This is a genomic window from Phenylobacterium sp. J367 (assembly GCF_024699985.1).
In the GTDB taxonomy this organism is placed as follows: domain Bacteria; phylum Pseudomonadota; class Alphaproteobacteria; order Caulobacterales; family Caulobacteraceae; genus Phenylobacterium.
Genome location: NZ_JAJONA010000001.1, coordinates 104,666 through 996,046, shown reverse-complemented (window position 1 = coordinate 996,046; position 891,381 = coordinate 104,666). Strand labels below are relative to the sequence as shown.

Annotated in this window: 840 protein-coding genes, 4 tRNA genes, 2 other RNA genes, 127 pseudogenes and 3 riboswitches (1 of these 976 running past the window's edge); of the genes and pseudogenes, 484 read left to right on the top strand and 489 right to left on the bottom strand. The window is 70.5% G+C overall.

Annotated features, from left to right (window positions below):
- The 3 genes from LRS04_RS05470 to tkt form a co-directional block, all read right to left on the bottom strand.
- Positions 1-1,473, bottom strand: partial view of a S9 family peptidase gene (locus tag LRS04_RS05470; RefSeq protein ID WP_257815506.1) — the 5' portion only. It extends 561 nt beyond the left edge of the window; the window shows 1,473 of its 2,034 coding nt (coding positions 1-1,473); the start codon lies at positions 1,471-1,473; its stop codon lies beyond the left edge, outside the window.
- 78 nt (positions 1,474-1,551) lie between these two features.
- Positions 1,552-2,769 (bottom strand): formate-dependent phosphoribosylglycinamide formyltransferase, encoded by a 1,218-nt coding sequence (gene purT, locus LRS04_RS05465; RefSeq protein WP_257815505.1) that lies wholly within the window; start codon positions 2,767-2,769, stop codon positions 1,552-1,554.
- Positions 2,770-2,780: 11 nt separating this feature from the next.
- Positions 2,781-4,751 (bottom strand): transketolase, encoded by a 1,971-nt coding sequence (gene tkt / locus LRS04_RS05460; RefSeq protein ID WP_257815504.1) that lies wholly within the window; start codon positions 4,749-4,751, stop codon positions 2,781-2,783.
- Positions 4,752-4,926: 175 nt separating this feature from the next.
- On the opposite strand from tkt, the gene LRS04_RS05455 reads away from it, so the two are divergent.
- The 5 genes from LRS04_RS05455 to LRS04_RS05435 all read left to right on the top strand — a co-directional run bounded on the left by LRS04_RS05455 (position 4,927) and on the right by LRS04_RS05435 (position 7,354).
- Positions 4,927-5,202 carry a DUF4164 family protein gene (locus LRS04_RS05455; protein ID WP_257815503.1) on the top strand — a complete coding sequence of 92 codons (276 nt, stop codon included), beginning with the start codon at positions 4,927-4,929 and terminating at the stop codon, positions 5,200-5,202.
- Positions 5,203-5,206: 4 nt separating this feature from the next.
- The gene (locus tag LRS04_RS05450; RefSeq protein WP_257815502.1) at positions 5,207-5,545 is read left to right on the top strand and encodes a cell division protein ZapA; all 339 of its coding nucleotides are present in this window, start codon (positions 5,207-5,209) and stop codon (positions 5,543-5,545) included.
- 202 nt (positions 5,546-5,747) lie between these two features.
- Positions 5,748-5,908, top strand: a non-coding RNA gene (gene ssrS / locus LRS04_RS05445) — 6S RNA.
- Positions 5,909-5,935: 27 nt separating this feature from the next.
- Positions 5,936-6,505, top strand: a complete 570-nt coding sequence (locus LRS04_RS05440; protein ID WP_257815501.1) for a 5-formyltetrahydrofolate cyclo-ligase — start codon at positions 5,936-5,938, stop codon at positions 6,503-6,505.
- Between the two features lie 9 nt (positions 6,506-6,514).
- Entirely contained in the window at positions 6,515-7,354 is an 840-nt protein-coding gene (locus LRS04_RS05435; RefSeq protein ID WP_257815500.1) for a TIGR00282 family metallophosphoesterase, read from the top strand.
- Here the strand turns inward: LRS04_RS05435 and LRS04_RS05430 are convergent.
- The gene (locus LRS04_RS05430; protein WP_257815499.1) at positions 7,351-7,998 is read right to left on the bottom strand and encodes a hypothetical protein; all 648 of its coding nucleotides are present in this window, start codon (positions 7,996-7,998) and stop codon (positions 7,351-7,353) included. The two genes, LRS04_RS05435 and LRS04_RS05430, sit on opposite strands and share 4 nt — an antisense overlap.
- A gap of 102 nt (positions 7,999-8,100) precedes the next feature.
- Here LRS04_RS05430 and LRS04_RS05425 point away from each other — a divergent pair, with 102 nt between their 5' ends.
- The gene (locus tag LRS04_RS05425; RefSeq protein WP_257815498.1) at positions 8,101-8,457 is read left to right on the top strand and encodes a phage holin family protein; all 357 of its coding nucleotides are present in this window, start codon (positions 8,101-8,103) and stop codon (positions 8,455-8,457) included.
- A gap of 205 nt (positions 8,458-8,662) precedes the next feature.
- Here the strand turns inward: LRS04_RS05425 and groL are convergent.
- A pseudogene (groL, locus tag LRS04_RS05420) lies at positions 8,663-10,305 on the bottom strand (chaperonin GroEL).
- Positions 10,306-10,359: 54 nt separating this feature from the next.
- The gene (groES, locus tag LRS04_RS05415; protein WP_257815497.1) at positions 10,360-10,650 is read right to left on the bottom strand and encodes a co-chaperone GroES; all 291 of its coding nucleotides are present in this window, start codon (positions 10,648-10,650) and stop codon (positions 10,360-10,362) included.
- Between the two features lie 292 nt (positions 10,651-10,942).
- Here groES and LRS04_RS05410 point away from each other — a divergent pair, with 292 nt between their 5' ends.
- Together LRS04_RS05410 and LRS04_RS05405 are read left to right on the top strand one after the other, a co-directional pair.
- A complete protein-coding gene (locus LRS04_RS05410; RefSeq protein WP_257815496.1) occupies positions 10,943-11,368 on the top strand; it encodes a hypothetical protein in 426 nt (141 codons plus the stop codon).
- 234 nt (positions 11,369-11,602) lie between these two features.
- Positions 11,603-12,073, top strand: coding sequence for a hypothetical protein (locus tag LRS04_RS05405; protein ID WP_257815495.1), 471 nt, complete (start codon positions 11,603-11,605; stop codon positions 12,071-12,073).
- On the opposite strand, the gene LRS04_RS05400 is transcribed toward LRS04_RS05405, so the two are convergent.
- Complete coding sequence (locus LRS04_RS05400; RefSeq protein WP_257815494.1) at positions 12,070-12,585, bottom strand: DUF6265 family protein; 516 nt, start codon at positions 12,583-12,585, stop codon at positions 12,070-12,072. The genes LRS04_RS05405 and LRS04_RS05400 overlap by 4 nt on opposite strands.
- Before the next feature lie 162 nt (positions 12,586-12,747).
- On the opposite strand from LRS04_RS05400, the gene LRS04_RS05395 reads away from it, so the two are divergent.
- From LRS04_RS05395 to LRS04_RS05375, 5 genes are all read left to right on the top strand, one after another.
- Complete coding sequence (locus tag LRS04_RS05395; RefSeq protein WP_257815493.1) at positions 12,748-14,070, top strand: acyl-CoA dehydrogenase family protein; 1,323 nt, start codon at positions 12,748-12,750, stop codon at positions 14,068-14,070.
- A 54-nt stretch (positions 14,071-14,124) separates the two neighbouring features.
- On the top strand, positions 14,125-14,643 hold the full coding sequence (locus LRS04_RS05390) for a GNAT family N-acetyltransferase (RefSeq protein WP_257815492.1): 519 nt from the start codon (positions 14,125-14,127) through the stop codon (positions 14,641-14,643).
- A 108-nt stretch (positions 14,644-14,751) separates the two neighbouring features.
- The gene (locus LRS04_RS05385; RefSeq protein ID WP_257815491.1) at positions 14,752-14,877 is read left to right on the top strand and encodes a hypothetical protein; all 126 of its coding nucleotides are present in this window, start codon (positions 14,752-14,754) and stop codon (positions 14,875-14,877) included.
- Positions 14,855-15,505, top strand: a complete 651-nt coding sequence (locus LRS04_RS05380; RefSeq protein WP_308238287.1) for a TSUP family transporter — start codon at positions 14,855-14,857, stop codon at positions 15,503-15,505. Before LRS04_RS05385 ends, LRS04_RS05380 begins: the two co-directional genes overlap by 23 nt.
- 138 nt (positions 15,506-15,643) lie before the next feature.
- Positions 15,644-16,228: a GNAT family N-acetyltransferase gene (locus LRS04_RS05375; RefSeq protein ID WP_257815490.1), complete on the top strand. Its 585-nt coding sequence runs from the start codon at positions 15,644-15,646 to the stop codon at positions 16,226-16,228.
- On the opposite strand, the gene LRS04_RS05370 is transcribed toward LRS04_RS05375, so the two are convergent.
- Together LRS04_RS05370 and tadA are read right to left on the bottom strand one after the other, a co-directional pair.
- Complete coding sequence (locus tag LRS04_RS05370; RefSeq protein WP_257815489.1) at positions 16,225-16,665, bottom strand: DUF6265 family protein; 441 nt, start codon at positions 16,663-16,665, stop codon at positions 16,225-16,227. The two genes, LRS04_RS05375 and LRS04_RS05370, sit on opposite strands and share 4 nt — an antisense overlap.
- Positions 16,662-17,114 (bottom strand): tRNA adenosine(34) deaminase TadA, encoded by a 453-nt coding sequence (gene tadA, locus LRS04_RS05365; protein WP_257815487.1) that lies wholly within the window; start codon positions 17,112-17,114, stop codon positions 16,662-16,664. Before tadA ends, LRS04_RS05370 begins: the two co-directional genes overlap by 4 nt.
- 12 nt (positions 17,115-17,126) lie before the next feature.
- On the opposite strand from tadA, the gene LRS04_RS05360 reads away from it, so the two are divergent.
- Positions 17,127-18,320: a pseudouridine synthase gene (locus tag LRS04_RS05360; protein ID WP_257815486.1), complete on the top strand. Its 1,194-nt coding sequence runs from the start codon at positions 17,127-17,129 to the stop codon at positions 18,318-18,320.
- A pseudogene (gene rsmD / locus LRS04_RS05355) lies at positions 18,321-18,888 on the top strand (16S rRNA (guanine(966)-N(2))-methyltransferase RsmD).
- A 154-nt stretch (positions 18,889-19,042) separates the two neighbouring features.
- Here the strand turns inward: rsmD and mutL are convergent.
- Positions 19,043-20,902 (bottom strand): DNA mismatch repair endonuclease MutL, encoded by a 1,860-nt coding sequence (gene mutL / locus LRS04_RS05350; RefSeq protein WP_257815485.1) that lies wholly within the window; start codon positions 20,900-20,902, stop codon positions 19,043-19,045.
- A gap of 72 nt (positions 20,903-20,974) precedes the next feature.
- On the opposite strand from mutL, the gene LRS04_RS05345 reads away from it, so the two are divergent.
- Complete coding sequence (locus LRS04_RS05345) at positions 20,975-21,946, top strand: TraB/GumN family protein (RefSeq protein ID WP_257815484.1); 972 nt, start codon at positions 20,975-20,977, stop codon at positions 21,944-21,946.
- A 155-nt stretch (positions 21,947-22,101) separates the two neighbouring features.
- Here the strand turns inward: LRS04_RS05345 and LRS04_RS05340 are convergent, their stop codons facing one another.
- From LRS04_RS05340 to LRS04_RS05305, 9 genes and pseudogenes are all read right to left on the bottom strand, one after another.
- Positions 22,102-22,659, bottom strand: a complete 558-nt coding sequence (locus LRS04_RS05340) for a DUF3035 domain-containing protein (protein WP_257815483.1) — start codon at positions 22,657-22,659, stop codon at positions 22,102-22,104.
- Between the two features lie 78 nt (positions 22,660-22,737).
- Positions 22,738-23,247 (bottom strand): signal peptidase II, encoded by a 510-nt coding sequence (lspA, locus tag LRS04_RS05335; RefSeq protein WP_257815482.1) that lies wholly within the window; start codon positions 23,245-23,247, stop codon positions 22,738-22,740.
- Positions 23,244-26,166 (bottom strand): annotated as a pseudogene (ileS, locus tag LRS04_RS05330) (isoleucine--tRNA ligase). Before ileS ends, lspA begins: the two are co-directional and overlap by 4 nt.
- 297 nt (positions 26,167-26,463) lie before the next feature.
- Positions 26,464-27,414 carry a bifunctional riboflavin kinase/FAD synthetase gene (locus LRS04_RS05325; protein WP_257815481.1) on the bottom strand — a complete coding sequence of 317 codons (951 nt, stop codon included), beginning with the start codon at positions 27,412-27,414 and terminating at the stop codon, positions 26,464-26,466.
- Positions 27,411-27,836 carry a MaoC family dehydratase gene (locus LRS04_RS05320; protein ID WP_257815480.1) on the bottom strand — a complete coding sequence of 142 codons (426 nt, stop codon included), beginning with the start codon at positions 27,834-27,836 and terminating at the stop codon, positions 27,411-27,413. Before LRS04_RS05320 ends, LRS04_RS05325 begins: the two co-directional genes overlap by 4 nt.
- A gap of 67 nt (positions 27,837-27,903) precedes the next feature.
- Positions 27,904-28,770, bottom strand: a pseudogene (locus LRS04_RS05315) (TIGR01459 family HAD-type hydrolase).
- Positions 28,771-29,005: 235 nt separating this feature from the next.
- Positions 29,006-29,446 carry an EAL domain-containing protein gene (locus tag LRS04_RS26605; protein WP_308238285.1) on the bottom strand — a complete coding sequence of 147 codons (441 nt, stop codon included), beginning with the start codon at positions 29,444-29,446 and terminating at the stop codon, positions 29,006-29,008.
- Between the two features lie 121 nt (positions 29,447-29,567).
- Positions 29,568-29,846 (bottom strand): annotated as a pseudogene (locus LRS04_RS26600) (EAL domain-containing protein); the annotation flags it as partial.
- 564 nt (positions 29,847-30,410) lie between these two features.
- Positions 30,411-30,827: a hypothetical protein gene (locus LRS04_RS05305; RefSeq protein ID WP_257815479.1), complete on the bottom strand. Its 417-nt coding sequence runs from the start codon at positions 30,825-30,827 to the stop codon at positions 30,411-30,413.
- A 144-nt stretch (positions 30,828-30,971) separates the two neighbouring features.
- Here LRS04_RS05305 and LRS04_RS05300 point away from each other — a divergent pair.
- Positions 30,972-32,454 (top strand): annotated as a pseudogene (locus LRS04_RS05300) (flavin-containing monooxygenase).
- 128 nt (positions 32,455-32,582) lie between these two features.
- Here the strand turns inward: LRS04_RS05300 and LRS04_RS05295 are convergent.
- The 3 genes from LRS04_RS05295 to LRS04_RS27620 form a co-directional block, all read right to left on the bottom strand.
- Positions 32,583-33,461 carry a 3-hydroxybutyryl-CoA dehydrogenase gene (locus tag LRS04_RS05295; protein ID WP_257815478.1) on the bottom strand — a complete coding sequence of 293 codons (879 nt, stop codon included), beginning with the start codon at positions 33,459-33,461 and terminating at the stop codon, positions 32,583-32,585.
- 135 nt (positions 33,462-33,596) lie between these two features.
- A complete protein-coding gene (locus LRS04_RS27625; protein WP_374574376.1) occupies positions 33,597-33,998 on the bottom strand; it encodes a LysR substrate-binding domain-containing protein in 402 nt (133 codons plus the stop codon).
- Positions 33,944-34,498, bottom strand: a complete 555-nt coding sequence (locus tag LRS04_RS27620; protein WP_374574368.1) for a LysR family transcriptional regulator — start codon at positions 34,496-34,498, stop codon at positions 33,944-33,946. The genes LRS04_RS27625 and LRS04_RS27620 overlap by 55 nt, the downstream gene beginning before the upstream one ends.
- A 126-nt stretch (positions 34,499-34,624) precedes the next feature.
- Between LRS04_RS27620 and LRS04_RS05285 the strand changes: the two genes are divergently transcribed.
- Positions 34,625-34,981 carry a hypothetical protein gene (locus tag LRS04_RS05285; protein ID WP_257815477.1) on the top strand — a complete coding sequence of 119 codons (357 nt, stop codon included), beginning with the start codon at positions 34,625-34,627 and terminating at the stop codon, positions 34,979-34,981.
- 67 nt (positions 34,982-35,048) lie between these two features.
- Positions 35,049-35,540, top strand: coding sequence for an NAD(P)H-dependent oxidoreductase (locus LRS04_RS05280; RefSeq protein ID WP_257815476.1), 492 nt, complete (start codon positions 35,049-35,051; stop codon positions 35,538-35,540).
- Here the strand turns inward: LRS04_RS05280 and LRS04_RS05275 are convergent.
- The 3 genes from LRS04_RS05275 to LRS04_RS05265 are packed head-to-tail and all read right to left on the bottom strand — an operon-like array spanning position 35,537 to position 39,490.
- A complete protein-coding gene (locus LRS04_RS05275; RefSeq protein ID WP_257815475.1) occupies positions 35,537-35,788 on the bottom strand; it encodes a hypothetical protein in 252 nt (83 codons plus the stop codon). The two genes, LRS04_RS05280 and LRS04_RS05275, sit on opposite strands and share 4 nt — an antisense overlap.
- A 40-nt stretch (positions 35,789-35,828) precedes the next feature.
- The gene (locus LRS04_RS05270; RefSeq protein WP_257815474.1) at positions 35,829-35,996 is read right to left on the bottom strand and encodes a hypothetical protein; all 168 of its coding nucleotides are present in this window, start codon (positions 35,994-35,996) and stop codon (positions 35,829-35,831) included.
- Positions 35,987-39,490, bottom strand: coding sequence for a TonB-dependent receptor domain-containing protein (locus LRS04_RS05265; RefSeq protein WP_257815473.1), 3,504 nt, complete (start codon positions 39,488-39,490; stop codon positions 35,987-35,989). Before LRS04_RS05265 ends, LRS04_RS05270 begins: the two co-directional genes overlap by 10 nt.
- Before the next feature lie 253 nt (positions 39,491-39,743).
- Here LRS04_RS05265 and LRS04_RS05260 point away from each other — a divergent pair, with 253 nt between their 5' ends.
- On the top strand, positions 39,744-40,931 hold the full coding sequence (locus LRS04_RS05260; RefSeq protein WP_257815472.1) for a hypothetical protein: 1,188 nt from the start codon (positions 39,744-39,746) through the stop codon (positions 40,929-40,931).
- On the opposite strand, the gene LRS04_RS05255 is transcribed toward LRS04_RS05260, so the two are convergent.
- Together LRS04_RS05255 and LRS04_RS05250 are read right to left on the bottom strand one after the other, a co-directional pair.
- Positions 40,928-41,944, bottom strand: coding sequence for a pepsin/retropepsin-like aspartic protease family protein (locus LRS04_RS05255; RefSeq protein ID WP_257815471.1), 1,017 nt, complete (start codon positions 41,942-41,944; stop codon positions 40,928-40,930). The two genes, LRS04_RS05260 and LRS04_RS05255, sit on opposite strands and share 4 nt — an antisense overlap.
- Before the next feature lie 67 nt (positions 41,945-42,011).
- A complete protein-coding gene (locus LRS04_RS05250; RefSeq protein WP_257815470.1) occupies positions 42,012-42,248 on the bottom strand; it encodes a hypothetical protein in 237 nt (78 codons plus the stop codon).
- A gap of 131 nt (positions 42,249-42,379) precedes the next feature.
- Between LRS04_RS05250 and LRS04_RS05245 the strand changes: the two genes are divergently transcribed.
- Both LRS04_RS05245 and LRS04_RS05240 read left to right on the top strand, forming a co-directional pair.
- A complete protein-coding gene (locus LRS04_RS05245; protein ID WP_257815469.1) occupies positions 42,380-42,550 on the top strand; it encodes a hypothetical protein in 171 nt (56 codons plus the stop codon).
- Positions 42,551-42,583: 33 nt separating this feature from the next.
- On the top strand, positions 42,584-42,847 hold the full coding sequence (locus LRS04_RS05240; RefSeq protein ID WP_257815468.1) for a hypothetical protein: 264 nt from the start codon (positions 42,584-42,586) through the stop codon (positions 42,845-42,847).
- Between the two features lie 142 nt (positions 42,848-42,989).
- Here the strand turns inward: LRS04_RS05240 and mtgA are convergent, their stop codons facing one another.
- Complete coding sequence (gene mtgA / locus LRS04_RS05235) at positions 42,990-43,655, bottom strand: monofunctional biosynthetic peptidoglycan transglycosylase (RefSeq protein WP_374574303.1); 666 nt, start codon at positions 43,653-43,655, stop codon at positions 42,990-42,992.
- 99 nt (positions 43,656-43,754) lie between these two features.
- On the opposite strand from mtgA, the gene LRS04_RS05230 reads away from it, so the two are divergent.
- From LRS04_RS05230 to LRS04_RS05220, 3 genes are all read left to right on the top strand, one after another.
- On the top strand, positions 43,755-44,417 hold the full coding sequence (locus LRS04_RS05230) for a nitroreductase (RefSeq protein ID WP_257815465.1): 663 nt from the start codon (positions 43,755-43,757) through the stop codon (positions 44,415-44,417).
- Between the two features lie 63 nt (positions 44,418-44,480).
- On the top strand, positions 44,481-44,711 hold the full coding sequence (locus tag LRS04_RS05225; RefSeq protein ID WP_257815464.1) for a hypothetical protein: 231 nt from the start codon (positions 44,481-44,483) through the stop codon (positions 44,709-44,711).
- Between the two features lie 66 nt (positions 44,712-44,777).
- Positions 44,778-45,203 carry a globin family protein gene (locus LRS04_RS05220; RefSeq protein ID WP_257815463.1) on the top strand — a complete coding sequence of 142 codons (426 nt, stop codon included), beginning with the start codon at positions 44,778-44,780 and terminating at the stop codon, positions 45,201-45,203.
- A 24-nt stretch (positions 45,204-45,227) separates the two neighbouring features.
- On the opposite strand, the gene bla is transcribed toward LRS04_RS05220, so the two are convergent.
- Together bla and dmeF are read right to left on the bottom strand one after the other, a co-directional pair.
- The gene (gene bla, locus LRS04_RS05215; RefSeq protein ID WP_257815462.1) at positions 45,228-46,394 is read right to left on the bottom strand and encodes a class A beta-lactamase; all 1,167 of its coding nucleotides are present in this window, start codon (positions 46,392-46,394) and stop codon (positions 45,228-45,230) included.
- 53 nt (positions 46,395-46,447) lie between these two features.
- Positions 46,448-47,413: a CDF family Co(II)/Ni(II) efflux transporter DmeF gene (dmeF, locus tag LRS04_RS05210; RefSeq protein ID WP_257815461.1), complete on the bottom strand. Its 966-nt coding sequence runs from the start codon at positions 47,411-47,413 to the stop codon at positions 46,448-46,450.
- Between the two features lie 90 nt (positions 47,414-47,503).
- Between dmeF and LRS04_RS05205 the strand changes: the two genes are divergently transcribed.
- On the top strand, positions 47,504-48,577 hold the full coding sequence (locus LRS04_RS05205; protein ID WP_257815460.1) for a GTP-binding protein: 1,074 nt from the start codon (positions 47,504-47,506) through the stop codon (positions 48,575-48,577).
- 74 nt (positions 48,578-48,651) lie between these two features.
- Here the strand turns inward: LRS04_RS05205 and LRS04_RS05200 are convergent, their stop codons facing one another.
- A complete protein-coding gene (locus LRS04_RS05200; protein WP_257815459.1) occupies positions 48,652-49,074 on the bottom strand; it encodes a biopolymer transporter ExbD in 423 nt (140 codons plus the stop codon).
- A gap of 280 nt (positions 49,075-49,354) precedes the next feature.
- On the opposite strand from LRS04_RS05200, the gene LRS04_RS05195 reads away from it, so the two are divergent.
- Complete coding sequence (locus LRS04_RS05195) at positions 49,355-49,528, top strand: hypothetical protein (protein ID WP_257815458.1); 174 nt, start codon at positions 49,355-49,357, stop codon at positions 49,526-49,528.
- 144 nt (positions 49,529-49,672) lie between these two features.
- On the opposite strand, the gene LRS04_RS05190 is transcribed toward LRS04_RS05195, so the two are convergent.
- Positions 49,673-50,116, bottom strand: coding sequence for a biopolymer transporter ExbD (locus tag LRS04_RS05190; RefSeq protein ID WP_257815457.1), 444 nt, complete (start codon positions 50,114-50,116; stop codon positions 49,673-49,675).
- 189 nt (positions 50,117-50,305) lie between these two features.
- Here LRS04_RS05190 and LRS04_RS05185 point away from each other — a divergent pair, with 189 nt between their 5' ends.
- Positions 50,306-51,274 carry a WD40 repeat domain-containing protein gene (locus LRS04_RS05185; RefSeq protein ID WP_257815456.1) on the top strand — a complete coding sequence of 323 codons (969 nt, stop codon included), beginning with the start codon at positions 50,306-50,308 and terminating at the stop codon, positions 51,272-51,274.
- A gap of 96 nt (positions 51,275-51,370) precedes the next feature.
- Here the strand turns inward: LRS04_RS05185 and LRS04_RS05180 are convergent, their stop codons facing one another.
- The 5 genes from LRS04_RS05180 to LRS04_RS05160 form a co-directional block, all read right to left on the bottom strand.
- Positions 51,371-51,514 (bottom strand): hypothetical protein, encoded by a 144-nt coding sequence (locus LRS04_RS05180; protein ID WP_257815455.1) that lies wholly within the window; start codon positions 51,512-51,514, stop codon positions 51,371-51,373.
- A gap of 188 nt (positions 51,515-51,702) precedes the next feature.
- Positions 51,703-52,011: a hypothetical protein gene (locus LRS04_RS05175; RefSeq protein ID WP_257815453.1), complete on the bottom strand. Its 309-nt coding sequence runs from the start codon at positions 52,009-52,011 to the stop codon at positions 51,703-51,705.
- Complete coding sequence (locus tag LRS04_RS05170; protein ID WP_257815451.1) at positions 52,008-52,370, bottom strand: hypothetical protein; 363 nt, start codon at positions 52,368-52,370, stop codon at positions 52,008-52,010. Before LRS04_RS05170 ends, LRS04_RS05175 begins: the two co-directional genes overlap by 4 nt.
- Before the next feature lie 391 nt (positions 52,371-52,761).
- Positions 52,762-53,142, bottom strand: a complete 381-nt coding sequence (locus LRS04_RS05165) for a hypothetical protein (protein ID WP_257815450.1) — start codon at positions 53,140-53,142, stop codon at positions 52,762-52,764.
- A gap of 720 nt (positions 53,143-53,862) precedes the next feature.
- On the bottom strand, positions 53,863-54,180 hold the full coding sequence (locus tag LRS04_RS05160; RefSeq protein WP_257815449.1) for a DUF4431 domain-containing protein: 318 nt from the start codon (positions 54,178-54,180) through the stop codon (positions 53,863-53,865).
- A 620-nt stretch (positions 54,181-54,800) separates the two neighbouring features.
- Here LRS04_RS05160 and ald point away from each other — a divergent pair.
- From ald to LRS04_RS05145, 3 genes are all read left to right on the top strand, one after another.
- Entirely contained in the window at positions 54,801-55,913 is a 1,113-nt protein-coding gene (gene ald, locus LRS04_RS05155; RefSeq protein ID WP_257815448.1) for an alanine dehydrogenase, read from the top strand.
- Positions 55,914-56,322: 409 nt separating this feature from the next.
- Entirely contained in the window at positions 56,323-57,189 is an 867-nt protein-coding gene (locus tag LRS04_RS05150) for a dienelactone hydrolase family protein (RefSeq protein ID WP_257815447.1), read from the top strand.
- Positions 57,190-57,342: 153 nt separating this feature from the next.
- Positions 57,343-57,553: riboswitch (cobalamin riboswitch) on the top strand.
- A gap of 87 nt (positions 57,554-57,640) precedes the next feature.
- Entirely contained in the window at positions 57,641-59,413 is a 1,773-nt protein-coding gene (locus LRS04_RS05145) for a TonB-dependent siderophore receptor (RefSeq protein ID WP_257815446.1), read from the top strand.
- Here LRS04_RS05145 and LRS04_RS05140 read toward each other — a convergent pair.
- Together LRS04_RS05140 and LRS04_RS05135 are read right to left on the bottom strand one after the other, a co-directional pair.
- Positions 59,410-60,126: a sulfotransferase gene (locus tag LRS04_RS05140; protein ID WP_257815445.1), complete on the bottom strand. Its 717-nt coding sequence runs from the start codon at positions 60,124-60,126 to the stop codon at positions 59,410-59,412. The two genes, LRS04_RS05145 and LRS04_RS05140, sit on opposite strands and share 4 nt — an antisense overlap.
- Positions 60,123-61,034 carry an aminotransferase class IV gene (locus LRS04_RS05135; RefSeq protein ID WP_257815444.1) on the bottom strand — a complete coding sequence of 304 codons (912 nt, stop codon included), beginning with the start codon at positions 61,032-61,034 and terminating at the stop codon, positions 60,123-60,125. The genes LRS04_RS05140 and LRS04_RS05135 overlap by 4 nt, the downstream gene beginning before the upstream one ends.
- 53 nt (positions 61,035-61,087) lie before the next feature.
- On the opposite strand from LRS04_RS05135, the gene LRS04_RS05130 reads away from it, so the two are divergent.
- The gene (locus LRS04_RS05130) at positions 61,088-62,284 is read left to right on the top strand and encodes a Xaa-Pro peptidase family protein (RefSeq protein WP_257815443.1); all 1,197 of its coding nucleotides are present in this window, start codon (positions 61,088-61,090) and stop codon (positions 62,282-62,284) included.
- Positions 62,285-62,288: 4 nt separating this feature from the next.
- Here LRS04_RS05130 and LRS04_RS05125 read toward each other — a convergent pair whose 3' ends face one another.
- On the bottom strand, positions 62,289-63,161 hold the full coding sequence (locus LRS04_RS05125; protein ID WP_257815442.1) for a bifunctional regulator KidO: 873 nt from the start codon (positions 63,159-63,161) through the stop codon (positions 62,289-62,291).
- Positions 63,162-63,257: 96 nt separating this feature from the next.
- Here LRS04_RS05125 and LRS04_RS05120 point away from each other — a divergent pair, with 96 nt between their 5' ends.
- Together LRS04_RS05120 and LRS04_RS26595 are read left to right on the top strand one after the other, a co-directional pair.
- A complete protein-coding gene (locus LRS04_RS05120) occupies positions 63,258-63,896 on the top strand; it encodes an XdhC family protein (protein ID WP_308238077.1) in 639 nt (212 codons plus the stop codon).
- Between the two features lie 49 nt (positions 63,897-63,945).
- Positions 63,946-64,335 carry an XdhC family protein gene (locus tag LRS04_RS26595; RefSeq protein WP_308238076.1) on the top strand — a complete coding sequence of 130 codons (390 nt, stop codon included), beginning with the start codon at positions 63,946-63,948 and terminating at the stop codon, positions 64,333-64,335.
- Here LRS04_RS26595 and LRS04_RS26590 read toward each other — a convergent pair.
- From LRS04_RS26590 to moaB, 5 genes and pseudogenes are all read right to left on the bottom strand, one after another.
- Positions 64,304-65,035: pseudogene (locus LRS04_RS26590) on the bottom strand (molybdopterin molybdotransferase MoeA); the annotation flags it as partial. The gene LRS04_RS26595 and the pseudogene LRS04_RS26590 sit on opposite strands and share 32 nt — an antisense overlap.
- 121 nt (positions 65,036-65,156) lie before the next feature.
- Positions 65,157-65,228, bottom strand: a pseudogene (locus LRS04_RS27615) (hypothetical protein); the annotation flags it as partial.
- A gap of 73 nt (positions 65,229-65,301) precedes the next feature.
- Positions 65,302-65,349: pseudogene (locus LRS04_RS26585) on the bottom strand (hypothetical protein); the annotation flags it as partial.
- An 83-nt stretch (positions 65,350-65,432) separates the two neighbouring features.
- Complete coding sequence (moaC, locus tag LRS04_RS05110) at positions 65,433-65,906, bottom strand: cyclic pyranopterin monophosphate synthase MoaC (RefSeq protein WP_257815441.1); 474 nt, start codon at positions 65,904-65,906, stop codon at positions 65,433-65,435.
- Positions 65,903-66,454 (bottom strand): molybdenum cofactor biosynthesis protein B, encoded by a 552-nt coding sequence (gene moaB, locus LRS04_RS05105; RefSeq protein ID WP_257815440.1) that lies wholly within the window; start codon positions 66,452-66,454, stop codon positions 65,903-65,905. The genes moaC and moaB overlap by 4 nt, the downstream gene beginning before the upstream one ends.
- 159 nt (positions 66,455-66,613) lie before the next feature.
- On the opposite strand from moaB, the gene LRS04_RS05100 reads away from it, so the two are divergent.
- Entirely contained in the window at positions 66,614-67,081 is a 468-nt protein-coding gene (locus tag LRS04_RS05100) for a hypothetical protein (protein WP_257815439.1), read from the top strand.
- On the opposite strand, the gene LRS04_RS05095 is transcribed toward LRS04_RS05100, so the two are convergent.
- The 3 genes from LRS04_RS05095 to moaA are packed head-to-tail and all read right to left on the bottom strand — an operon-like array spanning position 67,078 to position 68,807.
- On the bottom strand, positions 67,078-67,539 hold the full coding sequence (locus tag LRS04_RS05095; RefSeq protein ID WP_257815438.1) for a molybdenum cofactor biosynthesis protein MoaE: 462 nt from the start codon (positions 67,537-67,539) through the stop codon (positions 67,078-67,080). The genes LRS04_RS05100 and LRS04_RS05095 overlap by 4 nt on opposite strands.
- On the bottom strand, positions 67,536-67,775 hold the full coding sequence (locus tag LRS04_RS05090; protein ID WP_257815437.1) for a MoaD/ThiS family protein: 240 nt from the start codon (positions 67,773-67,775) through the stop codon (positions 67,536-67,538). Before LRS04_RS05090 ends, LRS04_RS05095 begins: the two co-directional genes overlap by 4 nt.
- Before the next feature lie 3 nt (positions 67,776-67,778).
- On the bottom strand, positions 67,779-68,807 hold the full coding sequence (gene moaA / locus LRS04_RS05085) for a GTP 3',8-cyclase MoaA (protein ID WP_257815436.1): 1,029 nt from the start codon (positions 68,805-68,807) through the stop codon (positions 67,779-67,781).
- Between the two features lie 29 nt (positions 68,808-68,836).
- On the opposite strand from moaA, the gene LRS04_RS05080 reads away from it, so the two are divergent.
- Positions 68,837-69,502, top strand: a complete 666-nt coding sequence (locus LRS04_RS05080; protein WP_257815435.1) for an NTP transferase domain-containing protein — start codon at positions 68,837-68,839, stop codon at positions 69,500-69,502.
- 71 nt (positions 69,503-69,573) lie between these two features.
- Here LRS04_RS05080 and LRS04_RS05075 read toward each other — a convergent pair.
- Both LRS04_RS05075 and LRS04_RS05070 read right to left on the bottom strand, forming a co-directional pair.
- Positions 69,574-71,749 (bottom strand): annotated as a pseudogene (locus LRS04_RS05075) (molybdopterin cofactor-binding domain-containing protein).
- Between the two features lie 69 nt (positions 71,750-71,818).
- Positions 71,819-72,271 (bottom strand): annotated as a pseudogene (locus LRS04_RS05070) ((2Fe-2S)-binding protein); the annotation flags it as partial.
- A 144-nt stretch (positions 72,272-72,415) separates the two neighbouring features.
- Between LRS04_RS05070 and LRS04_RS05065 the strand changes: the two are divergent.
- Both LRS04_RS05065 and LRS04_RS05060 read left to right on the top strand, forming a co-directional pair.
- Positions 72,416-72,757: a cytochrome c family protein gene (locus tag LRS04_RS05065; RefSeq protein ID WP_257815434.1), complete on the top strand. Its 342-nt coding sequence runs from the start codon at positions 72,416-72,418 to the stop codon at positions 72,755-72,757.
- A 10-nt stretch (positions 72,758-72,767) separates the two neighbouring features.
- Positions 72,768-73,652: a siroheme synthase gene (locus LRS04_RS05060; RefSeq protein ID WP_257815433.1), complete on the top strand. Its 885-nt coding sequence runs from the start codon at positions 72,768-72,770 to the stop codon at positions 73,650-73,652.
- A gap of 7 nt (positions 73,653-73,659) precedes the next feature.
- Here LRS04_RS05060 and LRS04_RS05055 read toward each other — a convergent pair.
- Positions 73,660-75,337: pseudogene (locus LRS04_RS05055) on the bottom strand (MFS transporter).
- Positions 75,338-75,672: 335 nt separating this feature from the next.
- On the opposite strand from LRS04_RS05055, the pseudogene LRS04_RS05050 reads away from it, so the two are divergent.
- Positions 75,673-76,146 (top strand): annotated as a pseudogene (locus tag LRS04_RS05050) (transglycosylase domain-containing protein); the annotation flags it as partial.
- The gene (locus LRS04_RS05045) at positions 76,040-77,545 is read left to right on the top strand and encodes a transglycosylase domain-containing protein (protein ID WP_374577104.1); all 1,506 of its coding nucleotides are present in this window, start codon (positions 76,040-76,042) and stop codon (positions 77,543-77,545) included. The pseudogene LRS04_RS05050 and the gene LRS04_RS05045, both read left to right, overlap by 107 nt.
- 153 nt (positions 77,546-77,698) lie before the next feature.
- Here LRS04_RS05045 and LRS04_RS05040 read toward each other — a convergent pair whose 3' ends face one another.
- The 5 genes and pseudogenes from LRS04_RS05040 to LRS04_RS05015 form a co-directional block, all read right to left on the bottom strand.
- A complete protein-coding gene (locus LRS04_RS05040) occupies positions 77,699-79,105 on the bottom strand; it encodes a M20/M25/M40 family metallo-hydrolase (protein WP_257815431.1) in 1,407 nt (468 codons plus the stop codon).
- 129 nt (positions 79,106-79,234) lie between these two features.
- Positions 79,235-81,523 (bottom strand): PAS domain-containing protein, encoded by a 2,289-nt coding sequence (locus LRS04_RS05035; protein ID WP_257815430.1) that lies wholly within the window; start codon positions 81,521-81,523, stop codon positions 79,235-79,237.
- Positions 81,524-81,595: 72 nt separating this feature from the next.
- Positions 81,596-82,787 (bottom strand): annotated as a pseudogene (locus LRS04_RS27610) (acyl-CoA dehydrogenase).
- A gap of 58 nt (positions 82,788-82,845) precedes the next feature.
- The gene (locus tag LRS04_RS05020) at positions 82,846-83,529 is read right to left on the bottom strand and encodes a Fe2+-dependent dioxygenase (protein ID WP_257815429.1); all 684 of its coding nucleotides are present in this window, start codon (positions 83,527-83,529) and stop codon (positions 82,846-82,848) included.
- A gap of 69 nt (positions 83,530-83,598) precedes the next feature.
- Positions 83,599-85,980, bottom strand: coding sequence for a TonB-dependent receptor domain-containing protein (locus tag LRS04_RS05015; RefSeq protein WP_308238075.1), 2,382 nt, complete (start codon positions 85,978-85,980; stop codon positions 83,599-83,601).
- 206 nt (positions 85,981-86,186) lie between these two features.
- Here LRS04_RS05015 and LRS04_RS05010 point away from each other — a divergent pair, with 206 nt between their 5' ends.
- The gene (locus LRS04_RS05010) at positions 86,187-86,375 is read left to right on the top strand and encodes a hypothetical protein (protein ID WP_257815428.1); all 189 of its coding nucleotides are present in this window, start codon (positions 86,187-86,189) and stop codon (positions 86,373-86,375) included.
- A gap of 12 nt (positions 86,376-86,387) precedes the next feature.
- Here LRS04_RS05010 and cysQ read toward each other — a convergent pair whose 3' ends face one another.
- Positions 86,388-87,158 carry a 3'(2'),5'-bisphosphate nucleotidase CysQ gene (cysQ, locus tag LRS04_RS05005; RefSeq protein WP_257815427.1) on the bottom strand — a complete coding sequence of 257 codons (771 nt, stop codon included), beginning with the start codon at positions 87,156-87,158 and terminating at the stop codon, positions 86,388-86,390.
- A gap of 4 nt (positions 87,159-87,162) precedes the next feature.
- Positions 87,163-87,357 carry a DUF3553 domain-containing protein gene (locus LRS04_RS05000; RefSeq protein WP_257815426.1) on the bottom strand — a complete coding sequence of 65 codons (195 nt, stop codon included), beginning with the start codon at positions 87,355-87,357 and terminating at the stop codon, positions 87,163-87,165.
- Between the two features lie 65 nt (positions 87,358-87,422).
- Here LRS04_RS05000 and chpT point away from each other — a divergent pair.
- The 3 genes and pseudogenes from chpT to LRS04_RS04985 all read left to right on the top strand — a co-directional run bounded on the left by chpT (position 87,423) and on the right by LRS04_RS04985 (position 89,339).
- A pseudogene (gene chpT / locus LRS04_RS04995) lies at positions 87,423-88,086 on the top strand (histidine phosphotransferase ChpT).
- Positions 88,087-88,164: 78 nt separating this feature from the next.
- On the top strand, positions 88,165-88,533 hold the full coding sequence (locus LRS04_RS04990; RefSeq protein ID WP_257815425.1) for a response regulator: 369 nt from the start codon (positions 88,165-88,167) through the stop codon (positions 88,531-88,533).
- Positions 88,530-89,339, top strand: coding sequence for a protein-glutamate O-methyltransferase CheR (locus LRS04_RS04985; RefSeq protein WP_257815424.1), 810 nt, complete (start codon positions 88,530-88,532; stop codon positions 89,337-89,339). Before LRS04_RS04990 ends, LRS04_RS04985 begins: the two co-directional genes overlap by 4 nt.
- A 73-nt stretch (positions 89,340-89,412) precedes the next feature.
- On the opposite strand, the gene LRS04_RS04980 is transcribed toward LRS04_RS04985, so the two are convergent.
- The 4 genes from LRS04_RS04980 to LRS04_RS04965 all read right to left on the bottom strand — a co-directional run bounded on the left by LRS04_RS04980 (position 89,413) and on the right by LRS04_RS04965 (position 92,183).
- Positions 89,413-89,550 carry an entericidin A/B family lipoprotein gene (locus LRS04_RS04980; RefSeq protein WP_257815423.1) on the bottom strand — a complete coding sequence of 46 codons (138 nt, stop codon included), beginning with the start codon at positions 89,548-89,550 and terminating at the stop codon, positions 89,413-89,415.
- A 47-nt stretch (positions 89,551-89,597) separates the two neighbouring features.
- Positions 89,598-91,265, bottom strand: a complete 1,668-nt coding sequence (locus LRS04_RS04975; RefSeq protein WP_257815422.1) for a sensor histidine kinase — start codon at positions 91,263-91,265, stop codon at positions 89,598-89,600.
- Between the two features lie 67 nt (positions 91,266-91,332).
- Complete coding sequence (locus LRS04_RS04970; protein ID WP_257815421.1) at positions 91,333-91,938, bottom strand: sigma-70 family RNA polymerase sigma factor; 606 nt, start codon at positions 91,936-91,938, stop codon at positions 91,333-91,335.
- The gene (locus LRS04_RS04965) at positions 91,938-92,183 is read right to left on the bottom strand and encodes a NepR family anti-sigma factor (RefSeq protein ID WP_308238074.1); all 246 of its coding nucleotides are present in this window, start codon (positions 92,181-92,183) and stop codon (positions 91,938-91,940) included. The genes LRS04_RS04970 and LRS04_RS04965 overlap by 1 nt, the downstream gene beginning before the upstream one ends.
- 170 nt (positions 92,184-92,353) lie before the next feature.
- Between LRS04_RS04965 and LRS04_RS04960 the strand changes: the two genes are divergently transcribed.
- Complete coding sequence (locus tag LRS04_RS04960) at positions 92,354-93,154, top strand: response regulator (RefSeq protein ID WP_257815420.1); 801 nt, start codon at positions 92,354-92,356, stop codon at positions 93,152-93,154.
- A 150-nt stretch (positions 93,155-93,304) separates the two neighbouring features.
- Here the strand turns inward: LRS04_RS04960 and LRS04_RS04955 are convergent, their stop codons facing one another.
- The 4 genes from LRS04_RS04955 to LRS04_RS04940 all read right to left on the bottom strand — a co-directional run bounded on the left by LRS04_RS04955 (position 93,305) and on the right by LRS04_RS04940 (position 95,078).
- Positions 93,305-93,613 (bottom strand): hypothetical protein, encoded by a 309-nt coding sequence (locus LRS04_RS04955; protein WP_257815419.1) that lies wholly within the window; start codon positions 93,611-93,613, stop codon positions 93,305-93,307.
- An 11-nt stretch (positions 93,614-93,624) separates the two neighbouring features.
- On the bottom strand, positions 93,625-93,861 hold the full coding sequence (locus tag LRS04_RS04950) for a hypothetical protein (RefSeq protein ID WP_257815418.1): 237 nt from the start codon (positions 93,859-93,861) through the stop codon (positions 93,625-93,627).
- A gap of 345 nt (positions 93,862-94,206) precedes the next feature.
- Positions 94,207-94,656 carry an OmpA family protein gene (locus tag LRS04_RS04945; RefSeq protein WP_257815417.1) on the bottom strand — a complete coding sequence of 150 codons (450 nt, stop codon included), beginning with the start codon at positions 94,654-94,656 and terminating at the stop codon, positions 94,207-94,209.
- A 77-nt stretch (positions 94,657-94,733) separates the two neighbouring features.
- On the bottom strand, positions 94,734-95,078 hold the full coding sequence (locus LRS04_RS04940; protein ID WP_257815416.1) for a YMGG-like glycine zipper-containing protein: 345 nt from the start codon (positions 95,076-95,078) through the stop codon (positions 94,734-94,736).
- A 125-nt stretch (positions 95,079-95,203) separates the two neighbouring features.
- Here LRS04_RS04940 and LRS04_RS04935 point away from each other — a divergent pair, with 125 nt between their 5' ends.
- From LRS04_RS04935 to LRS04_RS04925, 3 genes and pseudogenes are all read left to right on the top strand, one after another.
- Positions 95,204-95,539 carry a hypothetical protein gene (locus LRS04_RS04935; protein ID WP_257815415.1) on the top strand — a complete coding sequence of 112 codons (336 nt, stop codon included), beginning with the start codon at positions 95,204-95,206 and terminating at the stop codon, positions 95,537-95,539.
- A 51-nt stretch (positions 95,540-95,590) separates the two neighbouring features.
- Positions 95,591-96,430 carry a diacylglycerol kinase family protein gene (locus LRS04_RS04930; protein ID WP_257815414.1) on the top strand — a complete coding sequence of 280 codons (840 nt, stop codon included), beginning with the start codon at positions 95,591-95,593 and terminating at the stop codon, positions 96,428-96,430.
- 1 nt (position 96,431) lies between these two features.
- A pseudogene (locus LRS04_RS04925) lies at positions 96,432-97,067 on the top strand (metallophosphoesterase); the annotation flags it as partial.
- A gap of 156 nt (positions 97,068-97,223) precedes the next feature.
- On the opposite strand, the gene LRS04_RS04920 reads toward LRS04_RS04925, so the two are convergent.
- The 3 genes from LRS04_RS04920 to LRS04_RS04910 all read right to left on the bottom strand — a co-directional run bounded on the left by LRS04_RS04920 (position 97,224) and on the right by LRS04_RS04910 (position 98,222).
- Complete coding sequence (locus tag LRS04_RS04920) at positions 97,224-97,397, bottom strand: DUF1328 domain-containing protein (protein ID WP_257818962.1); 174 nt, start codon at positions 97,395-97,397, stop codon at positions 97,224-97,226.
- A 118-nt stretch (positions 97,398-97,515) separates the two neighbouring features.
- Positions 97,516-97,926 (bottom strand): hypothetical protein, encoded by a 411-nt coding sequence (locus tag LRS04_RS04915; protein ID WP_257815413.1) that lies wholly within the window; start codon positions 97,924-97,926, stop codon positions 97,516-97,518.
- Positions 97,923-98,222, bottom strand: a complete 300-nt coding sequence (locus LRS04_RS04910) for a hypothetical protein (RefSeq protein WP_257815412.1) — start codon at positions 98,220-98,222, stop codon at positions 97,923-97,925. The genes LRS04_RS04915 and LRS04_RS04910 overlap by 4 nt, the downstream gene beginning before the upstream one ends.
- A 214-nt stretch (positions 98,223-98,436) precedes the next feature.
- On the opposite strand from LRS04_RS04910, the gene LRS04_RS04905 reads away from it, so the two are divergent.
- Both LRS04_RS04905 and LRS04_RS04900 read left to right on the top strand, forming a co-directional pair.
- Positions 98,437-99,090: an HWE histidine kinase domain-containing protein gene (locus LRS04_RS04905; RefSeq protein WP_257815411.1), complete on the top strand. Its 654-nt coding sequence runs from the start codon at positions 98,437-98,439 to the stop codon at positions 99,088-99,090.
- 56 nt (positions 99,091-99,146) lie between these two features.
- Entirely contained in the window at positions 99,147-99,821 is a 675-nt protein-coding gene (locus tag LRS04_RS04900; protein WP_257815410.1) for a hypothetical protein, read from the top strand.
- Positions 99,822-100,002: 181 nt separating this feature from the next.
- Here LRS04_RS04900 and LRS04_RS04895 read toward each other — a convergent pair whose 3' ends face one another.
- Entirely contained in the window at positions 100,003-101,223 is a 1,221-nt protein-coding gene (locus LRS04_RS04895) for a CaiB/BaiF CoA-transferase family protein (protein WP_257815409.1), read from the bottom strand.
- A gap of 97 nt (positions 101,224-101,320) precedes the next feature.
- On the opposite strand from LRS04_RS04895, the gene LRS04_RS04890 reads away from it, so the two are divergent.
- The 7 genes and pseudogenes from LRS04_RS04890 (at position 101,321) to LRS04_RS04865 (ending at position 106,996) form a co-directional block, all read left to right on the top strand.
- On the top strand, positions 101,321-102,010 hold the full coding sequence (locus LRS04_RS04890) for a fumarylacetoacetate hydrolase family protein (protein ID WP_257815408.1): 690 nt from the start codon (positions 101,321-101,323) through the stop codon (positions 102,008-102,010).
- Positions 102,007-102,651: a maleylacetoacetate isomerase gene (gene maiA, locus LRS04_RS04885; protein ID WP_257815407.1), complete on the top strand. Its 645-nt coding sequence runs from the start codon at positions 102,007-102,009 to the stop codon at positions 102,649-102,651. Before LRS04_RS04890 ends, maiA begins: the two co-directional genes overlap by 4 nt.
- Before the next feature lie 59 nt (positions 102,652-102,710).
- Positions 102,711-103,325: a carbonic anhydrase gene (locus tag LRS04_RS04880; protein ID WP_257815406.1), complete on the top strand. Its 615-nt coding sequence runs from the start codon at positions 102,711-102,713 to the stop codon at positions 103,323-103,325.
- Positions 103,326-103,368: 43 nt separating this feature from the next.
- Positions 103,369-103,710: pseudogene (locus tag LRS04_RS26575) on the top strand (hypothetical protein); the annotation flags it as partial.
- 94 nt (positions 103,711-103,804) lie between these two features.
- The gene (locus LRS04_RS04875; RefSeq protein WP_308238280.1) at positions 103,805-105,238 is read left to right on the top strand and encodes a M2 family metallopeptidase; all 1,434 of its coding nucleotides are present in this window, start codon (positions 103,805-103,807) and stop codon (positions 105,236-105,238) included.
- A gap of 143 nt (positions 105,239-105,381) precedes the next feature.
- Positions 105,382-106,692 carry a pilus assembly protein TadG-related protein gene (locus tag LRS04_RS04870; protein WP_257815405.1) on the top strand — a complete coding sequence of 437 codons (1,311 nt, stop codon included), beginning with the start codon at positions 105,382-105,384 and terminating at the stop codon, positions 106,690-106,692.
- A gap of 37 nt (positions 106,693-106,729) precedes the next feature.
- Positions 106,730-106,996 carry a hypothetical protein gene (locus LRS04_RS04865; protein WP_257815403.1) on the top strand — a complete coding sequence of 89 codons (267 nt, stop codon included), beginning with the start codon at positions 106,730-106,732 and terminating at the stop codon, positions 106,994-106,996.
- Between the two features lie 112 nt (positions 106,997-107,108).
- Here the strand turns inward: LRS04_RS04865 and LRS04_RS04860 are convergent, their stop codons facing one another.
- Complete coding sequence (locus LRS04_RS04860) at positions 107,109-108,062, bottom strand: isopenicillin N synthase family oxygenase (RefSeq protein ID WP_257815402.1); 954 nt, start codon at positions 108,060-108,062, stop codon at positions 107,109-107,111.
- A 110-nt stretch (positions 108,063-108,172) separates the two neighbouring features.
- Between LRS04_RS04860 and LRS04_RS04855 the strand changes: the two genes are divergently transcribed.
- The 6 genes from LRS04_RS04855 to msrA all read left to right on the top strand — a co-directional run bounded on the left by LRS04_RS04855 (position 108,173) and on the right by msrA (position 112,741).
- Positions 108,173-109,270, top strand: coding sequence for a monovalent cation:proton antiporter-2 (CPA2) family protein (locus LRS04_RS04855; RefSeq protein WP_257815401.1), 1,098 nt, complete (start codon positions 108,173-108,175; stop codon positions 109,268-109,270).
- A complete protein-coding gene (locus LRS04_RS04850; protein ID WP_257815400.1) occupies positions 109,240-110,022 on the top strand; it encodes an NAD-binding protein in 783 nt (260 codons plus the stop codon). The genes LRS04_RS04855 and LRS04_RS04850 overlap by 31 nt, the downstream gene beginning before the upstream one ends.
- 83 nt (positions 110,023-110,105) lie before the next feature.
- The gene (locus LRS04_RS04845; protein ID WP_257815399.1) at positions 110,106-110,819 is read left to right on the top strand and encodes a CoA transferase subunit A; all 714 of its coding nucleotides are present in this window, start codon (positions 110,106-110,108) and stop codon (positions 110,817-110,819) included.
- A gap of 1 nt (position 110,820) precedes the next feature.
- Positions 110,821-111,471, top strand: a complete 651-nt coding sequence (locus LRS04_RS04840; protein WP_257815398.1) for a 3-oxoacid CoA-transferase subunit B — start codon at positions 110,821-110,823, stop codon at positions 111,469-111,471.
- Between the two features lie 69 nt (positions 111,472-111,540).
- Complete coding sequence (locus LRS04_RS04835) at positions 111,541-112,080, top strand: class I SAM-dependent methyltransferase (RefSeq protein WP_257815397.1); 540 nt, start codon at positions 111,541-111,543, stop codon at positions 112,078-112,080.
- Positions 112,081-112,159: 79 nt separating this feature from the next.
- Complete coding sequence (gene msrA, locus LRS04_RS04830) at positions 112,160-112,741, top strand: peptide-methionine (S)-S-oxide reductase MsrA (protein WP_257815396.1); 582 nt, start codon at positions 112,160-112,162, stop codon at positions 112,739-112,741.
- Here the strand turns inward: msrA and LRS04_RS04825 are convergent.
- The gene (locus LRS04_RS04825; protein WP_257815395.1) at positions 112,722-112,904 is read right to left on the bottom strand and encodes a hypothetical protein; all 183 of its coding nucleotides are present in this window, start codon (positions 112,902-112,904) and stop codon (positions 112,722-112,724) included. The genes msrA and LRS04_RS04825 overlap by 20 nt on opposite strands.
- 10 nt (positions 112,905-112,914) lie before the next feature.
- A complete protein-coding gene (locus LRS04_RS04820; RefSeq protein ID WP_257815394.1) occupies positions 112,915-114,261 on the bottom strand; it encodes a glycosyltransferase family 39 protein in 1,347 nt (448 codons plus the stop codon).
- Between the two features lie 216 nt (positions 114,262-114,477).
- On the opposite strand from LRS04_RS04820, the gene LRS04_RS04815 reads away from it, so the two are divergent.
- From LRS04_RS04815 to LRS04_RS04800, 4 genes and pseudogenes are all read left to right on the top strand, one after another.
- Positions 114,478-117,858, top strand: a complete 3,381-nt coding sequence (locus LRS04_RS04815) for a TonB-dependent receptor (RefSeq protein ID WP_257815393.1) — start codon at positions 114,478-114,480, stop codon at positions 117,856-117,858.
- 131 nt (positions 117,859-117,989) lie between these two features.
- A pseudogene (locus LRS04_RS04810) lies at positions 117,990-118,987 on the top strand (agmatine deiminase family protein).
- Positions 118,984-119,863, top strand: a pseudogene (gene aguB / locus LRS04_RS04805) (N-carbamoylputrescine amidase). Before LRS04_RS04810 ends, aguB begins: the two co-directional pseudogenes overlap by 4 nt.
- A complete protein-coding gene (locus tag LRS04_RS04800; protein ID WP_257815392.1) occupies positions 119,860-120,450 on the top strand; it encodes a GNAT family N-acetyltransferase in 591 nt (196 codons plus the stop codon). The pseudogene aguB and the gene LRS04_RS04800 overlap by 4 nt, the downstream one beginning before the upstream one ends.
- On the opposite strand, the gene LRS04_RS04795 is transcribed toward LRS04_RS04800, so the two are convergent.
- Both LRS04_RS04795 and LRS04_RS04790 read right to left on the bottom strand, forming a co-directional pair.
- Positions 120,377-121,159: a phosphatase PAP2 family protein gene (locus tag LRS04_RS04795; RefSeq protein ID WP_257815390.1), complete on the bottom strand. Its 783-nt coding sequence runs from the start codon at positions 121,157-121,159 to the stop codon at positions 120,377-120,379. The genes LRS04_RS04800 and LRS04_RS04795 overlap by 74 nt on opposite strands.
- A gap of 14 nt (positions 121,160-121,173) precedes the next feature.
- Complete coding sequence (locus tag LRS04_RS04790; RefSeq protein ID WP_257815389.1) at positions 121,174-122,058, bottom strand: MaoC/PaaZ C-terminal domain-containing protein; 885 nt, start codon at positions 122,056-122,058, stop codon at positions 121,174-121,176.
- Positions 122,059-122,223: 165 nt separating this feature from the next.
- Here LRS04_RS04790 and LRS04_RS04785 point away from each other — a divergent pair, with 165 nt between their 5' ends.
- The gene (locus tag LRS04_RS04785) at positions 122,224-123,018 is read left to right on the top strand and encodes a SapC family protein (protein WP_257815388.1); all 795 of its coding nucleotides are present in this window, start codon (positions 122,224-122,226) and stop codon (positions 123,016-123,018) included.
- Between the two features lie 157 nt (positions 123,019-123,175).
- Here the strand turns inward: LRS04_RS04785 and LRS04_RS04780 are convergent, their stop codons facing one another.
- On the bottom strand, positions 123,176-123,568 hold the full coding sequence (locus LRS04_RS04780) for an acyl dehydratase (RefSeq protein WP_257815387.1): 393 nt from the start codon (positions 123,566-123,568) through the stop codon (positions 123,176-123,178).
- Between the two features lie 216 nt (positions 123,569-123,784).
- Here LRS04_RS04780 and LRS04_RS04775 point away from each other — a divergent pair, with 216 nt between their 5' ends.
- From LRS04_RS04775 to pgi, 4 genes are all read left to right on the top strand, one after another.
- A complete protein-coding gene (locus tag LRS04_RS04775) occupies positions 123,785-125,407 on the top strand; it encodes a protein-disulfide reductase DsbD domain-containing protein (RefSeq protein WP_308238278.1) in 1,623 nt (540 codons plus the stop codon).
- Positions 125,408-125,490: 83 nt separating this feature from the next.
- Positions 125,491-125,841, top strand: a complete 351-nt coding sequence (locus LRS04_RS04770; protein ID WP_257815386.1) for a thioredoxin family protein — start codon at positions 125,491-125,493, stop codon at positions 125,839-125,841.
- A 189-nt stretch (positions 125,842-126,030) separates the two neighbouring features.
- Positions 126,031-126,489: a redoxin domain-containing protein gene (locus tag LRS04_RS04765; protein WP_257815385.1), complete on the top strand. Its 459-nt coding sequence runs from the start codon at positions 126,031-126,033 to the stop codon at positions 126,487-126,489.
- Positions 126,490-126,518: 29 nt separating this feature from the next.
- The gene (gene pgi / locus LRS04_RS04760) at positions 126,519-128,135 is read left to right on the top strand and encodes a glucose-6-phosphate isomerase (protein ID WP_257815384.1); all 1,617 of its coding nucleotides are present in this window, start codon (positions 126,519-126,521) and stop codon (positions 128,133-128,135) included.
- A 115-nt stretch (positions 128,136-128,250) separates the two neighbouring features.
- On the opposite strand, the gene LRS04_RS04755 is transcribed toward pgi, so the two are convergent.
- A complete protein-coding gene (locus tag LRS04_RS04755; RefSeq protein WP_257815383.1) occupies positions 128,251-128,928 on the bottom strand; it encodes a cytochrome P450 in 678 nt (225 codons plus the stop codon).
- A 1-nt stretch (position 128,929) separates the two neighbouring features.
- Between LRS04_RS04755 and LRS04_RS04750 the strand changes: the two genes are divergently transcribed.
- A complete protein-coding gene (locus LRS04_RS04750; RefSeq protein WP_257815382.1) occupies positions 128,930-129,220 on the top strand; it encodes a hypothetical protein in 291 nt (96 codons plus the stop codon).
- A gap of 148 nt (positions 129,221-129,368) precedes the next feature.
- Here the strand turns inward: LRS04_RS04750 and LRS04_RS04745 are convergent, their stop codons facing one another.
- Positions 129,369-129,599 (bottom strand): hypothetical protein, encoded by a 231-nt coding sequence (locus tag LRS04_RS04745; RefSeq protein ID WP_257815381.1) that lies wholly within the window; start codon positions 129,597-129,599, stop codon positions 129,369-129,371.
- Positions 129,600-129,923: 324 nt separating this feature from the next.
- On the opposite strand from LRS04_RS04745, the pseudogene hisS reads away from it, so the two are divergent.
- The 4 genes and pseudogenes from hisS (at position 129,924) to hisG (ending at position 133,463) form a co-directional block, all read left to right on the top strand.
- A pseudogene (hisS, locus tag LRS04_RS04740) lies at positions 129,924-131,394 on the top strand (histidine--tRNA ligase).
- Positions 131,307-131,750: pseudogene (locus tag LRS04_RS26570) on the top strand (ATP phosphoribosyltransferase regulatory subunit); the annotation flags it as partial. The pseudogenes hisS and LRS04_RS26570, both read left to right, overlap by 88 nt.
- Before the next feature lie 85 nt (positions 131,751-131,835).
- Positions 131,836-132,516 (top strand): ATP phosphoribosyltransferase regulatory subunit, encoded by a 681-nt coding sequence (locus tag LRS04_RS26565; protein WP_308238073.1) that lies wholly within the window; start codon positions 131,836-131,838, stop codon positions 132,514-132,516.
- Positions 132,513-133,463 (top strand): annotated as a pseudogene (gene hisG, locus LRS04_RS04730) (ATP phosphoribosyltransferase). The gene LRS04_RS26565 and the pseudogene hisG overlap by 4 nt, the downstream one beginning before the upstream one ends.
- 314 nt (positions 133,464-133,777) lie before the next feature.
- On the opposite strand, the gene LRS04_RS04725 reads toward hisG, so the two are convergent.
- Positions 133,778-134,209 (bottom strand): copper chaperone PCu(A)C, encoded by a 432-nt coding sequence (locus LRS04_RS04725; protein ID WP_257815380.1) that lies wholly within the window; start codon positions 134,207-134,209, stop codon positions 133,778-133,780.
- A 26-nt stretch (positions 134,210-134,235) separates the two neighbouring features.
- On the opposite strand from LRS04_RS04725, the gene LRS04_RS04720 reads away from it, so the two are divergent.
- The 4 genes from LRS04_RS04720 to LRS04_RS27605 all read left to right on the top strand — a co-directional run bounded on the left by LRS04_RS04720 (position 134,236) and on the right by LRS04_RS27605 (position 137,982).
- Complete coding sequence (locus tag LRS04_RS04720; protein WP_257815379.1) at positions 134,236-134,367, top strand: hypothetical protein; 132 nt, start codon at positions 134,236-134,238, stop codon at positions 134,365-134,367.
- A 98-nt stretch (positions 134,368-134,465) separates the two neighbouring features.
- A complete protein-coding gene (locus LRS04_RS04715) occupies positions 134,466-136,256 on the top strand; it encodes a cation:proton antiporter (RefSeq protein ID WP_257815378.1) in 1,791 nt (596 codons plus the stop codon).
- A 567-nt stretch (positions 136,257-136,823) separates the two neighbouring features.
- Positions 136,824-137,681, top strand: a complete 858-nt coding sequence (locus LRS04_RS04710; RefSeq protein ID WP_374573793.1) for an outer membrane protein — start codon at positions 136,824-136,826, stop codon at positions 137,679-137,681.
- Entirely contained in the window at positions 137,644-137,982 is a 339-nt protein-coding gene (locus LRS04_RS27605; RefSeq protein WP_374573786.1) for an OmpA family protein, read from the top strand. Before LRS04_RS04710 ends, LRS04_RS27605 begins: the two co-directional genes overlap by 38 nt.
- A 102-nt stretch (positions 137,983-138,084) precedes the next feature.
- Here LRS04_RS27605 and LRS04_RS04705 read toward each other — a convergent pair whose 3' ends face one another.
- Positions 138,085-138,555, bottom strand: a complete 471-nt coding sequence (locus tag LRS04_RS04705) for a winged helix-turn-helix transcriptional regulator (RefSeq protein WP_257815377.1) — start codon at positions 138,553-138,555, stop codon at positions 138,085-138,087.
- A gap of 102 nt (positions 138,556-138,657) precedes the next feature.
- Here LRS04_RS04705 and putA point away from each other — a divergent pair.
- Positions 138,658-141,748, top strand: a pseudogene (gene putA / locus LRS04_RS04700) (bifunctional proline dehydrogenase/L-glutamate gamma-semialdehyde dehydrogenase PutA).
- A gap of 87 nt (positions 141,749-141,835) precedes the next feature.
- Positions 141,836-142,843 carry a hypothetical protein gene (locus LRS04_RS04695; RefSeq protein WP_257815376.1) on the top strand — a complete coding sequence of 336 codons (1,008 nt, stop codon included), beginning with the start codon at positions 141,836-141,838 and terminating at the stop codon, positions 142,841-142,843.
- Here LRS04_RS04695 and LRS04_RS04690 read toward each other — a convergent pair.
- The gene (locus LRS04_RS04690) at positions 142,806-143,864 is read right to left on the bottom strand and encodes an acyltransferase (protein ID WP_257815375.1); all 1,059 of its coding nucleotides are present in this window, start codon (positions 143,862-143,864) and stop codon (positions 142,806-142,808) included. The genes LRS04_RS04695 and LRS04_RS04690 overlap by 38 nt on opposite strands.
- Before the next feature lie 171 nt (positions 143,865-144,035).
- On the opposite strand from LRS04_RS04690, the gene LRS04_RS04685 reads away from it, so the two are divergent.
- The 3 genes from LRS04_RS04685 to LRS04_RS04675 all read left to right on the top strand — a co-directional run bounded on the left by LRS04_RS04685 (position 144,036) and on the right by LRS04_RS04675 (position 148,906).
- On the top strand, positions 144,036-145,817 hold the full coding sequence (locus LRS04_RS04685) for an SLC13 family permease (RefSeq protein ID WP_257815374.1): 1,782 nt from the start codon (positions 144,036-144,038) through the stop codon (positions 145,815-145,817).
- 255 nt (positions 145,818-146,072) lie between these two features.
- The gene (locus tag LRS04_RS04680) at positions 146,073-147,929 is read left to right on the top strand and encodes a ribonucleoside-diphosphate reductase subunit alpha (protein ID WP_257815373.1); all 1,857 of its coding nucleotides are present in this window, start codon (positions 146,073-146,075) and stop codon (positions 147,927-147,929) included.
- Positions 147,930-148,111: 182 nt separating this feature from the next.
- Positions 148,112-148,906, top strand: coding sequence for a lipid A deacylase LpxR family protein (locus LRS04_RS04675; protein WP_257815372.1), 795 nt, complete (start codon positions 148,112-148,114; stop codon positions 148,904-148,906).
- A gap of 3 nt (positions 148,907-148,909) precedes the next feature.
- On the opposite strand, the gene LRS04_RS04670 is transcribed toward LRS04_RS04675, so the two are convergent.
- On the bottom strand, positions 148,910-149,566 hold the full coding sequence (locus tag LRS04_RS04670; RefSeq protein ID WP_257815371.1) for a glutathione S-transferase family protein: 657 nt from the start codon (positions 149,564-149,566) through the stop codon (positions 148,910-148,912).
- A gap of 360 nt (positions 149,567-149,926) precedes the next feature.
- Between LRS04_RS04670 and LRS04_RS04665 the strand changes: the two genes are divergently transcribed.
- Complete coding sequence (locus tag LRS04_RS04665) at positions 149,927-150,952, top strand: ribonucleotide-diphosphate reductase subunit beta (RefSeq protein ID WP_257818959.1); 1,026 nt, start codon at positions 149,927-149,929, stop codon at positions 150,950-150,952.
- Between the two features lie 154 nt (positions 150,953-151,106).
- Here LRS04_RS04665 and LRS04_RS04660 read toward each other — a convergent pair whose 3' ends face one another.
- The 8 genes from LRS04_RS04660 to LRS04_RS04625 form a co-directional block, all read right to left on the bottom strand.
- A complete protein-coding gene (locus LRS04_RS04660; RefSeq protein ID WP_257815370.1) occupies positions 151,107-151,556 on the bottom strand; it encodes a hypothetical protein in 450 nt (149 codons plus the stop codon).
- Between the two features lie 9 nt (positions 151,557-151,565).
- Positions 151,566-151,928: a DUF4844 domain-containing protein gene (locus LRS04_RS04655; RefSeq protein WP_257815369.1), complete on the bottom strand. Its 363-nt coding sequence runs from the start codon at positions 151,926-151,928 to the stop codon at positions 151,566-151,568.
- A gap of 85 nt (positions 151,929-152,013) precedes the next feature.
- Positions 152,014-152,511, bottom strand: coding sequence for a hypothetical protein (locus LRS04_RS04650; RefSeq protein ID WP_257815368.1), 498 nt, complete (start codon positions 152,509-152,511; stop codon positions 152,014-152,016).
- A gap of 349 nt (positions 152,512-152,860) precedes the next feature.
- Complete coding sequence (locus LRS04_RS04645; protein WP_257815367.1) at positions 152,861-153,403, bottom strand: hypothetical protein; 543 nt, start codon at positions 153,401-153,403, stop codon at positions 152,861-152,863.
- Positions 153,404-153,420: 17 nt separating this feature from the next.
- Positions 153,421-154,119, bottom strand: coding sequence for a hypothetical protein (locus LRS04_RS04640; protein ID WP_257815366.1), 699 nt, complete (start codon positions 154,117-154,119; stop codon positions 153,421-153,423).
- Complete coding sequence (locus tag LRS04_RS04635; RefSeq protein WP_257815365.1) at positions 154,116-154,412, bottom strand: hypothetical protein; 297 nt, start codon at positions 154,410-154,412, stop codon at positions 154,116-154,118. The genes LRS04_RS04640 and LRS04_RS04635 overlap by 4 nt, the downstream gene beginning before the upstream one ends.
- Positions 154,413-154,474: 62 nt before the next feature.
- Positions 154,475-156,178 (bottom strand): hypothetical protein, encoded by a 1,704-nt coding sequence (locus LRS04_RS04630; protein WP_257815364.1) that lies wholly within the window; start codon positions 156,176-156,178, stop codon positions 154,475-154,477.
- A gap of 188 nt (positions 156,179-156,366) precedes the next feature.
- A complete protein-coding gene (locus LRS04_RS04625) occupies positions 156,367-156,579 on the bottom strand; it encodes a hypothetical protein (RefSeq protein ID WP_257815363.1) in 213 nt (70 codons plus the stop codon).
- A gap of 638 nt (positions 156,580-157,217) precedes the next feature.
- On the opposite strand from LRS04_RS04625, the gene LRS04_RS04620 reads away from it, so the two are divergent.
- Together LRS04_RS04620 and LRS04_RS04615 are read left to right on the top strand one after the other, a co-directional pair.
- The gene (locus tag LRS04_RS04620) at positions 157,218-158,162 is read left to right on the top strand and encodes a hypothetical protein (protein WP_257815362.1); all 945 of its coding nucleotides are present in this window, start codon (positions 157,218-157,220) and stop codon (positions 158,160-158,162) included.
- A 182-nt stretch (positions 158,163-158,344) separates the two neighbouring features.
- A complete protein-coding gene (locus LRS04_RS04615) occupies positions 158,345-158,698 on the top strand; it encodes a hypothetical protein (RefSeq protein ID WP_257815361.1) in 354 nt (117 codons plus the stop codon).
- Positions 158,699-158,704: 6 nt separating this feature from the next.
- Here LRS04_RS04615 and LRS04_RS04610 read toward each other — a convergent pair whose 3' ends face one another.
- Entirely contained in the window at positions 158,705-158,995 is a 291-nt protein-coding gene (locus tag LRS04_RS04610; protein WP_257815360.1) for a hypothetical protein, read from the bottom strand.
- A gap of 116 nt (positions 158,996-159,111) precedes the next feature.
- Between LRS04_RS04610 and LRS04_RS04605 the strand changes: the two genes are divergently transcribed.
- Entirely contained in the window at positions 159,112-159,417 is a 306-nt protein-coding gene (locus LRS04_RS04605; protein WP_257815359.1) for a hypothetical protein, read from the top strand.
- 3 nt (positions 159,418-159,420) lie between these two features.
- On the opposite strand, the gene LRS04_RS04600 is transcribed toward LRS04_RS04605, so the two are convergent.
- The gene (locus LRS04_RS04600) at positions 159,421-160,731 is read right to left on the bottom strand and encodes a cation:proton antiporter (protein WP_257815358.1); all 1,311 of its coding nucleotides are present in this window, start codon (positions 160,729-160,731) and stop codon (positions 159,421-159,423) included.
- 226 nt (positions 160,732-160,957) lie between these two features.
- Between LRS04_RS04600 and LRS04_RS04595 the strand changes: the two genes are divergently transcribed.
- Positions 160,958-161,380, top strand: a complete 423-nt coding sequence (locus tag LRS04_RS04595) for a response regulator (protein WP_257815357.1) — start codon at positions 160,958-160,960, stop codon at positions 161,378-161,380.
- Between the two features lie 252 nt (positions 161,381-161,632).
- Here LRS04_RS04595 and LRS04_RS04590 read toward each other — a convergent pair whose 3' ends face one another.
- Complete coding sequence (locus tag LRS04_RS04590) at positions 161,633-162,058, bottom strand: OsmC family protein (RefSeq protein ID WP_257815356.1); 426 nt, start codon at positions 162,056-162,058, stop codon at positions 161,633-161,635.
- A 96-nt stretch (positions 162,059-162,154) separates the two neighbouring features.
- Between LRS04_RS04590 and LRS04_RS04585 the strand changes: the two genes are divergently transcribed.
- On the top strand, positions 162,155-162,940 hold the full coding sequence (locus LRS04_RS04585) for an SDR family NAD(P)-dependent oxidoreductase (RefSeq protein WP_257815354.1): 786 nt from the start codon (positions 162,155-162,157) through the stop codon (positions 162,938-162,940).
- Positions 162,941-162,976: 36 nt separating this feature from the next.
- Positions 162,977-164,245, top strand: coding sequence for a DUF6880 family protein (locus tag LRS04_RS04580; protein ID WP_257815353.1), 1,269 nt, complete (start codon positions 162,977-162,979; stop codon positions 164,243-164,245).
- A 9-nt stretch (positions 164,246-164,254) separates the two neighbouring features.
- Here the strand turns inward: LRS04_RS04580 and htpX are convergent, their stop codons facing one another.
- Positions 164,255-165,217 (bottom strand): zinc metalloprotease HtpX, encoded by a 963-nt coding sequence (gene htpX, locus LRS04_RS04575; protein WP_257815352.1) that lies wholly within the window; start codon positions 165,215-165,217, stop codon positions 164,255-164,257.
- Positions 165,218-165,319: 102 nt separating this feature from the next.
- Positions 165,320-166,609 carry a bifunctional diguanylate cyclase/phosphodiesterase gene (locus LRS04_RS04570; RefSeq protein WP_257815351.1) on the bottom strand — a complete coding sequence of 430 codons (1,290 nt, stop codon included), beginning with the start codon at positions 166,607-166,609 and terminating at the stop codon, positions 165,320-165,322.
- Positions 166,610-167,056: 447 nt separating this feature from the next.
- Here LRS04_RS04570 and LRS04_RS04565 point away from each other — a divergent pair, with 447 nt between their 5' ends.
- On the top strand, positions 167,057-168,226 hold the full coding sequence (locus LRS04_RS04565; protein ID WP_257815350.1) for a dicarboxylate/amino acid:cation symporter: 1,170 nt from the start codon (positions 167,057-167,059) through the stop codon (positions 168,224-168,226).
- A 4-nt stretch (positions 168,227-168,230) separates the two neighbouring features.
- On the opposite strand, the pseudogene LRS04_RS04560 reads toward LRS04_RS04565, so the two are convergent.
- Positions 168,231-169,481, bottom strand: a pseudogene (locus LRS04_RS04560) (dicarboxylate/amino acid:cation symporter).
- A gap of 116 nt (positions 169,482-169,597) precedes the next feature.
- Here LRS04_RS04560 and LRS04_RS04555 point away from each other — a divergent pair.
- The 3 genes from LRS04_RS04555 (at position 169,598) to LRS04_RS04545 (ending at position 173,755) form a co-directional block, all read left to right on the top strand.
- A complete protein-coding gene (locus LRS04_RS04555; protein ID WP_257815349.1) occupies positions 169,598-171,049 on the top strand; it encodes an AMP nucleosidase in 1,452 nt (483 codons plus the stop codon).
- Positions 171,050-171,279: 230 nt separating this feature from the next.
- Positions 171,280-172,056, top strand: coding sequence for a tyrosine-protein phosphatase (locus LRS04_RS04550; protein ID WP_257815348.1), 777 nt, complete (start codon positions 171,280-171,282; stop codon positions 172,054-172,056).
- A gap of 556 nt (positions 172,057-172,612) precedes the next feature.
- Positions 172,613-173,755 carry an MFS transporter gene (locus tag LRS04_RS04545; protein WP_257815347.1) on the top strand — a complete coding sequence of 381 codons (1,143 nt, stop codon included), beginning with the start codon at positions 172,613-172,615 and terminating at the stop codon, positions 173,753-173,755.
- On the opposite strand, the gene LRS04_RS04540 is transcribed toward LRS04_RS04545, so the two are convergent.
- Together LRS04_RS04540 and LRS04_RS04535 are read right to left on the bottom strand one after the other, a co-directional pair.
- Positions 173,752-174,291 carry a TadE/TadG family type IV pilus assembly protein gene (locus LRS04_RS04540; RefSeq protein WP_257815346.1) on the bottom strand — a complete coding sequence of 180 codons (540 nt, stop codon included), beginning with the start codon at positions 174,289-174,291 and terminating at the stop codon, positions 173,752-173,754. The genes LRS04_RS04545 and LRS04_RS04540 overlap by 4 nt on opposite strands.
- Complete coding sequence (locus LRS04_RS04535; RefSeq protein ID WP_257815345.1) at positions 174,285-174,842, bottom strand: TadE/TadG family type IV pilus assembly protein; 558 nt, start codon at positions 174,840-174,842, stop codon at positions 174,285-174,287. Before LRS04_RS04535 ends, LRS04_RS04540 begins: the two co-directional genes overlap by 7 nt.
- 239 nt (positions 174,843-175,081) lie before the next feature.
- On the opposite strand from LRS04_RS04535, the gene LRS04_RS04530 reads away from it, so the two are divergent.
- The 4 genes and pseudogenes from LRS04_RS04530 (at position 175,082) to LRS04_RS04515 (ending at position 178,148) form a co-directional block, all read left to right on the top strand.
- The gene (locus tag LRS04_RS04530) at positions 175,082-175,249 is read left to right on the top strand and encodes a Flp family type IVb pilin (RefSeq protein ID WP_257815344.1); all 168 of its coding nucleotides are present in this window, start codon (positions 175,082-175,084) and stop codon (positions 175,247-175,249) included.
- Between the two features lie 128 nt (positions 175,250-175,377).
- Positions 175,378-175,929: a prepilin peptidase gene (locus LRS04_RS04525; protein ID WP_308238072.1), complete on the top strand. Its 552-nt coding sequence runs from the start codon at positions 175,378-175,380 to the stop codon at positions 175,927-175,929.
- Positions 175,930-175,937: 8 nt separating this feature from the next.
- Positions 175,938-177,315: pseudogene (locus tag LRS04_RS04520) on the top strand (M17 family metallopeptidase).
- Entirely contained in the window at positions 177,312-178,148 is an 837-nt protein-coding gene (locus LRS04_RS04515) for a C40 family peptidase (protein ID WP_257815343.1), read from the top strand. Before LRS04_RS04520 ends, LRS04_RS04515 begins: the two are co-directional and overlap by 4 nt.
- 134 nt (positions 178,149-178,282) lie before the next feature.
- Here the strand turns inward: LRS04_RS04515 and LRS04_RS04510 are convergent, their stop codons facing one another.
- Positions 178,283-179,086 carry a cytochrome c family protein gene (locus LRS04_RS04510; protein WP_257815342.1) on the bottom strand — a complete coding sequence of 268 codons (804 nt, stop codon included), beginning with the start codon at positions 179,084-179,086 and terminating at the stop codon, positions 178,283-178,285.
- Between the two features lie 126 nt (positions 179,087-179,212).
- Between LRS04_RS04510 and LRS04_RS04505 the strand changes: the two genes are divergently transcribed.
- Positions 179,213-179,950 (top strand): 3-deoxy-manno-octulosonate cytidylyltransferase, encoded by a 738-nt coding sequence (locus tag LRS04_RS04505; RefSeq protein WP_257815341.1) that lies wholly within the window; start codon positions 179,213-179,215, stop codon positions 179,948-179,950.
- Positions 179,947-180,792: a prephenate dehydratase gene (locus tag LRS04_RS04500; RefSeq protein ID WP_257815340.1), complete on the top strand. Its 846-nt coding sequence runs from the start codon at positions 179,947-179,949 to the stop codon at positions 180,790-180,792. The genes LRS04_RS04505 and LRS04_RS04500 overlap by 4 nt, the downstream gene beginning before the upstream one ends.
- Before the next feature lie 64 nt (positions 180,793-180,856).
- On the opposite strand, the gene LRS04_RS04495 is transcribed toward LRS04_RS04500, so the two are convergent.
- From LRS04_RS04495 to LRS04_RS04450, 10 genes and pseudogenes are all read right to left on the bottom strand, one after another.
- The gene (locus LRS04_RS04495) at positions 180,857-183,163 is read right to left on the bottom strand and encodes an EAL domain-containing protein (protein ID WP_257818957.1); all 2,307 of its coding nucleotides are present in this window, start codon (positions 183,161-183,163) and stop codon (positions 180,857-180,859) included.
- 448 nt (positions 183,164-183,611) lie between these two features.
- On the bottom strand, positions 183,612-185,432 hold the full coding sequence (locus LRS04_RS04490; protein WP_257818955.1) for a S8 family serine peptidase: 1,821 nt from the start codon (positions 185,430-185,432) through the stop codon (positions 183,612-183,614).
- Between the two features lie 5 nt (positions 185,433-185,437).
- On the bottom strand, positions 185,438-186,697 hold the full coding sequence (locus tag LRS04_RS04485) for a S8 family serine peptidase (protein ID WP_257815339.1): 1,260 nt from the start codon (positions 186,695-186,697) through the stop codon (positions 185,438-185,440).
- A 317-nt stretch (positions 186,698-187,014) separates the two neighbouring features.
- On the bottom strand, positions 187,015-187,791 hold the full coding sequence (locus tag LRS04_RS04480) for a cytosine permease (RefSeq protein ID WP_257815338.1): 777 nt from the start codon (positions 187,789-187,791) through the stop codon (positions 187,015-187,017).
- 103 nt (positions 187,792-187,894) lie between these two features.
- Positions 187,895-188,365: pseudogene (locus LRS04_RS04475) on the bottom strand (cytosine permease); the annotation flags it as partial.
- 151 nt (positions 188,366-188,516) lie between these two features.
- Positions 188,517-189,443, bottom strand: a complete 927-nt coding sequence (gene nudC / locus LRS04_RS04470; protein ID WP_257815337.1) for an NAD(+) diphosphatase — start codon at positions 189,441-189,443, stop codon at positions 188,517-188,519.
- A gap of 118 nt (positions 189,444-189,561) precedes the next feature.
- Positions 189,562-190,314: pseudogene (locus tag LRS04_RS27600) on the bottom strand (ATP-binding protein); the annotation flags it as partial.
- Positions 190,315-190,847: 533 nt separating this feature from the next.
- Positions 190,848-191,519, bottom strand: a complete 672-nt coding sequence (locus LRS04_RS04460) for a response regulator transcription factor (protein ID WP_257815335.1) — start codon at positions 191,517-191,519, stop codon at positions 190,848-190,850.
- A gap of 20 nt (positions 191,520-191,539) precedes the next feature.
- Positions 191,540-192,049, bottom strand: a complete 510-nt coding sequence (locus tag LRS04_RS04455) for a PepSY domain-containing protein (RefSeq protein ID WP_257815334.1) — start codon at positions 192,047-192,049, stop codon at positions 191,540-191,542.
- A 162-nt stretch (positions 192,050-192,211) separates the two neighbouring features.
- Positions 192,212-193,282, bottom strand: coding sequence for a glycosyltransferase (locus tag LRS04_RS04450; protein WP_257815333.1), 1,071 nt, complete (start codon positions 193,280-193,282; stop codon positions 192,212-192,214).
- Positions 193,283-193,398: 116 nt separating this feature from the next.
- Between LRS04_RS04450 and LRS04_RS04445 the strand changes: the two genes are divergently transcribed.
- From LRS04_RS04445 to LRS04_RS04415, 7 genes and pseudogenes are all read left to right on the top strand, one after another.
- The gene (locus tag LRS04_RS04445; RefSeq protein WP_257815332.1) at positions 193,399-194,295 is read left to right on the top strand and encodes a hypothetical protein; all 897 of its coding nucleotides are present in this window, start codon (positions 193,399-193,401) and stop codon (positions 194,293-194,295) included.
- A gap of 38 nt (positions 194,296-194,333) precedes the next feature.
- An RNA gene (ffs, locus tag LRS04_RS04440) (signal recognition particle sRNA small type) lies at positions 194,334-194,432 on the top strand.
- 61 nt (positions 194,433-194,493) lie between these two features.
- Positions 194,494-196,306 (top strand): annotated as a pseudogene (locus tag LRS04_RS04435) (DNA polymerase III subunit gamma/tau).
- A gap of 6 nt (positions 196,307-196,312) precedes the next feature.
- Positions 196,313-196,639, top strand: coding sequence for a YbaB/EbfC family nucleoid-associated protein (locus tag LRS04_RS04430; RefSeq protein WP_257815331.1), 327 nt, complete (start codon positions 196,313-196,315; stop codon positions 196,637-196,639).
- Between the two features lies 1 nt (position 196,640).
- Positions 196,641-197,244, top strand: a pseudogene (recR, locus tag LRS04_RS04425) (recombination mediator RecR).
- Positions 197,245-197,290: 46 nt separating this feature from the next.
- Positions 197,291-198,520, top strand: coding sequence for a DNA recombination protein RmuC (gene rmuC, locus LRS04_RS04420; protein WP_374573545.1), 1,230 nt, complete (start codon positions 197,291-197,293; stop codon positions 198,518-198,520).
- Between the two features lie 52 nt (positions 198,521-198,572).
- Positions 198,573-199,082 carry a peptide deformylase gene (locus LRS04_RS04415; protein ID WP_257815330.1) on the top strand — a complete coding sequence of 170 codons (510 nt, stop codon included), beginning with the start codon at positions 198,573-198,575 and terminating at the stop codon, positions 199,080-199,082.
- A gap of 3 nt (positions 199,083-199,085) precedes the next feature.
- On the opposite strand, the gene LRS04_RS04410 is transcribed toward LRS04_RS04415, so the two are convergent.
- A complete protein-coding gene (locus LRS04_RS04410; RefSeq protein ID WP_257815329.1) occupies positions 199,086-199,394 on the bottom strand; it encodes a hypothetical protein in 309 nt (102 codons plus the stop codon).
- A gap of 85 nt (positions 199,395-199,479) precedes the next feature.
- Between LRS04_RS04410 and fmt the strand changes: the two genes are divergently transcribed.
- Both fmt and truA read left to right on the top strand, forming a co-directional pair.
- A complete protein-coding gene (gene fmt, locus LRS04_RS04405; RefSeq protein WP_257815328.1) occupies positions 199,480-200,406 on the top strand; it encodes a methionyl-tRNA formyltransferase in 927 nt (308 codons plus the stop codon).
- Entirely contained in the window at positions 200,406-201,143 is a 738-nt protein-coding gene (gene truA, locus LRS04_RS04400) for a tRNA pseudouridine(38-40) synthase TruA (protein WP_257815327.1), read from the top strand. Before fmt ends, truA begins: the two co-directional genes overlap by 1 nt.
- 128 nt (positions 201,144-201,271) lie before the next feature.
- On the opposite strand, the gene dapE is transcribed toward truA, so the two are convergent.
- Positions 201,272-202,420 (bottom strand): succinyl-diaminopimelate desuccinylase, encoded by a 1,149-nt coding sequence (gene dapE / locus LRS04_RS04395; protein WP_257815326.1) that lies wholly within the window; start codon positions 202,418-202,420, stop codon positions 201,272-201,274.
- Between the two features lie 45 nt (positions 202,421-202,465).
- On the opposite strand from dapE, the gene LRS04_RS04390 reads away from it, so the two are divergent.
- The gene (locus LRS04_RS04390; protein WP_257815325.1) at positions 202,466-202,924 is read left to right on the top strand and encodes a cupin domain-containing protein; all 459 of its coding nucleotides are present in this window, start codon (positions 202,466-202,468) and stop codon (positions 202,922-202,924) included.
- Between the two features lie 131 nt (positions 202,925-203,055).
- Here LRS04_RS04390 and dapD read toward each other — a convergent pair whose 3' ends face one another.
- The 3 genes and pseudogenes from dapD to argB form a co-directional block, all read right to left on the bottom strand.
- Positions 203,056-203,886: a 2,3,4,5-tetrahydropyridine-2,6-dicarboxylate N-succinyltransferase gene (gene dapD / locus LRS04_RS04385; protein WP_257815324.1), complete on the bottom strand. Its 831-nt coding sequence runs from the start codon at positions 203,884-203,886 to the stop codon at positions 203,056-203,058.
- A 1-nt stretch (position 203,887) separates the two neighbouring features.
- Positions 203,888-204,553: a pyrimidine 5'-nucleotidase gene (locus LRS04_RS04380; RefSeq protein WP_257818950.1), complete on the bottom strand. Its 666-nt coding sequence runs from the start codon at positions 204,551-204,553 to the stop codon at positions 203,888-203,890.
- Positions 204,553-205,468 (bottom strand): annotated as a pseudogene (gene argB, locus LRS04_RS04375) (acetylglutamate kinase). Before argB ends, LRS04_RS04380 begins: the two are co-directional and overlap by 1 nt.
- A gap of 108 nt (positions 205,469-205,576) precedes the next feature.
- On the opposite strand from argB, the gene LRS04_RS04370 reads away from it, so the two are divergent.
- Positions 205,577-206,842 carry an amidohydrolase family protein gene (locus tag LRS04_RS04370; protein WP_257815323.1) on the top strand — a complete coding sequence of 422 codons (1,266 nt, stop codon included), beginning with the start codon at positions 205,577-205,579 and terminating at the stop codon, positions 206,840-206,842.
- A 194-nt stretch (positions 206,843-207,036) separates the two neighbouring features.
- Here the strand turns inward: LRS04_RS04370 and LRS04_RS04365 are convergent, their stop codons facing one another.
- The 17 genes and pseudogenes from LRS04_RS04365 to LRS04_RS27590 form a co-directional block, all read right to left on the bottom strand.
- Entirely contained in the window at positions 207,037-208,179 is a 1,143-nt protein-coding gene (locus tag LRS04_RS04365; RefSeq protein WP_257815322.1) for an acyl-CoA dehydrogenase family protein, read from the bottom strand.
- A gap of 183 nt (positions 208,180-208,362) precedes the next feature.
- Positions 208,363-209,007 (bottom strand): ribosome biogenesis GTP-binding protein YihA/YsxC, encoded by a 645-nt coding sequence (yihA, locus tag LRS04_RS04360; protein ID WP_257815321.1) that lies wholly within the window; start codon positions 209,005-209,007, stop codon positions 208,363-208,365.
- Positions 209,004-210,825, bottom strand: a pseudogene (gene yidC / locus LRS04_RS04355) (membrane protein insertase YidC). The gene yihA and the pseudogene yidC overlap by 4 nt, the downstream one beginning before the upstream one ends.
- Positions 210,826-211,230, bottom strand: coding sequence for a ribonuclease P protein component (rnpA, locus tag LRS04_RS04350; protein ID WP_257815320.1), 405 nt, complete (start codon positions 211,228-211,230; stop codon positions 210,826-210,828).
- A gap of 26 nt (positions 211,231-211,256) precedes the next feature.
- Positions 211,257-211,391: a 50S ribosomal protein L34 gene (gene rpmH / locus LRS04_RS04345; RefSeq protein ID WP_068877158.1), complete on the bottom strand. Its 135-nt coding sequence runs from the start codon at positions 211,389-211,391 to the stop codon at positions 211,257-211,259.
- Between the two features lie 77 nt (positions 211,392-211,468).
- A complete protein-coding gene (locus LRS04_RS04340) occupies positions 211,469-211,969 on the bottom strand; it encodes a M24 family metallopeptidase (protein ID WP_257815319.1) in 501 nt (166 codons plus the stop codon).
- Positions 211,970-212,405: 436 nt separating this feature from the next.
- Positions 212,406-213,386, bottom strand: a complete 981-nt coding sequence (locus LRS04_RS04335; RefSeq protein ID WP_257815318.1) for an NADPH:quinone oxidoreductase family protein — start codon at positions 213,384-213,386, stop codon at positions 212,406-212,408.
- Complete coding sequence (locus LRS04_RS26560; RefSeq protein ID WP_308238071.1) at positions 213,386-213,859, bottom strand: alpha/beta hydrolase fold domain-containing protein; 474 nt, start codon at positions 213,857-213,859, stop codon at positions 213,386-213,388. The genes LRS04_RS04335 and LRS04_RS26560 overlap by 1 nt, the downstream gene beginning before the upstream one ends.
- Before the next feature lie 64 nt (positions 213,860-213,923).
- Positions 213,924-214,097 (bottom strand): annotated as a pseudogene (locus LRS04_RS26555) (alpha/beta hydrolase fold domain-containing protein); the annotation flags it as partial.
- Positions 214,098-214,434: 337 nt separating this feature from the next.
- Positions 214,435-215,052, bottom strand: coding sequence for a TetR/AcrR family transcriptional regulator (locus tag LRS04_RS04325; protein WP_257815317.1), 618 nt, complete (start codon positions 215,050-215,052; stop codon positions 214,435-214,437).
- Between the two features lie 85 nt (positions 215,053-215,137).
- Positions 215,138-216,049, bottom strand: coding sequence for an SDR family oxidoreductase (locus tag LRS04_RS04320; RefSeq protein WP_257815316.1), 912 nt, complete (start codon positions 216,047-216,049; stop codon positions 215,138-215,140).
- Between the two features lie 186 nt (positions 216,050-216,235).
- Positions 216,236-217,070, bottom strand: a pseudogene (locus LRS04_RS04315) (flagellin).
- Positions 217,071-217,433: 363 nt separating this feature from the next.
- Positions 217,434-218,159 (bottom strand): DUF72 domain-containing protein, encoded by a 726-nt coding sequence (locus tag LRS04_RS27595; protein WP_374573440.1) that lies wholly within the window; start codon positions 218,157-218,159, stop codon positions 217,434-217,436.
- A gap of 26 nt (positions 218,160-218,185) precedes the next feature.
- Positions 218,186-219,838, bottom strand: a complete 1,653-nt coding sequence (locus tag LRS04_RS04305; RefSeq protein ID WP_257815315.1) for a M28 family metallopeptidase — start codon at positions 219,836-219,838, stop codon at positions 218,186-218,188.
- Positions 219,839-219,895: 57 nt separating this feature from the next.
- Positions 219,896-220,333: an endonuclease domain-containing protein gene (locus LRS04_RS04300; RefSeq protein WP_257815314.1), complete on the bottom strand. Its 438-nt coding sequence runs from the start codon at positions 220,331-220,333 to the stop codon at positions 219,896-219,898.
- Between the two features lie 95 nt (positions 220,334-220,428).
- Positions 220,429-220,887: pseudogene (locus LRS04_RS04295) on the bottom strand (TetR/AcrR family transcriptional regulator C-terminal domain-containing protein); the annotation flags it as partial.
- 82 nt (positions 220,888-220,969) lie between these two features.
- Positions 220,970-221,089 (bottom strand): annotated as a pseudogene (locus tag LRS04_RS27590) (helix-turn-helix domain-containing protein); the annotation flags it as partial.
- A 317-nt stretch (positions 221,090-221,406) separates the two neighbouring features.
- On the opposite strand from LRS04_RS27590, the pseudogene LRS04_RS04290 reads away from it, so the two are divergent.
- From LRS04_RS04290 to LRS04_RS04265, 6 genes and pseudogenes are all read left to right on the top strand, one after another.
- Positions 221,407-221,910 (top strand): annotated as a pseudogene (locus tag LRS04_RS04290) (TolC family protein); the annotation flags it as partial.
- Positions 221,894-222,832: a TolC family protein gene (locus tag LRS04_RS04285; RefSeq protein ID WP_257818948.1), complete on the top strand. Its 939-nt coding sequence runs from the start codon at positions 221,894-221,896 to the stop codon at positions 222,830-222,832. The pseudogene LRS04_RS04290 and the gene LRS04_RS04285, both read left to right, overlap by 17 nt.
- Positions 222,833-222,840: 8 nt before the next feature.
- Positions 222,841-223,929 (top strand): efflux RND transporter periplasmic adaptor subunit, encoded by a 1,089-nt coding sequence (locus tag LRS04_RS04280; RefSeq protein WP_257818946.1) that lies wholly within the window; start codon positions 222,841-222,843, stop codon positions 223,927-223,929.
- A pseudogene (locus tag LRS04_RS04275) lies at positions 223,926-227,065 on the top strand (efflux RND transporter permease subunit). Before LRS04_RS04280 ends, LRS04_RS04275 begins: the two are co-directional and overlap by 4 nt.
- A 63-nt stretch (positions 227,066-227,128) precedes the next feature.
- Complete coding sequence (locus tag LRS04_RS04270) at positions 227,129-228,010, top strand: hypothetical protein (protein ID WP_257815313.1); 882 nt, start codon at positions 227,129-227,131, stop codon at positions 228,008-228,010.
- Positions 228,007-229,011 carry a glutathione S-transferase family protein gene (locus tag LRS04_RS04265; RefSeq protein ID WP_257815312.1) on the top strand — a complete coding sequence of 335 codons (1,005 nt, stop codon included), beginning with the start codon at positions 228,007-228,009 and terminating at the stop codon, positions 229,009-229,011. Before LRS04_RS04270 ends, LRS04_RS04265 begins: the two co-directional genes overlap by 4 nt.
- Here the strand turns inward: LRS04_RS04265 and LRS04_RS04260 are convergent.
- Both LRS04_RS04260 and LRS04_RS04255 read right to left on the bottom strand, forming a co-directional pair.
- Complete coding sequence (locus tag LRS04_RS04260; protein WP_257815311.1) at positions 229,008-229,997, bottom strand: threonine/serine dehydratase; 990 nt, start codon at positions 229,995-229,997, stop codon at positions 229,008-229,010. The two genes, LRS04_RS04265 and LRS04_RS04260, sit on opposite strands and share 4 nt — an antisense overlap.
- A 5-nt stretch (positions 229,998-230,002) precedes the next feature.
- Positions 230,003-230,422 (bottom strand): VOC family protein, encoded by a 420-nt coding sequence (locus tag LRS04_RS04255; protein WP_257815310.1) that lies wholly within the window; start codon positions 230,420-230,422, stop codon positions 230,003-230,005.
- Between the two features lie 298 nt (positions 230,423-230,720).
- On the opposite strand from LRS04_RS04255, the pseudogene LRS04_RS04250 reads away from it, so the two are divergent.
- A pseudogene (locus LRS04_RS04250) lies at positions 230,721-232,008 on the top strand (adenylosuccinate synthase).
- 91 nt (positions 232,009-232,099) lie between these two features.
- Positions 232,100-232,927 (top strand): response regulator, encoded by an 828-nt coding sequence (locus LRS04_RS04245; protein WP_257815309.1) that lies wholly within the window; start codon positions 232,100-232,102, stop codon positions 232,925-232,927.
- A 305-nt stretch (positions 232,928-233,232) separates the two neighbouring features.
- Here LRS04_RS04245 and rpoH read toward each other — a convergent pair whose 3' ends face one another.
- A complete protein-coding gene (rpoH, locus tag LRS04_RS04240) occupies positions 233,233-234,120 on the bottom strand; it encodes an RNA polymerase sigma factor RpoH (RefSeq protein WP_257815308.1) in 888 nt (295 codons plus the stop codon).
- A 300-nt stretch (positions 234,121-234,420) separates the two neighbouring features.
- On the opposite strand from rpoH, the gene LRS04_RS04235 reads away from it, so the two are divergent.
- A complete protein-coding gene (locus LRS04_RS04235; protein WP_257815307.1) occupies positions 234,421-234,894 on the top strand; it encodes a VOC family protein in 474 nt (157 codons plus the stop codon).
- A gap of 124 nt (positions 234,895-235,018) precedes the next feature.
- Here the strand turns inward: LRS04_RS04235 and LRS04_RS04230 are convergent, their stop codons facing one another.
- Positions 235,019-236,014: an RluA family pseudouridine synthase gene (locus tag LRS04_RS04230; protein ID WP_257815306.1), complete on the bottom strand. Its 996-nt coding sequence runs from the start codon at positions 236,012-236,014 to the stop codon at positions 235,019-235,021.
- 68 nt (positions 236,015-236,082) lie between these two features.
- Between LRS04_RS04230 and LRS04_RS04225 the strand changes: the two genes are divergently transcribed.
- On the top strand, positions 236,083-237,693 hold the full coding sequence (locus LRS04_RS04225) for an alkaline phosphatase (RefSeq protein WP_257815305.1): 1,611 nt from the start codon (positions 236,083-236,085) through the stop codon (positions 237,691-237,693).
- Between the two features lie 138 nt (positions 237,694-237,831).
- On the opposite strand, the gene LRS04_RS04220 is transcribed toward LRS04_RS04225, so the two are convergent.
- The 3 genes from LRS04_RS04220 to folE form a co-directional block, all read right to left on the bottom strand.
- Complete coding sequence (locus LRS04_RS04220) at positions 237,832-238,458, bottom strand: LysE family translocator (RefSeq protein WP_257815304.1); 627 nt, start codon at positions 238,456-238,458, stop codon at positions 237,832-237,834.
- On the bottom strand, positions 238,455-238,826 hold the full coding sequence (gene hisI, locus LRS04_RS04215; protein ID WP_257815303.1) for a phosphoribosyl-AMP cyclohydrolase: 372 nt from the start codon (positions 238,824-238,826) through the stop codon (positions 238,455-238,457). The genes LRS04_RS04220 and hisI overlap by 4 nt, the downstream gene beginning before the upstream one ends.
- A gap of 132 nt (positions 238,827-238,958) precedes the next feature.
- On the bottom strand, positions 238,959-239,582 hold the full coding sequence (folE, locus tag LRS04_RS04210; protein ID WP_257815302.1) for a GTP cyclohydrolase I FolE: 624 nt from the start codon (positions 239,580-239,582) through the stop codon (positions 238,959-238,961).
- A 181-nt stretch (positions 239,583-239,763) separates the two neighbouring features.
- Between folE and cysS the strand changes: the two genes are divergently transcribed.
- The 9 genes and pseudogenes from cysS to LRS04_RS27585 all read left to right on the top strand — a co-directional run.
- Positions 239,764-241,197 carry a cysteine--tRNA ligase gene (gene cysS, locus LRS04_RS04205; protein ID WP_257815301.1) on the top strand — a complete coding sequence of 478 codons (1,434 nt, stop codon included), beginning with the start codon at positions 239,764-239,766 and terminating at the stop codon, positions 241,195-241,197.
- Between the two features lie 35 nt (positions 241,198-241,232).
- Positions 241,233-241,763, top strand: coding sequence for an SRPBCC domain-containing protein (locus tag LRS04_RS04200; protein WP_257815300.1), 531 nt, complete (start codon positions 241,233-241,235; stop codon positions 241,761-241,763).
- A gap of 271 nt (positions 241,764-242,034) precedes the next feature.
- Positions 242,035-243,310 (top strand): annotated as a pseudogene (locus LRS04_RS04195) (S8 family serine peptidase).
- Positions 243,311-243,898: 588 nt separating this feature from the next.
- Positions 243,899-244,489 carry a hypothetical protein gene (locus tag LRS04_RS04190; RefSeq protein ID WP_257815298.1) on the top strand — a complete coding sequence of 197 codons (591 nt, stop codon included), beginning with the start codon at positions 243,899-243,901 and terminating at the stop codon, positions 244,487-244,489.
- Positions 244,490-245,007: 518 nt separating this feature from the next.
- Complete coding sequence (locus tag LRS04_RS04185) at positions 245,008-245,469, top strand: iron-sulfur cluster assembly scaffold protein (RefSeq protein WP_257815297.1); 462 nt, start codon at positions 245,008-245,010, stop codon at positions 245,467-245,469.
- 61 nt (positions 245,470-245,530) lie between these two features.
- A complete protein-coding gene (gene yidD / locus LRS04_RS04180) occupies positions 245,531-245,767 on the top strand; it encodes a membrane protein insertion efficiency factor YidD (RefSeq protein WP_257815296.1) in 237 nt (78 codons plus the stop codon).
- A gap of 6 nt (positions 245,768-245,773) precedes the next feature.
- A pseudogene (thrS, locus tag LRS04_RS04175) lies at positions 245,774-247,743 on the top strand (threonine--tRNA ligase).
- Entirely contained in the window at positions 247,740-248,678 is a 939-nt protein-coding gene (locus LRS04_RS04170; RefSeq protein WP_257815295.1) for a glycosyltransferase family 2 protein, read from the top strand. The pseudogene thrS and the gene LRS04_RS04170 overlap by 4 nt, the downstream one beginning before the upstream one ends.
- An 8-nt stretch (positions 248,679-248,686) precedes the next feature.
- A pseudogene (locus LRS04_RS27585) lies at positions 248,687-249,271 on the top strand (methyltransferase); the annotation flags it as partial.
- A gap of 243 nt (positions 249,272-249,514) precedes the next feature.
- Here the strand turns inward: LRS04_RS27585 and LRS04_RS04165 are convergent.
- Positions 249,515-250,406 (bottom strand): annotated as a pseudogene (locus LRS04_RS04165) (hydroxymethylglutaryl-CoA lyase); the annotation flags it as partial.
- A 12-nt stretch (positions 250,407-250,418) separates the two neighbouring features.
- Positions 250,419-252,089, bottom strand: a complete 1,671-nt coding sequence (locus LRS04_RS04160) for a glycosyltransferase family 39 protein (protein ID WP_257815294.1) — start codon at positions 252,087-252,089, stop codon at positions 250,419-250,421.
- Between the two features lie 55 nt (positions 252,090-252,144).
- Here LRS04_RS04160 and LRS04_RS04155 point away from each other — a divergent pair, with 55 nt between their 5' ends.
- Complete coding sequence (locus tag LRS04_RS04155) at positions 252,145-252,885, top strand: glycosyltransferase family 2 protein (protein WP_257815293.1); 741 nt, start codon at positions 252,145-252,147, stop codon at positions 252,883-252,885.
- Positions 252,886-253,032: 147 nt separating this feature from the next.
- On the top strand, positions 253,033-253,350 hold the full coding sequence (locus tag LRS04_RS04150; RefSeq protein WP_257815292.1) for a helix-turn-helix domain-containing protein: 318 nt from the start codon (positions 253,033-253,035) through the stop codon (positions 253,348-253,350).
- Here LRS04_RS04150 and LRS04_RS04145 read toward each other — a convergent pair.
- The 4 genes from LRS04_RS04145 to phaR form a co-directional block, all read right to left on the bottom strand.
- Positions 253,347-255,326 carry a hypothetical protein gene (locus tag LRS04_RS04145; protein WP_257815291.1) on the bottom strand — a complete coding sequence of 660 codons (1,980 nt, stop codon included), beginning with the start codon at positions 255,324-255,326 and terminating at the stop codon, positions 253,347-253,349. The genes LRS04_RS04150 and LRS04_RS04145 overlap by 4 nt on opposite strands.
- Positions 255,323-256,516, bottom strand: coding sequence for a glycosyltransferase family 2 protein (locus LRS04_RS04140; protein WP_257815290.1), 1,194 nt, complete (start codon positions 256,514-256,516; stop codon positions 255,323-255,325). The genes LRS04_RS04145 and LRS04_RS04140 overlap by 4 nt, the downstream gene beginning before the upstream one ends.
- A 114-nt stretch (positions 256,517-256,630) precedes the next feature.
- On the bottom strand, positions 256,631-256,960 hold the full coding sequence (locus LRS04_RS04135; protein ID WP_257815289.1) for a hypothetical protein: 330 nt from the start codon (positions 256,958-256,960) through the stop codon (positions 256,631-256,633).
- 39 nt (positions 256,961-256,999) lie between these two features.
- Entirely contained in the window at positions 257,000-257,632 is a 633-nt protein-coding gene (gene phaR, locus LRS04_RS04130) for a polyhydroxyalkanoate synthesis repressor PhaR (RefSeq protein ID WP_257815288.1), read from the bottom strand.
- 177 nt (positions 257,633-257,809) lie between these two features.
- Here phaR and LRS04_RS04125 point away from each other — a divergent pair.
- The 3 genes and pseudogenes from LRS04_RS04125 (at position 257,810) to LRS04_RS04115 (ending at position 260,601) form a co-directional block, all read left to right on the top strand.
- A pseudogene (locus LRS04_RS04125) lies at positions 257,810-258,987 on the top strand (acetyl-CoA C-acetyltransferase).
- Between the two features lie 61 nt (positions 258,988-259,048).
- Positions 259,049-259,771, top strand: a complete 723-nt coding sequence (gene phbB / locus LRS04_RS04120) for an acetoacetyl-CoA reductase (RefSeq protein ID WP_257815287.1) — start codon at positions 259,049-259,051, stop codon at positions 259,769-259,771.
- 98 nt (positions 259,772-259,869) lie between these two features.
- On the top strand, positions 259,870-260,601 hold the full coding sequence (locus tag LRS04_RS04115) for a DUF4908 domain-containing protein (RefSeq protein ID WP_257815286.1): 732 nt from the start codon (positions 259,870-259,872) through the stop codon (positions 260,599-260,601).
- Position 260,602: 1 nt separating this feature from the next.
- Here LRS04_RS04115 and gloB read toward each other — a convergent pair.
- A pseudogene (gene gloB / locus LRS04_RS04110) lies at positions 260,603-261,363 on the bottom strand (hydroxyacylglutathione hydrolase).
- An 80-nt stretch (positions 261,364-261,443) separates the two neighbouring features.
- On the opposite strand from gloB, the gene LRS04_RS04105 reads away from it, so the two are divergent.
- Both LRS04_RS04105 and LRS04_RS04100 read left to right on the top strand, forming a co-directional pair.
- Positions 261,444-262,199, top strand: coding sequence for a class I SAM-dependent methyltransferase (locus tag LRS04_RS04105; protein WP_257815285.1), 756 nt, complete (start codon positions 261,444-261,446; stop codon positions 262,197-262,199).
- A 45-nt stretch (positions 262,200-262,244) separates the two neighbouring features.
- Complete coding sequence (locus LRS04_RS04100) at positions 262,245-262,478, top strand: DUF3606 domain-containing protein (protein WP_257815284.1); 234 nt, start codon at positions 262,245-262,247, stop codon at positions 262,476-262,478.
- A 3-nt stretch (positions 262,479-262,481) separates the two neighbouring features.
- Here the strand turns inward: LRS04_RS04100 and LRS04_RS04095 are convergent, their stop codons facing one another.
- The 3 genes from LRS04_RS04095 to LRS04_RS04085 form a co-directional block, all read right to left on the bottom strand.
- Positions 262,482-262,988 carry a hypothetical protein gene (locus tag LRS04_RS04095; protein WP_257815283.1) on the bottom strand — a complete coding sequence of 169 codons (507 nt, stop codon included), beginning with the start codon at positions 262,986-262,988 and terminating at the stop codon, positions 262,482-262,484.
- 6 nt (positions 262,989-262,994) lie between these two features.
- The gene (locus tag LRS04_RS04090; protein ID WP_257815282.1) at positions 262,995-263,372 is read right to left on the bottom strand and encodes a glycine zipper 2TM domain-containing protein; all 378 of its coding nucleotides are present in this window, start codon (positions 263,370-263,372) and stop codon (positions 262,995-262,997) included.
- Between the two features lie 231 nt (positions 263,373-263,603).
- Positions 263,604-265,115, bottom strand: coding sequence for a glycosyltransferase family 4 protein (locus tag LRS04_RS04085; protein ID WP_257815281.1), 1,512 nt, complete (start codon positions 265,113-265,115; stop codon positions 263,604-263,606).
- A gap of 75 nt (positions 265,116-265,190) precedes the next feature.
- On the opposite strand from LRS04_RS04085, the pseudogene LRS04_RS27580 reads away from it, so the two are divergent.
- Both LRS04_RS27580 and LRS04_RS27575 read left to right on the top strand, forming a co-directional pair.
- Positions 265,191-265,910: pseudogene (locus tag LRS04_RS27580) on the top strand (alpha/beta fold hydrolase); the annotation flags it as partial.
- Positions 265,911-267,042: 1,132 nt separating this feature from the next.
- Positions 267,043-267,246, top strand: a pseudogene (locus tag LRS04_RS27575) (hypothetical protein); the annotation flags it as partial.
- Between the two features lie 183 nt (positions 267,247-267,429).
- Here LRS04_RS27575 and LRS04_RS04075 read toward each other — a convergent pair.
- Both LRS04_RS04075 and LRS04_RS04070 read right to left on the bottom strand, forming a co-directional pair.
- Positions 267,430-268,518 carry a DegT/DnrJ/EryC1/StrS aminotransferase family protein gene (locus LRS04_RS04075; RefSeq protein WP_257815279.1) on the bottom strand — a complete coding sequence of 363 codons (1,089 nt, stop codon included), beginning with the start codon at positions 268,516-268,518 and terminating at the stop codon, positions 267,430-267,432.
- Positions 268,515-268,922: an FdtA/QdtA family cupin domain-containing protein gene (locus LRS04_RS04070; protein ID WP_257815278.1), complete on the bottom strand. Its 408-nt coding sequence runs from the start codon at positions 268,920-268,922 to the stop codon at positions 268,515-268,517. The genes LRS04_RS04075 and LRS04_RS04070 overlap by 4 nt, the downstream gene beginning before the upstream one ends.
- A 122-nt stretch (positions 268,923-269,044) precedes the next feature.
- On the opposite strand from LRS04_RS04070, the gene LRS04_RS04065 reads away from it, so the two are divergent.
- On the top strand, positions 269,045-270,343 hold the full coding sequence (locus LRS04_RS04065) for a hypothetical protein (RefSeq protein ID WP_257815277.1): 1,299 nt from the start codon (positions 269,045-269,047) through the stop codon (positions 270,341-270,343).
- A gap of 1 nt (position 270,344) precedes the next feature.
- A complete protein-coding gene (locus LRS04_RS04060; RefSeq protein WP_257815276.1) occupies positions 270,345-271,061 on the top strand; it encodes a hypothetical protein in 717 nt (238 codons plus the stop codon).
- On the opposite strand, the gene LRS04_RS04055 is transcribed toward LRS04_RS04060, so the two are convergent.
- Positions 271,058-271,993, bottom strand: a complete 936-nt coding sequence (locus tag LRS04_RS04055) for a hypothetical protein (RefSeq protein ID WP_257815275.1) — start codon at positions 271,991-271,993, stop codon at positions 271,058-271,060. The genes LRS04_RS04060 and LRS04_RS04055 overlap by 4 nt on opposite strands.
- Positions 271,994-272,118: 125 nt before the next feature.
- Between LRS04_RS04055 and LRS04_RS04050 the strand changes: the two genes are divergently transcribed.
- Positions 272,119-273,597 carry a glycosyltransferase family 2 protein gene (locus LRS04_RS04050; protein ID WP_257815274.1) on the top strand — a complete coding sequence of 493 codons (1,479 nt, stop codon included), beginning with the start codon at positions 272,119-272,121 and terminating at the stop codon, positions 273,595-273,597.
- Positions 273,598-273,941: 344 nt separating this feature from the next.
- On the opposite strand, the gene LRS04_RS04045 is transcribed toward LRS04_RS04050, so the two are convergent.
- The 14 genes from LRS04_RS04045 to LRS04_RS03985 are packed head-to-tail and all read right to left on the bottom strand — an operon-like array spanning position 273,942 to position 283,137.
- Positions 273,942-274,649 carry a DUF268 domain-containing protein gene (locus LRS04_RS04045; RefSeq protein WP_257815273.1) on the bottom strand — a complete coding sequence of 236 codons (708 nt, stop codon included), beginning with the start codon at positions 274,647-274,649 and terminating at the stop codon, positions 273,942-273,944.
- Positions 274,650-274,671: 22 nt separating this feature from the next.
- Positions 274,672-275,493: a hypothetical protein gene (locus LRS04_RS04040; protein ID WP_257815272.1), complete on the bottom strand. Its 822-nt coding sequence runs from the start codon at positions 275,491-275,493 to the stop codon at positions 274,672-274,674.
- A 60-nt stretch (positions 275,494-275,553) separates the two neighbouring features.
- Complete coding sequence (locus LRS04_RS04035; protein WP_257815271.1) at positions 275,554-276,015, bottom strand: chemotaxis protein CheE; 462 nt, start codon at positions 276,013-276,015, stop codon at positions 275,554-275,556.
- Positions 276,012-276,599 (bottom strand): response regulator, encoded by a 588-nt coding sequence (locus LRS04_RS04030; RefSeq protein WP_257815270.1) that lies wholly within the window; start codon positions 276,597-276,599, stop codon positions 276,012-276,014. The genes LRS04_RS04035 and LRS04_RS04030 overlap by 4 nt, the downstream gene beginning before the upstream one ends.
- 3 nt (positions 276,600-276,602) lie before the next feature.
- Entirely contained in the window at positions 276,603-276,938 is a 336-nt protein-coding gene (locus LRS04_RS04025) for a hypothetical protein (RefSeq protein ID WP_257815269.1), read from the bottom strand.
- On the bottom strand, positions 276,938-277,510 hold the full coding sequence (locus LRS04_RS04020) for a chemotaxis protein CheD (RefSeq protein WP_257815268.1): 573 nt from the start codon (positions 277,508-277,510) through the stop codon (positions 276,938-276,940). The genes LRS04_RS04025 and LRS04_RS04020 overlap by 1 nt, the downstream gene beginning before the upstream one ends.
- Positions 277,507-277,896 (bottom strand): response regulator, encoded by a 390-nt coding sequence (locus LRS04_RS04015; protein ID WP_257815267.1) that lies wholly within the window; start codon positions 277,894-277,896, stop codon positions 277,507-277,509. Before LRS04_RS04015 ends, LRS04_RS04020 begins: the two co-directional genes overlap by 4 nt.
- A complete protein-coding gene (locus LRS04_RS04010; RefSeq protein ID WP_257815266.1) occupies positions 277,896-278,918 on the bottom strand; it encodes a chemotaxis response regulator protein-glutamate methylesterase in 1,023 nt (340 codons plus the stop codon). Before LRS04_RS04010 ends, LRS04_RS04015 begins: the two co-directional genes overlap by 1 nt.
- Positions 278,915-279,802: a protein-glutamate O-methyltransferase CheR gene (locus LRS04_RS04005; RefSeq protein WP_257815265.1), complete on the bottom strand. Its 888-nt coding sequence runs from the start codon at positions 279,800-279,802 to the stop codon at positions 278,915-278,917. The genes LRS04_RS04010 and LRS04_RS04005 overlap by 4 nt, the downstream gene beginning before the upstream one ends.
- On the bottom strand, positions 279,799-280,272 hold the full coding sequence (locus LRS04_RS04000) for a chemotaxis protein CheW (RefSeq protein WP_374573207.1): 474 nt from the start codon (positions 280,270-280,272) through the stop codon (positions 279,799-279,801). Before LRS04_RS04000 ends, LRS04_RS04005 begins: the two co-directional genes overlap by 4 nt.
- Positions 280,269-281,693, bottom strand: a complete 1,425-nt coding sequence (locus LRS04_RS03995) for a chemotaxis protein CheA (protein WP_374573199.1) — start codon at positions 281,691-281,693, stop codon at positions 280,269-280,271. The genes LRS04_RS04000 and LRS04_RS03995 overlap by 4 nt, the downstream gene beginning before the upstream one ends.
- Entirely contained in the window at positions 281,690-282,448 is a 759-nt protein-coding gene (locus LRS04_RS27570; RefSeq protein WP_374573191.1) for an Hpt domain-containing protein, read from the bottom strand. The genes LRS04_RS03995 and LRS04_RS27570 overlap by 4 nt, the downstream gene beginning before the upstream one ends.
- A 21-nt stretch (positions 282,449-282,469) precedes the next feature.
- Positions 282,470-282,835 (bottom strand): response regulator, encoded by a 366-nt coding sequence (locus tag LRS04_RS03990; protein ID WP_257815263.1) that lies wholly within the window; start codon positions 282,833-282,835, stop codon positions 282,470-282,472.
- Complete coding sequence (locus LRS04_RS03985) at positions 282,832-283,137, bottom strand: STAS domain-containing protein (protein ID WP_257815262.1); 306 nt, start codon at positions 283,135-283,137, stop codon at positions 282,832-282,834. Before LRS04_RS03985 ends, LRS04_RS03990 begins: the two co-directional genes overlap by 4 nt.
- Before the next feature lie 463 nt (positions 283,138-283,600).
- Here LRS04_RS03985 and LRS04_RS03980 point away from each other — a divergent pair, with 463 nt between their 5' ends.
- The 8 genes from LRS04_RS03980 to LRS04_RS03945 all read left to right on the top strand — a co-directional run bounded on the left by LRS04_RS03980 (position 283,601) and on the right by LRS04_RS03945 (position 291,864).
- The gene (locus LRS04_RS03980; protein WP_257815261.1) at positions 283,601-284,059 is read left to right on the top strand and encodes a MarR family winged helix-turn-helix transcriptional regulator; all 459 of its coding nucleotides are present in this window, start codon (positions 283,601-283,603) and stop codon (positions 284,057-284,059) included.
- Between the two features lie 89 nt (positions 284,060-284,148).
- Positions 284,149-284,943, top strand: coding sequence for a crotonase/enoyl-CoA hydratase family protein (locus LRS04_RS03975; RefSeq protein WP_257815260.1), 795 nt, complete (start codon positions 284,149-284,151; stop codon positions 284,941-284,943).
- A 6-nt stretch (positions 284,944-284,949) separates the two neighbouring features.
- Positions 284,950-286,545 carry a tetratricopeptide repeat protein gene (locus LRS04_RS03970; RefSeq protein ID WP_257815259.1) on the top strand — a complete coding sequence of 532 codons (1,596 nt, stop codon included), beginning with the start codon at positions 284,950-284,952 and terminating at the stop codon, positions 286,543-286,545.
- 90 nt (positions 286,546-286,635) lie between these two features.
- Positions 286,636-288,519 carry an AMP-binding protein gene (locus LRS04_RS03965; protein WP_257815258.1) on the top strand — a complete coding sequence of 628 codons (1,884 nt, stop codon included), beginning with the start codon at positions 286,636-286,638 and terminating at the stop codon, positions 288,517-288,519.
- The gene (locus LRS04_RS03960) at positions 288,516-289,334 is read left to right on the top strand and encodes a thioesterase domain-containing protein (RefSeq protein WP_257818943.1); all 819 of its coding nucleotides are present in this window, start codon (positions 288,516-288,518) and stop codon (positions 289,332-289,334) included. Before LRS04_RS03965 ends, LRS04_RS03960 begins: the two co-directional genes overlap by 4 nt.
- 108 nt (positions 289,335-289,442) lie before the next feature.
- Positions 289,443-290,816 (top strand): integrase arm-type DNA-binding domain-containing protein, encoded by a 1,374-nt coding sequence (locus LRS04_RS03955; RefSeq protein WP_257815257.1) that lies wholly within the window; start codon positions 289,443-289,445, stop codon positions 290,814-290,816.
- Positions 290,817-290,956: 140 nt separating this feature from the next.
- Positions 290,957-291,610, top strand: a complete 654-nt coding sequence (locus LRS04_RS03950) for an AAA family ATPase (protein WP_257815256.1) — start codon at positions 290,957-290,959, stop codon at positions 291,608-291,610.
- Entirely contained in the window at positions 291,607-291,864 is a 258-nt protein-coding gene (locus tag LRS04_RS03945) for a ribbon-helix-helix domain-containing protein (RefSeq protein ID WP_257815255.1), read from the top strand. Before LRS04_RS03950 ends, LRS04_RS03945 begins: the two co-directional genes overlap by 4 nt.
- Before the next feature lie 30 nt (positions 291,865-291,894).
- Here the strand turns inward: LRS04_RS03945 and LRS04_RS03940 are convergent, their stop codons facing one another.
- Positions 291,895-292,161: an AlpA family transcriptional regulator gene (locus LRS04_RS03940; protein ID WP_257815254.1), complete on the bottom strand. Its 267-nt coding sequence runs from the start codon at positions 292,159-292,161 to the stop codon at positions 291,895-291,897.
- Positions 292,162-292,604: 443 nt separating this feature from the next.
- Here LRS04_RS03940 and LRS04_RS03935 point away from each other — a divergent pair, with 443 nt between their 5' ends.
- From LRS04_RS03935 to LRS04_RS03925, 3 genes are read left to right on the top strand one after another with little or no spacing between them, the layout of a single operon-like run.
- Positions 292,605-292,835, top strand: a complete 231-nt coding sequence (locus tag LRS04_RS03935) for an XRE family transcriptional regulator (protein ID WP_257815253.1) — start codon at positions 292,605-292,607, stop codon at positions 292,833-292,835.
- Between the two features lies 1 nt (position 292,836).
- Complete coding sequence (locus tag LRS04_RS03930) at positions 292,837-293,304, top strand: HipA N-terminal domain-containing protein (protein WP_257815252.1); 468 nt, start codon at positions 292,837-292,839, stop codon at positions 293,302-293,304.
- Positions 293,204-294,079, top strand: coding sequence for a type II toxin-antitoxin system HipA family toxin (locus tag LRS04_RS03925; RefSeq protein WP_257815251.1), 876 nt, complete (start codon positions 293,204-293,206; stop codon positions 294,077-294,079). Before LRS04_RS03930 ends, LRS04_RS03925 begins: the two co-directional genes overlap by 101 nt.
- Before the next feature lie 29 nt (positions 294,080-294,108).
- Here the strand turns inward: LRS04_RS03925 and LRS04_RS03920 are convergent, their stop codons facing one another.
- The 8 genes and pseudogenes from LRS04_RS03920 to LRS04_RS03880 all read right to left on the bottom strand — a co-directional run bounded on the left by LRS04_RS03920 (position 294,109) and on the right by LRS04_RS03880 (position 300,583).
- A complete protein-coding gene (locus LRS04_RS03920; RefSeq protein WP_257815250.1) occupies positions 294,109-295,137 on the bottom strand; it encodes a relaxase/mobilization nuclease domain-containing protein in 1,029 nt (342 codons plus the stop codon).
- The gene (locus LRS04_RS03915) at positions 295,134-295,649 is read right to left on the bottom strand and encodes a MobC family plasmid mobilization relaxosome protein (protein ID WP_257815249.1); all 516 of its coding nucleotides are present in this window, start codon (positions 295,647-295,649) and stop codon (positions 295,134-295,136) included. The genes LRS04_RS03920 and LRS04_RS03915 overlap by 4 nt, the downstream gene beginning before the upstream one ends.
- Before the next feature lie 262 nt (positions 295,650-295,911).
- Positions 295,912-297,426 (bottom strand): SAVED domain-containing protein, encoded by a 1,515-nt coding sequence (locus LRS04_RS03910; protein WP_257815248.1) that lies wholly within the window; start codon positions 297,424-297,426, stop codon positions 295,912-295,914.
- Positions 297,427-297,465: 39 nt separating this feature from the next.
- Positions 297,466-298,366, bottom strand: a pseudogene (locus LRS04_RS03900) (CBASS oligonucleotide cyclase).
- Positions 298,366-298,866: an HORMA domain containing protein gene (locus tag LRS04_RS03895; RefSeq protein WP_257815245.1), complete on the bottom strand. Its 501-nt coding sequence runs from the start codon at positions 298,864-298,866 to the stop codon at positions 298,366-298,368. The pseudogene LRS04_RS03900 and the gene LRS04_RS03895 overlap by 1 nt, the downstream one beginning before the upstream one ends.
- Entirely contained in the window at positions 298,863-299,339 is a 477-nt protein-coding gene (locus tag LRS04_RS03890; protein WP_257815244.1) for a hypothetical protein, read from the bottom strand. The genes LRS04_RS03895 and LRS04_RS03890 overlap by 4 nt, the downstream gene beginning before the upstream one ends.
- Positions 299,336-300,136, bottom strand: a complete 801-nt coding sequence (locus tag LRS04_RS03885) for an AAA family ATPase (protein ID WP_257815243.1) — start codon at positions 300,134-300,136, stop codon at positions 299,336-299,338. The genes LRS04_RS03890 and LRS04_RS03885 overlap by 4 nt, the downstream gene beginning before the upstream one ends.
- A 156-nt stretch (positions 300,137-300,292) precedes the next feature.
- The gene (locus tag LRS04_RS03880; protein WP_257815242.1) at positions 300,293-300,583 is read right to left on the bottom strand and encodes a DUF2188 domain-containing protein; all 291 of its coding nucleotides are present in this window, start codon (positions 300,581-300,583) and stop codon (positions 300,293-300,295) included.
- Positions 300,584-300,719: 136 nt separating this feature from the next.
- Between LRS04_RS03880 and LRS04_RS03875 the strand changes: the two genes are divergently transcribed.
- Together LRS04_RS03875 and LRS04_RS03870 are read left to right on the top strand one after the other, a co-directional pair.
- Positions 300,720-301,043, top strand: coding sequence for a helix-turn-helix domain-containing protein (locus tag LRS04_RS03875; protein ID WP_257815241.1), 324 nt, complete (start codon positions 300,720-300,722; stop codon positions 301,041-301,043).
- Positions 301,040-301,942, top strand: coding sequence for an ImmA/IrrE family metallo-endopeptidase (locus LRS04_RS03870; RefSeq protein WP_257815240.1), 903 nt, complete (start codon positions 301,040-301,042; stop codon positions 301,940-301,942). The genes LRS04_RS03875 and LRS04_RS03870 overlap by 4 nt, the downstream gene beginning before the upstream one ends.
- 68 nt (positions 301,943-302,010) lie before the next feature.
- On the opposite strand, the gene LRS04_RS03865 is transcribed toward LRS04_RS03870, so the two are convergent.
- From LRS04_RS03865 to merC, 10 genes and pseudogenes are all read right to left on the bottom strand, one after another.
- Positions 302,011-302,916 carry an ArdC family protein gene (locus LRS04_RS03865; protein ID WP_257815239.1) on the bottom strand — a complete coding sequence of 302 codons (906 nt, stop codon included), beginning with the start codon at positions 302,914-302,916 and terminating at the stop codon, positions 302,011-302,013.
- Positions 302,917-302,985: 69 nt separating this feature from the next.
- Positions 302,986-303,297, bottom strand: a complete 312-nt coding sequence (locus LRS04_RS03860) for a DUF736 domain-containing protein (protein WP_257815238.1) — start codon at positions 303,295-303,297, stop codon at positions 302,986-302,988.
- An 845-nt stretch (positions 303,298-304,142) separates the two neighbouring features.
- Positions 304,143-305,675, bottom strand: a complete 1,533-nt coding sequence (locus LRS04_RS03855; protein ID WP_257815237.1) for a ParB/RepB/Spo0J family partition protein — start codon at positions 305,673-305,675, stop codon at positions 304,143-304,145.
- Between the two features lie 451 nt (positions 305,676-306,126).
- Positions 306,127-307,110 carry an NAD(P)/FAD-dependent oxidoreductase gene (locus LRS04_RS03850; RefSeq protein ID WP_257815236.1) on the bottom strand — a complete coding sequence of 328 codons (984 nt, stop codon included), beginning with the start codon at positions 307,108-307,110 and terminating at the stop codon, positions 306,127-306,129.
- Positions 306,992-307,474: an FAD-dependent oxidoreductase gene (locus LRS04_RS03845; protein ID WP_257815235.1), complete on the bottom strand. Its 483-nt coding sequence runs from the start codon at positions 307,472-307,474 to the stop codon at positions 306,992-306,994. The genes LRS04_RS03850 and LRS04_RS03845 overlap by 119 nt, the downstream gene beginning before the upstream one ends.
- The gene (locus LRS04_RS03840) at positions 307,456-308,175 is read right to left on the bottom strand and encodes an alkylmercury lyase family protein (RefSeq protein WP_257815234.1); all 720 of its coding nucleotides are present in this window, start codon (positions 308,173-308,175) and stop codon (positions 307,456-307,458) included. The genes LRS04_RS03845 and LRS04_RS03840 overlap by 19 nt, the downstream gene beginning before the upstream one ends.
- Before the next feature lie 99 nt (positions 308,176-308,274).
- Positions 308,275-309,931: pseudogene (gene merA, locus LRS04_RS03835) on the bottom strand (mercury(II) reductase).
- 43 nt (positions 309,932-309,974) lie between these two features.
- Positions 309,975-310,253, bottom strand: coding sequence for a mercury resistance system periplasmic binding protein MerP (gene merP, locus LRS04_RS03830; RefSeq protein ID WP_257815233.1), 279 nt, complete (start codon positions 310,251-310,253; stop codon positions 309,975-309,977).
- Between the two features lie 12 nt (positions 310,254-310,265).
- Positions 310,266-310,646 (bottom strand): mercuric ion transporter MerT, encoded by a 381-nt coding sequence (gene merT, locus LRS04_RS03825; RefSeq protein ID WP_374573023.1) that lies wholly within the window; start codon positions 310,644-310,646, stop codon positions 310,266-310,268.
- Entirely contained in the window at positions 310,634-311,062 is a 429-nt protein-coding gene (merC, locus tag LRS04_RS03820; RefSeq protein ID WP_257818940.1) for an organomercurial transporter MerC, read from the bottom strand. The genes merT and merC overlap by 13 nt, the downstream gene beginning before the upstream one ends.
- 156 nt (positions 311,063-311,218) lie before the next feature.
- Between merC and LRS04_RS03815 the strand changes: the two genes are divergently transcribed.
- Positions 311,219-311,635: a helix-turn-helix domain-containing protein gene (locus LRS04_RS03815; RefSeq protein WP_257815231.1), complete on the top strand. Its 417-nt coding sequence runs from the start codon at positions 311,219-311,221 to the stop codon at positions 311,633-311,635.
- A 140-nt stretch (positions 311,636-311,775) separates the two neighbouring features.
- Here LRS04_RS03815 and arsC read toward each other — a convergent pair whose 3' ends face one another.
- Genes arsC through LRS04_RS03795 form a run of 4 tightly spaced genes read right to left on the bottom strand, consistent with a single transcriptional unit; the run spans position 311,776 to position 313,837 of the window.
- Positions 311,776-312,213 carry an arsenate reductase (glutaredoxin) gene (gene arsC / locus LRS04_RS03810; RefSeq protein WP_257815230.1) on the bottom strand — a complete coding sequence of 146 codons (438 nt, stop codon included), beginning with the start codon at positions 312,211-312,213 and terminating at the stop codon, positions 311,776-311,778.
- Positions 312,210-312,926 (bottom strand): MIP/aquaporin family protein, encoded by a 717-nt coding sequence (locus tag LRS04_RS03805; RefSeq protein WP_257815229.1) that lies wholly within the window; start codon positions 312,924-312,926, stop codon positions 312,210-312,212. Before LRS04_RS03805 ends, arsC begins: the two co-directional genes overlap by 4 nt.
- Positions 312,923-313,465 carry an arsenate reductase ArsC gene (locus tag LRS04_RS03800; RefSeq protein ID WP_257815228.1) on the bottom strand — a complete coding sequence of 181 codons (543 nt, stop codon included), beginning with the start codon at positions 313,463-313,465 and terminating at the stop codon, positions 312,923-312,925. Before LRS04_RS03800 ends, LRS04_RS03805 begins: the two co-directional genes overlap by 4 nt.
- Before the next feature lie 12 nt (positions 313,466-313,477).
- Positions 313,478-313,837 (bottom strand): helix-turn-helix transcriptional regulator, encoded by a 360-nt coding sequence (locus tag LRS04_RS03795; protein WP_257815227.1) that lies wholly within the window; start codon positions 313,835-313,837, stop codon positions 313,478-313,480.
- Between the two features lie 66 nt (positions 313,838-313,903).
- On the opposite strand from LRS04_RS03795, the pseudogene arsH reads away from it, so the two are divergent.
- Positions 313,904-314,640: pseudogene (gene arsH / locus LRS04_RS03790) on the top strand (arsenical resistance protein ArsH).
- 108 nt (positions 314,641-314,748) lie between these two features.
- Here arsH and LRS04_RS03785 read toward each other — a convergent pair.
- A complete protein-coding gene (locus LRS04_RS03785; protein ID WP_257815226.1) occupies positions 314,749-314,997 on the bottom strand; it encodes a helix-turn-helix domain-containing protein in 249 nt (82 codons plus the stop codon).
- Between the two features lie 97 nt (positions 314,998-315,094).
- On the opposite strand from LRS04_RS03785, the gene LRS04_RS03780 reads away from it, so the two are divergent.
- The gene (locus LRS04_RS03780) at positions 315,095-315,619 is read left to right on the top strand and encodes a helicase (protein WP_257815225.1); all 525 of its coding nucleotides are present in this window, start codon (positions 315,095-315,097) and stop codon (positions 315,617-315,619) included.
- A gap of 16 nt (positions 315,620-315,635) precedes the next feature.
- The gene (locus tag LRS04_RS03775) at positions 315,636-315,848 is read left to right on the top strand and encodes a hypothetical protein (RefSeq protein ID WP_257815224.1); all 213 of its coding nucleotides are present in this window, start codon (positions 315,636-315,638) and stop codon (positions 315,846-315,848) included.
- A gap of 92 nt (positions 315,849-315,940) precedes the next feature.
- Here LRS04_RS03775 and LRS04_RS03770 read toward each other — a convergent pair whose 3' ends face one another.
- From LRS04_RS03770 to LRS04_RS03650, 25 genes and pseudogenes are all read right to left on the bottom strand, one after another.
- A complete protein-coding gene (locus tag LRS04_RS03770; protein WP_257815223.1) occupies positions 315,941-316,153 on the bottom strand; it encodes a hypothetical protein in 213 nt (70 codons plus the stop codon).
- A 21-nt stretch (positions 316,154-316,174) separates the two neighbouring features.
- Positions 316,175-316,438, bottom strand: a complete 264-nt coding sequence (locus LRS04_RS03765; RefSeq protein ID WP_257815222.1) for a helix-turn-helix domain-containing protein — start codon at positions 316,436-316,438, stop codon at positions 316,175-316,177.
- A gap of 113 nt (positions 316,439-316,551) precedes the next feature.
- Positions 316,552-317,220 (bottom strand): LPD7 domain-containing protein, encoded by a 669-nt coding sequence (locus LRS04_RS03760; RefSeq protein WP_257815221.1) that lies wholly within the window; start codon positions 317,218-317,220, stop codon positions 316,552-316,554.
- A complete protein-coding gene (locus tag LRS04_RS03755; RefSeq protein WP_257815220.1) occupies positions 317,210-319,078 on the bottom strand; it encodes a type IV secretory system conjugative DNA transfer family protein in 1,869 nt (622 codons plus the stop codon). Before LRS04_RS03755 ends, LRS04_RS03760 begins: the two co-directional genes overlap by 11 nt.
- Complete coding sequence (gene virB11 / locus LRS04_RS03750) at positions 319,044-320,045, bottom strand: P-type DNA transfer ATPase VirB11 (protein ID WP_257815219.1); 1,002 nt, start codon at positions 320,043-320,045, stop codon at positions 319,044-319,046. The genes LRS04_RS03755 and virB11 overlap by 35 nt, the downstream gene beginning before the upstream one ends.
- A gap of 3 nt (positions 320,046-320,048) precedes the next feature.
- Entirely contained in the window at positions 320,049-321,179 is a 1,131-nt protein-coding gene (virB10, locus tag LRS04_RS03745) for a type IV secretion system protein VirB10 (protein WP_257815218.1), read from the bottom strand.
- Entirely contained in the window at positions 321,176-322,027 is an 852-nt protein-coding gene (virB9, locus tag LRS04_RS03740; RefSeq protein ID WP_257815217.1) for a P-type conjugative transfer protein VirB9, read from the bottom strand. Before virB9 ends, virB10 begins: the two co-directional genes overlap by 4 nt.
- Complete coding sequence (locus tag LRS04_RS03735; RefSeq protein ID WP_257815216.1) at positions 322,024-322,698, bottom strand: virB8 family protein; 675 nt, start codon at positions 322,696-322,698, stop codon at positions 322,024-322,026. Before LRS04_RS03735 ends, virB9 begins: the two co-directional genes overlap by 4 nt.
- A gap of 235 nt (positions 322,699-322,933) precedes the next feature.
- Positions 322,934-323,869 carry a type IV secretion system protein gene (locus tag LRS04_RS03730; RefSeq protein WP_257815215.1) on the bottom strand — a complete coding sequence of 312 codons (936 nt, stop codon included), beginning with the start codon at positions 323,867-323,869 and terminating at the stop codon, positions 322,934-322,936.
- A gap of 6 nt (positions 323,870-323,875) precedes the next feature.
- The gene (locus tag LRS04_RS03725; protein WP_257815214.1) at positions 323,876-324,097 is read right to left on the bottom strand and encodes an EexN family lipoprotein; all 222 of its coding nucleotides are present in this window, start codon (positions 324,095-324,097) and stop codon (positions 323,876-323,878) included.
- On the bottom strand, positions 324,097-326,229 hold the full coding sequence (locus LRS04_RS03720; protein WP_257815213.1) for a type IV secretion system protein: 2,133 nt from the start codon (positions 326,227-326,229) through the stop codon (positions 324,097-324,099). Before LRS04_RS03720 ends, LRS04_RS03725 begins: the two co-directional genes overlap by 1 nt.
- Positions 326,230-326,326: 97 nt before the next feature.
- A pseudogene (locus LRS04_RS03715) lies at positions 326,327-326,821 on the bottom strand (transporter); the annotation flags it as partial.
- 352 nt (positions 326,822-327,173) lie between these two features.
- Positions 327,174-327,518 carry a type IV secretion system protein VirB3 gene (locus LRS04_RS03710; RefSeq protein ID WP_257815212.1) on the bottom strand — a complete coding sequence of 115 codons (345 nt, stop codon included), beginning with the start codon at positions 327,516-327,518 and terminating at the stop codon, positions 327,174-327,176.
- A 4-nt stretch (positions 327,519-327,522) separates the two neighbouring features.
- Positions 327,523-327,843 carry a TrbC/VirB2 family protein gene (locus tag LRS04_RS03705; RefSeq protein ID WP_257815210.1) on the bottom strand — a complete coding sequence of 107 codons (321 nt, stop codon included), beginning with the start codon at positions 327,841-327,843 and terminating at the stop codon, positions 327,523-327,525.
- Complete coding sequence (locus tag LRS04_RS03700; RefSeq protein WP_257815209.1) at positions 327,840-328,469, bottom strand: lytic transglycosylase domain-containing protein; 630 nt, start codon at positions 328,467-328,469, stop codon at positions 327,840-327,842. The genes LRS04_RS03705 and LRS04_RS03700 overlap by 4 nt, the downstream gene beginning before the upstream one ends.
- 119 nt (positions 328,470-328,588) lie before the next feature.
- On the bottom strand, positions 328,589-328,882 hold the full coding sequence (locus LRS04_RS03695) for a helix-turn-helix domain-containing protein (protein ID WP_257815208.1): 294 nt from the start codon (positions 328,880-328,882) through the stop codon (positions 328,589-328,591).
- A gap of 167 nt (positions 328,883-329,049) precedes the next feature.
- Positions 329,050-329,274, bottom strand: a complete 225-nt coding sequence (locus tag LRS04_RS03690) for a response regulator transcription factor (RefSeq protein WP_257815207.1) — start codon at positions 329,272-329,274, stop codon at positions 329,050-329,052.
- 193 nt (positions 329,275-329,467) lie between these two features.
- Entirely contained in the window at positions 329,468-330,055 is a 588-nt protein-coding gene (locus LRS04_RS03685; RefSeq protein ID WP_257815206.1) for an isoprenylcysteine carboxylmethyltransferase family protein, read from the bottom strand.
- A gap of 80 nt (positions 330,056-330,135) precedes the next feature.
- Entirely contained in the window at positions 330,136-330,681 is a 546-nt protein-coding gene (locus LRS04_RS03680; RefSeq protein ID WP_257815205.1) for an MAPEG family protein, read from the bottom strand.
- A gap of 18 nt (positions 330,682-330,699) precedes the next feature.
- On the bottom strand, positions 330,700-331,311 hold the full coding sequence (locus LRS04_RS03675) for a cation transporter (RefSeq protein WP_257815204.1): 612 nt from the start codon (positions 331,309-331,311) through the stop codon (positions 330,700-330,702).
- A pseudogene (locus LRS04_RS03670) lies at positions 331,308-334,495 on the bottom strand (efflux RND transporter permease subunit). Before LRS04_RS03670 ends, LRS04_RS03675 begins: the two are co-directional and overlap by 4 nt.
- Before the next feature lie 4 nt (positions 334,496-334,499).
- Positions 334,500-335,660, bottom strand: a complete 1,161-nt coding sequence (locus LRS04_RS03665; protein ID WP_257815203.1) for an efflux RND transporter periplasmic adaptor subunit — start codon at positions 335,658-335,660, stop codon at positions 334,500-334,502.
- Positions 335,657-336,610, bottom strand: a complete 954-nt coding sequence (locus tag LRS04_RS03660; RefSeq protein WP_257815202.1) for a TolC family protein — start codon at positions 336,608-336,610, stop codon at positions 335,657-335,659. Before LRS04_RS03660 ends, LRS04_RS03665 begins: the two co-directional genes overlap by 4 nt.
- A gap of 349 nt (positions 336,611-336,959) precedes the next feature.
- Positions 336,960-337,289, bottom strand: a complete 330-nt coding sequence (locus tag LRS04_RS03655; RefSeq protein WP_257815201.1) for a hypothetical protein — start codon at positions 337,287-337,289, stop codon at positions 336,960-336,962.
- A gap of 46 nt (positions 337,290-337,335) precedes the next feature.
- The gene (locus tag LRS04_RS03650) at positions 337,336-337,974 is read right to left on the bottom strand and encodes a cation transporter (RefSeq protein ID WP_257815199.1); all 639 of its coding nucleotides are present in this window, start codon (positions 337,972-337,974) and stop codon (positions 337,336-337,338) included.
- 142 nt (positions 337,975-338,116) lie between these two features.
- On the opposite strand from LRS04_RS03650, the gene LRS04_RS03645 reads away from it, so the two are divergent.
- Both LRS04_RS03645 and LRS04_RS03640 read left to right on the top strand, forming a co-directional pair.
- Entirely contained in the window at positions 338,117-338,563 is a 447-nt protein-coding gene (locus LRS04_RS03645) for a helix-turn-helix domain-containing protein (protein WP_257815198.1), read from the top strand.
- A gap of 59 nt (positions 338,564-338,622) precedes the next feature.
- Positions 338,623-339,036: a Fur family transcriptional regulator gene (locus LRS04_RS03640; RefSeq protein ID WP_257815197.1), complete on the top strand. Its 414-nt coding sequence runs from the start codon at positions 338,623-338,625 to the stop codon at positions 339,034-339,036.
- A 192-nt stretch (positions 339,037-339,228) separates the two neighbouring features.
- On the opposite strand, the gene LRS04_RS03635 is transcribed toward LRS04_RS03640, so the two are convergent.
- From LRS04_RS03635 to LRS04_RS03630, 3 genes are all read right to left on the bottom strand, one after another.
- A tRNA-Arg gene (locus tag LRS04_RS03635) sits at positions 339,229-339,305 on the bottom strand.
- A gap of 85 nt (positions 339,306-339,390) precedes the next feature.
- Positions 339,391-339,702 (bottom strand): P1 family peptidase, encoded by a 312-nt coding sequence (locus LRS04_RS26540; RefSeq protein WP_308238069.1) that lies wholly within the window; start codon positions 339,700-339,702, stop codon positions 339,391-339,393.
- A gap of 31 nt (positions 339,703-339,733) precedes the next feature.
- On the bottom strand, positions 339,734-340,414 hold the full coding sequence (locus LRS04_RS03630; protein WP_308238068.1) for a P1 family peptidase: 681 nt from the start codon (positions 340,412-340,414) through the stop codon (positions 339,734-339,736).
- Positions 340,415-340,502: 88 nt separating this feature from the next.
- Between LRS04_RS03630 and ggt the strand changes: the two genes are divergently transcribed.
- On the top strand, positions 340,503-342,248 hold the full coding sequence (ggt, locus tag LRS04_RS03625; protein ID WP_257815196.1) for a gamma-glutamyltransferase: 1,746 nt from the start codon (positions 340,503-340,505) through the stop codon (positions 342,246-342,248).
- Here ggt and LRS04_RS03620 read toward each other — a convergent pair.
- From LRS04_RS03620 to LRS04_RS03605, 4 genes and pseudogenes are all read right to left on the bottom strand, one after another.
- A complete protein-coding gene (locus tag LRS04_RS03620; protein ID WP_257815195.1) occupies positions 342,242-343,735 on the bottom strand; it encodes a sensor histidine kinase in 1,494 nt (497 codons plus the stop codon). The two genes, ggt and LRS04_RS03620, sit on opposite strands and share 7 nt — an antisense overlap.
- 69 nt (positions 343,736-343,804) lie before the next feature.
- Positions 343,805-344,848 (bottom strand): annotated as a pseudogene (locus tag LRS04_RS03615) (quinone-dependent dihydroorotate dehydrogenase).
- Positions 344,845-345,174, bottom strand: a complete 330-nt coding sequence (locus LRS04_RS03610; protein ID WP_257815194.1) for a DUF952 domain-containing protein — start codon at positions 345,172-345,174, stop codon at positions 344,845-344,847. Before LRS04_RS03610 ends, LRS04_RS03615 begins: the two are co-directional and overlap by 4 nt.
- 55 nt (positions 345,175-345,229) lie before the next feature.
- Entirely contained in the window at positions 345,230-345,667 is a 438-nt protein-coding gene (locus tag LRS04_RS03605) for a histidine phosphatase family protein (protein ID WP_257815193.1), read from the bottom strand.
- A gap of 93 nt (positions 345,668-345,760) precedes the next feature.
- Between LRS04_RS03605 and LRS04_RS03600 the strand changes: the two genes are divergently transcribed.
- Both LRS04_RS03600 and metW read left to right on the top strand, forming a co-directional pair.
- The gene (locus LRS04_RS03600) at positions 345,761-346,933 is read left to right on the top strand and encodes a homoserine O-acetyltransferase (protein WP_257815192.1); all 1,173 of its coding nucleotides are present in this window, start codon (positions 345,761-345,763) and stop codon (positions 346,931-346,933) included.
- The gene (gene metW / locus LRS04_RS03595) at positions 346,930-347,664 is read left to right on the top strand and encodes a methionine biosynthesis protein MetW (RefSeq protein ID WP_257815190.1); all 735 of its coding nucleotides are present in this window, start codon (positions 346,930-346,932) and stop codon (positions 347,662-347,664) included. The genes LRS04_RS03600 and metW overlap by 4 nt, the downstream gene beginning before the upstream one ends.
- Here metW and LRS04_RS03590 read toward each other — a convergent pair.
- Entirely contained in the window at positions 347,661-348,005 is a 345-nt protein-coding gene (locus LRS04_RS03590; protein WP_257815189.1) for a P-II family nitrogen regulator, read from the bottom strand. The genes metW and LRS04_RS03590 overlap by 4 nt on opposite strands.
- 146 nt (positions 348,006-348,151) lie before the next feature.
- Between LRS04_RS03590 and LRS04_RS03585 the strand changes: the two genes are divergently transcribed.
- Both LRS04_RS03585 and LRS04_RS03580 read left to right on the top strand, forming a co-directional pair.
- Complete coding sequence (locus LRS04_RS03585; RefSeq protein WP_257815188.1) at positions 348,152-348,316, top strand: hypothetical protein; 165 nt, start codon at positions 348,152-348,154, stop codon at positions 348,314-348,316.
- On the top strand, positions 348,313-348,513 hold the full coding sequence (locus LRS04_RS03580; protein WP_257815187.1) for a hypothetical protein: 201 nt from the start codon (positions 348,313-348,315) through the stop codon (positions 348,511-348,513). The genes LRS04_RS03585 and LRS04_RS03580 overlap by 4 nt, the downstream gene beginning before the upstream one ends.
- On the opposite strand, the gene LRS04_RS03575 is transcribed toward LRS04_RS03580, so the two are convergent.
- Complete coding sequence (locus LRS04_RS03575; RefSeq protein ID WP_257815186.1) at positions 348,510-348,935, bottom strand: response regulator; 426 nt, start codon at positions 348,933-348,935, stop codon at positions 348,510-348,512. The genes LRS04_RS03580 and LRS04_RS03575 overlap by 4 nt on opposite strands.
- A gap of 869 nt (positions 348,936-349,804) precedes the next feature.
- On the opposite strand from LRS04_RS03575, the gene LRS04_RS03570 reads away from it, so the two are divergent.
- Together LRS04_RS03570 and LRS04_RS03565 are read left to right on the top strand one after the other, a co-directional pair.
- Complete coding sequence (locus LRS04_RS03570; protein WP_257815185.1) at positions 349,805-350,998, top strand: glycosyltransferase family 2 protein; 1,194 nt, start codon at positions 349,805-349,807, stop codon at positions 350,996-350,998.
- Positions 350,998-352,209 (top strand): glycosyltransferase, encoded by a 1,212-nt coding sequence (locus LRS04_RS03565; RefSeq protein ID WP_257815184.1) that lies wholly within the window; start codon positions 350,998-351,000, stop codon positions 352,207-352,209. Before LRS04_RS03570 ends, LRS04_RS03565 begins: the two co-directional genes overlap by 1 nt.
- On the opposite strand, the gene LRS04_RS03560 is transcribed toward LRS04_RS03565, so the two are convergent.
- Together LRS04_RS03560 and LRS04_RS03555 are read right to left on the bottom strand one after the other, a co-directional pair.
- The gene (locus LRS04_RS03560; RefSeq protein WP_257815183.1) at positions 352,206-352,892 is read right to left on the bottom strand and encodes an ABC transporter ATP-binding protein; all 687 of its coding nucleotides are present in this window, start codon (positions 352,890-352,892) and stop codon (positions 352,206-352,208) included. The genes LRS04_RS03565 and LRS04_RS03560 overlap by 4 nt on opposite strands.
- A 60-nt stretch (positions 352,893-352,952) precedes the next feature.
- A complete protein-coding gene (locus LRS04_RS03555; RefSeq protein WP_257815182.1) occupies positions 352,953-353,786 on the bottom strand; it encodes an ABC transporter permease in 834 nt (277 codons plus the stop codon).
- Between the two features lie 200 nt (positions 353,787-353,986).
- Between LRS04_RS03555 and LRS04_RS03550 the strand changes: the two genes are divergently transcribed.
- The 3 genes from LRS04_RS03550 to LRS04_RS03540 all read left to right on the top strand — a co-directional run bounded on the left by LRS04_RS03550 (position 353,987) and on the right by LRS04_RS03540 (position 356,742).
- Positions 353,987-355,003 (top strand): glycosyltransferase family 2 protein, encoded by a 1,017-nt coding sequence (locus tag LRS04_RS03550; RefSeq protein ID WP_257815181.1) that lies wholly within the window; start codon positions 353,987-353,989, stop codon positions 355,001-355,003.
- A gap of 138 nt (positions 355,004-355,141) precedes the next feature.
- The gene (locus LRS04_RS03545) at positions 355,142-355,369 is read left to right on the top strand and encodes an EamA family transporter (RefSeq protein WP_257815180.1); all 228 of its coding nucleotides are present in this window, start codon (positions 355,142-355,144) and stop codon (positions 355,367-355,369) included.
- Positions 355,366-356,742 (top strand): hypothetical protein, encoded by a 1,377-nt coding sequence (locus LRS04_RS03540; RefSeq protein WP_257815179.1) that lies wholly within the window; start codon positions 355,366-355,368, stop codon positions 356,740-356,742. Before LRS04_RS03545 ends, LRS04_RS03540 begins: the two co-directional genes overlap by 4 nt.
- Here the strand turns inward: LRS04_RS03540 and LRS04_RS03535 are convergent.
- Together LRS04_RS03535 and LRS04_RS03530 are read right to left on the bottom strand one after the other, a co-directional pair.
- Positions 356,691-358,571 carry a glycosyltransferase family 4 protein gene (locus LRS04_RS03535; RefSeq protein ID WP_257815178.1) on the bottom strand — a complete coding sequence of 627 codons (1,881 nt, stop codon included), beginning with the start codon at positions 358,569-358,571 and terminating at the stop codon, positions 356,691-356,693. The genes LRS04_RS03540 and LRS04_RS03535 overlap by 52 nt on opposite strands.
- A 20-nt stretch (positions 358,572-358,591) precedes the next feature.
- On the bottom strand, positions 358,592-359,881 hold the full coding sequence (locus LRS04_RS03530; RefSeq protein ID WP_257815177.1) for a sulfotransferase family protein: 1,290 nt from the start codon (positions 359,879-359,881) through the stop codon (positions 358,592-358,594).
- 133 nt (positions 359,882-360,014) lie between these two features.
- On the opposite strand from LRS04_RS03530, the gene LRS04_RS03525 reads away from it, so the two are divergent.
- The 5 genes from LRS04_RS03525 to LRS04_RS03505 all read left to right on the top strand — a co-directional run bounded on the left by LRS04_RS03525 (position 360,015) and on the right by LRS04_RS03505 (position 363,770).
- Positions 360,015-361,979 carry a hypothetical protein gene (locus LRS04_RS03525; protein WP_257815176.1) on the top strand — a complete coding sequence of 655 codons (1,965 nt, stop codon included), beginning with the start codon at positions 360,015-360,017 and terminating at the stop codon, positions 361,977-361,979.
- A complete protein-coding gene (locus LRS04_RS03520) occupies positions 361,906-362,115 on the top strand; it encodes a hypothetical protein (RefSeq protein WP_257815175.1) in 210 nt (69 codons plus the stop codon). Before LRS04_RS03525 ends, LRS04_RS03520 begins: the two co-directional genes overlap by 74 nt.
- On the top strand, positions 362,112-362,732 hold the full coding sequence (locus tag LRS04_RS03515; protein ID WP_257815174.1) for a hypothetical protein: 621 nt from the start codon (positions 362,112-362,114) through the stop codon (positions 362,730-362,732). The genes LRS04_RS03520 and LRS04_RS03515 overlap by 4 nt, the downstream gene beginning before the upstream one ends.
- Positions 362,666-363,148: a hypothetical protein gene (locus tag LRS04_RS03510; protein ID WP_257815173.1), complete on the top strand. Its 483-nt coding sequence runs from the start codon at positions 362,666-362,668 to the stop codon at positions 363,146-363,148. Before LRS04_RS03515 ends, LRS04_RS03510 begins: the two co-directional genes overlap by 67 nt.
- A 118-nt stretch (positions 363,149-363,266) precedes the next feature.
- Complete coding sequence (locus tag LRS04_RS03505) at positions 363,267-363,770, top strand: hypothetical protein (protein ID WP_257815172.1); 504 nt, start codon at positions 363,267-363,269, stop codon at positions 363,768-363,770.
- 47 nt (positions 363,771-363,817) lie between these two features.
- On the opposite strand, the gene LRS04_RS03500 is transcribed toward LRS04_RS03505, so the two are convergent.
- The gene (locus LRS04_RS03500) at positions 363,818-363,985 is read right to left on the bottom strand and encodes a hypothetical protein (RefSeq protein WP_257815171.1); all 168 of its coding nucleotides are present in this window, start codon (positions 363,983-363,985) and stop codon (positions 363,818-363,820) included.
- Between the two features lie 235 nt (positions 363,986-364,220).
- Here LRS04_RS03500 and LRS04_RS03495 point away from each other — a divergent pair, with 235 nt between their 5' ends.
- Positions 364,221-364,745, top strand: coding sequence for a hypothetical protein (locus LRS04_RS03495; RefSeq protein WP_257815170.1), 525 nt, complete (start codon positions 364,221-364,223; stop codon positions 364,743-364,745).
- Here LRS04_RS03495 and LRS04_RS03490 read toward each other — a convergent pair.
- Positions 364,670-365,503: a DUF6270 domain-containing protein gene (locus LRS04_RS03490; protein WP_257815168.1), complete on the bottom strand. Its 834-nt coding sequence runs from the start codon at positions 365,501-365,503 to the stop codon at positions 364,670-364,672. The genes LRS04_RS03495 and LRS04_RS03490 overlap by 76 nt on opposite strands.
- Before the next feature lie 203 nt (positions 365,504-365,706).
- Here LRS04_RS03490 and LRS04_RS03485 point away from each other — a divergent pair.
- The 6 genes and pseudogenes from LRS04_RS03485 to LRS04_RS03460 all read left to right on the top strand — a co-directional run.
- Positions 365,707-366,501: pseudogene (locus LRS04_RS03485) on the top strand (ABC transporter transmembrane domain-containing protein); the annotation flags it as partial.
- Positions 366,502-366,724: 223 nt separating this feature from the next.
- On the top strand, positions 366,725-367,438 hold the full coding sequence (locus tag LRS04_RS03480; protein ID WP_257815167.1) for an ATP-binding cassette domain-containing protein: 714 nt from the start codon (positions 366,725-366,727) through the stop codon (positions 367,436-367,438).
- Entirely contained in the window at positions 367,435-368,727 is a 1,293-nt protein-coding gene (locus tag LRS04_RS03475; RefSeq protein WP_257815165.1) for an HlyD family type I secretion periplasmic adaptor subunit, read from the top strand. Before LRS04_RS03480 ends, LRS04_RS03475 begins: the two co-directional genes overlap by 4 nt.
- Before the next feature lie 289 nt (positions 368,728-369,016).
- Positions 369,017-370,822 (top strand): calcium-binding protein, encoded by a 1,806-nt coding sequence (locus tag LRS04_RS03470; protein ID WP_257815164.1) that lies wholly within the window; start codon positions 369,017-369,019, stop codon positions 370,820-370,822.
- A gap of 98 nt (positions 370,823-370,920) precedes the next feature.
- Entirely contained in the window at positions 370,921-372,582 is a 1,662-nt protein-coding gene (locus tag LRS04_RS03465) for a glycosyltransferase family 4 protein (RefSeq protein WP_257815163.1), read from the top strand.
- Between the two features lie 175 nt (positions 372,583-372,757).
- On the top strand, positions 372,758-373,504 hold the full coding sequence (locus LRS04_RS03460; protein WP_257815161.1) for an alpha/beta fold hydrolase: 747 nt from the start codon (positions 372,758-372,760) through the stop codon (positions 373,502-373,504).
- Here the strand turns inward: LRS04_RS03460 and LRS04_RS03455 are convergent.
- Positions 373,452-374,570, bottom strand: a complete 1,119-nt coding sequence (locus tag LRS04_RS03455) for a M23 family metallopeptidase (RefSeq protein WP_257815160.1) — start codon at positions 374,568-374,570, stop codon at positions 373,452-373,454. The genes LRS04_RS03460 and LRS04_RS03455 overlap by 53 nt on opposite strands.
- A gap of 225 nt (positions 374,571-374,795) precedes the next feature.
- Entirely contained in the window at positions 374,796-375,344 is a 549-nt protein-coding gene (locus LRS04_RS03450; RefSeq protein ID WP_257815159.1) for a sulfotransferase domain-containing protein, read from the bottom strand.
- A 117-nt stretch (positions 375,345-375,461) separates the two neighbouring features.
- Between LRS04_RS03450 and rfbF the strand changes: the two genes are divergently transcribed.
- From rfbF to LRS04_RS03410, 8 genes and pseudogenes are all read left to right on the top strand, one after another.
- Positions 375,462-376,229 carry a glucose-1-phosphate cytidylyltransferase gene (gene rfbF, locus LRS04_RS03445; RefSeq protein ID WP_257815158.1) on the top strand — a complete coding sequence of 256 codons (768 nt, stop codon included), beginning with the start codon at positions 375,462-375,464 and terminating at the stop codon, positions 376,227-376,229.
- Positions 376,217-377,278, top strand: a complete 1,062-nt coding sequence (gene rfbG / locus LRS04_RS03440) for a CDP-glucose 4,6-dehydratase (protein WP_257815157.1) — start codon at positions 376,217-376,219, stop codon at positions 377,276-377,278. The genes rfbF and rfbG overlap by 13 nt, the downstream gene beginning before the upstream one ends.
- Complete coding sequence (locus LRS04_RS03435; protein ID WP_257815156.1) at positions 377,275-378,519, top strand: class I SAM-dependent methyltransferase; 1,245 nt, start codon at positions 377,275-377,277, stop codon at positions 378,517-378,519. Before rfbG ends, LRS04_RS03435 begins: the two co-directional genes overlap by 4 nt.
- Positions 378,519-379,046 (top strand): dTDP-4-dehydrorhamnose 3,5-epimerase, encoded by a 528-nt coding sequence (gene rfbC / locus LRS04_RS03430; RefSeq protein WP_257815155.1) that lies wholly within the window; start codon positions 378,519-378,521, stop codon positions 379,044-379,046. Before LRS04_RS03435 ends, rfbC begins: the two co-directional genes overlap by 1 nt.
- Before the next feature lie 177 nt (positions 379,047-379,223).
- Positions 379,224-380,435, top strand: a complete 1,212-nt coding sequence (locus LRS04_RS03425) for a calcium-binding protein (RefSeq protein WP_257815154.1) — start codon at positions 379,224-379,226, stop codon at positions 380,433-380,435.
- 534 nt (positions 380,436-380,969) lie between these two features.
- Positions 380,970-381,689 (top strand): annotated as a pseudogene (locus tag LRS04_RS03420) (FkbM family methyltransferase); the annotation flags it as partial.
- A complete protein-coding gene (locus tag LRS04_RS03415) occupies positions 381,631-382,398 on the top strand; it encodes an NAD(P)-dependent oxidoreductase (RefSeq protein ID WP_257815153.1) in 768 nt (255 codons plus the stop codon). The pseudogene LRS04_RS03420 and the gene LRS04_RS03415, both read left to right, overlap by 59 nt.
- Before the next feature lie 37 nt (positions 382,399-382,435).
- Positions 382,436-383,089, top strand: coding sequence for a hypothetical protein (locus LRS04_RS03410; protein ID WP_257815152.1), 654 nt, complete (start codon positions 382,436-382,438; stop codon positions 383,087-383,089).
- Here the strand turns inward: LRS04_RS03410 and LRS04_RS03405 are convergent.
- The 5 genes from LRS04_RS03405 to LRS04_RS03385 all read right to left on the bottom strand — a co-directional run bounded on the left by LRS04_RS03405 (position 383,086) and on the right by LRS04_RS03385 (position 387,274).
- Positions 383,086-384,228, bottom strand: a complete 1,143-nt coding sequence (locus LRS04_RS03405; RefSeq protein ID WP_257818937.1) for a hypothetical protein — start codon at positions 384,226-384,228, stop codon at positions 383,086-383,088. The two genes, LRS04_RS03410 and LRS04_RS03405, sit on opposite strands and share 4 nt — an antisense overlap.
- A 170-nt stretch (positions 384,229-384,398) precedes the next feature.
- Positions 384,399-385,370: a tetratricopeptide repeat protein gene (locus LRS04_RS03400; protein WP_257815151.1), complete on the bottom strand. Its 972-nt coding sequence runs from the start codon at positions 385,368-385,370 to the stop codon at positions 384,399-384,401.
- Positions 385,371-385,459: 89 nt separating this feature from the next.
- A complete protein-coding gene (locus tag LRS04_RS03395) occupies positions 385,460-385,726 on the bottom strand; it encodes a SemiSWEET family sugar transporter (protein WP_257815150.1) in 267 nt (88 codons plus the stop codon).
- A gap of 3 nt (positions 385,727-385,729) precedes the next feature.
- Positions 385,730-385,993, bottom strand: a complete 264-nt coding sequence (locus LRS04_RS26535) for a hypothetical protein (protein WP_308238067.1) — start codon at positions 385,991-385,993, stop codon at positions 385,730-385,732.
- A gap of 207 nt (positions 385,994-386,200) precedes the next feature.
- Positions 386,201-387,274 carry a histidine kinase dimerization/phosphoacceptor domain -containing protein gene (locus LRS04_RS03385; protein WP_257815149.1) on the bottom strand — a complete coding sequence of 358 codons (1,074 nt, stop codon included), beginning with the start codon at positions 387,272-387,274 and terminating at the stop codon, positions 386,201-386,203.
- A 125-nt stretch (positions 387,275-387,399) separates the two neighbouring features.
- Between LRS04_RS03385 and LRS04_RS03380 the strand changes: the two genes are divergently transcribed.
- From LRS04_RS03380 to LRS04_RS03345, 9 genes and pseudogenes are all read left to right on the top strand, one after another.
- Positions 387,400-388,407 carry a histidine kinase dimerization/phospho-acceptor domain-containing protein gene (locus LRS04_RS03380; RefSeq protein WP_374572886.1) on the top strand — a complete coding sequence of 336 codons (1,008 nt, stop codon included), beginning with the start codon at positions 387,400-387,402 and terminating at the stop codon, positions 388,405-388,407.
- A complete protein-coding gene (locus LRS04_RS27565) occupies positions 388,377-388,805 on the top strand; it encodes a sensor histidine kinase (protein ID WP_374572883.1) in 429 nt (142 codons plus the stop codon). Before LRS04_RS03380 ends, LRS04_RS27565 begins: the two co-directional genes overlap by 31 nt.
- Positions 388,806-388,865: 60 nt before the next feature.
- A pseudogene (gene pstC, locus LRS04_RS03375) lies at positions 388,866-390,300 on the top strand (phosphate ABC transporter permease subunit PstC).
- Complete coding sequence (pstA, locus tag LRS04_RS03370; RefSeq protein WP_257815148.1) at positions 390,293-391,594, top strand: phosphate ABC transporter permease PstA; 1,302 nt, start codon at positions 390,293-390,295, stop codon at positions 391,592-391,594. Before pstC ends, pstA begins: the two are co-directional and overlap by 8 nt.
- 5 nt (positions 391,595-391,599) lie before the next feature.
- The gene (gene pstB, locus LRS04_RS03365) at positions 391,600-392,412 is read left to right on the top strand and encodes a phosphate ABC transporter ATP-binding protein PstB (protein ID WP_257818935.1); all 813 of its coding nucleotides are present in this window, start codon (positions 391,600-391,602) and stop codon (positions 392,410-392,412) included.
- Positions 392,413-392,426: 14 nt separating this feature from the next.
- The gene (gene phoU / locus LRS04_RS03360; RefSeq protein WP_257815147.1) at positions 392,427-393,119 is read left to right on the top strand and encodes a phosphate signaling complex protein PhoU; all 693 of its coding nucleotides are present in this window, start codon (positions 392,427-392,429) and stop codon (positions 393,117-393,119) included.
- Positions 393,120-393,132: 13 nt separating this feature from the next.
- Positions 393,133-393,823 (top strand): annotated as a pseudogene (gene phoB, locus LRS04_RS03355) (phosphate regulon transcriptional regulator PhoB).
- A 58-nt stretch (positions 393,824-393,881) separates the two neighbouring features.
- On the top strand, positions 393,882-395,153 hold the full coding sequence (gene purD, locus LRS04_RS03350) for a phosphoribosylamine--glycine ligase (RefSeq protein ID WP_257815146.1): 1,272 nt from the start codon (positions 393,882-393,884) through the stop codon (positions 395,151-395,153).
- 131 nt (positions 395,154-395,284) lie between these two features.
- Positions 395,285-396,370 carry a phosphotransferase family protein gene (locus LRS04_RS03345; RefSeq protein WP_257815145.1) on the top strand — a complete coding sequence of 362 codons (1,086 nt, stop codon included), beginning with the start codon at positions 395,285-395,287 and terminating at the stop codon, positions 396,368-396,370.
- Here the strand turns inward: LRS04_RS03345 and LRS04_RS03340 are convergent.
- From LRS04_RS03340 to LRS04_RS03285, 13 genes and pseudogenes are all read right to left on the bottom strand, one after another.
- Positions 396,367-396,570: a hypothetical protein gene (locus tag LRS04_RS03340; protein WP_257815144.1), complete on the bottom strand. Its 204-nt coding sequence runs from the start codon at positions 396,568-396,570 to the stop codon at positions 396,367-396,369. The genes LRS04_RS03345 and LRS04_RS03340 overlap by 4 nt on opposite strands.
- A gap of 3 nt (positions 396,571-396,573) precedes the next feature.
- Positions 396,574-397,021 (bottom strand): annotated as a pseudogene (locus LRS04_RS03335) (spore coat U domain-containing protein).
- A 5-nt stretch (positions 397,022-397,026) separates the two neighbouring features.
- The gene (locus LRS04_RS03330; RefSeq protein WP_257815142.1) at positions 397,027-399,348 is read right to left on the bottom strand and encodes a fimbria/pilus outer membrane usher protein; all 2,322 of its coding nucleotides are present in this window, start codon (positions 399,346-399,348) and stop codon (positions 397,027-397,029) included.
- Positions 399,349-399,385: 37 nt separating this feature from the next.
- Positions 399,386-400,105, bottom strand: a complete 720-nt coding sequence (locus LRS04_RS03325; protein ID WP_257815141.1) for a molecular chaperone — start codon at positions 400,103-400,105, stop codon at positions 399,386-399,388.
- Between the two features lie 14 nt (positions 400,106-400,119).
- The gene (locus LRS04_RS03320; protein ID WP_257815140.1) at positions 400,120-400,590 is read right to left on the bottom strand and encodes a spore coat U domain-containing protein; all 471 of its coding nucleotides are present in this window, start codon (positions 400,588-400,590) and stop codon (positions 400,120-400,122) included.
- Positions 400,591-400,601: 11 nt separating this feature from the next.
- A complete protein-coding gene (locus LRS04_RS03315; RefSeq protein ID WP_257815139.1) occupies positions 400,602-401,093 on the bottom strand; it encodes a spore coat U domain-containing protein in 492 nt (163 codons plus the stop codon).
- Between the two features lie 72 nt (positions 401,094-401,165).
- Positions 401,166-402,185 (bottom strand): tetraacyldisaccharide 4'-kinase, encoded by a 1,020-nt coding sequence (gene lpxK, locus LRS04_RS03310; protein WP_257815138.1) that lies wholly within the window; start codon positions 402,183-402,185, stop codon positions 401,166-401,168.
- Positions 402,182-403,432 (bottom strand): 3-deoxy-D-manno-octulosonic acid transferase, encoded by a 1,251-nt coding sequence (locus LRS04_RS03305; protein WP_257815137.1) that lies wholly within the window; start codon positions 403,430-403,432, stop codon positions 402,182-402,184. The genes lpxK and LRS04_RS03305 overlap by 4 nt, the downstream gene beginning before the upstream one ends.
- Positions 403,429-404,391, bottom strand: a complete 963-nt coding sequence (locus tag LRS04_RS03300; RefSeq protein WP_257815136.1) for a cation diffusion facilitator family transporter — start codon at positions 404,389-404,391, stop codon at positions 403,429-403,431. Before LRS04_RS03300 ends, LRS04_RS03305 begins: the two co-directional genes overlap by 4 nt.
- A gap of 4 nt (positions 404,392-404,395) precedes the next feature.
- Positions 404,396-405,127: a DUF374 domain-containing protein gene (locus LRS04_RS03295; RefSeq protein WP_257815135.1), complete on the bottom strand. Its 732-nt coding sequence runs from the start codon at positions 405,125-405,127 to the stop codon at positions 404,396-404,398.
- A complete protein-coding gene (locus LRS04_RS26530; protein WP_308238066.1) occupies positions 405,124-406,116 on the bottom strand; it encodes an ABC transporter ATP-binding protein in 993 nt (330 codons plus the stop codon). The genes LRS04_RS03295 and LRS04_RS26530 overlap by 4 nt, the downstream gene beginning before the upstream one ends.
- Positions 406,116-406,898, bottom strand: coding sequence for an ABC transporter transmembrane domain-containing protein (locus LRS04_RS26525; protein ID WP_308238065.1), 783 nt, complete (start codon positions 406,896-406,898; stop codon positions 406,116-406,118). Before LRS04_RS26525 ends, LRS04_RS26530 begins: the two co-directional genes overlap by 1 nt.
- A gap of 211 nt (positions 406,899-407,109) precedes the next feature.
- Positions 407,110-407,289 (bottom strand): hypothetical protein, encoded by a 180-nt coding sequence (locus LRS04_RS03285; RefSeq protein ID WP_257815134.1) that lies wholly within the window; start codon positions 407,287-407,289, stop codon positions 407,110-407,112.
- Positions 407,290-407,595: 306 nt separating this feature from the next.
- Here LRS04_RS03285 and LRS04_RS03280 point away from each other — a divergent pair, with 306 nt between their 5' ends.
- Positions 407,596-409,386 (top strand): M10 family metallopeptidase C-terminal domain-containing protein, encoded by a 1,791-nt coding sequence (locus LRS04_RS03280; RefSeq protein ID WP_257815133.1) that lies wholly within the window; start codon positions 407,596-407,598, stop codon positions 409,384-409,386.
- Positions 409,387-409,440: 54 nt separating this feature from the next.
- Here the strand turns inward: LRS04_RS03280 and LRS04_RS03275 are convergent, their stop codons facing one another.
- Positions 409,441-410,067: a glutathione S-transferase family protein gene (locus LRS04_RS03275; RefSeq protein ID WP_257815132.1), complete on the bottom strand. Its 627-nt coding sequence runs from the start codon at positions 410,065-410,067 to the stop codon at positions 409,441-409,443.
- A 157-nt stretch (positions 410,068-410,224) separates the two neighbouring features.
- On the opposite strand from LRS04_RS03275, the gene LRS04_RS03270 reads away from it, so the two are divergent.
- Positions 410,225-410,908, top strand: a complete 684-nt coding sequence (locus tag LRS04_RS03270) for a protein tyrosine phosphatase (RefSeq protein WP_257815131.1) — start codon at positions 410,225-410,227, stop codon at positions 410,906-410,908.
- Positions 410,909-410,958: 50 nt separating this feature from the next.
- Here LRS04_RS03270 and LRS04_RS03265 read toward each other — a convergent pair whose 3' ends face one another.
- The 6 genes and pseudogenes from LRS04_RS03265 to LRS04_RS03240 form a co-directional block, all read right to left on the bottom strand.
- Positions 410,959-411,198, bottom strand: coding sequence for a DUF4170 domain-containing protein (locus LRS04_RS03265; protein WP_257815130.1), 240 nt, complete (start codon positions 411,196-411,198; stop codon positions 410,959-410,961).
- 28 nt (positions 411,199-411,226) lie between these two features.
- Positions 411,227-412,019 (bottom strand): annotated as a pseudogene (locus LRS04_RS03260) (3'(2'),5'-bisphosphate nucleotidase CysQ).
- Positions 412,016-413,347: a TldD/PmbA family protein gene (locus LRS04_RS03255; protein WP_257815129.1), complete on the bottom strand. Its 1,332-nt coding sequence runs from the start codon at positions 413,345-413,347 to the stop codon at positions 412,016-412,018. The pseudogene LRS04_RS03260 and the gene LRS04_RS03255 overlap by 4 nt, the downstream one beginning before the upstream one ends.
- 50 nt (positions 413,348-413,397) lie before the next feature.
- A complete protein-coding gene (locus LRS04_RS03250) occupies positions 413,398-413,799 on the bottom strand; it encodes an MAPEG family protein (protein WP_257815128.1) in 402 nt (133 codons plus the stop codon).
- 97 nt (positions 413,800-413,896) lie between these two features.
- The gene (locus tag LRS04_RS03245; RefSeq protein WP_257815127.1) at positions 413,897-414,142 is read right to left on the bottom strand and encodes a hypothetical protein; all 246 of its coding nucleotides are present in this window, start codon (positions 414,140-414,142) and stop codon (positions 413,897-413,899) included.
- Positions 414,143-414,427: 285 nt separating this feature from the next.
- Positions 414,428-415,954 (bottom strand): UbiD family decarboxylase, encoded by a 1,527-nt coding sequence (locus LRS04_RS03240; protein ID WP_257815126.1) that lies wholly within the window; start codon positions 415,952-415,954, stop codon positions 414,428-414,430.
- 45 nt (positions 415,955-415,999) lie between these two features.
- Here LRS04_RS03240 and LRS04_RS03235 point away from each other — a divergent pair, with 45 nt between their 5' ends.
- Complete coding sequence (locus tag LRS04_RS03235) at positions 416,000-416,221, top strand: hypothetical protein (protein WP_257815125.1); 222 nt, start codon at positions 416,000-416,002, stop codon at positions 416,219-416,221.
- On the opposite strand, the gene LRS04_RS03230 is transcribed toward LRS04_RS03235, so the two are convergent.
- On the bottom strand, positions 416,218-416,640 hold the full coding sequence (locus LRS04_RS03230; protein ID WP_257815124.1) for a hypothetical protein: 423 nt from the start codon (positions 416,638-416,640) through the stop codon (positions 416,218-416,220). The genes LRS04_RS03235 and LRS04_RS03230 overlap by 4 nt on opposite strands.
- 35 nt (positions 416,641-416,675) lie before the next feature.
- Here LRS04_RS03230 and LRS04_RS03225 point away from each other — a divergent pair, with 35 nt between their 5' ends.
- Positions 416,676-416,891, top strand: a complete 216-nt coding sequence (locus tag LRS04_RS03225) for a hypothetical protein (protein WP_257815123.1) — start codon at positions 416,676-416,678, stop codon at positions 416,889-416,891.
- Positions 416,892-416,970: 79 nt separating this feature from the next.
- On the opposite strand, the gene LRS04_RS03220 is transcribed toward LRS04_RS03225, so the two are convergent.
- The 3 genes and pseudogenes from LRS04_RS03220 to LRS04_RS03210 all read right to left on the bottom strand — a co-directional run bounded on the left by LRS04_RS03220 (position 416,971) and on the right by LRS04_RS03210 (position 419,710).
- A complete protein-coding gene (locus tag LRS04_RS03220; RefSeq protein WP_257815122.1) occupies positions 416,971-417,318 on the bottom strand; it encodes an MmcQ/YjbR family DNA-binding protein in 348 nt (115 codons plus the stop codon).
- Between the two features lie 53 nt (positions 417,319-417,371).
- Positions 417,372-418,046: a spermidine synthase gene (locus LRS04_RS03215; protein WP_257815121.1), complete on the bottom strand. Its 675-nt coding sequence runs from the start codon at positions 418,044-418,046 to the stop codon at positions 417,372-417,374.
- Positions 418,047-418,152: 106 nt separating this feature from the next.
- A pseudogene (locus LRS04_RS03210) lies at positions 418,153-419,710 on the bottom strand (gamma-glutamyltransferase family protein).
- 503 nt (positions 419,711-420,213) lie between these two features.
- Here LRS04_RS03210 and LRS04_RS03205 point away from each other — a divergent pair.
- The 6 genes from LRS04_RS03205 (at position 420,214) to LRS04_RS03180 (ending at position 425,054) form a co-directional block, all read left to right on the top strand.
- Positions 420,214-420,417, top strand: a complete 204-nt coding sequence (locus LRS04_RS03205) for a hypothetical protein (RefSeq protein ID WP_257815119.1) — start codon at positions 420,214-420,216, stop codon at positions 420,415-420,417.
- A gap of 471 nt (positions 420,418-420,888) precedes the next feature.
- Positions 420,889-421,440: a GAF domain-containing protein gene (locus tag LRS04_RS03200; protein ID WP_257815118.1), complete on the top strand. Its 552-nt coding sequence runs from the start codon at positions 420,889-420,891 to the stop codon at positions 421,438-421,440.
- Positions 421,437-421,637, top strand: coding sequence for a hypothetical protein (locus LRS04_RS03195; RefSeq protein WP_257815117.1), 201 nt, complete (start codon positions 421,437-421,439; stop codon positions 421,635-421,637). The genes LRS04_RS03200 and LRS04_RS03195 overlap by 4 nt, the downstream gene beginning before the upstream one ends.
- A gap of 469 nt (positions 421,638-422,106) precedes the next feature.
- Positions 422,107-422,571 carry a hypothetical protein gene (locus LRS04_RS03190; protein ID WP_257815116.1) on the top strand — a complete coding sequence of 155 codons (465 nt, stop codon included), beginning with the start codon at positions 422,107-422,109 and terminating at the stop codon, positions 422,569-422,571.
- Positions 422,537-422,740 carry a hypothetical protein gene (locus LRS04_RS03185; RefSeq protein WP_257815115.1) on the top strand — a complete coding sequence of 68 codons (204 nt, stop codon included), beginning with the start codon at positions 422,537-422,539 and terminating at the stop codon, positions 422,738-422,740. The genes LRS04_RS03190 and LRS04_RS03185 overlap by 35 nt, the downstream gene beginning before the upstream one ends.
- A gap of 418 nt (positions 422,741-423,158) precedes the next feature.
- Entirely contained in the window at positions 423,159-425,054 is a 1,896-nt protein-coding gene (locus LRS04_RS03180) for a S9 family peptidase (protein ID WP_257815114.1), read from the top strand.
- An 18-nt stretch (positions 425,055-425,072) separates the two neighbouring features.
- Here LRS04_RS03180 and LRS04_RS03175 read toward each other — a convergent pair whose 3' ends face one another.
- Entirely contained in the window at positions 425,073-426,860 is a 1,788-nt protein-coding gene (locus LRS04_RS03175) for an ABC transporter ATP-binding protein (RefSeq protein ID WP_257815113.1), read from the bottom strand.
- Between the two features lie 376 nt (positions 426,861-427,236).
- On the opposite strand from LRS04_RS03175, the gene ubiA reads away from it, so the two are divergent.
- Positions 427,237-428,169, top strand: a complete 933-nt coding sequence (ubiA, locus tag LRS04_RS03170; RefSeq protein ID WP_257815112.1) for a 4-hydroxybenzoate octaprenyltransferase — start codon at positions 427,237-427,239, stop codon at positions 428,167-428,169.
- Here ubiA and LRS04_RS03165 read toward each other — a convergent pair.
- Positions 428,166-429,704 (bottom strand): ATP-binding protein, encoded by a 1,539-nt coding sequence (locus LRS04_RS03165; RefSeq protein ID WP_257815111.1) that lies wholly within the window; start codon positions 429,702-429,704, stop codon positions 428,166-428,168. The two genes, ubiA and LRS04_RS03165, sit on opposite strands and share 4 nt — an antisense overlap.
- Before the next feature lie 548 nt (positions 429,705-430,252).
- Between LRS04_RS03165 and LRS04_RS03160 the strand changes: the two genes are divergently transcribed.
- From LRS04_RS03160 to LRS04_RS03135, 6 genes are all read left to right on the top strand, one after another.
- On the top strand, positions 430,253-431,194 hold the full coding sequence (locus tag LRS04_RS03160) for a fatty acid desaturase family protein (RefSeq protein ID WP_257815110.1): 942 nt from the start codon (positions 430,253-430,255) through the stop codon (positions 431,192-431,194).
- Positions 431,195-431,414: 220 nt separating this feature from the next.
- Positions 431,415-432,092 (top strand): methyltransferase, encoded by a 678-nt coding sequence (locus tag LRS04_RS03155; RefSeq protein ID WP_257815109.1) that lies wholly within the window; start codon positions 431,415-431,417, stop codon positions 432,090-432,092.
- A gap of 54 nt (positions 432,093-432,146) precedes the next feature.
- Positions 432,147-433,343: an aspartyl/asparaginyl beta-hydroxylase domain-containing protein gene (locus LRS04_RS26520; RefSeq protein ID WP_308238064.1), complete on the top strand. Its 1,197-nt coding sequence runs from the start codon at positions 432,147-432,149 to the stop codon at positions 433,341-433,343.
- Between the two features lie 68 nt (positions 433,344-433,411).
- Positions 433,412-433,753, top strand: a complete 342-nt coding sequence (locus tag LRS04_RS03145) for a VOC family protein (protein ID WP_257815108.1) — start codon at positions 433,412-433,414, stop codon at positions 433,751-433,753.
- Positions 433,754-434,245: 492 nt separating this feature from the next.
- Entirely contained in the window at positions 434,246-435,061 is an 816-nt protein-coding gene (locus LRS04_RS03140) for a S1C family serine protease (RefSeq protein ID WP_257815107.1), read from the top strand.
- 48 nt (positions 435,062-435,109) lie between these two features.
- Positions 435,110-435,676, top strand: coding sequence for a hypothetical protein (locus LRS04_RS03135; protein WP_257815106.1), 567 nt, complete (start codon positions 435,110-435,112; stop codon positions 435,674-435,676).
- A gap of 2 nt (positions 435,677-435,678) precedes the next feature.
- Here LRS04_RS03135 and LRS04_RS03130 read toward each other — a convergent pair whose 3' ends face one another.
- The 4 genes and pseudogenes from LRS04_RS03130 to ppk2 form a co-directional block, all read right to left on the bottom strand.
- The gene (locus LRS04_RS03130) at positions 435,679-436,014 is read right to left on the bottom strand and encodes a hypothetical protein (protein WP_257815105.1); all 336 of its coding nucleotides are present in this window, start codon (positions 436,012-436,014) and stop codon (positions 435,679-435,681) included.
- Positions 436,015-436,481: 467 nt separating this feature from the next.
- On the bottom strand, positions 436,482-436,955 hold the full coding sequence (locus LRS04_RS03125) for a hypothetical protein (RefSeq protein ID WP_257815104.1): 474 nt from the start codon (positions 436,953-436,955) through the stop codon (positions 436,482-436,484).
- Positions 436,956-437,120: 165 nt separating this feature from the next.
- A pseudogene (locus LRS04_RS03120) lies at positions 437,121-438,169 on the bottom strand (winged helix-turn-helix domain-containing protein).
- Between the two features lie 303 nt (positions 438,170-438,472).
- Entirely contained in the window at positions 438,473-439,219 is a 747-nt protein-coding gene (ppk2, locus tag LRS04_RS03110) for a polyphosphate kinase 2 (protein WP_308238063.1), read from the bottom strand.
- A 198-nt stretch (positions 439,220-439,417) separates the two neighbouring features.
- Between ppk2 and LRS04_RS03105 the strand changes: the two genes are divergently transcribed.
- Positions 439,418-440,134 carry a 16S rRNA (uracil(1498)-N(3))-methyltransferase gene (locus LRS04_RS03105; RefSeq protein WP_257815103.1) on the top strand — a complete coding sequence of 239 codons (717 nt, stop codon included), beginning with the start codon at positions 439,418-439,420 and terminating at the stop codon, positions 440,132-440,134.
- Between the two features lie 110 nt (positions 440,135-440,244).
- Positions 440,245-441,600: a glutamate--cysteine ligase gene (locus LRS04_RS03100; protein ID WP_257815102.1), complete on the top strand. Its 1,356-nt coding sequence runs from the start codon at positions 440,245-440,247 to the stop codon at positions 441,598-441,600.
- Here the strand turns inward: LRS04_RS03100 and LRS04_RS03095 are convergent.
- On the bottom strand, positions 441,594-442,307 hold the full coding sequence (locus LRS04_RS03095; protein ID WP_257815101.1) for a calcium-binding protein: 714 nt from the start codon (positions 442,305-442,307) through the stop codon (positions 441,594-441,596). The two genes, LRS04_RS03100 and LRS04_RS03095, sit on opposite strands and share 7 nt — an antisense overlap.
- 508 nt (positions 442,308-442,815) lie before the next feature.
- Positions 442,816-442,983: pseudogene (locus tag LRS04_RS27560) on the bottom strand (Ig-like domain-containing protein); the annotation flags it as partial.
- Between LRS04_RS27560 and LRS04_RS03090 the strand changes: the two are divergent.
- A complete protein-coding gene (locus tag LRS04_RS03090) occupies positions 442,922-443,266 on the top strand; it encodes a hypothetical protein (protein WP_257815100.1) in 345 nt (114 codons plus the stop codon). The pseudogene LRS04_RS27560 and the gene LRS04_RS03090 sit on opposite strands and share 62 nt — an antisense overlap.
- Positions 443,267-443,320: 54 nt before the next feature.
- Here the strand turns inward: LRS04_RS03090 and LRS04_RS03085 are convergent, their stop codons facing one another.
- Complete coding sequence (locus LRS04_RS03085; protein WP_257815099.1) at positions 443,321-443,845, bottom strand: DUF427 domain-containing protein; 525 nt, start codon at positions 443,843-443,845, stop codon at positions 443,321-443,323.
- A gap of 190 nt (positions 443,846-444,035) precedes the next feature.
- Between LRS04_RS03085 and LRS04_RS03080 the strand changes: the two are divergent.
- Positions 444,036-445,875 (top strand): annotated as a pseudogene (locus LRS04_RS03080) (peptide MFS transporter).
- Between the two features lie 164 nt (positions 445,876-446,039).
- Here LRS04_RS03080 and LRS04_RS03075 read toward each other — a convergent pair.
- Positions 446,040-447,848, bottom strand: coding sequence for a TonB-dependent siderophore receptor (locus LRS04_RS03075; protein WP_257815098.1), 1,809 nt, complete (start codon positions 447,846-447,848; stop codon positions 446,040-446,042).
- Here LRS04_RS03075 and LRS04_RS03070 point away from each other — a divergent pair.
- On the top strand, positions 447,832-448,158 hold the full coding sequence (locus tag LRS04_RS03070; RefSeq protein WP_257815097.1) for a hypothetical protein: 327 nt from the start codon (positions 447,832-447,834) through the stop codon (positions 448,156-448,158). The two genes, LRS04_RS03075 and LRS04_RS03070, sit on opposite strands and share 17 nt — an antisense overlap.
- A 128-nt stretch (positions 448,159-448,286) precedes the next feature.
- On the opposite strand, the gene LRS04_RS03065 is transcribed toward LRS04_RS03070, so the two are convergent.
- The 4 genes from LRS04_RS03065 to LRS04_RS03050 all read right to left on the bottom strand — a co-directional run bounded on the left by LRS04_RS03065 (position 448,287) and on the right by LRS04_RS03050 (position 452,264).
- Positions 448,287-449,582: a TonB-dependent receptor gene (locus LRS04_RS03065; protein WP_257818929.1), complete on the bottom strand. Its 1,296-nt coding sequence runs from the start codon at positions 449,580-449,582 to the stop codon at positions 448,287-448,289.
- 25 nt (positions 449,583-449,607) lie between these two features.
- The gene (locus LRS04_RS03060) at positions 449,608-450,195 is read right to left on the bottom strand and encodes a hypothetical protein (RefSeq protein WP_257815096.1); all 588 of its coding nucleotides are present in this window, start codon (positions 450,193-450,195) and stop codon (positions 449,608-449,610) included.
- 239 nt (positions 450,196-450,434) lie between these two features.
- On the bottom strand, positions 450,435-451,835 hold the full coding sequence (tldD, locus tag LRS04_RS03055) for a metalloprotease TldD (RefSeq protein ID WP_257818927.1): 1,401 nt from the start codon (positions 451,833-451,835) through the stop codon (positions 450,435-450,437).
- Positions 451,836-451,895: 60 nt separating this feature from the next.
- Complete coding sequence (locus tag LRS04_RS03050) at positions 451,896-452,264, bottom strand: DUF3140 domain-containing protein (protein WP_257815095.1); 369 nt, start codon at positions 452,262-452,264, stop codon at positions 451,896-451,898.
- Between the two features lie 251 nt (positions 452,265-452,515).
- On the opposite strand from LRS04_RS03050, the gene coxB reads away from it, so the two are divergent.
- The 12 genes and pseudogenes from coxB to LRS04_RS02990 all read left to right on the top strand — a co-directional run bounded on the left by coxB (position 452,516) and on the right by LRS04_RS02990 (position 464,117).
- Positions 452,516-453,514: a cytochrome c oxidase subunit II gene (gene coxB, locus LRS04_RS03045; RefSeq protein ID WP_257815094.1), complete on the top strand. Its 999-nt coding sequence runs from the start codon at positions 452,516-452,518 to the stop codon at positions 453,512-453,514.
- 18 nt (positions 453,515-453,532) lie between these two features.
- Positions 453,533-455,191 carry a cytochrome c oxidase subunit I gene (gene ctaD, locus LRS04_RS03040; RefSeq protein WP_257815093.1) on the top strand — a complete coding sequence of 553 codons (1,659 nt, stop codon included), beginning with the start codon at positions 453,533-453,535 and terminating at the stop codon, positions 455,189-455,191.
- Positions 455,192-455,274: 83 nt separating this feature from the next.
- Positions 455,275-456,244: pseudogene (gene cyoE, locus LRS04_RS03035) on the top strand (heme o synthase).
- Entirely contained in the window at positions 456,245-456,397 is a 153-nt protein-coding gene (locus LRS04_RS03030; protein WP_257815092.1) for a hypothetical protein, read from the top strand.
- A complete protein-coding gene (locus LRS04_RS03025) occupies positions 456,375-456,986 on the top strand; it encodes a cytochrome c oxidase assembly protein (RefSeq protein WP_257815091.1) in 612 nt (203 codons plus the stop codon). The genes LRS04_RS03030 and LRS04_RS03025 overlap by 23 nt, the downstream gene beginning before the upstream one ends.
- A 105-nt stretch (positions 456,987-457,091) precedes the next feature.
- Positions 457,092-457,961: a cytochrome c oxidase subunit 3 gene (locus LRS04_RS03020; protein ID WP_257815090.1), complete on the top strand. Its 870-nt coding sequence runs from the start codon at positions 457,092-457,094 to the stop codon at positions 457,959-457,961.
- Positions 457,962-458,052: 91 nt separating this feature from the next.
- Positions 458,053-458,322 carry a DUF983 domain-containing protein gene (locus LRS04_RS03015; protein ID WP_374572839.1) on the top strand — a complete coding sequence of 90 codons (270 nt, stop codon included), beginning with the start codon at positions 458,053-458,055 and terminating at the stop codon, positions 458,320-458,322.
- The gene (locus tag LRS04_RS03010; protein WP_257815089.1) at positions 458,315-459,073 is read left to right on the top strand and encodes an SURF1 family protein; all 759 of its coding nucleotides are present in this window, start codon (positions 458,315-458,317) and stop codon (positions 459,071-459,073) included. The genes LRS04_RS03015 and LRS04_RS03010 overlap by 8 nt, the downstream gene beginning before the upstream one ends.
- Entirely contained in the window at positions 459,073-460,464 is a 1,392-nt protein-coding gene (gene thrC / locus LRS04_RS03005; RefSeq protein ID WP_257815088.1) for a threonine synthase, read from the top strand. Before LRS04_RS03010 ends, thrC begins: the two co-directional genes overlap by 1 nt.
- Positions 460,439-461,772: pseudogene (locus tag LRS04_RS03000) on the top strand (M16 family metallopeptidase). Before thrC ends, LRS04_RS03000 begins: the two are co-directional and overlap by 26 nt.
- 32 nt (positions 461,773-461,804) lie before the next feature.
- Positions 461,805-462,416 carry a GNAT family N-acetyltransferase gene (locus LRS04_RS02995; RefSeq protein WP_257815087.1) on the top strand — a complete coding sequence of 204 codons (612 nt, stop codon included), beginning with the start codon at positions 461,805-461,807 and terminating at the stop codon, positions 462,414-462,416.
- A 30-nt stretch (positions 462,417-462,446) separates the two neighbouring features.
- A complete protein-coding gene (locus LRS04_RS02990; protein WP_257815086.1) occupies positions 462,447-464,117 on the top strand; it encodes a bifunctional diguanylate cyclase/phosphodiesterase in 1,671 nt (556 codons plus the stop codon).
- A gap of 9 nt (positions 464,118-464,126) precedes the next feature.
- Here LRS04_RS02990 and LRS04_RS02985 read toward each other — a convergent pair.
- Positions 464,127-464,691, bottom strand: a pseudogene (locus tag LRS04_RS02985) (YqgE/AlgH family protein).
- A gap of 118 nt (positions 464,692-464,809) precedes the next feature.
- Between LRS04_RS02985 and LRS04_RS02980 the strand changes: the two are divergent.
- Positions 464,810-465,292 carry a peroxiredoxin gene (locus LRS04_RS02980; RefSeq protein ID WP_257815085.1) on the top strand — a complete coding sequence of 161 codons (483 nt, stop codon included), beginning with the start codon at positions 464,810-464,812 and terminating at the stop codon, positions 465,290-465,292.
- On the opposite strand, the gene LRS04_RS02975 is transcribed toward LRS04_RS02980, so the two are convergent.
- Positions 465,289-465,825 carry a DNA-3-methyladenine glycosylase gene (locus LRS04_RS02975; RefSeq protein ID WP_257815084.1) on the bottom strand — a complete coding sequence of 179 codons (537 nt, stop codon included), beginning with the start codon at positions 465,823-465,825 and terminating at the stop codon, positions 465,289-465,291. The genes LRS04_RS02980 and LRS04_RS02975 overlap by 4 nt on opposite strands.
- A 96-nt stretch (positions 465,826-465,921) precedes the next feature.
- Here LRS04_RS02975 and LRS04_RS02970 point away from each other — a divergent pair, with 96 nt between their 5' ends.
- From LRS04_RS02970 to LRS04_RS02960, 3 genes are read left to right on the top strand one after another with little or no spacing between them, the layout of a single operon-like run.
- Complete coding sequence (locus LRS04_RS02970; protein WP_257815083.1) at positions 465,922-467,103, top strand: amidohydrolase family protein; 1,182 nt, start codon at positions 465,922-465,924, stop codon at positions 467,101-467,103.
- A complete protein-coding gene (locus LRS04_RS02965) occupies positions 467,104-467,709 on the top strand; it encodes a hypothetical protein (RefSeq protein WP_257815082.1) in 606 nt (201 codons plus the stop codon).
- A 41-nt stretch (positions 467,710-467,750) separates the two neighbouring features.
- The gene (locus LRS04_RS02960; RefSeq protein WP_257815081.1) at positions 467,751-468,593 is read left to right on the top strand and encodes a hypothetical protein; all 843 of its coding nucleotides are present in this window, start codon (positions 467,751-467,753) and stop codon (positions 468,591-468,593) included.
- Here LRS04_RS02960 and LRS04_RS02955 read toward each other — a convergent pair.
- The 3 genes and pseudogenes from LRS04_RS02955 to LRS04_RS02945 all read right to left on the bottom strand — a co-directional run bounded on the left by LRS04_RS02955 (position 468,566) and on the right by LRS04_RS02945 (position 472,192).
- Positions 468,566-468,943: a response regulator gene (locus LRS04_RS02955; RefSeq protein WP_257815080.1), complete on the bottom strand. Its 378-nt coding sequence runs from the start codon at positions 468,941-468,943 to the stop codon at positions 468,566-468,568. The two genes, LRS04_RS02960 and LRS04_RS02955, sit on opposite strands and share 28 nt — an antisense overlap.
- On the bottom strand, positions 468,861-470,381 hold the full coding sequence (locus LRS04_RS02950; protein WP_257815079.1) for a HAMP domain-containing sensor histidine kinase: 1,521 nt from the start codon (positions 470,379-470,381) through the stop codon (positions 468,861-468,863). Before LRS04_RS02950 ends, LRS04_RS02955 begins: the two co-directional genes overlap by 83 nt.
- 24 nt (positions 470,382-470,405) lie before the next feature.
- A pseudogene (locus tag LRS04_RS02945) lies at positions 470,406-472,192 on the bottom strand (acyl-CoA dehydrogenase).
- Between the two features lie 117 nt (positions 472,193-472,309).
- On the opposite strand from LRS04_RS02945, the gene LRS04_RS02940 reads away from it, so the two are divergent.
- The 7 genes and pseudogenes from LRS04_RS02940 (at position 472,310) to LRS04_RS02910 (ending at position 478,223) form a co-directional block, all read left to right on the top strand.
- Positions 472,310-473,236 carry an L-threonylcarbamoyladenylate synthase gene (locus LRS04_RS02940; RefSeq protein WP_257815078.1) on the top strand — a complete coding sequence of 309 codons (927 nt, stop codon included), beginning with the start codon at positions 472,310-472,312 and terminating at the stop codon, positions 473,234-473,236.
- A gap of 23 nt (positions 473,237-473,259) precedes the next feature.
- A complete protein-coding gene (locus tag LRS04_RS02935) occupies positions 473,260-474,669 on the top strand; it encodes an FAD-binding oxidoreductase (RefSeq protein WP_257815077.1) in 1,410 nt (469 codons plus the stop codon).
- 53 nt (positions 474,670-474,722) lie between these two features.
- On the top strand, positions 474,723-475,517 hold the full coding sequence (gene yaaA, locus LRS04_RS02930) for a peroxide stress protein YaaA (RefSeq protein WP_257815076.1): 795 nt from the start codon (positions 474,723-474,725) through the stop codon (positions 475,515-475,517).
- A gap of 3 nt (positions 475,518-475,520) precedes the next feature.
- Positions 475,521-476,318 (top strand): 3-hydroxybutyrate dehydrogenase, encoded by a 798-nt coding sequence (locus tag LRS04_RS02925; RefSeq protein WP_257815075.1) that lies wholly within the window; start codon positions 475,521-475,523, stop codon positions 476,316-476,318.
- A 65-nt stretch (positions 476,319-476,383) separates the two neighbouring features.
- A pseudogene (locus tag LRS04_RS02920) lies at positions 476,384-476,806 on the top strand (SDR family NAD(P)-dependent oxidoreductase); the annotation flags it as partial.
- 97 nt (positions 476,807-476,903) lie between these two features.
- The gene (locus LRS04_RS02915) at positions 476,904-477,164 is read left to right on the top strand and encodes an SDR family NAD(P)-dependent oxidoreductase (protein WP_257818925.1); all 261 of its coding nucleotides are present in this window, start codon (positions 476,904-476,906) and stop codon (positions 477,162-477,164) included.
- Positions 477,165-477,239: 75 nt separating this feature from the next.
- Positions 477,240-478,223 (top strand): nitronate monooxygenase family protein, encoded by a 984-nt coding sequence (locus LRS04_RS02910; RefSeq protein WP_257815074.1) that lies wholly within the window; start codon positions 477,240-477,242, stop codon positions 478,221-478,223.
- On the opposite strand, the gene LRS04_RS02905 is transcribed toward LRS04_RS02910, so the two are convergent.
- Complete coding sequence (locus LRS04_RS02905) at positions 478,220-478,675, bottom strand: hypothetical protein (RefSeq protein WP_257815073.1); 456 nt, start codon at positions 478,673-478,675, stop codon at positions 478,220-478,222. The genes LRS04_RS02910 and LRS04_RS02905 overlap by 4 nt on opposite strands.
- A 218-nt stretch (positions 478,676-478,893) precedes the next feature.
- Between LRS04_RS02905 and LRS04_RS02900 the strand changes: the two genes are divergently transcribed.
- From LRS04_RS02900 to LRS04_RS02890, 3 genes are all read left to right on the top strand, one after another.
- A complete protein-coding gene (locus tag LRS04_RS02900; RefSeq protein ID WP_257815072.1) occupies positions 478,894-479,877 on the top strand; it encodes an SPFH domain-containing protein in 984 nt (327 codons plus the stop codon).
- 3 nt (positions 479,878-479,880) lie between these two features.
- Positions 479,881-480,336, top strand: a complete 456-nt coding sequence (locus tag LRS04_RS02895) for an NfeD family protein (protein ID WP_257815071.1) — start codon at positions 479,881-479,883, stop codon at positions 480,334-480,336.
- Positions 480,337-480,504: 168 nt separating this feature from the next.
- Positions 480,505-481,818 (top strand): hypothetical protein, encoded by a 1,314-nt coding sequence (locus tag LRS04_RS02890; protein ID WP_257815070.1) that lies wholly within the window; start codon positions 480,505-480,507, stop codon positions 481,816-481,818.
- Between the two features lie 61 nt (positions 481,819-481,879).
- On the opposite strand, the pseudogene LRS04_RS02885 reads toward LRS04_RS02890, so the two are convergent.
- The 4 genes and pseudogenes from LRS04_RS02885 to LRS04_RS02870 form a co-directional block, all read right to left on the bottom strand.
- A pseudogene (locus LRS04_RS02885) lies at positions 481,880-483,420 on the bottom strand (acetolactate synthase large subunit).
- Positions 483,417-485,195, bottom strand: a complete 1,779-nt coding sequence (locus tag LRS04_RS02880) for a feruloyl-CoA synthase (protein WP_257815069.1) — start codon at positions 485,193-485,195, stop codon at positions 483,417-483,419. Before LRS04_RS02880 ends, LRS04_RS02885 begins: the two are co-directional and overlap by 4 nt.
- A gap of 39 nt (positions 485,196-485,234) precedes the next feature.
- Positions 485,235-486,455 (bottom strand): RNA polymerase sigma factor, encoded by a 1,221-nt coding sequence (locus LRS04_RS02875; RefSeq protein WP_257815068.1) that lies wholly within the window; start codon positions 486,453-486,455, stop codon positions 485,235-485,237.
- On the bottom strand, positions 486,452-486,808 hold the full coding sequence (locus LRS04_RS02870; RefSeq protein ID WP_257815067.1) for a YciI family protein: 357 nt from the start codon (positions 486,806-486,808) through the stop codon (positions 486,452-486,454). Before LRS04_RS02870 ends, LRS04_RS02875 begins: the two co-directional genes overlap by 4 nt.
- Positions 486,809-486,947: 139 nt before the next feature.
- Between LRS04_RS02870 and LRS04_RS02865 the strand changes: the two genes are divergently transcribed.
- Positions 486,948-488,321, top strand: coding sequence for a serine hydrolase (locus LRS04_RS02865; protein ID WP_257815066.1), 1,374 nt, complete (start codon positions 486,948-486,950; stop codon positions 488,319-488,321).
- Here LRS04_RS02865 and LRS04_RS02860 read toward each other — a convergent pair.
- Both LRS04_RS02860 and LRS04_RS02855 read right to left on the bottom strand, forming a co-directional pair.
- On the bottom strand, positions 488,318-489,655 hold the full coding sequence (locus LRS04_RS02860; protein ID WP_257815065.1) for a dihydroorotase: 1,338 nt from the start codon (positions 489,653-489,655) through the stop codon (positions 488,318-488,320). The genes LRS04_RS02865 and LRS04_RS02860 overlap by 4 nt on opposite strands.
- Positions 489,648-490,643: a glycosyltransferase family 9 protein gene (locus tag LRS04_RS02855; RefSeq protein WP_257815064.1), complete on the bottom strand. Its 996-nt coding sequence runs from the start codon at positions 490,641-490,643 to the stop codon at positions 489,648-489,650. The genes LRS04_RS02860 and LRS04_RS02855 overlap by 8 nt, the downstream gene beginning before the upstream one ends.
- A 60-nt stretch (positions 490,644-490,703) precedes the next feature.
- On the opposite strand from LRS04_RS02855, the pseudogene LRS04_RS02850 reads away from it, so the two are divergent.
- Positions 490,704-491,551, top strand: a pseudogene (locus LRS04_RS02850) (folate-binding protein YgfZ).
- 406 nt (positions 491,552-491,957) lie between these two features.
- On the opposite strand, the gene LRS04_RS02845 reads toward LRS04_RS02850, so the two are convergent.
- The 4 genes from LRS04_RS02845 to LRS04_RS02830 form a co-directional block, all read right to left on the bottom strand.
- Positions 491,958-492,578, bottom strand: coding sequence for a hypothetical protein (locus LRS04_RS02845; protein ID WP_257815063.1), 621 nt, complete (start codon positions 492,576-492,578; stop codon positions 491,958-491,960).
- Between the two features lie 236 nt (positions 492,579-492,814).
- Positions 492,815-493,894 carry a site-specific DNA-methyltransferase gene (locus LRS04_RS02840; RefSeq protein ID WP_257815062.1) on the bottom strand — a complete coding sequence of 360 codons (1,080 nt, stop codon included), beginning with the start codon at positions 493,892-493,894 and terminating at the stop codon, positions 492,815-492,817.
- Between the two features lie 117 nt (positions 493,895-494,011).
- A complete protein-coding gene (locus LRS04_RS02835) occupies positions 494,012-494,689 on the bottom strand; it encodes a ribonuclease HII (protein WP_257815061.1) in 678 nt (225 codons plus the stop codon).
- 115 nt (positions 494,690-494,804) lie between these two features.
- A complete protein-coding gene (locus tag LRS04_RS02830; protein ID WP_257815060.1) occupies positions 494,805-495,395 on the bottom strand; it encodes a DNA-3-methyladenine glycosylase I in 591 nt (196 codons plus the stop codon).
- 209 nt (positions 495,396-495,604) lie between these two features.
- On the opposite strand from LRS04_RS02830, the gene LRS04_RS02825 reads away from it, so the two are divergent.
- A complete protein-coding gene (locus LRS04_RS02825; protein WP_257815059.1) occupies positions 495,605-496,759 on the top strand; it encodes an MFS transporter in 1,155 nt (384 codons plus the stop codon).
- On the opposite strand, the pseudogene mutY reads toward LRS04_RS02825, so the two are convergent.
- A pseudogene (mutY, locus tag LRS04_RS02820) lies at positions 496,756-497,818 on the bottom strand (A/G-specific adenine glycosylase). The gene LRS04_RS02825 and the pseudogene mutY sit on opposite strands and share 4 nt — an antisense overlap.
- A 45-nt stretch (positions 497,819-497,863) precedes the next feature.
- On the opposite strand from mutY, the gene LRS04_RS02815 reads away from it, so the two are divergent.
- The 9 genes and pseudogenes from LRS04_RS02815 (at position 497,864) to LRS04_RS02775 (ending at position 506,001) form a co-directional block, all read left to right on the top strand.
- On the top strand, positions 497,864-498,403 hold the full coding sequence (locus LRS04_RS02815; RefSeq protein WP_257815058.1) for a DUF721 domain-containing protein: 540 nt from the start codon (positions 497,864-497,866) through the stop codon (positions 498,401-498,403).
- A 103-nt stretch (positions 498,404-498,506) separates the two neighbouring features.
- Entirely contained in the window at positions 498,507-499,121 is a 615-nt protein-coding gene (locus LRS04_RS02810) for a DsbA family protein (protein WP_374572807.1), read from the top strand.
- Between the two features lie 93 nt (positions 499,122-499,214).
- Complete coding sequence (locus LRS04_RS02805; protein ID WP_257815056.1) at positions 499,215-499,736, top strand: DsbA family protein; 522 nt, start codon at positions 499,215-499,217, stop codon at positions 499,734-499,736.
- Between the two features lie 6 nt (positions 499,737-499,742).
- On the top strand, positions 499,743-503,186 hold the full coding sequence (gene smc / locus LRS04_RS02800) for a chromosome segregation protein SMC (RefSeq protein WP_257815055.1): 3,444 nt from the start codon (positions 499,743-499,745) through the stop codon (positions 503,184-503,186).
- Positions 503,187-503,354: 168 nt separating this feature from the next.
- Positions 503,355-503,714 carry an AtpZ/AtpI family protein gene (locus LRS04_RS02795; protein WP_257815054.1) on the top strand — a complete coding sequence of 120 codons (360 nt, stop codon included), beginning with the start codon at positions 503,355-503,357 and terminating at the stop codon, positions 503,712-503,714.
- 15 nt (positions 503,715-503,729) lie between these two features.
- Positions 503,730-504,514: pseudogene (locus LRS04_RS02790) on the top strand (F0F1 ATP synthase subunit A).
- Between the two features lie 50 nt (positions 504,515-504,564).
- Positions 504,565-504,792, top strand: a complete 228-nt coding sequence (locus LRS04_RS02785; RefSeq protein WP_257815053.1) for a F0F1 ATP synthase subunit C — start codon at positions 504,565-504,567, stop codon at positions 504,790-504,792.
- A gap of 53 nt (positions 504,793-504,845) precedes the next feature.
- Positions 504,846-505,433: a hypothetical protein gene (locus LRS04_RS02780; protein WP_308238272.1), complete on the top strand. Its 588-nt coding sequence runs from the start codon at positions 504,846-504,848 to the stop codon at positions 505,431-505,433.
- 109 nt (positions 505,434-505,542) lie between these two features.
- Entirely contained in the window at positions 505,543-506,001 is a 459-nt protein-coding gene (locus LRS04_RS02775; RefSeq protein ID WP_308238062.1) for a hypothetical protein, read from the top strand.
- Here LRS04_RS02775 and LRS04_RS02770 read toward each other — a convergent pair.
- The 6 genes and pseudogenes from LRS04_RS02770 to gcvT form a co-directional block, all read right to left on the bottom strand.
- Positions 505,998-506,249 (bottom strand): hypothetical protein, encoded by a 252-nt coding sequence (locus LRS04_RS02770; RefSeq protein WP_257815052.1) that lies wholly within the window; start codon positions 506,247-506,249, stop codon positions 505,998-506,000. The genes LRS04_RS02775 and LRS04_RS02770 overlap by 4 nt on opposite strands.
- Complete coding sequence (locus LRS04_RS02765; protein ID WP_257815051.1) at positions 506,246-506,410, bottom strand: hypothetical protein; 165 nt, start codon at positions 506,408-506,410, stop codon at positions 506,246-506,248. Before LRS04_RS02765 ends, LRS04_RS02770 begins: the two co-directional genes overlap by 4 nt.
- A gap of 226 nt (positions 506,411-506,636) precedes the next feature.
- A pseudogene (gcvPB, locus tag LRS04_RS02760) lies at positions 506,637-508,208 on the bottom strand (aminomethyl-transferring glycine dehydrogenase subunit GcvPB).
- Positions 508,205-509,551, bottom strand: a complete 1,347-nt coding sequence (gcvPA, locus tag LRS04_RS02755) for an aminomethyl-transferring glycine dehydrogenase subunit GcvPA (RefSeq protein WP_257815050.1) — start codon at positions 509,549-509,551, stop codon at positions 508,205-508,207. Before gcvPA ends, gcvPB begins: the two are co-directional and overlap by 4 nt.
- A gap of 120 nt (positions 509,552-509,671) precedes the next feature.
- Entirely contained in the window at positions 509,672-510,037 is a 366-nt protein-coding gene (gene gcvH / locus LRS04_RS02750) for a glycine cleavage system protein GcvH (protein WP_257815049.1), read from the bottom strand.
- Positions 510,038-510,171: 134 nt separating this feature from the next.
- Positions 510,172-511,293: a glycine cleavage system aminomethyltransferase GcvT gene (gene gcvT / locus LRS04_RS02745; RefSeq protein WP_257815048.1), complete on the bottom strand. Its 1,122-nt coding sequence runs from the start codon at positions 511,291-511,293 to the stop codon at positions 510,172-510,174.
- A 183-nt stretch (positions 511,294-511,476) separates the two neighbouring features.
- Positions 511,477-511,566, bottom strand: a riboswitch (glycine riboswitch).
- A gap of 866 nt (positions 511,567-512,432) precedes the next feature.
- Between gcvT and LRS04_RS02740 the strand changes: the two genes are divergently transcribed.
- Both LRS04_RS02740 and LRS04_RS02735 read left to right on the top strand, forming a co-directional pair.
- Entirely contained in the window at positions 512,433-513,188 is a 756-nt protein-coding gene (locus tag LRS04_RS02740; protein WP_257815047.1) for a hypothetical protein, read from the top strand.
- Between the two features lie 68 nt (positions 513,189-513,256).
- Positions 513,257-514,201 (top strand): TraB/GumN family protein, encoded by a 945-nt coding sequence (locus tag LRS04_RS02735; RefSeq protein WP_257815046.1) that lies wholly within the window; start codon positions 513,257-513,259, stop codon positions 514,199-514,201.
- Positions 514,202-514,290: 89 nt separating this feature from the next.
- Here LRS04_RS02735 and LRS04_RS02730 read toward each other — a convergent pair whose 3' ends face one another.
- The 5 genes and pseudogenes from LRS04_RS02730 to LRS04_RS02715 form a co-directional block, all read right to left on the bottom strand.
- Complete coding sequence (locus tag LRS04_RS02730) at positions 514,291-514,911, bottom strand: calcium-binding protein (RefSeq protein ID WP_374577094.1); 621 nt, start codon at positions 514,909-514,911, stop codon at positions 514,291-514,293.
- Positions 514,857-515,342: a hypothetical protein gene (locus LRS04_RS02725; RefSeq protein WP_257815044.1), complete on the bottom strand. Its 486-nt coding sequence runs from the start codon at positions 515,340-515,342 to the stop codon at positions 514,857-514,859. Before LRS04_RS02725 ends, LRS04_RS02730 begins: the two co-directional genes overlap by 55 nt.
- 254 nt (positions 515,343-515,596) lie before the next feature.
- The gene (gene argS / locus LRS04_RS02720; RefSeq protein WP_374577092.1) at positions 515,597-516,799 is read right to left on the bottom strand and encodes an arginine--tRNA ligase; all 1,203 of its coding nucleotides are present in this window, start codon (positions 516,797-516,799) and stop codon (positions 515,597-515,599) included.
- Between the two features lie 67 nt (positions 516,800-516,866).
- Positions 516,867-517,388 (bottom strand): annotated as a pseudogene (gene argS / locus LRS04_RS27555) (arginine--tRNA ligase); the annotation flags it as partial.
- Positions 517,385-517,873, bottom strand: coding sequence for a hypothetical protein (locus tag LRS04_RS02715; RefSeq protein WP_257815043.1), 489 nt, complete (start codon positions 517,871-517,873; stop codon positions 517,385-517,387). The pseudogene argS (LRS04_RS27555) and the gene LRS04_RS02715, both read right to left, overlap by 4 nt.
- Positions 517,874-518,204: 331 nt before the next feature.
- On the opposite strand from LRS04_RS02715, the pseudogene ispH reads away from it, so the two are divergent.
- A pseudogene (gene ispH, locus LRS04_RS02710) lies at positions 518,205-519,159 on the top strand (4-hydroxy-3-methylbut-2-enyl diphosphate reductase).
- A gap of 55 nt (positions 519,160-519,214) precedes the next feature.
- The gene (locus LRS04_RS02705; RefSeq protein WP_257815042.1) at positions 519,215-520,624 is read left to right on the top strand and encodes a hypothetical protein; all 1,410 of its coding nucleotides are present in this window, start codon (positions 519,215-519,217) and stop codon (positions 520,622-520,624) included.
- A gap of 215 nt (positions 520,625-520,839) precedes the next feature.
- Here the strand turns inward: LRS04_RS02705 and LRS04_RS02700 are convergent, their stop codons facing one another.
- Positions 520,840-521,070, bottom strand: coding sequence for a hypothetical protein (locus LRS04_RS02700; protein WP_257815041.1), 231 nt, complete (start codon positions 521,068-521,070; stop codon positions 520,840-520,842).
- A gap of 84 nt (positions 521,071-521,154) precedes the next feature.
- Here LRS04_RS02700 and thrB point away from each other — a divergent pair, with 84 nt between their 5' ends.
- The 3 genes from thrB (at position 521,155) to LRS04_RS02685 (ending at position 524,284) form a co-directional block, all read left to right on the top strand.
- Positions 521,155-522,120, top strand: a complete 966-nt coding sequence (gene thrB, locus LRS04_RS02695) for a homoserine kinase (protein WP_257818921.1) — start codon at positions 521,155-521,157, stop codon at positions 522,118-522,120.
- Between the two features lie 61 nt (positions 522,121-522,181).
- Positions 522,182-522,637 carry a ribonuclease HI gene (rnhA, locus tag LRS04_RS02690; protein WP_257815040.1) on the top strand — a complete coding sequence of 152 codons (456 nt, stop codon included), beginning with the start codon at positions 522,182-522,184 and terminating at the stop codon, positions 522,635-522,637.
- A gap of 114 nt (positions 522,638-522,751) precedes the next feature.
- On the top strand, positions 522,752-524,284 hold the full coding sequence (locus LRS04_RS02685) for a phospholipase D-like domain-containing protein (protein ID WP_257815039.1): 1,533 nt from the start codon (positions 522,752-522,754) through the stop codon (positions 524,282-524,284).
- A gap of 40 nt (positions 524,285-524,324) precedes the next feature.
- Here the strand turns inward: LRS04_RS02685 and LRS04_RS02680 are convergent, their stop codons facing one another.
- Genes LRS04_RS02680 through LRS04_RS02670 form a run of 3 tightly spaced genes read right to left on the bottom strand, consistent with a single transcriptional unit; the run spans position 524,325 to position 528,759 of the window.
- The gene (locus LRS04_RS02680) at positions 524,325-526,592 is read right to left on the bottom strand and encodes a DUF3237 family protein (RefSeq protein WP_257815038.1); all 2,268 of its coding nucleotides are present in this window, start codon (positions 526,590-526,592) and stop codon (positions 524,325-524,327) included.
- A 3-nt stretch (positions 526,593-526,595) separates the two neighbouring features.
- Positions 526,596-527,987: a TonB-dependent receptor gene (locus LRS04_RS02675; RefSeq protein ID WP_257818919.1), complete on the bottom strand. Its 1,392-nt coding sequence runs from the start codon at positions 527,985-527,987 to the stop codon at positions 526,596-526,598.
- Entirely contained in the window at positions 527,896-528,759 is an 864-nt protein-coding gene (locus tag LRS04_RS02670; protein ID WP_257815037.1) for a Plug domain-containing protein, read from the bottom strand. Before LRS04_RS02670 ends, LRS04_RS02675 begins: the two co-directional genes overlap by 92 nt.
- 876 nt (positions 528,760-529,635) lie before the next feature.
- Between LRS04_RS02670 and LRS04_RS02665 the strand changes: the two genes are divergently transcribed.
- Positions 529,636-530,073 (top strand): hypothetical protein, encoded by a 438-nt coding sequence (locus LRS04_RS02665; RefSeq protein ID WP_257815036.1) that lies wholly within the window; start codon positions 529,636-529,638, stop codon positions 530,071-530,073.
- A 30-nt stretch (positions 530,074-530,103) separates the two neighbouring features.
- Here LRS04_RS02665 and LRS04_RS02660 read toward each other — a convergent pair whose 3' ends face one another.
- Complete coding sequence (locus LRS04_RS02660) at positions 530,104-531,399, bottom strand: OmpP1/FadL family transporter (protein ID WP_257815035.1); 1,296 nt, start codon at positions 531,397-531,399, stop codon at positions 530,104-530,106.
- Between the two features lie 61 nt (positions 531,400-531,460).
- Positions 531,461-534,970, bottom strand: coding sequence for a response regulator (locus LRS04_RS02655; protein ID WP_257815034.1), 3,510 nt, complete (start codon positions 534,968-534,970; stop codon positions 531,461-531,463).
- A 375-nt stretch (positions 534,971-535,345) separates the two neighbouring features.
- Between LRS04_RS02655 and LRS04_RS02650 the strand changes: the two genes are divergently transcribed.
- The 6 genes from LRS04_RS02650 (at position 535,346) to LRS04_RS02625 (ending at position 542,069) form a co-directional block, all read left to right on the top strand.
- Complete coding sequence (locus tag LRS04_RS02650; protein ID WP_257815033.1) at positions 535,346-538,180, top strand: TonB-dependent siderophore receptor; 2,835 nt, start codon at positions 535,346-535,348, stop codon at positions 538,178-538,180.
- 29 nt (positions 538,181-538,209) lie between these two features.
- Entirely contained in the window at positions 538,210-538,740 is a 531-nt protein-coding gene (locus LRS04_RS02645) for a hypothetical protein (RefSeq protein ID WP_257815032.1), read from the top strand.
- Positions 538,740-539,609, top strand: a complete 870-nt coding sequence (locus LRS04_RS02640) for an amidohydrolase family protein (RefSeq protein ID WP_257815031.1) — start codon at positions 538,740-538,742, stop codon at positions 539,607-539,609. Before LRS04_RS02645 ends, LRS04_RS02640 begins: the two co-directional genes overlap by 1 nt.
- A 128-nt stretch (positions 539,610-539,737) precedes the next feature.
- Positions 539,738-541,123, top strand: a complete 1,386-nt coding sequence (locus LRS04_RS02635) for an amidohydrolase family protein (protein ID WP_257815030.1) — start codon at positions 539,738-539,740, stop codon at positions 541,121-541,123.
- Positions 541,124-541,323: 200 nt separating this feature from the next.
- Positions 541,324-541,782, top strand: coding sequence for a MarR family winged helix-turn-helix transcriptional regulator (locus LRS04_RS02630; RefSeq protein ID WP_257815029.1), 459 nt, complete (start codon positions 541,324-541,326; stop codon positions 541,780-541,782).
- Complete coding sequence (locus tag LRS04_RS02625) at positions 541,779-542,069, top strand: Hpt domain-containing protein (protein ID WP_257815028.1); 291 nt, start codon at positions 541,779-541,781, stop codon at positions 542,067-542,069. The genes LRS04_RS02630 and LRS04_RS02625 overlap by 4 nt, the downstream gene beginning before the upstream one ends.
- Here LRS04_RS02625 and LRS04_RS02620 read toward each other — a convergent pair.
- Positions 542,066-542,527: a ribonuclease H gene (locus LRS04_RS02620; protein ID WP_257815027.1), complete on the bottom strand. Its 462-nt coding sequence runs from the start codon at positions 542,525-542,527 to the stop codon at positions 542,066-542,068. The two genes, LRS04_RS02625 and LRS04_RS02620, sit on opposite strands and share 4 nt — an antisense overlap.
- An 87-nt stretch (positions 542,528-542,614) precedes the next feature.
- Between LRS04_RS02620 and trxC the strand changes: the two genes are divergently transcribed.
- Positions 542,615-543,064 carry a thioredoxin TrxC gene (gene trxC, locus LRS04_RS02615; protein ID WP_257815026.1) on the top strand — a complete coding sequence of 150 codons (450 nt, stop codon included), beginning with the start codon at positions 542,615-542,617 and terminating at the stop codon, positions 543,062-543,064.
- Between the two features lie 34 nt (positions 543,065-543,098).
- On the opposite strand, the gene LRS04_RS02610 is transcribed toward trxC, so the two are convergent.
- Positions 543,099-544,475 carry a PLP-dependent aminotransferase family protein gene (locus LRS04_RS02610; protein ID WP_257815025.1) on the bottom strand — a complete coding sequence of 459 codons (1,377 nt, stop codon included), beginning with the start codon at positions 544,473-544,475 and terminating at the stop codon, positions 543,099-543,101.
- A gap of 58 nt (positions 544,476-544,533) precedes the next feature.
- On the opposite strand from LRS04_RS02610, the gene LRS04_RS02605 reads away from it, so the two are divergent.
- The 6 genes from LRS04_RS02605 to LRS04_RS02580 all read left to right on the top strand — a co-directional run bounded on the left by LRS04_RS02605 (position 544,534) and on the right by LRS04_RS02580 (position 549,218).
- A complete protein-coding gene (locus LRS04_RS02605) occupies positions 544,534-544,995 on the top strand; it encodes a DUF983 domain-containing protein (RefSeq protein ID WP_257815024.1) in 462 nt (153 codons plus the stop codon).
- Between the two features lie 213 nt (positions 544,996-545,208).
- Positions 545,209-546,168 carry an MBL fold metallo-hydrolase gene (locus LRS04_RS02600; protein WP_257815023.1) on the top strand — a complete coding sequence of 320 codons (960 nt, stop codon included), beginning with the start codon at positions 545,209-545,211 and terminating at the stop codon, positions 546,166-546,168.
- Between the two features lie 219 nt (positions 546,169-546,387).
- Positions 546,388-547,179, top strand: a complete 792-nt coding sequence (locus tag LRS04_RS02595) for an enoyl-CoA hydratase-related protein (protein WP_257815022.1) — start codon at positions 546,388-546,390, stop codon at positions 547,177-547,179.
- Positions 547,179-548,054, top strand: coding sequence for an NAD(P)-dependent oxidoreductase (locus LRS04_RS02590; RefSeq protein WP_257815021.1), 876 nt, complete (start codon positions 547,179-547,181; stop codon positions 548,052-548,054). Before LRS04_RS02595 ends, LRS04_RS02590 begins: the two co-directional genes overlap by 1 nt.
- A 61-nt stretch (positions 548,055-548,115) precedes the next feature.
- A complete protein-coding gene (locus tag LRS04_RS02585) occupies positions 548,116-548,607 on the top strand; it encodes a GNAT family N-acetyltransferase (RefSeq protein WP_257815020.1) in 492 nt (163 codons plus the stop codon).
- Positions 548,604-549,218, top strand: a complete 615-nt coding sequence (locus LRS04_RS02580) for a GNAT family N-acetyltransferase (RefSeq protein ID WP_257815019.1) — start codon at positions 548,604-548,606, stop codon at positions 549,216-549,218. Before LRS04_RS02585 ends, LRS04_RS02580 begins: the two co-directional genes overlap by 4 nt.
- Before the next feature lie 181 nt (positions 549,219-549,399).
- Here LRS04_RS02580 and LRS04_RS02575 read toward each other — a convergent pair whose 3' ends face one another.
- Both LRS04_RS02575 and LRS04_RS02570 read right to left on the bottom strand, forming a co-directional pair.
- Positions 549,400-550,332: an SDR family oxidoreductase gene (locus LRS04_RS02575; RefSeq protein ID WP_257815018.1), complete on the bottom strand. Its 933-nt coding sequence runs from the start codon at positions 550,330-550,332 to the stop codon at positions 549,400-549,402.
- Positions 550,333-550,362: 30 nt separating this feature from the next.
- Complete coding sequence (locus LRS04_RS02570; protein WP_257815017.1) at positions 550,363-551,619, bottom strand: MFS transporter; 1,257 nt, start codon at positions 551,617-551,619, stop codon at positions 550,363-550,365.
- 211 nt (positions 551,620-551,830) lie between these two features.
- Between LRS04_RS02570 and LRS04_RS02565 the strand changes: the two genes are divergently transcribed.
- The 6 genes from LRS04_RS02565 to LRS04_RS02540 all read left to right on the top strand — a co-directional run bounded on the left by LRS04_RS02565 (position 551,831) and on the right by LRS04_RS02540 (position 555,799).
- Positions 551,831-552,343 carry a GNAT family N-acetyltransferase gene (locus LRS04_RS02565; protein WP_257815016.1) on the top strand — a complete coding sequence of 171 codons (513 nt, stop codon included), beginning with the start codon at positions 551,831-551,833 and terminating at the stop codon, positions 552,341-552,343.
- Between the two features lie 33 nt (positions 552,344-552,376).
- Positions 552,377-552,931, top strand: a complete 555-nt coding sequence (locus tag LRS04_RS02560) for a DUF1285 domain-containing protein (RefSeq protein ID WP_257815015.1) — start codon at positions 552,377-552,379, stop codon at positions 552,929-552,931.
- Positions 552,932-553,226: 295 nt separating this feature from the next.
- Positions 553,227-553,574 (top strand): CoA pyrophosphatase, encoded by a 348-nt coding sequence (locus tag LRS04_RS26515; protein WP_308238061.1) that lies wholly within the window; start codon positions 553,227-553,229, stop codon positions 553,572-553,574.
- Positions 553,567-553,845 carry a hypothetical protein gene (locus tag LRS04_RS02550; RefSeq protein WP_257815014.1) on the top strand — a complete coding sequence of 93 codons (279 nt, stop codon included), beginning with the start codon at positions 553,567-553,569 and terminating at the stop codon, positions 553,843-553,845. Before LRS04_RS26515 ends, LRS04_RS02550 begins: the two co-directional genes overlap by 8 nt.
- Positions 553,842-555,092 carry a CCA tRNA nucleotidyltransferase gene (locus LRS04_RS02545; protein ID WP_257815013.1) on the top strand — a complete coding sequence of 417 codons (1,251 nt, stop codon included), beginning with the start codon at positions 553,842-553,844 and terminating at the stop codon, positions 555,090-555,092. The genes LRS04_RS02550 and LRS04_RS02545 overlap by 4 nt, the downstream gene beginning before the upstream one ends.
- A 17-nt stretch (positions 555,093-555,109) precedes the next feature.
- Positions 555,110-555,799: a type 1 glutamine amidotransferase gene (locus LRS04_RS02540; protein ID WP_308238060.1), complete on the top strand. Its 690-nt coding sequence runs from the start codon at positions 555,110-555,112 to the stop codon at positions 555,797-555,799.
- Between the two features lie 149 nt (positions 555,800-555,948).
- Here LRS04_RS02540 and hemF read toward each other — a convergent pair whose 3' ends face one another.
- Together hemF and LRS04_RS27550 are read right to left on the bottom strand one after the other, a co-directional pair.
- On the bottom strand, positions 555,949-556,824 hold the full coding sequence (hemF, locus tag LRS04_RS02535) for an oxygen-dependent coproporphyrinogen oxidase (RefSeq protein WP_257815012.1): 876 nt from the start codon (positions 556,822-556,824) through the stop codon (positions 555,949-555,951).
- 56 nt (positions 556,825-556,880) lie between these two features.
- Positions 556,881-557,346: pseudogene (locus LRS04_RS27550) on the bottom strand (tRNA (cytidine(34)-2'-O)-methyltransferase).
- A 205-nt stretch (positions 557,347-557,551) separates the two neighbouring features.
- Between LRS04_RS27550 and petA the strand changes: the two are divergent.
- The 3 genes and pseudogenes from petA to LRS04_RS02515 all read left to right on the top strand — a co-directional run bounded on the left by petA (position 557,552) and on the right by LRS04_RS02515 (position 560,289).
- Positions 557,552-558,106, top strand: coding sequence for a ubiquinol-cytochrome c reductase iron-sulfur subunit (petA, locus tag LRS04_RS02525; RefSeq protein ID WP_257815011.1), 555 nt, complete (start codon positions 557,552-557,554; stop codon positions 558,104-558,106).
- Between the two features lie 5 nt (positions 558,107-558,111).
- A pseudogene (locus LRS04_RS02520) lies at positions 558,112-559,420 on the top strand (cytochrome bc complex cytochrome b subunit).
- Between the two features lie 20 nt (positions 559,421-559,440).
- A complete protein-coding gene (locus tag LRS04_RS02515; RefSeq protein ID WP_257815010.1) occupies positions 559,441-560,289 on the top strand; it encodes a cytochrome c1 in 849 nt (282 codons plus the stop codon).
- 1,344 nt (positions 560,290-561,633) lie between these two features.
- Here LRS04_RS02515 and LRS04_RS02510 read toward each other — a convergent pair.
- Positions 561,634-561,933, bottom strand: coding sequence for a hypothetical protein (locus LRS04_RS02510; RefSeq protein ID WP_257815009.1), 300 nt, complete (start codon positions 561,931-561,933; stop codon positions 561,634-561,636).
- A gap of 200 nt (positions 561,934-562,133) precedes the next feature.
- Between LRS04_RS02510 and LRS04_RS02505 the strand changes: the two genes are divergently transcribed.
- The gene (locus LRS04_RS02505; protein ID WP_257815008.1) at positions 562,134-562,397 is read left to right on the top strand and encodes a hypothetical protein; all 264 of its coding nucleotides are present in this window, start codon (positions 562,134-562,136) and stop codon (positions 562,395-562,397) included.
- Between the two features lie 75 nt (positions 562,398-562,472).
- Positions 562,473-562,925, top strand: a complete 453-nt coding sequence (locus tag LRS04_RS02500) for a hypothetical protein (protein WP_257815007.1) — start codon at positions 562,473-562,475, stop codon at positions 562,923-562,925.
- On the opposite strand, the gene LRS04_RS02495 is transcribed toward LRS04_RS02500, so the two are convergent.
- The 11 genes and pseudogenes from LRS04_RS02495 to lgt form a co-directional block, all read right to left on the bottom strand.
- On the bottom strand, positions 562,909-563,589 hold the full coding sequence (locus LRS04_RS02495; RefSeq protein ID WP_257815006.1) for a dienelactone hydrolase family protein: 681 nt from the start codon (positions 563,587-563,589) through the stop codon (positions 562,909-562,911). The genes LRS04_RS02500 and LRS04_RS02495 overlap by 17 nt on opposite strands.
- A 3-nt stretch (positions 563,590-563,592) precedes the next feature.
- Entirely contained in the window at positions 563,593-564,264 is a 672-nt protein-coding gene (locus LRS04_RS02490) for a dienelactone hydrolase family protein (RefSeq protein WP_257815005.1), read from the bottom strand.
- 108 nt (positions 564,265-564,372) lie between these two features.
- Complete coding sequence (gene ychF / locus LRS04_RS02485) at positions 564,373-565,470, bottom strand: redox-regulated ATPase YchF (protein WP_257815004.1); 1,098 nt, start codon at positions 565,468-565,470, stop codon at positions 564,373-564,375.
- A 71-nt stretch (positions 565,471-565,541) separates the two neighbouring features.
- The gene (locus LRS04_RS02480) at positions 565,542-565,991 is read right to left on the bottom strand and encodes a hypothetical protein (RefSeq protein WP_257815002.1); all 450 of its coding nucleotides are present in this window, start codon (positions 565,989-565,991) and stop codon (positions 565,542-565,544) included.
- A gap of 52 nt (positions 565,992-566,043) precedes the next feature.
- Positions 566,044-566,660: pseudogene (pth, locus tag LRS04_RS02475) on the bottom strand (aminoacyl-tRNA hydrolase).
- A gap of 28 nt (positions 566,661-566,688) precedes the next feature.
- Complete coding sequence (locus tag LRS04_RS02470) at positions 566,689-567,309, bottom strand: 50S ribosomal protein L25/general stress protein Ctc (RefSeq protein ID WP_257815001.1); 621 nt, start codon at positions 567,307-567,309, stop codon at positions 566,689-566,691.
- Between the two features lie 143 nt (positions 567,310-567,452).
- Entirely contained in the window at positions 567,453-568,493 is a 1,041-nt protein-coding gene (locus tag LRS04_RS02465; protein ID WP_257815000.1) for a hypothetical protein, read from the bottom strand.
- 127 nt (positions 568,494-568,620) lie between these two features.
- Complete coding sequence (locus tag LRS04_RS02460) at positions 568,621-569,556, bottom strand: ribose-phosphate pyrophosphokinase (RefSeq protein ID WP_257814999.1); 936 nt, start codon at positions 569,554-569,556, stop codon at positions 568,621-568,623.
- A gap of 70 nt (positions 569,557-569,626) precedes the next feature.
- A complete protein-coding gene (pgeF, locus tag LRS04_RS02455; protein ID WP_257814998.1) occupies positions 569,627-570,394 on the bottom strand; it encodes a peptidoglycan editing factor PgeF in 768 nt (255 codons plus the stop codon).
- A gap of 6 nt (positions 570,395-570,400) precedes the next feature.
- Positions 570,401-571,453: a class I SAM-dependent methyltransferase gene (locus LRS04_RS02450; RefSeq protein ID WP_257814997.1), complete on the bottom strand. Its 1,053-nt coding sequence runs from the start codon at positions 571,451-571,453 to the stop codon at positions 570,401-570,403.
- Positions 571,440-572,309: a prolipoprotein diacylglyceryl transferase gene (gene lgt, locus LRS04_RS02445; RefSeq protein WP_257814996.1), complete on the bottom strand. Its 870-nt coding sequence runs from the start codon at positions 572,307-572,309 to the stop codon at positions 571,440-571,442. The genes LRS04_RS02450 and lgt overlap by 14 nt, the downstream gene beginning before the upstream one ends.
- A gap of 121 nt (positions 572,310-572,430) precedes the next feature.
- Between lgt and LRS04_RS02440 the strand changes: the two genes are divergently transcribed.
- The 3 genes from LRS04_RS02440 (at position 572,431) to proC (ending at position 574,219) form a co-directional block, all read left to right on the top strand.
- Positions 572,431-572,706, top strand: coding sequence for an accessory factor UbiK family protein (locus tag LRS04_RS02440; protein WP_257814995.1), 276 nt, complete (start codon positions 572,431-572,433; stop codon positions 572,704-572,706).
- 162 nt (positions 572,707-572,868) lie between these two features.
- On the top strand, positions 572,869-573,372 hold the full coding sequence (locus tag LRS04_RS02435; RefSeq protein ID WP_257814994.1) for a YbjN domain-containing protein: 504 nt from the start codon (positions 572,869-572,871) through the stop codon (positions 573,370-573,372).
- Between the two features lie 52 nt (positions 573,373-573,424).
- The gene (gene proC, locus LRS04_RS02430) at positions 573,425-574,219 is read left to right on the top strand and encodes a pyrroline-5-carboxylate reductase (RefSeq protein WP_257818916.1); all 795 of its coding nucleotides are present in this window, start codon (positions 573,425-573,427) and stop codon (positions 574,217-574,219) included.
- 55 nt (positions 574,220-574,274) lie between these two features.
- Here proC and LRS04_RS02425 read toward each other — a convergent pair whose 3' ends face one another.
- From LRS04_RS02425 to LRS04_RS02410, 4 genes are all read right to left on the bottom strand, one after another.
- Positions 574,275-574,703, bottom strand: a complete 429-nt coding sequence (locus LRS04_RS02425) for a DUF2147 domain-containing protein (protein WP_257814993.1) — start codon at positions 574,701-574,703, stop codon at positions 574,275-574,277.
- Positions 574,704-574,777: 74 nt separating this feature from the next.
- Positions 574,778-576,139, bottom strand: coding sequence for an ATP-binding protein (locus tag LRS04_RS02420; RefSeq protein ID WP_257814992.1), 1,362 nt, complete (start codon positions 576,137-576,139; stop codon positions 574,778-574,780).
- Between the two features lie 189 nt (positions 576,140-576,328).
- Positions 576,329-577,030, bottom strand: a complete 702-nt coding sequence (locus LRS04_RS02415; protein ID WP_257818914.1) for a response regulator — start codon at positions 577,028-577,030, stop codon at positions 576,329-576,331.
- 2 nt (positions 577,031-577,032) lie between these two features.
- Complete coding sequence (locus tag LRS04_RS02410) at positions 577,033-577,524, bottom strand: MarR family winged helix-turn-helix transcriptional regulator (protein ID WP_257814991.1); 492 nt, start codon at positions 577,522-577,524, stop codon at positions 577,033-577,035.
- 77 nt (positions 577,525-577,601) lie between these two features.
- On the opposite strand from LRS04_RS02410, the gene LRS04_RS02405 reads away from it, so the two are divergent.
- Positions 577,602-578,489, top strand: a complete 888-nt coding sequence (locus LRS04_RS02405) for a branched-chain amino acid aminotransferase (RefSeq protein ID WP_257814990.1) — start codon at positions 577,602-577,604, stop codon at positions 578,487-578,489.
- A 157-nt stretch (positions 578,490-578,646) separates the two neighbouring features.
- Here the strand turns inward: LRS04_RS02405 and LRS04_RS02400 are convergent, their stop codons facing one another.
- The 4 genes from LRS04_RS02400 to LRS04_RS02385 all read right to left on the bottom strand — a co-directional run bounded on the left by LRS04_RS02400 (position 578,647) and on the right by LRS04_RS02385 (position 580,427).
- Positions 578,647-579,042 (bottom strand): hypothetical protein, encoded by a 396-nt coding sequence (locus LRS04_RS02400; RefSeq protein ID WP_257814989.1) that lies wholly within the window; start codon positions 579,040-579,042, stop codon positions 578,647-578,649.
- A gap of 76 nt (positions 579,043-579,118) precedes the next feature.
- Positions 579,119-579,526, bottom strand: coding sequence for a dihydroneopterin aldolase (folB, locus tag LRS04_RS02395; RefSeq protein ID WP_257814987.1), 408 nt, complete (start codon positions 579,524-579,526; stop codon positions 579,119-579,121).
- A 13-nt stretch (positions 579,527-579,539) separates the two neighbouring features.
- A complete protein-coding gene (locus LRS04_RS02390) occupies positions 579,540-580,277 on the bottom strand; it encodes an SDR family oxidoreductase (protein WP_257814986.1) in 738 nt (245 codons plus the stop codon).
- A 12-nt stretch (positions 580,278-580,289) separates the two neighbouring features.
- Positions 580,290-580,427, bottom strand: a complete 138-nt coding sequence (locus LRS04_RS02385; protein ID WP_257814985.1) for a hypothetical protein — start codon at positions 580,425-580,427, stop codon at positions 580,290-580,292.
- Positions 580,428-580,493: 66 nt separating this feature from the next.
- On the opposite strand from LRS04_RS02385, the pseudogene LRS04_RS27545 reads away from it, so the two are divergent.
- The 5 genes and pseudogenes from LRS04_RS27545 to LRS04_RS27535 form a co-directional block, all read left to right on the top strand.
- A pseudogene (locus LRS04_RS27545) lies at positions 580,494-580,592 on the top strand (hypothetical protein); the annotation flags it as partial.
- A gap of 352 nt (positions 580,593-580,944) precedes the next feature.
- Positions 580,945-581,427: an SMP-30/gluconolactonase/LRE family protein gene (locus LRS04_RS02380; protein ID WP_257814984.1), complete on the top strand. Its 483-nt coding sequence runs from the start codon at positions 580,945-580,947 to the stop codon at positions 581,425-581,427.
- Between the two features lie 123 nt (positions 581,428-581,550).
- A complete protein-coding gene (locus LRS04_RS02375) occupies positions 581,551-582,990 on the top strand; it encodes an aldehyde dehydrogenase family protein (protein WP_257814983.1) in 1,440 nt (479 codons plus the stop codon).
- Between the two features lie 170 nt (positions 582,991-583,160).
- Positions 583,161-583,757: pseudogene (locus tag LRS04_RS27540) on the top strand (alpha/beta hydrolase); the annotation flags it as partial.
- Positions 583,732-584,106 carry an alpha/beta hydrolase fold domain-containing protein gene (locus LRS04_RS27535; RefSeq protein ID WP_374577088.1) on the top strand — a complete coding sequence of 125 codons (375 nt, stop codon included), beginning with the start codon at positions 583,732-583,734 and terminating at the stop codon, positions 584,104-584,106. The pseudogene LRS04_RS27540 and the gene LRS04_RS27535, both read left to right, overlap by 26 nt.
- Here LRS04_RS27535 and nhaA read toward each other — a convergent pair.
- The gene (gene nhaA / locus LRS04_RS02365) at positions 584,086-585,276 is read right to left on the bottom strand and encodes a Na+/H+ antiporter NhaA (protein WP_257814982.1); all 1,191 of its coding nucleotides are present in this window, start codon (positions 585,274-585,276) and stop codon (positions 584,086-584,088) included. The genes LRS04_RS27535 and nhaA overlap by 21 nt on opposite strands.
- Before the next feature lie 116 nt (positions 585,277-585,392).
- Here nhaA and LRS04_RS02360 point away from each other — a divergent pair, with 116 nt between their 5' ends.
- Entirely contained in the window at positions 585,393-585,956 is a 564-nt protein-coding gene (locus LRS04_RS02360; RefSeq protein ID WP_257814981.1) for a carboxymuconolactone decarboxylase family protein, read from the top strand.
- Between the two features lies 1 nt (position 585,957).
- On the top strand, positions 585,958-586,752 hold the full coding sequence (locus tag LRS04_RS02355) for an SDR family NAD(P)-dependent oxidoreductase (protein WP_257814980.1): 795 nt from the start codon (positions 585,958-585,960) through the stop codon (positions 586,750-586,752).
- On the opposite strand, the gene LRS04_RS02350 is transcribed toward LRS04_RS02355, so the two are convergent.
- From LRS04_RS02350 to LRS04_RS02325, 5 genes and pseudogenes are all read right to left on the bottom strand, one after another.
- Complete coding sequence (locus tag LRS04_RS02350; RefSeq protein WP_257814979.1) at positions 586,749-587,825, bottom strand: hypothetical protein; 1,077 nt, start codon at positions 587,823-587,825, stop codon at positions 586,749-586,751. The genes LRS04_RS02355 and LRS04_RS02350 overlap by 4 nt on opposite strands.
- A gap of 80 nt (positions 587,826-587,905) precedes the next feature.
- Entirely contained in the window at positions 587,906-589,732 is a 1,827-nt protein-coding gene (locus LRS04_RS02345; protein ID WP_257814978.1) for a Na/Pi cotransporter family protein, read from the bottom strand.
- Entirely contained in the window at positions 589,651-590,100 is a 450-nt protein-coding gene (locus tag LRS04_RS02340) for an NUDIX hydrolase (RefSeq protein WP_257814977.1), read from the bottom strand. The genes LRS04_RS02345 and LRS04_RS02340 overlap by 82 nt, the downstream gene beginning before the upstream one ends.
- Positions 590,100-590,995, bottom strand: a pseudogene (locus LRS04_RS02335) (anion permease). Before LRS04_RS02335 ends, LRS04_RS02340 begins: the two are co-directional and overlap by 1 nt.
- 124 nt (positions 590,996-591,119) lie before the next feature.
- Positions 591,120-591,764, bottom strand: a complete 645-nt coding sequence (locus LRS04_RS02325; protein ID WP_257814974.1) for a DUF47 domain-containing protein — start codon at positions 591,762-591,764, stop codon at positions 591,120-591,122.
- A gap of 109 nt (positions 591,765-591,873) precedes the next feature.
- Between LRS04_RS02325 and LRS04_RS02320 the strand changes: the two genes are divergently transcribed.
- Positions 591,874-593,301 (top strand): protein adenylyltransferase SelO, encoded by a 1,428-nt coding sequence (locus tag LRS04_RS02320; RefSeq protein WP_257818913.1) that lies wholly within the window; start codon positions 591,874-591,876, stop codon positions 593,299-593,301.
- Between the two features lie 193 nt (positions 593,302-593,494).
- Here the strand turns inward: LRS04_RS02320 and gluQRS are convergent, their stop codons facing one another.
- Together gluQRS and LRS04_RS02310 are read right to left on the bottom strand one after the other, a co-directional pair.
- A complete protein-coding gene (gluQRS, locus tag LRS04_RS02315) occupies positions 593,495-594,331 on the bottom strand; it encodes a tRNA glutamyl-Q(34) synthetase GluQRS (RefSeq protein ID WP_257814973.1) in 837 nt (278 codons plus the stop codon).
- Between the two features lie 10 nt (positions 594,332-594,341).
- Entirely contained in the window at positions 594,342-594,971 is a 630-nt protein-coding gene (locus LRS04_RS02310) for a TetR/AcrR family transcriptional regulator (RefSeq protein ID WP_257814972.1), read from the bottom strand.
- A 799-nt stretch (positions 594,972-595,770) separates the two neighbouring features.
- On the opposite strand from LRS04_RS02310, the gene LRS04_RS02305 reads away from it, so the two are divergent.
- From LRS04_RS02305 to LRS04_RS02295, 3 genes are all read left to right on the top strand, one after another.
- The gene (locus LRS04_RS02305) at positions 595,771-596,331 is read left to right on the top strand and encodes an HNH endonuclease (protein ID WP_257814971.1); all 561 of its coding nucleotides are present in this window, start codon (positions 595,771-595,773) and stop codon (positions 596,329-596,331) included.
- Positions 596,332-596,456: 125 nt separating this feature from the next.
- On the top strand, positions 596,457-597,083 hold the full coding sequence (locus LRS04_RS02300) for a YceI family protein (RefSeq protein ID WP_257814970.1): 627 nt from the start codon (positions 596,457-596,459) through the stop codon (positions 597,081-597,083).
- 52 nt (positions 597,084-597,135) lie between these two features.
- The gene (locus LRS04_RS02295; protein WP_257814969.1) at positions 597,136-597,924 is read left to right on the top strand and encodes a TIGR00730 family Rossman fold protein; all 789 of its coding nucleotides are present in this window, start codon (positions 597,136-597,138) and stop codon (positions 597,922-597,924) included.
- Here LRS04_RS02295 and LRS04_RS02290 read toward each other — a convergent pair.
- The 7 genes and pseudogenes from LRS04_RS02290 to LRS04_RS02260 all read right to left on the bottom strand — a co-directional run bounded on the left by LRS04_RS02290 (position 597,921) and on the right by LRS04_RS02260 (position 602,625).
- Positions 597,921-598,880 (bottom strand): molybdopterin cofactor-binding domain-containing protein, encoded by a 960-nt coding sequence (locus tag LRS04_RS02290; RefSeq protein WP_257814968.1) that lies wholly within the window; start codon positions 598,878-598,880, stop codon positions 597,921-597,923. The two genes, LRS04_RS02295 and LRS04_RS02290, sit on opposite strands and share 4 nt — an antisense overlap.
- Positions 598,881-599,550: 670 nt before the next feature.
- Positions 599,551-599,835: pseudogene (locus LRS04_RS27530) on the bottom strand (molybdopterin cofactor-binding domain-containing protein); the annotation flags it as partial.
- A 259-nt stretch (positions 599,836-600,094) separates the two neighbouring features.
- Positions 600,095-600,373 (bottom strand): hypothetical protein, encoded by a 279-nt coding sequence (locus LRS04_RS02280; protein ID WP_257814966.1) that lies wholly within the window; start codon positions 600,371-600,373, stop codon positions 600,095-600,097.
- 176 nt (positions 600,374-600,549) lie between these two features.
- The gene (locus LRS04_RS02275) at positions 600,550-600,918 is read right to left on the bottom strand and encodes an EthD domain-containing protein (protein WP_257814965.1); all 369 of its coding nucleotides are present in this window, start codon (positions 600,916-600,918) and stop codon (positions 600,550-600,552) included.
- A gap of 33 nt (positions 600,919-600,951) precedes the next feature.
- The gene (locus LRS04_RS02270) at positions 600,952-601,515 is read right to left on the bottom strand and encodes a demethoxyubiquinone hydroxylase family protein (protein WP_257814964.1); all 564 of its coding nucleotides are present in this window, start codon (positions 601,513-601,515) and stop codon (positions 600,952-600,954) included.
- Entirely contained in the window at positions 601,512-602,018 is a 507-nt protein-coding gene (locus LRS04_RS02265; RefSeq protein WP_257814963.1) for a disulfide bond formation protein B, read from the bottom strand. The genes LRS04_RS02270 and LRS04_RS02265 overlap by 4 nt, the downstream gene beginning before the upstream one ends.
- Positions 602,019-602,046: 28 nt before the next feature.
- A complete protein-coding gene (locus LRS04_RS02260; protein ID WP_257814962.1) occupies positions 602,047-602,625 on the bottom strand; it encodes a YqaA family protein in 579 nt (192 codons plus the stop codon).
- 152 nt (positions 602,626-602,777) lie between these two features.
- Here LRS04_RS02260 and hppD point away from each other — a divergent pair, with 152 nt between their 5' ends.
- The 6 genes and pseudogenes from hppD (at position 602,778) to LRS04_RS02230 (ending at position 607,919) form a co-directional block, all read left to right on the top strand.
- Complete coding sequence (gene hppD, locus LRS04_RS02255; RefSeq protein WP_257814961.1) at positions 602,778-603,878, top strand: 4-hydroxyphenylpyruvate dioxygenase; 1,101 nt, start codon at positions 602,778-602,780, stop codon at positions 603,876-603,878.
- On the top strand, positions 603,878-604,951 hold the full coding sequence (locus LRS04_RS02250) for an isoaspartyl peptidase/L-asparaginase family protein (protein ID WP_257814960.1): 1,074 nt from the start codon (positions 603,878-603,880) through the stop codon (positions 604,949-604,951). The genes hppD and LRS04_RS02250 overlap by 1 nt, the downstream gene beginning before the upstream one ends.
- A 1-nt stretch (position 604,952) precedes the next feature.
- Entirely contained in the window at positions 604,953-606,092 is a 1,140-nt protein-coding gene (locus LRS04_RS02245; RefSeq protein WP_257814959.1) for a homogentisate 1,2-dioxygenase, read from the top strand.
- Positions 606,093-606,112: 20 nt separating this feature from the next.
- The gene (locus LRS04_RS02240; protein WP_257814958.1) at positions 606,113-606,385 is read left to right on the top strand and encodes a hypothetical protein; all 273 of its coding nucleotides are present in this window, start codon (positions 606,113-606,115) and stop codon (positions 606,383-606,385) included.
- A 21-nt stretch (positions 606,386-606,406) separates the two neighbouring features.
- On the top strand, positions 606,407-607,411 hold the full coding sequence (locus tag LRS04_RS02235; RefSeq protein ID WP_257814957.1) for a fumarylacetoacetate hydrolase family protein: 1,005 nt from the start codon (positions 606,407-606,409) through the stop codon (positions 607,409-607,411).
- Positions 607,408-607,919, top strand: a pseudogene (locus tag LRS04_RS02230) (MarR family winged helix-turn-helix transcriptional regulator). The gene LRS04_RS02235 and the pseudogene LRS04_RS02230 overlap by 4 nt, the downstream one beginning before the upstream one ends.
- Before the next feature lie 124 nt (positions 607,920-608,043).
- Here LRS04_RS02230 and LRS04_RS02225 read toward each other — a convergent pair.
- From LRS04_RS02225 to LRS04_RS02215, 3 genes and pseudogenes are all read right to left on the bottom strand, one after another.
- Positions 608,044-608,277 (bottom strand): hypothetical protein, encoded by a 234-nt coding sequence (locus LRS04_RS02225; RefSeq protein ID WP_257814956.1) that lies wholly within the window; start codon positions 608,275-608,277, stop codon positions 608,044-608,046.
- Positions 608,278-608,496: 219 nt separating this feature from the next.
- Positions 608,497-610,368, bottom strand: a pseudogene (locus tag LRS04_RS02220) (ferrous iron transporter B); the annotation flags it as partial.
- Positions 610,365-610,685, bottom strand: a complete 321-nt coding sequence (locus LRS04_RS02215; RefSeq protein WP_257814955.1) for a FeoA family protein — start codon at positions 610,683-610,685, stop codon at positions 610,365-610,367. The gene LRS04_RS02215 and the pseudogene LRS04_RS02220, both read right to left, overlap by 4 nt.
- A gap of 183 nt (positions 610,686-610,868) precedes the next feature.
- On the opposite strand from LRS04_RS02215, the gene LRS04_RS02210 reads away from it, so the two are divergent.
- The 24 genes and pseudogenes from LRS04_RS02210 (at position 610,869) to LRS04_RS27500 (ending at position 633,740) form a co-directional block, all read left to right on the top strand.
- Positions 610,869-611,663, top strand: coding sequence for an OmpA family protein (locus LRS04_RS02210; protein WP_257814954.1), 795 nt, complete (start codon positions 610,869-610,871; stop codon positions 611,661-611,663).
- A 46-nt stretch (positions 611,664-611,709) separates the two neighbouring features.
- A pseudogene (locus tag LRS04_RS27525) lies at positions 611,710-612,651 on the top strand (MFS transporter); the annotation flags it as partial.
- 49 nt (positions 612,652-612,700) lie between these two features.
- Entirely contained in the window at positions 612,701-613,147 is a 447-nt protein-coding gene (locus LRS04_RS27520; RefSeq protein ID WP_374577085.1) for an MFS transporter, read from the top strand.
- A gap of 1,006 nt (positions 613,148-614,153) precedes the next feature.
- Positions 614,154-614,555 (top strand): hypothetical protein, encoded by a 402-nt coding sequence (locus tag LRS04_RS02200; protein WP_257814952.1) that lies wholly within the window; start codon positions 614,154-614,156, stop codon positions 614,553-614,555.
- 49 nt (positions 614,556-614,604) lie between these two features.
- A pseudogene (locus LRS04_RS27515) lies at positions 614,605-615,216 on the top strand (TolC family protein); the annotation flags it as partial.
- 388 nt (positions 615,217-615,604) lie between these two features.
- Positions 615,605-615,910, top strand: coding sequence for a TolC family protein (locus LRS04_RS27510; protein ID WP_374577083.1), 306 nt, complete (start codon positions 615,605-615,607; stop codon positions 615,908-615,910).
- Complete coding sequence (locus LRS04_RS27505) at positions 615,910-617,169, top strand: efflux RND transporter periplasmic adaptor subunit (protein WP_374577081.1); 1,260 nt, start codon at positions 615,910-615,912, stop codon at positions 617,167-617,169. The genes LRS04_RS27510 and LRS04_RS27505 overlap by 1 nt, the downstream gene beginning before the upstream one ends.
- A gap of 13 nt (positions 617,170-617,182) precedes the next feature.
- A pseudogene (locus tag LRS04_RS02190) lies at positions 617,183-620,369 on the top strand (efflux RND transporter permease subunit).
- An 88-nt stretch (positions 620,370-620,457) separates the two neighbouring features.
- A pseudogene (locus LRS04_RS02185) lies at positions 620,458-621,777 on the top strand (MFS transporter).
- 54 nt (positions 621,778-621,831) lie between these two features.
- On the top strand, positions 621,832-622,545 hold the full coding sequence (locus LRS04_RS02180; RefSeq protein ID WP_257814950.1) for a HupE/UreJ family protein: 714 nt from the start codon (positions 621,832-621,834) through the stop codon (positions 622,543-622,545).
- Positions 622,542-623,225: a hypothetical protein gene (locus LRS04_RS02175; RefSeq protein ID WP_257814949.1), complete on the top strand. Its 684-nt coding sequence runs from the start codon at positions 622,542-622,544 to the stop codon at positions 623,223-623,225. Before LRS04_RS02180 ends, LRS04_RS02175 begins: the two co-directional genes overlap by 4 nt.
- Positions 623,226-623,403: 178 nt before the next feature.
- Positions 623,404-623,598, top strand: coding sequence for a hypothetical protein (locus LRS04_RS02170; RefSeq protein ID WP_257814948.1), 195 nt, complete (start codon positions 623,404-623,406; stop codon positions 623,596-623,598).
- 5 nt (positions 623,599-623,603) lie between these two features.
- Positions 623,604-624,032, top strand: coding sequence for a hypothetical protein (locus LRS04_RS02165; RefSeq protein ID WP_257814947.1), 429 nt, complete (start codon positions 623,604-623,606; stop codon positions 624,030-624,032).
- Positions 624,029-624,412, top strand: coding sequence for a hypothetical protein (locus tag LRS04_RS02160; RefSeq protein ID WP_257814946.1), 384 nt, complete (start codon positions 624,029-624,031; stop codon positions 624,410-624,412). Before LRS04_RS02165 ends, LRS04_RS02160 begins: the two co-directional genes overlap by 4 nt.
- A gap of 198 nt (positions 624,413-624,610) precedes the next feature.
- A complete protein-coding gene (locus LRS04_RS02155) occupies positions 624,611-625,111 on the top strand; it encodes a superoxide dismutase (protein ID WP_257814945.1) in 501 nt (166 codons plus the stop codon).
- Between the two features lie 609 nt (positions 625,112-625,720).
- Positions 625,721-628,477, top strand: coding sequence for a TonB-dependent siderophore receptor (locus LRS04_RS02150; protein WP_257814944.1), 2,757 nt, complete (start codon positions 625,721-625,723; stop codon positions 628,475-628,477).
- Positions 628,478-628,529: 52 nt separating this feature from the next.
- On the top strand, positions 628,530-629,195 hold the full coding sequence (locus tag LRS04_RS02145; protein ID WP_257814943.1) for a cupin domain-containing protein: 666 nt from the start codon (positions 628,530-628,532) through the stop codon (positions 629,193-629,195).
- 12 nt (positions 629,196-629,207) lie between these two features.
- Positions 629,208-630,206, top strand: coding sequence for an ImmA/IrrE family metallo-endopeptidase (locus tag LRS04_RS02140; protein WP_257814942.1), 999 nt, complete (start codon positions 629,208-629,210; stop codon positions 630,204-630,206).
- Between the two features lie 206 nt (positions 630,207-630,412).
- A complete protein-coding gene (gene hutC / locus LRS04_RS02135) occupies positions 630,413-631,120 on the top strand; it encodes a histidine utilization repressor (protein ID WP_257818912.1) in 708 nt (235 codons plus the stop codon).
- 103 nt (positions 631,121-631,223) lie between these two features.
- Entirely contained in the window at positions 631,224-631,463 is a 240-nt protein-coding gene (locus LRS04_RS02130) for a hypothetical protein (RefSeq protein ID WP_257814941.1), read from the top strand.
- A 363-nt stretch (positions 631,464-631,826) separates the two neighbouring features.
- The gene (locus tag LRS04_RS02125; RefSeq protein WP_257814940.1) at positions 631,827-632,210 is read left to right on the top strand and encodes a HupE/UreJ family protein; all 384 of its coding nucleotides are present in this window, start codon (positions 631,827-631,829) and stop codon (positions 632,208-632,210) included.
- Positions 632,211-632,412: 202 nt separating this feature from the next.
- Positions 632,413-632,880, top strand: coding sequence for a hypothetical protein (locus tag LRS04_RS02120; protein ID WP_257814939.1), 468 nt, complete (start codon positions 632,413-632,415; stop codon positions 632,878-632,880).
- Between the two features lie 25 nt (positions 632,881-632,905).
- Positions 632,906-633,469 (top strand): annotated as a pseudogene (locus LRS04_RS02115) (DUF4198 domain-containing protein); the annotation flags it as partial.
- A gap of 46 nt (positions 633,470-633,515) precedes the next feature.
- Complete coding sequence (locus tag LRS04_RS27500) at positions 633,516-633,740, top strand: hypothetical protein (protein WP_374572699.1); 225 nt, start codon at positions 633,516-633,518, stop codon at positions 633,738-633,740.
- Between the two features lie 171 nt (positions 633,741-633,911).
- Here LRS04_RS27500 and LRS04_RS02110 read toward each other — a convergent pair whose 3' ends face one another.
- The 4 genes from LRS04_RS02110 to traA all read right to left on the bottom strand — a co-directional run bounded on the left by LRS04_RS02110 (position 633,912) and on the right by traA (position 637,569).
- Entirely contained in the window at positions 633,912-634,163 is a 252-nt protein-coding gene (locus LRS04_RS02110) for a response regulator transcription factor (RefSeq protein ID WP_257814937.1), read from the bottom strand.
- 126 nt (positions 634,164-634,289) lie between these two features.
- Positions 634,290-634,967 (bottom strand): DUF6118 family protein, encoded by a 678-nt coding sequence (locus tag LRS04_RS02105; RefSeq protein WP_257814936.1) that lies wholly within the window; start codon positions 634,965-634,967, stop codon positions 634,290-634,292.
- The gene (locus LRS04_RS02100) at positions 634,964-635,149 is read right to left on the bottom strand and encodes a hypothetical protein (protein WP_257814935.1); all 186 of its coding nucleotides are present in this window, start codon (positions 635,147-635,149) and stop codon (positions 634,964-634,966) included. Before LRS04_RS02100 ends, LRS04_RS02105 begins: the two co-directional genes overlap by 4 nt.
- Positions 635,146-637,569 carry a Ti-type conjugative transfer relaxase TraA gene (traA, locus tag LRS04_RS02095; protein WP_257814934.1) on the bottom strand — a complete coding sequence of 808 codons (2,424 nt, stop codon included), beginning with the start codon at positions 637,567-637,569 and terminating at the stop codon, positions 635,146-635,148. The genes LRS04_RS02100 and traA overlap by 4 nt, the downstream gene beginning before the upstream one ends.
- Positions 637,570-637,728: 159 nt before the next feature.
- Here traA and traD point away from each other — a divergent pair, with 159 nt between their 5' ends.
- Genes traD through LRS04_RS02070 form a run of 5 tightly spaced genes read left to right on the top strand, consistent with a single transcriptional unit; the run spans position 637,729 to position 639,876 of the window.
- Positions 637,729-638,028, top strand: coding sequence for a conjugal transfer protein TraD (gene traD / locus LRS04_RS02090; protein WP_257814932.1), 300 nt, complete (start codon positions 637,729-637,731; stop codon positions 638,026-638,028).
- Between the two features lie 37 nt (positions 638,029-638,065).
- Entirely contained in the window at positions 638,066-638,284 is a 219-nt protein-coding gene (locus tag LRS04_RS02085; RefSeq protein WP_257814931.1) for a conjugal transfer protein TraD, read from the top strand.
- Complete coding sequence (locus LRS04_RS02080; RefSeq protein ID WP_257814930.1) at positions 638,281-638,592, top strand: hypothetical protein; 312 nt, start codon at positions 638,281-638,283, stop codon at positions 638,590-638,592. Before LRS04_RS02085 ends, LRS04_RS02080 begins: the two co-directional genes overlap by 4 nt.
- Positions 638,592-638,930: a type IV secretory system conjugative DNA transfer family protein gene (locus LRS04_RS02075; protein ID WP_257814929.1), complete on the top strand. Its 339-nt coding sequence runs from the start codon at positions 638,592-638,594 to the stop codon at positions 638,928-638,930. Before LRS04_RS02080 ends, LRS04_RS02075 begins: the two co-directional genes overlap by 1 nt.
- On the top strand, positions 638,851-639,876 hold the full coding sequence (locus LRS04_RS02070; RefSeq protein ID WP_257814928.1) for a type IV secretory system conjugative DNA transfer family protein: 1,026 nt from the start codon (positions 638,851-638,853) through the stop codon (positions 639,874-639,876). The genes LRS04_RS02075 and LRS04_RS02070 overlap by 80 nt, the downstream gene beginning before the upstream one ends.
- Before the next feature lie 10 nt (positions 639,877-639,886).
- Here the strand turns inward: LRS04_RS02070 and LRS04_RS02065 are convergent, their stop codons facing one another.
- Positions 639,887-640,198, bottom strand: coding sequence for a helix-turn-helix domain-containing protein (locus LRS04_RS02065; RefSeq protein ID WP_257814926.1), 312 nt, complete (start codon positions 640,196-640,198; stop codon positions 639,887-639,889).
- Positions 640,199-640,241: 43 nt separating this feature from the next.
- Here LRS04_RS02065 and LRS04_RS02060 point away from each other — a divergent pair, with 43 nt between their 5' ends.
- From LRS04_RS02060 to LRS04_RS02050, 3 genes are read left to right on the top strand one after another with little or no spacing between them, the layout of a single operon-like run.
- Positions 640,242-640,712 carry a hypothetical protein gene (locus LRS04_RS02060; RefSeq protein ID WP_257814925.1) on the top strand — a complete coding sequence of 157 codons (471 nt, stop codon included), beginning with the start codon at positions 640,242-640,244 and terminating at the stop codon, positions 640,710-640,712.
- 49 nt (positions 640,713-640,761) lie between these two features.
- Positions 640,762-641,172, top strand: a complete 411-nt coding sequence (locus LRS04_RS02055) for a helix-turn-helix domain-containing protein (protein WP_257814924.1) — start codon at positions 640,762-640,764, stop codon at positions 641,170-641,172.
- Positions 641,163-641,618, top strand: coding sequence for a hypothetical protein (locus tag LRS04_RS02050; RefSeq protein WP_257814923.1), 456 nt, complete (start codon positions 641,163-641,165; stop codon positions 641,616-641,618). The genes LRS04_RS02055 and LRS04_RS02050 overlap by 10 nt, the downstream gene beginning before the upstream one ends.
- Before the next feature lie 42 nt (positions 641,619-641,660).
- Here the strand turns inward: LRS04_RS02050 and LRS04_RS02045 are convergent, their stop codons facing one another.
- From LRS04_RS02045 to LRS04_RS02030, 4 genes and pseudogenes are all read right to left on the bottom strand, one after another.
- Positions 641,661-642,569: an ArdC family protein gene (locus LRS04_RS02045; RefSeq protein WP_257814922.1), complete on the bottom strand. Its 909-nt coding sequence runs from the start codon at positions 642,567-642,569 to the stop codon at positions 641,661-641,663.
- Positions 642,570-642,641: 72 nt separating this feature from the next.
- Complete coding sequence (locus tag LRS04_RS02040; RefSeq protein ID WP_257814921.1) at positions 642,642-642,953, bottom strand: DUF736 domain-containing protein; 312 nt, start codon at positions 642,951-642,953, stop codon at positions 642,642-642,644.
- A 395-nt stretch (positions 642,954-643,348) separates the two neighbouring features.
- Positions 643,349-644,866, bottom strand: coding sequence for a chromosome partitioning protein ParB (locus LRS04_RS02035; protein WP_257819260.1), 1,518 nt, complete (start codon positions 644,864-644,866; stop codon positions 643,349-643,351).
- Positions 644,867-645,092: 226 nt separating this feature from the next.
- Positions 645,093-645,332 (bottom strand): annotated as a pseudogene (locus LRS04_RS02030) (ParB N-terminal domain-containing protein); the annotation flags it as partial.
- Between the two features lie 540 nt (positions 645,333-645,872).
- Between LRS04_RS02030 and LRS04_RS02025 the strand changes: the two are divergent.
- Positions 645,873-646,169 (top strand): hypothetical protein, encoded by a 297-nt coding sequence (locus LRS04_RS02025; RefSeq protein ID WP_257814920.1) that lies wholly within the window; start codon positions 645,873-645,875, stop codon positions 646,167-646,169.
- A gap of 123 nt (positions 646,170-646,292) precedes the next feature.
- Here LRS04_RS02025 and LRS04_RS02020 read toward each other — a convergent pair.
- Both LRS04_RS02020 and LRS04_RS02015 read right to left on the bottom strand, forming a co-directional pair.
- A tRNA-Leu gene (locus LRS04_RS02020) sits at positions 646,293-646,377 on the bottom strand.
- A 159-nt stretch (positions 646,378-646,536) separates the two neighbouring features.
- Positions 646,537-646,995, bottom strand: coding sequence for a hypothetical protein (locus LRS04_RS02015; protein ID WP_257814919.1), 459 nt, complete (start codon positions 646,993-646,995; stop codon positions 646,537-646,539).
- Positions 646,996-647,113: 118 nt separating this feature from the next.
- On the opposite strand from LRS04_RS02015, the gene LRS04_RS02010 reads away from it, so the two are divergent.
- From LRS04_RS02010 to LRS04_RS02000, 4 genes are read left to right on the top strand one after another with little or no spacing between them, the layout of a single operon-like run.
- The gene (locus LRS04_RS02010; RefSeq protein ID WP_257814918.1) at positions 647,114-647,320 is read left to right on the top strand and encodes a hypothetical protein; all 207 of its coding nucleotides are present in this window, start codon (positions 647,114-647,116) and stop codon (positions 647,318-647,320) included.
- On the top strand, positions 647,313-648,314 hold the full coding sequence (locus LRS04_RS02005) for a DNA (cytosine-5-)-methyltransferase (RefSeq protein WP_308238057.1): 1,002 nt from the start codon (positions 647,313-647,315) through the stop codon (positions 648,312-648,314). Before LRS04_RS02010 ends, LRS04_RS02005 begins: the two co-directional genes overlap by 8 nt.
- Entirely contained in the window at positions 648,304-648,459 is a 156-nt protein-coding gene (locus LRS04_RS26500; RefSeq protein ID WP_308238056.1) for a hypothetical protein, read from the top strand. Before LRS04_RS02005 ends, LRS04_RS26500 begins: the two co-directional genes overlap by 11 nt.
- Positions 648,460-648,467: 8 nt before the next feature.
- The gene (locus tag LRS04_RS02000; protein ID WP_257814917.1) at positions 648,468-649,187 is read left to right on the top strand and encodes a GIY-YIG nuclease family protein; all 720 of its coding nucleotides are present in this window, start codon (positions 648,468-648,470) and stop codon (positions 649,185-649,187) included.
- A gap of 136 nt (positions 649,188-649,323) precedes the next feature.
- On the opposite strand, the gene LRS04_RS01995 is transcribed toward LRS04_RS02000, so the two are convergent.
- The 3 genes from LRS04_RS01995 to LRS04_RS01985 all read right to left on the bottom strand — a co-directional run bounded on the left by LRS04_RS01995 (position 649,324) and on the right by LRS04_RS01985 (position 651,550).
- Complete coding sequence (locus tag LRS04_RS01995) at positions 649,324-649,677, bottom strand: HNH endonuclease (protein WP_257814916.1); 354 nt, start codon at positions 649,675-649,677, stop codon at positions 649,324-649,326.
- A gap of 35 nt (positions 649,678-649,712) precedes the next feature.
- Positions 649,713-650,249, bottom strand: a complete 537-nt coding sequence (locus LRS04_RS01990; protein WP_257814915.1) for a hypothetical protein — start codon at positions 650,247-650,249, stop codon at positions 649,713-649,715.
- Between the two features lie 212 nt (positions 650,250-650,461).
- Positions 650,462-651,550, bottom strand: coding sequence for a DUF4238 domain-containing protein (locus tag LRS04_RS01985; protein WP_257814914.1), 1,089 nt, complete (start codon positions 651,548-651,550; stop codon positions 650,462-650,464).
- A gap of 278 nt (positions 651,551-651,828) precedes the next feature.
- Between LRS04_RS01985 and LRS04_RS01980 the strand changes: the two genes are divergently transcribed.
- The 5 genes and pseudogenes from LRS04_RS01980 to LRS04_RS01960 all read left to right on the top strand — a co-directional run bounded on the left by LRS04_RS01980 (position 651,829) and on the right by LRS04_RS01960 (position 656,450).
- Complete coding sequence (locus tag LRS04_RS01980) at positions 651,829-653,562, top strand: ATP-dependent endonuclease (RefSeq protein WP_257814913.1); 1,734 nt, start codon at positions 651,829-651,831, stop codon at positions 653,560-653,562.
- A gap of 36 nt (positions 653,563-653,598) precedes the next feature.
- Positions 653,599-654,075 (top strand): annotated as a pseudogene (locus LRS04_RS27495) (AAA family ATPase); the annotation flags it as partial.
- 454 nt (positions 654,076-654,529) lie between these two features.
- The gene (locus LRS04_RS01970) at positions 654,530-655,129 is read left to right on the top strand and encodes an ATP-binding domain-containing protein (RefSeq protein WP_257814911.1); all 600 of its coding nucleotides are present in this window, start codon (positions 654,530-654,532) and stop codon (positions 655,127-655,129) included.
- A gap of 488 nt (positions 655,130-655,617) precedes the next feature.
- Positions 655,618-655,923 carry a GntR family transcriptional regulator gene (locus LRS04_RS01965; protein WP_257814910.1) on the top strand — a complete coding sequence of 102 codons (306 nt, stop codon included), beginning with the start codon at positions 655,618-655,620 and terminating at the stop codon, positions 655,921-655,923.
- Complete coding sequence (locus LRS04_RS01960; protein ID WP_257814909.1) at positions 655,920-656,450, top strand: hypothetical protein; 531 nt, start codon at positions 655,920-655,922, stop codon at positions 656,448-656,450. The genes LRS04_RS01965 and LRS04_RS01960 overlap by 4 nt, the downstream gene beginning before the upstream one ends.
- Positions 656,451-656,857: 407 nt before the next feature.
- Here LRS04_RS01960 and LRS04_RS01955 read toward each other — a convergent pair whose 3' ends face one another.
- The gene (locus LRS04_RS01955) at positions 656,858-657,421 is read right to left on the bottom strand and encodes a hypothetical protein (protein ID WP_257814908.1); all 564 of its coding nucleotides are present in this window, start codon (positions 657,419-657,421) and stop codon (positions 656,858-656,860) included.
- A gap of 160 nt (positions 657,422-657,581) precedes the next feature.
- Here LRS04_RS01955 and LRS04_RS01950 point away from each other — a divergent pair, with 160 nt between their 5' ends.
- Positions 657,582-658,610 carry a hypothetical protein gene (locus tag LRS04_RS01950; protein WP_257814907.1) on the top strand — a complete coding sequence of 343 codons (1,029 nt, stop codon included), beginning with the start codon at positions 657,582-657,584 and terminating at the stop codon, positions 658,608-658,610.
- A gap of 84 nt (positions 658,611-658,694) precedes the next feature.
- Here the strand turns inward: LRS04_RS01950 and LRS04_RS01945 are convergent, their stop codons facing one another.
- The 3 genes from LRS04_RS01945 to LRS04_RS01935 all read right to left on the bottom strand — a co-directional run bounded on the left by LRS04_RS01945 (position 658,695) and on the right by LRS04_RS01935 (position 661,256).
- On the bottom strand, positions 658,695-660,035 hold the full coding sequence (locus tag LRS04_RS01945) for a site-specific integrase (protein ID WP_257814906.1): 1,341 nt from the start codon (positions 660,033-660,035) through the stop codon (positions 658,695-658,697).
- A 214-nt stretch (positions 660,036-660,249) separates the two neighbouring features.
- Positions 660,250-660,603, bottom strand: coding sequence for a DUF1428 domain-containing protein (locus tag LRS04_RS01940; protein WP_257814905.1), 354 nt, complete (start codon positions 660,601-660,603; stop codon positions 660,250-660,252).
- 89 nt (positions 660,604-660,692) lie between these two features.
- Entirely contained in the window at positions 660,693-661,256 is a 564-nt protein-coding gene (locus LRS04_RS01935) for a TetR/AcrR family transcriptional regulator C-terminal domain-containing protein (protein ID WP_257814904.1), read from the bottom strand.
- Between the two features lie 126 nt (positions 661,257-661,382).
- Between LRS04_RS01935 and LRS04_RS01930 the strand changes: the two genes are divergently transcribed.
- From LRS04_RS01930 to LRS04_RS01905, 6 genes are all read left to right on the top strand, one after another.
- Positions 661,383-662,381 (top strand): hypothetical protein, encoded by a 999-nt coding sequence (locus tag LRS04_RS01930; protein ID WP_257814903.1) that lies wholly within the window; start codon positions 661,383-661,385, stop codon positions 662,379-662,381.
- 144 nt (positions 662,382-662,525) lie between these two features.
- Complete coding sequence (locus tag LRS04_RS01925) at positions 662,526-663,728, top strand: DMT family transporter (RefSeq protein WP_257814902.1); 1,203 nt, start codon at positions 662,526-662,528, stop codon at positions 663,726-663,728.
- Positions 663,725-664,069, top strand: a complete 345-nt coding sequence (locus LRS04_RS01920) for a tetratricopeptide repeat protein (RefSeq protein WP_257814901.1) — start codon at positions 663,725-663,727, stop codon at positions 664,067-664,069. Before LRS04_RS01925 ends, LRS04_RS01920 begins: the two co-directional genes overlap by 4 nt.
- Positions 664,070-664,123: 54 nt before the next feature.
- A complete protein-coding gene (locus LRS04_RS01915; protein WP_257814900.1) occupies positions 664,124-664,486 on the top strand; it encodes a hypothetical protein in 363 nt (120 codons plus the stop codon).
- A gap of 66 nt (positions 664,487-664,552) precedes the next feature.
- The gene (locus LRS04_RS01910) at positions 664,553-665,404 is read left to right on the top strand and encodes a neutral zinc metallopeptidase (protein WP_257814899.1); all 852 of its coding nucleotides are present in this window, start codon (positions 664,553-664,555) and stop codon (positions 665,402-665,404) included.
- Between the two features lie 316 nt (positions 665,405-665,720).
- Entirely contained in the window at positions 665,721-666,170 is a 450-nt protein-coding gene (locus LRS04_RS01905) for a four-helix bundle copper-binding protein (protein ID WP_257814898.1), read from the top strand.
- 341 nt (positions 666,171-666,511) lie between these two features.
- Here the strand turns inward: LRS04_RS01905 and thiC are convergent, their stop codons facing one another.
- Entirely contained in the window at positions 666,512-668,320 is a 1,809-nt protein-coding gene (gene thiC / locus LRS04_RS01900; protein WP_257818911.1) for a phosphomethylpyrimidine synthase ThiC, read from the bottom strand.
- 88 nt (positions 668,321-668,408) lie between these two features.
- A riboswitch (TPP riboswitch) is annotated at positions 668,409-668,516 on the bottom strand.
- A 184-nt stretch (positions 668,517-668,700) separates the two neighbouring features.
- On the opposite strand from thiC, the gene LRS04_RS01895 reads away from it, so the two are divergent.
- The 3 genes from LRS04_RS01895 (at position 668,701) to LRS04_RS01885 (ending at position 670,911) form a co-directional block, all read left to right on the top strand.
- Positions 668,701-669,069, top strand: coding sequence for a hypothetical protein (locus tag LRS04_RS01895; protein ID WP_257814897.1), 369 nt, complete (start codon positions 668,701-668,703; stop codon positions 669,067-669,069).
- Positions 669,070-669,147: 78 nt separating this feature from the next.
- Positions 669,148-670,167, top strand: a complete 1,020-nt coding sequence (locus LRS04_RS01890) for a D-cysteine desulfhydrase (protein ID WP_257814896.1) — start codon at positions 669,148-669,150, stop codon at positions 670,165-670,167.
- Positions 670,168-670,200: 33 nt separating this feature from the next.
- A complete protein-coding gene (locus LRS04_RS01885) occupies positions 670,201-670,911 on the top strand; it encodes an aspartate/glutamate racemase family protein (protein WP_257814895.1) in 711 nt (236 codons plus the stop codon).
- A 6-nt stretch (positions 670,912-670,917) separates the two neighbouring features.
- Here the strand turns inward: LRS04_RS01885 and LRS04_RS01880 are convergent, their stop codons facing one another.
- From LRS04_RS01880 to LRS04_RS01850, 8 genes and pseudogenes are all read right to left on the bottom strand, one after another.
- A complete protein-coding gene (locus tag LRS04_RS01880; protein ID WP_257814894.1) occupies positions 670,918-671,247 on the bottom strand; it encodes a LamG domain-containing protein in 330 nt (109 codons plus the stop codon).
- Positions 671,247-671,648, bottom strand: a complete 402-nt coding sequence (locus LRS04_RS01875; RefSeq protein ID WP_257814893.1) for a hypothetical protein — start codon at positions 671,646-671,648, stop codon at positions 671,247-671,249. The genes LRS04_RS01880 and LRS04_RS01875 overlap by 1 nt, the downstream gene beginning before the upstream one ends.
- A 42-nt stretch (positions 671,649-671,690) precedes the next feature.
- Positions 671,691-671,846 carry a DUF4893 domain-containing protein gene (locus LRS04_RS27490; protein ID WP_374577078.1) on the bottom strand — a complete coding sequence of 52 codons (156 nt, stop codon included), beginning with the start codon at positions 671,844-671,846 and terminating at the stop codon, positions 671,691-671,693.
- Positions 671,847-671,880: 34 nt separating this feature from the next.
- A pseudogene (locus tag LRS04_RS01870) lies at positions 671,881-672,294 on the bottom strand (DUF4893 domain-containing protein); the annotation flags it as partial.
- 64 nt (positions 672,295-672,358) lie between these two features.
- Complete coding sequence (locus LRS04_RS01865) at positions 672,359-672,610, bottom strand: hypothetical protein (protein WP_257814891.1); 252 nt, start codon at positions 672,608-672,610, stop codon at positions 672,359-672,361.
- 103 nt (positions 672,611-672,713) lie between these two features.
- Positions 672,714-672,998 (bottom strand): DUF1905 domain-containing protein, encoded by a 285-nt coding sequence (locus tag LRS04_RS01860; protein WP_257814890.1) that lies wholly within the window; start codon positions 672,996-672,998, stop codon positions 672,714-672,716.
- 103 nt (positions 672,999-673,101) lie between these two features.
- Positions 673,102-673,635 carry a hypothetical protein gene (locus LRS04_RS01855; protein WP_257814889.1) on the bottom strand — a complete coding sequence of 178 codons (534 nt, stop codon included), beginning with the start codon at positions 673,633-673,635 and terminating at the stop codon, positions 673,102-673,104.
- A complete protein-coding gene (locus LRS04_RS01850) occupies positions 673,632-674,009 on the bottom strand; it encodes a hypothetical protein (protein ID WP_257814888.1) in 378 nt (125 codons plus the stop codon). Before LRS04_RS01850 ends, LRS04_RS01855 begins: the two co-directional genes overlap by 4 nt.
- Positions 674,010-674,397: 388 nt before the next feature.
- Between LRS04_RS01850 and LRS04_RS01845 the strand changes: the two genes are divergently transcribed.
- Positions 674,398-676,185, top strand: coding sequence for a long-chain-acyl-CoA synthetase (locus LRS04_RS01845; RefSeq protein WP_257814887.1), 1,788 nt, complete (start codon positions 674,398-674,400; stop codon positions 676,183-676,185).
- Between the two features lie 708 nt (positions 676,186-676,893).
- Entirely contained in the window at positions 676,894-677,193 is a 300-nt protein-coding gene (locus tag LRS04_RS01840; RefSeq protein ID WP_257818910.1) for a transcriptional regulator, read from the top strand.
- A gap of 6 nt (positions 677,194-677,199) precedes the next feature.
- On the opposite strand, the gene LRS04_RS01835 is transcribed toward LRS04_RS01840, so the two are convergent.
- A complete protein-coding gene (locus tag LRS04_RS01835; RefSeq protein ID WP_257814886.1) occupies positions 677,200-678,366 on the bottom strand; it encodes a sensor histidine kinase in 1,167 nt (388 codons plus the stop codon).
- Between the two features lie 109 nt (positions 678,367-678,475).
- Positions 678,476-678,607: pseudogene (locus LRS04_RS01830) on the bottom strand (PAS domain-containing protein); the annotation flags it as partial.
- A gap of 193 nt (positions 678,608-678,800) precedes the next feature.
- Here LRS04_RS01830 and uvrC point away from each other — a divergent pair.
- The 5 genes and pseudogenes from uvrC (at position 678,801) to pgsA (ending at position 685,172) form a co-directional block, all read left to right on the top strand.
- Positions 678,801-680,658: pseudogene (gene uvrC / locus LRS04_RS01825) on the top strand (excinuclease ABC subunit UvrC).
- Positions 680,659-680,772: 114 nt separating this feature from the next.
- Positions 680,773-683,121 (top strand): annotated as a pseudogene (locus LRS04_RS01820) (PAS domain S-box protein); the annotation flags it as partial.
- A gap of 139 nt (positions 683,122-683,260) precedes the next feature.
- Complete coding sequence (locus LRS04_RS27485) at positions 683,261-683,602, top strand: response regulator (protein ID WP_374577075.1); 342 nt, start codon at positions 683,261-683,263, stop codon at positions 683,600-683,602.
- Positions 683,603-683,685: 83 nt separating this feature from the next.
- A complete protein-coding gene (locus tag LRS04_RS01815) occupies positions 683,686-684,516 on the top strand; it encodes a hypothetical protein (RefSeq protein WP_257814884.1) in 831 nt (276 codons plus the stop codon).
- Between the two features lie 34 nt (positions 684,517-684,550).
- Positions 684,551-685,172: pseudogene (gene pgsA, locus LRS04_RS01810) on the top strand (CDP-diacylglycerol--glycerol-3-phosphate 3-phosphatidyltransferase).
- Between the two features lie 4 nt (positions 685,173-685,176).
- Here the strand turns inward: pgsA and LRS04_RS01805 are convergent.
- The 3 genes from LRS04_RS01805 to LRS04_RS01795 form a co-directional block, all read right to left on the bottom strand.
- Positions 685,177-685,617: a YciI family protein gene (locus LRS04_RS01805; RefSeq protein ID WP_257814883.1), complete on the bottom strand. Its 441-nt coding sequence runs from the start codon at positions 685,615-685,617 to the stop codon at positions 685,177-685,179.
- Between the two features lie 61 nt (positions 685,618-685,678).
- Positions 685,679-687,049, bottom strand: coding sequence for an L-serine ammonia-lyase (locus tag LRS04_RS01800; protein WP_257814882.1), 1,371 nt, complete (start codon positions 687,047-687,049; stop codon positions 685,679-685,681).
- 117 nt (positions 687,050-687,166) lie between these two features.
- A complete protein-coding gene (locus LRS04_RS01795) occupies positions 687,167-688,060 on the bottom strand; it encodes a pirin family protein (protein ID WP_257814881.1) in 894 nt (297 codons plus the stop codon).
- 1,429 nt (positions 688,061-689,489) lie between these two features.
- Here LRS04_RS01795 and LRS04_RS27480 point away from each other — a divergent pair.
- Both LRS04_RS27480 and LRS04_RS27475 read left to right on the top strand, forming a co-directional pair.
- Positions 689,490-689,879, top strand: a pseudogene (locus tag LRS04_RS27480) (prolyl oligopeptidase family serine peptidase); the annotation flags it as partial.
- Positions 689,866-690,096, top strand: a complete 231-nt coding sequence (locus LRS04_RS27475; RefSeq protein WP_374572656.1) for a prolyl oligopeptidase family serine peptidase — start codon at positions 689,866-689,868, stop codon at positions 690,094-690,096. The pseudogene LRS04_RS27480 and the gene LRS04_RS27475, both read left to right, overlap by 14 nt.
- A 157-nt stretch (positions 690,097-690,253) precedes the next feature.
- Here LRS04_RS27475 and LRS04_RS01785 read toward each other — a convergent pair whose 3' ends face one another.
- Positions 690,254-690,751, bottom strand: a complete 498-nt coding sequence (locus tag LRS04_RS01785) for an Lrp/AsnC family transcriptional regulator (RefSeq protein WP_257814879.1) — start codon at positions 690,749-690,751, stop codon at positions 690,254-690,256.
- 141 nt (positions 690,752-690,892) lie between these two features.
- Here LRS04_RS01785 and LRS04_RS01780 point away from each other — a divergent pair.
- A pseudogene (locus LRS04_RS01780) lies at positions 690,893-694,332 on the top strand (indolepyruvate ferredoxin oxidoreductase family protein).
- Positions 694,333-694,344: 12 nt separating this feature from the next.
- Here the strand turns inward: LRS04_RS01780 and LRS04_RS01775 are convergent.
- The 4 genes from LRS04_RS01775 to LRS04_RS01760 form a co-directional block, all read right to left on the bottom strand.
- Positions 694,345-695,136 carry a DUF4239 domain-containing protein gene (locus LRS04_RS01775; protein WP_257814878.1) on the bottom strand — a complete coding sequence of 264 codons (792 nt, stop codon included), beginning with the start codon at positions 695,134-695,136 and terminating at the stop codon, positions 694,345-694,347.
- A 121-nt stretch (positions 695,137-695,257) separates the two neighbouring features.
- Entirely contained in the window at positions 695,258-696,145 is an 888-nt protein-coding gene (locus LRS04_RS01770) for a YwqG family protein (protein ID WP_257814877.1), read from the bottom strand.
- A 162-nt stretch (positions 696,146-696,307) separates the two neighbouring features.
- Entirely contained in the window at positions 696,308-696,799 is a 492-nt protein-coding gene (locus LRS04_RS01765) for a YkgJ family cysteine cluster protein (RefSeq protein WP_257814876.1), read from the bottom strand.
- 11 nt (positions 696,800-696,810) lie between these two features.
- Complete coding sequence (locus LRS04_RS01760) at positions 696,811-697,680, bottom strand: lipid kinase (protein WP_257814875.1); 870 nt, start codon at positions 697,678-697,680, stop codon at positions 696,811-696,813.
- 176 nt (positions 697,681-697,856) lie between these two features.
- On the opposite strand from LRS04_RS01760, the gene LRS04_RS01755 reads away from it, so the two are divergent.
- The 3 genes from LRS04_RS01755 (at position 697,857) to LRS04_RS01745 (ending at position 700,645) form a co-directional block, all read left to right on the top strand.
- Positions 697,857-698,981, top strand: coding sequence for a hypothetical protein (locus LRS04_RS01755; RefSeq protein WP_257814874.1), 1,125 nt, complete (start codon positions 697,857-697,859; stop codon positions 698,979-698,981).
- A gap of 193 nt (positions 698,982-699,174) precedes the next feature.
- Positions 699,175-699,546 (top strand): DUF2147 domain-containing protein, encoded by a 372-nt coding sequence (locus LRS04_RS01750; RefSeq protein ID WP_257814873.1) that lies wholly within the window; start codon positions 699,175-699,177, stop codon positions 699,544-699,546.
- Between the two features lie 70 nt (positions 699,547-699,616).
- Positions 699,617-700,645: an AraC family transcriptional regulator gene (locus LRS04_RS01745; RefSeq protein ID WP_257814872.1), complete on the top strand. Its 1,029-nt coding sequence runs from the start codon at positions 699,617-699,619 to the stop codon at positions 700,643-700,645.
- 100 nt (positions 700,646-700,745) lie between these two features.
- On the opposite strand, the gene LRS04_RS01740 is transcribed toward LRS04_RS01745, so the two are convergent.
- Together LRS04_RS01740 and LRS04_RS01735 are read right to left on the bottom strand one after the other, a co-directional pair.
- Positions 700,746-701,810 carry a serine hydrolase gene (locus tag LRS04_RS01740; protein ID WP_257814871.1) on the bottom strand — a complete coding sequence of 355 codons (1,065 nt, stop codon included), beginning with the start codon at positions 701,808-701,810 and terminating at the stop codon, positions 700,746-700,748.
- A gap of 169 nt (positions 701,811-701,979) precedes the next feature.
- On the bottom strand, positions 701,980-703,341 hold the full coding sequence (locus LRS04_RS01735; RefSeq protein WP_257814870.1) for a tetratricopeptide repeat protein: 1,362 nt from the start codon (positions 703,339-703,341) through the stop codon (positions 701,980-701,982).
- Positions 703,342-703,482: 141 nt separating this feature from the next.
- On the opposite strand from LRS04_RS01735, the gene LRS04_RS01730 reads away from it, so the two are divergent.
- From LRS04_RS01730 to LRS04_RS01710, 5 genes are all read left to right on the top strand, one after another.
- Positions 703,483-704,142 (top strand): TetR/AcrR family transcriptional regulator, encoded by a 660-nt coding sequence (locus tag LRS04_RS01730; protein WP_257814869.1) that lies wholly within the window; start codon positions 703,483-703,485, stop codon positions 704,140-704,142.
- A gap of 52 nt (positions 704,143-704,194) precedes the next feature.
- The gene (locus tag LRS04_RS01725) at positions 704,195-705,307 is read left to right on the top strand and encodes an NAD(P)/FAD-dependent oxidoreductase (RefSeq protein WP_257814868.1); all 1,113 of its coding nucleotides are present in this window, start codon (positions 704,195-704,197) and stop codon (positions 705,305-705,307) included.
- 195 nt (positions 705,308-705,502) lie between these two features.
- Positions 705,503-706,099 (top strand): hypothetical protein, encoded by a 597-nt coding sequence (locus tag LRS04_RS01720; RefSeq protein ID WP_257814867.1) that lies wholly within the window; start codon positions 705,503-705,505, stop codon positions 706,097-706,099.
- A 438-nt stretch (positions 706,100-706,537) separates the two neighbouring features.
- Positions 706,538-707,488, top strand: coding sequence for a nitronate monooxygenase family protein (locus LRS04_RS01715; RefSeq protein WP_257814866.1), 951 nt, complete (start codon positions 706,538-706,540; stop codon positions 707,486-707,488).
- Positions 707,485-707,871, top strand: coding sequence for a hypothetical protein (locus tag LRS04_RS01710; protein ID WP_257814865.1), 387 nt, complete (start codon positions 707,485-707,487; stop codon positions 707,869-707,871). The genes LRS04_RS01715 and LRS04_RS01710 overlap by 4 nt, the downstream gene beginning before the upstream one ends.
- Here the strand turns inward: LRS04_RS01710 and LRS04_RS01705 are convergent, their stop codons facing one another.
- From LRS04_RS01705 to LRS04_RS27470, 4 genes and pseudogenes are all read right to left on the bottom strand, one after another.
- The gene (locus tag LRS04_RS01705; protein WP_257814864.1) at positions 707,872-709,113 is read right to left on the bottom strand and encodes a PQQ-dependent sugar dehydrogenase; all 1,242 of its coding nucleotides are present in this window, start codon (positions 709,111-709,113) and stop codon (positions 707,872-707,874) included.
- Entirely contained in the window at positions 709,113-710,891 is a 1,779-nt protein-coding gene (gene asnB, locus LRS04_RS01700; protein ID WP_257814863.1) for an asparagine synthase (glutamine-hydrolyzing), read from the bottom strand. Before asnB ends, LRS04_RS01705 begins: the two co-directional genes overlap by 1 nt.
- Complete coding sequence (locus LRS04_RS01695) at positions 710,892-711,197, bottom strand: glycosyltransferase (RefSeq protein WP_257814862.1); 306 nt, start codon at positions 711,195-711,197, stop codon at positions 710,892-710,894. It lies immediately after the preceding gene.
- Positions 711,198-711,252: 55 nt separating this feature from the next.
- Positions 711,253-711,921 (bottom strand): annotated as a pseudogene (locus tag LRS04_RS27470) (glycosyltransferase); the annotation flags it as partial.
- Positions 711,922-712,015: 94 nt separating this feature from the next.
- Between LRS04_RS27470 and LRS04_RS01685 the strand changes: the two are divergent.
- Positions 712,016-712,092: transfer RNA gene (locus tag LRS04_RS01685), tRNA-Met, on the top strand.
- A gap of 74 nt (positions 712,093-712,166) precedes the next feature.
- On the opposite strand, the gene LRS04_RS01680 is transcribed toward LRS04_RS01685, so the two are convergent.
- From LRS04_RS01680 to LRS04_RS01665, 4 genes and pseudogenes are all read right to left on the bottom strand, one after another.
- Entirely contained in the window at positions 712,167-712,712 is a 546-nt protein-coding gene (locus tag LRS04_RS01680) for a RidA family protein (protein ID WP_257814860.1), read from the bottom strand.
- A gap of 248 nt (positions 712,713-712,960) precedes the next feature.
- Positions 712,961-713,812: a 2-keto-4-pentenoate hydratase gene (locus LRS04_RS01675; protein ID WP_257814859.1), complete on the bottom strand. Its 852-nt coding sequence runs from the start codon at positions 713,810-713,812 to the stop codon at positions 712,961-712,963.
- Entirely contained in the window at positions 713,809-714,516 is a 708-nt protein-coding gene (locus tag LRS04_RS01670) for an L-lactate permease (RefSeq protein WP_257814858.1), read from the bottom strand. Before LRS04_RS01670 ends, LRS04_RS01675 begins: the two co-directional genes overlap by 4 nt.
- A pseudogene (locus LRS04_RS01665) lies at positions 714,504-715,441 on the bottom strand (L-lactate permease). Before LRS04_RS01665 ends, LRS04_RS01670 begins: the two are co-directional and overlap by 13 nt.
- A gap of 273 nt (positions 715,442-715,714) precedes the next feature.
- Here LRS04_RS01665 and LRS04_RS01660 point away from each other — a divergent pair.
- The 14 genes and pseudogenes from LRS04_RS01660 (at position 715,715) to LRS04_RS01595 (ending at position 731,073) form a co-directional block, all read left to right on the top strand.
- Complete coding sequence (locus tag LRS04_RS01660; protein WP_257814857.1) at positions 715,715-715,891, top strand: hypothetical protein; 177 nt, start codon at positions 715,715-715,717, stop codon at positions 715,889-715,891.
- Positions 715,892-715,916: 25 nt separating this feature from the next.
- Complete coding sequence (locus LRS04_RS01655) at positions 715,917-717,194, top strand: glycerate kinase (protein ID WP_257814856.1); 1,278 nt, start codon at positions 715,917-715,919, stop codon at positions 717,192-717,194.
- A gap of 1 nt (position 717,195) precedes the next feature.
- On the top strand, positions 717,196-717,492 hold the full coding sequence (locus tag LRS04_RS01650; RefSeq protein ID WP_257814855.1) for a helix-turn-helix domain-containing protein: 297 nt from the start codon (positions 717,196-717,198) through the stop codon (positions 717,490-717,492).
- A complete protein-coding gene (pyk, locus tag LRS04_RS01645) occupies positions 717,489-718,901 on the top strand; it encodes a pyruvate kinase (protein WP_257814854.1) in 1,413 nt (470 codons plus the stop codon). The genes LRS04_RS01650 and pyk overlap by 4 nt, the downstream gene beginning before the upstream one ends.
- 273 nt (positions 718,902-719,174) lie before the next feature.
- Positions 719,175-720,239, top strand: a complete 1,065-nt coding sequence (locus LRS04_RS01640; protein WP_257814853.1) for a TonB-dependent siderophore receptor — start codon at positions 719,175-719,177, stop codon at positions 720,237-720,239.
- Positions 720,148-721,926, top strand: coding sequence for a TonB-dependent receptor domain-containing protein (locus tag LRS04_RS01635; protein ID WP_257818909.1), 1,779 nt, complete (start codon positions 720,148-720,150; stop codon positions 721,924-721,926). The genes LRS04_RS01640 and LRS04_RS01635 overlap by 92 nt, the downstream gene beginning before the upstream one ends.
- 69 nt (positions 721,927-721,995) lie before the next feature.
- On the top strand, positions 721,996-722,889 hold the full coding sequence (locus LRS04_RS01630; RefSeq protein ID WP_257814852.1) for a 2-hydroxy-3-oxopropionate reductase: 894 nt from the start codon (positions 721,996-721,998) through the stop codon (positions 722,887-722,889).
- Between the two features lie 79 nt (positions 722,890-722,968).
- Positions 722,969-723,448 (top strand): annotated as a pseudogene (locus LRS04_RS27465) (hypothetical protein); the annotation flags it as partial.
- A 445-nt stretch (positions 723,449-723,893) separates the two neighbouring features.
- The gene (locus LRS04_RS01620) at positions 723,894-725,213 is read left to right on the top strand and encodes a hypothetical protein (RefSeq protein WP_257814850.1); all 1,320 of its coding nucleotides are present in this window, start codon (positions 723,894-723,896) and stop codon (positions 725,211-725,213) included.
- Entirely contained in the window at positions 725,210-726,001 is a 792-nt protein-coding gene (locus LRS04_RS01615) for an FCD domain-containing protein (RefSeq protein WP_257814849.1), read from the top strand. Before LRS04_RS01620 ends, LRS04_RS01615 begins: the two co-directional genes overlap by 4 nt.
- A 164-nt stretch (positions 726,002-726,165) precedes the next feature.
- Positions 726,166-728,136 (top strand): annotated as a pseudogene (locus LRS04_RS01610) (TonB-dependent receptor); the annotation flags it as partial.
- Between the two features lie 70 nt (positions 728,137-728,206).
- Positions 728,207-728,731, top strand: a complete 525-nt coding sequence (locus LRS04_RS27460) for a TonB-dependent receptor domain-containing protein (RefSeq protein WP_374577073.1) — start codon at positions 728,207-728,209, stop codon at positions 728,729-728,731.
- A 149-nt stretch (positions 728,732-728,880) separates the two neighbouring features.
- Positions 728,881-730,271, top strand: a pseudogene (locus LRS04_RS01600) (alkaline phosphatase).
- Complete coding sequence (locus LRS04_RS01595) at positions 730,264-731,073, top strand: hypothetical protein (RefSeq protein ID WP_257814845.1); 810 nt, start codon at positions 730,264-730,266, stop codon at positions 731,071-731,073. The pseudogene LRS04_RS01600 and the gene LRS04_RS01595 overlap by 8 nt, the downstream one beginning before the upstream one ends.
- Positions 731,074-731,099: 26 nt before the next feature.
- Here the strand turns inward: LRS04_RS01595 and LRS04_RS01590 are convergent, their stop codons facing one another.
- Positions 731,100-731,474, bottom strand: coding sequence for a class I SAM-dependent methyltransferase (locus tag LRS04_RS01590; RefSeq protein ID WP_257814844.1), 375 nt, complete (start codon positions 731,472-731,474; stop codon positions 731,100-731,102).
- Positions 731,475-731,852: 378 nt separating this feature from the next.
- Here LRS04_RS01590 and LRS04_RS01585 point away from each other — a divergent pair, with 378 nt between their 5' ends.
- Complete coding sequence (locus tag LRS04_RS01585) at positions 731,853-732,122, top strand: BON domain-containing protein (RefSeq protein WP_257814843.1); 270 nt, start codon at positions 731,853-731,855, stop codon at positions 732,120-732,122.
- Here LRS04_RS01585 and LRS04_RS01580 read toward each other — a convergent pair.
- Positions 732,119-733,162, bottom strand: coding sequence for a DUF2125 domain-containing protein (locus LRS04_RS01580; protein WP_257814842.1), 1,044 nt, complete (start codon positions 733,160-733,162; stop codon positions 732,119-732,121). The two genes, LRS04_RS01585 and LRS04_RS01580, sit on opposite strands and share 4 nt — an antisense overlap.
- A 25-nt stretch (positions 733,163-733,187) precedes the next feature.
- Between LRS04_RS01580 and LRS04_RS01575 the strand changes: the two are divergent.
- Positions 733,188-733,726, top strand: a pseudogene (locus LRS04_RS01575) (gamma-glutamylcyclotransferase).
- On the opposite strand, the gene LRS04_RS01570 reads toward LRS04_RS01575, so the two are convergent.
- From LRS04_RS01570 to LRS04_RS01555, 4 genes are all read right to left on the bottom strand, one after another.
- Entirely contained in the window at positions 733,723-734,424 is a 702-nt protein-coding gene (locus LRS04_RS01570; RefSeq protein WP_257814841.1) for a 1-acyl-sn-glycerol-3-phosphate acyltransferase, read from the bottom strand. The pseudogene LRS04_RS01575 and the gene LRS04_RS01570 sit on opposite strands and share 4 nt — an antisense overlap.
- On the bottom strand, positions 734,421-735,050 hold the full coding sequence (locus LRS04_RS01565) for a YdcF family protein (protein WP_257814840.1): 630 nt from the start codon (positions 735,048-735,050) through the stop codon (positions 734,421-734,423). Before LRS04_RS01565 ends, LRS04_RS01570 begins: the two co-directional genes overlap by 4 nt.
- Positions 735,047-735,511 carry an FtsX-like permease family protein gene (locus tag LRS04_RS26495; protein WP_308238055.1) on the bottom strand — a complete coding sequence of 155 codons (465 nt, stop codon included), beginning with the start codon at positions 735,509-735,511 and terminating at the stop codon, positions 735,047-735,049. Before LRS04_RS26495 ends, LRS04_RS01565 begins: the two co-directional genes overlap by 4 nt.
- Before the next feature lie 429 nt (positions 735,512-735,940).
- The gene (locus tag LRS04_RS01555; RefSeq protein ID WP_257814839.1) at positions 735,941-736,606 is read right to left on the bottom strand and encodes a cell division ATP-binding protein FtsE; all 666 of its coding nucleotides are present in this window, start codon (positions 736,604-736,606) and stop codon (positions 735,941-735,943) included.
- Positions 736,607-736,735: 129 nt separating this feature from the next.
- Between LRS04_RS01555 and LRS04_RS01550 the strand changes: the two genes are divergently transcribed.
- From LRS04_RS01550 to LRS04_RS01540, 3 genes are all read left to right on the top strand, one after another.
- Complete coding sequence (locus LRS04_RS01550) at positions 736,736-737,611, top strand: DUF3426 domain-containing protein (protein WP_257814838.1); 876 nt, start codon at positions 736,736-736,738, stop codon at positions 737,609-737,611.
- Positions 737,577-738,131 carry a phosphoribosyltransferase gene (locus LRS04_RS01545; RefSeq protein WP_257814837.1) on the top strand — a complete coding sequence of 185 codons (555 nt, stop codon included), beginning with the start codon at positions 737,577-737,579 and terminating at the stop codon, positions 738,129-738,131. Before LRS04_RS01550 ends, LRS04_RS01545 begins: the two co-directional genes overlap by 35 nt.
- A 78-nt stretch (positions 738,132-738,209) precedes the next feature.
- Positions 738,210-739,181, top strand: a complete 972-nt coding sequence (locus LRS04_RS01540) for a MerR family transcriptional regulator (protein WP_257814836.1) — start codon at positions 738,210-738,212, stop codon at positions 739,179-739,181.
- 4 nt (positions 739,182-739,185) lie between these two features.
- On the opposite strand, the gene lysA is transcribed toward LRS04_RS01540, so the two are convergent.
- From lysA to argH, 3 genes are read right to left on the bottom strand one after another with little or no spacing between them, the layout of a single operon-like run.
- Positions 739,186-740,454: a diaminopimelate decarboxylase gene (gene lysA, locus LRS04_RS01535; protein ID WP_257814835.1), complete on the bottom strand. Its 1,269-nt coding sequence runs from the start codon at positions 740,452-740,454 to the stop codon at positions 739,186-739,188.
- Positions 740,451-740,762, bottom strand: coding sequence for a hypothetical protein (locus LRS04_RS01530; RefSeq protein ID WP_257814834.1), 312 nt, complete (start codon positions 740,760-740,762; stop codon positions 740,451-740,453). Before LRS04_RS01530 ends, lysA begins: the two co-directional genes overlap by 4 nt.
- Positions 740,759-742,168: an argininosuccinate lyase gene (argH, locus tag LRS04_RS01525; protein ID WP_257814833.1), complete on the bottom strand. Its 1,410-nt coding sequence runs from the start codon at positions 742,166-742,168 to the stop codon at positions 740,759-740,761. The genes LRS04_RS01530 and argH overlap by 4 nt, the downstream gene beginning before the upstream one ends.
- Between argH and LRS04_RS01520 the strand changes: the two genes are divergently transcribed.
- Both LRS04_RS01520 and LRS04_RS01515 read left to right on the top strand, forming a co-directional pair.
- Complete coding sequence (locus tag LRS04_RS01520) at positions 742,169-742,393, top strand: hypothetical protein (RefSeq protein ID WP_257814832.1); 225 nt, start codon at positions 742,169-742,171, stop codon at positions 742,391-742,393. It begins immediately after the preceding gene.
- A gap of 46 nt (positions 742,394-742,439) precedes the next feature.
- A complete protein-coding gene (locus LRS04_RS01515) occupies positions 742,440-742,787 on the top strand; it encodes a TlpA disulfide reductase family protein (RefSeq protein ID WP_257814831.1) in 348 nt (115 codons plus the stop codon).
- Between the two features lie 4 nt (positions 742,788-742,791).
- Here the strand turns inward: LRS04_RS01515 and LRS04_RS01510 are convergent, their stop codons facing one another.
- The gene (locus LRS04_RS01510) at positions 742,792-743,172 is read right to left on the bottom strand and encodes a helix-turn-helix domain-containing protein (protein ID WP_257814830.1); all 381 of its coding nucleotides are present in this window, start codon (positions 743,170-743,172) and stop codon (positions 742,792-742,794) included.
- 333 nt (positions 743,173-743,505) lie between these two features.
- Between LRS04_RS01510 and LRS04_RS01505 the strand changes: the two genes are divergently transcribed.
- The 4 genes from LRS04_RS01505 to LRS04_RS01490 all read left to right on the top strand — a co-directional run bounded on the left by LRS04_RS01505 (position 743,506) and on the right by LRS04_RS01490 (position 745,928).
- On the top strand, positions 743,506-744,213 hold the full coding sequence (locus LRS04_RS01505; protein WP_257819259.1) for a hypothetical protein: 708 nt from the start codon (positions 743,506-743,508) through the stop codon (positions 744,211-744,213).
- Entirely contained in the window at positions 744,158-744,373 is a 216-nt protein-coding gene (locus tag LRS04_RS01500; RefSeq protein ID WP_257818907.1) for a lysozyme inhibitor LprI family protein, read from the top strand. Before LRS04_RS01505 ends, LRS04_RS01500 begins: the two co-directional genes overlap by 56 nt.
- A 159-nt stretch (positions 744,374-744,532) precedes the next feature.
- Complete coding sequence (locus LRS04_RS01495) at positions 744,533-744,700, top strand: hypothetical protein (protein ID WP_257814829.1); 168 nt, start codon at positions 744,533-744,535, stop codon at positions 744,698-744,700.
- Positions 744,701-744,944: 244 nt separating this feature from the next.
- Entirely contained in the window at positions 744,945-745,928 is a 984-nt protein-coding gene (locus LRS04_RS01490) for a BamA/TamA family outer membrane protein (protein WP_257814828.1), read from the top strand.
- 3 nt (positions 745,929-745,931) lie between these two features.
- On the opposite strand, the gene LRS04_RS01485 is transcribed toward LRS04_RS01490, so the two are convergent.
- Both LRS04_RS01485 and LRS04_RS01480 read right to left on the bottom strand, forming a co-directional pair.
- The gene (locus LRS04_RS01485; protein WP_257814827.1) at positions 745,932-746,549 is read right to left on the bottom strand and encodes a YidH family protein; all 618 of its coding nucleotides are present in this window, start codon (positions 746,547-746,549) and stop codon (positions 745,932-745,934) included.
- Positions 746,550-746,613: 64 nt separating this feature from the next.
- Positions 746,614-748,146, bottom strand: coding sequence for an arylsulfatase (locus tag LRS04_RS01480; protein ID WP_257814826.1), 1,533 nt, complete (start codon positions 748,144-748,146; stop codon positions 746,614-746,616).
- A 336-nt stretch (positions 748,147-748,482) separates the two neighbouring features.
- Between LRS04_RS01480 and LRS04_RS01475 the strand changes: the two genes are divergently transcribed.
- Positions 748,483-748,608, top strand: a complete 126-nt coding sequence (locus tag LRS04_RS01475) for a hypothetical protein (RefSeq protein ID WP_257814825.1) — start codon at positions 748,483-748,485, stop codon at positions 748,606-748,608.
- Between the two features lie 2 nt (positions 748,609-748,610).
- Here LRS04_RS01475 and LRS04_RS01470 read toward each other — a convergent pair whose 3' ends face one another.
- The 3 genes and pseudogenes from LRS04_RS01470 to LRS04_RS27450 form a co-directional block, all read right to left on the bottom strand.
- Positions 748,611-749,471: a hypothetical protein gene (locus LRS04_RS01470; RefSeq protein ID WP_257814824.1), complete on the bottom strand. Its 861-nt coding sequence runs from the start codon at positions 749,469-749,471 to the stop codon at positions 748,611-748,613.
- 234 nt (positions 749,472-749,705) lie between these two features.
- Positions 749,706-749,834 carry an SUMF1/EgtB/PvdO family nonheme iron enzyme gene (locus LRS04_RS27455; protein ID WP_374577069.1) on the bottom strand — a complete coding sequence of 43 codons (129 nt, stop codon included), beginning with the start codon at positions 749,832-749,834 and terminating at the stop codon, positions 749,706-749,708.
- A gap of 149 nt (positions 749,835-749,983) precedes the next feature.
- Positions 749,984-750,583 (bottom strand): annotated as a pseudogene (locus LRS04_RS27450) (SUMF1/EgtB/PvdO family nonheme iron enzyme); the annotation flags it as partial.
- Positions 750,584-750,891: 308 nt separating this feature from the next.
- Here LRS04_RS27450 and LRS04_RS01460 point away from each other — a divergent pair.
- From LRS04_RS01460 to LRS04_RS01440, 5 genes are all read left to right on the top strand, one after another.
- A complete protein-coding gene (locus LRS04_RS01460; protein ID WP_257814822.1) occupies positions 750,892-751,530 on the top strand; it encodes a hypothetical protein in 639 nt (212 codons plus the stop codon).
- Between the two features lie 87 nt (positions 751,531-751,617).
- Positions 751,618-752,037 (top strand): DUF1801 domain-containing protein, encoded by a 420-nt coding sequence (locus tag LRS04_RS01455; RefSeq protein ID WP_257814821.1) that lies wholly within the window; start codon positions 751,618-751,620, stop codon positions 752,035-752,037.
- Positions 752,038-752,047: 10 nt separating this feature from the next.
- Positions 752,048-752,449, top strand: coding sequence for a DUF1801 domain-containing protein (locus tag LRS04_RS01450; protein ID WP_257814820.1), 402 nt, complete (start codon positions 752,048-752,050; stop codon positions 752,447-752,449).
- A 239-nt stretch (positions 752,450-752,688) separates the two neighbouring features.
- Positions 752,689-752,765 (top strand) — tRNA-Arg (locus LRS04_RS01445).
- A gap of 61 nt (positions 752,766-752,826) precedes the next feature.
- Positions 752,827-753,708: a pyridoxamine 5'-phosphate oxidase family protein gene (locus LRS04_RS01440; protein WP_257814819.1), complete on the top strand. Its 882-nt coding sequence runs from the start codon at positions 752,827-752,829 to the stop codon at positions 753,706-753,708.
- On the opposite strand, the gene LRS04_RS01435 is transcribed toward LRS04_RS01440, so the two are convergent.
- The gene (locus LRS04_RS01435) at positions 753,705-754,730 is read right to left on the bottom strand and encodes an IS110 family transposase (protein ID WP_257814818.1); all 1,026 of its coding nucleotides are present in this window, start codon (positions 754,728-754,730) and stop codon (positions 753,705-753,707) included. The two genes, LRS04_RS01440 and LRS04_RS01435, sit on opposite strands and share 4 nt — an antisense overlap.
- Positions 754,731-755,117: 387 nt before the next feature.
- Between LRS04_RS01435 and LRS04_RS01430 the strand changes: the two genes are divergently transcribed.
- Positions 755,118-756,833: a DUF262 domain-containing protein gene (locus tag LRS04_RS01430; RefSeq protein WP_257814817.1), complete on the top strand. Its 1,716-nt coding sequence runs from the start codon at positions 755,118-755,120 to the stop codon at positions 756,831-756,833.
- Positions 756,834-757,632: 799 nt separating this feature from the next.
- Here LRS04_RS01430 and LRS04_RS01425 read toward each other — a convergent pair.
- From LRS04_RS01425 to LRS04_RS01395, 7 genes and pseudogenes are all read right to left on the bottom strand, one after another.
- Complete coding sequence (locus LRS04_RS01425; protein ID WP_257814816.1) at positions 757,633-757,824, bottom strand: hypothetical protein; 192 nt, start codon at positions 757,822-757,824, stop codon at positions 757,633-757,635.
- Between the two features lie 40 nt (positions 757,825-757,864).
- Entirely contained in the window at positions 757,865-758,221 is a 357-nt protein-coding gene (locus LRS04_RS01420) for a hypothetical protein (protein WP_257814815.1), read from the bottom strand.
- Positions 758,222-758,226: 5 nt separating this feature from the next.
- The gene (locus LRS04_RS01415) at positions 758,227-758,466 is read right to left on the bottom strand and encodes a hypothetical protein (protein WP_257814814.1); all 240 of its coding nucleotides are present in this window, start codon (positions 758,464-758,466) and stop codon (positions 758,227-758,229) included.
- A gap of 126 nt (positions 758,467-758,592) precedes the next feature.
- Positions 758,593-758,910 (bottom strand): hypothetical protein, encoded by a 318-nt coding sequence (locus tag LRS04_RS01410; protein ID WP_257814813.1) that lies wholly within the window; start codon positions 758,908-758,910, stop codon positions 758,593-758,595.
- Positions 758,911-758,991: 81 nt separating this feature from the next.
- A complete protein-coding gene (locus LRS04_RS01405; protein ID WP_257814812.1) occupies positions 758,992-760,401 on the bottom strand; it encodes an efflux transporter outer membrane subunit in 1,410 nt (469 codons plus the stop codon).
- 1 nt (position 760,402) lies between these two features.
- Positions 760,403-763,562 (bottom strand): annotated as a pseudogene (locus LRS04_RS01400) (efflux RND transporter permease subunit).
- A gap of 13 nt (positions 763,563-763,575) precedes the next feature.
- Positions 763,576-764,710: pseudogene (locus tag LRS04_RS01395) on the bottom strand (efflux RND transporter periplasmic adaptor subunit).
- 162 nt (positions 764,711-764,872) lie between these two features.
- Here LRS04_RS01395 and LRS04_RS01390 point away from each other — a divergent pair.
- A complete protein-coding gene (locus LRS04_RS01390; protein ID WP_257814811.1) occupies positions 764,873-765,490 on the top strand; it encodes a TetR/AcrR family transcriptional regulator in 618 nt (205 codons plus the stop codon).
- Positions 765,491-765,599: 109 nt separating this feature from the next.
- Here the strand turns inward: LRS04_RS01390 and LRS04_RS01385 are convergent, their stop codons facing one another.
- From LRS04_RS01385 to LRS04_RS26490, 4 genes are all read right to left on the bottom strand, one after another.
- Positions 765,600-766,229: a MarR family winged helix-turn-helix transcriptional regulator gene (locus LRS04_RS01385; protein ID WP_257814810.1), complete on the bottom strand. Its 630-nt coding sequence runs from the start codon at positions 766,227-766,229 to the stop codon at positions 765,600-765,602.
- A gap of 102 nt (positions 766,230-766,331) precedes the next feature.
- Positions 766,332-767,264: a TonB-dependent receptor domain-containing protein gene (locus tag LRS04_RS01380; protein WP_257814809.1), complete on the bottom strand. Its 933-nt coding sequence runs from the start codon at positions 767,262-767,264 to the stop codon at positions 766,332-766,334.
- Entirely contained in the window at positions 767,189-768,928 is a 1,740-nt protein-coding gene (locus tag LRS04_RS27445) for a TonB-dependent receptor plug domain-containing protein (RefSeq protein ID WP_374577066.1), read from the bottom strand. Before LRS04_RS27445 ends, LRS04_RS01380 begins: the two co-directional genes overlap by 76 nt.
- Positions 768,929-769,008: 80 nt before the next feature.
- Entirely contained in the window at positions 769,009-770,637 is a 1,629-nt protein-coding gene (locus tag LRS04_RS26490; protein WP_308238054.1) for a hypothetical protein, read from the bottom strand.
- Positions 770,638-770,924: 287 nt separating this feature from the next.
- Between LRS04_RS26490 and LRS04_RS01360 the strand changes: the two genes are divergently transcribed.
- A complete protein-coding gene (locus LRS04_RS01360; protein WP_257814806.1) occupies positions 770,925-771,722 on the top strand; it encodes an alpha/beta hydrolase in 798 nt (265 codons plus the stop codon).
- A gap of 131 nt (positions 771,723-771,853) precedes the next feature.
- Here the strand turns inward: LRS04_RS01360 and LRS04_RS01355 are convergent, their stop codons facing one another.
- From LRS04_RS01355 to greA, 8 genes are all read right to left on the bottom strand, one after another.
- The gene (locus tag LRS04_RS01355; protein WP_257814805.1) at positions 771,854-772,363 is read right to left on the bottom strand and encodes a CarD family transcriptional regulator; all 510 of its coding nucleotides are present in this window, start codon (positions 772,361-772,363) and stop codon (positions 771,854-771,856) included.
- Positions 772,364-772,658: 295 nt separating this feature from the next.
- Complete coding sequence (fdxA, locus tag LRS04_RS01350) at positions 772,659-773,000, bottom strand: ferredoxin FdxA (protein ID WP_257814804.1); 342 nt, start codon at positions 772,998-773,000, stop codon at positions 772,659-772,661.
- Positions 773,001-773,115: 115 nt separating this feature from the next.
- On the bottom strand, positions 773,116-773,541 hold the full coding sequence (locus LRS04_RS01345; protein WP_257814803.1) for a DUF805 domain-containing protein: 426 nt from the start codon (positions 773,539-773,541) through the stop codon (positions 773,116-773,118).
- Positions 773,542-773,566: 25 nt separating this feature from the next.
- The gene (locus tag LRS04_RS01340) at positions 773,567-773,860 is read right to left on the bottom strand and encodes an RNA-binding S4 domain-containing protein (protein WP_257814802.1); all 294 of its coding nucleotides are present in this window, start codon (positions 773,858-773,860) and stop codon (positions 773,567-773,569) included.
- Positions 773,857-776,424, bottom strand: a complete 2,568-nt coding sequence (locus LRS04_RS01335) for a helicase-related protein (RefSeq protein ID WP_257814801.1) — start codon at positions 776,422-776,424, stop codon at positions 773,857-773,859. Before LRS04_RS01335 ends, LRS04_RS01340 begins: the two co-directional genes overlap by 4 nt.
- A gap of 175 nt (positions 776,425-776,599) precedes the next feature.
- Complete coding sequence (gene cdd, locus LRS04_RS01330; RefSeq protein WP_257814800.1) at positions 776,600-777,001, bottom strand: cytidine deaminase; 402 nt, start codon at positions 776,999-777,001, stop codon at positions 776,600-776,602.
- Positions 777,002-777,063: 62 nt separating this feature from the next.
- Complete coding sequence (locus LRS04_RS01325) at positions 777,064-779,892, bottom strand: TRCF domain-containing protein (RefSeq protein WP_257814799.1); 2,829 nt, start codon at positions 779,890-779,892, stop codon at positions 777,064-777,066.
- A gap of 564 nt (positions 779,893-780,456) precedes the next feature.
- On the bottom strand, positions 780,457-780,936 hold the full coding sequence (gene greA / locus LRS04_RS01320; RefSeq protein ID WP_257814798.1) for a transcription elongation factor GreA: 480 nt from the start codon (positions 780,934-780,936) through the stop codon (positions 780,457-780,459).
- A gap of 128 nt (positions 780,937-781,064) precedes the next feature.
- Between greA and LRS04_RS01315 the strand changes: the two genes are divergently transcribed.
- Entirely contained in the window at positions 781,065-781,496 is a 432-nt protein-coding gene (locus LRS04_RS01315) for a hypothetical protein (RefSeq protein ID WP_257814797.1), read from the top strand.
- Between the two features lie 26 nt (positions 781,497-781,522).
- On the opposite strand, the gene LRS04_RS01310 is transcribed toward LRS04_RS01315, so the two are convergent.
- The 5 genes and pseudogenes from LRS04_RS01310 to LRS04_RS01290 all read right to left on the bottom strand — a co-directional run bounded on the left by LRS04_RS01310 (position 781,523) and on the right by LRS04_RS01290 (position 785,228).
- Positions 781,523-782,155: an ABC transporter permease gene (locus tag LRS04_RS01310; RefSeq protein ID WP_257814796.1), complete on the bottom strand. Its 633-nt coding sequence runs from the start codon at positions 782,153-782,155 to the stop codon at positions 781,523-781,525.
- Between the two features lie 109 nt (positions 782,156-782,264).
- Positions 782,265-782,570 (bottom strand): annotated as a pseudogene (locus LRS04_RS27440) (ABC transporter permease); the annotation flags it as partial.
- Between the two features lie 154 nt (positions 782,571-782,724).
- On the bottom strand, positions 782,725-783,642 hold the full coding sequence (locus tag LRS04_RS01300) for an ABC transporter ATP-binding protein (RefSeq protein WP_257818906.1): 918 nt from the start codon (positions 783,640-783,642) through the stop codon (positions 782,725-782,727).
- On the bottom strand, positions 783,639-783,959 hold the full coding sequence (locus tag LRS04_RS01295) for an HlyD family secretion protein (protein WP_257818905.1): 321 nt from the start codon (positions 783,957-783,959) through the stop codon (positions 783,639-783,641). Before LRS04_RS01295 ends, LRS04_RS01300 begins: the two co-directional genes overlap by 4 nt.
- 642 nt (positions 783,960-784,601) lie before the next feature.
- Positions 784,602-785,228 carry a TetR/AcrR family transcriptional regulator gene (locus LRS04_RS01290; RefSeq protein WP_257814794.1) on the bottom strand — a complete coding sequence of 209 codons (627 nt, stop codon included), beginning with the start codon at positions 785,226-785,228 and terminating at the stop codon, positions 784,602-784,604.
- Positions 785,229-785,506: 278 nt separating this feature from the next.
- Between LRS04_RS01290 and LRS04_RS01285 the strand changes: the two genes are divergently transcribed.
- Together LRS04_RS01285 and rpmB are read left to right on the top strand one after the other, a co-directional pair.
- On the top strand, positions 785,507-786,196 hold the full coding sequence (locus LRS04_RS01285) for a M23 family metallopeptidase (RefSeq protein WP_257814793.1): 690 nt from the start codon (positions 785,507-785,509) through the stop codon (positions 786,194-786,196).
- 317 nt (positions 786,197-786,513) lie between these two features.
- Positions 786,514-786,813, top strand: coding sequence for a 50S ribosomal protein L28 (gene rpmB, locus LRS04_RS01280; RefSeq protein ID WP_257814792.1), 300 nt, complete (start codon positions 786,514-786,516; stop codon positions 786,811-786,813).
- A gap of 71 nt (positions 786,814-786,884) precedes the next feature.
- Here the strand turns inward: rpmB and LRS04_RS01275 are convergent, their stop codons facing one another.
- The 3 genes and pseudogenes from LRS04_RS01275 to cobT form a co-directional block, all read right to left on the bottom strand.
- Positions 786,885-787,013 (bottom strand): hypothetical protein, encoded by a 129-nt coding sequence (locus tag LRS04_RS01275; protein ID WP_257814791.1) that lies wholly within the window; start codon positions 787,011-787,013, stop codon positions 786,885-786,887.
- A gap of 118 nt (positions 787,014-787,131) precedes the next feature.
- Positions 787,132-787,635: pseudogene (locus LRS04_RS27435) on the bottom strand (esterase-like activity of phytase family protein); the annotation flags it as partial.
- Positions 787,636-787,861: 226 nt separating this feature from the next.
- Positions 787,862-789,811, bottom strand: a complete 1,950-nt coding sequence (cobT, locus tag LRS04_RS01265; protein WP_257814789.1) for a cobaltochelatase subunit CobT — start codon at positions 789,809-789,811, stop codon at positions 787,862-787,864.
- A 136-nt stretch (positions 789,812-789,947) separates the two neighbouring features.
- Between cobT and LRS04_RS01260 the strand changes: the two genes are divergently transcribed.
- Complete coding sequence (locus LRS04_RS01260) at positions 789,948-790,124, top strand: DUF1328 domain-containing protein (protein ID WP_257818904.1); 177 nt, start codon at positions 789,948-789,950, stop codon at positions 790,122-790,124.
- 594 nt (positions 790,125-790,718) lie between these two features.
- Here the strand turns inward: LRS04_RS01260 and LRS04_RS01255 are convergent.
- Positions 790,719-791,201 (bottom strand): annotated as a pseudogene (locus LRS04_RS01255) (DUF3089 domain-containing protein); the annotation flags it as partial.
- A 498-nt stretch (positions 791,202-791,699) separates the two neighbouring features.
- Entirely contained in the window at positions 791,700-792,701 is a 1,002-nt protein-coding gene (cobS, locus tag LRS04_RS01250; protein WP_257814788.1) for a cobaltochelatase subunit CobS, read from the bottom strand.
- A gap of 97 nt (positions 792,702-792,798) precedes the next feature.
- Between cobS and LRS04_RS01245 the strand changes: the two genes are divergently transcribed.
- The 6 genes from LRS04_RS01245 (at position 792,799) to LRS04_RS01220 (ending at position 797,501) form a co-directional block, all read left to right on the top strand.
- Positions 792,799-793,188: a limonene-1,2-epoxide hydrolase family protein gene (locus LRS04_RS01245; RefSeq protein WP_257814787.1), complete on the top strand. Its 390-nt coding sequence runs from the start codon at positions 792,799-792,801 to the stop codon at positions 793,186-793,188.
- A 12-nt stretch (positions 793,189-793,200) separates the two neighbouring features.
- On the top strand, positions 793,201-794,064 hold the full coding sequence (locus LRS04_RS01240; protein WP_257814786.1) for a TauD/TfdA family dioxygenase: 864 nt from the start codon (positions 793,201-793,203) through the stop codon (positions 794,062-794,064).
- 79 nt (positions 794,065-794,143) lie between these two features.
- Positions 794,144-794,467, top strand: coding sequence for a hypothetical protein (locus LRS04_RS01235; protein WP_257814785.1), 324 nt, complete (start codon positions 794,144-794,146; stop codon positions 794,465-794,467).
- 294 nt (positions 794,468-794,761) lie between these two features.
- A complete protein-coding gene (locus LRS04_RS01230) occupies positions 794,762-795,475 on the top strand; it encodes an alternative oxidase (protein ID WP_257814784.1) in 714 nt (237 codons plus the stop codon).
- A 149-nt stretch (positions 795,476-795,624) separates the two neighbouring features.
- A complete protein-coding gene (locus LRS04_RS01225) occupies positions 795,625-797,085 on the top strand; it encodes a globin-coupled sensor protein (RefSeq protein WP_257814783.1) in 1,461 nt (486 codons plus the stop codon).
- A 35-nt stretch (positions 797,086-797,120) separates the two neighbouring features.
- Positions 797,121-797,501 (top strand): DUF4180 domain-containing protein, encoded by a 381-nt coding sequence (locus tag LRS04_RS01220; RefSeq protein WP_257814782.1) that lies wholly within the window; start codon positions 797,121-797,123, stop codon positions 797,499-797,501.
- On the opposite strand, the gene LRS04_RS01215 is transcribed toward LRS04_RS01220, so the two are convergent.
- The gene (locus LRS04_RS01215) at positions 797,498-798,358 is read right to left on the bottom strand and encodes an MBL fold metallo-hydrolase (protein WP_257814781.1); all 861 of its coding nucleotides are present in this window, start codon (positions 798,356-798,358) and stop codon (positions 797,498-797,500) included. The two genes, LRS04_RS01220 and LRS04_RS01215, sit on opposite strands and share 4 nt — an antisense overlap.
- Before the next feature lie 72 nt (positions 798,359-798,430).
- Here LRS04_RS01215 and LRS04_RS01210 point away from each other — a divergent pair.
- The 3 genes and pseudogenes from LRS04_RS01210 (at position 798,431) to LRS04_RS01200 (ending at position 800,067) form a co-directional block, all read left to right on the top strand.
- Positions 798,431-798,762 (top strand): annotated as a pseudogene (locus LRS04_RS01210) (ArsR/SmtB family transcription factor).
- Positions 798,759-799,289, top strand: a complete 531-nt coding sequence (locus tag LRS04_RS01205; RefSeq protein WP_257814780.1) for a rhodanese family protein — start codon at positions 798,759-798,761, stop codon at positions 799,287-799,289. The pseudogene LRS04_RS01210 and the gene LRS04_RS01205 overlap by 4 nt, the downstream one beginning before the upstream one ends.
- Before the next feature lie 4 nt (positions 799,290-799,293).
- Positions 799,294-800,067, top strand: a complete 774-nt coding sequence (locus LRS04_RS01200; protein WP_257814779.1) for a sulfite exporter TauE/SafE family protein — start codon at positions 799,294-799,296, stop codon at positions 800,065-800,067.
- 56 nt (positions 800,068-800,123) lie between these two features.
- Here the strand turns inward: LRS04_RS01200 and LRS04_RS01195 are convergent, their stop codons facing one another.
- Positions 800,124-800,777 (bottom strand): J domain-containing protein, encoded by a 654-nt coding sequence (locus LRS04_RS01195; protein ID WP_257814778.1) that lies wholly within the window; start codon positions 800,775-800,777, stop codon positions 800,124-800,126.
- Between the two features lie 52 nt (positions 800,778-800,829).
- Between LRS04_RS01195 and LRS04_RS01190 the strand changes: the two genes are divergently transcribed.
- The 7 genes and pseudogenes from LRS04_RS01190 (at position 800,830) to LRS04_RS01165 (ending at position 804,913) form a co-directional block, all read left to right on the top strand.
- A complete protein-coding gene (locus LRS04_RS01190; RefSeq protein ID WP_257814777.1) occupies positions 800,830-801,099 on the top strand; it encodes a BolA family transcriptional regulator in 270 nt (89 codons plus the stop codon).
- A gap of 99 nt (positions 801,100-801,198) precedes the next feature.
- A complete protein-coding gene (locus LRS04_RS01185) occupies positions 801,199-801,705 on the top strand; it encodes a 2Fe-2S iron-sulfur cluster-binding protein (RefSeq protein WP_257814776.1) in 507 nt (168 codons plus the stop codon).
- Positions 801,702-801,836, top strand: a pseudogene (locus LRS04_RS01180) (FAD binding domain-containing protein); the annotation flags it as partial. The gene LRS04_RS01185 and the pseudogene LRS04_RS01180, both read left to right, overlap by 4 nt.
- Positions 801,837-801,951: 115 nt before the next feature.
- Positions 801,952-802,653, top strand: coding sequence for a xanthine dehydrogenase family protein subunit M (locus LRS04_RS01175; RefSeq protein WP_257814775.1), 702 nt, complete (start codon positions 801,952-801,954; stop codon positions 802,651-802,653).
- Positions 802,650-802,874: pseudogene (locus LRS04_RS27430) on the top strand (hypothetical protein); the annotation flags it as partial. The gene LRS04_RS01175 and the pseudogene LRS04_RS27430, both read left to right, overlap by 4 nt.
- A gap of 139 nt (positions 802,875-803,013) precedes the next feature.
- Positions 803,014-803,433: a molybdopterin cofactor-binding domain-containing protein gene (locus LRS04_RS01170; RefSeq protein WP_257814774.1), complete on the top strand. Its 420-nt coding sequence runs from the start codon at positions 803,014-803,016 to the stop codon at positions 803,431-803,433.
- A gap of 37 nt (positions 803,434-803,470) precedes the next feature.
- Positions 803,471-804,913 (top strand): xanthine dehydrogenase family protein molybdopterin-binding subunit, encoded by a 1,443-nt coding sequence (locus LRS04_RS01165; RefSeq protein ID WP_257814773.1) that lies wholly within the window; start codon positions 803,471-803,473, stop codon positions 804,911-804,913.
- Between the two features lie 250 nt (positions 804,914-805,163).
- On the opposite strand, the gene LRS04_RS01160 is transcribed toward LRS04_RS01165, so the two are convergent.
- The 4 genes from LRS04_RS01160 to LRS04_RS01145 form a co-directional block, all read right to left on the bottom strand.
- Entirely contained in the window at positions 805,164-805,565 is a 402-nt protein-coding gene (locus LRS04_RS01160) for a response regulator (RefSeq protein WP_374572571.1), read from the bottom strand.
- A gap of 309 nt (positions 805,566-805,874) precedes the next feature.
- A complete protein-coding gene (locus tag LRS04_RS01155; RefSeq protein ID WP_257814772.1) occupies positions 805,875-807,158 on the bottom strand; it encodes an HlyC/CorC family transporter in 1,284 nt (427 codons plus the stop codon).
- Entirely contained in the window at positions 807,155-808,279 is a 1,125-nt protein-coding gene (aroB, locus tag LRS04_RS01150; protein ID WP_257814771.1) for a 3-dehydroquinate synthase, read from the bottom strand. Before aroB ends, LRS04_RS01155 begins: the two co-directional genes overlap by 4 nt.
- Entirely contained in the window at positions 808,276-808,824 is a 549-nt protein-coding gene (locus LRS04_RS01145; protein ID WP_257814770.1) for a shikimate kinase, read from the bottom strand. The genes aroB and LRS04_RS01145 overlap by 4 nt, the downstream gene beginning before the upstream one ends.
- 1,228 nt (positions 808,825-810,052) lie before the next feature.
- Between LRS04_RS01145 and LRS04_RS01140 the strand changes: the two are divergent.
- Positions 810,053-810,984, top strand: a pseudogene (locus LRS04_RS01140) (site-specific tyrosine recombinase XerD).
- A gap of 228 nt (positions 810,985-811,212) precedes the next feature.
- On the opposite strand, the gene LRS04_RS01135 reads toward LRS04_RS01140, so the two are convergent.
- Together LRS04_RS01135 and LRS04_RS01130 are read right to left on the bottom strand one after the other, a co-directional pair.
- A complete protein-coding gene (locus LRS04_RS01135) occupies positions 811,213-811,959 on the bottom strand; it encodes a glycine zipper domain-containing protein (protein ID WP_257814769.1) in 747 nt (248 codons plus the stop codon).
- A 181-nt stretch (positions 811,960-812,140) separates the two neighbouring features.
- Entirely contained in the window at positions 812,141-812,806 is a 666-nt protein-coding gene (locus LRS04_RS01130; protein ID WP_257814768.1) for a DUF6766 family protein, read from the bottom strand.
- A gap of 136 nt (positions 812,807-812,942) precedes the next feature.
- On the opposite strand from LRS04_RS01130, the gene LRS04_RS01125 reads away from it, so the two are divergent.
- Both LRS04_RS01125 and LRS04_RS01120 read left to right on the top strand, forming a co-directional pair.
- Positions 812,943-813,905 carry an acetyl-CoA carboxylase carboxyltransferase subunit alpha gene (locus tag LRS04_RS01125; protein WP_257814767.1) on the top strand — a complete coding sequence of 321 codons (963 nt, stop codon included), beginning with the start codon at positions 812,943-812,945 and terminating at the stop codon, positions 813,903-813,905.
- A 157-nt stretch (positions 813,906-814,062) separates the two neighbouring features.
- A complete protein-coding gene (locus LRS04_RS01120; RefSeq protein WP_257814766.1) occupies positions 814,063-815,061 on the top strand; it encodes a nitronate monooxygenase family protein in 999 nt (332 codons plus the stop codon).
- A gap of 279 nt (positions 815,062-815,340) precedes the next feature.
- On the opposite strand, the gene LRS04_RS01115 is transcribed toward LRS04_RS01120, so the two are convergent.
- The 5 genes and pseudogenes from LRS04_RS01115 to LRS04_RS01095 form a co-directional block, all read right to left on the bottom strand.
- A complete protein-coding gene (locus LRS04_RS01115) occupies positions 815,341-818,439 on the bottom strand; it encodes a TonB-dependent receptor domain-containing protein (protein ID WP_257814765.1) in 3,099 nt (1,032 codons plus the stop codon).
- 331 nt (positions 818,440-818,770) lie between these two features.
- Entirely contained in the window at positions 818,771-819,778 is a 1,008-nt protein-coding gene (locus LRS04_RS01110) for a beta-eliminating lyase-related protein (RefSeq protein WP_257814764.1), read from the bottom strand.
- A gap of 16 nt (positions 819,779-819,794) precedes the next feature.
- On the bottom strand, positions 819,795-820,184 hold the full coding sequence (locus LRS04_RS01105) for an alpha/beta fold hydrolase (protein ID WP_257814763.1): 390 nt from the start codon (positions 820,182-820,184) through the stop codon (positions 819,795-819,797).
- 331 nt (positions 820,185-820,515) lie between these two features.
- Positions 820,516-820,944 (bottom strand): annotated as a pseudogene (locus tag LRS04_RS01100) (epoxide hydrolase family protein); the annotation flags it as partial.
- 63 nt (positions 820,945-821,007) lie between these two features.
- Positions 821,008-821,607 (bottom strand): TetR/AcrR family transcriptional regulator, encoded by a 600-nt coding sequence (locus LRS04_RS01095; protein ID WP_257814762.1) that lies wholly within the window; start codon positions 821,605-821,607, stop codon positions 821,008-821,010.
- Positions 821,608-821,765: 158 nt separating this feature from the next.
- Between LRS04_RS01095 and LRS04_RS01090 the strand changes: the two genes are divergently transcribed.
- From LRS04_RS01090 to LRS04_RS01080, 3 genes and pseudogenes are all read left to right on the top strand, one after another.
- The gene (locus LRS04_RS01090) at positions 821,766-823,157 is read left to right on the top strand and encodes a carotenoid oxygenase family protein (RefSeq protein WP_257814761.1); all 1,392 of its coding nucleotides are present in this window, start codon (positions 821,766-821,768) and stop codon (positions 823,155-823,157) included.
- Between the two features lie 203 nt (positions 823,158-823,360).
- Complete coding sequence (locus tag LRS04_RS01085; RefSeq protein ID WP_257814760.1) at positions 823,361-825,229, top strand: alkyl/aryl-sulfatase; 1,869 nt, start codon at positions 823,361-823,363, stop codon at positions 825,227-825,229.
- A 77-nt stretch (positions 825,230-825,306) separates the two neighbouring features.
- Positions 825,307-826,665 (top strand): annotated as a pseudogene (locus LRS04_RS01080) (flavin-containing monooxygenase); the annotation flags it as partial.
- Between the two features lie 306 nt (positions 826,666-826,971).
- Here LRS04_RS01080 and secA read toward each other — a convergent pair.
- Together secA and LRS04_RS01070 are read right to left on the bottom strand one after the other, a co-directional pair.
- A pseudogene (secA, locus tag LRS04_RS01075) lies at positions 826,972-829,799 on the bottom strand (preprotein translocase subunit SecA).
- Between the two features lie 361 nt (positions 829,800-830,160).
- Positions 830,161-831,333: an acetyl-CoA C-acyltransferase gene (locus LRS04_RS01070; protein ID WP_257814759.1), complete on the bottom strand. Its 1,173-nt coding sequence runs from the start codon at positions 831,331-831,333 to the stop codon at positions 830,161-830,163.
- A 166-nt stretch (positions 831,334-831,499) separates the two neighbouring features.
- On the opposite strand from LRS04_RS01070, the pseudogene LRS04_RS01065 reads away from it, so the two are divergent.
- The 3 genes and pseudogenes from LRS04_RS01065 to cutA form a co-directional block, all read left to right on the top strand.
- Positions 831,500-832,426 (top strand): annotated as a pseudogene (locus tag LRS04_RS01065) (peptidylprolyl isomerase); the annotation flags it as partial.
- 9 nt (positions 832,427-832,435) lie between these two features.
- On the top strand, positions 832,436-833,878 hold the full coding sequence (gene argJ / locus LRS04_RS01060) for a bifunctional glutamate N-acetyltransferase/amino-acid acetyltransferase ArgJ (protein ID WP_257818903.1): 1,443 nt from the start codon (positions 832,436-832,438) through the stop codon (positions 833,876-833,878).
- 144 nt (positions 833,879-834,022) lie between these two features.
- Positions 834,023-834,355, top strand: a complete 333-nt coding sequence (cutA, locus tag LRS04_RS01055; protein ID WP_257814758.1) for a divalent-cation tolerance protein CutA — start codon at positions 834,023-834,025, stop codon at positions 834,353-834,355.
- Positions 834,356-834,468: 113 nt separating this feature from the next.
- On the opposite strand, the pseudogene LRS04_RS01050 reads toward cutA, so the two are convergent.
- Positions 834,469-835,903, bottom strand: a pseudogene (locus LRS04_RS01050) (DEAD/DEAH box helicase).
- A 389-nt stretch (positions 835,904-836,292) separates the two neighbouring features.
- Here LRS04_RS01050 and mutT point away from each other — a divergent pair.
- The 3 genes and pseudogenes from mutT (at position 836,293) to LRS04_RS01035 (ending at position 837,517) form a co-directional block, all read left to right on the top strand.
- Positions 836,293-836,701 (top strand): annotated as a pseudogene (gene mutT / locus LRS04_RS01045) (8-oxo-dGTP diphosphatase MutT).
- A complete protein-coding gene (locus tag LRS04_RS01040; protein ID WP_257814757.1) occupies positions 836,701-837,114 on the top strand; it encodes a secondary thiamine-phosphate synthase enzyme YjbQ in 414 nt (137 codons plus the stop codon). Before mutT ends, LRS04_RS01040 begins: the two are co-directional and overlap by 1 nt.
- A 94-nt stretch (positions 837,115-837,208) precedes the next feature.
- Positions 837,209-837,517: a GIY-YIG nuclease family protein gene (locus tag LRS04_RS01035; RefSeq protein ID WP_257814756.1), complete on the top strand. Its 309-nt coding sequence runs from the start codon at positions 837,209-837,211 to the stop codon at positions 837,515-837,517.
- A gap of 59 nt (positions 837,518-837,576) precedes the next feature.
- Here LRS04_RS01035 and LRS04_RS01030 read toward each other — a convergent pair whose 3' ends face one another.
- Both LRS04_RS01030 and LRS04_RS01025 read right to left on the bottom strand, forming a co-directional pair.
- A complete protein-coding gene (locus tag LRS04_RS01030) occupies positions 837,577-838,287 on the bottom strand; it encodes a hypothetical protein (RefSeq protein ID WP_257814755.1) in 711 nt (236 codons plus the stop codon).
- Positions 838,288-838,767: 480 nt separating this feature from the next.
- A pseudogene (locus LRS04_RS01025) lies at positions 838,768-839,687 on the bottom strand (methyltransferase domain-containing protein).
- Between LRS04_RS01025 and LRS04_RS01020 the strand changes: the two are divergent.
- From LRS04_RS01020 to grxC, 3 genes are all read left to right on the top strand, one after another.
- Complete coding sequence (locus LRS04_RS01020) at positions 839,686-840,090, top strand: hypothetical protein (RefSeq protein WP_257814754.1); 405 nt, start codon at positions 839,686-839,688, stop codon at positions 840,088-840,090. The pseudogene LRS04_RS01025 and the gene LRS04_RS01020 sit on opposite strands and share 2 nt — an antisense overlap.
- A gap of 185 nt (positions 840,091-840,275) precedes the next feature.
- Positions 840,276-840,470 carry a ComF family protein gene (locus tag LRS04_RS01015; protein WP_257814753.1) on the top strand — a complete coding sequence of 65 codons (195 nt, stop codon included), beginning with the start codon at positions 840,276-840,278 and terminating at the stop codon, positions 840,468-840,470.
- Positions 840,471-840,502: 32 nt separating this feature from the next.
- Positions 840,503-840,763 carry a glutaredoxin 3 gene (grxC, locus tag LRS04_RS01010; protein ID WP_257814752.1) on the top strand — a complete coding sequence of 87 codons (261 nt, stop codon included), beginning with the start codon at positions 840,503-840,505 and terminating at the stop codon, positions 840,761-840,763.
- A gap of 52 nt (positions 840,764-840,815) precedes the next feature.
- Here the strand turns inward: grxC and LRS04_RS01005 are convergent, their stop codons facing one another.
- Positions 840,816-841,118: a hypothetical protein gene (locus LRS04_RS01005; protein WP_257814751.1), complete on the bottom strand. Its 303-nt coding sequence runs from the start codon at positions 841,116-841,118 to the stop codon at positions 840,816-840,818.
- Between the two features lie 80 nt (positions 841,119-841,198).
- On the opposite strand from LRS04_RS01005, the pseudogene LRS04_RS01000 reads away from it, so the two are divergent.
- The 6 genes and pseudogenes from LRS04_RS01000 (at position 841,199) to LRS04_RS00975 (ending at position 846,396) form a co-directional block, all read left to right on the top strand.
- A pseudogene (locus LRS04_RS01000) lies at positions 841,199-842,039 on the top strand (carbon-nitrogen hydrolase family protein).
- On the top strand, positions 842,036-842,470 hold the full coding sequence (locus LRS04_RS00995; RefSeq protein ID WP_257814750.1) for a DUF1178 family protein: 435 nt from the start codon (positions 842,036-842,038) through the stop codon (positions 842,468-842,470). Before LRS04_RS01000 ends, LRS04_RS00995 begins: the two are co-directional and overlap by 4 nt.
- Positions 842,471-842,541: 71 nt before the next feature.
- Entirely contained in the window at positions 842,542-843,804 is a 1,263-nt protein-coding gene (locus LRS04_RS00990; RefSeq protein ID WP_257814749.1) for a hypothetical protein, read from the top strand.
- Complete coding sequence (locus LRS04_RS00985; protein WP_374577062.1) at positions 843,686-844,459, top strand: alpha/beta hydrolase family protein; 774 nt, start codon at positions 843,686-843,688, stop codon at positions 844,457-844,459. Before LRS04_RS00990 ends, LRS04_RS00985 begins: the two co-directional genes overlap by 119 nt.
- Positions 844,460-844,481: 22 nt before the next feature.
- Positions 844,482-845,147: a hypothetical protein gene (locus LRS04_RS00980; RefSeq protein ID WP_257814747.1), complete on the top strand. Its 666-nt coding sequence runs from the start codon at positions 844,482-844,484 to the stop codon at positions 845,145-845,147.
- The gene (locus LRS04_RS00975; RefSeq protein WP_257814746.1) at positions 845,053-846,396 is read left to right on the top strand and encodes a S9 family peptidase; all 1,344 of its coding nucleotides are present in this window, start codon (positions 845,053-845,055) and stop codon (positions 846,394-846,396) included. The genes LRS04_RS00980 and LRS04_RS00975 overlap by 95 nt, the downstream gene beginning before the upstream one ends.
- Positions 846,397-846,715: 319 nt before the next feature.
- On the opposite strand, the gene LRS04_RS00970 is transcribed toward LRS04_RS00975, so the two are convergent.
- The gene (locus tag LRS04_RS00970; RefSeq protein ID WP_257814745.1) at positions 846,716-847,996 is read right to left on the bottom strand and encodes an OmpP1/FadL family transporter; all 1,281 of its coding nucleotides are present in this window, start codon (positions 847,994-847,996) and stop codon (positions 846,716-846,718) included.
- A 185-nt stretch (positions 847,997-848,181) separates the two neighbouring features.
- Here LRS04_RS00970 and clpB point away from each other — a divergent pair, with 185 nt between their 5' ends.
- Together clpB and LRS04_RS00960 are read left to right on the top strand one after the other, a co-directional pair.
- Positions 848,182-850,764: an ATP-dependent chaperone ClpB gene (clpB, locus tag LRS04_RS00965; RefSeq protein ID WP_257814744.1), complete on the top strand. Its 2,583-nt coding sequence runs from the start codon at positions 848,182-848,184 to the stop codon at positions 850,762-850,764.
- 70 nt (positions 850,765-850,834) lie between these two features.
- Entirely contained in the window at positions 850,835-851,590 is a 756-nt protein-coding gene (locus tag LRS04_RS00960) for a hypothetical protein (protein WP_257814743.1), read from the top strand.
- 55 nt (positions 851,591-851,645) lie between these two features.
- Here LRS04_RS00960 and LRS04_RS00955 read toward each other — a convergent pair whose 3' ends face one another.
- The 3 genes from LRS04_RS00955 to arfB form a co-directional block, all read right to left on the bottom strand.
- Positions 851,646-852,062, bottom strand: coding sequence for a hypothetical protein (locus tag LRS04_RS00955; RefSeq protein ID WP_257814742.1), 417 nt, complete (start codon positions 852,060-852,062; stop codon positions 851,646-851,648).
- Between the two features lie 72 nt (positions 852,063-852,134).
- Positions 852,135-852,506: a hypothetical protein gene (locus tag LRS04_RS00950; RefSeq protein ID WP_257814741.1), complete on the bottom strand. Its 372-nt coding sequence runs from the start codon at positions 852,504-852,506 to the stop codon at positions 852,135-852,137.
- Positions 852,507-852,884: 378 nt separating this feature from the next.
- Positions 852,885-853,310: an alternative ribosome rescue aminoacyl-tRNA hydrolase ArfB gene (gene arfB, locus LRS04_RS00945; protein ID WP_257814740.1), complete on the bottom strand. Its 426-nt coding sequence runs from the start codon at positions 853,308-853,310 to the stop codon at positions 852,885-852,887.
- Positions 853,311-853,534: 224 nt separating this feature from the next.
- Between arfB and LRS04_RS00940 the strand changes: the two genes are divergently transcribed.
- Positions 853,535-854,092 carry a GNAT family N-acetyltransferase gene (locus LRS04_RS00940; RefSeq protein ID WP_257814739.1) on the top strand — a complete coding sequence of 186 codons (558 nt, stop codon included), beginning with the start codon at positions 853,535-853,537 and terminating at the stop codon, positions 854,090-854,092.
- 89 nt (positions 854,093-854,181) lie between these two features.
- Positions 854,182-855,200: pseudogene (ilvC, locus tag LRS04_RS00935) on the top strand (ketol-acid reductoisomerase).
- Positions 855,201-855,256: 56 nt separating this feature from the next.
- Here ilvC and LRS04_RS00930 read toward each other — a convergent pair.
- Together LRS04_RS00930 and rsgA are read right to left on the bottom strand one after the other, a co-directional pair.
- Positions 855,257-856,888: an NAD(P)/FAD-dependent oxidoreductase gene (locus tag LRS04_RS00930; protein WP_257814738.1), complete on the bottom strand. Its 1,632-nt coding sequence runs from the start codon at positions 856,886-856,888 to the stop codon at positions 855,257-855,259.
- A gap of 61 nt (positions 856,889-856,949) precedes the next feature.
- Positions 856,950-858,029: a ribosome small subunit-dependent GTPase A gene (rsgA, locus tag LRS04_RS00925; protein WP_257814737.1), complete on the bottom strand. Its 1,080-nt coding sequence runs from the start codon at positions 858,027-858,029 to the stop codon at positions 856,950-856,952.
- 232 nt (positions 858,030-858,261) lie between these two features.
- Here rsgA and LRS04_RS00920 point away from each other — a divergent pair, with 232 nt between their 5' ends.
- On the top strand, positions 858,262-858,579 hold the full coding sequence (locus tag LRS04_RS00920) for a GNAT family N-acetyltransferase (protein ID WP_257814736.1): 318 nt from the start codon (positions 858,262-858,264) through the stop codon (positions 858,577-858,579).
- 9 nt (positions 858,580-858,588) lie between these two features.
- The gene (locus tag LRS04_RS00915; protein ID WP_257814735.1) at positions 858,589-858,945 is read left to right on the top strand and encodes an iron chaperone; all 357 of its coding nucleotides are present in this window, start codon (positions 858,589-858,591) and stop codon (positions 858,943-858,945) included.
- On the opposite strand, the gene LRS04_RS00910 is transcribed toward LRS04_RS00915, so the two are convergent.
- Positions 858,942-859,682: a tRNA1(Val) (adenine(37)-N6)-methyltransferase gene (locus LRS04_RS00910; RefSeq protein ID WP_257814734.1), complete on the bottom strand. Its 741-nt coding sequence runs from the start codon at positions 859,680-859,682 to the stop codon at positions 858,942-858,944. The two genes, LRS04_RS00915 and LRS04_RS00910, sit on opposite strands and share 4 nt — an antisense overlap.
- A 139-nt stretch (positions 859,683-859,821) precedes the next feature.
- On the opposite strand from LRS04_RS00910, the gene LRS04_RS00905 reads away from it, so the two are divergent.
- Both LRS04_RS00905 and LRS04_RS00900 read left to right on the top strand, forming a co-directional pair.
- Positions 859,822-860,829, top strand: a complete 1,008-nt coding sequence (locus tag LRS04_RS00905; protein ID WP_374572541.1) for a polyprenyl synthetase family protein — start codon at positions 859,822-859,824, stop codon at positions 860,827-860,829.
- Between the two features lie 118 nt (positions 860,830-860,947).
- A complete protein-coding gene (locus LRS04_RS00900; protein ID WP_257818901.1) occupies positions 860,948-861,868 on the top strand; it encodes an iron-containing redox enzyme family protein in 921 nt (306 codons plus the stop codon).
- A 72-nt stretch (positions 861,869-861,940) separates the two neighbouring features.
- Here LRS04_RS00900 and LRS04_RS27425 read toward each other — a convergent pair.
- Positions 861,941-862,171: pseudogene (locus LRS04_RS27425) on the bottom strand (GNAT family N-acetyltransferase); the annotation flags it as partial.
- Between the two features lie 125 nt (positions 862,172-862,296).
- Positions 862,297-863,689 (bottom strand): annotated as a pseudogene (gene fumC, locus LRS04_RS00895) (class II fumarate hydratase).
- A gap of 73 nt (positions 863,690-863,762) precedes the next feature.
- Here fumC and LRS04_RS00890 point away from each other — a divergent pair.
- Positions 863,763-864,149 (top strand): RusA family crossover junction endodeoxyribonuclease, encoded by a 387-nt coding sequence (locus tag LRS04_RS00890; RefSeq protein ID WP_257814733.1) that lies wholly within the window; start codon positions 863,763-863,765, stop codon positions 864,147-864,149.
- 94 nt (positions 864,150-864,243) lie between these two features.
- Here the strand turns inward: LRS04_RS00890 and LRS04_RS00885 are convergent, their stop codons facing one another.
- The 5 genes and pseudogenes from LRS04_RS00885 to LRS04_RS00870 all read right to left on the bottom strand — a co-directional run bounded on the left by LRS04_RS00885 (position 864,244) and on the right by LRS04_RS00870 (position 868,334).
- Positions 864,244-864,534, bottom strand: a complete 291-nt coding sequence (locus LRS04_RS00885) for a DUF1153 domain-containing protein (protein WP_257814732.1) — start codon at positions 864,532-864,534, stop codon at positions 864,244-864,246.
- A gap of 168 nt (positions 864,535-864,702) precedes the next feature.
- A complete protein-coding gene (locus LRS04_RS27420) occupies positions 864,703-865,605 on the bottom strand; it encodes a flagellar hook-basal body complex protein (RefSeq protein WP_374572536.1) in 903 nt (300 codons plus the stop codon).
- A 169-nt stretch (positions 865,606-865,774) separates the two neighbouring features.
- Positions 865,775-866,092 (bottom strand): annotated as a pseudogene (locus LRS04_RS27415) (flagellar hook-basal body complex protein); the annotation flags it as partial.
- 101 nt (positions 866,093-866,193) lie between these two features.
- Positions 866,194-866,949, bottom strand: a complete 756-nt coding sequence (locus LRS04_RS00875; protein WP_257814731.1) for a flagellar hook assembly protein FlgD — start codon at positions 866,947-866,949, stop codon at positions 866,194-866,196.
- 11 nt (positions 866,950-866,960) lie between these two features.
- Positions 866,961-868,334 carry a flagellar hook-length control protein FliK gene (locus LRS04_RS00870; RefSeq protein ID WP_257814730.1) on the bottom strand — a complete coding sequence of 458 codons (1,374 nt, stop codon included), beginning with the start codon at positions 868,332-868,334 and terminating at the stop codon, positions 866,961-866,963.
- A 591-nt stretch (positions 868,335-868,925) separates the two neighbouring features.
- Between LRS04_RS00870 and flgK the strand changes: the two genes are divergently transcribed.
- Positions 868,926-871,028, top strand: coding sequence for a flagellar hook-associated protein FlgK (gene flgK / locus LRS04_RS00865; protein ID WP_257814729.1), 2,103 nt, complete (start codon positions 868,926-868,928; stop codon positions 871,026-871,028).
- Between the two features lie 13 nt (positions 871,029-871,041).
- Entirely contained in the window at positions 871,042-871,977 is a 936-nt protein-coding gene (locus tag LRS04_RS00860) for a flagellin (RefSeq protein ID WP_257814728.1), read from the top strand.
- Between the two features lie 18 nt (positions 871,978-871,995).
- On the opposite strand, the gene LRS04_RS00855 is transcribed toward LRS04_RS00860, so the two are convergent.
- On the bottom strand, positions 871,996-872,184 hold the full coding sequence (locus LRS04_RS00855) for a hypothetical protein (protein WP_257814727.1): 189 nt from the start codon (positions 872,182-872,184) through the stop codon (positions 871,996-871,998).
- Positions 872,185-872,339: 155 nt separating this feature from the next.
- Here LRS04_RS00855 and mnmA point away from each other — a divergent pair.
- The 3 genes and pseudogenes from mnmA (at position 872,340) to LRS04_RS00840 (ending at position 875,360) form a co-directional block, all read left to right on the top strand.
- Positions 872,340-873,523: pseudogene (gene mnmA, locus LRS04_RS00850) on the top strand (tRNA 2-thiouridine(34) synthase MnmA).
- A gap of 184 nt (positions 873,524-873,707) precedes the next feature.
- Positions 873,708-874,900 (top strand): annotated as a pseudogene (locus LRS04_RS00845) (acetyl-CoA C-acyltransferase).
- Between the two features lie 187 nt (positions 874,901-875,087).
- Positions 875,088-875,360: a GNAT family N-acetyltransferase gene (locus tag LRS04_RS00840; protein ID WP_257814726.1), complete on the top strand. Its 273-nt coding sequence runs from the start codon at positions 875,088-875,090 to the stop codon at positions 875,358-875,360.
- 556 nt (positions 875,361-875,916) lie between these two features.
- On the opposite strand, the gene LRS04_RS00835 is transcribed toward LRS04_RS00840, so the two are convergent.
- The 3 genes from LRS04_RS00835 to LRS04_RS00825 form a co-directional block, all read right to left on the bottom strand.
- Positions 875,917-876,126: a hypothetical protein gene (locus LRS04_RS00835; protein ID WP_257814725.1), complete on the bottom strand. Its 210-nt coding sequence runs from the start codon at positions 876,124-876,126 to the stop codon at positions 875,917-875,919.
- A gap of 313 nt (positions 876,127-876,439) precedes the next feature.
- The gene (locus LRS04_RS00830; protein WP_257814724.1) at positions 876,440-877,036 is read right to left on the bottom strand and encodes a hypothetical protein; all 597 of its coding nucleotides are present in this window, start codon (positions 877,034-877,036) and stop codon (positions 876,440-876,442) included.
- A gap of 4 nt (positions 877,037-877,040) precedes the next feature.
- Complete coding sequence (locus LRS04_RS00825; RefSeq protein WP_257814723.1) at positions 877,041-877,373, bottom strand: hypothetical protein; 333 nt, start codon at positions 877,371-877,373, stop codon at positions 877,041-877,043.
- 123 nt (positions 877,374-877,496) lie between these two features.
- Here LRS04_RS00825 and LRS04_RS00820 point away from each other — a divergent pair, with 123 nt between their 5' ends.
- Together LRS04_RS00820 and LRS04_RS00815 are read left to right on the top strand one after the other, a co-directional pair.
- Positions 877,497-878,195 carry a hypothetical protein gene (locus LRS04_RS00820; protein WP_257814722.1) on the top strand — a complete coding sequence of 233 codons (699 nt, stop codon included), beginning with the start codon at positions 877,497-877,499 and terminating at the stop codon, positions 878,193-878,195.
- The gene (locus tag LRS04_RS00815) at positions 878,192-878,947 is read left to right on the top strand and encodes a hypothetical protein (protein WP_257814721.1); all 756 of its coding nucleotides are present in this window, start codon (positions 878,192-878,194) and stop codon (positions 878,945-878,947) included. The genes LRS04_RS00820 and LRS04_RS00815 overlap by 4 nt, the downstream gene beginning before the upstream one ends.
- Positions 878,948-878,956: 9 nt before the next feature.
- Here the strand turns inward: LRS04_RS00815 and uvrB are convergent, their stop codons facing one another.
- Positions 878,957-881,215 carry an excinuclease ABC subunit UvrB gene (gene uvrB / locus LRS04_RS00810; protein WP_374572525.1) on the bottom strand — a complete coding sequence of 753 codons (2,259 nt, stop codon included), beginning with the start codon at positions 881,213-881,215 and terminating at the stop codon, positions 878,957-878,959.
- Positions 881,216-881,335: 120 nt separating this feature from the next.
- On the opposite strand from uvrB, the gene LRS04_RS00805 reads away from it, so the two are divergent.
- Positions 881,336-881,728: a hypothetical protein gene (locus LRS04_RS00805; RefSeq protein ID WP_257814719.1), complete on the top strand. Its 393-nt coding sequence runs from the start codon at positions 881,336-881,338 to the stop codon at positions 881,726-881,728.
- Between the two features lie 3 nt (positions 881,729-881,731).
- Here the strand turns inward: LRS04_RS00805 and LRS04_RS00800 are convergent, their stop codons facing one another.
- Together LRS04_RS00800 and LRS04_RS00795 are read right to left on the bottom strand one after the other, a co-directional pair.
- Positions 881,732-882,286, bottom strand: a complete 555-nt coding sequence (locus LRS04_RS00800; RefSeq protein ID WP_257814718.1) for a cytochrome b — start codon at positions 882,284-882,286, stop codon at positions 881,732-881,734.
- A 71-nt stretch (positions 882,287-882,357) separates the two neighbouring features.
- A complete protein-coding gene (locus tag LRS04_RS00795; protein WP_257814717.1) occupies positions 882,358-883,260 on the bottom strand; it encodes an alpha/beta fold hydrolase in 903 nt (300 codons plus the stop codon).
- Between the two features lie 112 nt (positions 883,261-883,372).
- On the opposite strand from LRS04_RS00795, the gene LRS04_RS00790 reads away from it, so the two are divergent.
- Both LRS04_RS00790 and LRS04_RS00785 read left to right on the top strand, forming a co-directional pair.
- Positions 883,373-883,714 (top strand): PadR family transcriptional regulator, encoded by a 342-nt coding sequence (locus tag LRS04_RS00790; protein ID WP_257814716.1) that lies wholly within the window; start codon positions 883,373-883,375, stop codon positions 883,712-883,714.
- A complete protein-coding gene (locus LRS04_RS00785; protein WP_257814715.1) occupies positions 883,714-884,682 on the top strand; it encodes a hypothetical protein in 969 nt (322 codons plus the stop codon). The genes LRS04_RS00790 and LRS04_RS00785 overlap by 1 nt, the downstream gene beginning before the upstream one ends.
- Positions 884,683-884,743: 61 nt before the next feature.
- On the opposite strand, the gene LRS04_RS00780 is transcribed toward LRS04_RS00785, so the two are convergent.
- Positions 884,744-884,932, bottom strand: coding sequence for a hypothetical protein (locus LRS04_RS00780; RefSeq protein WP_257814714.1), 189 nt, complete (start codon positions 884,930-884,932; stop codon positions 884,744-884,746).
- 339 nt (positions 884,933-885,271) lie between these two features.
- On the opposite strand from LRS04_RS00780, the gene LRS04_RS00775 reads away from it, so the two are divergent.
- Entirely contained in the window at positions 885,272-886,294 is a 1,023-nt protein-coding gene (locus LRS04_RS00775) for a cell wall hydrolase (protein WP_257814713.1), read from the top strand.
- Between the two features lie 25 nt (positions 886,295-886,319).
- Here the strand turns inward: LRS04_RS00775 and LRS04_RS00770 are convergent, their stop codons facing one another.
- Positions 886,320-886,649 (bottom strand): response regulator, encoded by a 330-nt coding sequence (locus tag LRS04_RS00770; protein ID WP_257814712.1) that lies wholly within the window; start codon positions 886,647-886,649, stop codon positions 886,320-886,322.
- A complete protein-coding gene (locus tag LRS04_RS00765; protein ID WP_257814711.1) occupies positions 886,550-888,253 on the bottom strand; it encodes a PAS domain-containing sensor histidine kinase in 1,704 nt (567 codons plus the stop codon). The genes LRS04_RS00770 and LRS04_RS00765 overlap by 100 nt, the downstream gene beginning before the upstream one ends.
- A gap of 182 nt (positions 888,254-888,435) precedes the next feature.
- Between LRS04_RS00765 and LRS04_RS00760 the strand changes: the two genes are divergently transcribed.
- Entirely contained in the window at positions 888,436-889,065 is a 630-nt protein-coding gene (locus LRS04_RS00760) for a DUF1003 domain-containing protein (protein WP_257814710.1), read from the top strand.
- Here the strand turns inward: LRS04_RS00760 and LRS04_RS00755 are convergent.
- Positions 888,980-889,921 carry a GlxA family transcriptional regulator gene (locus LRS04_RS00755; RefSeq protein WP_257814709.1) on the bottom strand — a complete coding sequence of 314 codons (942 nt, stop codon included), beginning with the start codon at positions 889,919-889,921 and terminating at the stop codon, positions 888,980-888,982. The two genes, LRS04_RS00760 and LRS04_RS00755, sit on opposite strands and share 86 nt — an antisense overlap.
- An 82-nt stretch (positions 889,922-890,003) precedes the next feature.
- Between LRS04_RS00755 and LRS04_RS00750 the strand changes: the two genes are divergently transcribed.
- Positions 890,004-890,753, top strand: coding sequence for a DJ-1/PfpI family protein (locus tag LRS04_RS00750; RefSeq protein WP_257814708.1), 750 nt, complete (start codon positions 890,004-890,006; stop codon positions 890,751-890,753).
- Here LRS04_RS00750 and LRS04_RS00745 read toward each other — a convergent pair.
- On the bottom strand, positions 890,735-891,256 hold the full coding sequence (locus LRS04_RS00745) for a RidA family protein (RefSeq protein ID WP_257814707.1): 522 nt from the start codon (positions 891,254-891,256) through the stop codon (positions 890,735-890,737). The two genes, LRS04_RS00750 and LRS04_RS00745, sit on opposite strands and share 19 nt — an antisense overlap.
- Positions 891,257-891,381 lie beyond the last annotated feature (125 nt).

Sequence of the window (891,381 nt, the reverse complement as noted above, 5' to 3'; positions counted from 1 at the left end):
GATGGCCACCTTGTCCTTGGTCGTGACGCCCGCCTTCACCGCCCAGCCGACGGCGTCCAGCAGGTCGTCGTGCATCTTGCCGCCCCACTCCTTGTCGCCGGCGTTGATCCACGCCTTGCCGAAGCCGGTGGACGCCCGGAAGTTGGTCGACAGCACCGCGTAGCCGCGGTTGGCCAGCCACTGGTGCAGGCCGTTGTAGCCATAGGCGTCGCGGCCCCAGGGCCCGCCGTGGACCACCAGCACCATCGGGACGGGCCTCTCCGGCTTTCCGTCGCCGTTGGCGTCCGAACCCGGCGGCAGGGTCAGGTAGGAGACGGCGGTGAAGCCGTCGCGGGTCTTGATCTCCACCGGGTGCATGGGCTGCAGCGGCGCGCCCTCCAGCTCGGGCCGGGTGGTGTAGAGCTTGGTCAGCGCCTTGGCCTTGCGGTCGTAAAGCCACATGGCCGTGGGCTCGGTGACCCGGTCCTCGCCGACCGTCCAGAGGCTGTCGTCGTCGGTGCGCGAGGTGACCTGGAACTGGCCCTTGAGCCGGCTCTTGAGGAAATCCAGGTCCGGCTTGATCGCCGGGTCGATCAGCCGCCAATCGTTCTTCAGATAGTTGACCCCATAGGCCTGGACCTTGCCGGTCTTCGGATCGGCCAGCCCGCCGCCCACGTCGGCGCGGGCGTCCTCGCCCAGCACCGTGGTCTTGCCGGTGGCGAGGTCCTGGGCGAGCAGGGCGGCGGTGTTCCGGCCGCGGCTGTCGATCCAGTAGAGGGTCTTGCCGTCGCGGGTGAAGCCGGCCGGCGCGGTGGTCATGGCGTCGGCCGGCTCGATCACCGAGACCGGCGTCGCCGACACGGTCTGGCCATCGATGGCATAAACCTCCTGGCCGCCGTCGGCGCGCGGCTTGAGCGCCAGGCGCACCTTGAGCTGCTCGTCGGGGATGAAGCCGCCGAAGCCGGGGTTCTGGAAGACGAGCGTCAGCTTGCCGGTCTTCAGGTCCAGGCTGTGGACGTCGTGCCAGCGCGGGTCGCGGTTGTTCAGGCCGACGAGGATGCGGTCCTTCACCTCGCGGCTGACGCCGATGATCATGGCGCGGGTCTTGTCGAAGGGCGTCAGCGCCGTCTGCACGCCGGTCGCCACGTCGACGCCATAGACCTTGTAGTTCTCGTCGCCGCCGGTGTCGGTGACGAACAGGATCGAGCCCGAGTCCGGGGCCCAGAAGTAGCCGGCGACCGGCCGCTTCTTCTCCGCCGTCATCGGCTTCGCCTTGGAAGGGTCGGACACCGGGGCCACCCAGACGTTCATCACCCCGTCCCGGGGCGCGGTCCAGGAGAGCCACTTGCCGTCCGGGCTGAGCCGTCCGGCGGCCTTCTGCGGATTGCCGAACAGCTTGGTCCGCTCGATCAGCGGCGCCGTGATCTGCGCCGTGGCCGACGTCGCGGTGAGCGCCAGGGCGGCGCAGGCGGCGACCAGGAAAAGCTTCTTCATCACGTCCCCCAACAGCTGAAGCGCACCCAGCGATGGTGCCTCAGCCTGAGGGCCGCGTACAGGTTGTCCGGCTAAGGATCAGCCCCGGACGGGCTTCACCTTGGCGGCGGCGTCCTTTGCCCGTTCGCGGGCGGCGTCGACGTTCGGGCCGACGGCCACGGCCACGCCCATGCGCCGGCGCTCGTAGCTCTCGGGCTTGCCGAACAGCCGCAGGTCCGCGCCGGGGACCGACAGCGCCTCGGCGACGCCTTCGAAGGCGATGCCCTTGGCGTCCATCCCGCCGTAGATCACCGCGCTGGCGCCCGGCTCCTTCAGCCGCGCGTCCACCGGCAGGCCGAGGATGGCCCGGGCGTGCAGCTTGAACTCGCTCATCTGCTGGCTGACGAGGGTGACCAGGCCCGTGTCGTGCGGCCGGGGGCTGACCTCCGAGAACCACACGTCATTGCCCTTCACGAACAGCTCGACGCCGAAGATGCCGAGCCCGCCCAGCGCCTCGGTGACGGCGCGGCTGATCTCGCGGGCCTTCTTCAGCGCCGGCGGGCTCATGCCCTGCGGCTGCCAGCTCTCGACGTAGTCACCCTTCACCTGACGGTGGCCGATGGGGTCGCAGAAGCTGGTGACAACCTCGCCGCGCACCAGGTTGCGGACGGTGAGCTGGGTGATCTCGAAGTCGAAGTCGATCCGGCCCTCGACGATCACTCGCGGCTGCTCGACCCGGCCGCCTTCCAGGGCATAGCGCCAGGCGTCGGCGATCTGGTCCGGGTGCTCCACGTAGGACTGGCCCTTGCCGGAGCTGCTCATCACCGGCTTCACGAAGCAGGGGAATCCGGTGACCTCGGCCGCCGCCTTCGCCAGCTCGTCCTCGGTGGAGGCGAAGGCGTAGGAGCTGGTGTGCAGGCCGAGCTCCTCGGCCGCCAGCCGGCGGATGCCCTCGCGGTTCATGGTGAGCTGGGCGGCGCGCGCCGTCGGGATGACGGTGGCCAGGCCCTCGGCCTCGATCCGTACCAGCTCGTCGGTGGCGATCGCCTCGATCTCCGGCACGATCAGGTGCGGCCGCTCCTGCTCGACGAGGGCGCGCAGCGCCGCCGCGTCGGTCATGGCGATCACGTGCGCCCGGGTCGCCACCTGCTGGGCCGGCGCATTCGCATAGCGGTCGACGGCGATCACCTCGCAGCCCAGCCGCTGAAGCTCGATCGCCACCTCCTTGCCGAGCTCGCCGGAGCCCAGGAGCATCACGCGCACGGCGGTGTCCGACATCGGGGTGCCGAGGCGGGCGGGGGCCTTGGGGGTGGTCATGACGCCTGGGCCTAGTCCAGCTTCGCCTTGGCGGCTTCCGCCACGCCTTCCGGCGTGATGCCGAAGTGGCTGTAGAGCTTCTCGTAGGGGCCGCTGGCGCCGAAGCCGTGCATGCCGACGAAGGCGCCGTCCGCGCCGATGAAGCGGTCCCAGCCCATGCGCACGCCGGCTTCCACCGCGACCTTCACCGGCGTCTCGCCGATCAGGGCCTCCTGGTAGTCGCGCGGCTGGGCCTCGAAGAGCTCGAAGCTCGGCACGGAGACCACGCGGGTCCCCACGCCCTGGGCTTCCAGGATCTCGCGGGCCTTCAGGGCGACCGGGACCTCGGTGCCGGAGGCGAAGATCGTCACCTGCGCCGGATGCTCGGCGGCGGCGAGCTGGTAGGCGCCCCTGGCCGACATGTTCTCGCCGGCCTGGCCGCGGACGGCGGCGGTCTTCTGGCGCGACAGGGCCATGACCGAGGGCGTCCGCTCGGCGTCCATGGCGAGCTTCCAGCACTCGGCGGTCTCGATCAGGTCGGCCGGGCGGAAGACGTTGAGGTTCGGGATCGCGCGCAGCGCGGCCAGGTGCTCCACCGGCTGGTGGGTTGGGCCGTCCTCGCCCAGCCCGATGGAATCGTGGGTGCCCACGTGGATCACGCGCACGCCCATCAGGGCGGCCAGGCGGATCGCCGGGCGGGCGTAGTCGGTGAACACCAGGAAGGTCCCGCCGTAGGGGATCACCCCGCCGTGCAGGGCCAGGCCGTTCATCGCCGCGGCCATGCCGAACTCGCGCACGCCGTAGTTCACATAGCGGCCGGCGTAGTCGGGGGTGTCGAAGATCGGGGTGTTCTTGACGAAGGTGTTGTTGGAGCCCGTCAGGTCGGCCGAGCCGCCGACCAGCTCGGGGATGTCGCCGAAGATCTTCTCCAGCACCGTGCCGGAGTGCTGGCGGGTGGCCGACGCCGGCTTGGAGGCGGCGACCTCGGCCAGGTAGGCGTCCAGGCCCTCGAAGGCGTGGGCGGGCAGCTTGCCGGCGACGGCGCGCTCGAACTCGGCCCGTACGCCGCTGGCGGCGAGGCGGGCCTCCCAGGCCTTCAGGTCCTTGCGGCCGCGGCGGCCGGCGGCGCGCCAGGGGCGGTACACCTCGTCCGGCACCACGAAGGGCTCGTGCGGCCAGCCGAGATTGGTGCGGGTCTTGACCACCTCATCCTTGCCCAGCGCCTTGCCGTGCACGTCGTGGGTGCCGGCAAAGGTCGGCGAGCCCTTGCCGATGATGGTCTTGCAGGCGATCAGGCTCGGCTTGTCCTGCTTGGTCGCCCAGGCCAGCGCCCGGCGGATCTGGCCCTCGTCGTGCCCGTCGATCCGCTTCACCGCCCAGCCGGCGGCCTTGAAGCGGGCAAGCTGGTCCGTGGCGTCGGAAAGGCCCACGTGGCCGTCGATGGTGATGTCGTTGTCGTCCCACAGCACCGTCAGCTTGGCGAGCTTCAGGCGGCCGGCCAGGCTGATCGCCTCGTGGCTGACGCCCTCCATCAGGCAGCCGTCGCCGGCCACCACCCAGGTCCGGTGATCGACGAGCTCGGGCCCGAAGCGGGCGGCCATCTTGCGCTCGGCCATAGCCATGCCGACGGCGGTGGCCAGGCCCTGGCCCAGGGGCCCGGTGGTGGTCTCGACCCCCGGCGTGTGGCCCCATTCCGGGTGGCCCGGCGTGTTGGAGCCGACCTGGCGGAAGTTCTTGATCTGCTCCAGCGTCACCGCCTTCACGCCCGTCAGGTGCAGCAGGGCGTAGAGCAGCATCGAGCCGTGACCGGCCGAGAGCACGAAGCGGTCGCGGTCGGCCCAGTCCGGACGGGCCGCGTCGTACTTCAGGAACTTCGTCCAGAGCACGGTGGCGACGTCCGCCATGCCCATGGGCATCCCCGGGTGGCCGGAGTTCGCCTGCTCGACGGCGTCCATGGAAAGCACGCGGATGGCGTCGGCCATGAGTTTGGTGGGCGCGGGCATGGGGATCCGGATTCTGTTAACGGCGGCGGGAATGGCGCGCGGGGTCGCACGCGAGGCGCGCAGGGTCAAGGCGACGACGCCCTTCGCCCTCTTCCCGCCCGAAAAGCCGAGGATTCACAAGGGGGCCGACGCAGGGCTATAGATTGGACGGCCAGAACCGGCCCGGGAGACGTGGATGAGCACCGGCGAAAGCACGCTCGATCTTGCCGCCAGGCGCCTCGAAGGCGCGCTGGCCGCGCTGGAGCAGCGGCTGGCCGCCCGGGGAAGGTCCGCGGGCGATGAAGCCGGGCTGTTCGGCAGCGAGCGGGACGAGCTCGCCGCCGAGCTCGACAAGGCCCGCACGCGTGAAGCGGCGCTGGAGGCCGCCGGGGCCGAGGCCTCCGCGGCGCTCGGCCGCGCGATCTCCGAGATCAAGGCGGCGCTGAACGGCCAGGCCGTGGTGCAGGAGTAGTTTGATGGCGCAGATCCAGATCGAGGTGAACGGCCGCCCCTATGCGGTGGGCTGCGAGGACGGGCAGGAGGCCCACCTCATGGAGCTGGCCCGGCTGTTCGACCGGCAGGTGCGCCACGTCAGCGCCGACATGGGCCAGCTCGGCGACACCCGCCTCTTCCTGATGGGCGCCCTGCTGCTCGCCGACGAGCTGGCCGACGCCAAGAGCCGGCTCGCCGCGCTTCAGGCCGAACTCGCCCGCCAGCAGTCCGAGCGCGCGCGGCTGGAGAGCCGGGCGGTGGCGGCCCTGGAAGGCGCGGCCAAGAAGATCGAAAAGCTCGCCGCCGACGACCTCGCGGCCTGACAACTTCGTCATCCCAGGCCTTGTGCCTGGGATCCCTCTGGCCGCCTCGCTGGCGTCGCAAGGACAACCCGAAGAGGGCGGGCGCAAGGCCGAGGCCCCGCCTGCGGAAACAGGGATCCTAGGCACAAGGCCTAGGATGACGTCTGAAGGGACCGGCTTCGCTTGGATTGTGGTCGCCGAAGCCCTATCTTGGCGGCCGGCGGGTCTGCTGCGGCTCGCGTCGAAGGCGACATATTCCAGCGACCTTAATTCACTCTAAGGGAGCTGTCCCTGCCCCGGACCGTGGTCTTGGGCACACGGCGCCCACCTGGTCTATCCAGGTCGAGGGAATGAAACAGTCCTTCACGGCTCTCGCGGCGCCGCCACCCGATTCCCTGCTATAAGCGGGCGGTGGATTCCACCTCCGACAAGACTGCGCTCCGGCGCCGCCTGCGGACGCTCCGCCGGGAGTTGGCCGCCGCCCATCCCGGCGCCGCCGAGGCCGCCGCGCTGCGCCTGCCTCTCGACCGGCTGCCCGAGTTCCAGTCCTTCAGCGGCTATCACCCCATGGGCTCGGAGATCGATCCTGCGCCGCTGATGCGCAGGCTGGCCGAGACCGGCGCGGTCCCGGCTCTGCCGGTGGCCGAGAGCCTCGACGCGCCGCTGGAGTTCCGCGAACTCGACCCGGCGCTGCCGCTCGAGGCCGACGCCGCCGGCGTGCCCGGCCCGCCGCTCTGGTCGTCCGCCGTCGTGCCGGACCTGGTCATCACCCCGCTGCTCGCCTTCGACCGCCGCGGACGCCGTCTCGGGCAGGGCGGCGGACACTACGACCGCACGCTCGCGAACCTTCGGGCCATCCAGCCGGTTTTCGTCCTTGGCCTCGCCTACGCCGGCCAGGAAGTGGACGCCCTGCCGGACGAAGCGCACGATCAGCGGCTCGACGCCATCCTGACCGATGCGGAGTGGATCGAGGTCAGGTAAGGACGCGGGATGAGACTAGCTTTCTTCGGAGACGTGGTGGGGCGTTCGGGCCGCGAGGGCCTGGCCGACCATCTGCCGGCGCTGCGCCGCCGTCTCGACCTCGAGTTCGTGATCATCAACGCCGAGAACGCCGCCGCCGGCTTCGGCATCACGGAGAGCACCGCCCGCGAGCTGTTCGACGCCGGCGCCGATTGCCTGACGCTGGGCAACCACTCCTGGGACCAGAAGGAGGCGCTGACCTATATCGTCCGCGAGCCCCGGCTGATCCGGCCGCTCAACTATCCGGCCATGGCCGACGCGCCGGGCCGCGGGGTCCAGATGTTCGAGACGCAGTCCGGCAAGCGGATCGTGGTCATGAACCTGCTGGGCCGGGTGCACATGGACAGCCTCGACGACCCCTTCGCCGCGGCGGACCGCGCGCTGGAGGCGAGCCCGCTGGGCCTCGTCGCCGACGCCGTGGTGGTCGACATCCACGCGGAAGCCACCTCCGAGAAGATGGCCATGGGCCACTTCTGCGACGGCCGGGCCAGCCTGGTGGTGGGCACCCACACCCACGTTCCCACCGCCGACGCCCAGATCCTGCCGAACGGCACCGCCTACCAGACCGACGCCGGGGCCTGCGCCGACTACGACAGCGTGATCGGCAACCAGAAGGAGGAGCCGCTGCGGCGGTTCACCACCCGCATCTCCGGCGGCCGCTACAAGCCGGCCGAGGGCCCCGCCACGGTCTGCGGCGTCTTCGTGGAGACCGACCCGGTCAGCGGCCTCGCCCGCCGGATCGAGCCGATCCGCATCGGCGGCCGGCTTTCCGAGCACGTCCCCGCCCTGGAGCGCGTGGCGGCCGGCTAGCCCTTCGGCGGCGGCCTGCGGCCCTTCTCCGCCGGCCTCAGGGCGGCCAGCGTCAGGCTCCCGGCCTTCGCCCTGTCCAGCAGCTCGAACCGGCGCGCGGCGGCCCGGGCCCACTCGGCCTCGGTCACCCGGCCGTCCACGTCGAGGTCGCCGGCCCGCACCGGGTGCGGGGTGCTGAGCAGGCCGAAGCGCGCCGCCCCCTGGCGACCGAGGCTCAGGCCCCGCCCGCCGCGCCCGCGCTCGGGACGCACGCCGTCTAGTGCGATCAGGGTGATCTCCGGCGCGATCTCGGCCTCGTAGCGCTGCACCTCGAAACCGTCGACCACCTGGTCGCCGTTGAAGTCGATCACCTTGAAGAACCGCATGGCGTCGGCGCGCAGCTCCGCGGGCGTCAGCGCGCCGTCGCGGTCGCCGTCGGCGCTGGCGAACCAGTCACTCAGGCCGTCTGCGCCACGGAAGGGCTCGCCCGACGGGCTGATGAAGAGCTGGATCCGCGGCGGCGGCGGTCCGCGCGCCTCGTCCCGCGACGGCAGGAGTTCGGGCCCATCGCCGCCCGTCGCGCCCGGCGGCCCGCCGCGCGGCTGGGCCGTGGCGGCCGAAGCGGCGCTCAGGACGAGCAGGCAGGCGAGCAGGCGAAGACGCATGAGGGATCCTTCCGGGCGGCCGTCCACCTTGAGCTTAGCCTCTTGGCGGAATTACGCCCTGGGGGTCTAGTGCGACGCCTGAAACTCGGGAGGGGTCTTCGCATGGCGAAGTTCATCGTGCGCGCCATCTTCGCGGCGCTGGGGTTGTGGCTGGCGTCGAAGATCGTGCCCGGCGTCCGCGTGGACGACACCGGCAGCCTGGTCCTCGCCGCCGTGCTGCTGGGCCTGGTCAACGCCGTCGTGCGGCCGGTGGTGTTTATCCTCACCCTGCCGGTGACCATCCTGACGCTCGGCCTGTTCCTGCTGGTGGTGAACGCCGCGATGATCGGCCTCGTCGCCGTCCTGCTCTCGGGCTTCCACGTGGACGGCCTCGTCCCGGGCGTGCTCGCCGCCATCGTCACCGGCGTGACGAGCTGGATCGCCGGCATGGTCATCGGGGACGCCAAGGGCCGGGATTGAGCTTCAAGCCCTCTCCCTACCCTCTCCCTCTCGCTTCGCGGGGGGGAGGAGTGGAGTTGAGCGGCCGAGCCATAAACGCCCTCTCCCCGACCCCGGCGAAAGCCGGGGGAAGAGAGGGAGAGGGTAGGGAGAGGGCTTGGGGCGCAACGAAAAAGGGCGGGACCTTGCGGCCCCGCCCTTCATCATTTCCGTCTGAGCGCCGGACTTAGAAGTCCATGTCGCCCATGCCGCCGGGCATGCCGCCCGGGCGCCGCCGGCGCCGCCCTTCTTGGGGGCCTCGACGATGGCGGCTTCCGTGGTGATCAGCAGGCCGGCGACCGAGGCCGCGTCCTGCAGAGCCGTACGGACGACCTTCGCCGGGTCGATGACGCCGGCTTGGACCATGTCGACGTACTCTTCCGTCTGGGCGTTGAAGCCGAAGGTCGCCGAGCTGTTCTCCAGCACCTTGCCGACCACGATCGAGCCTTCGACCCCGGCGTTTTCCGAGATCTGACGGATCGGGGCCTGCAGGGCGCGGCGCACGATGGCGATGCCGGCTTCCTGGTCGTCGTTGTCGCCCTTGAAGCCTTCGAGGACCTTCGAGGCCTTGAGGAGCGCAACACCGCCGCCGGGGACGATGCCTTCTTCCACGGCCGCGCGGGTCGCGTTGAGGGCGTCGTCGACGCGGTCCTTCTTCTCCTTCACCTCGACCTCGGTCGCGCCGCCGACGCGGATCACGGCCACACCGCCCGCCAGCTTGGCGAGACGCTCTTGCAGCTTTTCCTTGTCGTAGTCCGAGGTGGTGTCCTCGATCTGCTTCTTGATCTGGGCCACGCGGCCTTCGATCCCGGCCTTGTCACCCGAGCCGTCGACGATCGTGGTGTCGTCCTTGGTGATGGTGACCTTCTTGGCGCGGCCGAGCATGTCGACGGTCACGCTCTCGAGCTTGATGCCGAGGTCTTCGCTGATCAGCTGGCCGCCGGTCAGGATGGCGATGTCTTCCAGCATGGCCTTGCGGCGGTCGCCGAAGCCCGGAGCCTTGACGGCCGCCACGCGCAGGCCGCCGCGCAGCTTGTTGACCACCAGGGTCGCCAGCGCTTCGCCTTCCACGTCTTCCGCGATGATCAGCAGCGGGCGGCCCGACTGGACCACCGCTTCCAGCACCGGCAGCAGGGGCTGCAGCGAGGAGAGCTTCTTTTCGAAGAGCAGGATCAGCGGCTCTTCGAGTTCGGCCTCCATCTTCTCGGCGTTGGTGATGAAGTACGGCGAGAGGTAGCCGCGGTCGAACTGCATGCCCTCGACGACGTCGAGTTCGGTCTCGGCGGTCTTGGCTTCCTCGACGGTGATGACGCCTTCGTTGCCGACCTTTTCCATGGCCCGGGCGATCATCTCGCCCACTTCGGTGTCGCCGTTGGCCGAGATGGTGCCGACCTGGGCGATCTCGCTGTTGGCCGAGACCTTCTTGGAGGTGCTCTTGATTTCCTCGATGACCTTGGCGACCGCCTTGTCGACGCCGCGCTTCAGGTCCATCGGGTTCATGCCGGCGGCGACCGACTTCAGGCCTTCCACGACGATGGCCTGGGCCAGCACGGTCGCGGTGGTGGTGCCGTCACCGGCCTTGTCGTTGGTCTTGGAGGCGACTTCGCGGATCAGCTGGGCGCCGAGGTTCTCGAACTTGTCCGAGAGTTCGATTTCCTTGGCCACCGACACGCCGTCCTTGGTCGAGCGCGGGGCGCCGAAGGACTTCTCGATGACGACGTTGCGGCCCTTGGGGCCGAGGGTCACCTTCACCGCGTTGGCGAGGGTGTTCACGCCGCGCAGCATGCGGTCGCGGGCGTCAGAGGCGAAATAGACGTCTTTCGCAGCCATGATGGGATCTCTTTCTGAAAGGGGGTTTGGAAAAGCGCTGGAGCGGTGCGGGCCTTAGGCCTCGAGCACGCCCAGGATGTCGCTTTCCTTCATGATCAGCAGGTCCTTGCCGTCGAGCTTGACCTCGGTGCCGGACCACTTGCCGAACAGGATGCGGTCGCCGGCCTTTACGTCCAGGGGCTGGACCTTGCCGGCTTCGTCGCGCGCGCCGGGGCCAACCGAGATGACCTCGCCTTCCTGCGGCTTTTCCTTCGCCGTGTCGGGGATGATGATCCCGCCCTTGGTCTTTTCCTCTTCCTCGACGCGCTTCACCAGCACGCGATCTCCCAGGGGACGAAACGCCATAGTCTTTCTCTCTCCGTTCGAGACGGTTTCAATCAGGGTGCGAGGCCCGGAGCGCGCTCTGTTAGCAGTCGCAGACCGTGAGTGCCAACGCTGCGCGGGACGTAGGATCGGGCGTTTCCGGAGTCAAGATGGGGACGTGGTTAAGCTTGGGATCCTCGGAGCCCGGTTGGTCGTCGGCGGCGCTCGGTCGCGGGCGGCAGGGAGCGCCGCGACCCCGATTTCGATTGGAGGCGCGCCGGAGGGCGTTCTAGGGTCTCGTCCAGGGATCGAAACGCCTTCGGAGACAGTATCCATGCGCCGCGTCATCGCGCTCGCCGCCGCCACCGCCTTCGCCGCCCCCCTTGTTCTCGCAGGGGCGGCGTCCGCCGAGACCTGGACCAAGTTCGTCGACGGTCCGAACGGCACCCAGTGGTCCTACGACGCCGACTACACCTACAAGGACAAGGCTTCCGGCCGGGTCGTGGTGATGCAGGCCGTCTCCAAGCCCGAGGCCAAGCTCGGCCCGTCGGGTCCCGGCAAGCCGGACGGCGTCGGCTACGTCTACGCCATCGACTGCGGCAAGAAGAACCTGATCACCGTCGCCGCCTACAAGCCCTCCGTCGCCCTCGACATCCCGTCCGGCTGGCGCGCCGAGACGCCGAAGAAGGCCTCGGGCCCGGAGAACGAGGCGTTGCTGGCCGCGGTCTGCCCGCATGCGGAGCACGTCCCGGTCCGCTAGAGGCGCGGCCGGATAATGTCGAAAGCTTAACTGGAAAGCCGGGCTGCCGCTCCCTACGTCGTCGGGCATGGGGTGGTGGCTCAAGCTCCTTCCGGCACTGGCGGTCCTCGCGCTTGCGGCGGCCCTGATCGCCTTCGCCAGGGCGCCGCCGCTCTATTCATGACCTGACAGGTAATCGACCGGCCTCGCCCGCCCGGGGATGCTCCCTCACGCCTTGAGACGAAGGAGCCCCAGATGCCTGTCCAATCCACCTTCCTGCGCCGCGTCATCGCCTTCGACGCGGTTACCTGTGTCGCCGCCGGCGCACTCATGACCTTCGCTGCCGAGCCTCTCGCCGCGCTCACCGGCCTCTCCGCCGACCTGACCCGTCCGGCGGGGATCTTCCTCCTCGCCTGGGCGGCCGTACTCGCCTGCGCGGCGTCCCGGCCAGCCCTGCCGCGCGCCGTGGTCTGGACGATCATCGCCATGAACCTGGCCTGGGTGGCGGAAAGCGCGCTTCTGCTGCTCCTCGGCTGGGCCAGCCCGACGGCGCTCGGCTACGGCTTCGTGGTGGTGCAGGCGCTGGCCGTCGCGGTCATCGCCGATCTGCAGTACGTCGGCCTGAAGCGGGCCGCCGCGGTCCCCCGCCTGACGCCCTCAGGGCGCGTTCCGCAAAAGTGGAAGCCGGTTTTGCGATCAGAACGCGCCCCCACTTTGAATATCTAGGGCGAGCGCCGGAACCGGAAGGTCTCGATCCAGCGCTCGCCCGTCTCGCGCTTGCGGAGCCGCAGGTGGACGTTCAGCCGGTCCGGCCCGTCGCGCTCGAACGTCAGGCCGTTGAAGAACGCGTGGCCGGCCTCCACCGCCACCAGCGGGAACTCGGTCCAGCCGTCCTTCTCCTCCCACATGGTCCCGTCCGGGTTGATGTGCTTCACCCCATAGACCAGCGACCCGTCGCGCTCGCGCAGCAGGATGAACTCGTAGAAGGCCGGCTGGCCCGCCTTCGCGCTCCGGAAATGGCCGACCATCTGTCCGCCCACGGGCGCGGCATAGGTTTCCTCGGCGGTCCCGCCCAGGCCCTCTCCGACCCACGAGCCGGTCAGCCAGGCGACGTCGGCGATCGTCGCAGGGGGCGGCTTCGCGCCGTCCGGCAGCGTACGGACCTCCGGCTCGGCCAGGGCCGGCGCGGCGATCAGCAGGGCGGCGGCGGCCATGAGGGTCGCAAGGGCCTGTCGCATGGGTCTCTCCCGGTTCCTGCCCCTGAGACGCGGCGGCCTCGGCGGATTCGACTGACGCCACGGAAGAATATTAAAACGCTTGTTTGATTTCCGGCAAAAAGCCGACCATGGTGGCGGCCTAAGCTCTAAATAACCCCTCAAAGAGCCCCGGGAGCGAACAGGATGACCATGACCGCCGATCGGCCGCAGTCGAGCTTCAAGCTCAGCCCGCAGGACGAGCTCAACGACCTGCGGATGTCGGACAAGGCGCTGCCGCTCTTCAATCGGGTGAAGGAGTTCATCCGCGAGGTGGTGGAGCCCGCCGCCGAGGAGTTCCACCGCCTGGGCGAGGACCGCGAGAGCGTCTGGGATTATGCGCCGGGTCAGCTCGAGGTGCTGGAAGCCGCCAAGGACAAGGCCAAGGCCGCGGGCCTCTGGAACTTCTTCCTGCCGGACGCCCACACCGGCGAGGGCCTGTCGAACCTCGACTACGCCTACATCGCCGTCGAGCTCGGCAAGAACCGTCTGGCCTCGGAGATCATGAACTGCGCCGCCCCCGACACCGGCAACATGGAAGTGCTGGAGCGGGTGGGCACGGCGGAGCAGAAGGAGCAATGGCTGAAGCCGCTGCTCGCGGGGAAGATCCGCTCGGCGTTCTGCATGACCGAGCTGAACACCGCCAGCTCCGACGCCAAGAACATCGACACACGCGCCGTGCGGGTCGGCGACGAGTACATCATCAACGGCGAGAAGCACTACATCTCGGGCGCGGGCGATCCTCGCTGCAAGATCATGATCACCATGGTCCGCACCGGCGGTGAGAACGACCCGCCGCACCTCCAGCAGTCCCAGATCCTGGTGCCGCTGCCGACCGAGGGTGTGGAGATCGTCGGCGGCCAGCAGGTGTTCGGCGACTACGATGCGCCGCACGGCCATATGCACATCCGCTTCAACAACGCCCGCGTGCCGGCCTCGAACATCCTGCTCGGCGAAGGCCGCGGCTTCGAGATCAGCCAGCTGCGCCTGGGCCCGGGCCGCATCCACCACTGCATGCGCGCCATCGGCTCGGCCGAAAAGGCGCTGGACCTGATGGTCACCCGCGGCATGAGCCGTGTGGCCTTCGGCAAGCCGATCATCCAGTTGGGCGGCAACATCGAGAAGGTCAGCCGCGCGCGCATCGAGATCGAGGCCATGCGCCTGATGGTGCTGAAGGCGGCGCGCGCCATGGACGTGCTCGGCAACCGCGAGGCCCGGGTGTGGATCCACATGGTCAAGGCCATGGTGCCGGAGCGTGTCTGCCAGATCATCGACCAGGCGATCCAGATGCACGGCGCGCTCGGCGTCTCGCAGCACACGCCGCTCGCCCGGATGTACGCCAACACCCGCACCCTGCGGATCGCCGACGGCCCGGACGAGGTCCACCACATGGTGGTCGGCCGCAACGAGCTGCAGCAGTTCCGCGAGGGCCCGCACGACAGCTCGATGTCGGCGGTGTTCCGCAACTAGCGGCGACGACAGGCTAGCTTGGCCATGGGGGCCGGCGCGGTGTAACCAGACACCGTGCCGGCCCCTTTCCATATCCGCCGTCTGGCGCCCGACGAGACCGGCGCGATCGCCGCCCTTGCCGACGTGCTGCTCGACTGCGTGGCGGGCGGCGCCTCGGTCTCCTTCATGGCCGACACCACCCGCGACGAGGCCGAGGGCTTCTGGCGCCGCCAGGTCGAAGCCGGTGACGGCCGCGCCATCCTGGTGGCCGAGGACGCGGACGGGATCTTCGGCGTGGTCCAGGTTATCCCGGCCGGCGCGCCCAACCAGCCGCACCGGGCGGACATCGCCAAGATGCTGGTCCACCGCCGGGCCCGCCGGCGCGGCGTCGGCGAGGCCCTTATGCGCGCGGCCGAGGCCGAGGCGAAGGCCATGGGCAAGTCCGTCCTGGTCCTCGATACCGTCACCGGCGAGGCCGGCGAGCGGCTCTACGCCCGGGTGGGCTGGACCCGCGTCGGCGTCATCCCGGACTACGCCCTCCTGCCCGACGGCCGGATGTGCGCCACCACCTACTTCTACAAGGCGCTCGCCTGATGCGGCTCGCAGCGCCCCCGCTCCGCGCATGGTGCGCAGGAGGTCCGTCGCCGGAGGGAGCCTGTGCCTCCCGCCCGGGGCGGGCTCCACGTCCGGAGGACAGTCCACATGAACTTCGCAATTGCCGCCTTCGTGGCGGTTATGGCCCTCGTAACCGCCACGCTCTCGGGCGTCTTCGGCATGGCGGGCGGCCTGCTCCTGATGGGGGGCGCTGGCCCTCGTCCTGCCGGTTAGCGCGGCCTTCGTCACCCACGGCGTCCTGCAGCTCGTCGCCAACGGCTGGCGCGCTGTCCTGCATCGCCGCCACGTCCGCTGGGACATCGTCGGCTGGTATGCGCTCGCCTCGCTGATCGCCGGGATCGCGGTGTCGCTGGTCTCCCTGGTCCCTTCGAAGCCGCTGCTCTTCCTGCTGCTCGGCCTGATCCCGGGCCTGACCTGGCTGCCCCAGCGGTGGATCAACCTCGACGCCTCGCGGCCGATCCAGGCCTTCCTCTCGGGCCTCGCCGTCACCGGCCTCAACCTGACGGCGGGGGTCGCGGGGCCGCTGCTCGACATCTTCTTCGTGCGCACCGAGCTCACCCGCCACGCCATCGTCGCCACCAAGGCGGCGACCCAGGTATTCGCCCACCTGGCGAAGATCGTCGTCTACGGCCTCCCGCTGCTGGCGTCGAAGGACGCCGGCGCGCCGCCGCTGTGGCTGTTCGCCGTGGCGATCCCGCTCTCCATGCTGGGCACCATGCTGGGCGGCCGCATCCTGAACCGCATGACCGACGTGAACTTCAAGCGCTGGACCCGCTGGATCGTCACCGGGATCGGCGGGCTCTACCTCCTCCAGGCTGCACAGCTTCTCCTCCGGTCCTGAAGGCAAAAAGAAACCCGGGTCCGTGAGGGCCCGGGTTGGGAAGTCATAGGGAGGAAACGCCCAGGATGGGCGAAACCACATCTATGTTCGCCTCTGGCGGGCACAAGGGTCGGTCGGCAAATTTTTTGGGGTGGGGCGATGAATCTGGAATCGAGGGTGCTGGAGAGCCGCTTCGTCAGGCTGGAGCCGTTCACCGAGACGCATGAGGCGGGGCTGCGCGCCGCCTGCGCCGCCGACCCCGACACCTGGAACCGGCTCTACCCCTACTCCATGCTGGGCGAAGCCTTCGATCCCCAGTGGGCCAGGCTCCGCGCGGAGCAGGCGCGCGGCGTCACCATCCCCTTCGCCGTCGTGGTCGGCGGCGCGGTACGCGGCATGACCACCTTCATCGCCGTGGACCCGGCGAACAACACCGTCGAGATCGGGGCCACCTACTATGAGCCGTCGCTGCGTGGCGGACCGGTGAACCCGTCGGCCAAGCGGCTGCTGCTTGGCCACGCCTTCGACGCCGGCGCGGCGCGCGTGCAGTTTCGCGTCGACGCGCTCAACGCCCGGTCCCGCGCTGCGGTCCTGAAGCTGGGCGCCGTCCAGGAGGGGATCCTGCGCCGCGACCGGGTCACCTGGACCGGGCGGGTCCGCGACACCGTCGTCTTCTCTATCCTCGTCGACGAATGGCCGGCGGTCAGGGACGGGCTGGACGCGCGGCTGGCCGGCTTCGCCTAGCGCTCCCGCCGGTAGCGCCAGTCCTCCGCCTCGAGCTTGCCCTTCACCGTCCCCTCGACACGCGAGCAGAGGTCGGCGCCGCAGCGGCGGTAGATCACCCGCTGAGGGAAGTCGTGGGCGAGGTTCTCGAAGGTCGCCTCGCCGTCCGGCCCCGGCTTCAGCACGAAGGCCACGGGCGGCTGGCCCTCGAAGAAGGCGGTGAAGGTGGCGCCCGCCGGCTCGGCGGTGATGCGGGTGAACTCGATGAAAGCCTTGCGGCCCGGCCGGTTGGTCTGGCCCACGCCGGCCATGGCTCCGTCCTTCGGCGCCAGCCAGGTCTCGCGGACCAGCTTGCCCTCCTGCTCGCTGACCCAGGTTCCGGCCAGCCAGTCGAGCTTCGCCACGTCCGCCGCCGCGTCGGCCAGCAGCGCCACGGCCATCAGTCCTGCAGCGATCATGCCTGCGCTCCCTTCTTGCGCCGCGCCCGGAAGAAGCCCTGCAGCAGGGCGGCGCTCTCCTGCGCCATCAGCCCGCCCTCGACGGCCGGCCGCCAGTGGCAGGTCGGCTGCTCGAAGAACCGCGGCCCATGGACGACCGCGCCGCCCTTCGGGTCCTCGGCCCCGAACAGGACCCGCCCGATCCGCGCGTGGCTGATGGCGCCCGCGCACATGGCGCAGGGCTCGAGGGTGACCACCAGGGTCAGGCCGGTCAGCCGGTAGTTGCCGAGCTTCCGCGCCGCCTCGCGCAGGGCCACGATCTCGGCGTGGGCGGTGGGATCATGGCTGCCGATCGGCTGGTTGGCGCCTACCGCCACCACCTCGCCGGTGGCCGGATCGACCACCACGGCGCCCACCGGCGTCTCGCCCGCGTCGGCTGCGGCTTGCGCGGCTTGAAGCGCGATGCGCATTGTCCGGTCGTCATGGTCCACGATCCGCACCGAACCGGCGGCAAGCCCCCCGGTCAAGCCCGCACGTCCGAGAAGCCCCGGGAGGGCGCCCCGCAGGCCGGCGGCGACCGCATCGCCAAGGCGCTGGCCCGCGCCGGCGTCGGCTCGCGCCGCGACGTGGAGCGCTACATCGCCGAGGGCCGGGTCGCCCTGAACGGCCAGGTGCTGACCTCGCCGGCCGTGAAGGTCGAGCCGGGCGACATCCTCACCGTCGACGGCCAGGTGGTGGAGGGCGCCGAGCCCACGCGCCTGTTCCGCTACCACAAGCCGGTCGGCCTGCTGACCAGCCACAAGGACCCGGCCGGCCGGCCCACCGTCTTCGGCGCCCTGCCGGACGGCCTGCCCCGCCTGATCAGCGTCGGGCGTCTCGACATCAACTCCGAGGGCCTGCTGCTGCTCACCAACGACGGCGAGCTGGCCCGCGCGATGGAGCTGCCGCAGGCCGGCGTCGTCCGCCGCTACCGGGCCCGGGCGCACGGCCGGATCACCCAGGATCGGCTCGACAAACTGAAGGACGGCATCACCGTCGAGGGCGTCCGCTACGGCGCCATCGACGCGAAGCTCGACAAGGCCAAGGAGGGCCCGCAGGGCTCCAACCTCTGGATCACCGTCACCCTCTCGGAGGGCAAGAACCGCGAGGTCCGCCGCGTGCTGGAGGCGCTCGGCCTGAAGGTGAACCGGCTGATCCGCCTGGCCTACGGACCCTTCGCGCTCGGCACGCTGGCCGTCGGCGAGATCGAGGAGGTCGGCCCGCGCGTGATCCGCGAGCAGCTCGCCGACCACATCCCGCCGGAGAACATGCCCAAGGGCGACCGGCCGCAGTTCCAGAAGACCGCCACCGCGACCCCGCCGCGCCGCCGCCAGGCCGCGGCCCCGGAGGGCGCGACCCTGATCGACCGCGGGCCCCGCCGCGCCGACGAGGCCCGGCCCCGCGGCCGCCCGGGCGCGCGCCCGCAGGGCACCAAGGCCGGCCAGAAGCCCGGCGCGAAGCCGGCGTGGAAGGCCGAGCGTCCGGCCGGTCCGGGCCGCCCGGGCCCCGCGCGCCCCGCCGCAGCCGCCGGCGACGGTCCGAAGAAGAAGGTGTTCAAGGCCGGCTGGGCCAAGCCCAAGCCCAAGGCCAGCCACGCGCCGAAGAAGCCCGGCGGCGGCCCGAAGAAGCGCGGCTAGATGCGCATCGTCTCCGGCGACTTCCGCGGCAAGGCCCTCGTCACCCCGCCCGGCCAGACCACGCGGCCCACGTCCGACCGCGCCCGCCAGGCGGTGTTCAACATCCTGGAACACGCCGCCTGGTCCGGCGGCGTGCGCGACGCCCGCGTCATCGACCTCTTCGCGGGCTCCGGCGCGCTGGGCTTCGAGGCCCTGTCGCGCGGCGCCGCCTTCTGCCTGTTCGTGGAGACCGACGAGGACGCCCGTGGCGCGATCCGCGAGAACGTCGACGCCATGCACCTGTTCGGCCGCACCCGGGTCCACCGCCGCGACGCCACCAATCTCGGCCAGCGCCCCGGCGCCGACGGCCCGGCCTTCGACCTCGCCTTCCTCGACCCGCCCTACGCCAAGGGGGCTCGGCGAGGTCGCGCTGGCCAAGCTCGCCGCCGGCGGCTGGCTGGCGCCCGGCGCTGTCGTGGTCTTCGAGCGCGGCGTCGGCGAACCCGACTTCAGCGTCGACGGCTTCGAACCCCTCGACGCCCGCGACTACGGCGCGGCCCGGGTGCACTTCCTGAAGTACGGCGGCTGACCTCGGCGGCCCTCTCCCTACCCTCTCCCTCTCTTCCCCCGGCTTTCGCCGGGGTCGGGGGAGAGGAGGCTATGCTCGCCCTCTCAGCTCCACTCCTCTCCCCCGCGAAGCGGAGAGGGAGAGGGTTAGGGAGAGGGCCTAGGCCGCCGCTTGTTCAGCGCCGTCCGAACAGCCGCTCGATGTCGGCGAGCTTCAGTTCCACATAGGTCGGCCGGCCGTGGTTGCACTGGCCGGAGTGAGGCGTGGCCTCCATCTGGCGGAGCAGGGCGTTCATCTCGGGCGCGTTCAGCCGCCGTCCCGCCCGCACCGAGCCGTGGCAGGCCATGGTCCCGCAGACCTCCTCCATCCGCTCCTTCAGCGCCAAAGCCTGGCCGTTCTCGGCGAGGTCGTCGGCGATGTCGCGCACCAGCCCCTGGACGTCGGTCTGTCCGAGCAGGGCGGGAACCTCGCGGACCAGCACGGCGCCCGGCCCGAAGGCCTCGACCACCAGGCCCATCTCGGCGAGTTCCTCGGTGCGCGCCGCGATGCGCTCGGCCTCGGCAGGATCGAGCTCCACCACCTCAGGCAGCAGGAGCGCCTGGCGGGCGACGCCGCCATGCGCCATCTCCACCTTCATCCGCTCATAGACCAGCCGCTCGTGGGCGGCGTGCTGGTCGACGATCACCACCCCGTCGCGGGTCTGGGCGACGATGTAGGTCTCGTGCACCTGGGCCCGGGCCGCGCCCAACGGATAGTCGATGGGGTCGAACACCGGGGCGGGCGCGGCGCCGGCCTCGCCGACCGTCGGATAGCTGGCGGGCTCGCCCGAAGGCTCCCACTGCGGCTCGGCGCGGGCGGAGATCTCGCTCAAGCCCGGGATCGCCTGAACCGCCGCGGCCAGCGGCGAGGGCGTCCAGCCCCCCTGCCGCCAGGCCGAGAACCCGCCCGGCGGCTGGGCCGGCGCCTCCGGCCGGAAGCCGCCGAGGGCCGCCATCGAGACGGTGGTCGACGCCCGGTGGCCGGCGGCGGCGAGCGCGTGGCGCAGCCCGCCGACGATCAGGCCGCGCACCCCGCCGGGGTCGCGGAACCGCACCTCCGCCTTGGCCGGGTGGACGTTGACGTCCACCTGCGTCGGGTCGAGGTCGATGTAGAGCGCCGCCAGCGGATGCCGGTCGCGGGCCAGGAAGTCGGCGTAGGCGGCGCGCAGGGCCCCCTGCAGCAGCCGGTCGCGCACCGGGCGGCCGTTGACGAACAGGTACTGGTGGGCGGCGTTGCCCCGGTTGTAGGTCGGCAGGCCCGCATAGCCGGAGAGCCTGACGCCCTCGCGCTCGTGGTCGATGAGGAGAGCGTTCTCGGAGAACTCCCGGCCCATGATGGCGGCCAGCCGCGCGAGCCGCCCCTCGTCGCCGGCCGCCTCGGCGGGCAGGCGCAGCGTCCGGCGGCCGTCGAGGTCGAGCGAGAAGCCGACGGCCTCGTGGGCCATCGCCTGGCGCTTCAGCTCCTCGGTGATCGCCAGCGCCTCGGAGCGCTCGGACTTCATGAACTTCAGGCGCGCGGGCGTGGCGTAGAAGAGGTCTCGGACCTCCACGCGCGCGCCGTGCGGGCCCGGGAAGGCGGCCGGCGCCACTTGGCCCACCGCGCCGGCCTCCACCTGGATCTGGTGGGCGTCGGCGAACCCCTTGGCGCGCGAGGTGATCGCCAGCCGCGCCACCGAGCCGATCGACGGCAGGGCCTCGCCGCGGAAGCCGAGCGTCAGGATGCGCAGCAGGTCGTAGTCGCCGTCCACGCCGGGGGCGAGCTTCGACGTGGCGTGCCGCTCCACCGCGAGCGGGAGCTGGTCGGGCGCGAGCCCCGAGCCGTCGTCGGCGACCAGGATGCGGGTCAGCCCGCCGCCGTCGGCCTGCACCTCGATCCGCGTGGCGCCGGCGTCGAGGGCGTTCTCGACGATCTCCTTCACCGCGCTCGCCGGACGCTCCACCACCTCGCCGGCGGCGATGCGGTTGACGAGTTCGGTGGGCAGGCGGCGGATCGGCATGACGGGGCTTTCGCGGAGCCCCGCAATATAGGACGATTCCGGCCCGGGGCCCGAACTCCTAGGCTGAAGTCCATGCGTCCGTTTCGCCCCCTCGCCCTTCTCCTCCTCCTGGCCCTGATCGCGGCGCCGGCCATGGCGCAGACGCCCGCGCCGCCCGCGCCGTTGGCCGATCCCGACGCGGCGCTCGTCGAGGAGCTGGTGGTGGTGGGCCGCCTGCCGGGCCCGGCCTGGTGGACGGTCTCGGACGGCGACACCACGGTCCATGTCCTGGGCGTCCCCTCACTCGCGCCGAAGCGCATGCAGTGGGACCGGGCGATCTTCGAGAACCGGCTCGCCGGCGCCAACGCCGTGATCCTGCCCTTCACCAACATCCGGGCGAAGGGCGTGGGCGCGCTGGGCGCGGGGCTCAACCTGCTGCGCCTGCGCTCCGGCGGGCCGTTCGAGGACCGGCTCGATCCGGCGACCCGGGCCCGCTTCGTGGCGGTGCGCGAACGGCTCGGCCAGCCGAAGAAGCACTATCCCACGTCCAATGCGCTGGCCGCCGGCGTCCAGCTCGCCGCCGACTACCGGGAGGCGCACGAGCTCACCACGACTGACCCGGCCAAGCTCGTGGAGCTGCTGGCGCGCCGCGCCAATGTTCCGGTCGTGGAGAGGACCTACGACATCGGCCCCCTGCTGGGCGCGATCATCCGCACCTCGCCGGAGACCGGCCGGCTCTGCTTCGACGAGGTGCTGGCCCAGGCCGAGGCCGGACCGGGCGTGACGCTCCAGGCGGCCAGGGCCTGGGCGACGGCGGACGTCCCGGGCGCCCTGGAGAACGAACGCACCTACGAACGCTGCCTGGTCGCGGTGCCGGGCGGCCGCCAGTTCGACGAACGGATGAAGGCTGACACGGTGGCGGCGATCAATGCGGCCCTGGCGAAGCCCGGCCACGCCATCGCCCTGGTGCCGCTGCGACCGCTCCCTGGCCGAACGCGGCGTCCTCGACCGCCTGCGCGGCCAGGGCCTGAAGGTGACGACCCCGGGCGAGGTGGCCGAGACTGAGCCCTGAAACGAAAATCCCTCCCCTTAAGGGGAGGGAGGACGAGGCGCAGCCTCGGACGGGTGGGGGTGTCACGACCAGGTGCGGAGCCTGGACGAGAATTCCCCACCCCGGTCGCTGACGCGACCTGCCCTCCCCTGAAGGGGAGGGATGAAGATCAAAGCCCCGGCAGCTTCAGCTTGCCGCCGCCGCCGCGGTTGATGACCACGGTCTTGCCGCCGGTCAGCGACTTCACGCGCTCTTCCTCGGACTGGGCGTCCACCGGGGTCGGCGTGTTGTCCTGGGCGCCGGCCGTGGCCGTGGTGGGCTCCTGCGCCTTCCAGAACATCACCCGGTCGGCGAAGCTCTTGTCCTTGTGGGCCACGTCGCCGAACTCGTCGTCGACCACGTAGCGGATCAGCGGGTCGGCCTTCTCGGCGCCGGCCTTGGCGGCCAGCAGCTTCTCGCCGTCGGAACGGACCTGGGCCTCGCGCTGCCCGAGCAGGGCGGTGCGCGCGGCGCTCTCCGGCTGCAGCTCCTGCGGGCGCGGCTCGCCCAGCGCCGGCGGGCGCAGCGCATAGTCCGGCGGCACCACCAGCGGGGCCTTGGTCACGACGCGGAACTCGTCCGGGGTCACCTTCGACATGCCCAGGGCCTTGGAGGTGGACTGGCAGCCCGCCAGGCCCGCCGCCGCAGCCATGAAGGCCGTGGCCACGATCACTCGGTTGACGCTCATCGGTTCAGACGCTCCTCAAGGCCGCCCCCGGCCGAATGGCGTGGATAACCCAAGACCTGCCCGGGCGCCAACGCGCTTTCAGGCCGCATCCTTCGTCGGATCGGCGGACGTCTGGCCTTTTTCGCCCCGGATCATGTCGAGAAGAAGGAGCGCGATGCCGATGTTGATGGCCGCGTCCGCGACATTGAAGATCCAGGGGAAGTGGAGGGCCGAGACGTCGATGAAATCGGCCACCGCGCCGAAGCGGATCCGGTCGATGACGTTGCCCACGGCGCCGCCCATGATCAGGCCCAGCGCCGCGGCCAGCAGCGGGCGGCCGGCCTTGCGCGCCCAGATCGCCAGCACGACCGAGACGCCGACGGCGAACAGCACCAGCGCCCAGCGCATGATGTCCTGGTCGGCGCGCAGCAGGCCGAAGCTCACGCCCTGGTTCCAGACCATGGTGAGCGCGAGCGGCCCGCCCACCGGCACGGAGCCCCGCGCCGGGAGCTGGAAGATCTCGAGGATCCAGTACTTCGAGAGCTGGTCGAGCACGATCGTGAGCGCGGCGAGGCCGTAGGCCAGGCCGGCGAGCTTCGGAAGCTTCATGCGTCCACCTTGCCGTGCGCCGCGTCCCAGGCCGCCACGGCCTCGGCGTCGCGGAGCGTGACGTCCGGATAGCGGGGATCGGTCCCCACCTCCGGCAGGATCTTCCAGGACCGCGCGCACTTGCGGCCCTCGGCCTTCAGCGGCTCCACCGCCACGCCGGCGACCTCCGGCAGGCGGAAGGCGTCCGCCGGGCCCTCGTCCGCGACCAGCGTCGCCTGGCTGGTGCGGAACACCTCGGCGGCGTCCAGCCCCTCGAAGGCGGCCAGCAGCTCGGCGTTGGCCACGTGCACCTTCGGCGCGGCCTCCAGCGCGGCGCCCATCCGCTTCTCGCGCCGCTCGACCTCCAGCGCGCCGGTGACCACCGAGGTCACCTGCTGCACCTTGGCCCAGCGGGCGGCCTCGGCGTCGTTGCGCCAGTCGGCCGGCGTGGTCGGCATGGTCCTGAGCGCATTGGAATGGGCCTCGGGGAACCGGGTCAGCCAGGCCTCCTCCATGGTGAAGGGGATCAGGGGCGACAGCCAGGCGGTGATCCGCTCGAAGGCCGCATCCATCACCGTGCGCGCGGCCCGGCGGCGCAGTTCGTCCGGCTTGTCGCAGTAGAGGCTGTCCCTCCGGATGTCGAAGAACAGCGCCGACAGCTCGTTCTGGCAGAAGTCCAGCACCGGCCGGATCACGTCCTGGAAGACGTAGCCCTCGTAGGCGGCGCGCACCTGGCCATCCAGCTCCCAGAGGCGGTGCAGGATGAACCGCTCCAGCGGCGGCATCTCTTCCAGCTCCACCGCCTCGTCCGGCTCGAAGTCGGCGAGCGCGCCCAGCATGTAGCGGACGGTGTTGCGCAGCTTGCGGTAGGCGTCCGACGTGGTCTGCAGGATCGTCTTCCCGATCCGGCTGTCGTCGGCGTAGTCGATCATCGCGGCCCACAGGCGGATGATCTCGGCCCCGCTCTCGCGGATCACCACCTCGGGATCGACGGTGTTGCCCTTGGACTTCGACATCTTCTCGCCGTTCTCGTCCATGGTGAAGCCATGGGTGAGGATGGCGTCGTAGGGCGCGCGGCCCCGCGTGCCGGAACTCTCCAGCAGGCTCGACTGGAACCAGCCGCGGTGCTGGTCGGAGCCTTCCAGGTAGAGGTCGGCCGGCCAGCGCGTGTGCGGGCGGTTCTCCAGGGTGAAGGCGTGGGTCGAGCCGCTGTCGAACCAGACGTCGAGGATGTCCTCGACCTTTTCGTAGCGGTCCGGGTCGTGGCGGCCCAGGAAGTCGGTCACCGGCCGGTTGAACCAGGCGTCGGCGCCCTCGGCCTTGATGGCCTCGATGATCCGGGCGTCCACGTCGGGGTCGTGCAGCGGATGGCCGGTCTCCTTGTCCACGAACATGGCGAGCGGCGAGCCCCAGGCGCGCTGGCGACTGATCAGCCAGTCCGGCCGGCTTTCCACCATGGCGCGGATGCGGTTCTTGCCCTGCGCCGGGTAGAAGGCCGTGGCCTCGATGGCCTCCAGCGCGGCCTCGCGCAGGGTGCGGCCGCCCAGCTCCTTCGTCTGCACCGGCTCGTCCATGCGGATGAACCACTGCGGGGTGTTGCGGAAGATCACCGGCGCCTTGGAGCGCCAGGAGTGCGGGTAGGAGTGCTCCATCCGCCCGCGGGCCAGCAGCCGGCCGGCCTCGATCAGCTTCTCGATCACCGCCGGATTGGCCGGGCCGAACTTGCCGGCCTTCTTGCCCTCGGTCTCCAGCACCTTCAGGCCCGCGAACAGCGGCACGTGCGGGTAGTAGGCGCCGTCCGGATCGACGGTGTCCGGGATCTCGCGATGCCCGTGGGCCAGCCAGACCAGGTAGTCGTCGGCGCCGTGGCCCGGCGCGGTGTGCACGAAGCCCGTGCCCGCGTCGTCGGTGACGTGGTCGCCGGCCAGCATCGGCACCTGGAAGCCATAGTGGGTGTCGAGCGCGGCCAGGGGGTGCTCCAGCACCATGCCCTCGCAATCGACGCTCTCGATCTTCCGGTAGTCGGCGACCTTGGCGGTCTTCATCACCTCGGCGGCCAGCTTCTCGGCCAGGACGAAGCGGTCGCCGGGCTTGGCCCAGGGCTCGAACTCCAGCCCCGTCTCCATGGCGTCCACCTGGTAGACGGCGTAGGCGATGTCGGGGTTGTAGCTGACCGCCCGGTTGGCCGGGATCGTCCAGGGGGTTGTCGTCCAGATGACCACCGAGGCGTGGCGGACGGCGTCCGAGCCCTCGACCACCGGGAACTTCACCCAGATCGTCGGCGACACGTGGTCATGGTACTCGACCTCGGCGTCGGCGAGCGCCGTGCGCTCCACCGGGCTCCACATGACGGGCTTGCTGCCACGGTAGAGCTGGCCCGAGGCCACGAACTTGTGGAACTCCGCGACGATCGCCGCCTCGGACCCGAAGTCCATCGTGGCGTAGCGGTTCTCCCAGTCGCCCAGCACGCCCAGCCGCTTGAAGCCGGCCTTCTGCACCTCGATCCAGTGGGCGGCGTACTCGCGGCAGCGCTGGCGGAATTCGGCCTTGGAGACCTCGTCCTTGCGGCGGCCCTTGGCGCGCAGCTCCTCCTCGATCTTCCATTCGATCGGCAGGCCGTGGCAGTCCCAGCCGGGCACGAAGTCGACGTCGTAGCCCAGCAGGAAGCGCGAGCGGACCACGAAGTCCTTCAGGGTCTTCTGCAGGGCGTGGCCGATGTGGATGGCCCCGTTGGCGTAGGGCGGCCCGTCGTGCAGCACGAACAGCGGCGCGCCGGCGCGCTGCCGCTCGGCGCGGATCTGGTGGTAGAGGTCGGCCGCCTCCCACTGAGCCAGGATCTGCGGCTCCTTCTGCGGCAGACCCGCGCGCATGGGGAAGGGCGTCTCGGGAAGGGAAGACGGTCTCGCGATAGTCGCGCGAAGGAGGGGCGTCGTCGGCCATAGAACTCTAATCCGGCTGGCTCGGGATCAAGGGGGTGCGGGAAGTAACCCGGCGCGCGCTGGAGAACGTCCGGCGGCGTCACGCCGGGCGGCAAATTCGCAGGCTCGTCCGAACCGAGGTCATCGGGGGCAGGCTGTAACAGAGGTGGGCGGCCGTTGGAATGCCCTCTCCCTACCCTCTCCCTCTCTTCCCCCGGCGTTCGCCGGGGTCGGGGAGGAGGCGTGGAGTTGCGACGCCGACGCTTCACCTCCTCTCCCCCGCGAAGCGAGAGGGAGAGGGTAGGGAGAGGGCCAGGGCCTAGTCGAACTCCGGCATCAGCAGGTCGCGCGCCTTTTGCGCGTCCTTCATCACCTGCGCCGTCATGACCTCCAGGCTCGGGAACTTCTCCTCGGGGCGGAGGAAGGCGATCAGGTCGGTCTCGATGGTCTGGTCGTAGAGGTCCTCGTCGAAGTCGAAGAGCCAGACCTCCAGCAGCGGGGTGGTGATCCCGTCCACGGTCGGGTTGACGCCGATGTTGGCGACGCCCGGCACATGGCGGCCGTCCTGCAGCCGGGTGCGGGTCGCATAGACCCCGAACCTCGGGACCACATAGTCGCGGAGCGGCACATTGGCGGTCGGGAAGCCCAGCTTGCGGCCGAGCTGCCGGCCGCGCTGCACCACGCCCTCGATGGCGAACGGCCGGCCCAGGACCCGGGCGGCGACCTCGGGATGGCCGTCGCGCAGGGCCTCGCGGATCTCCGTCGAGGAGAACTTCTCCCCGCCCTCGTCGCCCACCGGCGCGGCCACCGAGACGCCGAAGCCGAATTCGGCGCCGTACTGCCGCATGGTGTCCGGGGTCCCCGTCCGGCCCTTGCCGAAGGAGTTGTCGAATCCCACCGCCACATGCCGCGCGCCCAGGCCCTGGTGCAGCACGGTCTCGGCGAACTCCCGGTCGGTCATGTTGGCCAGCTCGGCGTCCCAGGGCAGGACGTAGACGGTGTCGACGCCCAGCGCCTCGAGCGCGCGGGCGAGCTGGTCGAAGCGCATCAGCCGGAAGGCCGGCTCGTCGGGCCGGAAATAGGTTCTGGGGTGCGGGTCGAAGGTGATGACGCCCAGCGGGCAGCCGAGCTCGCCGGCGGCCTTCGCGGCGAGCTCGATCACCTTCTGGTGGCCGCGGTGCACGCCGTCGAAGCTGCCCATGGCGACCGCCGCTCCCTTGTCGGAGGCCGGCAGCTCCTTCCAGCCGCGGATGACCCGGACCCGGCTCATGAATCCCTGCGCGCCACCATCACGACGGCCTCGCCGTCGATCACCGTCTTGCCGTTCACCTGGCAGGCGGTGGTGAGCGTCACGTGCCCGCGCTTTTCGTCGATCGCCTTCACCGTGACGATGGCGGAGACGGGGTCGCCGATTTTCACCGGCCGACGGAAGCGGAGCTGCTGCGAGAGGTAGATGGCGCCCGGGCCCGGCAGCTTGGTCCCCAGCACCGCCGAGATGTAGGCCGCGCCCAGCATCCCGTGCGCGATGCGGCCGCCGAAGGTCGTGGTCTTCGCATAGGCCTCGTCCAGGTGCACCGGGTTGGTGTCGTGGCTCACCTCGGCGAAGGCCTCGATGTCGGCGCTGCCCACCACATGGGTCAGCTCGGCGCTCTGGCCGACCGAAAGCTCATCCAGATAGAGACCCTGCTGCACGCGCCAGACGCTCCTCGTTGCCCTGCCTCCCTGCCTGGAGGTCCCCCTTACCTAGAAGGGTGGGGCGTCACCACACAAGGTCGGCCATGGCCCAGGCCGCGTGCAGGCCCTCGATGGCCAGCAGGTGCTCGACGATCTGCGGCTGCAGCACGCCGTCGCGGACCGTCTCGGCCCCATGGATGCCGTTGGCGATGAACAGGCAGTCGAGTTTGTGGGAGTTGGCGCCCCGGATGTCGGTGCCGGGCCCGTCGCCGATGCAGAGCACCCGGGCGCGGTCCACCGGCCGGCCCAGCCGCTCGGCGGCCTTCTCGAGCGCCAGGTCATAGATCGGCCTGTGCGGCTTGCCGGCCATGGTCACCCGCCCGCCCATGGCCTCGTAGAGCTGGGCCAGCGCCCCCCGCAGTAGATCAGCTTGTCGCCCCGTTGGACCACGATGTCCGGGTTGGCGCAGATCATGTCGAGGCCGCGCCGGCAGGCGTCCTCGAACCGCTCGCGGTAGTCGTCCGGCTCCTCGGTCTCGTCGTCGAACGGTCCGGTCACCGAGATGAAGGCGGCGTCGGCCAGCTCCGCCCGGTCGAGCCCCAGGCCGTCGTAGAGCGGCCAGTCGCGGTCGGGCCCGATCTTCCACATGGGCCCCAGGCGCCCGGGCGGCGAGGATCGGCCGCGTGGCGTCGCCCGAGGTCGCCACCTCGGCGAAGGCCTCGCGCGGCACGCCCAGGCCCAGGAGCTGCTCGATGATCGGCGCGTGCGGCCTGGGCGCATTGGAGATCAGGATGACCTTGCCCGGGCCGGCGTTGAACCGGCTGAGCGCGTCGCAGGCGGCAGGGAAGGCCTCGCGCCCGTTGTGGATCACCCCCCAGATGTCGCAGAGCACGACGTCGTAGCGGTCGGCGATCTCGGAGAGGCCGGAGATGTAGGCAGGCGCAGTCGTCATGCCGCCCCGCTAGCCCATGAGGGAAACCACGAAAAGCACGAAAGACACTTTCCTCCCACGTGAGCGGCAGCGAACGGGGGAGGGGGACCGTCGGCTGAGCGCAGCGAAAAGCCGATGGTGGAGGGGGCGGGCGCTCGCGTGGCCGTTCGCCCCCTCCACCATTCGCTCTGCGGTCAGCTCGCGCTGACCTCGGCGAACGGTCCCCCTCCCCCGCTGCGCAGGGGAGGAAGGGAGCTCAGTACCGCCCGCCGATCACGCGGCGCGCCAGCGGGTGGCCGAGGTTGGGCCGCAGCGCCGGCGCCGGCGGGGTGGCTTCGGCCAGCACCGCGTCCTTGATCGCCCGGGGCTCGCCGAACAGGTGGCCCTGGCCGTAGCGGATGTCGAGCTCGAGGATGTCCACCACCTGGCGTTCGCCCTCGACCTTCTCGGCGATGATCTCCACCCCGTAGCGGCGGGTGAGCGCGGCGAAGTCCTCGGCCGCCAGGTCCGGCAGGCTGCGCAGCACGAGGCGGCCGTCGATCTCGGTCAGCTCGTCCAGCAGCATCTGGGCGGCGATCTTCACGAACTTCACGTCGGCCCGGGCGAGATCCTGCAGGTCGAGGTCGAGGTCGACCACCTTGTCGAGGCTGAAGCGGAAGCCGAGCTCGGCGAGCTTGGCCATGTTGCGCGCCTCGATGGCGCCGCGGCTGTCGAACGCGCCCTGGCCGATCTCGAAGATCAGGGGCGCCGGCCAGGTCGCGGTTCTCCTTCAGCAGGTCGAGGAACTGCGGGAAGAAGCTCTCGTCGCCGAGGCTGGCCAGCGAGATGTTGCAGAAGATGCCCACCCGCCGGTCCTTCGCCGCCAGCCTGCGGACGATCTGCACGCAGCGGAACAGCAGCAGGTTGTCGATCGAGGCGACCATGCCGCCCGGCTCGGCGACGGTCAGGTACTCGGCCGGCATCAGCACCCGGCCGCTCTCGTCGCGCAGCCGCGAATAGCTCTCGTAGAAGACCGTCTTGCGCTGCGGCAGGCCGACCACCGGCTGCAGGTAGAGGTCCACGCGGTTGTCGGTGAGCGCGTCGCGCACCGTGTCCATCAAGAGGCCAGCCGTGCGGTGCTCGGAGTTGTGGCCGAGACGCGCGGCGAGCCCGCCGCCGCCGGCCGGAGCCGCCGCCGGCGCGGGCGCGGCGGCCGGGCGCTCGTCCAGCCGCTGCTGCATCCGCTCGATCAGGCCCTCCAGCAGGTGGACCTCGTCCATGATCTCGTCGGACTTGTCGTGGTCGGCGGCGGCGGTCTCGGCCACCTCCGTCACCCTGGCGTCGAGCCGCTCTACTTGGTCGATCAGGATGCGGTGGGCCTCGCGGACCTGGTCGATCTCCGCGCGGATGGCGGCGTTCTCGATCAGCCGGGCGATGATCCCGTGCAGCGCCATGCACAGGCCGATGGCGGCCACGAAAGCCGACACGCCCGCGCCCCAGCCGCCCCCGTTGCGCCACAGCGACAGGCCGACCGTCAGCGAGATGCACAGGTAGCTGGCGCCGAGGAGCGCAGGTGTGAGCCGCCGCATGGTCCCAGTCCGAATCAGCCTGAAGTATCCGACGCGGATTCGGCAGGTGTCGAAGGGTTTTACCGTCGCAGTGCGGAAGGTGCGCCGAAGAGCTCAGCGGCCCCGCGCGGCGCGCATCTCGTCCCGGTCCACGAAGCCGTCCCTGTTGGCGTCGAGGCTCTCGAAGCGGCGGGTGAGATAGGCGTCCGCCTCGCCGGCGCTGACGAACCCGTCGTCGTCGGCGTCGACCTTGCCGTAGTCGCCGGTCCCGAGGTTCTGCGCGCGGGGGTCGAAGCCCGCCGTCTGCGTCTCGCGCCGCAACCGGGTCTCGCCGGCAATCCATTCCGAGGGACCGAGCTTGCCGTCGGCGTCACGGTCGGCGCGCCAGAGGACCTTGCTGCGGCTGTCCTTGAACTCGGCGGCGGAGAGGCGGCCGTCCTGGTCGGCGTCGCCGGCCATGCCGCCGGGCGCGGCTGGCGCTGTCGCGGGCGCCGCGAGGATCACGAGGGCGCAGGGCCAGGCGCGGAACATCGGCAGTTCTCCGGCAGCGGAAGGATCGCGCGCACCGTCGGCGTCTCCGCGCCCCGCCGCCATCCGGCGGAATCCTGAGCCGCGACAAGTGATCGATGATCAGTTATGAAATGGCCAACGATAAGCCGGGGCGGGAACAGACGGATGGCCAGCGAGCATTTCGATGTCGTGGTGGTGGGCGCGGGCCTGTCGGGCGTGGGCGCCGGCTGGCATCTGCAGGCCGAGGGCGCCTGACCGCTCCTACGTGATCCTCGAGGGCCGCGACTCCATCGGCGGCACCTGGGACCTGTTCCGCTACCCGGGCATCCGCTCGGACAGCGACATGTACACCCTGGGCTACGCCTTCAAGCCGTGGCGCGAGGCCAAGGCCATCGCCGACGGCCCCTCGATCCTGAAGTACGTGCGCGACACCGCCGCCGAGCACGGCATCGACCGCCACATCCGCTTCCGCCACAAGGTCACCAAGGCGAGCTGGTCGAGCGAGGACGCGCTGTGGACCGTCGAGGCGGAGACGGATGGAAAGACCGTCCGCTTCACCTGCAGCTTCCTCTTCCTCTGCGGCGGCTACTATTCCTACGACGCCGGCTACACCCCGGATTTCCCGGGCGCGGCCAGCTTCAAGGGCCGGATCGTCCACCCGCAGAAGTGGCCGGAGGACCTCGACTATTCGGGCAAGAAGGTCGTGGTGATCGGCTCGGGCGCCACCGCCGTCACCCTGGTGCCGGAGATGGCCAAGGCCGCCGGCCACGTCACCATGCTGCAGCGCTCGCCGACCTACGTCGTCAGCCGGCCAGCCGAGGACAGGATGGCCAACTGGCTGCGCGCGAAGCTTCCGGCCAAGCTCGCCTACGACATCGTCCGCTGGCGCAACGTTCTGCTGGGCATGTACTTCTTCCGCCTGGCCCGCCGGAAGCCCGCCGCCGTGAAGGCGCGGATGATCGGCATGGTCCGCCAGCAGCTCGGCCCCGACTACGACGTCGAGACCCACTTCACGCCGCGCTACAATCCCTGGGACCAGCGGGTCTGCCTGGTCCCCGACGCCGACATGTTCGAGGCGCTGAAGGCCGGGACCGCCTCGGTGGTCACCGACCACATCGAGGCCTTCGACGAGACCGGCGTCCGGTTGAAGTCGGGGAAGCATCTCGACGCCGACGTCATCGTCACGGCCACGGGCCTTAGCCTGCAGGTGATGAACGGCCTTTCGCTCACCGTCGACGGCCGCCCCGTCGAGCCCGGCCAGACGCTCTCCTACAAGGGCATGATGTACGAGGGCGTGCCGAACCTGGCGTCGGCCTTCGGCTACACCAACGCGTCCTGGACGCTGAAGTGTGACCTGACCTGCGAGTACGTCACCCGGGTCCTCAACCACATGAAGAAGACCGGCCTGCGTCAGGCCACGCCGCGCAACACCGACCCGGACATGGGCACGGCGCCGTGGCTGGACTTCTCCTCGGGCTATGTCACCCGCGCCATGGACAGCTTCCCCAAGCAGGGGACCAAGGCCCCCTGGAAGCTGCACCAGAACTACGCCCTGGACCTGATGACGCTCCGCTACGCCAAGCTCGACGACGGCGTCCTGGAGTTCTCCAACCCGGCGAGGCCCGCCCTGAAGATGGCGGCGGAGTAGGCCCTCTCCCTACCCTCTCCCTCTCCGCTTCGCGGGGGAGAGGAGTGGAGCTGCGAGGTTCGCGCCGTCACCTCCTCTCCCCGGGCGCAGCCCGAGAGGGAGAGGGTAGGGAGAGGGCTTCTTTGTCCTTACCGCGTCGGGACCGGATGCTCGCCACGATAGTCGTAGAAGCCGCGGCCGGACTTCCGGCCGAGCCAGCCGGCCTCGACGTATTTCACGAGCAGCGGGCAGGGCCGGTACTTCGAGTCCGCCAGGCCCTCGTAGAGCACGTTCATGATCGACAGCACGGTGTCGAGGCCGATGAAGTCGCCGAGCTCCAGCGGGCCCATGGGGTGGTTGGCGCCGAGCTTCATCGCCGTGTCGATGGCGTCGACCGTGCCGACCCCTTCGTAGAGCGTGTAGATCGCCTCGTTGATCATCGGCACCAGGATCCGGTTGACGATGAAGGCCGGGAAATCCTCGGCGTTGGAGGTGGTCTTGCCCAGCGACTTGGCGAAGTTGACGGCGGTCTCGTAGGTGTCCGGCCCCGTGGCGATGCCGCGGATGATCTCCACGAGCTTCATCAGCGGCACCGGGTTCATGAAGTGCAGGCCGATGAACCGCTCCGGCCGGTCGGTGACCGAGGCCAGGCGGGTGATCGAGATCGAGGAGGTGTTGGACGCCAGGATGGTGTCCTTGGCGAGGTGCGGACCGAGCGCCTTGAAGATGGTCTTCTTGGTCTCTTCGTCCTCGGTGGCCGCCTCGATGGCCAGGTCGGTGGCGCCGATCTGCTGCAGCTCGTCGGCCGGCTTGATGCGCGTGAGCGCAGCTTCCATCTCGGCGGGCGTGATGATGTTGCGCGCCACCTGGCGCGTCATGTTCTTCTCGATGGCGGTGATCCCCGCCTTGATGCGGTCGCCGCTCACGTCGTGCAGCAGGACGTCGTATCCGCCGAGCGCGCAGACATGCGCGATGCCGGAACCCATCTGGCCCGCGCCGATGACGCCGACCGACTTGATCTGAACCATGAAGTCTAATGCCTCGATAGCGGGCGTCTTGCTTCTTCGCACCCGCGGTATGGAGGCCGCATTAAGATCGGGCTTTGCCGCCTCGGCAAGGGCCTTGCTGCGTCGCAGCGTAACCGTGCCGACACACTCCGGCGCCTAAATTGTCATCGGTTCATGCTGGGGTTGCGGGCTCTTTGCCTCGGCCAGGAGCCAATCGCGCAGGGCGTGTATCCGGGACGACTTCCGGCTGTCGGCCCGCCAGACCACGAAGAATCCCAGCTCCGAGGGCACGCTGACCTCGAACGGCCGCACCAGCCGTCCGGTCCGGAGGTCCTGTTCGATCAGGCCTGAGCGCGCCAGGGCGACGCCGACCCCTTGGGCGGCCGCCTCCAGCAGCATCACCGAGTCCTCGAACCGCAGGCCCTCCTGCGGCGGCGCGGCCAGGCCGAACTGGCCGAACCACAGGCTCCAGGGCCGGTGGCCGTGGTGCAGCAGGGGGGCCGTCAGCAGGTCCTCGGGCCCCGCCAGTCGTGCGCCGCCGCCATCTGCGGGCTGCACACCGGGAACAGGGTCTCGGCGAACAGCGGCGCGGCTTCCACCCCCGCCCAGCGGCCGGCCCCGTACCGCACGGCCATGTCGATCCCGTCGGTGACGAAGTTGGCCAGCCGCTCTTCGACGCGGAGTTCCACGTTGCGGCCCGCGGGGTCGGCGAACAGCCGGGGCAGTCGGGCCGGCAGCCAGCGGTTGGAGAACTGCGGGTCGAGACTGACCACCAGCGGATCGCGCTCGGCGGCGGTGGCGAACTCGGCGACGGCGTTCTGCAGCACGCCCAGGCCGCGCCCCACCTCCTTCGCCAGCCGCTCGGCCTCCGCCGTGGGGATCATGGCGTTGCCGCGCCGCTCGAAGAGCCGGGCGCCCAGCTCCTCCTCCAGCTTGCGGATCTGCTGGCTCACCGCGCCGTGGGTGACGGCCAGCTCCTCGGCCGCGCGGCTGTAGCTGCGGTGCCGGGCAGCGGCCTCCAGGGCCCGGAGAGCGAAGAAGGGCGGCAGGCGGATCACGGTTCAGGTTGTTAGCTCAGGTAACAACCGAGGGCAAAATCTATCGTTCGTAACCGCGTTCGCCCCGACCTAAATTCTTCCCATCGGCGCCGTCACAAACCTCAACCCGATCAAAGGACTAGAGCCATGAAGACCGCCCTCCTCGTGCTGGGCGCGGCCACCCTGCTGGCCGGCCTCGAAGGCGCCCGCGCCGCTCCCTCCGCCTACAGCCAGGCCTATGTGGCCGCCGTCGCGGCCCAGGCGGACGCCCGTCTCGCCAACGCCGGCGTCGCCATCCCGGGCGGCCGTGTGAAGGTGCAGGGGACGCTCAGCGGCGACCGGCTGCAGAACGCCCGGCTGGTGGCATCCACCGGCGACCTCGACGCGGACCGGGCCATCGAGCAGTCGCTGCGCCGGCTGAAGGTCGCCCCGGTCCCGGCCGAGCTCTCCGGCCGCGACGTCGTCCTGTCCGTCAGCGCGCTCCCGGCGGCGCCGGTGCGGTGAAGGAGGCCTGAGCCTCTCCCAAGTCTCCGCTTGGGAGAGGTGCGAAGCGGGCTACGCTCCAGGCCCCATGAAGACCCTGCTGATCGTCTGGCATTCCCGCACCGGCGGGACCGAGCAGATGGCCAAGGCCTGCGCCCGGGGCGCGGCCGCCGAGCCGGGCGTCACCGTGCGCCAGGTCCCGGCCGCCGAGGCCCAGGCCGCCGACGTGCTCGCCGCCGACGCTCTCGTCTTCGCCGCGCCCGAGAACCTCGCCTCGCTTTCCGGCGAGATGAAGGAGTTCTTCGACCGCACCTGCTACGATGTCCTCGACCGCGTCGCCGGGCGCCCCTACGGGCTCCTGGTCTGCGCCGGCTCGGACGGCCAGGGCGTGGTCCGGCAGGTCTCCCGCATCGCCACGGGGTGGCGGCTGAAGCCCGCCGCCGACCCGATCGTGGTGATCACCGGCGCCCAGGACGGCCCGTCCATCTGGGCGCCCAAGACCCTCGCCGCGGACGACCTCGCCCGCTGCGCCGAGCTCGGCCAGGCGCTCGCCGCCGGCCTCGCCCTGGGAATCTTCTAGAGGCTGGTCGCCAGCGGCGGCCCGTCGGGGCGGGTGAGGGTCAGGACCGGCCGCACGCCGGACCAGACGCGGATCTGGTGGACCTCCGGCAGGTCCTGCATCAGCGCGCCGGCGGTCTGCAGGGCGAGGTCGTCCGAGGCCAGTTCGTGGGCCTGGAAGCCGACCGACTGGCCGTCCTCCCCGAGCAGTAGAAGGCGTAGAGCACCGTGGCCGGTGTCATGGCGGCATCCCTTGCGACCCGTTCCCAATGTCCGGCGCCCGACCGAGGTTGCAGCCGGCCGCGCCCGCTCAGCGCCCCTGGGCCCAGACGTCCAGCGGCTGCTTCTCCTCGTGGCGGATCACGAACCACCAGGCGAGGGCGAAGGCGACGACGCTGACCGCGAACCCGCCCCAGAAGCCGCCCGGCGTGGCGAACCAGATCGTCAGGTCGAGGATCGCCACCCCGATCAGCACCATCGACCATCGGAGCAACAGGTTGAATCCCTTGTAGGTCTGTTCGTGGGCGATGACCTGCGGGTCGTCCTGGTGGTGGGTGGGGCTGTCCATGCCGCGCGCCTCTCTGAAGGAAACCGACGTCGAACGCCGATCAGCCTACGCCCGATCCGCGGCCCTGGGAGTCGGCGGCGCAGGCCCGCCAGGTCGTGGCCGATCCGGCGGACGCCCAGCCAGACCCCGGTCGCCACGCCGGCCGTGCAGGCCGCGAGCAGGACCGTCATCACCGCCGCCCAGCCGGCGCTCACCGGCACGATGTCGAACCGGTGCAGGAAGAGGTGCCCCCAGCGGAAACCCTTCGCCGGCCCGTCGGCGGTGCGCAGCAGCTCGCCGGTCGTCGGGTTCAGGTAGTGGCGCACGCCGTCGGCGCGGATCACCCGCCAGGCCGGCAGGACCGCGTCCTCATGGTGCCGGTAGTGGTAGGCGTCGCCCTCGGCGATCAGGCCCTGCCGCGCCGCCCCCAGCCGTTCGCCCGCCCGTATCAGGTCGGCGGATGTCAGCGGCGCGGGCCGCCCGGCGGCGTCGTACCGACGCCCGTCCGCGATCAGGGACAGCCGGCCGTCGAACACCACCAGCTTCACCTGCGAGGCGGCGGGCCGCTGCGCCTTCAGGGCCTCCAGCGCGGCGCGCAACTCGCCATAGGTCGCCTCGCCGCCCGCGACCCGCTCGGCCGCGTCGCTGGGACCGCTTTCCAGCAGGCCCCACGGCTGCATTGAGAGCAGCCCGCTCAGGACCCAGGTGAGGGTCAGGACCCCGGTGAACAGGCTTGCGATGTGGTGCCAGTCCAGCACGCCGCGGAACGGCGAGATCCGCCCGGCCGGCGCCCGGCGCCAGGCCAGCACGCCGAGGTAGATGCCGGTCAGCGTCAGGAAGAGGCCGGCCATGGACGTCCAGATCACCACCTGGCTCCACAGCTTGCCGTCCTGGCGCAGCACCTGCGGATAGAGCCAGTGCGGGATCGCCCCCAGCCAGGCCCAGAAGCGCTCGCCGGCGGTGTTGGCGCTGACCACCCGGCCGCTGACCTGGCTGACGTAGGTCCAGTTCCCGCCGGGGGTCTCCACCCGCCAGAACGGCCGCTCCCTGTTGAAGTAGCCGACCACCGTCCACTGGTCGCGCTCGACCGTGCGCACCTCGCCGGGCTCGCCGCCGGTGAAGGCCCGGGCGGCGGCGCGGGCGTCGGCCTCGCTGAACCGCGCCGGCGCCCCGGTGGTCAGGTCGAGGACCTCGCCGTCCAGCCGCAGGACCGGGCGGTCGCCCACCGCCTCCAGGCTGGCGCGGCCGACCACGGTGGCGTCCCGGCCGCCGGGCCCGAGGTCGCAGCAGCGCTCCCACGGGATCGGCGCCAGCCCCGCCGTCCGCTCCGCCTCGGTCGCCGTCGGCCAGCGGGCGAACAGCATCACGATGCCGGAGAGGAACCAGATCAGCATCAGCAGGCCCATGACCACGCCGAGGTAGCGGTGGGTCGCCACCAGCCACTTCGGGGCCCAGCCCCGGCGGGCGCTCGTGCTCACGTCAGTAGGAATAGGTGTAGGCCAGGTGCAGGGGTGCGGGGCACGCCGCGGAACCGGAACATGAACCGCTGCGTGGAGAGGTCGATCAGGCCGGAATTCAGCCGGGTCGCATAGTCCTCGTCGAAGGCGTTCTCGAGCCTGGCGGTCATCCGGTGACGCCGGTCCCGGTCCACATAGACGTGGGCCGCCAGGTCGGCGACGACGTAGTTCCCGTAGTCCTGCCGGCCGAAGCCCGAGACCGCCTGGGCCACGTCGCCGACCCAGAGCAGCGTCGCCGACGCGCCCCCACCGCTCGCCGTCATAGACGACCGCCCCCTTGGCCTGGTGCTCGGGAATCCGGTCGAGCTGGACGTCCGAGCCCTTCTCCCGCGACCGCGTCCAGGACCACGACGCCTGGGCCGTCAGCCCCGCGGCGATCTCGACCTGGCCCTGCAGCTCGACGCCGCGCACCCGCACCTCGCCGTCGGTGTTCAGGTAGACGCCGTCCGGAAAGGCCGGCTGGTCGTAGTCGTCGACGATCAGGTCCTGCACGCGCCGCCAGAACGCGGTGGCCTGCCAGCGGAACCGCTCGGTCTGCTGGCCCAGCGCGGCATTGAGGTTCAGGCTCTCCTCCGGCTCCAGGTCCGGGTTGCCCGCCGCGCAGCAGGGGTCGATGGCGAAGAGCTGCTCGGCCGACGGCAGGAGGAACGAGGTCCCGGCGGTCCCCTCGACGTAGAGGCTGTCGGTCAGGTCCACATGGCCGCTGAGGTTCCAGACGGTGGCGTCGGTGTCGTCGGTCCGGTTGTGGCGCACGCCCGCCGCGAACCGGGCCCGCTCGAAGAGCTCGTCGGTGGTGCGGACCTGGGCGACGAACGCGTGGACCTTCTCGGTCTGCTCGCCGATCAGCAGCACGTCGTCGCGGCCGTTGAACTTCTGGAAGTCGTAGGCGAGCTGGTACTCGAAGCCGCGGTGGAGATTGAGCTTCGCCAGCAGGCTGAACCCGTAGTCCTCGTAGCCCCAGTAGGTGAGGTCGTCGACGATCACCGTCCGGCCCGGCTGGCCGGGGACGTTGTTCACCGTCGAATAGACGCTGTCCCAGTCGTGGTAGTAGCCCTTCGCCGAGAGCTGCACGTCCTCGCGGGCCGTCCAGTCGAGGCTGGCCGAGGCGATCTCCTCGTCACGTTCGTTGAACGACAGCTTCGTCAGCCGGGCGCCCGGGTAGTCCAGGTGGGCGTCGGTGTGCTGGTAGTAGAGGTTGAGGCCCAGGCCGTCCGCCAGGTCGACGCCGTACTTGCCGCCGAAGCTGACCACGTCGTAGCCGCGCGTCCTGGCCGTCGCCGAGGGCTGGAAGACGTCGAAGGTCTCGTAGCCGTCGGACTCGTCCTTCGACGCCCAGGCCACGAACCGGTGCGGGCCCACCGTGTCGCGGACCATGACGTCGGCGTGGATCCCGTCATTGGTGTCGCCGCCCACCGTGGCCTCGGCCTGCAGGTCGTCGCTGTAGGCCCGTGTGACGACGTTGATCACGCCCGCCGCGGCCTGCGTTCCGTAGAACAGCCCCTGGCCGCCCTTCAGCACCTCGACCCGCTCAACCATGCTGGCCGGAAGCGTGTCGGCCGGGCTGGTCGAGGTGTAGAGCCGGTTGTTGATCCGGACCCCGTCCACCAGCCACAGCACATCGCCGGTCCGCGAGCCCTGCAGCGACAGGTCGACGTAGGAGAACGGGCCGTTGCGCGGGCTGACGAACAGGCCGGGCGTCTGCATCTGCAGGGCCTGGGAGACGTCGACGTAGACGTTGTCGCGCACGGTCTCGACGCGGATCGTCTCCAGGTCGGCGCCGTAGGCCGCGAGCTCCTGCGGCAGGGTCTCGTCCAGCCTGGCGGCGGTGATCACAAGCTCCTGCACCTCCGCCGCCGCGTCCGCCGCCTGCGCCTGCCATGCGGCCGCCAGCGCGGCGACCGACGCCATCGGCGCGAGGGCCGTCCTCAACCGTCTCATCGCATCCCCCGGGGAACGTTCTTCGTCTTCTTGGCGGCGGGGGTAGCCGCGTCCGCGGCCGGGGTCGCGTTCGGAACGGTATCCGGACGTTACAGCGCGTTACCGGATGCCGTGGCGGCCGGCGCAGCGCTGCAACCCAACCCCGGTCTCGCGGGTTCTCGTCCGACGGGGGATTCCAGAGGGACATGACGGCGCCGCTCAGGCGCGCAACGTGGATTGGACCATGGCTTTCGCTCGTTCCCGCAACGCCCGCACGATCGCCCTTCTGGGCGCGGCCAGCGCCATCGGCCTCGGCCTCGCCGGCTGCAAGCTCGACAACCGCCCGCTGCTCGCCCGCGGCGAGCCGGCCCCGGCCTACGCGGCCGCGCCGGCCGACGGCGTCTATCCCTACGCGCTCGGGCCGATCGACCCGGCCGAGCCGGCGCGCGTCGTGCCGGTCGCCCAGCCCTATGACGGCTATGAACTCGCCGAGCGCGCCTATGCCTACGACCGCGTCGCCTGGCAGGCGCCGCCCGACTACGGCTTCCGCTACGACGACCTGGAGCCCTGGGCCTGGCAGACCGCCGGCGACGAGCTGATGTTCGCCGAGCCGCTCGATGACGGCTACCGCTTCTACTATTACGAGCCCGGCGAGGATTATCCCTACTTCGTCCGCGACCCGCAGTACGGCTACGCCTACGGCGACGGCGGCGTCCTGTCAGCCGTGTTCAGCGCCGCGGGCGCCCTGCTCGGGTCCGACCAGCTCTACCGCCTGTCCGGCGTCGGCGGCGCCTACCTGAACCGCGGCTACGACATGCGCCGGACCTACTACGCCGAGCCGCGCTACGCGCTGGCGTCCGACCCGGTCTGGTATGACCGCTGGGAAGACCGCTACCCGGTCATGCGCTCGTCCTGGCAGCCGTGGATGGCCGCGGCCGACCGGACGGAGACCTGGCGGACCTACCGGATCTCCACCGGCGAGCGCGAGCTGCACCGGTTCGACCGCGAGCGCGAGCGTCGCGCCCGCGACATCGAGAAGATGGAGCGCAAGTGGGCCAAGGCCGACGACAAGGCCTGGCGCAAGGCCGAGAAGGACCACCGGAAGGACGAGCGCCGCTTCGCCGCCGCCCCGCCGCCCCAGCGCTTCGACGGCCGTCACGAGGACCGCCACGGCCGGGACGACCACCGCGGCCGCGGCCGGGGTCATGATCCCGAGCACGCCGGCGGCCGCGCCGTCCCGGCTGCGGCGGTGATCGCCGACAACCGCGGCTCCGACCGGTTCCGCGGCGGCGACGACCGCGGCGGCCGTGCGGAGAAGGCCCGCCACGACGACGGCCCGCGCGGCCACGGCGGCGGCAAGGGTCCGGACAAGGGCCACGGCGGCGGCAAGGGCCACGGCGGCGACAAGGGCGGCGGCAAGGGCCGCGACTAGTCCTCGACGATCCCCGGCTGGGGCGTGATCCGGACCCGTCGGGTCCGCCGCGCCGGGCGGTCGTAGGGCCCCATCAGGAAGAGCCGGCCGCGCGCGTGGTCCAGCGCCACGCGGAAGCGGCCGAGCAGTCCCAGGCCCATCAGCCCGTCCGGGATCGGCGCGTTGGCGGCCGGCGTGAAGACCTGCACGTCCTCGTCCTCGAACCGGTGGCCGGCGAAGCTGATCGCGTCGGCGCGGATCAGCCGGTCCTGGCTGAGGCCGCCGAGCGTCACCGAGCGCGCCGTGCGGACCCGCCGCCCCTCGCCCAGCAGGCCCCGCGCCCCGGCCGCCGTCTCCGAGAGCGCCAGCGCGCCCGTGGCCCCGGTGTCGATCATCACCTCGAGGGGCGGGGCGTTCTCCACCTGCACCTCGGCCATCAGGGCGTGCGCGCGGCCGCGCCGCACCGTCGCCGCCCGCCAGTCGGCGCCCGGCGTCCAGGCCTCCTGCCGCCAGAACCGCGCCCGGGCCCGCGGGAAGTCCACCTCCGCCACCACGGCCCGCAGGAGGTCGCGGCCCAGCAGCATGGAGAAGGGTCGCCGCGTCAGCCGGGCCAGCGGATGCAGGTCGAGCGTCGCCGCCCGCAGGCCGGTCAGCTTCAGCGCGCCCCCCTCCGGCGAGGCGATGTCGAGGTCCAGGCGCACGGAGCGGGTCATCTGCGGCCCGCCGGTGGCTCCGAAGGCCAGCATCGGCACGGGGCTGCCCGGCGGCAGGCCGAGCTCGCCGGCGAGGCCCGCGTCGATCGCCGAATACTGCGCGCCGCTGTCCAGCACCGCCCGGATCGCCCGCCCGCCGACCCGGGCCGGCAGGTCGATCATTCCGCCCGCCTCCGGCAGCGGCAGCCAGTCGGTGCCGGGTCCGCCGCCGGCGATCTGCAGCTCGGGCGCCGGCCAGGCCAGCCGCTCGCGCAGCAGCCACACGCCGGCCCCGCCGGCCGCCAGCAGGCCGAGCTGGCCGAGCAGCGCGCGCCGGTTCAAGTCCTGGGGTCCGGGATGGTCACGGGGGACATGTGGGCAGCCGACCCCCGCGGCTCAACGACGCCGCCTAACCGCGCAGCGAGCGCGCCAGGATCTCCAGCGTCAGCCGCGCGGCCTGCTTCACCTCGTCCTGGTCGCCGCGCTCGAAGGTGATCAGCCCGGCCTCGAAGAGCTGGTCGAGCTCCTCGCCCGTCAGTACGCCCTTGCGCTTCAGGGTCGACAGGGTGCCGACGATGATCGCATGCAGCGCCGCCAGCATCCCGGCCCGCTCGGCCTCCGGCGAAATCGGGGTCTCTTCGTCCATGGTCGGCTCCTGCAACATCGTTGGGCGGTGTCACTCGCCCGCCGCCGCGCCCAAGTCCAGCGGCCCATTCCGGGTCCCTGGGAACCCGCCGCCCGTGGACGGGTTCAACGGCGTCATGCAACAGCCGTCCCATGCCACCTAGACCGCAAGCCGCCAGACCGGGCCGCGCCCGCGCCCGCGCCCGTTTCCTGCTCCGCGCCGCCCTGGCCGGCTGGGCCGCCTTCGCCGGGCTGAACGCCCAGGCGGCGGATCGCCAACCGCACGACGCCGCGACCATCGAAGCCCTGGCCGGGAATCGATAGTCGGCGGATGCTCCTGCGGCGGAAGGAGCCCGCTTGCCGATCTTCGTCGTCACCCTCGAGGGCAAGGAGCCCGGCGATCCCACGCCGCTCACCGTGCTGGCCTTTATCCAGGCGCCGGACGAGGCCGCCGCCGAGCAGGGCGCGCTGGCCGCGCTCGCCGACCGGAACTGGCCCGAGGCCCGCTTCGTCCGGGCGGGCGAAGTCACCGACGAGGCCGCCGTCCCCCCCGACTTCGCGACGGCCCTCGCCAGCGCCAACCGCCACGGCCTCGGCCTGATCATCTACGAGAATCCGTAGGCCCTCTCCCTACCCTCTCCCTCTCCGCTTCGCGGGGGAGAGGAGTGCAGTTGCGAGGCCCGCGCCATAACCTCCTCTCCCCCGACCCCGGCGAAAGCCGGGGGAAGAGAGGGAGAGGGTAGGGAGAGGGCCATGGGCCGCCCTACAGCACGCAGTCCGTCAGGTTCTCGCGCCGCACCACCCGGGCGTTGCGGTTGATGGCGCCGGAGCGCTTCGTCACATACCGCCCCGGGCTGTCCGCTTTCCACGACAGCGGCTTCGGCACGATCGCCGCCAGCCGCGCGGCCTGGGCCGGCGTCAGGGCCTTCGCCGGCTTGCCGAAGTTCGCCTGGGCCGCGGCCTCGGCGCCATAGACGCCCGGGCCCCATTCGATGGAGTTCAGATAGACCTCCATGATCCGCCGCTTGCCCCAGCCGACCTCGATCAGGACCGTGAAATAGGCCTCCAGACCCTTCCGCACCCAGTCCCGGCGGGGCCACAGGAAGACGTTCTTCGCCGTCTGCTGGCTGATGGTCGAGCCGCCGCGGACCTTCTTGCCCTTCGCATTGTACTCGATGGCCTTCTCGATGGCGGCCACGTCGAAGCCCCTGTGCCGGCAGAACTGGGCGTCCTCGGCGGCGATCACCGCGCGCACGAGCGTCGGCGAGATGTCCTCCAGCGGGACCCAGGTCCTGCGGAACCCCTGGCCCTCGAACACCCGCTGGACCATCAGGAAGGTCAGCGGCGGCGGCACGAAGCGGTAGAGCGCCACCGTCAGCACCGGCCCGATGAAGCCCACGACCAGGACCGCGACGACCAGCCAGCTCACGATGCGCTTGAGGGGGGGATCGGCTTGCCATGACCTTGGGTCGCCCATGTTAGGGGGAATCAGCAGCGATGATGCTCGGCAGCGACGATTAAGGAAGCCATGAACGTCTCCGACGCAGTGGAGAAGCGGGTCTCCATCCGGCAGTTCAGGCCCGACCCGGTTCCGGGCCCGGTGGTGCGCGAGATCCTGGAACGGGCGGCCCGCGCCCCCTCCGGCGGCAACCTGCAGCCCTGGCGCGTCTATGCGCTGGCCGGCCAGCCGCTGGCCGAGTTCAAGGCCCTGGTCGCCGCGAACCCGTTCGGCGAGGAGCCCGAGTACGACGTCTATCCGCCCAACCTCTGGGACCCGTTCCGCTCGCGGCGGTTCCAGAACGGCGAGGACCTCTACGCCACGATCGGCATCCCCCGCGAGGACAAGCCCGCGCGCCTGCGCCAACTCGCCAAGAACGGCGACTTCTTTGGCGCGCCGGTCGGCCTCTTCTTCTGCCTCGACCGCAAGCTGGGGCCGCCCCAGTGGGCCGACCTCGGCATGTACATGCAGACCGTCATGCTGCTGGCCGTCGAACGCGGCCTGGACACCTGCCCGCAGGAGTACTGGGCGCGCTATCCGAAGACCGTGGCGTCGTTCGTCGGCCTGCCGGACGACCACATGCTGTTCTCCGGCATGGCGCTCGGCTTCCGGGACGCAGCCGCCCCGATCAACACCCTCGTCGCGGCCCGCGACCCCTTCGAGACCTGGGGCGAGCTCCGCGGCTTCGATTGAGCCGGATCAAGGCGCGCGGGGCGCCGCTGTGCGTCCCTGGGCGCCGACGCAGGAGGCCTGAGCATGGGACGGACGATCACGGGCGCAATCCTGGCGGTGATCGGCTCCGCCGTGCTCACCGGCCTCGTCTGGATGACCAACGCCAGCACGCCGGCCGCCGAGCGGCTGATGTTCAAGCTCGGCCTCGGCCTCACCGGCCTGATCGCCGCACTGGGCCAGGCCCTGGTCCTCTACGGCGTGTGGCTGCTCTGGTCTGCGGCAGCCGGTCGCGGCGCCGGCCGCCGGAGCCGGTGACAGGGGTCACAGCGGTCTCCCGCTTGCGACGGTAGGCATCGGGGCAGGAAACGCCGAGACTCGCCCATGACCCCCGACCAGATCGACCTCGTCCGCCGAACCTTCGCGGAGGTCGCTCCCATCCGCGCCCAGGCGGCGCGCCTGTTCTACGCCCGACTTTTCGAGATCGCGCCCGAGGTCAGGCCGCTGTTCCGGGAAGACCTCGCCGCCCAGGGGGCCAAGCTGATGGGCGCCATCGCCTTCGTGGTCGGCGGCCTCGACCGGCTGGATGCGATCCGCGGCGAGGTGGAGATGCTCGGCCTGCGCCACGTGAACTACGGCGTGCTGCCCCGGCACTACGTCGCGGTCGGCGACACGCTCATCTGGATGCTGGAGACCAGTCTCGGCGAGATCCTCACGCCCGAGGCCAGGCGCGCCTGGATCAGCGCCTACGACCTCCTGGCCTGCGCCATGATGGACGCCGCCACGACCCCGGAGCCCCGGGCGGCCTGAGCCTCGCCCCCGGAGACCTGCCCGCTACTCGCCGCCGGCCGGCGGGGCGGGGACGACGGCCACCTGCCGGTCTGCCGGGCGCTGCTGGGCCTGCCAGTGGGCCGCCAGCGCGCGGCTGACCTTGTGGAAGAAGGCCTGGCGGGCGGGGATCGACTTCGAGGTCTTCCGCATCATCACCGCCACCGCATAGACCCGACCGTCGGGGGCGGTGACCAGGCCGACGTCATTGATGCCGGTGGAGGCGCCGCCGAAGTCCTGGCCGGTGCCGGTCTTGTGGCCCAGGGTCCAGCCGGGCGGGAAGCCGTACTTCAGGCGCATGGGGCCGGTGCGGCAGTCGTTCAGCAGGCCGATCATCACCTTCGTCGAGGCTGGCGACAGCAGCTCGCCCTTGTACAGGGCGGCCAGGGTGCGGGTGATCTCGGCGGGAGCCGCGCCGTCCATCGGGTCGGCGAGATAGGCCTCCAGCTTCTGCTCGCGGTAGTCGTCGGGCAGCTTGGCGCGGGCGTGCTGGAAGGCCCAGTCGATCCCGTATTCCGGCCGCCAGGTCATGCCGGCGATGGCGGCCTGCAGGTCGCGCTCGTAGGCCCCGACCTTGAGGTCGGAGAGGCCCTTCTCGGCGAGAATGGAGGTGACCGCGTCGGCGCCGCCGAGCTCCCGCATCAACTTGTCGTTGGCGGCGTTGTCGCTCTCGGTGATCGCCCAGCGCAGCAGCTCGGCGATCGAGACCTCCGGCCCGCCGGAGTTGCGGATCCGCCGGCCGAGCGGCTGGTAGAACACCGAGCGGTCGTCGGGGCCGAGCTGGACGACGCGCTCCAGGTTCGACTGGCCGCGGTCGACGGCCTCCAGCGTCGCCAGCGCCACCCAGAGCTTTGAGACGCTCTGCTGCGGATAGGGGATCTCGCCGTGGACCTGTGCGGTCCAGCCGGTGGCGACGTCAGTGACGGCCAGGCCCACATCCTCGCGGAAGCCGGCGGCCAGCTCCTCCAGCGACGCCTGCAGGTCGGCGGGCGGCGGGGGCGGCGGCGGCGCGGGGACGTCCGCCGCGATCTTGCCGGAGGTCAGCACCGCGTCGGTTCGCCCGTGCTCGCTGGCGGCCCAGCCGCCGGCCACCGCGCCCGCGACGATCAGCAGGCCGAGCGCCGCGCCTGCGCGGGGCCGGGCCTTCAGGTGGGCGGAGAGGAAGCGGAACATCGTCCTCATCTGGGCTGGAACGGCCCTGGCCGTCAAACGCCCGGGATCACGTCTCAGTGCGCATGACCGTGATGGCCGTGGTCGTGACCGCCGCCCTGGCACTCGATGGTCACGTGGCTGAGGCCCGGCAGGCCGGCGAGGCGGGCGCGCAGCGCCTGGGGCTCCTCGTGGCCGGCGACGACGGCGATCACCGCGTGGTGGCCGGGGCCGAGCCGCCAGAGGTGCAGGTCGAGGACGCGCGCGCCGCCGGCCTCCAGCCGCTGGCGGACCTCGGCGGTGAGCGCCGGGCTCGGGTTCACGTCCAGCAGGGCCGCGCCGGCCCGGCGCAGCAGCCGCCAGGCGAAATGGGCGACGAGGCCCGCGCCGACCAGGCCGGCCAGCGGATCGGCGAAGCCCCAGCCGAGCTCCCGCCCGACCAGCATGGCGACCAGGGCGACGGCCGAGACCGCGGCGTCGGCGGCCAGGTGCAGATGGGCGGCGGCGATGTTGAGGTCGCCGTCCGGATCGTGGCTCGCGGCATGGCTGTGGGCCGGCTTCAGCAGCCAGACGCAGACCAGGGTGACGACCAGGCCGGCGGCGGCCAGCGGCAGGGCGCTGGCGTAGTCCACGGCTTCCGGATTGAGCAGGCGGTGGATGCTCTCCACGCCGATGATGATGGCGGTGATCGCCAGCACCACGGCATTGGCGAAGCCCGCGAGGTAGCCGAGCTTGCCGGTGCCGAAGGCGAAGGCGGCGTTGCCGGCGTGGCGCCTGGCCAGCGCATAGGCCCCGGCGGCGACCAGCAGGGCGGCCACGTGGGCGGCCATGTGCAGGCCCGACGCGGTCAGCGCCATGGAGCGGAAGGCGACGCCGCCGGCCAGCAGGGCCAGGAGGGTGACCGCGCAGATGGCGGTGACCAGCCAGGTCCGCCGCTCGTTGCGCGCATGGTCGGCGCCGAGATAGGTGCGGTCGTCGCGGAAGGCGTCGAGGGCCCCCATCTGGCGGGAGGCGGAGGTCGGGGAGGGGTCGGCGGTCGTCATCTGGTGTTACGATATAACACCTGGTCCGGAGAACGCCACTCCCCAAAGCCACTCTTCATAACCGCGTCCCGGCGGACTACATGCAGGGGCATGAGCGACAAGACCCCCGTGACCGTGCTGACCGGCTACCTCGGCGCCGGCAAGACCACCCTGCTGAATCGCATCCTCTCGGAGGAGCACGGCAAGAAGTACGCCGTGATCGTCAACGAGTTCGGCGAGGTCGGCATCGACAACGACCTGATCGTCGGCGCCGACGAGGAGGTCTTCGAGATGAACAACGGCTGCGTCTGCTGCACGGTGCGCGGCGACCTGATCCGGGTGGTCCAGGGCCTGATGAAGCGCAAGGGTGGCTTCGACGCGATCATCGTCGAGACCACCGGCCTCGCCGACCCCGGTCCGGTGGCCCAGACCTTCTTCGTCGACGACGACGTGCGGGCGAAGACGAAGCTCGACAGCGTGACCACCGTCGTCGACGCCAAGCACCTGCCGCTGCGCCTGAAGGACAGCAAGGAGGCGGCCGAGCAGATCGCCTTCGCCGACCAGATCATCCTCAACAAGACCGACCTTGTCTCGGAAGCCGAGCTGGCCGAGGTTGAGAAGGCGATCCGCGCCCTCAATCCCCTGGCCCCGATCCACCGGGCGCAGCGGTCCAACGTGCCGCTGGAGCAGGTGTTGGGACGCGGGTCGTTCGATCTCGAACGAATTACCGACCTGGAGCCCGACTTCCTCAACCCGTCCCACGGCGAGCCGGGCCACGTCCACGACGAGCACTGCGACCATGACCATCATCATCACGATCACGGCGATCACCACCATGATCACGGCCATGACCACAGCCATGATCATATCCACGACCATGTCGCGGAAAGCGGCATCCGCGGCGTCTCGCTCACCAGCGAAAAGCCGCTGAACGGCAACCGGGTCACCGCCTGGCTGAACAACGTCCTGCAGACGCAAGGCCCCGATATCCTGCGCGCCAAGGGCATCCTCGACATCGCCGGCGACGACCGGCGCCTGGTCTTCCAGGCCGTGCACATGATCCTGGAAGGCGACTTCCAGCGGCCGTGGAAGGACGGGGAGAACCGCTACTCGCGGATGGTGTTCATCGGCCGCAACCTCGACGAGGCGGCGCTGAAGGCCGGCTTCGAGAGCACGGTCGCCTAGGGAAAAGTCGCGGGGCCGCGGGACGGGTCAACGACGCCGCGGCCCCGCAGTCTCTCCAGGGGCGGAGAGCCGGGTCAGACCGCTTCGGACACCAGGGCGACGCGCTGGAAGCCGTCGGCCTTGAGGGTGTTCATCACGGTCATGAAGTCGCCGTAGCGGACGCCCACGTCCGCGCGGATGTAGACGCGCTCGTTCCTCGGATCGTTCGTGCCGATGGCGGCGGCGAGGTCGGCGGAGAGCGTGGCCAGCGTCGTCGGGCGGTCGCCGATGTAGAGGCCGCCGCCCTGCTGGACCGAGACATAGGTCGGCGCGACCTGAGGCTGGGCCGCCGCCCTCGCCGGCGGCAGGTCCACCTTCACCGAGACGGTGGCGGCGGGGATCGCCACCATGAAGATGATCAGCAGCACCAGCATCACGTCCACGAAGGGCGTCACGTTGATCTCGGCGTTCTGGTTGAGGGCGTAGGCGCTTCCCGAGGCGTTCAGTCTGACGGCCATGGATCGTTCCTCCTGAGACGGAGGATGCGCCGATGAGGAGATTACGCAAGTAAAATATTACGCATGTGCATCAGTCCGAGCGCCGCGCACTCTGGCGCTTAAGACCATGGCGGCCAGTCTGCCTGCGGGATCCGGCCTGTCCAGGACGGCCCGCAGGGCCGCCGCGAGGCGGCCGGGCCCAAGGCCCGGTCCTTGACTGACCGGAGCCCGCAGGCTCGCATCTGACCATGGACTTAAGGGCGGGAGGCATTGCCGGGGGAATGCTTCGTCGGAGGGACAGGTGAAACGCGGCAGCGCATCGCGATGGGCTTGGATCGGGGCCTTGGGCGGCGTCTTCTTCATCGCCGCGGCCGCGATCCTCTTCAACTTTTTCAATGAGATCCTGAGCGCCATCATCATATTTGGCGGCGCCGTGGGGATCATCCTGGCGCGTGCGTATGACCAAGGCGTCTGACCGCCCTCGCCAGGAGGCTCAGGCGCGTGTGGGTCCCGGTCTCCGGCTGCGGCGGAACGGGGTGACAACAGGGGGGGCTCTAGCGCCAGACAGCAAAAAGCCCGCCCGGTCTCCCGGGCGGGCTCTTGCAGTTCGTTCGAAGGATCAGATCTCTTCGTTGATCAGGGCGACCTGGTAGAAGCCGTTGCCCTGCAGGGTGTTCATCACCGCCATGAAGTCGCCGTAGCGGACCGTCCGGTCGGCGCGGATGTAGACGCGCTGCTCGGTCGGGGCCGTGGTCGGATCCTCGACGGCCAGCACCTGCGACAGGTCGGCCGGCAGGCCGTCCAGGCTGGTGGCGCGCTCGCCGATGTAGAGGGCGCCGCCCTGCTGGATGTTCACCAGCACCGGTTCCTTCACGATGGTGCCCGGCGGCGGCGGGATGGCCGGCGGCAGGTCCAGCTTGATCGACACGGTCGCGGCCGGGATCGACACCATGAAGATGATGAGGAGCACGAGCATCACGTCCACGAAGGGCGTGACGTTCATGTCGCTGTTCTGGCCGAGGTCGAACTTGTTGCCGCCCCCACCACCCAGCTTGGCACCCATGCGTTTTATCCTTCCCTGGGGCGCTTCCCGCGCCCTTCCTAGAGTCATTCGTCCTTTGGCAAGGCGTTACCCACTTGTAAAGCCCGGAACGGCGGAACCGCGTTCAGCGGCGGGAGCCGGCCCGCGGGCCGGCGGGCTGCGGCGCGAGGCGCCTTCCCCGAAGGCGGCCGGCGCTCTATGGCGGGCGCCATGAGCTCCTATGCCTTCGACGCCTATGTCACCGCCGCCCTCTTCGACAAGGCCGGGAAGGCCGTCTTCGCGCTCGGCGACGGGACGGTGCGGTTCGAGGGGCGCGGAAACGTCCAGGCGCACGACGGCGCGGTGCTGTCGGCCTGCCTGCACCCCTCCGGCGAGGGCCTGATCACCGGCGGCGACGACGGCCGGGTGGTCTGGTCGACGCCGGACGGCGTCACCGAACTCGCCCGCGTCCCCGGCCGCTGGATCGAGCAGGTGGCGGCCAGCGCGGAGTCCAGGCTCGTGGCCTTCACCGCCGGGCGCGAGCTGCACGTGCGCGACTTGGGTGACGCAGGCTTCGCCCGCACCTTCGCCCACGAGAAGACCCCCGCCGCCATCGCCTTCGACCCCAAGGGCCGGCGGATCGCGGCGGTCGGCTATGGCGGCGCCTGGCTGTGGTACGCCCGCATCGCCGACCAGAAGCCGGTGGTCCTGAAGTGGGCCGGCAGCCACCTGGCCTGCGCCTGGAGCCCGGACGGCCGGTTCCTGATGTCGTCGATGCAGGACAACCAGCTCCACGGCTGGCGCGTGGCCGACGAGAAGAACATGCGGATGGGCGGCTATCCGGCCAAGGTGAAGAGCCTCTCGTTCCTCGCCAAGGGCAGCCTCATGGCCACCTCCGGCGCCAACGGCGTGGTCGTCTGGCCGTTCGCCGGCTCCACCGGGCCGATGGGCAAGCAGGCCGCCGAGGTCGGCTTCGAGGAGAGCGCGCTGTCCACCGTCGTCGCCGGCCAGCCCGCCGGCAACTGGGTCGCCTGGGGCCTCGACGACGGCCGGGTGCGGGCCTGCGACCTCGCCGGCCAGCGGATCGTCGAGGTGAAGGCCGAGAAGGCTTCGCCGATCACCGCCATGGCGATCACGCCGGACGCCCGCCGCGTGGCCTGGGGCGACGAGGACGGCGCGGCCGGGGTCACGGATCTCTGACGCCGGGCTTCGGGGCCAGCGCCCGCCGCGCTACGCTGCCGCCATGATCCCCGCTCCCCGCCGCCTGGCCGCCGTGCGCACGCTGCACACGGCGATCTATGCGGTGATGTCGGCGGGCGTCTTCGTGATCCTCCTGGCCGGCCTGACCGGCGCGCGCGGTCCCTGGCTCTCCGTCGCCCTCGCCCTGCTGGCCGTGGAGACCGTGGTCTTCACCGCCAGCGGCTTCCGCTGCCCGCTCACGGCCGTCGTCGCCCGCTACGCCGACGGCGCCCCGGTCTCCGACACCTGGCTGCCGGAACGCCTCACCCGCCACACCGTGAAGGTCTTCGCCCCCCTCCTGGCCCTCGGCCTCGCCCTCCCTCGCCGCCCGCGCCGCGACCGGCCACTGGGGCGCCTAGCCCCGCGCCTCTCCCTCCCGGGTCGCGCCCTCAGTTCCGCGCCTGCGCCGTCAGCCGCTTCACCTCCGCCGGCCCCAGCCCCGGGGGCCAGGCGAAGGCCATCCGCCAGCGCATCCGGGCGCACCGGGGACAGTTCCAGCCGATCCGCTGCCGCACGTCGGTCAGCCGCGTGGTGTGCCCGCCGGCGCGCAGCTCCTGCAGCCGTCCGATCACCCGCTCGGGGTTGTAGGTCCTGGACCAGCCGCAGGCCGCGCACGAGAGCAGCAGCCGGCATCCCGGATAGCGGCGGAAGTCGCCGATGGTCGAGGCGGCGTGCGCCGGGATGGTCCGCATCGTCACGGCGCCGCCTCCCGGGTGAAGTGATAGGCGCAGGTCGCAAGCGCGTGCTGGGCGATCTCCAGCGCCAGGTAGTCCCGCCCGAAAGGCCGACAGAGGTCCTGCAGGGCCCGAAGGCGCGCGGCGTAGGGCCGGAGCGTCTCGAAATCCGGCGCGCCCGCCGGCGCGCCGGCCGGCGCCGCCCGGACGTCTCTCCGCAGGGCGTCGTAGTAGTGCCGCCGCCCGGTGAAATGGAGGGCGGCGGTCTCCAGCCCGTCGAGGGCGATCCCGAAGGCCATGTGCCCCGGCGACGCCCACGCGAAGCCCGCCTGCATCGCCAGCATCCTCTCCACATGCGCCCCGAGCTTGTCGAACTCCTGCACCGCCATCTCGCGCGAGCCGAGGCCGCAATATCCACGTCGAACCATGATCGGAACAAAAGCAGAACACAGCCGCGATGGCGAGTCCGTTTCGCACCCAACCTGTGGATGGCGACCCGCGTCCGATGCGCGCCGCACCCGCGCCGCGGGCCGGGAGAGGGCGGCTCCCAGCCCGAGCCCGCCCTACCGAGCGCGCCGCCCCACCTCCTCTCCCCCCGCGCAGCGGAGAGGGAGAGGGCAGGGTGAGGGCCGGCTGGGACCTCTCCGCCACTCCGGACGAGAGCCCGAGGGCCCTCGACCCCTCATCCGGCGCGATCCCGCCGCACGCACCGGCCCTCACCCTACCCTCTCCCTCTCGGGCTACGCCCGGGGGAGAGGAGTGTGAAATCCCAGCTCAGTCGGGCGCTTGCCGGAATATCCAAAGCTGCCCCTCCTCGCCGTCCCGGGGCCGCCACCGGTTGACGTGCTCCAGCTCCGCCGCGGCGGGAAAGACCGCGTCAAACCCCTCCTCATCGAAGCGATTGCCGGCGAACTGCACGTTCGCCGGATCGCCGATCTCGATGACGACCAGCAGGTCGCGATCGTCGAGCACGCGCAGAAGATGCTGCGCAACCTCCTGCACGGTGTTCTGTGTCCGCAGGAAAATCGCTCTCTGTGCGCCCTGCCAGGCGGGACCCAGCTCGAAGGCCGCCAAAACCGCATCCCCGTATCGCGCGCCGCCGTCGTCCGCGTTTCCCGCGTTGTCGAAGCTGGAGCCGATACCGATGCTGATCATGAGAGTCCGCATGCCGCCCTAGCATTCCTCCCGGAATGCCTCCCGCCCTTAAGTCCATGGTCAGATGCGAGCCTGCGGGCTCCGGTCAGTCAAGGACCGGGCCTCCGGCCCGGCCGCCCCGCGGCGCGCCTCCGGCGCGTCCTGGACAGACCGGATCCCGCAGGCAGACTGGCCGCCATGGTCTTAAGCGCCAGAGTGCGCCACCCCAGCTCCTCTCCCCCGCGAAGCGGAGAGGGAGAGGGTAGGGAGAGGGCCAGCGCTCAACCCGCCGCTCTTCCCAATCCGCCATTTCGGTGGAAGCTTCACATGGATGCCCAAGGCCGGCCCCCCGCACCATCCTCTGTCTCCTCGCCGCTCTTGTGGCCGCCCCCCGCCGCCGTCGCCCAACCGAAGCCGGACTGGGAACGGCTGCCCAACGCCGCCGATGTGGCGCGCCACTATCCTCCGGCGGCGCGTCAGGCGGGCGTTGGGGGGCGGGCGGTGATCGATTGCGAGGTCAGGCGGGTCGATAGCCGGTTCGGTGGGCCTGCAGGCTGTGCCGTCATCGAGGAGAGCCCGACAGGATACGGCTTCGGCGACGCGGCCATTGGGTTGGCGTCCTACTTCCGCTTTCGAATGCCTCGCGAGTTGGGTGACGTCGGCGGTACGGTTCGGCTTCCGATCCGGTTTGTTCCGCCCCGCCCTTAGGTCCACGGTCAGATGCGAGCCTGCGGGCTCCGGTCAGTCAAGGACGGAGACCTTGTCCGCCAACAGCAGCAGCGGCGCGTGGTGATGGGCGGTGTGGGCGCCGAATGCCGTGCCCTCCAGTGCGACTCGCCGCCCGACGGCGCTAACGAGCGCGCCGGCGACCTCGTCATCGGCAGCGCTGACTTGGACACGGTCGAACCCCGTCGTGGCGTCGATGAACAGCCCGTCGTCCGCGCACATCGCCTTCGGCAGCGCCAGGATGAACACCCGCTCCTCGACGTCCCCATGAGCGACGCCTTCGTAGTTTGGCGGGCCGGGAAAAGCCTGGATGGTCAGGCCGCCGGATAGCACGGTCCGCGTCTCGGCCTTCGTGAGATTGAGGCATGCGTCAGGGGCTCGCTCCGTCCGGGCCCGGGCCCTGAGCAAACAGGACCGCTCCCACGAGAAGAAGACCCCTCAGCATTGCTTCGGCATCTCAGAGCCACTCCCCACGCGGAGCATTCCTCCCGGAATGCCTCCCGCCCTTAAGTCCATGGTCAGATGCGAGCCTGCGGGATCCGGTCAGTCAAGGACCGGGCCTCCGGCCCGGCCGCCCCGCGGCGCGCCTCCGGCGCGTCCTGGACAGACCGGATTCCGCCGGCAGACTGGCCGCCATGGTCTTAAGCGCTGGAGTCCGTTTTCTAGCCGCGCTGAAGTCCGCGCAAGAACGCGGGGTTCACTGCATAAAGAGGGTCGCCCACCACTAGGCTGCGTTCAGCCTCTACGCGTAGAAGCCGAGAGCTGCCATCGTGTCTGCCCAGAATCGGAGGTGGTTCGAAAGATCGCAGACAATCGCGGCTGTTTCGAGCGACTGGCAAATGTTGCGGTTAACTGCGATGCAGCCCACCCCCACCACCCCTCCCTTGACTCCGCACGCCCGTCCCCCCCAAACCGCGCCCACACAGCAAAAACACGCCCCGAGGGAGGCTCATATGCGCGTTGGTGTGCCCCGCGAGATCAAGCCGGACGAATACCGTGTCGGCCTGACGCCGACCGCGGTCCGCGAGTACGTCTCCCACGGCCACGAGGTCTATGTGGAGGCCGGCGCGGGCGCCGGCGCCGGCTATCCGGACGAGGCCTACGCCCGGGCGGGCGCGACGATCCTGCCCACCGCCGACGCGGTGTTCGCCACTGCCACCCTGATCATCAAGGTCAAGGAGCCCCAGGCGGTCGAGTGGGCCAGGCTCACCAAGGATCACATCCTCTTCACCTACCTGCACCTGGCGCCCGACCCGGCCCAGGCCCAGGGCCTGCTGGATTCGGGCTGCGCGGCCATCGCCTACGAGACGGTGACCGATCCGCAAGGGGGCCTGCCGCTGCTCGCCCCGATGTCCGAGGTGGCCGGCCGCATCGCCGTCTTCTCGGCCGGCGAGACGCTCCTGAAGCACAACGGCGGCATGGGCCTCCTGATCTCCGGCGTGCCCGGCGTCCCCCCGGCCCGGGTGGCGGTGCTGGGCGGCGGCGTCGTGGGCATGAACGCCGCGCGCATGGCCGCCGGCCTCGGCGCCGAGGTGGTGATCCTCGAGCGCTCGATCCCGCGCATGCGCCAGCTCGACGACATGTTCCAGGGCCGCATCCTCACCCGCTACTCCACCCAGGACGCGGTGGAGGAGGAGGTGCTGAAGGCCGACGTGGTGATCGGCGCGGTGCTGACCGCCGGCGCCAGCGCGCCGACCCTGGTCCGCAAGTCGGACCTCTCCCGGATGAAGAAGGGCTCGGTGCTGGTCGACGTCTCCATCGACCAGGGCGGCTGCTTCGAGACCAGCCGGCCGACCACCCACAACGACCCGACTTACACCGTCGACGGCGTGGTCCACTACTGCGTCGCCAACATGCCGGGCGCGGCCCCGCGCACCTCGTCCGAGGCGCTGGTCCACGCGACCCTGCCCTTCGGCCTGCAGCTCGCCGACCAGGGCCTGGATGCGCTCAAGAAGAACGTCCACCTCGCCAAGGGCCTGAACGTGCTGAAGGGCGAGGTCACCCACCCCGCCGTCGCCGAAGCCCTCGGCAAGCCCTTCAAGGACCCCTACGGCGCGTGGAAGTGACGATGGCGCGCTAGCGCGCCCGTCATCCTGGGCCTTGTGCCCAGGATCCCTCCCTCGGATGCAGCGGCCTTCGGATGAGGGCCGGCGGACGTCGCGCGCCGCCCGTCCTCTCCGCGCCAGCTTCCCCAGGGATCCTAGGCACAAGGCCTAGGATGACGCGACGGAGCGGATTCCTCTCCTCACCCACCGTTGTCATCCCGCTCTTGGGCCGCGGCGAGACCGGATGACAGCCGCAGGGCGCCGCCCCCTCGACGCCCCCCTTTCTGTGTCTTTCTGTGTCTTTCTGTGGTTCAAAAAAAATCGGCCTCCGACCGTCCACCGCATCCGGCCGCGCCGGCACAGTGGACATACGCCCGCAACATTGGTCACCGTTCCTTCCGCCAACCGAAGAAGCGCGGAGGACGCCCCCATGTGTGACGACGACATCCACCCCGGCCTGGTGACGGACCCGACGGTCTCGCGCCGCAACCTCGGCCTCTGGACGGTCGCCGCCGCCGGGATCGCCGCGGCCAGCGCGGCGGGCGCCCAGGCCAAGGTCGTGGAGAAGGACGTCAAGGTCACCACCCCCGACGGCGTCTCGGACAGCGCCCTCTTCTACCCCGAGGGCAAGGGGACCTGGCCCGCCGTCCTGCTGTGGCCCGACATCATGGGCCTGCGCCCCGTGAAGCGGGAGATGGGCCGCCGGCTCGCCGCCCAGGGCTATGTCGTCCTCGTGGTGAACCCGTTCTACCGCTCGCACACCGCCCCGGTGATGCCGGGCGACATCAACTTCGGCGACCCCGAGACCCGCAAGGTGCTGATGGGCTACCGCCAGGCCATGACCAACGAGGGGATCGACAAGGACAGCGTCGCCTATGTCGCCTTCCTCGACGCCCAGCCCCAGACCAACAAGAAGGCCAAGGTCGGCGTGCAGGGCTACTGCATGGGCGGGCCGCTCTCCTTCCGCACGGCCGCCGCGGTCCCGAACCGCATCGGCGCGGTGGGCTCCTTCCACGGCGGCGGCCTGGTCACCGACCAGCCGTCCAGCCCGCACCTGCTGATCCCGAAGACCAACGCCGAGTACCTCGTGGCCGTGGCCAAGAACGACGACGCCCGCGCGCCGAACGACAAGGAGGTGCTGAAGAAGGCCTTCGCCGACGCCAGGAAGAAGGCGACCGTCGAGGTCTACCCCGCCGACCATGGCTGGTGCGTCCCCGGCTCCCAGGTCTACGACCAGGCCCAGGCCGAACGCGCCTGGTCCGAACTCAGCGCCATGTACAAGCGCGCGCTGAAGTAGCGAACCATCCGAGGCCGTCATCCCAGGCCTTGTGCCTGGGATCCCTCTCGCAGGGGCCGTGGAGGCAGGGATCCTAGGCACAAGGCCTAGGATGACGGTGTTGGTTCTCCCTCCCGCAGCGGGACCTTGCCGCCGGACCCCAACCTCTGCCACAAGCCGCCGCATGAAGGCGGTCCCCCTTAGCCGGGGGCCAAGAGGGAACTGGGGTGAGGGCGTCCGCCCGACTCCCCGGCTGTGCCCGCAACTGTGAGCGGCGAGGGCCGCGCCTATCCCCGCGAGGGGCGCCACTGGGAAACCGGGAAGGCGAGGGCGCGGAACCGGTGACCCGTGAGCCAGGAGACCTGCCGTCTTCGTCGCTCGTCCGTGGCCCGGGTCCAGGCCAGCCGGCGCGGGACGGCGCAATTCCGCGCCCTCCGTCGCAGCGACATCGCTGAAACGACGGAGGCGCCACATGCGCAATCTTCTTCTCTCCACCGCCGCGATTGCGGCCCTCTCCACGCCCGTTCTCGCCGCTGACGCCGCCAGCGTCGACGAGGTCATCGTCACCGCCACCCGCCTGCCGAGCGCGGTGGACGAGGTCACCGGCGCCCGGGTGATCGGCCGCGCCGAGCTGGAGGCCCGGCAGAACCCGTTCGTCACCGAGGTCCTGTCGACCGTGCCCGGCGTCGCCATCGCCCGCACCGGCGCCTTCGGCGGCGTCGGCGCCATCCGTATCCGCGGGGCGGGCGCGGACAAGACCCTGGTGCTGATAGACGGCGTGCCGAACGGCGACCCGGCCGACCCGGGCGGCGCCTACGACCCCTCGTCGCTCACGACCGACGACGTGGAGCGGATCGAGGTGCTGTCGGGGCCGCAGGGCTCGCTCTGGGGCTCCGAGGCGATCGGCGGCGTGGTCTCCATCGTCACCCGCGAGATCGACGGCTGGCGGCTCTCCGCCGAAGGCGGCGGCCTCGACACCCTGCGCGGCTTCGCGGGCGTCGGCACCGTCTGGGACGAGGGGGCGGTCTCGGCCACTGTCACCGGTTTCCGCACCGACGGGGTCTCCAAGGCCGACACCGGGACCGAGAAGGACGGCTTCGAGACCGTCACCGCCAACCTCGCCGCCCGCCTGGGCGCCTTCGACGGCAAGCTCCGCTACACCGACAGCGCCATCGACATCGACGGCTTCCCGGCTCCGGCCTTCGCGCTGGGCGACACGGACGACCGCAACGAGAGCCGCGCCTGGTCCGGCTTCGTCCGCGCCCGCTTCGACGCGCTCGGCTTCCAGAACGCGCTCAGCGTCTCCGGCTACGACCTGAAGCGGAAGAACATCTCCGACTTCCCCGCGCAGTTCGACGCCCAGCGGGTCGTGGTCCGCGCCACCGCCGCGCGCGACGGCCTGATCCTCGGCGCCGAGCGCCAGGCCACCGAGGCCGACCTCTCCGGCCGCCTCAAGCAGGACCTCTCGGTCACCTCGGCCTTCGGCGTGTTCCGCACCGACCTTGCGGCCGTCACCCTCACCGCCAGCGCCCGCTACGACGAGCCGGACCACTTCAAGGGCCGCGCCACCGGCCGCCTCTCCGCCAAGACCGAGCTGGGCGCAGGGTTCGCCCTGACCGCCTCCGCCGGCACGGGCTTCAAGATCCCCACCATCAGCCAGTACGCCTGCGACTTCTGCTTCGCCCCGCCCGTGGCCCTCGTGCCCGAGAAGGCCGAAGGCTACGACCTGCGCCTCGGCTGGACCGGCGGGCGGGCCCGCGCCGCGCTCACCGCCTACCGCCTGAACGTCAAGGACCAGATCGCCTACCAGGGCTCGCGCTACATCAACATCGCCCGCACCCGCTCCGAGGGCCTGGAGGCCGAGGCCGAGCTCGACCTCACGCCCCAGCTCAGCGCCCGCCTGGCCTACGCCTGGACCGACGCCGTCGACCGTTCGACCAACGCCAGCCTGATCCGCGTCCCCGACCATTCGGGCGCCGCCAGCCTGTTCTGGACCGGCGAGCGGCTGTCCGGCGCGCTCACCGTCCGCGCCGAGTCCAGCCAGAGCGACACCGCCCGCGACGGCTTCAGCCGGGTGACCCGCAAGGGCTTCACGACCGCGGACGTCTCGGCCGGCTGGGCGCTCAACGAACGGGTCACGCTGACGGCCCGGGTCGAGAACCTGACCGACGAGACCTATTCCGAGAGCTTCGGCTACGGCGAACCTGGGCGCACCGCCTTCGTCGGCATCCGCCTGCGCAACTAGAGCCGGTAGCGCGCCAGGGCCTCGTAATGGGGCCGGGCCGCGTCGGCGATCCGTCGAAGTTCGGCGGAAAGCGGACGCGGCTCGGCGTTCTCCGGCCTGGCGAAGCCCGTGGAGCGCTCCACCGCGTCGTACCAGGCCGGCGCCCAGACGCCATCGCTGTCCCTGCGCCCCGCTGGCCAGCTGAGCATGTCGGACGTGAATACGATGCCGAGTCGCTCGCACAGCCGGCGCAACGTCCCCTCCGGGTCCGCCAGCACATCGGCCCCCCGGACCACCGGCGGCGCCTGGCCCAGGCGGTCGGCCTCCCGCTCGAACAGCTCCCGCTGCCGCACCACCCCGATGTCGTCGAGCGTCACCTCGCCCCGCTTGACCGCGTAGCTCGCCAGCGCCTCGGCGGGATCACGGACCAGGAAGGCGTTGCGCCGCTCCTTCATCCACCCCAGGCCGAAGGCAGGCAGCATGTGGTGGGTCATGTGCTTCTCGTAGACCACCGGACCTTCGAGGGCGTCGAGCTCCGCCACGACCTGCGCCCAGTCCTGCGGCTGGGCGGCCAGCACCGCCTCGCGCATCGGGTGGTCGAGGCCCGTCGCGGCGAGGTAGGCGGCGTAGAATGGCTCGTCGACGACCCGGGTGTCGGCGCGGTTCCCGAAGCTGCGCATCATGGCGGTCGAGATGTTGCGCGGCCCCGACCACATGGCGATGCGAAGGGTCATGCCTGCGCGTCCCGGTCCTTCAGCCGCTCGTAGGCGGCGCGGAGGCGGTCGGTCACCGGGCCGGGCAGGGCGGCGGGCAGGCCGTGGCCGTCGATCTCGCGCACGGGGGTCAGGCCGCCGAAGGTGCCGGTGACGAAGGCCTCGTCGGCGTCGTGGACATCGGCCAGCTCGAAGTCGCCAAGGGTGATCGGGACGCCCTCCTCGCGGCAGATCTGGATGACGTTGGCCCGGGTCACGCCGTTGAAGCAGTAGTCGCCCGTGGACGTCATCACCCGGCCGCCCTTCACCCAGAAGAAGTTGGTGGCGTTGCAGCTGGAGACGAAGCCGTTCGGGTCGAGCATCAGGGCCTCGTCGCCGCCCTTGGCGATGGCGTCCTGCAGGGCAAGGATCAGTGACAGCCGGCTGTGCGAATTGAGCCGCATGTCGAACATCTCGGCCGGCGTGCAGCGGATCGCCGAGGTGGCGAGCGCCAGGCCGCGCGTGACGACCTCAGGGCTGGGCTGCTTGAACTCCGCGGTGATGACGATGGTCGGTCTGCTCAGCCAGTTGCGGGGATCCTGGTTGACCGCCGCCTTCTCGCCCCGGGTGATCATCAGACGCAGGTGCCCGCCGTCGTCCATCTTGTTGGCGGCGAGCGTCTTCCGGATCTCGGCGGTCAGTTCGGCCTGGGTCAGACCGATGTCGAGACCGATGCGGGCGAGGCCGGCGAACAGCCGGTCGAGGTGGGCCTCGAGGAACAGCAGGCGGCCCTTGTGGACGCGAAGGCCCTCCCAGACTCCATCGCCCAGCACGAAGCCGGCGTCGAAGACGGACACCCGCGCCTCGTGCTTCGGGACCAACTCGCCGTTCACATAGACCTTCAGGTCGGCGTTCCGGGGATCGGCGGCGAAATCCTGGCTTCCGGGCATGGCGCACCCTAGGCGCGGCGCTAGACTGCGGCCAAGTCCTGAGGAGCCCGGCCATGACGAGCATCGGCGGATCGACCATCGAGCGGGAATTGGCGGAGCTGAAGCGGTGGCCGAACCCGGCGCCGCCGATCACCCGCGAGGAGCGCGAGGCCCGCCTCGCCAAGGCTCAGGGGCTGATGGCCGGGCTGGGGGCCGACGCCATGGTCATCGGCGCCGGGGCCTCGCTGCGCTACTTCGCCGGCGTCGGCTGGAACGCCACGGAGCGGCTCGTCGCCATGGTCCTGCCGCGCTCGGGCGAGCCCAAGATGATCTGCCCGAGGTTCGAGGAGGGATCGTTGCGGGCCTCGCTCGGAATCGAGGCGTCGCTCCGGCTCTGGGAGGAGCACGAGAACCCCTACGACCTCACGGCGACGGTGCTTCGCGAGCTGGACTGCGAGACCCTGGCCATCGACCCGGCGCTGGCCTTCTTCACGTACGACGGGCTCCGGACCGCGGCGCCTGACATCCTGATGACCAACGCCGCCGCGGTGGTCGACGGCTGCCGGATGATCAAGTCCGCGGCCGAACTCGCGCTGATGTCCCAGGCCAAGGCCATGACGCTGGAGGTCCACCGGCGGGCCGCGCGGGTGCTGGCCGAGGGGATCACCACGACCGAGGTCCGGCGGTTCATCGACCAGGCGCACCGGGCGCTGGGCGCGGACGACGGCTCCTCGTTTTGCGCGGTGCAGTTCGGCGAGGCCTCGTCCTATCCGCACGGCGTGCCGGGCGAGCAGCGGCTGGCCGACGGCGACATCGTGCTGATCGACACCGGCTGCCGGGTGCAGGGCTACAACTCCGACATCACGCGGACCTACGTCTTTGGCCAGCCCACGCAGGAGATGATCCGCATCTGGGAGGTGGAGAAGCGCGCCCAGGCCGCCGCCTTCGCCGCCGTGAAGCCGGGCGTTCCCTGCGAGGAGATCGACGCGGTGGCCCGGCGGGTGCTGCAGGCCGAGGGCTTCGGGCCGGCCTACGAGCTGCCAGGCCTGCCGCACCGGACCGGTCACGGCATCGGGCTCTCGGTCCACGAGGCGCCCTATCTGGTGAAGGGCGACAGGACCCCGCTGCAGCCCGGCATGTGCTTCTCGAACGAGCCGATGATCGTCGTCCCCGGGGCCTTCGGCATCCGGCTGGAGGACCACTTCCATGTGACGGAAGGCGGCGCGGCCTGGTTCACGCCGCCGCAGCCTCGTATAGATCAGCCGGTGTGAGGAATTAGGCCGCGGCCCAGGCGCGGTCGTCGAGGGCGACGGGGTCGTTGATGGCCATTTCGTCCCAGTCGAGGTCCGGGGGCGGGCTCATGGCCGCGGCGACCACGGCGCTCATCTCGGCGGCCGAGGCCACGCCGACGAGGACGGTGGACGCTTCCGGCCGCGACAGCGCGAAGCCGAGGGCGGCCTGCAGCGGGTCCGAGCGGCCCTCGGCGATCAGCCGGCGGGCGCGGGAGATACGGCCGGCGGCGGCCTTGAGGTGGCTGGGCGCCCGGTCAGGCGGCAGGAACAGGAGGCCGTTCAGGAAGATCGAGCGGAGTTGCACCTCGACGCCCATCTCGCACAGCTCGGAGAGAGTGCCGTCGATCAGCAGGCGCTGGTCCAGCAGGGAGGCCGGCGCCTGGATGACGTCCGGCTTGAAGCGTTTCGCAAGGCCGATCGGATCGTCCGAGGCATAGACCGAGACGCCGATCTTGCGGCAGAGGCCGGCGTCACGCAGCGCGCGCAGGCGGTCCCAGACCACCGGGCCGTTCGGCGAAAAGAGGTCGGTGGCCGACGGCGCCAGGATGGTGTCGACGCGGTCGACGCCCAGACGCTGAAGCTGCTGGCGCAGCTCCGCCTCCACCAGGTCCGGCCCGCGGTCGGGGCGCACGGTGGTGACGGTCATGCGGAAAGGATTGGGCTTCGGGGTGATCTGGCCGATCGTGGTTTCCGCGGTCGCCGGGCAACGGCCCACCTCCAGCGTGCCGATCCCGGAGCGCGCGGCGATCGCGAGGATGTCGCGCGCCTCGGCGTCCCGCGGGCGGCCGCGGAAGGCGGGCTGGTCGAGGCCGAACTGGCCCGAGCCGAGGCCCAGCTTGTTGATCGGTGAACTCATGGAAGGCGTAGGTCTTGGTCAGATCCCTATGAGCCGTCATCATGAGCCTGAGATGCTTACGAACCCGTCTACACAACCTTGCCTGAGGGTTAAGACGTGACCCGGGAGCCGCTGCCGGAATGGCCGGTGTTCGGGCTGCCCGACGATGTCCGGCCGGCGCTCAGGCGGGCGCGGGACGCGGGTCTTCCGGTGGCGCTGGCCACCCTTGTCAGCGTCGAGGGCGGCGGCCCGCGGCCCGAGGGGACCCAGATGGTGTTCGGCGAGGGGATCGTCGCCGGCTACTTCTCCGGCGGCTGCGTGGAGAGCGACGTGGCTGACCATGCCTTCGCCTGCCTTTCCGACGGCGAGCCGCGCACGCTGGTTTATGGCGAGGGCAGCCCGTGGCCGGACATTCGGCTGCTGTGCGGGGCGCGGATCGAGATCTTCGTGGAGCGCGTGCCGGCCGACGACCCGGCGCTGGCCGAACTGCTGTCGGCGGAGACCGACCGCCGGCCGGTGGTGTGGATCAGCGACGGCTTTGCGCGGGCCTGCGTGCCCGAGCTGACCTCGGCCTGGCCAGAAGCCCGTGTCGAGCGGCTGTACGAGCCGGTCCCGCGTCTGGCGGTGGTGGGGAGCGATCCGACGGCGCTGGCCATCGCCGAGCTGGGCGTGCGGTCCGGCTTCGAGACGACGCTGATCCGGCCGAAGGGACCCGAGGGCGCCGCCGCCGATCGCAGGCGTCGCCTATCGCCGTGATGAGCCGGCGACGGCGCTGGCCGCGCTGGACCTCGACGCCTGGACCTCCGTGGCGATCGCCACCCACGACCTGGAGACCGACCAGGCGGCGTTGCGCGCCGCCCTGCCGTCGCCGGCGGCCTATGTGGGCCTGCTGGGGGCGAGGGCCCGGCTGCCGGAGCGGCTGGCGCGGCTGCGCGCGGCGGGGGTGCCGGAGGGCGCCATCGCGCGGCTGCACGCGCCGATCGGCCTCGACATCGGCGGCAAGGCGCCCTGGGAAGTGGCCGTCTCGGTGATCGGCGAGGTGATGGCCCTGCGCTACGCGCGCGCGAGCGGCAGCACCTCGACCACGGTCCCGGCGGCGGCGGCCGGCGCCCGGCCTGACGCCGGAGCAGGGCGTCGGAGGCCGCGAAGATCCCCACCAGCGAGGAGTCCTGGTCGCGGTAGGGGAGAATGGTGACGCCGCCGTCGGCATGGGAAAGCTTGGCGCGCATCCAGTGCTCGCGCGCGCCGTTGGCGGGGAGGTCCTGCGCGAGCCGGGCGGTGATGGTGTGGGGCTCGGTCGGCGCGCCCTGGAAGGCCATCAGGATCGGCTTCAGGAACATCTCGGCGCAGACGAAGGCCGAGGCCGGGTTGCCGGGCAGGCCCAGCATCCGGCGGCCGTCGCCGAGCACGCCGAAGAAGGTCGGCTTGCCCGGCCGGACCGCGACACTCTCCACCTGGAACGCGAGGCCCAGCGCCAGGCCGGCGTCGCGCACCAGGTCGTGGTCGCCCACCGAAGCGCCGCCAAGGGTGACCACGAGGTCGGCGTCGGCGGCGCGGAGCGCCTCGATCACCGCGCCGAGGTCGTCGGCCAGCGGCCTGGCGCGGGTCACCTCGGCGCCCCAGGCGGCCATCATGGCGGCCAGCCCGGGTGCGCCGGAATCGTAGATCTGGAAAGGGCCAGGGGCGGCCGGCGCTTCGACGATCTCCTCGCCGGTGGAGAGCAGGGCGACGCGCGGCTTCCGGTAGGCCAGCACGCCGGCGCGCCCGGCCGAGGCGGCAAGCGAGATGCGCCAGGGATCGAGCCTTGTCCCCTGGACCAGCAGGGTCTGTCCGGCCCGGAAGTCGCCGCCGGAAGGGCGGACGTGATGACCAGGCGCGGTGGCGGGCGCGCGCACCTCGCCGCCGCTGCGCTCGCAGTCCTCCTGGATGACCACAGCGTCGCAGCCGGCGGGGACCGCGGGCGCCGGTGAAGATCCGCACCGCCTCGCCGGCCTGGACGAAGCCTTCGTAGCCGTGACCGGCGGCGCTCTCGCCGACCACCCGCAGCACGGCGGGGCAGTCGGCGGCGCGGACCGCGTAACCGTCCATGGCCGAGGCGGGGGAATGGCGGCTGGTCGCGCACCGCGGCGACATCCTCGGCGAGCACCCGGCCCGCGGCGGCGCCCAGCGGAACGTCCTCGGCCGGCAGGGGCGCGATCTCGGCGAGCATGCGGGCCCGGGCGTCGTCGACCGTGAGGAGCTTCATCGTCATGCCATCCTATTACCTCCCCCGCTGCGCGGCGGGAGGCGAAGTTACGGCTCCGCCCGCCAGTCGCCGGACTTGCCGCCGGTCTTCTCGACGAGGCGCACGGCCTCGATGACCATGCCCTTCTCGGCGGCCTTGAGCATGTCGTAGAGGGTGAGCAGCGCCACCGAGGCGGCCGTGAGCGCCTCCATCTCCACGCCGGTCTGGCCGGTGGTCTTCACCCGGGCGGTGACGGAAAGCCCGCCGTCGCCGGGCTCCACCCGGACCTCGGCCTTGGCGATCGGCAGCGGGTGGCACATGGGGATCAGGTCGGAGGTCTTCTTGGCGGCCATGACGCCGGCGATCTCGGCCACCGCGCGGACGTCGCCCTTCTTCCCCTCGCCGGATAGCGCCAGCGCCAGGGTCTCAGGGGCCATTCGCAGGAAGCCTTCTGCCACCGCCTCGCGGGCGGTGACGGCCTTGTCGGAGACGTCGACCATCCGGGCGCGGCCGCTCTCGTCGATATGGGTGAGCCGGCTCACGCCTCGAGCAGCCGGGGCATCAGCTCGACCATGTTGCAGGGACCATGGCGGCTGTCGAGCTGGGCGGCGATCACCTTGTCCCAGCCGTCGCGGACGGCGCCGTTGGAGCCCGGCAGGCAGAAAACGAAGCAGCCTTTCACGATGCCGGCGAGCGCCCGGCTCTGCAGGGTGGAGAGGCCCACGGACCGGTAGCTGACCAGATGGAAGATCACGGAGAAGCCGTCGATCTCTTTGTCGAACAGCGGGCGGATCGCCTCCGGCGTCACGTCGCGGCCGGTGATGCCGGTGCCCCCGGTGGTGACGATGGCCTCGACCCCCTGGTCGACCCACGCCAGCACCTGTTTGCGGATGGCCTCCACATCGTCGGGAACGATGCCCTTGGCGGCGAGTTCGTGGCCGGCGCCCTTTACCCGCTCGGCCAGCAGGTGGCCGGAGGTGTCGCTCTCCTCATCGCGGGTGTCGGAGATGGTCAGTACCGCCACCCGCACAGCCTTGATCGGCTGAGAGGTGTCGATGCGGCCGCCGGGCGTGAGGACGGGGGCGTTCATGGGCGGGCTCCTCTGGTCGGCGCCCTTTCTAGCGCGGGGGGCTCCGGCCTGGGTAGGGGCGTCGGCCAAGAGTCGGATAGGCGACCTATCCTCGGCCGGCGTCTTTCATGTAACGTCGTTCGACTGGGGCGCCCGCAAACACGGACGGAGAGACCTCCAATGCCCGGCTCTGAGCGGGACAGGCTCCTGGCCCAGGTCCACGAGAGCTATCCAGCGATCGCACCGGATCTGCTCGAGCCGATACTCCGGTTCATGACCGTGGGGCGGAGCATCACGGGCGGCGACACCGACAAGATCACCATCCTCCTGGTCGTGGCGGTGCGCAGCACCCAGCACCCGGACTTCGCCACCTTCACCACGGAGGAGCTGAAGGCCGGACGCGTGCCCGTGCTGCCGTCGCTGGGCATCAACATCCGCTCCATCGCCGATTCCACCGGCATGCCGAGAGAGAGTGTCCGGCGGAAGGTGTCCGAACTGGTCGAGGCCGGCTGGCTGGTGAAGCACGGCAACCAGATCCACTACACCGCCACCGCCTACATGCAGGTGGAGCCGGCCCGCTCGGCGCTGGAGGACATGGCGGTGCGCTTCCACGAGGTGGTCCGGAAGCTGGCCGACAAGGGCTCCTAAGGGTCGGCGCGCTGGCCGTCCCAGCGCGCGATGTCGGCGTGATCCTGGTCGCGCGGCTCAATCCAGCGTTCGCCGTCGGGACCGACCTCCTTCTTCCAGAAGGGGGCGCGGGACTTCAGGTAGTCCATCAGGAAGTCGCAGGCCTCGAAAGCCTCGCGGCGATGGCGTGCGGCCGTGGCCACGAAGACGATCGCCTCGCCGGGCGCGATCCTGCCGACCCGGTGCAGGATCAGATGGTCGAGCAGGCCGAAGCGCCGCGTGGCCTCCCCGGCGATCTTGTCGATAGCCGCTTCCGTGAAGCCCGGGTAGGCCTCGAGCTCCAGGGTGGTGGTCGAGCCGGCCTCGGCGCGGGCGAGGCCGGTGAAGCTGGCCACGGCGCCGACCTCCGCCCGGCCCCGGCAGAATTCCGTCAGCAGGGCGCCGGGGTCGAATGGGTCGAAGGTGAGGCGGATCGTCATCCGCCGCTCATCGGCGGCAGGAAGGCGACCTCGGTCCTGGCATTGAGCGGCGCGTCGCCGCGCACGATGACCTGGTCGAGGGCGACCTGGACGCCGGGGCCGGCGAGCGCCTCGCCGAGGCTGGGGTCGTCCGTGCCGAGCCGGGCGCGGAGCGCGGACAGGAACGGGGCGTCGATCTCGCGCTCACGCCAGCCCGCCACGTCGCTGAGGCGGCCGAACAGCAGGACGCGCGCCATGGTCTAGCCGCCCGTGGTCGACATGTGCCGCCGGACGGCGGGGGCGGCGGCGCGGGCGATCTGGAAGTCGTGGCCCTTCGGTTTGGCGTCGACCGCCAGCCGGATGGCGTCGGCGAGGTCCGTATCCGAGGCGCCGGCGCGGATCACCGCGCGCAGGTCGGACGCGTCGTCCTGGCCCAGACAGGAATGCAGGGTGCCGGTGCAGGTGAGCCGCACGCGGTTGCAGGCCTCGCAGAAATTGTGGCTGAGCGGGGTGATGAACCCCAGCCGGCCGCCGGTCTCGGCCACCTCCACGTAGCGCGCCGGCCCGCCGGTGGAGAGCGGGATGTCGGTGAGCGTCCAGAAGCTCTCCAGCTCCGCGCGGACCTGCTTCAGCGAGAGGTACTGGTCGGTGCGGTCGGCCTCGACCTCGCCGAGCGGCATGGTCTCGATGAGGGTCATGTCGCAGCCGCGGCCGTGCGCCCAGCGGATCAGCTCGGGGAGCTCGGCGGCGTTGTCGTCCTTCAGCGCCACGGCGTTGATCTTCACGTGCAGGCCGGCCGCCTGGGCCGCGTCGATCCCGGCCACGACCTTGGCGAGGTCGCCGCCGCGGGTGAGCGTGCGGAACAGGGCCGGCTTCAGGGTGTCGAGCGAGACGTTGATCCGGCGCACGCCCGCGTCGGCCAGCCGGCCGGCGAATTCGGTGAGCCGAGTGCCGTTGGTGGTGAGCGTGATCTCGTCCAGCGCGCCGGACCGGAGGTGGCGGCCAAGGCCCTCGATCAGGTCCATGACGCCCTTGCGGACCAGGGGCTCGCCGCCGGTGATGCGCAGCTTCCGCACGCCCAGGGCCACGAAGGCGGACGCGATGCGGTCCAACTCCTCCAGCGTCAGCACCTCGGCCTTCGGCAGAAAGGTCATGTGCTCGGCCATGCAGTAGACGCAGCGCAGGTCGCAACGGTCCGTCACCGAGACGCGCAGGTAGGTGACCGTGCGGCCGAAACCGTCCGTCAACGCACGGGGGCCTTGCCCGGATGTGGCGTCATAGGGCGTCATGCAGCGCACAGGATAGAGAGGAACGGCGCGTGGCGACAGAGGGAGGCACGATCGGGGCGGACCCATCGCGGCCCTTCGAGGCGGTGGTGCTGGCGGCGGGCGCAGGCGCGCGGTTCGGCGGCGGCAAGCTGCTGGCCCCCTATATGGCCGGCGTGCTGCTGGACGGGGCCCTGGCCTGCGCCTTCGCGGCGCCGGCCCGCAGCGTCACGGTGGTGACCGGCGCCGAGGAGGCGGCTGTGGCCCAGGCGGCGATCCGCCTGGCCGACCGGCTGGGCCTGCACGACCGGCTTCGGATGGTGCACGCCGCCGACTATGCGCTGGGCATGGCGCATTCGCTCCGCATGGGGATCGCGGGCCTGCCGACCGAGACGGCGGGGGCCTTCGTGTTCCTGGGCGACATGCCGCGCGTGCCCAGGGACATCCTGGCGCCCATGGCCGAGGCGGTGCGCGGCGGGGCTGAGGCCGCCGCGCCGGTATTTCAGGGGCGGCGGGGCAATCCAGTGCTGCTATCGGCGGCGCTGTTCCCCGAGATGCTGGCGCTCAGCGGCGACCGGGGCGCGCGGGCCATCCTCGACGGCCTGGGCGACCGGCTGGCCCTGGTCGAGGCCCCGGACGACGGGGTGCTCTACGATGTGGACCGGCGCGAGGACATCCCCTCAGCCGCTCATCCCGGCGAAAGCCGGGACCCAAGCTGAATCGGCGACCTGGCGCGGCCCAGCCACGGATCGCGCCGCATGGACCCCGGCTTTGGCCGGGGTGAGCGGAGCTAGGTTCGAACGAACGGCAGACTCGTGGTCGGAGCCTGACCCATCGCCAAGAGTGCGTTGGCCACGGCGGGCGCGATTACCGGGGTGCCGGGCTCGCCGACGCCGCTCGGCGGGTTGGTGGAGGGCACGATGTAGGTCTCGACGGTCGGCGCCTCGGAATTCCGGAGCACCCGATAGGTGTCGAAGTTCTGCTGGTCGACCTTGCCCCCGGTCAGCGTGATGGCCCCGTAGAGCGCGGCGGAGAGGCCGTAGCAGGTGCCGCCCTCCATCTGGGCCGCCACCTGGTTCGGCGAGATGGCGACGCCGCAGTCGATGGCGGTGACCACGCGACCGACCTTCGGCTGGCCGTCCAGCATCTGCACTTCCGCGACCTGGGCGACCACCGAGCCGAAGCTCTCGTGCACCGCGACGCCGCGGGTCCATCCGGCCGGGGCGGGCGTGGTCCAGCCGGCCTTCTCGGCGGCGAGGTTGAGGGCGGCCAGGTGCCGGTTGGCGCCGGCCTTGGTGTAGATCGCCCGACGGTAGTCGACGGGGTCCTTGCCGGCCTTCCGGGCCAGCTGGTCGATGGTGTGCTCCATCACCAGCGCCGTGTGGGTCGCGCCCACCGAACGCCACCAGAGCACCGGCACGCCGACGTCCGGCGTGATCAGCTGGGCGTCGACGACCGGCGTCGCCTTCAGATAGGGCGAGCCCTTGGTCCCCTCGATCGCCGTCTCGTCGAGCTCGGGCGTGCCCATGGGCGAGCCCTTCATGATCGACTGGGTGACGATCCGGTGGCGCCAGGTGGCGGGGTAGCCCTCGGCATCCGTGGTCACGCGCACCGCATGGTGGACGATCGGCCGGTAGTATCCGGCGAGTGTGTCGTCCTCGCGGGTCCAGACCAGCTTCACCGGCCGGCCCTTGCCGACCTTCTTGGCGATGTGGACGCACTCGACCACGTAGTCGGACTGGAAGGTGGCGCGGCGGCCGAAGGAGCCGCCGGCGTAAAGGGTCTCGACCTCGATGGCGCCCGGCGCGTTCAGCACGATCTTCGCCGCGTTCATCTGGTCCATGGTCGGGATCTGCGAGCCGTGGATCAGCTTGCAGCTGTTGCCGTCGACGATGGCCACGCAGTCGAGCGGCTCCATCGAGGCGTGCGCCAGGTAGGGGAAGTCGTAGGTGGTCTCTAGCGCTGCGGTCCCGCCGGCGGCGCGGGCGGCGTCGCCTTTCGAGTCGAAGGCGACCCAGGCGGTCTTTTCGGGCGTGGTCTTCCCGGCGGCGATGTCGCGATAGAGGGCGGTGATCTCGGCGGAGCCGCGCTTTTCGGCCTTCGTCTCGTCCCAGACCACCTTCACCGCGTCGCAGCCCTGGCGGGCGGCCCAGGTGGTCTCGGCGACGACGGCGACGCCGGTGGGGATCTGGAAGACGTCGACGACGCCCGGGACCCTCCGCGCCTCGGCGGCGTCGAAGCTCTTCACCGTGGCGCCGAAGCGGGGCGCGTGGGCGACCATGGCGGTCAGCATGTCCGGCAGGCGGACGTCCTGGGTGAACTTCGCCGCGCCCGTGCTCTTGGCGACGCTGTCCTTGCGGCGCACCCGGTCGGTGCCGATCAGGGTGAAGGTCTTGGGGTCCTTCAGCGCCGGGGCCTGCGGCGGCGTCACCTTGCCGGCGTCCTCCAGCAGCTCGGCGAAGGCGGCCTGCTTCCCGGAGGCGGCGTGGCGGACGATCCCGTCCTGGACGGTGATCTCTCCGGCCGGCGCGTTCCATTTGGTGGCGGCCGCCTGGACGAACATCGCCCGCGCCGAGGCGCCGGCGGTCCGGAGCTGCTGCCAGGAGTTGGAGATCGCCGACGAGCCGCCGGTGCCCTGCACGCCCATCATGGTGTTGGCGTAGAGCTTGGCGTTGCCCGGGGCCTGCTCGACCTTGACCTTGGACCAGTCGGCGCCGAGTTCCTCGGCGACGATGGCGGCGAGGCCGGCGTGGTTGCCCTGGCCGAACTCGATGTGCTTCGAGACGACGGTCACCCAGCCGTCGGCGCCGACCTTGATGAACGGGCCGAAGGCGCCGATGTCCTTCTTCGCGCCGATGCTCATGATGTCGGCGGGCGAGCAGCCCACCAGCAGGGGCGCCGCCGGCCACGGTCGCGCCGACCGCGAGGGCCTCGCGCCGGGTGATGTCGCTGAGAGGCTTGTTCATGGGGTCCTCCTCAGGCCTTCGGCGGCGGGACAGCGAGCGGCTGCGGATTGACCGCGATCGGCGGCGGGGCGGGGGCGCCATGCCGGCGGCGTCCTTGATGGCCGCCCGGATGCGCTGATAGGTCCCGCAGCGGCAGATGTTGCCGTCCATGGCCGCGGAAATCGCCTCGTCCGACGGCTTGGGCGTGGTGTTCAGGAGCGCGACGGCGCTCATGATCTGGCCGGACTGGCAGTAGCCGCACTGCGGCACGTCGTGCTTCACCCAGGCCTGCTGCAGCGGATGCGCCCCGCCCAGGCCTTCGATGGTGGTGATCTTCGAGGCGCCCACGGCCGCGATCGGCGTCTGGCAGGCCCGGATCGGCTGGCCGTCGGCCAGCACGGTGCAGGCGCCGCACTGGGCGATACCGCAGCCGTACTTCGTCCCGGTCAGCCCCAGTTCATCTCGAAGCACCCAGAGTAGGGGGGTATCCGGCTGGGCCTGCACCTGCAGAGCCTTGCCGTTCACGTCGAGCGTCGTCGCCATGACCGAATGTTTCCTAGAACGCCTGCGGAGCGACCATCCTAACAGCGTTCAGACGACCGCGTCATCCGGCCCGTCTTGCGCGGGGCCGTCGTTCCGTTAGCTAGGGTCCGACACGCGCCCAAGAGACAGTCCCAGGAGAGCCATTTGCTTCGTTCGCTTCTCGCCGTCGCCGCCCTCAGCCTCGCCGCGAGCCCGGCGCTCGCCGCCGACGGCGCCCAGCTGTTCAACATGCAGTGCAAGATGTGCCACGCGGGCGGTCCCATGGGGCCGTCGCTCAACGGCGTCGCCGGCGCGAAGATCGCCGCCAAGCCGGGCTTCGCCTATTCGCCCGCCCTGAAGGGCAAGGACGGGACCTGGACCGACGCCAACCTCGACGCGTTCCTGAAGGCCCCGACCCAGTTCGCCCCCGGCACCCGGATGATGATCGCCGTGCCCTCCGACGCGAACCGCGCCGCCGTCATCGCCTACCTGAAGACCCTGAAGTAAGATCGGGCGCATGGACGCCTTCCCCGCCTTCTTCCCCCTCGCCGGCCGCACGGTGGTCATCGCGGGGGAAGGGGATGCGGCGGAGGCCAAGGCGCGCCTGTTCGAAGGCTCGCCGGCGACCGTCCGCCGGCTGTCGATCCAGGAGGCGGTGAACGCCATCGCCTACGAGGGCGCGACGCTGGCCTTCGTGGCCACGCCCGACGACACGCTCGCCGCCGCCGCCGCCGCCGCCGCCCGCAAGGCGCATGTGCCGGTGAACGTCGTCGATCGGCCGCAGCTCTGCGATTTCACGACACCCGCCGTGATCGACCGGGGCGAAGTCGTGGCCGCCGTCGGCACGGGCGGCGCCTCGCCGATGCTGGCCACCCTGCTGCGCCATGACATCGAGGCCCGGGTGCCAGAGGGCGCTGGCCGGGTCGCGGCCCTGTTCCGCAGCCTGCAGGAGGAGGTGCGTCAGGCGCTGCCCGAGGCCCACCGCCGCCGCGCCTTCCTGCGCGCCGCGCTGACGGGTCCCGCGGCCCAGGCCGCCATGTCCGGGGACATGGACGGCGCCGTGCGCCGACTGCGCGAGGCGCTGGAACTGGATGCCCCCGGGGTGGGCGTCGTGCAGGTGCTGGACGCCCGCGGGCCGGCCGAGCACCTCAGCCTGAAGGCCAGCCGCGCCCTGGCGGCGGCGGACGTCCTGGTCTGCGACGCGGGCGTGGACCCGAACGTGGTCTCGCTGGCCCGCCGCGACGCCGAGCGCATGTCGCCTGAGGCCCTGTCGCCGGAGCGCCTTCGCGAGCTGGTGGACGACGGAATGCGCGTCGTACGCCTGCACGAGGGCCACGTGCCCACCGAGGACTTCGCCGCCGCCGGGGTGACCATCGAGGTGCTGCCGGTGGTCGAAGGCTAGAGGCCGACTAGGTGTCCAGCGGTCGGTCCTTGGTCTCCGGCAGCAGGAAGAGGCAGGTGAGCACGCTGATCAGGGTGAAGGCGAACGGGTACCAGAGGCCCGAATAGATATCCCCCCACCGCCGTCACGATGGCGAAGGCGGTGAAGGGGACGAAGCCGCCGACCCAGCCGGTGCCGATGTGGTAGGGCAGCGACAGCGCCGTGTAGCGGATCCGCGTGGGGAAGAGCTCCACCAGGCAGGCGGCGATCGGCCCGTAGAGGGCGGTGGCGGCGACCACGAAGACCAGCAGCACGCCGAAGGCGCCCCAGAGGTTCATGCGCGCCGGGTCGGCCTTCTCCGGATAGCGTGCGTTGGCCAGGCCCTGCTTGATCTGCCGCTCGACCGAGGCCTTGAGCGCCTTGGTCATCTCGGCCGGCTGGCCGCTGGCGTCCACCGAATTGATGATGTTGTTCCCGATCCGAACCTGGGCGGGAACGCCGGCCGGGCCGGTCTCGGTCGCATAGGAGACGCCGGCGTTGGCGAGCGTGCTCTTGGCGATGTCGCAGGAGGTGACGAACTGCGCCTTGCCGACCGGGTCGAACTGCAGGGAGCAGTCGGCCGGGTCGGCGACCACCACGACCGGGGTCCTGGCCTCGGCCTCGGCCAGCGCCGGATTGAGCGTCTGGGACAGCATGTGGAAGGCCGGGAAGTAGGCCACCAGCATGAGCGTCATGCCGAACAGCATCACCGCCTTGCGCCCGAGCTTGTCGGAGAGCCAGCCGAAGAAGACGTAGAGCGGCGCGCTGGCCGCCGTCGCCGACAGCATCAGGAGGTTGATGGTCTCCGCCGGGACCTTCAGGAAGCGCTCCATGAAGGTCTGGACGTAGAAGAAGGCGGTGTACCAGACGGCGCCCTGGGCGAACATGATGGCCGCGAGCGCGATCAGCACCAGCTTCAGGTTCGGCCAGGTCCCGAAGGCCTCCTTGAAGGGCGCCTTCGAGTGGGAGCCCTCTTCCTTCATCTTGGCGAAGGCCGGGCTCTCGGAGAGCTTGAGCCGCATCCACACCGAGATGCCGAGAAGACCGGCCGAGACCAGGAACGGGATCCGCCAGCCCCACTCGTCGAAGGCCTCGGGGCCGGACGTATGGCCGACCACGGTGCGGGTGAGCAGGATGACCGTCAGGGCCCCGAACAGGCCGATGGCGGCCGAGGTCTGCACCCAGCTCGTGGAGCGGCCCCGCGCGCCCGGCGGAGCGTGCTCGGCTACATAGATCGCCGCGCCGCCGTACTCGCCGCCGAGCGCGATGCCCTGGATGATCCGCATCAGGACGAGCAGGATCGGGGCGATGATGCCGGCCTGGGCGTAGCTGGGCAGCAGGCCGATGGCGAAGGTGGCGCCGCCCATCATCAGGACGGTGGCCATGAAGGCACCCTTGCGGCCCGCGCGGTCGCCGATGCGCCCGAAGATCAGCGCGCCGAGCGGCCGGAAAAGGAAGCCGGCGCCGAACATGGCGAGCGCCGCGATGTAGCCGGCGGTCTCGGGGAGGCCCGAGAAGAAGGTCCGCGAGATGACCTGGATCAGGCTCCCGAACACGAAGAAGTCGTACCACTCAAAGGCCGTCCCCGCCGCCGAGGCCGCCACCACGGTGGTGAGCGAAGTCTCCTTCTTCGGCGCATCGGCCTGATCTGCGGTGGTTTCCGCCATGTCGTTAGCTCCCCCGGACGCCAGCTCTTAAATCAGCAGCACGACGGAGCGTCCGCTCCGCCGTGCTTTGTGAGCACCTGTAGCACCGCCCGGCGAAAGCTTGGAAGGCGGCGCGAACCGGAGGAGGCTGGCGCCGTTGAATCCGGGCAGTGGGAGGCGCGCGCTTGCCGGACGAGAAGGAGCCGCTGGAGGGCCGTCTGGAGTACCGGGCCGCGCCTGCGCCCGCGCCGGCGCCAGTGACTGAGACTGACACGGCTCAGGCGGGAGAGCGCCCGCTGTGGCGCCGCCGGTGGTTCCGGATCACCGCCGGCGTCGCCGGCGCCCTGATCCTGCTGATGCTGTGGCTGAGCTGGGCGCTGCCGGTGGGCCGGGCGCTGGAGCCGCTGGAGAGCCCGACGCTCATCCTGGTGACCGCCGACGGCAAGCCGTTCGCGAGGCGCGGCGCCTACAAGGAGACGCCGGTGGAGGTCGCCGCCCTGCCGAAGCATGTCCCCGACGCCTTCGTGGCCATCGAGGACAGGCGCTTCTACAGCCACTTCGGCCTCGACCTGCGCTCGATCGCCCGGGCCGCCGTGACCAACGCCGAGGAGGGTGAGATCCGCCAGGGCGGTTCGACCATCACCCAGCAACTCGCCAAGAACGCCTTCCTGACCAACCGGCAGACCTTCCGGCGCAAGATCCGGGAGGCGCTGATCGCCGTCTATCTGGAGGCCAGGCTTTCGAAGGACGAGATCCTCTCCCGCTACCTGTCGTCGGTCTACTTCGGCGACGGGGTGTTCGGTCTGCGCGCCGCGGCGCGGCACTTCTTCGACAAAGGCGCCCGAGGAGCTGACGGTCGGCGAGGCGGCCATGCTGGCCGGGTCGGTGAAGGCGCCGTCCCGGCTGAACCCGGTGGACGACTTCCGCGCCTCGCAAGCCCGGCAGCGTATCGTGCTGGCCGCCATGCAGGACCAGGGCCTGATCACCGAACGCGAGGCGCGGCAGGCCCGGCGGGTGCGCGTGCGGGAAGGCCGCGCCGACCTGCCGGTGGGCTCCTATTTCGCGGACTGGATCTCGGCCGAGACCAAGCGCGCCTTCGACGCCGCCTATGGCGAGGTCCGTGTGCAGACGACGCTGGACTCCGCGCTGCAGGCCCGGGCTCAGCGGGCGGTGCGCCGCGCGGTGGCGGGCGCCCGCGGTCGGGGCGTGACGCAAGGGGCGCTAATCGCCATGCGCACCGACGGCCGGGTGGTCGCCATGGTCGGGGGCCTCGACTACCAGGAGAGCCAGTTCAACCGGGCGACGCAGGCGAAGCGCCAGCCGGGCTCGGCCTTCAAGCTGTTCGTCTATCTGGCGGCGCTGCGGCGCGGCTACACGCCCGACAGCGCCGTGCTCGACGCGCCGGTCCAGGTCGGCGACTGGACGCCCGAGAACCACGAGGGCCGCTACGCCGGCCGCCCGGTGCCCCTCCGCGACGCCTTCGCCCGGTCGAGCAACGTGGCGGCCGTGCGGCTGTCGGAGCAGGTGGGACGCGGGGCGGTGATCCGCGCGGCCCGCGACCTGGGCGTCCGGTCGGAGATTCCGAATAACCCGACCATCGCGCTCGGCACGTCGCAGATGTCGCTCATCGAGCTGACCTCGGCCTATGCGGCTGTGGCGGCGGGGGCCTCGCCGGTGACGCCGCGAGGGCTGCTGGCCGAGCCGACCTACGGGCCGTTCGGCGGGCCGCCGCGGCCCCGGCCGCTGAACGCCCGCGAGCGGGACGCCCTGCTCGTGCTGCTGCGCGAGGTGGTCACGCGCGGGACGGGAACCGGGGCCAGCCTGCGCGCGCCGGTCTACGGCAAGACCGGCACCAGCCAGGACTACCGCGACGCCTGGTTCATCGGCTTCGTGGGCGACCTCGTCGTCGGCGTCTGGGTCGGCAACGACGACAACAGTCCCATGCGCCGGGTGACCGGCGGATCGGTCCCCGCGCAGATCTTCCGCGACTTCGCGGGCTTCGCCGCAGCCCGGCAGGACTTCCGCGAGTCGGCGCGGCCTGAGCCCAGCGAGGAGACCCTGGACCTGGAAGCGATCGAACCGGAGCCGCTGGACATCCCGGAGATCGAGGCCGAGCCCGGCGAGGTGGAGCCGCTGGACCTGCCGCCGGACGCTCCGCCGGCCCCGGACGTCGCGCCCGAGGAGCTGGCGGTCCCGCCGGCGGAGCCTGAACCACTAGCGGCGTCCTGATGCCCTCCCTTAATGGGGAGGGCGGACTCGGCGAAGCCGAGCCGGGTGGGGAAGTCACGCCCAAGCGCTGAGTCCCAGATCTGGCCCCACTCGGCCTCACCCCGCTCGCCTTCGGCGAGTCGACCCTCCCCATTAAGGGAGGGACAAGAAGCCTTACTTCGCGTTCGCGTAGACGTTCACCAACTCGAACAGGTAGTCGCGGCCCTCGTAGACCGAGCTCACCCGCAGGCGCTCGTTCAGGCCGTGGACGCCGTTGCCGTCCGGGTCGCCGAACACGCCGGGCACGCCGTAGATCGGCATCTTCACCGGGCCGAAGTAGCGGCCGTCGGTGGCGCCGGCCAGCATCGAGGGCAGCATCGGCACGCCGGGGAAGTGCTTGGCGGCCAGGGTCCGCATCGGCCCGATGATCTTCGGGTCGAGCGGCGGGCTGGTGGCGACCGGCCGGACCGGCGGGATGGTCTCGATCTTCACCTGCGGGTCGGCGACGACCTTCACCAGCGTCTCGCGCGTGCCTTCCACCGTCTCGCCCGGGAAGATGCGGCAGTTGACGATGGCGGTGGCGCGCTGCGGCAGGGCGTTGGAGGCATGGCCGGCGTCGAGGCGGGTGGCCACGCAGTTGGTGTGCAGGATGGCGTTGACGTTCGGGTCGGCGGCGGCGGCCTGCTCGGCGGCCGCGTCGGTGGGATCGGCCATCAGCTTCGCCAGCGCCTGGCCGACCGGGTCGCCCTGCCTGGCGCGCAGTTCGAAGCCCACCTTGGTCGTCTCGGTGAACCTCACCGGGAAGATGTGGGCGCGGATCTTCAGGAGGCCCTCGGCCAGGCGATAGATGGCGTTGTCCGGCATCGGCCGCGAGGAGTGGCCGCCGGGGTTGGTGACGGTGAGCAGGTAGCTCTGCGCGGTCTTCTCGCCGACGCCGATGCCCAGCAGCTGCTTCTTGCCGTCGGCGGAGAGCCGGCCGCCGCCGCCCTCGTTCAGGCCGAATTCCGCCTGGATCAGCTCCGGACGGTTGTTGACGAGCCAGTCAGCGCCGTTGAACGCCTCGGCGGTCTCCTCGCCGCAGGTCAGCGCCATCTTCAGCGTGCGGCGGGGCGTCTTGCCGCTCTGCTTGATGCGGATCAGCGTGTCGATCCAGACGGCGTCCATGGCCTTCATGTCGGCGACGCCGCGGCCGTAGAAATAGCCGTTCTCCTCGATCAGGGTGTACGGGTCGCGGGTCCAGTCCTCGCGCCGGGCTTCCACCACGTCCAGGTGGCCGAGCAGCAGGATCGGCTGGGCCTTGGGGTCGGAGCCCTTCAGGTGGGCGACGATCGAGCCTTCCTTGGGATAGCTGGGCTCGATGACGAGATGGACGTCGGCATCCGGGAAGCCGGCCGCCTTGAGGCGCGCGCCGATCTTGGCGGCGGCCTCGGTGCAACTGCCGGAAAGCGCGGTGTTGGTCTCGACGAGCTCCTCGTAGATCTCGCGGAACGCCTGCTGGTCGGGCCTGAGCTGCTGGGCGGAGGCCGCCCCGCCCGCCGCCAGGACCACCGATCCGATCAACCCGGCCACAATCGTCCGCATGCCCGCCCCCTTGGAAAAGAGGCGGCAATCAAGCACGGCCGTGGGGTAGCCGGAAGGCCCCTCAGGCGACGGCGGCGTCCGCGTCGCTGTCCTGCCCGCCGTCCTGGCTGATACGGGCGATCTCGGCGATCAGGGGCCCGGCGAGATGGGCTTGCCGACCACGCCGTCCATGCCGGCGTCGAGATAGGCCTGCCGCTGGTGGGCCAGCACATTGGCGGTAAGCGCGATGACCGGCGCGCGGGCGGCCGGCCCGGTCAGGGCGCGGATGCGGCGGACCGCCTCCAGGCCGTCGATGCCCGGCATCTGGACGTCCATGAGCACGAGGTCGAAAGCCCCGCGCGAGACGGCCTCGACGCCCAGGTAGCCGTCGGCGGCAGTCTCCACCGAGGCGCCGAGCTGCTCCAACATCTTGGTGGCGATCATCCGATTGGTGGCGTTGTCCTCGACCACGAGGATGCGGACGCCCTCCAGGATCGGATGCAGGGTCTCGGTCGCGGCGGCGGCGGGCTGGGCCGGCTCGGCGGCGATCTCCAGCCAGAAGGTGGAGCCCCGGCCCTCGACCGAGGTGAAGCCCACGTCGCCGCCCATGATCTCGGCCAGCCGCTTGGTGATGGCGAGGCCCAGGCCCGTCCCGCCGAACTTGCGGGTGGTGGACGCGTCACCCTGGTCGAAGCGCTGGAAGATGCGCGGCTGGGCGTCGCTGGGGATGCCGACGCCGGTGTCCTCGATCTCGAAGCGCAGCCGTCCCGGGGCCGAGGCCGCCCAGCGCAGGGTGACGTGGCCCGTCTCGGTGAACTTCACCGCATTGCCGACGAGATTGAACAGCGCCTGCCGCAGGCGGACCGGATCGGCGGCGACCCAGCCCATGGCCGGATCGGCGTCGAGCCGCAGCTGCAGGCCCTTGGCCTCGGCCTGCGGCCGCAGCAGGCGGGCGACGCCGTCGGCCAGCGCGGCGGGGTCCAGCGGCTCGCAGGCCAGCTCCAGCCGCCCGGCCTCGATCTTCGAGAAGTCGAGGACGTCGTTCAGGAGCTCGGCCAGCATGTGGCCGCAGTTCAGCGCCTCCTCCAGCATGACCCGGCCCTCGTCGGAGAGGGTCTCGCCGCGCAGGAGCTGGAGGACGCCCATCACGCCGTTCATCGGCGTGCGGATCTCGTGGGACATGTTGGCGAGGAAGGCGGCCTTGGCTTCGCCGGCGGCCTCGGCCTGCCGCTGGGCCTCGATCAAGGCCAGTTCCTGCTTCTTGTAGTCGTCGAAGTCGTAGATCAGGCCGACGGCCTTCTCCCAGCGGCCGCCGCGCCCGACCTTCAGGTGATGCACCACCCGGACCCAGCGCTCCTCGCCGTCCTCGCGCAGGATGCGGGCCTCGAAGGCTTGGCCGGAGTGGGCGTCGCCCGAGTGCAGCGCGCGGAACGAGGCGCGGACGTGGTCCAGGTCGTCCGGGTGGAAGCCCGGATAGCGGAGCTGGGTCGCCTCCTCATAGGTCGAACGGCGGCCCTTGCCGGTGAGCCGCTTGAACTCCGGCGAGCACCAGAAGGTCTTGTTGACGTGGTCGATCTCGTAGACGCCGGCCCCGGCGCCTTCGAGGGCGATCTTCAGGCGCTTGGCGTTCTCCAGCGCGTCGCGGCGGGCATGGCGCATGCGCTCCTCGCCGAGCCGGGCGGCGTCGCGGGCCTCGGCGAGCTCGGTGATGTCCTGCGACAGGCCCTTCAGCGCGAAGACGCCGCCGGGGCGCGCCTCGGTGTGGAAGGTGGCCCTGACTGTGATCCAGCTGTCGTCCTGGATGCGCAGGCGGTGCTCGAAGCGGGCGCCCAAGCCCTCGACCACGCCACGGTGCAGGGCCGCCTGGACCATGGCGCGTTCGTCGGGATGCAGCCGCGCGGCGAACTTCTCAGCCGTGTCGATCGTGCCGGGCGCGAAGCCGGTCAGGGTCCTGAGCTCGTCGGACCAGTAGATCGTGTTGTCGGCCGGTTCGTAGGACCACATGCCCAGGCCGGCGGCAGCGCCCAGGAGCTTGCGCTCGCGCCGGGAGTCCTCGATCTCCGCCTCCCGGGCCATCTCCTCGCCGGCGTCGCGCATGGTCACGATCAGCGAGCCGTCGGGCATCTTCTTGCTGCGCGACGAGACCCACAGCCATTCGCCGGTCTTGAGCTTCAGGCGCACGCGGCTCTGGCGCGCGTCGCCGGCGGCCATCTCCTGGACGCGCTGGCGCACGCCGGGCAGGTCGTCCGGGTGGATGAACTCGGCCATGCGCTGGCCGATCAGCTCGTCCTCGGCCCAACCGGTCGCGCGAATCCACTCGGGATTGACGAGGCGCAGGATCCCGCCCGGAGCCGCCACATGCATGAGGTCGCCGCTGTTCTCGAACAGCCAGCGCACCATCTCATCCTTGCAGGCGGCGCCGTCGCGCGTTCGGCTCATGCGGTCCCCCTCAATCGGAGGAGCCTAACCTTAGCCGGGTAAACGTAAGGTTCTGTCCGCGTGCGGCCTTTTTTAGAACGCGCTCTCGCCGGTGATCGCCCGGCCGAGGATCAGGGCGTGGACGTCGTGGGCCCCCTCGTAGGTGTTCACCGTCTCGAGGTTCGAGGCGTGGCGCATGACGTGATACTCGCCGGAGATGCCGTTGCCGCCGTGCATGTCCCGGGCGACCCGGGCGATGTCGAGCGCCTTGCCGCAGTTGTTGCGCTTCAGCATCGAGATGGCTTCCGGCACCCACGCGCCCTCGTCGATCAATCGGCCCAGCGCCAGGGCGCCCTCGAAGCCGAGGGCGATCTCGGTGGACATGTCGGCGAGCTTCTTCTGTACGAGCTGGCGCGAAGCGAGCGTGCGGCCGAACAGCGAGCGCGAGGCGACGTAGTCGCGGCTGGCGTGGAGGCAGAACTCGGCGGCCCCCATGGCGCCCCAGGCGATGCCATAGCGCGCCTTGTTCAGGCACGAGAACGGGCCGCGCAGCCCCCTGGACGTTCGGCAGCATCATGTCCTCGGGCACGAAGACATCCGAGAGCGCGATCTCGCCGGTCACCGAGGCGCGGAGCGACAGCTTGTTGAGGATCTTGGGCGTCTCGAAACCTTCCGAGCCGCGTTCCACGAGGAAGCCGCGGATCGTCCCGTCCAGCTTCGCCCAGACCAGCGCCACGTCGCTGATCGGCGAGTTGGTGATCCACATCTTCGCCCCGTTCAGGACGTAGCCCCCGTCGACCTTCTTGGCGACGGTGCGCATGGAGGCCGGGTCGGAACCGCCGTCGGGCTCGGTCAGGCCGAAGCAGCCGACGATCTCGCCCTTGGCCATGCCGGGCAGGAACTTCTGCTTCTGCTCTTCCGAGCCGAAGGCGTAGATCGGGTACATGACCAGCGAGGACTGCACGCTCATCGCCGAGCGGTATCCGCTGTCGATCGCCTCGATCTCGCGGGCGATCAGGCCGTAGGCCACGTGGTTCACGCCGGCGCAGCCGTACGCCTCCGGAAGCGTCGGGCCTAGGAAGCCCAGCTCGCCCATCTCGGTCATGATCTCGCGGTCGAACCGCTCCTCGGCATAGGCCGAGACCACGCGGGGCAGGAGCTTCTCGCGGGCGTAGGCGCGGGCCGCCTCCCACACCATCCGTTCGTCCTCGGAAAGCCGCGAGGCGAGGTCCAGGGGATCGTCCCAGCGGTAGGTCTTCTGGCTGGCGCCGGCATCGAGCGGCATGGGATCCTCCTGGCTTCGTTTGCGCGCCTTATGACCCCTTTTTTGCGCTGCGGTACCCCTACAGCTCCGACCAGGTCCGCAGGAGGTTGTGGTAGGTCCCGGTGAGCGAGACGATCGCCGGATCCCCCGGACCGACGGCCTGGGCCAGCTTCTGGATGGCCAGGTCCATGTCGAACAGCAGGGTGCGTCGGGCGTCCTCGCGGATCAGGCTCTGGATCCAGAAGAAGCTGCCCACCCGCTCGCCCCGCGTGACGGGCTCGACCCGGTGCAGACTCGACGCCGGGTAGAGGATCAGGTCGCCGGCCGGCAGCTTCACCTCATGGACGCCGAAGGTGTCCTCGATGATCAGCTCGCCGCCGTCGTAGCTGTCGGGCTCCGCCAGGAAGAGGGTGGCCGAGAGGTCGGTGCGGATGCGGATGCCCGTGTCGCGGTGGAACCGGATGGCGTTGTCGATGTGGTCGCCGAAGGCGTCGCCGCCGCGGTAGCGGTTGAACAGCGGCGGATAGACGGTGTGCGGCAGGGCCGCGGACATGAAGAGCGGGTTGCGGGTGAGCGCCTCGCGGACGATGGCGCCGGCCTCGCGGGCGACGGGCGAGTCCTCGGGAAGCTGAAGGTTCACCTTTGCCAGCGCCGACTGGCTGCCGGAGGTGGCGTTGCCGTCCGCCCAGGCCGCGGCGTCGATCAGGGCTCGCAGGCGGGCGACCTCGTCGCCGTTCAGGACCTTGGGGACTTGCAGCAGCATGGTCTCACCACTCTAGACGAAGGCGCGCCCCGCCTGCGAGCAGGCGGGGCGCAGCGAGACGGGGGAGGATCAGAACCGGTAGGTCAGGGTCGCCTGCGCATTGCGCGTGTCGCCCGGCGTCGACCAGCCGTTGTTCCGGCCACGGATGTAGTACTCCTCGTCCAGCAGGTTGTTGACGATTACCTGGAGCTGGGCGCTGCGGTGGAACTGCCAGGTCGCGGCCAGCCGGTGGACCCAGTAGTCGTCGGTCTTCACCAGCGGGATGGTGGTGCGCACCGGAGGATTGGAGCCGGTCACCGCCCCGTGCTGGGTCAGGTACATCTCGCCCTGATAGGTGACGCCGTAGCCGACCTGGAAGTCCGGCGTGACGTTGTACTGGGTGAACAGGCTGAACGAGTGATCCGGGACGTTGGCGATCGGGTCGCCCTTGGTGAAGTCCTGGCCCTGCGCGGCGATCAGGTCGGAGACGCCCTGCAGGACCTCGCTGTCGAGGTAGGTGTAGTTGGCGAACACCGCCCACCTGTCAGTGATCATGCCCGACACACCGAGCGCGACGCCCTCGACACGGGCGCTGCCGTCGAGCTGCTGCTCCGGCACGGTCGGGTCCCCTGAGGCCACGCGGTAATTGATCCGGTCGTTGCGGAACAGGGCGGCGGTCAGGGACACCCGTCCGTCGATGTCCCACTTGCCGCCGATCTCGAAGCTTTCGCCCTCTTCCGGGTCCACCGTGCAACTGGCGGCGGTGCAGGCGCCCGAGCCGTTCACCGTGGCCTGCGACGGCGTCTGGGAATTGCCGTAGGCGACGTAGAGGCTGGCGTTGGGGATCGGCTTGTAGACCACGCCCAGGCGGTAGCTCAGCAGGGTCTCGTCGTTCCGGAACGTCGGGCCCGGCGTGACCTGGCCGAGCGTGGCCCCCGAGGTGGCGTAGGTGTCGGTGCGGTTGGAGCCCTCGTTGTGCTCCCAGCGGACGCCGCCGTTGACCGACCACTTTTCGCCGAGCTGGATGTTGTCGAAGAGATAGACCGCCTGGTTCTGGCGCTCGCCGTCCTGGGCGCTCGCCTGGATGAAATTCACCGGGCCCGACCAGATGTTGTCGGGCTCGGCGATGTTCATGGGCGGCAGGGGGACCGTGGCGCCGGTGGCGGTGCGCAGCACATTGCCGGCGTCGAGATGGAAGTCCTCGGCGAAGACCGCGACGCCGGCCACGATGGTGTGCTGGGTGGCCCCGATGGCGCCTTCCCAGGTGAAGTCCGTCTGGTTGTGCAGCAGGGTGTTCTCGGTGTCGCGCAGGGTCCCGCGCGGGCCGCTCGGCTGATAGAAGCCCGGCGCCGGATCGGTGGCCAGGCACGGCGCGAAGCCGGTCAGGTTGGCGCCCGTCGTCGACTGGCTCCAGGCCACCGGCTTCTGGCCGTTGGCGAGGCACCAGGTCCCCTGCGGCGGGTTGACCACGATGTACTGGGTCACCTTCTGCCAGCGCGTCAGGTTGCGCACCGACAGGCCGTTCCCGAAGTCGTGGTCGATGATGCCCGTGAGCATGTCGACCGTCTGCTCCTGGGTGTCGAGGTTGGCGTAGCCGTAGTAGTTCGACGGGTTCACGCCGGGCAGGGCGCGGCCGTTGTGGAAGGGCACGCCGTACTGCGGGACGTTCTCGTCCTCCTGGCGCAGATAAAGGGCGGTGAACTGGGTCGGGCCGTCCAGGCCGAGGGTCACCGAGGGCGCGACGCCCCAGCGCTCGGCCTTCTCCACGTCGCGGCCCGCCGCGTCGTTGCGGTGCGCCATGGCGTTGAGGCGCACGGCCACGCTGTCGTTTACCCGCCGGTTCGCGTCGACCGTTGCGCGGTAGTAGCTGTTGGTGCCCAGGCCGCCGGTGACGGTGGTGTTGTCGCCATTGCCCGGGCGCTTGGTGGTGATGTTGATCGTGCCGCCCACCGAGCCCGCCCCGGAATAGACCGAGTTGGCGCCGTTCGTCACCTCGAGTTGTTCGATATTGAACGAGTCCGAGCGGCTGTATTGGGCGCTGTCGCGCACGCCATCGTAGGTGATGTCGTTGTTCGCCGAATAGCCGCGCAGGTTGATGCTGTCGCCATAGCCCCCGCCGCCCTCGCCGGCGCCGAAGGTGATCCCCGGCACGATGGAGAGGATGTCGCGCAGGCCGAGCAGGTTCTGCGCCTCGATCACGCCGCGCGGGACGACCGTGACGGTCTGGGGCGTGTTCAGCGGCTCGGCGGTCGCCTTGACGTTCTCGGGCGTCGGGCGCTTCGCGGTGACGTCTACCTCGGACACCAGCGGCCCCATCTGGTCGGCCGCCGTCGCCACCGCCGCATCGGCGGCCTCCACGCCCTCGGCCGCCCGCGCCACGCCGCCCAGCGACAGGCCAGCCACCCCGGCCACCGCCGCCGCCGTCAGCGCCACCTTCTTGCGCGCGGCCACGCCGCTTCGAACCCGCTGCATCTTGCTCTGCCCCGTACTTTGCGAATGCGAAGCGTTCTTAAGAAGGAGGTTGAAACTTGGCAATGAGAATCGTTCGCAACTAGCGAATTAGATCGTCCCAGGCCCGCGGGCCCAGGTGAGCCGCCGAAGCCGGCGCCCGGCCCGCAACCAAGGCGGCGGAAGGGTGTTCCACTTCCAAGGGGCGCTCATCGCCCGGGGGAAGTCCGATGTCCAGCGACGTCTTCGAGATCGCCAAGCCCTTCGCCTGGATGGCGCTGACCGCCTTCCTGGTGGGCTTCGCCAGCTACTTTCTGTTCGGCGAGCGGCCGCAGACCCTCGCCGGGGACGGTTGGGTCCAGCCCGCGGCCGCCTCAGGCCCGTCGTCCGCCGACTGGAACATCGTCAAGCACATCTAGCCCGGGGAGGCCTTAGCCGCCGCGGGCGACGAACCAGCCGTTGCGGAATCCGTCCTGCGCCTTGCCGTAGGTGAAGGCGCCGCCCTCAAGCGTCAGCAGCGTGCCGCCCGCGGCTTCCAGGACCGCATGTCCGGCCGCCACGTCCCACTCCATCGTCGGCCCGTGACGCGGATAGATGTCCGCCGCGCCCTCGGCGATGCGGCAGAACTTGATGGAGGAATCCATCGGCTCGCGCAGATCGAAGCCGTACTCGTTGGCGAGCTTGACCGCGGTCTCTTCCTTCATCGTGTGGCTGACCAGCGCCACCGCCTGGCCCTTCGGCCAGGCTCGCACCCGCACCGGGACGGCGGGACCGCCGTGGATCCGCTTCATCGCCCCGTCGGCGTGCGTGAACCAGGTCTCGCCGGTCGGTGGGGCGGAGACCGCGCCAGCGACCGGACGCCCGTCCTCGATCAGCGCGATGTTGACCGTGAAGTTGGGATCGCCGCGGACGAAGGCCTTGGTGCCGTCCAGCGGGTCGACGAGGAAGAAGCGCGGGCCGATCCGGTCGGGCGTTCCGAACTCGCTGGCGTCCTCTTCGGAGACCACCGGCACGCCCGGGAACAGGCGGGCGAGGTGCTCGAGGATCAACTTCTCGCCGCGCTGGTCGGCTTCGGTGACCGGGCTTTCGTCGGCCTTGGTCAGCACCTCGACGCCCGATTTCCAGAGCGGCAGGATCAGCGCCGCCGCCGCCTCGCAGATGCCGGCCAGCGCCTCGCCCACGTCGTTGTCAGTCGCCGCCAATGTCCTAAGCCCTCGGATCGTCGCCCACGAACTCGAGCCGCACGACACCGGCGTCGATCACCTGCTTGCCGGCGTGCTCGAAGTTCACCGTAACCTTCCGCCCCGCCACCGACTGCACCTGGCCCAGGCCCCAATCCGACTGGACAGGGTGTCGCACCAGGACGCCCGGCTCCAGAAAAGGATCGGAAAACGGCTCCATGGCGCGATCTCTTAGGGGCCGCCGGGCGTTTTCCAAAGGCTCAAATCACCCCAAGGTCCGCCCACATGAGCGAGAATTCGGACCTCCCCGCCTCCAAGGCTCCCGTGAAGACGGCCGAGCTGACCGCCTATATCGCGGCCCGGATGTGCCACGACTTCATCAGCCCGGCCTCGGCCATCGTCTCGGGCCTCGACCTGCTCGACGACCCGTCGGCCCAGGACATGCGCGAGGAGGCCATGGGCCTGATCGCCTCGTCGGCCCGCAAGCTGGCGGACTTGCTGGCGTTCACCCGGGTGGCGTTCGGCGCCTCGGCCTCGGCCGAGACCTTCGACGTGCGCGAACTGGAGAAGCTGGCCCAGGGCGTCTTCGGCCACATGCGCGCCGAGCTCAACTGGACGGTGGAGACGCCGGCGGTGAACAAGCCGGCGGCGCGCGCGCTTCTGAACCTCGCCCAGCTCGCCGGCGCGGCCCTGCCGACCGGCGGCACGGCCCGCGTCCGCGCGGTGCAGGAGGGCGAGCAGATCGCCATCGCCATCGAGGCTGTCGGCCCGCGCGCGCCTGCGGCCCGAGGTGCTGGCCGGCCTGCAGGGCCAGCCGCTGAGCGAGGGCCTGCACGGCCACTGGGCCCAGGCCTACTACGTCCACCTGTTCCTGACCGACGCCGGCGGCCGGGTGTTCGCCGACGTGACCGAGGAGCAGGTGACCTTCGCGGCGACGGTCCCGGCCTGATCCTTCCGGGACCGGCCCAAACCGGTCCTTAACCATAGGGGCGCGACAACGGCTTCCGAAGGGAAGGACCGCAGCGCCTTGAAGACCTGTCTCGTCGTCGACGACAGCCGCGTCATCCGCAAGGTGGCGCGCCGCATCCTCGAAGAGCTCGGCTTCGAGGTGGCGGAAGCGTCCGATGGCGCCGAGGCGCTGGCCTGGTGCCGGGTGGTCATGCCCGAGGCCGTCCTGGTGGACTGGCAGATGCCGGTGATGGGCGGGCTGGACTTCCTGCGGCGGCTGCGGCTGGAACCCGGCGGACAAACTCCCAAGGTGGTGTTCTGCTCGGTCGAGAACGACCTCGACCGGATCCGGGAAGCGCTCGACGGCGGCGCCGACGAATACATCATGAAGCCCTTCGACGGGGAGATCATGGCCTACAAGCTGGCCGCTGCGGGGGTCGCCGCATGACGCCCGGCGAACGCGCCTTCGTGGCCTGGCTGTGCGAGCAGCGCGCCGGCCTCGCGGTGGATGCCGACAAGGCCTACCTGCTGGAGAGCCGGCTGGCGCCGCTGGCCCGCCGCGAAGGCTTCGGCTCGGTGGGCGAGCTGCTGCAGGCGCTGCGCGACCGCGAGGAGGAGCAGCTCGTCTGGAGCGTGGTCGAGGCCATGGCCCAGCGCGACGCGATCTTCCTCCGCGACCCGCCGGTCTTCGCCCTGCTGCGCGACCAGGTGCTGCCGAGGCTGGCGCGTCAGCGGGAGGGCGAGGCGATCCGTGTGTGGTGCGCGGCCGCCGGCTCCGGTCAGGAGGTCTATTCGCTGGCCATGATGCTCGCCGACGCCCCGATCGCCGGCGCCCGGGTCGAGCTCTTCGCCTCCGAACTCGCCGAGCGCCAGCTCGAGAAGGCTCAGAGCGGGCTCTACACTCAGTTCGAGGTGCAGCGCGGCCTGCCCGCGCGGATGCTGGTCCGGCACTTCGAGAAGACCGACGAGGCCTTCACGCTCAGCGCGCGCATCCGCCAGATGGTCCGCTGGCGCCGGGTGAACCTGATCGACGACCTCTCCAGGCTCGGGCAGTTCGACGTGGTGGTCTGCCGCCAGGTCCTGCCGGCGATGACGCCCGACGCGCGGTCACGGGCGCTGGCCGGCCTGACCGGTGCCACCGCGAGCGGCGGCTGTCTCGTGCTCGACGCCGGCTGCGAGACGCCCGCCGGCTACCGGCCGCTGGGCGTGGCGGGCGTGTTCGCCGCCGAGGCCGAGGCCCGCGCGGCGGCCTGACGGCCCTCCAGACAAGCCGAAGCCCCGCCGCCCAGGGGGCGACGGGGCCTCGAACCGGTTCGGACTTTCGTCCTTAGTTCTTGGCGTCTTCGGCCGCGCCGGTCACGGCCTGACCGGCGGACGAAACGTCCCTGCCGGCGCCGGACACGGTGTTGCAGGCCGCCACGAACATGCTGGCGGCGAGCGCCGTCATCACAACAATCTTGCGCATTCCATATTCTCCCGGGGGAGTCGCTAACTTAGCGAGGGCCAAACGGCTCAAGCTGCAGCTTGGTTCCCATCGGCCGGCGGAGAAGGCGTTTCGGCGCCCAGCGTCGGGAAGATCAGCCGGGCGGTGATCCCGCCGTCGGGATTGCGAACCAGCTCCGTCCGCCCCCGAAGCTGGCGGCCGAAGGCGGTCATCAGCGTCCGGCCGACGCCCGAGGCCGTCAGCGCGTCCTCCGGCGCCTCGCCGTCGTCGGAGATCTCCAGCGTGGCCTCGGCGCCGTCGACCGTGAAGTGCAGGGTCAGGGTGCCGCCGCGCTCGGCGAAAGCGTGCTTCTGGGCGTTGGTGATGGCCTCGACGGCGAACAGCGCCAGCGGCGCCAGCCGGTCGGGGTCGATGACCAGGGCGTCCACCCTCAGCTCGGTGCGCACCGGCGGACCGTGCAGCATCTCGCCGGCCACGAGCTGGGCGGTCAGTTCCTCAAGGAAGGGCCGGAGGTCCACCTTCTTCAGGTCCGGCCCCTGGTAGAGCGCCCGGTAGATCAGGGCGAGCGCGGTGATCCGCTGGCGGGTGTCGCTCATCGCCGCCCGGGCCGCCGGGTCGGAGAGCGCCCGCTGCTGCATGTTCAGGAGGGAGGAGATGACCTGGAGGTTGTTCTTCACCCGGTGGTGGATCTCGCGCATCAGCGCGTCCTTCTGGGCGAGGCTGTCGCGCAGGGAGGCGTCGCGGCCGACGATGGCCTCGGCCATCTCCTCCAGCGTGGAGGCGAGTTCGCGGATCTCCGGCGGCATCTGCTCGGCCTGCACCGGCCGCACGCTGAGCCGGCCGCGGGCGTAGAGCGTCGCGATCCGCTGCAAATAGGCGATCCAGCGCACCACAACGCGCTCAGTCACGGCGGTCACCGTGGTCAGCGCCAGGACGAAGGTCAGCAGCGGGAAGAAGATGCCGGTGAGCGGGTTCAGCCGCGCCCACGACAGCAGGCCCGGCGAGCGCGCCGAGATCACCACATAGACGTCGTCGCCGACGAGCGGAGCGGCGGAGAACACCCGGCGCTCGCCCTGCGGGCCGTCGGCGTACCACACCAGCGAACCATTCTTCATGGCCCGGGCGCGCCAGTTGTCGGGCAGGCCGCTGAGCACGTGCGGGTCGGTGGCGCTGATCGTCCGGCCGAACTCGTCGACCAGGGCGACCGCGGTCTCCCGCGGCAAGGTCGGGTCGGCGGTCGATGGCTGGAGGGAGGAGAGGGCGATGACGGCGGCCAGGGCGCCGTCGAAGCGGCCGGCGGCGTCCCGGGACGGCACCGCCATCAGCACGGCGGGCACCTGGGCGTAGGCGACGTCCGGCTCGGCCACGACCACCAGGTTGTCGCCGCTGGCCAGGCGCTGGAACCAGGCGCTGGCGGCGCGCTGGGCGTCGGGCGGCGTGCTGGCGGCCGCGCAGACCACGCGGCCGTCAGGTCCGAAACGGATCAGGTTCTCGTAGCCGGGGATGCGACCGCTCACCTGCGAGAGGCGCTGCGAGCACTGGAAGCCGGCGCCTGGCGCCAGCGTGGTCAGCAGCACCTCGGCCGCCTCGGTCCGCGCAAGCGCGGCCGTGGCGCTCCGCCGTGCGGCGAAGCCCAGGTTCTCGCGCAGCGCCACACCCTCGCGGTGGTAGGCGATCGCCGACTGGATGATGCCGAGCATCAGCACAGGCAGGAGGGCGGCCGCGAGGGCCGTCATCAACCGTACCCGGATCGTGCTCGGCGATCCTTTCGCAGGGCGCCTCATCGCAGCCGTGGTCCCGTCCTCAACGGACGGTGCTTAGCCGCTCGGCATCGGCCAGGATAGACCGCATCGCGTCCCCGGCGGCCGCGCCGTCCCGCTGGTAGTTCCCCTCGTCGAGGATGGCGTGCAGCGCGCGCCGGGCGCGGCTGACCCGGCTCTTCACCGTGCCGACCGCGCAGTTGCAGATGTCGGCGGCCTCCTCGTAGGCGAACCCGCCGGCGCCCACCAGGATCAGGGCTTCGCGCTGTTCCGGCGGCAGCATGGCCAGACCCTGGCGGAGCTCGTCGAGGGCGACGGGCGCTTCGGGGTCGTCCACCGCCACCAGGGTCCGCTCGGCGGCTTCCTGGTCGAGCTGGCTCTGGCGCCAGGAGCGGCGCTTCTCGGAATAGAACTGGTTGCGCAGGATCATGAAGGTCCAGGCCTTCATGTTCGTGCCCATCTGGAAGCTGGCGCGGGCGTCCCACGCCTTCATCATGGCGTCCTGCGCCAGGTCGTCAGCCGCCGCCGGGTCTCCGCACAGGGTCCGCGCGAAGGCGCGCAGGTGCGGGATCAGCTGGACAAGCTCACGCTTGAAGGCGTTGTCGTCCGTTGCGCCGCGCGTCGGCCGCTTCTCGGTGGCCTCCGACATCAGCCATTCTCCGAGCGGCTGTCGGCGCGGCGGAGGATCTCGAGGAATTCCTCGGGAACGTCTTCGTTGACGATCTCGTCAAACATCTGACGCAGCCGCACGCCGATGGCCTGCTGGCGCAGGCGGGCTTCATCGAGCGCGGCGGAAGACTTCCGTCGTTCCTCGGATGGGCGTTGTTCGATCATGGCATCGGCGCCCCGCTCGCGCGGCGGCCGCCCCCTCTTTGCATCCTCGTCGCCACCCAACGTCCGACTCCGTCGTGAGGTTCCCGTCCCGCGGCGAACAAGATGCGGAAAACAGATCATCTTGGGAACCGGTTCCCCCGCGTGGCGTTTTTGCACCATGATATGGCCGCGGTTGGGGGAGACCGACCGCGGCTGCCATGCTCCGATGTCTACAACGGGAGGGGTTCCCCTTGAGTCTTCTAGCCCGTCTGGCGCCGCATCTACCTTATGTGCGCCGTTACGCCCGCGCCCTGACCGGTGATCAGACGACGGGCGACCACTATGTCCGGGTCGCCCTCGAGGCCCTCGCCGCCGGCGAGCGGGTCCTGGAGGCCAACCTGACGCCGCGCGTGGCGCTCTACCATGTGTTCCACGCGATCTGGTGCACCTCCGGCGCCCAGCTCGAAGGACCGGCGGACGACGACATCACCGCCGACGACACCACCCGCCGCCTGATGCGGATCGCTCCCAGGTCGCGGCAGGCCTTCCTGCTCACCGCGCTCGAGGGCTTCACGCCCTCGGAAGCCGCGCAGATCCTGGGCACCGACTTCGCGGAGGTCGAGAAGCTCATCGCCGAGGCGCAGGCCGAGATCGATGCGGAACTGGCCACTGACGTCCTGATCATTGAGGACGAGCCGGTGATCGCCGCCGACATCGAGGCCCTGGTCCGCGAACTCGGCCACCAGGTGGTCGACATCGCCGCCACACGCACCGAGGCGGTCGACGCCGTGGCCCGCAAGACGCCGGGCCTGGTGCTGGCCGACATCCAGCTCGCCGACGGCTCCTCGGGCATCGACGCGGTGAAGGACATCCTCCAGCGCTATGACGTGCCGGTGATCTTCATCACCGCCTTCCCGGAGCGTCTGCTGACCGGCGAGCGTCCGGAGCCGACCTTCCTGATCACCAAGCCGTTCCAGCCGGAAACCGTGAAAGCGGCGATCGGCCAGGCCCTGTTCTTCCACCCGCGCAAGGCCTCCAAGCAGGCCGCCTAAGCGGGAGTCACAAATTCCTGGTGGGGTAGGGGGCGTCGCGGCCAACGCGGCGCCCCTTCTCTTTGGCGCAACTGGCTCTTTGGCGCATGCGGGCAAAGAAGAACGGCCGCCCCTCGGGGGGCGGCCGTCCGGTGGCGACTTGGTCTCGGGCTACTGGCCGACGGGGGCCGGGGGCGGCTCGCCCTGGGCGCTGCCCGGCTGGGTGGCGAGCGGCGGAGGCGTGTTGACGGCGGCCGGCTCGGGGGCGTTGAACGCCTGGGCGTCGGCCGGCTGCTTGCCGTTGTGGACCTCCGTCGAGGCGAGGTCGCCGGACTTCCAGGCATAGGCGGCGAAGAAGCCGAGCACCACCAGCGCCAGCCCGAACACCAGCACCCAGAGGATGTGGCGGCCGAGCCGCCCCTGCCGCGCGCGGGTCGCGCTCATCGTGGGACGTTGGGAGTAGCGCGTGGATAGCGCCATGGGGGAGCTCCTTACTCAGACGGGAAGTAACTGGACGGCCCCACATAGGGCCGGTCGGAATCGGCGCGCTCAGGCTGCGCGGTCAGCGAACCGATCACCCCGCTGGCGAGCGCCAGCCCGGCCACGGCGACGACCACCAGGAGGCGGCGGCGCAGCGCGAGCTGCCGGTAGCTGGGCGTCTTCGCGAGCACGAAGCCGCCCCGGGGGGCGAACGAGTTGCGCATGGCCTTCGCGTCCCTTGCGGACATGGGCGAGTGTTGCTCGCCCGCCATCGGCCTAACGCATCGCCGCCACAGCCCGTTCCCCGACCCACCCCACCAGGGCTCAGCTTGTTTGAAAGCTCAGCCATTTCAGGAGGATGTGGAAAGGCCGTCGGACCGGCGAATTTTTTCGAAGTTTTTTTACGCCCTGCCGGAACGCGAATGGGCGGAGGGTGTTCTAACGTATGCGGAGGCGGCGACGCCCCCCCGACTTGAGACTGGTGATCATGCCAGTCTGCCGTCTCCGCACCCCTTTTCTCGATGATGCACACTTCGGCGGGTCCCAAGGGGCCCGCCTTTTCTTTGTGCGCTTGACCCGCAGCGCCCCCCGCCTCAGCGGCTGATGTGCAGCTTCACGTCCGCACGGCGGCGGAGCGGGGCGGCGCGCCCGTCGGCGGTTTCGGCGCCGGCCGCGCCCACGGCGGCCACCGCGAACTCCGCGGCCGGCAGGCCGGCGGCGGCAAGCGCGGCTGTGACCGACTGGGCCCGGCGCTTGGAGAGCTCGAGGTTGTCGGCCGGCGCGCCGACCGCGTCCGCCAGGCCGGTGACCTCCACCTTGCCCACCTTGCAGCCGCGGGCGTCGTCCGCCGCCTGTTTGATGACCGCGCGACCCTCGTCGGTCACCTCGGCCTGGTTTGGCTCGAAATAGATCTGGACCGTGCGGTCGACGCAGCGGTCCGGCGCGCGGACCAGCCGGTCACGGGCGGAACTGACGGTCTCGCAGGCGCTCAGGCCCAGGCCCACCAGCAGGACGGCCGCGGCCGCCGATGTCTTGAAGCTCATGTACCCCTCCCGTTTCACCCACGACAAAGGGCGGTCGGATCGCACCGACCGCCCTTGCCGTTCCATCTGGCCGCCGCCTAGTAGCGGGGCGAACCGTCGGACCAGTAGTAACGGCCGGTCGCGGAGTCATAGTAGTAATAGCGGCCGGCCCGCTCGTCGTAATACTGCTGGCGGTTGTTGGGCTGAGCGCCGCAGCCGCCGTCTTCGCGGCAACCCTTCACCGCACCGGCGACCGCGCCGACGCCCGCGCCGACCGCCGCGCCGGTGCCGACGCCGACATCGCCCGACACCGCGCCGATGGCGGCGCCCGCAAGCGCGCCGAGGGCGGCGCCGCCGGCCGCATTACCTTCAACATTGCCAGTCGTCGTGCAGGCGGCGGCAAGCACGCCGGTCGCAGCGAGGGCGATCAATGGCTTGAGCATGAGATGGGCTCTCCTTGGTTGTCCCCTGCGGACGCTAACGCGGGTACAAGCGTAGCAGTTCCGCCGGAACCCGTCGCCTGCGCGCCCCGTTACGCCGCAAACGACACGCTTTCTGGAGCTCTCTCATGGTTGGCGATCGCCACGACGTGCGTGCAGACGACCTCAAGGCCGACCTGCGCGAAGCTTACGAACGGGGCCGGCGCGATGAGCGCGCGACGCGCAAGCGTCACCCGATCCTGATGACCTTCACCTTCATCGCCGCGGCCGTGGGCCTGGCGCTGATGGGGCTGGCCGCCTTCAACGGCTCGTTCACGCGCGCCGGCGCGGTGGCCGACCAGAATCTGGCCGTCGCCGCCAACAAGGCCGAGCCGGCCGTGCGCGACGTCGCCTCCGACGCCGGCCAGGCGATCCGTGACGCCGGCCAGTCCGCCAAGTCGGCGGCCGATAACCCGCCCAGCTGACGACGCCATGACGACATCGGGGGGACGACGCGGATCCGTCGCGTCGAAGTGGTGGCGAACATCGCCTCCGGCAGCGTCGGGCCCGACGCGCCGGCGCAGGTGGAGAAGATCTTCGCCGACCATGGCGTCGACGCCCATGTCTGCGCGCCGGAGAAGGACGACCTGACCAACTGCCTGCGGGCCGCGGTGGACGCGGCGCCGGACCTTCTCGTCATCCTGGCGGGCGACGGCACCGCGCGGGCCGCGGCCGAGCTCTGCGGTCCCACCGGACCGGTGCTGGCGCCGCTCGCCGGCGGGACCATGAACATGCTGCCGCACGCCATCTATGGCGAGCGCCCCTGGCAGGACGCCCTGACCATCGCGCTCGCCCAGGGCGAGGAGCGGATGCTGAGCGGCGGCGAGGTGGAGGGCCACAAGTTCCTGGTCGCCGGCATCTTCGGCTCGCCGGCGCTGTGGGCGCCGGCCCGGGAGGCGGCCCGGCACGGCAAGACGAAGCTCGCCTTCCTGCGCGCCCGGCGCGCCGCCAAGCGGGCCTTCTCGGGGCGGCTGCGCTACATGCTCGACCAGGGGCCGCGGGAGAAGGCCGAGGCGCTCACCATCATGTGCCCGCTGGCCTCGCGGGCGCTGTCCGAGGACGAGCCGGTCCTGGAATGCGCCGCCCTCGATCTCAGCGGCGCCATGGACGCCTTCCGCCTGGGCTTCCACGCCCTCACCGGCGACTGGCGCGACGATCCCAATGTGGTGGTGGAGACCTGCCGGGTCGCCCGGATTTGGGCGGCCGACGGCATCCCGGCGATCCTCGACGGGGAATCCGTACGCCTGAAATCGCTGACCGAGGTGACCTACCGGCCGGACCTGGTGCGCGTGCTGGCGATCCCCAAGGATCTCTGACGTGATCCGCTTCGCGCACCTGTCGGATATCCACTTCGGGGGCGAGAACACCCATGCGGTGGCCGCCGCGGCGGACTATGTGAACGCCGGCGGCTTCGACCTGACCATCGTCTCCGGCGACCTGACCCGCTACGGCGAGAAGGTGGAATTCGCCGCCGCCGCCGAGTGGCTGGCCGGCCTGAAGGGCGCGCAGCTTGTCACGCCCGGCAATCACGACGCCCCCTACATCGCCGTCGCGGAGCGCATCTTCGCCCCGTTCCGCCGCTTCGAGAAGGCGATCGGCCCGGCCCGGGCGCAGAGCCACCTCGGTGGCGGCTTCGCGGTGCGCGGGGTCAACACCGCCCGTGGACCGCAGCCCCGGCTGAACTGGTCCAAGGGCCAGATCGCGGCCGGCCAGGTGCGCGAGGCGGTGACGTTCTTCGAGCAGTCGCCCCTCGAATGCTTCCGGATCCTGGTCTGCCACCATCCGCTGATGGAGATGATCGGCGGGCCCATGACCGCGAAGGTGTGGGGCGGGACGGCCGCGGCCCGGGCCTTCGCGGAGGCCCGCGTCGACCTCGTTCTGTCGGGCCACATCCACGCGCCGTTCGCCTGGCCCTATCCGTTCGGGGACGGGAAGACCTACGCGGTCGGCGCGGGCACGCTTTCGGTCCGCGAGCGCGGCGTGCCGCCGGGGTTCAATGTGGTGGAAATAGAAGGGGCGGCGATCCGGATCGCCGCCCTCTGTTGGGGGGCTCGAAGTACGAGCCCTACAGGACGTGGTCGCTCGACCGACGGCCCGTCTAAGCGGGGGTCAGGGTACCCTTCGTCCTCGTACGAAGTGCATGACGATCGAGACCAGGAACAGAACCAGGAAGACGTAGAACAGGATCTTGGCGATACCCATCGCCGCGCCGGCGATCGAAGTGAAACCAAGAAGCGCGGCGATCAGTGCGACCACCAGGAAGGTCAGCGCCCAGCCCAGCATTGGCGTTCTCCCTTGCCGCCCGAAGGCGAACCCATCGAGTCTTGAGCAGGATCGCTCATCCGATCAACGCCGGTGCAAGCGTGACCGTTCCCGGGGCGGTGGCGGGCGGGGCGGGGGTCTAGCGGCGCTTCTTGTCGGGGGTCTTGGTCCCGGCGGCGGCGCGGCCGGCGATCGCGGCGCTGAGGATGGTGGTGACGATCCGCGGGTTGCTGGCCAGCACGATGGCCCCGGCGACCGCGGCTCCGGCGGCGACGATCGGCCTCTCGCGGGCGAGCTCGATCAGCCGCGCGCTCATCGGCTGCTCCTCGGCCTTTCCGGACTTCGGGCGGGCCTTCATGGTCATCGCGACCGCCAGGATCACGGCGATCAGGGCGAAGACGCCGGCGACGATCGCCGCCGCCCAGGCCTCGCCCACATAGGGCTTCGCCGCGGCGTAGAGCGCGAAGGACGCGGCGACCACGACGACGACCGCCGCCGCGGCGATCGCGGCGGCGGCGGCTAGAAGTCTCAGGATCTTATTGAGGTTCAACGGCGGCCGGAGGACAGCAGCAGGCCGACCAGCACGCCCACGCCGACAGCGGCGCCGATGGCGGCCAGCGGGCGTTCCTTCACCCGCTCGGTCACGTACTGCTGGGCGACGTCGAGCTGTTGGCCGGCGTTGTCGGCATAGGCGCGCGACTGGGTGCGAAGCTGTTCCAGGCCTTCCTGCACGACCGCCTCGATGCGCGCCCGCGCGTCGGTGAAGGTGCGCTGCGCCTCGGCGGCCAGGCGCTTGGCTTCGCTGCTCGTGGAAACGTTGGCGTCGTTGGCCTGGTCAAGGGACATGTCGTCACTCCGAAGAAGGGGCCCGGGCGGACGCCGGGGGGACGTCTGCTGAACGTCGGACATGCTAACGAAGTTCCGCCTTCCGGGCAAAGGCGGAGCTTCTCCCCGTCCCCGTCCGCCAAACGCTGTGGGAAACGCACGGTTCCTATCGCGCGGCCGGTGATGTCGCCCTATAGTCGGCTGCGTCGAGACCCGGCAAGGGGTGAACGTCAGAGTGAACCACGACCGTCTGGAACTCGCGATCGGGGCCGCAGGCCTGGGCGAATTCGAGTGGGATGTCGCGCGCGACGTCTTCGTGGTGTCCGAGCGCATGGCCAGCATCGTCGGCCTGCCGCCCGGCGAGATGCCGGCGGAGGGCGGCCGGATGCTCGACCGCTACGTACATCCCGAGGACATGGCCGGTTTCCTGGCGCAGCGGGAGCGCAACCTCGGGACCGCCGGCCAGTACGAGGCCGAGTTCCGCCAGATACGGGCCGATGACGGCCGGGTGGTCTGGGTGAGGATCGCCGGCGTGGTGACCTACGGCGACGACGGGCGGCCCGTGAACGTCACCGGCATCATCCAGGACATCACCGAGCGCAAGGTGGAGGAAGAGCACCGCCAGACGCTGATGGCCGAGCTCGACCACCGGGTGAAGAACGTCCTGGCCGCGGTGCAGGCGCTGGCCCAGCAGACGGCCAAGCGCACCACCTCGCTGGAAAGTTTCCTGAGCAATTTCTCGGGTCGGCTGAAGGCGCTGGGCTCCGCCAACGAGCTCCCTGACCGCCGCCCGCTGGCGCGGCGCGGCGATCGATCACCTGGTGGCCGCCGAGCTCGGCGCCCTGGCGCCGGGCCAGACCAGCTGGGAGGGGCCCGGAGCTCTTCCTGACGCCCCGGGCGGCCAATGCGCTGTCGCTCGCGCTGCACGAGCTGGCCACCAACGCGGTGAAGTTCGGCGCGCTCTCATCCGAGGCCGGCCATGTGGACGTCCGCTGGAGCCGGAAGGCCGACGGCGGCTTCGAGCTCAACTGGACGGAAGGCGGCGGGCCGCGCGTCTTCCCGCCCGCCCGCCGCGGCTTCGGCACCACCCTGCTGGAGCAGGTCACCGGACGCGAGCTGAACGGCGGGACGTCCGTGGAGTACCGGCCGCCCGGCGTCCACGTGCGGCTGACGGCCGGCGCCGCGGCGGTCGCGCCGCGCCCCGAGACCGTGCCGGAGGCCCCGGCCGCGGCCGAGACCATCGTCGTCTCCAGCGGGCCGACCGATCTCAGGGGCTCGCGCGTGCTGATCGTCGAGGACGCGGTCCTGCTGGCCCTGGAGCTGGAGACCAGCCTGTCCGAAGCCGGCGCCGAGGTGATCGGGCCGGCCTACGAGCTTGAAGAGGCCATGGCCCTTCTCGACCGGCCGATCGACGCCGCCGTGCTCGACGCCAACCTCAACGGCCGCTCGGTGACACCGGTGGCCGAGGCCCTGTTCCGCCGGAAGGTCCCGTTCGTGTTCGCCACCGGCTACGGCGAGGCGGGCGGCGCCCCCACCGGGTTCGACGCCCCGGTGATCCGCAAGCCCTACGACGTCACCCAGGTGGCGGCGGCCGTGGCGGAGCTGCTCAGGTCCTCCTGACCCGCGGGCCAACCTGCCGCACCCCCTGAGACAAGCCGTCACCTACCTTAACCATGGGGTGGGCCTTAGATCGGCGCATGGGGGACCTGCGGCAACCGCAGGGGCCGGACCGGCGGCCCAGGGATATCGCCCGGATCAAGCGACCCGACCCTCTGTCAACGCGCGATTTCCGCCTTCCCCGTCAGGGGGAGGGGGAGATCACGCCCTTGCCGCGCAGCGCCGCGAGCTTCTCCTCCGAATACCCCGCGAGACCCTTGAGCACCGCATCTGTGTGCTCGCCCAGGGCCGGTCCCGGCCAGCGCACGCGGCCCGGGGTGGCCGACAGCTTCGGGAAGGCGTTCTGCATGCGGATCGGGCCGAAGACCGGATGGTCCGTGGTGACGATCGCCTCGCGGGCGGCGTACTGCGGGTCCTCCAGCATGTCGGGGGCGCGGAAGACGCGGCTGGCCGGGACGCCCTTGGCCTCCAGCAGCGCCAGCAGGTCGGCCAGCCGGAAACCGCTGGTCCAGGCGGCGATGATCCCGTCCAGCTCCTGCTGGTTCTCACCGCGCGCGGCATGGCTCGCGAACTTCGCGTCGGTCTTCAGGTCCGGCCGGCCCATGGCCTCGGTGAGGCGCGCATAGACGTTGTCGCCGTTGCCGCCGATCAGGATCATCTCGCCGTTGGCGCACGGATAGGCGTTCGAGGGCGCGATGCCGGGCAGGATCGACCCAGACCGCTCACGGACGTAGCCGGTGATGTCGTACTCGGTGACCAGGTTCTCCATCACCGCCAGGACGCTCTCGTAGAGGGCCGCGTCGATCACCTGGCCCTGGCCCGTGCGCGCGCGGTGGTGCAGGGCCATGGTGATCCCCATGACCGCGTGCATGGCCGCCAGGCTGTCGCCGATGGAGATGCCGGCCCGGGCCGGCGGGCGATCGGGCTCGCCGGTGACGTGGCGCAGGCCGCCCATGGCCTCGCCGATCAGGCCGTAGCCGGCGCGCTGGGCATAGGGGCCGGTCTGGCCGAAGCCGGACACCCGGGCCATGATCAGCCTGGGGTTCTCGGCGGCCAGGCTTTCGTAGGAGAGTCCCCACTTCTCCATGGCGCCGGGCCGGAAGTTCTCGATCACCACATCGGCCTTGCCGATCAGGTCGCGGGCGATCTGCTGGCCCTCCGGCGTCCTCAGGTCGACGCCCACCGACTTCTTGTTGCGGCCGATCACCGGCCACCAGGGCGACAGGCCCTTGGGCAGGCTGCGGCCCCACTGGCGCATGGGATCGCCGGTCCTGGGGTCCTCGATCTTGATCACCTCGGCGCCGAAGTCGCCGAGGATCTGGCCGCAGAACGGACCGGCGATGAGGGTGCCCATCTCGACGACGACGAGGTCGGCCAGCGGGCCGTTGGCGGAAGTCTCGGACATGGGGCGACCCAAGGCGCCCGCGGCCGCGCTGTCAACGGTCACGCAGCGGGACCCTCGTGAGCTTTCCAAGAGAACGGGCTGGGTCTAATCGCAGGACATGAGCGCCTATGTCGTCGAAGCCCCCGCCGTCCCGACCGTGCCCGTGGAAGGGGAGGCCGCGGCCTTCCCGGTGCGCCGCATCCTTTGCGTCGGGCGCAACTACTGGGCCCACCGCCGGGAGATGGGCGCGGGCGACGACGACCGCGATCCGCCGTTCTTCTTCACCAAGCCGGCCGACGCCGTCGTGCCGCCGGGCGCGGATCCGGCCTATCCGCCGTGCACGGCCGACCTCCACCACGAGATCGAACTGGTGGTGGCGATCGGCAGGCCGGGCGTCGCCGTCCCCGTCGAGGCCGCACTGGATCTCGTCTACGGCTATGCGGTCGGCGTCGACCTGACCCGCCGCGACCTGCAGGCCGCCGCCAAGGCCAAGGGCCAGCCGTGGGACGCGGCCAAGGGTTTCGACGCGTCCGCACCGATCTCGGCGATCCGCCGCTGGCAGGGCCCGGCGCCCACGGGCCGCATCGCGCTTTCGGTGAACGGCGAGGTCCGCCAGGACGCCGCGGTCGCCGACATGATCTGGAACGTGGCCGAGATCGTCTCGGAGGCCTCGAAGCTCTGGGCGCTGGCGCCCGGCGACCTGATCTTCACCGGCACGCCGGAGGGCGTGGCCGCGCTCGCCCGCGGCGACCGGGTCGAGGGCGAGGTGGAGGGCGTCGGCGCGCTGGCGTTCACGGTGGCCGCATGACCCTCCTGCTGCACAGCTACTGGCGGGCCACCGCGCCCTACCGGGTCCGCATCGGGCTCAACCTCAAGGGCCTCGCCTACGACTACGCCCCGATCCACCTCGTGAAGGGCGTCCAGCATTCCGACGCCTACAAGGCGGTGAACCGGCAGGAGCTGCTGCCCGCCCTGACCACCGACGACGGCCAGGTGCTGACCCAGAGCCTGGCCATCCTCGAGTGGCTGGAGGAAGTCCACCCCGAGCCGGCCCTGCTGCCGAAGACGGCGGGCGACCGGGCGGTGGTCCGGGCCATGGCGGCCATCGTCGCCTGCGACATCCACCCGCTGAACAACCTGCGCATCCAGCAGCAGCTTACGGCGCTGGGCGTCGACGACGCCGGCCGCGACCTCTGGTCGAAGCGCTGGATCAACGATGGCTTCTCGGCCCTGGAGCCGATGGTCGCCGCGCACGGCGCGGGCTTCGCCTTCGGGGACGCCCCGACCCTCGCCGACTGCTGCCTGATCCCACAGGTCTATTCCGCCGGCCGCTACGGCGTGGCGCTGGACCCCTATCCGGCGATCGCCGCGGTTGCCGCGCGGGCGGCGGAGCATCCGGCCTTCGCCGCCGCCCACCCGGACAAACAGCCCGACGCCCACCCGGCGTGAGTCAGGTGACGCAGGGGGAGGGGTTGCCCCCCGGCGGCTGTCAGGCTTAGAGCGCGCCCATGCTCGAAGACCTCAAGGCGAACAACAAGCGCTGGGCGGAACGCAAGGTCTCCGCGGACCCCGGCTTCTTCAAGCGGCTGGAGGGCCAGCAGGCCCCCGAGTACCTGTGGATCGGCTGCTCCGACAGCCGGGTGCCGGCCAACGAGATCGTCGATCTCGATCCGGGCGAGCTGTTCGTCCACCGCAACGTGGCCAACCTCGCCCCGCCGCAGGACGCCAACTATCTCTCGGTGCTGCAGTTCGCCGTGGACGTGCTGAAGGTGAAGCACATCCTGGTGGTCGGCCATTACGGCTGCGGCGGCGTCGCGGCGGCCGTGGACGGCAAGCGGCGCGGCCTCGTGGACCACTGGCTGCACCCGATCCGCGAGGTGCACCACGACCACAAGGGCGAGCTGGAGGGTATCGCCGACGACCGCCAGCGGTGGGACCGGCTCGTGGAGCTGAACGTCATCCGCCAGGTGAGGAACGTCGCCTCCGACGTCTTCGTCCAGGACGCCTGGGCGCGTGGCCAGACGCTGAGCGTCCACGGATGGGTCTATTCCATCGCCAACGGCCTGGTGACCGACCTCGACGTCACCACCACGGGCCTCGAGGACATCGAACGCTTGGGGTAGGGCTTGACCTGAGCGGGCGCGGAGGCTTCCCCATCCGCGCCACATGCGGCGCCCCCGAAGAGGCGCCCGAAACGCTCAAGGAATAGCGATGAAATCCAAGCTGTTGGCGGCCACTGCGGTCGCCCTTCTGATCGGCGCCGGTCCGGCGGTGGCGCAGGGCCCGGCCGCCGCTGCGGCGGTCGCCACGCCCACCGCCGCGGACGCCAAGACGTTCGTCGAGAACGCCGAGGCTGAACTCGAGCGCGTCAGCGCGTTCGCCAACCGGGCCGCCTGGGTCCGCGCGAACTTCATCACGCCGGACACCCAGTGGCTGGAGGCCAAGGCCACCGCCGAGCAGAACGAGACCATCACCAAGCTCGCCATGGAGGCGGCGCGCTTCAACGGCGTGAAGACCGACGCGGTCACCGCGCGCAAGCTGAAGCTCCTCAAGCTCTACCTGGTGTCGCCGGCCCCCCAACCGGCCGGGCGCCGCCGAGGAACTGTCGAACCTGCTCACCAAGCTGGATTCCACCTACTCCACGGGCAAGTTCACCTTCCAGGGCAAGCAGATCACCCTGAACGACGCCGAGGATGTCCTGGCCAAGTCGCGCAACCCGGCAGAGCTGAAGGCGGCCTGGGAGGGCTGGCATTCGGTCGCCCCGCCGATGAAGCCGGACTACGCCCGCTTCGTGGCGCTCTCCAACGAAGGCGCCAAGGGCCTGGGCTACAAGGATACCGGCGCGCTCTGGCGCTCCAACTACGACATGGAGCCGGACGCCTTCGCGGCCGAGACTGACCGTCTCTGGAAGCAGGTGGAGCCCTTCTACAAGAACCTGCACTGCTACGTGCGCGCCCGCCTCAACGAGCAGTACGGCGACGCCGTGCAGCCGAAGACCGGGCCGATCCGCGCCGACCTCCTCGGCAATATGTGGGGCCAGCAGTGGGGCAACATCTACGATGTCGTCCAGCCGAAGGGGATCACCAGCAGCTACGACCTCGACAAGCTGCTCGAGGCCAAGGGCTACGACCCGGTGAAAATGGTGAAGACCGGCGAGAACTTCTATTCCTCGCTGGGCTTCGCGCCGCTGCCGCAGACCTTCTGGGAGCGCTCGCTGATCGTCCGTCCGCAGGACCGCGAGGTCGTCTGCCACGCCTCGGCCTGGGACATCGACGACAAGGACGACATCCGCATCAAGATGTGCACGAAGGTGAATGCGGACGACTTCCGCACCATCCACCACGAGCTCGGCCACAACTACTACCAGCGCGCCTACAAGAACCAGCCGGCGCTGTTCCGCAACTCGGCCAATGATGGCTTCCACGAGGCGATCGGCGACTTCGCCGCGCTGTCGGCCTCGACGCCGACCTACCTCCAGCAGATCGGCCTGCTCGACAAGGCGCCGGGGGCCGAAGAAGACATCCCCTTCCTGCTCAAGACCGCGCTCGACAAGATCGCCTTCCTGCCGTTCGGCCTGCTGGTCGACCGCTGGCGCTGGCAGGTGTTCTCGGGCGAGGTCGGGCCGGAGACCTACAACGACGCCTGGTGGAAGCTGCGGCTGCAGTACCAGGGCCTGACCGCGCCGGGGCCGCGGCCGGCCGACGCCTTCGATCCGGGCGCGAAGTATCACGTGCCGGGCAACACGCCCTACACCCGCTACTTCCTGGCCCACATCTACCAGTTCCAGTTCCACCGGGCGGCCTGCAAGCAGGCCGGCTGGAAGGGGCCGCTGCACCGCTGCTCGGTCTATGACCAGAAGGAGGTCGGGCGTCGCTTCAACGCCATGATGGAGCTCGGCCAGTCCCAGCCCTGGCCGGAGACCCTGAAGACCTTCACCGGCGAGACCCGCACGGACGCCAGCGCCGTGGCCGATTACTTCAAGCCGCTCAACACCTGGCTCGTGACGCAGAACCGCGGCCAGACCTGCGGCTGGTAAGGCCTCAAGGGGCCGGACGGCGGGCGTGCTCCGCCGTCCGGCCCTTAACCTTACGGTGAGAGTTAACCCTCCCGCCTGACCCGAAATTTACGGCGTTCGCGCGATCTGATGCCCGAATAGTGGCTGAAGGATCGGGACGCCCGATGCAGATCAAGGCTCGTGACCGTCTGGAAGGCGTGCTCGCCCGGCTCAACGCCGGCGCGCGCGACGAGAAGGGCGTGGCGGCGGTGATCTTCGCCCTCGCCGTGGCGGTTCTGACCCCGATGGCGCTGGGCGTCTTCGACGTCTACCTGGCCAGCGAACAGCGCGGGAAGCTGCAGGACGCGCTCGACGCGGCAGCCCTCTACGCCGCGCGCTCCAACGCCCAGACCAGCGATCAGATCGACGCCATCGGCGACAAGGCGCTGGCCGCCAACCTGAAGCTGATCAACGGCGCGACGCTCAAGGGCTCAACCTTCTCCCTGTCCGGGACGAAGGTCGTGGCTCAGGCCTCGGTGGAGCTGGACGCCTTCGCGCCCGCCTTCTTCGACCACAAGCCGGTGCAGGTGGACACCGAGGTCCAGCGGTCGATCGACCGGCTGGAGATCGCCCTTGTGCTCGACAACACCGGCTCCATGGTCCTCAACAACTCGCCGAAGCTGGCGACGCTGAAGACCGAGGCCAAGAAGCTGGTCGACAAGCTGGCGCTGGCCGCCTCGATGAGCGCCGAGCCGACGCCGATCAAGATCGCCCTGGTGCCGTTCTCCAACACGGTGCGGGTGCAGGACACGACGAGCCTGGCCACCTACAACACCGCCAGCCACACCGGCCCGGGCGTGCCGAGCTGGATCGATCCCCAGGGCAAGCAGCACTACCAGGGGACCACCAACAACGACATCTTCGACGTCCAGCACACCGACCGGCTGACGATGATGAAGAACATCGGCCAGTCATGGGCGGGCTGCGTGGAGTCGCGCCGCCAGCCCTACGACATCAGCGAGGAGGCGCCGGCGACGAGCACCCCGGCCTCGATGTTCGTACCCTGGTTCTGGCCGGACGAGCCGGATGTGTCGGGCACGCCCAAGGTGAACGACTACATCGCCGACGGCGGCGGGTCGGACTGGAAGGCCAAGGAGCGCCGCTCGGCCAAGTACGCCACCGGTGTCTGGAAGCGCACCGGCAGCTTCACGACCGACCTCGGCATGACCTACACCCACGGGCCCAACGCCGGCTGCACGCTGCAGCCGATGATCCGGCTGACCACCGACATGTCGGCCGTGAAGACCGCGATCGACAACATGACGGCCATCGGCGAGACCAACATCCCGCTGGGCATGGTCTGGGGCTGGCACGCGGTCACGCCCAACGCGCCGCTCGCCGACGGCGGGGCCTACGGCACGCCGCACCTGAAGAAGATCGTCATCCTCATGACGGACGGCGAGAACACCATGTACGACTCCGAACACCAACAATGACTCGTACTACGGCGGCTACGGCTTCGTCTGGCAGAACATGCTGGCCGGCATCACCGGCTCGTCGAGCACCAGCCAGCGCACCACGGCGATGAACAACCGCCTGGCCGCGCTCTGCACCGCCATGAAGGCCAAGAAGATCGAGATCTACACTGTGCGGGTGGAGGTCCAGAGCGGGTCGTCCAGCCTGCTGCAGGGCTGCGCGTCCGCGCCGGACAAGTTCTTCGACGTGGCCAACGTGAACCAGCTCGGCGCGGCGTTCGACGCCATCGCCGCGGCGATCACCAACCTGCGCATCACCAAATAGCGGAATCCTCCCGGCCCCTTGGGAGGGTGGCCTCGCCGGCGAGTGTTGCCGGACGGGCCGGGGGTCGCGCCGTGCCCCAATGGCGCGGCCCCCGAAGCGGCGTGGCCCAGGCCTACTTCAGCTTGATCTCGGCCAGGCGCTCCTGGAGGTAGCCGTCGGCCGTGATCGGCTCGGGGTAGCGGTTCGGATGGTCGGCGTCGATCGTCCCGGGGAGGGTCTCGATCAGGTAATCCGAGTTGAAGTGCAGGAAGAATGGCGTCGAGTACCGCGGGAAGCCCCGGCGCTCGGGGGCCGGGTTGACCACGCGGTGCGTCGTGGACGGCAGCCTGTGGTTCACCAGCCGCTGCAGCATGTCGCCGATGTTGCAGACGAGCGCGCCCGGCGGCGGGTTGATGGCGATCCAGCGGCCGTCGTGGTCCTTCACCTCCAGCCCGGCCTCTTCGGCGCCCAGCAGCAGGGTGATGACGTTGATGTCCTCGTGCGCGCCCGCCCGGATGTGCGGGCCGTCCTGCGGCACCGGCGGATAGTGGAGCAGGCGCAGGATCGAATTGCCCACGTCGACCTTGTCGTCGAAGAAGTGGCGGTCGAGGCCGAGGTAGACCGAGATCGCCTCCAGCACCTTGAGGCCCATGGCGTCGAGGGCGTCGTACAGCCACTGCACCTTCTCACGGAACTCGGGCAGTTCGGCGTCCGGCCAGACGTTGTCGGGCATGTGGTCGCGGAAGGCGTGGCCGGCCGGCAGCTCGCGGCCCACGTGCCAGAATTCCTTCAGGTCGTGGTGCGTGGCGCCCTTGGCGGTCTCGATGCCGAACGGCGTGTAGCCCCGCTGGCCGGCGACGGGCAGCTTGTATTTCCGCTTCACGTCCTCGGGGAGGGCGAAGAAGGCCTTCATCTGTTCGAGGGCGGCGTCGATCCGGTCCTGCGGCAGGCCGTGGTCGGAGATCACCGCGAAGCCCCAGCGGGCGTAGCTGTCGCCGAGGCGGCGGGTGAAGGCGTCGAAGTCATGGCCGAAGAGCTCGAAGGAAACGGGCTCGATCCGGTCTTGAAGGGCGATGGCTTGGCTCATGCCGAGCGTTCTACACCCGCCGGCCCGTGGCCTCCAGCCGCCCCGGCAGCGGTGAGTTGCGCCGCTGCGCTTTTCTCCGCACATAGGACGGAACCTGACAAGGAGCGAGCATGGCGGCCGAAGCGGCGGGCATGAACCTGGGGCACGCCGTCGCCCTCCTGACGGCGGCCGTGGTCGCCGTGCCGATCTTCCGCAAGCTCAACCTGGGATCCGTTCTGGGCTATCTCGCCGCCGGCCTGGTGATCGGCCCGTTCGGGCTGAAGCTGTTCTCCGACCCCGAGGCCATCCTCCACGTCGCCGAGCTTGGCGTCGTAATGTTCCTGTTCGTCATCGGGCTGGAGATGCGCCCGGCCAAGCTCTGGCTGCTCCGCAAGGAGATCTTCGGCCTGGGCCTGACCCAGGTGCTCGCCTGCTGCGTGGTGCTGTCGGGCGTCGCCATGCTGGGCGGCCTCAATTTCCAGGCCGCGGTGATCGGCGCCAGCGGCTTCGTCCTGTCGTCCACTGCGGTGATCATGAAGGTGCTGGACGAGCGCGGCGAGACCTCCACTCCGGCCGGCCAGCGAGCCGTATCGATCCTCCTGCTGGAGGACCTGGCGGTGGTGCCGCTGCTCGCGGTGGTGGGCCTGATGGCCTCGTTCAACGGCGACGCCGCGGTCACCGACCGGGCGCCCTGGGGCAGCGTCCTCATGGGCCTCGGCTGCATCGCCGTGGTGATCGCTGCGGGCCGCTGGCTGCTGAACCCGTTCTTCCAGATCCTCGCCCGAACCGGCGCCCGCGAAATCATGACCGCCGCCGCCTTGCTGGTGGTCCTGGGGACGGCGCTTTTCATGCAATGGGGCGGGCTCTCCATGGCGCTAGGCGCCTTCCTGGCCGGCGTGCTGCTGTCCGAGAGCAGCTTCCGCCACCAGCTCGAGGCCGATGTCGAGCCGTTCCGGGGCATCCTGCTCGGCCTGTTCTTCCTGAGCGTCGGCATGGCGCTCGACCTTGCGGTGGTCGCCGACCAATGGCGCCTGATCCTGGCCGGACTCGTCGCCTTCATGACGGTGAAGGCCCTGGTCATCTACCTGGTGGCCCGCCTGTTCCGGGCGGACCAGCGCGAGGCGGTGCAGCGGGCCGCCTTGTTCGCCCAGGGGGCGAGTTCGCCTTCGTCCTCTACGCCGCCGCGGTCTCGGCGCAGGTGCTTTCGCCGACGGTGGCGGCCGCGCTGACCGCGATCGTGATCCTGTCGATGGCCGCGACACCGCTGGTGTTCATGGTCATCGCGCGGCTGCTGCCCGAGCCGCCGGCCTCGCTGGAGGGCGTCGAGAGGCCGGACGGCTTGAGCGGGCAGGTCCTGCTGGTGGGCTTCGGCCGCTTCGCCCAGGTGGTTAGCCAGCCGCTTCTGGCGCGGGGGATGAAGATTTCGCTGATCGAGATCGACGTGGACATGATCCGCGCGGCCCGCGACTTCGGATTCAAGGTCTATTACGGCGACGGCACACGGCTCGATGTGCTGCGCGCCTCGGGAGCCGAGACCGCCGAGGCGATCCTCGTCTGTGTGGACAAGCCCGCGGTGGCCGACCGGGTGGTCGAGCTCGTGAAGGCCGAGTTCCCGCACGCCAAGCTCTTCGTCCGCGCCTTTGACCGCGGCCACGCCGTCCGGCTGATCCAGGCCGGCGTCGACTACCAGCTGCGCGAGACCTTCGAATCCGCCCTGGTGTTCGGTCACGAAGTCCTGGTCGAGCTCGGCGTGGACGAGGATGTGGCGACCGAGACCATCGTCGACGTCCGGCGCCGCGACGAGGCCCGGCTGGAGCTGCAACTGGCCGGCGGGCTCACGGCCGGGCGCTTCCTGATGCGCGGCAACCTCCAGACGCCGAAACCGGAGCCGTTCTCGGTGCCCCGGAGCGAGGGCCAGGTGGTCAACGAGGAGGAGTTCGAAGACCGCGAAGACCTCGACCGGCGCGCGCCCGTGGCCTGACGCTGTCACCCGGTTTCATCAGTTGGTGAATTTTTGCCGTGTCCCGGTTCTCAACCGGACGGATGCGGCGTAAAGGGCGGAACATGGCGAGCAAGGTGCAGAAGACCGCGAACGAGGCCCTGGCCGGGCTGCTGTTCGACGGCATGACCATCATGGCGGGCGGCTTCGGCCTCTGCGGGATCCCGGAAAACCTGATCGCGGCGATCCGCGAGACGGGGGTGAAGGACCTGACCGTCGTCTCCAACAACTGCGGCGTGGACGACTTCGGCCTGGGCGTGCTGCTGGCCGGCGGGCAGATCCGCAAGATGATCTCGTCCTACGTCGGCGAGAACAAGCTGTTCGCCGAGCTCTACCTCTCCGGCAAGCTGGAGCTGGAGTTCAACCCGCAGGGCACGCTGGCCGAGCGCATCCGAGCCGGCGGCGCGGGCATCCCGGCCTTCTTCACCAGGACCGGCGTCGGCACGCTGGTGGCCGAGGGCAAGGAGGTCCGCGTCTTCGACGGCGAGGAGTATGTGATGGAGCGCGGCCTTGTCGCCGACCTCGCCATCGTCAAGGCCTGGAAGGGCGACGCCGAGGGCAACCTCGTCTACCGGATGACCGCGCGGAACTTCAATCCGATGATGGCGACCGCCGGCAAGGTGACCGTCGCCGAGGTCGAGGAGCTGGTCGAGGTCGGGCAGATCGACCCGGACCAGATCCACACGCCGGGCATCTATGTCGATCGCATCCTCAAAGGCCCGGCCTTCGAGAAGCGGATCGAGCAGCTCACCACCCGCAAGCGCGAAGAGGTCGCCTGAGATGGCCTGGACCCGTGACCAGATGGCGGCCCGCGCGGCGGGCGAGCTGCGCGACGGCTTCTACGTGAACCTCGGCATCGGCATCCCGACCCTGGTGGCCAACTACATCCCGGCCGGCATGTCAGTGACGCTACAGTCGGAGAACGGCATGCTGGGCATGGGCCCGTTCCCCTATGAGGGCGAGGCCGACCCCGACCTGATCAACGCCGGCAAGCAGACGATCACGGCGCTTCCGAGCTCGTCCTACTTCAGCTCGGCCGACAGCTTCGCGATGATCCGCGGCGGCCACATCGACCTTTCCATCCTCGGCGCCATGCAGGTGGCCGCCAACGGCGACCTCGCCAACTGGATGGTGCCCGGCAAGATGGTGAAGGGCATGGGCGGGGCCATGGACCTGGTGGCCGGCGTCAAGCGCGTGGTCGTGGTCATGGAGCACGTGGAGAAGTCCGGTGCGCCCAAGCTCGTGAACGCCTGCTCCCTGCCGCTCACCGGCAAGGGTGTGGTGGACCTGGTGGTCACCGACCTCGGCGTGTTCGACGTCGCCCGCGGGAAGTCGCCTCTGACCCTGCTGGAGCTGGCGCCCGGCGTCACCCTGGACGAGATCCGCGCCAAGACCGAAGCCCCCTTCGAGGTCGCCGCCCAGGCGGCCTGAGCCGCGACAAGTCGCGGCGGGCGGCATCGCGGGGGTTCAGCGGCGGACGCCGTTGTGCGAAAAGGGGCCATGGAAACGACGGCCCGCGAAGTCATCACCGAGGATTATCGGCGTCAGCAGCAGGAGCTGCACAAGAACCCGAACTACGGCGTGGCCTCGCTGATGTTCGCGCCGGTCATCGCCAAGGCGATCCGCCAGCTCGGCGTCACCTCCGTCTCCGACTACGGCGCGGGCAAGCAGAACCTGCTGCGCGGCCTGACGGAACAGGGCATCCAGATCGACTACCGTCCTTACGACCCGGCTTTCCCCGAGTATGGCCCGGCCCGGTCGGCCGACATGGTCTGCTGCATCGACGTGCTGGAGCATATCGAGCCGGATTGCCTGGACGCCGTGCTGGACGAGCTGCGCGACCTGACCGCCCGCTACGGCGTGTTCACGGTGCACACCGGTCCGGCGAAGAAGGTGCTGAGCGACGGCCGCAACGCCCACCTGATCCAGAAGCCGTCGTCCTGGTGGCTGCCCAAGCTCTGCGAGCGGTTCGAGGTCGAGGGGCTGCACAAGGTGCCCAACGGCTTCCTGGTGGTAGTGGCCCCGCGCAAGCCCTCCTGACGGCCACGCTCGCAACGGGCGCGCCCGGCGCCTACCTATCCTCGTGACCTGAACCCTCACGAGTGACACTCTTCGTCCCATGAAGATCCGCCTCTTCGCGGCGATCGCCGCCTCCGCCCTGGCGCTGGGCTCCGCCGCGCCGGCCCAGTCCGGCCTGAAGACCGCCGTGTTCGCCGGCGGCTGCTTCTGGTCGGTGGAGAAGTTCTTCGAGGCCGCGCCGGGCGTGGTCGCCGCCGTCTCGGGCTATTCGGGCGGCGCCCTGCGCAACCCCACCTACGAGAACCACCAGGGCCACCTGGAGGCCGTGAAGGTCACCTACGACCCGGCCAAGGTGAGCTACGGCCAGCTGGTCGACTACTTCTTCCACAATATCGACCCGACCGACCCCAACGGGCAGATCTGCGACAAGGGCCCGTCCTACCGGACCGCGGTGTTCGTCACCAATGCCCAGGAGCGGCAGGCCGCCGAGGCCGTGGTGGCGAAGGTCCAGAAGGAGCTGCCGACCGCCAGAATCGCGACCCAGATCCGCCCCGCCGCCACCTTCTGGAACGCCGAGGCCTACCACCAGGACTTCGCGAAGAAGAACCCGCGGCGCTACGACGCCTACCGGATCGGCTGTGGCCGCGACCGGGCGCTTAAGGTCATCTGGGGTGGCCGGTAGCCGGGTCGCGCGGCCGGGGCGCAAAGTCCTCGCCCACGAACATCTCGATCCTGCGCTTGCGCTTGCGGTCCAGGCCGATGCTCGCGATCTCCTCGCCGTAGACGCGGCGGAAGTCGCCGGCCATCTCGTCGCGCCAGTTGCCCTCCAGCGCCACGGCCAGCACGCGGCGGCCCTCAGCGGGCGTTAGCGGGGCGCTGGTCTCGGCCTGGTTCTGGGGGGTGTCGGCGAGCAGCCAGGCCCTGAGCGGCGGGGCGTTCGGGTCGGCGAACCAGTCGCGGCCATAATAGCGCATGGCGTAGTAGAGGAAGCGGCTGTTGACCGCGATGGCGGTGAGGCCCGCCGGCTCCTCGACCGCCGCGCGCGTCAGGATCGCCTCGGTGGTCTGCGACCATCCCTTGGCCCGCTTGAAGCTGTTCGCCGCCCCCCATACGCTCCGCGAAGGCGGGCGAGATCGTGAACGCCAGGAACAGGGCCGCGATCGTCGCCTGCAGCACGATGGCCGCCATCAGCCAGCGCCGCGCCCGCCAGTGCACGAGCCAGGCGGCCACGAGCACCGCGCCCGGCAGGTAGGCGGCGCCCGACCAGTTGGCGTTGGCCCGGCTGACGAACGACTGGCCGATGACGATCAAGAGCGGCGGCAGGACGAAGCAGAGGAGCAGGAGGTCCTCCGCCGCCAGGGTCCGCCGGCGGATGGCGACGACAAGGCCCACGATCAGGGCGGCGAACGGGATCGGCCCGAAGACGCCGAACTGGGTCAGCAGGAATTCGCCGAGCTCGGGAAAATTGAACAGCTGTCGGCCGCCCCAGGCGGCGTTGGCGGCCGTGTGCTGAACCGTGGCGAAGCCGTGCTGGGCGTTCCAGATCACATTCGGCGCCAGCACCGCCGCGAAGGCCCCGAGCGCCAGGAGGATGCGGTTCGGTGACCAGGCCCGGCGGGCGTCCTCGGACAGCACGAGGTGCAGGGCGATGCCGATCAATCCGTAGACCGCCGCGTACTTCGAGAGGAACGCCAGGCCCAGGCTCGCGCCGACGCCCGCGGCGAGGTGGCCGCGCCGGCCCTCCGCGGTCTGCAGCGTCGCATAGAGTAGAATTGTCAGCCCAAGGAAGAATAGCAGGGGTGCGTCCGTGGCGATCACCGCCGCGGAGAGCTGGATGGCCGGCGCCAGCGCGTAGAGGGCGGTCGCCGCGAGCGCCACCCGGGCGTCGTAGAGCCGCCGACCGATGGCGAAGACCAGCAGGGCGGCGCCGGCCTGGAACAGCGGCGCGCCCAGCCGGACCCAGGCCTCGGCGTCGCCGCCGAACGCCGTGGTCGCCCAGATGGTCCAGGCGATCATCGGGGGCTTGGAATAGTACCCGAAGTCGAGGGTCCGGGACCAAAGCCAGTATTGGGCTTCGTCCGGATAGAGCTCCAGGGGCGTTGTGAAGAGCGCCACCAGACGCGCGACGGTCAGCCCGGCCACCAGGAGGATGGCGGCGCGCCATTCCCGGTCCTGACCGATGCCTGTCAATCTCTCGCCCATCGGCACCTTCGCACGTCCTCCGGACGCCCCCATTCGGGCGCCTTGTATAGCGCCGGCGCCACGTTTCGGCGCGGATTCATGCGGCGCAGCGTCGCCGTAACAAAACCGTCACCCACAAAGCGAATTTCCGCGCTATAGCGGGCGAAAGGAAGACCGGTGACGTCGTCTGGGGAGACGATGGGGAAGGTCGGGATTGAGGGGATTTCGATGATTTCGATGAAGCGGCTCGCTTGCGGGGCCTCCTTTGGCGTGCTCGTCGCCGCCATGGGCACGGCCGTCTACGCCCAGGAAACCACGGGCACGATCCGTGGTCAGGCGATCGGCGCGGACGGCAATCCCGTCGCCAACGCCTCGGTCGCGGTGACCCACGTGCCGACAGGCACGGTCGTGAACACCGCCACCGGCGCTGACGGTTACTTCACCGCGCGCGGCCTGCGCGTCGGCGGCCCGTACACCGTGGCGGTGACCGCCAATGGCGAAACCGAGACGACCCGCGTCGCGTCCGTCGGCGTCGGCACGCCGGTCAACGTCGATGTGGCCTTCGCCGGCGCCGTCGAGGAAGTGGTCGTCACCGCGACGGCCATGAACCGCGAGGAGAACGGCGGCCCGACCTCGAACTTCCAACTCTCCGACATCGAAGACCTGCCGTCGATGAAGCGCGACCTGAAGGACCTGGCGCGCCTCAATCCGTTCATCACCCTCGACCCGTCCAACCTGGACGCGGTGGTCGCGGGCGGCGTGTCGAACCGCTACAACTCGCTGACCGTCGACGGCGTGAAGCAGAACGACGACTTCGGCCTGAACAACAACGGCTATCCGACCCAGCGGAGCCCGATCTCCACCGACGCCGTCCAGGCGATGAGCGTGAACCTCGCGCCCTACTCGGTGCTCTACAACGACTTCCAGGGCGCCAACATCAACGTGGTGACCAAGTCGGGCAGCAACGAGTTCCACGGTTCGGCCTTCTACGAGTACTCCGACCAGGACCTGATCGGCGACAAGGCCGAGGGCCAGACCTTCACCAACGTCTTCGAAGAGAAGTCGTACGGCGCGACCCTTGGCGGGCCGATCATCCGTGACCGCCTGTTCTTCTTCGGCTCCTACGAGAAGTTCGAGGCCGAGCGCGGCTCGATCGCCGGTCCGGTGGGCTCCGGCAAGCCGATCATCACGGGCAACGGCAGCACCTTCGTGACGCCGGCCCAGATCACGGCCATCGAGAACACCCTGGCCAGCGTGTACGGCTATACGCTCGACCAGGAGAACTCGATCCTCGACAACCTCTCGCTCCCGGAAGAGGACGAGAAGTGGCTGGGCAAGCTCGACTGGAACATCACTGACGCGCACCGCCTGGCGGTCACCTACCAGAAGACCAACGGCACCCGCCTGATCGAAGGCAACCGCTCGTCCTCGACCCAGCTGGCGCTCTACTCCAACTACTACATCAAGGGTGACGACCTCGAGGTCTACACCGCCCAGCTGAACTCGGACTGGTCGGAGAACCTGCGGTCGGAACTCGTCGCCACCAAGAAGAAGGTGGTCACGCTGCAACAGCCGGTCGGCGGCGAGAGCGGCAACGGCGAAGGCGCGGGCGACGAAGAGGCCGAGATCGGCCAGTTCTCGATCGCCGGCAACCCGGCGGCGCTCAACACCAACACGCGGATCCTCGCGGGTCCCGACGTGTCGCGTCACGCCAACGAGCTCGAGAACGAAGTCACCAACTATCGCGGCCGGGTCTTCTATGACCTGGGCGACCACCAGTTCTCGTTCGGCGTCGAGAAGGAAAACCTGAAGGTCTACAACCTCTTCGGTCAGCGGACCGAAGCCGAGTTCACCTTCTTCAGCCTTGCCAACCTGCAGAACCGCCTGCCGGACCAGGTCCAGTACCAGAACGCCATCGTCGATGCGAACGGCGACGGCCAGCGTAACGAGCAGGACCTCGCGGCCCAGTTCGACTACGACACCTGGAACATCTACGCCCAGGATACCCTGCGGATCACGCCGGAACTCTCGGTCACCGCCGGCTTCCGCTACACCCGCCTGGTCCAGGACGACCGTCCGCTCGCCAACAGCTTCTTCCAGCAGCGCTACGGCTTCTCGAACAGCGAGAACCTCGACGGCCGCGACGTGATGATGCCGCGGGTCAGCTTCGAGTACACCCCGCAGTACGAGCCGGAGTGGGGCAGCTTCGCCGCCCGCCGCCTGCGCCTGACCGGCGGCTTCGGCCTGTTCTCGGGCGGTTCGGCCACGGTGTGGGTGTCGAACAGCTTCTCGAACACCGGCGTGCTCGGCGCGACCATCTTCTGCGCCCGCAACCAGACCAACACCAACTGCGGCCGGGCCCTGGGCACCGACGACAACGCGGTGCTGAACTCCCTGGTCACGGCGGCGGACTACCGCAACCTGCCGGCGGCCTTCGAGAACCTGCTGAACCCGGCGCTGCCGACGATCGAGACCATCCGTCGCGCGGCCAGCGCCAACGGCATCGACCCGGCCTTCCAGCCGGTGCAGACCTGGAAGAGCAGCCTCAGCTTCTCGGCTGACCTGGCCTTCCCCTACATCGGTGAGAACTACAACTTCACCATCGACTTCCTCCGCGGCGACGTGAAGGAAGCGATCCTCTGGAAGGACTACCGCGCCGGCCTGACGCCGGTCGGGACCGCGCCGGACGGCCGTCCGGTCTACCGCAATGCGACCCAGCGCGGCGCGTTCATCGCCGGCTCGGGCAACGACACCGGCAACGACCTCGTCCTGACCAACACCGACGAGGGCTTCCAGCAGGCTTGGGCCTTCAGCATGTCGAAGGCCTGGGAGAACGGCATCGACGCCAGCCTGAGCTACACGCTGACGGACGCGAAGGACGTGAACCCGGGCACCAGCTCGGTGGCCTTCTCGAACTGGGGCAACCTGGCGACGGCCGACATCAACGATCCGGGCCTGGCGACCTCGAACTACGAGATCAAGCACCAGTTCAAGGGCCGCTTCTCGTTCCGCCGCGCGTTCTTCGGCGACAACGAGACCAACGTCTCGCTGTTCTTCCAGCACCGCTCGGGCAACCCGTACAGCTTCGTCTACAACCTCTCGAGCACCAACGCCCTCGCGCTCTTCGGCGACGGCGCCTCGAACCGGCAGCTGTTCTACGTCCCGCAGGTCGACTCGGCCGGCAACGTGACCCTGACCAGCGACCCGATCGTCACCTACGCGTCGGGCTTCGACATCAACCGCTTCAACGAGTACCTGAAGGGCGTCGGCCTGACGAAGTACGCCGGGCGCATCTCGCCCCGGAACGGCTTCCGCAGCGACGACGTGACCACCTTCGACCTGCGCATCAGCCAGGAGCTCCCGGCCTTCTTCCCGGGCGGCGCCAAGATCCAGGCCTACATGGACCTGGTGAACATCGGCAACATGCTCAACGACGAGTGGGGCACGGTCCGCCAGGTGGACTTCTTCTATGCGGCGCCGATCGTCGGCGTGGCGTCGGCCCCTGGCAACCGGTACCAGTACCAGAACTTCACCCCGGCGGTGAAAACGCTGTCCAACTCGGACGCGCCCAACCGCTCGCTGTGGCAGGTCAAGTTCGGCCTGAAGTACTCGTTCTAAGCCTCAGGGCCTGAACGGAATGCGGGGCGGCTGCAGCGATGCAGCCGCCCTTCTTCTTTGGCGCGATGTCGCAGCGCTTGACGTGGGGGTCCCCGGGGGCCATCTGCGCCCGGCTTCGACCCGAGACCCGCATGAGCTTCACCGTACCTGCCGAATGGGCGCCCCACCGGGCCATGTGGCTGGGCTTCCCCCAGTCATGCGGACCTCTGGGAGTCCGACCTCGAGGCCGCCCAGGCCGAGGTGGCGGTGCTGGCCCGCGCGCTCGCGGGACCCGGCGGTGAGACCGTGCGGCTGATGACCGGCCATCCCGACGGCGAGGCGGCCGCCCGCCGCCTGCTGGGCGACGTGGCCAACATCGAGATCGTGCCCGGCCGGTTCGGCGACATCTGGCTGCGCGACACCGGGCCGATCTTCGCCGCGGACGGCCGCGCGCTGGGCTTCCGGTTCAACGGCTGGGGCGGCAAGTACGACCTCCCGCATGACGACACCGTCGCCGCCCAGATCGCGGAAGCCTCGGACGCCGAGCTCGTCCCGCACGACTTCATCCTCGAGGGCGGCGCCGTGGACCACGACGGCGAGGGGACCGTCCTGACCACCGGCCAGTGCGTGCTGAACGCCAACCGCAACCCCGGCTGGGACGACGCCAAGGCGGAAGCCGCCTTCGCCCGGGCGCTGGGTGCGAAGAAGGTGATCTGGCTGGGCGACGGCCTGCAGAACGACCACACCGACGGCCACGTGGACAACCTGGCCCGCTTTGTCGCACCGGGTCGTCGCCGTGCCGGTGGCCTGGGGCAAGGGCGACCCGAACGCCGACGCCTACGACGACGCGGCGCGCCGGCTGGCGCACGCCACCGACGCCGCGGGCCGCAGGATCAAGGTCGTGCGCATCCCCTCGCCGGGGTTCGTCGAGGGCGACGAGGGCCAGGCGATCCCGGCCAGCCACATGAACTTCCTGATCGCCAACAAGGCGGTGATCGTGCCGATCTACGAGGCGCGCCCCGGAGAAATGGCCGTCCAGGCGCTGGAGACCCTCTTCCCCGACCGCCAGGTGATCGGCTTGCCGTCCATCGCCATCCTGACCGGCGGCGGATCCTTCCACTGCATCACCCAGCAGGAGCCCGCCCGATGACGCGCACCCTGAACGTGGCCGCCATCCAGACGTCCTATGGCGACGACCTGCAGGCCAACATCCGCAAGACCGCCGACTTCATCCGCCAGGCGGCCGACAAGGGCGCGCAGGTCATCCTGCCGTCCGAGCTGTTCCAGGGGCCCTACTTCTGCGTCGCCCAGGAGGAGCGCTGGTTCGCGACCGCCCATCCGTGGCGGGAGCACCCCTGCGTCACCGAGCTCGCGCCGCTGGCCAAGGAACTGGGCGTCGTCCTGCCGATCTCGATCTTCGAGCGCGAGGGGCCGCACTATTTCAACAGCCTCGTGATGGTCGACGCCGACGGCTCGCCCATGGGCGTCTACCGCAAGAGCCACATCCCCGACGGCCCCGGCTACATGGAGAAGTACTACTTCCGGCCGGGCGACACGGGCTTCAAGGTCTGGGACACGAAGTTCGGCCGCCTCGGCGTCGGCATCTGCTGGGACCAGTGGTACCCGGAGTGCGCGCGGGCCATGGCGCTGATGGGCGCCGAGGTGCTGTTCTACCCCACCGCCATCGGCTCGGAGCCCCACGATTCGACGCTGGACACCGCCGCCCCGTGGCGCCGCGCCATGCAGGGCCACGCGGTCTCCAACGTGATCCCGGTGGTCGGCGCCAACCGCATCGGCTTCGAGCCGTGGGAGGGCTATCCCAACGGGGGTCAGGAATTCTATGGCTCCAGCTTCATCGCCGACCACAGGGGCGACCTGGTGGCCGCCTTCGGCCGTGACGACGAGGGCGTGCTGGCGGCGACCTTCGACCTGGACTTCCTGCAGACCCACCGCGCCGCCTGGGGCTTTCTTCCGCGACCGGCGGACCGACCTCTACGGCGCGCTGGCGGGCGCGCGGCCGGCGTGATCGAGACCGGCCGGCTGATCCTGCGCCCCTGGCGGGACGCCGACCGCGACGCCTTCGCCGAGGTCAACGCGCACCCCGACGTCGGGCGCTGGCTGGCCGGCGTGCTGGACCGCGCCCAGAGCGACGCCATGGTCGACCGGCTGCAGCGCCATCAGGCCGAGCACGGCTTCTGCTTCTTCGCCGCCGAACGGAAGGCGGATGGCCGGCTGATCGGCGCGATTGGCGCCCAGCGGTTCGCCGACGACCTGCCCGAGCCCGGGGAGATCGAGCTCGGCTGGCGGCTGCATCCGGAGGTCCAGGGCCAGGGCCTGGCCACCGAGGGCGCCCAGGCGGTTCGGGACTGGGTGTTCGCGACCCAGGACGCGGGTCAGGTGCTGGCCATCACGGCGGAGACCAACCTGACGTCCCAGGCGGTCATGCGGAAGATCGGCATGGTCCGCGACCCGGACGCCGACTTCGACCATCCGAGGCTGGCGGCGGACCATCCGCTCCGCCGCCACGTCCTCTTCCGGATCAGGCGCTGGGGCAGTTCGCGGCGGCGGGCGCCGCGGCGATCTCCTTGCGGGCCTTGGCCATGTCGGCGTTGAACGCCGGCTCGGCGTGCAGGCGCGCCACCATGCCCGAGGCCAGGGTCCGGCCGGCCTCGATGTCGCTCATGAAGTGCACGCCGCAGATCGCCCGGCTCTCGCCCATCTCGCGGCCGGCCACCAGCAGGGGGTCGGCCCGCTCCGGCGCCAGTTCCGTCAGCAGCAGCGCCCAGGTCCAGCCGACCATGGCGTGGCCGGAGGGATAGGAGGCGTTGGTCTTCATCCAGTCCTGGCGCGCGATGCAGATCGGCTTGTCGTTGCCGATCAGCGGCCGGTCGCGGTTGTAGTGGTTCTTCGGCACGTTGCCGATGTCGCGGACGTCGAGTTCGATCCGGTGGAGGATTCGCCACGCGGTCGGTGTGCCCGCCTCGGAGAGCTGCTTGCCGAGCGCGCAGGAGAAGCGGTTGAGCGCGCCGCCCTGCCAGATCTCGTTGTCCTCGATCGCCCGCTTCCAGCGGTCCGAGCCCTCCAGCTTGCGGGTCTCGTCGTAGTAGGCGCGCTCGGCGCGGCCCTGCGCCGAGTCCGGGCTCACCGGGCCGGGCAGGATCCTCCGGCCGTCCAGGGCGTCCTTGGGCAGGTAGCCGGTGAGCTTGGTGGGCACCGGCCCGGCCAGCGACGCATCCACCGCGGGCTTGGGCGGCGGCGGGACGTCGGTGGCGCAGGCGGTGACGGCGGCCAGGGCCGCGGCGAGGGCGAGGGTGCGGATCAACGGATCACCTGAGGCTAGGCGCGGAGAACAGTCTTGCCGTTCTTGATGACGGTGGCGTCGCGGTCCTTAACCCGCGCTTCGAAGGAAATCACCGCCCCGTCGCGCCAGAGGTCGACGGTGATGGTGTCGCCCGGGAAGACTGGGGCCGAGAACCGCGCCTGGTGGCTGAGGATCTGGTTCGGGTCGTAGTCGGTGATCGCCTGCAGCACGGCGCGGCAGGTGATGCCGTAGGTGCACAGCCCATGCAGGATCGGCCGCGGGAAGCCGGCCCGCTTGGCCACCTCCGGATCGGAGTGCAGCGGGTTGCGGTCGCCGTTCAGGCGGTAGAGCAGGGCCTGGTCCTCCCGGGTGTCGATGTCGACGGAGAGGTCCGGCTTGCGGGTCGGGACCTGATGCGGCTCGGGCGCGCCCTCGGTCGGGCCGCCGAAGCCGCCGTCGCCGCGCGCGAATGTGGAGCCGGTGAGCGTGGCCACCTTCTCGCCGGCTTCGTCACGCCACACCGTCTCGTTGACGATGACCGCGCCCTTGTCCTTGCCCTTGTCGTAGGCGCCGACCGTGCGGCTCTCGGCGGTGAAGGTCCCCGACACCGGCAGCGGCTGGTGAAGCTCCACCTTCTGCTCCCCGTGCACGACCATCAGGAAGTTGATCTCGCTGACCCGGCGGCCCTCCGGCACCTGCGGCGGCGTGCGGCCCTGCCTGGGGCCCGCGGCGGCCAGCACGGTGGCGGCCGTGGGGACGACCTTCAGGTTCTTCTCATAGGTGAAATCGAGCTCGCGGGCGTCGAGCGGATCGCGGCCCATGCCGATCCCCAGGGCGTAGAGCATCACGTCCTTGTCGCCGTAGGAGAAGGTCCTGGGCGCGGTCTTCTGCTCGAGAATGTCAGGGTAATAGATCGGCATCTGAAATATCCTCCCACCTTCGAATTTATGGGATGGATTGAAGCCTTGCCGGCCCGGCTTCGCAAGCCGCGTGAGGCGGCCGCATTTGCGGGTGTAGCGGCGATACGCTAGAAGCGGCGACCTTGCGCGCGGGCGCCCGCGCGGCTCCGGATTTCGAAGGCTTACATGACCACGACGACCCAGCCCGGCCTCGGCCAGATCACCGGCAACGTGCTGTTCTATTCGCAGCCCGAGCCCCTCACGCCCGAGCTGCACGGCAAGCTGGGCGTGAAGCGCATGGACGGGCCCTTCAAGTTCGCGAAGGTCGGCCACGCCATCCCGCTGACCGTCGGCGAGTTCCCGCTGGCCGCGGTGACCGGCCCGATCATCTTCGTCGGCGACGAAAAGCTGCCGATCGCCGTCATGGGCCTGAACGCCGGCGAGAACATGTTCCTGAAGGACACCGGCACCTTCGAGGCCGGCGTCTACATCCCGGCCTACATCCGCCGCTATCCGTTCGTGTTCGCCAACGACTCCACGAACAACCAGATGGTGCTCTGCGTCGATCGCGCCGCCGAATTCATCGTGGAAGGCGGCGACATGCCGTTCTTCGAGAACGGCCAGCCGAGCCAGTACACGAAGAACTGCATCGAGTTCTGCAACAACTTCGAGATCGAGCGCCAGCGCACCCTGTCGTTCGTCCAGATCCTGAAGGACCTGGACCTGTTCGAGCAGAAGACCGCCAACTTCACGCCGACCAATCCCGACGGCACGGCGGGCGAGCAGCAGAAGATCGCCGACTACTTCGGCGTTTCGGAAGAGAAGCTGAACCAGCTCCCGGCCGAGAAGATCATGGAGCTGCGCGACAACGGCGCGCTGGGCCAGATCTACGCCCACCTGCTGTCGCTGGTCGGCTGGGACCGCCTGATCGCGCTGGCCCTGACCCGCCAGCAGCAGCAACCGGAAGCGGCCAACGCCTGATTTCCTTCTCCCCTTGCGGGAGAAGGTGGCCCCGTCAGGGGCCGGATGAGGGGTCTCTCGGCATCGCCGCGGGACCCCCTCTTCGCTTCTGCAAAGTCGGCGCGACCCCTCATCCGTCGCCGACGGCGACACCTTCTCCCGCAAGGGTAGAAGGGCGTTATCGCGCGAAGACGCTGCGGGTCAGGCAGGAGAAGACCAGACGGCCGGCCTCGTCGAGCAGGTCGTGCTGGCAGATGACGATCCCCTTGCCCTCGCCGACGGGATCCTTGGCCATCACTGTCATGCGGCCGCGCAGCAGCTCGCCGGCGGGCGGGTTTCGCACCCAGCGCAGCGCGTCGACGCCCAGCCGCTTGGTCTGCGGCCAGTCGGTGTGGGCGATGGCGTCGAGCCGGGCCCAGATCGCGAAGACCATCGAGTCCGGCGCCCCGCGGTCGACCGTCCAGCCGGGGGTGAAGGCCCCCACGAAGGCTTCGAGGGCCTGGCTGTCGATGGCGGCCGCGCCCAGCGGCACGACCTGACCGATCTCGATGTCGTCGAAGGATGCGGGCACGGACGCTCAAACTCCCGATTTGACGGAACAGGATTCCCCGTTGGTGTGCCGCTCGCCGAGGCGCCTGTCGAGCCCGCTTTGCGTCGGCGGGGAACCCGCGCCATATAGCCGCCTGAATGCGCGGGACGGGTGAGCGGATGAAGCGTTTCCTGGCGGGGCTCCTTGGTGTGCTGGCGATGGCCGGCGCGGCGGCCGCGCAGCCCGTGAACACCGGCCATCTGGAGACCGAGCTGGTCGCCGAGGCGCAGGGGCATCGCGCCCGGCCAGACGATCCATGCCGCGCTGCGCCAGAAGATCCAGGACCACTGGCACACCTACTGGAGGAACCCCGGCAGCTCCGGCGAGGCGACCAAGATCGAGTGGGACCCGGCGCCCGCCGGCTGGGGTGTCGGCGAGTTCGTCTGGCCGACGCCGAAGCGCCTGCCGGTCGGGCCGCTGGTCAACTACGGCTACGAGGGCGAGGTGCTCCTGCCGTTCACCGTGACGGCGCCGGCCAACGCCCGGCCCGGCGAGACCGTGACGCTGTCCGGCACGGCCTATTTCCTGGTCTGCGAGGAGATCTGCATCCCCGAGAAGGGCGAGGTGAGGCTCGCGCTGCCGGTGACCGCCCAGCCCGCCGCGCCTGATGGCAGGTGGGGCCCGGCGATCGGCAAGGCGCTGGCCGCCGCGCCGAAGCCCGCGGGGCTCTCCGCGGCGTTCGAGAAGCGCGACCCGAAGCTGTCGCTCGCCATCGCCGGCCCGGCGCTGAAAGGCGCGGACTTCGCCGACGCCTACTTCTTCCCCTTCGATGCGGGCGTGCTCGACCATGCGGCGCCCCAGGGCATCGAGCGCGGACCCGAAGGCCTGACGCTGACCATTGCGCCGGGCGACGAGTTCCAGGTCTCTCCGGGACCCCAGGCGCTGGACGGCGTGCTGGCGCTGGCCGACGGCCGCGCCTTCGAGGTCTCGGCCGCCGTGGGTCCAGCGCCCGCCGGAACCAGCGGGCTCGGTCCGCCGCCGGTGAAGGCCGCGCCGCCGGCCGGCGCGGTGGGCCTCGGCCTGCCGGTGGCGATCCTCTTCGCCTTCCTGGGCGGTCTGATCCTCAACCTGATGCCCTGCGTCTTCCCGATCCTGGCGATGAAGGCCGCCTCGCTGGCGCGCCACGCCCACGAAGCGCCGGCCGCACGCTGGCAGGGCCTGGCCTTCGGCGCCGGCGTGGTGGCGAGCTTCCTGGTGCTGGCCGCCGCCCTCATCGCGCTCCAGGCGGCGGGTTCTGCGGTGGGCTGGGGCTTCCAGCTCCAGTCGCCCCAGGTGGTCGCGGGCCTCGCGCTCCTCATGCTCGCCGTGGCGCTGAACCTCTCGGGCGTCTTCGAGGTGGGGACGTCGCTGCAGGGCGCCGGCACGGGCCTGGCGTCGCGCGGCGGACTGGGCGGCGCCTTCTTCACCGGCGTGCTGGCCGTGGTGGTGGCCGCCCCCCTGCACGGCCCCTTCATGGCCCCCGCGCTCGGCTGGGCGCTGATCCAGCCGCCGGTCGCGGCGCTGGCGGTCTTCCTGGCGCTAGGCGTGGGCTTCGCCCTGCCGTTCGTGGTGGTGGCCTTCGCGCCGGCCCTGCTCGCCCGCCTGCCGAAGCCCGGCCCTTGGATGGACGCGTTCAAGAAGATGCTCGCCTTCCCGATGTACGGGGCGGCCGCCTGGCTGGTGTGGGTGCTCGCCCAGCAGGTCGACGCCGCCGGCCTCGCCCGCATCCTGGCGGCGGCCGTGGTCTTCGCCGCCGCCCTGTGGGCCGCCGGCCTCTGGCAGCGGAGCCGGGCGGCGGCGCGGACCTCCCCCTCGCCGGTGGCGCCGCCGCGGCGCTCCTGATCCTGGCGGCGGCCATCGGGCTCTGGGGAGGCTACGCGCCGCCCCCGGCCTCCGGCGCGCCCGTCGACGGCGCGGACGCGGCCGTGCCCTACGAGGCCTGGAGCCCCGAGCGGGTCGCCGCCCTGCAGGCCGAGGGTCGGCCGGTGATGGTCAACTTCACCGCCGCCTGGTGCGTGAGTTGCCAGGTCAACGACAAGGTCGCGATTTCCCGCCAGGGCGTGGCGGACGCCATGGCGGCCAACAACGTCGCCTACCTGAAGGCCGACTGGACGCGGAAGGACGAGGTCATCGCCGCCGAGCTCGCCCGGCACGGCCGGGCCGGCGTTCCGCTCTATCTCGTGTATGGCGCGAAGGGCGGCGAGCCGGATATCCTGCCCAACATCCTGACCGAGGGGACGGTGATCAAGGCTCTCGAGACCGCCGCCCGCCGCTGACGAAACCGGGAGACCTGCCGATGCCGATCCGCCGTCGTACCGCGCTTGCCATCACCTTCGGCGGCCTGGCCGCCCTGGCGCTGCCCGCCGCGGCCGCGCCCCAACTCGGCCAGCCGGCCCCCGCCTTCCAGGCCGCCGACGCCGACGGCAAGGTCCGGTCGCTGGCCGAGTTCAGGGGGCAAGACGGTGGTGCTGGAGTGGACCAACGAGGGTTGTCCCTATGTCCGCAAGCACTACGACGCCGGCGCCATGCAGCGCCTCCAGCGGCAGGCGACCGCCGACGGCGTGGTCTGGCTCACGGTCGTCTCATCGGCCCCCGAGATGCAGGGCTACCTGAACGGCCCGCAGGCCCGGCAGTGGAAGGCGAAGGAGAAGGCGGCCTCCAGCGCCGTCCTGCTCGATCCCACCGGCAAGGTCGGCCGCGCCTATGACGCCCGGACCACTCCGCACATGTTCGTCGTCAATCCGGCCGGGACGCTCGTCTACATGGGCGGCATCGACGACAAGGCGTCGGCCGAGCCGTCGAGCCTGAAGGGCGCGACGAACTACGTCGCCGCGGCGCTCGCCGACGTGAAGGCCGGCCGTCCGGTGGCCAGGGCCGTGACCCGACCGTACGGCTGCGGGGTTAAGTACGCGTCGGCCGACTGACGGCCGGCGAATTCCGAAGAGAGGTCAGCTTGTCCGACGTCGACGCCGCCTGGGCGGCCCTCCACGCCGCTGCGGAGCGCGCCCGCGTGCGCCGGATCGCGAGCCTGTTCGACCGGGAGCCGGACCGGCTGGCGAAGCTGACGGTCGACGCCGCGGGCCTGACGCTGGACCTCTCCAAGCAGCCCTGGTCGCTCGGCGACCTGGCCGAGGCGCTGGACCTCGCCCGCGCCAGCGGTCTGGAGGCCGCCCGCGAACGCCTGTTCGCCGGCGAGACGATGAACGCCTCGGAGAACCGCGCCGTCCTGCACATGGCGCTGCGCGCGCCCGAAGGGGCGGGCTTCAAGGCCCAGGGCCAGCCGGTCTCCGCCGAGGTGGACGAGGTGCTCGGCCGCATGCGGACCTTCGCCGAGGCCGTGCGCTCCGGCGCGCGGCGTGGCGCCACGGGCCAGCCGTTCCGGGCGATCCTGCACATCGGCATCGGCGGCTCCGACTTTGGGCCGCGGCTGGTCTGGGAAGCGCTACGGCCCCTCGACCCGCAGATCGAGCTTCGGTTCGCCGCCAACGTCGACCCGGCGGAGATCCAGCAGGCGCTCGTCGGTCTCGATCCCGCAGAGACCCTCGTGGTCGTGGTCTCCAAGACCTTCACCACCCAGGAGACGATGACCAACGCCGAGACGGCGCGGACTTGGCTGCGCGACGCGCTCGGTCCGCAGGGTGACAGCCACCTCGTCGCGGTCTCCACGGCGCTCGACCTGACCCGCGCCTTCGGGGTCGCCGACGACCAGGTGTTCGGCTTCTGGGACTGGGTCGGCGGCCGCTATTCGGTCTGGTCGGCGGTGGGGCTCTCCTGCCTGATCGCGCTGGGCCCTCAGGCGTTCGACGCCTTCCGGGCCGGCGGCGCGGCGATGGACGCGCATTTCCGTGAGACGCCGCTGGAGTCGAATGCGCCGGTGCTGCTGGCGCTGGCCCACGTCTTCAACCGCAACGGCCTCGGCCGCGCGGTCCGCTCGGTCGTGCCCTACGCCCAGCGCCTGCGGCTGCTGCCGAACTTCCTCCAGCAGCTGGAGATGGAATCCAACGGCAAGCGGGTGACCTTCGACGGGAAGCCCGTGAAGCACGCCACGGCGGTGGCGGTGTTCGGCGACGCCGGCTCCAACGTCCAGCACGCCTTCTTTCAGATGCTGCACCAGGGGACCGACGTGATCCCGCTGGACATCGTCGCGGTGGCGCAGGGCTCGGAGGGCGATCCGGCCGCCCAGAAGAAGCTGCTGGCCAACGCCATCGCCCAGGCCGAGGCCCTGATGGTCGGCCGCACGGAAGAGGACGTCCGCGCCGAACTGTTCGCCAAGGGCGTCCCGGCCGCGGAGATCGAGACGCTGGCCCCGCAGCGCACCTTCCCGGGCGACCGGCCGTCGAGCTTCATCCTGATGGACCGGCTGTCGCCCGGGACCTTGGGCGCCCTCGTCGCGCTCTACGAGCACAAGACCTTCGTCGAGGGCGTGCTCTGGGGCATCAACAGCTTCGACCAGTGGGGCGTCGAGCTCGGCAAGACTCTGGCCAGCCGCGTGCTGGGCGAGCTGACGGGCGGGCAGTCGGGGGCGCACGACCCCTCGACGGCTGCGCTCATTGCGCGGCTTCGCGGCTAATCCAAATGCCGCTCACCCCGGCGAAAGCCGGGGTCCAATCGGCATCCGGTCGCCTGGAGCCGCAGTCCATTCGGAGAGGCAGCTTGGATCCCGGCTTTCGCCGGGATGAGCGGTGTTATTTTGCTTCCGGCGTGAATTCCACCGGCATGGACCGGATCGCATAGACGAAGTTGTTCGGCGCCACGTCCTTCGGGCCGGCCTGGCGGATGTCCGGGAAGCGGGCCAGGAGCTGGCGATAGACCGCCTCGAGCTGCAGCTTGGCGACCTGCTTGCCGATGCAGGTGTGCGGGCCGTACCCGAAAGCGATGTGCTTGTCGGCGTTGGGCCGCTCGATGTCGAAGCGGTCGGGATCGGGGAACATCGCCTCGTCCCGGTTGGCCGAGCAGTAGTACATGATCACCTTTTCGCCCTCGGCGATCCGCTGGCCGGCGACCTCAACGTCCTTGGTGGCCGTACGGCGCATGTAGAGCACCGGACTCACCATGCGGATGATCTCGTTGACGGCGCCCGGCATCAGGCCGGGGTTGGCGAGAAGCTTGGCCTTCTGGTCCGGGAACGTCGTCAGCAGTTCCATCGCCCCGGAGATGGTGTTCCGCGTGGTGTCGTTGCCGGCGAAGACGATCAGCAGCCAGGAGCCGTCGAGGTACTCGTCGGCCAGGAATTCCCCGTCCACCTGGGCCCGGGCGATGGCGCTCAGCAGGTCGGGCTGGGGGTCCAGCCGGCGCTTGTGCAGGATGGTCCGGCCGTACTCGAACATCTCCTGGACCGCGGCGGTGAAGGCGTCGAGGAACATCTTGGCCTCGGGCGGCAGCTCGGCCGCCAGCGCCTCCCACGTTGCCGCCCGCCTGCGCCGCGCGTTCGGCGGCGAAGGAGTTGGCCATCTCCAGGAAGTGCATCCAGTGCAGGAACTTCGGCCGGTCCTCCTGCGGCACGCCGAGGATCTCGCAAAGGGTGAAGAGCGGCAGCTGCGCCGAGAGCATCGGCACCAGGTCGCACTTGCCGAGCGGCGCCATGGCGTCGAGCAGGCGGGTGACCTCCGCCTCCACCTTGCCCTGCAGCCCGCGCAGGTAGGCGGGGTGAAATAGGGCATGTGTTCGCGGCGGAGCTGCATGTGCAGCGGGGCGTCCAGCGTGATCATGGCGTCCAGCGACGCCCGGGCGAGCTGCATCTCCGATTTCTGGTGATGCATCAGGATGCCGCCCTTCTGGGAGGAGAAGGTCTCGTAGTCGCTGTTCACCCGCATGACGTCCTCGTAGCGGGTGACCGACCAGAAGCCCGGCCGGTCGTTCGGCTCGGCGTTCCAGGCGACGGGGCCTCGCGGCGCAGGCGGGCGAGGTCGTCGAGCGGCGGACCGTGGGTGAAGCGCTCGGGATTCCACAGCTCGGCGGCGCTCGGCGGGTAGATCGCCGGATACTTGTGGCCCGTCCGATAGGTGGTCTCGATGGTGTCGCTGACGAGCTGCATGGCGTCCTCCCGGAGCTTTCCGCGAGCGTAACGCGCGTTACGCGACGAAATCCAAGAGCGCGTTACGCGGATGACAGAGGCCGCCGGCTCCGCTATAGGCCCGCCCCGATGACCCGCGTCGCGCACCATCACGGCCACCACCACCATCCGACCCGCGAGGGCTCGGTCCGGGATCGTCTGGCCTGACGCGACCGCACCTGCAGCCCCGCCGAACCGGACGGGGCCAGGGCATTTGCTTGCAGCTCCGTCCTCTCCGAGACCTGAGGACCCGAGTATGCGCCTTCCTTCCTTGAGCCCGCTGCCCCGAGAGGCTAAGCGCGCGCCATGACCGATCCCGTCCGCCCCGAGGCGCGCGCCCCGCGCGGCTTCGTCGACCGCCGCGCCCGCGACCTCGCCGCCGAGCGCGCCATCCTGGACGCGGTGTCCGCCATCTATGAGCGCTACGGCTTCGAGCGGCTTGAGACCGGTGCGTTCGAATATGCCGATGCGCTCGGCAAGTTCCTCCCCCGACGCCGACCGCCCCAACGAGGGCGTCTTCGCCCTGCAGGACGACGACGAGCAGTGGATGGCGCTGCGCTACGACCTCACCGCGCCGCTCGCCCGGTTCGCCGCCCAGAACTGGGAGACCCTGCCCAAGCCCTTCCGCCGCTATGCCTTCGGGACCGTGTGGCGGAACGAGAAGCCGGGGCCGGGCCGCTTCCGCGAGTTCACCCAGTGCGACGCCGACACCGTGGGCTCCGCGCGGCCCGAGGCCGACGCCGAGATCATCGCCATGGCGGCCCAGGGCCTGGAGGCCGCCGGCCTGCCGTCCGGCTCGGCGATCCTGAAGATCAACAACCGCAAGCTCCTGAACGGGCTGATGACCGCGGCCGGCGTCACCGACGAGGGCCAGAAGCTCGGCGTGCTGCGTGCGGTCGACAAGCTCGACAGGCTCGGCCCTGACGGGGTGCGGCTGCTGCTGGGCGAAGGCCGCAAGGACGAGTCCGGCGCCTTCACCAAGGGCGCGGGCCTGAACGCGGCCGCCGCCGAGCGGGTCCTGGCCTTCACCGCCGCCGGCGTCGGCGGGCGGCGCGAGACCCTCGACGCGCTCGCCAATGTCGTCGGCGGCTCGGAAGAAGGCGACGCGGGCCTGGCCGAGCTCGCCGCCATCGACGCGGCGCTCACCGGCCTGGGCGTCGGCCCCGACCGGGCGCTGATCGACCCCTCGGTGGTGCGCGGGCTGGAGTACTACACGGGTCCCGTCTTCGAGGCCGAGCTGCTGCTCTCCACCCTGGACGAGAAGGGCCAGCCGATGCGCTTCGGCTCGGTAGGCGGCGGCGGCCGCTACGACGACCTGGTGGCCCGCTTCACCGGCGAGCGGACGCCCGCCACCGGCTTCTCCTTCGGCGTCTCGCGGCTGGCGGCGGCGCTCCGGGCGGCGAACCGCGACCTCACGGCCCAGGTCCGCGGCCCGGTGGTGGTCATCGTCTTCGACCAGGCCCTGATGGCCGACTATTTCGCGGTCGCCGGCGAGCTGCGCGCTGCGGGCATCCCGGCGGAGGTCTACCTCGGCCAGTCCGGCATGAAGGCGCAGATGAAGTACGCCGACCGGCGCCTCTCGCCCGCCGCCGTGATCGTCGGCGAGGACGAGCTGAAGGCCGGGACCGTCACCATCAAGGACCTCGACCTCGGCCGCGAACTGTCCCGCAAGGTCACCGACAACGCCGAATGGCGCGAGCAGCGGCCGGGCCAGCAGACCGTGGCGCGGTCCGAACTGGTGGCTACGGTCCGCAAGATCCTGGACGCCGGCTCATGAGGACCGAGCCGCCCGTTCCGGCGGATGCGCTGGCCGCGATCCGCGCGCCTCTGGCTGGGGCGGGGGCGAGCGCCGCCGATGCGCCGCTGCTGCAGCCGCTCGGCCTGATGCTCGACCTGGCCGGCGAGGCCATGCGGGCCAGGCTCTTCGTGGTCCAGTCGGAGGGCGGAACCGAAGCCTGCCTGCGCCCGGACTTCACCGTCGCCATCGCGCGCCGGCACATCGAGGCTGGCAATGGCGAAGGGCGCTACTTCTACGAGGGGCCGGCCTTCCGCGCCTCGCCGGACGCCGACCGGGCGGAGGAGTTCCTGCAGGTGGGCCTGGAGCTGTTCGCCAAGGGCGGCTCCGACACCCTGACTCCCGACGTCGAGGCGACCAGCCTGGCCTGGCGCGCGGCGGAGGCCGGCGGCCGCAAAGGACCTGACGCTGTGGCTCGGCGACGTGGCGCTGTTCGCCGCCTTCATCGAGAGCCTGGGTTTGCCGGCCGGCGTCGCCGCGCGGCTGAAGCGGGTGGCGGGCCGTCCGCGGCTGCTGCAGGCCGAGCTGGCGCGCACCGGCGCGTCCGAACCGACGGAGGGTTCGCAGCTCGCCGGAATGCTGGCCGGGCTCACCGAGGCCCAGGCCGCGACCCTGCTGCAGGAGGTCTGGGCCCTGGCCGGCGTCGAGCCCGTCGGCGGCCGCGGCCCCGCCGAGATCGCCGCCCGCCTCGTCCGCAAGGCCGAGGCCGCCTCGGCCCCGGCGCTCACCGAGGGCCAGGCCGCCGCGATCCGCGAGTTCATGGCCATCTCCGACGCGCCCGCGGCCGGCCTCGCCAAGGTGCGGGCGCTGGCCGGCGACACGGCGCCCGCCCTCGCCGCCGCGCTCGCCGGCTGGGACGCGCGGCTGAAGGCGCTGGCGGCGCCGGCGGAACGCCTCCGCTTCGCCCCGGCCCTCGGCCACGCCTTCGAATACTACGACGGCCTCACCTTCGAGGTGCGCAGCGACGCGCTCGGCGCCGACCGGCCGGTGGCCGTGGGCGGCCGCTACGACACGCTGCTCGCCCGGCTGGGCGGGGCGGCCGACGCCCGCGCCGTGGGCTGCATGGTCCGGCCCTGGCGGGCCTGGGCGGGAGGCGAGGCATGAGCGATCCCCTGATCTTCGCCATCCCGTCGAAGGGCCGGCTCAAGGAGCAGGTCGAGGCCTGGCTGGCCGATTGCGGCGTGCCGCTGCAGGTGAGCGGCGGCGCGCGCGGCTACCTCGCCGAGCTGAAGGGCGTGCCGGGCTGTCAGGTTCGGCTGCTGTCGGCCGGCGACATCGCCGACGCCCTTTCCGCGGGCGAGGTCCACCTGGGCGTCACCGGCGAGGACCTGCTGCGCGAGCAGGGCGAGCTGGACGGCCGGATCCTGCTGCTGCGCGCGCTGGGCTTCGGCCGGGCCGACCTGGTGGTGGCCGCGCCGAAGAGCTGGCTCGACGTGGACACCATGGCCGACCTCGAGGAGGTGGCCCACGACTACTTGGCTCGCACCGGCCGGCGGATGCGGGTCGCCACCAAGTACCTGGCCCAAACGCGGGCGTTCTTCGCCCGGCACGGCGTCGCCGACTACCGGATCGTCGAATCGGGCGGGCGCCACCGAGGGCGCGCCGGCCTCGGGCGCAGCCGAACTCGTGGTCGACATCACCACCACGGGCGCAACGTTGCAGGCCAACGGACTGAAGACCCTGGCCGACGGGGTGATCCTCAGGAGCCAGGCCCAACTGGCGGCGAGCCTGCGCGCCGGCTGGACGAGGACCCAGCTTTCGGCGGCCGAGCGTCTGCTCCGCGTCGCGGAAGCCCGGGCCAGCGCGCTCCGCAGCGCCACCCTTATCTGGCCATCGTCGGGGACCAGGCCGAGGCCGCCGTCGTGGATGCGCTGGTGGCGGCGGGGGCGTCGCGTCGGCCCAACGGTCTGCTGGTCGCAGCCTCCCAGATCGCCAGTGCGGCGACAGCGCTGACCGCGGCCGGAATGGGACCGGTAACAGCCTCGCGGCCGGATTTCGTCCACGAAGTGGACTGTCCGGCGTATAACGAACTGGCAAAACAAGTTCTTTGACGGTTCTGTCAAAAGACGCCGTAAATTTTGGGATTCCTCGCGAAATTCTGATCAACCCTTGCCCGGAACGGCGTTTCGGCCCGTTGACTCGGGCAGGAAATTGCCGTTTTGTCATCTGGCGAGAGACATGAAGGCATCAGTCCTGAGGTCTCCGGCGTTTCGGGAGGAAACGCCCGCTCATTCGAGCGACTGCTCAAAGATGGCCCGCCAGGATTATCCCCCTGGCGGGCCAATTCTTTTGCGCGCACCCGCCCGTTTGACAGATGTGTCAAAAATATCCGGCGACGCCTACGGACCGCGCGACCGCTCCGCCATCAGTGGTGGCTGTGGTCTCGCGCGGGCGCGCCCTGGCCCGAGCCCACCGCCAGCTCAGTCTTGATCTTTGCGCCGCTGGCGAAGGTGAGGGTCAGCGGGACCTTGTCGCCGGGGTTGAGCGCGCGGGTAAGGCCCATCAGCATCAGGTGGTAGCCGCCAGGCGCGAACAGCACCTCGCCGCCGGCCGGCGCCGGCACGCGGTCGAGCTTGCTCATCCGCATCACGCCGCCGGTCATGCTGGATCGGTGGATCTCGACCTTGCGGGCGACCGGGCTTTCGGCGGCCACCAGGGCGTCGGCCACGCGGCCCGAATTCTTCAGCGCGAAGAAGCCGGCGCCCGTGGTCCCCGCCGCGGCGGGGCGGCTCCAGGCCTGGGTGACGGTCAGTCCGGCCTGGGCGAGCGCCGGCGTGGAGAGGGTCGTGGCGATCACGACGGCGGCGGCGATCAGGGGGTTTCATGGCGCGATCCTCAATGATGCTGGCGGCCGGCGCTTGGCGGCTGGGCGGCTGGGACAAGGGCCTGGATCAGGAGCGCGAACAGGCCGATGAGCGCGGCGACGGGACGTCCCGCGGCGGGCCTTCGCATTGACCGGGCGGACGCCATGGCGGGGGTTAATACGGTGTGGAGCGGATTTCTCAAGCCGCCCGCCGTGCGCCATAGTCGCCTCGTCGCACGAAGGAGGGGGAATGGAAGGCCACGTCGAGCCGGGCGCCTATAAGGACGTTGTGCTGTTCCTGGCGACCGCCGGCATTGTCGTGCCGCTGTTCCGCCGCTGGAAGATCAGCCCGATCCTCGGGTTCCTGGGCGCCGGCGTGCTGCTGGGCCCCGGCGTGCTCGGCCGGCTCGCCCAGGACGTGGGTTGGCTGTCGGTCGTCACCATCGACAATGCCGACGAGGTCGCCCAGCTCGCCGAGTTCGGGGTCGTCTTCCTGCTGTTCATGATCGGGCTGGAGCTCTCCTGGGAGCGCCTGCGCCGTATGCGGAAGTATGTGTTCGGCCTCGGCGCCCTGCAGGTGGCGCTGTGCCTTTCGGCGATCGCCGGCGTCGCCGTGCTGTTCGGCGCCCCGCCTGAGGCCGCGCTGGCGATCGGCGCGGCGCTCTCGCTGTCGTCCACCGCCATCGTCATGCCGATCCTGACCGAGAGCAAACGGCAGCACGCGGTCGCGGGCCGGACCACCTTCTCCGTGCTGCTGTTCCAGGACCTGGCGGTGGCGCCGATCCTGGTGACGCTGGCCCTCTTCGGGCGCACCAGCACGGCGGGCGGCCCGGCCCAGCTGTTCATCTCCTTCGCCACCGCCGCGCTTGGCGTCGTGATCCTGCTGGTCATCGGCCGGCTGCTGCTCAGGCCGATGCTCCGTTCGGTGGCCAAGGCGCGCAGCGAGGAACTGTTCATGGCCGCCTGCCTGCTCGTCGTGATCGGCGCCGGCCTGGTCAGCGCGCTCACCGGTCTCTCCATGGCGCTGGGCGCCTTCATCGCCGGCCTGCTGCTGGCCGAGACCGAGTACCGCCACGAGGTCGAGGTGGTGATCGAGCCCTTCAAGGGCCTGCTGCTCGGCCTGTTCTTCCTGTCTGTGGGGATCAGCCTGAACGTGCCCCTCCTGCTCTCTTCGCCGCTGCCGATCCTGGCCGGCGCCGCGGGGCTGATCCTGGTCAATGGCGCGGTGGTGTTCGGGCTCGCGCGGCTGTTCGGCCTGCAGGCCCGCCGCGCCGCGGAGACCGCCCTGCTGCTCGCCGCCGGCGGCGAGTTCGCCTTCGTCATCCTCGGCCAGGCGATGCAGCAGGACCTCGTGCCGCGCACTCTCGGCGAGGCGGTGCTGGTCTCGGTGACGCTGTCGATGTTCGCCGTGCCGTTCCTGGCGGCGGCCGGCCTGAAGATCGGCGGGCGGCAGCTCACGCCGGCCGAGCAGCCGGCCGAGCCCGCCGAGACCGAAGGGGAGCGCCCGGTGGAACGCCGTGTGCTGATCGCCGGCTATGGCCGGGTCGGACGGCTCGTCGGCGAGATGCTGGGCAACCACGAGATCGCCTGGGTGGCCGCCGAATCGGACCCGAAGATCGTCGAGCAGGCCCGGCGCGCGGGCGACTTCATCTTCTACGGCGACGCGGGACGGCCGGAGTTCCTACAGCGCTGCGGCCTGGCCGAGGCCCTGGCCCTCGTCGTCACCATGGACAACCCGGAAGGCGCCGAGGCCATTGTCGCCACCGCCCGCGCGCTCCGCCCGGACCTGACCATCGTCGTCCGCGCCCGTGACGCCCGCCACGCCAAGCGTCTCTATGAACTGGGGGCCACCGACGCGGTGCCCGAGACGGTTGAGGCGAGCCTGCAGCTCTCCGAGGCCCTGCTCGTGGAGATCGGCGTGCCCATGGGGCTGGTCATCGCCTCGATCCACGAACGCCGGGACGCCTATCGAAGGGAGCTGAACCGCCCCGACTCGCTCGGCGGCAGGACCCGCGCCCGGCGGCGGGCGGAGGACGCCTGATCGGCGCCGGAAAAGCGGCGAAAAGAAAACCGAGCTTGGCCGTGCACGGTGTTTGGAACCAAGCACAGCCGTGGACGTTGTGGGGCAGCGTGGAAGGGGTTCGCGCGACGTTGGGACCGGGGGATGCGAGCAGGCTTATCCGTACGCCAAGCATTCGGAACGCGCGCGACCGTGCGCCCGGCAAGCTGCGTCATTCGGACAACTTTACAAGATAATCCAAGGACTTCGCGTCGGGCCGTTCTGCGGCGCGCCGAAGATGCGCAAGACGGCGCGAGGTCCAGAGGCAAGGTTTCGACCGTCGGGAGCTCGCCAGGCGACCCGCAGGTCGATCTACAGGGGGCCTCAGGTCTCCACCCGACGTTGATTGCGGAGGGTATCGTCGTATAGCGTCCTGGCTTAGGTTCGTGCGGCTGGGGAAATTGCGGTCTGAGTGTGGCTCCGGCGACACTTACGCAGCCAACCGGCCTTGATATAACGATGCTGGGTCAATCGGCCGCAGCACATAGGGCAACGAGAGGGCTCTGATTATGAAATTGAAACTCCCTGGCAGGGGCCGCTCTGGCGGCGGTGTTCACCGCCTCCGGGGCCGCTGCGCAAGTCGGCTGGTATGGCGCCGTCGATCTCGGCTACCACTGGCCGGAAAGCTTCGAGGCGACCTCGTCGGCCAACGCGGCCAACGGTTCGCCCTATACCTGGGACTTCAATTCGGAAGACGACTGGGCCGGCTTCGCCCGCCTCGGTTACCAGCTGAATGACAACTGGCGCGTCGAGCTCGAGCTCGGCTACCGCGGCGGCGACCTCGAGTCGGTCCGCGGCGGCTCGACCAACTCGGTCGTCGGCCTCTGCACCCCCGGCGTGGTCCGCACCGCGGCCGCTCCGACCTGTAACGCTCCGGATGGCGACCTGACGTCCTGGACCGTGATGGGGAACGTCCTCTACGACTTCCTCCCCGGTTCGACCGTCAATCCGTTCGTGGGCGCCGGTATCGGCATCAACCACGTGTCGATGGAAGCCCTCGGCCAGTTCTCGAACATCCCGGGCACCCCGCCGTTCACGGCCGCTTCCGGCCCGGCGATCCAGAACCTGGCGATCGACGACGACGACACCGCGTTCGCGTGGCAGCTCATCGCCGGCCTCGCCTGGCGCGCCACGGACCGCCTGAACGTCGACCTGACCTACCGCTATCTCGGCGGTTCGGAAGTCGACTTCGCCTCCACCGGCACCAACACCCTGCAACCCGGCGTGTTCAGCGGCGAATACCGCGACCAGTCGGTGACCGTCGGCCTGCGGTACTCGTTCGCCCCGCCGCCGCCGCCGCCGCCGCCCCCCGCCGCCCCCGCCGCCCCCGCCGCCTCCCCCGCCGCCGCCGCCTCCGCCGCCGCCGGCCATGGAAGCCCGGCAGTTCATCGTCTACTTCCCGTTTGATCAGTACATCCTGACGCCGGAAGCCCAGACGGTGGTGACGGAAGCTGCGAACTACGCCCGTAACGGCAACGCGGCCCGCGTCGTGGTCGTCGGCCACGCCGACACCTCCGGCTCGGCGGCCTACAACGTCCGCCTGTCGGAACGCCGCGCCAAGGCCGTGGCTGATGCTCTGGTCTCGGCCGGCATCAACCAGACCTCGCTCTCCGTCGACTGGAAGGGTGAGACGATGCCTGCGGTCGCCACCGGCGACGGCGTGAAGGAACCGCTGAACCGTCGTTCGACGATCGACATCGCTCCGTGATCTCGATCGCCGACCGGTAAGGTTGGATGACTAAGCGGGAGCCCGGCGGAAACGCCGGGCTCTTTGCTTTTCCGCCGCCCCCCATCGCCGAGGGCGCGGCAGCTACACCGGCAGCTGCGTCGTGGACTTCACCTCTTCCAGCACCGCGTAGGTGCGGGTTTCGCGGACGCCGGGGATCCGGACCAGCACCTCCTCCAGGAACACGCGCCAGGCGGCGAGGTCCTTCACCCGGGCCTTGATCAGATAGTCGAAGCCGCCGGCCACCATGTGGCACTCCAGGACGTCCGGGCTGCGCCGGGCGGCCGCCGCGAAGGTGTCGAACACCTCTGGCGTGGTGCGGTCGAGCAGCACCTCCACGAAGATCAGCACGCCCCGGTCAACCTTCACGGGATCCAGCAGGGCCGCGAAGCCGGTGATGTAGCCCGCCTCCCGCAGCCTGCGCACCCGATCGGAGCAGGCCGACGGAGAAAGGTTGCAGCGGTCGGCCAGTTCGGCGTTGCTGATGCGCCCGTCGGCCTGCAGGACGCGCAGCAGCCGGCGGTCCGTGTCGTCCAGCCGTACGTTGTTCGCCATATCGCCCTCTTCGCCGCAGGTCCTGGGGTGGATCGGCCTAGAGACGTAGCACATCCGGCGATCCCGGCGTTATGCCGGACGAACCATCGCAGGAGGCATCCCGTGCCGTTCGATCACCTGGACGACCTGAAGTTCATCGACGAGCGTGCGGCCGTCGCCGCGGCGCTGGAGGCCCGGCCGCTGTCGTTCGAGGAACGGGGACAGGTCCGCGACGAGGCCGAGGCCCTGGTGCGCGCCGCGCGGCGCTCGGCCGACCGCCAGGGCGTGGTGGAGAGCTTCCTGCAGGAGTTCAGCCTCTCGACGCGCGAGGGCCTGGCGCTCATGTGCCTGGCCGAGGCCCTGCTGCGGACGCCGGACGAGGAGACCCGCGACAAGCTGATCGCCGAGAAGATCTCCTCGGCCGACTGGGCGAGCCACGCCGGCCGGTCCGATTCGTTCCTGGTGAACGCCTCCACCTGGAGCCTGATGCTCACCGGCAAGATCATCGACCCGGACGAGGAGGCCCGCCGCGACCTCTCGGGCTTCATCAAGCGCCTGGCCGGCCGGCTGGGCGAGCCGGTGATCCGCAAGGCGGTCGGGGCCGCCGTCCGCATCATGGGCGAACAGTTCGTCCTGGGCTCGACCATCGACAAGGCGATCCGGCGCGCGGCCCAGGAGGGCTTCGTCTGCTCCTTCGACATGCTGGGCGAAGGCGCCCGCACCGACGCCGACGCCGACCGCTACGAGGCCGCCTACGCCGCCGCCATCGCCACGGTCGGCAAGGGCGCCAAGGGCCAGGGTCCCGAGGCGGGCCACGGCATCTCGGTGAAGCTCTCGGCGCTCTCGCCGCGCTACGAGGCCCGCCAGGCCGAGCGGGTGTTCGCCGACCTCTATCCCCGCGTCCTGCGGCTCGCGGCCCAGGCCGCGGAAGCCGACATCAACTTCACCCTCGACGCCGAGGAGGCCGACCGGCTGGCCATCTCGCTGGAGATCCTGGAGCGGCTGGCCAATGCGCCGGAGCTCGGCACCTGGACGGGCCTCGGCCTCGCGCTTCAGGCCTACCAGAAGCGTAGCCCCAAGGTCGTGGAGGCGGTGGCCGGAATCGCCCGCGCCAGCGGCCGCCGGCTGATGGTCCGCCTGGTGAAGGGCGCCTATTGGGACAGCGAGATCAAGCGCGCCCAGGTGGCGGGCCTGCCCGGCTATCCGGTCTACACGACCAAGGCCGCGACCGACCTCTCCTATCTGGCCTGCGCGCGCGTCCTGCTGGCGTCGGCGCCCCACCTCTACGGCCAGTTCGCCACCCACAACGCCCACACGCTCGCCGCCGTCCGACTGATGGCGCGGCAGGCGGGCCTGGCCTGCGAGTTCCAGCGCCTGCACGGGATGGGCGAGGCGCTCTACGCCGCCGCCCAGGAGCGCTACGGCGACTTCCCGCTCCGGGTCTATGCGCCGGTCGGCAGCCACGAGGACCTGCTGCCCTACCTCGTGCGCCGCCTGCTGGAGAACGGCGCCAACACCTCCTTCGTCCACGCCCTGCTCGACGAGCGGACCCCGGTCGCCAAGGTGGTCTCCGATCCGGTGACCGCCGTCGAGGCCACCGGCGGCGCGCCGCATCCGCGAATCCCGCTGCCGGTCGATCTCTACGGGCCCGGCCGCAGGAACTCGACCGGCCTCGACCTGTCCATCGCCGCCGACCGCGCCCGTCTGCAGGCCGCCGTCGCCGCCCTTCCGCCGCTGGAGGCGGGGCCCATCGTCGGCGGCCATGTGCTGGCCGGGCAGGGGGCTTCCGCCCGCCTCTCGCCGTCCGACACGACCGTCACCGTCGGCCGCGTGTCCGAAGCCACCCTGCGCGACGTCGACGCCGCCTATGAAGCCGCGGCGAAGGCCCAGCCGGCCTGGGACGCGTTCGGCGGCGAGCGCCGGGCGAAGGTTCTTCGCGCCATGGGCGATGCGCTCGAGGCCCACCGCGACCGGCTGATCGCCATCTGCGCGCGTGAAGCCGGCAAGACCCTGCAGGACGGCATCGCCGAGGTCCGCGAAGCCGCCGACTTCTGCCGCTACTATGCGAGCCTCGCGGAGAAGCAGTTCGCCCATGGCGAGACGCTGAAGGGGCCGGTGGGCGAGACCAACCGCCTCTACCTGCGCGGCCGCGGCGTCTTCGCCTGCATCAGCCCCTGGAACTTCCCGCTGGCCATCTTCACCGGCCAGATCGCCGCGGCGCTCGCCGCCGGCAACGCCGTGCTGGCCAAGCCCGCCGAGCAGACGCCGATCATCGCCTCCGAGGCGGTGAAGCTGTTCCATCAGGCCGGCCTTGACCCGAACCTGCTGCATCTTGTTCCGGGCGAGGGCGGGACCATCGGCCAGGCCCTGATCAGCCACAAGGGTTGCGACGGCGTGGCCTTCACCGGCGGCACCGATACCGCCTGGGCGATCAACCGCTCCCCTGGCCGCCCGCCAGGGTCCGATAGTGCCGTTCATCGCCGAGACCGGCGGCCTGAACGCCATGTTCGTGGACACCACGGCGCTGCGGGAACAGGTGCTCGATGACGTGCTGCTGTCGGGCTACGGCTCGGCCGGCCAGCGCTGCTCGGCGCTGCGGCTGCTGTTCCTGCCGCACGAGACCGCCGACCTGATCATCGAGGGCCTGAAGGGGGCGATGGACACCCTGGTGGTGGGCGATCCCGCCGACCCCCGCACCGACGTGGGGCCGGTCATCGACGAGGATGCGCGGGGCGCACTCGAGGCTCACGTGGAGCGGCTGACCAGGGAGGCGAAGGTCCTGCACCGGATCGCGACGCCGGCCGGCGGCCACTTCTTCGCGCCGACCCTCGCCGAGATCCAGGACGCCAGCTTCCTGCCGAAGGAGGTGTTCGGCCCGATCCTGCACGTCATCCGCTACGACCCGGCGCAGCTCGACAAGGCGGCGGGCCCGGTGGCGGCCTCGGGCTATGGCCTGACGCTCGGCGTCCACAGCCGCCTGGAGTCGTTCGCCGAGGCCGTCCAGGCGGCGGTGCCGGCGGGCAACATCTATGTGAACCGCTCGATGATCGGCGCGGTGGTGGGCGTCCAGCCGTTCGGGGGCGAGGGCCTCTCCGGCACCGGCCCGAAGGCGGGCGGGCCACACGCCCTGCTGCGCTATGCGGTGGAACGTGCGGTCAGCGTCAACATCGCCGCCCAGGGCGGCGACCCGGCCCTGCTCAACCTGGACATCTGATACGGCCGATCACGGGTTTGGCGCCGGCGGTCATGGCCGCCGGCGCGCGCCCGCCGGAAGCTGGCGGCTCCTGGAATGGAGCGAGCCATGCTGCGTCTTCCCGCGAGCCTCCTGATCCTGGCGCTGGCCGCCGCGCCGGCCGCGGCCCAGCCCTACAAGGCGCCGCGCACGCCCTTCGGCCATCCCGACCTGCAGGGCATCTGGACCAACACCGCCATCACCTTCCTGCAGCGCCCGCCCAACTTCAAAACCCTGGAGCTCGGCGAGGACGAGGTCGCGGCGTTCGAGGCCGGCTTCAAGAAGATGGTCGAGCCCCTGGTCGGCACGGCGCCGATCGACCCGAACCTGCCGGCACCGCCCGAGGTGAAGGAAGTGGCGAACGCCGACTTCATCGAGATGCGGCTGGCCGCCGCCCGCATCGACGGCAAGGCGCGGTCCTCCTGGATCGTCGAGCCGGCCGACGGGCGGATCCCGTTCACCGAGGCCGGCAAGGCGCTGACCCGGGAGCTCAGCCGCGGCAGGGGCTTCGACAGCTACGAATATCGGCCGACCGACGAGCGCTGCCTGACGGCCATCGGCTCCCCCGAGGGACCGCCGATGATGAATTCGGGCTTCAACGGCCACTACCGGATCGTCCAGACTCGCGACCATGTGGCCATCGAGATCGAGATGAACCACGACGTCCGGATCATCCGGTTGACCGACGCAGGCCGGCCTGCCGAGGCGGTGCGCTCCTGGCTGGGCGATTCCGTGGGCCGTTGGGAGGGGGAGACCCTGGTGGTCGAGACGACCAACCTGCGCCCGCAGGGCTACATCTACACCATGGGCGGGGGCTTCGCGTACGGGCCGAAGGCCAGGGTGATCGAGCGGTTCACCCGCACGGGCCCGGACAGCATTCTCTACGACTTCAGTGTCGAGGATCCCGACAACTTCGGCGCCTGGCGGGCGGAGATGCCGTGGCGGCCGGCGGAGGGGCCGATCTACGAATACGCCTGCCACGAGGGCAACTACTCGATGGAGAACATCCTGGCCGGCGCCCGGGTGCAGGAAACGGCGGCTACGAAGCCCGCGACGGCGCCGGCTCCGCCGAGGTGATGCCGGGCGGGCGGCCGCGCCGCCGTCCGAGTTTCAGCAGGCCCTTCAGCATGGGCTTCTCGATCCAGTAGTGCACCGCCAGGCCGGCGGCCACCGAGAGGCCGATGCCCAGGCCGACCACGGTCAGGAACTGCGGCCAGGCCTCCAGGTCCATCGTCCGGCACCGCCAAGCGACGACCGCCAGGACCAGGGTGTGGAAGAGGTAGATGGCGTAGCTGGCGTCGCCCAGCGCCAACAGGGGCTTGCTGGGCCGGCGCGCGATCAGCGGCTCCAGGGCCATGACCCCGGCGACCAGCAGGGTCGCCGCGCCGATCACCGCCACCTTCGGCAGGCTGAACCAGGGACTGAAGTGGACGCAGAGCAGGCCGCCGCCGACCAGGGCCAGCGGCCAGGCCCGCGCGAAGGCCGGCGATCGCTCGCGCAGCCAGACAACGCCCAGCCCGCCCAGGAAGCCCAGCAGCAGCGGGCTGGTGTAGGTCTTCAGGATCGGGTCGTCGGGCGAGAAGGCGTAGCCCGCGCCGACCAGGAGGAGGAGGGCGGCGGGGACGACGGCCATCACCCGCCGGAAGGCCAGGCCCACGGCGAACAGAGCGTAGAAGAACATCTCGAAGTTCAGCGTCCAGCCGGGCACCAGCACGGGCCAGACGATCCCCGGATGCAGGCTGCCCTCGTGCGGGATCATGCCGAGCGACAACAGGAGATCGCGCGTGGTCGGCAGGTCGAGGTCGCGCCAGGCCAGCCAGGCCAGCCAGGTGAGCGTCGCAATCCAGTAGAGCGGCACGACGCGGATCATCCGCCGACGCATGAAGTCCGCCGGCCGTTCGTCACGGGCGGCGACCAGCATGATCACGCCGCTGATCACGAAGAAGATCTCGACGCCCGCTGTGAAATCCCAACCCTTCAGCGGGTTGAACAGCCAGGGCCTGGGATTGCGCGCATGGTGGACGAGCACCAGCAGGGCGGCGATCGCCCGCAGGTACTGGATCCCCACCACGGTATTGCGTTGCGGCGCATGCTCCATGGACGCCCCATTATCACGGGACGGTGATCAGGAAACCGGTCAGATCAGGGGGCGCGGCGAGATGTCGGCCCCGGCCCGTTTCGCGGGCGCCGCATCCGCGCCCGAGTCCATTGGCGAAGCTCGCGCGTTCTAGCTCCGGACGCCGGACCTCCCCCGGCGAGAGGGATGTCTATGACGCTGCAACAGGGTCTGGCCTTTGGCCTGATCGGGATCACCATCGTCTGCTTCATCTGGGGACGCTGGCGCTACGACGTGATCGCGCTGGGCGCCCTGCTGGCCGGCGTGATCATCGGTGTGATCCCCGCCGAGGAGGCGTTCTCCGGCTTCTCCAACGACGTCACGGTGATCATCGCCTGCGCGCTGGTGGTCAGCGCCGCCTTCGCGCGGTCGGGCATCGTCGAGTCGATCCTGCGGCCGATCCTGCCGCGGCTGACCAGCCCGAGCACCCAGGTCCCGCTGTTCACCGCGGCGGTGACCATCCTGTCCATGGTCACCAAGAACGTCGGCGCGCTGGCGATCATGATGCCGATCGCCCTGCAGGTTGCGCGGCGCACCAACACCTCGCCGTCGGCGCTGCTGATGCCCATGGCCTTCGGTTCGCTGATCGGAGGGACCGTCACCCTCGTGGGCACCTCGCCGAACATCCTGGTGTCGGAAGTCCGCCAGCAGATCCTCGGCCAGCCGTTCGGGATGTACGACTACGCCCCGGTGGGCCTGGGAATCACCGCTCTGGGGTTCGTCTTCCTCTGCTTCGGCTACCGCCTGCTGCCCAGGGCGCGGGTGGCGGCGGAGACGCTGGACGCGGCCATCGACACGGCCCCCTACTTCACGGAGGTGGAGGTCCCGGAGGACTGGGTCCTCGGCAAGCGCGCCGTCCGGGACCTGCACGCCATGGGCGGCGGCGAGGTCACCGTCATGGCCCTGCTGCGCCGTGGTCAGCGGCGGTCGGCGCCGCACCCGAACACCGGCCTGCGCCCCGGTGACGTGCTGCTCCTGGAGGGAGACCATCAGGCGCTCGACGACGTGATCGCCCGCGCCAAGCTGAAGATGACCCGGTCCGACCGGCCGGTGGCGATGGAGGAGCCGACGGAGGAGGTTCGGGTGGTGGAGGCGGTGGTCGGAGCCGACTCCATGCTGGCCGGCCGCTCGGCCCAGCAGGAAGACCTCTATGGCCAGCACGGCGTCAACCTCCTGGCCGTGAGCCGCTCCGGCTACCGGAGCACCCGTGAGCTGAACACCGTGCGGCTCCGGTCCGGGGACGTGGTCGTCCTGCAGGGCGGAGAGCGGACCCTGCCGGGGGCGCTGAAGACCCTGGGCCTGCTGCCGCTCGCCGAACGGGCCGTCCGCCTAGGCGGCATCCGGCACCGCATCCTGCCGGCCGCGATTCTGCTGACGGCCATGGTGCTGGTCGCCTTCCGCGTGGCGCCGGTGGCCATTGCCTTCTTCGGCGCGGCGGTGGCGATGGTGATGATCGGGGCGATCCGCATGCGCGAGGCCTATTCGGCGCTGGATGGACCCGTGCTGGTGCTCATCGCCGCGCTGATCCCGGTCTCGGACGCAATCCGAGCCACCGGCGGGGCCGACCTGCTGGCCGGCGGCCTCGCGGAGGTCTTCCGCGGTCAGGCGCCCCTGCTCGCGCTGGCCGCGGTGATGATGGCCGCCATGGCGGCGACGCCGTTCCTCAACAACGCGGCCACGGTGCTGATCGTGGCTCCGATCGGCGCAGCGCTGGCCCGGCTGCTCGGCCTGAACCCGGACCCGTTCCTGATGGCGGTGGCGCTGGGCGCGGCCTGCGACTTCCTCACGCCCATCGGCCACCAGTGCAATACGCTGGTGATGGGGCCGGGCGGATACCGGTTCGGCGACTACGCCAGACTGGGCGCGCCGTTGAGCCTTCTCGTCCTGGTTGCGGGCACCCTGCTGATAGCTCAGGTGTGGCCACTTCAGGGTTGAGCGATCTCTTCACAGTCTCGTGAGTGGGTCCCTGCGACCATTCGGCCAAGACCTTGATCTGCCGAGGGCGAATTAGCTTGTTAACCTTCGATTTACGAAAAAAGCCTGGGGGCGGACGGGCCGCCTCATTGACGACTCCTTAGCCACTGTGTCCCCATATGTGGGCAGGTTGGGTGCTGGGACACACAACATGTAGGGGCCAGGGCGGGGACCACGGTGAGAGCCGGGTTCCCTATAGGGGACGGGTACAGGACGATGAGTGAAGCGGCGAAAGTTGGGATCGTCGAACAGGCCGGACGCGAGGCCCGCGCCGAGCGCCCGCAGCTTCAGCTGGTTCGCAAGGTCGAGGTCGACCGCACGCGTGACGCCCAGCTGACCGATTTCGGCAAGACCACGCTCGAGGATCGCTACCTGCTGCCGGGCGAGAGCTACCAGGACATGTTCGCCCGCGTGGCCACGGCCTTCGCCGACGACGCCGACCACGCCCAGCGGATCTACGACTACATCTCCAACCTCTGGTTCATGCCGGCCACCCCGGTGCTGTCGAACGGCGGCGCGGACCGCGGCCTGCCGATCTCCTGCTTCCTGAACGCCGTGCCCGACAACCTGGAAGGCATCGTCAACGTCTGGAACGAGAACGTGGCGCTGGCCTCCAACGGCGGCGGCATCGGCACCTACTGGGGCGGCGTCCGCTCCATCGGCGAGAAGGTGAAGGGCGCCGGCCAGACCAGCGGCATCATCCCCTTCATCCGCGTGATGGACTCGCTGACCCTGGCCATCTCCCAGGGCTCGCTGCGCCGCGGCTCGGCGGCCGTCTACCTCGACGTCCACCATCCGGAGATCGAGGAGTTCCTGGAGATCCGGAAGCCGTCGGGCGACTTCAACCGCAAGAGCCTGAACCTCCACCACGGCCTGTCGATCACCGACGAGTTCATGGAGGCCGTCCGCGACGGCGCCATGTTCGGCCTGCGCTCGCCCAAGACCGGCGAGGTGATCCGCGAGGTCGACGCCCGTTCGCTCTGGCAGAAGATCCTCGAGGTCCGCCTGCAGACCGGCGAGCCCTACCTGATCTTCTCCGACACCGTGAACCGCGCCATGCCCCAGCACCAGCGCGAGCTCGGCCTGTCTGTGCGCCAGTCGAACCTCTGCTCGGAGATCATGCTCCACACCGGCAAGGACCACCTGGGCGTGGAGCGGACGGCGGTCTGCTGCCTGTCCAGCGTGAACGCCGAGAAGTTCCTGGAGTGGCGCGACCATCCAACCTTCATCGAGGACGTCATGCGCTTCCTCGACAATGTGCTCGAGGACTTCATCCAGCGCGCGCCGCCGGAGATGAAGAACGCCGTCTATGCCGCCACCCGCGAGCGTTCGGTCGGCCTCGGACTGATGGGCTTCCACTCGTTCCTGCAGTCGCAGAACGTGCCCTTCGAGAGCGCGCTGGCGAAGAGCTGGAACATGCGGCTCTTCAAGACCCTGCGCCGCGGCTGCGACGCCGCCTCGCGGACCCTGGCCGCCGAGCGCGGGCCCTGCCCGGACGCCGCCGACCGCGGCGTGATGGAGCGCTTCAGCCACAAGATCGCCATCGCGCCGACCGCCTCGATCTCGATCATCTGCGGCGGCACGAGCGCCGGCATCGAGCCGATCCCGGCCAACATCTACACCCACAAGACGCTCTCGGGCTCCTTCGCGGTGAAGAACCCCTACCTGGAAGCCCTGCTCGACGAGAAGGGCCAGAACACCTCGGCGGTATGGGACTCCATTCTCGAGAATGAAGGCTCGGTCCAGCACCTCGATTTCTTGACGCAGGACGAGAAGGACGTGTATAAAACGGCCTTCGAGATCGATCAGCGCTGGGTCGTCGAGCTCGCCGCTGATCGAACCCCCGACATTTGCCAAGCCCAGTCCGTCAATCTCTTTCTGCCGGGGGATATTGAGAAGTGGGATCTTCACATGCTGCATTGGACAGCTTGGGAGCGGGGTTGCAAATCTCTTTATTACTTGCGGAGCAAGTCCGTGCAGCGGGCGGCGCATGCGGGGGGCGAGGGGCTGGCGCCGGTCGAGATGACCCAGGGCGGCAAGACCGACTACGAGGAATGCCTCGCCTGCCAATAGTGAAGCTCTGAAGCATATCCTCGGGGTTTACCCTCGCCGTTAATCAGGAGGCCGCGGGATTCCCGCGGCCTTTTCCTTTGGCATTAGGCTTAACCGACACATTTCCGGTTTGAGGCCCGCCACTTCCGTGGAACACTTGGGCTGAAACCACGCTAGATGACGTGGGCTGGGAGATAACAAGGATGCGGCGGCTGGCTTTCGTAGCCATCGTGCTTTCCTGCGGCGGCGCCGGAGCGGCGAGCGCCCAATCGTTCGTCCCCAATTCCCAGGCCCAGGCCCTGAACGCCGCGGCGTTCGCCGAGCGCGACGTGGTCCGCGACGACGGCCAGGCGCTGCGCTTCAGCGCCAGCCAGGTGCAGCTCCCCGCCCGCAAGGCCGGCGCGGTGGATTCGCTGCGGGTCAGCGTCGGCGGCGTGCTCGACACACCGCCTGGCCTCGTCCTCTCGCCGGACCGCAGCCAGTTCGAGGCCCGCGACGTGGACGTCAGCCTGATCCGCACCTGGCCCAACGCCGTCAGCTTCGAGGCCGGCAAGTTCGACGTCGACCTCTCGCCCCACGCCGGCCTCGGCATGGGCAACCGCGGCGGCTCGGCCGAGGCGGGCGCCGAGCTCCGGCTCTCGGCCCCCAAGACCCGCGAGGAGCGCGCGGTCGAACAGCTCAAGGACATGGGCGTCGGCGACGGCGCCGCCTTCGGCGACCGCGGCCGCTGGTACCTGTTCGCCGCCGCCAGCGGCCGGGCGGTCGGCATGAACATGCTGCGCAACGAGGGCGACTGGGACCGCGCCGGCTGGACCACCGACGCCACCTCCCAGCTCGTCGGCGACGCCCAGGTCGGCGTCGGCTGGCGCAAGGGCTCGGTGCAGACCTCGTTCGGGGTCGTCCACCGCGAGGTGCGCGGCGAGAACATGATCTTCGGCCAGAAGACCACCGACGACACGGTCGCCGCCTTCACCTTCGCGATCCGTCCCGGGCAGTAGACCCTACATCCGGTCCCAGCCCTCGAAGAACGGATAGCGCTCGGGCCAGAAGCTGGCGAGGCGCGGGTCCGAATCGACCCGCTTCGACACCTCCGCCAGCCGCGGCGCCGCCTCGGCGAACCGCTGCCGGCGCGGGCGGAAGCGTGAGACCACCGCCACATAGAGGTCGAGCACTGTGAGCGTGTCGCCCAGGATGTAGCGGCCAGGTTCCGTCCCGGCCTCCATCACGCCCCAGCATTCCAGGATGCGGTCCTCGATCCGCCGGTTCACCGCCGCGTGCTGGCCCGCGTCCGGGACCAGGCGGAAGGGATCGTCCTTCAGCCAGTAGTGGGCGTAGATCGCCGTCGAGACGAAGGTCATCCAGCGCAGGAAGGCGGCGCGGGCCGGATCGTCCGCGCCCGGCGCCAGGCCCGCCTCCGGGTGCAACTCGCCGAGCCGGATCAGGATCGCCGCGCTCTCGGTCAGGGTCTCGCCGGAAGGAAGCACGAGCGCCGGCACCTGGCGCAGCGGGTTGGCCGCCAGCACCGCGTCGCCGCTGGGGTCGTCCGGCTCGTAGGTCATGGCCTCGACGAGAGCGTAGGCCTGGCCCATCAGCGTCAGCGCCGCCTCCACGGCCACGCCGCCCGAGCCCTGGGCGCTGTAGAGCTTATACGGAGCCATGCCGTTCCTCCCTTTCACCTCCCCCGCGTAGCGGCGGGAGGGGGACCGTTCGCCGAAGCCAGCTTGCTGGCTGTAGAGCGAATGGGGGAGGGGGCAAGCGGCGAGCGCGGCGCGTGGGCTTGCCCCTCCACCACTCGCTCTGCGGCGAGCGGTCCCCCCCTCCGCCATCGCTTCGCGCTGGGGGAGGTGAAACGCGTAACTATCCCCACGTTCTTCACAACATGTTGGGAGCCTGCGCCAACTTGGCGCTAGATGTTGTCCCCATTCGGCGCCACCTTGTGGGCCATCCGATCCACGAACGCGCGTACGGGAGTCGCCCAGTGAGCAACTCGTCTCTGACCAAGACGCCCTCTCGCCCCCCTGCCGGGCCTGCTGACCCCCTCCTACGCCTACAAGCCGTTCCGCTATCCGTGGGCCTACGACTTCTGGAAGAAGCAGCAGCAGGTCCACTGGATGCCCGAGGAGGTGCCGCTCGGCGAGGACCTCAAGGACTGGGCCTCCAAGCTCAACGACCGCGAGCGCAACCTGCTCACCCAGATCTTCCGGTTCTTCACCCAGTCGGACGTCGAGGTGAACGACAACTACATGGAGCGCTACGCCAGAGTCTTCAAACCGACTGAGGTGAAGATGATGCTGGCCTCGTTCTCCAACATGGAGACGATCCACATCGCGGCCTACGCCCTGCTGCTCGAGACGATCGGCATGCCCGACAGCGAGTTCACGGCCTTCCTCGACTACCAGGAGCTGCGCGACAAGCACGACTACATGCAGACTTTCGGCGTCGACACCGACGCCGACATCTGCCGGACGCTCGCCATGTTCGGGGGCTTCACCGAGGGGCTGCAGCTCTTCGCCAGCTTCGCCATGCTGATGAACTTCCCGCGCCACAACAAGATGAAGGGCATGGGCCAGATCGTCTCGTGGTCGGTGCGCGACGAGAGCCTGCACTGCGAAGGGATCATCAAGCTCTACCACGCCTTCAACAAGGAGACCGGCGCGGTCACCAAGAGCGTCGCCGACGACATCGTCGACTGCTGCAAGACGGTGGTGGGGCTGGAGGACAAGTTCATCGACCTGGCCTTCGAGGCCGGCGAGGTCCAGGGCATGACCCCGGACGACATCAAGAAGTACATCCGCTTCATCGCCGACTGGCGCCTGCGCCAGCTCGACCTGCCGGAGGTCTACGGCAGCGTGAAGGAGAACCCGCTGCCCTGGCTGCAGTCGATGCTCTCGGGCGTCGAGCACGCCAACTTCTTCGAGGCCCGGTCGACCGAGTACTCGAAGGCCGCCACCAAGGGCGCCTGGCACGGCAACGAGGGCGTCTGGGCGAGCTTCGACACGATGATGGCGAAGCGGGCGGCGGGCGAGAACATCCCGGCGGAATAAGGGCAGCGTGTGCTTCCCGGACGTCGCGGGGGCGGCCGTCCGGGATCGAGTGGCGCGGCGCCGTTCGCTTGAGTGCGGGCGGCGCCTTTTTCGCTAGGAGGCGGAGAACCTAGCGCGGCTTTGGCATGTGGAGCTCGCCGCGGAAGACGACGGCCTAGCCGGTGTCGGGGTCGATCACAGCCGCCAAGTCGGTGTCGTCGGATGTGATCACCTCCACACGCCACGGTCCCGATTGTTCGCGCGTGGCCCGCAGCGGTCGGCCGGCGATCAGCGTCGCGCCAAGCGCGGCCTGCCCGCGGGCCAGCGCCTCCGCTTCGGTGCGGACCGGCGTCGACCGGAGCCGGGCCTCGACCACAAGCAGGCCAACAGCCAGGAACGGCGCCAGGCCGATGACGAGGGCAAGGAGCCAAGCCGCCCGCTCGCGATGCCGCCAGGGCAGTGCGATGAGACCGACCAGCATGAGGAGCGGCCAGACGCCAAAGACTGCGCGGTAAGGGAGGCGTTGGTCGGTCAGGAACAGCAGCGCGAGCAGCAGAAACGCCGCGACGTAGAGAACGAAGACACCGACGAAGGCGACCGGCTTCACAAGGCGGCGAAGATCCATGGCGGTCGCTCAGAGGTCGGTGGGGTCGAACCCATACATCCACATGTTCAGAAGCCCGTCGGAGCTTTCGAGACCAACCGCGTCCATGATCTCCTCGAAGTAGCCAGAGGCACGTTCCCGGTCCTCGGTGTCAGTGAGGTCGAGGCGTCCAAGATTGCGGCGGAAAACATCGAGGATCGCAGCGCGGCCGGCCGGATTCGCGCGGAGGATCATCATGACCTCGGCGATCGCCTCATTGACGACCGCCTCGGAAGCTTGCCGCAGCGCTGCATCGTGAATGCCGGTGTAGAGCCCGCCGTCCTTCGACCCGAACTTCGCTTGGCCGTGGAGCGCGGCGAGACGGACAAGGGCGTCGGGCGGCGGGGCGAGCAAGGGACGTCCTTTCGAGCCTCGGCTTCGGCGGCATTCCGCGCGCCATGCGAAGCGTCGTCGATGCCAGCCTGCCGGCCGCGGCAAGTCAAGGAGCGGTCATGAGCCGCACGCCCTCAAGCGGGGCCGGTGGGCAGGGCGATTGGCCGAAAGCCCGCAAGACCAGGTCGAAGAGCAGCGGCATGGGCGTCAGGAGCCGGCGACCCTGCTCGGGCCAGCGTACGATGTGCAGCCGACCACGGCAGAGCGTCGCGTCGACGATGAAGCTGCCCCGCGCGTCGCGGACGCAGTCGAAGCGGATGGAAACGGTGTCGATGGCGGTGGCAGTGCGGACGGGCTGGCAGCCTCGCAGGAAATCGCGCGTGTTCGCGGCCGTGAGCGGGTTGGCGAAGTCGAAGTAGGACCACAGTGTCGCGTTGGGCGTGACCAAGGTGCGGAAGCGCGCATCGTCTCCGGCGCGGGCCGCGGCGAAGGCTGCGGCCGGAATCGCTGCGCCCCGAGCCGCTGGCGTGAAGCGCAGGCCGATCAGGGCGAGGGCGATCAAGCCGGCCGCGACGGCGGCGAGGATGAGCAGACGCCGCAACATGCCTTGCCCCCGATTCCCACGCTCGATGCGAGCCCGCCGGCCGCGGCAAGTCAAGGACGGCGCGGGCGCGCCGCCGCGGGCGCGGTTGCGGCGCGATCCTTGAGTTCCCGCCGCCGGCAGGCAGGATGGCTGGCTGTGGGATCGACGGCGGGGCGTGGCGCTCTTCACCTCCCCCAGCGCGGTAGCGATGGCGGGAGGGGGACCGTCGGCCGAGCGCAGCGAAGAGCGGACGGTGGAGGGGGCGGGCCCCACGCACTGCCGGCCGCTTGCCCCCTCCACCACGCCCTCTGCGGGGCGCGGTCCCCCTCCCGCCGCTGCGCGGGAGAGGTGAAGGCGGGTGTCCCCCGGCTCACCGAAGCGGGAAGATCGTCACCTCGTCCTCGACGAGCGCGGCCAGGCCCTCCGGATGCGGTATCCCCCGGCCCACCGCCCGGCGCGTGGCGGAGATGATCTCGTCTTCGAGGCCGCCCCGGTAGGCGTGGACGAGAAGGCCGGCGTAAGGGAGCTTCAGGCCGTCCCGCAGGCCCGCGAGGACTTCGGTCCAGAGGTCGAGACTGTCGGGGCCGTCGCGGCCCTTGGGCCGGGCGTCGGCGCGCCGCCGGTCGTCGAGCGCACGGGCAATCTTCGCGGCGGACCAGCCCTTGCGGGTCAGGCGCGCAGCTTCGCGGGCCAGGTCGTTTTCCAGCTCCTCGGCGGCGACCGGCGTGACGCCGAGGACCGTCCCACAGTCGCACGGCCCGGCGGTCGTCAGATACTGCCGCTCCCCGTCGAGCAGCACCTCGCGGACGGAAGGATTGTCCATCGGCTGCGCCCGGCGGCCATGCCGCGTCATCACGGCATCGAGCGCGACGACGCCGTCGGACGGGACGATCAGGGTGATGAAGTGGCGCATGAGGTTGGAGGCAGCCCTCAGTCCTTGCGGCCGGAAGCGTACGGCCACACCGTGTTACGGTCGGAGCCGAGGATGCGATCCACATCAGCGGCGCTGGCCGGGTACGTGTCTGGAGCGAAGAAGGTCTCGGGGCCGCCCATGAGGATCACCCTCAGCCGCTCGCCGACACGATTGAAGATCTGGTCGCAGGAGGTCGGCGGGGCAATCTTGAAATAGGGCTGGGCTGGTCCCTTCAAGACCCGCTCGGCGCGCAGCAAGGCGGGCCGATTGAAGTGCGACGGCGTGACGACCTCGGCATCAATGATGGCTGTTGCCCGCTCGACGGTCTGTTGCGCCTCTCGGAGCAACTCGCGCTTCGTTAAAGGCTTTCCGTTGGTGACGATGCTGCAGGCCCCCGCCGGCAGTGCCGCGAAGGTCAGTGCGACGCCCATAGCGAGGAAGGCAGCCGCGCCGGAGCGCCGCCTGTTCTCGTGGTCTGCGCGCTGCGGGGCCATGCCAGCGCCTGCCGCCCAGGCGGCCCGATGGAACGCGTCCTCGTCCCGGTTATCGTCGAGCAAGGTGCGGAGGGCCTCGCAGAATGCCGCCCGGCCGGCTTCTCCCAGCCTATGCGCATAGGCGACCAGAAGCGTGCGCGCGTGGCCTTCCGGCTCCAGGTCGAAGTCCTGATGGAAATGAACGAAGAGCGGACGGAGCAGCGCCTGCTGTTCGCGGGTCATGGCGTCTGCTCGATCCGCTGGAAAGCCGCTCCGTCATAGCGCCAGACGACGGTCCGTCGAGGCTGTGTCCCGCCGTCCGCCTCGGTCGTGCGGACCTCCGGTGCGCCGTCACGACCGGTGACGAACTCGGGCCGGTCGCGGGTGGAGGCTTCGAGCACCTGCGCGAGGTGGCCACCGCGTACCGACCACACCCGGACGCGGTAGGCAGAGCCGCTGGCCCAGGTCGAATAGACGAGGTCGTCGCCGTCCATGAGCTGGAAGAGGCCGAGCGGCGCATCGCCGACGTCCTGCACCTGGACCCTCGACGGCCTGCAAGCACGGAGACAGCTCGCGACGAGGCGATGGCCGTGCGGTCCTAGCTCGACGCCGAGGTGTATCTGCCAGTCGCCCGCCGCGGTGAGAGACGCTTCCCACCGGGGTTCGGGGAGAGACGTCCGCTGCGCCTTCGGGGGCAGTTCTGCTGGCCGCGCATGAAGGCGCCATAGGTGATTCCGGCGGGCGATGCGGCCAGCTTCCGCCAGTCCCGTGACGGATCGCTCTTGGCGAGCCGGTCAGCATAGACGCGACCGCGGCGGCGGGCCTCGGTCGCCGATGCATCCGCACCTTCCGCGGCCATGAAGACGGTCAGGCAATCGAGGTCCGCCAGTTGCTCAGGCGACATGGACTGGATTTCGGCGGCCGGGGCCGTAGGCGGCGCGTCAGTGAACATCCGTGAGCCCCCAATCCCACCCTCGATGCGAGCCTGCCGGCCGCGGCAAGTCAAGGACGGCGCGGGCGCGCCGCCGCTGGCGCGGTCGCGGCGCGAGCCTTGAGTTCCGGCACCCGGCAGGCAGGATGGCGGCCGTGGATCGACGGCGGGGGACCCGGAGGGTTGGAACAGGCTGAGGCGGGAGCCCAACCCAGCGCAGAGCAGATGCGGCGGGCCCTGGGCTATGGGTTGATCGGGCTTGGCCTGCCGTTCGCCGGGCCGGCGCTCTACCTCTTCTGGATGTGGCTGCCGGGTCGCCGGAAGGGCTATGTCGGGTGGCCATTCGAGTTGCCGCCCGCGGTGATCGCGTGGCTTTGGGCCAGCCTCGCAGCCGGCGGAGGTCTGGCGCTTCTCGGAGGCTGGCTGATCGCCCGCGCGCGACGGCCCTAGGCGCCGCAGCGGAGCCCCTTCGGCCGTTGGCGGTCCCTCCCGCCGCTGCGCGGTGGCGTCGGGGCTAGGGCGCGGGCGGGCCGCTGCCGGGAAGCGGGGCGCACCCTCGGCGGCGCCATTCCCCGGCGAGCCGGTCGCGTTCGGGGACGACGGCGGTAGGTCGGCGGTGAGGCGTTGGGCCTGCGCGCACCAGCCGCCGTCGGCGATCCATTGGCGGTGGACGGCGGCGCAGGCCTCGGCGAAGGGGGCCGCCACGGCGGGCGGCAGGGGGCGGAGCTCGATGCTGGCGCCGTCCAGGAGGATGCGCGACGGGACGGAGGGCGTGAGTGCGGCCAGGACTTCGCCGTCGAGACGGCGGGCGGCGTGGGCGAGGGGCCCCGCCTCGATCCGGCGCTCCATGGGGATGCGGGCCTCCCCCAGAACCAGAACGACAGGCTCCGGCCGGTACGGCGAGATCGGGCCGGTAAGGATCAGGTCGGCCCCGCTGGCGCAACTCAGGCTCCAGTGGCCATCACCGTTGAAGATCTCGATCGAGGCCGGATCCCCGCGGACGACGCGCCAGTCGAGACGGGCAGGGTCGAGGCGGCTTCGCTGCGGCTTCGGTCCGTCCTGGCCCGGACCGGCCAGCGCGAGGCCGAGGGTCGCCACGAACGGCGCGAGCCCGACGGCGACCGCCAGCAGCCAGACGCCGCGCTCCCGGTGCTGCCAGATGAGCGCGGCGAGGCTGACGATCGCGAGGAAGGGCCAGGCGTGGAAGAACGGCGCCCAGGGCAGCCGCTGGTCGGTCAGGGGATTGGTCAGCAGCATCAGGAGACCGACCAGCAGCAAGGCCGCCACGTGGAGCGCGATCACGGCGGCGAAGCCGAGGGGTTTCAGCCAGCGCGGGCGGGGTCTGGCGGGCGGCGCGGGGGCAGGGTCCACGGGGCGGGATGCGAGCCTGCCGGCCGCGGCAAGTCAAGGATGGCGCGGGCGCGGCGCGATCCTTGAGTTCCCGCGGCCGGCAGGCAGGATGGCTGCCCAAGGGATCGATGGCGCGGTGTGGGCTCCGCCTGACGCGCGGGGGAGCGGATGCGCATCGAAGGTGAGGTAAAGATCGGCGAGGGCCAGGCTTATGCCGGACAGGCGATGGCCCCCATTACCAGCGCGCCCTGGCCCTTCATCATCACGTTGGCGGCCAGCATGGCTGGCGGGGCGTTCGCCGTTCTGCTCGCCAATCTCCTGGCGGAGTTCGGTGTGATTCCCGGATGGCTGACCCCGGTGACGATAATCGCGTTCGGCGGGGTGTCGATCTGGCTCAGCGTCCGGCTTTGCCGCACCGTCATTGTCCGCAATCTGCGCCGAAATCTGGTGATGCGCGGCGTTCGCGATCCACTCCCAATGACTGTCGAGGTGGCTCCGGAGGCGCTTCTCTGGGGGAGCAGCGAGATGGAATATCGGATCGCATGGTCCGCCGTTTCCGATGTTCTGAGCCTCGGACCGTACTGGGTGGTCGTGGCGCAAGCGACACCCCTGTTCCTGCCCCGCCGCTTCTTCGCGGATCAGGCGGCGGAGCGGGCCTTCATCGCAACCTTGGTCGAACGGCTAAGCGCGCCCGCTCGCTCGCGCAGTCGCGATGCGGTGCGATTCTGCCGGTGCGGCATCGGCGGGCGCATAAGGCAGGACGGTTGCTTTGGGGATCGGCGGCGGGGCGTGGGCGCTCCACTTCACCTCCCCCCCCGCCGCTTCGCGGGGGAGGTGAAGGAGGAGGCCCTCTCCCTACCCTCTCCCTCTCCGCTTTGCGGGGGGAGAGGAGGCGAAGCTGAGCGTCCGATGCCACCCCCTCCTCTTCCCCGACCCCGGCGGAAGCCGGGGGAAGAGAGGGAGAGGGCAGGGAGAGGGCCTTGGGGCGCAGCGCCGGGGCTGCGGGCGCCGGGATCCCGCTGCGACCGATCCTGACGCACCGGGCGGGCACGATGCCCCCATGCCGCCGCCGATCCCCTTTCCCGCCCATGTGAAGCAGGCGATCTGCGACCGGCTGGCCGGCGGGGAGACGCTGAAGGCGGTCTGCGCGTCGGAGGGGATGCCGACGACGCGGTGCGTGGGGCTCTGGGCGCGGCAGGACCCGCGGTTCGGCCTCGCGATGCGCGAGGCGCGCCAGCGCGGCGAGTGGAAGCGGCGGGGGCTGTCGGCCCCGGCGCCGGTGGTGCGCGAGATTGTCCGGCGGGTGGCGGCGGGCGAGCAACTGCACAAGGTGCTGCAGCAGACGCCGGGGATGCCGAGCCGGGCGGTGATGAAGGTGTGGCGGGCGCAGGACCCGCAGCTCGAGGGCGAGCTTCGGGCGATCTGGCGGCGGCGCTGGGAAGGCGTGGAGCGCCGGCGCCTGAAGGTCTTCGACCAGGCCGTGGCCGACCGTATCCTGGTGCGTTCGGGGCGGGGCGAGCGGCTGCGCGACATCCTCCGCTCGGACAAGGCCTTCCCCTGCCTGTCGGTGCTGGAGCGCTGGCGGAAGCAGGAGCCCGGCTTCGACGCCGAGCTGAAGATATGCATGCGGTTCGGGGCGGCCGCCCGGTCGCGGGGCCGGGTGGAGGCGCTGACGCCGGAGATCGTGGAGGCGCTGATGGACGGCGGATCGCTGCGCAGCCTGGCCCGGCGGTGGGCGGCGGAGGGCCGGACGGACCGGCCGGCGCTCCGGACGCTCTATAGCTGGATCGCCACGCGGCCGTCGTTCGCCGACGACCTGGAACTGGCCTGCGAGATGCGCGACGAGATCCTGCTGGACGACGCCTACGAGGCGTCGAAGGCGGCGACGACCGCCAACTGGCGCGAGGCGGCGCGGAAGGTCCGGCGGATCGAAGGACGGCGCGGCCGGCTGAAGGCCGGGCGGCCGGGGAAGCGCTGGCGGCCCGACGGGGGGGTGCTGGAATGATCCCTTGCTCCCCATCGGGGGGGTGTCCGGAACGGACTGAGGGGGTCAGTTCAGACGTCTCAGCGGACCCCCGCCACCATTTCGTGGTCCCCCTCCCCCCGATGGGGAGGAATGCTGAGGTGTGACCTGGGGCGCAGGCCGGGCGCGCGGCCCATGGCATTCGCGGGGGGATGGAGACGGCCATGGCCCAGCGGAAGATCAAGCACGAGCCCAGCAACATCATCCCCTTCCCGGGGCGGCGCGAGCCCGTGGCGCAGGACGCCGCGCCGCGGGGGCCGTTCGCCGACAACGTCCGGCCGATCCGGCCGGCGCCGGAGCCCCTGCCGCCCGAGCCGCTGCCGGCGTCGGGCTATGTGCTGCTGGCGATCCTGGAGGCGCTGAACGGGGCGAAGCGGAGCCGGCGGAAGGCCGGCGGCCCGGACGTCCTGGCCGAGCTGGTGGAGATGTACTGGCGCTGGGAGCACGACGCCGAGGTGCGCAAGGGCGTCGCCCGGGCGATCAACCTGGTGATGGCCTCGAAGACCGGGCGCTGGTGACGGCGGTCAGCCGCGGGAGAGCCGCCGGCGGTTGGCGCGCACCTTGCGGCGGTAGTGCTTGAGCGTGCGGTCGGCGGCCAGCGGCGCGGTGAAGCCCAGCGCGCCGGTCGCGGCCAGGAGCTGCCAGGCCTGGGCCGCCTCGACCTTCTCGGAGACCATGCGGCGGGCCTCGGCCTCGCCGGCCGCGCCGCCGGCGGCGATCTTCGCCGAGCGCAGGGCGACGACCGTGGAGGCCTCGAAGCCCAGCATCCAGGCGTCCATGCCGAGCCGGAGCCAGGGATTGTGCGATCGGGCCATGGGGTGGGGTTCCTGTTCGCAAGCGCAACGCCGGGCCGAAGGCGAAGGCTCCACGGCTTGGCGCGCGGAGGCCGCCGCTGTGCTATCCACCACACGGTGCAAAGGAGTGCGTAACCGTGGCCGTGGCGGCGGGGTGGATCGAGGACAGCTGGGTGTACAGCTCCGAGCCGCGCCAGAGCGGGCGGTACTGGATTTCCGACGGCTGGGTCTGGGGGCCGTTCGACGACGAGGCCGCCCGGGCCGATCCGCCGTCCACCGGCTACTGGATCTCGGCCGGCTGGATCTTCGGGCCGGAGGGCGCCCCGGACGTGGACACCGGCTTCTTCATCCGCGACGGCTGGATCTACGGCCCCTCGCCGTTCCTGCCGTTCGCCGATACGGCCGGCGGGCGGCCGTCGAACCCGCGGGTCGGCGGCGGCTGAGGGCTATTCCGCCGGAAACGTGTTGCGGACGGGCGCCTCGCCGTCCGGCGGGTCCCTGAGCTGGCCGAGCTCGCCGCGTTGGCGGGCGCGGCGGCCGTAGACGACCTCGAACAGCGGCGAGGCCATCAGGGTGGTCACCACCGCCATCAGCACCAGGATCGAGAACAGGCCGGGGCCGATCAGGCCGCGCTGCAGGCCGATGTTGATGATGATCAGCTCCATCAGGCCGCGCGCGTTCATCAGGGCGCCGATGGCCATGGCGGTGGGGTTGTCCTGGCCGGTCAGCCGGGCGGCGGCCCAGCAGGCCCCGCCCTTGGCGAGGATCGAGGCGGCGAGGATGGCGAGCGTGACCAGCAGCAGGCCGGGGTCGGTCACCAGGGAGAGCTCAGTGTTCAGGCCGGAGAAGGTGAAGAACATCGGCAGCAGCAGGATGACCGTGAACGGCTCCAGCTTGGCCTTGAGCTCCTGGGCCAGCACGCCGCGGGGCATGGCGACGCCCAGCAGGAAGCCGCCGAACACCGCGTGCATGCCGACGTAGTCCATGGCGAAGGCGCTGATCAGGAAGAGCATCAGCACGATGGCCAGCAGGCCCTGGCCGACGCTCCCCGCGCGCTCGGCGGCGTCGCCCAGCGGCTTCAGGAGGCGCGGACCGAAGCCGAGGACCAGGATGGCGAAGGCGGCGGCCCCGACGATCGCCTTGACGGCCACCAGCGGCCCGGCCCCGAAGGTGGCCAGCACGATGGCCAGCACCGTCCAGGCGCCGGCGTCGTCGATGGCCCCGGACGAGAGCGCCAGCGCGCCCAGCGGCGACTTCGAGAGGCCGCGCTCGTGGATGATCCGGGCGAGCATCGGGAAGGCGGTGATCGAGATGCAGGCGCCCAGGAAGAGGGTGGCCTGGAGCTGGGTCATCGCGGGCGCGAACAGGCCGGGCTGGTGGAGCAGCCAGGGCGTGATGGCGAGCGCGATCAGGAAGGGCGCGGCCATGCCGGAGAGCGAGACGGCGCCGGCGCTGGCGACATTGGCCCGGAAGTGGCTGCGGTCGAAGCCCAGGCCGACCAGGAACATGTAGAGGCCGACGCCGAGCTGGGCGCCGACGTAGAGCACGCCCTTGGCCTCCGGCGGGAACAGCAGGGCCTGCAGGTCGGGGGCCACGAGGCCGAACAGCGAGGGACCCAGGAGGACGCCGGCGATCATCTCGCCGACCACCTGCGGCTGGCCGAGGAAGCGCTTGCCCAGCCAGCCGACGCCCCGCGCTGCGGCCACGATGACCGCCAGCTGCAGGAAGAAGATCACGCTCAGCTCGGCCGGCGTCATCGCGTCTGGCCCCCCAGTTTCCTACCCCCCTCGTGTGGCGTCTGGGACGCCGCCCGAGGACCTCTCTGACTGGAGTCCCGATTCCGGGGCTCCGCGCCGCCTCTGACGGGCGAACTATGTTATCGCTAACATGGCTTGCTAGGACTGGGAAGCCGGCACGTCTTCGTTAACCGGTGGGCGCTAGGCTGGAGGTCTCATCGAGTGGCGTGGCGTGGAGTACCGGTAAGTGGCCAGCGCGGAAGAGACCCGAGCCCCTGAGCCGCTGAAGGTGCTCATCGTCGACGACAATCCCACCAACGTCCTCGTCCTGGAGACGGTGCTGAGCCTGATCTCGGCGCAGACCGTGGCCGCCCACGACGGCGCCATGGCGGTGGAGGCGTTCCGGGCCAGCGCCTTCGACGCCGTCCTGATGGACCTGCAGATGCCGGTGATGGACGGCCTGACCGCCACCCGGCTGATCCGCGAGCACGAGCAGGCCACCGGCCAGGCGCGCACGCCGGTGCTGGTGGTGACCGCCAACACCCTGGCCCGCGACGTCGAGGACAGCCTGTCGGCCGGCGCCGACCGGCATATCGCCAAGCCCGTGATGCCGATGGCGCTGCTGAGCGCGCTCGCCGAGACCACCGGGACGCCGCTCGCGGTGAACTGAGCCGCCGATCCCGCGGAAGGGATCGGTCGGCGCTCCCGAAGGGTTGGAGGAGGATCGGGAGCGCCGTCCGGCGACGCGCGGGAACTGGCGGGTTCGCGCGTCTAGCAGTGGCCGCGATCTAGGCCCGCGCCCCGGTCGTTTCAACTGAAATGAGATTGCCGATTGTAACGGCGATCGGGGTCGTGTCTTCCGAGCAACAGGGCCGGGGAGGTGGAAATTTGCGCCCCAAAGGCTCCAGGGCGCATCTTCCTCTCAGGCGATCTCCACCGTCAGCTCCATCTCCGCCTTGAGCAGCTTGGAGACCGGGCAGTTGGCCTTGGCGTCGGCGGCGATCTCCCGCAGGCGGTCCTCGGCGATGCCGGGCACCGACGCCTTCAGGGCGAGGTCGGAGCGGCTGATCGTGAAGCCGGCGCCGTCCTGGTCGAGCTTCACCTTGGCGGTGGTTTCCAGCACGCCTTCGTGGAGCCCCTCGCGGGCGAGCGCGAAGGACAGCGCCATGGTGAAGCAGCCGGCGTGGGCGGCGGCGATCAGCTCCTCGGGATTGGTGCCGGGCTCGCCCTCGAACCGGCTGGCGAAGCCGTAGCGGCTGTCCTTCAGGACGCCGGAGCCGGAGGAGATCCAGCCCTTGCCCTCCTTGCCCAGGCCTTCGTAGCGGGCGGTCGCGGTGCGGGTGATCATCGGGCGTCTCCTAGGCTGACGGGACGGAATATCCGGTAAGTCGGTGACGATCCGGCGCCGGAGCGGCCGCCGCAAGGAAACACTGGGGAGGATTCCATGGTCGATCTCACGGGCGCCTCGGCGCTGGTCACCGGCGGGGCGGGCGGCTTCGGCGGGGCGACGGCGCGCCGGCTGGCGGCGCGCGGCGCCCGGGTGGTGATCGCCGACGTGCATGACGAGCGCGGCCAGGCCCTGGCGAGCGAGATCGGCGGCGGCGCGGTCTATGTCCGCACCGACATCATGGACGAGGGCTCGATCGCGGAAGCCGTGCAGACCGCGGTGGGGCTCGGCCCGCTGCGGGCCGCGGTGGTGGTGCACGGCGGGCCGCCGGCGCCTGGCTCCAAGGGGCCGGCGCGGGTGGTGAACCGCGAGGGCGAGCGGATGCCGCTCAGCCAGTTCGCCCACTCGGTGCAGGTCTATCTGATCAGCGCGTTTGCGGTGACCAGCCAGGCCGCCGAGGCCATGGCCAGGAACGAGCCGCTCAAGGACAACCAGCGCGGGGTGATCATCAACACCGCCTCCATCGCCGGCTACGAGGGCCAGCCCGGCCAGTCGGGCTATTCGGCGGCCAAGGGCGGGATCATCGGCATGACCCTGACGGTGGCCCGCGACCTCGCCCCGCTCGGCATCCGCGCCATGGCCATCGCGCCCGGCACCTTCCTGACCTTCGCCTACTCCTCCCGGATGACCGACGAGCAGGCCCAGGCCCACTGGGGCCCGATGGTGCCGAACCCCAAGCGCATGGGCGACCCCGACGAATACGCCCAGCTCGCGGTGCAGATCGTCGAGAACGACTTCCTGAACGGCACGACGATCCGGCTCGACGGCGCGCAGAGGTTCTAGGCGGAGCGCACGCGAGGCTGTAGGCGTTCGCCGCCCATGGCCAAGCGTCCCACCGTCGCCAGTCTGAAGAAGGTCACGCCCGAGAACCTCGAGAGGCTCGGCGCCGAACGGCTGGCCGCGCTGCTGGCGCAGGCGGCCGCCGCCCGGCCGGAGCTGAAGCGGCGGCTCAGGATGGAGCTGGCGGCGGAGCAGGGCGCCGAGCACCTGGCCGTCGAGATCGACCGGCGCCTCGCCTCGCTGGAGACCAGCCGGGGCAAGATTTCATGGCGCCAGCGCGGGGCCTTCGTGCGCGATCTGGAGGCGCTGCGGGTGCTGATCGCCGACCGGCTGGCGGAGCTGGACGCCGAGGGCGCGCTCGCCCGCATGGGCCAGCTCCTGGCGGCCCAGCGGCGGATCGGCGGGCGGACGCGGGACAAGGATGGAAGCCTGGCGGCGGTGTTCGCCCGGGCGGCCGGCGACCTGGGCGGGCTGCTCGCCCGGCTCGACTCCACCACGAGCGGGGTTGCGATCGCCGAGGGCGTCGCCGCGGATCCGACAAGCTGGTCCGGCTGGCTGGAGCCGGTGCTGGCCGAGGTCTCGCCGGAGGCGGCGCATGTGGCCCTCGTCCGGCTGAGCGCGGATGCGCGGGCGACGGGGTCCTGGCTCCCTCTGCTCCGCCGTCTGGCCGACGCCACCGGCGACGCCGACGCCTATCGCGCGACCTTCACCGACCAGGCGCTGAAGGACCCGTCGGTGGCCGCCGAGGTGGCGACCCGGCTGCTGGAGGCCGGGCGGACCGACGAGGCCGGCCGGGTGCTGGAGGCGTCGAAGCCGAAGGCCGGCGTGCTGAAGCGCGCCCCGGAGCCTGACTTCGACTGGGAGACCGCGTGGATCGCCTTCCTGGAGGCGTCGGGGCGAGGAGATGAGGCGCAGGCGGCGCGCTGGGCCTCGTTCGAGCGGACCCTGTCGGCCGAGCGGGCGCGGGACTTCACCCGGCGGCTGCCAGACTTCGAGGACGTGGAGGCCGAGCACCGGGCCTTCGACCTGGCCGCCGCGCACCCGGACCTGGGGACCGCGCTGGGCTTCCTGATCGCCTGGCCGGCGCATGCCGAGGCCGTGCGGACGCTGAACGCGCGGATCGACGAGGCCGGCGACATCGCGACGCCCGTGGCCGAGGCGATCGTGGCGGCGCTGCGCGGGCGCTATCCCGAGGCGGCGCACGCCCTGCTCAGGAAGGCGGCGGCCGCGGCGTTCCGCCGGCGCGACTTCAAGACCTGCGACCGGCTGACCCTGGAGGCCGAGGCCCTGGCGCCGGCCGACGACTAGAGAATTGGCCTAGCTGCCCCAGGGCCCTCGGCGCGGCGCCTCGGCGGTGGTGGGCACGGCGGTCGCCGCGCGGCGGCGGGGCGCGCCGCCGGTGACGATGGGACGAGCGCCGGCGGTCCCGGCCAGCGCCATCAGCGCCTCGACCCGGTTGTGGGTCGCCGGGTGGGTGGAGAACAGGTTGTCGCCCTTGCCGCCGGCCAGCGGGTTTATGATGAACATGTGGGCGGTGGCCGGATTGCGCTCGGCGTCCGGGTTGAAATAGCCGCCGCGGGCGTAGGCCTCGATCTTCTGCAGGGCGGACGCCAGCGCCGTCGGGTCGCCGGAGATGGCCGCGCCCTCGGCGTCGGCGGCGTACTCGCGGTGGCGGCTGATGGCCATCTGCACCAGGCTGGCGGCGATGGGGCCGAGGATGGCGATGGCGATGGCCGGGATCATGCCCACGGGCCGGCCTTCCTCGTCGCGGCCGCCGAAGAAGAAAGCGAAGTTGGCGAGCATGCCGATGGCGCCCGCGATCGTCGCGGTGACCGTCATGGTCAGGGTGTCGCGGTTCTTCACGTGGGCCAGCTCGTGGGCCATGACGCCGCGGATCTCGCGGCGGTCGAGCATGGCGAGCAGGCCGCGGGTGGCGGCGACGGCGGCGTTGGCCGGGTCGCGGCCGGTGGCGAAGGCGTTCGGCTGGTCCTGGTCGATGACGTAGATCTTCGGGCGCGGCAGGCCGGCGCGCTGGGCGAGCTCAACGGTGTCGAGGACGTAGTTGCGGATCAGCGGCTCGGGATGGCCTTCGTCGACCTCGGTGGCGCGGTACATCCGCAGCACGATCTTGTCGGCGTTCCAGTAGCTGAAGAGGTTCATCGCCGCGGCCAGGCCGAAGGCGATGAGCATGCCGGTCGCGCCGCCGACCAGGTAGCCCGCGCCCACGAACAGGGCGGTGAGGGCGGCCAGCAGGGTGAAGGTCCGGAGATGGTTGCGCATGGGTCCTTGGGGCTCGTGCGTCTGAAATGTCCCTGGCGGGGATATGGGGATTCGGGACGCCGGCTTCCAGTTCCTCCCCCCGCTGCGCAGGGGAGGAGGGCGCTACGCCCTCGCCCGCCGCCTGGCGGGAGCGACGCGCGGGCTCGCTTCGGCGGCGACGGCGCGCAGGCGGGTCTCCAGGGCGTCGGCGGGCATGGGGCGGTCGAAGAGGTAGCCCTGCATGCGGTCGCAGCCGGCGGCGCGCAGGAAGATGGCCTGGGCCGGGTCCTCCACGCCCTCGGCGACGATGGAGACGCCGAGCGCCCGGGCGGCGTGCAGCATGGAGCCCACGAGCCGCGAGACACGGGCGTCCTTGGCCACGTCGGCGATCAGCGAGCGGTCGAGCTTCACCGTCTGGATCGGCAGGTGCATGAGCGCGCGCAGGTTGGAATAGCCGGTGCCGAAGTCGTCGAGGGCGATGTTCACGCCCTTGGCGGCCAGGCGCTCGATGTGCCGGCGGGACAGCGCCAGGTCCTGCAGCAGGAAGGTCTCGGTGATCTCCACGCAGAGCGCCGTGGCGGACAGGGCGGTCTGGCCCAGCCGGCGGATCAGCTTGCGCGAGAAGGCCGGGTCCAGCAGGTCGCGCGGCGAGACGTTGCAGGAGACGTGCTCGATCAGGCCCTCGGCGACCCAGGGGGCGGCGCGGGCGCAGGCGGCCTCGAAGACGGCTTCGTCGATCCGGCCGATCAGGCCCAGCTCCTCGGCGATGGGGACGAAGGCGCCCGGGGCCAGCAGGCCCTGCTCGGGATGGCGCCAGCGGGCGAGCACCTCGACGCCGACGATGCGGCCGTCGGCGGCGTCGACCACCGGCTGGAACCAGGGCTCGATCTCGCCCGCGGGAATCGCGCGGCGGAGCTCGGCCTCGAGGGTGCGGCGCCGCTCGCTCTCGGCGCGCAGCTCGGCGTCGAAGGCGCTCCAGCGGCGGCCGCCGCCGGTCTTCACGCGATAGAGCGCCATGTCGGCATAGCGCTGCAGGTCCGAGGCGTCGGCGGCGTCCTGCGGGAAGACGGCGACGCCCACCGAGGCGCCCGGCGCGATCTGGCGGCCGTAGATGTCGTGCGGCTGGGACAGGGCCGTCACCAGCTCCTGGGCCCTGCGGCCCACGTCGGCCACGGGCGAGATCACCGCGAACTCGTCGCCGCCGAGGCGGGCCATCAGCTCGCCGGGCGCGGCGGCCCAGCGCAGGCGCTCGCCGACCTCGGCCAGCAGGAGATCGCCGGCATGGTGGCCCAGGGTGTCGTTGAGGTGCTTGAAGCGGTCGAGGTCGATGACAAAGAGGGCCACCTGGCCGCCCTCGCGCCGGGCGTGGAACAGCCGCTCGGCCAGGGCCTCGGTGAAGGCGCCGCGGTTCACCAGGCCGGTGAGCAGAATCCGTCTGCGCCAGACGCAGGGTCTGGGCGCGTTCCGCCTCGAGCTCGGCGACGCGCGCCTGGAGCTCGGCCAGGATGTCGGAACGTTCGGGCACGCGGGTGGGACGCCTCAGACTACGGAGGCGTCCACCATGGCCCGGACGCAGTGAATCCCCCGTCAAACGATAGGCTTAACAGGCGTTCGGATTCTCGGGCCGGCACGGCTGGATTTGAGGCGAAGCCCGGGGTCGACGCATTGCGCACCGCGGGCCGCGTCGCTCCAATGCGGGCGTTCGAGCGTTAGGGCCTGAAGCCCGGAGGCGCTGCATGGCCGACCCTGCTCCCCCTGAAGCCGCCACTGCCGAGCGCAGTCGTCTGCGCCGGTGGTGGTTCGATGTGCCCCTGTGGCGCCGGATCTTCGGCGCCCTGGTGCTCGGCGTGGCCGTGGGGGGTGGTCCTGGGCGAACAGGCCGCGGCGCTGAAGTGGATCGGCGACCTGTTCATCCGCCTGATCCGGATGGTGGTGGTGCCCCTGGTGTTCGTCTCGATCGTCGCCGGCGTCGCGGCGATGGGCGATCCGCGGCGGCTGGGCTCCATCGGCGGGCGGACGCTCCTGCTCTATCTGGCGACGACGGTCGTGGCGGTGGCGCTGGGCCAGGCCCTTGGCGCGGCGTTCAGGCCCGGCGCCGGGATCGACTTCAGCGGCGTGGCGCCCAAGGCCGTCGGCGCGGCGCCGTCGCCGGGCGAGCAGCTGATGAACATCGTGCCGCTGAACCCGATCGCCGCCCTGGCCGAGGGCGACATCCTGGCGGTGATCTTCTTCTCGATCCTGCTCGGGGTGGCGATCGTGGCGGTGGGCGAGCCGGCCGACCAGGTGCGGCGGCTGTTCGACGCCGGGTCGCGGCTGATGCTGACGATCACCCGGCTGGTCATGGAGGTCGCGCCGTTCGGCGTGTTCGCCCTGATCGCCTGGGTCACCGGGGCTGTGGGTCTGTCGGTGTTCCAGCACGTGGCGCTGCTGGCCGGCGCGGTGATCACCGGGTGCCTGATCCAGACGCTGGTGGTCCATGGCCTGCTGCTGCGGCTCGTCGCGCGGCTCCCGGCGCTGCCGTTCTTCCGCGACATCCCCGACGCCGTGATGGTGGCGTTCACCACCTCGTCCTCGGCCGCGACCCTGCCGGTGGCCATGCGGGTGGCGGAGGAGAACCTGGGCGTCAGCCACGCGGTGGCCTCCACCGCCCTGCCGATCGGCACCACCGTCTCGATGGACGGCACCGCGCTCTACATCGGCATCCTGTCGATGTTCGCGATCCAGGCCTTCGGCCTCGAGGTCACGCCGGTGCAGCTGCTGCTGGCCGGGCTGACCACCGTGCTGGTGGCGGTGGGGTCCGCCCCGGTGCCGTCGGCGTCGCTGTTCATGCTGGCGGCGGTGCTCTCGACCCTGGGGGTCTCGCCGGAGCAGACGGCGCTCGTGGTCGGCTTCGTCCTGCCGTTCGACCGGCTGCTCGACATGACCCGCACCGTTCCCAACAACACCGGCGACCTGGCGGTGGCCGTCACAGTCGCCCGCTGGGAGGGCGAGCTGGACGAGACGGCCTACCGCGCACGGCCGGTGGAGTAGGCCGTCAGGCTCGGACGGGGACCGCCTCCGGCGGCGGCTCGATCTGGTTCTCCCACTTGGCGACCACCGCCGAGGCGACCGAGTTGCCGACCACGTTGGTGGCCGAGCGGCCCATGTCGAGCAGGTGGTCGACGGCCAGGATCAGCAGCAGGCCCTCTTCCGGCAGGCCGAAGTAGGTGAGCGTCGCGGCGATGACGACGAGCGAGGCGCGCGGCACGCCCGCCATGCCCTTCGACGTGATCATCAGGAGCGCCAGCATGGTGATCTGCTGGGCGATGGACAGCTCGATGCCGTAGATCTGGGCGATGAACAGCACCGCGAAGGTGCAGTACATCATCGAGCCGTCGAGGTTGAACGAGTAGCCGAGCGGCAGGACGAAGGACGCCACCTTGCGGCTGACGCCCCACTTCTGGAGTTCCTCGAGGGTGCGCGGATAGGCGGCTTCGGAGGAGGCCACCGAGAAGGCGAGCAGCGCCGGCTGGCGGATGGCCGCCATCAGCTTCAGGCCGCGGGCCGACGATCACCACCAGGGCGGCGACCAGCAGGCCCCACAGGATGCCCAGCGACAGGTAGAAGCCGCCGACGAACTTGGCGTAGGTGGCCAGCACGCCCAGGCCCTGGACGGCGATGGTGGCGGCGAGCGCGGCGAAGATCGCCACGGGCGCGGTCCTCATCACATAGCCGGTGACCTTCAGCATGATGGTCGCCACCTGCTCGACGAGCGCGAGGACGGCGGGCGCCTTTGTCGTCGATCGCCGAGACGGCGGTGCCGACGAACACCGAGAACACAACGATCTGCAGGATCTCGTTGTTGGCCATGGCCTGGACGATGGAGGCCGGCACCAGGTGGGTGACGAACTCCTTCAGGCTGAACTTGGCGACGTCCACCGCCGGGCCGGCGTCCGCCGCGGGCAGGGGCCAGCGACAGGCCCGATCCGGGCTGCAGCAGGTGGACCATGACCAGGCCGAGGCTCAGGGAGACGATCGAGGCCAGGATGAACCAGCCGATGGTCTTCACGCCGACCCGACCGATCTCGGAGGCGTCGCCCATGTGCGCGATGCCGGCGACGAGGGTGGAGAAGACCAGCGGCGCGATGATCATCTTAATCAGGCGCAGGAAGACGTCGGTGAGGATGGAGAGGCCGTCGGCGACCTCCTGGGCCCGGGCCGCGTCGAGGGTCTGGTTGAGGATCCAGCCCGTCAGGACGCCGAGCACCATGGCGCCGACGATGAAGTAGGTGAAAACGCGGTTCATTGGTGTCCCGGCGAGGTTCGAATTGGCGCCTTTGTGGCCGGGAAGTCCGCCGCCGTCCATCCCGGGGCGGCGCAGGTGTCTCGCAACCGTGAAGCTCTGGCGTTATAAGGCGCATGATGAGCAAGAAGATGGAAGCAGCCGGCATCGTTGATCGGCTGGAGAGCGAATACCGCAGGAGCGTTGAGGCCCTGCGGAGCGACCTGAAGCAATTCCTCGGCGGCGGCCCGCCGCCGGACCCCTCGGTCCGGGCCTCCTGGGCCTACACCTATCCCGAGCTGCGACTGACCTGGGCGGCGGGCAACGCCTATCCCCGGATCAGCCGGGCCTTCGCCCGGATCGGCAACCCCGGCCACTACGCGATCACCGTCACCCGGCCGCACCTCTACCGGGATTATCTGGTGGAGCAGCTCACCCTGCTGCTCCAGGACTTCGACCTCGATGTCGAGGTGGGCCGCTCGCGGCAGGAGATCCCGTTCCCCTATGTGCTGGACGGCGCCGTGGACCTGGCGCTGGCCGACATCGGCGCGGCCCAGATCGCCCGGCATTTCCCGACCACGGAGCTCGCCCACATCGGCGACGAGATCGTCGACGGGGCCTGGGTGCACGACGCCGACCGGCCGCGGCCCTTGGCCCTCTTCGACGGCCTCCGCACCGATTTCTCGCTGGCGAGGCTCGCCCATTACCTGGGCACGCCGGCCGACCACGTGCAGCAGTTCATCCTGTTCACCAACTACCACCGCTACGTGGACGAGTTCGTGCGCTGGGCGCTGGAGCAGCTGAAGGGCGACACGCCCTATACGGCGCTGTCGGCGGCCGGCCAGGTGCTGGTGACGCGGGACACGCCGAACCCCGACGAGGTCATCACCAACGCCGCCTGGCGCCGTCACCAGATGCCGGGCTACCACCTGATGGCCAAGGACCGGCAGGGCGTCAGCCTGATCAACATCGGCGTGGGTCCGTCGAACGCCAAGACGGTGTGCGACCACCTGGCGGTGCTCCGGCCGCAGGCCTGGCTGATGATCGGCCACTGCGGCGGCCTGCGCGGGTCCCAGACCATCGGCGACTATGTGCTGGCCCACGCCTACCTGCGCGACGACCACGTTCTGGACCTGGTGCTGCCGCCCGAAGTTCCGATCCCGCCGATCGCGGAGGTGCAGGTGGCCATGAACCGGGCCGCCGAGATCGTCACCGGCGAGGCGGGCGAGATCCTCAAGCGCCGCCTCAGGACCGGCACGGTGGTGACCACCGACGACCGCAACTGGGAGCTCCGCTACTCGTCGAGCGCGCTCCGGTTCAACCAGAGCCGGGCCGTCGCCATCGACATGGAGTCAGCCACCATCGCGGCCCAGGGCTACCGCTTCCGCGTGCCCTACGGGACGCTGCTTTGCGTGTCGGACAAGCCGCTGCACGGCGAGATCAAGCTGCCCGGCCAGGCCAACGCCTTCTACGAGCGCGCCATCGGCCAGCACCTCCAGATCGGCATCGCCACCGTCGAACTCCTCCGCCAGGAGGGCGCGAGACTGCACTCCCGCAAGCTCCGCAGCTTCGACGAGCCGCCGTTCCGCTAAGGGTCATCCCTCTCCTTCAGGGGAGGGCGGACGGCGCGGAACGCGCCGCCGGGTGGGGGGTGTCCGGTCCGGGCCCTGCGTCGCCCGAAAGGCGCCCTTCCCCCGGTGGCCGGGCTTGAACTTGACTTCCCCACCCAGGCCGCTGGCGCGGCCTGTCCCTCCCCTGCAGGGGAGGGATGACGTTGGGTCCGTCTTCAAACCGCCAACCATCGAGGCTAGACGAAAAGCCCATGAGCACGCGCCGCATCGCCTTCGAGGGCATCGACAACTTCCGGGACTTCGGAGACTACGCGGCGGGCCAGCGCCGGCTGCACAAGGGCCGGCTCTACCGCTCGGCGCACCAAGCCCGGGCCACCGACGCCGACCTCGAGAAGCTGGCGGCGCTGGGCATCTCGGTGATCATCGACCTCAGGCGGGCGAACGAGCGCGAACGCGACCCGTCGCGGCGCTGGCAGGGCTTCGCCGCCCAGGTGGTGGACAACGACATCGGCCAGGACCGGGCCGATCCCTGGCACGAGTTCCTGAAGTCGAGCGACCTCTCGGAGCCGTCCTTCACGAGCTACATGCTCGACTACTACGACGCCGCCCCGCACGAGGCGCGCCACATCGACCTCTACCGGCGCTACTTCCACGCGCTCGCCGAGAGCGAGAGGCCGATCCTGGTGCACTGCGCGGCCGGCAAGGACCGCACCGGGATCATCTGCGCCCTGACCCACCACCTGGCGGGCGTGCATGCGGACGACATCGCCGAGGACTTCCTGCTGACCAACGATCCCGAGCGGATCGCGGCGCGCACGCCGGTGCTTCAGGAGTTGATCCGCGCGGAGACCGGCCGCACGCCGAGCGAGGGCGCCGTTCGCGTGGCGATGAGCGTGGCGCCGGAATATCTGGAGCGGGCGTTCGCGGTGATGCGCGACCGGCACGGGTCGATCGACGGCTATCTCGCAGACGTGCTGGGCCTCGACGCGGCCCTGCGTGACCGCATCCACGACCGCATCCTGGGCTAGGCGCCCGAACCGCGCCCGCCACGGCCTCCGCAAACCGCGACGGGCGCTTCAGGGACAGACCTCAAGGAGAAGTCTGGGGACAGACTGCCCTGCGCCCGCCGCCGCAGACCAATCACCTCGCCGTGCTTCACGGACTGATGATGGCTGGCGGGTTACCGGCGTTCAGGTCTAACCTTCGCCGCAAGGCCGCGCCCTCAACGACGCCGCCACGCCATGGGGGGATGAGGTTTGAGCGGACCCAAGTCTCTGGACGCCGACGGACCGGCGGCCGTCGTCGAGCCGCCGATCATCGCCGAGCTGGGCGGAGACGGGCGGCTGAACCGCGGCGGCTACGCCTGGTCGCTCCACCAGGGCGGCCGCGACCCGTTCATCATCCTCGTCACCATCTACATCTTCATGCCCTACGTGGCCGCGGTGCTGGTGGGCGATCCGGTGCGCGGCCAGGAGATGATCTCCCGCTGGGACCAGATCATCGGCTGGATCGTGGTGGCGACCGCGCCGTTCCTGGGCTCCTCCATCGACAAGCTGGGCCCGCGGAAGGGCTGGCTGGCCCCTCGTGGTCGGCCTGATGGCGCCGATGATCGCGGCCATGTGGTGGGCGAAGCCCGGCGGCGGCATGAGCCTGACCGTCCTGGCCTTCCTGATGATCTCCGCCCGGGTGCTCTTCGTCTACGCCGAGGTGCTGCACAACTCGCTGCTGATCCGCGCCGCGGGGCTGGGGGCGGCGCACAAGGCGTCCGGCCTGGCGCTGTCGCTCGGCAACGGCTTCTCGGTCGTCGCGCTGATCTTCACCGCCTGGGCCTTCGCCCTGCCCGGCAAGGTCGACTGGGCCTTCGTGCCGGCCGCCCCGCTGTTCGGCCTCGATCCCGCGACCCACGAGCCCGAACGGGTCGTGGCCCTGATGGCCGCGGCCCTGCTGCTGCTGGGCTCGATCCCGATGTTCCTCTGGACGCCGGACGCGCCGAAGACCGGCGTGCCGATGCTGAAGGCCTGGGCCGATGGCGCCGCCGAGCTCGGACGGATGCTGAAGACCGTGCGCCGCTACCGCGACGCGGTGATCTACCTGCTCTCCCGGATGTTCTTCGTGGACGGCATGAACGGCGTCCTGATCTACGCCGGCGTCTATGCGGTGGGCGTGATGAAGTGGGGCGCGCTGGAGATGCTGGGCTTCGGCGTCCTGCTCTCCGTCGTCGCCGTGGTCGGCGGCTTCGTGGCGCGCTGGCTGGACGCCGGCGTGGGGCCGAAGAACGCGCTCAGGATCGAGATCCTGATGACCATCCTGGCCCTCGTCGCCCTGCTCGGCATGACGCCGGAGCGAATCCTGTTCTTCTGGGCCTTCGATCCGGCGACCGCCCAGCCGCTATGGGACGGGCCGGTGTTCCGCTACCTGCCGGACTGGGTGTTCATCGGGGTGAGCTTCGTGAATGCGATCTTCATCACCGCCCAGTACGCGTCCAGCCGCACCATGCTGACGCGGATCACCCCGCCGGAGCAGACCGGGGCCTTCTTCGGGGTCTATGCGCTGTCGGGCGTGGCCACGGCCTGGCTCGCGCCCACCCTGGTCAACCTCGGCACCCGGATCACCGGCACCCAGCAGGGCGGCTTCGCCACCCTGAACATCCTGCTGGCGGTGGGTCTCGTCATGCTGATGTTCGTCAAGGGCGGCGGCCGGGCGGTCGAGGCGCCGGCGGTGCGCTAGCCCATCCAGGCGACTTCCGGCGACTTCCTGGGCTTGAAGAAATAGGTCTGGCTGAAGGTGCGCGGCAGGGGGACGACTTCCTGCAGCGGCGAGGTCCAAGTGTAGCTGACCTCGGTCATCACCACGCTGTCGCCGGCCAGCAGCAGGTTGGCGGGGACGGCCGAGGCGGTCGTCGCGGCGCCGAGCGCCGTCATGCCGTCGCCGCGGCTCCAGACCACCTTCGGCACGGCCGCCGCGTCGGCCTTCACGCTGGTGACCCGCATCTTCAGGGTCGCGGTGGGGAAGGGGCGCAGCACCGCGTCGCCGACGTTGAAGATGTCGGTGATGGTGGCCGTGTTCATCTGGCTCGACTGGGTCACGAGGTCCCCCACGACCGAGGCCGCATGGCTCGCCCGCCGTTCGGCCATCATGGCCAGCGTCAGTTCGGCCAGGCCCATGTAGAGCATGACCATGAAGGGGGCGATGATGGCGAACTCCAGCGCCGCCAGCCCCCGCTCGTCGGATCGGAAGCGCCCCAGGGTCTTCGCGTTCAGCATGCCGCGCCCCCCGGCGGTTCGTCGCTGTAGGGCTCGTTGCGGAAGGCGGTGGTGATCGACATCAGCCGGATCCCCGAGCCGCCGCCCATGTTCTCGAACACCTGGCCCAGCAGCGGGGTGAACAGCTTCCATTTGTAGTAGACGCGCACGAGGACGATGTCGGTCGGGTTGCCCGGCGCGAAACAGGTGGTGGCCGGGTCGAAGGTCGCGCCCGGCTGCGGGGCCGAGGCGGCGAGGCCGGCGAAGTTCGAGAAGGTGCGCACGTCGACGAAGAGGTCGGTGGCGCACTTCGACTGCAGGAAGCTCATCGACTGGCAGACCTGGGCCTTGAAGTCGGCCTTGGTGTTGCCGGCGCTGGTCTGGAACTCGCCCGTGCGGATGCGCCGCGACACGCCTTCGGTGGCGTTCTCCAGAATGGTGGCGGCCAGGAAGATCATGGCCAGCTCCAGCACCCCGAACAGCAGCATCAGGAACGGCACGCAGATCAGCCCGAACTCGACGGCGGTCGCGCCGTCGCGGGCGGCCGCAAACCGCGAGATCGCGGCCTTCACACGTATCGATGTATGGCGCGGGAACATGCGCGGGAACTTAGGCTCGCGACGGCTAATCGCGGCTTAAGTGGCTAGATTTACGAGAGGAAACCCGGATTGGTTAATGATCGCTAATCGTGAATACCAGTTCATCATGCGCGAATACTGGGGGTTAAGCGGCCGCCGGGCATCGTGAGGGGGTCATCGGCACGGGCAGCAATCGCTGAACAGCCCCGCTGCCCGCCAGAAGGAGATTGAGTATGTCGAAGTTCATCGCGCGTTTCGCCAAGGACGAGTCGGGCGCCACGGCCATCGAGTATGGCCTGATCGCCGCCCTGGTCGCCGTGGTGCTGGTCACCGCCCTGACCGCCATGGGCGGCAAGCTGAAGGGCGCCTTCGAGGACGTGGACGCGGCCATCCCGGCCTAAGCCAGACCTCGACCTAAGACTTCGGGAGGCCTCCGTCGCGAAAGCGGCGGGGGCCTTTCGGCATTTTGGGTGGGGGCAACCCTTAGTTCACCCGCCGGCGCCAAGCTGGGCGCCCGGAGGCCCACAGAATGCTCGCCTATCTCGCCGCCGCCCTGGTGCTCGTCTTCCCGGCCCTCGTGATCGTCGGCGCGCTGCGCGACGCCACGAGCTACACCATTCCCAACTGGATCTCCCTGGCGCTCGTCGGGACCTTCCCGCTGGCGGCGCTCGCCATGGGCCTGCCGCTGCCGGCCATCGGCCTGCACCTGGGGATCGGCTTCGCGGCCCTGGTCGCCGGCATGGCGATGTTCGCGCTGCGCTGGATCGGCGGCGGCGACGCCAAGCTGTTCGCCGCCGCGGCGCTCTGGCTGGGCCTGCCCGCCTCGATCAATTTCCTGCTGGTCACCTGCATCGCCGGCGGCGCGCTGGCGGTGATGCTGCTCTGGCTCCGCTCGGCCTGGTTCCGGCCGATCACCGCCGGCGCCCCGGGGCTGGGTCGCGCGCCTGGCCGAGCCCGGCGAGAACGTGCCCTACGGCGTGGCGATCTGCGTCGGCGCGCTCGCCGCCTTCCCGGCCTCTCCGCTGATGGCGGCGCTGGCGGTCCTCGCCTGAGGTTGCGGGGTCCGGTCGGTTGCGCCTAGTTGGGGCCATGTCCGACGTGATCCTCGAGGCGGCCGAGACCGCCACCCCGGTCGAAGCCGTGGCCGAGGGCGACCTCGCCGCCCTCCTCGACGCCGCCCCCCGCCTTCGTGCAGGGCTTCGCCGCGCTCTCCGAATTCAAGGCCAAGGCCGGCCAGGTGCTGCTGGTCCCCGGCGAGGACGGGACGCTGGCCACCGTGCTCTTCGGCCTGGGCGCCGAGCCCGACGCCACGACCTTCCGCGTCCTGCCGGCGAAGCTGCCGGCCGGGACCTACCGCATCGCCAGGGCGCCGGAGGGGATCGACCGCACCCGCGCGGCGCTGGCCTTCGCGCTCGGGTCCTACAAGTTCGACCGCTACAAGGGCCGCGACGCCGACAAGCCGCATCTGGTCGCCGAGGGAGTCGACGTGGCCGAGATCCGGCAGGTGGCGCATGCCTGCGCGCTTGCCCGGGACATGGTCAACACGCCGGCCAACGACCTGGGCCCGCTGCAGATCGAGACCATCGCCCGTGAGATCGCCGAGCAGCACGGCGCGACCTGCACGGTGATCACCGGCGAGGGCCTGCTGGAGGCCAACTACCCGGCGGTGCACGCCGTCGGCCGCGCCGCCGTGCCCGAGCGCGCGCCGCGGATGATCGAGATCTCCTGGGGGCCCGAGGACCGGCCGCTGGTCTGCGTGGTCGGCAAGGGCGTGGTGTTCGACACCGGCGGCCTCGACATCAAGCCGTCCGCGGGCATGCGGCTGATGAAGAAGGACATGGGCGGGGCGGCGCACGCGCTCGCGCTCGGCCGGATGATCATGGCGGCGAACCTGCCCGTCCGCCTCTCGGTGCTCGTCCCGGTGGTGGAGAACGCCATCTCCGGCGACGCCATGCGGCCGGGCGACGTGCTCGCCTCGCGCAAGGGTCTGACCATCGAGGTCGGCAACACCGACGCCGAGGGCCGCCTGATCCTCGCCGACGCGCTCGCCCGCGCCGCCGAGCTGGAGCCGGCGCTGACCATCGACCTGGCCACCCTGACGGGCGCGGCGCGCATCGCGCTCGGGCCGCAGCTTCCGCCCTACTATACCGAGGACGACGACCTGGCCGCCGCCATCGAGAAGCACGCCCGGGCCGAGGCCGACCCCCTGTGGCGGATGCCGCTCTGGAAGCCCTATGCGGACGCGATCGACAGCGACATCGCCGACCTGAAGAACGATCCGGACGCCTGGGCCCAGGCCGGCTCGATGACCGCCGCGCTCTTCCTCCAGCGGTTCGCGCCCAAGAGCCCCTGGGTCCATCTCGACATCTTCGCCTGGAACCCCCGTGCACGGCCCGGCTACGCCGCCGGCGGCGAGGCCCAGGCGATCCGCGGCCTCTACGCCATGATCCGGGAACGCTTCGCGTGAGCCTCGACCTGCGCGTCACGCCCCTCCGCGACGGCATCGCCGCCCGGTCGCTGGAAGGGCTCGTCCCGGCGGAGGTCTATCTCGATCCCAAGCCCCGGACCTGCACGGTCGCGGCCGCCGGGATCCACCGCGCGCCCGACGCCGCGTCGGAGCAGATGGACCAGCTCCTGTTCGGCGAACCCTTCGAGGTGCTGGAGGAGGAGGGCGCCTTCGTCTTCGGCCAGGCGCCGCGCGACGGCTACTGCGGCTTCGTGGAGGCCGCGAAGCTCGGGCCCCGGGCCCCGGCGCCGACCCACTGGGTGTCGGCGATCCGCACCTACGCCTTCGCCGGGAACTCGATCAAGTCGCAGGCGTCGGGGCCGCTGTCCCTGAACGCCCTGGTCCACGTGGAGGCCGACGAGGGGCGGCTGGTGAAGATCGCGAACGGCGGCTGGGTGACGGCGCAGCACCTGTCGCCCATCGGCGTCTTCGAGACCGACTGGGCGGGCGTCGCCGAGCGGTTCCTGGGCGCGCCCTACCTCTGGGGCGGCCGCGAGAGCCTCGGTCTCGACTGCTCGGGGCTGGTGCAGCAGGCGCTGTTCGCCTGCGGCCGGGCCTGCCCCCGCGACGCCGACCAGCAGGAGACGCTGGGCCGGCCGATCGCGCGGCAGGACTTCCGCCGCGGCGACCTCGTCTTCTGGAAGGGCCACGTCGCCATCGGTCTGGACGAGGCCCGCATCGTCCATGCCAACGGCCACCACATGGCCGTGGCCATCGAGCCGCTGGACGAGGCGCTCGCCCGCATCCGGGCCAACAGCTACGGCGAGGCCACGAGCTTCAGGCGGCTCGGATAGCCAAGCCCTCTCCCTACCCTCTCCCTCTCCGCTTCGCGGGGGAGAGGAGGGGAAGCTGCGAGTCTGAACCAAGCCCTCCTCTCCCCGACCCCGGCGAACGCCGGGGGAAGAGAGGGAGAGGGTAGGGAGAGGGCCTAAGCCGCATAAAAAAACGCCGCCCGGAGGCGGCGCTTCTTCTGTCTGGTGTCGATCCGATCAGTTCCCCGGACCCGCGCCCGCCTTCGGCGAGGCCGGGGTGGGGGAGGCTTGTTCGGCCGGGGCGCCGGGCCCTGGCCGGCGGGGCCGCCCGCGCCGGCGGCCGGCGTCGCGGTGGAGCCGGTGGCGGTGGGCTCGCCCGCGGCGGCCGCGCCCTCGGCGGGCGCCGCGCCTTCGGCCGGGGCCGCGGCCACGGCCGGGTTCGGCGCCGGGACCGGCAGCCTGCCGCCCTTGGAGCGCAGGTAGGCGATCAGGTTGACCCGATCCTCGGCCTTCTTCAGGCCGACGAAGGTCATCTTGGTGCCGGCCAGATACTTCTGCGGGCCCTTCAGGAACTCCGAGAGGTGCTCGTCGTCCCAGACGCCGATCTCGCCGCCGAGTTGGGTCATCGGCGCGGAGTAGGCGAAGCCCGGATGGACGCCCGGCTTGGCGCCGACGACGCCGAACAGGTTCGGGCCGGTGCCGTTGGCGCCGCCCTGGTCGACCGTGTGGCAGGACTTGCACTTGTTGAAGACCGCCTCGCCCGCGGCCACGTCCGCGGTCGGCAGGACCGTGCCCCAGTCGATGGGCGCTTCGGCGGCCGCGCCGCCGGCGCCGCCCTCCTCAGCCACTTCCACGAGATAGCCGGGCTTCTCGACTTCCTGCGGGGCGAACACGCCGCCGGAGAGTTCCTTCAGGCCCACCAGGGCCAGACCCGTCGCCAGGACGGCGCCGGCGATCTTGTTGAACGTCAGGTCGCTCATCGTACCGAAAGAGGTCCTCTCCACGGCCGGCGCGCGCACCGGCGAAACGCGCGGGAATCCCGCCCCTTATTGCGCGTGGCTCTCTTACACGCTACCGGCGCGGGCGCAACCGCCCACTGCTTCAGCATGAACCCCATCATTCTCATCCCGGCGCGCATGGCCGCCACACGCCTGCCGGGGAAGCCCCTGGCCGATATCGCGGGTCTCCCGATGATCGTCCGCGTCCTGCGCCAGGCCGAGGCGGCGGGGGCCGGACCGGTGGCCGTGGCGGCGGGCGACGCGGCGATCGCCGAGGCGATTCGCGCCGCCGGCGGACGGGCTGTGCTGACCGATCCGGACCTGCCGTCGGGTTCCGACCGCATCCTGGCGGCGCTCGCCGAGCTGGACCCCGGGCGCGCGCACGACGTGGTCATCAACCTGCAGGGCGACATGCCGTTCGTGGACCCGTCGGTGGTCGCCGCCTGCGCCGCCCTGCTGGCCGGCCAGCCGGCCTGCGACATCGCCACGGTGGTCGCGCCGGAAGGCTCTCCCGCCGACCGCGGCAATCCGGACGTGGTGAAGGCGGTGCTGTCCCTGCAGCCCGACGGCCGCACCGGCCGGGCGCTCTATTTCACGCGCTCCACCCTCTATGGGGACGGTCCGGTCTGGCGGCACATCGGCATCTACGGCTACCGCCGCGCGGCGCTAGAGGCGTTCAACGCCGCCCCGCCGTCTCCGCTGGAACAGCGCGAGAAACTGGAGCAGCTCCGCGCCATGGAGCTCGGCCTTTCCATCTGGGCGGCGGTGGCCGCCGACGCCCCCATCTCCGTCGACAACCCCGCCGACCTCGAGCGGGCCCGCGACTATGCAAGGACCCTCGCATGAGCCAGCGACGCATCGCCTTCCAGGGCGAGCTGGGCGCCAACTCCCACGAGGCCTGCGCCACCCATTTCCCGGACTACGAGGCCGTGCCGCACGCGAGCTTCGAGGACGCCTTCGAGGCGGTGAAGGCCGGCGACTGCGAGCTCGGCATGATCCCGGTGGAGAACTCCATCGCCGGCCGCGTGGCGGACGTGCACCACCTGCTGCCGTCGTCGGGCCTGCGCATCATCGGCGAACGGTTCAAGCCGATCCACTTCCAGCTCATGGCCAACCCAGGCGTCACCCTCGACCAGGTGACCACGGCGATGAGCATGCCGATCGCGCTCGGCCAGTGCCGCAAGACCATCCGCCGGCTGAAGCTGAAGACGGAGGCCACGGGCGACACGGCCGGCGCCGCCAAGCTGCTCGCCGAGAAGCCGGACCCGACGCGGGCGGCCGTCTCGCCGGCGCTGGCGGCCGAGATCTACGGACTTCACATCCTCGTCCGCGACATCGAGGACGAGCACAACAACACCACCCGCTTCCTGGTGATGACGGCCGATCCGAACCCGCCGGCCCCGCCGTTCACCGCGCCATGTGTGACCAGCTTCATCTTCCGGGTGAAGAACCTGCCGGCCGCGCTCTACAAGGCGCTGGGCGGGTTCGCCACCAACGGCGTCAACATGACCAAGCTGGAGAGCTACATGGAGAACGGCGCCTTCACGGCGACCTTCTTCTACGCCGAGGTCGACGGCCGGCCCGAGGACATCGGCCTGGCCCGGGCCTTCGAGGAGCTGCAGTTCTTCTCCGAGCGGTTCGAGATTCTCGGCGTCTATCCCGCCGACCCGTTCCGGGCCCGAGCCTAGCGCAAACAGAAAGAGCGGCCAGGCGCCTTAGCCTGACCGCCCTGCTGGAGAGAGGGTCTTCGCCTCAGGCCGCGCGGCGGTTCGAGCGGCGCTGGGGCTTGGGCGCGGGCTCCGGCGTGACCTCCGGGCGCTTCTCGCGAAGCTCCGGACGGCCGGTGAGGTAGCCCTGGAACTGGGTGCAGCCCAGCTTCTTCATCAGGGCGGTCTCGCGCTTGGTCTCGACGCCCTCGGCGGTGATCTCCATGCCCAGCCCGCCGGCCAGCGCCACGATCGAGCGGATCACGGCGATGCTGACCTCGCAGCCCTGGGTCGCGGCCTGGACGAACGAGCGGTCGATCTTGACCTTCGAGAACGAGGCGCGCGGCAGGTAGCCCAGCGACGAGTAGCCGGTGCCGAAGTCGTCGAGGGCGAGCTGGACGCCCAGGCGGCGCAGCCGCTCGAGGGTGGCCTCGCTGCTGGCGCCCTGGCGCATGAACACGCTCTCGGTCATCTCCAGCTCGAGGCGCTCCGGCGCCAGGCCGGTGCTCGACAGCGCCTGGACGATGGTGCTGGCGAGGCTTTCGGCCTCGACCTGCAGGCTCGAGATATTGACCGCGACCTTGGTGTCGCCGGGCCAGGTGGCGGCCTCGGCGCAGGCGGCGCGCAGGACCCAGGCGCCGATCTGGTTGATCAGCCGGGTCTCCTCGGCGATCGGGATGAACACCGACGGCGGGATCGAGCCGTGGACCGGGTGGTCCCAGCGCAGCAGCGCCTCATAGGCCACGGTCTTGCCGGTGACGGCGTTGACGATCGGCTGGTAGGCCAGCGACAGCTCGTCGTTGGTCAGCGCCTCGCGCAGGTCCGCCTCGAGCTGACGGCGCACCTGGGCCTCGGCCCGCATGTGCGGCTCGTAGCGCGCGTGGCGCCCGCGGCCGGCTTCCTTGGCCTGGTAGAGCGCCAGGTCGGCGTTCTGGGTGAGCGTGTCGATGTCCGCGCCGTCGGTCGGGCCGACCGCGATGGATACCGTCGCGCCGACGTTGGCGATGCCGTCGGCCAGTTCCACCGGCTCGCTGAGCGAGGCGATGATCTTGAGCGCCAGCTCGTCGAGCGAGCCGCGCATGTCCTGGACGATGACGGCGAACTCGTCGCCGCCCAGACGGCCCACGTGGCCGGCCGCGCCGACCGCCGCTTCGAGGCGCCGCGCCGTGGCCACCAGGAGCTCGTCGCCGGCGGCGTGGCCGAACGTGTCGTTGACCATCTTGAAGCGGTCGAGGTCGATCAGCAGCAGGGCGCAACCGGCGCCGTTCTCGTTCGCCAGCGCCTGGGTCAGGAGCTCGCGGAAGTAGGCGCGGTTGGCCAGGCCGGTCAGCGCGTCGTGACGCGCCGTGTAGGTGAGCTGCAGGTTGGCCGCCTGGACCTCGCGCCGGCTGCGGCGGGCGGAGACGAAGGCGAACAGGATCGAGCCGATCACGGCGGCCGAAGCGGCGCCGCCGATGGTGGTGATCCAGGTGATCAGGCGCAGGCGCTGCTCGGACTGGGCGAGCTGCATCTCACGCGCGGCTTCCTGGGCCTTCAGCTTGGCGATCCGGGCTTCCTGGTTGGCGGCGTCGAACTTGGCGCTCAGCAGGGCCGAGTTGGTCGACGCCGCGACTTCGCGGGCCTCGTCGTCCAGGCGCTTGTAGGCGGCCAGGTGGTGCAGGGCCTGCTTGTCCTGGCCGAGCGCCTCATAGACGTAGCGCGCGGTGGCGTGGAACTCGCGATAGGGCATCGGCGAGGTCTTCGGGTTCACGCCGTCGAAGGTGCGTTCCAGGTAGCGGGCCGCGGTGCCGGTGTCGCCACGGGCATAGGCGACCTGGGCGCGGACGCCCCACAGGTAGGGCCGCCATTCGCCGGCCGGGCCGACGGCGCGGCGCAGGCCGTCCTGAGCCGTGGCGTCGGCCTTGGCGAGCTTGCCCTGCAGTTGCTGCGAGGAGGCGAGGTTGGTGAGGATGCGGACCTCGAGCAGCGGGCTTTCCATGCCGCGCGCGATGCCCAGGGCGAGCGCGTACTCGTGCTCGGCCTTGGCGAATTCGCCCATCTCCTTGAAGGCGTTGCCGCGGTTGTTGTAGGCGGCGAGCTTCAGGGCCGGGTCGGCGGAGAACACCTCGTTGGCCTGCTCGTAGTAGCGGAGCACGCGCGGGTAGTCGCCGGCCTCGGTGTAGATCGAGCCGATGTTCTGCAGGACCATGGCCTGCGACCGGGGCTCGCCCGCGGCCTGGTAGATCTCGAACGCCCGGTGCAGCATCGGCAGGGCCGCCTGCGGCTTGCCGGTCTTGGCGTCGATCAGGGCGGCCGCGCGCAGCAGGTCGCCGTGCAGCTTGGTGCGCGGCGCGACCTTCTCGACCAGGGCCAGGCCGGCCTCGGCGGCGGGCTTGGCCTGATCCAGGTGGTTCAGGCGCGAGAGGGCCTCGGCCTGCAGCCACTTGCTGGTGGCGGCGCCGACGGCGGCCTCCGTTCCGGGGAGCGCCTTGGCGCTCTCGCCGGCGGTGCGGGCGTGGGCCAGGGCGACGTCGGGGGGCGGACATCATCGCCGCCTTGGCGGCGGCGACGTCGCCGGCGAACTTGGCTTCGGCGGGCGACATCGGCGCGGCAGGAGCCGCCGCCTGAGCCGCCGCCTGCGGCGCCGGGGCCGCGGTCGGAGCCGCCATCGCGATCGCCGGAATGGCGGCGCTCGCGAGCAGTCCGAGAAGGGCAGACTTGTAACGCATGACCGACCGATCTCCGCGTACAGGCTTGGTTAAGGCGCTGGGTGGCGCAAGTCTCCGCGGGGATTCAGGCCCCCCGCGGAGACGTTTAGCCGGTCAATAGTTAAGGTTCAGTCGAACGCCGGCCATGTAGTTCTGGGCCTCATCGTCCGACTTGACCTCGGCGCGGCCGAAGAAGCTCACCTCGCCTCGGCCGCCGAAGGCCGGAGTCGCGTAGAGCGCTTCCGCCACATGGCGCGGCTTCACGGAGATGTCGAACTTCTGGCTCACCGGGCCGAGCTCGCCGGTCTGGCGGTCGATCACGTCCACCGAGGTGTACGCGAGCGTGCCATAGCTGACGGTCAGCGGCTGGGTGAAGGCGACGCGGAACATGTCGTTCCGGCTCACCAGACCCTGCTTGGTGAGGGCCACGGCGTAGGCCGTGGTCTGCACCCCGCCGACGGTGGCCAGGTTCTGGCCGGCGTCGTGGGTCTTGGTCTCGCCGACGCTGGCCGAGGCCGCGAAGGTCATCCGGCTGGGCAGGTTGACGCTCGCGCCCACCGTCGCCACGTGGCTGACCGAGCCGGAGGCCAGGTCGTCCGCGTTGGTCGACTGCACGCCCAGAAGGCCGTTCGCCTCGTCCACCCGGGCGTAGCCCGCGTTGAAGGACAGCGCGTCCGAGACCTTGTGGTCGAGGCGCAGGTTGACGGCGCCGGCCCGGTAGTCGTCCACGTTGCGCAGCATGTCGCGCTCGGTGTCGGTCAGGGCAGGGTTCAGGCGGTGGACCAGCGTCCGCTCGGCGGCGCCGAACGACAGCGTGGTGTTCTTCGTCAGGCCGAACTCCGCGTTCATGAACGGACCGCCCGAAGCGAAGCCGAGGAGCGGGTTCACGCCGCCGTCGGTGCTGCGGTAGTCGCGCGTCTGGGCGAAGCCCGACAGCTGACCCATCACCATCGCGCCCTCGCCATGGCCGAAGCTGAAGGCGAAGCGGCCGGTGGGGTCGGCCATCCGCACGCTCATGTGCGGGGCCTGGCTGGCCAGGTCGTCACGGCCGTAGGTCGGCTGGGGCATCCCCGTGGTGACGGCGAAGCTCCACTGACCGGGCTGCTGGCTGGTCTGGGTCACGGTATCCGAGAAGTTCGTGCCCGAGATCCAGCCGGTCAGGCGGCTCGTGATGTAGGACTGGAAGTACTCCTGCGAGCCGGTGACGTTGGACTTCTGGCCCACCAGGTTGCTCGACATCGGCACCGCGAAATCGCGGTACGTGTCGCCGATCTCCTCGTAGAGCTTGAAGTAGACGCCGTCGGCTTCCCAGGTGGTCTGGACGCCGCCGGTCTTGACCTGCGCGGCCGTGCGATCGGTGACCACGCCGTTCTTGTATTCCTTGAACGTCAGGTCATCGAAGTCGAGCGGCGACTGCGACGCGGCGATGTCGAGCATCCCCCAGCCGTAGACCGCATCCACACCGGGCGCGCCGAGGTCCTTGGCGGACTTCAGGATGATGTCCGCGCTCTCGTGCGGGTGCTGTTCCAGCCACGGCCAGCGGTCGTGCAGGAGCGCGACGGCCCCGGTGACCAGCGGCGCGGCGAAGGAGGTGCCGCTGCGGCGCGTGACGCCGCCCTCGCCGTCGGAGACGAGGATCAGCTCGCCCGGCGCGACCAGGAAGCGGTTCATCAGCTTGTTGCCGGTCGAGCAGGCGCCGTTGTCCAGCAGGCAGGCGTTGCCCGGACGGTTGGAGAAGTCCGAGATCACGCCGTCCGGATCCACCGAACCCACGACCAGCAGGGCCGGGTCCTCGCTGAAGTTCCAGGCGATGTCCTGGCTTTGCGTCGTCCCGGCGTTGCCGGCGGCGATCACGAAGACCGTGTTGGCGGCCTGGCCGGCCAGCGCGTCCTTCCAGTCCCCGTGCAGCGTCCAGCCGGACACGCCCAGAGACATGTTGATCACGCTGGGCGCCGGCGCTGCGGAGCGCGATGACCCCCCGAGCGGACGTCTTCCCACGACGCCGTGGCCGAGTTGTCGAAGGGGTTGTACGCGACGACCGAGGCCCTGGGCGCGATACCCATCAGGCCCTCGCCGTCGTGGGCGGCGACCATCAGGCTGGCCACGCCGGTGCCGTGACCGCCGAGGTTGTTCGAATAGCCGCCCGTGGAGGTGATGTTGTTCGAGACGTCGGGGTCGCCGACGACCGTCATGTCCAGCAGGCCGATCACCGAGTCCGCGCCTTCGCCCTGGATCTGGGTGAGCCCCGGGCTCCACTTGACGCCGGCCATCCAGTGGTCGACGCGGTCGACGCCGGAGAAGGCCATCAGGCCGTCGTACCAGTCCATGAAGAAGTGGGCGCGGTCGCCGGCGCTCATGTTCGCCAGGGTCGACGGGTCATCCAGGTCGATGCCGTGCTTGGTCAGCACCTCGTCGGCGAAGCCCGCCTCGAAGCTCTGGCCGGTCTTGGCGGTCACCGCCGGGCCCCACATGGCCTTGGAGACGGCCACCAGGTCGCCGAGCTGGTCCTGCACCTGGGCGTAGGACGTCGAGCCTTGCGAGTACGCGCCCAGCGCGCCCCACTTCTGGTTGGTGTCGTTCCACAGCGGCCCCATCTGGTGCCAGAAGTAGCCGACCATGCCGTAGGCGGGCGTCGACGTGCTGCCGCCGTGGAAGGCGTCGATGTCGCCCCAGAAGGCGTCGATGTCGCCCCAGAACGGGTTGATGTCGCCCCAGAAGGCGTCGATGTCGCCCCACTGGGCATTGTTCTGGAAGGCGTCGATGTCGCCCCAGAACGCATCGATGTCGCCCCAGAAGGCGTCGATGTCGCCCCAGAACGCGTCGATATCGCCCCAGTACGGGCTGTTGCCGCCCTCGAAGGCGTCGATGTCGCCCCAGAACGCGTCGATGTCGCCCCAGTAGGGCGTGCTGCCCTGGAAGGCGTCGATGTCGCCCCAGAAGGCGTCGATGTCGCCCCAGAACGGATTGATGTCGCCCCAGAAGGCGTCGATGTCGCCCCACGCGGGCGCCACGTCACCACCTTGCGGCGTGTGCCAGGAGCGGACCTTCACCGCGTTCGCATGGGAGGGCGCGCTCTGCTGACCCGCGGCGGCCTGCGGAGGATTCGCCTGCGCAAGCACGGGAGCGCTGGCGACAAAGGCCAGCGCGCTGGCCGTCACCAGCAGCGCCGTACGGGACGATTTCCGGTTGGAGGCGGACATTTGATCTTCCTTGCGTCGTCGCGGACTCGTTCGAGCTCGCAAGCCGGAAGATCACTGTTCTCGGTTAAGTCGGGGTGCCCAAAGACGGTGAAAATGGCGACGCCGTCAGCGAGCGCGGATACGCCCAGCCGAGCCGGATTCCGTTTCGGTTCAGGACACTTGGCCGTGGAAGGCCGCCGGAACGTGCCAATTCAGAACGCTACGTCCTTACCATCGGGTAAACGTTCGCCGAACGGCGTTTACCCTGGCCTCTTAACGGTCGGGGGTCCGATCAATTTTGTCGGGATTCCGACACACTTTTTTCACCAAAGGCTGGGCTAAGTCGCTCTTTCCACAACCATTTCGCGAGACCCTACGGTAACCATCCACGCTAGGTAGATTGCCCCGGCGATAGCGGCCCCGACGAACCAGGCGTAGGGGTAGAGGGCGAGCAGGAACGGCGGGAAGTCGGGGGTTCCTCCGGGGATCGCCGCGTTCAGGAAGCCCGGAACGCTGGGCGCGACGCCGAGCACCAGGGCCGCCAGGGCCGCCGGGTTCCAGCCGCGCCGGTAGGCATAGGCGCCCGCCGGGTCATAGAGCGCCGCCACGTCGATCCGCGTCCGGCGCAGCAGCCAGTAGTCGGCGACCATGATCCCGGCGATGGGGCCGAGCAGGGCCGAATAGCCCAGCAGCCAGATGAAGATATAGCCGCCGCTGGTCTCGATCAGCTTCCACGGCATGATGGCCGCCGCGATGCCGGCGGTGATCAGGGCCCCGCGCCGATAGGTGATGTGGCGGGGCGAGAGCGCGGCGAAGTCGTAGGCCGGGCCGACGAGGTTGGCGGCGATATTCACCGAGACGGTGTCGATGGCGACCACCAGCAGGCCGATCAGCGTGAACAGGCCCGGCAGGTTGGTGGCCAGCTCGACCGGATCCCAGATCGCCTGGCCGAACACGACGCGCGTCGCCGCCGTGGCCACCACGGCGATCACCGCCAGCAGCGCCATGGGGCCGGGCAGGCCGAGGCTCTGGCCCAGCAGCTGGTCGCGCTGGCTGGCGGCGAACCGGGTGAAGTCCGGGATGTTGAGCGCCAGGGTCGCCCAGAAGCCGACCATGGCGGTGAGGGAGGGGCCAGAAGATCGCCTGGAACCGGCCGTGGTCGGCCTCGGTAAGCAGCGGCCCGAGCCCGCCCGTGTGGTTCAGCGCCCAGCCGAGCAGCGCCAGGCAGATGACGATCTTGATCGGCGCGGTCCAGGTCTCCAGGTGGCGGACGGCCAGCAGCCCCTTGGCGACGAAGGCAAGCTGGATCAGCCAGAAGACCCCGAACGCGACCAGGTGGGCGAGGTCGACGCCCAGGCCCGGGATCGGCGGCCCCTCGAACGTCCGGCCGGTCAGCACCACGGCGATGGCGATCAGTACATTGCCGCCGACCCAGGTCTGCAGGCCGAACCAGCCGCAGGCGACGATCGCCCGGGCCACGGCCGGGACCCGCGCCCCCACCGTGCCGAACGAGCTGCGCACCAGCACGGCGTAGGGCACGCCGTACTTCGCCCCCGCATGGCCGATCAGCAGCATGGGCGCGAGCACGATCAGGTTGCCCAGCAGGATGACGCCGACGGCCTGCAGCGGGGTCATCCCCTGGTCGATGAGGCCGGCGGCCAGCAGGTAGGCCGGGATGCAGACCACCATGCCGATCCACAGCGCCGCGAAATGCCACCACCGCCAGGTGCGCTGGTCCGGCGTGGTCGGGGCGAGGTCGGCGTTGGTCAGGTTGTCGGCCATGGCTCCCCCCATCCCGAGGCGGCCATGTGACGGCGTTACGCCAAGCGTGGCAATGGGCTCAGCCCTGCTCCACCCAGGCCTTGATCAGCTGGTGGGCGATCGCCAGGCGGTTGGGGGCCGCGACGCCGTCCAGCTTGCCGTCCAGCAGGTCGCGGGCCTCGTCGCGGGTGAACCAGCGGACCTCGGAGAGCTCCGTCTGGTCCGGGGCGCCCTCGTCGTCCTCCACCTCGGCGATCAGGCCGATCATCAGAGACGACGGATAGGGCCAGGGCTGGCTGGAGTGGTAGCGGACCTTCGTCGCCCTCAGCCCGGCCTCCTCGTCGAGCTCGCGGGCGCAGGCTTCCTCGATGCTCTCGCCGGGCTCGAGGAAGCCGGCCAGGGCCGAGAACATCCCTTTCGGCCAGGCCTCCTGCCGGCCCAGCATGCAGCGGTCGCCATGGTAGGGCAGCATGATCACCACCGGGTCGGTGCGCGGGAAATGCTCGGTCTCGCAGGATGGGCACTGCCGCTTCCAGCCGCCGTCCTTGACCACGGACGGCTCGCCGCAGGCCGCGCAGTGGTCGTGGCGCCGCCGCCACTCGAACATCGCCTTGGCGGTGGCCAGGATCGCGGCTTCCGGCGCGGGCACCCTGAGCGCGATCGCCCGCAGGTCCTCGAACCGGCCCAGCCCCTGCAGCGGTCCTTCCGAAGGGTCGGTGGCGCCGCCGAGGTCGACCGCGAAGATCGCGGTCTCCTTCCAGAGGCCCATGAACAGCAGCTTCTCCTGGCCGCCGGCCAGCTCGCCCACCAGCCGCGCGGGCAGGTAGGCGATCTGCAGGTCGCCGTCCGCGCTCTTCTCGACGAACGGCCGCCCGTTCCAGAGCGCGAGGCCGAGCGCGTCGGGGCTGGCGAGCTGCTGGGCCAGCCAGTCGGCGTCGCCGCGCCGGTCGCTCGCCCGGTCGAGGGGATTGCCGGCGAAGGTGTTCAGGAAGACGTCGAGAGCCATGGCGGCCAGTCTTAGAGGTCGCAGCCGCGCTTGCGAAGCCGGCGCGGTTCAAGGCCTGCGGAAGTGGACCTCGACTCTGAGGCCGGGCGCGGCGTCCGCGAGCGTCACGCCCGCCCCCCATCCGCCGGGCCGCGGCGTCCACCAGGCTCAGCCCCAGGCCGAAGCCCGGGGCGGCGCCGGCGCGGGTCCGGTAGAAGCGCTCGAAGACGCGGGCGCGCTCGTCCTCAGGGATCCCGGGGCCGTTGTCGGCGACGACCAGCCGCGGACCGCCGGCCCCGCCGCGGACGGCGAGGGTCACCTGGCCGCCCTCCGGGGCGAACTTGATGGCGTTGTCGAGCAGGTTGCTGACCATCTGGAAGACGAGGTCCCGGTCGCCCGCCGCCGTCACGCCGGGATCGGCGGCCACGGTCAGGGTCTGACCCCCGGTCCTCGGCGGCTGGCTGGTGCCACTCGGCGGCGTCCTGCGCCAGGGCGCTGAGGTCCACGGCCTCGAGCGCGCCGTGGTCGCTCTGCAGCCTTGCGATCCGCAGCAGGGCCTCGAACATGCCCTGCAGGCGCACAGCCTCCTCCAGCGCGTCGGCGGCCCGGGCCCGGGCCTCCTCCGGCGCGTTCTCCACCGCCGCCAGCTCCTCGAGGTCGGCGCGCAGGCGGGTGAGGGGGTGCGCAGCTCGTGGGCGATGCTGTCGGAGACCCGGCTGATTGAGGCCACCAGCTCCTCGATGCGGGCCAGCATCTCGTTCAGGGTCCCGGCGAGCTGGTCGAAGTCGTCGCCGCTGCCGCGCAGCTTCACCCGGCCTGAGAGATCGCCGGCGATCACCGCCCGGGCCGCCCGGCTGATCGACTCCAGGCGCTGGCCCACCGCATAGGTCATGACGAGGCCGCCGATCAGGCCCAGCGCGAGCGTCATGCCCGCGCCCCAGGACAGCGCCTCGAAGATCAGGTCCTCGCGCTCGTCCAGGTCCTCGGTGTCCAGGCCGACCAGCAGGCGGTAGCCGCCGGGCAGGGCGAGGTCGCGGACCACGGCCTCGTGCTCCTCCTCCGTCCCTGTCGCATAGGTGCCGAACTCGTAGCGCAGCCACTCGCCGGCGGTGGTCTTGGGCCAGTCCAGCAGGTTGGCGGCGACCACCGCCCCGTCGGGCGCGATCAGCACATGGTAGGGCAGCCGGCCGCGGGCCGTCTTCGCCCGGTGGTCCAGGGCGCGGATCAGGGCGTCGCGGCCCTGGGTCCGGTAGATCCGGGCCAGCGCGTCGCTGTCGCGCCGGATCGTCGCCTCCACGGCCTCCAGCGGACGGAGTACGCCGCCCACATAGGTGACCGCCAGCATCACCCCGATCGAGCCGCAGAACAGCAGCAGATAGACCAGCGTCAGCCGGACCGTCAGGCTCCTGAGGGCGCGGCGCCAGCTCATGCGCGCAGGCTGTAGCCCATGCCGCGCACCGTCTGCAGCAGCGGTGGGTCGAAGCCCTTGTCGATCTTCTGGCGCAGGCGGCTCACGTGCTGGTCGATGATGTTGGTCTGGGGGTCGAAGTTGTAGTCCCAGACCGCCTCCAGCAGCATCGCCCGGCTGACCACCCGCCCGGCGTTGCGCAGCAGGTATTCCAGCAGGCCGAACTCCCGGACCGTCAGGTCGATCGGCTGGCCGCGCCGCGTGACCGTCCGCGTGATCAGGTTCATCTCCAGGTCGGCGAGGCTGAGCTCGGTGGTCTCCTGCACCGGCGACTTCCGCCGGCTGAGCACCTCGATCCGGGCGATCAGCTCGGAGAGGGCGAAGGGCTTGGTCAGGTAGTCGTCGCCGCCGGCCTTCAGGCCCTTCACCCGGTTGTCCACGTCGCCCAGGGCCGAGAGGATCAGCACGGGCGTGCTGTCGCCCGAGGCCCGGAGCGTGGTGAGGATCTTCAGCCCGTCGACGTTGGGCAGCATGCGGTCGAGGACGATGACGTCATAGGCCCCGGCGGCGGCCTGGAAGAGCGCGTCGCGGCCGTCGGCCGCGTGATCGACCAGCCAGCCCTCCGCCCTCAGGCCCTTCACCACGTGGCCGGCGACGCGTTCGTCGTCCTCCACGACCAGCACATGCATGCCCAACTCCGGGTCTCGCCCTAGTCGTCGATCACCGGGCTGATCGCCCCGGTCCTCAGGTCGACGCGGACCTCGCGGTCCTGGGCGCCGGCCAGTTCCACTTCGTAGTAGTGGCGGCCGCCCTCGCGCTCCAGCCCGATGTCGGTGACCCGGCCCTTGGTGGCCGCCTCTACGGCGGCGATGGTCTCGGAGAGGGTGCGCGGGGCGGTCTGGGCGGCCTTCAGGTCCTCCTGGCCGAACGGCAGGCGGAGCTTGGCCGGCTGCGTCTGGCGGATCACCTGGCCGCTCGTGGCGTCGATGGTGGCCTCCATCGGCCGGCCGTCCTTCACCAGGTCGATCTCATAGACGAGGACGCCGCGCTCGGTGTCGAGGTCGGCCTCGAAGGCCCGGCCTCCGGTGGCCTGCTCCGCGGCGGCGACCGCCCGGGCGACGCCGATGGTCTGGGGGGCGGCGGCCGTCTGGGCGACCGCGGCGGCGGTCAGGCCCGTTGTGGCCAGGGCGGCGATCAGGAAGGTCTTGGCGATACGCATCTGTTCAGTACTCCGTCGTTGGCCCCCGCAGGCTCGGTTCTAGAGACGCTGCGTGGCCCCTGCGTTCGGCCAACGTTTGAATTCCGTCATGTTCGCCCCGTCCCGCTTCCCCCCGTCCCGCTTCGCCGCGGGCCGCCAGGACGATGCCGCAGGCGCGGTCCATCACCCGGTCGAGGGCGAAGGCCTCGGCCCGGGCTCCGGGCGCCAGGGCCCGTCGCCCCACTGGCGCAGGATCGCCTGGGCGATCTCCTCGTGATCGGATGGGTCGACCAGCAGGCCGTGGCGGCCGCCGTCCAGCACCTCGGCGGCGTTGCCGGCCGTGCGCGAGGCGATCACCGGCGTCCCGCAGGCCAGGGCCTCCAGCAGGCTGTTGGAGGCGCCCTCCCACCTCGACGTCAGCGCATAGGCCCGGGCGCGGGCCAGGAAGGGGTAGGGATTGGCCGCCTCGCCCTCGAAGCGGACGGCGTCGCCCAGGCCGAGCGCCCGGACCTGCGCCGCGAGCCGTCCGTCCTCCGCCCCGCCGGTCCTGCCGAGCACCAGCAGGCGCAGCGACGGATCCGCCTGCCGGGCGAGGGCCAAGGCCGACACCAGCGGGCCGTAGTTCTTCTGCGGATGCACGCGGCCCAGGGCCGCCAGGAACGGCCGGCCGTCCTCCAGCCAGGGGTGGCGCACCGGGGCGGCGGCGAGGGCGCGCACCGCATCGACATCGACCCCGTTGGGCAGCACCTCGACCCGCCGGGCCCTGGCCGCCTGCCGGAAGGGCGCGGCCTCGGCCAGCGCGCGCGAGACGCAGATCAGCCGCGTCGCGTCGGCGGCGATCAGGCGCTGGGCGGCGGTGCGCAAGGCCGCCACCGCGCCGCCGCCGTGGCCCGCATCGTTGCTGATCCGGTAGATGCGCGGGAGGCCGGGCAGGGTCCGCAGCGCCGTCCAGGCCGCCAGGTGGGCGTGGTTGCCCATGGAGACCAGCACCGAGGGGCGCTCGCGGGCCAGGGTCCGCCGCAGCGCCGGCAGCGCCGCCGCCAGGGCCCGCGCCCGGGCCCCGCATCGCCGCCCGAGCAGGGTGAGCCGGACCTCGGGGCGGAGCTGGTCGGCCAGCGCGCCCGTCTCCAGGGCGACGATCCGGGCCGGAATGCCCCGTCGGACGAGGGCGTTGGCGAGGTGGACGGTGTTGCGCGCCACGCCGTCGCCGGCGAGGCCGGCGCAGAACAGCGCCACGGGACCCTGACTGGACATGGGCCGAGCGTGGCTTTCGGCCTGTGGCGTCCCGATGCGGCGAACATTTGAATTTCGCCATCTTGCCGCCACGGCTCCGCTTGCCGGGCCGCGGCGCCTGTCGTCATCCTGGGCGGATGAAGCGGCTGCGGCGTCTTGCGATCCTGGCGTTCGGCTTGGCGGCGACCGGGGCGGCGGCCGTGCCGCCGCCGCCGGCAGTGCTCCCCGAGGGCGTACCGGCCACGCTCGACGGCTATGACCTGCGCGTCCTCTATGCCCGCTGGGGCTGGTGGATCGAAGGCGAGAAGGGGCCTGTGACCCACGCCCGCGCCCAGGGCCCGGCCGAGGCCGCCGGCCTGACCTCGATGGGGCCCCCGATGGCGAGCTATCAGCGGTCGTCGGACTACGGCCGCTTCACCGCCGGTGAGGTGCGCGCTTACTGCCAGCCGCTGGCCGGCCAGTCCTGGCGGCCGACGCCGGGGACCTGCCAGTACCTCGTCCGCTGGGCCTGGGTTCCGGACGAGGTCCTGGATAGTCCCGAACGCAGCCCGGTGGCGCGCTGGATGCGCGAGGCCTTCGACGCGCCTCGCCTGGTGGCGCACCTGAAGGCGATCGGCCTGGGCCCCGGGACGGACTGGTGGCGGGCGGATGTCGAACAGGTCTTCGCCGGCCTGCCGTCGCCGCGGCCGATGCTGAGGGAGAACTCCCGCGTGGAGACGGTGGACTCCCGCGGCTGCCCGGCGCTCCGTCAGGCGGTGGACGCGCTCGAGGGCCACCAGCCCAACTGGCGGCTCGACCTGTACGGCCCGGGACCGAACCGGGAGGCCGGGGCCCCCGCCCCGCACAGCGTCACGACCGCCTACAGCTTCACCACGCTGATCGGCCAGACGTCGGGCTTCACCACTGTCAGCGGCGGCGCGGCCGAACAGCTCGCCGCCCCCATCCTCGACGCCGCCTGGGCCTGTCATCTGGCCCGCAACCCCGAGGCCGCGCGGCGGCCGGCCTATGGTCCCGGCGTGCTGCGACGCCCCTGACCCTTGCCCCGGCGGCCCCGATCCGCCATATGCCCCCTCGGAGATCGGCGGCGGACGAAGACCTCGCCAACCTGGTCAGGGCCGGAAGGCAGCAGCCACAACGAGATTCCCTTTGGGTTGTCGTTCGGTCTCCACCCAATCCCCGCATGAGCCGGCTTTCCCCTTTCCCGGGGCCGGGCCGTCCCGTTAGATGGCCGCATGGCGGACGAAGACTTCCAGCTCGATTCTGACGAACCGCCCCCCTGAGGCCTTGGGTGGGCGGGACCCGAACACCGGCGACATGTTCGGCGACGCGCCGAAGCCGGCCCCTTCCGACGAGGGCGCGGCCTACACCGTCATCGCGCGGAAGTACCGTCCGAAGACCTTCGAGGACCTCTATGGCCAGGAGGCCATGGTGCGGACGCTGCGCAACGCGTTCGCCAGCGGCCGGATCGCCCACGCCTTCATGCTCACCGGCGTCCGCGGGGTCGGCAAGACGACCACCGCCCGCCTGCTCGCCCGCGCCCTGAACTACGAGACCGACACCGTCCACGAGCCCACGCTCGACTTCAAGGAGGAGGGTCGCCACGACCGGGCGATCATCGAGGGGCGGCACATGGACGTCCTGGAGCTGGACGCCGCCAGCCGCACCGGCGTGGCCGACATGCGCGAGCTGCTGGAGGGCGTCCGCTACGCCCCGGTCGAGGCCCGCTACAAGGTCTACATCATCGACGAGGTCCACATGCTGTCGACGGGGGCGTTCAACGCCCTCCTGAAGACGCTGGAGGAGCCGCCGCCGCACGCCAAGTTCATCTTCGCGACCACCGAGATCCGCAAGGTGCCGGTGACCATCCTGTCGCGCACCCAGCGGTTCGACCTGCGCCGGGTGGAGCCCGAGGTCCTGCTCAAGAACCTCGAGATGATCTGCGAGAACGAGGGGGCCCGCGTCGAGCAGGAGGGCCTGATGCTGATCGCCCGGGCCGCCGAGGGCTCCGTGCGCGACGGCCAGTCCATGCTCGACCAGGCCATCGTCCAGGCCGAGCCCGGCCAGACGGTCACCGCCGAGAGCATCCGCGACATGCTGGGCCTGGCCGACCGCGCGCAGACCATCTCGCTGTTCGAGCTGATCATGCGTGGCCAGGCGGGCGACGCCATCGAGACCTTCCGCACGCTCTACGGCTACGGCGCCAATCCCGACCAGGTGATGCTCGACCTGCTGGACCACTGCCACGGCGCAAGCGTCGCCAAGGCGATCGGACCCCAGGCCCTGGTCATGCCCAAGGAGCAGGCCGCGCGGCTGGCCGCCGTCGGGGCCTCGGTCTCGGCCGGCGTGCTCTCGCGGCTTTGGCAGCTCCTCCTGAAGGCCTACGAGGAGGTCCGCCGGGCCCCGACGCCGCGGCGGCCACCGACATGGCGATCATCCGCATGGCCTATGCGGCCGACCTGCCCGGACCCGAGGAGGCGCTGAAGCGTCTGCAGTCCGGCGAGTCCGTCGGCGGCGGCCCGGGCGGCGGCGGCTCGTCGCCTTCCGGCGGCGGCGGGGGCGGTGGGGGCGCGGCCTCCGCAGTCGCGCGCCAGCCGATGCCCGCGGCCCGCGCCGAGCCCGCGCCGACGCTGCAGTCCTTCGAGGACGTCATGGCGCTGATCGAAAAGCGCCGAGACATCACGCTGAAGCTCGACGTGGAGCGCTTCGTCCGCCCGATCAGCTTCCGGCCCGGCGCCATCGAGTACGAGCCGGCCCCCCGGTGCGCCGCGCGACCTCGCCCAGCGCCTCGTCGCCCGCCTCAAGGAGTGGACCGGCGAGCGCTGGCTGATCGTCGCCCAGGGCGGCGGCGGGGCCGAAAGCCTTTGGGAGAAGCAGCGGCGCGAGCAGCAGGAAGTGCGCGCCGAGATCGAGGCCGACCCGTTCGTGCGCTCGGTGATGGAGGCCTTCCCGGGCGCCGAGATCGTCTCCATCCGCAACCAGATAGAGCCCGAGCAGCCGGCCGAGGCCGCGCCGCCCGAGGAAACCGAAGACAGTGACGAGGAGTAGCCGCCGATGAAGGACCTCAATTCCCTCATGAAGCAGGCCCAGGCCATGCAGCAGAAGCTGGCCGACGCCCAGGCGCGTCTGGCCGAGCTTTCCGTCGAGGGCACGTCCGGCGGCGGCATGGTCAAGGTGACCTTGAAGGGCTCCGGCGAGCTCCACCGCGTCGACCTCGACGAGAGCCTGATCCAGCCCGGCGAGGGCGAGGTGATCTCCGACCTGATCGTCGCCGCCCACGCCGACGCCAAGCGCAAGCTGGACGCCCAGCAGGCCGAGATGATGCGCGAGGCCGCCGGCCCGCTGGCCGGCATGGGCCTGCCGGGCATGCCGAAGTTCTGACTTGGCCGCATCCGCCGGACCCGAGATCGAGCGGCTGATCGGCCTGCTCGCCAAGCTGCCGGGGCTCGGGCCCCGGTCGGCTAGGCGCGCGGCGCTGGCCCTCCTGAAGCGGCGGGAGCAGCTGCTCAATCCGCTGGCCGACGCCTTGGCCGAGGCGTCCCAGCGCGTGAAGACCTGCCAGGTGTGCGGCTCCCTCGACACCCAGGATCCCTGCGCCATCTGCGCCGACGCCCAGCGCGACGCCTCCCTGATCTGCGTGGTCGAGGAGGTGGGGGCGCTCTGGGCCATGGAGCGGGCGAGCGCGTTTCGCGGCCGCTACCATGTGCTGGGCGGCCTGCTCTCGGCGCTCGACGGCGTGGGGCCCGAGGCCCTGCGCGTCGGCCCGCTGGTCAGCCGGGCGGCCGACGAGGGCGTCCGCGAGGTGATCCTGGCGCTGCCCGCCACCGTCGACGGCCAGACCACCGCCCACTACCTCGCCGACCGCCTGGAAGGCGCTCGGCGTCTCGGTGACCATGCTGGCCCGCGGCGTCCCCGTGGGCGGCGAACTCGACTGGCTCGACGACGGCACCATCGCCCAGGCCATGCGGGCGCGGCGGCCTGCCTGATTGGCCGCAGTGGCCGCGACTCAGCAAAAGCGCTAAAGAACGCAGCATGAACATGCTGCTGATCGCCGTCATAGCCCTGGCGCTGGCCACCGGCGCCGCCGTCGCCTGGGCGCTGCGGGAGCGGACCCGCGCTGCGCTGTCCGAGGGACGGGTGCGGTTGCTCGAGGAGCAGTCCGCCGCCCATGCGGAGTTCGTGAAGGCCCAGGCCGCCCAGTCGGCCACCGCCGTCGCCGAGGCCCTGGTCAGGCAGACCGAGGAGACCTTCCGCAACCGCGAGCAGCTCGCCCAGGCGCGCATCGAGGCCCAGCTCAAGCCGGTGGCCGAGACCCTGCAGAAGTTCCAGGAGCAGGTCGCCCAGGTGGAGAAGCAGCGCGCCGAGGAGACCGGCGGCCTGAAGGCCCAGATCGCCCAGATGCTGGCGGCGTCGACCGCCACCCAGGACGAGGCCCGCAAGCTGTCCGCCGCCCTCCGCCGCGGGGCCGGCGTGCAGGGCCGCTGGGGCGAGCAGACGCTGCGCAACGTTCTGGAGGCCGCCGGCCTCGCCAACCGCTACGACTTCCAGGAACAGACCTCCACCGACACCGAGGAGGGCCGCCGCCGTCCCGACGTCACCGTGCGCCTGCCGGGCGGCGGCCTCTTCGTCATCGACGCCAAATGCTCGCTGAACGCCTTCCTGGAACTGCAGGACGCGGTGGACGACCTGGCGCGCGACGGCTGCGGCCTGCGCCACGTCCAGAGCGTGCGGGCGCACATCCAGGGCCTGTCGGCCAAGGCCTACTGGGACCAGTTCGACGCCTCGCCGGACTTCGTGGCCATGTTCGTGCCGCTGGATAGCGCGCTCGCCGCCGCCCTCGACCGGGCGCCCGACCTGATGAACGAGGCCATGGACCGCCGGGTGGTGATCGTCACTCCGACCACGCTCTTCGCGCTCTGCAAGGCGGTGGTCTACGGCTGGCGGGTCGAGGAGCAGGCGGCCAACGCCCAGAAGATCGCCGAGCTCGGCAAGGAGCTCTACAAGCGCATCGCCGTCATGGGCGCCCACGCGGGCTCCGTGGGCAAGGCGCTGGAGGCGGCGGTCAGCCGCTACAACCAGTTCGTCGGCTCGCTGGAGACCCAGGTGCTGACCCAGGCCAAGCGCTTCGAGGACCTGAAGGTCGAGCACCAGGGCAAGCCGGTGGAGTCCCTGGAGCCGCTGGAGGCGGCGGTGCGCCCGCTGGCCAAGCTCTCCGCGGCCGAAACGCCCAGTGTCCGGCTCGTGGCGGGCGAAGAGTCCTGACGCTATAATCCCCGACCTTGACGCTCGGAATTGCAGCCCCTACCTCGCGCCCATGGCCCTTCGTGAAATCCTCGTCGTCCCGCACCCGGTCCTGAAGCAGGTGTCCACGCCCGTCGACAAGGTTGACGACGAGCTGCGCGCGCTCATGGACGACATGCTGGAGACCATGTACGCGGCGCCCGGCATCGGCTTGGCCGCGGTCCAGATCGGCGTGCCCAAGCGCGTCATCGTCATGGACCTGGCGCGTCCCGAGGAAGAGCCCCAGCCCCGCTACTTCGTGAACCCGGAGATCCTCTGGGCCTCGGAGGAAACCGCCCCCTACGAGGAAGGCTGCCTCTCGGTGCCGGAAATCTACGACGAGGTGGACCGTCCGGCCCGCGTGAAGCTGCGCTACCTCAACTACCAGGGCGAGCAGGTGGAGGAGGACGCCGAGGGCCTCTTCGCCGTCTGCATCCAGCACGAGATGGACCACCTGGAAGGCGTCCTCTTCATCGACCACCTCTCGCGCCTCAAGCGCGAGCAGGCGGTGAAGAAGGTCAAGAAGCTGGTCCGCGCGGCCTGAGGCCTACTTCGCTTCGGCCGGCGGCGGCGTCGGCTCGTCGCTGGCGTCCTTGATCGAGGCGCCGAGTTCCTTCAGCGCGTCCTTCGCCTCGCTGGCGGCCCTCTTCACTTCCGGATCGTCGGTGATGTCCTTCAGCTCCGCCCCGGCCTTGTCGAGCCCGGCTTCCATGGTGTTGCCGGCCTCTATGGCGCCGGTCTTCACCTCCGAGGCGGTCTCGTTCACCTCGGCCTGGGTCTTGTCCTGCGCCTGCTGGCTGCAGGCGGCGAGCGAAAGGGCCGCGCCGACGGCGGCGACGAGGGCGATGGTTCTCATTTGAGGCTCCCTTCAGGTCCGCGGCTCAACGGTCCCGCTTGGCGCTAAGTTCCCTTACCCGGGCGGCGCAGGTAAACCCCCGATGATGCGTCTCGCCTTCCTCGGCACCCCCGATTTCTCCGTCGCCGCGCTCGCCGCCCTGGTCGAGGCGGGCCATGAGATCGCCTGCGTCTATTCCCAGCCGCCGGCCCCGCGCGGCCGCGGCCAGGCGCTGAAGCCCTCGCCGGTGCACGCCTTCGCCGAGGAGCGCGGCATCCTGGTCCGCACGCCGGCCTCCATGCGCGACCCGGCCGAGATCGCGGCCTTCGCGGCGCTCGACCTGGACGCGGCCGTCGTCGTCGCCTTCGGCCAGATACTGCCCAAGGCGGTGCTGGACGCGCCGCGCCTGGGCTCGTTCAACGTCCACGCCTCCCTGCTGCCCCGCTGGCGGGGCGCGGCGCCGATCCAGCGGGCGATCATGGCCGGCGACGCCGTCACCGGCGTCCAGGTCATGCGGATGACCGAGGGCCTGGACGAGGGCCCGGTGCTCTCGACGGCGACCGTCCGCATCGGCCCCTCCGACACCGCCGCCACCCTGCACGACCGCCTCGCCGCCGCCGGCGCCGACCTGATCGCCCGCACCCTCCCCGAGATCGAGGCCGGCCGCGCCGTCGAGGTCCCGCAGGCGGAGGAGGGCGTCACCTACGCGAAGAAGATCCGGGCGAAAGAGGCGCGCATCGACTGGGGCAGGCCCGGTGCGGAGCTCGACCGCAAGATCCGCGGGCTCTCGCCCTTCCCCGGCGCCTGGTTCGAGCTGCCGACCGAGAAGGGGCCGGTTCGGGTGAAGGCCCTGCTGTCGGCCGTCGAGGACGTGGACGGCGCGCCGGGCGTCACGCTGGACGACCGCCTGCTGGTGGCTACGGGCGAGGGCGCCGTGCGCCTGCTCCGCGTCCAGCGCGAGGGCCGGGGCCCGCAGGACGCCGAGGTCTTCCTGAACGGCACGGCCGTGCCGGCCGGCACGAAGCTCGCCTGATGCCCCGCTACCGCCTGACCATCGAGTACGACGGCCGGCCCTACCACGGCTTCCAGGCCCAGGAACGGCTGCCGTCCGTGCAGGGCGCCATCGAGGCCGCCGTCCTGAAGTTCTCCGGCGAGACCCTGCGCCTGCAGGCCGCCGGCCGCACCGACACCGGCGTCCACGCCACCGGCCAGGTCGTCCACATCGACCTGGCGAAGGATTGGCCGGTCGAGACGGTGCGCAACGCGCTCAACGCATGGTTGGTGGACGAGCGGGTCGCCGTGCTCGACGTCGCGGTGGCGCAGGGCGACTGGCACGCCCGCTTCTCGGCCAAGGAGCGGCGCTACCTCTACCGCATCCTCAACCGCATGGGCCCGCCGGCGCTCGACAAGGGCCGCGTCTGGCACGTGAAGAAGCCGCTGGACGCCGAGACCATGCACGCCGCCGCCCAGGTGCTGGTCGGCCACCACGACTTCACCACCTTCCGCGACCTGGGCTGCCAGGCGAAGAGCCCGATGAAGACGCTGGACGTGGCCCGCGTCTGGCGCGACGGCGAGGAGGTGAAGCTGGAGTTCGCCTCCCGCAGCTTCCTGCACCGCCAGGTCCGCTCGATGACCGGCACCCTCGCCCAGGTCGGCCTCGGCCGCTGGACGAAGGACGACGTGAAGGCGGCCCTGGAGGCCCGGGACCGCAAGGCCTGCGGCCCCGTCGCCCCATCCGACGGGCTCTACCTGACCCACGTGGGGTACTGACGCCGCCGGCCCTCTCCCTACCCTCTCCCTCTCGGGCTGCGCCCGGGGGAGAGGAGGTGATGGCCCAGGCCTCGCAGCTCCACTCCTCTCCCCCCGCGAAGCGGAGAGGGAGAGGGTAGGGAGAGGGCCTAGAACCGCTCGAAATACCGCCGGATCAGCGCCTCGTAGACCGCCTGGAGCTGGCGGATCTCGTCCACCGGGGCGCGTTCGTCCACCTGGTGCATGGTGCGGCCCACCAGGCCGACCTCGACCACCGGACAGAGCGCGCGGATGAAGCGGGCGTCGGACGTGCCGCCGCTCGTGGAGAGCTCCGGCGCCCGGCCGGCGGCGTCCTCGACGGCCTGCGAGACCACCTCGGTGAACGGTCCGGGTTCGGTCAGGAAGGCCTCGCCGCTGATCTGCGGCGTGACCGTCACCTGGCCCTTGAAGCCCTCGGCCGCCGTCCGCGCCTCGGCCTCGATCCAGTCGGCTAGCGCCTGGCCGGTGTGGCTGGGGTTGAAGCGGATGTTGAGGCGGGCCTTCGCCACGCCCGGGATGACGTTGGTCGCCGTGTTCGGCACGTCGATCATGGTGACTTCCAGGTTCGACGGCTGGAACTCCGGATAGCCGTCGTCCAGCCGGCGGGCCTGCAGCGCGGCCAGCAGCTTCACGAGAACCGGCACGGGGTTGGCCGCCCGGTGGGGATAGGCCACGTGGCCCTGGACGCCCTCCACCGTGATCTCGGCGTTGATCGAGCCCCGGCGGCCGACCTTGACCATGTCGCCGAAGGTCTCGGCGCTGGTCGGCTCGCCCACCACGCAGTGGTCGATGACCTCGCCCTCGGCCTGCAGCGCCTCGACCACCTTCTTCGTCCCATCGAGGGCCACGCCCTCCTCGTCGCCGGTGATCAGGAAGGAGAGGGAGCCGGTCACCTCGCCGGCCGCGATGGCCTTGGCGGCGGCGGCGGCGAAGGCGGCGATGGCCGACTTCATGTCGACGGCGCCCCGGCCGATCAGCACGCCCTCCACCACCTCGGCGGCGAAGGCGTCCTTCGACCAGGCCGCCGCGTCGCCCACCGGCACCACGTCGGTGTGGCCGGCGAAGCAGAGGTTCGGCCGGGCGGTCCCAAAGCGGGCGTAGAGGTTCTCGATCTCGCCGAACCTCATCCGGCGGCAGGCGAAGCCCAGACCCTCCAGGGCCTGCTGGACCACGTCCATGGCGCCGGCGTCGGCGGGCGTCACCGACGGGCGGCGGATCAGGTCTCGGGTGAGTTCGACGGCGTCGATGGCGGCGGGCATGTTCTGGCTCTACCTAGGAATAGACGCGCACGCGAGAGGAAGCCCATGCCGAAGATCGAACTCGACGGCCTCGAGATCCGCACCGGGTGCAGCTACCCGCATCCCTTCAAGGAGATCTGCTTGGGCCCCACCTGGCGCAAGCTGGGCGACGCGGGCGGCCTGACGGACTTCGGAGTGAATCTCGTGCGCCTGACGCCCGGCAAGTGGTCGAGCCAGCGCCACTGGCACACGGCCGAGGACGAGTGCGTCTGGATCCTGGAGGGCGAGGTCGTGCTCGTCGAGGACGACGGCGAGCACATCCTGAGGCCCGGCGACTTTGCGGCCTGGAAGGCGGGCGTCCAGAACGGACACCACCTGCAGAACCGCACCGACCGCGACGCCGTCTACCTCGAGATCGGCTCCCGCAAGCCCGACACCGACGACTGCGACTACCCCGACATCGACATGGTCACGGGCCCGCGGGGCTACCAGCACCGCGACGGGCGGCCGTATCCGGAGGAATGAGGGGCAACAGTTCCTCCCCATCGGGGGAGGTGGATCGGCGCGCCAGCCCCGAGACGGAGGGGGTCACCCCCACCGGCCGGGCGGACCCCCTCCACCGCTTCGCGGTCCCCCTCCCCCGATGGGGGAGGAATTCAATCCCGCAGCAGCTCGTTGATGCTGGTCTTCGACCGGGTGCGCTCGTCCACCGTCTTCATGATCACCGCGCAGTAGGTCGACGGCAGGTTGGGGTCGTGCGGGTTCGGGCGCGAGCCGGACATGATCACCGAATAGGGCGGCACCTCGCCGGTGGTCACCTCGCCCGTGCGCCGGTTCACGATCGGCGTGGTGGACGTCAGGTAGACGCCCATGGAGAGCACGCTGCCCTCGCGGACGATCACGCCCTCGGCCACCTCGGAGCGGGCGCCGATGAAGCAGTTGTCCTCGATGATCGTCGGATTGGCCTGCAGCGGCTCCAGCACCCCGCCGATGCCCGCGCCGCCCGACAGGTGCACGTTCTTGCCGATCTGGGCGCAGGAGCCGACGGTCGCCCAGGTGTCGACCATGGTGCCCTCGTCGACGTAGGCGCCGATGTTCACGAAGGACGGTGTCATCACCACGCCCTTGCCGATGAAGGCGCCCTTGCGGACGATGGCGCCCGGCACGGCGCGGAAGCCCGCCTGCTCGAAACGGGCGGCGTCCCAGCCGGAGAACTTCAGCGGCACCTTGTCCCAGAAGGGACCCGGGGCGTCGGCCTCGAGCAGGCCGTTCGGGGTCAGCCGGAACATCAGCAGGATCGCCTGCTTGGCCCACTGGTGCGTCACCCAGGTCCCGTCGGCCTGGCGCTCGGCGCAGCGGATCTGGCCGCTATCCAGCAGCTCGATGGTCTCGCGCACCGCCTCGCGGACCTCGCCGGTCGTCGAGGTGTTGATGCCGTCGCGGGCCTCCCAGGCGGCCTCGATGATGCGCTTCAGGTCTTCGGACATGTCAGGCGGCTTCCTTCACCTGGGCCCCGGCCAGGAACGGCGCGAGCTTGTGGGTGCGGTGGTGGACGAAGGGGGCGGTGCTGGCGGCGGCGTGCGGCCCCACCAGCACGGTGGTCATGCCGAGGTCGGCGGCGGGCGCCAGGTTGCGCTCGCTGTCCTCGAAGAAGGCCGCGCTGGCCGGCGCGATGCCGTGGGCGGCGTTCATCGCCTCGAAGGCGGCGCGCTCGGGCTTCGGCGTGTAGCCGGCCGAGCCGATGTGGAAGACGTCCTCGAACAGGCCAGAGAGGCCCAGGTGCGCCAGCACCCGCTCGGCGTGGACGTCGTCGGCGTTGGTGAAGATCAGTCGCCGGCCGGGCAGGCGGGCGATGGCCGCCAGCATCTCCGGGTCCTGCGCCAGCGCCTCCAGCGACAGGTCGTGGAAGAGGGCGTGGAACTCCAGCGGGTCGACCCCGTGGTGGCGCATCATGCCGATCAGGGTCAGGCCATGGTCGGCCAGGTACTGCTTCTGCAGGCGGTAGGCGTCCTCGCGCGGCAGGCCGGTCACCCGCATGACGTAGGCCGTCATCCGCTGCTCGATCCCGCTCATGAAGCCGGATTCCGCCGGGTAGAGCGTGTTGTCGAGGTCGAACAGCCAGGTGTCGATGTGGGTGAGGTCGGTCGGGGTCATCACGCGCAGATCAGGGTGCCGGCGCCCGTGCTCGGTGAAGAGCTCGACCAGCATGGCGTGCGGCCGCCGGCCGTCCATGATGACCACCGCCTCGACGCCGGACTCCACGGCGTTGATGGCGGTCTCCAGCTTGGGGATCATACCGCCGGTGGCGACGCCCTCGGCGATCGCGGCGCGGGCCTCGGCCACCGTCATCTGGCGGATCAGCTCGCCGTCCTTGCCCAGCACGCCCGCCACGTCGGTGAGCAGCAGCATGCGCTTGGCGGAGAGCGCCCCGGCGAGCGCCCCGGCCACGGTGTCGGCGTTGATGTTGTAGGTCTCGCCGCTCTCGGAGACGCCGATCGGCGCCACGACCGGGATGTAATCCTCGTCGGCGTAGATCAGGGCCTCGATGATCTTCGGATCGACCTTCTTGGGGTCGCCCACGAAGCCCAGGTCGACCATCCGCTCGACCTCGCTGTCGGGGTCCCTCTGGGTGCGGGTCACCTTCTCCACCACCAGCATCCGGGCGTCCTTGCCCGACAGGCCCACGCCGCGGACGTCGGCCTCGGCGCCGGCCTGGTTGATCCAGCTCGCGATCTCCTTGTTGATCGCGCCGGAGAGGACCATCTCGGCCACCTCCATGGTCGCCTCGTCGGTGACGCGCAGGCCGTCCACGAAGGTCGACTTCACGCCCGCCTTGGCGAGCCAGGCCGAGATCTGCGGCCCGCCGCCGTGCACCACCACCGGGTGGACGCCCAGCATCTTCAGGAGCACGGCGTCGGCGGCGAACAGCTTGGCGACCTGCTCCTCGCCCATGGCATGGCCGCCGTATTTGATCACCACCGTCTCGCGGTCGTAGATCTGGATGTAGGGCAGGGCTTCGGCCAGCGTCTTGGCCGTCGCCCAGCCCTGGCTCTCGGTGTCGTCGCTCACGCTCGGCCCACTCCTCGATTGGCGCGGTTCCGATAGCGGACGGCGCCCCCTCTGTCACCCACGCGCGGGCGTGCTAGCCTTGCCGCCATCAGTACGGGGGACGTTTCCATGAAGGCTTGGGTTTCGGCGGCGCTGGCCGCGTGGGCGATGGCGGGCGCGGCGCAGGCGGCGACGGTGGCGGTGAGCGCCGAGCGGCTGCTGGACGTCTCGACCGGCCGCTATGTGGAAAAGCCCCTGGTGGTCATCGCCGACGGCCGCATCGTCTCGGTGGGCAAGGCCGGCGACGCGGTCCCGGCCGGCGCGACCCGGGTGGACCTGCCCGGCGTCACCCTGCTGCCCGGCCTGATCGACATGCACGTCCACCTGACGAGCGTGGCCGAGATCGGCGGCTACAACTACCTGGAATACTCCGACGCCTTCTGGCCCGTGGTGGCGACGAAGCACGCCAAGGATACCCTGGCGGCCGGCTTCACGACGGTCCGCAACGTGGGCGCGGACTTCCAGGCCGACGTCGGCCTGCGCGAGGCGATCGACGGCGGCTACATCCCGGGCCCGCGGATCGTCACCGCCACCAACGCGCTCGGCGCCACCGGCGGCCACTGCGATTCGACCTTCTTCCCGCCGTCGATGAACGAGGTGAGCCCGTTCACCGTCGACAGCCCCGACGAGGCCCGCCGCAAGGTGCGGCTCGCCAAGAAGTACGGCGCCCAGGCGATCAAGATCTGCGCCACCGGCGGGGTGTTCTCCCGCGGCCCCTCGGTCGGCGCCCAGCAGATGTCCCTCGAGGAGATGAAGGCCGTCGTGGACGAGGCCCACATGGCGGGCCTGAAGGTCGCCGCCCACGCCCACGGCGCCGCCGGGATCAAGGACGCCATCCGCGCCGGCGTCGACACCATCGAGCACGTCAGCCTGGTGGACGACGAGGGCATCCGGCTCGCCCGCGAGCGCGGCGCCTACTTCAGCATGGATATCTACAACACCGACTACACCCAGGCGGAGGGCAAGAAGAACGGCGTGCTCGAGGCCAACCTCGCCAAGGACCGCGAGGTCGCCGACGTCCAGCGCGAGGGCTTCCGCAAGAGCCTGAAGGCCGGGGTGAAGCACGTCTTCGGCACCGACGCCGGCATCTATCCGCACGGCCAGAACGCCAGGCAGTTCGCGGTGATGGTGCGCTATGGCGCCACCCCGCTGCAGGCCATCCAGGCCGCCACCGTCACCGCCGCCGAGGCGCTCGGCCAGGCGAAGGACGTGGGCCAGGTGAAGCCCGGCGCCTTCGGCGACCTGGTCGGCGTGGCTGGCGACCCGCTCGCCGACGTGACGGTCCTGGAAAAGCCGGTCTTCGTGATGAAGGGCGGCGAGGTGGTGCGGAAGTAGCCTTCACCTCCCCGCGCAGCGGCGGGAGGGGGACCGCCGGCCGAGGCCGGAGGCCGTAGAGCCGGTGGTGGAGGGGCAAGCCCCACGCACTGCCGGCCGCTCGCCCCCTCCACCCTTCGCTCTTCGCTGCGCTCGGCGAACGGTCCCCCTCCCGCCATCGCTCCGCGCTGGGGGAGGTGAGAAGGAGGCGGCGTTCAAATGGACCGCGCCACCACCTCCTTCATGATCTCGCTGGTCCCGCCATAGATCCGCTGGACGCGGGCGTCGCGCCATAGGCGCGCGATCGGGTACTCGTTCATGTAGCCCGCGCCGCCGTGGAGCTGCAGGGCGGTGTCGCAGGCCTCCCACTGCAGCTCGGTGTGGAAGAGCTTGGCGGCGGATGCCTCGGCCGCCGTCAGCTTGCCTTCCAGGTGGCGGGCGATGCACCAGTCGAGGTGGGCCCAGCCGGCCTGCAGCTTGGCCTTCAGGGCGCCTAGCGTGAACCGGGTGTTCTGGAAGTCGAACACCGTCTGGCCGAACGCCTTGCGCTCCTTGGTGAACTTCACCGCCTCGTCGAAGGCCCGCTGCGCCCCCGCCTGGCCGGAGACGGCGATGCCCAGCCGCTCCTGGGGAAGCTGGCTCATCAGGTAGGCGAAGCCGCGGCCCTCCTCGCCCAGGCAGTTGGTGATCGGCACCCGCACGTCCTCGAAGAACAGCTCGGAGGTGTCGGCGGAGTTCTGGCCGACCTTGTCGAGGTTGCGGCCGCGCTTGAAGCCCTCGCGGTCGGCCTCCACCAAGATCAGCGAGATCCCCTTCGAGCCGGCGGCAGGGTCGGTCTTGGCGACAACGATCACCAGGTCGGCGTTCTGGCCGTTGGTGATGTAGGTCTTCGAGCCGTTCACCACATAGTGGTTGCCGTCCTTCTTGGCCGTGGTGCGCACGCCCTGCAGGTCGGAGCCGGTGCCGGGCTCGGTCATGGCGATGGCGGTGATCGCCTCGCCCGAGACCATCTTCGGCAGCCACTTCTGCTTCTGCTCCTCGGAGCCGTAGTTCTCGATGTAGTCGGCGACGATGTCGGACTGCAGGGTGATGCCGGCGGACGATCCGGCATAGGCCAGTTCCTCGTCGATCACGGCGTTGTAGCGGAAGTCGAGGCCAAGGCCGCCGTACTCCGGCGACACGGTCGGGCAGAGCAGGCCGGCCTCGCCGCAAGCCCGCCAGAACTCCCGGTCGACGACGCCTTCCTCTTCCCAGCGGTCGAGGTGGGGGTTGAGCGCCTTGTCGAAGAACTTCCGGACCTGGTCGCGGAACAGGTTCATGTCCTCGTCGTAGACGGGGCGGCCTTCGGTCGTGAGCATCTGGGTCCTCCTCGCCGCGACTTAGCGGGCTGACGCTGGGTCGGGAAAGGCCTTTGCCCTCACCCTACCCTCTCCCTCTCCGCTTCGCGGGGGAGAGGAGTGGAGCTGAGACGTTGAGCCATAGCCTCCTCTCCCCCGGGCGCAGCCCGAGAGGGAGAGGGTAGGGAGAGGGCCGGCGGCCCCTCAGACCGCGCAGGCCTGGACGATCTCGGCGCGGAGCTCGGGGATGCCGGTCCCCTTCTCGGAGGAGGTGGCCAGCACGCGCGGGAAGGCGGCCGGGCGCTTGGCGATCTTGGCCTGGGTCCGCGCGGTCACCTCGGCGACCTCGGCGGGCTTCAGCTTGTCGGCCTTGGTCAGGATGATCTGGTAGCTGACCGCCGCCAGGTCGAAGGCGGCCATGGCCTCCTCGTCGACCTCCTTGAGGCCGTGGCGGCTGTCGATCAGCAGGAAGGCCCGCTTCAGGTTCGGCCGGCCGCGCAGGTAGTCGCGGCCGAGGTTCTGGAACTTCTTCACCACGCCCTTCGACGCCCGCGCGAAGCCGTAGCCGGGCAGGTCGACCAGCCGGAGCTGGTTGTCGCCGATGACGAAGAAGTTCACCTCGCGCGTCCGCCCCGGCTCGTTGGAGAACCGGGCGAGCCGCAGGCGGCCGGTCACCGCATTGATCAGCGAGCTCTTGCCGACGTTGGAGCGGCCGGCGAAGGCCACTTCCGGCAGGTCGGTGTCGGGCAGGCCGTCCATGGCGACGGCGCCCATCAGGAAGTTCGCCTCGCCGGCGAACAGGACGCGCGCCGCCTCCAAAGCCTCGGCGTCGAAGGCGGCCTCGGTCATGTGACGGGGTCCGGCTTGCCGGTCAGTTTCCGGATCAGCTTGTCGATCGGGTTGTCGACCTTGAAGCGGCGCATGATCACGTACTGCTGCAGGATCGTCAGCACGTTCGACCAGGTCCAGTAGAGCAGCAGGCCGGCGGCGAACGGCGCCATGATGAAGGTGAAGATGATCGGCATGAGCTGGAAGATCCGCTGCTGCACCGGGTCGGGCGCGGGCGGGCTCATGGCCGTGGTCAGCCACATGGTCACCCCGTAGAGCAGCGGCAGGATGCCCAGCGCCAGGAGGCCGTGATGGCCGGCGGTGGAGCCGATGAACTGGCCGATCAGCGGCACGGTGAGCGGATCCCAGGGGGATCAGGCCGAACAGGTTCCAGATGTTGGTCGGGTCGGGCGCCGAGAGGTCCTTCAGCCAGCCGACGAACGGCGCATGGCGCATTTCGATGGTGACGGTCAGCACCTTGTAGAGGGCGTAGAACACCGGAATCTGCAGCAGCAGCGGCAGGCAGCCGGCCAGCGGGTTCACCTTCTCGCGCTGATAGAGGGCGAGCAGCTCCTGCTGCTGCTTCGCCGGGTCGTCTTTGTATTTCGCGCGCAGCGCCTCCATCTGGGGCTGCACCTTCTTCATCTTGGTCAGCGACTCGTACTGCTTGTTGGCCAGCGGGAAGAAGATCGCGCGCACGACCACGGTCAGCAGCAGGATGGCGACGCCGAAGTTCAGGACGTGGCCCGAGATCCAGGCCAGGAACGAGAAGATCGGCCGGGTCAGGAACCAGAAGTTGCCCCAGTCCACCGCCCAGTCCAGGCGCTCGACGCCGAGCTGCTGCTGGTACTGGCGCAGCAGCGGCACGCGCTTGGCGCCGGCGATGAAGTGGGTGACCTCGCTGACCTGCTGGCCGGGCGCCACGGTCTTCGCCTCGCCCGTGTAGGTGGCGTCGAAGATCTGGGTCGCGCCCACGTCGGTCTTGCGGAACTGGCCGGAGAAGCGCTCGCCCTGGCCGGGCACCAGCGCGGTCAGCCAGTACTTGTCGGTGACGCCGACCCAGCCGCCCGTGGAGGCGTAGGCGGGTCCGCCCCCTTCCTTCTGCCACTTCTTGTACTTCACCTGGCGGAGCTTGCCGTCGAGCCAGCCCACCGCGCCCTCGTGGACGATCTGGTTGGTGCCGAGCTCGGCCGGCACGCCCTGGCGCTGGACCGAGGCGTAGGGGACGAGGGTCACCGGCGCCGCGCCGGCGTTGGCCACGGTGTCGGTGACCGTGAACAGGAAGTGGTCGTCCACCTCCACCTTGCGGGTGAAGGTGAGGCCCTGGCCGTTGGTGGTGGTCAGCACGACCGGCTGGCCGGGCGACAGCGTGCCGCCCTGGGCCACGGTCCAGACGGTGTCGGGGGTCGGCAGGCCCGGCACATTGGCGCCGGTCCAGCCGATGTCGGCGAACCAGGCGTGCTTGGTCCCTTCGGGGCGCAGCAGTTCGACGGGCGGGGAGTTCCTGTCGACCGTCTGGCGGTACTCGGTCAGGAACAGGTCGTCGATGCGCGCGCCGCGCAGCGAGAGCGAGCCCTTCAGCGCCGGGGTGGCGATGGCGACGCGGGGCGCGGCGGCCACCGCCTGCTCGCGGCTCACGGCCTGCGGCTGGGCGGCCACGGCCGGGGCGCCGGGCGTTCCGGGGGCGGCGGCCGCCGGGGCCGCGGCGGCCTGCCGGGCGCGCTCGGCCTCGGCCCGCTTCTGGGCGGGGGCCAGCACCAGGAACTGATAGCCGATGAAGAGGATGATGGCCGCGACGACGAAGATGATCGTGTTGCGGGTCTGGTCGTCGCGTTGCATCTAAGGGGTGCGATCCGTGGAGGAGGGGCGCGGGCCCGGCGCCTCGGGGCTCTCGCGGTCGGCGGCGAGCCTTATCAGCGCGGTTTTCACATCGTCAAGCAAACGGTCCCAGGGGCGGGTGGTCACACCGCCGCGGGCGATGAACACATAGTCCATACCGGGCCTGCCGAATTGGGGAAGTAGCAGTCGGGCCGCCTCGCGCATCCGGCGCTTGGCGCGGTTGCGCTCCACGGCGCCGCCGATCCGCTTGGTGGCCGTGAAGCCGGCCCGGACCAGGGGCTCGGCGTCGCCGCGGGGGCGCGCCTGAACGACAACGGCCCCCTTCGCGGTGGAGGGGGCCTGGGCGCAGGCGAGGAACTCGCTGCGCTTCTTCAGTCGGTCGATCGGGAAGACGGCGTCCGGCACGCGGACACCCTGTCGCTCGCGCGCGCTTAGGCGCTCAGGCGCTTGCGGCCCTTGGCGCGGCGACGGGCCAGGATCTTCTGGCCGTTCTTGGTCGACATGCGCAGACGGAAGCCGTGACGACGCGCGCGCACGAGGCGGGAGGGCTGGAAAGTGCGCTTCACGAGAAAAGCTCCGGGGGTCGAAAATCGAGCGGCGGTGGATAGTGGAACCGCCGGGCAGAGTCAACAGTCCGGCGGCCTCAATCGGCGAGGGTGAGCACCACGGCGCCGCGCGGCGTGGCGACCAGGGTGTGCTCGTACTGCACGGTGGGCTGGCCGGCCGGCGGGAAGAGGGTCCAGCCGTCGTCGGCCTCCTCGACCCAGTCGGCGCCCAGCGACAGGAAGGGCTCGATCGTGAACACCAGGCCATCGTGGATCTTCCGGCGCTCGGACCGGTCGTGCCAGGTGGCGATCTCCGTTGGGTCCTCGTGGAGGGACGCGCCGACCCCGTGGCTCGCGAGGTTCTTCACCAGCGTGTAGCCGTTCTTCGTCGCGAAGGCCTCGATGGATTTGCCGATGGCGCCGAGCTCCGCGCCCGCCCGCACCTGGCGGATGCCGGCCCACAGCGCCCGGCGGCCATCGCGGCACAGGCGCTCCACCTTCGGCGTCACCGGCGGGACGGCGAAGGAGGCCCCGGTGTCGGCGAAGAAGCCGTCCAGCTCGGCCGAGACGTCGATATTGATCAGGTCGCCGGCTTCCACCCGGCGGTCGCTGGGGATCCCGTGGGCGCAGTCGGGGGGCCACCGAGATGCAGGTCGCGCCCGGGAAGTTGTAGGAGAGCTCCGGCGCCGGGCGGGCGCCCGCATCCTCCAGCATCTTCCGCCCCAGGGCGTCCAGCTCGCGGGTGGTGATCCCGGGCTCCAGCGCCTTGCCCATGGCCGCCAGCGTGCGGGCGACGAGCTTCCCCGCCGCCTTCAGCTTCTCCAGCTCTTCCTCGCTGCCGATGGTCATGGGGCGGGCTCCTTCGGAACGGATAGTCGCGCGAGTTGCCTCGCGCCGAAAGCCCTCTCCCTACCCTCTCCCTCTCTTCCCCCGGCTTGCGCCGGGGTCGGGGGAGAGGAGGTTATGGCTTGGCCTCAAAGCGCCACTCCTCTCCCCCCGCGAAGCGGAGAGGGAGAGGGTAGGGAGAGGGCGAAGCTACAGATCCGGCCTGACGATCGTCTTGCCGATGACCTTCCGGTCAGCGAGCGAGTCAAACGCCGCCCGCCAGTCGTCCAGCGCGTATTCCTTGTCCACCCGCGGGCGGACCTTGCCCTCCTCGGCCAGCCGCCAGATCGCTTCGTGGTTCTCGCGGCCCTTCTCGGGGAACTGGCGGCCGTATTCGCCGGCCCGGACCCCCATCACCGAGAAGCCCTTGATGAGGGCGATGTTCACCGGCAGCACCGGCAGGCGGCCCGAGGTGAAGCCGATGGAGAGGATGCGGCCGCCGAACGCGATGCAGCGGATCGACTCGTCGAAGACGTCGCCGCCCACGGGGTCGTAGATCACGTCCGCGCCCTTGCCGCCGGTGATCTCCTTCACCCGTTCGCGGAAGCCGCCCGTGACATTCACCGTCGCCTCGGGCGCATACTCCTGGGCGATCACCGCCAGCTTCGCGTCGGAGGCCGAGGCGGCGATCACCTTCGCGCCCATGATCTGGCCGAGGTCGACGGCGGCGAGGCCCACGCCGCCGGCCGCGCCGTGCACCAGCAGCCATTCGCCGGCCTGCATCCGCGCGCAGCGCTCCAGCGCCACATAGGCCGTGAGGTAGGCCACCGGATAGCCGGCCGCCTGGCTGAAGCTCATGCCCGGCGGCACGCGGTGCAGCCCCGCCGCCGGCAGCACCGCATACTCCGCCATGCCGCCCCGGCCGCCGCCGGCGACCGCGTCGCCTTCCTTCCAGGCGGTGACGCCCTCGCCCACGGCGTCGATCTCGCCGGCCAGCTCCATGCCGGGCGTGAAGGGGACGGGCGGCTTGTGCTGGTGCTCGCCCCGCGTCTGCATCAGGTCGGGGAAGTTCACCGCCGAGGCGCGGACCCGGATGCGGACCTCGCCGGGTCCCGGCTCCGGGGTCGGGATCTCCTTCACCCCGCAGCCGGCGTACTCCGGCGCGAGGCGTTCCACGACGAGCGCACGCATCAGGCTATCCGTCCCTCCAGGCCTTCCCTGACGAGGCCCGCGATCTCGCGGCAGGCCACGTCGGCGCATCCGACCGCGCCGGTGAAGGCCGTGAAGCCGTGCGCCAGGCTGTCGTAGCAACGATAGGCGACGGGAACGCCGGCGTCCTTCAGCTTCCGGGCGTAGGCTTCCCCCTGGTCAACCAGCGGATCGAAGCCGGCGGTGACCACCACGGCGGGGGCCAGGCCCTTCAGGTCGGTCTCGCGGATCGGCGACAGGCGCGGGTCGGCGGGGTCGTCCGCCGGGCCCAGATAGTGGCCCATGAACCAGTCCATCATCGCCCGCGACAGCGGGAAGGCGTCGGCATAGGTGGTCATGGACGCGGTCTCGGAGGCCACGTCGACGCAGGGATAGATGAGGAGCTGCAGCGCCGGCTGCGGCTCGCCGGCCCGCTTCAGCGCCTGGCAGACGATGGCGGCGAAGTTGCCGCCCATGGAATCCCCCGCCGATCGCCGCCCGGCCGGCGGGCGCGCCGAATCGCTCGGCGTTGTCGCGGCCGAACCGGTAGCCGGCGAGCACGTCCTCGAGGCCGGCCGGGAAGCGGTGCTCGGGCGCCAGCCGGTAGGCGATGGAGAGCACGGGCGCCCGCGCCGCACTGGCCAGGATGGAACAGAAGGCGTCGCAGGTCTCCAGGTCGCCGATCACGCCGCCGCCGAAATGGGCGAAGACCATCAGCGGCATGGCCGGATCTTGGCCGGCCGGGCGGTAGGCCCGCGCCGCGACCGGCCCGCTGGGCCCCTCGAAGGACAGCGCCTCCGTCCGCACGCCCGGTTCGCGGTCGCCGGCCAGCAGGGCGCCCGCCTCGGCGCTGGCCCGTCTCGCCGCGTCCGGGCCCATGGCGGTCATCGGCGGCTGGCCGCGGGCCTGGGCGGCGAGGAACTGGAGCCTGGGGTCGAGGGTGCGGCCGCCCTCGTAGACCACCCCGCCGCCGGCCATCAGCCTGAGCAGGGGCGGGGGAGCGAGAGGAGAGCGCGGACGACGAGCCGCTGGGCGCGTCCCGCCATCGGCCCTAGGCCTTCGGCAGGCCGCGCAGGCCGCCGAGGATCATGGCGGTGGCGAACTCCACCGCGCCCTCCACGTCGACCGGCCGGCGGCTCAGCATCTTGTCGCCGACCTCGCGGGCGATGGCGATGCAGGCGGCGGCCATGTAGTCGAGGTCCGCCGCGGGGCCGTCATGGCGGGCGATCGCGCTCTGCATGGCGTCGCGCACCTCGGCGAACACCGCCGCCATCTCCGGCGTCTCGCCATGGACATGCGGCAGGGCCTCACCGGGCGGCCGGCGGGCGGCCCAGCTGATGTGCTCGTCGGCCATGAACCGGAAATAGGCCTCGAGCGCGGCGCGGATGAAGCCTTCCAGGCCCGGCTTCTCGGCCCTGAGCTTCTTGAGCACGGGGGAGAAGCGCCGGGCGCCGTCGTCCGCCAGGGCGGCGAACACCTCCTCCTTCGAGCGGTAGTAGTTGTAGAAGGTGCCGGCCGCGAGGCCTGTGCGCCGGATGATGTCGCGCACCGTCGCCGTCTCGTAGCCGAGCTCGCCGAACACCTCGCGCGCCGCATCCAGGATCGCCTGGCGGTTCTGGACCTTGGTCTGCTCACGCTTGCCGACCGGGAGATAGGCGACCTGGGACATGGACCTCTGACGCGGACTCAAAAATGACGCGAGTCATATTAGGACCGGAAGTCCGGGGACGCCAACCTCCGCGTTCGGCGTGCGGTCAGACCGTCCTTTGGGCGCGGTCCTTCTCGTTGGTGGCGCGGATGGCGTTGCGCGCCTCCTCCCACTCCTTGTCGCCCCAGCCGGCCAGCCTGGCGAAGCCGCCGCCGCCCTGCAGGTGGGCCCCGCCGTCGATGGCGATGGTCTGGCCGTTGACGTAGGCCGAGCCGGGATCGAGCAGATAGACCGCCAGGTTGGCGAGCTCCCGCATCTCGCCGTTGCGGTTCAGCGGCACCAGCGGATCGGCCGCCTCCGGCATGCGGTTCTGGCCGCCGGGGTTCAGGCGCGCGCTCATCCCCTCGGTGGGGAAGGGGCCGGGCGCGATGGCGTTGAAGCGGATCCCGCGGTTGCCCCACTCCACGGCCAGCGACTGGGTCATGACGTTGAGCCCGGCCTTGGACATGGCCGACGGCACCGTGAACGGACCGCCGTTCCAGACCCAGGTCGTCAGGATCGACACGACCGAGGCGCGCTTACCCTCGGCCAGCCAGCGCTTGCCGGCGTCCAGGGTCACGAAGAACGAGCCGCGGAAGACGATGTTGGAGATGGCGTCGAAGCCGCGCGCCGACAGGTCCTCGGTGCGGCTGATGAAGTTGCCGGCGGCGTTGTTGACCAGGCCGGTGAGCGCCCCGCCGTCGGCCCAGATCTCGTCCATGGCCTCGTGGATGGCTTCCGGCACGCGGATGTCGCAGGCCCGGCCGACGACCTTGCCGCCGTGGGCGTCCATCAGCTCCTTCGCCGCGTCCTCGATGACGTTGCCGCGGCGGCCCCAGATATAGACCTCGGCGCCCAGCATCAGGCAGGCCTCGGCCATCACCTTGCCCAGTCCCGTGCCGCCGCCGGTGATCAGCACCCGCTGGCCCTTCATCAGGCCGGGCCGGAACATCAGGTCGTCCATCTGGAATTCGGCCATCTTCGCCTCCCTTTACGTCGTCTGGTTGGCCAGAAGGACGCCGCCCTGACGCGGGGGAGGTCAAGAAGCGACCGCCGGGCGCATGGCGGCGCCCGGCGGCAGTAGGCTTGCCTGAAGATCGCCGCCCCGCCGGACGCCGCGCGACCCTTGCGGGGCCTCGCGGACGCCGGTGGGACGAGGTCGTCCTTACCTGAAGAGGCTCAGGAGGGTGGACGACGCCTGGTTGGCGATCGAGAGCGCCTGGATGCCCAGCTGCTGCTTGGTCTGCAGCGACTGTAGCTTGGCGCTTTCCTTCGCGAGGTCCGCGTCGACAAGGTTGCCGACCCCGGCGTCCAGGGTGTCCTGGAGCTTCATCACGAAGTCCAGGTGCGAGCCCAGCGACTTCGAGCCCGTGCCCAGCTTGGAGAGCGAGCTGGAGACGTTGATGATCGCGGTGTTGAGCGTGGCGATCATCGAGGCGGCCGCAGACGCGGTGCTGATCGAGGAGGTGGAGGAGAGAGACCCCATGACCGTGCCGCCGAGCGACAGGTCCTGGGCCATGACCGTGATCACCGAGCTGGCGTCCGCATTGGCCAGGGCCTCGACGGTGGTGCCGCCCGACATGATCATGTTGGCGCCGTTGAAGATGGCGTTGTCCACGGCCTTGGTGATCTGGTCGCGGAGCGAGATGAAGTCGTCGTTCAGCGCCGTGCGGCTGTTGGAGTCCAGCGAGCTGTCGGACGCCGCCAGCGCCTTTTCCTTCATCAGGATCAGGAGGTCGGAGATGCTTTCGCCGGCGGAGACGGCCACGTCGACGGTCGATTGACCGCGTTGCAGCGACTCCTTGACGGCGTTCAGCGAGTTGGAGGTGGCGCGCTGGTTTTGGGCAATGGCCCAGATGGCGCCATTGTCCTTCACGCTGCCAACCCTCTTGCCGGTGTTGATCCGGGCCTGGGTAGTCGCCAGGTCGGCGTTGGTCGCGTTCAGGTTCTGGAGGGCGGCCATCGCCCCCCACGTTGGTGTTGACGCTGTTCATAGGCATGAAGAGCGGGCCCTTTCTTTTAGGGTTATGAACCAGCCGTCGTTTTGACGGCCGGGGACGTTTTGCCCGCTTCACGCATCGCAAGGGCCGGGCCAGAAGAACGCCGATCGGCCAAAACTTCCCGGCAAAGGGGGAATGGTGGGCAGTTAGCGCCCAGCTGAATCAAGTTGTCGCGGCACGAAATGCCGACCTGAATCAGAATTGCCTAGCAATGGGCAATAGCTGCCGGGCAATAATAAGCATGACAACGTTATATGTCAAGATTAGTTGTTGCGTTATTCTATGAAGTGTGGGCAGGCAGGCCGCCGCACCGGGCCTGGAGCTCCATCGCCGCGCGCGGGGCGCGCACCTTTCCTTCGTGGATCACGTAGGCGTAGACGTCCCGGGGCGTCTCGGGCAGGCCCGTCCGGTCGAGGGGGGCGGAAGTCCGCCGGCACGGCGCCCGAGGCATATTCCCTGAACCGTCCGGCCCACAGGTCGAGCTCGGCCGGCGTGTAGCCGGTCTCGATCTCGTCGTCGGCCGAGAGCAGCCGCATGTAGACGAAGTCGGCCGTGACGTCGGGGATGTAGGGGGTAGTTCTCGTTCTCGGAGTTGCAGATCGCCACATTGTGGTCGCGGCACAGCCGGACGAACTTCTCGTCGGCGAAGGTCGCATTCCGCACTTCGACGACATGCTTCAGCGGCAGGCCCTCCAGGCGTTCCGGCAGCAGCGCCAGGAACCCGGCAAATTCGTCCCGGTCGAACTTCTTGGTCGGCGCGAACTGCCACAGGATCGGACCGAGCCGGTCGCCCAGCTCGGTCAGCCCCTGGTTCAGGAAGATCTCCATGGAGCTCTTGCCGTCGGAGAGCACCTTGCGGTTCGTGCAGAACCGCGAGGCCTTCACCGCGAACTTGAAACCGTCCGGCGTCGCCGCCTTCCACTTGGCCCAGCTCTCCGGCTTGAAGCTGGAGTAGTAGGTCCCGTTGATCTCGATGGTGGCGAGGTGGGCGGCCGCGTACTCCAGTTCGGCCGCGTGCTTCAGGCCCTTCGGATAGAAGACCCCGCGCCAGGGCTCGAAGGTCCAGCCCCCGATGCCCGTCCGGATCACGCCGCCCGCCATCGCCCCACGTCCCCCTATTTGCGCTGCGCCCTGGTCTTGTCCCGCTCGGCCTTGAACTCGGCGCCTTCCTTCCACTCCGGCCAGGCGGTCGAGTTCGCCAGGCGGCGGCCCATCTCGTAGAACAGGCCGACCTCCTGGGTGAGGCCGGTCAGGTTCCAGTTCGGGTCGTACTCGTCGGCCGGCTGGTGGTACTTGTCCTTGATGTAGGCGTCGGCGGCCGCCTTGCCAGCCGCCCGGCCGCCGTTCGCCAGGTCCTCGCCCGCGCCGAACGAGATCGCCGGCACGCCGCGCTTGGCGAAGGGGAAGTGGTCCGAGCGGTAGAAGCTGCCCGCCTGCGGGTTCGGGTCCGGGGTGAAGGTCAGGCCGCGTTCGCCGGCCAGCTTGATCAGGTCGTCCTGCAGCGTCAGCGGCGCATCGCCCGACATGGTCACGTCCTTGGTCGGACCCAGCAGGTTCATGCCGTCCATGTTCAGGTCCGCCACCGTGGTGGCCAACGGATAGAGCGGGTTGTCGGCGTAGTATTCCGTGCCCAGCAGCCCCTTCTCCTCGGCGGTCACCGACAGGAAGACGATGCTGCGCGCGGGCCTCGGGCCCTTGGCGAAGGCGCGGCCGAGCTCGATCAGGGCGGCGGTGCCCGACGCATTGTCGACGGCGCCGTTGTAGATCCGGTCGCCCCTGGCGTCCGGCAGGCCGACGCCCAGGTGGTCCCAGTGGGCGGAGTAGATCACCCGCTCGTCCGGCCGGCTCTTGCCGGGCAGGACCGCGACCACGTTCTTCGACACCACCTTCTGGGCGTCGACCGCGTAGTCGGTGGAGAAGGTCACGCCGTTCAGCGTCACCGGCCTGAAGTCGCGGGTCTGGGCCTGCTTCTTCAGGGCCTCGAAGTCGAGGCCGGCCTTGCGGAACAGGTCGACGGCGTTCTCCCGCTGCACCCAGCCCTCCAGCGGGGCGTGCGCCTTGGTCGGGTCCTGGCGGATCACGTCGAAGATCTCGTTGGTGTTGGAGTTCTTCACCGTGGCCCAGCCGTAGGAGGCCGGCGCGGTCTCGTGGATCACCAGGAAGCCGATGGCGCCCTGCCTGGCGGCCTCCTCGTACTTGTAGGTCCAGCGGCCGTAGTAGGTCATGGCCTTGCCGCCGAAGTCGCCTTCACCCGTTTCGAAGTCAGGGTCATTGACCAGGACGAGGGCGACCTTGCCCTTCAGGTCGACGCCCTTGAAGTCGTCCCAGTTGCGCTCGGGCGCGGTCACGCCATAGCCCACGAAGACCACCGGCGCGTCCTTGACGGTCACGCGGTCGACGCCGGTCTGGGCGGCGCGGATGGCGATCTGCTCGCCCTGGGTCCAGGCCTGGGTCGCCCCGCCGGCCGTCACGCTCACGGCCACCGGCCCCTTGGTGGCGAAGCGGGCGAGCGGCACGTCCTGGGTCCAGGCGCGCTTGCCGTCCTTCAGGTCGCCGCCGGGCTGCAGGCCGGCCTTGCGGAATTCCTCGGCGATGAAGGCGACGGTCTTCTTCTCGCCCTCGGTCGCGGGCCCGCGGCCCTCGAACTCGTCGGACGACAGCGTCTTGATGTCGGCGACCATGCGCTGGGCGTCCACCGGATCGGCGGCATGGGCGGAAACGGCGGCCAGCACGCTGAGCGCGCACGCGCCGAGGAAGAGCTTTTTCATCAGGTCACTCGAATGCACGGAAGGTGCGCGGACCCTATTGGCTTGCGCGCGCGACGACTAGCTGGAGCTTTCTGCTTCACCTCCTCTCCCCCCGCGAAGCGGAGAGGGAGAGGGTAGGGAGAGGGCTTTCGGCGCCTCGTCTTCGCCCCGCTCTCCGCCACAGGCCCGGAGGATCTCGGTGCAGACGGAATCACGATCCTCGAGGACGTAGGAATTCCAGAACCGGATCACGCGCAGCCCGCGCCGCCGCAGGAAAGCCGTGCGCTGCGCGTCATAAGCCTCCGTCTCCGAATGCTGTCCGCCGTCAAGCTCGACCGCCAGACCAGCCTCGCGACAGAGGAAGTCGAGGAAGTACGGCCCGAACGGGACCTGCCGCTTCCACTTCCACCCGCCGAGCCTCTGCGCCCGCAGCGCATTCCAAAGCCGGGCTTCGGCGCGCGTGTGGTCTCGCCGGAGCTCCCTGGCCCTCGCGATGGTCTCGGCCGGAGTCAGCAAGGCCCTCTCCCTACCCTCTCCCTCTCCGCTTCGCGGGGGAGAGGAGGGAAGACTAGCGTCGCGGCTGGTAGAACAAAACAAGAATATTGAGACCCCTACGCCTCCTCGCGCTTCCTCGCGATGAACACCTCGATCCCGTCCAGCACGCGTTGCAGGCCGAACTCGAAGCCGCGCTCCCGCTCCCAGACCGGGCCGTAGGCGGCCTTCATCGCCTCGCCCACCCGGCGCAGGACCGGGAAGGCGTCCGGCTCGAGGATCTCGGCCAGGGTCGGCTGGGCCAGCGCCATCCACTGCTCGTCGGTGATGCCGGTGCGCTGCTCCACCTCGCGGGCCTCCACGGCCGAGCGGATCGCCCCGCGGACGTAGTCGGTGAGCAGGCCTTCGACGAGCTCCATCTCCAGTTCGTCCAGGCCGACCCCGTCGAACACCTTCAGCCAAGTCTCCATCCGCTGCAGGAAGTTGGGCCCCAGCGGCGGCCGGGTGCTGCTCAGGCGTAGCATCCAGGGGTGCCTCGCCCCCAGCGCCCAGAGCTCGCGGGCCAGGAACTCCGCCTTGGCGCGCCAGCCGGCGAGGGGACGCCGGCGGCTCCGCCGTCCCGGCCAGCGCCCGGTCGTACATCAGGTCCACGAACTCCGCCTTGGACGGCGCGTAGGTGTAGAGCGCCATGGGCGACAGCCCGACCTTCTCGGCGACCCGGCGCATGGACAGCGCCTCGATCCCCTCCTCGTCGGCCAGGGCGATGGCGGCGGCGATCACCTCGTCGAGGCTGAGCTTCGGCTTCGGGCCCCGGCGGCCGCGTTCCTGCCGCCCCCCAGAGCAGTTCCAGGCTGCGGCGCGGATCGGTCGGGGAAACGGGCTCGGCGGTCATCGGTCGAACATTACACTTAAAACACTTTACAACATACGGAGTTTGGGGCACGACCCGGCTGCCAGGGGTCCAGAACAAGAGATTCCGGCCGGGAGCGGAGCAACGGGATAGGCAGTCTGTCGGCGCCGACATCGCGCCGTCGTCCTACTGTGTACCGATCCGCCCGAAGCAGCCTCATCGCGACCTCCCAAAGCGGCCTGACCTGATGCGTTCCCACCTTCCCGTCGCCGTCGCCCTGGCGCTTGCCGTAACGGCATGCGCGAGCCCGCGCGAGCCGGAGCTCGGCCTGCCGGGCGCCTATGAGGGACCCGCCGCGACGCCGGCCGGCGCCATCGACCTCGACCGCTGGTGGACGGCCTTCGACGACCCCGAACTGACCACGCTCGTCGACCAGGCGCTGGCCGCCAACACCGACGTGCGTACGGCCGCCGCCCGACTGCAGGAAGTCCGCGCCGTCCGCTCCAGCGGGCTCACCGTCTTCCTGCCGCAGGGCGACGCCACCGGCCAGGCCAGCCGCACGGAAACCGAACAGCTCGGCGGCACGGCCGCGAGCATCCCGGGCTTCTCCACCTCGGGCACGTCGGAATCCTACCGCGCCAACTTCAACGTGAGCTGGGAGATCGACCTGTTCGGCCGGGTGTTCGCCGCCGCCCGCGCCCTGAACGCCGACGTGGCCGCCACCCGCTACGCCTATGAGGGCGCCCGCGCGGCGATCGCCGCCCAGGTCGCCGACGCCTATTTCCAGGCCCGCGGCCTCGCCATCCAGCTCGCCGACGCGCAGGGAGACCGTCCGGATCCGCGAGGAGCTCTACCGGGTCGCCAGCCGGCGCGGCCAGATCGGCGTCGCGGCCACCTCCGACGCCGACCGCGCGGCCGGCGACCTCGCCCAGGCCCGCGCCCAGGTCGCCGCCTTCGAGGCCGAACTGCAGGCCCAGCGCCGGACCATCCTGATCCTGACCAACCGGGTCGTGGAGCCGACCACCAACATCGCCACCCCGGCCTCGGTCGCCGCCCCGCCGCCGGTCCCGGCCACCCTGCCCAGCGAACTGCTCGAGCGGCGCCCCGACGTGCGCGAGGCCGAGGCCCGGCTGCGCGGCGCCGCCGGCCGCCAGGACCTCCAGGCCCTGGAGTTCTTCCCGACGCTCACCTTCACGCCGGGCGTCGGCTGGTCGAAGACCTCGCAGCCCGGCTTCTCGTCCGAGACCCAGAGCTGGACGCTCGGCGGGGCGATCACCCAGCCGATCCTGTCGATCCCCAGGCTGATGGCCGACCTGAAGGCCCAGAACGCCCGCACCGAGCAGGCCGTGCTGAACTACGAGAAGGTGGTGCAGACCGCGTTCGGCGAGGCCGAGGGCGCGATCGTCCGCCTCGACGCCGACCGCCGCCGGGTGGCCATCCTGATCGAGGGCGAGGCCCGCGCCCGGCGCGCCTACGAGGCGGCCCGCATCGGCTACGACCGCGGTCTCATCGACCTCGACACCACCCTGTCCACCGAACAGTCCTGGCGCCTCGTGCGCGCCCAGCTCACCGCCGCCCAGGTGCAGGCCGCGCGCCGCGCCGTGCAGGCCTACAAGGCCATTGGCGGCGGCTGGTCACCGGACCGTCCCTCCACCCTCGCGTCAGCCCGCTGAGCCTCCGCATGCGATCCTTCCGCCTCGCCGTCCTTCCGCTCGCCGCCGCGCTCGCGCTGGCCGGGTGCCACAAGCCCGAGCCGGTCCGCGCCGACCCGAACCAGGGGGCCCGGGCGGTCACCGTCGTGCGCCTGGAGCCCCGGGCCATGACCGGCTCGCTCACCGCGTCGGGCGACCTGCTGCCGCGGGAAGAGGCGGCGGTCCAGCCGGAGGTCACCGGCTACCGCGCCCAGCGCGTCCTGGCCGACGTGGGCGACTATGTCCGCGCGGGCGAGACCCTGGTCCAGCTCGACCCCGCCCTGCTGCAGGCCCAGCTCGCCCAGGCCCAGGCCCAGGCCGCCCAGGCCGAGGACCAGGCCCGCCGGGTGCAGGGCCTCGACAACCAGGGCGTCCTCTCCGAGGAGCAGATCGCCCAGCGCCGCTTCCAGGCCCAGGTGGCCCGCGCCAACCTGCGCGACCTGCAGGTCCGCATGCAGAAGATGGCCGTGGTCGCCCCGGTCTCCGGCCTGATCCTCGAGCGCAACGTGCGGCCGGGCGACCTCTCGGCCGGCGGGGCGACGCCGTGGTTCCGCATGGCCCGCGACGGCCAGGTGGAGCTGGCCGCCCAGGTCTCGCAGGACGACCTGACCCGCATCCGCGTCGGCCAGCGCGCCATGGTCAGCCTGCCGAACGGGGCCACGGCGCCGGGCGTGGTGCGCATCGTCAGCCCGCAGATCGACCCGCAGACCAAGCTCGGCATCGTCCGCGTGACCCTGCCGGTGCGCAGCGACATCCGCGCCGGAGGCTTCGCCCGGGCCGTGTTCGACGACGTCGCCCAGGCGGTCCCGGGCCTGCCGGAATCGGCGATCCGCTACGACGCCAACGGGGCCAGCGTCATGGTCATCGGCAATGACAACCGGGTGCGCCGCGTGGCCGTCCAGACCGGCCAGCGCGGCTCGGGCCTGGTGCAGATCCTCCGCGGGCCGCCGCAGGGCGCGCGCGTGGTGCAGAACGCGGCCGCCTTCCTGCTCGACGGCGACCTCGTGAAGCCGACCGAGGCGGCCCCGACCGCCGGCCAACCCGCCGCTCAACCCGCCGCGAAGGCTGCCCCGCGATGAGCGACCACGGCCACGGGACGAACCCGTCCAACTTCCCGATCTCGGCCTGGGCGATCAGGAACCCGGTCCCGGTCGCCCTGCTGTTCATCGGCCTCGTGATCGCCGGCCTGATCGCCTACGCGGGCCTGCCGGTGAAGCAGTTCCCGAACATCCAGTTCCCGGTGGTGGCGGTGACCGTCACCCAGTCGGGCGCCGCGCCCGGCGAGATGGAGACCCAGATCACCCGTCCCATCGAGGACGCCATCGCCGGCATCACCGGCGTCGACAATGTGCAGTCGGTGGTCACCCAGGGCGTGTCCACCACCTCGATCCAGTTCAACATGGGCGAGGACCTGCAGAAGAAGACCGACGAGGTCCGGGCCAAGATCGACCAGGCGCGCCAGATCCTGCCGCGCGACATCGACGAGCCGCAGGTGACCCGCGTCGAGATCGACAGCGCGTTCCCGATCATCACCTATGCGGTGGCCGCTCCGGCCATGTCGGACGAGCAGCTCTCCTGGTTCGTCGACGACACCATCGCCCGCGAGCTGCAGACCGCGAAGGGGGTCTCCCAGGTCACCCGCGTCGGCGGCGTGGCGCGCGAGATCAACGTCATCATCGACCCCGACCGGCTGGCCGCGCGCAACCTCACCGCGGCCCAGGTCAACACGGCGCTCGCCGGCTTCCAGCTCGACGCCCCCGGCGGCCGGATCGAGGTCGGCGGCCGCGAGCAGACGCTGCGCGTGCTGGGCACCGTCGAGACGGTGGGCCAGCTCCGCGACATGACCATCCCCACCGGGACCGGCTCCTATGTGCGCCTGTCGGACGTGGCCGAGATCGGCGACGGCGCCGCCGAGCCGCGGGGCTTCGCCCGCCTCGACGGCAAGCCCGTCGTCGGCTTCCAGGTGGCCAAGACCAAGGAGTCCTCCGACGTCGACGTGGAGGACGCCGTCAACGTCAAGCTCGAGGGGCTGGAGAAGGCCAACCCGGGCGTGACCTTCACCAAGATCTACGCCTCGGTCGACGAGACCCGCGACAACTTCCGCGCCACCCAGCACGTGCTGCTGGAGGGCATGGTGCTGGCCGCCCTGGTGGTGCTGCTGTTCCTGCGCGACTGGCGCGCCACCCTGATCACCGTGCTGGCCATGCCCATCTCGCTGATCCCGACCTTCTTCATCATGGGCCTGGCCGGCTTCTCGCTGAACCTCGTGACCCTGCTGGCCCTGACGCTGGTCATCGGCATCCTGGTCGACGACGCCATCGTCGAGATCGAGAACATCGAGAAGCGGGTGGCCCGCGGGATGCGGCCCTACCAGGCCGCGCTGCTGGGCGCCGACGCCATCGGCCTGGCGGTCGTGGCGACCACCGCGGCGATCGTGGTGGTGTTCGCCCCGGTCAGCTTCATGCCCGGCATCCCGGGCCAGTTCTTCAAGGAGTTCGGCCTGACGGTCTGCGTGGCCGTGCTGTTCTCCCTGCTGGTGGCGCGCCTGATCACCCCGCTGCTCGCCGCCTACTTCCTGAAGCCCAGCACCAAGCCCCACGAGCGCAAGCCCTTCGTGGGCTTCTACCGCAATGCGCTGGAGTGGGCGCTGGCCCACCGGATCATCGCCGCCTTCGCGGGCCTCGTGCTGTTCGTGGGCTCGGTGATGCTGGTGCCGCTGCTGCCCACCGGCTTCCAGCCGCCGGGCGATCCCGACTACGTCTACATCAACGTCCAGGGCCCGCCCGGCGCGACCCTGCAGGACATGGAGCGCGCCACCCAGGCCGTCCAGCGCGTGATGAAGGCCCAGCCGGAGGTCACCAACGTCTTCACCCAGGTGGGCTCCACCGTGGCCAACTTCGGCCCCGGCGGCGGGCCCGGCGCCAGCGACGTGCGCTCGGGCACCATCACCGTCCTGCTCACGCCGAAGCGCAGCGTCACCGGCGCCGAGCTGAAGGACCGCGTCCGCGCCCAGATCGCCGCGATCCCCGACGTGCGGCTGAACTTCCTCGACTTCCAGGGTTCCGCCGGCTTCCAGCAGGTGCTGACCGGCCAGGACCCCGCGGCCCTCGACCGCGCCGCCCTGCAGCTCGAGCAGCAGATGCGCGGGGTGGAGGAGGTCGTCGATCCCCGGCCGGCCAACCCGCCGACCGGTCCGGAAGTGGTCATCCGTCCGCGTCCCGACGAGGCCGCGCGCCTCGGCGTCTCGGTCGCAGCGATCTCCCAGGCGGCCCGCGTGGCCACCGTCGGCGACATCGAGGCCAATGTGCCGAAGCTCAACGAGGGCGAGCGGCGGATCCCGATCCGCATTCGCCTGCCGGAGAACGCGCGCGCGCCGACATCGAGCAGATCAAGCAGCTCCGCCTGCCCACCGCCACCGGCGGGTCCACGACGCTCGGCGCCGTGGCCGACGTGGAGTTCCAGGCCGGGCCCGCCCGGATCGACCGCCTGAACCGCCAGCGGCAGGTGACCATCCAGGCCGAGCTGGCCGACGGCGTCGAGCTGGGCGAGGCGACCAAGGCGGTGCACGAGCTGCCGGTGATGAAGTCCCTGCCGCCGGGCGTCGCGCCCGGCGCGGTCGGCGACGCCGAGGCCATGGCCGAGATGTTCGGCGGCTTCGTGGTGGCCTTCGCCACCGCCGTCTTCCTGATGTTCGCGGTGCTGGTGCTGCTGTTCCAGAGCTTCTTCAAGCCGATCGTCATCCTGGCGGCGCTGCCGCTGGCGGTGGGCGGCGCCTTCCTCGGCCTGCTGATCTTCAACCTCTCGCTGTCGATCCCCTCGCTGATCGGCTTCCTGATGCTGATGGGCCTGGCGGCGAAGAACTCGATCCTGCTGGTCGAGTACGCCATCGAGCGCGAGCGCGAGGGCATGAGCCAGCACGACGCCCTGATCGAGGCCTGCCAGGAGCGGGCGCGGCCGATCATCATGACCACGCTGGCCATGGCCGCCGGCATGCTGCCGACCGCCTTCGCCCTGGAGAAGGGCGCCGAGTTCCGCCAGCCGATGGCTGTCGCGGTGATCGGCGGCCTGATCACCTCGACCCTGCTGTCGCTCGTGCTGGTGCCGGTGGTCTACCGCTTCGTCGACGACTTCGAGAACTGGCTCAGGCCCCGGCTGGCCAGGCTGATCACGCCCAGGGACGCCCCGCTGCGCCCCGCGCCGGAGGACCGCCTCTAAGGCGAAGCCTGTTCAACCTTCGCTGGGCGCGCTTATCCTCTGCAACGCTCAGGGGAGGGTGCGATGACGGGGTTCTCGATCGACGCGGCGCTGCGGTCCGGCTTCAGCCTGGCGCGCCGTGAGTGGAAGACGGTTCTGGCCTGGGGCGCGGGCGCCTTCGGGCTCGCCATCCTCATGCAGCTCCTGATCATGGGGCCGGCCCTGCCGGGCTACATCGCCGAGGTGGGCACGGATCCCGAGGGCGCCGCGGCGGCGATGGAGGAGGCGATGCTCGCCCACGCCTGGCTGACCTACCCGCTGATGATCCTCGCCGCCTTCGTCACGCTCGCCCTGTTCTATGGGGCCGTCTGTCGGGCCATGCTGCGGCCCGACGAGCGCGGCTTCTTCTACCTGCGCTTCGGCCGCGGCGAACTCTGGCTGCTGCTGACCGCGCTCGCGCTCTACGGTCTGATGCTGCTCGCGCTGATCCCGGCCGCCCTGCTGGTCGGGCTCGTGGTGGCCGGGATTTCGATGGCCGGGGGAACGCCGTGGTTCTGGGCGATCCTGCTCTGCCTCCCGCTCGGGATCGGCGGCTTGTACGTCGCCGCGCGCCTGTCGCCCGCCTGGATCATGGCCTGGGACGAGGAGCGCTTCGTCCTCGCCGACGCCTGGCGGCTGACCCGGGGCCACGGCTGGCGGATCGTCCTGATGATGCTGGCGCTCTTCTTCCTGCTGCTGATCGTCATGCTCGTGGTGCTGATCCCCTCGGCCATCGTCGCCTTCATCCTGGTGAGTGTCGCGGGCATGGCCGGCGGCGTCGGCGGAACCCTCGTCCTGGCCGTGCTCGCCCTGGCGGCCCTCGTCTGGATCAGCGCCTACTACGGAGTCTTCTACACCGTCGCGCTCGCCCCCTACGTGGAGGTCTACCGCGAGCTCAAGGCCGGCGCTGTGGCGGCGGGCCCATGACCGACTACCACCTCTACGGCGGCCTGGGGTCGCCCTACTCCATGAAGATGCGGGCGGTGATGCGCTATCGCCGCCTGCCGCACCGCTGGATCCAGGCCAGCCTGCCGGGCCAGATGGAGGCCCTGTTCGCCCGGGTGAAGGCGCCGGTGATCCCGGTGCTGGTGTTCCCCGACGGCGAAGTGATGAACGATTCCACGCCGCTGATCCGCGAGCTCGAGCGCCGGCATCCCGAGCGCTCCGTGCGCCCCGCCGATCCCGGCGACGCCTTCCTGGCCGATCTCCTGGAAGACATGGCCGACGAGTGGGGGACGAAGGCGATGTTCCTCTACCGCTGGCTCCGGCCGCGGGACCAGGCCCAGATGGCCGAATGGCTGGCCTACGACCGCCTGAAGGGGCAGGGCCGGGAGGTCATCGGGCGCGCCGCGGCGGTGTTCCGCGACCGCCAGGTGGGCCGCATGGCCCTGGTCGGCTGCACGCCCGAGAACGCCTCGGTGATCGAGGCGACGACGGAGCGGATCTACGGCCTGCTCGACGCCATGGCCGCCGACGGCCCGTTCCTGTTCGGGACGCGGCCGTCCCATGCCGATTTCGCCTGGTACGGCCAGCTCTCGCAACTCGGGACCGATCCCACGCCGCACGACCTCATGCGCGAGACCGCGCCGCTGCTGATGCGTTGGCTGCTGACCATCGACGACGCCTCGGGCGTCGAGGGCGAGTGGCGCGATCCTTTGCAGCCGTTCAGCCCCGCCGTCGCCGGCCTCGTGCGGCTGGCGGGCGAGGTCTACCTGCCGTTCCTCAAGGCCAATGCGGACGCCATCGCCCGGGGCGACGACAGCTTCAGCCTCACCCTGCTGGGCCGGCCCTACAGCCAGGGCGTCTTCCGGTATCAGGCGAAGTGCCTCGCCGAGCTTCGTGACGCCTATGCGCGCCTGCCGGCCGAGGCCGCCGCGCGCATCGACCCCCTGCTGGAGACCACCGGCGCGCGCGCGTTCCTGGCCTAGGCCTCGCCGCGGATCACCCGGCCGAAGAACTCCGGGTCGACGTTGCCGCCCGAGAGCACGATGGCGACCGTCGTGCCGCCGAAGGTGCTCACCTTGCCGGCCAGCAGGGCGGCCAGCCCCGCCGCGCCGCCCGGCTCGACCACCAGCTTGAGCGTCGAGAACGCATAGCGCATGGCGTCGGCCACCTCGGCGTCGGTGACCAGCGCCACGTCGGCCACCAGCCGGCGCATGATCGGGAAGGTGATCTCGCCGGGGAACGGGCTCTCCAGGGCGTCGCAATAGGACCGCCCCGTCGGCTTGATCGTCACCCGCTCGCCTTTCTGCAGGGACTGGAGGGTGTCGCTGAACTGCGCCGGCTCCACGCCGACGATGGCGGTCTGCGGCGAGTGCGCCTTCACCGTCGTGGCGAGCCCCGAGAGCAGGCCGCCGCCGCTGATCGGCGCCACCGCCACGTCCAGCGTCGCGCCCAGCGCGTGGGCCTGCCGCAGCATCTCCAGCCCGACCGTCCCCTGGCCGGCGACGATGTGCGGATCGTCGAAGGCCGGGACCACCACCGCGCCGCGCTCCTGCGCGATCTCGGCGGCGATCTCCTCGCGGGTCTTGCCCGAAAGGCGATTGTAGAACCGCACGTCCGCGCCATAGCCCTTGGTCGCCTCGACCTTCACCGACGGCGCGTCGTCCGGCATGACGATCACCGCGGGAATGCCCAGCAGCTTCGCCGCCAGGGCCACCCCTTGCGCATGGTTGCCCGAGGAGAAGGCCACGACGCCGCGCGTCCGCTCGTCGTCGTTCAGTTGGACCAGCCGGTTGTAGGCCCCGCGGAACTTGAAGGCCCCGACCCGCTGCAGGGTCTCGCACTTCAGCAGCACCCGCAGGCCCGTCCGGTCGTTCAGCGCCGGGCTCTCGATCAGCGGCGTCTCGACGGCGTGGCCGCGGATCCGCTCGGCGGCCGCCTCGATGTCGGCCAGGCCGACCGTGGGGACCACCGCGTTCACTTCGCGAAGACCATGCTGTCGTCGGCGAAGGCCTTGAACTCCAGCGCGTTGCCCGACGGGTCGAGGAAGAACATCGTCGCCTGCTCGCCGGGCTGGCCCTTGAAGCGGATGTTGGGCTCGATCACGAACTCGGTCCCCGCGGCCTTCAGCGTCTCCGCCAGCGCCTCCCACTGCGGCAGCGTCAGGATCGCCCCGAAGTGGCGGACCGGCACGTCGTGGCCGTCGACCGCATTGGTCGCCTTATGCCCCGCCTCGTCCGGCGACAGGTGCGCGACGATCTGGTGGCCGTAGAAGTCGAAGTCGATCCACTCCGGGCTTGACCGCCCCTCCGGGCAGCCCAGCAGGCCGCCATAGAATCCGCGGGCCTCCTCCAGGTCGCGCACGGGAAAGGCCAGGTGAAAGCGGGGGATGTCCATGGATGCTGATTACTCCCACGAAGCGCGCGCCGCCTAGCCCTCTCCCTACCCTCTCCCTCTCCGCTTCGCGGGGGAGAGGAGCGGAGCTGCGACGTCAGCGCCATCACCTCCTCTCCCCCGACCCCGGCGCATGCCGGGGGAAGAGAGGAGAGGGTAGGGAGAGGGCCAGCGGCCTAGAACCTTGAACCGACGCCCGCAGTCGCCTAAACCCCCGCCCGACAATCGATCACCAGGCCCCCCGTCGAGCACCTGTCGAAGGGCGCGGGGCTTCTCCCGGGCAGGTCGGGAGATCGTATCCATGGCCAACGTCACCGTGATCGGCGCCCAGTGGGGCGACGAGGGCAAGGGCAAGCTGGTGGACTGGCTGTCCAACCGGGCCGACGTGGTCGTGCGCTACCAGGGCGGCCACAACGCCGGCCACACCCTCGTCGTCGGCGACCAGGTCTACAAGCTCAGCCTGCTGCCCTCCGGCGTCGTCCAGGGCAAGCTGTCGGTGATCGGCAACGGCGTCGTCGTCGACCCCTGGCACCTCCTGAAGGAGATCGCCCAGATCGGCGAGCAGGGGATCGCCATCACCCCCCGACCTCCTCGTGCTGGCCGACAACGCCTGCCTGATCCTGCCCCTGCACCGCGACCTCGACCAGGCGCGCGAGGCGGCCGCCAAGAACAAGATCGGCACCACCGGCCGCGGCATCGGCCCGGCCTACGAGGACAAGGTCGGCCGCCGGGCGATCCGCGTCGCCGACCTCGCCGACCGCGAGGCGCTGGAGGCCAAGATCGACCGCCTCCTGGCCCACCACACGCCGCTCCGCCGGGGCCTTGGCCTGCCGGAGTACGACGGCGCCGCCCTGCTGGCCGAGCTGGAGGCCATGGCCCCGAAGATCCTGCCCTTCGCCCGTCCCGCCTGGCTGTTGCTCGACGAGGTGGTGAAGAAGGGCCGCCGCGTGCTCTTCGAAGGGGCGCAAGGGGCGCTGCTCGACGTCGACCACGGCACCTATCCCTATGTGACCTCGTCCAACACCGTCGCCGGCCAGGCCGCCGCCGGCTCCGGCCTGGGGCCGAAGGGGCCGGGCTACGTCCTGGGCATCGTCAAGGCCTACACCACCCGGGTGGGCGAGGGGCCGTTCCCCACCGAGCTCACCGACGAGGTCGGCCAGCACCTCGGCACGGTCGGCCGCGAGTTCGGCACCGTCACCGGCCGCTCGCGCCGCTGCGGCTGGTTCGACGCCGCCCTGGTCCGCCAGTCGGTGGCGCTCAACGGCATCGCCGGCGTGGCGCTCACCAAGCTCGACGTGCTGGACGGCCTGCCGACCCTGAAGATCTGCACCGGCTACCGCCTGGGCGACCAGGAGATCGGCTATCTCCCCGCCGGGCTGAAGGCCCAGCAGGAACTCACCCCGGTCTACGAGGAGATGGAGGGCTGGAGCGAGACCACCCAGGGCGCGCGGTCCTGGCGCGACCTGCCGGCCAGCGCCGTGAAGTACGTCCGCCGCATCGAGGAGCTGATCGGCGCCCCCGTGGCGCTCCTCTCCACCAGCCCGCAGCGCGACGACACCATCCTCATGCGCGACCCGTTCCAGGATTAGATCGGCCGTCGGGTTGCGGAGCACATGCCCCGCAACGTCAAGGCGTTCTTTACCTGCGCGCGCTAAGGGTTTCCGCCGGGGAGACGGGGCCTTGTTCGCAAACAACGACGCCAAGACCATTCAGCGCATGGCGCCCCTGCTGTCGCGCGTCCTGGTGGTCGACCCGCAGCCCACCGGCGCCCAGGTGCTGGGCGACCAGATGCGCACCCTCGCCAAGACCGAAATCTGGACGGCGCCCACCACCGTCAAGGGCCTGAAGCAGGCCGACAAGATCAATCCGCAGCTGATCTTCTGCGAGCTCTCCGGCGACAAGGTCGACGGCATCGACTTCACGCGCCGCCTGCGCCGCTCCGACTTCGCCTGTCGCAAGGCGCCGGTGATCCTGGTCACCACCCACGCCACCGCCGGCGCGATCCTCGCCGCCCGCGACGCCGGCGTGCACGAGTTCCTGCGCAAGCCCTTCATCGTGAAGGACCTGATCAAGCGGCTGGAGGCGGTGACGCTGTTCCGGCGCGACTGGGTGGAAGCCGTCCACTACGTCGGCCCCGACCGCCGCCGGTTCAACTCCGGCGACTACGCCGGCCCGCTCAAGCGCCACTCCGACACCGAGGCGACGCCGGAGGCCGTGCGCATCGCCCAGGCCCTGAAGATCGTCCGCTCCGCGCTCACCGCCGTGGGCGAGGACCGCCGCCAGGCGCTGCGCGCGCTGATCGCACAGACCGACGAGCTGCTGGAGGCCGGCCGCGCGCTCGCCGACCAGAAGCTGATCGCCGCGGCCACCGCCTTCCATCACTTCCTGTTCGAGGCCCAGTCCCGGCCCGACCTCGGCGTCGTCGACTTCGAGCGCCGCGCCGTCCCCCCTCCTGGCCTACATGCCCCAGGACTACGACGAGCTGCGGGTCGTGCGGCTGTAGAATAGCCCTCACCCTACCCTCTCCCTCTCGGGCTTCGCCCGGGGGAGAGGAGGTATGTCCCGGCCGCTCAGCTCCACGCCTCTCCCCCGCGAAGCGGAGAGGGAGAGGGTAGGGAGAGGGCCAAGCCACCGCGCCGCCCAAAGAAAAAGGGCGCCGGTTTCCCGACGCCCTCTGCAATCTCCTCTCCCCCGAGGCGAAGCCCGAGAGGGAGAGGGTAGGGAGAGGGCTTTTCACCTCTCCCAAGTCTGTACGGCCTCAGGCCCTCTCCTCGGTCCTCTCCCTCTCCGCTGCGCGGGGGGAGGAGGGAAGCCTACGCGTCGATCAGGTTCCGCTCTTCCGCCGCCGCCCGCATCGACTTCTGCAGCTTCTCGAAGGCGCGGACCTCGATCTGGCGCACCCGCTCCCGGCTGACGCCATATTCCGAGGCCAGCTCTTCCAGGGTCGTCGGCTCGTCCTTCAGGCGCCGCTCGGTCAGGATGTGACGCTCGCGGTCGGTCAGCTCCGTCATCGCCTCCTCCAGGAGGCTCATGCGGATGGTCTTCTCCTGGGTGTCGGCGACCACGCTCTCCTGGGAGGGCGTGGTGTCGTCCACGAGCCAGTCCTGCCATTCGCTCTCGCTGTCGGCGCGCATCGGCGAGTTCAGCGAGGCGTCGCCGCCGGCGAGCCGGCGGTTCATGCTCACCACTTCCTCGTCCAGCACGCCCAGCTTGGTGGCGATCTGGCTGACCTGGTCGGGACGCAGGTCGCCTTCCTGCAGGGCCTCGATCTCGCTCTTGGCCTTGCGGAGGTTGAAGAACAGCTTCTTCTGCGCCGCGGTGGTGCCCATCTTCACGAGCGACCAGCTGCGCAGGATGTATTCCTGGATCGACGCCCGGATCCACCACATGGCGTAGGTGGCCAGCCGGAAGCCCTTGTCCGGGTCGAACTTCTTCACCGCCTGCATCAGGCCGACGTTGCCCTCGGAGATCACCTCGCCGATCGGCAGGCCATAGCCGCGGTAGCCCATGGCGATCTTGGCCACGAGACGCAGGTGGCTGGTGACCATCTTGTGGGCGGCTTCACTGTCGCCGTGCTCCTGCCAGCGCTTGGCCAGCATGAACTCCTCGTCCTTCGGGAGCATCGGGAACTTGCGGATTTCAGAAAGATACCGGCTGAGGCCGCCTTCCGGCGACATCACGGCAAGCGCGTTCGCGGCCATGGACTATCCCCTCACAAATGTACTGGACGTTCGGGTCGTGCGCGCGACCAGGCGCAGGACCATCCGCCCCCCTTCAACCGATGAGATAGGTACGGGGTTGCGGCTTAGCTAGTAGGCCCGTCTTGGGAGAAACGGCCCGAAAGTCCGACTGCTCTAGTGGGACTTTTACCGCCCGACGATGGCGCCTTCAAGGCGAAGAAAACTCGGGCGTCCTTCAGCAAAGCTCGTGTCACGAAACCGCGCCGGCCTGTCGGGAGGATATGGGGTCGCGCGTCCTCGGTTCAACGGAGGAGACATCCCATGCCGAAGATCACGCCCAACCTCTGGTTCGACATGAACGCCGAGGAGGCCGCCAACTTCTACGTTTCGATCTTCCCGAATTCGAAGGTCGGCAAGGTCGCCTACTACACCGACGCCGGCCCGGGTCCGGCGGGCACGGCGGTGACGGTGGAGTGGACGCTGGACGGCCAGGACTACGTCGGCATCAACGGCGGGCCGATGTTCCCCTTCACCGAGGCGGTCTCGCTCGAGATCCGCTGCAAGGACCAGGCGGAGGTCGACTACTACTGGGAGAAGCTCCTGGAAGGCGGCGGCCGCGAGAGCCAGTGCGGCTGGCTGAAGGACCGGTTCGGCTTCAACTGGCAGGTCACGCCCCAGCGCCTGATCGACCTGATGACCGACAAGGACCCCGAGGTCGTCAAGCGCGTCACCGCCGCCATGCTCACGATGGTCAAGCTGGACGTCGCCGCCCTCGAGGCCGCCGCGCGGGGCTAGGCGCAAGCCCTCTCCCTACCCTCTCCCTCTCCGCTTCGCGGGGGGAGAGGAGGTCTGGCTCGGCCTCACAACTCCACTCCTCTCCCCCGGGCGAAGCCCGAGAGGGAGAGGGTAGGGAGAGGGCCTACAGCCCCTCCAGCACCGCCACCAGCCGCGCCATGTCCGCCGGCAGCGGGCTCTCGAAGCGCAGCGTCTCGCCCGTCACCGGGTGCCTGAACCCCAGCACCGCCGCATGCAGCGCCTGGCGCATCAGCCCGGCCTCGGCCATCGCCGCCCGCACCGCCGGCGCGGGCGATCCCGAGCCGTAGACCGGGTCGCCCAGGCAGGGCGTGCCCTTCGACGCCAGGTGCACCCGGATCTGGTGGGTCCGCCCGGTCTCCAGCCGGCAGGCGACGCGCGCGGCCAGCGGCTTCTCGGGCGGTCCGAACGTCGCCTCGGTCCGGTAGTGGGTGATCGCGTGGCGGCCGCCCGCCTTCACCATCGCCATCTTCTTGCGGTCGTGGGTGGAGCGCGCGATGGCGCCTTCGATCACGCCCCAGGGCGGCTGCGGCGCGCCCCGGGTCAGCGCCACATAGGCCCGTTCGATGTCGTGGGCGGCGAAGAGGGCGGAGAGGCCCTGGTGGGCGGCGTCGGTCTTGGCCATCACCACCACCCCCGACGTCTCCTTGTCGATCCGGTGGACGATGCCGGGCCGGGCCACCCCGCCGATCCCCGAGAGGCTCGCGCCGCAGTGGGCGAGGAGCGCGTTGACCATGGTCCCGGTTTCGCTGCCGGGGGCCGGATGCATGGCCATGCCGGGCGGCTTGTCGACCACGATCAGGTGGGCGTCCTCGTAGAGCACCACGAGCGGGATCGCCTCGGGCTGCGGGTCGGCCGGCTCCACCGGTGGAACCTCGACCGCATAGGTCCCGGCCTGCGCCTTCCCCGAGCCGCTGGTCAGCGGCCGCCCCTGGAAGCTCACCCGGCCCTCGGCCATCAGCGCCTGCAGCCGGGCGCGGGACAGCTCCGGCAAGCGCGCGGCCAGCGCCTTGTCGACCCGCTCGCCGGCCGCCTCCGGGCCGATCTCCACCGTCAGGACCTCGCCGGCCTCGGCAGTGAACTCTTCGTCCTCGGCGGCCATCGGTCTACGGTCATGCTCCTGTTGCTGAGGCCGCGCTATACGATGGCGCAGGCAAGGGGGGAACGGCCATGAGGATCGACCGACGCAGGGCGCTGGCGCTGCTGGGGCTGGGGGCCGCCGCACCCGCCACGGCGCAGACCGCCACCCAGATCGCCTTCAACCACGGCGTCGCCTCCGGCGATCCGCTGCAGGACCGGGTGGTGATCTGGACGCGGATCAGCGGCGCCTCGGGCCAGGTCCCCTACCGCTGGACGCTCGGCGACCGGTCGGGCTCCGGCGTCACCGGCCCCGAGCGCGACCACACCATCAAGGTCGATGTGGACGGGCTGCAGCCGGGCCGGGAGTACCGCTTCAGGTTCGAGGCGGGCGGCGTCCGCTCGCCCGAGGGCCGCACCAAGACCCTGCCGGCCGGGCGGACGAAGGACGTGGTCCTCGCGATCGCGTCCTGCACCCTCTATCCGAACGGCTACTTCAACGCCTACCGGGCCATGGCCGACCTGGAGCGGCTCGACGCCGTCCTGCACCTCGGCGACTACATCTACGAGTACGGCGGGCCGGACTCCTACGGCATGAACTCCGCCGTGGCCGCCGAGCGCCCGCACGACCCGAACCGCGAGATCGTCAGCCTCGCCGACTACCGGACCCGCCACGCCCAGTACAAGTCCGACCCGGACCTCCAGGCCGCCCACGCCCGCGCCCCCTGGATCGTCGCCTGGGACGACCATGAGACCGCCAACGACAGCTTCACCCTGGGCGCCCAGAACCACAATCCGCCGGAGGAGGGCGACTGGAACGTCCGCAAGGCCGCGGCGCTCAAGGCCTATTTCGAGTGGATGCCGATCCGTGAACCGATGCCTGGCCAGGACTTCGTCCAGGCCGCCGCCCGCAGCTTCGCCTTCGGCGACCTGGCCAGCCTGATCATGATCGAGACCCGGCTCGGCGCGCGGGACAGGCAGCTCACCGCCGAGGCCGATCTGATGAAGGACGGCAAGCCCGACGTCGCCGCCTTCAACGCCAAGCTGATGGACCCCGCCCGCCGGATGATGAGCCCGGCCCAGGAGGCCTGGGTCGGCCGTGAGCTCGCCGGCTCCGTCCGCGCCGGCCACGCCTGGCAGGTGCTGGGCAACCAGGTGATCATGGCCCGGGTGAAGGGCTCGGCCGCCAAGGCGCTGACGCCCGACGAGCTGAAGGCGGTGAAGCCCGAGGCCAGGCGCCGCCTCGACCAGCGCGCCCAGCTCGCCGACCTCGGCGTCCCCGCCGCGCTCGACATGTGGGACGGCTATCCCGTCGACCGCGAGCGGCTCTACGGCCTCGTCCGCACCGCCCAGGCCCGGCCCATCGTGGTCAGCGGCGACAGCCACTCCTTCTGGGCCAACGAACTGCACGACGAGCAGGGGCGGCGCCTGGCCTGCGAGTTCGGCACGACCGGGATCACCAGCCCCGGCGCCGGCGAGCTCGCCCCCGGCCTCGACTGGGGCGAGGTGATCGCGAGAGCCAATCCCGAGGTCCGCTACAACAACCAGACCGCCAAGGGCTTCGTCCTCCTCACCCTCACGCGCGACGCCGCCCGCGCCGACATGGTCGCCGTTTCGACGATCACCCAGCGGCAGTTCACGACCAGCGTGGTGAAGACCTTCACCGCCCGGCCCGACGGCAAGGGGATCTCGGCGCTGAGCTAGGCCCTCTCCCTACCCTCTCCCTCTCTTCCCCCGGCTTTCGCCGGGGTCGGGGGAGAGGAGTGGAGCTCAGAGGCCGAGCCATCGCCTCCTCTCCCCCGCGAAGCGGAGAGGGAGAGGGTAGGGAGAGGGCTTGCTGCGCTAGCGCCGCTCGAACGCCAGCTTCGCGGCGAACAGCAGGAACACCCCGCCGGTCAGCCGGTCGAGCCAGCGCACCACGGCGGCCTTGGACAGCACGCCGGCGATCGACCGCGTCGCCGCCGTCAGCGCCGACAGCCACGCCAGGCCCAGGGCTGCGTGGATCGCCGCCAGGCCGAAGATGAACGGCCCGGCGGGAACGCCGTCGGGCAGGAACTGTGGCAGGAAGCTCACGTAGAACACGCCCACCTTCGGGTTCAGCAGGTTGGTCAGCAGCCCGCGCCGGAACCAGGTCGCGCCGGCGCCGCCCCTCTCAGGCCCGCCCGTCACCTCGAACCGCTCGCGCGGTTTCAGGATCAGGTTCAGGCCGAGCCACACGAGGTAGGCGGCCCCCGCCCACTTCAGCACCGTGAACGCCAGGGTCGAGGCCGCCAGCAGGGCCCCCAACCCTACCGCCACCGCCACGCCCCAGACCAGGCAGCCGGCGCTGATCCCGGCCGCCGCCAGCACCGCCCGCTTCGGCCCCTCGACCGCCGCGGTGCGCAGCACCAGCGCGGTGTCGAGCCCGGGCGTGACCGTCAGCAGCCCCGCGGCCAGCACATAGGCCGCCAGCGCCTGGACCACGGTCACGGCCGGGCCACCAGCCGGCCGCCCTCCACCGCGCGGTAGAAGCAGCTTCGCCGCCCGGTGTGGCAGGCTCCGCCGTCGCCCTGCGGCCGGACCTTCAGCCACACCGCGTCCTGGTCGCAGTCGATCCTGAGCTCGTCGACCACCTGCACCTGGCCGCTGGTCGCGCCCTTGTGCCAGAGCTCGCCCCGCGACCGGCTCCAGTAGTGCGCCTCGCCGGTGTCGATGGTCTTCTGCAGCGCCTCGGCGTTCATCCACGCCAGCATCAGCACCTCGCCGGTGCCGGCATGGGTCGCCACCGCCGCGATCAGCCCGTTGGCGTCGAAGCGGGGGGCGAGGGTCGTCCCGGTTTCGAGTTCGTCCTTGGTCACCCCGAACCTCTCTCCGCTCTTCCCGGCGAAAGCCGGGACCCAAGCTGAGTCTGGGTTGTACGCATCTCTGACCGCCGCTGCAGCCGACAGCCCGCATGGGCCCCGGCTTTCGCCGGGGTGAGCGGTTGACGATTACCTGTTCACGAAGTCCAGGAACCGCTGGCGCAGCGTCGGGTCGGTCTTGAAGACGCCGGTGAACTGGGTGGTGATCGTCGACACGTGCCGGTGGTGCACGCCGCGCGTGGTCATGCACTGGTGGGCCGCATCGATCAGCACGGCGACGCCCGCGGGCCTGAGGCTGTCGGTGATCGCGTCGGCGATCTGCTGGGTCATGGTCTCCTGGGTCTGGAGACGGCGGGCGAAGATCTCGACCACCTTGGCCAGCTTGGAGATCCCCACCACCCGGTTGGTCGGCATGTAGGCCACATAGGCCTTGCCCAGGAACGGGGCCATGTGGTGCTCGCAGTGGCTCTCCACCTCGATGTCGCGCAGCATGACGATGTCGTCGTAGCCCTGCACGTCCTCGAAGGTCCGCGACAGCTCCTTGGCCGGATCGAGGTTGTAGCCCTCGAACCACTCGGCATAGGCGTCCACCACGCGCTTGGGCGTGTCGATCACGCCTTCGCGCCGGGGGTCGTCGCCGGCCCAGGCGATGAGCGTGCGGACGGCCTCCATGGCCTCCTCGCGGGTCGGGCGCGTCACGGGTTCGAGGTCGTCGGACCCGATCAAGGTTCGGTCGCGGGCAGGAGCATCCATGCGGGCTGGGTCTTTCCAGGGCTGAGTTGCGCCGGGACGACGGTCCCGGAAATGACGCGTGGCCACCCTTGTACGGAAGCTGAGCCCTGGCGGATGCAACGCCGTGGCCTCAGGTCCGGGCGATCTGTATATGGGCAGGCCGCCGCCGGCGGCAACTGTCACGCTACGTCACGAAGTCACCATGACCCTGAAGCTCTACGACACCATGACCCGCGAGAAGCGGGCCTTCGTCCCCCGGGATCCCGAGCGGGTGACGATGTATGTGTGCGGGCCGACGGTCTACAACTACGCCCACATCGGCAACTTCCGCCCGGTGGTGGTCTTCGACCTGCTCTACCGGGTGCTGCGCCATGCGTTCGGGCCCGAGCGCGTGCTCTACGCCGCCAACGTCACCGACGTGGACGACAAGATCAACAGGAAGGCCGCCGACGAGGGCGTGCCGATCGCCACGATCACCGAGCGCTACCTCGCGGCCTACAACGCCGACGCCGCGGCGCTCCTGGCGCTCCCGCCCACCTTCCAGCCGAAGGTGACGGAGACCATGGACGCCATCGTCGCCATGATCGCCCAGCTCCTGCAGAACGGCGCGGCCTACGCCGCCGAGGGGCACGTCCTCTTCGACACCCAGGCCTATCCCGACTACGGCAAGCTGTCGGGCCGGCCGATGGACGAGATGATCGCCGGCGCCCGGGTCGACGTCGCCCCCTACAAGCGCCACCCCGCCGACTTCGTGCTCTGGAAGCCGTCCAAGGAAAACGAGCCGGAGTGGGAAAGCCCGTTCGGCCCGGGGCGCCCCGGCTGGCACATCGAGTGCACCGCCATGATCGACCAGGCGCTGGGCCTGCCGATCGACATCCACGGCGGCGGCATCGACCTCGTCTTCCCGCACCATGAAAACGAGCGGGCCCAGGGCGTCTGCGCCACCCACGACCACACCTACTCGGCCTTCTGGCTCCACAACGGCTTCCTGAACATGGCCGAGGAGAAGATGAGCAAGAGCGTGGGCAACGTGGCGCTCGCCCACGACCTCCTGAAGGAATACCCCGGCGAGGCGCTCCGCTGGGCGCTGCTCGCCGGCCAGTACCGCCAGCCGCTGGAGTGGAACGGCGAGCTGATCGACCAGGCGCGCAATGCGCTGGACCGGCTCTACCGCGTGCTCGACGACACCGCCCGCTTCCTGTCGGGGACGGGCGAACCCCCGGCCGGCGGGCGCGAGACCGACGCCATGCGCGCCGCCTACGACGCCGTCTTCGCGGCGCTGGAGGACGACCTCAACACGCCCGGCGCCTTCGCCGCCCTCTTCCAGCTCGCCGACCAGGTCCGCGCCGCGGTGATGGCGAAGAACGGGGCCCAGGCCTCGGCCGGGCGCGACCTCCTCGTGCAGGCCGGTGGCCTGATGGGCTTCCTGCAGGGCGACGCCCAGGCCTGGTTCCAGGGCGGCGCCGACGAGGCCTTCAAGGCGAAGGTGGAAGAGTTGCTCCAGGCGAGGCAGGCTGCGCGCGCCGCCAAGGATTGGCCGCAAGCCGACCTTATCCGTGGTGAGCTGGCGGCGCTGAACGTCGAGGTCATGGATGGCCCGGCCGGCGCCACCTGGAGGATCAAGGACCCGTCGTGATGGGATTCACCCCGCCCCCGCAATTGAAGTCAGGCATGTTCGGAACCCGCGGCCCCCAGGCCGGACCCCAGCCCACGGGCGTCGTCAAACCGCCGAAGCCCAAGGGCCCGGGCGGCATCCGCATCGAGCACCGGATCGGCATCCAGGCGCCGGCCGAGGTGATCTGGGAGGCCGTCTACGACCTCGACCGCTGGCATGAATGGAACCCGCTCTATCCGAAGGCTTCCGGCCGGATCGGCATCGGCCAGGTCCTCGACCTGACCCTCGTCATTCCCGGCCAGCCCGAGCGCCAGATCCAGCCGGTGGTGCTGGAGTGGGTGCCCCACGAGCAGCTCCACTGGAAGCTCACCCAGATGGGCGGCCTCGTGAAGGCGATCCGCTACATCGAGATCGACGCGCTTTCCGAGACCGGCTGCATCGTAAGCAATGGCGAGCTGTTCCAGGGCCTGCTGGCCAAGACCGCCCTGCGCGGGATGGGCCGCTCGGTGTTCCGCGGCTTCGCGGCCATGAACGAGGCCCTCAAGGAACGCGCCGAGGCGGTCTGGCAGGCGAGGCGGCAGGGCTAGGGCGCCAAGGCCTCTCCCTACCCTCTCCCTCTCCGCTTCGCGGGGGGAGAGGAGGTTATGGCGCAGGCCTCGCAGCTCAACTCCTCTCCCCGGGCGCAGCCCGAGAGGGAGAGGGTAGGGGAGAGGGCAATGGCCGCCGCACCAGGCCTTCGCCGAGCCATCACAACTGTGAGTCCGTGACCTTCGTCACGTGCATTCCAGGTTGCACAGGTGGATTCTCTCGCCCAGCGCTCGGCGTCCCCGCGTCGGGCCTCAGCGAAGAGGCTTCCCCATGCCCAGCAAGCTTGACGAAACCCTCCAGGCCGCCGGCTACGCCAAGGTCCTGGTCACCCTGGCCGACGGCGCCGCGACCGCGCTCGACGACGCGGCGCAACTGGCCGACAGCTTCATCCTCCCGCCGCAGGCCGAGGAGATGGCCGCCGCCGCCGCCGAGGTGGCGCATCTCAAGGCGCTCCCGCCGACCCCCAGGCTGAAGGTCTATCCGAACCTCGGCCTCGCGCTCGGCTATGTGGACGGCGTGGGCGCCGCGGCGCTCCGTGCGAGCGCCCGGGTCCATTCGGTAGACGAGGCGCCGGAGATCAGCCTGATCCGCCCGGTGTGGAGCGGACCGGCGGAGGAGGGCGCCGCCGCCGCCGCCGAGACCTGGGGCCTTCGCCGGATCCGCGCGCCCGAGCTCTGGGCCCGCGGCTTCACCGGCGCCGGCGTCCGCGTCGCCCACCTGGACACCGGCGTCGACGGGACCCACCCGGCCTTCGGCGGCGGGGCGATCGCCGCCTTCGCGGAGTTCGACTGGGCCGGCAACATCGTGCCCGACGCGCCGGCCACGGACAGCGGCGACCACGGCACCCACACCGCCGCCACCATCCTCGGGCGCGGCGCCGGCCCCACCGGCCGGTTCGGCGTCGCCCCCGACGCCCTGCTGGTCTCGGCCATGGTCATCGAGGGCGGCCAGGTGATCGACCGCATCTTGGGCGGCATGGACTGGGCCGTGGGCCAGGACGTCCGCATCCTCAGCATGTCGCTGGGCCTGCGCGGCTACACCTCCGCCTTCCAGACGCTGATCGATGCGCTCCGCGCCCGCAACGTCCTGCCGGTGATCGCCGTCGGCAACGAGGGCCCGAACACCAGCCGCTCGCCCGGCAACTACGCCAATGTGCTCTCGGTGGGCGCCATGGACAGCGCCGACCATGTGGCGGCCTTCTCCGGCAGCCAGACCTTCAACCGGATCGACGATCCCCTCGTGCCCGATCTCGTGGCGCCGGGCGTCGACGTGGTCTCCCGCCGTTCCGGGCGGCGGCTACGCCCGCATGAGCGGCAGCTCCATGGCCACGCCGCACGTCGCCGGCCTCGCCGCCCTGCTGGCCCAGGCGGCGCCCGGCGCCACCGCCACCCAGCTCGAACGCGCCATCCTGCAATCCTGCGTGCGGCCCGCTACAATGCCCTCCGGCCGCGCGAACCGCGGCGTTCCCGACGGCGTCCGCGCCCTCCAGGCCCTGGGGGTGGTCGGGGCCGCGGCAGGAGAGATGGCCGATGAGCCCGTCGCATGACCCGCCGGAAGACAAGGCCCTGGATGACAAGGCCGAGGTGATCCGGCGCCTCTGCGAGCACACGCCGGCGGGGGCGACGGCCAAGGCCCACCTCTTCCTCGACGTTCCCGACGACCAGGTGGAGGCGGCCGTGCGCCGCCTCTTCCAGGCGGCCGAGGCGGCCAGCCCCGCCCGGCGCGCCGCCGAAGCTGGGCCGCATCCACACCCTCGCCCGCTCGGTCTCCATCGAGGCCGAGCCCAAGGTGTTGGCCTCCATCGTCGAGGCGCCGGACGTCCGCGCCGTCCTCCCGGCCGAGGTCGACGACATCCTGCCCAGGCCGGTCGACGTCCGGCGGGTCGACTAGCCCCCCTCCCCAACGGCGAGTGGGGTGGGCGCGTCGCGCCCGCCCCAGGCCCTCTCCCTACCCTCTCCCTCTCGGGCTTCGCCCGGGGGAGAGGAGTGGAGCTGAGAGTCAAAGCCATCACCTCCTCTCCCCCGCGAAGCGGAGAGGGAGAGGGTAGGGGAGAGAGCCTGCGGCGCGAAAAAACCTTGACTTGCCGCGCCCGGTATGTTCTCTTTTCGTTCTCATGTCCGTCGATCCCGAGCACATGGCCGAAGACCGTCACACCGTGACGCTCCGCGCGCTCGCGGGGATGAGCCTGGAGCTCTGCCGCGACCTGCAGCAGCGGGCGCTGGACGCCGAGAACCCCGAGGACGCCGTCCGCCTCGCCACCGCCTTCCACCGGGTCAGCCGCGGCCTGCGCCAGACCCTGGCGCTCGAACTGAAGCTGGTCCGCTACAAGGACGATCTGCACTTCAAGGCTCAGGAGAAAGCCGACCTCGCCGAAGCCAAGGCGAAGGCCGAGGCCGAGACCCGTGAGATCGCCGTCGACCAGCGCCGCGACGGCGTCTGGACCCGGGTCGGCGACTGCTTCTGGACCGAGCACGAAGGCGCCGACTGGAACCTCCCCGACGACGGGATCGACAGACCCGACCGCCCGCCGCCCGAAGACCCCATGTGGGACAGGCTCGAGGCCTTCCTCGACGACGCCGAACAGCGCGACGACTTCCTCACCCGCGACTTCGACCTCCTCGTCATCGAAGCCTGCGACGCCATCGGCGCCGACCCCACCCTCATCTACGACATCCGCGGCCGCGAACGGGCCGAGCCCGAGCCCGAAACCGCCGACTCCAGCTAACCCCCCTCCGCTCATCCCGGCGAAAGCCGGGATCCAAGCCGAGGCAAGCCGCGCTGCGCGCGGAAGACGAACCACAGAACCACACAGAAGGCGGGCCACCGGATGGCTTGGCGCCTCGATCATGCTTGCGCGCCTTCCAGGCGCGCGATTCACGCTCGCCATCTCACCGACCTCAACCCGCTCTCCTCTTCTGTGTGGTTCTGTGTGTTTCTGTGGTTCCAAACCCCGACCGCACCGAGCCCGCCGGCCCGCACCCGTGAAACCCGTGGTTCAAACCCACCCTCAGCCTGGATCCCGGCTTTCGCCGGGATGAGCGGAGGAGGGGCGGATCAAGGTCGTGTCTTTCGTGGCTTTCGTGGTTCCCAACCCGGACCGCCCCACCCCCGCCTGTCATCCCGGTTGGGGCGAAGCCCGAGACCCTGACCCAGTCCTCACGGCGGCGCAGGTCGAGCCCGGCCCCGCCGCCGCGACACCCCGCCATTTGACACGCGGCTCCCGAAACCCGACCTAAGTCCCCGATGATCGACGACCTCTATTCGGCGAAGCTGCTGAAGCTCGCGGCCAACCTGCCGCGGGTCGGGCGGCTCGACGCGCCGGACGCCACGGTGGAGAAGGTCGCCAAGCTGTGCGGCAGCCGGGTGCTCGTCGACGTGAAGGTCGAGGACGGCGCCGTCGCCGACTTCGCCCAGGAGGTGAAGGCCTGCGCGCTCGGCCAGGCGGCCGCCGCCGTGCTGGGCGCCCAGGTGGTCGGCGCCACCCTGCCGGAACTCGAAATGGCCCGCGACCAGTTCCGTGCTATGCTGAAAGCGGGTGGTTCGCCGCCCGCTGGACGGTTTTCGGATCTTGAGATGCTCGCGCCCGTGAAGGACTACCCGGCCCGCCACGCCTCGACGCTGCTCGCGTTCGAAGCGGTGACCGAGGCTGTCCGCCAGGCCACAGGCGCCCCGGGCGGGCGAACTAGCCCCGCCGGCGCGGCTTGATCCTCTCGTGGCCGGGGCCTAAACCCCGGCGCGACCCCAAGTCCTCCATCCCGTAGCCGGCATGACTTTCTACGAGAGGTGCGTCAGGGGCGCGCTGCGCGCCTACAAGCTGACGCTTTCGCCGCTGATCGGGCGGCAGTGCCGGTTCCTCCCGACCTGCTCGGAGTATACGGCTGAGGCCCTGATCAGCCACGGTCCCTGGCGGGGCGCCTGGATGGGCGTCCGCCGGGTGTGCCGCTGTCATCCCTGGGGCCCGGCGGGCTACGACCCGCCGCCGCCCGGACCGAAACGAACGTAGAAGACCATGATCGACCTGATTTTCCCCGACGGCTCCAAGCGCTCCTTCGACGCGGGCGTGACGGGCCGCGACGTGGCCGCCGGCATCTCCAAGTCGCTGGAGAAGAAGGCCGTGCTCATCAAGCTCGACGGCGAGCTGCTGGACCTCGACCGCCCGCTGGAGGCCGGCGGCAGGTTCGAGATCCTGACGCGCGAGAGCCCCGAGGCGCTCGAGACCATCCGCCACGACGCCAGCCACGTGCTTGCCGAGGCCGTGCAGGAGCTGTTCCCCGGCACCCAGGTGACGATCGGCCCGGCCATCGAGGACGGCTTCTATTACGACTTCGCCCGCGACGAGCCCTTCAGCCTCGACGATCTCGCCCGGATCGAGCAGCGCATGAAGGAGATCGTCGATCGCGACGAGCCCATCCGCCGCGAGGAGTGGGACCGGGACGAGGCGATCCGCCACTTCCGGGAGATCGGCGAGGAGTACAAGGCCCAGATCATCGAGGGCATCCCGTCCGGTGAGAAGATCACGGTCTACAAGCAGGGCCAGTGGAAGGACCTCTGCCGGGGCCCCCCACCTGCCGTCCACCAAGGCGGTCGGCAAGGCCTTCAAGCTGACGAAGCTGGCCGGCGCCTACTGGCGCGGCGACCACCGCAATCCGATGCTGCAGCGGATCTACGGCACGGCCTGGGCCAGCGAGGCCGACCTCGAGGCCTACATCCACCGCATCGAGGAGGCCGAGAAGCGCGACCACCGCAAGATCGGCCAGGCCATGGACCTGTTCCACATGCAGGCCGAGGCCAAGGGGATGATCTTCTGGCACCCCAAGGGCTGGACGCTCTACCGCACGGTGGAGGCCTACATGCGCCGCCGCCTGGACGCCGACGGCTATGTGGAGGTCAAGGCGCCCCAGCTCATGGACCGGACGCTCTGGGAGAAGTCCGGCCACTGGCAGAAGTTCGGCAAGAACATGTTCACCTGCGACACGGAGGAGGGCGAGGTCCTCGCCGTGAAGCCGATGAACTGCCCGGGCCACGTGCAGATCTTCAACCACGGCCAGAAGTCCTACCGCGACCTGCCGCTGCGCATGGCCGAGTTCGGCTCCTGCCACCGCTATGAGCCCTCCGGCGCCCTGCACGGCATCTTCCGCGTCCGCGCCTTCACCCAGGACGACGCGCACATCTTCTGCCGCGAGGACCAGATCGAGGCGGAGAGCACGAAGTTCGTGCAGCTCCTGGAGAGCGTCTACCGCGACTGCGGTCTCGAGCTGCACGCCGTGAAGCTGGCGCTGCGCCCCGAGGAGCGGTTCGGCACCGACGAGATCTGGGACGTGGCCGAGGCCAAGCTGGAGCGGGCGGCCCGGGGCGCCGGCATCGCCGAGGTCGAGATGCTGCCGAGCGAAGGGGCCTTCTACGGTCCGAAGCTGGAGTTCCACCTGCGCGACGCCATCGGCCGCACCTGGCAGTGCGGCACGCTGCAGCTCGACTACGTCCTGCCCGAACGCCTCGACGCCGAATATGTGGAGGAGGACGGCTCCAAGCAGCGGCCGGTCATGCTGCACCGGGCGATCTGCGGCTCCATGGAGCGCTTCCTGGGGGGTGATGATCGAGAACTACGCTGGCGCGTTCCCCCTGTGGCTGGCGCCGGTCCAGGTGGTCGTGACGACCATCACGTCCGACGCCGACGATTTCGCCCATAAGGTCGCCGCCGACCTGAGGGCGAAGGGACTGCGTGTGGAGACCGACCTGCGCAACGAGAAGATCAACTACAAGATCCGCGAGCACAGCCTGGCCAAGGTCCCTGTGATCGCCGTCGTCGGCCGCCGCGAGGCGGAAGAGGGCAAGGTCGCCCTCCGGCGCCTCGGCTCGGATCGTCAGGAGATTCTCACGCTGGAGGAGGCGGCGAACCTGCTTGCCATGCAGGCGCTTCCGCCGGATGTTGCCCGGGCGCAGTCCGCGCTGGAGAGCATCGGGGCGAAGGAGGCTGGATGAACGGCGTCGCCGCTCCGATCGTCGCGCTTGAGCCTGCACCCATGCCGGCCGACGTGCGCCTGAACCGCGCCGTCTCGGTCGTCATGGTCGTCTACATGACCGGCGAGGCGCTCGACGAGAGCCTGGCCTGCGTGCTCGCCGACCGCGAGGTCTCCGAGTTCGTCATCGTCGACAACGGCTCCACCTGCGAGGAGAGCGCGGTCCTGAAGACCGTCGCCGCCCGCGACCGCCGCGTCCGGCTGATCTCGGGCCAGGGCAACGTCGGCTTCGCCAAGGGCGCCAACCTCGGCGCCCGGGCGGCCACCGGCGAGGTGCTGATCTTCCTCAATCCCGACGCCTTCCTGCAACCGGGCTGCGTCCGCGAGCTGGTCCGCGCCATCGAGGGCCGCCTCGTGCCCTGCGTGGTCGGCGGCCGCATCCTGAACGCCGACCGCACGGAACAGCGCGGCGCCCGGCGCGGCGACATCACGCCCATGTCGGCGCTCATGTCGCTCTCGCGCCTCGCCCAGAAGATCCCGGCGCTCCGCCGCTTTGAGGTCCACTGGGAGGGCGACGCCACTCCCGAGCACGTGGCCGCGGTCCCGACCATCTCCGGCGCCTGCTTCTGCATGCGCCGCGAGGACTTCGAGGCCGTGGGCGGCTTCGACGAGAAGTACTTCCTGCACGTGGAGGACGTGGACCTCTGCTGGCGGGTCCGGAAGCACGGCGGCCTCGTCCTCTTCCACCCGAAGGCCGAGGTGGTCCATCTGGGCCACACCAGCCACACCAGCCCGCTGAAGGTGGAGTTCCACAAGGGGATGGGCCTCGCCCGCTACTTCCGCAAGCGCGCGTCCGGCCTCGGTCCCCGCGCCCTGGCCCTGCTCCTGGCCCCCGTCGTCATCGGCGCCGCCATCGCCCGCCCGCTGATGTGGCGGCTGAAGGGCCGCGGTCTGTAGCGGGCCGGATGCGCGCGCTGGTCCGCCGCATCGCCCGCCTCGCCCCGCCCTCGGCGCGCCGCGCCGTCGCCGGCCTCATCGTCGACCTCAAGAGCCTGCCCGGCCGGTTCTCGGACGCCGAACTGCGCGCCGAGCCCTGGGCCTTCCGCCACAACGTCGGCGGCGGCCGCTACAACGCCGTCGGCGACCAGATCCTCCGTATCCTGGAGGCCCAAGCCGACCTGCGGCCGGACGACGACGTGCTCGACATCGGCTGCGGGACCGGCCGGGTGGCCCGGCCGCTGGCGCCCGTGCTGGCGGCGGGGGGCGGCAGCTACCTGGGCTTCGACGTCGCCAGGGCCGCGATCGCCGGCTGCCGCCGTCGCTTCGCCGCCTGGCCGGCCCTCCGCTTCGAGCACCTGGACGCCTGGAACGGCGACTACAACGCCACCGGCCGGGTCTCCGAGTTGGACGCGGTCTTCCCGGCGCCGGACGCCTCGATCGACCTGGCGTTCGCCACCTCGGTCTTTACCCACATGCGGATGGCGCCGGTGCGCCGCTACCTCGCCGAGTGCGCCCGCGTCCTGCGCCCGGGAGGCCGGCTGGCCTTCACGGCCTTTGCCCTGGAGGCGGGGCGCACGAGCGCGCCGACCCTGCCGTTCCAGCGCTTCGACGCCACCTCCTCGGTGGTCGACCCGACCTGTCCGGAGACGGCGATCGCCCATGACCGGACGGCCCTGGAGGCGGCGGCCGCGGACGCCGGCCTTGGCGTGTCAGCCTACCGCCGCGGCGACTGGGCCTACCCGCCCGACTACGAGGGCCATCAGGACCTGTTCGTGGTCACGAAGCCCGGGCCAGGGAAAGGGCCCGGCCCGCGTGACCGAGGCGGTGGGCGTCTTGCCGAGCAGGTCCGAGATCCACTGGCCGATGCCGATCAGCTTGCCGAGGTCGTAGCCGGTCTCGAAGCCGGCCCGCTCCAGCATGTACACCAAGTCCTCGGTGCCGATGTTGCCGGTGGCGTTCGGCGCGAACGGGCAGCCGCCCAGTCCGCCCACCGAGGCGTCCAGCACGTCGACCCCCCGCCTCCACGCTGGCGAAGGCGTTGGCCAAGCCGGTGTTCCGCGTGTCGTGGAAGTGCATCCGGAGCCGGGTGTTCGGCGCGGCCTTCTTCGCCGCCTCGATCCGCCGGCGCACCGTCCAGGGGTCGGCCACCCCGATGGTGTCGGCCAGCGCGATCTCCGCGACCCGCAGGTCGGCGGCGGCCGAGACGATCTCGATCACCCGGTCCTCCGGCACCTCGCCGTCGAACGGGCAGCCGAAGGCCACCGAGACCGTCACCGTCACCGGCGGGTCCTCCTTCTTGCGGACCGCCATGATCCCGCGCAGCGCGTCCACCTGCTCGGCCACCGAGGCGCCCTGGTTGCGGATGCCGAACCCGTCCGAGGCGCAGACCACGACATTGGCCTCGTCGCACTTCGCCTCGACGCAGCGCTCCCAACCCCTGAGGTTGAGGACGAGCCCGATCCGCGACTTGCCGGCCTCGTGCGGCAGGGCGGCCATGATCTCTTCGGCGCCGGCCATCTGCGGCACGCGCTTGGGATTGACGAAGGAGACCACCTCCATCCGCTTCGCGCCGGCGTCCTCCAGCCGGTGGATCAGCTCCAGCTTCTGGCCGACCTCGAGGGCGACCTTCTCGTTCTGCAGGCCGTCCCTCGGCCCGACTTCCACGATCTCGATCCGGCGGCTCATCGCGGGCCTCCCCTATCTCGAGCCACTGCGGGCCGACTGGTACACGCGCAGCGTCATCTCATCGCCGTTGGAATAGTCCAAGCCCCTGATCTCGCGCACGAGGCGGACCGGGGCGTTCACCTGGGCCAGGGCCTGGCGGAAGGCGGCCTCCTCGCGGGCCTCGACCACGGCCGGGCGCCCTTGCGCGATGGCCTCGGCGGCTTCTGCGGGCCCCTCCAGCTCTGTGGGGGTGCCCAGGGCGAAGACCAGGCTGGGCTCGGCGTAGCCGGCCACCGCCACCGGCGCCTCGGCGACCCCCTGGCTCGGCAGCAGGGTGGCGTCGGCAAGCGCCTTCTCCGTTCGGTCGGACAGCCAGAGCGGGTCGAGACGGGGCGCGACGGTCGCGGCCAGCGCGCCGTGGCCCAGCACGCCCAGGACCGCCGCCGACGCCCAGGCCTTGGGCGCCTCGCCCCGAACGAGGAGGTAGCCGCCGATCAGGCCCGCGGCCGACAGCAGGACCCCGGTGACGACGCCGGCGGCCAGGTCCGACGGATCGCCGTATTCGGAGAGCAGGTAGGCCACGCCGCCCGCCAGCGCGACGCCGGCGAAGGCGCCCAGCCCCGCCCCGATCCAGCGGACGCGAGGGCCGAGCGGCGTCGTCATCGCCGCGGCGGCCAGCCAGGCGAGGGCGCCATAGGTCAGCAGCGGGTAGTGCACGAGCTTGGTCGGCAGCAGCTCGAAGAACAGGAAGCCCGGGACGAACCAGGCGATGGCGAACTTCACGCCGGGCTCGCGCCGGCGCTGCCAGGCGACCATGGCCGCGGCCGGCAGCAGAAGGGTCGCCGGGAACATCAGCAGCGGCAGGAGGAGGGTGTGGTAGCCCGGCGGCGCGCCGTGGGTCTCCTGGCCGCCGGCCAGCTTCGGCGCCAGGTCGCCCTGCAGCGCCGTCAGCCAGAAGCCGCCGTCGGTGGCCACGGTGACCGCGCCTGCCCACGGGCCGACGATCAGGGCGACCAGCAGCAGGCCCCAGTACCAGTTCAGCCGTGCGAGCCAGCGCGCCCGGCGGTCGAGAAGACAAAGGGTCACCAGCGTGAGGCCGACGATCAGCGGCCCAACTGGGCCCTTGATCAGGGTCGACATGCCGACGCCGATCCAGAACAGCAGCGCCGCCCGCTTGCCGGCCGGGGGACCGTCGCGCGCCTCGGCGTAGAGCCGGGCCAGCGCGGCCAGCGCCAGCACCGTGAAGCCGCAGAGCGCGGCGTCCGTTTTGGCGATGAAGGCTTCGGTGGACAGCAGGAAGGTGGAACCCAGGATCGCGCCGGCGATCAGTCCGGCCGGCCCGCCGAAGAAGGCCGCCGCGCCCCAGGCGCAGGCCGCCGCCGCCAGCATGGCGCCAAGCAGTGAGGGCACGCGGTAGGCCCAGATTTGCCGGGCCTCCGGACTCGACAACGTCGAGACGCTGACCGCCTGCAGCCAGTGGATGCCAACCGGCTTCTTGAACCTCGGCTGGTCCTGGAAGCGGATCACGACGTAGTCGTCGGTCTCCAGCATCTGGGCCGTGGCTTGGGCGAAGCGCGATTCGTCGCGGTCGAGCGGCGGCATGGCGAAGACGCCGGGCAGGCCGGCCAGGAAGGCGATGAGCGCGGCGACCGCCGGGGCGCGCCAGCCTCGGCTCCAGCGGGCGAGTTCATCGTTCAGCGTCATTCGGTCCTGATACCATGATCCTTACGCGTCGCTGCTTTTCCGCTATGGGAGGCGCATGGCTCGAGCCGCCAAATCCTCCGCGCCCCTGATCTCGGTGGTCGTCCCGGTCTTCGACGAGGAGGGCGCCGCGCCCGGCCTCGCCCGGGAGATCGCCGCCGCTTTCGAAGGCCGCAATCACGAGATCATCTTCGTGGACGACGCCAGCCGCGACGGCACCCGCGCGGCTCTCGGCGCGCTGAAGACGGAGATCCCCCCAACTGCGCGTCCTGGCGCATCGCAGGAACTCCGGCCAGAGCCGCTCGGTCCGCACCGGGATTCTGGGCCCCGGGGCGAGGTGATCGTCACCCTCGACGGCGACGGCCAGAACGATCCGGCCGACGGGCCGAAGCTCGTCGACGCTCTGCTGGCCGGCCCGCCTGACCTCGCGCTGGTCGGCGGCGAGCGGGTGAAGCGCCAGGACAGCCACGCCAAGAAGTGGGCGTCCAGGGTCGGCAACGGCGTGAGAAAGCGGCTGCTGAAGGACACCGCCAACGACACCGGCTGCGGGCTGAAGGCGTTCCGCCGGGACGCCTTCCTCAGGCTCCCCTATTTCGACCACATCCACCGCTACCTGCCGGCCCTGATGCTGCGCGAGGGCTACCAGACGGCCTTCCTGCCGGTCCATCACCGCAACCGCGAGACCGGGGTCTCGAAGTACACCAACCTCGGCCGGCTCTGGGTCTCGCTGTCGGACCTCTACGGCGTCATGTGGCTGCAGTCGCGCTCGCGCCTGCCGGGCCAGGTGGACGAGATCTAGCTCACCCGCCGATCAGGGCCGTGAAGATCAGGGCCACGACGGTGACGTCGATGAGGCGGAAGCTGAACTTGCCCATGGCGGTCCCCGTGGCCGGACTGTGCGATCCTGGGCTAAGCAAGAGCTGCGCCAGACCTGCCCGGAGCCGCCATGGCCCTCTTCTTCGACGCCGAATGGTTCGACGCCCGCCTCGCGGAGCGGGGGCTGTCGCGCCAGGTGCTAGCCGCGGCGGCCGGCATGGCGCAGGGGGACCTGGCGCTGGTCTTCAAGGACCAGCGGGAGCTTTCTGCCGGGGAGGTGGCGGTCTTCGCCGAGCTCCTGGGCGTGGACCCCCGGGAGATCGCCGATCGGGCCGGGATCTCGACGCCTGTGCCGGGCCAGGCCTCCCCGGTTGAGGCCCGGCTCGCGGCGCTGGAGCGGCGGGTGGCGGTCCTGGAGGCCGAACTCGCCCGGCTGAAGCGGGCCTAGACCCGGGGTCGGCGAAGCCCGCGGAACGCGCCGAACCCCGCGACGACGGCCAGCATCAGGATCAGCGGGGCGGCGGGCATGGCGTAGACCGGGTTCGCGGCCGGGAACGACAGGGCGTCGATCAGGGCCAGGATGAGGACGCGGGCGGCGACCGCACCGGCCAGCGCCACGCACAGGACGGCGAGCGGCGTGATCCGCCGCGCGAGGAGCGAGCGGATCACCACGACGATGGCGGCGAGCACGCCTAGCACGGCGACCACCCGGAACAGCGGGTTCAGGCCGCGAGCCACCGCCATCCAGCCGTTCGAGAAGCGGGTCTTCAGGAGCGGCCTGGCGGCGTCAGGCTCCACGGCGTCGACGTAGAACGTCCCCAGGCCGGCCGGCCAGCCGCCGGGCTCCAGCGCCTTGAGGTCGACCGTCACGCCCGGCGCGTCCTGGAATCGCAGGGCCGCCGCGCAGCGCTCGACGGGGCAATCGACCTCGAAGATGAACCGCTGGCGGGCCATGCCGGGATCCTTGAAAGCGATCGCGATATCGGGGCTGTCCGTCCGGTCGAAGCGGGTGACCGACCCGTCTTCCACCTCGACCTCGAACCAGCGGTCGCCACGCCCGGCATACCAGCCGGTAACGCTGCGCTGGACGCGCGGGGCCACATAGTGCGGCCGGTTCAGGAAGTCGTAGAGCGCCTCGCCGTCCGGCGCGCCGAGATCGGAGGGCAGGGCGTCGCTCCACACGGGCAGGCCGAACGTGACCACGTTCACCACGGCGCCCAGGGAGGCCTCCACATCGTCGATCTGGCTTGCCTTCATCGGCGGCGCCAGGGGCACCGGCCAGTCCTTGCACTGGAGGCGGCCGTCCTCGCACGCGCCGCGCACTTCGTCCTCGATGCGGCCGTAGAAGGCCGCGGCTTCAGCGGGCGACCGGTGGTGACCTTGGGCGGCCGTCACGTCGCGGAGCGCCCAGAAGAACCAGCCGCCGCCGATGTCGCCGCAGATCCGCCGGTCGACCTGGCAGCCCACGTCGAGGAAGCCCTTGACCATGGGGCCGTCGAGGCCGGCGGCACGGAGCTCCGCGAAGGCCGGGCTCACCCGGTAGATCTGCGCCCGGGCGTCGGCGGGGACGGGCACCCGCTCGTCGGCGTAGGGGGCGGCGGCCGCCTGCAGGGCCTCCAGGGCGCCCTCGAAATTGTCGTCCTGGACCTCGTTGACGACGAAGCGGCCGTAGACGGCGGCGTTGACCGCGCCGACACCGGTGATGAGCAGGGCGGCGATGACCAAGGCGCCGCCCGCCGGCGCGAGATTGCGCAGCATCGGCCTGACCCCCTTCGGCCGGGGCTGGCCGTCGAAACCTCCGGCCAGCGGCAGGAGCGCGATGAGCAGGAGCGTCGGGATCAGCCAGACGCCCTCCTCGCGGGTCAGCCACCACCAGGCGCCGAGCCCGCCGGTCAGGCCGATCGCGACGGGCCCGGGAAGCGCCTTGCGGCTGGCGAGCGTCACGGCGGACGCGACCAGGGCCAGGGTCAGGCCGGCGTAGAAGACGTCGCGGAACGCGCGGGTCTGGTCGCCGAAGTAGAGGGTCGGGAGGAAGACCAGGAGCGCCAGGAGCAGGAGGCCGGCGATCCGCGACCCGGTGATCCGGCGGACGACCCAGGCGGCGAAGCCCGCGCAGGCGGCGTGCCAGAGTGCGAGCGACAGGGTGAAGGGCAGTCCGGTCACGTTGGCGATCGCCAGGAAGGCCGGGAAGCCCATGCCCTTGGCCAGGGTGTTCTGGTTGTAGGGACCCAGCCACTCGCCGGCCGCCAGCGACTGACCGAGCCGCATGAAGAGGGCGTCGTCGAGGCCTGCGGTCGAGAGCACAACGGCCGGCCGGGCTCCGAACGCGATCACGAAGCCGACGAGGAGGGCGACGGCCGAGATCCAGAGCGCGGTGTCGCCGGCGCCGGCCAGGCGCGAGGCGGCCCGAGACCGCGCGTTCACGGCGCGTCCCGGCGCAGCTTCGGGATGGCCAGCGTGCCCAGCAGGAAGGCGGAGAAGAAGGTCTGCAGCGCCACCGCCACCGCCGCGAGGCCGGCGACCACCAGGCGCGGAATCCGCGGATCGGCGAGGGGGCCGAAGTCGCGCTCCGCCCACTTCACCAGGGCGTAGCCGAAGGCCGCCAGGCCGGCGACGGCCAGTCCGAGGCTGATCAGCGCGAGCCGGTCGGTATTGGCGTGGCGGGCGAGGGCGTTCGAGCGCGGCGTCGCCGGCAGGAAGCCCGTCATCGCCGCATAGACCCGCGACAGCACCCCGAAGGTGATCATCTGCACCCCGGTCAGCAGCATGAAGCAGGCGGCCACGAAGGCGTTGAGGTCGAGCGTCGCGCTGGCGACGGTGACGGGGCCGGGGAACAGCAGGGCGGCCAGGCCCGCGCCGAGGCCGGTCATCAGGAAGCCTGGATAGAAAAACAGCCAGCGCGGGCTGTACATCAGCAGGAACTTCAGGTGCCGCCACCCGTCGCGCCAGGTCTTCAGGTGCGGCGGACGCGACCGGCCGTCCTTCTGGAGCGTGGTCGGGGTCTCGTCGATGCGCAGGCCGGCGATGGCGGCGCGGACCACCATCTCGCTGGCGAACTCCATGCCGGTGGTCTGCAGGCCAAGGCCGCGGATGGCGGCGGCGTCGAAGGCGCGCAGCCCGCAATGGAAGTCGCCGACCGGAATGCCGAAGAACGTCCGGCCAAGGAGGCTCAGCACCGGATTGCCAAGGTACCGATGCAGGAAAGGCATGGCGCCCGGCCCGATGCCGCCCTCGAAGCGATTGCCCATGACAAGCTGGCCGCCAGCGCGCAGGCCTTCGAGGAAGCTGTCGAGCCGGCTGAAATCGTAGCTGTCGTCAGCGTCGCCCATGACGATGTAGCGGCCGCGCGCGGCGGCGATGCCGCCCAGCAGCGCGGCCCCATAGCCCTTCGTCGGCACCGGGATCACCCGGGCTCCCATGGCTCGCGCGATCTCCTGGGATCCGTCCGTGCTGCCGTTGTCGGCGATCAGCACCTCGCCGGCGACACCGGTCCGGGCGAGGAAGCCGTTGGCCTTCTCGATGCAGACGGCAAGCGTCTCCGCCTCGTTGAGGCAGGGCATCAGGATAGTCAGTTCGAGCTCAGCCGCCGTCCCGCCCGCGAACCCGTCGTCCATACGCCCCCCGTCCCGGCGCGTCCTCAGCCGACAGCACGGATCGTCACGCCACCCAGTCATGTTTCAAATAAACTGTACCAATAGCCGGCGAACGACGCCAGCCGCAGCCGTCGCTCAGATATCAGTATTCGTCAGACGACCCTTGCGGGCGCGGCGGTCATAGGACCCCGACCATTCGGTGCGCACATAGCTGGTCTTCGCGTGGTCGATCAGCTCGGCGCCGGCCCGGAGGCCGCGCTTCTGGCCGTCCTGGCCCATGAGCTGGGCGGCGAAGGCGGCCTCGCCCTGCGGACCGCTGTTCCGCGGCGGGACGGTCCGGGGCGCGTCCACCGGAACCGGGAGGTTCGCGCTGTAGGCCTTCGGCGCCTCGTCGACGTCGTCCGTCTCCGGCCGTACGGCGCGGCGGAGGAGGGCGGCCCTGCGGATCGGATCAATTCGGGACATCATGCTTACCGAACTGCAAACCACGAGCCAGGTTCACAACTAGCGCTTTGCGAGCCGCTCGATCTGGGCCTGCATCTCTTCCATGCGCTTGCGGAGCTCGTTGAGCGCCTCGTCGGAGGCCGGCGGGGCGGCCTCGGCCTTCGGCGGCGGCGCGGCGGCGGCGGCGGCCGGCTCATCGGGCTTCGCATAGGCGAAGGGCGAGAACATCTTCATCGCCCGGTCGAAGAGCTGCATGTTCTGGCGGATCTGCTCCTCGTAGCCCGGTAGGCCCGCCCCGAGGCCCGAACCCTGGCCCAGGACCTGGAACTGCTGCCGCATGCGCTCCTGCTGCTGGGCGAAGCTCGCCAGCGACAGCTCCAGGTAGCTCGGCAGGAAGGCCTGCATGGAGTTGCCGTAGAAGCCGATGAGCTGTCGGAGGAACTGGATCGGCAGGAGCGACTGCCCCTGGCTCTCCTCCTCGAAGATGATCTGGGTGAGGACGGTGCGGGTGATGTCCTCGTTGGTCTTGGCGTCATAGACCACGAAGTCGACGCCCTTCTTCACCATCTCCGCGAGATGTTCGAGCGTGACGTAGCTCGAGGAGGCGGTGTTGTAGAGCCGCCGGTTCGCGTACTTCTTGATGACGACGCGCTCGCCCGCACCCGCGGCGCCGGTCCCTTCGGTGTCGGCCATCCCTGATCCTTTTTGGACCCGGCCGGGGGCCGGCGGGCCATTGTTCTGCACCGCAGTATCGCGGATGCGAGCTTAATGGCAAATGGCTGTCGATTCCGGACTCTTGTGCTTGCTCAAGCGTCACACCGGTCCGATAGAGAATTGAGGGCCTCCCCGCCGAAGTTCAGGAGCCGCCGCATGAGCGACGTCGTCATCGTTTCCGCCGCCCGCACCCCCGGTGGGGGTCGTTCAACGGAGCCCTCTCCAGCCTGCCGGCGCACGAGCTGGGCAAGGTGGCCATCCAGGCGGCGATCGAGCGGGCGGGCATTGCGCCGGCCGATGTCGATGAAGTGATCATGGGCCAGGTGCTGCAGGCCGGCGCCGGCCAGGGCCCGGCCCGCCAGGCCTCGGTCAATGCCGGAATCCCGAACGAGGCGCCGGCGTGGAGCCTCAACCAGCTCTGCGGCTCGGGCCTGCGCGCCGTCGCGCTCGCCGCCCAGCAGATCCAGGACGGCTCGGCCGAGATCGTCATCGCCGGCGGCCAGGAGAGCATGAGCCAGTCGCCGCACGCGGCGAACCTGCGCAACGGCCAGAAGATGGGCGACCTGGGCTTCGTCGACACCATGATCAAGGACGGGCTGTGGGACGCCTTCCACGGCTACCACATGGGCCAGACCGCCGAGAACATCGCCGCCCGCTGGCAGATCACCCGCGAGGACCAGGACAGGTTCGCCGTCGGCTCGCAGAATCGGGCGGAAGCCGCCCAGAAGGCCGGCAAGTTCGCCGACGAGATCGCGCCGGTGACCATCAAGGGCCGCAAGGGCGACACGGTCGTCGACCAGGACGAATACATCCGTCACGGGGCGACCCTCGAGGCCATGGCGGGCCTGAAGCCCGCGTTCAACAAGGAAGGCTCGGTCACCGCGGCCAACGCGTCCGGCCTGAACGACGGCGCCGCGGCGCTGGTGCTGATGAGCGCCGACGAGGCCAAGAAGCGTGGGTTGAAGCCGCTGGCCCGCATCGCGTCCTGGGCCAACGCCGGCGTCGATCCGGAAATCATGGGCACCGGCCCCATCCCGGCCAGCCGCAAGGCGCTGGAACGGGCGGGCTGGTCCGTGGGCGACCTTGATCTGATCGAATCCAACGAGGCTTTCGCCGCGCAGTCGATCTGCGTGGTTCGCGACCTCGGCCTCGATCCGGCGAAGGTGAATGTCAACGGCGGCGCCATCGCCATCGGCCATCCGATCGGCGCGTCGGGCGCGCGGATTCTGACCACCCTGCTGCACGAGATGAAGCGCTCCGGCGCGTCCAAGGGCCTGGCCACGCTCTGCGTCGGCGGCGGCATGGGCGTCGCGATGTGCGTGGAGACGGTCTGAGGCGTTCTGAACACGGAGCGTCGGATCAACCGGCGTATCGCAGGACATTAGGGAGCATCGGATGGCCAGGGTTGCGCTGGTCACGGGCGGGACCCGTGGCATCGGTCGGGCGATCGTCGAGCGGCTGAAGGCCGATGGCATGCAGGTGGCTGCGGGCTACTCGGGCAATGACGCGGCCGCCCAGGCCTGCGCCGCGGAGCTCGGGGTGATGGTCGTGAAGGGCAATGTCGGCAACTTCATGGACTGCAAGCACGCCGCCGAGGCCGTGGCCGCGGAACTCGGCCCCATCGACGTCCTGGTCAACAACGCCGGCATCACCCGCGACGGCGTCTTCCACCGGATGAGCTCCGAGCAGTGGAGCGAGGTGATCCGGGTGAACATGGACTCCCTGTTCAACATGACCCGCCAGGTGATCGAGGGCATGCGCGAACGGGAGTGGGGGCGGATCATCAACATCTCCTCGATCAACGGGCAGAAGGGCCAGATCGGGCAGACCAACTACTCGGCCGCCAAGGCCGGGATGATCGGCTTCACCAAGGCCCTGGCGCTCGAGAACGCCAAGAAGGGCATCACGGTGAACTCGATCGCGCCGGGCTATATCGACACCGAGATGGTGCAGGCGGTGCCGGCGAAGGTGCTGGAGGGCATCGTCGCCCAGATCCCGGTGGGCCGGCTGGGCCGCGGCGAGGAGATCGCCGACATGGTCTCGTTCCTGGCCGGCGAGCATGCCGGCTACGTGACCGGCTCGACGCTCACGCTCAATGGCGGCCAGTATATGGCTTGAGGCGCCGTCCTGACGTCCAAAAAGCGCCCCGATCCCGCGGCATCAGATTGTCGGTCATGACGGGCGAGCCAACGGCGTATCGGAGGACGGTCATCGCGTTGGCGCTCTGCGTCGGCGCGATCGCCTGCGCGCATCCCGTCGACGCCGCGCCCCGCCTGAAGGATGGCCTGTTCGGCCGCAAGGCGCCCGACGGGCGCCAGTTCTCCGCGCCGCCGGTCGCCCGCTACGTCTCCGAGGACGGCGTCGGCTTCACCCTCGATCGCACCCAGCCGCGCCCGCTGCTCAAGTTCGACAACAGCGGCGAGGTGTGGGCGCTGAACCCGCAGCCTGCGCCGCGCGGCGACGTGATCTACAAGAACGACCTCGGCCAGCCGGTGATCCGCGCCACCCGGCTGGGCGGGGTGACCGTCTTCACGCCGGACCGGCCGGCCGGGTCGGCGGTGGCCCTGGCCGGCGAGGCGCCCCCGCTCCGTCTGGGGCCGCTCAGCCCCCAGGCGCTCATCGAGAAGCTGTTCCTGGCGAGCCTGCGGGCCAGCCGGGCGGCGCGGCGGCAGATCCCCTTCCAGGCCGAGGCCTCGCCCGCGTCCTCGGCGCTGATCGGCGACGCCGCCATGGTGACCAGCGAGGCGCTCGTGCGCATGAGCCGGGGGCCGAAGACCCGCGCCCTCCTCGACCGGGTGCGCCGGGTGCAGTTCAAGGAAGGCCGCCGGGCCGGGGCGGAGATCAGCCAGGGCGCCTTGATCATCACCGTCGCCCCGCAGCAGGGCATGGCGGGGCGGCCCTCGTCGGAGCGGATCGTCGCCGTGACCAACACGCCCGGCGACCGCTAGCTCATCCCTTGAACATGTCCTTGGCCTCGCGGACCGCGGCGAAGGCCTCGTAGTCCGGCTTCCCCACCGCTCCGACCCGGCCGGCGAGGAGCGGGGCCCGAGGAACGGGTTGGTCGCCTTCTCCAGTCCGATGGTCGTCGGCACAGTCGGTTCGCCCCGCTCGCGGGCCGCGAAGATCTCGGCCGCGCGGGCCGCCAGCGCCGGGTCGTCATCGACCGAGAGCGCGAAGCGCGCGTTCGACGCGGTGTATTCGTGCGCGCAATAGACCTGGGTCTCGTCGGGCAGGGCGGCGAGCCGCTGCAGGCTCGCCCACATCTGGTCGGGCTTGCCTTCGAAGAGCCGTCCGCAGCCGAGCGCGAACAGCGTGTCGCCCACGAAGGCGATCCGGTCGGAGGCGTCGTAATAGGCGATGTGGCCAAGCGTGTGGCCGCCGGTCTCGATGACCTCGAAGCGGGTTTCGCCCAGCAGGACCGCCTCGCCGCCGCGCACCTCGCGGTCGAAGGGCGAGATGCGGGTGACCTCGCCCGGGCCGACGATGGTGGCGCCGGTCGCCGCCTTGATCTCGGCGTTGCCGCCGGCGTGGTCGGGATGCCAGTGGGTGTTGAGGATCAGGTCGAGGGTCCACCCGAGCGTCTTCAGCTCCCGGAGGATCGCCCCGGCCTCGGGCGTGTCGATGCAGGCGACGCGCCCCGTGGCCTCGTCCCGGGCCAGGAAGCCATAGTTGTCCGAGAGGCACGGGAACTGGTGGACGGTGAGCGGCATCGGACCCTCCTTGGCGACAAGGCCATCCGCATCGATCTAAGGTCGCGCAAACGTTTGGTCGAGCATAGCTGCCCGAGAAGATGCGCCGCGACGTCCTGGAACTCCGACAATTCTACGCCTCGCCCCTGGGCCAGGCGGCGCGCGCCATGGTCACCCGCAAGGTGCTGGAGGCCTGGGGGGACGCCCATGGGCTCGACGTCCTGGCGCTGGGCTACGCCACGCCGTTCGTGGGCCACCTGCAGGGCGTCGCGCGCCGGGTGGTGGCCGCCATGCCGGCCCAGCAGGGGGTGGAGATCTGGCCGGCGAGCCGGAACCTGGCGACGCTGGCGGCCGAGGACGCCCTGCCGTTCGCCAACGCGCTCTTCGACCGCATCCTCCTGGTCCACGCTGTGGAGGAGAGCCCCGATCCGGTCGGCCTGCTGCGCGAGGTCTGGCGGGTCCTCGCGCCGTCGGGGCGGGTGATCGTGGCGGTGGCCGCCCGCAACGGCCTGTGGGCCGACGCCGAGAAGACCCCCTTCGGCCACGGCCGGCCCTACAGCCGCAGCCAGCTCGCAGAGCTGCTGCGCGACGCCGAGCTGGAGCCCTCCGGCTGGACGCGGGCGCTCTACGTGCCGCCGGTGGGCTGGATGGCCGGCTGGGCGGAGGGGTTCGAGCAGGTGGGCTCCCGCATCTGGCCGGGCTTCGCCGGGCTCGTTCTCATGGAGGCGGTGAAGCAGACCTTCGCGGTGAAGCCGCGCGGCGTTCGCGTGCGGGCGGCCCGGCCGGTGCTGGTTCCGGCGGGCGGCGTGGCGCCGGCGTCGCGGTCCCTTAGCGGAGAGGTGGAACGGCCGGGGTGATCTGAGGGTTTCTGAGAGACGTGAGGGAGCCCCCCGATGCGACCCATGGAAGAGCGCCGTTTCGACGGTCCCGGCGACATCGACCTCGGCGATCCGGACGAGGTCAGCTACTGGATCGAGCGTCTCGAGGCCACGCTGGAGGAGCTGGCCGAGGCGGTGGAAAAAGGTCGGCCCCAACCGCACGGCCGTTGGCCTCTATCTGGCCGTCCAGCCCTAGCCTGTCCGGAAGGTCCGATCGCCGCGGGCGGGGGTCGCGCCGCCCGCCCGCTGCGACCTTGAGGCCTAGCCGGTGCGGGTCGCCCCGTCCGGCACGCCGTTCCTCATCGGCGGCGCCGCGCATTTCCCGGCGCGGCCCTGGACCACGTAGAACAGCGCGCGGTCCTGGGCGTAGCGGTAGCGCTCGGCCATGGCGTTGGTGTCCTCGCCGGTGATGAGGCTCTGCGCCTCCGAGGGCGGCGCCCCGCCGGTGGGCCCGGCGGTCGGGGCCAGCGACTGCTGGTTCCAGCGCGTCAGGGCCGGCATGCAGGCCGCGACGACCGCGCCGGCCACCTGGTCCGCCGGGTCGGAGGACCCGGCGAGCGCATAGCCCCAGCGGTGCAGGCAGTCGTCCATGGCGGCCGACGGACCGGCCGGCGCGACGGGCGCCGCGTTGGCGTCCGTCGTCGTCGCCCCGGCGAAGGGGATGCAGAGGCCGGCCACGGCGCCGGCCCGCCGCTCGCTCTCGTTACAGGCGGCGAGCGCGAGGGTGGACAGCGCCAGGGCGGCGGTCAGCTTCAGGGTGCGCGCCATCGGCGATCACCGGCAGACCTGGGTGGGCGCGTAAACGAGCTCGCCCCACTGGTTGTAATAGGCCCGGGTCTCCATGCGGCACGAGGGCTGGTAGCTCGCGTAGCGCACGTTGCTCGGCGCCGCGCGATAGCTGCGCGAGCTGGCGTAGGTCTTCTTCTTGCCGCAGGTGCTCTTGGCGACCTGGCGGCCGACGAGGGCGCCGACGCCGGCGCCCAGGACGGTGCCCTCGGTGCGTGCGCCGCGGCCGGCGACGCTGTTGCCCAGCAGGCCGCCCGCGAGGCCGCCGACGACGGTCCCGGTGGTCTTGCAGGCCGCCGCCGCCGGGGTGGCGATGGGAGCGGTGATAAGGGCCGCGGCGCCCGCGGCGATCAGGATACGGCGCATGTTTCTCTCCTCTATTTGGAGCCTCGCGCCAGGAGACTCAGCGGGGAGAAACGATTCAGCGGCAGGTTTTGTGCCCGGCCCTAGGTCGGCCAGTCGACAATCGCGTACTTGGCCATCCAGGCGAGGCTGAGGTGGATCGCCCGCCGCCTGGCGGTCGGAAAGGCGAGCAGAAGCTCCCGGACGGTGTGCGGCGCGCCGTCCGCCAGGAGCTCCAGAATCCGGCGGTGATCGTCATGATCGCCCCGCCAGCGGCCGAAGGCCTGGTCGAGGCCCTGGTTCGTCGCCAGTTCGAGCCGCGCGGCGGCGTCCGGCGCGGCGGTGAGGGGGGACGTCCAGGCCCAGCGGGCGGCTCGCGAATCCGCGGAACGCGCGGAAGGGGTCGCCCTTCACCGGGTTCATGGCGTGCCGCGCCGGCGGGTCGAGGGCGCCGTTGCGGATCGCCGCCAGGTCTTCGAACAGGGCGCGGTACTGGCGGGCGACCATCGGCCAGTCGAAGACCGCCCGGACCCGGCTGCGGCCGGCCGCGCCCATCCCTCGGCGAAGATCCGGGGCGCGGATCAGGTCCGCGAGGGCGCGGGCTGCGCGCGGGATGTTCACCGCCGTGTGCTGGGCCACCGTGCCCACATAGCTCTGGTAGCTCTCGGCTTCCGTCGTGTGGTGCAGGACCATGGAATCGCCCATCCCGCCGCTGGGCGCCAGCAGGGTCGGGATGAGGAAGCCCTCGGCCCCGTTGCGCACGGTGAAGCGGTAGCCGTCCCAGTCGCTGGCGACGACCGGCAGGCCCGCAGCCATGGCCTCGACCGGGGTGATGCCGAAGGTCTCCTGGATGTTGTCCACCAGCGACAGGAAGATGTCCGACGCCGCCCAGAGCTCGCCGACCAGCTCGCGGTCGTTGCCGTCCAGGAAATGCACGCCGACGTCGGGCGCGCAGGCCGCCGCCGCCTCCCGGAACAGCTCGGCGTCGCGTTCCCCCGGGAACCAGCCGGCCAGAGCGAAGGCGACCTTGACCCCGCTGTCCCGGGCGGCCGCCTGCACGGCCTGGAACATGGGCTGGGGGAAGGCCTTCTCGAAGTAGGAGAGGCGGCCCACCCAGAGGATCACGATGTCGTCCTCCCCGACGCCCAGAGCCGCCCGGCGGCTGGCCCGCGCCTGCGGCCGGTCGGCGAGGCCCGCGAAGCGTCCGGCGTCCACGCCCAGGGGAATCACCGGCAGGCTGGGATGCGCCGGCGCCGCGCCGCCCGTCCGGTCCGCGAGGTGCTCGCCCCACTCGGCGAACATCTCGGCGAGCGCGGCCTGCATGCTGGGCGAGGTGCAGACGATCGCGTCCCAGGGATGGGTCGGCCCCACCGAGGCCATGGCCATGTAGTGCCGGACCGCCGGCGGGGCGAGGGTGTGGCCGAGGCCCACCAGGCTGTAGCCACGGTCGCCCACCGCGCGCCGGCGCAGCCATGCGAGGTCGTAGATGTCGGGCTGTCCGCGGAGCAGGGTCCCGGCTTCGGCGACGACGCCCTGGTTGAGCAGGACGCCGGCCTTCACCCGCGTAGGCGTCGGCCGGCCCTCCAGCAGGGCGGCGGCAAGCTCTTCGTCCTCTCCCTGACGGCGGCTGACGAAGGTGAGCTCGTCTAGGCCGGCGTGCAGCGCCAGCGCGCGGAAGAGCTCCAGATTGGCCACGTCCTTGCCGAAGGGGTTCCCTCTCAGCCCGATGCGTCCGGAGGGATTGTAGATTGCGAGGCGGCCGGTCATCGGTCCCCGTATGCCCGGCCCGCGCCCGTGCGAGAAGGCTTTTGCGGGAGACGGCGAGCGGCTAGGCAGGGGCGCATGCCGCAAGCGAGGGGTGAAGACTTGAGCCTGCCGTCCCTGACGCACACGGACTTCCCGACCGGTCTGGGGACGATTCCGCTGTGGCATCGCGCGGGGGCGCTGGATTCGGCCAAGCCGGTGATGCTGACGGTGACGGGGACGTTCGCTCCCATCACGACCATGAGCAAGATGCAGCAGGTGGTGGGCGACGGGACCGACTGCTTCCTGATGCACCTACCGGGCAACCACTCGCCGCCGCTCGCCGAGGCGACGGTGGCGGCCTACGCCCGCGCCCTTTCCGAGGTGATCGATCGCGAGTTCGCGGCGCGGCCGGTGGTGCTGGCCGGCGTCTCCATCGGGGCCCTGGTGGCGCTGGCGGTGCGATCCGCGGCGGTCAGGCGAATCGTGGCGATCGAGCCGCCGCTGCTCACCGCCAAGCTCTGGCCGATGCTGGGGCCGCTCGCCCAGAAGCTGAAGGCCGAACCGGACGACCGGGGGCTCCACGATTTCGTGGAGGGCGTGTTCGGCGTCACCGCGGAGGGGCGGCGCGACATCGACTACCGGCCGCTGCTGGACGGACTGGCGGTCCCGGTGGACGTGGTCATCGGTGACCGCCCGCTGATGCCAGAGCGCAAGCAGGAGACCTATCCGAGCTTCGTCGACCAGGCCGAACGCGACTGGCTTGCGGGACTGCCGAACGTCGAGCTGCACGTGGCGCCGGCCGCGGGCCACAATATTCCCGTGCAGGCGCCCTTCTTCCTCAAGGCGATCCTGCTGGACGCATTGCTGTCGGTCGGTGGTACGGCGGAACTTACGGCCGCCGACCGGGACCTGCTGAGCCGCGCGCCGGTCGCCGCCGACCGGGTGCTCTACGTGGGACCGGCCGAAGCCGCCTTTCGGACCGCCTATCTCCGCCGCAATCCGAGGGCCCGGTTCTCGTCCTGGCCGACGCTCGCCGAGGCGGCGGCGGGCCCCTACGATCTCGTCCTCCTGAGCCGCTTCACCGCCCAGGACGCCGCGGGGCTGTCCGACCTCGTGGCCGACGGGGGCGCGGTGGCGGCCGTGGGCGAGCCGGCGGCCCTGCCGGCGCTCGACCGCGCGCCGTTCAGCCTCGTCCGGCTGCTGCCGCCGGCCGCGGACGGCCAGGCCTTCGACGACCGCCGCGCGGAGCCGGGCGCCCCGGCCTGGCCGCGCGTCGCCGTGGCCCGGAAGGCCGCGGCCGCCACGCCGCTCTTCGTGCGCATGGCGAGCTTCGCGCCCAGGCTGATGGACGTGCGCACCCGCCTGCCGGCCCAGGGCCTGCGCACCGATCCCGAACTGGTGGCGGCGCTGAGCGGCCCACAGTTCATCCTGACCGACGAGCCCGTCGACCGGCCGAAGGTGCTGATCCTTCAGCGGCCGGCCCTCCTGGGCGCCGAGGCCTGGCGCAAGGCGGTGGCCCAGAGCCTGGTGAACGGCTGGGTCGTGGTGATGGAGGCCGACGACCATCCGGAGCTGGTCGCCGAGGTCATGGGCGAAACCGCCGCGCCCGAGGCCTGGGAGCGCTTCGGCTACGTCCACGCCGTACAGACCTCGACGCCCCAGCTCGCAGAGGCGTTCGGGCGCTACAATCCGGAGGTGAAGGTGTTCGCCAACTGCGCCTTCGACCTACCGCCAATTCCCCGTAAGGCGGGCGCCGCGTCGGGTGTTCTATGGCGCGGTCACCCGTGGGCCGTTCGCCACCCAGGTGGCGGCCTCGCTGGGACCCGCCGCCGAGGCCCACCCGGAGGTGGAATGGCTGGTGCTCGGCGACAAGCAGGTGTTCGAGGCCCTGCCGGCGCGCAACAAGCGGTTCGTCTCCTACGTGGACTACGACGAGTACCTGCGTCTCATGGGGACCTGCGCGGTCTCGCTCTCGCCGATCGAGGGCCGGCGCTATCAGGACACCAAGAGCGACGTGAAGTTCGTCGAGGCCGCCTCGCGGGGGGCGGTCACGCTGGCCTCGCCGACCATCTACGAAGGCACGATCCGGCACGGCGAGAACGGCCTGATCGCCCGCAGTGTCGAGGACTGGGCGCCGATGCTCGCGGGGCTCCTGGCCGACGAGCCGGCCCGCCTCGCCATGGCCCGCCGCGCCTGGACCGACGTCCGTGACGCCCGGATGTTCGCCCAGCAGCTCCCGGATCGCCGGGCCTGGTACCAGGACCTCTGGACGCGCCGCGAGATCGCTGACCGCGGGCCTCAAGGAACGCCTGCCGGGGCTGGCGGAGGCGCTCGCCTAGGCCCGCACCGCGGCGGCGACCGCCGCCACGTCGTCCGGCGACATCTGCGGCCAGAGCGGCAGGGACAGCACCTCGTCGGCCAGGGCCTCGGCCAGCGGGAAGTCGCCCCGCCGGAAGCCCAGGTGGGCGAACGCCGGCTGCAGGTGGCAGGCGATCGGATAGTGGATCAGCGTGCCGATCCCCTGGGTGTCCAGCCGGGCCTGCAGGGCGTCGCGTTCCGGCGAGCGGACCACATAGAGATGGTAGACGTGGCGGGCCCACTCGGCCTCGACCGGGGTGGTGAGCCCGTTCGCGCCGGCCAACGCCTGGCCGTACTGCGCGCAGCGCGCGCGCCGGGCCTCGTTGGCGGCGGGGAGGCGGGCCAGCCGCGCGCGGAGGAACGCCGCCTGGATCTCGTCGAGCCGCGAGTTCACGCCCGCCGCCTCGTGCCGGTACTTCTCCCGGGAGCCGTAGTTGCGGAGCATCCGCAGCTTCGCGGCGATCTCCGGGTCGGAGGTCGTCACCGCGCCCGCGTCGCCGAGCGCGCCGAGGTTCTTGGTCGGGTAGAAGCTGAAGGCCGTGGCGTGGGCCAGCGAGCCGGTCGGGCGTCCGCGATAGAGCGCCCCGTGGCTCTGGGCGGCGTCCTCCAGCACGAAGAGGCCGTGGCGCTGCGCGGTCGCCAGGATCGGGTCCATGTCCACGGGATGGCCGTAAAGCGAAACCGGAATCACCGCCCGCGTCTTCGGCGTCACCGCCGCCTCAACGCCCGCCGGATCGAGGGTGAAGGTCGCCGGATCGGGCTCCACCGGCACGGGCCGCGCGCCCACCGCCTCCACCGCCAGCCAGGTCGCCGCGAAGGTGTGCGAGGGCACGATCACCTCGTCGCCGGCGCCTATGCCCGCCGCCCGCAGGGTGAGGATCAGGGCGTCGAGGCCGTTGCCGACGCCGATGGCGTGGTCCACGCCGCAGAAGGCCGCGAACTCGGTTTCGAAGGCCTCGAGCTCGGGGCCGAGGATCATCCAGCCGCTGTCGATCACACGGCGGGCGGCGGCCTCCAGCTCGGCCTTCAGCCCCGGTTCGTCCAGGCCGAGGTCGAAGAACTTCATGCGCGCGCCCGGGCGAGGAACTGGTCGAAGTCGCGGATGTAGTCGGCCTCGTCATAGACCGTCGAGGCGAGCACCAGGCAGACCGAGCCTGAGGAGAAGTTCTCGATCTCCCGCCACAGCATCGGGCCGATGTGCAGGCCGCGGTTCGGGCGGTTGAGGGTGACGGTCTCCTCGCGCGTCCCGTCGTGCAGACGCACGTCGAAGCTGCCGGCCACCGCGATCAGGAGCTGGTTCAGGGCGAGGTGCGCATGGCCGCCGCGCTCCGAGCCGCTCGGCACGTCGTAGAGGTAGTAGACGCGCTCGATCCCGAACGGGATGTGCCGGTTGGCCTCGATGAAGGAGAGGTTGCCCCTCGGGTCGGCGACCACCGGGAGGTCGAGGAATCTGGCGAGCGGCTGGGTCATCTGTCCCGAACGGTCTAGTGGAGCCCGCCCGGCCGCGCCAGAGCCTGCTTGTCGGCCACGTTCCGCTCTGTGCAGCCGGAATCCCATCCGCTAGGTACGATGGAGGCGCGGAAGGTGGCCGGTTGCGACACGTCTACGAAAACCCGGAGCTGCAGCAGCAGATCGAACGCGCGAAGAGCTTCGAGGACCTCGACGCCGCCCTCGTTGCGCTCAGCAAGCTGGTGCCGTCCTTCGTGGCGCCGCAGATCCGCGGCCGGCAGATGTTCGCGCCGGGCCTCGACGCGGCGGTCACCCAGCTCCCGCGCCGCCTGGGCCTGAAGGACGTGCCGCTGACGCGCGGCAACAGCAACGCCTGCATCGTCGCCACGCGCTTCTACGGCACCGGCGGCCACAGCAAGGTGGCGGCGGACATCACCAGCATCCTCGGCGCCGAGCGCATGACGCTGCTGTTCACCGACATCTATCGCCAGCTCAACGTGCGCCAGCTCCCCGCCGCCCTGGGCCGCGACGTCCCCTACAAAGCCCGGGCCGTGCAGATCATGACGGCGCCGACGCTCGTGGAGCGGGTGATCGAGCTCTACATGGCGCTTGCCGCCATCCGGCCCGACCGCATCTTCCTGATCCAGAACCACATGGACGCCGTCGCGGTGGCCGCCACCTGGCCGTTCCGCGACGTGGTCGAGTTCGTCCACCACGCCGACCACATGCCGACCCTCGGCGCGACCCTGAAGTACCCAGCGCACCTCGACCTGACCTACATGTGCCACGCCTCCTGCCGCGAGGCGGGGGTGGAGCCGGAGTACGTCGGCATGACCATCCCGGGCCTCGACGCCGCGCTCGCGCCGCAGGCCAAGGCGGCAGGCGAGCCGTTCCGTTTCGCCACCTGCGGCGCGCCGCACAAGTACCGCCAGCCGGCCGGCCACCGCTGGACCGACTTCGCCGCCGCCGCCCTCCGGCGGCCCGGCTCGGAGCTGCTGCATATCGGCCCCTTCGACGAGGGCTTCCAGGCCGAGGTCGCCGAGGGTCTGACGGCGGCGGGCGTCGACCCGGCGCGCTACCGCTTCCTGGGCGCCGCGCCCGATCTGAAGGCGGCGCTCATCGAGCACGGGGTGGACGCCTACCTGGCGAGCTATCCCGACACCGGCGGCCGGGCGAACCTGGAGGCGGTCGCCGCCGGCCTGGCCCCCATCGTGCCGGTGCCTTCGGAGGCCGGCGAGCTGCTGCAGTTCAACCTGCCGCTGCCCTACTGGGTGCGGATCGAGGAGCCCTCCGAGGTGGCGGACGCCGTCGACGCGAGCCTGCGCCTGAACGCCGAACTGCGGGCGCCCGCCGGCCGCGCGAGGCTCGCCGCGGAACTCGGCCGCTTCGAGCGGCGGATCGCCGACATCGCGCGTCTCGAACCCCTGCCCGAGGAGGTCTGACGTGGAGATTCATCCGACCGCGCAGGTGGCCCAGGGCGCCCAACTCGACGGCGTCGCCGTGGGGCCTTTCGCCATCGTCCATGCGGGCGTCCGCATCGGTCCGGGATCGAAGATCGGCGCCTATTGCGAGATCGGCCATCCCACCGCCGGCGAGGCGTCCGGCCTCGTCATCGGAGCCAACGCGAACATCCGCTCCCACAGCGTGATCTACCAGGGCGCCGAGATCGGCGAAGGGCTCGCGACCGGCCACCGCGTCGTGATCCGGGAGCGCAGCCTGATCGGCCGTAACGCCCAGATCGGCTCCAACGCGGACATCCAGGGCGACTGCCGGCTCGGGGACTTCTTCCGCAGCCAGAGCAACATCTTCATCGCCAAGGGCAGCCGGGTCGGCGACTTCGTCTGGATGCTGCCTTACGCGGTGCTCACCAACGACCCGAGCCCGCCCAGCGAGCTCACGGTCGGCTGCGAGATCGGCGACTACGCCGTCCTGTCGGCCGGGGCGATGGTCCTGCCCGGCGTGAAGGTCGGCGCGCATGCCGTCATCGCCGCCCAGAGCCTGGTCAGCCGCGACGTGCCGGCCGGGATGCTGGTCATGGGGACCCCGGCCCGGGTGGTCGGCCCGGCGGACGAACGGCGCCTGCCGGACGGCTCGGGCCGTGCGGCCTATCCCTGGCCCGGCCATTTCCGGCGGGGCTATCCGCCGGGGACCTTCGACTAGGCCTGCGAAGGCGTGGCGATGAACCGCTCGGCGCTCTCCCACAGCACCAGGTCCGCGGCGTGCTGGTCGACCAGATCCCAGACCACGTTCTTGGACCAGACGAACACCACCTTGGCGAACACGGCCGAGAGCGCGGGCGTCAGGCCGGCGTCGTAGGCGAAGCTGTCGCCGAACAGGATCAGGGTCCTGGAATCTGGCGCGGCGGGGTTGCCGAGGCCGTAGATCGAGCCCGCATGCTTGCCCGTCGTCTCGAGGTGCCGGTTGTCGAACAGCACCTCGCCCGGCGGCGCGAGGAAGGCGGCCTGCTCGGCGGGCGCCGGCTCGAAGAAGTGGACCGAAAGGTCATGCGGCCCGTCCACGCGGCGGTAGGCGAAGCCCAGCGTCTCGACGTCCACGGCGATCCCCATCTCGCCGAGCAGGGCCGCCACGGCGGCGCAGCAGCCGGATGGGGTCCAGTGCGAGTTGTGCCGGAAATAGGCGGGCGCCCGCTCCCGGGCGGCGGCGAGCGCGGCCTCCGGATAGGTGAAGTTCGCGGGCTTCAGGCGGTCCAGCATCTGGCGCACGGGGCGCTTCCCGCCGTCCGCGCCCTCGGGCCAGCGCTTGTCGCCATAGACCACCTGCTTCTCGGGCACGACGAGGTTCCAGAGCGGCTTGCCCCGCCGCTCCGCTTCCGCGGCCCGGGCGTCCAGCACCTTCGACCAGGCGCGGAACCAGGTGTCGTCGATGGCCAGCTCGCCCAGGAACTGCCGCTCCCAGCGGTTCGCGCCGTTGCCGATGAAGAGGTAGCCATCGGTTCCGGCCACGGCGACCCCGTGCGGCGACAGCGCGCCGGCCTTCAGGGCGCTGACCGGGTGGCCCGGCCCCGCCGCCGCGTCGAGCTCGGCGTCGAGGGCCCGGATCTCGGCCAGCGTCGCGGGAATGGAATCGGTCACCTGCGCCCTGGCTCCTGGATCGTCTCCGCGCCCTAGCCTCGCCCGGACGCGGGCTCAAGCGCAATCGGCGCGGGGGTTTGCCCTCAAGGCTCGGCGCGGTAGGAGCAGGCGAGCCCTGAGCCCGGATGGCGACCCTGCCCAACGACACCTTCCACTACCTGCTCGATCACCCGGAGAAGCGCAGCTACGACCTCCTGGCGCGCAACGTCTCCTACATGACGCCGCGCTTCGACCAGGCGACCTACGAGCGGGCCCGGGGCCAGAGTTTCGCCACCCGCGAGGCGGCGTATCAGGACTGGATCGACCACGGCCTGCGCCTCGGCCTGGAGTTCGCGCCGGGCAAGGACACCGTTCTCAAGATCGTCCTGAAGGTGAAGGACGAGCCCGAGCTGCTGCAGCGCTGGATCGACTACCACGCGGCCATCGTCGGCCTGCACAACTTGGTCATCATGGACTGCGGCTCTCAGGATCCGGAGCACTGGGCGATCCTGAACCGGCATCGGGGCGAGATGCTGGTCCTGCCGTTCCCGGACGCCTACGACCGTCTGCACTCGGTCGGCCGGCACAAGTACCTCTACTACTGGCTGTCGCGGAGCTGCCGCTACCTGACCGTCATGGACGCCGACGAATTCCTGTTCGGCTTCGACGGCACGACGATCGCGCCGCGCCACGCCGTCGACATCCTGCGCGCCTCCGAGGAAGCGGTCTTCGCCCCGGCCTGGATCAGCAACGCCGCGCCGCCCGCGGAGACCGACGGCCGCATCGACTGGTCGCAGCCGATCCGCTTTGCGCTCGATCCCGCCTCGCTGGAGGCGGGGCTGGTGGCCGGCAAGTCGGTGATCCGCGGCGCCGACCTCATGCAGATCGGCTACATCGGCCACAACCTGCACGTCGGGCGCGTCACCACGCGGATGACGCCGGCCTCCTTCGGCCGGATCTTCCAGTTCCACCTCTCGACGCTCGGCCCACGGATCAGCCGCCGCCGCTTCGCCACCCATCTCCGCACACGCGGCGCCCTGCCGGCGGACGTTGTCGACGAAGGCGCGATCGCGGCGCACCTGCGCGGCGTGCTTGCGGCCGGCCACCCCGACCCGCAGGTCCCGACCTATATCGAGAAGTACCTGGCCGCGGACGCCGCGCCGCCGCCGGCGCCCGGGCCGACCTTCGAGACGCGCCTGATCGGCAGCGGCGACGCCGAGGATTCTGGCGGCGTTCCGCGAGACCGCCGGCGCCTTCGACTTCGCCCGCGTCTGGCGCGAGACCAAGCCCCGCGTCTGAGGCGAACCGCCTCAAGACCGGCGGGGACGGTTGACCTCGCCGCGCTCTTTCCCGATAGCCCGCCTCTCGACCAAGGAGCGCATGCGTCATGGGTATCGTTCGGCACGGCCCGCCCGAGGACTTTATCCTGGCGCTCGCCCAGCGCGGCGGCATCCGCCGGTTCGTCGAGACCGGCACCTTCCAGGGCGACACCGCGCTCTGGGCCAGCCGCCACTTCGAGGAGGTGGCGACCGTCGAGGCCGCACCGGCGATCCACCGGACGACCAGCGAGCGGCTGGCCGGCCACGCCAATATCCGCTGCCTGCTGGGCGATTCCGGCGCCCTGATGGGCCAGCTCGTGGATCCCCACGAAGCCGACCATCTTCTGGCTCGACGCCCACTACAGCGGCGGCGAGACCGCCGGGGTCGAGGCCGAATGCCCGCTGCTGGCGGAAATCGAGGCGGTCGCGCCCCACCTCGACAGGCAGATCATCCTGATCGACGACGCGCGCCTGTTCCTGGCCCCGCCGCCCCGGCCGCACAAGCCGGACCACTGGGCCAACATCGCCGAGGTCGTGGAGGCGCTGCGCAAGCACCACCCCTGCTACGTCTGCCTGTTCGAGGACATCATCGCCGCCGTGCCGGCGTCGATGCAGGACTTCGTGGTCGAGCTGGTGCGGAGCCGCCGCCGCTAGAGGCGTTTGCGCAGCCAGTAGCAGCCGCAGCCGTAGCGCTCGCGTGCGAGCTGGTCGACGGTCGGAGACGGGACAAGGCCCGCCGGGCCCTTCTCCGGGATCAGCACCTGCTCCACCACGTCGAAGTCGCGGGCGAAGATCTCCGGCACGTCCGCGAAACGGTAGATCCGGTGGGCGTTGAACTGGATGACCGCCGCCGCGCCGACCGGCACGACCACAAGCAGGTCGCCGCCGGGCGCCGTCACGCGGGCGAGCTCCCGCATTCCCTTGAGGTCGCCGTCGTAGTCCAGCGGGTCGCCGTAGCGGCCGAGACCGACGTGCTCCAGCACGTGCATGCACGAGACGCTGGGCAGGCTGCCGTCGGCGAACGACAGCTGCATCAGGTTCTCCTTGCGCAGCGTCAGGCCGGGCAGCTCCAGCTCCGGCGGGCGGATGTCGCAGAACTCGATCTCGTGCCAGGCCGAGGCCATCGCCGGGAAATAGAGCGAGGAGGAGAAGTCCACGTGCCGGCGCGGGTTCAGCCGCCGCATCAGCCTGACGGCCCAGGCCAGGTGGTAGATGTAGTGGCGGTCGAACTCGGTGTTGGCGGTGTCCTCGCGCAGGATCGCCATGCGGTTTTCCCAGCGCAGGTCGAAGCGCGGACGCGTCGTCTGGGCCTGGGCGATCAGGGCCTTGAACTGCTCGGTGTAGGTTTCCGGGGTCACGTGCTGGGCTCCGTCGCGCCGGTCAACGGATACGCCAGCGCATGTCGCGCAGGAAGCAGTCGGGGATGCTGGTCCCGAACGCTGCGGTCCAGTCGAGGCGCCGGCCTTCGCGATAGAGCCGGTTCAGGGTCTCGGGCGCATAGTCCGCGCCGCCGACCGCGTAGTTCCTGTACTCGGCCTGGACCATGTTCACGTCCTGGGCGGCGGCGTAATTGTCGCTGTTGAACATCGCCATCTTCGGCGTCCGTCCGGGCAGAATCTGCTGGGCTGCGATGACGCCAAAGTGCTCCAGGTCGTTGGGCGTGCGCATCTTCTGCGCCACGGCGCCCAGCACCTCCTTCACCAGGCCGGCGCGATAGACCGACGCCATCAGCTCGAAGGGATAGCCCCAGTGCCAGGGGGCGCCGACCCAGCGCCACTTGTAGACCATGGCCGACGAGCCGGGCTGGGCCGGCGGCCGGTGCTTGATGTTCAGGCCGAGCCGGAGGGATACCCCGATCAGCTCCGGATCGGCGTTCAGGATCGCGGGGGCCGGCGCGAGCGTGAACGGCCGGAGGAACACCACGTCGTCGCAGCCGAAGAAGATGAACTCGTCGTCCGGCAGCCCCGCCACCAGCTCGCGGACGGTGGCGTCGAAGCCGCGCTCCCCCTCCTCGACGAAGCTCGGCCCGACGCCGTGGATCGCCAGGAGCTCGCGCTCGACCTGGCGGTAGTCGTCGCTCAGCGCCGGGACCACCACCCGCGTCCGGGCAAGCTGCTCGCGGCCGCCGAGCGCGGCCAGCGAGTCCAGGTAGCCCATCAGCTGGAGGGGGCGGTCCTTGGAGAAGACGACGCCGTGGATCATCGGACCTCGATCGGGGTGAGGGACCGGACGCGCCGGGCCGCAAGGGCCCGGCTAGTAGCATCAGCCCACGCTGGCCGTCACCTGGCGCAGCCCCGACAGCACCTGGTCGCGGTGGGTCTCGTCGTGCTCGTCGGGGGTGCGGAGCAACTTCAGGCCGTCGAGGTGCACGTCGACCATGGCCCGGCTGAAGCGGCCGCCGGCCTGGAAGCGGCTGATCAGCTCGCAAAGGCTGTAGGCCGCCTCGCCGAGCTGGCCCAGGCCGAACACCCCGCCCACGGCGACGATCCGGTTGGCTTCCTGGTACATGGACTGGAGGGCTGCGGCGTCTCCGTCGCCCAGGCGCTCGCGCAGGGCCGCGATCTCGGCGAGCCCGCGGTCGAGATCCTCCAGGGTGGGCTGGCGCACCTCTTCCACGCGCGCCTCCGCGGCGGCGATGGCGTCCTCGGCGGACAGCCCGCCCTTGGTCACCACCGTCTTGGCCAACGGGTTCTCGTACTTGAAGAATTTCGCCGCCTTACTCACGCCACGGCCCTCCTCGGATTCATCAATGCGTCGATCTCGTCCTGTTCGAGGTCCGGCCCGATGGGCAGCCCCACCTCCAGACCCAGGTCGTCATGGCGGCGGCCCTTCTCGCCGGCCGGCGGGCCGAACGCCTTGTGCCGCCGGTCGGGGCCCACATAGCCCTCGGCCTCCACCCACTGGCGCTGCTCGCGCGCCATCCACATCAGGCGATCGTAGACGATCGGCGGGGTCAGCGGCTTGGCGACCACGAAGTTCGCGCCGCAGTCCCGCGCGCGCTCCACATTGGACGGCGCGGCATGGCCGCAGACCAGCATGATCGGGGCCAGCCGGTTGGCGTTCTCCTCGGCCCTGCGCAGCCGCTGGACGAAGTCGTAGCCGGCGCCGTCGGGGATGTCGCAGTCGACCACCATCAGGTCGAACGGCTGGGTGGCTGACACCGCCTCGGCGTCCTCCACGCTGGTGCACTTGCGGATGCCCTTCACCCCGAAGCCGATGAACATCTGCCCCAGGATGTCGAGCTCGGTGGCGCTCGCCTGGACGAGGAGCACGGTCGCCTTTCCGAGGTTCAGGCGCGGCTCCGCCACCGGTCAGCCTCCGAAGAGATCGAGTTCGCCTGTCTCGGCGGCGGCCTGGCTATCGTGGCCGGTGAGGGACCGGGCGAGGTCGGCGAGCGTCACGCCCTGGGCGGCGGCCAGCGAGTCCACCCGCCAGTCGGACGGCAGCTCCCGACCGAGCGCGGCGAGGAACTGGGCTAGGCCGGCGGCCCGCTGGGTGATCAGGTCGAGGGCCTGACCGTCAGCCAGACCGGCGGCCATGGCGTCGGACAGCGCCGTCTGCAGGACCTCGCACGCGCCGGCGAGGTCGGCCAGCTCCGTGGCGCAGGCGGCCATGACCTCGGTGATCGGCTGGGTCTTGGCGGCCATCAGAAGAGCTCCAGGGCGCCGGTCTGCGGCGCGGGCTTCGGGACCGGCAGGAAGGTCTCGGCCTCGAAGGCCTTGCGGTCGTCGCCCAGGAACACCTGGCGGGCCCGTCCGCTGACCGGCCAGTACTGGATACGCCGTCCCGAATCGCCGCGCAGCGAGCCGCCCACGTGGTTCAGCTTCTCGGCGGCGAGGAATTCCTCGGCGAACCTGGCGTTGGACGCGCCCACGTCGGTGAGGCCCTTCACCAGCCGGCCGCCGCCGAACAGCTTCACCTCCAGCCGTTCGCGCCGGGCGCCGCGGGCCAGCAGTGCGTTGACCAGCAACTCCATGGCGTGGACGCCGTAACGGACGGATTCGCCGTCCGCGCCGTCGGCCTTCGGACCGCCCGGCAACAGGAAGTGGTTCATGCCGCCGATGCGCGCCACGGGATCGCGCATGCAGGCCGCCACGCAGCTGCCGAGGATCGTCGTCAGCACGATGTCCGGGTCGTCGGAGATGGCGTGCTCGCCCTGGACGACATGGATCGGCCGCTTGGCGAGGTCGGCGTAGCGGGAGGCGGCGACCGCGCTCATGTCAGTCCGCCGAACACCGCCTCGATCTTCCCCTTCAGGGTGGCGACCGTGAACGGCTTCACCAGGTAGTTGTTGACCCCGTACTGGACGGCGCGCTGCACCAGCTCCTTGTCGGCCCGGCCGGTGAGCATGATGAAAGCCGTCGAGCGGATCGGCTCGTGACTGCGGATGGCGCGGAGCAGGCCCAGGCCGTCGAGCTTCGGCATGTTGTAGTCCGAGATCACCAGGTTCGGCTTCTCGGTCAGCACCTGGCGCAGCCCGGCCTCGCCGTCCGGCGCCTCGGCGAACTCGCGGAAGCCGAGCTGCTCGAGCCCGTTGCGGACCAGCGACCGCATGGTCTGCTGGTCGTCGATGATCAGGACCTTGATGGAGGACGCAGCGGGCATCAGCTTTTCTCGACTGCAGAAGTAGCGGGCGCTTTCAGCATCTCGGCGGCGAGCTTATCGAGCGGCGCCTGGCGCTCGACGGCTCCGATCTCGAAGGCGGCTTTCGGCATGCCGTAGACGACCGAGGTGGATTCATCCTGGCCCAGCGTCCGGGCGCCCGCCTGGCGCATGGCCAGCAGGCCCTGGGCGCCGTCACGGCCCATGCCGGTCAGGATCACGCCGACGCCCTTGCGGCCATAGACCTTGGCCATGGAGCCGAAGAGGACGTCGACGGAGGGGCGGTGGCCGTTGACCCGTTCGCCGGCGCGGATGCGGCAGCGGTGGCTGTCGGTGACCTCCAGGTGGCAGTCGCCGCCCGGGGCCAGGTAGACGTGGCCGGGCTCGAGCGGGGCGCCGTCCTGCGCTTCGGCGCAGGTCGGCGCGCAGAGCCGGTCCAGGCGCTCGGCGAAGCTCCTGGTGAAGGTGCCCGGCATGTGCTGGGTGATCACGGTCGGCGGGCAGTTGGCCGGGAAGCGGCTGAGGATGGTGATCAGCGCCTCGACCCCGCCGGTCGACGAGCCGATGGCGATGACCCGCCCGTCCGGGGCGTGATCAAGCCGCTCGGGCGCCTTGGGCGCCGGTCCGCCGGCCGGCCGCACCCGGGCGCGGGCGGCGGCCTTCACCTTGGCCGGCAGGTCGTCGAAGGAGTCGGCGCCGCCGGTGACCGGCTTGGCCACGCAGTCGATAGCGCCTAGCGCCAGGGCCTCTAGCGTCGCCTCGGCGCCGCGGACGGTCAGGGTCGAGACCATGACCACCGGCATCGGCCGCAGGCGCATGATCTTCTCCAGGAACTCGAGGCCGTTCATGTTCGGCATCTCGACGTCCAGGGTGATGACGTCCGGATTGAGCTGCTTGATCGCCTCGCGCGCCTCGTAGGGGTCGCCGGCCTGGCCGACCACCTCGATCTCCGGGTCGCGCTTCAGCGTGGCCGAGATCAGGCTGCGCATGGTGGCGCTGTCGTCGACAACCAGAACGCGGATCATCGGCCGGCCCCCGTCAGCCTGTAGGTGGTCACCCCGTCGGTGGCGAACCTGGCGGTGTCCGGTCCGCAGACTCGCTCGGAGTGGCCGATGTAGAGGCGCGCGCCCGGCGCCATCAGCGGCACGAAGCGGCTGAAGATCTTCGCCTGGGTCGCCTCCTCGAAATAGATCAGGACGTTCCGGCAGAAGATCGCCTGGAACTGGCGCTTCATCGGCCAGTCGCCGATCAGGTTGAGCTCGTTGAACACCACCAGGCGCTTCAGCGGCTCGGACGCGCGCCAGGCGTCGCCCTCGCGCTCGAACCAGCGGGTCCTGAGGTCGGTGGGAACCGGGGCCATGGCGGTCGCGCCGTAGAGCCCGGCCCGGCCCTCGGCCAGCATCTTGGTGTCGATGTCGCTGGCCAGGATCCGGATGTCGGCGTCCGGCGCGTCCGGCATCAGCGACAGGATGGTGAGCGCGATGGAATAGGCTTCCTGGCCGTTGGACGAGCCGGCCGACCAGATGCGCAGCGAGCCGCCGCGGCGGACGTCGGCCAGCAGGCCGGGCAGGACCTGGGCCTTCAGGTGCTCGAAGTGGTGCGGCTCGCGGAAGAAGCGGGTGACGTTGGTGGTCAGCGCCACGATCATCTGCTGGCGCTCGTCCAGGCCGTCCTTGCCGGACACCAGGGCGCAGTAGTCGCGGAAGCTTTCCAGTCCGAGCGTGCGCAGCCGCTTTGCCAGGCGCGAATAGACGAGGGTCGCCTTCGACTCGGGCAGGGCGATGCCGGCCGCCGCGTGCAGCGTCTCGGCGATCATGCGGAAGTCTTCGGCGGTGAAGGTGAACTCGCCTTCCACCAGTTGGGCGTGGCGGCTCTCTCGGACAGTCATCTGGGCGGCGGCCTGGCTCATGCGGCCGCTTCGAGGTCGCTCTCGGGCAGCACCCGGTCGAGCGAGATGAAGGAGACCATGCGTCCGTCGATGGCCAACAGGCCGCGGACGAAATTGCGGACCATCTCGGACGCCACGTCCGGCGTCGGCTGGATCATGTCGTCGCTGACCGTCAGGATGTCGGAGACCGCGTCGACCAGCAGGCCGACGATCTGCTTCTCCACCTGGGCGACGATGATCACATGGCGGGCCGTGGGCTCGGCCGCGCCGAGACCCAGGCGGGCTCCCAGGTCGACGATCGGCAGCACCGCGCCGCGCAGGTTGATCACGCCACGCACGAAGGGCGGCGCCTGCGGCAGGGCGGTGGCCGGCGTCCAGCCGCGGATCTCGCGCACCGACATGATGTCGACGCAGAATTCCTGGGAGCCGATGCGGAAGGAGATCAGCTCACGGCCCAGGCCGGCGGAGGAGGGCTCGCTCATGGGGGTCATCCTGCGGCTTGCATGAGGCGCGGCGCCTCGGTGGTGCGGGAGGCCGCGACCAAGGCGTCGATGTCGAGAATGAGGGCGACGCGGCCGTCGCCCAGGATGGTGGCCGCCGCGATGCCGGGGACGCGGCGGTAGTTGGCCTCCAGGCTCTTGATGACCACCTGGCGCTGACCCTGGATGGCGTCGACCAGCAGCACCGCGCGGGCGCCGCCCTCGCCCTCGATCAGCAGGGCCACGCCCTCTTCCGGCTCCAACGGCTCGGTGCGGTAGCCGAGCGACAGGCCGACATCGACCAGCGGCACATAGGAGCCGCGGATCGAGATCACCCGCGCGCCGCCGCCCAGCGCGTGGACCTCGACGGACTTCGGCTGCAGGGTCTCGACGATCGCGGTCAGCGGCGCGACCAGGGTCTGCTCGCCGGACGACACCACCATGCCGTCGAGCACCGCCAGCGTCAGCGGCAGGCTCATGGTGAAGGTGGAGCCGAGGCCGGGGCGCGAGGTGATCGAGATCCGCCCGCCCAGCTCCTGGATCGAGCGCTTCACCACGTCCATGCCGACGCCGCGGCCGGAGATGTCGGAGACCTCGCTCGCCGTGGAGAAGCCCGGGGCGAAGATCAGGTTGTCGGTCTCTTCGTCGGTCAGGGCCGCGTCGGGGGCGATCAGGCCCTTGTCGATGGCGATCTGCTTCACCCGCTCGCGGTTGATGCCTGCGCCGTCGTCAGCCACTTCGATGACGATGCGGCCGGACCGGTGCAGGGCCGACAGGCGCACCACGCCTTCCGGATCCTTGCCCGACTCCTTGCGCTTCTCGGGCTTCTCCAGCCCGTGGTCGATGGCGTTGCGGATCATGTGGGTCAGGGGATCGGCGAGGCGCTCGATCACCGTCTTGTCCACCTCGGTGCCTTCGCCCTCGGTGATCAGGCGTACCTGCTTGCCGGTGGCGCTGGCCACTTCGCGCGCCAGCCTGGGCATCCGCTGGAACACGGACTTCACCGGCTGCGCGCGGATCGCCATGACACTGTCCTGGATCTCGCGGGTGAGCTGTTCCAGCTCGTCCAGCCCCATGGCGACGCTCGAGGCGCGGGCGAGGCCGGCCTCCGTGACGCGCTGGGCCAGCATGGCCTGGTTGATGACCAGCTCGCCGACGAGGTCGATGAGCCGGTCGACGCGGTCGAGGTCGACGCGGATGGTCGGGGCCGCCTGGGCCGCGGCCGCCGGAGCCTGGACGGCGGCCTTGGCCGGCTGGGCAGCCGGGGCAGGCGCGTCCGGAGCGGCCGCAGTCATGGGCTCAGGGGCCGGCTTAGGGTCCCCGACGGCGGCTTCCTGCGCCTTGGCGATCAGGGCCGAGATGTCGAGTTCGGGCTCGGCGGCGGCTTCCGCCGCGGGGGGCCTCGGCGGCGAGAAGGGCGGCGACCGGATCATCCCCGTCGCCGACGCCGCCCGGGCGCACGTCCAGCTCGCAGTCGCCGTCGACCCATTCGAAGACCTCGCGCACGGCGGTCTCGGTGGCGTCGCCGGTCAGGCGGACGGTCCAGGAGAGGTACGAGCCCTCCGGATCGAGGTGCGGCAGCAGCGGCAGGGCGGAGGCGTCGAGTTCGACCTCCACCTGGCCCAGGCGCGACAGCTCGCGCAGCAGCAGGACGGTCTCGTTGGCCTTGGCGTAGAGGTCGGCCCGCGGCTTGAAGTGCACGCTCCAGCCCCCCGCCCGAAGCGGGCGCCGCGACGACCGGCGCGGCGTCGAAGGCGGCCAGCGGCTGGAAATCCAGGTCGCCCATGCCGTCGTCGTCGTCGACCACGGCCTCGCCGCCCACGAAGGCCTTCAGCTCGCCGGCCAGCTCCTCGCAGCGCGCCTCGTCGACGGTCCCGCCGTCGCGGGCCGCGCGGACCAGGTCGGTCAGGACGTCGGCCGAGCGCAGCATGACCTTCATCAGGTCGGGCGTGGGGGCCAGTTTCTCGCTGCGGACCTGGTCGAGGGTGGTCTCGAAGACGTGGGCGAAGCGGACCAGGTCATCGAGGCCGAAGGCCCCTGCGCCGCCTTTCACCGAGTGCACCGCCCGGAAGACGGCGTTGACCGTCTCCGAGCCATGGTCGCCCTCGTCCATGGCCATCAGGCCCGATTCCAGCTCGGCGAGTTGCTCCTCGCACTCCTGGAAGAAGGTCGCCTTGATTTCCTCCATCGGATCCACGGTCAGGAATCCTCAGGCTGCGACGCGGCGGATCGCGTCCACCAGCTTCTCTGGGTTGAAGGGCTTCACGATCCAGCCGGTCGCGCCGGCGTCGCGCGCCCGCTGCTTCTTCTCGGGGTCGCTTTCGGTGGTGAGCACCAGGATCGGCACGGCGCGGTGGCGCTCGTCGGCGCGGACGCCTTCGATGAAGCCGTAGCCGTCGAGCCTGGGCATGTTGATGTCGGTGACGATGACGTCCGGCGTGGCGTCGTCGAGGACCTCCAGGCCGTGCTGGCCGTCCTCGGCCTGCAGGACCGTGTAGCCGGCCTGGACCAGCGCCAGCCTGAGCATGTCGCGCATCGTGCGCGAATCGTCGACCGTCAGGATGGTCAGGCTCATGCCGCAAGCTCCGAAGGTTGGAAGTAGGTCGGGTAGGGCGCGCCCAGCAGCGCCAGGGTCTCGACGAAGGTTTCCGAGGGCTCGGTCACCGCGAATTGCGCGCCGTCCTCGGTCCAGGTGTTGCGGGCCGAAAGCAGCACCTGGAGGCACTGGGCCCCTAGCCGCTCCACCGCCGCGGCGTTGACGGTCACGTCGCGCCCGCGCAGCGCAAGCAGCGCCTGGGCCAGCGGCGTCGCCGCCTTGAGATCGAGGACCGGAGCCAGTTCGAGGCTCGCCGGTCCGGCGTCCGAAGGAGTGGTCATGCCCTAGAGTTCTTCCCAGTTGTCCACGTCCGAGAGCGGAGGGGCGCAGGCGTCGTGGCCACATCGGCGGCGTCGGCCGTCAGCGTTCGGGAGTCGCTCAAGAAGAAGGTCAGCACCGGACACAGCCCCACGTCGGCGGAGCGTTAGGGACCGCTGACCCTCGACTTTTGATCGTTCGGTCCTTGAAAAATGATTACTTCATTGTTGAGTAGAAGTGAATATAAAAACCACAACATGCATATCATTAGCGTGCTAAGTTGGGAAAATCCGTTGTTTTGGTGAGCGATTCCCGTTCGCAGATCGTGTTTTTCCAAGTTGCGAGCGGTTCACAAGTAAGCAAAGACAAGCTTTGGACACATTGTCGCATTGCAGCATTGGCGGCGCAGGTTAGTTTCACCTTGCATACGATTACTCAGATTACGGAATTCCAGCCGCATTCCGCGATCCTCCCCGGAGCCTGTTGATGTCCCAGAGTCACCGCGCCGATTCCGACGCTGACGTTCGTGCGGCCCTTGCCCAGGGCTTGCTGCTCGCCGGCCGTCGCTGGCGCGCCCGCCTCAACGAGCGCCTGAAGGTGATCGGCCAGACCGACGCCCGCTGCGCCGCCCTGGCGGAGATCGCCGGCGCCCAGGATGGCGTCGTGCAGCGTGAGCTGTCCCAGCGCCTCGGTGTCGAGGAGCCGACCGTGGTCCGCCTGATCGACGCGCTGGAGGCCCAGGACTGGGTCGAGCGCCGGGCGCACCACGGCGACCGCCGCGCCAAGGTGGTGCGGATCAAGCCGGGCGCCACGCCCGTGCTGGAACAGGCTCAGGAGATCGTCGCCGACCTGCAGGAAGAGCTGTTCGCCGACATGAACCCGGCGGACCTCGACGCCTGCCTGCGCGTGCTGGGCCAGCTCTCGGATCGTCTCGACCGCAATTGATAGCGGTCACCTGACCAAGAATTCGCTGGAAGGCCCGCGCCGCCCGTCGCATTGACCCTGCAAAGACGAAACGCAGGGGAGACGAGGCGATGGACCTGATCACCATCGAGCGCCACGGCAAGGTGGCCGTGCTGACCATCAACCGGCCGGACGCCATGAACGCGCTGGGCGCGCCGGGCGACGGCGACCAGGTGGCGGCGGCCTGCGCGGCGATCAACGCCGACCCCTCCGTCCGCTGCGTGGTTCTGACCGGCGCCGGCCGCGCCTTTTCCGCCGGCGGCGACGTGAAGGCCATGCAGGCCCGCACGGGCGCCTTCGGCGGCTCCGGCGTCGAGATCCGCGAGGGCTACCGCGGCAACATCCATCGCGTCGTCCGCGCCATCTACGGCCTGGAGGTCCCCTCCATCGCAGCGGTGAACGGCGCGGCGATCGGCCTTGGCTGCGACGTGGCCTGCATGACCGACATCCGGATCGCCGCCGAGGAGGCGAAGTTCGGCGTCACCTTCCTGAAGCTCGGCCTGATCCCCGGCGACGGCGGCGCCTGGCTGCTGCCCCGGACCATCGGCATGAGCCGCGCGGCGGAGCTGTTGTTCACCGGCGACGTCATCGACGCCAAGACCGCCTGCGACTGGGGTCTGGTCTCCAAGGTGGTGCCGCGCGAGGGCCTGATGGACGCCGCCCTCGAACTCGCCAACCGGATCGCCGAGCAGCCGCCGCATGCGCTCCGCCTCGCCAAGACCCTGCTGAAGCAGGGCCAGACCGCCAGCTACGACACCCTGATGGAGATGAGCGCGGCCGCCCAGGCGATCGCTCACCTCACCGACGACCATATGGAAGGCGTCAACGCCATCCTCGAAAAGCGCAAGCCGCGGTTCGCCGACTAGGCCGGGATGCCGCCTGCCGCAAAGCAACTGGCCGCCGACGCGCTGGCCCAGGCCCGCGCTGGGCGGCTGGCCGAGGCCGAGGCGACCCTCGGCCGGCTGCTGCAGCTCGAGCCTCGCAACGCCCGCGCCTGGGCCATGCAGGGGTCGCTGCGCCTCGACCTCGACCGTGCGACTGACGCGCTCGCCGCCTTCGACCGGGCGCTCGCCCTCGATCCCAGGGCGGCCGCCGTCCACGTCAACCGCGGCGCGGCGCTCGGCCGGCTGGGTCGCCTCGAGGAGGCGCTGGCCGGCCTGGACGCCGCGCTCGCCCTCGATCCGTCCCTGGCGCTGGCGCACGCCAACCGCGCCAGCCTGCTGAACCGGCTGGAACGCTGGGAAGAGGCCGTCGCCGCGGCCCGGCGCGCCACGTCCCTGCAGCCGGCCCTCGCCGCCGCCTGGACCCACCTCGGGGCCGGCCTCTACGACCTCGGGCGCCTGGACGAGGCGCTCGCCGCCTTCGAGACGGCGCTGGCCCGCAGCGCTCCGCAGGAGCGCGCCAAACGGCTCTGCGACCTCGGCATGGCGCTGGCCGCCCAGCAGCGGTTCGAGCCGGCGCTCGCCGCCTTCGACGAGGCCGCGGCCCTGCGGCCCGACGACGCCCTGCCGCGCTATCGCCGCGCCCACGCCCGTCTGGTCCGTCGCGACTTCGCGGGCGGCTGGGACGACTACGAGTGGCGCTGGCGCGCGGCGCTCTTCACCGACCATGCGTCCGGCCGGATCACGCCGGAGCTCCGCCGCCGCCTGACCATCGCTCCGACGCCGGAGGCCCTCACGGGCCGGGTCCTGGCGATCGCCGAACAGGGGATCGGCGACGAGATCATGTTCGCCAGCATCCTGCCGGACCTGGCGTCACAGGCGAAGGTGACGGCGGTCGTCGATCCGCGCCTCGTGCGCCTGATGTCCCACTCCATGCCGCAGGTCGAGATCCTGCCCGGCCCGAGCCTCGCCGGCCTCGACTTCGACGCCTTCGACCATGTGGTGGCGCTGGGCAGCCTGGCGCACGCCTTCCGGCGCTCGGGCGACGCCTTCCCAGGGACGCCCTTCCTCGCCCCGCGGGCGGAGGTCGTGGCCGCCTGGGCCGACCGCCTCGGCCCGCGCCGGGCCCCGCTGCGGATCGGCCTCTCCTGGCGGGGCGGGGTGCGCCGCACCCTCGCCTCCGAGCGGTCGATGCCTCTCGCTGCGCTCACGCCGCTGCTCGTCCGGCCCGACTGCGAGTTCGTCAGCCTGCAGTACGGCGAGGCGGCCGACGAGATCGCGGCCCTCAACGCCGGCCTCGAGCGTCCTCTCGCGGCCTTCCCCGGCGCCGACACCCACGACTTCGAGGATCTCGCCGGCCTCGTCGCCAACCTCGACCTGGTGGTCACCGTCCAGACCGCGCTCGCCCACCTGACCGGCGCCCTCGGCAAGCGCGGCTTCGTGATGATCCCGGAGCGCGCCGAGTGGCGCTACACGGCCGCCGGCGAGGACATCCCCTGGTACGGATCGCTCCGACTCTTCCGGCGTGGCGCAGGCGAGGCGTGGGGCCCGGTCGTGGACCGCATCGCGGCGGCCCTGGCGCCTTAGGGGGCTCTCCGGCCGGATGAGACGACGGATCATGCCTCCGTCCCCCCAGGATCATGGCCGGCCGGCAAAGCTGAGCCTTAAGGTCGCGGCATGGGTCCCTCCCTCTCCGGCCTGACCTTGCGCGCGGCGGACGCCGCCGAACCGGCCGTCGACGGCGGTCCGGCCTGGCTCGCCGTCGATCCGCGCCCTCTGGACTGGAACGGTCCGGCGGCCCGCCCTTTCGTCCGCTTCCGCGACGAGGACCTCGCACGGCCGGTCATCGACCTCCTGCAGGCGATCGCCCGCCGCCAGCCGGACCGGATCGCCGTCACCGCTACGGACGGCGCCCTCACCTTCGCCGAGCTCTGGGCCAGGCTCTCCGGCGTCGCCCAGGCCGTCGCCGCCCGCACCCAGCCGGACGACCTCGTCGGCCTGCTGCTGCCCGCCTCGACGGCCTTCCCGGTCGCCGCCCTGGCCTGCCTGGCTGCGGGGCGTCCGTTCGTCGCCCTGGACCCGCACTATCCCGAACAGTGGCTGTCCGACGTCCAGACCGAGGCGCGGCCCGCCATGCTCCTTCGCCCCGACGAGGTCCGGGACCTCGCCCGGGCGCCCGTCTCGGACGCCTGGCGCCCGACCCCCGCCGGCCCCGACGAGCCGGCCTGCGTCCTCTTCACCTCCGGCAGCACCGGCAAGCCCAAGGGCATCGTCAACAGCCAGCGCAACCTGCTGCAGCGCGTGGCGCAGTCGGTCAACGCCGCGCACCTCAATGCCGACGACCGGTTCCTGACGCTCGCGTCGCTTTGCACCATCGTCGGCATCCGGGACCTGCTCACCGCGCTCCTGGCCGGCGGGAGCGTCCGCCTGGTCGATCCGGGCCGTCTAGACGCCCGCGAGATCGTCGACCTCGTCCGCGCGGACGGGATCACCGTCCTCTTCGCCTTTCCGGCCCTGCTGCGGTCGGTGCTGGAGGCCGGGCCCGGCGCGGCCGGCGAGACCCTGCGCCTGGTCCGCGTCGGCGGCGACACCACGCTCTGGAGCGATATCGACCTGATCCGCGGCTGGCTCCCGCCCGGCGCGGCCATCCAGTCGATCTACGCCGCCACCGAGGCTCCGATGATGCAGTGGTTCGCGGGCGATGCGGCGCGCGCCGACGACCTCCGGATCCCCATCGGCTATCCCCTGCCGGGCAACCGCCTGGCGATCGTCGACGGCCGCGGCCGCGCCGTCCGCCCGGGCGAGGTGGGGGAGCTGATCGTCGCCAGTCCCTATGTCGCGGTCGGGCGCTGGACCGGCGGCCGCTTCGTGGCCGACCCCGCCGGGGACGGCAGGACCTTCCGGACCGGCGACCTCGTGCGCCAGAGGCCGGATGGCCTGATCGAGCGGATCGGCCGCCAGGACCGGCAGGTGAAGATCCGCGGCGCCCGGGTCGAGCTGGATGGCGTCGAGGCCCTGATCCGCCAGCATCCCGGGGTCCGCGACGTCGGCGTCCTGGTCCGCGTCCGCCGGCCGGGCGCCGCCGCGACCCTCGTCGCCTGCGTCCACGCGCAGGACAGTGCGCCGGCCGGCCTGCTGCAGGACCTGCGCGCGCGGATGGCGTCGGCGCCCCCCGCCATGCGGCCCGGCCGCTACCACCTCGTGGACGAGGTGCCCCGCCTGCCGAGCTCGAAGCTCGACACCCGCGCGCTCGCCGCCCTGGACGCGGCCCGCGCGCCCGCTGCTGCAGCGCCCCGCCCGAACCCCGCCGCGGGCGGCGATCCCATCGCGCGGACGGTCGCAGAGGTCTGGCGCTCGGTGCTGGGCGCGCCCGTCCGTGGTCCGGACGACGACTTCTTCGAGGCCGGCGGCGACTCCTCATGGCCCTCACCTTCGTGCTCGAGCTCGAACGGGCGCTGGGCGTCGCGCTGTCGGTCGGCCTCATCGGCGAGGCCCCCCGCTTCGGCCAGCTCTGCGCGGCGCTGCGCGCGCCGGGCGGGGCGGCCTCGGCCGCGCTCGTGACCCTGAAGCCGGGCGAGGGGGCCGCGCCGGTGTTCGTCGTCCCGGGCCTGGGCGGCGCCGTCTCGGCCTTCCTTCCGATGGCCCGGCGGATGACCTGGCCCGGCGCGGTCCTGGGCTTCCAGGCCCCGGGCCTGGCCGGGAAGGCGAAGCCCCACGCCAGCGTCGGCGCCATGGCTGCCGACTACCTGCGCGAGCTGAAGGCGCGGCAGCCGGAGGGCCCCTACCACCTCTGCGGCTATTCCTTCGGCGGCCTCGTCGCCTTCGAGATGGCCTGCCGGCTCCGCGAGGCGGGCGACGAGGTCGGCCTGGTCGCCCTCTTCGACACCACGCGGAGCCCGCTGACCCTGGCCCGCCCGCGCCTGGGCGGCGATCCTTGGCCGGCGCCTCGCCGCGCTGTGGCGGCGAAGCGAAGGCCGCACGCCGCACCCGCCCGTCTCCCTGCGCCTCCTCGACGTCTGCGCGCACGCGCTCCTCGCCTCGGCGCGATACCGCCCGGGCGTCTACGACGGGGAGCTGACCCTCTTCAGCCCGGCCGACCGCGAACCCGGCCTGCCGCCCCTGGAGACGGTCTGGCGCCCGCACGCTCGCGAGGTGGTGGTCGCGTCCACCGGCGGCAGCCACCGGACCATGCTCTCAGGCGCCCACGCCGCGTCCACGGCGGCCCTGCTGACGCAGCGCCTCGCCGTGGCCTAGAGGCTTCAATTCATTGGGAAGAAATGGCGCGCCCGGAACGATTCGAACGTCCGACCCTCAGATTCGTAGTTTTTGTTAGCACCCTCGACGGGTTCCGCCGGACGCACGCTAGAGCACGCTAAACCTATTGTTCTTGCTCATGTTTTTCGGGTGTGGTAGGGTCTCTGAGTGGCCCGACCTTGAAACTAGGTTGGGGCAAACCCCAACCTAAACCCCAACCTAATTCGTCCATGAGCGACCTCAAAGCCACCCTCAGCGACAAGGTCATCAGCCGCCTGCCGCTGGCCGACAAGGGCCAGTACGAAGTTCGGGACACCGAGCTTCGTGGCTTCTTCGTGCGGGTCGGGACCAAGACGAAGGCCTTCGCCGTCCTCGGCGAGCACTGGAAGGACGGCAAGCGTCACGCCAAGAAGGTCACGCTCGGCACGACTGACGATCTGACCACCCGCGACGCCCGCGCGAAGGCCAAGGATGTCCTAGCGAAGATCGCTAAGGGCGAATATGCGGAGGAGGCTAAGAAAGCCCCCGACGCCCCGCCCACCGCCAACGTCACGCTGGGGCAGGCCTGGGCGCGCTATCGCGTTTCGCACCTGGAGCGGAAAGGCCGCAGCGCGGGGACGATTGCGGGCTACGCCGATCACGTCGAACGGATGCTGAAGGACTGGCTCGAAAAGCCGCTAAGGGAGCTCGGCGAGAACCCGGGTCTGGTCTCGCAACGTCACGATGAGCTGACGAAGAGCGCAGGACCTTACGCCGCCAATGGCTGCATGCGAACGCTGCGCGCCATCTACAACCACGCGCGGCGGGGCGTCCGCGGCCTGCCCCCGGAGAACCCGGTGATGGCCGTGGACTGGAATGAGGAGAAGCGCCGCGACGTCGCCATGGGCGCCGTCGACATCAGCGGCTGGATGATCGAGGCGGGTCGACTGCGCAATCCGATCCGCCGCGAGTTCCACCTGTTCACCGTCCTCTGCGGCAGCCGTCCCACCGCGCTGAAGATGGCCAAGGTCGAGCACCTGAACTTCAAGGATCGCATCTTGCACATCCCCTCGCCCAAGGGCGGGGCCAAGAAGGCGTTCGACATCCCGCTGTCGCGGCCGATGATCCGCTGCCTGGTCCGGGCCATGCGCGCCGGCAGCATCCTCCATCCGGACGCGGCGAAGACCTGGATCTTCGCGGCCGACAGCGAGGAAGGCCACATCGTCGAACAGAAGGAGAGCCGCAGCACGCTATCGAAGTGGGGCAACGACCTGCGCCACACCTACCGCACCCTCGGCCAGGCCGCCGGCCTCTCCCCCGTCGACATGCACCTGCTGATGAACCACAGCGTCAAGGGCGTGAACGAGGGCTACATCACCCGCTCCAAGCTGCTGAACGATCACCTGCGCGCGTCTCAGCAGACCCTGTCGGACTTCATCATTAAGTCCGGCACGGCGCCGCCGAAGGATGGGTCCAACCGGGAACGGGTCTGGCCTCTGCTGGCCGCACGTCGAATTGGCGACGATCAGCTTGATCCCACCCCGCCAGACCCGCGCGAAGGCAAGCCGCTGGGTCCGCGAAAGGCAAGGACGGCCGAAGCGGTCGAGCCGGCCAAAGCCGCGTAGACAGGGCCACGTGTCGATGTGTTCGCACGTGGACACCCCGCCGATTTCTAACCGAACCTACGATATCCTTCGACGGGGGCGCTGAGCCCCTGGTCCTGCTGACCCAGCCTGTTCACATGTCCGCGTGTGCGGAGGTGAACATGCGGACCATAGCCATCGTGAGCCAGAAGGGTGGTGCGGGTAAGACGACCCTTGCGGTCAACCTCGCCACAGAAGCGGCGAGATCCAGCGTCTCCCTCATCGTCGACACCGACCCGCAAGCGACCGCCAGCCGGTGGGGCCAGTGGCGTGGCGGCGGCGACCCGGAAGTCGTCGATTGCGGCGCGCCGACCCTTCTCGCGGGCAAGCTGGCCAAGGCGGCCGCCCTTGGCGCCGAGGTCGCTGTGATCGACACGCCGCCGCATGCCGACGCAATGGCGCGCCAGGCCGCGCAGCTGGCGGACCTGCTCCTTATTCCCTGCCGTCCCAGGGCCTTCGACCTGGCTGCTATCGAGGCGACGGCGGAGTTGGTTCGGTCCAGCCGGAAGCCCGCTTTCGTGGTCTTCAACGCCGGCCCTCCGCGAGCGCCTCATATCTACCGGGACGCCGCCAATCTGATCGGTGGGGAGTTCGGTCTTGAGATCGCCCCCGTCGTCCTGCCCGAGCGCGCCGCCTTTCATCACAGCGTCGCCGTCGGTCTGACGGCAACGGAACACGGCCTTGAGGGCAAGGCGGCTTGCGAGATGCGGGAGCTTTGGGCGTGGACATGCGAACAGCTTGGCATGTCCACGCCGGTCCAGGCGGTGCCGGCATGAGCCGGTTCGACGCGATCAGGACGGAGCGGGCGAAGCCTGAACCGGCGTCCGATCCCGCTGTCACGGTCGCGCCTCAGGGCCGACCACTGGCGCGGGTCGGCAAGAAGGCGGTTGGGGGCTACTACAGCCCCCAGCTCAGCCAAGCCCTAAACATCCTCGCCTTGGAGCAGAACGCCACGCTTCAGGCTCTGCTGGGCGAGGCAATCGACGACCTGATGCGCAAGTACGGCAAGCATCCGTTCGGCGAGCGCTGACACGTCCGCACTTCGTCGTGCCGACAGTGGTCAGGCGTGGTGCGCAACGGCCTCCTCATCATAGCGGCGCGCGGCGCGGACACGCCCGCCATCGGGGTCGGTCGTGGAAGTCTGGGCGCCCTGATCAGCCCAAGCCTCCAGATCGCTCAGGGCATAGACGACCCGCCCGCCGATCTTCCGGTAGCGGGGGCCCGTGCCGTAGGTGCGATGCTTTTCCAAGGTGCGCCCAGACAAGCCAAGGTGACGGCCTGCTTCGGGGGTCCGCAGGTAGCGGTTGGGAGCTCTGGATGTTTCCATGACGGCGATACCTCTGCGCAGGGAGCTCGCCCAGAGACGGACCGCTCCATCATCGACTCAGCGTAGGCGGGTGGGACTCCGGCGGGAAAGGCGTAAGCCTACCCATCTCAGCGAGCGACGGCGTGGCGGAGACGGAACCTGCGGGTTCCAAGTTCGCCCAATTCGATAACCTGCAGGTTCCGGTTCGAGGAAACAGCCGCGGCCCTCCATGCACCATAATTCGTGCGTTAAATGGAATATTGCACGATTTATGATGCAACCGCTTGACCGTTAGGCTTGCATATAGAGATATCGCACCATAAATCGTGCGTTATCTGGGATAGCTCCCTGTTTCTGGTGCAGCCATGAAGGCCTCTAAAGCCCAATCCGCCTTGCCGCTCTCCGTCCGCCGCGGACTTACGAAGCTTGGCGGCGACATATCGACGGCTCGCAAGCGCCGGAACATGACCGTCGCCATCCTGGCCGAGCGGGCTTTCGTCGGCCGTAACACCATCACCCGCGTGGAGCGTGGCGACCCCGGCGTCGCCGTCGGAATCTATGCCACGGTGCTGTTCGTCCTTGGGTTGGCCGACCGCCTCAGCGCACTCGCTGACCCCGCCACCGACCAGGTTGGCCAGACCCTCGCGGAGGAGCAATTGCCTAAGCGCGTCCGGACCAAGGCGGAGGCCCGCTGACATGGACCGGGAGATCGAAGTCCATATCGACTGGGCTGGCGCGACCCGTCCGGTTGGCCGGCTATGGGCCAGGGCCAAAGGCGCTCGCCAGACCTGCTCCTTCGCCTACGATCCGGCTTGGCTAGGCTTGGCGGGCGCGTTCCCGCTTGAACCCAACCTCCCCCTGGTTCGAGGCGACGCCCACTGGGACGGCGGCCTCTTCAACGCCTTCAGCGACCCCGCGCCGGACCGCTGGGGCCGCAATCTGATGGGCCGCCGCGAACGCCACCAAGCCAAGGCGGAAGGCCGAGCGCCTCGCACCCTGCTGGAGGCGGACTTCCTTATGCTGGTCGAGGACCAGACCCGTCTCGGCGCCCTGCGCTTCCGCGATGTCGGCGCCGAAGGCTTCGCGGCAGCTGGCGCCCACCCTGTCCCGCCCCCTCGTCGCCTTGCCCCGGTTACTGGGGGCGGCGCGCCGGATCGTCGATGATCGCGAAACCGACGAAGACCTACGCCTACTCCTGGCTCCGGGCAGTTCGCTCGGTGGCGCCCGCCCGAAGGCGTCCGTGAGGGACGCCCAGGGCGAGCTCCTGATCGCCAAATTTCCGAGCCAGACGGACGACTGGCCGATACCGACGTGGGAGTCCGTAGCCATGACGTTGGCCCAGCAGGCCGGCGTCTCCGTGCCTGCGTTCCAACTGCGCCAGGTGGCCAAGCGGCCGGTGTTCATGATGTCGCGCTTCGACCGTATGGCCGATGGCGGCCGCCGGCCATTCCGCTCGGCGCTGACCGCGCTCGGCGCCGCCGACGGCCAGGTCCGAAGCTATCTGGAACTGGTCGACGTCCTGCGCCAGGACGGCGCCGACGCTCCGGGTGACGCGGCCCAGCTCTGGCGACGGATGGTGTTCAACATCCTGATCTCGAACACCGACGACCACCTGCGCAACCACGGCTTCTTGCGCGAGCCCGGTGGTTGGCGCCTGTCTCCAGCCTACGACCTCAACCCCATGCCGACGGACGTGAAGCCGCGCATCCACGCTCTGGCGCTCGACGAGACTGACCAAGATGCCTCACTCGACACGGTGCTTGGGGCGGCCGCCTACTTCAGGCTCGGCAAGTCGGAGGCCTTGGCCATCGCCAAGGAGGTCGGGATCGTGGTCGCCACTTGGCGCGAAGTAGCTGGCCAGCACGGCCTGACCGCCAACCAGATCGATCGCATGGCCAGCGCCTTCGAGCATGACGACCTCGCCCGCGCCATCGCCTGAAGCCCGCAGGGCTCAAGCTGGGTGAGCGGTCACCGACCTCGCTCTTTGCCCGTCTCGGGGTCGCTGCGGCCAAGCCTGGTGTTCGCCATGCGTAGCTCCCGAGCCAAAGCCAACCGCTGGGTATCGGGATGGGGCATGCTCCGCACGAAGGCCTCGACCTTGGCCGCCAAAGCGCGATCCGCCGGATCGCTCGACTTTCCGAGCAACTGGGCCTGGGTCAGGTAGAGCGTGCGCACCGCCTGCTGTCGCGCAACGATCCGTTGATCCCACGGCGTCCGCTCGGTCCGCCCCTGAAAGGCCGTCGCTGCTGCTTCGCGGTATGCCGAGCGACGCACCCGCGCCATGGGTCCACCACCCGCCTCATGTCGGTCGCGGATCTTCCGCAGCGGTGTCCGTTCGGCCTTCCGCGTCACCCCCCGTGCACGCCGCGGCGTCGCTTCAGCCTCAACGCCACGATCACGAAGCGCTTGGGCGAAGGTCTGGCGCCAAAGCTCGAGGTCGGCCTTCTTCGGGTTCAGGCGCTCACCCATGTGGCCACGTGAACATATGGCCAAGTGAACGTGTGGACGCGGCGTGTCAGTGTGGAGCGTGAACACGTAGTCATGCCGACCTGCGAACATGTCGGCCGCAAAGGATCGCGCCGCATCCCGCACCGCGATCTCGTTCGTGCCGGCCGGCATCGACAGGATGACCGAATGGCTTAGGGGCGAGTCCTTGCGACGGGGCCTATCGCCCAAGGTCGCAGCGGCCCAGGAGTCCGCCAGGTCCGCCACGTCGCGCCGGTCGACGATCAGGGCGCCGTCAGGACCTTCCAGTTCGAGCCGGCCGTTGCGCGAAATGTAGTCGAGGTGCGCACGAAGATGGGCGCCATCTCGGGTGCGACCCGTGACCTTGACCATCACCTCAGGCGCGCCGGCGACCACGCGCTCCAGGCGCACCCGCGCCCCGGCCCCGACAGCCGATGAAGGTCTCAGGACAGAGCGCGGGCGGACGATGCGCTGCCGGACAGGCGGTCGCCAGACATCCTCGAAGCCCCCCACCATCTGAAAGTCGGTCATAGCTCGACCGCCCAGTAGGCGAGATTGCCCTCGAACGCCTCGCGCAGTGTGGACATGTGCGCACGTAGTTCTGCCTGCAGGTCGGCGAGATAGGCGACCTCCAGGTCGAGAACCTTGCCCTCCATGACGGCGGTGTTCAGGGCGCGGGCGATCTGGTTCACGTTCACGCCAATCCTCCGGACTTCGCCCTGGATGGCGAGGAGGGCGACCCCATCCGGAGGCCGGAAGGTTGGCCTCCCGTGAAGGCGGTGGCGGATGAGTGCGGCAGCCCAGCCGTTGGGCGTCAGTCCCATGGCCGCGGCCTCGCGCGCCAGGCCGGCACTATCCTCTGCCGCCAGCCGAACTGTGAGCTTCGAAGGGCGCGTCGGGAGACGCCCCACCGGCGCCGGCGCAGTGGCCGCGACCTGATCCATGAGGCGGCGCAAGGTCGGGGCTCGGCCGCCCTGGTTGCCTGCAGCGGCATCAAACCGGGCAAGGAGGTCGTCGGCCACCCGAATGCTGAGATTGGCCACCGGGCCGCTCCACGTAGTGATCCGCCGCCGCGAAGGCTATCCTGCCCTAGACAGCGACGAACCCAGACTGGCCCCTCCCCTCGGCGCGCGCGAGGCGTAAGCCTACGCCCCCCGTCGCGCGCTCGCCCGCCGCCCCTGCGGGACGCCCCAACCGGGCCCAGACCCATGGAACACCACAAACCGCGGCAGCAGGAGCGGACCATTCGAGGCAATTCTGAATCCGGCAGTTAGGCTGTCGCTCGGGGCCCTTAGTCCGCCGCGGCTAGTCCACAACAAAAGACGGCTGATAGGTTTTGAAACCCCGCCGGTCGAAGTCAAATTCGTAGACGATGCACGGCGCTATCGCCCTGTGCTGCTGACCCAGAAAGAACATCAGTGCGTTTGGACACGCGGCGAAGATGTGGGCCATCGCGTCAGGGGTGTTCACCTTCAATGCCCTTACGGCGTTGGATACCTGCTCGGCCAGCGCGGCGGCATGAGTACCGCCAGCAACGGTTTGCCCGCCAGGGCCAGCGGGAAGGGTAAACTGCACCACCCTACCGACGGCCGGCAGGTGCGCTTTCACATAGGCCAGGGTTTGGGCTTCGGTGGATTGCGAGACGCTAATCGCAAGGGCGATTTCCGCGCCGGACCCGACCTCCTGTTCCGTGACAGTGAATGCGGCGCCTGTTGACGGAGTACTGCCGCTGGCACGCCAGGTGCGGCTTCCGACGCGGCCCTTCTGAACCAGTTCGACCTCGACCCCGCTCTTCGAATCCAAGACCGAGCCTGCGAGGAAAGCGATCGAAGCATGAGCATCGAGCACCAGGCGCAACTGGGCGGAGCGCTTGACCGCCGCCAAGAGAAAGGCCTCAACGCGGGGCCGGATATCGATCTGCCAGTCGCGATCATCGCGCAGGTAGCGCTCGCGGAACTGGTCCACTAGCAGCAGCGTATCGTCGGGCGCGGCACCGATAATGTCCGCCGCCGGTCCCAGGAAACTGCGGATGGCGATAGGCAGAAACGGATCGACCGCCGCCGCCACCGGGGCCATCAGGCCCTCCTCCTCGCAAAGCTTGAGGAAGGTCTCCCGGGTCAGGCCGTTCAACTGTCGAACCTTCAGGGCGCGTGCGAGTTCGTCGTATCGAAACTCCGACGCGGTTTCACAGGCCAGCAAGCCGACCACCCGGGCCTTGACGTTGATCTCAGATCTCAGGTCTTCGAGCGTGCGATGGCCGTCCAGGATCCGTAGGCCTGTGACGACGCGCTTCAGCTCCTCGTCGCTGGCCAGCTTCAGGTGCTCTCGCCAAAGCTTGCGCACCTTGCCCATCCGGCTCCGATCCGTCGTGCCGTCAAACAGTCGCTCAACAAGCAACGACCTGTCAGTCCCCGAGATCAACGTTCCCAGAGGATCGCCATCCTTCACCCGATAGGTGGTCATGAAGGCGAACCGGGCGGAGGTGGGCGCCGTCTCCCGGGCCTGCTTCAGCCGTTCAAGCAGCGAGACGCTCTTGGCACCGATGAATTCCGGATCGATCAGATCGGCGTAGCCGAAGCGGCCATCAAGGGCCACGTGCCATTTGACCTGATGGTACTCCGCTGAGACCCGTTCGGGACCACCTCGTGGGACAGCCGGATCATACTTCACCACCACGTCATCGAAGGCTTTGGGACCGTTGGCCTCGAACGTCACTTCCACGACGGAGGAGTTCGGCAACAGGAGATTGAAGGCGTTCTCCCAGAACACCCGTGCCTGATAGTTGTCCCCATGCCAGCGGGCCATGACAGCGTCAGCCATGATGCTGGTCCTGATCGCTCGGGTGGGAATCGGTGGCGGTCACGACAGGGGGAACTTCGGGCCGAACAGGGCGCGCCAAGCCTTGAGCGCCTCGCCGTTGCGACCTTGACGGACATGGTCGATGGCGACGCTGGCCTCGCGGCTGGCCGCCCGCAATAGCGCTTGAGCGCGCTGCTTGCGCGCTGCATCCATGCCGTCGCTGATGGGCGGGCCGAGACCGGCAGGGTCCGGCCATTCGTCGAGGATCCGGTCAGCCAGGGGTCGAGAGGAAGCCCTGGATCTCGTAATCGAACCGACCCTGCCAGCCACCATAAAGGCACTGCAGCGCCATGACCTCGATCAGGAACGACGGCTTGACCGGCTTTTCGCCGTGGCGCGGGTTGTTGTTCCAATACTTGACCATCCGAACCAGCCCCTTCCATTCGCTGGAGAAAGCCTGGTGCGCCTCGGTGGCTTTGCGCGCATGAATTTCCGGATTGGTCTTGATCCATTTTCCGGTGTCGGTGTCGGGAATCTCGTAGTCGTCGCCGAGCGGAAAGGCGGGCACCACATCGACGCTGACGACGCGATAGTCGGTGTTGTCCTCGGCATCGATCACCACGCCGAAATCCACGTTCACCGACCGGCCCTGCTTGCGGACGGCCTTGGCGCCGTACTTCTCCACCAAAGCGTCATAAAACGCGCCGATGACGACCGAGGGCGCATTAGAGCGATAGTCCCGCTCCGACTCGGCCAACACGAAAAAGATGTCGATGTCCCGCAGCGGCTTGGTCTTGGTGTGGCGCTTGTAGGACCCGGTCAAGAAGCTGCGGGCAATGGTGAACTTATTCACCAAATAGTCCCGCACCTCGTTCTGGCGGTCAGACGCGTTCTTTTGTTCCCGGTCGTTAAGCTCCAAACGGCTCTTGAACTTGCGGAAGGCTTCTTCGACGGTCAGCACTAGGTTTGCCTCCAGTAGGCCGTATTGGCGCCCAGACCGCTGTGTTCGATTGTGGAGCCGAGGCTTTGGCGGGTCATGCCCGCGGTGGAGCGATAGGGCGAGGTGCTCCATCCAGAGACGTCCGGCGCGCCGGGTTTGTGCTTGAGCAGCAGGCGATAGTCGGCCGCGCTGGGCGCGAGCCCTGCCTTGCGAATGTGATAACGGAGCTGATCGGTATCGGTCCAGAAGCCGCCGTCGCCAGAGCTCCAGTTGTAAACGATGTCCATGTCCCAGCGCAGCACAAGCGCATCGGTCTTGGGATTGAAGATCTCGAGCACCGCGCGCTCCAGATATTGGCCGTCGAGCCACACCTTCAACGCCCGCATGTAGTCGTCCCAGCCTTCAACGAGCTTGGACGGGTCAAGGCCGCTCAAGCGGATGATGTCCTTGATGCTCTTGAGGATGTTGTCGGCGACGTAGGTGACCGAGTGCGTGTAGGTGTTGACGGCGACGGTGGTCATTGGCCCAGGAACCCTTTCAGGTCGAGGGTCAGCCCCGACGAGGCTACCGCTGATTTCGTCGAATCCGCCGATGTGGCTGCGGCCTTATCTCGCGCGGTGATCCGGCTGCTGTGTTTCTTCAAGGCGCCCTGAACCCAGGTCAGATCCTCGGCCTCGCAGGGCAACGAAATCTGCCAGTCGCCCTTCAGCGGATCGAAGCCGAGCGCCCCTTCGTTGGCGTCGGACCCATCGACGGCGTCTTCATCGTAGACGCAATAAATTCGGGTCCGCGGACCATCGCAGGTCACGACGATCGCCGCGCCCTCGGGCACCTTGTCGGCGATGATGCTCGCCGCCACACCGGCGACGGCGAACAGTTCGTCGCGCACAGCATCCGTCCTGCCCTGGAGCAACAGGTCCACGATGGCGCGCCAGGTTGCGGCGGCGTCGCGCTCAGGCGTGCTCTTGAACGTGCGGCTGGCGACGGTGCTCATTTCGAACGCGCCTCCGGCGAACGGTTGGCCTTGGCGGACTTGGCCGCGGCGAAGATGTTCTCGAGCGTGACCTGATCCGGATTGACGGCGGTCTGCGGGCTGCTCGCCAGGGCGTTGGCGACCATCTTGCGGATGGCTCGGCCGTCCAGCCCGACACATTCGGCCGCGCAGCGATCGAAGCCGGGTGCCGATGCTAGCCGACCAATGCTCGGAAACGTCTGACCGAGCCCGGCCAAGCAGTCTTTGAGAATGCGCCCACAGGCCTCCCGGTCGGGAAGTGGGATGCGCAGAACCAGATCGCAGCGCGACGTAAAGGCGCTATCGACGGCGTCAGGAAAGTTGCTCGTGGCGACGAACAGCAGCTCCGGGAACCGATCCGCCAGCGCGTCCAGTTGAACAAGCACCGCATCGGTCGCGCGGTGGATGTCGATGGGGTTAGCGTCCAAGCTCATCTTAGAGCGGTCGGCGGCCAAGGTCTCGACTTCATCCAACAAGACGATGGTCGGGCCCTGGCTGGCAGCTTCTGCAATAGCCTGGGAGAAGAGGTCCGATACCGCCCGCTGGGTCTTGCCCATCGCCGAACTGGTCAGGGTGTGCGGCTCCACCTCCAGCAAGCGGAAGCGGCCACCTTGGAAGGCGAGCGCTGTCCGGTGAGCGAGGCCGCGGGCCAGCGAGGTCTTCCCCGTCCCCGGCTCGCCCACCAGCAGAATGACACCGTGGAGCGGCAGAACGGTACGGCTGACTTTGCCGCGAATGGTGAAGTTAAGCACCGCCTGCGATAGCAACTGCGTCTTCAAGCTATCGGCGAGGATGATCGAGATCCCACAGGGCTCCCAGGCCTGGGTCCGGTAACGGACGGCTCCGCTGGATGCCCTTGGGCAACTCCATCCCGTCGCCCTGCAGGGCCGCCAAGTTCCGCATCACCGTCCGCCTTTATCTCCGGGCCTTGCCCGTCACCGTTGATCAGTTTGCTGCTGGAAGCGCCGAAACACCGGCCCCTTAGGCCTTGTCCTTCGGGGGTTTGGGTCGTGGCCGTGGCTGTCGCTCTGGGCGATCCGGCCGTCGAGATTGTGGATTCGGAACTCCGTGCCCTGATTTCGGCTGATCGCACGGCCTTGGTCGATCGCCTCGCGCTTGGTGTCGAAATGGCCACTGGCGCGCTCGCCGCCGCCCCGCTTCACATCCCATCCCCCGTTGGGGTTCGGCACCACATGATGTGTGTCCGGCCCTTTGCGTCCCGCCATATCTATGATCCCTTCCGCTTCTAAAAAATAAAAAGTGCGCCTACTCCGAACTTATGGCTACGACCGCTCATGCGCGTTGTCAAGGCCGTCACGTGCGCCTACTCTGAACTTCAACGATTCAGTAGGAGGAGCGTTAGTGTCCACCCCTCTAGGCGAGAAAATCCGCACTTTGCGAAAAGCCAAAGGTTATACGCTTGAGAAGCTCGCGGAACTTTCCGAGTCTAGCAAGAGCTACATCTGGGAACTGGAGAACAAGAACCCGCCCAGGCCGTCAGGTGAGAAGATAGCCAAGATCGCTGCTGTCTTGGGTGTGACAGCCGATTATCTGATCGATCAGACGGAGACTCTGAAAGTGGAAGACGCGGCCGACACCGCCTTCTATCGAAAATACCGGAAGATGCCTGACGACACGAAGGAGAAGATCCGTCGGATGGTTGACCTATGGGGTGATGACGAGTGAGCGGAGCGTTTACTCCTGAGCGCTGGGCCTTCGAGATCACCCACGTGCTCAACACTGTATTCGGAAGTGATCGCTTCCCGGTCGATATCCCCGCAGTGGCCCAGGAGTATACGCGTCAGAAATATCCCGGCGACGCCATTACCCGCGTCGTCGGCGCCGATCTTCCGGGGTTCGACGGCGCCTTGTTTCGGGCGCCACAGGGTAAGCTGGGCTGGGGGATTTTCTACAACAGCCGGATCAGTTCGCAGGGGCGCATCAACTTTACGCTCGCACACGAACTTGGCCACTTCCTTCTTCACCGCGTCGCCCATCCCGATGGGATCAAGTGCGGAGAGCAGGACATGGTGCGTTGGGATTCCGACTATGCGCAGCTCGAACAGCAGGCCAATACGTTCGCCGCGAACCTGCTTATGCCGCTGGATGATTTCAGGCGCCGGGTCGCAGCCGCCTCGAAGGTCGATCTCGACCAGATCTCCGACTGCGCCGACCGATACAAGGTGTCCTTGATCGCCGCGACGCTGCGATGGCTGAGCTACACGGACCGTCGGGCGGTGCTGGTGGTGTCCCGCGACGGCTATATTCTGTGGTCGCGAGCGAGCCCTTCGGCCCTAAAGACCGGCGCCTTCTTTCGCACCTCCGGGGCGCCCATCGAGGTTCCGCCCACCTCCATCGTCGGTCGCCAGGACCTTCTCGTCGATGGCAAGGTCGGAATCGACCACGACGCCGGGGTCTGGTTCCGCGAGCCTGTGCGCGAAATGACCATTTTCGCGGAGCAATACGACTTCGCGGTCTCGCTTCTACTGCTGGAGGACCAGACGCGCTTTTTTCATCTCGACTCTGAGGCAGAGTCCGACGCCTTCGACCGTATGTCGCGGACGCCAGCTCGCCGCGAATGGTAGCAATCACGCTTACTTGCGACCGCGAAGGCCACCAGGGGCGAGCGCACCACGCTCGCCCCCCCTTTTTGCTAGACGGCCTCGGCCTTCTGCCGCTGATGCAGGAAGTCGGCCGCCCGCTGGGCGTGGGCGGCGGCCGTGAAGATGAACCGCCGGTCGTCCTTCAGCACTTGCAGCCAGCTGTCGATGTAGCTGGCGTGGTCGGGCCGGGGCTCAAGCTCCAGCCCTAGATCGGCGCAGAGGAAGGCGGCGCCCAGTTCGGCGACCAGCTCTTCGCGAGCGTAGCCGTCGTCGCCCCAGCGCTTGCGGCCGAAATCCCGGTCGAGCCGGGTCGGGTGCCGCGTCCAGTGGGTGCATTCGTGGGCGAGGGTCGCGTAGTAGGCCTCCGGGTCCTCGAAGCATTCGAAGGGTGGCATCTGCACGTGATCGGGCTGCAGGGCGTAGTAGGCCTGATTGCCGCCGTGGCGGACGTCGGCGCCGGTCGCCGCAAAGAAGGCGTCGGCATGCTCGATGCGTTGGGCGGCGTCGAGCTTCGGCTCCGCGACGGCGTAGAAGTGCGCGGGCAGGCCCTCGACCTGGTCGACGTTGAAGACGGTGTAGACCTTCAGGAACGGGATCTGGCGCTCCACGTCCTGGCCATTGTCGCCGGCCTCGGTGCGGCTGATCCGGTTGGCGTAGACCACGGTCGAGCCGTGCTCGCCCTTGCGGACGTGCCCGCCGAGCGCCAGCGCCTGGCGGAAGGTGATCCAAATGGGCGCCGTGAAGCCGCGGGCGACGGACTCCGCCCAGAGCAGGATGACATTGATCCCGCTGTAGGGCTCACCGGTCGAGCGGAGCGGGCGACTGATCTTCCCGGCCAGGTGCTCGGCGGACCAAGGCTTGGTCCAGGGGCGCACGCCGTTTTCGAGGTCGGCGACGATGGCGTTAGTGACCCGGCTGTAGATGTCCGGGCGCGAGGTCTCGGATGCGCGCGTCATGGCGGCCTCCTGCGATGTGAATTTGGGGAAGCGGCGCCCCGCCGGGTCGGCGGGGCGCTCTGCGGGAGGTCAGTCGGCCTGGCGGCTGCGCGACCAGATCAGGCTGTAGCCCTCATCGGCGTCGACCAGGCTGGCGTAGATCGGAGCGTGGAAGCTCGGGTCGTCCAGCTTGACCGAGAGGTAGGCCCGGTCCTCCTTGGAGGTCTTCATCCAGGCGGCGCCGAACTCGGTCTGGCCGGAGAAGATGCGGAAGTCGGGGGCCTGGTCGTTGGTCTTCTCGACCTTGCGGAAGGTGGCCTTCTTGACGTCGAGGGTCAGGGTTTTGATCGAGCCGTTGTAGTTGCCGGCGTCGTCCTTGGTGAAGGTGCCGATGGTCGCCATGGTGAAGTCTCCTGGTTTCTCGGACCGCGCCCATCGCGGCCTCGATGGCGATTTCCAGGACGAGGGGCGCTGAGCGCCGCAGCCGCAGGCCCGAAGCGCAGCGGAGGACGCCGGCGACGACTTGCTTGTCGCGCGAGGAATGGCGCCGCAGGGGCCAGGGGAAAGAAGTCGAAGAGCCGGCGTTGCGGCGATCAGCGGGGCCGGTACGGCCTGAACCCCTCGGCCCTATCAGGCCAGAGAGGCGGCATGGGTCGGTGCGAAACGGGAGGCTTTGAACCTGACAACCGGGACCATTCCCGACGCGACGGATCACAGCACGCAGAAAGAAGGGCCGCCCGCCTCGTCGGCGAACGGCCCCAAAGTCAGGGATCAGGCCGCAACAGGCGGCCCGCCGCTAGGCGGCTTGTTCGGTCAGCACCGGCGCCTCGGCGTGAGCCGCAAGCTCCATGGAGACAGGGGCGCGAAGCAGGCTAGGTAGCCACCCCTTCCCGACGAGCAACCCCTCGGCCTCCGACGCCATATCGGGCTTCTTCAAGCCGCCGATCCGCTCGGCGGCCTCGTCCGACACCGCCTCCCGCACCGCCTCGCTGATCCTCGCCTTGGTGACCCGCCCCAAGTAGCTCGTCACGGTCGGCGTCCAGTAGCCCGTCATGTCGAGACCCACCGCCTCGGCCAGTCGGTCGGCATGCGCCCACGCTGCAGGTTTGCGGTCGAACGGCGTGCGCACGGCATTGACCGTCAGGCTGGCGCAGTGCGCCAGGAGGTCCAGTAGGTCCGTGGCCGCGAGCCCCTGCACAAAAGCCCAGAGGTCCGCCGCCGACTTGGGCAGGCGCACCGCCCAGCGCTCATGGCGTTCTGCGATGCTGCGCCCGGCGCGGGTGTCGTCGATGCCCGGCGCGTGCCCGTCGAGATAGGCGGTGACACCCTTGATCTCCAGACAGGAGGCGCGGTCGTAGGGCGGGTAGAAGGCGAACAGCGCCAAGCTGTGAACCACCGCCGACAGGGCGACGGTGGGGTTGGCCCCCCAGAGCGTCGCGCAGCGCCAGGGTACGGTGAGCGGTGAGGTCCAGGACCAGCCGCTCCGACAAAGGGGGGCCCGCATCCTCGTCGGCCTCGTCCGTCCCGTCCCCCTCGACTGGCGCGCCGTCCTCGACGATAGCCGACCCGCCAGCGTCTTCGCTCTCGGGCTCCGGCTCGAGGACCGGGACGTCTTCGGGCCGGATCAGGCCGCGCTCGATGCGGGCTACGCCATCCTGGCCGAGGATCACGAACACACCCCCGCGAGCGATCTCATCGGGGTCGAACGCGGTCCCATCGCTGAAGGCCTCAAGAGCCGCGTTGATCTCGGCGAAGCGCGACTCGATCTCAGGCGGCAGTTCCTCGACCGCGTCCCACTCGCTCACCAGGGCGTCGTATTCCTCGGAAAGCGCCGCCGTGCGGGCCGCCTCGTCCTCCGGGCGCTCGACGCGGTGCGGATAGACCCGGGCGAGCCCCAGCGCGCGGGGGTAGTCGACATGGGCCTCTGCCCACTTCCATCCTTCCTTCTGCCGCACGTCTTCGGCGATCATGGCCAGCTTCTCGGCGGCCAGCCGGTCCAGCAGGGCTGGGTCTTCCAACCAGCCGCCGCCGTCCTCAGTGAAGAGGTCGCGCAGGATGGCGCCGCCCGCCTCGCCATAGGCTTCGGCGCCGACGAAGATCGCCCGCCGGTCGGTGGCGGACACCTTCGCCTCGGTCATGGCGCGGCGGATCAGATAGGGAGGCCGGTGCGCGCCCAACTGCTCCAAGACCTGCGCCTGCCTCGCATGGTCCTCGCTGACCGCGAAGGCCATCATCTGGTCCAGGTTCAACTCACCCGCCCGGTAGAGCGCCATCAGGTCGGGGTTGACGGCGCCCAGCCGAAGCCGCTGACGCACCACCTGGGCCGACACCCCGAACCGGGCGCCGATCTCCTCCGCCGACAGGCCGCGCTCCTCCGCGAGCCGCGCGAACGCCTCGAACTGGTCCGCCGGGTGCATGCCCGCGCGGGTGACGTTCTCGTCCAGGCTGATCTCGTGCGGGTCGTTGCTGAGGTCCACTACGCAACGCACCGGCTCGGTCTTCTTGATCCGCTTGCGCTGGCCCAACAGGCGCAAGGCCAAGCGGCGGCCCTCGCCGATGGTGACCAGATAGGCGCCGGTGGGCGCGCCGTCCGCGTCTGTCTCGGGCTCCACCACCGGGGCCTGAAGGACGCCCTTCACCGCGATGCTGGCGGCCAGCGCCTCGATGTCGGCATCCGCATGCGGGGTCCGCCGCGCATTGCGCGGCGACTTCTTCAGCTTGTTGAGCGGCACGTCGATGATGTCGCCGTCCTGATGGATGACTTTGGTCTGCTGGGTCATGGTCCTGCTCCTTTGGGGCATGGCTGGCAGGCGCAAGGCGCGCCTGCAGCCTTGCCCGTCGGCGAGACCGGGGGTGCAAGCGGAGGGGCGGCTTCGCGGGGAACCGGCTGCAGGGCTGCAAGTCCTGCGAACCTGCCGGTCCTGCCCAGCCCGAAGCTGGGCGGAAGCCGCTCCGAAGCGCGCCGGGGGCGGAGCCCCAAGCCACGGCCGCGCTAGCGCGGCGTAAAGAAGAAGGCTGCAAGGCGCCTGCGCGCCGAACGGCGCTGCACGGCGGGACGCGCCGTCGAGCGACCGGCGGCGCCGAAGGCGCCCGGAGGGGCGGACCCGTAGGAGCCGCGGAACGCGGCGGGACCGAGCACGCCCGCCGGCCGCTCTCCGAATCGTCCCCGGGGGGTTGCGGTAGGCCGTGGGAAAACTTCAAACGATGGGGAGGTGGCCCAGCCCAGTCGCTTCAGAGCATGTAGCCTACGTCCGAGGCTCCGGTCGGATAGGCGAACATCGTCGACCGAAGGTCGGCGGCTGTGAGTCCGTGCCGGATCGCCAGCCCGAACAGGTTGATCACCTCCTCGGCGTGCGGGCCCACGAGATGCGCGCCAAGAATTCGGTCGGTGCCCTCTTCGATCAGCACCTTGTGGCCGTAGACCCGTTCGGCCAGACGGCGGGCGGTGAACCACTGGGGCGTCGAAGCGGCGTTGACCCGGAACTTCAGGCCTTGGCGGCTCGCCTCATCCTCGGAGAGCCCGACGGCGGCGATGGACGGCACGGTGAAGGCGACACTCGGGACCCCGCGATAGTCCGGCCTGTGAGTTGGGCCGTCCAACAGGTTGGCGGCCACGACCTTGGCGTCATGGCTGGAGACCGGCGTCAGGGGCGGGCCGACGGCCGCCGCGTCGCCGGCGGCGTAGACTCGCGGGTTGGAGACGCTTTGCAGGTGCTCGTTCAGCTGCAGACGGCCGTCGCGCACGGTGACCTGGCCCGCGGCGAGGTTCAAGGCGTCGAGGTCGGGCCCGCGGCCGGCCGCGTGGACCACCAGGTCGGCCGCGACGGCGAGGTCCGGCGCGCCCGGACGGCTGGCATGGACGATCAGGCCGTCCTGCACCCGCTCGACGCGGGCGACCGTGGCGCCAGTCTCAACGGTGATGCCGAGTTCCTCGAACCGCGGCATGAGCCATCCGACCAGCTCGTGATCGAAATTCGGCAGGAGCCGCGGCGCGCGCTGCAGGATGGTGACCTCCGCGCCAGCGCGCGCCGACAGGTGTGAGAACTCGGCCGCGACATAGCCGCCACCGATCAGCACGATGCGGCGCGGGAGGCGCTCAAGCTCCAGAAAGGCGTCGCTGGTGCTGACCAGCTCTTCGCCGGGGATGCCGAGCGGGACCGGACGTGCGCCGGTGGCGATCAGCACGTGGCGGGCCTGCAAGGCGCGGCCGTCCACCTCGATCGTCTCCAGGCCGGCGAAGCGGGCGAGCCCGTGGAAGGCGTCGACCCCCCAACTCGGCATAGCGATGTTCCTGCTTCGCCGGGATCGGGTCGGTGAAGCTCCGCTTGAAGGCCATTAGCGCCGGCCAGTCGATCGCCACGGCGCCTTCGACGCCGTGCCCGGCCATGCGCCGGGCCGCATCGATGGCTTCTTCGCCGCTCACCAGCATCTTCTTGGGATCGCAGCCGCGCAAGGCGCAGGTGCCGCCGAACGGCCGGTGATCGATCACCGCAACGGACCAGCCGGCGGCGCGGACCTTCGCCACGGCGACCTGGGCCGCCGTGCCGCTGCCGATGACGATCAGATCGTAGGAATCCATGGCGATAGCTCCATCCGCATCGGCGCAAAAATCGCGACGCCAACCTCCAGCGCCTCGGCCAGGCTCAGGCGGACGCCTTCCCTGCTGGCGGCCGGGCTGTTCGCGCGCCAAGCCTCCAGGTGAGCGTCGTCGCAGAAGAAGGCCTGCACGGTGCAGAGCGACGAGGCCGCACAGCCGGCGGCGTAGCGATGGCCGGACCACACCACGATCCCCGACGGCTCGACCTGATCCACCTCACGACCGTAGCATCGCGTGCGGATGGTGAGCGGACGCGCGCAGTGACGGCAGGCCGAGTGGATGACGACATCGCGCTCCAGCATCGCGCCGATGCCGAGCGCATCGATGGCGCACATGGCGCCCAGCGTGAGCCCATTCGCCTCCACATGATGCTCTGTCGGACCATCGGTGAACGGATAGGCGCCGCTGATCCGGCCGCCAGCGTCGAGGATCAGCAGATCGCGTCCGCTCAGACGCCGCAGCACGCTGGCGGCTCCATCGAGGGTAAGCCCGGCCGCTGCGGCGACGTCCGCCGTCGCCGGCGCCCGCCCGCCTGCGGCGTAGCCGCTCAGGACGATGCAGTGGATTCGGCCCTCTATCTCATCCAGCTTGTCCCACTTCGGACCGATGAAGGCCTCGACGATGGCCGTCAGGGCGTCTTGGGCCTGCGGCGTCGTGACCGCACCCCAGTCCGGAATGGTCATGACGCCTGGAAACGCGACGGCGGGCCATCCGGAGGCTTCAGCGTCTGAGGTGGGAGTCACCATCGTGCGCGCGCCCTGTCCGCGTTCTCAGTTGAACCTTCAACCGGCGCAGCAGGAGAGCTGCGTCACATCCTTGGAGAAGGTCTGCGCCGCGAGCTTCAGGCCTTCCACCATGGTCAGATAGGGGAACAGCTGGTCGCCCAGCTCGCCGACGGTCATGCGCGCGCGGATGGCGAGCGCGGCCGTCTGGATGATCTCGCCGGCCTCCGGGGTCACCGCCTGGACGCCGATGAGCCGGCCGCTGCCGGCCTCTGCGACCAGCTTGATGAAGCCGCGCGTGTCGAAGTTGGCGAGCGCGCGCGGGACGTTATCCAGGGTCAGGAGCCGGCTGTCGGTCTCGATGCCGGCCTGGTGGGCGTCCGCCTCGCTGAGCCCGACCGTGGCGACCTGCGGGTCGCTGAACACGACCGCCGGCATCGTCGCCAGGTCGAGGACGGCCTCGCCGCCGGTCATGTTGATCGCCGCCCGGGTTCCGGCCGCCGCCGCGACATAGACGAACTGCGGCTGGTCCGTGCAGTCACCGGCGGCATAGATGTTCGGGACGCTCGTGCGCATGGCCTTGTCGATGACGACGCCGCCCTGCGCGTTGACCGCGACGCCGGCTGCCTCCAGCGCGAGGGCCTGGGTATTGGGCGCGCGGCCCGTCGCGACGAGCAGCCTGTCCACGCGCAGTTCGCCCTGGCCGGTGGCGAGCGCGAACTCGCCGTCGGCGTAGGTGACGTTGCTCGCCTGGGTGTGCTCCAGCACCTTGATGCCCTCGGCGCGGAAGGCGGCGGTGACCGCCTCGCCGATGGCCGGGTCCTCGCGGAAGAACAGGGTGCTGCGCGCCAGGATGGTGACCTCGCTGCCGAGCCGGGCGAAGGCCTGGGCCAGTTCGACGGCGACGACCGACGAGCCGATCACCGCCAGGCGCGGCGGGATGGTTTCGCTCTCAAGGGCTTCCTGCGAGGTCCAGTACGGCGCGCCTTGCAAGCCGGGGATGGGCGGTATGGCGGGGCTGGCGCCGGTGGCGATCAGGCAGCGGTCGAAGACGACGTGATGCTCGGCGCCGTCCCGCTCGCGGACGAGGAGGCTATGGTCGTCCTGGAAGCGCCCCTCACCGCGCAACACCGTGATGGCGGGCGTGTCGGCCAGGATGTTCTCGTACTTGGCATGCCGCAGCTCGTCGACGCGGGCCTGCTGCTGGGCAAGCAGCCGGTCGCGCCGGATCGCGGGTGAGAACGCCTCGATCCCATCGTCGAACGGACTTTCGCGGCGCAGGTGAGCGACGTGCGCGGCGCGGATCATGATCTTCGACGGCACGCAGCCGACGTTGACGCAGGTCCCGCCGATGACGCCGCGCTCGATCAGCGTGACCCGCGCCCCCTGCTCGACGGCCCGTAGCGCCGCCGCCATCGCCGCGCCGCCGCTGCCGATAACGGCGACGTGCAGCGGGACGCCGGTCCCGCCGCGTTGCATATCCTCCCCCGAGGAAGCCCGGCGCCTTGTCGAGGCCACCCGTGGCCGGCGCGCGCGCGTCGGCGATCGAGGCGCGATAGCCGAGCGTCGCGACCGTGGCCGCCAGGGCCTCGGAGTTCACCCCCGCATCGGCCGAGATTTCCGCCCGTGCGTCCGGATAGGACACAGCAGCCGAGCGCACGCCTGGGACGCGCTCCAGCGCCTCCCGCACGTGCGCGGCGCACGAGTCGCAGGTCATTCCGTCAATACGCAGGGCGATCGCGGTCACGGGCGCAGGCTCCTCAGCGCTTGACGGTGGACGGGTAGCCCGCGCCCGCCGTCGCCTTGGTCAGAGCAGCGACCGTGGTCTTTGCGTCATCAAAGGTGACGACCGCCTCGCGCTTTTCGAAGCTGACGTCGGTCTTCTCGACGCCAGCGACCTTGCCGAGCGCGGTCTTGACGGTGATGGGGCAAGCCGCGCAGGTCATGCCGGGCACCGCAAGGGTGACCGTCTTGGTCGCGGCCCAGGCCGGCGTGCTCAGCGCGGCCGTCAGGGCGATCAGGGAGACGAGCTTCTTCACGGGGATTTCCTCTCAGTAGAACAGGGGCAGGACGTAGGGGAACGCCAGCGCGACAAGGATGAGCGCCGCGACGGCCCAGAAGACGACCTTGTAGGTGGTCCGGACCTCAGGCACGGCGCAGACGTCGCCAGGCGCGCAGGCGCGGGCGGGGCGGAAGATACGGCGGTAGGCGAAGACCATGGCGACCAGCGCCGCGCCGATAAACAGCGGCCGGTACGGCTCCAGCACAGTGAGGTTGCCGATCCAGGCGCCGCTGAACCCGAGGCCGACGAGGACCAGCGGGCCCAGGCAACAGGTCGAGGCCAGGATGGCGGCCAGGCCTCCGAGCGCCAAGGCGCCGCGGCTGTCTTTGGATTCCGACAAGAGTCGTCTCCTTCCGATCAATCCCGCCATGACGCTAGCGAACAGCCTCTTGGCCGAGTGGCGAGGGCGCGTTGCGGGCCGGGCGCCGCCAGATCCCAGATCGCGACGATCACCATCAGGGTCAGACCGGGATAGAGAAGCCACGCCGTCGGCCAGCCGCGGGTGGCCATGAGCACAGCCGCTGCGAGAACCAGGATCGGGCCGATGACGCTCAAGGCCATTCGCCCCCACCGCCGATGGCGAAGCCCGGCGACCGTGTTGGCGATCAGACCGATCACCGCGAACAGCGGCAGGAGGTACCGGATGAAGACGCCTTCGTATTGGCTCAGAAAGCCCAGACCCAGCGCGGCGGCAAGGCTCGCTAGAGCCGGGAAGCAGGCTGCGCACCCCATGGCGGTGACGATCGAGCCGATGACGCCCGCCTTGTCGGCGGCGCGCGAGGGGATTCTGGATCGGCATTCGCAATGGCCTCGGCGACTTCGGTGGAACCGTCAGAGCGATGCTGCGGGCAGGACCGCCGCTTGCCCGTGAGAGCTGAGGATCGTTAGATACCGTCTGTAGGGGCTACAGACTCAAGCTCGAAATTAGAGGCGCGGAAGATCATGGCGGATACCGCGATTCAGATCGGCGAACTGTCCCGGCGCACGGGCTGCAACATCGAGACGATTCGCTACTACGAGCGCATCGGCCTGATGCCTGCGCCACCGCGGCGAGGCCGCTACCGCAGCTATGGCGGGGCGGACGTCGACCGGCTCGGATTCGTACGCCGCGCTCGCGAACTCGGCTTCACGCTTGATGAAGTTCGGGCGCTGCTTGGCCTGGCGTCCGGCGGAGACGCCACCTGCGCCGAGGTGCGCGATTTGGCCGCCGTCCATCTGAAAGACGTCCGGGCGCGGATCGCCGACCTCCGACGCATGGAGCGCGTCCTTGCGGACGCGGTGCGGGCCTGCGATGCCGGGCAAGATCCCGGCTGTCCGCTGATCCACACCCTCTACGCAGATCAAGATCGCGGTGTGTGAGGCTGCAAGGAGCCCCCCCACCTGGCAGGCGCGGCATGGTGAGACATGCCGACGGGCGGCCCAAGGCGCTGGAAGCGTCCGCAAAAGTCGACCGCGGGAGCCGCGAAATACGGCACATCGAGCACGCCTGCCGCCGGCTCTCAGCCAAGCCGACAGGGCGAGGAGCTGGCTGGCCTGACCACCTCGCCGTCCTCCTTGGTGAAGGTCTCCGGCTGACGCTCAAGCAACTCCAGCACCACTTCAGATGGGCGGCTCAGCTTCACGCCCTTCGGCGTCCCGACGATCGGCCGGTTCACCAGGATCGGGTGCTGGACCATCGCCTCTAGCAGGGCCTCGTCGCTGACGGCTGGATCGAGCAGGCCGAGCTCCGCGGCCGGCGTGCCCTTCTCGCGCAGGATATCGCGCGGCCGCGCACCCATGCGGGCGAGCAGGTCCTCGAGCTGCGCGCGCGTCCAGCCGGCCTTCAGGTACTCGACGACGTTCGGCGCGTAGCCGGCCGCCTCGATCATGGCGACGGTGTTGCGCGAGGTGCCGCAAGCCGGGTTGTGGAAGACGGTGATCGGAAACTCGTCGCTCATGGCGCGGTGCGCTCCTTGAGAAGCCAACTGAAGAGAGCCCAGGCGGCCAGCGCGCCGGCGAGCTGAGAGATGATGAAGCCCGGCGCGGACGTGGGTGCGATGCCCGCGAAAGTGTTACTGAGCGCGCGCGCAACGGTCACGGCGGGATTGGCGAACGAGGTCGACGCCGTGAACCAGTAGGCCGAGGTGATGTAGAGGCCGACGGCCAGCGGCGTCGCCTCCGGCCGGAACCGCACGGAGCCAAGGATGGTGGCGATCAAGCCGAACGTGGCGATCGCCTCGGCCCACCACTGCGCGGGCCCATCGCGCAGTTTCGTGGAGAGCTGCCACACGGGCTCGGCGAACATCAGGTGCGCCGCCCACACGCCCAGGACGCGGCCCAGGACCTGCACCGCCGCATAGGCGGTGTCGGTGCCCCAGCCCAGCTCCCGTCGAATGGCGAACACCAGGGTGACGGCGGGGTTGAAATGCGCGCCGGAGATTGGACCGAAGATGGTGATCAGCACCACGAGACCGGCGCCCGTGGAGACGGTGTTGCCCAAGAGGGCGATGGCGTCGTTCCCGCCCGCCAGGCGCTCGCCCATGATCCCGGAGCCGATCACCACCGCCAGCAGGAGCGCCGTGCCGAGCGCCTCGGCGGCAAGCCGGCGCGAGGTCGAGAACGGATGAAGCGGTGGCTCGAGACTGGCCGCGCGGGACTGGGGTCGGCTCATTCCGCCGGGGTCGCCGGCGCGGGCTTCGCCTGACCGATCTCATTGAGGCGGCTTTGCAGGGACATCCTGTCGAGCTTCGCCATCGGCAGGTTGAGGAAGATGCCGATGCGATTGTTGAGCATGCGATAGGCGTCGGCGAAGGCCAGTCCGATTTCGGCTTCGCTGCCTTCGGCGCGCGCCGGGTCCGGCATTCCCCAGTGCGCCGTCATCGGCTGGCCCGGCCAATAGGGGCAGACCTCGCCGGCCGCGTCGTCGCAGACCGTGAACACGAAATCGAGTTCCGGGGCGTCAGGGTTGGTCTCGCGGGAGAACTCATCCCACGCCTTCGAACGGTAGGTGCTGACCGGGTAGTTGAACTTCTTGAGCAGGGAGAGCGCATGCGGATTCACCTGCCCCGTCGGGTGGGAGCCCGCCGAAAAGGCGACGAACTTGCCCTGACCTTCCCGGTTCATGATCGCCTCAGCGATGATGGAGCGGCACGAGTTTCCGGTGCACAGGAAGAGCACGTTGAAGGGACGACGATCATGGTCGGCGCTCACGGGAAAGTCCTCCTAAGCAGGCAGAGATTGCGGCACGCAGCAGGCGGCCCGCTGGGCGAGTTCGGCCAGGGGCGCGCAGATCTCGGGTGAGCCCGCGCAGCAATCCTCCATCAGGAAGGCCAGCAGGTCGCGCATCCCGTCATAGTTGGCGGTGTAGATGACGGAGCGGCCTTCGCGCCGGGCGGAGATCAGGCCGGCATGGCTGAGGACATTCAGGCTGGCGGAGAGCGTGTTGGGAAGCATACCGAGCCGCCGCGCGACTTCGCCGGCCGCGAGACCGTCAGGACCCGCCTGGACGAGGAGGCGGAAGGTGGAGAGACGCCCCTCGTGGGCCAACGCGCCCAAACTTGCGATCGCCGACTTCATTTCCATGTTTCTACGATATAGGAACTGCGCGACAGTTCAATGACGCGGCGCCTGCCCGACACCCGAGGTTCAATGTCCGATTTCCCCGCCCTGGCGCCCCCAGTTCGTGGACCCGCCCACGCTTGCGAAGCTCGAACCGCCGGCCGTGTCGACCCACCCGCCGAGGATCCTGCTGCTCTACGGCTCGCTCCGCGAGCGCTCTTACAGCCGACTGCTGACCGAGGAGGCCGCCAGGATCCTCGAACGCTTCGGGGCGGAGACCCGCATCTTCGATCCGCGCGGCCTGCCGCTCCCCGACGCCGAATCCCCCCGACCACCCGAAGGTGCAGGAACTGCGGGCGCTCTCAGCCTGGTCTGAAGGCCAGGTCTGGTGCAGCCCCGAACGGCATGGCGCAATCTCGGGGATCATGAAGGCGCAGATCGACTGGATTCCCCTGGAGATCGGCAGCGTCCGCCCGACTCAGGGGCGCACCCTGGCGGTGATGCAGGTGAGCGGCGGCTCGCAGTCGTTCAACGCGGTGAACACCCTGCGCCTGCTCGGCCGCTGGATGCGGATGATCACCATCCCCAACCAGTCGTCCGTGGCCAAGGCCTACCAGGAGTTCGATGAGGCCGGCCGAATGAAGCCGTCCGCCTACTATGACCGGGTGGTCGACGTCATGGAGGAGTTGATGAAGTTCACGCTGCTCACGCGTGACCGGTCCGATTACCTCGTCGACCGCTACAGCGAACGGAAGGCCGAGGGCCGTGAGACGGTCGGCGCGCAATTGAGCGCGGAGGCTATGCGCCATGAGCGCAAGGCGGGCTGATCGGCCAAAGCCTCGCAATTCGGGGGCGTTGCGGGGTCTCCCCGCAGGAAGGGGTCGGACGAGACATCGGGCTCGGCCGCAGGGGAAGGCTTTCCCCTATATGCGGAGCTAGGTCTCCAGCTTCAGGCGGACTCCAGCCCCACCTTGGTAGACCTCTTTCGGGCCCAGGAAGAGGACGCCAGCTTCCTCTAGTGCTCGTTGGACCGCGCTCACGTTGGCGGCCGAACTGCGGCCTGGCCCCAGATCGCTCTCCATACGTCGGATGGTCTGGAGGGACACCCCGGCAGCTTCCGCCAGCCGGGCTCCATTCCACCCAAGGAGCGCTCGCGCCGCCCTGATCTGCGCGGCCGTCACCATGTCGTGATACTTTTAATGACTCTCATGGTACTTTTAGATTGATATCGCCGGCCCCGAGGTGGTACTAAAAGTCTAACACAGCCGGAGAAGCTTAGTCATGGGCTCACGTCGACAGGCGGAGGGCGAGGGCGCGCGTCTGCCTGCGCTCTCCCGACGGGCCGTCATTGCAGGCACGTCAGCGGCCGTTCTTCCCGCGCCCAAGCTGGCCGCGTCGCCTGTCGCCGCCGCGACCATCAGTGAGGGGGCGAAGCCCTACCGGCGCTGGCTCTATGTCAATGCGAAGATCGAACGGCTGCAGACGCGCTGGGCGAAACTGGAGACCTGGCTTGTGCGGGAGCATTCCTGGTTTCAGCTGAGTCTGGCCGAGCAGCAGGCACTGCCCTGGGCCCGGGAGTTGCGGGACATCGACGGCTGCCTTGATGTCCTGTTCGAGCAACGCGAAGCGCTCTTGGAGACCTTGCCGACTCATGGATCGACCACGCTGGAGGCCGTCGCGGCCAAGCTCGAGGTCATCGAACGGCTGGTCGAACGCGACGACCACCCCGAGGCCCACGCGATGATCGCCGGGGCGCGACAGGACCTGGTTGCATGGCTGCACAGGCGTCGTCAGCCCACAGCTTAGCCCGATGAAGCCCCGCTTGGAGGAATCGCTCGCCTACCTGCTAGACCTGCGGCTGCGATGTCGGGGGAACCCGGACGGGATAGCGCTCGTCGACCGTTGCCTTGCGCTGCTGGCGCGAGCGGAGACGGCCGACACGACGGAGTTGCAACAGTTGGAGGTGGAGATCGAAGCGCTTCGCGTCGAACTCGCCGACAGGTTTGGGCCACCGCGGGGATTCGCCCGCCACTGACGCGTGACGCCCCGGCCACGGTGGAACACGCAGGAGTTGCGTGGCCGTGGGATCGAGCGGGGGCCGCCGGCGCCGCCGAGCCTCTCTGCTCTCTAATGTTTCGGCTGAGGCGGCAACATCGCCGCGACCGTGTCGGACCACAGCGCCAGGATCTCGGCCTGCTCCGCATCAGTCTCACCGACGGTGTCGGCGAACACCTTCAGCAGGCGCGCGAACTCATCGGTCGTGGTGACGCCCGAGGCCTGTAGGACGCTGGCGACCAGGGCCACCATCTTGCCGTGCGCGCTGATGAGGTCCCGATCCATCGACCCTAGTCCTGGGAGGGATCAGTCGCGCGGGCGCCGTCCGCTGCGCAGGGGTTGCGGCTTGTCCGCGTCCGGGTCCGGTTCGGCCAGAAGGGCTGCGACTGGCACGCCGAGCGCCTCGGCCAGGCGGTCGAGCAGATCGACGGAGGTGTTGCCCTGTTCCCGTTCAAGCTCGCTCACCCAGGCTCGGTCGACTCCAGCGTCGGCCGCCAGCCGCTCCTGCGAAAGCGACCTGGCGGTGCGTAACGCCCGCAGATTCCAAGCCAGAAGCGCCCGTCCCTTCATGGAAGAACGGGGACACTTCTGTCGTCAATGAAACCACGGTCTGTAGACTACATAATAGGAACGGCCGCTCGCCCTCAACCCTACTCTCACGACGGGCGCCGGCGTATCGTTTGCTAACGGCTGCGTTGCCGTTCTCGCGATCGCAGGGAGTCCTGCTGTACGTGGGAGCGGGCGACTTCGACCGGCTGCAACCGCGCGCCCTTCTCCAACCATGACGCCAGCCGTTCGCGGGCGGCCGACAGAATACGATCCTGCGACGGCCGGTCGCCGATCCTCGCGCGCACCACGGCCTCGACGATCCGCATACTGCCCTGGCCAGCCGCCCCGCCGTCGCGAGGTTCGCGGTCTCCCCGCTCGTGCCCCGCTTCGGCGGCGCGGGCCGTCTTGCGGACCAGGGCCGCCTGCCGGCGTTCAAGCTCCTGCCGGTCCCTTTCCGTGGGCTGATACCCGCGCGCCTCCAGGCCAAGAGCGCTGGCCGTAAGCCAGGCCTCCCGCCGGAAGTCCTTCTCGCCGTGGAGGACGACGACAGTCCAGCCGCGATGCTGGGCGACGGCCGCCATGTCGCGGATGGCGTTGGGGTCGGACCTCGGCGTCACCAGCCGAGCGCCAAGGTCGCGGAATGCCGCCGTCTGAATGCGCGCGTCCGCATAGAAGCCAAGCCCGGGTCCGCCGCGCTCGTCCGTGAAGTAGCGTCTGCGCAAGAGGTCCGGGACGTCGCCCTTGCTCACCGAGCGCCCGCGGCCCTCGCTGTCGATCTGATTGCGATCCATCTCAACGGGCATGATCGGCCTCCTGTCGTGTCGCGGACGCGTCGATGAAGCGCTCCACCCAGCTCTCGACTTCGGCATCGGTCGCGCCTTCTGGCGGCAGCGGCTCGAACCCCGCCGCCTCCAACGCGGGAATCACCAGATTCAGGCTGAGATCGTCCTGACGCGGCGCCGCGCTCGCCCGCGGCATGGTCGGGGCCGAACCCGTCGTTGCGATCGCGGGGTGCGACGCAACAGTCGGCGGGTCGACGACCCGCTGCGTGAACGCCTTCTCGCGCCAGTATTGGATCTTGCGGCCGCGGACCGGCGGCATGCCGGCCCGCAGCAGGATGAGCTGGCCGGGGTCCATCTGGATCAGTTCCTGCGGCATCATCAGCGCGCGGCGCTGGTCCGACTCCGTCGTGCTGCGCCGGCCACTCGACAGCAGGGTGGGCCGGCTGTGGGACCGGCTCGAATAGGTCCAGAAGCCCAAGCGTTCCGAGAGGTCCTGGGCGACCTTCAGCTCCTTCGGCGCGAAGGCGATCTCCAGACCGCAATTGGCCATGATCTCCTCGGCCAAGTCCGGGCCGTATTCCGCCCGCAGCTGAGCTGGGCTCTGCAGGACCGGGAGCAACCGCAACCCGTAGCCGGCGACATAGGAGAAGCCGTGCGCGATGACGGCCGCGTGCCCGAGACGCGCGAATTCATCCATCACCATCAGCACCCGCACCTTGTGCCGGTCGGCGGTTGGGCGCTCTCGGGTGTTCAGGTCCACCAGTTGCTGCAGCAGCAGATTGTAGAGCGGCGCCACCCTGGCCAGGTTGTCGGGCGAGACGCCGAGATAGAGCGACATCCGGCGCTCCCGCAGGTCCCGTAGATCGAAGTCGCTGGCGTCGGTCGCCGCGCAGACCCGCGGGTTCAGCCAGAGGTTCATCCGCGCCGTGATCGTCTGCTTGATCGAGGCGAAGGTGTTTTCCGAGGCCGAGCAGAAATCCGAGAGGGCGCTGACGCAGCCGTAGGAGAGGGCCTTGCCGGCTGATGCACGGTCTTGGACCTGCGCCGGCAGCCGGGTGCGAGGATCGCCGTGGGTCAGCTCCCGATAGATGGCGCCAAGGCTGAAGGGCAGCTCCGGTGTCTCCGCGACGTAGGCGCCGACGCCGATTAACCCCGTTCGCGCCGCCTCGGCCCAGAAGGGATCGCCGTGTTGCGGCGGCGGAAACAACATGACCGCGAGCTTCTGCAACTCGTCGAGCACGGCGATCGGGTCGTTGCGGTCGATATGACCCAGGGGATTGAACCGGGCTGTGCGGCCCTCCGGGTCCAGTGGATCGAACAGCACCACCTCCTGGCCGTGGGCGGCGCGGAAGCCGGCGCTCGCCTCCCAGTTCTCGCGCTTGACGTCGAGGACGACGACGGAGTCCGGCCAGGTCAGCAGGTTCGGGATGACCACCCCGACGCCCTTGCCGCTGCGGGTGGGCGCATGCAGCATGACGTGCTCGGAACCGCCAAAGACCAGCAGCCGGCCGCCTCTGCGTCCGAGCACGATACCCTGGGGGGACCGCAAGCCGGCCGCGACGAGCTCCGCCTCGCTCGCCCAGCGGGCGGCGCCGTGCAGCGGCGGCCGAAGATTGCGGATGACGCCGATAGTGACGAGGCCGGCTCCGCCAAGCGTCGACAGCAGACCGATGCCGAGCCACTTGCGGACCTGGGGATCGTCGCGGAAGTACCAGAACCAGGCCGGGATCTGCGCCGGGTCGATGTCGGGCGACAAACGCCCCAGGCCCGCCAGGGCGACCGCGACGGCGAGACCGCCGAGCAGGCCTGTGCCGGCCGTCGCCAGCGTGGCGACATAGGCGGCCCTAAGCGGCCAGGGTGCGCTTGCGAAGCGGGTCATACCAGACCTCCGTCATGCGGAAGCGGCCGTCGACGCGGCGCAACTGCACCACCACGTCGACCAGCATGTGGAGAAGCGAGCGGATGTCGTTGCGGGCCAGGTCCCGGCCGCCTTCGGACTCCTTCACCAGCAGGGTGAGTTGCTCGAACGCCAGGGTGGCGCTGTCGGCGTGAATGGTGGTGATCGAGCCGGGGTGGCCGGTGTTGACGTTGCGCAGATAAAAGAAGGCGGTCCCGTCGCGCAGCTCCTGCAACAGGATGCGGTCAGGGCGCATGCGCAGGGCGCTTTCGAGGAGTTGCTTGGCCCCGACCTTGGCCAGGCCCTGACCATCCTTGGCGTAGAGCAGGTGGACGGCGTTGCGGTGTGGGACGGTGAGTTCGCGAGCGTCCTCGATGGTCAGCAGCCGTTCGCCATCGGGGATCAACTTCACGAGCCCCTTGGCGAAGGTGGTCTTGCCGGAGCCCGTAGCGCCGGAGATCAGCACGTTGCGCCGGCTCTGGACCGCTAACCGGAAGAAGGCCGGCCAGTCGCGGGCGTCCCGCAAGGCCAGGAGCCGCGTCTCCTCACCCGAGAGGCCGTTTGTCGCCAGGGCCACGTCATCGAACAGGCCGGCGCGCTCAAACGCGTCGAGATCCAAGGTCGCTTCGGACGGCTTGCGCAGGGTGAGCGACAGTCGCTCGGCGGCCGGCGGAATGACAATCTGGCAGCGCTCCCCGCCCGGCAGCACGGTCGAACAGATCGGCGTTTCCGGAGTCACGTCCTGCGCCGTGAACGCGGCGGCGGCCTTGGCCAGGGTCGAAAGCCACGACTCGGTCAGATCCGGCGCCGCACGCCATTCCCAGCCGCCCTCATGCTCGATGCCGAGTTCGCCTGGACGGTTGACGACGACCTCGGTGACGCCTGCGGGCTCGAGGCAGGCCTGGAGCGGCTTCAAGTAGTGCTGCAGGACGGCGGCGTCGTGGGCCATGGCTCACCGGCTCTTGAGGCCATAGACGCCGGAGAAATCGAAATCCTGCGCAACGAAGATCGAGACCTCGGAGCCCTGCGCCTTGCGCAGTGACGGCGGGATGTTGATCGAGTTCTGCACCGCAATCCCAGCGGCGTCGGACGGAAGGCGGGTGATGTTGGAGCCGTTGTTGGGACCGGCGACGGCATAGGCGGCGTCATCGACGATGCTCAGGAGCAGCGCGCCGCCGAACCGATCCCAGAAGTGGGTGTCGACCTCGCCGTCGAAGCCCGCGCGCCCAACCGGATCAGCGGCCGGCGATCCCAACGCGATGGCGACGCCAGCGGGCGTCACCGCCCGGGTCCACAGCACGAACAACCGCCGCTGCCCCTGCCGAAGGCTGGAGCGGTACTCGCCCAGCACCTTGGTGCCCTTCTCCATCAGGACGACGGCGCCGTTGTCCGACAGCACGTCGCGGGGGATGAGGCAGCTGACATAGCCGGGCGTCGTCGTGTCCATCGCCGTCTGCAGGAGGCAAGGGATGTTCGCGCCCGCGACGATGAGAAAGTTGCGGTCGGGCAGCCGGGCGGCCCGCGACTGGCCGATCGACGAGCCGCGCCGAAGCTGGTCGAGCTCGGTCGACTCCCGCGCCGATCTGTCTTGCGCCTCCAGGACGGCGGGCATAACAGGCCCGGCGCCGCCACTGCCGCCCCGCGTATAGGCCAGGATCGGCGCACCGCGGATGGCGCTGACTTCCGCCTGGCGGCGGCTCGCGGCGTCCGCCGCGGAGGGCGGGCCGCCGGCCGTGGGCTGGAGCGCCGGAACCGAACCGCCAGCCTCGGTCGGACCTAGGTTGGGCGCATTCGCGCCCGGCGCAGCCAAGGTCGGGGAAGCTGACTTCATCGCCGGCTCGAACGGCACGACCTGCCGCGCTGGCTCATCGCGCGGGGGTTCGGCCTTGGGCCTGTCATGGCCCCAGGTGGCGGCGACGAAGACACCGCAGCCGGCCACCAGCGCGGCGACCGCGACGCCCTTGCCGGCCAGGCCGGAACCGAGGCGCCCGGCGATCGGCGAGATCGATCGCTCAAACGCGGGGGCCGTCCGGCCCTCTGCCGATGCGGCTACGGTTTCATACGGTTCGGCGGCGTCGGTCATGGCTTGGCCGCTCCCTTGTCGGTCCGCTGGACGTCGGGCGCGGCTGTGCCGGTGGCCGGATTGACGCCGTAGGGCTCGAAGGCCTGGTTGTAGATGCAGAGGACATCTCGTCCCCGCCGCAGGCGCAGCTGCTGGACGACCGCGTGGACGACGACGAATTCGCCGCGGACGTCGAAGGGGATCAGGCTTTCCGTGCCGCTGGATTCCACCTGGTAGATGGCCGGCACCTGCTGATTGCCGGGAAACCGCATGAGCGTGAACCGGCCGTTGTCCGAGACCTCGGACGGCTGCAGAGCGGTCGCGCCCTGTACGGCGTAGTTGAGGTTCCGCCGACCCTCTACGGCGGCGCGGTCGAGCTTCAGCTCGACGATGCGCCGCTCCAGCGCCGCGGCCTGGGCGGTGAGCGCCGACGTCGCCGCCGCCTGCTCGTCCTGCGGATAGCGGAAGCGCAGGCCGAAGACGGTATCGCGCGTGTTCCGCGCCGAGGAGCCGGACCGCGTCGAGAGTTCGAAGGTATAGTTGCGGGTCTCGCCGCCGCGGCTGGTCGTGACGATCAGGTTGGTCGGCGGCCGCGCCGCCTTCGGCTTGACGAAGAGGATGTTCTTTTCGGCCGCCACGTCCCAGCCGGTGGCGTCGCCGACGGCCACGTGAAGAATGGTCTCGTCCGGCCCCAAGAGGATTTGGGTCGCCGTCCGGAAGACGCCGGTGATCTTCACCACCGCCCATGGGTCGTAGTCGATAACCTTGATGCGCGGGTCGGACGGTCCCGATTTCGGGGTGTCCAAGGCTGAGGCGGGCGAAGCGCTCACCAACGCGGCCGCGATGACAAGGGCGCCGAGCGTTCTCATCGCACCACCTCCGGATCGGCCCGGTAGCTGGTCACCTGGAAGCCGAGCGGATTGCGGAGGCGGTCGGCTTCGCCCATCGGGGCGCGGGTGTAGCTGTAGGCGACCGTCGCAATCCAATCGGTCTCGGTGATCTGCTGGCTCTGGCGCACGGTCCGATGGAAACGGACGTTGGCGACACCGTCGGCGACAAAGCTCACGGCGCGGATGTCGATCTGGGCCTCGCCAGTCGGACCGAACACCACCTGCGGGCTCTGCGGATTGGCCGGGCGGAAGGCGTCGGCCCAGCGCTGTTGCTCGGCCGGGGTCGACATGATCGAGACTTGGCGGAAGTTGGCTTCGGCGGCTGGAGCCAGCCAGCCCTCGCGGGCCCGGACGTACTGGGCCAAGAAGTGCTTGGTGACCGCCTCGTCATAGGACAGCGGCTCTTCCGACTTCAGAGCCGTCATGACGTCGACCGCGCCGGTGCTGCGGTCCACACGAACCACGAACGGTTCGACGCTCTTCAGTGGAGCCAGGGCGGCCACGGCGCCGACCGCCGCGGTCGCCACGATGGATGCGAAGGCCGCCACGCCCCAGGCGAGACGGCGTGAGCGTTCGGCGCTGCGGATCTGATCCGCGTTCCAGCTCTTCGCCTCAGCAAAATAGCCCTTGAGATCGGCTTGAGCGTTCATGCGCAGCTCCCGAATGAGCTGTTGGAAGCGGCTGACGAGAGCTTCCTGGGTTTGGCTTCACCACCGGCAGCCGGAGGGGGTAGCGCTTGGCCAGTTGGGGTCGGCGCGAGGACTGAGCCGTACGAATTGGCGGGACGCAGATGCTTGCCGTCACAGACCGCGAGCTTGCCACCGCCGGTCGTGGCGCATCCGGCCAGGGCCAACATCGGCAGAAGGGTAAGAACACGCATGCGCATCAGGCTCGACCTCCAGCGGGGCGGATAGAGCCGCCGCCTCGCGGGGCGCTGCGGCTGGCCTCTTGCGGACCCTGTGGTGCGCCCGGGCGGGGCACGCCGCTGAGCGAGGCGGCGTTGGCGAAGTCGGCGAGGCTCGCGCTGGCCCCGCCGGCGATCCCGGCGGCGATGGCGGGGGTCTGCAGGAAGAAGATCGACCCGAGCAGGCACAGGGCGACGAACAGCAGCCCGCCAGCCATGGGATCGGAGCCTTCGATGCTGCCCCACTGCTGGGCGACCAGCGACAGGATCAGCTGGAAGACGGTGATGATCAGGGCGAACAGGACCAGATAGTTCACCGCCTGACTAAGCCAGCCGAAGAAGAACCTCCGGGTGGCATCGAAGAGGGCGCAGGCGACGAAGATCGGACCCAGCGCGATCAGCAGGGCCAGCGCCACCTTGGCGATCAGCACCACACCGAAGCCAATGGCGGCCGCGAGCGCGCCGACGATGTAGACCACCGCGCCCAGGATCCAGGGTCCGAAGTCAACCGGGCTCGCCTCCTTGGTGATCTTCTCGGCGAGGTAGGCTGCGCGGTTGAAGAAGTTATCGAAGGCCGAGCCAACATCCGGAACGCCAGACCCGCTGATCGCCTGGGTCAGCGTGTCGGGCAGGACGTGGAATAAGGGCTGCGTGATGTAGGTCGAATAGGCGACCGTCGTGGCCAGCATGTAGATGAAGGCCAGCTTGATGCTGCGCACGACGAAATCCATGAACGGCTCCTGGATGGCGCCGCGCAGGATCGCGAACCCATAGAGCAGGACGTAGAGCACCAGAGCGGCCCGCAGCGGGCCCGAGACCTCAGCCATCACCGAGCTGGCGCGCTCATTCAGGAAGACGTCGAGCTTGCTGTCGACGAATCCATAGGCCGGCTGGAAGATGTGCAGGGTCTCGGCCACGACGGATCAGAACCCTTTGCGGTAGGCGTCCATGCGGGCATCACGCTTGGCAGAGGCGACCGCCGCCTGGGCGTTTGTGCACTCTTCGCCTCGGTGAGCACCGGTCTTGCAATCGCTGACCACCTTCGCAGCCTCATCCTGGTGGGCCTCGAAGTAGCTGGAGCTCCGCGGTTGCGGTGAGCAGGCCGCTAGGCCGGCGAGTGTCAGGCCGAGAACGAGACGACTCATCATTGGAATCCCTGCTTGTAGGCCGCCATGCGCGCCTCACGCGCCGCCAACATCCGTTCGCGATCACGCTGAGCCTGCAGCCGATCCTCGGCCGCCTGAGCCATGGCGATACCTTGCAGCCTCATCTGGTCGTTGGCGATCATCGCCTGCTCGGTGGTGGCGCGGGCCTGCAGGTCCATGACGGCCCGGGCGTTTGGCGCAGTGTCGATCGCGGCTTGGAGATCCTTCAGCCCTTCGAGCCGTCGGGCGCCGGCGTCCGTGACGCTCTGGCCCAAGGCGAGGTCGCGGGCGGCGCGCTGCCCGGCCGCTTCGAGATCGGCGCCGAGCGGATCGCCGGCCGGGGCCGTGTAGAGTCTGTTCGCGGAGCGGATGGCGTCTGCCTTGGCGCCGATCGCACCCAGCGCCGTGAAGTCGCCCTTGGCCGCTGCTGTGAAGGCCGAGGTGTCCGGTAGGATGGATCGCAGCGAAGGGACTCCGAGCGCGCTGGCGATCTTGCTGACGCCCGAGGGGTCGTTGAGGCTCGAGAAGAGCTGCTGGCCCTGCGTGACCTGCGCCTTCAGCTCGTTCAGCTGGCTCACAGCCGTGGTCGCCTGCTGGATCAGCTTGGCATAGCTGGCCGCGTCATAGACCGCGAGTTGGGCATGGGCGGCCGATCCGCCGAGCGTGACGGCGCCCACAAGGGCGATGGTGATCAACGGGCGCTTCATGGGATCGTCCTTCGTTCGCGGTGAAAGGGCTCGAGCCAGTTGTTCGGATCGTCGCCGACGCGCGCCCGGATCCGGTCGAGGAGATCGACCGTTTCGGTTCGGCCCGAGAGAACGGCCAACTCGTCGTCCAGGCCGTCGAGACGCAGCTCCGCGACCACGGAGTTGAGGCCTTGCTTGATCAGGAACTGGCGGGATTCCCGGCGCCAGTTCTTCGCGGACTAGGGCGAACTCGCGCCGGGTGAGGCCGAAGCCTTCAACGTAGTCGCGCTCGGCGGCGTGGGCATTGGGCAGGAAGATCTTGGTCGCGCACTGCTCGAGAATGGTGTGGGCGATGGGCGAACGCAGGACGTCGGCCGGCGACTGAGTGCCGAACACCATGAAGGCGTTCTGCTTGCGGTAGGTCTTCAACCCGTCCTGGGCGAGACCGCGGAACGCCTCATCGCCCAGCGCCTTCCAGAATTCATCGATGTCGATAACGAGCCGACGCCCGTCCACCAGCGCGGCCAGCCGATGGAAGAGGTACATCATCATCGGCGTGCGGACCTCGGCGTTGTCCAGCACGTGGGTCATGTCGAAGCCCAGGAAGCGGGCGTCGAGGCCGAGGGCGTCTTCATCGTTGTCGAGCACCCAGCCGAGCGCTCCACCACGACACCACTTCTCAAGACGCGCCCCGACGCCGCCGGCGTCGCGCTGTCCGAGCAGCGCTCTTAACGCCGAGAGGGACCGCTGTGCGGGCGGTAGCGGGCCGAGCGCCACAATGGCCTCGTCGATCGCATGCTCTTCCTGGACGGAGAGCGGGCGTTCGCCTGCACCGACCAGTTGGCGGATCAGCTGGCCGAGGAAGGCTGCGGCGCCCGGGGTGAAGTCGAGGGCCTTGAGCGGCGCGAAACCGGTCGGCTCACCGTTGCGCAGGGTGAGGTATGTTCCTCCGCACGCGCGCACGAAGATCTCCGCGCCCCTGTCTTTGTCGATAAAGACCTGCTGGGCGCCAAACTTCTCCAGCGCGGCCAGCATGAAGTTTTGGACCACCGTCTTGCCCGAGCCGGACGGGCCGCAGATGAAGGTGTGGCCGAGGTCGCCGACATGGAAGTTGAAATGAAAGGGCGAGCCGGCGGAGGTGCGCAGGAGCGCAACCGCTGGGCCCCAATGGTTGCCCTCAGCCCGGCCCGCCGGGTGCGTGTGGAAGGGCGCCAGCGCTGCGAAATTGCGTGAGGTGATCGCCGCCGGCCGGACCCGCCGGCCGAAGTTGCCGGGAAACTGCGCCCAGAAGGCGGCTTCGAGCGCTAGGTCCTCGCGGGCCGTGACGAGACCAGAGTCGGCGAGCATGGCGCGAGCGCTGGAGAGGTTGTCGGCGAGTTGGCGGGGGTCGTCGCCATAGACCAGAACCGACGCCTGGTGGTCGCCCATGGCAAAGCGGTTGGACATCAGATCGTCGAGCGCGTCGCCGAGGCCGGCGATCTGGGGAGGCCGCCCGGTCTCGCGCCGAGAGCATCTGGTTCTGCTTGCGCTCCATCACCGCGCGGGCGGCGGCCTTCGACAGGAAGCTGAAGGATTGGCTGGCCACGAAGGCGAAGCGGGCCGACAGCAGGCCATTCCAAAGTCCGGGACGGGTGACCGCCGGATATTCCTTCACCCCGAAGATGCCAGCGAACCTGGCGTCCGCAGCGTCGCGGATCTCCAGGGCCTCTCGACCAAAAATGACCCTCGCCGAGTAGACCGCCGAACCGAGGTGCCCGCGGATCAGGGGCACGCGCTCGCGCCGTCCGGTCAGGATGAGCCGCAGCACTTCCAGAGGCTCGGAGAACCAGCCGCCGTCCCGCTCGTAGAGGCCGAGCGTGCGGACGCCATAGCGGCTGAGGTATTGCGCCAGGTCGCGGCCGGCGTCCTGCAGCCGCTTGACCGCTTCCTCCTCATCGTCTTCCGACCGACGGCGCTTGACGATCCAGGCGCCGGCCCGTTCGGCAGCATCACGGCCAGGATGCAGGACCAGGGTGAGATAGAGCTCGTTGACGAACATCTTGGTCGTGCCGAGGCGGGCCCGGTATCGGGCGTCAAGCTCGACGGCGAATTTCGAGCGGAAGCTACCCTCGGGATATCCCTCATGGCGGCGGCGCACTAAGTGATGCCAGACCGCCAGATGGTCGTTCGCGAGGTTGCGCCAGGCGCTGTTGAGCTTCGCGTGCCAGTCGTTGAGGTCGCGCACATCGGCCGTCTCGAAGCTGGCCCCGTCCAACTGGAAGGTCATCATCAAGGCCTGGGTGTCGAGGCCGATGATCTCGCCGGTCACATGCCGCGCGTAGGGCAAGGCGCCGCGAGGATCGAGGTCTCGCCCGAGCGTGGAGGCCGCCGCGCGCGGCTGGAGCAACAGGCTAGCCACGGATCACCTCTGCGGCGACGTAGCGGCGCTTCAGGGGAAGCGGCGTCGATGAACTGCCGCCCCAGGTCGCGCCGTTGCGGGCGCGGCCCTTGGTGTCGACGAACATCCACAGCACACGGAACGCGTTGTGGTCGTGCTTGCAGATCGCCTGGAAGACGACATGCACCGCTGGCGCGATCAGCAGATAGGCCGGTGAGTGCGCGGCCAGGAAGACCGTCCCCGTGACCATCAGGTTAAGGCCCATGGCCTCCATGGGCACGCCCGCGACCATGGCGGGGCGAGTGCAGGCGAGGAACAGGGGGTCCTCAGTCAGGCGTTCGTCGGACTCAGCGGACATGAGGTCATGCCCCGCCGCTGCCGCCGGTGATCAGGTCGACGATCCCCGCTGCGCTGAAGATGACGATTATGCCGACGACGACGGTTCCGGCGCGCCGCATGTCCAGATGTCCAAACATCCAGGCGATCCCGGTGATGATGATGGCGATGACCGCCAGGCCCCGGATCACGTTGCTGTTCAGCAGATCGATGATGTTCTGGATGAAGGTGCCGATGTTGCCGCCGACGCCGGCCGACTGGGCGAAGGCCGGGCTGGCGCTGGCGAAGGCCATGACGCCGACCAGGGCCAGGCGGCTGATGAGGAGCTTCTTGCCGCGCACGCTCACTGGAAACCTCCGGATGTTGTGGTGGAGACGGTGGTGACGAAGCTGCTGCGGGCCCGATGGACCTCGCCGAAGACATCCCAACTCGGCGGGATTTCAGGCGGTGCTGAAAGCGAGGGTTCCGAAAGACTGGCTGGGCCTGCGCCGCCAATCGCTGGCACAATTTGGTCAGCGGCGCTGGCGACCTTCGCGACGTAGCCGTTCCTGAACCCGCGGGCGGGATGCCCAGTGTTGTAGTAGGAGAGGGCCGTCTTCAGGGCAGCCTGCTCGCCCACGCGGGCGGCGTTGCTGCGCCCGTAGCCGTCCTGAAGAATTCGGGCGGCGGCTCTCAGGTTCGTGCAAGGCTCGAAGACTTCCTCCAGACTGAGGCCGAGCCAGGACAGGTTCTTGCTATTGATCTGCGCCAGGCCAAGGTCGATGCTCCGGCCGGCCTTGATGAGGGCCGCAGCCTTAGCAACCGCGTCATCGACCGAGGTGGGCTTGACGGCGATGCGCGGTACGCCGTTGACGCCGATGGCCAGAGGCTCGAACCCGCTTTCCACCTGAACCACTGATAGGAGCGTCTCCGGCGCGACGGCCGGCGCGCACTGCGCGGCGAGGGCAAGGGCGGCGGTGAGCGTGAGAGCCATGGGGAACGCCTGGCGGTGTGGGCTTCGACAGAGAGACCGCTCCTGGGCCTCGACTGCGATGTTCACCGGAGGGCGTGCTTGTCGCGAGGCGCAAGCCTACCCACTCGGAGGGGGTAGGCTTACGGTGCGCTTGCGGTGATGAGGCCCAGTTCGCGGGCGCGAACGACGGCTTGAATGCGGGTCTTCACACCGAGATGGCCGCAGACCTTGATGATGTGCTTCTCGACGGTCCGCCCCGACAGGCCAAGAATGCTGCCGATGTCAGTGGCGCTTTTGCCCTGCTGGACCCAGGACAGACACTCAAGCTGTCGTTCAGTGATCAGCCGAGAGGCGATCAACCGATCTTCGCGATCGGTTGTCGGGCGAAACGAACGGGGCTCAGCCCGCCGTGCGTAGTCGGAGCGGTTGGCCAAGGGACCGACCTCCTAGCTAAGGTTTGCCCCCCTAACTAGACCGGTGATCGGATGCAGCTGGCCAACTGAAGTCCCAGGACTTCGCAAGCTACGAGACTGACACCACTACTAATTGATTCCAAACCACTGCGTGCTGGGTCAATTCCGCAGAATCTCGGACCGCACTTTTACGGAGGTGAACCTGAGAGGAGCCCCAATTCCGTCGCCCTTGCCACCGCTTGTGTTCGGTTGCGAACCTTCAGGCGCTCGCAGGCCTCGCCCACATACTGGTCGACTGTTCGCGATGACAAACCAAGCGTTGCCGCGATCTCTAGGGAGGTCTTCCCGGCAGCAGCGTGGCGCAAGCATTCGATCTGGCGAGGGCTTAGACTTGGTGCGGCATCGTTAGGCACTGGCGCACCCACAGCACTTAACGCGCATAGAATCGCTTCCTCAAGGCCTTCTTTTGCTTCGCAAATGATGTAGCAGCATACCGGTTAAATCAACCTGAAGCTGTCCTCGCGCAGCCTCTCGCCTGCAGTCGCCGCGCGTGACAGATGCAGCGCTCAGAACCCTGGGATAGCGGGCTCGGCGCGGGCGATCGCTTCAGATCCAGCGGCGCGTCTTCGAGCGGTAGGCTTGATAGGCTTCGCCAAGCTCCCGCTCCAGGTGTTGCTCCTCCAGGCGCACCTGGACCTGCATCAGCACCTCGCCTAGCAGGCAGGCTGACAGCGTCATCGCGTTGGGAAAGACGAGAAGAAGTCCCAGCAGGTTGACTCGCATTCCAAGGAAGATCGGGTTGCGCGAAATCCCGAAGAGACCCGTCGTCACGAGCGGCGGCTGGGCCAGCGTATCGATTCCGATGCGCCAGGACCGCCCCATTTGGCGCTGGGCGAGCACGATCCAGCCAAGCGACAGGAGCAAGACGGCCCACCCAAGACCCGACATGACCTCGACCTGCAGCCATGTCAGCGGGCCCAAGAGCTCCGTCGGCAGGCCGAAGGCGACCGCGGCCAAGCCTGCGAACAGCATCAGGAGCAGAAGCCGGAACCAGTTGCCGACAAAGCCGTGCGGGCTGTCATCGCGCGGGAGGACGAGCGCGTTCACCCCGTCCCGGCGCCAGAGCCGCCAGGTAGGCCAGACGAACGCGACAGCGAAGAACAGGACGTAGAACAGGAACAGGGCAATGCGCATGGCGAGATCTCCTCGCCGGCAAAGCTAAATCCTCTAGAGACTAGAGGATCAAGGCCAAGCTGCGTCGTCTCGGGGGAGCGTCAGCGCCCGGAAAACGCCAGCCCGCCCGCTAGCAGGAGGGCGGCGATTGTTGGAGCCGCAGTCAACACCATGCCGCCGGCGCGCCCGGGCGCCTTCCGACGATAACCCAAGGCGAACCAGATGCGGCCGGCCAGGAAGAAGGCGACGAGGATGGGGATCAGGATGAGTTCGCGCCCGCGTAGTGTCACGGCGAGCGCCAGGTAGGCGCCCACGGCCAGGACGGTTTGCTCAAGCGAATTCTGCAGGATCGCGCGCGGCACGGCGATGGCCTCGCTTGCTGCCGCGAAGGCCGAGCCATCGATGTCGGCGGGTGAGTTGAAGCGACCTCGGCTGACCTGACGGATGCAGACGGCGAGCCAGAGGTGGATCGGGATGCTCCACTTGAGGGCGTAGGCGAGATGGTCTCCGACCTCACCACTGAGCGGCGCCCCAACCAACCATAGTGGAAGCCAAGCATAGGCCGGAGCGCCGATCAGCACCGTGATGGCAAACGCCAAGGCGCCGCCGCGCAGCACACCTTTCTGGTCTGCGCTGAGTTGCTTCATGTCAGCGCCGCTGCTCGATCATCGCTGCTCGCCATCGTCATCAATAGCGCCGTCAGTCTTGCGGGCGTCCTCCAGAATTTCCAGCCCGCCCTTCACCGCGATGATCGCCACGATCACACCGACGACGAGGTCGGGCCAGGCCTGGTCCAGCCACATGACCATTCCCCCGGCGACGAGGATGCCGCCGTTTGAGGCGAAGTCGTTGAAGCTGAAGGTCTCGGCGGCGCGCATGTTGACGTCGTCGCTTTGGGCGCGTCGGATTAGCATCAGGCAGACGAGGTTGATGACCGCCGCCACGACGGCCATCGCCATCATCGTCACGCCGAACGGCTCCGCCCCGAACAGCCACCGCCGCCCGACGTCGAGGATAACGGCCCCGGCGAAGACCAGGAGCAGGATGCCCGAAAGCCGCGCCGCGCGCCGCTTCCAGAGGAGACCGCGACCGACGGCGAGGAAGCTCAGCAGGTAGACCACGGAGTCGGACGCATTGTCCGCCGCATTGGCGATCAGGGCGCTGGAGTCGGCGAGCAGCCCGCCGACGCCCAGCCCCACGAACAGGAGCGCGTTGAGGATCAACACCACGAGCAGCGTGCGTCGCTGCGCATGGTCCCGGGCGGAGAACTCGGTCATGTGGTCGCCTCAACGAGCTTGCGGCGACGTGCGAGGGCCCGGCCCGCGAAGGCCGGCAACACCACGAGCGTCAGGAGGGTCGCCGTCAGCAGCCCCCGATGACGACGGTCGCCAGCGGCTTCTGCACCTCAGCGCCGGCGCCGTGCGCGATCGCCATGGGCATGAAGCCCAGGATCGCAACCAGCGCCGTGGTCAGCACCGCCCGCAGCCGCTGCATGGCGCCTTCCACGGCCGCGTCGTCTGGCGAAAGGCCGGCGTCGAGGCGCTCGCGGATGGCTTGCATCAACACGAGGCCGTTGAGCGTGGCCACCCCCGAGACGGCGATGAAGCCCACAGCGGCCGAGACGGAGAACGGCATGCCTCGCAACAGCAGGGCTAGCGCGCCGCCGACCAGCGCCAAGGGCACGCACGCGAACACCAGGGCGGCCTGGGCAGCCGATCCCAGCGCGAAGTACAGGAGCACCGCGATCAGAACGAAAACCACCGGGACGAGCACACCCAGCCGAGCCTCGGCCCGCTGCAGGTTCTCGAACTGACCGCCCCAGTCCAGCCAAACCCCAGCCGGGAGCTGCACGTCACCGACCGCGGCTTGGGCGTCACCCACGAAGCCGCCAAGGTCTCGGCCCCTGACGTTCGCCTGGACGACGATCCGCCGTTTGCCGTTCTCCCGGCTGATCTGGTTAGGCCCCTCGCCTTCCCGGAACCGCACGACGGACCCAAGGGGCACAAAACTGGCGCCGTCGTTCACCGCAAGCGGCGTCTGGGCCACGGCCGCGAGGTCGTTGCGGGCGCTGTCGGGCAAGCGCACGACAACATTGAACCGTCGGTCTCCTTCAAAGACGCGGCCTGCCTCCCGGCCGGCCAGCGCGATCTGGACGGCGTCGGCCGCATCGGCCGCGTGCAGCCCGTAGAGGGCGGCGGCGGCGCGATCGACTTCTGCGGTGATCATCGGCAGGCCGGACACCTGCTCCACCCGGACGTCGGCGGCCCCGCGGATCTTGCGCAGCGCGTCGGCGATCTGGTTGGCGGTGCGCTCCATCTCGGCGAAGTCGTCGCCATACACCTTGACGGCGACGTCGGACCGGACGCCGGAGACCAGTTCGTTGAACCGCATCTGGATCGGCTGGGTGATCTCGTAGGCGTTGCCGATCTGAGTGGCGGCCGCCTTCTCGATCTTCTCCACGACCTCGGCCTTGGAGAGGCTGCGGTCAGGCCAGTCCTTCTCGTCCTTCAGCACCACGAAGGTGTCGCTGATGCTGGGCGGCATGGGGTCAGTCGACACCTCCGCCGTGCCGGTTTTCGAGAAGACGAGCGCGACTTCAGGGACGCGCATGAGCGTCTTCTCCAGCCGCGCCTGCATCTCGATGGACTGCTCAAGCGAGGCGCTTGGCACGCGCAACGCCTGCACCAGCACGTCCTTCTCATCGAGCGTGGGGATGAACTCCCGCCCGAGTGCGAAGAAGGTCAGGAGGCCAATCAGCACGGCGACGCCTGCGCCGGCGGCCACCGACATCGGCCGCGCCACGGCCCAGCGGGTCGCCGGCTCGAACCAGCGGCGGGCGAGCTTTTCGGCCTTGGTCTCGTGCGCGGTAGCCGGAGCCTTCACCAGCAAGGCCGTCATCGCTGGCACAAACGTGAAGGTCAGCACGAACGCGCCGGCGAGCGCCAGCATGACCGTCGCCGCCATGGGCTGGAACATCTTGCCCTCAACCCCTTCCAGAGCGAGCAGCGGTGCGAACACGAGCAAGATAATGGCTTGGCCAAAGGCGGCGGGTCGCACCATCTGTTTGGCGGCGGCCGTGGCCTCCTCGAGCCGTTCGGCCAGCGTGAGGTCGCGCCCTTCAGTCTGGCGCCGCAGGCCCATGCGGGTGAGCGTGTTCTCCACCACCACGACGGCGCCATCGACCAGCAGGCCGAAATCCAGCGCGCCCAGGCTCATCAGGTTTCCGCTGACGCCGAAGCGGTTCATCCCGATGACGCCGAAGAGAAAGGCCAAGGGGATCACCAAGGCGGTGATGATGGCGGCCCGCACGTTGCCGAGCAGGAAGAAGAGCACGGCGACGACGAGGAGCGCGCCCTCCGCCAGGTTCGTCTGGACGGTGCGGATCGTGCGGTCCACCAAGTCGGTGCGGTTCAGCACCTCCTTCACCGCCACGCCCGGCGGGAGCGAGGGGGCGATCGCCTCAAGACGCTCGCTGACCGCCTGAGCGACCGTTCGGCTGTTTTCGCCCGCGAGCATGAGGGCGGTGCCGATGACCACCTCGACGCCATTCTCCTGCGCCGCGCCGAGCCGGACGGCTTGCCCAAGCTCGACCTGCGCGACGTCGGACACGCGCACGACCAGGCCGTTGCGGTTGGTCACGGGCGCTGAGGCGAGGTCCGCGAGGGAGGTGACGCGCGCGTCGGCGCGGACCACGAAGGCTTCGCCGCCGCGAGAGATATATCCCGCGCCGGCCACCGTGTTGGCGTGCTCGACCGCCTCCACCAGCTCGTTCAGGCCGACCCCGTAGGCCGACAGCCGGGCGGGGTCGGGACGGACGGCGTACTCTTTCACATAGCCACCGATGGTATCGATGCCGGCGACCCCGGGGGTGGTGCGCAGCTGGGGCGTGACGATCCAGTCTTGGACGGTGCGCAGGTAGGTCGCCTTTTGCCGCTCCGTGACCAGCCGCTCGCCCTCCGGCGTTAGATAGGACCCGTCGGGCTGCGGGCCCGGGACGCCGGCGCGGGCGGCCTTCGAGGGGCGGAACTCGACGGTCCACATGAGGACCTCACCCAGTCCTGTGGTGATCGGCGCCATCTCTGGTCGAGCGTCGGCCGGCAGATCCTCGCGCACGGCTTCGATGCGCTCGTTCACCTGCTGACGGGCGAAGTAGACGTCCGTGCTGTCCTGGAAGACGGCCGTGATCTGGCTGAAGCCGTTCCGGGAAATGGAGCGCGTCTCCAGCAGGCCGGGGATGCCGCCGAGGGCCGTTTCCACCGGGAAGGTGACGCGTTGCTCGATCTCCTCCGGCGACAGTGCGGGCGCGATGGTGGTGACCTGCACCTGCTTGTTGGTGATGTCCGGCACCGCATCGATGGGCAACCGGAAGAGCTCGGAGACGCCGAAGGCGCCCACCAGCACGGTGACGAGCACGACAAGGATGCGGTGGCGCACCGAGAGCGCCACGAGTTTGCTCAGCATGGCGTCAGTCCTCGTGCTCGGCTTCGCCCTTGGAGAGCTCGGCCTTGAGGACAAAGGCGCCGCGGCCGGCGATGCGCTCGCCACCCTTCAGCCCCTGCACGATCTGGGTGAAGCCGGCGCCGGAGCGTCCGGGGGTTACCGGCTGCGCTCGGAACCCACCGTCCTCCGCGACAAAGACCACGGAGCGGCCGGCGACCGTCTGCACAGCTTCCGAGGGGACAGTCGGATAACCGCCAGCTTCCGTCGCGATGGAGGCGCTCACGGCCGCGCCGGGCGTCAGCCGCCCGCCGCTCGGCCGCGCGCGGACCACGGCCGCGCCAGTCGCGCCCTGCGCCAGGGGCGCAATGCCGACGATGACCGCGTCCGCTTCCGACCCGTCAGAGCCGATGACCTTGAGCGGCGCGCCGACCCGCAGCTTGGCGGCGGCTTCGGCCGGAGCGTTGAACACCACCTCCACCTGGTTGGGGTTCGCGACCTCGGCGACAGGACCGCCCTGGCTGACGAAGCCGCCCGGCGCGACCTGCAGGCCCGTCACGATCCCGGGGATGGGGCTGCGGACCGTGGTCTCGCCAGACGCGGCCGGCGTGCCCGCCGCAGCCACCTTGGCTCTAGCGGCGACCGCCTCGGCGCCTGCGCGGGCCGAGGCCGCGCGGGCCGCTTCAAAGTCCTGCCGCGCGGTAACGCCCGCCTTGAACAGACGCTCCTCGCGCGCGAGCGCCGCCCGAGCGGCTTCGGCCTCCGCGCCGGCGGCCACCGACTCTGCCCGGAACGCGGCGCCCTCGGCGCTTCGAATCACAGCCAGACCTGACCCGGCGCCGACGTTGGCGCCGGGCGCCACCAGCACGCGCACCACGGCCCCGGACACCGGAGCGGCCACCGCGGCGCGCGCGCTGGGGGAGGATTCCACACGCCCGGTAAGGCGCAGGTCGCCGGCTCCGCCACGCGACACTGTGACCACCGCGATGCCGGCGGCGCTTGCCTGTTGCGGGGTGAGCTTGACCTCGGAGCCGCCGCCTTCGGCGTGCTCACCTTCCTCTCCGTGCTCTTCTTCAGCCGGGGCTTGAGGTCGGTTGATCACCGTGGACAGCGCGAAGCCGCCGACACCGGCTAGCACGACGGCGGCCGCGACGGCGCCGTAGAGACGCTTATCGTCCCTCTTCATCATTGTTCTCCCGGGGTGGCGACGCCGCTCAGCCGCGCCAGGGCGGCTTGGGCGCTGATCCGCTCAACGGCGGCTGCGATGGTCTGTTCGCGCGCCTCGGCAAGCGCGCGGCGGGCGGCGACGAGTTCGGAGAGCGGCAGCCGACCGGCCTCGTAGCCAATGCGGGCGAGACGATAGGCCTCCTGGGCGGTGCTCTCGCCCTGCCGCGCGGCCGTAAGACGGCTGCCCGCCGCGGCACTCCGCGCCGCGCTTGTGCGGACGGCGGCCTCCGCTTCAAGGCGAGCCGCGTTGAGCCGCGCCTCTGCGACGGCGGCCTCGGCTCGCGCCGCGGCGATATTACCGCGGTTCTGGTCGAACAACGGCAGGGGCACGGACACGCCGGCGACCAGCGCCGAGGCGTCGTCCTCCTCGAAGCGCCGGACGCCGATGGAAACGGTCACGTCTGGAACGGCGCGGCGGCGCTCGACGCGTAGACGGCGGGCTGCGGCCTCGCGTTCCGCTTGAGCCGCGAGATACGACGTAGTCGCCGACGCGGCCGGGTTCGCCCCTGGGAAGATCGGCGCTGTGGAGTCCAGCAGGCTTGCCGGAATGGAGGTGATGGGAGCGGCCGCTCCGGCCAGGGCCGTGAGGTTCCCGAAGGCGGTTGCGCGAGCCGCTTGGGCCTCCTCAACGGCCGCCCGGGCCGCCTGCACCGCCGCCTGCGCCTGCAGACGGCGAAGCTCAGCTTCCCGTCCGGCATCGACCAGCGCTGAAGCGATCCGGCCGTCCTCCTCCGCCAAAGCGAGGGTCTCGCGTGCGAGTTGAACGCGTCGTTCCGACGCTTCGGCCTCGGCATAGGCGGAAGCCAGGTCGAACGCATATTCCGCCTCGGCACGCCGCGCCTGAGCGCGCGCGGGCGCCGACCTCGGCGCGACCGGCGGCCAGCCGAGCGGAGCGCTTTCCGCCGAGCTCAAGCGTCTGGCCAACCCGCGCGGTCGTTTCTGACAGGCTCGTACCCCGGAAGGGTCCGGAGCCGGAGAAATTCTCGACCTCAAGCTCGAGGGTCGGATTGGGCAAGGTCCCGGCTTGGCGAGCGAGTCCTTCGGCCCGTGCGATGTTGGCGCGCGCTTCGGCCAGTCGGGGGGCTGTGGCCTGCGCCCGGGCGAGCAGTGCGGCGAACGGCGGCGCAGGTTCGGCCATGGCGGCGCCGGCTGCGCCGATGCTGGCCAGCAGGAGCAGTCCCGCCAAAGGCGGCCTGCGGAAGTCGGGTTTCATGTTGTCCCTCTTGAACGTGACGGATGGGGCGCGTCAGCGCGCGAACCGTCAGGCTCTCGGAGGTCGAATCAGGCCGAACTTTGGATCGGAGGTCGGCACCCGGTCACGCGCGAGCGGGTGAGCCACCGCCAGCAGTGGGGCAGAGAGCTCGTTCACGGCTGGCGTCGCGGTCACGTAGGGCGCGCTGTGATGGCAGTGTCCGTGGACGCAGATCCCCGGGCCCTCGTCGAGGGGCTGCGGATCCAGATGGTCGGCGGCGACAGCGGCGACGGGCATCTCGGCCGCCACGGCGCTGATGCTGCCTTCATCGCGGCAGAGAAGGCCATCCAGACCCGGCCCCAACGTGAGCACGGTCAGCACGAGCGCGGCGAGCGCCATGCCGACCTTGCGCCACCAGGGTGAGGTTCGTGCCATCGCGCCGGACCTATACCGAGGCCGATGACTGACGGGAATGCGTTATAACATCCGGCCCGGCGGTGGCCGCCTTCAGCTCCTGGCGCGCCTGGACGGTGATTTGCCAGGCCGAGCGTAGGAAGATCGCGGCCAGCAGCACGCCGACGACCAGGTCAGGCCATCGGGAGCCTGTGATCATGACAGCGACGCCGGTCGCGGCCACGGCCAGGCACTGGATCAGGTCGTTGCGCGTGCAGAGCCAAACCGAGCGCACGTTGGCGTCGCCTTCCCGATAGCGGACCAGCAAAAGGGCGGCGAAGAGATTGGCAGCCGCGCCGAACAGGCCGAGGCCCGAGATCGTCGCACCTTCGGGCGGTGCGCCCACAAAGGCCCGCCACACAGCGAACCCGAGGATCGCGAGCGCCATGGCTGCCAGGCTACCGCTCTTGATGAAGGCTGCGCCCGACCGAACCTGCACGCTCTTACCGATCGCCCAAAGGCTCAGGCCGTAGGTCGCCGCATCGGCGGCGAAGTCCAAGGTGTTTGCCGCGAGCGAGGCTGAGCCGGCCCAGACGCTGCCGAGCGCCACCACTACAAAGCCGACCGCATTGATGGCGATGACACCGCCTAGCGCCCGCTTGTAGCCGGCGGAGGCGCCGTCAAAGGCCACGGCTTGGCCACAGCCGCAGCCGCCGGAGACGGCGGGCTGGGTTTCGGACGAAGTGGAACAGCTGGACATAAGGCGAATGTGCATCCTCTAGCCGCTAGAGGATCAAGAGCCTATTTTGCGGAGTCAGCAGCGGAGACCACGAATGCCGGCGCACACCATTGGGAAGCTCGCCAAGGCCACGGACGTGAAGGTCCCGACGATCCGCTTCTACGAGCAGATCGGGCTACTGCCGGAACCTAAGAGGACCGAGAGCGATCGTCGCGTGTACGACGACAAGGCCGTCCGCCGCCTCGCCTTCATCAAACACGCCCGCCAGCTCGGCTTTCCCATAGAGGCGATCCGCATCCTTCTCGACCTCTCCGACCATCCGGATCGTGCATGTGACGACGCCAACGCCCTGGCGCAGGATCAACTGACGGCGGTGGAGGCCAAGATCGCGAAGCTTCAGGCGCTGCGAGCCGAACTGCAGCGCATGGTGGACGCAGGCTGCCAAGGACAGGCCGCCGAATGCCGTGTGATCGAAACTCTGGCTGACCACAGCCTCTGCCAGCATGACCACGCAGCGCCTGAGCGGATGGCGCCGGTATGACCATGTCTTGTTCCCATGTACGCGGAGCCGAGCCGGCGACGGGGGCGGTCGCGAAGGCGGTGGCAGCGGCCGAACACAAATGCGTTGCGGCAGGTGAACGCTGGACGGCTTCCCGCCGACGCACTTACGAGCTCCTCATCAGGGCGGGCCGGCCAGTCAAGGCCTACGACCTAATCGCTGGATATGCGGATGCAGGTGAGACTGCAGCCAAGCCTCCGACAATCTACCGGGCCCTTGATTTCCTCGCCGCGCATGGGCTGATCCATCGCATCGAGAGCCTGAATGCGTTCCTCGCCTGCAACGTAGAGGGCCACGCTCACACCGCGCAGTTCCTGATCTGCGATTGCTGCGGCCGGGCGGAAGAACTTGATGCCGGGATCGAGACCATCGTGGCTTCGGCGGCGAACCGACGCGGCTTCACGCCCACGCGGGTCATAATGGAGGTGCACGGAGCCTGCGCCGACTGCACCTAGCCTCCTCAGTGCGCCGCAAGTAGGCCGCGCCGACCTCGAACTGCAGCGAATATCCGCCAGTCACAGCGTGAGAACGGCGGCGTTCTCCTGCCGTTTCCGCTCAAACCCCAACCTAAACCCCAACCTAAAGGGCTTCCTAGGTTGGGGCGGACGTCACAGCCAGCCCCTAACGCCTGGTTTTGCTAGAGAAAATGGCGCGCCCGGAACGATTCGAACGTCCGACCCTCAGATTCGTAGTCTGATGCTCTATCCAGCTGAGCTACGGGCGCGCATTGCCTTACGGCGAGGGCGCGGAACCTAGTCAGGGCGGATCGAAAGCGCAACCCCCCTTCCGGCGCCTTTTGGCGCACGGCCTCAGGCCGGCAGATCGCGCCAGCAGGGGACCTCCGCGCCCGGCCAGGCCGTGGCTTCGTAGACGCCCCGGGCGACCGCCCGGGCGAGCGCATCGGCGGCCAGCGCGCCCAGGCGGGTGAGGGTGAAGTTGGCGGGCTCGGCGAGCGGCCTCGCGCCGGTCGAGAGTGCGAAGACCACGTCGCCGTCGAACATGGCGTGGATCGGCCGGATGGCGCGGGCCAGCCCGTCCTGGGCCATGACCGCCAGCCGCCTGGCCTGGGCCGGCGTCAGCGCCGCGTCGGTGGCCACACAGGCGATGGTGGTGTTGCGCAAGCTCCCCGGCGCCTTGGCGAGGCCCCAGTCCTCAGGCGGCGCGACAAGCCCGCCCGGACCCAGGCCGCCGAATTCCTGGCCGATCTCGTAGGGGCGCCGCCCAGAACGTCCGTCCGCCGGGCGCCACCGCCGAGCCGAAGCTGTTCACCGCCGCGAGCGCGCCCACCGTATAGCCGTCGTGGCTGACGATGGAGGCCGAGCCCACCCCGCCCTTCAGGGCGCCCGCCATGGCGCCGTAGCCCGCGCCGGCCGTGCCCAGTGCGAAATCCTCGGCGGCCGCCGCCACCGCCGCGCGGCCCAGCGCCCGGTGCGGCGGGCTCTCGCCCCAGGCCTTGTCGCCGCCGTTGGCCATGTCGAACAGGATCGCCGCCGGGACCACCGGGGAGGGCGGCACGGCCGGGTCGGGCGAGAGGCCATAGCCGCGGCCCCGGGCGCCCAGCCAGGCGACCACGCCGTCCGCCGCCGCCAGGCCGTAGGACGAGCCGCCGGAAAGCACCACGGCGTCCACAGCGTCCACCAGGTTCTCCGGCGCCAGCGCATCGGTCTCACGCGTGCCGGGCGCGCCGCCGCGCACATCGACGGCGCAGACCGCGCGCTCGTCCGGCAGGATCACGGTCACGCCCGTCCGGACGCGGACGTCTTCCGCCTGCCCCACCTTCAGGCCGGGGACGTCGGTGATCAGGTTGCGGGCGCCGGGACCGGGAGTCTGCATGGGATCAAGGGCTCGCACGCCTTGGCGTTTGTTGTCCACGCACGCGCACCGTAAAGGTGGCCCCTCAGACCCCGGAGCCCGCCCGCCAGTGCCGATCGTCAAGCGTCTCACCGCCGTCGCCCTCGCCGGGCTCCTTGCCGCCTGCAACACCACCTCCGCCACCGCTCCCCCGCCGCCGGCGCCGGCCGCGGACCTGCCCACGACCGAGGGGACCGCCGCCCACGCCATGGTCGCCGCCGCCAATCCCATGGCGGTGGAGGCGGGCCTCAAGGTGCTGCGCGAGGGCGGCTCGGCGGTGGACGCCGCGGTCGCCGTGCAGGCGGTGCTGGGCCTCGTGGAGCCGCAGAGCTCGGGCCTCGGCGGCGGCGCCTTCATGACCTACTACGACGCCCGCACGAAGACGGTGACCGCCTACGACGGCCGCGAGACGGCGCCCAAGGCCGCCACGCCCGAGCTGTTCCTGGGCGCCGACGGCAAGCCGATGAACCGGATCGAGGCGATCCTGTCCGGCCGCTCCACCGGCGTGCCGGGCGCCGTCGCCATGCTGGCCATGGCCCAGGCCGATCACGGCAGGCTTCCCTGGAACCGGCTGTTCGCGGAGGCCGAGCGCCTGGCCGACCAGGGCTTCGTGGTGCCCCGGCGCATGGGCGAGGCGGCGAACGGACGCTCGGCCCAGGCCCGCACCGCCGACGCTGCCGCCTATTTCACCAAGCCCGACGGGACCCGGATCAAGCCCGGCGACACCTTCCGCAATCCGGCCTACGCCGAGACGGTCCGGAAGATCGCTGCCGAGGGGCCGAAAGCCCTCCTCGAAGGTTCGATCGCCGAGGCGATCGTCGCCAAGGTGCGCGAGGGCGACAAGCCCGGGGCCATGACCCTGGCCGACATGCGGGCCTACAGGCCCCGCAAGGGCGCCGCGCTCTGCCGGCCGTTCCGGGTCTATGTGGTCTGCACGCCGAACGCCCCGTCCGGCGGGCCCGCGGTGCTGGAGGGCCTCGGCCTTCTGGAACGCACCGACATCGCCGCCCACGGGCCGGACACTGTCCAGGGCTGGTACCTGTTCAGCCAGGCGAGCCGGCTGATGTACGCCGACCGTGACCGCTACATGGGCGACCCGGCCTTCGTGGACGTGCCGGTCGAGGGTCTGCTGGACCCGGCCTACCTCGATGCCCGCGCGAAGCTGATCAACCCCGACCAGGCGGGGCCCGCGCCGCCGCCCGGCAATCCGCGCGGCGCGGGCGTGCGGGCGCCCGACGCCACGAAGGAGGTCGCCGGCACCACCCATTTCGCCGTCGTGGACGCGGAAGGCAACGCGGTCTCCATGACCACGACGGTCGAGAGCATCTTCGGCTCGGGCCGGATGGTCGGGGGCTTCTTCCTCAACAACCAGCTCACCGACTTCTCGTTCGCGCCCGCGAACACCGACGGCGCGCCGGCGGCCAATGCGGTGGCCGGCGGCAAGCGGCCGCGCTCGTCCATGGCGCCCGCCGTGGTGCTCGACCGCCAGGGCCGGTTCGTGGCCGCCGTCGGCTCGCCCGGCGGCCCGGCGATCCTCGCCTACAATCTCAAGGCCCTGACCGCGACGCTCGACTGGAAGCTGCCGATGCAGGACGCCCTGGCGCTGCCCAACCTGATCGCGTCGGGGACCTTCTACGCCGCCGAGGTGGACAAGTTCGCCCCCGGCGTCCGCGATGGCCTGGCCGCCAAGGGGGTGCAGCTCAGGTCGGGCGCCGGGGCCGAAGGCTCGGGCCTGCACGGCATCGAACGGCTGCCGGACGGCTCGCTTCGGGGCGGGGCCGATCCCCGGCGCGAGGGCGTCGCCCTCGGCTACTGAGGCTTCTTCGCCGTCCGGGAACGGGGCGCCACGGCCGGCGGCGGGGCGCCGGGCAGGCGCAGCTCGAAGGTGGAGCCCGCCAGACCGGTCTCGATCAGGTCGACGTCGCCGCCGTGGCCCTGGGCCAGCTCGCGGGCAATGGCCAGGCCGAGGCCCGCGCCCTCCGGCCGTGCCGAACCGGAGAACGGCTGGAACATCCGCTCGCGCATCCGCTCCGGCACGCCGGGTCCGTTGTCGGCGATCCGCACGAGGCTGGCGGCCTCGGCCTGGACCAGGCTGACGCGGATGCGGCCCGCCGCCTTGCGGCCTTCCTGGTGCTCGATGGCCTCGCGGGCGTTGCGCAGCAGGTTGACCAGGATCCGGTGGAGCTGGTCGGGGTCGGCGATCACCTGCTCGGCCTTACCCACCTCGTTGACCAGGCGCACGCCCTCGTCCGACAGCCGGGCCTCTTCCGCGGCGGCTTCCACGGCGGGCGCCAGGGGCAGGGCGCGGGGCTCGGGCGCCGCCTCCTGGGTCTTGCCGTAGGCCAGCACGTCGGTCGCCAGCTTCACTGCCCGGTCCAGGGCGCGCTCGAGCCGGGGCAGGGCCTGGCTGACCTTGGGGTCCTTCAGCGCCGCCAGCCGTTCCGACGCGATCTGGGCGCTGGTCAGCATGTTCCTGAGGTCGTGGTTGATCTTGGCCACCGCCTCGCCCAGCGCCGCCAGCCGGGCGCGCGAGTTCAGCGCGGCGCGCAGGTCTGCCTGCATGCGGTCGAGCTCGGCCTCGGCGCGGCCGATCTCGTCCCGGCGGCCCGAGAGCTCGATCTTCGCGGCGGGGTCCTCGGGGTCGGCGCGGAACCGCTCCATGGCGTGGGTGATCTTCTGCATGGGCCGCACGAGGAACAGGTTCAGCGACAGATAGACCAGCACGCCGGCCAGGCCCGAGACGAAGGCCACGATGATTACGACTCGCCAGAGGTAGCCCCAGAGCTCCTGCTTCAGCTCGGCGTCGGGGGCGACGACCTCCACATAGTCGGCCTGGATGAACCGCGGCTCGGCCCGCACACGGACATAGCGGCCGTCGCCGCCGAACAGGGTGTTGAACGGCCCGCCGAGCCAGGACGCGGGCCCCTGCTGGCGCAGGTCCACGAGATAGGGCCGTTCCGGCCGCCTTGCGCCCTGCAGCACGAGCCGCAGGCCTACGTCCTCGGTGGAGATCGCGACCCACTCGACGCCGGCGCCCTGGAGGAGCTGTTCCCGCTGGCGCAGCGTCATGCGCTCGGGCGCGATGTCGGAGATCCGGGAGATGGTCTCGGCGGCGCGGACCCGGTCGAGCAGCCAGCTTTCCTGGTAGGCGGCGAGCGCGGGCGGGAGCGCCATCATGCCGCCGGCCGCCACGAACAGGATGGTGAGCGTCAGCAGGCGGGCCGAGAGTCCGCCCGGCCAGAAAAGTCGGCGCCCTCGGCGGCGGGGGAAGTTCCTGCGACGTGGGCGCGTCCGCCATGACACTCCCGTTAAATCACAGAACAGCCTTGGGCAACGCAGGGTCCCCTAAAGCAGAGCCTCATAGCGAAATGGCTAATTCGCGCCCACCGCTTCACCCAACGCGCGAAAACCGTCGGCGCGCAGGCGTTCGGCCAGCTCGCGCTTGATCCGGCCGACCAGGCCCGGGCCCTCGAAGACCAGGGCGGAATAGAGCTGCACGGCGGACGCGCCGGCGCGGATCTTGGCGTAGGCCTCGGCGCCCGAGCCGATCCCGCCGACCCCGATCAGCGTCACACGGCCCTGCGCGATCTCGGCGAACCGGCCGAGCATCATGGTGGAGAGCCCGGTCAGCGGCGCGCCGGAAAGCCCGCCCGCCTCGTCGCGGAAGCGGGACTTCAGGGCCGGCCGGCTCACCGTCGTGTTGGAGACGATGATCCCGGAAAGCCCGTGGGCCACGACGCAGTCGGTGATCGCCTCGGCCTCGCCGTCCGCCAGGTCCGGCGCGACCTTCAGGAACATGGGGACGAGGCCCTCGGCCGGAAGCGCGTCGCGGGCCTCGGCGAGGCGGCCCAGCAGCTCGTCCAGCGCCGCCCGGGTCTGCAGGGCCCGGAGCCCCGGCGTGTTCGGCGAGGAGATGTTGATGGTGAAGTAGCTCGCCATCCCCCCAGAGGCGCCTGAGCCCGGTCACATAGTCGCCGACCCGGTCCTCGGAGTCCTTGTTGGCGCCGATGTTCGCGCCCACCACGCCCCGGACCGGCCGTGAGAGGCGGGCGGCGAAGGCGTCCAGGCCATCGTTGTTGAAGCCCATGCGGTTGATCACCGCCCGGTCCTCGCTCAGCCGGAAGAGCCTGGGCCGAGGGTTGCCGGCCTGGGGCAGGGGGTGACCGTCCCGCACTCCACGAAGCCGAAGCCGGCGCGCAGCATGGGACCGAACGCCTCGGCGTTCTTGTCGAAGCCGGGCGCCAGGCCCACCGGATTGGACAGCTTCAGGCCGCAGAGTTCGGTGGCCAGGATCGGGTCGTCCCTGCCGGCGACCGGGCCGAGGCCGGCCTTCAGCGCCTGGATCGCGAGCCCGTGGGCGTCCTCGGGATCGAGCCCGCGGAGGGCCCGGGTGGCCAGGGCATGGACGAAGCTCACCCGATCACCGGCGCGCCGTCGGGCCCGAGCGGCGCCTCGGCGACGCTCAGGACGCGGGCCGTCTCCAGCGGGCCGTAGAGGTGCGGGAAGAGGTCGCCGCCGCGCGACGCCTCCCAGCGGAGCGCGGGCCCGAGGTCGTCGGCCTCGATCTCCAGGACGACCAGGTCAGTCTGGCCGGCGAAGTGGCGCCTCGCCGTCTCCTGGGCCTGGGCGGCGGTGGAGAAGTGGATGTAGCCGTCCTTGAGGTCGACCGCGGAGCCCTGGAAGCGGCCGGCCGCCTCCGCCGCCGTCCACTCCGCGCGGGAAAGGATCTTGTAGATCCTCACGCCCGGCCGTCGGGGTAGAACAGGCCGTCGAAGGCCGGGCGGCCGTTGTCGTCGATCAGGAAGACCGCCGCCGCCGCCGGCGGAAGTGCCGTGCGGCCCGGGCGACCAGCAGCGGCTCGCACCCGCCCTGCTGCAGAAGCTCGACCGCCAGCTCCTGGAGGCCCGGGTTGTGGCCCACGACCATCACCGTCCGGTGCTCCCGCCCGACCTTCTCGGCGGCCTGCCGGATCGTCCCCGCGTCGGCGAGGTAGAGTTCCTTGTCGAAGTGCGCCTGCGCGCCCGGGAAGTGCGTCTCGGCCTGGCCCCAGGTCTCCCGCGTCCGCGCCGACGGCGAGACCAACGCCACGTCGGGCGTCATCCCGAGGTCGGCCAGGTGCTCGCCCATGGCCGCGGACTCCCGCTGACCGCGCGGCGCCAGCCGGCGGTCGAAGTCGTCGCCGCTCGTGGAGTCCGGTTCGGCCTTGCCGTGCCGGAGAAGGATCAGGCGTTCCATGAAGATTCGAAGTCCTTGGCCCGACCCCATAGCGGACGGACGCTCGCCTGCGAAGCCATTGACAGGGGTAGGGGTTCGCCCTCTTGAAAGCTCATGGACGACGCGTCCCCCTCCGGCCCGGCGATCGGGCCCCAGGCCATCGAATCCGGCGGCGGAACCTGGAAGTTCCCCGCCGCCCGGCCGCTGCGCCTGGATTCCGGCGCGACGCTCAGCCCGCTGGAGATCGGCTACAAGACCTACGGCGTCCTCAACGAGACGAAGTCCAACGCCGTCCTCGTCTGCCATGCGCTGACCGGCGACCAGCACGCCGCCTCGCCGCACCCGATCACCGGCAAGCCCGGCTGGTGGGACCGCGTCATCGGCCCCGGCCTGCCCCTCGACACCGACCGCTACTTCGTCATCGCCACCAATGTGGTCGGCGGCTGCATGGGGTCCACCGGCCCTGGCTCCACGAACCCGGAGACGGGTGAGCCCTACGGTCTGAGCTTCCCGATGATCACCATCGCCGACATGGTCCGCGCCCAGGCCATGCTGATCGACGCGCTGGGGATCGAGACCCTGTTCGCCGTGGTCGGCGGCTCGATGGGCGGCATGCAGGTCCTGCAGTGGGCGGCGGACTATCCGGAGAAGCTGTTCAGCGCCGTCTGCATCGCTTCGGCCGCCCGCCACTCGGCCCAGAACATCGCCTTCCACGAGGTCGGCCGCCAGGCGATCATGGCCGACCCCGACTGGCAGGGCGGCGCCTACGAGAAGGCCGGCGTCAGCCCGTCGAAGGGCCTGGCCGTGGCCCGAATGGCGGCGCACATCACCTACCTGTCGGAAGCCGCGCTGCAGCGGAAGTTCGGCCGCGAACTGCGCCGCGACGGCCTCTCCTGGGGCTTCGACGCCGACTTCCAGGTGGAGAGCTACCTCCGCCACCAGGGGGCCAGCTTCGTCGACCGGTTCGACGCCAATTCCTACCTCTACATCACCCGCGCGCTCGACTACTTCGACCTCGCGGCCAGCCATGACGGCATACTGGCCCAGGCCTTTCAGAAGGCCCGCGGCGTGCGCTTCATGGTGCTCTCGTTCTCGTCCGACTGGCTCTATTCCACCGCGGAGAGCCGCGACATCGTGCGCGCGCTCAACGCCGCCGGCTGCCGGGCCAGCTTCGTGGAGATCGAGACCGACAAGGGCCACGACGCCTTCTTCCTGGACGAGCCGCAGCTCGACGCCACCCTTCGCGGCTTCATCAGCTCCGCCGCCCAGGCGAGAGGGCTTGCGTGACGGTCATCCGCGAGGACTTCCGCGAGATCCTTCGCCTCGTGCGCCCCGGCGCGCGGGTGCTCGACGTGGGCTGCGAGGACGGTGAGCTGCTGGAGCTGCTGACCCGCGAGAAGCGCGTGGACGGCCAGGGGCTGGAGATCAGCCCGGAAGGCGTCGCCGCCTGCCTCGCCAAGGGCCTGGCGGTGGTGCAGGGAGACGGGGACCGCGACCTCGACCACTTCCCGACCCGCAGCTTCGACTACGCCATCCTGTCGAAGACCCTGCAGCAGATGCGCGAGCCGAGGCACGTGCTCTCCGAACTCCTGCGCATCGCCGACCAGGCGATCGTCTCGGTGCCGAACTTCGGCCACTGGCGGATGCGGCTCTCCCTGATGACGCGGGGCCGGATGCCGGAGACCCGGGCCCTGCCCGACCCCTGGTGGTCGACGCCCAACATCCACCTCTGCACCCTGCGCGACTTCACCGACCTCTGCGAGGACCTGGACCTCAGGATCGACGCCTGTGCGGCGCTGACCAACGGCAAGCCGGCCCGGGCCATCGACCCGGTGAAGGGCCTGGAGAACTGGCGGTCGGAATCGGCGCTCTTCCTGCTCAGCCGCCGGGCCGAGGATCGTCCGGACGCCGTGCCCACCGACCTCTTCGGCGAGGTGGCCCTTCCGAAGGCCGAGGCTCCGGCCAGGCCGAAGCGGCGCGGAAAGTCGAAGGCCGCAGAGCAGCCGGACCTGCTCTAGCCCGCGATGGCGGCGGCGTCGCGGTCGCCGGTGCGGATGCGCAGGGCCTGTTCCAAGTCGAGGACGAACACCTTGCCGTCGCCGATCTTGCCGGTGTTGGCGGTCGTCGCGACGGCCTCCACCACCTTGTCGGCGATGTCGGTCGGCACGGCGATCTCCAGCTTCACCTTGGGGAGCAGCTTCACTTCGTACTCCGCGCCCCGGTAGACCTCGGTCTTGCCGCGCTGGCGGCCGTAGCCGCGCACCTCGGTCACAGTCAGGCCCGAGGCGCCCGCCTCGGTGACGGCCTCGAGAACCGCATCGAGACGGCTCGGCTTGATGATCGCGATGATCATCTTCATGCGCATGGACTCCGGTCTTGCGAGCCCTGGAAGCTAAGGCTTTCGCGGGCCCGCGCCTAGTGGTCCCGCTGGAACCGGGCTCGATCTGCCCGGGTTGTGAGCGGTCCCTGCCGCCATACCGGCGGCAGGCGTGCCGGAGGTGTCCCGTGTCGCCAAGAATGCGCGCCGTCAAGGTGAAGCAGACGCCCGACGGAACGCGGGTGGAGGTCTACACCCTGCCCAGCGGGTCGCGGCTTTACGTGCCGCTCGTGGCGTCCTGGAACTTCAAGGCGGCCCGTACGGCGCTGGCGCGGGCCGAGGCCGGCCGGTGAACCGCAACGACCTTGTGGTGGCCCCCGCCGGCGACCGGTGGGGCGTGAGCTCCGGCCGCGAGCTCCTGGCGCTCGCCGAGACCGAGCAGGACGCCCAGCGTCTGGCGGCCGAGGCGTCGAAGATCCTGCGCGCCAGCGGCGGCGATTCCCGCGTGGTGGTGAAGCCGGAGCGGCGGAGCTTCCGGAAGGAGGACTAGCTGGCCTTGGCCACCGGCCAGACCTCGAACACCTCGAGACCGCGCGGCAGGCGGGCGGGTCTGCGGCCGGCGGCCAGCGCCATGGCGCACGGCACGGTCGCGACGAGGGATCTGAAGCTGAAGGGCTTGGTGAGCACCCCGAGCGCGGCGTCGCACGCCTGCCGGGCCTGGGCATGCTGGCCGGTGACGAAGATCACGGGCAGGCCGAACCGGGACTTCAGGGCGCGGGCCAGTCCGATCCCCTCGTCGTGGCCGGCGAGGTTGATGTCCACCAGCGCCAGGTCGGGCCGCGCCCTGGCCGTCAGCGCCTCGGCTTCCGCGACGCTGCCCGCCGGGCCCAGCACCTCGTAGCCGGCGTCCACGAGCTCCCACTCGATGGACGCTGCGATCATGGGTTCGTCTTCGACGACGAGAACAAGCACCAGCCCGCCTCCACTCTGCGAACCGCCCCCTGGCCAATTGATGGCCCAAGCCGACTGATCGATCCACAGGCGCGACCAATTCGCCCCTGCGGCAGAATAGCGCAGACGGTCAGTCAGTTGAAAGATGTAATCGAACCTTGGCTGTAGAGCGAACGGCGATTTCCCAGTATTTATAGGCTGTCGGCGGACCGAATGCGGACGGCGGGAAGCAAAAGCGGCGAACAAGCGCTGCCATTCTATTGTCAAGCTTCTCGCGAAATGGCCGCCGGTTCGCTTCCCCGGGGAGGTTGGGCGGCGCCTTGGCGCCGCGTCCGTCGGCCCGCCGCCTTTGCGCCCGGCGAGAGGTCTGGTAAGCGGCCCCATGCTCGCCGCCACCCCGGAGAAGCCCCCCGCGTGAGGGCCGAACGGCGCCCCGCGCGCCCGTCCCCCCAGCGAGGCGGAGATCCTGCGGCGCAGGCTCGAGACCGCCGAGCGCCAGATCGCCGTGCTCCGCAACGAGATCGCCATCCTGCAGGACGTCCGCCGCGAGCAGGCGATTCGCCTGGACGCGGTCCTGCGCTCCACCTCCTGGCGGCTGACGCGCCCGCTGCGCGGCGTCATGATGCTGCTGCGGGGCGAGCTGAGCCTGGGCGGCGTCCTCCGCCGCCTGGGCCTGCGCAAGGCGCCGACGCCCGCGACAGGGGCCGTGTGGATCGCCCGCCCGGCGCCCGCCGGCGCGTCCCTCCCAGCGCCCGCGCCGGTCCCGTTCGTGGCGCCCGCCGGTCCGCTGCCCGCGCTGCCGGCGCTGAGCTTCCCCATCGAGGGCGACCTCGCCTGGCTCCCCCGAGCTCACCGGCGAGGCGCTGGAGCCGCTCGACGCCGTCGTCTCGGTGATCATCCCGACCTACAACGCCGGGTCGGAGTTCTACTGGCTGCTCCGCAAGCTGAAGGCCCAGAAGGGGCTGAAGGGCGTCGAGGTGGTGGTGGTCGATTCCGGCTCGTCCGACGGCACCGACACGCTCGCCGAAAAGCACGGCTGCACGGTCGTGCGGATCCCCAACAGCGAGTTCTCGCACAGCCACGCGCGCAACCTCGGCGCCGATGCGGCCTCGGGCGACCTCTACCTGTTCACCGTGCAGGACGCCTATCCGGCCAGCGATACCTGGCTCTACACGCTCGCCCGCCCGCTGCTGCGGCCGGCCAGCGAGGACGAGCGGGTCTCGGCCCTTTCGGCCACCGAGTTCCCGAGGCGCGACAGCGAGCTGCTCTACAACGCCGGCGTCGACACCCACTATTCGTTCCTCGGCTGCCGCCACAACGACCGCCTTGGGCGGATGGTGGAGCGGGACCACATGTCCCTGCGCTCCCAGGGCCAGCTCAGCGACGTCGCCTGCCTGATCCCGGCCGAGACCTTCCAGTCCTACCGCTACGAGGGGCGCTACGCCGAGGATCTGATCCTGGGCGTGCGCATGATCCGCGAGGGTCACCGCCTGGCCATGGTCTCCTCGGCGAAGATCATCCACTCCCACAACCGCCCGGCCCGCTACCACCTGAAGCGGACCTTCGTGGACGTGCTCTTCCTGCTCGACGTCTTCCCGGACTTCAGCATGCCGGTGGTGGAATCGGTCCGCGGCATCGTCGGCGGCGCCTCGGCCCTGCACGCACTGTTCCAGGCCTGGACCCCGCCGACGGGCGCGCCGGCCGGCGAGACCATCGCCGAGTTCGCCCGCCGCGCGCGGCGCCTCGCCGTCGACGACGCGCCGGCCCAGCCGATCCACTTCGGCTTCGAGCCGCTCGGCCCCTGGCTCGCCGAGGCGATTCCCGCCGACACCCATGCCTCGCGCTGGGACGCCGAGCTGATGCGGAACATGTTCGCCGACCGGCTGGAGGGCCTGGCCGCCTTCGCCGGCCGGGTCTATGGCCCGATCGACGATCACCTGGCCGTCGAGATGCGCCACGCGGTGGAGAAGACGCTCGCCTCCACCATGGGGGCCCTTCTCGCCTACGCCTACGCCGGCCAGTCCGACGCGCGGCGGCCCGAACGGATGAAGGCCCTCTACGACATGATGCTGGCGGGCGTCTGATGCGGATCCTCTATGTCGTCCACCAGTTCTTCCCGGAGTTCTCGGGGGGCACCGAGCAGGTCACCCTGAACCACGCCAAGGCGGCCCAGCGCGACGGCGCCTATGCCGAGGTCCTCACCGTCACCGTCGGCGAGGCGCCGAAGGTCCCGGCCTACACCGTCGACGGCGTGCCCGTTCACGTGATCGGCCAGGCGGTGGGCGACGCCCTGCTCCAGCTCGGCTACGGCGAGGAGGCGGCCCTGAAGCGGCGCGTCGAGCGCTACCTCGACAGCCGCCCACCGTTCGACGCCGTCCATGTGATGCACGCCTTCCGCCTCGTCGAGGCCGTCGAGGTGCTCGCCGAGCGGCGCATCCCCTACGCGGTGACGCTCACCGACTTCTTCTCGATCTGCCACCGGATCAACCTGATCCGCGTGAACGGCGACCTCTGCGCCGGGCCTGAGGGCGGCGCCGCCTGCGCCGCCTTCTGCACCATCCCGGAGGCGGCGCCGGAAGCCTATGCCGCCCGCTACGAGCGCCTTACAGGCCTGCTGCGCCAGGCCTCGGCGGTCGTCGCGGTCTCGGAGTATGTCGCCGGGCGGATCCGCGACCAGGTCCCGGGCCTGAAGGTCCTGGTGGTCGGCAACGGCGTCGACCTGCTGCGCTTCGGCCCGCCGAAGAAGCGGCCGGCGGACCGCCCGCTGACCTTCGGCTATCTCGGAACCGTCTCGGAGGCCAAGGGCGCCGGCGTGCTGGCCGAGGGCTTCGCCCGCGCGGCCCCCGAGGGCGCCGTCCTGCGCATCGTCGGCCCCTGCTACGACGACGCGCTCGCCGCCCGCCTGCGCGGTCTCGGCCCTTCCATCTCGCTGGAAGGCCCGGTGAAGGCCGACGACGTGCCGGACGTCCTCGCCGGCTTCGACATCCTCTGCGTGCCGAGCCAGGTGCCCGAGGCCTTCTCGCTGTCGCTGCACGAGGGCTTCGCCGCCGGTCTGCCGGCGCTTGTGTCGGACATCGGCAACGTCGCCGCCGTGGTGGCGAAGCACCGCTGCGGTCGGACCGTGAAGGCGACCAGCGTCGAGGCCTGGGCCGAGGCGATCACCTTCGCGGCGAGCAAGCCGAAGACCGTCGCCAACTGGCGAAAGGCGCTCCCGCTGCCGCTCCGCAGCGAGGAGGAGGCCTTCTTCTACAGCCAGATCTACCGCGGGCTGGCGAGGCTCCGCGCAGCTGCCTAGGCGGCGAGCAGCTCGTCCATCTTGCGGATGTCGGTGACCGGCGAGGCGACGCCGCCCTCCAGCCGCATGACCTTGTTGCAGTAGCGGCGCAGCAGCTCGGTGTCGTGGCTGGCCAGCACCAGGATGCCGGCGTGCTCCACGAGCTTCAGGAGCCGCTTGTGGGCGAGCTTCTGGAAGTCGGCGTCGCCGACCGCGATCCACTCGTCCATCAGCAGCACGTCGCATTCGACGGCGGTGGCCGCCGCGAAGGCCATGCGCGCCTGCATGCCGGCCGAATAGGTCTTCACCGGCATGGCCAGGAACGGCCCCAGGCCCGTGAACTCGGCGATCTCGTCCATGCGCTCGTCGATCTCCTTGGAGGACATGCCGGAGATCCGGCCGCGCAGGCGGATGTTGTCATAGCCGGTGGCGGTGGAGTCGATGCCGAGGCCGAGGTCGAGCAGGGCGGCGATGCGGCCGCGCACCTCCACCTGGCCCTCGTCCGGCTCATAGGCGCCGGAGAGCGCGCGCAGCAGGGTGGTCTTGCCCGAGCCGTTGTGGCCGATCAGGCCCAGCCGGTCGCCGGCCTTCAGCTCGAGGTTCAGGCCCTGCAGGGCGGTCACGTCGGTGGAGCCGTGGTGCTCGCCCAGCCGTCCGCCGACCGTGATGTTCGCCAGGTGCTTCTTCAGCGACTTGGCGTCCACCCCGTAGACGGGGAAGCGGATGGTGAGGTCCCGGCAGGGAGACGGAGACGGGGGGCGGCTTCATAGGTAGTGCACGATCCGGCGGCGGGTCACCGCGAAGATGCTGAAGGTGACGGCCCAGCCCGCCAGCGCCATCACCGACAGCACCGTATAGCTGAGCGCATCCACCGGCGCGCCCAGCAACGGGGCGCGGACGGCCTCCAGCATGTGGAAGAAGGGATTCACCGTCAGGAAGACGTGCTTGTCGCCGAACTTGCTCGCCTGCCAGAAGACCGGCGTCATGAAGAAGGCGAACTGCATCACCGACTGGACGATCTGCGGGATGTCGCGGAAGCGGGCCGACGCGATGCCGGCCAGCATGCTCATCCAGGAGACGTTGAGCACCAGGAACAGCAGGCCGACGAGGGCCAGCGCCGGATCTGCCTGCTGCCAGGTCCCGAACCAGAGGAGCACCGCCACCACGATGACCACGTGGTGGCCGAGGTTGATCAGGTTCCTGAGCACCGTGCGCCAGACGAAGGTGAACATCGGCAGGCTGGTCTGGGAGAGAATCCCCGCGGCGTTGACGAAGGTCTCGCAGCCCTCGTTCACCACCCCGTTGATCACGCCGAAGAACACGATGCCCAGCGCCACGTAGGGCATCAGCTCGGCGAGCGGGATGTTCAGCAGGCGCGAATAGAGGAAGCCGATCCCCAGGACCATGAGGCCCATGGAGAGCGTGATCCAGAAGGGGCCCAGGATCGAACCGCGGTAGCGCGAGACGATGTCGTGCCAGGCCAGCGACCAGGCCAGGCCCAGCCGTTCGACCGAATTGCGCAGGTCGCGCATCGCCATCTGGAACTCGAACAGCGGCCCGCGCCGTCCGGTCCGCAGCATGTGGGTGGCGGTTTCCATCAACACTCCCGACGAGAGGGCGCGGAGGTATCAGCCGGGGCGGTGGCGCGCAACACGGCGGCTTGCCGCGCCGGCGGCCTTTTGCCAGCCCCCACGCTTCCGTGTTAGCCCGCCGGGCAGGGGGCCAGACCGGTTCGTATGACGTCCTTCGACAACATTGCGCGTGAGGCGCCGCTGTCTGCGGACGAGCGGCGCGGCCTTTGCGGGTCCTGCCGCCGAAGCTCGACGGCGCCGGCGTCTGGCTGGTGGTGCCCTGCTTCAAGGTCACCGCCCACATCCTCAAGGTGATCGCCAAGGCGCCGCCGTGGATCGAGGGCATCGTCTGCGTCGACGACGCCTGCCCGGAGGGGTCGGGCGATTTCATCGAGGCCAACAACACCGACCCGCGCGTGGTCGTCGTGCGCCTGCCGCAGAATCTCGGCGTCGGCGGCGCGACGCTCGCCGGCTATCGCGAGGCGGTGCGCCGGGGCGGCCAGGTGCTGGTCAAGGTCGACGGCGACGACCAGATGGACCTCGGCTACGTTGCCCATCTCGTCGCGCCGATCCTGCTGGGCGAGGCCGACTACGCCAAGGGCAACCGCTTCACCTCGATCAGCCACCTGCGCGCCATGCCGTCGGTCCGGGTGTTCGGCAACGCCGCGCTCAGCTTCGCGGCCAAGCTCTCCACCGGCTACTGGAACATCTTCGACCCGACCAACGGCTACACGGCCATCGAGGCCAATGTCGCGCGCATGGTCATGGAGAAGCGGGTGTCGAAGCGCTTCTTCTTCGAGACCGACCTGCTCTACCACCTGGGCACGCTGCGCGCCGTGGTCCGCGACGTGCCCATGCCGGCCCGCTACGCCGACGAGGTTTCGAACCTGCGGATCGGCGCCATCGTCGGGCCGTTCGCCTTCAAGCACCTCAGGAACTTCTTTCAGCGGGTGATCGGCCAGTACTTCGTGCGCGACTTCCACGCCGCCAGCCTGGAGATGGTCTTCGGCCTCTTCGGGGTGCTGTTCGGCGTCGGCTACGCCGCCAACTACCTGGCCAACCGCACGCCGGGCCAGGCGGCCTCGGCCGGCGTCGTCATGGCCGCGGCCCTGCCGATCATCCTGGGCGCGCAGTTCCTCCTCCAGGCCATGAACTTCGACGTGCTGAACGTGCCGACCCGGCCTATTCACCCGTACCTGCGGACCATCGCCCGGATGGAGCAGGAAGAGGACGCCGCCCGTTGACGCCCAAGGACATCGCGCTTTGCAGCTTCTTCGCGTTCGCCATGCCGTTCGGCCAGGCGCTCTTCAAATGGGGCGCGGTCTATAACGAGCGGCTCACCGGCCCCCTTCGCGCTGCGCATTCTCCAGAACTGGCCGCTGATGGGCGCCTTCGCCTGGTACGCCATGACCGCGCTGTTGTGGTTCTACGTGCTCACCCGCGTGCCGCTGTCGACCGCCTACGCCTTCTCGCTGGTCGGCGCCTGCCTCGTGCCGCTGATCGGCTGGGCGGTGTTCAAGGAGCAGCCGTCGCTCTCCATGGCCGCCGGCTACGCCCTGATGCTGGCCGGCCTCTACCTGATCCTCGGCCGTCCGGGAGCCGCCGCTTGACCGCCCTGAAGCTCCGCCTCGAAGCCGCCGACGTCACCCGCTGGGCGCTGGTCGCCGGCTACCTGCTGGTGCTGGCCCTGAACCTGCCCGGCCACCTCTCGGTCGACCCGGTGCTGTCGCTCTACGAGGGCCGCTTCCACGAGCGGATCACCTGGGGCCCGCCGTTCCACGCCTGGGTGCTGGGCGTGTTCGACGCCCTGCTGGCCGGGACCTCGCTCTATGTCGTGGCCACCAGCCTGATGCTGTTCGGCGGCTGGATGTGGCTGGTCCGGATGTCGGGCCGTGTCTCGTGGTTCGCGGTGGCCGCGGCCATCGCCGTGGTGCTGACCCCCAACGTCCTCGTCTATCAGGGGATCGTCTGGAAGGACGTCTTCTTCGCCAACACCGCGACGCTCGGCTTCATCTGCCTGATCGGCGCCTCGCGGGCCTGGGCCGAAGGACGCCGGCCGCTCATCGCGCTCGGCGGCGCGGCCCTGCTGTTCGCCATGGCCAGTCTCGTGCGCCAGAACGGCCTCGTCGCCTGGCTGCCCGCCGCCGCCGTCATCGCCTGGGCGCTCCGCGACAAGGGCTGGCGCACCGCCGCGAGCTGGGCCGGCGGCTGGCTCGTCCTGGTGGCCCTGATCGCCCAGACCCTGTCGGTCAGCGCCATCCCGGGAGAGAGCGACAACAAGGCGATCTCCCGCGGTGTCCGCATCGTCCAGCACTACGACCTGGCCGGCGCCATCGCCCACGACCCGACCCTGCCGCTCAGCCATATCGACGCGGCCAATCCGAAGGCCGACGACATCCTGCGGGCCCGCGCCGGCCAGCGCTGGTCGCCCGACCGGGTCGACTGGCTGGGCGCCGATCCGGTGGTGGGCCGCACGCTCTGGAAGCTGCCCGACGAGACCGTCCGCGCCGAGTGGCTGGACCTGATCCGCGAGCATCCGGGGACCTATCTGCAGGTCCGCCTGGCCGACTTCCAGTGGGTGTTCGCGACCCCGATCATCGACCGCTGCCTGCCGGTGCACGTGGGCGTCACCGGCCCGCCGGAGCGGATGGCCGCCCTGAAGCTGGCCGAGCGCCGCGATCCGCGCGACGACCAGCTCTACAACTACACGACCTGGTTCCTGGACACGCCGGTCATGTCCCACGTGGCCTATGGGCTTCTCGCCCTGATGGTCGCCGGGGCCCTGCTGGTCCGCCGCCGGCCGGAGGACATCCCCGTCATCGCCCTGCAGGTCGCGGCCCTCGGGTTCACCGCCAGCTTCCTGGTGATCTCCATCGCCTGCGACTACCGCTACCTCTACTTCCTCGACGTGGCGGCGCTGACCGGGCTGCTCTACCTGTCGCTCGATCCGACGGGCTGGCGCCGGTCCGCCCGCAGCGCCTGAACCCGCGCCGCGAGGCGCCGGCCGACGGCGGCGTAGGAGAGCGTCTCGCGGATATGGGCCCGGCTCCGTTCGGCCAGGGCCCGGGCGGCCTCGGGATCGTCGATCAGGCTCTCGATCAGCCGTGAGGCGTGCTCCGCCGAGGGTTCGGCCCAGACCTGGCCCTCGCCGTGCGGATAGGCGCCCGGCGGCACGGGGACGAGGGTGAAGTCCACCTTCAGCCCGACGCCTTCCGGCATGAAGTCCACCGTCCCGGAATAGCCGGTGGCGATCGCCGGGCGGCCCAGCGCCATGGCCTCCGCCGGCCCGCGCCCGAAGCCCTCGGAGCGGTGCAGGGAGACGAAGGCGTCGCAGGCGCCGACGAGCCCGCGGATCTCCGCGTCGCTGAAATCGCCCTCCAGCAGCCGGGCGCGTTCGCCCAGCGCCGCGATCCGCGCCTGGAAGGCGTCGCGCTCGCTCCGGCTGGCGGGTGTGCCGCGGACCTTGACCACGGCCAGCAGCCGCGCCTCGGGCCGTCGCGCCGCCAGCCGCTCCACCGCCGCCAGCACGCCCTCCGGGTTCTTCCGCGCTGCATGGGAGGCGAAGTCGAAGAAGAACAGCACCGCGAACGCGTCCTCGGGAATGCCGAAGTGGGCGCGGCCCAGCCCGGGCTCGGGCTCCGGCTGCACGGCCAGCGGGATCACCTGGACCGGGCGGTCCACGGCGCCGGCGATGGCGTCGCGCACGAAGGCGGAGGGCGCCCAGATCTCGTCGAACGGCGCAAGCGCCCGGGCGTAGGCCGCCGGATAGCGCGCCAGCTCCCAGGCCGGATAGACGACGTTCAGCGCCGCCTCGAACGCCCCGCGGCCCAGGCGGTCGACCACGCGCCCGATCTCGTCGGCGTTGACGCAGAAGACGTTGAGCGGCCCGAGATCCTCGGCGACCAGCGCCCGCAGCGGCGCCCAGGCCGGGTCGGCGATGACGGCGGTCCGGGCGACGTCGACGATCCGCACCCCGACGCCCGCCGCCTGCAGCGACCGCAGCGTCACCCGCAGGTGCTCGCCCATGCCGGTCGGGCTGAACGGATAGCCGACCAGAGTGACGGCCCGATCCGCGGGCGGGGCTGCGCCGACCGGCGGCGCCGGGCTGTGGCGAACCCGCGCCGCGCCCTGGGTCACGTGGTGCAGCAGCGGCGCGATGCCCGCCTCGGCGGCGCCGGGCGTCCGGTTCAGGTAGGCGCCGCCCGCGAAGTCCGGGTGCGGGTCCAGGCCTGCGCGCCAGCCTTCCCGCAAATAGTGGCTGAGGGGGTTCTCGCCGGTCCGCGCCACCGCCTCGCACTGGCCGACGTAGTGCCTGAGGTAGAACAGCGGGTGCGGGTCGCGGCCCTCGGCGGCGCCCTCGAACAGGAAGTCCTGCAGGGCGGTCAGCCGGCTGCCGGGCGTGCGCACCCGCTTGGGCTCGACCAGCGGATGCGGCCACCGGCCCTCCAGGTCGCCCTGCACCAGGTAGTGGGCGAGCGGGGCCCAGCGCGTGCCGGCCAGTCCCGGCGCGCGGTCGAGATACCAGGCCTGGTCGAACAGCGCCTTCGGCTGGACCGCCGGATCCGGGCCGGCGCGCACATAGTCGAGGAGGCCGTGCGGCTCGTCCGCCACGCTGCCGAGCGCGGTCTCCAGGTCCATGTGCCAAGCCCCGGAACTCGCCAGCAGCAGGGTCCGCCCCGGCGTCTTGCCGCGTGCCAGCAACTTCAGGATCCGCTCGGGCGGCACGCGGCCCGCCCGCGCGGCATAGCGCCGGCGGTTGGCCGCCTGGAACCGCCGCCAGCGGTCTTCGGCAAGGGATGCGGTGTCAGTCATCGGCGCGCCGTTCGCGCCGCTCAGGTCTCGGCCAGCAGAGAATCCAGCCGGCGCGTGAGCTCTTCCCACCGCCGCCGCATGGCCTCCAGCGCCTGCTCCGCCGCCTGGCGCTCGGCGTCGATCCGCACGATATCAGCTTCCAGCGCGGCGCGTACGGCCGCTCGGTCGGCCTCCAGCGCTTCCCGCTCGGCGACCCGCTCGGCGATCAACTGCTGGCGCTCGGTCGCGAACTCATGCTCGAGCGTGAGCCGCATCGTCTCCCGCTCGATGCGCAGGTTCCGCAACAGCGTCTCGCGCTCGAGGTCGAGCTTGACCTCGTGGGCTTTCCAGTCGGCCTTCTCGCGCTCGTGGGTGTTGCGCAGCACCACCTCCACCGCGCGCTGGTGCCGCAGCTCCGCGCGGGTCACGTCGAAGTCCCGGGTCATGGGCGACACCAGCCGCTCCACCTTCGCCCGCCAGTCGGCGTATTCCGCGGCGAGCGCGTCGAGCGTCGAGGCTGCGGGCGCCTCGCCGGCCGCGGCGGCCTCGAACCAGGCCAGCACCCGGGCCGTCAGGTCGCCGGCCCAGCCGAACCGGCCGAGGTCGCCCGAGCCCGCGTTGTGGCGCAGGTCGGGGGAGAGGAAGCTGTCGATCTGCTCGGCGCTGTGGGCGCCCAGGCTCGGCAGCGGCGCGCCGTGCGCCGCCTCGATCTTCGCCACCTCGGCCCGCCAGTCGCTGAGCAGGCCGTCGTAGCTGACGAAGGCGCGCGCAACGTCACGCGTATAGGCCTCGGCGCCGAGCATGTAGGACGTCCAGATCAGCAGCGACTTCTCGGTGGAGAAGTTGTCGCGCCGCGCCAGCGAGCCCGCCACCGCCAGGGGATGGCGCACCGGGATCACCGCGCGCAGGCCGAAGCCCAGGTCGTCCAGCACCGTGCGCCAGAACGGCATCAGCACGCTGGCGCGGGGGTCCTTCATCAGCGGGAAGCGGGCGAAGCGGTATTCGGTGTCGAACAGTTCGGTGGCCCGGTTCAGCCAGGCGCGCTCGTCCTTCCGGGGCAGCGGGCGGAACGGATAGGCGAAGGCGTCGTCCCAGGCCGATCCGCCGATCCGCAGGCGCTCGTCGTTGAGGATCGCGATCTTCCAGGGCTCGAAGTAGCCCTTGGCGTTGTGCTCGTCGCCCGGCATCACGTTCTCGGGCAACTGGCAGCCCGCCGCCGCCAGGACCTGGGTCGTCGCCGAGGTGCCGGAGCGGTGCATGCCGAGCACGAAGTAGGCGGTGCGTCCGTCGGCCGTCTGGCGGGCGCTGTCGGGTCGATCCTGGGTCGTCATTGCTCAGTCCGCGGCGGCGATAGGGTCGGCTGTAGCGGCCGCCGCCATCCGTCACAAGCGCCGGGCGGCGGTTGCCCATGACGACCTTCTGTTGCACACAAGCCCCCGACGACGCGAAGGGAAGTTACGCTGCATGGCCGTCGCGGCCCCAGAGGATGAAGTCTACCGGGTCGTCTCCACCGCGTTCGACAGCGCCTTCTACCGGGCGACCTATGCGGACCTGGCGGGGCTCGACCTCGACTTCGTGCGCCACTACGTGACGTCCGGCTGGCGCGAAGGCCGCGATCCGGCGCCCTGGTTTTCCTCCAAGGCCTATCTGGACGCCAATGGCGACGTGGCCGAGGCGACTTACGAGCCGCTCTTCCACTATCTGACGCTCGGCCGCCACGAGGGCCGCGAGGTCTATGCCTCGGAGCGGGCGACCGCCTGGGCCCGGAAGGTCGCGGGGATCCCGGACTTCCCGCCGCCGCCGCCGCTGGCGGAAGCCGAAGCCCCGGAGCCGGAAGACAAGGAAGCCGGTCCAGCCGGAGCGCAGGCCGCGGAACCGGATGTCACCGGGCCGGCGGCGGACGCGGAAGTCGCCGAGGAGGCGCCAGCCGAGCCGGCTGAACCGCCTGCGCCGCTTGACCCCGCCGTCGAGGCCGCCTTCGCCGAAGCCGAGCGGGCGATCGCCGAGCAGCGCGTGCTGGTGGAGCCGGAGTTCGACGCCGGCTACTACCTCGGGGCCTACAAGGACGTGGCGGCGGCCGGCGTCGAGCCGCTGGACCACTTCCTGCGCTTCGGCTGGCGCGAAGGCCGCGATCCGAACCCGCGCTTCTCGATTCTGCGACTACCAGGACCAGGTCCCGGACGTCGTCGAAGCGGGCCTGAACCCCTTCGTCCACTATCTGAGGATCGGGCGGGACCTCGGCTTCAGCCCGCGCCAGGAGCTCGGCTTCCGCTACCACATCCTGCGCGAGCGCCGGCCGATGGCGGCGCGGGTGGAGCACGCCCTGAAGGTGGCCGCCGAGGTGAAGGCCAAGCCGGCCTCGGCCCTGGCCAGGGCGTTCGCGAAATCCCGCACCGGGCTCGCCGACCTGCACGTCACCTTCAGCCACGACGACTATGTGGCCAACACCGGCGGCGTGCAGCTCTGCCTGCAGCGCGAGGGCGCCCACGTCGCCCAGATGGGCCGCGACCACCTCCACATCTTCCCGCCGGGCCCCTGGCCCACCGTCCGCCCCGCGTCCGAACCCAGCCTGATGGGCGTCCTGCTGAACGGACGGCTGGTGGGCTACTTCCCGCCGGCGACCATCGTGGAGACGCTGCGGGCCCAGGCGGCGACGGCGCCCCCGGCGCGCGGACCTTCGCGATCCACAGCCTGCTCGGCCACACCACGGACGAGACCGTGGAGATCCTGAGCGCCGTCGGCCTGAAGTCCGGCTGGTTCTGGCTGCACGACTTCGGCAGCGTCTGCGCCGGCTTCCACCTGCTGCGCAACGACGTCCAGGACTGCGGCGCGCCGCCGCCGGACAGCGCCGCCTGCGGAATCTGCCTCTACCTGCCGTACCGCCGTCTGCACCTGGCCGAGCACGAGCGCCTGTTCAACCGGCTGGAGCTGACGGTGGCCGCGCCGTCCCAGGTCACCCTCGACTTCTGGCGGCGGAGCTGGAACCACCTCGCCGCCGGCGAGGTCGTCCTGCCGCACGCCCGACTGGCCCCGCGCGGCCCGGCCCCGGTCCCGCCGATCGAGCGCCCGTTCCGGCTCGCCTACATGGGCCACGCGGTGGACCACAAAGGCTGGTCGATCTTCCGCGAGCTCCTCCTCAAGCACGAGGGCGACAGCCGCTACGAGTTCCTGCACCTGGGCATCAAGACTCCCGGCGGCCTGCCGCTGTCGTTCCACGAGGTCCGCGTCACCGACGAGCATCCGCGGCGGATGCAGCAGGTGCTGGAGGAGCTCGAGGTCGACGCCGCCCTGGTCTGGCCGATCTGCCGCGAGACCTTCTCCTTCACTGCCTACGAGGCGGTGGCCGCCAGCCGCCGTGATCACCAATCCCGACACCGGCAACGTCCAGGCCTTCGTCAGCGACGGCGGCCACGGCTGGGTTCTGGATGACGAGAAGGCGCTCGCCGAGGCCTTCGACAGCGGCCGGATCCTCGACCTGGCTAGGCGGCGGCGAAATCCACTGGTCCACGACCTGGAGTTCAGCGCGCTGTCGGCCGATCTGATGAGCGCGGAGGCCGCCCGGTGAAGGTCCTCTGCTATTCCAGCTTCACCTTTTCCTACCTGAACCGCGCCCGGGTGCTCTACCGGACGCTCCGGCGCTTCCATCCCGACTGGGAGCTGGTGGCGCTGATCACCGACGAGCCGCCGGCGGACTTCGTCTTCAAGGCCCCGGACGAGCCCTTCGATCGGGTGGTCTGGGCCCAGGACCTCGGCATCCCCGACTTCCGCAGCTGGCTTTTCAAGCACGACGTGGTCGAGGTCTGCACGGCGGTGAAGGGACCCTTCATCCACCAGGCCTGCGCGTCCGGCGCCGACGCGGTGATCTACCTCGATCCCGATACCGCCCTGCTCGCCGACCTCGATCCGCTGGTCGACGGGCTGAAGACCCACGACATCGTCCTCACCCCGCACCTGATCGAGCCCAACACCACGACCGAGGCGATCCTCGACAACGACCTCTCGGCCTCGCGCACCGGCATCTTCAACCTCGGTTTCGTGGCCATCCGCACGACGGGGAGGGCGCCCGCTTCGCGAAGTGGTGGAACGATCGCCTGCTCGACTGGTGCTACGACGACATGCCGGCCGGTCTCTTCGTGGACCAGCGGTGGTGCGACCACGTGCCGGCCCTGTTCGACAAGGTGAAGGTGCTGCGCGACCCCGGCTACAACGTCGCCAGCTGGAACATCAGCACCCGCGAGGTGGCGGTCCACAAGGACGGGCAGGTCACGGTGAACGGAGTCCCGCTGCGCTTCTGGCACTTCACCAAGCTCGGCCCGACCGCCGACCTGATGACCAAGCGGTACGCCAAGGACAATTTCCCGGTCTATGAGATCTGGCACTGGTACCGCGACGCCGTCGAGGACAACTCCGAGCCGACGATCCCCGAGCGCTACTGGGCCTATGACGCCTATTCGGACGGCCGCAAGATCGAGAAGCCGCACCGCGTCCTCTACCGCGAACGGCGGGATCTCCAGGCGCGCTTCCCCGACCCCTTCGCCTCGGGACCGGGAAGCTATCAGGCGTGGCTCGAGGCCGAGGCCGCGATCCCCGCGCCTTGACAGGGCGCTGGCGGGGTCGGAGACAACGCACTCTTGAACCATGGGAGGGGCTGCGGATTCCGCGCCCGCAGTCTTGGCCGGATCAGCCGCTAACGACGAAACCGTCTTCGCCGAGGCGATGGCCAGGGTCGATGCGCTCGCGGGGCGTCTGGCGGACCTGAAGGCGACGACGGCGCTCGGCCACCAGGGCCAGGTGCGCGAAGCCTTGACGCGCAGCGAGCTGACCGCGGCGCTGACCGCCGCGCTCGTCGGACGCGCCGACACCGAAGCCGCCCTGCGCGCCGCCGCCCACCGCCAGCTCCAGGGCCCGCCCACCCGCAGGCCCGCCCCGCCCGTCCGGCTCCGGCGCCTGGACCGCGCGCTGGCCCGCCTGGGCTCCTTCGGCCAGGCGGCCCTGATCGCGCGCTCGGGCCTCTGGCGCGGGACCGGCCGCACGCTCTTCGACCTCCGGCACATGGCCGCCTATGCCCGGCGTGGCGCGGCGCCCGAGATCGTCCCGCCCGCGCCCTTCGACCAGGCCTGGTACATCGCCAACGGCGGCTCCGGCGGCCGGGCCCCGATCGTCCACTACCTGCTCGCCGAGCGCCGCCGCAGGCCGCAGCCCGCACCCGCTGTTCGATAGCGCCTGGTACGGCAGCCGCTACGCCGCCGAGATCGGCGACAGCGGGCTCACCCCCGCTGCAGCACTACCTGCGGATCGGCGCGGACGCCGGCTTCGATCCCCACCCGCTGTTCGACGTCGTCCGCTACCGGACGCAGGCGCACGACCTCGCCTTCGACGAGGAGCCGATCACCCACTACCTGCGGACCGGCGGCGCGCAGGGGCTCTCGCCGCACGCCCTGTTCGATGCGGAGGGCTACATCGCCCGCACGGGGCCGGTCGCCTCCACCGCGCCCCTGCTGCACTACCTGACGGCGGGCTGGCGGGAAGGCCAGGTCCCCCACATGCTGTTCGACCCGGCCTGGTACCTGGCCCGCAATGAAGACGTGGCCTCGATCGGCATCGAGCCGCTGACCCACTACGTCGTCTCCGGCGGGCTGGAAGGGCGCAGCCCCCCATCCGCTGTTCGACGTGCCGTTCTACATGGCCCAGCGGCCGGCCCTGGCCGAGGGCGAGAACCCGCTGGCCCATTACCTGCGCGCCGGCTGGATCGAGGGGTTGTCGCCGCATCCGCTGTTCGATCCGGCCTGGTACGCGGAGCAGGTGGACGAGGAGATCGGCGCGCCGCCGATCCTGCACTACCTCACCGTCGGCTGGCGGCGGGGGCTTTCGCCCCATCCGCTCTTCGACACCCCCTGGTACCTCGAGGAGAACCCGGACGTGGCGCGCCTGGGGATCGAGCCCCTGACCCACTTCGCCCAGACCGGCGGCGCGGAAGGGCGCAGTCCGTGCCCGTGGTTCGACACCGGCCACTATCTCGCGGCCCGTGGCGATCTGGCGGGGGGCAACCCGCTGATCGACTATCTGCAGGGTGGCGCCTGGCGGATCGCGGAATCCCGGCCGGGCTTTCCCAACGCGGCCTATCTGGCCTCGAACCCGGACCTGGTGGCCTCAGGCCTCACGCCGCTGGAGCATTGGGCTCGACGAGCGCGGTGACGCCCAGCGCCTCGAGCTGGCGCCAGATCTCTGCGTAATAGGCCGGCACATAGTGGAAGGGGCTGAACCCCCCACTGGTGCGCATCGTCGGCGATCCGCGCGTCCGGCGCGGCCACCACGTCCACCGGCGGCATGAGATCGAGGAAGTCCGCCTCGTAGCGGGCCAGCAGCGCGTTGTGGGCGCCAGCGTCGCCCCAGTCGCCGCCCATGATCTCGACGCCGTCCACCGGACGCAGCGTCCCGTCCTCGGTCCGGCTGGCGGTGGCCCAGCGCGCGCTGTGCAGGATCAGCCGGGCGTGCGCGAGCGGCGTGGCGCGCACAAAGGCGGCGAACTCCGCCAACGCTTCCAGCCAGAGCCGGTCGCAGGCCGCCGACAGGCGGGGAATCCGCCGGCGGCCGGCGAACGGCGCCTGGGTCAGATAGCCGCTTACCTCCAGCTCCCAGCTGCGGGTGACGATGGCCCGGGACGCGGCGTAGAGGTCGAACCGCTCGTCGATGAAGTCGAAGATCACGTGGGTCGGACGGAACGCGACGAGCTGGGCCAGCGCGGTCTTCCGGAGGTCGGCCACGACCGCCCGGTGCTGGTGCTGCTTCAGGGGTTCGGGCGGCGCGGCCGCCGGCGCGAAGCCGGGCACGGGCCGCGACATCAGGCTCGGGAAGCTGGTCCGGGAGACGTAGGCAAGGTCCTTCAGCCCGTCGCCGCGGATCGGCCACAGGTCCCGCGTGATGCAGCTTCCGACGATGGCCACGCGTGGCATGGACGCTCCCTGGCGCGCCGGAATCGCCCCTGCGGCGTCCTGGCAGTGCCATTGACATAAACTAGGTGCGCAAGCATCTCTCCCGCCGCTCCGGGCGTTCCGGGCGAGAGCGAAGTGGGCCTTCGGGTTCAAAACGCATTCACCGCAATTAAGCCACCTTTGGGTTATCTTGGGCGGCACGGACGGACGACGGCGCGGCGCACATGAAGATTTTGACGTTCTTGAGGGACCTGCCGGATAACGTGCTGAGCCACGCTATCCGCGGGGCGAAAAGGCCGTTCCTTGTCGCGTTCGCCTTCAGCTTCTTCTCGAACGTCCTCTACCTCGCCCTGCCGCTCTATACCTTCCAGATTTATGGCCGGGTGCTGATCAGCCACAACGAGGGCACCCTCTGGGGGCTGACCCTCGTCACCCTGTTCGTCTTCGCCGTCTCCAGCGCCATCGACGACTTCCGCGCGCGGATCCTGATCAACTATGGCGTCGTGCTCGACCAGCAGGTCTCCGGACGGCTGTTCTCCGGCCTGTTCGACGCCGCCGTCCGCGGCGAGCCCAGCGCCCGGTCGCAGGCGCTGCGCGACCTCGACACCTTCCGGCAGACCATGACCGGCATCGGCGCGGCGGCCTTCTTCGACGTGCCCTGGATCCCGGTCTTCCTGGGCGTCCTGTTCATCATCGATCCCCTGGTCGGCGTGGTCACCTTCGTCGGCGCCTGCGTGCTGCTCGGCCTGGCGATCTGGCAGCAGCGCGCGACGCATCCGCCGATGAAGGAAGCCAACGACGCCGCGCTGCGCAGCTACGCCTTCACCGAGGCCGCGCTCCGCAACAGCGAGGTCGTGCGCGCCATGGGCATGCTGCCGACCCTGGGCCGCGCCTGGGCCGGGCACCGGGCGGTGACCATCGAACGCGGCGCCGTCGCCGCCGAGCAGTCGAACCTGTTCACCGACATGATCAAGGCGGTGCGGATGGGCATCCAGGTGCTGATCATCGCGATCGGCGCCTTCCTGATCATCAAGGGCGAGCTCCACATGGGGATGCTGTTCGCCAACATGATCCTGGCGAGCCGCGCCCTGCAGCCGATCGAGAAGATCGTCGGGTCGTGGGAACCGCTGAACAACATGGTGCGGGCGCACGAGCGCCTGAACCAGCTGCTCGCCAAGGCCGAGCCCCCGGTGCTGGCCACCTCGTTGCCCCGGCCGACCGGCCGGCTGAGGCGTCGAGGGCGTGAACTTCGCCCCGCCGGGCGCCGGCAAGCTGGTGCTGGGCAACGTCAACTTCGCCATCGAGGCGGGGGAGGTCCTGGGGATCATCGGACCCTCGGGGGCCGGCAAGTCGACGCTGGCGCGCCTGCTGGTGGGCATCTGGAAGCCGATCAACGGGGCGGTCCGCCTGGACGGCGCCGATGTCTTCACTTGGGACCGCGCCGATTTCGGCCGCCACGTGGGTTACCTGCCGCAGGACACCGAGCTCTTCGCCGGCACGATCCGCAACAACATCGCCCGCTTCCGCGAGGACGTGACCGACGAAGAGGTGGTCGCCGCCGCCAAGCTGGCCGGCGTGCACGAACTCATCCTTCGGATGCCCAAGGGCTACGATACCGAAGTGGGCGAGGGCGGCGTGGTCCTGTCCGCCGGCCAGCGCCAGCGCATCGGCCTGGCGCGGACCATGCTGGGCGAGCCGGCGTTCATCGTCCTCGACGAGCCGAACGCCAGCCTGGACGCCGAGGGCGAGGAGGCGCTGATGCGCGCCATCGACGCCATGAAGGCCAACAAGTCGAGCGTGGTGATCATCTCCCACAAGCCGGGCGTGTTCCGCTCGGCCGACAAGATGCTGGTGCTGCGTGACGGCCGGGTCGAGCTGTTCGGCCCGCGCGACCAGGTGATGGCGCGCCTGATGAAGCCCGCCGGCGAGGTCCGTGCGGTGGAGGCCGGTCGATGAAGCTGGATCTCGGGCCCGTCCGCCCGTCCTATGTCGCCCCGACGTTCGGCGGCGACGAGAAGCGCCCGATCGATCCCACCCTCGAGCAGCGGATGCGCAAGCCGATGGTGGTCGGCGCGGCGATCATCGGCACGCTGGTCATCGGCCTCGGGCTTTGGGCCTCCTTCACCACCCTGCCGATCGCGGTCACCGCGCCCGGCGAGGTGCGCATCGAGTCCAACCGCAAGACCCTGCGTCACCGCGAAGGCGGTACGGTGCGGCAGATCTTCGTCCGCGAGGGCCAGCGGGTCCGGGCCGGCCAGCCGCTGATCACCTTCAACGACGTCGAGGCCCGCGCGGCCGTCGACGTCTACCAGAATCAGTACGACGCCCTGCTCGCCGAGAATGCGCGCTTCGTCGCCGAGGCGATGAACCGGCCGGCGCTGGCCTTCCCGCCGGAACTCACCGCCCGCAGCGCCGATCCTCGCGTCGCGGCGCTGATCCGCGACCAGGAGTTCCTGTTCGCCACCCGCCTGCAGCTCTTCCAGAGCCAGTCGGCGGTCATGCAGCAGCGGCTGGAGCAGATCGAGACCCAGATCCAGGGTCAGCAGGCCCAGGTGGAGTCCGTCGAGGTTCAGAAGCGCCTCACCGAGGAGGAGCTCGCCGGCTACAAGATCCTCAACGAGAAGGGCTACGCGCCGAAGACCCTGATCCTGCGCTACGAGCGCACCCTGGCCGACCTCAACGGCCGCCGCGGTTCGCTGGTCGCCGACATCGCCCGCCTGCGCCAGCAGATGGGCGAAACCCGGCTGCAGCTCGCCAGCCTCCGCGATCAGCGCGAGAGCCAGGCCGCCGAGGGCCTGGGCCAGAGCCAGTCGCGCATCTCCGACACGCTGCCGCGCTTGACCACGGCCCGCCAGACGCTGGAGGGCACGGTCGTCCGCTCGCCGGTCGATGGCTACGTCTTCAACCTCACCCAGTTCACCATCGGCGGCGTCACCGGCGCAGGCGAGGTGCTGATGGACATCGTGCCCTCGAACTCGCCGCTCCTGGTCTCGGTGATGATCCGGCCCGAGGACGTGGACAACGTCCATGTCGGCCTGGACGCCACCGTGCGCATCACCGGCGTCAATCAGCGGTGGCAGAGCCCGCTGCCGGCGAAGGTCGTGGTCGTCTCGGCCGACCGGATCACCAACAAGGAAGCCGGCACCGCCTTCTATCGGGTGGACCTGCGATCGATCCGAAGGACATCGCCAACCTCAAGAACGTCACCCTGCAGCCGGGCATGCCCGCGTCCGCCTCGATCCTGACCGGCGAGCGCACGGTGATGGGCTTCCTGATCTCGCCCATCAAGGACACGCTGAGCGGGGCCTTCCACGAGGAGTAGTGGCGCCCGCGCGACACCGCCGCGCACCCCGCGGCGGGGCGGCTTTTGGGAGTTGCGAATTTGGCGCGCTTCCGATACGTCTTCCCTCGGGCTCGTTTAACCTTCGCCGCAGCCATGCTGTGGCGCTTGGGGTAATGGACCGCTGGGACTGCTCCGTCGGGGACGGAGGTCAAGCGTGCCGGGGGTCCGTGTGACACAGACTGGAGAGATCTATGGCGACCTATTTCTTTGAGACGATCACGGCGGCGCAAGCCCTCGCGTACGACGCCACTGCGGACCAATTGGTCTTCAGCGGCGCCGGTGCGAGCGCTCCGGCGACGACCGTGATCTACAACCCGGCGACCGCCACCTCGACCGCCACGGTCTCGGTGACCTCGGTCGGCCGCACGGTTGTGTTCGGCACGGGCATCTACGGCGAAACCGACTCGGTGTTCCCGGATTCCTCGCGCCTGTTCGTCGGCGGTGGCAGCACCGACGGCTTCACGGGCACGTCGGGCGCCGACGCCATGTACGGCGGCGCGGGTGACGACACCCTCGTCGGCGGCGAAGGCGGCGACTACCTGCAAGGCAACGCCGGCAACGACACGCTGCAAAGCGGCTCGGGCGCCGACACCGTTTACGGTGGTCAGGGCGGTGACAACATCACCCTCGGCAACGGCGCCGACTTCGGCCAGGGCAACCTGGGCGACGACACGATCGACGGCGGCAGCGGCGCTGACACCATCGAGGGCGGCCAAGGCGCCGACATCCTGCTCGGCGGCACCGGCGCTGACTACATCAGCGGCGGCCGTGGCGATGACTCGGTTGCGGCCGGTCTCGGCAACGACAGCGTCTTCGGCTTCGAGGGCAACGACACCCTCGGCGACACCGGCGGCACGAACAACGTGGACGGCGGCGTCGGCAACGACATCGTGACCATCAGCGGCACGGGCAGCAACACTGTCCTCGGCGGCGACGGCAACGACACCGTGACCGTCTCGGCCACGGCCGACACCGCGGTCCAGTGGATCCACGGCAATGCCGGCAACGACCTGCTGAGCTCGGCGTCCTCGGGCACCGACTCGATCTACGGCGGTCAGGGCGACGACACCATCGCCTCCTCGGGCGCTGGCAACGACTTCCTGAACGGCAACGCGGGCGACGACCGCATCACCTCCACGGGCACCGGCAACGTGTCGCTGTACGGTGAAGGCGGCGACGACACGCTGATCTCGGCTGGCGGCAACGACGTGCTGGTCGGCGCTGAGGGTGACGACAACATCCAAGGCGGTGGCGGCAACGACAACATCCAGGCGGGTGAAGGCGTCAACACCGTGGACGCGGGTGCTGGCAACGACGTGGTCACGGCCCTCAGCGGCAATGACAACATCACCGCTGGCGACGGCAACGACAACATCGACGCGGGCGCGGGCGACAACACCGTCGCCGGTGGCAGCGGCGCCGATACGGTCGTCAGCCTCGGTGGCGAAGACGTCATCACCGGCGGGTCGGGCAACGACAACATCAGCGCTGGCGCGGGCGACGACGACGTCAACGGCGGCAACGGCAACGACACCATCGTCGCCGATGCGGGCAACGACGTGGTCGCTGGCGGCGCTGGCAACGACTCGATCAGCGCGGGCGAAGGCGTTGACGCGATCACCGGCGGCGTCGGCACCGACGTCCTGCTCGGCGGTGGCGGCAACGACACCTTCACCTTCATCTCGGGTGACTCGGGGACCACGGCCGGCTCGCTCGACCAGATCCGCGACTGGTCGTCGGACGACAGCCTCGACTTCGTCACGTCGCCGGCGGGCACGGTCAGCAACTACACCGAGTTCACGGCCTCGACGTACGAAGAAGCCCTGTCCCTGGCGAACACCCAGATCGGCGGCGGCGTGATCAACTACGTCTCGATCCAGATCGGCTCGGACGTGGTGGTCTTCGCCGACAGCTCGGACAACGACGGTAGCGCTGACGACGCGGTGGTCCTCGTGGGCCGCACGCTGGACGATATCGGCTTCACCGACATCATCTAAGGCTTAGGCTTCGGCCAAAGCTGAGGGCCGCCCTTCGGGGCGGCCCTTTTCTTTGGGCTTTTCGTCGGCGGGCTTCGCCGCCTACAAGCGCCTGCGACATGTCCAACGCTGCGATCTATCTTCACCCCAACGGCTTCGACACCACGGGCTCCCAGCTCCTCGGCCGGCACTCGGCCGGCGAGAGCTTCCTCCGCGGCTTCCTCCGTCACGCCGACGTCGATCAGTTCCACTTCTGGAACGTGGCCCATCGTCCGCAGGCGGAGCTCGACGCCCTGGTCGGCCGGATCGGCGAACTGACCCGGCCTGTGAACTGGATCGCGCCCCGCAACCGCCCGGGCCTCGGCGCGGCGGGCGTGCTCAACATGCCCGGCCCCGACATCGGCGGCGAGGCCTGGCACCGGCGGCCCACCGGCTCGCGCGCCTACTCGATCTGCGGCATCACCCACACGACGGCGACCGCCAATGTCATGCGGCTGCTGCCCGACCTGCTGATCGCGCCGACCGAGGATTTCGACGCCCTGATCTGCACCTCGACCGCGGTCCGCGACAGCGTCGAGACCCAGCTCTCCCAGGTCCGCGACTACCTGGAGCGCGAGCGCGGGCCTCGCCGCCGCGGCGAGCTCCAGCGCGCGACCATCCCGCTCGGCGTCAACACCGAGGACTTCCGGACCACGCCCGAGGACCGCAAGGCCTGGCGCGAGAAGCTCGACATTCCCGAGGACGCGGTCGTCGCCCTCTACGTCGGCCGCTTCAACGTCCGAGCCAAGATGAACCCGGCGTTGATGGCGCTGGCGCTCGAGAAGGCCGCCCGCCGCATCGACAAGCCGCTCTACTGGGTCAACTCCGGCCACGGCGCCAACGCCGAGGAAGAGGCGACCTTCCACGCCCAGACGCGCGCGCTCTGTCCCTCGGTGCACTATCGCAGCGTCGACGGACGTCCGTCGGACGTCCGCTTCTCGATCTGGTCGGTCGCCGACCTGTTCATCAGCTTCTCGGACAACATCCAGGAGACCTTCGGCCTGACGCCGATCGAGGCCATGGCCGCCGGCCTGCCTTGCGTCGTCACCGACTGGAACGGTTACAAGGACACCGTCCGCCACGGCCTGGACGGCTTCCGGGTCCCGACACTCGCCCCGCCGCCGGACAACGGCGCGGACCTCGCCTTCGCCTTCTCCAACAGCTGGATGAACTACGACAACTATGTGGGCGCGGTCGGGCAGTTCACGGCGATCGACTACGAGGAGGCCGCCGCGGCGATCACGATCCTGGCGAACAACGCCGAGTTTCGCCGCAAGCTCGGCGAGAACGCCCAGCGGCGCGCGCGCGAGGTGTTCGACTGGTCGGTGATCATTCCGCAGTACCAGGCCCTGTGGGGCGAGCTGAACGCCCGGCGTCTCGCCGCGGCCCCGGAGGCGCTGTCCTCGCGCAATCCCTTCCGCCCCGACCCGTTCACGCTCTTCAAGGCCTACCCGACCGCCCACAGCAACGCGGCGTACATCGCCTCTTTGGCGCCGGGCATGGACTGGCCAATGGCCAAGGCGGTGCTGGAAAGCCCGCTGGCCACCTACAGCTCCTACAACCGGCCGACGCTGGAGGAAGCCGAGGCGATCGTCGGCTGGCTGGCGGAGCATCCGGCCGTTCCGGCTGGCGAGCTCGTCGCCGCGGTCGCGCCGGCCAGGCGCCGGGCCATCCTGGTGCGGGGTCTGCTGTGGCTGGCGCGGTACGGGGTCATCACCCTGACGCCGCCCCGCACGGCCTGAGGCCCGAAATGCAACGGCCGGACACCAAACCTCGCGGTTCGCTGCCCGGCCAATGCGACACAGCCCTGGAGAGCTAGGCTGACGACGCAGCTTACCGCAAAGCGCTACCGCGCGGAAGCGAATCCCTCATCCTGCCGGTCGGCAGGCGCGCCGCGCTGAACCCCGGACGGCAGGCTTGAAGATCGAGGTCGCCACCACGCTGGGCCCCATCTGGTTCCACGGTGAACTGACCCAGTTCACCGATCGGCCGATCCTGCTGGTGGTCACGGGGACCTTCGCGGAAGAGGACGTGCTGGAGCACCTGGACGAGATCTTCGTGGCCCACGACGTGCTCCGCGTCCACCTTCCGGGAAACCACTGCCCGCCGCTGATCGCCACGTCGGTGGGGGCCTTCGCCGCGGCGCTCACCGAGGCGATGAACACCCTCTTCTACAACCGCCTGGTCGTCGCGGTGGGCCTTTCCGTCGGCGCCCTCGTGGTCCTCGGCCTCCGCTATCCGGGCGTCCGCCGCAATGTGGTCGTGGAACCGCCGATCTTCACGCGCCACCTGTGGCCGCTGGCCGAGAGCTTCCGTGACCGCGAGCTCACACCGGACCAGGCCGAGTTCCTCTGGAACGTGCTTGGCATCCGGGACGGCGACATCGAGCCCCGCGACTACAGCGCGCTCCTGACGCAGCTCCGCACGCCCACCATCGCCCTGCTGGGCGACGAGCCGCTGTTCCCGCGCCGGGCGCTGACCGCCTCGCCCAGCCTGGTGGACGACGAGGCCCGGGCGCTGATCTGCAACCACCGCCTGATCAAGTACTTCATCCTCGCCGGCGTCGGCCACAACGTGCCGCGCCAGTCCACGACGGCGTTCATCAACGCCATCAAGCAGGCGGTGAACGAGGCCGGCGGCTACTACGGCGCCCCCGCGACCTGACCCTCAGAGGCGGGTCTCGACCGTCCGCTCCGCCACCGGCTGGCCGCCGCGCAGGATCCTGGTCGTGACCATGTAGCGGCCGGACGGCCACGCCTGGCCCGGCCGCCGCTTCCCCGACCATCTGGAAATACTGCGCCTTGTTCCGGTCCATGGCCGGCGAGGTCACATTGGCCACCACCTCTCCGCCGGGCCCCCGGACGGCGATGTCGAGCTGGTCGCCGCCGCGCAGGTTGATGGCCCGCACATAGCCGATGAGATAGGGCGAGGCTGCGGTCGGCGGCGAGACGTCACCGGCCTCGATGGCCGTCATGTCCACCGGCTGGGCCGCGAAACCGGCGTTGAGGATCGCGCCCGGCTTGTAGGCGAGCTGCCGGGCCGCGTCGGGCGTCCAGAGGCTGGCCTGGCCCTGGCAGGCCGCCGCCGCTGTGGCGTCCGGCGCGAAGGGGTCGACCACCTTGCCGTCCTTCCAGACGGTCACGTGCACGTGCGGGAACTCCGTGGCGCCCGACAGGCCGACGTGGCCGATGGGCTGGCCTGCCTGCACCGTCTCGCCCGGACGCACCCGGACGCTGCCCAGCGCCATGTGGCAGCTCTGGGTGACCCACCCGCCGCCGTGGTCGATCGCGACCCCGTTGCCGCACATCTTGGCCCCCACCGGCGGCGCGCCGGGCGCGTTCATCAGGATGTCCTGGATCTCGTCGCGGACGCCGGTGACCTTGCCCGGGGCGACCGCCAGGACGTCCACGCCGCGGCGCTGGGCGGCGATGTCGAGGATGCGGATATCCACGCCGGTGTGCTTGTCGTAGGTCGCGCCGGCGCAGCGGTAGTCCTTCACGCCCGGGCCGGGGTCGAGGTCCAGGTAGTTCTGCACCTCGCAGGTGCGCCCCACCTCGCAGGCGATCGGCATGGCCATCTGGAAGCCGCCGCCGGCCGCGGCCGGCGTGACCGGCGAAGCGGCGGAGGGGGCCGGCGCTGCGGCCGCCGGGGCCGCCTGGGCCTTCGGCGGGTCCGCGTCCGGGCTGCAGGCGGCGAGGAGGGTGATCGCGGCGAGGGCGGAGGATCTCATGGCGGCAAGCCTCCAACGCAAATGTGGCTAGTCGAAGCCGATGCCGGTGAGTTCGCGCAGGCGGACGTTATCCCGGGCATACAACCCGCGCAGGAACGCCACGTCCTCGGCGGTCAGCTCCGAGGGGTAGTCCATCTCGCGGCCCACGTGGACGTCGCGATGGGCGGGCGCGGCGCCTCCGGCGCGCCGATGAACCGGCGGACCTCGGCCAGGGTCGCGCCGGGGTCAGCGCGCAGGTCCTCGGCCCGGAGCACCAGCGCCTGCGCCTTCGGGAAGAGCCCGAAGAGCCGCTCGAGCTGCTCGGCGTAGTAGCCGCGCTCGACGTAGGAGAACTCCCGGTGATGGCCCCAGGGCTCGGCGTCGAACAGCCGCTGGCGGCCCTCCCGGATGCACCAGGCGAAGGGTTGGGTCTCGGCGCCCGCGGGCGTACTCCATCCGCCAGTGCGACCAGGCCCGCTGCACGGGATCGCGCAGCAGGACGATCAGCTTCATGGCCGGGTTGTAGGCGGCGATACGCTCCAGGCTGTTCGGCCAATAGACGTAGATCGGCGTGGCCTCGCCGCGCGGACGGCCATCGGGCGGGGCGTCCCAGTGGGCATGGTAGGCGCCGTAATCCGGCTGGGCCCAGTCCTGGCCCTCGTCGTCGAAGAAGTGGACTTCCTTGACGCGCGGCAGCGCGATCCTCGGCTCGTCCGACAGATAGTCGAAGAGCGCCGTCGTGCCGCCCTTCTGGACGCCGGCGATGATGAAATCGACCCTGGGTTCGTCGGCCATGGCGCCGTCATTCACCCGCGCGCGCGCCCTGCAAGCCCCCGCTTCGCGCGCGGGGGACGACGCGGTAAGAGGGTGGTCGATTCCGGGGGCGGCAAGCCCGAAGGTCGTAAGGTCAAGATGAAGACAGTGATCCTGGCGGGCGGCCTCGGCACGCGCATCTCCGAGGAGAGCCACCTCAAGCCCAAGCCGATGATCGAGATCGGCGGCCGGCCGATCCTGTGGCACATCATGAAGCTGTACTCGCACTATGGCTTCAACGACTTCATCGTCTGCCTCGGGTACAAGGGCTACGTGGTGAAGGAGTACTTCGCCAACTATGTGCTCCATAACGCGGACCTGACCGTCGACCTGGCGAACCGCTCCATCCAGTACCACGCCACCAACCACGAGCCCTGGAAGGTGACCCTCGTCGACACGGGCGAGCAGACCATGACCGGCGGGCGGCTGAAGCGGATCGCCCCCTACCTGACCCCCGGCGAGCCCTTCTTCCTGACCTATGGCGACGGCGTCGCCGACCTCGACATCCGGGCCCTGGCCGACTTCCATGAGGGCCACGGCAAGGCCGCGACGGTCACCGCCGTCGTGCCGCCCGGCCGCTATGGCGCGCTGGAGATCCAGGATGGCCAGGTCCAGCGCTTCATCGAGAAGCCGCCGGGCGACAATGGCCTGATCAACGGCGGCTTCTTCGTCCTCGACCCCAAGGTGGTCGACCGGATCGCCGACGACGGCACAATCTGGGAGCAGGAGCCGCTCACCGGCCTCGCCGCCGACGGCGAGCTGATGGCCTTCAGCCATACCGGCTTCTGGGCGCCCATGGACACGCTCCGCGACAAGAACCTGCTCGAGGGCCTGTGGGCCTCCGGCGAGGCGCCGTGGCGCAGGTAGATCCCGGCTTCTGGGCCGGCAAGCGGGTCCTGCTCACCGGCCACACCGGCTTCAAGGGCGGCTGGGCGGCGCTGTGGCTCCACCGCATGGGCGCCCAGGTGACCGGGCTCGCGCTGGAACCGGACCAGGACCCCAGCCTGTTCGAGCTCGCGGCCCTGCCCGATCTGGTGGACTCCCAGTTCGTCGACCTGCGCGACGCGGGCGACGTGGCCGCCGCCCTGGCCGGCCGGACGTTCGACATCGTCCTGCACCTGGCCGCCCAGCCGATCGTGCGCACCGCCGTCGCCGATCCGGTGGCGACCTTCGCCAGCAACGTCATGGGCACGGCCCACCTGCTGCAGGCGCTGCGCGGTCAACCGGCGCTGCGGGCCGTGCTCGTGGTCACCTCCGACAAGGTCTACGCCAACGCCGAGACCGGCCGCGCCTTCCAGGAAGGCGACGCGCTCGGCGGCAAGGACCCCTATTCGGCCTCGAAGGCGGCCGCCGAGATCGTCGTGGCGAGCTTCGCGCGCAGCTACTTCGACAAGGCCGGCGTCCCCGTCGCCACGGCCCGGGGCGGCAACGTCATCGGCGGCGGCGACTTCTCGCCCGACCGGCTGGTCTCGGACATCGTCCGCGCCGCCCGCGGCCAGGAGCAGGTGGTGCTGCGCCATCCGGAGGCCACCCGGCCCTGGCAGCATGTGCTGGACTGCGTCGCCGGCTACCTCGTCCACGCCCAGGCGCTCGCCACCCGGCCCGACGCGCCCCGCGCGCTGAACTTCGGCCCCCGCCCCGGCGGCCCCGAGGTGACGGTGGGCGAACTCGCCACGCTCGGCGTCGAAGCCCTGGGCGCCCAGCCCTGGCGTCACGAGCCCGATCCGAATTCCCTCGAGGCGAAGTCCCTGGCCATCGACGCCAGCCTCGCCCGGCAGGCGCTCGGCTTCGAAAGCCGGCTCGACGCGCCGGAGGCCGTGCGCCTGACCATGGACTGGTATCGCCGCCAGGCGAACGGCGAGGACGCGCGCGCCCTTTGCCTGGACGAGATCGAGGCGTACGAAGCCCGCGCATGACGACGTCCCCGCCGCCCTGCCGCTTCTGCGGCGCGCCGCTCACCCACACCTTCCTGGACCTCGGCCGCCAGCCGGTGGCCAACGCCAACCTGACCCGCGCCCAGCTCGACGCCGGGACCGAGCAGGCCTGGCCGCTGCACACCCGCGTCTGCGCCGAATGCTTCCTGGTCCAGGCCGACGACAGCGTGCCGCCGGAGGCGATCTTCGACGCCGACTACGCCTACTTCTCGTCGTTCTCGCCGAGCTGGGTGGCGCATGCGAAGCGCTACGCCGACGCCATGGCCGAGCGGTTCGGCCTGGGTCCCGAATCCCTGGTGGTCGAGGTGGCGAGCAACGACGGCTACCTGCTGCAGCACTTCCTGGCCAGGGACATCCCTGTCCTGGGCGTCGAGCCCACCGCCAACACCGCAGAGGCGGCCCGCGCGAAGGGCGTCCGCACCGAGGTCACCTTCTTCAACGCCGAGACCGCGCCGGCGCTCGCCGCCCGCTACGGACGCGCCGACCTGATGGCCGCCAACAACGTCCTGGCCCACGTGCCGCGCATCGGCGAGTTCGTGGCCGGCTTCCGCCACATGCTGAAGGCGGACGGGGTCCTCACCTTCGAGTTCCCGCACCTCCTCAACCTCATCGAGCTGGTGCAGTTCGACACCATCTATCACGAGCACTACTCCTACCTGTCGCTGCTGGCGGTGGAGCAGGTGCTGCGGGCCAACGGCCTGCGCCCGTTCGACGTCGAGACCCTGCCGACCCACGGCGGCTCGCTGCGCCTGTTCGTCTGCCACATGGGCGCCGGCTTCGAAGAGACCGGAGCCCTGGTCGCCCTGCGCGCCCGCGAGCACGCGGCCGGCCTCGACCGTATCGAGACCTACGGCGGCTTCACGCCCCTCGTGGAGGCCGTGCGCGACAGCTTCCGGGCGTTCCTGGCCCGGGCGAAATCCGAGGGCAGGTCGATCGCCGCCTACGGCGCGGCGGCCAAGGGCAACACCTTCCTGAACTACTGCGGGACCACGGCGGACGACATCGTCGCGGCCTTCGACGCCAATCCGGCCAAGCAGGACCGCTTCCTGCCGGGCAGCCACGTGCCGACCTTCGGCCCAGACGCGGTGCGCGAGGTCCGCCCGGACTACGTCCTGATCCTGCCCTGGAACCTGAAGGACGAGATCATGGGCCAGCTCGGCTACATCCGGGAGTGGGGCGGCCGCTTCGTCGTCGCCTCGCCGGAGACGAGGGTCCTCGACTGATGCGCTTCTCGCAGACCGGCATCGCGGGCGTGGTGGTGGTCGACGTGGAGCCCCGCGGCGACGATCGCGGCTCGTTCGCCAGGCTGCACTGCCCGGACGAGTTCGCCGCCGCCGGCCATCCCTTCGCACCGGTCCAGACCAGCCTGTCGCGCAATCCGACGGCGGGCACGCTGCGGGGGATGCACTACCAGCCGGCGCCGCACGGCGAGACCAAGCTGGTCCGCGCCGTCCGTGGCCGGATCTACGACGTTGCGGTGGACCTCCGGCCCGACAGCCCGACGCACCGGCGCTGGGTGGCCGCCGAGCTTTCCGCCGACGACGGACGGGCGCTGCTGATCCCCGAGGGCGTCGCCCACGGCTTCCTGACGCTCGAGCCGGACACCGACGTCCTCTACCAGATCACCCCGGCCTACAGCCCCGGCCACGAGGCGGGCGTGCGCTGGGACGACCCGGCCTTCGGCATCGACTGGCCCGCGCCGCCGGCCCTGATCGCGCCCAGAGATAAGGCGTACCCGGACTACCTCTGAGGCCGTCGCGGCCGCCCGGAAGCGCTGCGTATCCGTCGTGCCGAGCCGCGCTTCCGTCGACGAATTGCGGTCAAGGCCGGAACCTAAGGGCCGGTTGCATGTTCGTGTCGCGGTCCAGTCCGATTGGTGGAGAACGATCGGGCCGGCCGCTTCCGAAGACGCTAGCTGGTACGCATCATGACAACGATCACTGGGACGGCGGCCGCTGAGGCCCTCGTCGGCACGAACGACAGCGACATCCTCGTCGGCCTGGCGGGGAACGACACCCTGGACGGCGGCGCAGGCAGCGACCTCGCCGACTACCGCCAATCGCCCGCCGCGGTCATCGTCAACCTGGCGGCCGGCACGGCCTCCGACGGCTACGGCGGGACCGACAAGCTCATCAGCATCGAGCAGGCGGTGGGGTCGGAATACGACGACACCCTGACCGGCGACGCCGCCGGCAACTACCTCGCCGGTTTTGGCGGCAACGACAACATCGTCGGCGGCGACGGCGAGGACGTGCTGGCCGGTCAGTGGGGCGACGACACCCTGGTCGGCGGCGCCGGCCATGACGTCCTGCTGCCGGGCGACGGCCGCGACGTGGTCGACGGCGGCGACGGCTTCGACACGGTCGACTACGGCGACCTCGCCTTCGGCATCGGCGCCGACCTCTACAGCGGCAGCTGGAAGGACAGCTTCCGCTCGATCGAGAACATTAACGGCTCGGCCTATGCCGACAACTTCCTCGGCGACTGGACCGACAACGTCCTGAACGGCAACGGCGGCGACGACTCGCTGAACGGCCGGGAAGGCGGCGACCGGATCAGCGGCGGCGACGGTAACGACACCATCGAGGGCGGCGACGGCCAGGACTACCTGCGCGGCGACGCCGGCGACGATGTCATCACCGGCGGCGCGGCTTTCGACGACATCAACGGCAACATGGGCTCCGACACCGCCAACGGCGGGGCCGGCGATGACTGGGTGGTCGGCGGCAAGGACAACGACCTGCTGTTCGGCGACGAAGGCGACGACATCGTCTACGGCAACATCGGCGACGACACCTGCCAGGGCGGCGTGGGCGCCGACCTGCTGCGCGGCGGCCAGGGCAACGACACCGTCTCCGGCGGCGACGGCGCGGACTGGGTCTCCGGCGACCGCGGCGACGACACCATGTCCGGCGGCGCCGGCGCCGACATCTTCCATACCTTCGGCGACGCCGGCCTCGACCGCGTGATCGACTTCAACTTCGCCGAGGGCGACCGGGTCCAGCTCGATCCGGGCACCACCTACACCTATGCCCAGTCGGGCGCCGACGTCGTCATCACCATGGGCGGCGGCGGCCAGATGATCCTGGTCGGCGTCGACGTCGGCACGCTCGGCAGCGGGTGGATCTTCGGCGCCTGACGCCGGGCCCACCGGTCCCGTGACTTGAGCGACGCCGCGGCCCCCGCCGCGGCGTCGTTTGCCGTGGGCGCGCCCGCGGACGATCTGCTAGGAAGCGCGCGGACCAATACGACAGGTACGCTTTCATGGCTCAGGACAAGGCGCAGGACGCGCTCTCGCGCATCGCTGAAAACGAGGATTGGCGCCAGGCCCTCATCCGCCAGCTCATCGCCTTCGAGCACGAGATCGACGCGCCGGGCGTGGACGTCCGCGAGGTGCTGACCGGCCCGCTGGTGGACGCCCTCTACGACGACGACCAGGTGGTCCGGAAGACGCTCTCGAACGGCGTCACCTTCGAATTCCTCTACCGCTCGAAGATCGCCCGCGACTTCGTGATGTCCGAGCCCCAGGCCCCCGACCACGCCTGGGAGCCGATGACCAGCCGCATCCTGGTGGACCTGGCGAAGCGCGCGCAGCAGGTCGTCGTCGGCGGCGCCTACTTCGGCGACCACGCCGTGCTGATCGCGAAGGAGATCGCCCCCGCGGGGCGGCGTCGTCCACGCCTTCGAGCCGAACAGCCAGCAGCGCGCCATGCTGGCCCGCAACGCCGAGATCAACGGCCTGACCAACATCCGCCCGCGCCCCGAGGGCCTCTGGCACGACAGCACCACCAACCTGAAGCTCGTCGGCTACGACAGCTTCGCCAGCGCCGAGGCCGCCGACGCCGCCGACGACGACAGCTTCCGGACGGTGACCATCGCCGACTACCTGCAGGCCGCCGGCGTCGACCGCCTCGACCTCATCGTGCTCGACATCGAAGGGGCCGAGATCGGCGCGCTCAAGGGCGCCGAGCCCTTCCTCGCCCAGCCGGCCGGCCAGGCGCCGGACATCCTGTTCGAGGTCCACCGCCACTACGTCGACTGGACGAACGGCCTGCTCGACACCGACATCGCCCGCCTGCTCACCGGCCACGGCTACACGCTCTTCGCGCTCCGCGACTTCAACTCGAACTATGATCTCTCCGGCAAGCCCGTGGAGCTGATCCCGGCCGACGCCATCCACCTGGAAGGCCCGCCGCACGGCTTCAACATGGTGGCGGTGAAGGACCCCTCGGTGTTCGACGGCCCCGGCTACCGCATCGTCCGCGACGTCAGCCCGAAGTACCTGCGCCACAAGGACCCCGCCCTCCACCATCCCGTCGGGGGGCCTCTGAGGCTTGGTCGGTCCGGCGACCATCGTCGGCGCGCAGGGTTTCGTCGGCCGGCGCCTGCATGAACGCCTGCTGGCCGAGGGCCGCCGCGTCTGGGCGCCCGAGCGCGGCGAGCCCGGCCTGCTCAGCCGCTCGCTGGGCACGGTCTTCTACTGCGCGGGCCTGACCGCGGACTACGACGCCCGCCCGTTCGACACGGTGGAGGCCCACGCCAGCCTGGTCAGCGCCATCGTCCGCGCCGGCCGCTTCGACCGGCTGATCTACCTCTCGTCCACCCGGCTCTACGACGGCCAGACGAAGGCCGAGGTCGGCGAGGACGAGCCGCTGGTCTTCGACCCCGCCGACCCGCGCCGGGTGTACGACCTCTCCAAGGCGCTGGGCGAGAACCTGACCCTGGCGCGCACCGGCGGCCGCGGCGCCGTCGCCCGCCTGGCCAACGTCTACGACTGGGAGGACGGCGCGCCGGGCTTCCTCTCCGAATGGCTGATCCGCGCCCGGACCGGGCGGTCGATCACGCTCCAGTCCAGCCCGCATGTCCGCCGCGACTACATCCACCTCGACGACGTGGTGGCCGCCCTGGTCGCCATGGCCGAGGGCGAGCCGGCCGGCATCGTCAACCTGGCGAGCGGCGAGCTGGTCTCCAACGGCGAGATCGCCGGGGTCTTCCGCGACGCCGGCTGGGAGGTCGCCTTCACCGGCGACGCCGCGCCGTCGCCGCCGCCCAACGCCCGCATCGGAAAGCTCCGCGCCCTTGGCGTCGCCCCCGCCCGGTGAAGGATGTGGTCCGGGGCTACCTGGAGGGCCTGAAGGCGTGAAGCTCGTCGACCACACCCGCGAGAGCCTGCTCGACTACACCGTCCGCCAGTGCGCCCACGTCGTGCCGGACGGCCGCGAGGCCGCCTTCCGCGCCATCGCCGACGCCCATCTCGACGCGGCGCTGGAGCGCCTGCACCGCTGCATCAACGGCTGCTCGCCCTGGCGGCTGGACCAGTTCAACGTCCTGCAGTCCTCGCAGCACTGCATCTATCTGTATTATCTCGCCAATACGATCTGGAAGGCGTCGGGCGACACCGCCGCGCCGACCCGCCTCTTCCTGATGAACAAGGCCTTCAACGGCATCGACCTCTTCTACGAGATCGCCATGCCTGAGGTGTTCTACATCGGCCACAGCGTCGGCATCGTGCTCGCCAAGGCGACCTACGGAAACCACCTCGTCCTCTACCAGAACTCCACCGTCGGCCGGCACAAGGACCAGATCCCGGTCCTCGGCGACCGGGTGGTGCTCTACCCGAACACCGCCGTCATCGGCCGCTCGGTCGTGGAGAGCGACACCGTCGTCAGCCAGGGGACGTCGATCATCAACAGGCGCGTCCCGGCCGGTCAGATGGCGTTCCGCGGCCCCGACGGCGGCCTCGCCTTCAGCCCCCGCCCCGACGACCTCCTGGCCGAGTACTTCCGCCTCTAGCGCCGGCTCTCCACCGCGCCCGCCACCATGTCGTAGAAGTCCCGCGCCCAGACATCGGTGCGGCCGAGCGGGCTGTTGCGGATCGTCTCGCGCAGGCCGGTCCGCAGCGCGCGCCGCCGTTCGCGGTCGCCGGCCAGGCCCACCGCCAGGTCGCGATAGCCCTCCAGCGTGGTGGCGCAGAGGTCGCCCAGGCCCGCGTTCGACAGGATCGAATAGCTCAGCCGCTCGAAGAACGCCTCGCCGCGCAGGCTGACCAGCGGCACGCCCATCCAGAGCGACTCCGTGGTCGTCGTGCCGCCGGTGAGCGGGAAGGGGTCCAGGGTGATGTCGATCTCGTTGTAGAACGGCATGTGCCGGCCGCGGACGGCGTGGAAGATCACCCGGTCCTCCGGCACGCCCTCGGCCGCGAACTCCTTCAGGACGTTCTCCCGGAACGCCGAGGTGCCGCCCTCCGGCCGCACGAAGGCGAAGCGCGCGTTCGGCACGGACGCCGTGACCTTCGCCCAGGTCCTGAGCACCTCGCGGCTGTACTTGTGCGGGTTGTTGGCGGTGCCGAAGGTGATGAAGCCGTTGCGGTCCTCGGGCAGGCCGTCCGTCATCGGATGCTGGTCGGAGAACACCGCCCGGCCGAGCGCCAGCCAGGTGTGCGGCATGACCAGCGGCTGCTCGATCAGCAGGTCCGGCTGCTCCGGCTTCGAGTAGGGGTCGCAGACGAAGTAGTCGATCGTCGACAGGCCCGCCGAGTGCGGATAGCCCAGCCAGCTCGCCTGCAGCTTCGCCGGCCGCCAGGCCATCACCTCCAGCTTGTTCATATAGGTCGAGCCGCCGAGCTCGATCAGCATGTCGAGCTGGTCGTCGGCGATCGCCTGGGCGGCGTCGCGGACCGAGATGTCCGGCCACCAGCGGTAGGCCTCCACCTGGCCGGCGATGTACTCCTGGAGCGGGTCGGACTTGCCCAGGTTGTAGGAATAGACGAACACCTCGAACCGCTCGCGGTCGACGTGGTCGAAGAGCGGCAGGGCGAAATATCCCACCGGGTGCTGCCGCAGGTCCGAGGACATGAAGCCCAGCCGGATCTTGCCCCCGGCCGGGCGGGGCGGCGGGCGCGTGATCGGCGCGGCCTTGGCGGCGGCCTCCACCGACCGCCCCCAGATCCGGTGCTGCTCGACGAGCTCCACCCGGTCCGCATGGGTCTTCACCCGGGCGAGCTGCTTGAGGAGTGCGGTGTGGCGGCCGGTCTCGGCCCACAGGCGTCCCAGCGTCCGGAAATCGCTCAGCCGATCGAGCTCGTCGAAGGCGCAGACCCGGATCAGCGTCTCGTTGGCGATCTTGAAGTGCGGCGCGGTGAACTGGTCGACCTGCGCCAGCGCCCCGCGGACGAGCTGGTAGGCCTCCTCGATGTTGGCGCCTCGTCGCCGGTGCGGGTCCGCTCCAGGCTCTCGATGAGGCTCATGCGGTAGTCGAGCCGGGCCGGCTCCAGCTCCACGGCGCGCCGCAGATGCTGGTTGGCGCGCTCGCGATCGGTGTCGCCCAGCACCAGGCCGATCTGGGCGTGCAGCCACGCGGCCTCCGGGAACCGGGGCAGCAGTTCGCCGAGGAAAGCCTCGGCCCGCTTGGTCTCTCCTGACCGGCGCAGGATGATCGCCTTGCCTTCCAGCAGCTTCGGATGGTCCGGATTGGCGGCCAGCGCCTTGTCCATCGCCTCCTCGGCATCGCGGCCGCGCATCAGCTCGTCGAGGTGGCCGGCCATGTCCAGCCAGGCCTCGACCGCACCCTTGTCCAGCGACACGGCCTGGCGCAGCCGCATCAGGGCGGCGTCGGACTTGCGCTGCTTCAGGAGCGCGCGGCCATAGAGGCGCTGCGCCTCGGCGTCGCGGGGCGTGAGGCGGACGATCTTGGCGAAGACGGCTTCGGCGCGGGCGAAGTCGCCCATGTCCAGCAGCACATTGCCGCGGTTGATCTGCGCCGAGGCGGCCTTGGGCGCCTGCTTGATGGCCTCGTCCAGCACCTTCAGCGCCTCGGGATAGCGCTTGAGCTGGCGCAGGAAGACGCCGCGGACGTTGAGGATGTCGAAGTCCCGCGGGTGGCGCTGCGCGGCCTTCGCCGACCACGCCTCGCCGTCCGCGGCGCGGCCCAGGCGATAGAGCTGCACGAGCAGGACGCGGTAGACCTGGGCCGGGCGGGCGGGGTCCTCCTCGATGGCGGCGATCAGGTGCTCCACCGCCTCGGACCCGCGTCCCGCCTTCAGCGCCGCCTCAGCCGCGTCCAACCTGCCGCTCATGCCACTCGCGTCCCGCCACGCGCCCGCGCGGGCGCCGTAAGGCTGGGAGGGATAAGGCCCCGCGCCGGTCGTGGCTAGAGCGCGAAGCCTCAGCCGCGCCGGCTGAACTTCCACTTCAGGGCGAGGATGGTGGCCGACAGGATCAGGCAGACGATGTTGGAGCCCGCCACCGGCCAACTGCCGATCAGGAAGCCGTAGGCCGTCCACAGCGTGAAGCCGGTGACGGTCAGCAGGAACATGCGGATCGAGATCGACGAGGCGTCGCGCTCCTTCCAGATCTTCACGATCTGCGGCGTGAAGCTGAGCATGGAGCAGAGGGCCGCCGCCGTGCCCACGAAGTTGGCGAGATTCTCCAACCGTCAGGCCGACAGCGCGTAGTCGGCGCCCCAGCGGCGGACGTAGTCGGGCGAAAGGTGCAGGCCGAGCGGCGGCGGGCCGGGCGCGCGGCCTTCCCGCAGGCAGACCTCCAGGTAGGCCAGCGCGGTCTTCACCGCGTGCTCCGAATAGGGCTTGCCGACGACGCCGCACGCGCCCGCGAAATCCTCGGGCAGACGCAGCACGTTGGCGGTCATGAAGAGGACCACGGCGCCGCAGCTCTCGGCGATATGGCGCGCGGCGTCCACGCCGGTCGGGCCGTCCTGCAGGGTGGACGTCCACCAGGGCGAGGTCGGGCGTCAGCTTCCGGGCCAGCTCCACCGCCTCGTCGGAGCTCATCGCCAGCCCCACGTCCCGGCAGCCGACCTCGCGGACGATGAACTGCAGTTCGACCGCCAGGAGGACCTCGTCCTCCACGATCAGCACGTCGAGCGGATTTCCGGGGATCATCGGCTTCATGTGGACATCGGAAGCGTAACGGTCGCCCGGAGGCCGGGTTGCATGTCCTCCAGCGACAGCCGCGCCCTCAGTTGCTGGGTCAGCAGGTTGACGATGGTCAGGCCGAAGCCGTTGCGGTCCTCGGCCGGGGGCAGGCCCTGGCCGGCGTCGGCCACCACCAGGTCGAACTCGTCGGCCCGCGGGCGCACCGCCACCGTGATGGCGCCGGCCTGACCCTCCGGATAGGCGTGGCGAATGGCGTTGGACAGCAGCTCGTTGGCCACCAGGGCGAAGGGGGCCGCCTGCGCCGCGGCCACGGCCACGGGCTCCAGCTCCAGGCGGATCTGCAGGTCGTCGCGCTTCGCGGAGGCCGCGAGGTCGGCGGCCAGGTCGCGCAGGAAATCGGCCACGTCGAAGCGCTGCACGTCGCCGCCCTGGAACAGCCGGCGGTGGACGGTGGCGATGGCCCCCACCCGCTCCAGCATGCTCCGCAACGCCCGCCGCGTGCCCTCGTCGGCGGTGCGCCGGGTCTGCATCAGCAGCAGGGAGGAGATGAGCTGCAGGTTGTTCTTCACCCGATGGTCCACCTCGTGGAGCAGGCTGGTCTTCTCGGCCAGCGCGGCCTCCAGCTCGCGGGCGTGGACGTGGATGTCCTCGAAAAGGTCGTGCCGCTCCGTGTCCCGGGCGGTGCGCGCCGCGGTGACGTCCTGCATGGCGCCGAGGAAGTAGGCGGTCTTGTCCGCCCCGGTCCGCACCGGGACGACCGAAAGCTGGTTCCAGAACGACGTGCCGTCCTTGCGGTAGTTCACGATCTCGCAGCGCAGCTCGCGGCCGTCGCGAACCGCCGCGCCGATCTGCGCCACCGTCTCGGGATCGGTGCCATCGCCCTGCAGGAACCGGCAATTGCGGCCGGTCACCTCTTCGCGGCGGTAACCCGTGAGGTTGAGGAAGGCGTCGTTGGCGAAGACGATGGGATGGTCTCCGGCGCGCGCGTCGGTGAGGACGAGGGCCAGGTGCGCGCCGCGCATCGCTTCGGCGAGCGGCGCGTCCGAGGCGAGGCCGGCGGGGGAAGGGGCGTTCAGATCATCCATGGGTGTCCCGGAGGACAGGAACGGCAATGGCTAAGGTTGGTTCCTGGGCCCCCTGAATCGCCCATGGTGTCATGCCGGTGACACACGCGCGCTGATGCTGGACAGTTCCCCGCGGAGGATTCGCCTTGCCGTCGCTGCCTTCGATCGCGCCGATGTCGCTCCGCGCCGCCCGGCGCGGCCCCGGCCCGGCGCTGACCGCAGCGGCCGCCGGCGTGGCGGTGATCGGCCTGATCGCGTTCGCCGGGCGGATCTCGCCGTTCGAGGGCGTCGCGGCCATGGCCTTCGTCCTCCTGGCCACCGCGCTCGCCCTGCTGGGATCCCGCCGGTCGGTGGAGCGGCAGGAGGCCTTCCTGGCCGTGGCCGCCGAGCGGGCCAGCGACGCGCCGCCCTATCCGACCCTGATCAACGCCCTCCCGGACCCGGTGCTCGTGATCTCGGCGACCGAGCCGGACGACCTGACCAGCCGGCGCTACATCTTCGCCAACTCCGCGGCCCGCGAACTCCTGCGCATCGAGCTCGGCGAAGGCCTGCTGGTCAGCGCGATCCGCGACCCCGAGGTGCTCCACGCCGTCGACGAGGCGCTGTTCAAGGGCCTGGACGCGGAGGCTGTCTACGAGACCGCAGGGGTCCAGGAACGGATCCTCCGGGCCTATGCCCGGCCGCTGGGCCTGGCGCTCGACGGCCGCCGGCTGGCCCTGCTGGTGTTCCGGGACGAGACCGAATTCCACCGGGTCGAGCGCACGCGCGTCGATTTCCTGGCCAACGCCAGCCACGAGCTCCGCACGCCGCTCGCCTCGCTCTCCGGCTTCATCGAGACCCTGCGCGGCCATGCCAAGGACGACATGGGGGCCCGCGAACGCTTCCTCGGCATCATGCAGGCCCAGGCCGAGCGCATGCGGCGGCTGATCGACGACCTGCTGTCGCTGTCGCGCATCGAACTCAGTGAGCACATCGCCCCGTCCGAGCGGGTGGACCTGGCCGCCGCTGTCCTCGATGTGGTCGATGCGGTCACCCCCTGGCGCGCGAGCGCGGCGTCACCCTCGACACCCGTCTTCCGCAGGGCGGCGCGCCGGTCATCGGCGAGCGCGACCAGCTCATCCAGGTGGTCCAGAACCTCGTGGACAATGCGCTGAAGTACTCGACCGCGGGCGCCGTCGTGACCATCGGCGTCGAGACGCACCTGACGCCGGAAGCCGCCGCCGGGCCGCGCCGTCCGGACCTCGTCCGGCTGGCGCTGCTGACGCCCGACATGGCCCAGGGGCTCTACACCGCGATCAGCGTCGGCGACGAGGGCCCGGGGATGGCGCGCGAGAACCTGCCCAGGCTGACGGAGCGTTTCTACCGCGTCGAGGGCCAGAAGAGCGGCGAGCGGTCCGGCACGGGCCTCGGGCTGGCGATCGTCAAGCACATCGCCAACCGCCACCGCGGCGGCCTCTCGGTGGAGAGCGGCGAGGGGCGAGGCACGACCTTCACGGCCTATTTTCCACAGGCGGTGGCCGACGCCCCGGCCGCTGTCGCCAAAGTGTCATAGAAATGTAGCATAGCGGCGAGGTCCGGCGGGCAGGATGTCCCGCAAACCTTGGGACCCCGTATGATCATCTGGGCGGCGCTCGCTGCGCTCCTTCTCTTCTCCGCCGGGACCTACGTCGTCGGCCGCCGACGGCTCACGGCCGCCGGCGCCGGGACGACCCACTCGCGTCCGGGCTACCATGGGGCCTATGTGGCGCTGTGGGCCTGCGTCCCGGCGCTGATCCTCCTGGTGCTCTATGTCGCCTTCTCGGGCCGCATCGAGACCGCCGTCCTGCGCGCCGAGACCCCGGCCGCCGTGGCCGGCATGTCGGCGCCCCAGCAACAGGTCTTCTACGACGACGCCCGGGCGCTGGCCCAAGGCGCCTCGCGCAGCGAGACGATCTACGATCCGGCCCAGATCGCCGCGCTTGAGGCCAAGGCCGGCCAGGCGTTCAGGCTCGCCCAGGCCTTCCGGCTGGGCGCGCTGGGCGGAGCCGTCCTTCTGGCCGTGGGCGGCGCGGTCCTGGCCTGGCGCCGGCTGACACCGGAGTTCCGCGCCCGAAACCGCGTCGAGACCTGGATCGCCGGCCTGCTGCTCGTCTGTTCGGTCCTGGCCGTGCTCACCACCGTCGGCATCGTCGCTTCCCCTGGCCTTCGAGAGCTTCCGGTTCTTCCAGGCGGTGTCGCCGCTCGACTTCCTGTTCGGGACCACCTGGGACCCGCAGATCGCCATCCGCGCCGACCAGGTCGCCGCCAAGGGCGCCTTCGGGGCCGTGCCGCTGTTCGCCGGCACCTTCCTGATCATGCTGATCGCCATGTCGGTGGCCGCCCCGGTGGGCCTGTTCTCGGCCATCTACCTGTCGGAGTACGCCAGCGGCTGGACCCGGGCGGTGGTGAAGCCGCTGCTCGAGGTGCTCGCCGGGGTGCCCACCGTGGTCTACGGCTTCTTCGCCGCCCTGACGGTGGGTCCGCTGTTCCGCGGCTTCTTCAACGCGGTCGGCGCCGAGCTTGTCGGCGGGCCGCTCGACGGGCTTGGCCTCTATCTGATGCAGGTCCAGAACCAGATGGCGCTGGTGGCCGGCGCGGTCATGGGGATCATGCTGATCCCCTTCGTCTCCTCGCTCTCCGACGACATCCTGAACGCCGTGCCCCAGTCGCTCCGCGACGGCAGCCTGGCCATGGGCGCGACGCGGTCGGAGACCGTGAAGAAGGTGGTCCTGCCCGCGGCCCTGCCGGGGATCATGGGCGCGCTCCTCCTGGCCGTTTCCCGCGCCGTCGGCGAGACCATGATCGTCACCATGGCGGCCGGCCTGCAGGCCAAGACCACCCTCAACCCGCTCGACACGGTCACCACCGTCACCGTGCAGATCGTCACCCTGCTCACCGGCGACCAGGAGTTCGACAGCCCCAAGACGCTGTCGGCCTTCGGACTGGGGCTGGCCCTCTTCGCGATCACCCTGGCGCTGAACGTCGTCGCCCTGCGCATCGTGCAGAAATACCGGGAACAGTATGACTGACGCGGTCCTCTCTCCCCCCGCCGCCGGTCAGGCTGACCGCAACGCCGCGATCGCCGCCCGGCTGAAGCGGCGCCGCGCCCAGGAAAGGCGCTTCCGCTGGTATGGCCGCGCGGCCATCCTGGTGGCGCTCTCCTTCCTGGCGATCCTGCTCGGCCGCATCGGCCTGCAGGGCTATTCGACCTTCGTGGACTATCGGATCACGGTCCCGGTCTATGTGGACCCCGCCCGGGTCGACCGTGCCGACATCACCGGGGCCAACTACGACCAGCTCATCGCCGAGGCCGTGCTGGCCAGGCTCGGCGAACGCGACGACGAGTTCGGCCGGACCTCCGGCAAGCTCCGCGAACTGCTCTCCAACGACCTGGGCTTCCAGGTCCTGGACATCGTCCGCGCCGACCCCGCGAAGATCGGCCAGACGGTCAGCGTGACCGGACCGGTCGGGGCCGACGCCGGCCTGTACTTCAAGGGCCAGATCGATCGCGCCGCGCCCGAGAGCGACCGCAAGCTCGACGATCAGCAACTGGCCTGGCTCGACCGGCTGAAGGCCGACGGCCTGATCTCCTCGGGCTTCAACACCAGCTTCTTCACCAAGTCGGATTCGACCGAACCGGAGCAGGCCGGGGTGCTCGGCGCGGTGGTGGGCTCGTTCCTGATGCTCATCGTGACGGCGGGCCTGGCCGTGCCGATCGGCATGCTGGCGGCGGTCTACCTCGAGGAGTTCGCGCCGAAGAACCGCTGGACCGACCTCATCGAGGTCAACATCAACAACCTGGCCGCCGTGCCCTCCATCGTCTACGGCCTGCTGGGCCTGGCGGTGTTCATCAACTGGCTGGCCGTGCCCCGGTCCTCGCCGCTCGTCGGCGGCCTCGTCCTGGCGCTGATGAGCCTGCCCACGGTGATCATCGCCACCCGCGCGGCGCTGAAGGCGGTGCCGCCGTCGATCCGCGAAGCGGCTCTGGCGGTGGGCGCGTCCCGGACCCAGACGGTCTTCCACCACGTCCTGCCGCTGGCCATGCCCGGCGTGATGACCGGCGCGATCCTCAGCCTGGCCCACGCGCTCGGCGAAACCGCGCCGCTGCTGATGATCGGCATGGTGTCCTTCGTGCCCGGCGTGCCCGGCGGCTTCACCGAATCCGCCACGGTCCTGCCGGTGCAGATCTTTATTTGGGAAAACGCGTCCGAGCGCGCGTTCCACGAACGGACGGCCGCGGCGATCCTCGTCCTGCTCGTCTTCATGATCCTCATGAACCTCGCGGCGATCCTGTTGCGCCGCCGGTTCGAACGCCGCTGGTGAGCGAAATGAACCTCAATCCGCACATTTCCGTGGACGTGCAGCACGCCGTCCTGCCCTCACGGGCCGTGAAGGTCCGGGCCCGGGACGTGAATGTCTTCTACGGCGACAAGCAGGCCCTGTTCGACGTCTCGCTCGACATGCCCGAGCGCTCGGTCACCGCCCTCATCGGCCCGTCCGGCTGCGGCAAGTCGACCTTCCTGCGCTGCATCAACCGGATGAACGACACCATCGCCGGCGCCCGCGTCGAGGGCTCCATCGAGCTCGACGGCGAGGACGTCAACGATCGCAGCCTCGACCCCGTCCTGCTCCGCGCCCGGGTCGGCATGGTCTTCCAGAAGCCCAACCCGTTCCCGAAGAGCATCTACGAGAACGTCGCCTACGGTCCGCGCATCCACGGCCTGGCCACCTCGAAGTCGGAACTCGACGCCGTCGTGGAGCAGTCGCTGAAGCAGGCCGGCCTGTGGAACGAGGTCTCCGACCGCCTGCAGCAGTCGGGCTCCAGCCTCTCCGGCGGCCAGCAGCAGCGCCTGGTGATCGCGCGCGCCATCGCCGTGCGCCCCGAGGTGATCCTGATGGACGAGCCCTGCTCGGCGCTCGACCCCATCGCCACGGCCCGGGTCGAGGAGCTGATGGACGACCTGCGCCAGTCCTTCACGATCGTCATCGTCACCCATTCCATGGCCCAGGCGGCGCGCGTCTCGCAGAAGACCGCCTTCTTCCACATGGGCAAGCTGGTGGAGGCCGGGCCGACCGACGAGGTGTTCACCAACCCGCGCGACACCCGCACCCAGGATTACATCACCGGCCGGTTCGGCTGAGGAAAGCGCCCGCCATGAACGAGCACATCGTCAAATCCTTCGAGGACGAGCTGAACACGCTCACCGCCGAATGCGCGCGGATGGGCGGCCTGGCCGAGGCCCAGGTGGCCGACGCCATCCATGCCGTGGGCAAGCGCGAGCAGGCGCTGGCCGCCGGCCTCGTCGAGCGGGACGAGCAGCTCGACGTCATGCAGCGCGACATCGAGCGCCGCGCCATCCGGCTGATCGCGCTGCGCCAGCCCATGGCCAACGACCTGCGCCGCACGGTCGCCGCCATGAAGATCGCCGCCGAACTCGAGCGCACCGGCGACCTCGCCAAGAACATCGCCAAGCGCACCCTGGTGATCGTCGAGTCCGAGCCGATGCAGCCGCTGACCCGCTCGCTGGAGCGGCTGGGCAAGCTGGTGCTCACCCGGCTGAAGATCGTCCTCGACGCCTACACCCGCTCGGACGTGGAGCGAGCGCTCACCGTCTGGTCGCAGGACGACGAGGTGGACGAGCACTACAACAGCCTGTTCCGGGAACTGCTCACCTACATGATGGCCGACCCCCGGACGATCACCGCCTGCGCGCACATGCTGTTCGTGGCCAAGAACCTCGAGCGCATCGGGGACCACGCCACCAACATCGCCGAGATGGTCCACTACGAGATCACCGGCGAGGAGATGATCCAGGCGCGCCCCAAGACCGACGCCTTCACCGTCTGACGGAGATCCTGACTTGCAGCCGCACATCCTGGTGGTCGAGGACGAGGACAGCCTGGCCACGCTCCTGCAGTACAACCTCGAGAAGGAAGGCTACGACGTGGCCGTGGCCGGCGACGGCGAGGAGGCCCTGCTCCTCGTGGACGAACGCCTGCCCGACCTGATCGTCCTCGACTGGATGCTGCCGAAGGTCTCCGGCATCGAAGTCTGCCGCCGCATCCGCCAGCGGCCCGAGGCCCGCAACGTGCCGATCATCATGCTCACCGCCCGCGGCGAGGAGACCGACCGGATCCGCGGCCTCGACACCGGCGCCGACGACTATGTGGTGAAGCCGTTCTCGATGACCGAGTTCGCCGCCCGCATCCGCGCCGTGCTCCGCCGCCTCCGCCCCGGCCTCGCCGAGGACCGGGTCCGCTGCGGCGACATCGTCATCGACCGCGTGGCGCACCGCGTGAAGCGCTCGGGCTCCGAGGTCCACCTCGGCCCCACCGAGTTCCGCCTGCTCGACTACTTCATGCAGCACCCCCGGCCGGGTGTTCAGCCGCGAACAGCTCCTCGACGCCGTCTGGGGCTCGGACGTCTATGTGGAGGCCCGCACCGTCGACGTGCACATCGGCCGCCTGCGCAAGGCGCTGAACGCGTCCGACGGCGGCGATCCGATCCGCACTGTCCGCTCCGCCGGCTACGCCCTCGACGTGGACGCCTGACGCGGCTCCCATCGCTCGTCCTTGACCAAAGGGCCGGCGCGGGCGAAAGCGCCGGCTCATGAACATCCTCCTCGTCGGCTCGGGCGGGCGCGAACACGCGCTGGCCTGGAAGATCGCGCAGTCGCCTCTGGTCACCCGGCTGGTGGCCTCGCCGGGCAACCCCGGCATGGCGAAGATCTGCGAGCTCGCCCCCTGGAAGCCGACCGAGGTGGCCAGGCTGGTCCAGCACGCCCGCGAGATGGTCGCCGACCTGGTGGTGATCGGCCCCGAGGTCGCCATCGCCGCCGGCCTCGCCGACGCCCTGGCCGACGCGGGCATCCCCTGCTTCGGCCCCACCGCCGCCGCCGGCCGGCTGGAGAGCTCCAAGGCCTTCACCAAGGCCTTCGCCGAGCGCCACCACCTGCCCACCAGCCGCTACCGGATCTGCGAGGACCGCGAGACCGCCCACGCCGCGCTCGCGGACTTCGACCCGCCCTATGTGGTCAAGGCCGACGGCCTGGCGGCCGGCAAGGGCGTGGTCATCGCGCCGGACCGCGCGGCGGCCGAAGCGGCCATCGACGACGCCTTCGCCGGCGGCTTCGGCGAGGCCGGCCAGATCATCGTGCTGGAGGAGTTCCTGGAGGGCGAGATCGGCTCGCTCTTCGCGCTCTGCGACGGCAGGACCTCGAAGCTGTTCGGCTGGGCCCAGGACCACAAGCGCGCCTTCGACGGCGACGAGGGCCCCAACACCGGCGGCATGGGGACCTATTCGCCGGCGCCCGTCTTCGACCTCGACCTCGTGGCCCAGACCGACGAGCGCCTGGTGAAGCGCGCCTTCAAGGGCATCGCCCAGGACGGCGCCCCCTACCGCGGCGTGCTGTTCGTGGAGCTGATGTCCACCCGGGACGGGCCGAAGCTGGTGGAGTTCAACGCCCGCTTCGGCGACCCGGAATGCCAGGTCCTGATGCTCCGGCTGGAGAGCGACCTCGTCCCCTATCTCGTCGCCTGCGCCAATGGGACGCTCGCCGACCTGCCTGATCCCGTCTGGCGCGACGAGGCCGCCGTCTGCGTCGTCCTGGCGACCAGGGGCTATCCCGGCAAGGCCGAGGCCGGCAGCGTGATCCGGGGCGCCGACGCCGACTTCGGCCCGCACGTCCAGGTCTTCCACGCCGGCACCTCGACGGACCCCGACGGGACCATCCGCGCCGGCTCGGGCCGCGCCCTCAACGTCTGCGCCACCGGCGCAGACCTCGCCGAGGCCCGCGAGCGCGCCTACGCCGCCGTCGCCCGGATCGACTGGCCCGAGGGCTTCCACCGCACCGACATCGGCTGGCGGGCATTGGCCCGCTAGAGCGCGTCAGGCGAAAGTGTGACGCGGTTTCGCCGCCCGGACGCGCGGCATCATCCGGCTGGCCTTCCCCGCTTGGCCGCCGCTGGGTAAGGTGGTTTCAAACAAGCGTACGAAGTCCAAGGGGAGACGCCATGTCCGTGACCGCAGACATCGCCGCCGAACAGGCGCGCGAGCAGGCCAACACGGGCACCAAGGAGGTCGCCGAGTCCCACCGCTTCGACGAGGCCGCGCTCGAGGCCTGGATGCGCGCCAACGTCGAGGGCTACGCCGGCCCGCTGGAGGTCCGGCAGTTCAAGGGCGGCCAGTCCAACCCGACCTACCAGCTCATCACGCCCACGAAGAAGTACGTCCTGCGCCGCAAGCCGCCGGGCAAGCTGCTGCCGTCCGCCCACGCCGTGGACCGCGAGTTCCGGGTGATCAGCGCCCTCTACCCGACCGGCTTCCCGGTGGCGAAGCCCTACGGCCTGTGCACCGACGACGGCGTCATCGGCACCTGGTTCTACGTCATGGACATGGTCGAGGGCCGGGTCCTCTGGGACCAGAGCCTGCCGCAGTGCGAGCCCGCCGAGCGCAACGCCATCTTCCGGGCCAAGATCAAGACGCTCGCCGACCTGCACAACACCGACTACGTCGCCGTCGGCCTCGAGGACTACGGCAAGCCCGGCAACTACATGTCCCGCCAGGTCGACCGCTGGACCAAGCAGTACAAGGCCTCCGAGACGGTCCACATCCCCGAGGTCGAGCGCCTCATCGAGTGGCTGCCGAAGACCGTGCCGGCCCAGGAGCGGACCTCGATCGTCCACGGCGACTACCGCCTCGACAACATGATCTTCCATCCCACCGAGCCCCGCGTGGTGGCGGTGCTGGACTGGGAGCTGGGGACGCTCGGCGAGCCGCTGGCCGACTTCACCTACGTCCTGATGAACTGGATCAACGGGACCATCTCGACGATCCCGGACCTGGAGGCCCACGGCATCCCGACCCTGGACGAGGCGGTGGCGTACTACTGCAGCCTGACCGGCCGCACCGGCATCCACGACCTGAACTGGTTCTTCTCTTACAACGCCTTCCGCCTGGTCGGCATCCTGCAGGGGATCCTGGGCCGCGTCCGCGACGGCACCGCCAATCACCCGGACGCCGCCAACATGGCGCCCCGCGTCGAGGCCCTGGCGAAGATGAGCTGGGCCTATGCCGAGAAGGCCGGGGCGAGCGCCTAGTACTCGACGATCCGGCGGCGCTGGCCGTCGGCGTTCGTCTCACGGTCCACGAGCGGCGCGGCGCCCGTGGCCCCGCGGCAGGCGCTGGCGGCGTGCGCCGCGACCATGCAGACGGCCTCGACCCGCACCCGCACCGTCATCGGCTTGGACACCGTCAGCGGCGGCGCGGCGAGGGCCAGGGTGAGGGCGGCGATCAGCATCTCTCAGAACACTACGATGACCGCGACGGAATCAAAATAGTCGCCGGCCGGCAGGAACTGTCCCGCCGGGATCTCGCCATAGAAGACGAACCGCTCGATGGGCCGCAGGTCGCGCGTCTTGGCGCGGCTGACCAGCACGGTGGTGCCGGAGCTTCCGTCGCCGGCGATGTGACGGAAGGTGGGGTCCGCATAGATGTTGTAGTCGAGCGAGGGCGCCGCCGCTGGCCAGATAGCGGCGGTGATAGTTCCCCGACTGGCCAGTCGAGAGCGCCACGTGCTGGACCGGTAGGCCCACGTCGCAACGGACCCGGATCTGGCCCCGCACCCGGTTCGGCTGGGCGTGGAACGGGTCGTAGCGCTCGAAGTCCAGGGGATCGACCTCGATCGTGCAGCTCTGCTGGGCCTGCGCGGCCGGGGCCCAGGCCGCGCCGAGCGCCAGGGCCAGAAGCATGGCTGTCATTCGCATGGCGTGGCCCTCACGCGGGGCACGGTGTCCGCCCCGCCCTGGATGTCGAACGTGGCCTCGCATTGCCCGTCGGGCCAGCGCACCGTGACCCGGTTCTCTCCCGGACGAACGCCGCGCAGATAGGCCTCGCCGCCGTAGCCCACCGCGGCGGTCTCGTCGCCGCCCGCCAGCCGCACCTCGGCGCCGAGCGGCAGCGGCTTCTGCGCTCGATCCGCCAGCACGACCACGGCCGACATCTGATGGTCGATCCTGAAGCGGGTGACGACGCCGCTGCCGCGGCGGGGCGCGGCCGTCTTGGCGAACGCATCGGCCTGGGAGGTGATCGGCAGGTCGAGGGCGGCGATCGAGATGGCGTTGGCCTCGCCGCCCTGCAGGCGGTTGATCAGCAGCCGCCCGTTCCGCCCGGTCCGGCCCGCCGGGCGGTTCTCCAGGAACACCTCGACGCCCGGCGTGTCCGGCAGTTCGACTACCGTGAAGGCGTCGTCGATCCGCGAGGCGAGGTGCAGGCCCCCGTCGATGAACACCAGGGACTGGCCGAGCTGCGCCTGGACGGCCTGCGAAGGGCCCACCCGGCTGTAGCTCGCATAGGCGTCGAGGCGGGCGCCCTCCCAGACCGGGTCCACGTTGCCGCTGGTCTCGGGCCCCCGCGCGTAGCGTCCGGACCAGCTGAACCGCGGATCCTTCCCGTCGCCGTTGGCCGTCACCGCATAGGTCGTGAAGTCGGGCGTGGGGGCGGCGCTCACCGTCGCCATGGCGCGCCGCCCGAGCGGGAAGGACAGCATGAGGCTCGCGCCCCATTCGCCGCGCTGGGTCAGGTCCGCGTAGCCGCTCAGGTCGGCGCGCAGCCGGCTGCGCCAGAAGCTGCGGCCGAGGTTGGCGGTGATCACCTCGGACCGGAACCCCTTCCCCCGATCCTGCAGCACATAGGTCACGTTCGCGGATTGCCGCGCGGACATCTGCCAACTCCCCGACGCGACGAGGCTCCGGCGCAGCCGGGGTTGGCCGAACCGGGCCGCTAGGTCCTCGAAATCCTGCGAGGCCTCTTCGTAGCGGACCGTCGCGCTGATCCGCGGGCCGGTGCGCTCGACGCCGAGGCTCCAGAGGTAGCCGTCGCCGGCCGGCCCGCGGCTGCCGGCCACGATGCCGGAGAGGATGACCGCGTCCCAGAGGGCCAAATGGCCGCCGGCGCCGGCCATGGCGAAGTCGTCGGCGGCTTCCGCGTGAAACTCCGCCGTCAGGGTTTCGCTGACCCCGTGCCGGATCGACCCGGAGGCGAAGCTGTCGCCGTAGCTGGCGCTCTTGGTAGCGTAGTCGCGGCGTTCCGAACCGGCCTCGAGGGTGAAGTCTGTCAGGCCCGGGGCGAGGAGTTCGGTGCTCACATAGAAGGGCAGATAGACCTCGCGGCGGCGGCCGCTGGGATCCGTCAGCACGATCCGCACCTCGTTGGCGCCGGTGGTCACCGGCATGTCGCGCACTAGCAGTGAGCCCGGCGCCGCGCTGGCCGCGAACCGCTCGACCCCGTTGACGTAGAGGTCGAGGGCCGAGGGCGCCGTCACGCCGGTGCTGAACTGCGGCATGGGCTGGGTCACGAGATCGGGTCGAAGCCCGAAGTCCCGCCGGTACTGGGCGCCGCCGAACCTGAGCGACCGCGTCCAGCTCAGCGCCCCCGAATAGCCGTCGCCGAGCATCAGCGAGGTGGCGTCGTCCGGCCGGTCGAAGGTCAGGGCGGTCTCGAGCCGGATCAGCCCGGCCGACTCCGGCCCGGGCGTGACGAAGCCTGCGCTGCCGAAGGTGAACCAGGGCGCGATCAGCCGCGCCTCGAGGTCGACGGTCCCCGTGCGGGTGAACAACTCGTCCTTGCTCTCGGCGGCCCACTCGCCGAAGGCGTCGTAGCTGAGGAAGGCGCTCCAGTCGGCGCGGCTGTCGACCCGCTCCGGCGGCGGGCTGATGGACAGCCGCTCCGGCGTCAGGGCCTCGACCGGCGCCTGCAGGTCGATGGTCTGGGCGGCCATGTCGATGCGCCAGGTCAGGCCGGCGATCCGGTCGAGGAAGACGCGCGGCTCGCCGTCCACCGTCTCCACCTGGCTGGGATCCAGCGCGAAGCCCAGGCCGCTGTACTGGTCGGCGGGCAGCGACAGGCGCTCCCCGTCCTGCCGGAAGGCGGCCACTAGGTTCCGCCGCCAGCCGTTCACCGACACCTCCAGCAACAGGATGACCGGCTCGGGCCCGGGCGCCTCGGCCGGGCCGGGGGCCAGGGTCACGGCCGCCAGGGTGCTCGTGCCCAGGGCGGCGGCCAGGACGGCGCCGGTCAAGGCCTTCCACCCGCGGGCCCGCCGGCGCACATCGGCCTCAGTTGGCGACGGCGACGTCGGCCTTCACGGGTCCAAAGGCGCCGTCGCCGCGGAGCGACACCGCGCCCTCGGCCCCGGCGGCGGGAACGGACCAGGTGCGGCTCGTCCCGCTCAGCACATAGCCGAAAAGCGGGTCCGGGCCGCCCACCGGCTTGCCGCCGGATGTGAGCTGCAGGCCGATCAGGCGCTCGTGGACGGGACCGCTGTTGGCCACGTTGAGGCGTAGCTGTCCGTCCTGGCTGGTCGCGCTCCAGGCGAGCTTCGGCCGCGCCGCCAGGCTGGGCGCCAGGAACACCGGCACCAGGGCCCGGATCGGCACCACGACGCCGGCCACGCCGCCGGCCTTGGCGGGGGGCAGTTCGTCGATGATCAGGCGCCAGGCCCGCTCGGTGGTCGGGGTCTTCGGCAGGTTCACCACCAGCCGCACCGTCTGGGCCTGACCGGGCGCGACGGTGAAGAACGGAGGACTGACGACCAGGGTCTCGGACGGCGTGTGCACGTCCTGGCCGTCGGCCTGGGTCCAGTCCACCGGCCGGATCTGGACGTTCAACGGCTCCGTGCCCGGGTTGCGCACCTGGACCGTGGCGGTCCGCTCCCGGCCGATCAGGCTGACGTTGACGGGTCCGATCTCCAGGGAGGCGGCCTGGGCGGCCGGCGCGATCGCCAGCGTCGAGGCCGCAAGGACCGCGGCGATGAGGGGGGCGGCGAAGGCTCTCATGGGCGGCTCCCGGGTCAGTACTGGACCGTCACGCGGACGGTGTCGGTGTAGTTGCCCGCCGGCACGGCCTGTCCCGTGGGGATGTCGCCGTAGACGTTGTAGGTGACCGTCTGGCCGGTGTTTTCGGAGTTCGACAGCTGCCAGGTCGCGCCCACGGTGTTGATCGGGTTCTGGTAGGCCGCGTCCTTGTAGAGCTGGTAGCCCAGGTTCGCGCCCTGGCCGGTCATCGTCCGCTGCTGCGGATTGCCCGACTGGCCGCCGTCCAGCGAGATGGTCACCGCCGAGCCGGCGGTGCAGCGCACGTCGAAACTGGTGTTGGCCCGCGTGTTGCTGGCCGCCGCGTAGCTCCCGAAGTCGAGATCGCGGGTGGTGATCTGGCAGTCCGCGTTGACCGACGCGCGCACGGCGAACTGGCCGGTCTTGGTCTGGGCGAACGCCGGGCCGGAGATCGCCAATGCCGCGAGCGCGAGAAGGGCGGTTCTCATGCAAGCCTCCATCAGTAGGTGAGGGTCATGGTGACGGTGTCGTAGAAGCCGCCGGGCGGCGGGGACTGCCCCTTCGGCACGCTCCCGTAGACGTTCACCCGCTGCCACTTGCCGTTGGCCTCCATCGAGACCGTCTCGCCGCCGGTGGCGTCGCCGAAGATCCGCCGGTGGGAGGCGTCGACGTAGAGCTGGTAGGAGAGCTCGCCGGCGCCGGTCATTCGGCGCAGGTCCGCGTCGCCGGCTCCGCCGCCGTCGAGGGCGACGTTGAACCGGACGCCGGGCGTGCAGCGGACCTCGATCACCGTCTTCACCTGGCTGGCGGAGGCGGCGCGGTACTCGCCGAAGTCGAGATCCTGCAGCGTGACGCTGCAGCTCGCCTCCAGGCGCGCGCGGACCTGCAGGGTCCCGACGGCGTCAGGCTCCTGCCCGGCGGCGGGTTGCGCCAGCGCCAGTCCCAGGCTCATGGCCGCCAGGATGGTCCCCATCCGGAAGCACGTCGGCATCGACCCTCCCCCTTCCGGCGGAGGATGGCGGCACGCGCCGTTCGCCTATATCCGAAGAAACCCGGAGTTCCCCTAAGGCGTCGGGCCGAGGGCGCGGGTCAGGGCGTCCAGCGCCGCCGTGTCGTCGAACACCGCCTGCACGGGCCAGGGCGTCACCCGGGCCCGCCACGCCGGCGGCAGGCGGACCCAGTCCTTCTCGGTGGTGATCAGGCCCGCGCCGAACGCCGCCGCGCGGTCGGCGAGCCGCTGCAGCGTCCGGGCGTCATAGGCCGCATGGTCGGGGAACGCCGCGAAGTCGGCGAGCTCGCAACCGGCCGCGACCAGCGCCCGCTCGACCTTCCAGGGTTTGCCGACCCCCGCGAAACCCACCTGCGGACCGGCCGGCGGCGGCGTTACGGCCCCCAGGTGGGCGCAGAGCACCGGCCTGGCCTGCAGCGTCCGGAGCAGCTCGCCGTCCGCCTCGGCCAGGTCCGCGGGCAACAGGACCACCGCGGCGTCCGCCCGCGCCAGGCCGGCGGCCAGCGGCTCGCGCATGGGCCCGGCGGGGAACACCCGCCCGTCGCCGAACGGCCATTCCCCGTCCCGGGTCTCGCCATCGACCACGACCAGCGACAGCGCCTTCCGCAGCGAGGGGTTCTGGTGGCCGTCGTCCATCACCACCACGTCGGCGCCCGCCTGCGCCGCGGCCTTCGCCCCCGCCGCCCGGTCGCGCGCGACCCAGACCGGAAAGTCGCGGGCTAGCATCAGCGGCTCGTCGCCCACCTCGGCGGCGGTGTGGACCTGCGGATCGACCCGCACCGGCCCCTTCAGGCTCCCGCCGTAGCCGCGGGACAGCAGGTGCACGGCCTGGCCCTGGTCCGCCAGCCGCTGGGCGATCGCGCGCACCACCGGCGTCTTCCCCGTGCCGCCGACGGTCAGGTTGCCCACGCAGATCACCGGCGCGCCCGGATCGGTTGGTGTCGTCCCCGCGATCCGCCGCGCCGTCGCCGCGGCCCAGATCCACGACAGCGGCGTCAGTAGCGCCCGCGTCACCGGCATCGACGCCCGGTCGCGGTCTCTCCGATACCACCAGCGGGGCGTGGCGAGCTTCACGGCAGCAGCGGTTCGATGAGCGCGAGCGTGCCGTCAAGCGCCGCGCCCTGCCGCTCGGCATAGGCCTGCGCCGCCTCGCCCATGCGGCGCGCGATGTGCGGATAGGTCAGCAGGCCCTGGAGGTGGCGCGCCAGCGCGGCCCCGTCCCTGGCCTCGATCGCCGCGCCCTCGGCGAACATCGCCGCATAGACGTCGGCGGCGTTGAACACCTCCGGCCCGGTGACGATGGGCTTGCCGTGCCGCGCCGGCTCCAGCGGATTGTGCCCGCCGACCCCGGGCGCGAACCCGCCGCCCATCACCACCACGTCGGCCAGCTCCAGGAAGACGCCCAGCTCGCCCAGGGTGTCCACCAGATAGACGCCGGTCCGGGGGCTCACGGGCTCGCCGCGGGACCGCCGGGCGATGTCGCCGGGGCGGGCGCCGGCGAGCTGGGCCGCGATCTCGTCGGCCCGCTCCGGATGCCGCGGCGCGATCGCCAGCAGCAGGCCGCCGGGCGCCGACTCGGCGATCAGCCGCTCCTCCCCCGGATGCGTGCTGACCGCCACCACGACCGGCCGCCCCTGCGTCCGGCTGCGCAGGTCGGCCAGTTCCGCGGGATCGAAGGGCAGCCGCCCGCCGATGTGCTTCAGGTTCAGCGCCGGTCCGACCGTCGCCCCCAGCCTCGCCAGCCGCGCCGCCGTCGCCGCATCCTGCGGCATGACGAGGTCGAACGCCGACAGCAGCGCCCGCGCGCTCGCCGGCGCCCGGGCCCAGCCCCGCGCGCTGCCCTCGGTCATCCGCGCCGAGAGCAGCGCCAGCCTCACGCCCCGCGCTTTCGCCGCCTGGATCAGGTTCGGCCAGAGCTCGCTCTCCACGAACACGCCGAGGTCGGGCCGCCAGTGGTCCAGGAAGCGGCCCACCGCCCCCGGCGCATCGACAGGCGCGAACTGGTGGACCGCGCCCGCCGGCAGCCGCCCGGCCAGCACCTCCGCCGAGGTCACGGTCCCGGAGGTGACGAGCAGGGTCGCGTCCGGGCGCCGGGCCTGCAGCGCCTCGACCAGCGGGACCAGCGAGAGGCTCTCGCCGACGCTCACCCCGTGCAGCCAGACCACGGGCCCCGCCGGCCGGGCCGCGCCCGCCCGGCCCAGCCGTTCGGCGAGCCGCGCGGCGTCCTCCTTGCCCCGCTTCGCCCGACCCTTGAGCAGCGCCGGCGCCAGCGGCTCGGCGAGCCCCGTGGCCAGCCGGTAGAGCGCGAGCGGAACGGTCACACCACCTCGGCCGGGGCGAGCCGGCAGGCGTGCGCGGCCCCGGTCTCCACCTGCAGGGTGGCGTGGCCGATGTTGAACCGGGCGTGCAGCCCCTCGCAGGCGTCGTGCAGGAAGCGGTCGGCGTCGCCGCCGGCGGGCCGCACCAGGTGGACGGTCAGCGCCGTCTCGGTGGTGCTCATCGCCCAGATGTGCAGGTCGTGGACCTCCTCGACGCCGGGCAGGTCGGCGAGCCAGGCGCGGACGGTCTCCACGTCGATCCCGCGCGGCGCGGCGTCCAGCGCCAGGTCCACGGAATCCCGCAGCAGGCCCCAGGTGCCGATGACGATCACCACCGCGATCAGCAGGCTCAGCGCCGGGTCGATCCACAGGAAGCCGGTGAACATGATCGCCGCCGCGCCCACCACCACGGCCAGGGAGACCGCCGCGTCGGCCGCCATGTGCAGGAAGGCCCCGCGCACATTGAGGTCCGAATGGCTGCCGCGCAGGAAGAGCAGCGCCGTCGCCGTGTTGATCACCACGCCCAGGGCGGCCACGGCTATGACCACGGTGGTCTCGACGCTGGCCGGCGCCATCAGCCGGTGGATGGATTCCGAGACGATCGCGCCGACCGCCACCAGCAGCAGGACGGCGTTGGCCAGCGAGGCCAGGATCGTCGCCTTCCGAAGCCCATAGGTCCGCCGCCCGCCCGGCGCGCGCCTCGCCAGCACCGCGGCGCCCCAGGCCAGGATCAGCGACAGCACGTCGGAGAGGTTGTGGCCGGCGTCGGCCAGGAGCGCCATGGAGCCGGCCCAGATCCCCGCGCCCGCCTCGGCCAGCACGAAGACCGAATTCAGCGCCACCCCGATGGCGAACGCCCGGCCCATGTCCGCCGGCGCGGGATGGTGATGCCCATGGCCGTGCGAATGCCCGTGCCCGTGCCCATGGTGGTGGCCGTCGTGGTGGTGGTGCGCGTGGGCCATGCGCCTATCTCTCACCGGCCGGCGGCGCGATCAATGCGGACGCCCCACCATCGCCTCGGCCCGGCGCGTGGCGGCCGACAGCCGGGCCGACCAGTCGGCGATCAGCCCCTGGATGGCGTCGTCGTCGGCGTCCGCCGGCACATAGAGCGGTCCTTCCCAGACCACCGCCCCTTTGCCGAACGGGGCGGCGAACATCACTTGGTCCCAGGTGTTCCGGAGCTGCCAGGCCGGGGTGGCCGCCAGGCCCATGAGGAACACCGGCTGGCCCGACCGCCTGGCGATCTGCAGGGACCCTGCGGCGATCACCTCGTTCGGCCCCCCGGGGCCCGTCCGGCGTCACCACCAGCGCCCCGCCGCCGGAGACCCAGGCCACCGCCTCGCGGATCGCCGCCACCGCCGCCCGCGCCTTGGCGCTGTCGCCCTTCTTGGCCGACGAGGCGCGGATCGCCGGGAAGCCCGACATGGCCAGCGCCTTGGCGATGAACTCCCCGTCCGCCGAGGGCGACACCAGCGCCCGCGTCGGCTTGCGCCCCCATTGCGGGGCGGTGGCGAGACTGAGCGGGATGCGGCCGTGCCAGAAGAGCGCGATCGCCCCGCCGTCGCCGGCCAGCACCGGCTCCACGCAGGCGACGTTCTCGTGCGTCCAGCGCACGGTCTTCAGCACGATCTGGAGGTAGGTCCCCAGCACCCAGCCGAGCAGCGCCTGGACGCCGTCGCTGCGCAGCAGCCGCTTCAAGCCGCGGTCTCCGGCTCCAGGTCCTGGCTCTGGGCGAGCCGGGCGTAGAGCCCGCGCTTGCGGACCAGGCCCGCGTGGTCGCCGGTCTCCACGATCCGCCCGTTGTCGATGACATAGATTCGGTCGGCCCCGCGCACGGTGGACAGCCGGTGGGCGATCAGCAGCGTCGTGCGCCCGGCCATCAGCCGCCGCAGCGCCGCCTGCACCTGGGCCTCGCTCTCGGTGTCGAGCGCGCTGGTCGCCTCGTCCAGCAGCAGGATCGGCGCGTCCTTCAGGAAGGCGCGGGCGATGGCGATCCGCTGCCGCTGGCCGCCGGAGAGCCGCGCGCCGGCCTCGCCCACGGTGGTCTCGTAGCCATGGGGCAGGGCCATGATGAAGTCGTGGGCCGCCGCCGCCTTCGCCGCCTGCTCCACGGCCTCGAGGCCGGCGTCGGGCCGCGCGTAGCTGATGTTCGCCCGGATGGTGTCGTCGAACAGGAACGGCTCCTGGGTGACCAGCGCCACCTGCTCCCGCACCGAGGCCAGCGTCACGCTCTTCAGGTCCTGGCCGTCGATGGTCACCCGTCCCGAGGTTGGATCGTAAAAACGCGGGATCAGGTTGAGGATCGTCGACTTGCCGCCGCCCGACGGGCCGACCAGCGCCACCGTCTCGCCGCGCCGGGCCTCCATGGCGATGCCCGACAGGGTCGGCGCCCCCTCGCGGCCGTAGGTGAAGCCCACGTCCTCGAAGCGGATCGTGCCCTCGCCGCAGGCCAGCGGCCGCGCGCCCGGCGCGTCGCGTACCTCCGGCTCCACGTCCAGCGCCGCGAACAGCCGCCGGGCCGCCGACATCCCCTCGGCCATCACCGTCTGCAGGTTGGCGAGCTGGCGCAGCGACTGCGACGCCAGGCCCAGCGCGCCGATGAAGGCCACGAACGCCCCCACCGTCATCGCCCCCTGCTGCGAGCGCCAGCCGGCGTAGGCGATCACCGCCGCGGTGATCAGGGTCATCACCAGCTCGGTGGACGGGGCCGCCCGGGCCCGGGCGTTCGCCCCTTGATCAGGTGCTCCTGCCGGCGGCGCACCACCTCGGCGACGCGCGCCTCCTCATAGGCCTCGCGGTTCTCGATCTTCACCACCCGGATGCCGTCCAGGCTCTCCATGATCGCGGTGGACAGGGCGGAGGTCTCGGCCATCGCCCCGCGCGCCGCCTTGGTCGTCCGCTTGGAGAACCGGCGCATGATCCAGCCCGAGACGGGCAGGGCGACGATCAGCACCCAGGACAGCGCGCTGTCGTTCGAGACCATCACCGTGATCGCCCCGATCACGGTCAGCAGGTGCTGGGTGTAGTTGATCACGCCCGCCGTCGCCGCCTCGCGGATCAGCCCGGCGTCGTAGAGCACGGAGGAGACGTAGGCGCCGGAGTGCTGGCTGCGCAGCCGCGCCAGGTCGGCCCGCACCAGCCGCCCGAAGAGCTGCACCTGCACGTCGCCCACCACCCCGTTGCCGATCCGGTTGACCAGCGAGGCCTGCACGATCTGGGCGATCGCCCGGCCGATGGCGAGCGCGGCGATGGTCAGCGGCAGCGCGACGAGCGCGCCCGGCTTGTGGTTGACCATCAGGTCGTTCACCGCCGGCTCCAGGATGCGGATCAGCTCGGCCGACAGCGCCGCCACGCAGATCGCCGCCACCAGCGCCGTCAGCCAGCCTTTCCACCGCGGCGCCATGTACACGCGCGCCACGCGGGCCACGACTTCGCGGCCGGACAGCTCCTGTTTGGCGCCGGGGCTCATGGGCGAGGCGTCGGCTGTCGCGGCTCCGAAGTCAAGCGCCCCCCGCGCCCCGGCGCACCCGGCCGACGGCCTCCGCGCTCGCGCATAAGTCGTGTTGTCGACAATGGCGGAATTAAGGTTGCAATGTATCAGATTTGCGGCAGTGTGACATCTCCAGCCTGGGGGCATCCAGTTGAGTTTGGGCGGATTTTCGCGGCGGCCGTGATGGCTGTTACGTCTGCGACCGAGGCGTCCGCGCCCCCCGCCGGCCTGGCAGGGCGCCCAGCGCCTCGCCATCCTCTGCAACTTCGCCGGCGGGCCCGGCGTCGACCATCTGGCGCTCGGCGGCGAACTCTGCCGCCAGGTCGCCGGGCTGGCCTCGCGGGGCCCCCATGCCGGTGCACGTCGTCACCTTCGGCGATCCTGCGATCGTCTCCCCCGACGCGGTCGTGCTCCTCGTCCACGCGGCGATCGACGACGCCGGCGGTTCGCGCCGCCTGCTCGTCACCCTGCGCGCCATGCGGCCGGGGACCGGCTTCGACGACAGCCTGTTCGGGTCGACGCCGCGCGCCGCGGCGCTGCCCCCCTCCGGGCCTCGGCGGCCAGGCCCTGCCCGCGGCGCTCGAGGCGGCGCTCGACGAGACCCTGCCCTGGCGCGGCGGCCCCCCGCCGCGCCCGCTTCGATAACCCACAAAAACCCGATCATTAGGAGGGGCGCGTGCCCGAGATCCAACTTTCCCCGTCCGGCCATTTCATCGACTTCCACGACATCGAGGACGCCTCGCTCGATCCCGCCGCCGGCGGCACGGCGAACGGCAAGCCCATCTGGACGGCCGACCAGATCGCCGACCACCTGAACCGCACCGGGACCGCCTGGGGCGACACCGGCGTCCCGCGCGACGGCGACGCCTCGGTGCTCACCTACGGATTCTTCAACAGCCAGGCCGATCTGGTCGCGAACGGCTACGTCTATGAGCTGGGCGGGACCTACTACGGCCTCTCCGAGTACTTCGGCTTCGCCGCCTTCAACGAGGCCCAGCGGGCCGCGACGCGTGAGGCCTTCCAGTACTGGGACGACGTGGTCGCCGTGTCCTTCCAGGAAAGCAGCGTCGACCAGGGCGACATGAACTTCGGCAACCTGACCAACCGTCCGGGTACCCAGGCCTATTCCCGCCTGCCGTCCGACATCGTCAGCACCAACCCGCACGTGAACGCCCAGGCCTACAACATCGTCGGCGACGTCTGGGTCACCGCCACCACCGCCTCGAACTTCCAGCTCGACGAGGGCGGCTACGGGATGAACACCCTGGTGCACGAGATCGGCCACTCGCTCGGCCTCTCGCACCCCGGCGCCTACAACTTCGCGCCCGGCTTCGCGGTCACCTACCTGAACGGCGCGGAGTACGCCCAGGACGCCCGCAACTACACCATCATGTCCTATTGGAACCCGCGGGACCTCGGCGCCACGCCCGACGGCGTGCCGACCCGCGACTTCGACTGGAGCCTGATGAACATCGCCTACGGGGCCACCCCGATGGTGCACGACATCCTGGCGATCCAGCAGATGTACGGCGCGGACATGACCACCCGCACCGGCGACACCACCTACGGCTTCAACTCGAACGCCGGCCGCGACGCCTTCGACTTCACCAAGACGCCCTGGCCGACCATGACCATCTGGGACGCCGGCGGCATCGACACCCTCGACGCATCCGGCTACGCGGTCACCCAGGTGATCGACCTCACCCCGGGCTCGCTCTCCAGCATCGGCGGCATCACCCTCGACCAGGCGCCGACCATCGAGCAGGTGAACGCCAACCGCGCCGCCGCCGGCATGGCCCCGGTCACCCAGGCGACCTACGACGCCAACATCCAGGCGCTGCAGGCCGATCCGGAATGGCGCGGCCGCCTCACCGACAACGTCGGCATCGCCTACGACGTGACGATCGAGAACGCCAAGGGCGGCTCGGGCTCCGACCTGATCAACGGCAACGGCGCCAACAACCACCTGTGGGGCAATGCGGGGACGGACACCCTGCTCGGCCGTGCGGGCGCCGACACCCTGGACGGCGGCGCGGGCGCCGACATCCTGGTGGGCGGCGACGGCGTGGACGTCCTGGTCGGCGGCGCGGGCGCCGACACCTTCGTGGGCGAGCTCGACACCGTGCTCGCGAGCGGCAAGAAGGGCCCGCTGTCGGTGGACGTGATCGTCGACTTCCTCTCCGGGACCGACATCATCGACCTGCGCGGCATCGACGCCGACAGCTCGCTCTCCGGCGACCAGGCCTTCGCCCTGATCAACGGGGCCAATCCGAAGGGGATTGGCGAACTGTCCATCCGCACCTTCGGCAACCTCAACGCCGCGGAGAACGCGCTCGGCTTCGACATCGACGCGCCGAGCTCGGGCCACGTGACGGTCATTCTCGGCAACGTGGACGGCGGCGATCCCGACTTCGCCCTCATCCTCCTCGGCACGAAGACCGTCGTCGCCGGCGACTTCCTGTTCTAGCGCCGAACGGGGAGCCTGCGCGTCCGCGCGGGCTCCCTACCGGCCGGGCTTGTCCTAGGCCGCCACGCCCTCGTGCGACCGGGCGTAGGCCCGCTTGTAGGCCTCGCGGCCCAGGGTCCGGTCCAGATAGGCCGTCTCCGCCTCCCCAAGGTCCAGGCAGGCCTGCCGCCGGCCGAACTCCAGGGCGTAGGTCACCGAGATGTCGGCGGCGGTGAACGCCTCGCCGGCCATGTAGGGCGCACGGGCGAGCTGCGCGCGCACCAGCCGCATCCGCTTCTCGGCCCAGGCCAGCCCCTGCCGGGCGCTCCAGTTGTCCCGCTCCGACTCGGGGGCCATGAAGCGGGCGACGACCGGGGTCATCAGCAGCGTCGCCAGCCCGGCCTCGCCCAGATGCAGGAACTGCAGATAGGCCGGGAAGCCCGGATCGTCCGGCGCGGGCGCCAGCGGCGTCGGCCCGTAGCGGCCCATCAGGTACTGCAGGATCGCGATGGACTCGACCATGGTGACGTCGCCGTCCACCAGCACCGGGATGTAGTTCGCCGGGTTCGCCGCCAGGAACTCGGTGTCGGGCACGTCGGACAGCATGTCCACCTGCCGTACCCGGTAGGGCAGGCCCATCTCCTCCAGCAGCCACACCACCCGGATCGATCGCGACGTCTGCCCGCCGAAGACGGTGATCATGGGCTATCTCCCTCGCGCGGATTGCGGCCGCGACGGCGCGGCCGTGTCAACCCTGCGCCAAGGACGCGGAAGCCTTTCGCGTCCCGACGCGCCGGACGAGAATTCTGCGGCCTGGCTGCGGCTTTCGCGCGACGCCCGAAACGCCTAGATGAGCGCCATGAGCACCGAGCCCGTGCACAATCCCTACGACATGAAGAGCGCCGCCGGGCGGGCGAAGGCCTATGCCGACTACCTGTGGCGCGACCACGCCTACCTGCGGCTCGGCTTTTCCAACGCCCACTGGATCTCCGACGAGCTGGTCCGCACCAACCAGCCCTGGCCGCACCAGCTCGCCGCCTGGAAGGCGCGCGGCATCCGGACGGTGATCAACCTGCGCGGGGGCTTCGACGCCAGCTTCCATGCGCTGGAGAAGGACGCCTGCGAGAAGCTCGACCTCACCATGGTCGACTTCACCATCACCTCGCGCGAGGTGCCGAGCGTGGCCCGCGTCCTGGGCGCCAAGCGGCTCTTCGAGACCATCGAGTATCCCGCCCTGATGCACTGCAAGTCCGGCGCGGACCGGGCCGGGATCATGAGCGTGCTCTACATGCACTTCCGGAAGGGCAAGACCATCCGCGAGGCCATGGACCAGCTCCACCTGCGCTACCTGCACGTGAAGCAGGGCAAGACCGGCGTGCTGGACTACACCTTCGAGCGCTACCTGGAGGAGGGCGAGCCCGCGGGCATGAGCTTCCTCGAGTGGGTCCAGAGCCCGATGTACGACCCCGCCGGCATGAAGGAAAAATTCCGCGCCGGCATGCTCGGCAGCGTCCTCACCGAGAAACTGCTCCGGCGGGAGTAGAGCCGCCGCACCCGGTCCTCCCCCAACGGGGGAGGACGAGCGCCGGAGACTCAATGGTGGTCGGGGTCGGTGTCCGGGTTCAGCAGCCGGTGGGCGTGGATCACGAAGTAGCGCATCAGGGCGTTGTCGACGGTCTCCTGCGCCTTGGCGCGCCAGGCGCGGACGGCCTCGTCGTAGCTCGCATAGGCGCCGACCAGGTCGACCTTCTTGAGGTCGCGGAACTCGGGCGGGCCGTCGAGGGTGGTCATCTCGCCGCCGATGACGAGATGCAGGAGCTGCTTTTCGGACATTTTCGACCTTGGTTGAGGGGATTCAGGGTCAGCTTGCCGTGGCGATATGCCGGACGCGCTCCAGGATCAATGGGGCCAGCGCCGGCGTCGCGCAGATCAGGCTCGCCTGGATGGGCGAGGGGCCGTTGTAGCGGAAGGTCCTTCCCAAATGGTCGCCGACCCAGCAGCCGGCCTCGGTGGCGATCAGGTCGGCCGCCGCCACGTCCCAGTCGTGCTTGGCCACCGGCGCCACGGCGGCGTCGAAGGTCCCGCCCGCCACCAGGCACATGCGGTAGGCGGTGGAGTTCCGCTGCTCGACCCGCATGGCCGGCCAGGGGATCGGCCAGCTCGGATGGGGGAAGACCCGCGGGTCGCCCGCCATGGCGCAGTCCTCCAGCGCGCAGACCCCGCTGGCCCCGATCGGGGCGCCGTTCAGCGTCGCGCCCTGGCCGGCCCGCGCCGCATAGGTCTCGCCGACCTCAGGCGCGAACACTACGCCGGCGATCGGCCGGTGGTCCTCGACGACCGCGATGGAGACCGCCCACCAGGGCTTGTCGTTCAGGAAGGCCCGCGTCCCGTCGATGGGATCGACCACGAACAGCCGCCTGCAGGCGAGCCTCGCAGGCTCGTCCGCCGTCTCCTCCGACAGCCAGCCGTAGTCCGGCCGGGCGCTCCCCAGCCGTTCGCGCAGCAGGGCGTCGGCGGCCAGGTCGGCGTTGGTCACCGGCGAATTGCCGGCCTTGTACTCGACCTCCAGCCCCCCGCGCCCGAAGGTCGTGGGCCAGGCGTCCCGCCTCGTGGGCGGCGTCGAGGATCAGGGCGAGGTCGGCGTCCGCGGTCATCGCCCCGCGATGGCGAGCCCGTCGATCAGCAGCGACGGCGCATTGGCCGCCCCGCGGATCTCCAGGTCCGAGCCCGGGACCAGCCGGGCGTAGATGTCGATCAGGTTGCCGGCGACGGTGATCTCGTTGACCGGATAGGCCACCTCGCCGTTCTCGAACCAGAAGCCGGAACAGCCCACCGACCAGTCGCCGGTGTTGCCGTTCAGCGAGGGGCCGAACATCGAGGTGACCAGCAGGCCGTTGCCGGCGTCGCGGATCAGGGCGGCCTGGTCCCGCTCGCCGGGGCGCAGGGTCAGGTTCGAGGGCCCGACGCCGGGCGGGCCGGCCAGTCCGCGCGAGGCGTGGCCGGTCGTGGTGAGGCCAAGCTGCCGGGCCGACGACGAGTTCAGCAGCCAGGTGGTCAGCACGCCGTCGTCGATGATCGCCGTCTCCCGGTTGGCGACGCCCTCGTCGTCGAAGGGCGAGGAGCCCAGGCCGCGCTTGCGGTGCGGATCGTCGACGATGGAGACGCCCTTGGCGAACACGGCCTCGCCGAGCTTGTCCTTCAGGAACGAGGTGCCCCGCGCGATCGACGGGCCCGAGATCGCCCCGATCAGCGGCCCGAGCAGGGAGGCGGCCAGCCGGTTCTCGAAGATCACCGGGGCGGTGGTGGACGCGATCTTGCGCGCGCCGAGCCGCTGGGCGGCGCGGCGGCCGGCCTCGGCGCCGATGACCTCCGGAGACGGCAGGTCGGACTGCCAGCGGACCGAGCGGCCCTCGTAGCCGTTCTCCATGCCGTTCTCGTCGCCGGCGATGGCCGAGGCGCCGGTGGAGAAGCCCGACGCCCGGTGGACGCCCGTGAAGCCGGCGCTGGTCACCATGGTCCAGGCCGAGCTCGACCAGGAGGCCGAGCCGCCGTCGGAATTGGTCACCTTCGGCACCGCGCGGGCGGCGGCCTCGGCGATCCGGGCGCGCTCCTCCAGGGCCTCGGGCGTGGGCTCGCTGGGGTCGTGGATGTCGAGGTCGGGCAGGGGGCCGCGCGCCAGTCGGTCGGGATCGGCGAGGCCGGCGTAGGGGTCCTCCGGCGCGAGCCGGGCCATGGCCACCGCCCGCTCCACCAGCTTGGCGCGGGCCTCGGCGCTGACGTCCGAGCCGGAGACCGTCGCCTGCCGCTTGCCGACGAAGACCCGCAGGCCGAGGTCGCGGGCCTCCTCGCGCTCAACCTCCTCGAGGTCGCCCAGGCGGACGCCGATGGACAGCGCCCGGCGCTCCGCGCCCACGGCCTCGGCGGCGTCCGCCCCGGCCTTCAGGGCGGCGTCGACGACTTCTCTCAGCAGGTTTTCATCCATTCCGGGCATATGGCCGACCGGGCACGCCCCGGCAAGCGACCGGGCCGAAATCAGGGGATGGCGTAGAACAGCAGCGCCACCGCCGCCGCCAGGTAGGCCAGCCAGGTGAGGGTCACCCCGATGCTGCGCGGCAGGGACGCCTCGCCGCTGCGCGACAGGCCGACGGCATGGGCCACCCGCCCGGCGAACAGCACCAGGCCCACGCTATGCACCACCATCGGCGGGGCGCCCGCGAAGGCCAGCACCACCAGGCCGACGAGGCCCGCCGGGATGTACTCGCTGGCGTTGCCGAACGCCCGGATCGCCTGGATCAGGGTCGGGACGCCGCCGTCGCCGAACACCACATGGTGCAGCCGCCGCTGGCGCACGACCCTGGCCGACAGCACGAGCAGCAGGATCAGGTGGAGACCGGCCCAGAGGGCCGCGGCGTGCGCCGATGCGGAGATGTCCATGCCCGAAGCTCCTCGAAGTCGGGCAGTTGCGCGCGCTTCGCCGGACGATGCAAGGGCGGGGCGCTTTCCCTCGCCGCTGGGGGCCGGGGCCCCGCCGCTACCGCGCGGCGGCGGAGTTCACGTCGCTGAGGTTCCGCCGCATGGCGGACCGCAGGATCTCGGTCTCCAGCATCAGGTCGCTGACCATCTGGCGCAGCCGGATGTTCTCGGCCTCGAGCTGCTGGGCGCGGCTGGCGCGCATGGCCGGGCGGAAGGTCATCTCGTTGGAGGCGTGCGGCGGGGGCGGGCTCGCGGCGACCAGGCGCGGCGGCTCGATGCGGGTGTCCGCCTCGCCCCTGTCCATCGTCTGGACGAAGGCGCTGACCGACGAGACGACCTTCGGCGGCTTCCGTTTCCGGAAGACTCGAACAGCCAGCCATGTTCCGACCGAGGCGGCATCTGACCCCCGACGTGCATGTCCCATGGCAAAGGCGGGTCTCGGAGCCCGCCGTTCGCCCCCCGAGGTTGAGTATCCTGAATTACAGTGAAGCTTTCAACCCATGCGGGCGAAAACTGCTTATCCGGCTCAGGTTTGCCGCAGGTTCCTCTCGGGCGCCGTGACTTTGGTCACCATCGGAGGTGGAGTAACCTAGTCGACAGAGCGGCCGTCGCCGGGCAGGCCGAGCCTGGCCCACTTCTCCGTCACCGCGTCGATCACCGCGCGGTCCATGAACAGCTTCTCGCCCCATTCGCGATGGGTCTCCGGCGGCCACTTGTTGGTGGCGTCGAGCCCGATCTTGGAGCCCAGCCCGCTCTCGGGCGAGGCGAAGTCCAGGTAGTCGATGGGGGTGTTCTCGACGACGGTGATGTCCCGGGCCGGGTCCATCCGCGTGGAGACCGCCCACATGACGTCCTTCCAGTCGCGGGCGTCGATGTCGTCGTCCACGACGATCACCCACTTGGTGTACATGAACTGCCGAAGGTAGCTCCAGACGCCCAGCATCACGCGCTTGGCGTGGCCCGGGTAGGCCTTCTTCATTGAGACCACCGCGATCCGGTAGGAGCAGCCCTCCGGCGGCAGCCAGAAGTCGACGATCTCCGGGAACTGCTGCTGGATCAGCGGGATGAACACCTCGTTCAGCGCCTCGCCGAGCACGCTGGGCTCGTCCGGCGGCCGGCCGGTGAAGGTGGTCAGGTAGATCGGGTCCCGGCGCATGGTCACCGCCGTGATCTCGAACACCGGGAACCGCTCCACGGAATTGTAGTAGCCGGTGTGGTCGCCGTAGGGCCCCTCGTCCTCGTAGGCGTCCAGGTGGACGTGGCCCTCCAGCACGATCTCGGCGTGGGCGGGGACCATCAGGGGCACGGTCTTGGCCGGCACGAGGTCCAGGGCGCGGCCGCGCATCAGGCCCGCGAACTGGTATTCCGACAGGGTGTCCGGCACCGGCGTCACCGCCGCCAGGATGGTCCCCGGATCGGCCCCGATCACCGCGCAGGCCGGCAGCGGCTCGCGCTTGCCCCCGGCCTTCCAGCGGCGGTGATGCTGCGCCCCGCCGCGGTGCGCCAGCCAGCGCATGATCGTGCGGTTCTTGCCCAGCACCTGCATCCGGTAGATGCCGAGGTTGTAGTCGTCCTCGCGGGCGTCCGACGGCCCCTTGGTGACCACCAGCGGCCAGGTGATCAGCGGCGCGGGCTCGCCCGGCCAGCAGGTCTGGATCGGCAGCCTGGAGAGGTCGATCTGATCGCCCGTCCAGACCACCTCCTGCACCGGCGCCTTCTTCACCGTGTTCGGCCGCATGCCGAGCACGGTCCGGGCCAGCGGCAGCATGCCCATGGCATCCTTCAGCCCCCGCGGCGGCTCGGGCTGGCGCAGGAAGGCCAGAAGCTCGCCCACCTCGCGCAGCTCGCCGGCGGTGGTGCGCGCCTTGCCCTCGAGGGTGACGCCCATCGCCACCCGCTTCACCGTGCCGAACAGGTTGACCAGGCAGGGCATCGACGACCGCTCGCCGTCGGCGCGGATGACGTTCTCGAACAGCACCGCCGGCCCGCCGGTCGCCAGGAGGCGACGCTGGATCTCGGTCATCTCCAGGACGGAGGACACCGGCTCGGTGACGCGGACCAGCTCGCCCGCGGCTTCCAGCTTCGAAAGGAACTCGCGCAGCGATCGGTAGGCCATGCGGCGGGTTTACCCGGCAGGCGGCTGACGGTCTAGGATGCCCACATGACCGTCCGGATCGACCTCGACGACCTGCCGCCGAAGCTCGCCGCCGCGCTGACCGGCGCCGATCCCGGCGAGGACGTCCTGCTCGTCCAGCACGGCGTGGTCGTCGGCCGCCTCACCGCCGCGGAGGCCGGGCCCGAGCCCGAGCCGCCGGCCTCGCCCGGCCAGCATCAGGCCGAGGTGTTCGAGAACTTCCGCGCGGCCATCGAGGACGAGTTCTAGGCCGGCACCAGCCGCACGCGGGTCCCGCAGAGGACGACCTCGCCGGCCTCGTCCACCAGGCCGAGGCTATCGGCCTTGCCCCGCACGCCCTCCACGTCGTCGCGCACGGCCACGTCGAACGCCGCCAGGCCCTCGCCGCGCCCGTCGTGGTCGAGCACGAAGCGCAGCTCGCCGCCCTCCAGCGGCACGCGCCAGCCCTCGTCGGTCTCGTGCGCCTCGCGGCCCAGCACCTCGCCCCACCGCTGCGCCATCCGCGCCGGCTCGGGCCCCTGCAGCTCGGCGGCGACGATGGCCGCGGCCAGCCCGCCCTCGGCGTGGTCGCGCCACGCCGGTCCGCCCCAGCGCCAGTCGCCCCAGGTCGGCATGGAGTCCACCGACAGGATCGCCCCGCCGATGTCCTTGGGGTGCACATGGCTCATCACCACGCCCTCGAAGTCGGCCGCCTCGATGATCCGTGCGCCGGCGGCCCTGGATCTGGGCGCGGGCCGCCAGCCCGTCGTCCACCTGCAGGATCACCATGTACCCGCCGTCGCCGCCGCGCTTCTCCAGCAGCCGTCCCGCCGTGGTCCCCTCCGCCTTCGGCGCCACCACCTCCAGGAAGGTCTCGCCGATCGGGAAGACCGCGTTCTTCAGCCCGAACTTGCCGACGCCCGGATCGGCCCAGGCGTAGGTCAGGCCGAGCAGGGCCCGGATGTCCGCCTCGGCCTTCCCGAGGTCGCGCGAGACGAGGGCGATCTGGCGCAGCCGCATCAGGCTTCGGCCCCGGCCTTGCGCGCCTTCACCAGGCTCTTCGGCGCGATCTTCATCCAGCGCCGCTCCAGGAAGTTGCGGAACGAGCCGGCGTGCAGGCTCTCCATCCGGGCCAGCACGCACGGATAGTCCTTGTAGTGCGCGGTCAGGTGGAAGGTGCCGGGCTCGGCCTCCATCAGCATCTCCCGCTCGTCGAACGACACGTCCATCAGCACCAGGCTTGCGTCGTCGCGGCGCAGGCGCGTGAAGAACTTCCCCGCCACCTTGTAGGCCGGCGCGCCATAGCTCATGCCCTTCTCCGCACCCGGAAAGGACATGACGATGGCCTCCATCTCCTCATGGGTCATGGCGCACTCCCTCGTCCGGCGCGGACGTTAGCAGAGGCCGCCGGAGCGGCGCCTCACTTTCCGGTCAGCCCGAGCCAGATCACGTGCCGCGCCCCGCGCCGCCCGCCGGTGGCCCGCACGCGCGCCTCCTCCACCGTGAAGCCGGCGTGCCGGAGCCGGCCGGCGAACCGCTCGTCCGGCCCCGCCGACCACACCGCCAGCACGCCCCGGGGCTTCAGCGCCTTCCGCGCCGCCGCCAGCGCCGGGACCGCATAGAGCCCGTCGTTCGCCGCGGTCACGACCCCGCCCGGGCCATTGTCCACGTCCAGCAGGATGGCGTCCCACCCGCCGGGCGTGGCCCTGATCAGGGCGCCCACGTCGCCCTCGTGCACCGTCACCCGCGGATCCTCCAGCGAGCCTGCGAAGATGTGCGCCATCGGCCCCCGGGCCCAGGCGACGACCGCGGGGACCAGCTCGGCCACCGTCACCTCCGCGTCGGCCGGCAGCACGGCCAGCGCGGCCCGCAGCGTGAACCCCATCCCCAGGCCGCCGATCAGCATCCGGGGCCCCGGCCGGCCGGCGATCTTCGCCCACGACAGCGTCGCCAGCGCCGCCTCCGACCCCGACAGCCGCGAGTTCATCAGCTCGTTGCCGCCGACCATGATCGAATATTCCGCGCCCCGCCGCATGAGCTTCAGCGTCTCGCCGTCCGGCGCCCGCGCGCTATCCAGATGCTCCCAGCGGATCATGCGCTGGCTCTAGCGGAGGGAAGGGCGCGGCTCCACTCCTCCCGAAAAATACGCCGTCATCCCGGCCGGAGCGGAGCGGAGAGCCGGGATGACGGGAGGAGGGGCCTCAGTACGCCAGCGCCACCCCGTCCTTGCGCATTTCGGTCGCGGCCGCATAGCGCCCCGGCCAGCGCTCGATGGCCTGGTAGCCGCCGAAGCCGCCGTCGCTGGCCCCCAGCTTCCAGCCCAGCGCCGCCAGCGCCGCCTGGGTCTTCGCCGGCACCCCGGTCTCCAGCCGGAGCACGCCCTTCACGTCGAGCTGCTCGCCCGTCGGCTCCATGCCGCCCTCGTGGTGCCAGCGCGGGCTGTCCCCGGCCTCCTGCACGCCCAGGCCGAAGTCCACCATGTTGGAGATGATCTGTGCCTGCCCTTGAGGCTGCATGTCCCCGCCCATCACCCCGAACGACAGCCAGGGGTCGTTCCCCTTCGTCGCGAACCCCGGGATGATCGTCTGGAACGGCCGCTTCCCCGGCGCATAGACGTTGGGGTGCCCGTCGGTGAGCGCGAAGAGCTCGCCGCGGTCCTGGAGCATGAACCCCAGCCCGTCCGGCATCAGGCCCGAGCCCATGCCGCGGTAGTTGGACTGGATGATCGACACCATCATCCCGTCGGCGTCGGCGGTGGTGAAATAGGTGGTGTCCCCCGCGGCTCGGCGCCTGGCCCGGATAGATCGGATCGAGGATGCGGTCCGGCCGGATAAGCCGCGCCCGTTCCTTGGCGTAGTCCGCCGAGATCAGCCACTCGATCGGCGCCTTGTAGAACGCCGGGTCGGCGTACTGCTTCGCACGGTCCTCGTAGGCCAGCCGCTTCGCCTCCACCGCATGGTGGATCGCCGCCGCCGACTGGAAGCCCATCGCCTTCACGTCGAACTGCTCGAGGATCTTCAGGAGCTGCAGGGTGGCGATCCCCTGGCTGTTCGGCGGCAGGCCCCAGACGTCGACGCCCCGGTAGTTGATGCTCGACGGCTCCACCCACTCGGTGCGGTGGGCGGCCAGGTCGGCCCGCGTCATCCACCCGCCGATCCGCTTGAAATAGGCGTCCATCCGCGCCGCGATCTCGCCCTCGTAGAAGGCCCGCCCGCCGCCCTGCGCGATCTGCCGGTAGGTCCAGGCCAGCGCCGGATTCTTGAACACCTCGCCCTCGCGCGGCGTCCGCCCGTCGAAATCCTTGGTCCAGACGGAGAGGAAGTTCTGCACCTCCTCGATCCCGGAGCCGGAGCGGGTGAAGTTCTTCTGCGACCGCTCCAGGTAGTAGGCGACGTTCTGGGTCACCGGCGCCCCGTCCTCGGCGTGCGCGATGGCCGGCGCGAAGAGGTGCGCCCACTCCAGCTTGCCGTAGCGCTGGTGCAGCGCCCACCAGGCGTCCACCGCGCCCGGCACCGAGACCGAGATCGCCCCGTGGCTCGGGATCATCCCGGCCTTGGTCGCCCGGGCCCGCACGGTCTCCAGCGACAGCCCCCGCGGGCTCCGCCCCGAGCCGTTCAGTCCCACGACCTTCCGGGTCTTCGGGTCCCACAGCATGACGAAACAGTCGCCGCCGATCCCGCAGGCGATCGGCTCGGCATAGCCCAGCACCGCATTGGCCGCGATCGCCGCATCCACCGCCGACCCGCCCGACTTCAGCATCTCGATCGCCGCCAGCGTCGCCAGCGGATGCGCCGTCGCCGCGGCGCCATGCACCCCCAGGCCGCCGAGCGGCTGGCGAAGGTCGCGCCGTCGATGCGGTCCCCCGGATGCACGTCGGGGCGGTTGCGGTTGGGGTTCTCGCTGCGCGCGTCCGCGAGGGCGGGAAGCGCGCCGGCGGCGAGCGGTGCGGCGGACAGGGCGGCAAGGAAGCTGCGGCGGCGCATGGCGGTGGGCCCTCGGATTACGCGGAGGGCGGAAGGCTTAGCAGGTTGGTGGGGAGGGGGAAGGGGAGGGCTTCACCTCCCCTGGCGCGCCACCCGAGCTTCGCCATAGTTCGGCCATCGGCGACGCTCCCACTGGAGCTCCGGGCACGGAGTTCCATGGCAATCTTCCTTGCAGCCTTGTGGGCCGCGGCGGGCCAGGCCGCTGCGCCCTCCGCGGCGCCCGGTCCCGCCGGCGCGCCGCCCCCCCCGCGGCCGCCGCCGGCCCTCGTGGACGAGCTCGTGGTCACCGCGCCCAAGGCGCGGCAGGCGCCCGACTGGGCGGACAGGCTGAACCTCGACCCGAAGGGAAAGTTCTCCGCGCCAACCGTGCCCTATCTCCGGGAGCCGCCGGTGAACGGCTGCAAGGTGATGGCCGGCGGCGCCACGAGCGCGATGGGAGAGTCGGGCGTGGCCGGGGGCCTCGTCTGCGCCAAGCGGTTCTGAGCTTGGGGCCGGCGGCCCTTCGCCCCCAACACGCGGAAGGTGAGGGGCAGAAACCCTCTTCCGACCCTCTCCCTCTCCGCTTCGCGGGGGAGAGGAGGGGAACACCGAAGCCGCGCCATCACCTCCTCTCCCCCGACCCCGGCGAACGCCGGGGAAGAGAGGGAGAGGGTAGGGAGAGGGGCCTAGCGCAGCCACCCCTCCACCATCACCCTGAGCGGGTTCTCCGGATCGCTCAGCAGCTTCATCGCCAGGGCCACCACCGCCCGCAGCGGCCGGATCAGCTTCGGGCCGAGGGAGCCGCCGTAGACCGCGAAAGCCCTGGCGCAACAGGTTCGGCGAACGTGTTATATCTGATGGATCGTCAGAGGACGTACAATCTCCCGGAGAGGTTTCGAACCCCATGGCGACCGGAGATTGTGCGTGTGACCGTCCGGACGAACTGCTAGGGTTAGGGCAGTTGAGGAGTGGGTGATGGACGTTGCGCTTTCCCAGCGGCTCAAGGTTTCCCTGGTGGAAGCCGACAGGGCCGCCGTCCGGCAGATCGAGGCCGGCGTCCCCTTGAGCCTCATTCTCGATGGGCTGCTCCGCGCGGTCGAGGGCGAGTGCGCGGACGACACCCGGACCTCGATCCTGTTGCTGGACCCCGAGGGCCGGCGGCTGCTGCACGGCGCGGCGCCCAGCCTGCCGGAGGCGTACAACGCCGCCATCCACGGCATCGAGATCGGCCAGGGCGTCGGTTCCTGCGGAACCGCGGCCTACCTCGGCCACCCGGTCTATGTGACGGACATCGCCACCGATCCGCTGTGGGTGAACTTCAAGGACCTGGCCGGCGAGCACGGCCTGCGGGCCTGCTGGTCGACGCCGGTCGAGGGCGAGGACGGCCGGCTGCTCGGCACCTTCGCGATCTATCACCTGACCCCGCGCAGCCCGACGCGGGATGAGCTCGACGCCATCAACCTGGTGTCGCGCAGCGCCGCCCTGGCGATCTCGAAGCAACGGAAGATCAATCCGAGGTGCGCGTGAAGAAGGCCTCGGAATACCGGGTCCACGCCGCCGAATGCCGCGCCCTCGCCGCGGGCATGCCGGGCGGCGCCCAGCGTGACCAGCTCATGGCGATGGCGGAGAACTGGGACGCCATGGCGTCCGAGCGCGTGCGGCTGATCGAGCGCTACCCCGAGCTCGCCCTGGCCGGCGAGATCGAGGAGGAAGACGCCGCCTGAGGGGCCGCCCTCTCCCGGCGCCGGAACATCATCAGCCAGGCGCGGAGACTTGGGGGCGCAGGGGTAAGCGCCGCGGCGGCCACCCCACAAGGGACGGGAGGGGGCCGGCGCACTACTCGCTCCGCGAGGGCCGCCGCGACCGGGACCTTATGCCCGCCCCCGGCTGAACGGCGCGCCCGAGCTGCGTTCACGCCGGGTTCAGGCGACGCCGCCCCATGCTCAAGCTCCGTCTCTCCACCCATCCCGGATTGGCGTAGCCCAAGACCGGGACCCATACGCTCCGCGCCCGCTCTGAGCCCTCTCCCTACCCTCTCCCTCTCGGGCTTCGCCCGGGGGAGAGGAGGCTATGGCTCAGACTCGCAGCTTCCCTCCTCTCCCCCCGCGAAGCGGAGAGGGAGAGGGTAGGGAGAGGGCCTGCGGCGCGAAAAACCTTGACTCCGCCGGCTCCATATGTTCTTGTTTTGTTCTCATGCCCGTCGATCCTGAGCACATCTCCGAAGACCGTCACACCGTGACGCTCCGCGCGCTCGCGGGGATGAGCCTCGAGCTCTGCCGCGACCTGCAGCAGCGGGCGCTGAACGCCGAGAGCCCGGAAGACGCCGTCCGCCTCGCCACCGCCTTCCACCGGGTCAGCCGCGGCCTGCGCCAGACCCTGGCGTTGGAACTGAAGCTGGTCCGCTACAAGGACGAGGTGGCGGAGAAGGCCAAGGCCGCCGTCGCCTTGGCCGAAGCCCGGGCGACGGCCGAGGCCGAGACCCGTGAGATCGCCGTCGACCAGCGGCGCGACGGCGTCTGGACCCGGGTCGGCGACTGCTTCTGGTCCGAGCACGAAGGCGCCGACTGGAACCTCCCCCGACGACGGGATCGACAAGCCCGACCGCCCGCCGCCCGAAGACCCTATGTGGGACAGGCTCGAGGCCTTCCTCGACGCTGAGGAAGCCAAGCCCGACTTCCTCACCCGCGACTTCGACCTCCTGGTCATCGAAGCCTGCGACGCCATCGGCGCCGACCCCACCCTCATCTACGACATCCGCGGCCGCGAACGGCCCGAGCCCGAACCTGCCGAGCCCGAGCCCGAACCTGCCGACTCGGACACCTCCTAACTCCGCTCATCCCGGCGAAAGCCGGGATCCAAGCCGAGGATCCGCAGCCGCGCTGCGCGCGGAATGAACCACAGAACCACACAGAACCACACAGAAGGCGCCACCGGATGGCTTGGCGCCTCGATCATGCTTGCGCGCCTCCGGCGCGCGATTCACGCCCGCCATCTCACCGACCTCAGCCCACTCAGCCCCTTCTGTGTCCTTCTGTGTGGTTCTGTGGTTCCAAACCCGGACCGCACCGAGCCCGCCGGCCAGCACCCATGAAATCCGTCGTTCAACCCGACCCAGCCTGGATCCCGGCTCTTGCCCGGATGAGCGGAGGAGGGGCGCCGCCATCCGTGAAATCGTGGCCGCCCGCCCTTGCCCCGCCGAACCATCCGCCTAAGGTCGATCGCGAAACGTTCTCAAGGGGCTCACGATGCATCGATATCTCGGGTTCGCGGCCGGCGCCGTGGCGGCGCTGATGGCCACGAGCGCGCTGGCCCAGGCGGCCAAGGTCTATCCGACCCGGGCCTTCTTCGAGACCACCCGCTATTCCCTGCCGACCCAGGACGGCCACGCCTTCTCGCCGGACGGCACGAAGCTGCTGATCTCGTCGGACAGGACCGGCGTGTTCAACGCCTACGTCCTGCCGGTGGCGGGCGGGACGCCGACCCCGCTGACCACGTCCACGACCGACGCCACCTTCGCCGCCTCCTGGTTCCCGAAAGACGAGCGCGTCCTCTTCACCGCCGACCAGGGCGGCAACGAGCTCAACCACCTCTATGTCCGCGGCCTCGACGGGCAGGTGAAGGATCTCACCCCCGGCGACAAGCTGAAGGCCGAGTTCGCCGGCTGGAAGGCCGATGGCTCGGCGTTCTACGTCTCCACCAACGAGCGCAACCCGCAGGCCTTCGACCTCTACGCCTATGACGCCACGAGCTACGCGCGGAAGCTGGTGTTCACCAATCCGGGCGGCTTCAACCTCGGCGACCTCTCCGACGACGGCCGCTGGCTGACGCTGGTCAAGGAGCACTCCAGCGCCAACTCCGACGTCTATCTCGTCGACCTCTCCCAGGCGTCGCCGCAGCCGAAGCTGATCAGCGAGCACAAGGGCAATGTCGAGCACGGGGTCTATGAGTTCACCCCCGACGGCAAGGCGCTGATCTACTCCACCAACGAGACCGGCGAGTTCAGCCAGGCCTGGCGCTACGACCTCTCGACCGGCGCGAAGGCCGCCCTGGTCGCCGAGGCCTGGGACGTGATGAACGTCGCCTTCTCGCCCAGCGGCCGCTACCGCGCCGACTACATCAACGCCGACGCCTCCACCGTGCTGAAGGTCCACGACCTCCAGGCCGGCGGCGTGCTGAAGCTCTCCGGCCTGCCGGCCGGCGACCTGACCGGCGTGCGCTTCGACGCCCGCGAGAAGGCCGTCGCCATCGCGGTGGCCTCCGACACCTCGCCGGCCGACATCTTCGTGGCGGACGTGGCCACCGGCCAGGCGCGCCGCCTGACCACCGCCCTCAATCCGCAGGTGGACGAGGGTGACCTCGTCGAGGCCACGGTCGCGCGCTTCAAGAGCTACGACGGGCTGGAGGTGCCGGGCATCCTCTACCGGCCGAAGGGGGCCAGCGCCGCCAACCCCGCCCACGCCATCGTCTGGGTGCACGGGGGGCCCGGCGGCCAGAGCCGGCGCGGCTATTCGGCCGACATCCAGAACCTGGTGAACAAGGGCTACGCGGTCTACGCGATCAACAACCGCGGCTCGTCCGGCTACGGCAAGACCTTCTACCACCTGGACGACAAGCGGCACGGCGACGTGGACCTCAAGGACGTGGTCGCCGCCGGCCGCTGGCTGAAATCGCTGGACTGGGTGGCCGACGACAAGGTGGCGGTGATGGGCGGCTCCTACGGCGGCTACATGACTGCGGCCGCTCTTGCGTTCGAGCCCGAGGCCTTCGACGTGGGCATCAACATCTTCGGCGTGACCAACTGGGTGCGCACGCTGGAGAGCATCCCGCCGTGGTGGGGCGCGGCCCGTGACAGCCTCTACGACGAGCTGGGCGACCCGAAGACCGACGGCGAGCGCCTGCGGAAGATCTCGCCGCTGTTCCACGCCAAGAACATCAAGCGGCCGCTGCTCGTCGTGCAGGGCAAGAACGACCCGCGCGTCCTGCAGGTGGAGAGCGACGAGCTGGTCGCCGCCGTGAAGGCCAACAATGTGCCCGTCGAGTACATCGTCTTCCCCGACGAGGGCCACGGCTTCCAGCGCCGCGAGAACCGCGTCACCGCCTCGGACGCCTATGTGAAGTTCCTCGGCCAGCACCTGAAGTAGGCGAGGAGAGGGGAGGGCCTAGGCCATCCCCTCCGCCACCGCGTGCAGGCGGGCGTAGGCGCCGCCGCGCTTCACCAGGTCGGCGTGGCGGCCCTCCTCGACGATCCGGCCGTCCTCGAAGACGAGGATGCGGTCGGCGCCGCGGATGGTCGACAGGCGGTGGGCGATGACGATGGTGGTCCGCCCCATCATCAGCTCCTCCATCGCCGCCTGCACCTGGCGCTCGGTCTCCACGTCCAGCGAGGACGTGGCCTCATCGAGCACCAGGATCGGCGCGTCGGCGAGGAAGGCCCGGGCGATCGCCACCCGCTGGCGCTCGCCGCCCGAGAGCTTCACGCCGCGCTCGCCGACGAGGGTGTCATAGCCCTTCGGCAGCCGGGCGATGAACTCGTCGGCCCGGGCCCGCTTCGCCGCGAGCTGGATCTCCTCGGGCGTCGCGTCCGGCCGGGCGTAGCTGATGTTCTCGGCCAGCGTCCGGTGGAACAGCGCCGGGTCCTGCGGCACGACCGCGATGGCGCGCCGCAGCGAGCCTTGGGTCACCGCCGCCACGTCCTGGCCGTCGATCAGGATGCGGCCGCCCTGGATGTCGTAGAGCCGCTGGATCAGCTTCACGAACGTCGACTTGCCGGCGCCCGTGGGCCCGACCAGCGCGACGCGCTCGCCCGGCGCGATCCGGAGCGAGAATCCCTCGTAGAGCGGCTGGTCCGCCGACTTGTAGCGGAAGGTGACGTGGTCGAAGACGATCTCGCCCAGGTCCGGCCGGAAGGCGCGGGCGTCGGGGATGTCCAGCACCTGCGGCGCCGTCTGGCTGTAGCGGGCCACGTCCTCCACGTCGTCCATGCCCCGCTGGGCCATGCGGATGTTCTCGCCGATGTTCCGGAGGTAGCCGGTCATCAGCATGAAGGCGGTGATCGCGAAGGCGAGGTCGCCGGCGTCCGCCCGGCCCTTCGACCATTCGAGCAGCAGGATGCCGGTGAGCCCCGCCTGCAGGGCGACCAGCAGCATGTTGTGCAGCAGCCAGAGGTCGGTGAACCGGCTCCAGCTTCGGATCGTCGCCTTGCGCCAGAGCTCCGTGACCTCGCCGATCCGGCCCTCCTCGCGCGGCTCGGCGCCGAACGCCTTCACCGTCGCGTTGGACGAGATCGAGTCGGCCAAGGCGCCGCCGATGCGGCTGTCGAGCGCCACCGACGTCTGGTTGGCCGGCCGGGCGTAGGCCGAAGTCAGCACGATGTTGGACGCGATGTAGAGCCCGACCACCGCGAAGGCGAAGAGGCCCACCGGCGGCCAGCGGACGAGCATCATCGTGCAGAGCCCGCCCAGCACGATCAGCGCCGGACCGAACCAGATGACCGCCGCGTCGGTCACCGTGTCGTAGCCCCACATGGCGCGGGAGAGCCTGCGCACCGTGGCGCCGGCGAAGGTGTCGGCGTGCCAGTCGGAGGAGAACGACTGCACGCGCCGGAACGCGTCGTCGGTCATGTCCTTCATGTTGTTGGCCGACATCGGGATCAGGAAGCGCATCGACATGTTCCGGATCACCGAGAAGGCCAGGTAGACGCCGACGAACAGCATCCAGGCCTGCCAGGCCGGGTCGGGGTCCGCGGGACCCTTCGTGACCGCGTCGACCAGCCGGCCGGCGGCCCAGGGCAGCGCCAGGTCGAAGCCCACGGCGATCAGCGTCAGCGCCACGGTGCCGGCGAGCAGCCACGGCCGCTGTCGCCAGTAGCGGGCGATGAAGCCCAGCACCTTGCGGTTGGAGAGCACCCGCTTGCGGGTCTCCTCGGCGTCCTCGTAGTGGTCGGTCATGACACGGGTCTCGGATGGCGCCGGCGGGGCCGCCTCCGTGCGAAACGGGCGGCGCGCGCATCCGGCGCTTGGCGAATGGAATGGGGTGGATCGGGGGCTCAGGAGCCCCGGCGGACCACGGGCGCGAGGACGCTCTCTGCGCGAACGGCCAGTGAGGCCGTCAGGCGGAGGATCCGGAGTGAGTTAGCGCGGCGGCGGCCCGGCGAACCGTTTGGGAAAGGTCGGTGCAAACGCGAAGTTCGTCATCGTCCCTCCTTTCGGGTCGGCCAAGGCCGCGGAAGCTAGGCGTGGTTAAGGAAGCCGTCAACGGCCCCGGAGAACGCGGGTTGCGAAGCGGCATTTCGGCCACACCGCCACCTCTGCTAAGGCGTCGCCCATGACCTCCGCCGCGCCCCTGCCTGACGCCGCGCCGACCAACTGGGTGGACCGCTATGCGCCGGCGTCGCTCCGGCCGTGGCTGAAGATCGGCCGGTTCGACCGGCCGGCGGGGATCTGGCTCCTGATGCTGCCGGGCTGGCAGGGCGTGGCGCTGGCGGCGGCGCAGCAGGGGCTGCGGCCCGACTGGAAGCTGCTGGCGTCGTTCTTCGTCGGCGCGGCCCTGATGCGGGCGGCGGGCTGCGCCTACAACGACATCGTCGACCGCGACATCGACGTCCAGGTGGCCCGCACCGCCGGCCGGCCGATCCCGTCCGGCCAGATCAGCGTGAAGCAGGCCTGGGCGTTCATCGCGGTCTGCTCGCTGATCTCGTTCGCGATCCTTCTGACCTTCCCGCCGATCGCCATCGGGCTGGGCGTCGGCTCGCTGCTGCTGGTCGCCGCCTATCCGTTCATGAAGCGGATCACCTGGTGGCCGCAGGCGTGGCTCGGCCTGACCTTCAACTGGGGCGCGCTGCTGGGCTACGCGGCGGCGACCGGCCATCTCGGCTGGCCGGCGGTCCTGCTCTACGCGGGCGGGCTCTTCTGGACGCTCGGCTACGACACGATCTACGCGATCCAGGATCTGGAGGATGACGCCCTGGTCGGCGTGAAGTCCTCGACGCGACGGCTCGGCGGCTCGGTCCAGGCAGGCGTGGCCGGCTTCTACGTCATGGCCGTCGTCCTGGCGCTCGCCGCGGGCTGGGCGGCGCACCTGGGGTGGGCCTTCTATGCCCTGACCCTGCTCTATGCGGTTCGGCTGCTCGACCAGGCCCGGCGGGTGCGGACCGACCGGCCGATGCTGGCGCTGAAGCTCTTCAAGTCCAACGCCTGGGCCGGGCTGATTCTGTTCGCGGCGATCGTGCTCGGCAGCTTCGGGGAAGCGCTCTTCTAGGCCACACGCCGGCCGCGCGTCGCGCGGGCCTTCACGCCGTCCAGGACGGCGACCAGTTCGGGAAGCTGGATCGGCTTGGCGATCACCCCGTCGACGCCGGCGGCGCGATACTCCCGCTGCTGGTGCGGCAGGACGTTGGCCGTGAGCGCCAGGATCGGGGTCTTGGGCAGCCGCTTGCGGCGCTCCAGCTTGCGGATTTCGCGGGTGGCGGCGACGCCGTCCATCACCGGCATCTGGATATCCATGAGGACGAGGTCGAAGCCGCCGGCCGCGTAGGCCTCGACGGCGAGCGCGCCGTCGTCGACCACGCTGGGGTCGCAGCCGATCGCCTGGAGCACGCTCTTCACCACGAGTTGGTTGGTCTGGTTGTCCTCAGCGACCAGGACGCGCAGCGGGCGGCCGCCGCCGGCGGCGTCTGCGCCGCCGGCCTCGCTCAAGGCGGCCTTGGCCCGCCGCAGGGGAAGGGTGACCTCGAAGGTCGCGCCCTTGCCGCGCGCGCTCCGCACTTCGATCCGCCCGTCCATGAGCTCGACGAGCTTCTTGCAGATGGTCAGGCCGAGGCCCGCGCCGCCGACCTTGCGGGTGGCGCCCGGATCGCCCTGGACGAAGCTCTCGAACAGTTTCGGCAGCCGGCGCGGGTCGATGCCCGGCCCGGTGTCGGCGACGGTGAGCACGAGCTCGCCTTGCGGGCCGCGGGCGGCGGAGACCTGGACCTCCCCGGCCTCGGTGAACTTGAGGGCGTTGCCGGTCAGGTGGAACAGGATCTGGCGGACGCGCGCCGGGTCGCCGATCCAGCTCCCGCGCGCCTCGGGCTCGAATGCGGCGGTCAGGCTGAGCCGGTCGGACATCTCCAGCGCACGCGCCGCGTCCACGGCCTCGGCGACCAGGGCCTCCAGGTCGAAGGACTCGGTGTTGAGCGCCATCCGGCCGCTCTCGATCGCCGAGAGGTCGAGGATGTCGCTGAGGACGGAGAGCAGGGCGCGGCCCGAGGCGTCGATCACCTCGATCCGCTCGCGCTGGATGCGGGTCAGGCGGTCCATCAGCAGGACCTGGGACATGCCGATCACGCCGTTCAGCGGCGTGCGGAGCTCGTGGCTCATATTGGCCAGGAAGTGGGACTTCAGGGCGTTGGCCTGCTCGGCGGCGTCGCGGGCCTGGGTCGCCTCGGCGAGCGCGCCCTGCAGGCTGGCGTCATACGTCTCCAGGGCCGCCAGCAGGCGGTTGAAGTTGGCCGACAGCTGGCCGACCTCGTCGTCTCGGGCCACCGGCGCGCGGGCGCTGAAGTCCCGGGACGCGGCCGCCGCCTCCATGGCCGCGTTCAGCGCGCACAGCGGCTCGAGCGCCCGGCGGGCGAGGCGCTGGGCCATTACGCCGGCGCCGATGAGTCCGAGGACCGAGAGGCCCACGGCGATGGCGATGTTGCGGAGCCGCGTGACGACGATGCCGTGGTCGTCGGCCACCAGCACGACCTCGCCCACCTTCTGGCCGTCGACGATATGCGGGGCGAAGGCGATGACCCCAGGGTCGCGGAACACCTGGCTGGGCTTGTCGTCGCCGGACGGCGGCGGCGGGACGATCTTTGCTGCGGCGGACGTCGAAGATGCGTCCGTCGCGGTGGTAGTAGGCGAGGGCGACGGCGGCGTGCTCGGCGTGCATGACCGCCTGCACCTCGGACGCGGCGATGGGGTCGCCTTCGACGGCCGCCCGGGAATCGGAGGCGAGGAGCTGGGCGAGCACCCCGGCGCCGCGGGCCAGGTCCGCGCGGTCGCTGCTCCAGTTGCTCCATTGATAGACGGCGAACACCGCGGCCAGGGCGGCGATGGTCGCCATAAGCGCCACGCCGACGAACCGACGTTCGAGGGCGCGCGGCTCGACAGCGGCGTCCTGCCGCCCGGCCTCGTCCGCCTTACCCGCCCACATCTGCTCCCCCCGGTTGAGCCAGCACTCACATTTCGCGTGGATGGCTTAACGTTCGGCGAACGCCTGGGACGGAATGGTGAAGCGGCTCAAAAGCTTAGCCGGGCAGGGATTGCGGCGACCCGACGCTGTTCCCGCGGCTTCGCCCGGCGTACAATGAGGCGTTATGCCCGTCGCCGCCCGTGTCGATCCCAAGGTCTATTTCTCGCCGCCCGAGTGGAATCCGCTCGCCCGCCGCTCGCCGTGGAAGGGCCTGGCGCTGGTCGCCCACGCATGGATCGTGATCGGGCTGGCCATGGCCATGGCGGTGGCGTGGCCGATCACCATTCCGCTGGCCATCGCGATCATCGGCGCCCGCCAGCTCGGGCTCGCCATCCTGATGCACGACGCGGCCCACGCCTGCCTGCACCCGAACCTGAAGGTCAACGACTGGGTGGGGAACAACCTCACGACGGGCGACCTGAAGCCCTACCGGAACTACCACCTCACCCACCACAAGTACGCCCAGCAGGCGGAGGACCCGGACCTGGTGCTGTCGGCGCCGTTCCCGATCACCCGCATCTCGCTGCGCCGGAAGATCGTCCGCGATCTGACGGGGCAGACCTACTACAAACAGAAGTGGTCGGGCCTGGTGAACCGGCTGAGCGAGCGCAAGGCCGGCGAGCCGCTGTGGCCGATCCTCAAGGACGCCGTCGCCCGCCGGAAGCGGTTCCTGATCGGCATGGTCGTGACCGTCGCGGGGACCGCGCCGTTCGGGCTCTGGTGGGTGTGGCCGGTGCTGTGGCTGGTGCCGCAGGCCACCTGGCTGCCGATGGTCACCCGCCTGCGCAACATCGCCGAGCATGCCTGCGTGGCGAAGGACGAGCCCGACCCCCTGCGGCACGCACGCACCACCCACGCCAACTGGCTGGAGCGGGCGTTCATCGCGCCCTACTACGTGAACTACCACTGCGAGCATCACATGTTCATGCATGTGCCCTGCTACAACCTGCCGAAGGCGCACCGCCTGCTGAAGAAGGCCGGGACCCTGGACCGGATGCTGACCGCGCCGGGGTATCTCAGCGTGCTCGCCATGGCGTCCAGCAAGCCCGAGGCGAAGGCGGCTTAGGCGCGCTCCACGAACACGCGCTGCGCGCGCGAGGAACCACGGAATACACGGAGGAGGCCGGCGCTGACGGGGTCAGCCTGGCGATGTCGACTGACATCTCGCGCACCTCCGGCGCGCAAGGGATTCCTCGCTCAGCATCTCGTTTCCGTGTGGTCCGTGTATTCCGTGGTTGTTTCCTGTTCGTGTGGTTCGCGGGGGGCGGGGACCTCTATAAGGCCGCATGATCGTCGACACGCCGGAGGGTCGCCGGGCCTTCATCATCGAGAACACGCGACCGCAGCATCCGCCACACACGCCGGAGCTCGTGCTGCAGCTCGCCGACGAGATCACGCCGATCTGGCGGATGACCGAGGAGGCGCTCGCCGAGATCGGCCTGCCGCCGCCGTTCTGGGCGTTTGCCTGGGCGGGCGGCCAGGCGCTGGCGCGCTACGTCATCGACCACCCGGAGATCGTCGCCGGCAAGCGGGTCGTGGACTTCGCCTCGGGCTCCGGGATCGTCGGCATCGCGGCGCTGAAGGCCGGCGCGGCCCAGGTGCTTTGCGCCGACATCGACCCGTTCTGCGACGCGGCCCTGACCCTCAACGCCGAAGCCAACCGGGTCTCGGCGGACTTCACCGACGCCAACCTGCTCGATGCGCCGCCGCCGCGCTGGGCCGACGTCCTGCTGGCCGGCGATATCTGCTACGAGAAGCCGCTCGCCGACCGGGTGCTGGCCTGGCTGGCCGAGGGCCGGGCGGCCGGCGCGGACGTGCTGATCGGCGATCCCGGCCGCAGCTACTTCCCGCGCGCGAAGGACGGATACGGCGGCCTGGTGAAGCTCGCCGAGTACCAGGTGGCGACCACGCGCGAACTGGAGGACTTCGAGGTGAAGAAGACCTCCGTCTGGCGGCTGCCCTGACCTCCGTCCGGGCGCCGGCTTGACCCGGCGCCCGGCACGGCGCCACTTCCGCCCATGACCGACACTCCGCCCGCCCCCGCCGACCTGCAGATCCTGTGGCGCGATGGCGCGCTGGCGCTCCGCCAGGGCCGGCCCGCCGAGGCCCTCCCCCCACTTCCGGGCGATCGTCGCCACCGGCTCGGCCAACGCGGCCGTCTGGATCGGCATCGCCCTGGCGGCCAAGCAGACGGGCGACATCCCCGCCCATCGCGAGGCTCTGGCGGCCGCGCTGACGCTCGACCCGCGCGACATCCGCGCCCTCCTGATGACCGCCGACAACCACGCCGCCGACGGCGACGCGCGGGCGGCCTCGTCCTTCTACGACGCGGCGGTGAAGGTGGCCGTGGCGGCGGGGACGGTGGAGAAGTCCCTGGAGGCCGAGATCGGCCGCGCCATGCACATGCGCGAGCGCTACGCCCGCCAGTACGAGGCGCACCTGGAGGCCGAGCTCGGCCCCAAGGGGCTGAACGGGCCCGAGGGCCGGCGCATCCGGCGCGCCGTCGACCTGCTGCTCGGCAAGACCCAGCTCTACGTTCAGCAGCCGAAGAACTTCTACTTCCCCGAGTTGCCCAACATCGAGTGGGCGGACCGGGCGGCCTTCCCGTTCCTCGACAAGGTCGAGGCCGCGACGGCCGACATCCGCGCCGAGCTCCTGGCGGTGATGGAGGAGGACGCCGCCTTCACCCCTATGTGGAGGCCGAGGCCAACCGGCCGTTCTTCGACGACCACGGCATGCTGGGCAATCCGAGCTGGAGCGCCTTCTACCTCTGGAAGGCCGGCGCGCCCGTGCCCGAGAACGTCGCCCGCTTCCCCAAGACCATGGCCGCGCTGGAGGACGCGCCGCTCTGCCGGATCCCCGGCCGCACGCCCTCGATCCTGTTCTCGCTGCTCCGGCCCGGCGCGCACATCGCCCCCCACCACGGCTTCATGAACGCCCGCTACATCTGCCACCTGCCGTTGATCGTGCCGGAGGGCTGCGCCATGCGGGTGGGCGGCGAGACGCGGGCGTGGGATGAGGGCAGGGCCTGTGTGTTCGACGACAGCATCGAGCACGAGGCGTGGAACCGGAACCCGGACAAGCTCAGGGTGGTGATGATCTTCGACATCTGGCGGCCCGAATTGAGCGCCGAGGAGCGCGAACTGGTCGGCTCGGTGCTCCAGGCGGTGGACAGCTTCGGCGGCGGCGGCCGGGTGACCCTGCCGGACGCCTGATGTTCCGTCTTTGTTCTTGACGCTGGGCGAGAGCCGCATAGGCTGCGCGCCGGACGAAGGAGCAGCCCATGCGCGAAGACGGCAAGATCGACTATGTGGAGTTTCCGGGCGGCGACCTGATCCCGCTGAAGCGGTTCTACGAGACGGCGTTCGGCTGGAGCTTCACGGACTACGGGCCGTCCTATTCCGCAATGAGCGAGGGGCTGGACGGCGGCTTCGACGGCGACGCGGCGAACCAGCCGGCGAAGCCGCTCGTCGTGCTCTACGCCCACGACCTGGAGGCCATGGAGGCCAAGGTGCGCGCGGCGGGAGGGGCGATCGTGAAGCCGATCTTCGAATTCCCCGGCGGGCGGCGCTTCCACTTCACCGACCCCAGCGGCAACGAACTGGCGGTGTGGAGCGAGGGGTAGGCGGCTTCGGCGATTTCTTCTTAAGGTTGCGTGCGATAGCGTCTGCGTAGCGACGTTCGGGGGGACTTGAGATGCGCTTCGGCTTGGGGATTGTGGCGGCGCTGTTGATGGCGGGATCGGCCGCTGCGCAGGCGGCCCCGGTGAGCTTCGCCAAGATGGTCGTTCGGATCCCGGCGGGAACCCCGTGGGCGCAGGTGCAGTACGACAACTTCCCGCTCCCATGCGCCAACAGCAAGACGCTTACCTGGGAGTCCACTGACAACGAGGTCGTGAAGGACCCCGAGTTCGAACGGACCTTCCGCAGCGAACTGTTGAAAGGCGGATTCGCCGTGGCCGGCGATCCCAACAATCTTTTCGAGGAGGATCAGAAGTCGTCGGACCTGCAGGTCGGCGCGCTGGTCAACGCCATCGAGGCGAAATTCTGCGCGACACAATCCTTCAAGGATGCGCTGCTCGAGAACGACCGGGTGCTGTTCAAGGGGTTCCGTCAAGATGAAGGTCGAGTGGCAGGTCTACTCGACCTCGCAGGCCAGGGTTGTGGCGCGCGTGCCGACGGAAGGCGAGCACCTGCTCGTGAAGGCGGTGGACGGCGGCAATCATGTCCTGCTGCAGGGCGCGTTCGCGCAGAACGTCCAGAAGCTGGTCGCGTCGGAGAGCTTCCGAAACGCCCTCTCCGGCCCGACAGCGGCGTCCATTCCGCCGCCGGGCGCGGCGCTGGCGGCATTGCGCGTGGCCTACAGGCCGGCGGCGGCGCCAGTCGCGTTCGACCAGGCGGCGCGTGGGGTGGTGTCGATCTTCGCCGGTCAGGGGATGGGCAGCGGGGTGCTGATCTCCGCCGATGGCTACATCCTGACCAATCACCATGTGGCCGGTGAGGCCGGGCGCGTGCGGGTGCGCTGGGCCGACGGCACGGACACGCCGGGCGAGGTGGTCCGCGCCGACCGCGGCCGCGATGTGGCGCTGATCAAGACCACGGCCAAGACGGCGCCGCTGGGGATCCGCACGGCCCCCGTGAAACTCGGCGAGACGGTCTACGCCATCGGCACGCCCAAGGAGCGGGACTTCGCCGGCACCCTGACCCGCGGCGTGGTCTCGTCGCCGAAGCGGGTGCTGGACGGCCGCAGCTACATCCAGAGCGATGTAGCCATCACCAACGGCAACAGCGGCGGAGCCCTGATCGACGAGAAGGGCGGGCTGGTGGGCCTCTCCGTCGCCGGCTACGCGCCCGGCGGGGTTCCGCTGGGGATCAACTTCTTCATCCCGATCGAGGAGGCGCTGCAATCGCTGGCGCTGACGCCCGCCGGCTGAGGCCAAGCTCCCGTTGACCTCCGTCGGCTGAGCATTCCACTCTGGGGCATGAGCCTTTCCCCGGACCACGCTGCCCTGCTCAGCACCTACAGCCAAGTGGCCGTCGGGTTCGCGGGCTTCGCCGGCGTGATCGGGGCCTTCAGCCGCTTCCGGATGCACGCCGAGGCCACCGCATTCCGCGTGCGGGCGATGGTGGCCACCGCATTGATGGAGGTGTTGTTCGCGCTGCTGCCGCCGCTGGTCGGTGCGTTCGGATTGCCCGAGGCGCTGGTCTGGCGGATCTGCGATGGCGTCCTGGCCGTGGCGGGAACGGGGCTCCTGGTCGTCATGGCCTGGCAGGCGAGCATCCTCTACCGGGTCGGCCGCCTGATGCGGAACGCGGCCTATGTGCTCTGCGCCGTGGCGGTGGTGCTCATCGTGCCGCTCTATGTGGCGGCCTGCGGCCTCTGGGACGCCCAGGCGGCGGCGCTCTACATGGCCATGCTGTTCTTCGGCATGGTGCTCTGCGCCTACCACTTCCTGCTGCTAATGGTGGCGGTGCAGCTCGACGACAGTGAGGCGGTGTCGGGAGCGGCCAAGCCCGCGAAGACGAGGAAGAAGGCGCAGGGCGCCTGAGCTCAGTAAGGCTCGAACGTGTCGGGCTGGATCAACTCGTAGACTTCCGCAACGGAGCGCGCCTTGCCGACGCGCGCCAGCAGCGACTCGAACTCGGCCTCGTCGCCTCCGAAGCCGGTGTAGTCGACGCGGAACTTCTCCAGCGAGTCGCGAGTCCTCCGACGCAAGTCCTCCAACGAGAGCGCCGGCAGTGGCTCGAGTTCGTGCTCGACACGTGCTTGCGGTGGACCGAAGCCTGGGATCAGCGACAATAGCGAACCGGCACGTCCGGTTCGCCGTACGCTCAGGACCCGCCAGCGCCTTAGGTCGGCATCGATGAGTTCCATGCCGTTCTGCACGTCGTCCTTCAGCGTGCGGGGTCCACACCGGGTCAGGCGGTCGAGGTCGGGAAAGCCCCAGTTCTCAAGGTCCGGCGTGAAGCCAAGAACAGGGGAAGGCGAAGTCTGCCTCGCTGGATTTCACTGGCACGTTCTCCAAAGGAGCTGAAACCTACGCTGGCCCAGCGAGGCAGAGGAAGCTGAAGCTATCGCTGTGTCCGAGCTGAGGGGGATGGCCGCTCCGGGCGTTGCGTCAGATTCTGACCTGCGTCGGCCGCATAAGAGCCGAGCGCCGTCGGAACGGACTTTTGCCAGTCGGTGGTCCCATACCAGATCCGACGGACCGGATCGTACTTTGGTTTGCCGTCCCAACTACCTGTCAGCCGACGATGCTGTTCCTTGGGCAACGTCTTGAGGAACGCGAAGTGATTCCTCGGATCCTGCGCTGTGCGACTCTTTCCATTGAGCGGATCGTGTGATGGATCTCCTCACCCTTTCCCGCCAATCCGGCTCTCCAGAATCTGCTTGCTAGCCGCATTCGCAGTGACGGAGCCCTTCTTGAGAACTCCGACGCCCTTGCTTGCAGCGCGGAGCCCCTTCACGACCGCGCCCGCAGGCAACGCGTCACCAACTGCCATGGCGGCATTGAAGGCCGCGCCCCCGTAGTTTCCATCTTGAAGGTCAGCGACCGCTTCCCACGCAGGACCAACAATAGGGATGAACGACTGCGCCAAGCTCGGCCGTTCGATCCTTGGGCCTTTCTGGAATTCCTCCAGCATTTCTGCTGGCGAACGAAGGCCACGATCCTCGGCCTCTCGTTGCGCTCGAACCTTGGCCATCGCCCTGTCGTACATTTCACCTTCAGGGTCCGGCACGCTCCGCGGCTCGCCGCGAGGCATTCTCGCCATCAATTGCCTCCTTGAAAAGATTTGAAACGCCGCAAAAAAAGCGGTGCCATTCACCGGCGCCCGCCGCCGAGCTCAAAAAGCTTCACAAGATGATCGGAAAATTGATGCCAAGCGTGTCCGCACGCGGGTGATCGGCCGCCTATCCGACCATTCAAGTATGCCATTGCGAGTTTCGCGAGTCAAGAACAAAGCGCGAACAAATGCACTCGCTCGCAACGCTCAGACCACCTCGCCGAGCGCTGCCGCCAGATCGCCCTTGGACTGGACCTGGACGCGGTCCAGCCCGAGCCAACCGGCCATAAGCTTCAGCTCGGCGGCGAGGCGTTCCGGGGCCTCGCCGGTCGCCCAGGGCTCGGCGTGGGCCGCCTGGACAAGCAGGGCCGAGGCCTTGCGGTCGGCCTTGAGGTCGACGCGGGCGGTGATCGCGTCGCCCTCCAGGAACGGCAGCACATAGTAGCCGTGCTGACGCTTCTCGGCGGGCGTGTAGATCTCGATCCGGAAGCGGACGCCGAACATCCGCTCGGTGCGCTCGCGGAACCAGATCAGGTTGTCGAAGGGCGAGAGAAGCGCGTGGGCCTCCACGCGCCGGGGCGTCCTGGCGGCGGGGTCGAGATAGGCCGGTTCGCGCCAGCCCTTGACGGTGACGGGGAGGAGGTCGCCGGCCTCCACCAACTCGGCCAGCCTGACCTTCGCGTCGCCGACCGGCAGGCGGAAGTAGTCGCGCAGGTCGCGCTCGGTGGCGACGCCCATGGCGCGGGCCGCGATCTTCATCAGGCCGCGCTGGGCCGCGTCGCGCGGCGGGGTCGGCAGGTCGAGGATCTTCGCCGGGATGACCTTTTCGGGCAGCCCATAGACCCGCTCGAAGGTCCCGCGGCGGGTGGCGGTGGTCAGCTCGCCGGTCCAGAACAGGCCCTCGACGGCGCGCTTGGCCTCGCTCCAGCCCCACCAGCCGCCCTCGCCCTTGTGGCCGAGCTCCAGCTCGGAGGCGGGGAGGGGCCGCGGGCGGCGATCTCGTCCAGCACCTTCTCCACGAAGTCGCGCCGTTCGCGCAGGAACTTCGCGATGCCTTTCCAGACCCCGACCCCGTCGTGGGCGTCCTGCATCCGCCAGCGCAGCAGGGGCTGGCTCTCCAGGGGAACGAGGCTCGCCTCGTGCGCCCAGTATTCGAACAGGGGCCGCTTCCTCGCCCAGGCGAGCTCCTCCAGCAGCGGGCGCGGGTAGGCGCCGAGGCGGGAGAACGCCGGGAGGTAGTGGGTGCGCGAGACCACATTGACGCTGTCGATCTGCACGACGCCGAGCCGCTCGATGGTCTTCAGGAGCTCACGCCGGCCAGGCGCCGCCGGTCGCGGGCGGGCGAAGCCCTGGGCGGTGAGCGCGATCCGGCGGGCCTGGGCTGCGGTGATCGTCTCAGGCTTCAATCCACCCCTCCAGACGCACGTGCTGGCCAGGACCCTACCGACCGAACAAAGAAAGAACAATGGGTTGTAAACGTATGGTTAACGCCGGGACTCGCCCCTCGGGGTGAGCGGAACAAAGGCGGATTTGGGGGCGTTTAGCGCTCCAGGCGGCCGTCAGTGAGGGCGGCGACCTCGAACTCGAAAAGCACCTCCGGATCGGGGTCGCGGACGCCCCGGGCGATGCCGTGCGGGGCGAGCACCTTTTAGGAGGTAGCGCATGATGTTGAGCCTCGCCTCCTTCTTGCGGTCGGTGTGGACGATGATCCAGGGCGCCTCGGGGCAGTGGGTGCGGGTCAGCATCTCGTCCCGGGCCCGGGTGTAGGCGTCCCACTTCTCCTGGGCGACGGCGTCGAGCGGGCTGACCTTCAGGGCCTTCAGGGGGTCGGAGCGGCGCTCCTCCAGGCGCTTGGCCTGCTCCTTCCGGGAGATGTCGAGCCACAGCTTGACGATCTGGAGGCCGCCGTCGCGCAGCATCTTCTCGAAGGGGGTGACGTCGCGCAGGAAGATTTCCTGCTCGGCCTCGGTGGCGAAGCCCATGACGCGCTCGACGCCGGCGCGGTTGTACCAGGAGCGGTTGAGGATCACGAGCTCGCCGGCGGCTGGCAGGTGGGGCGTGTAGCGCTGGAAGTACCACTGGGTCCTCTCGCGCTCGGTGGGCTTGGGGAGCGCGACCACCCGGGTGTTGCGGATCGACAGGTGCTCGACCACGCGCTTGATGGCGCCGTCCTTCCCGGCCGTGTCGCGGCCTTCGAAGATGACGAGGTCCTTCTCGCCGGCCTCGATGGCGTACTGCTGGAACTTCACGAGCGCGACCTGCAGCTCGTACTCCTCGGTCTCGTAGGCGTCGTCGTCGTGGGCCATGGGGACTGAACGTCTCACTCCACAATCCGCTCTTCCCGGCGAAAGCCGGGATCCAAGCTGAGGCGCAGACAAGCACAGTACGGCGGCGAGGGGCACGGCCAATCCACCTCCGCTCGGATCCCGGCTTTTGCCGGGACGAGCGGCGGAGGGGATGGCGGGGGGATGACGGCTCCGAGCGCGGAGGGGTAGAGAGCGCGCATGATCCGCCTGCACGTGACCCACGACCTGGCCGCCGGCGCCGAGCTCACCCTCGACGAGGCGCAGAGCCGCTACCTGGGCGCGGTGATGCGCGCGAAGCCGGGCGACGAGCTCCGGGTCTTCAACGGCCGCGACGGGGAATGGCGGGCGATCGTCGGCGCGGTCGGCAAGCGGGCGGTGGTGCTGCAGATCATCGATCCGGCGCGTCCACAGGCGGCGGGGCCCGACCTCGACCTCCTGATCGCGCTCGTGAAGCGCGGACCGCTGGAGACCATCGTGGAGAAGGCCGCCGAACTGGGGGTGCGCCGCATCCGGCCGGTGATCACCGAGCGCACCAACGCCGATCACACCCGCGTCGACCGGCTGCGGGCCATCGCCACCGAAGCCTCCGAGCAGACCGGCCGGCTTGACGTGCCGCAGGTGCTGGAGCCCGTGAAGCTGGAGACGCTGATCGGCGGCTGGGAGCCGGGCCGCCGGCTGCTGTTCTGCGACGAGGCCGGCGACGCCAAGCCGGTGCTGGCGGCCGTAACGGAGCGCGGGCCCTGGGCGGTGCTGGTGGGGCCGGAAGGCGGGTTCTCGCCCCGGGAGCGGGAGCTCCTCAGGAGCCTGTCCTACGCGGTGGCGGCCACGCTCGGTCCCCGCATCCTCCGGGCCGACACCGCGGCGATCTCGGCCCTTACCCTTTGGCAGGCCGCGGCGGGCGACTGGAACCCTTGAGCGGCGCAGCAATTGCACCCATGTGATCTTACGACGTAAGGATGCCGGCCGCGCGCCTCCTTTTGGGAATTGGGGCGCGGCTCCAGGTTGGGACGGGGAAGGAAATCGATATGGCCGAAGTCGCCTGCGACGACCGCCCCCTTGTGTTCGGCGATTTGGTCCGCTGGTTCGAGCAGGGCGCGAAGCCCGCCAGCGCATGGCGCGTCGGCGCCGAGCACGAGAAGTTCGTCTTCCAATTGGGCACGCATGCCCCCGTCCCCTATGAGCCGAACGGCATCAAGGCGCTGCTCGAGGGCCTGACCCGCTACGGCTGGGCTCCGGTCTACGAAGGCGAGAACGTCATCGCGCTGGAGCGCGGCATGGCCAACGTCAGCCTCGAGCCCGGCGGCCAGTTCGAGCTCTCCGGCGCGCCGCTGGAGACCATCCACGACATCTGCGAGGAGACCGGCGGCCACCTGCAGGAGGTGAAGGTCGTCGCCGACGAGCTGGGCCTGGGCTTCCTGGGCCTCGGTTTCACGCCGATCTGGACCCGCGAGCAGATCCCGGTGATGCCCAAGGGCCGCTACAAGATCATGCGCGAGTACATGCCGAAGGTCGGCTCCATGGGCCTCGACATGATGTTCCGCACCTGCACGGTGCAGGCGAACCTCGACTTCGGCTCGGAAGCCGACATGGTCGCCAAGTTCCGCACCTCCCTGGCGCTGCAGCCGATCGCCACGGCCCTGTTCGCCAATTCGCCCTTCAAGGAGGGCAAGCCGACGGGCTTCGTCTCGGCCCGGGCGAACGTCTGGACCGACACCGACCCCGACCGCACGGGCATGCTGGACTTCGTGTTCCGCGACGGCTTCGGCTTCGAGACCTACGCCAACTACGCCCTCGACGTGCCGATGTACTTCGTGAAGCGCGACGGCCGGTACATCGACGTGGCGGGCCGCTCGTTCCGCGACTTCATGGAGGGCAAGCTCGCCGAACTGCCGGGCGAGCGCCCGACCCTGAAGGACTGGGCCGACCACACCACCACGATCTTCCCCGAGGTGCGGCTGAAGCAGTACCTGGAGATGCGCGGCGCGGACTCCGGGCCCTGGAGCCGGCTCTGCGCGCTGCCGGCGCTGTGGATGGGCGTCCTCTACGACTCAGCGTCGCTCGCCGCCGCCTGGGACCTCTGCAAGGACTGGGCGATAGACGACCACGAGCGCCTGCGCGCCGACGTGGCCCGCCTGGGCCTCAAGGCCGAGGTGGCCGGCCGCTCGGTGCAGGACGTGGCCAAGGACATGCTGGCCATCGCACGCGAGGGGCTGAAGCGCCGCAACCGGCTCTCCGGCGGCCTGGTCGACGAGAGCGGCTACCTCGCCGAGCTGTTCGACATCGCCGAAAGCGGCGTCACCCCGGCCGAGCGCCTGCTGGAGCTCTACAACGGGCCGTGGGCGGGCGACGCCAGCAAGGTCTTCGAAGCCTTCGCCTACTGAACCAGCCAGCCCTCGGGCAGGGCGGAGAGCTGCACGCCGGCAAGCACCATCCGACCGCCGCCGGCCAGGTCGATCACCGTGTCGGCGCCCTCCTGGCGCGCCTCGAAGGCGACCCCGTCGGCGAGCCGGATGCGGTCGCCCTGCGTGGCGTCGAAATCCAGGACCACGTCCCGCCCGCCGGCGGCGAGGGCGACGAAGACGTCGGCGCCGAGGCCGCCGGTGAGGGTGTCGTCGCCCAGGTCGCCGAGCAGCAGGTCGTCGCCTGCGCCGCCGTCCAGGTGGTCGTCGCCCTTGCCGCCCTGCAGGACGTCGTGGCCGTCGTCCCCGGAGACGCTGTCGGCCCCGGCGTTGCCGTGCAGGTAGTCGTCGCCTGTCCCGCCGAACACCCGGTCCTGGCCGTCGCCGCCAAACAGCCGGTCATCGCCGCCCTGGCTTCCCACCGTGTCGTCGCCGCCGCCGCCGTGCAACTCGTCGTCGCCCTCACCGAGGATCATGGACTGGGCGGCGCCGTCGCCCATGACCATCTGTTTCCCGCGGCCGCCGACCAGACTGACCGTGCCAGTGACGAGGGCGACGCTGACGCCGTCCAGGTTGACCTGTGTCCCCGGGAGCGCGCCGGAGCCGTCCAGGAAGAGCGCGGTCGCCGGACCATCGGCTCCGCGGACGACCAGCGGACCTACCGACTTGCCGGCCGGGCCCATCCCCATCTGGATGGCCAGGGGGACGACCCCCTTTCCGGCGGACTCGCTCAGGTACTCGGCGAGCGCACGCTCCAGGAAGGTCGTCAGGGGCGCCGGACTGGCCGACGCCGACCCCCATGCTCTCCATCTGGCTGCCTAGGAACCCCGCGGCGGCGGCGGGGCCCACCGGGCCGCCGACCCCGAACAACTGACCGCTGAGGGGGCCCAACGCGCCGGCCGGGCCACCAAGGCCGCCCATCCCGAAAAACTGGCCGCCCATGCCGACCGGAATGTCGATGCCGCCGGCCAATGGCACGGTCAGCGGATGGTCGCCGGTCAACAGGGAACTGAGGATCGGGACGCCATAGCTCACGACCGTCCCCTGCGTGCCGAAGAGCAGATCGAAGGTCACGGGAACGCCCCCCACGATCACGGAGGTATCGTCCTGCGCCGCCGGGTCGGGGTCCGGAGACGAGGTGTCGATGGTCAGGTCGAGCGGATCGGAGGCTACGCTGTCCACGCCGGCGAGCGTGGCGACCGCCGTGAGACTGTGGCTGCCGTCCGACAGCGTTCCAAGTGTCACGCTCCACGTGCCGTCGCCACCCGCGGTGGTCTGTGCGATCTGGGTGGCGCCGTCGTAGATGGTGATGGTCGCGGTGGCGTCGGCGACGCCGTTCAGGGTCGGCGTGGCGTCGTTCGTGATGCCGTCCTCGGCGACGCCGCTGTCCGACGCCGGATCGAGGTTGAGACTGGGTTGGGCCGTGGGCATGGCGTCGCGCGTCCTCCTGGAGTGCGACGCTCCGAACTGGGTCGCCGGCCACCGATATATTCCGCCTGCGGAACTGTATGTGACCGCGGACGCCGCGACCATGGAGAAGCTGGCCGTGCGCTGCAAGACTCAGGCGGGGAGGCGTCATGCCGCACCCAGCTCCACCATCGCCATGAACAAGCTGAACAATTCGACCGACGAGCGGGTGGGCAGCTGACGGCCTGATGACGGTAACCCGTCAGTCGGCGTCGGATTTTCCGGTCAGCCGGGGCTACCGTACTCCGCCGTCGGGCTGGCTGACGTTGGGCTCCCAGTGCTCGCGCTGGGAGCGGCCGTCGCCGGCGTCGGTGTGCTGGATGATCTCGTCGACTTCGGACCGCGGCATGGCCTCGGCCTCGCGGGCGCGGACCTCTTCGTCGTGGTGGGGATTCACGGCGGCGTCGTCGACTTCATAGACCTCGATCTGGTCGGTGTAGAAGGCGAGATGCCCGGCGATGCCGCCGACCGACGGGGCGGCGTCGTCATAGGTCCACACCGCGTTCTCGGCGAAGTGGCCGTCCATCAGCAGGGTGTAGTAGCCGGCGTCGCCCTTGTAGGGGCAGTGGGTCTGGCGGTCGGTGCGGCTCATGTACTCCATGGCCACGTCCTCGCGCGGGAAATAGACGACCGGCGGATAGCTCGCCTCGCGCAGGATCAGGGCGCGGTTGCTGTCGGCGATCACATGGCCGGCGAACAGGGCCCGCCAGCGGCGCGTCGCGGGCTCGACGGTGATCGGATGATCGGGTCCGGGTGTCATCATGGCGGGATCCTCCTGCTGTCGTGATCAACGCCCGAAAGCGGGGCGCGGGTCCCGACCGGAGGCTTTGGGGCACGCCTTTGCTTGTGCTGGCCAAGCCCGCGTGATTTTCTCCCGCGCAATTCGGCCCGGCCGGGGCGAAAGCGCTCTCAAGGCCACGGAAGCCATAGGGAAAACACCGGACGCCCACATGAACATCGTCCTCCTCGTAGGCATCGTCATCACGCTGCTGACCGGCATACCGGTCCTGATCCAGCTCATGCGCAATCACCCGCGCGGGCTGATCATCCTGTTCTTCGCCGAGATGTGGGAGCGCTTCTCCTACTACGGCATGCGCTCGATCCTGATCTTCTACCTGACGCAGCACCTGCTGTTCGACCAGGAGACGGCGGGCAACCAGTACGGCTCATACACCTCGCTCGTATACCTGCTGCCGCTGATCGGCGGCCTGATGGCCGACCGCTGGCTCGGCACGCGCAAGGCCGTCGCCTTCGGCGCCCCTCCTGCTCGTCGCCGGCCACCTGACCATGGCGGTCGAGGGCGCGGGCGCACGGGAAACCCTCACCTACGCCGGCCAGCAGTACGAGGTCGTCGCCGAGGGTCGGATGGAGAACCGCACGGTCAACCTGATGGTGGGCGGCCAGCCCTACGCCTTCGGCCCGGCGGCCGGCGGCGGCATCGAGATCAAGAATCTGCCGGCCACCGCGCCGCTGCCGGCGGTCCTGCCGGCGGGTTCCTACGAGCAGACGGTGACCACCGATCCGCTCGCCAAGAACGCGTTCTTCCTGGCGGTCAGCCTGATCATCATGGGGGTCGGCTTCCTGAAGCCGAACATCTCGACGATCGTCGGCCAGCTCTATCCGCAGGGCGATCCCCGGCGGGATTCCGGCTTCACGCTCTACTACTACGGCATCAACCTCGGGGCGTTCTGGGCCTCGGCGTTGTGCGGCCTCCTGGGCGTGCAGTTCGGCTGGTGGGCCGGCTTCGGCCTGGCCGGCATCGGCATGCTCGCCGGCTTCGTGGTCTTCGTGCTCGGCAAGAAGCACCTGCAGGGCAAGGGCGAGCCGCCGAATCCGGTGGCGCTCACCGAGAAGGTGGTCGGTCCGATCAGCCGCGAGTGGCTGATCTATGCGGCCGGCGTGCTGGGCGTGATCCCCATCTTCTTCCTGGTGCAGTCGAACAGGCTGGTCGGCTGGGCGCTCGGGGTCTCGATCGTGGCCGCGCTCGTCTATGTCGGCTTCATCATCGCCAAGTGCACCAAGGTCGAGCGGGAGCGGATGATGCTCGCCCTGGTGCTGATCTTCGGCTCGGTGGTGTTCTTCACCCTCTTCGAGCAGGCCGGCACCTCGCTGAACCTGTTCGCGGCGACCAACGTCGACCTGATGGGCGTCTCCGCCGCCCAGACCCAGTCGTTCAACGCCGGCTACATCCTGATCTTCGCCCCGGTCTTCGCGGCCATGTGGGCCTGGCTCGCCCAGCGCGGCCGCGACCCCAATCCGACCCTGAAGTTCGGCCTCGGTCTTCTCCAGGTTGGCTTGGGCTTCCTGATCGTGGTCTGGGGCCAGGGCTTCGCGAGCCCAGAGTTCAAGATGCCGCTGGTCTTCCTGGGCCTGCTCTACCTGTTCCACACCACGGGCGAGCTCTTCCTTTCGCCGGTGGGTCTGTCGGAGATCACCAAGCTGTCGGTGGCCCGCGTGGTCTCCTTCATGATGGCCGTGTGGTTCCTGGCGTCCTCCATCGCCCAGTACGTGGGCGGCTGGATCGCCGGCGCCATGGGCACCGAGACGGTGGGCGGCCAGGTCCTCGACCCGGCGGCCGCGCTCGCCACCTCGCTCGACGGCTTCAACAAGCTGGGCTGGGCGGGCGTCGGCGTGGGCGTCGCCTTCGTCGTGGTCAGCTTCTTCATCAAGGGCTGGGCGCACGGGGTGAACGACCCGTCGAACCACCCGCAGCCGGAGCCGATCGCGCCCACCCTCGACGGTGAGCGCCAGGCGGTGAACCCGGCGGCGATCCGGGCGGACAAGGCCTGACAACAAGCCTTCTCCCCTTGCGGGAGAAGGTGTCACCCGCAGGGTGACGGATGAGGGGTCGCACGAGAGATCGTGCGGCCCTTCTTCGTGTCTGGCAGGAGAAGCCGGTGGGACCCCTCATCCGGTCCCTTCGGGCCATCTTCTCCCGCGAGGGGAGAAGGAGATCAGCTCCCGAACGTCTTTCTCACCCGGATGTAGAACATCTGGCCGAAGGTCAGGTCGCGGTCGTCGGTGTAGGCGAGCGGCGCAGTGTCCCTCGGGCCGGCGTACTGCTCGCGGGTAATGCGGATGCCGCGCGAGATCAGGTTCGGCGCCTCCATCCGGAGCGACAGCGAGGGCTGGATCCGCCACTCGGCGAAGGGCCGGATGTAGGCGTCCTCCAGCTTCACCGTGTTGACGCTGTCGAAGCGGTAGTCGCGCTCGCGCCAGCCGGAATAGACGTCGACGCCGTAGCTGAAGCGCCAGCGCGGGATGTCGTGGGTGAAGTTCGCCGACCATTCCAGCGGGCGCAGGTCCGAGATCTCGCGCGTCTCGCCGGTGGTGGGGTCGGTGACCTCGCTGCGGCGCCAGGTGCTCTCGGCGCGGAAGGTGGCGCCCTTCAGTCCGATCCGGTCGAAGGGGAAGCTGATCGAGGCGATCAGCTCGTCCTTGGTCCCGTCGCCGATGTTCATCGGCTGGTCGAAGTAGCTGACCGTGCCGTCCGGCGCGACGGCCTCGGCCGGGCCGCGGTCGTTGACGTCGGAGATCGCCGAGTGGCGGACAGTGACGACCACCACGCCGCCGCCCCAGAACCGCTGCTCGACCGACGCCTCGCTTACCCAGGCTTGCTCCGGCGCCAGGTCCGGGTTGCCGGCGGAGACGCCGCTGCCGGTGTTGAAGTTTGCCGAGGCGACGAAGTCGTCGAAGTTGAGCTGGCCGACCACCCGCTCGAAGCTGGCGCGCAGCTGGGTGGAGGTCGTGGGGTTCCAGCTCACCGCGGCGCGGGGCTTGGCGTAGTAGAGGGTCTTCTCGAGGATCACGTCGCCGTCCGACGAGATCTGCGAGGCCTCGTATCGCAGGCCGCCCTCGAAGGTGAGCTTGTCGGTGGTCCGCCAGGTGCCGCGCGCGAAGGCTTCGCCGCGCTTCTCCTCCACGTGGACGTTGGCGGCCGGCAGCGGCACGTCCTCGCCGTCGACGGAGAGCGTGGTGCCGCTGTCGAGCTGGTTGAAGGCGCCTTCCATGCCGGCCTCGAAGGACAGCCGGTCGTTCCACTTGTACTTCAGCACCGCGCGCCCGATCGTCTCGCTGGACTCCCGGTCGAGGAAGAAGCCCTGGCTGAAGTCCGGGGCGGCGAAGTCGGAGCGGATGGTCTGGTCGCGGGTCTGCCGCAGCGCAATCGCCTCCAGGCTGGTCCTCGGCCCGAAGTCGCGGTTGAACCGGCCGCCGAGCTCGGTGTCCTTGCGCAGGTAGGTGTCGTCGGTGGTCTCGGTCCCGAGCTCCGGCGGCAGCTCGTACCGGTTGTCCTCCTCGAACTTCCAGTGGTCCCAGAACATCCGGCCGTTCACCCGCGCGACCCCGCCGAAAAGCGGCTGCTGGTAGGCCCCGGTGAGAGTCTTCTGCAGGCCGTCGCTCTCCGAGCGCACGTCGGAGCGGCGCTGGATCTCGCCGTTCGGCCCGATGCGCACCTGCGGGCCGTAGTCGCCGCCGTCGTCGTTGCCGTAGCCGTAGCGGGCGGACCCCTCCCACTGGCGCTGGCCCTGGCCGCCGGACAATTCGAGGCGCATGCCGTGCATGTTGCGGCCGTCGTAGAGGTGGTTGTTGGCCACCGCGATCAGGCCGCGCAGGCCGCCGCCGGGTTTCTTGATGACGTTGGCGATCACCGCCTTGCCCTGCATGTCGATGCCGGGCGCGCCGCCGCGGATCAGGTCGATGCGCTCCACCTGGCTGGCCGGAATGCGGCGCAGGATTTCCTCGAGGTTGTCGGTCTTCGACACCGGGCGCTGGCTGTCGATGAGGGCGTTGCCCCCCGCCGCCCTCGAAGCCGCGCACGGTCGCGCCGGTGTCGAGCGTGAAGCCCGGCAGGCGCAGCAGCATCTCCCAGGCGTTGGCCGGCTGCTGGGCGGCGAAGAAAGCGGGCGGATAGCTGATCACGCCCTGCTGGGCCTCTGCGGCCGGAGCGGGCGGAGCGCCCTGCGCCGCGACGTCCGCAGGCACGGCAGGTTGCGGCGCGGCGGCGACGGCCGCCTGGGCCAACAGGTGAACGATCAACATGAACAGAGGTCTCCCAGCAGCGGTCGCAAGTGACCTGCGCCGGGGCTCGGGGGCCAATTAAATGCCCGTAAGGTGGATTAAATCGGCGAAAGGTTTCCGCTGTCTTGCGCGGCGGCGGGCATGGCCTGCCCGCCGCCGCAACGCGCGTCCGTTATTGGGCGTCAGCCGCCGAGCGTCTTGCGGATGCGGACATAGAAGTAACGGCCGACCTGCAGGTCGCGGTCGTCGGTGTATTCCAGGCCCGCCTGGCCGCGGACGCCGCCGTAGCGGTAGCGGGTCTCGCGGAAGCCCCGCTCGGTCAGATTGTCGATCTCGGCGCGCACCGTGATGTCCGGCCGCGGCTTCCAGTCCACGTAGGTGACCACGAAGGTCTTCAGCTTGCGGTTCTGGATCTCGTTGAAGCGGTAATAGGTCTCCCGCCAGCCGCCGTAGGCCTCGGCGCCGAAGGCGAGCTTCCAGGCCGGCAGGTCCTGGGTGAAGCTGGCCTCCCACTCCACGGGGCGCGAGCCGGAGATGCGGCGCTTCTCGCCGGTGGTCGGGTCGGTGACCCGGCTCTTCTCCCACTCTACCTCGCCCTTCAGCTGGGCGCCGCGAAGGCCGATCCGTTGCAGGGGAAGGGTCAGGTTGATCTGGAACGCCTGCTCGTAGCCGGAGCCGATGTTCGCCGGGGCGTCGAAGGCGTCGCCGCTGGGCGAGAAGACCGGCGCGCGGTCGACCACATCGCTGAGCTCGCTGTGCGAGACGGTGAGCACCAGGGCGCCGTCGCCCAGGAAGCGCCGTTCGAAGGCGGCTTCGAAGACCCAGGCCTGCTGGGGCTCGAGATCCGGGTTGCCGGCCTGCACATCCCCGCCGGAGTTGAAGTTGGTGTCGGCGACGAAGTCGTCGAAGTCGAGCTGGTCGACCTCGCGCTCGACGCGCAGGCGAAGCTGGTTTGCCGGGTTCGGCGCCCAGGTGACGGCCAGGCGCGGCTTGGTGAAGTAGAGTGTCTTCTCCAGTTCCACGTCGCCCTCGGAGGAGATGCGGGACGCCTCCTGGCGCAGGCCCGCCTCGGCGGTGAGGGTCGCCGTCGGCCGCCATGTCGCCTTGCCGAACAGCTCGCCGCGGGCCTCCTCGACCCGGACGTTGGCGGCCGGCAGGTCCTGCGCGACGTCGTTGACGACGAAGTCGGTCTCGCTCTCCATCCAGTTAAAAGCGCCTTCGCCGCCGGCCTCGAAGGACAGGGTCTCGGAGCGGCGATGCTTCAGGACGGTGCGGGCGATGCTCTCGCCCGTCTGGCGATCGAGGCTGAAGAGGACGGTGCTGCCCGGCTCGCGGAACGTCTCGCCGAAATGGCGGTCCTGGTTCCGTTGCAGCAGGACGGTCTCGAGGGACGTGCCGGGGCCGAAGCTGCGGGTGTCGCGCGCGCCGACCTCGATCTCCTTGGTGTCCTGGCCCCACTGGTCGAGGGCCTTCTCCACGACCGGGAAGCTCTGGTAGTCCTGCTCATCGAAGTTGAACTCGTCGAGCAGGATCCGGCTGTTGAGCCGCAGGCGGCCGCCGGCGAAGGGCGTCTCGTAGGCTCCGGTGAACACGCCCTGGAAGGTGACGACGCCTTCCGATTCCACGAAGGACCGGGCGATCTCCCGCCCGCTGGCGTCGAGGCGGACGTGGGGACCGTCCCCCCGCGCCGTCGTCGAAGCCCTGGGCGATGAGGGCGCCGGCTTCCCAGTTGCGGCCGTTCGATCCGCCGGAGCCCTCCAGGCGGAAGGCCGGCGCGATGATCCCGGTGTCGGCGGAGAGCTTGCCGGACGCGGCGATCAGGCCGCGGAAACCGCCGCCCGACTTGCGGACCACGTTCACCAGGACGGTCTTGCCCTGCATGTCGATGCCGGGCGCGCCGCCGCGGATCAGGTCGATGCGTTCGACCGAGCCGGCCGGGATACGGTTGAGGATTTCGCCCAGGCCGTCGCTCTTGGCCGCCGGCCGCTGGCCGTCGATCAGGACGTTGCCGGCTGCGCCCTCGAGATCCGCGGACGTCGTCGCCCTCGTCGAAGGTGAAGCCGGGAACCCGCTCGACCATCTCCAGCGCATTGGTCGGCCGAAAGCTGTCGAAGAACGACGGCGGGTAGCTGATAACGCCCTGCTGCGGGGCCGCGGCGGCCTCCGGAACCGCGGCCGCGACCGCCTGCGCCAACACATGAATGAGCAGCATCTACCTCTCCCCAGAGCGGCCGCAGGTGACGGCGTCCGTTACGGGAGGGCCAGTTAAATGCCTGTAACTTGGATTAAATCGCCGACATGTTTGCCGCGGCGATTGCTCCGTGGTCGGGTCAGATGCTCGTTCCGCCGACCGTCAGGCCGGTGATCTTCAGCGACGGCTGGCCGACGCCGACGGGCACGCTCTGGCCGGCCTTGCCGCAGACGCCGATGCCGGGGTCGAAGGCGAAGTCGTCGCCGATCATGGTGACGCGGGTCAGCGCAGAGGGGCCGTCGCCGATCAGCGTCGCGCCCTTCACCGGCACCGTCACGCGGCCGTCCTCGATCAGATAGGCCTCGGTGCACTGGAAGACGAACTTGCCGTTGGTGATGTCCACCTGGCCGCCGCCGAAGTTGGCGCAGTAGAGGCCGCGCTTGGTCGACGCGATCATCTCCTCGCGGTTGGAATCGCCGCCCATCATCCCGGTGTTGGTCATCCGCGGCATGGGCATGTGGGCATACGACTGCCGGCGGCCGTTGCCGGTGGCGGTCAGGCCCATCAGCCGCGCGCTCATCCGGTCGTGCATGTAGCCGACCAGGATGCCGTCCTCGATCAGGATCGTGCGCTCGGTCGGCGTGCCCTCGTCGTCGACGGTGAGCGAGCCGCGGCGGCCGAGGATCGAGCCGTCGTCGAAGACCGTGACGCCCGGGGCGGCCACCCGCTCGCCGATCTTGCCCGAGAAGGCCGAGGTGCCCTTGCGGTTGAAGTCGCCTTCCAGCCCGTGGCCGACCGCCTCGTGCAGCAGGACGCCGTTCCAGCCGGGACCCAGGACCACGTCCATCTCGCCGGCCGGGCAGGGGACGGCCTCGAGGTTGACCAGCGCCTGGCGAAGCGCCTCGTCCACCGCCGACTGCCACTTGTCGGGGGTGATCCAGGTCTCGAAGCCGGCGCGGCCGCCCTGGCCGGTGTAGCCGTTCTCGCGGCGGCCATCCTTCTCGACGGTGACCTGTACGTTGATGCGGGCGAGCGGACGGACGTCGCGGATCAGCCGGCCGTCGGCGCGCAGGATCTCCACCGTCCGCTGCTCGCCGGCCATGGAGGCCATGACCTGAACCACGCGCGGGTCGCGCGCGCGCGCCCAGGCGTCAATCTCTTGAAGGAGCGCCACCTTGTCCGAGAAGCCAGGGGAGGCGAGCGGATTGTCCTCGCTGTAGAGCCTGGCGTTGGTCGGGCGCGGACCTTCGGCGGCCACGCCGGCGTAGCCGCGCTTGGCCAGACGGGCGCTGTCGGCGGCGCGGCGGATCGCCGCCTCCGAGACCTCGCTGGCGTGGGCGTAGCCGGCGGTCTCCCCCGCCACCACGCGCAGGCCGAAACCCTCGGTCGAGTCATAGGCCGCCGATTTCAGGCGCCCGTCGTCGAACAGGAAGGATTCGCTCTCGCTGCGTTCGACGAACAACTCGCCGTCGTCCGCGCCGGCCAGGGCGTCGCCGAGGATTTCCCGGGCGCGGTTCGGATCGACGCCGGCGGCGTCCAGGAGCGAGGGGCGGGGGCGTGGGCGTTCATGGGGCCAAGATAGGGAGGCGGGCGGCGCGCGTCACCCGCCCCCGTGCTCAATGGGGCGGCCTTTCAGGGGATCGTGACCCCAGTTCATCAGGCTCCAGCGCCAGCGGGTGTCGGTCACATCCCCCCAGGGACGCTGCGCGAGATGGCGGCGGCAGTAGCCGATGACCTTCTTCATATGGGCGTAGTCGGCGTCGGTCAGGTCGGCGACCGCCTTGGCCTTGATGGCGAGGATCTTCCGGGCCGACTGGCGGCCGACCGATTCCGTCTCGCCGCGGCGGACCATGCCGACCTTCTTCGACTCCACGGTTTCCAGCCAAGCCTTCAGCTCCGAGGGGCTGAGGTTCACCAGCCGGCCGAACTCCCGGCGGATGGCCAGTTCCTCGTCCGGGCTCAGGTGCATGCGAATCCCTTGCGAACGCCATTCGCCGGAAGCGGCTCACCGGCGCATACAAATACGGCCCGAGGCGGCCCGCGGATGCATCCTCTCCCTTGGACGATGGCAAGCGCTTGGCAAGCCAAAGCGATGCGCGTATGCACGCGCCCGAAGGGCCGGGCAGCGTGCGTCAGCACGCCTGCGCGCGCTTTTCTGACAGTCGGCGGGGGCGATCGTCAGTTTCGCGAGACGCGGCCGGCCAACCAGACCGAGGGGACATGAAGTCGAGGTTTCAGGGTATGCGGGCGCTGACGGCAGGCGCCGTCGCGGGCGCAATGTCGGCGTTCTGGGGCGCTTCCGCCCTCGCCAATGACCTGGTGGGGCAACCCACGCCGGGCGCGATCGACCTGCAGCCGGGCGTGACCCCGCTCCGGGACGACGCCATCTGGTTCCACAACTGGATCCTGCTGCCGGTCATCACGGTCATCACGCTGTTCGTGCTGGGCCTGCTGGTCTGGGTGATCGTCCGCTACAACAAGCGGTCGAACCCGGTGCCGGCGCGCTGGAGCCACAACACCCTCATCGAGGTCATCTGGACCCTCGCCCCGGTCCTGATCCTGGTGGTGATCGCGATCTTCTCGTTCAAGCTGCTGTTCGCCTACCACGACATGCCAAAGCCGGACCTGACGGTTAAGGCGACCGGCTACCAGTGGTACTGGGGCTACGAGTATCCCGACCAGGAGATCTCGGAGTTCGTCTCCAACATGCTGCCCGAGGACCAGGCCAAGGCGAAGGGCGTCCCCTTCCGTCTGGCGGCCACCGAGCCGCTGGTCGTCCCGGTGAACAAGACCGTCCGCGTGCTGGTCACCGGCGCCGACGTGATCCACGCGTTCGCCGTGCCGTCGTTCGGCATCATCACCGACGCCGTGCCGGGCCGGGTCAACGAGACCTGGTTCAAGGCCGACCGCACTGGCGTCTTCTACGGCAACTGCCGCGAACTGTGCGGCGTCGACCACGCCTTCATGCCGATCGAAGTCCATGTGGTGACGCAGGCCGAGTTCGACGCCTGGGTGGCCGCCAAGGGCGGCAGGGACCCGGCGGCGACGCCGACCACCCTCGACGCCGCGGCCGACGCCGCCACCGCCGCGCCGGCCGCCGCCGATGCGGCGCAGCCCGCCGCCGCCACGGTCAATCCGGCTGCGACGGCGCCTGCCGCCACCGCGCCCGCCGCTGCGACCACCGCCACGCCCGCGCCCACGGCGCCGGCCGCGAAATAAGCCAGGAATAGCGTTCAGATGGCCACGTCAGCCGCTCACGACCACCACGACAGCCACGACCACAAGCCGGGCTTCTTCGTGCGGTGGTTCTTCTCCACCAACCACAAGGACATCGGCACGCTCTACCTGCTGTTCGCCATCATGGCGGGCCTGGTGGGCGGGGCGCTCTCCGGCCTGATCCGCTGGGAACTGGCCGAGCCGGGCATCCAGGTGTTCCGCGACGGCAGCCTGCTCGCGCAGACCGGCCTGATCGAGCCCTCCAAGCACGGCTACAACGTCGTCGTCACCGCCCACGCCCTGATCATGATCTTCTTCATGGTCATGCCGGCGCTGATCGGCGGGTTCGGCAACTGGTTCGTGCCGCTGATGATCGGCGCGCCGGACATGGCCTTCCCGCGGATGAACAACATCTCGTTCTGGCTGCTGGTGGCCGCGTGGGTGCTGCTCTGCACCTCGATGTTCGTGGACGGCGGCCCCGGCCTCGGCTTCGGCGGCGGCTGGACGGCCTATCCGCCCTTGTCCACCTCGGGCCACGCCGGCCCGTCGATGGACCTGGCGATCCTGTCGCTCCACCTCGCGGGCGCGAGCTCGATCTTGGGCGCGATCAACTTCATCACCACCATCTTCAATATGCGCGCGCCGGGCATGACCCTGCACCGGATGCCGCTGTTCGTCTGGTCGGTGCTGGTCACCGTCTTCCTGCTGCTGCTCTCGCTGCCCGTCCTGGCCGGCGCGATCACCATGCTGCTGACCGACCGGAACTTTAACACCCACTTCTTCGACGCGGCCGGCGGCGGCGACCCGATCATGTACCAGCACCTGTTCTGGTTCTTCGGTCACCCCGAGGTGTACATCCTGATCCTGCCGGGCTTCGGCATCATCAGCCACATCGTGTCGACGTTCTCGCGCAAGCCGGTCTTCGGCTACCTCGCCATGGCCTACGCCATGGTGGCCATCGGCTTCATCGGCTTCGTCGTGTGGGCCCACCACATGTACACCGTGGGCATGAGCATCAACCTGCGCGCCTACTTCGTGGCCGCGACGATGGTCATCGCCGTGCCAACCGGCGTGAAGGTGTTCAGCTGGATCGCGACGATGTGGGGCGGGTCGATCGACTTCAAGACGCCCATGCTGTGGGCGATCGGCTTCATCTTCCTGTTCACCGTCGGCGGCGTGACCGGTGTGGTGCTGGCCAACGCCGGCATCGACTACAGCCTGCACGACACCTACTACGTGGTGGCGCACTTCCACTATGTGCTGAGCCTGGGCGCCGTGTTCGCGATCTTCGCGGGCTTCTACTACTGGTTCGAGAAGATCTTCGGCGTGAAGTACCGCGAGTGGCTGGGCGCCGTGCACTTCTGGATCACCTTCATCGGCGTGAACCTGATCTTCTTCCCGCAGCACTTCCTGGGCCTCCAGGGGATGCCGCGCCGGTACATCGACTATCCGGAAGCCTTCACCTACTGGAACCAGGTCTCCTCGCTGGGCTACGTCGTGACGCTCGTGGGCGTGGGCGTGTTCCTGGTGGTGCTGGTCGACGCGATGGTCTTCCGCCGCAAGGCCGAGGCCAATCCGTGGGGCGAAGGCGCCACGACGCTGGAGTGGACCCTGTCCTCGCCGCCGCCGTTCCACCAGTTCAACGAACTGCCGGTGATCAAGCCGGACGCCCACCACTAGGCGTCGGGCTCCTCCGGGACCAACTCAAATTGGGGGCGCGCTCCGCAAGGGGCGCGCCCTTCGAACATTCCGAGTATTCTGGCATGGCCATGGCTACGGCCCATTCCCCCGAACGCACCCCGGCCAGGTGGCAGGACTTCCTCCTGCTGCTGAAGCCGCGCGTCATGAGCCTGGTGGTCTTCACCGCGCTCACCGGCCTCGTCGCGGCCGAGACGCCGGTCCACCCGCTGCTGGGCGCCGTGGCGATCCTCTGCATCGCGGTGGGCGCGGGCGCGTCCGGCGCGCTGAACATGTGGTACGACGCCGACATCGACGCGAAGATGCGCCGCACGCGCGGCCGGCCGGTGCCGGCGGGCCGGGTCCAGGGTTCGGACGCCGCGGCGCTGGGGATCGTGCTGTCGCTGTTCTCCGTCATGCTGATGGGCATGGCGCTGAACTGGCTGGCGGCGGGCCTGCTGGCCTTCACCATCGTCTTCTACGCCGTCGTCTACACGATGTGGCTGAAGCGGTGGACGGCGCAGAACATCGTCATCGGCGGCCTGGCCGGCGCCCTGCCGCCGGTGATCGGCTGGGCGGCGGCTTCCGGGACCGCGCCGCTGAACGCCTGGCTGCTCTGCGCGATCATCTTCATGTGGACCCCGCCGCACTTCTGGGCGCTCAGCCTCTACACCTCCGAGGACTATCAGAAGGCCGGCGTGCCGATGATGCCGGTGGTGGCGGGCGCGGCCTCCACCCGCCGGCAGATCTGGATCTACAGCCTGCTGTTCGTCCCCTTCGCCCTCGCACCGGCCTTCACGGGCCTGGGCGGCGGCGCCCTACCTGGCCGTGTCGGGCGTCGGTGGGCTCGTGTTCCTGCTGCTCGCCTGGCGGCTCTATCGCAGCCGGGCCGGCGAGGCGGCGGGCCAGCGCAACGACGACGGGCTCTACGACGTCCGCGCCGGCGCGAAGGACGCGCGCAATCTGTTCGCGTTCTCCATCCTCTACCTGACGCTTCTCTTCGCCACCCTTCTTGTGGAACACCTGGCGGGCCTGCCCGCCCTGGAGGTCTTCTAGATGAGCGATCCCGTCCGCGAGTCCCCCGACCAGGCGAAGGCCCGGCGCGGCCGGAATATCGCGCTGGCCCTGGGGCTGGTCCTGTTCATTGTCCTGATCTTCGTCGTCACCATCGTGCGGCTGGGCGCCAATGTCACCGAACGTCCCTTCTAAACCCCCGATCACGCCGGAGCAGAGGCGAAACGCCAAGGTCGCCCTGATCTGCGCGGCGGCGTTCTTCGGCATGACCGGCATGGCCTTCGCGTCCGTGCCGCTCTACCGGGCGTTCTGCCAGCTCACCGGCTTCGACGGCACGACCAAGCGGGCCGAGGCCGCGCCCGACACCGTGCTGGACCGCAAGCTCACCATCCGCTTCGACGCCAATGTCCGCGACCTGCCCTGGACCTTCACGGCCGAGCAGACCTCGCAGCCCGCGAAGATCGGCGAGACCAAGCTTGCGCTCTTCACGGTCAGGAACAACAGCGACCAGGCGATCACCGGCCGGGCGGTGTTCAATGTCGTTCCCGAGCAGGCCGGCCCCTATTTCCAGAAGCTCGACTGCTTCTGTTTCTCCGACCAGACCATCGGCCCGGGGGAGACCGTGGAGATGCCGGTGCTCTATTTCGTGGACCCCAAGTACGCCACGGACTTCGAGACCAAGGGCAAGCAGGAAGTCACGCTTTCCTACACCTTCTTCCGCTCCGTGGACGCCCCGCCGACGCCCGAGACCGCCCAGGCGCACAAGCCGGCGAACGCGGGTTAGGCTTTCCCCCTTGGCGGGAGGCGCTGGCGAAGGCTATAGCGTCCCCGATTTCCGCCGCGCGCGCGACTCATGGGCGCGCGGTGACTTGCGAGGGTGTAAGGCGCAATGGCCGCTGGCGTGAAGCACGACTACCATCTGGTCAATCCGAGCCCGTGGCCGCTGACCGGTTCCATCGCCGCCGTCGTGATGGCGATGGGCGGGGTGGCCTGGATGAAGGGCCTGTTTGGCCTCGACAAGGGCACCTGGTGGCTGTTCGCCGCCGGCCTGGCCGGCGTCCTCTACACGATGTTCGGCTGGTGGCGGGACGTGGTGAAGGAAGCCAACCAGGGCGACCATACGCCTGTGGTCTCCATCGGCCTTCGCTACGGGATGATCCTGTTCATCGCGTCCGAGGTGATGTTCTTCGTCGCCTGGTTCTGGATCTTCTTCGAGATGGCGCTCTTCGGCGAGCACCGGACCCTGTCCTCGATCGAGGAGGTCCGTACCGCCTGGGCCACCTGGCCGCCGCACGGCGTCGAGACGGTGCCGGCCTGGGAGCTGCCGCTGCTCAACACCCTGACCCTGCTGCTCTCCGGCACGACGGTCACCTGGGCGCACCATGCGCTGCAGACCGGCGACCGCAAGGGCGCCAAGCTCGGCCTGATCCTGACGGTGATCCTCGGGGTGCTGTTCACCGCGATCCAGGTCTACGAGTACCACCACATCCTCGAGCACCAGTACTTCTTCAACGAGGAAGCGGCGAACTCGGGGCTCTACGGTTCGGCCTTCTTCATGGCCACCGGCTTCCACGGCTTCCACGTGCTGATCGGGACCATCTTCCTGATCGTCTGCCTGATCCGCCTGATGAACGGGGCCTTCACCCCGCAGAAGCACTTCGGCTTCGAGGCGGCGGCCTGGTACTGGCACTTCGTCGACGTGGTGTGGCTGTTCCTGTTCGCCTTCATCTACGTGGTCTTCGGCGGCCCGGCCCACTGACCGTGCCCGCGGCCCGCAACCCGCTGCTCGCGGGGGTGGCGGGCCGCTGCCCGAACTGCGGCGAGGGCGCCTGTTCGAGGGCTTCCTCAAGGTGTCGCCTCGCTGCGAAGCCTGCGGCTTCGACCTGGCCCGCGCCGACTCCGGCGACGGGCCAGCCGTCTTTGTGATCCTGGTCGCGGGCCTGCTGGTGGCCTTCGGCGCGCTCTTCACCGAGATCGCCTTCGCCCCGCCGGTCTGGGTGCACCTGATGGTCTGGTTGCCGGCCACGCTGATCGTGGTGCTGGCTTTGCTCCGGCCGATGAAGGGGCTGATGCTGGCCGCGCAATTCAAGAACAAGGCTTCCGAAGCCCGGCATGACTGAACAGTGGGATCCGGAGGTCCCGATGGGGACCCGTGAGCCGTCGACGCGCGGCTTCCCCGTGGGGCTTACCCTGGTCACCGCCCTGGCCATGCTGGTGCTCCTGACCCTGGGCGGCTGGCAACTGCAGCGGCTGGCCTGGAAGCGCGACCTCCTGGCCCGGATCGAGATGCTGCAGGCCGCGCCGGCCCGGCCGATCGGCCCGGTGCTCGACGCCCTCAACGAAGGACGGGACGTCGATTTCACGCGGGTCTCGGCGACCTGCCCGGGCCTGGCCGCCGCGCCCTTCGTCGAGCTCTACGGCCTCCGCGACGGCCGGGCCGGGACGCGGCTGATCTCGGCCTGCAAGGTCGACGCCCTGCGATACAGGACGGTGCTGGTGGACCGCGGCTTCGTCGCGGACATCGTCTCCGCGCGTCCGCCGGTCGATCCGGCGGCCACGGCCCCGGTGACGATCACCGGCCTCCTCCGCTCCCCCGAACCGGCCAGCTTCGTCACGCCCCCGAACCGCGCCGACCGCTTCTTCTCCCGGGATGTGGAGGCCATGGCCGCGGTGCTGCGGGCCGAGCGGCCCGCGCCGATCTTCCTGATGGTTGAAACCTCGTCGAACCCGGAGTGGCGGGCGCTGACTCCGGCGCCGATCCCCACCAGCATTCCTAACCGCCACCTGGAGTACGCCGGAACCTGGTTCGGCCTTGCCGGGGCTCTGGCCGCCGTCTATGCCGCCATGCTCTGGAGACGGCGGAAAGCGTGATGCGTTACATCTCGACCCGTGGGCAGGCTCCCGCGGTGGGGTTCGTCGATGCGGTGCTGGCCGGGCTCGCGCCCGACGGCGGCCTCTATGTGCCCCAGACCTGGCCGAGCTTCTCGGCCGACGAGATCGCCGCCTTCGCCGGCAAGCCCTATGCCGAGGTGGCCGCCGCGGTGATCGGCGCCTTCGCCGGCGACGAGATCCCGAAGGCCGACCTGCTGGAGATGTGCCGGGAGGCCTACGCCACCTTCAACCACCCGGCGGTCGTGCCGCTGGTCCAGATCGGGCCGAACGCCTTCCTGGCCGAGCTCCACCATGGTCCCAGCCTCGCGTTCAAGGACGTGGCCATGCAGATCCTGGCCCGCCTCTACGAGCACATCCTGGGCAAGCAGAAGCGCCGCCAGACCATCCTCTGCGCAACCTCGGGCGACACCGGCGGCGCGGCCGTGGAGGCCTTCCGCGGACGCAAGAACGTCAAGGTGATGGCCCTCTTCCCCGAAGGTCGGATCAGCGAGGTCCAACGCCGGTTCATGACCGCGGCGGTGGAGGACAACGTCGCCTGCGTCGCCGTGGCCGGCACCTTCGACGACTGCCAGGCGGTTGTGAAGGCGACCTTCCAGGACGAGGTCCTGCGCCAGGCGGTGGACCTCTCGGGCGTCAACTCGATCAACTTCGCCCGGATCGCCGCCCAGGCGGTCTATTACTTCACCAGCGCCGTGGCGCTCGGCGCGCCGCTCCGGCCGGTCAGCTTCTGCGTGCCCTCGGGCAACTTCGGCGACGCATTCGCCGGCTATGTGGCCAGCCGCATGAGCCTGCCGATCGGGAAGATCATCGTCGCCACCAACTCCAACGACATCCTGGCGACCGCCTTCGAGACCGGCCGCTATGCCCGCGGCTCGGTCCATGCGACCATCTCGCCGGCCATGGACATCCAGTCGGCGTCGAACTTCGAGCGGCTCTACTTCGAGGGCGTCTCCCGCGAGGCCGTCGAGACGGCGCGCGCCTTCGAGGCCTTCGCCACCGCCGGCGCCATCGACATCCCGCCGTCGGCCCTCGCATCCATGCAGGCGCTGTTCCGCGGCGTCGCCGTGGGCGAGGACGAGACCCGCCGGACCATCGTGGCGACGCTCAACGAGACCGGCGAGCTGATCGACCCGCATACCGCCGTGGCTGTGGCGGCCCTGAAGCGGAGCCCGGACGTGCCGGGCCCTGTCGTCGTGCTCTCCACCGCCCATGCCGCCAAGTTCCCGGAGGACGTGGCCGCCGCCAGCGGCGTGACCGCCATCCTGCCGCGCGGGGCTGCGGACCTGGCCGGTCGCCCCGAACGTTTCGACCGTCTCCCCGCCGAGACGGAGATGATCAAGGCCCATGTCCGCGCGTTCGCCGAAGCGTAGGGCGCAGACCCCGGCGGAGACGCCGCGGGTCCACAGCCTGTCCAACGGCGTGCGCGTCGTCTGCGACCCCATGCCCGGCCTGCAGACCGTGGCCCTGTCGGTGGTCGCCGGACGCGGCGCGCGGTTCGAGGACGCGGAACGCTCGGGCTGGTCGCACCTCCTGGAGCACATGGTCTTCAAGGGCGCCGGCGGCCGCTCGGCCAAGGGCATCGTCGAGGTGATCGAGGCTGAGGGCGGCCACATCAACGCCGCCACCGGCTATGAGCGCACCAGCTTCCAGGTGCGGGCGCTGAAACACGGGCTGGACCTTGGCTCGCGGGTGATCTCCGACCTGGTGCTCCGCCCCCACATGGACGCCTCGGACCTGAGCCGAGAGAAGCAGGTGGTGGCCCAGGAGATCGCCGAGGCGGCGGACGCGCCCGACGACCTGGTCTTCGAGCTGGCCCAGGGCGCGGCCTTCGCCGAGCAGTCCCTGGGCCGACCGATCCTCGGCACGACCGAGTCCATCGGCCGGGCCGCGCCCGACAGCCTGTCGGAGTGGCGCGCGGCGCTCTACGGTCCGGGCTCCCTGGTGGTAAGCGCGGCCGGCGCCGTGGACGAGGACGAGTTGCTGAAGCTCGCCGAGCGCGACTTCGGCCAGGCCGAGGGGCCGTCCCTGCCGTCGCCGGAGCCGGCCAGCTTCACCGGCGGCGCGAACACTGTGGCCAGAAGCTGGAGCAGGCGAACGTCGTGCTCCTGCTGCCGGCGGTGGGCGTTCTGGACCCCGACTATTTCGCGCTGCGCCTGCTGGCCGAAATCCTCGGCGGCGGCATGGCGTCCCGGCTGTTCCAGGAGGCCCGGGAGAAGCGGGGCCTCGCCTACGCCATCGACGCCTATTCGGAGACCTATGCGGACGTGGGCGTGCTGGGCGTCTTCGCCGGCTGTGCTGCGACCGACGCCGAGGAACTGGCGCGGGTCACGGCCGGCGAGATCATCGAGCTCTTGAAGCCCGTGCCGGAGGCGGAACTCGCCCGCGCCAAGGCACAGGTGAAAGGTTCGATGTTCATGGGCCGCGAGGGCGCGCTGGCCCGCGCCGAGCAGGCGGCGGGCCAGGTCCTGCTGTTCGGCCGTACGCTGCATCCGGACATCGTCGCCCGCGAGGTTGACGCGGTCACCGCCGAGGACATCTCGCGGCTGGTCGAGTGGATCCTGCGCTCGCGTAAGTCGGCCGTGGCGGTGCTGGGGCCGAAGGCGGCCCTGCGGGCAGCGCCGGTGTTCGAGGCCTCCCTGTTCGGCATGGGCGCGATCGCCTTTTCACCGACCTATTGACGCGCCCGCGTTTTGCGCGAGGCTCGGCGTCCATGGCGCTGCTGGACTGGATCACGCCGGAGAGCGGACTGCGCGTCGAAGGCGACGGCGTCGTGCTGCGGCCGCCGCGCGCCGCGGACTATCCCGAATGGCGGGAGCTGCGCGCCGCCAGCCGCGCCTTCCTGCAGCCGTGGGAGCCCACCTGGCCGGCCGACGATCTCAGCCGCGCCGCCTTCCGCCGGCGGCTGATCGCCTATCAGCGCGACCGGGACCTGGGCGCGGCCTATCCCTTCTTCGTGTTCCGCGCCTCGGACGGGGCGCTGACCGGGGGCATCACGCTCTCCAACGTCCGCCGCGGCGTCGCCCAGATGGCGTCCGTGGGCTACTGGTGCGGCAAGCCCTTCGCGCGGCAGGGGCTGACGCTGGCGGCGGTCCGGGCGCTGACCGACTTCGCGTTCCGCACCCTGGGGCTTCATCGCCTTGAGGCGGCCTGCATCCCGGAGAACGGGCCGTCGCGCCGGCTGCTCGCCCGGGCCGGGTTCGCCGAGGAAGGCTACGCCAAGGCTTATCTGAAAATTAACGGCGTCTGGCGAGACCATGTCCTGTTCGGACTGACGACGCCTTTCAGCGCGCCGGAAGGCCCGGACGAGGGCGTGTCGGTCTGATCCGACGTATTTTCTCAGGCGGCGTAATCCATGCCAGCGGGCCAATGGACGTGGGACGCGACGGCGACGCTCGAAGCCCTGGGTGCGGCTGACGTCGCGCTCTGGCTGTTGGAGCCCGACGCCGACCGTCTGCGGCTGACCGGCGCGACCCGGCCGCTGGGCCTGGGACCGCTGGCCCCCGACTGCTCCTCCGCCGCGCTGCGCGCGCTCGCCCTGCCGCAGGACCGGGCGCTGGCCGAAGACCTGCTCACCGTGGCGGCGCCCGGCGCCGAGGTGGCCATCCGCATGCGCATGCGTGGCGGTGAGGTCTGCGTTTGGCGCGGCGTCTGGCTGGAGGAGGGCCGCCGGGCGGCGGGCGTGGTGGCGCTGGAAACCCGGTTCGCGGCGGCGGAGCGGGACACGCTGACCGGCCTGCTGGACCGCAAGAGCTTCATTCTCCGCGCCCGCGAGCGGCTGCAGCAGGACGGCGAGCACGAGCTGATCGTCGCCGACCTTGACCGCCTGCGCCGGCTGAACGAGGCCCTGGGCCACGAGCGGGCCGACCTGGTGCTGGCCGCGTTGGGATCGAGGCTGGCCGCCGCCTTCCCGCCGGGCGCCCTGCTGGCGCGGATCGGCGAGGACGAGTTCGCCGCGCTCGCGCCCAAGCCCGTTTCGCCGGGCCCCGATGCGCTGCGCCATGCGCTGGAGCAGCCGCTGCGCGTCGCCGGCTTCGACATCCACCCGACGCTGTCGATCGGCGCCGTCCTGGCCCTGGGGGGCGATGCCGCGCCCGAAGCCGCCGAGCTGCTGCGCCGGGCCGAGCTCGCGGTGGAAGCCGCCCGCAGCCACGGCCGAGGCGGCGGGGCGGCCGCCTATGGCCGGGGCATGGAGACCGACGGCCTGTCGCGCCTGGCGCTGGAGAGCGACCTGAAGGGCGCCCTGGTCCGCGGCGAGGTGGTGGCCTTCTACCAGCCGATCGTGCGCCTCTCGACCGGCGCCCTCTCCGGGTTCGAGGCCCTGGTCCGCTGGCGCCACCCGCGGCGCGGCCTGCTGCCGCCCGAGCAGTTCCTGACCCTCCTCGACGAGATGGGCATGATGGGCGACCTCGGCGCGCTGATGATGCGCGACGCGGCGCGCCAGCTCGCCGCCTGGCGGATGAAACACAAGGCGGCCGGCGAGCTGACCGTGGCCGTGAACCTCTCCACCGGCGAGATCGACCGGCCGGGCCTGGTGGCCGACGTCGCCGCCATCCGCGAGGAGACCGGCCTGCCGCCGGGCGCGCTGAAGCTCGAGGTCACGGAAAGCGACGTGATGCGCAATCCGGAGCGGGCGGCCAAGGTGCTGCGCGACCTGCGCAAGGCGGGCGCGGCGCTGGCCCTGGACGACTTCGGCACCGGCTTCTCGTCGCTCAGCTACCTGACCCGGCTGCCTTTCGACACGCTGAAGATCGATCGCTATTTCGTGCGCACCATGGCCACCAACGACGGCTCGGCGAAGATCGTCTCCTCGGTGGTGAAGCTGGGTCGCGACCTGGCGCTGGAAGTGGTCGCCGAGGGCGTCGAAAACGCCGGCATGGCCCGCCAGCTCCAGTCGCTGGGCTGCGACTACGGCCAGGGCTTTGGTTATGCGCCGGCGCTGTCGCCGCAGGAAGCCGAGGTCTATCTCAACGAAAGCTATGTGGAGGGCGTGGCCCCGGTCATGGCCCGCGGGACGCGCGGCTAGGCGACCTTCTCAGGCCCGGCCCGCGGCGAAGCTCAGCCGCTCCGGATCAACGCCCAGCTTGCCGAGCGCCTGGGCCCATTTGTGCTCGTGGTCGTCGCCGAAGACGAGCCGGTCGTCCGGGTCGCAGGTGAGCCAGACGTTCTCCTTGATCTCGTTCTCGAGCTGGCCCGCGCCCCAGCCGGCGTAGCCGAGGGCCAGGAGCGAACGCCGCGGCTGCCCGCTGGCCTGGGCCATGGCCTCCAGGGCGTCGCGGGTGGGGGGTGAGCGCCAGGCCGGCGCCCACGTCCAGGCTATGCTCGGCCTGGTAGTCGTCGGTGTGCAGGACGAAGCCGCGCTCCTGCTCCACGGGCCCGCCCATCAGCACGAGGTCGGGCGGCGCCTTGATCTCCGACTTGATGTCGAGACGGGCCAGCAGGTCCGGGACAGTCAGGCCGTCCACCGGGCGGTTCACGGCCAGGCCCATGGCGTGGCGGTTGTCGTGGGCGCAGATCAGGATGAGGGAGCGTTCGAACCGGGGATCCGAGATACCCGGCATGGCGATCAGAAGCTGACCTGCGAAGAACCCGTGATCCATTGTCCCTAAGCTTCGGACCGGATCGCGGCGCTTTCAAGGTCCGTTCGCACATGCTTGGTTGCGCCGCGCGGAGTTGTCGCTATCTCCGCCGAGATCAGACCTTCAGGAGGACGCCCCCATGACCATCAAAGTCGGCGACAGGCTGCCGGACGCGACGCTCACCCAAGCCACCGCCGAAGGCCCCCGGCCTGTCTCCGTGCAGGATGTGTTCGGCGGCAAGAAGGTGGCGCTGTTCGCGGTGCCGGGGGCGTTCACGCCCACCTGCTCGGCCAAGCACCTGCCGGGCTTCAAGCAACTGGCCGGCGACCTCAAGGGCAAGGGGGTCGACACCATCGCCTGCGTGTCGGTGAACGACGCCTTCGTGATGCGCGCGTGGTCCGAAGACCAGGCCGTGGGCGATGACATCGTCATGCTGGCCGACGGCGGCGGCGACTTCACCAGGGCGCTGGGCCTCGAGTTCGACGCCTCGAAGTTCGGCATGGGCGTGCGCTCGCAGCGCTACTCCATGGTCGTCGACGACGGCGTGGTGAAGGAGCTGAACGTCGAGGCGCCGGGCGAATTCAAGGTGTCCTCGGCCGACTACCTTCTGGCCCAGCTCTAGCGCGACCTGGGAAAGGGCCGGCTCAGGAACCTCGAGCCGGCCTCCCCGAAACGCCAGGGCACTTCGGCGGCCTTGGTGATGCCGATCCGCGGGCCCGCGACGATCCCCTTCGCGGAGCCTGGCCTCAGGGCGAACGGAGCCTGGTCCAGTGGCAGGCCGTCGTGTCCGCGGGTGACGGCCAGGGCCTGGCAGAGCTTGCCGGGGCCGGAGCACAGCGCGCGGGGATCGCTGAGGCCGCGCCGTTCGTGCATTTCCTGGAGGCCCTGGGTTGGCTCGAGGGCGCGGATCAGCACCGCGCTGCCGGGGGTCTCGCCGCAGACGAAGTTTAGGCACCAATGGATGCCGTAGGACCTATAGACGTAGGCCCGGCCCGGCTCCCCGAACATCACCGCATTGCGCGGCGTCTTCCCAGTGAAGCTGTGCGAGGCCGGGTCCTCGTGGTGGTACGCCTCGGTCTCGACGATCCGGCCGCCGACCCCGTTCACCAGCACCTCCCAGCCGATCAGCGCCTCCGCGGCGGCCGCGGGATGCATCCGCCACACGTCGTCTTGCCCAGCCTTGTCTTGACGGGCGGGTTTTCGAAGCGGCGGAATGTTCCCAGAAGAAGAGACCATCAGGGAGGATGTGGCATGCCCTACGCCGAGGGCCAAACCATCCATGACGCCGACAGCCACATCATGGAGCTGCCCGGCACCATCAACCGCTACCTGGACCCGCGCTTCCGGGACGACTTCGTGGCCAAGACCGGCCGCAAGGACGTCCTGCCCGAGTGGTTCGCCAACGCGGCGGCCAAGCACGAGGACGCCGAGTTCCGCGCGGGCGCCGAGGCCAACATCCTCCTGCGCAAGAACTACGAGGCCCTGGGCGCATTCCGGGCCGACGACCGGCCGAAGACCCTCGACTACCTGGGCTTCGCGAGCCAGCTCGTCTTCACCACCGCCTGCCTCTCGAACTTCGGCCTGGAGCAGATGGGCGAGGTCGAGCTGGCGATCGAGGCGGCCCGCGCCCACAACCGGATGATGACCGAGTTCTGTTCGGTGGACCGCCGGCTGCTGGCCACGGCTTACGTGCCGCTGATCGACCGCCAGCGCGCGCCGGAGATCGCGCGGGAGGCCATCGCGCTCGGCGCCAAGGGCCTGATCATCCCCTCGCGCCACCCGCCGGGCTTCTCGCCCAGTCATGTGGAACTCGACCCGCTCTGGGCGCTCATCGAGGAGGCCGGCCTGCCGGTGCTGTTCCATGTGGGCGGCGAGGAGAAGATGGCCCACGACTACCTGGAGAACGGCCTGCCCTATGTGAAGGACTTCCACGGCGGCGACGAGAACTTCACCTCGCTGACCTTCATGGCGATCCCGCTCAGCGTCTGGCAGACCCTCTCGGCTCTGGTCATCGACGGCGTGTTCGACCGCTTCCCCCGGCTGAAGTGGGGCGCCATCGAGCTCGGCGCCTCCTGGCTGCCCAGCCTGATGAAGTTCCTGGATTCCGGCGTCGCCGCCTTCGGGCGCGAGGCGCGGCTGCAGACGCTGTCCGGCAAGCCCAGCGAGATCCTCCGCCGCCAGCTCCGCGTCACGCCCTATCCGCACGAGGACGTCCGCTGGATCATCGAGAACTCCGCCGAGGAGATGATCCTGTTCTCCTCGGACTTCCCGCACGTGGAAGGCGGGCGCAATCCGCTGAAGCGGTTCAACGACAGCCTGGAGGGCGCGAGCCCGCGGGCGAAGCGGGCCTTCTACCGCGACAACTTCATCGACCTGATGGGGCGCGGCCTCGATCCGGCGCTGCACGACCTGCCGCAGGTCGCGGCGGCCTGATTGGCCTTCGCCCTCGACCACGTCTGGATCGCTACGGCGGACCGTGACGCGGTCCTGGACCGGCTCTCCCGGATCACCGGCCTGCCGGTGCTGGACGCCTGGGCGCCGGCGGGCGTGGTGCAATCGCGCGGCGTCCGCTTCGCCAATGGCCCGTTCCTCGACGTGCACGGCGCGGAGTCTGGCGCGGGCGCCGTCGTTCTGCTGCGGGGCGGGATCGCGGAGGCCGAGGAGTTGGCCGCGCAGCACGGCTGGGCGGTGAAGGCGCAGCGGCGCGAGGACGCGCCGGCCGACCGGCGGCCGCCGTGGTCGCTGCTGTTCTTCCGGCGCGGGCAGGGCGCGCTGAGCGGCATCGCCATTATCGAGTACGAAATCGATCCGCAGGGCTACGCGCTGGCCGAGTACGACCAGCCGCTGCTGTTCCTGGACAGCGCGCCGTCAGACGGACCTAGGCTGGCGCGCGTCACGGTGGGCGGCGGGGGCGATCTCGCGGCGCTGGGCTGCCCGGGCCTCGCGGCGGCGGAGGGGCAGGGCGTCCATCTCGAGATCGCCGGCGCACGCGGACCCCCGATACGTCTGGGCCACGTCGAGGCGACCTTCACCGACTGACGGGGCGGCTGTAAGCAGGGCGAAGGCCATCGCGGAATCACGTGGAAGAATTCCCCCACTCCCGTGTCTTCGAACACTCGCTGCTGAAGATCGCGGCCAAGCGCGCCATGCTGCGCAAGTCGATCGGGCAGATCACGACGCTCGCCCTGGGCTCCTCGCACGGGGACTTCGGGTTCGACCCGGAGTTCTGCCCGGGCGCGTTCAACCTCTGCTCGCGGTCGCAGGACCTTCGGCACTCCAACGCCATCCACCGCCGGATCGCGCCGATCATGCCGAAGCTGAGGAACGTCGTGGTGTTCTATTCGGTGTTCTCGCCGGGCAGCGTGCTGGAGCAGTCGAAGGGGGAGCTCGACATGTGCCTCGCCCTGCACGAGATCCTCGACCTCAACCTGACCTACAGCGATCCCTACCTCGTGGCGCATGCGGGCAAGCTGCGGGACCAGTACGCCCAGTACCGGCCCGAGGTGGAGGGGCGGCTGGGCTTCCTGCCGAAGCTGCAGAAGCCCTTCTTCCCGGAGAGCTACGGCGCGGAGCGCCGCGCCCAGGAACACCTCAAGCTCAACGGCCGGCGCGAGGCGAACCTCTATCTCGTCTCGCTGCTGCTGAGGGCGCAGCGTCTGGGCCATCAGGTGCTGGTGGTGATCCCGCCGGCCCGGGAGGACTACCGGCGCGGATGTGGCGCGCCGTCCGGCGTGCTCTTCCGGGGGCTGGCCGAAATCCGCTCGGAACTGGAGGTCGAGGCGCCGTTCGGGGTGCTCGACCTGTTCGCCGACCCGGACTTCCGGCCGGAGCACTTCGGCGACTTCGACCACCTGCTGCCGCTGGGGGCCGGGACCGAGATCCTGTCGCGGAAGGTCTACGAGGCGCTGGCCACGCCCTCATAGACAGCGCCGTCGGACGCGGCGGAGAGCGCGCGGACGCAGACCTCCAGCAACTCCTCGACCTGGATCGGCTTGGAGGCGTGGTCGGTGAAGCCCCCGTCCAGGTAGGTCTGGCGGCCGCCTGAGGTGACGTCGGCGGTGAGCGCGACCACCGGGGCGTCGCGGTTCGGCCCGCTGTCGCCGCGCAGTCGTTTGAGCACGTCGAAGCCGCTCATGCCCGGCATCTGGATGTCCATCAGCACCAGGTCGAACGGCTGGTGGTTCAGCAACTCAAGGGCCTCCTTGCCGCCCCCGGCGCGGACCACCTCGTGGCCGAAGCTGCCCAGCAACTGGCCGATGACCTGCAGGTTCACGGGGTTGTCGTCCACCGCCAGGACGCGCAGGGGGAACGCCCTGCGGCGCGGTGTCGACGACCTCGGCGGGCCGCGGCCGTGCGGCCACCTCGACGGGCAGCTCCACGTGGAAGGTCGCGCCGGCGCCCAGCTCGCTCTCCACCGAGATGCGGCCGCCCATCAGCCCGGTGAGCTGGCGCGCGATGGCGAGGCCGAGGCCCGTGCCGCCAAACCGGCGGGCCTCCGAAGTGTCCGCCTGGGTGAACCGCTCGAACAGGGTGGCGAGCTTGTCGGCCGGGATGCCCGCGCCGGTGTCGCGGACCGAGATCGTCAGCCAGACCGCGCTCGTGCCGTGGGCGCGTCCGGAGACCAGCACGTCGACGGCCCCGCGGTCGGTGAACTTCAGCGCATTGCCCATCAGGTTGAACAGCACCTGGCGAAGGCGCAGCGCGTCCATCAGGACGAATTCGGGCAGGCCTTCCTCGACCTGCAGGCCGAGGCGCACGCCCTTCTCCTGGGCGCGGCCGCCCCAGAACCCGACCAGGCGGTCGAGGAACAGCTGCAGGTCCTCGGCGCCCCGGACGATCTCCATGTGGCCGGCGTCGATCTTGGAGATGTCCAGCACGTCGTTGAGGATCGCCATCAGGTACTTGCCGCTGTCGATCAGGGTGTCGATGCGCTGGGCCTGCTTGGGATCGGCCTCGTCGCGCTTCAGCAGTTGGGCCATGCCGAGCACGCCGTTCATCGGCGTGCGGATCTCGTGGGACATGGTGGCCAGGAAGTTCGAGGCCGCCTTCTGGGCCTGGCGCGCCTCGTCGCGGGCCGCGGCCAGGTCGGTGACCATGGCCACGTTGGACATATATGCCCCGTGCCAGGCCCGCACCGCGCGGGAGTTGCCACTGGATATCAGCGCCATAATGAGTGTGAGCGAGGCGAGGCTGGCCAGAACGGCGAACGCCACCCCGGGCGTGAGCAGGAAGACCGCCAGCGCACCGGCGAGGACCAGCGGCGGGCCGGCGAAGCCCCAAAAGATTTGCCGCGAGAAGGCGCCGGCGGGAATGCCGATGGCGACCATGCCGGCGATCTGGAAACCGAAATAGAGCAGTTCGCCCTGGCCGCCCTGGGCCGCGATCAGGAAGGCGGGGAAGGTGTAGATCGAGATGCGCGCGGCGCTGAGCAGCGCCAGGCGTCGGAATCCGCTCGCCTCGGGCGTCACGTCGGCCCGCGCGCCCCAGCGCCGCAGGACGGACTGCAGCACGACATCGAAGGCGCTGGACGTGAGGAACAGGCCGGCGGCGACGTAGGGATGGCCGAGGGCCCAGACCGCCATGGCCGATATGGCGTTGAAGCCCAGGTGCCCCCAGACGGGCAGCATCAGTCCGGCCAGCGTCAGCTGATACCCGTTCGGCCCGGGCCCCAGCCCGCTGGCTGGACGATCGGACCTCGTCTGCGTGCTCATAGCGCCCTCATCCCCAGGAGCGCTCTAGCCGCGAATGGTAAAGCTTAGGAGAACAAGGGTCGGGAATCTCAGCCCGCGATGGCCGACGCCTGGATGGCCTCGAGGTCGCCGGGCGCCGTCGCAGACGCTGTCGGCCAGACCCGGCGTGCCGGTCAGCACCTGGGCGGCGAAGAACCGCGCCAGCGCGGGTTTGGACTGGAGCCAGGGATCGGACGCGCCCGCCGCGGCCAGCGCCTGGCGCCCAGAAGCCAACCGCCGATCACGTCGCCGGCCAGCTTGAGGTAAGGCGTCGACGCGGCCTGGGCCGGTGGCCCGCCGTTGGCCAGCACCCAGTCCGTCGCTCGCTCCAGGGCGGCCACGCCGGCGGCGAGGCGGCGGCCGACCCCGACCAGTTCCGGAACCTCGGTGAGCGTCTGGGCGGTCAGCGCGATCTCCGCGCAAAGCTCGCGCATCACCGCCCCGCCGGCCATCGGCGCCTTGCGGCCCACGAGGTCGAGCGCCTGGACGCCGTTCGTGCCCTCGTAGATCGGGGCGATGCGGGCGTCGCGGTAGTGCTGGGCCGCGCCGGTCTCCTCGATGAAGCCCATCCCGCCGTGCACCTGCACGCCGAGCGAGGCGACCTCGACGCCGATGTCGGTGGACCAGGCCTTGGCGATCGGGGTGAGCAGCTCCTGGCGGGCCTTGGCGGCGGCGCGCTCCTCCTCGCTGTCGGCCAACCGGGCGAGGTCGGCCAGCACGCCGGTCAGCAGGCAGATGCCGCGCGCCGCCTCGATCTTGGCCTTGGAAAGGGTGAGCATCCGGCGCACGTCCGGGTGGCCCCAGATGGCGCCTTCGGCATCCCAGGACGCACGGCCCTGGCGGCGTTCCTGGCTGAACGCCAGCGCCTGCTGGAAGGCCCGCTCGGCGATGGCGACGCCCTGGACGCCGACCTGCAGGCGGGCGGCGTTCATCATGACGAACATGTGGGCCAGGCCCTGGTTCGGCTCGCCGACCAGTTCGGCCTCGGCGCCCTCGTAGAGCATCACGCAGGTGGGCGAGCCGTGGATGCCGAGCTTGTGTTCGATGGAGGCCGGCCGGAAGTCGTTGCGCGCGCCCGGCTTGCCGTCCTCATCCAGCTTGAATTTGGAGGTCAGGAACAGGCTGATGCCCTTCACGCCGGGCGGGGCGTCAGGCAGGCGGGCCAGCACCAGGTGGCAGATGTTGTCCGTGGCGTCGTGGTCGCCCCAGGTGATGAAGATCTTCTGGCCGTAGAGGCGGTAGCCGCCCTGGCCGTCCGGCTCGGCGCGGGCGGTGAGCGCGGCGAGGTCGGTGCCGGCCTGGGGCTCGGTGAGCACCATGGCGCCGGTCCATTCGCCCGAGACCAGCTTCGGCAGGACGAGGCGCTTCTGCTTCTCGGTGCCGTGCAGGGTCAGGGCCTCGATGGCCGCCTGGGTCAGCATGGGGCAGAGGCCGAAGGCCATGTTGGACGCATGCACCATCTCGAAGACGGCGAGTTCCATGGCCTTGGGCAGACCCTGGCCGCCGAACTCCGGATCGGCGGCGAGCGAGTTCCAGCCCTGGGCGGCGAACTGTTGGTACGCATCGCCGAAGCCGGGGGCCGCGCGGACCACGCCGTTCTCGAACTTCGCGCCTTCCAGGTCGCCCTTGCGGTTTAGCGGCGCCAGCACGTCGGTGGTGAAGCCGCCGGCGGCCTCCAGCACGGCGGCGATGGTGTCGGCGTCCAGGTCCGGGAAAGCCCGCTGCACCAGGGCGTCGTGGCCGACGGTCGAGAGGGCGAAGGCGAGATCGCGGACGGGCGCGCGGAAGGTCATGGACGAAGGCTCCGAGTTCCGCCGCTGTTTAGGCCAAGGCGCCGCCGCGTCATAGATGGGCTCACCCCGCGGGAGGGGTGGGACAATGGCCGGTGCGGGATGATATCGGGGACGGGCTTGGACGAGACCGCCGCCCATACCCTTGCCGACGCCGTCGCCGCCCTCAAGGCCGGGCGGCTCGTGCTGATGCCGACGGAGACCGTCTATGGCCTGGCCGCCGACGCCAGCAACGCCCGGGCAGTGGCCAAGGTCTACGAGGCCAAAGGCCGGCCGAGCTTCAATCCGCTGATCGCCCATGTCGCCGACCTTGCGGCGGCGCAGAAGGTGGCCCGGTTCGACGACCGGGCGCGGGCTCTGGCCGAGCGGTTCTGGCCGGGACCCCTGACCCTTGTGCTGCCGGCCGCCGACACACAGGCGGTCTGCGACCTGGCGCGGGCCGGGCTGGACACCGTGGCTGTGCGGGCGCCTGGACACCCCGTCGCCAAGGCTCTCCTCGAGGCCTTCGGCGGGCCGGTGGTGGCGCCCTCCGCCAATCGTTCGGGGCGGCCGAGCCCGACCACCTTCGCCGACGCGTTGGAGGAGACGGGAACCGCCGCCGCCGCCGCGCTCGACGGCGGCCCGTGCGAGATCGGGCTGGAATCCACCGTGGTGGCCCTGCTCGACCAGCCCCGCCTGCTTCGGCCGGGCGCGGTGACCCGCGCCGAGATCGAGGCGGTGGTCGGGCCGCTGGCCGAAGCTGAGGCCGACGCCAAACGCTCGCCGGGGAGGCTGACGCGGCACTATGCGCCGAACTCACCGGTGCGGCTGGACGCCCCGTCGCCCCGGCGCGGGGAGGCCTGGCTATCGTTCGGGCCGGGCGGACGCGGCCGCTGGAACCTCTCGCCGACCGGCGACCTGTCGGAGGCCGCCGCCAACCTCTTCGCCTACCTGCGCGCCGCCGACCGCACCGAGCCGGTGGCGATCGCGATCGCCCCGATCCCCGACGAGGGCCTGGGCGAGGCGATCAACGATCGGCTGAGGCGGGCCGCGGGGTTTGTGGGGTAGGGCGCAGGCGCTATCCTCGTCCCATGACCGTCTCCGTCCCCGCCGACGTCCTCTCGCGCCTGAAGGCCGTGCTCGGCGAGGGCGGCTGGAGCCAGGATCCCGACCGGCTGGCGCCGAAGCTCGTGGAATGGCGCGATCGCTGGGTCGGTCACACGCCATTCCTGGCGCTGCCCAAGACCACGGCGGACGTCGCCGCGGTGGTCGGCATCTGTTTCGAGGCCGGCGTGCCGATCACCCCGCAGGGCGGCAATACCGGCCTGGTCGGCGGCCAGATCCCGCAAGGCGAGATCCTGCTCTCCACCGAGCGCCTGCGCGCCATCCGCGACCTCGACGCGTACGACGACGTGCTGGTGGCCGAGGCCGGGGTGACGCTGTCGGCCGTCCACGATGCCGCCGCCGCCGCCAACCGCCGCTTCCCGCTCGGGCTCGCCTCGGAAGGCTCGGCGACGGTCGGCGGCTTCGTTTCCACCAACGCCGGCGGCACCCAGGTGCTGCGCTACGGCATGGCCCGGTCCCTGGTGCTGGGCCTCGAGGCGGTGCTGCCCAACGGCGACGTCTGGGATGGGCTGAAGCGCCTGCGGAAGGACAACACCGGCTACGACCTCAAGCAGCTCTTGATCGGGGCCGAGGGCACGCTGGGCGTGGTCACCGCCGCGGCGCTGAAGCTGCACCCGGTGATGGCCAGCCGGGCGGTGGCGATGATCGGGATGGCGACACCGGAAGCCGCGCTGAAGCTCCTGGCCCGGGCCCGGGAGGAGACCGGCGGCGCGGTGGAGGCCTTCGAGCTGATGGCCCGCATCGGCATCGACTTCGCGCTGCGCAACATCGCCGGGACCCGCGATCCGCTGTCCGGACGCCACGCCTGGTACGTGCTGGCGGAGTTCGCCTCGGGCGAACCGGGCTCGGCGGAGGCGGCCATGGAGCGGTTCCTGGCCAGCGGCGCCGAGGAGGGGCTGATCGAGGACGCGGTGGTCGCCCAGTCCGACACCCAGGCCAAGGCGCTCTGGGCGATCCGCGAGAACCAGTCGCCGGCCCAGAAGCCCGAAGGCGCCACCTGGAAGCATGACGTCGCGGTGCCGGTGAGCCAGGTCGCCGCGTTCCTGGCGGAGGCGACGGAGGCCATGCAGGCCTTCGCACCCGGCGCCCGCATCGCCGCCTTCGGCCACGTGGGCGACGGCAACATCCACTACGACGTGCTCCGGCCCGACGGCGGCTCGGACGCCGAGCATTCGGGCAAGCGCGACGCCGGCAGCCGCAGGGTGCACGACATCGTGGCGAGCTACGGCGGCTCGATCAGCGCCGAGCACGGCCTGGGCTCGATGAAGACGGCGGAGGCCGAGCGCTACAAGAGCCCGGTCGAGGTGGCTGCGATGCGGGCGATCCGCCAGGCGCTCGACCCCAAGCGCATCATGAATCCGCGGGTGCTGTTCTAAACCCCTGTGAAGGGGTTGGCGGCCGGGTCAGGGGCCCGTAAGAGGCGGGCAAGATGCTCATCGTCCTCTCGCCGGCCAAGGCGCTCGACTTCAGCGCCGGACCGGATTTCGCGCCGCTCACGGCCCCGCAGCTCGCCGACCAGACGGCGGAGCTCAGCAAGACCACGAAGAAGCTCCGCGCCGCCGATCTCAAGACGATGATGGCGCTGTCCGACAACCTGGCGAAGCTGAACCGCGAGCGCTTCCAGGCCTTCGACCCGGCGTCCGAGGACGGTCTGCAGGCGGCGTTCGCCTTCAATGGCGACGTCTACACGGGCCTGAAGGCCCGTACGCTGGACAGGAAGGGCCTGGCCTGGGCGCAGGACCACGTCCGCATCCTCTCGGGCCTTTACGGCCTGCTCCGGCCGATGGACGCAATCCAGCCCTACCGGCTGGAGATGGGCGTGCGGATCAAGACCAAGCGGGGCCAGAGCCTCTACGACTTCTGGGGGAGCCGAATCTCGGAGGCGCTGAACGAAGAGGCGCGCGGCCACAAAGACAAGACCCTCGTGAACTGCGCCAGCGGCGAGTATTTCGGCGCCGTCGACCGCGCGGCGCTGACGCTGCCGGTGGTGACCTGCCGCTTCCTCGAGGAGAAGGACGGCGAGAGCCGGATCATCTCCTTCTACGCCAAGCGGGCCCGCGGCCTGCTGGCCCGCTACGCCATCGACAACCGGATCGCCAAGCGCGACGACCTGAAGGCCTTCGACGTGGACGGCTACCGGTTCGTCCCGTCACAGTCGAGCGACGAGGAGTTCACCTTCTCCCGCCCGCAGCCCCCGCCGCCGTCCGCCGCCAAGAAAGCCTGAGCCATGCCGCAGCCCTACAACCTCGAAGGCCAGGCCGCGGTGATCACCGGCTCGACCAGCGGCATCGGTCAGCACCTGGCCGAGGCGCTGGCGAAGCAGGGCGTGAACGTGATCCTGAACGGCTTCGGAGATGCGGCCCAGATCGAGGCCGACCGGGCGCGGATCGCGGCCGAGACCGGGGTGAAGGTGCTCTACCACGGCGCCGACATGACCCGGCCGGAGGAGATCGCCGACCTGGTGGAGACCGCGCGCCGCGAGTTCGGCCGGTTGGACATCCTGGTCAACAACGCCGGCATCCAGCACGTCGCCCCGGTGGACGAGTTCCCGCCCGAGAAGTGGGACGCGATCATCGCCATCAACCTGACCAGCGTCTTCCACGCCACCCGCGCGGCGCTGCCGCTGATGAAGGCGGCCGGACGCGGGCGGGTGGTGAACATCGCCTCTGCGCACGGGCTCGTCGCCTCGCCGTTCAAGTCGGCCTATGTGGCGGCCAAGCACGGGGTCGTCGGCTTCTCCAAGTCGGCGGCGCTGGAGGTGGCGAAGCAGGGGATCACGGTCAACGCGATCTGCCCGGGTTATGTGAAGACCGCGCTGGTGGAGGCCCAGATCGCCGACCAGGCCAAGGCCCGCGGCATCGCCGAGGACCGGGTGGTCGAGGATGTGATCCTGGCCGTCCAGCCCAGCAAGAGCTTCATCACCTACGACCAGCTCTCGGGCCTGCTGCTCTACCTCGTCTCGGACATGGGCGGGGGCACGACGGGCGCGGCCTACACCGTCGACGGCGGCTGGACGGCGGCTTGACGAACCCGCCGTAACCACGGCCTTTCGCTCCCCAACGATCGTTTGAAATCGAGGAGACGGAGCCCATGGCGTTCAAGCCGTTCGACCTGACGGGGAAGGTGGCGCTGGTCACCGGCGGCAACGGGGGCATCGGGCTCGGCATGGCCGAAGGCCTGGCCTCGGCCGGCGCCAAGATCGCCATCTGGGGCCAGAATCCCGAGAAGAACGCCAAGGCGGAAGAGGCCCTGAAGGCCTACGGCGTCGAGGTGCTCGTCCAGAAGGTCGACGTGGCCGACGAGGCCGCCGTCGTAGCCGCCGTCGCCGAGGTGCTGAAGACCTTCGGCCGGCTCGACTTTGTGGCGGCCAACGCCGGCATCGGCGGCGGCGCGCCGTTTGAGGAGATGACCACCGAGAAGTGGCGGCGCGTCACCACCGTGAACTTGGACGCCGTCTTCTGGACCTTCCGCGAGGCCGCCAGGCACATGATCGAGCGCGCCAAGGCCGGCGACCCCGGCGGCTCGCTGGTCGTCACCTCGTCCACCTCGGCCATCCACGGGGGCGCCGCGCAACCAGGCCTATGCATCCACCAAGGGCGCCGTGCTCTCCATGGTGCGTGGCCTGGCGGTGGAGTACGCCCGCTACGGCATCCGCGCGAACTCCATCCTGCCCGGCTGGATCGCCACCGACATGACCGCCGGCCTGCAGGCGTGGGATACCTTCAACGAGAAGGCCATCGGTCGGGTGCCCATGCGCCGCTGGGGCGAGGGCGACGACTTCTCCGGCATCGCCGTCTACCTGGCCTCGGACGCCTCGAAGTTCCACACGGGCGACAGCTTCGTCATCGACGGCGGCTACACGATCTACTGAGGTTCCCTCGGGTCACAGTTTCCATCGATAACCCGCGGCGCCATCCTCACGGCAACGAGACATCGGGAGGACGCCATGACCCTGCACACCAAGCTCTGCGACCTGCTGGGCGTGACCCATCCGATCATGCTGGCCGGCATGGGCGGGGTCTCCTACGCGGAGCTCGTGGCGGCGGTGTCGAACGCCGGCGGCTACGGCGTGCTGGGCATGGCCGGCCGGGGTCCCGACTTCATCCGCGAGCAGATGCGGCAGGTGAAGACGCTCACCGACAGGCCGTTCGGGGTCGACCTGCTGGCCGCCAGCCCGGAGAGCCTGACGGCGTCCGTGGACGTGATCATCGAGGAGGGTGCGTCCAGCTTCGTGGCCGGCCTCGGCGTACCCATGCCCATCCTCGAGAAGCTCAAGAAGGGCGGCCTGAAGGTCATGGTCGTCTGCGGGGCGGTCAAGCACGCCGTGAAGGCCGAGCAAGCCGGCTGCGACGCGGTGATCTGCCAGGGCGGCGAGGGTGGCGGCCACACCGGCCTCGTTGGCACCCTGCCGCTGGTGGCCCAGGCCGTGGAGGCGGTGAAGATCCCGGTGGTGGCGGCCGGCGGCCTCTATGACGGCCGTGGCCTGGCGGCGGCGCTGAGCCTGGGCGCGGTGGGCGTCTGGATGGGCACCCGGTTCATTGCTTCGCTGGAAGCTCATGCCGGCGACCTCTACCGCCAGACCATCGTCGAGGCGGCGGACGAGGATACGGTCCGCACGCGCTGCTATTCCGGCAAGCCGATGCGGGTGAAGAAGAACCCCTATGTCGAGGACTGGGAAAGCCGGCCGTCCGATATCCAGCCCTTCCCCATGCAGGCCATGGTCTCGCACCAGGCCGGCGTCATGGGCGGCATCGGCGGCCAGATCGAGGGGCTCGATCCAGACAAGTCGTGCTTCGCCATGGGCCAGTCGGCGGGCGGGGTGCACGACGTCCTACCGGCCGGCGAGATCGTGCGGCGGATCATGGCCGAGGCCGAGGCCGCCATCGACCGCGTCGCCGCGATCCGCGCGAAGTCGTCCGTCGCGGCCTAGGGCGCGGTCGCGAGGTAGCCCGGCGGATCCTTCAGGAAGGCGCCGAAGTCGCCGAGACAGGCGCGCCAGGCGGCGATCTGGGTCTGCATCTCCTGGCGCGTGTCGCCGGGAAACAGCAGGGTCGAATAGATCACATGCGGCCGGCTCGCCCGGTCCTGGACGATCCGGCAGGTCAGCGAGCTCTGGTTGAAGGCGTTGGTCTGCACGAGGGTCGGCGCGCTGCGGTCGGCGGCGGCGTCGAACTGTAGCGCGCGGCAGGCGCGGCCCTGGGCGTTGCAGCCCGCGTACTCGGCGACGAAGCCGCCTGCCGGCGAGGTCACCCTCAGGCGCACGCCCTCTCCGTCGCGCTGGACGATCTCGGCCTTGGCGTCGAGGCTGGCCAGAAGGGCCACCAGGCTCGCCGGGTCCTGGGCGTTGAAGTCCGCCGGGGCGGCGGGGGCGGCCTTCGCCACGGCCGCCTTGGCGGCGGGGGGCCTTGGGAGCCGGGGCCTGGGCGGAGACCAGGACGGCGAGGGCGGCGAGCAATAGGGTCTGTCGGATCATGGCGCTGCGCTATCAGGCGCCGGACTGGGGCGCCAACATGGCTGGGCGCTCGCAAGCGCTGCCTTAATTCCCATATCATGGTCGTCCGGCCGCCGATAATCTGGTGCGGCAACCTGGAGGAGACCGAATGGAACTGGCAGTCGCGCTGGTCTTCCTGGCGCTGGCGATCATCATCGCGCTCAGCGCCATCAAGATCGTGCCGCAAGGGCGCGAATACACGGTCGAGCGGTTCGGCCGCTACACCCGCACGCTGAAGCCCGGCATCAGCTTCCTGACCCCGTTCGTCGAAGGCGTCGGGCGCAAGGTCAACATGATGGAGCAGGTGCTGGACGTGCCCCGCCAGGACGTGATCACAAAGGACAACGTGTCCGTCCAGGTCGACGCCATCATCTTCATCCAGGTGATGGACGCCGCCTCGGCCGCCTACCGCGTCGACAACCTGCACTATGCGATCTCGCAACTCGCCATGACCAACCTCAGGACCGTGGTGGGCTCCATGGAGCTCGACGAGGTTCTGAGCCAGCGGGACCAGATCAACACCCGGCTGCTCAACGTCATCGACGACGCCACTACGCCCTGGGGCGTCAAGGCCGCGCGCATCGAGATCAAGGATCTGCAGCCGCCGCCGGACATCACCAACGCCATGGCCCGGCAGATGAAAGCCGAGCGCGAGCGGCGCGCGGTGATCACCGAGGCCGACGGCGAGAAGCAGGCGGCGATCACGGTGGCAGAGGGCCAGAAGCAGTCGGCGATCCTGCAGGCGGAGGGCCGCCGCGAGGCCGCCTTCCGCGACGCCGAAGCCCGCGAGCGGGAAGCCGAGGCCGAGGCCAAGGCCACGGAGCTGGTGTCCAACGCCATCGCCCGCGGCGACGTGAACGCCATCAACTACTTCGTCGCCCAGAAGTATGTGGAGGCGTTCGGCAAGCTGGCCGAGAGCCCGCAGCAGAAGACCGTCATCGTGCCCGCCGAGATGAGCGCGCTGGTCGGCTCGATCGGCGGGATCGGCGAACTCGTGAAGGCGGTGCAGGCCGACGCTCCGCCCGCCTCGCCGCCGCCGCCGCGCCCGCGCGCCGCGGGCCGCGCCTCGGCGGTGCCGCCCACCGGAGGGTAAGACATGGAAATGGCCTACGACCTCTACACCGCCCACCCGTTTTGGGCCTGGGCGGCGCTCGCCGCGGCGATCCTGGCGGTGGAGATCCTCACCGGCTCGGGCTGGTTGCTCTGGGCGGCGGCCTCGGCCGGGGTTGTCGGTCTGCTGGCGCTGACCGGCATCTCATTCCCGGCGGCGCTCCTGGTCTATGCCGGCCTGACCGCCGCCTCGACGCTCGCGGCCCGGCGCTACCTGCCGCGCTCGGTGGTCGCCGAGGGCGACGACATCAACGACAACATCGCGCGGCTGGTCGGCCAGAACGGCCAGGCCGTGGCGGCGTTCGAGAACCGCTCGGGCCGGGTCTCCATCGACGGCAAGGAGTGGGCCGCCGAACTGGAGGCTGGCGAACGGCTGAAGGCCGGCGCCCGCGTCCAGGTCGTGGGCGTCCACGGCGCCCGGCTCCGGGTCCGCGAAGCCTAGCTGAGCCGTAACGAGGGTGTGCGGAATGCCGCCCGGGAGGCGCCCGGGCGCGTCCTAAGCCGTTGGATCGATGTCACACTTCGGCCAGCATCTCGGCTCATCTTGACCCTTCGTATTATGCGGCGCTTATGTGCGCGCCGAAGGAAACCCCAGGAGAGATTTCTAAAGATGAGGTCCAGAGCAATCGGACTGGCGGCGGCGCTGGTGGCGGCCGTGCTCGTCCCGGCGGCTGCGCTTTCGCAAGCCAAGAAGGGCGGCGGAGAGATCTCCGAGGCCCAGCGCAAGCAGGGCATGGCTGAGGCCCCTGCGGTCGTCCAGTCCCTGGGGCTGGCCTGTACGGTCTCCGACGCCCGCTATGTCGGCAAGCAGGAGGACAAGAAGGCCAAGACCTCCACCAGCTTCTACGAAGTCGCCTGCTCGCAAGGCATGGGCTTCGTGCTGCAGGCCCCGACCGGCGGCCAGGCCACGGCCTTCACCTGCATCGAGGCCAACACCCCGCCGGAAGGCGCCAAGGAAGCCGCGCTTCCCTGCAAGCTGCCGGCGAACAGCGACCCGAAGGCGGTCCTGACCCCCATGCTCCAGCAGGCCGGCGCGGCCTGTACGCCTGAGCGCGTCCGTGGCATCGGCCAGGGCAAGACCCAGTCGTTCTTCGAAGTCGCCTGCCAGGGCGGCGAAGGTTACGTCCTGATCACCGCCTCGCCCTTCGACAATTCGAAGCCGGCCACGGCGCAGAACTGCCTGAACTTCGATGACGCCGCCGGCAACATCAAGTGCACGCTCAGCGACGCCGCCACCCGTCTGGCCGTGGTGGACAAGTACGCCGCCACCACCCAGTGCGCCGTGAAGGACCGCCGGTTCGTCGGCACCTCCAAGGACGGCGACAGCTTCTTCGAAGCGTCCTGCCAGGACGGCAAGGGCTACATCTACAAGGTGAAGAACGGCGCCGTGACCCAGAACTGGGACTGCGCCAAGGCCCAGGGCGTGCTCGGTGGCTGCACCCTGACGGACGCCCGTCAGGCGCAGAGTGAACAGGCCGGCCTCTACACCCGTCTGGCCAAGAACGCCGGCGGCAACTGCGAGGTTGAGAAGTACGCGATGTTCCCGATGCGCGGGCAGGAAGAGGTCGTCGAGCTGGTCTGCAAGGACGGCACCGGCGGCGTCGGCATCTTCCCGGCGAGCGGCAAGGGCCAGTTCCTGGGCTGCGGCCACGCGCTGGTCGCCGGCTACAAGTGCGGTCTGACCACCAACGTGGACTACTCGGGCCTCACCGCCGACCTGAAGAAGAACAATGTCGCCTCGTGCGTCGTCTCGAACTCGCGCCTGATGGCCAAGACCCAGAAGGGCACGACGCTCGTCGAGGTCGCCTGCGCCGACGGCTACAAGGGCTATGTGCTCGAGTACAACACCACGCCGACCGTGACCGCCATCGGCGCCACGGGCTGCGCCTTCGCCGGCGGCTGCAAGCTGCCCGGCAACGTCTGATCCCCAGCCCAGGCTGACGGACGAGGCCCGCGGAGCAATCCGCGGGCCTTTTCTTTGGGCTCTAGATCGCCGCCTCGATGAAGGTCGGGCCCTTCTGGGCCATGGCGGCGGCGAAGGCGGCATCGAAGGCCTCGGCGGTCTCGCAGCGCACGGCGGGCAGGCCGAAGCCCTTGGCCACCGACACCCAGTCGATCTTCGGGTCGCCCAGGTCGAGCAGCTTCGACGCCTGGGGACCGGCCTTGCCCGCGCCCGTCCGGGTCATCTCGACATTGAGGATCCGGTAGGTGTGGTTGGCGAACACCACCACGGTGATGTCGAGGTTCTCGCGGACCATCGTCCATAGCGCCTGCACCGTGTACATGGCCGCGCCGTCGCCGTTCAGGGACAGCACCTTGCGGTCCGGGCAGGCCACCGCCGCGCCGACCGCGATCGGCAGGCCGATGCCGATGGCCCCGCCGGTGAGCGCCAGCACCTCGTGGGCCCGGGCCGTGGCCGTGGCGAAGCCGACGCCGGTGCCGGACGTCACCGCGTCGTCGCAGACGATGGCGCCTTCCGGCATGTGGCGGGCGATGGACGTGCCACAGTGGTAGGCGTTGAGCTGGCCGTCCGGCGCGGCGTCGGCGATGGCGAGCGTCTGGACCGGCCCTTCCGCAGGCGCGCCCAGGGCGTCGGCCAGAGCCACGAGGCCGGCGATGGAGTCCTCCGAACGTTCGGCGAGCGTCAGGGTCTCGCACCCGTCGGGGACCAGCACGCTCGGCCGGTCGGGATAGGCGAAGAAGGCCACCGGCAGGGTCGTGCCGACGAAGACCATCAGGTCCACGCCTTCCAGCTCGCCCAGGGCCATCTCGCCGAAATAGGGCATCTTCTTCGGCAGGAAGACACCGGCGCCGCGCGGCTGGCGCGGCACGAAGGTGTCGGAATAGACAGTGACGCCCGCCGCCTCGAGCCGGGCGGCCGCCTTCAGGCCGTCGGCCAGGCAGGCCTGGCCGCCCAGCAGGACCACCGGCTTCTTCGCGGCCTTCAGCGCGCGCGCCGCGGCGTCGACCGCCGAGCCGGCGGGCGCGGGCCGCGTCGGCTTCTGGGCGATCACCGGCTCGGTGGTGGTCGGCAGCCACGCGGAATCGGCCGGCAGCACGAGGCTGACCGGGCCGCCCGGCGGACCGTAGCTGGCGGCGACGGCCTCGGCGGCGAGGCCGGCCACGCTGTCGGCGCTGTCGGCCGACTTCGCCCAGATCGAATTGGGCTTCACAAGCGTCGCGATGTCGGAGTTCAGCGGCGCGTCGTACTGCCGGTGATAGGTGGCGTGGTCGCCGACCACGTTGACGATCGGGGTGAAGGCCCGCCGGGCATTATGCAGGTTGGCCACCCCGTTGCCGTAGCCGGGGCCCAGGTGCAGCAGCGTGCAGGCGGGCTTGCCGGCCATCCGGCCGTAGCCGTCGGCGGCGCCGGTCGCCACCCCTCGAACAGGCAGAGCACCGGCCGCATCGCCGGGACGCCGTCGAGCGCCGCCACGAACTGCATCTCGCTGGTGCCGGGGTTGGCGAAGCAGGCGGTGACCTCGTTGGCCACCAGGGTCGAGATCAGGGCGTCGGCGCCGTTCATTCAAACACCATCACATCTGGGGAAGGGGGATCGGCGAACAGCCGCCGGACGGCCTCGCCATGCTTCGTGCGGGCGAGGCTCTGGGCGATGTAGCCCTTGTCGGTGATCTCGCCCGAATGCGGATCGGGCGGGCTCTCGAGCAGGATGGCGCGGGCGACCTTGCCGGAGGAGCCGAGGCCCCGGCTGTTGAACCGGTCCAGCCCGGCGCGCACCGCCGCCTCGACCTCGCCGCGGGGCAGGGTGGGGTTGGGGTAGAGCAACAGGCCCACGCTATCGTGGCCCTCGCCGCAGACCACGGCGTCGGTCACCGCCCCGCCGATCGCGCCGACCGCGCCGATCCGCAGGTCGCCGACGCTGACGAAGGCGCCCGAGACCAGCTTGAAGTTCTCCGACAGCCGGCCGTCGTAGACCATCCCCTGGCGCGGGTCGGACGGATCGACGAGCCGGGCGGCGTCGCCGATCACATAGAAGCCCTCGTCGTCGAAGATCTGGGCGTTCAAGTCCGGCCGGCCGAGGTAGCCTTGGGTGATCTGCGGCCCCTTCACCCGGAACTCCAGCTTGCCGGCGTTCGGCATCAGCCGGACCGAGGTTCCCGGGATCGGGAGGCCGATCATCCCCATCCGGGCGTTCGGCCAGTGGACGTTGCAGGCGGTAGGGCCGGTCTCCGTCGCGCCATAGCCCGAGCCGAAGCTGATCCGCTCGCCCACCGTGCGCACGGCGACGGCCTGGATGCGGTCGGCGGTGGCCTGGCCAAGCGCCGCGCCGCCGTACTGCAGCAGGCGCACGCGGGAGAAGAAGGTCCGGGCCAGGGCGTCGTCGCGCTCGAGCGCATCGACCAGCAGCATCCAGCCGGCGGGCACCATGTTCTGGTAGGTCGGCGCTACCTCGTGGAGATTCCGCAGCGTTTCGCCGAAGCGCGCCGCCGTCGGCTGGCCGCGGTCGATGTAGAGCGTGCCGCCGCGGTGCAGGCCCATGTGCAGGATGGCGTTGGCCCCCAGGCTGTGGCTCCAGGGGGCGGAGTGCAGCATCACCGGCGGGTCGGGATCAGCGAAGCAGGCCTCGATCTGGGCGGCGTTCAACGAGGTCGCCCGGTGGGTGCAGATCACCGCCTTCGGATGGCCGGTGGAGCCGGAGGTCAGCAGGTACTTGGCGTGGTCCTCGGGCCGCGCCGTGAAGGCCGCCGTCCCCGCGCGGTAGAGGCTGTCCAGCGGCACGTCCCCCGGCCGCGGATTGGCGCCTGCGATCACCGGCAGGCCGGCGAGGCAATCCGCCGAGAGGCCATGGGCGAAGAGCGCTGCATCCTCGGTGTAGACCGCCGCGGGCTTCAGGATCTCCACGGCGTGGGTCAGGCGCGCGAGGTTGGCGCCCGCCAGGCCGTACTGCGCGGAGACCGGGGCGGCCGGCATCCCCTGGCTCATGGCCGCGTACTTGATCAGCGCGTGGTCGATGGCGTTGCCGGAGAGGATCAGCAGCGGCCGCTCGCCCACCACGCCCAGGTCGCGCAGGCCGGCGGCCAGGGCGGCGATGCGCTCGCGGGCCTCCCGGAAGGTCAACGTCCGCCAGCCCTCGCCCGAGCGCTCGGCGAGCCAGGTCCGCTCCGGCGCGGCCGCCGCCCAGAAGTCCAGCGCCTCCCAGAGGGTCTGGAAGCGCTCGGAATAGGGAGTGGAGTTGGTGAGCACGAGCTCGCCGCCCGGGCGCGCGTCCACGTCCAGCCGGCGCGGGGCGTAGAGCGGGTCGCGGAAGGGCGCGGTGTCGGTGCGGAGCTCGGCGTCCATGCCTGCCCTTATTCCAAGCGCCGGAAGGGAAGGGAAGCCTCAGGCCAATGCGTGGCGGCGGCGTTCGAGGTAGAGCCGCTCCGCGGGCGGCGGCTTCAGGGCCAGCGCCGCGTCGTAGGCGGCCCGGGCCTCGGCGGTCCGGCCGGCGGCGGCGAAGAGGGCGGCGCGGGCCGCGTGCCACGGCAGCCAGTCGGCGAGACGGTCGGTCGCCACCTCGGCCAGGGCGGCCAAGCCCTGCTCCGGCCCGGACGCCTCGCCCACCGCGACGGCGCGGTTCACCGCCGTCACCGGCGTCGGGCGCAGGGCCAGCAGGATGTCGTAGAGCCGCACGATGTCGGCCCAGGGCGTCAGGCCGGTCTCGATCCGCGACAGGTGCGCCCCGTGAATGGCGGCGAGGATCTGGCGGGGGCCGCTGCGGCCCTGGTCGGCGGCGCGATCCAGCAGGCGGGCGCCCTCGGCGACGAGGTCACGGCGCCAGAGGGTCATGTCCTGCTCGGCAGGCGGGACCATGGCGCCGGCGGCGTCCAGGCGGGCCGGGCGGCGGGCCTCGGCGTAGCGGACGAGGGCGGCCAGCGCGAGCGCTTCGGGATCGTCCGGGACGAGTTCGGCCAGCAGGCCCGAGAGCCGCAGCACCTCGGCGGCGAAGCCGGCGGTCTCGCCGGCCAGGGCGGCGTCCTCATAGGCCTGGGCGTAGGCGATCTCGAGCGTGGCCAGCACGGCCTCCATCCGCTCCGGCCAGGCTGCAGGGCCGGGAACCTCGAAGGGCACGCCGGCCTGGGCGATCTTCTTCTTGGCTCGGGTGATCCGCTGCAGCATGGCGGGTTCGGCTACCAGGAACGCGCGGGCCAGCCGCTCGGTGGAGAGGCCGCAGACCACCTTCAGGGTCAGCGCGACCCGCGCCTCCGGACCGATCGCCGGGTGGCAGCAGACGAAGATCAGCCGCAGGCGTTCGTCGGGGATCGGTTGGTCGGCGGCCATCAGGGCCTCTTCCGGCGTCGGCGCGGGCTCCGGCGCGTCGACGACAGCCCGCTCGCGCACTGCCGCCCGGCGCTTCGCGTCCAGCGCCTTGCGGAGCGCCGCGCGCCACAGCCAGGCGGCGGGGTCGCGCGGCGCCTGGTGCGGCCAGGCCACGAGGGCCGAGGCGCTGGCCTCGGCGAAGGCGTCCTCGGCGAGATCCAGGTCCCGCATCCGCGCGGCCAGGGCCGCCACGACCCGCGGCCGGGCCGCGACGATCGCCTGGGCCGCCTGGGCGTCGATCATGCGTAGTCGGCGTGCGGCCGGACCTCGATCTTGCCGCCGGGCATGACCGGGATCTGGCGGGCCCAGTGGATCGCCTCGTCCAGGTCCTTGAGCTCCATCTCGTAGTAGCCGCCCAGGTGCTCGCGGGTCTCGGCGAACGGGCCGTCGTGCAGAGTCTGGACGCCGCCCTCGCCGGTGGCGACCGTGGTGGCGCTGGAGGTCGGCTGCAGGGGCGCCCCGATGTAGCTCACGCCCTGGGCGCGCAAAGCCTCGCCGAGCTGCATGTGGCGTCCGACGATCTCCATCAGCGCCTTCTCCCCTTCGGCACCCTCGTAGACGTTCTCCGGCTCGTAGATCAGCATCAGGTATTTCATGGCGCTCGCCCTCCCGGCGGCTCGAAGCTTGGCCGACGCCGATGCGGGCGTCACCGGGGAGACGCGCCGTTGGACGCGGATTCGACAGGGCTCGGCGATATTCTCTATGGCTTGCCCCGAACCCAGGGGGAGCTCCCGCATGCGTCTCGTGTCTCTGGCGGCGGTGGCCGCGCTCGTCCCGGCGGTGGTCCAGGCCCAGGCGCCGAGCGCGCCTGACGCCCACACCCGGGCCCTGGCCGCGGGCTACAAGGCGGCCTTCCTCTGCAGCGACGTCTTCAACGCGGGCCAGACGCCGGAGCAGATCGCGAAGGACGACCTCGACGGCATCTACCCGCAGTACCAGCAGGACGTCCGCGACCTGGAGGCCGTGATCGACTTCGAGACGAAGCAGGTCAGTGTCCGGTTCGACCGGCACATGGCGCCGCGGGTCGCCGCCTGGCGGCCGAACCTCGGCTGCGCCCAGCTGCCGATCGGCGCCGAGCCCGAGGCCGTGGCGAACCTGCCGCGGTTCGACGCGGCCGCGCCGGCCACCGAGGCCCGCAAGTGGCCGGACGGCGACGCCACGACGCGGATTGCGACGCCCGCGAAGCTGGCCGCGGCGGCGGAGAAGGCGTTCGACGGCGCGACCTACGGCGAGGGCTCGAAGACCACCGCGGTCCTGGTGCTCAAGGACGGTCGGATCGTCGCCGAGCGCTACCGCGCCGACTTCGACATGCACACGCCGCAGCGGACGTGGTCGGCGGCCAAGAGCCTGACGGCGACAGTGGTCGGCCGCGCCGTGCAGCAGGGCCTGGTGAAGGTCGAGGCGCCGGCCGACATCCCGGAGTGGCGGACGCCCGGCGATCCGCGGGCCCGGATCACGCTTCAGAACCTGATGCACATGGGCTCGGGCCTGTGGACCGATGGGCCGGGCAACCGGACGGACGAGGTCTATGTGGGCGGCGGGGCGGTCACCGAGTGGGCGACGCGGATGCCGCTGGAGGTCCGGCCGGGGATCCGGTTCCGCTATGCGAACAATGACACCCTGCTGGCCCAGCGGGCGGTGCGGGCCGCACTGGGCGATGGGGACAAGGCGCTCGCCTATCCCTTCCAGGAGCTGCTCTGGAAGATCGGCATGACCCACACGACGCCGGAGACCGACTGGCAGGGCAACTTCATCCTCTCGAGCCAGGTCTGGACCACGGCCCGCGACCTCGCCCGGCTGGCGCTGCTCTACCAGAACGACGGCGTCTGGAACGGCGAGCGCCTGCTGCCCAAGGGCTGGGCGAAGTTCGTGGCCACGCCGGCTCCGGCCCAGCCGGCGAGCGGCCCGGGGTACGGCGCCTTCTTCTGGCTCTACGGCCCGGCGCAGGGCCTGCCGGAAGGCGTCTACGGCATGAACGGCAACCGCGGGCAGTACGTGCTGATCGTGCCCTCGAGGAAGGTGATCGTCGTCCGCCGCGGCTACGACCCGGCCGGCAAGCGGTTCGACGAGGCGAAGTTCGCCAGGGACGTGCTGGCGGCGCTGGACTAGGCCGGGTTCAGGGTCTCCTGGAAGCGGACCGGCTGGCCGAGGCTCGGCGCGACGATCTCGTCGTCGCGCATGACCACGGTCCCGCGGATGATGGTGGCCATCGGCCAGCCCTTGGCCTCCATGTCCACGAAGGGCGTCCAGCCGACGCGGCTGGCCATGTCCTCATGGCGGAAGGTGCGCTGGGCCTTCAGGTCGACGATGGTCAGGTCGGCGTCGTAGCCGACCGCCAACCTCCCCTTGTCCGCCATGCCGAAGATGCGGTTGGCCCCATGGCTGGTGAGGTCGACGAGGCGCTCCAGCGTGAGGCGGCCCTCGGCCACGTGGGTCAGCATGACGGGAAGCAGGGTCTGCACGCCGGGCATCCCCGAGGGCGAGGCCGGGTAGGGGCGGGCCTTCTCCTCGGCGGTGTGCGGCGCGTGGTCGGAGCCGAGCACGTCGGCGACGCCGTTGGCGACGCCGGCCCACAGGCCGGCGCGGTGGTGCGCGTCGCGGATCGGCGGATTCATCTGGGCGTAGCCCTTCAGCCGCTCATAGGCCTCGGGCCCGGCCAGCGTCAGGTGCTGCGGCGTCACCTCCACCGAGGCCACGTCCTTGTGGGCGGCCAGGTAGGCGATCTCGTCGGCGGTGGTGACGTGCAGGATGTGGATCCGCTTGCCGAGGCTCTTGGCGATGCGGATCAGCCGCTCGGTGGACTGGATCGCCGACTGGGCGTCGCGAACCTCGGGGTGGCTCGTCCAGTCGCCCTCACGGGCCAGCGGCCGGCGGTCGGCCAGGCGGTACTCGTCCTCGGAGTGGAAGGCGGCGCGGCGGCTGATGTTGCGCAGCACGGCCTCGACGCCGGCGTCGTCCTTGACCAGCAGGGTGCCGGTCGAGGCGCCCATGAACACCTTCACCCCGCAGCAGCCGGGCAGGCGCTCCATCTCGCCGAGCCACGGCGTGTTCTCGTGCGTGCCGCCCACATAGAAGGCGTGGTCGCAGTGCATGCGGTTGGCGGCGCGCGCCAGCTTGTCGGCGAGCTGGTCCGGGTCGGTGGTGGTGGGCTCGGTGTTCGGCATCTCGAACACCGCGACGACGCCGCCGAGGACCGCGGCGCGTGACCCGGTCTCCAGGTCTTCCTTCCACTCCAGGCCCGGCTCGCGGAAGTGGACCTGGGTGTCGATGACGCCGGGCATCACGGTGAGCCCTGTCGCGTCGAACACCTCGCCGGCGCTGGCCTGGGAGAGGTCGCCGATGGCGGCGAACTTGCCGCCGCGGACGCCGATGTCGGCGATCCCGCGCCCCGCGTGGTTCACCACCTCGCCGCCACGGACGATCAGGTCGTAGGTCTCAGCCATGCTTGGTCTCGCGGCGGGTGGGTTCGGTGGCGGCCAGCAGGGCCTCGGCGGCCTTTGCCACGGTATCCACGGTGAGGTCCATCATGTGGCAGACCTGCTGGCTGAGCGTGGGGTCGGCGTTCCTCACCTGATCGAAGGTGCGGGGCCCGCGGACCACCCGGGTGTGCTCGCCCCACGGCGCGTAGAGCCGCTCGTCCGAGGGACCGAAGAGGGCCAGCGTCGGGACGCCGGCGGCGGCGGCGAGGTGCGTCGTGCCGCTGTCGTTGCCGATGTAGAGGCGCGCGTGCTTCAGCGCCGCGAAGGAGGTCAGCAGGTCGGTGCGGCCGGTCAGGTCGATGAGCTGCTTGCGCATCACCACGTCCTTGAGCTGGGCGGCGACCTTGGCGTCCTCGGGCCCGCCGAGGATCATCAGCCGGCCGCCGCGCATCGGACCGTTCGGCCCCAGCAGGCGCATGGCCACCTGGCTGAACCGCTCCACCGGCCAGGTCTTGCCGACCCAGTTGGCGGCCGGCGCGATGGCGAGGATCGGGCCGAAGCCCTGGGTGATCTCGGCGGCCAGGGCCTCGGTGGCCTCGGAGGTGAAGAGGTACGGCGCGGCGGGCTGGTCCTCGATCTTCAGAGCGCGGGACGCCTCGATGACCTTGTGGACGGTCTCGCCCGGGACCTTGCGGAACACCGCCCGGCGCCGGCGGCGCAGGAAGCTCGAGATCGCCGAGCCGCGCAGGTCGACGATCAGGCCCCACCTGCGGCCTCGCACCTGGCGCCACAGGTCGAACCAGTGGGAGCCGTCCTTGGCCTTCTCGAAGACGATCAGCCGATCGAGGTTGGGGACATCGGCGAACAGCGGGGCTGCGGCCGGGCCGGCGACGATGGTGAAGCGGGCGCCGGGGATCTCGTCGGAGAGCCGCTTCACGAGGCCCGACGACAGGACCGCGTCGCCGATCCGGGTCGCGGTGATGAACAGGATAGGGAAGGACCCGCGCGCCATCGCCCCTCTATAGGCGCAGCGCCGCTGGCGCTCCACCGCGCGAGCGCCCAAATTGCCGGCATGAGCGTCTTTGCCCCCCTGTCCTCCCGCGCGGTCATCTCGGTCACCGGTCCCGACTGGCGCAGCTTCCTGCAGGGGCTGATCACCCAGGACGTGGAGACCCTCGCCCCCGGCGAGGCGCGGTTCGGGGGCGCTGCTCACGCCCCAGGGCCGGCTGCTCTACGACCTGTTCGTGGTCGGGACGGAGGACGGCGCCCTGCTGGACGTGGAGGCCGAGCACCGCGAGGCGATCCTGCAGCGGCTCGCGATGTACAAGCTCCGGGCGAAGGTGGAGCTGGCGCTTTCCGAACTCGTCGTTTCGGCCCTCTTCGACACGGACGAGGGCCCCGGCGCCGGATGGGTGCGCGATCCGCGGCATCCGGGCCTCGGTTTCCGCGGCTATGGGGCGGAGGCGCCGGCGGGCGCGGCGCTCGCCACCGAGGCCGAGCGGGAGAGGCAGAAGCTGGCCCTCGGCGTGCCGGGCCCGGCCGACTGGGGCTCGGACCGGACCTATCCGATCGAGGCCAACTTCGACCTGCTGCATGCCATCGACTTCAAGAAGGGCTGCTTCGTCGGCCAGGAGACCACCTCGCGGATGAAGCGGCGGGGGGCAGATCAAGACCCGCATCCTGCCGATCGTCTTCGACGGCCCGGCCCCGGCCTTCGGGACCGAGGTGCTGGCCGGCGACCTGCGCGCCGGCCAGGTGCTGTCCGGCGGCGAGGGGCGGGCGTTCGCCCTGCTGCGGCTGGACCGGGCGCTGGGCGCCGCGCTCACGGTGGACGGCCGGCCGGCCCGGGCCGAGATCCCGGCGTGGATGGCGGCGGCGGTGGATGCGGCCGCCGCTCACGCCGGCGAAGGCCAGGCCTGACCGGGGGGCGGAGACGGGCAGCCTTGGCTCATCCCCGGGATGACACAGTGGGGGTGGGTGCGGGCGCGAAGGACGCGACATTGATCCGCCCCTCCTCCGCTCATCCCGGCGAAAGCCGGGATCCAGGCTGGGTCGGTTGGGAACCACGGGTTTCTCGGGTGCTGGCCGGCGGGCGCGGGTGCGATCCTGTTTTGGAACCACAGAAACACACAGAACCACACAGAAGGGGCGAGCCGGCCGAGGTCGGTGAGGGTTGAATCGCGCGCCTGGAAGGCGCGCAACGACGATCGAGGCGCCAAGCCATCCGGGTGGCCCGCCTTCTGTGTGGTTCTGTGTGGTTCTGTGGTCGCGCGCAGCGCGCTTGCTGAGTCAGCCTGGATCCCGGCTTTCGCCGGGATGAGCGGAGTTAGGAGGTGTCCGTGGTTTCGAGTGCGGGCTCGGGCTGGGGCGCCGGCTCTCTTCCGCGGATGTCGTAGATGAGGGTGGGGTCGGCGCCGATGGCGTCGCAGGCTTCGATGACGAGGAGGTCGAAGTCGCGGGTGAGGAAGTCGGGTTTGGCTTCCTCGGCGTCGAGGAAGGCCTCGAGCCTGTCCCACATAGGGTCTTCGGGCGGCGGGCGGTCGGGCTTGTCGATCCCGTCGTCGGGGAGGTTCCAGTCGGCGCCTTCGTGCTCGGACCAGAAGCAGTCGCCGACCTGTTCCCAGACGTCCTTCCGGCGCTGGTCGACGGCGATCTCATGGCTCTCGGCTTCGGCCTTCGCCCGGGCTTCGGCGAGGTCGACCTTGGCCTTGGCCTTCTCGGCCACCTCGTCCTTGTAGCGGACAAGCTTGAGTTCCAGGGCCAGCGTCTGGCGCAGGCCGCGGCTCACCCGGTGGAAGGCGGTGGCGAGGCGGACGGCGTCCTCGGGGTTCTCGGCGTCCAGCGCCCGCTGCTGCAGGTCGCGGCAGAGCTCGAGGCTCATCCCCGCGAGCGCGCGGAGCGTCACGGTGTGACGGTCTTCTCCGAACTGGGCTGCATCGTCGGTCATGAGAACAAACAGGGAACATACGGAGCCGGCGGAGTCAAGGTTTTTCGCACCGCAGGCCCTCTCCCTACCCTCTCCCTCTCCGCTGCGCGGGGGAGAGGAGGTGATGGCTCTGAGTCTCAGCTCCACTCCTCTCCCCCGGGCGAAGCCCGAGAGGGAGAGGGTAGGGAGAGGGCCTGGGGCGGGCGCGACGTCCCGACCCGTTCGCCTCGCGGCGACCCTCCCCATGACGGGCGGGATCAGGCCGGGAGCTGGCTGCGGACCTTGGCGCGGAGGACGTCGATGGGGGCGAGGCCCGCGTCGGACTTGAAGTGCCAGTAGGTCCAGCCGTTACAGGCGGGCGCCGACTGGACCATGGCGCCGACCTTGTGGATCGAGCCGGCCATGTCGCCGATGATCAGGCTGCCGTCGGCGCGAACGCGCGCGGCGTTGCGGCCCTTGGAGCAGTAGAGCACGTCGCCGGGCCGGAGCAGGCCGGCCTCGACGATCTGGCCGAACGGGATGCGCGGCTCGGACTTCTTGGAGCCGGTGACCATCACCTCTTCCGGCGTGGCCGGGATCACCTTGGCGATCCGGTCCTTGGCGAGCCTGGCGTACTCTTCCTCGCGCTCGATGCCGATGAACCGGCGGCCGAGCCGCTTGGCCGCGGCCCCGGTGGTGCCGGTGCCGAAGAACGGGTCGAGGATGACGTCGCCGGGCCTGGTGGACGCCATGATCACCCGGTGCAGCAGGGCCTCCGGCTTCTGGGTCGGGTGGGCCTTGGCGCCGGTCGCGTCCTTCAGCCGTTCCTCACCGGTGCACAGCGGCAGGGTCCAGTCCGAGCGCATCTGCAGCTCGTCGTTGGCCATCTTCATGGCGTCGTAGTTGAAGGTGTAGCGCCGGCCGCCACGGGCCTTGGCCGCCCAGATCAGCGTCTCGTGGGCGTTGGTGAACCGCGTGCCCTTGAAGTTCGGCATCGGGTTGGCCTTGCGCCAGACGATGTCGTTGAGGATCCAGAAGCCCAGGTCCTGCAGCGTCGCGCCGACCCGGAAGATGTTGTGGTAGCTGCCGATCACCCACAGGGCGCCGTCGTCCTTCAGGATGCGGCGGCATTCCTTCAGCCAGGCCTTGGTGAAGGTGTCGTAGGCCTCGAAGCTCTCGAACTGGTCCCAGTGGTCGTCGACCGCGTCGACCTTGGAATTGTCCGGACGCAGCAGGTCGCCGCCGAGCTGGAGGTTGTAGGGCGGGTCCGCGAAGACCAGGTCGACCGAGCCGTCGGGGAGCTTCTTCAGCTCCTCCAGACAGTCGCCCAGGATGATGGTCTCGGCCGCAAAGCCCATGGGACAGCCTCATGGAAACAGGAGTCTGAATCCTCCGGCCTCATGGTGAAGGCTCGGTTGAGGTTTATGGTCAATGGGAAGTTAAGGCGAGGTTTCGGCCGGCCGGTCCCGGCGCCGCTACTCCACCGCGTCGAACGGCAGCTCGTCCTGCAGGGCGTCGCCGAAGGCCATGAGCGGGTCCTTGCCCATCAGGGCGAGCTTCACCGGTCCCCAGGCCATGCGATGGATCGGCGAGGGGCCCAGTTCGAGCAGGGCCTGGGCGTGGACCGGGGCGCGATAGCCCTTGTGGCCGGCGAAGCCGTAGCCCGGATAGACCTGGTCCATCTCGGCCATCAGCCGGTCGCGGGCGACCTTGGCGAGGATCGAGGCCGCGGCGATCGACTTCGACTTGGCGTCGCCGCCCACCACCGTCTTCACCTCGCAGGGCAGCTTGAAGCGGTAGTTGCCGTCGACAAGGGCGTGGGTCGGCTGCACCGCCATGGCCTCGATCGCCCGGCACATGGCGAGCCCGGTGGCGTGCAGGATGTTCAGGCTGGCGATCTCCTCGACGCTCGCGAAGCCGACGCCCCAGGCCACCGCCCGCGCCTTGATCTCGATCTCCAGGCTCTCGCGGGTCTTCGCGTTCAGCTTCTTGGAGTCGTCCAGGCCCTTGGGATGCCTGCGCGGATTGGGGTCGAGGATCACCGCCCCGGCGCTGACCGGCCCGGCCCAGGGCCCGCGCCCGGCCTCGTCGACGCCGCAGACGATGGCGTCCACGAACGCCCGCTCCAGCAACATGGTCGGTCCGCGCGCCATCAGCGGGCTCCCTCGTGGCGTTGCGGCGGCGTCTCGGCGAGCCCCGCGTCCATCGCCCCATAAAGGTGTTCGCAGCCGGCGAGGAGGGCGCAGGCCAGCAGCAGGGCGGCGAACCTCATCGCGCCTTCTCCTTCACGTCCTCATGGCGGAAACAGCCGGTCAGGTGGTCGTTCACGAGGCCGGTGGCCTGCATCCAGGCATAGACGATCACCGGGCCGACGAACTTGAAGCCCCTGGCCTTCAGCGCCTTGGACATCTCGACCGCCAGCGGCGTCTGGGCCGGCACCTGGCCGATGCCGTCCCAGGCGTTCTGGATCGGCTGGCCGCCGACGAAGCCCCAGCAGAAGTCGGAGAAGTCCTCGCCGCGGTCGCGCATGGCGAGATAGATTCGGGCGCCCCCGATGGCGGCGTCGATCTTGGCGTTGGAGCGGACGATGCCGGCGTCGGCCATCAGCCGGGCGCGGTCGGCGTCGCCGTAGGCCGCCACCTTCTCGGGATCGAAGCCGTCGAAGGCCGCCCGGAAGGCGTCGCGCTTCCGAAGGATGGTGATCCAGGCCAGCCCGGCCTGGAAGCCGTCGAGCACCAGCTTCTCCCAGAGCGCGCGGGAATCGTACTCCGGCACGCCCCACTCGGTGTCGTGGTAGCGCTCGTAGAGCGGGTCGCCGGCCATGCCGCGCCAGCCGCACCTTTGGAGGGGAGCCGTCATTCGGGGCCACCTTCAGCCGAGCGCGCGCGGAACCTCAAGGGGCGATGCGGCCGCAGCGGCGGAAATCGGCCGGCTTATCCCCAGCCCGTTCCGGTCGAGCTTCGACAAACCGCCTCGCCAAACCCGGCCACTGGACCGACGCCGCATTCGCCCCCACCCTGGGCGGGAGGATCGCCGGGGAAGGGCGCTGACGTGGACGGACGAGGATCGTGAACCCGCGCATCTTCGTGCTGACCATGGTGACCTTCGCTTTCGGGTCGAGCGCCTTCATCTTCGCAGGCCTGCTGGAGGTGATGGCCGCCGACCTCGGCGTGACCACCGCCGTGGCCGGCCAGCTGCAGACCGCCTTCGTGCTGACCTCGGCGGTGCTCGGGCCGTTCGTGGCCTGGGCGCTGGGCCGCCTGGACCGCAAGCTGACCATCGTCCTGGGCCTGAGCCTCGGCCTGGCGCTGCACCTGGCCTGCGCGTTCACGCCCGACTTCGGCACGCTGTTCATCCTGCGCGCGCTGGCCGGGCTGGCGGGCGCGATCTCCGGACCCTCGGCCAGTGTCGCCGCCGTCCAGCTCGCCCCGCCCGAGCGGCGCGGCTCGGCGCTGGCGATGGTCTCGGGCGGCATGACGCTGGCCTTCGTGCTCGGCATCCCGATGGGCAGCGTGGTCGGCTCGGTGTTCGGCTGGCGGGCGACCTTCGTGTTCGCGGCCCTGCTGTCCGGCCTGGCTCTGGCCGGCGTGCTGATCTTCATGCCGCGGGTCCCGGCGCCGCCGAAACGCGAGGGCGGGCGTGTCGCGGTGGCGGCGATCTGGCCGCTCTATGCGACGACCTTCCTGACCTTCGCCGCCAACATGACGCTCAATCTGTACATCGCCCCGATCGTCCGGGTGGGGGCGGGGGTGACCGGGGCCGGGGTCGGGATCTTCCAGGCGATGATCGGCGTGGGCTCCATCGCCGGCCTGTGGCTGGGCGGGCGGGCCGCCGACCGCGACGCCGGCAAGGCCTGGGTGATCCAGGGCTTCCTGATCCAGGCCTGCGCCATGAGCACCCATTTCGCGGCGACCCACCATGCCGCGCCGCCGGGCCTGCCCAGCCAGATCCTCGTGGCGTTCGCGATCTTCCTGGCGGCCACCGCGCTGTTCTCGATCACCCCGGTGATCCAGAACCGGCTGATCCGGATGACCGAGGGGGCGCCGGTCGCCCTGGCGCTCAACGGCTCGGTGATCTCGGTCGGCCAGGCGCTGGGCTCGGCGCTCGGCGGGGCGGCGCTGGCGGCGTTCGGCGTGCCGGCCATCCCGGCGGCGGCGCTCGCCATGTCGCTGACGGGCCTCGTGATCCTGGTCCTCGTCTTCCCGCGGGCGCCGAGAGCCTAGAGCAGGTTGGTCAGCCCGGCGCGGGCGGCCTTCAGGAAGACGGAGGGCAGGGCGTCGAGGTCGCGGCGCGGGCTCCAGATCACCTCGCCCCCGGCGACGTCGGGGGCCTCGCCCTCGGCGCGGAGCAGCCGGAGCGTCAGGGTGAAGTGGGTGAAGCCGTGCTCCACCTCGCCGACCCCGCGCCAGGACGCCTCCGCCGGGGCCGCGGCGATGGCCTCGGCGTCGCTCCAGCGGTCGGCCCGCCAGTCGGAGGTCGGCAGCGCCAGCATCCCGCCCAGCAGACCCTTCGGCGGCCGGCGGACCAGGGCCACCTCGCCGCCGCGGGTGAGGACGTAGGCGACGCCATGGCGGTGCGGCCGCTCGGCCTTGGCGGTCTTCCGCGGGAAGGTCTCCGGGGCGCCGGTGGCGAGGGCGGCGCAGTGGGCCGCGATCGGGCAGCGGTCGCAGAGCGGCGCCTTCGGCCGGCAGACGGTGGCGCCGAGGTCCATCAGCGCCTGGGCCCAGTCGCCGGGCCGGTCGTCGCGGACCAGGGGCGCCGGCCAGCCGCTTCAGCTCCGGCTTGGCGTCGGGCAGCGGCGCCTCGACGGCGAAGAGGCGGCTCATCACCCGCTCGACGTTGCCGTCGACCACATTGGTCGGCCGGTCGAAGGCGATCGCGCCCACCGCCGCGGCGGTGTACGGCCCGAGGCCCGGCAGGGACCTGAGGCCCTCCTCGGTGTCCGGGAAGACGCCGGCGTGGTCGTTCGCCACCGCCCGGGCGCAGGCCAGGAGGTTTCGGGCGCGGGCGTAGTAGCCGAGCCCCGCCCAGGCCGCCATGACCTCGCCGTCCGCCGCGTTCGCGAGCTCTGTGACGGTCGGCCAGCGCTGGGTGAACTTGAGGAAGTAGGGCGTGGCGTGCGGCACCGTGGTCTGCTGCAGCATCACCTCGGAAAGCCAGACGCGGTATGGGTCCGCCCGCACGCCCGCCGCGTGCGCCGCGGGCCTCACCCGCCAGGGCAGGTCGCGGGCGCCTGCGTCGTACCAGGAGAGCAGGGCGTGGCGGATCGTCTCGGCGGTCACCCTTCCCCCTTAGCGTCGCCCGCGCGCAGCGGCTATGGTGACGCGATGTCCCGCCGGCCGCTCCCGACCAGCCAAGAGGCGCTGCAGATCCTGTCTGCGAAGCGCACGCGGCCGCAGCGCCGGCCGCCGCCGCCGGCCGGCAAGGGGCTTGGCAAGCTGGTCCGCGACCTGGACGAGAAGTTCGGCAAGGGTCCCGGCGCGCTGCAGGCCCGCTGGCGCGAGATCGTCGGCGCGGAGATCGCGCGCAGAACCGAGCCGGTGAAGCTGGTGAAGGGCCGCAACGGCGGGGCCTCCTCGCTGGAGATCCGCGTGGCCGGGCCGTCGGCGGCGATCATCCAGCACCAGGCGCACGATATCCTGGCGCGGGTGAACGTGTTCCTGGGGCCGGACGCGGTGCAGAAGCTGCGGATCGTGCAGGGCCCGCTGCGGCACGTCCCGGAGCCGCCCGCCCCCAAGCGCCGGTCCCAGCCGCTGGACGCCGCCCAGGAGGCGGAGCTCGCGAAGAGCCTCGCGTCGGCGTCGGACGGAAAGCTCAAGCAGGCGCTCCTGGCGCTGGGCCGGGGCGTGCTTCGGCGGGAACGCTAGTTGACTAAAAATCGCCGCCGTCCCATCGGCTGATGGGCAGTTCGCCGCCGTGCGGGGAATCGCGCTTTAATCCTTCCTTCACGCTTCAAGAGGGCGTTTGAACATGCTTAGCCGTCGTCTCCTCCTCGCCGCTGCGGCCGTCGCCGGTCTTGCGCTGGCGGGCTGCAACACGGGCGGGGCGTCCGGCCCGGCCGAGGGCGACATGTCCATGGGCGATCCGAACGCGCCCGTGAAGATGCTGGAGTACGCCTCGGCGAGCTGCAGCCACTGCGCGACCTTCAACAACGAGGTCTTCCCGGCGTTCAAGGCGAAGTACATCGACACCGGCAAGGTGCACTACACCCTGAAGGAGTTCCTGACCCCGCCGGAGCAGGTGGCCACCGCCGGCTTCCTGGTCGCCCGCTGCGCCGGCAAGGACAAGTACTTCAGCGTCATCGACGCGGTGTTCCACAATCAGGCCGAGATGTTCCAGACCGGCGACGTCCGCGGCGTGCTGCTGCGCATCGCCCAGTCGGCGGGCCTGACCGAGGAGCAGTTCAACGCCTGCCTGACCAACGAGGCCGAGATCAAGGCGCTGGACGAGCGCGTCACCCGCGCGGTCCGCGAGGACAAGATCACCGGCACGCCGACCTTCGTGATCAACGGCAAGCAGGTGGCGTCCGGCGAGGTCACCCTGGCCCAGCTCGACGCCGCCGTGGCCGAGGCGATGAAGAAGTGATCCTGACCCGCCGCCGCGCCGCGATCGCGCTCGCCGCCTCCGCCGCGGCGCTGGCGGCTGTCCCGGCGTGGGCGGCCGGCGGCCCCGGGCGACATGACCATCGGCGACCCCAAGGCGCCGGTGCACATCGTCGAGTACCTCTCGCTGACCTGCCCGCACTGCGCGCACTTCAACGAGGAGAGCTTCCCGGCGCTGAAGGCCAAGTACATCGACACCGGGCAGGTCCGTTACACGATCCGCGAGCTGCTCACCCAGCCGGCGCAGGTGGCCGCGGCGGGCTTCATCATGGCCCGCTGCAACGCCGCCCCGCCGCAGCGCTACTTCAAGGTCGTGGACGAGGTGCTGCGCAGCCAGAAGCGCTGGCAGGGCGGCAGCATCAAGCCGATCTTCGTGGAGATCGCCAAGGCGAACGGCATGACCGAGGCGCAGTTCGAGGCCTGCCTGACGGACGAGAAGGCCCAGGCCGACCTGCAGGCGCGCATCGAATACGCGGTGAACACCGACAAGGTGAGCGGCACGCCGACCTTCTTCGTCAACGGGGTGAAGGTGGAGGACGTCCACAGCCTCGCCGAGCTCGAGCCGGCGATCGCCAGGGCCAAGGGCGGGAGGCGCTAGACGACGGTGCACTTCCAGCGGCTGCGCCTTTCCGGGTTCAAGTCCTTCGTCGATCCGACCGAGTTCCGGATCGAGCCCGGAGTCACGGGCATCGTCGGGCCGAACGGCTGCGGCAAGTCGAACCTGCTGGAAGCGCTGCGCTGGGTGATGGGCGCCAACTCGGCCAAGTCGCTGCGGGCCGGCGGCATGGACGACGTGATCTTCGCCGGCGCCGACAAGCGGCCCTCGCGCAACCACGCCGAAGTCTCCCTGACCATCGACAACGCCGACCGCACGGCGCCGGTGGCGTTCAACGACCACCCGGTGATCGAGGTGGTCCGCCGGATCGATCGCGGCGAGGGCTCGACCTACAGGATCAACGGCCGCGAGGTGCGCGCCCGCGACGTCCAGCTCCTGTTCGCCGACGCCTCGACGGGCTCCAATTCGCCGGCCCTTGTCCGCCAGGGACAGATCTCCGAACTGATCGCCGCCAAGCCGCAGAACCGGCGGATGATCCTGGAAGAGGCGGCAGGCGTCTCCGGCCTGCACACCCGCCGCCACGAGGCCGAGCTGCGCCTGCGCGCCGCCGAGACCAACCTCAACCGGCTGGAGGACGTGGCCGGCGAGTTGGAGAGCAACCTCAACCGGCTGAAGCGGGAGGCCAGGCAGGCGGAGCGCTACAAGCGGCTGTCGGCCGAGATCCGCGCGTTGCAGGGCGCGGTGCTGGTCGCCCGCTGGAACGAGGCCCGCGAGGCGGCCGAACGTCTGCGGAGCGAGGCCGCCGAAGCGGTCCGCGCCGTGGAGGAGACCGCGCGCGCGGCGGCGGCGGCCACCACCCGCGCCGCCACGGCCGAGGAGGCGATCCGGCCGCTGCGCGAGGCCGAGACGATCGCCGCGGCCATCCTGCACAAGCTGGCCATCGACAAGGACCGGCTCGACCGCGAGGACGAGGCCCACGCCGCCGAGCTGAAGCGGCTGACCGACGACCTGGCCCGCATCGACGCCGACAAGGCCCGCGAGGCGCACATCGTCGAGGACGCCGACGCGGCCCTGAAGCGCCTGGCCGAGGACCTCTCCGCCGTCGAGGCCGCGATCGCCGCCGCACCGGAGCGGACGCCGGAGCTGGAGGCCGCCGTGGCCGCCGCCGAGGCCGCCCGCGCCGCCGCCGACGCCGAGGTCGAGCGGCTGGCCGCCGAGGCCGCGGTCGAGGAATCGCAGCGCCGCGCCGCGACCCAGCGGGTGGAGGAAGCCCAGGCCCGCTATTCGCGGACAAGGCGCGCGCTCGACCAGGCCAAGTCCGAGCGCGCGGCGCTGGACGCGCAGGCGAGCCCGCAGGCCGCCGAGGCCCGCGCCGAGCTGGAGCGGGTGGAGGCGGCGCTGGCCGCCGCCCGCGCCGCCCTGGAGGCCGCCGAAGAGGAGCGCGCCCAGGCGATCGAGGCCGAGACCGCCGCCCGCGATGGCGGCCGGAAGCTGGAGGAACAGCTCGGACGGCTGACAGCCGAGGCCCGCGCGCTGGCCGGTCTCGTCGCCCAGGCCCGCCGGGGCGGCTTCGCGCCGGCGCTGGATTCGGTCGCGCCCGACCGCGGCTACGAGAAGGCGCTGGCCGCCGCCCTCGGCGACGACCTCGACGCGGCTCTGGATCCCAAGGCGCCGTCCTTCTGGGGCGGCCGCGACGCCGCCGCGCCGCAGTGGCCGGATGGCGCGACCCCGCTGGCGCCGCTGGTGAAGGCGCCGCCGGCCCTGGCGGCCCGGCTGAAGTACGTGGCCCTCGTCGAGCGCGCCGACGGCGACCGGCTGCAGGCGGCGCTGCCGCCGGGCGCCCGCCTGGTGTCCCGCGAAGGCGACCTCTGGCGCTGGGACGGATTCACGGCCCGGTCGGAGGCGCCGAAGCCGGCGGCCGTGCGCCTGGAGCAGAAGACCCGGCTGGCCGAGGTCGAGGCCGAGATCGAGAAGCTCGAGCCGAAGGCCAAGGCCGGGCGCGAGGCCATGACGGCGGCGCAGGCCCGCCTGCGGACGGCGGAGGAGGCGCTGCGCAATGCCCGCCGCGAGCCGCCGCCGCTGGAGCAGCGGCTCGGCCAGGTGCGGTCGAACGTCGAACGCTTCGAGCGCGAGATCGCGCGGCGGGAGGCCCACGCCGCCTCGCTCGACGACGTGATCGCCCGCTTCGAGACGGAATATGCGGAAGTCGCCGCGGCGCTGGCCGCCGCCACCGAGGCGGCGTCCGGCGCGGCGGAAGCGAGCGACCTCGCCGGGCGCCTGGCCGCCGCCCGCGCCGCCGCCGGCCCGGCCCGCGAGGCCGCCGCCGCGGCCCGCTCGGCGCTGGAGCTGGAGGCCCGCGAGCGCCACGGCCGCCAACGGCGCCTGGAGCAGCTGGCCCGGGAACGGGACGACTGGGCCCGCCGGACCGGCGTGGCCGCCAAGCGCCTGGAGCAGCTCGACGACGCCCGGGCGAAGGCCCATGCCGAACTGGAGCGGGTGAAGGCCCAGCCCGACACCCTGGCCGACCGCCGCGCCACCCTGCTGGACGAACTCGCCGCCGCCGAGGCCCGTCGGGCCAAGTCGTCGGACGCGCTGGCCGCCGCCGAGCACGAGCGGGCGGAAGCCGAGCGCGGCCTGCGCGCCGCCGAGGCCCAGGCCTCCGAGGCCCGCGAGGTGCGCGCCAGCCTGGCGGCCCACGCCGAGGCCGCCATCCAGCGCCTGACCGAGGTCACCACCCAGATTCGCGAGACGGCGCAGATCGAGCCCGGCGAACTGGCCCGCAAGCTGGCGGACGAGGCGGTGGCCATCCCCGGCGACGCCGGCGGGATGGAGGCGCACCTCTTCAACCTGGAGCGTCAGCGCGAGCAGATCGGCCCGGTGAACCTGCGCGCCGAGGAGGAGGCCGCGGAGCTGTCCGCCCGCCTGCAGGTCATGCTGACGGAGAAGGCCGACCTCACCGGCGCCATCGCGCGGCTCCGGCAGGGGATCGACGAGCTGAACCACGAGGGCCGGGAGCGGCTGGTGGCGGCCTTCGAGGTGATCAACGCCCACTTCAAGACGCTGTTCGAGGCGCTGTTCCAGGGCGGTCAGGCCGAGCTGCGGCTGGTCGAATCGGAAGATCCGCTGGAAGCCGGACTGGAGATCTATGCCTGCCCGCCGGGCAAGCGGATGGCCACCATGAGCCTGATGAGCGGCGGCGAGCAGGCGCTGACCGCGTCCGCCCTGATCTTCGCGGTGTTCCTGGCCCAGCCGGCGCCGATCTGCGTGCTGGACGAGGTCGACGCCCCGCTCGACGACGCCAACGTCGACCGCTACTGCAACATGATCGACGAGATGCGCCGCCGCACCCAGACGCGGTTCATCGCCATCACCCACAATCCGGTGACCATGTCGCGCATGGATCGGCTGTTCGGCGTCACCATGGCCGAGCGCGGCGTGTCGCAACTGGTGAGCGTCGACCTGCTGCAGGCCGAAGCCATGGCGGCCCAGTAGCCGGCCTGTCCCTGCGGCAATGTCGCGACGGGACTAAAATAGAAGCAAAATCAGTGAGATACGAAGCCGTCCGCCAGCCTTGACGCACCGCAGCGCGGTCTATAGGTTCCGCGCGACTTTCAAGCCCCCTCCGCCGTGGAGACACGGCGGTCCGTTGGCCTTTCGCTCATGTCGCACCCGGACGAATCGCGCGAAGAGGCGATCAAGCGCCTGAGCGCCCGGGCCGATGCGCTGAAGGCGCGGCAGGCGCAGGCCGTCAGCCATGAGGCGGCGGCCGCCAAGGTGTCGGGCTATGGGTATCGCCTGATCGGCGTGCTGATCGGCGGGGTGTTCGTGGGGCTGGCGTTCGGTGCGATCGCCGACGCGCTGCTGAACATCCGCCCCTGGGGAATGATCGTCGGAGTCCTTCTGGGCTTCGGCGTGTCGATCTGGATGGCGGTCCGCTCTGCGCAGCAGATGACGGCCGAGGTCGCGAAGGAATACGGTCCTCCCAAGGACCTGCCCTTCGACGACGAAGACGAAGATTGAGGAGTTCGAGGCGGCATGGCCGACCCGATGCACCAGTTCGAGGTCACGAAGATCGTTGACCTCCCGGATTTCACGATCCCCGGCCTCGGGACGATCGACATGGCGTTCACGAACTCGACGCTGGCGATGACGCTGGCGGCGGGGCTCATCGTGGCGTTCTTCGCCCTGGTCACCGCCAAGCCGGCGGTCGTGCCCGGCCGCCTGCAGCTGATCGGCGAAGGCGTCTTCGGCTACATCGACAATCTGACCGAAAGCATCATCGGGCATGAGGGGCGGAAGTTCTTCCCCTATGTCTTCACGATCTTCCTGTTCGTGCTGGTGATGAACCTGCTGGGCATGTTCCTGGTGTTCACCGCCACGTCCCAGCTCGCGGTCACCGCCACGCTCGGCATCATGACCATCCTGCTGGTGCTGATCGTCGGTTTCCTCCGCAATGGGGCCGGCATGTACAAGCTGTTCGTCCCCTCGGGCGTGCCCTGGTACATGCTGATCCTGGTCACGCCGATCGAGTTCATCTCCTTCGCGCTGCGCCCGGTGACCCTGGCGCTTCGTCTCTTCGGCAACATGCTGGGCGGCCACGTGGCGCTGAAGGTGTTCGCCGGCTTCGTCGTCTCGCTGGGCCCCTGGCGGCCGGCGGCGGCCTGGGCCTCCTGGCGATCCCGGCGGCGGGCCTGTCGCTGGCCGGCGTGGTCGCCCTGACGGCGCTGGAGTTCCTCGTGGCCTTCCTGCAGGCCTTCGTCTTCGCGGTTCTGACGTGCGTCTATCTCAACGACGTGGTCAACCTCGGCCATCATCACTGACGGCCGATCCCAACCCTCAACTTTCAACTTTGATCTAGGACTAGGACACCATGGAAGCGGAAGCGGCTAAGTTCATCGGCGCTGGCCTCGCGACCCTCGGCATGATCGGCGCGGGCATCGGCGTGGGCACCATCTTCGGCGGGTTCCTGCAAGGCGCGACCCGTAACCCGTCGGCGGCCGGCGGCCAGTTCACGAACCTGATCCTGGGCGCGGCTCTGACCGAAGCCCTGGGCATCCTGGCCTTCGTGCTCGGCCTGCTCATCCTGTTCGCCGCCTAAGACAGACCCGCAGAACGGCGGCTCCCTCCGGAGCCGCCCGCCCGCGGCCTAGGATTACTTGCCTCCGATGGCTACGACCCCCCACCCACCCGGGTGATCACGCGGCGCCGGCCGGAACGACCGAAGTCGCCCAGCACGGCGGCGAAGGCGGCGGCCTGCCGCAATTCCGGTTCGAGTACTGGGGCGGCCAGATCATCTGGCTGCTCATCCTGTTCGCGATCCTCTACGTCCTGCTGGCGAAGGTCTTCGTGCCACGCCTGCGCAAGGTCGTGGACACGCGGGCGGAGACCATCGCCGGGGCGCTGGCGGAAGCCCGCCGCGTGCAGGCGGAGGCCGACGCCCAGGCCGCGGCCGCCCAGGCCGAGATCGCTCAGGGCCGCGCCGAGGCGCGACGCGTGGCGTCCGAGGCTCAGGCCAAGGCGGCGGCGGAGTTCGCCGCCCGCCAAGCGGCCGAGGACCAGCGCCTCGCCGTCCAGATGGATGAGGCCGAGGCCCGGATCCGCGCCATGCGCGACCAGGCAATGGGCAATGTCGACGGCATCGCCACCGACACGGCCCAGGCGATCATCCAGAAGCTGACGGGCGCCGCCCCGTCGGCGGCGGAGATCAAGGCCATGGCCGTCCGCCAAGGAGCTGTGTGATGCCCGCCTTCCTCGACTACGGCCAGGCCGAGTTCTGGGTTTTCGCCGGCCTGCTGATCTTCCTGGCGATCGTCATCTTCTGGGCCAAGGCCCCAAGGCCGTCGCCGGCATGCTCGATGCGAAGGCCCAGACGATCCAGACGGACCTCGACGAGGCCGCGCGGATCCGCGAGGAGGCCGAGCGCCTGCTGGCGGAACTGCGCGCCGAGCGGGCGAAGGCCGAGGCCGACGCCAAGGCGATGCTCGAGCAGGCCCAGGTCCAGGCCAAGGCCTTCGAGGCCGACGCCAAGGCCAAGCTGGAGGAAAGCCTCCAGCGCCGTCAGGCGATGACCGAGCGCAAGATCGCCGAGGCGGAGCGCCGGGCCATGGACGACGTCCGCGCCGCCGCCACCGACCTGGCGGCGCAGATGGCCGAGCAGGTCCTGGCCAGCCGCGTCGCCGGCGCCCAAGACCGACCCGCTCATCGACCGCGCGATCGGCCAACTGGCGACGAAGCTCCAGTAGCTTCGACGGGCGACCTGAAAAAGACGAAGCCCCGGATCGCTCCGGGGCTTTTTCTTTGGGGCTAGGCTTCGTTGCCGCCGAACTTGCGCTTCACGAAGTGGCGGCCGCGGACGCCGAGGCGATAGCGCTTCGGCAGCGCGAACCGCTCGACCCGCAGATAGGCCTGCCAGAAGACCGGGGCGATCTCCGGCTCCTTGCGCATCAGCCGCCGAAGCGGGTGCACGACCGTCGGCCAACGCCGGTGGGCGCGAACAAAGGCCTTCTTGGCGGCATAGGAATTCCGGAGCACCACCACGAGACCCAGGGCGATCACCGGGATGCCCCCGGGCCCGGCAGGGGCGCGATGATCACGCCCGCAACCACGATCACGCCGCCCAGCACGACCAGGCCGCCCCGGACGAGGCGGCTGACGATCTCGGGCGCGAGATCGGCCGTGGCGCGACTCGCGCGCGGAGAGGGCATGGCCAGAGACATGTTGGTACCCGAGAGCGCGCGGGGGCTGGGGGAGGTTCCACCCGCATCGCTCTGCCGATATGCGAACGCCCGGCCCGATCGTAAAGGCGCGGGCGCGTTAAATTTTACTAACGTGGACCCTTTCGCCGCGGCATGGCGGAAAAGCCACAGAATGCGTTATGCGACTGACACACGCAGCATCGCGCAGGTTGCGGCGCGCGACCGTGACGCGTGTCACTCCCCAACCCTACTCGGCCGCCTGGGCGGTCTCCGACTCGGGCCGCCAGGTCAGCTTGGGTTTCCGGGCCGCCTGGGTTTCGTCCAGCCGGCGCAGCGGGGCGAGGTAGGGGGGCGCCCTTGAACCGCTCGGCGTCGCCGGCCTTCGCCGCCTGGGCCAGCAGCAGCAGGGCTTCGCAGAACCGGTCGAGCTCGGCCTTGGATTCCGTCTCGGTCGGCTCGATGAGCATCGCCCCGTGGACGACCAGCGGGAAGTACATGGTCATCGGGTGGAACCCCTCGTCGATCATCGCCTTGGCGAAGTCGAGGGTGGTGACGCCGGTCCCCTCCAACCAGGCGTCGTCGAACAGGGCCTCGTGCATGCACGGACCGTCCGGGAAGGCCGGGGTCATCTCCTGGCTGAGGCGGGCCTTGATGTAGTTGGCGTTCAGCACCGCGTCCTCGGCGACCTGGCGCAGGCCGTCGGCGCCGTGGCTGCGCATGTAGGCGTAGGCGCGGACGAACATGCCCATCTGGCCGTGGAAGGCGGACATGCGGCCGAAGGCCTGGGCGGCCTGGTCCTTGGCCTCCTCGACGAGCTCCAGGCCGGAGGGGCCGGAGACGACCCAGGGGGCCGGGGCGAAGGGGGCGAGGGCTTCGGAGAGCACCACGGGGCCGGCGCCCGGACCCCCCGCCGCCGTGGGGCGTGGAGAAGGTCTTGTGCAGGTTGATGTGCATGGCGTCGACGCCGAGGTCGCCGGGGCGGACGCGGCCGACGATGGCGTTGAAGTTCGCGCCGTCACAATAGAAGTAGGCGCCGGCGGCATGGGTGAGCCGCGCGATCTCGATGACGTCGCGTTCGAAGAGGCCGCAGGTATTGGGGTTGGTCACCATGATGGCCGCGACGTCGGGGCCGAGCTTGGCCTCGAGGTCCGCCAGGTCGACGCGACCGTCGGGGGTCTGGGCGATTTCGGTGACGCTGTAGCCGACGAAGGCGGCGGTGGCCGGGTTGGTGCCGTGGGCCGAGGTGGGCACCAGGACGCGGCGGCGGTGGCCCTGGCCGGCGGCCTCGTGGGCGGCCTTGATGCAGAGCAGGCCGCAGAGCTCGCCATGCGCGCCGGCCTTGGGCGAGAGCGCGACGGCGGGCATGCCGGTGAGCGTCTTCAGCCAGTGGGCCAGGCGGTCCATGAGGGCGAGCGCGCCCTGGGTCGTCGACTGCGGCTGGAGCGGGTGCAGGTCGGCGAAGCCGGCCAGGCGGGCCATGCGCTCGTTGAGCCTGGGGTTGTGCTTCATGGTGCACGAGCCCAGCGGATAGAGCGCCAGGTCGATGGCGTGGTTCTTCTGGCTGAGGCGCACGTAATGGCGGACGGCCTCGGGCTCGGAGAGGCCGGCGAGGCCGATACGATCGCGGACCAGGTCGCCGAGGTCCGACGCATCGTGGTCGGGAAGAGGCAGGTCGACGCCGGTCTTCTCCCAGCCGCCCAGCTCGAACAGCAGGGGCTCGTCCTGCAGCAGGCCGCGGCCGCCGGAGAGCGATTGGTGCGAGGCGGAGGCGGCGGCGCCTTCCGGGACGGGTCGGGCGACCCACGCTGGACATGCTCATCGGGCGATCTTCGCGTTCAGGGCGCCCACGAGGGCGGAAATGTCGTCGGAGGTGGTGGTCTCGGTGGCGGCCAGCAGCAGGACGTCGTCCAGGCCGGCGTGCGGGTCGATCCGCGAGAACGGGACGCCGGCGACCACGCCCTCGGCCAGGCAGGCCTCGACCAGGGCGGCGGCGTCGCCGGGGACGCGCACGGCGATCTCGTTGAAGAACCGCGGCGTCAGAATCTCGACGCCCTTCACGCCGGAGAGCGCCTGCTTCAGCTCCCGGGCCCGGCTGTGGTTCAGGGCCGCGAGCTGCTTCAGGCCCACCTCGCCCAGCAGGGAGAGGTGGATGGTGAAGGCGAGCGCGCAGAGGCCGGAGTTGGTGCAGATGTTCGACGTCGCCTTCTCACGGCGGATGTGCTGCTCGCGGGTCGAGAGCGTCAGCACGTAGCCGCGGCGGCCCTCGGCATCGACGGTCTCGCCGCAGAGCCGGCCCGGCATCTGGCGGACCAGCTTCTCGCGGGCGGCGAAGAGGCCGACGTAGGGGCCGCCGAAGTTCAGGCCGTTGCCGATCGACTGGCCCTCGGCGACGGCGATGTCCGCGCCCATGGCGCCCGGCGACTTCAGGAGGCCGTAGGAGACCGCCTCGGTGGTCACGACGATGAGCAGGGCGCCCTTGGCGTGGGCGGCCTCGGCGATCCTGGAGACGTCGGTGACCACGCCGAAGACGTTCGGCGTCTGGACGACCACACAGGCGGTGTCCCCGTCGATGGCGTCGATGACCGCGGCTTCCGCGTCGACGGCCGCGGCGAGGCGATCGATCTGCATGCCCTCGGCGTGGGCGATGGTCTGGGTGGTGGCGGCGTAGTGCGGGTGGAGGCCGCCGGAGAGGATGGCCTTCTCCCGGCGGGTGACGCGCTTGGCCATCATCACGGCCTCGGCGGTGGCCGTGGAGCCGTCGTACATGGAGGCGTTGGCCACATCGAGGCCGGTGAGCGCGGCGACCTGGGTCTGGAACTCGAAGAGCACCTGCAGCGTGCCCTGGGCGATCTCGGGCTGGTAGGGCGTGTAGCTGGTCAGGAACTCCGAGCGCTGGATGATGTGGTCCACGGTCGCCGGGACGTGGTGCCGGTAGGCGCCCGCGCCGCAGAAGAACGGGCCGGCGCCGGCCGGACGGTTCATCGCCGAAAGGGCGGAGAGCTCGCGCTCCACCTCCAGCTCGCCGGCGTGCAGGGCCAGGTCGAACAGGTCCTTCTTCCGGGCCGCCTCCGGCACGTCGGCGAAGAGGGCGTCGATGTCGGGCGCGCCGATGACGCCGAGCATCTCGGCGCGGTCGGACGGGGTCAGGGGGAGGTAGCGCATGGGAACTGTTCCTTGGCCCCTTGCTCCCTCTCTCCGCTCGTCCCGGCGAAAGCCGGGATCCATGCGGGCGAGTCGGCTTGGGCCCCGGCTTTCGCCGGGGTGAGCGGAGTTTGGGTTGGTCTAGAGCGTCGCCAGGTAGGCTTCGTAGGCGGCGCGGTCCATGAGGGCGTCGAGCTCGGCGGGGTTGGAGATCCTCACCTTGGCGAACCAGCCGCCGGCTTCCGGCGTGGCGTTGACGGTCTCGGGCGCGCCGGAGAGCTCGCCGTTGGCTTCCACGACCTCGCCGGACACCGGGGCGTAGACATCCGAAGCGGCCTTGACGCTCTCGACCACCGCGAAGCCGTCGCCGGCCTTCACGGTCCTGCCCACGTCGGGCGTCTCGACGAACACCACGTCGCCAAGCTGTTCGGCGGCATAGGCGGTGATGCCCACGGTGGCGACGTCGCCGTCGAGCTCGACCCACTCGTGGTCCTTGGTGAACTTCATGGGCTTTCTCTCCTAAGCCGAGGGCGCGTCAGCGCCGCTGTTTTGGGAACCACGAAAAACACGAACAGGCACGAAAAGGGCTTTCGTGTTTTTCGTGCCTTTCGTGGTCGATCTGATTGCGCTGCGCGCGGGCATCAGGACTTCCGGACGTAGCGGTGGGGGACGAAGGGGCTCGTCACGACCTCGGCGGCCTGGGGCTTGCCGCGGACGATGACCTTCAGCTTCGTGCCCGGGGCCTTGAAGGCGGGGGGCACGAAGGCCAGCGCGATGCCGGCCTTGAGGACCGGGGAGAAGCCGCCGGAGGTGACGACGCCGATGACGGTCCCGGCCTCGTCGGCGACCTCGGCGCCCTCGCGGGCCGGCGCGCCTTCCAGCACCCGCAGGCAGACCTTCGTCCGGGCCGGCCCCTCGGCCAGCTCGCGCACGATGCGGGCGGCGCCCGGGAAGTCGCGCTGCTCGCGGCGGTTCTTGTTGATGGCGAAGGTCAGGCCCGCCTCGACCGGCGAGACGGTCTCGTCGAGGTCGTGGCCGTAGAGCGGTAGGCCGGCCTCGAGGCGGAGGCTGTCGCGGGCGCCCAGGCCGATCGGCTTCACCCGGTCGTCCGAGAGCAGCAGGTTCCAGACGCGGACGGCGTCGGCGGCCGGCACGGAGATCTCGTAGCCGTCCTCGCCGGTGTAGCCCGAGCGGGAGATGATCAGGTCGGTGTCGAAGCCGCGCATGGACCGGATGTCCATGAACACCATGTCGGCGGCGGCGGGGACGTGCTGCTGCACGACCGCGGCGGCCTCCGGGCCCTGGATGGCGATGAGCGCGCGGTCCTCCAGGCGCTCGATGCGCACCTGGCCGGCCAGCTCCTCGTCGATGACCTTGAAGTCGTTCTCCTTGCAGGCGCCGTTGACCACCACGAACAGGCTGTCGGCGTCGGGACGGCCGGCCATCAGGTCGTCGACGATGCCGCCCTGGCGGTTCAGCAGGACGGAGTACTTCTGCTTGCCGGGCTTCAGCCCGATGTAGTCGCCGGGCACCACCTCCTCGAAGGCGGCGAGCGGGGCGACGCCGCGCAGCCGGGCCTGGCCCATGTGGGAGACGTCGAACAGGCCGGCGTGCTCGCGGGTCCAGAGATGCTCCTTGAGCACGCCCTCGGCGTACTGCACGGGCATGGAATAGCCGGCGAAGGGGACCATGCGGGCGCCCAGCGCGATGTGCGTCTCGGTGAGCGGGGTGGTCTTCAGGTCGGTCTGGTCTTCGGTGGACACTTGCGGACTCCGGCTGACGCGCTTGCGGGCCGCCGGGCGCAAGCCTGGCATTCCACGCGCCCCCGCTGTCCTTGCGGCCTGAGAGATTTCGAGACCGGTCCCCGATGGTCCGGGGCGTCCCTTGCTCCTTCGGCGTCCTCCGAAGCTCCGTCAGGAGCGAAGGCGGATCTTTCCAGCGTGCCTTGGCCCGTCGCGGTCCTTTTGCCTGAGCGTTTCCGGGGCGGTTGCGCCTTCGGCTCCGGGAGAATCCCCGGTCTCTCCCGCGAGAGTTGGCCGACCGTGTAGCCGAGGAGCGGGGGGAGTCAACGCGGGAGTGTGGTGGAGGTTGGGGGAGGTTGGATTTGGTCCACGAACCACACGAACCCCACGAACGGGCGCCTTCACCGCCGCTCCTCCCGGCGAAGGCCGGGACCCAGGCGGAGGTCGGGCTGCAACCACGGATTTCGCGGAGGGCGCGGATCGGCGGGCGTGGGTGCGGTCCGGGTTTGGAACCACAGAAATACACAGAAGGACACAGAAGGGAGGCGCCCATGCCCGACGAGCGAGTTCGACTTGCGCAAGATCGGGAACCTCGCGCACGCTGAAGCTAGAAGAACCGGGAGGCTACGTTGGGCTTAGAGATCGCACTTGCCCTCTTGGGCATCATCGTATCGGTGATCTTGGGGCTATTCGCTAAAAAGGTCATTGATAGGCGCCAGCGTCAGACGGCTGGCCGACCTTCCAGGCACCTCTCACAATTTGGGTGTCGTAGCGTTCCTGTTTTGTTCTTGACATTTGCGCGCGTTTCCGGGAGAGTTCGGGCAGCGTTGAGTGGTGTGTCCGGCGGGCTTTGGCCCGCCGCTTTTGTTTTCCCTCCCCTTCATGGGGCGGGTGGACGGCGCGTCAGCGCCGCCGGGTGGGAAGTGTAGGCTGGGGCTCGGAGTGACGGGGAAGGGTGATCCTTCCGACGGGCTCTGAGCCTGGGCGTGACTTCCCCCACCCTGGCCGCTTCGCGGCCTGTCCCTCCCCATTAAGGGGAGGGAGGGGCGCGGAGCTCGGCCCCTTTCCCTCACCTCAAGCCTCTCCCTCTCCGCTGCGCGGGGGAGAGGCGGCGCCGGAGCGGGCTTCGCCTGCGATCCTTTCATTTCCGGAGTTTTCCGATGGACGACGACAACGCGCCGGGGCTCCCGGCCGGCAAGCAGAAGCATGTCCGGTGGTCGGAGGGGCTGGGGGAGGCGATCTGCCGGCGGCTGAGGGACGGCGAGCTGCTGCGGCACATCTGCCAGGAGCGGGACATGCCGTCGGACGTGACAGTGGCGAACTGGGCGCGCGAGCGGCCGGACTTCGCCCGCGCGCTGGCGGCGGCCAGGCGGATGGGGTGGCGGCCGGATGGGGCGCATCGCGGGCCGGCGTTCAGCTTCTGCCCGGAGATCGCCGACGAGGTGTTCGAGCGGCTGTGCGAGGGGGAGAGCCTGACCCGGATCGCCGCCGACCCGACCCTGCCGTCGCTGTCGACCTTCTACTACTGGCGCCGGAAGATCCCGGAATTCGAGGCGGCGGTGAACGCCGCCCGGCGCATCCAGGCCGACCGGTTCTGCGACCTGGGCTGGGCGCTGTGCGAGGGGGCGACGCCGGAGACCGCCTACCTGACCGACGTGAAGCTGAAGCAGCTCCGCTGGATGGCCGGGACCATGGCGCCCAAGACCTACCGCACGAAGCTGGTCGAGCCGGCCGAGACGGACGAGCCGATGCGGATCATCTGGCGCCACTTCATGGTCGAGGAGGACCCGGAGACCGGCGAGCGGCGGCTGGCGGTCTATGTGCCCGACCCGGAGACCGGAGGGATCATGCGCGAGGACGATCCGGACTATCGGCCGCCGCGCGGGCTGCACATGCCGGGCGGGGTGAGTTGGTAGGGAGCCTGCGGTCAAGCTTTCGCCGTGATGCGGCGGGTGAATGCGGCGTGGGCGGAGGAGATCGGCGGATGAAATGGTTGATCGGGCTGGCGGCGGCGTGGGCCGTGGCGGGGGCGGCTGGCGCGCAGCCGCTGGCCGACCCGGAGGCGAACCTCGTCGAGGAGCTCGTGGTCCAGGCGATCGAGCCCGGGCCGGCCTGGTGGCGGGTCGTGGACGGGGACACGACCGTCTACGTCCTGGGCGTCGCCGAGGACGACGTGCCGAAGGACATCGCCTGGGACCGGCGCGCGCTCGAGCGGCGGATGAAGGGCGCCAACGTCCTGATCGCCGGCAACCGGGTGGCGCTGCAGGGGGGCTTGCGGGACATCCCGGCGCTGCTTCGGGCCCGCAATTCGCTGAAGTCGAAGACGCCGCTGGAAGCGACCCTGCCCGAGCCGCTGCGCGTGCGCTTCGTGGCGGCCCGCGAGAAGGCCGGCAAGCCGGCCAGCCGCTATGCCGGGTGGCAGCCGCTGATCGCCGGCGAGATGCTGGTGGCCGACGTGCGCGGCGCGAAACAGGCGGTCTCGGTGACCGGTACGGCGGAGAAGCTCGCCAAGGCGGGGAAGGTGAAGGTGGTGACGCCCGCCACCTACCAGGCCCTGCCGTTCGTCCGCGAGGCGCTGGGCGGGCTGACGCCGGCGGTGCATCGCCAGTGCCTGGAGGGCGCGCTCGCTGACGCCGAGGCGCCGCCCGCCCGCCGGCGTGGCGCGCTGCAGGGCTGGGCGCGCGGGGACACGGCGGCCGCGGTCAGCGAGCCCCGGAGCTTCGACAAGTGCGTGCTGCTGCTGGGCGGCGGGCCGGCGCTCTGGACCCGGGCGGTGGGCGACCAGGCGAAGGCGATCGAGGCGGCGCTGGGCGCGCCGGGCCATGCCGTGGCGGTGGTGAGCCTCAGGCCCTGGCTGGCGGAAGGCGGCGTGGCGGCGCAGCTAAAGGCGCGGGGCGTGCGGGTGCTGGGGCCGGGGGAGGCGGAGTGAGGGCCCGAGCCCTCTCCTCAATCCTCTCCCTCTCGGCTGCGCCGGGGGAGAGGAGGCGAAGGGGCGGGCTTTCGCCCGCGCTTCTCCGTTCAGCCCACGATCCACCAGGTCTTGCCGGCGAGGCTCGACATCTGGACGCCCTCCAGCGTGACGGAGTTGGAGAAGTCGTAGGTGATGACGGTGTTCGCGCCGACCTGGCTCATGGTCAGGTTGGACGGCGAACCGCCTTCCCAGCGGATGAGGTCGCCCTCCATCAGGCTGAAGTCAGTGATGCGGTCGTCGCCGGAGCCGTTGAACAGGTTGAAGGTGTCCGCGCCGAAGCCGCCCGTCATGGTGTCGTTGTCGCGATCGCCGGAGAGCCAGTCGTCGCCAAAGCCGCCGTTCAGCTTGTCCGACTGCTGGCCGCCGCGGACCCAGTCGGAGCCTGAATCGCCGTTGAGGGTGTCGCGGCCGAGGTTGCCGTAGACGATGTCCCAGCCGTCGCCACCTTGTTGCAGATCGTCGCCCTGGCCGCCGACCACCCAGTCGTCGCCAAATCCGCCGGCGACGGTGTCGTTGCCCTGGTTGCCGTGCACGTCGTCAAACCCGAGTCCGCCCGAGAGGCTGTCGTCGCCTTCGCCGCCGCGCAGATAGTTCGAGCCGTCGGCGTCGGAGATCACGTCGTCGCCGGCGCCGCCGAATACGCTGTCCTGACCGTCGCCGCCTTCCAGTGTGTCGGCGCCCGAGCCGCCGTCGATGGAGTCATTGCCCCCGACCCGCGGATGCGGTCATTGCCGTTCCAGCCCCAGAAGATGTCGTCCGAGAAGGAGCCGTTCATGGTGTCGGCCCCGCTGAAGATCGTCTGGACCGCGGTCGCGTCATCGTCGTTGGCGATCCAGGTCAGGAACTGGCTGACGGAGACGGAGGATCCAGTGACCTCGAAGGTCGTCACGCCGTTGTAAGTCTGCTTCCAGCCGGTGATCGTGCCGCTGCTGAGCTGGTTGTTGGTGTAGAAGAACGATCCCGTGAAGCTGTCTAGCCAGGCGCCGGTCTGCAGCACGAGCTGGGTGGAGGTGGCCACGGTCACGACGCCGTCCACGAGGGCGCCGATCTCGGGGGCGTTGGAATCCACGCCGTAGATGCCGGCATTTAGGGTCGCCATGGGGATTTTCCTCCGCACACGGCGACGCCGCCGCACTGTTGACGTCCCGCGGGCAAGCGCGGGTTGCGGCCATCCAAGACAGGCGGGGCGGTACAGTCAAGTTACACGTCCGTAAGCGGACGATGTGTCGGAAAGCCGACGATCCCTCCCCTGAAGGGGAGGGATGAGGGCGTGCGGCGCCTGGCCCTCTCCTCAATCCTCTCCCTCTCCGCTTCGCGGGGGAGAGGAGGCGAAGGGCGGGCTCGCGCCCGCGCTTACATTCTTTCCGGGACTTCGATGCCGAGGAGGTCGAGGGCCTGGTCGAGCTGGCGGAGCGTGGCCTGGGCGAGGGTGAGGCGGCTGGCGCGGACCGGGGGCTCGGCGATCAGGATCGGGCAGGCGGCGTAGAACTTCGAGAAGCTCTGGGCCAGGCGGTAGGCGTGCTCGGCCACCGCGTTGGGCGCGTAGCGGTCGTAGGCCTCGGCGAGCGCGGTGTCGAAGGCGTCGAGGGTGAGCACGAGGTCGCGCTCGGCGGGCTCGGCGACGGTGACGGGCCCGGGGGCGTGGCCCTCGGCCTCGGCCTTCCTGAGCAGGCTCTTCACCCGGACCGCCTGGTAGAGGAGGTAGGGGCCTGTCTTGCCCTCGAAGCTGGTGAAGCGGTCGAGGTCGAAGACGTAGGAGGTGCCGCGGAAGTTCTGCAGGTCGGCGAACTTGAGCGCGGCCACGGCCACGCGGGCGGCGATCTCCTCGAACTCGTCGGCCGGCAGGTCCTCGCCGAGGCCGGCCTCGTGGAGGCGCTCGCGGGCCTTCTCGCGGGCCATCTCGATGAGGTCGTTGAGCTTCAGGACGCCGCCCTCGCGGGTCTTGAAGGGCTTGCCGTCGGCGCCGTTCATGGTGCCGAAGCCGATGTGGACCAGCTGGCCTTCCTGGGCGTAGCCGGCCTTGTAGGCGGCGCGGAAGACGATCTCGAAGTGGTCGGCCTGACGCTGGTCCACGCAGTAGATGACGAGGTCGGGGCCGAAGCTGTCGCGCCGGTCGAGGATGGTGGCGAGGTCGGTCGTGCCGTACATCGCCGAGCCCTCGGAGGAGACCACGAGGAGCGGGGAAGCTCGCGCTTGTCGCCGTCCCTGGCCACGCGGACGATGCGGGCGCCCCTGGTCGTCCTCCAGTAGGCCCTTGGCGGCGAGGTCCTCGACCATGGCCGGGATCAGGGGATCGACGTCGCTCTCGCCCTTCCAGAGGTCGAAGTCGACGCCCAGCGCATGGAAGTCTCGCTCGAGCGCCACCTGGGTGACGCGGGCGAAGCGCTTCCAGAGCAGATAGGCCCCGGCGCCTTGGCCTGCAGCTCGGCGGTGAGCTTGCGGGCGCGGTCGCGGTACTCGGGCTCGGCCTTGCCGCGGGCGGCGGCCAGCGGATAGAGCCGGTCGAGGTCGGAAAGCTCGATGATCTCGAAGGGCCTGGGCTCCAGCGCCTGCCAGTCGGACGGGAGATCCGTCGCCGCGTTGAGGCGCGCGACCTCGGCGGCGATGGCCGGATGCTCGTCGCAGACCGCGCCGATCAGCAGCCCCATCTGGTAGCCCCAGTCGCCGAAGTGGGCGTCGCCGACCACGATGTCGCCGCGGAAGCGGTAGAGGCGCTTGAGGCTCTCGCCGATGATCGAGGAGCGCAGGTGGCCCACGTGCATCGGCTTGGCGACGTTGGGGCCGCCGTAGTCGACGAGCACGCGCCGGGGCTCGGGGACCAGGTCGGCGCCGGCCCGCGGATCGGCGGCGACGGCGTTGGCGCGCTCGGAGAGGGCGGCGTCGGCGACCTTCAGGTTGATGAAGCCCGGGCCGGCGATCTCCACGGCGGCCAGCCGCGGGTCGGCCTTCAGCACCTCGGCGACGGCGGTCGCGATCTCGCGGGGGTTCTTCCCCGCGCGCTTGGCGGCGGCGAGCGCGCCGTTCGACTGGAAGTCGGCGAGGTCGGGGCGGTCGGAGGGGTCACCCGGCCCAGCTCCGCGGGCAGGTCAAGGCTCGCGAAGGCGGCGCCGACCGCTTCGCTGAACGCCGTCTTGAGGTCGCTCATTGCGGGGTCGTCTGGGTCCCGGCCTGGGCCTGCTGGGCGCCGGCGTTCAGGCGGAAGCGCTTGCCGTCACGGTTGAAGGCGGCCATCTCCGGCGTCACCTCGAAGCCGATCAGGATCTCGAAGTTCGAGCCCGAGGTGGTGAGCGCGGCGCGCGGGATGACGATGTCGTGCAGCTTCTCGGTGACGAACACCCGGTCCTTGCCGGACGGGAAGGTGACGGGCAGGTCGAAGGTCTGCTTGGCGATCACCGAGCGGTTGCGGTCGGTGACGGCGACCCAGTAGCGGTAGGTCTTCTTGTCGCCCTGGGCCTGCGGGCCGCGGCCGAGCTCGAAGAGCACGTCCATGGCCACCTGGATCGGCTGCTCGTCCTTGTACTGGCAGCCGGCGGAGATCGACTGGATCTCGCCCGAGAAGCCGACGTTCGCGCTGGCCTCGCGGCCGTCCTTGAACTCCACGTAGCGGGCGGCGTCGTAGAGGGTCTTCACGAACGGGCAGGGGCCGGCGTTGCGCAGAGCGGGAAGCGCGGCCTGGTTGTTGCCCCACTCCTCGTCGCGCTTGCGCTTCTTGGCCGCGTCGTCGCGCTGCTGCTGCTCGGGGTCGCCGCGCTGGCGGCCTGCGCCTCGGCGGCGGGCGGGACGGCGGTGACGGCCGCGGCGAGGGCGGCGGCGACGAGGAACAGGCGGCGCATGGGAGGTCTGGCGTCCAGAGTCAGAGAGGCAGGCGCGACGGGCCGCGCGGGGCCTAAGTACAGCCTTGAGATTGCGGCGGCAACGCGGCTGGCGGGACGGGCCCTAAGCCACTAGGTTCCGGCGCGAGATGAACGCCGTCCCCACCAAGCCCACCCTGACCGTGCTGCTCGCCGCGCCGCGGGGCTTCTGCGCCGGCGTCGACCGGGCGATCCAGATCGTCGAGCGGGCGATCGAGAAGTACGGCGCGCCCGTCTATGTGCGCCACGAGATCGTCCACAACCGCCATGTGGTGGACCGCCTGCGCGACCTGGGCGCGGTTTTCGTGGAGGAGCTGGAGGAGTGCCCGGTGGACCGGCCGGTGGTGTTCTCGGCCCACGGGGTGCCGAAGGCGGTGCCGGCGGAGGCCAGGAGCCGGAAGATGCTCTACCTCGACGCCACCTGCCCGCTGGTCTCGAAGGTGCATGTGGAAGCCCAGCGGCACCATGACGCGGGGCGCGAGATCGTGCTGATCGGCCACGCCGGCCACCCGGAGGTGGTGGGCACCATGGGCCAGCTCCCCGCGGGCGCGGTGCGGCTGATCGAGACGGTCGAGGACGCCAGGGCGTTCACGCCGGCCGACCCGGCCAACGTCGCCTTCGTCACCCAGACGACGCTGTCGGTGGACGACACCGCCGAGATCGTGGCGGCGCTGCGCCAGCGGTTCCCGGAGATCGCCGCGCCGCACAAGGAAGATATCTGCTACGCGACGACGAACCGCCAGGAGGCGGTGAAGGCGATCGCCGACAAGTCCGACGTGCTGCTGGTGCTGGGCAGCCGCAATTCCTCGAATTCGGTCAGGCTGGCGGAGGTCGGCCGCCGGGCGGGGATCGAGGCGCACCTGATCGACGACGCCTCGGGCCTCGACCTCGGCTGGCTGGCCGGGGCGCGGACGGTGGGGGGTGACGGCGGGGGCGAGCGCGCCGGAGGTGCTGGTCCAGGGGCTGATCGACCGGCTGGCGGAGGCCTTCGACGTCACCGTCCAGGAGGTGGAGGCGGCCCGCGAGACGGTGACCTTCAAGCTGCCCCGGGCGCTGGCCACCTAGGCGCCGGCGGGCCGACGCCGCCCAAGGTTGTGCAGGGCTCAACTCAAAGCTTAGAGTGGACCCTTCCACGGGCGCGGGCGGGGGCTTGCTGATGGGGATGCTGGGTGTCGCCGGCGCAGTGGTGGCCGGGGTCGCGGTCGGACTGGCCGCCACCACGGCCTGGGCCGGGGGCGCGGTCCCCGACGACCCGGCGGCGTTCGGCCGGACCCGCAGCCTGGGTGACGTGATCGCCGCCAGCGACGCCGCCGACCGGCCGGTGCACATCCTCTACGTCCACGGGATGCGGGCCGAGGGGCCGGACTTCTCGAAGGCGTTCCGCCAGGCGATCTGCGAGCACGTGGCCGGCGCCTGCATCACCGCGCCCCGCGAGCCGCCGCCATTCCGCGTGGACCTCGGCCCGCGGCCGGACCTGCGCGTCGCCGGACGGCCCGTGTGGGACTCCGACGCGGCCTGGACGGCCAGCGCGCCCTTCGTCGACCGCTACGTCTTCGAGCGTACCGGCCGGCCGCCGATCGTGGTGGACGAGGTCAACTGGTGGCCGCTGCTCTTCCCGCTGAAATGCCGGTTCATCGTCGCGCCCGAGGGCCGGCTCTCGGGGCCGGACAGGCGGCGGCTCGAGCTCTGCGTCGAGCGCGGCGACCCGGCGCATCCCTGGCTGACCCCGGCCGAGATGGCGGAGTCGCTGAAGGGGCCCCGGCTCCGCGGCGGCGGGGCCTATCTCAACCGGCTGGGCAAGCGGGAGATCATGAACTTCGGCCTCGCCGACGCGACGATCACGCTGGGCCCCCTGCGCGACTACCTGCGCGAGGCCATGGACCAGGCCTTCGGCTACGCCGCCCGGTTCGACGGCGGGGCGACGGGCCAGGAATTCGTGGTGATCTCGGAATCGCTCGGCAGCTTCATGGTGCTGGACGCGGCGCGCGGGGGCGGCGCCGCCAAGGCGGTGATCGACCAGACGGCCAACTACTACTTCTTCGCCAACCAGTTCCGCCTGCTGGAGCTGGCGCGGGTGGAGGATCCGTCGTCGCTGAAGGCCGGGGAAGCCGCCGACGCCTCGCCGCTGGGCGTGCTGATGGCGCCGGTGGCGGACAAGGCCGGCCTGGCGGTCCCGCCGACCCGGCAGGTGATCGCCTTCAGCGACCCGAGCGACCTCTTGACCTTCGACATGCCCAGGCTGATCCGGCCGGACGGCAGCGAGGCGGCTGTGGTGGTCAATGTCCACACCCGCAACGCCACGAGCTGGCTGGGCCTCTTCGCCGATCCGCTGAAGGCCCACACGGGGGGCCAGCGCGAACAAGCGCGTGCTGAGGATGATGTTCGAGGGGGCGGCGCGTTAGGTGCTCAGCCAGACCGGCTCCATGGCCGGACTATTTCGCGAGCGCCTGGAATGTCTTGTCGTAGCGTCGAAGGAACGCGCGGCCGCGTTCCCGCCGGGCTTCGAACGACATGTCCAACGGAGCCATGACGAGTTCGCCCCGGTCCGAGAGCTCGAGCGCAATCTCCTGGCCGTCCGCCACGCCGAGAACCTGTTCGGCTTCCGGGCTCAGTTGGATGGCCAGCCCTTCCTCGGTGCGGGTAATCTTCAGGATGATCATGTTCGGCTCCGCCGACAGCGTAGCACGAAGTGGTCCGAAGTCCGCCTCGATCCCGTTAGCCCGTCCTGCGCCGGGATGAGCGCAGCTACTGCGGCTCCAGCCGCTGGAGGCTTCGGGTGTAGCGCTTCAGGAAGGCCCGGCCGCGGGCGTGGTGGTCCTCGACCCAGGTCTCCTGGGTGGTGGCGAGGATCACCCCGTCGCGGGAGGGTTCCAGGCGAAGCGTGCCGCCGACCTCGGTCCCGAGGACCTGGAGGGCTTCCTCCGTGAGCACGATGGCGACCTGCTCGCCGATCTTCTCGACCTTCAGCGCGATCATGGGCTCCTCCGTGGAGAGGCCCACAACCTAGCACGATAAGCCCGCTTGACCGACTCCGCGCCGTCCCGCACGGACGGGGGCATCATGGCGGTCTATACGGACATCACCGACGAGGAGCTGGCGAGGCTCCTGGCCGACTTCGACCTCGGCGAGCCGCTCAGCCTGAAGGGCGTGGCCGAGGGGGTGGAGAACTCCAACTTCCTGCTGGAGACCGAGCAGGGCCGCTTCTTCCTGACCATCTACGAGAAGCGGGTGAAGGCGGACGAGCTGCCGTTCTTCCTGGAGCTGCTGCGCTGGATCGCCGGGCGCGGCTACCCGAGCGCCACTCCGATCGCCGACCGCAACGGCGAGCTCCTGAAGACCGTGCGCGGCAAGCCCTGCGCCATCGTCTCCTTCCTGTCGGGCATGTCGGTCCGCCGGCCGGGCGTCGCCCACTGCCGGGAGGCGGGCCGGGGTCTGGCCGAGCTGCACCGGGCGGTCGAGGGCTTCCCGATGCGCCGGGCGAACGACCTCGGCCAGGCCGCCTGGGCGCCGATGTTCGCGAACCTGCACGGCCAGGCCGAGGCCTTGAAGCCCGGCCTCGCCCAGGTGATCGAGGCCGATCTCGCGAGCCTCGCCGCCCGCTGGCCCAAGGGCCTGCCGGAGGGCGTGATCCACGCCGACTTCTTCCCGGATAACGTGTTCTTCAAGGGCGGCCAGTTCGCGGGCGCCATCGACTTCTACTTCGCCTGCAACGACGCCTTCGCCTACGACATCGCGGTCGCCCTGAACGCCTGGTGCTTCGAGCCGGACGGCTCGTTCAACATCACCGCCGCCCGCGCCATGGTGGCGGGCTACGAGGCGGTCCGGCCCCTGGGCGACGCCGAGCGGGCCGCCCTGCCGGTGCTGGCCCACGGGGCGGCGCTGCGCTTCTTCCTGACCCGGCTGCACGACTGGTACGCGACGCCGGCCGGGGCGCTGGTGAAGCCGAAGGACCCGCTGGAGTATGAGCGCAAGCTCGCCGTCCACCGCTCGTCGCCGGACCTCGTGCTGTTTGGAGCCGCCGCGTGATCCTGCTTCGCCAAGGCTACGCAGGACCGGTCCTGCGAAGCTCCGTCAGGAGCGTAGAAGGATGACGCCGCATGTGATGATCCACACCGACGGCGCCTGTTCGGGCAATCCGGGGCCGGGCGGCTGGGGCGCGATCCTGCAGTGGAGCGGGAAGGAGAAGGAGCTGAAGGGCGGGGAGCCGGCAACCACCAACAACCGCATGGAGCTGATGGCGGCGATCCAGGCGCTGGAGGCGCTGACCAAGCCCTGCCGCGTGGAGCTGCACACCGACAGCCAGTACGTCCAGAAGGGCATCCACGAGTGGATCCACGGCTGGAAGCGCCGCGGCTGGAAGACCGCCGACGGCAAGCCGGTGAAGAACGACGACCTCTGGAAGCGCCTCGACGCCGCCCGGGCCCGTCACGAGGTGAAGTGGCACTGGGTGAAGGGCCACGCCGGGCACGAGCTGAATGAGCGGGCCGATGCGCTGGCGCGGGCGGGGCTGAAGGAGGCGTTGGAGGCCAGGAAGGCGGGTTAGAGGGACGTCAGGGGTGAGCTGCGCGAGGCGCGCAGATCTCCGCCCCCCTTCCCGAAGGCGCCGGAACCGGCGGCTGCGCCGTGCATTCGAGCCCTGCTTTCATGGGGCCTTGGCATGTATCTGGACGCGGGAACCACCTGCTGGCGCATCGAGACGGCTGACCGCGCGGCGGTGATCCTGGACATGGCCGACTACTTCACGGCCGCCAAGGCGGCGATGCTCAAGGCGCGCCGGTCTATCCACCTGCTGAACTGGGCCTTCGATCCGGACACTCTGTTCGAGCCCCAGCCCCATCCCGAGCCGAAGGGCGGGGGCCGCGACGACGACACCCGGATCGGACCGTTCCTGAAGCGGCTTTCGGAGGAGAAGCCGGACCTCGACATCCGCATCCTGTGCTGGAAGGCGTCGCTGCCGATCTCGGCGACCCAGAACTTCTTCACCCTGAAGGATCGCCACTGCTTCGCCGGGAGCAGCGTGAACATGAAGCTGGACGGCCGCCTGCCGTTCGGCGCGAGCCATCACCAGAAGATGATCGTGATCGACGACCGCGTCGCCTTCTGCGGCGGCGGCGACATCGCGCCGGACCGGTGGGACACCGCCTGCCACGAGGACCATGACCCGCGGCGCTTCCGCAAGAAGGGCAAGTGCTATCCGTCGCGCCACGAACTGATGAGCGCGGTCGAGGGGCCGCCGGCCGCCGCGCTGGGCGAGCTGTTCCGCGATCGCTGGGTCAGGGCCACGGGCGAAGCGCTGGCGCCGGTCGAATCGCCGCCCAAGGCCTCGCCCTGGCCGGCGTGCCTCAAGGCCGAGTTCCAGGGCGTGCGGACCGGGCTCTCGCGGACCCAGTCGGCGTTCCAGGACGCGCCCGAGCTTAGGGAGAACGAGGCGCTGTTCCTGGCGCTGATCGCGGGCGCCAAGCGGCTGATCTATATCGAGAACCAGTACATGACCTCGCCGATCATGGCCGAGGCGCTGGCCGCACGGCTGGAGGAGCCGGACGGGCCCGAGGTGGTGCTGGTCTCGACGCTGCACTGCCCGAGCTGGTTCGACCAGATGACCATGGACCGCACGCGCAGCGCGTTCATGAAGCGGCTGGAGCTGGCCAACAAGCATCGGCGGCTGCACGCCTTCTGTCCGGTGACGGCGGAAGGCAACATCATCATCGTGCACGCCAAGCTGGCGATCATCGACGACGACCTGGTGCGGATCGGGTCGACCAACCTCAACAACCGGTCCTCGGGCTTCGACACGGAGTGCGACCTCTCGATCGAGGCGGCGCCGCCGCAGGCGGCGGCGACGCGGCTGGCGATCCGGGGGCTTCGGAGCCGCGTGGTCGCGCACTGGCTGGGCGTGAAGGAGACGGCGGTGGAGGCCGCGGTGGAGAAGACCGGCGGGCTGGGCCCGGCGATCGCCCTGCTCCAGGCCGGCGGCCGGCCGCGCCTGCAGCCCCTGGAATCGCAGGACCTGGGTCCGCTGGCGACCTTCGTCGCCGCCCATCACATCGGCGACCCGATCGGGCGCGCCGACGCCTGGCGGCCGTGGCTGCGCAGGCGCGCCATGGCGCGGAAGCTTGCGGAGCAGAAGCGGGCGCTCGCCGACGCGGGGTTGAAGCGGCCGAACACCGGGCGGATCAGGCGGGTGGTCTAAGGTCGCGTTCAGAAGGGCGCGGCGCCCGATCCGTCCGGCGCTATTCCACGCGGTAGAAGCGGATGCGCACGGCGCGGGTCTGGCCGACCCGGGTCTCCTCAAGGTAGCCGACGAAGGCCGCCTGGCCGAGCCAGGCGTAGGGGCCGAGCGGCGGCTCGAACACCGGCTGGGTGCGGATCGGCCCCAGCCGCCCGTCGGGCCCCGGGCAGGCGGTCCCGGTGTTGACGACGTTGATGATCGCGCCGTCGTCGGTCCGCAGCATGTAGTCGGCGCGCAACTCGAGGCAGCCGTCCGCGCGCCACAGTTGCCAGTCCCAGCCGCCGGGGACGACGGTTCCGCTCAGGCCGGGACCGGAGAACGTCCCGCCGGTGATCGGGATGATGTTGCGCCGGCCCCGGGCGGTCAGGCCGACCGGGATCTCCGCGCCGAGGGTGACGATCTCCTCGAAGGCGAAGCGCAGGCCGGGCGGCTCGGCGGCCGGGGCGGAGACCGCGCCGAGGCCGGCCAGGGCCGCGGCGGCTCCGGCCCATCGAAAAGGCTTCCAGGGCGGCATGGCTTGGTCTCCGTGGCGACGGCGCGGCGGGTCAGCCGACGCCGATGGGCTGGGTGGCGGTGAGGAACCAGGTGAGCAGAGATCCCGCTGAGCACCGCCCCCGGGCCGACCGTCCCCAGGCCGCGCCGGCTGGCGACGGCGAGCGCCGCGAACAGCAGCATGAGGGGGGACGAACAGGATCGCCATGATCACCCGCAGGCCCTCCGCCGGAGAGGCGAGGGCGCCGGTGGCCCAGAGCGCCCCGTACTGCACGGCCAGGAACAGGGCGAACGGTCCCGCCAGCACGGCCGAGGCCCTGGCGAAGGCTCCGGCTGCGCGCCCGCGCGCCAGGGGCGTGAGTCCGTCCAGCGTTCGCAGGGTGACCAGCATGAACAGCAGGAAGGCGGGCAGGTAGAGCACGAAGTCCCGCGCCCGATCGGGCGACAGCGGGCGCCAGATGAGGATCCAGAGCTGCGGGCTGACATGCCAGAGCCGGTCGCCGAGCGCGATCGGCAGATAGAGGCCCGCGGCGACGGCGGCGGCGAGGGCGAGGGTCCGCAGCGGCCGGCCCAGCCGCAGCGGGCCGGGCTGCCGCGTCAACCGGGCGAGCGCCAGGGCGAGCAGGCTGTTGGCGAGCGCCCAGACGGCGAGCTGGTTGGTGAAGGTCTGGCGGAACAGTCCGTTCTGGCCCAGGCGCTCGGCGAGCGCCATCAGCGGCAGGTAGGAGAGCACCGGAACGGCCGCCGCCAGGACCAGCCCGAGGCGCCGGGCGCGGGGGGAGATCCCGTCCCCGGCGAAGGCTTCCGGAGCCGGGCCGGGGGCGAACGGCGCGCGCCGGCCGAGCGCGACCAGGAGCCCGACGAGGAGCAGCGCGACGCCGATCCAGGCGACCGCCCCGGCCGCCTCCTTCCACGGCCAGATCTGGTCGCGCGGCGCCAGGGTCCGCCCGCCGTCCAGCGTGCGGCCGAACCAGTCCAGCGCGTGGCCGATGGCGGCCCTGGACTGGTGGGCCCAGGGATGGGTGATGGCGGGCGTCTCGAGGATGCGGGCCGAGCCGGCCGCGATGTCGCCGTAGAGCCGTCCGGCGACGACGGGGTCCTTGGTGCCGAACAGCGCCCTCGCCTTCTCCGTGGCGCCGGTCGCGGTCGGCGCCTCGGGGCCCCACATGAAGCCGCCGAACTCGTCGTGGGTGGCGAAGACGACCATCAGGTTGCGCGGGAAGCGCGGGTCGCCCGGCGGGGCGAACGGCGGCCCGACGCTCGAGCCTTCGAGGACCATGGCGCGGTAGCCGTCGGGCCGGGCCCTGGCGGCGGCCTGCACCGCCCAGCCGCCCATGCTGTGGCCCTCCAGGCCGATGTTCGTCCGGTCGACGAAGGGCAGGCTCCGGAGGTAGGCCAGGGCGTCGGGACCGCCGAAGCCGTCCGCGAAGGTCGCCGGCGTGCTGCCGCCATGTCCGCGCTGGTCCGGCGCCAGCACGACATACCCCCGCCGGGCGAACTCGATCGCGAAGTTGGACTGCATCTCGGCCGAGTTGAGATAGCCGTGGACCGCCAGGACGCCCGGCGCGGGCCGCTCAGGGCTCGCGCCGGGCGGCCGGAACAGCAGCGCCCGCATCTCCGCGCCGGAGGCCCCGCGGAAGCGCACCGCCTCGACCGTGACGCCGCCGGACGACTGCACCTGGCCGGCCGCGAAGAGGCCGCCGATCATCAGGACGGCGCCGGCCAGGACCGCCGCCCACAGCCGCCCGGGCGGGACCAGGAGCCGGGGTCGCGGCATCCCTCAGAACTTCGCGCTGATATCGACGCCGTATCGGCGCGGATACGGCACGGTGGTGAAGAAGGTCAGCGTGCCCTGGTCGGTCCCGGCCCCGGTCGGGACGTCGTTGTCCGTCAGGTTCTTGCCCCACAGCCCGACCTCGAACCGGTCGCCCGGGGAGCGGTAGGCGATGCGGGCGTTGACCTCGGTGAAGGCGTCGGCCTGCTGCAGCGACTCCGGGAATTTGTCGGCGTTGAAGGCGCTGAAGTACTGTTCGGACTTGTAGACCATGTCGGCGTGGAGCCGCAGGCTGCCGCCGCCGCTGAGCGGAGCGGTGTAGTCGGCCGACAGGTTGAAGCTGACCTTCGGCGACTCCAGGAGCTCGTTGCCCGACAGGTCCAGGCCCGACAGTTCCAGCTCGGTGTATTTCGTGTCGAGCAGGCCCAGGCCGGCGTTCAGGTTCAGCCTCGATGTGGGACGCGCCGTGACCTCGATCTCGAGCCCGTTGAGCCGCGAGCTGCCGGCGTTGACGAGCTGGGTCTCGGTGAGCGAGATCGAATTGATGAACTGCTGATCCGTGAACCGATAGTGGAAGGCGGCGACGTTGAGCAGCAGCCGGCGATCGAACAGCTCCGACTTCAGACCGGCTTCCCAGGCGTCGAGAAACTCCGGCCGGACGATGTTGAGGTCCCCGGGGAAGGCGACGGCGCCGCCGTTGAAGCCGCTGCTCCGATAGCCCCGGGCGTACTGGGCATAGCCCATCAGGTCGGCGTTGAAGGCGTAGCGCACGCCGAGCCGCCCGCTGGGCTCGGTCTCGTCGTAGCGGAGATCCGTCGACGGGATGCCGAGGCCGGGGATGTTGATGATCGACTGGAAGTCGTCCAGCCGGCCCTTCTCCTTGGTGAGCCGAAGGCCGCCGTAGAGCGTCAGGTCGGCGGTCGCGGCGTAGGTCCCGTCGACATAGGCGGCATAGCTGTCGCGCACCTGGCGGAAGGTCTGGTCGGCCGTGAAGCCGCCGCCGAACTGCAGGATGCGGAAGATGCTGTCGAGCTCGTCGCGGAAGTAATAGAGGCCGGCGATGAAGTTGACCGGGCCCTCGAGATCGGTGGCGATCCGCAGGTCCTGGCCGTACTCGCGGACGTCGGCGATAAAGTCGAGGTGAAGCAGCGGCGCGCCCGTGCCGTCGCCGTCCACCTCGTTGAGGAAGTAGCCGTCGAGATAGGACGTGATCGACGTCAGGGTGAGCGCGCCGAAGTCCTGGTTGATCGTCAGGTAGCCGCCGTCGCCACGGACCCGGATCCGGCCCTGCCGGTCGTAGACCCCCTCACGGCTCGAAAGCCGCTCGCCGGTGGCGGGATCGATGCGCGGATCGGCGCCGAACGCGTTGGTCCCGCCGGGGCCGAAGCCGTAGGTGATCGGGCCGATGGCGTCCGGCGAACTGCGGGTGTGGAAGAGCCGGAAGGTGGCGTCGAAGCCGCTGTCGTTGGCGTAACGCAGCGATCCCCTGAGGGCGACCTTGTCGATGCTCGACTTGTCGCGGCCGCCCGGGAAGCGGTTCTCCACGAAGCCGTCGCTGGACGCCAGGTTCGCCGCGAGGCGCACCGCCAGCCGGCCCGGGACGAGCTCGCCGTTCACCGCCCCGTCGAGCCGATAGTAGGCGTTGTCGCCGAGTTCCGCGGCGGCGTAGCCCTCCGTCCCGAACACCGGCGCCTTGGTGATGTAGCTGACCGCGCCGCCGACCGTCTCCCTTGCCGAACAGGGTGCCCTGGGGGCCGCGCAGGATCTCGACCCGTTCCATGTCGAAGAGCTGGGCCCCGCCGAGGAACGACGAACGGACGAAGACCTCGTCGTAGAAGATGCCGGTGGGCGACGAGGCGTTGAGCTGGAACTGGGACTGCGACACGCCCCGGATGGCGAACTTCGGCTGGTCCTCGTTGCCGAGCACCGAGACGTTCAGGTTCGGCGTCTGGCGGGCGATCTCGGTTCCGCTGTCCATCTGCAGGCCGCCCAGGTCGCCGCCCTCGAGCGCCGTGATGGCGATCGGCACGTCCTGCAGGCTCTGGGCGCGCTTCTGGGCGGTGACGATGATCTCCTCCAGCGCCGCGGCCTCCTGCGCCACGGCCGGCGACGCGGCGAGCGCGGCCACGATGGCCATCGGTGACGCACACAGCAGCGCTTTCCTGATCACGGCTTTTTCCCCCTGTCCGCGGGCGCGCGTCCCGGCGCCCTTCCGGGGCGGTTATGCGGAGCCTTCCACCGCGAAAAAAGGAATCGCATTCGCGGCGGCCGGTGGGATCATCGCGCGCGAGAGGCGATGCATCGCCCGAAGGGGAGGCCCGGTGAACCAGGCTCTGCCGTCCTGGCGCGACGAGACGGTCGAGCAGCGGTCCTGGCTGCTGTTCGACGAGATTTTGGGCGGCGGCGGCCGCGCCACGCCGCTGCGGGGAATCCAGGTCGCGGACCGGATCGAGCGCTACGTCTGGGACTGCGGGCTCCCGCCCGGGCGACGCCCTGGGGAGCGAGCGGGACCTCGTCGAGCGGTTCATGACCAGCCGACGACTGATCCGCCAGGCCAGCCGAACCTTGCTCGCGCGAGGGATGATCGCGGTCCAGCGTGGAAAGGCCGGCGGGCCGGTCGTGGCGGCGGTCGAACGCGGCCAGGCCGTGAGCGCCCTGCTGGGGGTCAGCGCCAGTCCGCAAAGCCGCGGTCAGGGGGCCGAAGCCCTCGCTCTGGTGGGGCCCCATCTGGATGGGGAATCAGGACCGGCGGCGTCGCTCGTCCGCGAGACCCTCGCCGGCCTGGCGGCCGGGCGCGGCGGCGACTCCGCGTCCGCGGGCCACTCCACACTGGCCGCCGCGACCGCGGCCCGCATCGAAGCCGACCTTCCGCGCTGGCTGTCGACCGCGCAGGGGCCGCGCTCCGGCGCGCTGGAAGCCATGTGCGACAGCTACGAGGTCAGCCTGCCGGTGGTCGTGCAGGCGCTCAGGCTGCTGGAGGACGCGGGCGTCCTGCGGCTCAGGCGCGGCCGGTCCGGGGGGGATCCAGGCCAATCCCGACCCGTCGGTGCGGGCCATCCGCGTCGTCCATGCCCATCTCGCCAGCGCCGGGGCCTCACTCGGCGAGTGCGACCGGCTCGTCCGCCTGATCAACGTCGCGCTGATCGAGCGCGCCAGCCGCACCGGGATCGCCTCGCCGGAGCTGGACGAGGCGCTCGCGAAACTCCAGACCGCGAACGAGGCCACGACGGTCGGGATGCGGTGGTACGGCCTGCAGAGGGTGGTGTCGAACCTGGGGGCGAACCCGCCGCTCCACCTGCTGGTGCGCTGCCTGGCGGGCTTTGTCGTCCGGGTGCGGACGCGGCGGCCGGATCTCGACGATCACCAGGCCCGCGTCCTGATCGGGGCCAGCGAGCACATCGTCGGCAACATCCGGCGCGGGCGGAACGACGGCAACCTGAGCGCCCATGTGCGTTGCCAGGAGGCGCTGAAGGCCAGCTGGTGAGCCGTCCTCGCGGGAGGTCGCCGCCGCCGGTCAGAACCGCTTGCGAAGCGCGCTGCCGAGGGTGAATTCCTCGCGGCGGAGCGTGCCGCGGATGGTCGCGCCGGTCGCGGCCGGGGTGCCGCCGTAGAACACCAGGTCGCGGTGGAGCCGGGTGTCCTCGAAGCGCGCCAGCGAGGCGGCGAGGTCCAGGGACAGGCCGGGGGTCAGGTCGACGGTGGCGCCCGCCGCCCAGGTCGTGCGGTCGGAGTCCGGCACGCCGGGCTCGCGCATCGCCGCCGGGGTCGGGGTGGGGTCGTACTGCACGCCGCCGCGCAGGGTCCAGGTCGGGCTCGCCCGCCACTCGGCGCCGGCCGCGACGCTGGTGGTGTCGCGGTAGCCCTGCACGATGGCCGCGCCCTGGCCCGCGAAGGCCAGTTCGATGGTGTCGTACTTGCTCCATCCCGTCCGCGCCACCTGGGCGTAGAGCGCCAGGGCGTCGGTCGCCGCCCAGCGGCCGGCGACGGTGAGGCTCCAAGGGGTGGCGAAGGCGACATCGGCCGGCGCATCGAAATTCGCCCCGGCCAGCGGGCCGGTCAGGCCTCCGAGCCGCAGCCGCCCGTCGAGGTTCCGGTCGATCGCCGAGCGATAGCTGGCGCCCAGCTCGAACCTGTCCCAGCGGGCCTGGGCGCCGGCGGCCCAGCCGAAGTCCCAGCCCTTGGCGGTGAGCTGCTGCAGGCCGTCCGCCGAGGCCGGAGTGATGTTCGGCGAGGCGGCGTCGAGGAGCGCGCGCGTCTCCTGTCCGTCGACGGACACGCCGACGTCGAGCCAGGGCGTCACCGAGGCCGCGAGGGCCCCGCGGACCTCGGTCATCTCGATCCGGTTGCGGGTCAGGTCATAGCGGCTGAAGGCGTCGGCGGGATACTCCAGCCGCAGGTGGAACGGCTTGGTCACCGACACGCCCGCGGCGAAGCGGTCGCCGAGCGGCAGCGTGAACGCCAGGCTGGGCGCCGTGAAATCCTCCGCAGGATCGTGCAGTTCGGCCTGCCCGCCGGCGGGGAGGGTCGCCTGGCCCGGACGGGTCAAGGTCGAGCCGTCGTCCGAGAGATCGAGCGACGTGCGACGCCAGGAAGCGCCGACTACGCCCTCCGCGCCGGTCCCGGCGATGGCGGCCGGGTTCCAGGCCAGGGCGTCGGCCCCGCGCAGGACCGCGGCCCCGGCGTTGGCCATACCGTTGGCCCTGACGCCCAGCTCCGGCGCCTGGAAGCCGCCCGCCTGAGCCGCGCCCGCGGCGCCCATCATCGCGAGGAGGGCCGATCCGCCGACGGCGGCCTTCGTGCTCAGGCGCATACGCAGACTCCAGAAGCGAGACATGATCGGCGAGGCTAGCCGCCAAACCGTGTCGTCGGCGTTAACGCAAAAAGATCAGCCTCCTGACGATCCGGTGAGAAGATCGTAAGCTTTCCCATGCTCTCCTCACGGCCTGAACCGGGGGCGCTTTCACAGTGACAGTCTTGCTTTTCGGCGGCGCGATCGCCGCGGTGACGGTGATCATCGGGATCGTCGTGCTGCGCCGGCCGCCGTCCGCCGCCGACGCCTCCGGGGAGACGGAGACCGGCGACGGCGCGGCCGGATCGGATCCGGACGCGCGGGGCTGACGGACGTCAGCCTGGAGACGCCTCGCCGAGGGCGTCCTCCCTATCGGGTCGGCTCGCCGCCGGCCGCCTCGGGGTCGGCGTCGGTCGCGGCGCGGGCCAGCCCGGCCAGGACGTCCCTGAGGTCCTCCGGCTTGTAGGGCTTGACCAGCAGGCGGGCCCCAAGCGCGACGGCGTCCGCCTGGGCGGCGTCGTCGCCCGTGGCGAACACCACCTGGAGATCCGGCCGCCGCGTTCGGGCCTCGCGCGCCAGGGTCAACCCCGGAGACCCGGGGCAAGCCGACGTCGGCGAGCAGCACGTCTACGGGACAGGCCGCCAGCGCCTGGAGGGCCGACTCCGCGTCGTGCGCCTCGACGACCACATGGCCGGCGTCGGTGAGCGTCTCGGCGGTGGTCGAGCGGATCAGGTCGTCGTCCTCCACCAGCAGGATGGTGAGGCGGCCGGCGGCCGGCGCCGGCGGCGGCCGGGACCGGGCGGCGGCCTGGGCGAGCTGTTCGGCGGCGATCCGATGCTGGGCCTCGTTGCCGAGGACGTGGCGCACCTTCCGGGCCAGTTGCTCGCGCGTGTAGGGCTTGCCGAGCAGTTCGACGCCGGGGTCCAGGCGGCCGCCGTGGACGATCGCGTTCTCCGTGTAGCCCGAGGTGAACAGGACGGCCATGTGCGGCAGCCGCTCCTTCGCCTTGCGGGCCAGCTCCGGACTGCGGAGCGGCCCCGGCATCACCACGTCGGTGAACAGCAGGTCGATGGGCATGCCGCTTTCGATCACGCTGAGCGCGCTGCTGGCGTCGCGGGCCTTCAGCACCCGGTAGCCCAGCTCCGAGAGCAGGCCGACCGCCGTCTCGCGGACGCTGTCGTCGTCCTCCACCACCAGGACCGTCTCGGTGCCGCCGCGCACCGGCAGCCGGCTGGTGTCGGTGAGCACGTCCTCGCTCTGCATCACCCTGGGCAGGTAGAGCTTGACCGTCGTGCCCTCGCCGACCTCGCTGTAGATCTTGATGTGACCGCCGGACTGCTTGACGAAGCCGTAGACCATCGACAGGCCGAGCCCGGTCCCCTTGCCCTCGGGCTTGGTGGAGAAGAACGGCTCGAACACCCGCTCCAGCACGTTCTGGGGAATGCCGCCGCCAGTGTCGGTGACGCCGACCATGACGTACTGGCCGGGCGTCACATCCTCGTGCTGCCGGGCGTAGTCGTCGTCGAGCGACGCATTGCCGGCCTCGATGGTGAGCTTGCCATGACCGTCCATGGCGTCGCGGGCGTTGATCGCCAGGTTGAGGATCGCGTTCTCGATCTGGCCGGGGTCGACGAGGGTGTTCCAGAGGCCGCCCGCGACCACGGTCTCGATCTCGATCTCCTCGCCGAGCGCGCGCCGCAGCATGTCGTCCATGCCCTTGATGAACCGGCCGACGTTGACGACTTTCGGCTCCAGCGCCTGGCGTCGGCCGAAGGCGAGGAGCTGGGACGCGAGCTTGGCCCCGCGGGCCACGCCGGCCATGGCGTTCTGGACCCGGGTCTCGGCCCGGTCGTTGCCGGCGACGTCCTTGGACAGGAGCTGCAGGTTGCCGCTGATGACCTGCAGCAGGTTGTTGAAATCGTGGGCGACGCCGCCGGTGAGCTTGCCCAGGGCCTCGATCTTCTGCGCCTGGCGCAGGGCGTTCTCCGCCGCCTCGCGCTCGGCCGTCTCGCGCCGCAGCCGCTCCAGGGCGTCCGCGAGGGCCTCGGTGCGCTCCTCGACCCGATGCTCCAGCGTCTCGTTGAGCTGCTGGAGCTGGTCCTCGGCCCGCTTCTGGTGGGTGACGTCGAAGCCGTTGACGAAGATCCCCGAGGCCGTGCCGTCCGCCTCCAGGATCGGCTGGTAGATCAGGTTGACGAACCGCTGCTCCGGCCCGGTGTCGGCCCGCGGGCGGAGCTCCACCGGCATGTGGCGGCCGACGAACGGCTCACCCGACGAAAGCACCTTGTCCAGCAGCTCGAAGTAGCCCTGGCCGGCGACGTCCGGCAGCGCGTCGCGCACCGCCCGGCCGAGGATGTCGCGGCGCCCGACCAGTTGCAGGTAGCTGTCGTTGGCCAGCTCGAAGACATGCTCGGGACCGCGCAGCACGGCCATGAAGCTGGGCGCCTCCTCGAAGAGCTGGCGCAGGCGGTCGCGCTCGGCGGTGCGCTGCTCGACCTCGGTCGCGAGGCGCCGGTTGGCGACCCTGAGGGCCTCGGCGGCCTGCTGGCGCATCTGGACGGCGTCGGCCAGGGCGGCGGCCCGCTCGCGCTCGGCCTCGTAGGCCCAGGCGCTGGAGAGGCTGGAGGCGATCTGGCCCGCCAGCAGCTTCAGGAACGGCACATAGCCGTCGTCCTGCGGCCGGTAGGGATTGAGGCCGACGATCAGGGCGCCCAGGGGGCGCTCGCCGCCCTGGCCGACCAGGGGCACGATGGCGGCCCGGTCCGGCGGTCGGTTCCAGGCCCCGCTCGGCAGCGTCTCGTCGGTGCAGAGGTCGAAGACGTGCTCGACCTCGCCGTTCCAGATCGCGTCCAGGTTCCATGCCCCGCCAGGTCCTTCCAGGGACAGCGGAGCGCAGCCGTGGCCGGGGACGATGCCGGTCGCGCAGGCGAGCTGCGCGCGTCCGTCCTCGTCGAACAGATAGGTGAGGCTGAACGGCAGGTCATGCAGGTTGGCCTCCAGCTTCCGCTGGACGGCGTCGAACACCGCCGCCTGGCTGTCGGCGCTGGCCAGGCCGGACGCCAGCTCGCGCAGCGACGCCAGCCGCCGTTCGCTGATCACCCGGTCGGTCTCCTCGGAGACCGCGCAGAAGACGCCCTCGACCTTGCCGGTGTCGCCGATCAATGGGCTGTAGGAGAAGGTGTGGTAGGTCTCCTCTGGATAGCCGTTGCGCTCGAGGAACAGCAGCAGCGCGCGGTCCCACGTCGCCTCGCCTTTCTCGTAGACGGTCTCCAGGCGGCCCTTGATGTCGTCCCAGATCTCGGCCCAGAGCTCGCGGGTCGGCGTCGCCAGCGACCGCGGATGCTTGATCCCGAGCGTCGGGCGATAGGCGTCGTTGTAGAAGAAGTTGATGTCCGGGCCCCAGCCCAGCCACATCTCGAAGCGCGACGTCAGCAGCAGGCGCAGGGCGACCTTCAGGGCGTTCGGCCAGGCTTCCGGCGGGCCGAGCGACGTCGAGGCCCAGTCGTGGGCCCGCATCAGCCGCGCCATCTCGCCATCACCGACGAAGATGTCGCCGTGGGGCTCAGAAGATTCCGATGTTACGCGCGGCACTCTGACCTCTCGGGCTAGAACTGCGCGGTTTAGTCGCGGGCAGCCGGGCTTTCCAGCCGAAAAGAACAAGCTTTGCCATAGTAAGCCGGACGCGATCAGGCGTGAGATGCTGATCAGGTATGTCCGCAGACCTGTATAGTGGCGTTACCGGACTGTCGGCGGCGCGGCCGCGCCGTCGGATCGCCGTGCGAGGTCCGTGCCGGATTCCGCATACCTGATCGCCGCCCACCGGTGCGGATTTCCCCGCACGATGCGGGATTTCGCATCCCGGAGTTCGTGGATCGTTAGTATGCGAAGTTTCCGTTGGCGGAGGGCCGCGACTATGTACTGATCGGTCCAAATCGGCGGGAATCCGCCAGCCGGGGGGCTCCAGAAATGTTCCGTATAAGCGTCTTCGCGTCCGTCCTGATGGCGGGCGTCTCACTGGCCTCGCTGGCCTACGCCCAGACCGGCGCGCCGGCCGACGCTACGGAGACCGAGCTCGACGAGGTGATGGTCACCGGCTCGCGCATCGTGCGCGACGGCTACGAGGCGCCGACGCCGACCACGGTGGTGGGGGCCGAGGAGATCCAGGCCCGCTCGCCGGCGAACATCGCCGACTACGTGAACCAGCTTCCGCAGTTCGGCAACGCCACCTCGCCCCGGACGACGCTGCAGAGCTCGTCCACCATCGGCGGCGGGGCGAACCTCCTGAACATGCGGGGCCTGGGCACGGCCCGGACGCTCGTGCTGCTGGACGGCCGGCGCGTGGTCTCGGCGGGCCTGAACTCGGCCGTCGACATCAACCTGCTGCCGACCAACCTCGTGAAGCGGGTCGACGTGGTGACCGGCGGCGCGTCCGCGGCCTACGGCTCCGACGCGGTGGCCGGGGTGACCAACTTCATCCTGGATCCCGAGTTCACCGGCTGGAAGGGCTCGATCAGCGCCGGCGTCACCGACCGCAAGGACGGCGAAAACTGGAACGGCGACCTGGCCTACGGCCGGGCGTTCGCCGGCGGCCGGGGCCACATCCTGCTGAGCGTCCAGGGGCTGCAGCAGTACGGCATCGACGACATCCGCAGCCGCGACTGGTACCGGCCCGGCTACAACTTCATCGCCAACCCGGCCTACACCACGACCAACGGCCAGCCGGCGCGGATCCTGCGCACGGACGTGGGCTTCACCAACGCGACCCTGGGCGGCCTGATCACGTCGGGCCCGCAGCGCGGCCTGGTGTTCCTGGAAGGCAATGCCCGCGGCCGCTTCGTGTGGGGCGACATCCTGGCCGGCACCAGCCAGGCCGGCGGCACGCTCGAGGACCCGGCCTACATCTGGGGCCTGCTGCCGGACCTGAAGAACTGGAGCACCTTCGGGCGCACCACCTACGAGTTCACGGATTCGATCCGCGGCTACGCCGAGTTCGGCGGCGGCGGCTCGGACAGCGACAACTGGTCGGCGCCGACGACGCGCTTCGCCAACATCACCATCCGCAACGACAACGTCTTCCTGCCGGCCGACCTCAGGACCAGCGCCTTCGCGCCGGGGGCGACGACCTTCACCATGGGCCGGCTGAACTACGACCTGCACGAGCCCGGCGACCACCACCAGACCGAGATCGGCTACCATCGCCGGCAGAAGCGCTACCTGGTCGGCGCCGAGGGCGACTTCCTCGAGACCGGCAAGTGGAACGCCTACTACCAGCGTGGCGACAGCGACGTCTGGTACACCTACTCGAACATGCTGATCCCGGCCTATTACGACCTGGCCGTGGACGCGATCGCCAACCCGGCGGTGGGCGGCGTGGCGGGCGTGGCCGCGGGCGCGCCGATCTGCCGCTCGACCCTGACCAACCCGACCAACGGCTGCGTGCCGGTGAACATCTTCGGCATCAATGCGCCGAGCCAGGAATCCATCGCCTACCTGACCGGCGTGACCAAGGGCTTCGCGCCGGCCCGCCAGGACATCGACATCAAGCAGGAGGTCTGGGCGATCGACGGCCAGATCGAGCCGTTCTCCACCTGGGCCGGGCCGGTGTCGGTGGCCGCGGGCTTCGAGTACCGCAAGGAAGGCTACACCGCCGTGGTCGACGAGGCGTCGAAGCAGCGGCTGTGGTTCGGCGGCGGGTTCACGCCTTCGGCCGGCGACTTCACCGTGAAGGAGTTCTTCGGCGAGACGATCGTGCCGCTGCTGGCCGACGTCCCGTTCATCCAGCGCCTGGAGTTCAACGGCGCGGCGCGGCGGACCGACTATTCCACGAGCGGCAAGGTGACCACCTGGAAGGCGGGCCTCGCCTGGGAGGTCTATGACGACCTGCGGTTCCGCGGCACGCTCTCGCGGGACATCCGGGCGCCGAACCTGCTGGAGCTGTTCAACGGCGGGGTGGCGACGGTCGGCCAGACGCGGGACCCGACCCAGGCCGGCAGCCCGAACGTCTCGACCCGCCAGATCACCGGCGGCAACCCGAACCTGACGCCCGAGATCGCCAAGACGCGGACCTTCGGCGCGGTGTTCCGGCCGAGCTTCGTGCCGGGCCTCAGCGCCTCGGTGGACTACTACAAGATCTCGGTGAAGGACGCGATCACGACGGTCAGCACCCAGCAGATCGTCGACCAGTGCTTCGGCGTCGGCGTGCCGGTGAACGCGGCGGCCTGCGCCTCGATCGTGCGGGCCAACCCGAACAACCTGATCGACGCGACGATCTACACGGGCGGGATCAACGCCCAGAAGCAGGTCGTGGAAGGCGTCGACTACGAGCTCTCCTACCGGGCGCCGATCGAGACGCTGGGCGTGCCGCTGCCGGGCCAGATCGACCTGCGCGCGCTGGGCTCCCAGCGGCTGACCAGCGAGACGATCCTGGCGGGCGCGCTGACCGACATCCTGGGCACGCCGGCCGACGGGCCGGAATGGCGCTGGCTGTTCAGCGCCAGCTACCTGCAGGGCCCCAGCCGGACGACGGCGACGGTGCGCTACTTCGGCTCGGGCGTGATCAACAACTGGCCCATGGGCCACCCGCAGAGCGTCAACGTGAACCGCTTTGGCGAGGTCGCCTATCTGGAGCTGGCCCAGAACTACGACGTGTACATCGACGACCGGAAGGTGACCTTCTTCGGCGTGGTGGAGAACGTCTTCGACCGCGATCCGCCGAGGGTGCCGGGCCAGACCTATGGCGCGAGCTCGCTGCACGACCTGCTCGGGCGGTCCTACCGGGTCGGCGCGCGGTTCGCGTTCTAGGCAGGCAACACAGGTCGGGAGGGTCGGTCATGCTCAGGAACACTGTCGGACTGGCCTTCGCGGCCAGCCTTCTCGCGACCGCCGCGGCCGCCCAGCCGCAGCTCTCCGAGGAGACGCTGAAGTACGTGTCGGTGAACGCGCCGGTGGTGGCGATCACCCACGCCAAGCTGGTGGACGGGACGGGGACGGCGCCGAAGCTGAACCAGACCGTGGTCATCCAGGGCGGGGTGATCGCCGCCGTCGGGCCGGACCGGAAGGTGAAGATCCCCAACGGGGCCCAGGTGATCGACGGCACGGGGAAGACGGTGATCCCCGGCCTGGTGCACATGCACGAGCACCTGTTCTACCCGATGCTGCCCGGCAAGGCGTACGGCTACGAGGCCGAGACCTTCTCGAAGCTCTACCTGGCGGGCGGCGTCACTTCCATGCGGACGGCCGGCGCCATGCACTTCGCCGGCGACCTGCACGTGCGCGACGCGATCAACGCCGGGCCCAGCCGGGGCCGTGGATCGACGTCACCGGGCCCTACATCAACCGGCCAGGCTCCGTCCCGCAGCTGATGACCATCGGCACGCCGGAGGCGGCGGCCAAGGCGGTGGACTTCTACGCCGACCAGGGCGCGACCTCGTTCAAGGCCTACACCAACCTGACGCGGGCCGAGCTGGGGGCGGCGATCCAGGCGGCGCACAGGCGCGGGCTGAAGGTCACGGGGCACCTCTGCTCGGTGACGCTGCGCGAGGCCGCGGACCTGGGGATCGACGACATCGAGCACGGCTTCATGGCCGCCTCGGACTTCAAGGCGAACAAGCAGCCGGACCTCTGCCCGGGCGGCGGGACGTCGGAGGCGGAGCTGGCCGCCGACCCCGCGAAGGCCGACGCCCTGCTGGACTATCTCGTGCAGAAGAAGGTCGCCTACACCTCCACGCTTGCGGTCCGGGACACCGCGCGCAATTCGCCCGGGATCGAGGTCTATGCGCCGGACGTCCGCGCGCTGTTCGAGAACAACCGCCGCCAGCCGAAGTCCTCGCCGGACGCCCCGATGCCGTCCGGGCTGAAGCAGCTCGTGGGCTTCGCCAAGGCGTTCTACGACAAGGGCGGGCTGCTGCTGGTCGGCACCGATCCCACGGGGGGCGGCGGCGTGGTGCCGGGCTTCGCCAACCACACCGAGATCGAGAACCTGGTGCAGGGCGGCTTCAGGTTCGAGGAGGCGATCAAGGCCTCGACGCTGAACGGCGCTGCATACCTCGGCCGCGCCGAGAAGATCGGCACGGTCGCCGCGGGCAAGCAGGCCGACCTGGTGCTGATCGCCGGCGATCCGTCGACGGACGTCCGCGACGTCCGCAAGGTCGAGATCGTGTTCAAGGAAGGGGTCGGCTACGACCCGAAGAAGCTGATCGACGCGGTCCGCGGCAAGGCGGGCCTCTACTGATCATCTGCAGGGGGACTGCGCGATGCTGAACCGTTGGATCATCGGGGGCGCCGCCGCGGCGCTCATGGCCGGCAGCGCGGTCGCCGCGCCCCCCGGCCATCCTGGCCCCGCCGCCGAAGATCGACCCCGTGCTGCAGCAGTACGTGAAGGTCGACGCCCCGGTGGTCGTGCTGCGCGGCGTGCGGGTGATCGACGGCACCGGGGCGGCGGCGCGCGAGAACCAGACGGTGGTGCTGGACGGCGGCAAGATCGCCGCCATCGGCCCCGCCAGCCTGAAGGCGCCGAAGGGCGCGACGGTGCTCGACCTCGCCGGCCACACGGTGCTGCCGGGGCTGGTGGGGATGCACAACCACCTGTTCTACACGGCGTCCCCGAACCTCGACGCGCATGGCCATTCCGAGCCGCCGCGGGTGATCCCGGAGATGCCGTTCACCTCGCCGCGGATGTACCTGGCGGCCGGGGTCACGACCATGCGGACCACGGGCAGCATGTCGCCCTACGCCGACCTGGGCGTGAAGAAGCTGATCGACACCGGCAAGATGATCGGCCCGCACCTGGACGTCACCGGGCCCTACCTGGACGGGGCGGCGACGCCGTTCTTCCAGATCCACCCGCTGACCGGCCCGGACGATGCGCGGCGGATGGTCAACTACTGGGCCGACATGGGGGCCACGTCCTTCAAGGCCTACATGCACATCAGCCGCGCCGAACTGGCCGCGGCGATCGAGGAGGCCCACAAGCGCGGGATCAAGGTCACGGGCCACCTGTGCTCGGTGAGCTATCCGGAAGCCGTCGCCGCCGGCATCGACAACCTGGAGCACGGCTTCACGGCGAACAGCCAGCTCGACCCGGACCGCAAGCCCGACGTCTGCTCGCCGGGCGCCACGCGGCGCACCCTGGCGGCCATGCAGCCGGACACGCCCGAGGCCGACGCGCTGATCAAGCTGCTGGTGGACAACAAGGTGGCGGTGACCTCGACCCTGCCGGTCTCGGAACAGGGCGTGCCCGGCCATGCGCCGCTCGACCCCCGGGCCATGAAGGCGATGACCGCGGAGGCGCGCGAGGCCTATCTCTACAACCGCAACCTCCGCAACACGGCGCCCGGCAACCGCGGCGCCGCCGACTCCGACCGCCAGCTCAGGACCGACATGGCCCTGCAGAAGAAGTTCTTCGAGGCGGGCGGTCTGCTGGTGGCCGGACCCGACCCGACGGGCAACGGCGGCGTGCTGCCGGGCTTCGGCGACCAGCGCGGCGTCGAGCTTCTGGTGGAGGCCGGCTTCACGCCCCTGGAGGCGATCAGGATCGCCACCCTGAACGGCGCCACCTACCTGGGCCTCGCCGACCGTATCGGCTCGCTGGCCGTGGGCAAGAACGCCGACCTGGTGGTGGTGAAGGGCGACCCGTCGAAGACCATCGGCGACATCTCCAAGGTCGAGATCGTGTTCAAGGACGGGGTGGGCTTCGATTCCAGGCGCGTCCTCGATTCGGTGACCGGACGCTACGGGCAATACTGAGCGGACCGCGCCGCCGCCGAACGGCTTTCCTTACCTCGCACGTCATGGCCCGGCGGCGCCGGGCCGGCCATGCTGCACGCCCGTGCTGAGGACAGGCGAAGATGTTTCGGAAACAACCGGCAATTGCATCGTTCGATTTCAAACTTGACCGTTCGCGGAACGATGGTCTAGCTTCGTTCGATATCGAATGGAGAGGGCCTATGCCTCCGCTGCCGGAGGATCACGCGGACATCCAGGTGTTCGACGAGATCCGGTACATCGAACATCTGGTGAGGACCTCGATCACCCGCAAGCTGCCGGTGGGTCTGAACTACCCGCAGTGGGAGGTCCTGAACCTGCTCTCGCGGCGCGGGGACGGCTCCTCGCCGGCCCAGATCGCCGACGCCCTGCAGATGACCCGCTCGGGCCTGACCAACACCCTGCAGCGGCTCTGCGCGCGCAAGCTGATCGAGATCGAGGACAACCCGACCGACGGCCGCAAGAAGCGCATCTGGCTGACGCCCGGCGGGCGTCAGGCCTACGCCCAGGCCATGGCCAACCTCCGGCCGAAGATGGACATGCTGCGCGAGGGGTTCACGACCAAGGAGTTCCGCGAGGCCCTGCCGTTCCTCCGCGCGCTCCGGGAATGGCTGTCCGACAAGGACCCGATGCCGGCGTGAGCGGCGACGTGACCGGGGCGCTGGCGGCCAAGTTCGCCGAGCGCAAGGCCGAGGCGCTGGCGGCGCTGGGCCCGATGGCCGCCGCGCCCGGGCCGCTGTCGCCGGAACAGGTCGCCGAGGCGCAAGGGGTGACGCACCGGCTGGCCGGCGTGGCCGGGATGTTCGGCGAGGCGGACCTGGGCGACCTGGCCCGGGCGGTGGACGACGCGACCCGGGAGACGCCGGTGGACGTGGCCGACGTGGCGGCGCGGCTGCGCGCGGTGGTGGCGGCGCTGGAAGCCGCTTAGAGGCCGGCGACCTTGGCGAGGTTCGGCTTGGGGATGGCCGAGCGGAAGGCGCCCGTGGCCTTGGCCTTGTCGGAGGCGAGGTCGGCCCAGGCCTGGGCGAAGGCCAGCGGCGTGCCGGCCGGATCGGCGAGCTTCACCAGCCGGAGCGGGCGGCCCTTCAGCGCGGCGACGGCCGGGGCGTAGGCGGCGGGGTCCACGTCCTTCGGCGGCTCGCCGCCGGCCAGCGGGGCCAGCAGGACGGCGTCGGCCGCGGCGAGGTGGAGGACGGCGTCGCCCAAGGGCTGGTCCTTGAGGGCGTCCACGAGGCCGGCGACCAGCATGGCCAGGCGGTTCGTGCGGCGGTCGCCGCCGGCCACGCCGGAGCGCTCGGCGCCCGCGGCGCGGACGAAGGCCCAGCCGCCGTTCAGGAAGGCCTTGTGGTGGGCGGCGCAGAGCCAGAGGCGGAGCGGGGAGGACATCGCGCCGCGCCTAGCACCGACCGGCCGCACTTGGAACCTTGCCGGGGCCTCCCCAGATGTCGCCGCGAAAGAACGGAGATACCTGTGATGGGCGAAGCCCTCCACGTCGTCTGCCCGCACTGCGACGGAACGAACCGCCTCCCGGCCGAACGCCTGGGTGAGCAGGCCAAGTGCGGCCGCTGCAAGGAAGCCCTGTTCACCGGCCAGCCGGTGGACCTCGACGGGGCGCGCTTCGACAAGCATGTGGCGAAGAGCGACCTGCCGCTGATCGTGGACTTCTGGGCGCCATGGTGCGGGCCCTGCCGGGCGATGGCGCCGATCTTCGAGCGCGCCGCCAAGGGGCTGGAGCCCAAGGCGCGGTTCATCAAGGTGGACGTCGACAAGAACCCCGAGCTCGCCCAGCGCTACGGCATCCAGGGCATCCCCGCCCTGTCCGTGATCCAGGGCGGCAAGGTGGTCGCCCGCCAGTCCGGCCTCGCCCAGGAATCGCAGCTCAAGGGCTGGGTGGACCGCTTCGCCCCGAAGCTGGCGGCGTAGGGATTTCCTCTCCCCGCGGCCCTTTCCCTCTTCGCTAGGCGGTGGGAGAGGGAGATGCCGACAGCGCCGCCACTTCCGCCAGCGCCTTCTGCAGCACGGCGCGTTTGCCGGGGCCGCCGAGGGAGATGCGGAGGCCGTTCGGATGGGCGTCGCCGACAGCGAAGGCTTCGGCGGTGACCAGGGCGAGGCCGCGGCCTTGTGCGGCGGCGCGGACGCGGTCGGGGCTCCAGGTCTCGGGCAGGTCCAGCCAGACATGCAGGCTTTCCGGTGCGCCGCGGGCCGCGGGCAGGACCTCGGCGGCGATGGCGCGCCGGGCGAGGGCTTCCTTGCGGACGCCGGCCAGCAGGGCCTCGGCCTGGCCCTCGCGCATCCAGCTCGTCACGACGGCGGCCATCAGCGGCGCGGGCATCAGGGTCAGCGCGCGCAGGCTCTGCTCGACGGCCGAGGCCATCCCCGGCGGGGCGACCACATAGGCCAGGCGCAGGCCGGGCGAGAGCGTCTTGGCGAGGGTGGCGATGTGGTAGCCGAGGTCGGGCGCGAGCTGGGCGAGCGCGGGCGGCGGCGCCTCCAGCAGGCGGCTGTAGGGATCGTCCTCGACGAGGGCGAGGCCATGGGCCGTGGCGACGGCGGCGACCTCCCGGCGGCGGTAGTCCGGCATGGTCCCGGCGGTGGGGTTCTGCATCGTGGGCACGACGTAGAGGGCGCGGGGCCGGGCCTCGCGGCAGAGGCGGTCGAGGGCGTCGGGCCGGACCCCGTCGGCGTCGACGGGGCAGGGCGCCAGCGTCAGGCCGAGCTCGGCGGCGGCGGTCCGCACGCCCGGGTAGGTCAGGGGCTCGGTGACGACCGTGTCGCCGGGCCGGGCGACCGTGGAGAGGACGGCGCAGAGCGCGGCCTGGGCGCCGGCGGCGACCAGCACCCGTTCGGCCGGGACCTCGCCCAGAACCGGGGCCAGCCAGGCGGCGCCGGCGGCCCGCTGGCCGAGCGCGCCGGCGCCGGGGTGGTAGGCCATCAGGGCGGCCGGGTCCGTGCGGCGCAGCACGGCGGCGGCGGTCTCCTCCAGCAGGCGGGCGAGCGAGACCCCCTCCGGCGGGGGCGGCAGGTTCATGGTCAGGTCGACCAGGCCCGCCTCGTCGTCGGCGGCGCGGGCGCGGACGAAGGCGCCGCGGCCGACGGTGCTTTCCAGCAGGCCGCGGTCGCGGGCCACGGCGTAGGCGCGGGTGACGGTGGTGAGGTCGAGGCCGAGGCGCTGGGCCACATCCCTCTGCGGCGGCAGCCGGTCGCCGGGCTGCAGTTCGCCCTCCCGGATGGCGGCGGCCAAGGCGTCGGCGAGGGCGAGATAAACCGGGCCGGCGTCGCGGCGGACGCGGTCCAGCCAGCGGGCGGTCTGGTCGTGGCGGCTTGCGGCCTTCATGGCGGATGCATACATTATGCGCAGATTGTATGGATCACAAGCCGGATTGTCGGGACCCATGACCCAATCCTTCAACGCGCCTTCCACCCTCCGGGCGGGCCTGACCTGCCGCTGCCCCCGCTGCGGCCAGGGCAAGCTGTTCTCGGGTTTCCTGCGCATCGCGCCCGCCTGCGAGGCGTGCGGCCAGAGCTTCGCCTTCGCCGATCCGGCGGACGGCCCGGCGTTCTTCGTCATGACGGCGGTGGGCGTGGTGGTCACCGGCCTCTGGGCGTGGTGGGCGGTGGTCGCCAAGCCGCCGGTCTGGGCCCAGATCGCGCTCGTCATCCCGGCGATGATCGGCGGGTGCCTGGCGTGCCTTAGGCCCGTGAAGGCCTGGCTGGTCGCCGAGCAGTTCGTGCACAAGGCCGGCGAGGGCGAGTGGACCAGCCTGGGCAAGCACGGCGAGGGCGGCTTCGTGTTCGACCGGCGCAAGGCGTCGGGGGCTGAGGCAAGCCCTATCCCTCTCCGCTGCACGGGGTAGGTCGGGAAAGGCCAAACGGCGTTGCATCCCGTCGCGGCATCGGCCGACAATGGCGCCCGAGTACGGGAGTAGGGATGTGCGGGACGGGATCGAGGAAACGGTCGCCAGCGAGGCGGGGGCTGAGCCGCACCGGCCGAAGCTGACCTATCCGTTCGAGCAGGCGCCCGGCCCCGGGGAGGCGATCGACATCGCGCCGGGGTCAAGTGGCTGCGCATGCCGCTGGGCGGGGCGCTGGCCTTTATCAACGTCTGGGCGATCGAAGACGTGAGTCCTGAAGGGGTTCGGGGCTGGGCCATCGTCGACACCGGCATCGCCGGGCCGGACACCGCCAACGCCTGGCGCGCGGCGCTGAAGGGCCCGCTGGAAGGCAAGCCGGTGACGCGGGTGTTCGTCACCCACATGCACCCCGACCACATCGGCATGGCCGGCTGGCTGACGCGCAAGTTCCAGTGCCGGATGTGGATCACGAGGCTCGAGTTCCTGACCTGCCGGACGCTGGCGGCCGACAGCGGGCGCGAGGCGCCGGCCGACGCCATGACTTTCTACAAGGCCGCCGGCTGGGACGAGGACGCGCTGGAGACCTACCGCTCCAAGTTCGGCGGCTTCGGGCGGGGCCTGCACGCCCTGCCGGACAGCTTTCACCGCCTGTCGGACGGCGACACGGTGCGGATCGGCGCCCACGACTGGCGGGTCGTGGTGGGCTCGGGCCACAGCCCCGAGCACGCCTGCCTCTGGTGCCCCGAGCTGAAGCTGCTGATCTCCGGCGACCAGGTGCTGCCGAAGATCTCGTCCAACGTGGCGGTCTTCCCCACCGAGCCGGACGGCGACCCGCTGGCCGACTGGATGGGCTCGCTGAAGGGGATCAAGGCCCGGGTGCCGGACGACGTCCTGGTGCTGCCGGCCCACAACGACCCGTTCCGCGGCCTGCACGCCCGCATCGACCACCTGGTGCAGGGCCATGAGCGCGGCCTGGCGCGCCTTCATCAGGAGCTGGCCGAGCCGAAGCGGGCGGTGGACGTGTTCTCGGTGCTGTTCCGGCGCCGGATCGACGCGGGCCTGCTGGGGCTGGCCACCGGCGAGAGCCTGGCGCACCTGAACTACCTCGTGGCCCGGGGCCAGGCGGTGCGCGAGCGCGACGCCGAGGGCGTCGACTGGTACCGCACCCCGGCGTGACAGCGTCTCAGACGTCATCCTAGGCCTTGTGCCTAGGATCCCTGTCTCGACAGCGCGGAGCCTGACAGGACGAGCTTGGTCCCCGGGCGCGTTCTGCGGAGCCCTGCAGCGGCAAGAGGGATCCTAGGCACAAGGCCTAGGATGACGGTCGCGAAGTCACTGGCCCAGGTGTCAACCGAGGCGCTAAGCTTGACGATGTAAGTTCAAGGGAGGTCCGCGATGACCGAGCATGTGCGCGCCGAGCTGTCGGGCGGAGTCCTGACGCTGACGCTCAACCGACCGGAGAAGAAGAACGCGCTGACGCGGGCCATGTACCAGGCGCTGGCCGACGGCATCGACCGGGCCGACGCCGAGCCGGCGATCGCCTGCGTGCTGATCCAGGCCGAGGGCGACATGTTCACCGCCGGCAACGACCTGGCCGACTTCGCCGCCGTGAACCGGGGCGACGGCGACGCCAACCAGGCGCGGGAAGGCGGCAATCCGCTGCTGAATGCGCTGGAGCGGGCCAAGACCCCGATCGTGGCGGCGGTGAACGGCCGGGCCGTCGGCGTGGGCGTGACCATGCTGATGCACTGCGACCTGGTCTTCGTGGCCGAGGACGCGCTCTTGACCACCCCGTTCGTGAACCTGGCCCTGGTGCCGGAGGCGGCGTCGTCCATGCTGCTGCCGGCCCGGATCGGGCACGCCCGCGCCTTCGCCATGTTCGTGCTGGGCGAGGCGGTGGACGCGAAGAAGGCCGAGGCCTGGGGCATCGCCAATGCGGTCGTGCCGAACGGCGAGCTGCGCGCGAAGGCGCGGGCGGCGGCCGAGGCGGTGGCGGCCCGGGCGCCGGCGGCCGTGGCGGCGACCAAGGCGCTGATGCGCCGGCCCGCCGAGCCGATCAAGGCGCGCTACGCCGAGGAGGGCCGGCTGTTCGCCGCCCAGCTCAAGACGCCGGAGGCGGCGGAAGCCTTCGCGGCCTTCGCCGAGAAGCGGGCGCCGGACTTCAAGAAGCTCCGGGAGCCCGCGTGATGAGCCTCGCCGGCAAGACCCTGTTCGTCACCGGCGCCAGCCGCGGCATCGGGCTGGCGATCGCGCTGCGCGCCGCCCGCGACGGGGCCAACATCGCCATCGCCGCCAAGACCGCCGAGCCGCATCCGAAGCTGGAGGGCACGATCTACACCGCCGCCGAGGAGATCGAGGCGGCGGGCGGCAAGGCCCTGCCGCTGGTCGTCGACGTGCGCGACGAGGCCAGCGTGCAGGCGGCGGTCGAGCAGACGGTCGGCCAATTCGGCGGTCTCGACATCTGCGTGAACAACGCCAGCGCCATCCAGCTCACCGGCACGCTTCAGACCGACATGAAGCGCTACGACCTGATGCACCAGATCAACACGCGGGGGACCTATGTCACCTCGCGGGCCTGCATCCCGCACCTGAAGCGCAGCGCCAACCCGCACGTGCTGAACCTGTCGCCGCCACTGGACATGTCGCCCAAGTGGTTCGGGCCGCACGTGGCCTACACCATGGCCAAGTTCGGCATGAGCATGTGCGTGCTGGGCATGGCCGAGGAGTTCAAGGCCGACGGCATCGCCTTCAACGCGCTCTGGCCCCGGACCGGGATCGCCACGGCGGCGATCAGGAACGCCCTGGCCGGCGAGGAGGGGATGCGCCGCTGTCGGACGCCCGAGATCATGGCGGACGCGGCCTATGCGGTGTTCAACAAGGACGCCCGCAGCTTCTCGGGCAACTTCCTGATCGACGACACCTTCCTCTACGACGAGGGTGAGCGGGACTTCGACAAGTACCGGGTGGATCCCAGCGAGCCCCTGATGCCGGACTTCTTCGTGCCCGAGCAGATGCCGCCGCCGCCGGGCGTCAGCCTGGCGCCGGCCAAGGAATCCGCATGATCCTCCTTCGCCAAGGCTTCGGAGGACGGGTCCTGCGAAGCTCCGCAGGGAGCGAAGCAGGATGAGCGTGACGATCCGGGTGGCGACGGTCTCGGACGTTCCGACCATCGTCCAGTTCATCCGCGACCTGGCGGACTATGAGCGGCTGCTGCACGAGGTGGAGGCCACCGAGGCCGACATCCGCCGCGACCTGTTCGGCGAGAACCCGCGGGCGTTCTGCGACATCGCCGAGGCCGATGGGCGGCCGGTGGGCTTCGCGCTGTGGTTCTACAACTACTCGACCTTCCGGGGCCGGGCGGGGATCTACCTCGAGGACCTGTTCGTGAAGCCGGACGCCCGCGGGCTCGGGGCCGGCAAGGCGCTGCTGCGCCGGCTGGCGCAGCGATGCGTGGAGGCCGACCTCGGCCGGCTGGAGTGGGCGGTGCTCGACTGGAACGCGCCCTCCATCGCCTTCTACGACAGCCTGGGCGCCAGCGCGAAGACCGACTGGATCACGCGACGCCTCGACGGGGAGGCGCTCCTGCGCCTCGCCGGCGAAGAGCTGGTCGAGTGAGCGCGCCGCCGAAGACCGTGATCCACGCCTCCCACGAGGAGGCGGAAGCCATCCGCGACGCCGTGCGCCATGCCGATCCCGCGAGCCTGGGGATGGGCCGGGCGCATGCCGAGCTGAAGCATGTGCCGGGGCTGGTCGAGCTCCTGGCCGACGAGCGGGTGTCGGGGCCGATCTACGACCTGCCGCGCCCGATCACCGCGGACAGCGTCACCCGCTGGGTGACCGAGAACCAGGCCCGGCGGCTGGCCGGCGAGGCGCTGCTGTTCGTGACCCTGGACGACCACGGCAAGGTCGCCGGCTACTCCCACATCGAGGTCTGGCCCGAGCGGTCGGCCGCCGAGCTGGCGGGCGCGATCCGCGCGGATCTGCAGAACCAGGGGCAGGGCGGCCGCGGCATGGCGCACACCTTCGGCTGGATCTTCGAGACCCTGGGCGTGCGGCTGATGTGCCTGACCGCGGCGCTGGACAACGTCCGCTCGCAGAAGGGCATCGACGCGGCCGGCTTCCGCCGGATGGGCGAGCGCGATGTGGTGAAGCCCGACGGCACGACGCGGGCCAGCGTCTACTGGGAGATGACCCGCGACGAGTGGCGGCAGCGGCATCGGCTGTGATCCCTCCCCCTTCAGGGGAGGGACAGCGCGCGAAGCGAGCAGGGTGGGGAAGCCGCGACCGGGCTCCGTGCGGGCCGGAAGGGCGCCCCTTCCGACCTAAGCGGAGCCTGAACCTGACTCCCCCACCCGGCGGGGCTTCGCCCCGTCCACCCTCCCCTGGAGGGGAGGGATGGGCGGCGGCTCAGGCCGGTTGCGCCTGCTTCGGCTGGGCCGAGGGCGGGGCGCGGTTCAGGTCGTAGAACTTCGGCGCCATCTGCGGGACGGCTTCCTTGAGGATGCTCTCCACCGTCCAGCTTTCGCCCTCCGGCTTGGTGCAGGTCTCGATCGGCCGGGGCTGGGAGTAGAGGATGATGTTCTCGCCCGAGACCCCGAAGATCTGGCCGGTGACGTGCTTGGCCTGGTCCGACGCCAGCGCCACGGAGAAGCGGGCCGGCTGGTCGGGGCGGATCTTCTCGGCCATCACGGCGCGGCGCGCGGCCTGGGCCTCGTCCTTGATCGGCACCGACTGGGTCATGCGGGTCCAGGCGACCGGCGCGATGCAGTTGGAGCGCACGTTGTTGCGGGCGCCCTCCATGGCGATGATCCGCGAGAGGCCGGCGATCCCCATCTTGGCCGCGCCGTAGTTGGCCTGGCCGATGTTGCCGAACAGCCCCGAGGTGGAGGTGTAGAACATGTAGGAGCCGTCGTTCTGCTCGCGGAACAGCTCGATGGTCGCGCGCGCCACGTTGAACGAGCCGCGCATGTGGACGTCGATGACCCGGTCCCAGTCGTCCTCGCTCATCTTGTGGAACATCACGTCGCGCAGGATGCCGGCCGGATTGATCACCGCGTGCAGGCCGCCGAAGGTGTCGCGCGCCTGCTCGACCATGCCTTCCACCGCCTTCAGGCTGGTGACGCTGTCGGAGTTGGAGACGGCCTCGCCGCCGGCCGCGCGGATCTCCTGGGCGACCTTCTCGGCCGGACCCGCGGAGCCCTCGTCCTCACCCTTGAGCCCGCCGCCGAGGTCGTTGACGACCACCTTGGCGCCTTCCTGCGCCGCGATCAGCGCGCAGTCGCGCCCGATGCCGTTGCCGCCGCCCGTGACGAGGACAACCTTCCCTTCCAATGCGCCCATAACGTTATCTCCCAAATGAATGGCCGAACGCTATTCGAGGCGATCGGCCTTTCGCAAGGAAGGAAACAGCACTGCCCAGAGGCCGGTGACGGCCATGGCCCCGACCCCGCCGAACACCGCCGCGCCGACCGGGCCGAGGATGCGGGCGACGACGCCGCTCTCGAACTCGCCGAGCTCGTTGGAGGCGCCGATGAACACCGAGGAGACGGCGGCCACCCGGCCGCGCATGTGGTCGGGCGTGACGAGCTGGACGAGCGTCTGGCGGACATAGACGCTCAGCATGTCCGCCCCGCCGAGCACGGCCAGCGCCGCCACCGACAGCCAGAGCGACTTCGAGAGGCCGAAGACCACGGTGGCCGCGCCGAACAGGAAGACGCCGCCGAACATGTAGGCGCCGGCCTTCTGGCGGATCGGGTTGGCGGCGAGCCACAGCGCGATGGCCGTGGCGCCGACCGCCGGCGCCGCGCGCAGGATGCCGAAGCCCTGGGCGTCCACGTGCAGCACGTCGCGGGCGAAGACCGGGAGCAGGGCGGTCGCGCCGCCCAGCAGGACGGCGAAGAGGTCGAGGCTGATGGCGCCGAAGACGATCTTCTGGCGCCAGACGTAGGCCAGGCCCTCCTTCATGAGCTGCCATCGCGAGCCGGGCTGGACGTCGGGCCTGGCGTTCTTGCGGATCGCCAGCACGCAGACGACGGCGCCAAGGTAGAGGAAGAAGGTGGTCGTGTAGGCATGCGCCGGAGACGCCATCAGCAGCAGGCCGCCGACCGCGGGGCCGGCGATCGAGGCGCTCTGCCAGGCCAGCGAATTCCAGGCGATGGCGCGGGGCAGGAGCGGGCGCGGAACCAGCATGGGGCCGAGCGCCGTGTTGGCCGGGGCGAAGAAGGCGCGGCTCGCGCCGAACAGGGCGGCGACCACCAGCAGCAGGCCCACGGAGGCCGTGCCGCGCCAGGCGGCGATGGCCAGCGTCAGCACCGAGGCGATCTCGCCCGTGAAGCAGATCAGCAGGACCTTCTTGCGGTCGTAACGGTCGGCGGTCTCGCCGGCCGGCAGGGTGAGCAGCAGGACCGGCAGGAAGGCGGCCAGCCCGATCATGCCCACCATCAGGGCGCTTTCCTCGACCGAGCGCGTGTGGCGGGCCAGCACGTACATGTGCCAGCCCATGGCGACCGACTGGATCTGGGCGGCGAAGCTGCCCATCCAGCGGGTGGCCCAGAAGAACAGGTAGTCCCGCTCCCGGAGGAGCGCACGAGCGGAGGGAACCTGGTCCAGCGGCGTCTCGGTCGACATGCGCGCCGGACCCTGCCTTGCGCCGCCTTTCGCCGCAATGGCGTTGACGCGAGGGGGCCGGGGTCCTATTTGCGCCGCTCCTGAAGGTCACGGCGAGGTCCCGACCGATGCGAGTGCGACGAACCTGCTGCGCCTGAGCGCGCAACCGAAGTGCGCGGCAAGCCGCTTTGAGGCTCCGCGTCGTCGCCACCTCCGCAACATCGAGACCTGAATGTCCGTCGACTTCTGCCCCCCGCCGCCGTCGCTCACCCTGAAAAACGAACAGCTCGCCTGGTCCGACCGGATCGAGGGCCTGCTCGACCGCGCCTTCGGGCCGGGCCGGTTCGTGAAGGTGTCCGAGCGCGTCCGCGAGATCGCCGAGTTCGCGCCCGAGCTGTCGTTCTGCGCCTTCGACGGCGAGACCCTGGTGGGCGTGGTGCGCATGTGGCGGGTGAAGGCGGGCGGGGAGACGGTGGTCTTCCTGGGCCCGCTGGCGGTCGATCCCGACCAGCAGAGCGCCGGGGTCGGCGGCCTGCTGGTGGAGAAGGCCTGCGCCGCGGCGAAGGCGGCCGGGGAGGCCTGGGTCGTGCTGGTGGGCGATGCGCCCTACTTCCAGCGGTTCGGCTTCACGGCGGCCGATGCGGCGGCGATCAGGCTACCGGGGCCGGTGGACCAGACGCGGGTGCAGGCGCTGAAGCTCCGCGCGGACGCCGCGCCGCTGGCCGGCCCGATGAGCCGCGCTTGAGGCCCCTGCGGCCGAAGCCTACCTTCGCCTGAGATGGCGGACATCCGGGATCAGAAGGCGCTCGACCGCGTTGCCGAGGCCGCAGGCGGGGCGCAGGGCGCGAAGCGTGGCCTGCCGCCGGTGCACCTGTGGAATCCGGCGCACTCGGGCGAGATCGACATCGTCATCCGGAAGGATGGGAGCTGGGTCCACGAGGGCGGGGTGATCGGGCGCGAGGCGCTGGTGCGGCTGTTCTCGACCATCCTGCGCAAGGACCCGGACGGGACCTACCTGGTGACCCCGGCCGAGAGGCTGAAGATCAGCGTCGAGGACGCGCCGTTCGTCGCGGTGCGGGTGGATGCCGGCGACGGCGGGCTGACCTTCACCACCAACGTCGGCGACGAGGTGACGGCGGGGCCCGAGCATCCGATCCGCGTGGAGACCGGCGCGGACGGCGAGCCGCGCCCGTATGTCGAGGTCCGGCGCGGGCTGGAGGCCTTGATCACGCGGGCGGTGTTCTACGAGCTGGTGGAGCTGGCCGAGGCGCGGGACGGCGTGCTGGGCCTGAACTCGGGCGGCGGCTGGTTCCCGATCGGGGCGGCGGCATGAACGCGGCTTCCTCGTCCTACGCCGAACTGCGCGACTGGATCAGCAGCCACCTCGATCCGCTGGAGGCCGGCGATCCGGCCAACGGGTTGACGCGCTCGGACTTCGACCTGACGCCGGGCTGGTCCGCGCCGGACCAGACTCTGACGCCGGCCGCCGTGCTGGTGGGCCTGGTGGAGCGGGAAGCCGGCTATTCGGTGCTGCTGACCCGGCGCTCGGACACGCTTCGCCGCCACACCGGCCAGATCGCCCTGCCCGGGGGCGGCAGGACCCGGGCGAGACGCCCTGGCAGACGGCGTTGCGCGAGGCCGAGGAGGAGATCGGGCTGCATCCCCGCCACGTCAGCCTGGCGGGGCTGTCGACCCCGTACCGCACCGGCACCGGCTACCTGATCGTGCCGGTGGTGGGGTTCGTCTCGGCGGGCTTCACCCTGCAGGCCAATCCGGACGAGGTGGCCGACATCTTCGAGACGCCGTTCGGCTTCCTGATGGACCCGGGCAACCACGAGGAGCATGAGAGGGAGCTTCCCACCGGGGAGAAGCGCAGGTTCTACGCCATGACGCACGAGAACCGCTTCATCTGGGGCGCGACGGCCGGGATGCTGCGGGCCCTCTACGACCGGCTCTACGGAGCCGCCGTTGCTTAGGCTGTTCATCACCCGGGCGGTGCTGGTCGCCGTCCCCTTCCTCTTCTGGTTCGCTTGGGCCTGGTGGGCGAAGCGGACCGGCCGGCCGATGGGGGCGACGCCCTGGGGCTGGCTGGCCGGCGCGGGGCTCGTCCTGGTGGCGCTGTCCTTGCTCGCGACGCCGCTGTTCCATAGGGACAACCGCGGCGAGGTCTATGTGCCGGGCGAGGTGACGTCCGACGGCCGCGTCACGCAAGGCCACTACGAGCAGCAGGTCCCGGCCCCGAAATGACCGACACCATCGGCGAGCGCCCCTGGATGACGACCCCGGAAGCCCGCCGGGTGATGGACGCGCTGGAGGCCGCCGGCGGCCCGGACAGCGCGCGCTTCGTGGGCGGCTGCGTGCGCAACGCGGTGATCGGGCGGCCGATCAGCGACGTGGACATCGCCACGACCCTGACGCCCGACGCGGCGACGAAGGCGCTGGAGGCGGCGGGCGTGAAGGTCGTGCCGACCGGCGTCGAGCACGGCACGGTGACGGCGGTGGCCGACGGCAAGCCCTACGAAGTGACGACGCTCCGCCGCGACGTGGAGACCGACGGCCGCCGCGCGGTGGTGGCCTTCACCACGGACTGGCGGGAGGACGCCGAGCGGCGCGACTTCACCCTGAACTCGCTCTACGCCCGGCGCGACGGCACGCTCTACGACCCCACGGGCCACGGCGTCGCCGACGCCAGGGCCGGCCGGATCGTCTTCGTGGGCGACGCCGAGATGCGGCTGCGGGAGGACTACCTGCGCTCGCTCCGGTTCTTCCGGTTCCTCGCCTGGTACGGCAAGGGCGAGCCGGACGCCGCCGCCCTGGCGGCCATCGCCAAGTACAAGGACCAGGTCTCGACCCTGGCGGCCGAGCGGATCTCGGCGGAACTCCTGAAGCTCCTGGCCGCGGACGATCCGCGCGAGGCGGTGCGGCTGATGGCGGAGACCGGCGTGCTGGCGGTGGTGCTGCCCGGGCCGCTGAACCTCGCGCGGTTCGAGGGGCTCGTGGCCATCGAGAGCGAACAGCTTTTCGAGGCCGACGCGGTGCTGCGGCTGGCGGCGCTGCTGCCGCAGGACCAGATCGCCGCCACGGGGATGTCCGAGCGGCTCCGGCTGTCGAACGCCGACCGCGACCGGCTGGTGGCGGCCGCCGCGCCGACCCCGAAGCTGAAGAGCTGGATGAGCCCGCGCGAGATCCGCCGGGCGGTCTATCGGCTGGGCCACGGGGCCTTCCGCGACCGGGCGAAGCTCGCCTGGGCCGAGGCCAACCGCACGGCGGTCGGGCCGCAGTGGCGGGGCATGATCGCGCTCGCCGAGGGATGGCAGGCGCCGGCTTTCCCGCTGACCGGCGAGGACGTGCTGAAGTCGGGCGTGCCCAAGGGGCCGCTGGTCGGCCAGGTGCTGCGCGAGGTCGAGGACTGGTGGGTCGACCACGACTTCCTCGACGACAAGATGAGCGCGATCGAGAAGCTGAAGGCCATCGCCCAGGGGATGGTCTATTGAGCGGCGCCAAGTTGAGATTGGGTGTCCTGAAGACCGGCCGGCCGCCGAAGCCGGCGATCGAGCGGTTCGGGACCTACCCGGACATGTTCATGCGCCTGCTGGGCCCCGACGCCTACGCCTGGCGGACCTATGCGGTGGACGAGGGCGAGCTGCCGGACAGCGTCGGCGAGTGCGACGGCTACATCGTCACCGGCTCGTCGTGCGGGGTCTACGACCCGGAGCCGTGGATCCAGCCCGCCATGGACTGGCTGAGGGCCGCGAAGGGCCAGGCGGCGCTGGTCGGCGTCTGCTTCGGGCACCAGCTCATGGCCGAGGCCTTCGGCGGCAAGGTGATCAAGTCGCCCAAGGGCTGGGGCGTCGGCGAGCACGAGTACGAGGTGCTGAGGCCTCGGCCGTGGATGGATAGCGCCCAGTCGATCCGCCTGCCGGCCTCGCACCAGGACCAGGTGGTCGAGCCGCCGCCCGGCGCGGAGATCTTCGCGGCCAGCGAGTTCTGCACCATGGGCGGGCTGGACTACGGCGACCGGGCGATCTCGCTGCAGCTCCACCCGGAGTTCCTGCCGGAGTACGCCATAGCCCTGATCGAGCACCGGCGCGGCGACCGCTACACCCAGGAACAGGCCGACGCGGCGATCCACACCTACGGCCGCCCGGACGACCGGGAGCGGGTCGGCGGCTGGATCCGCAATTTCCTCGCAACGGCCTAGCCGGGTTCGGGGTTAGGGGTCTTCGAAGGGAGCCCCCCTATGATCCGCCCCATGAAGACCCGCGCCTGGCAGGCCCTGATCGTCGCGGCGAGCGCCGCCGCCGCCCTGGCCGTCGGCCTGGGCGCCCAGGCCGGCGTGATCCTCCCCGGTTAGGGCCAGGCCACCAGCGGCGGCATGGACGACAGGATCGTGTCGACGTTGCCGCCGGCCTTCAGGCCGAACATCGTGCCCCGGTCGTAGAGCAGGTTGAACTCCACGTAGCGGCCCCGGCGGACGAGCTGGGCGTAGCGGTCCTCCTCGGTCCAGGGCTCGTCCATGCGGTGGCGGACGATCTTCGGGTAGACGTCCAGGAAGGCCTCGCCCACGGCGCGGGTGAAGGCGAAGTCGCGCTCGAAGTCGCCGGTGTTGTGCCGGTCGTAGAAGATGCCGCCGACGCCGCGCGTCTCGCCGCGGTGCGGCAGGAAGAAGTACTCGTCGCACCAGGCCTTGTAGCGGGGGTACCACTCGGGATCGTAGGCGTCGCAGGCGCGCTGCATGGCGGCGTGGAACAGCTTCGCATCGTCCGCCTCCTGGCTGCGCTGCTCGTCCAGCATGGGCGTGAGGTCGGCGCCGCCGCCGAACCAGCTCTCCGCCGTCGACAGGAAGCGCGTGTTCATGTGCACGGTCGGCACGCGCGGGCTGACCGGGTGGACGATCAGGCTGATGCTGGCCGAGACATAGGACGGGTCCTTGTCGGCGCCCGGCATCTGGGCGGCCATCTCGGGGCTGAAGCGGGCGGTGGCCGCCGAGGTGTGGATGCCGGCCTTCTCGAACAGCCGGCCGGAGAAATGGCCGCCGATGCCGCCGCCGACGCCGGTCTCCCGCGTCCAGGGGCGCGTCTCGAAGCGCCCGGCCTCGCCCGGATAGAGCTCGGCGGGCGCCTCCTCCTCGAGCTGTTCCAGGGCGGCGAAGATGCGGGTCTGCAGGGCTTCGAACCAGGCCTTGGCCCGGTCGCGGCGTTCGAGGATCTCGGGAGGGAGCGACATGCGGCGGGCTTAGACGCAACGCCCGCGGCGCGCAAACCTGGGACGATTGCGTAGGATCACGACGGCCGCGGGAAGCCGTCGGTCTGGCGCAGCGCCTCGCCGAGCGCCATCGCCGCGGCGTTGACGACGTTCAGCGAGCGGGCGCCGGGAGCCAGCGGGATGATCAGCCGCGCGTCGGCGGCGTCGTGCACCTCGTCGGGGACGCCGGCGCTCTCTCGGCCGAACAGCAGTACGTCAGACGGGCGAAAGGTGAAGGTGTGGTGCGGGCGCCGCGGCCCTCGTGGTGAAGAGCACGATCCGGCCGCCCGCGGCCCGCGTCTGCGCGAGGAAGCCGGCCCAGCCGGAATGGCGTTTCACCTCGGCTTTGGAGGCGTAATCCATCGCCGCGCGGGCGATCGCGCGGTCGGAAAGCGGGAAGCCGCAGGGCTCGATCACGTCGATCGCGACCTCCAGGCAGGCGCCCAGTCTGACGGCCGCGCCGAGGTTTTGCGGAATGTCCGGTTGAAAAAGGGCCAAACGCATTCTAAGCGAACCGCCACGGGATAGGCCGGGGCTTGATAGACGAATCGCGGAGAGTGTTTGCGAGGATTCGCAAACGGTTCGGCGAAACCGCTTCTGCCCCGACGCCTCGCCCGGCGAGCGGCCTTACCAGGCGACTGGTCGGGCCCAAAAGGCTGGGCGCCCTTAGCTAGGTATCAGGGCGTCCGAATACGAAGGGTAGCTTTAGGTGGCCGACACCGTCGTGGGCGCTAATCCCGATCCGCACGCTCCGGGCGAAGACCCGAGCCGTCGCGACTTCATCCATATCGCCGCAGGCGCGGCCGCAGCCGGCGCCGTGGGCGCCCTGGCCTGGCCGTTCATCGACCAGATGAACCCGTCGGGCGACACGCTGGCGCTCGCGTCGGTCGAGTTCGACCTGAACAAGGTCACGCCCGGCCAGCAGGTGGTGCTGAAGTGGCGCGGCAAGCCGCTGTTCGTGCGCAACCGCACGCCGGCCGAGATCGCCGCGGCGGTCAAGGACGACACCGCGGCCCTGCGCGACCCGCAGACCGACGAGGAACGCCACAAGCCCGGCAAGCCCGAGTGGCTCGTGCTGATCGGCACCTGCACCCACCTGGGCTGCGTGCCGACCTTCGGCGGCGGCGAATACGGCGGCTGGTTCTGCCCCTGCCACGGCTCGCACTACGACACCTCCGGCCGGATCCGTAAGGGCCCCGCGCCGCGGAACCTCGAAGTGCCCGAATGGGCCTTCCTCACCGACACCACGGTCAAGATCGGCTGATATCGATGAGCGGACACTCCACTTACGAGCCGAAGACCGGCTTCGAACGCTGGCTCGACATGCGCCTGCCGGTCATCCGGATGGCCCATGACACGGCGCTGGCCTTCCCGACCCCGAAGAACCTGAACTACTGGTGGACCTTCGGCGGCATCCTGGCGGTCATGCTGGTCGTGCAGATCGTCACCGGCATCGTGCTGGTGATGCACTACGTCCCGCACGTCGACTACGCCTTCAACTCGATCGAGCGCATCATGCGTGACGTCAACTACGGTTGGCTGATCCGCTACATGCACGCCAACGGCGCCTCGATGTTCTTCGTGGCGGTCTACATCCACATCCTGCGGAACCTCTACTACGGGTCCTACAAGGCCCCGCGCGAGATCCTCTGGATCCTGGGCTGCGTGATCTACCTGCTGATGATGGCCACGGCCTTCATGGGCTACGTCCTGCCCTGGGGCCAGATGTCCTTCCACGGCACCGTCGTGATCACCAACCTGTTCGGCGCCCTGCCGATCGTCGGCGAGCCGATCACCACCTGGCTGTGGGGCGGGTTCGCGGTCGACAATCCGACGCTGAACCGCTTCTTCTCGCTGCACTACCTGCTGCCGTTCATGATCGCCGGCGTCGTCGGCCTGCACATCTGGGCGCTGCACGTGCCGGGGAACAACAACCCGACCGGCGTCAACGTGAAGTCCGTGGACGACACCGTGCCCTTCCACCCGTACTACACGGTGAAGGATGGCTTCGCGATCGCGGTGTTCTTCCTGATGTACGCCTCGTTCGTGTTCTACAACCCGAACATCCTGGGCCACGCCGACAACTACATCCCGGCCAACCCGCTTGTGACCCCGACGCACATCGTGCCCGAATGGTACTTCCTGCCGTTCTACGCGATCCTGCGGGCCATCCCGGACAAGCTGGGCGGCGTGCTGGCCATGTTCGGGCGCCATCGCGGTGCTGTTCGTCCTGCCCTGGCTGGACACCTCGAAGGTCCGCTCCATGCGCTACCGCCCGACGGCGCGCTGGTACTTCCTGATCTTCGTCGTGGTCTGCCTGATCCTCGGCTTCTGCGGCGCCAAGCTGCCGGACGATCCGGTGATCCCGGGCGTGGCCTCCTTCCAGCTCCTCGACGCGCAGCTCAACAGCTTCGTGTGGCTGAGCCGGATCGCCACCGCCTACTACTTCGCCTATTTCCTCGTCATCCTGCCGGTCCTCGGCCTCACCGAGACCCCGCTGCCGGTCCCGGAGTCGATCTCGGCGCCTGTCCTGTCCCATCCCGCCACAACGCCGGCCGGCGCCCGTGGCGTCGCCTGAAAAGAGGGGTTGAGCCTAAGATGCTGCGCAAAGTTTCCGCGCTGGCGGCGTTTGGGCTCGCGCTGCTGACGGCCGCCCCGGCGCTGTCGGCAGGCTATCCCGAAGAGCCGAAGAACGTCGCCTGGGGCTTCGAGGGGCCGTTCGGCCGCTTCGACAAGGCCCAGCTGCAACGGGGCTACAAGGTCTATCGCGAGGTCTGCGCGGCCTGCCACGCGATGAGCCTGGTGTCGTTCCGCAACCTCGGACAGAAGGGCGGCCCCTTCTATGACGAGAAGTATCCGAACCCGAACGACAACCCGTATGTGAAGGCCCTGGCCAAGGACATCCAGGTCGCCGACGTGGATTCCGAGACCGGCGACGCCATCCAGCGCCCGGCGACCTCGGCCGACCGCTTCCCGTCTCCGTTCCCGAACGAGGCGGCGGCGCGGGCGTCGAACGGCGGGGCCTATCCGCCGGACCTGTCGGTGATCGCCAAGGCGCGCGCCGGCGGGCCCCGGTACATCTACTCCGTGCTGACCGGCTACGAGAACCCGCCGGCCGGCCTGACGCTGGGCGCGGGCACCTACTACAACCCGTACTTCCCGGGCGACCTGACCGCCTACTGGAAGGGCGACCACCACAGCGTGCCGAAGGGCGGCGCGATCGCCATGGCGCCGCCGCTGGGCACCGACAAGGTGACCTTCGACGACGGCACCAAGTCGACGGTCCACCAGCAGGGCATGGACGTGACCGCCTTCCTGATGTGGGCCGCTGAGCCCAAGATGGAGGAGCGCAAGGAGTTCGGCTTCGGCGCGATGATCTACCTGCTGATCCTCACGGTCCTGCTGTGGTTCAGCTACCGCCGGATCTGGCGCAACGTCGCCCATTAGGGCGACCGCCAGGACGATCCGAAGAGGGCCCCGGTGCGAACCGGGGCCCTTTTTCATGGCGGGCCAAGGATCAGGGCGCCGGCCGGGAAGTCGAAGCGGACGCGCCAGCGGGCGAGCACGGGGGGCGCCCAGGACGCCGGCGATGACGTCGGGGTCGGCGGGCGCCAGCCCGGCCGGAACCTGGCCGATCAGCTCGCCGGCGAAGGAGAGCGTGGCGAGTGTCGGCCTGAGCACGCCATAGGGCTGGAGCTCGGCGGGCTTGGCAGCCCCGGGGGCGGCCGCCAGGGCCTCGGAGAGCCGCACGGGCGCGTCCAGGCCCGTGGACACCACGAAAGGTCCCCGAAGGGCCGTGGCGCCGTCCGCAGCGCCCGCCAGGACCACCGGGCGGCCGGCGGCCCAGGCCAGCGGCAGGCGCTGGCCCCGGAAGGCCGGCGCGCGGCCCGGCGCGGAGAGCCGCAGGCGGCAGGGCGCGAAGCTCACGTCCACCACCTGGCCCTTCAGAGCGTCGGCGCCGATCACGCCCGCGATCGGCGTGGGGAACAGGCCGGTGCGGACGTCGAGGTCGGCGATGGGGACGGCCAGCGGCCCGACCGTAACCCCGGCGACGGTGACGTCCGCGGTCACCTCGGGGTCGAGGTAGCCCATCTCCTGGGCCTGGGTCTCGGCGAGCTGGGTGCGGGCCTGGCCGGTGTCGAGGATGTAGTCGCCCACGAAGCCGGCGACCTCGGCGGTGACCACCACCACCCCGTTCTCGTACCAGCAGGTCGCCTCGCCCGCGAAGGCCGGGGCGGGAAGCGCGCTGAGCGCCAGGGCGCCGAGCGCGAGGGCAGGGAGGCGAGTCACGGATTGATCATGCCGCCCGGCGCACGCTTCGCCTATGGTGACAGGCGAGATGCCCGAGAACAGCGAAGACCTGCCCAAGGCGCGAGCGCATCGGCCCTACCGGCCCTACTGGGCGTGGCTGATGGGCGCGGCGCTCATCATCTGGGTGCTGATGTCACTGGGCGAGGCGATCGCCGTCGTCTTCACCATGTTCGGCGTGGCCTTCGTCGCGCCGATCCTGCTGACCGCCGGCCTCGTCTGGATGGCGGCGGACGCCTGGCGCGGGCGGATCCCGCGGCTGCTGATCTGGCTGCCGGCGGCCTATTTCGGCGGCTATGCGATCGCGCTCGCGCTGAGCTGGGGCGGTTATGCGCAGCGGGCGGCGGAGGTGGAGCGCGAGAACGCGCGGTTCGCCGTGCCCTTCCGCGCCGAGGCGGACGACCTGGTGGAGGCGCAGCCCGACCTCGAGTACGGCGGCCCGGTGGCGCCCGAGCTCGTCGCCCGCTTCGACCTGCCGTCGGTCTATGGCCGCGAGCCCAGCATCACGGGCGGCATGGCCGAGTGGCGGGTGGCGCCGGGCGATCTCTGCAAGGCGGTGCCCACTATCCCCGGCAAGGTCTGGAAGACCGGCCATCGCCTGCCGTTCGGGCCGGGCTCGGCGGAGGCGGCGCAGGCCTGCGTGGTGGCGGTGCGCGGCGCGCCCAGCCGCCCGCAGGTGACGATCCGGGCCGGGCTGGAGGAGGAGCGCCGGCTGGGCGGCCGTGTGCTGCTCGATTCCATCACGGCCGCCCGGACCGGCCAGCCGGCCCAGACGCTGCGCACCGGCCACGCCGAGGTGCTGTCGCCGTTTCCGTTCCCGCTCTACGTCTGCTGGGTCGAGGGCTGCCGGTTCCACTGGTCGACGCTCGAGCGGCCGATCGCCGGCGGCTCGCCCACCGAGACGGGCCGGACGGTGGAGCGGCTGGGCGAGGCCTGGGGGGCTGGTCCCGCGGACGGCGGCGCCGGACCTGGACGAGCCGGCGATGCGGACCCTCGCGGCCAAGGTCGAGGCCGAGGCGGCCGCGGAGCGCGCCGTGGTCGAGCGCGCGCTGGCCGATCCCGAGGCGGGGCTGCCGCTCTACTTCTGGCCGCTGATCGACGCCGATCCGGAGTGGGGGCGGCGCATGGCGCCCGAGCTGCGCCGGGCGCACGCCCAGGCGCAGGCGAGCGGCCGCAAGGACCGCTCCGAACCGATCGGGGTCGCGCTGAAGACCCTGGAGCGCCAGACGCAGGCCGCCCGGCCCTGAGGCGCCTTACGCCCGCCGCAGGCGGCGCCAATATGGAGGCCATGGCCTACGCGCGCCTGGACCAACTTCAAACGGATGCAGGACCTGACGGTGGCGGCCGCCTCGCTGATCTACGCCGGGGCCGTGGTCCACGCCTTCGGCCGGCTGCCGGGCGGTTTCCCGCTGATCGCCGAGCGGACCATCATCTGGCCGGCGGGCTTCCTGTTCCTGTCGCTGACCATCCCGCTGCTCGTCGGACCGATGCGGCGGACGCTGACGCGCTACGTCTGGATGAGCTTCCGGGCGGGCTTCGGACAGACGGCGGGGTCGGTCCTGACCGGCGTCGGCCTGCTGCTCGGCGCGGCGCTGTTCATCTACTGGCAGGTGGCGGGCGCCAGCGCCGGCGGACGCTATCCGGCGGGCGTATTCTCCGGCTACGCGGCCGGCATCGGCATCCTGGCGGCCCAGGCGGCGCTGGTGCGGGTCCTGGAGCAGGTTCCGGAGGTGCGGAAGCTGATCGAGGTGGGCGGGCCTACATCTCGCTCCTGATCCCGGCGTTGCGGGCGAAGAGCTGGAGGGTGCGCAGGCGGGCCAGGCGGGCGCTGTCGGCGTGGTAGTCGCGGCGGCGGTCGGAGTTGAAGCCGTGGCCGGCGTCGTAGAGGTAGATGGCGACGTCCGGATGCCTGTCGCGGATCTCGTCCACCTTCTCCAGCGGGATTGAGGCGTCGGTCTTGCCGAAATGCAGGATCGTCGGACACCTGGGCGTCTCGTCGACCAGTTCGCTGATCCGGCGGCCGTAGTAGCCGGCGGCGGCGGCCACGCCGTCGCACCGGCAGGCGACCAGCCAGGCGGCCGCCCCGCCCCAGCAGTAGCCGGTGACGAAGACGGGGCTTGAGAGCGCGTCGATGGCGGCCTGGGCGTCGCCGGCCACCTGATCCCAGGGCGTCGCCTGGCTGTACTCGACGCCCTTCTGGATCGACTCCGGGCTGTAGTCGGCGGCGAAGCCGGGCTCCAGGCGGTCGTAGAAGGCCGGCGCGATCACCTCGTAGCCGTCTTGCGCGAAGCCGTCGCAGAGCTCGCGGATGTGGTCGGTGACGCCGAAGATCTCCTGGATCAGCACCAGGCCGCCGCGCCGGGCGTCGGTCGGCTTGGCGTGGTAGGCGGCGAACTCGAAGCCGTCGTGGCGGCTCTTCAGCGCGATCGTCCCGCCCATGGCTCAGGCCTCGTCGAACAGTTCCAGGGTGCGGTGGCGGGCGAGGTCGGCGGCCTCGGCGTTGTAGCGCTCGGGGCTCTGGTTGTTGAAGCCGTGGCCGGCCCCTTCGTAGATGTAGACCGGCACGCCCGGATTGGCCGCTCCAACCGCGGCGGCGACCTCGTCGGCGTGGATGCCGGGGTCGGTGCGGCCCAGGTGGACGATGGTCGGGCACCGGGGCGCCTCGCCGGCGAACTGCTTCACCAGGCTGCCGTAGTAGCTGGAGGCGGCGGCGAGGCCTTCGAGCCGGCAGGCGGCGAGCCAGGTGAGCGAGCCGCCGTAGCAGTAGCCCACCACGCAGACCTTTTCCCCGCGGGTCTTCAGGAAGTCGCGGGCCGCGGCGATGTCGCCCAGCGCCTGGTCGAAGGGGGTGGCGCGGGCATGCGCGATGCCGGCGGCGATGCCCGCCTCGTCGTGCTCGGCGTGGAAGTCGCGCTGGCGGCGGTCGAAGAGGGCGGGCGCGATGGCTTCGTAGCCCATCTTCGCCCAGCGCTCGACGTCGGCCCGGACGTGCCGGTCGATGCCGAAGATCTCCTGCAGGATGACCACGCCGCCCTTTCGGGGCGTGAAGGCGGGCTCGTGGTAGGCGGTGAACTCGAAGCCGTCGGCCCCTGCGATCCTGATCGTCTCACCCATCCCAGCCCCTCTTTCGTTGGCCGCCCGCGAAATCCGACGGATCGGATCTCGCCATCAAGAGTGGCGCATTTTCTACGCCGAACCGGCCTCCACTTCGGCGGAAAATGCTTAGACGTTGAAGCGGAAGTTCATCACGTCGCCGTCCTTGACGACATATTCCTTGCCCTCGGCCCGGAGCTTGCCGGCGTCCCGCGCGCCCGCCTCGCCGTTCAGCCGGACATAGTCCTCATAGGCGATGGTTTCGGCCCGGATGAAACCCTTCTCGAAGTCGGTGTGGATCACGCCGGCCGCCTGCGGGGCGGTGTCGCCCTTGTGGATGGTCCAGGCGCGGGCCTCCTTGGGACCGACCGTGAAGTAGGTCTGCAGGCCGAGCAGGTGATAGGCCTCGCGGATCAGCTTGTTGAGGCCGGGCTCGGTGAGGCCGAGCGTTTCCAGGAACTCGGTGCGCTCCTCGGGGTCGAGGAGGGCGATCTCGCTCTCGATCTGGGCGGAGATCACCACATGGTCGGCGCCGTCGCGCTTGGCGCGCTCGGCCACCGCGTTGGAGAGTTCGTTGCCGGTGGCGGCCGAGGCCTCGTCGACGTTGGAGACGTAGAGCGCGGGCTTCGAGGTCAGGAGCTGGAGCATCCGCCAGGCCTTCTCGTCCTCGGGAGAAACCTCGGCCTTGCGGGCCGGGCGGCCCGCGTTGAGGTGGCTGAGCGCGAGCTGGACGAGGCGGAGCGTCTGGGCGCTCTCCTTGTCGCCGGTCTTGGCGCGCTTCTCGAGGTTCGTGACCCGCTTCTCCAGGCTCTCGAGGTCGGCCAGCATCAGCTCGGTCTCGATGGTGTCGAGGTCGGCCAGCGGATCGACCTTGCCCTCCACATGGGTGATGTCGTCGTCGATGAAGCAGCGGGCCACGAAGGCCACGGCGTCGCAGTCGCGGATATTGGCCAGGAACTGGTTGCCCAGGCCCTCGCCCTTCGACGCGCCGCGCACCAGGCCGGCGATGTCCACGAAGTTCATGCGCGCCGGGATGATCTCCTTCGAGGGGATGATCGCGGCCAGCTTCTCCAGGCGCGGCTCGGGCACGGCCACGTCGCCGGTGTTCGGCTCGATGGTGCAGAACGGATAGTTCGCAGCCTGGGCGGCGGCGGTCTGGGTGAGCGCATTGAACAGCGTCGACTTGCCCACGTTGGGCAGGCCGACGATGGCGACTTTCAGGGCCATGGGTAGGTCGGGTTCCTCTAAGAGCGGCGGGACCTACCACGGCGGCCCGCCACCTCAAAGGGATGCGCGCCCTAGTGCGGCCAGCGGCCCTCCAGCACCTTCGCCTGGCCGGACTCCCACTGGACCTCGATGGCCGGGTCCTTCGGCTGGCCCTCGGCGAAGAGCTCGTAGATTACCGAGCCGTCGGTCTGCTTGCTCTCGATGACGCGGACGGGCCTGGCGGTGGGGACGGCGGCGCGGACCGGCGCTGGCGCGGCCGCCCAGGGGATGTCGCGCTGGATCTCCACGACCTGCCAGCCCTCCGGCGTCTGCAGCATGTCGAGCTCGATCTCGGAGCCGTCGGGCAGCGTGCCCTCCACATCGTAGTAGCGGCGGCCGTCGCGCTCCTTGAGCTCGGCCTCGGTGATGGTCATGCGGGGCTCGGCCGCCTTCACTGCGGCGGCGACGTCGGCCGGGACCGGCGCGGCGACGGCGGGGGCGGCGGCGGTGGCGAGCAGCAGGGCGAGGACGGCGGGGCGCATCGGTGTCTCCAGAACATGACACCGGTATCATAGGCCTTGGATGGCGCCGGGCTCAATCGCCGCGGGCGAGCTTGCGGGGGTCGAGCTTTTCGGAAGGGGCGAGGCGCATGACCTCGTTCTGGTACTTCTCGTCTTCCCCGGCCGCGAGGAGGGGGCGGCGTCGGCGCAGGCCTCCAGGAGCGGCGTGACCCACTTCATCTCGGCCTTGTGGAAGTCGGAGAGCACATGGCCGTGGACCAGGGCCTTGTCGCCCGGGTGGCCGGTGCCGAGCCGGGCGCGGCGGAAGTCGGGGCCGACCTGGGCGGTCACCGAGCGGATGCCGTTGTTGCCGGCCGCGCCGCCGCCGGTCTTCATCCGGAAGCGCCCGGGGGCGAGGTCGATCTCGTCGTAGAAGACCACCAGGTCGGCGGGCTTCAGCTTGAAGAACTTCAGCGCCTCGCCGACCGCGCGGCCGCTCTCGTTGTAGAAGGTCTGGGGCTTCAGGATCAGGGCGCGGACCGGGCCGTCCGGGGTGTCGATCTGGCCTTCCTGAGCGATGCTCTGGAAACGCGAACGCGCCGGTGAGAAGCCCCACCGGCGCGCGATCTCGTCAACGGCCATGAAGCCGATGTTGTGGCGGTTCTTGGCGTACGTCGGGCCGGGATTCCCCAGGCCTGCGATGAGCAGCATGTGCGCTCCGCCGTCGAACCGGGGAGGATTACTCCTCGCCGCCTTCGGCCGCTTCGGTTTCGCCGCCTTCGGCCTCTTCCGAGACCTCGGCCATGGCGCCGGCGATGCTGGCGACCACGAGGTCGCCGTCAACGGCGGCTTCGACGCCCTTCGGCAGCTTCAGGTCGGAGACGCGGATGGACGTGCCGATCTCGAGGCCGGTCAGGTCGATCAGGATCTCTTCCGGGATGTGGTCGGCGGCGCAGGCGACGTTCACGCTGTGCAGCGAGACGTTCAGGGTGCCGCCGCGCTTCAGGCCCGGGGACTCGTCCTGGTTCGCGAAGTGCACCGGCACGTCGATCTTGATCTGCTGATGCTCATCGACCCGGTAGAGGTCGAAGTGCACCGGCTCGTCGGTGACCGGATGCATGTCCACGGCCTTGGCGATCACCGGCTGGGATTCCTTGCCGTACTTCAGGGTCACCAGGTGGCCCAGCAGCTTGCCGGTGTAGAGCGCCTTGCGGAACTCGTTGGCCTTCACGGAGATGGCCACGGGGTCCTTGTCGCCGCCGTACAGGATGCCGGGGACCAGGCCCGAGCGACGGGCTTCGCGCGCGCCACCGGTGCCGGTCCGCTCGCGCACTTCAACGTTCAGGATGATCTCGGCCATCGCCATGCCTCAAAACGAAGCCGCCGCGCGTAGACAGCGCGGCGACGCAAATCTGCGACCCGGGGGGTCAATAGGGTGCGCGTAGATACACAAAAGCCCCGCCCCATGCAACGGGGCGGGGCCGTTGTTTTAACGAGTCTTCCTCAGCGCTTGCGAGTCGGCGCCGCCTTGGGCTTGGCGGTGGAGACCGGCTTCGCGGTCTCGCTGGAGACGATGATCATCCGGCCGTCGGTCGGGGCCGGCAGGCCGACGCCCTTGATCAGGCAGGCGCCGGTGTCGATCAGGATGTGCTGGCCCAGGCAGAAGACATCCTCGTAGTGCGGCTTGGCCACGGCCAGGCACTGGTAGAGGTTCAGCTTGGACATGTTGAGGCAGCTGCCCGAGGTGGGGTCGGCGAGGAGCGGCATGACCTGCTCCATGGCGTCGTCGCCGCCGTAGCCGAGGTTGGCCAGAGCGGCCACGGCGAGCGCGCGGACGACCACCGGCGAATAGGGCGGGCTGGCGGGCGATCCGGTGAGGCCGAGCGCCGGGGCGCCGACCGCGGCGGCCTGGAGGCGGGAGGTCTCGCCGATGTCCGGCAGGACCGGGGTGGTGGAGAGCTGCTTGGCGAGCAACAGGCGGGCCTCGCGGCCGGAGACGTCGCCCTTGGACCAGGAGGCCCGCTGCACGTCGTAGGCGGCCTGCTTCACGAGGCGGCCCTGTTCGAGCAGCTTCTGGCCGTCGCCGCCGAGGGCCGCGATCACCTGGCCCGCGGCGCTGGACGCGCCCTGGATGCCGACCACATAGGCCGGATCGCGCATGATGTCGTAGGCGACCTTGCGCCGGCCCTCGGGATCGGCGGCATAGACGCGGACGCCGGCCACGAAGGCCTGGTCCTGCATGGCGGCCACGGCGCCGTAGGCGATGGCGCCGCGGACCATCTGCTGGGGCTCATAGGCGGCGCCCACGCGCACGGCCTCGGCCACCGAAGGTCCATTGGTGAAGGCCGGCGAGATCTGCTGGGCCTTCAGGACATAGGCGCGGTAGGCGCCGGCCTGCTCGATCACCTTCGGCGACAGGCTGGCGGCCGGCGGGGGCGCCGGGGGCGGCGCGGGCGGCGGGGCTTCGGCGCAGGCGGCAAGAACGGCGGCCGCGGCGAGCGCGGCGAAGGACAGGACCCGTCGGATCCGAAGCGCGGACGTCATGTGCGGAGACTTTCCCCCTGATACCCAGTGGAGCCGAAGATACATCCCCCGCGGGCGAGAATGTGGCCCGGTATGGTAAACTCTTCCTGACCGGCCGCGACCATTTGACCGCGCCGCAGGAAAATCCTCAGTCGAAGAGCTTCGAGACGCTCTCCTCGTTGGCGATCCGGCGGATCGCCTCGCCGATCAGCGGCGCGCAACTGACCACGCGCACCTTGTCGCTGCGGCTGACCTCGTCGTTGGCCTCGATCGGATCGGTGACCACGAGCTCGCGCAGCACGGAATTGTTCACCCGCTCTACCGCGGCGCCCGACAGCACGCCGTGGGTGACATAGGCCGAGACCTCGGTGGCGCCGTGGTCCTTCAAGGCCTGGGCGGCGTTGCAGAGCGTGCCGGCGGAATCGACGATGTCGTCGTAGAGGATGCAGTGGCGGCCCTCGACGTCGCCGATGATGTTCATCACCTCGGACTGGCCGGGACCCGACCGGCGCTTGTCGACGATCGCCAGGTCGGCGCCCAGGCGGCTGGCGAGCGCGCGGGCCCGCACCACCCCGCCCACGTCGGGCGAGACGATCATGATGTTCTCGGTCTTGCGGTGCTGCTCGCGGATGTCGTCGGCCATGTGCCGGGCCGGCAGCAGGTTGTCGGTGGGGATGTCGAAGAAGCCCTGGATCTGGCCGGCGTGGAGATCCATCGTCAGCACCCGGTCGGCGCCCGCGCGGGTGATCAGGTTGGCGACCAGCTTGGCCGAGATCGGCGTCCGGCCGCCGGTCTTCCGGTCCTGGCGGGCGTAGCCGAAGTAGGGGAGCACGGCGGTGATCCGGCGGCCCGACGCGCGCTTCAGCGCGTCGATGCAGATCAGCAGCTCCATGAGGTTGTCGTTGGCCGGGTAGCTGGTCGACTGGATCACGAACACGTCCTCGCCGCGGACGTTCTCGTCGATGGTCACGAAGACCTCGTTGTCGGCGAACCGGCGGACCTGGGCGCGGGTCAGGGGCACATCCAGATAGTCGGCGATCGCCTGGGCCAGCGTACGGTTCGAGTTGCCGGCCAGCAGCTTCATTTTGGAGGTCCCGTGGCGATGTCGCTATGGGCGGGCCTTGTAGCAAAGGCGGGCGCTGAGTCTATCCCCCTCAGGGCTCCAGAACGATCGCCGAGAGCAGGCGGCCGTAGTCGGGTTCCGCCGCCTTGAAGGCGCGGCGGTTGGAGAAGAACCAGTCGGGCTCGGCGCAGGTGTCGCGCCCGACCCATTCCGGGCCCCTGACTCCGGCGGCCTCCAGGCGGCCGAGCACGAAGGCCGGCAGGTCGAACATCCGCTTGTCGTCGCTTGCGGCCGCCGTGAAGTAGCGGCCGTAGGCGCGGTCGAAGTGCACGAAGCGCTCCAGGAACTCGACGCCGACCTCGTAGGAGGCCGGGCCGATGCAGGGGCCGATCGCCGCGCGGATGCGGTCGCGCCGGGCGCCCAGCTCCTCCATCCGGGCGACCGCCGATTCGGCGACGCCGGTCAGCGCGCCCTTCCAGCCGGCGTGGGCGGCGGCGACCACCCGGGCCTCGGGATCGGCCAGCAGGACCGGCGCGCAGTCGGCGGCCAGCGCTCCGCAGACCACGCCGGCCGTGGCGCTGACCACCGCGTCGGCCTGGGGCGGGCCGGCGGGCCAGGGGCCGTCGGCGACGAGGGCGGTGGGGGAGTGGACCTGGTAGGCGGTGACGATCTGCTCCGCGCCGAAATGGGCGGCGGCCCGGCGGCGGTTCTCGGCCACGGCGTCGGGATCGTCCTTCGAGCCGACGCCGACATTCAGGCTGGCGTAGAGGCCCGCCGACACGCCGCCCTGGCGCGTGAAGAAGGCGTGGCGGACGCCCGGGAGCTGGAGGACGGGCGCGGTGATGACGGGAAGGCTCATGCGGTCCTATTCGGCCTCGAACGCGGGCGGCGTCCAGCCCGGGGAGTGGATGACGCCGGCCTTGAAGAGCTCGCCCATCTGGTCGGCGGCGACCAGGCGGTTGAGCTGGCGGCCGAGGACGGCGCTCTTGTCGGGCCGGGCGCGGACCAGGGCCTCGGCGCGTTCGCCGATGCCGAGCCGGGCCAGGAACTCGCCCTGGGTGAGGATGGCGGTGCGGGCGCCCTCCGCCTGGGCGGCGTCGAGCACGGCGGGGAAGTCGGCATGGACGGTGATGTCGGCCTCGCCGGGACCCTCGAGCGGGTCCACCTTCTCGTGGCGCAGGAGCGCCTGGAGGGTGTCGCCGAAGCCAGGCCGGTCGCGGCCGTAGTCGATCAGCAGGGCGGCGCCGCCGTCCTGGACGATGCGGGCGGCGAGCGCACGGCCGAGGCTCTCCTGGGCGGCGGACTGCTCCCAGACCGCGCCCTCGGGCGCGTCGGGGAAGGGAAGCTGCGGGGCGTTGGCCAGACCGAAGGTGAGCTGCCCCTCGGCGTCGAGGCCGACGACCTGCTCGGCCCAGCCGGTGGCGGTGCGGACGAACTGCCGGGCCGGCAGGCAGTCGAGGAGCTCGTTGGCGACAAGGATCAGCGGCGCGCCGCCCGGGACCTCGTCGAGGGACGCCGCCCAGCGGACCCGGTCGCCGAGCAGCCGGCGCTGCTTCTCCCTGAGCGGCGGGGAGGTCTCCACCAGCCAGGTGTCGGCGGCGGCCACGAACGCCGGGGCCATGCGTGCGGCGCGCAGGAGGTCGCTCATCAGGGTCCCGTCGCCGGGGCCCATCTCCACGAGGCGCAGCGCGGCCGGCTCGCCCAGCGCCTGCCAGCAGGCCACCGCCCAGACGCCGATCAGCTCGCCGAACATCTGGCTCACCAGGGGCGCGGTGATGAAGTCGCCTTCCGGGCCGAGCGCCGGGCGCGTGGCGTAGTACCCGTCCTGCGGATCGTGCAGGCAGCGGGCCATGAACTGGGCCACGCTGATCGGTCCGCCGGCGGCGATCTCCGCCGCCAGCCGGTCACGCAGGCTCATCGGCCGTGCGGGTGGACTTCGGCGGGACGCGGTCCGCGGCGGCAAGCGCCGGGGGCAGGGGCTCCTTCAGGCCGCGCCAGATCAGCCAGACGCCGAAGGCGATCATCGGGATCGACAGCATCATCCCCATGGTCAGGCCGAGCGGGAAGTCGGGCATGTAGGCGTCCGGCTCGCGGACGTTCTCCAGGCTGGCGCGGACGAGGCCGTAGCCGGCTACGAACATCCCCATCACCACGCCGCGGCGGTTCAGGAGCTTCGCGCCATAGACCGCCCAGGCGAGGAGGGCGAACAGCAGCAGGCCCTCCAGCGCGGCCTCGTAGAGCTGGCTCGGGTGGCGGGGTTCCGGTCCGGCGCCGGGGAACACGAAGGCCCAGGGGACGTCGGTGGGCCGGCCCCACAGCTCGCCGTTGATGAAGTTGGCGATGCGGCCGAAGAAGAGCCCGATCGGCACGACCGGCGAGACTAGGTCGCCTAGCCGCCAGAGGTCGATTCCGTTGCGCCATGAGAAGACGATCATGGCGATGAACACGCCGATGGCGCCCCCGTGGAAGCTCATGCCGCCCTCCCAGACCTTGAACACCTGCAAGGGGTCCTGGGCCAGCATGCCGGGCGTGTAGAACAGGACGTGGCCCAGCCGGCCGCCGGCGATGATGCCGATGGTCACCCAGAGGATCAGGTCGTCGACCTGTTCGCTGTTCACCGGCGGCGGGCGGTTGACCCAGAGGCGGCTGTCGCGGATGAGCGCCACGGCGTAGCGCCAGCCCAGCAGGATGCCGCCCACATAGGCCAGCGCGTACCAGCGGATGGCGAAAGGCCCGATCTGCACAAGAACGGGGTCGAACTCGGGAAAAGGCACGGTTCCTGCAGCTCCAGCGTTCAGGGCATCAGGGTTTAGACGACTAACCCTAGGCTTTCGACCCCCAGGGGCCATATAGGAGTGAGTAGGCGGCCAGTCCCGGCCGCTCTCAGAGCGTAAGATGCAGACCCAGAACCCGTTCCTCGACGAGATGGCCAAGCTCTCCACCGCCGCCCTGGGCCTCGCCCAGGCCGCAAGCGAGGAGGCCCGCGCCGCCTTCCGTTCCCAGGCCGACCGCGTCGCCGCCGAGCTCGATCTCGTGCGCCGCGAGGAGCTGGACGCGCTGAGGGCCGAGGTCGCGGCGCTCCGGGCCGAAATCGCGGCGCTGAAGGGCGAGACCGCCCCGAAGCCCAAGGCGCCGCCCAGGGCCAAGCCGGCGCCGAAAGACGCCCCCTGAAGGCCGAGCCGCTGACTTACCCACAACCCCGGGTGCGAAAGCGCGTCGCAGGCCACAAGATCGTGGTGACGGCCGCGCCACAAACCAGACTAACTTCGATATCGCAGGCGATTCGAGGACGGCTCTCTGTTCTCCGCCCCATGCGAAAGGACCTCGGTTCTCATGGACATCACCCCCTCTGACGACAACGTCCTCCTGGGAAACGATCCCCTGGACGTGGTCGAGCATGTGCTCACGGCGGAAAACCTGCCGTTCGACCGGACAGAAGACGGGGATCTCGCGTTCGCTCTCGCCGGCGACTGGAAGGACTATGAACTCTGGTTCGCCTGGCGCCCGGAAGCCGATTGCCTGCAGCTCTGCCTCTCCATGGACCTGACGGTCGAGAAGGAGATGCGTCCCCAGGCCCAGGAGCTGATCGCCGCCATCAACCCGCGCGTCTGGCTCGGCCACTTCGAGCTGTGGGAAGACGGCGAGATCATCTTCCGGCACGGCATGGCGCTGATGACCGGCGAGCAGCCGAGCCTGGCCCAGGCCGCGGCGATGATCGACGTGGCGGTGGAGGCGGGCGACCGGTTCTACCCGGCGTTCGACTTCCTGGTCCGCGGGGCCAAGTCGCCGCAGGACGCCATCGCCGCCTGTATGTTCGAGACGGTCGGCGAGGCTTAACCACCTCTAAGGGTTGTCAGCGGCGCGGTCCTAGCTAAGGGTCGCGCCCATGATCACGCCCATCCTGATGCTGGGCGCCGGCCGCATGGGCGGCGCGGTGCTCGACGGCTGGCGGCGCGCCGGCGCCTTCGAGGCTTCCGACCTGATGATCCGCGATCCCGCGCCGGGCGCGCAGGTCGCCGCGCTCGAGGCCGAGGGCGCGCTGGTCAATCCCCCCGACGCCGAACTGGCCCGGGCCAGGACCGTGCTGCTCTGCGTGAAGCCGCAGCTCTGGCGCGACGTGGCGGCCGAGACGGCGCCCTGGCTGGCCTCGGACGCTGTGGTGGTCTCGGTGGCCGCCGGCGTGAAATCCCAGGACCTGAGCCGCGAGTTCGGCGGCCGCTGCGTGGCCCGGGTGATGCCGACCACGGCGGCGGCGATCGGCCAGGGGACCGCCAGCCTCTTCGCCGACGACCCCGCCGCTCTGGCCCGGGCGCATGCGCTGTTCGAGCCGCTGGGCGCCGTGGTCGACCTCGCCGACGAAAACCTGATGCATGCGGCCACCGCCGTCTCCGGCTCGGGCCCGGCCTACCTCTACGCCTTCATCGAGGCCCTGGAGGGCGCCGGCCAGGCCGCCGGCCTGCCGGAGAAGGAGGCCAGGCGGCTGGCGCGCTCGACCCTGATCGGGGCCGCCGCGCTGCTGGCCGAGACCGGCGAGGAGCCGTCGGAACTGCGCCGGCAGGTGACCTCGCCGGCCGGGACGACGGAGGCGGCGCTGAACGTCCTGCTGGGCGCGGACGGCCTGCCCAGCCTGCTGCGCGAGGCGGTGGTGCGGGCGGTGAAGCGGTCGCGGGAGCTGGGCGCCTAGGACCAGTGTCGCGCGTCCGGGCGGCGAAACCGCTTCACACTTCCGCCTGACGCGCTCATGCCGCCCGGCGCCAGGTCTGGGCCTGGCAGATCATCAGGACGCAGCCTTCGAGCTTGAGCGAGCCGTCGCCGTTGAGGCGCAGCTTCGAGTCGTAGGTCTTGCCGCTCTCCGGGTCGTAGATCTTGCCGCCGGTCCAGCGGCCGGGCTCGGCGCGCTTGAAATCCCTGAGGAACGGCAGGCCGACGATCCCGCGGGCGCGGAGCTTCGCGTCGGGATTGTTCACGTCCTTCTTCGGCTGTCCGGCGGTGTCGTTGGGGGCCTTCAGCCAGACGATGGTTCCGCAGAGCCGATCGGCGGACCCGGCGCAGGGCGCGAGCTTCACCCGAGCGCTGGCGTCCTTGTTGAACCAGTCGCCCTCGACCGGATCGGCGGCCAGGGCCGGCGTGGCGACGAGGGCGAGCGCGGCGGCCAGCATCAGGCGCATGGAAGGTCTCCCCGGATGAGGTCAGGCTTCACCTTAGCGCGTGAACGGCGACTGAACGATGTTGGGTGAAATTCCTATCCCGGGAGCCGCACCGTGGCCCGCAGTCCGCCGAGCGGGCTCGTCCCGAGCTGGATGTCGCCGCCGTGGCCGCGGGCGATGTCGCGGGCGATGGCGAGGCCCAGCCCCACGCCCTTGGTGTTCTGGTTGCGGGCCTCGTCGAGCCGCCCGAAGGCCTTGAAGGCGTCCTCGTACTGCTCGGCCGGGATGCCGGGGCCGTCGTCGTCGACGAGGATCTCCACGCCGCCGGAGGGGATCGCGTGGGCGGCCAGCTCCACGCGCTCGCCGTGCACCGCCGCGTTCATGACGAGGTTGGAGAGCGCCCGCTTGAGCGCCGTCGGCCGGACCGCGGCCACGAGGTCCGGATCGACCGTCAGCGCCACCTGGGCGCCGGCCCGCCGCGCGCCTTCCGAGACCTCCACCAGCAGGTCGCGCAGGCGCACGGTCTCGACGGCCTCGCCGCCCTCGCCTCTGGCGAAGGCCAGGTACTCGTCGATCATGTGCTCCATCTCGGCGAGGTCGGACTTCATCGCCTGGGTGCGGGCCGACGGCTCGGCCAGGGCCAGTTCCAGCTTGAGGCGGGTGAGCGGGGTGCGCAGGTCGTGGCTGACGGCGGCCAGGAGGGTGGTGCGCTGGTCGATGTGCCGCTGGATGCGGCTGCGCATGTCGATGAAGGCATGGGCCGCCCGGCGGACCTCGCGCGCGCCGTGCGGCTTGAAATAGGGGACCTCGCCGCCCCGCCCGAAGGTCTCGGCGGCGTTGGCCAGGCGCTCGATGGCGCGGACCTGGTTGCGGATGAACAGGATGGCGATGGTGGTCAGCAGCACCGTCGCCACGGTCATCCACAGGACGAAGATGTGCCCCTGGGTGGCGAAGGCCCGGTCGCGGGGCGCCAGCACGCGCATCACCCCGCCCGGCACGGCCACGCGGATGTCGACGTAGGCCGGGTAGCGGGTGGTGTCGAACCAGTAGGGGGCGTCGAGCCGGGTCTCCAGGGCGCGCTCCAGCGAGCGGTCGATGGGCGCGAAGAACGGCTCCAGCGCCGCCGGCGGGTCGCGCCGGCGCTCGGGCAGGCGGCGGCCGGGCTGCAGGGCGACCGACAGGCCCATGGATTCCTCGGCCCGCTCGGAGAGCCGCGCGAAGGCCTCGGGCGTCGGGTCCTCCTGGTAGCTTTCCACCGCCCAGGCGATGTCGCCGGCCAGGCCCTCGGAGAGGCGCGCAGTGACGGTCTGCCAGTGGGCGTCGAAGAAGATGTAGGTCACCGCCACCTGCATCAGGGCGACGGGCAGGACGATGATCAGCAGGGAGCGGCCGAACAGGCTGGTCGGCAACTGGCGCTTCAGCCAGCGCGCCAGCACCCGTGACGGCACGAGGCGCATTTCACCTCCCCCCACGAAGTGGCGGGAGGGGGACCGCCGGCCGAGCGCAGCGGAGAGCCGGTGGTGGAGGGGCAAGCCCCACGCACTGCCGGCCGCTTGCCCCCTCCACCACTCGCTCTGCGGCGAGCGGTCCCCCTCCCGCCGCTGGCGCGGGGGAGGTGAAGGGAAGACGTGACCGCATCGGGCGCATCAGTCGGGCGCCAGGCGGTAGCCCACGCCGCGGACGGTCTGGAGGTAGCGGGGGGCCTTGGGGTCGTCCTCGATCTTGCGGCGCAGGCGGGTGACCTGGACGTCCACGGCGCGGCCGGAGGGATCGACCGTGCCGCTGGCCAGTTCCAGGCGGTCCACCGGCTCGTGCGGGGTGCGGGCGAGCTGGCGGAGCAGGGCCACCTCGGCCTCGGTGAGGCGCACCAGTTCCCCGTCGCAGGTGAGCTCGCCGCGGTCGGCGTCGAAGGCGCAGCGGCCGAGGGAGAGGGGGCCTTCGCCGGAGGGCTTGTCCTTGGCGCGCCGCAGGATCGCCTCGATCCGGAGCAGCAGCTCCTCGGGCTCGAAGGGCTTGGCGAGGTAGTCGTCGGCGCCCGTGCGCAGGCCCTCGATGCGGTCGCCGGGCTCGCCCTTGGCGGTCAGCATCAGGACCGGCGTCCGGCCGGCGGGCCCGCGCTGGTCGCGCAGCCAGCGGGTGAGGGAGAAGCCGTCCTCGCCGGGCATCATCACGTCGAACACCGCCAGGTCGAAGTCGAGGCTCTCGATCAGCTTGCGGGCGGGCGCCCCGCCGTTGGCCGCGGTCACCCGGAAGCCGGCGCGGGCGAGGTACTCCTTGAGGAGTTCGCGGATGCGGTCGTCGTCGTCGACGACGAGCAGGTGGCGGCCCCGGCGGGCCGTCTCGGTCATGGTCATCCCATCGCTCCGCTCGATCCGGGACTGCGGGTGCGGCCGCCGGCCAGGGCGGCCAGGATGCGCCTCGCGCCCGCCACCCCGTCCAGCCCCGCCGTACGATAGGCCCGGCCGAGCTGGGCCCGAAGCCGTTCCGTGATCGCGCCCTCGAAGGCCAGGCCGGCATCGGTGAGGGCGGCGCTGCGGCGGCGGCCGTCGAGGTCGCCGGCGGTCTTCTCGACGAGGCCCTTGCCGGCCAGGTCCACGAGGATCCGGCTGGCGGCCTGTTTGGAGAGGCTCGTCAGGTGGGCCAGCTCCTGCACGCCGACGCCCGGCCGGCGGCGCAGCAGGAAGGCGGCGCGCCAGTGCGAGCGGCCGAGCCCCAGGCCGGCGGCGTCGAGCCCGGCGTCCACCTGGGCCCAGAGCGAGGCCTCGGCGAGCATCATGAGCTCGACGCCGGCGTCGAGCTCGTCCTCCCTGAGGATCAGGCGGGGATCAGCCGGCGCGCTCATGTCAGGCGGCCAAATCGTTTGACTGGGCGACGGCGGGCGGGTTCAAGGGGAACCCCACGAAAGGAGGTTTCACCCTCATGTCCCTCGTTCCCTTCGACGATCGCGACGGTTGGATCTGGCTGGATGGCCAGTTCGTGCCCTGGCGCGAGGCGAAGGTGCACGTACTCACCCACGGCCTCCACTACGGGTCGGCCGTGTTCGAAGGTGAGCGGATGTACGGGGGTGAGATCTACGAGCTGACCGCGCATACCGAGCGTCTGTTCAAGTCCGCCGAGATCCTGGACATGGAGATCCCGTTCACCGTGGCGGAGATCGACCAGGCCTGCAAGGACACCTGCGCCAAGAACGGCCTCACCGACGCCTACATCCGTCCGATCGCCTGGCGGGGTTCCGAGATGATCGGGGTCTCGGCCCAGAACACCAAGATCCACGTGTCGATCGCGGTCTGGGACTGGCCGAGCTACTTCAAGCCGGAGGAGAAGGCAAAGGGCATCCGCCTGACCTGGGCGAAGTACAAGCGCCCCTCGCCGGAGACCGAGCCGGTCCACGCCAAGGCCGCCGGCCTCTACATGATCTGCACGCTCTCCAAGCATGCGGCGGAGAAGGACGGCTACACCGACGCGATGATGCTCGACTACCGGGGCTATATCGCCGAGAGCACCGGCTCGAACGTGTTCTTCATCCAGGACGGGGTGATCCACACCCCGGTGGCGGACTGCTTCCTGAACGGGATCACGCGCCAGTCGGTGATCAAGTTGGCCCGGTCCAAGGGCTTCGAGGTGGTCGAGCGCCACATCAAGCCGGAGGAGCTGTCGGGCTTCACCGAATGCTTCGTCACCGGCACGGCGGCCGAGGTCACCCCGGTGGCCGAGATCGGCGAGCACACCTTCCGGCCGGGCAACATCTCGCTCAGCCTGATGGACGACTACGCCAAGATGGTCCGCCGCGAGCTGGTGGCGGCGTAAGACGGCGATCCCTCCCCTTCAGGGGAGGGAAAGTCCGCGCATGCGGACAGGGTGGGGAGTCGCGTCCAGGCGCTCGCCTCAGAGACTGGATCACACTTCCCCGCCCGTCCCGTGCTGCGCACGGTCCACCCTCCCCTGAAGGGGAGGGATGATCGCCTTAGGCCAGCCAGGCGTAGGGGCGGGGGTAGGGCTCGTCGCGGGCGAGGTAGATCACGCCGAGGATGCAGCGCAGCGCCCACCAGACGCCGACCACGCCCATGATGAAGACGCCGATCGCCAGGAACGGCAGGCCGATCAGGATCACCGAGAACACCGCGCCCCAGATCGCCAGGCAGCCGCCGATGATCCACCAGGCGATGGACATCCAGAAGGTGCGGATCAGGAAGGTGTAGTGGCTGCGGGTCCTGGGCCCGGCCGAGTCGCGCTGGGCGTAGGCGATCACCAGGCCGATGAAGGCGGTGACCACGGTGGCGAAGGCCAGCAGGTAGAGGCCGTAGACGACCGCCGGCATGGTCCGGTCCTCGACAGCGCCATAACCCAGACGATCGCTCATCGGCATCTCTCCCGGGTGAGTCCCTTCACCACGGGGATGATGTGCTCCTTCCGCGGCGGATTTCAACGCCCGCGGATCAGCTGCGGACGACGGTGATCTCCACGCCGGCGCCGGTGGCGTGCGGGGCGAGCGCGAGCGGCTTCTCCACGCGGACCCGGGCCCGGGTGACGCGCGGGTCGGCGAGGCAGCGGCGGGCGAGCCGCTCGGCGAAGGTCTCCACGAGGCCGATGTGGCCCTCGCCGGCGACGGTTCGCGCCGCCTCCAGGATGGTCTCGTAGTTGAGGGTGTCGGCCAGCCGCTCAGCCCCGGCGGTGGGCACGTCCAGCTCCACGTCGACCACCAGTGGCTGCAGACGGCCCACCTCGTGGCGGTAGACGCCGATCTCGGCCTGCACCTCGACGCCGGTGACGAACACCTTCGTCATCACCACGCGCGCCTCGGGCGCGGTCTCGGGAAGGGTGTCGGGGTGAGGTGAGGCAGCCATTACGCGCGCCCCTTCAGCTTTGACGGGCCAGGTGCTGGCCGGCGTCGACGGCGATCATCTGGCCGGTGACCGAGGGCGCGTCAATCAGGTAGCGCAGGGCCTGGGCGATCTCGGCGGGGTCGACGGCGCGGCCCATGAGGGTCGTGGCGACCTCGGCGTCGAAGGCCGCCTGGTCCTGGTGGATGGAGGGCAGGGTCGGGCCGGGGCCGATGCCGTTGACGCGGACGTGGGGAGCGAGCGCCTGGGCCATCATCCGCGTGGCGTCCCAGAGCGCGGCCTTGCTCAGCGAATAGGAGAAGAACTCGGGCGTCGGGGCCAGCACCCGCTGGTCGAGGATGTTGACGATCAGGCCGTCGCGGTCGGCGGGCAGGCGCCGGGCGAACACCTGCGAGAGCACCAGCGGCGCGCGCAGGTTGGTCTCCAGGTGCAGGTCCCAGGAGGCCCGGTTCATGTCGGCGAAGGCGTCCTCCTCGAAGACGCTCGCGGAATTGACCAGCAGGGTGACGGGCCCGAGTTCGGCCTCGGCCTCGCCGACGAGGGCGACGGTCTTGCCCTCCTGGCGCAGGTCGGAGGTGACGATGGCGGCCTTGCGGCCGCGCGCCCGGACCTCGCCGGCGGCGGCCTCCGCGTCGTCGTCGACGGCGCGGGCGTGGATGGCGACGTCGTAGCCGGCCTCCGCGGCGGCGCGGACCAGCGCCCGGCCGATCCGGCGCGAGCCGCCGGTGATCAGCGCCGCGCCGCGGCTGGCCATCCGCCGGCGGCCTTAGTCGATGCGGCCGAACTCGAAGACGTTCAGCGCGACCATGACGGCGAGGAAGATGGCGATGGTGGCGATCCCGATCATGGGGCGGCTCCGTGAAACTGTCGCCCGGGCTTTAGCGAGGCCCGGCCTCCGTCGCAAGGACGCTTGTCGAACGGCCTAAGGCGCCGTCAAGCTTGGAAAAACCCAGTATCCGGGACGAAACCCATGCCGCTTGCGCCCATCCCGATGTCCGCCTTCGAGAAGATCGCCATGGGCATCGACCGGCCGGAGGACGTGGTCGTGGCCCGCGACGGCCGGGTGTTCGCCTCCGACCATCGGTGCGCGGTGGCCGAGATCCTGCCCGGCGGGGGGATCAAGCGGATGGGCGTGAAGGGCGGCGCGCCCAATGGCATCAACATCGACGCCGAGGGCCGGATCGTCATCGCCAATTTCGGCATCTACGACGGGGAGCCGGGACCGCTGCAGCGGTTCGATCCGGCGACGGGGATGCACGAGATCCTGCTGAGCGAGGTCGAGGGCCGGGAGCTGACGTCGGCCAACTATCCGGTGATCGACAGCGCGGGGAACATCTGGTGCGCCAACTCCACCCACGCCGAGACCTGGCCGCAGGCGCTGGACGGGCGGGACGATGGCTTCCTCTTCGTGCTGACGCCGGATGGGGGAGGCGAGGATCGTCGCCGAGGGTCTCAAGTTCCCCAACGGCCTGGCGCTGTCGGCCGACGAGACCAAGCTCTACTGCGCCCAGACCAGCGCCGCCGACGTGCTAGTGTTCGACATCGGGCCGGGCGCGACCCTGGGGCCCGGCCAGCGCTACGGACCGCAGCTCGGCGAGCTGATGCGGCCGGGCGAGCCGGCGCAGGAGCCCTCCACCCTGGGCTACACGGACGGCATCGGCTTCGACGTTCAGGGCAACCTCTGGGTCTGCCTGCCGGGCGCGAACCGGATCGTGGCGATCACGCCGGCGCTCAAGGTGGTCAGCCTGGTCCACGACCCGTCGGGAAAGATCGTCAACCATCCGACCAACATCACCTGGGGCGGGCCGGACCTGATGGACCTCTACATCGGCTCGATCCGGGCGGACTATGTGCTGAAGGCCCGTTCCCCCGTCGCCGGCCAACCCCATATCCATCAGCGCTGAGACGCTTCCCTCGCGGCGCCCCTTCCCACGTGATCGCCGATCATTAAAATGACTGTTTGAAGCCGGGGCGACGCGCCCGGCAGAGTGCCAGAGCCAACAAGCCAATCCGGTCCGGGAGGCCCCATGCGCGAATATCTGCAATTCTATATCGACGGCCAGTGGGTGGATCCGGTCGAGCTGAAGACGCTCGACGTCGAGAACCCGGCGACCGAGGAAGTGGCCGGCAAGATCGCCATCGGCTCGGCCGCCGACGTGGACAAGGCCGTGAAGGCCGCCCGCAAGGCGTTCGCGTCCTGGTCGCAGACCAGCCGCGAGGAGCGCCTGGAGGTGCTGGGCCGCATCCTCGCCGAGTACCAGAAGCGCTTCGGCGACCTGGCGACCGCGGTGACCGAGGAGATGGGCGCGCCCGCCAGCCTCGCCCAGCGGGCGCAGGTGCCGATCGGCATGGGGCACCTTTCCACGGCGATGGAGGTCCTGAAGACCTTCAAGTTCGAAGAGGACCGCGGCCCGACGATGATCGTCAAGGAGCCGATCGGCGTCTGCGGCTTCATCACCCCCTGGAACTGGCCGCTGAACCAGATCGTCTGCAAGGTGGCCCCGGCCATCGCCACAGGCTGCACCATGGTGCTGAAGCCGTCGGAAGTGGCGCCGTTCTCGGGCCAGATCTTCGCCGAGATCATGCATGCGGCCGGCGTGCCGGCGGGCGTGTTCAACATGGTGCAGGGCGACGGCCCCGGCGTCGGCGCGGCGATCGCCAGCCACCCGGACGTGGACATGGTGTCCTTCACCGGCTCGACCCGCGCGGGCATCGAGGTCGCCAAGGCGGCGGCCCCGACGGTCAAGCGCGTGGCCCAGGAGCTGGGCGGCAAGAGCCCGAACATCGTCCTGGACGACGACGCGTTCGCCAAGGGCGTGGGCCGTGGCGTCGCCACCATGATGACCAACTCGGGCCAGTCCTGTAACGCGCCCACCCGGATGCTCGTCCCCAGCAAGCGCATGGACGAGGCGATCGCGGTCGCCCGCGAGGCGGCGGAGAAGGTCACGGTGGGCGACCCGAACGGCAACGCCCAGCTGGGCCCCGTGGTCTCCAAGGTGCAGTTCGACAAGATCCAGAAGCTGATCCAGGCCGGCATCGACGAGGGCGCGACCCTGGTGACCGGCGGCGTCGGCCGGCCGGAAGGGCTCGACAAGGGCTACTTCGTGAAGCCCACGGTGTTCGCCAACGTCACCAACGACATGACGATCGCCAAGGAAGAGATCTTCGGCCCGGTCCTGTCGATCCTCGGCTACGACAGCCTCGAGCAGGCCATCGAGATCGGCAACGACACCGAGTACGGCCTGGCGGCCTACGTCCAGGCCGCCGACCTGCAGCGCGCCCGCAAGGTGGCCTCCCAGCTGCGGGCCGGCCAGGTCTCGATCAACGGCGGCGGCGGCGACCTGATGGCCCCGTTCGGCGGCTACAAGATGAGCGGCAACGGGCGCGAGTGGGGCGACTTCGCCTTCCATGAGTTCCTGGAGACCAAGGCGGTCCTCGGCTACGCGCCGAAGGAAGCCGCGGAGTAAGCGCCAGTCCCTCCCTTAATGGGGAGGGACGACTCGCCGTGAGGCGAGCGGGGTGGGGAGGACATGGCCGGGCGCAGTGCCTGGACATGACCCCCACCCGTCCGGCGCTACGCGCCGTCCACCCTCCCCATTAAGGGAGGGACGAAAAACTGAACGGGGAGGGCCCTGCCATGGCCGCGATCGATCCGGACTTCGGGCTGTTCCTGGAGGCCCAGGCCGAGGCCTTGAAGGCCAATCCCATGCCGCCGCTGGACCAGGTCCCGCCCGAGATGCTGCGGGCCGGCTACCGGATGCAGCGCCAGTCCCAGGACCAGAACGCGCCGAAGGACCTGGACGTCCGCGACTTCACGGTTCCGGGGCCGCACGGCGACATCCCCGTCCGCTTCTACGAGCCGCATGGCCTGGCGAAGCCGTCGGGCCTGCTGGTCTATTTCCACGGCGGCGGCTGGACGATCGGCGACCTGGAGACCCACGACGGCCACTGCCGGCGGATGGCCGCCTGGGGCGGCTGCCGGGTGATGGCGGTGGACTACCGCCTGGCGCCGGAGCACCCGTTCCCCAAGGGGCACGACGACGCCCTGGCGGCGACCCGCTGGGCGTTCGACCACGCCGCGGAGATCGGCGTCGATCCGGCCCGCATCGCGGTCGGCGGCGATAGCGCCGGCGGCAACCTCGCGGCCTCGGTGGCGCTCGACCTGAAGGACGACCCGAAGCGCCGCCTCGCCTTCCAGCTCCTGCTCTATCCGGCGACCACGGCGGAGTGGAAGACAGAGAGCCGCCGGACGCTGGACGGACCGACCCCTGACCTTCGAGGTGATGCGCTGGTTCGAGGCCAATCTCGCGGTCGGCGGGCACGCAGACGCGCACCGCCTGTCGCCGCTGGACGCCGCCGACGTGACGGGCGCCCCGCCGGCGCTGGTGGTCACCGCCGGCTACGACTGCCTGAAGGACGAGGGGCTGGCCTACGCCGAGCGGCTGCGCGCGGCGGGGATCGCGGCGGAGCACGTGGAGTACGCGGCCCTGCCGCACGACTTCTTCATCATGGCCGACGTGTCGCCGGCGGTGATCCCGGCGGCGCGGGCGACGGCCGCGGCCCTACGCGCGCGGATCGGCTGACCGCCGCGCATTGCTCCAGGCCAGCACCGCCCAGCCCAGCAGGGCCGAGGCGACGGAACCGGCCAGCACGCCGACGCGCACCTTGGCCTGGGCGAGATCGTCGGTGGCCGGGAAGGCGCGTTCGCCGAGATAGAGGCTCATGGTGAAGCCGATGCCGCAGAGCACGGCGACGCCATAGAGTTCGAGCCAGTGGGCGCCGGTCGGCCGCCGGTCGAGCTTCAGGCCGATCGCCAGGGCCAGCGCGCCGAAGACGCCGATCTGCTTGCCCAGCACCAGGGCCAGGGCGATGCCCAGGGCCACCGGGGCGGTGGCGACTTCGGCGCGCAGGTCGGCCAGGGTCACGCCGGCGGCGGTGAGCACGAACAGCGGCAGGACGAAGAAGGCGACATAGGGGTGCAGGGCCTCGATCAACTCGTCGAGCACGCCGGGTCCGCCGGGCCGCTTGGCCCGCAGCGGCACGCACAGGGCGGCGGCGAGGCCGGCGGCGGCGGTGTCGATCCCAGCCTTCAGGGTGAAGCCCCAGAGCAGGATGAAGCCCAGCGTCCAGAAGACATAGGGGCAGGTGCGCCAGCGCGACATCCCCACCAGCAGCGCCAGGGTGGCGACCGCCCCGGCCAGCATCCCGGGCCGCAGGTCGCCCGTGAACAGCACCGCGCCGAGGGCGATGGCGGCCAGCAGGTGGACAAGGGTCACGGTGAGCAGCAGGACGCGGAGCGAGGACGGCAGGCGCGGGCCGGCGACGGTGAGCACGGCGAGCGCCACGGCGATGTCGGTGGGGGCCGTGGCGGGCCAGCCCTGGGCCACGCCGCCTTCGCCGATGTTGACGGCCAGATAGATCAGCGCCGGGACGAGGATGCCGCCCGCCGCCGCCATCAGCGGCAGGGCCAGGCGCCGCGGATTGGCCAGCTCGCCGCGGACCATCTCCTCCTTGATCTGCAGGCCGGCCACGAAGAAGAACACCGGCATGAGGGCGGTCTTCACCCAGCCGGCGAAGGTCATGGTCTCGGAGAACGGCCCGAACTGGACGACGATGTCGCGGCCGATCAGCCGCGCGTAGCCGCCGGCCCACGGCGAGTTCGCCCAGACGAGCGCCAGGAGGGCGACGAGGCCCAGGAGCAGGCCGGCGCCGGTCTCCGTCTTGAGGAAGGCCAGTCTCGAGCGGGTGGACATCGGGCCCCTGCGTAGCAACAGGCCGCCCCGCCCGCCAACGAATCCGGGTGGAGCAGGGCGGGGCTCGCCCGCTAAGGTTCGAAGGATGGGTTCGGAGAAACCCGGGAGGGACGACCATGAGACTGAGCCAGCCGCGTATCGCGCCAATGAGCGACGCCGAGATGGGGCCCGAGCAGAAGGAGGCCCTGAAGGACTTCGGCGACGGTCCGCTGCTGAACATCTTCCGGACCCTGGCCCGGGCGCCGAAGGCGCTCAGCCGGTTCAACGCCTGGGGCGGATACGTCCTGTCGCGCCGCAACGACCTGCCGGCCCGCGAGCGGGAAATCGTCATCCTGAGGATCGGCTACCTCTGCCGATCGGGCTACGAGTTCACCCAGCACACCCGGATCGGCCTGAACTCCGGTCTCTCGGCGGACGAGATCGAGAAGATCAAGCGCGGGGCCGACGCCGGCTGGAGCGACGCCGATGCGGCCCTGATCCGGGCGTCGGACGAGCTGCACGCCGACCAGTTCATCACCGAGCCCACCTGGACCGAGCTGCGCCGTCACTTCAGCGAGAAGCAGGCGATGGACGTGGTGTTCACGGCCGGCCAGTACACCCAGGTCTCGATGATGCTGAACACCTTCGGGGTGCAGCTCGACGCCGGCCAGACCCTCGATCCCGAGCTGAAGGCCTACTGAGGTGCGGCTCGCGGGCAAGACGGCGGTGGTGGTCGGGGCCGGCCAGACGCCGGGCGAGACCCTGGGCAACGGGCGGGCCATGGCGCTGCTGTTCGCCAAGGAGGGCGCCCGCGTGCTCTGCGTCGACCGGTTCGGGGCGCGGGCCGAGGAGACGGCGGCCATGGTCGCCCGCGACGGCGGCGAGGCCCACGCCCTGGAGGCCGACATCACCCGGGCCGAGGACTGCGCCGCGATCGTCGCGGCGGCCGTCGCGCGGCTCGGCGGGATCGACGTGCTGGTCAACAATGTGGGCATCGGCGGCGGCGGCGACGGGCCGGCCCACAAGCTCACCGAGGAGGCCTTCGACCGCATCCTCGACGTCAACCTGAAGGGCATGTGGCTGACCATCCGCGCGGCCCTGCCGGTGATGCGCGAGGGCGGCGGCGGGTCGATCGTCAACACCTCCTCCCTGGCCGCGGTCGGCGGCGGGAACCAGACCGCCTACGAGGTCTCCAAGGCCGCGGTGAACCGGCTGACCACCAGCGTCGCCCAGGCCAACGCCCGCTACCGGGTCCGCTGCAACGCCGTGCAGCCGGGCCTCATGGACACGCCGATGGCGGTGGCCGGCATCGCCCGCGGCTCCGGCCGCCCCGAGGCCGAGGTGCGCGCCGAGCGCAACGCCCGGGTGCCGCTCGGCGAGATGGGCACGGCCTGGGACACCGCCTATGCGGCGCTCTTCCTGGCCTGCGACGAGAGCCGCTTCGTCACCGGCGCCATCCTGCCGGTGGACGGCGGAATGGGCGTCAGGATCGGCTAGTCCCCGCCTTCGCCCTGCAGGTCCGCGACGGGGTCGGAGGTCGGCGTGCGGCCCTGGCGCTCGAGCTCGCGCGCCCCGCCGAGGATGCCTTCGAGGGCGTAGTTCCCCTCGTGGCAGGCGTATTCGTAGATCGGCCCCTTGGTGGCGTTCATCGCCACCTCGCCGGTGAAGGGCGCGGTGTAGGTGGCCGGGTCGTCGATGGTGAAGCGGTAGAGGATCTGGGTCGGCGAGACGCGGGTGAAGCGCTCGGTGATCTTCTGGGTCCCGCCGGTGGCGCCCCGCAGGCCCTGCTCCGGGCGCATGTTGAAGGTCTCGACGACCAGGGTGTCGCCCTCCCAACGTCCGATCGAGTCGCCCATCCACTGCTTGACCGAACTGGGCAGGGGCTTGGCGTTCAGCCGCACGATGCGGACGTCGTGGACCATCTCCACGAGGATGGCGATCTCGTCCTTGGACTGAACGATCTGATAGGTGTTGTTGTAGAGCAGCGGCAGCATGGGCGGCCCGGCGCTGGTGCCGAAGGAGAGGATGCAGCGCTCGCCCAGCGAGCGGCTCTCCGGCCCGTCGAAGGCCTTCGGATTGTTGCGCCCGAACCGTTGCGCCATCGCAGCCCGCGCCCTGTCGGTCATCGGCGGCAGCTTGCCGTTCGGCGGATCGACGATGATCGAGGAGCGCGCCTCGCCGTTGATGCGGATCACCTGGGTGCCGGGATCGACCCAGAAGCTGTTGTAGCCGCAGTCCGTGCCGCGGAAGCCGCGGCCGCAGTCGACCGGCAGGTCGCCGACCTTGGCGTTGGGATCGGTGGGCTTCGCGCCCTCCGCGTTGGACTGGGCGACGGCCTGCTCCATGGCCTTCGCGTCCGCCTCCGGGATCACCAGGCTGGAGAACTGCGCAGGGCGTTCGAGCGGGGTGATGGTGGCGTTGGTCCAGATGCCGCCCAGGTCCGGCTGGCCCCAGGCGTTGCGCGGCGCCGTGTACGGAGCCTTCGGCTGGGCGGCGGAGATGGCGGGGACGGCGGCCAGCGCGGTCAGGGCCGTGGCCGCCAGCGCGAGCGCGAGGCGCGAAGGCTTCATGTCTTTCCTCCCTTGAGCGCGCGGTCTTCGCCGCATCGCCGGGGAAATCGTACCGCTGGTTCGAAGCGCCGAGAAGGGGCTCAGCCGCCGCGCGGGGCCAGTCGGGTGCGCAGGAGCTCGCCGGACGCCTCCAGCACCGGATAGGCCGCCCCCTCGACCAGGTGGGAGTTCACCCGCTTGAGGTCGCGCAGCGCGTCGAGGTGCAGCGAGCTGGTGTCGACGGTGTCGGCGTTGCCCGACTGCAGGCGCTGGAAGTGGGCCTGGACGGCGTCGGCCTCCACCTCGCGGAAGGATTCCTTCTCCGCCACCAGCAGCCGCGCGGCGGCGGCGTCGCCGCTGACGAAGGCGGCCGCGGCCAGGCGGACGTTGGCCAGCAGGCGGTCGACCAGGGCCACCAGTTCGCCCTCGCCCTCGGCGGAGAAGTTGACCCCGCGCTTCAGCCGGCGCGTGGCCACGCCCAGCAGGTTGCGGTCCACCAGGTCGCCGGCGTGCTCGACGTTGGTGGCGAAGGCCAGGATGCGGGCGACGCCGGTGCTCTCCTCCGGGGTCAGGCCGTCGGGCGGGATCGAGATCAGGTAGGCGCGGATCGCGGTGTTCAGCCGGTCGAGCACGTCGTCGAGCAGCTTGGTCTCCTGGATCGGGGTCTTGCTGGGAGTGGTGAGGGCCTCGCGCAGGCCCTTCAGCATGGCCTCGAGGGTGTCGGTCATCCGCAGCGCCTCGCGGGTGGCGAAGCCCAGCGCCAGGGACGGCGTCGCGCGGGCCTCGGGGTCGAGGTAGAGCGGCGCGCCCGGATCGACCACCGGCCGGGCCGGCAGCAGCTTCTTGATCAGCCAGGCATAGGTGCGGATCCACGGCAGGAAGAGCGCCGCGAGCCCCAGGTTGAAGAGCGTGTGGAAGTTGGCCAGCGCCCGGGCCGGGTCGGGGCCGAGGCGGGCGACCAGCGGGACGATGAAGCCGAACAGCCCCATGACGATGACCAGGCCGGCCAGCCGGTTCAGGAAGTTGCCGAGCGGCAGGCGCTGGCCGACCGGATCATCGCTGTGCGCGCCCTCGAGCAGCGGGTTCAGCGCCGAGCCGAGGTTGGCGCCGACGATGAGCGCCACGCCGGTTTCCAGCGGGACGACCCCGGCGGTGGCCAGCGACATGGCGAGCAGGACGGTGACGACGCTGGAATGCGCCGCCCAGGTGAGCGCCGCGGCGACGATCACCGCAGCCGGCGTGTAGCCGCCGACCTGGGCCAGGAAGGCCTGGCCGGCCGGGGATTCGACCAGAGGCTCCAGCAGGGCCAGGAACTGGTGCAGCGCCGTCAGCACGAGGCCCAGGCCGATCAGGGCGCGGCCGAAGGTGTGGGCCTCGTCCTTCGCCCGGCGGAACAGGATCACGCCGCCGAGGATCAGCAGGGGCGCGACGACGGCGACGTCGAACGACAGCACCTGGACGACGAGCGTCGTGCCGACATTGGCTCCCAGCATGACCGAGAGGGCGGGCGCGAGGCCGACCAGGCCGCCGGCCTGGAAGGCGGTGAGCATCATGGCCGTCGCCGTGCTGGACTGCAGCGCCACGGTCACCGCCGCGCCGGCCGCGAAGGCCTTGAACCGGTTGCGCAGCGCGCTCGCCAGCAGGCTCTTGAGCCGGGGCCCGAAGGTGCGCGTCACCCCGGTCTGCACCATGTGCACGCCCCACAGCAGCAGGGCCGCGTAGCCGGCGAGTTCGAGCAGGATGAGGGTCAGGTCGATGGCGGTCCCACTCCCAAGGGCCGGGCGCTCAGCGCCGCCGGACCTGGAATTGAGACCCTGTTCGCCCGGAAGGGCAATCCGTGGGCGGTCTAGCCTGGCTTGAAGCCGGCGATCAGGGTCTGGAGCTCGGGCTCGTTGACGAGCTGGGCGGCGTCGGCGGGCAAGATCCACCGCTTCTCGCGCTGGCCCTGCTCGGGCCAGGCGTCGGCCTCGAACGTCACCCGCAGGGCGTAGACGTTGACGCGGACGTGCTGGACGCGGCCGGAGGCCAGCTTCTTGTCGTAGTGGAAGACGCCGATCTTCTTCTTGCCCGGATCGCCGGTGACGCCGGCCTCCTCGAAGGCCTCGCGGGCGGCGGACCGGGGCGCCTTCAGGCCCTTGATCGGCCAGCCCTTGGGGATCACCCAGCGCCGGGTCTCCCGCGAGGTGATCAGCAGCACCTCGACGCCGCCGTCGGCCGTGCGCCGCCAGGGCAGGGCGGCATGCTGCTGGCGCGGCTCGCGATCCGGCTCGGCGGAGAGCGGCGGCTTCTTGGGCATCAGCCGAACAGCCGGTCGCCCAGGCGGGCGAGGAAGTAGAAGACCGCGCCCATGATGGCGGCGGCGGGCAGGGTGATGATCCAGGCCCAGACGATCCGGCCGGCGACGGTCCAGCGGACCGCCGACATCCGCCGTGCGGCGCCGACGCCGACGATACAGCCGGTGATGGTGTGGGTCGTCGAGACCGGGATGCCGAGGTTGGTGAAGAAGAACAGGGCGATCGCCCCGCCGGTCTCGGCGCAGAAGCCCTGCTGGGGCGAGAGCCGGGTGATCCGCGAGCCCATGGTGTGCACGATGCGCCAGCCTCCCATCAGCGTGCCGAGCCCCATGGCGGCCTGGCAGGTGATCACCACCCAAAAGGGGATCTGGTCCACCTCGGCGATCTGGCCGTGGGAATAGAGCAGGACCGCGATGATCCCCATGGTCTTCTGCGCGTCGTTGCCGCCGTGGCCAAGCGAGAACAGCGAGGCCGAGACGAACTGCAGCCTGCGGAAGGCGGAGTCCGCGAAGGCGGGCGTGGATCGCAGGAACAGCCACGAGACCAAGAGCACGAGGGCGAGCGCCAGCATGAAGCCCAGGGTCGGCGAGATGAAGATGCCGCTGGCGGTCTTCAGCACGCCGGACCAGACCACCGGATCGAGGCCCGCCTTGGCCATGCCCGCGCCCAGCAGCCCCCGATCAGGGCGTGGGACGAGGACGACGGGATGCCCAGCAGCCAGGTGAGCACGTTCCAGAAGATCGCCCCGCCGAGCGCGCCGAAGATCACCGCGTCGGAGATGATGTCCGGATGGATGATCCCCTTGCCCACGGTGGTGGCCACGTGGAGCGGGAAGACCAGGAAGGCGATGAAGTTGAAGAACGCCGCCCACATCACCGCGTAGTTGGCGGGCAGCACGCGGGTCGAGACGATGGTGGCGATCGAGTTCGCCGCGTCGTGCAGGCCGTTCAGGAAGTCGAACAGCAGGGCGACCGCGATCAGCAAGATCAGGAGCAGGGCCGGATCCAAGGCGCGGGGGCTCCTAGAGGTGTTCGATCAGCACGCCGCTGATCGTGCTGGCGACGTCCTCGAAGCGGTCGACCACCTTCTCCAGGTGGTCGTAGATCTCGGCCCCGACGATGAAGGCCATCGGATCCTGGCGGGCCGGGCCGCGGTAGAGCTCGGACATGCCGCGGTCGTAGAGGCCGTCGGAGTCCTCCTCGAGCCGCGCGATCTGCTCGGTGATGGCGTTGATCGGCGCGGCGTTGTTGCGGAGCTGGCGCAGCAGCGGCACGGCCTCGGCGGTGAGGTCGGCGGTCTTGACGATCACGTCGCCCAGCACCGGCATCAGCGGCTGGAATTCCCGCTGCTCGAACAGGGTCACCGCCTTGGCGGTCTTGTGCATCTGGTCGATGGCGTCGTCCATCGAGCCGATCAGCTGGCGGATGTCGGACCGGTCGAAGGGGGTGATGAAGGTCCGGCTGACGGCCAGGGTCACCTCGCGGGCGATCCGGTCAGCCTCCTCCTCGTGGCGGGCGACGGCGGCGCAGTGCTCGGCCACGTCGGGCCCGCCGTCCAGCATGAGGCGCAGGGAGCGTGCGCCGGCGCACAGGGTGCGGGCATGGGCCTCGAACAGGTCGAAGAAGCCCTCCTCGCGGGGCATCAGGGCCTGGAACCAACGGATCATCTTGCGCGCAGCCTTGTCGAGCGGAAGCTGGCCTCTAGGCGTTTGTGACGGTTTTGTGAAGCACGGCGGCGCGCTTGCCGCCGCCGGGCCTGTGGGCCATGTGGACGCCATGCCGGTCTCGCCCGCCTACCGCCCCGACCCGAGGTTCCCGGAACTCGGGGCCGAGTTCGCCGATCCGGTGCATGCCGAGGCGTTTCCCAAGACGATCCTGCGCTTCCGCAACGACCGGGCGGCGGCGAGCATCGGGCTCGACACCCTGACCGACGACGAATGGGTCGCCCACTTCGGCCGCTTCGAGCCCCTGCCGGGCAACATCGACCCGCCGCTGGCCCAGCGCTACCACGGCCACCAGTTCCAGGTTTACAACCCCGAGCTCGGCGACGGCCGCGGCTTCGTCTTCGCCCAGATGCGGGAGGCGGGCACGGACCGCCTGCTGGACCTTGGCACCAAGGGCTCCGGCCGCACGCCCTGGTCGCGCTCCGGCGACGGGCGCCTGACGCTGAAGGGCGGGGTGCGCGAGGTGCTGGCCACCGCCCTGCTGGAGGCGCTGGGCGTGCCGACCTCGCGCTCGTTCTCGCTGGTGGAGACCGGCGAGGAGCTGGTGCGCGGCGACGAGCCGTCGCCGACCCGCTCGGCGGTCCTGACCCGCCTGTCGCACAGCCACATCCGCTTCGGGACCTTCCAGCGCCACGCCTTCTTCGAGCGCGCCGATCGGATCACGGCCCTGATCGACCACGTGATCGCGGTCTACTACCCCGAGCTGGCGGAGGCGGCGGACAAGCCGACCGCCCTGCTGACGGCCGTCAGCGAACGGATGGCGCGGCTGACCGCGCGCTGGATGGCGGCGGGCTTCGTCCACGGCGTGCTCAACACCGACAACATGAGCCTGACCGGCGAGAGCTTCGACTACGGACCCTACCGCTTCCTGCCGAAGTCCGACCCCAACTTCACGGCGGCCTATTTCGACCATGCCGGCCTCTACGCCTTCGGCCGCCAGCCGGAAGCGGTGTTCTGGAACCTGCAGCAGCTCGCCGGCGCGCTGACGCTCGTGGCCGAGACCGACCCGCTGGTCGACGCGCTGAACGTCTTCGGCCCGGCCTACCGGCGCGAGCTGGTGGCGGCGATGCTGCTGCGGCTGGGGGTGAAGCCGCGCGAAGCCGAGGCCGACGCGGCGCTGGCCCAGGCGGCGTTCAAGGCGCTGGCCGAGGGCGGCGAGGCGGTGCGCTGGGAGCCGTTCTTCTTCGACTGGTTCGGCGGCGGCGCAGACCGGGCGCTGGCCGGCCGGCGGGCGGAGACCTACCGCGGCGGCGACTTCGACGAGTTCCGGATGCTGATCGGGCCCTACGAGGCCGAGCGGCCGGAGCGGCTGGCCCACCCGTACTTCGCCCAGCCCGAGCCCGAGGAGCTGCTCTACGACGAGATTGAGGCGATCTGGGCCCCGATCGCCGCCCAGGACGACTGGGCGGCCTTCGAGGCGAAACTGGCGCGGATCGAGACGGCGCGGGTCGCCTGGGGCCTGCCCGCCCAGGGAACCTGAGCTGTCCGCACCCCGTTGGCCCCGGAAGGGACCTCACCGGGAGACAGCCGTGCGCAGCCTCCTCCACTGGATCGCCACCGTGCCCCTGCCGATCCTGATCGTCGTCTATGTGATGGGGCTGACCGCCAGCTCGCGCTAGGCGGCGGGCCTGGCCGATGAGGTCGGCGAACCGCCCGGCGGACCGCCCTGCCGGTCAGCGAAATCCCAACTCCTGCCTGAGGTCCGCCGCGGTGACGCCCCGGGCGCGGAGCTCGCGCAGCGTCTCCGCCCGGTCGCGCTTGGCGTAGCGCCTGCCGTCCGCGCCGGTCAGCAGGTGGTGGTGGCGGTAGAGTGGGACGGGGAGGCGCAGCAGGGCCTGCAGCAGCCGCTGGACGTGGGTCGCCTCGAACAGGTCCTCGCCGCGGATCACGTGGGTGATCTCCTGCAGCGCGTCGTCGATGACCACGGCCAGATGGTAGGCGACGCCCACGTCCTTGCGCGCCAGGACCACGTCGCCGCCGAGCTCGGGCCGGGCCTGGACCCGGCCGCGCGTCTCGTCGGTGAAGGTCAGGGCGCCGAAGCCGCCGAGAGCCTGGGCGGCGGCGTCGAGCGACAGGCGCCAGGCGAAGGGCTCGCCGGCCGCGAGGCGGCGGGCCTCCTCGTCGGCGGGCAGGGGCTGGCCGCGGAAGGTCTCCATGGCGCCGTGCGGGGCCCGGGCGATCTCCTCGGCGACCTCGCGGCGGGTGCGGAAGCAGCGGTAGAGCAGGCCCCGCGCGGCGAGGCCGTCCAGGGCGCGCTGGTAGTCGTCCATGTGCTGGGACTGGCGGCGGACCGGCGTCTCCCAGTCGAGGCCGAGCCAGGCCAAGTCCGCGAAGATCGCGGCGTCGAACTCCGGCCGGCAGCGGGTGCGGTCGATGTCCTCGATCCGCAGGATGAAGCGGCCGCCGGCCTCGCGGGCGGCGTCGAAGGCGGTCAGCGCGGAAAACGCGTGGCCCCGGTGCAGGTACCAGGTGGGCGAGGGGGCGAAGCGGGTGACGAAGGCTCCGGTCACGGAGCAGCGTCTAGCAGGCCGGACGCGTCCCGGGGAACAGGCCCAGGTGGTTGAGGACGGCGCGCAGGAACGGCTCCTCGCCGCCCAGGGCCTGCTTCAGGTGGTCGAACTGCCGGAAGCCCGCCATCTCGGCGAGGCCGTGGGCGCCGCACCAGGCGGCGATGGTGGCGAGCTCGAGGTCGGTTTCCATGCCCGGGTCGGCCCCCAGCTCGACCATGGTGTTGCGCACCTTGCAGTAGGCGGAGTCCTCGCCGTCTTTCGTCTCCATCGGCAGGGCTTCCTTGTCCCGCGCCGCGTCGTACATCACCCGATAGAGCGCCGGGTTGTCGCGAGCGAAGCAGACGTAGGACAGACCGATGGCGGTGAGCTTGGCCGGCCCCTCGGCGGCGGCCTTGGCCGCGGCCATGGCCTGGTCGAGCATGAGCCAGCCCTCGTGCGCCACGGCGTCGAGCAGCTCGCCCTTGTCCTTGAAGTGGTGATAGGGCGCGGCCGGGCTGACGCCGGCCTCGCGGGCCACGGCCCGGAGCGACAGCGCAGAGGGGCCCTCGTTTTCCAGCAACCGGCGTGCGGCGTCCACGAGCGCACGGCGCAGATCGCCGTGGTGGTAGGGCCGGGGCTCGGCGGCTTGGGACTCTCTCATCGCGCGCACTGTATGACTCTATCTGATCGCCGTAAAGATCATCTTGACACCGCTCAGATAGCCGCTATCTTAGCGGTGTTCAAATAAGAAAACGCCCCCGCTCCCCCGGGGTTCAAACTGAAAGGTGTGTGTTCTCATGTCTCTCGCGATTCAAAAATTCGAACGCCTCTTCGACCGGATCGCCCCGGCCTTCCTGCTGTTCCTCGGGTTCACCGCGGCGGCGGCGACGGCGGGCCTGGTGGCCTAAGGCCTCCATCCCGGTCGAGACGGAGAAGGGCCCCCCTCCCCGGGGCCCTTTTACGTTGCGTCGCCCTCGTCGCGGGCCGCGCTCTCCATCATGCAAAAACGCATAACGGTACGGCGTAAATCGTCATCTAGGCAGCGTTTAGATGTGTGCTATCTAAACATCGTCCAGATGGCGCTGCCGGACGGACAGGGCGACCGGATCCCCGGCCGCCGAACCCAAGACAAAGGACCTGAACATGTCGATCCTGATGAACCGCCTGCTCGACGTCGTCGCCTCCTACGCGATCGTGGCGCTCAGCCTCACCGTCGCCGGCGCCGCCGTCCTCGGCGCCTGAAGCATGCGCCGCGACTGAGCCTCGCCCGCGCTCCACAGCCGGGCGAGGCCAACGGCCCTGCGACACCTTTGCCGAGGGCCCATGTCATGGAGATGCCACCGAATCTGCGTTATCGTCGTTCCCGTAGCCAACTGGGTTTGGCGCGTATCGCATAAGGGGCTCGGTCTTCAGTCCACAGGCGTACGACATAGGCGCTGCGCGCCGCGGGAGGTCCGACGATGCAGGTGCTTAGCCACCCGCCGTCCGGCTGGCCCGCCCTGGTGCTGAACGCCGACTTCCGGCCGCTCAGCTATTATCCGCTGTCCCTCTGGCCCTGGCAGGAGGTGATCAAGGCGGTCTTCCTCGACCGGGTCGACGTGGTCTCCACCTACGACCAGAAGGTCCACTCTCCCTCCTTCGAGATGCGCCTGCCGAGCGTCGTGGCGCTCAAGAGCTATGTGGCGCAGGACCGGCCGCCGGCCTTCACGCGGTTCAACCTCTTCCTCCGCGACACCTTCTCCTGCCAGTACTGCTCGGCCTCCGACGACCTGACCTTCGACCATGTGATCCCGCGCTCGCGCGGCGGGCGGACCACCTGGGAAAACATCGTCACCGCCTGCGCCCCCTGCAACCTGCGCAAGGGCGGCCGCACCCCGGCCGAGGCGCACATGCACCCGCACCACAAGCCCCGCCGCCCTTCGGCCTTCGAGCTGCAGGAACGCGGCCGCCGCTTCCCGCCCCATCACCTGCACGAAAGCTGGCTCGACTACCTCTACTGGGACATCGAACTGGAGGCGTGATCGTTTCCGATCCGGCGAAAGTCCTTTCCGAAGACGGTGGATTATCGCCGCACCGGATGGGGCGCATGTTTAGGCGGCCGGCCGGTGAGCCGGCCGTTGCCGTTTCAGCCGAGAGATCCTCCCGCATGTCCCGTTCCCACGCCTTCGCCGCGGCCGGCCTCGCCGCCGTCCTCACGCTCAGCGCCGCCGCCGTCGTGCAGGCGCAGGACGGCTTCAGCCGCGCCCCCGCCGAGGTCCGCGCCGGGACCTACACGCTCGACCCGGGCCATTCGCGGATCACCTGGTCGGTCAGCCACTTCGGCTTCTCGACCTATGTGGGCCAGTTTCCGGCCGTGACCGGCGAGCTGACCATCGATCCGAAATCGCCGGAGGCCGCGCAGCTCGCCGTCAAGGTCGACACCGACAAGGTCGGCACCCTCGACCCCGCGCTCGACAAGCACCTCAAGAGCGCCGACTTCCTGGACACCGCCAAGTTCCCCGCCGCCACCTTCAAGGCCACGAAGGTCCAGCGCACCGGCGAGCGCACCGCCAAGATCACCGGCGACCTGACCCTCCACGGGGTGACCAGGTCCATCACGCTGGACGCCGAGTTCAACCAGGCCGGGGTGAACCCGATCGACAAGAAGTACTCCCTGGGCTTCGACGCCGAGGGGAAGATCAAGCGCAGCGACTTCGGCATCACGACCTATGTCCCGGGCATCGGCGACGAGGTTGAGCTGGAGATCGAGGCCGAGCTGAAGCTGGCCAGCTAGAGGCCGACGCCTGGCGTCGACGGGCGGGGGAAAGGAGCCTAGACCTTCGGCCATGGCCGACGATCCGCACCCCAACTCCGCCCAGATGGCCTCGCCGTCCTACCGGCTGGCCGTCCACGACCGCGACTTCCTGTTGTCCGACGGGATGCGCGGCGTCCGCTTCCTGCTGGAGTTCGCCAAGGCGGACCTGGCGCTGAAGGCCTGGGGCGTACGCTCCACGATCGTCGTGTTCGGCTCGGCCCGCATCAAGGAGAACGGCGACGGCGAGCATAACCGCTGGTACGCGGCAGCGCGGGAGTTCGGCAGGATCGCCTCGGAGCGCGGCGGGGCGTTCCTGGAGGGCGCGCCGGTGCGGGACAATGTCATCGCCACGGGCGGCGGCCCGGGAATCATGGAGGCGGCCAACCGGGGCGCGACGGACGTCGGCGCACCGTCGATCGGCCTGAACATCACCCTGCCGCACGAGCAGGAGCCGAACCGTTTCTCGACGCCGGAACTAACCTTCCGCTTCCACTACTTCGCGATGCGCAAGATGCATCTCGCCATGCGGGCGAATGCGCTGGTGGTCTTCCCGGGCGGCTTCGGGACGCTGGACGAGCTGTTCGAGATCCTGACGCTTCGCCAGACCGGCAAGTCCCCGGAGATCCCGGTGGTGCTGTTCGACGAAGCCTATTGGCGCTCGGTGGTGAACTTCGACGAGATGGTCCGGCACGGCTTCATAGCCAAGAAGGACCTCGACCTGTTCGGCTTCGCCGAGACCGCCGAGGGCGTCTGGGAGGAGCTGACGCGTCGGGGCCTGAAGCCCCACACCGACATCGAGAGCCTGACGCCGACGCCCTAGGCGACGGCGAAGCCCGCCGCCGAGAAGGGCAGGGACCGCACCCGCCGGCCGGTCGCCTGGAAGATCGCATTGGCGAGGGCCGGGGCGACGCCCGGAACCGGCGGCTCGCCCGCCCCGCCCAGCTTGGCCTCGGGCGTCTCGAATAGCAGGACCTCCACCGCCGGCGCCTGGGCCATGCGCAGGATCGGATAGGCGCCGAAGTTGGTCTCCACGGCCCGGCCGTCCCGGAACGTCATCCGCTCGCCGAGCGCCGCGGAGACGGCCATCAGGCCGCCGCCTTCGAACTGGGCCTTCACCTGCTGAGGATTGACCGCCGTGCCGAGGTCGGCGGCGGCGACCAGGCGCTCGACGCGGAGCTGCCGACCGGTCACGCGGACCTCGACGGCGTGGGCGACCACAGTGTCCCACTCGTGGAGGATGGCGAGGCCGCGGCCCCCGCCGGGCTCGCGCGGCCGGTCCCATCCGATCGCTCCCGCGGCGGCGCGCAGGACGCGGAGCGCCCGCTCGTTGCCGAGCAGCAGCCGCTCCCGATAGGCCAGGGGATCGGCGCCGGCGAGATGGGCGCACTCGTCGATGAAGCTCTCCTTGGCGAAGAGCGCCATTCCGGGATCGACCGCCCGCCAGGCGCCCACCGGCACGCCGGCCTTCACGGTGGAGAGGGTCGCCGCATAGTCGCCCACCATGTAGGGCGCGGGGCCATGGCCGCCCGTCCGGTCGTCGGCGGTCGCGGCCACCACCTCGTAGCCGGCGAGCCCGCCGTCCTCGGCCAGGTTCGCGCGCATAGACAGCCGCATGGCCGGCCGGTGCCAGCCGTGGGCGAAGTCCTCCTCGCGGGTCCAGACCACCTGCACGGGGAGGCCGGCCGTGTGCTGGGCCACCTGGGCGGCGCGCGCGGCGTAGTCGCCCTTCAGCCGCCGGCCGAAGCCGCCGCCCATCAACAGTGGATGGATGATCACCTTCCTCCTTGGCGAGCCCGGTCATCTCCACCACCTGATCGCGGCACCAGGTGGGCGACTGGCAGGGCGCCCAGATCTCCACCCGGCTGTCGGGCAGGACGCGGGCCGTGGCGTTCATCGGCTCCAGCGGGGCGTGCATCAGGTACGCTATCTCGTAGCTGGCCTCGTGCGTCCGGCCGGTGGCGGCCCGCAGGCGGGCGCGGGCCTCGGCGCCGCCCTGGCGGGGGATCACCAGGGCGTCGGGCGCGTCCAGCGCGGCCTGGAGCCGGCGACTAATCTCGGGACTGTCGAGGGCCGGTGTCGCAACACGCCATTGCGGGTCCAGCGCACGCGCCGCCTTGAACGCGATCCAGGTCGAGTCGGCGACCACGGCGACGGCGTCCTTCAGCCGTACGACCTGCTTCACGCCGGGGACGGCGCGCGCCGGCGCCTCGTCCACCGAGGCCAGCTCGCCGCCATAGGCCGGACAGGCGCGGATCGTGGCGAACAGCATGCCGGGCAGGCGGAAGTCGATGCCGTAGCGGGCCTTACCCGTCCCCTTGTCGGCCTGGGCGAGGGTGGCGACCGGCTTGCCGATGTAGCGGCGCTCGGCGGCGGGCTTCAGGGGCGGGTTGGCCGGCGCAGGTATGGCCGCGGCCTCGGCGGCGAGTTCGCCATAGGTTGCGACGCGACCCGAGGCGGCGTGGGTGACCCGCCCGCCGGCGGCGTGGCAGGCGTCGGGCGTCACGTCCCAGCGACGCGCGGCGGCCTCGCGCATCTGCCAGCGGACGCTGGCCCCGGCCTTGCGCAGCAGGTCCCAGCGGGTGCGTACCGTCTCGCTGCCGCCGGAGAACAGCGCGCCCTCCACCAGATAGGGCTCGGTCTCGGGCGCCTGGACGGTCTCGATGCTCTCCCAGGGGACGCACAGCTCGTCGGCGAGAATCTGCGCCTGGCCGGTGCGCGAGCCCTGGCCCATCTCGAGCGCGGTGGTGACGAGGGTGACCTGGCCGTCCGGGGCGATGGTGATCCAGGGGAGAGGGGGCCCGCCGCCGAGGCGCTGCGAGGGTAGAGGGCGAGCGCCAGGCCGCCGCCCAGGGACCAGCTCAGGAACGCCCGTCGATGCATGGCTCGGTCTCTCCCGGGCCGACGCTAGGGCTGGGCGCTCCGGCCGCGCCAGTTACATCGCGGCAATGCGACGGGCGGTCGCTCAGGCGCGATGAGACGGTGGAGCGGTGTCAGTAGAAGACGTAGATGCCGCCGGTGACGCCCTTGGGCGCCTCGGCCAGGCCGTGGACCTCGAGCCGCACGCGGCGCGCGCCGCAGACGCAGCGCAGGCGGGTCTCCAGGTGCTCCACCGGCTGCCGGGCGAGGCCCTGGCAGATCCAGGGCGCCGGGTCGATCGCCGCGGTCCGGCCGCAGCGGCACATGGCCCAGAGGCTGGCGCGCGCCTGGGTGGCCTGCGCGAGCCTCGGCGTCGCGAAGATCCTTGCGATGTGAGCTGTTCCGTCCGCCATGGCGCGCCTCCGTGGATAGAACAAAAGCAGAACTCCAGCGCTCATGCGACTCCCCGGAAGCTGTGCTTTCGGGGCGGTGCAACCTGTGGGGAGGGCGCTTGGGGCGCCCACGGCCAGTAGCGGGCGATTCCGACGGCGCTGTCGACGGGCCGGGCGTCAGTCGCCTGTGGATGGCGCTAGCCGACGATCACCCTCTCCTCGCCGAACCACAGGGGGGATCGGGGCAGGTCGATGAACTTCCGCTCGTCCTCCAGCAGGAGGGCGCCGGCGGCCTGGGCCTCAGGGCGACGGCCGTTGGCGACGATGGCCTCAAGACTGTCGAACCACAGCTCGGCCACGCCGTCGAAGTCCTCCGGCGCCTGGCGCGCCTCGCGGATCCCGGCGCTCATCTCGGCCGGCAGGCTGTGCATCTGGACGTAGCGGCGGATTTGCAGGGTCTCGGCGACGCTGGCCACCAGCGGCCCGTGGGTGTTGACCCAGTAGTCCTGGAACTGCTCTCGGCTGAGGTGCGGCAGGCGGCGGAGGCAGAAGGTCAGCTTGATCATGGAGGGAGCGTGCGCGCCCGACGCCGGGTCAGCCTAGAGCTTCTCGCTGATCTTGATGGCCGCGCGGCAGCCGTTGCGGATCACGGCGGCGAGGAGCGGGTAGCCCGGGGCCTCGCGGGCGCCCTCGTCGACGGCGAGGTCGCGGTGGAAGAGCTCCTCCTGCCGGAACTGCTCCAGCTCGGCGGCGAGTTCGGGCTCGAGCTCGGCGAGCTCGGCCACCTGGCCGGCGTAGTGTTCCTCGATCACCGTCTCCACGGCCTCGGTGCAGGCGTGCGCCGCCTTCTCGCCCATCAGCGCGGTGCCGGCGCCGAGCGCGAAGCCGGCCAGCCGCCAGAGCGGGGTCAGCGCCGTCGGCCGCACCCGGCGCTCGGTGAGCAGCCTGTCGAAGCGGGCGAGGTGCTCGGCCTCGTGGGCCTCCATCTCGGCGAGCTGGCCGGCGATTCGCTCGCGGCCGGGCGCCTGGCCCAGCACCGCGCGCTGGCCCCGGTAGATCGAGACGGCGCCCAGCTCGCCCGCGTGGTCGACGCGCAGGATCTCGGAGAGCCGCTGCCGGAGCGCGCCCTGACCGGGCTTCGGCGGGAGGGGCCGGGCGTTCACCGCTTGGCCCGCTCATGCAGGGCGGCCAGCACGCTCAGGCCCGCGAGGCCGAGCGAGATCAGCACGTTCCAGCCGGCCATGGAGAGGCCGGCGAACACCCAGGCGGCCTCGTCGCAGGCCGGCGGCCGGACCTCTTCGCCGCCCAGGAAGGCTTCCATATCGGCCGCCGTGATCCCGCCGCCGGCCGACGCGCAGGTGGTCGGCCCGGGCCAGAACTTCCACTCGGCGCCCGCGTGGTAGGCGGCGACGCCGACGCCCACCAGGAACACGAGGCCCAGCACCCAGCAGGTCAGCTCCCGCCAGCGCGGCCCGCCCGGCAGGCGCACGAGGACCATGAAGCCGACCGCCAGCCCGATGGCGGTCCAGTAGACCTCGCGCTGGCGCAGGCAGAGCGTGCAGGGCGCATAGCCGCCGAAGGTCTCGAAGGCGTGGGCGATGGCCAGCATGCCGGCCGAGGCCAGGAGGGCGACGAGCCGCCAGCGGTCGAGGAAGGGCTTCAGCATCTGGCGCGATATGACCCCAACCCGGGGCCTACAGGAAGGCCTTCACGGCCACGAAGCCGCCGATCAGGATGGCCAGCAGCAGGATGGAGTAGAGGTTCATCCGCCGCTCGAACTCCTTCAGCATGGCCGGGCCCGCGTACTTCAGGATCGCGGCGACGAGGAAGAACCGCGCCCCGCGGGTGACCACCGAGGCCCAGATGAAGGTGAAGAGGTCGAAGCGGGCGAAGCCGGCGGTGATGGTCACCAGCTTGTAGGGGATCGGCGTTAGGCCCTTGATGAGGATCACGCCCAGGCCCCACTGGTCGAACCAGTGCTGGAATTCCTCACGGCCCTCCGGGTGGCCGAACAGCTGCAGGATGAACATCCCCACCGGCTCCAGGAAGACGCCGATGGCGTAGCCCATGAGCCCGCCCAGCACGGAGGCGAGGGTGCAGATCCCGGCGTAGACGAAGGCCTTGTTCGGCCTCGCCAGCACCATCGGCCCCAGCATGACGTCGGGGGGAATCGGGAAGAAGCTGCTCTCGGCGAAGGAGATGACCGCGAGCGACCGCGGCGCGTGGCGTGACGCGGCCAGCCGCATCACCCAGTCGTACATCTTTCGGAACATCGGCGATCCGTGTGGGGAGGTGAAGCGTTGTTAGCAGGGGCCGAACGCGCTGTCTCGCGCCCCGCTCTTTTCGCGATGACGGGGCGCCGTCGCGCCCCGCTAGAATAAACTCGTTTCAGATGATACGACCTGCGGCCGAAGGAGACCTGGCCATGACCATGCAGACCGAAACCGCCGCCCGCGACCTCTTCGAGAACCCGCTGGGCACCGACGGCTTCGAGTTCGTGGAGTTCACCTCCCCCGAGCCGGAGCGCCTGAAGGGCCTCTTCGAGCTGATGGGCTTCACGGCGGTGTCGAAACACCGCTCGAAGAACGTGCTGCGCTTCCGCCAGGGCGACATCAACTTCATCCTGAACATGGAGCCGCAGGGCCAGCCCGCCGAGTTCCGCCAGGCCCACGGGCCGTCGGCGAACGCCATGGCCTTCCGCGTGAAGGACGCCGCCAAGGCGCTGAAGCTCGCCCTGGAACGCGGCGCCAGGCAGGTCGTGGGCCCGGTCGGCGCCATGGAGCTGAACATCCCGGCGATCGAGGGGATCGGCGGCTCGAACCTCTACCTCGTGGACCGCTACGGCGCGCAGGAGATCTACGACATCGACTTCGTCCCCATCGAGGGCGCGGCCGAGGCCGAGAAGAAGAATGCGGTGGGCCTGACCTACCTCGACCACCTGACCCACAACGTGTTCCGCGGCAACATGGCCAAGTGGGCGGAGTTCTACGAGCGCATCTTCAACTTCCGGGAGATCCGCTACTTCGACATCGAGGGCGCCCAGACGGGCCTGTTCTCCAAGGCCATGACCAGCCCGTGCGGCAAGATCCGCATCCCGCTGAACGAGAGCCAGGACGAGCACTCGCAGATCGAGGAATTTCTCAAGGACTACAAGGGCGAGGGCATCCAGCACGTGGCGCTGGGGACCGACGACATCTTCCACGCGGTGGAGACGATGCGCGGGCGGGGCGTGAAGTTCCAGTCGACGCCCGAAACCTATTACGAGCAGCTCGACGCCCGCGTGCCGGGCCACGGCGAGAACCTGCAAAGGCTGAAGGCCGACAGCATCCTGGTGGACGGCGCGCCCACGGAAGGCCAAGGACTGCTCCTGCAGATCTTCACGGAGAACATGATCGGTCCGATCTTCTTCGAGATGATCCAGCGCAAGGGCAACGAGGGCTTCGGCGAGGGCAACTTCAAGGCGCTGTTCGAGTCGATCGAGCTCGACCAGATCCGCCGGGGGGTGCTGCCCGCCAAGGAGGGGTAATGCGGCGTATTGCGGTTCTTCTGTCGGTGGCGGTGATGGCGATGGGTGGTGCGGCGCAGGCCAAGCCGAAATGGGCGCTGGTGGTGCACGGCGGGGCCGGCGTCATCGAGAAGAAGGACCTCAGCCCCGAGCAGGACAGGGCCTATCGCGAGGCCATGACCCGGGTCGCCAATACGGGCGCCGACGTCCTGAAGAAGGGCGGCTCGGCGCTGGACGCCATCGAGGCGGCGGTCCGGATCCTCGAGGACGACCCGCTGTTCAACGCCGGCCGCGGGGCGGTCTTCACCGCCGAGGGGAAGAACGAGCTCGACAGCTCGGTGATGGACGGCTCGAACCTGATGGCCGGCGCGGTCGCCGGCGCGACCACCACGCGCCACCCGATCAGCCTGGCCCGCGCGGTGATGGAGAAGTCGCCGCACGTCATGCTGATGGGCGAGGGCGCCGACGAGTTCGCCCGGACCCAGAATCTGGAACAGGTCGACCCGTCGTTCTTCTACACCGAGCGGCGCTGGCAGGGCCTCGAACGGGAACTGAAGCGCCAGGGCCTGCCGGTCCCGGCCAAGCCCGCGGGCGCGAAGCCCGGCGCCATGGCCGAGCTGGTCCACGACGAGGACGGCGGCCGCAACGCCGACCTGATCGACCTCAAGAAGAAGTTCGGCACCGTGGGCGTCGTCGCCCTGGACAGCCGCGGCAACGTGGCGGCCGGCACCTCGACCGGCGGGACCACCGCCAAGCGCTGGGGCCGGGTGGGCGATGCGCCGATCATCGGGGCGGGCACCTACGCCTCCAACCGGTCCTGCGCGGTCTCGGCCACGGGGACGGGCGAGTACTTCATCCGCCTGACCGTGGCCCGGAAGATCTGCGCGCTCGTGGAATACAAGGGCCTCAGCCTGCAGGCCGCCGCCGACGAGGTGATCCAGAAGGACCTCACGGCCCTGAAGGGCGACGGCGGGGTCATCGCGGTCGCCCCGAACGGCGACATGGCCTGGAGCTTCAACACGTCCGGCATGTACCGGGCGAAGATCGCCGACGGCCAGCCGCTGACGGTCGGCATCTACAAGGACGATCCCTGACATGGCGAACCGCAACTGGATCCCCGTCCGCGCCGCGCAAGGCGTGCACTCCAGGCAGGCCCACGCCGACCTGCCCGAGGGGACCTACGAGCGGGAGATCTCCAAGGAGGGCTTCTTTGGGCCGGCCGCCTTCATCCACCATCAGCGGCCGCCGACCGGCTGGACGAGCTTCGAGGGGCCGCTCCGGCCCCGCGCCTTCGACCTCGCCCGGCTGAACGCCGCCGAACCCAGCCCCTGGGCGGCGGGCGTGGTGCTGCACAACGCGGCGACCGAGGTGCGCTTCTGGAAGCTGGCCGAGGCCATGCCGTCGCTGGCCCGCAACGCCGACGGCGACCAGCTCCTGTTCGTGCACCAGGGGACCGGCGACCTCTTCTGCGACTACGGCCGGCTGGCCTATCGCGCCGGCGACTACCTCTACCTGCCGCGCGGGACCATGTGGCGGCTCGCCCCCGCCGAGCCCACCGCGATCCTGATGATCCAGGCGACGAACACCCACTTCGGCCTGCCGGACAAGGGGCTGCTGGGCGGCCACGCCCTGTTCGATCCGGCCATGCTGGAGACGCCGGCCCTCGACGAGGCCTTCAAGGCGCACCAGGCCGAGGCCGGGGACTTCCGCGTGGAGATCAAGAAGCGCGGCCAGGTGTCGGTGGTGACCTACCCTTACAATCCGCTGGACGCCGTCGGCTGGCACGGCGAGCTCGCGCCGGTGCGCCTGAACGTCAAGGACATCCGCCCGATCGCCAGCCACCGCTACCACCTGCCGCCGTCGGTCCACACGACGTTCCTGAGCGACCGGTTTGTGGTCTGCACCTTCACGCCCAGGCCCTTCGAGACCGATCCGGGCGCGCTGAAGGTGCCGTTCTTCCACAACAACGACGACTTCGACGAGGTGCTGTTCTACCACGCCGGCGACTTCTTCAGCCGCGACCACATCGAGGCCGGGATGATGACCTTCCACCCGTCCGGATTCACCCACGGGCCGCACCCGAAGGCGCTGAAGAACATGCTGATCCAGCCGAAGCCGGCCACGGATGAATACGCCGTGATGATCGACACCCGCGATCCGCTGGAGGTTGGCGAGGCGGCCGCGTCCGTGGAAAATCCCGCCTACGTGGACAGCTGGAAGACCGCCCAGCCTTGAGGCCCGGGCGGGGAGGGATCTTGGACCAGTTCGAGACCGACATGGACGCCGCCGCCCGCGAGGAGATCGACCGGGCCTGCACGCTCGGCTGGCGCCAGCTCCGCGACCACACCCCCTGGGGCGACACCTTCGAAGGCTTCACGCCGGAGGGCCGCGCCGTCTGTTTCGAGCGCAGCTACCTGTGGGAGGGCGACCCCGGCGGCGACATCCGCGTCGAGGTCACCGTCTATGAGCCGCAGGCCTATGAGGACGGCGTCAGCGTCGTGCGCACCATCCACCGCGAAACCGCGTAACGAGAAAGAGTAGGCGAGGACATGAAGCTTGCGTCCCTGAGGGGCGGCCGCGACGGCCGTCTGGTGGTGGTCTCCAACGACCTCGCCTGGTTCACCGACGCGAGCCACATCGCGCCCACCCTGCAGCACGCGCTGGACCACTGGTGGCGGATGGAGCCGGACCTGCGGGGTCTCGCCGAAAGCCTGGAGCACGGGGCGGTGCCGAAGGAGCGCTTCCACGAGCACGCCGCGGCGAGCCCCCTGCCGCGCGCCTACCAGTGGGCCGACGGCTCGGCCTATGTGAACCACGTGGAGCTGGTGCGGAAGGCGCGCGGCGCCGAGATGCCCGAGAGCTTCTGGACCGACCCCCTGATGTACCAGGGCGGCTCGGACGGCTTCCTGGGCCCGCGCGATCCGATCCCGCTGGCCGACGAGGCCTGGGGCGGCGACATGGAGGCCGAGATCGCGGTGATCACCGGCGACGTGCCGCAGGGCGCGAGCCGCGAGGAGGCCCTGGCCGCCATCCGGCTGGTGCTGCTCTGCAACGACGTCTCGCTCCGCAACCTGATCCCGAACGAGCTCGCCAAGGGGTTCGGCTTCTTCCAGGCGAAGCCCGCGTCCGCCTTCTCGCCGGTGGCCGTGACGCCGGACAGCCTGCCGGGCTGGAAGGACGGCAGGCTCTCCGGAAAGCTGGAGGTCGAGCTGAACGGCAAGCCGCTGGGCGAGGCCGACGCCGGGGTCGACATGACCTTCGACTTCGGGACCCTGATCGCGCATGCCGCCAAGACCCGCAGCCTGTCGGCCGGGACGATCATCGGCTCGGGCACGGTGTCGAATCGAGGACCGGACGGCGGTCCAGGGAAACCTGTGTCCCAGGGTGGTGTCGGCTATTCCTGCCTCGCAGAGTTGCGGACGGTCGAGACCCTGCTCGAAGGCGCGGCGAAGACGCCCTTCCTCAAGCACGGCGACGTGGTGCGGATCGAAATGCGCGACGCCAAGCGCCACACGATCTTTGGCGCAATTGAGCAGGAGGTACGCCCGGCATGAGCCAGGCGAAGGCCAGCGACCGGAAGGCCAGCGATGGGGACGAGGCGGAGCTCCGGCTCGACGCCTATCTGCCCTACCGGCTGTCGGTGGCGTCGAACGCCGTCTCCGGGCTGATCGCGCGGGCCTACCAGGACCGGTTCGCGCTGACGATCCCGCAGTGGCGGCTGGTCTGCGTGCTCGCCGAGGACGGTCCCCTGACCCAGGGCCAGATCGTGGCGCGCACGGTGATGGACAAGGTGACGGTCAGCCGCGCGGCCCAGGGCCTCGTGAAGCGGCATCTGATCGGCCGGACCGACCATGCCGCCGACGGGCGCAGCCACGTGCTGGCGCTGACGCCGCAGGGGGTCCGGCTGCACGCCGAGATCGCCCCCTTGCGCTGGCCTACGAGGCGGCGCTGATCTCCGGGCTGTCGCCCGAGGACGTCGCGTTGCTCAAGCGGCTGCTCGGGCGGCTGCAGACGGCGGCGGGCCAACTGGCCGGCGAGGCGGAACCGCCCCGTCTTGCCTGAAGACCTCTGGCCTGACGGCGCCCGGACCCGGTCCTAGTGGACGAGGGCGGACGCGTCCCGGCAGCCCCAGCGGTGCGAGCCTTCGCCGAACGGCAAGTGGAAGCCGTAGGCGGCGCGCCGACGCTCATCCCGCCAGTTCTCTTCGAACGTGTGGATGAGGGCCGATTGCAGCTCCTCGGGGGATTTGACGGACGTCGTGGCCAAGCGTGCGGGCCACTTGCTCGATCACCAGAGCCCGGTGCGCTTCGCCGCCGAGCATCAGGAGCACCTCACGCACATGCTTGGCGAGGGTCTGATTGACCCGCGCCGGCTTCTTGCCGGTTTGCACGTCGGAGGACATTTCCAGGTTCTTTCCCATGGCATAGCCAAGCTGCCACGGACGTCTTTACTTGCGCGTTAAGCGGCAAGGCGAACGTTTGGTTAATTGCATCCCTGGGTTTCATCCCGGGATGGAACAGGTGTCCCGGAGCGGCCCCCCTGCCATGGGAATCCCGGATCGGTACGGGAAAGGCGCGCCCTTTGGGCCCTGGCACGGAGGGCTGCAAGACCGGGGCCAAGTCGGCGGCTCGGGGGCTAGCCCCCAGCCGAGCGCCACCGCCCCGTGATAGACGATCAGCGAGGCGAGGTAGGCCAGCGCCAGCATGTAGCCGAACATCACGCCCATCCAGCCCCAGGAGTTGGTCTCCCGCTTCACGACGCCGAGCGTCGCCACGCACTGCGGCGCGAAGACGTACCAGGCGAGGAAGGAGAGGCCGGTGGCCAGGGACCAGGTCTCCGCCAGCCGGGCGCCGAGCGCGCCGACGTTGGCCTCGGCGTCGCCCACCGCATAGACGGTGCCCAGCGCCGCCACCGCCACCTCGCGGGCGGCGAAGCCCGGGATCAGGGCGACGACCATCTGCCAGTTGAAGCCGATCGGGGCGAACAGCGGCTGGATCGCGTGGCCGATCATGCCGGCGAAGCTGTAGTCGATGGCCGGTTCCGTCGCGCCCGGAGGCGGCGAGGGGAAGGTCGAGAGCACCCACACGAGCACCATTAGCGGCAGGATGATGCGGCCGGCCCGGCCGATGAAGATCTGCGCCCGCAGCAGCAGGTTGCGCGCCACGTTCGCGGCGCTGGGCATCTTGTAGGTCGGCAGCTCCATCAGGAACGGCTCGACCGCGCCGCGCCAGAACACCTTGCGGATCACGAAGGAGACGGCGAGCGCGCTCGCGATGCCGGCGCCGTAGAGGCCGAACATCACCAGGCCCTGGAGGTTCAGGCCCGGGCCGACGGTCCGGTCCGGGATGAAGGCCGAGATGATCAGGGTGTAGACCGGGATCCGCGCCGAGCAGGTCATCAGGGGCGCCACCAGGATGGTGGTCATCCGGTCCCGCTTCTGGTCGATGACCCGGGCCGCCATGATCCCCGGGATCGCGCAGGCGAAGCTTGAGAGCAGCGGGATGAAGGCCCGCCCGTGGAGGCCGGCGCCGCCCATGATCTTGTCCATCAGGAACGCGGCGCGGGCCATGTACCCGAAGTCCTCGAGCAGGATGATGAAGAAGAACAGGATCAGGATCTGCGGCAGGAAGACCAGCACACTGCCGACCCCGGCGATCAGGCCGTCGACGATCAGGCTGTGCACCAGGCCGTCGGGCAGGACGCGGCCGACCAGCTCGCCCAGCGCCACGAAACCCGCGTCGATCAGGTCCTGGGCCGGTCCGGCCCAGGTGAACACCGCCTGGAACATCACGAACAGCAGGGCCAGCAGGATCGCCAGGCCCGCCACGGGATGCAGCAGGACGGCGTCGACCCGGCCGGTCAGGGTGTCGGGATGCTCCGGCGGCCGGACATAGGTCTTGAGGATCCGCTGGGCCTCGCGGTGGGCCAGGCGGATCTCGGGGGCGGTGGGCTCGCGCCAGATGTTCTCGCCGGTCAGCGCGCCGGCGGCGGCCAGCGCCTCGATCTGGCCGACCAGCTCGTCGATGCCGCGCTTGCGGGTGGCGACGGTGGTGACGATCGGGCAGCCCAGCTCCTTCTGCAGGCCCTCAAGGTCGATCCTGAGGCCCTGGCGCTGGGCGATGTCGTACATGTTGAGCGCCAGCACCATCGGCCGGCCGACGGCCTTCAGCTCCAGGATCAGGCGCAGCACGAGGCGCAGGTTGGTGGCGTCGGCCACGGCCACCACCACGTCCGGCGGGACCTCGCCCGACAGCCGGCCCAGGACCGCGTCGCGGGTGACCGCCTCGTCGGGGCTGCGCGCACGCAGCGAATAGGTGCCCGGCAGGTCGAGCACCGACAGGCTGCGGCCTGCGGCGCTGGTGACGAAGCCTTCCTTCCGCTCGACGGTGACGCCCGCGTAGTTCGCCACCTTCTGGCGGGCCCCGGTCAGGGCGTTGAAGAGGGCGGTCTTGCCGGTGTTGGGATTGCCGACCAGCGCCACGCGCGCGGAGGGCAGGACGCCTTCACTCATTTGGACTCCAGTTGAACCCACACGTCGTGGGCGTCGCGGCGGCGCAGGGCCACGCGCATGTCGTCGAGGCGCAGCGCGATCGGGTCGGCGCCGAACATGCCCTCGTGCAGCACCTCGAAGCGGGCGCCTTCCACGAAGCCGAACTCCAGCAGGCGGCGCTCCAGCTCGTGGACGTCGACCCCGTGGTGGTCGGTGGCGTGGTCCGCGCGGACGTCGACGATCACGCCGCGGTCGCCCGGCTTCAGCTTCGACAGTCGTGTCTGTCCCGCTGTGGAGAGGGCCTCGGCGTCGACCGCCTCGGCGAGCATCTCGTGCATTCCGTACTGACCCCGGACTCGTTCTTGCGAACGATTATCAGGTGCGCATCCCCGCGTCCACGCGCAAGGCGCCGCGTCGCGGCGCCTCGGCGCCGGCGCCGCAGGCCTCAGGGGAATCCCGATGGGGCGGCCCGGCGCGCGATGAGAGGGTTGCGCCGAGTTGGGCGCAACGAGGGTGGGGCTATGACGAGATATGGATGGAGACTGGCGGGACTGGCCGCCGCGCTCGTGGCGGCGCCGCTCATCGCGCTGGGCCAGGCGGCCGAATACAAGGGCTCGATCATCGCTAGCGAGGCCGGAAAGATCGTCGTCCGGACGGCCGAGGGCGACAAGACGGTGCGGGTCGGCCCCGGCACCAAGATCGAGCGGCAGCAGGGGCTTGGCCTGCGCCGCGACACCCGCACGCCCGACGACCTGCTGCGCGGCCTGCGCATCGAGTTCAAGGCGACGCCGGCCCCCGAGGGCGGCGATCTGGTGGCCAGCGACATCACCTTCAAGGACGAGGACCTCCGGGTCGCCCGGCAGATCCAGGCCGGTGTGTATGGCACCGAGGAACGGCTCGCCGAGGCCGAGAAGCGCCTGGACAATGTCGGCGAGCTCGCCGCCTACGACCGCGCCAAGGTGTTCTTCGCCAGCGGCAGCGCCACGATCAACGCCCAAGGCAAGGCCGACCTGAAGGCGGTGGCGGAGAAGGCCAAGGCCACGACCGGCGGCTTCCGCCTTGCGGTCGTCGGTCGCGCCGATCCCGTCGGCGACGCGGCGGCCAACGCGCGGCTCAGCGCCAGGCGCGCGAAAGCGGTGCGAGACTACCTGATCCAGTCCTGCGGCATCCGCCCGGGCCAGATTCTGCCAAGCGAGGCGTTAGGCGAATCCTCGGTCGCCGATGATCCCGACCCGCCGAAGAACAATGCCGAAGGCCGTCGCGTCACGGTGACCATCCTGCTCAGCAAGTCGAACCCGGCGGTCGCCGGCCGCTGAGCCGATTTTCGGTGGGCGGCTCCGGTCCTTCGCTTAAGAAAGACGCATGACCGCCCTGCCGTCGTCGTGCGACCTCGCCGCCGCCCATGCCTGCGGGCCGGGTGAGACGACGCGACATCCCAGGCTGGTGCTCGCCGCCACGGTGCTGGCCTCCAGCCTGGCGTTCGTGGACGGCTCGGTGGTCAACGTCGGCCTGCCGGCTATCGGGAAGAGCTTCGCGGCCGACCCGGCGGCGCTGCAGTGGGTGATCAACGCCTACCTGCTGCCGCTCTCGGCGCTGCTGCTGCTGGGCGGGGCGGCGGGGGACCGATATGGCCGCCGCCGCCTGCTCGTCGCGGGCGTGACGCTCTTCGCGCTGGCCTCGCTGGCCTGCGCCTGGGCGCCCAGCCTTGTCCTGCTGCTCGCCGGCCGGGCGGCCCAGGGCGCGGCGGCGGCGATGGTGCTGCCCAACAGCCTGGCGATCCTCGGCGGGGCCTTCACCGACGAGGCCAAGGGGCGGGCGATCGGCACGTGGGCGGCCGCCGGCGCCGTGGCCGGGGCGGTCGGGCCGGTGCTCGGCGGCTGGCTGATCGACACGGTGGACTGGCGGGCGATCTTCCTGCTGAACCTGCCGCTGGCGGCCGGCGCCGTCCTGTTGGCGCTCCGGGCGGTTCCGCCGGACAAGCCCGATGCGGACCAGCCCCTGGACTGGCGGGGCGGCGTGCTGGCGACGCTCAGCCTTGGCCTGATCACCTGGGCACTGACCCTCGGAGCCGGCGAGGCCGGCTGGACCGTCGTGACCCTGGGCGGCGTGGCCGCGGGCGTCGCGCTGTTCGTGGCGTTCCTCGGCGTCGAGCACAGGCGGGGCGAGCGGGCGATGATGCCGCTCGCCATGTTCGCCTCGCGGGACTTCATCGGGCTGACCCTGCTGACGCTCACGCTCTACGGAGCGCTCGGCGGGATGATGGTGCTGGTCCCGTATCTGCTGATCGAGACGGCCGGCTATTCTGGGACGGCGGCCGGCGCCCGCCCTGCTGCCGTTTCCGCTGATCCTGGCGGTGCTGTCGCCGCTCGCCGGCGGCCTCGTCGCCCGCGTGGGCTCCCGGATGCCGCTCGGCCTGGGGCCGCTGGTGGTGGCGGCGGGCTTCCTGCTGGCGCTGCGGATCGGGCCCGCCGCCGACTACTGGACCGAGGTCCTGCCCTGCATCGCGGTGATCGCGCTCGGCATGAGCGCGGCGGTCGCGCCGCTGACCACCGCCGTCCTGACCTCCGTCGAGCCCAGCCACACGGGCTCGGCGTCCGGCTTCAACAGCGCGGTGGCCCGGGCCGGCGGGCTGGTGGCCACGGCCCTGCTGGGCGGGGTTCTGGTCGCCCGGGGCGAGGCGCTGCTCGCGCCGTTCCACCTCGCCATGGCGGTCGGCGCAGGCGCCTGCGTGGCGGCCTCGGCCAGCGCGCTGCTGCTGATCTCGGGCGGGGCGGATCGGGAAGCGGGGCGACGCCCGTGAGCCATGACGTCCGCCCGAAGAGAGGATGGGTCCGGGCCCGGGCGACGGTGATTGCGGCCGTCGCGGCGCCGGCGATCACTGTGGCGCTCCTGTCCTTCGCCAGCATCGTCACGAACCTCGCCTGGACGCTGCAGCAGCTTTCGGACGGGAGCCGCCCGGTGGGCGGCCTTGCGGCGTGGTTCTGGAACAGCCTCGGCCAGCTTCTCTTTGCACCGCTGTTCGCCATCCCGTTTGGCTTCGCCGGCGCGCTCGCGTTCCTCGCCGTGGGTTTCGCGCTCGCCCGCAGCCGAGGCGCCGGCCGCAAGGGCTATGTGGTCGCCGGCGCGCTGGCCGGGGCGGCCCACGCGGCAATTGGCCTGTCCTTCCGGGGACTCGACCTGCTCCCGCTGGAAACCATGCCGCCGCTGGAGGCGGCCCTTGTCGGGCTGGCCTGGATCGGCGGCTTTCAGATCACGGCGGGCGCCCAGCCGGCCTATGCCCTGATGACGCCTCCCGCCGCGACCCTGGCGGGCGCGGTCGCGGGCTGGCTCTTCGCGAGGATGACGCTCCCGCGCCCGACGCGCTGAACGCCGTGGTGCCCCAGGCCGGACTCGAACCAGCACGCCTTTCGACAGCAGATTTTGAGTCTAACACGCCACTACTTACCTATTGATTATGCTCGAGAATTCCGGGCGTGCAAGCGATCTGTGTAAGAAACTGTGTAAGTTATCGTCGATCATACAGTGGCGAGCGGACATCGGCATGAGTGCTGGAGGCAGTCGTTGCGCGGCGCTGCCGACAAGTCTCTTTCGGAAGGTTACGTTGCCCACCTGCGGTAGATATTCAGCGCGGCACGTACGGGGGGCGCTGGTGGGAGGCCTGTGAACGCCTGCTCCGGAGCGCCGTCAATGTCAGGTGGCGCGTAGCGGCCTGGTGACTCATGGCTCCACCTTGAAGGACCTCTCAAACCCGGTTACCGACAGGCGTCGGGAGTCTCATGACGTCACTGCGCCTCAGGACCGTGCGGGTGTTCATGGCCATGCTGTTGCTGGCCCTGTGCGCCGTCGTATCCCTACAGCGGGCGCAGGCGGCGGTGAACGACGTGCAGCATGGCCTCGCGATCGCACACGCCGATCCGGCCATCGAGAAGGCGACGGTCGCAAACGATCCGCACGACCATCATCATGACGCCGACCACGACCACGATGATCCCGCGGCAGAGGCCGACGGCGACGATGACCGCAGCCTCGGCTCGCATCACCATCACGCGGAAGGTCCGCAGGTGGCGAGCCTGCCGACGCCGGTCCTGGAGCATATGGTCGCCAGCCATGCGGAACGGCCGCTCGTCGCCAGCGACCGCGGTGCGCCGCCGACGCTGACATACGGCGTGGAACGGCCGCCCAAATCCCGAAGCGCTGACCGAGCCTAATCCGCGCGGCTGATCCGGCCGCGCGCCCGATCACGCTTCGAGAGAAACCATGCATCATCGTAATTGCGGTCGCGCCCTTGCGCGGCCCGGGCTGGCGTTGATCGCCGCCCTGTTCCTCGCCGTGGGGGCCACGTCGGCCGCCGCGCAATCCCCGACGCCCGCGAGCGGCGTCGCCCTTGACCTCGCCGAGGCCCTCAGCCGAGCCAGTGCAGCGGATCCCGCCCTGGCCGGATGGGACGCACGAACCCTCGCTGGCGAAGCCGCCGTCCGGCAGGCCGGGGTGAAGCCCAATCCGTCGCTCGGCGTGGAGCTGGAGAACTTCGCAGGCTCCGGCGCCTATTCCATGCTCGACCGCACCGAGGCGACCCTCAGCTACCAGCAGACCCTGGAGCGCGGCGGCAAGCGCGAGGCCCGCGTGGGCTTGGCGCGCGCCAACGCTGAGGTCGTCCGCCGCCGCCGCGAGGTGCGCCGTCTCGACATGCTGCGAGACGTCCAAGTTGCTTATGCGGAGGCGCTGGCCGCGGAGGCCGAGCTGCTGGTGGCGGAGGCCCGCCTGGTGGCGGCGCATAGCGCCCAGCGGGACGTGATGCGCCGGGTACGCGCAGCGCGCGATCCGCTGTTCGCCGGCTCCCGCGCCGAGGCGACCACCGCCGAGGCCGAGATCCAGCGCGATCAGGCGAAGTCCGCAGCCGAGAACGCCCGGGCGAATCTAGCGCGGTTCTGGGCGGGCGCGCCGGCCTTCTCGCTGGACCTGGAGACCTTCTTCGCGGTCTCGGCCGCGACGTCCGGGCCCCGCTCTCCGTCGCAGGCCGACCTGGCCCTGCTGGAGGCTGAACGCGACGTGGCCATGGCCAACGTGCGGGTCGAGCAGTCGCGCGCGGTCACCGACCCCACGGTGCGCGGCGGCATTCGTTACTTCGGCGACGGCAACGACGTGGCCCTGGTGGTCGGCGGCAGCATCCCGCTTCGCGTGCACGACGCGAACAAGGCGGGGATCGAGCGGGCTCGCGGAGCGCAACGCCGCGGAGGTCGACATCGCCGCCGAACGGATGGTCAAGGAGCGGGAGATCGCCCGCCTGACCGCCAAGCTGGCGGCTTCGGCCACCGAGTCGGAACGGCTTCGCGCGGAGGTGATCCCGAGCGCTATCCGGGCCGTCGAGCAGGTGCGCGAAGGCTTCAACCGCGGCGGCTTCCAGTACGCCAACGTCGCCGACGCCGAGCGCGCCCTCGCGGACGCCCGGGCCCGCCGCGTGGCGGTGCTCCGCCAATTCCATCTCGACCAGGCGGCGCTCGACCGCCTCACCGGGCGCCACGCGGCGCTCGCCTCGTCCAACCTCAATGCGGAGCGTCGCTGATGCGCGCCAACATCCCCTGGCGGCCCGTCCGCCTGTGCACAGCCCTCGCGCTCGCCCTGGCCGTCAGCGCCTGCGGCGACCGCGCCGAGAAGGCGGCCGAGGGCGAAGAGCCCGCGACCGCCGCAGCCGACTACGAGCGGGGGCCGCACCGCGGCCGCATGCTCCGTGACGGCGACTTCGCGCTGGAGATCACCCTCTATGAAGAGGGCCCCGCGCCGCTCTTCCGGCTCTATCCCTACATGAAGGACAAGCCGCTCGATCCGAAGGACGTGCGGGTGGCCATCGAGCTGCGGCGCCTCGGCCCGAAGATCGACAAGTTCACGTTCACGCCGGAAGCCGACTACCTGGCCAGCCCGGCGATCGTGCACGAGCCGCACTCCTTCGACGTCAGCGTCACGGCGCGGGAGGGCGGGCGGAGCCACGCCTGGAGCTATGCCTCCTATGAGGGCCGCACGACCATCAGCCCCGACGCCGCGCGCGCCGGCGGGGTGACCACAGCCCGCGCCGGCAGCGCCATCCTCGGCGAGTCCCTGCCGCTCAACGGCCGGGTGGAGATCACGCCCGAAGGCAAGAGCGACGTCATCGCGCGCTACCCGGGGCGGGTGATGTCGATGAATGCCGAGCTCGGGCAGCGCGTCCGGCGCGGCCAGGTGCTGGCGCGGGTGGAGTCCAGCGAGAGCCTGCAGACCTACAGCGTGACCGCGCCGATCGCCGGCGTGATCGTCGAGAAGAACGTCACGGTCGGCGGCATCACGGGCGCCGAGGCCATGCTGGTCATCGCCGATCCGACCCGGCTGCACGCGGAGTTCTTCCTCTATCCGCGCGACGCCGAACGGGTGCGGGTCGGCCAGCCGGTGGAGATCACCAGCCTGGCCGGCGACCACCGCCTGGTCAGCCGGATCGAGGCGATCCTGCCCACCGCCGACCTCACCAATCAGACCCTGGTGGCGCACGTGCCGCTGACCGGTCCGGCGGAGACCTGGCGGCCGGGGCTGGGCGTGAAGGGCACGGCGTCGGTGGGCGCCACGCCCGCCGCGCTGGCGGTCCACACCAAGGCCATCCAGCCGTTCCGCGACTTCGAGGTCGTCTACCAGAAGGTGGGTAACACCTATGAGGTGCGGATGCTGGAGATCGGCCGCCGCACGCCCGAATGGACCGAGGTCCTGGGCGGCCTCGATCCGGGCGCCGAGTACGTCGTCGACGGCGCCTTCCTGATCCGCGCGGACATCGACAAGTCCGGCGCGAGCCACGACCACTAGGGAGCGCCGAGACATGCTCGAACGCATCATCGCGCTCTCGATCCGTTTCCGATGGATCGTGCTCGCGCTCGTCCTCCTCCTGGGGGCGATCGGGGTCTGGAGCTTCCAGCGCCTCCCGATCGACGCCACGCCGGACATCACCAACGTCCAGGTGCAGATCAACACCGAGGCGCCGGGATTCTCGCCGCTGGAGTCGGAGCAGCGGATCACCTTCCCGGTGGAGACGGCGATCGTCGGCCTGCCGGGCCTGCAGTACACCCGCTCGGTCTCGCGCTACGGGCTGTCGCAGGTGACCGTCGTCTTCCGGGACGGGACGGACATCTACTTCGCCCGCCAGCTCGTCAACGAGCGGCTGCAGGCGGCCCGCGGCCAGCTTCCGGAAGGCCTCACCCCGACGCTCGGTCCCATCGCGACCGGGCTCGGCGAGATCTTCATGTACACGCTGGAAGCCCGGCCCGACGCCCGCAAGGCCGACGGGACGCCCTACACGCCTGAGGATCTCCGGACCCTGCAGGACTGGGTGATCCGGCCGCAGCTCCGCAACACGCCAGGCGTCACCGAAGTCAACACCATCGGCGGCTTCCAGCGGCAGTACCACGTCACCCCGATCCCGGAGCGGCTCGCCGCCTTCGACATCGGCATGGACGAGGTGATCGACGCCCTGGAGCAGAACAACGCCAACGTCGGGGCCGGCTATGTCGAGCGCTACGGCGAGCAGTACCTCGTCCGCGTGCCCGGTCAGGCCACCACCCGCGAGGACCTGGGCTCGATCCTGATCGCCAACCGCAACGGCGTGCCGATCCGCATCGCCGACGTGGCCGACGTGATCATGGGCGAGGAACTGCGGACCGGCGCCGCCACCGAGAACGGCCAGGAGGTCGTGCTGGGCACGGTGTTCATGCTGGTCGGCGAGAACAGCCGCACCGTGGCCCAGGCCGCGGCCCAGCGGCTGGAGGAGGCGGCCAAGGCCCTGCCGCCGGGCGTCACCGCCGAGGCGATCTACGACCGCACCGACCTCGTCGAGCGGGCGATCGGCACCGTCGAGAAGAACCTCATCGAAGGCGCTCTCCTGGTCGTCGTCGTGCTCTTCCTGTTGCTCGGCAACATCCGGGCGGCGCTGATCACCGCAGCGATCATCCCGATCACCATGCTGATGACCATCACCGGCATGGTGCGGGCGGGCGTCTCGGGCAACCTCATGAGCCTGGGGGCGCTCGACTTCGGCCTGATCGTCGACGGCGCGGTGATCATCGTCGAGAACTGCCTGCGCCGGTTCGGCGAGGCCCAGCACGGCCTGGGACGGCTGCTCACACGTCAGGAACGGTTCGACCTGGCTGCCGAGGCGTCCGGGGAAGTGATCCGGCCGTCGCTGTTCGGGGTGCTAATCATCACCCTCGTCTACGTCCCGATCTTCGCGCTCAGCGGCGTCGAGGGGAAGATGTTCCACCCGATGGCGATCACTGTCGTCATGGCCCTGACCTTTGCGCTCATCCTGTCGCTGACCTTCGTGCCGGCGGCGGTGGCGCTCTTCGTTACTGGCAAGGTGGAGGAGAAGGAGTCCTTCCTGATGCGCGGCGCGCGACGGCTCTACCAGCCGGCGCTGGAGATGGCGCTGCGGCTGCGGGTCGTCTTCGTGGCGGCGGCGGTGGGCCTCGTGCTCGTCGCCGGCTTCGCGGCCAGCCGCATGGGCTCGGAGTTCGTGCCGAACCTCGACGAGGGCGACATCGCGCTCCACGCCCTGCGCATTCCGGGCACCAGCCTGACGCAGGCGATCCAGATGCAGACCGCGCTGGAGCGTCGCATCAAGGCGTTCCCGGAGGTCGAGCGGGTGGTGGCCAAGATCGGCACCGCGGAGGTGGCGACCGATCCCATGCCGCCGTCCGTCGCCGATACCTTCGTCATGCTCAAGGATCGGGAGGATTGGCCTGACCCGAGGAAGCCGCGCGCGCAGCTCGTGGCCGAGATGCAGGCCGCCGTCGCCCAGGTGCCGGGCAACAACTACGAGTTCACGCAGCCGATCCAGATGCGGTTCAACGAACTGATCTCGGGCGTCCGGGCGGACGTGGCGGTGAAGGTGTTCGGCGACGACCTCGACCAGCTCCTGGCGCTCGGCAACGAGATCAAGGGCGCGGTCGAGGGGATCGAGGGGGCGCAGGACGTGGGGGTGGAGCAGGTCACCGGCCTGCCGGTGCTGCAGATCACCCCCCGACCGCGCCGCGTTGGCCCGCCACGGGCTCAGCGTGGCCGACATCCAGTCCGTGGTCTCGGCCTCGGTGGGGGGAGTCGTCGCCGGCCAGGTGTTCGAGGGCGACCGCCGCTTCGACGTGGTGGTCCGGCTGCCGGAAACCGTGCGGGAGAACACTGACCTGATCGGCCGCCTGCAGATCCCGGTGCCGACCGGCGGCGGGCCCCGCGCCTTCGTACCGCTCGAGGAGGTCGCGACGATCGCCGTCGAGAAGGGGCCGAACCAGATAAGCCGCGAGGACGGCAAGCGCCGCGTCGTGGTCACCGCCAATGTGCGTGGCCGCGACCTGGGCTCGTTCATCGCCGAGGCCCAGGCCAAGGTCGGGGCCGAGGTGGAGGTCCCGGCCGGCTACTGGGTCAGCTACGGCGGGACCTTCGAGCAGCTGATCTCGGCGGCCAAGCGGCTGCAGCTGGTCGTGCCGGCGGTGTTGCTGCTGATCTTCGGCCTCCTGTTCGCCCTGTTCCGCTCGTTGAAGGACAGCGCCATCGTCTTCTCCGGCGTTCCTTTGGCGCTGACGGGCGGCGTCGCGGCGCTCCTGATGCGCGGCATGCCGCTCTCGATCTCCGCGGCGGTCGGCTTCATCGCGCTCTCGGGCGTGGCGGTGCTGAACGGCGTGGTGCTGGTGAGCTTCATCCGGAGTCTCACCGAGGCGGGCCGGGCGCCGGCCGAGGCGATCCGGGAAGGGGCTCTCACCCGCCTCCGCCCGGTGCTGATGACGGCGCTTGTGGCCAGCCTGGGCTTCGTGCCCATGGCGCTCAACGTCGGGGCCGGGGCCGAGGTGCAGCGGCCGCTGGCCACCGTGGTGATCGGCGGCATCATCTCCTCGACGCTTCTGACCCTGCTCGTGCTGCCGGCGCTCTACAGCCTGGTGCACGGCCGCGAGCGCAGCGCGGAATGGCCTGGCCCGGCGTGGCTGGACCACCTGCCGTTCCGCAACCCCCGAAAGGCGGTGTGAGACGCCATCCCCTTCACGCCGCCCAGGCGGCCGCCCCTCGCGGGCGGCCGCCGTTCCTTCCGACCGACAGCTAGCCGAGAGTTCGTCGATGCTCAGCGTCCTCGCCGACCGAACCTACCGCCACCTCTTCCTGGCCCAGGTGATCGCCCTCGTTGGGACGGGCCTCGCCACGGTCGCGCTCGGCCTGCTGGCCTATGACATCGCCGGCGCGGACGCCGGCGCCGTGCTGGGCGGCGCGCTGGCCATCAAGATGGTCGCCTACATCGGGGTCGGGCCGGTGGTGAACGCCTTCGTCGACCGGCTGCCGCGGCGGGCCTTCCTGGTGGCCATGGATCTGGTGCGCGCGGCGGTGGCCGTGCTGCTGCCGTTCGTGACCGAGGTCTGGCAAGTCTATCTGCTAATCTTCCTCCTGCAGTCGGCGTCGGCGGCGTTCACCCCGACCTTCCAGGCGACCATTCCCGACATCCTGCCGGACGAGCGGGACTACACACGGGCCCTGTCGCTGTCGCGGCTGGCCTACGACATGGAGAGCCTGGTCAGCCCGATGCTGGCCGCCGCCCTGCTGGGGGTCATCAGCTTCCACGGCCTGTTCGGCGGCACGGTGATCGGCTTCCTGGCCTCGGCCGCGCTCGTGGTCTCCGTGGCCGTTCCGCAGCCGAAGCCCGCGCCGCGGACCGGCGGGATCTATGCCCGCACGACCCGGGGGACCCGCATCTACCTGGCGACGCCGCGGCTTCGCGGCCTGCTGGCCCCTCAACCTGACCGCGGCTGCGGCCGGCGCCATGGTGATCGTCAACACCGTCGTCTACGTCCGCACCGGCCTTGGCCGGGGGAGAACGACGTGGCGATCGCGCTCGCCGCGTTCGGCGGCGGCTCGATGGCGGCGGCCCTGATGCTGCCCCGGGCGCTGGAGCGTCTCGACGACCGTCCGGTGATGCTGACGGCCTCCCTCCTGCTGACCGTCTCGCTGTTGGTCATGGCGGCGCAGACCTTCACGCCGCTTGTCGATCCGTGGTGGGGGTTACTGCTCGGCTGGGCTGTGATGGGCGTCGGCTATTCGGCGACGCTCACCCCCTCAGGCCGGCTCCTGCGCCGCTCGGCCAGCGCGGAGGACCGGAGCGCCGTCTTCGCCGCCCAGTTCGCCCTGTCGCACGCCTGCTGGCTGGCCACCTACCTGATCGCCGGCCAGTTCGGCGCGCGCTTCGGCCTGGGCTGGACGATGCTCACCCTCGCTGGCGTGGCGGCGATGGGAGTTGTCTGCGCCCTTGTCCTCTGGCCGAAATCCGATCCGGAGGTCGTGCCACACAGCCATGACGACTTACCGCCGGACCATCCGCACCTGCAGGGCGGGCCGCACCACAGCCACGCCTTCGTCATCGACGACCTGCACACCGCATGGCCGAGGTGACGGTATGACCGGGCGGAAACACGCACGGCCAAGCTTCGCTGCTAGATGTCCCGCATGAGTGTTCGTGCAACCCTTGCCCTAGGCCTTGCGGTGCTGGCCGGCATGGCGCTTGTGGCGTCGGCGGCGCCCGCCCTGGCGCACAATATCGGCGGGACGGACGCGGCGTTCGTCGCCGCGACCCAGGGGCCTGATCCGCTGCCCTTCGCCTACCTCGGCGCTAAGCACATGGTCACGGGTTACGACCACCTGCTGTTCCTGGTCGGCGTGATCTTCTTCCTGTTCCGGCTCCGGCAGATCGCGCTTTACGTCAGCCTGTTCTCGCTCGGCCATTCACTGACCCTGCTGGCCGGCGTGTTCTTCGACATCCAGGCGGACCCGCACCTCGTGGATGCGGTGATCGGACTCTCGGTGGCCTACAAGGCGTTCGACAACTTCGGCGGCTTCCGCACGATGTTCGGCGTCCAGCCGGACAACAGGGCCGCCGTGCTGGGCTTCGGCCTGATCCACGGCTTCGGCCTGGCCACCAAGCTGCAGGCGCTCGATCTCCAGCCCCAGGGCCTCTTGACCAATCTCGTGTCGTTCAACATCGGCGTCGAGATCGGCCAGGTGGTGGCCCTCACCCTGATCCTGGCCCTGATGACGCTCTGGCGGCGCACCCGCGCCTTCGAGCCGACCGCCCAGGGCGCCAACGTGCTGCTCATGCTGGCGGGCTTCGTCCTCGCCGGGCAGCAGATCGCAGGCTACGTCTTCGGAGGACCCGTCGGATGAGCACGAACGAACAGGCCACGCGACCCATGCCGCGCGGCCGGCTGATCGTCGCCACCCTCGGCGCCCTCGTCGTGGCGATCCTCATCGTCTTTGGCGCGATCCTGCCAGCCGAGTTCAACCGTGACCCGCTCGGCCTCGGCCGTCTGTCGGGTCTCGCCCGGCTCTGGGCGCCGGAGGAGAAGATGGCCGACGTGAACGACGGGGCTGGGCCGGCGGCGCGCGAATACGACATCCCGTTCCGCGAAGACGTGGTCGAGATCCCGCTCGGCGGCTTCATGACCGGCGCCGAGTTCTCCGAGCTCGAGTACAAGGTCCGGATGAAGAAGGGCGCGGTGCTGACCTACAGCTGGACGGCGACGGGCGCCGATCGGCCTGACGACCTCTTCTTCGACCAGCACGGTCACACCACGCCGGCCCAGGGCGAAGCCATGACCGTCTCCCAGTTCCGCAAGGGGGCGGGGGTGAAGCAAGAGGGCTCGGTGGTCGCGCCCTTCGACGGCATTCAAGGCTGGCTGTTCCAGAACAGCGCCGAGAAGACGGTGGTCGTCCGCCTGAAGCTCGCAGGCTTCTACGAGCTCGTGCCCGGCGGTCAGCCCGGCAACGAGGCGAGCGTGGTCGCCAACGTCCCGGCGGCCCAGGCCCGGCCGAACGCGACGTCCGCCCTGAAGCTAACGCCCTAGCCGGCGAAACCCCGATCGCGGCTTGCGGGGCGGCCGCGGCAGGCCTAGCGTTCCGTCTCCGGGCCACGGCAGACGCCCGGCACCCAGACGGTCTCCGTCCAAGCGCTGCCCTGACCTCGATCTTCGGGGCAGGGTCGTTTGCGCCCGCTTCCGAAGGTCGGAACGACGGAGGATTGTCATGTCCAACACGTCGACCCGCGTCGCCATCGTCACCCGCGACGCCGTGGCCGATCCCGGCTGGGGGCGCTTCGCCGCCGTCGCCCAGGCCTGCGCGCCGAGGGCCTCGAGCCCGTCGGATGTCGCTACGACGAGGATCGCCTCGTTGATTTCCGCTCGGAACTCGCGACCTGCCAGGCCGCCCTCGTGTGGGTGAACCCCGTGCAGGACGGCCGCCGCCGTCACGCGCTCGACGCCCTCCTGCGGGAGGCGGCCGCGCAGGGTATGCAGGTCGGCGCCCATCCCGACGTGATCGACCGCCTTGGGGTGAAGTCGGTGCTGGTGACCACCCGCGCGCTCGGCTGGAGCGGCGACGCCTGGGCATGCCCGAGCGAAGCGGCCCTGCGCAAAGACTTGCCGCGGCGCCTCGCTAGCGAACCACGCGTGCTCAAGCCCAACCGCGGCAATGGCGGCGGCGGGGTGTGGCGCATCGAGCGGATCGGCGGCGGCGAGGTCGAGGTGATGGCGGCGGCGTGCGGCGCGCCGCCACAGGCCATGGACCTCGACGCCTTCCTTGCGGCCCGCTGCGCCGAGATCGCCGACGCCGACGGCTTCGTCGACCGTGGCAGGCGCGGCTCGGCGAAGGGATGATCCGCTGCTACCTCTCGGCCGACCGGCTGGTGGGCTTCGGTTGGCAACGCGTCACCGCCTTGCTGACGCCGGACCCGGCACCGCCGCGGACCTACTCCGGTCCGGACGACGCGCGCTTTCAACGGCTCCGCGCGAAGATGGAGGCCGACTGGGTTCCCCAGCTGGGGCAGGTCCTCGGCCTGTCTCGGGATACGCTGCCGGCGATCTGGGACGCCGACTTCCTGCTGGGCCCGCCCGATGCGGACGGTGCGGACAGCTACGTGCTGTGCGAGATCAACGCCAGTTCGGTGTCGCCCATGCCCGACGCGGCGCCCCGCGAGATCGCCCGAACCCTGGCCGGACGCCTGGCGACCGCGCCGCTGTCCCTGCTCCAACAATGAGGAAGACCGAGATGACCGGACCATCCACCGACCGCCGCGCGCTGCTGGCCGCCGGGGCCCTGATCGCCACCGCGGGTCTCGCGGCCCCCGCCGCCGCGGCGCCTCGCCAAGCCGCAGCCGAAGCCGCTGCCCTTCGATCCGACATCGGTCCCGGGGCTGTCGGAAAAACTGCTCGTCTCCCACCACGACAACAACTACGTGGGCGCGGTGAACCGGCTGGGCGCGATCGCTGCGGAGATCGCCGGCCTCGATCCCGCGACCACGCCGGGTTACCGGCTCAACGGCCTGAAGCGCGAGGAGCTGATCGCGTGGAACTCGATGATCCTCCACGAGCTGTACTTCGCCGGGTTCGGCCCCGCCGCGCGGCCCGACGCCGCGCTTTCCCAGGCGATCGAGCGCGACTTCGGCAGCCATGACCCGTGGGCCGCCGAATTCTCCTCAATGGGTAAGGCGCTGGGCGGCGGCTCCGGCTGGGTGCTGCTGACCTGGAGCCGCCGCGATGGGCGGCTGGTCAACACCTGGGCGGCCGACCACACCATGACCCTTGCCGACGGGGCGCCGCTGCTCGCGCTCGACATGTACGAGCACGCCTACCACCTCGACTACGGCGCCAAGGCCGGCGCCTACGTCGACGCCTTCATGAAGGCCGTATCCTGGAGGGCGGCCAATACGGCGTTCAGGATGATGGCGCCGGGCTAAGGCGACTGGAGGTCGGCTCGCGGGCATAAAAACGCTCCACGGCGAGCGAGGGGTGAGGCCTCGCGATGCGTATTCCTGTCGCGGACGCAGTGTTCCACGCGCCGAACGCGGCGGTGTGTGCGTCCACGTTCACATGCGCTTTGGTGTATGCGGCGCGTGCTGTCGTCGAGACCTTAAGTGTTGGCATGAACTGATTGCATTGCGACACGCGGGAATCATGGAAAATCGCCCGAGGGTAGCAGTCGCGCGTTGATACAACACTAGATATGGCTCCGCTTCAGGTGGGAGCGCTCCGGCGTCGCAAGTGTTGGATTCTTTGGCACGGGGTGCAGCCTTCCACGGCAACCCAGCGCCACTGAAGCGTCAAACGACGACGATAAAAATAGTTCAAAAATCTCCTGCCCCACAGACAATCGTGGAAAGAACGTGCGTGAATGCGCTCATCCGTCGATGGGGCGAGCGAGAAGGGCGATGACACGGGAGAAAACTGCCGCCTACTGCAGCCTTTTATGTATATACATGACTTGACGGCGCCTGGCGTTCGGCGACCTCATTCCGTCCACGGCGACGCCTTGCGGGGGCCGACGCCGCATGACGAAGGGGGCAGGTATGAAGCGGTTCACCAAGCAATTGCTGCTGGCCAGCGCCTGCGCCGCCGTGGCGGCGGGCCCGGCGCTCGCCCAGAGCGGCGACGTCGATGAAGTGATCGTCACTGGCAGCCGGATCAAGCGGGCGGACATCGAGGGGGTTGGCCCCGCCACGGTGGTGCAGGAGAAGCAGATCGAGGCGACGGGGATCGTCAACGTCGAGAACCTGCTGCAGCGTCTGCCGGCGGCCGCCGGCTTTGGGGGTAACCAGACGAACGCCTACTGGAGCTCGCGCGGCTGGGGCACCGCGACGATCAACCTGCGGGGCCTGGGTATCAACCGGACGCTGGTGCTGCTGAACGGCCGGCGCCTCGTGAATGGCGGGACCGGCGCCAACAGCGCGCCCGACCTCAACACCATTCCGGTCGCCATCATCAGCCGGATCGAAGTCCTCAAGGACGGCGCGTCGGCGATCTATGGAAGTGACGCGGTGGCCGGCGTGGTCAACGTCATCACGCGCGACGATTACGACGGATTCCAGATCAGCGCCCGCTACGCGATCTCCGACGAATGGGACGGAGATGACCGGGTCATCGACACGTCCTACGGCTGGCAGGGCGAGCGGGCCAGCCTGGCGCTGGCCGCTACCTGGCAGAAGACCGACGCGGTCAACATGGCGACGCGGGCCCCATGCCCCCTGAGCGGCGCGAGCGGCCAGCTGGTCTGCTCGGGCAGCGGCGCTACAGCCGGCGGGCGCGCCTCGCTACCGAACGGACAGGTGGTCAACTTCACCGGCGGCAACAGCTACGCGCCCTACAGCGCGGCGCTGCACGGCTACAACGCCAATCCGTTCCTCAATGCCGTCAACCCCATCGAGCGGATCACCACGGGCGCGTTCGGCAAGTTCGACCTGACGGACAATGTCGAGCTGTTCGCCGAGGCGCTCTATACGTGGCGGGAAACCCATCAGCTCTCCTCGCCTGGAACACTGACCAACCTGGCGATCGCCACCTCGAACCCGACCAACCCGACCGGCCAGAACATCAACGTCATCCAGCGCCGGCTGGTGGAGGGGGGGCCTCGCGTCGCCTTCCAGGAGACCGACACCTATCAGCTGACCGGCGGCGCGCGCGGCAAGCTGTTCGCCGACTGGACCTGGGAAGTGGCCGCCAACTGGGGCCGCAACGAAGGCATCGACGGCTTTACGAACATCGCCAACCGGCAACGGGTGGCCCAGACCATCAACACCGCAGTGTGCAGCTTCGCCGCCGGCGCGGCGATCCCCTGCGCAGACTACCTGGGGGCCGGCGACGTCAGCCCCGCGGTGGTCAACTACATCCTGACCACCACCGTCGACCATGGCGGCAACGAGACCCTGAACATCACGGGCGACGCCACGGGTTCGATCTACGAACTTCCGGCCGGCGCTGTGCAGGCGGCGGTGGGCGTGATGTACCGCGAGGACAAGGGCTGGCGCGATCCCGATCCGCTGATCGTCGCCGGCATCGCCAACTCAAACCAGCAAAGCCCGATCGACGGCGCGGTCAAGGCCAAGGAGGCCTACGCCGAGATCACCGTCCCGGTGGTTCGCGACCTGCCAATGGCCGAGATGGTGCGGGTGGACGGGGCGATCCGCTATTCCAACTACGAGCGGTTCGGCAGCGACACGAACTACAAGCTGGGCCTCGACTGGACGATCGGCTGGGGCCTGCGCGCCCGGGCGACCTGGGGCACGGCTTTCCGGGTGCCGAACGTGGCGGAACTGTTCAGCGGCGTGACCCAGGGCCAACTGACCACCACCGACCCCTGCAGCCGCTATGCCACCAGCACCAACGCCACCCTGCGCGCCAACTGCCAGGCATCGGGCGTGCCGGCCAACTACATCCAGCCGAACAACGCCATCCTGACGACCACCGGCGGCAACGAGAACTTGCAGCCGGAGTCGGCTGAGACCTTCACGCTCGGCGGAGTCTGGCAGCCGACCTTCGCCCCGGGCCTGTCGCTGACCCTCGACTACTGGAAGATCGACATCGAGGATGCGATCCGCTCCATCACCGGCTCGACCAAGCTCTCGGTTTGCTACAACACGCCGAACCTGGCGCACCCGTTCTGCAGCCCGGACAACTTCACCCGCAACACCCTGACCGGCGAGGTGAGCTTCCTCTCGTCGCAGCAGGTGAACGTCGGCGCCGAGACCATGCGCGGCATCGACGCCGCGGCCCAGTACAGCTGGGACATCCGCGGGGTCACGGCCGGTATCGATGTCGGCGTCACCTACCTCAAGGAATACACCATCATCCCGTATCCCGGCGGCGCGCCGATCATCTATCGCGGCTTCGTGGGCGGCGGGAACGGCGGCTATCCGAAGTGGCGCGGCCTGGGCAACTTCTCACTCGACCATCCGAAGTGGAGCGCCAACTGGTCGATCCAGTGGATCGGCAAGGCGCGCGATTTCAACGCCGCCCCCCACCGCCATCGGCGGAAAGGCCCACGACGTCTTCTACAACAACGCCCAGTTCCAATACCGGGTGACCGATCAGGCGCGCGTCGCCGTAGGCGTCGACAACATCTTCGAGCCCGATGTCCCGTACGTGGCGAGCTACACGGACGGGAACACCGACACCATGACCTACGACCTGCTTGGCCGGCGCGGCTATGTCCGCCTGACCTACGAGTTCTAACCGGCCCCGCGGGGCGCGCTGCGGCGCCGGCCTGCGGTCCCCATGCTTCCCAATACGACCGTCCGCCTGTCAGGACGGCGTCCAGACCGAAAGGGTGATCACGTGAGGCTAGCTGCTTTTCTGACTGCGCTTCTCCTGCCCGCGGCCGCCATGGCTCAGCCCGCCGGCCAGCCGCACTCGCACGGCGGCGGCGCGCCGCACGTCCACGGCGCCGCCGAGGTGGGCAACACGCCGCTTCCGGGCGCGAAGCCGAAGACGGTGGTCCCGGCGACGCCGATCTCGCCGTCGTGGGTTCAGCTGGCGACCAACGTCGAGATCATCCCGAACCTCGAGGCGGTGGTGAAGTCGCCGCCTGGCGTGATGACCCACGAGGGCCTGTTCGGGCCGCTGCTCTTCGCGGAAGAGACGCGGGCCTTCTTCATCGAGCTGCAGCCGGGCATGTTCCTCGAGGAGCATCCCCACGACATCGGCAGCATCATCTACACCGTGCGTGGCAAGTGGGTGCTGGCCAGCGAAGGCAAGCGTCACGTGATGGAAGCCGGCTCCCTGTTCCGCTTCGGCGACAAGATGCCGACCGGCTGGGAAGCGCCGTTCAACGAGCCGGCCCTGCTCCTGGTGGTGAAGCCCAAGGGCCCGACGACCAGCTACGACATCTTCAACCGCGGCATCAACGCGATGCGCACGTCCGTCGACAAGGATCGCAAGGGCGGCATGGCCTTCTATTACAACGAGCTGAAACCCGACCATTCAGCCATCAAGTTCGCGCGCAGCGTCAATCCGAACTTCGATGCCGTGCTGAAGATCAAGTACCCGTAACGGAGCCCCCAGGTGCAACGCTCCCGCGTCCTGCTGGCGGCTCTCGCGGCCGCCCTCGTGCAGTCGGCGAATGCGGTTCCCGCTGACGCCCATCCGAGCCACTCGAAGGCCAAGCCGGTCGCCTGGACGCCGGTGGCGTCCGTCGACCTCGCGGCCTTCAACCGCGACCTCGTGGCCGGGCGGCCGACGATGGACGTGGTGATCTACATGCCGTCGAACTTCGATCCGGCCTTCAACAAGCTCACGCTCGACCAGCTGCTGCAGGGCGTACGTGCGGCCAAGGAGATCTACGGGCGCGTCGGCGTGCAGATCAATCTCGTGGCGGTGAAGACCGGGGCCGTCGATCCGCGCTTCCTGGCCATCCAGGCGAACGAGATCCCGCGCGTTCCGGACACCGAGTACATCAACATGTACGAGGGCAACACGCGCCATCCGAGCGAGCCGACCGAGATGGCGCTGGGCGCCTTCCAGAGCATGATCGAGCCCCGGAAGGACAGCGACCGGACGATATACCTCGTCGGTCTGCAGGACGTCGTCATGCCCTTCCTCGATCGTTCCGATGCGCGGAACTGGACGGTGAAAATGGTCCGCACCGGCGGGCTCTCGTTCCCGTCCTATTCCTACTGGAACACGATCCCGCGCGAATACCGTGGGGTCATCACGATCGACAACCTATCGACCCCCAGCCGGGCCCGGCGCACCATCGCCCACGAGATTGGCCACAAGGTCATGAACGTGAGCCACGAGTACAAGGAGACCAGTCCGGCCCACGAGGTCTTCGCTGATGGCGGGCTGATGCTCTACGGCTCCGGCGAGGACATCCCCTCTGGCAAGGTAGGCCGGTGGCACCGGGAGCGGCTGTTGATGTCGCCCTACCTCTACCGTCTGAAAGCCGACGGCACGAAGCAGTGGAACCCGGACTACAAGGACGGCGGCCACTATTACGACCCGCTCTACGGCGAAAAGGTGATCCGCTTCCCGGGTACGCCCAGTATGGATCCCAACTGGTGAGTACGCTCCGCTCCAGAGTCATCGACCGCGCGGCCCCCGCCGGCCCGATGGCGCGGGAGCGGGCCTTCCGGGACGCCATCGTTCGGACGCCCGTGGCGTCGGCAAATCTGTGCAGGGCGGCCTCGGCCAGGACGTTGCGGCGCGGACAAGGACCAAGGAGCAGGAGCGGCCTGCGCGTGAAAGTCGAAAACCCCGAAAGGTCCCTGATGCGGCGGATCCGTGCGGAGATCTCCGATCGGATCCTGTCCGGAGCCTGGCCGCCCGGTCACCGCATTCCTTTCGAGCACGAGCTCACCGAGCAGTACGGTTGCTCGCGGATGACGGTCAGCCGCGCGCTGGGCCCGCTCGCGGATTCCGGCCTGATAGAGCGTCGGCGGCGTGCCGGGACGTTCGTCGCGCGCCCGCGCACCCATTCGGCGGTTATCGACATCCCGGACATCGCCGCCGAAGTCGCCTCCCGCGGCGAAGCCTATGGCTACGAGCTTCTTTCCCGCGCCATCCGCCCGGCCACGCGGGCTGAACTCACCCTCCTCGACCTCGACCGTACCGTCGAGATCCTGTCTCTGCGCTGCCTGCACCGCGCGGCCGGTCGGCCCTACGGACTCGAGGAGCGACTGATCAACCTCGAGGCCGTTCCGGAGGCCGAGCGCGTGGACTTCGGCGTACTTCCGCCGAACAGCTGGCTCCTGGCGCATGTGCCTTGGACGGAAGCCGAACACCGCATCAGCGCGGCGAACGCTTCCCGCGCCACCGGCGCGATCCTCGCGATCGACACCGTCACGGCCTGCCTGATTGTCGAGCGCCGGACCTGGCGCGGCGCCGACAAGATCACCCATGTCCGTCTGACCTATCCGGGTGACGCCTACGACCTCGTCGCCCGCTTTGCCCACCGGCCCAGCACGCCGGCGGTTTGACCCCTGATCCTTCTGGAGTTTCCGATGCGCAAGCTTCTCGCCCCCCATCGTCGCCGTTACCGCCCTTCTGGGCGTGGCGCTTCCGGCCACCGCCCATGACGAAATGCCGGTCGCCGGTCAGGTCACCGCGGTCACGGCCAAGACCATCCAGGTCAAGATGAAGGACGGCAAGGTCGTCACCCTTGAGGTGGACGGCAACACCCGCGTCGCCAAGAGCGGCCAACGCCTCGGCATCAAGGACGTCAAGGTCGGCCAGACGGTGAACGCCATTGGCTTCGGCGACAACATGAGCTCGCTGATCGCCATCGACGTGAACATCACCGCCCCCTCCAAGGGCGGCTGAACCCGCTCACACCCGAACCCCGGATCCATCTGTGAAACCACCCCGTCTCACTGCGGGCCCCGTCGCGCTGGGCGTCTGTCTGCTGCTGGCAATGGCCATCGCCGGCCCTGCAGGGGCGCACGGCCTGGGCGGCAAGGACGCGGCCTTCGTGGCCGCCACCACCGGCCCCGACATCATCCCGTTCCTGTACTTGGGCGCGAAGCACATGGTCACGGGCTACGACCACCTGCTCTTCATCCTGGGGGGTGATCTTCTTCCTCTACCGGATGAGGGACGTCGGCCTCTATGTGACGCTCTTCTCGGTCGGCCATTCGCTGACCCTGCTGGCCGGTGTTCTGGGTCGTATCGAGGTGAACCCCCTACTTGGTCGACGCCATCATCGGCCTGTCCGTGGCCTACAAGGCGTTCGACAACCTGGGCGGCTTCCGCACCCTGTTCGGCGTCCAGCCGGACCAGCGAGCCGCGGTCTTCGGCTTCGGCCTGATCCATGGCTTCGGCCTGGCGACCAAGCTGCAGGCGCTGGAGCTGCCCAAGCAGGGCCTGCTCACCAACATGCTGTCGTTCAACGTGGGCGTGGAGATCGGCCAGCTGATCGCGCTCACCTTCATGCTCGCCCTGATCCTGGTCTGGCGGACGCTGCCCGGCTACCGCGGCATGTCCACCGCCGCCAACGTCGTGATCATGCTGGCGGGCTTCCTGCTGATCGGCTTCCAACTCGGAGGCCTCGCCTATGGAGCACCGGCCTGATGTCGGACCTCAAGACCCCCCGCCGCCGGCGCGCCCGATCCCGCCACGCCCTCCAGGCGCACCCTGCTGCTGTCCGTCGGCGGCGCGGCCCTGGTGGCGGCCGTGATCACCTTCGCGGCCATCCTGCCGGCCGAATACAACCAGGACCCGCTGGGCCTTGGGCGCGCCACCGGCCTGTCGCGGCTATGGGCCCAAGGAGGAAGTGGTCGCCACGGACGCGGCCAGCGGCCCCGTCGCGCAAAAGCAGGCCACGGCCTTCCGGACCGACACCTTCGAGATTCCGCTCGCCGCCGATGGCGACGAGGCCCGCCGCAACGCCCTGGAATTCAAGGTCCGCCTCCCGAAGGGTGCGGCCGTGCTCTACAGCTGGCAGGCCGAAGGGCTGGGAACGCCCGAAGACCTGATGTTCGACTTCCACGGCCACACCGAGGCGGCCCAGGCCAAGGGCGGCCCAGTGAGCGTCGCCGACTACGAGCGCGGCAGCGGCGCCGCCGCCAATGGCTCGTTGGTGGCTCCCGTCGACGGCATCCACGGCTGGTATTTCCGCAACCGCTCGGGCCAGCCGATCAAGGTGCGCCTGAAGCTGTCGGGCTTCTACGAACTCGTCGCGGCCGGCGAGGAGGGCAACCTCGCGGGCATCCAGCCCACCGCCGCCGCCCCGCCGCGCTAGACGCCCCCCGCAGCGAGGAACCCCGATGATGCGCCAGACCCTGACCCTCTTCGCCCTCAGCCTCGGCGCAGTCTTCGCGCTCCCGCTTTCGGCCAGCGCGCACGAGATGTTCCTGAAGCCGGCGCAGTTCGAGCTGGCGCCGGGCGCCAAGACCACCATCGCGCTCTTCAACGGGACGATCGACAAGAGCGAGAATCCGATCAGCCGCGATCGCATGACGTCCGTCATGGTGGTCGGGGCCGGGGGGTCTTCGGCCCCGGACCCGGCGCAGTGGCGGGACGACAAGGCGACCTCCTACCTTGACCTCACAGTGGGTGGCCCGGGCAGTTACGTCGTCGGCGTCTCGACGGCGCCGCGGATCATCGAGCTCTCTGCCGACAATTTCGAGGAATACCTGCTGCACGACGGCATCGAGGATACGCTGAAGGCGCGCCAGGCCGCCAACGTCCCGCGCACCCCGGTGAAGGAGCGCTACTCCAAGCATGTGAAGACCATAGTCCAGGTGGGCGGCGCTCAGACGGACGACTACGCCCGGCCGCTCGGCTTCCCGGCCGAGATTCTGCTCGGGAAGAACCCGGCCGCCGTGAAGGTCGGCGACACCCCTCGACTTCCAGGCGCTGATCAAGGGCCAGCCCATGGCGGGCCAGCTGGTCTACGCCAGCTTCGAAGGCTTCAAGGGCTCGGGGCCCGAAGGTCAGACGCAACGGGCTGTCCGCCTGCGCACCGACGAAACCGGCAAGGCCGCCTTCCAGGTCACCCAGCCCGGGCGCTGGTTCATCACCCTGATCAACATGCAGCCCGCGACAGGTGATGCGACCTACGAATCCAATTGGGCGACGCTGACGTTTGGGATCGACTGACGGCTGGCGAGGGGCAGGCGCTCAGACCGCCAAACGTGCCGTGACGCTTCTCGACCGCCTTGGGAGCGGAAGCGGTTGAAGGCAAAACCGAAGGCTACGGGCGCGTACGACTTATGCGCATGCTGATAATCAAACGGCAGGCTGGCGATCTGGGCGAGACAGCGCAGAGCCTCAACCCTCGTTGAGGAGGCCGAGCTGACGAGCCCGCACGACCGCTTGGATGCGCGTGCGAACGCCCAGGGTTTCGTAGGCCTGCTCCAGGTGCTTCTCCACCGTGCGCTGGGAAATGCCGAGGATCTGGCCCGTGTCGCGAGCGCTCTTGCCCGCCTCCGCCCAGCTTAGGCATTCGATCTGGCGGCGACTGAGAACAACCAAGTCACGCTTGGAAGCGAGAGAGGAGTCTTCAAGCTTAAGCATACGCATTTGGTGGCCGCGTACTCTGCAAACTCAGCGACAACGCTACCGCAAGAAGCATCGACCGACAAACACAACCTGTAGGCGCCAAAAAATGGCGGGCTGCTCGCCATTTTATTGCGCACGCCGCGCCGATCAGGAGCGCCCAAGCTTGACCGTACATGTCCGGCGCCGGGTCTCTGTCGGCCGGGCCAGGCAGCCCCGCAGCGCCGCCCGTTCGGCGGCGGGCAGCGCCCGGGCGATCTCCAGGGCTTCCCAGATCTCGGGCTCGCCACGCCGCAGCAGTCTCTCTCCAGCCGGCGCCAACGGCAGGTCCAGGGTGGCGGCCGCCAGCCGCTCGGGGACGCCCCAACTGCTCGGCAGCAGCCGCGTCAACGGGCCCACCAGGACGCTGCAGAGCAGGAGGCCTACGACGGCGCCGCACCCCAACAGGGCGGCCGTTCTCCGCCAGGATCGCGTCCTCGCCAGGGAGGCCTGGTGCGCGGCGGCCACGGCGTCGGTCGCCCGGGCAAGCGCGATCTTCTCCCGTTCGAGTTCCGCGACCGGTCTGGCAAGGACCTTGGCCGCTGCGATCTGGAATAGGGACCCCAGTTGATCCGGCGCGAGCGCCAGGACCGGACGCTCGCCCAATGCCGTGGCTTGGGCGCCCACCTCAGCGATGGCGTCGGACAGTTCGGCGAGGGTCGGGCTGTAGTCGACCGCCTCCGGCCCGCCCTCGGCGGCCAGGCCCTCGACCGCGCGGCGCAGGAGCGCCACCTCGGTCCGGAGGCGCTCGAAGGCGTCGGCCGCCGCATCGTCGGGCTGCAGGCTCATCGCTCAAGTCCGGGGTCGCGGCGGAGCCCGCGGTCGAGGTCGACCGACGTCTGGACGTCGAGACCTGGGCCACGCTCGGCGGCGCGGAGAAGGGCTGACGGGCGTCCGCGCGCGGCGCTCGTGGCCAGCGTCGGATCATGCTCCAGCGCCGCGGCGACCTTGGCCGCCACGCCGGGGCTCACGCGGTCCAGCGCGCCGGCCGCCCGGTCAAGCGCAAGCCGCTGGTGCGCCAGCGGTTCACGGCCGGCCGCACGCATGCGCGCGCCGTCCTGCCAGGCGCGGGCGTAGGCCTGGACGTAGGCGAGCTCATCCTGCCGGGCTTCGCGGCTGACAGATGGAGTGGGCGACGGGGGCGGAACCCCCGGAACAGGCGGCCCGCAACCACGCTGAGGCCGCGCCGCTCGGCGAAAAGTTCCGGATAGTCCAGGGTCGAGTCCTTGCCGCGCTCGCGCGACAGGGCCCGGCCGAGCGCACCTAGATCGGCGTAGGTCTGCCGGTCATAGTGCAGCGCGACGGCGTCGCGATGGCGCGAAAGCGCCACGTAGGTCGCATGCCGGTCCATATAGCCGCCCGCCAGCACGTGCGCCCTGTCGACGGTGACGCCCTGCGACTTGTGGATGGTCGTCGCGTAGCCGTGGTCGAGGTCCGTGTAGGCCTTGTGATCGAAGGCCACGCGGCGGCCGTCGTCCAGGCGCACGGTCATGCGCGTGGCGCCGACCTCGTCGAGCGTCCCCAGCGTCCCGTTCTTTACGCCGAGCTCGCGCTCGTTGCGGAGGAAGACGATCCGTTCGCCCGCCGCGAAGAGACGTGCGCCGCGCGTGGTCTCGATCCTGTGGTCCGGCCCAAGCGCGCCCGCCGCCTGCATGCGGCCTCGCGCGAGTCCGTTGAGGGCCGCCACGTCGTCGCGCGTGTAGGCGAGCATCACCTGCGAGGCGGCCGGCGCCGTCTGCCGGTCGCGCCACCAGCCCGCGACCACCCCTCCCCGCGCACCTTCGGCATCATCGTGGCCGTGCACCGCGCCGGCGGCCGCGTAGGCCGAGAGGGCCTGCACCGTGCGCCCGGTGGCAAGCTGGCGCGTGGCGTCGCGCTGCCAGTCGATCCGCTGGCGGCGCACTTCCGTCAGTTCGTGGGCCCCGTGCCGTTCGGCGAGCGCCCGAAACGCGGCGCCGGCCTCGATCGCCTGCAGCTGCTCGGCGTCGCCGACCATCACCACCTTCGCGCCGGCCGCGTGAGCCTGGGCCAGGACGCGAGCCATCTGCCTAGATCCGACCAGTCCGGCCTCGTCGATCACCAACACGTCGCGCGGCCCCGGCATCTCGCGGTCGCGGGCCCACGCATGTTCGAGGCTGGCGAGCGTCCGCGAGGCAATGCCGGAGCCGGCCTCCAGGCTTTCGGCCGCCATGCCCGACAGCGCCGCGCCGCGGACGCGATAGCCCTGCGCCTCCCAGGCGTCCCGCGACACGCCCAGGAGGGCGCTCTTGCCCGTGCCGGCGTAGCCGATCAGCAGCGCGAGATCGCCTCGGCGGGTGACATGCGCCAGGGCGTCGCGTTGCGCGCTCGACAGGTCCAAGCCGGCGGTCGTCGACCGCGACAGGGCCGCGGCCTTGCCGGCCTCGGTGACCGCATGCCCCGGGCGTGCCGCCATCCGGTCCGCCTGGCTCTCGAGCCCACGCTCGATCCGCAGCATCTCGCGGCTGGTGAACCGTTCGCGGCCTCGCCCGTCGCGGCCCAGGCGTACGATCTCGTCGCTCGCCCGCACCCTGGCGAGCACGGCGTCGAACTGCGCGCGGCCGTCGCTGTGGCGATGGGCGAACCGCGCGAGATCGTGGTCGGTGAAGGTCGCCTGCTGATGGGTGATGGCCGACAGCGCGATCCGCGGCTCGGCGAGGATCCGCTCGCCGTTCCGCCGGGCGATCGCGCGATGGTCCTCCACGCGTTCGGCCGCATCGCCGTGGATCTCGCGCCGCGCGCCCGAAGCACCGATCTTGTTCTGCGGCTCCAGGTCGACGCCCTGGTCCTTCAGGGCGCGCGCGTCGATGCGGGTGTCGAAGCCGAGTTCGGCGAGCCGCCGGTTCGCGTGGTCCGCCCACGCCTCCCGCCAGGCCACGAGCCGGTCGGTGGCGTTCCAATCGCGGACCTTGCCGCCGAACCCGTCTGGCCCGGCCGAGCGCAGCGCGAGCATCACGTGGGCGTGCGGCTTGGCCTCGCCGTCGGGGCCGACATCCCAATGCACGTTGAGGTCGGCGACCATGCCCTTGCCGACGAGCTCGCGCTGCACGAACGACCGCGCGAGCTCGACGCCGTCGGCTTTCGAGAGTTCGCGTGGCAGCGCGAACTCCACCTCGCGCGCGAGCTGCGCATCCTTGCGGACCTCGCGCCCCTCGACCTCGTTCCAGAGCGTCTCGCGGTCGCGCCAGCGCTCAGGCGCGCCCTCGGGCAGCAGGACCTCGGAATGGACGACGCCGGCCTTGGCGGAGAAGTCGTGCGCCCGATCCAGGCGTTCGTCGTGCAGCCGCGAGGCCGAGCGGTAGGCAGCGGCCGCGACCGCCGACGAGCCCTTGGCCCGCGAGACCACCTTCGCCGAGAAGTGATAGATCGCCATGCGATCCCTCCCCGCCCAAGCACGTCGCGCCAGCGACGTATAAGCGCGCACTCAGACCTTCGGCCGTGAGTGACGGGCGGGCCATGCGTAAGCTTACCCATGGCCCGCCGGACGACGGCCGCGCAGGGTTCGGGCTCCGAGTGCTCGGAGGAGTCCGTCATGAAGAAGCCGCGCGACCTCGACGCCGAACTTCAGGCCCTGCAGCAGCGCGCCAAGGCGCTGAAGGGCCGGCGCGTCACGCAGTTCGGCGAGCTGGTGATCGCCAGCGGAGCCGACAAACTCGACATGGAGATCCTGGCCGGCGCCCTGCTCGCGGCGGGGAAGGCCGATGCGAGCACGCGTGAGGGATGGCGACGCGCTGGGGCCGCCTTCTTTCAGGGACAGGCCAGGTCTCAGCCGAAGTCTGCAGGGGGCGGCGAACGCCGCGCGGCGGACGGCGGCGGCGCTGCACCGGGCTGAAGCCGCACACGCACGGTCGGACACGAGGACCTGGGTCGTGCAGCGCCGCGAACGCACTCGACAGCTGATCGAGCTGGGCGGCCTGGTCGCCAAGGCCGGCTTGGTCGATCTCGCGGGCGATGATCGCGCGGCGCTTTACGGCGCCTTCCTGGAGCTTGCCGACCGCCTCAAGGCGGCCGACGGCGAGGGGACGCGCCTGCTGTGGCGGCGCCGCGGCCAGCGCGCCTTCGCGAGCGAAGCGGAGGCGCAAGGTTGAGGCTCGCGCTCGGGGCGATCTGGCCGACACTGGTCGGGGCCTTCTGGGGCAATGTCCTGGCTTGCCTGCCCTTCCTGATCGTCCGCGACCACTTCGGCCTGCCCGCCTTCCTCGCGGAGTGGGTGATCCCGCTCGCGGGCATCGTCGTGGGCGGGCTTCTCGGCTTCCTGCGCTGGAGGGGTCGCTATGGCGGTCAAGGGCCGGTGACGACCCATGGCAGCGCGCAATTCGGGGACGAGCGCCGCGCCCGCGGCGCGCTGGGCGGCGCGGACGGACTCATCATCGGCCGCGCCGCGGGGGCTGGCTGATGCGCTACGAAGGCCCCGGCCATCTGCTCACCTTCGCCCCGACCCGCTCGGGGAAGGGCGTCGGCGTCGTGCTGCCCAACCTGCTGCTGGCTGACCGCGCGGTGCTTTGCGTCGATCCGAAGGGCGAGAACGCGCGCGTCGCCGCCCGCGCGCGGGCGCGGTTCGGACCCGTGTATGTGCTCGATCCGTTCGAGGTCTCCGGACAGCCCACCGCATCGTACAACCCGCTCGCGGCCCTGGACCCCCCTCGGCCTGGATTTGGCCGAAGACGCGGCCTTAATCGCGGAGGCGCTGGTCTGCGATCCGCCGGAGCAGGTGAGCGAAGCCCATTGGAATGAAGAGGCCAAAGCGCTCATCGCGGGCGTCATCCTGCACGTCGTCACGCACCCGCCGCCAGAGGGGCCAACCCTGGCCGTCGTGCGCGATCTCCTGACGGCGGCGCCGGCGCGGTTTGCCGCGACGTTGAAGGCGATGCAGGCGAGCCCGGCGGCGGACGGGCTGGTGGCGCGCGCCGCCAACCGCCATCTGGGCAAGGCCGACCGCGAGGCCACCGGGGTGCTCTCCGCAGCTCAGCGTCACACCCACTTCCTCGACAGCCGCCGCATCACCGACAGCCTCGCGCGCCCGGACTTCGCGTTCGAGGACCTGCGCGACCAGCGCGTCACCGTCTTCCTCGTTCTGCCGCCCGAGCGGCTCGGCACCCACGCCCGCTGGCTTCGCCTGCTGGTCGCCCAGGCCCTCCACGCGCTCGCCCGAAGCCGCGCCGGCGCTCGGGTCGCCCCATCCCCGATCCTCTTCCTGCTCGACGAATTCGCGGCTCTCGGCCGCCTCGAGCCTCTCGCCCAAGCCTACGGACTGATGGCCGGCTACGGCGTCCAGCTGTGGGCCATCCTGCAGGACCTGCACCAGCTGAAGGCGCTGTATGGCGAGCGCCATGGGACCTTCCTCGCCAACGCCGCCGTCACCCAGGTCTTCAACGTGGCCGACATCGACACCGCCCAATGGGTGTCGCGAACGCTGGGCGTGACCACGGAGACCTTCATCGCCCAGGGGACAACCACCAACTCGGGCTCGACGTCGTCCCTGAAGGGGGGATCGAGTTCGTCGGGCGAAGGCGAGTCCTGGAGCGAACAGCGCGTACGCCGCGATCTGCTGACGCCCGATGAGGTCATGCGCCTTGCCGATCACATGATGCTCGTGCTGAGACCCGGTCGCGATCCGCTCGTCGCCGGTAAGGTCCGCCACTACGCCGACCGCGAGTTCGCCGGGCTGTACGACGCCTGAGCCAGGCGACCTACGCGCCGGGCGTTCGGCGGAGCCGAACCGTGGCCTCGCCCACATCGTCGGCCGGCAGGAACACCACCCCCCGCTGCTCGAACACGTCCTGCAGGCGCGCGAGGTTCGCGGCATGCACACCGCCCCGGCCGAGTTCGAGCCGCGTGATCGTGTTGGGCGCGAGCCCTGTCGCGGCGCCGAGGTCGCGCAGGCTCAGGCCCAGCGCGGCGCGCGCGAGCCGGGCCTGCAGCGGCGTGATCGGCGGTGGGCTCAGGACGCACCTCGCTTGACAAAATTGCGCGAATGGCGCGAGATTGCGACGTTCACGCAACTTCTGACCGCGACGCCCAGGACGCCGCCGGGAGCGACGATACATGTCCGATTCCGAACCCGCGACTACCCGTTCCCCCAGCCGTCGCCGGCTGCTGCAAGGGGTCACCGCGCTCAGCCTTCCGATCCCGTCGCTGACCGGGGCGACCGACCCCGGCAAGGTCGTCGCCGAGCGCTATTGCGCGCTGGAACAGGAGCAGCGGCGGCTCCACACGGCCTGGTCGGATGTCGAGTCGTGGCTGCACCGCCACCGCAACTGGCCTAGGCTCACGCAGGCTGAGCAGGCCGCTGTGCCGGAGGCCGCGCAGTTCGCGGTGATCGAGGCCCAGCTCGACGCGATCGACAAGCAGTATGACGCGCTCGTGCCGCTGCTGAAGACCACGTCCGCCTGCACGCGCGATGGCGTCATCGCCCGCCTGGACGCCCTGCTGTGGTTCCTGAATCCCTACGACAACGCGGACGCCTACCCGCTGCTGCAGAGCTGCCAGGACGACCTCAAGCGTCTCTGGCTGTAGGCGAGACGATCACGTGGCGGGCCACCGCGGCGAGAGAAAGGAATGTCCCATGTCGCCAAAGCCGGGCTCAGGACCTGACCCCATCGACGTGTCGGTCGGCGCGCGCATCCGTCTGGCGCGCAAGACGCTCGGGATGTCACAACACGCGCTGGCCGAGTCGGTGGGGATCACCTTCCAGCAAATCCAGAAGTACGAGCGCGGCGCGAACCGCGTCAGCGCTTCCATGCTTGCTAGGATCGCCCACACGCTGGGCACACCCGTCGCGGAGCTGTTCGGCGCCAACGATGGCGCGCGCGGCCTGTCGGACGAGTTGGCCGACCTGCTGGGCGAACCGGGCGCGTTGGAGCTCCTGCGGGCCTTTGCCCGAATGCCACGCGCCAGCCGGCCGGCTCTGGTCACGTTTCTCGCGGCATTCGGCAATTCGAGGCCGGACGGGCCGGAGGACCGGCCATGCCCGTGACGACCCGGATGAACCGCCGCGGCCGCCGCTACCTCGACCGGGCGCGCGCCTACGGTCGCGCGGCCGGTGCGCTGGCATCCGTGGGGATGGTGGAGGACGCGCGGCCGCCGTTCTTCATGTTGATCGCCCACGCCATGGAGCTGGGGCTGAAGGCCGTCATCGCGGGCGGGGCCGTCGACGATGAACGGCTGATCATCATCGGCCACGACCTGCCGCTGTGCCTGCGGCTGGCGAGCGACGGCGGGCTCGATCTCGAACCGGCCGGAGCGGAAATCGAGACCGTGCTGGAGGCGCTGGCGATGCCGCATCTCGCCCAGACCCTGCGCTATCCGGCCTATCTGTCTTGGCCGCTGCCGGATCCCCAGGCGGCGCTAAACGCGCTCGAGGGTCTGCTCTCACGGGTCGCGCATCTTCTCGAAGCGCCGCCGCGATCCGCCCTGAACTAGGCGAAGGCGGCCGGCCAGCAGGCGCTGGCCGGCCTTCAGCGGTCATGCGGGCTGCCGCGCGTGCAGGAAGTCGATGGCGCGTTGCGCGTGCGCGGCGGCGGTGAAGATGAAGCGGCGGTCGTCCTTCAGCGCCTCCAGCCAGCTGGCGATATAGCTGGCGTGGTCCGCCCTGGGCGTCAGCTCTAGCCCCAGGTCGGCGCAAAGGAACGCCGCGCCGAGTTCGGCGACCAGTTCCTCGCGCGCATAGCCCTCGTCGCCCCAGCGCTTGCGGCCGAAGTCGCGGTCGAGGCGCGAAGGATGCCGCGTCCAATGCGTGCTCTCATGCGCCAGGGTCGCGTAGTAGGCCTCCGGGTCGGCGAAGCACTCGAACGGCGGCATCTGCACGTAGTCGGGATGGAGCGCGTAGTAGGCTTGGTCGCCGCCATGCCGGATGTCGGCGCCGATCCCTGCGAAGAAGGTCTCGGCGTGAGCGATCCGCTGGAGAGGATCGAGCTTCGGCTCCGCCGCAGCGTGGAAGTGCGCCGGCAGGCCTTCGACCTGTTCGACGTTGAAGACGGTGTAGGCCTTGAGGAACGGGATCTGCCGTTCGACATCCTGGCCGTCGTCGCCGGTCTCGGTGCGGCTGATCTTGTTGGCGTACACGACGGTCGCGCCGTGCTCGCCTTTGCGGACGTGGCCGCCCAGCGCCAGCGCCTGGCGGAAGGTGATCCAGATCGGGGCGGTGTAGCCCCGGGCGACGGCTTCCGCCCAGAGCAGGATCACGTTGATGCCGCTGTAGGCTTCGCCGGTGGAGCGGAGCGGGCGGCTGATCCGGCCGGCCAGGTGCTCGGCGGACCAGGGCTTGGTCCAGGGGCGGACGCCGGCTTCGAGGTCGGCGACGATGGTGTCGGTGACCCGCGTATAGAGGTCGGTCTTGGCTTGCGAGCGTGAGGTCTCGATGAGCCGCGTCATGGCGGCCTCCTGTGAGAATGAGGTTGTGGGGAAGCGGCGCCCCGCGGTCGCGGCGGGGGCCGCCGGCTGCGGTCAGTTCGAGCCGTTGGCCCGAGACCAGATCAGGCTGTAGCCTTCGTCAGCGTCGACGAGGCTGGCGTAGATCGGGGCCGGGAAGCTCGGGTCGTCCAGCTTGACCGAGAGGTAGTCGCGGTTCTCGCGGGAGGTCTTCTTCCAGGCCGCGCCGAACTCGGTCTTGCCGGCGAAGATGCGGAAGTCGGGGGCCTTGTCGCTGTCCTTCTCGACCTGACGGAAGGTGGCGGTCTTGACGTCGAGCGTCAGGGTCTTGATCGCGCCGTTGTAGTGGCCGGCGTCGTCCTTGGTGAAGGTGCCGATGGTCGCCATGGGAAGTCTCCTGAGGTCTGTCGGACCGCGCCCATCGCGGCCTCGATGGCGATCCCAGGCCGAGGGCGACGGCCGCCGCAGCCCAAAGGGCCCGCAGCGCAGCGGAGGACGGCGAAGCGGCGACTTTCTTGGTGCGCGAGGAAGACCGAAGGTCGGGGAAGAAAGTCGCCGCTGCCGTTGCGGCGGACGGCGGGGCCGCCCTGGCGGCCCGCCCCCCTCGGCCAGATCAGGCCAGAGAGGCGGCGATGGGCGGGTGCGATGCTCGGGAGTCGCCCTGGCGTTCCGGCGCGGCCAAGCCTGACGACCGCGCCTACGGCCCACGAAAGAGGGCCGCACGCCTCATGGACGCACGGCCCTCAAGATCAGTTCGGCGGGACCGCTGACGCGGCCCTTCCTCAGGCGGCTTGTTCGGTCAGGGTCGGCGCCTCGGCCGGAAGCTCAGGCTCGCCAGGAACCGGGACCGGCCTGCGCAGCAGGCTGGGCAGCCAGCCTGTCCCGGCCAGCAACGCCTCGGCCTCGCTGGCCATGTCGGGCTTCTTCAACCCGCCGATCCGCTCGGCGGCCTCGTCCGAGACAGCCTCCCGCACCGCCTCGGCGATCCGGGTCTTGGTGACGCGGCCCAGGTAGCTCGCCACGGTGGCCGTCCAGTAGCCGCTCATGTCAAGGTCCACAGCCTCCGCCAGCCGGTCGGCATGCGCCCAGGCGCCCGGCCTGCGGTCGAAGGGCGCCCGCACCGCATTGACCGTCAGGCTCGCGCAATGCGCCAGGAGGTCCAGCAGGTCCGTCACCGTCAGGCCCAGGACGAAGGCCCAAAGGTCGTCGGCGTCCTTGGGCACGCGGCTCGCCCAGGCCGCATGCCGCTTAGCGACGCTGCGCGCGGCGCGGGTGTCGTCGATGCCCGGCGCGTAGCCGTCGAGGTAGGCGGACACGCCCTTGATCTCCAGGCAGCTGGGCCGCTCGTAGGCCGGATAGTGGGCGGACAGGGCGAGCGCATGGACCACCGCCGACAGCGCCACCGTCGCGTTGCCCGCCAGGGCGTCGCGCAGCGCCAGGGTCCGATGCGCCGTCAGGTCGAGCACCAGCCGCTCCGGAAGCGGTGCGCCGGAGGCCTCCTCCGGCGCACCGCTCTCCGGGTCGGGATCGTCCGTTTCGACCTCCGTCCGAACGTCGGTGTCGCCCGTTCCGGACTCCGGCTCCGGCGGCGGCAGGTCCTCCGGCCGGATGAAGCCGCGCTCGATGCGGGCCACACCGTCCTGGCCCAAGACGACGAACACGCCGCCCCGCGCGATCTCGTCGGCGTCACAGGCCGTGCCGTCGCCGAAGGCTTCAAGCGCCGCGTCGATCTCCTTGAACCGGGCCTCCACCTGCGGCGGAAGCTCTTCGACCGCGTCCCACTCGCTGACCAGGGCGTCGTATTCCTCGGAGAGGGCGTCGATCTGCGCCTTGTCCGCCACCGAGCGCGCCACAGGATGCGGGTAGACCCGTGCCAGCCCGAGCGCGCGCGGATAGTCGATGTGGGGCTCCGCCCACTTCCAGCCCTCCTTCGCCCGGACCTCCTCGGCGATGGCGGCCAGCTTCTCGGAGACCATCCGGTCCAGCAGGCCCACGTCCTCGAACCAGCCGCCGCCGTCCTCGGTGAAGAGGTCGCGCAGGATCGTCCCACCTGCCTCGCCGTAGGCCTCGGCGCCGATGAAGACGGCGCGCCGGTCGGTGGCCGACACCTTGGCCTGGGTCATGGTGCGGCGGATCAGATAGGGCGGCCGGTGCGCGCCCAGCTGCTCCAACACCTGCGCTTGCCGCGCGTGGTCCTCGCTGACCGCGAAGGCCATCATCTGGTCGAGGTTCAACTCGCCCGCCCTGTAGAGCGCCATCAGCGCCGGGTTGACGGCGCCCAGGCGCAGCCGCTGGCGCACCACGCCCGCCGATACCCCGAACCGGGCGCCGATCTCCTCGGCCGACAGGCCGCGTTCCTCGGCGAGCCGCCGGAACGCCTCGAGCTGGTCGGCCGGATGCAGGCCCGTCCGCGTGACGTTCTCGTCCAGGCTGATCTCGTGGGGGATCGTTGTTCAGGTCCACCACGCAGCGCACGGGCGCGGTCTTCTTGATCGTCTTGCGCTGGGCGAGCCGCGTCAGCGCCAAGCGCCGCCCCTCGCCGATGGTCACCAGATAGAACCCGGTCGGCGCACCCTCGGCGTCCGTCTCGGGCTCCACCACCGGGGCCTGAAGGACGCCTTTCACCGCGATGCTGGCGGCCAGGGCCTCGATGTCGGCCTCGGCATGCGGGATCCGCCGCGCGTTGCGCGGCGAGGCCTTCAGCTTGTTCAGCGGCACGTCGATGACGTCGCCGTCCTGATGGGTGATCTGAGCTTGGTCGGTCATGGTCCTGCTCCTTGGGGCATGGCTGGCAGGCGCAAGGCGCGCCTGCAGCCCTGCCCGTCGGCGAGACCGGGGGTGCAAGCGGAGGGGCGGCTTCGCGGGGAACCGGCTGCAGGGCTTCCAGCCCTGCGGACCCGCCGGCCCTGCTCAGCCCGAAGCTGGGCGGAAGCCGCTCCGAAGCGCGCCGGGGGCGGAGCCCCAAGCCCCGGACGCGCGTCCGCGCGTCATCTAAAGGAGAACTGGCGCGCGCCAGCGCGGCGCAAAGGAAGGCTGCAAGGAGCCTGCGCGACCCGACCCAAAGGAGGGGGCGCTGCACGGCGGGACGCGCCGTCGAGCGGCCGCCGGCGCGAAGCGCCCGCAGGGGCGGACCCGTAGGAGCCGCGTCAGCGGCGGGACCGAGCCCGCCCCGGCGGCCGCTCTCCGTTTCCGGGGGCGTTGCGGGGACCTCCCCGCTCGAAGGGGTCGACCGAGACACCAGGCTCGGGCGCAGGGGAAGGCCTTCCCCTTCAACCCTTCCTGCCGAGTCAGACTAGGCTCGCCGCCATGTGGATGGACACCGCTTGCCGCGCCCTGCGCGAGCGCCGGGTGCTGGAGCTCCGGTACGACGGCTACAGCCGCTGCGTGGAGGTCCATGCCGTGGGCTACACCCAGGTCGGCGAGGCGATGATGCGCGCCTGGCAGGTGCGCGGCGGCAGCGCGAGCGGTGAGAAGGTGGGCTGGAAGCTCATGCGGCTCAGCGAGGCGCTCGGCGCCGTCCTCTCCGACGAAGCGTCCCAGGCGCCCCGCAAGGGGTACAAGCGCGGGGACCCCGCCCTGGCGCGCATCGTGTGCGAACTCTGACCAAGCAACCCAGAGAGCGAGCTATACTCCCCGCAAAAGGACTGGGCATTTCTCGGTCGGCGTAGGGGTCGTGGGCCAACTCGCGGGCTGTGCGGCTATCCGGCGAGGGGTTCATCGATAGGGTGGTGCCCCCGGTCGGGCTCGAACCGACACTCCTCTCGGAACCGGATTTTGAATCCGGCGCGTCTACCAATTCCACCACAGGGGCCGCGGCCGTTGGTTACACCGGGTCATGGTGCCCGCGCAATCTGCGCGCGCTCATCCAAACCGCTCCAAGGCAAGCTCGGCAAACCGTTGCAGATCGCTCAAAGACCGGGCGTAGAGATGGCCAAGCCCGTCTCGGGCTTCGAGGCCCAAACCGGCGCCTTCAGCGAGCTGGAGAAGCAGGTCGGATGACGCCTCTGACAGGTAGAAGCCGACATAAGGATAGCTTGCGGCGTGCGGCGCGCCGAAGGCCCCCGTTGCAGCTGATGGTGGGCGTGGCGCCCAAGGCCGAAAGGGCGGTGACCGCCGCGCCAACGCCCACGTCCAGGCCGCGCAACCCTTCGACGGAGTCCTCGTCGATCTCCCGCTCTTCCTCGAACGTCTGCTCCGCGGCGGCGGGATCGGGCGCCGACAGGATCTGCCCAATCACGCCCGCTTCGTAGTCGAGCATGGCGCGCACGTCGCTCCACGACCAGCCGCGCAGGTCGCGGTAGTAGTGATTGCCCGCAAGGTACCCTTCCTCATCCGCCGCCTCCGCCTCGGCATCAGTGAGCACGTCCAAGGCGTCCACCTCCAGGTGGCGGCGGATTTCAACATCGAACGTGCGGACGCTGGCCGGCACTCGCGGCGACCTCCGACTCGGTTGTGACCGTCCGACTCTAGGAGGATTTGACAGGAACGATGATCGGAACAAAAATGGAACACTAGACATGGCGCCACGGCGGCGCCAGCGTGGCGCCATGAGTGATTCTGCGAGCGGCAACGTCCGCGACTTCGACCGTCTGAACCTGCGTCTGCCGGCGGCGACCTTTGCGGCGATCGACCGCGCGATCGCCGCCAGGGCCGGGCATGTCTCCCGGAACACCTGGTTAACCGAAGCGGTCGCAGAAAAGCTCGCGCGCGACGCTGCAAATGACACCTCGGCGGAGGATCGGCGGCATGGCTAGTTTCTATGAGTTCTTTGCCGGCGGCGGCATGGCCCGAGCCGGCTTGGGACCTGAGTGGACCTGTCTCTTCGCCAACGACTTCGACGCCAAGAAGGGCTTCGCCTATCAGGCCAATTGGGGCACAGGCGGCGAACTGAAGATCGGCGATGTCCGGGCGATCACAACGAAGGATCTGCCGGGCCGGCCCGATCTCGTCTGGGGCTCGTTCCCCTGCCAAGACCTCTCGCTGGCGGGCGTCGGCGCGGGGCTCGACGGTGAGCGCTCCGGCACGTTTTATCCCTTCTGGAAGGCCATCAACGGCTTGGTCGAAGACGGGCGCGCGCCGAGCATCGTGGCCGTAGAAAACGTCTGTGGCGCGCTGACCTCCCACGGCGGCAAGGACTTCGAGGCGATCTGCCAGACCTTTGCGAAGGCCGGATATCGGTACGGCGCCCTGGTCATCAACGCCGACCTCTTCGTGCCTCAGTCGCGGCCTCGCCTGTTTGTCGTTGGCGTGGCGAAGGACGTGGAGATCCCGCCCGAGTTGCTGTCGCCTGAACCGCTAGACCCGTTCCACACGCGTGCGCTTTGCCGGGCGGTCGAGGCCCTGCCGGCGGAAACCCGTGAGCTTCTGGTCTGGTGGAACGTGCCGACACCCAGTCGTCGAAGCGAGACCTTCGCCGACGTGATCGAGGAAAGCCCCGACAGCGTGTCGTGGCACAACCAGGCGGAGACCAAGCGACTGCTCGACATGATGTCGGCCGTGAACCTTGCGAAGGTCGAGGCTGCGAAGCGCGCGGGCCGTCGCATGGTTGGCGGCGTCTACCGGCGCACGCGCTTGGACGAGCAAGGCCACAAGGTGCAGCGAGCCGAGGTGCGCTTTGACGAGGTCGCGGGATGCCTGCGCACCCCCGCCGGCGGCTCGAGCCGCCAGATCATCCTCGTGGTGGAGGGCTATCGCGTCCGCTCGCGGCTCATTTCGGCACGGGGAGACCGCGAGGCTGATGGGCCTTGAGGACAGCTACGTCCTGCCGCGGAACTACAACGAAGCGTACCACCTCACGGGGGACGGGGTCGCCGTGCCAGTGGTCAGGCATCTGGCCCACCACGTCTTCGAGCCGGTGCTCGCCGCCTCGGCTCGCGCCGCCAAGGCCGCCTAACCCTACGCATGGCAGGCGCCGCGAAAGCTCCCGACGCGACCAATACGCCGCCGTTCGAGACCGAGGACCTGCGCGCCAACCTCGCGGCGTTCCTCGATGCGCCGTTCCAGGATCCGAGCGGCCAAGCGGTTCGGGTGGGACACTACCGCTGGGGCGTCTACGCCTTCTTCGACTACGACGGCGAACCGATCTACGTCGGGCAGACCAACGAGCGTTTGCGGACCCGTATCCGTCGGCACCTCACGAACCAGCGCACCGACGCCGTGGCAATGTCGGTGCTCGACCCGTTCGAGGTCTTCGAGATCGAGGTGTGGCCGCTGCCGCAGTTCGAGCAGACCGACAAGTCGAGCAAGGAGGCGCGGGCGCACCTCGACGCGCTCGAGCGGCTGATCACTCAGAAGGCCGTGGAGGAGTCCCGGTTCAAGGCGATCCTGAACGAGAAGGACCCACCGCCGGGAGACCTCATGGTCGGCGCCCCACCTTCCTACCGCGCCCGGATCGTTTCCGACCGCGTGTTCGAGCTCCGCTCGCACCCGGACTTCCGGATTGCCCGCCGCGCGCTGATCATTTCACGCCTCGCGCAGGTGATCTCCGAGCGCAAGGTGCAGGGCGGTCTGCGCCGGGTGCTGCTCACCCAAGCCAAGCGGATCGAGTGGTTGGCCGAGCGGCGGTACCTGGCGCTTGGCGGGGCGGCGTCGGTCGCTGTCGAAACCGAGGACGAGGTCTAAGGCTGAGGGCGCCGCCGCCACTGGACCGATACAAGGCCCGAAGCCCGCCCGCGCCTTCGGCTTCACGGCGGTGCGGACATTGAGGGCCATCCATCACACCCAGCGCCTTTAGGCGGGGAACGCACCCGCGCGTTCGTTAAGCCGCAGCCTTAAATCGCTCGAACCTCAGGGCCAGCCGGTCTCGATCCGGGCAGTCTTGCGGGCGCTTTGGCAGCCGCAACAAGCCGCCGTCGAGCCCCTTGATAGCCTCCAGCATCGGTCCGTCGTTTTGAGTCAGCAGCCGCTCAGACACATGCAGCCGGTAATCCGGGTCGATCCCGATGAGATGCGCATCGAAAGCGGCGTGATGTATCTTCGACAGCGGAATGCCATTGCGCACGATCGGCTGACCGAGTCGTTCATCGCGATCCTCGATAATGTGAGCAGCATCCAGCAACATGGGTTCGGGCAATCCGGACAAGGCGCACCGGCCTCGATAGGCGCCGATCACGGCCTCCCTAAAGGAGGCCTGATGCAAACGCTGCTTTACCGCCCGCAAAGCGTAGCGCCGTTCCACCTCAGTCTGAGGAGGCGACAGAGCGCTCTGCCCAGGAAGCCCGAAGGCGATCCGCGCCCGCCGTCCCGCCGCGTCCCACCCCCGATGAAGGCCGGCAAGATCGCCTGATAGCGGCCGGGAGCGATCCCGAGGAAATAGATGACGGGAATGTTGTTTTCGAACGCTTCCCGTAGCCAACGATTGTCAGCGGAGTCCGGATTCTCACCCATGAAGGCGTAGTCGACCATCTCGTCGCCGTCGAAGATCTGACGGTGGACCTCGCGCTGGTCGTCGTACCAGACGCGGTTGCCCGATTTCGGGAACACGGTGTTGACGGACAACAGGAAGCGCATCTGAGCCGGCTTGAAGATGCCCCGCCGCGGATTGACGAGCGGATAGCGCTGGCCGTCTACGTAGAAGCCCTCTCCGAGCTGCTGCGCCGTCAGATGATCGTGGACTTCGCACAGCGATTGAACCCGCTCGAAAGCCGCGGCGCGCAGGCGGGTTTCAAGATCCAGATCTGGCATTCCCTCCCCGCGTGGCGATCTGGGTGACAGTCTATCGGATCAACGCGCCGCGTCTTGACGAATTGGGGCTTGCCCGCGGCCCTCGCGACAGCCGTCCGACCTGCGCGGTCACGCTTACTAGTGAGATGAGACCGAGTTGCGCCGTAAGCCGACCTTGGGATCGGGTCGAGAAACAGACATTGCGGCGGCTGGGCGGTGAACCGACCGGGCGACTAGTTTCGAACCCTCACCTTTTCGTATGCACCCTGAGGATCGCGGGTGTGCTTGCGCATGTAGCCGCTCCCACTGCGGCTGTCGTAGACGACACCGCCGGGCCGCCACTTGATCAGGGAGGGCCATCGCGTCGGCGTCGGCAATCGCATCTGAGTGTGCACCATGGAGCGCTGATGACCTCGCGCCTCCTCGGCGCTCACGGCCCGAAATGTGACGACACCTGCCTTTTCATGCTCGAACACAGCATAAGTGACGTCGAACCGCCTCGAGAGGCGACCTCGTGCCGCCGTCTCGGCGAGGCTTCGCACATTCTCGCGCTCCTCCCATCGCCGGAAGTAGAGGTTGGCCTGGCAGTGCAGGACCTGCTGCTCATTGAACGCATCCACCTCGTGGGTGGACTGGATCTCAGCCCAGCCAGAACTGTGATCAATTCGATAGAGGTCGGCGTCGTAGAGGATGCAAATCACGTCAGGCGATAGCGGCATGAGCCCGGTCATGCCGGCGCTATGGACGCCGGGTCCGATCAGTTCGGTACGTCGGTCGGTCAAATGCCATCGATTGGTCATCACCGCGGGATTGTCGGAACTGATGAAGCTACGGTCGGTCCGGTTGCGGACGAGTCGCACACTGAGGTCCGACACCGCGTCCGGATGGTCGAAGAAGATGCTCATCGCGGTCTGCACGGCATCCTTGACCGAGATCAAGTAACCTGGAGGCAGCCCTCCGGTGTCTTTGTCGATCTGCGCGACTAGCTCGACCTCGGCTCGCGCCGCGGCCTCAGTCCGCAAGTACTGCAGAAGCCAGAACGCCTTCAGCAGTCCTGCATCATCAGTGGTCAGCTTGTAGCCGGGCGCCAGGATGACCTTCAGCCGCGATGCGTAGTGCCCCTCGAAAGTCTGTAGCCGACGCTCCAGCACAAGATCGTCGCCATAGAAATAGTCTCCAGCGCATTGGTTCTTCACAGGCGCGCCACGGATAGGCTTGCCGAGCTTCAGGTTGAACAGGTTGATGGCCTTGTTGTCGCAGCCCACCGTGAACGGCCGTAGCTGACAGCGCGGCACAAAATGTTGGCTCTTGTTGGCGGGCATGAGATTTGAAGTGGAGCTTCAACCACGCCGGTTCAACGCTACGCTACGTTGTGGCCGCGCCACATCGGCACTGAGTCAGCACGACGGCACCATGATCGCCTCCGTCGCCGAGGCTCATGCGACCCCTCGATCCCCAAGCCGCTAAAAGCGTCCAAGGCCGGCCGCCGGTCTGCAAACGGTGTCGCGCGCGGCGGGCGGGGACAACCGAGAACACCCACAGAACATCCGAGCTGCAAGGCGCGCGGGGGTTGTGCTAGCGTTCGCGCGCAAGGGGCGACATGAATCAGCCAGACGCGCATAAGCACGCCATCGTCCGGAAGCTATCGATCCGCAGATATCGCGGTCTGGAGTCGTTGGACTGGTTACCCGATCCAACCCTGAACCTGATCCTCGGTGGCGGTGACGTCGGCAAGACCACAATCCTCGACGCCGTAGGCCTGCTCCTCAGCGCGTCCAATGCGACGACGGTATCGGAGACCGACTACTGGCGGCGCGACAACACCACGGAGTTCTCGATCGAGGGCGTCGTCTCCTTGCCGGAGGGCGTCGACCCCAACAGCCTCTCGGTGCTTCTCATGCCCTGGGAATGGAACGGCAAGGACGCGGTCCTTCCCGGCAATCCGCAGGACGGCGACGTCGCGGAAGCCACAAACCCTGTCTACCGGCTTCGTGTCCGAGGAACCGCCGACCTGGAGCTGGTGTGGGAAGTCGTCCAGCCCGACGACAGCACCATTCCGTTGTCGGCGGCGTTCCGAAAGAAGATCGGCCTCATCCGGCTCAGCGCTGACGACCGCAACGACCGTGATCTGCGCCTGGTGTTCGGCTCGGCGCTGGACCGGCTTCTGGCGGACCCGGCGATCAAGGCGCGCATTGCCAAGGAGGTCTCCGAGCAGGACTTCGCCGCCCCCATCGGGGGCGATGGGCGGAAGGCCCTGGAGCGGCTGGACAAGCGGCTGGTCGCCGCCTCGCTGCCGCACGGCGTCCAGCTGGGCCTGACATCGAGCCAGGGGCTCTCCATCGGCGCCTTGATCGGCCTGCTCGCGGATCGTGACGGCGTCGCCTTGCCGCTGGCCAGCTGGGGCGCGGGGACGCGTCGGATGGCAGCGTTGGAGATCGCCTCAGCAACCCAGGCCGACAACTCGGTCACCGTTATCGATGAGATCGAGCGTGGCCTTGAGCCGTACCGCCTTCGCCAGCTCGTCGGCGTACTGCAAAGCACGTTCGGCCAATGCTTCGTCACGACCCATAGTCCAGTCGCGATCCGTTGCGCTCGATGGGGGAGGATTTGGTATCTCGGTTCGGCGGGGCGGATTGGCGAGCTGGCGCAGGACAAGATCGCCGCCCAGCAGCAACGCGACCCCGAGACCTTCCTGGCCAAGCTGGCGGTGATCGCCGAAGGGCCGACCGAGATCGGCTTTCTCTGGCGTCTGCTTGAGCTGGCCTTCAAGGACGACCACCAGAACCTCGGCGTCCGGCTCTGCGACGGCCAGGGAAATCAGCAGACCCTTGGCCTGCTCGAAGCCCTGGGTGAGGCGCGTCTGAGTTTCGCCGCTATCGCCGACGACGAAGGCAAGCAGGCCGGTCGGTGGACCACGATTAAACAGGCCATGGGCGACCGCCTTCTGCGGTGGGATGGGGCTTGCACCGAAAAGGTGGTGATCGACCTCCTGCCGGAAGCCCGGCTGCCGGACCTTCTGAAGACGCCCGACGGCGTCTGGGACGGCGAACGCCTTCGTACCCTGGCGACGCGGCTCGGCATTGAAGACAAGTCGCTCCCGGCCATCCGCGCGGCCTTGGAAGCCAACGGCGGATCGCTGCGGCAGGTGATGGTCGCCGCCGCCATCGGCGATCGAGCGGAGCGCCCGAGGGCGCGGAGAAGGAGTGGAAGGCTCACGCCGGGCGGTGGTTCAAGTCGAGGCCGGGCGGCTACGACCTGGCTGGCCACGCGCTGGCCGATGATGTTTGGCCGAAGCTGGAGCCGACGGTCCTGCCGCTCCTCAACGCCATCCTGACCGCGGTGGCAATGCCGGCGATCGAAAGCCTCGACCGTGTCTGACGCTTCCGTCGCGGCGCTGTTGAGATCGGACGAGCCGCTGGTCGTCATCGAGGCGCCGGCTGGGTGCGGGAAAACCTTCCAGGGCGCGGCCTATGCGCGGGAGGTGTCGCAGGCCTTGGGCCAAGGCCGGCTGCTTATCCTCACGCACACTCATGGTGCCTGTGGCGTCTTCGCCGAGCGCACCCGCGGCATGTCCGGGCGCGTGGACATCCGGACGCTCGACTCGCTCATCGGCCAGGTCGCGACCCTCTATCGCCGAGCGCTTGGCCTGCCGGACAACCTCTCGACCTGGGCCTATCAAGACGACGGCGCGGGCTTCGAGATCATGGCGGAGAAGGTCGCCGGCTATCTGGAGCGCCATCCGATCATCCGACAGGCGCTCGCCCGCCGGTATCCGATCATCGTCTGCGACGAGCACCAGGACGCCAGCGAAGCGCAGCATCGCACCATCATGGCGCTGCGACTGGGAGGGGCGCGCTTGCGGATTTTCGGCGATCCGCTCCAGGCCATCTTCGCGAACGCCAAGTCCGACAACGCCATGGCCGCGGCGCTTGCGCAGTGGGAGGCGCTGAAGGCGAACGCGGCGTTCGACGAACTCGCTCACCCCCACCGATGGCAGGCGGGAACCCCCGCGCTCGGTCAGTGGATTCTCGCCGCCCGAACCGAGCTGAGGGCGGGTCGGTCCATACCGCTGAACGGCCCGGCCGTGCAGGGGCTGCGGATCGTGCGCGCCGATAACCTTTCGCCCGCGCGCACGGCCTACCAGCTCAGCCCCGCGCACCGCACGCCGATCGACGCGGCGGTGCAGGGTCCGGTGATGGTCCTGGCCGCCAGCAACGAGCGTGTCGGCGCCTTGAGCGCGTTCTGGGGGGCGCCGCATTCCGATTTGGGAAGGTCACACGCGATCGGCCCTGGCGGAGCTGGTGCAGACCGCCAAGGCCCACAAGGGCGACGCCGACCAACTCGCGCAGGGCGTCGTGCGGTTCGCCTCGTCCATCGCGGGCAGCGGCTTCTCGGCCGGCAGTCACGGCGAGCGCTTGCTGAAGGAGGTGCGCGACGGGTGCGCCAAGCCGGCGCGCGGCAAGCCGGGCAATATCCAGCGGCTCGCGCGCCACCTTCTGGCGGCACCCGACCATCAGGGCGTCGCGCTCGCCCTGAACGAGTTGAGCGATCTCGTGGAAGCCAAGGCCGATGGCTTCGGCGACATCAAGGTGGTCCACCGCAGCGAGCTTCGTGATGCGATCCGCCTGAAGGCCTTCGCCTGTCCGGATGAAGGCTACGCGGAGATCGCCCGGCGCCGGTCGCACGCGATGCCGGCGCCGCCCGCCAGGACGATCAGCACGATCCACAAGGCCAAGGGTCTGGAGTGCGACAACGCCGTGCTGATCGCCGGCGACCGGGACCAGTTCAGCGGAACCCGGTACGCACGCTGCAAGCTCTACGTCGCGCTCAGCCGGGCCAAGCGCTCGCTGACCATCGTCGTGTCTAAGAACAATCCCAGCCCGCTGTTCAACGCCGCCTGACAGGGGCTTCCGGCGGGCCGCACGGCTGAACGGCGGAAAAATTGGCGAACCCCCAGGACATCGAAGACCAGGGGTCCCTCCGTTATACCGTTCTGTCCTACTGACCGTCATCCTGGTCAGCCGGTCGTCCTTAATCGGTGGCCGCCGGCGCCCAGGAGCCCAAGCCACTTGCGTCCTGGGGCCTGGACGTATATGTCCACCCCCCCAACGCTTCTCGCGTGGCCTGCATGGCGTCATGATGGGCGGTGAAAGGACTGCCCGATGACTGACGAAACACATACCACGGAGGCTGCCGAAACGCCAGACGCCGAGCCCGAGGTCGAGACCCCGCAGGCGCCGGCGAAAGCGGCGAAGCATTTCGAGAAGCGCTGGGGCGTCGCGAAGGACCCAGGCTTCGTCTATCTGCCCTCCGTCCTCCTGCGCGGCCAGGCGCGGCTGAAGATCAATGCGATCGAGCTGGCGGTGCTGATCCACCTGATCGACCACTGGTGGTCGTCGTCGGAGATGCCCTATCCCTCAAGCGCCGGCTTGCCGAGCGCCTGGACGTCTCGGACAAGACCGTCCAGCGCGCGATCGCCAAGCTGGAGGCCGAGAAGCTGGTGCGCCGCGTCGCCCGCCACTATTCCGCCGGCGGCCAGGCCAGCAACTATTACGACCTGTCGCCGCTGGTGGACCGGCTGAAGGACATCGCGGGCGATTTCATCGAGGCGCGCGAGGAAGCGCGGAAGGCTAAGCGCAAGGCCGAGCGTCCGGGTCTGCGGAACCGCAAGAAGGCGGCGGAGGTCGAGTCGTGACCGCCGAAGTCAAGAAGGCGACCTTCGCCTTGGATTACGAAGGCAAGGCCCTGGACTTCAGCCACCTGGAGCCGATGGACCTGGCGTGCCCCACCCAGGCTCGCCCGAACGGCGTGCGCATCAACGTCCGCTTCTCGTGCCACTGCTTCACCGAGGCCTACGACGCCGCCAAGCATGACGGCCGCCCGATGATGATGGATCGCGGCAAGCAGCGCGCTTTCTGTCCGGCGCGGTTCGAGCTGTCCCAGCAGTTGCCGGACCTGATCCGCAGCCTGCCGGACGCGCATGTCTACATGACGCCGGAGGCGAACTTCGTGCGGCTCGCCCTGAACGAGGACGTTGAGTACCGCATGTACTTCAACGTCCGCCGGTTCGCGGAAAGCGGCTACGATCTGCAGATCTTCGTCGAGAGCGCCTACCGGCCCGACACGCCCGGCCTCCCGCCGGAGAAGATGCAGAAGGTTCGCTTCAAGGTGCTGGTGGACAAGGTCCTTACCAACCAGAAGCTCAAGTTCCACAGGCGGTAAAAGAAAACGGGGCGCTCGTGCGAGCGCCCCGTTTGGAATATCTCGGTACCCACTTAGATCGTCGCCGATCTTATCTCGCTCACGCGTGGACCCCTCGCGGGGCGGGGGAACGCTGTTGGTGCAAGCACCTCAACCGATCTGTCGCTCCTATCGTGCTTATGCGCCTAGGAAGACCGTTTTGGCAAGCCCTCCTGGACATTTAGGACCAGGGGGGCATCGGCTACCCGGCGCACTCACGATGTTACCTTAACGGAAACAGAGACATAAGGTTGCGACGGGCAGCCTTCAAGGGGCCGAAAACGGCCATTGAAGACGCCAAAAGCTGGCGAATCTGCGCTGGAACGCCTGGACACGCGCGCCCCCGGCGGCTGGACACCCGCTACCGGGCTTCGGCGTGCAAGCAGGCTTCACGGCGTCCTTACGGGCCAAGCCCGCCGCATATAGGCCAGGATCGCCGCAAGATGGCCGGCGGCCTCGTTCTCATAGGCGTCGAGCATCTGGCCGAGGTCAATGCGCGGGAAGGTCGTGCGGTCCGCGTCGGCGTCCCACAGCTCATAGGTCAGATAGCGGTAGGACTTCGGCTGACGGCCCATGAAGGCGCGGCGCGCGGGCTTGGACGGCGCGCCCCTGTTGACCGGATGGCCGACCAACTGGTTGCGAAGATCGCGGATCGCGCGCCACTCGGCCCCGGTCGCGGGCTTCGGCGCGCCGATGGCGGCAGCCAGCTCCAGCAGCGCGTCCTGCTGGATGATTACGGCCTGCAGGACGCCCCACACTTCGATGTAGGCCTCCATCGCGTCCAGCGAGAAGTCGCGCCTTCGGTGGGTCCACAGGGCCTCGACCGTGTCCTGCATCAGCAGCATGGCCGTCTCGTATTGGGCGAAGCGGTCACGGTTTCCGGGCGCGAGGAACAGGCCGTCCCGGATCTCGGAGGCGTGGAAGTGGTCGTAGACCTCGCTGCGGAGGCTCATCAGTCGGTCCATGGCCAAGGTATGTCTCGTCCCTAGTCAGCAGGCGAGGCCTCTCTGCCGCGCGTGACGCCCCCGGCACCATGACGGGGACTCGCCGCATAGTGCCGGCATGGACATAGAGCGCTACGCACGCGCCAGGCAGATCGCCTTGGCGCAATCCATGGCCGGCCGCGCCAAGGTCTACCTCGACCTGCGCTTCTGGATCATGGCCCGGGAGGCGGAGGCCGGGACGGAGATCGACCCCGATGTGATCGAGCTGCTGCGGCTGCTTCGCGAGGGCGTGGTCGCGGGCAAGCTGGTCTGTCCGGTGGGCGCCAGCACCTTCATCGAGGTGATGAAGCAGGCCAACACCCAGACACGGCGCCTGGCCACGGCCCGGCTGGTGGACGAGCTGAGCCTGGGCTTGAGCATCACCGAGAGCCGCGGCCGGATCGGCACGGAGATCGCCCACTTCTTCTACAAGAGCGCGGGCGGCCACGACCTTCACGCGATGGCGGACCTGATCTGGACGAAGCTCAGCTACGCCCTGGGCTACGTCTACCTGAACCCCGAGGGCTTCGATCCCGAGACGGGCGGCTACCTCCAGAAGGAAGCGTTCGACGAGATCTGGAATGCGTCGCTGACAACCATCGTCACCCAGATCGGCGACCGCTGGGAACGCTCGGACGACCTGGTCAAGGCAGCCCAGCAGATCAACGCCGACATCAAGACGCACGCGCCGAAGCTCGTCAGCTATCCGGCCACGTACCGCGACGAGATCGTCGGCTGTCTCGACGTCTGCCAGGACATGGCCGCCGAGGTGATGGCCGCTATGGCAACGCGCCAGGGGGTGACGCCGCCGGCGCGGGGCTCGGCGCAGTGGAATGAGGCCGGGCGGCTGTGCCGGAACCTCCTGACCCTGGCGTTCGAGAAGCCGGAGACCCGCTACGCCCTGAGGACCATCCATGCGCAGGCGTCCTGTCATGCGGGTCTGCGTTGGGATCGCGGGACAAACTTCACCGAGAATCACATCTACGACTTCGAGCACGCCTCGGCCGCGGTTGCCTACTGCGACGCCTTCCTGACCGAAGGCTTCCTATCGAAGCTCATCAACGACGGGCATGTCCGGCTGACCGAACTGAACGGCTGCCGGACAACGGCCGACAAGACGGAGGCCGTCGCCATCGTCCAGGACCTCTTTAAACACTAAGCCCCTAGGTCCCCGAGGTGGGGACTTACATCCGGCTCGAAATCCGCGGGACCTGAAACAGACTCTCCGAACGTCCGCGGTGAGTCACGTCCGGTCTAAGGGCACGTGGCGTTCGCCATGGAGGCGCTCGGGCGTTCGCCCGCGCCTCGGCGCGGAAGGTGCCTTCCGCGGTTTGGGGGGTTTGCGGACGTTGATAGCGCTGGCGTCGAGAGTGTTCTTGATGTGCGAGGCGTAGAACTTCTCGATCATCTCCACACTGGTGCGGCAATTCTTCGCGATCTGGTAGATGTCGGCGCCTTCCATGAGCCGCAGGCAAATGTAGGTGTGCCGCAGGCTGTATGCGGTGCGGGCGTTGCCCTCCCGGTCCGTCTTCAGACCGAGCTCGTCCAGAATGGTGTTGAGCAGCTCCCGCTGCACCTTGCCGAACACGAGATCGGTCTGCTTTGGGTCATGCCGCTTTCGAAGCCTTAGGAACGGTTGCACCGCACCAGGCATGCTCTTGCAGTAGCCAACGCCGCGCTTGCCTCGCACCTCGATCTCCAGGATCCGCTGGTTCGTTTCGTCGTCAAGGACGACGCTCACGTCCCGGTATTCGAGCCGCGAGGCCTCGTCCGGTCGCAGCCCGGTGTTGACCATGAAGAGCACGTAGTCGTGCAGTTGCTCGCACTCGCCGCGCCAGCGCTCCTTCTTCGGATTGCGTGCGCGTTCACGCGTCGCTTCGTAGAGCCTCTTGTACTCGTCCGGCGAGAACCAGGCGCGGTGCGAGATTTTGCCCGACGCCTTGTACGGGGCGGTCATGTCCGGAAGCGCGGCGATCCACCCCTTGCGATCCGCGGTCTTCAGAACTTGGCGGAGCGTCACCAACTCCTGGTGCATCGTACTGCGCGCTGGGCGCTTCGGCAGCGCCTTCGCGCGACCACGGCTGCGCTTCTCGGCAGGCGCCTCCGGCGGGTTGAGCCGATGGACGCGGTACTCCTGGATCAAGCCGGCCGTGATCTCGCTAAGGGGTCGATCACCAAAATACGGGAGCAAGTACAGTCGCAGGTGCCGCGACTTCCCCTCGACGTAGGTGGCGTTCCGCTCGCCGTGCGTGATGACCCCGTACTCGGCCACGAACACGTCGGCCGCCTCCCGGAACGTCGGACCCGCGGGCTTTGCCTTGGGCCTCGGCCGCAGGAACAGCGGCTCGCCGGCCGCGGCGCGCTCGTCGTCGGTGGGTATCGGAAGGCCGCGCCGGCGTAGCCGCTCGTCCGCATACCGCTCCATGTACCATTCGCGGGCGAAATCCATCGCGAGGGCGAGACTCTTCTGTCGTGTCGTCTGGCGGTGGTTCCGTCCGCCCAGGAAAACCGCGCACTGCCAGAAGCTGCTGTTTGCGCGGCGGTACACATGGACTTTCCCGTCCATGAGGGTGTGGCTTTCCATAGGCCTGCCTCACTTCCCGGATCACGGGGATTATGTGTAAGGCATGTGTAAACTCGGCGCACTACGTTAAGTCACTGAAATGACTACGTAAGTTTACGACCTGATGGCCCGAAATGCGCTTTTGAGTCTGCCGCGTCTACCATTTCGCCACTGGGGCACAGGGGCGGGCGCGCAATCTAGCGGCGGCCCGCCCAGGGTCAACGCGGCAGGCCGATCAGAACTGCACGAAGCTCTTGAAGCCGCCGTAGATCATGCGCTTGCCGTCGAACGGCATGCATTCCGCGTCGCTGCTCAGGCGCGGATCGGCCATCACCTTGGCGTTGATCTCGTCGCGCTGCTCGCGGCTTTCGTAGGTAATCCAGGAGAAGAAGACGACCTCGTCGTCCTTGGCCATCACCGCGCGGGGGAAGGACGTCAGTTCGCCGTAGGGCGTGTCGTCGCCGACGCACTCGACGTAGGACAGCGCGCCGTACTCCATCCAGATCTCGCCGGCCTTGGTGGCGATCTTGCGGTATTCCTCGAGCTTGTCCTTCGGCATGGCGAGCACGAAACCGTCGACGTAGGGCATGGGGTGACCTCCTCATTCGTCCTTGTTCCGCCCAAGGACGGCGGCGGGGAGGCCGATCCGACACCGGCCGGCGGAAAAAGGGAAGCCGGCTAGGTTTGCCGCTTCTGGGCGATGCCGGCGAGCATGGCCTTCAGCCCGAACTCGAAGAACGGCTCGGACTCCTCCGGCGCGCGCATGGCCATCTGCTCGTCGAGGACCCAGCCCACCGCATAGCGGCCGAGCGCGCGCAGGCTGGCGGTGGCGTCGGCGCGGCTGAAGCCCTCGCGCTCCAGGCGGGCGACCATGTGCGGGAAGGAAAGCACCGTGCTCGTGCCGGTGGGGCGGGCGCCGGCCAGGATGCGCGCGCCGTCGCGGCGCGACAGCGCCACCCGGCGGATGTTGCGGGCCCCGGCGCCCAGCCAGGCCTCCCAGTCGCCCGGATAGGCCTCGGGCGCGGGCAGCGCCTGCTCCAGCATGGCCTCGGCCATGTGGTCGTAAAGCTCGCGCATGTTCCGGAAGTGCCAGTAGAGCGACGGCCCCTTGATGCCCAGCGCGTCGGCGAGCCGGCGCGTCGAGAGGCCGTCGAAGCCCACGTCGTCCAGGAGGTCGAGGGCCGCGCGGACGATGGCCGGGCGGTCGAGGCTGCTGGCGCGAACGGGTGAATCGCTTGACATCTCGCGCCACCCTAGCACTGCTAGGGCCGACCGGCGCAAGACCGGATGGGGAGGACCAGATGAAGCTGACCAACACCCTGGCCGCGCTGGCGGCGCTGGCCGCCGGCGCCTTTGCGGCCCCCCGCCGTGGCGAAGGACATGGGCGGCGTCGCCTGCACCACGCCGCCGCCGGCCCGCTGCGTCGGCGAGGCCTGCGCGACCAGCGGCGACCTCGCCAACCTCGGCAACGCCACCGACGCCAGGACCGGGCGGAAGTTCTTTCTCGACTACCCGTGCGACCTGAAGCCGAACGAGAAGGTGGTGTTCATCCTGAACCTCCACGGGGCGGGCTCGGTCGGCAACTGGCAGCGGCACTACTTCCCGGCCGCCGACTTCAAGGACAAGTACCGGCTCGTCGTCGCGACCCCGACCGCGGCGACCCTGGGCAGCATGGGCGGCTCGGGTCCCGGCGTCCGCCGGTGGGACGCCGCGGCCGACGACGCCCACCTGCAGAACATCACCGACTTCGTGCTGGACACCTTCGGCCGGTCGAACATCCGCAGCTTCTGGCTGGCCGGCCACAGCCAGGGCGGCTTCACGTCCAGCCGGATCGTCTGCACCGGCTATTTCAAGGACAAGGTCGACGGCTGGCTCTCGCTCTCCGGCGGCCGGGTGGGCCAGGCGCCGTTCGTCGCCCAGTTCGGCCCGCCGCAGGCGGACGGCTCGCCGCCGGCCCCGCGCGCCCGGCCGCCCCTGCCCAACACCCTGCCGGCCTGCGACTACTCGCACATCTTCACGGTGGGCCAGTGGGAGATCGAAAGCCTGCCAGAGACCTCGCCGCTCGCCGAACGGTTCGGCTGCGCCGCGCGCGTCCGGCGCCAGGACATCGTCGACGACAAGGCCGGCTACGTCTGGGACTACGCCCGGGCCGGCTACCGCGTCTGGGGCCTGAAGGCCCGCCCGGGGACCGCCGAGGCGTTCGTCTATCCGAACTGCCGCGAAGGCCGCGTGGTCGCCGACGTCGTCCGCATGGACAAGGGTCACACCGAAGGTCTCGAGCCGAAGGTAACGGAGGAACTGGTCCGGCTGATGGTCTCCGCGACCGGCGGCAAGCTGCAGCGGGCGTCCAGCCAGGCGGACCAGTAGCCCCTCGACTCCGTCCGCGGCCTCGGGCCGGCGGGCGAAATGGGGCGCATGTCTTGCGCCCCGCGCTCTCCTTCCCTGTCCGGGGGCGGGGGAGGAGAGCGACCTTCCTTGACCGTCGCGGCGACCCGCCTCACACCGCCTTCCGTGTCCTCCCTCGCGACCCAGAACATGGCGCTCGGCATCGCCTACCGGGTGCTGGCCATGGCCTGCATGGCCTGCCTGGCGGCGATCGTGAAGTGGACCGGCTCGCGCGGCGTGCCGGTGTTCGAGATCATCCTGTTCCGCAACGCCTTCGCCTTCGTGCCGCTCGGCCTCTACATCTGGCGCACGACCGGGTTCGAGGTGCTGAAGACCGACCGGCCGGTCGGCCACCTGATCCGCTCGGCCATCGGGCTGACCGGCATGGTCTGCGGCTTCACCGCCGTGCAACACCTGCCGCTCACCGAGGCCACCGCCCTGCAGTTCGCCTCGCCGCTGTTCATGACCGCGCTGTCGGCCCTGATCCTCGCCGAGCCGGTGGGCCGCCACCGCTGGGGGGCGGTGATCGTCGGGTTCGTGGGCGTGCTGATCATGGCCAGGCCCCAGCCGGGCCACTTCAACCTGATCGGCGTGTCGCTGGGCCTGGCGAGCGCGCTGGGCGCGGCCGGCGCCATGGTCGCGATCCGCCAGATCGCCGACACCGAGCGGGGGCCGACGATCGTCTTCTACTTCACCCTCGCCGGCACCGTGCTGGGCCTGCTGGGCTCGCTCGCCTTCGGCTGGATCGTCCCGGACCCGCTGACGCTGACCTTCCTGATCCTCGCCGGCCTGATCGGCGGCGTGGGCCAGCTCTTCCTCACCGAGGCGCTCCGCCAGGCGCCGGTGGGCGTGGTCGCGCCGTTCGACTACACCCAGCTCCTCTGGGCGGCGGTAATCGGGCTCCTCGTCTGGGGGAGCTTCCCCGGGCGACGACCATCGTCGGGGCGATCCTGGTGGCCGGCAGCGGGGTCTATATCCTGCACCGCGAACTGCGCCGCTTCGGCGCGCGCGATTGACAGCGGCCCCACTCCGGGAGGATTCTCCCAAGGAACGCCGATACGCGGCGGCGCTCTTCGTCGCGCGGCGAACGGATGGAGCGGATCATGCGCAAGGGTCTGGTCGGCGTCTTGGCGCTCACGGGCGGGCTCGCCCTGGCGATCGTCGCGAGCGACGCGCACGGCGCGATCACCGTGCTGGGCGGCGGCCTCGCCGAGGCCTGTTCGAAGGCGGCCCGCGCTGGCGAGCGCGACCTGCAGTACGAGCGCGCCTGCACCCTGGCGCTCGAGACCGAGGCCCTCAGTCCCCGCGACCGGGCGGGCACCTATGTGAACCGCGGCGTTCTCAAGCTGCGCCGGCTGAACTGGGACGCCGCCACCCAGGACTTCAATCAGGCGGTGCGCATCAAGCCGGATCTGGGCGAAGCCTATGTGAACCGCGGCGCCGCCGCGATCGGCGACAAGCGCTATTCGGAGAGCCTGCCGGACATCAACCGCGGCATCGAACTCGGCATCGATGAGCCGGCCAAGGCCTACTACAATCGCGCGCTCGCCTACGAAGGCATGGAGGACGCGAAGGCGGCCTATTTCGACTACCAGAAGGCCCTCGAGCTCAATCCGGAGTGGGGCCTGCCGCGCGAGCAGCTCGCGAGGTTCACCGTCACCCGCCGCTGAGGCTGGCGCGTTCGGGTGACGCGCCCCATCTCACGGGGCGGAAGGAGTTCGCCCATGCGCGTCCCGATCGCCGCCGCCCTGCTCGCCGTCGCCGCCGCCCTGCCTGCCGCCGCCCAGGTGGCGGTCCCCGGGGCGGAGACGCTGCGGATGCAGGAACTGCAGATGCAACAGGACATGATGCGCCAGCGGATGCTCGCCCAGGAGCTGGAGCTCAATGCCCTCGACAACCGGCTGCGCACCCAGCAGGCCGAACAGGACCTCCGGGTCCAGCGCGGCCAGCCCCTGGTCCCGCTCCGGCCCTACGAGCCGGGCCGTCCGGCGGCCACGGTCGGGACCGGCGGCTTCGCCAGCATGCCCGACGACCGCCTGGCCGCCTCAAACGCCAGGGTGAAATCGGTGACCGGCGAACGCCAGTAGTCCGCGCGGAGCCGGAGCGCCCGCCCTGCGTTATGGCGCCGGTCATGAGGTGAAGCGGAGGTTCCCATGCGCTGGTCCGGCGGTCGCGGCGGCGGCAATATCGAAGACCGTCGGGGGCTCGGCCCGGCCGGCGCCGTGGGCGGCCTGGGCGTCGGCGGCGTGGTGCTGGCGCTGATCGGCTACTTCGTCTTCGGCATCGACCCCTCGACCACCATGAACGCGGTCGGCGGCGGCCAGCAGGTCGAGCAGCAGGCGGGCGTGCGCGGGCCTCCCGCCGACGAGGCCGGCCGGTTCGTGGACGTGGTCGCCACCAACGTCGACGACGTCTGGACACAGATGTTCCGGCAGCAGGGCCAGACCTACGAGCCGGCCGCCGCCGTCGTGATCTACGACCAGGCCACCGGCACCGGCTGCGGCATGGGCCAGTCGGCCATGGGGCCGTTCTATTGCCCGTCCGACCGCAAGGTCTATCTGGACCTGGCCTTCTGGAACGACCTGGAGACCCAGCTCGGCGCCCGCGGCGAGGCGGCGCGGGCCTATGTCATCGCCCACGAGATCGGCCATCACGTGCAGAACATCACCGGCGCCGCGGAGATGTCGCGGCGGATGGGCTCCAAGGGCGCCGAGAGCGGCGCGGTGCGGCTGGAGCTGCAGGCCGACTGCTACGCCGGCGTCTGGGCGGCGCACGCCTCGGCGGTTTCCGGCGGTCAGGTGGCGCTGGATCCGAAGGACATCGAGGACGGGCTGCGCGCCGCCGCCGCGGTCGGCGACGACACCCTGCAGCGGAAGTCCCAGGGCCGGGTCATGCCCGACGCCTTCACCCACGGCAGCTCCGAACAGCGGATGCGCTGGTTCCGCACGGGCGTGCAGTCCGGCGATCCGGCGGCCTGCGACACCTTCCGCGCCGCGCGTCTCTGATCCCCGCTGGAAGGGTGGGGCGGTCCCCGGGTCCAGGGACCGCCCCGTGCCCCCGGCGCGGCCGCAAGGGGCGCGGGGACAGCCGTCCGGCAGCGCGACCAGCGTCCGCCGAATGGACCTCGAAAGACCCTCTCCAGAAAGGTCCGTGGACGCTTGATGCCATGCCGCGGATGACCCGATGATGAACCATGGCGGCGCTTTGCCTTGCGGGCGCGGCGGCGTCGGACTCTCCGCCTTTCGTGAACGGGTCGGCCCGGAACGCTGGGGCCGGGCGGCTGTTGATGCGACATCCCCCATCGCAACAAGGAGTCCCGGCATGCACGCGCACGAGATGATCGCCACGCATCCGCACGTCCGCGGCGACACGAACGAGGCCCTGATCCGCTGCATCGAGGAATGCTACGACTGCGCCCAGACCTGCACGTCCTGCGCCGACGCTTGTTTGGGTGAGGAGATGGTCCAGCACATGGTCCAGTGCATCCGCACATGCCTGGACTGCGCCGACGTCTGCACAGCCACCGGCCAGGTGGCCACGCGCCGCAGCGGCAGCAACGAGCTTCTCATCGCCAGCCTGCTCGCCACCTGCGAGGAGGCCTGCCGCCTCTGCGCCGAGGAATGCGAATCGCACGCGGACCGGATGGAGCACTGCCGGATCTGCGGAGAAGCCTGCCGGCGCTGCGAGGCGGCATGCCGTGAGGCCCGCGCGACCCTTGGCGGCGCCCCTGCAGTAGCCTTGCGCCTGGCGCAGTCCGCTGCGCCGCCGTGACGCATAGCGAGCGAACCGTCCCCCCCGGCTATCTGAACGCCTGCATCAATCGCCAGGTCGTTGGGGGCGCTCCGCCATGAACGTCACGTCTAAGGAATTCGCCGAGTGGGGCTCGGCGCTCCTGGTGTTCGGGTGCGGCGGCGCGGCCGGCCACTATGCGGCGCTCGGCATGACCCCCGTTCCAGTGGCTGGGCGCCGCGGCGGCGGTCCTGGGCTCGGTGACGGTCGCGGTCTGCGTCCGGGTCTGGCCGGCGCCCGTCAAGGCCAAGGCCGAACAGGACTGATCCGGCGCCAACGCCGATCGGCCAGGGCCCGCCTCGGCGGGCCCTTTTGCTGTCTGCCTACTCCGCCGGCTCCGGCGCCACCGGCACCAGGATCTCGCCGCCGGTGTCGCGGAACTTCCGCGACATCTCGGCCATGCCGGTCTCCACCTCGTTCTGCTGACGCGCGGCATCGCGGATGTCCTGGCTGATCTTCATCGAGCAGAACTTCGGGCCGCACATGGAGCAGAAGTGGGCGGTCTTGTGCGCCTCCTTCGGCAGGGTCTCGTCGTGGTAGAGGCGCGCGGTCTCGGGATCGAGGCCGAGGTTGAACTGGTCCTCCCAGCGGAACTCGAACCGGGCGCGTGACACCGCGTCGTCCCACATGGCCGCGCCCGGATGGCCCTTGGCGAGGTCGGCGGCGTGGGCGGCGAGCTTGTAGGTGATGACGCCCGTCTTCACGTCGTTGCGGTCGGGCAGGCCCAGGTGCTCCTTGGGCGTCACATAGCAGAGCATGGCGGTGCCGTACCAACCGATCATCGCCGCGCCGATGGCGCTGGTGATGTGGTCGTAGCCGGGCGCGATATCGGTCGTCAGCGGGCCGAGCGTATAGAACGGCGCCTCGTGGCAGTGCTTGAGCTGCTCCTCCATGTTGGCCTTGATCTTGTGCATGGCCACGTGGCCCGGGCCTTCGATCATCACCTGGCAGCCGTGCTTCCAGGCGACCTTGGTGAGCTCGCCGAGCGTCCGCAGTTCGGCGAACTGGGCCTCGTCGTTGGCGTCCGCCGTCGAGCCGGGCCGCAGGCCGTCGCCGAGCGAGAACGACACGTCGTAGGCCCGCATGATCTCGCAGATCTCCTCGAACCGCTCGTAGAGGAAGCTCTCGCGGTGGTGGGCCAGGCACCACTTGGCCATGATCGAGCCGCCGCGGCTGACGATCCCCGTCACCCGCTTCGCCGTCAGCGGCACGAAGGGCAGGCGGACGCCCGCGTGGATGGTGAAATAGTCCACGCCCTGCTCGGCCTGCTCGATGAGGGTGTCGCGGAACACCTCCCAGGTCAGGTCCTCGGCGACGCCGCCGACCTTCTCCAGCGCCTGGTAGATCGGCACCGTGCCGATCGGCACCGGGCTGTTGCGGACGATCCAGTCGCGGATGTTGTGGATGTTGCGGCCGGTGGACAGGTCCATGACCGTGTCGGCGCCCCAGCGGGTCGCCCAGACCAGCTTGTCGACCTCGTCGTCGACGGTCGACAGCACCGCCGAGTTGCCGATGTTGGCGTTGATCTTCACCAGGAAGTTCCGGCCGATGGCCATCGGCTCCAGCTCGCCGTGGTTCACGTTGGCCGGGATGATCGCCCGGCCGCGAGCCACCTCCTGGCGGACGAATTCCGGCGTTACGAAATCGGGGATCGAGGCGCCGAAGTCCTCGCCATCACGGACGCAGGGGCTCGACTGCTCGCGGCGCAGGTTCTCGCGGATGGCGACATATTCCATCTCGGCGGTGATGATCCCGGCCCGGGCGTATTCGAGCTGGGTGACCATGGCGCCGGACTTGGCGCGATAGACCTTGCGGCCCTCGTCGGGGAACTGCGGCGCCAGGTATTTGCCGGTGGCGCCGCCGTTGTCCTCCGGCCTCACCTGCCGCGGCTCGGCCACCACCTCCACGTCGCCGCGCGCCAGGACATAGGCGTCGCGCGGCCGCGGCAGGCCCTTCCGGATGTCGATCACCGCGTTCGGGTCCGTGTACGGCCCCGACGGGTCGTAGATCGTCACCGGCGGCTCGTTGGCGCTCGGGTGCACGGCCACCTCGCGGAACGGCACCCGCAGGTCCGGGAACAGCTCGCCCGCCGCATAGACCTTGCGCGAGCCGAGGCGCTCGCCGGTCGGGATCGCCCCAGCGGTTTCCGGGGTCGGGTCGAGGGGGGCCGGTGGGCTTGTTCATGGCGCGCGCATCTCCGTTCTGGACGGATCACGGGCGTCAGGTCGGACGGGCCTTCCCTTCGCCGGCATGACCCGGATCAGGTTCGACGGGTCGTGGGCTCACCCACCTCTCAGCCGCTCATGCGCGGCCCCCCGAGGACGGCGGCGACGCTACGCCCATCGATCCGGCGGCGCCACCGAATTCCGTCGCGGGAACACCGGGGGCGGTCGTATGCTTCAGACAGGAGGAGGAATGCCGATGAACCCCGCCCCGACCCTGGCTCAAGCCCTCGCCCTGGCGCTCGCCGCGGGACTCGGCGCCTGCGCCCCGACCTCGCCCCCCGCGCTCCGTGCTGGCCGCGGAGGCCGCCGCCGTTGCGCCCGCGCCGCCGCCCGGGACCCGTCTCGCGTCCGGCGACTGCTTCCGCACCTCGGACATCCGCAACCACACCATCGCCGACAACCGCACCCTGCTGATCGACGTCCAGGGCCGCGGCGCCTACCGGATCGGTATGAGCGGCGCCTGCCTGGCCGGCGCCACCAGTTCCGACCCGCTGATCATGCGCTCGCCGCCGGGCAGCACGATCGCCTGCGCCCCCATCGATCTCGACATCGGCGTCCGCCACGTCGGCGGCTACACCAGCCCGTGCATCCCGGAATCGGTGATGAAGCTCAGCGAGGCCCAGGTCGCGGCCCTGCCGGCGAAGCTCCGCCCGTAGATTTCCTCCCCCGTCCGCTGTCGTTCACAGGGGCGGTAAGGGCTCGCGCGGCGCGCGGGCGAGTGCTAACCCGCGACCATGCATCTCGCCCGCTTCAATCCCGTCCGCTTCGCCCACCTGCCCACGCCGCTGGAGCCGCTGCCCCGCCTGACCGAGGCGCTGTCGGGCTCGCCCGGCGGCGGGCCGATGCTGTGGATCAAGCGCGACGACTGCACGGGCCTCGCCGGCGGCGGCAACAAGACCCGCAAGCTCGAGTACCTGCTGGGCGACGCGCTCGCCAACGACGCTGACACCCTGGTGACCCAGGGCGCGGTGCAGTCCAACCACGTCCGCCAGACGGCGGCGGCGGCGGCGAAGTTCGGCCTCGCCTGCGAGATCATCCTGGAGCACCGCACCGGCTCCCAGGCCCAGGACTACAACCGCTCGGGCAACGTCCTGCTGGACGAGCTGCTGGGCGCCAAGGTCCGCCACGTGCCGGCCGGCACGGACATGAACCAGCAGCTCGCCGAGGTCGCCGCCGAGGTGGCCGAGCGCGGGGGGCGGCCCTACGTGATCCCGGGCGGCGGTTCCAACATCATCGGCGCCCTGGGCTATGTGGAATGCGCCATGGAGATCGTCATGCAGGCCAATGAGCTCGGCCTGGAGGTCGACCGCATCGTGACCGCCACCGGCTCGGCCGGCACCCACGCGGGCCTGGTGGCCGGCCTCGCGGTCATGGGCGCGGACATCCCGGTGCTCGGCATCGGCGTGCGCGCGCCGAAGGAGACCCAGGAGGCCAACGTCTTCAAGCTCGCCCAGGAGACCGCCGACCTGCTGGGCCATCCCGACCGCGTCACCCGCGACATGGTCGTCGCCGACTGCAACTACGTGGGCGCGGGCTACGGCCTGATCGACCAGGCGGTGATCGACGCCCTGACGCTGGCGGCCCGCACCGACGGCATCCTGCTGGACCCGGTCTATTCCGGGAAGGCGATGAAGGGCCTGATCGACCTGGCCGGCCAGGGCGCCTTCGACGGCGAGAACGTGGTCTTCCTGCACACCGGCGGTGCGCAGGGGCTGTTCGGCTACCAGACCGAGCTCGAAGGCAGGATGGGATGAGGGAGCGCCCGACGCTCGGCGTGGAGGTATTTCGTGGATAGTCACGCCTCGCTGACCCTCGGCGTGCTGGGCGGGATGGGCCCGGCGGCGACGCTGGATTTCCTGGCCCGGCTGCAGGCCTACACCCCGGCCGAGCGCGATCAGGACCACATCCGGGTGCTGGTGGACATCAATCCCCAGGTGCCCGACCGCAATGTGCCGGGCTCCGGCGCGGGCCCGGTGCTGGCCGAGATGGCCGGGGCGCTGCAGGGCGCCGGCGCCGACGTGCTCGCCATCGCCTGCAACACCGCCCACGCCCATGCCGACCTGATCCAGCGGGCGTCGGGCCTGCCGCTGATCGACCTGATCGAGACGGGCGCCCAGGCGGCCCACGCCACCGGCGCGGTGCGGGCCGGCGTGCTCGGCACCAAGGGCGCGCTGCGCCTCTATCGCGAATACCTCGCCGCGCAGGCCATGGGCCTCGTGGCCCTGCCGCCCGAGCGGCAGGAGGCCTTCATGGCGGTGCTCTACCGCATCAAGGGCGGCGACGTGGGGCCGGACGTCCGCCGCGCCATGCAGGGGCTGGCCGAGGACCTGATCGCCGACGGCGCGGAATGCATCGTGGCCGGCTGCACCGAGGTGCCGCTGGTGCTCGGGCCGGAGGACCTGAAGGTCGAGTTCATCGATTCCGGCGACCTGCTGGCGCGCCGCTGCGTGGCGGTCTGCCTGGGCTACGAACCCGTGCCGCAGGTGCCGGTCGGCTAGTCGGCCCTAGCGCATCATCGTGAACTGGGCGGGCGTCAGCGCCCGGGGCGTGAAGCGGGCGACCGCGATCGCGCCCTTGAACCAGTCGACATGGTCCATCCTGACGCCCACCGAGCTGCGGCCCGGGCCCTGGGGCGTGAAGGCGACCTCGGCCTCCGCCTCCAGCTCCCCGTTGACGAAGGTGGCGTAGCGCCGCCCGTCGCACACCTGGGCCACATGGTGCCAGCGGCCGAGCTGGCGGACCTTCTCCGGCCGGGCCAGGGTCTGGCTGTAGCCGGGGCCCTTGATGAAGGCGTCGAGATACCAGCCGGCCGGCGTCGTCCGGGTCTCGAACATCATCCGCGTCCCCCCGAGACGTCCGCCGAGGCCGGCAAGGCGGGGTCCTCGGCGAGGTGCAGCCAGCGCTGCTCGGTCGCCCCGCCATCCGGACGGATGACCGCCTCGATGGTGAAGGCCGCCGCCCCGGCCAGGGGGTGCTGGGGCACGAGGATGCCGTCGCCGACGCCGTCGAAGCCGACCGCCCGGCCGAACGGACCCGCCGCGAAGTCGGGCGAGCCGATCAGCTCGATGGGCAGGCCGCCCAGGCGCTTCAGGTTGTCGAACCGCCAGACGCTCGGGCGCGGCGCCTGGGCCAGGGCCGGACCGGCGAGGAGCGCGCCCGCCGCGCCCGTCAGGACGGCGCGGCGGTCAGGGATGGAGGCGGGGGCGAAAAGGGTGGGGCGCGGAGCGTTTTCCATGACCCGAAGCCAACCCCAGCCGCGCCGCCTGTCAAGCTTGGCTCAGCGGCGGAGCTCGATCAGGTCGAGGGTCGATTCCTGTTTCGGGAAGGGCAGGACGAGGCGCCAGGTCCGCTCGCCGATCCGCTCGACGACGCCCACCTGGTCCCGCTCGGGATCGCGGCCATAGGCGGCGCGCCCCTCGGTCCCCCAGGCCACCGCGCCCAGGTAGACGAGGGCGCCGGCGGCTGTCCGGATAGAGGTGGCCCATGGGCCGCTGCGACCCCGTGGTCTTGGTCAGCGTCAGGTCCCCGCCGGGCGAGAGGTCCACCTTGCAGGCGAACCAGCCGTAGGCGACGAGGCCCAGTCCGCCGGGACGTCCGCCGGACCCGAGCTTGACGGTCCGGCAGCGGTAAGTTCCCGGCGTCGGCTCGGGCCGCGAGGCCAGGGCCGCCTTCGGATCGGCGAGCCGGCCGAGCGCGGCGAGCGCGCGGCCCTGGCCGGCCCGGCGGGCCTCGGCGGTCGCCTGGTGCCAGGCCTCGTCCAGCCGTTCTAGGCGGCGGACGTCGGCGGGCTTCGCGTCGTGCCGCCAGCTCGCCGAGGCGGCCAGGGCGGGGAGGGCGGCGGCGGCCGTGACGGCCAGGGCGATGAGCGTGGGGCGTCGCATGGGACCTCCGTTTCGCGGCCCATGCTCAAGGACGCGGCCTGAACCGCGGATGACCTCGGGGGCGTCAGCCCAGAACGCGCAGGGCGGCGTCCGAGAGCCCGAGCCAGAAGGCGCCGCACAGCGCCATCGCCACCAGGAGGGCCAGCAGGCGCAGCAGGCGGACCGACGGACGCCGGCGGGGGTTCCTGCCGTCCAGGGCCATGGACGCCAGCACCTCCGGCCCCACCGAGGTGGAACGCGCGGGGCCGCGGCGTGCGGCCAAGCGCGCGTAGGCGTGCCGCGGCTGGCGGGCGACGGCGGAATACGGCCGGGGCATCGGGTCCATCCTCGATCAGGACCCTCCCTATGGCGCAGGATGACACCGGTTGCGCCTACGCAAAACTACAGTGGGCGAGCGGCGGTATGGCTAGAAGTCGACGTCAACGGCCACGGTGACGGTGTCGCCGGCAGAGATTTTTTTCCCTCGTCCGCACCTCGGCCTTGATCGGCAGGAGGAAAGAGCCGGAGCGCTTTTCCGGGAAGACCGAGGTCTTCCAACTCGTCCCGCCGATCGTCGCGGTGATCCTGACCGAGCCCCAGCCGCGCCGCGGCCCGGCGGTCAGCGCCCGGATGCCGTCGGCCACGTCCTTCGGCAGGGTGACGAAATGCCAGGCCGCCGTCTCGGCGGTCCACAGCCAGACCTCGCACTCGGCTTCGTAGCGCATCTGTGGCCCTCGCCCCTTCTGACCGTCATGGCGCGGGCCTGGGCAAAGAGAAGGGCGGCCCCGGTGCGGGACCGCCCTTCATCCCCAACGGAAAGGGGTGGCCTTACGGCGTGGTCGTCGTGGCCGGATCGGCCGGGATCGGTTCCGGGATCGGGACCGGGGTCACGACCGGCGGGCTGGCCGGGGCGACGGGGGCCGGGGTGACGGCCGGCGGGCTGTCCACGGTGGCCGTCGAGGGCGTGGCCGCGCCGGCGTAGGGCTGCGGGCCGGCCGGCAGTTCGGCGGTGCCGCTGGCGTCGATGGCCGTCTCGCCCGACGTGGCGCTGGCGGCGGCGGCGGGACGGGTCCGCGGGGCCTGGGCCGTGCGGATCGGAGCCGTGCGCTCGGCGGCGGCGGCGCGCTCGGTGGCGCCGGCGTTCACGGCCGGCGGGGCCTGGGCGGTCTCGAGCGCCGGCGTCGAGGTCATCGGCGCCATCGGCGCGGCGGGGGCGGTGGCGACGGCGGTCGGCTCACCGGGGTTCAGTTCGGCCATGCCGGTGTCGCCCGGACGGCTCATGTACCAGCCGGCGGCGGCGAGGCCGACCAGCGCCACGGCGCCCACGGCGACCGCGGCCACCGGGATCGGCGACTTCTTCACCGCGGCGGCGCGGGCGGCGGGGGCGCCATCGGCTCGGCCTCGGCCCGGGTCGTATAGACCGGCTCGGCCGTATAGGCCGGCGCGGCGGCTGCGGCGGCCGGCTCGGCGACGTACGGATCCGGCGCCGGGGTCATCGGCCGGGTGGTGGTCACCGGCGCGTCGAGCGGATTGACCGTCGAGGTCGGGGCGGTCGTCGCCCGCGCCGCGATCGGCGCGTCGAGCGGATTGACGCCGGACGCCACCGCCGACGGCCTGTCGAGCGGCGCGTCGAGCGGATTGGGGCCCGACGGGGCGGCGCCGGTCACCGGGCGGTCGAGGGGCGCATCCAGCACGGAGGCGCCGGTGCGCGGGGACGTGGTTTGGTTCATGGACATGCTCAGTCCCTCCAGGAAATCTCGTGGAGCGGTGAACTCGGCCATGCCCGGGCCGGTTCCCAAATCGTGATCCGGCGAGCTTGACTATTGGAGACTGTCGTCCGTCTTCCTGCGTCGGACGTATCGACCTGCAATCTCTGAAAATGCCTTTGAATACACGCACGTGGCGGCGCGAATGCCTGTGGCGTCTTCGCCAGGGTGGCGGAATTCGGGCAAGCGGCGCCGTGCAATGACCTTATTCTGAAGCTGGTCGATCCTGACCGCTCGCCTGTGGCGCGAACGCCGCGCCCTGGACCCCGCGTCGCAGATGTGACCATCGGTGTCGCCACGGTTGCTTGACCGGCCCCGGCGGCCCCCTCCAAGCTCGCCCCTCAGGTCGGAGGATTGGATGCGCCTTAAGGCACGGCTGCAGCGCGAGTGGCGTTTTCTGCGCGGGCTGAACCGCACGCTGAAGGGGGTGAAGTCCATCGCCCCCGACAGCCCCAACCTGATCTGCGACGACGTCCAGGCGGCGGTGGAGCGGTGGCGCGAGCGGCCGGCCATCACCTTCGAGGGGCGCACCGTCACCTATGGCGAGATGGACGCCATCGCCAACCGCTTCGCCCACTGGGCCAAGGGGCTGGGCATCCGGCGCGGCCAGACCGTGGCGCTCTTCATGCCGAACCGGCTGGAGTACTTCTGCGTCTGGTACGGCCTCTCCAAGGTCGGCGTGGTCACCGCCCTGATCAACAACCAGCTCGCCGGCCTGCCGCTGGCCCACTGCCTGAACATCTCCCAGGCCCAGCACGTGATCGTCGACGCCGAGACCTCGCCGGTGTTCGAGCAGGCGAAGCCGCTGCTCGACCGCACCCTGCAGCAATGGGTCCTGGGCCCGGCCCACGGCGACCAGCGCGATCTGGTCCAGGCGCTGAAGAGCTGCAGCATGCTGCCGCCCGACAAGGGCGTGCGCGAGGACATCCGGGCCCGGGACACCGCCCTCTACATCTTCACCTCGGGGACCACCGGCCTGCCCAAGGCGGCGAAGATCACCCACCAGCGGGCCCAGCTCTACATGCGCGGCTTCGCGGGCTCCACGGGGGCCAAGGCGTCCGACCGGATCTACATCACCCTGCCGCTCTACCACGCCACCGGCGGCCTCTGCGCGGTGGGCGCGGCCCTGCTGAACGGCGGCTCCCTGGTGCTGCGCCGCCGCTTCTCCGCCAGCCACTTCTGGGAAGATGTGGTGGCCGAGAGCTGCACCATGTTCGTCTATATCGGCGAGCTCTGCCGCTATCTGGTGAACGCGCCGGAGAGCCCCTACGAGACCCGCCACAAGATCCGCCTGGCGTTCGGCAACGGGCTCAGGCCCGACGTCTGGCCGGAGCTGAAGCGCCGGTTCCGCATCCCCGAGATCCTGGAGTTCTACGGCTCCACCGAGGGCAATGTCTCGCTCTTCAACTTCGACGGCCGCGAGGGCGCGGTCGGCCGTGCGCCCAAGTGGCTGCGCAAGCGCTTCAACGTGCGGCTGATCCAGTTCGATGTGGAGAACGAGAAGCCGATCCGCGGGACCGACGGCTTCTGCATCGAGGCCGGCCCCGGCCAGATCGGCGAGTGCATCGGCAGGATCGGCGGCGACGCCCGCAGCGACTACACCGGCTACGTCGACAAGGCGGCGTCGGAGAAGAAGGTGCTGCGCGACGTCTTCGAGAAGGGCGACCGCTGGTTCGCCACCGGCGACCTGATGAAGACCGACGCCGACGGCTATCTCTACTTCGTCGACCGGATCGGCGACACCTTCCGCTGGAAGGGCGAGAACGTCTCCACGAACGAGGTGGCCGAACGCCTGCTGGCCGCGCCGGGCGTCGAGGAGGCCAATGTCTACGGCGTCGAGCTGGCCGGCGCCGACGGCCGGGCCGGCATGGCCGCCCTGGTGGTCAACGGCGACTTCGACATCGGGACGTTCGGCGAGCATGTGGCCCGCGAGCTGCCGACCTACGCCCAGCCGCTGTTCGTCCGCCTGCTCCCGGGCCTGGCCACCACCGGCACCTTCAAGCTGCGCAAGTTCGACCTGGTGGCCGACGGCTTCGACCCGGCCAGGATCAAGGGCCCGCTGTTCTTCCATGACCCGAAGAAGGGCTATGTGAAGGTCACCAAGGGCGTTTTCGAGAAGCTGTCCAGCGGGGGCGTGAAGGTCTGAACCCGCCTGGCTGTCACCTCATGCCATCTCGTGAAAAAGCACTTTACAACACAAAGTACTTTTGCGAGAACGCCGTCATCAGAGACGGGAGCGGCTGACATGGCCCAACAGAACCAGAGCGTGAACGACGATATCGCCTTCCTCCGCGACCTCGCGGAGGCCGGCCGCGACCGGCCGATGGTCGGCGGGTCGATCCTCCTGACCGCCGGGGCGCTCTATGGCGCGGCCAGCCTGGCGATCTGGGGTCTGCTGACCACGGGGGCGATGGAGAACTGGATGTATGGCGGGGTCTTCCTCGCCGCGACGGTGGTCTATCTGGCGGCCCTGGTCTGGCTGCTCCGTGGCATCCCGCAGACCGGCAGCCCCTACCAGGTGGCGACCGGCGTCGCCTGGTCGGCGATGGGCTGGGCGATCTTCGTGATCGGCGTCAGCCTGGGCGTGGTGACCTGGCGGCTGCAGGTCCCGAACCTGATGTCGGCGTTCCCGTGCATTCTCATGGCGCTCTACGGCTCCTGCTGGCTGCTGGCCGGCACGCTGATGCGCCAGGGCTGGATGAAGGCGGTGGCCGCCGGGCGCCTACCTGACCGCCCTGGCCTGCGCCTGGTTCGTCGATCAGCCCGTGGAGTGGCTGCTGTTCGGCCTGGGCCTGATCGGCCTGCTGGCTATTCCTGGGGCCGCCCTGATGCGCCAGGCGAAGCAGGCCGCGTGATGGCCGACGACTTCGACATCGGCGAGATCGACGAGGTCATCCACGGCCGGATGCGGCTCGGGATCATGGCCTACCTCGCCAGCGGCGGGACCGCCGACTTCAACGATCTGAAGGCCCGGCTGCAGGCCACCGACGGAAACCTCTCGGTCCATCTGCGGAAGCTCGAGGAAGCCGGCTACGTCGCCATCGACAAGACCTTCGTGGGCCGGAAGCCGCTCACCCGGGTGGCGCTCACCGGGCCCGGCCGCGCCGCCTTCGTCCGCTACCTCGACGCCATGGCGCGGCTGGTGAACGGCTAGGGCGCGTCAGGCGATCGCGCTGATCAGCGGCAGGGTGACCCGGCACACCAGGCCGGCCGGCGCGAAATCGAGGACGGCCTCGCCGCGCATCTCGCCCTGCAGGCTGCGCTCGATGAGCCGGGAGCCGAAGCCGCGGCGGGTCGGCGGGGTCACCGGCGGCCCGCCCCGCTCCTGCCAGGTGAGCTTCAGGCGGCTGTCCTCAATCGTCCAGCGGATCTCCACCGACCCCGTCGCCACTGTCAGGGCCCCGTACTTCGCGGCATTGGTGGCGAGTTCGTGGAACAGCAGGCCCAGCGTCAGGGCCTCGGACGGGGAGAGGTCGGCGTCGGGACCCGCGAGGGTGTAGCGCTCGGCGCCGTAGGGCCGGAACTCCAGCTGCACCACGTCGCGCAGCTGGGCGCCGCGCCAGTTGCTGGCCGTCAGCAGGTCATGGGTGGCCGAGAGCGCCAGGAGCCGCGCCTCGAAGGTCTCGCGGAAGGACTCGGGATCGGGACTGGTCCGGAGGGTCTGGGCGGCGATCGCCTGGACGGTGGCCAGCGTGTTCTTCACCCGATGGTTCAGCTCCGCGACGAGCAGCTTCTGCTGCTCCTCCGCGTGGACCCGGGCCGTCACGTCGCTGCCTTCCACGAAGACGCCCCAGGCCTCGCCGGCCGCGTTCAGGATCGGCTGGTAGATGAAGTCGACGAACCGTTCCTCCAGCGGGGCGTCGGGCGTGCGCTGCAGGAAGACGCTGGCCGCCTGGCCGATGAACGGCTCGCGGCTGTTCATCACGCCCCGCAGCAGGGACGTGAAGCCCTGGCTGCGGATCTCCGGCAGGGCCTCGTCGATCGGCTTGCCGATGACCTGTCGGTGCCCGATGAGCTGGAGATAGGAGCGGTTGGCCAGGACGAAGGTCAGGTCGGGGCCGGTCAGCACCGCCATGAAGCCCGGCGCCTGCATGAAGAGGTCGCGCAGGCCCTGGGCCTCGTCGAGCAGCGCCCGGTTGATCTCCTCGGCCTCGAGGGTGCGCAGCAGCAGGTCCTTCTCGCCGGGCCGGATCGGATCGACGCCGGGGCCGTAGGCGATCTCCTTCAGCTTCTGCAGCTCGGTGACGTCGACGGTGTTCTGGATGATGAACTGCGTCTGCCCGTCGGGACCCAGCAGGGGCACGTGGGCGGCGGACCAGTAGCGCATCTCGAAGCCGCCCCCCGCGGCTCGCCGGCCGTTCGATGGGGTAGGGGATCAGCGGGATGGAATGCGGGCGGCCGGTCGCCAGCACCAGCTCGAAGGATTCCCGCAGCCGCCGCCCGCTCTCGCCGGGATTGGGGAACACCTCGAACAGATCGCGTCCGATCAGCGCCTCGCGCGACCGCTCCAGCGTCGCGCAGTAGGCCTCGTTGACCTCCACGTAGCGCAGGTCCCGGTCGAGGATCATGTAGGGGCTGGGCAGGCGCATGAAGGCCGCCGCGTAGTCCGGCGGTGCGCCGGGCTCCGCGCTCTGGCGCGCCTCGATATCGTCCATTCGCGCCCCGGGGCCCTTTTCAACAAGCGGTACGGATAATCACATACCGCGATCTGCCGCAAACGTCGCGCTGCCAGCCGACACAAACCATCCTATATGTGCCGCCATGCTCGATGCTCCGGCCCTCAAGGGCGCCGCCCTGATCAAGGATGAGGTCAAGCGCCTGCCCGATCGGCCGGGCGTCTACCGGATGTACGGCGACGACGGCGAGGTGCTCTACGTCGGCAAGGCGCGCAGCCTGAAGAAGCGCGTGCTGCAGTACGCCCAGGGCCGCTTCCACACCCAGCGCATCGCGCTGATGGTCGACCTGACGCGGTCGATGGAGTTCGTCACCACCAAGACCGAGACCGACGCGCTCCTGCTCGAGATCAACCTGATCAAGCAGCTGAAGCCGCGCTTCAACGTCCTGCTGCGCGACGACAAGAGCTTCCCCGAGATCGTCATCCGCCGCGAGCATCCGGCCGCGCAGCTCCGCAAGCACCGGGGCGCCCACACCATCAAGGGCGAGTATTTCGGGCCGTTCGCCAGCGCCTGGGCGGTGAACCGGACGCTGAACACCCCTGCAGAAGGCCTTCCTGCTCAGGTCGTGCTCGGACAGCGTCTACGAGAGCCGCACGCGGCCGTGCATGCTGCACCAAATCCGCCGCTGCGCCGCGCCGTGCACCGGCCTGATCAGTCTCGAGGACTACGACGGCCTGGTGGACCAGGCCCAGGCCTTCCTGCGCGGCAAGAGCCGGGCGGTGATGTCGAGGATGGCTGCGGAGATGCAGGCCGCCTCCGACGAGATGGAGTTCGAACGCGCCGCGCGCCTGCGCGACCGCATCCGGGCGCTTGCCTCCATCGCCCAGGAGCAGCAGATCAACCCCGACACCGTGGACGAGGCCGACGTCTTCGCCCTCCACGCCGAGGGCGGTCAGGCCTGCGTGCAGGTGTTCTTCTTCCGCGCCGGCCAGAACTGGGGCAACCGCGCCTACTTCCCGCGCGTCGACAAGGCCGACGAGGATGCGGACGTCATGGGCGCCTTCCTGGGCCAGTTCTACGACGACAAGCCGATCCCGCGGATGATCCTGACCAGCGTCGAGCCGGCCGAGCGCCAGCTGCTCGCCGAGGCCTTCGCCCAGAAGGGCGGGCGCAAGGTGGAGATCGCCACCCCGCAGCGCGGCGAGAAGCGCCAGCTCGTGCAGCACGCGCTCACCAACGCCCGCGAGGCGCTCGGCCGCAAGCTCGCCGAGAGCAGCGCCCAGTCGAAGCTGCTGGCCGGGGTCTGCGAGGCCTTCGGCCTGGAGGGTCCGCCCGAGCGGATCGAGGTCTACGACAACAGCCACATCCAGGGCACGAACGCCGTCGGCGGGATGATCGTCGCCGGGCCGGAGGGCTTCCAGAAGAGCCAGTACCGCAAGTTCAACATCCGCTCGACGGAGATCACCCCCGGCGACGACTTCGGCATGATGCGCGAGGTGTTGAAGCGCCGCTTCTCCCGGCTGGTGAAGGAAGAGGAGGAGGGCCAGGGGGCCGTCCGCCCCGACCTCGTGCTGATCGACGGCGGGGAGGGGCAGCTTGCCGCCGCCGTGGAGATCATGGCCGACCTGGGCGTCGACGACATCCCGGTGGTGGGCGTCGCCAAGGGCCTCGACCGCGACGCCGGCATGGAGCGCTTCTTTGTGCCGGGGAAGGCGCCGTTCCGCTTCGAGCCGAAGGACCCGGTGCTCTACTACCTGCAAAGGCTGCGCGACGAGGCCCACCGCTTCGCCATCGGCAGCCACCGCACCCGCCGCTCCATGGACATCAAGAAGAACCCCCTCGACGAGATCGAGGGCGTGGGGCCGGGCCGCAAGCGGGCGCTCCTGCACACCTTCGGCTCGGCCAGGGGCGTCTCCCGGGCCTCCGTGGAGGATCTCGCCAAGGTCGAGGGCGTCAGCCAGCCGCTCGCCGAGCGCATCTACGCCTTTTTCCACAAGGCCTGAGCCGGCGGAAAAGACGCCGGTTCGACGAACCGAATTAACCCAATTCCCAGAGTTTGCCCGGCATCTTCCCCCGTCGGCGGGGGCGTCGAGGCGTTGCGGAAGGGTCGGCTGCTGATGGTTGGGGAACTCGCGCGCGCGTCGTTTGCGCCGGTCCGAGCGCTCCGGTTGGCCGCTTTCGCCGCGCTCATGGCGGTCGTTTCCCTGGTGGGCGTGGCCTCGGTCGCGGCGCTCGGTCAGGCGGCCCCGGTATGGCCTGCCAACGGCGTGGCCCTGGCCATGCTCCTGGCTGTATCGCCCCGCCATTGGACGCACTGGGCGATCGCCGCGTGGGTGGGCAGCGTCGCCGCCGGCGTCGTGGGGGGCGTTCCCCTGCCGGTCACGGTCGTGCTCGGGCTTTGCAACCTCTTTGAAGTGGCCTTCGCATACCTGCTGATCCGACGCTTCGTCGGGCGGTTCGATCCCGGCCGGGTCTTGGATCTCTCCCGCTTCTTCGGCCTCGCGGGCGTCCTGGCGCCGCTGGTTGCGTCCTGCCTCGCCGCTGTCGCCGTCCATTTCCTGCGAGGCGGTACGACGTTCGTCGAGGTGCTGAAGTGGGCGGCCGCGGACGGCCTGGGCATTATGATCATCACGCCCCTGATGCTCACGCTTCGGGATCTGCGCGAACGGCTGCGCAGCACGCCGATGACGGCGCGGGCGGCCGTCTCGCTGCTCGGCGTCGTCGCCGTGGGCCTGGCGGTCAGCCTCTCAAGCCTGCCGCTCTATTTCCTCCTCGCCCCGGCCATGCTGCTGGCCGTCTTCCAACTGGAAGTGGCCGGTGCGGCGCTGGCGGTGCTGACGGTCGTGGCCATGGGCTTCGCCATGGCGGCGCTCGGACACTATCCGCTCGTCCAGATGGGCGTGCCGCTGGCCGACCGGTTCATCGTCGGGCAGGTGTTCCTGGCCTGCCTGGTCCTGACCAGCTACCTGACCGCCGCCGTGCTCGCCCAGCGCCGCGAGCTGAAGGGCAAGCTCGACGAGCAGTACCGCCGGGTGAAGCTGGCCGAGGAGATCGCCGGCGTCGGCTACTGGCGCTTCGACTACCAGACCCAGACGCTGGACTGGTCCGACGTGGTGCGCCGCGCCTACGGGTTCGATCGCGACGCCACCGGCGCCGAGGCTGTGGCCGGCCTGCATCCGGACGACCGCGAGGAGGTCGTGCGCCTGATCCGCGAGGTCCGTGAGACCGGCGAGGAGCGTGCGCTGGAGTACCGGCTGGTCAGCCGCACCGGGGAGGTGCGCCAGGTCGTCGGTAGCGCCGCCCGCGAGGTCGCGCCGGACGGACGCGGCGTCGCGGTCATGGGCGCCTTTTTCGACGTCACCGAGCTGCGCCAGGCCCAGGAGGAGGTCGTCGAACGCGAGGCCCGCTACCGCCTGCTCGCCGACGCCGCCACCGACGTGGTGCTGAAGGCCGACAAGGACGACGTGCTCAGCTACGTCTCGCCGGCCGCGCGCCGCTACGGATACGAGCCCGAGGACCTGATCGGGGTCAGCGGCTACAGCCTCGTCCACCCGGACGATGTCGGGAAGCTTCGGGCGATCGTCGCCGACCTGTTCTCGGGCCGGCCGGTGGACCCGACGGTCGACCGGACCTACCGCCTGCGCACGGCCGACGGCCGCTATATCTGGATGGAGGGCAATCCGGCCATCATCCGCGACGAAGCCGGCCGGCCGGTCTCCATCGTCTCCCAGCTCCGCGACATCACCCAGCGCAAGGCCATGGAGGCCGAGCTCCACGCGGCCCGCGAGGCGGCCGAGGCCGCCGCCGCGGTGAAGGCCGACTTCATGGCCAACATGAGCCACGAGCTGCGCACCCCGCTGACCAGCGTGCTGGGCTTCACCAATCTGGCCCTAAACCAGCCCGACCTTTCCGACACCACCCGCCGCCACATCGAGAAGGCGTCCAACGCCGGGGCGGCCCTGCTCACCATCGTCAACGACATCCTCGACTTCTCGCGCCTGGAATCGGGCCGCCTGCAGATCCGGCCGCAGCCCTGCGACCTCGACGCCCTCTGCCGCTCGACCCTGGAGCTGTTCGGCGCCCAGGCCGAGGAGAAGGGGGTCCAGCTTCGCTACGCCGCCGAGGGCCTGCCGGCCCACCTGACCCTCGACCCCGAGCGTGTCCGCCAGGTCCTGCTGAACCTGGTCGGCAACGCCGTGAAGTTCAGCGACCGGGGCGCCGTGCGCCTGACCGCCTCGTGGCGCGCCGGCCGGCTGCGCATCGCCGTCGAGGACGACGGTCCGGGCATCGCGCCCGATCAGCAGGCGCTGCTGTTCCGCCGCTTCTCGCAGGTCGACGGCTCGGCGACCCGCCGGCACGGCGGCACGGGCCTCGGCCTCGCCATCTGCCTGGGCCTCGTGGAGGCCATGGACGGCGAGATCGGCGTCCGGAGCGAGGTGGGCGAGGGGGCGACCTTCTTCTTCGAGCTGCCGGCCGAGGCCGCGGCGGCGGAGGCCGAGGACGTCTCCGAGCTCCCGGCCATCCCGCCTGGCGTGCGCCTGCTGGTCGCCGACGACCATGCGGTGAACCGCGAGCTGGTCCGCGCGATCCCTCACACCGCTGGGCGTGGAGATCACCGAGGCCGCCACGGGCGCCGAAGCGGTCGCCGCCGCCAAGGCCGCGCCGTTCGACCTCATCCTGATGGACCTGCGGATGCCCGAGCTCGACGGCCTGGGCGCCATGACCCGGATCCGCGCCGGCCGTGGTCCCAACCGCAACGCCCCGATCCTGGCGTTCTCCGCCGGGGCCGACGCGCCGGGCGCCGAGGACCGCCGTCAGGCGGGCTTCGACGGCGACCTGGCCAAGCCCCTCATGCCCCTGGACCTGATGGCCGCGGTCGCCCGCTACGCCGTCCCGGCCCAGGCCCAGCCCGCGCCCCGGAAGCGGCGACGCGCGCGCAGGGGCTGATCCGCCGGCGGATCGGGAGTCTACCGGAGGGACCCGGCCCCTCAGCCAACCTTAGTGTGCCCGCCTGAGGGTGGGAGCGCGCGATGAGCGGTTGGTCCTTCGACAATCTCCTGGCTTACCTTCCGATCTGGGCGGTGGCGCTGGTGAGCGTCGTCCTGGCGACGGTCTTCTGGGCGATCGGCGAATGGGCCGCCGACCGGATCCGTCCGCGCCTCCCCACCCATTCGGCCGCCGCCGAGAAGATGCGCGACCAGGAAGGCTTCATGGTGGGCTCGGTGCTGGGCCTGCTCGCCCTGCTTCTCGGCTTCACCTTCGCGCTCGCCGTCGACCGGTTCGACGCCCGCCGGGCCCTCGTCCTGGAGGAAGCCGACACGATCGGGACCGCCTATCTGCGCGCCCAGCTCCTGCCGGAGCCGCATCGCGCGCAGATGTCCCGGCTGCTGGTCGCCTATACGGACAACCGCCTGGTGCTGGCGACCGCCCGCCCCGGTCGCAACGCCGAGCTCCTGGCCGCCAACGACCGGCTGGTCGCCGACATCTGGCGCGCGACCGCCGCGGCGTTCCCGGCCGTGCAGCATCTCGACTTCTCGTCGACCTGGCTCGACACCATGAACCGGCTGATCGACCTCGACATGGACCGCAAGGCCGCGCGGCTGGCCCGCGTGCCGGGCGGCGTCTTCCTGATCCTCTACATCTACTTCGCCGCCACGGCCGGACTGATGGGCTATGTGATGGGACCAACGCTCAGGCCGGCCGGCGGCGCGCTCCTCGGCCTCTTCGCGCTGGCGCTGCTGCTCGTGGTGGACATCGACCAGCCGACCGCGGGTCTCGTGAACGAGAGCCAGACGCCCATGCGCCTGCTTCGCAACAACATGAGCTCAGCCCACATAGCGCCGCCGCGCCCGGACCTGTAAGGAACGAAGCGCAGCAGAGAGCGCTCGATCCTCCATGAAGTCCCTGCCGAACATCCTGACGTCGCTGCGCCTGGTCATGGCGCTGTTCATGTTCCTGGCGCTGGCCGCCGCGGCGGGGGCGATCCCCTACGTCTCGGAACGCCTCGATCCGCTGGCCCAGTTCGCCCTGCAGCGCTGGGCGGTCTACGCCTTCGTGATCGCCGCGGTGACCGACTTCTTCGACGGCTGGCTGGCCCGCAGGTTCAACGCCGAGAGCGTCTGGGGCGCGATCCTCGACCCGATCGGCGACAAGGTGCTGGTCTGCGGCGCGATCCTCGGCCTGCTGTCCATGGGCCCGCAGCCGATGGTGGTCGTGCCCGCCGGCCTGATCCTGTTCCGCGAGTTCACGGTCAGCGCCCTGCGCGAAGTGGGCGCCGGCAGGGGGCGTGAAGCTGCCGGTCACCCTGCTCGCCAAGTGGAAGACGACGCTCCAGCTCACCGCCCTGGCGCTGGAGCTGATCGTGGCCGCCTGGGGCGCCTTCAGCCTGCCGGAGGCCGCCGGCATCCGCTCGGGCTTCGCCATCGGCGCCCACACGCTGTTCTGGATCGCCGCGGTCGTCACCCTGATCACCGGCGCTCAGTACTGGGAGCAGACCCGCAAGGCGCTGGCGGAGTAGGCCGCTAGGCTTCGGCCTTCGGCGCGCGCTCCCGCTGGGCGTCGCGCCATTCCTTCTCCTGGGCCATGACCTCGTCGGAGACCAGGCCCTCGAAGGCTTCCGGCTCGTGGTAGGGGCGCAGCTCGACCTCGCCGTCCTCGAACGGCACGCGCCGGGCCCAGGACAGCGCCTCGTCCATGTCCTTGCACTCGATCACCCAGAAGCCGGAGATCAGCTCCTTGGTCTCGGCGAAGGGGCCGTCGGTGACCGTGGTGTTCCCGCGGCCCTTAAAGGCGATCCGCTTGCCGGCCGAGCTGGGCTGCAGGCCCGCGCCGTCCAGCATGATCCCGGCGGCGATCATCTCGTTGTTGAACTCGGCCATCTCGGCGAACAGCTTCTCGGCGTCCGGCGGGAACTCGCCGCGCTCGGACATCTCGGTCGCCTTGACGATCATCAGGTAGCGCATCCGGGGCTCCTTTCCTTAGGGTCCGTACCTCAAGGACGTGACGCGACGCGCCTTCCCGACATCAGCATTCCGCGAGGTTGACCGCCAGACCGCCGAGCGAGGTTTCCTTGTAGATATGGCTCATGTCCTCGCCGGTCCGCTTCATGGTGGCGATGACCTTGTCGAGGCTGACCGTGTGCCGCCCGTCGCCCAGCAGCGCGAGCCGCGCGGCGTCGATGGCCTTCACCGCCCCCATGGCGTTGCGCTCGATGCAGGGGATCTGCACCAGGCCGCCGATCGGGTCGCAGGTGAGGCCGAGGTTGTGCTCCATGGCGATCTCGGCGGCGTTCTCGATCTGGGCGTTGGAGCCGCCCATCACGGCGGCGAGGCCCGCGGCGGCCATGGAACAGGCCACGCCCACCTCGCCCTGGCAGCCGACCTCCGCGCCGGAGATCGAGGCGTTCTTCTTGTAGAGCGCGCCGATCGCCGCCGCCGTCAGCAGGAAGGTCCGCCGCCCCTCCGGCGTGCCGTTCATGAACCGCTCGTAGTAGCGCAGCACCGCCGGCAGCAGGCCCGCCGCCCCGTTGGTCGGCGCGGTCACCACCCGGCCGCCCGCCGCGTTCTCCTCATTCACCGCCAGGGCCCAGAGGTTGACCCAGTCCAGCGCCGCCAGCGGGTCGGCGATCCGGCGGTCGGCGTCCGACATCAGGTTCTGCCAGACCTGGTGCGCGCGCCGCTGGACCTTCAGCCCGCCCGGCAGGACGCCGTCGACCCGCAGCCCGCGGTCGATGCAGGCGTACATGGCCGCCGCGATCTCGCTCAGGCCCGCGTCGATCTCGGCCTCGGTCCTGCGGACCTTCTCGTTCTCGAACATCAGCTCAGCGATGGTCAGGTTCGCCATGGCCGCCCGCTGCAGCAGCTCGTCGCCGGAATCGAACGGATAGGGGACCTCGGGGCCCTCGTCCGCCGGGGCGTTCTGGCCCATCTCGTCCTCGGCCCGGACGAAGCCGCCGCCGATCGAGAAGTAGGTCAGCTCGCCGATCGGCGCGCCCTCGGCGTCGAAGGCGGCGAACTTCAGGGCGTTGGGATGCTGCGGCAGCCGCTGGCGGCCGGCCCACACCAGGTCGCGGTTCGCCTCGAAGCCGATCTCCCGCCGCCCGCCGAGCCTCAGGCGTCCCCGGTGGACCACGTCGACCACCGTCCGCTCGGCCTCGTCGGCGTCCAGCGTGCGCGGCTCGAAGCCGGCCAGCCCCAGGATCACCGCCCGGTCGGTGGCGTGGCCGCGGCCGGTCAGCGCCAGGGAGGCGTAGAGCGTCGCCTCGACGCGTTCGACCCTGTCGGCCGCCTCGCCCAGCCACTCCAGGAACCGGCAGGCGGCCGTCATCGGGCCCATGGTGTGCGAGCTCGACGGACCGATGCCGAGCTTGAAAAGGTCGAAGACGCTGACGTTCATCGGCCCCATAAGCGCCCGATCGGGGGCATGTTCAACCTCGGTGGGCCGACGCCGCACCTGATTCCTGCCTCCCCCTCTTCGTCATTCCCGGCACAGGCCGGGAATGACGAGCGGCGGCTAGCTCATCGGGTTGGCCGGCGGCGGCGGATCGCCTGGCAGCGGGATGAACTCCTGGTCGTCGGCGTCGGGCAGCTTCATCCGTCCGGCCCGCCAGTCGGCCTTGGCCTGCTCCAGCCGGTCCTTCGAGGAGGAGACGAAGTTCCATTCGATCAGCCGGGGTCCGACCGGCTCGCCGCCCAGCAGCATGACGATGGCCGGGGTCACGGCGGTGAACAGCACCGGCTGGCCGGGCTCGAAGACCAGCATCTGGCCCTCGTGGAACTGCCGGCCGTCCACCTCGACGACGCCCTGGGCCACATAGGCCGCCCGCTCGGGATATTCGGCCGGGAGCGCGGCCTGGCCGCCGGCGTCCAGCCGCCAGTGGACGTAGAACAGCGGCGAGTGGACCTGCACCGGCGACTTCGCCCCGAACGCCTCGCCGGCGATCAGCCGGGCCCACATGCCGTTCGCTTCATAGGTCGGCAGCTCGTCCTGGGCGTGATGGAAGAAGGCGGGATCGGTCTCCTCGTCCTCGACCGGCAGGGCGATCCAGCACTGGATGCCGTTCATCTTCCCGCCGTGGGCCCGCAGGTGCTCGAACCGCTCCGAATGGGTGATGCCGCGGCCGGCGGTCATCCAGTTCACCTCGCCCGGCCAGATGTCCTGGTGCGCGCCGACGCTGTCGCGGTGGGTGATCGAGCCCTCGAACAGGTAGGAGAGGGTGGACAGGCCGATGTGCGGATGCGGGCGCACGTCGACCTCCCGCCCGAAGCCCGGCTTGAACTCGGCCGGGCCCATGTGGTCGAAGAAGATGAAGGGCCCGACCATGCGCCGGGGCGCATAGGGCAGGACGCGGCCCACCTCGAAGCCCCCGAGATCCTTGCGCCGCTGGTCGATAACGAGCTCGATCATGGTGGGTCTCCGCGTTCAGGTCCGTGCAATATGGCGAGCCTCGCCGCCGATGGCGACGGTCGTTTGACGGCCGGGCGCACCGGTCTATCGTGGCGCCTCGCCAGGGGAATTATCGTATGCGGACGATCATCATCGCCGCCGGGGCGCTCGCCCTGGCCACCGCCGCCCAGGCGGCCGCCGACTGGCCGATCGCCGCCGACGTGCCGAAGCCCGCGCCCGTCGCCCTGGGCCTGGCCGGGCGCCGACGTGGACATCACCCGCTACCTGCTGGTCCGCGGCGCGAGCAGCTTCGATCTTTCGCCCGACGGCCGGACCCTGGTCTATCAGTCGAACGTCACCGGCGACCCGCAGGTCTGGAGCGCGCCCGCCGCGGGCGGCTGGGCGACGCAGCTCACCTTCGGCTCCGGCGTCGATTCCAGCCGCACCCTGCCGGACGGCTCGGTGCTCTATGGCGCCGACAGCGCCGGCGACGAGCGCCAGGGCTACTATGTCCTCTCGCCGGACGGCCGCCGCGAGCGGCTGCTGATCGCCAAGTCCGAGGCGTTCCGCGAGATCGGCGACGTCTCCACCGACGGCCGGGTGGTCTATGCCTCCACCGAGCGCAACGGCCGCGACTTCGACATCCACGTGGCCGACCTGGCCACTGGCGCCTCGAAGCTGGTCTATCAGGGCGCGTTCGGCTTCTTCCCGGTCGCCTGGCAGCCGGGCGGCCCGCTGGTGGTGGTCGCCGAGACCCGCGGCGAGGACGCCAACGACCTCCACCTGCTGAACGTCGAGAGCGGCAAGCTGGAGACCCTCTTCAAGCCGAAGGTCGCCGCCGCCTTCGACGGGATCGAGTGGCTGCCCGACGGCTCGGGCTTCTATGTCGCCACCAACCTCGACCGCGAGTTCTCGAACCTCGCCTTCTACGACCTGAAGACCCGCAAGCTGCGGTTCGAGGCCACCGAGCCGCACGACGTCACCGGCGTCTCGCTCACCGGCGACGGCCGCTACCTCGCCTGGGTGACCGAGGTGGAAGGCTACAGCCGCCTCACCGTCCTCGACCGCACCACGGGCCGGAAGCTGCCCGCCCCGGACCTGCCGGCGGGGGTCTACGGCATCTCCTTCGCGAAGAAGGCGCCGGTGCTGGGGATCATGGTCCGCGGGGCGCAGTCGGCGGGCGAGGTCTTCACCTGGGACCTTTCGAGCGGCGCCCTGGCCAGGCCGGTGGCGGCGAGCTGGGCCGGCCTCGACCCGGCGTCGATGGTCACGCCCGAGGCGGTGACCTTCAAGGCGCGCGACGGGGGTCACCCTGCACGGCCTGTTCTACGCCCCGAAGCTCGCGCCCGGCGCGCCGAAGCCGCCGCTGGTGCTCCACCTGCACGGCGGTCCCAGCGTCCACGCCGTCCCCGGCTTCTCACCGCACCTGCAGTATTTCGCCGCCCGCGGCATGGCCGTGCTCGACCTCAACTACCGGGGCTCCACCGGCTTCGGGAAGGCCTTCGCCCGGCTCAACGACAAGCGCCTGCGGGTGAACGAGCTCGGCGACGTGGCCGACGCCGTGGCCTGGATGCGGTCCACCGGCCGGGTCGATCCGGCCAAGGCCGCGGTGATGGGCGGCTCCTACGGCGGCTACCTGACCAATGCGGCGGTCGGCGCCTATCCCGACCTCTTCGTGGCCGGGGCGTCCTTCGTCGGCGTCAGCGACTGGGTGAAGGCGCTCGAGGGCGCCTCGCCGGCGCTGAAGGCCTCGGACCGCCAGGAGTACGGCGACATCGACAATCCGTCCGACCGGGCGTTCTTCGCCTCGATCTCGCCGATCAACAATGTGGCCAGGATCCGCACGCCGCTCCTGGTCCAGCATGGCGCCAACGACCCGCGCGACCCCGTCGCCGAGGTCCGACCGCTTCGTCACCGAGCTGCGCAAGACCGGGACCGAGGTCGTCTATCTGCGCTTCCCGGACGAGGGCCACTCGGTGACCAACCTCGCCAACCGCGTCCACATGTGGCGCCAGGTGGCGGCCTTCCTGGAGGCGAAGTTCGGGATGGCGAAATAGGCGGGCGCTCGATCCCTCCCCTCCAGGGAGGGCGGACGGCGCGCCAGCGCCGCCGGGTGGGGATGTCAGGTTCAAGTTCCGCGACGAAGTGCAGGGCGCGATTCCCCACGCCGCTCGCGACGCGAGCTGCCCCTCCCCTGAGGGGGAGGGATTGCACCTACCCCTGCGCGCTCACATAGGGGCTGACGAGGCCCAGCGGGGCGGCGGTGGTGTGCTTCACGGAGCGGATGACGATCCGGCTCTCGATGTTGGAGACCAGCCCGAGGCCGAGGATCTTCTCGCGCAGGAAGTCGTCGAAGGCGTGCATGTCGCGGGTGACGATCCGCAGCTCGTAGTCGGCCGCGCCGGTGACCGTGGCGCACTGCACCACCTCCGGCAGCCGGCCGATCGCGGATCCGAAGGCGTCGAGGTTGTCCTTGGTCGGCAGCGACAGCTTGACGGTGCAATAGACCTCGAAACCCAGCCCCAGCCGTTCGCGGTCGAGGATGGTCACGCGCCGCTGGATGACGCCGGCGTCCTCCAGGCGCTTGATGCGCCGCCAGCAGGGGCTCGAGGACAGGCCGACGCGTTCTGCGATCTCGGCGACGGACAGGCCGGCGTCGTGCTGGATCAGATCCAGGATCTTGGCATCGACGGCGTCGAGCACCTCGGACAACTTTTCCTCCTTCTCTCGGGCCTTGCCGGCGTCTTTCTTGCCCCGGAACCGCAGGGCAGGGGCACGCTTTTGGCAAGCAATTGCTGCGATCTTATATGATCTTCTAAGCCCTTAGGGAGCCCTCGAAGGATAAAAATTGCAATGCGGCACCAGGAAGTGACGCTCGACGACAAATTTCTCCTCACCGAGGGCCGGGTTTTCATCACCGGGGTCCAGGCGCTCCTGCGTGTGCTGCTCGACCAGCACCGGCTGGACCAGGCGGCGGGGCTGAACACCGCCGGCTTCGTCTCCGGCTACCGCGGCTCGCCGCTCGGCGGTCTCGACCAGCAGGCCGGCCGCGCCGCCAAGCACCTGAAGGCCGCCGAGGTGGTGTTCAAGGGAGGGCCTGAACGAGGACCTCGCCGCCACCGCCGTCTGGGGCTCCCAGCAGGCGATCTGTTCCCGGGCCCCGCTACGACGGCGTTTACGGCATGTGGTACGGCAAGGCTCCTGGCGTCGATCGCACTGGCGACGCCTTCAAGCACGCCAACTTCGCCGGCGTCTGGCCCAAGGGCGGCGTGCTCGCCGTGGCCGGCGACGACCACAACTGCAAGTCCTCGACGCTGCCCTCGCAGTCCGAATACGCCTTCCAGGACTTCGAGATGCCGGTGCTCGCCCCGGCCGACGTCCAGGAGGTGCTGGACTACGGCCTGATGGGCTACGCCATGAGCCGGTTCTCCGGCCTCTGGGTCGGCCTGATCGCCGTGGCCGACACCATGGATAGCGGCGTCACCATCGACGTCAGCCTGGACCGCCACAGGTTCGTCACCCCGGACAATTTCCGCCTGCCCCCGGGCGGGCTCGGCATCCGGCTGAAGGACCAGCCGCTCGACAAGGAGCGGCGCCTCCGCACCCAGAAGCTGCCGGCCGCGCTGGCCTTCGCCCGGGCCAACAAGATCGACCGCATCGCGCTGGGTTCGCACCGCCCGCGGCTCGGCATCGTCTGCCAGGGCCAGGCCTACAAGGACGTGCTGGAAGCGCTCACCGCCATGGGCATCAGCTCGGCCCAGGCCGCCGACCTCGGCGTCGCCATCTACAAGGTGGGCATGCCCTGGCCGCTGGAGCCGACCGGCATCCGCAGCTTCGCCGCCGGGCTCGAGACCATGATGGTCATCGAGCACAAGCGCCCGCTGATCGAGACCCAGGCCCGGGCCGCCCTCTACGACCTGCCGGCGCACGCCCGGCCGAAGATCATCGGCAAGGTGGACGAACAGGGCCATCCGCTGCTGTCGGAGCTGGGCTCCCTGTCGGTGGCCGAGATCGCGCTCGCCATCGCCGACCGCCTGCCGCCCGGCCCGCACATGGAGCGGGTCTATGACTACCTGAACCGCGTGTCGGCGGCCTCCATGGCCGCGGTGACGCTCTCCGCCGACCAGCAGCGCAAGCCCTTCTTCTGCTCGGGCTGCCCGCACAATTCGTCCACCCGTCTGCCGGAAGGCAGCCGCGCGCTGGCCGGCATCGGCTGCCACTACATGGCCAGCTTCAACGACCCCTCCACCGACCTGAACAGCCACATGGGCGGCGAGGGTCTCTCCTGGGTCGGCTCCTCGCCGTTCACCGAGGAGAAGCACGTCTTCGTCAACCTGGGCGACGGCACCTACAACCACTCGGGCTCGCTCGCCATCCGCGCCGCCATCGCGGCCGGGGCGAACATGACCTACAAGCTGCTGTTCAACGACGCGGTCGCCATGACCGGCGGCCAGACGGCCGAGAGCGGCTTCACCGTGCCCCAGATCACCCGCCAGCTCGCCTCGGAAGGGGTGAAGAAGGTCGTCGTCGTGGCCGCCGAGCCCGAGCGCTACGAGACGGTCACCGACCTGGCCCCTGGCGTCGAGGTGAAGCCCCGCGCCGAGCTGATGCAGGTCCAGCGGAGCCTGCGCGAGACCCCCGGCGTCACCGTCCTGATCTACGACCAGGTCTGCGCCACCGAGAAGCGCCGGAGGCGCAAGCGCGGCAAGATGGCCGCCGCGCCCAAGCGCGTGATGATCAACCCGCTGGTCTGCGAAGGCTGCGGCGACTGCTCGAAGACCTCGAACTGCGTCTCGGTCGAGCCGCTGAACACCGAGTTCGGCCGCAAGCGGAGGATCAACCAGTCGAGCTGCAACCAGGACTACACCTGCCTGGAAGGCTTCTGCCCGTCCTTCATCACCCTGGAAGGCGCGGAAAACCCGCACAAGGAGGCCATGCCGGCCCTGACGGTGGACTCGACGCCCCTGCCGACCTTCGAGGCCTTCACCGGGACCCAGAACATCGTCTTCACCGGCGTCGGCGGCACCGGCGTCACGACCGTCGCCTCGATCCTCGCCATGGCCGCCCACGTGGACGGCCGCGCGGGCAGCGTGGTCGACATGACCGGCCTCGCCCAGAAGGGCGGCGCCGTCTTCAGCCACGTCCGCATCGGCGAGACCGAGGACAGCCTGGTGGGCGGCCGCGTGCCGGCCGCCTCGGCCAACGTCCTCATCGCCTGCGACCTCCTGGTGGCGGCGGGCGCGGATGCGCTGGCGCTCTACGCCAAGGACCGCACGGTGGCGGTCGGCAACGCCGACTTCTCGCCCACCGCCGACTTCGTCACCGATCGCGACGTCCGCTTCGACGCCGACGCCCAGGCCCGCCGCATCGCCGCGGCCGTGAAGTCCTACGACGCCATGCCGGCCCAGCACCTGGCGGTGACCAGCCTCGGCGACGCCATCTACTCGAACATGATGATGCTGGGCTTCGCCTGGCAGAAGGGCGTGATCCCGGTCTCCAGCCGCGCGCTCTACCGCGCCATCCGGCTGAACGGCGTGGACGCGGAGGCCAACCTCCAGGCCTTCGAGCTGGGCCGCAAGGCCGCCCACGACCCGTCGAGCCGGGGCCTGCGCGAGGACGACGTGCCGACGCCGGAGACCATGCCGGTGGACGAGTTGATCACCGCGCGCGCCAAGGAGCTCGAGGCCTACCAGGACCGCGCCTACGCCCAGCGCTTCCTCGACCGCGTCCGCCGCGTGCAGGAGGCCGAGAGCGCGCTTGGCTCCGACCGCCTGACCCGCGCCGTCGCGATCAACCTCTACAAGCTGATGGCCTACAAGGACGAGTACGAGGTCGCCCGCCTGCACACCGATCCGCGCTGGCGCGAGTACCGCAACTCGGTCTTCAAGGGCGGCAAGGAGAAGCTGTGGCTGGCCCCGCCGATCCTGTCGCCGAAGGACCGGAACGGCCGCCCGACCAAGATGGCCTTCGGCCCGTGGATGCGCGAGCTGGCCTTCCCGATGATGGCGAAGATGAAGGGTCTGCGCGGCACGCCCCTCGACCTCTTCGGCTACACGGCCGAGCGCAAGATGGAGCGCGGCCTGGTCACCGACTACGAGGCCGGCGTCGACCGCCTGCTCGGCAGGCTGGATGCGGCCCATCTGCCGACGGCGGTGAAGATCGCCGCCGTCCCGCAGCAGATCCGCGGCTTCGGCCACGTCAAGGAAGCCAGCCTCGGCCCCGCCAAGGCCGAGGAGAAGCGCCTGTGGGCGGAGTGGGAGAAGGCGGGTCAGCCGGCGATGGCGGAGGCTTAGGCCTCCGCCGCCCTAGCTTGTCGGCGGCGTTTCCAGCTTCGCCAGGCTGTCGAACAGCTCCAGCAGGCCCCGGATCTCCTCGGAGTCGACGCTGAACTGGCCGGCGTAGGGCCGCTCGACCGACAGGATGAAAAGGAAGATCAGCCCGAGCGACACGGACAGGCCCGCGATGATGATCGAGTTGGGGATCGTCGGCTTGAAGACGAAGGTGTAGCCGACCATCACCATGGTCCCCATCAGGATCACCCCCCAGAACATCGGCGGCAGCTCCGAGCGGCTGGTGATCAGCCGCTCGCGCCTGAGCCCCACCACCTCGTTCAGCTTGCCGAAAGCCTCGGCGTAGATCGCCGTCTGGCGGTTGGTCTCCGGCTCGATGCGGCCGAACTCCCTGAAAATCTCGGCCAGCGCGGCGGCGGTCTTCGGGCTGGCCGCGCCATGGGTGAGGTTCGGCCATTCGTCGTGCAGGACCGAATTCACATAGGCCCGCACCTTGGCCCGCGCCGGGATGGTCTCCGGGCCGTAGGTGGTGAGGTCGCGGTAGAGCTCGGCGGTCGCCGCCGCTTCGTGGGCCACCGCATCGTCGGCCGTCTGGTAGTCCTGCCAGACCTCGACCGCCGCGAAGGCCAGCATGATGCCGATGAAGGCGGCCACCACCTGCATGATCGCGGTGGCGAGTTCGGTCGCGTCCTCGCCTTCCTTTGCCCGCTTCGGAAGCACCCACCGGGCGAACTGGTGGCCGCCCACGCAGATCACCAGCGACGCTCCCATGACGAGCGCCGCCAGCCCCCAGAACGGGAGCGACATCAGAAAGTCCTTCATTCCCCAGCGCCCCCCGGCGTTGCCCGCAGGCGTCCGTTTGGCGAATCCCTGTTCGCTGGACGCTCAGCAGACTGATTAGCGGCAGCGAGGGAAGGGGGCTAGCCGCTCAATAGGTCTGCCAGTTCGCGACCGTCTTCGAGAAGTCGCCCGCCCGGGCGTGCGTCTCCTTGATGAACACATAGAGCCGGCCGGCGTCGCCGAAGTTCATCCCGAGCGCCGGATCGGAGTCGATCTGCAGCAGGAGCCGCCAGTCGCGGGCGGCGTCCTCGATTTCAGCTGAAACCTCGGCGCTCGCAGGCAATCCCCTGGCCAGCAGCTCCGCCGTGATCGACATCCGCTCGTCCTGGATCTCAGACGGATAGCCGCCGATGCGGTGCTGGCGCTCGTCGTGGTGAGGTCCCTGCGGCGCAGCCGCAAGTTCGCTCTCGCTCAGACGGCTGATGTCCAACTCTCGCGAATCCACGCCGAGCCACTCCAGGCTGGGTCCGACGATGTCCAGGCGAAAACCGACCCGCTGCTCGCCGAAACGATGACGCTTCCGCAGATCGTCGGGAAACGCATGTCGGACGGTGGCTGCATCGGATGCCGCGTGCACGATGCGCACGTGATCGGCCATCCCGTAGCGGTCATCGTCGTTGAACGCCCAGAGTCTGCCTTCGCCGGGAAGCCAGTCCGGTCCTCCGGCGCTGCGAACCTCCTCGAGGTCGAGCTGCGCCAGGAACGCCAGTGCGCGGCCCTCGGCGCGTGGCCACTCCACGTCAGGCGGCAGATCAGGTTCACCGCCGAGTTTCGAGAAGCCGGCCGGCTCCGCTGGAACGAGGGTCAGCGCCGGCTGGGCGAGGCGCTGCATGTCCCCGATCACTTTCCGGGTGTATTCCGCCCGCGAGGCCGCAAGCGCTTCCCTCTCTTCCGCACTCGGCGCGCTGAGGCGGCGTACAAGCCACAGCCCAAGGGCGGCCATCACGATGACGAAGGCGACAGTTGCGCCGATCAAGGCCGGCGCGCCTTCCTGCCTTTGTCGGGGACCAGCCCAGGCTTTTCGCCGCGCGTATTGGGCTCATAGGTCGCCACCACTCATTCTCCCGCTTGGTTCGCCAAACGAGGGTATCTCACGGATTTACGAAATATTCGAACAAAAAGCGAACAAAGCGCTGCGTTATTTCATCCTGACGCTCACTCGCCCCTCCGCGTCCTCCGCGACCTCGATCCGCGCCGCCGGGTCGATCTCGCCGAGGTCGATCTCTTCCTTCGGGGTGATCAGCCAGGCCCGGCGGCCGGCGACGGCCATCACCACCTTGCCGGTCCCCCAGTGGTCCTGGGCGTAGCCCTTCAGCGCCGCATGGATGGGCGCGCGGCGCCAGGCCAGCGGGTTGGCCGGGTCGCAGCGGGCGATCAGGCGGCGGCCGTCGTGGTCCTGGTCGAGCACCACCTTCGTCTGGTCCGGCCGGAAGCGGTGCGGCATGTCGGCGTCGAGCAGCCAGAGGCAGGCGAAGCTGCGGCAGCTCGCCGGCCGGGTCTCGTAGATCCCGCAGCCGCGGCCTGGACGCGCGTGGGCGCACATCGTCCCGCCGGGCTTCGAGAGCTCGTCGACGCGCATCACCTTGCAGCACATCGTGCAGGGGCCGCAGCTCTTCTCCCGCTCGGCCATGACGCTCCGTCTCAGGTGGGGGCGAACACCTCCAACGCCCCGGGCCGGATCGTCAAGGCGAGCGGCGTCTCCGTGGCCAGTTCGCCGTCCAGGTTGACCGGCATGGGCGAGGGCGTGCGGATCTCCACCTCGCGGGCGCTGGCGGTGCGGACCTCGCGCCAGCGCACATGCCGGCCGCGGCGGAACAGCGGGGCCAGCAGCACCAGCTTCCAGAGGCTGCCCGGCTCCAGGCTGTAGAGCGCCAGTCGCCCGCTATCGATCTCCGCCTCGTCGGTCACCGCCGCCCCGCCGCCGTGGTAGCGGCCGTTGCCGACCGCGACCTGGTAGCTGCGGGTCCGCAGCGCCTGGCCGTCGGCGGCGATCGCGGCGCGGAAGGTCTCGGCGCCCAGCAGCACCCTGAGCGCCGCGAGCGCATAGGACAGCCGCCCGAACCGGTGCTTGGCGCCCTCGCCGAGGGTCTGGGCCAGCTTCGCCGCCAGGCCGATGCTGGCGACGTTGAAGAACGGCCGGCCGTTGGCCAGGCCGACGTCGATCCGCCGCGTCCGCCCGGCGGCGATCACCTCCGCGGCCGCCTCGATCCCGGTCGGCAGGCCCAGGGTGCGCGCCAGGTCGTTGGCCGTGCCGAGCGGCAGGACGCCGACCGGCTTGCCGGCCTCCAGCAGGGCGGGCGCGACGCCGTTCAGGGTCCCGTCCCCGCCGGCCACCAGGATGAGGTCCGCCGACGTCTCGGCGATGGCGGCGCAGGCCGCCTCGACGTCGCCGGTGGGCGTGTCGATGACCGTTATGCCGGCCTCGCCGAGCCGGTCTCGGACGGCGGCGAGCCAGTCGGCGCCCTTGGCTTCGTTGCGGATCAGGAGCGCGCGGCGGGGCGGCGGGCTCAATGTTGCGGCTCGGTCATGCGTGCGAAACGACCGCCGCTCACAAAAGGCTCAATTGACGCCCGCACGGGGCAGGGCGTTCCTCAGTGGCCAGGCCATTGCCGGACGCGCCCATTATTCGTAAGTTCGGTATGAACGTCGGCCTGGAGTCGGCGAAAAGTCATTGGGGAGCCACACACGTGAACCGCGCCGTCTTCTTCGTCGCCACCGCCCTCTGCGCCGCGCCGCTGGCGCTGGCCGCCACCTCGGCCGCCGCCGCCGAGGCCAAGGCTCCTGCCGCCGCCAAGTCCGCCTACAAGGCGCCGAAGACCGCCTTCGGCCAGCCGGACATCTCCGGCTACTGGTCGAACTCCTCGATCACCCCGATGGTCCGGCCCGCCAAATATGGCGATCGCGCCGTCCACACCGAGGACGAGGTGAAGGCCCTGGAGCAGGCCGTCGTCGAAGAGGTGGAGGAAGGCAACAAGCCGACCGACCCGAACGCCCCGGCCGAGGCGCCCAAGGTCACCGGCAACGTGCGTCCCGAATTCGCCGCCGCCGGCGGCGACGTGGGCGGCTACAACCGCGGCTGGCTCGATCCCGGCCACCTGGTGATGCGGGTCCGCGGCGAGCCGCGCACCTCCCTGATCACCACGCCGAACGGCCAGATCCCGCCGCGCAAGGCCGGCGCCCCGGCCGGGCCCGGCTTCGGCCGGGGCGGCGGCGGCGGCGGCGGCGCCTTCGACAATCCGGAGAACCGTTCGCTGGGCGAGCGCTGCATCATCGGCTTCGGCCGCAACGCCGGCCCGCCGATGTTCTCCAACGGCTTCTACAATAACAACTACCAGATCGTGCAGACGCCGGACGCCATCTCCATCCTCGTCGAGATGAACCACGACGTCCGCACCATCGCCCTGAACGGCAAGCACCGCACCGACAACATCCGCCCCTACTTCGGGGACTCCATCGGCTGGTGGGACGGCGACACCCTGGTCGTCGAGACCACCCACATCCCGCAGCGCCAGGCGTTCATGGGCTCGTGGGAGAACCTCAAGGTCACCGAGCGGTTCACCCGCGTCGCCAAGGACCGGCTGCACTACGCCTTCCAGGTCGAAGATCCGACGCTCTGGGACAAGCCCTGGGGCGGCGAGTACGAGATGAGCCCGCTGAACGGCGTGATCTACGAATACGCCTGTCACGAGGGCAACTACGCGCTGGAGGGCATCCTGGGCGGCGCCCGCCACGAGGAGAAGCTGGCGGCGGAAGCCGCGGCGGCGGCCAAGGCCTCGGCCAAGGGCGCCAAGGGCGGCAAGGCCTCCGACTAGGCCCCGGCGAGCGGCCGGAAGGCGCGGCCGGAATGGGCGGCAGGCGGACGGTCCGCCGCCGCCCGCTGTTGCGTTTCGCCCACACTGGGCCACGCGCGACGTCCGGTCATCTTGCGTCAACCGCCGCTGCGCTTAAATCGGCGTTATGCATCGTCGAGTTCTCGCCGCCGCCGTGGCCGCCACGGCGTTTGTGATGTCTGCGGCCGCCGCCGGCGCCCAGACCCCGCCCGCCGAAACCTTCGGCGTGTGGCGCAATCCCAAGGACAACGTCCGGGTCGAGATCCGCCCGTGCGGCGACGGCGCCTGCGGCACCATCGTCTGGGCCTCGCCCAAGGCCCAGGCCAAGGCCCGCGACGCCGGCACCGCCAACCTGATCGGCACCCAGGTGTTCCGCAACCTGGAGCTGGACGACAACGGCGTCTGGCGCGGCAAGGTCTTCGTGCCCGAGCTGCGCCGCAGCTTCTCCGGCACCGCCGAGCCGGTGGACGCCGGCAAGCTCCGCGCCAAGGGCTGCGTGATCGGCGGCTTCTTCTGCAAGAGCCAGGTCTGGACGAAGATCGCCTGATCCGGGCGACGGCGCCTGCATCCAAATCCGCCTGCCACGGCCTCTAAGGTTCTGAGAGGTGGAGGCAGGGTTGTCGCAACGGACCTATGAGGCCGGCATCGTTCGCGGCCTGCTCAAGTTCGCGGTCAGCCGCGGCGCGAGCCAGGCGGCGCTCGCCGAGGCCTCCGGGATCGACCCCGCCGACCTCGAGGACCCCGACCGCCGCGTCCCCTTCGGCGACTACGTCAGGCTGATGCATGCGGCCAAGCGGCTGACCGGCGACCCGGCCCTCGCGCTGCGCTACGCCCAGCACGTGGACTTCTCCGAGATCTCGGTGGTCGGCCTGCTCGCCAACGCCTCGCGCGACATGACCGAGGCGCTCGCCCAGATGAACCGCTACGGCCGCATCGCCGTGGAGGTGGACGGCGTCGGCCCGGCCGCCGACCGCTTCGTGCTGCGGCGCGAGGCCGACGGCTCCTGGCTGATCGACCAGCGGCAGAACCCGAACCTCTTCCCCGAGCTCACCGAGACCACCTTCGGCCGCATGGCCTGGGGCCCGCGCCAGTTCGGCGTCACCGGCTTCGTTCAGGCGGTGCAGGTCACCCATCCCGACCCCGGCTATCCCGAGGTCTACCAGGAGATCTTCGGCGCGCCGGTCACGTTCGACGCGCCGCGCAATGCGCTGCGCCTCAACCCCGCCTTCGAGCACCATCCGGTGCGCGCCATGCCGGTCTATGTGTTCGGCGTGCTGTCGGAGCGGGCCCAGGCCCTGCTCAGCCGGCTGGAGACCTCCGACACCATCCGCGGCCGGGTCGAGGCCCTGCTGATGCCGGTGCTCCACCGCGGCGAGGCCAGCATGGACGCCGTCGCCGGCCACCTGGGCGTCAGCCGCCAGACCCTGTTCCGCAAGCTGAAGGCCGAAGGCGTCACCTTCGAGAAGGTGTTCGACGACCTGCGCCACCGGCTCGCGCTGCACTATCTGGCGAACCCCAAGGTCTCGGTGAACGAGACCGCCTACCTCGTGGGCTTCTCCGAACCGGCCGCCTTCTCGCGGGCCTTCAAGCGCTGGACGGGCGCGAGCCCCAGCGAGTTCCGCGCCCGCAAGCCCGACGCCGCCTAGGGCCCCTTCGCCGCCGCCCGCACCGCCTCGACGAAGGCCGTGCGCGCCAGCGCCAGGTCCTGGCCGGTGGCCCGGGGCCAGGCGGAGTTGAGCACGATGATCAGCCCGTCCTCCCGGAACGTGACGATCGCCTGGCCGAAGATGCCGGAGGCGTCGTAGCTGCCGTTGTCGCGCATCCACCAGAAGTAGCCATAGCCGCGCTGCGGCGCCCGTTGGTAATCTGCGGCGTGGTCGCCTGGCCGACCCACCAGTCGGGTAGCACCTGCCTGCCGCCGGCGTTGCCGCCGTCGAGGATGAACTGGCCGACCCGACCGTAGTCGCGCAGCGTCATGGATATGCAGCAGCCGCCGCGCTCGTGACCGCCCAGGTCGGTGGCCCAGATCGCGTCGCGCTCCATGCCGTAGGGCTTCCAGAGCTTCTCCGAGGCATATTCCGAGATCGGCTTGCCGACCGCGTTGGAGACCAGCACGCCCACCAGGTCGGTCTCGCCGGTGTTGTAGGTGAACATGGTCCCGGGCTCGTGGGCCCGGGGCAGCTTGCGCATGTAGCTGACCAACGGGTTCACGCCCGGCTCCGGCATCGTCGCGCCGGCGCGCGCCACGTCGGAGTTCGGGTCCGTGTAGTCCTCGTTCCAGCGGACTCCGGAGCTCATCATCAGGAGCTGGCGGACGGTGACCCCGTCGTAGCCGGAGCCCTTCAGCTCGGGGATGTAGTCGGTGACCGGCGCATGGATCGACTTGATCTTGCCGTCCTGGATCGCCGCGCCGACCAGGGTCGAGGTCACCGACTTGGCCACCGAGAACGAGGTCCAGCGGTCCTCCGGCTTGCGGCCGAGGCCATAGCGCTCCAGCAGGATCTTGCCGTCCTTCAGCACCAGCACGCCGGACACGTTGTAGGCGTCCATGTAGCTCTCGACCGTCCACGCCTTGCCCGCGTGCGTCCAGGTGGGCGCGATCGTCGTCGCCGCCTTTGGCAGCGGATGGACACGGTCGCCGCGCGCGATGGTGCGCACCCGGTAGACGCTCTCGATCGCCGGATACCAGTCGCGCTGCTGCTGCGGCGTCCACGTCAGGATCGACGGCAACCCCGGCTTCAGCGGCGACTGGGCCTGGGCCCCGGTGGCGGCCAGCACGCCCACGGCGGCGGCGATCAGGACCTTGCGCATGGATTTCCCCCTCGTTGTTGCGGGGGACTGTAGCGGGTGGAGCGCATGGCCTCCAATCCCTCCCCTTCAGGGGAGGGCGGACGGCGCGCCGCGCCGCCGGGTGGGGAGTCACGTTCAGGCGCGGCGGCGGCCGGAAAGGCGCCTCACCGGCTCGAGCGGGGTCTGGTCGTCACCTCCCCACCCTGGCCGCCGGCGTGGCTTGTCCCTCCCCTGAAGGGGAGGGATGGTCGCTCACGCCGCCAACCGCCACACGTCCTTCACCAGCGGCTTGGCCGCGGCGCGTTCGGCCAGGAGCGCCTGCTCCAGGCTGACGTCGCCGCTCTTCCCCCGCCGCCGCGATCAGCGTCAGGTCGATCAGGTCGCGCTGGGCGTGGCTGCCGCCGAAGCGGGCGGAGCGGTTCCGCACCGTCCGGAGCAGGTCCACCGTCCGGGCGTAGTCGCCGCGCCCGTAGGCATAGACCGCCTGCATGACCGGCAGACCCACCTCGGCGGTGAAGCCGGCGTTGTCGCCCGGGCCCTCGATCACCTGGGCCTGCAGGCCGATCAGCGCCTCCGCCTCGGCCATCCGTCCGGCGCCCACCAGCGCCAGCATGGCGTGGGTGTCGTCGAAGGCGTAGAGCCCGCGCGGCTGGGTGGCGTAGAGGTCGGCGAGCGCGTGCCAGCGCCCGCCGGTGTCCAGCCCGCGCAGGTGCAGCCGCCAGAGCAGGGCGGCGGCGTCGACCATGTCGAAGGCCGCGTCCGACCGGGGCCCGAACACCGGGCCGTCCAGCAGGTCGTAGACCTCGTTGATCTCGCCCAGCCCCAGGTGGAAGAGCGCCAGGTGCCACCAGTTGTGGATGGCGAAGAAGCTCTCGTGCGCCCAGGGCGCGCCGTCCTGCAGCATCCAGGCGACGCCCTCGCGCCGGCGGTCCTGCATCTCCAGAACGTGGGCGACCGCGTGCTGCGCCCAGTTGTTGCGCGGCTCCAGGTCGATGGCCTCGCGCCCGGCGGACTCGGCGCGGTCGTAGTGGCCGCACTCCTCCAGCCCGAACGCCAGCATGCCGAGCACGGCATGGTAGTCCGGCATCCCGCTGGACCAGGCCGGCAGCGCCCGGCCGATCCGGTCGCGCAGCATGCGGCTGTCCCCCAGCAGGAAGTCGAGCGTCTGACCGGCCTGCAGGGCCAGCACATCCGTCGGATAGGCGATGGCGACGTCCTCCATCACCCGCGCCGCCCCGCGGATCTCGCCCGCCAGATAGCGGTCGAGCGCCGCCAGGTGGCCCGCCTCCCGGTGGTTGGCGGCGAGCCCCTTCGCCGCCTGGAAGGCGGCCGCGCCCTCCATCGCCATCTGCACATTGCCGCCCAGCAGGTTCATCCAGGCCTTCAGCACATGGGCCATGACGAAGCCCGGGCTGTCCTCGATCGCCGCCGCCACGAACCCCGGCGCGTCGCCCGCATAGCAGTGGTATGCGTGCAACGCCGCGCGGTAATTCTCCGCGGCGGCCGGACTGGCGCCTGACAGGCTGAGCCCGTGATGGTCTTTGACTGACATCGTTCTTCTCCTCGGTGGGGCGGGGAGGGGTAAATCGTTCCAGCCATTGGCTCTAGCGGCTGCGCGGTCGGTTCGCCGAACGGTGAAATTCGGTCGTCTTTTTCAGTATGCTGGCGCCGATCGAGACAAGGAGGCCGCCCCATGGCCGGCCGGGAAACAGTAAAAACTGTACCTGCGGTGCAGTCGGAACCGCGTTCCAAGGGCGAGCGCACGCGCGAACGCATCCTCGACCTGACCTACGACAGCGTCATCCGGAAGGGGTTCGCCTCCACCTCCATCGAGGAGATCGTGGAGGCCGCGGGCATCACCAAGAGCGGCTTCTTCTACCACTTCAAGGACAAGACCGACCTCGCCCGCCAGCTCATCGAACGCTACGCCGACGAAAACCGCAGCTTCCTCGACGACATGTCGGCCCGGGCGCGCGAGCTCTCCGACGACCCGCTGCACAGCTTCCTGATCTTCCTGAAGCTCTATGCGGAGGCCATGGCCGAGATGGCCGACACCCATCCGGGCTGCCTCGTGGCGACGGTGACCTTCCAGGACATGAGCTGGGACCACGCCACGCGCCGCATGACCGTCGACAACGTCCTCGACTGGCGCGGGCGGTTCCTCGCCTGGCTGGAGGAGATCGCCGAGGTCTATCCGCCGAAGGGCAAGGCCGAGCTGGCCGACCTGGCCGACGCCATCCTCGCCTTCACCTATGGCGGCATGACCCTGGCCAAGGCCCTGCAGGACAACAGCGCCATCGCCCGCCAGGCCCTGATGTTCCGCGAGACGGTGCGCCTGCACTTCCTGGGCTGAGATCCCGCCAAGCTTGGTTCCCAATCGCCGCAATGCGCGTTAGCCAGGGTCGATGGCCGACTTCGATTTCGACGCCGTGGTCGTGGGGGCAGGCGCCGTGGGGCTGGCCTGCGGCTACGCCCTTGCGCACCGCGGGCTGACGGTGGCGGTCCTGGAGCAGGACGCGGCCATCGGCCAGGGCGTCTCCTCCCGCAATTCCGAGGTGATCCATGGCGGGCTCTACTATCCGACCGGCTCGCTGAAGGCCCGGCTCTGCGTGCAGGGCCGCCGGCGGCTCTACGCCTTCCTCGACGCCCACCACGTGGACTACGACCGCTGCGGCAAGCTGGTGGTAGCCACCACGCCCGACGAGATCGCCCGCCTCGACGCCATCTACGACCAGGCCATGACCAACGACGTCGAGGGGATGGCCCGGCTGACCAAGGCCGAGGCCCTCGCCCTGGAGCCCGAACTCTTCTGCGAGGCGGCGCTGCTGTCGCCCGAGAGCGGGGTCTTCGACAGCCACGGCTACATGCTGGCGATGCAGGGCGAGATCGAGCAGGCCGGCGGCGCCGTCGTGCTCTCCACGCCGTTCGAGGGCGCGACCCCTCTGGACGGCGGCGGCTTCGAGGTCCGCGCCGGCGGGGCCGAGCCGACGGTGCTCACCTGCCGCTTTCTGGTGACGGCGCCGGGCCTCTCGGCCCAGGACGTGGCCGGCCAAATCGACGGCTTCCCGAAGGACCTGATCCCGAAGGCCTTCTACGGCAAGGGCATGTACTTCCGGCTGATGGGCAAGGCGCCGTTCGCCCGGCTGATCTATCCGCCGCCGATCCCCGGGGCGCTCGGCACCCACTACCGCCGCGACCTCGGCGGCCAGGCGGTGTTCGGCCCGGACCTCACCTATGTGGACGCGCCGGACTACACGGTCGATCCGGACGCCGCGCCCGGCTTCTACCGCTACATCCGCAAGTTCTGGCCGGGCCTGCCCGACGACAGCCTCTCGCCCGACTACGCCGGGGTCCGCCCGAAGATCCACGGGCCGGACGACCCGCAGGGCGACTTCCGCATCGACGGCCCGGAGGCCCACGCGATCCCCGGCCTCGTCACCCTGTTCGGCATCGAAAGCCCCGGCCTGACCTCGTCCCTCGCCATCGGCGAAACCGCCGCCGAGCGCCTGGGGCTCTGAGGCCCTCTCCCCTACCCTCTCCCTCTCGGGCTTCGCCCGGGGAGAGGAGTGGAGCTGAGAGTCAAAGCCGTCACCTCCTCTCCCCCGCGAAGCGGGGAGGGAGAGGGCAGGGTGAGGGCCTGCGGTGCGAAAAACCTTGACTTGTCGCGCCTGGTATGTTCTCGTTTCGTTCTCATGCCCGTCGATCCTGAGCACATGGCCGAAGACCGTCACACCGTGACGCTCCGCGCGCTCGCGGGGATGAGCCTCGAACTCTGCCGCGACCTGCAGCAGCGGGCGCTGAACGCCGAGAGCCCCGAGGACGCCGTCCGCCTCGCCACCGCCTTCCACCGGGTCAGCCGCGGCCTGCGCCAGACGCTCGCCCTCGAACTCAAGCTCGTCCGTTACAAGGACGAGGTGGCCGAGAAGGCCAAGGCCAAGGCCAAGGCCGACCTCGCCGAAGCCCGGGCGAAGGCCGAAGCCGAGACCCGCGAACTCGCCGTCGACCAGCGCCGGAAGGATGTCTGGGAACAGGTCGGCGACTGCTTCTGGACCGAGCACGAAGGCGCCGACTGGAACCTGCCCGACGACGGGATCGAGAGACCCGACCGCCCGCCGCCCGAAGACCCCATGTGGGACAGGCTCGAGGCCTTCCTCGACGCTGAGGAAGCCAAGCCCGACTTCCTCACCCGCGACTTCGACCTCCTGGTCATCGAAGCCTGCGACGCCATCGGCGCCGACCCCACCCTCATCTACGACATCCGAGGCAGGGACCGGGCCGAGCTCGAGCCCGCAACCGCCGACTCCAGCTAACCCCCCTCCGCTCATCCCGGCGAAAGCCGGGATCCAAGCTGACTCAGCGACCGCGCTGCGCGCGAACCACAGAACCACACAGAACCACACAGAAGGCGGGCCACCGGATGGCTTGGCGCCTCCATCACCATGCGCGCCTTCCAGGCGCGCGAGCCACGCCCGCCATCTCACCGTCCTCCGCCCGCTCAGCCCCTTCTGTGTGCTTCTGTGTGTTTCTGTGGTTCCAACCCCGGACCGCACCGAGCCCGCCGGCCAGAACCCGCGAAATCCAGTGTTCCAAACCGACTCAGCCTGGATCCCGGCTTTCGCCGGGATGAGCGGAGAAGGGGCGGATCAAGGTCGTGTCCGAGCCCGCCCGTGACGCCCAGCGTCCCCGCCCGCAGGAGGCTTTGTGCCGGGATGGAAGTTGGCCCAATCTCCCGCCAAGGGAGAGACGCCATGAAGAACCGCATCACCGATCTGCTCGGCGTGACCTATCCGATCGTCCAGGCGCCGATGGGCTGGATCGCCCGGGCCCAGCTCGCCAGCGCGGTCTCCAACGCCGGCGGACTGGGGATCATCGAGACCTCCTCCGGCCGCCTCGACGAGGTGCGCGAGGAGGTGAAGGCGATGAAGACCCTCACGGACAAGCCGTGGGGGATCAACGTCGCCCAGGCCTTCGTCCGCGACCCGGACATCGTCAGCTTCGTGGCCGACCAGGGCGTCCGGTTCGTCACCACCTCGGCCGGCGACCCGAACCGCTACTGCGAGGCGCTGAAGGCCAAGGGCCTGACGGTGTTCCACGTGGTCCCGTCCCTGGCCGCCGCGGAGAAGGCGATCGCCGCCGGCGTCGACGGCCTGGTGGTCGAGGGCGGGGAGGGCGGCGGCTTCAAGAACAGCCGCGACGTCGCCTCCATGGTGCTGCTGCCGCTGGTGGCCTCGAAGACGGATCTGCCGATCATCGCCGCGGGCGGCATCACCGACGGCCGGACCATGGCGGCGGCCTTCTGCCTGGGCGCCGAGGGCGTGCAGATGGGCACCCGCATGGTCTCCGCCGCCGAGAGCCCGGTGCACCGGAACTGGAAGGACAGGATCGTGGGCGCGAAGGAGACGGACACCGTCTTCCTCAACCGGCAGGGGCCGGGACCGGCGCTGCGGGCGCTGCGCACCGAGAAGACCAGCCGCTTCGAGCTCGAGCCGCCGGCCAACATCATGGCCGAGTTCGGCAATGCGCTGGCGCTCTACTTCGGCGGCGACATGGAGGCGTCCATCGCGCTCTGCGGCCAGGTCGCCGGCCGCATCGACAGCGTGAAGCCGGTGGCCGAGATCCTTCAGGAGACGGTGCGCGAGTTCGAGACCGTCATGGCGGAGATGAGCCGGCGCTACGTCCGCGCGGCCGAGCCCGCATGAGCGCCCGGCTCGCCGCCCTGGTCTTCGCGGCCCTGATCGCGCTGGTGGCGGCCTTCCAGCTCGCGCTCGCGCTCGGCGCGCCCTGGGGCGCCTACGCCATGGGCGGGGCCTTTCCGGGCGTCTATCCGCCGGCCATGCGGGTCGCGGCCCTGGTCCAGATCGGCGTCCTGGCGCTGATCGCCGCCGTGATCCTGGCCCGCGCCGGCGTGGCGCTGCCGCGCTGGCGCCGGGCGGCGCGCCCACTGGCCTGGGGCGTCGTCGCCTTCACCGCTCTGGGCGTGATCCTCAACCTGATCACGCCCAGCGGCGGGGAGCGCCTGGTCTGGGCGCCCGTGGCGATCGTCCTGTTCCTGGCGAGCCTGCGGGTGGCGCTGGCCCGCTGACTATCTCGGCGCGACCCGCAGCACGCGGCCGTTGTCGTTGTCGGTCGCCACATAGAGCGCGCCGTCCGGACCCACGACCACGTCGCGGATGCGCTCGTTCTGGTCGGTCAGCAGCCGCTCCTCGCCGACCACCTTGTCGCCGTCGACCACCAGCCGGACCAGGGACTTGGTCCCCAGGCCGCCGACGAACACGTTGCCCTTCCAGGCCGGGAACAGGTTCGCCTGGTAGAAGGCCATGCCGGACGGCGCGATCACCGGGTCCCAGTAGTAGGCCGGCTGCTCGGTCCCGGGCAGTTGCGTCTTGCCCTCGAGGATCGGGGCGCCCCGGTACTCGATGCCGTAGGCGGCGTGCGGCCAGCCGTAGTCCTTGCCCTTGCGGATGATGTTCAGCTCGTCGCCGCCCTTGGTGCCGTGCTCGATCTCCCAGAGCTCGCCGGTCGCGGGATTGAGGGCCGCCGACTGGCTGTTGCGGATGCCGCTGGCGTAGATTTCCGGCAGCGCGCCCTGCCGGCCGACGAAGGGATTGTCCTTCGGGATCGAGCCGTCGGCATTGATCCGGATGATCTTGCCGAGCGCCTTGTCGAGGTTCCGCGCCTCCATCCGGCCGCTGACCACCGAGCGCTCGCCGGTCGTCACATAGAGCGTCCCGTCCCGCGCGAACACCAGCCGGGAGCCGTAGTGCATCGTCGATTCCCACGACGGGGTCTGCCGCCAGATCACCTGCACGGCCTCCAGCTTCGGCTGCCCGCCCTGGGCGACGAGCCGGCCGCGGGCGACGGCGGTGTTGGTCTTCCCGTCGGCCTGACCCTCGGCGTAGCTCCAGTAGATCAGGCCGTTCCTCGCGTAGTCGGGATCGATCGCGAGGCCCAGCAGCCCGCCCTGGCCGCGGGTGTCGATGGTCGGCAGGCCGGCCACCGGCTCGGACAGCTTGCCGTCCTTGAAGACCCGCAGCCGGCCCGGCTTCTCACTGATCAGCAGGCCGCCGTCCGGCAGGAAGGCCAGGCCCCAGGGCTTCTGGACGCCGGTGACGTAGTCGCTGACCTGCAGGGCGACGTTCGACTTCACCTCCGGCGTCCGCGTCTGGCCGGCGAAGGCGGGCTTCTGGTCCGGCGCGTTCGGGGGCGCAGTGGCCACCGGCGCGCCGCCGGCCGGGGCGGCGGCGGGCGTCTGCGCCTGTCCGTCGGTCCCGCCGCACGCGGCGAGCAGGGCGGCGGCGGCGGCGGTCACGAAGAGCTTCGTCATCAGGGTCTCCCGGCTATGGCTTCCAGCGCCTCTGTACGTGAGGCGCCCTGCAGGTGGATCAAGGCCCAGACGGCGAAGAACAGCAGCGGCCAGCGCTGTCCCTCCCCGCCGGCGGCGAAGATGGCTTCGGCGTCGGGCCGGACGCGGCGCACGGCCTCGACCCGGCTGAGCCGCGGCGCGATGTCGGCGGCGCGCGGCGCGATCCAGGCCTCCACCGGCACGGTGAACCCCTGCTTGCGCGCCCACGGCTCGGCCGCCGGGCAGGTCCGCCCCAGCCACTTGCGCAGCAGCCACTTGCCGTAACGCCCGCGCACCTTGAAACGGTCGGCCAGCGGAAAGGCGAAGGCCGCCACCTCCGGGTCGAGGAAGGGCGTGCGGCCTTCCAGGCCATGCGCCATCAGGCAGCGGTCGAGCTTCAGCAGCAGGTCGTTGGGCAGCCAGGTGGCGACGTCGCTCCACTGGGCCTGCTGCAGCCGGGTGAGCCCCTTCGGAGCCCGGGCCGCCTCGCGCCAGCGCGCCAGCACCGCCGGGTCGCCGGGCCGCGGCTCCGCCGGCCGGCCGCCCAGCCAGGCGGGGCGGAGCGCCCGGCGATAGCGGCCGTAGCCGCCGAACAGCTCGTCGCCGCCCTCGCCGGTGAGGACGACGGACAGGGTCCCCTTGGCGGCCTCGGCCAGCTTCCAGGTGGGCAGCGTCGCGTAGTCGGCGGTCGGATCGTCCAGCGCCCAGGCGACCTCCGGCAGGATCCGCCAGAAGTCGGCTTCGCCGAAGCTGGTCTCCCGCCAGTCGAGGTTCAGGGCCGTGGCCACCTTCTCGGCCTGGGCCCGCTCGTCCTTCGCGCCGGGGGCGTCGAAGCCGCAGGTGAAGGCGGTCACCGGCCGCTCGTTGAGCCGCGCCATCAGGGTGGCGATCGCCGCCGAGTCGATGCCGCCCGAGAGGAACAGGCCGTAGGGCACGTCGGACCGCTGGTGAACCCGCACGCTGTCCTCCAGCACGGCGTCGAGCTGGGCGATGAGCTCTCCCTCCCCTTTATGGGGAGGGGCAGACGGCGCAGCCGTCGGGGTGGGGATGTGTAGGCCGGGCTCTGTGCTCATGGCGGCCCTCCCCACCCTGATCGCCTTCGGCGATCTGTCCCTCCCCATTAAGGGAGGGACGCGTTTGCTGTAGGCCACCCGCCCGTCCTTCACCTCCACGACCTCGCCGGGCGCGAGCTTGCGCACCCCCTTGAAGATCGCGGCCTCGCCCAGCGTGTAGTTGAAGCCCAGCAGTTCGGCGGCCCGCGCCTCGTCCAGCTCGGGCCTCAGCAGCCCCGCCGTGACGAACGCCCGCGGCTCGGAGGCGAAGGCGAGGCCGCCGTCGAGCTCCAGCAGGTAGAGCGGCTTGATCCCGAACGGGTCGCGCGCCAGCCAGGTCCGACCGTCGCCGCCGATCAGGCAGAGCGCGTACATGCCGCGCAGCCGGGCGAAGGCCGCCGGGCCTTCCTTCGCATAGAGGTGCAGCAGCGGCTCGAAATCCGAGCCGGTGGCGAGCTGGCCCGCGAGCTGGTGCTCCTCGGCGAGCTCCACATAGTTGTAGATCTCGCCGTTGCCGATGACCGTCGCGCCCGCCGCGTGCAGCGGCTGCCAGCCGCCCTCCAGGTCGATGATCGAGAGCCGGGCATGGGCCAGGCTGGCGCCCGGCAGGTCCTCGACCCGCACGCCGTCCGGACCGCGGTGGGTGAGGGCGGCGATCATGGCCCCGGCCGAGGCTCCGGTGCCCAGCACGCCCGCGATGCCGCACATTCAGGCGGCCCCGTAGTCGGCGAAGAGGGTCTTCCAGGCGGCGACCACGGCGGCCTCCGAGAACTCGGCCTCCACCCGCGCCAGCCCCCGCTGGGCCAGCCGGACCTTCAGCAGCGGCTCGTCCATCAGGCGGCGGACGGCGGCGGCCAGCGCCGCCGGGTCGTCGATCGGGACCAGCAGGCCATCCTCGCCGGACCGGATCAGCGCCTTCGGCCCCTGGCTCTCGGCCGCGACGACGGGAAGCCCGTGCGCCCAGCTCTGGATGACCACATTGCCGAGCGGCTCGTACCTCGAGGGGGAAGACACAGACGTCCGCCGCCCGATAGAGCGCCGAGGCGTCGCGCCGCCAGCCCAGGAACCGCACGCGCTCGGCCACGCCCAGCGCCTGGGCGAGGCTCTTCAGCTTGCCCTCCTGGGCGCCCACGCCGGCGATCCACAGCCAGGCGCCCGGCAGTTCGGTCAGCGCCTGCAGGCTGACGTCATGGGCCTTGGCCTCGTGCAGCCGACCCATGGCCAGCAGCAGGGGCGCGTCCTCCGGCGTGTCCAGGGTAGTCCGGTCGAGCGGCGCGGCCTCGTCGGGGACGGCGGCGAAGTTCGGGATGCAGCTGACCCGGCCGGCCGGCCAGCCCTGGCCGACGATCCACTCGGCGATGTCCTCGGTGTTGGCCACCAGGTGGTCGAAGCCGCGGTAGTACTTGAGATTGTAGTAGCCGCCGAGGCGGCCGATCCGCGCCCAGGGGCCCTTCGGCGTATGTCGCGCCGCCCGGTTCATCCAGGCGAGCGCCACCTTCGCGTCCTCGGCCTTCGCGAAGGCCGCGGCCTTGCGCCGGGTCAGAAGATCGAGCGGACCGCCGAACGACAGCGTCTTCACATGGACGCCCGCCGCCGTCAGCGCCGCCTCGCGCCCGGCGTTCGGCCGGATGGCGCAGGCCTGGGCGACGCCCGCGCGCTGCAACGCCGCGACCAGGTCGACGAAGTAGGTCTCGGCCCCGCCTTCGCCCGCCGTCCCCAGGAGATGAAGCACGCTCATCGGCCGCGGACCCTAGCGGCTAGACGCCGCGATCCCAAGCCGCTTGAAGCAACGAAAATCAGTGCCTATAACCCGCGCCTCTCGCGAGACCCGTGGCTGGGTAGCTCAGATGGTTAGAGCGGTGGATTCATAACCCACAGGTCGGCGGTTCGATCCCGCCCCCAGCTACCACTCGTGAAGACCGAGCGTTCTCCGAATAGTGATTTGGGTCTCATCGGCGCGCTCCCGAGCGCGTGGCGTGATGATCAGGCCTCGATGGCGAACACGGCGTCCACCTCCACCGGCGCTGACAGGGGCAAGGATGTCACGCCGACCGCCGCGCGGGCATGGCGTCCGCGATCGCCGAGGGCGAGACCGATCAGTTCCGAGGCTCCGTTCACGACCCTGGGGTGATCGCTGAAGCCGGCGTCCGCCGCCACATATCCGGTAAGCTTGAGGCAGGCGCGGATGCGCCTCAGGTCGCCGCCGAGACCCAGCTTCGCCGCCGCGAGGATGTTGACCGCGCACTGGCGCGCGGCGGCCTGGGCCGCCGCAATGTCCGTGCGGGACGGCACAGGTCCGGTGGCGGTGAGCGCGCCGTCCTTGAGGGGGAGTTGACCGGCGATGAACAGCAGGCGGCCATCGATGGCGAACGGCGCATAAGCCCCCAGCGGGGCTCCCAGGGTCGGCAGGGTGACGCCCGCGGCGGCGAGCCGGGCCTCGGGGTCCAGATCGGCCGCCCACGCTCTCGGCGGGATCGCCAGGAGGCCGAGGCTCATGGCCAGCGCGCGACGACGGTCGGTAAGGGGCATCAACGCATCCTTTGTGGGGGCGAACACCTTGATCGGCCACCGCCTGCCACCTTAGCCGCGGGCCGGGACCCGCGCTCCGGCCGGCGCGGATCGGGGCGCGGCATCGGGCCTGGAGCCTGTTCGTTGGGCGCCCAAGACAGGTACCGGGGGTTCCGTGCGCAGGCGGATGATACCGCGCCGCCCGGCTCAGGGCGCTGGCCGTCACCCGGTCCTCCGGGGTGGCGCTCTGCGGTCGGCCTAAGCCAGGATCAGCGCGTCGGGCACGCGTCCACCTGGAAGGCGACGGTCCCGAGCGGGCCGTAGTTGGCCAGGTAGGCGCCCGGCGGCAGCCAGGGGCGGGGTCCCATCCGGCCGGTCAGGACCACATCGCCCGGCGAGATCGTGCGCCCTTGCGCGACGATCTGGCGGACCACCTCCAGGAGGCCTTGCCATTGGCCGTCGAAGGAGTCCCGGCCGACGCCCGCCGCCACGGGCTGGTCGTTGTGGGTGATTGAGACCTTCAGGGCGTCGAGATCCAGATCCGGCGCGTGGCCCTTTCCGCGCACCCAGCGGGCGGCGGTGATGTTGGCGGCGATCATGTCGGCGGCGCCGTACTTGTCGGGGTCGCGGTAGGCGATATCCGGCAGATCGACCACGGGGACCACTTCGCCCACGGCCGCCTTGATCGCGTCTAGGTCGGCGGGGGCGGCGGTGAGCCGCTTGCCGAACACGAAGCCGAGTTTCAGCTCCACGATGGGCCGGCGGTAGCTGCAGAGGTCGAAGCGCTGGCCGCTTTCCGTACGGCCCGAAGCGAAGAGCACGCCGACCAGCGGGGCGGTGACGCCGCGGCCCTTCATCGACGCCTGGGACATGAGCCCGCCGCGGTAGCCGGCCACCCGGTCGCCGGCCGCGCGCCGCCGCGCGATCAGCCCGTCCTGCAGGCGGTAGGCGTCGGCGAGGGTGACGTCGGGCCGGGTGTCGGTGATCGGGGCGAAGGGCGTCGCCGCGGCCTCGGCGGCCACATAGGCATCGAGGTAGGGATCGGCGGGCGGCGGTCCCGCCGTGGCGCAGGCGGAAAGGCCGAACGCCGCGGCTAGGGCCGGGAACAGGACCCGGCTCACGTCGGGATGATCCAGGGGATCAGGTACTGCTGGGCCATGACAATCAGGCCAAGCAGGAAGGCCAGGAAGATGCTGTGCTTGAAGGTGATGGCCAGCACCTCGCCCTCGCGGCCCTTCAGCTCGGTGGTGGCGGTGCCAGTGACAATGTTCTGCGGCGAGATCATCTTGCCTAGCACACCGCCCGAGGCGTTGGTCGCCGCCATGAGAACGGGGCTGAGGCCCAGCTCACGCGCGGCCACGACCTGAAGGTTGCCGAAGAGCGCGTTGCCGGAGGTGTCGCTGCCCGAGAGGAACACGGCCAGCCAGCCCAGGAAGGCCGAGAGCAGCGGGAAGAGGAAGCCGGCCGAAGCCACGCCGACGCCCAGGGTGTAGGCCATTCCCGAGTAGTTCATCAGGTAGGCCAGGCCGACGATGATCATGGTGGTGATCAGCGGCAGGCGGATCTGCTTCAGCGTTCCGGCGAGGGCCCTCATCAGCTGGTCCGGCGACAGGCGCACCAAGGCTGCGAAGATCAGGGTCGCGACCAGGATGGCGGTGCCGGTGGCCAGCGGCTGGAAGGTCCAGATCGCGGCGTAGGGCTTGCCGTAGGTGGTGATGAACACCGCGTTGTGCAGGCCCGGCCATTCGACCTTGATCTCGCCGATGGCGTTCACTTTGAAGTGCACCCAGACGATCACGGTGACGGACAGGATCAGCCAGGGCATCCATCCGCTCCAGCCGGCGCCGCGCCCGACGGGAAGCGCCGCAGGTGCTGCGGCAAGGGTCGCGCCGGAGCCGCCGGCGGTGTCGGCGCGGAGCGCGTATTCCGGCTGGGGGCCATCTTCCACATCTTCACGAAGAGCAGGGTGGCGCCCAGGGAGGCGAGCGATGAGAGGACGTCGGTGAGCGCGTAGCCGAGGTAGTTCGAGGAGATGAACTGCATGATCGCGAAGGAGCCGCCGGAGACCAGCAGCACCGGCCAGACGCCCTTGATCGCCTTCAGCCCGCCGTAGACGGCGATGACGTAGAAGGGCAGCAGCAGGGCGATGAACGGCAGCTGGCGACCGACCATGGCGCCCAATGTCACGTCCGAAAGCTGTGTCACTGCGCCCAGGGTGGTGATCGGGGCTCCAGCGCCCCGAAGGCCACCGGCGCGGTGTTGAACATCAGGGTGAAGACGATGGCGTCGATCGCCCGGAAGCCGAGCGCGATCAGCAGGGCGCTGGTGATGGCGATCGGCGTGCCGAAGCCGGAGATGCCTTCGAGCAGGCAGCCGAAGGAGAAGCCGATGACCACCAGGACGACGCGGCGGTCGTTGGGAAGGTGCTCGACCATCCAGGCGCGGAAGGCGTCGAACCGTCCCGAGACGACGGCGATGTTGTAGAGCAGCAGGGCGTTCAGCACGATCCACATCACCGGCCAGGCCGCGAAGGTCGCCCCGGCGGCGATGCTGCTCAGCGCCAGGCCGGCAGGCAGGCCCCAGACGGTGCAGGCGAGGATAAGGGCGACCACGAGTCCGGCGGTCGAGGCCTGCCAGGCAGGGCGCCGAAGCAGCCCGAGCAGCACCAGAACGACGGCGATCGGCACCGACGCCACCAGGAACGACGCCGCGAGGTTGCCGGCGACCGGCGTGACCAGCTGATGGAACATGCTCCCCCGTATCCGCCGACTGCGCCGGCTCTGCTTGCCCACGTGGATATCCGAAGGGGCCAGGATATTCAACTGGTCAAAACTTCTTGCCGAACTCTAGTTGATGGCGTCTCAAGGTCTTCTCCAAAGCGTTGGGGCTTCCTGCTCTGGGTCCCAAACGTCGCATCGCCCATATGGTCGATGTGGCTACAGAAAATCGCCATTGTGCATCATGGCAAAAAATAATAGCCAGAAGACGGCGAGCGCCAAACGGCGTCATTTGGGGGGAGCGTGATGGCGAGCTCAACGAGCCGAGAAGAAGCCGTGCAGGCCGGCTGTTCATGCGGCGCGGTCAGCGTCTCCAGCGCGGCGGCGCGCGGTGCGCGCGGCCGCGACGAGCGGCTGACCCCCGCCATCCGGGGCGCGGGCCGCTGGCTGGCCGAAGGCCCCCGTCTGTCCGTCGCCGCCTGAGCATGTTGTTTCCCGGAGCTTACGCATGATCCCCTCCGCCCTGGCCTGGAGCGACGCCAGAGCGCGCGACCTGCTACGGCGGATGTTCGACGCCGCCGTGGGCGCGGCGGATCCGGCCAGGATTCTCGCCGGCCATCTGCCGCCGCCGCCGAAAGGCCGCTGCGTGGTGGTCGGCGCCGGCAAGGCGGCCGGCGCCATGGCCGCAGCCGTCGACGCCGCGTGGCCGGAGGTCGATCTCGAAGGCGCCGTCGTCGCGCCCTACGGCTATGGCCGCCCCGCCCCGCGCATCCGCGTGCTGGAGGCCGCACACCCCGTCCCCGACGCCAACAGCGAGATGGCGGCGCGCGAGATGATGCGCCTAGTCCAGGGCCTGACGTCCGACGATCTGGTGCTGTCGCTGATCTCCGGCGGCGGCTCGGCGGTCATGGCCCTGCCGGCCGATGGTCTGACGCTGGCCGACAAGCAGGCGGTGAACCGGGCGCTGCTCGCCTCCGGCCTCGACATCCGCACGATGAACGCCATCCGCCGCCGGCTGTCCGCGATCAAGGGCGGCAAGCTGGCCGCCGCCGCGTCGCCGGCGCGTGTCGTGACGCTGTGCATCAGCGACATCCCCGGCGACGACGTCTCCGCCATCGCCTCGGGGCCGACCATCCCGGACCCGGAGGCCGGCCGTGACCTCAGCGAATTCGCCGACCTGCTGAAGGACCGTCTGCCGGCCGCCGCCTACGAGCGGCTGCGCGCGCCGGCCGTCCCCGCGCCGCCGTCGCCGGCGGTGGACGTCCGCCTGCTGGCCACGCCCGGCGGCTGCCTGGAGGCGGCGGCGGCCGTGGCCCGGGCCGAGGGCATCGAGGTGGAGATCCTGGGCGACGACCTCGAAGGCGAGAGCCGCGCGCTCGGCGTCCTGATGGCCGCCTGCGCGCGCAGGCCAGTGTCCCGGCCGCAGGTCCTGCTCTCCGGCGGCGAGACCACCGTGACGCTGGCCGGCAAGAAGGCTGGGCGGGGCGGCCGCAACACGGAGTTCGCGCTCTCCCTCGCCCTGGCCCTGCAGGGCTCGGCCGGCGTCTGGGCGCTGGCGGCCGACACCGACGGCGAGGACGGCGCGAGCGGCGGCTCCGCCGGCGCGGTGATCGCCCCGGACACGCTCGCGAGGGCCAAGGCCGCGGGGCTGAGCGGCGGCGTCCATCTCGAGGGCCACGACAGCGGCGGCTTCTTCGCCGCCCTCGACGACCTGCTGGTCACCGGCCCGACCTGCACCAATGTGAACGACTTCCGGGCGATCCTCGTGACGCCCAGGGACGTCTGAGGTGGGCGTCCCGCTCGCCTGGTCCCGCCGGCCCAACCCGGTCTTCGGCGACGAATACGCCGAACTGCGCGAGGTGCTGAAGGCCGCCCGCGTGGCCGCGGGGCTCAGCCACCGCTCCCTGGCCCGCCGGATCGGCAAGCATGCCTCGCACATCTCCAAGATCGAGTCGGGCCAACGCCGGGTCGACGTGCTGGACCTCTACCGGATCGCCAAGGCCGTCGAGGTCGCGCCCGAAGCTCTCTTCCGGCAGATCGCCGGCCGATCTGATGCGATCTCCGAGAGCGGGGCCGAAGCGTGATCCGCGACCGGCGCACCCGCATCGTTGCGACCCTGGGCCCGGCGTCGTCATCTCTGGAGCGCGTGCGAGCGCTGATCGTCGCGGGCGTCGACGTCGTCAGGGTGAACTTCAGTCACGGTGAGCACGCGGCGCACGCCGACGCGATCCGCACCGTGCGCCAGGCTGAGGCCGAGCTGGGCCGGCCCGTGGCCGTGCTGGCCGATCTCCAGGGGCCGAAGCTCCGACTTGGCCGGTTCGCCGAGGGCTCCATCGACCTTACGGCCGGCGCTAGCTTCCGCGTCGATCTCGACGCCGCGCCCGGCGATGCGGCGCGGGTGCAGATTCCGCACCCGGAGATCTTCGCCTGCCTTCGGGATGGCGAGCCTATCCTGCTCGATGACGGGCGCGTCCGGCTGCGGGTCGTGCGCCATGGACCCGACTACGCCGATACGATCGTCGAGGCCGGCGTGAAGCTGTCCGACCGCAAGGGTGTCAACCTGCCGACGGCGACCATCCCGATCCCGGCCCTGACCGCCAAGGATCGCCGCGACCTGGCCTTCGCCCTGACGCAGGGCGTCGACTGGGTGGCGCTGTCCTTCGTCCAGACCGCGGCCGACATGGCCGAGCTGCGCAAGCTGGTGGACGGCCGCGCCGCGGTGCTCGCCAAGATCGAGAAGCCTGCCGCCCTCGACCGACTGGACGAGATCCTCGACCTCTGCCAGGGCGTCATGGTCGCCCGCGGCGATCTCGGCGTGGAGCTGAGTCCCGAGGATGTGCCGGTCGTCCAGAAGGACCTGATCCGCGCGGCCCGCGAACGCGGCATTCCGGTCATCGTCGCGACGCAGATGCTGGAATCGATGATCGCCTCGCCCAGCCCGACCCGCGCGGAGGCCACCGATGTGGCCAACGCGGTCTATGAGGGCGTCGACGCGGTCATGCTGTCGGCCGAGACTGCGGTCGGCGCCTATGCCGCCGAGGCCGTGGCGGTGATGGACCGGATCATCGCCCGGGTGGAGCGCGACCCGCGCTGGCCGGAACTGATGCGCGCCGAGCACCGTGTGGAGGAGAGCGACGCCTTGATCGTCGCCGCCGTACGGGCGGCGGAGGCCTCTTCGGCCGCCTGCATCGCCGCCTTCACGGCCACCGGCCAGACCGCGCTGCGCCTGGCGCGCGAACGGTCGCTGACCCGGATGGTGGCGCTGAGCCCGCGACTCGCCACCGCGCGGCGGCTGGCGCTGGGCTGGGGGATCGAGACCCGCGTCGTGCCGGACATCCGCGACCTGGACGCCATGCCGGACCTGGCCGTCGAGGAGGCGTTGCGGAGCGGCCTGGCCAAGCCGGGCCAGACGCTGCTGGTCGCGGCGGGCGTGCCGATGGGGTCGCCGGGCGCCGTCAACTACCTCCGCATCGTATACGCGCAGCGCCGATGACAGGACCGAATCCGTGCTGGTAAACAGAATGCGCCATCGTGGGGGTGGAGGATCGCGTTTGGGGCGTGCGGCGTCGCGGCCGATCGTCGCCAAAAAGGAAAAGCCCCTTCGGAAGAGATGTGGCTTCTACGCTGGGCGAGAGGTCGCTAGCCCCCGCTACAGCATGGCGGGCGGGCACAAACTATAACCATTGTAAGGTCTGGTAAAAACGTTTATCCAAACGTCAGACCCGGCGCGAGTTCGGGGTGGCGAACAATGCATTAGGGGAGGATCATGGGGTACCGGTCAAAGATCATCGCACTCATGTCGGGCGCCAGCCTTGCGGCTCTGGCCGCGCCGGCCTTCGCTCAAGCTGCGGATCCTGCCGCAGAGGCTGCCGTCGAGGAGGTCGTCGTCACCGGCAGCCGCATTGCGCGCACCACCTTCGAGACGCCGACGCCGGTCACGGCCGTCACCGAACAGCAACTCGAAGCGAAGGCCGCCTCGACGGTCGTCGAACTGCTGCGGGACGTCCCGGCCCTGCGGCCGAACCAGATCCAGGGCGGCGGGCGCAGCATCGGCGTCAGCAATTTCAACATGCGTTCACTGGGCGCCTCACGGACGCTGGTCCTCCTCGACGGCCAGCGGTTGATGGACACCAGCCCGGTGGGCGGCTTCGACGTCAACGTGATCCCCGCGCCGCTGATCTCGCGCGTCGAGATCGTGACCGCCGGCGCCTCCTCGGTCTACGGCTCGGACGCCGTCACGGGCGTCGTCAACGTCATCCTCTCGAACAACCTCGACGGCGGGAAAGCGGAGTTCCAGTACGGCATTTCCTCGCGCGGCGACCAGGAGACGGTGACCGCCAGCCTCGCGCTGGGCGACACCTTCCACGAGGACCGCGGCCGCTTCCTGTTCGCGGCCTCCTACACCGACCGGCCGGAGATCCTCTACCAGGGCGCCCCGTGGGTGGGGCGACGACGGCGTCACCCTGATCCCCAACGCCGCCTACACGGCCACCAACGGCCAGTACCGGCAACTCATCGTGCCGGGCGTGACCCTGTCGCGGATGACCATGGGCGGGGTGATCACCACCACCAACCCGGCGGTCCGCAACATCCAGTTCGGCCCCAACGGCCAGCAGAGCCTGTTCCAGCAGGGGACCAACGTGGGCACCGTCTGGATGCAGGGCGGCGCGGGCCTGATGACCCAGCCCGACTTCGGCGTGATCATCCCCTCGGTCAGCCAGCAGAGCGCGTTCGGCCGGGTGACCTACGACATCACCCCGGACATCGAGGCGCGGATCGACCTGCTGGCGTCCCGGTCGCGCGGGGAATCGACGAACAACTTCAACTATAACAACGGCGACATCACCGTCCGGCGCGACAACGCCTACCTGCCGGCAAACATCCTGGCCCTGATGGTCGCCAACAACCTGCAGACCATCAGCGTCGGCCGCCTGAACCCCGAGACGGGGATCAACTACAACACCTCCAAGAACCACTACTACCGCCTGGCCGGCGGCCTTACGGGCTCGTTCCTGGACGGCTGGACCTGGGACGTCGGCGCCAACTACACCTATGCGCTGGCCGAGAACTACGGCGAGGACAACCGCATCCAGGCCAACTGGGCGCTGGCCCTCGACCCCGTGCGCGCGCCGGACGGGCGCATCGTCTGCCGCTCGACGCTGACCAACCCGAACAACGGCTGCCAGCCCGCCAACATCTTCGGCGAGGGCGCGCTCTCCCAGGCGGTGGTCGACTATGTGACCGGCACCTCGTTCCAGCGGGCCTTCTCGCGCAGCATCAACGTCAACGCCAACGTCACCGGCGAGCTCGGCGCCACCTGGGCCGGACCGATCAAGGTCGCCAGCGGCGTGGAGTTCCGGAAGGACAGCACGAACCAGAAGTCGGACCCGATCTCCGACATCAACGGCTGGCGACAGGGGACGTTCGCGTCCTACCGCGGCGAGGTGAAGGTCTGGGAAGTCTACGGCGAGGCGAGCCTGCCATTGGCGCGCGACGCGGCCTTTGCCGAGAGCATCGACCTGGATCTCGCGGCGCGGTTCGTGGACTATTCGACCAGCGGGTCCACGGACGTGTGGAAGGCCGGCCTGAACTGGGCGTTCAACCGCCACGTCCGTCTGCGCAGCACCTACTCCAAGGACTTCCGCGCGCCGAAGCTGGACGACCTGTTCTCGGCCTCCTCCCTGCGCGCCGGGACCACGGTCATCGATCCGACCACCAACCGGACGGCGAACATCAACACGCTTGCCGGCGGCAACCCGGACCTGAAACCGGAGGTGGCCCACACCTTCACCGCCGGCGTCGTCCTCCAGCCGTCGTTCGCGCCCCGACTGCAGTTCTCGGCGGACTATTTCGACATCGAGCTGAAGGACGCCATCACGGTTCCGAGCGCCCAGCAGGTGGTGGACCGCTGCTTCGCCGGCGACCAGACCTTCTGCGCCGGCGTCACGCGCGACGCCTCGGGCCAGATCACCCAGGTGCAGGTGACGTCGTTCAACACCCAGGTCCTGAAGACCCGCGGGTTCGATTTCGAAGGCTCCTACAGCCTGCCGCTGGACAGCTTCCAGGACACCTGGGGCGGCGACCTGACGTTCCGGGTCGTGGCCACCTATGTCGACCGCCTGCTGACCTCCACCGGCGAGACCACCGTGGATACAGCCGGCCAGTTGCAGGGCGGTTTCGCCACCCCGCATTGGCGCGGCGTCGGCACGATCATGTACGCGAACGGCCCGCTCAATCTCCGCGCCCTGTTCAACTACGTGGGCTCGGGCAAGTACGACAACAACTACGGTCCGCTTGACATCAGCAAGAACGACTATCCGGCGTACCTCTATACCGACCTCACGGCTCAGTACGACGTCACGGAGAGCACCCAGGTCTACGCCAAGGTCGAGAACCTGTTCGACAAGGACCCGCCGCTGATCGCCAACGGGACGATCACCATCGCCTCGTCGTCGGGCTCGAACTTCTACGACCTTCGGGGCCGCTTCTTCGGCTTCGGCGTCCGTTACCGCTGGTAGTTCCCCCGGAATGGGCGGCGGCCCCGCGGCCGCCGCCCGACTTTTTACGTCGCGCGCGTGGAGTTTGAGATGAAGGTCGGCTTCGTCGGAACGGGCATCATGGGACGCCCAATGGCCGGCCATCTGCAGGCGGGGGGCCACGAACTGCTGCTTGTCACCCACCGATCCCCGGCCCCCGAGGAGCTGGTGTCGGCGGGGGCGACGGTCTGCGGCTCGCGGACGGACCTGGCGGCGGGGTCCGACATCGTGATCCTGATGCTGCCGGACACGCCCGACGTGGAGTCTGCGCTCTTCGGACCGGACGGGGTGGCGGCGGGCCTGAAGCCCGGGACCACCGTCGTCGACATGAGTTCGATCGATCCGATCGAGACCCGCGCCTTCGCCGGGAAGGTGCAGGCGCTGGGCTGCGACTACGTGGACGCGCCGGTGTCCGGGGGCGAGGTGGGCGCCAAGGCCGCCAGCCTCACCATCATGTGCGGCGCGTCGGAGGCCGCCTTCGAGCGCGTGCGTCCGCTGTTCGAGCTGATGGGCAAGAACATCACGCGCGTCGGCGAGGTGGGCGCAGGCCAAGTGGCCAAGGTCGCCAACCAGATCATCGTCGCCCTCAACATCGAGGCGGTGGCGGAGGCGCTGGTCTTCGCCGCCAAGGCCGGCGCCGATCCCGCCAAGGTGCGCGAGGCGCTGATGGGCGGCTTCGCCGCGTCGCGGGTGCTGGAGGTGCACGGTGAGCGGATGATCAGGCGCACCTTCAATCCGGGCTTCCGGATCGGGCTGCACCAGAAGGATCTCGGCCTGGCGCTGGGCAGCGCGAAGGCGCTCGGCCTCGCCCTGCCCAACACCGCCATGGCCCAGCAGCTGTTCAGCGCCTGCGTGGCGCGGGGCGGCCAGGACTGGGATCATTCGGCCATGGTCCGCGCCCTCGAGGCGCTGGCCGACACGGAAATCGCCAGCCCGGCCGCCTGAGGCGGGCCAATCATAACTGAAAAGAGGAGGAGCAGGGGTGAGCGACCAGGAGACGAACGGATCGGCGACGCGGCGCGGCATGCTGCAGGCGATCTCGGCCGCGGGCCTCGTGATGACCCTGCCGTCGGCGGCGTCGGCGCAGCGCCGGCGCAGGAGCGGCGCACCGGTGAACCGCTGGTGGGAGAAGGATTACCGGATCGTCCAGACCAACCTTCGCGAGATCGACGTCCTGCAGGATCCGAGGCAGATCTCGCGCGACGTAAAGGCGTTCGGGGGGACCGCCATCGTCTCGAACATCGGCGGCATCGTGGCCTTCTATCCGACGAAGCTCGAGTACCAGTACAAGAACCCCTACCTGAAGAACGACTTCGTCGCCGAAAGCATCAAGGCCGCCCACGCCGAGGGCCTGGTCTATCTCGGCCGCTTCGACACCTCGAAGGCGCTCAAGCCGGTCTATGACGCCCATCCGGATTGGTTCGTCGTCAACCGCACCGGCGGCCCGACGGAATACGCCGGCACCTACCAGGCCTGCCCGAGCGGCCCGTGGCTGCAGGACTATGCGCTGAAGATGCTGCGCGAGGCGCTGACCGTCTACAAGCCCGACGGGGTCTTCTTCAACGGCGTGGGCTTCGGCCAGAACGACTACTGGGGCCGCAATCTCGGCAGCTGTGTCTGCAACAACTGCAAGACCCGCTTCCGCGAGATGTACGGCCTGGAGCTCCCGAAGGTGGAGGGCTTCGCCGACCCCAGCTGGCGCCAGTACCTGGAATTCCAGGAGCGCGTGGTGGGCGACATCTACAAGCGCATGTATGCGCTCGCCGACGAACTGATCCCCGGCGTGCCGATCTTCCGGGGCGACGACTACACCTATGTCGGCCGCAGCGAGCTGCAGCGGCGCGTGCGCCGTCCGGCGCCGGAGTGGCCCTACCAGGGGGGGCGAGCAGGCGCGCAGCGCCCTGGCCCGCAATCCCGGCAAGCCGTTCTCCTCCACCTCGACGGCGCACATGGACTACCCCTGGCGGCAGGTGAAGGAGACCGCCGACTACCACATCCTCCGCTTCGCCCAGCAGCTCGGCAACGGCGCGCGGCTCGACCTCTACTGCATGGGGACGCTGGCGGATCAGAACGAGCGGACCTACCTCACGCCGGTCTCGAACCTCTTCAAGTGGGAGGCGGCGAACACCGCCCACTACGAGAAGACCGCGCCCAACGCCCGCATCGGTCTCTGGGATACGGAAGCCGCCCAGAAGTTCTCCGCAGCGACGCCCTGGGGCAGTTACCGCGCCGGTTCGATCCGGGGCGCCTACGCGGCCCTGATCGACACCAGGATCCCGTTCCGTTCGGTGAATGGCGAGCGGGTGACGGAGGGCGTGACGAAGCTCTCGGATTTCGACGTCATCCTGGCGCCGCACGCCCTGTGCATCTCCGACGCCGAAGCGGCGGCGCTGGACAGGTTCGTGTCCGAGGGCGGCCTGCTGATCGCGTCCGGGATGACGGCCGGCTTCGATCCGGTCGGCCGGCCGCGCGCCACCGTGCCGCTCGCGTCCTTCCCGCTCGAGGCCTATGGCGAGCCGCAGAAGGCCGAGGGCTGGACGCTCGACCCCTCGCGCGGACCGTTCAATTTCACCACCAACCGCGTGCCGATCGACGCCTACTACTTCGGCGGCCGACTGCGCGCCGACGTCACCGACCTCGCGCCCTTCGCACCGGACCAGCGCTGGGGTCCGCCGGAGTTCAGCTACGTGATCCCGGGGACCAAGCCGCTGACCATCCCCGGCGTCGCCGTCCGCGCGCATGGCAAGGGCCACGCGGTGCACATCCCCTGGCTGAACGAATGGCAATACAATCGCGACACCATGCCGATGCACCAGCAGCTGATCGCGGCGCTGATCGAGAAGTACGCTCCGGCCCAACCCTATGTCCTGAGCGGCCGCGGCCCGGTGGAGCTCACATCGCTCAGGAGCGGCGACCGCAACGTCCTCCTGCACGTGATCAACTACGCCGGCCAGCGGAACGGCCGCTACGATACCCCGCCGGATCTGCACGGGCTGAAGATCGGGGTGAAGGGCGGCTTCGGGAGCGCGCGGTCGCTGGTCAGCGGCCAGGCGCTGCAGGCAGCGCCGGGGGGATGGCGGGCGCACCTGGATCGCCCTGCCGCCGCTGGGCGCGTTCGATGCGATCCTTCTCCAGGCGTAGGGCTGCGCGCGGTCAGAAGTCCTTTCCATGCCCGCGAGCTGGTCCAGCAGACTCGCTCGCGGGCCGTGGGATGCGCTAAGCTGCGCGACGCCCCCGTGACCCCACACGACAGATTCCGCACCCGATGAGCACCTCCTCGATCCGCCCCGCCAAGCTGGCGGACGCCATCGCCGACCATATCCAGCAGATGATCCTCGAAGGTCTGCTGCAGCCTGGCGAGCGGCTCCTGTCCGAGCGGGAGCTGTCGGCGAAGCTCGACGTCTCACGGCCCTCGCTGCGCGAGGCCCTCGACAAGCTCATCGACCAGGGACTGCTGACCACCAACGCCCAGGGGGTGGCGCACGTCAGCGAGAACGTGGGGCGCAGCCTGCGCGATCCGCTGGTCCAGCTCATGGACACGCCCGAGGCGCGCTTCGACGTGCTGGAGCTGCGCTCCATCATGGAGGCCGCCGCCGCCGGTTTCGCCGCCGAGCGGGCGTCCGAGGTCGATCGCGAGGTGATCACCGAGCGCTTCAAGGCGATGGTCGCGGCACACGACGAGGGCGACGTCGACAGCATCGCCAAAACCGACGCCGAGTTCCACCTGGCCATCTACGAGGCCAGCCACAACCTGATGATGCTGCACTTCATGCGCAGCCTGGAGGGCTTCCTCCGCTCGAATGTCTACCTCAACCGCAAGAACCTGTTCGAGCACCGGCCGATGAAGGAATCCCAGCTCAGCGAGCACCGGGCAATCTTCGAGGCGATCATGGACCGCGATCCCGAGCGGGCGCGGGATGCGGCGCGCACCCACATGACCACCGCCATGCAGACCCAGCGGGAAATCTACGAGGCCGAACGCCGGCTCGAGGCTTCGATCCGGCGGCTGTCGCGCAGCGATCTCGTCGCCGAGCGTAAGGTCCGGGCGGCCGGCTAACGCGCCGCGACCGGCAGGGCTGGCGCAAAGCCGAAAAGGCGCTCAATCTTCCTTGCAGGGAGGAATGGGATGGCGGCGCAACCGTCATCTGGACGTCGCGAAGCCGTGACGCCGTTGACATGCGGCCAACCTAAGGACCCTCCCGACAACGAGACGGGGGTCCAATGAGAATCGATCGTAAGGCGGCCAGTCCGCTGGCGCTGGCCATCGCCATGGCCTGGGGAACCGCGGCCGCGGCCCAGACGGACGGCGCGGTTGAGGAGCTGGTGGTCACGGGCCAGCGCCTGTCCCAGCAGCGGGCCATCGAGACCAAGCGCGAAGCGGTGACGGTGGTGGACGCCATCTCCGCCGACGAGATCGGCCGCCTGGCCGACAAGAACGTCGCCGAGAACGTGGAGCGCCTGCCGGGCGTGGGCCTGGCCTACGACCAGGGGGAGGGGCGCTACGTCTCGATCCGCGGTACGCCGTCGGCCCTGAACAACGTGACCCTCAACCACGTGGAGGTCGGCAACCCCGACGGCGACAGCCGCGCCCTGCCGCTCGACGTGGTCTCGGGTCAGCTCCTCGGCCGGGTCGAGGTGGTGAAGGCGGTCACGCCCGACTACGACGCCCAGGGGATCGGCGGCACCATCAACCTGGTCAGTCAGTCGCCCTTCGACTTCGGCAAGGACCGGATCGCCCGCGCTACGCTGCAGGTCGGCTACCAGGAATTCAACGACAAGACGCCGATCCAGGGCGACGCCACCGTCGGGGCGGTGTTCGGCGAGGGCCGCTTCGGCGTGCTCTTCGGGATCAACGGCTCGTCGCGGGACTACCGCTCGGACGGGCTCTACCCCGACGACTGGCGCACCGTCCCCGGGGTCGCGCGGGGCGGCCTGCCGACCAATATCAAATACACCAACTACCGCCTGAAGCGTGAGCGGATCGGGGCCGCCGGGACGTTGGAGTTCCGTCCGACCGACGACGACCGCCTGTACCTGCGCGGCCTCTATTCGAGGTTCACCGAGGACGAGTACCGCCAGCGCTGGCGCCTCGACTTCGCGGCCAACCTCGCGAACGTGACGCTCAATTCGGACGGGGCGACCGGCGTCGCGCGCAACGTGGACGCCCGCCAGGACCTGCGGCTGGAGTACAAGGAGAAGAGCATCTCCTCGTACTCGCTCGGCGGGGTGCACGAACGCGGCCCGTGGTCGGCGGAGTACGACCTCTCCTACGGCTACAACAAGCTCGTGGAGCCGAACGAGCTCTGGCAGTTCCGCCAGACCACGGCGAACCTGATCGTCGACTTCGACATGCGGCCGCTGCTTTACACGGCGGAGGCGCGCAACGCCTCGCCGGCCGGCCTCGGCTTCCGCCAGCACACCCGCCAGGACGAGAGCGGCGAGGAGACCAACATCGCCGGGCGCCTCGATCTGCGCCGCGAGCTCGATGTCGGCGTCGGCAGCTACCTGAAGTTAGGTGTGAAGGTCCGCGACACCGACAAGGCCTTCGACGGCCGGACCGACCAGTACGATCGCGCCGGCGCCGGGCCGAACCGGTTCACGCTCGCCGACTTCGGCCTGCAGGGGCCGGTCATGGAGGTGGACACCGGCGACTACGTCTACTTCAACCGCTACACGATCGACGCCGATGCGATCCGCGAGTTCACCGCCGCCAACATCAACGGGCCGCGGTTCGTCCGCAACACCGCCACCAGTCTCTCCAACGACACGCTCAACGACTACGACCTGAAGGAACGGGTCAGCGCCGGCTACGTCATGGCCGACGTGGACTTCGGCGGCTGGCGGCTGATCGGCGGCTGGCGGGTGGAGCACACCAGGACCGAGGTCGACGGCTTCCGCCTCAGCGGCTCGACGGTCACGCCGGTGGGCCGGGAGAGCACCTACACCACCTTCTTGCCCAACCTGCACCTCAGGTTCGAGCCGCGGGAGGACACGATCCTGCGCGCGGCCTACACGCGGACCCTCGGTCGCCCCCAGTATCCGCAGATGAAGCCGGGCGGCGCGCTGGTCTCCACCCCCCTCGACAACGGCACGTTCGAAGGCGAACTGGGCGAAGGCAACGTCGACCTCAAGCCCTACCTGTCGGACAACTTCGACCTGACGGCGGAGTGGTACTTCGCGCCGGGCGGCCTGCTGGCGGCGGGGGGCCTTCTGGAAGAAGATCCAGGATCCGATCTTCAGCTTCGAGGACACCCTGACCGGCGTGGTCATCGACGGCCGCACCTACTCGCGGCTCGAGTACACCCAGCCGCGCAACGCCGAGGAGGGCGAGATCAAGGGGATCGAGCTGCAGTACCAGCAGCAGTTCACCTTCCTGCCGGGCTTCTGGAGCGGCTTCGGCGTCTCGGCCAACGCCACCTTCACCGACTCCAGCCTGACCGTGCCGGGGCGCGGCGAGCTGCCGTTCCCGGCCCAGTCCAACCTGCTCTACGGCGGCCAGGTCTTCTACCAGGCCGGCCGGCTGGAGGCCGCGCTCTCCTGGCACCACACGGGCAAGGCGGTGCAGGGGCTCGGGGCCAACGCCGACGCCGACACCTTCGACGACGACTACGAGCGCCTGGACGCCAAGGCGAGCTACCAGCTCACCGAGAACCTCGAGGTCTTCATCGACCTGCAGAACCTCAACGACGAGGTGCTGCGCGAGTACCAGGGCGGGCGCCGCGACTGGCTGACCAACTACGAGCACTACGGCCGGACTTACTACCTGGGCGTCGCTGCGCGATGGTAGGCGCATGAGCCTGATCCGCCGCCAGCTCCTCGTCCGCGCCGCCGGCCTTGCCGGCGCCCGCGCTCCTGCCCGGAGCCTGGACGCCCGCGCTTGCCCAGGCGCGGCTCGCCGAGGACCCGTTCACGCTCGGCGTGGCCTCGGGCGATCCAATGCCGGATGGCGTGGTCCTGTGGACCCGGCTCGCGCCGAGGCCGCTGCAGGCCGACGGCGGTCTCGCGCCGGCCCCGGTCGCTGTCCGCTGGGAGGTCGCCGAGGACGAGGGCTTCCGCCGGATCGTGCGGTCGGGCGAGGCCCTGGCGGTCTCCGAGGCCGGGCATTCGGTGCATGTGGAGGTCGAGGGCCTGCGGCCCGACCGCGGCTACTGGTACCGCTTCACCGCCGGCGGCCACCGCAGCCCGGTGGGCCGCACGCGCACAGCGCCGCTGGCCGGAGCGGACGTCGGCAGGCTCCGGATCGCCTACGGGTCCTGCCAGAAGTATGAGGCCGGATTCTGGACCGCCTACGACCAGATGGTCGAGGACGATCCCGACCTGATCCTCTTCCTCGGCGACTACATCTACGAGCAGTCGCCGACCGACCGGGCGTGCGCCGCCACGCCAATCCGGAGCCGAAGGACCTCGCCGGCTACCGGGTGCGCCACGCCTCCTACAAGGCCGACCCGAAGCTGCAGAAGGCGCACGCCGCCGCGCCCTGGATCGTGACCTGGGACGACCACGAGGTGGTCAACGACTACAGCGGCGAGCAGGACCGGCCGGACAACGACCGCGCGGCCTTCATCCGTAGACGGGCCGCCGCCTACCAAGCCTATTACGAGCACATGCCCCTGCGCCGCCGCTCGAAGCCGGTGGGGCCGGACATGCTGCTCTACCGCAGCCTCGACTGGGGGAACCTCGCCCAGATCCAGGTGCTGGACACGCGGCAGGACCGGCCGCTCCGGACCTGCGATGCGCTGGCCGACGCCAAGTGGATACCGGACTGCCCGGAGCGCTCGGCCGAGGGCCGCTCCCTGCTCGGCGACGTCCAGGAGCGCTGGCTCCTCGAGACGTTGGGCGCAAGCCGCGCCCGCTGGAACCTGCTCGCCCAGCAATATGTGATGGGCGAGGTGATGCGCCCTATGCCGGCCGGCATCCGTTACTCCAATGATGGCTGGGGCGGATACGCCCAGACGCGCCGGCGCGTGGTGGAGCGCTGGCGCGACGCCAAGGTGTCGAATCCGGTGGTGCTGGGCGGCGACATCCACAGTTTCATCGCCGGCGACCTTGGGCTGGAGCCCGGCAGGACGATAGCCACCGAGTTCGTCGGCGGTTCGATCAGCTCGCTCGGCACGCCGAACAAGGACCTCCAGGCCCTGATGACCGTGAATCCCAACCTGAAGTTCGCCGACGGCGAGCGCCGCGGCTACGGCCTGGTGGAGATCACGCCGAAGGGGGCGGACATCCGCTTCCGCGGCGTGGAGAACGCCCTTGTGCCGGAGAGCGCCGTGGCGGACGTCGTCCGCTTCCATGTCGAGGATGGCAAGGCGGGCGTTCAGCGTGCGTAAGGCGTTGCTTGCGCTCTTCGCGGCCCTCGCCGGGGCCGCCCAGGCCCAGACGCCGCCGCCAGCTCTGCCGGTCCTGCAGTCCGAGGTCATCCGCCGCTACAAGGCGCCCGAAGCCACCCAGGGCGTGGCGGTGGACGCGAAGCACTTCTACGCCGTCGCGAACTCGCGCATCGCCAAGTACGACAAGGCGACCGGCGAGAAGGTCGGCGAGTGGGCGGGCGAGCGTGCGCGCTTCCCGCACATCAATTCCTGCGAGGTGATCGGGAAAGAGCTCGTCTGTGCGGCGTCCAACTACCCGCAGGTCCCGATGTCGAGCTCGGTGGAGATCTTCGACCCGGGAAAGATGGTCCATCTGCGCACCGTCTCGCTGGGCCAGCAGATCGGCTCCCTCACCTGGGTCGACCGCAAGGACGGTGTCTGGTGGGCGACCTTCGCCAACTACGAGCCGCGTCCCGACGGGCAGCCAGGCCGCGGCGAACCGGGCCGCGGCAGCGTCTACACCCAGTTCGTGCAGTTCGACGACCAGTGGCGGAGGATGCAGGGCTGGTCGTTCCCCGAGACGGTCCTGGAACGCTTTCGGCCGATGAGTTCGTCGGGCGGCGGCTGGGGGCCAGACGGCCGGCTCTACATCACCGGCCACGACCATCCCGAGCTCTACGTCCTGGCCCTGCCGGCGGGGGCTCGAAGCTCGACCACCTGGCCACCATCGAGGTCGCGATCGAGGGCCAGGCCATCGCCTTCGACAAGAGCCAGCCCGGGGTTGTGTTCGGCATCAGCCGACCGAACCGCGAAGTCGTGGTGATGCGGCTGCCCGCCGTCCCCTGACGCTCAGGCGGGCGTCGCTGCGCCCCACTCGTTCCAGCCGGCCCAGCGCGGGGTCTTCGGCAGGTACATGGTCTCGACGCCCTCAAGCCGGAAGCCGGCCGCGGCGATCGCCTTCGAGACCGGCCGCGAGAGATGGCAGCCGCCCGCGATGCGCTTCCACACCGGCTCGATCCGCCGCTGCCATTTCACCACGTCAGGGTCCGGCGCGAGGCCATGCTCACAGAACAGGAACCGGCCGCCCGGCTTCAGCACCCGGCGCGCCTCGGCGAGCGCCGCCATCGGCGTGCAGACCGAGCAGAGGGTGAAGGTGCAGACCACGGTGTCGAAGCTGCCGTCCTCGAAGGGCAGGGCTTCGGCGGTCCCGTCCTCCACGCGCACGGCCAGCCCCGGGGGCGCTCCGCGGCCTCGGCCCGGGCGCGCAGTTCCGCCGCCGGATCGACGCCCAGCACCTCGCGGACCTTGCCGGGATCGTAGAACGGCAGGTTCAGGCCCATGCCGATGCCCAGCTCCAGCACCCGGCCTTCCGCGCGCGGCACGACCTTGGCCCGCTGCTTCATGATCGGCGGCGACGAGCAGGCGCACGTCAGGAGCTTCGGCAGAATGAAGCGGTCGTAGAGCGATGCCATGTCGTCCTCCCCGAAGGCCGAGCTTCGCCCGCCCGAGCGCGGATTGCCATCGCGAACCTGTGAGCGGACGGCGCGCGCCAGCGGCGTAGAGTTGAACCGTGCAGCCGGGGGACGCGCGGGAGGTGCGACGATGGCCGATCTGAAAACCTATCCGATTTCGGACCTCAGGATCCGGGTCGAGGTGCAGGACCGGCTCTGGCATGCCCACGGCCTCGATACCGCCGACGTGACGGTGAAGGTCGAGCGCGGCGAAGTCCGGCTCACCGGCGTGGTCTGGTCCTCCGACGCCTTCCGTCGGGCCGAGCACGTGGCCGGCGCCGTCGAGGGCGTCCGCCGCATCCGCAATCAGTTGCAGGTTCGCACGCGGCCGACGGCGGCCGTCGCGGGCCTCGAGCTCTAGCGGACCTCGTACACCTTCGGCGCGGGGCCCACCGCCACGGGACCAAGCGTCGTCTGGCCCGCCTGGAAGTTGATCGTCACCCGCGCCACGTCGCCGGCGCCTTCGCGCGCCTCGGCCACCGCAGCGGCGGCGCCGGCGGCTTCGGGCTGGATCACGCCGGTCTGGCTCATCGCCCCCAGCGCCCGCGGCGCCTGCTTCAGCGTCACGTCGAGCATTCCGCGCAGCCGGCCGTCGGTCCCGACGTTCAGCAGGCCCGAGTTCGAGCCCAGCAGGGCGTCGCCGGCGGTGACGCCGGCCTGGACCACACGCATCTGTCCGCCAGCGTCGGACCAGCGACGGACCGCAGTCGGCCAGTCCGAGCCCTCGAAGCTGCTCATCTTCGTGAGCCGCGAATTCCAGATGATCTGCACGGGCTTGTCGGCGGCGATGCGGCCGAGCAGTCCCGACAGACGCGCCTTGCCGTTCTTCACCTCGGCGGCCAGCAGGCCCTCGTCGTCGGGGCCTGGACGGAGGTGGAGCTCCACCAGCTCGGCGGCCTCCAGGCCGAAGGGCTGGGCGCCGGCCGTCGGCTGGAAGATGAGCTTGGCGCCCTGGAGCGAGAAGCTGGGCGGCCGCTTGTCGAGGTCCTTCAGGCTCGCGCGGATCACCTCGCCCTTCACCACGACCGGCCCACCGATCGGTCGCACGAAGGTCAGGCCCTGCGGCGCAGCCAGCATCCAGTGCGTCGGGGCGTGCATATAGGCCTGACCCTCCAGCACCGGCGCCTCCAGACCCCAGCCCGAGGGTTCGCGAACCCGGGCCTCGGTCAGGGTGATGTTGAGGCGCAGCGGGTAGCCGCCGATGCCGCGCTCCTTCCAGCTGACGTCATAGCCGGCCGCCTTCAGCTGGGCGACGGAGGCGTCCATCCGCGCCCGGGCCTCGCCGCGGGCCCAGAGCCACAGGACGCTCCAGCCGATGACCACCACCAGGGCGATGGCGAAGGGAAGATAGAGCCCGAGGCGGCTCCGTTTGCGGGGCGGCGGCAGATCGTGCAGAGACATGGCCATCGGTTTAGCGCGGGGCGGGATGTCGGGCGAGCGTTGGGTCTTCGGCTATGGCTCGCTGATGTGGCGGCCGGGCTTCGACTTCCTCGAGCGGACGCCCGCCACCCTGCACGGCCGCCGCCGGGCCTTCTGCATCTATTCCGTCCACCATCGCGGCACGTACGAAAGGCCGGGGCTGGTGCTGGGCCTCGCGCCGGGCGGGACCACGCGGGGCATGGCCTACCGGATCGCCGAGGCGATCTGGCCCGAGGTGTACGCCTACCTCGTGGAGCGGGAGCAGCCGACCGAGACCTACGTCGAGGCCCGCCGGCACGTGCGGCTGGCCGACGGCCGACGGGCGGAAGCGCTCGTGTTTCTCTCCGACGTGCGCCATCCGCAGTGGGCCGGCGCGCTCGGCCTCGTCCGCCAGGCCGAGCTGATCGCCGGCGCGAAGGGCCTCTCCGGCCGCAACGTCGACTACCTCCGCGACCTGGTCGAACACCTCCGCGAGGAGGGGTGCGCGACCACGCCATGGAAACCCTGCTGAGCCTCGTCGAGCAGCGGGAACTGGGCGCAGGCTAGAGCGCCAGGAGCTTCGCCGAGGCGGTTTCGATCCGCTCTTCGAGCGTGCGCATGAACTCGGCGCGCTTCAGGCCCGGCGGGATCGGCTCCAGGTATTCGAAGACGATGGTGCCCGGAACCCGCAGGAAGCTCTGCCAGTGGACCCCGGAATTGGTCGCCACCGGGATCACCGGCACGTCGAGCTCGCGGTAAAGGGCGGCGATGCCGGGCTTGTAGTCGGTCTTCGCGCCCGGCTTGCCGCGGGTCCCCTCGGGAAAGATCACCACCTGACGGTTCTTCTCGAAGAGCACCTTGGCGCGGCGGACCATGTTGCGCAGCGCCGTCGAGTGGCCGGAGCGGTCGATGTCGATGGTGCCGACCTTGGCGGCGTACCAACCGAACCACGGGATCCAGGCCAGTTCCTTCTTCATCACGAAGACCGAGCCCGGCAGCCAGGTGAACTGGGCGAAGACGTCGAACATGCACTGGTGCTTGGGCGCGACCAGCGCCGGGCCCGTCGGAATGTACTGACGGCCGCGGACCTCGACCCGGATGCCACAGATCAGCCAGAGCAGAAGGACGTTGCCGCGGCCCCAGGCGTGGAACATGGCCAGGGTCCAGCGCGTGGGGCCCAGCAGGATCGGCGAGCAGAGCACCGCGACCAGCGCCGTCCAGAGATAGAACGTCACGTGGAAGAGGAGCGAGCGGATGGCGGTCACGTCGGGGCCTTCTGTTGCGCCGGGTCGCGGTCGCGCGGGCCCAGGCCCAGCACCGCCTCGCGGCCGAGGATCGCCAGATACTTGGAGTACTCCACCACCATCAAGCGCGCCGCCCTCGGGCTGCGCCACCAGCCCCTGGCCTTCAGCGACGGCGTCGGCACGGGGTAGGGGTGCAGCGACACCTCCGGCTCGCGCAGGACCGCGCGCAGCTCCAGCATGGCGCGGGGCATGTGGTAGTCGGCGGTGACCACGATCAGCGAGCGGTAGCGCATGGCCTGCGCCCACTCAGCGGTTTCGCGGGCGTTGCCGACGGTGTCGGCGGCGGTGAACCCGAGGTCCACGCAGCAGTCGTAGAGGCGGCGCACGGCGCGGGAGACGGTGCGGATGTCCTCCCGGCTCGCCTCTCGGTTCACGCCTGAGACCAGCACGCGGTTGCCGAGATCGCGTTCCAGGAGCGCGATGGCGGCGGCGATCCGCTGGTTCGAGTTCGCGCCGGTGAGGGTCACGATCCCGTCCGCCGGCGCGGGCAGGGGCGCCGGCGTCGACTGCTGCACGCGGTGGGCGAAGGCGAACAGGCCCGCCGTCCAGATCAGCGCCAGGACCAGGAAGGTCGCGACGGACTTCATTGCATCTCCCGGATCAGCGCCCCCGCCGTCAGCCGGGCCGCCAGCGCCGCGACGAGCGCGGCCAGGATGGGACAGGGTAGCACCGCCAGCAGGTCGATCCAGGCGATCGGCAGGGCCGGCGTCAGGCCCGCACCGCCGCCCGCCAGCCTGGCCATGGCGCCGGCCGCCGCCGCCGCCGCCGCGCCCAGCAGACCCGCGAGGCCGGCCACGCGCGCGAAGCGCAGCTGGAACAGGCGGGCGATGAAGGCGTCCTCCGCGCCCGAGAGATGCAGCACCTCGACCACTTCCTTGCGCGCCGCGAGGCCTGCGCGCGTCGCGAACGCGACGACGGCCGCCGCCGCGCCGGCGATCAGCAGGAAGACCGCGGCGCCCGCGCCACGGACCACGCCCGCGGCATTGCGGATATCGTCGATCCAGACGCTGTGGTCGTCGACGACGGCGTCGATGCCCTGGGCCTTCAACGCCCGGTCGAGGGGCGCGGCCGCTCGCGGGCTGGTCGGGGTCGAGCGTTACGGCCACGAGCCTGGGCACGGGCAGGTCCTCGAGGTCGGCGACGTCGCCGAGCCAGGGCTTGATCAACTCGTAGGCCTTCTCGCGCTCGAGGGCGCGGGCCTCGCTGACGCCCGAGACGCCGGCCAGCGTCTCGGCGGCCCGGGCTGCCGCGGCGTCCGGCGTCTCGCCGCCACGGGCGCGAACGATGACCGTGGCCTCGCCGGCAAGCTGGCCGCTCCAGCCGTGGGCGGCGCGGTCGGCCGCCAGCACGCCCAGGGCCGTCAGGCAGGCCAGGAAGCACAGCACGGCGACCACGAAGATCAGCGCCCCGTCGCGGGCGTCGCTCTCCGGCAGGAAGGGGGCAGGCCGCCAGCGGGCCGGATCGAACAGCGGCTGGCTCATGGCGCGGCCCCGCTGGTCGGGCCCTGCGGCCCGCGCGGGGTCAGCCGGCCGTTCTCGAGGTGCAGGACCGGCCGGCCGGACCGGGCGACCAGATCCTGGTCGTGGGTGGCGATGACGATGGTCGTGCCCAGCCGGTTCAGCTCCACGAACAGTCGGAAGATCCGCAGCGCCATGTCGTGGTCGACGTTGGCCGTCGGCTCGTCGGCCAACAGGATCTCGGGCCGATTGACCACCGCGCGGGCGATGGCGAGGCGCTGCTTCTCGCCGCCAGCCAGCGTGGCGGGCATGGCGTGCATCCGCTGGCCGAGCCCGACCCACGAGAGCAGCTCGGCCACGTCGTTGCGATAGTCGCCGGGCTTCGCGCCCGAGATGCGCAACGGAATGGCGGCGTTGTCGAACGCCGACAGGTGCTCCAGCAGCAGAAGGTCCTGGAAGACCACCCCGATCCGGCGGCGCAGGTGCGGCCGGGTCCGCGCGGTCTCGTGGGCCACGTCATGCCCGAACAGATGGATCAGGCCCTTCGATGGGCGCGCCGCCAGGTAGATGAGCTTGAGGAGCGAACTCTTCCCCGCCCCGGAAGGGCCGGTGATGAAATGGAAGCTGCCCGGCGCCAGGCCGAAGTTGAGGTCGCTCAGCACTTCCGGCCCGCGGCCGTAGCGCATGGAAACGTCGTCGAATCGGACGACCTCGTCGGCGGCGTCTGTCGCCGCAGCGACGTTGGGGTTTCTGGACATAGAGCCGGAAATCGGCGACCTCGGAGGGGGTTGCTGGAGCGTCGCGATTCGGCCGTCATGATACTGACCTGTCCAGAGTGCGCCACCAGCTATTTCGTGGATGACTCGCGCATCCCCGAGGGCGGCCGGACGGTCAAATGCACCGGTTGCGGCGCCCGCTGGCACACGGCCCGGGAGGCCGAGCCCGTCGTCGATCCGGAAGACCGCGAGCTCTTCGAGGACGTGGCCGCCGAGGCCGCGCCGGAGCCCGAGGCGCCCGTCGCCGCCGCTCCGCAGGACGACCTCGAGGTCAGCGGGCCCGATCCCGCCGAACGGCCGCGTCCGCGCGCCGCGCCGCGGCCGCCGCCCCCGAAGAAGCCGGTCGGCGCCATCATCGCCTGGGGATCGGTCGCCGCCGTGGCCGTGCTGCTGGTGGCCGCGGCCCTCATCTTCCGGGACGCCATCGTCCGCCTCGCGCCTCAGACCTCCGGCGCCTATGCCGGGCTTGGCGTGCCGGTGAACAGCCTCGGGCTGGTCATCGAGGAGGTGGTGGCCAGGCCCACCTTCCAGGGTGGGCGTCCGGTGCTCGCGGTGACCGGCCAAATCCGCAACCTGCGGGAGGACGCCGCCCAGGCCCCGGCCATCCGTATCGATATGCTGAGTCGCACCGGCCAGCCGCTGGCGGCCAAGGTCGTCCGACCGATCGACCCTCATGTGCCCGGCGGATCGAAGCGCCACTTCGCCGTGGCCATCGCCGACCCGCCCTTGGCCATCGCCGAGCTCGCGCTCGCGTTCGAGGCGCGCGCCGGACAAGCCGGACCCGCGCCGGTGCACGCGGCGGCCGACAGCCACGGCGCTCCAGCCCACGGCGACGGCGGCCATGGCGCCCAGCCGGAGGAGGCGAAGCCGCTTCCCGCCGATGCCCCGGACGCGCTATCGGACCACCATGGCTGACGAGATCAAAGAGATCCTGCTCACCGAGGCCGAGGTCTCGGAGCGGGTGGAGGCGCTGGCGGCCCGCGTGGCGCCCCGGCTGGACGACGATACGGTGGCGGTCTGCCTGCTCACCGGCGGGCTGTGGTTCTGCGCCGACCTGATGCGGGCGCTCGCCCGCCACGGCCGGCACGTGCGCTTCGATGCGCTGTGGCTCGCCTCCTACAAGGATCAGCGGGTTTCGACGGGCCGGTGCGAGGTGCGCGCCGACCTGCAACGGCCGCTGGTAGGCCAGAAGGCGCTGATCGTCGACGACGTGTTCGACACGGGCCTCTCGCTGACCGAGGCCGCCCGGCTTGTCCGCGACGCGGGCGCCAGCGAGGTGCTGACCGCGGTCTTCGCCTCCAAGCCCTGGCCCACCGAGCGGGGGCTAAAGCCCGACTTCGTGGCCTGGGAGGCCCCTGGCCGCTTCCTCGTCGGCTACGGCATGGACGTCGCCGGCCAGTATCGCGGCCTGCCGTATATCGGGGCGATGGACTAGGGGCGGGCCGGCCGCTTGACCCGGCCCCTGGGGCCGCGCCCACTGATCCCGGGATCACCGCAAGGGAGCCCGAATCACATGGCCGCCGAATTCCTCAACCCCGCCGAGGCCGCCCGCCGGCTGGGCGTCTCGGCGAAGGCGCTGCGGCTCTACGAGGCGCGCGGCCTGCTCGCGCCGCTCAGGACCGCCGCCGGCTGGCGCGCCTACGGGCCTGATGACATGGCCCGAGCGCGCGAGATCGCGGCGCTCCGGGCCCTGGGGTTCAGCCTCGCCCAGGTCGCCCGGGTGCTGAAGGGCGACGCGTCCGGCCTGGAGCCGGCGCTTGCCGCGCACCAAACGGCGCTGGAGGTGCGGCTCGCGGAACTCTCGGGCGCGGTGGAGGCCGTCCGCGGCCTGCGGCGGCGGCTCGCGGCGGGCGAGGCGCCCAGCCTTGCCGAACTGGCTTCGCTGGCGTCCCCAGGCTCCGGCCTAGCCGCCGCCTTCGACCTGCCCTGGCCCTGGGGCGGCGAGCGGTTCGAATTCCGTGACGCGCCCGCCCTAACCTACGTCACCGGCCCGCTCGGCAGCGGCAAGACGCGGCTCTGCCTGAAGTTGGCGGAGGCGATCGCCGGCGCGGTCTTCCTGGACCTCGACCGGAAGGTCGGGGGCGACGCCGATCCCGCGACACTCGCCGCCCTTGTCGCCGACGGGGCGACGGATACCGAGGCCCTGCGGCGCTTGCTGGCCGGTCTGGAGCAGCCGGCGTCGGCGGTCGTCGCCGATCTTGTCGAGGACGGCCTCGACGAACCCACCCAGGAGGCGCTGATCGCCCACCTGCGCCGGCGCGGACCGGCCGCCCGGCCGCTGATCCTGATGACCCGCTCGACCGCGATCCTCGACCTCAGCGCCGTCGGCTCCGACGAGGCGATCCTCTATTGCCCCGCCAACCACAGCCCGTCGATGTGGGTGCGTCCGTGGCCCGGCTCACCCGGCTACGAGGCGGTGGCGACCTGCCTGGCGGCGCCCGATGCGCGGGCCCGGACCGCCGGCATGATCGTGGTGATGGCCTAGACCCCTAGAGCCAGGGCGCGGGCTGCTCGCGGTCCAGCATGTCCTGGTAGGTCGGCCGCGGACGGACCACGGCAAAGTCCGCCCCCCGCACCAGCACCTCCGGCGCCAGCAGGCGGCTGTTGTACTCGCTGGACATCGCCGCCCCGTAGGCGCCGGCGCTCATGAAGGCGATGAGGTCGCCGGCCTCCAGCGGGGGAAGCTGCCGGTCGCGGGTGAAGGTGTCGCCGGTCTCACAGACCGGACCGACCACGTCATAGGTCTCGGGCGCCCCGTCGCGCGGGCGCAGCGGCCGGATGTCGTGATAGGCGTCGTACATGGCCGGTCGCAGCAGGTCGTTCATGGCCGCGTCCAGCACCAGGAAATTCCGGCCCTCGGGCCGGCGGTTGACGTGGAGCACCCGGGCCAGCAGGACACCGGCGTTGGCGGCGATCATCCGGCCGGGCTCGAAGGCGAGCTGGACGTCGAGGCCCTGCAGGGCGCGGCCGATCATCTGGGCGTAGTCGGCGGGCGAGGGCGGTTCGGGCTGGTTGAAGTAGGGGACGCCCAGGCCGCCGCCGAGGTCCAGCCGCTCCACCGAAAGGCCCTCGGCGCGCAGGCGCTCGACGAGGCCGCGCATCTTGCGGAAGGCGGCCTCCATGGGGGCCAGGTCGGTGATCTGGCTGCCGATGTGGCAGGCGACGCCCACCGGGGTCACGCCGGCCATGTTCGAGGCGTTGGCGTAGAGCCGCTCGGCCTCGGCGAAGGAGACGCCGAACTTGTTCTCCGCCTTGCCGGTGGCGATTTTGGCGTGACCGCCGGCCTCCACGTCCGGATTGACCCGGATGGCGGCGCGGGCGCGTTTGCCCAGCCGCTGGGCGACCGTGTTCACGAGGTGAAGCTCGGGTTCGGACTCGACGTTGATTTCGGCCACGTCGACTTCCAGCGCGAAGGCGATCTCCGCCTCCGTCTTGCCGACGCCCGAGAAGACGATCCGCTCGCCCGGGATGCCGGCGGCCAGCGCCCGGCGGATCTCTCCCTCGGAGACGACGTCGGCGCCGGCGCCGAGCCGGCCGAGCGTGCGCAGGACCGCCACGTTCGAGTTGGCCTTCACCGCAAAGGCGATCAGCGGGTCCTTGAGGCCCGCCCCGACCAGGCTGTCGCGCAGCACCGTGTAGTGCCGCTCCAGGGTCGCCGAGGAATAGACATAGACCGGCGTGCCCACCTCGTCGGCGATGCGGGCCAGGTTCACGTCCTCGCAGTGGAGCTCGCCCCCGCGGAGCTCGAAGTGATTCATCGGCGAGGGTTGGCGTACGGGTCCGGCAGCGCGCCCTGCGGCCCGGGCGCGATCGGGTTCGGCGCCTGGCCCTGGATCGGGATGGTCCGTTCGGGCGCCGGATCGGAGACGCGGTCGCGCGGGTCGATGGTGTTCACCGGCCGGCTCGGGTCCTGCGCCTGGCGCTCGGCCTCGTCGGCGCGCTTGGTCGTGGAGCCCTCGTTTCCGTAGAGCGGGCCGGGCCGCTCGAGCGCGCCCATCTTGCCGCAACCGGCCAGCAGGGCCGCGGTCCCGAGAAGCGCGATCAGCGCAGGCGTGCGGATGGTCATCCCAGAAGTTCCTTCCAACGCTGAATCTGCGCGCGCACCTGGTCCGGAGCCGTGCCGCCATAGCTCTTGCGGCTGGCCGCCGAAGCCTGCGGCGTCAGCACCTCATAAACACCCGCGGTGATGCGCGGGTCCAGAGCCTGAAGCTCGGCGAGCGGCAGGTTCGGCAGGTCGACACCCAGCTGCTCGGCGCGCTTCACGGCCGCCCCGGTCACGTGGTGGGCGTCGCGGAACGGCAGGTTCAGCTCCCGCACCAGCCAGTCGGCGAGGTCCGTGGCGGTGGAGAACCCCGCGCCGGCCGCCGCGGCCATCCGATCCGTGTTGGGCTCCAGGTCGGCCACCATGCCGGCCATGGCGCGCAGCGAGAGCTCAAGCGCGTCGAACGCCTCGAAGGTCGGGACCTTGTCCTCCTGCATGTCCTTCGAATAGGTCAGCGGCAGGCCCTTCATGACCACGGCGAGCTGGGTGAACGAGCCCAGCAGCCGGCCGACCTTGGCGCGGATCAGCTCGGCCGCGTCGGGATTCTTCTTCTGCGGCATGATCGAGGAGCCGGTGGTGAAGGCGTCCGACAGGCGGATGAAGCCGAACTGCGGCGTCATCCAGATGACGATCTCCTCCGCGAGCCGCGAGAGATGCGTGGCGCAGATGGTGGCCGCGGCGAGGGCTTCCAGGGCGAAGTCTCGATCGGCGACGCTATCCAGCGAATTGGCCGTCGGCCGGTCGAAGCCCAGCGCCTGGGCGGTCATGTGCCGGTCGATGGGGAAGGGGGACCCCGCCAGGGCCGCGGCGCCCAGCGGGCTCTCGTTCATCCGCGCCCGGGCGTCGGCGAAGCGCGAGGCGTCGCGCCCGAACATCTCCACATAGGCCATCAGGTGGTGGCCGAACGTCACCGGCTGGGCCGGCTGCAGGTGGGTGAAGCCCGGCATGATGGCGCCGGCGTGCGGCTCGGCCTTGGCCAGCAGCGCGGCCTGCAGCGCACGGATCTGGACGCCCGTGCGGTCGCAGGCGTCGCGCACCCACATCCGGAAATCGAGCGCCACCTGGTCGTTCCGTGAACGGGCGGTATGCAAACGGCCGGCCGCCGGGCCGATCAGCTCGCGCAGCCGGGCCTCCACATTCATGTGGATGTCCTCGTACTCCTCGCGGAACTGGAAGGTCCCGGCGTCGATCTCGTCACCGATGGTCTGGAGGCCGCCCTGGATCGCGGCCTCGTCCTCGCTTGAAATGACGCCGGCCTTGCGCAACATCGCGGCGTGCGCGCGGGACCCGGCCAGGTCCTGGGCCGCCAGCCGCTTGTCGAAGCCGATGGAGACGTTGATCGCCTGCATCAGCTCGGCGGGCTTGTCGGAGAAGCGGCCGCCCCACATAGCTTGGCCCGTCTTGTGAGTGTCGGAGGAAGAGTCAGTCATATGAGCGATCAGTCCGCGGCGAAGGCCAGAGGCGGTATCCTGAAGGGGGCGCTCTGGGGCGCCGCCCTCATCGGCGTCGCGGCGGTTCTCTACATCATCGCCCAGTCGACATTCAAACCTCAGCAGCAGGGCGGGCTCGCTTCGGCGGCCAAGGGCGAGATGGCGAAGCTCGTCGTGCCCGAGGAACCCACCGCCGCGCCCACCAACGTCTTCTACGATTCCTGAGGGCGGGGAGGTCCGGCTCGCGGACTTCAAGGGCAAGGTCGTGGTGATGAACGTCTGGGCGACCTGGTGCGGTCCCTGCGTCATCGAGATGCCAACACTAGCCAACCTGCAGGCCGCCTATGCGGGCAAGCCTGTCGAGGTGGTGACCATCAGCATCGACAGCGAGGACTCGGCCGAAAAGGCGAAGCTGTTCATCGGCAAGCATCCGCCGCTGAAGTTCTACCATGACCGCTCAATGAAGCTGCCCTTCGCGCTCAAGCCTGCGGCCGCCGGCATGCCGACCACCGTGATCTATGGCGCCGACGGCCTCGAGAAGGCGCGGGTCTCCGGCGAGGCGGACTGGGCCGGCCCCGACGCCCGGGCCGTCATCGACCGCGTGCTCGCCGGCGACTGAGGCCTCAGGCGACCCGAGCCGGGGCGTCGGCGGCTTCCGCCGCGATCGAGCGCAGGAAGCTGACCAGGGTGCTCCGCGCCTCCTGAGGCAATCGCTCGTAGGCCGACAGCAGCTCCAGCGCGCCGGGCGTCCGCATGCGGCTGAGCATGTCGAGGTCGCCGGGCGTTTCCCGGTCCGGGGCGTCGAGGACATCCATCAGGTCGACGACCCGGCACTGCAAGGCGCGCGCGATCTGCACGAGCCGTGAGAACGATATCCGGTTGGTGCCGTTCTCGTACTTCTGGATCTGCTGGAAACTCACGCCGCACTGTTCGGCCAGCGCCTCCTGGGACAATCCGATCGTGCGTCTGCGGATGCGAACCGCGGCGCCGAGCGCGATGTCCATCGGATCCGGCGCCTTTGTGGACGGATCTGCCAATCTAACCTCCCGAGCCCCGCCGAGGTCAGTTGGTTCGCGACTCTTTTTGAGCGATCGGTCGCGCGCCTCGGCTCAAAATGAGTAAAGGCCCAGATTGCCAATTTGAAAAGCGCCGTTCTCCGAGATGTTCTCCGAAAGATGAATTCCGCAACCGAGCTGCGCCTTGGGAGTTCCGGGCGAATGGGGAATCAACCTGAGTTGGATGAGGACCGTCCGGAAGCTCCGCGGAGCCGGATCCGACCAGCAGGTTTGCTTGCCGGGGTCTTCGCGGCCGCCGCCGTCGGGACGTTGGCTTGGTGGTTGGCCGGCGACGAAGGCGAAGTCACGCGCAGCGTCAGCGCCGCCCAGGTCGCCCAGGCCGGGACCCCGCGCCCAGACCTGATCCAGACCGCCTCGGCGTCGGCCGACCCCGCCCAGGTCCGCCGCGCCTACGAGCAGTTCCAGGTGACCTATGCCGATCTCGGCGTGGAGGGCCTCGAGGCGTTCTCCAGGAGCTGCGCGCAGGCGCTGGCGCGCGACCCGCGGATCATCGACTACTGCGTGGCCTTCGACACCTTCGCCGGGGCGGTCGCCTCGGGCGCGCCCTGGTTCGGCGACGCCGACGGCCGCCATGTGGAACTGGCTCAGGCCGCCCTGCCGGCCGGCGTCGACGCGCCTGCCCGGATCGCCGAGGTTCGCCGCCTGACCCGGCTGGCGTCCGGCATCTCCGAGCCGGTGCAGGTCGCCGAGGCCGCGCCCCCCTGCGGCCCCGCCCGCCGTCGCACCGCCGGCGGCTACGGTCCAGGTGGCGTCCGCGCCCGCACCCGCACCCGCACCCGCACCCGCGACCAAGGCCGCGGCGCCTGCGCCAGCCCGTGTCCAGAAGGCCGCCGCCCGTCCCCCGGCGAATCGCCCGGCGGTCCGCCGCGTCGCCAACCCTTGCGCGCGCGAGCCCACCGCCGCGGCGCGTGCGATCTGCGCCAACCCGGACCTGCGCGCCGCCGACCGCCGGCTCAAGCAGGCCTATGAGCGCGCGATCGCCGCCGGCGTGGATCCGCTGGAGCTCGACCGCGAGCAGGCGGAGTGGCGGACGGCCCAGAGCGCGACCGCCGCCGGTCGGGACGCCATGGCCCGCGCCTACGAGCTGCGCATCGGACAACTCGAGGCGCACGCGCGAACCGGTGAATGATAGCCGGTTAAGGTCTTGGTGACCGAAGCAGTTCGGAACTGGCCCTTCCCCGTTCGGACACTCCTCGTCAGGACCCATGCGCGTCGTTCAGCTCCATCCCCCTTCGACCACGGCGCAGCCCTGCGTGTGCCGCCGCCGCAAGACGCGAAGAGCTGGCGCATGCTGTGGAGCTGGCTGGGCGACGACGCCCAGGTGGTGGCCGAGGCCTCGGCGGTGCAGGTGCGCACCCCGGAAGGCCCGGTGATCGCCCATTGCGGCGACTGGATCGTGCTCAGCCACTCGGGCTCGTTCCACGTGGCCCACACCGTGCGGATGCACGACGCCTGATCCGCCGGGGCTGACTCCTCACGACGACAGGGCCCGCCCTGCGGCCAAGCCCCTGTCGCCACGGCGGGGTTTCACCTGATTGCCGTGCTCCGCCGTTGGCGGACGATCCGGGGGTCCGGAGAGCCCCTGATGCGTCTGTCGATTCCGATCCTCGCGGGTCTCGCGTCCGTCCTCGCCCCGCTGGCGGCGGGGGCCGAGGCGGCGTCCGGGGCGGCAGGGGGCGGGGGGGCTGCGCCCGAGCTTCGTGGTCGCGCCGATCCCGATCTCGGACCCGGCGATCGGCAACGGCTTGGCGGCGGCCGGACTGGCGCTCTACTCCCCTCGCGGATCGGAGCGGCCGTGGACCACCGGCGTCGGCGGCCTCTACACCGACAGCAAGAGCTGGGCGGCCTTCGCCGGCCAGAAGGCCTACCTCGACCGCGATCGGTTCCGGGTCACCGCGGGTGGCGGAGGCGGAGTCTTCAACGTCGACTTCTACGGCATCGGCCCGGGCGCAGGGGATCGTGGCCGCTCGATCCCCATCGAGCAGAAGGCGGCCGGTGGACTTGCCGAGGCCCTGATCCGCGTCCGGCCGCATATGTACGCCGGCCTCGAGTACCGGATCATCGACATGCGGACGACGGTGAAGCTGGACGAGCTGCCGTTCGAGGACCTCGAGATCCCTGGCGTCGAGCTTCGCAGCAGGACCTCCGCCCTCGGCCTGGCCGGCGAGTACGATACGCGCGACAGCGAATACCAGCCGACGCGCGGCCTCTATGCCACGGGCATGTGGCTGCAGGCGGCCGAGGCCCTGGGTGGCGACTTCGACTACCACCGCGCCGAGTTCGCGCTGAACGGCTATCGGGCGCTAGGCGGGGACGCCACGCTCGCCTGGCGGGGATCGGTCTGCTCCGTCGGCGCCGGCGCGCCGTTCTACGACCTCTGCAATTTCGGCAGCCAGAGCGACCTGCGCGGCTATGTTAACGGCCAGTACCGCGACCAGGCGATGTTCGCCGTCCAGGCCGAGTACCGGCGGCCGCTGTTCTGGCGGTTCGGCGGGACGGTGTTCGCGGGCGTCGGCGAGGTGGGACCAGGCTTTGGCGACATGAACGCCGACAACCTGCTGCCGGCCGCCGGCGTCGGCCTGCGGTTCAAGGCGTCGGAGGAGTACGGCGTGAACATCCGGCTGGACTACGCCTGGGGGAAGGACAGCGAGGCCTTCTACGTCTCCATCGGCGAGGCGTTCTAGCGGCTAGGCGAGCCCTGGCAGGCCGAAGACGATGCTGGCGATGGCGGCGACGCCAAGCAGCAGCAGGGCCAGCGCCACCACGAAGGTCACCGAGATCGGGAAGGGGCTCTTCCCGTGGATCAGGCCCCCGCCGGCCATCGCCGCCCGCGTGTGGCGGAGGTCGAGGGTGTAGCGGAGGTGCTGAATCAGACCGCCTGCCAGGATCAGTATGCCGAGCGCGATCAGGATCACACCGAAGTTGCGGGGAGCCGCAGCGTGGCGGATGACCTCGGCTTCCCGGAGCTTCGAGAACGCCTGGTAGATCGTAAAGCCGAAGCCGATCAGCGACAGGGACGTGCGGATCACCGACATCAGGGTGCGGTCGGCGCTCATCCGGCTGCGCTGGAAGGACATGCCCGTCCGGCGCATCGACAGTTCCGTGCGCCGGTCGGAGAGGTCGGTGCGGTATTCCGACAGGCCGGTGCGATGCTCCGAAAGCACGGTCCGATGGTGCGAGAGCTCGGTTCGATAGCGAGAGAAGCCCGTGGAGGCCTCGTCCGCCGGCTTGCCGCTCATGTTCGGGATCGGCGGAATCTCGAACTCGGGAAGCCGCTCGGGCCGATTTGACGACGTCTGCGACATGGCCCAGGTCCCTCTGGGGCGCGAGGATGGAGGCGCCGGGCGGGACGGCGCCTCGGGCTTCAGGTCAGGACGCTCCGGCCGTCGCGTCGGCCATCTTCACCAGGGCGTCGTCGATGGTGAAGCTGTTGGGATGCTGAACCGGCGGGAAGTCCTCGAAGGTCTCGACGAACTTCGCCACGATCGCCTGCGCGGCCATGATGAAGAACCCGTTCTTGAAGTACCAATCCCAGTAGGTGTTCGAGGTGGTGTCGGCGAACTCGTAGGGATCGGTCCGGAGGTTGAAGATCTTCGGCGCCCGCAGGCGGACGAACGGCTCCGCCCAGAGCTGCAGGCTTCCTTCGACCCGCTGCTCCATGAAGACGACCTTCCAGTTGTCGTAGCGCACGCCGAGGACGTCGCCGTCGTCCGAGAAGTAGAAGAAGGCGTTGCGCGGGCTCTCCTTCGACTTGCCGGTCACGTAGTCCAGCAGGCTGAACCCGTCGATGTGGTTCCTGTAGGTCCGGCCGCAGGCCTGGTAGCCGCTCTTGAGCTTGCCGATCACGTCTGGGGCGCCGGCCATTTCGAGGAAGGTGGGCAGCCAGTCGTGGTGCTGGACGATGCCGTTGGCCACCGAGCCGGCCTCCACCTTGCCGGGCCAGCGGATCAGCAAGGGCACGCGGAAGGCGCCCTCCCAGTTGGTGTTCTTCTCGCTGCGGAACGGCGTGGTGCCGGCGTCCGGCCAGGAGTTGCAGTGGGGCCCGTTGTCGGTCGAGTACTGGACGAAGGTGTCGTCGGCGATGCCGAGCTCGTCCAGCAGGCCGAGGATCTGGCCGACGTTCCGGTCATGGTCGATCATCGTGTCGTGGTAGTTCGACTGCCACCGACCTGCCTGGCCCAGACTCTCCGGCTTCGTATGGGTCACGAAATGCATATGGGTCGTGTTCAGCCAGACGAACCACGGGGTGCCGGCCGCGTTGGCGCGCTTGATGAAGTCGGCGGCGGCCGCCACGAACTCGTCGTCGCAGGTCTCCATCCGCTTGCGGTTCAGCGGACCGGTGTCCTCGATCCTCTGCTTGCCGACGCGCCCCCAGCGAGGCTGCTCGGTGGAATCGTCGGTGTCCGTGGCCCAGGAGTGGATCACGCCCCTTGGGCCGAAGGTCTCGCGGAATTTCGGGTCGGTCGGATAGTTCTCCTGCTCCGGGTCCTCCTCGGCGTTCAGGTGGTAGAGGTTGCCGAAGAACTCGTCGAAGCCGTGGTTGGTCGGCAGCATGTGGTTCAGGTCGCCCAAGTGGTTCTTCCCGAACTGCCCGGTGGCGTAGCCCTGCTCTTTCAGGAGCGCGGCGATGGTGACCAACTTCTCGTTCATGCCGATCGGCGCCGCAGGCAGGCCCACCTTCGACAGCCCCGTCCGATAGACGCTTTGACCGGTAATGAAGCTGGACCGGCCCGCCGTGCAGGACTGCTCGCCGTAGCTGTCGGTGAACAGCATTCCTTCCCTGGCGAGGCGGTCGATGTTGGGCGTTCGGTAGCCCATCAGGCCGTGCGTGTAGCAGCTCAGGTTCGACTGTCCGATGTCGTCACCCCAGATGACCAGGATGTTCGGCTTGCCCTTGGGCATGGTTACGCTCCCTGCGGTTGCAGGCCCGATCCTCGCTTGACCGTGGGTCGAGTTTGATCCGGTGAACCCCCCCAGAAAACCTAAGGGATTGCCCCGCGGTTCGGGGAGTGCGGACGCCGGACGCGTGAGGGCGCGAAAGCCCAATCTGGGCGCCAAGCGGGCCCCTCGAAGGGTGCGGCATGCGACCGAATCGCCGGAGCGTCGGTTCCACAGCGCAGGGGGCGCGACAGGCGAGGAAGACCAATGGCGTTCGATGCGGTCCCGGGGGGCGATCCTAGGGGGCCCTGGTGCCCCGGCTGTGGACGGCCCGTTCAGACGGACGAGCCTTCCACACGGATGCACTTTGCGGAGGATCCCGACGGCCGCCTGGGCAAGAGCGGCCTCTGGCACGGGGAATGCGCGCGGCCCTACTGGGACAAGATCACGCCCGCGCTCGAGAGACTGCGGCGGCTCGGCTTTTAAGTTCACGTGGCAGCGGCCGGAGTCTGGCGCTTCAGCCAGAGCTGATAGGGGAGCGCGACGACCAGCCCGACCAGCAGGAATCCCAGGATCGCCGCCACGATCCGCCTGTCGGCCTGGTTCAACGACACGATCATCATGGCGATGCCCGGATGCCGGGTGGCCGCGGTCATGGCCAGGCCCGCGCGGTCCTCCAGCGCCGGCCCGCCCAGGAGGTGCCCGACGGCGAGGGCGACCGCGCTGACCAGGGCCATGGCCAGGATCGTGCCGTTGCCGATCAGTTCCATCATCACTGGCCAGACGCCGATCATCATCGGCACGAAGGCCGCGAACACCAGGATCACCCCGACGATCCGCAAAGGCGCGACAGCCTGGGCCGCAAACCTTGGGGCGAGCCGCCGGACCGCCAGCCCGAGCACCAGCGGCGCCAGCACCGTCAGGGCCACGTTCCTCGCGACGACCGCCGGCGGCAGCACCACGTCCACACCGTATGCGCGGCCCAGGAGGACGACGGTGACCGGGACGATGACGATCGCCAACAGGATCAGGGCGGCATAGACGCCGTAGGCCGACGCCTTCGAGGCGCCCACCTTGATGCCCTTGCCGGGCACGAGCGGCGGGACCGGCGAGACGGCCATCAGCAGGATGCCCGCCTTGGCGATCGGGCTCAGCGGCAGGAACTGCACCACCGCCACGGCGGCCAGCGGCACCGCAACGTTCACCGCCAGCACCGCCCGGACCAGCCGTCCGGGCTGGCGGAACGCCGACGTCAGTTCGTCGAGCTCCGCATCCAGGCCGACGGCGACGATCAGCAGGGCCAGACTTACGGTGAGCACCGCGGGGATCAGGGCCTGGAGCGCTTCCATCGCGCCAGAATGGGATCCGCCGCGGATGCGCGGCATCGGGCGAAACCCGCACCCCGAACCCTGGAGCGCCCGGCAAAATCCCCGCGCGCCTGGCAGGTGCGCGCGGGGAGGCGCCACGGGGAGAACGCTTGCGCGCTCCGTGGTTCCGTCCGCGGCTGGGCCGGCCGCGGATGGAATGCCCCATCAGACCGCAGGCGCGGGGGCCCGGCTATCGGCCCGAATCCCGAGGAAGCCCTAGGGGCGCACCACGCAGCGGAAGCCCACATGTGAGGTCGAGGTGTCCACCGGCTGGGCGTGGCGCGCCGCCGGCCGGTAGCGGCGGCAGTAGCTCGGCGCGCAGAGGTGCGAGCCGCCTTTGAGCACCTTGCGCGGGATGTGGATCTCCGGTTGGCAGGGGTCGTAGCTGTCCTCGGCCGCGCCCCCGAGCGGATTGCGCGGCGCGCACGCAGGGGGGAGGCGGCCGGCGGATGCGCGCCCCACCAGTCCTTCGTCCACTCCCAGACGTTGCCGATCATGTCGTGGAGGCCGTAGCCGTTGGCCGGGTGCACGCCGACCCGGGAGGTGCGGAAGGCCCGGCCGGGCTTCGTGCTGCGGTAGGGGAAGTCGCCCAGCCAGGTGTTGGCCATCACCCGGCCGCGCGGGTTCAGCTCGTCGCCCCAGGCATACTCGGCCCCGTCCAGGCCGCCGCGTGCGGCGAACTCCCACTCCGCCTCCGTGGGCAGGTCTTTGCCGGCCCAGCGGGCGTAGGCCTCCACGTCGGGCCAGGCCACGTGCACCACCGGGTGGTCGCCCAGGCCCGCGAGGCCCGAACCCGGTCCGAGCGGTTGCCGCCAGTTCGCGCCGGGCGTGTAGCGCCACCAGTGGGTGATGTCGTTCAGCGGCACGGGCCCCTCGGTCGGCATGAACACCAGCGAGGCGGGGTGCAGCATCTCGGGCAGCGCGCCGGGATACTGGACCGGGTCCGGCGCGATCTCGGCGAAGGTCGTCCAGCCGGTCGCTTCGACGAAACGGGCGAACTCGCGGTTGGTCACGGGATGGGTGTCGATGAGGAAGCCGTCGACGCGGACCGGCCGGGCCGGCGCCTCCTCCGGATAGTGATCGTCGGAGCCCATGCGGAAGGTCCCGCCCTCCAGCCAGACCATGCCGCGGTGAACGGGACGCGGCGGCTCGCTGATGGTCAGCATGGCGACGCCGCGGGCAGGCGGCCTCCCTGATTGGCGGAGGGGCCCGCGGGTCCGGCTGGGGAGGGCGCAGACCCGGGGACCCCGGACCCGGCCGCGGCGACCGCCGGCCGAGCCCTTCCATCAGCCCACGTTCCGAACGCCGCGGGCATCCGGTCAGGACCTGACGTCGGCTCCGGCGCGGGCCGGATGCGCCGGAGGCCCGGACGCTGGTCGGATGCGGCGCGAAGGAGATGCCCATGGCTCGGAAGTTCGACACCTCAGGCTGGGCGGAGATCGCCAGCGCGATCGTCCTGTCCGTGGCGGCGCTGGCGTCGGCCTGGGCCAACTACCAGGCGGGCCTGTGGGACGGGGAACAGGCGGCCAGCTACAGCCGCGCCAACGCCTACCGCATCGACGCCACGCGCGCGGCGCTGGAGGGGGACGCCCTGACCTCCATCGAGGCGGAGATGTTCGGCCACTGGCTCGACGCCGAGGCCCAGGACGAGGCGCCGCTCGCCGACTTCTACCGCGCCCGCTTTCCCAGCGGCCTGAAGCCCGCCTTCAACGCCTGGCTGGCCGAGCGGCCGCTCGCCAACCCCTCCGCCGCGCCCACGCCGTTCAGCCACCCGGCCTACGAGCGTCCCGGACGCCGGGAGACCGCGCGGCTCGACCGGCTGGCCAACGACACCTTCGACAGCGGCCAGGGCGCCAACAACATCTCCGACGCCTTCCAGCAGGCGGCGGCCATCCTGGCGCTGGCCATGTTCTTCGGCGGCATCGGCCAGGTGTTCCAGATACCGGCCGCCAGGATCGGGCTGATCGCCGTGGCCGGCGTGACGATGGTGCTGGGCCTCCTGCGGCTCGTCAGCCTGCCGCTGCAGACGCTCAGCCTCTGACGGCCGGTGCGCAGGCCGCCCGTTGCGAACTCAGATCCCGAGGGCTATCGATTCCGTGCCCGACCGACCCAGAGGTCCTGTCCCGCCATGGCCGACGCGCCGAAGCTGCTCTCCGGCGGCAATCCGCAGATCCCCAAGGGCGACGGCGACGGGCCGGTCCAGGCCTATATCGCCGCCATGCCGGGTTGGAAGAGCGCGGCGGCGAAGTCGCTGGACGGCCTGATCGAGCGCACCGTCCCGGACGTCTGCAAGGCGGTGAAGTGGAACTCGGCGCTCTACGGCGTGGAGGGCCAGGGCTTCTTTCTGGGCGTCCACGTCTTCGCGAAGTACCTGAAGCTGGCGTTCTTCCGGGGTGTGGAGCTCGACCCGCCGCTGCCGGTCGGCTCGAAGGACCCCAACACCCGCTACGTCCACATCCTCGAGGACCCGCCGGTCGACGAGGCGCAGCTCGCGGACTGGATCCGCCAGGCCGCCGCGATCCCCGGCTGGACCCCCGGCAAGCCCTGAGGACCCCGCCATGCAGAGGACCAGCGTCACCCCGGCGCCGGGCGCCTCGGCCGCCGACCTGATCGACGCCCGCATCGCCGAGCTCAACGACTGGCGCGGCGAGACCTTCGCCCGCCTGCGCCAGCTGATCCACGAGGCCGATCCGGAGGTGGTCGAGACCTGGAAGTGGCGCGGCACCCCGGTCTTCGAGCACGCCGGCATCCTCTGCACCGGCGAGGTCTACAAGCAGGTGGTGAAGCTCACCTTCGCCAAGGGCGCCGCCCTGCCGGACCCCACGGGCCTGTTCAACGCCAGCCTGGACGGGAACACCCGCCGCGCCATCGACATCCGCGAGGGCGAGGCGATCGACGCGGCCGCGCTGAAGGCCCTGATCCAGGCGGCCGTGGCGCTGAACACGGCGAAGCGGCGGTAGCCGACCCCCGTCCACGTGAACATTGACGAGGGTTATTGGACCCCGTGGCCGAGGGTCGCCGGACGCGGCGAAGTTTTTGATTCAACGAAGAGAAAGACCGACGCCGAACGAACCGCCATGGTCTCACGGCCCCCCGGAAACCGGCAAATTTTTTCAGGTGCGGCGAATCGGCCCGCCCGCCGGCCGGACTTATCGGCGTTGTGCACGCCGCCACGCTCGGGCTATCACCCGCTCCGCGTGGCCCGGTAGCTCAGCCGGATAGAGCAGGGCTTTCCTAAAGCCAAGGTCGGGGGTTCGAGTCCCTCCCGGGCCGCCACGCGCCGCCCCGGCGGCCGGATCGGGTCGACGCCGGGCGGGCCGCGGTGCAGGCTCGCCCGATGAGCGACAGCTTCTACCACCCGGGCCAGCGGTGGCTGCAGGACAGCTTCGGCAGCCGCCGGCTCGCCGACCGGCTGGGCGAGCGCACCCGCCACGACCGGTTCACGGACGCCGACGCCGCCTTCATCGCCGCCCAAGGCTTCTTCTTCCTGGCCACCGCGGACGCCGAGGGCCGGCCCGACTGCTCCTTCAAGGGCGGGCCGCCGGGGTTCGCGAGGGTCGCCGCGCCGGACCGGCTCGTCTTCCCCGACTACGACGGCAACGGCATGTTCCGCAGCCTGGGGAACATCGGCGCCAACCCGCACGTGGGCCTGCTGTTCATCGCCATGGGGCCCGCGCCCTGGCGCCTCCGGGTGAACGGCCTGGCGAAGGTGTTCGAGGACCACCCCGACCTGGCGTCCACGCCCGGCGCCCAGCTGATCGTCGAGGTGACGCCGACGGACGTCTTCCCGAACTGCGGGCGATACATTCCGACGGCGGAGGGAGTGAGGGCGTCGGGGGATGTGCCTGAGGCCGGCGTGGCGGCGGTGGAGCCGGCGTGGAAGGGGCTCGCGGCGTTCGCCGATGTGCTGCCGGGGCGGAGGCGGGGGGTAGGGGGGCGGGGGGCGCCTCCGTTGCGCCATGTGTGGACGGCTCCCCATTGGCAAGGGTGTTCTGGACTTCCGCTGAGCTGGTCGGTGCGGCCATGTGTTCGACCTGTTGGTGCGGCTCACGTGGCCGCTGGCCATAATGCCTTCCGCGAGGACCGGTCCCGACCAAAAGCACGCGCTCGAGGCGCCCTGGCGCAACTGGGTTTTCCTGTCCTTCGGTATCGACCGGCTGGATGCGTTAGTCTGTCACCGCCCTTCCCAAGCTTGGTGCGCCGAGGCGCTGGTTTCTAGGCCGCTCGGAGTTCCGGCTCGCGGTAGCCCTGGCCGCTGGTCATGATCGCCCAGGCCATGCGGGCCATCTTGTTGGCGAGCGCCACGGTGGCCACCTTCGTCGGCCGCCTGGCGAGCAACTGAACCAGCCACGGCCGCCGTGTCCCATGCCGCTCGGCATAGCGGACGACGGCCAGCGCGCCGACCACCATCAGTTGGCGCAGGTACCGATCTCCCTGCTTGGTGATCCCGCCCAGCCGCTCCTTGCCGCCGCTGGAGTTCTGCTTCGGAACGAGTCCGATCCAGGCGGCCAGGTTGCGGCCAGACTTGAACGCCGAGGGTTCAGCAACCGTGGCGACGAGGGCGCTGGCGAGCAATGGCCCGACGCCCGGAATGCCCATCAGCCTGCGCCCGACCTCGCTCGCTCGGACGCTTGCCCGGATCTGGCGGTCAGTCTCAAGGAGTTGCTGGTTCACCAGGCTTAGCTGCGCGGCCAGCATCTCCAGACAAGCCCTCGCCTCCTCAGGGATCGACGGGTCACCCGCTTCGACCAACCTGATCAGGCTCTGCAGGCCCTCCCGCCCGATCGGCGCCACCAAGCCGAACTCGGCCATGTGGCCACGAATGGCGTTCGACAGCTGGATCCGCTGGCGCATCAGCATCGTGCGCACCCGGTGCAGGACCATGACGCTCTGCTGCTCTGGGCTCTTCACCTCGACGAAGCGCATCGTCGGCCGGGTGACGGCCTCGCAGATCGCTTCGGCGTCGGCCGCGTCGTTCTTCTGCCGCTTCACGTAGGGCTTCACGTAGCTGGGCGGCATGAGCCGCACGGTGTGGCCCAGCCGGCTCAGTTCTCGCGCCCAGTAATGGGCTGTTGCGCACGCCTCGATCCCCACCAGGCAGGCCGGTTGATCCACGAAGAACCGCAACAACTGCGCTCGCCTGATCTGCCGCCGGAAAACGACCTCGCCGCCTGCATCAACCCCGTGCACTTGGAAGACGGACTTGGCGATATCCAGACCGACCGTGACGACCGGGCCCATGGCTTGCTCCTCCTGCTCTGCAGAAGCTCACGCTCCCGCGGTGGCGGGGAGCCGTCCACAGCATCAGGAGCGGAGCTTAGGACCGCGCCAGACCGCGGACGTTCGAACCTTCCTCGGCGAACCTCTCAAACAGCCGCCCATGCGAGGACAGCCGGTCCGGCTCGCAGGGTCGACGGACCAGACGCAGTGCTGCGATATTGGAGGCTGGCCCCCTCACCGCTTGGCACTGCGAGTCGAAGCTGACCGACATACGCCCTCCCATGCGACCGCACTCTTCGATGATCTAACCACGACGCCCATCGCGATCACTCGCCATGGCAATCGTGACTGTAGTATTGCTACATCTCAATCTGCAGCCTCTGGCTGCGATCGCTATCTAAGGCGAGCATGTCCGCGACCAACTTCAATACGCGCAACGATACCTACCGCAAGCTCGTCGGAAACGGCCTGACCTACCGGGTCCCACGTTTTCAGCGGGATTACAGCTGGGGCGAGGATGAGTGGGACGACCTCTGGCAGGACATACTCGGCACCATTTCTCCCGACGGAGAGCCCGCCCACTACATGGGTTACCTCGTGCTGCAGACGTCGGATGACAAAACATTCGATGTAATTGACGGGCAACAGCGCCTCACGACCCTCAGCATCATAGTGCTGGCCGCCCTGCGGAACCTGAAGCGATTGATCGCAGAGGGGCGCGAAGTGGAAGCCACCAAGCAACGGCTAGAGGGCTTGCGTCAGAGCTACGTCGGCTACCTTGATCCCGTCACGTTGGTGCCTCGATCCAAGCTGACGCTCAATCGCAACAACGATGGCTACTATCAGACCTATTTGGTGACCCTCGCAGACACTCTGCCGCAGCGCGGATTCAAGGCGTCAGAGCACCTGCTGCGGAAAGCCTACGAATGGTATGATCGCGGCATCCGTGAGTACCTCCGGACGGCAACGGATCCTGGCCTCGCCGTAGCTCAGCTCATCGACACCATGAGCGATCGGCTCTTCTTCACGGTCATTACCGTGACCGACGAGTTGAACGCCTATAAAGTCTTCGAGACCCTCAACGCCCGCGGCGTTCGCCTTTCGGCCACGGACCTGCTGAAGAACTACCTCTTCTCCGTCCTGCACCGCGAGGGCCAGCACGAGCACGAGCTATCCGCCCTGGATGACCGCTGGGAGCGGATTGTCGGGCGGCTGGGTGCCGAAAGCTTTCCCGACTTCCTCCGTGTCCACTGGATCAGCCGCCGGACCTTCGTCCGTCAGGCGGACCTCTTTAAGACGATCCGTGGACACGTTCGCAGCCGCGGCGATGTCTTTGGTCTACTCCAAGGCATGGAGGAGGACATGGACACGTATCTTGCGCTCATCAGTCCCGACGCCTCAGGCTGGCCGCAGGCGTGGCGCGATCATGCCCGAACGCTGCGGATGTTTAGCGTTCGCCAGCCTCTGTCACTACTGCTTGCGGGTAGGCGGGTTCTTGGCAATAGCGACTTTGAAACCCTGCTGCGTTCAGTGGTTATGATCTCCTTCCGCTACAACGTGATCGGGAACTTCCAAGCCAGCGAACAGGAGCGCACCTACCACGCCGAGGCCGATCGCATTGCAAGGGGCGAGCATACGACCCTTGCGCAAATCCTCGAAGGCGTTCGCGCCGTCTACCCCGGCGATGATGCCTTCCGCGGTGCATTCACCGAGAAGGCGATTGGGATAAGTCAGAACCGAAACAATCGGATTGTCCGCTACATTCTTTGCGAGCTGGAAGCACGCGCCACTGGTGCGCGGCCTGACGCGGAAAGTCCCCAGCTATCCATCGAGCACATCTGCCCCTCGAACCCTGACGGTGGCTGGCAACAGTTCACAGACGAGGAGGTCGAGGCCCTATCTCCGCGACTGGGCAACATGATCCTCTTAGAAACGCCGATTAATCGCCAGCTCGGCAATGCGGAATTCGATGTGAAGCGAACAGCCTACGCGCAAAGCGACTACGAAATGGCGCGTGAAGTGGGGCAAAACCTAACATGGGCACCGGGAGACATCGATCGCCGGCAGCGCTCTATGGCTCGGGAGGCAACCACAATTTGGCGCGTGCCCCAACTCGCCAGCTAGGCTCGCCCTAGGCGGAGATCGGCGGCTTCGCCGCCGACTGGAACGATGGTCGCTGTCCACCTCCGAGCCTCGGGCATCGTTTCAAACACGAACTGGGTCGGGTTGAGGACGCCGAAGTTCGCGAGGCGATCGGCCGGCTTTCCTACGCCCTCTGACCTCGCGATTGATGTCGCTTGGTGATGTCGATACCGCATCACGAGGCGCGTATTAGCTCTAGCGAGGCCGGCGCCTTGTTTCCCGGATCGCGCTGAAGGCACCTGTGGACACAGAGCTGCGCCTTCCACCGTCGCGGCTAGCGGACCTTCCGAACGTCTCTAATGAGTCAGCACCGGACGTGCGGATCGCTCCCGACCCCTCATCCGGGGCGGACGCTCGCGCGACGCGGCCCGTCAGCCCACCTTCTAACCCTCAGAGCAACGGGCCTACCCCCTGAGCCCGGCTTCGAGCTGCGTACGGCTCACGGCCTTTCGAGGACGGCCCGGGGGGCCGCCGCGGGGCGGCCGGGCGGGCGCACGGGCCCTGACAGGCCGTGAGCCGCAGGCGGTTGGGCCGCCATGGGCTTGAGGGCGGGTTTGGGCTCGGGGGGCGCCGGGGCGGGCGTCCGGGGCGCGTCGCCTGGGGGCGGCGCGGGCGGTGCGAGCGGATTTCTTCTCGGGGGGCGGGGAGGCGGAGCCCCCTCTCCCTGCCCTCTCCCAGGGGGGGGGGGCTCCCTATTCGGCCTCTCCCGGCGTCGCCTCCGGCGCCCGTCAGGCGGGACGTCGGCGGGCGGGCCGCCTGGGGGCGTCGGCCAAGAGGGTGTTCAGCCGGTCGTGACGCGGAAGCGGCTCAGTTCGGCGGCGCTCAGCCAGTGGACGCGCTGCGGCGGCGTCCTGAGGGCCACGGTGAGCACGTCCACGGTCGCGCCCATCCGGCGGAGATGGGCGGCGATCCGGGCGAGCAGGGCCTGGCCTTCGGCGGCGGTCGCGGCAGGCGCCCCCACGTCCTGGCTCATCTGGTGGACGCCGATCCGGCCGCCCCCGCCGACCGTCCGCTCATGGCCGCCGAGGAACGCATAGACGCACGCCGAGGCGCAGCGGCGTCCGCACCCACGTGGGTGGAAAAGCCCTTCCGCCGGATATAGGCGCCCAGTTCGAGGCCCTGGCTGACGATGCCGCCCCGCGAGTCCAGCACGACGCGGGGCCCCGCGGGATCTGGTGGCGGCGCACGAAGGCCCTGAGCTCGTCGGCCGAGCGTTCGTCGATCTCGCCCCGCGCCACGACGCAGGCGCGGACGGCGCAGTCGCCCTCCGCGCCGAGGCCGAAGCTCATGCCCGTGGCGGGGGTGGCTGAGGCGGCCAGGCTCCAGACCGCCGCCGCCGCGAGGGCGATGTGGGAGGCGAGGGCGCGCATGACGGTCAGTCCGCCCGCAGGACGCCGTATCGGCTGAGCTCGGCGGTCGAGAGCCAGCGCATCCGCGGGGCCGGCGTATCGAGGCCGACGACGGCGATCTCGGGCGTCACGCCCATGGCGCTGGCGTAGGTGGAGATCAGCCCGACCAGCCTCTGGGTGTCGGCCAGCTCAGGCTCGCCGCGGGGGCCTGCGGGGCTGAACTGATTGAGCCCCAGCCTGGCCCCCGTGCCGACCGTCCGCTGCACGCCGCCGACGAAGGCATAGACGCAGGCGGAGGTGCAGAACCCCCGCGCCCGCGGCGGCGCCCGTCCGGGGGTCGTAGGCCTGGACGCGGGTGGAGAGGCCGGCGCGACGCAGCGACAGGCCGAGCTTCATGGCCTGGACCGGGTCCCCGCCCTGGAGTTCAGCAGCATCAGCGCCCCCGGCCTGACCGGGGTGGTCCGGGCGAAGGCCGCGAAGTCGCGGACCGCGTCGGGGCCGATGACGCCCGTGGCGAGGATGCAGCCGCTCGCCGGACACGGGCCGCCGCTGACGTGCTGAAAGGTCATCGCGCCCTGCGGCCTGGCGGCGGCGGAGCCGGCCGGCGACACCGCCGCGGCCAGGGCGGCGATCGACGCCGCGAGGGCGGAGACGCCGCGCGCGCCGCGCCCGGCCGTGGGGGCGATCCTGTGGTGGGCGGGCCTGGCCATGGGGGAGATCCCTCCTCCCCCAAGGATGCAAGCGTGGGGCGCGGCCTCGCAGCGAAGCGGCCCCCCCGTACGGCTACGGGGTCAGGCGGCACCGCCGCCCAGCGCCCGGTAGAGCTCGACGCGGTTGGCGGCGCGGGCGAGTTCGGCGAGGAGCAGGGTCTGGCGGGCGGCGTAGTGGGTGCGCTGGGCGTCGAGGAGGGCGAGGTAGCTGTCGACCCCCTGGTCGTAGCGGGCCTGGGTGAGGCGCTGGGCGGCGGCGGCGGCCTCGACCAGGCGGGCCTGGGCGGCGACGCGCTCGTCCGCCGTGGCGCGGACGGCGAGCGCGTCGGAGACCTCGCGGAAGCCGGTCTGGACCGCCTTCTCGTACTGGGCGACCGCGGCGTCGCGGGAGGCCTCGGCGCCCCGGAGGTTGGCGACGTTCGCCCCGCCGGCGAAGATCGGCAGGGAGACGGCCGGGGCGAAGCTCCAGGCCTCGGAGCCGCCGGCGAAGAGGCCGCCGAGCGCCGGGCTGAGCGTGCCGGCCGCGGCGGTCAGGCTGATCCGCGGGAAGAAGGCGGCGCGGGCGGCGCCGATGTTGGCGTTCTGGGCCCGGAGCCGGCGCTCGGCGGCGGCCACGTCGGGGCGACGGACCAGGACGTCGGAGGCGAGGCCGGCCGGCACGTCGGCGAGCGCGGCGGCGGCGTCGGCGAGGCGGGCGGGCGGCAGGAGGTCGGCCGGGACCTCGGCGCCGGCCACGAGGCGCAGCGCGTTGCGGTCCTGCTCCACCCGGGCGCGGGCCACGGCCACGTCGCTGCGGGCCTGTTCGGCGAGCGTCTGGGCCTGGCGCAGGTCGAGCTCGGAGGCGGCGCCGGCGTCGAAGCGCTGCTGCACGAGGCCCTGGGCGGCGTCGCGGGCGGCGAGCGTGTCGGCGGCGATGGCCAGCAGCTCCTGGTCGGCGGCCAGCGACAGCCAGGCGTTGGCGGTCTCGGCGATGAGGCTGATCTCGACGGCGCGGGCGTCCTCCTCGGTGGCGAGGTAGGACTGGAGGGCCGCGTCGCTCAGGCTGCGGACCCGGCCGAAGAGGTCGAGCTCATAGGCCGCGAAGCCGGCGGTGACGCGGTACTGGGCGGTCGTTTCGGCGCGGCCGGTCTGGGTGAGGGCGGCGGGGGTGCGGCCGCGCTCGCCGGCGGCGGTGGCGTCGAGGGCCGGCAGCAGCTCGGCGCGCTGGACGCCATAGGCGGCGCGGGCGCGCTCGATGTCGGCGACGGCGACGCGCAGGTCGCGGTTCTGGTCGAGGGCGAGCGCGATCACCCCCTGCAACCGGGCGTCGCGGAAGACCTCGCGCCAGGCGAGGTCGGCGCCGGAGCGGTCGCCCGCCGGCGGGTCGGCGGCCGGGTCGGCGAACCGGCCCGGGACCGGCAGGGCGGGGCGCTCATAGGTGGGGGCGAGCGTCGCGCAGCCGGTGAGCGCGGTGGCCGCCAGCAGGGCGACGGCGAGGGATCGGAACGGCATGTCAGGCGGCTTCCTGCGCGGTCTGGCCCGCGGTCTTGGGATCGAGCTGGGGGTCGCTCTTGCGGCCCAGGTGGCGCTGCACCAGGACGAAGAACAGCGGCACGAAGAAGATCGCCAGGGCGACCGCCGAGACCATGCCGCCGATCACGCCGGTGCCGATGGCGTGCTGGCTGCCCGAGCCCGGGCCGTTGGCGATGGCCAGCGGCAGAACGCCGAAGATGAAGGCCAGCGAGGTCATGATGATTGGCCGGAGCCGGATGCGGACCGCTTCCAGGGTGGCCTCCACCAGGGTCTTGCCCTGTTCGAAGCGGCCCTTGGCGAACTCGACGATCAGGATGGCGTTCTTGGCCGCCAGCCCCATGGTCGTGAGCAGGCCCACCTGGAAGTAGATGTCGTTGGAGAGGCCGCGGAGCGAGGTGGCCAGCAGGGCGCCGACCACGCCCAGCGGGATCACCAGGATGACGGCGAGCGGGATGGTCCAGCTCTCGTAGAGGGCGGCCAGCAGCAGGAAGACCACGACGATGGAGATGGCGTAGAGCGCCGGCGCCTGGGCGCCCGCCTCGCGTTCCTGCAGGGACAGGCCCGTCCATTCGTAGCCGATCCCGGCCGGGAGCTGGGCGGCGAGCTTCTCCATGGTCGCCATCGCCTGGCCGGAACTCTGGCCCGGGGCGGGGGCGCCCTGGATGTTGACCGCGGGGACGCCGTTGTAGCGCTCGAGCCTCGGCGAGCCGACGGTCCAGTCGGTGGTGGCGAAGGACGAGAACGGAGCCATCTGGCCTGAGCCGTTGCGGACGTACCAGCGCTGAAGGTCCTCCGGGCTCATGCGGAAGGGGGCGTCGGCCTGGACGAAGACCTTCTTCACCCGGCCGCGGTCGATGAAGTCGTTGACGTAGGCCCCGCCCAGCGCCGTCGACAGCGTGGCGTTGATGTCGGCGGTGGTCAGGCCCATGGCGCCGGCCTTGGCCTGGTCGACCTGGATGGCGAACTGGGGCGTGTCGTCCTGGCCGTTGGGGCGGACGCCGACCAGGGTCGGGTCCTTGCCGGCCATGTCGAGGAGCTGGTTGCGGGCGTTCATCAGGGCCTCGTGGCCGACGCCGCCCACGTCCTGGAGCTGGAAGTCGAAGCCCGACGCGTTGCCGAGCTCGGGCACCGCGGGGGGCACGACGGCGAACACCTGGGCCTCGCGGATCTGGCCGAACCGCTGCATGGCGCGGCCGGCGACGGCGTCGACCTTGCGGTCGGCGGCCTTGCGCTCGTCAAAGTCCTTCATGGCGACGAAGGCGAGGCCGGCGTTCTGGCCGGCGCCGGCGAAGCTGAAGCCGGAGACGGTGAACACCGACTTCACGGGAGTCCGCCTCCTCGGTCAGGTAGTAGTCGGCGACCTGCTTGAGCACCGCCTGGGTGCGCTCCTCGGTGGCGCCGGGCGGGAGCTGGACGAGGGTGTAGATCGTCCCCTGGTCCTCCGGCGGCAGGAAGGCGCTGGGCAGGCGGGCGAACAGCAGCACCATGACCACGACGATGGCGCCATAGACCGCCATCCAGCGGCCGCCGCGGCCGAGGATGCGGCGCACGCCGCCCTGGTAGCGGGAGGACGCGTTGTCGAAGTTGCGGTTGAACCAGCCGAAGAAGCCGCGCTTGGCGAGGCCGTGGCCGGCGTCGACGGGCTTCAGCAGCGTGGCGCAGAGCGCGGGGGTGAGGACCAGGGCGACGACGACCGACAGGGCCATGGCCGAGACCAGGGTGATCGAGAACTGCCGGTAGATCACGCCCTGCGACCCGCCGAAGAAGGCCATGGGGATGAACACCGCCGACAGCACCAGCGCGACGGCGACGAGGGCGCCGGTGATCTCGTCCATGGAGCGGCGGGCCGCTTCCTTGGGCGAGAGGCCCTCCTCGGTCATCAGGCGCTCGACGTTCTCGACGACCACGATGGCGTCGTCGACGAGGAGGCCGATGGCCAGCACGAGGCCGAACATGGTGAGCGTGTTGATCGAGTAGCCGAAGATCGCCAGCACGCCGAAGGTGCCCAGGAGGACGACCGGCACGGCGATGGTCGGGATCAGCGTGGCGCGCCAGTTCTGCAGGAACAGGAACATCACGAGGAAGACGAGCACGACGGCCTCGGCGAGCGTCTTCACCACCTCGTGGATCGACTGCTCGACGAAGGGGGTGGAGTCCACCGGGATCACGTAGCCGATGCCGGGCGGGAAGGCCTCGGAGAGCTCGGCGACCCGTTCCTTGACCGCCTCAGCGGTCTCCAGCGCATTGCCGCCGGGGGCGAGCTTGATGGCCAGGCCGGCGGCGGACTTGCCGTTGAACTTGGCGAGCGAATTGTAGTTCTCGGCGCCCAGCTCCACCCGGGCCACGTCGCGCAGGTAGACGTGCGCGCCGTCGCCGGTGTCCTTCAGGATGATCTGCTGGAACTGCTCGGGGGTCTGCAGGCGCGCCTGGGCCGAGATGGTGGCGTTCAGCATGGTGCCGGGCACGGACGGCGTGCCGCCGAGCTGGCCGGCGGAGACCTGGGCGTTCTGGGCGCGGATGGCGGTGATGACGTCGGCCGGGGTCAGGCTGCGGGCGGCCAGCTTGTCCGGGTCGAGCCAGATGCGCATGGCGTACTGCGCGCCGAACAGCTGGACGTCGCCGACCCCGTCCACCCGGCTGATCGGGTCCTGCAGGTTGGCGGCGAGGTAGTCGGCGAGGTCGGAGTTGGTGGCCTTGCCGTCGGTGGCGTAGAGGCCGACGACGAGCAGGAAGTTGCGGGTGGACTTCACCACGCTCAGGCCCTGCTGCTGGACCTCCTGGGGCAGCAGGGCGGTGGCGGTCTGCAGCTTGTTCTGGACCTGCACCTGGGCGATGTCGATGTCCGTGCCGCCCTTGAAGGTGAGGGTGACGGTGGCCGCGCCGCTGCTGTCGCTGGCCGATGACATGTAGAGCAGGCCGTCCAGCCCCTTCATCTTCTGCTCGATGACCTGGGTGACGCTGTCCTCGACCGTCTTGGCCGAGGCGCCGGGATAGACCGCGTTGATGGCGACCTGCGGCAGCGCGATGTCGGGATACTGGGCCACCGGCAGGCTGCGGATCGCGAGCGCGCCGGCCAGCATGATGATGATCGCGATGACCCAGGCGAAGATCGGCCGGTCGATGAAGAAGCGCGACAGCATGGGGGGGATGCTCCTAGCGGGCCGCGACCATGGTGGACGGCTGGACGGCCGCCCCCGGGCGCACCCTCTGCAGGCCTTCGACGATGATCCGCTCGCCGGACCGGAGCCCGCCGCTGACCAGCCACTTGTCGCCGACCGTGCGGTCGGCCTGGATCGGGCGGAGCTCAGCCTTGCCCTTCGGATCGACGACGTAGACGGTCGCGCCGCCCTTCGGATCGCGGCTGACCGCGGCCTGGGGCACGAGGACGCCGCGCGTGGCCACGCCCTCGTCTAGCCGGGCGCGGACGTAGAGGCCGGGCAGCAGGGTCCCGCCGGGGTTGGGGAACACGGCGCGCAGGCCGACCGAGCCGGTGCCGGGATCGACGGTGATGTCGGAGAATTGCAGCGTGCCGGGCGTCGGGTAGGTGGAGCCGTCCTCGAGGATCAGCTGCACGCGGGCCGACTGCGGCGCGCCGAGCGCGCCCGAGGCCATGGCGCGGCGGGAGCTTCAGGAGGTCGGCCGCCGACTGGGTGACGTCCACATAGATGGTGTCGAGGTTCTGGACGGTGGCGAGCGGCGCGGCCTGGTTGGCGGTGACCAGCGCGCCGGGCGTCACCGACGACTTGCCGATCCGGCCGGACACGGGCGCGGCGACGCGGGTGTAGTCGAGGTTGATCTTCGCGGCCCGGACGGCGGCGCGCTGGGCCTGGACGTTGGCGGCGGCCGCCTGGGCGGCGGCCTGGGCGTCGTCGTTGTCCTGCCTGCTCACCGCGTTGATGGCGGCGAGCTCGCGGTAGCGGTCGGCCTTCAGCCGCACGGCGGTGGCGGTGGCCTGGGCCTGGGCCAGCGCCGCCTGGGCGCTGTCGAGGGCCGCGCGGTAGGGCGCGGGGTCGATCTGGTAGAGCGCCTGGCCGGCGCGGACCACGCCGCCTTCCTGGAAGAGGCGGGCCTTGATCACCCCGTTGACCTGCGGGCGGACCTCCGAGACGAGGCTGGCCGAGGTGCGGCCGGAGAGCTCCATGGTCAGGCGCACCGGCTCGGGCGTCGCCACCACCACGCCCACGGGGGCCGGCGCGTTCGGATCGGGACCGGCCGGCGCCTTGTCGCCGCATGCGGACAGGAAGACGGCCAGCGCCACGGCGGCGCCGGAGAGGACGGGACTGCGCATATTCAGCACCTGATGGCGGGTGTCGGGGCGCTGCAGCCTTGACGGGGACCCGCTGGGTTCCTATTGAGAATGAACGTTCATTCTCGTTTGCCCAATTAAGGGCGCCGTTCCGCCGAGTCAATCGGCTAAGATTGTTTTTTTGTGCAGTGCAGCAGAGGGGCCATGAGCGACCCGGGAGCCAGACGGACGGACGTGGAGACGCGGCGGCAGCAGATCGTCGACGCGGCGTCGGCCTGTGCGCGCCGGGCGGGCTTCCACGGCTCCAGCATGGCGGAGATCGCCCAGCAGGCCGGGATGAGCGTCGGCCAGATCTATCGCTACTTCGACAGCAAGGAGGCGATCATCGCCGCCATCGTGGCGCGCGACATGGCCGAGATGCGCGACAAATACTGCGAGCTGCAGTCGAGCGGCGTGCCGGTGCGCGACGCCATCCTGAACAAGTGCGTCAACGCCATCGACGACCTCTATGCGTCGGACCGCGCGGCCCTGATGCTCGAGGTGGTGGCCGAGGCCGCCCGGAACCCCGACGTCGCGGCCATCCTCCAGGCGGCCGACGCCGAGGAGCGCAAGATGCAGCAGGCGCTGCTGCGGCAGGCCTTCCCCGCCGATCTCGACGACCGCGAGCGGGCCGCCCGCGGCGAGGTGATCAGCATGCTGTTCGAGGGCCTGCCCTGCCGGGGCGTGAACAACCCGGGCGGCGACCGGGCCGCGATCTCGGCCGAACTGCGCTCGGTCCTCCACCACCTGATGACCAGGCCCGGCGGGACGCCCAAGGGCTGAGGACGCGGCGGGGCTGGCCAAGCCGTCGCCCGCGAGTCATGCTCGCCTGAAGCGCACGTCCCCCTCCGAGAGCGGACGGCGCGGGAGGAGACGATCGCATGGCTGTCCATCAGCTCGCCCCGGCCGCGCGCAAAACCATCGCCGAGAGCGCCGTCTGTTTCGGCTGCGCGCTCGGGGGCCTCGCCGCCGTGGCGGTCGTCCTGCAGTGGCTGATGGGCCTGATCGGCTGATCGGCTGATCGGCCGCGTTCCCGCCAGGGCCGGCAGACCGCAGAGATCCTGTCGAGCAGCGTGAAGAGCTGGGTGCGCTCGGCGCGGGTCAGGACGGCGCTGAAGCGCGCCTCGACCTGGAGCGCCACGGCGCGGAGCTGGTCCAGTCCGCGTTCGCCGTCGGCGGTGATGCGCTGTTCATTGTAGCGACGGTTGCGGCGGGAACAGCCGCGAACGATCCACCCGCGGGCCTCCAGATCGGCCAACAGGGGCAGGACGTGGGTCTTGTCGTAGCCGATGGCGCGGGCGAGGGCGGCGGCGGTGAGGCCAGGATTGGCCTGGATGACCGCCAGCGTGCTGAATGCGCCCAGCCGGAAGTCCGGCCCGACGCGGTCCGCGAAGTCGCGGAGGATATGGTTCTGCAACCGGCGGAAGCGGAACTGGACGATGTCCGCGAGCCCGCCGAGATCGACAGGCTCGACCGGTTCCAGGTCCGGCGCGGGACGGGCGGGATTCGCCGCAGGGACCATGAGATGCTCTGCAGCGCGGGCCGATCGGCTCTCCTTGGGCATCGCGGCGCCCACGTCAACCGGTGGCGGCCGGCGCGGGAGCGCCGGCCGCACTGGTGTTCGCTACCAGCTCTTGGTGATGTCGATGGCCATGAACCGGCCGATGGCGTTGGCCGTGGTGTTGTCCCAGGCGTTGCTGGTGTTCAGCACGATCGGCGGCTTCTCGTCGAAGACGTTCTGCACATTGAGCCCGACGCGGACGCCCTTCAGGAAGGCCGGGCCGTCGTCGCTGCGCCAGATCAGGCCGACGTCCACGGTCTGCTGCGCCTCGGCCTTCACATTGGGGACGATCGCCGTGTTCCGGTAGGCACCGCCGTAGTTGTAGTAGAGGTTCGCCGCCCAGGGGCCGTTGGCCCACATGACGCTCGCCCGGCCGCGGGAGCGGAGCGGGTTGCCGAAGGTGTCCACCACGTCGATCGGCGCCGCCGTGGGATTGCTGGCCTGCTTGATGTGCAGGATCTCGCTGTGGGCGACGCCGACGGTGACGTCGCCGAAGCTGGTGGCGAACCGGTAGCGGGCGTCGATGTCGATGCCGTCCTGGGTCAGCGTGCCGATGTTGTTGCGGCGCTGGTCGATAAACACGCCGACCGTCGCGGGATCGATCGGGGTCGAGACCAGCCAGCCCGAGTTGAACAGCGACTGGATGAAGGCCGGGTCGGGGTTCCGGGTCACGAACTGCCGATAGGTGTTCTCGGTGGCCAGCGAGGCGGCGATGCCGAGGATGCGGTCCTTGTAGTCGACCTTGTAGTAGGTGGCCGAGACGCGGAGGTCGGGCAGGAAGGTGGGCTGGAAGTCGAAGCCGACGGAATAGGTCTCCGCCTCTTCCGGCTTCAGGTTCGGGTTGCTGCCGGTGATGTTGACCTGGTTGATCAGCCGGTTGCCGTTGGCCGGGTCCGGCACCGCCGACACGAACACGAAGTTCAGGTTGCCGGTGTCCACCAGCGAGGGTGCGCGGAACGAGGTGCCCCAGGTGCCGCGGAGCGAGAGGCCGTCCACCGGCTCCCCACACGAGCGCGGCCTTGGGGTTGGTGGTGCGGCCGAAGTCCGAATAGTCGTCGATGCGGGCGGCCAGCGACAGGTCGAGCCGCTGGACGAACGGCATGGCGTTGGCGCCGGATACGATCGGCACGAAGAGCTCGCCGTAGGCCGAGCTGATCTGGCGGTGGTTCTTGCGGTCGTTCGTGGTCGACGGCGTGTTCGTGGCCGAAAGGACGCTCTGGTACTCCTGGTAGCGGAACGAGGCGTCCTCGTAGGCGACGCCGACGGCGCCGCGGACCTTGCCGGCCGGCAGGTCGAAGAGCGGGCCGTCGAACTTGGCCTCCACATGCTCCTGCAACGCGTCGGTCTTCTGCAGGCGGAAGCCGATGATCCGGGAATAGACCTCGTCGCTGATCGGGCCGCCGAAGACGTTCAGCGCCGTCGCCGGACTGGAATCCCGGAGCGCGATGGGGATGGCGAAGTTGTTGAGCTGCTCGGCGCCGAGGCCGGTCACCGCCTCGTCGTAGCTGCGGGCGTAGTAGGCGTTCGCCTGCCAGTCGGCCGGCAGGTCCCACTGGACGCCGACTGCGCTCTGGGCGCCGACCTCCTTGCCCTCGCTCTTCGCGCCGGCGCGGGGCAGGCGGTACTCGACGGTCAGGTTGGCGTTGGGCGCCACGCCCGGGACGCCGCGGACGTAGAACGGGTTCGTCGAAGGGACGCTGAAGCTGCCGCCCAGCGGCGCGTTCTCGGTGATGATCCGGCGCCGGGAGAAGAAGCCCTCGTACCAGACCTGGATGTCGTCGCTGACGTCCTGGCGGACGGAGAGGAAGCCGTTCAGGCGCTTCTGGCGCGGCAGGAAATCGCCGTCCATGGTGTCGTACCGGTTCGGCGCGCCGGTGAAGGTCGGGTAGGGCAGGCGCACGCCGCCGACCACGATGTTCGGGACATAGGCCTGGGTGGACCGCTGGTCCGTGCCGCCGTAGGGCCGCAGGTCCTGGGTGAGGAACTCGCGGTCGGCGCGCGCGAGGTTGCTGCGGTCGTAGGCCTCCAGGGCGATGAAGACGTCGCCCGTCGACCAGGTCTTGCCGAACGTCTGGGACAGGGATTTCTCGTCGAGGCCGTCGCCCGCGCCGTAGCGGGCCGAGGTCTCCGCCCCGTCGAACCGGCGCCGCGTGATGATGTTGACCACGCCGGCCACCGCGTCGGCGCCGTAGACCGCCGAGTTGCCGTCGAGCACGACTTCCAGCCGTTCGGTGGCGCCGCCCGAGATCATGCTCGGGTCGGACAGCGCGCGGAGCACGCCGCCGGGCCATGCGGCGGCCGTTCAGCAGCAGCAGCGTCGCCTCCGGGCCGAGGCCCCGCAGGTTGATGGCGGAAATCCGCGAGGAGTTGGCGGCGGCGTCCTGCGCCCCGCCGGTGCGGCTCTCGTCGGCGCCGAGGTTCATCACCACGGGCAGGGTGCGGGCCGCCTGGGCGAGGTTCGCCGCGCCCACGGCCTTGATCTCCTCGGCGCCCAGGCCGGTGACCGGCTGACCGACGACGGCGACGCCGCGGATGCTGGTGCCGGTCACCACGACCTCCTCGACCTCCTGGTCGTCGGCCGGGGCGGGGGCGGTCTGCGCCTGGGCGACGCCGGCCAGCGCCAGGCCGGCGGCGATGGCCAGGGCCGAGCTGCGGGCCATCCAGGTGCGGTCGCGGTGTCGTTTCATCACAGGTTTCCCCCTTGTTCGTCGCTTCGGACGTGTTGTCTGGCGGCTGCGCTTCAGCGGAAGGGCAGCGGTTTGCGTGGATCGGCCTTGAGCTTCTGGCGCTCGAAGAACTCGAAGATGGACGGCAGGCTGGCCCCGAAGGTCTGGCCGTGGTTGACGCCGGCGGTCTCGAGGTAGGTCACGCCGATGCCGCGCTTCAGGAGATCGGCGGCGAGCTGGCGGTCCGGCTCCAGCGACGGCGGGTCGGCATCGCCCTGGGCGATCAGCAGCGGCAGGCCGCGCAGGCGCTCGAAGTCGTAGCCGTCGATGAAGAAGGGCCCGGCCGAGGCGGCCGCCCCGGCCCAGAGCTGCCGGTGCTGATGGGCGAGGTACCAGGTCCCGCCGCCGCCCATGGAGTGGCCGGTCAGGAAGACGCGGCTGCGGTCGGCGCCGTACTCGCGGGCGGTGAGCTCCAGGACGTTCAGCACGTCCTGCTCGCTGAGCTTCAGCATCCGCGCGCGCTCGGGCCCGCCGACGTCGCGGCCTTCCCGGGTGGGATTGCCATAGACGGAGGGCAGGCGGATCGGGCTGCCGTAGGCGCCGACCGGCCGGTAGCCGAAGGGCGCGACGACGATGTAGCGGTACCGCTGGGCGAGCTTGCCGAGCTTGCCGTCGTCGAGATTGAACATCTCGTTCTCGTCGCCGCCGCCGCCGTGCAGGACGACGGCCATCGGCAGGGCTTCGCGGCCGTCCCAGTCGGTGGGGACGTAGAGGCGGTAGGGCATGATCTCGCCCGCCTCGGCGAATTGGTAGTGGCGCGCCTGGTCGCCGGTCCCGCGGACGACGATGTCCTGGCCGCGCTCCAGGCCGGCGAGCACGGCCTCCGAGCGGGCGAGGCGGGCGGCGAACGGGAGCCGCTCCGGCTCGCGCCGGCCGGACTGGACGAAGCCGGCGAGTTCAAAGGGATAGAGGACGCTCGCCCGGGCGGCCTCGCCGGCGGTCACCGTGGCCAGCCGGCGGCGGACGGCGGCCTCGCGGCCGCCAAGGTCGGCGACAAGGTCGAGGGTGGAGGTTGCGGTCGCCAGCACGGTCCCGCCGTCGACGACCTCCGCCAGCAGGGTGCGGCGGCCCTCGCCCGCGCCCGCCAGGGCGACGGGGAGGGTCAGGGCCTGGCCGCGCAGGCGGGGGGCGGGAAGGTCGGCCAGCGGAGCCGGCGCCTCGCCGGGCGCCTGCAGGCTGAGGCGGAGCCGCAGGCCGGGGGCGGGCGCCTGGGGGAAGGCCTGGCTGATGCGCAGCGGCAGCGGACGGGCCGTGTCGACGATGGCGGCGCCCGCACGCAGGTCGAGGGACGAGGCGAAGGCCTGGGCCGGGGTCCAGGCCTGGCCGCGGAGGATGGCGCGGGCCTCGACGAGGCGGCGCTGGGCCTCGGGACCCTGGCCGCGGCCGGCGAGGGCCTCGGCCTCGAGCAGCAGGGGTTCGACGCGGTCCTTGAGCGCGGCGGCGGCGGGGTCCTGGGCCAGCAGGCTGCGGATCGCCCGCACCGAGGGGCCGGGCTCGGCGCGGCGCCAGGCCGCCTGGCGCATGAATTCGAGCGGGAAGGCGGGGGCGGCCGACGCGGCGGGCGCCGGCTGGGCGACCGTCGACGCGCCGCCGCCGAGGACGAGCAGCGCGGCGAGCGCAGCGGGCCACAGGAGTCGCGGCATCGTCACCTCCCCAATTGGTTTGCGCGGCCCTTTAGTCCATCGGGCGCACTATTTTCTAAGACATACTGTTTGTTGTATGTACGATTTAGAAAACCACCTTCGAGGGGATTCCACAAGGGCGTCCCGTGCGGGAGAGTGGGGAATGGGGAGAACGCCAATGAGACGTCTCGGACTTGCCCTCGTCGCGGCCGCCCTGCTGGCGGCGCCGGCCCACGCCCAGCCGCCGGCCGCGCCGGCGGACCCTCCGGCGGGGACGCCGCTGGGTGGGGGGACCCTACAAGGCGGTGATGAGCGAGGAGCCCAGCCTGGCCGGGCACACGGTCTATCGGCCCGCGGACCTCTCCAAGCTGGACGGGCGGAAGCTGCCGGTGGTGGTCTGGGGCAACGGCGCGTGCGTCAACGCCGGCAACAGCTTCCGGAACTTCCTGACCGAGATCGCCTCGTACGGCTATGTGGTGGTCGCCAGCGGGCCGATCGATCCGGAATGGCCGAAGTCCATGCGGCCCCCGACCGTCGGGCCGGACGGCCGGCGCGTCCTGCCGCCGCCGGCCACCAAGTCCGGCCAGCTCGTCGACGCCATCGACTGGGCGACCTCGGCGAAGAACCCCTATCTCGCCCAGACCGACGCGGGGAAGGTGGCGGTGATGGGCCAGTCCTGCGGCGGGGTGCAGGCCCTGGAGGCCTCGGCCGACCGTCGCACGACCACCACGGTGATCTGGAACAGCGGCATCCCGATCGGCGGCACCAACATGGCCGGCGGCAAGCCCTTCCTGACCAAGGAGGACCTGAAGGCCCTGCACGCGCCGATCGCCTATTTCGTCGGCGACCTGTCGGACCAAGCCCATCCCAACGCCCAGGACGACTTCGACAAGCTGACCCTCCCGGTCTTCCTCGGCTGGGAGCGCGGGGTGCCGCACGGCGGGACCTATCGCCAGCCGAACGGCGGCGAGTTCGCGGGCGTGGCGGTGGCCTGGCTGAACTGGCGACTGAAGGACGACGCGCGGTCGAAGAAGATGTTCGTCGGCGACGACTGCGGGCTGTGCGTCAACCCGCGCTGGGTCGTGCGGCAGAAGAACCTGAAGTAGGGCTATTTCTGTGGGCGCGCGTCGGGCGCTTGAACCGGCGTCCACTTCAAGCTGACGCGCGTCCGGAAAGCAGAACGCCCGCCGGGTCTCCCCGGCGGGCGCTTCGCGAAGTCCGAGGGTCGGCGGGAGCCTTAGGCGGCCACGGCCTTGATCAGGGACTTGTTCAGGATGCCGATGGCGGCCTCGCGGTCGATGCGCTCGATGGCGGCGACCTCGCGGGCCATGCGGTCCAGCGCGCTCTCGTAGAGCTGGCGCTCGGAGTAGGACTGCTCGGGCTGGTTCTCGGCGCGGTGCAGGTCGCGGACGACCTCGGCGATGGAGATCAGGTCGCCCGAGTTGATCTTGGCTTCGTACTCCTGGGCGCGGCGCGACCACATGGTGCGCTTCACCCGCGCGCGGCCCTTCAGGGTCGTCAGCGCCTGGGAGACGGTGTTGCCTTCGGCCAGCGGACGCAGGCCGGCGGTGCGCGCCTTGGCGGTGGGAACGCGGAGCGTCATCTTCTCGTGGTCGAAGGTGATGACATAGACCTCAAGCTTCAGACCGGCGACTTCCTGGGTTTCGATCCCCTGCACCTGGCCCACGCCGTGGGCCGGATAGACGACGTGATCGCCAACCGAGAAATCCGTACCGTTCTTGCTCATCGCGCAACCTCTCGAAAAATTCCGTTCGACCCTTCGGAACGCCTGGACGCGGGGCGTCCACCAAGCAACAAGACGACGCTCTCCGCGAGGACGGCGGCGGCTTCTCGACTGGCGGAAATGTAAGACCTCTAGGACACCCTTCGCCTTTTCCCGGGATGTCCGCCGGGACGGCTTTCGTTCTTCAGGATGACGGGCAGGCGAAAAGCCTCATCGCCACGTCTTCCATGACGTTAGCATAAAATTCAGCCGAAAGAAAGGCTTGGGCGGGCGCCGCCGAGACCCAGGCTGGGCGCGGTCAGGATCCGCGGCCGGGCTTTTCCGAGAAATACTTCTCGAACTTGCCGGTTTCGCGCTCGAACTGTTCCTTGTCGGCCGGCGGCTCGCCCTTGACCGTGATGTTCGGCCAGACGCGCGAGTACTCGGAATTGATCCGGAGCCACTTGCCGTCCGGATCGTCCTCGGTGTCGGGCTTGATGGCGTCCACGGGGCACTCCGGCTCGCAGACGCCGCAGTCGATGCACTCGTCCGGATTGATCGCCAGGAAGTTCTCGCCTTCGTAGAAGCAGTCGACCGGACACACCTCCACGCAGTCCATGAACTTACATTTGATGCAGGGATCCATGACGATGTAGGTCATCGGAAGAAAATCTGGCTCCGGCCCGACGCATGAGGCGGGCGGGTTTTCGGAGAGGGGCGGCGCAAAGTCAATGCCGCCCCGTCCCGCATCGGGGCGAGGATTTCTGACAGCGGGATCAGCGGCCGCGGAACATGTGCCGCCAGCCCGGCTGCGGCGGCGGGCCGAAGCGGTTCTCCTGCGACTCACCTGGAATGATGCCCAATACGATGATCGGAACGAAGGTGACCAATATGCGGGCGACGGTTCCGCCGGTCGTCTCGCCGACGGTCAGATAGGCGATCAGGCCCAGGGCCAGCTGCGCCAGCAGAATGGCGGGCGACCACCAACCGGAACGCCCAAGATCGTGGAGGCGCGGAATCCAGACAACCACGAGGCAGCCGACAAGGCCCCCTCCGGCGACCTCCAAACCCACTTGATCAAGCGCCAAGATCGCCGCGAAGAGCACCGCAAAGTACAGCCAGTACTCCTTGCGGTTGGCGCGGCCAGTGAACCAGTTTCGTCGAGACCCTGCCCCGGTCGCCGGTTGCGGCGTATCGGTCATGCTTCCCCCACCTCCAGAGAACGTATTAAGAACTCAGTGGCGCGTCCAGCGTCGAGTAGAGCGTGCGCGCCTCGGCCGGCGGGCCGCGGCGCTCCCCGAGCGCGTCCACGGCGACGGCGATGAGCCGGCCGCCGACGGCGAAGACCAGGTGGTCGCCGGGCTTCACGGCCCGGGACGCCTTGTCGAGCCGGACCTCGGCCTGGCCGGGGCGGGTGAGGCGGACGCGGCCGTCGTCGACGAACTTCGCCGAGAGCGAGCGGGTCTTGAAGAACCGGGCGCGCCACAGCCAGACGTCGATGCGGCAGGCGTCGTCGCTCATGCGGTGCGCACGGCCTTGGGCTTGCGGCGGCGCGGCCGGCGGGGGCGGCGCTCGGCCGACGGCGGCGGGGCCGGCTGGGCCTTCAGGGCGGCGAGCGCCGCGAACGGCGAGTGCGGCCGGTCGGGCTCGGCCTTGGGCGGCGGACCGCGCTCGCCGCGGCGGCGCCAGGCGACCGGCTCGCCGGCCTTCGGGCGGTTCACCGGGGCGAAGCCCAGGCCGCGCAGGATGTCTCTCGCGTCGGCCTCGCTCCAGCCCAGCGCCTCGCGGGCCTGGTCGGAGAGGACGGCGCCGCCGGCGAGCTTCGGGCCTTCGCGCAGGAGCTCGTCGAGCTGTTCGAGCGCCTCGACCGGCACCCCGAGGCCGCCGACGGCGCGCAGGCCATAGGCCGAGAGGGTGCGCGCCGACGGGGCCGGGTTCGGCAGGCGGACAACGCCGTCGGCGGGCTTCCAGTCCGGCGTCTCGCGGGCGGCGTAGGCCTGGGCCAGCGCCCGGGCGTCGGGCTTCAGGACCGCGGGGAGGACGATCGAGAAGGCGCCGAGCCGGACGCCCAGGCCGCGCAGCACCCGGCGCTCCACTTGGCTGAGCTGGCGGGCCTCCTGCTTGACCAGCGCCCGGTCGAGGACGCCGCCGTTCTCCACGAGGCGATAGGCGATGCCGCGGGCGAGACCCTTGACCCGGCCCTCGGCGACGGCGGCCTCCAGCTTGCGGAGCGCGCCCAACCGGCGGCCGGCCTCGGCGGCGGCGAAGGCCTCCAGGCGGCGCTGGGCGCGCTGGCGGGCGGCGTCGGGGCCGAGGTCGCCGAACAGGCGGACGCGGGGGCCGAACGGCTGGCCGCCGGCGATGGCGCCGGCCGCCTCGCCGCGCCACAGCAGCACGCCGTCGGGCGTGAGCTGGAAGGCCTCGTCGGGCTCGCCGGCCAGGCGGCCGAGGCGCCGGGCGATCTCTGGGCCGACGGCATGGGTGGCGGCGGCGCGCAGCGCCTTCTCCTCCAGCACGGTGGCGCCATGCGCCGGCTCGAAGCGGACGCCGGTCAGCTTGCCGACGTAGTGGCCCTCGACCGTGACCGCGCCGTCCGGGGCGACGCCGGCTAGCATGTCCTCGCGCACGCGCAGGCCGCGCATGAGCGCGCTGGTCCGGCGGTCCACGAAGCGGGCCATCAGCTTCTCGTGGAGGGTGTCGGACAGCCGGTCCTCGAGCTGCCGGGCTTTGCCCTGCCACTCGGCGGGATTGACCAGCCAGTCGGGCCGGTTGGCGACGTAGGAGAGCGTGCGGACGCTGGCCAGCCGGGCGGCCAGGGCGTCGATCTCGCCGTCGGTGCGGTCCAGGTGGGCGTACTGGCGGGCGATCCAGTCGTCGGACATCCGTCCGCGCTTGCCGGTGAGCTGGAAGAAGAAGTCCTTCACCAGCGCCACGTGCTCGTCGGCCGCCACCTTGCGGAAGTCGGGCGTCTGGCAGACGTCCCACAGGCGCATGACCGTGCCGCGACCGCGGGCGCGGTCGGCGACCTCGGGGTCGGAGGCCAGCCGGCGGAGCGTCGTCTCGTCCAGCGCCTCGGCGGCGAGCTTCAGCCCCTCGCGCTCCGGCAGCTTCGCCAGGGACTTCATCAGGGCCTGGACGCTGTCCATGTCGAGGCGGTGGTTGCGCCATTCCGCGCCGTGCACCGGCTCGAACTCGTGGTTCTGGACCGCCTCGACGAGATCGGCGTCGAGATCCTCCGCCTCGCCGGTGACGCCGAAGGTGCCGTCGCGCATGTAGCGGCCGGCGCGGCCAGCGATCTGGCCGATCTCCTGCGGGTGCAGATGGCGGGTGCGCTTGCCGTCGAACTTGCGGAGCCCTGCGAAGGCCACGTGGTCGACGTCCATGTTGAGGCCCATGCCGATGGCGTCGGTGGCCACCAGGAAGTCGACCTCGCCAGACTGATAGAGCTCGACCTGGGCGTTGCGGGTGCGCGGGCTGAGGCTGCCCATGACCACGGCCGCGCCGCCGCGCTGGCGGCGGATCAGCTCGGCGATGGCGTAGACCTGGTCGGCGCTGAACGCCACGACCGCCGAGCGGCGGGGCAGGCGGGTGAGCTTCTTCGGGCCGGCGTAGGTCAGGGAGGAGAACCGGTCGCGCGACGTGATCTCCGCATGCGGCAGCAGCCGGCGGACCAGCGGGGCCATGGTGGCGGCGCCCAGCAGCATGGTCTCGCAGGTCCCGCGCGCATGCAGCAGGCGGTGGGTGAAGATGTGGCCGCGCTCGGGGTCCGCGCAGAGCTGGATCTCGTCGACCGCCAGGAACTCCACCTCGCGGGAGAGCGGCATGGCCTCGACCGTGCAGACGAAATAGGCCGGCCGCTCGGGGATGATCTTCTCTTCCCCGGTGATCAGCGCCACCGACCGGGCGCCCCTGGCCTTGACGATCCGGTCGTAGACCTCGCGGGCCAGCAGCCGGAGCGGCAGGCCGATCATGCCGGACGCATGGCCCAGCATCCGTTCCACGGCGAGGTGGGTCTTGCCGGTGTTGGTGGGGCCCAGCACCGCGACGAGCTTCGGGGGAGCCCTGCCGGAGGGACGGTCGCTCATGACAGGAAGGTGGGGTGGCGCGGAGAGTCGGGCAAGAGACGCGGGGCGAGGAAGGCCAGGGCAGGAACAGCCTCGAAACCGGTCAAGTCGCCCGTACTCCTACGCGACGGAACCTATGCAACAGGACGCGCGAAGGCCGGGCTGCGTTCCGCGGGCCCATCAAAGGTGAAGGCTGTCAGCCGCGCTCGAGCCGAAACCCCAGGGGCAGCAGTTCCTCGATGGTGTGGGTTTCGGCGGCGCCGTCGGCGGCGACCGAGACGACCTCGCAGCCGGGCTCGGCGAATTCCCAGATCTTCTGGCGGCAGCCGCCGCAGGGCCAGATGAAGCCCGGAAGGTTCGAGGCGACATAGATCCGGCGGATCCGCTTGCCGCCCTTCGTCACCATGTCGGAGATCGCGCTGGCCTCGGCGCAGACGCCTTGCGGATAGGCGGCGTTCTCGACGTTGACGCCCTCGTGCCGCCGGCCGTCGGCGGTCTCGACGATCGCGGACACGTGCACGCCGGAATAGGGGGCGTGCGCATTGGGGAGCAGGCGGGCGAGCGCGTCGGCCAGGGCGGGATCGGCAGGCGGGGTCATGCGGGAAGGGCGTCCCAAGACATTCGAGGGACGGCGGAGAGTAGCCGCCCTGCGACCGGCGTCTACTGCCGTCTCGCCGCAAGCTCCTCCAGGACCAGGCGGACGTCGTCGAGGCGCGAGGCGCCTTTGGGGGCGGGCTTGAGCCAGACGAGGCGGCCGTCCTTCACGGCGGCGTCGGGGGCGCACTTCAGCCTGGCCGGCGGCCGGCCCTGGACGGTGAGGGCGACGGCGCGGGGGCCGGCGTCGACGCGGATGACGCCGGCGGCCTGGGCCAGGGTGCGCAGGCGGGCGCGGTCCAGCAGGGCGACGGCGGCGTCGGGCAGGACGCCGAAACGGTCCTCCAGCTCCTCGGCGAAGGCCTCGACCGCATCGGGCTCGCCGATCCGGGCGAGGCGGGCATAGAGGTTCAGGCGGATGGTGGGGTCGGGGACATAGGCCTCGGGAATGGCGCCCTTCAGGTCGAGGTTCAGCTCGGGGTCCCAGTCGGGGCCGGAGATCTCGCCCTTGGCCACCCTGACCGCGCGGGTGAGCAGGCGCTGGTAGAGGGCCGCGCCGATCAGCTTCACGTGGCCCGCCTGCTCGTCGCCGATCAGGTCGCCGGCCCCTCGCAGCTCCAGATCCCGGGCGCTGATCGCCAGGCCCGAACCCAGCCGGTCGAGGGCGACGAGGGTGGAGAGCCGGGCCCGGGTGGCCTCGGCGATCTCCTCGTCGGGGTCGGTGAGCAGGTAGGTGATCCCCTGGGTGCGGCCCCGGCCGACCCGGCCGCGCAGCTGGTGGAGCTGGGCCAGGCCGAAGCGGTCGGCGCGCCAGACGATCATGGTGTTGGCGCGCGGCACGTCGAGGCCGCTCTCGATGATGCTGGTGGCCAGCAGGACATCGCCCTCGCCGCTCGCGAAGCCGACCATCGCCTCGTCCACCGCCTCGGGCGGCAGGTCGCCGTGGGCGGTCCGGGTGGTGAGCTCGGGGACCAGCGCCTTGAGCTGCCCGGCGACCGGGCCGATGTCCTCGATGCGGGGGACGACGACGAAGCTTTGGCCGCCGCGCCGGCGCTCCCGCAGCAGGGCGGTGCGGACCGTGGCGGCGTCGAAGGGGGCCAGGAAGGTGCGGACCGGCCGCCGGCGGGCCGGCGGGGTGGCGATGACGCTGACGTCCTCTACGCCGACCATGGCGAGCTGCAGGGTCCGGGGATCGGCGTCGCCGTCATGGTCAGCAGGTGGACGTTGGGGGGCGAGGCCGCGGAGCTGCTGCTTCAGCCTGGCGCCGAACCGCTGCTCCTCGTCGACGATCAGCAGGCCGAGGTCGGCGAAGGCGACATCGTCGGCCGCCAGGGCATGGGTGCCGATGACGATGCGGATCGAGCCGTCGGCCAGGCCGTCCTTCACCGCCCGGGCCTCGGCCGGGGAGGCCAGGCGCGAGAGCCGCCCGACCTTGAGATCGAACCCGGCGAACCGGCGGCGGAAGCTCTCGAAGTGCTGGCGGGCGAGCACGGTGGTGGGGGCGACGACGGCGACCTGCTTCCCGGCCAGGGCGGCCGCGGCGGCGGCGCGCAGCGCCACCTCGGTCTTGCCGAAGCCGACGTCGCCGCAGACGAGCCGGCTCATCACCCGGCCCGAGGCCATGTCGGCGAGCACCGCCTCGATGGCGGCGGCCTGGTCCGAGGTCTCGGGGTAGGGGAAGCGGGCGGCGAACCGGGCGAGCGCCGGGCGGGACGGCTCCAGCACCTGGCCCCTGGTCTCGGCGCGCGCGCGGGCGACGGCCACCAGGTGTTCGGCGGTCCGGTCGATGTCGGCGCTGAGCTCGACCCGGCGCTTCGCCCAGGCGTCGGTGTGCAGCCGGTCGGGGGTGACGGCCTCGGCCTCGCCGCTGTAGCGCCAGAGCTTGCCGAACTCCTCCACCGGCGTGATCAGGCTGGCCCCGCCGTGGTAGGCGAGCCGGACGGCGTCGCGGGTCTCGCCCGCCACCTCGAGCGTCTCCAGGGCCTCGAGCACGCCCAGCCCATGGTCCTCGTGGATCACGGCGTCGCCGACCCTCAGGTCGGGGTCGGACAGCAGGCTCTCGGCGGAGGGCCCGCCGCGGGTGGCGACCCGGCCGCCCAGCACGTCGGAGGCGGTGACGACCACCAGCCCCTCGTCGGGGGCCTCGAACCCGGCTTCCAGATCGACCGGCAGGGCGAGCAGCTCGCCGGCCTTCGCGCGCCGCACCGCCTCCCAGTCAGCGGCCGGCTCCGGCGTGCGCGCCGCGCCGCGCTGGATGGCGCGGGCCAGCGGGCGCAGCTCATGGGCCAGGCCGGTGAGCACGATGCGCGCGCCGGCCTCCAGGCGGGCCTGGACGAAATCCGAGAACGCCCGGCCCGGGTTGCGCTCCAGGGCGAAGCGGGGCGTGCGCTCGGCCGCGCCGTCCAGCGTGCGCCGCGTCAGCTTTCCGAGCGCGCGGTCGAAGTCGCGGGCGGAGAGGTAGAGGTCCTCGGGCCGGGGCGCGGGGGCCTCGCCGGGGCCGGACAGGCTATGATGGGCGTCATAGGCCTCGGCGATCTGTTCGCTGAGGCCGGCGACGCGGCGCTCGACCTTGTCGTCGACGAAGGCCACGGCCTCGCCCAGCAGGGCGAAGACGGTCGGCATCCGGCCGTAGATCGACGCCGCCCGGTGCTCGAGGCCCGGTGTGCGCTCGGTCTCGTCGTCGAGCAGGACCTCGGAGGCCGGGCCCAGCACCACGTCGTCCAGCTCCTCGTCGGTGCGCTGGCTGACGGGATCGTAGCGGCGGATGGCGCTGACGGTGTCGTCGCCGCCGAGCGCGATGCGGACCGGGGCCTCGGCGGCGGCCGGGAAGACGTCGACCACCTCGCCCAGCAGGGGCGATCTCGCCGGGCTCGTCGATCCGGTCGTCGACCACATAGCCGGCCCGGCGGGCGAAGCCTTCCAGGGCCTGGCGGTCGAGGCGTTCGCCGACGCGCACGGGCAGGAAGGCGTGCTTCATTGCGGTCTTCGGGGGGCACGCGCTGCAGCAGGGCCTCGGCGCTGGCCACCAGCACGCGCGGGCCCTCGGCCGCCTCCGTCAGCCGGGCGAGCACGGCCATCCGCCGGCCCATGGCCTCGCGGGACGGCGAGGCGCGGTCGTACGGGAGGCAGTCCCAGGGCGGCAGCACCAGGACCTCCGCCTGCGGCGCGAACTGGCGCAGCGCCCGGCCGATCTCGTCGGCGCGGCGCTCGCTGGAGGCGACGTAGAGGAGCGGCGCCGTGGCGCGCCGGGTCTCCCGGCTCAGCCGGTCAGCGATCCAGGCGGCGGACGGCTGGGGGTTCTCCTCGGGCGGCCGGGCCGGCTCGGGCGCGGCGGCGGGCGCGGGGGCCAGGGCCGCGTCGGCGTGGGCCGGATGCTGGTCGTTGAAGGCCGCGCCGTCGTCCATCTGGTCCCCCGCCATGTGCGGGAGGCCAACTCATGGGCGGGGAAGCCGTTCCGGACTATCGGACGGCCATGACCTCGACCTCGGCGCCGTTGACCTCGGCGACGTCGCCGACCGCCTTGCCGAGCAGGGCGCGGGCGAGCGGGGAGGCGTAGAAGATCGTGCCCTTGGCCGGGTCGGCCTCGTCCTCGCCGGTGATGCGGAAAGCCTGCTTGCGGCCGTCCTCGCGCTCAATCTCCACAGTGCGGCCGAACTGGACCTTGCCGGCCTCGGGCTCCGGCTCGGTGAGCTGGGCGGTGGCGCGGCGCTGGGACCAGTAGCGCAGGTCGCGGGTGGCCCGGGCCATGGCGGTGCGGTCGGCGCTGACGTCGCCCTGGGCCTGGGCGGCCTGGTAGGCGGCGCGCGCGGCCGCCAGCTCCGCCTCGATGGAGGCGAGCCCCGAGGCGGTGACGAGGTTGGGATGCGACGAGATCGGCCGGTCGGGAAGGTCCGCGGCCTGGCTCTCGTAATCCTCTTCCTTGGTGAAGGCGACGGCCATCCCGTGAAGGTAGGGACGACGGCGGCCTCAGTCGAGGGCCGGGACCTGACGTAGCTTGTTGACCCCTGGGCTTGCGATGCTCACCACTTCCGTCAGTGAAGCTTGCTTTAGGACAAAGATATAAGGCCATGGATTCCAGCACGCGATCGGCCGCACGGCGGAGCATGTGGCTGAAGATTCTCGCCGTGGGGTTGCTCAGCTCGGTCGGGCTTTGGCTGGCTCGCGTGTTGGCTGACGCTGGTGTGCCCATCGTCGTGGTCGCTGGCTATGTCTTGGCCATCAACGTGGCATTGATCGCCGGATCGATTTGGGCCGCCAGGGACCTGTTTCGATTGTTGCGCGCAACGTCGACACCGGTCGAGCCCGCTCTCCAGGGGCGTGAGCAGCGTGCCTTCGCGATCGGCGCAGCGGTCTCTGTGGTCCTCGTGGCGGCACTAGCGTTCGCCAGAAGTGGGTTCGTGTTTGATGGCGAGTTTTGGTTTACCGCGGTCGTCGGCTGCGCAACTACGGCAGGTTGTTTCCTGTTCGTGAGAAGGGCGCTAGCGCGGCGAGGGAACTGACACTCCGGCCAACTCGCCCACGAGTCTCAATCCAGCGTGCGCCGGTAGCGGGCCATGGCGAGGGCCGCGACGACGCAGACGAAGGCGGTGAGCGCCAGGAGCTCGCGCCACATGTCGCTCAGGTCCTGGCCCTTCAGCAGGGCGCCGCGGACCACGCGCAGGAAATGGGTCACCGGGATGATCTCGCCCAGCGCCTGGGCCCAGCCGGGCATGCCCTTGAACGGGAACATGAAGCCCGAGAGCAGGATGGAGGGCAGGATGTAGAAGACGCTCATCTGCATGGCCTGCAGCTGCGACCGGGCCACGGTGGAGATCAGGAAGCCCAGCGACAGCGAGCCCACGATGAAGAGGGCGATGCCGAGCGAGAGGCCGGGCCAGCCGTCCTGGAACGGCACGGCGAAGAGCAGCCGGGCGAGCGTCAGGATCAGCGCCGTCTGGATGAGGCCGATCAGGACATAGGGCGCGAGCTTGCCGACCATCACCTCCAGCGGCTCGACGGGCGTGGCCAGCAGGCTCTCCATGGTGCCCCGCTCCGTCTCGCGGGTGACCGAGAGCGCGGTCATCATGACCAGCGTCATGGAGAGGATCACGCCCAGCAGGCCGGGCACGATGTTGTAGGCGGTGACCGCCTCGGGATTGTAGCGGCGGTGGACGACCACCTCGAACGGCGGCGGCGCCTGTGTGCGGGGGGGCGAGCGCGCCCTTCATGTCCTGGGCCAGGGCCTGGGCGGGCAGGGCGGCGAGCGCCGCCGCCGCGCCGCCGGTCGCCGTGAGGTCGGTGGCGTCGGCCTCCACCAGGATCTGCGCCTGGTCGCCGCGCGCCACGCGCCGGGTGAAGTCGCCGGGGATGGTCACGGCGAACAGCACGTCGCCCCGGCGGATCATGGCGTCGAGCTCGGAGGCCGAGCGGGCCTGGGCCACGAGGTCGAAGAAATCGCTGCGCTTCAGGGCGCCGACCACCGAGCGGGCGAAGACGCTGTCCTCCTGCACCAGCACGGCGGTGGGCAGGTGACGCGGCTCGGTGTTGATGGCGAAGCCGAACAGCAGGAGCTGGACCACGGGCAGGGCTAGCATCATGGCGTAGGTGACCCGGTCGCGGGTGAGCTGCTTGAACTCCTTGATCATCACCGCGGCGACGCGGGTGAGGGAGAAGCCGGTGCTCATCCTGCTTCGCTCCCGAAGGAGCTTCGCAGGACCGGAGTCCTCCGTAGCCTTGTGCGAAGGAGGATCATCGGAAATTGTCCTCAGAGCGGTCCATGAGCTGGATGAAGACGTCCTCCAGCGTCGGCTCGACCTCCGCCCAGCGCCAGGGCTCGCGCTTCCAGGGCTGGATGGCGGCCTCCAGCGCCTTGCGGTCCGTGCCGCTGACGTGGAGGGCCGGGCCGAAGAGGGCGGCGGTCTCGACGCCGGGGCGGGCGGCGATCTCGCCGGAGAGCCGGTCGATGCCGGGGCCCTCGCCGCGCAGGGTGATCAGGTTGGAGCGTTGGACCACCTCCTCGGCCGTGCCGCGGGCGATCAGCCGGCCGTAGGAGATGTAGGCGATCTCGTGACAGCGCTCGGCCTCGTCCATGTAGTGGGTGGAGACCAGCACGGTGAGGCCCTCGGCGGACAGCGCGTGGATCTCGTCCCAGAAGGTGCGCCGGGCCTTGGGGTCGACGCCGGCGGTGGGCTCGTCGAGCAGCAGGAGCCGGGGCTCGTGCAGGGTGGCCGAGGCGAGCGCGAGGCGCTGCTTCCAGCCGCCGGAGAGCGTGCCGGCGAGCTGGCCCCGGCGCGCCGTCAGGCCCAGGCGTTCGATGGCCGCGTCGACCCGCTCGCGCCGGCGGTCGAGCTCGTGGATGCGGGCGGCGAACTCCAGGTTCTCGGCGATGGTCAGGTCCTCGTAGAGCGAGAACCTCTGGGTCATGTAGCCGGTGCGCCGCTTGATCTCGGCGGCGTCGCGGATGATGTCGAAGCCGAGCGCCGCGCCCTGGCCGCTGTCGGGCGTGAGCAGGCCGCAGAGCATCCTGAGCGTCGTGGTCTTGCCCGAGCCGTTGGGACCCAGGAAGCCGCAGATCCGGCCTTCCTCGACGGCGATGTCGACATCCTGGACGACGTGCTTGTCGCCGAAGCTCTTGTTGAGCCCGTGGACGTCGATGGCGAGGGTCACTTCAGCGGCTCCACGTCCACCGGCTGGCCGGGGTTGAGGCGGACGCTGGGGCGGGCTTCGACGAGGTAGACGAGCCGGTCGCGGGCGTCCTTGGAGTAGATCACCGGCGGGGTGAACTCCGGGCGCGGGCTGACGTAGTCGATCTTCGCGGTCATGCCCCGGTCGCAGCCGTCGCAGGCGAAGCGGACGGTGGCGCCCGGACGGTATTTCGAAAGGTCGGCCTCGGGGACGAAGAACCGCACCTTGATCCGTTCGTCGGGCAGCAGGGAGAGGATCGGCTGGTTGACGGCCGCCCACTCGCCCTGCTGGTAGAACACCTCCTCCACCCGGGCGGCGGCGGGGGCGGTGGGGGGCGACGTCCATCAGCCGGGCCTCGGCGCCGGTCAGCGCCGCGCGGGCCTGGGCGACCCGGCTGTCGGCGGCGCGAACGAGGTCGTCGCGGGCGCCGAGGGTGGCGGCGTCGCGCTGCCTGCGGGCGGCGGCCACCTGGGCCTGGGCGGCCTGGGCGGCGGCGCGGGCCTCGTCGAGGCGGGCCGGCGCGTAATATCCGCGGCCGGTCAGGGGCTCGACCCGGCGGAGCTGGGCCTGGGCGTCGCGGGCGCGGGCTTCCGCGGCGGCGAGGTTGGCCTCGAACACCGCCAGCTCCACCGGCCGGACGCCCTTGCGGGCGTCGACCGCCTGGGCCTCGGCGGCGGCCACTTCCGCGCCCGCCTGGTCGCGCTGGGCGGCGAGCTGGGCGGGATCGACCACGAACAGCTTCTGGCCGGGCGCCACCGCCTGGCCGCGGACCACGAGCATCTGCTCCACGCGGCCGGCCACGGGGGCGGCGAGATAGAGCGGTTCGCCCTCGATGTAGCCGGTGAGGGTCTCCACCCGGCCGAACCGCGGCATGACGACGAGGACGGCGACGATCGCCAGGCCGGCGAGGGCGAGGACGGCGACCAGGGCGCGCTGGCGGGTCATGGCGCTATCCCTCCGAGGTAGGTGTCGACGTGCTGGGCGATGAGGGCGGGCAGGTCGAAGGCCGGCGCGCCGACGGGGGCGAAGGTCTCGCGCCAGATGACGCCGACGAGCAGCGGGGCGACGAGCTGCAGGGCGTAGGCCCGCGGGTCGCCGGGGCGGACCTCGCCGCGGGCCTGGGCGGCGGCGATGACGCCGGCGAGCGTGTCGAGCATCGGGCCGACCAGGCGGTCGTGCCAGATGCGGGCGAGTTCGGGGAAGTTGCGGGCCTCGCCGATGACCATCTTCGCGACCCCGCCGATCGAGGTGGTCTGGATCACCCCACCCACGTGGGCGGCCAGCGCCCGGATTAGGTCCGGGAACGGGCCGGGATGGGCGGCCAGCATGGCGCGGGCGAGCTGGACGTTCGGCGCGATGGCCTGCTCGACCACGGCCCGGAAGATGTCGTCCTTGGTGTCGAAGTAGAGATAGAGCCCGCCCTTGGAGACTCCGGCCCGGGCGGCGATGTCGTCCAGCCGGGCGGCGGCGAAGCCCTTCTCGGCGAACACCTGCATCGCCGCCTCGACGATCTCGCCGGGGCGGTCAGCCTTGCGGCGACGGAATTTCGGTTCGCCGGCGGGGAGCATCGGAACGTCCTAATAACTGACCGGTCAGTTATTTACGCTTCCTGGCGCCGCTTGGCAAGACGCCGATATGCAGGCGGCATGGTGTCGCGACAGGACGGAAAAGAACGCGCCCATATTCCGCCCGGAAGCGCCGTTAACTAAGACAGGCGTCCCCGAGCGGACCCGCGGCCGTCGCCACAGGCGGCCGTGACAGAAAACGAGACAGCATCCTCGCGAGCCAGGAAGCCGGCGTCTGTCCGGTGGGCCGCATCCGATCGAGAGAAGGGCGTACCCGAATGATGCGCATCCCTGTGCGCGCCGTGGAAACGGCGAAGGAACGGTTGGGCCAGACGGTGGCCGTCCTTGCGATCCTCGGCGGCACGGCGGCGCTGGCCATGCCGGCGGCGCACGTGGGCTACACGGCGGCGAAGAAGGCCGAGGCGCAGCGGATCGACCTGCGGGACACGATCTTCCCGGCGGCCGAGGCCACCCGGATCGTCTGGCAGGGGCTCGACGTGGACGGTGACGGCCAAGCCGACTTCGCCAATCCCACCGGCCAGGAGCCCAGGGGCCACGACGCCTATGGCCAAGGCGCGTTCGGCGCCCGCCGCGACGGCGGCTCGCGCCGCCACGAGGGCGTGGACTTCGTCGCCGACGCCGGGCAGGCGGTGGTGGCGCCGATCTCCGGCTATGTGACGAAGATCGGCTATGCCTATGCCGGCGACGCCGACCTGAAGTTCGTGGAGATCACCAATCCGGCGCTGCGCTACGCCGCCCGCGTGTTCTATGTGGAGCCGGCGGTCGAGGTGGGCGACGCGGTGGCTGTGGGTCGCCCGATCGGCGAGGTTTACTCCCTGCAGGACAAGTATCCCGGCGGCATGACCGACCACGTGCACCTGGAGATCCTGGACAAGGGGCGGCGGATCGCCGCCACCGAGGTGCTGGTCGCCCGCGAGCAGCGGGTGGCCGACGTCCACATGGCCGACTAGGCGGCGTTCCGCCTCGTCCGCCACCTGGCGTCGCAGTCGTTAAGGGGCGGCGGGAACTTCCAGAACGGGCGCGAAACGGATCAGGACCGAATCGCTGACATGCCGCGATTCAGCCTTTGTTCCCTACAACCCATTGTATTTGAGTCGCTTTCGGCCACAACGAGCTTCGCCGTTCCGTGGGGATCGGGCCGCACCCGGGGGCGAGATTTGCTGCAGCGCCCGGGTTGACGCGAAGGGCCCGCTTCCTCTATATCGCCCCCTCCTCGCGCGGGCCGGCTGGTCCGCCGATCCCATTTCCACGCGAAGGTTACCTCGCTATGTCGCGTCGCTGCGAACTCACCGGTGTCGGCCCGATGGTCGGCCACAATGTGAGCCACTCGAACATCAAGACCAAGCGCCGCTTCCTGCCGGCGCTGCAGCCGGTCACGCTCCAGTCGGACGCGCTCGGCCAGTCCTTCAAGCTGCGCGTCCGCAACGCGGCGCTGCGCACGCTGGACTTCAAGGGCGGCCTGGACGTGTTCCTCCTGAAGGCCCGCGACGAGGACCTCTCGGCCCGCGCCCTGAAGATCAAGCGCCAGGTGAAGGCCAAGCTCGCCGAGCAGGCCCCGGCCGCCTAAGCCTGAGCTTACAAGAGTGTCGTTCCGAAAGGGCCGCCCTCCGGGGCGGCCCTTTGCTTTGGGGAGAGGGTCTACGGCGTCCAGTCGAACGCCATGAGCAGGGTCCGCTGGTCGGTGGGGGCGCCGGCGAAGGCGCCGAAGTTGTCGTCCGAGATCAGGTAGAAGCGGATCCGGCCGGCGGGGCCGGGGACCGCCGCCACCCCCCTCGAAATTGTCGACGGTGAGCGGGCGCTCCATGTCGAAGCCGTCGATGCGCCGGCCGTCGCGGTCGAGGATCTTCAGCTTGATCGTGTTGCCGCGCAGCGGCGTGAAATAGCGCAGCAGCACGGCCATGCCGCCGTCCGGCAGCATGTCGATGCCGGTGAGCTCCAGACCTTCGAGATCGACGGTGAAGCCCGGCGTGCAGCCCGTCGCCAGCCGGCACAGGAAGGTCTGGCCCGTGCCCTCCAGCGCCACGCGGTAGGCGTCCGGCCCGCGCGCCGGATCGGCGGCGAGCGCCTCCAGGGACTTGTTGAACTGGAAGGCTGTCTGCGGGATCGGGGCGGCGACCGGCGGGCCGCCGGCGGCCGGGTAGCGCAGGATGCGCTCGTGCTGCTCGAAGCTCACCAGCAGGTCGCCGTTCGGCAACTCGGCGACGCCTTCGGAATCATATTCCTTCTGGCCGCCGGCGTAGAGGTCGGCCCCGTTCCCGTCCTTCAGGGCGGCGAGCCGGGCGTCGGCGATCCCGGCCAGGCGGCCCGCGGCGTCCAGGACGATGCGGGCGGTAAGCAGGTCGGACTGGTCGCTGGCGGCGACGAGCCGGCCGTCGGGCCGGACCTTCAGGTCGGAAAGGCCGTGCAGGCGGGCGGTCTGCGTCGAGGTCAGGTGCAGGCCGCCGGCGTAGGCGAAACGGCCGACCGCGATCTTCGCCGGATCAGACGGGTCGAGCGGGACGGGCGCGCCGTCGACGGCGATCGCCGCGGCATAGGGCAGGGGGCCGGCGGCAGGGACGCGTCCGGGCTGACGCAGCCGGCGAGGGCCAGCGCGAACAGCGGCCCCGTGAGTTTCCTCAAGCCACCGATCTCCGGACTTCCTTGAAGGTCGAGCGGCGCATGCCGCCGGAGGGCCCCTGGGTGTTGGGCGGCGGCTGCAGCAGGCCGGCGGTGCGGCGGGTGAGCTTGCGCGGCTCCTCGTCGAACAGCGCGGCGAGCTGGTCGGTGATGGCGCCGGCGAGCTGCTCCACGTCGACGATGGTGACGGCCCGGCGGTAGTAGCGGGTCACGTCGTGGCCGATGCCGATGGCGATGAGCTGGACCGGGCTCTTGGCTTCGATCTCGGCGATCACCTCGCGCAGATGGCGCTCCAAGTAGTGGCCCGAGTTCACGCTGAGGGTGGAATCGTCCACCGGCGCGCCGTCGGAGATGACCATCAGGATGCGGCGCTGCTCCGGCCGGCCGATCAGCCGCTGGTGCGCCCACATCAGGGCCTCGCCGTCGATGTTCTCCTTCAGAAGCCCCTCGCGCATCATCAGGCCGAGGTTGCGCCGGGCGCGCCGCCAGGGGGCGTCGGCAGCCTTGTAGATGATGTGGCGCAGGTCGTTCAGGCGGCCCGGCTGGGCGGGCTTGCCGGCCTTCAGCCAGTCCTCGCGCGCCTGGCCGCCCTTCCAGGCGCGGGTGGTGAAGCCGAGGATCTCGGTCTTCACGCCGCAGCGCTCCAGCGTGCGGGCCAGGATGTCGGCGCAGACCGCGGCGACCATGATCGGCCGGCCGCGCATGGAGCCGGAGTTGTCGATCAGGATGGTGACCACCGTGTCGCGGAACTCGGTGTCCTCCTCCTCCTTGAAGGCCAGCGAGGCGGTGGGGTCGGTGATCACCCGGGTCAGCCTGGAGGTGTCGAGCAGGCCCTCCTCGAGGTCGAAGCTCCAGGCGCGGTTCTGCTGGGCGAGCAGCTTCCTCTGGAGACGGTTGGCCAGCCGCGAGACCACGTTCGACAGGCTGGCGAGCTGCTGGTCGAGGTAGGCGCGAAGCCTCGTCAGCTCCTCACCGTCGCAGAGCTCCTCGGCGGCGACGATCTCGTCGTGCTGGGTCGTGAAGACCTTGTAGGTGGCGACCTTGGCCTCGCCCTTGAAGTCGGGACGCGCCGGCTGTTCGCCCTCGCCCATCTCGGGGGGCTCGTCGGTCTCCTGGCTGTCGGGGTCGTCCTCCGCCTGCATCATCTGGCTGTCGGCGTCGTCGCTCTCCTGGTGGGTCGCGTCCGACTCGTCCATGGCGGTCTGCTGCGGCGACTGGCCGTCGCCGTCGCCCTCGTCCTTGTCGTCGCTGGCCTCGGGCTCGCCGTCCTCGCTCGAATCCTCGTCCTGCTCGGGCTGGTCGAGGGCGTCGGAGAGGTCGTCGCCCATCTTCAGGTCGCGCAGGATGGCGCGGGCCACCTTGGCGAAGGCCTTCTGGTCGTGGATCAGGTCGGACAGGCGGTCGAGGTCGGCGCCGGCCTTGGCCTCCACCTCGTCGCGGAACAGCTTCACCAGCGGCTCGGCCATGGCCGGCGGGGGCTCGCCGGTCAGCCGTTCGCGGACCATCAGCGAGACCACCTCGGCCATCGGCGGATTGGCCAGGGCCTCGATCTGGTTGAACGAGCGCTTGGCCCAGGCCTGGTCCATGACGGCCTTCAGGTTCTCGCGCACGCCGCCCATGGCGTTGGCGCCGATCGCCTCGATGCGGGCCTGCTCGATGCCGTCGTAGATCGGCTGGCCCATGGCCGAGGCCGGCCGCGCCTTCGCATGGGCGGCGGGGTCGTGGTGGGCCACGCGCAGCGCCATCTGGTCGGCGAGGCCGCGGATCCGCGCCGCGTCCGCGCTCGTCAGGTCGCGCGGCGGGTGGGGCAGGACGGCCCGCTTTCCGGAGAGCTGCGGGCCCTCGCCGGAGTAGACGATCTCCAGGTCGGGCGTCTCGGCGAGCGAGCGCGCCGCGTGCGCCAGCGCACGCTTGAACGGCTCCAGGGGGCTTTCCGGGTTCTTCGCCATGACGACCGTCTTAGATCAGGGGTGACGTGGGGCGAAACAAGGAAGTGAGGGCTCCGCCGCCGGAACAATCATGGCGAAGCCGTGTTCATCCGACCGGGCCGGTTGCCGGCCTGTAGTCATGAGGAGAGTGAGCGCCATGCTGAAGTGGGCTCTGATCTTCGCGATCGTCGCCATCGTAGCCGGCGCGCTCGGCTTTGGTGGCATCGCTGGCGCTTCGGCCGGCATCGCCAAGATCCTGTTCTTCCTGTTCGTGGTGGGCTTCCTGGTCTTCCTCGTCATGGGCCTGATGGCCGGGCGAAAGATGACCCGTTAGCGACGCTTCGAACGTCGGAAAGAAAGAACGCCCGCCCTCGAAAGAGGACGGGCGTTTTTCTTTCTCCATTCCTCCCCGTCGGGGGAGGTGGCCCGAAGGGCCGGAGGGGGTCATCCCCGGTGTCGCGGCGGACCCCCTCAGTCGGCTGCGCCGACAGCTCCCCCGATGGGGCGCAACTATTGCTTCGCCTTCGCCAGATACGCCTTCGACTGCTGGCCCACGATCTCCACCAGGTTGCCCATGGCGATGTTGGCGTCGACGAGGTGGAGGCCCCAGTCCTTCATGACCGCGCCCAGGGCCACGACGTCGCCGGAGATGTCGTCGGTGCGCGGGTCGGCCGGGTCGGCGTTCACGCGGGCCTCCAGGTAGTTGAAGCCGTCCTTGGAGACGCACTGGCCGGTGATCAGCCCGGGCGTGGCGACGAACGGCGTGGTCGGCTGGGCCTTGCCCTTCACCCAGGTCGGCGGGGCCACCGACGACGAGGCGATGGCCGCCCCATTGCTGTGGTAGGCCTTCAGCTCGCCCCTGGCCGCCGGCGAGGTTCGCCGGGTTGGTGCAGGCGGCCTCCATGTTCGCGGCCTGCACCTTGCCGAAGCGGCTGTTGGCGGGCGGCGGGATGGTGTCGCGGAAGGTGACGTAGGAGATGGCGCAGCCCGTCTGGCTGGCCGACTTGCAGAGCGGGATGGTCTTGAACGTCCCGGTGTCCTTGCCCTTCTCGACGGCGAGGTTGGAGCCGAGGATCAGGGCGGAGATCAGCTGCTTCTGGACGGGCTTGCCCTCGATCACGGCGGGGATCACCCGCTGGAGGACGCCCGAGCCCTGGGAGTGGCCGATCAGGACGACGCCGCGGCCCTTGTTCTCGTGCTGGAGGTAATGGTTCCAGGCGTCGACTACGTCATTGTAGCCCACCTGGCGGACGGCCGGATCGGCGGAGCCCGGCATCGGGTTGCCGGCCGAGGCGGCGCGCAGCGCGGTCAGGGTGAACTGTCGGTAGAGCGGGGCGTAGATCCGGCATTTTGAGCCGAAGCGGGCGAGCTGCTGCCGCACCACGTTCAGCTCCTCGGGGCCGGCGTTCATGTCCGACGTGATGCCGGGGTCGTTGGAGACCGTCGGATAGACGTAGAAGCAATCGATGGGGGCCTTCGGATCGGCCTTGAAGGTCTCGACGCTGGTCGAGCCGTCGGCCTTGACGACCGTGGCGGTCATGTCGACGGCGCAGGCGTCGCCGGACTTGCCCGGGAAGCACAGCCAGGCGGCCTTGTCTGCGTAGTCGTTCCTGGCCGGTGCGGTCTGGGCCTGAGCGCCCGAAGCGGCGGCGAAGCCGGCGGCGAGCGCAAGCGCCGCCAGAGTGGTCCTGATCATAGTTTCCCCCAGCAATATTGTTCGAAGAATGGGTTTGATGATCGCGCTTCGCAGAACCCGGGTCCAGCCCCCAAACTCCGCTCATCCCGGCGAAAGCCGGAACCCAGGCGGACGTTCGGCAAGGAAAAGCCCCGGAGGTTCGCACCGCCGGGGCCTTCGATCTGATTCAGCTTGGTTCCCGGCTTTCGCCGGGATGAGCGGAGGTTAGGCGGCCTAAGCCACCCGCACCCGCGCCGTGCTTTCCGGGAGGTCCTGGCCGAAGGCGCGCTGGAAGAACTCGGCGACGGTGCCGCGCTCCAGCTCGTCGCACTTGTTCAGGAAGGTCATCCGGAAGGCGAGGGCGATGTCGCCGCCGAAGATCTCGGCGTTCTGGGCCCAGGTGATCACCGTCCGCGGGCTCATGACCGTCGAGATGTCGCCGTTCATGAAGGCGTTGCGGGTCATGTCGGCGACCCGGACCATGGCGTTGATCGTCCGGCGGCCCTCGGCGGTCTGGTAGTTCGGCGCCTTGGCCAGAACGATCTCGGCCTCCACGTCGTGGGCCAGGTAGTTGAGCGTGGTGACGATGGACCAGCGGTCCATCTGGCCCTGATTGATCTGCTGGGTGCCGTGGTAGAGGCCGGTGGTGTCGCCGAGACCGATGGTGTTGGTCGTCGAGAACAGCCGGAACCAGGGGTTCGGACGGATCACCCGGTTCTGGTCGAGCAGGGTCAGCTTGCCCTGCGCCTCCAGCACCCGCTGGATCACGAACATCACGTCCGGGCGGCCGGCGTCGTACTCGTCGAACACGAGGGCGATGGGCCGCTGGATCGCCCAGGGCAGCATGCCTTCGCGGAACTCGGTGACCTGCTTGCCGTCCTTCAGGACGATGGCGTCCTTGCCGACCAGGTCGATCCGGGAGACGTGGCTGTCGAGGTTCACGCGGATCAGCGGCCAGTTCAGGCGCGCCGCCACCTGCTCGATGTGCGTCGACTTGCCGGTGCCGTGGTAGCCCTGGACCATCACGCGGCGGTCGAAGGCGAAGCCCGCGAGGATCGCCCGCGTGGTCTCGGGATCGAACTTGTAGGCCGGGTCCACGTCGGGAACGTGGGGGTCGCGTTCCGAGAACGCGGGCACGTCCATGTCGAAGTCCACGCCGAACGTGTCGCGCGAGGAAACCTTCCGGTCCGGGACCAGGGCGATGAGCTTGTCTTCGGTGGTGTCGAAAGCGGCCATGACGGGGCTTCGATTACAGTCTTGCCCGAGCGGAAGCAAACCTCAGAGTGGAGGAAACCCGGCGCCCGAAGCCGGGGCCTGCGCGGGAGGGACGACCATGAGCGACAACGAGACCGTGATCCGGGATTTCATCGCCGCCTGGTCGCGGCTGGACCCGGACGAACTGGCGGGGTTCTTCGCGCCGGACGGCGTCTACCACAACATGCCCGCCCGGCCGGTGGCGGGGCGGGAGAACGTCCGGGCCTTCATCGCCGGGTTCATCAGCAGCTGGACCTCGACCGAATGGGACGTTCTGAACCTGGTGGCCCGGGGCGACGTGGTGATCGCCGAACGGCTCGACCGCAGCCAGGTCGGCGACCGGCCTGTCGACCTGCCGTGCTGTGGGGTCTTTGAGATGGAGGCCGGAAAGATCAAGGTGTGGCGCGACTACTTCGACATGCAGACCTACATGAAGGCGCTGTCGCCGCCGCCCGCGAAGACCGGATGAGGGGAGGCCGCCGTGCTGGCCGAGCAGAAGACCGCCATTGAGGTGACGCCGGAGCCCACGGGCTTCGGAGCGGAGGTGAGGGGGCTCGACCTGACGCGGCCGCTCCCGCCCGAGACCCTGGCCCAGGTGAAGGCGGCCTGGGCGCGGCATGGCGTGCTCGCCTTCCCGGACCAGCCTCTGAGCCTGGAGCAGCTCGAGGCCTTCACGCTCCAGATCGGGCCGTTCGGCAAGGACCCCTTCATCAAGCCGATGGCCGGGCACCCCAATGTGCTGGAGCTGCGCCGTGAGCCGGACGAGCGCGCGACCAACTTCGGGGCCGGCTGGCACTCCGACTGGAGCTTCCAGGCGATCCCGCCGGCGGCCACCCTGCTGCATTCCGAGGTCGTGCCCCCGGTGGGCGGCGACACCCTGTTCTGCGACTGCGCGCGGGCCTACGAGACGCTGTCGCCGGTGATGCAGGCGATGCTGGCGCCGCTGAAGGCCGTGCACTCGGCCGGCCGGGCCTACGGGACCAAGGGCGTCTTCGCCCGCGAGACCGAGAAGCGGACCATGGAAATCATCGTCTCGGCCGAGGCCGACGAGACCCTGACCCACCCCCTGGTGCGCACCCATCCGGTGACGGGCCGCAAGGCCCTGTTCGTCTCGCCGGTGTACACCCTGGGCATCGAGGGGATGACGCCGAAGGAGAGCCAGGCGGTGCTGGGCTTCCTGTTCGGCCACATGACCCAGGACGAGTTCATCTACCGCCACCGCTGGCGGCCCAGGATGCTGCTGATGTGGGACAACCGCTGCACCATGCACCTGGCCGAGGGCGGCTACGACGGGCACCTCCGGGTCATGCACCGGACGACCGTGGCCGGCGAGCCGCCGGCCTGAGCCACGCGGTGTGACCGCGGTCACCTGAGGCTGGCCTGCCCCGTGCAGTTATCCCCCTCGCCAAGGGGGAATGCGTCCTATGCCGAGACTCGCCGCGATCGCGGGAGCCCTGATGCTCGCCGCCTGCCGGACGACCGGCGAGACGGGCGGCGCCAATGCGCTCTACGGCGAGGAGCTGGACGCCGCGCTCGGCCTCTACGGCCCCTACGCGGAGTACCTCGTGCTGGACGGCAGGCCGACCTATGTGTGGCGGCGCAACTTCCGGACGGCGGAGCAGAACTATTTCTGCGAACTGCGCGTGGAGACCGGCTTCCGCCGGACCATCAGCCGTGCGGAGATGCAGGGCTTCCCGGACGCCTGCCGGCTGTTCTCGGTGAGCTACAAGGCCGCCCGCAACAACTAGCGGTCGCCCCGCCGCTGCCAGGTGGAAACACCCGCCAGGGTGAGGATGAAGACCGCAAAGCCGGCGATCACCATGCCGAGATAGAGGGTCTGGACGGTCGTCATCTGCAGGCTCCGTGAATGGGGCCGAAACGATGCCGCCGGGCGGCGTCGGGCGAAATTCCGTGCACCCACCTAAGGGGGACTACGTAGGTGTTCCTCCCGAATGTCGGACGGGGCGGGAGGGGGCTATCCCATCGCTCATCGGGCCGCGCATCGCCGGCCTCCCGTAGAGCGTAAGAAAGCACAGACCGCCATGACCGCCCCCCTCGTCGACCTCGCCGTCCACCACCGGCCCCGCGGCCTGTCCGACCGCGTCGCCTACGGCTTCGTCAAGGCGCTGCGCTTCTTCGCCGACACCTTCTTCGCCAAGCGCTACGGCCACCGCGCGGTGGTGCTGGAAACGGTCGCCGCCGTGCCGGGTATGGTCGGCGCGACGCTGACCCACCTGAAGTGCCTGCGCCGGATGGAAGACGATCGGGGCTGGATCAAGACGCTGATGGACGAGGCCGAGAACGAGCGCATGCACCTGATGACCTTCATCGAGGTGTGCAAGCCGACCCTGTTCGAGCGCTTCGTGGTCGTCGCCGTCCAGTGGGTCTTCTACCTGTTCTTCTTCGGCCTCTACCTCGCCAGCCCGAAGACCGCCCACCGGGTGGTCGGCTACTTCGAGGAGGAGGCGGTGATCAGCTACACCCACTACCTCAAGGAGATCGACGAGGGCCGCAGCCCGAACGTGGCGGCGCCCGAGATCGCCCGGCGCTACTGGGACCTGCCGGCCACCGCGACTCTGCGCGACGTGGTTGAGGTGGTCCGTGCCGACGAGGCTCACCATCGCGACGTGAACCACGGCTTCGCCAACGAGATCGCGGGCCTTCCGCAGCTCAAGATCGCCCCGTGCCCCCGCACGCGGCGCTGGAACCGAACTGGAAGCAGGCGGCATAACTTCCCCCCGACACCTGCCGCCTGAGGGGCGGAGCCGCGAGGCTCCGCCCGTTTTTCGCACCGTCCCGCACCATATCCACACGAACATTCCGGTTAATCCAGGATTAAGCGCATCAGCTCTATCAACGCCAAGTATCCGTAAATGGAGTTGGTTGCGTGGCTAATGATTGCGCAGTGGATGAACGGCTTGAATTCTTAGGCCTGGACCCGGACGCCCGCCGCCGGCTGAAGGCCCTCCAGCCGCTGGTCGCCGCCGAGATCAAGCCGGCGCTCGACGCCTTCTACGCCCAGGTCCGCGCGACGCCGCAGACGCGCGCCTTCTTCACCGACGACAGCCACATCGACGGCGCCAGCCGGGCGCAGGAAAAGCACTGGGCGCTGATCGCCGAGGCCCAGTTCGACACCGCCTATGTGGATGGCGTGCGGCGGATCGGCCAGGCCCACGCGCGGCTGGGCCTGGAGCCCCGCTGGTACATCGGCGGCTACGCCCGGATCCTCGACGGCCTGGTTCGGGGCGTGATCGAGGCCCGCTGGCCGAAGGGGTTCCTGGCCCCGAAGGGCGGCGCCGAAGCGGTCGGGGAAGACGTCGGCGTCCTCATCCGCGCGGCCATGCTCGACATGGACTTCGCGATCTCGATCTACCTGGAGGCGCTGGACGAGGCGCGTCAGCGCCTGGAGGCGGAACGGCGGGCGAGCGAGGCGCGGCAGGCGCATCTGGTGGAGGTGCTCGGCGCGGCGCTGGCGCGGCTCTCGGCGCGCGACCTGGGCGTCCGTGTGGTCGCCCCGGTGGGCGAGGAGTTCCAGGCCCTGAAGGACGACTTCAACAACGCCGTGGCGGCCCTCGAGGCGGCCATGACGGCCGTGTCGGACTCCACGGAGTCCGTCGCCGGCGGCGTTGTGCAGATCGGGGCCGCGGCCGACGATCTCTCGCGACGCACCGAGCAGCAGGCGGCCAGCCTGGAGGAGACCGCCGCGGCCCTCGAACAGATCACCGCCACGGTCCAGAAGAGCGCGGAGGGCGCGCGCCAGGCGAGCGAGGCGGTCGCGACCGCCAAGGCCCAGGCGGAGCGTTCGGCGGCGGTGATGACCGAGACCCAGGGCGCCATGGGCGAGATCGAGCATTCCGCGTCGCAGATCAGTCAGATCATCGGGGTGATCGACGAGATCGCCTTCCAGACCAACCTGCTGGCCCTGAACGCCGGGGTGGAAGCGGCCCGGGCGGGCGACGCCGGCAAGGGCTTCGCGGTCGTCGCCTCGGAGGTCCGCGCGCTCGCCCAGCGCTCGGCCGACGCCGCCAAGGAGATCAAGACTCTGATCAGCGCCTCGACGCAGCAGGTGGAGCAGGGCGTGGCGCTGGTCGCCCAGACCGGCGAGGCCCTGACCGGCATCCTGGAGCAGGTCGCCGAGATCGATGGCCTGGTCTCGGAGATCGCGGCGTCCTCGGAGGAGCAGTCCGTGGGCCTCGCGCAGGTGAACACGGCGGTGAACCAGATGGACCACCTGACCCAGCAGAACGCCGCCATGGTGCAGCAGACGACCGCGGCGACCCATACGCTCAAGAGCCAGGCGGACGACCTCGGACAGCTGGTCGGCGCGTTCACGGTGGCGGCGCCGTCGCAATCGCGCGCGGCCTGAGCCACAATCCTCCGGCAACCGCCGGAGCCTGTGAGATGGCCGCGAGACCGACCTCCGAGACCCTAACGCTGGGCGGGACCCCCGTGCTGGCGCTCGCCGCCGCCGGGCCGCCGATCGCCGGGGAGCGCGACGCAACGGACGTGATCGGGGACGCCTTCTCGGTCGGCGCCAAGCTGGTGGCGATCCCGCTGGCGCGGCTTACGCCGGAGTTCCTCGACCTGAAGACCCGCGTGGCCGGGCTGATCCTGCAGAAGTTCGTCAACTACGGCTTGCGGGTGGCGATCGTCGGCAGCATCGCCGCCGAGTTGATCGGCAGTTCGGCGCTGACCGACTTCGTGCGCGAATCCAACCGCGGGAAGACCGTCTGGTTCGTGGCCGACCTCGCAGACCTCGAAGCGCGCCTGGTCTCCGCCTAGGCCGCCCGCACCGGCAGCCTGAGGAAGACGTTGCCCTGGGGGGTCGGCGGGGGCAGGGCGCCGGCGCGGATGTTCACCTGCAGGGACGGCAGGATCAGGGTCGGCGCCGCCAGGGTGGCGTCGCGCGCGGTCCGCATGGCGACGAACTCGGCTTCGCCGACGCCCTCGTGCACATGGACGTTGCGGGCGCGCTCCTCGGCCACGGTGGTCTCCCAGCGGAACTCGTCGCGGCCGGGCGGCAGATAGTCGTGGCCGACGAACAGCCGGGTGTCGCCGGGCAGGGCGAGGATCTTCCGGATGGAGCGGTAGAGCTGGCCGGCATCGCCGCCGGGGAAGTCGGCGCGCGCGGTGCCGTAGTCCGGCATGAACAGGGTGTCGCCCACGAAGGCGGCGTCGCCGATCCGGTAGGTCACGCAGGCCGGCGTGTGGCCGGGCGTGTGCAGCACGCCGATGCTCTGCTCGCCGAGCGGCAGGGTGTCGCCCTCGTCCAGCAGGATGTCGAAGACCCCGCCGTCGTCGGCCACGTCGTCGGCCTCGAACAGCGGGATGAAGGCCTTCTGCACCTCGCGGATATGGGCCCCGATGACGATCTTCGCGCCGGTCCTGCGGCGGATGTGGTCGGCGGCGGAGAGGTGATCGGCGTGGGCGTGGGTCTCCAGCACATAGGCCAGGGTCAGGCCCTGGTCGGCGACGGCCTGCAGCATGGCGTCCGCCGAGGCGGTTGAGAGCGTCGCCGCCTTGGGCTCGAAGTCCAGGACCGGGTCGATGATGGCGGCCACGCCCGTCGCGGGGTCGGAGACGAGATAGCTGGCGGTCGAGGTGGCGGTATCGAAAAACGCTTGAATGCGCGGTTGCATCGGGAGCCTCCTTCTGGCGTCCGGCGCTACATAAGCACTTGCTAATTTAGAAACAACTAATATATGGCGTCCATGTTCGATCTCGCGAACTTCGACATCGCCCGTTTCGAGGCCAGCGCCGCAGAAGCCGCAAAGCTCCTGCGCGCCCTCGGCAACGAGCGCCGGTTGATGATCCTGTGTCAGCTCGGTGAAGGCGAGCGGTCGGTGGGGAGCTTCAGCCCCTCGTCGGCCTCTCGCAATCGGCGCTCTCGCAGCACCTGGCGGTGCTGCGCGACGAAGGCGTCGTGGCCACGCGCCGCGAAGGCCTGACGATCTGGTACCGGATCGCCGACCCGGCGGCCGTCAAGGTGGTGGAGACCCTCGCGGAGATCTTCTGTCCTCCAGACATGAAGGCGCGACCATGACCGCATCCCTGACCACCCTGACCCCGAAGGACGTCGCCGACCGGCTGAAGGCCGGCAAGGCCGTCCTCGTCGACATCCGCGAGCCGGACGAGTACGCCCGCCGGCACGTGCAGGGCGCCCTGTCGCGCCCGCTCTCCGGCTTTGAGACGGCGCACCTCGGCCTGCATCCCGACCGCGACGTGGTCTTCACCTGCCGCTCCGGCATGCGCACCCAGGCCAACTGCGACCGCCTCGCCGCCCGGGTCGATGGACCGGCCTACATCCTGGAAGGCGGCGTGGACGCCTGGTCCGCCGCCGGCCTGCCGGTGGTCGAGGACCGCAAGGCGCCGCTCGAGATGATCCGCCAGGTGCAGATCGGGGCCGGCCTGCTGGTGCTCACGGGCGTGGCCCTGGGCTTCCTGGTCCACCCCGGCTTCTTCGGCCTTTCGGCCTTCGTCGGCGCGGGCCTCACCTTCGCCGGCGCCACCGGCTTCTGCGGCATGGCCAAGGTGCTGGCGCTGGCGCCCTGGAACCGCCGGGCGGCGTGATCCCATGGACCTCGCCTGGACGCTCGGCGCCGCGGCGTTCAGCGGCGCGCTGGTCGGTCTGTTGCTTACGGTCTTCGGGGGCGGCGGCTCGGTGCTGGCCACGCCGCTCCTGATCTACCTGGTGGGCGTGCGCGATCCGCACGTGGCGATCGGCACCTCCGCCGCCGCCGTGGCCGTCAACGCGGCCATGGGACTGGCCACCCAGGCCCGGGCGGGCCGGGTGAAGTGGCCCTGCGCCCTGGTGTTCGGCGGGGCAGGCCTGGCCGGCTCCCTGCTCGGCGCGCACCTGGCCAAGCAGATGGACGGCGAGCAGCTCTTGGCCTGGTTCGCGCTCGCCATGGCCCTGGTCGGCCTCTCCATGCTGGCGCCGCGCAAGTCTGAGGGCGATCCTGCGGTGCGCCTCACGCCCGGACTGACCGCCAGGCTCGCGCCCGTCGGCCTCGCCACCGGCTTCGCGGCCGGGTTCTTCGGGATCGGCGGCGGGTTCCTGATCGTGCCCGGCCTGATGGCGTCCACCGGCATGACGCTCGCCCACGCCGCCGCATCCTCCCTGGTGTCGGTGACCCTGTTCGGGGCGGCGACCAGCGCCAGCTACGCCGCCGCGGGCCTGGTGAACTGGCCGGTGTTCGCCGCCGTGGTCGCGGGCGGCGCGGTCGGGGCTGCCGCCGGCGCGCCGAGCGCCAAGGCCCTGGCCGGGAGGGCCGACATGGCCCGCCGCGGCTTCGCGCTGATGGTGATCGCCACCGCGGCCTACGTCGCCTGGCGGGCGCTCGGCTAGGTCGTCCGCGCGCGTCGCGGGCGCGGAACCGGCGTCCACTTCCGCTCGACGCGCGCCTAGACCATCCCCGCTTTGCGCAGGGACTGGTAGGCCTTGATCACCCGCTGGAGCTTGTGTTCGCCGGACCGGTCGCCGCCGTTGGCGTCCGGGTGCAGGCGGCGGACCAGCTCGGTGTAGCGGCTGCGGATCTTCGGGCCGTCGGCGTTGGCGTCGAGGTCGAGGTCGGCGAGCGCGTTGCGCTCGATCTTGCCGAGGTGGCGGGCCTCCGGCTCCGGCTGGCGCGCCTGGGCGCCGCCGCCGCCGAACATGTTGAACGGGTCGCGGTAGCCCTGGCCGGTGCCGAATCGGCTGGAGAAGGCGGCCGCCTCGCGGCTGAACCGGCCGGCCTTCATCTCCCAGGTCGGCCGCCCGCCGGTGAACAGCTCGTCCTGCTGGCGGCGGCGGACCTCGCCCTCGCTCATGCCGGCGAAGAAGTTCCAGTTGCGATTGTACTCGGCGGCGTGCGGCTGGCAGAACCAGTAGTGCTCGTGCAGCATGTCGCGCGATTTCGGCGCCCGCGCGGTGGCCGCGCGGCGGCAGCCCGGGTGGTCGCAGGCGCGCTCGCCGGGCTTCAGGGCATGGACGTCGTGCTCCCGCGCATCCTCCTCCTCGGAGGGCGGGCGAACGCGGATATCCTTGAACTTGGGCTTGTATTGAAACGCGCCGGGCATCCGCCAAGTATGGGGGTAACAAATCCCCCTTCAAGAATTGAAGACGAGACAGATGGGCGCTATCCTCGAAGGCATCCGCAACAAGCTGACCGACGCGTTCCAGCCCATCCGGCTGGAGATCGAGGACGATTCCGCGCGCCACCACGGCCATGCGGGCGCGACGCCGGGCGGCGAGAGCCACTTCAACGTGACCATCGAGGCCGAGGCGTTCCGCGGCGCGAACAAGGTCATGCGGCAGAGGCTGGTCTACAAGGCGCTGGCCGAGGAGCTCGCCGGGCCGGTGCACGCGCTGTCGGTGAAGGCCCTGGCGCCGGGAGAATAGCCCTCGGCTCGAACGGCGTTTGCCGAGCGGACTTCCGGCGGCTTAGACTAAACGCACGTTTGAAGAGCCGCCTTCCTTGTGCGGCCGGGAGGGGCGCGCTTGCGGACCACGATCACCGTCAACGGGGACGTGCGGTCGCTCGACCTCGACCCCAGGACCACCCTCCTCGACGCCCTGCGCGAGCACCTGAGGCTGACCGGCTCCAAGAAGGGCTGCGACCATGGCCAGTGCGGCGCCTGCACGGTCCTGGTGAACGGGGTGCGGATCAACGCCTGCCTCTCGCTGGCGGTGATGCACGACGGCGACGAGGTGACCACGATCGAAGGGATCGGAACGCCGGACCGGCTGCATCCCATGCAGAAGGCCTTCCTGGAGGAGGACGCCTTCCAGTGCGGCTACTGCACGCCCGGCCAGATCTGCTCGGCGCTGGCGATGCTGACCGAGGTCGAGGCCGGCTGGCCCAGCCAGGCGACGCCCGACGTGGCCGGCAAGCCGGTGCTTTCGGCCGAGGAGATCCGCGAACGGATGAGCGGGAACATCTGCCGCTGCTCGGCCTATCCCCAGATCGTCGACGCGATCCGGTCGGCGGCGGAGGAGATGGCGTGAAGGCCTTCACCTACGAACGCGCCGCCGACGCGCTGTCCGCCGTGCAGGCGCACGCCCGGACGCCGAACGCCCGCTACATCGCCGGCGGGACCAACCTGCTCGACCTGATGAAGCTGGAGATCGAGCAGCCGGCGCACCTGATCGACGTCTCGCGCCTGCCGATGGCGGGGATAGAGGAGGCGGGCGACGGCGCCCCTGCGCATCGGGGCCATGGCCACCAACAGCCAGGTGGCGGCGGACGCCCGCGTGCGCAGTCGGTTTCCGGTGCTGGCCGAGGCCATCGTCGCCGGCGGCTCGCCGCAGCTCCGCAACAAGGCCAGCGTCGGCGGCAACCTGCTGCAGCGGACGCGGTGCGCCTACTTCTATGACCCGTCCAAGCCCTGCAACAAGCGCGAGCCCGGCTCCGGCTGCGGGGCGCTGGAAGGACTGAACCGCAACTCCGCGATCCTAGGCGCCAGCCATGCCTGCATCGCCACCCATGTCTCCGACATGGCCGTGGCCCTGGTGGCGCTGGACGCGGATGTGGAGGTGCTCTCGCCCACCGGCGCCGAGCGCCGCTTTCCGCTGATGGAGCTGCACCGCCTGCCCGGCGAGACGCCGCACCTGGAGACGCATCTGGCGCCCGGCGAGCTGATCACCGGCGTCATCGTGCCGAAGGCGGCCGAGGGCGGACAAGTGTATCGCAAGGCGCGCGACCGGGCCTCGTTCGCCGCGGGCCTGGCCAGCGTGGCGGTGGCCGGCGGACGGATCGCGCTCGGCATGGTGGCCCACAAGCCGTGGCGCGCCGCCGACGCGGAGGCCGCGCTGGCCGGCGGGGCGACCGCCGAGGAGGCGATCGCCGCGGAGCTGGCGGCCGCCTCCGACAATGGCCGCAACGGCTTCAAGATCACGCTCACCGCCCGCCTCGGCGCCGCGGCGATCGACCAGGCGCGGGGGAGGGCCCGATGAGCTCAGTGCACGACTGGGAAGCCCCCAATCCGGTCAAGGAGAACCGCTCGGGCCTGATCGGCAAGGCGGTGGACCGCTACGAAGGGCCGCTGAAGGTGACGGGCACGGCGCCCTATGCCTACGAGGTCGAGCCGCCCGCCCCGCCGGCCTACGGCGTCATGGTCCCGGCGACCATCGCCTGCGGGCGGATCGTGGCCGTGGACACCGCCGCCGCGGAGGCGTCGCCGGGCGTCCACCTGGTCTGGACCCACCGCAACGCGCCGGAGCAGGGGCGCCAAGGGGACCCGCGTCCACCCCCGCTCGACCTCGCCGGCGCGGCCCGCGCTGGAGGACGACCGCGTCCTCTACTTCGGCCAGCCGGTGGCCTTCGTGCTCGCCGAGACCCTGGAGCAGGCCCAGGCCGCGGCGGCGCTGGTGCGGATCGACTACGACGCCCGGCCGCCGGAGGTGGACTTCCGCGAGGCCCTGTCGAAGGCCACGGACCCGCACGGGGAGGAGGACGTCCATATCGGCGACGTCGAGGCCGCCCTGGCGAGCGCGCCGGTGACCCTCGACGACACCTGGTTCACGCCCATTCAGAACCACTGCCAGATGGAACCCTGCGCCACGACCGCCTGGTGGGAGGGCGGGACCTGCGTGGTGCACACCTCGGTCCAGATGGTGAAGCCGGCGCAGCACGGGCTGGCCGAGACCCTGAAGATCGGCCGCGACGACGTGCGGCTGCTGACCCGCTACATCGGCGGCGGCTTCGGGGGAAGGGCCAGACCTACGACGAGCTGACGCTGGCGGCGCTGGGCCCCGGGCGCTCGGGCGGCCGGTGAAGGTGGCCTTCAGCCGCCAGCACATGATGCACGGCACCATCCACCGGCCCGCGACCCTGCAGCGGGTGCGGCTGGGCGCGACGCCGGACGGCAAGCTGACCGCCATGTCGCTGATGACCACGACCCACTGCCACCGGGACGGCCAGTTCGTGGAGCACGCGTCCAACTTCGCGCGCAGCCTCTACGCCGCGCCGAACCGGCTGACCGGCCACCGGCTCGTGAAGCTCGACCTGCCGGGCGCCGGGCCCATGCGGGCGCCGGGCGAGGCCTCGGGGATGCTGAGCCTCGAGGTCGCCATGGACGAGCTGGCCGAGAAGCTTGGGATCGATCCGGTGCAGCTGCGGCTGATCAACGAGCCGGAGGTGGATCCGGAGACCGGCAAGCCGTTCTCGATCCGCCAGCTCGCCCGGTGCCTGAAGGAAGGCGCCCAGATGTTCGGCTGGGACCGCCGCCTGCCGCGCGTGGGCGAGGTCCGCGACGGGCGCTGGCTGGTGGGCATGGGCATGGCCGCCGCCATCCGCGGCAACTTCCTGCTGCCGGCCAAGTGCAGCTTCACGGTGGACGCGGACGGCGTGATCACCGTCAAGCAGGGCATGACCGACATCGGCACCGGCACCTACACGGTGCTGGCCCAGATCGCGGCGGAGACGCTCGGCGTGCCGCTGAAGGACGTCCGCGTGGAGATCGGCGACAGCGAGCTGCCGCCCGCGCCGGGGTCCGGCGGCCAGTTCGGGGCGGCGACCGCGGGGTCGGCGGCCCTGGCGGCGGGGATGAACCTGCGCAAGGCCATCGCCGAGCTGGCGGCGAACGATCCCGGCTCCCCGCTGCAGGGCGGTCCGGCCGAGGAGGTCACCTTCGAGGACGGGGTGATCGCGATCGGCAACCGTTCGGAACGCATCGCCACCCTGATCCGGCGGGCTAAGCCGGATGGTTTGACCGCCGAGGGCGAGATCCGGCCGGCGGCGGACGCCCGCAACTGGAGCCAGCACACCTACGGCGCGCACTTCTGCGAGGTGGGGGTCGATCCGATCACCGGCGAGACGCGGGTGCGCAGGATGCTGGGGGTGTTCGCCGCCGGGCGGATCCTCAACTGGAAGACGGCGCGCAGCCAGCTCACCGGCGGGATGATCTGGGGCGTCGGCTCGGCCCTGCACGAGGGCAATGCCGTCGATCCGCGCTACGGCAGCTTCATCAACCAGGACCTCGCCCAGTACCTGGTGCCGGTCCAGGCCGACATCGGCGAACTGGACGCCATCATGCTCGACGAGGTGGACGACAAGGCCAATCCGATGGGCATCAAGGGCGTCGGCGAGCTCGGCATCTCGGGGGCCGGCGCGGCGGTGGCCAACGCCATCTACAACGCCTGCGGGGTGCGTGTGCGGGAGTACCCGATCACCCCCGACAAGCTGCTGGAAGGGTTGGTCGCGAAGGGGCTCTGAGCCACCATTTCCAATCCCGCAGAGCAGTTCTGCGGAAATAACCTCTACCGTGACGTCGGACACGCCCTATCTCCCGCGTCCTTGCTGAAGTGCGAGGACATCGAGGAGACGGGAAAATGAAGATCCTGCTGTCGCTGACCTTCCTGGCGGGCGCCATCGGCGTCGCGCTCGTGGACGGCAGCGCCCGCGCGTTCGGCTACCTGTAGCCGAACGCGCTCATTCCCAGGCGATATTGGGCGTTCGGCTACCTCTAGCCGGACGCGCCCCCGTCCTCAGCCGACCGCGGCCCGGAGCTCGCCCAGCACGCGGGCCAAGTCGCTCTCGCGGAACGGCTTCTGCAGCACCGGCGAGCCCCGATCCACGTCGCGCAGACCCGCGTCGCCATACCCCGTCGCGAAGGCGAACGGGGCGCCCTCTTGGCGCGCAGCAGGTCGGCGAGCGGGAAGATCGGCTGACCGCCGAGGTTCACGTCCAGCACGGCGCAGTCGAGTTCGGCCCTGTTGACCAGCTCGATGGCCTCGTCCAGCCGCGAGGCGGGGCCGATCACCGTGCAGCCGAGGTCGCCGAGCATGTCCTCGATCAACATCGAGACCATCATCTCGTCTTCAACCACCAGGACGCGCAGGCCTTCCAGCTTCGCAGTGTCCGTCATTCAAAGGGCTCCAACGCGGGCGTTACTGTGCGCGATGCGACAAGACCGGGCTCCTGCGCGCCATGCAAGCGGCCACCCGTAAGTTCGGGGGCGGACATATGGCGTGAACGCAGGTGAATGGACGCTGACAGTCGGCCGCTCGCCGTGGAAACGGGGTACAGGCAGCCCGCGCTCCCGGTCGAGGAGGCGGTCTCGTCGGCAAAAGACATCAGCGGGACGATCCCCGATCGCAAGCTTGACTACAACCCGCGCCGTCCCTCGCGGTTCCCTGACCAGACTTTGTTTTGGCGCGCGACGCAAGCGTGGCCGCTATTCCGGCAGCGCTTCCGGCGCCGAGATCTGCAGGACTGTGATCTGATTGCCCTTGCGCTCCACCACCCGGAACTCGTGGCGGTGGAAGGCGAACACCTGGCCGACGTCGGGGATATTGCGCGCCTCGTGGATCAGCAGGCCCGCCACCGTCACCGCCTCGTCGTCGGGCAGGTTCCAGTTCATGGCGCGGTTCAGGTCACGGATGGTCACCGATCCGTCGACAATCACCGAGCCGTCCGGGCCCGGCCGGACGCCCGGGACCACCACGTCGTGCTCGTCCTCGATCTCGCCGACGATCTCCTCGAGGATATCCTCCAGCGTGATCAGGCCCTCCAGCGCGCCATATTCGTCGACCACCAGGGCGAAGTGGTTGTGGCGCTTCAGGAAGGCGCCGAGCTGGTCCTTCAGGCTGGTGGTCTCCGGGATGAACCACGGCGTGCGCATGATCGCCTTCACGTCCAGCGCGTCGATCTTGCCGTTGGCGTCCGCGAGGGCGCGCAGCAGATCCTTGGCGTGCAGGACGCCGACGATGTTCTCCGGGTCCTCGCGGTAGAGCGGCAGGCGGGAATGGCCGCTCTCCAGCGCCTGGGCGAGGATCTCGCGTGGGCTGAGGTCGGCGTCGATCATCGAGATCGCCTTGCGGTGGACCATGACCTCGCCGACGTCCATCTCGGCCAGGTCGAGCACCCCGCCCAGCATGTAGCGGTCGCCGGTCTCCACCAGCCCCTCGGAGTGGTGGTACTCCACCGCGCCGCGGATCTCCTCGTGGGCGGCCAGGACGTCGACGGCCATGTCGAGCCGGATGCCGAAGGGCCGGAGGGTCTGGCGCACGATCCACTGGGCCCCGTTGGCCAGCGGGCCGAAGATGCGCACGGTCCAGTAGGTCGGGATCGACAGCGCGCGGGCCACGTCGTCGGCGCGGGCGATGGCGAGCGTCTTGGGCAGGATCTCGGCGAAGACCACGACCAGCACGGTCATCACCCCGGTGGCGATCAGCGCGCCCGTCGGGCCCGGGAAGGCGGCGGTCAGCACGCTGGTGGTCAGGGCCGAGGCGCCGATGTTGATGACGTTGTTGGCCAGAAGGATGGCCCCGATCATCGTCTCCTGGTTGGAGAGCAGCCGGTTGATCCGCCGCGCTGCGCGGTCGCCCTCGCGCTCGAGCTGGTGCAGGCGCGCGCGGCTGGCGGCGGTCATCGAGGTCTCGGCCGCAGACAGCAGCCCTGACAGCGTCAAGAGGATGATCAGAGAGGGCGCGAGCGCCCCGATCAGGGCGAAGATCACGCCTTGGCTCCCTCGGCGAGCAGGAAGTCCCGCACCTGATAGGCCGGCACGTCGCGAGCGACGTAGGCCTCGCCGAGACCCCGCGCCAGGATGAAGGTCAGCCGGCCGCCCTCGGCCTTCTTGTCCTGGGCCATGTGGCGGACCAGGCGCTCGGCGGCGAACGGCGCCCCGGGCACATCGGCGAGGCGGGTGGGCAGGCCGGCGGCGGCGATGGCCGCCTGGGCGCGGACGGCGTCCCGGGCCTCGCAGGTCCCCTGCGTGGCGGAGAACCGATAGGCGAGCGCCATGCCGGCGGCCACGGCCTCGCCGTGCAGCAGGGCCTCGCCGTAGCCGGTCTCGGCCTCCAGGGCGTGGCCGAAGGTATGGCCGAGATTGAGGAGGGCGCGGCGGCCCTGCTCCTTCTCATCCTCGGCGACGATCTCGGCCTTCATCTCCACCGACCGCGCCACGGCGTGGGTCAGGGCCGCCGGCTCGCGGGCCAGCACTGCGCGGCCGTGGGCCTCCAGCCACTCGAAGAAGCCGACGTCGCCCAGGAAGCCGTACTTGATGATCTCGGCGTAGCCGGCGCGCATTTCCCGGTCGGGCAGGGTGTCGAGCACGTCGAGGTCGGCCAGGACGAGCCTGGGCTGATGGAAGGCGCCCACCAGGTTCTTGCCGCGCGGGGTGTCGATCGCCGTCTTGCCGCCGACCGAGGAGTCCACCTGGGCCAGGAGGGTGGTGGGGATCTGCACGAAGTCGATCCCGCGCTTGTAGATCGCCGCGGCAAACCCCGCGAGGTCCCCGACCACGCCGCCGCCGAAGGCCACGACCAGGTCGCCGCGGTCGAGCTCGAGCGCCAGCAGCCGGTCGGAGACGTCGGCCAGCCCCTCGAAGCTCTTGGTCTGTTCGCCGGGCGGCACGATCACCGGCGCGACGTCGATTCCCGAGCGATCGAGGATGGCGGTCAGGCGCGCGCCATGGAGCGCCCAGACCGTCTCGTCGCTGACGACCGCCACGCGCCGGTTCTTCAGGAACGGCAGCAGCCGCCGGCCGGCCTCGTCCAGCACGCCCTGGCCGATGACGACCTCATAGGCGCGCGCGCCAAGGCCCACGGGCACGATGCGGGGCTCAGGCGGGGTCATTGGGCGCGGGTCTCCAGGTGCTCGCTGAGCGCCCGGATCACCTGCTCCACGGTCACATGGTGGGCGGCGTCGCCGGTCTCCACCGCGATGTCGGCCTCGGCGTAGACGGGGTAGCGGGTCTCCGCCAGGTCCTTCAGGACGGTCAACGGGTTCTTGCCGGCCACCAGCGGGCGGGTGTCCTTGCGCGCGATGCGCCGGGCCAGCAGCTCGAGATCGGCCTTCAGCCAGACCGAGACGGCCTTCGACTTGATCAGCGCGCGGGTCTCCGGGTTCATGAAGGCGCCGCCGCCGGTGGCCAGCACATGGGGCGGCTGGTCGAGCAGGCGGGCGATCACCCGGCGCTCGCCTTCGCGGAAGGCGGCCTCGCCCAGGTCGGTGAAGATGTCCGAGATCGACCGGCCGGCGGCGGCCTCCACCTCGTGGTCGGCGTCGCGGAAGGGCAGGTCGAGGGCGCTGGCGAGCCGGCGGCCGACGCTCGATTTCCCCACGCCCATCAGTCCGACGAGGGCGATGGTGCGGCGGCGCAGCGGGTCGAAGCGGTCCATGGAGGCTGCCACGCTTACACGAGGCGCCGCCCTCGCGCCAACTCCCGCGCTTGGCTATGCTCGCCGCATGGTCCGGATTGCCCTCGCGTTCGCTGTCGCCGCCTTCCTCGCAACAGGCCCGGCGGCCGCCCAGGTGGAGGTGGCGCCGCTGGCCGCCCCCGACGCCTTCTCGGTCTCGGGACGGGACACCGGCCTGCCCCCCACGCTGTGGCGCGGAAGCTCCGTGGAGCTGCAGAAGACCCTCCTGCCGATGCTGACGGGCAAGCCGCTGTCGCCGGCCGCCCAGGCCCTGGCCAGGCGCGTGCTGGCCACCGGCGCGCGCGGCCCGGACGGGGCCGACGACCCGTCCCTGCTGGGCGCCCGGGCCGGCGCGCTGCTGGCGCTGGGCGACGGCGTCGCCGCCGCGGCGATCCTGGAACGCGCCGCGGGCCTGGAGCGCAACGCCGACCTCTCCCGCGCCGCCGCCGAGAGCGCGCTGCTGGCCGGGGACAATGCGCGGGCCTGCGGCATCGCCGAGGCGCTGGGGATCGGGAGAGAGCAGACCTACTGGCTTCGCCTCAGGGCCTTCTGCCAGGCGTTGGCCGAACAGCACGCCCAGGCTCAGCTCACCTTCGACCTCGCCCAGGCGCAGGCGAGGGACGCCACCTACGGCCGGCTGATGGGCGCCAAGCTGGGCCTTGGCCAGCCGGGCGCCGCGTCGGCCCGCAACGGCCTCGACTATGCGCTGTCCCGCAACCTCGGCCTGGACGGCGCCGAGGCGCCGGCGACGGCGGTGGCGGAACCGGTCTTCGATCTCTCCGGCCTGACCGGCGGCGTCGCGGAACTCGCCCAGGCCGTGGCGGCCGGGCAGCCGGTCCCCGCCGACGGCGTCTCGGCCCTGGTGGCCGCGGCGGCGGAGGCCGACGCCAAGACCCGCGGACGGCTGCAGGGCCAGGCCCTGCTGATGGCCGCGCTGAAGCCCGAGCTGACCCCCGCCGAACGCCTACGGCTCTCCGGCTTCGCCGCGCCCGAGGGCAAGGGCGCCGGCCGCCCGCAGCCTGGCGCTCGGCGACGCCGCCGGGCGCAATCTCGTCGGCGAGACGGCGCTGCTGGCGCTCTGGACCGCCGCCGACGCCGGCGCCGCGGGGCCGGCCCTGGCCGACCGGGCGCGGATCGTGCGGGCCCTGATGCGGGTCGGGCTGGAGGCGGACGCGCGCAACTTCGCCCTCGAGGGCCTTGTGGGCCTGAAATGAGCGACCAGGGCGCGGCCTGGGCCGAGGCCTTCCTCGAGATGATGGCCGTGGAGCGCGCCGCGGCGAAGAACACGCTGACGGCCTACGGCAGGACCTGGCGGACGCCGCCGGCTTCCTGGCGGCCCGCGGCGGCGACCTGTCGAAGGCCTCGGCGGAGGACGTGGAGGCCTATTTCGCCGCGCTCGGCGCGCGGGGCCTGTCGCCGGCCACGGCCGCCCGCCGGCGCGCCGCGGTCCGGCAGTTCTACCGCTTCGTGCTGGGCGAGGGCTGGCGGGCCGACGACCCTTCGCGGCGGGTGGAGGCCCCCAGGAAGGGGCGCGCGCTGCCGAAGGTGCTGAGCCGTGACGAGATGGACCGGCTGATCGCCGCCGCCTCGGCTCGCGATGGGGCCCAGGGGCTGCGCCTCGGCTGCATGGTCGAGCTGGCCTATGCGTCCGGGATGCGGATTTCGGAACTGACGTCGCTGAGCCTCGCGGCCCTGGCGCGCGACCCGGCCTACCTGATCGTGAAGGGCAAGGGCGGCAAGGAGCGGCTGGCCCCGCTGAACGAGACGGCGCGGGCGGCGGTCAAGGCCTACCTGGAGATCCGCCCGCAGTTCCTGCCGAAGGGGGAGCGTTCAAAAGATGTCGGGGCCAACCCCTGGCTCTTCCCGTCGCGGGGCAAGGGCGGGCGGCTGACGCCGCGCCGCTTCGCCCAGCTGCTGGACGAGGCCGCGGCCGACGCCGGCATCGACCCGGCCCGGGTCAGCCCGCACGTCCTGCGCCACGCCTTCGCGACCCACCTGCTGGAGGGCGGCGCGGACCTCAGGGTCGTCCAGACGCTGCTCGGCCACGCCGACATCGCCACGACCCAGATCTACACCCACGTGGCCGGGGACCGCCTGGCCCAGGTTGTGGCCACCAAGCACCCGCTGGCGAAGAAGAGTTAGGCCTGGGCCGTCCTGCCGGCCGCCTTTCCCTCTCCCTACTACCCTCTCCCTCTCTTCCCCCGGTGTTCGCGGGGGTCGGGGGAGAGGAGTGCTTGGTTCGGCCGCTCAGCTTCACCTCCTCTCCCCCGCGAAGCGGAGAGGGAGAGGGGAGGGAGAGGGCTTGGCCTACGAAAAAGGGGCCGCACCGTCGCCGGCGCAGCCCCAATTTTCGCTCAGGTCAGACGGCCGTTAGCCGGTGATCCGGTAGCGGCCCTGGTTGTCCGGGCAGACGCGGACGTAGCGGTAGTCGTCGCCGTAGTTGCTGGCCGGCGCGGGGGCCAGGCGGCAGCGCTGGCTGGTGTAGTAGCTGTAGCGCGACGAGCGGTTGCCCACGGCTTCGCGGTACGGGACCGTCTCGTTGTAGGTGAAGTACGGCCCGCGGTTGTCGCACTTGTACTTGTCGTTGGCGTTGCCGACGGCCGCGCCAAGGCCGCCGCCGACCACCGCGCCGAGGACGGCGCCTTCGGTCCGGGCGTTGCGGGCGGCCACGTTGGAGCCCAGCACGGCGCCGGCCAGGGCGCCGATCACGCCGGCGGTGACCGTCGAGTTGTTGTTGCACTTCACGGTCGTGGCGCTGGCGTTGGCGCCATAGTAGCCGGCCGAGGGGGCCGGGTAGCGGTTCGACCAGTAGGCCTCGTCCCAGGTCGGACGCTCGTAGCGGCGGGCGTAGGCGCCGTAGCCGTAGCGGGCGTCATAGCGGGCGCGGTCGCGCTCCCAGTTCGCCAGGCGGCGGTCATACTGGGCGCGGGCGTCACGATAGTCCTCACGGGACTGGTAGTAGGCCTCGCGGCTGTTCTCGTACTGGGCCCGCTGGGCGTCGTACTGCGCCTGGGCGGCCTGGTATTCCGGTGTGGGGCGGTAGTACTGGGCGCCGGCCGGCGCAGCAATCGCCAGCGCCAGAGCCGAGGCCGTCCCGATCTTCAGGGTGGCGTTCATGTATCTGCTCCGTTTCTCCTCAGAGCGTGGGGCCTGTGTCAGGGGCGTTTCCCACGCTTTGCACTTCGAAGGCGCGTCCAAGATCCCTCCGACGAGGGGCCTGTTCGACCTCGGGCGTTCAAACACCCGGAGAAGCTGGAGGTTGCACGGCCAGCGTTCCGGCCGGTGACGGTTGCGTGACCTAGTCCGTGCCCGTCTGGTGGTGCGGGGCGGCCACGGGCTTGCTCTCGGGCGAGCCGCGCTCGCGCAGGAAGATCGCCAGGACCACCAGGAGCGCGGTCGACAGGAACTCGCTCTGCCAGTTCTGGAAGGACTCGAACCAGAACTGGGAATTGGCAAGGTAGGCGATGAAGGTCGGCGCCTGGATGCCATGCGTGTGGGCTTCCTCGGTCGCCTGCCGGAAGCTGTTCACGTAGTGCAGGACGAAGGAGACGAGGAACAGCGCGGCCAGGGCGAGCCCCAGGGAATGAGCGTAGAGGGCGCGCGCCAGGCCGCCGGCCCGCACAGGCCAAGGCGCGTTGGGCTTGTCCTGGTCCAGCGCGGGGTCGCGGTCCTGCGGCGCGGGCTTGTCCGGGTCCTTGGATTCCGGCGAGCCGCGCTGGAACAGATAGGCCGTGAGCATCACGAAGAACCACATCTGCAGGAACTCGCTCTCCCAGTTCTCGAAGAGGGCGGAGAGGAAGGCCCCGCTGGAGAGGTAGGCGCCAAGGACGATCGCCGCCCGGCCGTGCTCGCGCAGCTCGTGGTTTTCGTGGAGGAAGCCGGCGACGATCTGGCCCGCCAGGCTGGCCAGGAAGAGCGCGGTGAGCGCCAGCGTCAGTCCGTTGTCCCGGAGAAGCTTGCCCATGGCCCTCTCAAGGTTCGATACGGGGCGAGGTTCCGCCGCTTGCGGAACCGCAAGTCACGCGAGGCCGTACTTGTGAGCGCGGGTGAACCCGCCTAATTTCCGCCGCCTCCGTTTCCGGCAGGAGCCGCGCCCCAGCATGGTCGCCCACTATCTCGAGTTCGAGCGTCCGATCGCCGATCTCGAAGCCAAGATCGAGGAGCTGTCCAAGCTGTCGGAGACCGCGGGTCCCGGCGCCTTCGACGCGGAAATCGAGGCCCTGCGCACGCGCGCCCAGGAGCTGCGCCGCGACGCCTACTCGAACCTCGACGCCTGGCAGAAGACCCAGGTGGCCCGCCACCCGGACCGGCCGCACTTCGTGGACTACTGCGCCACCCTGATCGAGGAGTTCCAGGAGCTGCGCGGCGACCGCGCGTTCGGGGACGACCAGGCGATCATCGGCGGCCTGGGCCGGTTCCGCGGGCGCCCGGTGGTGGTCATGGGCCACGAGAAGGGCCGCGACACCGTCACCCGCGTGAAGCACAACTTCGGCTACAGCCGGCCCGAGGGTTACCGCAAGGCGATCCGGCTCATGGAGCTGGCCGAGCGCTTCAAGCTGCCGGTGGTGAGCTTCATCGATACGGCGGGCGCCTATCCGGGCATCGCGTCCGAGGAGCGCGGCGTGGCCGAGGCCATCGCGCGCTCCACCGAGGCCTGCCTGATGCTGGGCGTGCCGAACGTGGCCATCGTGACCGGCGAGGGCGGTTCGGGCGGGGCCATCGCCATCGCCGGCGCCAACCGGGTGCTGATCCTGGAGCACGCCATCTATTCGGTGATCGCGCCGGAGGGGGCCAACTCGATCCTCTGGCGAGGCGCGCGCACCGGGGCCGACGCCGCCAAGGCCATGAAGATCACTGCCCAGGACCTGCTGGGCGTGAAGATCGTCGACCGGGTCATCCCGGAGCCGCCGGGCGGGGCCCACTCCGATCCCGAGACCGCCATGGCCACGGTCGGCGACGTGCTCGAGGAAGAGCTGAGCGGGCTGGAGGGGCTCTCCGCCGATGAGCTCCGAAAGCGCCGCGCGGACCGGTTCTACGCCATCGGCCGTTCGGGCCTGCAATAAACCAGAGCGTGGCAGCCTGAAGTGGTCGCCGGTTCAGGCGCCCGCCACGCTCCACCTTCTGTTTTCGAGCCTTTCCTATTCGGAAAGGCTCTGGGGGTTGCCTGACGCCGCGTCGGGCTGTTGAGTTCGTCCAAACGATCGTTTGGAGGAACGTCGCATGGCGCTGAAGACGCGATTCACCGAGACCTTCGGGATCGAGCATCCCATCGTCCAGGGCGGCATGCAGTGGGTCGGACGGGCCGAGCTCGTCGCCGCCGTCGCCAATGCCGGCGGGCTGGGCTTCATCACCGCCCTCACCCAACCCACGCCCGACGACCTGCGGCGCGAGATCGACCGCTGCCGGAAGCTGACCGACAAGCCGTTCGGCGTGAACCTGACGATCCTGCCGGCGATCACGCCGCCGCCCTATGCCGAGTACCGGCAGGCGATCATCGACGGCGGCGTGAAGATCGTCGAGACGGCGGGCTACAAGCCCCAGGAGCACGTCGACCACTTCAAGGAGCACGGGATCAAGGTGATCCACAAGTGCACCGCGGTCCGCCACGCCCTGTCGGCCGAGCGGATGGGCGTCGACGCCATCTCCATCGACGGCCTGGAATGCGCGGGGCACCCGGGCGAGGACGACGTCGGCGGTCTGATCCTGATCCCGGCGGCGGCCAACAAGGTGAAGATCCCGATGATCGCCTCGGGCGGCTTCGGCGACGCCCGCGGCCTGGTGGCCGCCCTGGCGCTCGGCGCCGACGGCGTCAACATGGGCACCCGCTTCATGGCCACGGTCGAGAGCCCGATCCACCAGAAGGTGAAGGAGCAGATCGTCGCCAACGACGAGCGGCAGACCAACCTGATCTTCCGGACCATGCACAACACCGCCCGGGTGGCGAAGAACGCGGTCAGCGACGAGGTCGTGGCCATCGAGCGCCGGGGCGGGGCGAAGTTCGAGGACGTGAAGGACCTAGTGGCCGGCGTCCGCGGGCGGGTGGTCTATGAAGAGGGCGATCCCGACTACGGCATCTGGTCGGCGGGGCAGGTCCAGGGCCTGATCCAGGACATCCCGACCTGCGCCGAGCTGATCTCGCGCATGGTCCGGGAGGCCGAGGAGATCATCACCGGCCGGCTGGGCGGCATGGTGGTCAGGCGGGCGTTCGAGACGGCCTGAGCCTTTCCTCCCCTGCGAAGCGGGGGAGGGGGGACCGCCCGCCGAGGCCGGCGTGAGCCGGCCGAAGAGCGTGCGGTGGAGGGGGCGAGACCGGGCGCCGAGCTAGCGGTCGCCCCTTCCACCATCCGCTCTACGGCCTGCGGCCTCGGCCGACAGTCCCCCTTCCCCGTCAACGGTGAAGGAAAACAAAAGAAAAGAGCCGCCGGGGCGACCCGGCGGCTCTTCCTTTGCAGTTCCGATCGGCCCGCCCAGGCCCGGAGGCCTGGGCGGGTCCGCGTCCTAGAACCGGGCGGTGAGGCCCAGCACGTAGTAGCGGCCGATGAAGTCGTAGGTGCCGTAGGCGTTCGCCGAGTTGGTGGCGCCCAGCGGCGGCTTCTCGTCGAACACGTTGCGGATCACGAGGCGGGCGCGGACGTTGTCCAGGCCCATGCCCCAGCCTTCGACCACGTCGGCCAGATCGTAGGTGATGCTGGCGTCGTGCAGGAAGTAGTCGTCGACCTTCAGCGGGTAGCGGCTCTCGATGTTGAAGTCGTTGTTGAACCGCGACTCGTCGACCCAGTTGACCGTCCAGTTGATGCCGAGCGGGCCACGATCGTAGTTCGTGTCCAGCTTCCAGCGCCACTTGGCGTTGCCGATCTCGCCGTGGTCGCGGTTCAGGTCGAAGCCCAGGCCGGTGACCGAGGTCTCCTGACGCTCCACATGGTAGAGGTCGAAGTTGAAGTTCAGCGAGCCCGGCTCGCCGCCCATCCAGCCGCCGAACGCGCCGCCCAGCCAGTCCGAGAGCTCGATGCGGTAGTCGACGCCCGCCGTGAAGCCTTCGAAGTTGGTGTAGCCGGCGTTGATGTAGCCGGTGGAGGGGCCGGTGGCCGTGCCGCCGCCGCCCGTCGGCGCACCGTTGGTCAGGATCTGGCCCTGGCCGTTGGTGGGATCGGTCGAGCTGTTGCCGCGGGTGAAGCGGCTGCAGGCGTCGGCCGGGCTGTCCGGGGAGTCGTAGCAGACCTGCAGGATCGAGGTCAGGGTGAAGTTCGAGATCGCGCCTTCGAGCTGGATGTTCACCCAGTCGAAGTTCACGGCCAGGCCCGGGATCTGCGAGGGCTGGTAGACGAAGCCCGCGGTCCACTGCTTGGCGATTTCGTTGCCGAGGTTCGGATTGCCGGCCGTCGTGCCCTGAACCGTCGCCGCTTGCACGTTCGAGGTCAGGTTGAAGTTCGCCGGCAGGCCGAGGGCCTGGAACGCCGCCTGGCAGTTCGCGCGACGGGTGGCCGGGTTCGGGCCGCCGCCGATGTTGCGGAAGTCGCAGGGGTCGGTGGCGGTCATGAAGCTGGTCGCCGTCGGCAGGAACAGCTCGGTGATCGCCGGAGCGCGGAACGAGCGGGCCTTCTGACCGCGGATCATCAGGTCCGCGATCGGGTACCAGCGGCCGCCGTAGCTCCAGGCCTTGTCCTTGCCGGCCTGGCTGTGGTCGACCTTGCGGTAGGCGCCTTCGAACTCAAGGCGGTTCAGCAGCGGGAAGGTGAAGTCGCCGCCGAACACCGGGACCAGGGTCTCGGCGTACCATTCCTTGGTGTCGAACTTGCCGGACAGGGCCGTGATGGCGGCCGAGCGGCCGACACCGGCTTCCTGCGGAGCGTTCGGGTTGAAGTCCGACTTCTCGTAGCGGGCTTCCACGCCGGCCGCGAACGACCAGGCGCCGGCCGGCAGATCCACAATGTCGCCGCCGAAGTTGGCTTCGTAGACAGTCTGCAGGATCTTGTATTCCGACTCGAACTGCACGCCGACGTAGTCCAGCGCGGCTTGGCTCGGGGCGCCGAGGCCGAACAGGTTCAGCGGCTGGCAGCCGCCCGCCCGCGCCGCGGCGCTACGGCAGACGATGGCGCCCGAGGAGTCCCGCACCACGTCGATCGCGTCGGCGAAGCGGGTCTGGATGATGTTCGGGCTCTGGAAGCTGCCGCTGCCTTCGCCTTGCGTGAACGACGCCCCCCAGAAGAAGTCGCGGTCCAGGAAGTTCAGGTCGCCGTCGACGGCCAGGACGCCGCGCCAGGTGTCACCCTCGGCGGTGGTCTTGTTGGTGCCGATGTCGATCGAGGCGCGCGACAGGAAGAAGATCCGCTCGCCCGGGTTCGCCGGGTCGGCCGGCAGAGGCGTCGGCTGCGCGAGGAGGATCGCGCGGCTGGCGGCCGGCAGGAACGGGTTGGCCGTGGACATCCGCAGCGCCGACGACGTGCCGCCGAACAGCGGGGCGTTGTAGATCGGCTGGTTGTAGGGCTCTTCCGCGTCGAACTGCGACCAGAAGAACTCACCGTTCACGCGGATGCTGTCGGTCACCTCGTAGCGCGCGAAGGCCGTGGCCACGTGACGCTTCACCGGCGACTGCAGCGAGGACAGCTCGGCCAGGTTCAGGCCGTCGCCGCCGGACGCCACCGACGAGGAATAGAACGTGCCGAAGTTGTAGGGCACGAGCGCGCCGCCCGGGGCGAACTGGGCCAGGCTGCCGTCCGGCATGCGGATGACGTTGGCCGAGGAGGTGCCGGCGATCGCCGTGCCGGCGGCGTTGGCGCGGAACGGCAGGCCGCCCAGCGTCACTTCCGGAATACGGCGGTTGAAGATGATGATCGAGCCCGGGATGTTGTCCGTGCCGCTGGTGTTCGCCGGGTTGCTGGCGAAGGTCAGCTGCTCGGCGGTCCGCTCGCGATCCACGAAGCCGAGCGTCGAGGTCTCGTTGTACTCGTAGCTGCCCGAGAGGCTCAGGCGGTCGTCGAAGAACTTCCGGCCGGCGGTGATGCGGCCGCGCCATTCTTCGGCGTCATTCTCGCCGGAAACGCCGTACTGGCCGTCGATCTCGACGCCTTCGAAGTCGGTCCGGGTGATGACGTTGATGACGCCGGCGATGGCGTCCGAGCCGTACACGGCCGAGCCGCCGGCCTGGATGGTCTCGATCCGGTCGACGAGGCCGGTCGGGATGACGTTCAGGTCGACCTGGCCGCCGGCGGCGGCGCCGGTGAAGATCGAGGCCGGGTTGCCGCCCACGAAGCGGCGGCCGTTGACCAGCGTCAGGGTCCGGTTGGAGCCCAGGTTGAAGATGTTGATGAAGTTACGGCCGACGCCGAACGAGCCCTGGTCGCCGATCGGGCTGATCGGGATGCCCGAGGAGGGCAGGTCGTTCAGGGCGTCCGCGACGTTGGTGAAGCCGCGCTCCTCCATCGTCTCGGTGTTGATGACCTGCAGCGGCTGGACCGAGGTCAGTTCCGGACGGCGGATACGCGAGCCGGTGACGACGATCTCGTCGACGGCGACGTCCGAGGCCTGGGCTTGGGCGAAGGTCGGCAGGGCCAGCAGGCTGGCGGCCGCTGCGGAACCGAGCAGCGCGGTTCGGAGCATGTTTCTCATCACAACTTTCATTCTGCGGCCCCCGGGCCTGGTCGATGTTTTGCGCGCGCCGAAGGCCACTCCAGCACGCATTTGGCCGTCCACGGGCTTCAGGGGCCCGCCTGCTACCGGCAAGCGCGCATCCCCAACCGCCTGAAAACGGCGAGCCGGCAAGCTGTCATGCGCGCGACAGGCGAGCAACGAAAAGCCGCCACAATGTTACCCTGGAGGTTACAGCTGTTTCATATTTCCGGGCGAGTGCGCCCAAGGCGCCACACATGGGCGCAAGTATAGGCAAACTTGACCCTTTTTCCGGTTCGCCGACCCCGTTTTGCGGCGGGAATCAGGCCAGCCGTCGGAGCGTTTCGCCCAGTTCGTCGACCGCATCGGGCGTCGTGGCCCACGAGCACATGAACCGGACCGAGCCGTCGAGGAAGCGGTAGGCGAACCAGCCCGAGGCGTGCAGCGCCGCGAGCCGCCGGTCGTCCATGTCCACGAACACGCCGTTGGCCTCCACCGGATGCAGCACCTTGAACGGCATGAGGTCGGCGAGCCGCCGGGCCATCCGGTTGGCGTGGGCGGCGTGGCGGACAAAGGCCCCGTCCTCCAGCATGCCGATGAACGGCGCGGCGTAGAACCGGCCCTTGGACGGCAACTGGCCGGCCTGTTTGAGGCGGGCGTCGAACCGGCGGGCCAGCGCCCGGTCGAAGATCACCAGGGCCTCGGTGGGCGGCATGCCGGCCTTGGTGCCGCCGACCACCAGCAGGTCGACGCCCAGGTCCTTGATCCGCTTGAGATCGAAGCCGCCGGCGGCGGCGTTGGCGAGGCGGGCGCCGTCCAGGTGGACGCCGTAACCCTTCGCCTTCACCGGCGCGGTGAGCGCCGCCAGGGCGTCGTGGCTGTAGACCGTCCCGTACTCGGTGGCGTTGGTCAGCGACAGGGCGGCCGGCGACTGGCGGTAGGAGACGTCCGGCTGGGCCAGCGCCGCCTCCAGGGCCGCGGGCTCGATCCTGCCGGACGCGCCGGGCAGGCCGATCAGGCCGACGCCGTGGCCGAAGAGGCCGGGGGCGCCGGTCTCGTCGGTGCAGATGTGGGCGTGCTCGTGGGCCAGCATGGCCTCGAACGGCCGGGCGAGCGCGGCCACCGAGATGGCGTTGGCCGCCGTGCCGGAGGCCACGAACCGCACCTCGGCGTCCGCGTCGACGAGCGCGCGCACCAGGTCGGCGGCCCGGGCGGTGACGGGGTCGGTCCCGTAGCCGGAGGTGAAGCCGGCGTTGGCGGCGACCAGGGCCTCCATGGCCTCGGGCGCGGCGGGGGCGGTGTTGTCGGACGCGAAGTCGTAGCGGGCCATGGCGGCTGATTAGCCGTCAGAGTCCCTTCGCCCAAGCCCTGACCTCGTCGACGAACAGCTCCGGCTCCTCCATGGCGGCGAAGTGGCCGCCCCTCGGCATGTCGGTCCAGCGGACGATGTTGTAGGCGCGCTCGGCGAAACTGCGGGGCGGAGCCGAATAGAGCGGCTCCCCGGGGAAGTTCGCGAAGGCGGTCGGGGTCTCGCAGCGCTCGCCGGGCTCGAAGGCGAGGCCGCCTTCCTCCACGAGGCCCCGGTAGTACCAGGCGCCCGTCGCGAAGCTGTCGGTCATCACATAGAGCATGATGTTCGTGAGGAGCCGATCCTGCGGATAGACCGCGTCCATCGGCTTTTCGCGCAGGTCCGACCAGTCGTGGAACCGCTCGGCGATCCAGGCGGCCTGGCCCACCGGGTTGCCGGCCCCCCATCCAGGCGATCGACTGCGGCTTGGAGACCTGCAGCCGGAAGTAGGCGCCCATCAGGTCCATGGCGCCGGCCGAACGCTGGGCCCAGGCGATCTCGTCCGGGGTCTGGGGCCCGCCGTGCGGACGGAAGCCCAGCATGTTGAGGTGGATGGCGCGCGCGTTGGCGCCATGGTCGCGGCCGAGCCAGGGAGGTGACCATCGCCCCCCAGTCGCCCCCTGGGCGAGATAGCTGGAATAGCCCAGGACTTCGGTCATCAGGGTGTTGAACAGCCGCGCCGTCGTCCGCTGGCCGATCGGGCGCCGGGGCTTCGAGGAGAAGCCGAAGCCGGGCAGGGAGGGGATCACGAGATCGAAGGCGTCCTCCGCCCGGCCGCCGAAGCGGGAGGGGAAGGCCAGCGGCTCGATCGCCTGCCAGAACTCGTAGTGGGACCCCGGCCAGCCATGGGTGACGATGAGGGGCCGCCGTCCTTCCGCCTCACCCACGACATGCAGGAAGTGGAGGTCGAAATCCTCGACCCGGGCGGTGAACTGAGGGAAGCGGTTGAGGTCGTCGACCGCCGCCCGCCAGTCGTAGGCGGTCGTCCAGTGCTCGCAGAGCCCCTTCAGCCAGGCGCCGTCGCAGCCGTAGGCCCAGCCGTCCGGGACATCCGGGATCGGCGGCCAGGGATAGTCGCGCACGCGGTCGAGCACCGCCTGGACCTGCGCCTCGTCCCAATGGACCTTGAATGGCTTCGGCTCCGCCATCGCACCCTCCCGTTTTGCGCAGGACTTGGCGCGCCTGCCCCGGCGGCGGTCAAGCGCCCTGGCCTAGCTCTGGGCGCGCAGGCCCTTGCCCAGCGTCTGGGCGATGGTGTGGTGCATCCTCTGGGCCGTGCCCGGCGGCAGCTTGCCGGCCATCTCCAGGACCACGAGGCCGTGGACGGACGACCAGAACATCAGGCCGATCTGCTCCGGGTCGCCCTGCATGACGCCTTCCGCCTTCTGGTCCTCGACCCAGGCGGTCATGGTCTCGCGCGCCCGCCGCGCGGCGCGGACCAGCTCGGGGTAGTCGCCCTCGATCGGCTGATTGAGGTCGAACATCAGCTTGTAGGTGTGGGGGTGCTCGAAGGCGAAGTCGACGTAGGCCTGGCCGACAGCGGCCCCCTTGGCGCGGGCGCCGGTGGCGCGCTCGCGGGCCCGCTCCAGGGCCTCGGCGAACCGGTCGAAGCCGTTCGTCCGGATCGCGGCCAGGATGTCGTCCTTGTCCTTGAAGTAGCGGTAGGGCGTCATCGGCGAGACGCCGAGCTCGGCGGCGAGCTGTCGCATGGTCACCGCGTCGGGTCCGCGCTCCACGAACAGCCGCTCGGCGGCGTCGCACAGACGCTCGCGGAAGTCGGCGACATCGGCTTCGGAGAGGACACGAGGCATCGAATCCCTCGGGACGCGAACAAAGGACTTGCCAAGGGCTACCCCTTACGAAATAAATTTACAACGTAAGTTTCATGCCGGGCGCGATCCGCAAAAGTGGGCTCCGGTCTTGCGACCAGGACGCGCCCAATTCTGAATCAAAATCTGGGAGAAGCGCGATGGATGGCGACGTTCGGATCAATCCGTATCTCTCCGGCAACTTCGCGCCGGTCCGCAGCGAGGACGACTTCGACCTGGTGGTGAAGGGTGACATGCCCCGCGAGCTCCGCGGCGCGCTCTTCCGCATCGGGCCCAATCCGCAGTTCGACCCCCGCGACCCCAACCACCACTGGTTCGCCGGCGACGGCATGGTCCACGGCTTCTATGTGGCCGACGGCAAGGTCAGCTACCGCAACCGCTATGCTCGGACGCCCAAGTGGGAGCTGGAGCACGAGCACGGCCGTTCGCTGTTCGGGACCTTCGGCAATCCGATGACCACCGACCCCCTGGCCCTGGGCAACGAGGGCGGCGTCGCCAACACCAACATCGTCTGGCACGCCGGCCGCCTGCTGGCGCTGGAGGAGGGCCACCATCCCTTCGAGATGGAACGCGACACCCTGGAGAGCCGCGGCTATGTGCGGCCCTACGGCGGCCGGGTCACGGCGCACCCGAAGATCGACCCGGCGACCGGCGAGATGGTCTGGTTCGCCTACGGCGTGGGCCAGATGCCGCTCTCGGCGGGCATGAGCTATGGCGTGACCGCCGCCGACGGGACGGTGGTCCGGCGCTCGGAGTTCCAGGCCCCGTTCGCGTCCATGGTCCACGACTTCATGGTCACCGAGAACCATGTGCTGTTCCCGGTCCTGCCGCTGACCGCCAGTCTGGAGCGGGCCATGTCCGGCAAGCCGGCCTTCGCCTGGGAGCCGGAGAAGGGCAGCCATGTTGGCGTCATGCGCCGCGACGGCGACGTGGCCGACATCCGCTGGTTCAACACCGAGGCCTGCTACGTCTTCCACCCGCTGAACGCCTGGGAGGCGGACGGCAAGCTCTATGCCGACGTCATGCGCTACGACACCGCGCCGCTGTTCCCGAAGGCCGACGGTTCGCCCGGCCAGAAGTCGGCCGCGCGCCTGGTGCGCTGGACCTTCGACCTGGCCGGCGACAGCGACGCGATCCAGGAGACGCCGCTGGACGACCTGGACGGCGAGTTCCCCAGGGTCGATCCCCGGGTCGAGACCCGGCGGCACCGGCATGGCTGGTACGCCGCCGACCCCACGTCCTCGGGCACCATCAAGCAGTGCGCCATCGCCCACATGGATTTCCACACCGGCAGGCGGCAGGTCTATCAATTGAACGGCGGGGACCTGACGTCGGAGCCGGTCTTCACCCCGCGCTCGGCCGACGCGCCCGAGGGCGACGGCTGGCTGACGGCGGTGATCTGGCGGGCCGCCGAGAACCGCTCCGACCTCGTGGTCTTCGAGGCCCAGGACGTGGAGAAGGGGCCGATCGCGGTGGCCGAGCTCCCGCGCCGCGTGCCCTTCGGCTTCCACGGCAACTGGGTCAGCTTCTAGGCCGGCCCCGGCGAAAGCCGGGATCCACCCCCAACTCCGCTCATCCCGGCGAAAGCCGGGATCCAGGCTGAGTGGGCCCCGGCCCAGTCCTGTGTTTGCATCTACCCCTTCCTGACCTCGCGGAACCTGTGATCTTGGTGGCCAAGCCGCGGATTCAGCTTGGGTCCCGGCTTTCGCCGGGATGAGCGGAAGGGGAGGGTGAGATGCGACGGATGATGGCGCTGGCGGCCGGACTGAGCCTGTTGGCAAGCTCGGCCCACGCCGCCCCCAACTTCCAGGACCGGCAGGATTTCGACTTCGCCGAGCGCGGATTCGTCGGGACGCGGGCCGATCCGAAGATCCTGCGCGCCGACGGCGGCGTCGCCTGGGACCTGACCGCCTACGACTTCCTGAAGGGGCCCGCGCCGGCGAGCGTGAACCCCAGCCTGTGGCGGCAGGCGCAACTCCTGTCCAAGCACGGCCTCTACAAGGTGGCCGACGGCGTCTGGCAGGTCCGCGGCTTCGACATCGCCAACGCCACCTTCATCGCCGGCAAGACCGGCTGGATCGTCATCGACCCGCTGACCGCCACCGAGACCGCCCGGGCGGCGCTCGACCTCGCCAACGAGAAGCTGGGCGCCCGCCCGGTCGTGGCGCTGATCTACACCCATAGCCACGTGGACCACTTCGGCGGCTCGCGCGGCATGGTCGCCCAGGCCGACGTGGACGCGGGAAAGGTGCAGGTGATCGCGCCGGCCGGCTTCCTGGAGCATGCGGTCAGCGAGAACGTCATCGCCGGGGCGGCCATGAGCCGACGCGCGCTCTACCAGTTCGGATCGCTGCTGCCGAAGGGACCGACCGGCCAGGTCAGCTCCGGGATCGGCCAGGCGGTGGCCGCCGGGACCCAGACCCTCGTTCCGCCCACGGTGGACATCGTCCGCACCGGCCAGGAACTGGTCGTCGACGGCGTCCGCATCCAGTTCCAGCTCACGCCGGCCACCGAGGCGCCGGCGGAGATGAACCTCTACTTCCCCGACCTAAAGCTGCTGGACCTGGCGGAGAACGCCAACGCCACGATGCACAACGTGCTGACGCCGCGCGGCGCCCTGGTCCGCGACGCCAAGGCGTGGGCCGACTACCTCACCGAATCCATCCGCCTCTACGCCGACCGCACCGACGTGATGATGACCAGCCACGCCTGGCCGCGGTTCGGCCGGAGCGAGATCGCCGGCTTCATGGCCAAGCACCGCGACGCCTACAAGTTCCTGCACGACCAGTCGGTGCGGATGATGAACGATGGCCTGACCGGACCGGAGATCGCCAACCGCCTGAAGCTGCCCGCGGCGCTCTCCGACGAGTGGTACAACCGCGGCTACTACGGAACCCTCAGCTTCAATTCGCGCGCCGTCTATCAGCGCTACATGGGCTGGTACGACGCCAATCCGGTGAACCTCGCGCCGCTGGAGCCCGCGGACGAGGCGGGGCGCACCGTGGCGCTGATGGGCGGCGCGGAGCGCGTGCTGGCCGAGGCGCGCAAGGCGTTCGCGGCGGGCGACGACCGCTGGGCCGGCGCGCTCGCCAATCGCGTGGTCATGTCCGACCCGAAGAATCAGGCGGCCCGCGACTTCCTGGCCGGCGTCTACGAACGGCAGGCCGCCGGGGCCGAGAGCGCCATCGGCCGCAACATGTACCTGACCGGCGCCCTTGAGCTGCGGAACGGGATCACGCCGGCCCGGGGCGGCGGGGCCGCCGTCGACCTGATCCGTTCGACGCCGACGCCGATGCTGCTGGACCTGATGTCGGTCTGGCTCGACCCGGCCAAGGTGGGCGACGCCGCCTTCGCGCTCGACCTGGCCTTCCCGGAGCGCAAGGAGCGCTTCCGCGTCACCGTCCGCAACCAGGTGCTGACCTACGAGGCCGATCCCAAGGGCGGGAAGGCGGACGCGGCGGTGTCGATGCCGCGGGCCGCCTTCCTGGCCATGTCCCAGGGGATGCCCATGCCGCCCGGCGTGGAGGGCGACGTGGAAGGCCTGAAGCAGCTGATGGGCTGGTTCACCCCGCCCCGGGCCAATTTCCCCATCGTCTGGCGGTGATTTGCGCTGACGTGAGGGAATGACGTCAGCCTGACCGGAAGAGAGAGTCCCGCGAAGACGGACTCCGGGAGGAACGCATGACGGTCGCCTTGCCCAAGGCCTGCATCATCGGCGCGGGCTGCTCGGGCTTCACCACGGCCAAGCGCCTGCAGGACCTCGGCGTGCCGTTCGACTGCTTCGAGATGTCGGACGACGTCGGCGGCAACTGGTACTTCAAGAACCCCAACGGCATGTCGGCCTGCTACGAGAGCCTGCATATCGACACCTCGAAGTGGCGGCTGGCGTTCGAGGACTATCCGGTCCCCGCCGACTGGCCGGACTTCCCGCACCACGCCCAGCTCCTGCAGTATTTCCGCGACTACGTGGACCATTTCGACCTGCGGCGGCGGATCACCTTCAACACCCGGGTGGAGCGCGCCGAACGCCGGCCGGGCGGCCACTGGTCGGTGACGCTGTCGACCGGCGAGACGCGGCGCTACGACGTGCTCTTCGTCTGCAACGGCCACCACTGGGACGCCCGCATCCCGGACTATCCGGGCCAGTTCGACGGGCCGCATTTCCACGCCCACGACTACCGCGGGCCGTTCGATCCGGTGGACATGCGCGGCAAGAACATCGTCGTGGTCGGCATGGGCAATTCGGCGATGGACATCGCCTCCGAGCTCTCCCAGCGGCCGATCGCCAGGACGCTCTGGGTCGCCGCCCGGCGCGGCGTCTGGGTGCTGCCGAAGTACATGGACGGCAAGGTGGCCGACAAGGCGGTGATGCCGGCCTGGATGCCCCGCAAGCTCGGACGCGCCATCGCCCGCAAGAAGATCAAGAGCGCGATCGGCCGGATGGAGGACTACGGTCTGCCGAAGCCCGACCACGAGCCGCTGGAGGCCCACCCGTCTGTGTCCGGCGAGTTCCTGACCCGGGCGGGCTGCGGCGACGTGAAGTTCAAGCCGAACATCGCCGAGCTGATGGGCCGGCAGGTGCGCTTCGAGGACGGGTCCGTCGAGGACGTGGACGCCATCGTCTACGCCACCGGCTACAACATCAGCTTCCCGTTCTTCACCGACCCGGACCTGAAGCCCGACGCCGAGAACCGCTTCCCGCTGTTCAAGCGGATGATGAAGCCGGACGTGCCGAACCTGTTCTTCATGGGGCTCGCCCAGCCGCTGCCGACGCTGGTCAACTTCGCCGAGCAGCAGGCCAAGCTGGTGGGCGCCTACCTGACAGGCCGCTACCGGCCGCCGCCGGAGGCGGAGATGCGCAAGGTGATCGCCGCGGACGAGGCCCTGCACCTCGGGCCCTACTACAAGGCCGCCCGGCACACGATCCAGGTGGACTTCTCGATCTACGTCCGTGACCTGATGAAGGAGATCGCCGCCGGCGAGAAGCGGGCCAGGGCGGCGGGCTACGCCCTGCCGGTCCCCCGGGCGTGTGGCGGCCGAGGCCGCCGCGGCGGCCTAGCCGCTCAGGCCGCGCCGTCGCCTTCTTCGCACTCGATCTCGTCGACGAGGCGCGTGGCCTGCCAGATCTCGACGCTGGGAATGTCGTCCTCGCAGAGGTCCTCAGCGGCCTTCGCCTTGGCCTCGGCGTCGTTGTCCGCCTCGACCCACGTGGCGCTCATGATCCGCCGACGTCCGTCCAGCTGATAGGCCCGATAGCTGGTCATGTCTGAGATCCCCCCGCTGAAGCTTAGCGCTTAACGAGCGTGGCCTCAGCGGGTTGCATGAACGGGACCGGATGTGCGGCGCTTAGACCAGCGCCCCGTGGCAGTGCTTGAATTTCCGGCCCGAACCGCACGGACAGGGCGCATTGCGGCCGGTGTCCTCCCAGCCCTGGGGCAGGGACGTGACCGGAAGCGCCGCGCGCTGGTCGGCCGGCAGGCCGTCGGGCAGGGCGCCCATCTGGGCGGCGTTCTCGCCGGTCAGCGGATCGAGGTGGATTTCGGTGAAGTCGCCGGCCGGCAGGGGCGCGGGCTCCTCGAAGGTGAACTCCACCGTCATCAGCCAGCGGGTCACGTTCTGGCGCAGATCGACGAGCAGCTTCTCGAACAGGGAGAAGGCCTCGGTCTTGTACTCGTTCAGCGGGTCGCGCTGGCCGTAGCCGCGCAGGCCGATGACGTTGCGCAGGTGGTCGAGGTGCATCAGGTGCTCGCGCCACTGCAGGTCGATCATCTGCAGCAGGAAGCTCTTCTCGACGTTGCGCATGTGGTCGCCCACCTGGGCCTCGCGCTCGGCGGCGCGGGCCTTGGCGGCGTCGTTGATGCGCTCCCTCGATCTCCTCGTTGGCGATGCCTTCCTCGGCCGCCCATTCGCGGACCGGCAGGGTCAGGCCGAGGTACTGCTGCAGGTGCTGGTCGAGGCCGTCGATGTCCCACTGCTCGGCATAGGCCTTGGGCGGCAGGTGGCGGTCGACGAAGTCGGAGATGGTGTCCCGGCGGAACTCGGCGATGATCTCCGAGAGGTCGGCCGCCTCCATGAACTCCTGGCGCTGCTCGAACACGGCCTTGCGCTGGTCGTTCACGACGTCGTCGTACTTCAGCAGGTTCTTGCGGATCTCGTAGTTCCGCTGCTCCACGCGCTTCTGGGCGGTGGCGATGGCGCTGTTCAGCCACTTGTGGGTGATCGCCTCGCCTTCCTGCACGCCGAAGGTCCGCATGATCGCGTCCAGGCGCTCGCCGGCGAAGATGCGCAGCAGGTCGTCCTCGCAGGACAGGAAGAACTTCGAGCGGCCGGGGTCGCCCTGGCGGCCGGTCCGGCCGCGGAGCTGGTTGTCGATCCGCCGGCTCTCGTGGCGCTCGGTGCCGAGGACATAGAGGCCGCCGGCGGCCAGCGCCTCTTCCTTCAGGTCCTTGATGTCGGCCTCGACCTCGGCGCGGTGCGCCTTGGCGTCCTCCGGCGTCGGCTCGACGCCCAGCGCGCGCTGCTCGTCGCGCCACTTGGCGACCCGCATGTCGACGTTGCCGCCGAGCTGGATGTCGGTGCCGCGGCCGGCCATGTTGGTGGCGATGGTCACCGCGCCGGGCACGCCGGCGTCGGCGACGATGCCGGCTTCCTGCTCGTGGTAGCGGGCGTTCAGCACGTTGTGCGGGATGCCCTTGCCCTTGGCGACGGTGGTCTCGAACGCCGTCTCGCCGAGCGCCAGGAGCTCCTGCTTGGCCGCCGCGGCCGCCGCCGGGTCGGCGACACGGGCCCGGGCCGCCAGGCTCCAGTACTCGCGCTTCAGCTTCTTCACCGGGACTTCCCAGTCGTAGGTCTTCAGAAGCTCGGAGAGGTGCTCCGACTTCTCGATGGAGACCGTGCCCACCAGGATCGGCTGGCCGTGGGCGTGGCAGTGGGCGATCTGCTTGAGGATCGCCTGGTTCTTCTCGTTGGAGGTCCGGTAGACCTCGTCGTCGTCGTCGATCCGCGCCACGACGCGGTTGGTCGGCACCTCGGCGACGTCCATCTTGTAGATGTCCAGGAATTCCTGGGCCTCGGTGGCGGCCGTGCCGGTCATGCCGGACAGCTTCGAATAGAGGCGGAAGTAGTTCTGGATGGTCACCGAGGCCAGGGTCTGGTTCTCGGGCTGGATGACCGCGCCTTCCTTGGCCTCGATGGCCTGGTGCAGGCCCTCCGACAGGCGCCGGCCGTGCATCATGCGGCCGGTGAACTCGTCGATCAGGATCACCTCGCCGGCGCGGACGATGTAGTCCTTGTCGCGGGTGTAGAGGACGTTGGCGCGCAGCGCCTGGTTCACGTGGTGCACCACCGAGACGTTGGCGGCGTCGTAGAGACCGGTGCTGTCCTCGGCGAGGTGGCCGTTGGCCTGGAGGATCTCCTCGATCTTCTCGGCGCCCTCCTCGGTGAGGATGACCTGGCGCTGCTTCTCGTCGAAGTCGTAGGTCGCCGGGTCCTGGACGAGCTGCTTAATCAGCGCGTCGATGATCTTGTAGAACTCGGAGCGGTCCTCGGTCGGGCCCGAGATGATCAGCGGCGTGCGCGCCTCGTCGATCAGGATCGAGTCCACCTCGTCGACGATCGCGAAGTTGTGGCCGCGCTGGACCATCTCGTTGACGTCGTAGACCAGGTTGTCGCGCAGGTAGTCGAAGCCGAACTCGTTGTTCGTGCCGTAGGTGATGTCGCTGTTGTAGGCCGCCTGGCGCTGGCCCTGGCTGAGGCCGTGCACGATCACCCCGACCGACAGGCCGAGGAAGCGGTAGATCTGGCCCATCCACTCGCTGTCGCGCTGGGCCAGGTAGTCGTTGACCGTGATTACGTGCACGCCCCTGCCGGCCAGCGCGTTCAGGTAGACGGGCAGGGGTGGCGACGAGCGTCTTGCCCTCGCCGGTCCGCATCTCGGAGATGCCGCCCTGGTGCAGGATCATCCCGCCGACCATCTGCACGTCGAAGTGGCGCAGGCCGATCGTCCGGCGCGAGGCTTCGCGCACGACGGCGAACGCTTCCTCGATCAGGTCGTCCAGGCTGGCGCCGCCGGCCAGTCGCTCACGGAACGCCTGGGTCTTGCCGCGCAGCTCCTCGTCGGTGAGCGCTTCGATCTTCGGCTCGAGGGCGTTGATCTTCGCGACCCTGGCCTGCATGGCCTTGACCTTGCGGTCGTTGGAGGAGCCGAAGAACCGTTGGAAGATGGTCAAGGGGAGGTGTCCGGTCTTTGCTTTGGGCCAGGCGCGGCCCGAGGCGCGTCGCCTGCCCGGGAAAATAGCTCTTTCGGGGCGCGCGAGACTTAAGCAGCGCCCCTGCCAGTGTCAACGTAACGCCGTCCGGACGTGGCGTCGCTGTGTTGGCCGCGAGACACGAAAAATCCCTCCCCTTCATGGGGAGGGACAGGCCGCGGAGCGGCCAGGGTGGGGAAGTGGCGTTCAAGCTCCGACGTTCGGGCCCGGCCCCCCACTTCCCCACCCGGCGGCGCTGTCGCCTCCCCATGAAGGGGAGGGAAAAGGCTCAGTAGACCTCGAACAGCCCCGCAGCCCCCATGCCGCCGCCGATGCACATGGAGACCACGACGTTCTTCGCGCCGCGGCGCTTGCCTTCCTGCAGGACGTGGCCGGCGAGCCGGGCGCCCGTCATGCCGAAGGGGTGGCCGATGGCGATGGAGCCGCCGTTGACGTTGTACTTCTCCGGGTCGATGCCGAGCTTGTCGCGGGAATAGAGGCACTGCGAGGCGAACGCCTCGTTCAGCTCCCACAGGTCGATGTCGTCGACCTTCAGCCCGTGACGCTCCAACAGGCGCGGGATGGCGAACACCGGGCCGATGCCCATCTCGTCGGGCTCGCAGCCGGCCACCGCCCAGCCCTTGAAGACGCCGAGCGGGGCGAGACCCGCCTTCTCGGCGGCCTTGCGCTCCATGATCACCACGGCGGCGGCGCCGTCGGAGAGCTGAGAGGCGTTGCCGGCGGTGATGTACTTGCCGGGGCCGCGGACCGGCTCGAGCTTGGCGAGGCCCTCGAGGGTGGTGTCGGGGCGGTTGCACTCGTCCCGGTTCACCACGTAGTCGACGATGGATTCCTCCTTCGTCTCCTTGTTCACGACCTTCATCTTGGTCTTCATCGGGACGATCTCGTCCGCGAACCGGTTCGCCTGCTGGGCGGCCGCCATGCGGCGCTGGCTCTCCAGCGAGTACTCGTCCTGGCTCTCGCGGCTGACCTTGTAGCGCTCGGCCACGATGTCGGCGGTGTCGATCATCGGCATGAAGATCGCCGGATACATCTCGGTGAGGCGCGGGTCGAAGTTCTCGCGCGGGCCCGTGCCGGGGTTCGGCATGGAGATCGACTCCACGCCGCCGGCCACCACCACGTCGGCGCCGTCCTCGCGGACATAGTTGGCGGCCATGGCGATGGTCTGCAGGCCCGACGAGCAGAAGCGGTTCACGGTCACGCCCGAGGTGGTGATCGGCAGGCCGGCCAGCAGGGCGGCCTGGCGGCCGACGTTGCCGCCGCCATGGGCGACATTGCCCATGAACACGTCCTCGACCGAGGCCTTGTCGATGCCGGCCTTCTCGACCGCGTGCTTGACCGCATGGGCGGCCATCGAGACCGTCGGCGTCATGTTGAAGCCGCCCCGGGCCGACTTCGCCAGACCGGTGCGGGCATAGGAAACCACAACCGCTTCGCGCATTTTCAATGATCCTCCCGAAATATCGATAGTGGCGGGGGACGCCATCGAGGGCGCCCCGCCCAAGTCGGGCGCAACCTTTGCACTCCGCGGGTTAGTTGGCTAGGGACGGGCCGCGCCCCCAATGCGCTCCTGGGGGTGCGCCCCACTTTCGAGGGACGATCTCCGCATGGCGGCAGCCAGACCCTTCGCTCCGACCCTGATGGCCGCGCTCGCGGCCCTCGCCCTGACGCTGGCCGCCTGCGGCCGGGAGGGGGCCGGGGAACAGGCGCCGGAGCGCGGCGACCAGGCGGTCGCCCGCGTCGACGGCAAGACGGTCTGGTCCTCGGACGTGAAGCGCGAGGCGATCGCCCAGGGCAAGATCGGCGAGGGCGAGCCGCTGGACGTCTCCTCGCCGCTCTTCCAGCAGGTGCTGGAGGAGGTGGTCGACCAGAAGCTGCTGGCCTCCGAAGCCCTCAAGCGCAAGCTCGACAAGGACCCTGTCGCCCAGCGTCGGCTGGCCGCCGCCCGCGACCGCATCCTGGGCGACATGCTGGTGGAGACCGTCGTCACCGACGCGGTCAACGAGAACGCGATCCGCGGCCTCTATCAGGAGCAGCTCAAGCTCGCGAAGCGCTCGGAGGAGATCCGCGCCCGCCAGATCCTCGTGCCGACCCAGGCCGACGCCGAGCAGATCCGCAAGCTGTTGGCGACCGGCGCCTCCTTCGAGGCCCTGGCCATGGAGCGTTCCACCGACGCGGCGAGCCGCTTCAACGGCGGCGACCTCGGCTACTTCACCACCGACGTCATGCCGCCGGCCTACGACGCGGCGCTGAAGGATGCGAAGCCCGGCCAGATCGTCGGGCCCTTCCTCACCGAGGGCGGGCATGCGCTGCTGAAGGTCGAGGACCGCCGCCTGGAGCAGCCGATCACGCTCGAGGCCGCCCGGCCGCAGATCGTCCGCTTCCTCACCTATGATCAGATCCGCGACCTGCTGGAGAAGCTGCGCGGCAAGGCGAAGGTGGAGATGCTCGTGAAGTCCGACGGGCCGCCGCCCGCGCCGCCGGCCGATGCGCCGAAGGCCGCCCCGGCGCCCGTCCCGCCCCAGGCCCAAGGGGGCCACGTCATGACCAAGAAGCCTGCCAAGACCGCCGCCTCGCGCACCCGGAAGGCCGCCGCCAAGCCCGCCGAGGTGGTGAGCCAGACCCTGGAACGCGCCTTCGATCCGCTGACCAGCGCGCTGAAGCGCGCGGCCCTCAAGCGCGCCGACAAGCAGGCCGCCCAGTTCGCCGCCCCGCCGCCGCCGGCTCCTGCGCCGTCCGCGCCGGGCAAGGCCATGCCGGTCTCGCCGCTCGCCGTGCCGTTCCCGAAGATGCCGCCGATCGGCGGCGTCGAGATGGCGACCGGCCGGGCCGGCTTCTACAAGTACGACCGCGAGGACCTGCTGCTGTTCCACTTCCCGGAAGGGGCGAGCTGCGCGGGCGTCTTCACCCGCAGCACCGTGGGCTCGGCCCCGGTGGACTGGTGCCGGCGGCACCTGGAGGCGACGAAGGGCGAGGGCGTCCGCGCCCTCGTCGTCAACGCCGGCTGCGCCAACGCCTTCACCGGCCGGCCGGGCGCCGACGCGGTGCGCCGGGTGGCGTCGGCGGTCGGCAAGCGCTTCGACTGCCGCCAGCGGGACGTGATGACCGCCTCCACCGGCGTGATCGGGGTGCTGCTGGACGACGGCAAGATCACCCACCGCCTGCCGGAGGTGGAGCACCGGCTGACCCCCGACGGCTGGGCCGGGGCGGCGCGCGCCATCATGACCACCGACACCTTCCCGAAGGGCGCCTACGCCGAGGCCGTGATCGACGGGACGAAGGTGCGCATCGGCGGCATCTGCAAGGGCTCGGGCATGATCGCGCCCGACATGGCGACCATGCTGGCCTTCGTGGTCACCGATGCGGCGATCACGCCGGCGGCGCTGCAGGCCCTGGTGAACCTCTACACGCGCTCCACCTTCAACGCGATCACGGTGGATGGCGATACCTCCACCAACGACACCCTGCTGCTGTTCGCCACCGGCGCGTCCGGCGCCCCGAAGATCAGCCGGGCCGGCGACCGCAGGCTCGCCGACTTCCGCGACAAGCTCGAAGGCGTGCTGATGGACCTGGCGCACCAGCTCGTCCGCGACGGGGAGGGAGCCACCAAGTTCATCAAGGTGACGGTGACCGGCGCGGAGACCGCGGCGTCGGCCCGCAAGATCGCCCGCACCATCTGCGACAGCCCGCTGGTGAAGACCGCCTTCGCCGGCGAGGACGCCAACTGGGGCCGGATCGTCATGGCGGTCGGCAAGGCCGAGGAGCCCATCGACCGCGACAGCCTGTCGGTGAAGTTCGGGCCCTACTGGGCGGCCCAGGACGGCCTGATCTCGCCCGCCTACGACGAGGGCAAGATGAGCGCCTACATGAAGCGCCAGGACCTGGAGGTCACGGTCGACGTGGGCATGGGCCGCGCCACGGCGTCGGTCTGGACCTGCGACCTCACCAAGCGCTACGTCGAGATCAACGGGGATTACCGGTCGTAGTCATCCCTTCTCTTCAGGGGAGGGTGGACGGGGCGAAGCCCCGCCGGGTGGGGATGTGTGGTTCCAGCCCTGAAGCGGGCGCCTGAACGCGGTTTCCCACCCCGGTCGCGTTCCGCGACCTGCCCCCCTCCCTGAAGGGGAGGGATGAGGAGCGCCATGATGCAGGCCCTGATGATCCAGACCACCACGGCCACCGAGGCCGACGCCGAGACGATCGCCGAGGAGCTGCTGGCCGAGGGGCTGGCGGCCTGCGTGCAGATCGCGGCCATCCGCAGCCGGTACGTCTGGAAGGGCGAGGTCCAGCGCGAGGCCGAGCAGCTTCTCTCGATCAAGACCCGCGCCGACCTCTGGGAGCCGGTGCGGGCGCGCATCCGGGCGCTGCACAGCTACGAGGCCCCGGAGGTGATCGCCCTCCCGGTCACCGACATCGACCCCGACTACCTGGCCTGGGTCGAGGGCGTGACGCGCCGCCCATAAAAATCCGCTCATCCCGGCGAAAGCCGGGACCCATGCTGACTGGCAGGATGGGCCCCGACGCCGGGATGGCGGATGCGCCGCTGGGTCCCGGCTTTCGCCGGGATGAGCGGAGCCTAGTGGTTCGACCAGACGCCTTCGCGACGGCCGCCGCCGCCACCGCCGCTGCGGCCGCGGCGCGGGCCCTTGAAGCCCTGGCCGCCGGCCGGCTTGGCCTGGGCCGGACGTTCGCCGCCGCCGCTGTTGGAGCGGGCCGGAGCCCCCTCGTGGCGGTGGCCGGGCTTGGCCGTCGAATGGTTGCGGTTCGGCTTCTGCTGGCGCTGGCCGCGATGCGGCTGCGGGCCGCGCTGGCCGCGGGTGTCCTCGCGGTCCGGCTTGCCGACCTCCGGCATCACCGCGGTGGCGGCGCCGAGCTGCTTGTCGTTGCGGCGGTCGAAGGACGGGATCCGCTGGCGCGTCACCTTCTCGATGTCCTTCAGCAGCGGACGCTCGTCGTCGGCGCAGAACGCCACCGCCGAGCCGTCGGCGCCGGCCCGGGCCGTCCGGCCGATCCGGTGGACGTAGGCCTCCGGCACGTTCGGCAGCTCGAACTGCACCACGTGGCTCACCGCGTCGATGTCGATGCCGCGGGCGGCGATGTCGGTGGCCACGAGGGCGCGGACGCGGCCGGCCTTGAATTCGGCGAGCGCGCGCTCGCGCTGGCCCTGGCTCTTGTCGCCGTGGATGGCCGCGGCGTCGACGCCCACCTGCTCCAGCGACTTGGCCACGCGGTCAGCGCCGCGCTTGGTGCGGGTGAAGACGATGACGCGCTTGAAGCTGGCGTCGTCGAACAGCTCGGCCAGCAGGGCGCGCTTGCGCGTCTGCTCGACGAACAGGACCTTCTGGTTGATCCGCTCGACGGTGGTGGCCGCCGGCGTCACCGACACCTTCACCGGGTTCGGGTTCAGGGATCTCGGTGGTCAGCTTCTCGATCTCGCTCGGCATGGTGGCCGAGAAGAAGAGGTTCTGGCGGTGCTTCGGCAGGAACTTCACGATCCGGCGGATCGGCACGATGAAGCCCATGTCCAGCATCTGGTCGGCTTCATCGAGGACGAAGGTCTCGACGCCCTGCAGGTTGATGGTCTTCTCCTGCATGTGGTCGAGCAGGCGGCCGGGGGTGGCGACCAGCACGTCGACGCCGGGCTCCAGCGCCTTCATCTGGGCGCCGTACTTCACGCCGCCGAACACCACGGCGACCGTGATGCCCATGTGGCGGCCGTACGCCTTGAAGCTCTCGCCGATCTGGGTGGCGAGCTCGCGGGTCGGCGACAGCACCAGGACGCGGGCGCTCTTGCGCGGCGCCGGCTTACGGTCCTCGGCCAGGCGGTGGATGATGGGAAGGGCGAAGGCGGCGGTCTTGCCGGTGCCCGTCTGGGCGATGCCCAGCAGGTCGCGGCCGGCCATCACGCCGGGGATCGCCTGCGCCTGGATCGGCGTCGGCGTGGTGTAGCCCTGGTCGGCCAGCGCCTTGAGGAGCGGCTTGGCCAGGCCAAGATCGGTAAACTGGGTCAAACGCAGTCTTTCACGTATGCGCCGAACGCGCCCAGTCGGTGACACCGAGGGCGCGGGACGCGGGTCTTTGGGGAAGCGCCCCGCGTGATGGGCGATCATATGAGTCCGTTGCACTCGACAGGCTGAGCCTCGGTTAGGAGGCCCCACGCGGCTGGAGCGCGGACATGCGCCGTTTCAGAGGCGCGAGAGGCAGATGGCTGCTGCAGCGCAACAAGTCAACCCACGTTCGACGATTGTTCCGCAGCCGCTGCAATTTCTCCTCTCCCCCCGCGCAGCGGAGAGGGAGAGGCCGGGAGAGGGGAAAGGCGGCGGCAAGCCCTCTCCTCAGTCCTCTCCCCTCTCGCTTCCCAACCTCTCGCTTCTGGGGGAGAGGAGGCTATTCGGCGAACATGCCTGGAAAACCCACCGTCCTCGTGGCCGCCGCCGCCCTGATCGACACCGACGGCCGGGTGCTGATCTGTCAGCGGCCGGAGGGCAAGCAGCTCGCCGGCCTGTGGGAATTCCCGGGCGGCAAGGTCGAGGCCGGCGAGACGCCCGAGGCCTGCCTGATCCGCGAGCTGAAGGAGGAGCTGGGGATCACGGTCAGCCACGCCTGCCTGGCCCCCTTCGTCTTCGCGAGCCACGAGTACGAGAGCTTCCATCTGCTGATGCCGCTCTACCTCGTCCGCCGCTGGGAGGGGCCGGGTGGAGAACCTGGAGCACAAGGCCATGGCCTGGGTGAAGCCGGTGAAGCTCGGGGACTATCCCATGCCGCCGGCCGACGCCCCGCTGGTCGCCTGGCTCAGGGACCTGATCTGATGCGCCAGGCGGCCCACACGCTGGAGATCCGCACGCGCGGCCAGGGCCTGCACGAGTTCACCCGCGAGGCCGCGGCCTGGGCGGCGGGGCAGGGGATGGCCACGGGCCTCATGACCCTCTTCTGCCGGCACACCTCGGCCAGCCTGCTGATCCAGGAGAACGCCGACCCCGACGTCCGCCGGGACCTGGAGGACTATTTCGCCCAGATCGCCCCGGAGAGTCCGGCCTACCGCCACCAGGACGAGGGCCCGGACGACATGCCGGCCCACCTGCGGACCGCCCTGACGCAGGTGCAGCTCTCCGTCCCCCTGGTGGGCGGCCGCCTGGCGCTCGGGACCTGGCAGGGCCTCTACCTCTTCGAGCACCGCGCCCGCCCCCCACCGCCGCGAGGTGGTCCTGCACCTGCTGGGTGAGTGAACCTCCCTCCCTTGATGGGGGGCGTGTTCCTGTTTTATTCTCCGCTCATCCCGGCGAAAGCCGGGATCCAAGCGGGGCCTGCCGACGCCCATGAGCTTCTTCGTCTACATCATGGCCAGCAAGCCATACGGCACGCTCTACACAGGTCACACCGATGATCTCGCGCGCCGTGTCCATGAGCATCAGGAGAAGCTGCGCCGGGGGTTCACCGCCCGATACGGCGTCGACAAGCTCGTCTGGTTCGAGACATTCGAAGAGCGCGAGAACGCCTTCCGCCGCGAGCGCCAGATAAAGGAATGGCGGCGGACGTGGAAGATCGCACTGATCGAAGCCGAGAACCCCACATGGCGGGACCTCGGCCTCGAGTTGAACAATCTGCTCGGCTTTGCCGGCTGGTAGTCAGCTTGGATCCCGGCTTTCGCCGGGATGAGCGGCGTTTGTGTGCGGACAGGTCGACATCACCGGCTGTAGCTCGCCTTCACGACCCCGCTCTTCGCCGGCTTGACCGCGTCCGTCACGCAGCTCGCCGGCTCCAGCATGGCGTGGGTGGCGAGGCAGTAGATGTCCTCGTAGTGCGGGCCGGCGCTGGCCAGGCACTGGTAGAGGTTGAGCTTGGCGACCTTCAGGCAGAAGCCGCTCTTCGGCTCGCTCATCAGCGCCTTGCCGCGCGCGGTCTCGCCCAGCACCGAGAGCGCCGCCAGCGCCACGCCGCGCTGGACCACGGCTGAGGCGGCGCCGCCCTTGCGCCCGCCTTCCGAGACGGCGCGGTAGAGGTGCGCCTGGTCGCCCGCCGCGGGGCTGTAGCCCGCCGCCGAGATCGATTTCACCCGCGCCAGGCGGCCGGGCGCGTTCGGTACCTTCTGCTTCGACCAGCCCTGTTTCTGGAGGCTGTAGGACGCCTGCTTCACCCGGCGGCCGTCGGCGGCCAGGGCCTCCCCCTGCCGGGCCAGGGCGCCGGACGCCCGGGCCGCCGCGGCCTCGGCGCCGGGAATGGCCATGACGGCGCCCGGATTGGCGGCGATCCGGCGGGCGAGGTCGCCCTTGCCGGCCTTGCGCACCCCGTCCACGAACCGCGGCTCCTGCAGGGCGGCGATAGCCGCATAGGCGACCATTCCGGACTGCAGCTCCCTGGGCTCATGCCCCGCGCCGACCTGCAGCGCGCTCGCCACCGCGCCCGGACCCGAAGCCGGCGTCGATGCCGCCCGCCTTGCGCATGAAGCTCTCGAAGGCGCTGGCCTGGGTCTCGATGGCGCGGTCGGCCCGCGCGCGCCGGTGGGCGCCCGCTCGGGCGTGGACGGCGCGGAGACGCGCGCGCCGACGCTGGCGCAGCCGGCCAGGATCACGGCCGGCGCGGCCGCGGCGGCCAGGGCAAGGCCCCAGCCTCGAATGTTTGATAGCACCTAACTGACCCCCGACTTGGGAGCCCCCCGAAGCGCAACCTTAGGCAGAGCCTGGCGGAAGCGCCGCCGTGGCCCGTTGTCGCGGCAGATCTTCCTCCCCCGTTCACGGGGGAGGGGACCACCCGCCGCAGAGCGGGTGGTGGAGGGGGCGAACGACGGCACAGCGCGGAACCCGCCCCTTCCACCATCGGCTCTTCAGCCTCCGGCTTCGGCCGACGGTCCCCCTTCCCCATGAATGGGGAAGGAAAACTACCGCGTCCCGGGCACCCGGTGCTCGGTGGTCCCGAGCGCGTCGGCCAGGCGCATCCTGGCCGAGCCGGGCTTCAGCGGCTGCTGCTGGCTCTCGTGCGGCGCCCAGCCGGTGAGGGTGATGATCTCGAAGGTGGCCGGCACGCGGCCGTCGGGGCCGGCGAAGCGCTCGGCGTAGAGCTCGAAGGTCCGCTCCAGGATCGCCCGCGTCAGCTTCTTCGGGTGCCGCTCGGCGAGCACGCTGGTCTCGCCCATCCGGCGCAGGTCGTAGAGCAGCTTGATCGGATGGTCGTAGGTCACGTTCACCCGGTCCACGTCGGCCACCGGCAGCGCGAACCCGGCGCGCTGCAGCAGGCCGGCGGCGTCGGAGCTGTCCGCGAACGGCGAGACGCGGCTTCCGGCGCCGCCCAGGATTTCCGCCTCGGCGGCGACCAGCGACTGCCGGAGCTCGGTCAGCGTCTGCCCGCCCAGGAAGGCGCCGATGAACAGGCCGTCGGGCCTAAGCGCCCGGCGCACCTGGATCAGGGCGCCCACCACGTCGTTGGTCCAGTGCAGGCCGAGCGTCGAGACCACGAGGTCCAGGCTCTGCGGGGCGAAAGGCAGGCGTTCCTCGTCCAGCGCCACGCGGGGCCGTCGCGGCCGGCCAGCATCCGGGGCGACAGGTCGGCCTCGATCAGGGTTCCGACCCGCTGCGCCGCCGGGCTCTCGGCCAGGGCCTCGCGGAACGCGCCGCCGCGCGCCGAGAGGTCGACGGCCAGCGGGAAGTCCCGCATGATCGCCTCCAGGCGCTCGGCCACGTCCAGGGCCGCGCGGCGCTGGAGGAAGTCGGCGTCCGCATAGTCGCGGGCCGCGCGGTCCAGGCGCTTGCGATGCAGGGCGCGGTCGAAGAGGCGGGGCAGGTCGGTCGTGGCGGAGGGCATGCGGGCGGAACATGGTCTCTTCGCCGGCGGATTGAAACCGGGTCCGCGCGCAAAGGCGCTGTGGCGCGGCGCCCTCGACCTGGTCTTCCCGCCGCAGTCGCTGGACGGCGGCGAGGCGCCGATGGCCGGCGGGCTTTCGGCGGAGACCTGGAGCCGCATCCACTTCCTCGACGGGCCGGTGTGCGACGGCTGCGGGGTCCCCCTTCGCGTTCGATCCGGGCGACCGCTGTCCCGCCTGCCTGGCGAAGCCCAGGGCGTTCGACGCGGCCCGCGCCGCCTGCCTCTACGACGAGCTGTCGCGCGAGCCGATCCTGAAGCTCAAGCACGCCGACCGGCTGGACCTCGCACCGCTGTTCGCCCGCTGGCTCTCCCGCGCGGCGCGTCCGCTGATCGAGGACGCTGACGCCATCGCGCCGGTGCCGCTACACCCCTTCCGCCTGCTGCGGCGCCGCTACAACCAGGCCGCCGAGATCGCCCGGCCGCTGTCGGCGCTGAGCGGCGTGCCCTACCTACCTGCCGGACGCGCTCGTCCGGAAGCGGGCGACGGAGAGCCAGGGCGGCAAGTCGGGCTCGGGCCGCAAGCGCAACGTGGCCGGCGCCTTCCACGTGCCGCCGTCGCGGGCGGCCCAGGTGGAGGGCAAGCGCATCCTGCTGATTGACGATGTTCTGACCACCGGCGCCACGGCGGAGGGCTGTGCGCGGGCGCTGAAGGCCGCCGGCGCGGCCCGCGTCGATCTTGCCGTCGTCGCCCGGGTTAAGGAACGCCGGGGACTCACTATATGAAACCGTCCAAGACCGGCTTTTGTTAGAGCGCCATGGCCCAAGTCACCATCTACACGAAACCCTATTGCCCCTACTGCATCCGCGCGGTCTCGCTGCTGGAGAAGAAGGGCGTCGAGTTCGACGAGATCGAAGCCGCCTTCGATCCCGAGAAGCGCCAGGAGATGATGCAGCGCTCCGGCCGCGCCACCTTCCCGCAGATCTTCGTGGGCGAGCAGCACATCGGCGGCTGCGACGACATGATGGCGCTCGAGCGCGAGGGCAAGCTCGACCCCCTGCTGCAACAGGCGGCCTGAGCGCCCGACGCCGCGAAGCGGACGCCGGGGCCCAGGCCACTAGTCCGTTCGCTTAGGGCGTCGTGGCCGCTGCGTCGGCGGCCGCGTCGGCCTTGCGGCCGGCGGTAGCCGCAGCGTCGGCCGTGTTCGCCGCCGCCGTGTTGGCGGCCGCGGCGGTGTTGTCGACGGCGGAATCCACCGCGGCGGCGGTGTTGGCGGCGGCCGCGTCGGCGTTGGCCGCCGTGTCCTGGGCCGCCGAGCTGGCCGCTGCGCCGGCCTCGTCGGCGGCGGCTTCGGCGTGGTCTTCAGTCTTTTGCGAGCAGGCGGCGAGGGACAGCGCGGCCGCGGAGGCGGCCACGAGGATCATCAAACGCATCTTGTTTCCTCCCAAGTGGAGAGGCCATCAGGACGCAAGCTTCCGCTCGGCGCAAGCCGTGCTTGGCCTATGATAGGACCATGAAGGTCGGCCTGATCCAGACCCGCACGCCCGCGACGCACGCCGCCGCGCTGGCCCATGTCCTGCCGCTGATCCGCGAGGCGGCGGCCGGGGGCGCGGGCTTCGTGGCCACGCCCGAGGGAACCAACATCCTGCAGCGGGACCGCGCGGTCCTGCTGCCGCAGCTGCGGACGCTGGGCGAGGATCCGGTCGTCCAGGGCCTGCGCGAGACGGCCCGCGAGCTCTCGATCTGGCTGCTGGTCGGCTCGGCCCTGATCCGCCGCGAGGACGGCAAGGCGGCCAACCGCTCGCTTCTGATCGCCCCCGACGGCGCCGTCGCCGCCACCTACGACAAGCTGCACATGTTCGACGTCGACCTGCCCACAGGCGAGAGCCCGCGGGAGAGCGCCGCCTACGAGCCCGGCGACCGGGCGGTGGCGGTCGAGGCGGGCGATCTGAAGCTCGGCCTCACCGTCTGCTACGACATGCGCTTCCCGGCGCTCTACCGGGCCCCTGGCGCTGGCCGGCGCCGAAGTGATGACCGTGCCGTCCGCCTTCACCCGGCCGACCGGCGAGGCCCACTGGGAGGTGCTGCTCAGGTCGCGCGCCATCGAGACCGGCAGCTTCGTCCTGGCCCCGGCCCAGGGCGGATTCCACGAGGACGGCCGCGGCACCTGGGGCCGGACGATCGCCGTCGGACCGTGGGGCGAGGTGCTGGGCGTGCTTGACCATGACGAGCCCGGCGTGCTTCTGGCCGACCTCGACCTGGAGGCGCCGGCCAAGGCCCGCGCCGCCATCCCCGCGCTGAAGAACGCCCGCGAGTTTTCCGGCCCCGCATCGCTCCCCAAATCCCAGGCATGATCAAGTACGCGCTTACCTGTGAGCACGAGCACGCCTTCGAGGGCTGGTTCGGCTCGTCCGCCGACTACGACGACCAGCAGGCTGCGGGCCTGCTGGAATGCCCGATGTGCGGCACGAAGCATGTCCGCAAGCAGATCATGGCCCCGGCGGTCGCCGGCACCAAGAAGACGGCGCCCGCCCGTGAGGCCGCGCCGCAGATGCAGGCGATGATGATGGAGGCCATGGGCCAGATCCGCCGGCACGTGGAGGAGAACTTCGACGACGTGGGCGACGCCTTCGCCCGGGAGGCCCGCGCCATCCACGAGGGCAGGTCGGAACAGCGCGGCATCTACGGCCAGGCGACCCCGAAGGAGGTGCAGGGCCTCGTGGAGGACGGCGTTCCCGTCGCCCCCCTGCCGCCCGAGCCGCCCAAGAAGACCGAGGTCAACTAGGGCGCTGCGCGGCGTCTTGCGCGCCGGGCATTTCTTCGGTCACTCTCCGGTTGTGCATCCGGGGGAGCAGCGTGATCCGTATCGTGAGTATGGCTGCGGCGTTCGCCGCCTTCGTCGTGACGTCTGCGGCCGCGGCGCCGCTCGAGGCCTACGGCAAGCTGCCCACCATCGAGGACATCGAGATCTCGCCCAGCGGCCACGCGATCGCGGCCGTCGTTTCCGACGGCAAGAACCGCGTCGTCTCCGTCCAGGACCTGGCGAGCGGCAAGATCCTGATGAAGGTCGGCGCCGGCGACGTGAAGGTCCGCGGCGTCGAGTGGGCCGGCGACAAGCACATCCTCGTCGTCGCCACCGCCACCGCCGCGCCGCTGGGCATCGCCGGCGGCCGGCGCGAGTGGATGGTCGCCTACAGCTACGACCTCACGTCGCAGAAGCCGCAGCGCGTGCTGCGCGGCGTCGAGCAGACGCTGGACACCCTGTTCGACGCGCCGGTGGTGCGCACCTTCCGCGGCGAGCCCACGGTGTTCGTCCAGGGCGTCCGTTTCTTCAGCGGCCAGAGCCGCCTGACGCTGTTCCGCTACGACCTCGACACCGGCAAGAGCGTGCTCGTCGACGAGGTGGGCGAGGACGTCCGCGACTGGGTCGTCGGCCCGGACGGCAAGGCGGTGGCCCACGAGGTCTATGACAGCCGCAGCGGCCGGTGGGCGCTGAAGATCCGCAACGGCGGCGGCTGGCGCGAGGTGCGCACGGCCGTGGCGCCGCTGGAGCGGCCCTACCTCTCCGGTCTCGGCCGGACGCCGCAGACCGTGCTCTTCGCCGAGTACGACGACGACGGCCGCTCGGTCTGGCGCGAGGTGGACCTGGCGACCGGCGCCATCGGCGAGCCGATCCCGCGCATCGACAGCCAGGGCTCGGTGCGCGATCCGGTCGACGGCCGGCTGATCGGCCGCGCGGCCCTGGTCGGGGACAAGCTGGTCTACGACTTCTTCGACGAGGCCGACGCCCGGGCCTGGCGCTCGGTGCAGGCGGCGTTCCCGGATTCGCTGGTCTCGCTCGCCTCCTGGTCGGCGGACCGGAAGAAGATCGTGGTGATCGCCGACTCCCCCCGCCGAGGGCCCGGCCTATGCGCTCGTGGACATCGCCACCAAGAAGGCCACCTGGCTGGGCGCGGTCTACAACGACCTCAACCCCGAGGACATCGCGCCGAAGAAGCCGATCCGCTTCAAGGCGGCCGACGGCCTGGAACTCACCGGCTACCTGACCACGCCGGTCGGCCGCGCGGCGAAGGGGCTCCCGCTCGTCGTGATGCCGCACGGCGGCCCGGCGAGCCGTGACGAACCGGGCTTCGACTGGTGGTCCCAGGCCCTGGCCTCGCGCGGCTATGCGGTGCTGCAGGTCAATTTCCGCGGGTCCGACGGCCTGGGCGGCGACCTGCTGGAGGCGGGCTACGGCCAGTGGGGCCGGAAGATGCAGACCGACCTCTCCGACGGCGTCCGCCACCTCGCCGGCCAGGGCGTCATCGACCCGAAGCGGGTGTGCATCGTCGGCGCGAGCTACGGCGGCTATGCGGCGCTGGCCGGGCCGATCTTCGATCGTGGCGTCTACCGTTGCGCGGCCTCGGTGGCCGGGGTCTCGGACCTCAAGAAGCAGATCTCGTTCTCGCGTGAGCGGGGCGGCTCCGCGACGTTCCGCTACTGGACCCGCTTCATGGGCGCCGAGGACCTGGGCGATCCGGTGCTGGCGGCCTACTCGCCGGCCCTGCATGCCGACAAGGCCGACGCCCCGATCCTGCTGGTGCACGGCCGCGACGACACCGTCGTCCCGCTGGACCAGAGCCGCACCATGGCCGAGGCCCTGGCGAAGGCCGGCAAGCCGCACGAGCTCGTGGTGCAGGCCGGCGAGGACCACTGGCTGACTCGCGGCGAGACCCGGCTCGCCATGCTCAACGCCGTCGTGACCTTCCTCGAGAAGCACAACCCGCCGAACTGAGCGCGTCCTGGGGAGGAAACGCATGGTCCGCCTTCTGAGCCTTCTCGCGGCGCTTGCGGCGCTCGTGGCCGCGCCCGCGGTCGCCGCGCCGCTGGAAGCCTACGGCAAGCTGCCGACGATCGAGGACGTCTCGCTGTCGCCGAGCGGCCATGCCTATGCAGTGGTCGTGTCCGATGGCGTCCAGCGCATGGTCGTCGTCAAGGAGATCGCCACAGGCAAGTTCCTGCTGCGGGCGGCCGCGGGCGCGGTGAAGGTGCGCGCCGTCCAGTGGGCCGGGGACCGGCACATCCTCATCGTGCACTCCGCGACCGCCATGCCGGTGGGCATCGTCGGCGGCCGGCGGGAATGGCTGATGCTCTCCGCCATCAACATCGAGACCCAGAAGGGCCGGCCGTTGATGCGCGACGTCTACTACGGGATGAACACGATCTTCGACATGCCGGTGGTGCGCACCTACCGGGGGAGCCGACGGTGTTCGTCCAGGGGTGAAATTCGCCGGCGGCCGCGGCCGCCTGTCGGTGTTCAAGATCGATCTCGACAGCGGCCGCAGCGCCCTGGTGGCGGAAGGAACGGATCACACGCGGGACTGGCTTGTGGGCGCCGACGGCGAGCCCATCGCCCAGGAAGTCTACGACCCGCAGTCCGGCCGCTGGGCGCTCCGGGTCCGCAACGGGCTCGGCTGGCGTGAGGTCCAGACCGTCATCGCGCCGATCGAGCGGCCCTACCTGGTGGGCCTCGGCCGGAAGGGCGACAGGCTGGTGTTCGCGACGCACCAGGACGAGCGGCCCGTGTGGCGGGAAGTGGACCTCGCCACCGGCGCCGTGGGCGAGGCCATTCCGCTCCGGGACGACCAGGACGCCATCCGCGACGCCCAGGACGGCACGCTGGTGGGGCACCGCGCGCTCGTCGGCGACGAGGATCGCTATGTGTTCTTCGACGACAGGGACAGCGCCATGTGGCGGTCGGTCACCCGCGCCTATCCGGGACAGCGGGTCTCGCTGCGCTCCTGGTCGGCGGACCGTCGCAAGATCGTGGTGCTGGTGGACTCGCCGGAAGAGGGGCCGGCCTACGCCCTGGTCAATCTCGACGCCGGCAAGGCCACCTGGCTGGGCGGCGTCTACCAGGGGCTGACGCCCGACGACATCGCGCCCCGCAAGCCCATCCGGTTCAAGGCGGCGGACGGCCTCGAGCTCTCGGGTTACCTGACACTCCCCCGCGGCCGGGACGGCCGGAACCTTCCTCTGGTGGTGCTGGCCCACGGCGGTCCGGCGAGCCGTGACGACCCCGGTTTCGACTGGTGGTCCCAGGCCCTGGCCTCCCGCGGCTATGCGGTGCTGCAGGTCAACTTCCGCGGCTCCGACGGGCTCGGCGAGGCCCTGCTCAAGGCGGGCTACGGGGAGTGGGGCCGCAAGATGCAGACGGACCTGTCCGACGGCGTGCGCCATCTCGTCGGCCAGGGCGTCGTCGATCCCAAGCGGGTCTGCATCGTGGGGGCGAGCTACGGCGGCTATGCCGCCCTGGCGGGGGCGACCCACGACCGGGGCGTCTATCGCTGCGCGGGCTCCGTCGCCGGCGTCGCGGACCTGCGCCGGCAGGTCAGTCACTCCCGCCGCCAGTCGGGATCGCAGGCGACGACCCGCTACTGGAACCGGTTCATCGGCGCCGAAGACCTGGGAGACCCGGTGATGGCGGCCTATTCCCCGGCCCAGCACGCCCGCAACGCCGAGATCCCGATCCTGCTCGTGCATGGCAAGGACGACACCGTGGTGCCGCTCGACCAGAGCCAGGTCATGGCCGACGCGCTGAAGCGGGCGGGCAAACCCTACGAGATGGTCGTCATGCCCGGCGAGGACCACTGGCTGACCCGCGGCGAGACGCGGCTGCAGATGCTGACCGCCGTCGTGACCTTCCTGGAGAAGCACAACCCGCCGAACTGAGCCGTTGCGGCGAACGGTCGGGCGGTGTTCCGCGTTCAGACCGCCATGCAGAGCCGCTTCAAGATTGAGCAGCTGAAACGCTACAGCCTGGAGCTCTACGGGCCGGGCGGCGCCGAAGACCTGCTCTGGAAGGTCGACAGCGACGATCCGTTCACCCCGATGAACAAGGGGGGACCGCCTCCAGCCGCTGGACCTGGAGGGTTCCCACCCGGGCCTCGTCCACGAGATCACGGGCATCGAGCACGTGATCTGGAGCGCCGGCGAGCAGGTCCGCTACGTCACCCGCGTCTTTACCCGTCCTACCGCCCCGCTGGGCTGATCAGAACCGGGCCCGGACGCCGGCCGAGATGATGAAGCCCCGGCCCTGGACCTCGCCGTCCAGGCGCGTGGTCACGGCGGCCGGCGTGCCGGCGTAGAACACCGTGTCGTGGCGGATGCGGCTGTTCGCGAAGTCGATGTAGCCCGCGCCGAGGTCCACATCGATCGTCGGGGTGACCACCGCGCTGGCGCCCACGCCGTAGAACCAGCGGTCGCCGTCGGGCACCCGGGCGGTGCGCTCGTCGTCAGGCGTCGGCGTCGGGTCGTACTGCACGCCCGCCCGCAGGGTCAGGCGTTCGTTCACCGCATAGTCCAGGCCGACGCCGCCGGTGGTCACGTCCCGGTAGTTCTGGTCCAGCGCCTGGGTCGCGCCGGCGGCGGTGCGCACCTCGATCTCGTCGAACTCGCCCCAGCCGATCCGCTGGACCTGGGCGTTGAGGGTCAGCCGCTCGGTGGCGCGGACGCGGGCGCCGAGCGCGGCGATCCAGGGCGTCGAGAAGCTGGCGCTTCCCGGTCCGCCGGTATTGGCGGCGGCCAGCGGGCCCAGGAGGCCGCCCACGAAGATGTGGCCGTCGAGGTCGTGGTCCATCTTCGAGCGGTAGCTGGCGCCGAGCGTCACGCGCTCGAAACGGGCCTGCGCGCCCAGCGTCCAGCCATAGGACCAGCTGTCGCCGGCGAGCTGGGAGACGCCGTCGGGCAGCAGGGGCGAGAGGTTAGGATAGGCGGTCTGCAGCTTGGCGTCGGCGTACTGGGCGCTGACGCCCAGGCCCAGGTCCAGCCAGTCGGTCGCCCGCCAGGCGCCGGTGAGCTGCAGGTCGGCGGTGGTCAGGCGCGAGGTGAGCGCGTCGTACCGGGCCCAGGCGCCGGTCCGGTATTCGGTGGTGAAGTTGTAGGGCGCGGCCAGCGAGAGGCCGACGGCGAAGCGGTCGCCCACCGGCGTCGTGGCCGCGAGGTTGGGGGCCACGCCGTCCTGGATCGGGTTGAAGGCGCGGGCCTCGCCGCGGACCGGCAGGGTGGCGCCGCCCGGGTAGGTGATGGTCGAGCCGTCGTTCGCGACCTCGGCCTCCACGAACACCCCGTGGGCGCCGGCGTAGACCTCGCGCGGGCTGCGCGCGATGGCGGCGGGATTCCACCAGAGGGAGGCGGCTCCCTGGTCGGCGACCTCCCCGGAATAGGCCCGGCCGAGGCCGCGCACCGACTGTTCCTGCAGGTAGAAGCCGCCCGCCAGGGCGGGGGCGGCGGAGGCGACCAGGACGAGGCCCGCGGTGAGGAGGATACGCATCTGGACTCCGGAGGCGGACGGGAGCCTATGTCCCAGCGTCGCCGCATCTCAATTGGGTGGAGTCCTAGGTTGGATCGGCGGGTGTCCGGGCCTTGTGTTGCTCATCGGCAACACCAAATTGGGGGTGGCCCAGGTCGTGCTTCCAGGAGGCGACCCGGGGCCATCCGCCTACGAGGGGACCAGATTTGAACATCGACATCTATTCCGACCGCGCCAAGCAGGCGATCCAGTCGGCCCAGAGCCTGGCGCTGGCCAGGCGCCACCAGCAGCTCGCGCCGGAGCACCTTCTGAAGGTGCTGCTGGAGGAGCGCGACGGCCTGACGCGCGCCCTGATCCAGAGCGCCGGCGGCCGGCCCGACGAAGCCGACAAGGCCGTCGACGCCCAGCTCGGCAAGCTGCCGAAGGTCGAGGGCGGCTCCGGCCAGCTCTACATGAAACCCGAGACGGCGCGCGTGTTCGCCGACGCCGAGGCCGGCGCCAAGGCGGCCGGCGACGCCTTCGTCACCACCGAGCGCCTGCTGATCGCCATTGCCAAGGAAGGCGGCGAGGCCGCCGCCGCGCTGAAGTCCGCCGGCGTCGACACCAAGGCGCTGGAAGGCGCCGCCTCCGACCTGCGCAAGGGCAAGACCGCCGACAGCGCCTCGGCCGAGGAGGGCTATGACGCGCTCAAGCGCTACGCCCGCGACCTGACCCAGGCCGCCCGCGATGGCAAGCTCGATCCCGTGATCGGCCGCGACGAGGAGATCCGCCGGACCATCCAGGTCCTGTCGCGGCGCACCAAGAACAACCCCGTCCTCATCGGCGAGCCCGGCGTCGGCAAGACCGCCATCGTCGAGGGCCTGGCCCTGCGCATCGTCAACGGCGACGTGCCGGAGAGCCTGAAGGACAAGCAGCTCCACGCGCTCGACATGGGCTCCCTGATCGCCGGCGCGAAGTACCGCGGCGAGTTCGAGGAGCGGCTCAAGGCCGTGCTCAACGAGGTCACCCAGGCCGAGGGCTCGATCATCCTGTTCATCGACGAGATGCACACCCTCGTCGGCGCCGGGAAGACCGAGGGCGCCATGGACGCCTCCAACCTGCTGAAGCCCGCCCTGGCCCGCGGCGAGCTGCACTGCGTCGGCGCGACCACGCTCGACGAGTACCGCAAGCACGTCGAGAAGGACGCCGCGCTCGCCCGCCGCTTCCAGCCGGTGATGGTCCAGGAGCCGACCGTGGAGGACACCATCTCCATCCTGCGCGGCCTGAAGGAGAAGTACGAGGTCCACCACGGGGTGCGTATCTCCGACAGCGCCATCGTCGCCGCGGCCACGCTCTCGAACCGCTACATCACCGACCGCTTCCTGCCGGACAAGGCCATCGACCTCGTGGACGAGGCCGCCAGCCGCGTGCGCATGGCGGTGGACTCGAAGCCCGAGGAGCTGGACGAGATCGACCGCCGCGTCGTGCAGCTCAAGATCGAGCGCGAAGCCCTCACCAAGGAGACGGACGCCGCCTCCAAGGCCCGGCTGGAGAAGCTGGAGGAGGAGCTGCGCGAGCTTGAAGGCGAAAGCGCCGAGATGACCGCCCGCTGGCGCGCGGAAAAGGAGAAGGTCGGCGCCGCCGCCCAGGCCCGCGAGGCCCTGGACCGCCTGCGCGCCGAGCTGGTCAACGTCCAGCGCCGCGGCGACCTGCAGCGCGCCTCCGAGATCGCCTATGGCGAGATCCCGGCGCTCGAGAAGCGCCTGGCCGACGCCGAGGCCAATGCGGAGGCCGACGCCGTCTCGCCCGAGGTGGTCGACGCCGAACAGATCGCCGCCGTGGTCTCCCGCTGGACCGGCGTGCCCGTCGAGAAGATGCTCGAGGGCGAGCGCGAGAAGCTGCTCCAGATGGAGGACAAGCTGCGCGACCGCGTGGTCGGCCAGGAGGAGGCGCTGCTGGCCGTCTCCGACGCCGTGCGCCGCGCCCGCGCCGGCCTGAAGGACCCCAACCGTCCGATCGGCTCGTTCCTGTTCCTCGGCCCCACCGGGGTCGGCAAGACCGAGCTGACCAAGGCGCTGGCCGAGTTCCTGTTCGACGACGAGACGGCCGTCACCCGCCTCGACATGAGCGAGTACATGGAGAAGCACTCGGTCAGCCGGATGATCGGGGCGCCCCCCGGCTACGTCGGCTACGACGAGGGCGGGGCGCTGACGGAATCCGTTCGCCGCCGGCCCTATCAGGTCGTGCTGTTCGACGAGGTCGAGAAGGCCCACCCGGACGTCTTCAACGTCCTGCTGCAGGTGCTGGACGACGGGCGGCTGACCGACGGCCAGGGCCGCACGGTCGACTTCCGCAACACGCTGATCATCATGACCTCGAACCTCGGCTCGGAGTACCTGGCCAACATGGCCGACGGCGACGACGTCGAGACGGCCAGGCCCGCGGTGATGGACGTGGTGCGCAAGCACTTCCGGCCGGAGTTCCTGAACCGGATCGACGAGATCATCCTCTTCAAGCGGCTGGGCCGGGCGGAGATGGACAATATCGTCCGCATCCAGCTCAAGCGCCTGGAGCAGCTCCTGGCCGACCGCCGCATGGCGATCAGCCTGGATCCGTCCGCCATGCACTGGCTGGCGGAGCGCGGCTACGACCCGGTCTACGGGGCAAGGCCGCTGAAGCGGGTGATCCAGAAGGAACTGGTGGACCCCATCGCCCGCAAGCTGCTGGCCGGCGACCTGCACGACGGCCAGGTGATCGAGGTCGGCTCCACCGGCGACGGCCTCGCCATCGGCCGGGCCAAGGTGCACTGAGTGCTGGAGGCGCGGAAGTTTCTTTGCTGGATTTCCGCGCCCTCCAGAACTGTTTCAGGTCCAGACCCTCGTGACAATTCGCACGCCCGAGACTGCTTTCAATCAATCTGACAAGGAGCTTCTCGCGCTTCTTGCGCGACTGCTCCTGGAGAACATCGGTGAGCCGTTTCCGGGCGCGAATTCTCCACATGATGCGGTAAGGTTGTCCGATGGAGAGGCGGACAGGCTCGCCGCTCTGCTAGAGCGGCTTGTCGACGATCCAGGCTTCCAACGGCGCGCATACTTTGTCGAGGCGATGACCGATCGGAATGAGCGGAATGCGCTCCATGTCCGCGAACTCTATTTGTCCGAGCGAAAGCGTAGAGGAAGGGTCCGAGCCCTTTCATCCATCAAGTGGGCCGAGTTCAAAGCGCGGCTTGGCTTAGGCCCAGCAGAACACCCTTATGCGGCGGTGCCGCCGATGGACTACGAACATTTCATGGCGATGGAGAATAAGCTCCTGACCGCGGCAGGGATCCACCCACGCGTCGTCGATCTCGTTCTAGCTAATGCTCGAGCTCAGGAAATCAGAGTGGAACGCGTGGTGCGCGGTAGTTCAGTCATTCCGCACGGCTTTGTTCGAAGGCACATTGTACAGCCGTTGCTCGATGCGTCCCGCTATCATGATCTCGCGTTTAGAAGCGCGAGCCTCTCGCGCGGACAGATTACCGCAGCTGTCACACTCATCGCGGATTTCTCGGTGATTTTTACGACCCGTGATTGGGACGTAGCAGGTACTTTGTCTGGAATGGCCGCTGCTGCCACAGCGCTCAGCGAGAGCGACTAATAGCAAAACGCCCGCGGAGCGATCCGCGGGCGTCTTTCTGTGTCGCTTCCGAAGCCTACCGGCTCCAGCACTCCCGGCGGGTCACGTAGCCGTTGTAGTACCGGTCGTAGGTCCGGCGGAGCTTGCATTTGATCTTCCGGCCGTCGGGGCCGATCATGCCGTTCGGGTCGGGGCCGTAGCGGTCCACGGGCACGCCGTATCCATAGCCGCCGCCGCCGTAGGCGCCTTGCATGTTCAGCCCGAGCACCGAGCCCAAGGCGGCCATGCCGGCGGCCACCGGATCGTTGCCGTTGTAGCCGTAGGGCTGGCCGTAGCGGTTGTAGTCGTAGGGGCGGTTGTAATAGTTGCCGTACGGGGTCGGCGGGCCGTAGTAGTAGCCGCCGTACCGCTGGGCTTCGGCGGTGGTGGCGATCGCCGCCGCACCGCCCACGACGGCGAGGCCTGCGACCGCCGCGCTCATCAGCTTGCGCATCATTCTTCTCCTCGGCGCATCCCTCAAGGCGCGGGAAAGCGAGGAGACGGCTTCGGGTTCCTAAGGCGGAGCTTAGAGCTCGACGGCGACCGTGCGGCCGCCGCGGGTGACCACCTTGCGCATCAGGGCCAGGCTCGCGCCGCCGGACTGGCCGGCCGGGCGGGCGGTGGTGATCACGTACCAGGTCCCGTCGGGCAGGCCGGAGAAGCTGAACCGGTCGGAGGCGTCGCAGGTGGCGCGCTTCACATAGGGCCCGGCGTCGCCGGCCGGCGCCTGGGGCGTGCGGGCCCGGACCGCGTCGGTGGGCAGGGCGGCCCGCTCGGTGGAGCCGTAGAGCGCGGCCATCCGCGCCCGCGACCAGGGCGTGTCCGGGGTCAGCACGACGCCGGCGCCCGCGCAGCTGTAGCGGATCTGGCCCTGGCGGTAGGACACATGGCCGGCCACGCCGTTGCGGCCGGACCCCTTGCGACCAGGCGAAGGCGTCGGCGTTGAAGGTCGGCGGCCCGCCGGTCATCGCACCAGGCGGCGGCGGCCCGAGGCTCGGCGCGCAGGCCGAAAGGGCAAGGGCGCCGAGAGCGGCGGCGGAGATCGAGCTAAGCTTCCACATCGGCTCCAAGCCTATACGCCATTGCGGCGGAATGAGGCCATAGGAAGCCGGCGATACGGCGTTCTCCCCAGTCCCTCCCTTAATGGGGAGGGCCGACTCGCCGCCAGGCGAGCGGGGTGGGGGAATCGTGCTCAAGCTCTGACTCCGGGTTTGCGCCCTCACATCCCCACCCTGGCCGCTCCGCGGCCTGTCCCTCCCCATTAAGGGAGGGACTCTCAATCCTCCCGCCCGGGCCGCCCGCGCATGGCCTTCACGCCCGACCGCTTCGACTTGCCCTCCAGGCGCCGCAGCTTGGACGCATAGGTCGGCTTGGTCTTCTTGCGGGGCGGGGGCGGCGGCTCGGCGGCCTTGCGGATCAGCTCCAGCAGCCGGTCGTAAGCCTCCTGCCGGTTCAGCTCCTGCGACCGGCGGCTCTGGGCGACCAGCACCAGGACGCCGTCCTGCGTCAGCCGGCTTCCGGAGAGCTTGTAGAGGCGGGCGCGCACGGGCTCGGGGAGGGACGGCGAGCCGCGCACGTCGAAGCGTAGCTCCACGGCGGTCGAGGTCTTGTTGACGTGCTGCCCGCCGGGCCCCGACGCGCGCACGGCCTTCCAGACGACCTCGTCGTCGGTCAGCGAGATGGCGGGGGTAACCTCGATCATCGTCCTGCTTTGCCAAGTTTCGGCGCTGCGGTTAAGGTCCGTGCATGCGCAGCGGCTTCGCCCAGCAGGTAAACCTTATCACCGACACCGCCTCCGGCGGCTCGGGACGGGAACGCGCGCGCTAGGCCCCAAGGGTCAACCTCGACACCCACACCAGCCCCGCCGGAGACGGACGGGGCTTTTTCATGCGCTCCGTCCGTCTCCCCGCCCGAAGGAGACAAGCCATGACCGATCCGCCCGCGAAGCCGCCGCCCGACATCGTCGTGCGCGCCGCCGAGCCCGCCGACATCCCGGCGATGACCGAGGTGCTGAACCAGCCGCGCGCCGTCTGGGGCACGCTGCAGACGCCGCTGATGTCGGCGGCCATGCGCGAGGACAAGGCGTCCTTCACCGACCTCAACCGGCGCCAGCTTGTCGCCGAGGCGGACGGCCGGGTGGTCGGCACGATCGGGCTCTCCCGGGAGCCCTACCACCGGCGCAGCCACACCGCCTCGATCGGCATGGCGGTGCACGACGCCTTCGCCGGCCGCGGGATTGGCACGGCCTTGATGGCCGCCGTCGTCGACCTGGCGGAGCGCTGGTGGAACATCCGCAGGCTGGAACTCAACGTCTACGCCGACAACGCCCCGGCCATCGCGCTCTACGAGCGCTTCGGCTTCGAGCGGGAAGGGCTGCTGCGGGCCTACGCCTGGCGCGACGGCGCCTATGTGGACTCCTGGCGATGGCGAGGCTGCGGTTATGACGCATCGCAAACTCTCGCCCTTGGGACGGCCTTCCCTTGACCTGCGCGCAAAAAACCGCTGTGAAGCGCGCGCTTTGCTGCACCTGCGTTGCGCGCAGGGGCGATTTCTGACCGTCTAGGAGAACATTCATGCGCGTCTACTACGACCGCGACGCCGACCTTTCCCGCATCCTGGACAAGAAGATCGCCATCGTAGGCTATGGCTCCCAGGGCCGCGCCCACGCGCTCAACCTTACGGATTCCGGCGCGAAGAACGTGGCCGTGGCGCTGCGTCCCGGCTCGGCCACCGCCAAGAAGGTCGAGGCCGACGGCCTGAAGGTGATGAGCGTGGCCGAGGCCGCCGCCTGGGCCGACGCGATCATGATCCTCGCGCCCGACGAGCTGCAGCGCGACATCTACAAGGCCGACATCGAGGCCAATATCCGCGACGGCGCGGCCCTGATGTTCGCCCACGGGCTCAACGTCCACTTCGGCCTGATCGAGCCGAAGGCGTCTGTCGACGTGCTGATGGTGGCGCCAAGGGCCCCGGCCACACGGTGCGCGGCGAGTACCAGAAGGGCGGCGGCGTGCCGTGCCTGATCGCCGTCCACCAGGACGCCACCGGCAACGCCATGGACCTCGGCCTCGCCTATGCCTCGGCCATCGGCGGCGGCCGCTCCGGCATCATCGAGACCAACTTCCGCGAGGAATGCGAGACCGACCTGTTCGGCGAGCAGGCCGTGCTCTGCGGCGGCCTCGTGGAGCTGATCCGCGCGGGCTTCGAGACGCTGGTCGAGGCGGGCTACGCCCCCGAGATGGCCTACTTCGAGTGCCTGCACGAGGTGAAGCTGATCGTCGACCTGATCTACGAAGGCGGCATCGCCAACATGAACTACTCGATCTCCAACACCGCGGAGTACGGGGAGTACGTGACCGGCCCGCGCATCGTGACGGCGGAGACCAAGGCCGAGATGAAGAAGGTGCTCGACGACATCCAGTCGGGCCGCTTCGTCCGCGACTGGATGACCGAGAACGCCGCCGGCCAGGCCAGCTTCAAGGCCACCCGCCGCCGGGGCTCCGAGCACCAGATCGAGGAAGTCGGCCAGCGCCTGCGCGCCATGATGCCGTGGATCACCAAGAACAAGCTGGTGGACACCGCCCGCAACTGACCGAGCGGGCGACGCAAGCGATCAGGGCCTCGGGGAAACCCGGGGCCCTTTTTCGTTCACGCCGCCTGGGCCTCGCCGACGATCGCCCGGATCACCGCCTCGCCGACCTTGATGCCGTCGACGCCGGCCGAGAGGATGCCGCCCGCATAGCCGGCGCCTTCTCCCGCCGGGAACAGCCCCCGTACGCTCAGGCTCTGGAAGTCCGCCCCGCGGGTCATGCGGATCGGCGAGGAGGTGCGGGTCTCGACGCCGGTCAGCACGGCTTCGGGGTCGTCGTAGCGCGGGATCTTCCGGCCGAAGACCGGCAGGGCCTCGCGCATGGCGTCCACCACATAGTCCGGCATCAGGGCGGCGAGGTCGGTGGGCGTGACGCCCGGCTTGTAGCTCGGGACCACGCCGCCCAGCGTCGTGGAGGCGCGGCCCGCCAGGAAGTCGCCGACGAGCTGGCCCGGCGCGAAGTAGTTCGAGCCCCCGGCGACGTAGGCCGCGCTCTCCAGCCGCCGCTGCAGCTCGATCCCGGCGAGGGGATGGCCGCTGCCATAGTCCGAGGGATCGATCCCGACCACGAAGCCGGAGTTGGCGTTCCGCTCGTTGCGGGAATACTGGCTCATGCCGTTGGTCACCACCCGGCCGGGCTCCGACGTGGCGGCGACCACCGTGCCGCCCGGGCACATGCAGAAGCTGTAGACCGTCCGGCCGTTGGCGCAGTGGTGGGAGAGGGAATAGGCAGCCGCGCCGAGGCCCGGGTGGCCGGCGCAGGGGCCGAACAGCGCCCGGTCGATCCACGACTGCGGGTGCTCGATGCGGAAGCCGATGGAGAACGGCTTGGCCTCGATATGGACGCCGTGGCCGTGCAGCATCTCGAAGGTGTCGCGCGCCGAGTGACCGACGGCGAACACCGCCTGGTCGGTCTCCAGGAACTCGCCGGTGTGCAGGTGCAGGCCGCGCAGGCGCTTCGTTCCGTCGGGCGCGCGGTCGAGCGCGATGTCGGTGACGCGATGGCCGAACCGGTATTCGCCGCCCAGGGCCTCGATCTTGGCGCGCAGGCTCTCGACCATGGTCACCAGGCGGAAGGTGCCGATGTGCGGATGCGCCTCGGTAAGGATCTCGGCGGGCGCGCCCGCCTGGACGAACTCGGTCAGCACCTTGCGGCCGAGGAACCGCGGGTCCTTGATCTGGCTGTAGAGCTTGCCGTCCGAGAAGGTGCCGGCCCCGCCCTCGCCGAACTGGACGTTGGATTCCGGGTTCAGCTCGCCCCGGCGCCAGAGGCCCCAGGTGTCCTTCGTCCGCTCGCGCACCACCTTGCCGCGATCCAGGATGATCGGCCGGAAGCCGGCCTCGGCGAGGATCAGGCCGGCGAAGAGGCCGCACGGCCCGGCCCCGATCACCACCGGCCGCAACTGCTGCCCCGGCGGCGCGGCGCCGACCGGCCGGTAGGAGGTGTCCGGTGTCAGGCGGACATGCGGATCGCGGGCCAGGCGCTTCAGGACGGCGGCCTCGTCCTTCACCTCGGCGTCGACGATGTAGACCTTGAGGATCGCCGCCTTCCGCCGGGCGTCGTGCGCCCGCTTCCACACCGACCAGCCGAGGAGATCGCCGGGCGGCACGCCGAGCCGCGCGGCGATCGCCGCCGGCAGTTCCTCCGGCGCGTGGTCGAGGCCGAGCTTGAGTTCCGAGATCCGCAGCATTGCGGGGCCTATGTAGCGGGTCGGGCGCGGCCTTGCATCGGGGGCCGCGCCGTCCGTGCGATCAGTCCTCGTCCGGCCCGCGCCGTTTCTCGCGCGTCCGCGCCCGCCCGGCCTTGTGGATCGCCGCCCAGCGCTTCTGCTCGGCCTGGCGGGCGATCGGGTCCTCGCGCCGCCGTTCGTGGGCGAGCTCCTTCTGCAGCTTGCGCCAGCTCTCGAGCCGCTCGCCGTCGAGGTCGCCGGCCTCCACCGCCGCTCGGACCGCGCAGCCCGGCTCGTTGCTGTGGCCGCAATCCGAGAAGCGGCAGCCTTCCGCCAGGACCTCCAGGTCGGCGAAGGTCGTCGCCAGGCCTTCGTCGGCGTCGAAGAGGCCCAGCTCGCGCATGCCGGGCGTGTCGAGGATCAGGCCGCCGGACGGCAGGAGGATAAGCTCGCGGTGCGAGGTCGTGTGCCGCCCGCGCGCGCCCTCCGCGATGACCCCCTGCGTGGCCATCCGCTCGGCGCCGGCTAGCGCATTGACGAGGGTCGACTTGCCCACGCCTGATGAGCCCACCAGCACCGCCGTCCGGCCGCGCGGCAGATGCGCGGACAGGGCGTCCAGCCCCTGGCCCGTCCGCGCCGAGACCGCCAGCACCGGCGCCCCGGCGGCGATCGCCGCGACCTCGGCCACGCGCGCGTCCACGTCCGGGCAGGCGTCGGCCTTGGTCAGCACGATCACCGGCTCGGCCGCGCTCTCGTAGGTCATGGCCAGGTAGCGCTCGAGCCGGCGCAGGCTGAGGTCGGCGTTCAGGGAGGCGGCGAGGAAGGCCACGTCCACATTGGCCGCCACCACCTGCCGGCCGCCGGCCGGTCCCGAAGCCCAGCGCAGGAAGGCCGTGCGGCGGGGCAGGAGGGCGCGGATGGTCGCCTGGCCTTCGTCGGGCCTGAGGTCGGCCGCCACCCAGTCGCCGGTCACCGGATGGCCGCCGTCGTCGGCGTCCGCCCGGAAGCGGCCGGAAACCCGCGCGTCCAGTTCGCCGGCGTCGGTGACGATGCGCCAGACGTCGCGCCGCTGCACCAGGACGCGTCCGGGCTGCAGGCCGTGCGCCGCGTGGGGCGCGAAGTCATGCCGGAGCCCGTCGCTCCAGCCGTATTGGTCGATCAACGGAGGAAATCCTCGAAAAAGGTCGCAGAGCCGTTCAGGCGCCGACCCCGGATTCCCTGGCTATGGAGAGATCTCGGTCCCGCTCAGGCGGGCTGCACGTCGGCGCGGCGAAGGGCTGTGCGGACAATGGGCGTCGACATCGCTTCCTCCTTCTTTGGCGCGGAACGTGACGGCCGGAGCTTGGCGGACGGCGCCGCCCCGGTCAAGAATGGCGGCCACAAGGAGTAACCCCATGTCCGAAGCCGCCCCCGTCAACGTCGTGATGAACGAAGCCACCCGCCAGTTCGAGGTGACACTGGATGGCGAGACGGCCTTCGCCGAGTACCGGCTGGTCGACCACGGCATCATCCTGCCGCACACGGTCGTGCCGGAGAGCTTCGAGGGGAAGGGCGTGGGCTCGGCGCTGGCCAAGGCCGCGCTCGGCTACGCCCGCGAGCAGGGGCTGAAGGTGATCCCGCTCTGCCCGTTCATCGCCGCCTACATCACCAGGCATCCCGAGTGGCACGACATCGTCCACGACACCTACAAGGCCCAGCTCGGCATCGAATAGGGGGGACCGATGGTCCAGTCGAAGGCGCCCAGCGTCGAGGTCTGGCTCGCGGAATCCGATCCGAAGCGGGCGCCCTGGCTGCAGAAGATCCGCGAGAGCGCGCTCAGCAACCTGCCGGGCTTCGTGGAGGACATGCGCTACGGCATGCCGACCTATTCGGCCGGGGGCGAGGTGACCTTCGCCTTCAATTCCCAGAAGCAGTACGTCTCCCTCTATGTCCCGCCGGAGGTGCATGCGCTCAACGCCGAGGCGATGCAGGGCCTCGACGCCGGCAAGAGCTGCATCCGCTTCAGGAAGCCCGAGACCATCGACTTCGCCCTGCTGGGCAAGCTGCTGCGCGACACCGCCGCCCGCGCTTCGGGCTAGAGCCAGCTCAGCGCCGCTTCGCCGCGCAGGATCGCCTCGACCTGCGGCCGGTGGCCCGTCTCCCCGCGCTCGTGCAGCACCAGGGGCGGCAGCATCCTGAGCGGCGCCTTGCCGGACTTGATCGCCCGGACCAGCACCCGCTTGGCCGGCGCGTCCTCGAACGGATGCACGGGCAGCACCTGCACCGAGCCGGCCTTCGGCGCCAGGAAGCCCAGGATGTCGGCCAGCCGGTCGGCGCGGTGGATCAGCACCAGCGCGCCGCCGGGCCGCACGCCCTTGGACAGGAAGGTGATCCACGCCTCCAGGCCGTCGTCGGCCATCCAGGCGGCGCGGCGGGCCGCCGCCGGGCCGCGGATCGCGCCGGCGTCGTCGAAGAACGGCGGATTGGCCATGGCGGCGTCGAAGGCCGGCAGCCTGAGCCCGGAGAACCTCAGGCCGACGTCGCCGGCGATCGCCTCGACACGGTCCTCGAGCCCGTTGAGCGCGATGTTCGCCTGGGCGAGCGCCAGGGCGTCGGGGGCGCGCTCGACGCCGGTGAACCGCGCCCCCGGCCGGCGCACGGCGGCGGCGAGCAGGGCCCCGCCCGGCCCGCAGCCGGCTTCCATCACCCGCTGGCCGGGCCCGGCGTCGCATGCGGCCGCCAGCAGGGCGGCGTCGAGCCCGGCGCGGTAGCCTCGGGCCGTCTGGCGCAGGCGCACCCGGCCGTCCAGCAGCAGGTCTTCGGTGATCTCGTCCATGCGTCGGGGTCTGGCTTATCCTGGCCGGGGAGGCTATGCCCCGCGCTTGACCGTGCCCTAGCGCGTCACCATTGTCCCGGCAAACGGCGGCGGGTTCCTCCCCGAAGGCGCCAGGCCGTTTCAGGAGCGTAGTAACCGCGTGGAAGCCGCCCGCACGGCCGTTGTCGAGAAGCCGCCGTCCCTCGACGCGCTGATCGAACTCGCCGCGCCCGACATGGCGGCGGTCGACGCCCTGATCCGCCAGCACATGGACAGCCCCGTGCCGGTGATCCCGGCGCTTGCCGACCACCTGATCGCCGGCTCCGCCAAGCGCCTGCGCCCGCTGCTCACCGTGGCCGCCGCCCGGCTCGCCGGGGCCCGGGACGACGCCTGCCTGAAGCTCGCCGCGGCCGTGGAGTTCATCCACACCGCCACCCTGCTGCACGACGACGTGGTGGACTCATCGCAGCTCCGCCGCGGGCGCGTCGCCGCCCACCTGATCTGGGGCGCGCCCTCGTCGGTGCTGGTCGGCGACTTCCTGTTCGCCCGCGCCTTCGAGCTGATGGTCGGCGCGGGCTCGATGCCCGCCCTGGATATCCTCGCCCGGGCCAGCCGCGTCATCGCCGAGGGCGAGGTGCTGCAGCTCACCCGCGCCCACGACATGGACCTCAGCCGCGAGGTCTATCTGGAGATCATCGGGGCCAAGACCGCCGAACTGTTCGCCGCCGCCGCCGAGGTGGGCGCGGTCAGCGCCGGGGCCTCCCCGGAGCGCTGCAAGGCGCTGCGCCGCTACGGCCAGGACCTGGGCGTCGCCTTCCAGCTCGTCGACGACGCGCTCGACTACTCCGGCGACGCCGGCACGCTCGGCAAGAACGCGGGCGACGACTTCCGGGAAGGCAAGGCGACCCTGCCGCTGCTGCTGGCCATGCAGCGCACGCCCGGCGAACGCGACTTCTGGGTCCGCACCATCGACCGGCGCGAGCAGACCGACGCCGACTTCGACCGCGCCCGCGAGCTGATGCGCGAGACCCGCGCGCTCGACGACACGCTGGCGCTCGCTTCCGAGTACGCCGAGACCGCCAAGGCCGCGCTGTCCGACTTCGGCGGCAACAGCTGGCGTCCGGCGCTCGCCGACCTCGCGGACTTCGCGGTGCGCCGCCGCGCCTAGGCCGTCCCGCGCCACTCCCGGCGCCGGACCTCCGGGTTATCAAAAAACCGGGCTGGGAACCCCGCCATCCGTTTGCGCGCTTCATGCGCCCTACGGGAGAGTGTGTATGTTTCCAGGAATGAGATTGGCGGCGCTTGGGCATTTCACGCCGGAATTCCCCGACGCCGAGACGCTTCACAGGGGCCTCGCCCACTGGAACCACCGGCGGCTGGCGGTCCAGACGCCGCATGGCGACTGGCAGACCGACCTCTCCGCCGACCACCGGATGCTGCGCCTGGAGGGCGCCTGGATCGAAGCGTTCCGCGCCCACATCGCGCCGATGGTCGAGGCCGTCCCATCGGATCCTGAGGGCTTCATCGCCTGGTTCGAGGACCTCAAGGAGAGCGGCCCGGGTCAGTACGACCCGCTGTTCGCCTGGCTTGAGGGCGAGGCCGACCTCGACCAGCTGAAGTGGTTCCTGACCCAGGAAGCGGCCGGCGAGGCCGGCTTCGACGACCTCGTCGCCTACACCCAGGTCAAGCTGCCGGCCCGGCCGAAGATGGAGCTGGCCCGCAACTACTGGGACGAGATGGGCCGCGGCAGCCTGGGCGGCATGCACGGCCCGATGCTCGACCGCACGGTCCAGGGCCTCGGCCTCACGCCCACCATCGAGGGCACGGCCTGGCAGTCGCTGGCGCTGGCCAACACCATGACCGCGCTCGCGACGACGCGGCGCTACACCTACCAGTCGGTGGGGGCGCTGGGCGTCGTCGAGCTGACCGCGCCCACCCGCGTCGGCTGCGTCGCCGAGGGGCTGAAGCGCCTGGGCTGCCCGCCGGAGCAGCGGAAGTACTTCGTGCTGCACGCCCAGCTCGACATCGAGCACTCCCGGGCCTGGAACGCGGAAGCGCTGATCCCGCTGGTGGAAGAAAACCCGGCCTGCGCCCGTCACATCGCCGAGGGCGCGGTCATGCGCCTGGTGCTGGGCGAGCAGTGCTTCGAGAGCTACCGGGCGCACCTGTGGGCGCACCACCACCCGCTGGTCTACGCCGCGGAGTAGTCGGCCCCTCAGCTCATGGGTCCAGGGCCGTCCAGCCACGGCCCCGAAACCGAGCCCGGTCCAGAACGCCGGCGCCAGCGTGCTGGCGGCGTTGATCGTCACCAGGCCCACGCTGTCGAACGCCTCCTGCACGAGCGCGGTGACCAGGGTCGCGCCGACCCCGGACCGCCGCGCGTCTGGATGCACGTAGGGCCGGCGGATGCGCATGGCGGGCTCGCCCTGCGGCTCCGGCTCGGCGGTCAGCCCGCCGATCGCCAGCAGCCCGCCCGTCGGGCCCGGCGCCGCCAGCAGGCAGGCGAACATCTCTGGCGTCTGCGCCCACTCGCGGGCCAGCCTGGACATCGCCCCAAAGCCCTCGGCGTCCGCCGCCGCCCGGAGCGCCTCGAAGCCCTCCGGGAGCTCGTCGGTGACCCGGACGAGCTGGACCATCAGCCCGGGCTGATCATCTTCTCCGGCCGCACCCACTCGTCGAACTCCTCGTTCGTCAGGTAGCCGCCGCCGACCGCCTCCTCGCGGAGCGTGGTGCCGTTCTTGTGCGCCGCCTTGGCGATCTTGGCGCAGTTGTCGTAGCCGAGCTTGCCGTTCAGCGCCGTCACCAGCATCAGCGAGCGCTCGAGGTTGTGCTTGATGTTGTCCTCGCGGGCCTCGGTGCCGGCGACCATGTTGTCGGTGAAGCTGATCGAGGCGTCGGCCAGCAGGCGGCAGGACTGCAGGAAGTTGTAGGCCATCACCGGGTTGAAGACGTTCAGCTCGAAATGGCCCTGGCTGCCGGCGAAGGCGATCGCCGTCTGGTTGCCCATGATGTGGGCGCAGACCATGGTCAGGGCCTCGGCCTGGGTCGGATTGACCTTGCCCGGCATGATCGAGGAGCCCGGTTCGTTCTCGGGCAGGGCCAGCTCCCCCAGGCCGGCGCGCGGGCCGGAGCCCAGGAAGCGCAGGTCGTTGGCGATCTTGAAGAGCGCGCCGGCTGCGGCGGTGAGCGCCCCGTGGCTGAACACCATGGCGTCGTGGGCGGCGAGCGCCTCGAACTTGTTGGGCGCGGTGATGAACGGCAGCTTGGTGATCGCCGCGATCCGCTCGGCCACCTTCTCGGCGAAGCCGACGGGGGCGTTCAGGCCGGTGCCGACTGCCGTGCCGCCCTGGGCCAGCTCGTAGAGCCCGTAGAGGGTCTCCTTGATCCGCCGGACCGACATGGCGACCTGGTGGGAGTAGCCCCCCGAACTCCTGGCCGAGCGTCAGCGGCGTGGCGTCCTGGGTATGGGTCCGGCCGATCTTGATGATGTGGTCGAACTCCACGGCCTTCTTCTTCAGCGCCGCGTGCAGGTGCTCCAGCGCCGGCATCACCGAACGGGCGACCTCCTCGGCGGCGGCGATGTGCATGGCCGTCGGATAGGTGTCGTTCGACGACTGGCTCATGTTGACGTGGTCGTTGGGGTGGACGGGCGTCTTCGAGCCCATCTGGCCGCCCATCATCTCGATCGCCCGGTTCGAGATCACCTCGTTGGCGTTCATGTTCGACTGGGTGCCGGAGCCGGTCTGCCAGACCACCAGCGGGAAGTGGTCGTCGAGCTTGCCGTCGATGACCTCCTGGGCGGCGGCGACGATCGCGTTCCCGATCGTCGGATCCAGCTTGCCCAGCGCCATGTTGGCTTCGGCCGCGGCGCGCTTCACCACGCCGAGCGCCCGGATCACCGGCTTGGGCTGCTTCTCCCAGCCGATCTTGAAGTTCTGGATGCTCCGCTGGGTCTGGGCGCCCCAGTAGCGGTCGGCCGGCACCTCGATGGGGCCGAAGGTGTCGGTCTCGGTGCGGGTCGCGGTCATCCAGGGGCTCCAACAAATTCGCGGGGCCGGTTTAGCGAGACGCTGCGCCCGTGCAAAGGCTAAGAGGCGGGCGATGGATGACGGCTGGACCTCTCACGGCAAGGTGCGCGCCCGGGAAGGCGAGGGCGCGATCGAGGTGGTGATCGACGGCCTGACCACCCAGGCCAAGTACTACAAGCCCCTGATCTACGAGTTCTTCCGCAAGGTCTGGCGCGGCTCGCGGCCCGCCTGGGGCGAGTTCGCCGTCGAGATCCGCATGGAGTATGTGGGCGACCCGCCCTGGCTCGACCTCGACAACCTGGCCAAGGCGATCCTCGACGCCATCAAGGGCTACGCCTTCCACGACGACGCCCAGGTGGCGCGGCTTTTGGTGGAGCGGGCGGCCGGCGAGCGGGAGCGGATCACCGTCACCGTCCGCAAGATCTCCGACCTGCCCATGGGCCGGCCGTTTCACCCCTAGGCGTCAGGCGACGCCACAAAAAAAGAAAGCGCCCCCGCGCTGGAGGGAGCGCGGGGGCGATACTTCGCGAACCTGTCCGGGGGAGGAGAGAGGCTCAGCGATACTGTTGGAGGCGCGTCGTCCGAAGGCCCGCCATGCCATGGCGGTCGATCGAGGCCATCCACGCCGTGAACTCTTCCGACGTCAGCCGGTAGCGCTCCAGGGCGTCTTCCAGAGAGATCAGACCGCCGCGAACCGCGGCCACGACCTCCGCCTTGCGGCGGATGACCCAACGGCCGGTATTGGCCGGGGGAAGATCCTTGATCGTCAACGGAGCCCCCGTGGGCCCGATGACGTAGGCTTCGCCGCGGCTGTTCGTGCGCGTCTGCTGCTGTTGCTGCAACATGGCTTTACGCCTTTCCCACCATCACTGTTGATGGGAAACATAAGCGGCGGCTCCTAACGGCCGCTGAATCGCGATAGTAAAAAAAGGACTAACCATCACCCTCCCCGTGTACTAAATCGGTACAGCAATAGAAGTCATTGGCCGTTAACCGTAGTTAAAGGCCAAGTCTTATCGCTTAATGTTGATCAATTCTTCCAGCATCTGGTCGGCGGTGGTGATGATCCGCGAAGACGCCGAGTAAGCTTTCTGGGTCTGGATGAGGCCCGTGAACTCCGCCGACAGGTCGACGGTGGACGCCTCGAGGGATTGCGGCGAGATCTGACCCGCGCCAATCCCCGGTTCCTTTATGACAAGCTGCCCGGATTTTCCGGAGGCGCGGTAGGCGTTGCCGCTCACCGGCGTCAGGCCGTCCGCGTTCGGGAAGGTGGCGATGGCGATCTTGGCGATCTTCCGCACCTGGCTGTTGTCGAAGATCGCCGAGACCACGCCCTCGGCGTCCACCTGCACGCCGACGACGTTGCCGACGCCCGCGCCGTCGGCGGTCACCGAGCGGACCGTGGAGGGCTCGGAAAGCTGCGACAGCTTGGCGAGGTCGAGGTCGACGGTCTGGCCCAGGATGCCGATGCCGGTCGCCCACTTGGGCGCCGCCAGGGTCGGGGCGGCGGGATCGTCCGACGCGGCCAGCACCAGCTGCGGCGTCGTCGAGCCGCCGAACAGGGTCGAGCCGGCCAGGTCGATCGTCCCGTCAGCGTTGAAGTTCACGAGCCCCGCGGCGAGCTGGCCGGGAGGCGCCGCGCCGCCGTTGTCGATGTCGGTCGCGGGGACGGCGTACACCTCGGCGTACCACTGGTTGGGCGCAGCGTCGTCGCGCAGGAAGGCCATGGCGATCTTGTGGTTGCCGCCCGTGGAGTCGATCACGTTCATTTCGAGCGTGAAGTCGGGCCGCGTGCCGGTCGCCGGGTCGTCGGCGTAGTCGGCCATGCTGTCGCCGGGCGTGGCGGCGTAGGTCAGGGCCGGGGCGATCGCCGGCGAGTAGGGCGTCTCCTTGTTCAGGTTCGCGCTGACCTTCACCTCGGTGGTCTGCGAGACCGCCGAGCCCAGGCCCCGGACGTTGATCGGGTCGAGCTTGTTGAGGTCCGAGGGGATTGATGTCGAACGAGCCGTTGTCCTGCACCAGCCAGCCCTGCAGGTAGAGGCGGGCGTCGTTGACCAGGTAGCCGTCGGCGTCGACCGTGAAGGAGCCGGAGCGCGTGAACATGCGGGCGTCGGCGCTCGTCAGGTTCGAGCTCTTCTGGGTGGCGATGAAGAAGCCTTCCCCCGAGATCGCCAGGTCCGTGGGCGAGCTGGCGGCCTGCACGAGGCCCTGCTGGCTGATGAAGTTGCGGTTCACGCCCTGCACGCCGCCGGCGGAGTAGCGGCCGGCCATCTGGGCGGTGACCACGCTGCCGAAGTTCACCTGGGTGCGCTTGTAGGCGACGGTGTTGACGTTGGCGATGTTGTCCGAGATCGCCGCGAGGGCCGAGGAGTTTGAGACCAGCCCGGACACGCCGGCCAGCATTGCGGAATTGATGCTCATGGGTTCGTTCCGTTCTGTCTTTCTGGTGATCCGCGTACTGCGGATGCGGAACGGCGCCTTTCTGCCGTCGCGTCCACTGGCGTTCAGCCGGTGGCGTTGATGTCGGGATCCTCGGACGTCTCGTCGCCCGAGGCGGTGTTGGTGGAGCCTGTGCCGGCGGTGTCGTCGTTGGCCGGTGCGGGCTGGAAGATGCTGGCGACCCTGTCCCAGGCGACCCGGGCGCCGTTGACGGTCAGCATGGTCTGGCCGTCCTGCTGCTCGACCCCGGCCACCAGGCCCTGGATGTAGGTCGAGGTGGGCACGGCCGTGCCGGTGGAGTCCTTGGCGGTGACCTTCAGCGTGTAGGCGCCGCCGTTCGGCAGGGCCTGGCCGGAGAAGTTCTTGCCGTCCCAGGTGAAGGTGTGCTCGCCGGCCTTCAGGTCGTCGCCCGACAGGGTCTTCGAGGCGACCCGGTTGCCCTGGGCGTCGAGGATTTCCATGGTCACGCTCTCGGCCTCGCGGTCGAGGTCGTAGATCCACTGGGCCTTGCCGCCCTGGATGGCGGCGGTGTCGCTGACCGCTCGCACCTCCTTGCCGATCAGGCTGACGGCCGTGGAGATGCCGGAGTTGGAGTTGGCCACCAGCTTGCCCAAGAGGTCGTTGGTCAGCAGCTGCTGCTCGACGCCGGTCATCTGGACCATCTGCTGGGTGAACTGGTTGGAATCCATTGGCGACAGCGGATCCTGGTTCCGGAGCTGGGTGGTCAGCAGGGTCAGGAAGGTGTCGAAGTTCTCGGCTAGCCGCGTGCGCGAGCCGGCGGTGGTGGCTGTGCCTGTGGCGTCGACGTTGGAAATGGCCATGGGCTTGGTCCCTAGATCCGCACGTCGAGGCCGGCGGTTACGCCGCGCCGGAGCGTCAGCGGCCCGGCGGCGACGGTGTCCGCCTGATCGGCGGTGTCGAGCGCGGCGCGGAACGCCTTGCCGCGGAACGCCGCGCCGGTGTCGGGCTGGTTGTCGCCGCCCAGGAAGCCGTGGCTCGGCCGGCCCTGGTCGCCGGCGACGTCGAAGCTCATGCCGCCGGAAAGGTCGAACCCGGCCTGTTCCAGAGCCTTCTGCAGGTCGTTGGCCCGGGCCTTGAGCTCCTGGGCGGCCTGCGGGTTCTCGAAGGCGAGCGCCGCGCTCACCCGGCCGTGCTGGCCGATCTCCACCCGGACGTCGACCATGCCGAGGCCTTCGGGGGTGAGCTGCACGTCGAAGCGCGTCGTGCGGCCGTCCAGCTTCTTGAGGATCTGGGCCGAGAGGCTGGCGACGGTCTCCGGTGAACCGCGCACCTGGGCCGCGGCGTGCGCGCTGGCGGCAGCCGCCTGCGCCGGGCGCTCCGTGCTCGGGCTCTCGTGGGCGATGGCGCTGTCCGCGTGGTCGGCGGCGGCCGGCGCGGCCGTGGGATCGGCGGCGGCAGCGGGCGTCGGGATGTCATTGGGCCGCTCGGCGCCCGGCTTGGCGGCTTCGGCCTTGGCGTTCACCGGGGCGACGCGCGGCGCCGCGGACGCCTGGCCGGGCTCGGCGGCGGCGAAGGCCTCCACGCGGTCGCCGCCCTTGTCGGAGCGGGCCTCGGCCTTGCGCGGCTGGGCCGCTTCGGCGGTGCGGGCAGTGGCCGGCGCGCTCGCGGCGGCGGCGGCCTGGGCGGTGTCGGCGGCCGGCGTCGCGGCGGCGTCCGCCGCCTCAGCCGTGACGGCAGGATCATGGGCCTCGGTCGGCGCGGCCTGGGCCTGGGCCTGGACCTGCGGGGCCGCCTGGACCGGGGCCTGCGGGCTGGCCGGCGCGGCCGCCCGCGGCGGAGCGGCGTCGGGCAGCTTCACCGGCCGGGCGGTCTCGGGCGCCGCCGCCTCGGTCTCGGCGTCGGCCGCGACGATCTCGCCATCGGCGCTCGCGGCCTCGATCGGCGCGCTCGCGTCCGGCAGGGCCTCGGCGGGGACGGGGGCGCCGACCGGCTGGCCGGACGGCCTCGTCCGGCCCTCAGTCGGCAGGGCCTGGGCGGCGACCTCGGTCGCCGCGGGCGCGGTCGCGGCCGTGGCGACGATGGGCTGGACGGGGGCAGGGGGCGTCTCGACGAGGGCGGCGACCACCGCGGCGTTCACATCCACGGCGGCCTCGGCGGGGACCGCCTCGCCGTCGCCCTCGCTCTCGCCTTGGCCTTCGCCCTCCGTGGCGGCGTCGGCGTCGACGACGAGGGGCTGCGCGACCACGGCGGCGGCCATGGGCTGGGCCGCGGCCTGGCCCTGGGGCGCCGCCTCGGGGGGCGGTGATCTGGCCCAGGAAGGCGGCCATCATCGCCTCGAACGCCTGGGCGGGATCCTGCACGCCGGCGGCACCGGCGGCGGCGGCGGCGAGGCCGGGCTGGGGCATGGAGCCCGCACCGGTCAGGGCGGAGACATTGAGCAGGGACGCGGTCACTTGCGGGCCTCGAGGTGGACGGCTTGCGGTCGAGGCGCCTGCTGCGCCGGAATCGTTCGGAGTTTCCGGAGCAACCTTTGCGCCACACTGGCACGGCGTTGTTTTTGCGGAAGAAAACCACCTCTCGGGCGCCCCGGCGCCAACCGGTTTCGGCGGAAATTGCCGGGCCAGACTTGCGCTGCTGGTGCATTCCCTGCCGCCCCGGTTGTGGGCCTTTCCGGACTGGCATCCCTCTTGCGCGGTTAACCACGTTGATCATCGGCGCCTGAAAGGCAGACGTTGAAAAACAAGGACTTTTCCTAGCGCGGCGCGCGTGTGTTCCGAGAAAGTCCCGGCAGAAACCGCCGGGGCGCGCAGGCTTTGCCGGGCTTGGGGGTTAGAGCATGTCGATCAATATGACCCTGCGTACCGCCGGCTCGGGCCTGATGGCCGCGCAGACGGGGCTGCGCGCGGTCTCCGACAACATTTCGAACGTCAACACGCCCGGCTACGTCCGCAAGGAGGTCGAGCAGCGCCCGATCGTCGTCAATGGCGTGGGCATGGGCGTCGAGGTCACCGCCATCAAGCGGGTGACCGACCAGTACCTGCAGCTCGCCAGCTACACGGCCAATTCGGAATCCTCCCGGTGGGGCGTGTTCTCCGAATACCTGGACACCGCCCAGGCCCTATTCGGCGACCCGTCGGACGAGAACTTCTTCTTCAACCGGCTCGACAAGGCCTACGCCGCCTTCGCCGCGGCGGCCGACGATCCGTCGTCCAGCCTGCTGCGCAGCCAGTCGATCGGCAACATCGAGGACTTCCTCTCCGAGGCCAACCGGATCAACACCCAGATCGACGAGCTGGGGAACACGATCGAGACGCGGATCGGAGGCAACGTCGAGCGCGTCAACGAGCTCCTGGGCCAGATCAACCGGCTGAACGGGGACATCAGCCGCGCCTGGCTGATCGAGCAGGACAGCTCCGGCTCGGAGAACATCCAGTCGGGCCTGGTGGACGAGCTCTCCGGCCTGATGAGCGTCCAGGTCACCAAGCGCCCCGGCGGCGGCGTCGACATCCGCTCGGCCGAGGGCGTGAAGCTGGCCGGCGACGGGGCCGCCACCCTGTCCTACGTGCGCACGGACACCACGCGCGGCTATATCAAGGTGACGCCGGCCGGCGGCATCGGCTCGACCCAGGCGATCCAGGTGCCGGGCGGCGAGATCCGCGGCCTGATGGACCTGCGCGACACCAAGCTGCCGGAGCTCTCCAACCAGCTCGGGGAGTTCGTGGCCCGGGCCAGCGAGCGGCTGAACGCCGCCCACAACGCCTCGTCCTCGATCCCGGCGCCCTCGTCGCTGAATGGCCGTCTGACCGGCCTCGACCTGGCCACCGCCGTCAGCGGCTTCACCGGCAAGAGCACGGTGGCCATCGTCGACGCCACCGGGGTGGTGCAACACAAGGTCGAGATCGACTTCGACACCTCGACCTTCACGGTCAACGGCGCGCCCGGCGGGGCGTTCTCGTCCGCCACCTTCCTCGCCGACCTGAACATCGCGCTCACCCCGGCCGGTTCGGCGACGTTCACCGATGGCGCGCTCTCGATCGCCGCGGTCGGCGCCGGCCGCGGCGTGGCCGTCGACGAGGGCACCTCGATGAAGGCGGGACGCCAGTTCTCGCACTTCTTCGGCCTGAACGACATCGTCCGCTCGACCGGCTACACGACCTACGAGACCGGCCTGAAGTCCACCGATCCGCACGGCTTCATCCCCGGCGACCAGATCAAGTTCACGCTCGCCCAGGCCGACGGCAAGCCGCTGCAGGAAGTGGCGGTCACCGTCCCGGCCGGCGCGACCATGGCCGACCTGCTGACCGCCCTGAACGACCCCCTCACCGGCGTCGGCGGCTACGGGTCCTTCACCCTCGACGCCAACGGGGCGATGAGCTTCAAGGCGCTCGCCCCGATCAACGCGAACCTGTCGGTGAACACCGACGCCACCCGCCGCGGCGTCGGCGGCCCCTCGATCAGCCAGCTCTTCGGCCTCGGCGTCGCCGAGCGCACGGCCCGGGCCGACCGCTTCGAGGTCAACGCCAGGCTGGTGGCCGACCCCACCAAGCTGGCCTTCGGCAAGCTCGACCTGACGGTCGCCGCCGGCCAGCCGGCGCTCCGGCCCGGCGACGGCCGCGGCGCGCTGGCGCTCTCGGCCTCCGGCGACGTCAGCCAGCTCTTCCAGGCCGCCGGCTCGCTGGGCGACGTGACCATGACGGTCAGCCGCTACGCCTCGGAGTTCGGCGGCTCGATCGGCCGCGACGCCGCGTCGGCCCAGACCCGCAAGGAGAGCGCGAAGGCCGTGCTCGACGAAGCCAGCGCCCGCCGCCAGGCGGTCGAGGGCGTCAATCTGGACGAAGAACTCGTCCGGCTCACCACCTACCAGCAGGCGTTCAATGCGTCGGCTCGGATGATCCAGGCCGCGAAGGACCTCTTCGACGTCCTGGTCCAGATGGTCTGAGGAACGAGTTCAGATGGTCACCCGCGTTTCCACCAGCGGCAGCTATTCCGCCGTCCTGCAGAATCTCCTCGCCGCCCAGGCGCGGCAGGCCGAGGCCTCCGATCAGGTCGCCACCCAGAAGGTCGGCAAGGACCTGAAGGACTATGCGCGCAAGGCCGAGATGCTCACCGCCATGCGCTCGGTGCAGACGAGGCTCGACGTCTACGCCGAGCAGCACATGATGATCGCCGACAAGCTGACCACCCAGGACACGGCGCTCAACCAGATCACCGACGCGGCCGGGGCGACCCGGCAGGCGGTCCTGGATTCCATCGCCGCGGGCGACGCCGGCACCCTGATGGAAGAGCTGGAGGCCCAGCTTCGCAACGGGCTGGAGGGCATGAACGCCCGCTATGGCGGCAAGTACCTGTTCGCCGGCGGCCAGGTGGACACCAAGCCCGTCACGGCGACCAAGCTCGACGACCTGGTCGGCCCGCCGCTGCCGGCCATCGCCAGCTTCTTCAGAAACGACAACTTCCAGGCCCAGGCCAAGCTGGACGACAGCACCGTCGTCACCACCGGCATGCTGGCCTCGGACCTGGGAACCCAGATGCTCGCCGCCTTCCAGGCGATCAAGGCCTTCCACGAGGGCCCCTCCGGCCCGCTGGACGGCAAGCTCACCGACGCCCAGCAGACCTTCCTGGAAAGTCAGCTCGGCCCCTGGGAGACCATCCGCTCCGACCTCACCGTCCTGACCGGCCGCAACGGCCTGGTGCAGAAGCGGGTCGACGATGTGAAGGACGATGTGGCGACGCGGGCCAACACGCTCGCCGGCATGGTGGGCGACATCACCGACGCCGACATGACCAGGGCCGCCACCGAGCTCTCCGCCGCCCAGATGTCGGTCCAAGCCGCGGCGCAGGTGTTCATCACCCTGCAGAACACCTCGCTGCTGAAGCTGCTTCAGTAGGCGCGCGCGCGCCGTTCCCTAGTCCAGGTCGAACGGCGCGCCCAGGCGCGCGACCAGCCGATCGCCGTCATAGACCTCGGCGGCATAGTGGCCGGCATAGGCGTCCTCGGCCTTCTCGAGCGCGGCGTTGTCGTTGCAGAAGGCCTGTTCCAGTTCGGCGGCGACCCGCTCGTCCTGGTTCAGCACATAGATCCGGTAGTCGGTCATCGCGGCTCCCCTTGATCGTGGCCGGCAGCATGGCCGGGCAATGCGGGTTTTGTGTGACGGCGAGGCCGCCGCGCGGCCGGGCGGCTGCGGCCCGGCGCCTCATTCGCGGGCCCGCCCCCTCGCAAACCCCTGACGCCACAGCTAAATAGGGCCCGATGAACGCGCCCCTGGCCCCTCTTGACCTCGCGGCCGGCGACCTGATCCAGGTCGTCCGCGACGCCGTGCGCCTGCCGCAAGGCGCCCGGATTGTGGCGGCCATGTCCGGCGGGGTGGATTCCACCGTCACCGCCGCCCTGCTGGCGAAGGCCGGCTACGACGTGGTCGGCGTGACGCTCCAGCTCTACGACCACGGGGCGGCGATCCAGAAGAAGGCGCCTGCTGCGCCGGCCAGGACATCCACGACGCCCGCATGGCCGCCGACGCCATCGGCATCTCGCACTACGTCCTCGACTACGAGAGCCGGTTCCGCGAGCAGGTCATCGAGGACTTCGCCGACGCCTACCTGCGCGGCGAGACGCCGATCCCGTGCGTGCGCTGCAATCAGACCGTGAAGTTCCGCGACCTGCTGGACGTGGCCCGCGACCTGGGCGCCGAGGCCATGGCCACCGGCCACTACGTGCGCCGCGAGATCGGCCCGAACGGTCCGGAGCTGCACCGCGCCGCCGATCCGGCCCGCGACCAGAGCTACTTCCTGTTCGCCACCACGGCCGAACAGCTCGCCTTCCTGCGCTTCCCGCTGGGCGGCCTGCCGAAGCCCGCCGTGCGCGCCGCCGCGCTCGACCTTGGCCTCTCGGTGGCCGACAAGCCGGACAGCCAGGACATCTGCTTCGTGCCCGAGGGCCGCTACACCACGGTCATCGACCGCCTGCGCCCGCACGGCGCGGAGGCCGGCGACATCGTCCACCTCGACGGCCGGGTGCTCGGGCGCCACGAGGGCGTCACGCGCTACACCATCGGCCAGCGCCGGGGGCTGAACGTCGCCGTGGGCGACCCGCTGTTCGTGGTGAAGATCGACGCCGACCGCCGCCAGGTGATCGTCGGCCCGCGCGAGGCCCTGCTGACCCACGCGCTGACCCTGAAGGAATCAAGCTGGATCGGCGATGCGCCCTCCATCGAGGCCGCCTGCGAGCAGGGCCGCCCGGTGCTGGCCCGCGTCCGCTCCACCCGCGAGCCGGTCCCCGGCCGCCTGGCCCTGGTCGACGGCCGCCCCGGCGTCGCCTTCGACCGCCCGGAAGAAGGCGTCGCCCCCGGCCAGGCCTGCGTCCTCTACGCCCCGGAAGCCGACACACGCGTCCTCGGCGGCGGCTTCATCGACGGGACCGTGCGCTCCCTCCCTTAATGGGGAGGGAAGACTCGCCGAAGGCGAGCAGGGTGGGGCTGTCGCGCTCAAGCTCTGACTCCGAGATCCAGCCCCGAACTTCCCCACCCTGGCCGCTGACGCGGCCTGTCCCTCCCCATTAAGGGAGGGACGTTCACCCTGCGGCCCCTCCCGCTTCACAACCCGCTGAATTATATCTCGCGGCATGACCCAAGCCTCCGACCCCGTCGTCATCGCTTCCTATGCCCGCACGCCCATGGGCGGCTTCCAGGGCGCCTTCGCCGGTGTGAAGGCCACCGACCTCGGCGCCGCCGCGGTGCGCGCCGCTGTCGAGCGCGCCAAAGCTCCGGCCGACCAGGTCGGGCAGATCTTCATGGGCTGCGTGCTGCCCGCCGGCCTCGGCCAGGGCGCCGGCCCGCCAGGCGGCGATCGGGGCGGGCCTGCCCACCTCCGTCGAGGCGACCACCGTCAACAAGATGTGCGGCTCGGGCATGCAGGCCGCGATCATGGCCCACGACGCGCTGGCCGCCGGCTCCGCCGACATCATCGTGGCCGGCGGCATGGAGAGCATGACCGGCGCGCCGTACCTCTCGAAACAGCACCGCGCCGGCGCCCGCATCGGCCACGACCAGATGTTCGACCACATGTACCTGGACGGGCTGGAGGACGCCTACGAGCCCGGCCGGCTGATGGGCTCCTTCGCCGAGGAGACGGCGAAGCAGTACCAGTTCACCCGCGAGGCCATGGACGAGTTCGCCATCTCGTCCCTGAACCGGGCCCGCGCCGCCACCGAGAGCGGCGCCTTCGCCCGCGAGATCGTCCCCTTCGAGGTGGTCACCCGCAAGGGCGCGGTCCTCGTGGAGCACGACGAGCAGCCGCTGAAGGCCGACCCGGCGAAGATCCCGACGCTCAAGCCCGCCTTCGCCAAGGACGGCGCGATCACGGCGGCCAACGCGTCGTCGATCAGCGACGGCGCCGCGGCCCTGGTCATGACCCGCGAGAGCGTGGCCAGGGCGCCTCGGCATGAACGTCGTCGCCCGCGTGGTCAGCCACGCCGCCCACGCCCATGAGCCCGGCCTCTTCACGACCGCCCCGGTCCCGGCCGTCCAGAAGGCGCTGAAGAAGGCCGGCTGGAGCGTGGACGACGTCGACCTCTTCGAGATCAACGAGGCCTTCGCGGTCGTCGCCATGATCGCCGAGCGCGACCTCGGCATCCCGCGCGAGAAGCTGAACGTCAACGGCGGCGCCTGCGCGCTCGGCCACCCGATCGGCGCCAGCGGCGCGCGCGTCCTCGCGACCCTGCTCAGCGCCCTCGAGGCCCGCGGCGGCCGGAAGGGCGTCGCCGCCCTCTGCATCGGCGGCGGCGAGGCGACGGCCATGGCGGTGGAGCTGGTGTAGCGATCATCCCTCCCCCTTCAGGGGAGGGCGGACGCGGCGAAGCCGCGCCGGGTGGGGAGTCACGTCCAGGCGTGGCCTGCGATCTGGCCCACGCTTCCCACCCCGGCCGCTTCGCGGCCTGCCCCTCCCCCTGAAGGGGAGGGATCAAACCCCGCCGCCGCCTCGTTCCAGGGATGAGGAGTTTCAGATGACCGAGCTTCGCAACGACACCGAGAACCGCCGCTACGAGATGGACGAGCAGGGCGAGACGTCCTGGGCCGACTACCAGCTCCGCGACGGCCGCCTCTACATCCTGCACGTGGAGAGCCCGCCGGCGCTGCGCGGCACCGGCGCCGCCGGCCGGCTGATGGCCGCCATGAGCGCCGACATCCGCGCCCAGGGCCTGCAGGTCACCCCCATCTGCGGCTACGCCGCCGCCTGGCTCCGCCGCAGCCACGAATTCCGCGACCTGCTGGGCTAGCGGGCGCGGAGGTCCGCGCGCCCTGGCCCCACGCGCCGTAGGGCCCGGCTCTAGAACCACAGAAATACACAGAACCACACGGAAGGTGGGACGCGCCCTGGCGCGGCGCCTCGATCATCCCTGCGCGCCATCGGCGCGCGAGCCCAGGTTGGCCCCATTCGCCAGCATGACCGACGCAGGCCCCTTCCGTGTGGTTCTGTGGTTCATCGCGCGAAGCGCGCCTGCCGCCTCCGCCTGGATCCCGGCTTTCGCCGGGATGAGCGGAAAGGGTGTGGGCCAGAACCAAACGGCCCGCGGCGTCCCCGCCGCGGGCCGTTCATACTTTAGAAACGCAGTTAACCGGTGCGCCTGTGGCTCTTGGTCCTCGACGGGAGCGGGGGATCAGCGCTCCGTCGGACCGGCCGTCCAGGCCTCTGCGGTCAACCTGCCCCGGATCGGCACATGCCGTTCCGGGATACCGCCGGTCCCCGACCGGCCGGACCCTGCCTCAATGAAGTGCTCGGGGCCCGGCCGTGTTTGGCGGGGATCGCGGTCGAAACTCTTGGCCGCCGCCCGCTCAGGTGCGGGCGACGATGGCCTCCAGGGTCTGCACGCGGGCCTCGCAGTCCTCGACGAGGCGGCGGGCCAGGTCGCGCACGCCCGGCGGATAGGCGTCGCCGCCGTCGGCGATCTCGGCCGCCAGCGTCTCGACGTCCACGATCGCCTGGTTCAGCGCGCGGATGTGGTCCTTGGCCAGCGTCTTGGCTTCCGCCTGAAGGCGGCGCACGCGCTGGGCGACGGTCTCGGCCTTGGCAGGCGAAGACTTGATATCGTTATCGGCAACAACACTGAGAGACGGTGACATTCTGTAGTACCTCAAATCCCCAACCCAGGTTCTGGAAAGCCCGCGGTCCCCTATGGACTGCTTGGAAGGCTTCCGGCCCTGCTGTCCCGTTAAAGAACGAGAACAGCCCAGGTTCCCTGACTGGCGCATGAACGGCGCCAGCACGGCCAAGGTGGGGGATTTGGCGCCACGCTGTGTAGTTAAGCTGTGACCTGCGGCGCCCTGAAATTTTCGGGGAGGGGGAGGTCAGGGGCGCTCATTGCGCGCGGTCAGCTTCATGCGGCGCGAAAGGGGTCTGAGCGATCCGGTTGTTTAGCTCTATGACAGAACGGTTCTCGACTCCGATCCTTTCTTCGAGGTCTTGAAAACATCGCGCGCTCCACAGCCTCAGCTGCGGTTTGATGGCCGCCAGTATGCTGTAGGTGGGGTCGGCTCCCTCTGCTTGGCGAGCAGCAGCAAATGCGATCGCCTCTGTTGGGCAGTAGATCAGGTGGTGAGGCCACTCTTTTGAGGTGGCCCAACATCCGTGAATGACCTTGTTTCGTTCTCCTGCACGGGATCGGAGGCGGCTCATCAGCGCTCCGACTTCCTCCGCGAAGTCAGGACGCGCCGCTGATGCGGCCGCCGCGATCAGTTCTAATCGAGCAGTAAAGTTGACCACGCTGGCGAGCGTCGCCACCGCGACGGAGTAGCGGGTATTGAGCAGGGTTCCGAGAAGGACGCCCAGCGTACCCTCAAGCTTGTTCCATTCGTTCAGAACCGCGGTAAGTCGAAGGGTGAGTTCCGGCCAGTCCGCTAAGCCGAGACTGTTGAAGGTCAGCTGCTTGAGAGGTTTCTTCAGCGGCTGAGGCAATTGCCTACACCCCCTCCGCCGCCTTCAGGTCCACCCGCCCGTCCACTGCCACGAAGCTGTAGCTCCCCAGCGCCAGCGGCCCATACGACGGCTTCTTCGCGCGGTTGCAGACCAGGGCCACCTCGCGCCTCGGGTCGAAGGCGTGGGACCAGCTCGCGGCGGGTTTCAGGCGGACGTTGGTGTAGAGGCGGGCGTCGACCAGGACGGCGCAGTAGACGAGCAGGCCGGAGCCGTTGGTCAGGCTGAGCGGCTGCGGCGCGGGCGGTTCCTGCGCCAAGGCCGCCCCTGCGGCCGCCAGAGCGGCCAGCGCCGCCATCGCTCCCACGACCTTGCCCATGCGCGCTCCCCGCCGAGGCCCGCACGCTGCCGCGCGCTCCGTTCACGGTCAAGGCGTGACCCCGGGCACAGCGGCCGGCCGGAAAGCCGCGCCACGGTGAAGCTGCATCTGGGGAGGTGCAGCATGTTGGGGCACACGCTGGACGCCGCCGAACGCCGGGCGGCGCAATCGGGCGATTTCGGGGATCTGCTGGGCTACCTGGCCGCCTGCGAGCTGGCCGGCCAGCCGCCGGCCTGGACCGGGCCGGTCGTGCGCCAGCTCGTGCAGGTGCTGGAGGTCCGCGCCGCCCAGCTCCGGGCCCGCAGCGCCGCCGAGGTCTGGCCGCGCTACCGGGCGCTGCGGGCGCTCAGCCTGGCGGCCCCGGCGCTCAGCGAGGACAAGGTCGCCAACCGCGCCGCCGAGCTCTGCCTGCTGCGCTCGGAGACCCGCGTCTGGCTCGCCCGTTTCCTGCGCTACGTCCGCGCCTCGGCCCCGGCCGCCCGGCCGTTCCTGCGCCAGCTCTTGGTCTCGCCGGCCGATCCGGGGGCCGGGGCGTCGGCGACCGTCCTGCTGTTCCTGGGGGCGGCGGGACCGGGGCGGCGCGGCGCGCGGCACGCCCGGCCCCGGCGGCTGGCGGTGGTCCTGGGCCTCGCGATCCTGGTGCTGACGCTGAGCCTCGCCTGGCAGATCGCCCGCAACGGGACGGGGGGAGGCGCAGGCCCGGGACAGGCTCACCCTGGTCGCCGGGAACCCGTGAGCCCCGGCCCTGAGCGACGCCCCGCATTGACGCGGGGCCTCGCCCTTGCTCCCTTGCGCGACTTTTCGAGGGAAGGGAGTCGATGACCGACCGGAGCCGAGACCTGCCGGGGCCCGAGCCGCTGAAGGGCCTGCACCTGGCCGCCGGCGCCTGGCGGTCCATGCAGGCCAACGCACGCCCGATGCTCGTCCTGGGCGTGGTCGTCGCCGTCGCCACCCTGGTCGTCGAGCAGGGGGCGGCGACCCTCGGCGTGGACATCAAGACCTCGACGCCGGCCTTCCTGGCCCTGGCCCTGGTCACCGGCCTGATCGGCGCGACGGTTTCGGGCATGGCCACGCGCCTGATCCTGCAGCCGGAGGCGCCGCGCTGGCGGGTGGACGGCCGGCTGGTCGGCTATGTGGCGGTGATCCTGCTCCTGTCGCTGGTCGGCAACCTGCTGCTGGCCTTCTACATGAGCTTCGTGCCGGTCGGTCCCGACGGCGCGCCCGCCAATCCGCCGGTGCTGACGCCGGCCCAGGCCAGCCAGATGTTCCTGGTGATGGTCGCCATGATCGTCACGACCTGGGTCACCATCCGCCTGATGCTGTGGCCGGTGGGCCTGCTGGTCGGCGACCGCGACATGCGGCCCAGCCGCTCCTTCAGCCTGATGCGGCGCGGGGTGTTCGCGGTGATCCTGGCCTATGCGGTGCTCGCGACCGGCCCGTTCTTCATCTACGCCGCCCTCGCCGGCCAGGCGGACCCCTGGGGACGGCTGATCGGCGCGCCCTTCGCGGCCTTCATCTCGCTGGCCATCGCCGCCATCCAGGCCGAGGCCTACCGCCAGCGGACGCGCGGGTAGGGCAGGACCCTACCGCCGCTTCTTGCGGAACCGCTCCTGGGCCTCGGCGCGGGCCTCGGCGCGGACCTGCTTCACCGCCTGCCGGTCGCCGGTCTGGCCCTCGCCGGCCAGGGCGTCGGAGGCGAACTCCAGGTCGAGCAGCTTCAGCCGCTTGATCTCGTCGCGCAGCCGGGCGGCGGTCTCGAACTCCAGGTTGGCGGCCGCCTCGCGCATCTTGTTCTCGAGGTCGCGCAGGGTGGTCTTGAAGTTGTCGCCCATGAACGGCTTGCCGTCCTCGGCGATCGGCACCGGCACGGTGACCCGGTCCTTCTCGTAGGGGCTCGCCAGGATGTCCTTGATCTGGCTCTTCACGCTGGCCGGCGTGATGCCGTGCTCCAGGTTGTAGGCCTCCTGCTTCTCGCGCCGCCGCCGCGTCTCGGCCATGGCGCGCTCCATGGAGCCGGTGATGCTGTCGGCGTAGAGGATCACCCGGCCGTCCACGTTCCGCGCCGCCCGGCCGATCGTCTGGATCAGCGAGGTCTCGGAGCGCAGGAAGCCCTCCTTGTCGGCGTCGAGGATGGCGACGAGGCCGGTCTCCGGGATGTCCAGGCCCTCGCGCAGCAGGTTGATGCCCACCAGGATGTCGAAGGCGCCGAGCCGGAGGTCGCGGATGATCTCGATCCGCTCCAGCGTCTCCACGTCGGAGTGCATGTAGCGGACCCGCAGGCCCTGCTCGTGCATGTACTCCGTCAGGTCCTCGGCCATCTTCTTGGTCAGCACCGTGACCAGGCAGCGGTAACCCTGCGCAATGGTCTGGCGCGCCTGGTCGATGACGTCGTCCACCTGGCTGAAGCCGTCCTTGGACGCCGGCCGCACCTCGACCGGCGGGTCGATCAGGCCGGTGGGGCGGATCACCTGCTCGGTGAAGACGCCGCCGGAGCGGTCCATCTCCCACGGGCCGGGCGTCGCCGACACGTGCACCGTGTCGGGCCGCATGGCGTCCCACTCCTCGAACTTCAGCGGCCGGTTGTCGATCGCCGAGGGCAGGCGGAAGCCGTACTCGGCGAGCGTGAACTTCCGGCGGTAGTCGCCCCGGTACATGCCGCCGATCTGCGGCACGGTCTGGTGGCTCTCGTCGACGAACAGGATGGCGTTCTCGGGGATGTACTCGAAGAACGTCGGCGGCGGCTCGCCCGGCCGGCGGCCGGTGAGGTAGCGGCTGTAGTTCTCGATCCCGGCGCAGGAGCCCGTGGCCTCGATCATCTCGATGTCGAAGGTGGTCCGCTGCTCCAGCCGCTGGGCCTCCAGCAGCTTGCCGTTGGCCACCAGCCAGTCGAGCCGCTCCTTGAGGTCGACCTTGATCTCGTTGATCGCCTGCCGGAGCGTCGGCCGGGGCGTCACATAGTGGCTGTTGGCGTAGATCTTCACGCCCTGCAGGTCGGCGGTCTTCTTGCCGGTCAGCGGGTCGAACTCGCTGATCGCCTCGATCTCGTCGCCGAACAGGCTGATCCGCCAGGCCCGGTCCTCGTAGTGGGCCGGGAAGATCTCGATGGTGTCGCCGCGTCGGCGGAAGCTGCCGCGCTCGAAGGCCTGATCGTTGCGCTTGTACTGCAGCGCGACCAGGTCCCCCATCAGCTTCTTCTCGTCCAGCCGCTGGCCGGGCTCGAGGCTGAAGGTCATGGCCGTGTAGGTCTCGACCGAGCCGATGCCGTAGATGCAGCTCACCGAGGCCACGACGATGACGTCGTCGCGCTCCAGGATCGCCCGGGTCGCGGAGTGCCGCATCCGGTCGATCTGCTCGTTAATCGACGAGTCCTTCTCGATGTAGGTGTCGGTCCGCGGGACGTAGGCCTCGGGCTGGTAGTAGTCGTAGTAGGAGACGAAGAACTCGACCGCGTTCTCGGGGAAGAAGCTCTTGAACTCGCTGTAGAGCTGGGCCGCCAGGGTCTTGTTGGGCGCCAGGATCAGCGCCGGCCGCTGGGTCTGCTCGATCACCTTGGCCATGGTGAAGGTCTTGCCCGAGCCCGTGACGCCCAGCAGGACCTGGTCGTGCTCGGTGCCCGCCAGGCCCGCGACGAGGTCCCGGATCGCCGTCGGCTGGTCGCCGGCCGGCTCGTACTCGGAGACCAGCTTGAACCGCCGCCCGCCCTCGGACTTCTCCGGGCGCGCGGGTCTGTGGGGCTTCCACAGCAGCGGCATGGTGTTTTCGTCGTAGTCGAACGCCGCGGACATGTCCGAGACGCCGCCAGACGCGGGGGTTGCCGGAGGGGCTTCGATTGTACGGGCCATCAGGGGCTACAAGGTAGGTCCTCGGGCGGTCGGTTTCCACCCTCTACGCCGTCCCTGCTGACAGCTGTCTGGCAGCAGCGGTAAGGTCGCGGCTGTGTAACGAGGAGAAGGGGAGGGGACATGGCCACCGACCACGCCACCGCCGAAGCCATCCGCGCGGCCCAGCAGGTGCTGGACGACTTCATGGCGGCGTTCAACGCCCGCGACATCCCGGCCTTCGAGGCGACCTTCAACTTCCCGAGCGTACGGTTCGCCTCCAACGCCCTGGTGATCCTCAACGCCGGCGACATGACCCCCGACCGCTTCACCACCGGCGCGCTCGCCGACTGGGACCACTCGGCCTGGGAGCGGCGCGAGGTGATCCATGCCGGGCCCGACAAGGTGCACATCGACACTCGCTTCACCCGCTACCGCAAGGACGGCAGCGTCATCGGCGGCTTCGACTCGATCTATGTGATCTCCAACCAGGACGGCCACTGGGGCGTGAAGATCCGCTCCAGCTACGCGCCCTGAGGCTCAGGCCGCCCGCTTCACCCACAGCATCCGCCGCAGGGTGGCGTCGCGGTCGATCACCAGGTGCTTCACCGCGCCCAGCACATGCAGGCCGAGCAGCGGCCAGAACAGATTTGCGGTGAGCTTGTGTACGCTCTCCGCGCCCTCATGCAGCCATTCGACCGCGACGGGGAACGGGCTGGCGATGGCGAACCAGCCGAAGACGTCCAGAGGCCGGGCGTTGGACCAGACCACCAGCGGTCCGCTGACGATCTGCACGGCGATCATGGCCAGGAACAGGAACTGCACCAGGTCGGCGAGCCGCCGCATCAGCCGGTTGGCCTCCAGCGGGGCGGGGCGGACCTGCGAGGCGCTCCACAGGATCCGCGCCGCCAGGAAGGTGATGAGCAGCACGCCCAGCCCGACGTGCTGGCCCATGGCCGCCAGCCGGGCCGGCCGGCCCGCAGCCTCCTCCATGGCCTCGCCGGTGAGGTAGAGGGCGACGACCCCGGCGGCCGAGATCCAGTGCAGGAGGATCGCCGCCCAGCCGTACCCGGCGCGGGTGTTGGTCAGGCTCATGCTCGGCCTCTCCGGGGATGGGAGCCGAAGCTTCGCCGGCCGTCGGCCGGGCCGCGTTGATCTATGTCACCTCAGGGCCGCGCCTTCAGCCAGTCGACGACCGTCCGGTTGACCTGGTCCTTCGCGTCCCACTGCACGAAGTGGCCGGCCTGGGGGAACATGACGATGGTGGTGTCGGCCTCCACATGGTCCCAGGTGCCGGAGTGGCCGGCGGCGTTGAGGGCGGTGTCCTTCACTCCGTGGATGACCAGCGTCGGGGCCTTCACCTTCTGCTCGGTAGCGACGCCCGCCGGGGCCGCGGCCTGGGCGCCCGTGCCGCTCGGGTAGTTGGCCCGGTAATAGTTCAGCATGGCTCCGAAGTCGGACCGCTTCAGGGCTTCCAGGTAGGGGGCCTTCTCGGCGGGGTCGGTCTGCCAGCCGGCCAGGCCTTCGGCGGTGAGGTTCTTCTCGAAGCCCGGCTGCTGGAAGTTGCGGGCGTACTGGCTGTTCCTCTGCTGGTCGGCGTTGGTCGCCATCTCCCGCCGGAAGTTGGCCGGGTGCGGGACGCTCATGATCACCAGGCGGCGGACCAGGTCCGGCCGGTTCATCGCCACCTGCCAGGCGATCGCCGCGCCCCAGTCGTGGCCGACAACGATGGCGTCCTTCGCCTGCTCCGCGCCGATCACCGCGGCCACGTCGCCCACCAGGTTCGGCATGGCGTAGGCGGCGACGCCCTCCGGCTTGTCCGAGAGGTTGTAGCCGCGCAGGTCCAGCGCCGCGGTGCGGTAGCCGGCCGTGTTGAGCGCCGCCGTCAGCGGCTTCCAGGTGCCGGAATAGTCGGGGAAGCCGTGCAGCAGGACGACCAGCGGCCCCTTGCCGTCGGCCACATAGTGGATCTTCACCGCGCCGTTCTGGGCGTAGCGGTCCTGCGGTTTCGCCTGCGCCGCGCCGGCCAACGCCAGCACAGCCAGGACCGCCATCATGGCGCGGATCATCGGAGCCTCCCTCGTTTGCTTACAGTGTAGGCGAAACCGGTCGGCCGCTAAGTGGTGTGTGCCGCACAGTATGCGCTAGACAGTGTGTGTCGCACAGTATATGACGCACAGCATGAGCACGGAAGACGCCCTTTTCGAGAGCCTTCGCCTGGAGCTGCGCCGGGGGTCCCTGATCCTGGCCGTGCTGGGCCAGCTCCGCGGCGAGCACTACGGCTACACCCTGCGCAAGGCGCTGGGGGAGGCGGGCGTCGAGATCGACGAGGGCGCGCTCTATCCGATGCTCCGGCGCCTGGAGGCGCAGGGGCTGCTCACCAGCGAATGGCGGGAGGAGGAGAAGCGCAACAAGCGCTTCTACCGCCTCTCCGGCGAAGGCCGGGCGGTCCTGGACCGCCTGGTCGCGGAATGGCGGGGGCTGAACGCCGCCGTCGACAGCATCCTGACGGGAGACGCGTGATGAACCTCATGGAGCGTTACCTGGCCGCCGTCGGCCGGGACCTTCCCGAAGCCCAGCGCGCCGACATCGTCGCCGAGCTCCGGGATGAGCTGCTGTCCAAGGTGGAGGAGCGGGAGGCCGAGCTCCGCCGGCCCCTGGAGCGTCGGGAGCTGGAGGCCCTGCTGATCGACTACGGCCACCCGCTGGTGGTCGCCGGCCGCTACCGGAAGATCCAGCACCTCGTGGGGCCGGAGGTCTTCCCGTTCTGGTGGGCGGGGCTCAGGGCCGCGCTGGTCATCGGCGCAGGCGTCTATTTCGTGCTGGCGCTCATCCGGTTCCTGGTCCGCGACGACCTGTCGGGCCTCATCGCCGGCGCCATTCCCGACCTGTGGGAAGGCTTCCTGATCATCTTCGCCATCGCCACCCTCATCGCCGTGGCCGTCGAGCATTCGGGCGGCATGGGCCGCTTCGCCCGCTGGCGGCCGTCCGAGCTTCCGCCGGTGAAGGCCAGGCCCCGCTCGCGGTTCGACACGGTGGTCGAGGTCGGTCTCGGGGTGGTCTTCATCCTCTGGTGGGTCGGCGCGATCCGGTTCCGCGACTTCGCCCCGGGCGAGCTGCAGATGACGCTGGGGATGGCCGCGACCTGGGACGCCTGGCGGATGCCGGTGCTGGCCTATCTGCTCTTCGAACTGGGCGCCAACCTCCTGGCGCTGCTGCGTCCGGCGTGGGTCAGGGCGAACGCGGCGCTCCGGCTGGTCCGCAACGCCGCCGGCGCCGGCCTGCTCTACGGCATCGCCCAGACGGGCCCGTGGATCGTGTTCTCCGACCCGACCCAGCACTCGGTCACCGAGGCGACGCTCAACCGCGGCTTCGGGATCGGCCTGGCGGCCGCCAGCGTGGTGATGGCGCTCATGGCGGCGCACTCGGCCTGGCGGCTGGTGCGGGCGCTGAGTCGCCCCGACGGGGCCGGGACGCCCGCCGCGGCCTAGCTATCCTTAAGGCGGCCGCGCGAGCCCGACGCCCGCGCGGCCGTCCCATTCCCGGATTGGGTCAGTTCTTGCCGTCGGTGGCCTTGCCGACCACCGTGCCGGCCGCGCCGCCGGCCGCCGCGCCCACCGGACCGCCGACCACCGCGCCGGCGATCGCGCCCGTGGCGGCCTTCTGTTCGGTCGTGTGACCACAGGCCGCGAGGGTGACCAGAAGGCCGGCGGCGGCGAGCAGGCTGAACGTCTTGCGCATGGCGTTGTTCTCCAGTTTTGAGATGTCCGCGAGCAAACGAAAGCTGTGTGGCTGAGGTTCCTGCGCCCGTGCAGTTGGCGCGGGTCTTGCGGCGGTTCAGGCTGAATGGTCCATAAAGGGAATTAACCAGGCTCAGCCTTAAATCTGATGCTGCATTGCGGTATGGGCTTGCCAAGCGCCGCTTCCGCCTTCATAAACCCTTCACCATTTGCCGTCGCTTGCCCCCCAGACGTGACCCGGGGCAGGCCAGCCGGCGGAGCGCTTCCAGCAAGAGCAGGGGCGACCGCGGCGACAATTGTTCGGGGGCATGTCGCCCTCGTCGTTCAGGACACGATCCTCTTGAGTATTGGAACGCAGGCCCGCGCCGAATGGCGCGTGCTGATGAGCGCCGCATTGATCGGTTCGGGCGTGGGCCTGGCGCTGGGCGCCGGGTACATGGCCGGGGGCATGGCTGACGCCGCCGCCGACCATGCGCGCGCCGAACGCATCGCCATGGCCACCGCCGGGGCCTTCTCCGAGTCCGTGTTGCATCGCAACGCGGCCGGGATGGACGCCGGGGTGATCGCCGTGGCCCGTAACCATGATCCGCTGGCCGCGCCCGGCCCCGACCGCCAGGTCGAAATGCTGGCCCAGGGCCTCGACGCCAAGTACGCCGACAGCCTCGCGCTGCAGGCCAAGCTGACCGCCGCGGGCGCCCGCCCGCGCTCCGGCCAGGAGGCCATGCGCGAGCTCGAGTGCCTGACCCAGGCGGTCTACTTCGAGGCCCGCGGCGAGACCTCGCGCGGCCAGGCCGCCGTCGCCCAGGTCGTGCTCAACCGCGTGAAGCATCCGGCCTTCCCGAAGACTGTCTGCGGCGTGGTGTTCCAGGGCTCCAACCGCCGCACCGGCTGCCAGTTCAGCTTCGCCTGCGACGGCTCCATGCGCGGCCGCCGCGAGGCGAGCGCCTGGGAGCGGTCGCGCAAGGTCGCCGCGCGCGCCCTGTCCGGCCGCCTGCTGGGCGAGGTCGGCTCGGCGACCCACTTCCACACGACGGCCGTCTCGCCCTACTGGGGCCCGCAGATGCGCCGCGTGGCCCAGGTGGGCATGCACGTTTTCTACAAGTTCCACCCGCGCGGCATGCGGCCGGTTCAGACCGCCCCGGCGATCGCCGACCACGTCATGCTGGCCGCCCACAACGGCCCGGCTGCCGACGAACTTCGCCTGGCCAACGCCGTGGTGGAGACCGCCGCGGACGCTGGCCAGGCCACCGCGCCCGAGGCTCCGCAGCCGGAGGCCAAGCCCGCCGCCCAGCCCACCCAGGTGAGCAAGGCCGCCGACGTGGCGCCCGTCGCCGCCGACGCCTCGGCGACGACCGCGTCCTAGAGCGCGTCAGGCCGCCGAGACCGCGTCAGGCGGTCTCGGCGGCCTTGCGCCGCCCGCCCAGCGCGGCGCCGACCGCACGGCTGAGTTCCGGAAGCTGATAGGGCTTGGCGAGGATCGGGAACTCCTCGCCCATCGCCTCGGCGGCCTGGCTGTAGCCGGTCGCCAGCAGGATCGGCAGGTTCGGGCGCTCGGCCCGCAGGCGTCTGGCGAGCGCCAGTCCGTCCAGGTCGCCGGCCATCACGATGTCGCTGAACACTAGGTCCGGCTCGTCGCCGGCGGCGAGCGCGTCCAGCGCCGCCTCGGCGCTGTTGACCACGCGCGTGCGGTTGCCGAGCTGCTCGAGCAGGCCCGCCACCACCTCGGCGACCTCCGGATTGTCCTCGACCACCAGGATTTCCGCGCCCCGGGGGCCTCGGCCGGCGCCTCGTCCAAAGTGTTCCGCGGCGCGCCCGTGCTGCGCGGCAGATAGAGCGTAATGGTGGCGCCTTCGCCGAGCTGGCTCTCCACGGTCACCCGGCCGCCGGACTGCTGAACGAAACCGTAGACCTGCGAGAGGCCGAGGCCCGTGCCCTTGTCCACGTCCTTGGTCGTGAAGAACGGTTCGAACACCCGCGCCAGGATGTCGGGCGGGATGCCGACGCCGGTGTCGCGCACGCTCAGGGCCACGAAGTCGCCCTCCAGGTCCGGATCGATGTCGCCGGCCTTCAGCGTGCAGTTGCGGGCGCTGACCGACAGCGTGCCGCCGGCCGGCATGGCGTCGCGTGCGTTCACCGCCAGGTTCAGCAGCGCGAGCTCGAGCTCGCTCGGGTCCGCCTCGATCGGCCAGACCTCATCCGGCAGGGCAAGCTGCAGGGCGACGTTGGAGCCAAGGCTGGTGCCGAGCAGCTCCCTCAGGCCCTCCAGCCGGTCGGCGAGCGAGATCGGCATGGGTTGCAGCCGTTGGCGCCGGGCGAAGGAGAGCAGGTGCCGGGTGAGATCCTGGCCGCGCCGCGAGGCGGCCTCGATGGCGTCCAGCGCCCGGAGCGCGCGCGCATCCTCCGCCACGCGCTTGCGCAGGAGCTGCGCCTGGCCGCTCACCACCATCAGGAGGTTGTTGAAGTCGTGGGCCACGCCCCCGGTGAGCTGGCCCATGGCCTCCATCTTCTGGGCCTGGGCGAGCCGCTCGTGCGCGCGCTGCAGCTCCAGCTGGGCGTTGCGCCGCTCGGTGATGTCCCGGGTGATCTTGGCGAAGCCGACGAGGATTCCGCCGTCGTCGCGGATCGCATCGATGACCACGCTCGCCCAGAAGAGGCTGCCGTCCTTGCGCACCCGCCAGCCCTCGGCCTCGTAGCGGCCCCGTGACCGCGCCGTCTCCAGCGCGTGGGTCGGTATGCCCGCGGCCCGGTCGGGGTCGGTGTAGAAACGGGAAAAATGCTGGCCGACGATCTCGGACGCCGCATAGCCCTTGATGTGCTCGGCCCCGGCGTTCCAGTTGGTCACGATGCCGTTGGGGTCCAGCATGTAGAGGGCGTAGTCGACGACGCCGCTGACCAGCAGACGGAACTGCCGCTCGCTGCGCGCCAGCGCCTCCTCGGCGACCCGCTTCTCGGACACGTCGCGGGTGATCTTGGCGAAGCCGATGTGGCGGCCGTCGTCGTCGCGCACGGGGTCGATGACCACGGTGGCCCAGAACCGGGTGCCGTCCTTGCGGATCCGCCAGCCCTCGTCCTCGAAGCGTCCCTCCCGGAGCGCCGTCGTCAGGGCCCGCGCGGGGAGCCCGGCTTCCCGGTCCTCGGGCGTGTAGAAGGTGGAGAAGTGGCGTCCGACGATCTCCTGGGCGGTGTAGCCCTTGATGCGGGACGCGCCGGGGTTCCAGTTGCTCACCGTCCCGTTCACGTCGAGCATGAAGATCGCGTAGTCGACGATCGACTCCACGAGCAGCCTGAATCGCTGGTCTTCCGTGATGGGTGGGACGCTCACGGCGCCGCTATCCGCGGCCATGCGCCGGCGCCGCCCCGTCCGCCCTGAAAAGGCGCAACCAATTGATCAATGGGCTTCCCCGCAGTCCCAGCGACTCTATGTAATGTGCAGCTCTGCCGAAAGGTTCCGTCAACGGCGTGTCCGGCCCCGGTTCATGGCCGTCGTAGATCGGGAGGTGGCGTATGGCGAGCGATAAGCGGCAGCAACTGTCCCAGGATCTCCTGGGCGCGTCCTATGAGACGCTGAGCGACATCCAGCGCAGCGTCATCGACCTCATCGCCACCGAGGCTCCCACGGGGGTCGACCAGCGGCTGCTCCTCGACGATCGCAGGCCCAGTGAGCGGGTTGCGGACAAGGTGGCCGAGGTCGGCGGGTCGTGGGCCTTCATCATCGGTTTCGCGACCGCCCTCCTGCTCTGGATGGGCTGGAACGTGGCGACCAAGGGGTTCGGCCTCGACTTCGACCCCTATCCCTTCATCTTCCTGAACCTGCTGCTCTCGACGCTGGCGGCCGTCCAGGCCCCGATCATCATGATGAGCCAGAACCGCGCCGCCGCCCGCGACCGCGAGGCCGCCGAGCACGACTATCTGGTCAACCTCCGCGCCGAGCTCGAGATCATGCACCTCCACGACAAGATCGACCGGCTGCGCCAGCGCGAGATCCTGCAGATGATCAAGCGCCAGAACGAGACGCTCAGGATCCTGCGGGCCGAGATCAGCGAGGCCTTCAGGCCCGCGCCGCCCGGCGGAGCGCCTGCGGCGGCTGGCCGTAAGCGCGCAGGAAAGCGCGGCGCATCCGCTCCGGATCGCTGAAGCCGGCGGCCTCGGCGACGCGTTCGATCGGCTCGCGCCCGCCCTCGACCCGGGCCCGGGCCGCCTCCAGGCGCAGGCGCTCGACCGCCTTGGCGGGCGTCGCTCCGGTTTCGGCCCGGAAGGCGCGGGCGAAGTTGCGAGGGCTCATCGCCGCCTGCTCGGCCAGCCGCTCCACCGGCAGGGGCTCGTCCAGGCGCTCGCGGATCCAGTCCATCAGTTCGGCGAAGCGGCCGTTCACCCCGCCGGCGTCCAGCAGGGCCGAGAACTGCGACTGCCCGCCGGGCCGGCGCTGGTGTACGACAAGCTGCTGCGCGGTGCGCTTGGCGACGGTGGGGCCGAGGTCGTCCTCGATCAGGGCCAGGGTCAGGTCGATGCCGGCGGTGATGCCTGCGGAGGTCCACACGTCCCCGTCCCGGACGTAAATCCGATCCGCATCCAGCCGGGCCTTCGGATACCGGCGCACGAAGTCGTCCGAGCGCCCCCAGTGGGTGGTGCAGCGGCGGCCGTCGAGCAGGCCCGCCTCGGCGAGGACATAGGCGCCGGAGCAGACGCTGGTCACCCGCCGCACCTCCGGCGCGATCGCCTTCAGCCAGCTGATGATGCGCCCCAGCTCCGGCAGCGACCGGGTGCCGTCGCCGCCGACCACCATCACCGTGTCGAACGGGCTGTCGTCCAGCGGATCGGCGGCGAGCGCGACGCCCGACGAACTCTCGACCTCGCCGCCGCCCGGCGCCACCACCCACAGCTCGTAAGCCCCGGGGCGGAATCGCTCCGCGATTTCGAAGGTCGAGATCGGGCCGGCGGCGTCGAGCAGCTGGAAGCCCGGGAAGATCACCACGGCGATACGCTTGGTCATGGCAGGATCAGAGGGATCATTGTCGTTCAGGCCAGGCCGTAAGCTTGGCAGTATATGTTGGAAACCGCAAGGAGAGACATACATGGCCGCCTTCCACGTCGTCTTCCCGCTCTATCCGGGCGTCACCCATCTCGACTTCACCGGCCCGCATCAGGTGCTGAGCCGCCTGCCGGGCGCGCAGGTGCATGTCGCCTCCATGGGCGGGCAGGACATCGAGGCCGAGGGCCTGGTGTTCACCCGGCTGGAGGACCTGACCCAGGTCGGGCGCTGCGACCTGATCTGCGTGCCGGGCGGCTTCGGCACGACCGACGCCATGCTCGACGAGGCCTTCGTCGCCGAGATCCGCCGCCTGGCGTCGGGCGCGAAATACGTCACCTCGGTCTGCACCGGCTCGCTGCTGCTGGCCGCCGCCGGCCTGCTGCAGGGCCGCCGGGCGGCGACCCACTGGGCGTGGCGCGAACTGCTGCATCCGTTCGGCGTGACCGTGGACGAAGGCCGCGTGGTCCGCTGCGGCAATGTCTTCACCGGCGGCGGCGTCACCGCCGGCATCGACCTCGCCTTCACCATCGTCGCCGAGATCGCCGGCCAGGAGTTCGCCCAGGCGCTGCAGCTCGGTCTCGAGTATGCGCCCGAGCCGCCGTTCCAGAGCGGCCGGCCGGAGATCGCGCCGGAGGCGGTGCTCGACAGCGTGCTCGAGCGCCTCGGCCCCCTTCGCCAAGGGCCGGATGGCCGCCGCCGAGCAGGCCGCGGCCCGCCTGCGCCAGACGGCTTAATTCTACCTCCCCCACGAAGTGGCGGGAGGGGGCGACCCGGCTACTTCCTCGGCGCGTAGGCGATCATCTGGATCTCGACCACGCCGTTGTCGGTGAGCAGGCCGCTGGTCCCGACCGCCGTCCAGGCGGGGTAGGGCTCGCTCATGAACTCGTCCTTCACGGCGCTGAAGGCCGCGAACTGCTCGTCGCGCGTTCCGGTGAAGCCCGGGCCGTTCCAGACGTGGAAGGTGTTGATCATCACCACGTCGGCGAAACCCGCGCCGCCGGCCTCCAGCGTCCGCTTCAGGTGGGCGAAGGCCCGGCGCGTCTGGGCCTTGAACGCCTCGGCGTCGCGCTTCTCGTCCGGGGCCGGGCCGGCGATGACGCCGGAGATGTAGAGCCAGTCGCCGGCCCGGCGGGCGGGCGAATAGTGGAATTCCGTCACCGCCCGCTCGGCGCCGGCGGTCGGCACGATCACCGAGCCGCCGGGGGCGGGCGCCACCTTCGGATAGGCGGGCGCCGCCGGCTGCGCGGCGCAGGGCAGGGCGAGGACGGCGCAGAGCGCGGCAAGGCGGAGCTTCATGCGGTCCGCCTACGCCAATCCAGTCGAGCTTGCATGCACCCTGCGACGAACCTGCCGTGCGGCGCGCTGAATACACGAACGGCCAGGGCGAACCCTGGCCGCTGCGCGAAGCGTGGTGAGTCCTG

Excerpts from the sequence above, each read along its gene's own strand:
- LRS04_RS03865 (WP_257815239.1), bottom strand. The coding sequence starts at position 302,916 with ATGACGCGCGCATCCGAGACCTCGCGCCCGGACATCTACAGCCGGGTC.
- rfbC (WP_257815155.1), top strand. The coding sequence starts at position 378,519 with ATGCGCTTCTCGCAGACCGGCATCGCGGGCGTGGTGGTGGTCGACGTG.
- virB9 (WP_257815217.1), bottom strand. The coding sequence starts at position 322,027 with ATGAGAACGCTCGGCGCCCTTGTCATCGCGGCCGCGTTGGTGAGCGCT.
- LRS04_RS03265 (WP_257815130.1), bottom strand. The coding sequence starts at position 411,198 with ATGTCCGAAAAGCAGCTCCTGCATCTCGTCATCGGCGGCGAGATGACC.
- LRS04_RS01580 (WP_257814842.1), bottom strand. The coding sequence starts at position 733,162 with ATGTCTCTGCACGATCTGCCGCCGCCCCGCAAACGGAGCCGCCTCGGG.
- LRS04_RS04370 (WP_257815323.1), top strand. The coding sequence starts at position 205,577 with ATGAAGGCTTGGGTTTCGGCGGCGCTGGCCGCGTGGGCGATGGCGGGC.
- LRS04_RS03525 (WP_257815176.1), top strand. The coding sequence starts at position 360,015 with ATGGCCGTCGCGGCCCCAGAGGATGAAGTCTACCGGGTCGTCTCCACC.
- LRS04_RS02050 (WP_257814923.1), top strand. The coding sequence starts at position 641,163 with ATGCCCGTGACGACCCGGATGAACCGCCGCGGCCGCCGCTACCTCGAC.
- traA (WP_257814934.1), bottom strand. The coding sequence starts at position 637,569 with ATGGCGATCTATCACTTCTCGGCGAAGGTGGTCTCGCGGGCCAAGGGC.
- LRS04_RS04140 (WP_257815290.1), bottom strand. The coding sequence starts at position 256,516 with ATGGACGACGGGTTCGCGGGCGGGACGGCGGCTGAGCTCGAACTGACT.
- LRS04_RS03720 (WP_257815213.1), bottom strand. The coding sequence starts at position 326,229 with ATGTCCAACCGCTTTGCCATGGGCGACCACCAGGCGTCGGTTCTGGTC.
- LRS04_RS02425 (WP_257814993.1), bottom strand. The coding sequence starts at position 574,703 with ATGCGCCTGATGCTGGCCGCCGCGCTCGCCCTCGTCGCCACGCCGGCC.
- LRS04_RS04755 (WP_257815383.1), bottom strand. The coding sequence starts at position 128,928 with ATGTTCCTCGACGCCTTCACCGCCGCGGTCCAGGAGATGTTCGAGTAC.
- LRS04_RS04485 (WP_257815339.1), bottom strand. The coding sequence starts at position 186,697 with ATGTCCGCCTCCAACCGGAAATCGTCCCGTACGGCGCTGCTGGTGACG.
- LRS04_RS01550 (WP_257814838.1), top strand. The coding sequence starts at position 736,736 with ATGATACTGACCTGTCCAGAGTGCGCCACCAGCTATTTCGTGGATGAC.
- LRS04_RS02045 (WP_257814922.1), bottom strand. The coding sequence starts at position 642,569 with ATGACGCGGCTCATCGAGACCTCACGCTCGCAAGCCAAGACCGACCTC.
- LRS04_RS03780 (WP_257815225.1), top strand. The coding sequence starts at position 315,095 with ATGGGCTCACGTCGACAGGCGGAGGGCGAGGGCGCGCGTCTGCCTGCG.
- LRS04_RS04695 (WP_257815376.1), top strand. The coding sequence starts at position 141,836 with ATGCTGCGTCTTCCCGCGAGCCTCCTGATCCTGGCGCTGGCCGCCGCG.
- LRS04_RS02795 (WP_257815054.1), top strand. The coding sequence starts at position 503,355 with ATGTCGCACCCGGACGAATCGCGCGAAGAGGCGATCAAGCGCCTGAGC.
- LRS04_RS02350 (WP_257814979.1), bottom strand. The coding sequence starts at position 587,825 with ATGAAGCCTTCGCGCCTCGCGCTCGCGCTGGCGGCCACGGCCCTGACC.
- LRS04_RS04265 (WP_257815312.1), top strand. The coding sequence starts at position 228,007 with ATGACCGACTACCACCTCTACGGCGGCCTGGGGTCGCCCTACTCCATG.
- LRS04_RS03490 (WP_257815168.1), bottom strand. The coding sequence starts at position 365,503 with ATGCCACGCGTGGCCATCGTCGGAAGCTGCATCACGCGGGACCTGTGG.
- LRS04_RS05090 (WP_257815437.1), bottom strand. The coding sequence starts at position 67,775 with ATGGCGCGCGTCCTGCTGTTCGGCCGCCTCAGCGACGTGGCGGGCTGG.
- nudC (WP_257815337.1), bottom strand. The coding sequence starts at position 189,443 with ATGGCTCTCGACGTCTTCCTGAACACCTTCGCCGGCAATCCCCTCGAC.
- LRS04_RS02175 (WP_257814949.1), top strand. The coding sequence starts at position 622,542 with ATGAGCACGAACGAACAGGCCACGCGACCCATGCCGCGCGGCCGGCTG.
- LRS04_RS04025 (WP_257815269.1), bottom strand. The coding sequence starts at position 276,938 with ATGGCCGCCAAGACCCAGCCGATCACCGAGGTCATGGCCGCCTGCGCC.
- LRS04_RS01335 (WP_257814801.1), bottom strand. The coding sequence starts at position 776,424 with ATGAGCGACCGTCCCTCCGGCAGGGCTCCCCCGAAGCTCGTCGCGGTG.
- LRS04_RS01890 (WP_257814896.1), top strand. The coding sequence starts at position 669,148 with ATGCATCTCGCCCGCTTCAATCCCGTCCGCTTCGCCCACCTGCCCACG.
- LRS04_RS01880 (WP_257814894.1), bottom strand. The coding sequence starts at position 671,247 with ATGTTCGAGACCCGGACGACGCCGGCCGGCTGGTATCTCGACGCCTTC.
- ubiA (WP_257815112.1), top strand. The coding sequence starts at position 427,237 with ATGACCTCCGCCGCGCCCCTGCCTGACGCCGCGCCGACCAACTGGGTG.
- LRS04_RS03955 (WP_257815257.1), top strand. The coding sequence starts at position 289,443 with ATGAGCGACCTCAAAGCCACCCTCAGCGACAAGGTCATCAGCCGCCTG.
- LRS04_RS04705 (WP_257815377.1), bottom strand. The coding sequence starts at position 138,555 with ATGGCGAACAACGTACGGCTGGACGACACGGACCGCCGGCTGCTGCGC.
- LRS04_RS03145 (WP_257815108.1), top strand. The coding sequence starts at position 433,412 with ATGCGCGAAGACGGCAAGATCGACTATGTGGAGTTTCCGGGCGGCGAC.
- LRS04_RS27445 (WP_374577066.1), bottom strand. The coding sequence starts at position 768,928 with ATGGCCCGCAGCTCGGCCCTGGCCATCGCCGCCGGCCTGGCGCTGGCC.
- LRS04_RS01660 (WP_257814857.1), top strand. The coding sequence starts at position 715,715 with ATGGCGAGCTCAACGAGCCGAGAAGAAGCCGTGCAGGCCGGCTGTTCA.
- LRS04_RS01040 (WP_257814757.1), top strand. The coding sequence starts at position 836,701 with ATGCGCCAGGCGGCCCACACGCTGGAGATCCGCACGCGCGGCCAGGGC.
- LRS04_RS01200 (WP_257814779.1), top strand. The coding sequence starts at position 799,294 with ATGGACCTCGCCTGGACGCTCGGCGCCGCGGCGTTCAGCGGCGCGCTG.
- LRS04_RS02660 (WP_257815035.1), bottom strand. The coding sequence starts at position 531,399 with ATGCGCCTGAGCACGAAGGCCGCCGTCGGCGGATCGGCCCTCCTCGCG.
- LRS04_RS04815 (WP_257815393.1), top strand. The coding sequence starts at position 114,478 with ATGAAGCGGCTCGCTTGCGGGGCCTCCTTTGGCGTGCTCGTCGCCGCC.
- LRS04_RS01800 (WP_257814882.1), bottom strand. The coding sequence starts at position 687,049 with ATGAACGTCAGCGTCTTCGACCTTTTCAAGCTCGGCATCGGTCCGTCG.
- LRS04_RS03985 (WP_257815262.1), bottom strand. The coding sequence starts at position 283,137 with ATGACCACTCCTTCGGACGCCGGACCGGCGAGCCTCGAACTGGCTCCG.
- LRS04_RS04845 (WP_257815399.1), top strand. The coding sequence starts at position 110,106 with ATGGCGAGCAAGGTGCAGAAGACCGCGAACGAGGCCCTGGCCGGGCTG.
- LRS04_RS02265 (WP_257814963.1), bottom strand. The coding sequence starts at position 602,018 with ATGCTGAAGCCCTTCCTCGACCGCTGGCGGCTCGTCGCCCTCCTGGCC.
- LRS04_RS05295 (WP_257815478.1), bottom strand. The coding sequence starts at position 33,461 with ATGGTTCAGATCAAGTCGGTCGGCGTCATCGGCGCGGGCCAGATGGGT.
- LRS04_RS01980 (WP_257814913.1), top strand. The coding sequence starts at position 651,829 with ATGAATCAGCCAGACGCGCATAAGCACGCCATCGTCCGGAAGCTATCG.
- LRS04_RS01630 (WP_257814852.1), top strand. The coding sequence starts at position 721,996 with ATGAAGGTCGGCTTCGTCGGAACGGGCATCATGGGACGCCCAATGGCC.
- LRS04_RS04530 (WP_257815344.1), top strand. The coding sequence starts at position 175,082 with ATGTCGAAGTTCATCGCGCGTTTCGCCAAGGACGAGTCGGGCGCCACG.
- LRS04_RS03675 (WP_257815204.1), bottom strand. The coding sequence starts at position 331,311 with ATGACCGAGTTCTCCGCCCGGGACCATGCGCAGCGACGCACGCTGCTC.
- LRS04_RS01945 (WP_257814906.1), bottom strand. The coding sequence starts at position 660,035 with ATGGAAAGCCACACCCTCATGGACGGGAAAGTCCATGTGTACCGCCGC.
- LRS04_RS03685 (WP_257815206.1), bottom strand. The coding sequence starts at position 330,055 with ATGCGCATTGCCCTGTTCCTGTTCTACGTCCTGTTCTTCGCTGTCGCG.
- LRS04_RS04005 (WP_257815265.1), bottom strand. The coding sequence starts at position 279,802 with ATGAGCCAGGCCGCCGCCCAGATGACTGTCCGAGAGAGCCGCCACGCC.
- LRS04_RS01990 (WP_257814915.1), bottom strand. The coding sequence starts at position 650,249 with ATGCCAGATCTGGATCTTGAAACCCGCCTGCGCGCCGCGGCTTTCGAG.
- LRS04_RS02295 (WP_257814969.1), top strand. The coding sequence starts at position 597,136 with ATGGCCGACGATCCGCACCCCAACTCCGCCCAGATGGCCTCGCCGTCC.
- LRS04_RS03795 (WP_257815227.1), bottom strand. The coding sequence starts at position 313,837 with ATGGAAATGAAGTCGGCGATCGCAAGTTTGGGCGCGTTGGCCCACGAG.
- LRS04_RS04935 (WP_257815415.1), top strand. The coding sequence starts at position 95,204 with ATGGTTGGCGATCGCCACGACGTGCGTGCAGACGACCTCAAGGCCGAC.
- LRS04_RS03255 (WP_257815129.1), bottom strand. The coding sequence starts at position 413,347 with ATGGATGAAAACCTGCTGAGAGAAGTCGTCGACGCCGCCCTGAAGGCC.
- LRS04_RS05385 (WP_257815491.1), top strand. The coding sequence starts at position 14,752 with ATGAACTTCGCAATTGCCGCCTTCGTGGCGGTTATGGCCCTCGTAACC.
- LRS04_RS02855 (WP_257815064.1), bottom strand. The coding sequence starts at position 490,643 with ATGGCGCGCGGGTCCTTCCCTATCCTGTTCATCACCGCGACCCGGATC.
- LRS04_RS04070 (WP_257815278.1), bottom strand. The coding sequence starts at position 268,922 with ATGACCCAGCCGCTCGCCAGATTCCTCGACCTCCCGGTGGTCGCCGAC.
- LRS04_RS01215 (WP_257814781.1), bottom strand. The coding sequence starts at position 798,358 with ATGCAACCGCGCATTCAAGCGTTTTTCGATACCGCCACCTCGACCGCC.
- dapD (WP_257815324.1), bottom strand. The coding sequence starts at position 203,886 with ATGTCCGAAGACCTGAAGCGCATCATCGAGGCCGCCTGGGAGGCCCGC.
- dapE (WP_257815326.1), bottom strand. The coding sequence starts at position 202,420 with ATGCCCGCCGCCATCGACGCCGTCGAACTCACCCGAGACCTGATCCGC.
- LRS04_RS01585 (WP_257814843.1), top strand. The coding sequence starts at position 731,853 with ATGGCCGATCTGAAAACCTATCCGATTTCGGACCTCAGGATCCGGGTC.
- LRS04_RS01020 (WP_257814754.1), top strand. The coding sequence starts at position 839,686 with ATGCGGGCGGAACATGGTCTCTTCGCCGGCGGATTGAAACCGGGTCCG.
- LRS04_RS02775 (WP_308238062.1), top strand. The coding sequence starts at position 505,543 with ATGCTCGATGCGAAGGCCCAGACGATCCAGACGGACCTCGACGAGGCC.
- LRS04_RS01860 (WP_257814890.1), bottom strand. The coding sequence starts at position 672,998 with ATGCGCTACGAAGCCGAGTGCGAGGTCTGGCTGTGGACCGCCGAGACG.
- LRS04_RS04645 (WP_257815367.1), bottom strand. The coding sequence starts at position 153,403 with ATGCGCCACTTCATCACCCTGATCGTCCCGTCCGACGGCGTCGTCGCG.
- LRS04_RS04200 (WP_257815300.1), top strand. The coding sequence starts at position 241,233 with ATGTTCGGAACCCGCGGCCCCCAGGCCGGACCCCAGCCCACGGGCGTC.
- rnhA (WP_257815040.1), top strand. The coding sequence starts at position 522,182 with ATGACGCCGCATGTGATGATCCACACCGACGGCGCCTGTTCGGGCAAT.
- gcvH (WP_257815049.1), bottom strand. The coding sequence starts at position 510,037 with ATGAAGTTCACCAAGGACCACGAGTGGGTCGAGCTCGACGGCGACGTC.
- LRS04_RS04185 (WP_257815297.1), top strand. The coding sequence starts at position 245,008 with ATGATCGACGACCTCTATTCGGCGAAGCTGCTGAAGCTCGCGGCCAAC.
- LRS04_RS01410 (WP_257814813.1), bottom strand. The coding sequence starts at position 758,910 with ATGGCCAGGCCCGCCCACCACAGGATCGCCCCCACGGCCGGGCGCGGC.
- LRS04_RS02785 (WP_257815053.1), top strand. The coding sequence starts at position 504,565 with ATGGAAGCGGAAGCGGCTAAGTTCATCGGCGCTGGCCTCGCGACCCTC.
- LRS04_RS01905 (WP_257814898.1), top strand. The coding sequence starts at position 665,721 with ATGCACGCGCACGAGATGATCGCCACGCATCCGCACGTCCGCGGCGAC.
- LRS04_RS26525 (WP_308238065.1), bottom strand. The coding sequence starts at position 406,898 with ATGAGCCCCGGCGCCAAACAGGAGCTGTCCGGCCGCGAAGTCGTGGCC.
- LRS04_RS00785 (WP_257814715.1), top strand. The coding sequence starts at position 883,714 with ATGAACCTCATGGAGCGTTACCTGGCCGCCGTCGGCCGGGACCTTCCC.
- LRS04_RS02340 (WP_257814977.1), bottom strand. The coding sequence starts at position 590,100 with ATGCCCAAGAAGCCGCCGCTCTCCGCCGAGCCGGATCGCGAGCCGCGC.
- LRS04_RS02765 (WP_257815051.1), bottom strand. The coding sequence starts at position 506,410 with ATGTCTCTGGCCATGCCCTCTCCGCGCGCGAGTCGCGCCACGGCCGAT.
- LRS04_RS04480 (WP_257815338.1), bottom strand. The coding sequence starts at position 187,791 with ATGGTCGGCTTCTGGGCGACCCTGGCGCTCAACATCCCGGACTTCACC.
- LRS04_RS02895 (WP_257815071.1), top strand. The coding sequence starts at position 479,881 with ATGGAAATGGCCTACGACCTCTACACCGCCCACCCGTTTTGGGCCTGG.
- LRS04_RS01715 (WP_257814866.1), top strand. The coding sequence starts at position 706,538 with ATGAAGAACCGCATCACCGATCTGCTCGGCGTGACCTATCCGATCGTC.
- truA (WP_257815327.1), top strand. The coding sequence starts at position 200,406 with ATGCCCCGCTACCGCCTGACCATCGAGTACGACGGCCGGCCCTACCAC.
- LRS04_RS02225 (WP_257814956.1), bottom strand. The coding sequence starts at position 608,277 with ATGGGAAAGAACCTGGAAATGTCCTCCGACGTGCAAACCGGCAAGAAG.
- LRS04_RS04675 (WP_257815372.1), top strand. The coding sequence starts at position 148,112 with ATGCGGCGGCTGGCTTTCGTAGCCATCGTGCTTTCCTGCGGCGGCGCC.
- LRS04_RS02480 (WP_257815002.1), bottom strand. The coding sequence starts at position 565,991 with ATGCGCCCCGCCGTCCTCGCCCTGCTGCTCGCCACCGCCGCCGCCCCC.
- LRS04_RS01450 (WP_257814820.1), top strand. The coding sequence starts at position 752,048 with ATGCAGAGGACCAGCGTCACCCCGGCGCCGGGCGCCTCGGCCGCCGAC.
- LRS04_RS04160 (WP_257815294.1), bottom strand. The coding sequence starts at position 252,089 with ATGACGCTGAACGATGAACTCGCCCGCTGGAGCCGAGGCTGGCGCGCC.
- LRS04_RS03785 (WP_257815226.1), bottom strand. The coding sequence starts at position 314,997 with ATGGTGACGGCCGCGCAGATCAGGGCGGCGCGAGCGCTCCTTGGGTGG.
- LRS04_RS01360 (WP_257814806.1), top strand. The coding sequence starts at position 770,925 with ATGAGCGAGGAGCCCAGCCTGGCCGGGCACACGGTCTATCGGCCCGCG.
- LRS04_RS27570 (WP_374573191.1), bottom strand. The coding sequence starts at position 282,448 with ATGGAGGAAATCAAGGCGACCTTCTTCCAGGAGTGCGAGGAGCAACTC.
- LRS04_RS01405 (WP_257814812.1), bottom strand. The coding sequence starts at position 760,401 with ATGCCGTTCCGATCCCTCGCCGTCGCCCTGCTGGCGGCCACCGCGCTC.
- LRS04_RS02300 (WP_257814970.1), top strand. The coding sequence starts at position 596,457 with ATGTCCCGTTCCCACGCCTTCGCCGCGGCCGGCCTCGCCGCCGTCCTC.
- LRS04_RS02910 (WP_257815074.1), top strand. The coding sequence starts at position 477,240 with ATGACCCTGCACACCAAGCTCTGCGACCTGCTGGGCGTGACCCATCCG.
- LRS04_RS05100 (WP_257815439.1), top strand. The coding sequence starts at position 66,614 with ATGCCCGGCTCTGAGCGGGACAGGCTCCTGGCCCAGGTCCACGAGAGC.
- LRS04_RS00875 (WP_257814731.1), bottom strand. The coding sequence starts at position 866,949 with ATGGCCATTTCCAACGTCGACGCCACAGGCACAGCCACCACCGCCGGC.
- LRS04_RS03215 (WP_257815121.1), bottom strand. The coding sequence starts at position 418,046 with ATGATCCGCTGGGAGCATCTGGATAGCGCGCGGGCGCCGGACGGCGAG.
- LRS04_RS01485 (WP_257814827.1), bottom strand. The coding sequence starts at position 746,549 with ATGTCGCAGACGTCGTCAAATCGGCCCGAGCGGCTTCCCGAGTTCGAG.
- LRS04_RS02845 (WP_257815063.1), bottom strand. The coding sequence starts at position 492,578 with ATGACCGACGATGCAGCCCAGTTCGGAGAAGACCGTCACACCGTGACG.
- LRS04_RS03385 (WP_257815149.1), bottom strand. The coding sequence starts at position 387,274 with ATGGATGATCTGAACGCCCCTTCCCCCGCCGGCCTCGCCTCGGACGCG.
- LRS04_RS02490 (WP_257815005.1), bottom strand. The coding sequence starts at position 564,264 with ATGGGTGAGACGATCAGGATCGCAGGGGCCGACGGCTTCGAGTTCACC.
- yihA (WP_257815321.1), bottom strand. The coding sequence starts at position 209,007 with ATGACCGAGGCCGCCTTCGACGCCGAGGCTTTGGAGGCGGCGCGCGTC.
- uvrB (WP_374572525.1), bottom strand. The coding sequence starts at position 881,215 with ATGGCCCGTACAATCGAAGCCCCTCCGGCAACCCCCGCGTCTGGCGGC.
- LRS04_RS04865 (WP_257815403.1), top strand. The coding sequence starts at position 106,730 with ATGCTGGCCGGCATCACCGGCTCGTCGAGCACCAGCCAGCGCACCACG.
- LRS04_RS03735 (WP_257815216.1), bottom strand. The coding sequence starts at position 322,698 with ATGAACGCTCAAGCCGATCTCAAGGGCTATTTTGCTGAGGCGAAGAGC.
- coxB (WP_257815094.1), top strand. The coding sequence starts at position 452,516 with ATGAAGTCGAGGTTTCAGGGTATGCGGGCGCTGACGGCAGGCGCCGTC.
- pgeF (WP_257814998.1), bottom strand. The coding sequence starts at position 570,394 with ATGAGCCTTCCCGTCATCACCGCGCCCGTCCTCCAGCTCCCGGGCGTC.
- LRS04_RS02105 (WP_257814936.1), bottom strand. The coding sequence starts at position 634,967 with ATGAGCCTGCAGCCCGACGATGCGGCGGCCGACGCCTTCGAGCGCCTC.
- LRS04_RS05225 (WP_257815464.1), top strand. The coding sequence starts at position 44,481 with ATGGGACGGACGATCACGGGCGCAATCCTGGCGGTGATCGGCTCCGCC.
- LRS04_RS01845 (WP_257814887.1), top strand. The coding sequence starts at position 674,398 with ATGCGCCTTAAGGCACGGCTGCAGCGCGAGTGGCGTTTTCTGCGCGGG.
- LRS04_RS01390 (WP_257814811.1), top strand. The coding sequence starts at position 764,873 with ATGAGCGACCCGGGAGCCAGACGGACGGACGTGGAGACGCGGCGGCAG.
- LRS04_RS01750 (WP_257814873.1), top strand. The coding sequence starts at position 699,175 with ATGTCTGCGGCCGCCGCCGGCGCCCAGACCCCGCCCGCCGAAACCTTC.
- LRS04_RS03455 (WP_257815160.1), bottom strand. The coding sequence starts at position 374,570 with ATGAGATCCTCCGCCCTCGCCGCGATCACCCTCCTCGCCGCCTGCAGC.
- LRS04_RS05450 (WP_257815502.1), top strand. The coding sequence starts at position 5,207 with ATGGCGCAGATCCAGATCGAGGTGAACGGCCGCCCCTATGCGGTGGGC.
- ald (WP_257815448.1), top strand. The coding sequence starts at position 54,801 with ATGCGCGTTGGTGTGCCCCGCGAGATCAAGCCGGACGAATACCGTGTC.
- LRS04_RS05060 (WP_257815433.1), top strand. The coding sequence starts at position 72,768 with ATGGACGCCTTCCCCGCCTTCTTCCCCCTCGCCGGCCGCACGGTGGTC.
- LRS04_RS05150 (WP_257815447.1), top strand. The coding sequence starts at position 56,323 with ATGTGTGACGACGACATCCACCCCGGCCTGGTGACGGACCCGACGGTC.
- LRS04_RS03710 (WP_257815212.1), bottom strand. The coding sequence starts at position 327,518 with ATGTCCGCTGAGTCCGACGAACGCCTGACTGAGGACCCCCTGTTCCTC.
- LRS04_RS02700 (WP_257815041.1), bottom strand. The coding sequence starts at position 521,070 with ATGATCGCGCTGAAGGTCGAGAAGATCGGCGAGCAGGTCGCCATCGTG.
- LRS04_RS02150 (WP_257814944.1), top strand. The coding sequence starts at position 625,721 with ATGAAGCGGTTCACCAAGCAATTGCTGCTGGCCAGCGCCTGCGCCGCC.
- LRS04_RS00820 (WP_257814722.1), top strand. The coding sequence starts at position 877,497 with ATGTTGGGGCACACGCTGGACGCCGCCGAACGCCGGGCGGCGCAATCG.
- LRS04_RS02915 (WP_257818925.1), top strand. The coding sequence starts at position 476,904 with ATGGTGCGTGGCCTGGCGGTGGAGTACGCCCGCTACGGCATCCGCGCG.
- LRS04_RS03140 (WP_257815107.1), top strand. The coding sequence starts at position 434,246 with ATGAAGGTCGAGTGGCAGGTCTACTCGACCTCGCAGGCCAGGGTTGTG.
- LRS04_RS04170 (WP_257815295.1), top strand. The coding sequence starts at position 247,740 with ATGAACGGCGTCGCCGCTCCGATCGTCGCGCTTGAGCCTGCACCCATG.
- LRS04_RS02600 (WP_257815023.1), top strand. The coding sequence starts at position 545,209 with ATGCCGCTGGGCGGGGCGCTGGCCTTTATCAACGTCTGGGCGATCGAA.
- greA (WP_257814798.1), bottom strand. The coding sequence starts at position 780,936 with ATGGCCGTCGCCTTCACCAAGGAAGAGGATTACGAGAGCCAGGCCGCG.
- LRS04_RS01540 (WP_257814836.1), top strand. The coding sequence starts at position 738,210 with ATGGCCGCCGAATTCCTCAACCCCGCCGAGGCCGCCCGCCGGCTGGGC.
- LRS04_RS03340 (WP_257815144.1), bottom strand. The coding sequence starts at position 396,570 with ATGCTGATCGCCGCCCTCACCCTGGCCCTCGCCGCGCCGCCGCTGACG.
- thrB (WP_257818921.1), top strand. The coding sequence starts at position 521,155 with ATGGCGGTCTATACGGACATCACCGACGAGGAGCTGGCGAGGCTCCTG.
- LRS04_RS02805 (WP_257815056.1), top strand. The coding sequence starts at position 499,215 with ATGACCATCGGCGACCCCAAGGCGCCGGTGCACATCGTCGAGTACCTC.
- LRS04_RS04365 (WP_257815322.1), bottom strand. The coding sequence starts at position 208,179 with ATGCTCACGACCGAAGGCCGCCCCGTCTACGACGAGGACATGAACCTG.
- LRS04_RS05135 (WP_257815444.1), bottom strand. The coding sequence starts at position 61,034 with ATGCCCGGAAGCCAGGATTTCGCCGCCGATCCCCGGAACGCCGACCTG.
- LRS04_RS00805 (WP_257814719.1), top strand. The coding sequence starts at position 881,336 with ATGGCCACCGACCACGCCACCGCCGAAGCCATCCGCGCGGCCCAGCAG.
- LRS04_RS03180 (WP_257815114.1), top strand. The coding sequence starts at position 423,159 with ATGCATCGATATCTCGGGTTCGCGGCCGGCGCCGTGGCGGCGCTGATG.
- LRS04_RS03175 (WP_257815113.1), bottom strand. The coding sequence starts at position 426,860 with ATGACCGACCACTACGAGGACGCCGAGGAGACCCGCAAGCGGGTGCTC.
- LRS04_RS03655 (WP_257815201.1), bottom strand. The coding sequence starts at position 337,289 with ATGGCGCTCGCCGCGCTCGTGCTGACCGTGCTCACGTTGGGGCCGGGT.
- LRS04_RS04580 (WP_257815353.1), top strand. The coding sequence starts at position 162,977 with ATGGCCAAGCGTCCCACCGTCGCCAGTCTGAAGAAGGTCACGCCCGAG.
- LRS04_RS00995 (WP_257814750.1), top strand. The coding sequence starts at position 842,036 with ATGATCAAGTACGCGCTTACCTGTGAGCACGAGCACGCCTTCGAGGGC.
- LRS04_RS03815 (WP_257815231.1), top strand. The coding sequence starts at position 311,219 with ATGGCGGATACCGCGATTCAGATCGGCGAACTGTCCCGGCGCACGGGC.
- LRS04_RS04410 (WP_257815329.1), bottom strand. The coding sequence starts at position 199,394 with ATGAGAACCATCGCCCTCGTCGCCGCCGTCGGCGCGGCCCTTTCGCTC.
- LRS04_RS04860 (WP_257815402.1), bottom strand. The coding sequence starts at position 108,062 with ATGAGCCAAGCCATCGCCCTTCAAGACCGGATCGAGCCCGTTTCCTTC.
- LRS04_RS02460 (WP_257814999.1), bottom strand. The coding sequence starts at position 569,556 with ATGAAGCTGCTGGCCGGCAACTCGAACCGTACGCTGGCCCAGGCGATC.
- LRS04_RS03700 (WP_257815209.1), bottom strand. The coding sequence starts at position 328,469 with ATGGCTCTCACGCTCACCGCCGCCCTTGCCCTCGCCGCGCAGTGCGCG.
- LRS04_RS00750 (WP_257814708.1), top strand. The coding sequence starts at position 890,004 with ATGGCCGCCTTCCACGTCGTCTTCCCGCTCTATCCGGGCGTCACCCAT.
- LRS04_RS04555 (WP_257815349.1), top strand. The coding sequence starts at position 169,598 with ATGAGCAAGAAGATGGAAGCAGCCGGCATCGTTGATCGGCTGGAGAGC.
- hppD (WP_257814961.1), top strand. The coding sequence starts at position 602,778 with ATGACCATGCAGACCGAAACCGCCGCCCGCGACCTCTTCGAGAACCCG.
- LRS04_RS05280 (WP_257815476.1), top strand. The coding sequence starts at position 35,049 with ATGAAGACCCTGCTGATCGTCTGGCATTCCCGCACCGGCGGGACCGAG.
- LRS04_RS04380 (WP_257818950.1), bottom strand. The coding sequence starts at position 204,553 with ATGACCCCGACCGACCTCACCCACATCGACACCTGGCTGTTCGACCTC.
- LRS04_RS01710 (WP_257814865.1), top strand. The coding sequence starts at position 707,485 with ATGAGCGCCCGGCTCGCCGCCCTGGTCTTCGCGGCCCTGATCGCGCTG.
- LRS04_RS04910 (WP_257815412.1), bottom strand. The coding sequence starts at position 98,222 with ATGTCCCTTGACCAGGCCAACGACGCCAACGTTTCCACGAGCAGCGAA.
- LRS04_RS27510 (WP_374577083.1), top strand. The coding sequence starts at position 615,605 with ATGGTCAAGGAGCGGGAGATCGCCCGCCTGACCGCCAAGCTGGCGGCT.
- LRS04_RS00915 (WP_257814735.1), top strand. The coding sequence starts at position 858,589 with ATGGTCCAGTCGAAGGCGCCCAGCGTCGAGGTCTGGCTCGCGGAATCC.
- LRS04_RS03975 (WP_257815260.1), top strand. The coding sequence starts at position 284,149 with ATGGACCTGATCACCATCGAGCGCCACGGCAAGGTGGCCGTGCTGACC.
- LRS04_RS02280 (WP_257814966.1), bottom strand. The coding sequence starts at position 600,373 with ATGGCGGACGGAACAGCTCACATCGCAAGGATCTTCGCGACGCCGAGG.
- LRS04_RS01935 (WP_257814904.1), bottom strand. The coding sequence starts at position 661,256 with ATGTCAAGCGATTCACCCGTTCGCGCCAGCAGCCTCGACCGCCCGGCC.
- LRS04_RS03895 (WP_257815245.1), bottom strand. The coding sequence starts at position 298,866 with ATGACCACCGTCGCCGTCAACACCTACACGCACTCGGTCACCTACGTC.
- LRS04_RS02040 (WP_257814921.1), bottom strand. The coding sequence starts at position 642,953 with ATGGCGACCATCGGCACCTTCACCAAGGACGACGCCGGCCACTACAAC.
- LRS04_RS03845 (WP_257815235.1), bottom strand. The coding sequence starts at position 307,474 with ATGGATTCCTACGATCTGATCGTCATCGGCAGCGGCACGGCGGCCCAG.
- LRS04_RS04510 (WP_257815342.1), bottom strand. The coding sequence starts at position 179,086 with ATGAGCGACCTGACGTTCAACAAGATCGCCGGCGCCGTCCTGGCGACG.
- LRS04_RS05015 (WP_308238075.1), bottom strand. The coding sequence starts at position 85,980 with ATGCAGCGGGTTCGAAGCGGCGTGGCCGCGCGCAAGAAGGTGGCGCTG.
- LRS04_RS02275 (WP_257814965.1), bottom strand. The coding sequence starts at position 600,918 with ATGATCAAGCTGACCTTCTGCCTCCGCCGCCTGCCGCACCTCAGCCGA.
- LRS04_RS02305 (WP_257814971.1), top strand. The coding sequence starts at position 595,771 with ATGCAGGTGCTTAGCCACCCGCCGTCCGGCTGGCCCGCCCTGGTGCTG.
- LRS04_RS05360 (WP_257815486.1), top strand. The coding sequence starts at position 17,127 with ATGGTCCACGATCCGCACCGAACCGGCGGCAAGCCCCCCGGTCAAGCC.
- LRS04_RS04980 (WP_257815423.1), bottom strand. The coding sequence starts at position 89,550 with ATGCGCAAGATTGTTGTGATGACGGCGCTCGCCGCCAGCATGTTCGTG.
- yaaA (WP_257815076.1), top strand. The coding sequence starts at position 474,723 with ATGCTCATCGTCCTCTCGCCGGCCAAGGCGCTCGACTTCAGCGCCGGA.
- LRS04_RS04135 (WP_257815289.1), bottom strand. The coding sequence starts at position 256,960 with ATGTCCCGAATTGATCCGATCCGCAGGGCCGCCCTCCTCCGCCGCGCC.
- LRS04_RS03945 (WP_257815255.1), top strand. The coding sequence starts at position 291,607 with ATGAGCCGGTTCGACGCGATCAGGACGGAGCGGGCGAAGCCTGAACCG.
- LRS04_RS03760 (WP_257815221.1), bottom strand. The coding sequence starts at position 317,220 with ATGCCCGTTGAGATGGATCGCAATCAGATCGACAGCGAGGGCCGCGGG.
- LRS04_RS05185 (WP_257815456.1), top strand. The coding sequence starts at position 50,306 with ATGAGCTCCTATGCCTTCGACGCCTATGTCACCGCCGCCCTCTTCGAC.
- LRS04_RS03725 (WP_257815214.1), bottom strand. The coding sequence starts at position 324,097 with ATGAGTCGTCTCGTTCTCGGCCTGACACTCGCCGGCCTAGCGGCCTGC.
- LRS04_RS01955 (WP_257814908.1), bottom strand. The coding sequence starts at position 657,421 with ATGAGCCTCCGCAGCGAGGTCTACGACCACTTCCACGCCTCCGAGATC.
- LRS04_RS03590 (WP_257815189.1), bottom strand. The coding sequence starts at position 348,005 with ATGAAGATGATCATCGCGATCATCAAGCCGAGCCGTCTCGATGCGGTT.
- LRS04_RS01230 (WP_257814784.1), top strand. The coding sequence starts at position 794,762 with ATGACCGCCCCCCTCGTCGACCTCGCCGTCCACCACCGGCCCCGCGGC.
- LRS04_RS00760 (WP_257814710.1), top strand. The coding sequence starts at position 888,436 with ATGGCGAGCGATAAGCGGCAGCAACTGTCCCAGGATCTCCTGGGCGCG.
- LRS04_RS01260 (WP_257818904.1), top strand. The coding sequence starts at position 789,948 with ATGCTGAAGTGGGCTCTGATCTTCGCGATCGTCGCCATCGTAGCCGGC.
- LRS04_RS04280 (WP_257818946.1), top strand. The coding sequence starts at position 222,841 with ATGCGATCCTTCCGCCTCGCCGTCCTTCCGCTCGCCGCCGCGCTCGCG.
- LRS04_RS04620 (WP_257815362.1), top strand. The coding sequence starts at position 157,218 with ATGCCGCCGCCGATCCCCTTTCCCGCCCATGTGAAGCAGGCGATCTGC.
- LRS04_RS01325 (WP_257814799.1), bottom strand. The coding sequence starts at position 779,892 with ATGTGGTCGACGACCGGATCGACGAGCCCGGCGAGATCGCCCCTGCTG.
- LRS04_RS03240 (WP_257815126.1), bottom strand. The coding sequence starts at position 415,954 with ATGGCCTACCGATCGCTGCGCGAGTTCCTTTCGAAGCTGGAAGCCGCG.
- LRS04_RS02595 (WP_257815022.1), top strand. The coding sequence starts at position 546,388 with ATGACCGAGCATGTGCGCGCCGAGCTGTCGGGCGGAGTCCTGACGCTG.
- LRS04_RS04870 (WP_257815405.1), top strand. The coding sequence starts at position 105,382 with ATGCAGATCAAGGCTCGTGACCGTCTGGAAGGCGTGCTCGCCCGGCTC.
- LRS04_RS26520 (WP_308238064.1), top strand. The coding sequence starts at position 432,147 with ATGACCGACACTCCGCCCGCCCCCGCCGACCTGCAGATCCTGTGGCGC.
- LRS04_RS02000 (WP_257814917.1), top strand. The coding sequence starts at position 648,468 with ATGGCAGGCGCCGCGAAAGCTCCCGACGCGACCAATACGCCGCCGTTC.
- LRS04_RS02950 (WP_257815079.1), bottom strand. The coding sequence starts at position 470,381 with ATGAGCACGCAGACGAGGTCCGATCGTCCAGCCAGCGGGCTGGGGCCC.
- LRS04_RS03155 (WP_257815109.1), top strand. The coding sequence starts at position 431,415 with ATGATCGTCGACACGCCGGAGGGTCGCCGGGCCTTCATCATCGAGAAC.
- LRS04_RS00780 (WP_257814714.1), bottom strand. The coding sequence starts at position 884,932 with ATGCGCAAGACGTTCAGCCTGCTCGCCGCCGCCGGCCTTCTGGTCACC.
- fmt (WP_257815328.1), top strand. The coding sequence starts at position 199,480 with ATGCGTCTCGCCTTCCTCGGCACCCCCGATTTCTCCGTCGCCGCGCTC.
- LRS04_RS02465 (WP_257815000.1), bottom strand. The coding sequence starts at position 568,493 with ATGACGTCCGCGCTTCGGATCCGACGGGTCCTGTCCTTCGCCGCGCTC.
- LRS04_RS01475 (WP_257814825.1), top strand. The coding sequence starts at position 748,483 with ATGCACTTTGCGGAGGATCCCGACGGCCGCCTGGGCAAGAGCGGCCTC.
- LRS04_RS04320 (WP_257815316.1), bottom strand. The coding sequence starts at position 216,049 with ATGGCCGAATTCCAGATGGACGACCTGATGTTCCGGCCCGGCCTGATG.
- LRS04_RS03230 (WP_257815124.1), bottom strand. The coding sequence starts at position 416,640 with ATGAGCCATGTGCACCCCAAGGACATCGGCGGGGCGATCCTGTCGGTG.
- LRS04_RS04670 (WP_257815371.1), bottom strand. The coding sequence starts at position 149,566 with ATGGCTCCGTATAAGCTCTACAGCGCCCAGGGCTCGGGCGGCGTGGCC.
- LRS04_RS01245 (WP_257814787.1), top strand. The coding sequence starts at position 792,799 with ATGAGCGACAACGAGACCGTGATCCGGGATTTCATCGCCGCCTGGTCG.
- LRS04_RS02325 (WP_257814974.1), bottom strand. The coding sequence starts at position 591,764 with ATGATCCGTTGGTTCCAGGCCCTGATGCCCCGCGAGGAGGGCTTCTTC.
- LRS04_RS01345 (WP_257814803.1), bottom strand. The coding sequence starts at position 773,541 with ATGACCGATACGCCGCAACCGGCGACCGGGGCAGGGTCTCGACGAAAC.
- LRS04_RS04975 (WP_257815422.1), bottom strand. The coding sequence starts at position 91,265 with ATGACGGCCCTCGCGGCCGCCCTCCTGCCTGTGCTGATGCTCGGCATC.
- LRS04_RS00980 (WP_257814747.1), top strand. The coding sequence starts at position 844,482 with ATGGTCCGCCTTCTGAGCCTTCTCGCGGCGCTTGCGGCGCTCGTGGCC.
- LRS04_RS03535 (WP_257815178.1), bottom strand. The coding sequence starts at position 358,571 with ATGACTGACACCGCATCCCTTGCCGAAGACCGCTGGCGGCGGTTCCAG.
- cobT (WP_257814789.1), bottom strand. The coding sequence starts at position 789,811 with ATGGCGAAGAACCCGGAAAGCCCCCTGGAGCCGTTCAAGCGTGCGCTG.
- LRS04_RS01520 (WP_257814832.1), top strand. The coding sequence starts at position 742,169 with ATGAGCGATCAGTCCGCGGCGAAGGCCAGAGGCGGTATCCTGAAGGGG.
- LRS04_RS01470 (WP_257814824.1), bottom strand. The coding sequence starts at position 749,471 with ATGGAAGCGCTCCAGGCCCTGATCCCCGCGGTGCTCACCGTAAGTCTG.
- LRS04_RS01425 (WP_257814816.1), bottom strand. The coding sequence starts at position 757,824 with ATGAGCCAGGACGTGGGGGCGCCTGCCGCGACCGCCGCCGAAGGCCAG.
- LRS04_RS03050 (WP_257815095.1), bottom strand. The coding sequence starts at position 452,264 with ATGCACCTGAGCCCGGACGAGGAACTGGCCATCCGCCGGGAGTTCGGC.
- LRS04_RS03680 (WP_257815205.1), bottom strand. The coding sequence starts at position 330,681 with ATGAAGCAACTCAGCGCAGACCAGAAAGGTGTGCTGCGCGGCGGCGCC.
- LRS04_RS04785 (WP_257815388.1), top strand. The coding sequence starts at position 122,224 with ATGACCACGACGACCCAGCCCGGCCTCGGCCAGATCACCGGCAACGTG.
- phaR (WP_257815288.1), bottom strand. The coding sequence starts at position 257,632 with ATGGCCGACACCGAAGGGACCGGCGCCGCGGGTGCGGGCGAGCGCGTC.
- LRS04_RS01125 (WP_257814767.1), top strand. The coding sequence starts at position 812,943 with ATGGTCGCCCACTATCTCGAGTTCGAGCGTCCGATCGCCGATCTCGAA.
- LRS04_RS04835 (WP_257815397.1), top strand. The coding sequence starts at position 111,541 with ATGGAAACGACGGCCCGCGAAGTCATCACCGAGGATTATCGGCGTCAG.
- LRS04_RS01985 (WP_257814914.1), bottom strand. The coding sequence starts at position 651,550 with ATGCCCGCCAACAAGAGCCAACATTTTGTGCCGCGCTGTCAGCTACGG.
- LRS04_RS01005 (WP_257814751.1), bottom strand. The coding sequence starts at position 841,118 with ATGCGTTTGATGATCCTCGTGGCCGCCTCCGCGGCCGCGCTGTCCCTC.
- LRS04_RS01545 (WP_257814837.1), top strand. The coding sequence starts at position 737,577 with ATGCCCCGGACGCGCTATCGGACCACCATGGCTGACGAGATCAAAGAG.
- LRS04_RS04945 (WP_257815417.1), bottom strand. The coding sequence starts at position 94,656 with ATGAGCTTCAAGACATCGGCGGCCGCGGCCGTCCTGCTGGTGGGCCTG.
- LRS04_RS02605 (WP_257815024.1), top strand. The coding sequence starts at position 544,534 with ATGACCCAATCCTTCAACGCGCCTTCCACCCTCCGGGCGGGCCTGACC.
- LRS04_RS02245 (WP_257814959.1), top strand. The coding sequence starts at position 604,953 with ATGGCGAACCGCAACTGGATCCCCGTCCGCGCCGCGCAAGGCGTGCAC.
- LRS04_RS01435 (WP_257814818.1), bottom strand. The coding sequence starts at position 754,730 with ATGGGCCCGGTCGTCACGGTCGGTCTGGATATCGCCAAGTCCGTCTTC.
- lysA (WP_257814835.1), bottom strand. The coding sequence starts at position 740,454 with ATGAATCACTTCGAGCTCCGCGGGGGCGAGCTCCACTGCGAGGACGTG.
- LRS04_RS03345 (WP_257815145.1), top strand. The coding sequence starts at position 395,285 with ATGTCCGTGACCGCAGACATCGCCGCCGAACAGGCGCGCGAGCAGGCC.
- LRS04_RS02440 (WP_257814995.1), top strand. The coding sequence starts at position 572,431 with ATGCAGACCCAGAACCCGTTCCTCGACGAGATGGCCAAGCTCTCCACC.
- LRS04_RS02500 (WP_257815007.1), top strand. The coding sequence starts at position 562,473 with ATGCAGGACCTGACGGTGGCGGCCGCCTCGCTGATCTACGCCGGGGCC.
- LRS04_RS02995 (WP_257815087.1), top strand. The coding sequence starts at position 461,805 with ATGGCGCTGCTGGACTGGATCACGCCGGAGAGCGGACTGCGCGTCGAA.
- LRS04_RS26500 (WP_308238056.1), top strand. The coding sequence starts at position 648,304 with ATGGGCCTTGAGGACAGCTACGTCCTGCCGCGGAACTACAACGAAGCG.
- LRS04_RS01190 (WP_257814777.1), top strand. The coding sequence starts at position 800,830 with ATGGGCGCTATCCTCGAAGGCATCCGCAACAAGCTGACCGACGCGTTC.
- LRS04_RS00855 (WP_257814727.1), bottom strand. The coding sequence starts at position 872,184 with ATGACCGACTACCGGATCTATGTGCTGAACCAGGACGAGCGGGTCGCC.
- LRS04_RS03425 (WP_257815154.1), top strand. The coding sequence starts at position 379,224 with ATGACAACGATCACTGGGACGGCGGCCGCTGAGGCCCTCGTCGGCACG.
- LRS04_RS04855 (WP_257815401.1), top strand. The coding sequence starts at position 108,173 with ATGGCGGCCGAAGCGGCGGGCATGAACCTGGGGCACGCCGTCGCCCTC.
- LRS04_RS04590 (WP_257815356.1), bottom strand. The coding sequence starts at position 162,058 with ATGATCACCCGCACCGCGACCGCCCGCTACGAAGGCCTGGGCAAGGAG.
- LRS04_RS02405 (WP_257814990.1), top strand. The coding sequence starts at position 577,602 with ATGTCCCTCGTTCCCTTCGACGATCGCGACGGTTGGATCTGGCTGGAT.
- moaA (WP_257815436.1), bottom strand. The coding sequence starts at position 68,807 with ATGACGCCCTATGACGCCACATCCGGGCAAGGCCCCCGTGCGTTGACG.
- pstA (WP_257815148.1), top strand. The coding sequence starts at position 390,293 with ATGACTGACGCGGTCCTCTCTCCCCCCGCCGCCGGTCAGGCTGACCGC.
- LRS04_RS00890 (WP_257814733.1), top strand. The coding sequence starts at position 863,763 with ATGGATGACGGCTGGACCTCTCACGGCAAGGTGCGCGCCCGGGAAGGC.
- LRS04_RS01735 (WP_257814870.1), bottom strand. The coding sequence starts at position 703,341 with ATGTCAGTCAAAGACCATCACGGGCTCAGCCTGTCAGGCGCCAGTCCG.
- LRS04_RS02735 (WP_257815046.1), top strand. The coding sequence starts at position 513,257 with ATGAAATGGTTGATCGGGCTGGCGGCGGCGTGGGCCGTGGCGGGGGCG.
- LRS04_RS01440 (WP_257814819.1), top strand. The coding sequence starts at position 752,827 with ATGAGCGACAGCTTCTACCACCCGGGCCAGCGGTGGCTGCAGGACAGC.
- LRS04_RS04450 (WP_257815333.1), bottom strand. The coding sequence starts at position 193,282 with ATGTCCAGTCAGGGTCCCGTGGCGCTGTTCTGCGCCGGCCTCGCCGGC.
- LRS04_RS01315 (WP_257814797.1), top strand. The coding sequence starts at position 781,065 with ATGGATTCCAGCACGCGATCGGCCGCACGGCGGAGCATGTGGCTGAAG.
- LRS04_RS04940 (WP_257815416.1), bottom strand. The coding sequence starts at position 95,078 with ATGCTCAAGCCATTGATCGCCCTCGCTGCGACCGGCGTGCTTGCCGCC.
- LRS04_RS03095 (WP_257815101.1), bottom strand. The coding sequence starts at position 442,307 with ATGGGGATGGGCCCGGCCGGCAAGTCGGTAGGTCCGCTGGTCGTCCGC.
- htpX (WP_257815352.1), bottom strand. The coding sequence starts at position 165,217 with ATGCGCAACCATCTCCGGACCTTCACCCTGCTGGCCGCCCTCACCGCC.
- LRS04_RS01130 (WP_257814768.1), bottom strand. The coding sequence starts at position 812,806 with ATGGGCAAGCTTCTCCGGGACAACGGACTGACGCTGGCGCTCACCGCG.
- LRS04_RS02740 (WP_257815047.1), top strand. The coding sequence starts at position 512,433 with ATGGACGACGACAACGCGCCGGGGCTCCCGGCCGGCAAGCAGAAGCAT.
- rfbF (WP_257815158.1), top strand. The coding sequence starts at position 375,462 with ATGAAGACAGTGATCCTGGCGGGCGGCCTCGGCACGCGCATCTCCGAG.
- LRS04_RS03630 (WP_308238068.1), bottom strand. The coding sequence starts at position 340,414 with ATGCAGACTCCCGGTCCCGGCGCCCGCAACCTGATCACCGACGTCCCC.
- LRS04_RS01235 (WP_257814785.1), top strand. The coding sequence starts at position 794,144 with ATGCCGAGACTCGCCGCGATCGCGGGAGCCCTGATGCTCGCCGCCTGC.
- grxC (WP_257814752.1), top strand. The coding sequence starts at position 840,503 with ATGGCCCAAGTCACCATCTACACGAAACCCTATTGCCCCTACTGCATC.
- LRS04_RS04455 (WP_257815334.1), bottom strand. The coding sequence starts at position 192,049 with ATGCGTATCGCCAAGACCTTCCTGATCGCCGCCCTGGCCACAACGGGC.
- LRS04_RS04305 (WP_257815315.1), bottom strand. The coding sequence starts at position 219,838 with ATGAAAAAGCTCTTCCTCGGCGCGTGCGCGCTCAGCGTGCTGGCCGCC.
- LRS04_RS02310 (WP_257814972.1), bottom strand. The coding sequence starts at position 594,971 with ATGAGAGAGTCCCAAGCCGCCGAGCCCCGGCCCTACCACCACGGCGAT.
- LRS04_RS03100 (WP_257815102.1), top strand. The coding sequence starts at position 440,245 with ATGGCCGAAGTCGCCTGCGACGACCGCCCCCTTGTGTTCGGCGATTTG.
- LRS04_RS01530 (WP_257814834.1), bottom strand. The coding sequence starts at position 740,762 with ATGACCATCCGCACGCCTGCGCTGATCGCGCTTCTCGGGACCGCGGCC.
- LRS04_RS03475 (WP_257815165.1), top strand. The coding sequence starts at position 367,435 with ATGAAGCTGGATCTCGGGCCCGTCCGCCCGTCCTATGTCGCCCCGACG.
- lspA (WP_257815482.1), bottom strand. The coding sequence starts at position 23,247 with ATGAAGCTTCCGAAGCTCGCCGGCCTGGCCTACGGCCTCGCCGCGCTC.
- LRS04_RS03270 (WP_257815131.1), top strand. The coding sequence starts at position 410,225 with ATGAGCACCGAGCCCGTGCACAATCCCTACGACATGAAGAGCGCCGCC.
- LRS04_RS03275 (WP_257815132.1), bottom strand. The coding sequence starts at position 410,067 with ATGATCACCGTCTTCGGCGGGCAGACGTCGCGATCGATCCGGGTGGTG.
- LRS04_RS03465 (WP_257815163.1), top strand. The coding sequence starts at position 370,921 with ATGTCCAACGCTGCGATCTATCTTCACCCCAACGGCTTCGACACCACG.
- LRS04_RS04720 (WP_257815379.1), top strand. The coding sequence starts at position 134,236 with ATGGCGCGATCCTCAATGATGCTGGCGGCCGGCGCTTGGCGGCTGGGC.
- LRS04_RS04680 (WP_257815373.1), top strand. The coding sequence starts at position 146,073 with ATGAGTGAAGCGGCGAAAGTTGGGATCGTCGAACAGGCCGGACGCGAG.
- LRS04_RS03990 (WP_257815263.1), bottom strand. The coding sequence starts at position 282,835 with ATGAGCCTGACCATCCTGACGGTCGACGATTCGCGCACGATGCGCGAC.
- LRS04_RS03645 (WP_257815198.1), top strand. The coding sequence starts at position 338,117 with ATGCCGGCGCACACCATTGGGAAGCTCGCCAAGGCCACGGACGTGAAG.
- argH (WP_257814833.1), bottom strand. The coding sequence starts at position 742,168 with ATGACTGACTCTTCCTCCGACACTCACAAGACGGGCCAAGCTATGTGG.
- LRS04_RS26560 (WP_308238071.1), bottom strand. The coding sequence starts at position 213,859 with ATGGGCGGCAACTTCGCCGCCATCGTCTGCCAGGCGCTGAAGCGGGCC.
- LRS04_RS03200 (WP_257815118.1), top strand. The coding sequence starts at position 420,889 with ATGGACGTTGCGCTTTCCCAGCGGCTCAAGGTTTCCCTGGTGGAAGCC.
- arsC (WP_257815230.1), bottom strand. The coding sequence starts at position 312,213 with ATGAGCGACGAGTTTCCGATCACCGTCTTCCACAACCCGGCTTGCGGC.
- LRS04_RS04430 (WP_257815331.1), top strand. The coding sequence starts at position 196,313 with ATGAAGGACCTCAATTCCCTCATGAAGCAGGCCCAGGCCATGCAGCAG.
- LRS04_RS01565 (WP_257814840.1), bottom strand. The coding sequence starts at position 735,050 with ATGAAGTCCGTCGCGACCTTCCTGGTCCTGGCGCTGATCTGGACGGCG.
- LRS04_RS04970 (WP_257815421.1), bottom strand. The coding sequence starts at position 91,938 with ATGTCGGAGGCCACCGAGAAGCGGCCGACGCGCGGCGCAACGGACGAC.
- phoU (WP_257815147.1), top strand. The coding sequence starts at position 392,427 with ATGAACGAGCACATCGTCAAATCCTTCGAGGACGAGCTGAACACGCTC.
- LRS04_RS03315 (WP_257815139.1), bottom strand. The coding sequence starts at position 401,093 with ATGCCGACGTGCTTCCGGATGGGGACCATCCTGGCGGCCATGAGCCTG.
- ppk2 (WP_308238063.1), bottom strand. The coding sequence starts at position 439,219 with ATGGCCCACGACGACGACGCCTACGAGACCGAGGAGTACGAGCTGCAG.
- LRS04_RS04235 (WP_257815307.1), top strand. The coding sequence starts at position 234,421 with ATGCCGAAGATCACGCCCAACCTCTGGTTCGACATGAACGCCGAGGAG.
- maiA (WP_257815407.1), top strand. The coding sequence starts at position 102,007 with ATGACCCTCCTGCTGCACAGCTACTGGCGGGCCACCGCGCCCTACCGG.
- LRS04_RS01865 (WP_257814891.1), bottom strand. The coding sequence starts at position 672,610 with ATGCCCCGGCCGTATTCCGCCGTCGCCCGCCAGCCGCGGCACGCCTAC.
- LRS04_RS03970 (WP_257815259.1), top strand. The coding sequence starts at position 284,950 with ATGCCGCCTGCCGCAAAGCAACTGGCCGCCGACGCGCTGGCCCAGGCC.
- gcvPA (WP_257815050.1), bottom strand. The coding sequence starts at position 509,551 with ATGCGCTACCTCCCCCTGACCCCGTCCGACCGCGCCGAGATGCTCGGC.
- LRS04_RS02560 (WP_257815015.1), top strand. The coding sequence starts at position 552,377 with ATGGCGGACATCCGGGATCAGAAGGCGCTCGACCGCGTTGCCGAGGCC.
- LRS04_RS03805 (WP_257815229.1), bottom strand. The coding sequence starts at position 312,926 with ATGAGCCGACCCCAGTCCCGCGCGGCCAGTCTCGAGCCACCGCTTCAT.
- LRS04_RS02180 (WP_257814950.1), top strand. The coding sequence starts at position 621,832 with ATGAGTGTTCGTGCAACCCTTGCCCTAGGCCTTGCGGTGCTGGCCGGC.
- LRS04_RS04050 (WP_257815274.1), top strand. The coding sequence starts at position 272,119 with ATGGCGACCCTGCCCAACGACACCTTCCACTACCTGCTCGATCACCCG.
- LRS04_RS05245 (WP_257815469.1), top strand. The coding sequence starts at position 42,380 with ATGCCACCTAGACCGCAAGCCGCCAGACCGGGCCGCGCCCGCGCCCGC.
- LRS04_RS05455 (WP_257815503.1), top strand. The coding sequence starts at position 4,927 with ATGAGCACCGGCGAAAGCACGCTCGATCTTGCCGCCAGGCGCCTCGAA.
- LRS04_RS00840 (WP_257814726.1), top strand. The coding sequence starts at position 875,088 with ATGACCGAGCTTCGCAACGACACCGAGAACCGCCGCTACGAGATGGAC.
- LRS04_RS02645 (WP_257815032.1), top strand. The coding sequence starts at position 538,210 with ATGCTCAGGAACACTGTCGGACTGGCCTTCGCGGCCAGCCTTCTCGCG.
- LRS04_RS00790 (WP_257814716.1), top strand. The coding sequence starts at position 883,373 with ATGAGCACGGAAGACGCCCTTTTCGAGAGCCTTCGCCTGGAGCTGCGC.
- LRS04_RS02970 (WP_257815083.1), top strand. The coding sequence starts at position 465,922 with ATGCCCTACGCCGAGGGCCAAACCATCCATGACGCCGACAGCCACATC.
- LRS04_RS03085 (WP_257815099.1), bottom strand. The coding sequence starts at position 443,845 with ATGACACCCGGACCCGATCATCCGATCACCGTCGAGCCCGCGACGCGC.
- LRS04_RS02420 (WP_257814992.1), bottom strand. The coding sequence starts at position 576,139 with ATGCGCCTCGTGCCGTCACGGGTGCTGGCGCGCTGGCTGAAGCGCCAG.
- LRS04_RS02900 (WP_257815072.1), top strand. The coding sequence starts at position 478,894 with ATGGAACTGGCAGTCGCGCTGGTCTTCCTGGCGCTGGCGATCATCATC.
- LRS04_RS02380 (WP_257814984.1), top strand. The coding sequence starts at position 580,945 with ATGGGGGAGGCGAGGATCGTCGCCGAGGGTCTCAAGTTCCCCAACGGC.
- LRS04_RS00795 (WP_257814717.1), bottom strand. The coding sequence starts at position 883,260 with ATGATCCGCGCCATGATGGCGGTCCTGGCTGTGCTGGCGTTGGCCGGC.
- LRS04_RS02210 (WP_257814954.1), top strand. The coding sequence starts at position 610,869 with ATGACGAGATATGGATGGAGACTGGCGGGACTGGCCGCCGCGCTCGTG.
- ychF (WP_257815004.1), bottom strand. The coding sequence starts at position 565,470 with ATGGCCCTGAAAGTCGCCATCGTCGGCCTGCCCAACGTGGGCAAGTCG.
- LRS04_RS04415 (WP_257815330.1), top strand. The coding sequence starts at position 198,573 with ATGGCCCTTCGTGAAATCCTCGTCGTCCCGCACCCGGTCCTGAAGCAG.
- LRS04_RS01195 (WP_257814778.1), bottom strand. The coding sequence starts at position 800,777 with ATGCCCGGCGCGTTTCAATACAAGCCCAAGTTCAAGGATATCCGCGTT.
- LRS04_RS05370 (WP_257815489.1), bottom strand. The coding sequence starts at position 16,665 with ATGATCGCTGCAGGACTGATGGCCGTGGCGCTGCTGGCCGACGCGGCG.
- LRS04_RS01460 (WP_257814822.1), top strand. The coding sequence starts at position 750,892 with ATGGCTCGGAAGTTCGACACCTCAGGCTGGGCGGAGATCGCCAGCGCG.
- LRS04_RS04285 (WP_257818948.1), top strand. The coding sequence starts at position 221,894 with ATGAGGGCGCCCGCGCGGCGATCGCCGCCCAGGTCGCCGACGCCTATT.
- LRS04_RS00885 (WP_257814732.1), bottom strand. The coding sequence starts at position 864,534 with ATGTTGCAGCAACAGCAGCAGACGCGCACGAACAGCCGCGGCGAAGCC.
- yidD (WP_257815296.1), top strand. The coding sequence starts at position 245,531 with ATGACTTTCTACGAGAGGTGCGTCAGGGGCGCGCTGCGCGCCTACAAG.
- LRS04_RS03190 (WP_257815116.1), top strand. The coding sequence starts at position 422,107 with ATGCCCGTCGATCCTGAGCACATCTCCGAAGACCGTCACACCGTGACG.
- LRS04_RS01145 (WP_257814770.1), bottom strand. The coding sequence starts at position 808,824 with ATGGACCGCTTCGACCCGCTGCGCCGCCGCACCATCGCCCTCGTCGGA.
- LRS04_RS01765 (WP_257814876.1), bottom strand. The coding sequence starts at position 696,799 with ATGGCCGAGCGGGAGAAGAGCTGCGGCCCCTGCACGATGTGCTGCAAG.
- LRS04_RS02575 (WP_257815018.1), bottom strand. The coding sequence starts at position 550,332 with ATGGGCGCATTGGAAGGGAAGGTTGTCCTCGTCACGGGCGGCGGCAAC.
- LRS04_RS04985 (WP_257815424.1), top strand. The coding sequence starts at position 88,530 with ATGACGCCCGGCGAACGCGCCTTCGTGGCCTGGCTGTGCGAGCAGCGC.
- LRS04_RS03935 (WP_257815253.1), top strand. The coding sequence starts at position 292,605 with ATGACCGTCGCCATCCTGGCCGAGCGGGCTTTCGTCGGCCGTAACACC.
- LRS04_RS04255 (WP_257815310.1), bottom strand. The coding sequence starts at position 230,422 with ATGGACATCCCCCGCTTTCACCTGGCCTTTCCCGTGCGCGACCTGGAG.
- LRS04_RS04150 (WP_257815292.1), top strand. The coding sequence starts at position 253,033 with ATGGCCCTCTTCTTCGACGCCGAATGGTTCGACGCCCGCCTCGCGGAG.
- trxC (WP_257815026.1), top strand. The coding sequence starts at position 542,615 with ATGGGCGAAGCCCTCCACGTCGTCTGCCCGCACTGCGACGGAACGAAC.
- LRS04_RS03010 (WP_257815089.1), top strand. The coding sequence starts at position 458,315 with ATGACTGAACAGTGGGATCCGGAGGTCCCGATGGGGACCCGTGAGCCG.
- LRS04_RS02815 (WP_257815058.1), top strand. The coding sequence starts at position 497,864 with ATGTCCCGCCGGCCGCTCCCGACCAGCCAAGAGGCGCTGCAGATCCTG.
- LRS04_RS00930 (WP_257814738.1), bottom strand. The coding sequence starts at position 856,888 with ATGCTGCGGATCTCGGAACTCAAGCTCGGCCTCGACCACGCGCCGGAG.
- LRS04_RS02260 (WP_257814962.1), bottom strand. The coding sequence starts at position 602,625 with ATGTTCCGAAAGATGTACGACTGGGTGATGCGGCTGGCCGCGTCACGC.
- LRS04_RS04500 (WP_257815340.1), top strand. The coding sequence starts at position 179,947 with ATGAGCCAGCGACGCATCGCCTTCCAGGGCGAGCTGGGCGCCAACTCC.
- LRS04_RS02130 (WP_257814941.1), top strand. The coding sequence starts at position 631,224 with ATGCCGGTCGCCGGTCAGGTCACCGCGGTCACGGCCAAGACCATCCAG.
- nhaA (WP_257814982.1), bottom strand. The coding sequence starts at position 585,276 with ATGTCCACCCGCTCGAGACTGGCCTTCCTCAAGACGGAGACCGGCGCC.
- LRS04_RS03220 (WP_257815122.1), bottom strand. The coding sequence starts at position 417,318 with ATGACCCATGAGGAGATGGAGGCCATCGTCATGTCCTTTCCGGGTGCG.
- LRS04_RS04100 (WP_257815284.1), top strand. The coding sequence starts at position 262,245 with ATGGAAGAGCGCCGTTTCGACGGTCCCGGCGACATCGACCTCGGCGAT.
- hutC (WP_257818912.1), top strand. The coding sequence starts at position 630,413 with ATGCGGCGGATCCGTGCGGAGATCTCCGATCGGATCCTGTCCGGAGCC.
- LRS04_RS01840 (WP_257818910.1), top strand. The coding sequence starts at position 676,894 with ATGGCCGACGACTTCGACATCGGCGAGATCGACGAGGTCATCCACGGC.
- LRS04_RS00755 (WP_257814709.1), bottom strand. The coding sequence starts at position 889,921 with ATGACCAAGCGTATCGCCGTGGTGATCTTCCCGGGCTTCCAGCTGCTC.
- LRS04_RS01285 (WP_257814793.1), top strand. The coding sequence starts at position 785,507 with ATGCGCATCCCTGTGCGCGCCGTGGAAACGGCGAAGGAACGGTTGGGC.
- LRS04_RS04095 (WP_257815283.1), bottom strand. The coding sequence starts at position 262,988 with ATGGCGCGCACCCTGAAGCTGACCGCCGCCCTGGCGCTGTCCACCCTC.
- LRS04_RS05325 (WP_257815481.1), bottom strand. The coding sequence starts at position 27,414 with ATGAGCCGGGTCCGGGTCATCCGCGGCTGGAAGGAGCTGCCGGCCTCC.
- LRS04_RS01730 (WP_257814869.1), top strand. The coding sequence starts at position 703,483 with ATGGCCGGCCGGGAAACAGTAAAAACTGTACCTGCGGTGCAGTCGGAA.
- LRS04_RS03510 (WP_257815173.1), top strand. The coding sequence starts at position 362,666 with ATGCCGGCCGGTCTCTTCGTGGACCAGCGGTGGTGCGACCACGTGCCG.
- LRS04_RS05190 (WP_257815457.1), bottom strand. The coding sequence starts at position 50,116 with ATGGGTGCCAAGCTGGGTGGTGGGGGCGGCAACAAGTTCGACCTCGGC.
- LRS04_RS02875 (WP_257815068.1), bottom strand. The coding sequence starts at position 486,455 with ATGATCGACGCCCAGGCGGCCCAGGCGATCGTCGCGGCCCGGCCGCGG.
- LRS04_RS27605 (WP_374573786.1), top strand. The coding sequence starts at position 137,644 with ATGGAAGCCCGGCAGTTCATCGTCTACTTCCCGTTTGATCAGTACATC.
- LRS04_RS03470 (WP_257815164.1), top strand. The coding sequence starts at position 369,017 with ATGGCGACCTATTTCTTTGAGACGATCACGGCGGCGCAAGCCCTCGCG.
- purT (WP_257815505.1), bottom strand. The coding sequence starts at position 2,769 with ATGACCACCCCCAAGGCCCCCGCCCGCCTCGGCACCCCGATGTCGGAC.
- cutA (WP_257814758.1), top strand. The coding sequence starts at position 834,023 with ATGAGGAGCGCCATGATGCAGGCCCTGATGATCCAGACCACCACGGCC.
- LRS04_RS04190 (WP_257815298.1), top strand. The coding sequence starts at position 243,899 with ATGGCCGAAGACCGTCACACCGTGACGCTCCGCGCGCTCGCGGGGATG.
- moaB (WP_257815440.1), bottom strand. The coding sequence starts at position 66,454 with ATGAACGCCCCCGTCCTCACGCCCGGCGGCCGCATCGACACCTCTCAG.
- LRS04_RS05000 (WP_257815426.1), bottom strand. The coding sequence starts at position 87,357 with ATGGAGCCGTTTTCCGATCCTTTTCTGGAGCCGGGCGTCCTGGTGCGA.
- LRS04_RS03450 (WP_257815159.1), bottom strand. The coding sequence starts at position 375,344 with ATGGCCGACGAACCCAGGGTCGATTTCATCATCGCCGGCGTCCAGAAG.
- flgK (WP_257814729.1), top strand. The coding sequence starts at position 868,926 with ATGTCGATCAATATGACCCTGCGTACCGCCGGCTCGGGCCTGATGGCC.
- LRS04_RS05425 (WP_257815498.1), top strand. The coding sequence starts at position 8,101 with ATGGCGAAGTTCATCGTGCGCGCCATCTTCGCGGCGCTGGGGTTGTGG.
- LRS04_RS02215 (WP_257814955.1), bottom strand. The coding sequence starts at position 610,685 with ATGCACGAGATGCTCGCCGAGGCGGTCGACGCCGAGGCCCTCTCCACA.
- LRS04_RS05145 (WP_257815446.1), top strand. The coding sequence starts at position 57,641 with ATGCGCAATCTTCTTCTCTCCACCGCCGCGATTGCGGCCCTCTCCACG.
- LRS04_RS04690 (WP_257815375.1), bottom strand. The coding sequence starts at position 143,864 with ATGGAGCATGCGCCGCAACGCAATACCGTGGTGGGGATCCAGTACCTG.
- LRS04_RS02400 (WP_257814989.1), bottom strand. The coding sequence starts at position 579,042 with ATGAGCGATCGTCTGGGTTATGGCGCTGTCGAGGACCGGACCATGCCG.
- LRS04_RS01070 (WP_257814759.1), bottom strand. The coding sequence starts at position 831,333 with ATGCGCGAAGCGGTTGTGGTTTCCTATGCCCGCACCGGTCTGGCGAAG.
- LRS04_RS04230 (WP_257815306.1), bottom strand. The coding sequence starts at position 236,014 with ATGGCCGCCGAGGACGAAGAGTTCACTGCCGAGGCCGGCGAGGTCCTG.
- LRS04_RS04600 (WP_257815358.1), bottom strand. The coding sequence starts at position 160,731 with ATGACGCCGGCCGAGCTGAGCGTGATCTTCTTCCTGCAGCTGGCGGTC.
- LRS04_RS04840 (WP_257815398.1), top strand. The coding sequence starts at position 110,821 with ATGGCCTGGACCCGTGACCAGATGGCGGCCCGCGCGGCGGGCGAGCTG.
- LRS04_RS01670 (WP_257814858.1), bottom strand. The coding sequence starts at position 714,516 with ATGCCCTGGCTGATCCTGTCCGTCACCGTGATCGTCTGGGTGCACTTC.
- rmuC (WP_374573545.1), top strand. The coding sequence starts at position 197,291 with ATGAACATGCTGCTGATCGCCGTCATAGCCCTGGCGCTGGCCACCGGC.
- LRS04_RS02495 (WP_257815006.1), bottom strand. The coding sequence starts at position 563,589 with ATGGGCGGGACGATCGCGCTGAAGAGCCGCCACGACGGCTTCGAGTTC.
- LRS04_RS03980 (WP_257815261.1), top strand. The coding sequence starts at position 283,601 with ATGTCCCAGAGTCACCGCGCCGATTCCGACGCTGACGTTCGTGCGGCC.
- LRS04_RS05040 (WP_257815431.1), bottom strand. The coding sequence starts at position 79,105 with ATGCGGACGATTGTGGCCGGGTTGATCGGATCGGTGGTCCTGGCGGCG.
- LRS04_RS04085 (WP_257815281.1), bottom strand. The coding sequence starts at position 265,115 with ATGACCGGCCGCCTCGCAATCTACAATCCCTCCGGACGCATCGGGCTG.
- LRS04_RS04955 (WP_257815419.1), bottom strand. The coding sequence starts at position 93,613 with ATGGCGCTATCCACGCGCTACTCCCAACGTCCCACGATGAGCGCGACC.
- aroB (WP_257814771.1), bottom strand. The coding sequence starts at position 808,279 with ATGACCCCGCCTGAGCCCCGCATCGTGCCCGTGGGCCTTGGCGCGCGC.
- LRS04_RS02865 (WP_257815066.1), top strand. The coding sequence starts at position 486,948 with ATGCGTCTCGTGTCTCTGGCGGCGGTGGCCGCGCTCGTCCCGGCGGTG.
- LRS04_RS01120 (WP_257814766.1), top strand. The coding sequence starts at position 814,063 with ATGGCGCTGAAGACGCGATTCACCGAGACCTTCGGGATCGAGCATCCC.
- LRS04_RS01385 (WP_257814810.1), bottom strand. The coding sequence starts at position 766,229 with ATGGTCCCTGCGGCGAATCCCGCCCGTCCCGCGCCGGACCTGGAACCG.
- LRS04_RS26490 (WP_308238054.1), bottom strand. The coding sequence starts at position 770,637 with ATGCCGCGACTCCTGTGGCCCGCTGCGCTCGCCGCGCTGCTCGTCCTC.
- LRS04_RS04015 (WP_257815267.1), bottom strand. The coding sequence starts at position 277,896 with ATGCCCGCTGCGTCCTCCATCAAGGTCCTGATCATCGACGACCAGCAG.
- LRS04_RS02360 (WP_257814981.1), top strand. The coding sequence starts at position 585,393 with ATGAGACTGAGCCAGCCGCGTATCGCGCCAATGAGCGACGCCGAGATG.
- LRS04_RS02630 (WP_257815029.1), top strand. The coding sequence starts at position 541,324 with ATGCCTCCGCTGCCGGAGGATCACGCGGACATCCAGGTGTTCGACGAG.
- traD (WP_257814932.1), top strand. The coding sequence starts at position 637,729 with ATGAAGAAGCCGCGCGACCTCGACGCCGAACTTCAGGCCCTGCAGCAG.
- LRS04_RS03020 (WP_257815090.1), top strand. The coding sequence starts at position 457,092 with ATGGCCGCTGGCGTGAAGCACGACTACCATCTGGTCAATCCGAGCCCG.
- LRS04_RS02010 (WP_257814918.1), top strand. The coding sequence starts at position 647,114 with ATGAGTGATTCTGCGAGCGGCAACGTCCGCGACTTCGACCGTCTGAAC.
- LRS04_RS03320 (WP_257815140.1), bottom strand. The coding sequence starts at position 400,590 with ATGAGAACCGCCCTTCTCGCGCTCGCGGCATTGGCGATCTCCGGCCCG.
- LRS04_RS04075 (WP_257815279.1), bottom strand. The coding sequence starts at position 268,518 with ATGAAGTTCTTCGACCTCGGCCTGGACGAACCGGGGCTGAAGGCCGAG.
- LRS04_RS02620 (WP_257815027.1), bottom strand. The coding sequence starts at position 542,527 with ATGTCCTCCCCGCTCCGCCTCTGGCTCTGCGCCGCCCACCACAAGGCC.
- LRS04_RS02390 (WP_257814986.1), bottom strand. The coding sequence starts at position 580,277 with ATGGCCAGCCGCGGCGCGGCGCTGATCACCGGCGGCTCGCGCCGGATC.
- LRS04_RS04550 (WP_257815348.1), top strand. The coding sequence starts at position 171,280 with ATGAGCACGCGCCGCATCGCCTTCGAGGGCATCGACAACTTCCGGGAC.
- LRS04_RS02565 (WP_257815016.1), top strand. The coding sequence starts at position 551,831 with ATGTCCGTCGACTTCTGCCCCCCGCCGCCGTCGCTCACCCTGAAAAAC.
- LRS04_RS03565 (WP_257815184.1), top strand. The coding sequence starts at position 350,998 with ATGCGGATCCTCTATGTCGTCCACCAGTTCTTCCCGGAGTTCTCGGGG.
- LRS04_RS02725 (WP_257815044.1), bottom strand. The coding sequence starts at position 515,342 with ATGGCGACCCTAAATGCCGGCATCTACGGCGTGGATTCCAACGCCCCC.
- LRS04_RS03755 (WP_257815220.1), bottom strand. The coding sequence starts at position 319,078 with ATGACCCGCTTCGCAAGCGCACCCTGGCCGCTTAGGGCCGCCTATGTC.
- LRS04_RS05265 (WP_257815473.1), bottom strand. The coding sequence starts at position 39,490 with ATGGCGTCGGTCGCCGCGCTGGCGGCCGCATGGCAGGCGCAGGCGGCG.
- LRS04_RS01875 (WP_257814893.1), bottom strand. The coding sequence starts at position 671,648 with ATGGAAAACGCTCCGCGCCCCACCCTTTTCGCCCCCGCCTCCATCCCT.
- hemF (WP_257815012.1), bottom strand. The coding sequence starts at position 556,824 with ATGTCGCTCCCTCCCGAGATCCTCGAACGCCGCGACCGGGCCAAGGCC.
- virB11 (WP_257815219.1), bottom strand. The coding sequence starts at position 320,045 with ATGGCCCACGACGCCGCCGTCCTGCAGCACTACTTGAAGCCGCTCCAG.
- LRS04_RS03185 (WP_257815115.1), top strand. The coding sequence starts at position 422,537 with ATGTGGGACAGGCTCGAGGCCTTCCTCGACGCTGAGGAAGCCAAGCCC.
- LRS04_RS03965 (WP_257815258.1), top strand. The coding sequence starts at position 286,636 with ATGGGTCCCTCCCTCTCCGGCCTGACCTTGCGCGCGGCGGACGCCGCC.
- LRS04_RS01720 (WP_257814867.1), top strand. The coding sequence starts at position 705,503 with ATGGCCGAAGACCGTCACACCGTGACGCTCCGCGCGCTCGCGGGGATG.
- LRS04_RS05410 (WP_257815496.1), top strand. The coding sequence starts at position 10,943 with ATGCGCCGCGTCATCGCGCTCGCCGCCGCCACCGCCTTCGCCGCCCCC.
- LRS04_RS05165 (WP_257815450.1), bottom strand. The coding sequence starts at position 53,142 with ATGATCAGCATCGGTATCGGCTCCAGCTTCGACAACGCGGGAAACGCG.
- LRS04_RS02610 (WP_257815025.1), bottom strand. The coding sequence starts at position 544,475 with ATGAAGGCCGCAAGCCGCCACGACCAGACCGCCCGCTGGCTGGACCGC.
- LRS04_RS01455 (WP_257814821.1), top strand. The coding sequence starts at position 751,618 with ATGGCCGACGCGCCGAAGCTGCTCTCCGGCGGCAATCCGCAGATCCCC.
- LRS04_RS01795 (WP_257814881.1), bottom strand. The coding sequence starts at position 688,060 with ATGATCGAGCTCGTTATCGACCAGCGGCGCAAGGATCTCGGGGGCTTC.
- LRS04_RS03765 (WP_257815222.1), bottom strand. The coding sequence starts at position 316,438 with ATGAAGGGACGGGCGCTTCTGGCTTGGAATCTGCGGGCGTTACGCACC.
- LRS04_RS04505 (WP_257815341.1), top strand. The coding sequence starts at position 179,213 with ATGAACCCCATCATTCTCATCCCGGCGCGCATGGCCGCCACACGCCTG.
- purD (WP_257815146.1), top strand. The coding sequence starts at position 393,882 with ATGAACATCCTCCTCGTCGGCTCGGGCGGGCGCGAACACGCGCTGGCC.
- LRS04_RS02170 (WP_257814948.1), top strand. The coding sequence starts at position 623,404 with ATGTCCAACACGTCGACCCGCGTCGCCATCGTCACCCGCGACGCCGTG.
- LRS04_RS05140 (WP_257815445.1), bottom strand. The coding sequence starts at position 60,126 with ATGACCCTTCGCATCGCCATGTGGTCGGGGCCGCGCAACATCTCGACC.
- LRS04_RS05130 (WP_257815443.1), top strand. The coding sequence starts at position 61,088 with ATGACGAGCATCGGCGGATCGACCATCGAGCGGGAATTGGCGGAGCTG.
- LRS04_RS01680 (WP_257814860.1), bottom strand. The coding sequence starts at position 712,712 with ATGCCCCTTACCGACCGTCGTCGCGCGCTGGCCATGAGCCTCGGCCTC.
- LRS04_RS02320 (WP_257818913.1), top strand. The coding sequence starts at position 591,874 with ATGCCGGTCTCGCCCGCCTACCGCCCCGACCCGAGGTTCCCGGAACTC.
- LRS04_RS01290 (WP_257814794.1), bottom strand. The coding sequence starts at position 785,228 with ATGCTCCCCGCCGGCGAACCGAAATTCCGTCGCCGCAAGGCTGACCGC.
- LRS04_RS05250 (WP_257815470.1), bottom strand. The coding sequence starts at position 42,248 with ATGGACGAAGAGACCCCGATTTCGCCGGAGGCCGAGCGGGCCGGGATG.
- cobS (WP_257814788.1), bottom strand. The coding sequence starts at position 792,701 with ATGGCCGCTTTCGACACCACCGAAGACAAGCTCATCGCCCTGGTCCCG.
- LRS04_RS01940 (WP_257814905.1), bottom strand. The coding sequence starts at position 660,603 with ATGCCCTACGTCGACGGTTTCGTGCTCGCCATGCCGAAGGACAAGCTC.
- LRS04_RS05010 (WP_257815428.1), top strand. The coding sequence starts at position 86,187 with ATGTCCAGCGACGTCTTCGAGATCGCCAAGCCCTTCGCCTGGATGGCG.
- LRS04_RS02680 (WP_257815038.1), bottom strand. The coding sequence starts at position 526,592 with ATGCCGCGACCCCGGCTCCTGGTCCCGCCCGGGCGGCTGTGGGCGGCG.
- LRS04_RS05220 (WP_257815463.1), top strand. The coding sequence starts at position 44,778 with ATGACCCCCGACCAGATCGACCTCGTCCGCCGAACCTTCGCGGAGGTC.
- LRS04_RS02590 (WP_257815021.1), top strand. The coding sequence starts at position 547,179 with ATGAGCCTCGCCGGCAAGACCCTGTTCGTCACCGGCGCCAGCCGCGGC.
- LRS04_RS03545 (WP_257815180.1), top strand. The coding sequence starts at position 355,142 with ATGGGCGCCTTCGCCTGGTACGCCATGACCGCGCTGTTGTGGTTCTAC.
- LRS04_RS02110 (WP_257814937.1), bottom strand. The coding sequence starts at position 634,163 with ATGCGTATGCTTAAGCTTGAAGACTCCTCTCTCGCTTCCAAGCGTGAC.
- LRS04_RS00920 (WP_257814736.1), top strand. The coding sequence starts at position 858,262 with ATGTCCGAAGCCGCCCCCGTCAACGTCGTGATGAACGAAGCCACCCGC.
- LRS04_RS04540 (WP_257815346.1), bottom strand. The coding sequence starts at position 174,291 with ATGCTGAACGCGAAGACCCTGGGGCGCTTCCGATCCGACGAGCGGGGG.
- LRS04_RS02640 (WP_257815031.1), top strand. The coding sequence starts at position 538,740 with ATGACCATCGGCACGCCGGAGGCGGCGGCCAAGGCGGTGGACTTCTAC.
- LRS04_RS03910 (WP_257815248.1), bottom strand. The coding sequence starts at position 297,426 with ATGGCTGACGCTGTCATGGCCCGCTGGCATGGGGACAACTATCAGGCA.
- LRS04_RS01850 (WP_257814888.1), bottom strand. The coding sequence starts at position 674,009 with ATGTCCATGAACCAAACCACGTCCCCGCGCACCGGCGCCTCCGTGCTG.
- LRS04_RS01340 (WP_257814802.1), bottom strand. The coding sequence starts at position 773,860 with ATGAGCGACGACGCCTGCCGCATCGACGTCTGGCTGTGGCGCGCCCGG.
- LRS04_RS05125 (WP_257815442.1), bottom strand. The coding sequence starts at position 63,161 with ATGAGTTCACCGATCAACAAGCTGGGCCTCGGCTCGGGCCAGTTCGGC.
- LRS04_RS03880 (WP_257815242.1), bottom strand. The coding sequence starts at position 300,583 with ATGGCGGGACGCAAAGGGCCGGACACACATCATGTGGTGCCGAACCCC.
- LRS04_RS05345 (WP_257815484.1), top strand. The coding sequence starts at position 20,975 with ATGCGTCCGTTTCGCCCCCTCGCCCTTCTCCTCCTCCTGGCCCTGATC.
- LRS04_RS04225 (WP_257815305.1), top strand. The coding sequence starts at position 236,083 with ATGAGGATCGACCGACGCAGGGCGCTGGCGCTGCTGGGGCTGGGGGCC.
- LRS04_RS03600 (WP_257815192.1), top strand. The coding sequence starts at position 345,761 with ATGGACGACGCGTCCCCCTCCGGCCCGGCGATCGGGCCCCAGGCCATC.
- LRS04_RS01805 (WP_257814883.1), bottom strand. The coding sequence starts at position 685,617 with ATGCGCTACCTGATGATCGTCAAGGCGACCGAGATGTCCGAGCGCGGC.
- LRS04_RS04000 (WP_374573207.1), bottom strand. The coding sequence starts at position 280,272 with ATGACCCCCATGAGCGAGCCCTCCTCCGCCGGCCTGGGCCGTGAGCTG.
- LRS04_RS04090 (WP_257815282.1), bottom strand. The coding sequence starts at position 263,372 with ATGCGCCGTATCCTGATCGCCGCGGGCGCCGCGGCCCTTATCACCGCT.
- groES (WP_257815497.1), bottom strand. The coding sequence starts at position 10,650 with ATGGCGTTTCGTCCCCTGGGAGATCGCGTGCTGGTGAAGCGCGTCGAG.
- LRS04_RS01640 (WP_257814853.1), top strand. The coding sequence starts at position 719,175 with ATGGGGTACCGGTCAAAGATCATCGCACTCATGTCGGGCGCCAGCCTT.
- LRS04_RS04585 (WP_257815354.1), top strand. The coding sequence starts at position 162,155 with ATGGTCGATCTCACGGGCGCCTCGGCGCTGGTCACCGGCGGGGCGGGC.
- LRS04_RS00940 (WP_257814739.1), top strand. The coding sequence starts at position 853,535 with ATGACCGATCCGCCCGCGAAGCCGCCGCCCGACATCGTCGTGCGCGCC.
- rpmB (WP_257814792.1), top strand. The coding sequence starts at position 786,514 with ATGTCGCGTCGCTGCGAACTCACCGGTGTCGGCCCGATGGTCGGCCAC.
- LRS04_RS05305 (WP_257815479.1), bottom strand. The coding sequence starts at position 30,827 with ATGTTCCGCGCCTGGCCCTGCGCCCTCGTGATCCTCGCGGCGCCCGCG.
- LRS04_RS27505 (WP_374577081.1), top strand. The coding sequence starts at position 615,910 with ATGCGCGCCAACATCCCCTGGCGGCCCGTCCGCCTGTGCACAGCCCTC.
- LRS04_RS05340 (WP_257815483.1), bottom strand. The coding sequence starts at position 22,659 with ATGAGCGTCAACCGAGTGATCGTGGCCACGGCCTTCATGGCTGCGGCG.
- LRS04_RS03235 (WP_257815125.1), top strand. The coding sequence starts at position 416,000 with ATGACCGTCCGGATCGACCTCGACGACCTGCCGCCGAAGCTCGCCGCC.
- LRS04_RS00815 (WP_257814721.1), top strand. The coding sequence starts at position 878,192 with ATGACCGACCGGAGCCGAGACCTGCCGGGGCCCGAGCCGCTGAAGGGC.
- LRS04_RS04460 (WP_257815335.1), bottom strand. The coding sequence starts at position 191,519 with ATGCATGTGCTGGTCGTGGAGGACGACGAACGCGTCGCCGGCCACGTG.
- ctaD (WP_257815093.1), top strand. The coding sequence starts at position 453,533 with ATGGCCACGTCAGCCGCTCACGACCACCACGACAGCCACGACCACAAG.
- LRS04_RS05095 (WP_257815438.1), bottom strand. The coding sequence starts at position 67,539 with ATGACGATCCGCCTCACCTTCGACCCATTCGACCCCGGCGCCCTGCTG.
- LRS04_RS02470 (WP_257815001.1), bottom strand. The coding sequence starts at position 567,309 with ATGGCCGAGATCATCCTGAACGTTGAAGTGCGCGAGCGGACCGGCACC.
- LRS04_RS27500 (WP_374572699.1), top strand. The coding sequence starts at position 633,516 with ATGGCGGGCCAGCTGGTCTACGCCAGCTTCGAAGGCTTCAAGGGCTCG.
- LRS04_RS03890 (WP_257815244.1), bottom strand. The coding sequence starts at position 299,339 with ATGAGCACCGTCGCCAGCCGCACGTTCAAGAGCACGCCTGAGCGCGAC.
- LRS04_RS02375 (WP_257814983.1), top strand. The coding sequence starts at position 581,551 with ATGCGCGAATATCTGCAATTCTATATCGACGGCCAGTGGGTGGATCCG.
- LRS04_RS03925 (WP_257815251.1), top strand. The coding sequence starts at position 293,204 with ATGTCGGCGCCGAAGGCTTCGCGGCAGCTGGCGCCCACCCTGTCCCGC.
- LRS04_RS02685 (WP_257815039.1), top strand. The coding sequence starts at position 522,752 with ATGTATCTGGACGCGGGAACCACCTGCTGGCGCATCGAGACGGCTGAC.
- LRS04_RS02435 (WP_257814994.1), top strand. The coding sequence starts at position 572,869 with ATGGACATCACCCCCTCTGACGACAACGTCCTCCTGGGAAACGATCCC.
- dmeF (WP_257815461.1), bottom strand. The coding sequence starts at position 47,413 with ATGACGACCGCCGACCCCTCCCCGACCTCCGCCTCCCGCCAGATGGGG.
- LRS04_RS03400 (WP_257815151.1), bottom strand. The coding sequence starts at position 385,370 with ATGAGCGGCAGGTTGGACGCGGCTGAGGCGGCGCTGAAGGCGGGACGC.
- LRS04_RS05285 (WP_257815477.1), top strand. The coding sequence starts at position 34,625 with ATGAAGACCGCCCTCCTCGTGCTGGGCGCGGCCACCCTGCTGGCCGGC.
- LRS04_RS04650 (WP_257815368.1), bottom strand. The coding sequence starts at position 152,511 with ATGTTGCGGCGTCTGCTCATCCTCGCCGCCGTCGCGGCCGGCTTGATC.
- LRS04_RS05260 (WP_257815472.1), top strand. The coding sequence starts at position 39,744 with ATGGCTTTCGCTCGTTCCCGCAACGCCCGCACGATCGCCCTTCTGGGC.
- LRS04_RS02925 (WP_257815075.1), top strand. The coding sequence starts at position 475,521 with ATGCCGCAGCCCTACAACCTCGAAGGCCAGGCCGCGGTGATCACCGGC.
- LRS04_RS05435 (WP_257815500.1), top strand. The coding sequence starts at position 6,515 with ATGAGACTAGCTTTCTTCGGAGACGTGGTGGGGCGTTCGGGCCGCGAG.
- LRS04_RS01950 (WP_257814907.1), top strand. The coding sequence starts at position 657,582 with ATGGCCGGCCGCGCCAAGGTCTACCTCGACCTGCGCTTCTGGATCATG.
- LRS04_RS01740 (WP_257814871.1), bottom strand. The coding sequence starts at position 701,810 with ATGCGCAAGGTCCTGATCGCCGCCGCCGTGGGCGTGCTGGCCGCCACC.
- LRS04_RS04490 (WP_257818955.1), bottom strand. The coding sequence starts at position 185,432 with ATGTCTCTGGGCGTGTCCGGCTGGACGCTGCACGGGGACTGGAAGGAC.
- LRS04_RS01555 (WP_257814839.1), bottom strand. The coding sequence starts at position 736,606 with ATGCGCTACGGCCGCGGGCCGGAAGTGCTGAGCGACCTCAACTTCGGC.
- LRS04_RS04950 (WP_257815418.1), bottom strand. The coding sequence starts at position 93,861 with ATGTCCGCAAGGGACGCGAAGGCCATGCGCAACTCGTTCGCCCCCCGG.
- argJ (WP_257818903.1), top strand. The coding sequence starts at position 832,436 with ATGACCAAGAAGCCTGCCAAGACCGCCGCCTCGCGCACCCGGAAGGCC.
- tadA (WP_257815487.1), bottom strand. The coding sequence starts at position 17,114 with ATGCGCATCGCGCTTCAAGCCGCGCAAGCCGCAGCCGACGCGGGCGAG.
- LRS04_RS04880 (WP_257815406.1), top strand. The coding sequence starts at position 102,711 with ATGCTCGAAGACCTCAAGGCGAACAACAAGCGCTGGGCGGAACGCAAG.
- LRS04_RS04390 (WP_257815325.1), top strand. The coding sequence starts at position 202,466 with ATGCCGAAGATCGAACTCGACGGCCTCGAGATCCGCACCGGGTGCAGC.
- pstB (WP_257818935.1), top strand. The coding sequence starts at position 391,600 with ATGAACCTCAATCCGCACATTTCCGTGGACGTGCAGCACGCCGTCCTG.
- LRS04_RS02075 (WP_257814929.1), top strand. The coding sequence starts at position 638,592 with ATGCGCTACGAAGGCCCCGGCCATCTGCTCACCTTCGCCCCGACCCGC.
- LRS04_RS01035 (WP_257814756.1), top strand. The coding sequence starts at position 837,209 with ATGAGCTTCTTCGTCTACATCATGGCCAGCAAGCCATACGGCACGCTC.
- LRS04_RS02935 (WP_257815077.1), top strand. The coding sequence starts at position 473,260 with ATGACCGTCTCCGTCCCCGCCGACGTCCTCTCGCGCCTGAAGGCCGTG.
- LRS04_RS01615 (WP_257814849.1), top strand. The coding sequence starts at position 725,210 with ATGAGCACCTCCTCGATCCGCCCCGCCAAGCTGGCGGACGCCATCGCC.
- LRS04_RS01725 (WP_257814868.1), top strand. The coding sequence starts at position 704,195 with ATGGCCGACTTCGATTTCGACGCCGTGGTCGTGGGGGCAGGCGCCGTG.
- LRS04_RS03245 (WP_257815127.1), bottom strand. The coding sequence starts at position 414,142 with ATGGACAGGGGCGAGGCGGACACCCGCATCGAGCCGCCGCGCCTGGTC.
- mutL (WP_257815485.1), bottom strand. The coding sequence starts at position 20,902 with ATGCCGATCCGCCGCCTGCCCACCGAACTCGTCAACCGCATCGCCGCC.
- LRS04_RS00955 (WP_257814742.1), bottom strand. The coding sequence starts at position 852,062 with ATGCGCAAGCTGATGAGCGCGGCGGTCGCAGGCCTCGCCGTCGTGGGC.
- LRS04_RS01090 (WP_257814761.1), top strand. The coding sequence starts at position 821,766 with ATGGATGGCGACGTTCGGATCAATCCGTATCTCTCCGGCAACTTCGCG.
- LRS04_RS01515 (WP_257814831.1), top strand. The coding sequence starts at position 742,440 with ATGAACGTCTGGGCGACCTGGTGCGGTCCCTGCGTCATCGAGATGCCA.
- LRS04_RS01910 (WP_257814899.1), top strand. The coding sequence starts at position 664,553 with ATGCGCTGGTCCGGCGGTCGCGGCGGCGGCAATATCGAAGACCGTCGG.
- LRS04_RS04890 (WP_257815408.1), top strand. The coding sequence starts at position 101,321 with ATGAGCGCCTATGTCGTCGAAGCCCCCGCCGTCCCGACCGTGCCCGTG.
- LRS04_RS03090 (WP_257815100.1), top strand. The coding sequence starts at position 442,922 with ATGGTGATGGTCGCGGTGGCGTCGGCGACGCCGTTCAGGGTCGGCGTG.
- LRS04_RS01355 (WP_257814805.1), bottom strand. The coding sequence starts at position 772,363 with ATGAGCAAGAACGGTACGGATTTCTCGGTTGGCGATCACGTCGTCTAT.
- LRS04_RS04040 (WP_257815272.1), bottom strand. The coding sequence starts at position 275,493 with ATGATCCACGGCGTCGTCTTCTCCAAGGACCGCCCCCTCCAGCTGATG.
- LRS04_RS04325 (WP_257815317.1), bottom strand. The coding sequence starts at position 215,052 with ATGTCCCAGGTCGCCTATCTCCCGGTCGGCAAGCGTGAGCAGACCAAG.
- LRS04_RS02160 (WP_257814946.1), top strand. The coding sequence starts at position 624,029 with ATGATCCGCTGCTACCTCTCGGCCGACCGGCTGGTGGGCTTCGGTTGG.
- LRS04_RS04610 (WP_257815360.1), bottom strand. The coding sequence starts at position 158,995 with ATGGCCCGATCGCACAATCCCTGGCTCCGGCTCGGCATGGACGCCTGG.
- LRS04_RS03605 (WP_257815193.1), bottom strand. The coding sequence starts at position 345,667 with ATGGAACGCCTGATCCTTCTCCGGCACGGCAAGGCCGAACCGGACTCC.
- LRS04_RS02570 (WP_257815017.1), bottom strand. The coding sequence starts at position 551,619 with ATGTCGACCGAGACGCCGCTGGACCAGGTTCCCTCCGCTCGTGCGCTC.
- LRS04_RS00970 (WP_257814745.1), bottom strand. The coding sequence starts at position 847,996 with ATGCGTATCCTCCTCACCGCGGGCCTCGTCCTGGTCGCCTCCGCCGCC.
- LRS04_RS02060 (WP_257814925.1), top strand. The coding sequence starts at position 640,242 with ATGTCCGATTCCGAACCCGCGACTACCCGTTCCCCCAGCCGTCGCCGG.
- LRS04_RS04155 (WP_257815293.1), top strand. The coding sequence starts at position 252,145 with ATGGCTCGAGCCGCCAAATCCTCCGCGCCCCTGATCTCGGTGGTCGTC.
- bla (WP_257815462.1), bottom strand. The coding sequence starts at position 46,394 with ATGTTCCGCTTCCTCTCCGCCCACCTGAAGGCCCGGCCCCGCGCAGGC.
- LRS04_RS01775 (WP_257814878.1), bottom strand. The coding sequence starts at position 695,136 with ATGTCGCTCCCGTTCTGGGGGCTGGCGGCGCTCGTCATGGGAGCGTCG.
- LRS04_RS02975 (WP_257815084.1), bottom strand. The coding sequence starts at position 465,825 with ATGCATCCCGCGGCCGCCGCGGAGGCGCTGATCGGCTGGGAGGTGCTG.
- LRS04_RS00800 (WP_257814718.1), bottom strand. The coding sequence starts at position 882,286 with ATGAGCCTGACCAACACCCGCGCCGGGTACGGCTGGGCGGCGATCCTC.
- LRS04_RS03950 (WP_257815256.1), top strand. The coding sequence starts at position 290,957 with ATGCGGACCATAGCCATCGTGAGCCAGAAGGGTGGTGCGGGTAAGACG.
- LRS04_RS03030 (WP_257815092.1), top strand. The coding sequence starts at position 456,245 with ATGAGCGATCCCGTCCGCGAGTCCCCCGACCAGGCGAAGGCCCGGCGC.
- LRS04_RS03250 (WP_257815128.1), bottom strand. The coding sequence starts at position 413,799 with ATGGACATCTCCGCATCGGCGCACGCCGCGGCCCTCTGGGCCGGTCTC.
- arfB (WP_257814740.1), bottom strand. The coding sequence starts at position 853,310 with ATGATCGAGGTTACCCCCGCCATCTCGCTGACCGACGACGAGGTCGTC.
- LRS04_RS01135 (WP_257814769.1), bottom strand. The coding sequence starts at position 811,959 with ATGAACGCCACCCTGAAGATCGGGACGGCCTCGGCTCTGGCGCTGGCG.
- LRS04_RS02870 (WP_257815067.1), bottom strand. The coding sequence starts at position 486,808 with ATGAAATACCTGATGCTGATCTACGAGCCGGAGAACGTCTACGAGGGT.
- LRS04_RS03930 (WP_257815252.1), top strand. The coding sequence starts at position 292,837 with ATGGACCGGGAGATCGAAGTCCATATCGACTGGGCTGGCGCGACCCGT.
- LRS04_RS01420 (WP_257814815.1), bottom strand. The coding sequence starts at position 758,221 with ATGCGCGCCCTCGCCTCCCACATCGCCCTCGCGGCGGCGGCGGTCTGG.
- LRS04_RS05020 (WP_257815429.1), bottom strand. The coding sequence starts at position 83,529 with ATGCTGCTGCAAGTCCCCAAGGTCCTGAACGGCGACGAGGTCGCCCGC.
- LRS04_RS04445 (WP_257815332.1), top strand. The coding sequence starts at position 193,399 with ATGAAGCGGCTGCGGCGTCTTGCGATCCTGGCGTTCGGCTTGGCGGCG.
- folB (WP_257814987.1), bottom strand. The coding sequence starts at position 579,526 with ATGGCTGCCTCACCTCACCCCGACACCCTTCCCGAGACCGCGCCCGAG.
- LRS04_RS04790 (WP_257815389.1), bottom strand. The coding sequence starts at position 122,058 with ATGCCGATCTATTACCCTGACATTCTCGAGCAGAAGACCGCGCCCAGG.
- LRS04_RS04525 (WP_308238072.1), top strand. The coding sequence starts at position 175,378 with ATGCTCGCCTATCTCGCCGCCGCCCTGGTGCTCGTCTTCCCGGCCCTC.
- LRS04_RS05375 (WP_257815490.1), top strand. The coding sequence starts at position 15,644 with ATGAATCTGGAATCGAGGGTGCTGGAGAGCCGCTTCGTCAGGCTGGAG.
- LRS04_RS05395 (WP_257815493.1), top strand. The coding sequence starts at position 12,748 with ATGACCATGACCGCCGATCGGCCGCAGTCGAGCTTCAAGCTCAGCCCG.
- LRS04_RS02235 (WP_257814957.1), top strand. The coding sequence starts at position 606,407 with ATGAAGCTTGCGTCCCTGAGGGGCGGCCGCGACGGCCGTCTGGTGGTG.
- LRS04_RS26530 (WP_308238066.1), bottom strand. The coding sequence starts at position 406,116 with ATGACCCTGATCACCGCGGCGGTGATCGCCTACGCCGGCTGGCGCTCG.
- LRS04_RS01510 (WP_257814830.1), bottom strand. The coding sequence starts at position 743,172 with ATGGACATCGCGCTCGGCGCCGCGGTTCGCATCCGCAGACGCACGATC.
- phbB (WP_257815287.1), top strand. The coding sequence starts at position 259,049 with ATGGCCAGGGTTGCGCTGGTCACGGGCGGGACCCGTGGCATCGGTCGG.
- LRS04_RS01915 (WP_257814900.1), top strand. The coding sequence starts at position 664,124 with ATGCGCGTCCCGATCGCCGCCGCCCTGCTCGCCGTCGCCGCCGCCCTG.
- LRS04_RS02545 (WP_257815013.1), top strand. The coding sequence starts at position 553,842 with ATGACCGACACCATCGGCGAGCGCCCCTGGATGACGACCCCGGAAGCC.
- LRS04_RS01835 (WP_257814886.1), bottom strand. The coding sequence starts at position 678,366 with ATGCGCTACTGGTCCGCCGCCCACGTGCCCCTGCTGGGTCCCGACGGG.
- LRS04_RS03920 (WP_257815250.1), bottom strand. The coding sequence starts at position 295,137 with ATGACCGACTTTCAGATGGTGGGGGGCTTCGAGGATGTCTGGCGACCG.
- LRS04_RS03160 (WP_257815110.1), top strand. The coding sequence starts at position 430,253 with ATGCCCGTCGCCGCCCGTGTCGATCCCAAGGTCTATTTCTCGCCGCCC.
- LRS04_RS02980 (WP_257815085.1), top strand. The coding sequence starts at position 464,810 with ATGACCATCAAAGTCGGCGACAGGCTGCCGGACGCGACGCTCACCCAA.
- LRS04_RS03105 (WP_257815103.1), top strand. The coding sequence starts at position 439,418 with ATGATCCGCCTGCACGTGACCCACGACCTGGCCGCCGGCGCCGAGCTC.
- LRS04_RS01220 (WP_257814782.1), top strand. The coding sequence starts at position 797,121 with ATGGCCGCGAGACCGACCTCCGAGACCCTAACGCTGGGCGGGACCCCC.
- LRS04_RS04335 (WP_257815318.1), bottom strand. The coding sequence starts at position 213,386 with ATGCGTGCGCTCGTCGTGGAACGCCTCGCGCCGGAGTACGCCGGCTGC.
- LRS04_RS01095 (WP_257814762.1), bottom strand. The coding sequence starts at position 821,607 with ATGCCTCGTGTCCTCTCCGAAGCCGATGTCGCCGACTTCCGCGAGCGT.
- merT (WP_374573023.1), bottom strand. The coding sequence starts at position 310,646 with ATGGCGGGATTGATCGGAAGGAGACGACTCTTGTCGGAATCCAAAGAC.
- LRS04_RS02650 (WP_257815033.1), top strand. The coding sequence starts at position 535,346 with ATGTTCCGTATAAGCGTCTTCGCGTCCGTCCTGATGGCGGGCGTCTCA.
- LRS04_RS02055 (WP_257814924.1), top strand. The coding sequence starts at position 640,762 with ATGTCGCCAAAGCCGGGCTCAGGACCTGACCCCATCGACGTGTCGGTC.
- LRS04_RS04895 (WP_257815409.1), bottom strand. The coding sequence starts at position 101,223 with ATGTCCGAGACTTCCGCCAACGGCCCGCTGGCCGACCTCGTCGTCGTC.
- LRS04_RS05205 (WP_257815460.1), top strand. The coding sequence starts at position 47,504 with ATGAGCGACAAGACCCCCGTGACCGTGCTGACCGGCTACCTCGGCGCC.
- LRS04_RS02990 (WP_257815086.1), top strand. The coding sequence starts at position 462,447 with ATGCCAGCGGGCCAATGGACGTGGGACGCGACGGCGACGCTCGAAGCC.
- LRS04_RS02250 (WP_257814960.1), top strand. The coding sequence starts at position 603,878 with ATGCGGCGTATTGCGGTTCTTCTGTCGGTGGCGGTGATGGCGATGGGT.
- fdxA (WP_257814804.1), bottom strand. The coding sequence starts at position 773,000 with ATGACCTACATCGTCATGGATCCCTGCATCAAATGTAAGTTCATGGAC.
- LRS04_RS02860 (WP_257815065.1), bottom strand. The coding sequence starts at position 489,655 with ATGGCTGAGACCTACGACCTGATCGTCCGTGGCGGCGAGGTGGTGAAC.
- LRS04_RS03060 (WP_257815096.1), bottom strand. The coding sequence starts at position 450,195 with ATGCGCTGGAGATGGTCGAGCGGGTTCCCGGCTTCACCTTCGACGAGG.
- LRS04_RS02515 (WP_257815010.1), top strand. The coding sequence starts at position 559,441 with ATGCTGCGCAAAGTTTCCGCGCTGGCGGCGTTTGGGCTCGCGCTGCTG.
- LRS04_RS02880 (WP_257815069.1), bottom strand. The coding sequence starts at position 485,195 with ATGGACGCCGAGCTCCGCACCGACACCGCGCCCTTCCGCGACCCGCTC.
- LRS04_RS02840 (WP_257815062.1), bottom strand. The coding sequence starts at position 493,894 with ATGGGCTTTGCGGCCGAGACCATCATCCTGGGCGACTGTCTGGAGGAG.
- LRS04_RS05035 (WP_257815430.1), bottom strand. The coding sequence starts at position 81,523 with ATGAGCCGAACGCGCGACGGCGCCGCCTGCAAGGATGAGATGGTGCGC.
- LRS04_RS04715 (WP_257815378.1), top strand. The coding sequence starts at position 134,466 with ATGGAAGGCCACGTCGAGCCGGGCGCCTATAAGGACGTTGTGCTGTTC.
- LRS04_RS01705 (WP_257814864.1), bottom strand. The coding sequence starts at position 709,113 with ATGACGAAGCTCTTCGTGACCGCCGCCGCCGCCGCCCTGCTCGCCGCG.
- LRS04_RS05200 (WP_257815459.1), bottom strand. The coding sequence starts at position 49,074 with ATGGCCGTCAGACTGAACGCCTCGGGAAGCGCCTACGCCCTCAACCAG.
- LRS04_RS02505 (WP_257815008.1), top strand. The coding sequence starts at position 562,134 with ATGCGGACCCTCGCGGCCAAGGTCGAGGCCGAGGCGGCCGCGGAGCGC.
- thrC (WP_257815088.1), top strand. The coding sequence starts at position 459,073 with ATGCGTTACATCTCGACCCGTGGGCAGGCTCCCGCGGTGGGGTTCGTC.
- tkt (WP_257815504.1), bottom strand. The coding sequence starts at position 4,751 with ATGCCCGCGCCCACCAAACTCATGGCCGACGCCATCCGCGTGCTTTCC.
- LRS04_RS01480 (WP_257814826.1), bottom strand. The coding sequence starts at position 748,146 with ATGCCCAAGGGCAAGCCGAACATCCTGGTCATCTGGGGTGACGACATC.
- LRS04_RS02145 (WP_257814943.1), top strand. The coding sequence starts at position 628,530 with ATGGCTCAGCCCGCCGGCCAGCCGCACTCGCACGGCGGCGGCGCGCCG.
- cdd (WP_257814800.1), bottom strand. The coding sequence starts at position 777,001 with ATGACCCCGCCTGCCGATCCCGCCCTGGCCGACGCGCTCGCCCGCCTG.
- LRS04_RS01110 (WP_257814764.1), bottom strand. The coding sequence starts at position 819,778 with ATGGCCCGCTACGACTTCGCGTCCGACAACACCGCCCCCGCCGCGCCC.
- LRS04_RS00910 (WP_257814734.1), bottom strand. The coding sequence starts at position 859,682 with ATGGACGAGATCACCGAAGACCTGCTGCTGGACGGCCGGGTGCGCCTG.
- LRS04_RS05405 (WP_257815495.1), top strand. The coding sequence starts at position 11,603 with ATGCCTGTCCAATCCACCTTCCTGCGCCGCGTCATCGCCTTCGACGCG.
- LRS04_RS01620 (WP_257814850.1), top strand. The coding sequence starts at position 723,894 with ATGGACTACCCCTGGCGGCAGGTGAAGGAGACCGCCGACTACCACATC.
- LRS04_RS01160 (WP_374572571.1), bottom strand. The coding sequence starts at position 805,565 with ATGACGGACACTGCGAAGCTGGAAGGCCTGCGCGTCCTGGTGGTTGAA.
- LRS04_RS05430 (WP_257815499.1), bottom strand. The coding sequence starts at position 7,998 with ATGCGTCTTCGCCTGCTCGCCTGCCTGCTCGTCCTGAGCGCCGCTTCG.
- LRS04_RS04105 (WP_257815285.1), top strand. The coding sequence starts at position 261,444 with ATGCGCCGCGACGTCCTGGAACTCCGACAATTCTACGCCTCGCCCCTG.
- LRS04_RS02810 (WP_374572807.1), top strand. The coding sequence starts at position 498,507 with ATGCTTAGCCGTCGTCTCCTCCTCGCCGCTGCGGCCGTCGCCGGTCTT.
- LRS04_RS04625 (WP_257815363.1), bottom strand. The coding sequence starts at position 156,579 with ATGACGGTGCGGCAAAGCCGGACGCTGAGCCAGATCGACACCCCGCCG.
- LRS04_RS03435 (WP_257815156.1), top strand. The coding sequence starts at position 377,275 with ATGACGACGTCCCCGCCGCCCTGCCGCTTCTGCGGCGCGCCGCTCACC.
- LRS04_RS03300 (WP_257815136.1), bottom strand. The coding sequence starts at position 404,391 with ATGGCCCACGCGCACCACCACCACGACGGCCACCACCATGGGCACGGG.
- LRS04_RS04820 (WP_257815394.1), bottom strand. The coding sequence starts at position 114,261 with ATGGGCGAGAGATTGACAGGCATCGGTCAGGACCGGGAATGGCGCGCC.
- LRS04_RS05400 (WP_257815494.1), bottom strand. The coding sequence starts at position 12,585 with ATGCGACAGGCCCTTGCGACCCTCATGGCCGCCGCCGCCCTGCTGATC.
- LRS04_RS04685 (WP_257815374.1), top strand. The coding sequence starts at position 144,036 with ATGACGCTGCAACAGGGTCTGGCCTTTGGCCTGATCGGGATCACCATC.
- LRS04_RS01115 (WP_257814765.1), bottom strand. The coding sequence starts at position 818,439 with ATGCTCCGAACCGCGCTGCTCGGTTCCGCAGCGGCCGCCAGCCTGCTG.
- virB10 (WP_257815218.1), bottom strand. The coding sequence starts at position 321,179 with ATGACCGACGCCGCCGAACCGTATGAAACCGTAGCCGCATCGGCAGAG.
- LRS04_RS02835 (WP_257815061.1), bottom strand. The coding sequence starts at position 494,689 with ATGGCGCGCGGACCGACCATGTTGCTGGAGCGGGCGTTCGTGGACGCC.
- LRS04_RS03505 (WP_257815172.1), top strand. The coding sequence starts at position 363,267 with ATGGCCAGGGTCGATGCGCTCGCGGGGCGTCTGGCGGACCTGAAGGCG.
- LRS04_RS03135 (WP_257815106.1), top strand. The coding sequence starts at position 435,110 with ATGAGCCTTTCCCCGGACCACGCTGCCCTGCTCAGCACCTACAGCCAA.
- LRS04_RS03665 (WP_257815203.1), bottom strand. The coding sequence starts at position 335,660 with ATGATGAAGAGGGACGATAAGCGTCTCTACGGCGCCGTCGCGGCCGCC.
- LRS04_RS01205 (WP_257814780.1), top strand. The coding sequence starts at position 798,759 with ATGACCGCATCCCTGACCACCCTGACCCCGAAGGACGTCGCCGACCGG.
- LRS04_RS03995 (WP_374573199.1), bottom strand. The coding sequence starts at position 281,693 with ATGATCCGGTCGCCGCCCTTCTCGCCGCCGAGGCCCCCCGCGGCGGAA.
- LRS04_RS02415 (WP_257818914.1), bottom strand. The coding sequence starts at position 577,030 with ATGACCGAGACGGCCCGCCGGGGCCGCCACCTGCTCGTCGTCGACGAC.
- LRS04_RS03940 (WP_257815254.1), bottom strand. The coding sequence starts at position 292,161 with ATGGAAACATCCAGAGCTCCCAACCGCTACCTGCGGACCCCCGAAGCA.
- LRS04_RS04010 (WP_257815266.1), bottom strand. The coding sequence starts at position 278,918 with ATGATCCGCGTTCTGGTTGTCGACGACAGCGCCACCATGCGCAGCCTG.
- LRS04_RS03325 (WP_257815141.1), bottom strand. The coding sequence starts at position 400,105 with ATGAGAGCCTTCGCCGCCCCCCTCATCGCCGCGGTCCTTGCGGCCTCG.
- folE (WP_257815302.1), bottom strand. The coding sequence starts at position 239,582 with ATGGATGCTCCTGCCCGCGACCGAACCTTGATCGGGTCCGACGACCTC.
- LRS04_RS02890 (WP_257815070.1), top strand. The coding sequence starts at position 480,505 with ATGAGGTCCAGAGCAATCGGACTGGCGGCGGCGCTGGTGGCGGCCGTG.
- rpoH (WP_257815308.1), bottom strand. The coding sequence starts at position 234,120 with ATGGCCGCGAACGCGCTTGCCGTGATGTCGCCGGAAGGCGGCCTCAGC.
- LRS04_RS01085 (WP_257814760.1), top strand. The coding sequence starts at position 823,361 with ATGCGACGGATGATGGCGCTGGCGGCCGGACTGAGCCTGTTGGCAAGC.
- LRS04_RS04270 (WP_257815313.1), top strand. The coding sequence starts at position 227,129 with ATGACGGGGTTCTCGATCGACGCGGCGCTGCGGTCCGGCTTCAGCCTG.
- LRS04_RS04615 (WP_257815361.1), top strand. The coding sequence starts at position 158,345 with ATGGCCCAGCGGAAGATCAAGCACGAGCCCAGCAACATCATCCCCTTC.
- LRS04_RS00745 (WP_257814707.1), bottom strand. The coding sequence starts at position 891,256 with ATGAAGCTCCGCCTTGCCGCGCTCTGCGCCGTCCTCGCCCTGCCCTGC.
- LRS04_RS04660 (WP_257815370.1), bottom strand. The coding sequence starts at position 151,556 with ATGGATCTTCGCCGCCTTGTGAAGCCGGTCGCCTTCGTCGGTGTCTTC.
- LRS04_RS03860 (WP_257815238.1), bottom strand. The coding sequence starts at position 303,297 with ATGGCGACCATCGGCACCTTCACCAAGGACGACGCCGGCAACTACAAC.
- LRS04_RS03855 (WP_257815237.1), bottom strand. The coding sequence starts at position 305,675 with ATGACCCAGCAGACCAAAGTCATCCATCAGGACGGCGACATCATCGAC.
- LRS04_RS02025 (WP_257814920.1), top strand. The coding sequence starts at position 645,873 with ATGTGGATGGACACCGCTTGCCGCGCCCTGCGCGAGCGCCGGGTGCTG.
- LRS04_RS01430 (WP_257814817.1), top strand. The coding sequence starts at position 755,118 with ATGTCCGCGACCAACTTCAATACGCGCAACGATACCTACCGCAAGCTC.
- LRS04_RS02585 (WP_257815020.1), top strand. The coding sequence starts at position 548,116 with ATGAGCGTGACGATCCGGGTGGCGACGGTCTCGGACGTTCCGACCATC.
- LRS04_RS01815 (WP_257814884.1), top strand. The coding sequence starts at position 683,686 with ATGAGCGGTTGGTCCTTCGACAATCTCCTGGCTTACCTTCCGATCTGG.
- LRS04_RS03770 (WP_257815223.1), bottom strand. The coding sequence starts at position 316,153 with ATGGATCGGGACCTCATCAGCGCGCACGGCAAGATGGTGGCCCTGGTC.
- asnB (WP_257814863.1), bottom strand. The coding sequence starts at position 710,891 with ATGTGCGGCATCGCGGGCGTGCTGGGCACCGGAGCCTCGGCCGGGGCC.
- LRS04_RS04640 (WP_257815366.1), bottom strand. The coding sequence starts at position 154,119 with ATGACCCGCGAACAGCAGGCGCTGCTCCGTCCGCTCTTCGTTCATTTC.
- LRS04_RS01655 (WP_257814856.1), top strand. The coding sequence starts at position 715,917 with ATGATCCCCTCCGCCCTGGCCTGGAGCGACGCCAGAGCGCGCGACCTG.
- LRS04_RS03530 (WP_257815177.1), bottom strand. The coding sequence starts at position 359,881 with ATGACGACCCAGGATCGACCCGACAGCGCCCGCCAGACGGCCGACGGA.
- LRS04_RS00825 (WP_257814723.1), bottom strand. The coding sequence starts at position 877,373 with ATGGGCAAGGTCGTGGGAGCGATGGCGGCGCTGGCCGCTCTGGCGGCC.
- cysS (WP_257815301.1), top strand. The coding sequence starts at position 239,764 with ATGACCCTGAAGCTCTACGACACCATGACCCGCGAGAAGCGGGCCTTC.
- LRS04_RS04920 (WP_257818962.1), bottom strand. The coding sequence starts at position 97,397 with ATGCTGGGCTGGGCGCTGACCTTCCTGGTGGTCGCACTGATCGCCGCG.
- msrA (WP_257815396.1), top strand. The coding sequence starts at position 112,160 with ATGAAGATCCGCCTCTTCGCGGCGATCGCCGCCTCCGCCCTGGCGCTG.
- LRS04_RS04020 (WP_257815268.1), bottom strand. The coding sequence starts at position 277,510 with ATGAGCGCGGTCGCCGCCTCCCGCTACGCCGACCTCGCCAAGCGGCCG.
- LRS04_RS00900 (WP_257818901.1), top strand. The coding sequence starts at position 860,948 with ATGAGATTGGCGGCGCTTGGGCATTTCACGCCGGAATTCCCCGACGCC.
- LRS04_RS27475 (WP_374572656.1), top strand. The coding sequence starts at position 689,866 with ATGTGGCCAGGATCCGCACGCCGCTCCTGGTCCAGCATGGCGCCAACG.
- LRS04_RS03840 (WP_257815234.1), bottom strand. The coding sequence starts at position 308,175 with ATGACCATTCCGGACTGGGGTGCGGTCACGACGCCGCAGGCCCAAGAC.
- LRS04_RS00860 (WP_257814728.1), top strand. The coding sequence starts at position 871,042 with ATGGTCACCCGCGTTTCCACCAGCGGCAGCTATTCCGCCGTCCTGCAG.
- LRS04_RS05230 (WP_257815465.1), top strand. The coding sequence starts at position 43,755 with ATGAACGTCTCCGACGCAGTGGAGAAGCGGGTCTCCATCCGGCAGTTC.
- LRS04_RS02830 (WP_257815060.1), bottom strand. The coding sequence starts at position 495,395 with ATGACGGCTCCCCTCCAAAGGTGCGGCTGGCGCGGCATGGCCGGCGAC.
- LRS04_RS02005 (WP_308238057.1), top strand. The coding sequence starts at position 647,313 with ATGGCTAGTTTCTATGAGTTCTTTGCCGGCGGCGGCATGGCCCGAGCC.
- LRS04_RS05270 (WP_257815474.1), bottom strand. The coding sequence starts at position 35,996 with ATGGTGCTGATCGGGGTGGCGATCCTCGACCTGACGATCTGGTTCGCC.
- LRS04_RS04745 (WP_257815381.1), bottom strand. The coding sequence starts at position 129,599 with ATGCAGCTCGTCAGCGACACCATCGAGACCACCTATCGGACGGGCCAC.
- LRS04_RS01495 (WP_257814829.1), top strand. The coding sequence starts at position 744,533 with ATGCTGTGGAGCTGGCTGGGCGACGACGCCCAGGTGGTGGCCGAGGCC.
- LRS04_RS03025 (WP_257815091.1), top strand. The coding sequence starts at position 456,375 with ATGTCACCGAACGTCCCTTCTAAACCCCCGATCACGCCGGAGCAGAGG.
- LRS04_RS02450 (WP_257814997.1), bottom strand. The coding sequence starts at position 571,453 with ATGAGCCTGCGTGACCGGCTGGCGGCGGAGATCGCCGCCGGCGGACCG.
- LRS04_RS03555 (WP_257815182.1), bottom strand. The coding sequence starts at position 353,786 with ATGGAAACCGCCACCCACATGCTGCGGACCGGACGGCGCGGGCCGCTG.
- LRS04_RS02410 (WP_257814991.1), bottom strand. The coding sequence starts at position 577,524 with ATGAGCGCGCCGGCTGATCCCCGCCTGATCCTCAGGGAGGACGAGCTC.